The organism is Aquabacterium sp. TM01 (assembly GCF_057808345.1).
Map to the genome: position 1 here is coordinate 959,158 of NZ_AP046529.1, position 912,645 is coordinate 1,871,802.

At 63.8% G+C, this 912,645-nt stretch carries 794 protein-coding genes, 21 tRNA genes, 3 other RNA genes, 7 pseudogenes and 1 riboswitch (1 of these 826 only partly in view); of the genes and pseudogenes, 444 read left to right on the forward strand and 381 right to left on the reverse strand.

The features are described from left to right. From xrtB to AC3WW4_RS04500, 9 genes are all read left to right on the forward strand, one after another. Positions 1-105: the 3' portion of an exosortase B gene (gene xrtB, locus AC3WW4_RS04460; protein ID WP_488827179.1), read on the forward strand. 882 nt of this gene lie to the left of the window's left edge; 105 of the gene's 987 nt are visible here — the last part of the coding sequence; its start codon lies off the left edge, out of view; the stop codon is at positions 103-105. Further along, positions 92-832, forward strand: a complete 741-nt coding sequence (gene epsI / locus AC3WW4_RS04465) for an exosortase-associated protein EpsI, B-type (protein ID WP_488827180.1) — start codon at positions 92-94, stop codon at positions 830-832. The genes xrtB and epsI overlap by 14 nt, the downstream gene beginning before the upstream one ends. A 1-nt stretch (position 833) precedes the next feature. Next, complete coding sequence (gene gmd / locus AC3WW4_RS04470) at positions 834-1,964, forward strand: GDP-mannose 4,6-dehydratase (protein ID WP_488827181.1); 1,131 nt, start codon at positions 834-836, stop codon at positions 1,962-1,964. Between the two features lie 8 nt (positions 1,965-1,972). Beyond that, positions 1,973-3,193: a glycosyltransferase family 4 protein gene (locus AC3WW4_RS04475; RefSeq protein WP_488827182.1), complete on the forward strand. Its 1,221-nt coding sequence runs from the start codon at positions 1,973-1,975 to the stop codon at positions 3,191-3,193. After that, positions 3,183-4,496 carry a lipopolysaccharide biosynthesis protein gene (locus AC3WW4_RS04480; RefSeq protein ID WP_488827183.1) on the forward strand — a complete coding sequence of 438 codons (1,314 nt, stop codon included), beginning with the start codon at positions 3,183-3,185 and terminating at the stop codon, positions 4,494-4,496. The genes AC3WW4_RS04475 and AC3WW4_RS04480 overlap by 11 nt, the downstream gene beginning before the upstream one ends. Next, positions 4,493-5,725: an O-antigen ligase family protein gene (locus tag AC3WW4_RS04485; RefSeq protein WP_488827184.1), complete on the forward strand. Its 1,233-nt coding sequence runs from the start codon at positions 4,493-4,495 to the stop codon at positions 5,723-5,725. Before AC3WW4_RS04480 ends, AC3WW4_RS04485 begins: the two co-directional genes overlap by 4 nt. After that, on the forward strand, positions 5,725-6,855 hold the full coding sequence (locus AC3WW4_RS04490; RefSeq protein ID WP_488827185.1) for a glycosyltransferase family 4 protein: 1,131 nt from the start codon (positions 5,725-5,727) through the stop codon (positions 6,853-6,855). The genes AC3WW4_RS04485 and AC3WW4_RS04490 overlap by 1 nt, the downstream gene beginning before the upstream one ends. Continuing rightward, a complete protein-coding gene (locus tag AC3WW4_RS04495) occupies positions 6,852-8,015 on the forward strand; it encodes a glycosyltransferase family 4 protein (protein WP_488827186.1) in 1,164 nt (387 codons plus the stop codon). The genes AC3WW4_RS04490 and AC3WW4_RS04495 overlap by 4 nt, the downstream gene beginning before the upstream one ends. Before the next feature lie 334 nt (positions 8,016-8,349). After that, positions 8,350-10,014 (forward strand): hypothetical protein, encoded by a 1,665-nt coding sequence (locus AC3WW4_RS04500; protein WP_488827187.1) that lies wholly within the window; start codon positions 8,350-8,352, stop codon positions 10,012-10,014. Positions 10,015-10,078: 64 nt separating this feature from the next. Here AC3WW4_RS04500 and AC3WW4_RS04505 read toward each other — a convergent pair whose 3' ends face one another. The 4 genes from AC3WW4_RS04505 to glnE form a co-directional block, all read right to left on the reverse strand. Continuing rightward, positions 10,079-10,999: a polysaccharide biosynthesis tyrosine autokinase gene (locus tag AC3WW4_RS04505; protein WP_488827188.1), complete on the reverse strand. Its 921-nt coding sequence runs from the start codon at positions 10,997-10,999 to the stop codon at positions 10,079-10,081. A gap of 38 nt (positions 11,000-11,037) precedes the next feature. Beyond that, positions 11,038-12,438: a chain length determinant protein EpsF gene (epsF, locus tag AC3WW4_RS04510; RefSeq protein ID WP_488827189.1), complete on the reverse strand. Its 1,401-nt coding sequence runs from the start codon at positions 12,436-12,438 to the stop codon at positions 11,038-11,040. Between the two features lie 73 nt (positions 12,439-12,511). After that, positions 12,512-13,528, reverse strand: coding sequence for an EpsD family peptidyl-prolyl cis-trans isomerase (locus AC3WW4_RS04515; protein WP_488827190.1), 1,017 nt, complete (start codon positions 13,526-13,528; stop codon positions 12,512-12,514). 181 nt (positions 13,529-13,709) lie between these two features. Then, the gene (gene glnE, locus AC3WW4_RS04520) at positions 13,710-16,601 is read right to left on the reverse strand and encodes a bifunctional [glutamate--ammonia ligase]-adenylyl-L-tyrosine phosphorylase/[glutamate--ammonia-ligase] adenylyltransferase (protein ID WP_488827191.1); all 2,892 of its coding nucleotides are present in this window, start codon (positions 16,599-16,601) and stop codon (positions 13,710-13,712) included. A gap of 128 nt (positions 16,602-16,729) precedes the next feature. Between glnE and AC3WW4_RS04525 the strand changes: the two genes are divergently transcribed. Continuing rightward, positions 16,730-21,049: a YhdP family protein gene (locus AC3WW4_RS04525; RefSeq protein WP_488827193.1), complete on the forward strand. Its 4,320-nt coding sequence runs from the start codon at positions 16,730-16,732 to the stop codon at positions 21,047-21,049. On the opposite strand, the gene AC3WW4_RS04530 is transcribed toward AC3WW4_RS04525, so the two are convergent. Continuing rightward, a complete protein-coding gene (locus AC3WW4_RS04530; protein ID WP_488827194.1) occupies positions 21,024-21,713 on the reverse strand; it encodes a DUF4197 domain-containing protein in 690 nt (229 codons plus the stop codon). The two genes, AC3WW4_RS04525 and AC3WW4_RS04530, sit on opposite strands and share 26 nt — an antisense overlap. A 33-nt stretch (positions 21,714-21,746) precedes the next feature. Between AC3WW4_RS04530 and AC3WW4_RS04535 the strand changes: the two genes are divergently transcribed. From AC3WW4_RS04535 to AC3WW4_RS04560, 6 genes are all read left to right on the forward strand, one after another. Continuing rightward, positions 21,747-22,244 carry a TlpA disulfide reductase family protein gene (locus AC3WW4_RS04535; RefSeq protein WP_488827196.1) on the forward strand — a complete coding sequence of 166 codons (498 nt, stop codon included), beginning with the start codon at positions 21,747-21,749 and terminating at the stop codon, positions 22,242-22,244. Between the two features lie 11 nt (positions 22,245-22,255). Next, positions 22,256-22,876 carry a hypothetical protein gene (locus tag AC3WW4_RS04540; protein ID WP_488827197.1) on the forward strand — a complete coding sequence of 207 codons (621 nt, stop codon included), beginning with the start codon at positions 22,256-22,258 and terminating at the stop codon, positions 22,874-22,876. Between the two features lie 18 nt (positions 22,877-22,894). Next, positions 22,895-23,356: a PTS sugar transporter subunit IIA gene (locus AC3WW4_RS04545; protein WP_488827198.1), complete on the forward strand. Its 462-nt coding sequence runs from the start codon at positions 22,895-22,897 to the stop codon at positions 23,354-23,356. Then, positions 23,325-23,594 carry an HPr family phosphocarrier protein gene (locus AC3WW4_RS04550; RefSeq protein ID WP_300156757.1) on the forward strand — a complete coding sequence of 90 codons (270 nt, stop codon included), beginning with the start codon at positions 23,325-23,327 and terminating at the stop codon, positions 23,592-23,594. Before AC3WW4_RS04545 ends, AC3WW4_RS04550 begins: the two co-directional genes overlap by 32 nt. Positions 23,595-23,796: 202 nt before the next feature. Next, entirely contained in the window at positions 23,797-24,795 is a 999-nt protein-coding gene (locus tag AC3WW4_RS04555) for a SphA family protein (protein ID WP_488827199.1), read from the forward strand. Between the two features lie 31 nt (positions 24,796-24,826). Further along, positions 24,827-25,474, forward strand: coding sequence for a chalcone isomerase family protein (locus AC3WW4_RS04560; protein ID WP_488827200.1), 648 nt, complete (start codon positions 24,827-24,829; stop codon positions 25,472-25,474). 30 nt (positions 25,475-25,504) lie between these two features. On the opposite strand, the gene AC3WW4_RS04565 is transcribed toward AC3WW4_RS04560, so the two are convergent. From AC3WW4_RS04565 to queC, 3 genes are read right to left on the reverse strand one after another with little or no spacing between them, the layout of a single operon-like run. After that, positions 25,505-27,454: a M48 family metalloprotease gene (locus AC3WW4_RS04565; RefSeq protein ID WP_488827201.1), complete on the reverse strand. Its 1,950-nt coding sequence runs from the start codon at positions 27,452-27,454 to the stop codon at positions 25,505-25,507. Between the two features lie 12 nt (positions 27,455-27,466). Next, entirely contained in the window at positions 27,467-28,060 is a 594-nt protein-coding gene (locus AC3WW4_RS04570; protein WP_488827202.1) for a LemA family protein, read from the reverse strand. Further along, positions 28,057-28,773 carry a 7-cyano-7-deazaguanine synthase QueC gene (queC, locus tag AC3WW4_RS04575; RefSeq protein WP_488827203.1) on the reverse strand — a complete coding sequence of 239 codons (717 nt, stop codon included), beginning with the start codon at positions 28,771-28,773 and terminating at the stop codon, positions 28,057-28,059. The genes AC3WW4_RS04570 and queC overlap by 4 nt, the downstream gene beginning before the upstream one ends. 137 nt (positions 28,774-28,910) lie before the next feature. Here queC and AC3WW4_RS04580 point away from each other — a divergent pair, with 137 nt between their 5' ends. After that, positions 28,911-29,687, forward strand: coding sequence for a ferredoxin--NADP reductase (locus AC3WW4_RS04580; protein WP_488827204.1), 777 nt, complete (start codon positions 28,911-28,913; stop codon positions 29,685-29,687). Positions 29,688-29,708: 21 nt separating this feature from the next. Here AC3WW4_RS04580 and AC3WW4_RS04585 read toward each other — a convergent pair whose 3' ends face one another. From AC3WW4_RS04585 to AC3WW4_RS04595, 3 genes are all read right to left on the reverse strand, one after another. After that, positions 29,709-29,978, reverse strand: coding sequence for a DUF2061 domain-containing protein (locus AC3WW4_RS04585; protein ID WP_488827205.1), 270 nt, complete (start codon positions 29,976-29,978; stop codon positions 29,709-29,711). A gap of 166 nt (positions 29,979-30,144) precedes the next feature. After that, positions 30,145-30,924 carry a sulfite exporter TauE/SafE family protein gene (locus tag AC3WW4_RS04590; protein ID WP_488827206.1) on the reverse strand — a complete coding sequence of 260 codons (780 nt, stop codon included), beginning with the start codon at positions 30,922-30,924 and terminating at the stop codon, positions 30,145-30,147. 72 nt (positions 30,925-30,996) lie between these two features. After that, on the reverse strand, positions 30,997-32,301 hold the full coding sequence (locus AC3WW4_RS04595) for a glutamate-5-semialdehyde dehydrogenase (protein WP_488827207.1): 1,305 nt from the start codon (positions 32,299-32,301) through the stop codon (positions 30,997-30,999). A gap of 30 nt (positions 32,302-32,331) precedes the next feature. On the opposite strand from AC3WW4_RS04595, the gene AC3WW4_RS04600 reads away from it, so the two are divergent. Continuing rightward, complete coding sequence (locus AC3WW4_RS04600; protein WP_488827208.1) at positions 32,332-32,739, forward strand: hypothetical protein; 408 nt, start codon at positions 32,332-32,334, stop codon at positions 32,737-32,739. Between the two features lie 4 nt (positions 32,740-32,743). On the opposite strand, the gene AC3WW4_RS04605 is transcribed toward AC3WW4_RS04600, so the two are convergent. Then, complete coding sequence (locus AC3WW4_RS04605; RefSeq protein WP_488827209.1) at positions 32,744-34,054, reverse strand: FAD-dependent monooxygenase; 1,311 nt, start codon at positions 34,052-34,054, stop codon at positions 32,744-32,746. A gap of 127 nt (positions 34,055-34,181) precedes the next feature. Here AC3WW4_RS04605 and ispB point away from each other — a divergent pair, with 127 nt between their 5' ends. The 11 genes and pseudogenes from ispB to AC3WW4_RS04660 all read left to right on the forward strand — a co-directional run bounded on the left by ispB (position 34,182) and on the right by AC3WW4_RS04660 (position 43,581). Beyond that, positions 34,182-35,162: an octaprenyl diphosphate synthase gene (gene ispB, locus AC3WW4_RS04610; protein WP_488827210.1), complete on the forward strand. Its 981-nt coding sequence runs from the start codon at positions 34,182-34,184 to the stop codon at positions 35,160-35,162. Positions 35,163-35,186: 24 nt separating this feature from the next. After that, positions 35,187-35,263, forward strand: a tRNA-Pro gene (locus AC3WW4_RS04615). Positions 35,264-35,465: 202 nt separating this feature from the next. After that, a complete protein-coding gene (locus tag AC3WW4_RS04620; RefSeq protein WP_488827211.1) occupies positions 35,466-35,840 on the forward strand; it encodes a hypothetical protein in 375 nt (124 codons plus the stop codon). 406 nt (positions 35,841-36,246) lie between these two features. Beyond that, positions 36,247-37,134 (forward strand): replication protein RepA, encoded by an 888-nt coding sequence (locus tag AC3WW4_RS04625; RefSeq protein ID WP_488827212.1) that lies wholly within the window; start codon positions 36,247-36,249, stop codon positions 37,132-37,134. Next, a complete protein-coding gene (locus AC3WW4_RS04630) occupies positions 37,127-38,191 on the forward strand; it encodes an integrase (protein WP_488827213.1) in 1,065 nt (354 codons plus the stop codon). Before AC3WW4_RS04625 ends, AC3WW4_RS04630 begins: the two co-directional genes overlap by 8 nt. Before the next feature lie 220 nt (positions 38,192-38,411). Continuing rightward, positions 38,412-38,861, forward strand: a pseudogene (locus tag AC3WW4_RS04635) (N-6 DNA methylase); the annotation flags it as partial. Positions 38,862-38,882: 21 nt separating this feature from the next. After that, on the forward strand, positions 38,883-39,875 hold the full coding sequence (locus AC3WW4_RS04640) for an Abi family protein (protein WP_488827214.1): 993 nt from the start codon (positions 38,883-38,885) through the stop codon (positions 39,873-39,875). A gap of 165 nt (positions 39,876-40,040) precedes the next feature. After that, positions 40,041-41,081: a restriction endonuclease gene (locus AC3WW4_RS04645; RefSeq protein ID WP_488827215.1), complete on the forward strand. Its 1,041-nt coding sequence runs from the start codon at positions 40,041-40,043 to the stop codon at positions 41,079-41,081. A gap of 73 nt (positions 41,082-41,154) precedes the next feature. Next, positions 41,155-42,627, forward strand: a complete 1,473-nt coding sequence (locus tag AC3WW4_RS04650) for a PIN domain-containing protein (protein ID WP_488827216.1) — start codon at positions 41,155-41,157, stop codon at positions 42,625-42,627. After that, complete coding sequence (locus tag AC3WW4_RS04655; RefSeq protein ID WP_488827217.1) at positions 42,587-43,054, forward strand: ASCH domain-containing protein; 468 nt, start codon at positions 42,587-42,589, stop codon at positions 43,052-43,054. The genes AC3WW4_RS04650 and AC3WW4_RS04655 overlap by 41 nt, the downstream gene beginning before the upstream one ends. Continuing rightward, positions 43,051-43,581 (forward strand): ATP-binding protein, encoded by a 531-nt coding sequence (locus AC3WW4_RS04660; protein ID WP_488827218.1) that lies wholly within the window; start codon positions 43,051-43,053, stop codon positions 43,579-43,581. Before AC3WW4_RS04655 ends, AC3WW4_RS04660 begins: the two co-directional genes overlap by 4 nt. A 441-nt stretch (positions 43,582-44,022) precedes the next feature. Here the strand turns inward: AC3WW4_RS04660 and AC3WW4_RS04665 are convergent, their stop codons facing one another. From AC3WW4_RS04665 to AC3WW4_RS04690, 6 genes are all read right to left on the reverse strand, one after another. Beyond that, positions 44,023-44,916: a plasmid partitioning protein RepB C-terminal domain-containing protein gene (locus tag AC3WW4_RS04665; RefSeq protein ID WP_488827219.1), complete on the reverse strand. Its 894-nt coding sequence runs from the start codon at positions 44,914-44,916 to the stop codon at positions 44,023-44,025. Continuing rightward, positions 44,916-45,812, reverse strand: coding sequence for a plasmid partitioning protein RepB C-terminal domain-containing protein (locus AC3WW4_RS04670; RefSeq protein ID WP_488827220.1), 897 nt, complete (start codon positions 45,810-45,812; stop codon positions 44,916-44,918). Before AC3WW4_RS04670 ends, AC3WW4_RS04665 begins: the two co-directional genes overlap by 1 nt. Further along, positions 45,809-47,362 (reverse strand): recombinase family protein, encoded by a 1,554-nt coding sequence (locus tag AC3WW4_RS04675; RefSeq protein ID WP_488829689.1) that lies wholly within the window; start codon positions 47,360-47,362, stop codon positions 45,809-45,811. Before AC3WW4_RS04675 ends, AC3WW4_RS04670 begins: the two co-directional genes overlap by 4 nt. Positions 47,363-48,036: 674 nt before the next feature. After that, positions 48,037-48,732, reverse strand: a complete 696-nt coding sequence (locus tag AC3WW4_RS04680; RefSeq protein WP_488827221.1) for a response regulator — start codon at positions 48,730-48,732, stop codon at positions 48,037-48,039. Next, complete coding sequence (locus AC3WW4_RS04685) at positions 48,729-51,455, reverse strand: DUF4118 domain-containing protein (RefSeq protein ID WP_488827222.1); 2,727 nt, start codon at positions 51,453-51,455, stop codon at positions 48,729-48,731. Before AC3WW4_RS04685 ends, AC3WW4_RS04680 begins: the two co-directional genes overlap by 4 nt. Further along, positions 51,430-52,197, reverse strand: a complete 768-nt coding sequence (locus AC3WW4_RS04690) for a type 1 glutamine amidotransferase (protein ID WP_488827223.1) — start codon at positions 52,195-52,197, stop codon at positions 51,430-51,432. Before AC3WW4_RS04690 ends, AC3WW4_RS04685 begins: the two co-directional genes overlap by 26 nt. A 380-nt stretch (positions 52,198-52,577) precedes the next feature. Here AC3WW4_RS04690 and kdpF point away from each other — a divergent pair, with 380 nt between their 5' ends. Genes kdpF through AC3WW4_RS04715 form a run of 5 tightly spaced genes read left to right on the forward strand, consistent with a single transcriptional unit; the run spans position 52,578 to position 57,983 of the window. After that, the gene (kdpF, locus tag AC3WW4_RS04695; RefSeq protein ID WP_081961321.1) at positions 52,578-52,670 is read left to right on the forward strand and encodes a K(+)-transporting ATPase subunit F; all 93 of its coding nucleotides are present in this window, start codon (positions 52,578-52,580) and stop codon (positions 52,668-52,670) included. After that, positions 52,667-54,370, forward strand: a complete 1,704-nt coding sequence (kdpA, locus tag AC3WW4_RS04700) for a potassium-transporting ATPase subunit KdpA (RefSeq protein ID WP_488827225.1) — start codon at positions 52,667-52,669, stop codon at positions 54,368-54,370. Before kdpF ends, kdpA begins: the two co-directional genes overlap by 4 nt. Before the next feature lie 10 nt (positions 54,371-54,380). Next, positions 54,381-56,453, forward strand: coding sequence for a potassium-transporting ATPase subunit KdpB (gene kdpB / locus AC3WW4_RS04705; RefSeq protein ID WP_488827226.1), 2,073 nt, complete (start codon positions 54,381-54,383; stop codon positions 56,451-56,453). A 21-nt stretch (positions 56,454-56,474) separates the two neighbouring features. Next, positions 56,475-57,095: a potassium-transporting ATPase subunit KdpC gene (gene kdpC / locus AC3WW4_RS04710; protein ID WP_035038914.1), complete on the forward strand. Its 621-nt coding sequence runs from the start codon at positions 56,475-56,477 to the stop codon at positions 57,093-57,095. 24 nt (positions 57,096-57,119) lie between these two features. After that, on the forward strand, positions 57,120-57,983 hold the full coding sequence (locus AC3WW4_RS04715; RefSeq protein WP_488827227.1) for a TorF family putative porin: 864 nt from the start codon (positions 57,120-57,122) through the stop codon (positions 57,981-57,983). A gap of 269 nt (positions 57,984-58,252) precedes the next feature. Here AC3WW4_RS04715 and AC3WW4_RS04720 read toward each other — a convergent pair whose 3' ends face one another. After that, positions 58,253-58,993, reverse strand: a complete 741-nt coding sequence (locus tag AC3WW4_RS04720; RefSeq protein WP_488827228.1) for a helix-turn-helix domain-containing protein — start codon at positions 58,991-58,993, stop codon at positions 58,253-58,255. A gap of 124 nt (positions 58,994-59,117) precedes the next feature. Between AC3WW4_RS04720 and AC3WW4_RS04725 the strand changes: the two genes are divergently transcribed. Next, the gene (locus tag AC3WW4_RS04725; protein ID WP_488827229.1) at positions 59,118-60,704 is read left to right on the forward strand and encodes an AAA family ATPase; all 1,587 of its coding nucleotides are present in this window, start codon (positions 59,118-59,120) and stop codon (positions 60,702-60,704) included. Here AC3WW4_RS04725 and AC3WW4_RS04730 read toward each other — a convergent pair. Continuing rightward, positions 60,694-60,960: a hypothetical protein gene (locus AC3WW4_RS04730; protein WP_488827230.1), complete on the reverse strand. Its 267-nt coding sequence runs from the start codon at positions 60,958-60,960 to the stop codon at positions 60,694-60,696. The genes AC3WW4_RS04725 and AC3WW4_RS04730 overlap by 11 nt on opposite strands. Positions 60,961-61,236: 276 nt before the next feature. Between AC3WW4_RS04730 and AC3WW4_RS04735 the strand changes: the two genes are divergently transcribed. From AC3WW4_RS04735 to AC3WW4_RS04750, 4 genes are all read left to right on the forward strand, one after another. Beyond that, complete coding sequence (locus AC3WW4_RS04735) at positions 61,237-61,881, forward strand: hypothetical protein (RefSeq protein WP_488827231.1); 645 nt, start codon at positions 61,237-61,239, stop codon at positions 61,879-61,881. A 190-nt stretch (positions 61,882-62,071) separates the two neighbouring features. After that, positions 62,072-63,616 carry an IS21 family transposase gene (gene istA, locus AC3WW4_RS04740; RefSeq protein WP_488827232.1) on the forward strand — a complete coding sequence of 515 codons (1,545 nt, stop codon included), beginning with the start codon at positions 62,072-62,074 and terminating at the stop codon, positions 63,614-63,616. A 26-nt stretch (positions 63,617-63,642) separates the two neighbouring features. Continuing rightward, positions 63,643-64,419 (forward strand): IS21-like element helper ATPase IstB, encoded by a 777-nt coding sequence (gene istB / locus AC3WW4_RS04745; protein WP_488829690.1) that lies wholly within the window; start codon positions 63,643-63,645, stop codon positions 64,417-64,419. A 177-nt stretch (positions 64,420-64,596) separates the two neighbouring features. After that, the gene (locus AC3WW4_RS04750; RefSeq protein ID WP_488827233.1) at positions 64,597-66,114 is read left to right on the forward strand and encodes an ankyrin repeat domain-containing protein; all 1,518 of its coding nucleotides are present in this window, start codon (positions 64,597-64,599) and stop codon (positions 66,112-66,114) included. Between the two features lie 93 nt (positions 66,115-66,207). On the opposite strand, the gene AC3WW4_RS04755 is transcribed toward AC3WW4_RS04750, so the two are convergent. Then, entirely contained in the window at positions 66,208-66,687 is a 480-nt protein-coding gene (locus tag AC3WW4_RS04755; RefSeq protein ID WP_488827234.1) for a hypothetical protein, read from the reverse strand. Further along, complete coding sequence (locus tag AC3WW4_RS04760; RefSeq protein ID WP_488827235.1) at positions 66,684-67,754, reverse strand: hypothetical protein; 1,071 nt, start codon at positions 67,752-67,754, stop codon at positions 66,684-66,686. The genes AC3WW4_RS04755 and AC3WW4_RS04760 overlap by 4 nt, the downstream gene beginning before the upstream one ends. Positions 67,755-67,827: 73 nt before the next feature. Between AC3WW4_RS04760 and AC3WW4_RS04765 the strand changes: the two genes are divergently transcribed. After that, entirely contained in the window at positions 67,828-68,082 is a 255-nt protein-coding gene (locus AC3WW4_RS04765; RefSeq protein WP_008650347.1) for a helix-turn-helix domain-containing protein, read from the forward strand. Between the two features lie 34 nt (positions 68,083-68,116). On the opposite strand, the gene AC3WW4_RS04770 is transcribed toward AC3WW4_RS04765, so the two are convergent. From AC3WW4_RS04770 to AC3WW4_RS04785, 4 genes and pseudogenes are all read right to left on the reverse strand, one after another. Then, complete coding sequence (locus AC3WW4_RS04770) at positions 68,117-68,506, reverse strand: hypothetical protein (RefSeq protein ID WP_488827236.1); 390 nt, start codon at positions 68,504-68,506, stop codon at positions 68,117-68,119. Beyond that, complete coding sequence (locus tag AC3WW4_RS04775; RefSeq protein WP_488827237.1) at positions 68,503-69,291, reverse strand: hypothetical protein; 789 nt, start codon at positions 69,289-69,291, stop codon at positions 68,503-68,505. The genes AC3WW4_RS04770 and AC3WW4_RS04775 overlap by 4 nt, the downstream gene beginning before the upstream one ends. Positions 69,292-69,595: 304 nt before the next feature. After that, positions 69,596-69,838, reverse strand: a pseudogene (locus AC3WW4_RS04780) (PAAR domain-containing protein); the annotation flags it as partial. Positions 69,839-70,151: 313 nt separating this feature from the next. Then, positions 70,152-71,264 carry a site-specific integrase gene (locus AC3WW4_RS04785; protein ID WP_488827238.1) on the reverse strand — a complete coding sequence of 371 codons (1,113 nt, stop codon included), beginning with the start codon at positions 71,262-71,264 and terminating at the stop codon, positions 70,152-70,154. Positions 71,265-71,496: 232 nt separating this feature from the next. On the opposite strand from AC3WW4_RS04785, the gene yccS reads away from it, so the two are divergent. Next, positions 71,497-73,713 (forward strand): YccS family putative transporter, encoded by a 2,217-nt coding sequence (gene yccS, locus AC3WW4_RS04790; RefSeq protein ID WP_488827239.1) that lies wholly within the window; start codon positions 71,497-71,499, stop codon positions 73,711-73,713. 23 nt (positions 73,714-73,736) lie between these two features. Here the strand turns inward: yccS and AC3WW4_RS04795 are convergent, their stop codons facing one another. Further along, on the reverse strand, positions 73,737-74,927 hold the full coding sequence (locus AC3WW4_RS04795; protein ID WP_488827241.1) for an MFS transporter: 1,191 nt from the start codon (positions 74,925-74,927) through the stop codon (positions 73,737-73,739). A gap of 88 nt (positions 74,928-75,015) precedes the next feature. Then, a complete protein-coding gene (locus AC3WW4_RS04800) occupies positions 75,016-75,945 on the reverse strand; it encodes a LysR family transcriptional regulator (RefSeq protein WP_488827243.1) in 930 nt (309 codons plus the stop codon). A 91-nt stretch (positions 75,946-76,036) separates the two neighbouring features. On the opposite strand from AC3WW4_RS04800, the gene AC3WW4_RS04805 reads away from it, so the two are divergent. Further along, positions 76,037-76,636 carry an FMN-dependent NADH-azoreductase gene (locus tag AC3WW4_RS04805; RefSeq protein WP_488827244.1) on the forward strand — a complete coding sequence of 200 codons (600 nt, stop codon included), beginning with the start codon at positions 76,037-76,039 and terminating at the stop codon, positions 76,634-76,636. A gap of 65 nt (positions 76,637-76,701) precedes the next feature. Next, on the forward strand, positions 76,702-77,571 hold the full coding sequence (locus AC3WW4_RS04810; RefSeq protein WP_488827245.1) for a pirin family protein: 870 nt from the start codon (positions 76,702-76,704) through the stop codon (positions 77,569-77,571). A gap of 112 nt (positions 77,572-77,683) precedes the next feature. On the opposite strand, the gene AC3WW4_RS04815 is transcribed toward AC3WW4_RS04810, so the two are convergent. Then, positions 77,684-78,805, reverse strand: a complete 1,122-nt coding sequence (locus AC3WW4_RS04815; RefSeq protein WP_488827246.1) for a porin — start codon at positions 78,803-78,805, stop codon at positions 77,684-77,686. 492 nt (positions 78,806-79,297) lie between these two features. On the opposite strand from AC3WW4_RS04815, the gene AC3WW4_RS04820 reads away from it, so the two are divergent. Together AC3WW4_RS04820 and AC3WW4_RS04825 are read left to right on the forward strand one after the other, a co-directional pair. After that, positions 79,298-80,473: an ABC transporter substrate-binding protein gene (locus AC3WW4_RS04820; protein ID WP_488827247.1), complete on the forward strand. Its 1,176-nt coding sequence runs from the start codon at positions 79,298-79,300 to the stop codon at positions 80,471-80,473. Positions 80,474-80,558: 85 nt separating this feature from the next. Next, the gene (locus AC3WW4_RS04825; protein ID WP_488827248.1) at positions 80,559-80,861 is read left to right on the forward strand and encodes a hypothetical protein; all 303 of its coding nucleotides are present in this window, start codon (positions 80,559-80,561) and stop codon (positions 80,859-80,861) included. A gap of 14 nt (positions 80,862-80,875) precedes the next feature. Here the strand turns inward: AC3WW4_RS04825 and AC3WW4_RS04830 are convergent, their stop codons facing one another. From AC3WW4_RS04830 to AC3WW4_RS04895, 14 genes are all read right to left on the reverse strand, one after another. After that, the gene (locus AC3WW4_RS04830; protein WP_488827249.1) at positions 80,876-81,739 is read right to left on the reverse strand and encodes a mechanosensitive ion channel family protein; all 864 of its coding nucleotides are present in this window, start codon (positions 81,737-81,739) and stop codon (positions 80,876-80,878) included. Between the two features lie 106 nt (positions 81,740-81,845). After that, positions 81,846-83,711: a glycosyltransferase family protein gene (locus AC3WW4_RS04835; protein ID WP_488827250.1), complete on the reverse strand. Its 1,866-nt coding sequence runs from the start codon at positions 83,709-83,711 to the stop codon at positions 81,846-81,848. Continuing rightward, positions 83,708-84,307, reverse strand: a complete 600-nt coding sequence (locus tag AC3WW4_RS04840) for a hypothetical protein (RefSeq protein ID WP_488827251.1) — start codon at positions 84,305-84,307, stop codon at positions 83,708-83,710. The genes AC3WW4_RS04835 and AC3WW4_RS04840 overlap by 4 nt, the downstream gene beginning before the upstream one ends. Further along, complete coding sequence (locus AC3WW4_RS04845) at positions 84,304-84,690, reverse strand: GtrA family protein (protein WP_488827252.1); 387 nt, start codon at positions 84,688-84,690, stop codon at positions 84,304-84,306. Before AC3WW4_RS04845 ends, AC3WW4_RS04840 begins: the two co-directional genes overlap by 4 nt. Next, entirely contained in the window at positions 84,687-85,652 is a 966-nt protein-coding gene (locus tag AC3WW4_RS04850; protein ID WP_488827253.1) for a glycosyltransferase, read from the reverse strand. The genes AC3WW4_RS04845 and AC3WW4_RS04850 overlap by 4 nt, the downstream gene beginning before the upstream one ends. Then, the gene (locus AC3WW4_RS04855) at positions 85,649-86,608 is read right to left on the reverse strand and encodes a UDP-glucuronic acid decarboxylase family protein (protein WP_488827254.1); all 960 of its coding nucleotides are present in this window, start codon (positions 86,606-86,608) and stop codon (positions 85,649-85,651) included. Before AC3WW4_RS04855 ends, AC3WW4_RS04850 begins: the two co-directional genes overlap by 4 nt. 105 nt (positions 86,609-86,713) lie before the next feature. Beyond that, positions 86,714-87,085, reverse strand: a transfer-messenger RNA (tmRNA) gene (ssrA, locus tag AC3WW4_RS04860). A gap of 81 nt (positions 87,086-87,166) precedes the next feature. Continuing rightward, positions 87,167-88,447: an HD-GYP domain-containing protein gene (locus AC3WW4_RS04865; RefSeq protein ID WP_488827255.1), complete on the reverse strand. Its 1,281-nt coding sequence runs from the start codon at positions 88,445-88,447 to the stop codon at positions 87,167-87,169. 133 nt (positions 88,448-88,580) lie between these two features. Beyond that, on the reverse strand, positions 88,581-89,810 hold the full coding sequence (gene argJ / locus AC3WW4_RS04870) for a bifunctional glutamate N-acetyltransferase/amino-acid acetyltransferase ArgJ (protein ID WP_488827256.1): 1,230 nt from the start codon (positions 89,808-89,810) through the stop codon (positions 88,581-88,583). 19 nt (positions 89,811-89,829) lie between these two features. Next, complete coding sequence (gene secA / locus AC3WW4_RS04875) at positions 89,830-92,574, reverse strand: preprotein translocase subunit SecA (protein ID WP_488827257.1); 2,745 nt, start codon at positions 92,572-92,574, stop codon at positions 89,830-89,832. A 149-nt stretch (positions 92,575-92,723) separates the two neighbouring features. Further along, positions 92,724-93,509, reverse strand: a complete 786-nt coding sequence (locus AC3WW4_RS04880) for a metal ABC transporter permease (RefSeq protein WP_488827258.1) — start codon at positions 93,507-93,509, stop codon at positions 92,724-92,726. A 14-nt stretch (positions 93,510-93,523) separates the two neighbouring features. Continuing rightward, positions 93,524-94,438 (reverse strand): metal ABC transporter substrate-binding protein, encoded by a 915-nt coding sequence (locus AC3WW4_RS04885; protein ID WP_488827260.1) that lies wholly within the window; start codon positions 94,436-94,438, stop codon positions 93,524-93,526. A gap of 12 nt (positions 94,439-94,450) precedes the next feature. Then, on the reverse strand, positions 94,451-95,860 hold the full coding sequence (locus tag AC3WW4_RS04890; RefSeq protein WP_488827262.1) for a hypothetical protein: 1,410 nt from the start codon (positions 95,858-95,860) through the stop codon (positions 94,451-94,453). A 124-nt stretch (positions 95,861-95,984) separates the two neighbouring features. Further along, positions 95,985-96,281 carry a hypothetical protein gene (locus AC3WW4_RS04895; protein ID WP_488827263.1) on the reverse strand — a complete coding sequence of 99 codons (297 nt, stop codon included), beginning with the start codon at positions 96,279-96,281 and terminating at the stop codon, positions 95,985-95,987. A gap of 51 nt (positions 96,282-96,332) precedes the next feature. On the opposite strand from AC3WW4_RS04895, the gene AC3WW4_RS04900 reads away from it, so the two are divergent. Beyond that, a complete protein-coding gene (locus tag AC3WW4_RS04900; protein ID WP_488827264.1) occupies positions 96,333-96,671 on the forward strand; it encodes a DciA family protein in 339 nt (112 codons plus the stop codon). 11 nt (positions 96,672-96,682) lie between these two features. Here the strand turns inward: AC3WW4_RS04900 and AC3WW4_RS04905 are convergent, their stop codons facing one another. Together AC3WW4_RS04905 and AC3WW4_RS04910 are read right to left on the reverse strand one after the other, a co-directional pair. Next, a complete protein-coding gene (locus AC3WW4_RS04905; protein ID WP_488827265.1) occupies positions 96,683-97,879 on the reverse strand; it encodes an FAD-dependent oxidoreductase in 1,197 nt (398 codons plus the stop codon). Between the two features lie 15 nt (positions 97,880-97,894). Continuing rightward, entirely contained in the window at positions 97,895-98,059 is a 165-nt protein-coding gene (locus AC3WW4_RS04910; protein WP_300159932.1) for a rubredoxin, read from the reverse strand. Positions 98,060-98,297: 238 nt separating this feature from the next. On the opposite strand from AC3WW4_RS04910, the gene rfaH reads away from it, so the two are divergent. From rfaH to AC3WW4_RS04985, 15 genes are all read left to right on the forward strand, one after another. Then, positions 98,298-98,816, forward strand: a complete 519-nt coding sequence (rfaH, locus tag AC3WW4_RS04915; RefSeq protein WP_488827266.1) for a transcription/translation regulatory transformer protein RfaH — start codon at positions 98,298-98,300, stop codon at positions 98,814-98,816. 118 nt (positions 98,817-98,934) lie between these two features. Next, on the forward strand, positions 98,935-99,330 hold the full coding sequence (locus AC3WW4_RS04920; RefSeq protein ID WP_488827267.1) for a MarR family EPS-associated transcriptional regulator: 396 nt from the start codon (positions 98,935-98,937) through the stop codon (positions 99,328-99,330). After that, a complete protein-coding gene (gene fcl / locus AC3WW4_RS04925) occupies positions 99,327-100,301 on the forward strand; it encodes a GDP-L-fucose synthase (RefSeq protein WP_488827268.1) in 975 nt (324 codons plus the stop codon). The genes AC3WW4_RS04920 and fcl overlap by 4 nt, the downstream gene beginning before the upstream one ends. A gap of 17 nt (positions 100,302-100,318) precedes the next feature. Then, the gene (gmd, locus tag AC3WW4_RS04930; RefSeq protein WP_488827269.1) at positions 100,319-101,449 is read left to right on the forward strand and encodes a GDP-mannose 4,6-dehydratase; all 1,131 of its coding nucleotides are present in this window, start codon (positions 100,319-100,321) and stop codon (positions 101,447-101,449) included. Between the two features lie 62 nt (positions 101,450-101,511). Then, complete coding sequence (locus AC3WW4_RS04935) at positions 101,512-102,516, forward strand: STELLO glycosyltransferase family protein (protein ID WP_488827270.1); 1,005 nt, start codon at positions 101,512-101,514, stop codon at positions 102,514-102,516. After that, positions 102,513-103,658: a glycosyltransferase family 4 protein gene (locus AC3WW4_RS04940; protein WP_488827271.1), complete on the forward strand. Its 1,146-nt coding sequence runs from the start codon at positions 102,513-102,515 to the stop codon at positions 103,656-103,658. The genes AC3WW4_RS04935 and AC3WW4_RS04940 overlap by 4 nt, the downstream gene beginning before the upstream one ends. Before the next feature lie 32 nt (positions 103,659-103,690). Continuing rightward, the gene (locus AC3WW4_RS04945) at positions 103,691-105,040 is read left to right on the forward strand and encodes a lipopolysaccharide biosynthesis protein (RefSeq protein WP_488827272.1); all 1,350 of its coding nucleotides are present in this window, start codon (positions 103,691-103,693) and stop codon (positions 105,038-105,040) included. 3 nt (positions 105,041-105,043) lie between these two features. After that, complete coding sequence (locus AC3WW4_RS04950) at positions 105,044-105,799, forward strand: glycosyltransferase (RefSeq protein WP_488827273.1); 756 nt, start codon at positions 105,044-105,046, stop codon at positions 105,797-105,799. A 7-nt stretch (positions 105,800-105,806) separates the two neighbouring features. Next, complete coding sequence (locus AC3WW4_RS04955) at positions 105,807-107,111, forward strand: hypothetical protein (protein WP_488827274.1); 1,305 nt, start codon at positions 105,807-105,809, stop codon at positions 107,109-107,111. Beyond that, positions 107,108-107,959 carry a glycosyltransferase family 2 protein gene (locus AC3WW4_RS04960; RefSeq protein ID WP_488827275.1) on the forward strand — a complete coding sequence of 284 codons (852 nt, stop codon included), beginning with the start codon at positions 107,108-107,110 and terminating at the stop codon, positions 107,957-107,959. The genes AC3WW4_RS04955 and AC3WW4_RS04960 overlap by 4 nt, the downstream gene beginning before the upstream one ends. Further along, positions 107,913-109,136: a glycosyltransferase gene (locus AC3WW4_RS04965; RefSeq protein WP_488827276.1), complete on the forward strand. Its 1,224-nt coding sequence runs from the start codon at positions 107,913-107,915 to the stop codon at positions 109,134-109,136. The genes AC3WW4_RS04960 and AC3WW4_RS04965 overlap by 47 nt, the downstream gene beginning before the upstream one ends. Before the next feature lie 553 nt (positions 109,137-109,689). Continuing rightward, complete coding sequence (locus AC3WW4_RS04970; RefSeq protein ID WP_488827277.1) at positions 109,690-110,610, forward strand: glycosyltransferase family 2 protein; 921 nt, start codon at positions 109,690-109,692, stop codon at positions 110,608-110,610. Beyond that, complete coding sequence (locus tag AC3WW4_RS04975; protein ID WP_488827278.1) at positions 110,607-111,371, forward strand: glycosyltransferase family 2 protein; 765 nt, start codon at positions 110,607-110,609, stop codon at positions 111,369-111,371. The genes AC3WW4_RS04970 and AC3WW4_RS04975 overlap by 4 nt, the downstream gene beginning before the upstream one ends. 257 nt (positions 111,372-111,628) lie before the next feature. Next, positions 111,629-113,836 (forward strand): polysaccharide biosynthesis/export family protein, encoded by a 2,208-nt coding sequence (locus AC3WW4_RS04980; RefSeq protein ID WP_488827279.1) that lies wholly within the window; start codon positions 111,629-111,631, stop codon positions 113,834-113,836. A gap of 8 nt (positions 113,837-113,844) precedes the next feature. Beyond that, complete coding sequence (locus AC3WW4_RS04985; protein ID WP_488827281.1) at positions 113,845-114,969, forward strand: Wzz/FepE/Etk N-terminal domain-containing protein; 1,125 nt, start codon at positions 113,845-113,847, stop codon at positions 114,967-114,969. A gap of 3 nt (positions 114,970-114,972) precedes the next feature. Here the strand turns inward: AC3WW4_RS04985 and AC3WW4_RS04990 are convergent, their stop codons facing one another. The 14 genes from AC3WW4_RS04990 to AC3WW4_RS05055 all read right to left on the reverse strand — a co-directional run bounded on the left by AC3WW4_RS04990 (position 114,973) and on the right by AC3WW4_RS05055 (position 130,360). Beyond that, positions 114,973-116,049 (reverse strand): MraY family glycosyltransferase, encoded by a 1,077-nt coding sequence (locus AC3WW4_RS04990; RefSeq protein WP_488827282.1) that lies wholly within the window; start codon positions 116,047-116,049, stop codon positions 114,973-114,975. A gap of 154 nt (positions 116,050-116,203) precedes the next feature. Next, the gene (locus AC3WW4_RS04995) at positions 116,204-116,431 is read right to left on the reverse strand and encodes a DNA gyrase inhibitor YacG (protein ID WP_488827283.1); all 228 of its coding nucleotides are present in this window, start codon (positions 116,429-116,431) and stop codon (positions 116,204-116,206) included. A gap of 5 nt (positions 116,432-116,436) precedes the next feature. Then, positions 116,437-117,195: a cell division protein ZapD gene (gene zapD / locus AC3WW4_RS05000; protein ID WP_488827285.1), complete on the reverse strand. Its 759-nt coding sequence runs from the start codon at positions 117,193-117,195 to the stop codon at positions 116,437-116,439. A gap of 22 nt (positions 117,196-117,217) precedes the next feature. Beyond that, the gene (gene coaE, locus AC3WW4_RS05005; RefSeq protein WP_488827286.1) at positions 117,218-117,832 is read right to left on the reverse strand and encodes a dephospho-CoA kinase; all 615 of its coding nucleotides are present in this window, start codon (positions 117,830-117,832) and stop codon (positions 117,218-117,220) included. Positions 117,833-117,861: 29 nt separating this feature from the next. Beyond that, on the reverse strand, positions 117,862-118,779 hold the full coding sequence (locus tag AC3WW4_RS05010; RefSeq protein WP_488827288.1) for a prepilin peptidase: 918 nt from the start codon (positions 118,777-118,779) through the stop codon (positions 117,862-117,864). A 6-nt stretch (positions 118,780-118,785) separates the two neighbouring features. Continuing rightward, positions 118,786-120,003 (reverse strand): type II secretion system F family protein, encoded by a 1,218-nt coding sequence (locus AC3WW4_RS05015; RefSeq protein WP_488827289.1) that lies wholly within the window; start codon positions 120,001-120,003, stop codon positions 118,786-118,788. Positions 120,004-120,034: 31 nt separating this feature from the next. Further along, positions 120,035-121,759, reverse strand: coding sequence for a type IV-A pilus assembly ATPase PilB (gene pilB / locus AC3WW4_RS05020; RefSeq protein ID WP_488827290.1), 1,725 nt, complete (start codon positions 121,757-121,759; stop codon positions 120,035-120,037). A gap of 88 nt (positions 121,760-121,847) precedes the next feature. After that, positions 121,848-122,972: an acyltransferase family protein gene (locus AC3WW4_RS05025; RefSeq protein ID WP_488827291.1), complete on the reverse strand. Its 1,125-nt coding sequence runs from the start codon at positions 122,970-122,972 to the stop codon at positions 121,848-121,850. A 33-nt stretch (positions 122,973-123,005) separates the two neighbouring features. Continuing rightward, positions 123,006-123,695: a class I SAM-dependent methyltransferase gene (locus AC3WW4_RS05030; RefSeq protein ID WP_488827292.1), complete on the reverse strand. Its 690-nt coding sequence runs from the start codon at positions 123,693-123,695 to the stop codon at positions 123,006-123,008. 28 nt (positions 123,696-123,723) lie between these two features. After that, positions 123,724-125,163, reverse strand: coding sequence for a glycosyltransferase (locus tag AC3WW4_RS05035; RefSeq protein WP_488827293.1), 1,440 nt, complete (start codon positions 125,161-125,163; stop codon positions 123,724-123,726). 35 nt (positions 125,164-125,198) lie between these two features. Beyond that, positions 125,199-126,530, reverse strand: coding sequence for a glycosyltransferase family 4 protein (locus AC3WW4_RS05040; protein WP_488827294.1), 1,332 nt, complete (start codon positions 126,528-126,530; stop codon positions 125,199-125,201). Between the two features lie 43 nt (positions 126,531-126,573). Next, entirely contained in the window at positions 126,574-127,644 is a 1,071-nt protein-coding gene (locus AC3WW4_RS05045) for a glycosyltransferase family 4 protein (protein ID WP_488827295.1), read from the reverse strand. 213 nt (positions 127,645-127,857) lie between these two features. Beyond that, positions 127,858-129,588 carry a lipid A export permease/ATP-binding protein MsbA gene (gene msbA / locus AC3WW4_RS05050; protein ID WP_488827296.1) on the reverse strand — a complete coding sequence of 577 codons (1,731 nt, stop codon included), beginning with the start codon at positions 129,586-129,588 and terminating at the stop codon, positions 127,858-127,860. Positions 129,589-129,595: 7 nt separating this feature from the next. Continuing rightward, the gene (locus AC3WW4_RS05055) at positions 129,596-130,360 is read right to left on the reverse strand and encodes a glycosyltransferase family 9 protein (protein ID WP_488827297.1); all 765 of its coding nucleotides are present in this window, start codon (positions 130,358-130,360) and stop codon (positions 129,596-129,598) included. Between the two features lie 24 nt (positions 130,361-130,384). Here AC3WW4_RS05055 and AC3WW4_RS05060 point away from each other — a divergent pair, with 24 nt between their 5' ends. The 5 genes and pseudogenes from AC3WW4_RS05060 to gmhB all read left to right on the forward strand — a co-directional run. Continuing rightward, on the forward strand, positions 130,385-130,783 hold the full coding sequence (locus AC3WW4_RS05060; RefSeq protein ID WP_488827298.1) for a hypothetical protein: 399 nt from the start codon (positions 130,385-130,387) through the stop codon (positions 130,781-130,783). Next, positions 130,776-131,345 (forward strand): D-sedoheptulose-7-phosphate isomerase, encoded by a 570-nt coding sequence (locus AC3WW4_RS05065; protein WP_488827299.1) that lies wholly within the window; start codon positions 130,776-130,778, stop codon positions 131,343-131,345. The genes AC3WW4_RS05060 and AC3WW4_RS05065 overlap by 8 nt, the downstream gene beginning before the upstream one ends. A 37-nt stretch (positions 131,346-131,382) precedes the next feature. Next, positions 131,383-132,324 carry a D-glycero-beta-D-manno-heptose-7-phosphate kinase gene (rfaE1, locus tag AC3WW4_RS05070; protein WP_488827300.1) on the forward strand — a complete coding sequence of 314 codons (942 nt, stop codon included), beginning with the start codon at positions 131,383-131,385 and terminating at the stop codon, positions 132,322-132,324. A 5-nt stretch (positions 132,325-132,329) separates the two neighbouring features. Then, positions 132,330-132,791: pseudogene (gene rfaE2, locus AC3WW4_RS05075) on the forward strand (D-glycero-beta-D-manno-heptose 1-phosphate adenylyltransferase); the annotation flags it as partial. Between the two features lie 27 nt (positions 132,792-132,818). Next, a pseudogene (gmhB, locus tag AC3WW4_RS05080) lies at positions 132,819-133,355 on the forward strand (D-glycero-beta-D-manno-heptose 1,7-bisphosphate 7-phosphatase); the annotation flags it as partial. 28 nt (positions 133,356-133,383) lie between these two features. Here gmhB and AC3WW4_RS05085 read toward each other — a convergent pair. The 7 genes from AC3WW4_RS05085 to AC3WW4_RS05115 all read right to left on the reverse strand — a co-directional run bounded on the left by AC3WW4_RS05085 (position 133,384) and on the right by AC3WW4_RS05115 (position 142,792). Then, positions 133,384-134,475, reverse strand: a complete 1,092-nt coding sequence (locus AC3WW4_RS05085; protein ID WP_488827301.1) for a glycosyltransferase family 4 protein — start codon at positions 134,473-134,475, stop codon at positions 133,384-133,386. Next, entirely contained in the window at positions 134,472-135,563 is a 1,092-nt protein-coding gene (waaC, locus tag AC3WW4_RS05090; protein ID WP_488827302.1) for a lipopolysaccharide heptosyltransferase I, read from the reverse strand. Before waaC ends, AC3WW4_RS05085 begins: the two co-directional genes overlap by 4 nt. After that, positions 135,560-136,618, reverse strand: coding sequence for a glycosyltransferase (locus AC3WW4_RS05095; RefSeq protein WP_488827303.1), 1,059 nt, complete (start codon positions 136,616-136,618; stop codon positions 135,560-135,562). Before AC3WW4_RS05095 ends, waaC begins: the two co-directional genes overlap by 4 nt. A gap of 5 nt (positions 136,619-136,623) precedes the next feature. Next, entirely contained in the window at positions 136,624-137,376 is a 753-nt protein-coding gene (locus AC3WW4_RS05100) for a polysaccharide deacetylase family protein (protein ID WP_488827304.1), read from the reverse strand. 63 nt (positions 137,377-137,439) lie between these two features. Continuing rightward, a complete protein-coding gene (locus AC3WW4_RS05105) occupies positions 137,440-140,292 on the reverse strand; it encodes an Hsp70 family protein (RefSeq protein WP_488827305.1) in 2,853 nt (950 codons plus the stop codon). Beyond that, positions 140,289-142,160 (reverse strand): Hsp70 family protein, encoded by a 1,872-nt coding sequence (locus tag AC3WW4_RS05110; protein WP_488827306.1) that lies wholly within the window; start codon positions 142,158-142,160, stop codon positions 140,289-140,291. The genes AC3WW4_RS05105 and AC3WW4_RS05110 overlap by 4 nt, the downstream gene beginning before the upstream one ends. After that, on the reverse strand, positions 142,157-142,792 hold the full coding sequence (locus tag AC3WW4_RS05115; protein WP_488827308.1) for a DUF2760 domain-containing protein: 636 nt from the start codon (positions 142,790-142,792) through the stop codon (positions 142,157-142,159). Before AC3WW4_RS05115 ends, AC3WW4_RS05110 begins: the two co-directional genes overlap by 4 nt. Positions 142,793-142,993: 201 nt before the next feature. Between AC3WW4_RS05115 and AC3WW4_RS05120 the strand changes: the two genes are divergently transcribed. Both AC3WW4_RS05120 and AC3WW4_RS05125 read left to right on the forward strand, forming a co-directional pair. Further along, positions 142,994-144,190 (forward strand): MFS transporter, encoded by a 1,197-nt coding sequence (locus AC3WW4_RS05120; RefSeq protein WP_488827309.1) that lies wholly within the window; start codon positions 142,994-142,996, stop codon positions 144,188-144,190. A gap of 105 nt (positions 144,191-144,295) precedes the next feature. Further along, positions 144,296-144,826, forward strand: coding sequence for a DUF2242 domain-containing protein (locus tag AC3WW4_RS05125; RefSeq protein ID WP_488827310.1), 531 nt, complete (start codon positions 144,296-144,298; stop codon positions 144,824-144,826). A gap of 36 nt (positions 144,827-144,862) precedes the next feature. Here AC3WW4_RS05125 and AC3WW4_RS05130 read toward each other — a convergent pair whose 3' ends face one another. Further along, on the reverse strand, positions 144,863-145,267 hold the full coding sequence (locus tag AC3WW4_RS05130; RefSeq protein ID WP_488827311.1) for a YkgJ family cysteine cluster protein: 405 nt from the start codon (positions 145,265-145,267) through the stop codon (positions 144,863-144,865). Between the two features lie 435 nt (positions 145,268-145,702). On the opposite strand from AC3WW4_RS05130, the gene fdnG reads away from it, so the two are divergent. The 9 genes from fdnG (at position 145,703) to AC3WW4_RS05175 (ending at position 155,943) form a co-directional block, all read left to right on the forward strand. After that, positions 145,703-148,777 (forward strand): formate dehydrogenase-N subunit alpha, encoded by a 3,075-nt coding sequence (gene fdnG, locus AC3WW4_RS05135; protein ID WP_488829691.1) that lies wholly within the window; start codon positions 145,703-145,705, stop codon positions 148,775-148,777. Between the two features lie 51 nt (positions 148,778-148,828). Further along, on the forward strand, positions 148,829-149,770 hold the full coding sequence (gene fdxH / locus AC3WW4_RS05140; RefSeq protein WP_488827312.1) for a formate dehydrogenase subunit beta: 942 nt from the start codon (positions 148,829-148,831) through the stop codon (positions 149,768-149,770). Between the two features lie 12 nt (positions 149,771-149,782). Beyond that, positions 149,783-150,442, forward strand: a complete 660-nt coding sequence (locus tag AC3WW4_RS05145; RefSeq protein WP_488827313.1) for a formate dehydrogenase subunit gamma — start codon at positions 149,783-149,785, stop codon at positions 150,440-150,442. A 3-nt stretch (positions 150,443-150,445) separates the two neighbouring features. Further along, positions 150,446-151,483 carry a formate dehydrogenase accessory protein FdhE gene (gene fdhE, locus AC3WW4_RS05150; protein WP_488827314.1) on the forward strand — a complete coding sequence of 346 codons (1,038 nt, stop codon included), beginning with the start codon at positions 150,446-150,448 and terminating at the stop codon, positions 151,481-151,483. After that, positions 151,483-152,967: an L-seryl-tRNA(Sec) selenium transferase gene (gene selA, locus AC3WW4_RS05155; RefSeq protein ID WP_488827315.1), complete on the forward strand. Its 1,485-nt coding sequence runs from the start codon at positions 151,483-151,485 to the stop codon at positions 152,965-152,967. The genes fdhE and selA overlap by 1 nt, the downstream gene beginning before the upstream one ends. A gap of 13 nt (positions 152,968-152,980) precedes the next feature. After that, entirely contained in the window at positions 152,981-154,906 is a 1,926-nt protein-coding gene (gene selB, locus AC3WW4_RS05160; protein WP_488827316.1) for a selenocysteine-specific translation elongation factor, read from the forward strand. Between the two features lie 7 nt (positions 154,907-154,913). After that, a tRNA-Sec gene (locus AC3WW4_RS05165) sits at positions 154,914-155,006 on the forward strand. A gap of 53 nt (positions 155,007-155,059) precedes the next feature. Continuing rightward, on the forward strand, positions 155,060-155,551 hold the full coding sequence (locus AC3WW4_RS05170; protein ID WP_488827317.1) for a glycine cleavage system protein H: 492 nt from the start codon (positions 155,060-155,062) through the stop codon (positions 155,549-155,551). Continuing rightward, positions 155,548-155,943: a DsrE family protein gene (locus AC3WW4_RS05175; RefSeq protein WP_488827318.1), complete on the forward strand. Its 396-nt coding sequence runs from the start codon at positions 155,548-155,550 to the stop codon at positions 155,941-155,943. Before AC3WW4_RS05170 ends, AC3WW4_RS05175 begins: the two co-directional genes overlap by 4 nt. Positions 155,944-156,116: 173 nt before the next feature. On the opposite strand, the gene AC3WW4_RS05180 is transcribed toward AC3WW4_RS05175, so the two are convergent. From AC3WW4_RS05180 to AC3WW4_RS05205, 6 genes are all read right to left on the reverse strand, one after another. Continuing rightward, positions 156,117-156,192 (reverse strand) — tRNA-Phe (locus tag AC3WW4_RS05180). Between the two features lie 54 nt (positions 156,193-156,246). After that, a complete protein-coding gene (locus AC3WW4_RS05185; protein WP_488827319.1) occupies positions 156,247-157,032 on the reverse strand; it encodes a response regulator in 786 nt (261 codons plus the stop codon). A gap of 27 nt (positions 157,033-157,059) precedes the next feature. Further along, positions 157,060-159,360, reverse strand: a complete 2,301-nt coding sequence (locus AC3WW4_RS05190) for a sensor histidine kinase (RefSeq protein ID WP_488827320.1) — start codon at positions 159,358-159,360, stop codon at positions 157,060-157,062. Positions 159,361-159,372: 12 nt separating this feature from the next. Next, positions 159,373-159,954, reverse strand: a complete 582-nt coding sequence (locus tag AC3WW4_RS05195) for a DUF4390 domain-containing protein (RefSeq protein WP_488827321.1) — start codon at positions 159,952-159,954, stop codon at positions 159,373-159,375. Between the two features lie 8 nt (positions 159,955-159,962). After that, positions 159,963-161,312: a 16S rRNA (cytosine(967)-C(5))-methyltransferase RsmB gene (gene rsmB / locus AC3WW4_RS05200; RefSeq protein ID WP_488827322.1), complete on the reverse strand. Its 1,350-nt coding sequence runs from the start codon at positions 161,310-161,312 to the stop codon at positions 159,963-159,965. 26 nt (positions 161,313-161,338) lie between these two features. Further along, positions 161,339-162,193: a GNAT family N-acetyltransferase gene (locus tag AC3WW4_RS05205; RefSeq protein ID WP_488827323.1), complete on the reverse strand. Its 855-nt coding sequence runs from the start codon at positions 162,191-162,193 to the stop codon at positions 161,339-161,341. A 162-nt stretch (positions 162,194-162,355) separates the two neighbouring features. On the opposite strand from AC3WW4_RS05205, the gene ptsP reads away from it, so the two are divergent. Continuing rightward, positions 162,356-164,176, forward strand: coding sequence for a phosphoenolpyruvate--protein phosphotransferase (ptsP, locus tag AC3WW4_RS05210; RefSeq protein ID WP_488827324.1), 1,821 nt, complete (start codon positions 162,356-162,358; stop codon positions 164,174-164,176). Between the two features lie 54 nt (positions 164,177-164,230). On the opposite strand, the gene AC3WW4_RS05215 is transcribed toward ptsP, so the two are convergent. The 7 genes from AC3WW4_RS05215 to glnK all read right to left on the reverse strand — a co-directional run bounded on the left by AC3WW4_RS05215 (position 164,231) and on the right by glnK (position 173,677). After that, positions 164,231-166,168, reverse strand: coding sequence for an ATP-binding cassette domain-containing protein (locus tag AC3WW4_RS05215; RefSeq protein WP_488827325.1), 1,938 nt, complete (start codon positions 166,166-166,168; stop codon positions 164,231-164,233). 51 nt (positions 166,169-166,219) lie between these two features. Further along, complete coding sequence (gene gshB, locus AC3WW4_RS05220; protein WP_488827326.1) at positions 166,220-167,179, reverse strand: glutathione synthase; 960 nt, start codon at positions 167,177-167,179, stop codon at positions 166,220-166,222. Beyond that, positions 167,176-168,393: a benzoate/H(+) symporter BenE family transporter gene (locus AC3WW4_RS05225; protein ID WP_488829692.1), complete on the reverse strand. Its 1,218-nt coding sequence runs from the start codon at positions 168,391-168,393 to the stop codon at positions 167,176-167,178. Before AC3WW4_RS05225 ends, gshB begins: the two co-directional genes overlap by 4 nt. Next, on the reverse strand, positions 168,390-170,276 hold the full coding sequence (locus tag AC3WW4_RS05230; RefSeq protein ID WP_488827327.1) for a potassium transporter Kup: 1,887 nt from the start codon (positions 170,274-170,276) through the stop codon (positions 168,390-168,392). Before AC3WW4_RS05230 ends, AC3WW4_RS05225 begins: the two co-directional genes overlap by 4 nt. 84 nt (positions 170,277-170,360) lie before the next feature. Further along, positions 170,361-171,656, reverse strand: coding sequence for a glutamate--cysteine ligase (gshA, locus tag AC3WW4_RS05235; protein ID WP_488827328.1), 1,296 nt, complete (start codon positions 171,654-171,656; stop codon positions 170,361-170,363). Between the two features lie 179 nt (positions 171,657-171,835). Continuing rightward, on the reverse strand, positions 171,836-173,242 hold the full coding sequence (locus AC3WW4_RS05240; RefSeq protein WP_488827329.1) for an ammonium transporter: 1,407 nt from the start codon (positions 173,240-173,242) through the stop codon (positions 171,836-171,838). 96 nt (positions 173,243-173,338) lie between these two features. After that, complete coding sequence (gene glnK, locus AC3WW4_RS05245; protein ID WP_320365563.1) at positions 173,339-173,677, reverse strand: P-II family nitrogen regulator; 339 nt, start codon at positions 173,675-173,677, stop codon at positions 173,339-173,341. A gap of 314 nt (positions 173,678-173,991) precedes the next feature. On the opposite strand from glnK, the gene AC3WW4_RS05250 reads away from it, so the two are divergent. Together AC3WW4_RS05250 and AC3WW4_RS05255 are read left to right on the forward strand one after the other, a co-directional pair. After that, a complete protein-coding gene (locus AC3WW4_RS05250) occupies positions 173,992-175,530 on the forward strand; it encodes a YifB family Mg chelatase-like AAA ATPase (protein WP_488827330.1) in 1,539 nt (512 codons plus the stop codon). Positions 175,531-175,608: 78 nt separating this feature from the next. Next, complete coding sequence (locus AC3WW4_RS05255) at positions 175,609-176,211, forward strand: copper chaperone PCu(A)C (RefSeq protein ID WP_488827331.1); 603 nt, start codon at positions 175,609-175,611, stop codon at positions 176,209-176,211. On the opposite strand, the gene lapB is transcribed toward AC3WW4_RS05255, so the two are convergent. The 10 genes from lapB to gyrA form a co-directional block, all read right to left on the reverse strand. Continuing rightward, positions 176,205-177,362 carry a lipopolysaccharide assembly protein LapB gene (gene lapB / locus AC3WW4_RS05260; RefSeq protein ID WP_488827332.1) on the reverse strand — a complete coding sequence of 386 codons (1,158 nt, stop codon included), beginning with the start codon at positions 177,360-177,362 and terminating at the stop codon, positions 176,205-176,207. The two genes, AC3WW4_RS05255 and lapB, sit on opposite strands and share 7 nt — an antisense overlap. 18 nt (positions 177,363-177,380) lie before the next feature. Continuing rightward, complete coding sequence (locus AC3WW4_RS05265) at positions 177,381-177,749, reverse strand: LapA family protein (RefSeq protein ID WP_488827333.1); 369 nt, start codon at positions 177,747-177,749, stop codon at positions 177,381-177,383. Between the two features lie 5 nt (positions 177,750-177,754). Beyond that, complete coding sequence (locus AC3WW4_RS05270; protein WP_488827334.1) at positions 177,755-178,093, reverse strand: integration host factor subunit beta; 339 nt, start codon at positions 178,091-178,093, stop codon at positions 177,755-177,757. 148 nt (positions 178,094-178,241) lie between these two features. After that, positions 178,242-179,927, reverse strand: coding sequence for a 30S ribosomal protein S1 (gene rpsA / locus AC3WW4_RS05275; protein ID WP_488827335.1), 1,686 nt, complete (start codon positions 179,925-179,927; stop codon positions 178,242-178,244). A gap of 183 nt (positions 179,928-180,110) precedes the next feature. Continuing rightward, positions 180,111-182,156 (reverse strand): bifunctional 3-phosphoshikimate 1-carboxyvinyltransferase/cytidylate kinase, encoded by a 2,046-nt coding sequence (locus AC3WW4_RS05280; protein WP_488827336.1) that lies wholly within the window; start codon positions 182,154-182,156, stop codon positions 180,111-180,113. Positions 182,157-182,198: 42 nt separating this feature from the next. Further along, positions 182,199-183,083 carry a prephenate dehydrogenase gene (locus AC3WW4_RS05285; RefSeq protein ID WP_320366699.1) on the reverse strand — a complete coding sequence of 295 codons (885 nt, stop codon included), beginning with the start codon at positions 183,081-183,083 and terminating at the stop codon, positions 182,199-182,201. 19 nt (positions 183,084-183,102) lie between these two features. Next, the gene (pheA, locus tag AC3WW4_RS05290; protein WP_488827338.1) at positions 183,103-184,227 is read right to left on the reverse strand and encodes a prephenate dehydratase; all 1,125 of its coding nucleotides are present in this window, start codon (positions 184,225-184,227) and stop codon (positions 183,103-183,105) included. Then, entirely contained in the window at positions 184,220-185,326 is a 1,107-nt protein-coding gene (serC, locus tag AC3WW4_RS05295) for a 3-phosphoserine/phosphohydroxythreonine transaminase (RefSeq protein WP_488827339.1), read from the reverse strand. The genes pheA and serC overlap by 8 nt, the downstream gene beginning before the upstream one ends. 83 nt (positions 185,327-185,409) lie before the next feature. Next, positions 185,410-186,003 carry a DUF2059 domain-containing protein gene (locus AC3WW4_RS05300; protein ID WP_488827340.1) on the reverse strand — a complete coding sequence of 198 codons (594 nt, stop codon included), beginning with the start codon at positions 186,001-186,003 and terminating at the stop codon, positions 185,410-185,412. Positions 186,004-186,078: 75 nt separating this feature from the next. Next, positions 186,079-188,721, reverse strand: a complete 2,643-nt coding sequence (gene gyrA / locus AC3WW4_RS05305) for a DNA gyrase subunit A (RefSeq protein ID WP_488827341.1) — start codon at positions 188,719-188,721, stop codon at positions 186,079-186,081. Positions 188,722-189,047: 326 nt separating this feature from the next. On the opposite strand from gyrA, the gene ompA reads away from it, so the two are divergent. Continuing rightward, positions 189,048-189,683: an outer membrane protein OmpA gene (ompA, locus tag AC3WW4_RS05310; RefSeq protein ID WP_488827342.1), complete on the forward strand. Its 636-nt coding sequence runs from the start codon at positions 189,048-189,050 to the stop codon at positions 189,681-189,683. Between the two features lie 116 nt (positions 189,684-189,799). On the opposite strand, the gene AC3WW4_RS05315 is transcribed toward ompA, so the two are convergent. Together AC3WW4_RS05315 and AC3WW4_RS05320 are read right to left on the reverse strand one after the other, a co-directional pair. Next, the gene (locus AC3WW4_RS05315) at positions 189,800-191,410 is read right to left on the reverse strand and encodes a GMC family oxidoreductase (protein ID WP_488827343.1); all 1,611 of its coding nucleotides are present in this window, start codon (positions 191,408-191,410) and stop codon (positions 189,800-189,802) included. Next, positions 191,407-191,943 (reverse strand): hypothetical protein, encoded by a 537-nt coding sequence (locus AC3WW4_RS05320; RefSeq protein ID WP_488827344.1) that lies wholly within the window; start codon positions 191,941-191,943, stop codon positions 191,407-191,409. Before AC3WW4_RS05320 ends, AC3WW4_RS05315 begins: the two co-directional genes overlap by 4 nt. 275 nt (positions 191,944-192,218) lie before the next feature. Here AC3WW4_RS05320 and AC3WW4_RS05325 point away from each other — a divergent pair, with 275 nt between their 5' ends. From AC3WW4_RS05325 to AC3WW4_RS05340, 4 genes are all read left to right on the forward strand, one after another. Further along, entirely contained in the window at positions 192,219-193,913 is a 1,695-nt protein-coding gene (locus AC3WW4_RS05325) for a long-chain-fatty-acid--CoA ligase (protein ID WP_488827345.1), read from the forward strand. Positions 193,914-194,179: 266 nt separating this feature from the next. After that, positions 194,180-194,914 carry a hemerythrin domain-containing protein gene (locus AC3WW4_RS05330; RefSeq protein WP_488827346.1) on the forward strand — a complete coding sequence of 245 codons (735 nt, stop codon included), beginning with the start codon at positions 194,180-194,182 and terminating at the stop codon, positions 194,912-194,914. Continuing rightward, the gene (locus AC3WW4_RS05335; RefSeq protein ID WP_488827347.1) at positions 194,911-195,852 is read left to right on the forward strand and encodes a thiamine pyrophosphate-dependent dehydrogenase E1 component subunit alpha; all 942 of its coding nucleotides are present in this window, start codon (positions 194,911-194,913) and stop codon (positions 195,850-195,852) included. The genes AC3WW4_RS05330 and AC3WW4_RS05335 overlap by 4 nt, the downstream gene beginning before the upstream one ends. 13 nt (positions 195,853-195,865) lie before the next feature. After that, positions 195,866-196,858: an alpha-ketoacid dehydrogenase subunit beta gene (locus AC3WW4_RS05340; protein ID WP_488827348.1), complete on the forward strand. Its 993-nt coding sequence runs from the start codon at positions 195,866-195,868 to the stop codon at positions 196,856-196,858. On the opposite strand, the gene AC3WW4_RS05345 is transcribed toward AC3WW4_RS05340, so the two are convergent. The 6 genes from AC3WW4_RS05345 to AC3WW4_RS05370 form a co-directional block, all read right to left on the reverse strand. Then, on the reverse strand, positions 196,840-198,201 hold the full coding sequence (locus AC3WW4_RS05345) for a GAF domain-containing protein (protein ID WP_488827349.1): 1,362 nt from the start codon (positions 198,199-198,201) through the stop codon (positions 196,840-196,842). The genes AC3WW4_RS05340 and AC3WW4_RS05345 overlap by 19 nt on opposite strands. Further along, positions 198,198-198,689, reverse strand: coding sequence for a hypothetical protein (locus tag AC3WW4_RS05350; protein WP_488827350.1), 492 nt, complete (start codon positions 198,687-198,689; stop codon positions 198,198-198,200). Before AC3WW4_RS05350 ends, AC3WW4_RS05345 begins: the two co-directional genes overlap by 4 nt. Positions 198,690-198,712: 23 nt before the next feature. After that, complete coding sequence (gene hemW / locus AC3WW4_RS05355; RefSeq protein WP_488827351.1) at positions 198,713-199,924, reverse strand: radical SAM family heme chaperone HemW; 1,212 nt, start codon at positions 199,922-199,924, stop codon at positions 198,713-198,715. Next, positions 199,921-200,595: an RdgB/HAM1 family non-canonical purine NTP pyrophosphatase gene (rdgB, locus tag AC3WW4_RS05360; RefSeq protein WP_488827352.1), complete on the reverse strand. Its 675-nt coding sequence runs from the start codon at positions 200,593-200,595 to the stop codon at positions 199,921-199,923. Before rdgB ends, hemW begins: the two co-directional genes overlap by 4 nt. A 71-nt stretch (positions 200,596-200,666) precedes the next feature. After that, the gene (locus AC3WW4_RS05365) at positions 200,667-201,602 is read right to left on the reverse strand and encodes a PP2C family protein-serine/threonine phosphatase (protein ID WP_488827353.1); all 936 of its coding nucleotides are present in this window, start codon (positions 201,600-201,602) and stop codon (positions 200,667-200,669) included. Then, positions 201,599-202,567 (reverse strand): serine/threonine protein kinase, encoded by a 969-nt coding sequence (locus AC3WW4_RS05370; RefSeq protein WP_488827354.1) that lies wholly within the window; start codon positions 202,565-202,567, stop codon positions 201,599-201,601. Before AC3WW4_RS05370 ends, AC3WW4_RS05365 begins: the two co-directional genes overlap by 4 nt. A gap of 29 nt (positions 202,568-202,596) precedes the next feature. On the opposite strand from AC3WW4_RS05370, the gene AC3WW4_RS05375 reads away from it, so the two are divergent. From AC3WW4_RS05375 to AC3WW4_RS05390, 4 genes are all read left to right on the forward strand, one after another. Next, positions 202,597-203,535: a YicC/YloC family endoribonuclease gene (locus AC3WW4_RS05375; protein ID WP_488827355.1), complete on the forward strand. Its 939-nt coding sequence runs from the start codon at positions 202,597-202,599 to the stop codon at positions 203,533-203,535. Next, on the forward strand, positions 203,532-204,200 hold the full coding sequence (gene gmk / locus AC3WW4_RS05380; RefSeq protein ID WP_488827356.1) for a guanylate kinase: 669 nt from the start codon (positions 203,532-203,534) through the stop codon (positions 204,198-204,200). Before AC3WW4_RS05375 ends, gmk begins: the two co-directional genes overlap by 4 nt. Positions 204,201-204,230: 30 nt before the next feature. Further along, a complete protein-coding gene (gene rpoZ / locus AC3WW4_RS05385) occupies positions 204,231-204,434 on the forward strand; it encodes a DNA-directed RNA polymerase subunit omega (protein WP_320366748.1) in 204 nt (67 codons plus the stop codon). Positions 204,435-204,570: 136 nt separating this feature from the next. After that, positions 204,571-206,772: a RelA/SpoT family protein gene (locus AC3WW4_RS05390; RefSeq protein WP_488827357.1), complete on the forward strand. Its 2,202-nt coding sequence runs from the start codon at positions 204,571-204,573 to the stop codon at positions 206,770-206,772. A 30-nt stretch (positions 206,773-206,802) separates the two neighbouring features. On the opposite strand, the gene greB is transcribed toward AC3WW4_RS05390, so the two are convergent. Next, entirely contained in the window at positions 206,803-207,366 is a 564-nt protein-coding gene (gene greB / locus AC3WW4_RS05395) for a transcription elongation factor GreB (protein WP_488827358.1), read from the reverse strand. A gap of 145 nt (positions 207,367-207,511) precedes the next feature. On the opposite strand from greB, the gene AC3WW4_RS05400 reads away from it, so the two are divergent. Continuing rightward, positions 207,512-208,192 (forward strand): TVP38/TMEM64 family protein, encoded by a 681-nt coding sequence (locus AC3WW4_RS05400; RefSeq protein ID WP_488827359.1) that lies wholly within the window; start codon positions 207,512-207,514, stop codon positions 208,190-208,192. A gap of 51 nt (positions 208,193-208,243) precedes the next feature. Here the strand turns inward: AC3WW4_RS05400 and AC3WW4_RS05405 are convergent. The 22 genes from AC3WW4_RS05405 to AC3WW4_RS05510 form a co-directional block, all read right to left on the reverse strand. Continuing rightward, positions 208,244-208,320, reverse strand: a tRNA-Arg gene (locus AC3WW4_RS05405). 34 nt (positions 208,321-208,354) lie between these two features. After that, positions 208,355-208,431, reverse strand: a tRNA-Arg gene (locus tag AC3WW4_RS05410). An 83-nt stretch (positions 208,432-208,514) separates the two neighbouring features. Continuing rightward, positions 208,515-209,768 carry a heme biosynthesis HemY N-terminal domain-containing protein gene (locus tag AC3WW4_RS05415; protein WP_488827360.1) on the reverse strand — a complete coding sequence of 418 codons (1,254 nt, stop codon included), beginning with the start codon at positions 209,766-209,768 and terminating at the stop codon, positions 208,515-208,517. Positions 209,769-209,794: 26 nt separating this feature from the next. Beyond that, positions 209,795-210,931 carry a uroporphyrinogen-III C-methyltransferase gene (locus AC3WW4_RS05420; RefSeq protein ID WP_488827361.1) on the reverse strand — a complete coding sequence of 379 codons (1,137 nt, stop codon included), beginning with the start codon at positions 210,929-210,931 and terminating at the stop codon, positions 209,795-209,797. Next, complete coding sequence (locus tag AC3WW4_RS05425; protein ID WP_488827362.1) at positions 210,928-211,776, reverse strand: uroporphyrinogen-III synthase; 849 nt, start codon at positions 211,774-211,776, stop codon at positions 210,928-210,930. Before AC3WW4_RS05425 ends, AC3WW4_RS05420 begins: the two co-directional genes overlap by 4 nt. 12 nt (positions 211,777-211,788) lie before the next feature. After that, entirely contained in the window at positions 211,789-212,751 is a 963-nt protein-coding gene (gene hemC / locus AC3WW4_RS05430) for a hydroxymethylbilane synthase (protein ID WP_488827363.1), read from the reverse strand. Positions 212,752-212,796: 45 nt separating this feature from the next. Further along, positions 212,797-213,543: a flagellar brake protein gene (locus tag AC3WW4_RS05435; protein WP_488827364.1), complete on the reverse strand. Its 747-nt coding sequence runs from the start codon at positions 213,541-213,543 to the stop codon at positions 212,797-212,799. 18 nt (positions 213,544-213,561) lie between these two features. Beyond that, on the reverse strand, positions 213,562-213,909 hold the full coding sequence (locus AC3WW4_RS05440) for a flagellar protein FliT (protein ID WP_488827365.1): 348 nt from the start codon (positions 213,907-213,909) through the stop codon (positions 213,562-213,564). Beyond that, positions 213,906-214,319, reverse strand: a complete 414-nt coding sequence (fliS, locus tag AC3WW4_RS05445; RefSeq protein WP_488827366.1) for a flagellar export chaperone FliS — start codon at positions 214,317-214,319, stop codon at positions 213,906-213,908. Before fliS ends, AC3WW4_RS05440 begins: the two co-directional genes overlap by 4 nt. Before the next feature lie 179 nt (positions 214,320-214,498). Continuing rightward, positions 214,499-215,887: a flagellar filament capping protein FliD gene (gene fliD, locus AC3WW4_RS05450; RefSeq protein ID WP_488827367.1), complete on the reverse strand. Its 1,389-nt coding sequence runs from the start codon at positions 215,885-215,887 to the stop codon at positions 214,499-214,501. A gap of 68 nt (positions 215,888-215,955) precedes the next feature. Beyond that, positions 215,956-217,422, reverse strand: coding sequence for a flagellar filament capping protein FliD (fliD, locus tag AC3WW4_RS05455; RefSeq protein WP_488827368.1), 1,467 nt, complete (start codon positions 217,420-217,422; stop codon positions 215,956-215,958). 132 nt (positions 217,423-217,554) lie between these two features. Continuing rightward, the gene (locus tag AC3WW4_RS05460) at positions 217,555-218,394 is read right to left on the reverse strand and encodes a flagellin N-terminal helical domain-containing protein (protein WP_488827369.1); all 840 of its coding nucleotides are present in this window, start codon (positions 218,392-218,394) and stop codon (positions 217,555-217,557) included. 209 nt (positions 218,395-218,603) lie between these two features. Further along, entirely contained in the window at positions 218,604-219,446 is an 843-nt protein-coding gene (locus AC3WW4_RS05465) for a flagellin N-terminal helical domain-containing protein (RefSeq protein ID WP_488827370.1), read from the reverse strand. Between the two features lie 275 nt (positions 219,447-219,721). Further along, positions 219,722-220,768, reverse strand: a complete 1,047-nt coding sequence (locus tag AC3WW4_RS05470; RefSeq protein WP_488827371.1) for a glycosyltransferase — start codon at positions 220,766-220,768, stop codon at positions 219,722-219,724. Positions 220,769-220,837: 69 nt separating this feature from the next. After that, complete coding sequence (fliB, locus tag AC3WW4_RS05475) at positions 220,838-222,076, reverse strand: flagellin lysine-N-methylase (RefSeq protein ID WP_488827372.1); 1,239 nt, start codon at positions 222,074-222,076, stop codon at positions 220,838-220,840. A gap of 162 nt (positions 222,077-222,238) precedes the next feature. Further along, positions 222,239-223,366 carry a deoxyguanosinetriphosphate triphosphohydrolase gene (locus AC3WW4_RS05480; RefSeq protein WP_488827373.1) on the reverse strand — a complete coding sequence of 376 codons (1,128 nt, stop codon included), beginning with the start codon at positions 223,364-223,366 and terminating at the stop codon, positions 222,239-222,241. A gap of 12 nt (positions 223,367-223,378) precedes the next feature. Continuing rightward, positions 223,379-224,503, reverse strand: coding sequence for a 3-dehydroquinate synthase (gene aroB / locus AC3WW4_RS05485; RefSeq protein WP_488827374.1), 1,125 nt, complete (start codon positions 224,501-224,503; stop codon positions 223,379-223,381). A 100-nt stretch (positions 224,504-224,603) separates the two neighbouring features. Continuing rightward, positions 224,604-224,701: signal recognition particle sRNA small type (ffs, locus tag AC3WW4_RS05490), an RNA gene on the reverse strand. Between the two features lie 8 nt (positions 224,702-224,709). After that, on the reverse strand, positions 224,710-225,045 hold the full coding sequence (locus AC3WW4_RS05495; protein ID WP_488827375.1) for a YkgJ family cysteine cluster protein: 336 nt from the start codon (positions 225,043-225,045) through the stop codon (positions 224,710-224,712). Between the two features lie 4 nt (positions 225,046-225,049). After that, positions 225,050-225,721: a dienelactone hydrolase family protein gene (locus tag AC3WW4_RS05500; protein ID WP_488827376.1), complete on the reverse strand. Its 672-nt coding sequence runs from the start codon at positions 225,719-225,721 to the stop codon at positions 225,050-225,052. A 36-nt stretch (positions 225,722-225,757) separates the two neighbouring features. Next, the gene (locus tag AC3WW4_RS05505; RefSeq protein WP_488827377.1) at positions 225,758-226,891 is read right to left on the reverse strand and encodes an AIR synthase-related protein; all 1,134 of its coding nucleotides are present in this window, start codon (positions 226,889-226,891) and stop codon (positions 225,758-225,760) included. Positions 226,892-226,970: 79 nt separating this feature from the next. Further along, complete coding sequence (locus tag AC3WW4_RS05510) at positions 226,971-227,444, reverse strand: TM2 domain-containing protein (protein ID WP_488827378.1); 474 nt, start codon at positions 227,442-227,444, stop codon at positions 226,971-226,973. A 217-nt stretch (positions 227,445-227,661) separates the two neighbouring features. On the opposite strand from AC3WW4_RS05510, the gene rpsP reads away from it, so the two are divergent. The 6 genes from rpsP (at position 227,662) to AC3WW4_RS05540 (ending at position 231,738) form a co-directional block, all read left to right on the forward strand. Then, positions 227,662-227,922: a 30S ribosomal protein S16 gene (gene rpsP / locus AC3WW4_RS05515; protein WP_488827379.1), complete on the forward strand. Its 261-nt coding sequence runs from the start codon at positions 227,662-227,664 to the stop codon at positions 227,920-227,922. Positions 227,923-227,932: 10 nt separating this feature from the next. Then, the gene (rimM, locus tag AC3WW4_RS05520; RefSeq protein ID WP_488827380.1) at positions 227,933-228,604 is read left to right on the forward strand and encodes a ribosome maturation factor RimM; all 672 of its coding nucleotides are present in this window, start codon (positions 227,933-227,935) and stop codon (positions 228,602-228,604) included. A 27-nt stretch (positions 228,605-228,631) separates the two neighbouring features. Continuing rightward, complete coding sequence (trmD, locus tag AC3WW4_RS05525; protein WP_488827381.1) at positions 228,632-229,420, forward strand: tRNA (guanosine(37)-N1)-methyltransferase TrmD; 789 nt, start codon at positions 228,632-228,634, stop codon at positions 229,418-229,420. A 120-nt stretch (positions 229,421-229,540) separates the two neighbouring features. Next, positions 229,541-229,897, forward strand: a complete 357-nt coding sequence (gene rplS, locus AC3WW4_RS05530; RefSeq protein ID WP_290727678.1) for a 50S ribosomal protein L19 — start codon at positions 229,541-229,543, stop codon at positions 229,895-229,897. Between the two features lie 96 nt (positions 229,898-229,993). After that, on the forward strand, positions 229,994-230,689 hold the full coding sequence (locus AC3WW4_RS05535) for a CoA pyrophosphatase (protein ID WP_488827382.1): 696 nt from the start codon (positions 229,994-229,996) through the stop codon (positions 230,687-230,689). Positions 230,690-230,745: 56 nt separating this feature from the next. Continuing rightward, complete coding sequence (locus AC3WW4_RS05540) at positions 230,746-231,738, forward strand: CobD/CbiB family protein (RefSeq protein WP_488827383.1); 993 nt, start codon at positions 230,746-230,748, stop codon at positions 231,736-231,738. Positions 231,739-231,788: 50 nt separating this feature from the next. Here AC3WW4_RS05540 and AC3WW4_RS05545 read toward each other — a convergent pair whose 3' ends face one another. The 3 genes from AC3WW4_RS05545 to AC3WW4_RS05555 form a co-directional block, all read right to left on the reverse strand. Then, positions 231,789-232,091: a hypothetical protein gene (locus AC3WW4_RS05545; protein ID WP_488827384.1), complete on the reverse strand. Its 303-nt coding sequence runs from the start codon at positions 232,089-232,091 to the stop codon at positions 231,789-231,791. Between the two features lie 73 nt (positions 232,092-232,164). Then, complete coding sequence (gene rsgA, locus AC3WW4_RS05550) at positions 232,165-233,127, reverse strand: ribosome small subunit-dependent GTPase A (RefSeq protein WP_488827385.1); 963 nt, start codon at positions 233,125-233,127, stop codon at positions 232,165-232,167. Then, positions 233,124-234,386 carry a M48 family metallopeptidase gene (locus tag AC3WW4_RS05555; protein ID WP_488827386.1) on the reverse strand — a complete coding sequence of 421 codons (1,263 nt, stop codon included), beginning with the start codon at positions 234,384-234,386 and terminating at the stop codon, positions 233,124-233,126. Before AC3WW4_RS05555 ends, rsgA begins: the two co-directional genes overlap by 4 nt. A gap of 132 nt (positions 234,387-234,518) precedes the next feature. Here AC3WW4_RS05555 and orn point away from each other — a divergent pair, with 132 nt between their 5' ends. Both orn and AC3WW4_RS05565 read left to right on the forward strand, forming a co-directional pair. Then, entirely contained in the window at positions 234,519-235,184 is a 666-nt protein-coding gene (gene orn, locus AC3WW4_RS05560; RefSeq protein ID WP_488827387.1) for an oligoribonuclease, read from the forward strand. Continuing rightward, a complete protein-coding gene (locus AC3WW4_RS05565; protein WP_488827388.1) occupies positions 235,181-235,576 on the forward strand; it encodes a cupin domain-containing protein in 396 nt (131 codons plus the stop codon). Before orn ends, AC3WW4_RS05565 begins: the two co-directional genes overlap by 4 nt. Positions 235,577-235,651: 75 nt before the next feature. Here AC3WW4_RS05565 and gluQRS read toward each other — a convergent pair whose 3' ends face one another. After that, positions 235,652-236,551 (reverse strand): tRNA glutamyl-Q(34) synthetase GluQRS, encoded by a 900-nt coding sequence (gluQRS, locus tag AC3WW4_RS05570; protein WP_488829693.1) that lies wholly within the window; start codon positions 236,549-236,551, stop codon positions 235,652-235,654. An 83-nt stretch (positions 236,552-236,634) separates the two neighbouring features. Then, positions 236,635-237,579 (reverse strand): LysR family transcriptional regulator, encoded by a 945-nt coding sequence (locus AC3WW4_RS05575; protein WP_488827389.1) that lies wholly within the window; start codon positions 237,577-237,579, stop codon positions 236,635-236,637. A 111-nt stretch (positions 237,580-237,690) separates the two neighbouring features. Between AC3WW4_RS05575 and AC3WW4_RS05580 the strand changes: the two genes are divergently transcribed. After that, the gene (locus AC3WW4_RS05580; protein WP_488827390.1) at positions 237,691-238,392 is read left to right on the forward strand and encodes a pirin family protein; all 702 of its coding nucleotides are present in this window, start codon (positions 237,691-237,693) and stop codon (positions 238,390-238,392) included. A 35-nt stretch (positions 238,393-238,427) separates the two neighbouring features. On the opposite strand, the gene AC3WW4_RS05585 is transcribed toward AC3WW4_RS05580, so the two are convergent. The 3 genes from AC3WW4_RS05585 to AC3WW4_RS05595 all read right to left on the reverse strand — a co-directional run bounded on the left by AC3WW4_RS05585 (position 238,428) and on the right by AC3WW4_RS05595 (position 241,262). Further along, positions 238,428-239,294, reverse strand: coding sequence for a 23S rRNA (adenine(2030)-N(6))-methyltransferase RlmJ (locus tag AC3WW4_RS05585; protein ID WP_488827391.1), 867 nt, complete (start codon positions 239,292-239,294; stop codon positions 238,428-238,430). 92 nt (positions 239,295-239,386) lie between these two features. Further along, positions 239,387-240,331, reverse strand: a complete 945-nt coding sequence (locus AC3WW4_RS05590) for an alpha/beta fold hydrolase (RefSeq protein ID WP_488827392.1) — start codon at positions 240,329-240,331, stop codon at positions 239,387-239,389. A gap of 7 nt (positions 240,332-240,338) precedes the next feature. Then, positions 240,339-241,262: an alpha/beta hydrolase gene (locus AC3WW4_RS05595; protein WP_488827393.1), complete on the reverse strand. Its 924-nt coding sequence runs from the start codon at positions 241,260-241,262 to the stop codon at positions 240,339-240,341. Between the two features lie 94 nt (positions 241,263-241,356). Between AC3WW4_RS05595 and AC3WW4_RS05600 the strand changes: the two genes are divergently transcribed. Further along, on the forward strand, positions 241,357-242,028 hold the full coding sequence (locus tag AC3WW4_RS05600; RefSeq protein WP_488827394.1) for a TetR/AcrR family transcriptional regulator: 672 nt from the start codon (positions 241,357-241,359) through the stop codon (positions 242,026-242,028). Between the two features lie 17 nt (positions 242,029-242,045). Next, the gene (locus AC3WW4_RS05605; protein WP_488827395.1) at positions 242,046-243,359 is read left to right on the forward strand and encodes a mechanosensitive ion channel family protein; all 1,314 of its coding nucleotides are present in this window, start codon (positions 242,046-242,048) and stop codon (positions 243,357-243,359) included. Here AC3WW4_RS05605 and AC3WW4_RS05610 read toward each other — a convergent pair. Both AC3WW4_RS05610 and AC3WW4_RS05615 read right to left on the reverse strand, forming a co-directional pair. Then, on the reverse strand, positions 243,356-244,111 hold the full coding sequence (locus AC3WW4_RS05610) for a sulfurtransferase (RefSeq protein ID WP_488827396.1): 756 nt from the start codon (positions 244,109-244,111) through the stop codon (positions 243,356-243,358). The genes AC3WW4_RS05605 and AC3WW4_RS05610 overlap by 4 nt on opposite strands. A 17-nt stretch (positions 244,112-244,128) precedes the next feature. Continuing rightward, positions 244,129-245,310, reverse strand: a complete 1,182-nt coding sequence (locus tag AC3WW4_RS05615; RefSeq protein ID WP_488827397.1) for an alkane 1-monooxygenase — start codon at positions 245,308-245,310, stop codon at positions 244,129-244,131. A 126-nt stretch (positions 245,311-245,436) separates the two neighbouring features. Between AC3WW4_RS05615 and AC3WW4_RS05620 the strand changes: the two genes are divergently transcribed. Together AC3WW4_RS05620 and dnaE are read left to right on the forward strand one after the other, a co-directional pair. Further along, positions 245,437-246,459, forward strand: coding sequence for an AraC family transcriptional regulator (locus AC3WW4_RS05620; protein ID WP_488827398.1), 1,023 nt, complete (start codon positions 245,437-245,439; stop codon positions 246,457-246,459). Positions 246,460-246,513: 54 nt separating this feature from the next. After that, positions 246,514-250,047, forward strand: a complete 3,534-nt coding sequence (gene dnaE, locus AC3WW4_RS05625; protein WP_488827399.1) for a DNA polymerase III subunit alpha — start codon at positions 246,514-246,516, stop codon at positions 250,045-250,047. Between the two features lie 100 nt (positions 250,048-250,147). On the opposite strand, the gene AC3WW4_RS05630 is transcribed toward dnaE, so the two are convergent. The 4 genes from AC3WW4_RS05630 to AC3WW4_RS05645 all read right to left on the reverse strand — a co-directional run bounded on the left by AC3WW4_RS05630 (position 250,148) and on the right by AC3WW4_RS05645 (position 255,668). After that, positions 250,148-251,932, reverse strand: coding sequence for an acyl-CoA dehydrogenase (locus AC3WW4_RS05630; protein WP_488827400.1), 1,785 nt, complete (start codon positions 251,930-251,932; stop codon positions 250,148-250,150). A gap of 36 nt (positions 251,933-251,968) precedes the next feature. Then, positions 251,969-253,645, reverse strand: a complete 1,677-nt coding sequence (locus AC3WW4_RS05635; RefSeq protein ID WP_488827402.1) for a cation acetate symporter — start codon at positions 253,643-253,645, stop codon at positions 251,969-251,971. Beyond that, positions 253,642-253,950: a DUF485 domain-containing protein gene (locus tag AC3WW4_RS05640; protein ID WP_488827403.1), complete on the reverse strand. Its 309-nt coding sequence runs from the start codon at positions 253,948-253,950 to the stop codon at positions 253,642-253,644. The genes AC3WW4_RS05635 and AC3WW4_RS05640 overlap by 4 nt, the downstream gene beginning before the upstream one ends. Before the next feature lie 74 nt (positions 253,951-254,024). Continuing rightward, the gene (locus AC3WW4_RS05645) at positions 254,025-255,668 is read right to left on the reverse strand and encodes an acyl-CoA synthetase (RefSeq protein ID WP_488827404.1); all 1,644 of its coding nucleotides are present in this window, start codon (positions 255,666-255,668) and stop codon (positions 254,025-254,027) included. Between the two features lie 219 nt (positions 255,669-255,887). Between AC3WW4_RS05645 and AC3WW4_RS05650 the strand changes: the two genes are divergently transcribed. The 8 genes from AC3WW4_RS05650 (at position 255,888) to ppnP (ending at position 265,667) form a co-directional block, all read left to right on the forward strand. Continuing rightward, positions 255,888-257,915 (forward strand): PAS-domain containing protein, encoded by a 2,028-nt coding sequence (locus tag AC3WW4_RS05650; protein ID WP_488827405.1) that lies wholly within the window; start codon positions 255,888-255,890, stop codon positions 257,913-257,915. 2 nt (positions 257,916-257,917) lie between these two features. After that, the gene (locus AC3WW4_RS05655) at positions 257,918-258,625 is read left to right on the forward strand and encodes a response regulator transcription factor (RefSeq protein ID WP_420816377.1); all 708 of its coding nucleotides are present in this window, start codon (positions 257,918-257,920) and stop codon (positions 258,623-258,625) included. 35 nt (positions 258,626-258,660) lie between these two features. After that, positions 258,661-259,572 (forward strand): DUF4394 domain-containing protein, encoded by a 912-nt coding sequence (locus AC3WW4_RS05660; RefSeq protein ID WP_420816375.1) that lies wholly within the window; start codon positions 258,661-258,663, stop codon positions 259,570-259,572. 43 nt (positions 259,573-259,615) lie between these two features. Continuing rightward, on the forward strand, positions 259,616-260,179 hold the full coding sequence (locus AC3WW4_RS05665) for a methylamine utilization protein (RefSeq protein ID WP_488827406.1): 564 nt from the start codon (positions 259,616-259,618) through the stop codon (positions 260,177-260,179). Further along, the gene (locus AC3WW4_RS05670) at positions 260,176-262,521 is read left to right on the forward strand and encodes a putative bifunctional diguanylate cyclase/phosphodiesterase (protein WP_374256274.1); all 2,346 of its coding nucleotides are present in this window, start codon (positions 260,176-260,178) and stop codon (positions 262,519-262,521) included. The genes AC3WW4_RS05665 and AC3WW4_RS05670 overlap by 4 nt, the downstream gene beginning before the upstream one ends. Before the next feature lie 55 nt (positions 262,522-262,576). Beyond that, the gene (locus tag AC3WW4_RS05675; RefSeq protein WP_374256273.1) at positions 262,577-263,683 is read left to right on the forward strand and encodes a PA0069 family radical SAM protein; all 1,107 of its coding nucleotides are present in this window, start codon (positions 262,577-262,579) and stop codon (positions 263,681-263,683) included. A 114-nt stretch (positions 263,684-263,797) separates the two neighbouring features. Next, entirely contained in the window at positions 263,798-265,291 is a 1,494-nt protein-coding gene (locus AC3WW4_RS05680) for an argininosuccinate synthase (RefSeq protein WP_488827407.1), read from the forward strand. 58 nt (positions 265,292-265,349) lie between these two features. Then, on the forward strand, positions 265,350-265,667 hold the full coding sequence (gene ppnP / locus AC3WW4_RS05685; protein ID WP_488827408.1) for a pyrimidine/purine nucleoside phosphorylase: 318 nt from the start codon (positions 265,350-265,352) through the stop codon (positions 265,665-265,667). Between the two features lie 118 nt (positions 265,668-265,785). Here ppnP and murB read toward each other — a convergent pair whose 3' ends face one another. Further along, positions 265,786-266,850 (reverse strand): UDP-N-acetylmuramate dehydrogenase, encoded by a 1,065-nt coding sequence (murB, locus tag AC3WW4_RS05690; RefSeq protein WP_488827409.1) that lies wholly within the window; start codon positions 266,848-266,850, stop codon positions 265,786-265,788. A 31-nt stretch (positions 266,851-266,881) separates the two neighbouring features. On the opposite strand from murB, the gene AC3WW4_RS05695 reads away from it, so the two are divergent. From AC3WW4_RS05695 to AC3WW4_RS05705, 3 genes are all read left to right on the forward strand, one after another. Further along, positions 266,882-267,373 carry a YajQ family cyclic di-GMP-binding protein gene (locus AC3WW4_RS05695; protein ID WP_488827410.1) on the forward strand — a complete coding sequence of 164 codons (492 nt, stop codon included), beginning with the start codon at positions 266,882-266,884 and terminating at the stop codon, positions 267,371-267,373. Positions 267,374-267,382: 9 nt separating this feature from the next. After that, positions 267,383-268,042, forward strand: a complete 660-nt coding sequence (locus AC3WW4_RS05700; protein ID WP_488827411.1) for a retropepsin-like aspartic protease family protein — start codon at positions 267,383-267,385, stop codon at positions 268,040-268,042. 83 nt (positions 268,043-268,125) lie between these two features. Continuing rightward, a complete protein-coding gene (locus AC3WW4_RS05705; protein ID WP_488827412.1) occupies positions 268,126-268,863 on the forward strand; it encodes a pseudouridine synthase in 738 nt (245 codons plus the stop codon). A gap of 36 nt (positions 268,864-268,899) precedes the next feature. Here AC3WW4_RS05705 and AC3WW4_RS05710 read toward each other — a convergent pair whose 3' ends face one another. Beyond that, positions 268,900-271,032: a putative bifunctional diguanylate cyclase/phosphodiesterase gene (locus AC3WW4_RS05710; RefSeq protein WP_488827413.1), complete on the reverse strand. Its 2,133-nt coding sequence runs from the start codon at positions 271,030-271,032 to the stop codon at positions 268,900-268,902. A 162-nt stretch (positions 271,033-271,194) separates the two neighbouring features. Between AC3WW4_RS05710 and AC3WW4_RS05715 the strand changes: the two genes are divergently transcribed. From AC3WW4_RS05715 to AC3WW4_RS05735, 5 genes are all read left to right on the forward strand, one after another. Next, entirely contained in the window at positions 271,195-272,166 is a 972-nt protein-coding gene (locus AC3WW4_RS05715) for a bifunctional riboflavin kinase/FAD synthetase (protein ID WP_488827414.1), read from the forward strand. 126 nt (positions 272,167-272,292) lie between these two features. Further along, positions 272,293-275,115, forward strand: a complete 2,823-nt coding sequence (gene ileS / locus AC3WW4_RS05720; protein ID WP_488829694.1) for an isoleucine--tRNA ligase — start codon at positions 272,293-272,295, stop codon at positions 275,113-275,115. Then, positions 275,115-275,654, forward strand: a complete 540-nt coding sequence (gene lspA, locus AC3WW4_RS05725) for a signal peptidase II (protein WP_488827415.1) — start codon at positions 275,115-275,117, stop codon at positions 275,652-275,654. The genes ileS and lspA overlap by 1 nt, the downstream gene beginning before the upstream one ends. Positions 275,655-275,744: 90 nt before the next feature. Then, entirely contained in the window at positions 275,745-276,881 is a 1,137-nt protein-coding gene (locus AC3WW4_RS05730) for an aminotransferase class V-fold PLP-dependent enzyme (RefSeq protein ID WP_488827416.1), read from the forward strand. Between the two features lie 265 nt (positions 276,882-277,146). After that, on the forward strand, positions 277,147-277,998 hold the full coding sequence (locus AC3WW4_RS05735; protein ID WP_488827417.1) for a DUF2189 domain-containing protein: 852 nt from the start codon (positions 277,147-277,149) through the stop codon (positions 277,996-277,998). 36 nt (positions 277,999-278,034) lie between these two features. Here the strand turns inward: AC3WW4_RS05735 and AC3WW4_RS05740 are convergent, their stop codons facing one another. Next, positions 278,035-278,646 carry a rhomboid family intramembrane serine protease gene (locus tag AC3WW4_RS05740; protein WP_300156471.1) on the reverse strand — a complete coding sequence of 204 codons (612 nt, stop codon included), beginning with the start codon at positions 278,644-278,646 and terminating at the stop codon, positions 278,035-278,037. 106 nt (positions 278,647-278,752) lie between these two features. On the opposite strand from AC3WW4_RS05740, the gene AC3WW4_RS05745 reads away from it, so the two are divergent. The 3 genes from AC3WW4_RS05745 (at position 278,753) to AC3WW4_RS05755 (ending at position 280,077) form a co-directional block, all read left to right on the forward strand. Further along, positions 278,753-278,837, forward strand: a tRNA-Leu gene (locus AC3WW4_RS05745). 63 nt (positions 278,838-278,900) lie between these two features. Further along, a complete protein-coding gene (cysM, locus tag AC3WW4_RS05750) occupies positions 278,901-279,803 on the forward strand; it encodes a cysteine synthase CysM (RefSeq protein ID WP_488827418.1) in 903 nt (300 codons plus the stop codon). A gap of 34 nt (positions 279,804-279,837) precedes the next feature. Continuing rightward, positions 279,838-280,077, forward strand: coding sequence for a sulfurtransferase TusA family protein (locus tag AC3WW4_RS05755; RefSeq protein ID WP_488827419.1), 240 nt, complete (start codon positions 279,838-279,840; stop codon positions 280,075-280,077). 24 nt (positions 280,078-280,101) lie between these two features. On the opposite strand, the gene ruvB is transcribed toward AC3WW4_RS05755, so the two are convergent. Further along, the gene (gene ruvB / locus AC3WW4_RS05760; RefSeq protein ID WP_488827420.1) at positions 280,102-281,196 is read right to left on the reverse strand and encodes a Holliday junction branch migration DNA helicase RuvB; all 1,095 of its coding nucleotides are present in this window, start codon (positions 281,194-281,196) and stop codon (positions 280,102-280,104) included. Positions 281,197-281,421: 225 nt separating this feature from the next. Here ruvB and AC3WW4_RS05765 point away from each other — a divergent pair, with 225 nt between their 5' ends. From AC3WW4_RS05765 to AC3WW4_RS05775, 3 genes are all read left to right on the forward strand, one after another. Further along, positions 281,422-282,465, forward strand: coding sequence for a porin (locus AC3WW4_RS05765; RefSeq protein ID WP_488827421.1), 1,044 nt, complete (start codon positions 281,422-281,424; stop codon positions 282,463-282,465). Between the two features lie 143 nt (positions 282,466-282,608). Continuing rightward, the gene (locus AC3WW4_RS05770; protein ID WP_488827422.1) at positions 282,609-283,703 is read left to right on the forward strand and encodes a porin; all 1,095 of its coding nucleotides are present in this window, start codon (positions 282,609-282,611) and stop codon (positions 283,701-283,703) included. A gap of 203 nt (positions 283,704-283,906) precedes the next feature. Further along, a complete protein-coding gene (locus AC3WW4_RS05775) occupies positions 283,907-285,193 on the forward strand; it encodes a porin (protein ID WP_488827423.1) in 1,287 nt (428 codons plus the stop codon). 158 nt (positions 285,194-285,351) lie between these two features. On the opposite strand, the gene AC3WW4_RS05780 is transcribed toward AC3WW4_RS05775, so the two are convergent. From AC3WW4_RS05780 to lysA, 3 genes are all read right to left on the reverse strand, one after another. Next, on the reverse strand, positions 285,352-286,500 hold the full coding sequence (locus AC3WW4_RS05780; protein WP_488827424.1) for a porin: 1,149 nt from the start codon (positions 286,498-286,500) through the stop codon (positions 285,352-285,354). Positions 286,501-286,748: 248 nt separating this feature from the next. Next, the gene (locus tag AC3WW4_RS05785; RefSeq protein WP_488827425.1) at positions 286,749-287,837 is read right to left on the reverse strand and encodes a porin; all 1,089 of its coding nucleotides are present in this window, start codon (positions 287,835-287,837) and stop codon (positions 286,749-286,751) included. A 149-nt stretch (positions 287,838-287,986) separates the two neighbouring features. Next, positions 287,987-289,258 carry a diaminopimelate decarboxylase gene (gene lysA / locus AC3WW4_RS05790; protein ID WP_488827427.1) on the reverse strand — a complete coding sequence of 424 codons (1,272 nt, stop codon included), beginning with the start codon at positions 289,256-289,258 and terminating at the stop codon, positions 287,987-287,989. A 175-nt stretch (positions 289,259-289,433) separates the two neighbouring features. On the opposite strand from lysA, the gene cyaY reads away from it, so the two are divergent. Next, a complete protein-coding gene (gene cyaY, locus AC3WW4_RS05795) occupies positions 289,434-289,787 on the forward strand; it encodes an iron donor protein CyaY (protein WP_488827428.1) in 354 nt (117 codons plus the stop codon). Positions 289,788-289,826: 39 nt separating this feature from the next. On the opposite strand, the gene AC3WW4_RS05800 is transcribed toward cyaY, so the two are convergent. Then, the gene (locus AC3WW4_RS05800) at positions 289,827-292,229 is read right to left on the reverse strand and encodes a penicillin-binding protein 1A (protein WP_488827429.1); all 2,403 of its coding nucleotides are present in this window, start codon (positions 292,227-292,229) and stop codon (positions 289,827-289,829) included. A 244-nt stretch (positions 292,230-292,473) separates the two neighbouring features. Here AC3WW4_RS05800 and AC3WW4_RS05805 point away from each other — a divergent pair, with 244 nt between their 5' ends. The 7 genes from AC3WW4_RS05805 to AC3WW4_RS05835 are packed head-to-tail and all read left to right on the forward strand — an operon-like array spanning position 292,474 to position 300,158. Next, positions 292,474-293,553 carry a pilus assembly protein PilM gene (locus tag AC3WW4_RS05805; RefSeq protein ID WP_488827430.1) on the forward strand — a complete coding sequence of 360 codons (1,080 nt, stop codon included), beginning with the start codon at positions 292,474-292,476 and terminating at the stop codon, positions 293,551-293,553. After that, positions 293,550-294,185: a PilN domain-containing protein gene (locus tag AC3WW4_RS05810; RefSeq protein ID WP_488827431.1), complete on the forward strand. Its 636-nt coding sequence runs from the start codon at positions 293,550-293,552 to the stop codon at positions 294,183-294,185. The genes AC3WW4_RS05805 and AC3WW4_RS05810 overlap by 4 nt, the downstream gene beginning before the upstream one ends. 10 nt (positions 294,186-294,195) lie before the next feature. Then, positions 294,196-294,873: a type IV pilus inner membrane component PilO gene (locus AC3WW4_RS05815; protein ID WP_488827432.1), complete on the forward strand. Its 678-nt coding sequence runs from the start codon at positions 294,196-294,198 to the stop codon at positions 294,871-294,873. Next, complete coding sequence (locus AC3WW4_RS05820; protein ID WP_488829695.1) at positions 294,873-295,406, forward strand: pilus assembly protein PilP; 534 nt, start codon at positions 294,873-294,875, stop codon at positions 295,404-295,406. Before AC3WW4_RS05815 ends, AC3WW4_RS05820 begins: the two co-directional genes overlap by 1 nt. Positions 295,407-295,429: 23 nt before the next feature. Continuing rightward, positions 295,430-297,580 carry a type IV pilus secretin PilQ gene (locus AC3WW4_RS05825; RefSeq protein WP_488827433.1) on the forward strand — a complete coding sequence of 717 codons (2,151 nt, stop codon included), beginning with the start codon at positions 295,430-295,432 and terminating at the stop codon, positions 297,578-297,580. 37 nt (positions 297,581-297,617) lie between these two features. Then, entirely contained in the window at positions 297,618-299,585 is a 1,968-nt protein-coding gene (locus AC3WW4_RS05830; RefSeq protein ID WP_488827434.1) for a beta strand repeat-containing protein, read from the forward strand. Positions 299,586-299,591: 6 nt separating this feature from the next. Beyond that, a complete protein-coding gene (locus AC3WW4_RS05835; protein WP_488827435.1) occupies positions 299,592-300,158 on the forward strand; it encodes a shikimate kinase in 567 nt (188 codons plus the stop codon). Between the two features lie 84 nt (positions 300,159-300,242). Here the strand turns inward: AC3WW4_RS05835 and galU are convergent, their stop codons facing one another. Both galU and AC3WW4_RS05845 read right to left on the reverse strand, forming a co-directional pair. Continuing rightward, on the reverse strand, positions 300,243-301,112 hold the full coding sequence (galU, locus tag AC3WW4_RS05840; protein WP_488827436.1) for a UTP--glucose-1-phosphate uridylyltransferase GalU: 870 nt from the start codon (positions 301,110-301,112) through the stop codon (positions 300,243-300,245). 49 nt (positions 301,113-301,161) lie between these two features. Continuing rightward, a complete protein-coding gene (locus AC3WW4_RS05845; protein ID WP_488827437.1) occupies positions 301,162-304,008 on the reverse strand; it encodes a valine--tRNA ligase in 2,847 nt (948 codons plus the stop codon). Between the two features lie 242 nt (positions 304,009-304,250). Between AC3WW4_RS05845 and AC3WW4_RS05850 the strand changes: the two genes are divergently transcribed. The 7 genes from AC3WW4_RS05850 to AC3WW4_RS05880 all read left to right on the forward strand — a co-directional run bounded on the left by AC3WW4_RS05850 (position 304,251) and on the right by AC3WW4_RS05880 (position 311,061). After that, the gene (locus AC3WW4_RS05850) at positions 304,251-304,697 is read left to right on the forward strand and encodes a universal stress protein (protein WP_488827438.1); all 447 of its coding nucleotides are present in this window, start codon (positions 304,251-304,253) and stop codon (positions 304,695-304,697) included. Between the two features lie 26 nt (positions 304,698-304,723). Continuing rightward, a complete protein-coding gene (locus AC3WW4_RS05855; RefSeq protein WP_488827439.1) occupies positions 304,724-305,035 on the forward strand; it encodes an ElaB/YgaM/YqjD family protein in 312 nt (103 codons plus the stop codon). 22 nt (positions 305,036-305,057) lie between these two features. After that, positions 305,058-305,498 (forward strand): phage holin family protein, encoded by a 441-nt coding sequence (locus tag AC3WW4_RS05860; RefSeq protein ID WP_488827440.1) that lies wholly within the window; start codon positions 305,058-305,060, stop codon positions 305,496-305,498. 38 nt (positions 305,499-305,536) lie between these two features. Beyond that, a complete protein-coding gene (locus AC3WW4_RS05865; RefSeq protein WP_488827441.1) occupies positions 305,537-305,824 on the forward strand; it encodes a YqjK family protein in 288 nt (95 codons plus the stop codon). A gap of 23 nt (positions 305,825-305,847) precedes the next feature. Continuing rightward, a complete protein-coding gene (locus AC3WW4_RS05870) occupies positions 305,848-307,212 on the forward strand; it encodes an MBL fold metallo-hydrolase RNA specificity domain-containing protein (protein ID WP_488827442.1) in 1,365 nt (454 codons plus the stop codon). A gap of 67 nt (positions 307,213-307,279) precedes the next feature. Beyond that, positions 307,280-308,533, forward strand: a complete 1,254-nt coding sequence (locus tag AC3WW4_RS05875; RefSeq protein WP_488827443.1) for an NAD(P)H-dependent flavin oxidoreductase — start codon at positions 307,280-307,282, stop codon at positions 308,531-308,533. A gap of 35 nt (positions 308,534-308,568) precedes the next feature. Then, on the forward strand, positions 308,569-311,061 hold the full coding sequence (locus AC3WW4_RS05880; protein WP_488827444.1) for a UvrD-helicase domain-containing protein: 2,493 nt from the start codon (positions 308,569-308,571) through the stop codon (positions 311,059-311,061). Between the two features lie 55 nt (positions 311,062-311,116). Here the strand turns inward: AC3WW4_RS05880 and AC3WW4_RS05885 are convergent, their stop codons facing one another. Then, a complete protein-coding gene (locus AC3WW4_RS05885; protein WP_290731108.1) occupies positions 311,117-311,746 on the reverse strand; it encodes a response regulator in 630 nt (209 codons plus the stop codon). Then, positions 311,743-312,903 (reverse strand): hybrid sensor histidine kinase/response regulator, encoded by a 1,161-nt coding sequence (locus tag AC3WW4_RS05890; protein ID WP_320362740.1) that lies wholly within the window; start codon positions 312,901-312,903, stop codon positions 311,743-311,745. The genes AC3WW4_RS05885 and AC3WW4_RS05890 overlap by 4 nt, the downstream gene beginning before the upstream one ends. A 254-nt stretch (positions 312,904-313,157) precedes the next feature. Here AC3WW4_RS05890 and AC3WW4_RS05895 point away from each other — a divergent pair, with 254 nt between their 5' ends. The 4 genes from AC3WW4_RS05895 (at position 313,158) to AC3WW4_RS05910 (ending at position 316,813) form a co-directional block, all read left to right on the forward strand. Beyond that, positions 313,158-313,607, forward strand: a complete 450-nt coding sequence (locus AC3WW4_RS05895) for a hypothetical protein (RefSeq protein ID WP_488827446.1) — start codon at positions 313,158-313,160, stop codon at positions 313,605-313,607. 94 nt (positions 313,608-313,701) lie between these two features. After that, positions 313,702-314,064, forward strand: coding sequence for a response regulator (locus AC3WW4_RS05900; RefSeq protein ID WP_339584029.1), 363 nt, complete (start codon positions 313,702-313,704; stop codon positions 314,062-314,064). Positions 314,065-314,116: 52 nt separating this feature from the next. Beyond that, on the forward strand, positions 314,117-316,291 hold the full coding sequence (locus tag AC3WW4_RS05905) for a chemotaxis protein CheA (RefSeq protein ID WP_488827447.1): 2,175 nt from the start codon (positions 314,117-314,119) through the stop codon (positions 316,289-316,291). Between the two features lie 45 nt (positions 316,292-316,336). Continuing rightward, on the forward strand, positions 316,337-316,813 hold the full coding sequence (locus AC3WW4_RS05910) for a chemotaxis protein CheW (protein ID WP_413785852.1): 477 nt from the start codon (positions 316,337-316,339) through the stop codon (positions 316,811-316,813). Positions 316,814-316,911: 98 nt separating this feature from the next. Here the strand turns inward: AC3WW4_RS05910 and AC3WW4_RS05915 are convergent, their stop codons facing one another. After that, positions 316,912-317,361: an HIT family protein gene (locus tag AC3WW4_RS05915; protein WP_488827448.1), complete on the reverse strand. Its 450-nt coding sequence runs from the start codon at positions 317,359-317,361 to the stop codon at positions 316,912-316,914. Then, positions 317,361-321,356 (reverse strand): DUF3683 domain-containing protein, encoded by a 3,996-nt coding sequence (locus tag AC3WW4_RS05920; RefSeq protein ID WP_488827449.1) that lies wholly within the window; start codon positions 321,354-321,356, stop codon positions 317,361-317,363. The genes AC3WW4_RS05915 and AC3WW4_RS05920 overlap by 1 nt, the downstream gene beginning before the upstream one ends. A gap of 240 nt (positions 321,357-321,596) precedes the next feature. Between AC3WW4_RS05920 and ugpQ the strand changes: the two genes are divergently transcribed. The 22 genes from ugpQ to AC3WW4_RS06030 all read left to right on the forward strand — a co-directional run bounded on the left by ugpQ (position 321,597) and on the right by AC3WW4_RS06030 (position 340,833). Next, positions 321,597-322,406, forward strand: a complete 810-nt coding sequence (ugpQ, locus tag AC3WW4_RS05925) for a glycerophosphodiester phosphodiesterase (RefSeq protein ID WP_488827450.1) — start codon at positions 321,597-321,599, stop codon at positions 322,404-322,406. A gap of 182 nt (positions 322,407-322,588) precedes the next feature. After that, on the forward strand, positions 322,589-323,368 hold the full coding sequence (locus AC3WW4_RS05930; RefSeq protein WP_488827451.1) for a beta-ketoacyl synthase chain length factor: 780 nt from the start codon (positions 322,589-322,591) through the stop codon (positions 323,366-323,368). Then, positions 323,361-324,134 (forward strand): lysophospholipid acyltransferase family protein, encoded by a 774-nt coding sequence (locus AC3WW4_RS05935; protein ID WP_488827452.1) that lies wholly within the window; start codon positions 323,361-323,363, stop codon positions 324,132-324,134. Before AC3WW4_RS05930 ends, AC3WW4_RS05935 begins: the two co-directional genes overlap by 8 nt. A 1-nt stretch (position 324,135) precedes the next feature. Further along, positions 324,136-324,402 (forward strand): phosphopantetheine-binding protein, encoded by a 267-nt coding sequence (locus AC3WW4_RS05940; protein WP_488827453.1) that lies wholly within the window; start codon positions 324,136-324,138, stop codon positions 324,400-324,402. A 33-nt stretch (positions 324,403-324,435) separates the two neighbouring features. Next, complete coding sequence (locus tag AC3WW4_RS05945; protein WP_290731736.1) at positions 324,436-324,696, forward strand: acyl carrier protein; 261 nt, start codon at positions 324,436-324,438, stop codon at positions 324,694-324,696. Continuing rightward, complete coding sequence (locus AC3WW4_RS05950) at positions 324,689-325,270, forward strand: COG4648 family protein (RefSeq protein WP_488827454.1); 582 nt, start codon at positions 324,689-324,691, stop codon at positions 325,268-325,270. Before AC3WW4_RS05945 ends, AC3WW4_RS05950 begins: the two co-directional genes overlap by 8 nt. After that, positions 325,263-327,062 carry an ApeI family dehydratase gene (locus tag AC3WW4_RS05955; RefSeq protein WP_488827455.1) on the forward strand — a complete coding sequence of 600 codons (1,800 nt, stop codon included), beginning with the start codon at positions 325,263-325,265 and terminating at the stop codon, positions 327,060-327,062. Before AC3WW4_RS05950 ends, AC3WW4_RS05955 begins: the two co-directional genes overlap by 8 nt. Further along, a complete protein-coding gene (locus AC3WW4_RS05960) occupies positions 327,010-327,792 on the forward strand; it encodes a glycosyltransferase family 2 protein (RefSeq protein WP_488827456.1) in 783 nt (260 codons plus the stop codon). Before AC3WW4_RS05955 ends, AC3WW4_RS05960 begins: the two co-directional genes overlap by 53 nt. Continuing rightward, a complete protein-coding gene (locus tag AC3WW4_RS05965; RefSeq protein WP_488827457.1) occupies positions 327,792-328,796 on the forward strand; it encodes a lysophospholipid acyltransferase family protein in 1,005 nt (334 codons plus the stop codon). The genes AC3WW4_RS05960 and AC3WW4_RS05965 overlap by 1 nt, the downstream gene beginning before the upstream one ends. Continuing rightward, entirely contained in the window at positions 328,777-330,330 is a 1,554-nt protein-coding gene (locus AC3WW4_RS05970; RefSeq protein ID WP_488827458.1) for an HAL/PAL/TAL family ammonia-lyase, read from the forward strand. The genes AC3WW4_RS05965 and AC3WW4_RS05970 overlap by 20 nt, the downstream gene beginning before the upstream one ends. Further along, the gene (locus AC3WW4_RS05975) at positions 330,323-330,772 is read left to right on the forward strand and encodes an acyl-CoA thioesterase (RefSeq protein WP_488827459.1); all 450 of its coding nucleotides are present in this window, start codon (positions 330,323-330,325) and stop codon (positions 330,770-330,772) included. The genes AC3WW4_RS05970 and AC3WW4_RS05975 overlap by 8 nt, the downstream gene beginning before the upstream one ends. Further along, the gene (locus tag AC3WW4_RS05980) at positions 330,769-331,413 is read left to right on the forward strand and encodes an outer membrane lipoprotein carrier protein LolA (protein ID WP_488827460.1); all 645 of its coding nucleotides are present in this window, start codon (positions 330,769-330,771) and stop codon (positions 331,411-331,413) included. The genes AC3WW4_RS05975 and AC3WW4_RS05980 overlap by 4 nt, the downstream gene beginning before the upstream one ends. 20 nt (positions 331,414-331,433) lie before the next feature. Further along, on the forward strand, positions 331,434-333,779 hold the full coding sequence (locus tag AC3WW4_RS05985; protein WP_488827461.1) for an MMPL family transporter: 2,346 nt from the start codon (positions 331,434-331,436) through the stop codon (positions 333,777-333,779). Beyond that, positions 333,776-335,008 carry an NAD(P)/FAD-dependent oxidoreductase gene (locus tag AC3WW4_RS05990; RefSeq protein ID WP_488827462.1) on the forward strand — a complete coding sequence of 411 codons (1,233 nt, stop codon included), beginning with the start codon at positions 333,776-333,778 and terminating at the stop codon, positions 335,006-335,008. Before AC3WW4_RS05985 ends, AC3WW4_RS05990 begins: the two co-directional genes overlap by 4 nt. Continuing rightward, complete coding sequence (locus AC3WW4_RS05995; RefSeq protein WP_488827463.1) at positions 334,996-335,574, forward strand: DUF3261 domain-containing protein; 579 nt, start codon at positions 334,996-334,998, stop codon at positions 335,572-335,574. The genes AC3WW4_RS05990 and AC3WW4_RS05995 overlap by 13 nt, the downstream gene beginning before the upstream one ends. Next, a complete protein-coding gene (locus AC3WW4_RS06000) occupies positions 335,571-336,755 on the forward strand; it encodes a beta-ketoacyl-ACP synthase (RefSeq protein WP_488827464.1) in 1,185 nt (394 codons plus the stop codon). Before AC3WW4_RS05995 ends, AC3WW4_RS06000 begins: the two co-directional genes overlap by 4 nt. Continuing rightward, entirely contained in the window at positions 336,755-337,225 is a 471-nt protein-coding gene (locus AC3WW4_RS06005) for a hotdog family protein (protein ID WP_488827465.1), read from the forward strand. The genes AC3WW4_RS06000 and AC3WW4_RS06005 overlap by 1 nt, the downstream gene beginning before the upstream one ends. Next, on the forward strand, positions 337,222-337,953 hold the full coding sequence (locus tag AC3WW4_RS06010; protein WP_488827466.1) for a 3-ketoacyl-ACP reductase FabG2: 732 nt from the start codon (positions 337,222-337,224) through the stop codon (positions 337,951-337,953). The genes AC3WW4_RS06005 and AC3WW4_RS06010 overlap by 4 nt, the downstream gene beginning before the upstream one ends. Then, on the forward strand, positions 337,950-339,179 hold the full coding sequence (locus AC3WW4_RS06015) for a beta-ketoacyl-ACP synthase (protein ID WP_488827467.1): 1,230 nt from the start codon (positions 337,950-337,952) through the stop codon (positions 339,177-339,179). Before AC3WW4_RS06010 ends, AC3WW4_RS06015 begins: the two co-directional genes overlap by 4 nt. A 19-nt stretch (positions 339,180-339,198) precedes the next feature. Then, positions 339,199-339,657, forward strand: a complete 459-nt coding sequence (locus AC3WW4_RS06020; RefSeq protein WP_488827468.1) for a hypothetical protein — start codon at positions 339,199-339,201, stop codon at positions 339,655-339,657. 23 nt (positions 339,658-339,680) lie between these two features. Beyond that, positions 339,681-340,130 (forward strand): excinuclease ATPase subunit, encoded by a 450-nt coding sequence (locus AC3WW4_RS06025; RefSeq protein WP_488827469.1) that lies wholly within the window; start codon positions 339,681-339,683, stop codon positions 340,128-340,130. Continuing rightward, positions 340,111-340,833, forward strand: a complete 723-nt coding sequence (locus AC3WW4_RS06030; RefSeq protein ID WP_488827470.1) for a 4'-phosphopantetheinyl transferase family protein — start codon at positions 340,111-340,113, stop codon at positions 340,831-340,833. The genes AC3WW4_RS06025 and AC3WW4_RS06030 overlap by 20 nt, the downstream gene beginning before the upstream one ends. A gap of 15 nt (positions 340,834-340,848) precedes the next feature. Here the strand turns inward: AC3WW4_RS06030 and AC3WW4_RS06035 are convergent, their stop codons facing one another. Genes AC3WW4_RS06035 through thiD form a run of 5 tightly spaced genes read right to left on the reverse strand, consistent with a single transcriptional unit; the run spans position 340,849 to position 345,497 of the window. Continuing rightward, the gene (locus AC3WW4_RS06035) at positions 340,849-341,154 is read right to left on the reverse strand and encodes a CBU_0592 family membrane protein (RefSeq protein WP_488827471.1); all 306 of its coding nucleotides are present in this window, start codon (positions 341,152-341,154) and stop codon (positions 340,849-340,851) included. Continuing rightward, the gene (locus AC3WW4_RS06040) at positions 341,151-341,852 is read right to left on the reverse strand and encodes a class I SAM-dependent methyltransferase (protein ID WP_488827472.1); all 702 of its coding nucleotides are present in this window, start codon (positions 341,850-341,852) and stop codon (positions 341,151-341,153) included. Before AC3WW4_RS06040 ends, AC3WW4_RS06035 begins: the two co-directional genes overlap by 4 nt. 32 nt (positions 341,853-341,884) lie before the next feature. Next, entirely contained in the window at positions 341,885-343,261 is a 1,377-nt protein-coding gene (gene mpl, locus AC3WW4_RS06045; protein ID WP_488827473.1) for a UDP-N-acetylmuramate:L-alanyl-gamma-D-glutamyl-meso-diaminopimelate ligase, read from the reverse strand. 6 nt (positions 343,262-343,267) lie between these two features. Next, complete coding sequence (gene hemL, locus AC3WW4_RS06050; RefSeq protein ID WP_488827474.1) at positions 343,268-344,560, reverse strand: glutamate-1-semialdehyde 2,1-aminomutase; 1,293 nt, start codon at positions 344,558-344,560, stop codon at positions 343,268-343,270. Beyond that, positions 344,550-345,497, reverse strand: a complete 948-nt coding sequence (gene thiD, locus AC3WW4_RS06055) for a bifunctional hydroxymethylpyrimidine kinase/phosphomethylpyrimidine kinase (RefSeq protein WP_488827475.1) — start codon at positions 345,495-345,497, stop codon at positions 344,550-344,552. The genes hemL and thiD overlap by 11 nt, the downstream gene beginning before the upstream one ends. Positions 345,498-345,625: 128 nt before the next feature. Here thiD and AC3WW4_RS06060 point away from each other — a divergent pair, with 128 nt between their 5' ends. The 7 genes from AC3WW4_RS06060 to AC3WW4_RS06090 all read left to right on the forward strand — a co-directional run bounded on the left by AC3WW4_RS06060 (position 345,626) and on the right by AC3WW4_RS06090 (position 357,311). Beyond that, a complete protein-coding gene (locus AC3WW4_RS06060) occupies positions 345,626-345,778 on the forward strand; it encodes a rubredoxin (RefSeq protein ID WP_300156152.1) in 153 nt (50 codons plus the stop codon). Between the two features lie 73 nt (positions 345,779-345,851). Continuing rightward, positions 345,852-346,247 carry a response regulator gene (locus AC3WW4_RS06065; RefSeq protein WP_422202382.1) on the forward strand — a complete coding sequence of 132 codons (396 nt, stop codon included), beginning with the start codon at positions 345,852-345,854 and terminating at the stop codon, positions 346,245-346,247. 101 nt (positions 346,248-346,348) lie between these two features. Continuing rightward, on the forward strand, positions 346,349-346,714 hold the full coding sequence (locus tag AC3WW4_RS06070; RefSeq protein ID WP_300156099.1) for a response regulator: 366 nt from the start codon (positions 346,349-346,351) through the stop codon (positions 346,712-346,714). Positions 346,715-346,730: 16 nt separating this feature from the next. Further along, positions 346,731-347,273 (forward strand): chemotaxis protein CheW, encoded by a 543-nt coding sequence (locus tag AC3WW4_RS06075; RefSeq protein ID WP_488827477.1) that lies wholly within the window; start codon positions 346,731-346,733, stop codon positions 347,271-347,273. A 54-nt stretch (positions 347,274-347,327) separates the two neighbouring features. Beyond that, the gene (locus AC3WW4_RS06080) at positions 347,328-349,646 is read left to right on the forward strand and encodes a methyl-accepting chemotaxis protein (protein WP_488827478.1); all 2,319 of its coding nucleotides are present in this window, start codon (positions 347,328-347,330) and stop codon (positions 349,644-349,646) included. A 12-nt stretch (positions 349,647-349,658) separates the two neighbouring features. Next, positions 349,659-356,204: a hybrid sensor histidine kinase/response regulator gene (locus AC3WW4_RS06085; RefSeq protein ID WP_488827479.1), complete on the forward strand. Its 6,546-nt coding sequence runs from the start codon at positions 349,659-349,661 to the stop codon at positions 356,202-356,204. Between the two features lie 24 nt (positions 356,205-356,228). Then, positions 356,229-357,311, forward strand: a complete 1,083-nt coding sequence (locus tag AC3WW4_RS06090; RefSeq protein ID WP_488827480.1) for a GGDEF domain-containing protein — start codon at positions 356,229-356,231, stop codon at positions 357,309-357,311. 10 nt (positions 357,312-357,321) lie between these two features. Here the strand turns inward: AC3WW4_RS06090 and AC3WW4_RS06095 are convergent, their stop codons facing one another. Next, positions 357,322-358,866: a cryptochrome/photolyase family protein gene (locus AC3WW4_RS06095; RefSeq protein WP_488827481.1), complete on the reverse strand. Its 1,545-nt coding sequence runs from the start codon at positions 358,864-358,866 to the stop codon at positions 357,322-357,324. Between the two features lie 57 nt (positions 358,867-358,923). Between AC3WW4_RS06095 and AC3WW4_RS06100 the strand changes: the two genes are divergently transcribed. From AC3WW4_RS06100 to AC3WW4_RS06155, 12 genes are all read left to right on the forward strand, one after another. Next, the gene (locus AC3WW4_RS06100; RefSeq protein WP_488827482.1) at positions 358,924-359,511 is read left to right on the forward strand and encodes a YqgE/AlgH family protein; all 588 of its coding nucleotides are present in this window, start codon (positions 358,924-358,926) and stop codon (positions 359,509-359,511) included. Beyond that, positions 359,508-359,936: a Holliday junction resolvase RuvX gene (gene ruvX, locus AC3WW4_RS06105; RefSeq protein WP_488827483.1), complete on the forward strand. Its 429-nt coding sequence runs from the start codon at positions 359,508-359,510 to the stop codon at positions 359,934-359,936. Before AC3WW4_RS06100 ends, ruvX begins: the two co-directional genes overlap by 4 nt. Then, positions 359,937-360,449, forward strand: a complete 513-nt coding sequence (gene pyrR / locus AC3WW4_RS06110) for a bifunctional pyr operon transcriptional regulator/uracil phosphoribosyltransferase PyrR (RefSeq protein WP_488827484.1) — start codon at positions 359,937-359,939, stop codon at positions 360,447-360,449. Then, positions 360,449-361,423, forward strand: coding sequence for an aspartate carbamoyltransferase catalytic subunit (locus AC3WW4_RS06115; protein WP_488827485.1), 975 nt, complete (start codon positions 360,449-360,451; stop codon positions 361,421-361,423). The genes pyrR and AC3WW4_RS06115 overlap by 1 nt, the downstream gene beginning before the upstream one ends. Further along, entirely contained in the window at positions 361,420-362,760 is a 1,341-nt protein-coding gene (locus AC3WW4_RS06120; protein ID WP_488827486.1) for a dihydroorotase, read from the forward strand. The genes AC3WW4_RS06115 and AC3WW4_RS06120 overlap by 4 nt, the downstream gene beginning before the upstream one ends. Further along, the gene (locus tag AC3WW4_RS06125) at positions 362,757-363,548 is read left to right on the forward strand and encodes a lysophospholipid acyltransferase family protein (RefSeq protein ID WP_488827487.1); all 792 of its coding nucleotides are present in this window, start codon (positions 362,757-362,759) and stop codon (positions 363,546-363,548) included. Before AC3WW4_RS06120 ends, AC3WW4_RS06125 begins: the two co-directional genes overlap by 4 nt. Before the next feature lie 200 nt (positions 363,549-363,748). After that, complete coding sequence (locus AC3WW4_RS06130) at positions 363,749-364,975, forward strand: DesA family fatty acid desaturase (RefSeq protein ID WP_488827488.1); 1,227 nt, start codon at positions 363,749-363,751, stop codon at positions 364,973-364,975. Between the two features lie 313 nt (positions 364,976-365,288). Next, positions 365,289-366,017: a methyl-accepting chemotaxis protein gene (locus AC3WW4_RS06135; RefSeq protein ID WP_488827489.1), complete on the forward strand. Its 729-nt coding sequence runs from the start codon at positions 365,289-365,291 to the stop codon at positions 366,015-366,017. Between the two features lie 5 nt (positions 366,018-366,022). Continuing rightward, the gene (locus tag AC3WW4_RS06140) at positions 366,023-366,577 is read left to right on the forward strand and encodes a hypothetical protein (protein ID WP_488827490.1); all 555 of its coding nucleotides are present in this window, start codon (positions 366,023-366,025) and stop codon (positions 366,575-366,577) included. Between the two features lie 26 nt (positions 366,578-366,603). Then, a complete protein-coding gene (locus tag AC3WW4_RS06145) occupies positions 366,604-367,572 on the forward strand; it encodes a chemotaxis protein CheX (RefSeq protein WP_488827491.1) in 969 nt (322 codons plus the stop codon). Between the two features lie 27 nt (positions 367,573-367,599). Further along, entirely contained in the window at positions 367,600-367,968 is a 369-nt protein-coding gene (locus AC3WW4_RS06150) for a response regulator (protein WP_488827492.1), read from the forward strand. Positions 367,969-368,072: 104 nt separating this feature from the next. Beyond that, positions 368,073-370,940 (forward strand): ATP-binding protein, encoded by a 2,868-nt coding sequence (locus AC3WW4_RS06155; protein WP_488827493.1) that lies wholly within the window; start codon positions 368,073-368,075, stop codon positions 370,938-370,940. A gap of 136 nt (positions 370,941-371,076) precedes the next feature. Here the strand turns inward: AC3WW4_RS06155 and rpmG are convergent, their stop codons facing one another. The 3 genes from rpmG to trxB all read right to left on the reverse strand — a co-directional run bounded on the left by rpmG (position 371,077) and on the right by trxB (position 372,690). Then, on the reverse strand, positions 371,077-371,247 hold the full coding sequence (rpmG, locus tag AC3WW4_RS06160; RefSeq protein WP_133605870.1) for a 50S ribosomal protein L33: 171 nt from the start codon (positions 371,245-371,247) through the stop codon (positions 371,077-371,079). Between the two features lie 14 nt (positions 371,248-371,261). Further along, complete coding sequence (gene rpmB / locus AC3WW4_RS06165) at positions 371,262-371,495, reverse strand: 50S ribosomal protein L28 (RefSeq protein WP_290731615.1); 234 nt, start codon at positions 371,493-371,495, stop codon at positions 371,262-371,264. Between the two features lie 238 nt (positions 371,496-371,733). Next, on the reverse strand, positions 371,734-372,690 hold the full coding sequence (gene trxB / locus AC3WW4_RS06170) for a thioredoxin-disulfide reductase (RefSeq protein WP_488827494.1): 957 nt from the start codon (positions 372,688-372,690) through the stop codon (positions 371,734-371,736). A 229-nt stretch (positions 372,691-372,919) separates the two neighbouring features. On the opposite strand from trxB, the gene AC3WW4_RS06175 reads away from it, so the two are divergent. The 3 genes from AC3WW4_RS06175 (at position 372,920) to lolA (ending at position 376,849) form a co-directional block, all read left to right on the forward strand. Then, the gene (locus AC3WW4_RS06175) at positions 372,920-373,591 is read left to right on the forward strand and encodes a Crp/Fnr family transcriptional regulator (protein WP_320362688.1); all 672 of its coding nucleotides are present in this window, start codon (positions 372,920-372,922) and stop codon (positions 373,589-373,591) included. Between the two features lie 101 nt (positions 373,592-373,692). Next, positions 373,693-376,170 (forward strand): DNA translocase FtsK, encoded by a 2,478-nt coding sequence (locus AC3WW4_RS06180; RefSeq protein ID WP_488827495.1) that lies wholly within the window; start codon positions 373,693-373,695, stop codon positions 376,168-376,170. Between the two features lie 13 nt (positions 376,171-376,183). Continuing rightward, positions 376,184-376,849 (forward strand): outer membrane lipoprotein periplasmic chaperone LolA, encoded by a 666-nt coding sequence (lolA, locus tag AC3WW4_RS06185; protein ID WP_488827496.1) that lies wholly within the window; start codon positions 376,184-376,186, stop codon positions 376,847-376,849. Positions 376,850-376,994: 145 nt separating this feature from the next. Here the strand turns inward: lolA and AC3WW4_RS06190 are convergent, their stop codons facing one another. Further along, a complete protein-coding gene (locus tag AC3WW4_RS06190; RefSeq protein ID WP_488827497.1) occupies positions 376,995-378,947 on the reverse strand; it encodes a DEAD/DEAH box helicase in 1,953 nt (650 codons plus the stop codon). Positions 378,948-379,430: 483 nt separating this feature from the next. Between AC3WW4_RS06190 and AC3WW4_RS06195 the strand changes: the two genes are divergently transcribed. Beyond that, positions 379,431-380,750 carry a replication-associated recombination protein A gene (locus AC3WW4_RS06195; RefSeq protein WP_488829696.1) on the forward strand — a complete coding sequence of 440 codons (1,320 nt, stop codon included), beginning with the start codon at positions 379,431-379,433 and terminating at the stop codon, positions 380,748-380,750. Positions 380,751-380,770: 20 nt separating this feature from the next. On the opposite strand, the gene icmH is transcribed toward AC3WW4_RS06195, so the two are convergent. The 3 genes from icmH to tssJ are packed head-to-tail and all read right to left on the reverse strand — an operon-like array spanning position 380,771 to position 383,679. Beyond that, entirely contained in the window at positions 380,771-381,556 is a 786-nt protein-coding gene (icmH, locus tag AC3WW4_RS06200; RefSeq protein WP_488827498.1) for a type IVB secretion system protein IcmH/DotU, read from the reverse strand. A gap of 16 nt (positions 381,557-381,572) precedes the next feature. After that, a complete protein-coding gene (gene tssK, locus AC3WW4_RS06205) occupies positions 381,573-382,925 on the reverse strand; it encodes a type VI secretion system baseplate subunit TssK (RefSeq protein ID WP_488827499.1) in 1,353 nt (450 codons plus the stop codon). Between the two features lie 40 nt (positions 382,926-382,965). Further along, positions 382,966-383,679: a type VI secretion system lipoprotein TssJ gene (gene tssJ, locus AC3WW4_RS06210; protein WP_488827500.1), complete on the reverse strand. Its 714-nt coding sequence runs from the start codon at positions 383,677-383,679 to the stop codon at positions 382,966-382,968. Between the two features lie 271 nt (positions 383,680-383,950). On the opposite strand from tssJ, the gene AC3WW4_RS06215 reads away from it, so the two are divergent. The 8 genes from AC3WW4_RS06215 to tssH all read left to right on the forward strand — a co-directional run bounded on the left by AC3WW4_RS06215 (position 383,951) and on the right by tssH (position 393,907). Continuing rightward, a complete protein-coding gene (locus AC3WW4_RS06215) occupies positions 383,951-384,637 on the forward strand; it encodes a hypothetical protein (protein ID WP_488827501.1) in 687 nt (228 codons plus the stop codon). Between the two features lie 27 nt (positions 384,638-384,664). Further along, complete coding sequence (tssB, locus tag AC3WW4_RS06220) at positions 384,665-385,183, forward strand: type VI secretion system contractile sheath small subunit (RefSeq protein ID WP_488827502.1); 519 nt, start codon at positions 384,665-384,667, stop codon at positions 385,181-385,183. 4 nt (positions 385,184-385,187) lie between these two features. After that, entirely contained in the window at positions 385,188-386,666 is a 1,479-nt protein-coding gene (tssC, locus tag AC3WW4_RS06225; protein ID WP_488827504.1) for a type VI secretion system contractile sheath large subunit, read from the forward strand. Positions 386,667-386,746: 80 nt separating this feature from the next. Then, a complete protein-coding gene (locus AC3WW4_RS06230) occupies positions 386,747-387,283 on the forward strand; it encodes an Hcp family type VI secretion system effector (protein ID WP_488827505.1) in 537 nt (178 codons plus the stop codon). An 85-nt stretch (positions 387,284-387,368) separates the two neighbouring features. After that, positions 387,369-387,857, forward strand: coding sequence for a type VI secretion system baseplate subunit TssE (tssE, locus tag AC3WW4_RS06235; protein WP_488827506.1), 489 nt, complete (start codon positions 387,369-387,371; stop codon positions 387,855-387,857). A gap of 34 nt (positions 387,858-387,891) precedes the next feature. Next, positions 387,892-389,847, forward strand: a complete 1,956-nt coding sequence (gene tssF / locus AC3WW4_RS06240) for a type VI secretion system baseplate subunit TssF (protein ID WP_488827507.1) — start codon at positions 387,892-387,894, stop codon at positions 389,845-389,847. Then, positions 389,811-391,010 (forward strand): type VI secretion system baseplate subunit TssG, encoded by a 1,200-nt coding sequence (gene tssG / locus AC3WW4_RS06245; RefSeq protein WP_488827508.1) that lies wholly within the window; start codon positions 389,811-389,813, stop codon positions 391,008-391,010. The genes tssF and tssG overlap by 37 nt, the downstream gene beginning before the upstream one ends. A 41-nt stretch (positions 391,011-391,051) precedes the next feature. Beyond that, positions 391,052-393,907: a type VI secretion system ATPase TssH gene (gene tssH, locus AC3WW4_RS06250; RefSeq protein WP_488827509.1), complete on the forward strand. Its 2,856-nt coding sequence runs from the start codon at positions 391,052-391,054 to the stop codon at positions 393,905-393,907. Between the two features lie 77 nt (positions 393,908-393,984). Here tssH and AC3WW4_RS06255 read toward each other — a convergent pair whose 3' ends face one another. Continuing rightward, positions 393,985-394,203 carry an oxidoreductase-like domain-containing protein gene (locus AC3WW4_RS06255; protein WP_300156005.1) on the reverse strand — a complete coding sequence of 73 codons (219 nt, stop codon included), beginning with the start codon at positions 394,201-394,203 and terminating at the stop codon, positions 393,985-393,987. A gap of 125 nt (positions 394,204-394,328) precedes the next feature. Between AC3WW4_RS06255 and AC3WW4_RS06260 the strand changes: the two genes are divergently transcribed. Both AC3WW4_RS06260 and AC3WW4_RS06265 read left to right on the forward strand, forming a co-directional pair. Beyond that, positions 394,329-395,060, forward strand: coding sequence for a hypothetical protein (locus tag AC3WW4_RS06260; RefSeq protein WP_488827510.1), 732 nt, complete (start codon positions 394,329-394,331; stop codon positions 395,058-395,060). Positions 395,061-395,085: 25 nt separating this feature from the next. Next, positions 395,086-395,808 (forward strand): hypothetical protein, encoded by a 723-nt coding sequence (locus tag AC3WW4_RS06265; RefSeq protein ID WP_488827512.1) that lies wholly within the window; start codon positions 395,086-395,088, stop codon positions 395,806-395,808. 6 nt (positions 395,809-395,814) lie between these two features. Here AC3WW4_RS06265 and AC3WW4_RS06270 read toward each other — a convergent pair whose 3' ends face one another. Then, the gene (locus tag AC3WW4_RS06270; RefSeq protein WP_488827513.1) at positions 395,815-396,363 is read right to left on the reverse strand and encodes a PadR family transcriptional regulator; all 549 of its coding nucleotides are present in this window, start codon (positions 396,361-396,363) and stop codon (positions 395,815-395,817) included. A 154-nt stretch (positions 396,364-396,517) separates the two neighbouring features. Between AC3WW4_RS06270 and AC3WW4_RS06275 the strand changes: the two genes are divergently transcribed. From AC3WW4_RS06275 to AC3WW4_RS06290, 4 genes are read left to right on the forward strand one after another with little or no spacing between them, the layout of a single operon-like run. Further along, positions 396,518-398,539 carry an FAD-dependent oxidoreductase gene (locus AC3WW4_RS06275; protein ID WP_488827514.1) on the forward strand — a complete coding sequence of 674 codons (2,022 nt, stop codon included), beginning with the start codon at positions 396,518-396,520 and terminating at the stop codon, positions 398,537-398,539. Positions 398,540-398,541: 2 nt separating this feature from the next. Then, entirely contained in the window at positions 398,542-398,994 is a 453-nt protein-coding gene (locus AC3WW4_RS06280; RefSeq protein WP_488827516.1) for a nuclear transport factor 2 family protein, read from the forward strand. A gap of 9 nt (positions 398,995-399,003) precedes the next feature. Next, a complete protein-coding gene (locus AC3WW4_RS06285; RefSeq protein WP_488827517.1) occupies positions 399,004-399,819 on the forward strand; it encodes a crotonase/enoyl-CoA hydratase family protein in 816 nt (271 codons plus the stop codon). Positions 399,820-399,849: 30 nt separating this feature from the next. Continuing rightward, positions 399,850-400,611 carry an SGNH/GDSL hydrolase family protein gene (locus AC3WW4_RS06290; RefSeq protein ID WP_488827518.1) on the forward strand — a complete coding sequence of 254 codons (762 nt, stop codon included), beginning with the start codon at positions 399,850-399,852 and terminating at the stop codon, positions 400,609-400,611. 96 nt (positions 400,612-400,707) lie between these two features. Here AC3WW4_RS06290 and AC3WW4_RS06295 read toward each other — a convergent pair whose 3' ends face one another. The 18 genes from AC3WW4_RS06295 to AC3WW4_RS06380 form a co-directional block, all read right to left on the reverse strand. Further along, the gene (locus tag AC3WW4_RS06295) at positions 400,708-401,292 is read right to left on the reverse strand and encodes a PEP-CTERM sorting domain-containing protein (RefSeq protein WP_488827519.1); all 585 of its coding nucleotides are present in this window, start codon (positions 401,290-401,292) and stop codon (positions 400,708-400,710) included. 447 nt (positions 401,293-401,739) lie between these two features. After that, positions 401,740-402,216 (reverse strand): CopD family protein, encoded by a 477-nt coding sequence (locus AC3WW4_RS06300; protein WP_488827520.1) that lies wholly within the window; start codon positions 402,214-402,216, stop codon positions 401,740-401,742. Positions 402,217-402,290: 74 nt separating this feature from the next. After that, positions 402,291-402,632: a hydrogenase maturation nickel metallochaperone HypA/HybF gene (locus AC3WW4_RS06305; RefSeq protein WP_488827521.1), complete on the reverse strand. Its 342-nt coding sequence runs from the start codon at positions 402,630-402,632 to the stop codon at positions 402,291-402,293. Then, positions 402,625-403,197: a hydrogenase maturation protease gene (locus AC3WW4_RS06310; protein WP_488827522.1), complete on the reverse strand. Its 573-nt coding sequence runs from the start codon at positions 403,195-403,197 to the stop codon at positions 402,625-402,627. Before AC3WW4_RS06310 ends, AC3WW4_RS06305 begins: the two co-directional genes overlap by 8 nt. After that, complete coding sequence (locus AC3WW4_RS06315) at positions 403,194-404,726, reverse strand: Ni/Fe hydrogenase subunit alpha (RefSeq protein ID WP_488827523.1); 1,533 nt, start codon at positions 404,724-404,726, stop codon at positions 403,194-403,196. Before AC3WW4_RS06315 ends, AC3WW4_RS06310 begins: the two co-directional genes overlap by 4 nt. 6 nt (positions 404,727-404,732) lie before the next feature. Next, positions 404,733-405,314: an NADH-quinone oxidoreductase subunit B family protein gene (locus AC3WW4_RS06320; protein ID WP_488827524.1), complete on the reverse strand. Its 582-nt coding sequence runs from the start codon at positions 405,312-405,314 to the stop codon at positions 404,733-404,735. Continuing rightward, on the reverse strand, positions 405,314-406,063 hold the full coding sequence (locus tag AC3WW4_RS06325; RefSeq protein WP_488827525.1) for a 2Fe-2S iron-sulfur cluster-binding protein: 750 nt from the start codon (positions 406,061-406,063) through the stop codon (positions 405,314-405,316). Before AC3WW4_RS06325 ends, AC3WW4_RS06320 begins: the two co-directional genes overlap by 1 nt. Next, positions 406,060-407,820 carry an NAD(P)H-dependent oxidoreductase subunit E gene (locus tag AC3WW4_RS06330; RefSeq protein WP_488827526.1) on the reverse strand — a complete coding sequence of 587 codons (1,761 nt, stop codon included), beginning with the start codon at positions 407,818-407,820 and terminating at the stop codon, positions 406,060-406,062. Before AC3WW4_RS06330 ends, AC3WW4_RS06325 begins: the two co-directional genes overlap by 4 nt. 13 nt (positions 407,821-407,833) lie before the next feature. Beyond that, positions 407,834-408,187: a cupin domain-containing protein gene (locus AC3WW4_RS06335; protein ID WP_488827527.1), complete on the reverse strand. Its 354-nt coding sequence runs from the start codon at positions 408,185-408,187 to the stop codon at positions 407,834-407,836. Positions 408,188-408,233: 46 nt separating this feature from the next. After that, positions 408,234-409,322 (reverse strand): hydrogenase expression/formation protein HypE, encoded by a 1,089-nt coding sequence (gene hypE, locus AC3WW4_RS06340; protein WP_488827528.1) that lies wholly within the window; start codon positions 409,320-409,322, stop codon positions 408,234-408,236. Then, positions 409,319-410,488, reverse strand: coding sequence for a hydrogenase formation protein HypD (hypD, locus tag AC3WW4_RS06345; RefSeq protein WP_488827530.1), 1,170 nt, complete (start codon positions 410,486-410,488; stop codon positions 409,319-409,321). Before hypD ends, hypE begins: the two co-directional genes overlap by 4 nt. After that, positions 410,485-410,736 (reverse strand): HypC/HybG/HupF family hydrogenase formation chaperone, encoded by a 252-nt coding sequence (locus AC3WW4_RS06350; RefSeq protein WP_488827531.1) that lies wholly within the window; start codon positions 410,734-410,736, stop codon positions 410,485-410,487. The genes hypD and AC3WW4_RS06350 overlap by 4 nt, the downstream gene beginning before the upstream one ends. A 13-nt stretch (positions 410,737-410,749) precedes the next feature. Then, complete coding sequence (locus AC3WW4_RS06355; RefSeq protein WP_488827532.1) at positions 410,750-413,353, reverse strand: carbamoyltransferase HypF; 2,604 nt, start codon at positions 413,351-413,353, stop codon at positions 410,750-410,752. Further along, on the reverse strand, positions 413,314-414,096 hold the full coding sequence (hypB, locus tag AC3WW4_RS06360) for a hydrogenase nickel incorporation protein HypB (RefSeq protein ID WP_488827533.1): 783 nt from the start codon (positions 414,094-414,096) through the stop codon (positions 413,314-413,316). Before hypB ends, AC3WW4_RS06355 begins: the two co-directional genes overlap by 40 nt. A 43-nt stretch (positions 414,097-414,139) precedes the next feature. Continuing rightward, positions 414,140-415,201 (reverse strand): FUSC family protein, encoded by a 1,062-nt coding sequence (locus AC3WW4_RS06365; protein ID WP_488827534.1) that lies wholly within the window; start codon positions 415,199-415,201, stop codon positions 414,140-414,142. A gap of 97 nt (positions 415,202-415,298) precedes the next feature. Continuing rightward, positions 415,299-417,209 (reverse strand): hypothetical protein, encoded by a 1,911-nt coding sequence (locus tag AC3WW4_RS06370; protein WP_488827535.1) that lies wholly within the window; start codon positions 417,207-417,209, stop codon positions 415,299-415,301. Positions 417,210-417,332: 123 nt separating this feature from the next. Next, complete coding sequence (locus AC3WW4_RS06375) at positions 417,333-418,679, reverse strand: dicarboxylate/amino acid:cation symporter (protein WP_488827536.1); 1,347 nt, start codon at positions 418,677-418,679, stop codon at positions 417,333-417,335. Positions 418,680-418,820: 141 nt separating this feature from the next. Then, the gene (locus AC3WW4_RS06380) at positions 418,821-419,858 is read right to left on the reverse strand and encodes a DctP family TRAP transporter solute-binding subunit (protein WP_488827537.1); all 1,038 of its coding nucleotides are present in this window, start codon (positions 419,856-419,858) and stop codon (positions 418,821-418,823) included. Between the two features lie 32 nt (positions 419,859-419,890). Here AC3WW4_RS06380 and AC3WW4_RS06385 point away from each other — a divergent pair, with 32 nt between their 5' ends. Both AC3WW4_RS06385 and AC3WW4_RS06390 read left to right on the forward strand, forming a co-directional pair. Next, positions 419,891-421,897: an ATP-binding protein gene (locus tag AC3WW4_RS06385; protein WP_488827538.1), complete on the forward strand. Its 2,007-nt coding sequence runs from the start codon at positions 419,891-419,893 to the stop codon at positions 421,895-421,897. An 8-nt stretch (positions 421,898-421,905) separates the two neighbouring features. Further along, positions 421,906-422,520 (forward strand): response regulator transcription factor, encoded by a 615-nt coding sequence (locus tag AC3WW4_RS06390; RefSeq protein WP_488827539.1) that lies wholly within the window; start codon positions 421,906-421,908, stop codon positions 422,518-422,520. On the opposite strand, the gene AC3WW4_RS06395 is transcribed toward AC3WW4_RS06390, so the two are convergent. Continuing rightward, positions 422,517-423,401, reverse strand: coding sequence for an NAD(P)-dependent oxidoreductase (locus tag AC3WW4_RS06395; protein WP_488827540.1), 885 nt, complete (start codon positions 423,399-423,401; stop codon positions 422,517-422,519). The genes AC3WW4_RS06390 and AC3WW4_RS06395 overlap by 4 nt on opposite strands. Before the next feature lie 248 nt (positions 423,402-423,649). Here AC3WW4_RS06395 and AC3WW4_RS06400 point away from each other — a divergent pair, with 248 nt between their 5' ends. Continuing rightward, positions 423,650-424,648 (forward strand): sensor domain-containing diguanylate cyclase, encoded by a 999-nt coding sequence (locus AC3WW4_RS06400; RefSeq protein WP_488827541.1) that lies wholly within the window; start codon positions 423,650-423,652, stop codon positions 424,646-424,648. Positions 424,649-424,733: 85 nt separating this feature from the next. On the opposite strand, the gene ssrS is transcribed toward AC3WW4_RS06400, so the two are convergent. The 3 genes from ssrS to AC3WW4_RS06415 all read right to left on the reverse strand — a co-directional run bounded on the left by ssrS (position 424,734) and on the right by AC3WW4_RS06415 (position 425,550). Continuing rightward, positions 424,734-424,913, reverse strand: a non-coding RNA gene (gene ssrS / locus AC3WW4_RS06405) — 6S RNA. Between the two features lie 59 nt (positions 424,914-424,972). Next, a complete protein-coding gene (locus AC3WW4_RS06410) occupies positions 424,973-425,308 on the reverse strand; it encodes a cell division protein ZapA (protein WP_488827542.1) in 336 nt (111 codons plus the stop codon). A 5-nt stretch (positions 425,309-425,313) separates the two neighbouring features. After that, on the reverse strand, positions 425,314-425,550 hold the full coding sequence (locus tag AC3WW4_RS06415; RefSeq protein ID WP_488827543.1) for a cell division protein ZapB: 237 nt from the start codon (positions 425,548-425,550) through the stop codon (positions 425,314-425,316). 61 nt (positions 425,551-425,611) lie between these two features. Beyond that, positions 425,612-425,862: riboswitch (cobalamin riboswitch) on the forward strand. Positions 425,863-425,935: 73 nt separating this feature from the next. Here AC3WW4_RS06415 and AC3WW4_RS06420 point away from each other — a divergent pair. The 9 genes from AC3WW4_RS06420 to AC3WW4_RS06460 are packed head-to-tail and all read left to right on the forward strand — an operon-like array spanning position 425,936 to position 434,078. Continuing rightward, a complete protein-coding gene (locus AC3WW4_RS06420) occupies positions 425,936-427,807 on the forward strand; it encodes a TonB-dependent receptor domain-containing protein (RefSeq protein ID WP_488827544.1) in 1,872 nt (623 codons plus the stop codon). A gap of 12 nt (positions 427,808-427,819) precedes the next feature. Next, positions 427,820-428,602: an ABC transporter substrate-binding protein gene (locus AC3WW4_RS06425; protein ID WP_488827545.1), complete on the forward strand. Its 783-nt coding sequence runs from the start codon at positions 427,820-427,822 to the stop codon at positions 428,600-428,602. Beyond that, the gene (locus AC3WW4_RS06430; protein WP_488827546.1) at positions 428,599-429,585 is read left to right on the forward strand and encodes a FecCD family ABC transporter permease; all 987 of its coding nucleotides are present in this window, start codon (positions 428,599-428,601) and stop codon (positions 429,583-429,585) included. The genes AC3WW4_RS06425 and AC3WW4_RS06430 overlap by 4 nt, the downstream gene beginning before the upstream one ends. After that, entirely contained in the window at positions 429,576-430,304 is a 729-nt protein-coding gene (locus AC3WW4_RS06435; protein ID WP_488827547.1) for an ABC transporter ATP-binding protein, read from the forward strand. Before AC3WW4_RS06430 ends, AC3WW4_RS06435 begins: the two co-directional genes overlap by 10 nt. 22 nt (positions 430,305-430,326) lie before the next feature. Continuing rightward, positions 430,327-430,875: an ATP:cob(I)alamin adenosyltransferase gene (locus AC3WW4_RS06440; protein ID WP_488827548.1), complete on the forward strand. Its 549-nt coding sequence runs from the start codon at positions 430,327-430,329 to the stop codon at positions 430,873-430,875. Positions 430,876-430,907: 32 nt separating this feature from the next. After that, complete coding sequence (gene cobO, locus AC3WW4_RS06445) at positions 430,908-431,477, forward strand: cob(I)yrinic acid a,c-diamide adenosyltransferase (RefSeq protein ID WP_488827549.1); 570 nt, start codon at positions 430,908-430,910, stop codon at positions 431,475-431,477. A gap of 13 nt (positions 431,478-431,490) precedes the next feature. Then, entirely contained in the window at positions 431,491-432,555 is a 1,065-nt protein-coding gene (gene cobT / locus AC3WW4_RS06450; RefSeq protein ID WP_488829697.1) for a nicotinate-nucleotide--dimethylbenzimidazole phosphoribosyltransferase, read from the forward strand. A gap of 22 nt (positions 432,556-432,577) precedes the next feature. Beyond that, on the forward strand, positions 432,578-433,447 hold the full coding sequence (locus AC3WW4_RS06455) for an adenosylcobinamide-GDP ribazoletransferase (RefSeq protein ID WP_488827550.1): 870 nt from the start codon (positions 432,578-432,580) through the stop codon (positions 433,445-433,447). Positions 433,448-433,454: 7 nt separating this feature from the next. Then, positions 433,455-434,078: a histidine phosphatase family protein gene (locus AC3WW4_RS06460; protein ID WP_488827551.1), complete on the forward strand. Its 624-nt coding sequence runs from the start codon at positions 433,455-433,457 to the stop codon at positions 434,076-434,078. Here AC3WW4_RS06460 and clsB read toward each other — a convergent pair. The 9 genes from clsB to AC3WW4_RS06505 form a co-directional block, all read right to left on the reverse strand. Next, positions 434,042-435,397, reverse strand: a complete 1,356-nt coding sequence (clsB, locus tag AC3WW4_RS06465; RefSeq protein ID WP_488827552.1) for a cardiolipin synthase ClsB — start codon at positions 435,395-435,397, stop codon at positions 434,042-434,044. The two genes, AC3WW4_RS06460 and clsB, sit on opposite strands and share 37 nt — an antisense overlap. A 7-nt stretch (positions 435,398-435,404) precedes the next feature. Then, positions 435,405-436,217 carry an endonuclease/exonuclease/phosphatase family protein gene (locus AC3WW4_RS06470; RefSeq protein WP_488827553.1) on the reverse strand — a complete coding sequence of 271 codons (813 nt, stop codon included), beginning with the start codon at positions 436,215-436,217 and terminating at the stop codon, positions 435,405-435,407. A 48-nt stretch (positions 436,218-436,265) separates the two neighbouring features. Then, a complete protein-coding gene (gene nudB / locus AC3WW4_RS06475; RefSeq protein WP_488827554.1) occupies positions 436,266-436,757 on the reverse strand; it encodes a dihydroneopterin triphosphate diphosphatase in 492 nt (163 codons plus the stop codon). Positions 436,758-436,861: 104 nt separating this feature from the next. Further along, entirely contained in the window at positions 436,862-438,664 is a 1,803-nt protein-coding gene (gene aspS / locus AC3WW4_RS06480) for an aspartate--tRNA ligase (RefSeq protein ID WP_488827555.1), read from the reverse strand. Positions 438,665-438,734: 70 nt separating this feature from the next. After that, on the reverse strand, positions 438,735-439,367 hold the full coding sequence (locus AC3WW4_RS06485; RefSeq protein WP_488827556.1) for a DUF502 domain-containing protein: 633 nt from the start codon (positions 439,365-439,367) through the stop codon (positions 438,735-438,737). 91 nt (positions 439,368-439,458) lie between these two features. Then, on the reverse strand, positions 439,459-439,776 hold the full coding sequence (locus AC3WW4_RS06490) for an FmdB family zinc ribbon protein (RefSeq protein ID WP_488827557.1): 318 nt from the start codon (positions 439,774-439,776) through the stop codon (positions 439,459-439,461). Between the two features lie 91 nt (positions 439,777-439,867). Beyond that, on the reverse strand, positions 439,868-441,316 hold the full coding sequence (locus tag AC3WW4_RS06495; RefSeq protein WP_488827558.1) for a high affinity choline transporter 1: 1,449 nt from the start codon (positions 441,314-441,316) through the stop codon (positions 439,868-439,870). Between the two features lie 110 nt (positions 441,317-441,426). Then, the gene (ubiB, locus tag AC3WW4_RS06500; protein ID WP_488827559.1) at positions 441,427-442,989 is read right to left on the reverse strand and encodes a ubiquinone biosynthesis regulatory protein kinase UbiB; all 1,563 of its coding nucleotides are present in this window, start codon (positions 442,987-442,989) and stop codon (positions 441,427-441,429) included. Positions 442,990-443,006: 17 nt separating this feature from the next. After that, positions 443,007-443,585, reverse strand: coding sequence for a hypothetical protein (locus tag AC3WW4_RS06505; protein ID WP_488827560.1), 579 nt, complete (start codon positions 443,583-443,585; stop codon positions 443,007-443,009). A gap of 167 nt (positions 443,586-443,752) precedes the next feature. Between AC3WW4_RS06505 and AC3WW4_RS06510 the strand changes: the two genes are divergently transcribed. From AC3WW4_RS06510 to AC3WW4_RS06525, 4 genes are read left to right on the forward strand one after another with little or no spacing between them, the layout of a single operon-like run. Next, complete coding sequence (locus AC3WW4_RS06510; RefSeq protein ID WP_488827561.1) at positions 443,753-445,147, forward strand: undecaprenyl-phosphate glucose phosphotransferase; 1,395 nt, start codon at positions 443,753-443,755, stop codon at positions 445,145-445,147. Positions 445,148-445,205: 58 nt separating this feature from the next. Further along, entirely contained in the window at positions 445,206-446,429 is a 1,224-nt protein-coding gene (locus tag AC3WW4_RS06515) for a hypothetical protein (protein WP_488827562.1), read from the forward strand. 15 nt (positions 446,430-446,444) lie between these two features. After that, positions 446,445-447,476, forward strand: coding sequence for a UDP-glucose 4-epimerase GalE (gene galE, locus AC3WW4_RS06520; protein ID WP_488827563.1), 1,032 nt, complete (start codon positions 446,445-446,447; stop codon positions 447,474-447,476). 60 nt (positions 447,477-447,536) lie between these two features. Beyond that, positions 447,537-448,991 carry a mannose-1-phosphate guanylyltransferase/mannose-6-phosphate isomerase gene (locus AC3WW4_RS06525; RefSeq protein WP_488827564.1) on the forward strand — a complete coding sequence of 485 codons (1,455 nt, stop codon included), beginning with the start codon at positions 447,537-447,539 and terminating at the stop codon, positions 448,989-448,991. Between the two features lie 84 nt (positions 448,992-449,075). On the opposite strand, the gene gph is transcribed toward AC3WW4_RS06525, so the two are convergent. From gph to AC3WW4_RS06540, 3 genes are all read right to left on the reverse strand, one after another. Beyond that, on the reverse strand, positions 449,076-449,768 hold the full coding sequence (gene gph / locus AC3WW4_RS06530; protein ID WP_488827565.1) for a phosphoglycolate phosphatase: 693 nt from the start codon (positions 449,766-449,768) through the stop codon (positions 449,076-449,078). Then, on the reverse strand, positions 449,765-450,472 hold the full coding sequence (gene ubiG, locus AC3WW4_RS06535) for a bifunctional 2-polyprenyl-6-hydroxyphenol methylase/3-demethylubiquinol 3-O-methyltransferase UbiG (protein ID WP_300155864.1): 708 nt from the start codon (positions 450,470-450,472) through the stop codon (positions 449,765-449,767). Before ubiG ends, gph begins: the two co-directional genes overlap by 4 nt. A gap of 98 nt (positions 450,473-450,570) precedes the next feature. After that, a complete protein-coding gene (locus AC3WW4_RS06540) occupies positions 450,571-452,604 on the reverse strand; it encodes a sigma-54-dependent Fis family transcriptional regulator (protein ID WP_488827566.1) in 2,034 nt (677 codons plus the stop codon). A gap of 289 nt (positions 452,605-452,893) precedes the next feature. Here AC3WW4_RS06540 and exaC point away from each other — a divergent pair, with 289 nt between their 5' ends. From exaC to AC3WW4_RS06555, 3 genes are all read left to right on the forward strand, one after another. Further along, positions 452,894-454,414, forward strand: coding sequence for an acetaldehyde dehydrogenase ExaC (gene exaC, locus AC3WW4_RS06545; protein WP_488827567.1), 1,521 nt, complete (start codon positions 452,894-452,896; stop codon positions 454,412-454,414). Between the two features lie 90 nt (positions 454,415-454,504). Next, positions 454,505-454,867 (forward strand): DUF779 domain-containing protein, encoded by a 363-nt coding sequence (locus AC3WW4_RS06550; protein ID WP_488827568.1) that lies wholly within the window; start codon positions 454,505-454,507, stop codon positions 454,865-454,867. Between the two features lie 82 nt (positions 454,868-454,949). Further along, a complete protein-coding gene (locus AC3WW4_RS06555; protein WP_422202011.1) occupies positions 454,950-455,315 on the forward strand; it encodes an ArsC family reductase in 366 nt (121 codons plus the stop codon). Between the two features lie 12 nt (positions 455,316-455,327). Here the strand turns inward: AC3WW4_RS06555 and AC3WW4_RS06560 are convergent, their stop codons facing one another. Next, a complete protein-coding gene (locus AC3WW4_RS06560) occupies positions 455,328-458,210 on the reverse strand; it encodes an aconitate hydratase (RefSeq protein WP_488827569.1) in 2,883 nt (960 codons plus the stop codon). Between the two features lie 110 nt (positions 458,211-458,320). Between AC3WW4_RS06560 and AC3WW4_RS06565 the strand changes: the two genes are divergently transcribed. From AC3WW4_RS06565 to AC3WW4_RS06585, 5 genes are all read left to right on the forward strand, one after another. After that, positions 458,321-459,346 carry a bile acid:sodium symporter family protein gene (locus AC3WW4_RS06565; RefSeq protein ID WP_488827570.1) on the forward strand — a complete coding sequence of 342 codons (1,026 nt, stop codon included), beginning with the start codon at positions 458,321-458,323 and terminating at the stop codon, positions 459,344-459,346. Beyond that, on the forward strand, positions 459,330-460,022 hold the full coding sequence (locus AC3WW4_RS06570; RefSeq protein WP_488827571.1) for a pseudouridine synthase: 693 nt from the start codon (positions 459,330-459,332) through the stop codon (positions 460,020-460,022). Before AC3WW4_RS06565 ends, AC3WW4_RS06570 begins: the two co-directional genes overlap by 17 nt. Positions 460,023-460,135: 113 nt before the next feature. After that, positions 460,136-461,257 (forward strand): beta-ketoacyl-ACP synthase III, encoded by a 1,122-nt coding sequence (locus tag AC3WW4_RS06575; protein WP_488827572.1) that lies wholly within the window; start codon positions 460,136-460,138, stop codon positions 461,255-461,257. A gap of 97 nt (positions 461,258-461,354) precedes the next feature. Further along, positions 461,355-462,809 (forward strand): exodeoxyribonuclease I, encoded by a 1,455-nt coding sequence (gene sbcB, locus AC3WW4_RS06580; protein ID WP_488827573.1) that lies wholly within the window; start codon positions 461,355-461,357, stop codon positions 462,807-462,809. Beyond that, positions 462,787-463,380, forward strand: a complete 594-nt coding sequence (locus tag AC3WW4_RS06585; protein ID WP_488827574.1) for a M48 metallopeptidase family protein — start codon at positions 462,787-462,789, stop codon at positions 463,378-463,380. The genes sbcB and AC3WW4_RS06585 overlap by 23 nt, the downstream gene beginning before the upstream one ends. Before the next feature lie 33 nt (positions 463,381-463,413). Here AC3WW4_RS06585 and AC3WW4_RS06590 read toward each other — a convergent pair whose 3' ends face one another. From AC3WW4_RS06590 to prpB, 8 genes are all read right to left on the reverse strand, one after another. Then, positions 463,414-465,768: a penicillin-binding protein 1A gene (locus tag AC3WW4_RS06590; RefSeq protein WP_488827575.1), complete on the reverse strand. Its 2,355-nt coding sequence runs from the start codon at positions 465,766-465,768 to the stop codon at positions 463,414-463,416. A gap of 110 nt (positions 465,769-465,878) precedes the next feature. Beyond that, the gene (locus AC3WW4_RS06595) at positions 465,879-466,766 is read right to left on the reverse strand and encodes an NAD-dependent epimerase/dehydratase family protein (RefSeq protein WP_488827576.1); all 888 of its coding nucleotides are present in this window, start codon (positions 466,764-466,766) and stop codon (positions 465,879-465,881) included. Between the two features lie 193 nt (positions 466,767-466,959). Beyond that, a complete protein-coding gene (gene acnB / locus AC3WW4_RS06600) occupies positions 466,960-469,551 on the reverse strand; it encodes a bifunctional aconitate hydratase 2/2-methylisocitrate dehydratase (protein WP_488827577.1) in 2,592 nt (863 codons plus the stop codon). Between the two features lie 216 nt (positions 469,552-469,767). Beyond that, the gene (locus AC3WW4_RS06605) at positions 469,768-470,286 is read right to left on the reverse strand and encodes a hypothetical protein (protein ID WP_488827578.1); all 519 of its coding nucleotides are present in this window, start codon (positions 470,284-470,286) and stop codon (positions 469,768-469,770) included. 119 nt (positions 470,287-470,405) lie between these two features. After that, positions 470,406-471,593 (reverse strand): 2-methylaconitate cis-trans isomerase PrpF, encoded by a 1,188-nt coding sequence (gene prpF / locus AC3WW4_RS06610; RefSeq protein ID WP_488827579.1) that lies wholly within the window; start codon positions 471,591-471,593, stop codon positions 470,406-470,408. Positions 471,594-471,595: 2 nt separating this feature from the next. Beyond that, positions 471,596-474,214 (reverse strand): Fe/S-dependent 2-methylisocitrate dehydratase AcnD, encoded by a 2,619-nt coding sequence (acnD, locus tag AC3WW4_RS06615; RefSeq protein ID WP_488827580.1) that lies wholly within the window; start codon positions 474,212-474,214, stop codon positions 471,596-471,598. A gap of 110 nt (positions 474,215-474,324) precedes the next feature. Continuing rightward, positions 474,325-475,488, reverse strand: coding sequence for a bifunctional 2-methylcitrate synthase/citrate synthase (gene prpC, locus AC3WW4_RS06620; RefSeq protein ID WP_488827581.1), 1,164 nt, complete (start codon positions 475,486-475,488; stop codon positions 474,325-474,327). 37 nt (positions 475,489-475,525) lie between these two features. After that, on the reverse strand, positions 475,526-476,410 hold the full coding sequence (gene prpB / locus AC3WW4_RS06625) for a methylisocitrate lyase (protein ID WP_488827582.1): 885 nt from the start codon (positions 476,408-476,410) through the stop codon (positions 475,526-475,528). A 225-nt stretch (positions 476,411-476,635) separates the two neighbouring features. On the opposite strand from prpB, the gene prpR reads away from it, so the two are divergent. Both prpR and AC3WW4_RS06635 read left to right on the forward strand, forming a co-directional pair. After that, positions 476,636-478,627 (forward strand): propionate catabolism operon regulatory protein PrpR, encoded by a 1,992-nt coding sequence (prpR, locus tag AC3WW4_RS06630; RefSeq protein WP_488827583.1) that lies wholly within the window; start codon positions 476,636-476,638, stop codon positions 478,625-478,627. 70 nt (positions 478,628-478,697) lie between these two features. Beyond that, positions 478,698-480,611 carry a B12-binding domain-containing radical SAM protein gene (locus tag AC3WW4_RS06635; RefSeq protein WP_488827584.1) on the forward strand — a complete coding sequence of 638 codons (1,914 nt, stop codon included), beginning with the start codon at positions 478,698-478,700 and terminating at the stop codon, positions 480,609-480,611. A gap of 43 nt (positions 480,612-480,654) precedes the next feature. On the opposite strand, the gene AC3WW4_RS06640 is transcribed toward AC3WW4_RS06635, so the two are convergent. The 3 genes from AC3WW4_RS06640 to AC3WW4_RS06650 form a co-directional block, all read right to left on the reverse strand. After that, positions 480,655-481,113 carry a hypothetical protein gene (locus tag AC3WW4_RS06640; RefSeq protein WP_488827585.1) on the reverse strand — a complete coding sequence of 153 codons (459 nt, stop codon included), beginning with the start codon at positions 481,111-481,113 and terminating at the stop codon, positions 480,655-480,657. Positions 481,114-481,118: 5 nt separating this feature from the next. Next, positions 481,119-482,144 (reverse strand): HpcH/HpaI aldolase/citrate lyase family protein, encoded by a 1,026-nt coding sequence (locus tag AC3WW4_RS06645; protein ID WP_488827587.1) that lies wholly within the window; start codon positions 482,142-482,144, stop codon positions 481,119-481,121. A gap of 147 nt (positions 482,145-482,291) precedes the next feature. After that, positions 482,292-483,281 (reverse strand): malate dehydrogenase, encoded by a 990-nt coding sequence (locus tag AC3WW4_RS06650; protein WP_488827588.1) that lies wholly within the window; start codon positions 483,279-483,281, stop codon positions 482,292-482,294. Positions 483,282-483,549: 268 nt separating this feature from the next. On the opposite strand from AC3WW4_RS06650, the gene AC3WW4_RS06655 reads away from it, so the two are divergent. The 33 genes from AC3WW4_RS06655 to AC3WW4_RS06815 all read left to right on the forward strand — a co-directional run bounded on the left by AC3WW4_RS06655 (position 483,550) and on the right by AC3WW4_RS06815 (position 510,501). Continuing rightward, positions 483,550-484,317, forward strand: coding sequence for a GntR family transcriptional regulator (locus AC3WW4_RS06655; protein WP_488829698.1), 768 nt, complete (start codon positions 483,550-483,552; stop codon positions 484,315-484,317). A 145-nt stretch (positions 484,318-484,462) separates the two neighbouring features. Next, a complete protein-coding gene (gene sdhC / locus AC3WW4_RS06660) occupies positions 484,463-484,900 on the forward strand; it encodes a succinate dehydrogenase, cytochrome b556 subunit (RefSeq protein ID WP_488827589.1) in 438 nt (145 codons plus the stop codon). Positions 484,901-484,932: 32 nt separating this feature from the next. Further along, complete coding sequence (gene sdhD, locus AC3WW4_RS06665) at positions 484,933-485,295, forward strand: succinate dehydrogenase, hydrophobic membrane anchor protein (protein ID WP_488827590.1); 363 nt, start codon at positions 484,933-484,935, stop codon at positions 485,293-485,295. A gap of 4 nt (positions 485,296-485,299) precedes the next feature. Then, a complete protein-coding gene (gene sdhA / locus AC3WW4_RS06670) occupies positions 485,300-487,075 on the forward strand; it encodes a succinate dehydrogenase flavoprotein subunit (protein ID WP_488827591.1) in 1,776 nt (591 codons plus the stop codon). A gap of 30 nt (positions 487,076-487,105) precedes the next feature. After that, a complete protein-coding gene (locus AC3WW4_RS06675; RefSeq protein ID WP_488827592.1) occupies positions 487,106-487,813 on the forward strand; it encodes a succinate dehydrogenase iron-sulfur subunit in 708 nt (235 codons plus the stop codon). Between the two features lie 50 nt (positions 487,814-487,863). Next, positions 487,864-488,154: a succinate dehydrogenase assembly factor 2 gene (locus tag AC3WW4_RS06680; RefSeq protein WP_488827593.1), complete on the forward strand. Its 291-nt coding sequence runs from the start codon at positions 487,864-487,866 to the stop codon at positions 488,152-488,154. 120 nt (positions 488,155-488,274) lie between these two features. Beyond that, positions 488,275-489,585, forward strand: coding sequence for a citrate synthase (gene gltA / locus AC3WW4_RS06685; protein ID WP_488827594.1), 1,311 nt, complete (start codon positions 488,275-488,277; stop codon positions 489,583-489,585). Positions 489,586-489,780: 195 nt separating this feature from the next. After that, positions 489,781-491,190 carry a 3-isopropylmalate dehydratase large subunit gene (leuC, locus tag AC3WW4_RS06690; protein ID WP_488827595.1) on the forward strand — a complete coding sequence of 470 codons (1,410 nt, stop codon included), beginning with the start codon at positions 489,781-489,783 and terminating at the stop codon, positions 491,188-491,190. A 37-nt stretch (positions 491,191-491,227) separates the two neighbouring features. After that, positions 491,228-491,356 carry an entericidin A/B family lipoprotein gene (locus AC3WW4_RS06695; RefSeq protein WP_488827596.1) on the forward strand — a complete coding sequence of 43 codons (129 nt, stop codon included), beginning with the start codon at positions 491,228-491,230 and terminating at the stop codon, positions 491,354-491,356. A gap of 9 nt (positions 491,357-491,365) precedes the next feature. After that, positions 491,366-492,013, forward strand: a complete 648-nt coding sequence (gene leuD, locus AC3WW4_RS06700; RefSeq protein ID WP_488827597.1) for a 3-isopropylmalate dehydratase small subunit — start codon at positions 491,366-491,368, stop codon at positions 492,011-492,013. A gap of 32 nt (positions 492,014-492,045) precedes the next feature. Beyond that, positions 492,046-493,125: a 3-isopropylmalate dehydrogenase gene (gene leuB / locus AC3WW4_RS06705; protein WP_300156146.1), complete on the forward strand. Its 1,080-nt coding sequence runs from the start codon at positions 492,046-492,048 to the stop codon at positions 493,123-493,125. A 44-nt stretch (positions 493,126-493,169) separates the two neighbouring features. Further along, positions 493,170-494,303 carry an aspartate-semialdehyde dehydrogenase gene (gene asd / locus AC3WW4_RS06710; protein WP_488827599.1) on the forward strand — a complete coding sequence of 378 codons (1,134 nt, stop codon included), beginning with the start codon at positions 493,170-493,172 and terminating at the stop codon, positions 494,301-494,303. A gap of 410 nt (positions 494,304-494,713) precedes the next feature. Continuing rightward, positions 494,714-497,221 (forward strand): motility hub landmark protein FimV, encoded by a 2,508-nt coding sequence (locus tag AC3WW4_RS06715; RefSeq protein ID WP_488827601.1) that lies wholly within the window; start codon positions 494,714-494,716, stop codon positions 497,219-497,221. A gap of 6 nt (positions 497,222-497,227) precedes the next feature. Further along, positions 497,228-498,106, forward strand: coding sequence for a tRNA pseudouridine(38-40) synthase TruA (gene truA, locus AC3WW4_RS06720; protein WP_488827603.1), 879 nt, complete (start codon positions 497,228-497,230; stop codon positions 498,104-498,106). Positions 498,107-498,204: 98 nt separating this feature from the next. After that, on the forward strand, positions 498,205-498,861 hold the full coding sequence (locus tag AC3WW4_RS06725; protein ID WP_488827605.1) for a phosphoribosylanthranilate isomerase: 657 nt from the start codon (positions 498,205-498,207) through the stop codon (positions 498,859-498,861). 58 nt (positions 498,862-498,919) lie between these two features. Next, positions 498,920-500,167 carry a tryptophan synthase subunit beta gene (gene trpB / locus AC3WW4_RS06730; protein WP_488827606.1) on the forward strand — a complete coding sequence of 416 codons (1,248 nt, stop codon included), beginning with the start codon at positions 498,920-498,922 and terminating at the stop codon, positions 500,165-500,167. A gap of 5 nt (positions 500,168-500,172) precedes the next feature. After that, the gene (gene trpA, locus AC3WW4_RS06735; protein ID WP_488829699.1) at positions 500,173-500,994 is read left to right on the forward strand and encodes a tryptophan synthase subunit alpha; all 822 of its coding nucleotides are present in this window, start codon (positions 500,173-500,175) and stop codon (positions 500,992-500,994) included. 2 nt (positions 500,995-500,996) lie between these two features. Continuing rightward, positions 500,997-501,872 (forward strand): acetyl-CoA carboxylase, carboxyltransferase subunit beta, encoded by an 876-nt coding sequence (accD, locus tag AC3WW4_RS06740; RefSeq protein ID WP_488827608.1) that lies wholly within the window; start codon positions 500,997-500,999, stop codon positions 501,870-501,872. Positions 501,873-501,983: 111 nt separating this feature from the next. Further along, positions 501,984-503,369 (forward strand): bifunctional tetrahydrofolate synthase/dihydrofolate synthase, encoded by a 1,386-nt coding sequence (gene folC / locus AC3WW4_RS06745; protein ID WP_488827610.1) that lies wholly within the window; start codon positions 501,984-501,986, stop codon positions 503,367-503,369. Positions 503,370-503,408: 39 nt separating this feature from the next. Further along, positions 503,409-504,227 (forward strand): SPOR domain-containing protein, encoded by an 819-nt coding sequence (locus tag AC3WW4_RS06750; protein ID WP_488827612.1) that lies wholly within the window; start codon positions 503,409-503,411, stop codon positions 504,225-504,227. A 22-nt stretch (positions 504,228-504,249) separates the two neighbouring features. Further along, complete coding sequence (locus tag AC3WW4_RS06755) at positions 504,250-504,777, forward strand: CvpA family protein (RefSeq protein WP_488827614.1); 528 nt, start codon at positions 504,250-504,252, stop codon at positions 504,775-504,777. Positions 504,778-504,814: 37 nt separating this feature from the next. Continuing rightward, the gene (gene purF, locus AC3WW4_RS06760) at positions 504,815-506,344 is read left to right on the forward strand and encodes an amidophosphoribosyltransferase (protein WP_488827616.1); all 1,530 of its coding nucleotides are present in this window, start codon (positions 504,815-504,817) and stop codon (positions 506,342-506,344) included. 18 nt (positions 506,345-506,362) lie between these two features. Next, the gene (locus AC3WW4_RS06765) at positions 506,363-507,649 is read left to right on the forward strand and encodes an O-succinylhomoserine sulfhydrylase (protein WP_488827618.1); all 1,287 of its coding nucleotides are present in this window, start codon (positions 506,363-506,365) and stop codon (positions 507,647-507,649) included. Next, complete coding sequence (gene gltX / locus AC3WW4_RS06770; protein WP_488827620.1) at positions 507,646-509,055, forward strand: glutamate--tRNA ligase; 1,410 nt, start codon at positions 507,646-507,648, stop codon at positions 509,053-509,055. The genes AC3WW4_RS06765 and gltX overlap by 4 nt, the downstream gene beginning before the upstream one ends. A 188-nt stretch (positions 509,056-509,243) precedes the next feature. After that, a tRNA-Ala gene (locus tag AC3WW4_RS06775) sits at positions 509,244-509,319 on the forward strand. A gap of 64 nt (positions 509,320-509,383) precedes the next feature. Continuing rightward, positions 509,384-509,459 (forward strand) — tRNA-Glu (locus tag AC3WW4_RS06780). Positions 509,460-509,510: 51 nt separating this feature from the next. Then, positions 509,511-509,587: transfer RNA gene (locus AC3WW4_RS06785), tRNA-Asp, on the forward strand. Positions 509,588-509,678: 91 nt separating this feature from the next. Beyond that, positions 509,679-509,754: transfer RNA gene (locus tag AC3WW4_RS06790), tRNA-Ala, on the forward strand. Positions 509,755-509,840: 86 nt separating this feature from the next. Then, positions 509,841-509,916, forward strand: a tRNA-Glu gene (locus tag AC3WW4_RS06795). Between the two features lie 51 nt (positions 509,917-509,967). Then, positions 509,968-510,044, forward strand: a tRNA-Asp gene (locus tag AC3WW4_RS06800). A 91-nt stretch (positions 510,045-510,135) separates the two neighbouring features. Beyond that, positions 510,136-510,211, forward strand: a tRNA-Ala gene (locus AC3WW4_RS06805). A gap of 86 nt (positions 510,212-510,297) precedes the next feature. Further along, positions 510,298-510,373: transfer RNA gene (locus tag AC3WW4_RS06810), tRNA-Glu, on the forward strand. 51 nt (positions 510,374-510,424) lie between these two features. Continuing rightward, positions 510,425-510,501: transfer RNA gene (locus AC3WW4_RS06815), tRNA-Asp, on the forward strand. 130 nt (positions 510,502-510,631) lie between these two features. Here AC3WW4_RS06815 and AC3WW4_RS06820 read toward each other — a convergent pair. The 3 genes from AC3WW4_RS06820 to AC3WW4_RS06830 are packed head-to-tail and all read right to left on the reverse strand — an operon-like array spanning position 510,632 to position 512,294. Then, positions 510,632-511,132 (reverse strand): MaoC family dehydratase, encoded by a 501-nt coding sequence (locus AC3WW4_RS06820; RefSeq protein WP_488827622.1) that lies wholly within the window; start codon positions 511,130-511,132, stop codon positions 510,632-510,634. Then, the gene (locus tag AC3WW4_RS06825) at positions 511,129-511,362 is read right to left on the reverse strand and encodes a hypothetical protein (protein WP_488827624.1); all 234 of its coding nucleotides are present in this window, start codon (positions 511,360-511,362) and stop codon (positions 511,129-511,131) included. Before AC3WW4_RS06825 ends, AC3WW4_RS06820 begins: the two co-directional genes overlap by 4 nt. 11 nt (positions 511,363-511,373) lie before the next feature. Further along, positions 511,374-512,294: a DMT family transporter gene (locus tag AC3WW4_RS06830; RefSeq protein WP_488827626.1), complete on the reverse strand. Its 921-nt coding sequence runs from the start codon at positions 512,292-512,294 to the stop codon at positions 511,374-511,376. 149 nt (positions 512,295-512,443) lie between these two features. Between AC3WW4_RS06830 and AC3WW4_RS06835 the strand changes: the two genes are divergently transcribed. Then, entirely contained in the window at positions 512,444-513,832 is a 1,389-nt protein-coding gene (locus AC3WW4_RS06835; RefSeq protein ID WP_488827628.1) for a phosphomannomutase/phosphoglucomutase, read from the forward strand. Between the two features lie 45 nt (positions 513,833-513,877). Beyond that, positions 513,878-515,203 (forward strand): 3-deoxy-D-manno-octulosonic acid transferase, encoded by a 1,326-nt coding sequence (locus AC3WW4_RS06840; RefSeq protein ID WP_488827630.1) that lies wholly within the window; start codon positions 513,878-513,880, stop codon positions 515,201-515,203. A gap of 60 nt (positions 515,204-515,263) precedes the next feature. Here the strand turns inward: AC3WW4_RS06840 and AC3WW4_RS06845 are convergent, their stop codons facing one another. Genes AC3WW4_RS06845 through AC3WW4_RS06865 form a run of 5 tightly spaced genes read right to left on the reverse strand, consistent with a single transcriptional unit; the run spans position 515,264 to position 520,200 of the window. Beyond that, positions 515,264-515,560: a GNAT family N-acetyltransferase gene (locus tag AC3WW4_RS06845; RefSeq protein ID WP_428019957.1), complete on the reverse strand. Its 297-nt coding sequence runs from the start codon at positions 515,558-515,560 to the stop codon at positions 515,264-515,266. Between the two features lie 41 nt (positions 515,561-515,601). Continuing rightward, the gene (locus tag AC3WW4_RS06850) at positions 515,602-516,171 is read right to left on the reverse strand and encodes a chromate transporter (RefSeq protein WP_488827633.1); all 570 of its coding nucleotides are present in this window, start codon (positions 516,169-516,171) and stop codon (positions 515,602-515,604) included. Next, on the reverse strand, positions 516,168-516,803 hold the full coding sequence (locus AC3WW4_RS06855; protein WP_300155715.1) for a chromate transporter: 636 nt from the start codon (positions 516,801-516,803) through the stop codon (positions 516,168-516,170). Before AC3WW4_RS06855 ends, AC3WW4_RS06850 begins: the two co-directional genes overlap by 4 nt. Next, complete coding sequence (locus AC3WW4_RS06860) at positions 516,796-517,629, reverse strand: acyl-CoA thioesterase (protein WP_300155712.1); 834 nt, start codon at positions 517,627-517,629, stop codon at positions 516,796-516,798. Before AC3WW4_RS06860 ends, AC3WW4_RS06855 begins: the two co-directional genes overlap by 8 nt. Before the next feature lie 60 nt (positions 517,630-517,689). Next, positions 517,690-520,200 (reverse strand): putative bifunctional diguanylate cyclase/phosphodiesterase, encoded by a 2,511-nt coding sequence (locus AC3WW4_RS06865; protein ID WP_488827636.1) that lies wholly within the window; start codon positions 520,198-520,200, stop codon positions 517,690-517,692. A 384-nt stretch (positions 520,201-520,584) separates the two neighbouring features. Between AC3WW4_RS06865 and AC3WW4_RS06870 the strand changes: the two genes are divergently transcribed. The 5 genes from AC3WW4_RS06870 (at position 520,585) to AC3WW4_RS06890 (ending at position 526,462) form a co-directional block, all read left to right on the forward strand. Continuing rightward, positions 520,585-521,412, forward strand: a complete 828-nt coding sequence (locus AC3WW4_RS06870) for an alpha/beta fold hydrolase (RefSeq protein ID WP_488827638.1) — start codon at positions 520,585-520,587, stop codon at positions 521,410-521,412. Positions 521,413-521,497: 85 nt separating this feature from the next. After that, positions 521,498-522,602, forward strand: a protein-coding gene (gene prfB, locus AC3WW4_RS06875) for a peptide chain release factor 2 (RefSeq protein ID WP_488827640.1) whose coding sequence is annotated in 2 segments (ribosomal slippage) — positions 521,498-521,578 and positions 521,580-522,602 — 1,104 coding nt in all. Because the reading frame shifts where the segments join, the coding sequence is not laid out codon by codon here. 10 nt (positions 522,603-522,612) lie between these two features. Then, the gene (gene pepN, locus AC3WW4_RS06880; RefSeq protein WP_428019953.1) at positions 522,613-525,285 is read left to right on the forward strand and encodes an aminopeptidase N; all 2,673 of its coding nucleotides are present in this window, start codon (positions 522,613-522,615) and stop codon (positions 525,283-525,285) included. 46 nt (positions 525,286-525,331) lie between these two features. Further along, on the forward strand, positions 525,332-526,336 hold the full coding sequence (locus tag AC3WW4_RS06885) for a class 1 fructose-bisphosphatase (protein WP_488827642.1): 1,005 nt from the start codon (positions 525,332-525,334) through the stop codon (positions 526,334-526,336). Between the two features lie 50 nt (positions 526,337-526,386). Next, positions 526,387-526,462: transfer RNA gene (locus tag AC3WW4_RS06890), tRNA-Thr, on the forward strand. Between the two features lie 89 nt (positions 526,463-526,551). Here AC3WW4_RS06890 and AC3WW4_RS06895 read toward each other — a convergent pair. The 6 genes and pseudogenes from AC3WW4_RS06895 to AC3WW4_RS06920 form a co-directional block, all read right to left on the reverse strand. Continuing rightward, positions 526,552-529,788 (reverse strand): type I restriction endonuclease subunit R, encoded by a 3,237-nt coding sequence (locus AC3WW4_RS06895; protein ID WP_488827644.1) that lies wholly within the window; start codon positions 529,786-529,788, stop codon positions 526,552-526,554. Positions 529,789-529,811: 23 nt separating this feature from the next. After that, positions 529,812-530,957, reverse strand: coding sequence for a Fic family protein (locus AC3WW4_RS06900; protein ID WP_488827645.1), 1,146 nt, complete (start codon positions 530,955-530,957; stop codon positions 529,812-529,814). Between the two features lie 254 nt (positions 530,958-531,211). After that, positions 531,212-531,472, reverse strand: a pseudogene (locus tag AC3WW4_RS06905) (type I restriction endonuclease); the annotation flags it as partial. 65 nt (positions 531,473-531,537) lie between these two features. Beyond that, positions 531,538-532,506, reverse strand: coding sequence for an HNH endonuclease (locus AC3WW4_RS06910; RefSeq protein WP_488827646.1), 969 nt, complete (start codon positions 532,504-532,506; stop codon positions 531,538-531,540). Further along, complete coding sequence (locus tag AC3WW4_RS06915) at positions 532,503-533,819, reverse strand: restriction endonuclease subunit S (protein WP_488827647.1); 1,317 nt, start codon at positions 533,817-533,819, stop codon at positions 532,503-532,505. The genes AC3WW4_RS06910 and AC3WW4_RS06915 overlap by 4 nt, the downstream gene beginning before the upstream one ends. Then, complete coding sequence (locus AC3WW4_RS06920; RefSeq protein ID WP_488827648.1) at positions 533,809-535,371, reverse strand: class I SAM-dependent DNA methyltransferase; 1,563 nt, start codon at positions 535,369-535,371, stop codon at positions 533,809-533,811. The genes AC3WW4_RS06915 and AC3WW4_RS06920 overlap by 11 nt, the downstream gene beginning before the upstream one ends. A gap of 176 nt (positions 535,372-535,547) precedes the next feature. Between AC3WW4_RS06920 and AC3WW4_RS06925 the strand changes: the two genes are divergently transcribed. From AC3WW4_RS06925 to AC3WW4_RS06935, 3 genes are all read left to right on the forward strand, one after another. Further along, on the forward strand, positions 535,548-536,564 hold the full coding sequence (locus AC3WW4_RS06925; protein ID WP_488827649.1) for an NAD(P)/FAD-dependent oxidoreductase: 1,017 nt from the start codon (positions 535,548-535,550) through the stop codon (positions 536,562-536,564). A gap of 105 nt (positions 536,565-536,669) precedes the next feature. After that, complete coding sequence (locus AC3WW4_RS06930; RefSeq protein WP_488827650.1) at positions 536,670-537,137, forward strand: helix-turn-helix domain-containing protein; 468 nt, start codon at positions 536,670-536,672, stop codon at positions 537,135-537,137. Continuing rightward, positions 537,121-539,547 carry a VIT domain-containing protein gene (locus AC3WW4_RS06935; protein WP_488827651.1) on the forward strand — a complete coding sequence of 809 codons (2,427 nt, stop codon included), beginning with the start codon at positions 537,121-537,123 and terminating at the stop codon, positions 539,545-539,547. Before AC3WW4_RS06930 ends, AC3WW4_RS06935 begins: the two co-directional genes overlap by 17 nt. 3 nt (positions 539,548-539,550) lie before the next feature. Here AC3WW4_RS06935 and AC3WW4_RS06940 read toward each other — a convergent pair whose 3' ends face one another. Next, positions 539,551-540,969 carry a GntP family permease gene (locus tag AC3WW4_RS06940; RefSeq protein WP_300159819.1) on the reverse strand — a complete coding sequence of 473 codons (1,419 nt, stop codon included), beginning with the start codon at positions 540,967-540,969 and terminating at the stop codon, positions 539,551-539,553. A 119-nt stretch (positions 540,970-541,088) separates the two neighbouring features. Further along, entirely contained in the window at positions 541,089-542,039 is a 951-nt protein-coding gene (locus AC3WW4_RS06945) for a LysR family transcriptional regulator (protein WP_488827652.1), read from the reverse strand. A gap of 93 nt (positions 542,040-542,132) precedes the next feature. On the opposite strand from AC3WW4_RS06945, the gene AC3WW4_RS06950 reads away from it, so the two are divergent. Then, positions 542,133-542,444, forward strand: a complete 312-nt coding sequence (locus AC3WW4_RS06950) for a DUF4148 domain-containing protein (protein ID WP_488827654.1) — start codon at positions 542,133-542,135, stop codon at positions 542,442-542,444. Here the strand turns inward: AC3WW4_RS06950 and AC3WW4_RS06955 are convergent. The 5 genes from AC3WW4_RS06955 to AC3WW4_RS06975 all read right to left on the reverse strand — a co-directional run bounded on the left by AC3WW4_RS06955 (position 542,393) and on the right by AC3WW4_RS06975 (position 547,256). Further along, on the reverse strand, positions 542,393-545,425 hold the full coding sequence (locus AC3WW4_RS06955; RefSeq protein ID WP_488827655.1) for an HD domain-containing phosphohydrolase: 3,033 nt from the start codon (positions 545,423-545,425) through the stop codon (positions 542,393-542,395). The two genes, AC3WW4_RS06950 and AC3WW4_RS06955, sit on opposite strands and share 52 nt — an antisense overlap. A 50-nt stretch (positions 545,426-545,475) precedes the next feature. Further along, on the reverse strand, positions 545,476-545,754 hold the full coding sequence (locus AC3WW4_RS06960; RefSeq protein WP_488827656.1) for a hypothetical protein: 279 nt from the start codon (positions 545,752-545,754) through the stop codon (positions 545,476-545,478). Positions 545,755-545,761: 7 nt separating this feature from the next. Next, on the reverse strand, positions 545,762-546,016 hold the full coding sequence (locus AC3WW4_RS06965) for a DUF3297 family protein (RefSeq protein ID WP_300159804.1): 255 nt from the start codon (positions 546,014-546,016) through the stop codon (positions 545,762-545,764). 43 nt (positions 546,017-546,059) lie between these two features. Next, positions 546,060-546,701, reverse strand: coding sequence for an SOS response-associated peptidase (locus tag AC3WW4_RS06970; protein ID WP_488827657.1), 642 nt, complete (start codon positions 546,699-546,701; stop codon positions 546,060-546,062). A gap of 99 nt (positions 546,702-546,800) precedes the next feature. Continuing rightward, a complete protein-coding gene (locus tag AC3WW4_RS06975) occupies positions 546,801-547,256 on the reverse strand; it encodes a hypothetical protein (RefSeq protein ID WP_488827658.1) in 456 nt (151 codons plus the stop codon). Positions 547,257-547,516: 260 nt separating this feature from the next. Here AC3WW4_RS06975 and AC3WW4_RS06980 point away from each other — a divergent pair, with 260 nt between their 5' ends. From AC3WW4_RS06980 to AC3WW4_RS06990, 3 genes are all read left to right on the forward strand, one after another. Then, positions 547,517-548,461, forward strand: a complete 945-nt coding sequence (locus tag AC3WW4_RS06980) for a DHH family phosphoesterase (protein ID WP_488827659.1) — start codon at positions 547,517-547,519, stop codon at positions 548,459-548,461. 227 nt (positions 548,462-548,688) lie between these two features. After that, a complete protein-coding gene (locus tag AC3WW4_RS06985; RefSeq protein WP_488829700.1) occupies positions 548,689-549,078 on the forward strand; it encodes a response regulator in 390 nt (129 codons plus the stop codon). 39 nt (positions 549,079-549,117) lie between these two features. Further along, the gene (locus AC3WW4_RS06990) at positions 549,118-550,551 is read left to right on the forward strand and encodes a 3'-5' exonuclease family protein (RefSeq protein WP_488827660.1); all 1,434 of its coding nucleotides are present in this window, start codon (positions 549,118-549,120) and stop codon (positions 550,549-550,551) included. On the opposite strand, the gene AC3WW4_RS06995 is transcribed toward AC3WW4_RS06990, so the two are convergent. The 9 genes from AC3WW4_RS06995 to AC3WW4_RS07035 all read right to left on the reverse strand — a co-directional run bounded on the left by AC3WW4_RS06995 (position 550,526) and on the right by AC3WW4_RS07035 (position 558,681). After that, complete coding sequence (locus AC3WW4_RS06995) at positions 550,526-551,407, reverse strand: alpha/beta fold hydrolase (protein ID WP_488827661.1); 882 nt, start codon at positions 551,405-551,407, stop codon at positions 550,526-550,528. The genes AC3WW4_RS06990 and AC3WW4_RS06995 overlap by 26 nt on opposite strands. A gap of 101 nt (positions 551,408-551,508) precedes the next feature. Further along, positions 551,509-552,006 carry a nuclear transport factor 2 family protein gene (locus AC3WW4_RS07000; RefSeq protein ID WP_488827662.1) on the reverse strand — a complete coding sequence of 166 codons (498 nt, stop codon included), beginning with the start codon at positions 552,004-552,006 and terminating at the stop codon, positions 551,509-551,511. 11 nt (positions 552,007-552,017) lie between these two features. Further along, complete coding sequence (locus AC3WW4_RS07005; RefSeq protein WP_488827663.1) at positions 552,018-552,791, reverse strand: SDR family NAD(P)-dependent oxidoreductase; 774 nt, start codon at positions 552,789-552,791, stop codon at positions 552,018-552,020. A 7-nt stretch (positions 552,792-552,798) separates the two neighbouring features. Further along, the gene (locus AC3WW4_RS07010; RefSeq protein ID WP_300159769.1) at positions 552,799-553,371 is read right to left on the reverse strand and encodes a DUF3833 domain-containing protein; all 573 of its coding nucleotides are present in this window, start codon (positions 553,369-553,371) and stop codon (positions 552,799-552,801) included. Then, a complete protein-coding gene (locus tag AC3WW4_RS07015; RefSeq protein WP_488827664.1) occupies positions 553,368-554,672 on the reverse strand; it encodes an MFS transporter in 1,305 nt (434 codons plus the stop codon). The genes AC3WW4_RS07010 and AC3WW4_RS07015 overlap by 4 nt, the downstream gene beginning before the upstream one ends. A gap of 3 nt (positions 554,673-554,675) precedes the next feature. Beyond that, positions 554,676-555,176: a chalcone isomerase family protein gene (locus AC3WW4_RS07020; RefSeq protein ID WP_488827665.1), complete on the reverse strand. Its 501-nt coding sequence runs from the start codon at positions 555,174-555,176 to the stop codon at positions 554,676-554,678. A gap of 126 nt (positions 555,177-555,302) precedes the next feature. After that, a complete protein-coding gene (locus AC3WW4_RS07025) occupies positions 555,303-556,580 on the reverse strand; it encodes a class I SAM-dependent methyltransferase (protein WP_488827666.1) in 1,278 nt (425 codons plus the stop codon). After that, positions 556,577-557,359 carry a DUF1365 domain-containing protein gene (locus tag AC3WW4_RS07030; protein WP_488827668.1) on the reverse strand — a complete coding sequence of 261 codons (783 nt, stop codon included), beginning with the start codon at positions 557,357-557,359 and terminating at the stop codon, positions 556,577-556,579. The genes AC3WW4_RS07025 and AC3WW4_RS07030 overlap by 4 nt, the downstream gene beginning before the upstream one ends. Before the next feature lie 14 nt (positions 557,360-557,373). Continuing rightward, positions 557,374-558,681, reverse strand: coding sequence for an NAD(P)/FAD-dependent oxidoreductase (locus tag AC3WW4_RS07035; RefSeq protein ID WP_488827669.1), 1,308 nt, complete (start codon positions 558,679-558,681; stop codon positions 557,374-557,376). Positions 558,682-558,800: 119 nt separating this feature from the next. Between AC3WW4_RS07035 and AC3WW4_RS07040 the strand changes: the two genes are divergently transcribed. Further along, positions 558,801-559,433: a TetR/AcrR family transcriptional regulator gene (locus tag AC3WW4_RS07040; RefSeq protein ID WP_488827670.1), complete on the forward strand. Its 633-nt coding sequence runs from the start codon at positions 558,801-558,803 to the stop codon at positions 559,431-559,433. Positions 559,434-559,527: 94 nt separating this feature from the next. Here AC3WW4_RS07040 and AC3WW4_RS07045 read toward each other — a convergent pair whose 3' ends face one another. Continuing rightward, a complete protein-coding gene (locus tag AC3WW4_RS07045; protein WP_488827671.1) occupies positions 559,528-560,712 on the reverse strand; it encodes an acetyl-CoA C-acyltransferase family protein in 1,185 nt (394 codons plus the stop codon). Between the two features lie 211 nt (positions 560,713-560,923). On the opposite strand from AC3WW4_RS07045, the gene AC3WW4_RS07050 reads away from it, so the two are divergent. Together AC3WW4_RS07050 and AC3WW4_RS07055 are read left to right on the forward strand one after the other, a co-directional pair. Further along, complete coding sequence (locus tag AC3WW4_RS07050) at positions 560,924-561,526, forward strand: methyltransferase family protein (RefSeq protein ID WP_488827672.1); 603 nt, start codon at positions 560,924-560,926, stop codon at positions 561,524-561,526. A 17-nt stretch (positions 561,527-561,543) separates the two neighbouring features. After that, on the forward strand, positions 561,544-562,950 hold the full coding sequence (locus AC3WW4_RS07055; RefSeq protein WP_488827673.1) for an acyltransferase: 1,407 nt from the start codon (positions 561,544-561,546) through the stop codon (positions 562,948-562,950). 230 nt (positions 562,951-563,180) lie between these two features. On the opposite strand, the gene AC3WW4_RS07060 is transcribed toward AC3WW4_RS07055, so the two are convergent. Then, positions 563,181-564,884, reverse strand: a complete 1,704-nt coding sequence (locus AC3WW4_RS07060; RefSeq protein ID WP_488827674.1) for a GGDEF domain-containing protein — start codon at positions 564,882-564,884, stop codon at positions 563,181-563,183. 802 nt (positions 564,885-565,686) lie between these two features. On the opposite strand from AC3WW4_RS07060, the gene AC3WW4_RS07065 reads away from it, so the two are divergent. Both AC3WW4_RS07065 and AC3WW4_RS07070 read left to right on the forward strand, forming a co-directional pair. Continuing rightward, positions 565,687-566,580 carry a LysR family transcriptional regulator gene (locus AC3WW4_RS07065; RefSeq protein WP_488827675.1) on the forward strand — a complete coding sequence of 298 codons (894 nt, stop codon included), beginning with the start codon at positions 565,687-565,689 and terminating at the stop codon, positions 566,578-566,580. 94 nt (positions 566,581-566,674) lie between these two features. Further along, a complete protein-coding gene (locus tag AC3WW4_RS07070) occupies positions 566,675-567,082 on the forward strand; it encodes a RidA family protein (RefSeq protein ID WP_488827676.1) in 408 nt (135 codons plus the stop codon). A gap of 259 nt (positions 567,083-567,341) precedes the next feature. Here AC3WW4_RS07070 and AC3WW4_RS07075 read toward each other — a convergent pair whose 3' ends face one another. Beyond that, positions 567,342-568,340, reverse strand: a complete 999-nt coding sequence (locus tag AC3WW4_RS07075) for a LysR family transcriptional regulator (protein WP_488827677.1) — start codon at positions 568,338-568,340, stop codon at positions 567,342-567,344. A 30-nt stretch (positions 568,341-568,370) separates the two neighbouring features. On the opposite strand from AC3WW4_RS07075, the gene AC3WW4_RS07080 reads away from it, so the two are divergent. The 7 genes from AC3WW4_RS07080 to AC3WW4_RS07110 all read left to right on the forward strand — a co-directional run bounded on the left by AC3WW4_RS07080 (position 568,371) and on the right by AC3WW4_RS07110 (position 573,117). After that, positions 568,371-569,150, forward strand: coding sequence for a hypothetical protein (locus AC3WW4_RS07080; protein WP_488827678.1), 780 nt, complete (start codon positions 568,371-568,373; stop codon positions 569,148-569,150). Continuing rightward, complete coding sequence (locus AC3WW4_RS07085; RefSeq protein WP_488826795.1) at positions 569,147-569,554, forward strand: transposase; 408 nt, start codon at positions 569,147-569,149, stop codon at positions 569,552-569,554. The genes AC3WW4_RS07080 and AC3WW4_RS07085 overlap by 4 nt, the downstream gene beginning before the upstream one ends. Then, on the forward strand, positions 569,551-569,898 hold the full coding sequence (gene tnpB / locus AC3WW4_RS07090; RefSeq protein WP_488826797.1) for an IS66 family insertion sequence element accessory protein TnpB: 348 nt from the start codon (positions 569,551-569,553) through the stop codon (positions 569,896-569,898). Before AC3WW4_RS07085 ends, tnpB begins: the two co-directional genes overlap by 4 nt. 59 nt (positions 569,899-569,957) lie before the next feature. Further along, positions 569,958-571,520 carry an IS66 family transposase gene (tnpC, locus tag AC3WW4_RS07095; RefSeq protein WP_488826798.1) on the forward strand — a complete coding sequence of 521 codons (1,563 nt, stop codon included), beginning with the start codon at positions 569,958-569,960 and terminating at the stop codon, positions 571,518-571,520. After that, positions 571,517-572,158: a plasmid pRiA4b ORF-3 family protein gene (locus tag AC3WW4_RS07100; RefSeq protein ID WP_488826799.1), complete on the forward strand. Its 642-nt coding sequence runs from the start codon at positions 571,517-571,519 to the stop codon at positions 572,156-572,158. Before tnpC ends, AC3WW4_RS07100 begins: the two co-directional genes overlap by 4 nt. A 30-nt stretch (positions 572,159-572,188) precedes the next feature. After that, positions 572,189-572,539 carry an isochorismatase family protein gene (locus AC3WW4_RS07105; protein ID WP_488827679.1) on the forward strand — a complete coding sequence of 117 codons (351 nt, stop codon included), beginning with the start codon at positions 572,189-572,191 and terminating at the stop codon, positions 572,537-572,539. A gap of 98 nt (positions 572,540-572,637) precedes the next feature. Then, on the forward strand, positions 572,638-573,117 hold the full coding sequence (locus AC3WW4_RS07110; protein WP_488827680.1) for a cupin domain-containing protein: 480 nt from the start codon (positions 572,638-572,640) through the stop codon (positions 573,115-573,117). Positions 573,118-573,234: 117 nt separating this feature from the next. On the opposite strand, the gene AC3WW4_RS07115 is transcribed toward AC3WW4_RS07110, so the two are convergent. The 12 genes from AC3WW4_RS07115 to edd all read right to left on the reverse strand — a co-directional run bounded on the left by AC3WW4_RS07115 (position 573,235) and on the right by edd (position 587,145). Then, positions 573,235-574,569, reverse strand: a complete 1,335-nt coding sequence (locus AC3WW4_RS07115) for an NRAMP family divalent metal transporter (protein ID WP_488827681.1) — start codon at positions 574,567-574,569, stop codon at positions 573,235-573,237. Positions 574,570-575,111: 542 nt separating this feature from the next. Beyond that, a complete protein-coding gene (locus tag AC3WW4_RS07120; protein ID WP_488827682.1) occupies positions 575,112-575,660 on the reverse strand; it encodes a hypothetical protein in 549 nt (182 codons plus the stop codon). Between the two features lie 49 nt (positions 575,661-575,709). Next, entirely contained in the window at positions 575,710-576,624 is a 915-nt protein-coding gene (locus tag AC3WW4_RS07125; protein ID WP_488827683.1) for an MBL fold metallo-hydrolase, read from the reverse strand. Positions 576,625-576,691: 67 nt separating this feature from the next. After that, positions 576,692-577,894 (reverse strand): YncE family protein, encoded by a 1,203-nt coding sequence (locus AC3WW4_RS07130; protein ID WP_488827684.1) that lies wholly within the window; start codon positions 577,892-577,894, stop codon positions 576,692-576,694. Between the two features lie 196 nt (positions 577,895-578,090). Then, positions 578,091-578,849 (reverse strand): Crp/Fnr family transcriptional regulator, encoded by a 759-nt coding sequence (locus AC3WW4_RS07135; RefSeq protein ID WP_488827685.1) that lies wholly within the window; start codon positions 578,847-578,849, stop codon positions 578,091-578,093. Position 578,850: 1 nt separating this feature from the next. Beyond that, positions 578,851-580,017: an ABC transporter permease gene (locus AC3WW4_RS07140; protein WP_488827686.1), complete on the reverse strand. Its 1,167-nt coding sequence runs from the start codon at positions 580,015-580,017 to the stop codon at positions 578,851-578,853. Positions 580,018-580,029: 12 nt separating this feature from the next. Beyond that, positions 580,030-581,190, reverse strand: coding sequence for an ABC transporter permease (locus AC3WW4_RS07145; protein WP_488827687.1), 1,161 nt, complete (start codon positions 581,188-581,190; stop codon positions 580,030-580,032). Continuing rightward, positions 581,190-581,906, reverse strand: coding sequence for an ABC transporter ATP-binding protein (locus tag AC3WW4_RS07150; protein ID WP_488827689.1), 717 nt, complete (start codon positions 581,904-581,906; stop codon positions 581,190-581,192). Before AC3WW4_RS07150 ends, AC3WW4_RS07145 begins: the two co-directional genes overlap by 1 nt. Before the next feature lie 17 nt (positions 581,907-581,923). Continuing rightward, complete coding sequence (locus AC3WW4_RS07155; RefSeq protein WP_488827690.1) at positions 581,924-583,159, reverse strand: efflux RND transporter periplasmic adaptor subunit; 1,236 nt, start codon at positions 583,157-583,159, stop codon at positions 581,924-581,926. After that, positions 583,146-584,477: a glycosyltransferase gene (locus tag AC3WW4_RS07160; RefSeq protein WP_488827691.1), complete on the reverse strand. Its 1,332-nt coding sequence runs from the start codon at positions 584,475-584,477 to the stop codon at positions 583,146-583,148. Before AC3WW4_RS07160 ends, AC3WW4_RS07155 begins: the two co-directional genes overlap by 14 nt. Before the next feature lie 155 nt (positions 584,478-584,632). Continuing rightward, entirely contained in the window at positions 584,633-585,286 is a 654-nt protein-coding gene (locus AC3WW4_RS07165) for a bifunctional 4-hydroxy-2-oxoglutarate aldolase/2-dehydro-3-deoxy-phosphogluconate aldolase (protein WP_488827692.1), read from the reverse strand. Beyond that, on the reverse strand, positions 585,283-587,145 hold the full coding sequence (gene edd, locus AC3WW4_RS07170; RefSeq protein ID WP_488827693.1) for a phosphogluconate dehydratase: 1,863 nt from the start codon (positions 587,143-587,145) through the stop codon (positions 585,283-585,285). Before edd ends, AC3WW4_RS07165 begins: the two co-directional genes overlap by 4 nt. 19 nt (positions 587,146-587,164) lie before the next feature. Here edd and pgl point away from each other — a divergent pair, with 19 nt between their 5' ends. Beyond that, entirely contained in the window at positions 587,165-587,896 is a 732-nt protein-coding gene (gene pgl, locus AC3WW4_RS07175; RefSeq protein ID WP_488827694.1) for a 6-phosphogluconolactonase, read from the forward strand. A gap of 92 nt (positions 587,897-587,988) precedes the next feature. Here the strand turns inward: pgl and AC3WW4_RS07180 are convergent, their stop codons facing one another. Both AC3WW4_RS07180 and AC3WW4_RS07185 read right to left on the reverse strand, forming a co-directional pair. Then, positions 587,989-589,104 (reverse strand): fatty acid desaturase family protein, encoded by a 1,116-nt coding sequence (locus AC3WW4_RS07180; protein WP_488827695.1) that lies wholly within the window; start codon positions 589,102-589,104, stop codon positions 587,989-587,991. A gap of 14 nt (positions 589,105-589,118) precedes the next feature. Then, positions 589,119-590,243, reverse strand: coding sequence for a ferredoxin reductase (locus AC3WW4_RS07185; protein ID WP_488827696.1), 1,125 nt, complete (start codon positions 590,241-590,243; stop codon positions 589,119-589,121). 111 nt (positions 590,244-590,354) lie between these two features. Here AC3WW4_RS07185 and fabR point away from each other — a divergent pair, with 111 nt between their 5' ends. The 4 genes from fabR (at position 590,355) to AC3WW4_RS07205 (ending at position 593,048) form a co-directional block, all read left to right on the forward strand. Next, positions 590,355-591,035 (forward strand): HTH-type transcriptional repressor FabR, encoded by a 681-nt coding sequence (fabR, locus tag AC3WW4_RS07190; RefSeq protein ID WP_488827697.1) that lies wholly within the window; start codon positions 590,355-590,357, stop codon positions 591,033-591,035. Between the two features lie 101 nt (positions 591,036-591,136). Next, positions 591,137-591,862 carry a P-loop NTPase family protein gene (locus AC3WW4_RS07195; RefSeq protein ID WP_488827698.1) on the forward strand — a complete coding sequence of 242 codons (726 nt, stop codon included), beginning with the start codon at positions 591,137-591,139 and terminating at the stop codon, positions 591,860-591,862. Positions 591,863-591,902: 40 nt separating this feature from the next. Beyond that, positions 591,903-592,463: a DUF4124 domain-containing protein gene (locus AC3WW4_RS07200; protein WP_488827699.1), complete on the forward strand. Its 561-nt coding sequence runs from the start codon at positions 591,903-591,905 to the stop codon at positions 592,461-592,463. A 63-nt stretch (positions 592,464-592,526) separates the two neighbouring features. After that, complete coding sequence (locus tag AC3WW4_RS07205; RefSeq protein WP_488827700.1) at positions 592,527-593,048, forward strand: GNAT family N-acetyltransferase; 522 nt, start codon at positions 592,527-592,529, stop codon at positions 593,046-593,048. Positions 593,049-593,058: 10 nt separating this feature from the next. Here the strand turns inward: AC3WW4_RS07205 and AC3WW4_RS07210 are convergent, their stop codons facing one another. Beyond that, the gene (locus AC3WW4_RS07210) at positions 593,059-593,733 is read right to left on the reverse strand and encodes a DsbA family oxidoreductase (protein ID WP_488827701.1); all 675 of its coding nucleotides are present in this window, start codon (positions 593,731-593,733) and stop codon (positions 593,059-593,061) included. A gap of 182 nt (positions 593,734-593,915) precedes the next feature. Here AC3WW4_RS07210 and AC3WW4_RS07215 point away from each other — a divergent pair. The 4 genes and pseudogenes from AC3WW4_RS07215 to AC3WW4_RS07230 all read left to right on the forward strand — a co-directional run. After that, a pseudogene (locus AC3WW4_RS07215) lies at positions 593,916-593,978 on the forward strand (zinc-ribbon domain-containing protein); the annotation flags it as partial. Positions 593,979-594,077: 99 nt separating this feature from the next. Beyond that, positions 594,078-594,446, forward strand: a complete 369-nt coding sequence (locus AC3WW4_RS07220; RefSeq protein WP_488829701.1) for a DUF805 domain-containing protein — start codon at positions 594,078-594,080, stop codon at positions 594,444-594,446. Between the two features lie 21 nt (positions 594,447-594,467). Further along, positions 594,468-594,863: a hypothetical protein gene (locus AC3WW4_RS07225; RefSeq protein WP_488827702.1), complete on the forward strand. Its 396-nt coding sequence runs from the start codon at positions 594,468-594,470 to the stop codon at positions 594,861-594,863. A 47-nt stretch (positions 594,864-594,910) separates the two neighbouring features. Next, a complete protein-coding gene (locus AC3WW4_RS07230) occupies positions 594,911-595,243 on the forward strand; it encodes a YegP family protein (RefSeq protein ID WP_488827704.1) in 333 nt (110 codons plus the stop codon). Here the strand turns inward: AC3WW4_RS07230 and AC3WW4_RS07235 are convergent. Both AC3WW4_RS07235 and AC3WW4_RS07240 read right to left on the reverse strand, forming a co-directional pair. Continuing rightward, entirely contained in the window at positions 595,227-596,993 is a 1,767-nt protein-coding gene (locus AC3WW4_RS07235) for a diguanylate cyclase domain-containing protein (RefSeq protein ID WP_488827705.1), read from the reverse strand. The genes AC3WW4_RS07230 and AC3WW4_RS07235 overlap by 17 nt on opposite strands. Further along, on the reverse strand, positions 596,990-597,997 hold the full coding sequence (locus AC3WW4_RS07240) for an extracellular solute-binding protein (protein ID WP_488827706.1): 1,008 nt from the start codon (positions 597,995-597,997) through the stop codon (positions 596,990-596,992). The genes AC3WW4_RS07235 and AC3WW4_RS07240 overlap by 4 nt, the downstream gene beginning before the upstream one ends. Positions 597,998-598,261: 264 nt before the next feature. On the opposite strand from AC3WW4_RS07240, the gene AC3WW4_RS07245 reads away from it, so the two are divergent. The 6 genes from AC3WW4_RS07245 (at position 598,262) to AC3WW4_RS07270 (ending at position 606,922) form a co-directional block, all read left to right on the forward strand. Then, the gene (locus AC3WW4_RS07245; RefSeq protein ID WP_488827707.1) at positions 598,262-599,593 is read left to right on the forward strand and encodes a ferredoxin reductase family protein; all 1,332 of its coding nucleotides are present in this window, start codon (positions 598,262-598,264) and stop codon (positions 599,591-599,593) included. A 27-nt stretch (positions 599,594-599,620) separates the two neighbouring features. After that, entirely contained in the window at positions 599,621-599,968 is a 348-nt protein-coding gene (locus tag AC3WW4_RS07250; protein WP_488827708.1) for a CidA/LrgA family protein, read from the forward strand. Next, positions 599,961-600,695, forward strand: coding sequence for an LrgB family protein (locus AC3WW4_RS07255; protein WP_488827709.1), 735 nt, complete (start codon positions 599,961-599,963; stop codon positions 600,693-600,695). The genes AC3WW4_RS07250 and AC3WW4_RS07255 overlap by 8 nt, the downstream gene beginning before the upstream one ends. A 123-nt stretch (positions 600,696-600,818) precedes the next feature. Continuing rightward, a complete protein-coding gene (locus tag AC3WW4_RS07260) occupies positions 600,819-601,367 on the forward strand; it encodes a PEP-CTERM sorting domain-containing protein (RefSeq protein WP_488827710.1) in 549 nt (182 codons plus the stop codon). A 96-nt stretch (positions 601,368-601,463) separates the two neighbouring features. Further along, positions 601,464-604,931, forward strand: a complete 3,468-nt coding sequence (locus AC3WW4_RS07265; RefSeq protein WP_488827711.1) for a transglutaminase family protein — start codon at positions 601,464-601,466, stop codon at positions 604,929-604,931. Positions 604,932-605,008: 77 nt separating this feature from the next. Continuing rightward, the gene (locus AC3WW4_RS07270; protein WP_488827712.1) at positions 605,009-606,922 is read left to right on the forward strand and encodes a hybrid sensor histidine kinase/response regulator; all 1,914 of its coding nucleotides are present in this window, start codon (positions 605,009-605,011) and stop codon (positions 606,920-606,922) included. Positions 606,923-606,946: 24 nt separating this feature from the next. On the opposite strand, the gene AC3WW4_RS07275 is transcribed toward AC3WW4_RS07270, so the two are convergent. Next, positions 606,947-608,506: a methyl-accepting chemotaxis protein gene (locus AC3WW4_RS07275; RefSeq protein ID WP_488827713.1), complete on the reverse strand. Its 1,560-nt coding sequence runs from the start codon at positions 608,504-608,506 to the stop codon at positions 606,947-606,949. A gap of 193 nt (positions 608,507-608,699) precedes the next feature. Here AC3WW4_RS07275 and AC3WW4_RS07280 point away from each other — a divergent pair, with 193 nt between their 5' ends. The 4 genes from AC3WW4_RS07280 to AC3WW4_RS07295 all read left to right on the forward strand — a co-directional run bounded on the left by AC3WW4_RS07280 (position 608,700) and on the right by AC3WW4_RS07295 (position 614,892). Beyond that, positions 608,700-611,312 carry a circularly permuted type 2 ATP-grasp protein gene (locus tag AC3WW4_RS07280; RefSeq protein ID WP_488827714.1) on the forward strand — a complete coding sequence of 871 codons (2,613 nt, stop codon included), beginning with the start codon at positions 608,700-608,702 and terminating at the stop codon, positions 611,310-611,312. After that, a complete protein-coding gene (locus tag AC3WW4_RS07285) occupies positions 611,309-612,274 on the forward strand; it encodes a transglutaminase family protein (RefSeq protein WP_488827715.1) in 966 nt (321 codons plus the stop codon). Before AC3WW4_RS07280 ends, AC3WW4_RS07285 begins: the two co-directional genes overlap by 4 nt. Positions 612,275-612,373: 99 nt before the next feature. After that, on the forward strand, positions 612,374-613,807 hold the full coding sequence (locus AC3WW4_RS07290; RefSeq protein ID WP_488827716.1) for a circularly permuted type 2 ATP-grasp protein: 1,434 nt from the start codon (positions 612,374-612,376) through the stop codon (positions 613,805-613,807). Positions 613,808-613,935: 128 nt separating this feature from the next. After that, positions 613,936-614,892 (forward strand): alpha-E domain-containing protein, encoded by a 957-nt coding sequence (locus tag AC3WW4_RS07295; RefSeq protein WP_488829702.1) that lies wholly within the window; start codon positions 613,936-613,938, stop codon positions 614,890-614,892. An 83-nt stretch (positions 614,893-614,975) separates the two neighbouring features. Here the strand turns inward: AC3WW4_RS07295 and AC3WW4_RS07300 are convergent, their stop codons facing one another. The 4 genes from AC3WW4_RS07300 to AC3WW4_RS07315 form a co-directional block, all read right to left on the reverse strand. Then, the gene (locus AC3WW4_RS07300; protein ID WP_488827717.1) at positions 614,976-615,248 is read right to left on the reverse strand and encodes an oxidative damage protection protein; all 273 of its coding nucleotides are present in this window, start codon (positions 615,246-615,248) and stop codon (positions 614,976-614,978) included. Positions 615,249-615,277: 29 nt separating this feature from the next. Continuing rightward, complete coding sequence (gene argA / locus AC3WW4_RS07305) at positions 615,278-616,660, reverse strand: amino-acid N-acetyltransferase (RefSeq protein ID WP_488827718.1); 1,383 nt, start codon at positions 616,658-616,660, stop codon at positions 615,278-615,280. A 32-nt stretch (positions 616,661-616,692) separates the two neighbouring features. After that, on the reverse strand, positions 616,693-617,802 hold the full coding sequence (locus AC3WW4_RS07310; protein WP_488827719.1) for a GGDEF domain-containing protein: 1,110 nt from the start codon (positions 617,800-617,802) through the stop codon (positions 616,693-616,695). Between the two features lie 112 nt (positions 617,803-617,914). After that, positions 617,915-619,402, reverse strand: a complete 1,488-nt coding sequence (locus AC3WW4_RS07315) for an amidase (RefSeq protein ID WP_488827720.1) — start codon at positions 619,400-619,402, stop codon at positions 617,915-617,917. Positions 619,403-619,411: 9 nt separating this feature from the next. Between AC3WW4_RS07315 and hrpA the strand changes: the two genes are divergently transcribed. Beyond that, complete coding sequence (gene hrpA, locus AC3WW4_RS07320; protein ID WP_488827721.1) at positions 619,412-623,431, forward strand: ATP-dependent RNA helicase HrpA; 4,020 nt, start codon at positions 619,412-619,414, stop codon at positions 623,429-623,431. 52 nt (positions 623,432-623,483) lie between these two features. Here hrpA and AC3WW4_RS07325 read toward each other — a convergent pair whose 3' ends face one another. The 4 genes from AC3WW4_RS07325 to AC3WW4_RS07340 are packed head-to-tail and all read right to left on the reverse strand — an operon-like array spanning position 623,484 to position 626,620. Beyond that, entirely contained in the window at positions 623,484-624,137 is a 654-nt protein-coding gene (locus AC3WW4_RS07325; protein WP_488829703.1) for a PqiC family protein, read from the reverse strand. A 2-nt stretch (positions 624,138-624,139) separates the two neighbouring features. Further along, positions 624,140-625,114: an MlaD family protein gene (locus tag AC3WW4_RS07330; RefSeq protein ID WP_488827722.1), complete on the reverse strand. Its 975-nt coding sequence runs from the start codon at positions 625,112-625,114 to the stop codon at positions 624,140-624,142. Further along, the gene (locus tag AC3WW4_RS07335) at positions 625,111-625,863 is read right to left on the reverse strand and encodes an ABC transporter ATP-binding protein (protein WP_488827723.1); all 753 of its coding nucleotides are present in this window, start codon (positions 625,861-625,863) and stop codon (positions 625,111-625,113) included. The genes AC3WW4_RS07330 and AC3WW4_RS07335 overlap by 4 nt, the downstream gene beginning before the upstream one ends. Position 625,864: 1 nt before the next feature. Next, positions 625,865-626,620, reverse strand: a complete 756-nt coding sequence (locus AC3WW4_RS07340) for an MlaE family ABC transporter permease (RefSeq protein WP_488827724.1) — start codon at positions 626,618-626,620, stop codon at positions 625,865-625,867. A gap of 105 nt (positions 626,621-626,725) precedes the next feature. Here AC3WW4_RS07340 and AC3WW4_RS07345 point away from each other — a divergent pair. Then, positions 626,726-626,802 (forward strand) — tRNA-Pro (locus AC3WW4_RS07345). A 77-nt stretch (positions 626,803-626,879) separates the two neighbouring features. Here the strand turns inward: AC3WW4_RS07345 and AC3WW4_RS07350 are convergent. Together AC3WW4_RS07350 and AC3WW4_RS07355 are read right to left on the reverse strand one after the other, a co-directional pair. Then, positions 626,880-627,668, reverse strand: a complete 789-nt coding sequence (locus AC3WW4_RS07350; protein ID WP_488827725.1) for a tetratricopeptide repeat protein — start codon at positions 627,666-627,668, stop codon at positions 626,880-626,882. Between the two features lie 75 nt (positions 627,669-627,743). Continuing rightward, entirely contained in the window at positions 627,744-628,469 is a 726-nt protein-coding gene (locus AC3WW4_RS07355) for a hypothetical protein (RefSeq protein ID WP_488827726.1), read from the reverse strand. Here AC3WW4_RS07355 and AC3WW4_RS07360 point away from each other — a divergent pair. Both AC3WW4_RS07360 and chrA read left to right on the forward strand, forming a co-directional pair. After that, positions 628,468-628,803 carry a YnfA family protein gene (locus tag AC3WW4_RS07360; RefSeq protein WP_488827728.1) on the forward strand — a complete coding sequence of 112 codons (336 nt, stop codon included), beginning with the start codon at positions 628,468-628,470 and terminating at the stop codon, positions 628,801-628,803. The two genes, AC3WW4_RS07355 and AC3WW4_RS07360, sit on opposite strands and share 2 nt — an antisense overlap. 48 nt (positions 628,804-628,851) lie before the next feature. Further along, positions 628,852-630,075: a chromate efflux transporter gene (chrA, locus tag AC3WW4_RS07365; RefSeq protein ID WP_488827729.1), complete on the forward strand. Its 1,224-nt coding sequence runs from the start codon at positions 628,852-628,854 to the stop codon at positions 630,073-630,075. A 163-nt stretch (positions 630,076-630,238) separates the two neighbouring features. On the opposite strand, the gene AC3WW4_RS07370 is transcribed toward chrA, so the two are convergent. From AC3WW4_RS07370 to AC3WW4_RS07440, 15 genes are all read right to left on the reverse strand, one after another. Then, the gene (locus AC3WW4_RS07370) at positions 630,239-630,913 is read right to left on the reverse strand and encodes a PEP-CTERM sorting domain-containing protein (protein WP_488827730.1); all 675 of its coding nucleotides are present in this window, start codon (positions 630,911-630,913) and stop codon (positions 630,239-630,241) included. A gap of 158 nt (positions 630,914-631,071) precedes the next feature. Continuing rightward, positions 631,072-632,526, reverse strand: coding sequence for a SulP family inorganic anion transporter (locus AC3WW4_RS07375; RefSeq protein ID WP_488827731.1), 1,455 nt, complete (start codon positions 632,524-632,526; stop codon positions 631,072-631,074). A 62-nt stretch (positions 632,527-632,588) separates the two neighbouring features. Beyond that, complete coding sequence (locus tag AC3WW4_RS07380) at positions 632,589-635,282, reverse strand: sensor domain-containing protein (RefSeq protein ID WP_488827732.1); 2,694 nt, start codon at positions 635,280-635,282, stop codon at positions 632,589-632,591. Between the two features lie 71 nt (positions 635,283-635,353). Beyond that, positions 635,354-635,656: a monooxygenase gene (locus AC3WW4_RS07385; RefSeq protein ID WP_488827733.1), complete on the reverse strand. Its 303-nt coding sequence runs from the start codon at positions 635,654-635,656 to the stop codon at positions 635,354-635,356. A gap of 90 nt (positions 635,657-635,746) precedes the next feature. Beyond that, entirely contained in the window at positions 635,747-635,983 is a 237-nt protein-coding gene (locus AC3WW4_RS07390; protein ID WP_488827734.1) for a thioredoxin family protein, read from the reverse strand. 31 nt (positions 635,984-636,014) lie between these two features. Beyond that, complete coding sequence (locus AC3WW4_RS07395) at positions 636,015-637,418, reverse strand: permease (RefSeq protein ID WP_488827735.1); 1,404 nt, start codon at positions 637,416-637,418, stop codon at positions 636,015-636,017. A gap of 106 nt (positions 637,419-637,524) precedes the next feature. Continuing rightward, complete coding sequence (gene arsH, locus AC3WW4_RS07400; RefSeq protein WP_488827736.1) at positions 637,525-638,256, reverse strand: arsenical resistance protein ArsH; 732 nt, start codon at positions 638,254-638,256, stop codon at positions 637,525-637,527. Continuing rightward, positions 638,249-638,674 carry an arsenate reductase (glutaredoxin) gene (gene arsC, locus AC3WW4_RS07405; protein ID WP_488827737.1) on the reverse strand — a complete coding sequence of 142 codons (426 nt, stop codon included), beginning with the start codon at positions 638,672-638,674 and terminating at the stop codon, positions 638,249-638,251. The genes arsH and arsC overlap by 8 nt, the downstream gene beginning before the upstream one ends. After that, entirely contained in the window at positions 638,671-639,732 is a 1,062-nt protein-coding gene (arsB, locus tag AC3WW4_RS07410) for an ACR3 family arsenite efflux transporter (protein ID WP_488827738.1), read from the reverse strand. The genes arsC and arsB overlap by 4 nt, the downstream gene beginning before the upstream one ends. An 8-nt stretch (positions 639,733-639,740) precedes the next feature. Then, positions 639,741-640,244, reverse strand: coding sequence for an arsenate reductase ArsC (locus AC3WW4_RS07415; RefSeq protein WP_488827739.1), 504 nt, complete (start codon positions 640,242-640,244; stop codon positions 639,741-639,743). Positions 640,245-640,260: 16 nt separating this feature from the next. After that, on the reverse strand, positions 640,261-640,755 hold the full coding sequence (locus AC3WW4_RS07420) for an arsenate reductase ArsC (protein WP_488827740.1): 495 nt from the start codon (positions 640,753-640,755) through the stop codon (positions 640,261-640,263). Between the two features lies 1 nt (position 640,756). Further along, positions 640,757-642,547: an arsenical pump-driving ATPase gene (gene arsA / locus AC3WW4_RS07425; RefSeq protein ID WP_488827741.1), complete on the reverse strand. Its 1,791-nt coding sequence runs from the start codon at positions 642,545-642,547 to the stop codon at positions 640,757-640,759. Positions 642,548-642,561: 14 nt separating this feature from the next. After that, positions 642,562-642,921, reverse strand: a complete 360-nt coding sequence (gene arsD / locus AC3WW4_RS07430) for an arsenite efflux transporter metallochaperone ArsD (protein ID WP_488827742.1) — start codon at positions 642,919-642,921, stop codon at positions 642,562-642,564. 61 nt (positions 642,922-642,982) lie between these two features. After that, entirely contained in the window at positions 642,983-643,387 is a 405-nt protein-coding gene (locus AC3WW4_RS07435; RefSeq protein WP_488827743.1) for a DUF2703 domain-containing protein, read from the reverse strand. Positions 643,388-643,405: 18 nt separating this feature from the next. Continuing rightward, positions 643,406-643,741, reverse strand: a complete 336-nt coding sequence (locus tag AC3WW4_RS07440) for an ArsR/SmtB family transcription factor (protein WP_488827745.1) — start codon at positions 643,739-643,741, stop codon at positions 643,406-643,408. 161 nt (positions 643,742-643,902) lie between these two features. On the opposite strand from AC3WW4_RS07440, the gene AC3WW4_RS07445 reads away from it, so the two are divergent. The 4 genes from AC3WW4_RS07445 to AC3WW4_RS07460 are packed head-to-tail and all read left to right on the forward strand — an operon-like array spanning position 643,903 to position 648,573. Beyond that, positions 643,903-644,721, forward strand: coding sequence for a DUF3348 family protein (locus AC3WW4_RS07445; protein WP_488827746.1), 819 nt, complete (start codon positions 643,903-643,905; stop codon positions 644,719-644,721). Between the two features lie 8 nt (positions 644,722-644,729). Beyond that, a complete protein-coding gene (locus tag AC3WW4_RS07450) occupies positions 644,730-647,228 on the forward strand; it encodes a DUF802 domain-containing protein (protein ID WP_488827747.1) in 2,499 nt (832 codons plus the stop codon). Further along, positions 647,225-647,962, forward strand: coding sequence for an OmpA family protein (locus tag AC3WW4_RS07455; RefSeq protein WP_488827749.1), 738 nt, complete (start codon positions 647,225-647,227; stop codon positions 647,960-647,962). The genes AC3WW4_RS07450 and AC3WW4_RS07455 overlap by 4 nt, the downstream gene beginning before the upstream one ends. After that, on the forward strand, positions 647,959-648,573 hold the full coding sequence (locus tag AC3WW4_RS07460; protein ID WP_488827750.1) for a DUF2894 domain-containing protein: 615 nt from the start codon (positions 647,959-647,961) through the stop codon (positions 648,571-648,573). The genes AC3WW4_RS07455 and AC3WW4_RS07460 overlap by 4 nt, the downstream gene beginning before the upstream one ends. A gap of 25 nt (positions 648,574-648,598) precedes the next feature. Here the strand turns inward: AC3WW4_RS07460 and AC3WW4_RS07465 are convergent, their stop codons facing one another. The 3 genes from AC3WW4_RS07465 to AC3WW4_RS07475 are packed head-to-tail and all read right to left on the reverse strand — an operon-like array spanning position 648,599 to position 649,933. Further along, positions 648,599-648,844, reverse strand: a complete 246-nt coding sequence (locus AC3WW4_RS07465) for a hypothetical protein (protein ID WP_488827752.1) — start codon at positions 648,842-648,844, stop codon at positions 648,599-648,601. Positions 648,845-648,866: 22 nt separating this feature from the next. Then, positions 648,867-649,727: an alpha/beta fold hydrolase gene (locus AC3WW4_RS07470; RefSeq protein ID WP_488827753.1), complete on the reverse strand. Its 861-nt coding sequence runs from the start codon at positions 649,725-649,727 to the stop codon at positions 648,867-648,869. After that, entirely contained in the window at positions 649,727-649,933 is a 207-nt protein-coding gene (locus AC3WW4_RS07475) for a heavy-metal-associated domain-containing protein (protein ID WP_488827754.1), read from the reverse strand. The genes AC3WW4_RS07470 and AC3WW4_RS07475 overlap by 1 nt, the downstream gene beginning before the upstream one ends. 62 nt (positions 649,934-649,995) lie before the next feature. On the opposite strand from AC3WW4_RS07475, the gene AC3WW4_RS07480 reads away from it, so the two are divergent. From AC3WW4_RS07480 to AC3WW4_RS07490, 3 genes are all read left to right on the forward strand, one after another. Continuing rightward, entirely contained in the window at positions 649,996-652,347 is a 2,352-nt protein-coding gene (locus tag AC3WW4_RS07480; RefSeq protein ID WP_488827755.1) for a heavy metal translocating P-type ATPase, read from the forward strand. Between the two features lie 20 nt (positions 652,348-652,367). Beyond that, positions 652,368-652,444, forward strand: a tRNA-Arg gene (locus AC3WW4_RS07485). 32 nt (positions 652,445-652,476) lie between these two features. Beyond that, positions 652,477-653,139 carry a hypothetical protein gene (locus AC3WW4_RS07490; protein WP_488827756.1) on the forward strand — a complete coding sequence of 221 codons (663 nt, stop codon included), beginning with the start codon at positions 652,477-652,479 and terminating at the stop codon, positions 653,137-653,139. A 6-nt stretch (positions 653,140-653,145) separates the two neighbouring features. On the opposite strand, the gene AC3WW4_RS07495 is transcribed toward AC3WW4_RS07490, so the two are convergent. Beyond that, on the reverse strand, positions 653,146-653,919 hold the full coding sequence (locus AC3WW4_RS07495) for an oxepin-CoA hydrolase, alternative type (RefSeq protein WP_488827757.1): 774 nt from the start codon (positions 653,917-653,919) through the stop codon (positions 653,146-653,148). Positions 653,920-654,140: 221 nt separating this feature from the next. Between AC3WW4_RS07495 and AC3WW4_RS07500 the strand changes: the two genes are divergently transcribed. Beyond that, the gene (locus tag AC3WW4_RS07500; RefSeq protein ID WP_488827758.1) at positions 654,141-656,234 is read left to right on the forward strand and encodes a type IV pilus assembly protein FimV; all 2,094 of its coding nucleotides are present in this window, start codon (positions 654,141-654,143) and stop codon (positions 656,232-656,234) included. Here AC3WW4_RS07500 and AC3WW4_RS07505 read toward each other — a convergent pair. The 4 genes from AC3WW4_RS07505 to lptF are packed head-to-tail and all read right to left on the reverse strand — an operon-like array spanning position 656,222 to position 659,860. Continuing rightward, the gene (locus AC3WW4_RS07505) at positions 656,222-657,193 is read right to left on the reverse strand and encodes a CysB family HTH-type transcriptional regulator (protein WP_488827760.1); all 972 of its coding nucleotides are present in this window, start codon (positions 657,191-657,193) and stop codon (positions 656,222-656,224) included. The two genes, AC3WW4_RS07500 and AC3WW4_RS07505, sit on opposite strands and share 13 nt — an antisense overlap. Before the next feature lie 6 nt (positions 657,194-657,199). Then, positions 657,200-657,583, reverse strand: a complete 384-nt coding sequence (locus tag AC3WW4_RS07510) for a sirohydrochlorin chelatase (RefSeq protein WP_488827761.1) — start codon at positions 657,581-657,583, stop codon at positions 657,200-657,202. Between the two features lie 7 nt (positions 657,584-657,590). Continuing rightward, a complete protein-coding gene (gene lptG / locus AC3WW4_RS07515; protein ID WP_488827762.1) occupies positions 657,591-658,745 on the reverse strand; it encodes an LPS export ABC transporter permease LptG in 1,155 nt (384 codons plus the stop codon). Continuing rightward, a complete protein-coding gene (gene lptF, locus AC3WW4_RS07520) occupies positions 658,745-659,860 on the reverse strand; it encodes an LPS export ABC transporter permease LptF (protein WP_488827763.1) in 1,116 nt (371 codons plus the stop codon). The genes lptG and lptF overlap by 1 nt, the downstream gene beginning before the upstream one ends. Before the next feature lie 43 nt (positions 659,861-659,903). Between lptF and AC3WW4_RS07525 the strand changes: the two genes are divergently transcribed. From AC3WW4_RS07525 to cysC, 6 genes are all read left to right on the forward strand, one after another. Further along, the gene (locus tag AC3WW4_RS07525; protein WP_488827764.1) at positions 659,904-661,532 is read left to right on the forward strand and encodes a leucyl aminopeptidase; all 1,629 of its coding nucleotides are present in this window, start codon (positions 659,904-659,906) and stop codon (positions 661,530-661,532) included. Positions 661,533-661,551: 19 nt separating this feature from the next. Continuing rightward, complete coding sequence (locus tag AC3WW4_RS07530; protein WP_488827765.1) at positions 661,552-661,986, forward strand: DNA polymerase III subunit chi; 435 nt, start codon at positions 661,552-661,554, stop codon at positions 661,984-661,986. After that, entirely contained in the window at positions 661,983-662,537 is a 555-nt protein-coding gene (locus tag AC3WW4_RS07535; protein WP_488827766.1) for a hypothetical protein, read from the forward strand. Before AC3WW4_RS07530 ends, AC3WW4_RS07535 begins: the two co-directional genes overlap by 4 nt. A gap of 53 nt (positions 662,538-662,590) precedes the next feature. Beyond that, a complete protein-coding gene (locus tag AC3WW4_RS07540) occupies positions 662,591-663,736 on the forward strand; it encodes a branched-chain amino acid ABC transporter substrate-binding protein (RefSeq protein WP_488827767.1) in 1,146 nt (381 codons plus the stop codon). A 37-nt stretch (positions 663,737-663,773) separates the two neighbouring features. Then, positions 663,774-663,863: transfer RNA gene (locus AC3WW4_RS07545), tRNA-Ser, on the forward strand. 128 nt (positions 663,864-663,991) lie between these two features. After that, on the forward strand, positions 663,992-665,680 hold the full coding sequence (gene cysC, locus AC3WW4_RS07550) for an adenylyl-sulfate kinase (RefSeq protein ID WP_488827768.1): 1,689 nt from the start codon (positions 663,992-663,994) through the stop codon (positions 665,678-665,680). A gap of 2 nt (positions 665,681-665,682) precedes the next feature. On the opposite strand, the gene AC3WW4_RS07555 is transcribed toward cysC, so the two are convergent. From AC3WW4_RS07555 to leuE, 4 genes are all read right to left on the reverse strand, one after another. Next, positions 665,683-666,513 (reverse strand): AcvB/VirJ family lysyl-phosphatidylglycerol hydrolase, encoded by an 831-nt coding sequence (locus tag AC3WW4_RS07555; RefSeq protein WP_488827769.1) that lies wholly within the window; start codon positions 666,511-666,513, stop codon positions 665,683-665,685. Between the two features lie 7 nt (positions 666,514-666,520). Then, on the reverse strand, positions 666,521-667,972 hold the full coding sequence (locus AC3WW4_RS07560; RefSeq protein ID WP_488827770.1) for a TIGR03032 family protein: 1,452 nt from the start codon (positions 667,970-667,972) through the stop codon (positions 666,521-666,523). A 63-nt stretch (positions 667,973-668,035) separates the two neighbouring features. Then, complete coding sequence (locus tag AC3WW4_RS07565; protein ID WP_488827771.1) at positions 668,036-671,275, reverse strand: autotransporter domain-containing protein; 3,240 nt, start codon at positions 671,273-671,275, stop codon at positions 668,036-668,038. A 304-nt stretch (positions 671,276-671,579) separates the two neighbouring features. Next, on the reverse strand, positions 671,580-672,263 hold the full coding sequence (gene leuE, locus AC3WW4_RS07570) for a leucine efflux protein LeuE (RefSeq protein WP_488827772.1): 684 nt from the start codon (positions 672,261-672,263) through the stop codon (positions 671,580-671,582). A gap of 368 nt (positions 672,264-672,631) precedes the next feature. On the opposite strand from leuE, the gene nirB reads away from it, so the two are divergent. The 3 genes from nirB to AC3WW4_RS07585 are packed head-to-tail and all read left to right on the forward strand — an operon-like array spanning position 672,632 to position 676,937. Continuing rightward, positions 672,632-675,160, forward strand: a complete 2,529-nt coding sequence (gene nirB / locus AC3WW4_RS07575) for a nitrite reductase large subunit NirB (RefSeq protein ID WP_488827773.1) — start codon at positions 672,632-672,634, stop codon at positions 675,158-675,160. A 24-nt stretch (positions 675,161-675,184) separates the two neighbouring features. After that, on the forward strand, positions 675,185-675,571 hold the full coding sequence (gene nirD, locus AC3WW4_RS07580) for a nitrite reductase small subunit NirD (RefSeq protein ID WP_488827774.1): 387 nt from the start codon (positions 675,185-675,187) through the stop codon (positions 675,569-675,571). A 49-nt stretch (positions 675,572-675,620) separates the two neighbouring features. Beyond that, the gene (locus AC3WW4_RS07585; RefSeq protein WP_488827775.1) at positions 675,621-676,937 is read left to right on the forward strand and encodes a nitrate- and nitrite sensing domain-containing protein; all 1,317 of its coding nucleotides are present in this window, start codon (positions 675,621-675,623) and stop codon (positions 676,935-676,937) included. A 38-nt stretch (positions 676,938-676,975) separates the two neighbouring features. Here AC3WW4_RS07585 and AC3WW4_RS07590 read toward each other — a convergent pair whose 3' ends face one another. Together AC3WW4_RS07590 and AC3WW4_RS07595 are read right to left on the reverse strand one after the other, a co-directional pair. Further along, positions 676,976-677,617, reverse strand: coding sequence for an RBBP9/YdeN family alpha/beta hydrolase (locus AC3WW4_RS07590; RefSeq protein ID WP_488827776.1), 642 nt, complete (start codon positions 677,615-677,617; stop codon positions 676,976-676,978). Between the two features lie 94 nt (positions 677,618-677,711). Further along, positions 677,712-678,203, reverse strand: coding sequence for a low molecular weight protein-tyrosine-phosphatase (locus tag AC3WW4_RS07595; protein ID WP_488827777.1), 492 nt, complete (start codon positions 678,201-678,203; stop codon positions 677,712-677,714). Between the two features lie 382 nt (positions 678,204-678,585). Here AC3WW4_RS07595 and AC3WW4_RS07600 point away from each other — a divergent pair, with 382 nt between their 5' ends. Genes AC3WW4_RS07600 through AC3WW4_RS07690 form a run of 19 tightly spaced genes read left to right on the forward strand, consistent with a single transcriptional unit; the run spans position 678,586 to position 701,207 of the window. After that, positions 678,586-679,170, forward strand: coding sequence for an XrtA/PEP-CTERM system exopolysaccharide export protein (locus AC3WW4_RS07600; RefSeq protein ID WP_488829704.1), 585 nt, complete (start codon positions 678,586-678,588; stop codon positions 679,168-679,170). 52 nt (positions 679,171-679,222) lie between these two features. Beyond that, positions 679,223-680,782, forward strand: coding sequence for an XrtA system polysaccharide chain length determinant (locus tag AC3WW4_RS07605; RefSeq protein WP_488827778.1), 1,560 nt, complete (start codon positions 679,223-679,225; stop codon positions 680,780-680,782). A 6-nt stretch (positions 680,783-680,788) separates the two neighbouring features. After that, positions 680,789-681,766, forward strand: coding sequence for an XrtA-associated tyrosine autokinase (locus AC3WW4_RS07610; protein WP_488827779.1), 978 nt, complete (start codon positions 680,789-680,791; stop codon positions 681,764-681,766). After that, positions 681,763-683,268 (forward strand): TIGR03016 family PEP-CTERM system-associated outer membrane protein, encoded by a 1,506-nt coding sequence (locus AC3WW4_RS07615; RefSeq protein WP_488827781.1) that lies wholly within the window; start codon positions 681,763-681,765, stop codon positions 683,266-683,268. Before AC3WW4_RS07610 ends, AC3WW4_RS07615 begins: the two co-directional genes overlap by 4 nt. A 3-nt stretch (positions 683,269-683,271) precedes the next feature. Next, positions 683,272-684,342 (forward strand): XrtA/PEP-CTERM system-associated ATPase, encoded by a 1,071-nt coding sequence (locus AC3WW4_RS07620; protein ID WP_488827782.1) that lies wholly within the window; start codon positions 683,272-683,274, stop codon positions 684,340-684,342. 2 nt (positions 684,343-684,344) lie between these two features. Beyond that, positions 684,345-685,208: an XrtA system polysaccharide deacetylase gene (locus AC3WW4_RS07625; protein WP_488827783.1), complete on the forward strand. Its 864-nt coding sequence runs from the start codon at positions 684,345-684,347 to the stop codon at positions 685,206-685,208. Further along, entirely contained in the window at positions 685,201-686,256 is a 1,056-nt protein-coding gene (locus AC3WW4_RS07630) for a FemAB family XrtA/PEP-CTERM system-associated protein (protein ID WP_488827784.1), read from the forward strand. The genes AC3WW4_RS07625 and AC3WW4_RS07630 overlap by 8 nt, the downstream gene beginning before the upstream one ends. Before the next feature lies 1 nt (position 686,257). Next, complete coding sequence (locus AC3WW4_RS07635; protein ID WP_488827785.1) at positions 686,258-687,481, forward strand: TIGR03087 family PEP-CTERM/XrtA system glycosyltransferase; 1,224 nt, start codon at positions 686,258-686,260, stop codon at positions 687,479-687,481. After that, complete coding sequence (xrtA, locus tag AC3WW4_RS07640) at positions 687,478-689,016, forward strand: exosortase A (RefSeq protein ID WP_488827786.1); 1,539 nt, start codon at positions 687,478-687,480, stop codon at positions 689,014-689,016. The genes AC3WW4_RS07635 and xrtA overlap by 4 nt, the downstream gene beginning before the upstream one ends. 3 nt (positions 689,017-689,019) lie before the next feature. Continuing rightward, a complete protein-coding gene (locus AC3WW4_RS07645; protein WP_488827787.1) occupies positions 689,020-690,921 on the forward strand; it encodes an XrtA/PEP-CTERM system amidotransferase in 1,902 nt (633 codons plus the stop codon). Between the two features lie 8 nt (positions 690,922-690,929). Then, entirely contained in the window at positions 690,930-691,910 is a 981-nt protein-coding gene (locus tag AC3WW4_RS07650) for a glycosyltransferase (protein WP_488827788.1), read from the forward strand. A gap of 3 nt (positions 691,911-691,913) precedes the next feature. After that, complete coding sequence (locus tag AC3WW4_RS07655) at positions 691,914-693,059, forward strand: TIGR03088 family PEP-CTERM/XrtA system glycosyltransferase (protein ID WP_488827789.1); 1,146 nt, start codon at positions 691,914-691,916, stop codon at positions 693,057-693,059. Between the two features lie 2 nt (positions 693,060-693,061). Next, a complete protein-coding gene (locus tag AC3WW4_RS07660) occupies positions 693,062-694,276 on the forward strand; it encodes a TIGR04063 family PEP-CTERM/XrtA system glycosyltransferase (protein ID WP_488827790.1) in 1,215 nt (404 codons plus the stop codon). Then, positions 694,273-695,409 (forward strand): non-hydrolyzing UDP-N-acetylglucosamine 2-epimerase, encoded by a 1,137-nt coding sequence (wecB, locus tag AC3WW4_RS07665; RefSeq protein WP_488827791.1) that lies wholly within the window; start codon positions 694,273-694,275, stop codon positions 695,407-695,409. The genes AC3WW4_RS07660 and wecB overlap by 4 nt, the downstream gene beginning before the upstream one ends. After that, positions 695,410-696,630, forward strand: coding sequence for a UDP-N-acetyl-D-mannosamine dehydrogenase (gene wecC, locus AC3WW4_RS07670; RefSeq protein WP_488827792.1), 1,221 nt, complete (start codon positions 695,410-695,412; stop codon positions 696,628-696,630). After that, positions 696,630-697,856 carry a glycosyltransferase gene (locus tag AC3WW4_RS07675; RefSeq protein WP_488827793.1) on the forward strand — a complete coding sequence of 409 codons (1,227 nt, stop codon included), beginning with the start codon at positions 696,630-696,632 and terminating at the stop codon, positions 697,854-697,856. The genes wecC and AC3WW4_RS07675 overlap by 1 nt, the downstream gene beginning before the upstream one ends. A 2-nt stretch (positions 697,857-697,858) precedes the next feature. Then, on the forward strand, positions 697,859-698,005 hold the full coding sequence (locus tag AC3WW4_RS07680; RefSeq protein ID WP_488827794.1) for a hypothetical protein: 147 nt from the start codon (positions 697,859-697,861) through the stop codon (positions 698,003-698,005). 11 nt (positions 698,006-698,016) lie between these two features. Further along, positions 698,017-699,327 carry a putative O-glycosylation ligase, exosortase A system-associated gene (locus AC3WW4_RS07685; RefSeq protein WP_488827795.1) on the forward strand — a complete coding sequence of 437 codons (1,311 nt, stop codon included), beginning with the start codon at positions 698,017-698,019 and terminating at the stop codon, positions 699,325-699,327. Further along, positions 699,324-701,207 carry an acyltransferase family protein gene (locus AC3WW4_RS07690; protein ID WP_488827796.1) on the forward strand — a complete coding sequence of 628 codons (1,884 nt, stop codon included), beginning with the start codon at positions 699,324-699,326 and terminating at the stop codon, positions 701,205-701,207. Before AC3WW4_RS07685 ends, AC3WW4_RS07690 begins: the two co-directional genes overlap by 4 nt. 52 nt (positions 701,208-701,259) lie before the next feature. Here the strand turns inward: AC3WW4_RS07690 and AC3WW4_RS07695 are convergent, their stop codons facing one another. The 13 genes from AC3WW4_RS07695 to AC3WW4_RS07755 form a co-directional block, all read right to left on the reverse strand. Continuing rightward, positions 701,260-702,159: an FkbM family methyltransferase gene (locus AC3WW4_RS07695; RefSeq protein ID WP_488827797.1), complete on the reverse strand. Its 900-nt coding sequence runs from the start codon at positions 702,157-702,159 to the stop codon at positions 701,260-701,262. Between the two features lie 122 nt (positions 702,160-702,281). Continuing rightward, positions 702,282-703,190: a glycosyltransferase family 2 protein gene (locus tag AC3WW4_RS07700; protein ID WP_488827798.1), complete on the reverse strand. Its 909-nt coding sequence runs from the start codon at positions 703,188-703,190 to the stop codon at positions 702,282-702,284. A gap of 102 nt (positions 703,191-703,292) precedes the next feature. After that, positions 703,293-704,279 (reverse strand): polysaccharide deacetylase family protein, encoded by a 987-nt coding sequence (locus AC3WW4_RS07705; RefSeq protein ID WP_488827799.1) that lies wholly within the window; start codon positions 704,277-704,279, stop codon positions 703,293-703,295. Positions 704,280-704,326: 47 nt separating this feature from the next. After that, the gene (locus AC3WW4_RS07710; protein ID WP_488827800.1) at positions 704,327-706,033 is read right to left on the reverse strand and encodes an arsenate reductase/protein-tyrosine-phosphatase family protein; all 1,707 of its coding nucleotides are present in this window, start codon (positions 706,031-706,033) and stop codon (positions 704,327-704,329) included. A gap of 4 nt (positions 706,034-706,037) precedes the next feature. Further along, positions 706,038-707,018: a glycosyltransferase family 2 protein gene (locus tag AC3WW4_RS07715; protein ID WP_488827801.1), complete on the reverse strand. Its 981-nt coding sequence runs from the start codon at positions 707,016-707,018 to the stop codon at positions 706,038-706,040. A gap of 8 nt (positions 707,019-707,026) precedes the next feature. Then, complete coding sequence (locus AC3WW4_RS07720) at positions 707,027-708,004, reverse strand: glycosyltransferase family 2 protein (protein WP_488827802.1); 978 nt, start codon at positions 708,002-708,004, stop codon at positions 707,027-707,029. After that, positions 708,001-708,954, reverse strand: a complete 954-nt coding sequence (locus AC3WW4_RS07725) for a glycosyltransferase family 2 protein (protein WP_488829705.1) — start codon at positions 708,952-708,954, stop codon at positions 708,001-708,003. The genes AC3WW4_RS07720 and AC3WW4_RS07725 overlap by 4 nt, the downstream gene beginning before the upstream one ends. Beyond that, on the reverse strand, positions 708,948-709,823 hold the full coding sequence (locus AC3WW4_RS07730) for a glycosyltransferase (RefSeq protein ID WP_488827803.1): 876 nt from the start codon (positions 709,821-709,823) through the stop codon (positions 708,948-708,950). Before AC3WW4_RS07730 ends, AC3WW4_RS07725 begins: the two co-directional genes overlap by 7 nt. Then, positions 709,820-711,307, reverse strand: coding sequence for a lipopolysaccharide biosynthesis protein (locus AC3WW4_RS07735; RefSeq protein ID WP_488827804.1), 1,488 nt, complete (start codon positions 711,305-711,307; stop codon positions 709,820-709,822). Before AC3WW4_RS07735 ends, AC3WW4_RS07730 begins: the two co-directional genes overlap by 4 nt. Continuing rightward, complete coding sequence (locus AC3WW4_RS07740; RefSeq protein WP_488827806.1) at positions 711,304-712,278, reverse strand: glycosyltransferase family 2 protein; 975 nt, start codon at positions 712,276-712,278, stop codon at positions 711,304-711,306. Before AC3WW4_RS07740 ends, AC3WW4_RS07735 begins: the two co-directional genes overlap by 4 nt. Position 712,279: 1 nt before the next feature. Next, positions 712,280-713,632: a phenylacetate--CoA ligase family protein gene (locus AC3WW4_RS07745; RefSeq protein ID WP_488827807.1), complete on the reverse strand. Its 1,353-nt coding sequence runs from the start codon at positions 713,630-713,632 to the stop codon at positions 712,280-712,282. Then, positions 713,629-715,176: a right-handed parallel beta-helix repeat-containing protein gene (locus tag AC3WW4_RS07750; protein WP_488827808.1), complete on the reverse strand. Its 1,548-nt coding sequence runs from the start codon at positions 715,174-715,176 to the stop codon at positions 713,629-713,631. Before AC3WW4_RS07750 ends, AC3WW4_RS07745 begins: the two co-directional genes overlap by 4 nt. Positions 715,177-715,196: 20 nt before the next feature. Beyond that, positions 715,197-717,212 (reverse strand): acyltransferase family protein, encoded by a 2,016-nt coding sequence (locus tag AC3WW4_RS07755; RefSeq protein WP_488827809.1) that lies wholly within the window; start codon positions 717,210-717,212, stop codon positions 715,197-715,199. 191 nt (positions 717,213-717,403) lie between these two features. On the opposite strand from AC3WW4_RS07755, the gene AC3WW4_RS07760 reads away from it, so the two are divergent. Further along, entirely contained in the window at positions 717,404-718,399 is a 996-nt protein-coding gene (locus tag AC3WW4_RS07760; RefSeq protein WP_488827810.1) for a GNAT family N-acetyltransferase, read from the forward strand. Between the two features lie 3 nt (positions 718,400-718,402). Here the strand turns inward: AC3WW4_RS07760 and AC3WW4_RS07765 are convergent, their stop codons facing one another. From AC3WW4_RS07765 to AC3WW4_RS07775, 3 genes are read right to left on the reverse strand one after another with little or no spacing between them, the layout of a single operon-like run. Further along, positions 718,403-719,266: a hydrolase 1, exosortase A system-associated gene (locus AC3WW4_RS07765; RefSeq protein WP_488827811.1), complete on the reverse strand. Its 864-nt coding sequence runs from the start codon at positions 719,264-719,266 to the stop codon at positions 718,403-718,405. 9 nt (positions 719,267-719,275) lie between these two features. Beyond that, positions 719,276-720,118 carry a hydrolase 2, exosortase A system-associated gene (locus tag AC3WW4_RS07770; RefSeq protein WP_488827812.1) on the reverse strand — a complete coding sequence of 281 codons (843 nt, stop codon included), beginning with the start codon at positions 720,116-720,118 and terminating at the stop codon, positions 719,276-719,278. A 2-nt stretch (positions 720,119-720,120) separates the two neighbouring features. Beyond that, the gene (locus AC3WW4_RS07775; RefSeq protein ID WP_488827813.1) at positions 720,121-720,375 is read right to left on the reverse strand and encodes an acyl carrier protein; all 255 of its coding nucleotides are present in this window, start codon (positions 720,373-720,375) and stop codon (positions 720,121-720,123) included. A 36-nt stretch (positions 720,376-720,411) separates the two neighbouring features. Here AC3WW4_RS07775 and AC3WW4_RS07780 point away from each other — a divergent pair, with 36 nt between their 5' ends. The 12 genes from AC3WW4_RS07780 to AC3WW4_RS07835 all read left to right on the forward strand — a co-directional run bounded on the left by AC3WW4_RS07780 (position 720,412) and on the right by AC3WW4_RS07835 (position 736,967). Then, positions 720,412-722,064 carry an acyl-CoA ligase (AMP-forming), exosortase A system-associated gene (locus AC3WW4_RS07780; RefSeq protein WP_488827814.1) on the forward strand — a complete coding sequence of 551 codons (1,653 nt, stop codon included), beginning with the start codon at positions 720,412-720,414 and terminating at the stop codon, positions 722,062-722,064. Further along, complete coding sequence (locus AC3WW4_RS07785; protein ID WP_488827815.1) at positions 722,051-723,256, forward strand: pyridoxal-dependent decarboxylase, exosortase A system-associated; 1,206 nt, start codon at positions 722,051-722,053, stop codon at positions 723,254-723,256. The genes AC3WW4_RS07780 and AC3WW4_RS07785 overlap by 14 nt, the downstream gene beginning before the upstream one ends. A gap of 10 nt (positions 723,257-723,266) precedes the next feature. Then, positions 723,267-725,210: a hypothetical protein gene (locus AC3WW4_RS07790; protein ID WP_488827817.1), complete on the forward strand. Its 1,944-nt coding sequence runs from the start codon at positions 723,267-723,269 to the stop codon at positions 725,208-725,210. A gap of 70 nt (positions 725,211-725,280) precedes the next feature. After that, positions 725,281-726,675 (forward strand): TIGR03013 family XrtA/PEP-CTERM system glycosyltransferase, encoded by a 1,395-nt coding sequence (locus AC3WW4_RS07795; protein ID WP_488827818.1) that lies wholly within the window; start codon positions 725,281-725,283, stop codon positions 726,673-726,675. 5 nt (positions 726,676-726,680) lie between these two features. Beyond that, complete coding sequence (prsK, locus tag AC3WW4_RS07800; protein ID WP_488827819.1) at positions 726,681-728,756, forward strand: XrtA/PEP-CTERM system histidine kinase PrsK; 2,076 nt, start codon at positions 726,681-726,683, stop codon at positions 728,754-728,756. Then, complete coding sequence (gene prsR / locus AC3WW4_RS07805; protein ID WP_488827820.1) at positions 728,753-730,114, forward strand: PEP-CTERM-box response regulator transcription factor; 1,362 nt, start codon at positions 728,753-728,755, stop codon at positions 730,112-730,114. The genes prsK and prsR overlap by 4 nt, the downstream gene beginning before the upstream one ends. Positions 730,115-730,141: 27 nt before the next feature. Next, the gene (gene prsT / locus AC3WW4_RS07810) at positions 730,142-732,925 is read left to right on the forward strand and encodes an XrtA/PEP-CTERM system TPR-repeat protein PrsT (RefSeq protein WP_488827821.1); all 2,784 of its coding nucleotides are present in this window, start codon (positions 730,142-730,144) and stop codon (positions 732,923-732,925) included. Between the two features lie 197 nt (positions 732,926-733,122). Next, complete coding sequence (locus tag AC3WW4_RS07815; protein ID WP_488827822.1) at positions 733,123-733,788, forward strand: hypothetical protein; 666 nt, start codon at positions 733,123-733,125, stop codon at positions 733,786-733,788. A gap of 115 nt (positions 733,789-733,903) precedes the next feature. Next, entirely contained in the window at positions 733,904-734,146 is a 243-nt protein-coding gene (locus tag AC3WW4_RS07820) for a hypothetical protein (protein WP_488827823.1), read from the forward strand. After that, the gene (locus tag AC3WW4_RS07825) at positions 734,131-735,051 is read left to right on the forward strand and encodes an HprK-related kinase A (RefSeq protein WP_488827824.1); all 921 of its coding nucleotides are present in this window, start codon (positions 734,131-734,133) and stop codon (positions 735,049-735,051) included. Before AC3WW4_RS07820 ends, AC3WW4_RS07825 begins: the two co-directional genes overlap by 16 nt. Then, complete coding sequence (locus tag AC3WW4_RS07830; RefSeq protein ID WP_488827825.1) at positions 735,027-736,145, forward strand: nucleotidyltransferase domain-containing protein; 1,119 nt, start codon at positions 735,027-735,029, stop codon at positions 736,143-736,145. Before AC3WW4_RS07825 ends, AC3WW4_RS07830 begins: the two co-directional genes overlap by 25 nt. After that, complete coding sequence (locus AC3WW4_RS07835) at positions 736,146-736,967, forward strand: S1C family serine protease (protein ID WP_488827826.1); 822 nt, start codon at positions 736,146-736,148, stop codon at positions 736,965-736,967. It begins immediately after the preceding gene. A gap of 55 nt (positions 736,968-737,022) precedes the next feature. Here AC3WW4_RS07835 and AC3WW4_RS07840 read toward each other — a convergent pair whose 3' ends face one another. From AC3WW4_RS07840 to AC3WW4_RS07855, 4 genes are read right to left on the reverse strand one after another with little or no spacing between them, the layout of a single operon-like run. Beyond that, the gene (locus AC3WW4_RS07840) at positions 737,023-738,165 is read right to left on the reverse strand and encodes an ABC transporter permease (RefSeq protein WP_488827827.1); all 1,143 of its coding nucleotides are present in this window, start codon (positions 738,163-738,165) and stop codon (positions 737,023-737,025) included. Next, complete coding sequence (locus AC3WW4_RS07845) at positions 738,162-739,316, reverse strand: ABC transporter permease (RefSeq protein ID WP_488827828.1); 1,155 nt, start codon at positions 739,314-739,316, stop codon at positions 738,162-738,164. The genes AC3WW4_RS07840 and AC3WW4_RS07845 overlap by 4 nt, the downstream gene beginning before the upstream one ends. Beyond that, positions 739,313-741,409 carry an ATP-binding cassette domain-containing protein gene (locus AC3WW4_RS07850; RefSeq protein WP_488827829.1) on the reverse strand — a complete coding sequence of 699 codons (2,097 nt, stop codon included), beginning with the start codon at positions 741,407-741,409 and terminating at the stop codon, positions 739,313-739,315. The genes AC3WW4_RS07845 and AC3WW4_RS07850 overlap by 4 nt, the downstream gene beginning before the upstream one ends. 4 nt (positions 741,410-741,413) lie before the next feature. Beyond that, the gene (locus AC3WW4_RS07855) at positions 741,414-742,520 is read right to left on the reverse strand and encodes an HlyD family secretion protein (RefSeq protein ID WP_488827830.1); all 1,107 of its coding nucleotides are present in this window, start codon (positions 742,518-742,520) and stop codon (positions 741,414-741,416) included. A 241-nt stretch (positions 742,521-742,761) separates the two neighbouring features. Between AC3WW4_RS07855 and AC3WW4_RS07860 the strand changes: the two genes are divergently transcribed. Continuing rightward, positions 742,762-743,556 carry an SDR family NAD(P)-dependent oxidoreductase gene (locus AC3WW4_RS07860; protein WP_488827831.1) on the forward strand — a complete coding sequence of 265 codons (795 nt, stop codon included), beginning with the start codon at positions 742,762-742,764 and terminating at the stop codon, positions 743,554-743,556. 7 nt (positions 743,557-743,563) lie between these two features. Here the strand turns inward: AC3WW4_RS07860 and AC3WW4_RS07865 are convergent, their stop codons facing one another. From AC3WW4_RS07865 to AC3WW4_RS07875, 3 genes are all read right to left on the reverse strand, one after another. Then, positions 743,564-744,436, reverse strand: coding sequence for a phosphate/phosphite/phosphonate ABC transporter substrate-binding protein (locus AC3WW4_RS07865; RefSeq protein ID WP_488827832.1), 873 nt, complete (start codon positions 744,434-744,436; stop codon positions 743,564-743,566). Then, a complete protein-coding gene (locus AC3WW4_RS07870; RefSeq protein WP_488827834.1) occupies positions 744,433-746,796 on the reverse strand; it encodes a putative bifunctional diguanylate cyclase/phosphodiesterase in 2,364 nt (787 codons plus the stop codon). The genes AC3WW4_RS07865 and AC3WW4_RS07870 overlap by 4 nt, the downstream gene beginning before the upstream one ends. A gap of 126 nt (positions 746,797-746,922) precedes the next feature. Beyond that, a complete protein-coding gene (locus AC3WW4_RS07875) occupies positions 746,923-748,764 on the reverse strand; it encodes a TolC family outer membrane protein (protein WP_488827835.1) in 1,842 nt (613 codons plus the stop codon). 275 nt (positions 748,765-749,039) lie between these two features. On the opposite strand from AC3WW4_RS07875, the gene AC3WW4_RS07880 reads away from it, so the two are divergent. Continuing rightward, positions 749,040-749,675 carry a transglutaminase-like cysteine peptidase gene (locus tag AC3WW4_RS07880; RefSeq protein WP_488827836.1) on the forward strand — a complete coding sequence of 212 codons (636 nt, stop codon included), beginning with the start codon at positions 749,040-749,042 and terminating at the stop codon, positions 749,673-749,675. 13 nt (positions 749,676-749,688) lie between these two features. Then, entirely contained in the window at positions 749,689-751,605 is a 1,917-nt protein-coding gene (locus AC3WW4_RS07885) for a bifunctional diguanylate cyclase/phosphodiesterase (RefSeq protein WP_488827837.1), read from the forward strand. A gap of 91 nt (positions 751,606-751,696) precedes the next feature. Here the strand turns inward: AC3WW4_RS07885 and AC3WW4_RS07890 are convergent, their stop codons facing one another. The 5 genes from AC3WW4_RS07890 to AC3WW4_RS07910 all read right to left on the reverse strand — a co-directional run bounded on the left by AC3WW4_RS07890 (position 751,697) and on the right by AC3WW4_RS07910 (position 766,593). Next, positions 751,697-761,494: a tandem-95 repeat protein gene (locus AC3WW4_RS07890; protein WP_488827838.1), complete on the reverse strand. Its 9,798-nt coding sequence runs from the start codon at positions 761,492-761,494 to the stop codon at positions 751,697-751,699. A 317-nt stretch (positions 761,495-761,811) separates the two neighbouring features. Then, positions 761,812-763,254: an HlyD family type I secretion periplasmic adaptor subunit gene (locus AC3WW4_RS07895; RefSeq protein WP_488827839.1), complete on the reverse strand. Its 1,443-nt coding sequence runs from the start codon at positions 763,252-763,254 to the stop codon at positions 761,812-761,814. A 19-nt stretch (positions 763,255-763,273) separates the two neighbouring features. Continuing rightward, the gene (locus AC3WW4_RS07900) at positions 763,274-765,454 is read right to left on the reverse strand and encodes a type I secretion system permease/ATPase (protein WP_488827840.1); all 2,181 of its coding nucleotides are present in this window, start codon (positions 765,452-765,454) and stop codon (positions 763,274-763,276) included. Between the two features lie 21 nt (positions 765,455-765,475). Then, the gene (locus AC3WW4_RS07905; protein ID WP_488827841.1) at positions 765,476-766,021 is read right to left on the reverse strand and encodes an NUDIX hydrolase; all 546 of its coding nucleotides are present in this window, start codon (positions 766,019-766,021) and stop codon (positions 765,476-765,478) included. Positions 766,022-766,083: 62 nt separating this feature from the next. Further along, positions 766,084-766,593, reverse strand: coding sequence for a chorismate--pyruvate lyase family protein (locus AC3WW4_RS07910; protein ID WP_488827843.1), 510 nt, complete (start codon positions 766,591-766,593; stop codon positions 766,084-766,086). A gap of 111 nt (positions 766,594-766,704) precedes the next feature. Here AC3WW4_RS07910 and pgeF point away from each other — a divergent pair, with 111 nt between their 5' ends. Next, positions 766,705-767,547: a peptidoglycan editing factor PgeF gene (gene pgeF, locus AC3WW4_RS07915; protein WP_488827844.1), complete on the forward strand. Its 843-nt coding sequence runs from the start codon at positions 766,705-766,707 to the stop codon at positions 767,545-767,547. Here the strand turns inward: pgeF and AC3WW4_RS07920 are convergent. Next, a complete protein-coding gene (locus AC3WW4_RS07920) occupies positions 767,479-767,769 on the reverse strand; it encodes a hypothetical protein (RefSeq protein WP_488827845.1) in 291 nt (96 codons plus the stop codon). The genes pgeF and AC3WW4_RS07920 overlap by 69 nt on opposite strands. A gap of 338 nt (positions 767,770-768,107) precedes the next feature. Here AC3WW4_RS07920 and AC3WW4_RS07925 point away from each other — a divergent pair, with 338 nt between their 5' ends. The 3 genes from AC3WW4_RS07925 to phbB are packed head-to-tail and all read left to right on the forward strand — an operon-like array spanning position 768,108 to position 771,932. Beyond that, positions 768,108-769,925: a PHA/PHB synthase family protein gene (locus tag AC3WW4_RS07925; RefSeq protein ID WP_488829706.1), complete on the forward strand. Its 1,818-nt coding sequence runs from the start codon at positions 768,108-768,110 to the stop codon at positions 769,923-769,925. A gap of 47 nt (positions 769,926-769,972) precedes the next feature. Further along, positions 769,973-771,151 (forward strand): acetyl-CoA C-acetyltransferase, encoded by a 1,179-nt coding sequence (locus AC3WW4_RS07930; protein WP_488827846.1) that lies wholly within the window; start codon positions 769,973-769,975, stop codon positions 771,149-771,151. A 43-nt stretch (positions 771,152-771,194) separates the two neighbouring features. Then, positions 771,195-771,932 carry an acetoacetyl-CoA reductase gene (gene phbB, locus AC3WW4_RS07935; protein ID WP_488827847.1) on the forward strand — a complete coding sequence of 246 codons (738 nt, stop codon included), beginning with the start codon at positions 771,195-771,197 and terminating at the stop codon, positions 771,930-771,932. Between the two features lie 159 nt (positions 771,933-772,091). Here the strand turns inward: phbB and AC3WW4_RS07940 are convergent, their stop codons facing one another. After that, on the reverse strand, positions 772,092-772,427 hold the full coding sequence (locus tag AC3WW4_RS07940; protein WP_488827848.1) for a hypothetical protein: 336 nt from the start codon (positions 772,425-772,427) through the stop codon (positions 772,092-772,094). 123 nt (positions 772,428-772,550) lie between these two features. Then, positions 772,551-773,255: a transcriptional repressor LexA gene (gene lexA, locus AC3WW4_RS07945; RefSeq protein WP_488827849.1), complete on the reverse strand. Its 705-nt coding sequence runs from the start codon at positions 773,253-773,255 to the stop codon at positions 772,551-772,553. Positions 773,256-773,375: 120 nt separating this feature from the next. Between lexA and AC3WW4_RS07950 the strand changes: the two genes are divergently transcribed. Continuing rightward, a complete protein-coding gene (locus AC3WW4_RS07950) occupies positions 773,376-774,416 on the forward strand; it encodes an asparaginase (protein ID WP_488827850.1) in 1,041 nt (346 codons plus the stop codon). 150 nt (positions 774,417-774,566) lie between these two features. Here the strand turns inward: AC3WW4_RS07950 and AC3WW4_RS07955 are convergent, their stop codons facing one another. After that, on the reverse strand, positions 774,567-775,316 hold the full coding sequence (locus AC3WW4_RS07955) for an SDR family oxidoreductase (protein WP_488827852.1): 750 nt from the start codon (positions 775,314-775,316) through the stop codon (positions 774,567-774,569). A 69-nt stretch (positions 775,317-775,385) separates the two neighbouring features. Here AC3WW4_RS07955 and AC3WW4_RS07960 point away from each other — a divergent pair, with 69 nt between their 5' ends. From AC3WW4_RS07960 to AC3WW4_RS07970, 3 genes are all read left to right on the forward strand, one after another. Then, entirely contained in the window at positions 775,386-776,603 is a 1,218-nt protein-coding gene (locus AC3WW4_RS07960; RefSeq protein WP_488827853.1) for an efflux RND transporter periplasmic adaptor subunit, read from the forward strand. 4 nt (positions 776,604-776,607) lie between these two features. Beyond that, complete coding sequence (locus AC3WW4_RS07965) at positions 776,608-778,587, forward strand: MacB family efflux pump subunit (RefSeq protein WP_488827854.1); 1,980 nt, start codon at positions 776,608-776,610, stop codon at positions 778,585-778,587. A gap of 81 nt (positions 778,588-778,668) precedes the next feature. Beyond that, the gene (locus AC3WW4_RS07970) at positions 778,669-780,066 is read left to right on the forward strand and encodes an efflux transporter outer membrane subunit (protein ID WP_488829707.1); all 1,398 of its coding nucleotides are present in this window, start codon (positions 778,669-778,671) and stop codon (positions 780,064-780,066) included. On the opposite strand, the gene AC3WW4_RS07975 is transcribed toward AC3WW4_RS07970, so the two are convergent. From AC3WW4_RS07975 to AC3WW4_RS07990, 4 genes are all read right to left on the reverse strand, one after another. Then, positions 780,054-780,326, reverse strand: a complete 273-nt coding sequence (locus AC3WW4_RS07975) for a DUF2789 domain-containing protein (RefSeq protein WP_488827855.1) — start codon at positions 780,324-780,326, stop codon at positions 780,054-780,056. The genes AC3WW4_RS07970 and AC3WW4_RS07975 overlap by 13 nt on opposite strands. Before the next feature lie 91 nt (positions 780,327-780,417). Next, entirely contained in the window at positions 780,418-781,275 is an 858-nt protein-coding gene (locus AC3WW4_RS07980) for a universal stress protein (protein ID WP_488827856.1), read from the reverse strand. Positions 781,276-781,381: 106 nt separating this feature from the next. Beyond that, the gene (locus AC3WW4_RS07985; protein WP_488827857.1) at positions 781,382-782,173 is read right to left on the reverse strand and encodes a PaaX family transcriptional regulator C-terminal domain-containing protein; all 792 of its coding nucleotides are present in this window, start codon (positions 782,171-782,173) and stop codon (positions 781,382-781,384) included. A gap of 122 nt (positions 782,174-782,295) precedes the next feature. Then, complete coding sequence (locus tag AC3WW4_RS07990) at positions 782,296-782,811, reverse strand: hemerythrin domain-containing protein (protein ID WP_488827858.1); 516 nt, start codon at positions 782,809-782,811, stop codon at positions 782,296-782,298. Positions 782,812-782,955: 144 nt separating this feature from the next. Between AC3WW4_RS07990 and moaA the strand changes: the two genes are divergently transcribed. From moaA to AC3WW4_RS08005, 3 genes are all read left to right on the forward strand, one after another. Next, positions 782,956-783,936, forward strand: a complete 981-nt coding sequence (gene moaA, locus AC3WW4_RS07995; protein WP_488827859.1) for a GTP 3',8-cyclase MoaA — start codon at positions 782,956-782,958, stop codon at positions 783,934-783,936. 67 nt (positions 783,937-784,003) lie between these two features. Next, positions 784,004-786,046, forward strand: coding sequence for a type IV pili methyl-accepting chemotaxis transducer N-terminal domain-containing protein (locus AC3WW4_RS08000; RefSeq protein ID WP_488827860.1), 2,043 nt, complete (start codon positions 784,004-784,006; stop codon positions 786,044-786,046). Beyond that, the gene (locus tag AC3WW4_RS08005) at positions 786,043-786,828 is read left to right on the forward strand and encodes a response regulator (protein ID WP_488827861.1); all 786 of its coding nucleotides are present in this window, start codon (positions 786,043-786,045) and stop codon (positions 786,826-786,828) included. Before AC3WW4_RS08000 ends, AC3WW4_RS08005 begins: the two co-directional genes overlap by 4 nt. Positions 786,829-786,928: 100 nt before the next feature. Here the strand turns inward: AC3WW4_RS08005 and AC3WW4_RS08010 are convergent, their stop codons facing one another. The 3 genes from AC3WW4_RS08010 to AC3WW4_RS08020 are packed head-to-tail and all read right to left on the reverse strand — an operon-like array spanning position 786,929 to position 790,224. Further along, a complete protein-coding gene (locus AC3WW4_RS08010) occupies positions 786,929-787,795 on the reverse strand; it encodes a putative selenate ABC transporter substrate-binding protein (protein ID WP_488827862.1) in 867 nt (288 codons plus the stop codon). 16 nt (positions 787,796-787,811) lie between these two features. Beyond that, positions 787,812-789,494 (reverse strand): PhnE/PtxC family ABC transporter permease, encoded by a 1,683-nt coding sequence (locus AC3WW4_RS08015; RefSeq protein WP_488827863.1) that lies wholly within the window; start codon positions 789,492-789,494, stop codon positions 787,812-787,814. Continuing rightward, positions 789,469-790,224, reverse strand: coding sequence for a phosphonate ABC transporter ATP-binding protein (locus AC3WW4_RS08020; protein WP_488827865.1), 756 nt, complete (start codon positions 790,222-790,224; stop codon positions 789,469-789,471). Before AC3WW4_RS08020 ends, AC3WW4_RS08015 begins: the two co-directional genes overlap by 26 nt. 271 nt (positions 790,225-790,495) lie before the next feature. On the opposite strand from AC3WW4_RS08020, the gene AC3WW4_RS08025 reads away from it, so the two are divergent. The 10 genes from AC3WW4_RS08025 to AC3WW4_RS08070 all read left to right on the forward strand — a co-directional run bounded on the left by AC3WW4_RS08025 (position 790,496) and on the right by AC3WW4_RS08070 (position 802,893). Beyond that, positions 790,496-791,758, forward strand: coding sequence for an MFS transporter (locus tag AC3WW4_RS08025; protein ID WP_488827866.1), 1,263 nt, complete (start codon positions 790,496-790,498; stop codon positions 791,756-791,758). A 21-nt stretch (positions 791,759-791,779) separates the two neighbouring features. Further along, positions 791,780-793,231: a NarK family nitrate/nitrite MFS transporter gene (locus AC3WW4_RS08030; protein WP_488827867.1), complete on the forward strand. Its 1,452-nt coding sequence runs from the start codon at positions 791,780-791,782 to the stop codon at positions 793,229-793,231. Positions 793,232-793,264: 33 nt separating this feature from the next. Further along, positions 793,265-797,089, forward strand: a complete 3,825-nt coding sequence (locus AC3WW4_RS08035; RefSeq protein ID WP_488827868.1) for a nitrate reductase subunit alpha — start codon at positions 793,265-793,267, stop codon at positions 797,087-797,089. A 76-nt stretch (positions 797,090-797,165) separates the two neighbouring features. Next, positions 797,166-798,689 (forward strand): nitrate reductase subunit beta, encoded by a 1,524-nt coding sequence (gene narH, locus AC3WW4_RS08040; protein ID WP_488827869.1) that lies wholly within the window; start codon positions 797,166-797,168, stop codon positions 798,687-798,689. Positions 798,690-798,691: 2 nt separating this feature from the next. Next, positions 798,692-799,414 (forward strand): nitrate reductase molybdenum cofactor assembly chaperone, encoded by a 723-nt coding sequence (gene narJ, locus AC3WW4_RS08045; protein ID WP_488827870.1) that lies wholly within the window; start codon positions 798,692-798,694, stop codon positions 799,412-799,414. Then, the gene (narI, locus tag AC3WW4_RS08050; protein WP_488827871.1) at positions 799,411-800,112 is read left to right on the forward strand and encodes a respiratory nitrate reductase subunit gamma; all 702 of its coding nucleotides are present in this window, start codon (positions 799,411-799,413) and stop codon (positions 800,110-800,112) included. Before narJ ends, narI begins: the two co-directional genes overlap by 4 nt. Positions 800,113-800,126: 14 nt before the next feature. Further along, a complete protein-coding gene (locus AC3WW4_RS08055) occupies positions 800,127-800,918 on the forward strand; it encodes a peptidylprolyl isomerase (RefSeq protein WP_488829708.1) in 792 nt (263 codons plus the stop codon). After that, positions 800,919-801,620, forward strand: coding sequence for a carbonic anhydrase (locus tag AC3WW4_RS08060; protein WP_488827872.1), 702 nt, complete (start codon positions 800,919-800,921; stop codon positions 801,618-801,620). Positions 801,621-801,767: 147 nt separating this feature from the next. Beyond that, positions 801,768-802,463 carry a Crp/Fnr family transcriptional regulator gene (locus AC3WW4_RS08065; protein ID WP_488827873.1) on the forward strand — a complete coding sequence of 232 codons (696 nt, stop codon included), beginning with the start codon at positions 801,768-801,770 and terminating at the stop codon, positions 802,461-802,463. Between the two features lie 169 nt (positions 802,464-802,632). After that, positions 802,633-802,893, forward strand: coding sequence for a hypothetical protein (locus AC3WW4_RS08070; RefSeq protein ID WP_488827874.1), 261 nt, complete (start codon positions 802,633-802,635; stop codon positions 802,891-802,893). A gap of 17 nt (positions 802,894-802,910) precedes the next feature. On the opposite strand, the gene AC3WW4_RS08075 is transcribed toward AC3WW4_RS08070, so the two are convergent. Beyond that, the gene (locus AC3WW4_RS08075) at positions 802,911-804,476 is read right to left on the reverse strand and encodes a methyl-accepting chemotaxis protein (RefSeq protein WP_488827875.1); all 1,566 of its coding nucleotides are present in this window, start codon (positions 804,474-804,476) and stop codon (positions 802,911-802,913) included. Between the two features lie 14 nt (positions 804,477-804,490). Then, on the reverse strand, positions 804,491-804,943 hold the full coding sequence (locus tag AC3WW4_RS08080; protein ID WP_488827876.1) for a putative zinc-binding protein: 453 nt from the start codon (positions 804,941-804,943) through the stop codon (positions 804,491-804,493). A gap of 315 nt (positions 804,944-805,258) precedes the next feature. Here AC3WW4_RS08080 and ubiU point away from each other — a divergent pair, with 315 nt between their 5' ends. The 8 genes from ubiU (at position 805,259) to AC3WW4_RS08120 (ending at position 815,647) form a co-directional block, all read left to right on the forward strand. Further along, entirely contained in the window at positions 805,259-806,272 is a 1,014-nt protein-coding gene (ubiU, locus tag AC3WW4_RS08085) for a ubiquinone anaerobic biosynthesis protein UbiU (RefSeq protein WP_488827877.1), read from the forward strand. A gap of 27 nt (positions 806,273-806,299) precedes the next feature. Then, positions 806,300-807,196, forward strand: coding sequence for a U32 family peptidase (locus tag AC3WW4_RS08090; protein ID WP_488827879.1), 897 nt, complete (start codon positions 806,300-806,302; stop codon positions 807,194-807,196). Next, positions 807,193-807,618 carry a ubiquinone anaerobic biosynthesis accessory factor UbiT gene (ubiT, locus tag AC3WW4_RS08095; protein WP_488827881.1) on the forward strand — a complete coding sequence of 142 codons (426 nt, stop codon included), beginning with the start codon at positions 807,193-807,195 and terminating at the stop codon, positions 807,616-807,618. The genes AC3WW4_RS08090 and ubiT overlap by 4 nt, the downstream gene beginning before the upstream one ends. Further along, entirely contained in the window at positions 807,608-808,966 is a 1,359-nt protein-coding gene (locus AC3WW4_RS08100) for an NnrS family protein (protein WP_488827882.1), read from the forward strand. Before ubiT ends, AC3WW4_RS08100 begins: the two co-directional genes overlap by 11 nt. 191 nt (positions 808,967-809,157) lie before the next feature. After that, complete coding sequence (locus tag AC3WW4_RS08105) at positions 809,158-810,168, forward strand: HlyD family secretion protein (protein WP_488827883.1); 1,011 nt, start codon at positions 809,158-809,160, stop codon at positions 810,166-810,168. A gap of 7 nt (positions 810,169-810,175) precedes the next feature. After that, positions 810,176-812,917, forward strand: coding sequence for a ribosome-associated ATPase/putative transporter RbbA (gene rbbA, locus AC3WW4_RS08110; protein WP_488827884.1), 2,742 nt, complete (start codon positions 810,176-810,178; stop codon positions 812,915-812,917). Between the two features lies 1 nt (position 812,918). Further along, positions 812,919-814,043 (forward strand): ABC transporter permease, encoded by a 1,125-nt coding sequence (locus AC3WW4_RS08115; protein ID WP_488827885.1) that lies wholly within the window; start codon positions 812,919-812,921, stop codon positions 814,041-814,043. A 29-nt stretch (positions 814,044-814,072) separates the two neighbouring features. Beyond that, complete coding sequence (locus tag AC3WW4_RS08120; protein WP_488827886.1) at positions 814,073-815,647, forward strand: TolC family protein; 1,575 nt, start codon at positions 814,073-814,075, stop codon at positions 815,645-815,647. A 66-nt stretch (positions 815,648-815,713) separates the two neighbouring features. On the opposite strand, the gene AC3WW4_RS08125 is transcribed toward AC3WW4_RS08120, so the two are convergent. From AC3WW4_RS08125 to AC3WW4_RS08140, 4 genes are all read right to left on the reverse strand, one after another. Further along, positions 815,714-816,118, reverse strand: a complete 405-nt coding sequence (locus tag AC3WW4_RS08125; protein ID WP_488827887.1) for a ribonucleotide reductase subunit alpha — start codon at positions 816,116-816,118, stop codon at positions 815,714-815,716. Between the two features lie 85 nt (positions 816,119-816,203). Continuing rightward, positions 816,204-818,066 carry an aminopeptidase P family protein gene (locus AC3WW4_RS08130; protein WP_488829709.1) on the reverse strand — a complete coding sequence of 621 codons (1,863 nt, stop codon included), beginning with the start codon at positions 818,064-818,066 and terminating at the stop codon, positions 816,204-816,206. Positions 818,067-818,236: 170 nt separating this feature from the next. After that, positions 818,237-819,673 (reverse strand): NAD(P)/FAD-dependent oxidoreductase, encoded by a 1,437-nt coding sequence (locus tag AC3WW4_RS08135; protein ID WP_488827888.1) that lies wholly within the window; start codon positions 819,671-819,673, stop codon positions 818,237-818,239. Positions 819,674-819,886: 213 nt separating this feature from the next. Further along, positions 819,887-821,152: a GNAT family N-acetyltransferase gene (locus AC3WW4_RS08140; RefSeq protein WP_488827889.1), complete on the reverse strand. Its 1,266-nt coding sequence runs from the start codon at positions 821,150-821,152 to the stop codon at positions 819,887-819,889. Between AC3WW4_RS08140 and AC3WW4_RS08145 the strand changes: the two genes are divergently transcribed. Then, on the forward strand, positions 821,151-822,860 hold the full coding sequence (locus AC3WW4_RS08145; protein WP_488827890.1) for an NAD+ synthase: 1,710 nt from the start codon (positions 821,151-821,153) through the stop codon (positions 822,858-822,860). The genes AC3WW4_RS08140 and AC3WW4_RS08145 overlap by 2 nt on opposite strands. Positions 822,861-822,999: 139 nt before the next feature. Continuing rightward, a complete protein-coding gene (locus tag AC3WW4_RS08150; protein ID WP_300155166.1) occupies positions 823,000-823,338 on the forward strand; it encodes a P-II family nitrogen regulator in 339 nt (112 codons plus the stop codon). 82 nt (positions 823,339-823,420) lie between these two features. On the opposite strand, the gene AC3WW4_RS08155 is transcribed toward AC3WW4_RS08150, so the two are convergent. From AC3WW4_RS08155 to AC3WW4_RS08175, 5 genes are all read right to left on the reverse strand, one after another. Beyond that, on the reverse strand, positions 823,421-824,035 hold the full coding sequence (locus AC3WW4_RS08155) for an LOG family protein (RefSeq protein ID WP_488827891.1): 615 nt from the start codon (positions 824,033-824,035) through the stop codon (positions 823,421-823,423). Further along, positions 824,035-824,589, reverse strand: coding sequence for an RDD family protein (locus AC3WW4_RS08160; protein ID WP_488827892.1), 555 nt, complete (start codon positions 824,587-824,589; stop codon positions 824,035-824,037). Before AC3WW4_RS08160 ends, AC3WW4_RS08155 begins: the two co-directional genes overlap by 1 nt. An 81-nt stretch (positions 824,590-824,670) precedes the next feature. Continuing rightward, positions 824,671-825,468 carry a DUF3106 domain-containing protein gene (locus AC3WW4_RS08165; protein ID WP_488827894.1) on the reverse strand — a complete coding sequence of 266 codons (798 nt, stop codon included), beginning with the start codon at positions 825,466-825,468 and terminating at the stop codon, positions 824,671-824,673. Between the two features lie 44 nt (positions 825,469-825,512). Then, positions 825,513-826,148, reverse strand: a complete 636-nt coding sequence (locus AC3WW4_RS08170) for a DUF3619 family protein (RefSeq protein WP_488827895.1) — start codon at positions 826,146-826,148, stop codon at positions 825,513-825,515. Further along, complete coding sequence (locus AC3WW4_RS08175) at positions 826,145-826,729, reverse strand: RNA polymerase sigma factor (protein ID WP_488827896.1); 585 nt, start codon at positions 826,727-826,729, stop codon at positions 826,145-826,147. Before AC3WW4_RS08175 ends, AC3WW4_RS08170 begins: the two co-directional genes overlap by 4 nt. A gap of 318 nt (positions 826,730-827,047) precedes the next feature. Between AC3WW4_RS08175 and AC3WW4_RS08180 the strand changes: the two genes are divergently transcribed. The 3 genes from AC3WW4_RS08180 to ilvC all read left to right on the forward strand — a co-directional run bounded on the left by AC3WW4_RS08180 (position 827,048) and on the right by ilvC (position 830,565). Beyond that, positions 827,048-828,787 (forward strand): acetolactate synthase 3 catalytic subunit, encoded by a 1,740-nt coding sequence (locus AC3WW4_RS08180; protein WP_488827897.1) that lies wholly within the window; start codon positions 827,048-827,050, stop codon positions 828,785-828,787. Positions 828,788-828,969: 182 nt separating this feature from the next. Further along, entirely contained in the window at positions 828,970-829,461 is a 492-nt protein-coding gene (ilvN, locus tag AC3WW4_RS08185; protein ID WP_306563955.1) for an acetolactate synthase small subunit, read from the forward strand. A gap of 87 nt (positions 829,462-829,548) precedes the next feature. Then, positions 829,549-830,565 carry a ketol-acid reductoisomerase gene (ilvC, locus tag AC3WW4_RS08190; RefSeq protein ID WP_488827898.1) on the forward strand — a complete coding sequence of 339 codons (1,017 nt, stop codon included), beginning with the start codon at positions 829,549-829,551 and terminating at the stop codon, positions 830,563-830,565. A gap of 123 nt (positions 830,566-830,688) precedes the next feature. On the opposite strand, the gene AC3WW4_RS08195 is transcribed toward ilvC, so the two are convergent. From AC3WW4_RS08195 to AC3WW4_RS08225, 7 genes are all read right to left on the reverse strand, one after another. Then, entirely contained in the window at positions 830,689-832,182 is a 1,494-nt protein-coding gene (locus AC3WW4_RS08195; protein WP_488827899.1) for an efflux transporter outer membrane subunit, read from the reverse strand. 20 nt (positions 832,183-832,202) lie between these two features. After that, positions 832,203-833,330, reverse strand: coding sequence for an ABC transporter permease (locus AC3WW4_RS08200; protein WP_488827900.1), 1,128 nt, complete (start codon positions 833,328-833,330; stop codon positions 832,203-832,205). Positions 833,331-833,333: 3 nt separating this feature from the next. Then, a complete protein-coding gene (gene rbbA / locus AC3WW4_RS08205) occupies positions 833,334-836,117 on the reverse strand; it encodes a ribosome-associated ATPase/putative transporter RbbA (RefSeq protein WP_488827901.1) in 2,784 nt (927 codons plus the stop codon). Positions 836,118-836,122: 5 nt separating this feature from the next. After that, entirely contained in the window at positions 836,123-837,139 is a 1,017-nt protein-coding gene (locus tag AC3WW4_RS08210; protein ID WP_488827902.1) for an HlyD family secretion protein, read from the reverse strand. Then, positions 837,136-837,840 (reverse strand): CerR family C-terminal domain-containing protein, encoded by a 705-nt coding sequence (locus AC3WW4_RS08215; protein WP_488827903.1) that lies wholly within the window; start codon positions 837,838-837,840, stop codon positions 837,136-837,138. The genes AC3WW4_RS08210 and AC3WW4_RS08215 overlap by 4 nt, the downstream gene beginning before the upstream one ends. A 182-nt stretch (positions 837,841-838,022) precedes the next feature. Next, complete coding sequence (locus AC3WW4_RS08220; protein WP_488827904.1) at positions 838,023-839,426, reverse strand: bifunctional enoyl-CoA hydratase/phosphate acetyltransferase; 1,404 nt, start codon at positions 839,424-839,426, stop codon at positions 838,023-838,025. A gap of 129 nt (positions 839,427-839,555) precedes the next feature. Beyond that, entirely contained in the window at positions 839,556-840,062 is a 507-nt protein-coding gene (locus AC3WW4_RS08225) for a GNAT family N-acetyltransferase (protein ID WP_488827905.1), read from the reverse strand. Between the two features lie 177 nt (positions 840,063-840,239). Between AC3WW4_RS08225 and AC3WW4_RS08230 the strand changes: the two genes are divergently transcribed. The 3 genes from AC3WW4_RS08230 (at position 840,240) to xerD (ending at position 842,619) form a co-directional block, all read left to right on the forward strand. After that, positions 840,240-840,989, forward strand: coding sequence for a hypothetical protein (locus AC3WW4_RS08230; RefSeq protein WP_488827906.1), 750 nt, complete (start codon positions 840,240-840,242; stop codon positions 840,987-840,989). Between the two features lie 87 nt (positions 840,990-841,076). Continuing rightward, a complete protein-coding gene (locus tag AC3WW4_RS08235; protein WP_488827907.1) occupies positions 841,077-841,724 on the forward strand; it encodes a chalcone isomerase family protein in 648 nt (215 codons plus the stop codon). A 37-nt stretch (positions 841,725-841,761) separates the two neighbouring features. Beyond that, a complete protein-coding gene (xerD, locus tag AC3WW4_RS08240; RefSeq protein ID WP_488829710.1) occupies positions 841,762-842,619 on the forward strand; it encodes a site-specific tyrosine recombinase XerD in 858 nt (285 codons plus the stop codon). Positions 842,620-842,658: 39 nt separating this feature from the next. On the opposite strand, the gene AC3WW4_RS08245 is transcribed toward xerD, so the two are convergent. Together AC3WW4_RS08245 and AC3WW4_RS08250 are read right to left on the reverse strand one after the other, a co-directional pair. After that, positions 842,659-843,480, reverse strand: a complete 822-nt coding sequence (locus AC3WW4_RS08245; protein WP_488827908.1) for a ferritin-like domain-containing protein — start codon at positions 843,478-843,480, stop codon at positions 842,659-842,661. A gap of 7 nt (positions 843,481-843,487) precedes the next feature. After that, positions 843,488-844,330 carry an undecaprenyl-diphosphate phosphatase gene (locus AC3WW4_RS08250; RefSeq protein ID WP_488827909.1) on the reverse strand — a complete coding sequence of 281 codons (843 nt, stop codon included), beginning with the start codon at positions 844,328-844,330 and terminating at the stop codon, positions 843,488-843,490. A 123-nt stretch (positions 844,331-844,453) separates the two neighbouring features. Here AC3WW4_RS08250 and AC3WW4_RS08255 point away from each other — a divergent pair, with 123 nt between their 5' ends. Genes AC3WW4_RS08255 through AC3WW4_RS08275 form a run of 5 tightly spaced genes read left to right on the forward strand, consistent with a single transcriptional unit; the run spans position 844,454 to position 848,255 of the window. Next, positions 844,454-846,058, forward strand: coding sequence for a protein adenylyltransferase SelO (locus tag AC3WW4_RS08255; protein WP_488827910.1), 1,605 nt, complete (start codon positions 844,454-844,456; stop codon positions 846,056-846,058). After that, the gene (gene msrB, locus AC3WW4_RS08260) at positions 846,055-846,459 is read left to right on the forward strand and encodes a peptide-methionine (R)-S-oxide reductase MsrB (protein WP_488827911.1); all 405 of its coding nucleotides are present in this window, start codon (positions 846,055-846,057) and stop codon (positions 846,457-846,459) included. The genes AC3WW4_RS08255 and msrB overlap by 4 nt, the downstream gene beginning before the upstream one ends. Positions 846,460-846,500: 41 nt before the next feature. Further along, positions 846,501-847,133, forward strand: coding sequence for a septation protein A (locus AC3WW4_RS08265; RefSeq protein WP_488827912.1), 633 nt, complete (start codon positions 846,501-846,503; stop codon positions 847,131-847,133). Next, the gene (locus AC3WW4_RS08270) at positions 847,130-847,405 is read left to right on the forward strand and encodes a BolA family protein (RefSeq protein ID WP_488827913.1); all 276 of its coding nucleotides are present in this window, start codon (positions 847,130-847,132) and stop codon (positions 847,403-847,405) included. The genes AC3WW4_RS08265 and AC3WW4_RS08270 overlap by 4 nt, the downstream gene beginning before the upstream one ends. A 28-nt stretch (positions 847,406-847,433) precedes the next feature. Then, positions 847,434-848,255 (forward strand): peptidylprolyl isomerase, encoded by an 822-nt coding sequence (locus AC3WW4_RS08275; protein ID WP_488827914.1) that lies wholly within the window; start codon positions 847,434-847,436, stop codon positions 848,253-848,255. Here AC3WW4_RS08275 and putA read toward each other — a convergent pair. After that, on the reverse strand, positions 848,245-851,400 hold the full coding sequence (gene putA, locus AC3WW4_RS08280; protein ID WP_488827915.1) for a bifunctional proline dehydrogenase/L-glutamate gamma-semialdehyde dehydrogenase PutA: 3,156 nt from the start codon (positions 851,398-851,400) through the stop codon (positions 848,245-848,247). The two genes, AC3WW4_RS08275 and putA, sit on opposite strands and share 11 nt — an antisense overlap. A gap of 78 nt (positions 851,401-851,478) precedes the next feature. After that, a complete protein-coding gene (gene trmB, locus AC3WW4_RS08285; protein WP_488827916.1) occupies positions 851,479-852,216 on the reverse strand; it encodes a tRNA (guanosine(46)-N7)-methyltransferase TrmB in 738 nt (245 codons plus the stop codon). Between the two features lie 120 nt (positions 852,217-852,336). Here trmB and AC3WW4_RS08290 point away from each other — a divergent pair. The 7 genes from AC3WW4_RS08290 (at position 852,337) to AC3WW4_RS08320 (ending at position 857,877) form a co-directional block, all read left to right on the forward strand. Further along, positions 852,337-852,410, forward strand: a tRNA-Gly gene (locus tag AC3WW4_RS08290). A 187-nt stretch (positions 852,411-852,597) separates the two neighbouring features. Then, positions 852,598-853,839 carry a tyrosine-type recombinase/integrase gene (locus tag AC3WW4_RS08295; protein ID WP_488827917.1) on the forward strand — a complete coding sequence of 414 codons (1,242 nt, stop codon included), beginning with the start codon at positions 852,598-852,600 and terminating at the stop codon, positions 853,837-853,839. 233 nt (positions 853,840-854,072) lie between these two features. Further along, complete coding sequence (locus AC3WW4_RS08300) at positions 854,073-854,327, forward strand: helix-turn-helix transcriptional regulator (protein ID WP_488827918.1); 255 nt, start codon at positions 854,073-854,075, stop codon at positions 854,325-854,327. Positions 854,328-854,539: 212 nt separating this feature from the next. Beyond that, a complete protein-coding gene (locus AC3WW4_RS08305; RefSeq protein ID WP_488827919.1) occupies positions 854,540-855,490 on the forward strand; it encodes a DUF7146 domain-containing protein in 951 nt (316 codons plus the stop codon). Continuing rightward, the gene (locus AC3WW4_RS08310) at positions 855,487-856,680 is read left to right on the forward strand and encodes an AAA family ATPase (RefSeq protein ID WP_488827920.1); all 1,194 of its coding nucleotides are present in this window, start codon (positions 855,487-855,489) and stop codon (positions 856,678-856,680) included. The genes AC3WW4_RS08305 and AC3WW4_RS08310 overlap by 4 nt, the downstream gene beginning before the upstream one ends. Continuing rightward, complete coding sequence (locus tag AC3WW4_RS08315) at positions 856,680-857,222, forward strand: hypothetical protein (RefSeq protein WP_488827921.1); 543 nt, start codon at positions 856,680-856,682, stop codon at positions 857,220-857,222. Before AC3WW4_RS08310 ends, AC3WW4_RS08315 begins: the two co-directional genes overlap by 1 nt. A gap of 19 nt (positions 857,223-857,241) precedes the next feature. Further along, positions 857,242-857,877, forward strand: coding sequence for a hypothetical protein (locus tag AC3WW4_RS08320; RefSeq protein ID WP_488827922.1), 636 nt, complete (start codon positions 857,242-857,244; stop codon positions 857,875-857,877). A 472-nt stretch (positions 857,878-858,349) separates the two neighbouring features. Here the strand turns inward: AC3WW4_RS08320 and AC3WW4_RS08325 are convergent, their stop codons facing one another. The 10 genes and pseudogenes from AC3WW4_RS08325 to AC3WW4_RS08370 form a co-directional block, all read right to left on the reverse strand. Beyond that, positions 858,350-858,649 (reverse strand): STAS-like domain-containing protein, encoded by a 300-nt coding sequence (locus AC3WW4_RS08325; RefSeq protein ID WP_488827923.1) that lies wholly within the window; start codon positions 858,647-858,649, stop codon positions 858,350-858,352. After that, complete coding sequence (locus tag AC3WW4_RS08330; RefSeq protein ID WP_488827925.1) at positions 858,643-859,560, reverse strand: STAS domain-containing protein; 918 nt, start codon at positions 859,558-859,560, stop codon at positions 858,643-858,645. The genes AC3WW4_RS08325 and AC3WW4_RS08330 overlap by 7 nt, the downstream gene beginning before the upstream one ends. Positions 859,561-859,619: 59 nt before the next feature. Continuing rightward, the gene (locus AC3WW4_RS08335) at positions 859,620-860,069 is read right to left on the reverse strand and encodes a hypothetical protein (protein ID WP_488829794.1); all 450 of its coding nucleotides are present in this window, start codon (positions 860,067-860,069) and stop codon (positions 859,620-859,622) included. Positions 860,070-860,243: 174 nt separating this feature from the next. Further along, a pseudogene (locus tag AC3WW4_RS08340) lies at positions 860,244-860,357 on the reverse strand (hypothetical protein); the annotation flags it as partial. A 62-nt stretch (positions 860,358-860,419) separates the two neighbouring features. Continuing rightward, the gene (locus AC3WW4_RS08345; RefSeq protein ID WP_488827926.1) at positions 860,420-860,647 is read right to left on the reverse strand and encodes a hypothetical protein; all 228 of its coding nucleotides are present in this window, start codon (positions 860,645-860,647) and stop codon (positions 860,420-860,422) included. A gap of 226 nt (positions 860,648-860,873) precedes the next feature. Then, a complete protein-coding gene (locus AC3WW4_RS08350) occupies positions 860,874-861,263 on the reverse strand; it encodes a hypothetical protein (RefSeq protein WP_488827928.1) in 390 nt (129 codons plus the stop codon). A 605-nt stretch (positions 861,264-861,868) separates the two neighbouring features. Beyond that, entirely contained in the window at positions 861,869-862,417 is a 549-nt protein-coding gene (locus tag AC3WW4_RS08355; RefSeq protein WP_488829795.1) for a hypothetical protein, read from the reverse strand. Beyond that, positions 862,318-862,629 (reverse strand): LPD1 domain-containing protein, encoded by a 312-nt coding sequence (locus tag AC3WW4_RS08360; RefSeq protein ID WP_488829711.1) that lies wholly within the window; start codon positions 862,627-862,629, stop codon positions 862,318-862,320. Before AC3WW4_RS08360 ends, AC3WW4_RS08355 begins: the two co-directional genes overlap by 100 nt. Positions 862,630-863,636: 1,007 nt before the next feature. Further along, positions 863,637-865,451, reverse strand: a complete 1,815-nt coding sequence (locus AC3WW4_RS08365) for a PHA/PHB synthase family protein (protein ID WP_488827930.1) — start codon at positions 865,449-865,451, stop codon at positions 863,637-863,639. Positions 865,452-865,555: 104 nt separating this feature from the next. After that, on the reverse strand, positions 865,556-867,043 hold the full coding sequence (locus tag AC3WW4_RS08370) for an NAD-dependent succinate-semialdehyde dehydrogenase (protein ID WP_488827932.1): 1,488 nt from the start codon (positions 867,041-867,043) through the stop codon (positions 865,556-865,558). A gap of 150 nt (positions 867,044-867,193) precedes the next feature. On the opposite strand from AC3WW4_RS08370, the gene alaS reads away from it, so the two are divergent. The 6 genes from alaS to dut all read left to right on the forward strand — a co-directional run bounded on the left by alaS (position 867,194) and on the right by dut (position 875,016). Continuing rightward, the gene (gene alaS / locus AC3WW4_RS08375; protein ID WP_488827934.1) at positions 867,194-869,848 is read left to right on the forward strand and encodes an alanine--tRNA ligase; all 2,655 of its coding nucleotides are present in this window, start codon (positions 867,194-867,196) and stop codon (positions 869,846-869,848) included. A gap of 194 nt (positions 869,849-870,042) precedes the next feature. Then, the gene (locus AC3WW4_RS08380; protein ID WP_488827935.1) at positions 870,043-870,927 is read left to right on the forward strand and encodes a metal-dependent hydrolase; all 885 of its coding nucleotides are present in this window, start codon (positions 870,043-870,045) and stop codon (positions 870,925-870,927) included. A gap of 73 nt (positions 870,928-871,000) precedes the next feature. Beyond that, positions 871,001-872,065, forward strand: a complete 1,065-nt coding sequence (locus tag AC3WW4_RS08385) for an AraC family transcriptional regulator (RefSeq protein WP_488827936.1) — start codon at positions 871,001-871,003, stop codon at positions 872,063-872,065. A 199-nt stretch (positions 872,066-872,264) separates the two neighbouring features. Further along, positions 872,265-873,287, forward strand: coding sequence for an AraC family transcriptional regulator (locus tag AC3WW4_RS08390; RefSeq protein ID WP_488827937.1), 1,023 nt, complete (start codon positions 872,265-872,267; stop codon positions 873,285-873,287). A gap of 50 nt (positions 873,288-873,337) precedes the next feature. Beyond that, positions 873,338-874,570, forward strand: coding sequence for a bifunctional phosphopantothenoylcysteine decarboxylase/phosphopantothenate--cysteine ligase CoaBC (coaBC, locus tag AC3WW4_RS08395; protein WP_488827939.1), 1,233 nt, complete (start codon positions 873,338-873,340; stop codon positions 874,568-874,570). Continuing rightward, positions 874,567-875,016, forward strand: coding sequence for a dUTP diphosphatase (gene dut, locus AC3WW4_RS08400; protein WP_488827941.1), 450 nt, complete (start codon positions 874,567-874,569; stop codon positions 875,014-875,016). Before coaBC ends, dut begins: the two co-directional genes overlap by 4 nt. 79 nt (positions 875,017-875,095) lie before the next feature. On the opposite strand, the gene AC3WW4_RS08405 is transcribed toward dut, so the two are convergent. Continuing rightward, a complete protein-coding gene (locus AC3WW4_RS08405) occupies positions 875,096-875,617 on the reverse strand; it encodes an FKBP-type peptidyl-prolyl cis-trans isomerase (RefSeq protein WP_488827943.1) in 522 nt (173 codons plus the stop codon). Between the two features lie 126 nt (positions 875,618-875,743). On the opposite strand from AC3WW4_RS08405, the gene AC3WW4_RS08410 reads away from it, so the two are divergent. The 3 genes from AC3WW4_RS08410 (at position 875,744) to AC3WW4_RS08420 (ending at position 877,900) form a co-directional block, all read left to right on the forward strand. Beyond that, the gene (locus AC3WW4_RS08410) at positions 875,744-876,979 is read left to right on the forward strand and encodes a ribosomal protein uL16 3-hydroxylase (protein WP_488827945.1); all 1,236 of its coding nucleotides are present in this window, start codon (positions 875,744-875,746) and stop codon (positions 876,977-876,979) included. Positions 876,980-877,006: 27 nt separating this feature from the next. Then, complete coding sequence (locus AC3WW4_RS08415; protein WP_488827947.1) at positions 877,007-877,558, forward strand: hypothetical protein; 552 nt, start codon at positions 877,007-877,009, stop codon at positions 877,556-877,558. A gap of 117 nt (positions 877,559-877,675) precedes the next feature. Further along, a complete protein-coding gene (locus AC3WW4_RS08420) occupies positions 877,676-877,900 on the forward strand; it encodes a hypothetical protein (RefSeq protein ID WP_488827949.1) in 225 nt (74 codons plus the stop codon). A gap of 140 nt (positions 877,901-878,040) precedes the next feature. Here AC3WW4_RS08420 and bamC read toward each other — a convergent pair whose 3' ends face one another. The 5 genes from bamC to fliE form a co-directional block, all read right to left on the reverse strand. Then, positions 878,041-879,186 (reverse strand): NlpB/DapX family lipoprotein, encoded by a 1,146-nt coding sequence (gene bamC / locus AC3WW4_RS08425; RefSeq protein WP_488827951.1) that lies wholly within the window; start codon positions 879,184-879,186, stop codon positions 878,041-878,043. Between the two features lie 63 nt (positions 879,187-879,249). Further along, entirely contained in the window at positions 879,250-880,131 is an 882-nt protein-coding gene (dapA, locus tag AC3WW4_RS08430) for a 4-hydroxy-tetrahydrodipicolinate synthase (RefSeq protein WP_488827953.1), read from the reverse strand. Between the two features lie 63 nt (positions 880,132-880,194). Continuing rightward, positions 880,195-880,326, reverse strand: coding sequence for a hypothetical protein (locus AC3WW4_RS08435; RefSeq protein WP_488827954.1), 132 nt, complete (start codon positions 880,324-880,326; stop codon positions 880,195-880,197). Between the two features lie 9 nt (positions 880,327-880,335). After that, positions 880,336-881,556: an MFS transporter gene (locus tag AC3WW4_RS08440; protein ID WP_488827956.1), complete on the reverse strand. Its 1,221-nt coding sequence runs from the start codon at positions 881,554-881,556 to the stop codon at positions 880,336-880,338. A gap of 22 nt (positions 881,557-881,578) precedes the next feature. Continuing rightward, complete coding sequence (gene fliE / locus AC3WW4_RS08445; RefSeq protein ID WP_488827958.1) at positions 881,579-881,929, reverse strand: flagellar hook-basal body complex protein FliE; 351 nt, start codon at positions 881,927-881,929, stop codon at positions 881,579-881,581. A 209-nt stretch (positions 881,930-882,138) separates the two neighbouring features. Between fliE and fliF the strand changes: the two genes are divergently transcribed. The 14 genes from fliF to AC3WW4_RS08515 all read left to right on the forward strand — a co-directional run bounded on the left by fliF (position 882,139) and on the right by AC3WW4_RS08515 (position 895,822). After that, the gene (gene fliF, locus AC3WW4_RS08450) at positions 882,139-883,872 is read left to right on the forward strand and encodes a flagellar basal-body MS-ring/collar protein FliF (protein WP_488827959.1); all 1,734 of its coding nucleotides are present in this window, start codon (positions 882,139-882,141) and stop codon (positions 883,870-883,872) included. Between the two features lie 15 nt (positions 883,873-883,887). Next, entirely contained in the window at positions 883,888-884,883 is a 996-nt protein-coding gene (gene fliG / locus AC3WW4_RS08455) for a flagellar motor switch protein FliG (protein WP_488827960.1), read from the forward strand. Beyond that, a complete protein-coding gene (locus tag AC3WW4_RS08460) occupies positions 884,870-885,928 on the forward strand; it encodes a FliH/SctL family protein (protein WP_488827961.1) in 1,059 nt (352 codons plus the stop codon). Before fliG ends, AC3WW4_RS08460 begins: the two co-directional genes overlap by 14 nt. After that, positions 885,925-887,346 carry a flagellar protein export ATPase FliI gene (gene fliI, locus AC3WW4_RS08465; RefSeq protein ID WP_488827962.1) on the forward strand — a complete coding sequence of 474 codons (1,422 nt, stop codon included), beginning with the start codon at positions 885,925-885,927 and terminating at the stop codon, positions 887,344-887,346. Before AC3WW4_RS08460 ends, fliI begins: the two co-directional genes overlap by 4 nt. A 41-nt stretch (positions 887,347-887,387) precedes the next feature. Further along, positions 887,388-887,870 (forward strand): flagellar export protein FliJ, encoded by a 483-nt coding sequence (gene fliJ / locus AC3WW4_RS08470; RefSeq protein ID WP_488827963.1) that lies wholly within the window; start codon positions 887,388-887,390, stop codon positions 887,868-887,870. A gap of 10 nt (positions 887,871-887,880) precedes the next feature. Continuing rightward, positions 887,881-889,251, forward strand: a complete 1,371-nt coding sequence (locus AC3WW4_RS08475; RefSeq protein ID WP_488827964.1) for a flagellar hook-length control protein FliK — start codon at positions 887,881-887,883, stop codon at positions 889,249-889,251. Between the two features lie 139 nt (positions 889,252-889,390). After that, a complete protein-coding gene (locus tag AC3WW4_RS08480) occupies positions 889,391-890,032 on the forward strand; it encodes a flagellar basal body-associated FliL family protein (protein WP_488827966.1) in 642 nt (213 codons plus the stop codon). Between the two features lie 45 nt (positions 890,033-890,077). Beyond that, positions 890,078-891,079, forward strand: a complete 1,002-nt coding sequence (fliM, locus tag AC3WW4_RS08485; RefSeq protein WP_488827967.1) for a flagellar motor switch protein FliM — start codon at positions 890,078-890,080, stop codon at positions 891,077-891,079. Between the two features lie 46 nt (positions 891,080-891,125). Further along, positions 891,126-891,563 carry a flagellar motor switch protein FliN gene (fliN, locus tag AC3WW4_RS08490; protein WP_488829712.1) on the forward strand — a complete coding sequence of 146 codons (438 nt, stop codon included), beginning with the start codon at positions 891,126-891,128 and terminating at the stop codon, positions 891,561-891,563. Positions 891,564-891,585: 22 nt separating this feature from the next. Then, the gene (locus tag AC3WW4_RS08495) at positions 891,586-891,951 is read left to right on the forward strand and encodes a FliO/MopB family protein (protein ID WP_488827968.1); all 366 of its coding nucleotides are present in this window, start codon (positions 891,586-891,588) and stop codon (positions 891,949-891,951) included. A 14-nt stretch (positions 891,952-891,965) separates the two neighbouring features. Continuing rightward, positions 891,966-892,730: a flagellar type III secretion system pore protein FliP gene (gene fliP, locus AC3WW4_RS08500; RefSeq protein WP_488829713.1), complete on the forward strand. Its 765-nt coding sequence runs from the start codon at positions 891,966-891,968 to the stop codon at positions 892,728-892,730. A 12-nt stretch (positions 892,731-892,742) separates the two neighbouring features. Beyond that, on the forward strand, positions 892,743-893,012 hold the full coding sequence (gene fliQ / locus AC3WW4_RS08505; RefSeq protein WP_488827969.1) for a flagellar biosynthesis protein FliQ: 270 nt from the start codon (positions 892,743-892,745) through the stop codon (positions 893,010-893,012). After that, positions 893,013-893,774, forward strand: coding sequence for a flagellar biosynthetic protein FliR (fliR, locus tag AC3WW4_RS08510; RefSeq protein WP_488827970.1), 762 nt, complete (start codon positions 893,013-893,015; stop codon positions 893,772-893,774). Positions 893,775-893,824: 50 nt separating this feature from the next. Continuing rightward, positions 893,825-895,822: a DNA topoisomerase IV subunit B gene (locus tag AC3WW4_RS08515; protein ID WP_488827971.1), complete on the forward strand. Its 1,998-nt coding sequence runs from the start codon at positions 893,825-893,827 to the stop codon at positions 895,820-895,822. Positions 895,823-895,827: 5 nt separating this feature from the next. On the opposite strand, the gene AC3WW4_RS08520 is transcribed toward AC3WW4_RS08515, so the two are convergent. Next, on the reverse strand, positions 895,828-897,414 hold the full coding sequence (locus AC3WW4_RS08520; protein WP_488827972.1) for a bifunctional aminoglycoside phosphotransferase/ATP-binding protein: 1,587 nt from the start codon (positions 897,412-897,414) through the stop codon (positions 895,828-895,830). Positions 897,415-897,670: 256 nt separating this feature from the next. On the opposite strand from AC3WW4_RS08520, the gene AC3WW4_RS08525 reads away from it, so the two are divergent. The 5 genes from AC3WW4_RS08525 (at position 897,671) to parC (ending at position 905,773) form a co-directional block, all read left to right on the forward strand. Then, positions 897,671-899,218 (forward strand): methyl-accepting chemotaxis protein, encoded by a 1,548-nt coding sequence (locus AC3WW4_RS08525; protein ID WP_488827974.1) that lies wholly within the window; start codon positions 897,671-897,673, stop codon positions 899,216-899,218. Between the two features lie 109 nt (positions 899,219-899,327). Continuing rightward, positions 899,328-901,295, forward strand: a complete 1,968-nt coding sequence (locus AC3WW4_RS08530) for an LTA synthase family protein (RefSeq protein WP_488827975.1) — start codon at positions 899,328-899,330, stop codon at positions 901,293-901,295. Beyond that, the gene (locus AC3WW4_RS08535; protein ID WP_488827976.1) at positions 901,270-901,938 is read left to right on the forward strand and encodes a response regulator; all 669 of its coding nucleotides are present in this window, start codon (positions 901,270-901,272) and stop codon (positions 901,936-901,938) included. Before AC3WW4_RS08530 ends, AC3WW4_RS08535 begins: the two co-directional genes overlap by 26 nt. Beyond that, positions 901,938-903,317, forward strand: coding sequence for a sensor histidine kinase (locus tag AC3WW4_RS08540; protein ID WP_488827977.1), 1,380 nt, complete (start codon positions 901,938-901,940; stop codon positions 903,315-903,317). Before AC3WW4_RS08535 ends, AC3WW4_RS08540 begins: the two co-directional genes overlap by 1 nt. Positions 903,318-903,445: 128 nt before the next feature. Then, on the forward strand, positions 903,446-905,773 hold the full coding sequence (gene parC / locus AC3WW4_RS08545; RefSeq protein ID WP_488827978.1) for a DNA topoisomerase IV subunit A: 2,328 nt from the start codon (positions 903,446-903,448) through the stop codon (positions 905,771-905,773). 54 nt (positions 905,774-905,827) lie between these two features. Here the strand turns inward: parC and AC3WW4_RS08550 are convergent, their stop codons facing one another. The 3 genes from AC3WW4_RS08550 to AC3WW4_RS08560 form a co-directional block, all read right to left on the reverse strand. Next, the gene (locus AC3WW4_RS08550) at positions 905,828-907,246 is read right to left on the reverse strand and encodes a protein kinase domain-containing protein (RefSeq protein WP_488827979.1); all 1,419 of its coding nucleotides are present in this window, start codon (positions 907,244-907,246) and stop codon (positions 905,828-905,830) included. Beyond that, positions 907,236-907,979 carry a metallophosphoesterase family protein gene (locus AC3WW4_RS08555; RefSeq protein ID WP_488827980.1) on the reverse strand — a complete coding sequence of 248 codons (744 nt, stop codon included), beginning with the start codon at positions 907,977-907,979 and terminating at the stop codon, positions 907,236-907,238. The genes AC3WW4_RS08550 and AC3WW4_RS08555 overlap by 11 nt, the downstream gene beginning before the upstream one ends. Positions 907,980-908,074: 95 nt before the next feature. Beyond that, entirely contained in the window at positions 908,075-909,640 is a 1,566-nt protein-coding gene (locus tag AC3WW4_RS08560) for a methyl-accepting chemotaxis protein (RefSeq protein ID WP_488827981.1), read from the reverse strand. Positions 909,641-909,875: 235 nt separating this feature from the next. On the opposite strand from AC3WW4_RS08560, the gene AC3WW4_RS08565 reads away from it, so the two are divergent. The 4 genes from AC3WW4_RS08565 to AC3WW4_RS08580 all read left to right on the forward strand — a co-directional run bounded on the left by AC3WW4_RS08565 (position 909,876) and on the right by AC3WW4_RS08580 (position 912,583). Further along, a complete protein-coding gene (locus AC3WW4_RS08565; protein ID WP_488827982.1) occupies positions 909,876-910,148 on the forward strand; it encodes an H-NS family nucleoid-associated regulatory protein in 273 nt (90 codons plus the stop codon). A 19-nt stretch (positions 910,149-910,167) separates the two neighbouring features. Next, positions 910,168-910,242: transfer RNA gene (locus AC3WW4_RS08570), tRNA-Arg, on the forward strand. A 174-nt stretch (positions 910,243-910,416) separates the two neighbouring features. Further along, positions 910,417-911,628 carry a tyrosine-type recombinase/integrase gene (locus tag AC3WW4_RS08575; protein ID WP_488827983.1) on the forward strand — a complete coding sequence of 404 codons (1,212 nt, stop codon included), beginning with the start codon at positions 910,417-910,419 and terminating at the stop codon, positions 911,626-911,628. Between the two features lie 658 nt (positions 911,629-912,286). Next, positions 912,287-912,583: a helix-turn-helix transcriptional regulator gene (locus tag AC3WW4_RS08580; RefSeq protein WP_488827984.1), complete on the forward strand. Its 297-nt coding sequence runs from the start codon at positions 912,287-912,289 to the stop codon at positions 912,581-912,583. Positions 912,584-912,645: the final 62 nt, after the last annotated feature.

Below are 912,645 nucleotides of genomic sequence, written 5' to 3' on the forward strand. Positions count from 1 at the left end.
GCCGGTATGGTGCTGTTCGCAGTCGCCTTGGTGCTGACCTACGGTGTGGACCGCTTGCTGGCCGCGCGTTTTGATGATCAGGGAGGCACCCGTGGCAACCGTTGACAATTTTGGCCGCGGCGCGTCGCGCGTGAATTTGTTGTCCGTACTGCTGGCAGCGGCGCTGATGATGGGTGGGTTCGGTGCGGCTGCGTGGTTGACACCTCGACGCGTGATGGCGGACGAGTGGCCTGCGATGAACCTTGAGCGTTCTGTGCCGGAGTCCTTTGGCGCTTGGCGCGTAGATCCGTCGGTGGTGCCTGTTCTGCCTGACCCGACGGTGACCGAGAAGCTGGACGCTTTGTACTCGCAGACCTTGAATCGAACCTATGTCCGTCAAGACGGTGCGCGGGTGATGCTCTCCATTGCTTATGGGAAGAATCAGAACTCGGCCTCGACAGCAGCGCACCGGCCGGAATTTTGCTACTCCGCACAGGGTTTTGTGGTGAAGGGTTCTTCTGTAGAGCAGCTCAGGGTGCAGGACCATGATTTGCAAGTGGTGCGTCTGATGGCGACGGCAGGCCAGCGGCGTGAACCCATCACATATTGGGTGACACTGGGGCACAGCGCGAGCATTCCTGGTTTGTCTCGCAAGCTGGCGCAATTGAAGTACGGTCTGCAAGGCTGGATCATGGATGGCATGTTGATGCGCATTTCCAGCTTGACACCCACAACAGATCAGGCTGAGCTGAATGCGGCCAAAGTGCTGCATGCGCAGTTCGTCAATGATCTGGCTGTTGCAATGCCCGCTTCAGACCGGTCTCGTTTTTTCGGTTCCCTCAAAGAAGATTGACATGTCCAAGAAAGTTGCACTGATCACTGGCGTTACGGGGCAGGATGGCTCCTACCTGGCCGAGTTCTTGTTGAAGAAGGGATACGAAGTACACGGCATCAAACGTCGCTCTTCACTTTTCAACACGGATCGCATTGATCACTTGTATCAGGATCCACACGTTGATAACCGCAACTTCATCCTGCACTATGGCGATCTCACGGATTCGACCAGTTTGGTCCGCATCGTTCAAAAGGTGCAGCCCGATGAGATTTACAACCTCGCCGCTCAGTCACATGTTGGCGTGAGCTTTGAGGAGCCCGAGTACACGGCCAACGCGGATGGTCTGGGGGCATTGCGATTGCTGGAGGCCATTCGCATTCTTGGGCTAGAGAAGAAGACCAAGTTCTACCAAGCATCGACTTCGGAGTTGTATGGCTTGGTGCAGGAGATTCCGCAAAAGGAAACCACACCTTTTTACCCGCGCAGCCCTTACGCGGTGGCGAAGATGTACGCCTACTGGATCACGGTCAACTACCGTGAGGCCTACGGTATGTACGCCTGTAACGGCGTGCTGTTCAACCACGAGAGCCCCGTGCGTGGTGAGACGTTCGTGACGCGCAAGATCACACGTGCGATCAGCCGCATTGCGCTGGGTCTGCAGGACTGTCTGTACCTGGGCAACATGAGTGCACTGCGAGATTGGGGGCACGCCAAAGATTATGTGGAGATGCAGTGGCTGATGCTGCAGCAGGAAGTGGCGGATGACTTTGTGATCGCCACGGGCGTGCAGTACAGCGTGCGCCAGTTCGTGGAGTTCGCGGCCAGAGAATTGGGCATCACGCTGGCCTTTGAGGGCGAGGGTGAGGGCGAAGAGGGCAAGGTGGTAGCGATCGAACCTGTCAACGGCCAGTTGCTGGCAAAGTGCAAGGTGGGGGATGTGATCGTGAAGGTTGATCCTCGCTACTATCGTCCAACCGAAGTCGAGACTCTGCTGGGTGATCCGACCAAGGCGCGCGAGAAGTTGGGTTGGACCCCCAAGATCAGTTTGGCAGAGTTGGTGGCAGAAATGGTTGTCAGCGACTACGACTCTGCCAAGCGCGATAGCCTCGTTAAGCTGGCCGGTTTCCAAGCTTACGATTATCACGAGTGACCGACAGCGTGATCGATCGTGATGCGGGCTCGCCCGCTCGTCTACGTGTGCTGATCGCCCATAACGCGTATCAGTTGCGCGGAGGGGAGGACAGCGTGGTCGAGGCCGAAACCGCCTTGCTGCGCCAACGGGGGCACGAGGTCGATCTATGGATCCGGCACAACAACGACGTCAGTGGCATGTCACGTTTGAACGTGGCACAGCAGACGCTGTGGTCGACCGAGACCGTCCGCACTTTGCGCGATCGTGTCGCTCGCTTCCAGCCCGACGTCATCCACGTGCACAACACCTTGCCGCTGATTTCGCCCTCCGTATTCTGGGCAGCAGCGGGTGAGGGTGTGCCTGTGGTTCAGACACTGCACAACTTCCGACTGCTGTGTCCGCAGGCCACTTTCTTGCGTGAAGGGCGGGTGTGCGAGGAGTGTCTGGGTCGCCTGTTGCCTTGGCCTGCAGTGCAGCACCGCTGCTACCGTGAGTCGGCGGTGCAAACCGCGGCCGTGGCCGCGATGGTGACGCTGCACAAGGGGTTGGGCACCTGGCGGCACAAGGTGACGCGTTACATCGCGCTCAATGAGTTCTGTCGTGGCAAGTTCATTGCGGGGGGGCTGCCAGCTGATCGGATTGACGTGAAACCGAATTTCGTCGATCAGTTGGCACCGCCCGATTGGTCTGGCCGGCACGGTGGGGTCTACGTGGGCCGATTGTCGGTTGAGAAAGGCGTGGCGACCTTGATCGAAGCCATGCAGGCCCATCCGACACACGGCGTCGAGGTGATCGGCAGTGGACCACTGGAGGTTGATCTGAAGGCGGTGGCCGGCGATGCTTGGCTGGGTGCGCGTCCCTTGAGCGAAGTCTTGACGCGCTTGTCTCGTGCGGCGTACCTGGTGTTGCCTAGTGCTTGCTATGAGGGCTTTCCACGCACTCTCGTGGAAGCCTATGCGTGTGGCGTGCCAGTGATTGCCAGTCGTCACGGCTCCTTGCAGGAGTTGGTGAAAGAAGGGCGCACGGGCTTGCTGTTCGAGCCTGGCAATGCTGCCGCCTTGGCCGAGTGCATCCGCTGGGCTCAGTTGAACCCGCAGGCGATGCTGGAGATGGGGCGCGCTGCCCGAGCCGAGTACGAAGCGCTTTACACGCCAGAGCGAAATGTGGCGCAGCTGGAAGGGATCTATCGCCGAGCCATGGCTGATTTGCGTGGCGCACGGCTGCAAGGGGGGGCCTATGTCCGGTGAGGTCAAGGCTCCTGCAGGCCAAGAGTCTGTCTTTAAAGGCGTTCACTATTCCTTGCTGGATCAAGCGCTGCTGAGTGTCTCCAACTTTCTGATCGGACTGGTGTTCATTAAATATGCCTCCAAAACCGATTACTACGCCTACAGTCAACTGGTGGGCTATATAGCGCTCACGTTGGCAATCCAGGCGGCATTGATCAACACGACGGCGCTGACTCTGTTGCCGCAGCGTACAGGTCAGGCCAGGCGAGACATGGCTGATGCATATTTCGGCTTGCAGATCGCGCTCAGCGTTGTGATGGCCTTGGTGGGGGGGGCGGTGATCTGGTTGGTGCCGGCCTCCATCGCGATGGAGGCTGTTACCTGGCCGTTGGCCGGTGCCATGAGTTGCATGGTGATTGGTGTCTGGCTACGAGAGTTCTTGCGCAATGTTCAGTTCATCCGACTGAGGCCTGACCTGTGCCTCTGGCAGGACGTGATGTATGTGCTGGCTCTTGCGGTCAGCGTGGGCTTGCTGATGCGATCGAGCGAGATCTCAGCGGCGGGTGTGTTGTACGTGATGGCGCTGGCTGGCTTATTGAGTGCGCTGCCTTGGTTGCGATCAGCTGAGCTGTCCCTGGCGGTTCGATGGCAGGCGTGGTTGACCCTTCTGCGGGATATTTGGCCCTATGCGAAGTGGTCGTTGCCAGCAGGCTTGGTGGCGTGGGCTTTTGGGAACGGGTATTTGTTGATTGGAGCCCGCGTCGTAGGCCCTGAGACCACGGCCGAGGTGGTGGCTGCAAAGTTGTTCGCGGCGCCGCTGGGAATGGTGTTCGTTTCATGGGCCAACATCTTCCGTCCCCGAGTCAGCCGCAGTTTGACGGATGGTGACGTGCGCGGTGTGAGTCGACTGACCTGGATCTCCATGGCCGGCGTATTTGCCATCGTACTCACTTACACCCTGACGCTGGCGTTTGCATATCCGACGCTAGAGGCTCATGTTTTGGGACAGAAGTACCGCGGCTTGTCCATTGACATTGCCTGGTGGGCGTTGTTCTTCTTCGCCAGTGGTTTGTCTGGCATATGTAATGGGGTTCTCTTGGCAGGAGGGCGTTTCCGTCAGTCTTTTTATGCGGCGGCCATCAGCTCGGTCATCAGCATTCCAGTCATGTATGTCTTAGGGGTTTTCTACGCCAAGAACGGTCTGATGCTGGGCTTGGTTCTGGGTGAAATGACGTACGCGTTGGTGCTCTTCTTGGGTATGCGCCGCCTGCTCAAGCAAGTGCGCCACGCAGGTGTGGATCAGTCGGGAGGCATCCTGTCATGAAAAAAATAGAATTTCCAACGTTTTACGCAGCCCCCATTTTTCTGGCAGTGGTACTGAAATCCGGCGTTGACGCCTTCTTTGAGGTCAACGTCGTCAAGTACCTGTATTTCTTCTTGCTCATTTTCGGCGTCTTCTTCATGCGCACCGGGCGAGCCTTTGATCGGCAACTTCAGGGCCGAGGCGTGAACAACCTGCAGTCGGTGCTGTGGGTGTACGTGATGCTGTACTTCACATTTCTTGTGATGCTAATGATGGTGCAAAACGGGTCCCCGCAGATGATCTTCAAGATCGTCAGTCCGTTTATCTTCTTTGGGCTATTGGTGGCCGCCAAGGACAAGAGTCTTCCTTTTGCGTTGGCCCTAGGCGCGGCTTTGAACATCCTCGCTAATGCTGCCCTTATCCCTTTCGATTTCGGCTGGACTTACTGGGGAGGGGTGCGTACGTTCAAAGGCTTTTATATGTTCAAGACGGACTTGTCATACAGCTTGGCCACGTCTGTGTTGATCTACGCAGCCTGGAATCGTTACAAGCCCACCCCAGATCTCTTGATCTTGACTTTGGTGTCTGTGGGCATGGTCGTGTTGGCGAACTCTCGTGCCAATTATCTGACCATGCTGATTGTTCTGGCCTTCATTGCCTACAAGAACGGCACCCGACCTGCGGTGTTGGCCGGTTATGCGGCCTTCCTGGGGGTGGTCGCTGCGCTGGTGATGTTGCTTTACGATCCATCCAAGTTGGGGTTTGACACGTCAAACATGGGTTCCTTGACACAGGGCCGAGACCGCATTCTGGAGGTGCTTTTCCGCTACGGACTGGCCACTTATGGTCCGCTGGAATTGCTCTTTGGCCGCGGTTTGTATGCGGACTTGTTGATCTACATGGAGAACGTCTCCGATGGTGTGCCACATGGCGCCCACAACGATTATCTGTATCAAATGACCACGCAAGGAATTTTTGGCCTCGCCATGAACTTCAGCGGGTGGTACTTGGTTTGGCGTATCGCCAACAGCGCAGGACGACGTCAGTGGGCCGGAGGGCTCGCTTTTGTGGCGTTCTTGATGTACTTGGTGCAGGGCATGACCATGACAGTGTCATTGTTTGCCTTGAAGACATGGCCACTTGCGAGTGTGCTGTTGCTGATTTTCGCTTCTCCCGATGAACCAGATGGGAAGGTGGCCGTTACCTCGCCCCCCCAAAAAACCAAGGCCTTTGCGCTGTGGGGAAGTTGATGCAGGCAACCAAGCGACCTATTCGATGCGCAGTGATCACGAACGTACCGGCCCCCTATCGTTTGCCGACTTGGGATCTCCTGGCGGCTTCGGGGCATGTCGAGCTGCACATGGTGTACTGTGCAGGGGCTCACATTGACCCGTCTCAGGACGGGCGATCGAGCCGGTATCAGGTGCACTTCCTGAAAGGGCGCTATGAGATTCACGACACACGGTTCTCGCACGCTGATCCAGGTGTCTGGCGCCTTTTGAATTCGATTCAGCCTGATGTCGTCGTGACCTCCGGCTTCATTCCCACGTTCCTGTTTGCTTTCGCGTGGGCGGTGATGCATCGCGTGCCTCATGTGACCATGACCGATGGCACGCTTGAATCAGAGCGCAGCTTAAGCTGGAAGCATAGGCTGGTTCGACGCTTCGTCTTCAGTTACACAAAATCCTTTGTCGGTGCATGCCAGGGGTCGACTGACCTCTACCTGAGTTACGGTTTGCCCCGTGAGCGTATCCATGTGTCTGCACTGTGTACCGACAACTCTCGGTTTGCTTCGGTGGAAGTTCCGCGTACTCAAGACCTGTTGTTCTGTGGGCGATTCATCGCCTCCAAGAATCCATTAATGGCGATTCGTGTGGCACATCTGGCTGCACAGCGGCTGGGACGACGCCTCGTTCTGAGGTTCGTCGGTAAGGGGGACATGGAGCCGGCCATGCGTCAAATGGCACAGGAAGTGTCTGAATGGGTAGACGTCTCCTTCGCAGGCTACCTGTCTCAGGCTGAATTGCCGTTGGAGTATGCAGCCTCGCGCGTTTTTCTCTTTCCCACATCGTTCGACTGCTGGGGGGTCGTAGCAAACGAAGCCTGCGCTACCGGTGTGCCTTGCGTGGTATCTCCGCACACGGGCGTGGCCGGGGAGTTGATCGTCGATGGCGTGAGTGGATTCGTCTGCCCGCTGGAGACGAGCGCCTGGGTGGAGCGTTGCGTGGAGTTGCTCAGCGATGATGTCTTGTGGACTTCGATGTCGGTGGCCGCGCGCCGAGCGGTCGGGAGTTATACCTACGATGCGGCTGCTAGGGGTGTGAGTGCGGCCGTGGAGCAGGCTGTCTCTCGTGCAGTTGGGGCGGGGGGGCGAGCATGAGCCAGCCGGTGATCATCCTGGCCTCCTTGATGCGACTGGAGGGCACTACTGGCGTGCAGGCGCACATGCGTGAGTTTGTCGGCTATCTGGCTGGCCGCGGTCTACCTTATGAGGTTGCGACGCCTTTTCATTGGTCAACCAGCCCATTCTTGGCGCTTTTCATTGCCTCGCGTCGGTTGCTGGAGCATCTGCTTAAGCCGGCCGCCGTGGCTTTGTACCGGCGCGGTCATTCTGCTTTGCTAGGGGTGCGTTTGCGCGCACTCCTGCGCCGACATCCGAATTGCGTCGTGTATGCCCAGTGCCCCTTATCGGCCGATGTGGCTTTGCGCGCGCGCCGACATCCAGAGCAGCGCGTGGCACTGGTCGTGCACTTCAATGTGTCTCAATCCGAAGAGTGGATTGGCAAGGGAATGATCGCTCGCGACGGTCCGATGGATCGGGGCATCCGCGCCTTGGAGTCATCGGTTGTGCGTCGTGTGCAGGGTTTGATTTTTGTGTCTGCTTTCATGCTGCGCGAGTTGGGCAAGGTGTGGCCAGGTTTGGATCATTCAAATGCGGCGATCATCCCCAACTTCGTCAAGCCGCTGTCAGGTACATCTGCGTTGCCGAGCGTGGTCGGGAGAGACCTCATCTGCATAGGCACGCTAGAGCCGCGCAAGAACCAGGGCTTCTTACTGGAGGTGCTGGCTGAAGCGCGGCAACGCGGTCGCATTGTTAGCCTCACGCTTGTGGGTGACGGGCCAGATCGTGGCCCCCTGACCAAGCGGGTGAATGAGCTGGGGCTGGCTGAACAAGTTCACTTTGAGGGTTTCTCGCCGCAAGGACGAGCCTACATTCCAGGGCATCGGTTGTATGTGCATGCTGCGGTGATGGAGAATCTGCCGGTGGTACTGCTGGAGGCGCTGTCGGCTGGAGTGCCGGTGATGGCTGGTGCGGTTGGTGGAATCCCCGAGATTTTTGACGATGGCGTGCAGGGCCGATATTGGCCTTTGGATGACGTCAGTCGCGCATGTGACATCCTGTTGGCAACGTTGGATGATGACAAAGCACTGGTGGCCATGCGCGCGGCAGCCATAGAGCGTTTTCAAGCATGTTTCGAGGCCGAGACCGTTGCAGGTAGTCTGTATGGTTTTCTGGTTTCAATGCCTGGCGGTCAGTGACCAAGTGTTGATCGGGCATCGCGTCGTACTGGGGGTTATCGTGTTTGCAGAGTGTCTTGGACGCGTTGCAGGTCCTTTGTGGCGTGCTCTTCTGGGCGCCTTGCGCCCTGTGCGTTGGCGCTATGGATGGCAGGCGTTGTTACTGGCGGGCTGCAGCATCATGTCGCAAGCCCAGGCGCAGAAGCCTGCGGCAGCATCAGCGGTGCCGGCAGTGAGCATTCTCAAAGACGGGGGTTTCGACGGCGCCACGCGACAGTTAGCGGACTGCACTCGGGTCTCTGGCTCCTTGCCCATGTCGTGGGGTGACAATTCTTGCTGGCACCCTCTGGCCCGCGTGAGCTATGAAGCCGTGGTTGCACCTGCGCGTTCGGGTAAAGCGTTGCAAGTGACCTTGTCTGAGGGCGTGTTCCAACTGGTCCAGCACGTGACGATGCCTGTTGACTCGCATTTGCGCGCTGGTATTTGGGTGCGAGCCCAGTCCCCGATGATGGTCAAGGTGTCCGTCAGGCAGGGCGGGGCACCTTACCTTGAGTATGGTGCGCGTACCCTGCGCGTGGGGGATGAATGGACGTGGCTCGACGTGTCAGCTTTCAGCCATGGGCTTTGGGAGCAGTCGAGCAGGCAAGCCGTGTTCATGGTGTCCAGTGCGACACCGGGCATTCTCTGGGTGGACGATGCCTCACTGATTGGAAAAGTGCAGCCCCTGTCGTTGCCGAAGGGGGAGGTGCCTGTGACTTTCTTTGGTACCCACATCATGCACGCGCGCAACGTCAAAGGTGGCTTGGTCGATTCGCAGGCGGGGGCGGTGCGAATCTGGGACAGCAGCGAGTCTCAGTGGTTTCAAGTTCAGAAGAGTCGTCCCCAAGGCGGCAAGCGCACTTACCAGTGGAGTACGCTGGACGATCGCGTCTTGCAAGCAGAGCGGCAGGGTACGGACCTTCTCATGGTGCTCGGGGGCTACGCCCCTGCATGGGCGTCGTTGTCCGAAGATGCCGATATAGAGGGCCTTTCTGATTGTTACCGCTGCGATGAGACGCCTCGTCGACTTGGTGACTGGCAGAACTGGGTGTCGGATTTGGTGGGTCGATATAACGGTCGCGCGATTCGCAGCTGGGAGATCTGGAACGAGCCGAATTTCCCGCCCCGCCACCCTTGGTGTCCATCCACCGATGCCTGTCGCAGCGGCTTGGGCTCAGGGTATCGGGGGACGCCAGAGCAACTGCTGGAGTTACAGAACGAGGCCATTCGCCTGATTCGGCAGATCGACGCAACGGCTCAGGTGGTCACTGCGGGCATCAGTTACCACCATCGCAATTATTTGGACTATTTCCTGCGCATCGGTGGTGGCAAGAAGGCTGACGCCATTGGGTATCACATCTATCAGGAAGGGCCCCCGGAGTTGCTGATGCCTCATGTGCTGGCTTTGCGAGGATTGATGCAGGATCATGGCCTGGCAAACAAATCTTTGTGGAGCACGGAGAGCGCAATTTCCGAAATTGCGCTGGATCTGGACCCGGCTGTGGTCGCAGCCCGCCAGAAGGGGCTTCAGGCACCTACACGCACGGAATTGGGTCCGGCCTATTTGGCACGATTTTTTGTTGTCGGATGGGCGTCCGGCCTGGGGCGCATCTACCAATATGCATGGGACGACCAGCATGGCTGGCCAAGCTCACCGACCTACTTCAATCGAAGGAACAACGCGACGACAGGTGTCAATGCGTCGGGCGAGGCTTTCAGACAGGCTCGTCGGTGGCTGACCGGGCAGACACTGATCCGTATGGAGACCGGCCAAACTGGGGGGATGTGGCGCGCTGTGCTGAAAGATAGCAAAGGGCGAGAGTCTCAAATCGTATGGCACCCAGCAAAGCCCGTTGATATGGGGATTGGCGTGCCTCCCCCTGCTGGAGCTACGCAAGTTTGCCGGATTGATGGAGTTTGCCAGCCGATTCCAGCCTCAGGGCTGAAAGCGGACTTTCGCCCTATGTGGATCGGGCCGTAGCGTCCGCTCAGGTCAACTTGCCCTGTTCAGGCTGGCGTCCGTCGTGGAGCCTGGACGCCCTGTCTCACGCGCTGTGTTCGTTGACGATGGCGCCCACAATTTTGGCCGAGCTCATGCCGACAAGTTTGACCAGTTCACTGAGCGCTGGCATTCGGCTCTTGTTTTGGCTCGACACAAGCAGCACAGCCCCACAACGTGCGGCGATCACGGCACCATCGGTGCCTTGAGACGCTGCCGGCGTATCTACGATGATCCTGTCGAACTTGGTCTTGAGTTCGCGCATCAACAAGTCAAAGGCGGGACGTTCCAGCAACTCAAGGGGATTTGGTGGGGTGGCGCCAACCGGCAACACGAACAGATTCGGTAACTCCTTGACCGCCTGGATGACTTTGGAAGCCGTGCGCCCCGACAAAATGGCTGACAGCCCACCATTGCGATCGGTCAGGTTGAAGAGTTCGTGCATGCGGGGGTTGCGGAAGTTGGCATCAACCAACAGGGTGCGACCCGGGAGTTGCGAGAAGGCTACGGCCAAGTTGGCTGCAAAGTATGTCTTGCCATCACCGGAGTCGGGGCTCAGCACGGCGATGGCTGGACGTGGGCCTTCCGAGCTGTATACCTTCATGATCAGATGGCTTCTGATGGTGCGAAACGCTTCTGCTTGATCGGTGAAGGGGGCGTTGCCGACAATCAATTCCGGGTTGAGCGAGTTCCTGCCTTCGCTCGCGTAGGGATAGTGGAACTGCTGAGCCAAAGCCCAGAGAACGTCGTCGGTCTTGGCCAAACCCAAGGCCACGGCGGCCTCGCCAAAGCGAACGCCGTTGTCCTTCTGGTAGGACAAGATCTGTTCGATCTGATCAGTCGACAGGTTATTGGCTTCACTGATCAACTGGCCAATGGATTTTTCCATCGGAGCCGCTTGCGTGTCCGGAAAGTCGTCGGATTCGTCGATAGGACCCAGGCGGGATTGGCTGAAATGGGGCTTCATGAATGCCTTTGGATGGGGCGTGCAGTCAACAACAGAGATCACGAGGCAGATTTGCTGCCAAAGGCGAGGCGCAGGCGAGCCGTTTTGAGGCGATGAGATTTCGGCGCCGGCAGTACGCCGATGACAGGAATTTCCAGAGCCTGAGTGATGTCAATGGGACTGCGTACTCGACGGTCAAAGAGTTCAACGGTCATGGCCACCATGAGCGCCAGAAGTGTGCCCAGCACGAGCGACACCGCGGTGTTGAGAAAAACGCGAGGCGAGGTCGGCGAGGTGGGTTCGGTGGCACTGCTGAGCAAGTAGATGCCAGACTGGCTGGTCTGGCTCTCGAGGTTGGTCTGGCTCAGGCGTTCCTGGATGGAGTCGTAGATGCGTTGGGCGGTTTCGACTTCACGCTCCATGACCTGCAAGTCTGTGCGACTTTCCTTGAGCTTGAGCAAGCGCTCACGTTGCGCTTCGAAGGCTGCGATGGCCTCAGTCTCACGCTGTGCGACCATGGAGGCACCACCGCTCACGCTGCCGGTCACTCGACTGGTTTCGCTGCGAATCTGGGCGCGCAGGCTGTCGATCGTGGCGCGGGACTCGATGACCTGCGGGTGAGCGTCACCGAGGCGTTCGTTCAGCTCGCGCAGGCGACCTTCTTGGCGGGCCAGATCAGTCTTGAGGTTGGCCACCACAGGGTTGTTCAACACGTCGTTGAGTTGATCAGGATTGGCCGACGCCTGGGCGCGGCGGCTGGTGGTTTCTGAGCGCATGGCGCGCAGGGCGTTGACTTGGCTGGAAAGTTCTGCAAGACGCGCGGTTTCGACGTCCAGCCGCTCATCGGTCAGCACGATGCCCTTCTCTCGCTGGGCTTCTGCGAGTTTTTCGCGGGCGCGCTCAAGCTTTTCACGGGCCGCGCGCGCGCGTTCTTCGAAAAACTCGGCGTACTGGCGGGCTGGACCGACCTTGATCTGTACCGTGGACTCGATGTAAGCGCGTGCGTAGGCGTTGGCGAGCGTGGAAGCGAATCCGGGCGAGTTGCCCTCGTACTGGATTTCAATGACGTTCGATTCACGCGAGGGTTTGACCGCCAGGCCTTTGTCGATGAGGTTGGCCGCCCACGCAGTCAAGTCACCTTGACCCTTGGTTTGCTTCATCCAGAGCTCGCGCATCTGCGGGTTCTCGGTGAGTCTGAGCGTGCGAACCACCCGCTGCGCTACGTGGGTGCTCTTGATGATGTCGACCTGGGTGGCCAAATAGGTACTGGCCATGGCGCCAGCCATCGGGTAAGGGGAGACCGGGTCGGGCCGCACGTCGGCCATGACGGTGGCCGATGCCATGTACTGCTTGGTCAGCATCAGGCTGACGCCCAATGTGCTGAGCACGACGACCGTGACAATCGATAAGACCAGCACCCAGCGGGAACGGATGATTCGCAGGAATTGGTTGAACGTCATGGTCGTCTTGGCGGGGCAGCGAGCTTCGGAATGGCGGAATTGCGGGGCAGGGGTCAAACCCCCGCCCGGGGCATCATTTCAGACCGGTCAGGCCTTTGTTGAGGGCGTCGGCGTCAACGCTCGGTGCTGATGCGCCGTCCACTGTCGAGGGGGCTGCAGAGGGTTGTGAGGGTGCTGAGGCCACGGGGGCTCCTGCTGCCACGCCAGACGCCGGTTTGTTGGCAAACTTTCCAAGGTACTCCACCTTCGCTGCCTCACGCAAAGCCTTCATCTCCTTGGTTGCAAACTCACGACGACGCTCAGCTGTGAGGTACTGCTCGATGGCCGGCTTGGCCTGTTCGAACGCGACTGGCTGGCTGCGCGAGGCAACCACCAGCAGGGCCTTGAAGCCGTCGTTGCCTGTGATGTAGAGGGCCTCGCCGTCGCCGACCTTGCTCAGCGGGTCGATGATGCCGAGTGGCAGGCCTTCAGCAGCCTGGGTGATCTGGTTGGCGCTGAACTTGATGCCGCTGGCTTTGAGCACTTCTACGAACTGAGCCGGGCCGCGCGCCGCCTTCAGCTGCTCCAGCAGTGCCGGGCTTTGTTCCTTGGTGGCCGGGACCGTGAACTCTTGCAGCGCATAGACCTTGCGCTGAGAGAACAAGGCGGGCTTTTCATCGTAGTACTTGCGGATGTCTTCGGCTGAAGGGGTGCCCGCACCGGATGCGGCCGCTTTTTCCAGATAGGTTCGCGCCAGGATGTTGCGGCGTGTGGCTTCCAAGAGCTGCACCACTTGCGGGTCACGGTCGAGCTTCTGCGCCTCGGCCTTGGCGACGGCCAGTTGCTGGTCGATCAGGCTTTCCAGGACTTGATGGCTGGCCGCTTCGGCCTGCTCGGGCTTCAAACCTTGCTGGCGCTCCAGTACCTGGTTGATCTGGTGAACGGTGATCTCGCTGCCGTCCACGCGAGCCGCCGCCTGGGTGGCCTTGCCTTCAGCGGATTTGGACTTGTCGCCACAACCCGCCGCCAAGGCGGCAGCAACGACGACGGGCAGCAGCGCCATCGTGCGGATGGTGCGTTGACGGGCAATGGCTTGCAGGCGATGGGTCATGGTGTGGCAGGTGTTGATCAAATCAAGGTGGGTACCAGAACGGGTGCACGCGTTCTTTTGCGTCACCACCAGATGATCACGCAGGGAAGGTGTGAGTTCCCTGGGGTTTTCTCCTGCCGCTCACATGGGGGGCTGTGCCTGTTGTGTGGCCGTGACAGTGCTAGCTCCGCCGCCGCGATCGTCAGTGGCCAGGGAAAACGCTCTGCCAGAGGGTCAGCACGGCTTCGCGGTGCGGTGCAATGGCGGTCAACGCATCGCCCGTCAACTTGGTGCTGGCGTCGTCCAAGCGTGCCCGGTGCTGGATGCGGCGCAGTTCCCGATAGGCCTGCCCCGCCGCTTGGCCGATGCCAGGCGGCAACAGGCCCGCGTCTTCGGCGCGCTGCAGCAGGGCGATGTTGCCGACGTTGTCCAGCAGTTCGGCGTGGGTGTGGCTGTGGGTCAGCACCAGGTACTGCACAGCGAACTCGACATCGATCATGCCGCCGCGGCTGTGTTTGATGTCGAACTGCTCGGACGGGCAGGCGTGGGCCTCGCGCAAGCGCTCGCGCATGGCGATGACTTCCTCGCGCAGGGCCACGGGGTCGCGTTGGGCGGACAGCACACTGCGACGCGTGGTTTCAAAGCGCTCGGCCAGGGCCACCTCGCCGGCACACCAGCGCGCGCGACTGAGGGCTTGATGCTCCCACGTCCAGGCGGTGTTGCTGCCTCGCTGGCGTTGGTAGTCGTCAAAGGCGTGGAAGCTCGTCACCAGCAGGCCGGAGTTGCCGTTGGGGCGCAAGGCCGTGTCGATGTCGAACAGCTCGCCGGCCGAGGTGCGCAGCGTCAGCCAGGTGACCAGTTTGCGGGCAAACAGCAGGTAGGCATCGATGGCGCTGGGGGTGTCGGGGCCGGCCTGAGGGTCCGGGGCATCCTGGGTTTCGTCGAACAAGAAGACGACGTCCAGGTCGCTGCCGTAACCCAGCTCTTTGCCGCCGAGTTTGCCGTAGGCAATGACGGCGAAGTGGGGCTGGCGGCCCACGGCGTAGCGGCCTTGTTTGCCAGGGCGTTGCTGGAGGTAGCTCCACGCCCACTTGATGGCAACAGCCAGGGTGGCGTCGGCCAGCGCAGAGAGGTCGTCGGCCACCTGCTCGACGGTGAGCGTGCCTTCCACGTCGCGCACCAGGGTGCGGAACACCTCGGCGTGGTGGGCGCGACGCAAGGTGTCGAGCAGCGCTTCCTCGTCGGCCTGGCCGGCGCGTGTCCAGGCGGTGTGGCGGTCTTCGAGGTCGCGCTGGTAGGCCGCAGCATCAAAGCGTCCCTCCAGCAGGCGCGGGTCGGCCAGCTCGTCGATGACGCCTGGGTGGCGCAGCAGGTAGTGCATGGGCCATTTGGCCAGGCCCAGCAGGCGCAGCAGGCGGTTGAGCACCTCGGGCCGTTCGTCCAGCAGGGCCAGGTAACTGTCGCGGCGCAGCAGGGGGGTGAGCCAGTCGACAAAGTGCCGGACGGTGTCGGCATTCATGCAGGGGGCGCCGTCTGGGGCTTCGGCAGCCGCCATGGCCGCTTTGGTGGCGCGCCCGATCAGCTTGGCCAGGCGCAGCTTGGCTGCATCCGACAGCAGAGCCACCTTGCTGTGCAAGGCGAACTGGCGCACGTGCGGCGCGATGGACTCGGGGAGCTTGGCGAGGAACTCTTCGCTGTCGACCGGCAGGGGCGGGCCGCCGCAGCCTTTGCAACCGTTGGCTTTGGGGTCGCGGCCATCGTGGAGCAGGGCGTCGAACTCGGTGGCCACGAACTCGCGCACCTTGCACAGGGCTTCGAGCAGTTGGCAGGTGCTGGAGCGGCATTCGGGGCGCTCGGCACGGTCCGGCGTGAGCGGCTGGATGCCCAGGCTGTCGGCGATCCAGGCCAGATCGCCATCCTCGGTGGGCAGCATGTGGGTTTGCTGGTCGTCGAGGAACTGGATGCGGTGCTCGATGCGGCGCAGGAAGGTGTAGGCCTCGGCCAGCTTCTCGGCCTTGTCGGGCGGGATCAGGCCGCGCGCGGCCAGGCGGGGCAGGGCCTTGAGGGTGGAGCGGGTGCGGATTTCCGGGAACTGGCCGCCACGGACCACCTGCAACAGTTGTACGGTGAACTCGATTTCGCGGATGCCACCGCGGGCCAGTTTGACGTCGTTGGCGCGTTCGGGGCGGCCCGCGGCGCGGCGGGTGGCCTCGTCGCGGATCTTGCGGTGCAGTTGGCGCAGGCCTTCGAAGACGCCGTAGTCGAGGTAGCGACGGAACACGAAAGGCATGACCAGGTCGCGCAAGGCGAGGGCGCGCCCATGGTGGTCCCCACCGGGCATGGCGCGACGCGGCGCGATGATCCGGCTCTTGAGCCAGGCAAAGCGCTCCCATTCGCGGCCCTGCACGAGGAAGTACTCTTCCAGCATCCCCATGCTGACCACGGAAGGGCCGGAGTTGCCGTTGGGGCGCAGAGCCAGGTCGACGCGAAAGACGAAGCCGTCGTCGGTGGTGTCGCCGATCAGGGTGGACAGCCGGCGGGCGATCTGGCTGAAGTACTCGTGGGCGGTGATGCGGCCGCGCACCACGCCGCCATCTTCGACACCGGTGGTGTGACCTTCGTCTTCGTAGACGTAGATGAGGTCAATGTCGGACGAGACATTGAGCTCGCGACCACCGAGTTTGCCCATGCCGATGACCCACAGGTCGATGCGCTGGCCTTGGGCGTCCAGCGGGGCGCCGTGTTTGAGGTCGAGCTCGGCTTCGGCGGCGGCCAGGGCATGGTCCAGGGTGACTTCGGCCAGTTCGGTTACCGAGGCGGTGATCTCCAGCATGGGCGCGCCGGCTTCGATGTCCAGGCAGGCCAAACGCTCCATGACGAGGTGGCGGGCCACGCGCAGGGCCGAACCCAGTTCGCGGCCTTGCTCACGCAGGTGGGCGATCAGCGTCGTGATGTCTGCGGTTCGGGGGGTGCCGGGGGCAGATTGGGCGAACCGAGCGAGTTCGTCGGAGTAGCGTCGGCGGACGCGTTGCACGTAGCGGGAATGGGCCGCAGGGGTGGTGGTGGGTACCGCGTCGAAAGGGAAATCAATCATGGACCGTGTCGCCGGCGAAGAGGTCTGTGCTAGGGTGATCGCTTGTCGATCCCTGGGGCTGTACTGGCAATGGTAGAGCAGCGGTCAGGCCACTTTGTAGGCGGTTCGACGGATGAACTGTCTGATCCATGTCTGAGACTCCTGTTGCTCCCACTGAGCATTCACCGCAAACTACCGCCCCTCGACAGCGCCATCCGCTGTGGTCGTCGGCCCTGTTCATGGGGCGGGCGACGCGGCGTTTGACCCGCATCACCCTGAGCCTGTTGGGAGCCCTGGTGTTGCTGGCCGCGGTGGCGTGGGCGGTCTTGCTGTTCCAGATTCTGCCCCGTATTGGCGATTGGCGGCAGGACCTGGCCGAACAAGCCACTCGGGCATTGGGGGTGACCGTGCGCATTGGCGCGCTGCAGGGGCACGCCGAGGGCATGTGGCCGGTGCTGAGCTTGCACCGGGTCGAGCTGATGGATGAGCGGGGCCAGGTGGCCTTGTCCTTGCCGGAAGTGTCGGCGCGGGTGTCGCTGGCCACCTTGTCGCCCCAGGCGCTGTGGGCGGGCGAGGTGCGGCTGGACCGGCTGGAATTGGTGCGACCGGATCTGGATGTGCGCCGAGATGCGGGTGGGCAGATCCATGTGGCGGGCTTGCGCCTGTCGCCTCAGGCCTCGGCGGGCACGGAGGCGTCCTCGGCTGGCGCCGACTGGGTGCTGTCGCAGTCGCTGATTCAGATTCGCCAGGGCCGGGTGCGCTGGACAGATGAGAAACTGGGTCGCCCCATGCTGGCGCTGCAACAGGTGGATCTGGCCTTGCGTCACCGCCTGGGGCTGGGTCGCCGTCACCATGAGCTGGTGGTGGCCGCCACGCCGCCCACTGAGTTTGGTCAGCGGGTGCGCGTGGAAATGAATGTCAGGCAGCCCTTGTGGGCGCTGAACGACCGGGCCGCCTGGTGGCAACGTGGGTGGCCGACGCTGACGAAGCCCAGTCAGTGGCAGAGCTGGACCGGGGCGGTGGTGCTGGACCTGCCCCATGTCGATGTCCAGACGCTGCAGCGTCATGTGAGCCTGCCTGTCGAAGTGCGCGGGGGGCGGGGCGGCGTTCGTGCGGAGTTGCGCTTGAAAGAGGGGCGCTTGGCGGGGGGCGTTTTGCAACTCGCCGTGCGGGGCGTGGATGTGCGGCTGGCGCCGGAGCTGGCGCCGCTGAGCTTCCAGCGCCTGAGTGGCCGCCTGAGCCTGGAGCACCGACCCGACCAGACCGGGTTGGCGTTCGAGCAGCTGGCGTTTGAGTTGAACGATGGCCTGTCGTGGCCGGTCAGTCAGGGGCGTCTGGTGTGGCGCCATGCGGCCGATCCGCTGGTGGATGTGGCGAAGGCCTGGCGCCAGACCCGCGGCGGGCAGGCCCAGGCCGAGCATCTGGACCTGGCCTTGCTGGCGCGGGTGGCCGATCGCCTGCCCTTGGCTGCCGCCCATCGTCAGGCCTTGCAGGACTTGGCACCGCAGGGTGTCGTGTCGGATCTGGATCTGAGCTGGGAGGGGGCGCCGACCGCGCCCACACGTTACCGCGTCAAGGCCCGTATCCAGGGCCTGGGTCTGGCGGAGTCGGCCGATGGGATGAGGCCGGGGCTGGCGCAGGCCGATGTCACCGTGTCGGCCAGTGAGGCGGGCGGACGGGCCGATGTGGCCATGAAGTCGGGTTGGCTGGCTTTTCCTGGCGTGTTCGAAGAGCCGCGCATCGCCTTGGACAGGCTGAAAGCCCGCGTGGACTGGTCACAGCGCGGCGTGGCTGGGGGGGGGGCGAATTGGTCGGTGAGCGTGAGCCAAGCCAGTTTCGCCAATGCCGATGCGGAGGGCTCGCTGGAGGCGACCTGGCGCACGGCTGCCGCCGGTGAGCGCAACGCGCAGGGCCAGTCTGTGTCGCGTCTGCCGGGTGTGCTGGAGATGGACGGTCGGCTGGTGCGCGGCGAGGCCACCCGCGTGTGGCGCTATCTGCCCCTGAGCATCCCGCCCGACACGCGCGACTACGTGCGCCAGGCGTTCCACAGTGGTCATGCCGAAGGGGTCACCTTCGAGGTCAAGGGCGATCTGGATGCCTTCCCCTTCAAAGACGATGTGGGCGGGCGCTTCCGCGTGCGGGTGCCGATCCGTCAGGTGGTCATGGACTATGTGCCGCCGGCGCTGCTGGGGCTGGCCGCTGACGCGAAAACGGGCGTCTGGCCGGCCTTCACGTCCCTGGAAGGGTTGCTGCGTTTCGAAGGCCAGCGCATGCTCATCGAGAATGCGCGTGGGATGCTGGGTACCATGGGCACGGGTCGCTTTGCCCTGAGCGAGGTGTCGGGCCAGATCGACGACATGGGGGCCGACGACCCCCGCCTGACCATTCAAGGGCGAGGCGCCGGGCCGATGGACGACCTGCTGCGCTTCCTGGCCACCTCGCCGGTGGGCGAGTGGACGGGCGGTGCGCTCAATGAGGCGCGCGGCGGTGGGCGAGGGGCCTTGCAACTGTCGCTGGACATCCCGCTGAACCGGGGCGAAGACACCCGCGTCAAGGGCTTGGTCACCTTGCTGGACAAGGACCAGGCCAGCCTGCGCTTGAGCCCGTCGATTCCGGCGTTTGCCTCTTTGCGCGGCACCATCGCCCTCACCGAGACGCAACTGGATGTGCAGGCGCGCACCCGCGTCTGGGGGCAGGAGATGGTGGTGCAGGGCAAGCGGGGGGCGGACCGTGTCGTGCGTTTCAGCGCGCGCGGCAGCATGTCGGCGGAGGGCCTCAAGCAGGCGCAGGAGTATCCGGCCCTGGCCCGATTGGCGTCGCACCTCTCGGGGGAGACGCCCGTGACGGTGACGGTGGCAGCCGGGGCGCGCACCGAGGTCCAGGTGAACTCGACCTTGCAAGGGATCAGCGCGGCGCTGCCGGCCCCCCTGGGCAAGCCGGCCGCTGCGGTGTGGCCGCTGGCGGTCACCTATCGCACAGAAGGCGAACGGGGCGAGCAGGATGCCATTGTGGTGGACGTGGGTCATCCGCAGTCCTTGGCCATGACGCCAGTGGCTTTGCCTCGCGTGCGCGTGGACCTGCGCCGCGAGGTGAGCGCTGCCGAGGCGCGGGTCACGCGGGGGCTCATCAGCGTGGTGCAGGCGCCTGCGGGGCAGGCGGTGGCGCTGCAGGCCTTGCCCGCACAGGGCGTGGCCGCACAGTGGCTGAGCCCCACCATGGACCTGGATGCCTGGCTGAAGGTGGCCGACACCCTCCGTGGCCCGGCCGGGGTGGCCAGCGCCGCTGGCGTGGGCGATGGGCTGCCTGAGACGGTGAGCCTCCAGACCGGGGCGCTGACCTTCCGCCAGCGCACCCTCAAGGACGTGTCCGCCACCCTGGCTCACCCGGCCCGCGATGTGTGGCGCCTGCAGCTCAGCGCCGATCAGGTGGCCGGCCAAGTCGAATGGGCGCCCGAAAAGGCCCCCCTGGCCGCGGGCCCGTCGTCCACCCGGGTGACCGCCCGCTTGTCTCGCCTGTCCATCCCCAACGCCGAGGCGCAGGCCCTGCAGAGCCAGGCGACCGCGCAGATGCTTGCCAGCGAGGGGGCCACCCAACTGCCCGCGCTGGACATCCAGATCGACCAGTTCGAATGGCGTGGCCTGGCCTTGGGGCGCTTGGAAGTCGAGGCCCTCAACCGCCTGGTGCCCGTGGCGGGTGGCGCGCCGCTGCCTGAATGGCGTCTCAACCGCCTGCGCCTGACCACCCCCGACGCTCAGCTGGACGCCTCGGGCAACTGGGCCGCCCTGGGCACACCCGGTCGTCCGCGCTCGGCGTTTGGCTTCACCCTGGACCTGCGCGACAGTGGTGCTCTGCTGACACGCCTGGGTCTGCCTCAGACGCTGCGTGGCGGCAAAGGCCAGCTCACAGGGCAGGTCAACTGGCTGGGCTCGCCCCTGGAGCCTGATCCGCTGACGATGTCCGGTGACATCAAGGTTCAGATCAACGCCGGCCAGTTCCTCAAAGCCGATCCGGGCATCGCCAAGCTGCTCGGGGTGTTGAGCCTGCAGTCTCTGCCGCGCCGGCTGACGCTGGACTTCCGTGACCTCTTCCAGCAGGGTTTCGCTTTCGACGCCATCGATGGCGACGTCAAGGTCACGCAGGGCGTGGCCGCCACCCGCAACCTGCGCATGCGGGGCGTGCAGGCCATCGTGCTGATGGAGGGGCAGGCCGATCTGGCCAAGGAAACGCAGAACCTGCACGTCTTCGTGGTGCCGCAGATCAACGCCGAGGCAGCCTCGCTGGCCTATGCCGCGATCAACCCCGTGATCGGCATCGGCACCTTCATTGCCCAGTATCTGCTGCGCAAACAGGTGGCCGATGCCAGCACCCAGGAGTTCATGGTCACCGGCTCCTGGGCCGACCCCCACGTCGAAAAACTGGAGCGCGGTCCCAAACCGGCCGAGGTCACAGCGCCCCGAAAACCTTCTTGAGCAAGGCGCTGCCTGTGCCCACCGGGTCCTGGCGGATCTTGCGCTCTTCTTCGCCAATCACCATGTACAGGGCGTCCAGCGCCTTGCCCGTGACATGGTCCTGCAGGGTGCCGCCCTGGCCCTGCAGCAAGCCGAACTGCTTGGCCTTGCCGGCCAGATCGTTGTAGCGCTGGGTCACCGACAGTTTTTCCAGCGAGCGGTTGACCACAGGTTGGAACTGCGCTGTCAGCGGGTCACGTGTCTTGCGGGCGAAGTACTCGGTCACCGCATTGTCCCCGCCTTGCAAGATGCCGGCGGCGTCCTGCACGCTCATGTCCTTGATGGCCTTGCTCAACAGCGGGCGGGCCAGGGCCACCGCTTGCTCGGCCGCGTGGTTCATGGACTCGGTCAATTGTTGCAATTGCTTGCCGCGCCCCATGGTCTGTAGCAAGGGGGCGGCCTGGTCCAGCGGAGAGGGCAGGCCGATGCGCACCTTCTCATTGTTCAAAAAGCCATTGTTGGCACCCAATTGCGACACCGCCACCTCGGCCCCCTTGTCGAGGGCAGCCCGTAGCGCGGCCGTGGCGTCCTTGCTGCTGAAGGCCGCTGCCCACCCTGTTGCCGGCAGGGTGACGAGGCCCAGGCCGAATGTGCCCACGGATGACAATACACTGCGACGTTTCATGTTGTTTCCTATCTAGTTTGCTGCGGTTAACCCATGCCAATGAGTCGACGTCTGATGATCTTGGGCCTGCCCGTGCTCCTGAGTGCCTGCCTGTCGGGCACCGGTTCGGATTTGCCGGACTTGCCCTTCACCCAACTGGACGGTAGCCAGCATCGCACAAGCGCGTTCAAAGGCAAAGTGACCGTGCTCAACTTCTGGGCCACCAGTTGCACCACCTGCGTCAAGGAAATGCCCCAGATCGTCGCCACCCACCAGCGCTTCCAGGCACAGGGGCTGGAAACCCTGGCCGTGGCCATGTCCTACGATCCGCCGGCCTACGTCATGCAGTTTGCGCAGAGCCGCCAGCTGCCTTTCCGGGTGGCCATCGACCACGACGGCAGTCTGGCCCAAGCCTTCGGCGACGTGCAGCTCACACCCACCACCTTGGTGATCAACCGCGAGGGCAAGGTCGTCAAACGCTACGTGGGCGAGCCTGACTTTGAGGCACTGAACGTGCTGCTGGGCCAGTTGTTGGCCCAGCCAGCTGCCTGAGGCCTCGCGCGATGCTGTTGGCCCATCTGGCGCGCTGTGCGCGCATCGGTCCGCTGCTGGGCCTGGCGACCCTGACGGCCTGTTCACCCGCGTTGGACTGGCGCGAGGTGCGCCTCCCCGAGGCGCCGGGTCTGCAAGCCCTGTTTCCCTGCCGACCCGATCATGTGACGCGGACCGTCACCCTGTCCAGCGCGGCTCAGCCGCTGGCCATGCAGATGTGGTCCTGTCAGACCGGTGAGGTGACCTGGGCACTCAGCCGCGTGCAGGTGCAGGATGTCACCGAAGTGGGGCCGACCTTGGGCGCGCTTGCCCGCGTCATGCGAGATAACCTGCACGCCGCCAGCCAGATGGCGGGCAGCCAGGCGCCCGTGGCGGTGACGCCGCTGGGGGCGGTGCAGGTCCGCGGCATGACCCCGCAGCCCCAGGCACAGGGGTGGCGGTTTCAGGCCTGGCGGGTCGATGGCTGGGGCCGGCCGCTGGAGATGGGCGTCACGGCGTGGCATTTTGCCCACGGCCTGCAGGTTTTTCAGGCCTCGGTGTCTCGTCCCGTCGGTCCGGCTGGGACAGAAACCCCCCAGGCAGCGCAAGATGCGGAGTCGTCCTTTCGCGACGGATTCCAGTTCCCTGGTTGACCCCTTCACACTCACTCCATGCCCGGCCTGTTCATCATCGCGCACGCTCCCCTGGCCTCAGCCTTGAAGCTAGCCGCTGGGCATTGTTTTCCCGAGCTGGTACAGCACCTGCAAGCGCTCGACGTGCCCCCCAACCTGCCTTGCGACGAACTCGAAGCGCAGGCGCGCGTGCTGTTGAGCCTGGCGCAGGACGCCGACCCGCGCGGCGAGGCCCTGATCCTCACCGACGTGTTCGGCGCCACCCCTTGCAACACCGTGCAACGGCTGGCCGATGGCCAACATGTGAAGGTGATCACCGGGGTCAATGTGCCCATGCTCTGGCGTGCCCTGAATTACGCCTCCGAACCGCTGGACACCCTGGTGACCCGCGCGCTGGCCGGGGGCACTCAGGGCGTCATGCAGATTGCTTCCAGTCGGCCTCAAAACCAGGCCAGCCAACCTACCAGCCATGATCAAGACCACCGCCAACATCAGCAATAAGCTGGGCCTGCACGCCCGTGCCTCGGCCAAGCTCACCAAACTGGCCAGCAGCTTTCCCTGTGAGGTGTTCATGAGCCGCAACGAGCGCCGTGTCAATGCCAAAAGCATCATGGGCGTGATGATGCTCGCCGCTGGCCTGGGCAGCACCGTGGAAATCGAGTGCGACGGCCCACGTGAAGAGGACGCCATGAAGGCCCTGCTGGCGCTGATCAACGACAAGTTTGGCGAAGGTGAATAACCCGACGAGGGTTTACCCTTCATCTGCCGCGAAATTGGCACAAGTCCCTGCAAAACCGTGATTTTTTGTTGCGCCGAGACAGCAGAGATTGTGCCCAGACGTAAGTTCTCGAGGCAAAGTTGGCTCATCCCGCAAAGGGGGTGATCAGGCATCTGTCCCCGGCTGCGGATCACAGACTGTCCCCGCGTACCAAGGAGTCACAATGCCCCGTTTTACTTCCGTCCCGTCGTCGATTTACCGCGCCCCTCTGAAGGCATCCGCCCTGGTGCTGGCGCTGGCTGCGGCCACCAGCGCCATGGCCGTTGAAAACGGCAACCAGCGTTACTCGGCTGGTATCGGCGGCAGTGACATGACCACGCCGGTGGTCCCTGGCCTGTATTTCCAGGCGCCGATGGTGGCCTATCATGCTGACAAGATCAGAGGCAATGACGGCAAGCAGCGCCAAGTTCTCGGTGCACCGGTGAACATCGATACGGACACCTACGCGGTCTTGCCCCGTCTGAGCTACATCAGCAGCCATCGCTTCCTTGGGGCGCATGTGGGCATCACGGCCATGCTGCCCATCGTGAAGCGCAAGGCAGCGCTGACAACGGTGGATCCCGCCAGCCCTCTCGCATCCATTGTGAGTGCCAAGAATGGCTCTGCGTCGGGTGTGGCTGACCTGGAAATCTCTCCTGTCATGCACTGGGAGATCGGTGATCACCAATCGGTGACCTTCGCCCCGACCGTGATCATGCCAGTGGGTGACTTCAAGAACACGCGACGTGCCAACCCTGGTTTTGGTGACTACTACACCTTCCGTCCGTCCGTGCAGTACGCATTCATCGGCGATGGTTGGGATCTGGGTGGTCGTGCGGTGATGTCCTTCAATACCCGCAATAAGGACTCCGGCTACTACAGCGGCAAGATCTTCAACTTTGACTGGCAGGCCATGGCCTTCGTGTCGGAAGACATCCGCGTGGGCGTCCAGGGCTACTTTGTGCGTCAAGTCCAGGCCGACACATCCAATGTTGCTCTCGAACAGTCTTTGATCAACATGGAAAAGGGCAGCAAAGCCAGCGTCAACGCCATCGGACCCGCTGTCGCTTGGCTGAAGAATGGCGGTGAGATGCTGATCGAAGGCAAGTTCGTCAAAGAATTCGGTGCCAAGAACCGCACCGAAGGCCAAGCGTTCTGGCTGACCATTTCCAAGCCTCTGTGATCCTTCCGCCTTTCTGTCTGGAGGTATGACCATGCATGACGAACGTCAAAAGCCCGAAGCCATCAACACCCTGCGGCGCCAGTTGACGCTGGGCGCGGCGGCTTCGACGCTCCTGCCCTGGGCTGCGCCTGCCATGGCACAGGGCGTCGAGCTGGAGGGGGTCGAGCTGGCTCCGACCGTGACGGCCTATGGCCAGAAGCTGGTGCTCAACGGTGCGGGCGTGCGCAAGCGCGGCTACTTCAAGGCCGACGTCACGGCCTTGTATCTGCCGGAGAAGACGAGCTCGGCCGAAGCGATCTTCAAGCTCGACGGCGTGCGCCGCATCCAGCTCAACATCCTGCGCCGCTTCACCTCGTCCACCATCACGCGCATCTTCCTGGCCGACTTCAAGGACCACGCCACCGAGGACGAGTTCAAGCGTCTGATCGGCCCGATAGGGCTGATCGGGGCCGCTTACTCGAACGTCAAGGAAGTGGTCAAGGGCGATGTGGTCAACTTGGACTGGGTACCTGGTCGGGGCTGGCTGGCCACCCACAATGGTCGCTCGCTCAACGAGAGCGATGGCAAGCCACTCGTGATCAGCGACAAGCTGGCCTACCAGATCTACATGCGCATGTACATTGGCGAGGGTGCACCTCCCGATCTGCGTAACGGTCTGTTGGGACTCACCAAGGGCTGATCGACTGATCGGTTCTGACTACCGCGCTGCTCAGCGAGTGGCGCGGTAGTGTGCCTCCAGCATCGGGGGCAAGGGCGTGTCGAGCAGGCACGCACACATGCGCAGGGCATCGGCACTGTCGTCGCTGAGCAGGCCCTGAGGGCTGTGGTTGAACGCTTCTTCCACCCAGGCCTTCACCAAGATGGCGCGCAACACCCAACTCAACTCCTGAACGGCCGACAAGGCGTGCACCAAGCCATCCGCATCCGGAGGCGTGGGCATCAAGCTGGTCGACGTGTCCTCGCCGCAGCGCTGCATGACCTGGTCATACCAGACTTGGGAGGCGGGGTGAACCCCGTCTGCGCGTTCCTGCATCGGGATGAAGCGAGCCAGATAGGCGCTCAGCGCCGCCACGTGCGCGCGCTCGGCCTCAGGGAGGTCGGCGATGTCGGCGTGATGATGCGTGATGGGCAGGATCAAGGGCGTTCCACCCGGCTGGCTGTTGAGCCGATGGCGCAGGGTCAGCCACCACAGGCGATCGCGTGGACTGATGCGGCCATCGGCGCGCAGCAGGTTGCGCGCGTCGAGCACCACCTGGCGTCGCAACTCGATCGGGGCACTGGTCAGTTGTCCGGTTACGCGCTCGAACTCTGGCATGCGGTGCGGGGGCAGCAAGGCCTGCACGTCGTCCAGGATGCGGGCACCGTGCGCCAGTTCCTGGCATCGCACCGTCCACCATTGACGCTCGGCGGCATTGCCGGGGTCCAGCATCAGTGCCAGCACCAGCAAACGCTGCTCGGTCGGGCCCTGGAGGCGTTGCAGACGTGCCAAGCTTTCCCGGTCCGCGTGCAGGCGGGCGGTCCAACCTTCACTGTGAGCTTGGATCAGGTCGTGCTGGACGGCGGCGTGGGGGGCGAGGCTTGCACCACCGGCCGAGGCCAGCCCATCATGAGCGACTGCGGCCAGGGCGCCCTCAGGCGGGGTGAGGGCGCGCGGTCGACGCGGCTCGGACACCTTTTCACGCAACAGGCGCGCCGGCAGGGGTGGCAGCACGGTGCCGCACACGCGCCGGATGCGTTCGGCCAAGCGCGGGTGGCAGGCCAGCAGATGGGTCTGCCCGGGTTCGTGCAACAGCAAGGCGGCCACCATCTCGGCGGCGGGATGCTGCATGCGGCCCGCCAGCAACTTCTGGTCGTGCCAGATCTTGCGCAGCACATTGCCCAGGCCATCGCGCGTGCGGGTGAACTGGATCGCGCTGGCGTCGGCCAGGAACTCGCGCTGTCGCGAGATGGCCGCTTGCAGGATGCGACCGGCCAGCCAGCCCATCCAGCCCGCCGCCGTCAGCACCAGGCCCACCAGCCAGGCCAGCGGGTTGACCTGACCGTCCTGGTTGGGTTGCATCAGGGTTTGACCATAACCGTGGATGAGCGATAAGCCCCACACCAGGGCCAGCATCCGCATGCTCAAGGGCAGGTCGTCTTCCTTGATGTGGCCGAACTCGTGGGCCACCAGGCCTTGCAGTTCGGCGCGGTTGAGGCGCTCCAGCGCGCCGCGGGTCACGGTCAGCGCGAGGTCGTCGGCGCCCCACCCGGCCACAAAACCATTGATGGCGTCTTCTCGGCGCATCACGAACACGCGGGGAACGGGTTGCGCGCTGGCAAGGGCCATCTCGTCGACCACATTGAGCAGGCGCCGCTCCAGCGCGTCATCGGGGTCGGTGATCTCGACACCGCCCAGCCAGTGCGCCACCCGCGCGCCCCCGCCCGCCCGCAGGCGTTGGGTTTCGACGAAGGCGCCACCCACCACGAACAACACGACCACCGCCGTGTTTGTTTCGAAAAACAGGTTCGGAAAGCCGAAGCCCGTCGGCACGACCAGCTTGTAGACCAGGGCCAGCAAGAGGTTGATGGCCAGGGTGAGCGCGACCACCAGCACGCCAAACCACAGCATGAGCTGGGTGGTGCGTGCCTGGGCGGCCCATTGGTGCTGACGAAAGCGCATGAACCCCTGCGGTCAGAAGCTGACCTTGACCGGGGCGCGTTCGGCCTCGGAGGTGGTCGACTGCAGCATCTCCGCCGTCTGGAAGCTGAACAGGCCAGCCAGCAGGTTGGTGGGGAACTGGTGGATGGCGTTGTTGTAGTCCAGCGTGACGTCGTTGAACAACTGGCGCGAGAAAGACACCTTGTTTTCGGTGTGGATCAGCTCCTCGCGCAGGTCGGTCATCTGCTGGTCAGCCTTGAGTTCGGGGTAAGACTCGACCACGGCCTGGAAGCGGCCCATGGCGCTGCCCAACACCCCTTCGGCCAAGCCCAGGCTCTTGATGGGGCCGCTCTGGTTGGGATGGGACTTGACCATGTCGGTCGCGGCCATGACCTGCGCACGCGCGGCGGTCACACGCTCCAGGGTTTCACGCTCGTGTTCCAGGTACTTGCGCGCCACCTCGACCAGGTTGGGGATCAGGTCATGCCGGCGCTTGAGTTGCACATCGATCTGCGCGAAGGCGTTGCCGATTTCGTTGCGCATGCGCACCATGCGGTTGTAGGCCCCGACGACCCAAAACAGCAGGACGGCGCCCAAAGCCAGCAGGATGATCTGTGTGGTACTCATGCATTCCCTTTGTCGTGTTGGTATTGTGCGTAGCCCTCCCGACGCAGCTCACAAGCAGGACAGTGCCCACAGCCATAGCCCCAGGCGTGCCGCTGACTGCGGTCGCCCAGGTAGCAGGTGTGGGTGTGCTCGATGATCAGGTCGTTGAGGGCCTGGCCTCCCAGTGTCTCACTGAGTGCCCAGGTTTGCGCCTTGGTCAACCACATCAGGGGGGTTTCGACGGTCATCGGGCTGTCCAGGCCCAGGCTGATCGCCACCTGCAAGGCCTTGAGCGTGTTGTCGCGGCAGTCGGGGTAGCCGGAGTAGTCGGTCTCGCACATGCCGCCCACCAGCACCGAGGCCCCCCGGCGATAGGCCAGGGCGGCCGCAAAGTTCAGGAACAGCAGGTTGCGCCCCGGCACGAAGGTGTTGGGCAGCCCGTTGGCCTGCATTTCGATGGCGCGCGATTCGGTCAGCGCGGTGTCCGAGATCTGGCCCAGCAGGCCCAGGTCCAGCAGGTGGTCTTCGCCCAAACGAGGTGCCCAGTCGGGGAAAACCTGCGCCAGTTCGGTGCGGATGCGGCCACGGCAATCGAGCTCGACCTTGTGCCGCTGGCCGTAGTCAAAACCGATGGTTTCGACGTGGCTGTAGCGTGCCAAGGCCCAGGCCAGGCAGGCGGTGGAGTCCTGGCCTCCCGAGAAAACAACCAGTGCGGTGCGCGGATCCTGTGACATGACGGTGCAAGACAATGTTTTTTATGACTTTTTGAGCATAGCTTATGCCAGCGCAAAGGCCCCAAAAGCGCGGGGTCGGATGACGCCTGTGTGACGATCTGAGGGACAATTCAGGGTTTTCGTCAGGATCAATCAACATGGCCGCGTTCAATCAAGAGACCGTCACCTACGTTCACCACTGGAACGACACGCTGTTCAGCTTCAAGACCACCCGCGACCCAGCGCTGCGTTTTGCCAGCGGCCATTTCGTGATGATCGGCCTGGAAGTGAACGGCAAGCCCTTGATGCGCGCCTACTCCATTGCCAGCGCCAACTACGAAGAGCATCTGGAGTTCCTGTCGATCAAGGTGCAGGACGGCCCCTTGACCTCGCGCCTGCAGCACTTGCAGGTGGGTGACAAGGTGATGGTGAGCCGCAAGGCCGTGGGCACCCTGGTGGTGGACGACCTCAAGCCCGCGATGAACCTCTACCTGTTCGGCACCGGCACCGGTCTGGCCCCGTTCATGAGCATCATCCAGGACCCCTACACCTACGAGAAGTTCGAGAAGGTGATCCTGGTGCACGGCGTGCGCACCGTATCCGAGCTGGCCTATCACGACTACATCAGCCAGGAGCTGCCCGACCACGAACTGCTGGGCGAGCTGATCCGCGACAAGCTGATCTACTACCCGCTGGTGACGCGTGAGCCTTTCCGCAACCAGGGCCGCCTGACCGACCTGATCGAAAACGGCAAGATGGCCGCCGACCTGGGCCTGCAGCCGCTGAACCCGGCCACCGACCGCGCCATGATGTGCGGCAGCCCCTCGATGCTGGCCGACCTGTGCAAGATCCTGGACGCCCGTGGCTTCCAGATCTCGCCCTCGCAAGGCGTGGCCGGCGACTACGTGATCGAGCGCGCTTTCGTGGAAAAGTAAGCTCGACCCCTGATCGCCTCATCATGCCCCGACAGCGCGACCCGCTTCGGGGCCTTCTTGTTGGCGCGTTCGGTGCGGGGTGATCTGCTGCACCACGCCGGTGAGGGTCTGGCGAGCGGCCTGAGCCCGGGGGTGATCCCAGTACTTGTCGAAGAAGTAGTGCATCACCGTGTTGACGAGGGGCTCGACAAAGGTGACGACCCCAGCGATGGCGATGCTGCCCGTCATGGCGTAGGTCACGCTGAAGGCGGTGATCACGTGCATCACGCCGAAGGTTGCGGTTTTGGCCATGGTGGACTCCTTTGTCAGTCGGGTTCTTGTTTGAGAATGGTTCTCATTATTCCGACTGAGGCGTCATTGGTCCATTCGACTGATTTGATGGTGTTGATAGTTTTTGACGAAACCTGATCGAGCCAGTTGAACGGACGGTGTGGTGAGCTTCCTTCGCCACCCGGCGTCACAGCATCTGCCACGCATCGAGCCCGGTCTTCAGAATGAGGGCGCCCACCACCAACAGGAAGGCCACGCGGACAAAGCCGGCCCCGTGCTTGAGCGCCAGGTGGGTGCCCACCGCGCTGCCGGCCACATTGGCCACCGCCATCGGCAGGGCCAGCGCCCACACCACGTGCCCATGCGGGATGAACCAGGCCAGGGCGGCCACATTGGTGGCGAAGTTCAGGCGCTTGGCGGCGGCGCTGGCATGCAGGAAGTCCCAGCCCAGCAGGCGCACCAGCGCGAACACGAAAAAGCTGCCGGTGCCCGGGCCAAACACCCCATCGTAAAAGCCGATGAGTCCGCCAATGCCCGTGGCGATCAGCATCTCGCCGCGCGCTGACCAGTGGGGCGCGTGGTGGTGGCCCAGGTCCTTGCGCCAAAGGGTGTAGGCCCACACGGCGGCCAGCACAAAAGGCAGCGCCACCCGAAAGCGCACGGCCGGGATCAAGGTGGCCAGCCAGGCGCCCACCAAGCCGCCCAACATGGCGGCCACGATGGCGCCCATCAGGCGGGCCGAAGGCAGTTTCACGCGCCGGGCGTACTGCAGTGCCGCCCAGCCGGTGCCCCAGATGGACGCCGCCTTGTTGGTGCCCAGCAGCGTGGCCGGCACGGCCTGAGGGAACAGGCCAAACAGCGAGGGCACGATGATGAGCCCGCCGCCGCCCACGATGGCGTCCACCAGGCCGGCGCCGGCCGAGGCCAGCAGCATCAGGCTCACGTTGCTGAGGGTGAGGTCGAGCATCACAAGGGCGTTGTCAAAACAAAGAGCCCGGCAGGGCGCCGGGCTCGTGTCAGCTCAGGAAGCTTGTGCAGATCAGCTGCGCACTTCGCCCTGGCCCAGTACCACGTACTTCAGCGAGGTCAGTCCCTCCAGGCCGACTGGGCCCCGTGCGTGGAACTTGTCGGTGCTGATGCCGATTTCAGCGCCCAGGCCGTACTCGAAGCCGTCGGCAAAGCGGGTCGAGGCGTTGATCATCACGCTGGCCGAGTCCACCTCGCGCAAGAAGCGCATGGCGTTGGGGTGGTTGGTCGTCAGGATGGCGTCGGTGTGGTGCGAGCCGTACTGGTTGATGTGGGCCATCGCCTCGTCCAGCGAGTCCACCACCTTCACCGCGATCACCGGGCCGAGGTATTCCTCGTACCAGTCCTGCTCGGTGGCGTCCACCACCTTGGCACCGGCCACCTTGCCCAGCACGGACTTGGCGCGCAGGTCGCAGCGCATTTCCACGCCCTTGGCGGCGAACACGGCGCCGATCTTGGGCAGGAAGGAGTCGGCCTGCTTCACGTGCACCAGCAGCGACTCGGTGGCGTTGCAGGGGCTGTACTTTTGCGTCTTGGCGTTGTCGGTCACCTTCACGGCCAGGTCCAGGTCCACCTCGCTGTCCACATAGGTGTGGCAGTTGCCGTCCAGGTGCTTGATGACGGGCACGCGGGCCTCGGCGCTGATGCGCTCGATCAGGCTCTTGCCGCCGCGCGGGATGATCACGTCCACGTACTGTGGCATGGTGATGAGCTGGCCCACGGCGGCGCGGTCGGTGGTCTGCACCAGCTGCACGGCGTTGGCGGGCAGGCCAGCCTGGGTGAGGGCGGCTTGCACCAGCTTCCACAGTGCCAGGTTGGAGTGGATGGCTTCGGAGCCGCCGCGCAGCACGCAGGCGTTGCCGCTCTTGATGGCCAGCGAGGCCGCTTCAATGGTGACGTTGGGGCGGCTCTCGTAGATCATGCCGAACACGCCGATGGGCACGCGCATCTGGCCCACGCTGATGCCAGTGGGGCGGCGGCGCACATTGGTGATCTCGCCGGTCGGGTCGGGCAGGGCGGCGACCTGTTCGCAGCTCTCGGCCATGGTCTCGATGACCTTGTCGGTCAGGCGCAGACGGTCGACCATGGGGGCGGCCAGGCCGTGGCGCTCGGCGGCCATCACGTCGGCCTCGTTGCGCGCCTTCAGCTCGCCCGCATGGGTGCGGATCTGCGCGGCCAGGGCCAGCAAGGCGTTGTTCTTGGCGGCGGTTGAGGCTGCGGCCATGGTGGTGGCGGCCACACGGGCGGCTTGGCCCACGGCCGTCATGTACTGGTCGACCGGCAGGTCAAGGGCGGAGGAGGTGGTCGCGGTGTTCATAAGGCAAGATTGTCGCAAACTCTGCTCGCCATGCACCAGGTCATTCACATTCACCCTGACGCCCCCGTCAAACCGCCCGAGGGCGCACCCTGCAATGGCTGTGGGGTGTGCTGTCTGGCCGAGCCTTGCCCGGTGGGGATGGTGATCAGCCGCAAGCGACACGGTGCGTGCGCGGCCCTGGTGTGGTCGGATGCGGCAGGGCGCTATCACTGCGGCTTGATGCTGTCGGCCGGCGCCGTGCCGGTCGATGCCTCGGCGGCGTTGGGGTGGCTACGGCCTGTGCGCGCCTTGGCCCTGCGCTGGGTGCGCCGCCTGATCTCGGCGGGCAGTGGCTGTGATGCCAGCTTGGAGGTGGCCGCGTATCCTTCAGTCGACAACGGGGTCGGTGAAGGGACGCACCCGGGGCCGCATCACGGTCAGCGCGAAGACCGAGGCTGAGGCCTCAGCGCACGCCGAACATCATGGTGCGCGCCAGCAGGCGCTTGACCGGGCCCAGCGTCTGCACCGCGCCCAGGCCCAGGCCGCGCACGGTGGCCAGGATGGGGGCGGGCCACGTGAAGCTGCGGGCCAGGAAGTCGGTGGAAGCCACCAAGGCCAGGCGGTCGGGCTGACGGCGCCGCTCAAAGCGGCGCAGCGCGCGTTGCACCTTCATCTGGCGCGCGGCATCGTCGTCCACCGTGGACCAGGTCTGGTCTTTGAGGGCACCGAGCAGTTCGTGCACATCGCGCATGCCCAGGTTGAAGCCCTGGCCGGCCACCGGGTGCAAGGTCTGCGCGGCATTGCCGATGCGCACCACCTGGCCGTCGCTGACCAGGCGTCGGTGCGCATTGAGGCCCAGCGGGAAGGCCTTGAGCGATGACATCTGGCGGAGCGTGCCGACCTCTTCGTGGAAGATGGTGTTGAGCAGGGTGAGGCGCTGGGCGTCGTTGAGTTCGCGCACCGGGTCGTCTCCCTGCTGCACGCACCACACCAGCGCGGCACGTCGGCCGACGGGGCCGCCGACTTCCACCTGGCCCGGAGGCAGGGGCAGCAAGGCGGCCGGGCCGGAGGGGGTGAAGCGCTCGTAGGCCACGCCGGGCGCGCTGGTGTCGTCCAGCAGCACCTGGCCGACCCAGGCGGTCTGCTCGTAGTCCCGGCTCACGCCCTCGGGCCACTGCAGCTTGGGTTGATCGGCGAACACGCCGCCCTCGGCCACGACGGCCAGGTCAAACGATTCGGCGATGTCGGCGTCGATCTCCACGCCCTGGGGCAGGGGCTTGAAGCCGCGCACCGGGGTGCCAAAGCGCATGGCCAGACGGTGCTCGTCGGCGCTGACGGCCTTCAGCCAGGCTTCTTGCAAGGGCGCGACCAGGGTGCCGTAGCTCACGACCGCGCCCAGCTGGGGCACGCCTTGCTCCTGGGCACTGATGCGCACGGCGGGCTGTTGCGACCCGGGCCACAAGACGGTGGGCTGCTGCTGGGACACGTGCACCGCCTTGATCGGGGCACTGTGACCACTGGCTTCGATGGCATCCCAGATGCCCATGCGATGCAGCTCCTGCACGGTGCCTTGTGACAGGGCCAGGGTGCGGGCATCGGCGCGCACGTCCTTGTCGGCAGGGCGGGCATCGAACACCGTGATGCGGGCTGCGGGCAGGGCGCGTGCGGCTTGCAGGGCCAGGCTCAGGCCGGCCGGGCCGGCGCCGATGATGGCCAGGCGCAGCTCGACCGAAGGCAGGGGGGCGGAGGTGTCGGAAGCGTGAGAGGCGGACATGTGCAGACCTGAGGAGAAAAAGCCGGGTGCCCCTGTATTGTCCTGTGGAATATCGGTGCAGGGAAACCCGCAGCCTTCCTATAATCTCGGGTCTGCCCTTGACCGGGCGTTTCCTCGGCAACCCCGCGTGAGCACCTCCACCTCCCCCGCCAGCTACCGTACCCTCGCCGCGCCCGACATGGCCGAGGTCGATCAGGTCATTCACCGTCGTTTGTCTTCGCAAGTGGCGCTGGTCAACCAGATCTCGCACTACATCGTCAACGCGGGTGGCAAGCGGGTGCGCCCGATGGTGCTGCTGCTGGTGGCGCGCGCGCTGGGCTGCAACAGCTCGCAGATGCACGAGCTGGCGGCGGTGGTGGAGTTCATCCACACCTCCACGCTGCTGCACGATGATGTGGTCGACGAGTCCGACCTGCGCCGTGGCCGCCAGACGGCCAACGCCATGTTCGGCAATGCGGCCAGCGTGCTGGTGGGCGACTTCCTGTATTCACGCTCCTTCCAGATGATGGTCTCGACCGGACGCATGCGCGTGATGGAAGTGCTCGCCGAAGCCACCAACGTGATCGCCGAAGGCGAGGTGCTGCAGCTGGTCAACATGCACGACCCCGACATCTCGGTGGACGATTACCTGCGCGTGATCGAATACAAGACGGCCAAGCTGTTTGAGGCCAGCACCCGCCTGGGCGCCTTGATCAGCGACGCGTCGCCGGAAGTGGAAGAGGCCTGCGCCGCCTACGGCCGCGCCCTGGGCACCGCCTTCCAGCTGATCGACGACCTGTTGGATTACGAAGGCACGACGGCCGAGCTGGGCAAGAACATTGGCGACGACCTGCGTGAAGGCAAGCCTACTTTGCCGCTGCTGGCGGCCATGTCGCGCGGCACGCCCGAGCAGCGCGAGATGATCCGCAACGCCATCATCCACGGTGAGGTCGAGCGCATGCCCGACATCGTCGAGGTGGTGAAGGCGACCGGCGCGCTGGAGGTCACCCGTGAGGCGGCACAGGCCCAGGTGGACGTGGCGAAAAAGTGTCTGGCCGCCTTGCCGCCTTCGGAGTGGCGCGAAGCTCTGCTAGAATTGTCGCTCGATTCGATTCACCGGTCTTCCTGATTGGTTGGCAGTCGGAATCTGAATCGGGGTGTAGCTTAGCCTGGTAGAGCGCTACGTTCGGGACGTAGAGGCCGGAGGTTCGAATCCTCTCACCCCGACCAAAAAACACACCAAAAAGCCCAAGTGAATCAAGCACTTGGGCTTTTTTCTTTGAATCGTCATGAATGTCGTTTCAAAGCAAATTTCCGGACTCAGTGTCCCAAATTTGTCCCAAGACTTGAATGGGCATGAATGCAACCACTGGTGGCGCGCAGATTAGGCCTTTGACAGGCTCTGCATGGATCTGTACTGTTACGAACAGCCATGCATCTCGCACCGTTCACCCCAATTCCCAAACAGCTTCTCACGAAATACCGAGAGGCTGGGATGCGTGCGGCTGTTCGCTGCTGCGCGATCATGGGCATCCTGATGGTGCTCATGTTTTTGGCGCCTTCGATTTTTTCCGGCATCACTGGCGGACTGGTGACTCACGCGCTGGCCTTGGCCGTGACCATGTGCATCGTGGGCATTCTGGCTTCCATCTACTTCATCTGGTCGCCAGCACATGACGAGTTGGTTCGTCGAAAGAACGAGCCGTACCACGAAGGTGCCCGCGTTCGGTGGAATGCACTGGCCCGCCGCTTCTTCTCGGTCTCACCTCTCCGGGCGACGCCGCCGCCCCGAGCCGTCCATCGCTGAATTTGCGTCGCAGCGCTCGAAAGCGCTGTTAAGGCGACCGTGTCGCCCAACGCTTCGCGATGGTGAAGAAAATGACCAAACGTCCGGCCACCCAGAGCGGTGGCATCCCTCGATGCATTCGAATTGAAGAACTCTCCGCACTGATCGGCAAGACGGCAACCACGATCAGGACATGCGCGACCAACAAGAAGTACCAGCACCTGATCCCCGCACCGTTCAAGATGCCGCACAGTCGGCGCTTGTGCTGGTGGGAGCACGAAGTGCTGGCCTGGATCGAGTCCAACCGCCCCGCCGAACCTCCACCCCCTCGGCGCCCACGTGGAAGGCCGACCAAAGTGGAGCAGTTGGCTCGTGAAAGGTGGGCTCAAACGGCCGCAACTCGCGCATGCGAGGAAGGGGGCGCCCAATGAGTGCCGCCAAGCTGATCAATGCCAATGTTGCCATCAGCATGGATGCCCCCACAGGCGACGAACTGATGTTCTGTCACTCGATCATGAGTCAGATCGGGCTGCCCCGAAGCCAAGTCAAGGAAAGAGAGTTCCACCACACCGTTGGGGCAGCGTGGCTGAGTATCCATGCAGGCTTGCTAGATGAGGGGGAGGGACCGGTAGAGCAGCCAGTGCCATATGGCGCCACAGCACGACTTGCGCTGACCTGTGTTTCAACGCTCGCGTTGCGGCACAGGAGTTGCGAGATTGACCTCGGGCGCAGCGCTGCAGAATTCCTCTCCATGCTGGGACATGACCTCCAAGGGCATTGGTATCGGATGCTTCGGCGGCAAATGCATGCCTTGGCTGCGTGTCGCCTGCAGCTTGGGTTTCAAGGGCGAACTGTCAACAGCCTTCCCATTCAGCAGTTTGATGCCTGGCAGCCGCGCTCCTTCGGATCGGGCTCGCGCTGGCCGGGGCTTCTTGTGCTGAGTGCAGAGTTTTACGCTGAGCTCATCGAACACAGCGTGCCGCTGGATGGTCGTGCCCTTGCCGCGCTGAAGGGCTCGGCTCTTGCCTTGGACATCTATACCTGGCTGGCCTACCGCCTTCACCAAATTCAAAGTGCCCCCGTCGCAATCCCGTGGGCTGCCCTGATGCGCCAGTTTGTACATCAGCCGCAAGGGCGGCATGCGCAGGAAACCTTCCGACGTGGTTTTTTGCATGGCCTTCACAAAGTCCAGATGGTCTACCCAAAGGCGAAGGTTGTACCTTTTGGCGGAGGACTGGAACTGCACGCCTCACCACCTCCCGTCGCCAAGCAAGTCTTTGCTGCGGCCAAGCTGAAGGGCGGCTCGCATGAATGATCTCATCGAAGACTTGAAGGCCAAGCTGCTGCATGCCACGGAGTTGATTCAACAAATCGCCTCGGAGCGCAATCGCAGAACCGGTCGCTCACCCAATACCGAGCACGACTATCTGCGACTCGGACAGACCTTGCTGACACGCGCCAAAACTGCTGATGGTGGGCTGGTCGGTGCGGTGTCAGACACCCGCCGCCCAACCACCTTCCAGAAGCGGATCGCTGCGCTGCGTTTCACCTTGCAGTCGAGGCAGCTGGAACTGCTGGACAGCATCGTGGAGCCGGTGACCGCAGAGCGAGCTCAGAAGTGGTTGCGCACGCTCGACGAGCAAATCGGCCACATCCAATCGGTCATTGAACTCCGACGGCAGGGCCTGGTGGGCAAGAGGGCACGGCGCCGCAGCAAGAGAGTTGCACTGGGCGGACTGCCCTCAGACTGGCGGGAGCAGTTATGCCAACGAGGTGGCACCGGTCGGTACGCCGACGCCCTGCTGCTGGCAGCCTTGACCGGGTGTCGCCCTTCCGAGCTGGAGCGAGGCATCAAGGTCTCTCGGGTGGTCGATGCTGAAACTGCGCGATCACTGATTCAGATGCTGGTTCCCGGGGCCAAGGTCAAGAAATCACAAGGACAGCCCACCCGGTGCATTCGATATGCTGAAGACGATGACCATCCTCTGGTGCTGAAGCTCAAAGAGGCATTGAGCCAGTCTCAGCAATCGCCCTTGGTCGTCCAGATCAACCACGCGGGCAACTTCTCTGCGGAGGTGCGGCGATTGGCTGCCAGTCTCTGGCCCGCACATCCGCAACCAATCACGGCGTACTGCTTGCGACACCAGTGGGCAGCGGATGGCAAGCGGATTGGTGATGCAGGTGCTGTCAGTCGTGGACTGGGACACCTGTCTGACAAGACTCAAAGGCTTTACGGGACGGCATCGCAAGGGAGGCGTGGCCATCTTCTGCAGCCTGTGAGCGTGGAGGCAGAACGGCCCGTCAAAGATGCGTCTCCAAGCGGTACTGCGGACGCGTCAGAGAACCTAGATCAGCCCGAGCCGAGCGGCTGATGAAAGCCTTGGGTTAGCTGCCCGCTTGGGCACGTATTGCGACCGAAATAAGGTAGCCCATCCGCAGATTGGGGCAATGAAGAGGTTCATTGCCCCAATCACGCCTGACGCTGGTCAGGTACGGCAAAACTTTGCGTCGCAAAAATGCATGCAAAGGCAGTACATTTGCGGCACACCATTGACGAGACGCTGCCATGTCACGCCTGAAGGACGAAACCCTATCCGCACCAAGCTGCTCAAGGATGGGCACATCGACACGGTGATTGGCCTGCCCGCCAACCTGTTCTTCTCCACGGGTATCCCGGTCTGCATCCTGGTGCTGAAGAAGTGCAAGAAGCCGGACGACGTGCTGTTCATCAATGCCGCCGAGGAGTACGACAAGGCCAAGCGGCAGAACGTGCTCCAGCCTGAGCACATCAACAAGATCATCGGCACCTACCAGTTCCGCAAGGAAGAGCAGCGCTACTCGCGCCGGGTGAGCATGGAAGAAATCGAGAAGAACGATTTCAACCTGAACATCTCACGCTACGTGAGCACTGCGGAGGACGAAGAAGAGATCGACCTAGCGAAGGTGCACGAGGAGTTGGTGGCCTTGGATCGGAAGATCAAGACAGCCACACAGCAGCACAACGAGTTCCTCAAGGAGCTGGGGCTGCCATTGCTGCCCTGACTCCCCGGAAAGGCCCACCGCGTGAGCTATCCCAAACCCTGGAAGAGCTATGCCGATCAACTGGACAAGTTGATCGGCCGGGGCATGGTCGTCACCGACCGAGCTCGGGCGCTGGACTACCTGGAGCGCATTGGCTACTACCGCCTCAGCGGCTACTGGTTCGCGTTCCGCGAACGCAGCGAGCCGTTATGCCTGTTGGATGAGCTCGGTCGCAAGCCGAAGAAGGTGCGCGAAGAGCGCATCGCCCTCGATGCTTTCAGGGCTGGGACCACCTTCCAAAATGCGGTGGACCTGTACGTGTTCGACAAGCAACTTCGGCTGCTGGTTATGGACGCGCTGGAGCGCATTGAAGTCGCGCTGCGCGTGGACGTGTCCCACACCCTCGGGCAACTTGACCGCTTTGCCTACCTCAAGCCCGAGCTCTTCCACGACGAGTTCAGCGTCAAGCTCGACAAGGATTCCGGCGTCACCCGGCACCACGAGTGGCTGGGCAAGCATGCGCAGTTGATCGGCCGATCCCGGGAAGAATTCGTTCGGCACAACCGGACGAAATACGGCCTACCACTGGCGATCTGGGTGGCCTGCGAGGTGTGGGACTTCGGCACGCTTTCGACGCTGTTCAACGGCCTTCGTGAGGCCGAGCAAGATGCGATTGCCAGCCAGTACAGAGTGAGCAACGGCCGGGTGTTCGCGACATGGCTGCGAAGTCTGAATTACCTGCGCAATGTCTGTGCGCACCACAGCCGTCTTTGGAATCGGAACATCGTCGATCAGCCGAAGCTGCCGTCGTCTGCAGAGCAGGCCTGGGTCACACCGTTTGAGACCGATGCGCACGCGCGGGCACGCTGCTTCTTGCTCTTGAGGATCACCCGACATCTGCTGGGCGTGGTCAACCCTCGGTCAAGCTGGCCTGATCGTATGAAAGCACATCTGCTCGCCTTCCCCGACCTGTCGCACGTTGGCCTGAACGTCGCTGGCATGGGTGCCCCTGGCGGCTGGGAGGCAAACTGGTAAGCACAGACAATAAAAAAACCCCTCAGCAGCTTCCCTGCCGAAGCAGAGTCGCCGAGAGGGGCCGTGTTGGCGCAATTTTAGGCTACGGAGCGAAAGTCCGTCAACGTCCGTGGTTGTCCGTCGACGTCCGGCAAGGGTTAAAAAACGGACAAATTGGGAGGAAAAATGGCGATTTGGCTGGTTCGTGCGGGGTCGCACGGTGAGTACGAGCAGAAGTTCATCCAAGAAGGGCGGGTCTATGTGACCTGGGATGACCTGAACCTGGACCTGTCCAAGCTGCAACAGCGTGGTGACTTGACTGCGGTGATGACGGAGCGCTACCCAGAGGCGAAGCCAAAGGCTGTGCAGAACTGGGTGAGTCAGGTCTGGCCCTTCGCACACGAGATGCAAAAGGGCGACCTCGTGGTGCTTCCGCTGAAGACTCAATCTGCAGTCTACGTCGGCGAGATCACCGGGGACTACCGCGCTGAGAAAGACGGCCCGAACCCCTTCTTCCATTCCCGAGCAGTGAAGTGGATCGGCGAGGCCATTCCCCGAACGCACTTCGGCAAGGACTTGCTGTTTTCCTTTGGGGCGTTTCTCACCATCTGCCGCATCCAACGCAACAACGCAGAGCTGCGCATCGCTGCCATGCGCGTCAACGGGTGGAAGGCGGAAACGCTCGCTTCGCCTGCGAAAGCCGCTACAGCAACGACCACCGATGCAGAGGCCGCCGACACTGACCTGGACGAGCTGGCCCGTGACCAGATCGCTGCACTGGTCTCGGCTCGCTTCAAGGGGCACGGGCTGACCCGATTGGTAGAAGGAATCTTGAAGGCGCAGGGCTACACCACCTACCGCAGCCCTGAAGGCGCTGACGGCGGAGCGGACATCCTCGCGGGCTCTGGCCCCCTGGGCTTTTCTGTGCCGCGCTTGTGCGTGGAGGTGAAATCCGAGGATTCGGCTATTGGCCGGGAGCCTGTGGACAAGCTTCTGGGCGCCATGACGAAATTCAACGCCGACCAAGGCCTGTTTGTGGCATGGGGAGGCTTCAAGGGCAATGTGCAGAAGGAGCTGGCGTCGCAGTTCTTCCGGCTGCGCCTGTGGACGCAGAAAGAATTGCTCGAACATCTATTTGAACAGTACGAGCGTCTGGACGATGACCTCAAGGCCGAGTTGCCGCTGAAACGGGTGTGGATGGTGGCATCGCAAGACGAGGTGCTTTAGCACGGTCCGACGCCGGGCTCATCCGACAAATTTCAATCAAAAAAATGTCTGCCAGGTCACAGGGAGGAAACCAGTGCCGAAGCAACTCACGCTTCTACTCGATACCAATGTCCTGATTCCCCTTCAGGACTCGTACGCCGTTTTGAGTGACTGCCTTGCAAGCTTTCATCGCTTGGCGCTGACTGGTGGCCACCGGCTTGTCTACCACCCGGCCAGCCTCGAAGATTTTGGGCGGGATGCGGACGCAGCTCGTAGGGCTAGAAATTTGGAGCACATTCGTCGGTATCCAGCACTTGAGAACCCAGCCAAGTGTCCCTGGAATTTGCCGACCACAAGCCCAAATGATGCCTGTGACAACGAAATCCTGTACGCGCTTGAATGCGATGCGGCACACGCGCTCGTCACTGAAGACAAAGGACTATTGACGAAGGCCCGTGGACGTGGGCTTGGCCATCGCATATACAACATCCAGACGGCAGAGGATTGGCTGCGGCGATTGCATCAGCCATTCGACGTTACCTTACCAAACATCGACGATGTGCCGCTGCACAGCTTGACGCCTGAGCTGTCGAGCGCATTCTTCGATAGCTTGCGTGATGGCTACACCGGGTTCGACGACTGGTTCCGCAAAAAGTCCCGCGAGAATCGGAAGGCCTGGGTCTACAGAGATGAGGCTGGTGTGCTGGGGGCGCTCTGCGTGTATGACGTTCAGACAGACGAAGTCATAACAGAGGAAGGGCATCGCCTTGAGGGGAAGGCGCTCAAGCTTTGCACATTCAAAGTAGGTCAGAGCGTGCGAGGTCGGAAGATCGGCGAACTTTTTCTGAAAGCCGCATTTCGGTTCGGGACCGAGAATGCCTGCGAACACATTTTCATCCATGCGGATGTGGAGCAGCACGGCTATTTGGTGAACCTTCTCGTTGATTTCGGGTTCGATGACGTCGGCACTTACGGGTCTGATCGGGTCTTTGTGAAGCGGCACCCTGTCAACGCTCCGGAAGCAGGGGAGCTGTCTGCACTTGAATATGTACGACAGTTTTTCCCCCACTATCTAGCCGACCATCACGTACAGAAGTTCCTGGTTCCGATCCAGCAAGGCTTCCATCAGATTCTCTTTCCTGACTATCACGCACTTCAGCCCCAACTTTTTGCGACGCGCGGCAGTGTGGGAAATGCGATCAAGCTGGCCTACCTCTGCTATGCCGCTTCAAAGCAAATTCGCCCTGGCGACATACTTCTGTTTTATCGGTCAGAAGACGAGCAAGCGATCACATCGCTGGGTGTTGTTGACCAGTTCGAGGAGCTCAGCGATGCCGCCATGATCGCCGCCATGGTCAGTCGGCGTACGGTGTACAGCATCAAAGAGATCGAAGCCATGGCCGCAAGGCCAACGAAGGTCATTCTCTTTAGGCTCATCAAACACTTTCTTGCTCCGACCAATTTCCAGCGCCTCCGGAAGGATGGGGTGGTCGCGGGCAACATTCAATCCATCACGAAGATTTCCGATGACGCGTTTTCAAGAGTGCTTACAGCCTCAGGGGCCTAGGGCCATCCTGCTATCAGTCAAACCACGGTTTGCTGATCAGATCATCGCTGGGACCAAAACGGTGGAATTTCGCCGGTCATGGGCCGCCAAGCCTGTTGGTTTGGCCGTCGTGTATTCCAGCTCGCCCGTCCAACGCCTCATTGGCATTGTCGAAATTGAAGGCACTGTCCTGGCGTCACCTTCCTCGGTGTGGACGAAATGTCGTTCGCGCGGGCCCGGGCTCGAACGGAAGGAACTGATGGAGTATTTCAGTGGCAAGAGCCAAGCCTATGGGGTCTTGCTCGGTGGGGTGACGCTTCCATCGAAACCAATTTCGCCAAAGTCGTTGTTCAAAGCCTTTCGGGCCCCCCAGTCATATCGCTATCTGAGCGCAAACGAACTTCGTCGCATCGGCAAGCAGTTTGGACTCGTTGAGGAACTCGAATGACCATCTTTGTTGCCGGAATTCACGGCGCAGGTAAGACCTTTGCCACCAAGCCAGCTTGCCAGAAGCTTGGGCTGATACATGCGACCGCCAGCCAACTTATCAGGGAAGAGCGAGGCCTGGCCTCATGGGACGCCGGAAAGGTGGTCTCGGACGTGGAGCTGAATCAGCGTGCGCTCATCGCGGCTGCCACGCGCATTCGACTGGGGGGCGCGACGCTTGTCTTGGACGGCCATTTTGTGCTTCGTCGGGCGCCTGGTGTTCATGAGCGGTTGTCTGTTGATGTGTTCCGCGCGCTAAGTTGTTCATCTCTGCTGTTGATCCGTAATCCGGTATCAGTGGTTCTTGATCGACTGATCGCTAGGCAAGACATGACCTGGAGTCATGCCGAATTGGAAGGCTTCAGCGAGGCCGAGGATACCCACGGGGCCGAGGTTGCAAACGCACTCGGAATCACCTTGACCATTCTGGATACACCCTGCCTCGCCGACGTGGAGACTTGGTTGAAAGCGGCTTCCACCACCAACTGACTCGCGTGATTTTCACCCAATGGTTGTCACATTGGTGGCCCCATCTACGACATGCTGTTAACACCGTCTTCACACAGTGCCCCCACATGTTCGGCACAAGGTCGCCACAGTCTTCACTCCTTGTTGACGCCCTACCTCGCACAGTTCAGTAGGACGCGCCGCATCAGAAACGTTGTCCCCACGTCGCACTGCACATTCTTTGAGCTGCGTTCTCGTAGCTCAAAGAATGTGGCCGCTGGGCGTGATTTCGCCAGAAATCAGGCATGGTGGCCGATTGGGGACAACTCGAAAGGTTGATGCGTCCAGCCCGTCAAGGCTGTTCAACGATTGCGGCCACATGCCGACACGCCGCCATCGTTGCGGCGACGACGCCTCCACTTTGCTTCAAACCGCGACAGCATATGCACTGTGTCTTTTACCGTGATCACTTGCTGAGAATGGTCAGGTAGCCAGGTTCTCAAGATCTGCAATCAGCTGCAGTTGATGAAGGTATTCACCGTGATTCCGCGCAAGCCAGCGGACCACCTTGGCGTTTTCCAGCAGGGTCTTGATGTAAGTCTTGATGATCACCAGTTGCAGGTTGTCAGGCCCATAGCGCTCCTCCAGCAGCTTCGTGTCTGCCTGAACCGCAGCGAGTTCCCGCCGCAACCGGTTGAGCGTCTCTGAAGAACTGCTCTGCTGGGTCTTGATGCGGACCTCATCCAGTAACTGTTCTGGTGCGGTGGCCTGCAACATGGCCATGGCCATCTTGACCGAGTAGTTGTTCAGGTCAATCATCGACTTGGAAACGTCGATTTGGCGCAGTGGCTTCATCTGGCGCAGCACGTTGAACATCGACCTGGAGGCCGGCTTGTCGGCCAGAAGGCGAATGGCTTCGTCGCAGATGCCATCAAGCAGCTTGAATCGGGCAATGATGGCCGCCTTGGAAATGTCCAGGGCATTGGCCAGTGTCTCGGGGGAGACGCCACGATCCACCGCGCGCACAATCATGCGGTGCTCTTGAATGGCCGATAGCCGATTGACTCTTTTGTTGTACGTGTAGGCCTCATCGTCTTTCGAGATGAGGCACAAAGCGCTTTCGGATTGCAACTCCTTGAGCGCTTCGAGTCGGAGGTGACCGTCAAGAACCATGTACGACCCTTGATGTGCCGGATGTGGGATCACGGCCAGGGGCTCGACGATTCCGATGGCTTTGATGGATGCCCGGATCTGCGAGTATTTGACACTCTGCTGGAGTGTCGCCGGCTGAGGCTTTGAGCCCAGAAGCAGGTTCAGCGAGACCTCGACCAGATCGCGCTCGAAGCCCAGCTTCAATGGTTTGTTTGTGCGGTCCATTAGAAGAGCCCCCCGATCTGCGCGTTCTCGGCCAGCGGCTGGGGAATGCTGGTCAACTTCTCGGCTTTCAGCAACGCACAGAAATCTGTGCTCGTGAACAGCTCCTTGAAAATCTGTTTTGACAGCATCAAGGACTCCTGTGCATGCTCGGCCTTCTTCTGGATGCGTCTGTGTTCGTCGGTGTTGCGCTGGTACAGCTTCGCAAGGTCTTCAGGGCTCAGATGTCGGGAGGGGTTCTTCGCGCCATAGACCTCCGGTCCATGGCGCTTGCCGCTGCGCATGCGGTGCTCCAGGATCCGTCGCATCACGCTGATCTTCTTCCCCTTGAGGTCACCCCTCTCGTAGGCGTCGTGCAGCAGTTGTTGAGCTTCGGTTTCAGATGCACGGGAGATTTGAACCGCCACATGCAACGGCACGTGACCGGCCTCTGTCGCCGCAAGCAGGCGTTTCTCGCCACGCTCCAGGAGGGTGGCGACATTGTTCACCCACGACGCGGAGCAGCCAATCTTCTTGCCAACCTCGGCGTCGCTGTACCCCCTTGCCCGGAGCACTGTCACTTGTTCAATCGTTTCGCTGGCGCGAGGTGTGCGCCGCGCAATGTTCTCGACGATGCTCATCACGTGTCCGACCTCTTCGTTAGCGTCCACCACGATGGCTGGTATGTGCTCGTGGCCCAGCGATTTGCACGACTCCAGTCGGCCCTGGCCGCAAACGAGCGCATATGACTTTTCCTCGCCATGAGGCAGGCGTCGGACCGTGATGGGGCGTTTGAGGCCGACAGCAGAAATGTTGTCGGTGATTTCCTGATGGATCCGGCTGTTGCGGACACGGGGGTTGGCGACAATGATCTCGTCGATGGGAATCATCTCGACTTGATTCTTCGATGTGTTGGTCATGCTGCCTCCTCAAGTGGAACACGTGCCGTCAAGGTGTAGAAGTCATCCAACGTGTCTGTGCGATAGGCGTCAAGAACAAAGCCGTTTTGTTCCATCGTGGGGAGCGCATCGACAGAGAAGTCGATTGAGGGCAGCACGTAATAGTCGAGTGCCGTGCTGTTCGTGGCGTTCATGCGTGCCACGACGGTGATGTCCGGCCGAAGACTCGTGTCCAGGCGGATGCGCCATCGATAACAGCCTGCGGGAGTGGGCTTGCATCTAGCGATGACGACCGAGACGGTGAAGTCGTCATTGACGATCAAAAGATCGTTCTCAGCGTCTTGTCGGACCCAGCCCCTGCCGGATGAAATGCACCGAGAGATCTCGGCGATCAGGTCAGGATGTCGCCGGCGCAGTTCCCGATTGATTTCCAGGTATGCGAAGTCACGTTTGGGGTTGAAGCCAACCAGGCTGTAGGCGCGCAGCAAGCTGCCGAATCGAGTGCGATAGGCGGAGCTGGAGGGGACGCCGTCTTCCTCATCGATAAGAAGCCCAGACAGCGCCCCGTGTTTTTCAAGCAAGCACTTGAGTAGGTCGAGCATCTGCGATTCGTCGAGATGCCTGGATCGGGCCGTAATGATGGCCCTCGCGCGCATGAAGTCGTCTGTTGGGACGATGGCAGGGAAGGCGCCATCCTTGCGGATCCATTCATCGGGCGTATTGCGCTTGTGTTCAATCTTCAACTTGAATGACGTCTTGTTGTAGACGTTGTTGCCGACGTACTTTTCGTTGGTCAAGACCTGATGAACGGTGCCCCGTGTCCATAGGCGGCCAAGGTCCGTCAACACGCCGCGCCTGTTCAGGGTCGAGGCGATCACGCGCTCGGGCATGCCGTCATCAAGAAACATCCGGTAAATCTGTCGAACAGTTTCGACTTCTTCGGCCGGTCCAGGGATGAGCAGCACCCGATCTGTCTGGATGCTCTTTTTCTCACCCCTCGCAAGGATTGCTTTGATGTTGTGCTGCTCGTCAATCAACTGGCGTCGAAGGCCAAAGCCTGGTGCGCCACCTTGACGATAGCCTCGTTGCACCAGGTTGCGATGTCCAGCGAAGACCTTGACCGACAGCTCACGGCTGTACTCCGCCGCCATGCTGCGCTTCAGGCCGACCATGACTGTGGAAGACAGTGACCCGTCGTTGGTGAACGGCTCGGCGCAATAAATGACCTTGATACCGCGCCGCTTGCAGGTTTGCTCGTAAACGGCTGCTTCATCCGGGTCAGGGAAGCGCCCCCATCGGCTGATGTCGTATACAAGAATTGCGCGGAACTCAACGGCGGAATTCTCGACGTCTTGAAGCAGTTGTTGAAGGCCAGGACGTCCCCTGATGTTCAAGCCACTCTTGCCTGCGTCTGTGTATGTCTTGATGATCCGCATCTTGTGTGCGGCTGCGTATTCAGCGATGGCCAACGATTGGTTGTCGGTGGAATAGCGCTGGTGTTCGGTTGACATCCGAACGTATTGCGCCACCGGTATGGTGGTCAGATCTTCTTGTGAGTTTTCATGAACCACCACGAACTCCCTACGCAAGGGTAAGAGAACCACATGGTGTTTTTTCAGTATTGCAGTTTGATGACGATGGGTGACGTGGTCCGCGTAACATTCGAAACGTACAGGTTGAAAGCTTGCCCATTGAGTCGATCCCTCTCGCGGAATCGCAATGTCGTTGAGTGAATCAGCTGCTGCCAAGCCTGTTGCCAGAGGACCCATCGTCGCGGACGATCAGACCAAGCGTTCTGCCGCCATCAATGAACAGGGGCGCCTGCCTCGTATCAAAGCCTTGGAGATAAACCAACTTTTCGTTGCGCGATGGTCATACCGGAGAGAAGATTCAGTGCTTCACCCACAGTGAAGCGCCCCGGCCGACGCCATGTCTCGCACGGCTGTGGAGCGTGAGGCGATGACGACGTCGCAGCATGGAATGTCATGCCAACCGTCATCCCAAGATCGCGGGACCGGCACGACGTGTTGCATAACCAGGCACACGGTCGGCTTTGGACAGGCAGACTGAGCCCCGGCTATGTGGGACAAGGTCAAAGCGTCAGAGCGCAGGAGCTTTTCCTGATAACTTCGTCATTTGGATTAGCTATTGACGCGCAGATCCATGGGGGCAGACTGAACCGGAAGAGGAGCCTTCGCGGTGTGAAGCTTGGGTGCTCCAGAGGCACGTTCACAACCAGGATGGCTTATCGATTGACGAAGCGATACCCCACACCGACCTCGGTCAACAGGTGTTGGGGCATGGATGGGTTGGCCTCGACCTTTTTGCGCAGGTTGGCCATGTGCACGCGCACGTAGTGGGTGTCTTCACCATGTCCCGGGCCCCAGACGGCCTTAAGCAAATGGCTATGCGTGATGACGCGATCCGGCTGACCGGCCAGGTAAGTGAGCAACTTGTACTCAATAGGGGTGAGGTGGACCAGTGTTCCCCGCTTGCTCAATTGGCGCCTGACGAGATCCAGCTCCAGTTCGCCAAAGCGAATGGTGCTGTCGCCACTGGGCGTCTGATGCAGGTGTCTGCGTAGTTGAGCTCGCACTCTGGCCATGAGTTCACCGGAGCCAAAGGGCTTGACCAAGTAGTCGTCGGCACCTGCATCCAGTGCATTGATCTTGTCGGCCTCGGCGCTGCGTGCTGATAAGACGATCACAGGTGTAGTCGACCATGTTCGGAACTCGCGGATGAAGTTGGCCCCATCTCCGTCAGGTAAGCCCAGGTCGAGTACCACGAGATCAGGCCGACGGGTGCCCGCTGCGATCAGGCCTCGTCGCAACGTGTCAGCCTCGTGTGATTCGTGCCCCTCCGATTCGAGAGTGAGTCGAACAAAGTGCCGGATCGTCGGATCATCTTCGATGACCAGAATGTGTGCATGCAGTTCGCTCATGTGAGGCAACTCGTTACAAAGGCTGAGGCAGTGACGCTACCATCATCGCTGGGTGGTGTTCCAGTCGGTAGCGTCACGATGAAGCGGGCACCCCCGCCATTGCGTTGTTCCGCGTGAATCTGCCCGCCGTGTGCCTGAACAATGGCGCGGCAAATCGCTAGCCCCAAACCCACGCCGGGCAGTGCACTTTCACGGGTGCCTCGCTCGAATTTTTGGAACAAAGCCTCCTCTCGACCTGGGGGCAATCCTGGTCCTCGGTCATCGATGCAGATGGTGACTGTGCCACTGGCGCAGTCTGCATGCAGCTCAATGGGGGAGCCTGCGGGGGTGTACTTGGCGGCGTTCTCCAAGAGGTTGACGAGCACACGCTCAATCAGTACGGCGTCCAGGTGAAGCAAGGGCAGGTTCTCGGCAAGATCGACGGTGATCGGACGATCTTTCAGTGTGGGCTGGCTCGCTGCAAGCGCGCTGCCCACCACTTCCTCCAATGGTTGCCACTGGCGATTGAGCTGCACCGCACCGGCTTCCAGCCGGGCCATGTCAAGCAGATTGTTGACGAGGACTCCCATGCGAATCGCGGACTGGCGCATGGCCCCTGCGATCTCGCGCTGTGGGGGGGCCAGTGTGGGCCTGGATGTTTCGAGGGCATCGGCCATGCCCACCAAGCCTGAAAGAGGCGTACGCAAATCGTGTGAAATGGCTGACAGCAGCGAGTTGCGCAGTCGCTCGGACTCGATCTGAATGGTGCTGGCCTGAGCCACCTCAATGTAATGGATGCGTTCGAGCGAGATCGCCAGCAATGAGGCGCAGGTTTCCAGCAGTCGATGCTGAGCCGAATCGAGGTTGGTGTGTTCCGGAGGCATGATGACAAGGGCCCCGCGGGTTCGCATGGGTGCGTTCAGGGGGAGTACCAGTGTGCGACTGGCAGGCAGGGTGTCGGTCCCAGATCCCGCTGCACGACCTTTGCCGAAGGCCCATTGGGCCACGGCCATGTCAACTTCGCACCGGCCTCCATTCACAGACTTCAGTTGATCTGCATCGTCGGCGACCAGCAAGGTACCTTGGGCCTGAAACTCGGCAGCAAGAAAACGCTGTGCGATGTCGGACACCTGTTCAACCATCAGGGCGGATGACAAGTCACGGGCCATTTCGTACAGGCTGCGCACCCGTTGCTCACGGCGTATGGCTGATTCCGCCTGAACCTTGAGCACAGCGGTGAGTTGTCCGATGGTCAGGGCAACGGCGAGCATGACCATGAACGTCACTAGGTACTGGACGTCGCTGACAGCGAACGAAAAGCGAGGGGTGACAAAGAAGAAATCGAATAAGCCCACGCCCAGGAAGGCAGCAGTCAAGGCCGGACCGCGGCCGAAGCGCAGTCCGACGCCCACCACGGTCAACAGGAAGAGCATGACGATGTTGGACAACTCCAGGATCTGCTGCAAAGGTGTGGCGAGCAAGGCTGTGAGCACGCATGCCGCCACTGCCGCGCCATGTCCTTGCCACGCCATGGCTGGCTTGTCTGAGGGCGCAGCGGGAGATGCGGGCGCATTGCTCGTGTTGCCGAGACTTGCGGCTGGGGTGGACACCTGCAGGACATCAATCTCAGAGGCCATCTCTGCGATGCGATCTGACAGCACGACGTCCCAAGGCCAGCGTCGACCATGTCGCCCCATCACCAGCCTGACCAAGTTCTGCTCACGAGCGTAGCGGACAAGCGCCTGAGCGACGTCAGAACCGGGGCGAACCGCCGTGGTCGCGCCCAACTGAGCAGCCAGCTTCAAGGTGCGATCCACTTCGGGAGAAACAGCACCGTCCTGGCCCGATGTGGCAAGTGGCTCGATGTGCACCGCATGCCAGTTCACGTCCAGTTGTGCAGCCAAGCGCGCGCAGCTTCGTACCACCTTGTCAGCCTGCCCGTCCGAGCCTACGCAAGCCAGCAGGGCCTCACGGTTTGGCCAGACGCTTTCAACCGATGCCTGTCGGCGGTAGGCCAGCACCTGGTCATCAACCCGATCAGCCGTGCGACGCAGAGCCAGCTCGCGCAAGGCCAGCAGATTGCCCTTGCGAAAGAAGCTGCCGGCAGCACGTTCTGCCTGGTCTGGCAGGTAGACCTTGCCCGCTTTGAGTCGCGCCAGTAGTTCATCGGGAGGAAGGTCCACCACGACCACCTCGTCGGCTTCGTCGAACAGACGATCAGGGACGGTCTCCCACACTCTTATGCCGGTGATGCCGCTGACCACATCGTTGAGGCTTTCGAGGTGCTGGACATTCATGGTCGTCCAGACGTCGATGCCAGCTTGTAACAACTCTTCGATGTCCTGCCAACGTTTGGGATGGCGTGAACCAGGTACGTTGCTGTGAGCCAACTCGTCTACCAACACCAAGGCATTGTTGTGTTCTTGACCGAAGGCCAGTGCGGCGTCCAGATCGAACTCTTTGAGTGCTCGATCGCGGTACTGAACCTGACGAAGGGGCAACCGTGGCAGACCTTCGGCCATGCGCTCAGTGTCATGGCGGCCATGGGTTTCCAGCAGACCGATGATCAGCGAGCGACCCTGTGCCTGACTGGCGCGAGCGGCCGCCAGCATCGCCCAAGTTTTGCCGACCCCCGCAGAGGCACCGATGAAGATCTTCAAACGCCCCCGATCCGCGCGGATGTCGTCCTGCTTCACCTGTTGCAGCAATTCATCGGGGTCAGGCCGTTCTCGTCCGGAATACATGGCGGGTTCCTTCTTGTTCTCCGAAGTGTGCGCTTGATTGCATCAAGAAGGTGTCAAGACGGTGGGGCATGTGGTGCCTGGATGCCATAGGGCTTTCAGGCAGATGTGCGGTCCAGTCGCCATAAACGCGACGGGCCAACGTGTGCAGCGCAGGCAGCCAGACAGGGGCGTCCGAGAGGATCTGACTGGCAGCCTGAACGCTGGGAGAGTGGTGACACGCCAGCTCTGGAGCACCATGTTGGCACCAGGCTGTCAGGATGTCGGGGGTGATCTCCAAGTGGCATTGCAAGGCCAGATGTGGACCGAGGCGGAAGCCCTTGTTTTGGCAATGCTGTCCGATGAGGATGCGCTCAGCACCGGCTGGAATGTCGAAGGTTTCATGGTGCCAGTTGAACGACGGCACCGCCTGAAAGGTGCCCCAAAGGCCGTGAGCGTAAGGGGTGGGCGTCAACATGCGCCACCCGATGTCAGGTCGCGGCAAGCGTCGGACCGAAGCGCCAGCGACGCCGGCGAGCATCTGGGCGCCGAAGCAATGCCCGAGGACAGGCACGTCTTGCGAAAGTGCATCTTGAACCAAACGTTGCTCTTCGTAGATCCAACGAATCGGATCGTGGATGCTGTGATCGCTACCCAGTAGGGCGATGCCGCTGAAGCGGCTGGCTGACCGAGGGAGCGGGTCGCCCTGACTGGGTTGGATGTGGACCATGGGGATGCCCCACTGGGTCAGCAGCGCTTTCAGCATGCCAGGGCCTTGCACGGCATCGTGCTGAATCACGGCAACGGGTCTCATCTTGGTGAGCGCAACAACAGGGTGGCGCGTTGGTTTGGACCATGCCCAATCTAGGTATCGCGGCGGCAAGACGATGTAGAGAAGGCGGGTTTGGGTGTCAAGAATTGGTGAAGCTCGTGCATGAGCGAGTGGTTCAGGTCGGTCTTGATGCGTTCTTGATCCGGGCATGCCAAAGCTTGGCCCCGTCTTGACGGCTGCCTTCCTACGATCGATGGCATCGGATATGAACAGGAGAACCCGATGGACATCGTGTTTGTCGCGCTGGGCGCGACGTTCTGGCTGCTCATCGTCGGCATGGCGATGGGGTGTGATCGTTTGAAGCGGAGTGCGTCATGAGTGGCGAGTTGCTGCTGTGTGGAGGCCTAGCCGTGGGGTTGCTGGCTTACTTGATCGCGGTTTTGCTCAACCCGGAGGACTTTTCATGAACACCCAATCTTTGGCTCTAATAGGCCTGTTCTGCGTGGTGCTGCTGGCCGCGGCATGGCCCTTGGGGCGGTACATCCATGCAGTGATGGAGGGGCGTGTGACCTGGATGCGCCGGGTTGAAACGCCGCTCCTGCGTGTCTGCGGCGCGCAGCCTGAAGTTGACATGGGCTGGAAGCGTTACGCACTGTCGCTGATCTTGTTCAACTTGTTGGGCGTCATCGCGGTCTATGCCTTGCAGCGCCTGCAGCATGTCCTGCCTCTCAATCCGCAAGGAATGGGTGCTGTGACACCGGACTCTGCATTCAACACAGCCGTGAGTTTCGTGACCAACACGAACTGGCAGGGATACGGTGGTGAGTCGACGATGGGTTACCTCACACAAATGCTCGGTTTGGCGGTGCAGAACTTCCTGTCGGCGGCAACTGGGATCGTGGTGGTGGTGGCCTTGATCCGCGGCTTTGTGCGTCACAGTGCGCAGGGGCTGGGGAATGTCTGGACCGATTTGATGAGGGCCACCTTGTGGGTGCTGCTGCCCATTGCCTTCGTGTCCGCGGTGGCCTTGGTTCACCAAGGCGTGATTCAGAACTTGCTGCCTTACGTTGAGCTCCAGACCCTGACCGGTCAGAAGCAGACAGTGGCGATGGGACCAGTGGCCTCTCAGGAAGCCATCAAGATGTTGGGCACCAACGGTGGAGGCTTCTTCAACGCCAACTCGGCACACCCGTTCGAGAATCCGACTGCTCTGAGCAACTTCATTCAGATGCTCTTGATCTTCCTGATTCCGGCGGCGCTGTGCTTCACGTTTGGTCGCATGGTGGGTGATGCGCGCCAGGGCTGGAGCGTGATCACGGTGATGTTCGTGTTGTTCATCGCGGGGGCATGGTCGGCCACGTACTTCGAACAACAAGGCAACCCGATGTGGCGTGAGCTTGGCGTGAACCAGGCTCAGACGATGGATCAGGCAGGCGGCAACATGGAAGGCAAGGAGGTGCGGTTTGGCATCGTTGCGTCTGCCCTGTTCGCCACTGTCACGACCGATGCCTCGTGTGGCGCGGTCAACGCCATGCACGACTCCTTCACCCCACTGGGCGGCATGGTGCCGTTGATCAACATGCAACTGGGTGAGGTGGTGTTCGGTGGTGTGGGGACGGGCCTTTACGGCATGCTGATCTTTGCGGTGATGGCGGTGTTCCTGGCTGGACTCATGATCGGCCGCACGCCGGAATATTTGGGCAAGAAAATCGAGGCCTTCGATATGAAGATGGTATCGATGGTCATTCTGATCACGCCAATTCTGGTGCTGGCAGGGACGGCCCTTGCCACGTCGGTAGAAGCTGGGCGTGTGGGTGTGGCCAATCCGGGGCCACATGGTTTCTCTGAAATCCTGTACGCGCTCACTTCTGCCGCGAACAACAACGGCAGTGCGTTCGGCGGTTTGTCGGCCAACACGCCCTTTTACAACGTGCTGCTGGCCGTAGCGATGTGGTTCGGTCGTTTTGGTGTGATTGTGCCTGTGCTGGCCCTGGCGGGCTCTCTGGCAGGCAAGAAGCGCCTCGCGGCTCACCAAGGGACCATGCCCACACATGGCCCGTTGTTCGTGGTCCTGTTGATGGGGACGGTACTCCTGGTCGGTTTACTGAACTACGTTCCGGCGCTGGCCTTGGGTCCGGTGGTGGAGCAACTGATGCTGTGGCGTTGAAGGAACCAACATGACACGTTCTGTTTTCAAGTTGTTTGACCCCGTGTTGCTGCAGCCCGCTGTGCTGGATGCATTTCGCAAGCTTGATCCGCGCATGCAATGGCGCAACCCCGTGATGTTTGTGGTCTACGTGGGCAGTTGGCTGACCACCGGTTTGGCGATCCATGCCTTGTCCGGTGGTGGCAGCGGCGGCGAGTCGTCGGGCTTCGTTGTTGCAGTTGCCTTATGGCTGTGGTTCACGGTGCTGTTCGCGAATTTTGCCGAGGCGCTGGCGGAGGGGCGCAGCAAGGCCCAAGCCGCTTCCTTGCGCAGCCTCAAAAAGCAGACCTGGGCCAAGAAGCTTGAGTCGGCTGATGTCGGGGCGAAGTGGCATCCCATCGAATCGTCGGAGCTGCGCAAGGGTGACCACGTGATGGTGCAGGCTGGCGACGTGATTCCGGCGGATGGCGAGGTGATCGACGGTGTGGCCTCTGTGGACGAGAGTGCCATCACCGGTGAATCGGCACCGGTGATTCGTGAGTCGGGGGGGGACTTTTCTGCTGTCACAGGCGGCACGCGAGTGCTGTCGGACTGGATCATGGTGCGGGTGTCGGTGAACCCGGGAGAAACCTTTGTCGATCGCATGATCGCGATGGTCGAAGGCGCCAAACGCCAGAAAACCCCTAACGAGATTGCCTTGACCATCCTCCTGGTGGCCCTGACCATCGTCTTTTTGGTGGTCACTTGCAGCCTGTGGCCGTTCTCAGCGTTTGGCGTGATGGCCTCTGGGGCGGGGGAGCCGGTGTCTGTCACGGTACTCGTGGCCTTGTTGGTGTGCTTGATCCCGACAACCATCGCCGGGCTGCTGTCGGCCATCGGTGTGGCGGGTATGAGCCGCATGATGCAGGCCAACGTGATTGCCACATCGGGTCGGGCGGTCGAGGCTGCCGGGGACGTGGATGTGCTGCTGATGGACAAGACGGGCACCATCACGCTGGGCAACCGTCAGGCCAGCGAGTTCCTCCCGGCACCAGGTGTGAACAAGGCCATGCTGGCCGATGTGGCTCAGTTGGCATCACTGGCCGACGAAACGCCTGAAGGTCGCAGCATCGTGGTGCTGGCCAAACAACAGTTTGACCTGCGTGGCCGTGACCTGCAGTCCCTGAACGCTAATTTTGTGCACTTCTCGGCCCAGACGCGCATGAGTGGCGTCGATCTGGGTGAACGCCAGATTCGCAAGGGGGCGGCCGAGGCCATTCGCAAGCACGTGATCGCATTGGGCGGGCATTTCCCGAGCGCCGTTGATGCCGAGGTTGAGCGTGTGGCTCATCAAGGCAGCACCCCGCTGGTCGTGAGCGATGGCGCTCATGTGTTGGGTGTGGTTGAACTCAAAGACATCGTCAAGGGTGGCATCAAGGAGCGCTTTGCCGAGTTGCGTCGCATGGGCATCCAGACCGTGATGATCACTGGCGACAACCGTCTGACGGCCGCGGCCATTGCTGCCGAAGCCGGGGTCGATGACTTTCTGGCTGAGGCCACCCCTGAGATGAAGCTGGCGCTCATCCGACAGCACCAGGCTGAAGGCCGGCTGGTGGCGATGACGGGTGACGGCACCAACGATGCGCCCGCTTTGGCGCAGGCCGACGTCGCCGTGGCAATGAACTCGGGCACACAAGCCGCCAAGGAGGCCAGCAACATGGTGGACCTCGACAGCAATCCGACCAAGCTCATTGAGGTGGTCGAGACTGGCAAGCAGATGCTGATGACACGCGGCTCGCTGACCACTTTCAGTGTGGCCAACGACATCGCGAAGTACTTTGCAATTGTTCCAGCGGCCTTCGTGTCGACCTATCCGCAACTGGCGGCGCTGAACGTCATGCACTTGACCAGTCCGACCTCGGCGGTGCTGTCTGCCGTCATCTTCAATGCGCTGATCATCATGTTTTTGATTCCGCTTGCGATCAAGGGTGTGCCGTATCGCGCGCTGGGCGCTGCCACGCTTTTGCGCCGCAACCTGCTGATCTATGGCCTGGGCGGGGTGCTGGTGCCCTTCATCGGCATCAAGCTGATCGATCTGGGCTTGAGTTTCATGGGCCTCGTCTGAGGTCACGACTAGGAGATTCACATGCAGTCGCAATCACCATCTCATTCGTACGTTCGTCCTGCCGTCAGCCTCTTCGTGATGTTGTCAGTGGTGACTGGTGTGGCCTATCCACTCGCGGTAACAGGCGTGGGGCAGGGGCTGTTCCCTGCGCAGGCGAACGGTAGTCTGGTGTCGCACGATGGCGGCCAGGTTGTCGGGTCTCGCCTGATTGGCCAGGCCTTCACCGACCCTGGGCATTTTTGGTCGCGCCCATCGGCGACGGCGCCGACGCCTTACAACGCGGCGAACTCGGCAGGCTCCAACCTCGGGCCGCTGAACCCCGCCTTGTCAGATGCGGTCAAGGCACGTGTCGAGGCTTTGCGCGCCGTTGATCCAGGGAACACCCGTCCCGTTCCGGTGGATCTGGTGACCGCGTCCGGCAGTGGGCTGGACCCGCACATCAGCGTGGCCGCGGCGCAGTTTCAAGCCGCTCGCGTGGCCAAGGTACGTGGCCTGCCTCATTTGGTGGTTCAGGACTTGATCGACCGCCACACCGAGCAACCGTGGCTGGGCTTCTTTGGGGAGCCACGTGTTCACGTTCTGGCGCTCAACATCGATGTGGACGCGGTGGCTCGGGCACGAACTTCCAGTGGACAGAACTGACCTTCGTCAAAACGGATGAACAACATGAACAAACTCACTTCTTTGTACCGGTTTGCTGGCCGGGTAAGTGCTTGCCTCGCTTTGTCTTCTCTGTCCATGGTGAGCCGTGCGGCGCCTGACCCAATTGATGCCAAGGCCCTCACCATTGCGAGCAACATCAGCGTGGTGAACCACTATCGCTTTCGAGGCATTGATCAGACCTGGGGGCACCCCGCATTGCAGGGCGGCGTCGATGCTAATTGGTCGAATGGCTGGTACGCCGGCCTGTGGGCTTCCAATGTGTCGGGTAACAGTTACCCAGGCGGGTCGCTGGAGCTGGACTACTATGGAGGCTTCAGTGGGCGTTTCGGGGATGACTGGAGCTTCTCTGTGGGGGGGTATGGCTATGCTTACCCCGGCGCCAACCTTGCCCATTCGGCTTGTCCTTCTGCAGCAATGGCTGCGCCATGCTCACAAGTCTCTCAACGCTTTGACACCTTCGAGGTTAATGCAGGGATGAGCTGGAAGTGGGTGAGCTACAAGCTGTCGATTTCGGCGACCGATTATTTTGGCGCCAATGTTCGCACGGGCTACAGCGCGGGTAGTCGGGGTACGCGATATCACGACCTGTCGGTTAACTTGCCTCTGAGCGACCGAGTCAGCCTCGTTGGGCATTGGGGGAGAACTGAGCTGCGAGTTCGCTACGATGGCATGAACCCCTCGTACAACGACCTGAAGCTGGGGGTCAACGCGACGTGGGGCGACGGTTGGAATGGTGGGCTGGCGTGGGTCAGAGCGGGGAATGACCGCTTCTATCGACCTCCTACGGGTGGGTTGTCGTATGCCAGTCAAGAGACAAAAGACCTCAATCGCAGTGGACTGGTCCTGCAGTTCGGGCGAACCTTTTGATCGATAGCGCGAGTTGAAACACACAGACAACAGTCAAACTCGCGACTCGACGAGAGAGCACATCCAAAGGAGGCACTTTGTCGCCCGTCAAAGCACCACACTGCTCGCACTGCAGAAGGTGAATGTCCCCAGGACCTCGCGCGCATTCTTTGAGCTGGCTTCTAAAAGCTCAAAGAATGTGGCCGCTGGGCAGATTTCGCCAGTAATCAGGCACGGTGGCCGATTGGGGACAACTAGAAGGGTTGATGCGTCCAACAAGACAAGGCTGTTCATCGATTGCGGCCACATGCCGAGTTCAGGGCATCTTGATGGCTGGCGACCCACTTCGCCAACTCCGCAGGACTGACACCAGCGCTCAACGCTGACCTCAGTGCGCGTTCCAGCTGCACCCAGCCTGCGGGGTTGGCCGTATTGAACGCCAACTCAGCGGCATGGCCTTCATTCAGCCGATACAAGAGGCCATCCAGCAGTTCGTCGTCGCCGACGTCCATGGCAACCTGCTGCGCCAGCTCCAGCAAGGCATTGCTGGCCAATTGAACGGAATCGGTGCTGATGCCTGCCAAGGCACACGGCAGGGTCACCACGCGCTGCGCATGGGTGATGCCCGCGACGTCTGCCAAGCCGCTGGTGTCCGGTGTCACGGCCAGCCGTATCCAGGCGCCGCCCCATTGCAGAAAGCGGGTTTTGGTCAGGCCTGGCTGCTCGTCCTGGAAGAGCCATGTGGGCGGACTGTCTTTGGCTTCCAGCAGTGTGCACACCGCTCTCAGTAGATCCAACTGCCCACAGTCTGCCCACTGGTGCAGCACGTCGCCACGCAACTGCCCACCCTCGATGCCCAGGTGATGCGTCAAGGCCGTCACCCGCGCAGCGGAAATCACCTGAGGCTTGCCGCGCAGCCAGACCGACAGGTTCGCCGTACGGATGCCAGTGGCTTGGGCAACGGCGCTCAGCGTTTGCCCACGCAAGCGCAACAAGGTACTGGCCAGTTGGGGTATTCGGTCTGGACTCATGGTGCGCATGCCGTGGAACGAGCTATCACTGTAATTCACTATAAGACGAGAGGTTAGCTCGATTCCGGGTTTGCCTGATTTGCCTCTTGTTGTTATAGTAATTTATAGTCAAAAATCAAAGTCCATGGCAACCTCATCACGTTACCGCACCATGAGCCGAGCAGCCTACCTGCGAGCCATCGCGGCCATGAAGGCGCGTCACCCTTGGTTGGGAAGTCAGGTGGTCGAGCCCGCGCCGGGCCATATGCTGGTGGTGGAGCAGTTTCTGGCCAAGGCTGAGCTGCTGATGCAGCCTGAGAACCTGCAGGGCACACCACTGTTCTGCGCAACCACCTACCGCGACAGGCTTTGTCTGCGGATGGAACTCACTAACGCCAGTGTGAGCCGCGACCGGGCTTTGCTGGATTTGATCGATGTCTCGCGACACGCCGCACAGCAGCACTGCCCTGTTTGCGGCGCTCCGGTGATTGGCGGCGATGCCAATGCAGGCCAGGGTGTGCGCTGTAAAAGGCACGAGGCATCCATAGGGCTGTTCACGGAAGACATCAAGCGCAACCGCAGGTTGGCGTTGGGGCTGGGCTTGCTGCCAGCGCCCGCTGAACGTGTGCGTTCGATCCGAGGTGAGCCCATCGATCCATCGGTGCCCATGGACGAGGGTGTGTCATTCGTGGTGCAAACCTTGCACCACGAAACCCCGCTCGAACCACCGCTGGCACCTTCCAGCCCGCCGGCCGCGCGAGCCACGCCGCAGATCGCCTTTCTTGACGTCAGCGGCTTGCGCAGCTTCGTGGACCGACACCGCACTAAGTCTGAGGAGAAAGCCAAGCGTGCCCATCACATTGCCGAGCGCATCCGCGCAGCAGGCCACGAGCGTCGTTGCTTGGGGGAACTCCCCGATGATTGGCCTGACCTGATTGACGAGTTCACTTGCAACTTCCCAAACTTTGCAGAAGTGGCCGAGGTTCTGCACGACTATTTCGCGCTGCATGCCATGGGTGATGGGCGCGTGTCCTGGTCTCCCCTCTTGCTGGTGGGACCGGCTGGCATTGGCAAGACTGAGGCCGCACGGTGGCTGGCAGAGCGGTTGTGCCTGCCTTTCCGCGTCATGGACATGGCCAGCGCACAATCGGGCTCGCCACTGGCCGGGTCGGAGTCGTTCTGGAGCAACTCGGAGCCCGGTGTGTTGTTCGAATTGCTGGCCTATCAACCTAAAGCCAACCCGGTCGTGGTGCTGGACGAGTTGGACAAGACCGACAAGGACCGCCCGTACGACCCGCTGGCAGCGCTGTACACGTTGCTGGAGCCTCGCAGCGCTCGTAGTTTCATCGACCTGTCCATTCGAGACTTCTCGATTGATGCCAGCCATGTGAACTGGATCGCCACGGCCAACAGTGCGGACAACATTCCGGCGCCGCTGTTGTCACGCATGACGGTGCTGCAGGTGCAGGCCCCAACAACTGAGCACGCGGCTCACATTGCCCAACAGATTTATGGGCGCATGCGGGCGGAGAGCCCTTGGGGTTCGGCCTTCTCGCCGAGGCTGGATGAGCAGGTGGTGAACCAGTTGAAGAACTTGCCACCAAGAAGCGTGGGCTTGGCGATCAAGCGCGCGCTGGGGCGGGCTGCGCGGGAAGAGCGAGATTACATTCGAGTTGGAGACTTGCCATCCATGCCCAGCCCAACTCGCAATCCAATGGGATTCACGGCATGAGCCCATGCAGTGCAAAACAGAAAAATTCTTCAGCGGTCGCGCGGGATACGAACTGAAGCCAGATCTCTAACCTTTCGACTGTTGCCGATGTGCGCAACACAACCATTGAAAGGTCCAGTATGTCCAAGTCTTCTGCCAAGTCCACTCCCATGACCAGCCAAGCTGCTGCACGCATCCAGTCGTCAACCGCAAAGTCCAACGGCGGGCAGGTGGCTGCTGGTAGCTTCGCTTCGCGGGCACAGAGCTCGGCTGCCACGAATCAAGGTGGCTCCAAGGGCTCGAAGTAAGCTCAGTTGAGCCTGGCGCCAGTGATGGTGCCGGGCCCGAAACTGCCAATGAGATACAGCAACGACAAGACGGTGTCCGCCTTGGTGCGAACACGGGTCAGCTCAGTTTGGAAGTACGTGAACGGGAAAACGCATGGCAAGCTTGTTGCGCCGAATGGCCGGAAGCTTGCAGTGCCCGGAACCCCAAGCGACTGGTGGGCCAGCCTGAATTTCCGCAGGGACATTCGCCGCATCGGCGCGATCAAATGACCATGACAAAACAATTACCCCCGTATCCGAGATTCGGCGAGTGCATCTCGGCCTTGGCCGGAGCAATAGATGCCAACAAGGCCGGAAGTGATGTGGGACGCTTGGCCAGAGAAGGCGATTTCGATTGGCGACGGCTGGATATGGTCATCGACGAGGTACTCGTTGACAACAGCGCAACTGTCATTGGAGATATCGCTCATCAAATCTTCGCACGCTGGGTATCCTCAGTTCGGTCCGCCTATACCCATCTGGTGCTCAGCGTGTCACTGGATGCCCTGGGGCGAAACGAAGCACTTCCGGTCTTGGTTGAGCATTTCTTTGCCCCATTCGGCGGACAACTGCTGCTGCAAGTCAGCGCCGAGCTGCCGGGCCCTGACTTGCAGCGGTTGCTTGCTGACAGCGAGCAGCCGCTGCGGGTGACATTCGAATGGCTGGACGGAGCCGTCGGAGGCCCTGTAGAAAAACTGCTGTATCCGGGGAGCACAGGATCGGCTCGGTTTGAGCAGGAAAAAGTACGTAAGTGGCGTACCGGCACCGACATTCCTTCAGCGCAGAGCATCAAGCTGTTTTACCGAAAGCTGGTCGAGTGCTGGAAGCCCATCCCCGCTGTCACCGACCGGCGTAATGGAGCCACTTCGTGATCGGCATATTGGAGCCAGCCGATGATCGGCGTTATGGCACCAGTGCGTGATCGCCGTATTGGAGCCAGCGGCGGATCGGCGTAATGGAGCCAGTCTGCGCTGACTGAACAGCCTCCCGAATCGATTCGGGCCATCTCTACCCTGTGGGCTTTTTGCCTGGAGACAGGGAATGGCCCGCAGGAGATTCGAGATGCATCACTACCGACAGGCCCTGCTGCGCATGCGTCAGGGTGACTCCGACCGGGACATTGCCGACGCCAAGATCATGGGGCGGCGCAAGGCTGCCCAGTGGCGGGCGCTGGCCCAGGTGCATGGCTGGCTGGATGCCCAGGCACCGCTGCCCGACGATGAGGCCGTGGCGGCCGCCCTGCAGCCACCCAAGCGCGCCAGTACCACTGTCTCCAGCCTGGAAGAACATCGCGACAAGGTGGCCGGCTGGGTCGAGCAGAACGTGCCCGGCACAGCCATCCACCAGGCGCTGCAGCGTCAGCACGGCTGGACGGGCAGTTACTCGGCCGTGCGCCGCATGGTCGCCGGCATCCGCGCCACCTTGCCGCCGGAGGTCACCTGCCGCCTTGACTTTGCCCCGGGCGAAGCTGCCCAGGTGGACTTCGGTGCCGGCCCCATCTTGCTGCACCCGGATGGCAAGCCGCGGCGCACCTGGGCCTTCGTGATGACGCTGGCGCACAGCCGCCACCAGTACCTGGAGTTCGTCTGGGACCAGACGGTGGCCACCTGGCTAGGCTGCCACCGCCGAGCCTTCGAGTGGTTCGCAGGCGTGCCCGAGCGCGTTGTCATCGACAACGCCAAGTGCGCGATCACGAAGGCTTGCGCCCAGGACCCGGTCGTGCAGCGCGCCTACGCCGAGTGTGCCGAGGGCTACGGCTTCAAGATCGACCCGTGCCCGCCGCACGACCCGCAGAAGAAGGGCATCGTCGAGGCGGGCGTCAAGTACGTCAAGGGCAACTTCCTGCCGCTGCGCGAGTTCCGTGACCTGGCCGACCTCAACGCCCAAGCCAGGGCGTGGGTCATGGAGACGGCGGGCCTGCGCATCCACGGCTCCACGCGCCAGCCACCGCTGGCACTGTTCGCCCTGGAGCAGCCGCTCTTGAAGCCACTGCCGGCCATCGCGCCGGACCTGGGCACCTGGCACAGGGTGAGCGTGCACAAGGACTGCCATGTGCAACTCGAGCGCATCTTGTACTCGGCCCCGTTCGCGCTGGTGGGCAAGACGCTGTGGCTGCGGGCCACCGATGCGGTCGTGGCCTTGTACGAGGACTACCGACATGTGGCCACGCACCCGCGAGGGCAACGCCCCGGCCAGCGGGTCACCTGCAAGGCGCACCTGCCGCCTGAAGCCCAGGCCTTCTTCGCCAAGGACCGTCAGTGGTGCGCCAGCCAGGCCGCTGAAGTCGGCCCCCAATGCCGAGCGCTCATCGAGCGGCTGCTGGCAGACAACGTCCTGGAGCGGCTGCGCGCCGCACAGGGCGTGCTGGGTCTGCTCAAGCCCTATGGCGCCAAGCGGCTGGAGGCTGCCTGCGCGCGGGCCCTGGCGCACGAGTCGCCGCACTACCGCACCGTCAAGACCATCTTGAGCACGAAGGCGGATGTGCAGGGCGCTCAAGCCGACAGCCACACCCCGCCTGCCTATGCCGGCACCAACCGCTTCACGCGGCCTGCCGCCGAACTCTTCCCCACTCCATCCCCAACCTCGCAGCCCAGCTCGCTGCATTGACCCCCAAGGAGATCTCCATGACCATCATGAACCCCGCGCCCGAACTGGGCCCCCAACTCAAGCAACTGCGCCTCTCAGGCATCCTCGACTCGCTGGAGGCCCGCAACCGCGAAGCCATCCAGGGCAAGCTGGCCTACACCGACTTCCTGGCCTTGCTCATCAGCGATGAGGTGGCCAGGCGCGAGCAAAAGAAGTTCAGCTCGCGCCTGCGCCGAGCCCAGTTCCGCACAACCAAGACGCTGGACCAGTTCGACTTCGAGCGCCTGCCCAACCTCAACCGCAGCCTGGTTCACGACTTGGCCACCGGGCGGTATCTGCAAGAGAAGGCCCCTGTGCTCATCGTCGGCCCCTGTGGCACAGGCAAGTCTCACCTGGCTCAGGCCCTGGGGCACTGCGCCGTGCGCCAGGGTGTCGATGTCATCTTCACCACCTGCGCGTCGCTCACCCAGAGCCTCAACGCCGCGCGCGCCACGGGCGGCTACGAACGTAAGCTCGCCACGCTGGCACGCGTGCCGCTGCTGATCATCGATGACTTCGGCCTCAAGCCCCTGCGCTCGCCCGCAGACGAGGACCTGCACGACCTCATCGCTGAGCGCTACGAGCAGGCCGCCACCATCGTCACGAGCAACCTGGACTTCCCCGAGTGGGATCAGGCCTTCCCCAACAACCGATTGCTGGCTAGCGCCACCTTGGATCGCCTGCGGCACAACGCCTACTGCATGGTCCTCGACGGTGCGTCGTATCGCGCGCCCAGAACCGCCGCCGGCAGCGTCAAATCCAGCCCCGCGAAAGCGGCAAAATAACCCTGTTCCTCAACCCCCTCGGGAGCCCTGTTCAGCAGCCAGAAACTGGCTCCATTACGCCGAACATCCCTGGCTCCATTACGGCGATCCGTGACACCCGCTTGCCCTGTTTGGCTGCTGATTGCCTCTGCCCTGTCACGGCTAGAGAGGCAATGGCCGGGATCACTGCGGTCTTTGATGCTCCTTCAGGCGCGAGGGATTGCATCGCCCAGCAGACCTGTTGAGGATGTTCTCTCCGAGTTGGTCGTCCGCGCCGGACAGGCATGGCCCGAGCTCGCCGAAGCTGGCGGTCACCTGTGGCACGACCTGCGCCGAACGTCAACAAAGCAGCCTGGGGATCGGGAACGCACCTGGCAGCAAATCGAAGCACTGGAGCAACTGGCAAAACGCCTTGACCCAGAGGGACATACCGCCTACCACTACAGCTGGATGAAGGGCCGTTGGCATGCGCTGTCCGGGCAGTACCAAGAAGCACTCCCGCACTACAAGCAAGCCTTCGAGCAGGCATGCTACCGAGCGGGACACCAGATCAAAGACATTGTTTCCGAAGCGTCCTGCCTCTCGGCCTTTCTGCCGAAGGAGCGGGTGTTTCTGAAACAGCTCAAGCACGTCGGCATAGTCCTCGGGCTCTACCGCAAACCTGAAGCGGGAACGGTTCTTGAAGATTGGGAGCTTGATCAGCTTGCGCTGCAGTTGCCGGTCGAATTCCCAGCTTGCGGACGGTTCGTTGAATGTCAGCAAGATCTGACCGATGAGCCGATCCAAGGATGGCTTTTCCTTGACCGCGACGCCATCTCAAAGATGAAGCCCGATCTCAAGGCGCCGAGCCGCCTGCGGGCAGTGCACTCGGCGGATGGGCAGGTTCGGCGCTGGCCACAGTTGCGCCTCTTTGCTTCCTTCGGACTTCTTGAACAAGTCCAAGCGCTGCTTGACGCGGGCGCCTCGGTAGACGACCTGGACAGCTCAAACGCCTCCCCACTGCTCTGCGCAATTCAGCACGCAGAGCAGACGGGCAGGCGCGAGGTGCTGGACCTGCTTCTTGTCCACCCCCATCAACCAGCCACGATCAATGCGTTGACCCAGCGCAAGCGACTGATGCCATTGATGTGCGCGATCGATCTTGGTCTGCCTGATGTCGTGGCTGCCTTGGTCGAGCAAAACGCAGATGTTGAACAGCGAGCTCTGACCGACAACCAGTCGCCGCTGTACTACTTGGTGTCCCAGATGTCCGGGAGGGTCAACCCAACCCAGATGCTGTGCACGCTGACTGCTCGAATGATGCAAGAGCCCGACTCGGTGCTTAAAGACACGTTGCGTCGATTTGGCGTCGGGCTCGCAGGCGCATTCGGATCAAACACAACCGCTCTGAGCTCGCATCAAGAACTGGCCATTGCTGTGGCCAAAGCAATGGTTGACCGGCACGTTTCAAGGCACTCAGTTTCCAAGTTGATGAGGATCGCCGCAATACTTTTGGAGGCTGGTGCCAAGCCAAACGCAACTCACAGATACCCGGTTCCTGGCCGAACACCGCTGATGTTGGCGGCCGAGAGTGATTTGCCCGAGCTGCTTGATTTGATGATCCAACGTGGTGGTGATCCACTCATGCCAGATGCACACGGGCAAGACAGTTGGCAGATCGCACGTGCCTTTCATTCAAGGCGAGTACTGAGCTACCTGAGCCAAAGGTACCGTTGACGACAGGCCCGTGGCGTTTGTCCGTGCAGGCTTGCAACTGCAGCCGAGTGTTCATCAGGCGATTACGATAATTACTGTAATCGTCTTGTGCTCTCAGCCGCGTTGATGCGACTGACCACACCCATGGCAGAACCATGTCTTCCGCCACTGGTCTTTGGCAACGCTGTAGTCTTTGGCCTGGATGTGCCAGGCCTTCATCAGCAGCCATCCCACTGCAATGAGGCCCAAGCCAGCAAGCGCCTCTTTCCAGTTGTGGGCGAGCATGGCGACCGCTGACATGTCCAGCCTGCAGCTCCGCTCGAATACGTCACAGCTTGTCGATGCATGGTAAACGACCGCGCAGCCAAGTCCGAGGCTCACCACAAAAGGCATAGGCGATGGTGGCGAGGGTGGCGCGCAATGCTGAGCAAGCAACGTGGCCTGCGAGCCGTGGCTGCTCCCTTGCGCAAACTGGCCATTCGACGTGAAGGCGATGTGCTCAGCTTGAAAGTGCTGTGTTCCATTAGCATGCGCCACAGCCATCCGCTGAATGTGGGGGCTGCCGCAGCGAGGACATTGCATCGACATGTTCATCCCTCCGTTCCTTCTGTGTTGATGGTGCAGGTCAGCGTGGGATCGCGACCCTCCATATCAGCAGAGAGCACGCCGACTTTGGTCAATCGGCCATAGGTTCTGCCGTCCTTGCCCAGCTGCAGTGCGGCCGCCTTCACCACCTGCTGCAAGCTGACACCGGACATGAAGCTGCGATAGACGTGCTCGCCACCATCGCGAGAGACTGCGATCTTGTGCACGGTGAGCCCATGAACCCTGAGGGGCTGGGTCAAGGTGACCGGGGTGATGCCTTGGCCTGGTCGCCATCCCGACAACCTGAGTGCGGCCTCTGCTTGATCAAAGCGTTTGCTGATCGAGGCGCAAGACAGCGCCTGCTCAAGTTGGGCCTTGGCCTTGCTTCCAGCTGGCTGCGTAGTTGTGCTGGCGCCATAACCGACCAGCCACAGGTTTGTCGGCGCGCCCGGTTGCCAGCCGGTGTCGCGCACCAGTTGTTGAATGAAGCCCTGGAAGGCGAGCTGTTGCCGCTCGCTGATCGGCTGCCTGTCGGGACTGGCCAGCATCGGCGGCTTGGGGCCGGATGTGCGCAGGTTGCCGCTGTGCTCAAGGGCGGTTTGCTGCATGAACAGATGCAGGTTGGCGGCGTTGTTGACCGCATAGCCGACCGATTGCCCCCAACACACGGAGAAGGCGGGCACAGCTTCCGACTTGCTCATGCTCCACCAGATCGTGGCGGTTGCCGACCAACAGTCGTTCCGGGCCCAGTCCGTCACTGTGACTGCCACACGGGGAAAGTACGTCTTTGCCGTCCCGTCGTAGGGATGCTTGCTGAAGACACCTGCCAAACGCGTCGTGCGGACGCTTGGCAAGGCGGCGCCTTCTTGGCGCTCGAAGTTGTTGGGGGTGGCGGTTTGAGCAGACTGGGCCTGGGCGCCCAGTGAGAGCCGCACCTTGGTTGATCCGTCCGGTTGCGCTTGGGTGGTTACGCACCCTGAAAGCGTCTGAATCAGAGCCAGTACACAGATGGACGCCTTGCAATGACTGCGTGACGTCACGTAGCCTGTGGTGTGGAGTCGTCGCAAGCCTTCCATGATCTCATTTTCCTCTCGAATGTTATCTATAGACACGTGTCAATAGTGTACATATTCGGAAGACTTGCTGTCCATGAGGCCGAGTCGAAACCAGTCGTTGATCGAAGCCTTGGGGGTGGAGATCAAGGTGCGCCGCTTAGAACTCGGCTTGTCGCAGGAGGACCTGGCTGGGCGCTGTGAGTTGGATCGGCCCTATATCACCTTGATCGAGAGCGGGCGCAAGCAGCCCACCATCAGCGTGCTGCACCGGCTGGCAGGAGCGTTGGAGTGGTCGCTTGCGGAAATGTGTGGCCGCGTCGAGGTGCGCTACCAGGCAATGGCAGCGTGATGGGCGTGACCAGACTGTGGCGCGATGGGTGGCGTCAGAGCTTGAGCAGCACGGCGTAGGCACCAATGGCGGCAAGGGATGCCGCGCATGCCACGGTCGCCAAGGTCACCTTGACCCTGTCGAGGATGGACACTGGTGAGTCATCGTCATCGGATTCAGACGATGTGGAGAGGGGCAGGTACAGAAGCCCCCCCAAGCCCAGTGCGGCCAACAGGTGCGTCTTGTATGGCCAGCCCGCGTGAAACATGCACGCCGTCAGAAGGCAAAGCCCAGCGCAGCAAGCAGCGATGATCGCCCAGGCCCGTAAACGCTCACCCTGTGAGGCGGGCGCGAGGGGAACATCGGACGTGACGCGCATCGACATGATGATCGCTGCCACCATGGCAAAACCTTGGGTCGCGGCAATCACGGCAAGCTGATTCAATGCGCTGTCTCCGGCCAGAAGTAGTCAAACGAGGAGGATGCGCCTGTCGCCCCGACCGCAGCCCCCACGAACATCATGACACCGACCACCCAACCTGCTGGGTTGCTGACCATCGCGACAACACCGACCGTCGCCAACGCACCACCCGCTACGCCACCCGCAACCGTGGTGCCCTCTTTGGCTGCCTGACGAGGCTTGTCTTCAGCGGTGGCAACGTTGTAGACGGCGAAGGCGAGCGTCGCCACCAGGAAAACTCGCCCTGCAGCGCCGTACAGCTTCACGCGCATATTGACGCCATGATTGGACTTGCCTGCGCTATCGACGATCTGCACCCAAACCTTTTCTTTTTGCACGGAGGTCAGCGACTCGAACGGCCGTCCGAACATTTCATTGGCTTTCAGGCTCTGCATGTAGTCCAGTGGCCGTCCGGATGCTTTCATGTCTTTTGACAAGGCCAGGCCGAAGTCGGTGATCCTGGCTCGTGTCAGCTCCATGATCTGATTGCGGATGGCATTGGCCGTCTTGGCCGCTTCGTGCGGGGTGATCTTGCCCTCTTTCACGAGCTGGATCAGTTCTGCTCTGGCGGCGGCTGTCTTGCGGGTGTAGTCGGCGCGCGCAGGTGGGTCTTTGATGATGCTCTCGGCAAATGCAGCAGAGGCCGTTTCCATGCCCTGAAGCGCCATTGCAAGCTCGTTGCCTTGTGCCTGCGCTGGCGTCGTGTCGCTCTTGACGGTGGACTGAGATTTTTGGGTCGTGATGACCCTGAGTGCTGGGCCGTTAGCCATCGATTGCTTCCCCCAGGATTTCACAAGTCACTTCGGCAGCGGAGCTGCCTGTGGGGATCGCGGAGGTTTGCCCCTTCTCATCGGTCAGGCCCTCAATGACCTGATCCTTCCAACGCAGACGGTACGGCTGCTTGGCCAAGGGCATGCCGGTCAAATCGCACCTCAGCACAAAGCAATGGTCGAACAAGGCCTTGATCGCTTCGTTGACGGCCTGGACAGCCGCTACACCTGAGCTGGCAGTCACGGCCTGCGCACCATGGCTTGTGTTTGATGAGCCACCGCCGTCACCCACACGAGAGACAACCTGGCTGGAGATCAGCACAGCGCCACATGCGCACAGATCGCCGTGTCGAGCAACTGGGGCACCATCCACGATCATGGTCGGGTCACCCGTCACGATGACGGTGGCGCCATGGCCCTTCTTCGGGCAAGTGACTTGGTCACCGACGCGCGCCAAGCGCTTGCCATGGGTGTCTGTGGTTTGCGTGGACCCAATGACCACGCCACCATGGCTGGTCTGGTCGCCCATCACGATGAATGGCCTCATTGCTTCCCCTGTCATTTTTTTGGGCGAATCTAGCAGACCTGATCACCGCCTCAACGTCTCGCCGAGTAACAAAGCGTTGCCTAACTACCTCCATTTCGTCGTCCTGTGGCGTGTCCACAGAAGTGGCGCCCCACTACCAGTTGAGCTATCTGAACGCTATCAGAGCCCCTATCTGTACAGAGCAGGGGCGATCTATCGAACACGCCCGGGGTGATCTATCGAGGAAAGGCTGCCGCCAGGCGGGGCGATCTATCGAGATTTGGCAGGGGCGATTTAACGTGGACAACTTCGGCTGTCCACGACCTTGTCCACATCAACCGAGCTTCTTGGCAAGGTCTTCGGCGCGAGGGTGGTAATAGCGCTTGAGCATGCGCAGGTCTTTGTGGCCAGTGACCGCCGACAGCTCCAGGACATTCGTCAGCTTCTCAGCCAGGCGCGATGCGGCTTCGTGGCGTGTGTCGTGGAAATGAACGTCTTCAAGGAAGCCTACGGCAGGGCGGCGTTTGGCTTGTTTGCAATCGGCTCGGTATTGCTCTTGAGCGCGCTCAATGGCTCGGGCAAAGCCTTTGCGCAATGCCATTGCGGTGGTCGGGAACACGGGACCGGCTCGCTCGGGCTCTTCGGTATCACCGCTCTCCTCATCCACCTGAGGCAGAGGCAGAGCCTTCAGGATTGCAACGGCCCGTGTGGACAAGGGCACCGTTCTGGGATCACCGTTCTTGGTGTCGGGCAAGTGGGCGGTCTGGCGCTTGAGGTCCACGTTCTCCCAAGTGAGCGACAGCAACTCACCGCGTCGCATGGCGGTCTCGATCGCCAGCTTGACCAGTGGCAGCAGCCAAGGGTTGCGGGCGCCCTTGCTGAACGTGCCATCGGCCAGGCGCTCCCCACCTGTCAGGGAGGCCAGGAGGTAGGTTTCTTCCTCGGCGGAAAAGCGGCGATCACGAGCCCGCGCTTTGTCGGGGCGCTTGATCAGTGGGATCGGGTTTTCGACATGCACATCCCATTCACGGCGGGCATGGTTGAACACGGCAGACAGCACATCGATTTCGCGATTGACGGTGGCGCCACTGACCTGCTTGAGACGCCGATCTCGCCAACTGGCCACCGCACTGCTGGTGACCGCCGACATCTTGAGCTTGGGCAGGGTCGCATCCTTCAGGATGACGTCGATCTTCACGGATTCGATGTCGGCCGATTTCTTGGATGGCGTGACCTCCGTTTGATAGCGGCGCAGAATGGCTCCCAGGGTGTTTTTCTCTGCCTCGCGCCGATCCACCACGCCGCCCGTGTCGGCGGCACGCTCCAGTTCACGAACCCACTTCTCGGCGTCCTCCTTGTAGGAGAAGGTGCGTGACTGCGCGGGGTAGCCCTTGCGCCGCACCTTGGCTTGCCACTGCAATTCGCCGCGTTTCGTGATCGTGCCCATGTCTCTTGTGTCCCAAATTTGTCCCAATTAATGCTGGGGAAGCTTAGAACATCCGTGGATACGCGGCAAGTGCTTAGCGTTCGGGACGTAGAGGCCGGAGGTTCGAATCCTCTCACCCCGACCAATTCACAGTTAAAGGCCGCTCAGGACACGCACCTGGCGGCCTTTTTCTTTGGGCATACCAGACTTGCGTTCAGGCAGCGTCCCCGGTCCGGTCGTATGCTCATGCCTGATGACGGGCGCCGTGCCCGCGCGGTTGCAGCAAGTGGACGAACACTGGAAAGATGAATGGCGCGCCCTCCTTCAGCATGAAGGGGCGATGAACGGTGCGCGGGCCTTGCTGGCGTTGACCTGTGTGCTGGCCGTGGGCTGGTGGGCCGGTTGGCAAGACGAGCTGATGCCGGTGTTGCTGGGCGTGATTGCCAGCGCCCTGACCGAGACCGACGACAACTGGCGCGGGCGCCTGCGCGCGCAGTTGATGGCCCTGAGTGCCTTTGTGGTGATGGCCTGGGCGGTGTGGTTCACCTTGCCCTGGCCCTTCCTTTTGATGGCGGTGCTGGCCGTGTCGGCGTTTGGCCTCACGATGCTGGGCGCGCTCAGCGAGCGCTACCGCGCGATTGCCTTCGGCTCGCTCATCTTGTTCATTTATGTGGCCATGTCGGCGCGCACCAGCCGTCTGTATGCCCTGGATGTGACACCCTTGATGCTTGCAGGTGCCGCCTGGTATGGCGTGGTGTCGGTGGGGTGGGCTGCGCTGTTGCCGCAGCCGCCGGTGCGCCACCGCCTGTCGCGTTTGTATGCGCTGCTGGGGGAGTACCTGCATTTGAAAGCGCAATTGCTGGAGCCGGTGCGTGATGCCGACCGGGCCCAGCGTCGCATGGCGCTGGCGCTGCACAACGGGCGCGTGGTGGAAAGCCTGGGCGTGACCAAAGAGGCCATTTTCAGCCGAGTGGGCAAGGGGCGTCCGCCAGCCTGGTTGCAGATGGCCCTGCATCAGTACCTGGCCGCGCAGGACATTCACGAACGCGCCAGCTCCTCGCACGAGCACTATGAGTGGCTGGCCGACGCGTTCTTTCACAGCGATGCGTTGTACCGTTGCCAGCGTGTGCTGGCGCTGACGGGCGATCAGGCGCTCAAGCTGTCGGTGGCCATGGCACACCGCACCCGGCCTCAACATCATGGCGCCACCGCGCGAGCCATCGAGGACATGCAGGCCGCCATCCAGCACCTGACGCAGGCTCAGCCCGCCGGGCGATCTTTGCGCGCGCTGCAGGCTTTGGGCGACAACCTCACGGCCCTGGCGCAGGTGTTTCGCACCGTGCTGGAGCCGGTGCCCGGAGAGGTCGACCACAGTTTGCTGGACACGCATCCGCGCACGCTGGGTGAAGCATGGCGGCGCCTGCGTGCGCAGCTGAGCTTGCGATCGGTGCTGTGCCGCCATGCCTTGCGTCTGAGTGTGTCCCTGGTGGCGGGCTTCGGGGTCATGCAGCTCACGGGCGATCCGCATGGGTTCTGGATCTTGCTGACCATTGTTTTTGTGAGCCAGCCACAGTACGCGGCCACGTTGACGAAGCTGACGCAGCGGGTGACGGGCACGGTCATCGGGCTGGCACTGTCCTGGGCGCTGATCCGCTTGTTCCCGGGGGCGGTGCTGCAGGCGGTGCTTCTGGTGGTAGCGGGGGCGGTGTTCCTCGGTTCGCGCCGCACGAACTATGTGATGGCCACCGGTGCGATCACCACGCTCTTGCTGCTGAGCTTCCATCAGATGGGCATGGCGCAGGGCGTGATCCCGGCGCGTCTGCTCGACACGGTGCTGGGTGGGGCGATCGCAGCGGTGGCGGCTTGGCGGGTGTGGCCCAATTGGCAGGCCCGCCAGTGGCCGACACTGGCGGCCCAGGCCTTGCGCGCACAGGCCCTCTACCTTCATGAAATCCTCGGGCAGTACCAGACGGGCAAGCAAGACCATCTGGCCTACCGCCTGGTGCGGCGCAATGCGCACAAGGCCGATGCCGCCTTGTCCAATGCCTTGTCGACCATGCTCAAGGAGCCCGCGCGGGTGCGGCTCGACACCGTGGTGTGCGGACGCTTCCTGACGCTGTCGCACACCTTGCTCAATTACCTGTCCGCGCTGGGGGCGCACCGCAGCGGCGCGTCGGTGCAACCCTTGAGCGCGACGGTGCTGGCGCAGGCCGAGCGCCTGCAGGCGCAATTGGGTGAGCTGGCCGAGGCACTGGAAGGCAGGACCGGTGGTCTGCGTCGCGAAGCGGGGGGGACGACACTGATGGCTGGGATCTGGCATGAGCCTCCCGGTGAGGACACGTCCGAGTCCAGTCAGGCCACGCTGTCGCGTACCGAACGCCTGCTGCACGCGCAGCTCACCCTGGCTTTGCGACTGATGCCCCCCTTGCGTGACGAGGTGCTGCGTCTGAGCGATCGCGTGGCGGCGTAGGGGCGTTCGCCCACTTTCTGGGACTAGTGGGTCTTGTGGGACTTTTGGGTTTGGTGGCGCCGCTGGCGCCAGCCCAGCCAGAGGAGGGCCAGGCCTGTCAGGCCCACCGGCAGCAGCGAGCCCAGGTTCAGCCAGGTCCAGCCCTGCGTGGTGATCAGTGCGCCCGAGGCAAACGAGGTGACCGCCATGGTGGCGAACACGCAGAAGTTGATGGCCGCCTGTGCCTTGTCTTTCTCTTCCGGGCGGTAGCTTTGCATGGCCAGCGTGGTGCTGCCGGTGAACAGGAAGTTCCAGCCCACACCCAGCAGGAAGAGCGCCACCGCGAACTGGTGCAGGTCTTGGCCCGACAGGGCCACGCCGATGCAGGCCAGGTTCAACGCCACCCCTGCGCCCATGATGGTCAGCACCCCATGGCGTTTGATGAGGTGGCCGGTGACAAAACCGGGGGCGAACATGCCGATCACGTGCCATTCCAGCACGAAGGCGGCGTCGTCAAAAGGCATGCCGCACACCTGCATGGCCAGCGGGGTGGCCGCCATCAGCAGGTTCATCACGCCATAGCCCAGGGCGGCGCCCACGGCCGAGACGATGAACACAGGCTGGCGTACGATCTCGCGCAGCGGCCGGCCCGTGTCTGTGCCCTGAGCCTGGCGCCCTTCGGTGGGAAACCGAATGCCCATCATCACCAGCATGGACAGCAAGGCCACCGCCGCCAGCGCCAGATAGGCACCCAGGAAGGGCGTGCCGAGGCCATCGCGGGTGTACTTGGCCAGATTGGGGCCGACCACTGCACCCAACAGTCCCCCCGCCAGCACCAGAGAGATGGCTTTTTCGCGGAAGGCGGGGGCGGCCAGTTCGCCGGCGGCAAAGCGGTAGAGCTGGCCATTGGCGCTGTAGTAGCCGGCAATGACGGTGGCCGTGACCAGCAGCCAGAAGCTGCCTAGCCACAGCGCCAGGGTGCACAACAGCGCCGAGAACAGCGCCACCGCCAACCCGAGCTGGAACGACACCTGCCGACCCCAGCGTTGCTGGCTGCGCGCGACCAGGCTGGTGGACAGGGCGCCGCCCACCACATAGCCCATCACCGGCAGGGTGGCCATCCAGCCGGCAGGGGCGAGGCTGAAACCCACCAGGCCATTGATGGCGATGAAGACAACGTTGTTGGTGAGGAAGAGCCCCTGGGCCGCAGCCAGAAGCCAGAGGTTCTTGTTCATGGACGCCGTCGATGGGGGTGAAAGGGTCTGCGCATGATACCGGCAAGGGTATGTGGCATCTGTTGGGAGGGAATACTTGAATGCGCCGTCAAGGCGTCTTCAAGGCGGCCTCCAGCATGTCGATGAACACGCGGGTCTTGGCCGGCATCAGCTTGCGCCCCGGGAACACCGCCCAGGCCGTGTGCGAGGGCAGGCACCAATCGGGCAGCACCCGGCGCAGTTCGCCCCGTTGCAGCCAGGGCTGGGCGAACAGGTCGGGCACCGCGGTGATGCCGGCGCCGGAGCGCGCCAGAATCAGCAGCAGCTCCGGCTGGTTGGCCATCACGCGGCTGGGCGGTGAGCCTTCCCAGCGCTCCTCGCCGCGCGTCAGCACCCAGTGGCCGGGTTCGGTGGTGTCGCTGGCGCGTCCTGGCAGGCGCACCGTGTCGTGCTGCAGCAGGTTTTCCGGGCAGCTGGGGTCGCCGTGCTCGGCCAGGTACTGGGGCGAGGCATAGAGGCCGTTGGTGAACACGGTCAGGCGGCGCGCGGCCAGCAGGGTGTCGTCGGGCAGGGCGCCCATGCGCACGGCCACGTCAAAGCCCTCGCCCAGCAGGTCCACCCGCCTGGGCGACAGGTCCAACTCCAGCGTGATGCGCGGGTGCAGGGCCACGAAGGCGGCAAGCATGTCGGCCAGCAGCAAGGTGGCAAAGTCGCTGGGCATGGACACGCGCAAGCGGCCACTGGGCGCCGCCTGCCGGTGTTCGCGCAGGGCGGTGACGGCCTCCACCTCGGCCACCACCTGGCGGGCGTGCTCCAGCAACAGGCTGCCGAATTCGGTGAGGGTTTGACGGCGGGTGGTGCGCAGCAGCAGGCGCTCGCCCAAGTGGGACTCCAGCCAGGCCACGCGGCGCGAGACGGTGGACTTGGGCAGGCCCAGGCGCTCGGCCGCCCGGCTGAAGCTGCCCAGGTCGGCCACGCGGGCAAAGATCAGCAGGTCATTGGCTTCGATGCCTGCCGTGGGTTCGGTGTATTGTTCCATTGGCGGATCAATGTTACCCATTTCAGGCACTTATCAGAGGGATTGTTGAGGAATAAAGTTCATTCATCGACTCATCCACTTGGAGCCCCTCATGAAGATCCTGCAAATCAATTCCAGCGCCCGCGTTGAAGGTGCCAACTCCACCCGTTTGGCCAACACCGTGACCGCCCGTCTGCTGGCCAAGCACCCCGGTGCCAGCGTCACCGTGCGCGATCTGGCCGTGACCCCGCACCCCGTGCTGGACGCCGCCGCCCTGGGCGCGCTGTTCACCCCCGCCGACCAGCGCACGCCTGAGCAAGCCGCCCGCGTGGCCCTGGACGACGCCCTGATCGCTGAAGTCCAAGCCCATGACGCCATCGTGCTGGGCGTGCCGATGTACAACTTCGGCGTTCCCGTGCAACTCAAGACTTGGCTGGACGCCATCGCCCGTGCTGGCGTGACCTTCCGCTACACCGCCAACGGTCCGGAAGGCCTCATCCAGGGCAAGAAGGTGTACGTGGCTTTCGCCCGTGGTGGCATCTACCGCGACACCCCGGCCGACTCGCAAACGCCTTACATCCAGACCATCCTGGGCTTCCTGGGCATGACCGACGTGAAGTACATCCATGCTGAAGGCCTGGCCATGGGCCCCGAGGCCGTTGACAAGGGCTTCACCCAGGCCGAAGACGACCTGCTGGCCGCCCTGGGCTGAGCCATCGGGCGTCGGCCGCTGTCATTCGCTTTTCATTCGCTTCCGTCCGATCAAGGAGACCTCTCATGAACAGTTCAGACACCTCGGTGACCGTCCAGCGGTCACGCACGGTCGAGCAATTGATCGTGGGCCATCCCACCTCGGACGGGGCGGGCGTCAAGCTCACCCGCGTGCTGACGCAGAACCTGCAGCGCCGGCTCGATCCGTATCTGATGCTCGATGCCTTTGGCAGCGACAACCCCGACGACTACATTGCCGGGTTCCCTGACCACCCGCACCGGGGCTTCGAGACCATCACCTACATGATCGCCGGCCGCATGCTGCACCGTGACAGCGCGGGCCACGAAGGCCTGCTCGAAAACGGGGGCGTGCAGTGGATGACGGCCGGGCGGGGCGTGATCCACTCCGAAATTCCACAACAGGAAGACGGGGTGATGGAAGGCTTTCAGCTGTGGCTGAACCTGCCGGGCAAGGACAAGATGTCCGCGCCCTGGTACCGCGACTTTGCGGCGGCCGATTTGCCCAAGTTCACGACGGCGCAAGGCGTGGACGTGACCGTGATTGCCGGGCAAAGCCATGGCGTGACGGGGGCCGTGACCCGCGAGGCGAGCGCACCCACCTACCTGGACGTGCACCTGCCGGCGGGCAGCCGTTTCGAGCAGGCTTTGCCGTCGGGGCACAACGCCTTCGTGTACGTCTACCGCGGTGAGGCCCGCATCGCCGACACCGCGGTGCCTGTGCAGCGCATGGCCATCTTGCGCAACGACGCCGAGGCCGATGGGGTGGTGATCGAGGCCGCGACCGAGACGCGGGTGTTGCTGATCGCCGGCCAGCCGCTCAATGAGCCGATTGCGCAGTACGGGCCGTTCGTGATGAACACGCAGCAGGAAATCTACCAGGCGGTCAACGACTTCCGTGGCGGTCGGCTGGCCTGAACCAGGCCCGGAGCGGGCGTTGAGTGGGCGTTGCCCGCCCCGCTCGCGCACCTGAACATGGCAACGGGCCCGTGCTCTCGCAGCGGGCCCGTTTTCATTTACCTGAGCGTCATCAGAAGCTGTGGCGGATGCCGGTGGCCAGACCGATCTGGTTGCCACCTGCGACCGTCGTGCCGCCGGCCGCGCCGTTGCTCACGGACAAGACCTGCGTGCCGCTGTTGTCGATGCTGCCGGCCGTGGCGTACACGGCGGTGCGCTTGGACAAGGCGTAGGTGCCGCGCACAGCGAACATCAGCGACTTGTTGGCGCTGTCCTTGTACTTCAGGTGGAAGACCTGGCCGTCGACCGTGACCTTGGGCGTGACCGGATAGGCAGCGCCGACGTACCACATGTCGCTGCGCTTGGCGGCGGTGATGCCGTCGTGCTGTTTCGCGCTGCTGCCGTCGTTGTCACGGCTCAGCAGGCCGGCGCCCAGCTTCACGCCAGCGACCTTGGCATACGCGCCCAGCGAGATGCGGCGGTCGGTGAGCTCGGAGCTGGTCAAGCCTGCAGGGGCCCAGGAGCCGGCACCGCCACGGATTTCGTCCACGGCCAAGGCCGCGCCCCAGGTGGGCGAGTCGTACTTCACCAGGGCCGACCATTCACGGCAGGCCTTCTTGTCGGTGCCGTTTTCACCACCACAGTTCGTGCCGCCGGGGTTGCCGGCCGTCGAAGCGTCACGGCCCGTGCTGTAGGTGGCGCCCACGGTCACGCCCGAGAACGTACCCAGGTAGCCAATGGCATTGTCGGTGCGCGCATTGGGGATGTAGACATCGAGCGAGCCCGAGCCAAAGGTGTTCGGGCCCAGGATGTCCGAGCCCAGCAAGCCGTGGAACAGCATCGTGTACTGGCGACCCAGCATCACCGAGCCCCAGTTGCCGCTCAGGTTCACGAAAGCCTGACGGCCGAACAGGCGGTGGCCCTGGTTGAACGAGCCCGTGTCGGCACCAAAGCCCGACTCCAGCGTGAAGCCGGCGCGCAGGCCGCCCCCCAGGTCTTCGCTGCCGCGCAGGCCGAAGCGGGAAGGCACCGAACCGGTCAGACCCGGCATGCGGGTGAGGCTGTCGCCATGGGGGCCGGTCTTGCTCAGGTGTTCCACCGCCACGTCCACGATGCCATACAGCGTGACGCTGCTTTGAGCGTGGGCCAGGGTGCCAACAAGCGCCAGACCGGCGCCAAGAATGTACTTTTGCATAAGGGTCTCCTCGGTGATCACGATGCCCGACAAACGACCGCCTCAGGTCGTGAGAGGCGCACTGATCGTCAGTGTACATATTGGTTGTCTTTGATGAAAAGCAGGAAAAGCCTCTGTGACTGTTTGACTTGGTTCAAGGGAGGCACCAAGGGAACCCCCGTGCATCCATATTTACACTGAATGTTTGTTGGCTGATGATTGGTGTACTGTCTACATGGCCGAGGAGCTTCGCATGCACGCCATTCCCTCTTTGCGCACCCTGATCTGGAGAAAGCATCGGGCGGCAAGATGAAAGTCGCGGTCAGCCCGCTGCAACCTCGAACTGAAGCACCGGGCACCCCTGACAAGGTGACCCTCAACGCGCCCCGCTGCACGCTGCCGTGCCGGGGCGCGCTGTCGTTGGGGTGTGGATGTCACACCAAGGACGTGTGCCATTTGCTGCGCTGCACCAAGATGTTGATAATGCCCGTTACCCCATGAACAGGTAGTCCTATGGCGTTGACAAAGTCTTTCCTTTCGCTTTCTGTGGCGCTGCTCGCCGCCACCTTGCCGGCTGCTACGCTGGCGGCCGAGACGCTCAAAATCGGCATGGTGCTGCCCTTGAGCGGCCCCTACGCCGCCTACGGGCAGCAGATCGAGCGGGGTGCGCGCGTGTACCTGCAGCAACACGGCGGCAGCATCGCCGGGCGCAAGGTCGAACTCATCCTCAAGGACGACACCGGTGTTGCGCCCGAGGTCAGCAAGCGGGCTGCACAAGAGTTGCTCAGCACCCACAAGGTTGACATCCTGGCGGGCTTCGGCCTCACGCCCGGCGCGCTTGCCGTGGCCCCCCTGGCCACCGCTGCCCGCAAGCCCATGATCGTGATGAACGCGGCGGCCTCCCAGGTCACGACCCAGTCCAACTACATCGTGCGCGTCTCGCAAACGCTGCCCCAGGTCACCGCGCCCATCGCCACCTGGAGCGCCATGAACCGGGTGCGCAAGGTGTTCACGCTGGTGAGCGACTACGGCCCCGGCCACGACGCCGAAACCGAGTTCAAGCGCACCTTCAAGTCGCTGGGCGGTGAAATCGTGGGCGATGCCCGCATCCCGGTGGGCCAGCTTGACTTCGCCAAGGTTCTGCCGCGCATCAAGGCCACGCAACCCGACGCGGTGTTCCTCTTCGTGCCCCCCGGCGACCAGACCGTGGCTTTCGCCAAGGCCTTTGCCCAGGCCGGGCTCGACAAGTCCGGGGTGCGCATCATTGCCACCGGTGACCTGACCGAAGAAGGCTCCCTTGATGCCATGGGCGACAGCGCCCTGGGTCTGATCACGGCGCACCACTACTCCGAGGGCCACAACTCGCCCGAGAACAAGGCCTATGTGAAGGCCTACACCCAGGCCTACCCGACCAGCCGCCCAAACTACATGTCGGTGGCTGGTTATGACGGCCTGCAACTGGTGGCCAAGGTGCTGGCCAAAACCGGCGGCGACGCCAGCGGTGACCGCTTCGTGGCCACGGCCAAGGGTCTGAGCTGGACCAGCCCGCGCGGTGCCATGACCATCGATGCCCTCACGCGTGACGTCGTGCAGACCGTCTACATCCGCAAGGTGCAGCGCGTGAACGGCAGGCTGCAGAACGTGGAGTTCGACAAGATCTCCAACGTCAAGGACCCCGGCAAGGAGTGAGCGGATCGCTTGGCGCGGGGGGATGTCATCCGTTTGGCTCCCTGCCGCGTTAATCGAGCACGTTCACTTTTCGTGTGCTGCTCCCATGAACCGTTATACCGAACAGCAGATCGTCAATTTCTGTGTTGCCCAGCATGACCGCTTTGATCCCACGGCTTGGCAGCATCTGGACGGGGTGAGCCCCGAGCAGAAGGCATGCGCCATGCTGGTGCTCTCCAACGCCCGTTGGTATGGCCGTCTGCATGAAATGCGCGACTTGGTCCGCCAGTCGATCCCGCACCATGCGGGGCGGCTGTCCGAGTTGGCCGCCCGCGTCGGCTTCAACACCACCTTGTTCGTGCAGCGCCTGCAAGCGCAGCTGTGGATGAGCACCGAACCCAAGCGCTGAGCCAACTTAGCCTACTAGCGTAGCCCTGTCGCGGGCATGGCAGCCGATGCCACGGTGCCCGTTTCCACAGGGTAAATCCGCACGGGCCGTGTCGCGACCGGAAAGCCTGCAGATCCCAGGGTGTCCGCGATCGCTTTGTTGGTGTCGAAGTAGACCTGCCAATAGTGATCGGTATGGCAGTAGGGCCGCACGGCCAGCTTGGGGCCGAACTCGTTGAACTCCAGGATCTCGACATCGACGGCAGGCTCTGTCTTGATGTTGGCCACGCCCGAGACCGCCTCTCGCAGCAGCAGGACGGCTTTGGACAAGTCTGCGCCGCCAGCCAACTGGGCCACCAACTCCACGCGTCGATACGGATTGGCCGTGAAGTTCTTGATGTCGCTGCCGATCACCTTGCTGTTGCCCACGACCGTCTTCACGTTGTCGGGGGTGTTGATCGTCGTGCCGAACAGGCCCAACTCGATCACGGTACCTTCACTGCCCCCGACCATGACGTAGTCACCCACCTGGTAGGGCCTCAAGACCAGCAGAAAGATGCCGGAGGCGAAGTTGCCGAGCAGGCCGCTCCACGCCGCGCCAATGGCCACGCCTGCACCGGCCACCAGTGCGGCGAAGGAGGTGGTCTCGACGCCAAAGTAGCCCAGAATCGCGACGACCAAGATGATGTTCAGCGCAACGACAATGAAGTTGACGAGATAACGCTGTACGGTGGCATCGACGCGCTGCCGGGTCATCGCCGCCCCGATGAGGCGCGTGGCCAGGCTGATGAGCCAGCGGCCGATGATGAAGACCACCACCGCGCCGATCACCTTGAGCCCGAAGGCCACCAGAATTGGTTGCGCCTGGTCCAGCCAGGTCGTCACTTTTGACGTGTCCATATTTCCTCCTTGCGTTGCCTGAATTGGCTATTTGGGAAGGAGACTAGTCGATTTCAAATGGTCGGTCTACCGCTTCTTCTCTCCCCGCCATGCGTTGGCTGGCGTTTCAAGGTGCCATTTCATTCGGCAACAACTGGAGTTCGTAGCCACTAACTTCCACTTCATTGCGCTCGTCCACCCAAACCCTGACCTCCAGGTCCGTGACGTCACGCTGAAAGTGGACGACCGCATTCCTGACCAGCTCACCGTGGGCATTGGGCAAGAGCTCAAATTTCGCGTGAATCTGACGACCTGTGCGTGATGCCAGGTCGACATAAGCGCCCTCGGTGAGTCGAGAGGTGCCGTGCACTCTGAGCCGGTAGTGGCCTGCATGCAAGATGCGATAAGGCCCATACAGCAAAAAACCGGACTGCCCGTCCGTGATCCGCGCCCCATCGCTGGCCTTTCCCACGGCCGAGGGCAGACTCAGCACGGCCCGTCCATCGACCCGCAACCCGGGCTGATAGCTGCTCAGTTCAATCAACTGCACGGTGTCACTAAGGCTTTGAACTTTGGCTACCTCGAACTGTCCGACCGCGCGCTCAATCTGCTGGACGCAGGTGTCTGCCGGGTCGCCCAGGCAATAAACACGCACGTGTCCATGCTGTTCGAGGTGCTGTGTCATGTACGCCCGGGCTGTATCCCGGTTCGCCTCTCCGCGGAACGTCAATCCATAGGCCTCCTGCTGATGCAGCATGTCGCGGAGAACCGATGGCCACACCAGCCAGTAGTCACCCGCATACAAGTGGCCACCTGGACGGGTGAGGGCATTCACTTTCTGGAAGACCTTGTACTGATCGAAAGAGATCGGCACGGCACATGTCGCGACAGACGCGGCCAGCGCGGTGGCCACGACCACCAACTTGCCAAGCGCCTTGTTGAGCTTGAGCAGGGTATGGGTGATGAACAGGCTCGCCAGGAACAGCAGCGCAAAAATCACATAAATGAAATAGCGCCACGGGAACTGATTGATGGCCACCCAGCCACTGGTGGAAAAAAGCAGGAGCCAACCCAGCGAGAACAGGGTCACGCTGATGGTGATGTACCTGACCTGACGACCATTCTCACCCGTTGGCATGAAAGCATCAGAGCGGGCCAGCAGTCGCAGGCCAACCGCGCAGCCTGCAAACACCAGGCCTTCGATCGGTCGAAGGGACTCGAGCAGCCCGCGCAGCACTTTCAGCGTGCCTGTGAGCAGCAAGGAGAGGTGAAAATTACTGTATGAGGCCTCGCCGAACTGACGCGAGACGTAGTTCCACGCGACGAACGTCAGGATGGCAAGCCCGACCCAAATCACCTCGATGGGGTCGATTCGGCGGCGATAAAGCGTCATGACCAGAACCACGAAAACCGCGGGGATCACCGTAGATGGGTTCAATCCCATCGCCACAATGAGGGCCAATGTTGGCAGCAGCCATGAAGACCAACTCGCAGGTCGCTGATACAACAGCAAATAGAAGGATAGCCCGCACAGCAGCGCCGCCAAGGCGTACTCGATGTGCCAGATCGCGATTTCACCGATCGCATACGGCGTGAATGTGATGACGAAGCCCGCTGACATCACCACAAACGCCTGAAGCGAAGTCGTGTTCACGTCTGCTGCCTTGGCTACCCTGGCCGCAAAGCGCGAGAACAGGTAAAGCAAGGCAAAACACGACAGGGATGCGATCCAAAGGACGGCGAACAAATTGGCAGCCGGATCCCGGAGCCATGCGGTGGCCCAGGGCAGTACGTTGAGCAGCCGGTTCTGTCCCCAGTAGTACAAGGTCAGTTTCTGGAGCGACATGACCGTGTTGATCAGTATGTCGGCATTGAGCACATCAGGCGCAAACTTCCACACCGTCATGGCCGAAATCGCACACAGCCAGAGGCCGGTCAACACCGGCACAACAGCCGTGCGCTCTGGCTTCATCGTCGTGGCATGTTCGCTCATGGTTGACACGCGTAGTCTTTGGCGGGTGTGCTGGTGCGGAAGGGGTCTGTCAGGTCATCGTTGTACTGTCCCATCAGCAGCCGTTGCTTGGGTAGCCAGTGCATCCTGAAATAGCGGCTGAATGTTGCCAGGTCACGCCCTTTGGGCGTCAGCAGCACACAACCGTCCCGGATGACGATGGTGCCCGACTCCAACTGCTCGGTAAGGCGCACATCCACCAAGCGATGCTCCTTCATGTATTCCTGCGTGAAGACAGCCTCGAAGGCCGCCTGCTGAATGCCGCCGCCACGCTGCTGCAGTTTCTCCAGAATGTAGAAAGACAGCGACCGGTCAATGACCGTGGGTACCGAGATGGCAAAGGCATAGCCACTGATCAACCAGATGAAGATGAGCTGACACTTTTCGAACCTTCCCAGCCCATGGAAATAGCGCATCCCGAACAGCGCCACACTCGCAATGCAGGCTGCCAGCACTACATCCAGAATGGCCGAATAGAAAACCACGTTCACCTTGAAGTAGGTGATGTGCACATGGTAGAGCGCCAACAAGACGACCGCGAAGAGCAAGCTTGCGATCAGTGCGCGAATGAATTTCATGCTTTGAACACCAGAAACTTGTTGCCCACATAACTCACGACCACCTGTAAGGCCGTGACGACGATGAATCCCGCTCGGTAGTCCAGCCCGTGCTGGTCTGTCCAGAGCCACAGACACAAGCCGTGCAGGCCGGCCATCGTTCCGTACAGCAAGCCGAACCTGAACGCCTGTTGGTGGACGCGGCCTGATGTGCGTTGAAACACAAAATAGCGGCTGCCCAAGAAAGAGGCTGAGATGCCGAATAGCGCTGCGATGGCATTGGCCAAGCCGGCCGATTGGAAGCCCAAGCCTTCCATGTTCAGGGTGAGCACACCGTAATGCACGCCAGTGGCCAGCACACCATTGACGACATACCTGATGACTTCAAGCACCTGCACGCTCATGTCAATTCCGTTGGAGCTTCGGTGGCCATCACTAGCTCAATGAAATCGTGATGAGCCACGGCAGTCGTGACCGTGCCGCCTCGCACCACGCCGGTCAGCATCAAGGTCATCAGGGCCAGCGCGCCGGTTTGAAGCAGCATCAAGACCAGAATGCCCAACGCGATTGAGAACCAACCGGGTGTGGAGAAGCCGATCAGCTTCAAAACGATGGCGGCCGTGATGCCCCCGATGGACAGTGCCGCGATGCCAGCGCAAGCCAGTCCGACCCGTACGAGCACATCCTCAGCAAACACCATCAGCCCCTTGAAGCCGTGCAATGCCAAGCCAACGAAATTCATCTTGGATCTACCGGCGTAGCGCGGGCCGCGATTCAGGGGGCACACACCGGTCCGCAGTTTGGATGCCAGCACGGCACCGGCCACATGGATGGGCAATTCCTGCATGGTTACCAGGCGCTTGACCGCTGCGGGCTTGAGCGCCATGAAATTGCCGAAGCTGATTGCGCGTCCAGTCATCAGCCTGAAGAAGCGCTTATAGATTACGTAGAAAGCCTTGAAGCGCCACGTTTCTACCCGACTCTTGCGCTGTGCCACCACCACGTCCAGTACTGGGGACTCAAGCATGGCCAGCAAATCGCGCAGCGTAGAGGGCAGGTCCTCGCCATCGGAGTCCATCACCACCACACGCTGCTGCGTGTGCAGACGCTCAGCCACATAGCTCAAACCAATCGCGATCGCGCGCTGATGGCCCACGTTGCGCTTCAGCTTGAGCACTACGCCGTGCACCGGCGCATCATTGAGGCTGTCAATCTCAACAGGTTGGTGAACGGAGCCATCGTCCACGGCGACCACAAAAATTTGGTCACCCCACTCGATCGCCAATTCCTTGAACAGGCGTCTGCTTGCCTCCGTGTCCTCATAGACCGGTGTAACGACGATCACGCGATGCTGTGGGCTGATCATGACGCGAGCGAGGCTCTGAAATAGTCAATGGTTTTGGCTAAACCTTCCGCCAGCTGAACCTTGGGCGTCCAGCCCAACTCAGACTTGGCTACCGTGATGTCAGGCTGGCGCTGCATGGGATCGTCCTGCGGCAACGGCTTCATGACCAACTTTGAGCGACCACCCACCATTTCCAATACGGTCTCAGCCAACTCACGGATGGTGAATTCGCCCGGGTTGCCGATGTTGACGGGGCCCGTCATGCTGGCCGGGCTCGCCATCATGCGCACGAAACCTTCGATCATGTCGTCGACGTAGCAGAAGCTGCGGGTCTGTGAGCCATCGCCGTAGATGGTGATGTCCTCGCCGCGCAGCGCTTGGACGATGAAATTGCTGACCACTCGGCCATCATTCGGGTGCATGCGCGGGCCATAGGTGTTGAAGATGCGGACCACCTTGATCTCCAGACCATGCTGCCGCCAGTAATCAAAAAACAGCGTTTCTGCGCAGCGCTTGCCCTCGTCGTAACAGGAGCGAATGCCAACGGGGTTCACGCGTCCCCAATAGCCTTCAGGTTGGGGGTGAACCTCTGGGTCGCCATAAACCTCGCTGGTTGATGCTTGCAAAATGCGAGCCTTGGTGCGCTTCGCCAGGCCCAGCATGTTGATCGCCCCGTGCACGCTGGTCTTGGTGGTTTGAACCGGGTCCCGCTGGTAATGAATTGGTGACGCCGGACAGGCCAGGTTGTAAATCTCGTCCACCTCGATGTAGAGGGGGAAGGTTACATCGTGCCTCATCAGCTCAAAGTGGGGGTTGCCCAACAGGTGGGCCACATTGTCTTTGGTGCCACTGTAATAATTGTCGACGCATAACACGTCGCAGCCCTGTTGCAGCAATCGTTCACAGAGGTGTGACCCCAAGAATCCAGCTCCACCCGTGACCAGCACTCGTTTTCGGTTGGCGATACGCAAGGCCATGTCCCCTTTGGTTCAAGCAACGCTTAGATCGTTATGGAAAAAAGCCCTAAGTCATTGATAACTTAGGGCTTTTTGGTTGCGCCCAGTTGTGCTGGACGCTGTGTATGGTGGAGCCGGGGGGAATTGAACCCCCGTCCGTAAGCCATCATCGAGCAGTTCTACATGTTTAGCTGTCTGATTTGAGTCTCGCCAACCTGATCGCGCAGCAGCACGCTACCAAGCCAGCCAGTCACTTGATCTCGACCTCAACTGAGTGACCCAGCTGAAGCCCAGCCTATGTGAATGACCTCACAGTCCTTGTCTTACGACGCAGACCCAGCCCATAGGCCAACTGTTGTGAGGCTCACCGGTATTAAGCGGCGAGTGCGAACTTTTGATCGTTTGCAGTTAGTTTGTTTCCAGATGGATTTACGAGGTGGCTGGTCCTCGACATGCCCTGTCCCGAATCCGCACCCACGTCGAAACCAGGTCGGCCCCAGGAAAAGTAGAGTCATTGTAGGCTTGATCGCTCTCGCCGTGTTGACCTTGTTGGGTGATATCGGGTCGCCTGGAGGGATTTCAAGACCCGCTGGGCTCAGATTCTTCCACCAGCCCCTTGCACAGCGCATTCAGGCGATCCTCGTCCTCGTCCGACAGGTTGGGGCCGGCCGTCAGGCGGGCCACGCGCTCGATCAGGCGCAGGCGGGCGCGCAGGGCATCTTGCACCGCCTCGGCTTCCGCAGCCACCTCGTCGCCAATGGCGCCGGGGCTCCACAGGCCGCTCTCATTCCAGCCAGCGCGCAGCTTGTGCAGCAGGTAGAGCGTCAGGTCGGCGGCGCGCTGCAGCCCCGGGCTGGGCTCGGCGGGCAGCACCCCGTCCACGTGGATCATGGTTTCCTGCAGCGTCACGTTCAGGCGGTCCAGCTCGGACAGCAAGGCCGGCAAGGCGCGATGCGGTTTCATCGGGGGCGCATGGCGTGCCGCCGACGACAGCGGGCCGGCCAGGAGTTCGTCAAACTCTCCGGGCACCACGCGCAGGGCCACGCTGGCGTGGTGCAAGGTGGCACCGGGCAGGCGCAGCGCTGCCAGCGCCTCTTCGGTGGCCGCCAGCAGCTTGCCCAGGGTGGACATCTTGTCGCCGGTGAGCCGGTGCGGGTAGCCGGAGCCGTCCAAGCGCTCATGGTGCTCGCCCACCGCGCGGGCAATGTCCTTGGGGTAGTCGGTCAGCTGCGTCAGCAGCAACTGGCCAATGTGCGGGTGCACCACCAGCTGACGGTAGCTGTCCACGTCCAGCGTGCTCAGGGCATCGGCCTCGCCATAGGCGGGCGAAATGTACATCTCGCCCACATCGTGCAGCAGGCCGGCCGTCATCGCCAGCGCCACCAGGCGGTCGTCGGTGCTGCGCGAGCGGATCAGGGCGCCCGCCACAGCCATCGCGTCGATGGCGTGCTGGAACGCGGCGGGGCGGGCGGTTTCCACTGCACTCAGCAGCAGTTGCACCACCGAATGCAGGCGCACGGCGCCCGTGCAGCGCACCAGCGCCTCGGCATGGGGTTGCAGCAAAGGGGTCAGCGGGCCTTGGCCCTTGATCAGCTTTTGCATCGCCTCCTGCAAGGTGGCGTTGTTCACACCGTCCTCGGCCATCAGGCAGGTTTCCAGCGGCTGCTTGAGCGCGCGGTCCATCAGCTTGCGCTGCAGGTCGCGGGACACGGGCTGATCGCGCGCCCACAGCTTCATCCCGTTGATGTCGAAAATGTCGCTGGACGCGATGATGGAGCGCGTCTCGCTGGCTTCCAGGATGGTGGCCAGGGCGTGGGGGTTGGCGACCTTGAAATCGGCGTCCGAGGTGACTGGGCTCATGTCTGACTCCTCATGGGCATGCCCGGCTGTGCCGCGCGGGGGATGTCCAAACCTTAGCATGCCATCACCCAAAAAAAACACCAGACCGTTGCGGGTCTGGTGTGCGGGGTGCGTTCGCTGGAAGCCGGGCTGGTCAGCTGCGATAGTCGGCGTTGATCGTCACATAGTCGTGCGACAGGTCACAGGTCCACACTGTGGCCGTGGCCTTGCCGCGGGCCAGGCCCACGCGGATGGTGATCTCGGCCTGCTTCATCACGCGCTGGCCATCGGCCTCCTGGTACTCGGGGCGGCGGCCACCCTGGGTGACCACGTGCACGTCGTCCAGGTGCAGCTCGATCAGGCTCTGGTCCAGGTCGTCGATGCCGGCATAGCCCACAGCCGCCAGGATGCGGCCCAGATTGGGGTCCGACGCAAAGAACGCCGTCTTGACCAGCGGCGAATGGGCGATGGCGTAAGCGGCCTTCTGGCACTCTGCCTCGTCGCGGCCGCCTTCCACCGTGATGGTGATGAACTTGGTGGCACCTTCGCCGTCACGCACGATGGCCTGGGCCAGCTTTTGCGACACCTCGATCAGGGCCGCCCGCAGGGCTTGCCCGTCAGCACTGTTCAGGTCGGTGATCTCGGCGTGCTTTGCCTTGCGCGAGGCCATCAGCACGAACGAGTCGTTGGTGGAGGTGTCGCCGTCGATGGTGATGCGGTTGAACGAGGCGTTCGCGGCTTCGGTCACCAGCGCCTTCAGCAGACCGGGGGCCACGTTGGCGTCGGTGGCCAGGTAGCCCAGCATGGTGGCCATGTTCGGCTTGATCATGCCGGCGCCCTTGCTGATACCGGTGAGGGTCACGGTCTGGCCGCCCAGGGTGATCTGCTTGGAGTAGCCCTTGGGAATCGTGTCCGTGGTCATGATGCCTTCGGCAGCCACGGCCCAGTTATCTTCCTTCAGGTCGGCAATCGCGCCCGGCAGGCCGGCTTCGATGCGCTCCACTGGCAGGCTTTCCATGATCACGCCGGTCGAAAACGGCAGGATCTGCTCGGGCGAGACGTGCAGCAGGCGGGCCAAGGCGATGGTCGTGGCGCGGGCGCGCACCAGACCGTCTTCGCCGGTCCCGGCGTTGGCGTTGCCGGTGTTGATCAGCAGGGCGCGGATCTCATTGCCCGCGGCCAGGCGTTCCTGGCACAGCTGCACGGGCGCGGCGCAAAAGCGGTTCTTGGTGAACACGCCGGCCACGGCCGAGCCTTCGTCCAGCGTGATCACGGTCAGGTCACGGCGGTTGGCCTTGCGCACGCCGGCCATCGTGATGCCGAGCTTGACGCCCGGCACCGGGTGCAGGTCAGCGGGGTTGGGAGCGGTCAGGTTGACGGGCATTGCAATACTCCGAAAGCGATCAGGCCAGCTTGCCGTGGCAGTTCTTGTATTTCTCACCACTGCCGCAGGGGCAGGGGTCGTTGCGGCCCACGCGGGGCACTTCGCTGGCGGCAGTGGCCGCATCGGCGTCCGTCACCGGCTTGCCATCTTCGTCCGGATGGGTGTAGGTGATGTTGCTCAGTTGCTCGCCTTGCTGCTCGATGGCCAGGGCGGCCTGCGCGGCTTCTTCTTGCGATTGGATGCGCACCGTCAGCAGCGTGCGGGTCACGTCCATCTTGACCACGGCCAGCAGTTGGCCGAACAGCTCGAAGGCCTCGCGCTTGTACTCTTGCTTGGGGTTCTTCTGGGCGTAGCCGCGCAGGTGGATGCCCTGACGCAGGTAGTCCAGCGCCGAGAGGTGTTCACGCCAGTGGCTGTCGATCGACTGCAGCAGCACCATGCGCTCGTAGCCACCGAACTGCTCCTTGCCGACGATGGCCGTCTTGGCCTCGTAGGCCTGGTTGCCCACCTCGATCACGCGCGCCAGGATGTCAGCGTCTTCCACCGAGGTGGCGCCTTCGACCCACTTCACCAGGTCGACGGTGATCTGCCATTCCTCGGCAAGCACCTTCTCCAGCGAGACCAAGTCCCACTGTTCTTCCAGGCTGTTGGCGGGCACGAAGGTGCGCACCACGTCGGTCAGCGCGCCCTTGCGCAGGTTGGCGATGGACTCGGCCACATCGACCGTTTCCAGAATCTCGTTGCGCTGTTGGTAGATGACTTTACGCTGGTCGTTCGACACGTCGTCGTACTCCAGCAGCTGCTTGCGCATGTCGAAGTTGTGGCCTTCGACCTTGCGCTGCGCGCTTTCGATGCTGCGGCTGACGATGCCGGCTTCGATCGCTTCGCCCTCGGGCATCTTCAGGCGGTCCATGATGGCGCGCACGCGGTCACCGGCGAAGATGCGCATCAGCGGATCGTCCAGCGACAGGTAGAAGCGCGAGGAGCCGGGGTCACCCTGGCGGCCGGCACGGCCACGCAGCTGGTTGTCGATGCGGCGCGATTCGTGGCGCTCGGTGGCGATGATGCGCAGGCCACCCAGCTCCTTGACCTTGGCGTTCAGCTCGGCCTGGTCCTTCTTCAGGGCTTCGATCTTGGCGGCCTTGGCGGCTTCGTCCAGCGACTCGTCGGCTTCGATGGCCTGAATGTCTTTTTCGATGTTGCCACCCAGCACGATGTCGGTGCCACGGCCCGCCATGTTGGTGGCGATGGTGACCATGCCCGGACGACCGGCCTGGGCCACGATGTCGGCCTCACGGGCGTGCTGCTTGGCGTTGAGCACCTGGTGCGGCAGGCCTTGCTGCGTCAGCAACTGGGCGATCAGCTCGGAGTTTTCGATCGAGGTGGTGCCCACCAGCACGGGCTGGCCGCGCTCGTGGCATTCCTTGATGTCGGCGGCGATGGCCGTGTACTTTTCCTTGGCGGTCTTGTAGACCAGGTCGAGTTGGTCCTTGCGGGCCAGCACGCGGTTGGGCGGGATCACCACGGTTTCCAGGCCGTAGATGGACTGGAACTCGAACGCTTCCGTGTCGGCCGTACCGGTCATGCCGGCCAGCTTCTTGTACATGCGGAAGTAGTTCTGGAAGGTGATCGAGGCCAGGGTCTGGTTCTCGGCCTGGATGTGCACGCCTTCCTTGGCTTCCACGGCCTGGTGCAGGCCATCCGACCAGCGGCGGCCCGACATCAGGCGGCCCGTGAACTCGTCCACGATGGTGACTTCACCGTTCTGAACCACGTAATGCTGGTCCTTGTTGAACAGGTGGTGGGCACGTAGCGCGGCGTACAGGTGGTGCATCAGGGTGATGTTGGCCGCGTCGTACAGGCTGGCGCCTTCAACCAGCAGGCCGGCTTCAGACAGCAGTCGCTCGGCGTTTTCGTGGCCGGCTTCGGTCAGGAAGACCTGACGCGACTTTTCGTCGGCGGTGAAGTCACCGGGCTCGATCACGCCCTCTCCGGTGCGTGGGTCAGCTTCACCGATCTGCTTCTTGAGGTGCGGCACCACGGCGTTGATGCGCACATACATCTCGGTGTGGTCTTCGGCCTGGCCGGAGATGATCAGCGGCGTGCGGGCCTCGTCGATCAGGATCGAGTCCACTTCGTCGACGATGGCGTAGTTCAGCGGACGCTGCACGCGGTCGGCCACCTCGTAGACCATGTTGTCACGCAGGTAGTCGAAGCCGTACTCGTTGTTGGTGCCGTAGGTGATGTCGGCGCTGTAAGCCGCTTGCTTGTCCTCACGGGGCATCTGGGGCAGGTTGATGCCCACGCTCAGGCCCAGGAAGTTGTAAAGCTTGCCCATCCACTCCGCGTCGCGGCGTGCCAGGTAGTCGTTGACGGTGACCAGGTGCACGCCCTTGCCGGTCAGGGCATTGAGGTAGACGGGCAGGGTGGCGGTCAGGGTCTTGCCTTCGCCGGTGCGCATTTCGGCAATCTTGCCGTTGTGCAGTGCCATGCCGCCCAGCAGCTGCACGTCGAAGTGGCGCATCTTGAAGACACGCTTGGAGCCTTCGCGCACCACGGCAAAGGCTTCAGGCAGCAGGTCGTCGAGCGCCTCGCCCTTGGCCACGCGTTGCCGGAACTCTTCGGTCTTGGCACGCAACTGATCGTCGCTCAAGCCTTCGAGTGTGGGCTCCAGTGCGTTGATCTTGGTCACCGTGCGACGGTATTCCTTCAGCAAGCGTTCGTTACGGCTACCAAAAATCGAGGTGAGAAGCTTGGGCAACATGGAGCAATCAATCCAATCGGTCGGTGTGTCAGCCACGTGGCTGGCGCTTGGTTTCTGGGGACACTTTCCCCAGTCCACCAAAGCGAAAAAGTGTAGCACCCAGGGCAGGCGGTTCCGCCGCTGGGGCAGAGTGCTTGCTCAGGGGGTTTTCACGCGTCATTTCGGGGGGCGAGCCACGCTGTCAGCGCGCACAGCAGCGCCATCGCCAGCACCACCACCGCGCCCGAAGGCCAGTCGAGCATGGCCGACACGCACAAGCCCAGGGTGTAGGCCAGTGCGCCCGCTCCCCAGGCCAGGGGCAGTTGCCAGCGTGGCGGCGCCCGGCGCACGGCCAGCGCCGGCATGATCAGGCTGCTGAACACCAGGTAGACCCCCACCAGCTGCACTGAGGCGGTCACCGCCACGGCAAACAGCAGGTAGAAGCCCGCCTGGCCCAGCCAGCGCTGCGCCCCGAACCACACGGCCAGCACGCCGGCCGACAAGGCGGCCACGCCCCACAGCTGGTTGGGTGTCACCCACAGAATCTGCCCTACCAGCAGGTCTTTGAGGTGCTCGCCGCCGTGCGGGTTGCCCGCCAGCAGCAAGATCCCCACACACGAGGCCAGCACGAACAGGGCGCCGATCAGGGCTTCCTGGATGTCGGGCCAGCGTCGCTCCATCCAGGTCAGCAGGGCGGCCCCCAGCAAGGCGGCCCCCACGGCGGCGCCTTGCACGGCCCAGCCATCGTCGGGCCAACCCAGCGCGCCGGCCGCGATCACGCCCAAGCCTGCAATCTGGGCAATGGCCAGGTCGATGAAGACGATGCCCTTGCGCAGCACGCGCTGGCCCAGGGGCACATGCGTGCTCAGCACCAGCAAACCGGCCACCAGGGCCGGGCCCACGATGGACCAGTCCACCGGGTGCCAGTGCGAGGGTGAGAGTGCGTCGAGACTCATGGGGGCCTCTTTCTTTACTTGGCGGCGGCCAGCAGGCGCGCCACCGTGTCGTCAAACAGCCCGAACAGGTCTTTGGCGCGCTCGTTGCCGCCCACGGTGAAGGGCAGCACCACCACGGGCAACTGGGCGCGCTCGGCCAGCCATTGCGCACCCCGTCCATCGTTGTAGGCCGCGCGGATCACCATCTTGGCGGGTTGTTGTTGCAGCTGTTTGAGGACCCCGGACAGGTGCGAGCTGGAGGGCTCGATGCCCGGCTTGGGCTCCAGCGCCGCCACCTGCTTCAGGCCCAGCCAGTTCTCCAGGTACGGAAAGCCCTTGTGCTGCACGACGATGGGAAGGCCCTTCAGGGGGGCTGCGTCCTGGCTCCAGCGTTGCACCGCGGCGCCCCAGCGGCGGTTGAAGTCGGCCAGGCGGGTCTCGTAGGTGCGGGCCTGAGCGGGGTCGATCTGGCTCAAGCGATGCGCCAGAGACACCGCCACCAGAGCGATGTTGCGCGGGTCGGTCTGAATGTGCGGGTTGCCCTCGGCGTGCACGTCGCCATCGGCACGGTCCAGTCGGGTGGGCACGTCCAGCATCCGCACCGAGGCAGCCGCTTCGAAATGCCCGGGTTGACCGGCTTGTACCTTGGGGTTGCCGGCCTGACGCAAGAGCACGGGCAGCCAGCCCACCTCCAGCTCGGCGCCGGTGCACACCACCAGGTCGGCGTTGCGCACCGCGGCGATCAGGCTGGGCTTGGCTTGCACCAGGTGGGGGTCTTGCAAGGCCTGGGTGGCGGTGTAGACGCTGGCTTGCTCGCCGGCCAGCTCACGCGTCAGCGCGGCCCACTCGGGTTCGCAGGCAAACACCTTCAGAGCGTGGGCAGGTGTGACACAGGCCAGCAAGGTGGGCAGCGCCACCAGGCAGGCATATTGTGGGGATGTCATTCGCATGGTGGGCTCCGGTCAAAAGCTGTGCGCGCCGTGGGCGCCCAGGCTCATTTGGTATTGCAGGTACAGCTGGGTGTCCTTCACGCCTTGGCGGGCCTGGTCGTTGTTCAACTGGATGCGCCAGCGCTGGAACTCGCTGGGCGACCAGTCCAGCATCAGGCTGGTGCGTTGGGGGTTGTGGTCGGCCTGGGCCAGGTGCTCGACCAGGTCGGCACCCAGACGCTGCGAGCCGCTGCTCAGACGGTCGTAGCGCAGGCCCACGCGCCATTGCGGCACAAACTGGTACACCCCTTGGACATACCAGCCGGATTGGCTGCTGCGGTACAGGCCCGTGGCGCCGTCGGGCAATTCCACCGGAACGGGCGCAATCGCTGCGCTGCCCGACTCGGTGCGCCGGAAGTACTCGCCCTGCAACGCGAAGTTGGTGCGCTTGGCGTTGCCATTGGGGGCCCATTTCCACACGCCGTCCAGTACCCACAGGCGGCTGGTGCCGGTGAAGCGGCTTTCTTCTTCGTGGCCTGCCGTGGCGTCGTGCACATGGCCCGTGCCCCACAGACGGTCTTGCGCCTTGGTGCGCAGCCACGAGGCGCCCAGGCGCCAGCTGTGGCTGTCGCCCACATCGCCCCCGGTGCGGGCAGACAGCAGGGCCGAGCCCAGCGCGTTGGCGGCTCGGTCTGACCTGGGGAAGGAGGCACCGTTGCCCAGTTCGGCGCCCAGCTCGATGTACTGCGTGGTGGGCAGCACCCACTTCAGCTGCGCGCCCTCTTGCTTGTACTGGCCGCCCAGAAACGCTTGGTGAACCAGGGGCAGGTCGACAAAACTCCAGGTGTGGGCGTGCTGTTCGTTCTGGTAGCCCAGGGCGCCGTAGAAGCGGCCGCCCTTCAGCGTCAGGCCGTAGGGCAGGGCGGTGGACTGCACAAAGGCCTCTTCCACGGCCACTTCGTTGTCGCCGTCCAGGCCCAGGGTCAGCGCGCCATAGGCCAGGCTGTCGACGTTGGTACTGAAGGTGATTTCCGACTCGCCCAGGCTGAAACCGCGCTTGCCAGGGCCCAGGCCGTGGCCGTCGCCGCCCAGCTTGAAGCCGCTCAGCTCCCAGCTTTCCGGGTCTTTCGACAGGTTGGCATAGGTGCCCGTCAAGATCATGCCAATGGCCGGATTGAAGGCGCTGTTGCCCTTGCGAGTGGCGCTCGGTGCGTCGGCCGGAGCTGCTGGCGCCGTGTCCGGTGTCGTGGGTGGTGCCGAGGCCTGTTGCGCCTGGTTCAAACGGGATTCCAGCGCCTGCAGGCGTTGCTCGTACTGCTGGCGAAGTTCCTGAAGCTGGGAGCGCAGTTGCTGCAACTCGGCCTCGCTGGTGGTGGCGTGAGCGGGGAGGGCGGTAAACAGGGCAGCGGCGATCGCGCCCATCACGGGGGTGTACTTCAACATGGTGTTGGCTGTCTGACAAAAGCAAAATGCGGCCCGACGCCACATGCTCAGACCCCGTGTGCGCACGGGCGGCGGCATGGCGTCAGCCAAACGGCCCTCACGTTCCAAGGGCCGGCGACACATTTCAAACAGACAGCGAAGGCGGCGCGCGCGACCAATAGGCCCGCTCAAGCGGCACGCTGCGCAGCGTGGGCGCCGTCAGGCTGACCAGCGCGTGGCGCGCCAGGGTCAGGTGCAGGGCAGGGGGCGTGGAGGCCAGTGCCGCCTGGGCGCCATGGTGGCCCAGGCATTCCTGACACAGCACGTGGGCCGCCTGGTTGGCGTCTTCCAGCGCGTGTTCCAGGTCGTGACGCAGGCCGGCCTGCTGCATCCACAGCATTGCCATGGCCAGCAGCACACGCCAGCCCCACCTTGTCATCATCTGACCCCGCATGGGCGATACTGTACCAATGGTTTTTGAACGAGCTTACCCGTGAACAACAAGCGCTGGACGCCCACAGCCACCTTCAAGCCCATGGTGCCCGACGTGCCCCAGGTCAAGTCGGCCCTGGAGCGCTCCGAGACTCTGGCCAGCCTGATGCAGCGCCTGCGCGCATCTCAGGAATGCCTGGCGGCCGTCAAAAGCTGTCTGCCGCCCGCCATGGCCGCGCACGTGAAAGCCGGCCCCATTGACGAGGAGGGCTGGACCTTGCTGGCCGCCAATGCGGCCGTGTCGGCCAAATTGCGCCAACTGCAGCCACGCATCGCAGCGGCCTTGGCCGCCAAGGGCATCAAGGTCAACGCCATCCGGGTGCGGGTGGCGTCGCAGTGAGGAGGCCGGGCTCAGCCCGTGTGCGAGGATGGCTGGGCAGGCATTTGCGCCACCCACGCCTGCCGCTGGCTGACGGCCTTACCTTGCAGAGCAAACCCCAGCAAAGCGCCGGCTTCGTCTGCGGTAGGCGCTGACACAAAGCGTGCCTCCAGCGCCTCGTCTGACGAAGTCACCTCCCACTGGCCCACCACCCCAACCGGGGGCGGGCACACCACTGTGGGCCAGGCCGGGGTCTTCACCACCACGGGCATGACCGGGTAAGACACCGGTGTGGGCGTGCCCGCCAGCGTGGCCGCCAAAGCGCGGGCCTGCTGCATCAAGGGCATCACATAAGGCAGCCACCGGCCCTTCACCTCGGCACAGTCCCCCAAGGCATGCACATGCGGCACGCTGGTGGCCAGCAAGCTGTTGACCTGCACCCCGCGCCCCACGGCCGCGCCTGCCTGAGCCGCCAAGCTGGTGCGTGGTTTCAACCCCACGGCCGACACCACCAGGTCAGCCTGCAAGGTGTTCCCATCGTTCAAGACCACATTCAGCCCGCTGGCGTTGCGGTTCACCGCAGACACACCCACGCCCAGCTTGAACTGTGCGCCCGCAGCCTCCAGCCTTGCTTGCAACAAGGCGCTGGCCTCGGCGGGCAGCAGGCGAGCCAACACCCGGTCGGCCACATCCACCACCGCGGGCACCACGCCGCGCGCAAGCAGGTCATTGGCAAACTCGCAGCCAATCAGGCCACCGCCCAAAATCACCACGCGCTGCGCGGGCTGGCCCGCTGCGGCCGAGTCCAAAGCCTGCGCAAAACGGGCAAAGTCGTCCAGGTCGTTCACCGACAGCACCGCATCGGCGGCATCGCCCAGCAGGGGCAGTCGGATCGGGTCGGCGCCTACGGCCAGCACCAGGTCGCGGTAGCGCAGCACTTCGCCCGAATCCAGCGTCAAGGTTTGCGCGGCAGCATCCACCTGCACCACACGGGTGCGCGGCAGCACACGGGCGCGCAACTCCTCGGCCATCTTCTCGGCCGACTTCATCACCAGCGTGGCGGCGGTCTTGCCACTGGTCAGCGCGTTCGACAGCATGGGCTTGGAATAAAAACCCGCACCGCACTCGCTCACCACCACGATGGGCAGCTCGGCACTCGCCTTGCGCAACTCGCGCGCCAGGTTGTAGCCAGCCAGCCCGGCCCCCACGATCACAACAGGTTCAGACATGTGACGCTCCGGTGATCAGATCTCGACCATCTCGAAGTCGGCCTTGCCCACCCCGCAGTCGGGGCACACCCAGGTGTCGGGCACGTCTTCCCACTTGGTGCCGGCCGCGATGCCGTCTTGCGGCCAGCCCTGAGCTTCGTCATAGATGTAGCCGCACACAATGCACTGGTAGGTTTTCATGAGGTAAAGCAAAAAAGGAAGGATTTTGCGCCAGCGGGTGCGTGAGGGTGGGGCGTGGATACGCCATGAGTTGGCGGGGAGGAAACCCCGTGGATCTGAAAGTAGCCTCACTACCTGCCGAGATTGAGGGCCGGTGCTGATGTGGTCATCGCAGCGTGTCACCCAGTCGCCAACATGATGGCCGATAATCTCACCCCTCACCCGTTATCCCGAGCGCAGTACCCCCACGGGCCACGTCATGCAGCCAACCACCGCTCCGGATACCACCGCCTGGTACCTGATTCACACCAAGCCCCGGCAGGAGCACATCGCGCTGACCAACCTGGAGCGCCAGGGCTACACCTGCTACCTGCCGCTGCTGCGCGTTGAAAAAATTCGCCGCCGCAAGGCCGAAGTGGTGCGCGAGCCCATGTTTGCGCGCTACCTGTTTGTGCGGCTGGACACCAGTGACAACGGCCCCAGTTGGGCACCCGTTCGCTCCACCCTGGGGGTGAGCCAGCTGGTGCGCTTTGGCACCCGGCCCGCCAAAGTAGACGCCCCCCTGGTTGACCTGCTGCGCAGCCGCGAGGAGGCCCAGCCCACCGAGCCAGTCTTCACCCAAGGTGACACGGTGGTGATCACCGAAGGCCCGTTTGCGGGGCTGGAGGCGGCCTACCAGATGGCCGATGCCGAACAGCGCGCCATGGTGTTATTGCACATCTTGAGCCAGCCCGTGCCGGTGAAGATTGACGCAGCGAGCCTACGCAAGGTGAGTTGACGCATTTGCGCGGCACAATGTTCAAGTTCTGACATTGCTCGGAACCACTGCCAGCTCACCCCCACCGCGCATGCCGATCGCGACACGGCACGGCGGTAGCGTGCCCAAACCAAACATCATGACCAGCCGACAAGCCAAGATCCAGGAAGACACCACCTTCCGGATCATGCGCATCTTGCAAGAGAGCCCCGACGTGAGCCAACGCGACCTGGCCGAGCGGCTTGGCATCAGCCTGGGCGGGCTGAACTACTGCCTGAATGCGTTGATGGACAGGGGCTTGGTGAAGCTGGAGAACTTTCAGAACAGCCAGCACAAGTTCAAGTACGTGTACGTTTTGACCCCGGCAGGCATTGCCCAAAAGATGGCCATGACGGGGCGCTTTCTCAAACGCAAGATGGAAGAGTACGAAGCGCTGAAGGCTGAGATTGAAGCCTTGAAGGCAGAGGCCGCCATCGAGTTACCTGCGCCCATGCATACCGAAGCTACAGCAACAGCCGTGGCAAGCAATCAATGACGACATCACCCAAAATTTACGTAGCGGGTCACAGGGGCATGGTGGGTGCAGCCATCGTGCGCCACCTGCTGGCCCAGGGCCATCCGGCCAGTCACATCGTCACCCGCACGCATGCTGAATTGGACCTGACCGACCAGGCCGCGGTTCGCAGTTTCTTCGCCACCGAAAAGCCCGACCAGGTGTACCTGGCCGCAGCCAAGGTGGGCGGCATCCACGCCAACAACACCTACCCGGCTGACTTCATCTACCAAAACCTCATGATTGAGGCCAACGTGATCGAAGCCGCCTTCCGCAACGGCGTGCAAAAGCTGCTGTTTTTGGGCAGCAGTTGCATCTACCCCAAGATGGCACCCCAGCCTATGGCCGAAGATGCCTTGCTGACCGGCCCGCTGGAGCCAACCAACGAGCCTTACGCCGTTGCCAAGATTGCTGGCATCAAGCTGTGCGAGAGCTATAACCGCCAGTACGGCGCCAGCCACGGTTTGGACTACCGCAGCGTCATGCCCACGAACCTCTATGGCCCTGGCGACAACTACCACCCGGAAAACAGTCACGTCATCCCCTCGCTGATCCGTCGCTTTCATGAAGCCAAGGTGAACAACGCACCCAGTGTGGCCCTGTGGGGAAGCGGCACTCCTCGCCGCGAGTTTCTGTACGTGGACGACATGGCTGCTGCCAGCGTGCACGTCATGAACCTGCCCAAGCCAGCGTACGACGCGCATACCAGCCCTACGCAAAGCCACATCAACGTGGGCTATGGCGACGACATCACCATTGCCGAACTGGCCACGTTGGTGGCGCAGACAGTGGGCTACCAAGGTGAACTGGTGCAAGACACCAGCAAGCCCGACGGCACACCGCGCAAGCTCATGAACAGCCAGCGGTTGACAAACCTGGGTTGGCGCCCGCAGACCTCACTGACCAAAGGCCTGCCCATGGCCTATGCAGATTTTCTGAAACACAACGTATGACTGACAGTTTGAACCACATGAACGCTAATCAACCCAAAGTTGCCCTCATCACTGGTGTCACAGGCCAAGACGGCTCATATCTGGCTGAGTTTCTGCTTGAAAAGGGCTACATCGTTCACGGTATCAAACGCCGGTCTTCATCGTTCAATACCCAACGTATTGACCATATTTACCAAGACCCGCACATTAACAACGCCCGCTTTCATCTGCACTACGGTGACTTGACAGACTCGACCAACCTTATCCGCATTGTTCAGGAAACCCAGCCCGACGAGATTTACAACCTGGGCGCCCAAAGCCATGTGGCTGTGAGCTTTGAAAGCCCGGAATATACGGCCGATGTAGATGGACTTGGAACTGTGCGTCTGCTTGAAGCCATTCGCATCCTTGGGCTGGAGAAGAAAACGCGTTTCTATCAAGCCAGCACCAGCGAGCTTTACGGCATGGTGCAAGAAACCCCGCAAAAAGAAACCACGCCGTTTTACCCTCGCAGCCCGTACGCCGTGGCCAAACTTTATGCGTACTGGATCGTGGTGAACTACCGAGAAGCCTACGGTATATACGCCTGCAACGGTATCCTGTTCAACCATGAAAGTCCTCGTCGTGGTGAAACTTTCGTTACCCGCAAGATTACGCGCGGCCTAGCCAACATAACCCAGGGTCTGGAAGACTGCCTGTACATGGGGAACCTCGACGCTCTGCGTGACTGGGGGCACGCAAAAGACTATGTCCGCATGCAGTGGATGATGCTTCAGCAGGACCAACCCGAAGACTTTGTCATTGCTACTGGAGTGCAATACAGCGTCCGCCAGTTCATCGAATGGAGTGCGCAAGAGTTGGGTATCGCACTGCGCTTTGAAGGGGAAGGCATTGACGAGGTGGCAATCGTTGATGAAATTAAAAGCGATAATCTCACGGCGATCAAAGTCGGTCAAACCGTCGTGCGCGTAGACCCCCGATATTTCCGCCCCACGGAAGTGGAGACATTGCTTGGTGACCCCGCCAAGGCCAAAGGAAAACTGGGCTGGATTCCTGAAATCAGTGTTCAGAAAATGTGTGCGGAGATGGTTGCGGAAGACCTAAATTCTGCTAAAAGGCACGCGTTGCTGAAGGCCAATGGTTATGATGTGAACGTGAGCATAGAGTAATTTAAGAAATAGCCTGAAACGTCCATCGGTCAATTATTTATTTTTTGGATTTGGAGAAATTAATGAAAATAAGCAAAAAAAAATGGATCGTTGTTACCACCATTAATCATCCTACAAAGGCAATCCAGAAGATATCTGAAATCATCTCTGTCGACGGTTGGCGCTGTGTTGTTGTTGGAGACAAGAAGACTCCAGCCAATTGGTCGGCACCTGGGATCGACTATCTTTCCTACGATGATCAGATGCGCATGTTCGGGCGCCTTTCTGAATTGCTTCCTGTCAACCACTATTGCCGAAAAAATTTAGGCTATCTATATGCGATGCGCCAAGGCGCAGAAGTGATTCTCGAGACTGACGATGACAACATTCCTTACGATAGTTTTGGCAAGGAAATCAGTGCTGAGGTCGAGGGTGAAGAGATCAGCGGCACCAAGTGGGCGAATATCTACAAACACTTTACGTCGCGTCTAATCTGGCCACGCGGCAATCCGCTCGACACTGTCCATGACGCCGGTCTAGTGATAGGCGCCCGAACGGCGCGAGCACCGCTGCAGCAGTTTCTAGCAGACGGCGATCCCGATGTCGATGCGGTCTATCGGCTGTTGTTCAAGGACCCGCTCCACTTCGAAAAGCGGGTTCCCTTGTTCCTGAAGGCGGGAACTTGGTGTTCATTTAACTCGCAAAACACGCTGTTCTTCAAGGAAGTCTTCCCCTTGCTGTACCTGCCGTGTCATGTCAGTTTCCGGATGACGGACATATGGCGATCGCTCGTGGCGCAGTTGTGTCTTTGGTCTGAGGGGAGTCAGTTGGTATTTCGGAGTGCGACTGTTGTGCAGGAGCGCAATGAACACAACCTCATGCGCGACTTCTCAGAGGAAATTGATGGTTATCTAAACAACGACAGAATTGTAAATAGATTGGTCGATTTGCTTGACAGCCATCGGGGCCATCCGCTTCAAGACGTCGTGCGCGCCGCATGGGTAGCCCTGCGAGACATTGGGGTACTGAGAGATATCGAGCTCGAGATCTACGATGCATGGTCAGCGGAATGTCGAGCCTTAGCATGAAAGTCGCGATTTACGTGAGCGAACTTGATGTCAAAGGAGGCACGCACAAGCAGGTATTGCGCCTTGCTCAGCACCTTCGCAAGCACCGGTACGACATCCAGATCATCACCGCAAGATATCAGGCAGGTCAGGGCTACCCTGAATTTGCTGAGTTCCCGATCCTTACATTTCCGGAAAGCATGCACTCAGGCATGATCGGCAAACTAATGAATCGCCTTCGTCCCGCTCGACTCGCCATGTGTATGCCGAGGGTCGACATTGTCAATGTCCATGACAATAGAGGCCTGCTTTTTGGTTTCATCGCGAGCATGTTGGGCAAGGGAAAGCGGTATGTCTGGCAAATCAACGATTTGGACCCTGCCTTCAAGATCGGCGCTCATAGGAATCATGGTCGTTCCACATTTCGCGAGATTCGGCAGCGCCTTGCCAATCGCTGGTGGGCGAACAGGGTCGATGCGATCACAGTGAACGTCAGCAAGAACTGCGCACGGGTGAAGGAGTATCTGCATAAGGACGCGACGGTCTTGTACTGTGGCGTGGACTTTCCTGAATCGGAATTCCCTGCAAAGGGCACTGCTGCGTCAGCCCCGTTTTGTTTGCTGTCAACGGGCGTCTTTTTCCCTTACCGCAACTATGAGACGCTCCTACTCGCATGCGCCCTGGCCAACAAGCGTCTGAATCAGCCGATCAATTTAACCATCGTTGGTGACACAAGGTATCGTCCGGCGTATGTCCAGAAGATTCGTGACCTTGCCGACACGGCAAAAGTAAGGCTGACGATTCGTGAGAACCTCAGTCAGGCTGAGTTAGATCACGTTATTGCCGACAGTCATGCCTTCGCGTTCGTCAACGTCGACCAAAGTTGGGGTTTGGCCGTGTTCGAGGCCGCCGCCCGGACGACACCAGTGATCCTGTCCAAGAGCGTCGGCGCGATCGAGCTTCTGGGTGGGAAACCCGGATTCCTGATGGTGGATCCTTTGTGTCCGGAAGACATTGCTGAGGCAATCATCTCTCTGGCGACAAACGCTGAGCAACTGAATGCTGTCTCTGTTATGGCGCGTGACACTGTTAAAGACATGTCTTGGGAACGCATGTATTGCTCGCCTGCCGAAGCACTGTTCAATCGGCTGGTGGATGACTGAGCGCTGCGATACCGACATATCCGAGCATTATCATGACGCCACGTGATCACAAGATTATCCGGCAAACCCTCTTAGGACTGGGCCTTCGCTTTCTGGCGGTAGGCAGCTCGTTCCTGATGATGCCATTCATGCTGGAGCGACTTGGTCCAGTGCAACTCGGGGTCTGGCTGGTGCTGCTCTCGGTGTTCCAGTGGATCACCTTTTTTGACATCGGTGTGGCTGCCGGCGCTCGCAACGAAATGGCGCGGGCCTTCGCAAGCAAAGACGCAGACCGTATCCGCCAAGCCATCGCGAGCGGCTTGTTCTACACGGTTGTCATATCCTTGGTGCTTGCGATTGCATGCGTCGCCATCGGCGCGTTCACGCCGGTGATCTCCTTCCTTGAAAGGGTGCCTTTCCATGGTCACACCACGGGCTACGCGCTTTGGATTGTCGCGCTTGGTTCTTGTGCAGCATTTGCTCTCAACTTTGTACAGATGATTTACGCGGCTGAACAACGCACTTCGGCCGTGTCCTACTTCTCAGCTTCCGCGAACATCATCTTTCTCGGCCTCGTCTATTGGTGGCCGTTGACGATGTTTGATCATCTTACGCAGATAAGCAGCCTTTATCTGATCGGCATGGCGACAGCCAACCTGTCCCTGGTTCTCTGGTATTTCCGGGGGCGCTTGGAATTCGTTCCTCGCGTGAAGGATATCCAATCCGAAATGCGTAAGCGCATCCTCGGCTTCGGCATCCGCATCTTCATCATTCAGATTGCAGCGCTGGTGGTTTTCACTACATCTCGCATATTGGTTAGTAGCTTCCTTGAGCCATCGGCTGTTGTCGTCTACGATGCAGCCTTCAAATTGTTCTCCGTGATCACGATGCTGCATTCACTGTTGATGGCTAATTTCTGGTCCAGCTTCACGGAAGCGCATGCGGTCGGAGATTGGGAGTGGATTCGTCGTCGCGTGAAGTTACTTCAACTACTCACAGTCCCGATTCTGGTGGCTAACTTACTTTTGGCAATGATTTCACCTTGGATTATTGAACACTGGATGACTCACGAGCAGGTAGGACCGATGGGGCTATATGTGAGTTTCGCACTAATGTCTTCGCTCTCAGCGTGGTCAAACGTGTTTGCCTATTTTTTGAATGGTATTGGTGACACCAAGGTTCAATTGCGAACCTCGCTAGCGGCGTTGGTGGTGCATATTCCATCTTGTTATCTTTTTGCCAATGTGCTTGGGTTGGGGCTAACTGGAATAAATCTGGGTACTATCGTATCGATTGCATTCTTCGCGGTGGCTGGTCCGATTTATGTTTGGCAGTTGTTGCGAAAGCAACCTGGCTTATATGACGTCAGCTACGATCCTCTCAGGAAAACTTCAGCGATTTGAGCTATGGATTCCCGGCATTCATCGCAATTAAATATCGTCATCTGTACCTACAACGCAGCAACACATCTACGAGGTTGCCTGCTGTCTATCGCGGCGCAGCAGGATCCAGATATTCGGTTGTGGATTTTTGACGGTGCCTCGACTGACGATACACTCAAGATTGTAGATGAGTTCCATCATCTAATTCATCATGTCGAATCCATGCCGGACAAGGGGGTTTATGACGCGATGAATCGTGCAGCCTGCACTGTACCCCATGGCTGGTTGCTGTTCCTGGGTGCTGACGACCGCTTGATGCCCAACGCAATCAGTCGCCTGCGCCGAGCATGGCCGCAACTTCCACCAGATACAGGTGTCGTTTATGGGGATGTTTACCGACCGCGAGCAAATGCGGTGTATGACGGCGAATTCAGTAGATGGAAGCTGGTGCGTCGTAATATTTGCCAGCAGGCAGTCCTGTATGAATCTGATGTGCTAAAGCGTTTCCCTCTTGATGCCAGATTTCCGATAAATGCCGATCATGTCCTGAATCTTCGCCTAGTCCTGTCAGGGATAAGATTCAGCTACGTCAAGGTATGTTTGGCATATTACGAGGATGTTGCTGATGGTATCAGCCGTGACCGCGGTGACGCTGACTTTATAAACTTCAGGCGCTCGCTCATTCGCCAGTATGGTGACTGGCCATTGTTTATGTTTGCATGTGCAATTGATGTCAAACAGAGATTGCGGCTTAAATGTCGGAAATTGCTGGGCGTGTAATTGGATTATGCCTGCCATCGAATTTATCGCAATGTTGGGGCCTAGTGATGTTGCTTGGCTATTGGCTCTTCAGTTGATTTTCTTCGCCCTGTTGTATTGGACTGTCAGTAGTCGACAGTCTTCAATTGTCGACCCGTTTACAGTGCCGCTGCTCTTTGCCGCTTCAGCATGGTCCACTGTAGTCTTTCTCTATTTGAGCGGTCTGTGCTCAACGCGGATGTTCGTCACTTTTGTACTGACGGGGATTGCATATCTGGTTGGATACCGATGGGTCGCTCCTAGGTTGACTCATGCGCAGTCAGCGGACCAAGCACCTCCGACGCGGAAGCCGATCGATCACGCAGTTTTTATGCAAATGGGGGCAGTCGTAACGCTGCTTGTTTTAGGTAGTATAGCGATTAACATCTTCATGTTCGGCTTGGGTATTGAACACGAGAACCGTTTAGAGATATATAGCAACTCTGCCGGGTTTGGAGTGCTCAAGAGGGTCAATGATGCCTTGATGCCTGTATCTATTTTCTTTCTCACCTATGTCGTCACTCGGAAGCGTCGCATAGGACGCGTGATTCCATTCGCGACTCTTCTCTTCCTGGCTGCCTACACAGTTCTCGATGGATCTAAGTCTGGCTTGGTCTCAATCTTTCTGATCGTTGCCGCAACGTTGCGGTGGTTGCATCTGAGGATTGATGGCCGCATTCGACCCATCAGTGCAAAGACGGCTATTATCGCAGTTATGCTCGCGCTGATCGTTGCTGCTTTGGTGTTGACGATGCAACTGGATGCATTTGCCGATTTTGAGAAGTTCATGAGTGGCCTTGTCTTGCTTTTCTACCGAGTAACCTTGGCCGCAGATATTTATATACTCGGATTTCCAAACGACTCTATCGACCGTATTGCGCAGACATCGGCGCCGCTACTGGTTTTGTTTCAGGATCCATTATCGACTTTGCGCCTCGCCTCGCTGGATGTGATACCAATTGGGACGCAGTTGTATAATTATCTTACCATCTCTCATGAGCTTAGTGCTGGCGGCCCCAATGCCCATCTCGGCATTTATTCATATTACCTATTCGGTGAGTATTTTTCTCCGATATTCTGTCTTTTTGTCGGTATGGCTATAGGTGCCGTCCGCAAGATTTACTCTCGCCGCAGTATTAGTCTCGTGCATGGGGCGTGCGCTACAGCTGTTATGGTAAATACCGCTTACGCCTTGGTTGATCCGAGTTATATGATTCATCGCATCACTAACCTCGCGTTATTTCTATTTCCGATTTATATGACTTTCCATGTCAGGGGTTTGGTGAGGCGATGAAATTAGCGGTTGTAATACTGAACTGGCGAAATTCTGCGGCTACAATACATTGCGCATCCCTGTTGTTAAAAGGGTTCACTGATGGGTCTAACATCTATATTGTTGACAATAATTCAGATGATGGGTCAGTTGAAGCGTTTCGCCGCAGTCTTCCAGAATGTTGTATTTTGGAAAATACCGAAAACAGCGGCTACACCGGCGGCAATAACCTCGGCCTCCGCTCCGCTTTTTCCGATGGGTATGATGCCGTTCTGATCCTCAATAATGATATTGAGCCACGATTGGATGAAGGCTTTGTGTCAAGGGTGGCGCGCATTGTCGCGGCAAATCCAAACACTCTAATTGGTGTGCCAGTGCACGATGTTGATGGTCGACCAGTTTATCCCCATATTCCGACTGTGTTCTTTAGGGTATTGTTCAGAGCTTGTGGTATTGATGTGGCAACTCCATTAATATGTGGTTGTGCGATGGTTGTCACCCGTGGTACCTTTAGATCGATTGGCGTATTAGATGATCGATACTTCATGTACTGCGAGGAGCTTGATTATTCTGTTCGATTGACAGCAGCTGGCGGTCGGGTTGTGTGCCCTGCCGAGCTTGGCTACGTGGTACGTGATGACAAAGAGGAACGTCGCCCTTACGTATACTATTATCAAGCCCGAAACCTGTTGCGCCTTATTAATCAGCATGCCCGTTCGAATAAGCTATTTTTGGCTTTCGGTTCTGTCTTGGTTTCGTTGAGGCAAGCAATCTATTCAGGGAGAGTTGCAAGTGTCTACTTGACTTGCGTTGGTGTGAGTGATGCGTGTCGGGGGCGGACCGGGCGCAATCCAGTGGCGCATATTTGAGGCAATCAAATTAATGAATCAAAAAATTAACGTTATTCAAACTATCGCTGACCTTGACCTCAAATCCGGCGGACCGTCCCGCTCTGTCACGGAGTTGAACCAGTACCTAAACCGGACAAGTTCCGTCAGCGCGACCATCGTCACTCAGCGCAATCCTCATCAGAAAATTGACGAGCATCTTAAGGCGAACCTTCGCATTTCATATGGCTCAGATATCATGGTCAAGCTTGGGCTGCCACTTGCCCATGAACTGCGGAGAGCAATCGCCCAACTTAATCCGTCATTGATCCATAACCATGGGGTCTGGCATGGTGCCAATTACTGGAGCAGTAAGACTGCGCGGAACCTAGGCATTCCGTTCATCATCCAGCCACACGGCATGCTGGAATCTTGGGCATTGAGCTTTCACAAATTCAAGAAGCAGATGGCGATGGCGCTATATCAGAGAGATCACCTTGAGCGTGCCGTTGGATTCGTTGCAACATCAGAAATGGAGTATCGTAATATCCGTAGTCTGAGGCTGCGCCAGCCTATCGCAGTCATTCCTAACGGGATCGCCGATCTTGAGTGCAAGCGTATAGAAAAGAAGAAACCGGTAGCGTACCGACAGCGTAACTTTCTGTTCCTCTCCCGGGTCCACCCGAAGAAAGGGCTGATCAATCTATTGCAGGCCTGGGCCTCAATAGACACGCAGGGCTGGATGCTGAACATTGCAGGTCCTCCGGAGGGTAATCACCTCACGGAGATTCAGGCTGAGATCGCGCGGCTGGGTATCAGTAGCAGCGTTGCATATCTCGGAGAGCTCTACGACGAGGCCAAGAATGCGGCTTATGCAAACGCCGACATTTTCGTTCTGCCGACGTTCAGCGAGAATTTCGGTATCGTGGTTGGCGAGGCCCTTCTTCATGGCATTCCTGTGCTGACAACCAAGGGCACACCGTGGTCCGATCTTGAGACGTATCGAGCCGGCTGGTGGATTGATATCGGGGTAGAGCCGCTGAAGCGGGCACTTTCTGAGGCTATAGCATTGACCGACAACGAGCGTCACGACATGGGCGAGCGCGGCTATCAGTTGGTGCAGCGCTTTGATTGGCCGACCATCGCAGTACAAATGAGTGAGTTTTATCAATGGTTGTCGCGCAGTGGCCAGCGGCCACCTCATGTTTATGTCGATTGATCATCATGACTCACCGTCCTTCCACTATGAAATTGAGCATCGCAAACAAGGGAGTGAGGATGTTGTGGAGGCTGACCTGGCTGTTGCTGTTTCGGCCCAGTCCCCGTCCAGCCCATGCGTGGCGCAGGCTTCTGCTGAGAATTTTCGGTGCCAAACTCGGTAGGCGCGTGCACCCATATCCTTCAGCTAAAATTTGGGCTCCATGGAATCTCGTCATGGGGGATGACGCCTGCTTGGCAGACCACGTGGACTGCTACTGTGTTGAGCGGATAGTTATCGGTGCGCGTTCGACGATCAGCCAGTATTCTTTCCTTTGTAGTGCGAGTCACGACCACCGGCAATCCAATTTGCCATTGGTGGCGGCACCGATAGTCATCGGTGATGATGTCTGGATCACAGCTGACGTGTTCGTTGCTCCGGGCGTTACCATTGCGGATGGCGTGGTCGTTAACGCGCGATCGAGCGTGTTCGAGGATCTGCCTCCATGGACGATAGCGGGAGGCTATCCGGCTCGTCCCCTTAGACGCCGCGAGTTTTGGACAGAGGCGGTGAAATGAACAATCTCAAATCAAGGTTGGCCCCGACTGTCGCAATCATCCTCGCGTTCAACGAAGAGTTGCACATTGAGCGGGCGATCTCAAGTGCGTTCCGCCTTGCCGAAATGGTCTACGTCATTGACGCTCTGTCGACGGATCGCACAAAGTCTTTGGCGGAGGCTTTGGGCGCTGTGGTCCTGCAGAATCCGTGGACGACCCACGCGGGGCAGTTCAACTGGGCGCTGGAACAGTTGCCGCCAGACACAGGCTGGGTCATTAGGCTGGACGCTGATGAGTTCGTCGATGACGAACTTATTGAGGACTTCCATCGCATGAAACAAGGGCCCTACTGCGGACTAACCTTCAATCGAGAAATACACTTTTGCGGCAGTCGCATTCGCTTTGGTGGCCTTTTCCCGGTGCCGGTGGTCCGCGCCTTCCGTCTCGGCAAGGGGTATTGCGAGCAGCGACTCATGGACGAGCATATTCTCGTTGATGGAGCAACTGGTAGCGTAAGCGGTTTATTGATTGATCAAAATCTCAATCCGCTCGATTGGTGGATCGACAAGCACAATCGTTATGCAAGTCTAGAAGCGGCCGAGACCCTAAATCGAAAATACGGTTTCCTAAATCAGGAAAACGCCGGGCGGGGCGGTTCTTTAAGGGCTAGCGCGCGCACAAAGCGTTGGATAAAGAATGCAATTTATCTTCGCTTGCCTGCGAAATTTCGTGCAAGGCTTTATTATTTTTATCGTGCCTACATTAGGTTGGGCATTTTGGGTGGTGAGGATGAGCGTACTTTCCATTTGCTGCAAGGATTCTGGTACCGATATTTGGTAGATGCGAAAATAGCCGAAGTCGAACGGTATGTGCGTAATCATGGGTGTGACGTGCGCGCTGCTTCGGCTCGCGTGCTTCGCGTATCCTTTAAGGAATGAGTGTGGTTAGTCCTTCCATTTCAGTTATTACCGCAACCTGGAACAGCTGCAGTACTCTGTTGCCATGCATTGAATCGGTCAATGCCCAAACTTGGCGTGACGTTGAGCATGTCTTTGTGGATGGAGGTAGTACTGACAACACTTTGGCTTTGATAAAAGCAGCTAGCACACGGAAAAATAAATTAACTTCTGAACCCGATCGGGGTATTTACGATGCACTGAATAAGGGCATCAAAATGGCTTCTGGGGATATCGTCGGCTTCCTTCATTCAGACGATACTTTTGCGGATCCCGAAGCGCTTGCGCGCATCGCATGTGTCTTTGAGGATCCGACAGTTGATGCTGTTTATGGCGATCTCGACTATGTGGGGCGCGAGGATCGGTCAGTTGTGATCCGCCGTTGGCGTTCCGAATCATTTGAACCACTACTGCTGAGGCAGGGTTGGATGCCCGCACACCCGACCTTGTATGTGCGTGCCGCAGTTTATGAAAAAATCGGAAGGTTCGACACTAATTATAAAATATCAGCAGACTATCTTAATGTTCTGCAAATGTTTGGGCAACCCAACTTTAAAGCCGTGCATGTTGAGTCAGTGCTTGTAAAGATGTGCACCGGAGGTATCAGCAACCGATCCTTGAGGACGATACTCCGTAAGTCTGCGGAGGACTATCGGGCGCTGCGGACTTCGGGAGTTGGGGGCCTCGGTACGCTGGTTAGAAAGAACTTACGCAAGGTCTCCCAATTCTTTTGGTCAGCGTAAATTTTGTTAGTCAGGGGCCTGATGCCGCTCTAGTCATGCCTAGTATTCGATTTCGGCAACAAAGACCAGTGGTGCTCGGGCGTCATGCTCACAAGCAAGAACCATACAATAGGCCATTCAAGTCACTAATTGTGAACCAGAACATGCACCATTTTATTCGGACCAGTTTGTTGGCTAACGCAGTTTCTTTTTGTCTGTGTGGCGCGGTTTATGCCAAAGCTCCTGCCGTTCCCTTAAGTTCAGGGGTTGCGTCTCCGATGTTGACCATTCGGACTGCGCCGGAAGCGACGGTTGAGGCGGCGCCCCCCCTTCAGTCTAGGTCCGAGCTGGTCGAGCCTACCGCCGTGACCCCAGAGGTACTGCGCGACATCGACGCCAACGCCACCGAGTTCCAGCGCTTTGTGCAGGACACCACCGGGCGCCAGCTGCCGCTGTTTGGCTACAACTTGTTCACCGGCCGCACCTTCCCGTCGCTGCAAAACGTGCCCGTGCCGGCCGACTACGTGATCGGTCCGGGTGACGAGATCGCGCTCAAGGTCTGGGGCGTGGTCGAATCTGATGCCCGCCTCACAGTGGACCGAAACGGCCAAGTCGCCATCCCGCGCGTGGGCGTGGTCACCGTGGCCGGCCTCAAGTCGTCGCAGCTTGAGCCCGCGCTCAAGGCCCAGGTGGGCCAGTATCTGAAGAACTTCCAGCTCAACGCCACCATGGGCCGTTTGCGCTCCATGCAGGTGTTCGTGGTGGGGCAGGCGCGCAAGCCCGGTGCCTACACGGTTTCTAGCCTGTCCAGTCTGGTCAGCGTCTTGTTTGAAAGTGGTGGCCCGGCAGCCGGCGGCAGCATGCGCAAGGTGCAGCTCAAGCGCAATGGCCAGGTCATCTCCACCATCGATCTCTACAAGTTCATTGCAGAGGGCGACAAGTCTGCCGACACCTACCTGCTGCCGGGTGACGTGGTCGTGATTCCGCCCGCAGGGCCGCGTGTGGCGATGATCGGTGCCCTGGGCACCCCCGCCATTTATGAATTGAGCCGGCCAGAAGAGCCCATCGCGCAGGTGCTGGCCTACGGCGGCGGCATGCTGTCGCTGACCACGCCGCACAAAGTGTTGATCGAACGCATCGAGTCCAACCGCGTCAAGGCGCCACGCTCGGTCATTGAGCGGGCGTTGGATGCGCGCGGCCTCAAAAGCACGGTGAAAGACGGTGACGTGGTCACCCTGTTCCAGATCAGCCCGGCATTTTCCAACGCGGTCACCCTGCGGGGCAACGTGGCAGTGCCGCTGCGCCACAGCCATCGTCCTGGCATGCGCATTGCCGATTTGATTCCTGAGCTGGAAGCCCTGGTTCAACCCGACTACTACACCCGCAAGAACATCCTAGTCCAGTTCGAGAAGGATGAGCAGAGCGGCAAAGACGGCAAAGACGGCAAAGGCGAGAAGGCTGACGGCGCCAAGAAAGAGCGTGTGTCCGCCGAGCGCCAACTCAACGATGTGAAGAACCTGCTGGACGAGATCAACTGGGACTACGCTGCCATTGAGCGCATGGACCAGAAGGAAGTTCGCACCCAACTCATTCCCTTCAACCTCGGCAAGGCCATTCGCGACAAAGACCCGGTTCACAACCTCGAGTTGCAGCCCGGTGATGTGGTGACCATTTTTGGCGTGAAAGACATGCCGGTGCCTGTGGGCAAGCGCACCCAGTTTGTGCGAGTGAGTGGCGAAGTCAAGGTGCCGGGCTTCTATCAGGTCCACCCAGGCGAGACCTTGCGCCAGGTGGTGGAGCGCGCTGGCGGCTTGACCGAGCAAGCCTACCCTTACGCCACCGAACTGACCCGTGAGAGCACGCGGGTACAGCAACAGGCCAATCTGGACCGCGCCATTCGCCGCTTGGAAACCGACATCGCTGGGCAGGCCGTTACCACGATACAGAACGCCAGCAGTGCAGAGTCGGCTGCCACCGTGCAGGCACAGATTGCTGCGCAGCGGCAGTTGTTGGCGCGCATGCAAAGCCTGAAGGCATCGGGTCGCATTGCGCTGGAACTGAAGCCCGAGCGCGCGGAGTACCCCGATTTGCCGCTGGAAGATGGTGACAACATCACCATTCCCACGCGCCCTGGTTTCGTGAGCGTGTTCGGCGCGGTGTTGGCTGAGAACGCCTTCATTCATCGCAAAGACGCCACGGTGGACGACTATCTGGAACGTGCCGGCCTGTTGCGTGAGGCCGATATTGACGCCGCCCTCATCATCCGTGCGGATGGTTCGGTGGAAGGCAATTCCGCACACCGCCGTTGGTTTGGCGGTGGCGGCTTCATGGGCAAAGAGCTGCAACCGGGCGATGCCATTTTTGTGCCCGAGAAGTTTGACCGCCGCTCGGCCTACACCCAGTTCATACAGGGGGCGAAGGACTGGACGACCATCTTCTATCAGTTTGGCCTGGGTGCCGCTGCAATCAAGACCATCCGCGACTGAGGCCGGACATGAGCGATATGCGTGAAGAGACGGAAGACGAGATCAGCTTGCTGGACCTCGCCATCACCATCAAAGAAAACATCAAACTGCTCGTGTTGGCACCAGTGGCCGCAGGCGTGCTGGCCTTGGGGGGCAGCTTCCTTATCGCGCCCACGTTCACGGCCAGTACCAGTTTCCTGCAACCACAACAGCAGCAAGGGGCCGCCGCCGCCATGCTGCAAGGCCTGGGCGCTTTGGGCGGTTTGGCAGGCGCCGCGACGGGCTTGAAGAACCCAGCCGACCAGTATGTGGCGTTCATCAAAAGCCGCAGTGTGCAGGACGCCTTGGTCAAACGCTTTGATTTGCAGAAGCGCTATGAGGCCGAACTGCATGAAGATGCCTTGCGCGCCTTGGAAGGTGTGGCCCGCGTCAGTGCCGGCAAGGACGGCCTGATCAAGGTGGAGGTGGACGACCGTGAGCCCGCTTTTGCGGCCCAAATGGCCAACGCCCATGTGGAAGAGCTGCGCAAGTTGCTGGACCGTTTGGCTGTGACCGAGGCGCAGCAGCGCCGCGTGTTCTACGAGCGGCAGCTGGAGCAAACCAAGGCCAAGCTGGCCGTGGCGCAATCAGCCTTGCAGCGCAGTGGTATCAATGAAGGCGCTTTGCGTGCTGAGCCCAAAATGGCCGCCGAAGCCTATGCAGGGCTGAAGGCCGCGGTCACCGCCGCACAGGTGAAGCTGCAGTCCATGCGCACCTACCTGACCGAGCAATCGCCCGAGTTCAAGCTGGCGCAGTCCGAGTTGGGGGCCTTGCAGGCCCAGCTGTCGAAGGCCGGATCGGCCAACAACGCGGCAGCGGATGACGACTACATCGTCAAATATCGCGATTTCAAGTACCAGGAATCGCTGTTCGAGATGTTTGCCAAGCAGTTCGAGCTGGCAAAGCTGGACGAAGCGCGCGACGGTGCCTTGATTCAGGTGGTGGACGTGGCGCAGACGCCCGAGCGCAAATCAAAGCCGAAGAAGGCCATGATCGCCGTTTTGACGACCCTGGCGACTGGCTTTGTGTTGCTGTTGTTTGTGTTCGTTCGCCAAGCCTGGCGCAATGGCCTGCAAGATGAGGCGACTGCGCAAAAGCTGAAGCAGTTGTTCTGACACTCAGCGAGCGGCCAAGACAACAATGTCGGGTTCATCGTCTGCCCACAATGCTCGGTGCAGAATGACATACAGCGTCACGGTGACGATGATGGCGCAGACGTGTAGCCACGCTTTGTGAGGTGTGGTGATTGCCACCAGTTGGCAGGCAGCCACAAAGATCCAAATCTTCACGCTGGTGACGCCATGGCTGACCCAGTGGGGCAAGTGCGCATTGGAAGCCTTGCCTTGCAGCCACTTGAAAAGCAGCTGGTGCATGTGCGCCATGTCGGGCAGGCCGCTGGGCACTTTGTAGATGACATGGCGGCGGAACATGGAGTAGCAGGTCTCGAGCACGGGGTACAGGCAGCACAGCAGCACCGTCCAGCTTGACAGATTGGGGTGCCGGGCGACCAGCAGGATGGCGCACTCGGCCAACCAGAAACCCGCCAGGTAGGCACCGCCATCCCCCAGGAAGATTTTGCCGAAGGGGTAGTTGAGCACCATGAAGCCCAACAGCCCGGCGATGCCCCACAGGCACAGCTTCATCACCACTGAGTCACCATGCAACCAGGCCAGCGTGGCCAGCCCGCCCAGCATGATGCAGACGGCACCACCAGCCAAGCCGTTCAGGCCATCGATGATGTTGACGGAGTGGGTGATGCCCCCCACCACGACGATGGTGAGCAAGATGGTCAGCATCGGGATCTGTTGCAGCAAGGCATCCAGGCCCGGGGTGTCCGCATCGGGCATTTGGGCGCCGAGCAACCACACTGCGAGCGCCGCAGATACAAAAGAACTCAGCAGTCGCACGCGCACTGACACCCGCTTGGTGAGGTCTTCCATGAAACCAGCCAGGAACACGGGTAAGGCGCACACCAGCAGCGTCAGCGTGGCGGGGTAGCTGTTGCCCTGCACCGCGTAGCTCGCCAATCCAGCCATGAGCAAGCCGACGATCAAACCCAAGCCGCCGACGCGGGGCACGGGCTGGGTGTGAAGCTTCTGGGCACCGTTCAGGTCGTGGTCAAGCGAGTGCTTGCCATGCCAGTTTTGTGTGAGCACGACCAGCAGGCAGGCGCCAAAACTGGCAGCCACAATCATCAAAAGTCGTTCAAGGAGCAGGGGATCGTGCGGGGGCATGAGTGAGCGCGTACAGGTAGGTAGCGCTCACCATTCTAGTGCGGAGGCGGCCGCGAACCTAGGGTTTTCAGTCGTCACACCCTCGGTGGAGTATGGCCACCTCGCTTGCTGGTCATCAATCTTGCAAATCGTCGGTGCTGGGTTTGGCCTCAACCCGATAGGCTTCGCTGGCCCAGGCACCCAAGTCGATGGCCTTGCAGCCTTTGCCGCAAAAGGGGCGGTAGGGGTTGTCTGTGCGATAGGCGTGCATGACGCCGCAGGAGGGGCAGCGCACCATCAGTGGCTTGGACGCAGCGTCATTGGCGGGCATGGCCGGTTGGTGAGGAGCAGAGGACTGGGCCATGGCGGTCAGGCACACAAGGTGAGTTCAAATCCTGCGTCGGTATCAGAGGCGATCTTCAGCTTTCCATCTGCATCAGGGCGCATCAAGCGGATGGAAACCAGAAGGCGGTTGGCGCTGATTTCGGGGACAAGGCCCAGTGCAGGGTCGATGCGCAGGCGCAGCAGTTGATAGCTGCGGTTCTCTTTGAGGCTTTGCTGGTACTGCCCGCAAGGCGCCGCCACCATGTGGGGGTGCCCCGCATCCCGCAGCAGTCCCAGCATCACCCTGAGGGCCTCGGCCAGCGGCGTGAGCGTACCGACCCAGCGCTGAATGTCGGCCTGCCGCTTGGCGGCAGGTTCGTGTTGCCAGGCGTAGTAGGCGGGCAGGTCGAACTCGCAGGTGCCGCCGGGAATGCTGACGCGGCTGCGGATGCTCATGAGCCAGTCGTTGGCGGCCAGTGATTGGCCGGCCTTGCCTTGCATCTGGCTGAGCCCGCTGTGCGCGCGTTCGATGCGGGCGAGTACCTCATCGAGAATGGATTCTTCGATGGCGGGGTTACCGCGGTAGCTCATGAACTGCGCTTTGTGACGGTCGAGGTCGCGCAGCACATCGGCTTTGAGGTCGGCGCGCGAGGCCACATCCATGACCTCGAACATCGTGGCCAGGGCGTAGTGGTGGTCCACAGGGTCGTCACGCTGCATCAGCAAGCCCAGGCGGTCGAAGAGGTGCTCCAGCCGCAACATGGTGCGAATGCTTTCGCCGAATGGGTATTCGTAGAGGATCAACGCGTCACCTGATGCTGTTCTGTCACGATGGGGTCTGATTGTTCCACATGCTCCACAGCTTCCTGACCTCGGAGCGGAGTTCTTCCAGGCTGAGCCCCTCATTGAGGAGGATATGGTCGGCCAAGGCGCGGCGAGCGTCGCGTTGCGCCTGTTTGGCGAGCACGGCTTCAACGGCCTCCCGAGGCCAGCCCGAGCGCACCATGACGCGGGCGATCTGGGTTTCGGGTTCGCAGTCGACGACGAGGATGCGGTCGACCTTGTCTTTCCACTTGCGGCCCGATTCGGCCAGCAGGGGCACGTCGTAGATGATGTGCTGATCGGGCAAGGCCAGACGGGCGTGCTGGTCAGCGTGCAGACCGATCAGGGGGTGGAGGATGGCTTCGAGCCGCGCCATGGCCAGGGGATCGGTGAAGGCGAGCTCGCGCATGCGGACACGGTCCATCGCCCCGGTGGCGTCGATGAAAGCCTCGCCAAACTGTTGCGCGATGTGCGGGATGGCGGCGCCCCCCGGCGCGGTGAGCGCGCGCGAGATGGCGTCGGTGTCGACCAGATGGGCCCCGAGGTCGACCAGCATCTGGCTGACCGTGGACTTGCCGCTGCCAATGCCTCCTGTCAAGCCGATGGTCAGGCGGGTCATGTCAGCCAAGCCATGTCGAGCCAACGACGTCAGGCCCAGCCCAGCCAACCCAGCACGCGGGCTGATCCTGCCAGGGTGACGACCAGGCCGGCGCCAGCCAGGAAGGGGCCGTAGGGCACATACACGCCTTCGCGCAACTGGCTGCTGAGCTTCATGCCGATGCCGACGACCGCGCCGATGATGGATGAGCCCAGGACGATGGGCAAGATCATTGACCAGCCCAACCAGGCGCCCAGCGCCGCGAGCAGCTTGAAGTCGCCATAGCCCATGCCTTCTTTGCCCGTGGTGAGCTTGAACAGCCAGTACACCGACCACAGGGACAGGTAGCCGGCGACCGCACCCCACAGGGCTTCAGTCAACGGCAGGTTCCAACCCAGTGCGGCAGCGACCAGTCCGGCCCACAGCAGGGGCAGGGTGATGTTGTCGGGCAAGATGGTGGTGTCCCAGTCGATGGCCGAGGCGGCGACCAAAGCTGCGACAAAGCCACACCACAGCAGGGTGGTGGGCTGGTTGCCAAAGCGCCAGGCACAGGCGGCAAACAGCGCGGCGGTGGCCAGTTCGATGAAGGGATAACGCGGCGAAATGCGCGTGCCGCACGACGAGCACTTACCACGCAGGGCGAGCCAACTCAGCACGGGGATGTTTTCGTACCAACGGATGGCGTGGCCGCACGACGGGCAGCGCGATGCCGGCTTGGACAGGCTGAGGGTAGCACCGTCACCTTGGCCCTGAGCGGGCTGTTCTGCCTGAGTGGCATGCCCTGTCTGCCCGGCTTCCGGCAGGCCCAAAACCGAGCGGGCTTCGGCCTGCCACTGCTGCTCCATCATCTTGGGCATGCGGTGGATGACCACATTGAGGAAACTGCCCACGCACAGGCCCAGGATGCCCAGCCCCCAGGGCGTGAGCACGATGTCGGTCAACACCGACCACAGCGAATCAACATCCATGAGCGATCAAACCACCTGGCCGAGCTTGAAGATGGGCAGGTACATCGACACGACGATGCCGCCGATGATGGTGCCCAGGATCACGATGATGAAGGGCTCCATCAGGCTGGACAGCGCCTTGACGGCCTCATCCACCTCTTCTTCGTAGAAGTCGGCTGCCTTGCCCAGCATGTGGTCGAGCGAGCCCGATTCTTCACCGATGGAGCTCATCTGCATCACCATGACGGGGAACAGGTTGACGTTCTGCATGGCCGTGGTCAGGCTGGTGCCGGTGGAGACGTCTTTCTGGATTTTCTCAGTGGCTTCCGTGAAGACGGCATTGCCCGAGGCACCACCCACCGAGTCGAGCGCTTCAACCAGCGGCACGCCGGCGGCGAACATGGTGGAGAGGGTGCGCGTCCAGCGTGCGACGGCCGACTTGAACATCAGGTCGCCAAACACGGGGACCTTGAGTAGCAACCGGTCCATGGTTTTCTGCATGGCCTCGGAGCGCTTCCAGCTTTCCAGAAAGAAGTACACCCCGCCCCCGATGATGCCAAAAATGGCCCACCAGTAGGACACGAAGAACTCGGATATGGCCATCACCATCAGCGTGGGCGCTGGCAGGTCAGCGCCGAAGGAGGTGAACACTTCCTTGAACGCCGGGATCACGAAGATCATGATGACGGCCACCACCACGAAGGCCACCACCAGCACGGCGATGGGATAGGTGAGCGCCGACTTGATCTTCTGCTTGATGGCGATGGTTTTTTCCTGGTAGGTGGCCAGGCGCTCCAGCAGGGTTTCCAAAATACCGGCGGCTTCGCCGGCTTCGACCAGGTTGCAGTAAAGCGCGTCGAAGTACAGTGGGTGTTTGCGGAACGAGGCCGACAGGCTGGTGCCGGTTTCGACGTCGCCTCGGATGTCGGCCAGCAGTTTGGTGACGCGGGGGTTGGTGCTGCCGCGTCCCACGATGTCGAAAGCCTGCAGCAAGGGGACACCGGCCTTCATCATCGTGGCCAGTTGGCGCGTGAAGATGGCAATGTCCTTTTGCTTGATGGAGCTGCCGCCCGAGGTGCGACGCTTCTTGACCTTCTGGACCAAGACGCCCTGCCGGCGCAGGGTGGCTCCGACCAAGGCCTCACCGCCAGCGCGCATTTCGCCTTTGACGATTTTGCCGTTGCGGTCTTTGCCTTCCCATTCGAAGACAAACTCTTGCGGTTTCTTGGCAGGTGCCGTGGCCATGTGTCAGGACTCCGTGTCGGTTTCGGGGGTCTTATTCGTTGGTGACCGCGATCACCTCTTCCAAAGAGGTGACACCCGCGCGCACTTTGACCAGACCCGATTCCCGCAAGTCTCGCACGCCTTCTGCCTTGGCTTGCTTGGCAATATCCATAGCTGTGCCTTGCGAGAGAATGATTCGTTGTATTTCCTCACTTATGGGCATAACCTGGTAAATGCCAACCCGACCTTTGTAACCGTTGTTACAGGATGAGCAGCCGACGGCCTTGTACGGCTTCCAGCTACCGTCGAGCTCGGCCTCTTTGTAGCCCGCTTTGAGCAGGGCTTCGCGCGGGTAGTCGGCCGGAGCTTTGCAGTTTTCGCAGAGTTTACGTGCCAGGCGCTGGGCGGTGATCAGGATGACCGAGGAGGCGATGTTGAACGGCGCCACGCCCATGTTCATCAGGCGGGTGAGGGTGCCGGGGGCATCGTTGGTGTGCAGGGTGGACATCACCATGTGGCCGGTTTGCGCGGCCTTGATGGCGATGTCGGCCGTGTCAAGGTCACGGATTTCACCGACCATGATGATGTCGGGATCCTGACGCAGGAAGGCCTTGAGGGCCACCGAAAAGTTCATGCCCGCCCGGTCGTTGACGTTGACCTGGTTGATGCCGGGCAGGTTGATTTCGGCTGGGTCCTCCACGGTGGAGATGTTGACGCCGGGCTGGTTGAGGATGTTCAGGCAGGTGTACAGCGACACGGTTTTACCCGAGCCGGTGGGGCCAGTGACCAGCACCATGCCATAGGGACGGCCGATGGCAGCGAGCAGGCGTTCTTTCTCGGCCGGCTCATAGCCCAGCGCTTCGATCCCGAGCTTGGCGCTGGACGGGTCGAGGATACGGATCACGATCTTTTCGCCAAACAGCGTGGGCAAGGTGCTGACCCGGAAGTCGATGGCCTTGCTGCCGAACTTGAGCTTCATGCGGCCGTCTTGCGGCACGCGTTTTTCGGCAATGTCGAGTTTGGAAATGACCTTGATGCGCGAGGCGAGCTTTTCTTTGATGGCGATGGGCGGTTGGGTGACTTCGCGCAATTCGCCGTCGACGCGGAAGCGGACGCGGTAGTTGGTTTCGTAGGGCTCGAAGTGCAGGTCGGAGGCGCGGGCGTTGATCGCGTCGATCAGCATTTTTTGGAGGAAGCGCACCACGGGGGCGTCTTCCACTTCGGCGGCCGTGTCTGACGACTCTTGCTGAGGGGTGCCCGTGTCTTCGGTGACGTCAAACTCGAAGTCGCTGGAGGCCAGGGCCGCCAACTGGTCTTGCGCGCTGGCGGTGCTGCCCTCCAGCATCTTGAGCAGTTTGTCGTGCTCGACGATGACCCATTCCGGGTTGAGCTGGGTGGCGAACTTGATGCGCTCGACCGCCTCCTGATTGGTGGGGTCGGAGGCGGCCACGAACAGGCGGTTGCCCCGCTTGGACAGGGCCAGGACCTGGTATTGCGACGAGAGCTTGTTGTCGATGATGCCCTTGGGTAGGCGCTGTGCATCGACGGCAGACAGGTCCATGACCGGGACAGACAGGGCCTTGGAGAGCGTCTGGGCCAGCGCACTGGGGGTGAGTTTGCCGCTGCTGACCACGGCGTGGACAAAGCTGCTCTTTTGCTCTTTGGCTGTGCGGGCCAGGGCGTCGGCTTCCACGCTGTCGAGCTTGCCGGCATTGACCAGCACACGGGCCACACCGGTGAGGTGACCTGGGGATTCTGCGAGGATGGAGTCGGCCATGGGTGAGGGCAACGTCAAAAGCTTAATCGAAGCACGATTACTTCAACCGCATCTCAACTGTAAACGATGCGTACGGGTATGGGCTGGCTCAAGTCGCAAGCCGCTGTTGTGCCCTTCTTGCACCAATCTGACGCAAAGGCGTTTCAATGTATCTATAAACCAGTTCGACGGCAATCAACAGCAGGAGTGCGCCAAGCGCAAGACTGGCCAAAACCAAGGTCTTGGTTGAGGACGGGTGCCAGTCAAATCTGTGGAAGATTTCGCGAACGGCAAAATAAACGGGGACATGTGCGAGGTAAATACCGTAAGACCGGGCGCCGATCGCCACAAGGATGCGTCGCAAGGACGCGATTGGCATCAGAGTGTTGGCGTCACATGCGGCCAAAAACACCAGCAAGGTGGATGTGAGCGCGATGAGGGACATGTAATGCGTGGTCCACTTGAGGGTGCCGCTCAAGGCACCCATGAAAACGACACCGGCGATGAGAGTTGTGAGGCCAAGCGCAGGTGGGACTTTCTTCACGATGTCTCGAAGACCTTGCCAATAAGGTCGGTGGCTGGCCAAGGCGATGAAAACACCGAGGCAAATGGCATCGCTTCGGAAGAACATCCACCAGACCCCTCGTGTCGGCAGTAGCAATTGGATGCCAATAATCGTGGCAAACAAGAACCAAAGACGCTTTCTGAGAAAAATAAAAAGAATGGGGAAGAGGAGATAAAACTGCTCTTCGAGGGAAAGTGACCAGTAAACAAAGCTGGCGCCCATTTCGCACCTCATGAAACACTGCGCAAAATGAATGTTGTAGAGGTTGATGAGGGCAGTCCAGGCGGAATATATATTATTATTGAGTGGGCCGAACGCGCCAGACTGGTTGAAGAACGCCGAGGCAACCAAAATGGCAGCCAGCCAAAACCAGGCGGCCGGCCACAGGCGCCATATGCGCTTGATCCAAAATGCAATGGCCACATGCCAGACACGGTTTGGCGCGGCATTCTCGATTTTTGGAATCAGGTCTCTGGCAATGACGAACCCGGAGACGCAAAAAAATAGGTCCACGCCAAAGGTGCCGCCAAAGAACTGGAAGGCAGATTGCAGCGCAGGGATGCCAACAGGGAACAGGTTATCAATATGCTGCCACAGCACAACCATGACGGCCAAGGCGCGCAGGACTTCGATATCTTGAATTTTCCCGACAGGAGATGGGGCTTTCATCCGTGATTGATTTTTTGTGAAATTTTCGTGACGTCAGCGTGTGACATAGAAGGTGGAGCGAATGACGCCGCCAAATTCATGGGATTCCGAAACCACTTCCTTGCATATGTACTTGAGGTTGAAGGGTTCGCAGGAGATATCAATGCCGCTCGGTGGATCCCGAAGCAGGCGGATATCGCCGCCGGCTTCTTTGTCAATGTTTGCCTGGAATGGACCAGTTGGCAGGTGTTCGGTGATCAGGATATATCGGTAAGATTGAATCTTCTGGACCACGATTGAAATCTGCGCGTTGTCTAGATGTTGCAGGACCTGACGCACCATGCAGAAGTCTCCGCGGGGGAGGCGGTCGCGTGTGATGTCAAGGCATTTCCATTGCACGCGACTGGCTGTGAAAACGCGTTGGTTATGCTCGATGAGAGCCGGGACGACATCACAGGCGATGTATCGAGAAAACCGATTTCTGATCTTCGATCCAACATTGAAATCGCCACAACCCAGGTCGACGGCGTTCAGTTTTTTCTTGAATCGGTGTGCCAGGTTGCTGACTGCTTCGATATATTGATCGACAATCGCCGGGGTGTGGGAGCCTGTGCCTGAGTAAAATGGGTCTCCGTTCTTTCCCCAGATGTTGTTTTGGTATAGCTGGCTGAAAACGTCCTGATTCGGCGCGCCAGTATTGTCGGGTGCGCGCGGTTTGACGATGTTGCAAAAGAACTTTCTCATGCCAGCTCCATTTTGATGCATGGACGATTCACGTGTGATGACACGAAGTCTGTTCAAGGCTGGGCGGCTTGACTACGGGCACGGCGATCACTTGTTGCAGAGCGGTGATGGCGACCTTCAAGGAGCAGTGCGTTTCGAGGTGCTGCATGGCGGCGCGTGACATGGCCTGGTAGGCGGATGGTTGCTGCTTCGCGCGCTGGTAGGACTGGGCGTAGGCGTTGCGCAGAGCCTCCCAACTGACTTGACAACTCAAGGTGCTGAATGCCAGCCGGCTGTCGTGAGGCCAACTCGAGAGTGTTTTGAAGCTGGGCAGGATGTAGGCGTTGTCGGGGGTGATGTAGTCGGCCATGGAGGTGTGGTCCGGAGAGATGGCCGGAACGCCCATGGACATCAGCTCCATCAAAGGCAGGCACTGGCCTTCGCCCGTCGAGAAGTTGACGACGTAATCAATGCCGTCGAGAAACTGGTCGTAGTCGTGGTCTTCCAGATACCCGTTGAAGATGTAGATCTTGCATTTCATCCACATGAACTTCTTGAGCATGAAGGTCATGTGGATGAAGGTGTTGGTGCTGTCGAGTTCGTTGAGCTTGAGCACCAGGACGGCATCTTCGACGTCCTGGAAGGCCATGACAAACCCGGTGACGATGTCGCACCAATTTTTGCGCGCGTCAGATGGATTCAGGATAGAGGCGTACACCACCCCTTGCGCATGCAGGTGTTGCAGTGGTGGGGGAGGCGCTTGGATGGTGGCGGTGTGGGCCGCTTCGTCGTGCTTGAACAAGCGCGTGACTTTGTGGAGGCGTTTCTGCCAGCGCGCAGCACGCCGTTGCCATTTGGTCATTTGCATGGGGGCGGGGCGCTCCATGTCGAGACGAGACTGGCGCAGACCTTCGTCGAGGTCACTCGGGATGTGGTCTGCAGAGTTGTACAGCATGCCTTTGACGTGCAGGTTCATGCCCTTAGCCGGGGTGCGACCCTGCTCTCCGTGATACTGCAGGCCTCTGGCGTGGAAGCGGTCCCACACTGGCGCGGGAATGGACCAGACGGGAAAGTCTTCACCCATGGCGTTGAGGATAGCCTGTCGCGCGAATTTCGAGTGGGTGATGGCGCACCCGGCGCGCGTGAGGTTGTAGCGCCAGTCGGTTTCTGGTTGGCCGTCCCAGCTGTAGTCAGGGATGCGATCAAACTCCCAGGCCACCAGTGGCACGGTGGGGCAGCGCTGCGGCATGAGGGTGCAATGGGGGGGCGCAAAGGAGAACAGCACGCATGGGCGACCTTGCTGGGCAGCGAGGTCATATGCGAGGTCGGCTTCGGTCAAGGGGTCATGGATGATCTTGATCTCGCCGAGGGCGGCCAGGGCAGGCGCAAACCACTTCAAGACAAAGTAATAACTGTATTCAGACTTGCCAATTCGACTGGAGATGTTGTCGGCATTGGTTTCTGAGTAGAGAAGCAGAAGCGGTTGCATGGTTCGAGGGGCGGTAATGGGGGCGCGGCTGTCGATCAGGCGACGAGGTTCACAAACTGGCAGATGTCTTTGGCAACCTGCTGCCAGGTTCGCAGTGGGGCTTGCTGGATTGCGGCTTCCTTGCGCGCCAAAAATTCAGGATTGTGGAGAGGTAAAAGGGCCTTCGCAATCAGGTCATTCACGTCATCTGGCTCGAAATACACCATGAGATCGCCACAGACCTCTGGAATGGCGCTGCGGTTGGAGGCGATGCAGAGGCGGTTGAACCACGCTGACTCCCCCACGGGCAACCCCCAACCTTCGTAAAGGCTGGGGTAGATGGTGTACAGGCAGTGCTCGTACAGATAGGCCAGGTCTTGGTCGGTACAGTCCGTCAGCAGGCTGACGTGTTGAGCCAAACCGGGGTGTGCGTTCAGGGTGCGAAAGAAGGCTTCGGTCTGCCATCCAGATTTGCCCGCAAAGATCAGGTGTGGCGTGAGAGGTTGGTTCGGTGCAGGGGCTTGAAGCATGCGTTGCCATGCCTCCAGAAGCTGCGCGCCGTTCTTTCGGATCTCGAGGGTGCCCACGCACAGGACGTATGGTGAGTGTTGCGTGGCGCGGAGCACCTGGGGGTGGTGCGTGGTGATGCCACGTTGTCCGCGTTGAAATCCTGCAAATTCATGGGCGAGCGCAATGGTGATGATCTGCGCGTCGGGGTGGTGGGGCAGCGTACGCAGGTCTCGCTCGGTGGCGTGAGAGACGCAGATGAAGTCGGTGGTGTAGTTCAGTGCATCCTGAAGGAAACGCTCGTATGACGCTTGGTGATCGGGAGGGAAGAAGTGGGGCGCGAAGTGCGGGATCAGGTCGTGCATCATCTGAATCACGCGTCCGCCTTGCCCGCGATGCTGCATGACGAGACGCAACAACTCGGGGCTGAGCTGGCTAGCGCCTAGAAACACCAGGGTGTCTTGCGGGTGGAGTTGGTGAACCACACGAGCGCGATCTCTCATCTTTCCAGGTTCGGCGAGCATGCGCAGGAGGGCCGCAGCGTGCATCTTGGTCTTGAGAAGGCTTCGTCGAATTTTGTGGTGTTGGTGCGCCGTGAGTTGGCGCCTGACAACGACTCTGCTGAGCGGCCAGGCGCCTCGGATCTGCTCTACGCGTTTCAGGATGGCGTGCAACGCTTCGTCGGCTTTCGGGAACAGGTCGTTGATGCACGCCGCGTGGTAACGATCTGTGACTGCATCGTGGTATCCGCAACGGACGTTCCGGTTGCCGTGCACCCGGTGGATCTCCTGCAGGACGCGGATCTGGACGCGCTGGATGCCCGACACGTGCTGGTGTGCTTGCGCGTAAGCAATGATGTCGGTGATGTCGAAGTAGATCACAGGAGGTCAGGCAGCGCTGTTGACAGAGTGTGAGGCGAGGCAATCAGAGCCGACTCAGATACAACTCGACGTATTGGTCAATGCAGTGTGACCAACTGAACTGAGCGGCGTGTTGTTGGACCAAGCGAGGCTGCGAGGCATTGCTGTGAAATTGGCGGAGCCCTGCTTCGATGACTGTCTGCATGTCATGGGGCTCGAAACTGTGCCAGTAGTAAGCTTTGTCTCCACCAATCTCGGGCATGCAGGTGCGGTCGGACAGAAAGACAGGCTTGCCAAAATACATTGCCTCAATGGTGGGTAGTCCAAACCCTTCGGTCAAAGACGGCAGCAGGAAGGCCTCACAGTGCTGATACAGCCAGGCTTTTTGTGCGTCAGAGATGTCAAAGTAGCATGAGGCGTTGGTGATGTTGTCGGCTTGCAGGCGTTTTGCGAAGTTCTTGGAGTCATCCGATTCGGCCCCCGCAAACACGAACCTTTTTTCGGGCCACGCCTTGGCAAGACGGGCCAGAGCCTCCACATTCTTGCTGGACGCCATGCGGCTCAGGTGGAAGAAGAATGGTTGCCCCACCAACTCAGGCAGGGCCTCCTGGTGGAGGTCGAGCAGCGAGCGCACACCGTTGTAGATGCGATGCACCGGACCTGACCATCCAAGTCGGTTGTTAAGGTCCTGTTTGACATAGTCGCTGATTGTGACGATGGTGTCGGCACGTCTCAGATTCTTCAGTTGGCGTTTGAGAGCACGTTCTTTCTCGGCGCCGGTCATGAAGTAGAACAGGTTCAGATCGTGCAGCGTCAGGATCTGAGTGCGTGTGCCAATGGGGGCCTTGAGCCGAATGTGCTGATTCAAGCTGTGCCAGATGTCGAACCGGATAGGCCGAATCTGGATGTGGCGTTGGCGTGACCGGGCGTGCAGGTATTCGACCTCTGTGCCGAACAGTCCGTGATGGGTTTTGGGCAAGTGGTAGTGCAGGTGTACGCCCTGCTTTTTCAACTCTGGAGCACGTGCCGCAAGCGTCAAGCCAAATTGGCGTGAAAACTCTCCAATTCCGTCATTGAAGTGCTTGATTTCACCAAAGCTGATGCCGATGTTTTTCTTGGTTTGTGTACGCTTCATGCTGATCAGTGGTGTCATATTTTTGTTGTGGGTGACCAGAGGTGTTGAAACTTGTTAAGTCTGCGTATCATTGAGCAGCGCATGGCGTAGATGGCGAGTTCGGATCCTTGCGTGTTAATGCCGCACCGCGTGATTCCTGACATGGCTTCGGCTTTAACGCAGACGGGTTGTGGGTCAGCGCATGACGTCCGAACACTGGTGGTGTGGGGGACGTTAGGCGGCAGACTGAATGCGAACCATCCCAGCATACTGGCCGTTGACGGCCATCAGTTCGGCGTGGGTGCCTTGCTCAATAATTCGGCCCTCTGACATCACGCAGATGACGTCCGCGTTGCGAATGGTGCTGAGTCGGTGGGCGATGAGGATCAGGGTTTTTTCATGCCGCAGATCTTCAATGGAGCGCTGTACGACGGCTTCGGATTCGGAGTCGAGCGCGGACGTGGCTTCGTCAAAAATCCAGATGGCAGCGTTGCGGTAAAGGGCTCGTGCAATGGCCAGACGCTGGCGTTGCCCGCCGGACAGCATGCTGCCGTTGGTGCCGATGCCAGTGTCCATGCCTTCAGCCATGGTGGAGACGTGGTTCCAGAGGTTGGCTGCACGCAGGCATTGTTCGACTTTGTCTCGGTCAATGCCGTGGGGGCTGGCGTAGGCGACGTTTTGCGCCACGCTGCCATCAAACAGGATGATGTCTTGCGAGACGACGGCGAAGTGCTTGCGCAAGCTGGCCAGCTTCAGGTCCTCAGTGGGGGTATGGTCGAGCAGGATCTGGCCGCCTGAGGTGTGGGCAAAGCGCAGCAGTGTGTTGACAACAGTGGTCTTGCCGGCCCCCGATGAGCCCACCAATGCGACGGTCTGGCCAGGTTGGATGTGCAGGTTGAAGTGGTTCAGCGCAGGCGTGGGGGCCCCTTCGTACTGCACCGTGACGTCCTGGAATTCGATTTCGCCTTTGCATTCGGGCATGTCCTGGGTGCCGTGGTCGGGTTCAGGCGGTGCATTGATGAGTTCGAAGGCGCCGCGCGCGGTGATGAGGGCACCCGTGACAGGTTGGTAGACGTCGGTGAGGTGGCGCATTGGTGAGATGGTCATCAGCAGCGCGGTGATGAATGAGACGAATTCCCCCACCGTGGTTGAGCCCTGGCTGGCTTGGTAGATGGCCAGGGTGATGATGACGGAGACACCAATGGCCGCTACAACCTGCGTCATGGGGGTGATGAGGGAGCTGGTGGCCATGGTCTTGAGAACCATGCGCCGCAGGGTGTGGGCCTCCTTGTCGAAGCGGTTCAGCTCGAACTCCGCGGCGTCGAAGGTGCGCACGACGCGCCAGGCGCGTGCGTTGTCATCGACCGTGTTGACGAGGCGTTGCTGTGATTCATACGAGGCCTGCCCGACCTTGTTCAGCCGCTTTTGCACCAGCTTGATGGAGATGGCCAGCAACGGCATGCTGATGAAGGCCAGCAGCGTGAGTTGCCAGTTGAGGTAGAGCAGGTAGCCGATCAGGAAGGTCAGCGACATGGCGTCCTTGATGACGGAGATCATCGAGTTACCGATGACCTGGGACGACACCTGGGGATCGTTGATGATTTTGGTGACGGCCAAACCTGGGCTGATCGTGCTGAACAGCTTGGCATCCGCAGTCAGGAGCGCACGCATCAGGTCACGCCTGAGGCTCAGGACGACACTGGACACCGCCGAGGTCATCACATAGTTGCCGGCGAAGTTCAAAAATCCGCGGACGGCAAACAGTCCGATGACGACGATGGGGACTATCCAGAGCGGGTAGTCCAGTCCTTCTTTGAACCCGGAGTCGATGAGCTTCTTGAACAGTGCGGGAATGATGGGCTCCACCGCGGCGCCCATGGTGAAGAACAGGAATGCGCCCGCGAACATCTTCCAATGCGGCTTCCCGTAGGCAACGATTTTCTGGCCGGTCTCTTTGAGTTCCATGTCGTACTCAGGGTTGGGGTGCGGTTTTGTGCGCAACGTTGCGCAGCAGTGTCATGACTTGATCGACGGTGATGTCGGAAAGTCGTGCTGCGCATACGTTGTGCATGTACAGAGGGTCGTGATCGAGGGGCGGACGCGCGCCGATGAGCGCAAAGGTGGGCGTGCTGACGGCGGCTGCCACGTTGGTCATGCCGGTGTCGTTCCCAACGCAGGCGTCGGCCAAGCGCAAAGCGGCGGCACTGCCGAGTGGGGGAGCATCCGTGACGATGACCAATCCGGATCGAGTGGGGCCGGGCAAGAGGGCCGCAATGTCTTGCGCCAACTGGGCTTCTGCAGGCCCTCCCAATAGCAGCACGCTGCCCGTTTGGCTTTCGATGATGCGCCGAGCAAGCTCTGCAAAGTTGGCGGCGCCCCATTGTTTGTGGGTTTCACTGGTGCCAATGGCAAACGCGTACAGCGGGCGTGGCAGCCCTGCCAAGCGGGTTTGCATCTGTGCCACCAGTTCCGCAGGCGGCTCGATGCGAGGTACGACGGGGGCTGGGCAGAACCCGTGGGCAACCATGAAGGCGCTGGCTTCATGAAACGCGGCAACCGAGGGACCTTGGTGCGCCGCAATGTAGGGCCCTTGGTTCAGGAACAGACGCTGCAGGCGGCGGTAGCCGAAGCCCATTCGCGTTGGAATACCGCTGAGCCAGGCAATCAATCCTCGGCTGCTGCGGCCCGAGAACAAGATGATGCGGTCAAAGCTACTTTCTTGAAGTTGACGCGCCATGCGTCGCATGCCGGCGAGCCCTGCATGCTGACCCTTGCGCTTCTCACCTCGGCGTGGACGGTGATCATGATCGATGATCTTTTCAACCCATGCTTCTTTGCCGATGAAGGCCCGAGTCAGCGTCGAGGGCTGGGCCACGATGGTGACTTGGCCATTGTGGCTGCGCTCGGCAATCATCTTGAAGTAATGAATGTGCCAGACAAGATCACCAATACCGGTGAACTGCAGCAGGAGCACTGTGCGCGGCCGGGTGTCTGGATGGGGAGGCATGAGGGCGTCAACGTTTGGAAAACCAGCATTTTGCCTCGCTTAGGCTGCGGGGCGCGTTGGAGCTGGATGGCAACCCGGCGCTTTCCAGAGCAAGGTGTGGTGTTTGGCGTGACAATATCGGATCGAGTTGCTTGTCGCGTTCTCCATGTCTGACCTTTTTCAACGTAACCTGGCCGATCATCTGGTCGTGATGAGTTCATTGCATGAACTGTCCGACGCCGTGCGCGCCGCCGGGGAGGCCGCTGCCAGTGCCTTGAAGGCTGGTGGCAAGCTGATGTTCTGCGGGAATGGGGGGTCGGCGGCCGACAGCCAGCATCTGGCCGCCGAATTGACTGGCCGTTTCATCAAGGATCGTCGGCCTCTGGCCGCTGTGGCGCTGTCGACCGACTCCTCTGCGCTGACGTGTATCGGTAACGACTACGCCTTTGACGAAGTTTTTGCGCGTCAGGTGGCGGCCTTGGGCCGTTCAGGCGATGTGCTTGTCGCCATCTCTACCTCAGGCAATTCACGGAATGTGATCCGGGCCGTTGAAGAGGCCCGCGTCCTTGGCGTGTCGGTGATTGGTTTTCTAGGTCGTGACGGCGGCGCTTTGAAGGCCTTGTGCGATGTATCCATTGTGGTCCCCAGTCAAAGCACCGCACGCGTTCAGGAGTCGCATATTTTGATCGGCCACACGCTTTGCGGGCTGATTGAAGAGCACTTGGGTTTGGCCTGATGCGCTGACTTGTTTCATTCTGAAAGAAATTCAAACAATGAGTATCGGAGTCATTCCTGAGCGGAGCGTGGTCGCTGCGCGTCGCATCCTGGTTGTGGGCGACGTGATGCTGGACCGGTACTGGTTTGGGATCGTCGATCGCATTTCGCCCGAGGCGCCGGTGCCGGTGGTCAGGGTGTCCAGCGAGCAGGAGCGCGTGGGTGGGGCCGCCAACGTGGCGCTCAACGTCAAGACCTTGGGGGCGCAGGTGACGCTGCTCAGCGTGGTGGGACAAGATGAACCGGCAACGCGGTTGAGCGCCTTGCTTGAGGGCGTGGGTGTGCGCGCGGTGCTGGGTCAGGATCCACGCATGCAGACCATTGTCAAACTGCGGGTGATCGGTCGCTCTCAACAAATGCTGCGCGTGGACTTTGAGCGTGAGCCGGACCATGAGGTCTTGGCGCAGATGCTGGGCGACTTTGAGCGAGAGGTGCAACAGCACGACCTGGTGCTGTTTTCAGATTATGGCAAAGGCGGCTTGGCGCACATTCCCCGCATGATCGAGATGGCCCGTGCGGCCGGCAAGATGGTCTTGGTCGACCCGAAGGGCAGTGACTACGATCGCTATGCCGGGGCGACCATCATCACGCCCAACCGTGCAGAGTTGCAGCAGGTGGTTGGGGCGTGGCAGGACGAAGCGGATCTGCAGCGCAAGGCCGAGGCGCTGCGCACCCGTCTGGGCTTGAAGGCACTGTTGCTGACGCGCTCTGAGGAGGGCATGTCACTGTTTGAGGAGGGCAGGGTGTCGAATGTCCAGGCACAGGCCCGTGAGGTGGCGGATGTGACGGGAGCTGGTGACACCGTGATTGCCACGCTGGCCTTGATGTTGGCGTGCGGGTTGAGCCTGGAAAACGCCATGGGACAAGCGAACCGCGCAGGCGGTCTGGTGGTGGCCAAGTTCGGCACGGCGACCGTGAGCTACGAGGAGCTGTTCGCGTGAGCGGTCTGTGGGACAAAGTGTGTGCGCCGGATGAGGCTGCGCAGCGCGTGGCGGCTTTGCCAAAGCCGGTGGTGTTCACCAACGGCGTGTTTGATGTGCTGCACCGCGGGCATGTGAACTACCTGCACGAGGCGCGCGCCCTGGGCGGCTCGCTGGTGGTGGCGGTGAATTCCGATGCCTCGGCGCGCATGCTGGGCAAAGGGCCGGATCGGCCGCTGAACAAGGCCGAAGATCGCGCAGCGGTGCTGGCGGGCCTGGCGTCGGTGTCGCTGGTGACTTTCTTCAATGAACGCACGCCGGTCGAGCTGATCAAGGAAGTGCGGCCTGACCTGTACGTCAAGGGCGGCGATTACGACATGGAAGCCCTGGAAGAGACCCGCGTGGTCCGCAGTTGGGGCGGGGATGCCGTGGCCATTTCCTTTGTCGATGGCTATTCGACGACCTCGCTGGTCAAGCGCATCCGTGCGGGGAAATCGGCTGGCCGCAAGGCCGCCTTCCTGGACCGCGATGGCGTGATCAATTTGGACCGCGCTTATGTGCACCGCTGGGATGAATTCGAGTTTGTGCCCGGCGCGGTGGACGCGATGCGTCGCCTGCGCGAGGCGGGCTACACCCTGGTCGTGGTGACCAACCAGTCGGGTCTGGCGCGCGGTATGTACACCGAGGCGCAATACCAGGCGCTCACGGCACAGATGCGTCAGGCGCTGGCTGAGGCCGGGGCCGAGGTGGCCGGGGTCTATCACTGTCCGCATCACCCCAAGGGCAAGGTGCCTGAGCTGGCGGTGGACTGCGATTGCCGCAAGCCCGAGCCCGGCATGATCTTGCAAGCTGCCCAGGAGTTGGGCTTGTCGCTGGCCGATTCGATCATGGTGGGCGACAAGCCGTCGGACATCCAGGCGGCGCGGGCCGCCGGCGTGGGCAAGGCCTACATCGTGCAGTCTGACAACGACGAGTCTACGGACGACTTGGCGGGGGCCGACGCGGCTTACGCGGATCTGCGCAGCTGCGTGGATGCGCTGCTGCCGGCTTGAAGCTGGTGCAGCGGCAGAGGCGGCGGACTTAGCGAGGGCGGCAGGCCTGCTCGTACACGGCCAGGTTGCCCTGCACCATGGCCGTGATCGAGAAGTGTTCTTCCACCCATTGACGCCCTGCCGTGCCATAGCGCTGACGCAGATCGGCTGAGGCCAGCAGGGTGTTCAAGGCGCTGGACAGCGCGGCCGCGTCGCCAGGTTCGATCAGCTCGCCATTCAGGCCGGGTTGGACGATCTCCGGGATGCCGCCGGCACGGCCGCCAACCAGCGGCACGCCGCAGGCCGCCGCTTGCAGCAGCGAGACGCCCAGACCTTCCATGAAAGCCGGGTGGGCGAGGATGTCCAGGCAGGGCAGGATCTGGTCGAGGTCGCGACGGAAGCCCGGCAGTTGTACCCGTGCCGCCAGCTCCGGCGAGGCCTGTATACGGGCCTGGATCTCATCCCGGATAGGCCCCTGGCCAAACAGGATGACCTTGGTGCGCGGATGCTGCGCGAACACGGCGGGCAGGGCGTCCAGCAAGGTCTGATGGCCCTTGCGATTGATGAACTGGGCCACCATGCCGATGACCAGCTCGTCCGGCGCGATCTGGAAGGTGTCGCGGAACCAGTCGAGATGCTGGCGATTGGGCTGGTACTGTTGGGTGTCAACCGCGCTGAGCACGCAGTGCAATTTTGGGGCGGGCACACCTTCGGAGAGCAGGACCTGACGAATGCCGTCCGAGATGGTGACCACCTCGTCGTACAGGCGGTACTTCAGGTTCACGACCCAGCGTGCTTCAGGGTTGTCGACGCGGCGGCTCAGCACCACGGGTACGCCTTCCAGACGGCCAGCCAAGGCGCCCCAGATGTCACTGCCACGACGGCTGTGCAGGTGGACGACGTCTGGGCGTACCTCGCGGATCAGGCGGCGCAGTCGGCCGAGCAGGCCCACGTCCAGGTCCCCCTTCATGGGCAGGGTGACCACCCGCACGTGCGGCGCGGCTTCCCGTGCGATGGCGCTGCCATCCGGGCAGGCGAGGACACAGTCGACGCCGCGCTCTTTCAGGCCGCGCAGCAGGAACACGACCTGGAGTGCGCCCCCATAGAGGTGCATGCCGGCTTCGACGTGCAGGACCTTCATCGTGTGAGTTCCAGTTGACCGAGCGCGGCATCAAGGACCCGCTCGGTGGTGAGTTGCTTCATGCAGGTGAAAGCGCCGTTGCAGGTGGGGCGCCGACGGCAGGGCGAGCAGGGCAGTGCGTCGTAGAGGATGCGGGTGAGCTGAGTGGGGCCTTCCCGGTAGGGGCGGGTCGAGCCGAACAGCACCACGGTCGGGATGCGCAGGGCTGAACCCATATGGGTCAGGCCAGTGTCGACGCCGATCAGCAATTGGGCGTCGGCGATCAGGGCCACGCTTTCGTCCAGTTTCAGCTTGCCAGCGAGGTTCAGGCAATGAGGTTGACCGGCACAGATGCGGGAGGCTGCCTCTTGGTCTGTGGGGCCGCCGAGCACGACTGGTTGCAGCCCGCGCGAGAGCAATGCCCGAGCCAGATCCGACCAGTTGGATTCGACCCAGTGCTTTTGGGGGCGGGTGGTGAAGGGCGCCAGCACCACCAGCGGGCGCGAGGCGGCGGTGTCACCCCAGGCCGATTGCAGGGATTTCTGCAGCGCCTCACGTGCACGTTGGCGAGGCTCGGCGCCCACGGCCAGATCGTGCACGAACGAGCCCTGGGGGGCGCCGAGGTAGTGCGCCAGGTAGCGGTACTCCGAGCCCATGACTGGATCGGCCCCGGGGGGCGGGGTGACGACCTCGTGGACCAGGCGGTGGCTGCCTTCGCGGGCGATGATGCTCACGCGACGTGGGGCTCCGGTCAACCAGGCGATCAGGCCGCTCTTGAGCAGGCCTTGACCGTCCAGCACCAGGTCGAACTGCTCGGCGCGCAGGCGGGTCCGGAAGGCGCGGACGGCGCGCCACAGCGCCATGTAGTGTTTGGCCTTGAGCAGGGCTTCCCAGTCGCCACGCGGCCAGATGATGACCTGCTTGAGGTGGGGGTTGTGGCGCAGCAGCGGGGCACAGCCCGCCTCGCAGACCCAGGACACCTCGGCCTCCGGGTAGAGCGTGTGGAGCGCCGGGAGCAGGCCGGAAGCCATGACGATGTCGCCCAGGGCGGACAGGCGCACGATCAGGATGCGGCGGGGCGCTGACAAAGCGGTGCGTGGAGCGCTCATGGGTGCGTGGCTGCCAGGCAGCGCTGGTAGACGGCCAGGGTTTGTTCGACCATGCTGGTGTCGGTGAGGTGTTCGAGGTAGAAGGCACGGCCCGCACGAGCCAGTTGGCTGGCGGTCTCGGCGGCCTGGGTCAGGCGTGTGATGGCGTCGGCCAGTGCGGCGGGGTCCTCGGGTGGCACCAGCCAGCCGGTTTGGTCGGCCACGACGATCTCGGGAACACCACCCACCGCGGTAGCGATGACGGGCAGGCTGGCCGCGAAGGCCTCGATCACGGACAGGCCCAGCGCCTCGCGGCGCGACGACAAGGCATAGGCGTCGAAGGCCGGAAGGATCCGTTGCACGTCGTTGCGGTAACCCAGGTAGTGGATGCGCTCGCGGTTCTGGGGCAGCGCTTGAACCTCCTGGCCGAATGCCGTGGCGGGGTCGCCGATGAGGTAGAGGTGCACGCGGGGATCCGACAGGTGGGAGCAGGCCTGCACCAGCAGGTCTTGGCCTTTGTCGCGGATGAAGCGGCCCACGTTGACGACCGCGAACTGCTCCTCGGGGATGCCGAGTTCGGCGCGCAGCGCGGCGTGCTCTCCCTGCGGTCCCTCGGGCATGCCGTTGTAGATGACGGAGGTGCGTTCGGCGGCATGTCCGTGTTTGAGCAGGTTGTTCTGCACTGCACGCGACACCGCAATGACATGGGCACAGCGGTCCATGTGTTTGTGCGCGGTGGTGGCGTGTGCTGTGCACACCGCTACGGGGGCTTTGTGCTGGTGACCCGCCAAGCCGGCGTACTGTGCGCCGCGCACCAAATGGCCGTGGACGATGTCAGCCCGCCAGCGTCTGACCAGGCGGCGCAAGGTGAAATGCGAGGCCAGGTCAAACAGGCCGGACATGCGCAGGTGCTGGCAGGGGATGCCTTGCTCCTGGCAGGCACGTCCGAGCCAGGAATCCAAGGGGCCGGCGTACATCACGTCGTGACCCGCGGCGCGTTGGCCCCTCATCAGCACCAAGGCGTGGTTTTCGGCACCACCATAGCCGTGGCTGTGCAAGACGTGAACGATGCGCATGCGTGTCAAGCCCTGTCGGGTTGAGGGCCTTGCCCTTTGCGTTCGTGCTTCATGTGCAGCTTCCACGCAAACCCGACCAGGTTGTCGCCGTAAGAGATGGCCTTGCGGGTCAGCTCAAAGGGGTTGTCGGAGAGGTTGCCGGCCCCGCGGATGCAGGTGGTGGCGGTGCGGTAGCCGGCTTCCTGCACCAGGTCGCGGGCGCGCAGGGAGTAGTCGCCGTAGGGGTAGCAGAAGTCGGGGACTTCCTCGCCCAGCAGGTCTTCCAGGGTCTTCTTGGAGTCGAAGATCTCGGCGCGTTGGCGGGTCTCGTCCAGGTGCGACAAGCGGGGGTGTGTGGCCGCGTGCGAACCGAAGTCGCAGCCTTCACGGCGCAGTTGTTTCACCGCGGTGGCGTCCATGAGCTTGGGCTTGACGGGCCAGTCGGGCAACCAGGCGGTGTCTTTGCCCAAGAGCGAGCTGACGAGGTAGACCGTGGCGGGCAGGCCTTCCTTTTGCAAGGCTGGCCACGCGTGCTCGCGGAAGTCGTCGTAGCCGTCATCGACGGTGATGACCACGGACTTGCGCTGGTAGGGCTTGCCTTCGAACAGGCGCTGGCGCGCTTCGGTCAGGTTGATGACGTCGAAGCCTGCCCATTTCAGGTACTTCAGCTGCGCGCGGAAGCGATCGATGTGGCAGAACAGGGCCCGATGCGCCTCAGGGCGCGGATACGGGCCGATCTGGTGGTACATCAGGATCGATATGGGCGGCTGAGGGGGCATGGCGCAGGCAGGTCCTTCGGGCGTGATCTTGGATTATCCCCCGCCGCGTCTGTGGGCGTAGGCTCAGGCTGTAATCAACCTCAAGCCGGCTGGCAGCGCTTCCCCGAAGCTCCGCTTCTGATCGGCCTCGTCCAGCTCCACCACCGCGCGCACCATTGAGCTCCAGCTTGTCGGGGCGCGGATGGCCTCCAGGCGCTGGATCACCGTTTCGCGCAACTCGGCGGGCAGATCGCGGGCGCGATCGCCGCTCATGCGCGCCAGGGTGGTGGCGGCAAAGGCAGCGTGGTCCACGGTACGCCAGTCCAGGCCCAGCAGGGCGTTCAGCCAGACGCTGGCGGTGTCGGATGGGACGACGTTCTCCGCGTTGCCGTAGAGGGAGATGCGCGCGCCCAGTCGCCCCACCGCCCACCAGGTGTGGGGCTTGTCGCCGGTTTTCTGCAGACGTTGCACCAGCCAGTTGCCGACTTCCACGCGGTAGGCGGCGGGCACGCGCTCCAACGAGGCCACCAGGCGCACCATGTCGTCGTAGCTGTTCTGCAGGGGGTCTTTGTCGCGCCGGGCGTGCTGGATGGACATCAGGTGTTCGCCCACCACTTCCAGCAGTTGCAGTTGTTGCGCGGAGTCGAGTCCGCCGGCGGCGCGGCGCCACAGCGTCCACCATTCGGACCAGTTGTTGCTGTCTTGTGTGTACTGGATACCTTGTTCAAACAGGGGCCAGACTTGCTCGATGCGCCAGGCATCCAGCGGGGCGCCCAAGCCGGGGCGCAGGCAGTAGCCGGTCAGGTTGAGCCACACGCGTTCGTGTTCGGCGCTGCGTCGGCGGCGGCGCATGCGGGCCCACAGGGCATCGAACAGGGCGCGCAGCAGGGGCAGGTCCCAGGTGTCACGGGCGCCCAGGCATTGCTCCAGCCGGGTGCGCAGTTGACGCACGGTTTTCGCGTCCACGGCCTGGGCCAGGGGGCCGAACACCTGGTCGATGAGCTGCACGGCCTGGGGCAGGCGTGGATGCGTAGGGGCATCGGTGGGCACTGTGTGGGCGGAGTCGGGCGATGGGGTGCCGCGTAACTCGAACGCCAGTCGCCAGCGCTGGTGCGGGTCATCGAGGCGGGTGCAGTGCACTTCCAGGGTGCCCACCTCGGTCATGGTCGCGCTCAGGCGCACCTGAACGTCGAGGGCACGTTGTCCGCCAGGTCGGGGCAGCACGGTGGTGATGGGCGGCAGGCGCACGAAGCGCTCGTCGTCCAGGTCGATCAGCTCACCGGCTTGCCAGGCCGTATCGGCCACCGAGGAGACCAGGTGGAAGCGCACGGCCTGGCCCAGGCGCAGGGCAAAGGTGCGGTCGGGCAGGACCACTTCGGTGTCTTCGGGCGTGCCGCGCGGCAACACGCAGATGCCTTGGCGTTGGCCCGGGGTGTCATCGAGCACCAGCAGGTAGCTGCGTGCCGAGCCGCCACCGATGCCTCGGCCCAGCTCGGGCACGCGTTCGGACCGCACCAGGGCGTAGGCCACGGCGCCGCGCGCCACGGCCACATCGGGGGCATCGTTGTGCAGCACCTGCACCGCGTGTCCGGCCCAGTCGCCCAAGGTGTTGGCCAGACGCTGGGCCAGCACCGGGGCGCGGAAGACACCGCCGTTGAGCAGCAAGGTGTCGGGCACGGGCACGGGCACGGGCACGGGCACGGGCACGGGCACGGGCACCGTGCCTGGCACAGCGGCGTTCGGAGCCGACCCCAGCGCTTGCCGCGAGGCCTGGGCGTGGCGGTTGAGAAAAGCTGCCAGGTGGCGCGTGACGGCCGGGTCGGCCGGATAAGGCAGGCCGAATTCGACGATGCCGGCACGGCGTTGGCGCGGGTGCGTCGTGGCGGCTTCGCGGGGCATGAAGCCGTCGACGATCAGTGGCAGCACCTCATCGCGTTGCAGCGTCACCGAACTGGCGCCGCCGATCAACTGAGCGCCACCCCCCAGCAAGGTGACGGTGACCTCCTGCGGTGCTGGGTCGGACAGCAGTTGCTCTTTGGCGATGCGGCAGCGCTGCACCAGTTGGGCCAAGCGCGCGGCCGACAGCGGCGTGCGCTGCGCCATCCGGCGTTCGACCAGGTGGGCGAGGGCCAGGTCCATGTTGTCGCCGCCCAGCATGAGGTGGTCGCCCACACCGATGCGGGTGAGCTGGGGCAGGCCCTGTGCATTGTGGGCGACCTGAATCAGCGTCAGGTCGGTGGTGCCGCCTCCCACGTCGCACACCAGCACCAGACGCGCCTTACCAAGCGCCTCGTTCAGATGGGTGCGGTGGCGGAACAGCCAGTCGTGGAAGGCCGCTTGCGGCTCTTCCAGCAGGCGAAGGTGATTCAGGTTCAGGCCAGCCTGTTCGGCGGCGGCCAGGGTGAGGCTGCGCGCGCCTTCGTCGAACGATGCCGGCACGGTCAGCACGATGTCTTGCTCGGCCAGCGTCGCGTCGGGGAAGGCGGCGTCCCAGGCCGCGCGCACGTGCGCCAGGTAGCTGGCGCTGGCTGTCACGGGCGACACCTTGGGCACGTCCTCGGGGGCGCCCCAGGGCAGGATGGCCGCCGTGCGGTCCACACCAGGGTGCGACAACCAGCTCTTGGCGCTGCTGACCAGGCGTCCGGGGACCTGGGCGCCCAGCGCGCGCGCGTATTCGCCCAAGACAGCGGGGACCTCGGTGGCCGGCGAGGGGGGGGCAGTGTGCCCCCCCCCGGCGCCCAACTCGCCAGGCGCGGGGTGGTAGCGTACCGAGGGCAGCAGTTCGCTCGCCGCCACCTCGCCCGGCCCCACGGCCTGCCGGATCGGGAACAGCCGGATCGCGTCGTCACTCGCCGACGCCAGCGCCGCGTGGTCGGCGTACGCCACCACGGTGTGACTGGTGCCGAGGTCGATCCCGACGGTGTAGCGTGCGCTCACAGGCCGGTGCTGGGCTGGTCAGAAAGGCTGTCCGCGCGGGCGTCGAAGGTGACCTTCCAGCGCTCGCTGCTGCCCACCGGCAGGGCTTCGAGTTCCAGTACACCGGCTTCCGTCACCCGGGCATGCAACTGCACGCGCACGATCTCACCGGCGGTGCGGCCTTGTGCGGGCAGGTTGGCTTCGATCTCGGTCAGTTCCTGCAACTCATCGGGCCCCCAGAAGTCGAGCAGGGTGCCGACGCTGTCCTGGCGCCGCACCGACGAGCCGAAGAAGCGGAAGCGCACGGGCTCGCCCACGATCAGGCCAAATTCGGCGGCCGCCACACCGGCTTCGCTGCCTTCTTCCATGCCGAACGGCGCCAGGCACAGGGCCTGGATGGGCGGCTCCATGCCGGGGATGGCGGGCATGTTCGATTCCACCGCCACGTAGTAGGCCTGCGCCGTGCCACCGCGGATGCGCACGCCGCGTCCGCGACGCACATAGCCGTAATAGGCCGCGCCACGGGCCACGGCCAGGTCCAGATCGGCGCCCCCCAGCAAGCGGGCTGTGGGAGCCCCTTCGGCACTCAGCCAGCCGTTGAGGATGCTCAGCACGCGCTCGGCCAGCAAGCCGGACTTGAGTACGCCGCCGTTGAACAGCACGGCGGTGGGGTGCAAGAAGCTGGCGCTGGCCGACGGTTGGCCTTCGAAGCCATTCAGCTCGGCCAGGGCGTCGCGCTGGCGGCTCAGGAAGGCGCCCAGATGGCGGGTGATGGCCGCATCTTGCGCATAGGGCAGACCCAGCTGCGTCAGGCCCCCGCGGGCGCGGCTCAGGGGCGCATCCGACACCGCCGCCTGCGGGAAGAAGCCTTCCAGCAGGATCTGGGTCAGTTCGTCACGCGTCACCTCGGTGCGGATGGCACCGCCGATCAGCTTCGAGCCGCGGCTCGGCACCACCACCGGCACGGCGGCCACGCTGGCGTCGTTCAGCAGCATCTCTTTGGCCTGGCGGCAGGCATGGGCCAGTGCGCGGGTCTGCCACGCGTCCAGCTGGGTGCCTTGGCCGGCCAGCTTGCGTGCCACGCCGTAGGCCAGCGCCAGGTCCATGTTGTCGCCGCCCAGCAGGATGTGGTCGCCCACCGCCACGCGTTGCAGCTCCAGGTTGCCCTCTCGCTCCAGCACGGCCATCAGCGACAGGTCGGTCGTGCCGCCCCCCACGTCGATCACCAGGATCAGGTCGCCGCGCTGTACTTCTTTGCGCCATTGCCCTTGGCTGCGCTGGATCCAGCTGTAGAGCGCGGCCTGTGGCTCTTCCAGCAGGGTCAGGTGGGCGTAGCCTGCGTGCTGTGCGGCCTCGGCCGTGAGCTCGCGCGCGCCCGGGTCGAACGAGGCCGGGATGGTGACGGTGATGTCTTGCTCGTGGAACGGCGCCTCCGGGTGAGCCTGGTTCCAGGCGTCGCGCAGGTGTGTGAGGTAGCGCACCGAGGCAGCCAGCGGCGACACGCGCTCAACCTCGGCCGGCGCATCGGCCGGCAGGATGGGCGCGCGGCGGTCGACGCCGGGGTGGCACAGCCAGCTCTTGGCGCTGGACACCAGCCGGATCGGCGTGGCCGCACCGCGCGAGCGGGCCATCTCGCCCACCGCCACCGATTCGGTCGTGGACCAGGGCAGGTTCAGGTCGCCAGGGGCGAATTCACTGCCATGCGGCAGGTACAGGAAGGACGGCAGCAGCTCGCGTCCTTCCACCGCACCCGGCGCGGTCAACTGCGGGATGGGCAAGACGCCTTGCAGCACCTTTTCGCCATCGCTGGCCTGCGTGTCCACCCACGACAGCGCGCAGTGCGTGGTGCCCAGGTCGATGCCAATCGTGTAGCGCGACGGGGTGCTCACAGTTCCACCTCGGCCTGCGCCACGATGTGCGCGTCATGCCCCTCGGCCAGTTGCGGCAGGCGCACCTCGGTGGCGCGCCAACCCCGGTGCGTGAGCGTGCCCGTGAACGGGGCCTGGCCAATCACATTGCCGGTCAGGCGCACGGCGCCGGCGTCAAAGCCGGCAGGCAGGGTGAGGCGGCTGCCTTCGTTTTCGGCGCGAACAGGGGTCAGGCTGACGTGCTCGCGCAGCACCTTGCGGCAACCTTCGTGCACCACGCGGGCCGCGGCGCCGATCTCGGCATCGCTGTAAGCGGCGATGTCTTCCTGCACGAAATCAACGAGTCGGGCCTCGCGCTGCAGCAGCGACAGCAGTTGCAAGGCTGCGGTGGTGTCGGCGGCCTTCGGTGTGGCGGCGGCCACAGGCGCGGGTGTTCCGGGGACGGGTGTCACAGGCGTGGGTTCGGCAGCCGGGGCGACGGTGGGCGCAGCTGTGGGCGTCGATGACGGCGGCAGGGCTGCGGGCGCCTCGGGCATGCCGCCCGAACGCAAACGTGCCACGTCGGCGGCAAAGTCAGGGCGCGAGAGGATGCCGAAGAAGCTGCCAAACGCCAAGGAAATGCGGCGTGACAGAGAAGGAGGGGCTTTGCTCATGATGGGATGCGGAACAGGTGTCTGGGGCGCGAGGCGTCAAGGGCGTTGCGCACCTGGATGCGTCCGGGGTGGCGCGCGCGGAGGCGACATGTTACCTAAGCCCGGTTCTGTCGGGATGATCCCCTCTGACGCCGTGCACAGATGGCCGGTTGGTAACCGGGCCGGCTACCATCACCACTGAATTCTCTTTGTGGCGCTCACATGGCTTCTGCACCGTCTCCCTTGCGCCAGATCCCGGCGGGCGTCTGGATGCTGGGTTTTGTCAGCCTGTTGATGGACATCTCCTCCGAGATGATCCACAGCCTCCTGCCTCTGTTCATGGTGGGCGTGCTGGGCACCAGTGCCCTGACGGTGGGCCTCATCGAAGGCTTGGCCGAGGCCACCGCCCTGATCGTCAAGGTCTTTTCAGGCGCGCTCAGCGACTATCTGGGGCGGCGCAAAGCCCTGGCTGTTGTCGGCTACGCCCTGGGCGCGCTGACCAAGCCCCTCTTTGCCATCGCCCCCACCGCGGGCATCGTCCTCACCGCCCGCCTGCTTGACCGCGTGGGCAAGGGCGTGCGGGGCGCCCCGCGCGATGCCCTGGTGGCCGACATCGCCCCACCGGAGATGCGCGGCGCGGCGTTCGGCCTGCGTCAGTCCCTCGACACCGTGGGCGCGTTTGTCGGTCCCTTGCTGGCCGTGGGGCTGATGCTGTGGTGGGCCAATGACTTCCGGGCGGTGTTCTGGGTGGCCGTCATTCCGGGCGTGCTGGCTGTGTTGCTCTTGTGCTTCGGCGTGCAAGAACCCGCGCGCCATGAAGGCGAGCGCCACGTCAACCCCATCCGGCGCGAGAACCTGCGGCGCTTGAGCCCCGCCTACTGGTGGGTGGTCGCCACCGGTGCCGTGTTCACCCTGGCCCGCTTCAGCGAGGCCTTTCTGGTGCTGCGCGCCCAGCAGGGGGGTATCCCGATCGCCTGGGTGCCCCTGGTCATGGTGGCCATGAACGTGGTCTATGCCCTGAGTGCCTACCCCTTCGGTCGTCTGTCGGACCGCGTGAGTCACACCACGCTGCTGGCCGGCGGGCTGGTGGTGCTCCTGTTGGCCGATCTGGTCCTGGCTTACGACGACCACTGGGTGAGCGTGCTGCTGGGCGTCGCGCTGTGGGGTGTCCACATGGGGATGACGCAGGGCCTGCTCGCTACGATGGTGGCAGACACCGCGCCTGCGGACCTGCGCGGCACCGCCTACGGCTTCTTCAACCTGGTCAGCGGCCTGGCCATGTTGGTGGCCAGCGTGCTGGCCGGCTGGTTGTGGGACCAGTGGGGCGCCTCGTCCACCTTTGTGGCCGGTGCCGCGTTCTGCTGTGTGACGCTGCTCGGACTGGGCTGGCGCGCCTGGCGCACTGTCCCGAGCCACTGAGGGCGTGCCTGACACACGGCCATGCCCCTCATGGTGCGAAGATGCACCGCAACCCTGACAATCTTGCCCATGATCCGCTTTTCTCTTTCCCCTCAGATTTGGCGCTTGGCGCGCATTCGTGCGGGGTGGGGCGCCGTGACGTGCGCGCTGTGGCTCTCTGGCTGTGGCAGCGTGTCCAAGCCAGCGTCGGCGCGCCATGAGGCGTTTGGCGCGTCCGAGACCTATTCCCGCCTGATCGACGCCACCCCGGCCCAGACCTGCGAGGCCGGCCGCCGTGCGCTGCTCAGCCAGGGCTACATCGTCAACAGCAGCAGCCCCGAGTTGGTGGAGGGCACCAAGCACTTCCAGCCCGATGTGGAGTCGCATTTGAAGATGCTGATCCGTGTGGTGTGTGTGCCCGAAGACGCCCAGGGCCAAGTCAGCCTGGCCTTCGTCACCGGGGTGCAAGAGAGCTATAGCCTCAAGAAAGCCAACACCTCGGCCAGCCTGGGCCTGAGCGCCATCGGCTCGCTCTCCATTCCCTTGATGTCGAGCAGCGACTCCATGGTCAAGGTGGGGGTCGAAACCATCTCGGAAGAGTCTTTCTACGATGGCTTCTTCGGCCTGCTCCAGCAGTATCTGAACGAAAAACCCTGACGATCGGCCCGGGTTGCACAGGGCAGAGTGCCCTTGTCAGCGGCGTTGCGCTCGCGCACCGTAGGGGCAGTAGTTGGGGCGTGGTCCCACCTGGGGGTGCTTGCGGCAGGTGTTGGGGCGCTGCTCGTACACCGTGCAGCGCCGCGTGACGGCATCCAGATACTGGCAATCGCCACTAGCGCGGCGCGACAGCGTGAAGATGCTGTGCTTGAAATTGAAGTGCTCGATCGCGCCCGCCTTGCTCAGGCGCTTGGCAATCTGCTTGGGCTCTTCGTGTTCGGCTTCAAACGGGTCCACCAGGCCCAGCCGGACCAGATCGGGCAATTTCACCTCGACCGGCATCGTGCAGCAGTTGGCCACGCAGGTGTCGCACAGGCCGTTGCGGTAACGGGACCAGGTGTCCGGGCGATCGACGTCGACGAGGTGGATCGAAGTCTTCATGGCGTGGCGATGAGGCGGGTGGGTGAGGAGGAGGGGCAATCAGGCGAGCGCCCCGACACGGTAGGCAGGTGCCGTGCCACACGCCGCGAGCTGAAACGAAAAGCCCATCACGATGGATGGGCTTTTGAAGCATTCAGTGGCCCGGGACAGAACCGATCCACGGGCGACAGTATAAAAGTTTGGAGCCGGCTTGTCCAAGCGCGCGGTGGGCCCAGGGCGGCTGTTCCGCGTCGCTCGACTTCGTGATATCCGCTCACACAGCCTTGACTGTCTAGCCGGGTGGGCTTACAACACAACATCAGCGATCCGATTCTCAAGGGTGTTCTCTCGCCACGTGAGGGTGAAGATCCCCCCGACACTGGTTTTCACGGTGCGCGCCTCATCTCTCAGCCCCAGGCTGAAGGTGAGCGCATGCCAACGCAACAGGAGTCGAACATGGTGAACATGAACCGACGACAGTTCCTGCGCGTCAGCGGCGCAGGCTTGGCGGCGTCCAGCCTGGTCGCGCTGGGCTTCTCGCCCACGGCAGCGCTGGCCGAAACCCGCCACTACAAGCTGGCGCGCGCCACGGAAACCCGCAATAACTGTACCTATTGCTCGGTGGGCTGCGGGCTGCTGATGTACAGCCTGGGCGACGGAGCCAAGAATGCCCTGGGCGACGTCATCCACATTGAGGGCGATCCCGACCATCCGGTGAGCCGGGGCAGCCTGTGCCCCAAGGGGGCTGGCCTGCTCGACTTCGTGCACGCCCCCACGCGCCTGAAGCATCCCGAGGTGCGAGAAGCCGGCAGCAAGGAATGGAAGCGGATCAGCTGGGATGAGGCGATGAGCCGTATCTCCAAACTGATCAAGGCCGATCGCGACGCCAACTTCCAGACACAGAACGCCAGTGGCCAGACGGTGAACCGCTGGCTGACCACCGGCATGCTGGCCGCGTCGGCCTCGTCCAACGAGGCGGGCTACATCACCCACAAGGTGATGCGAAGTACGGGCTTGCTGGTCTTCGACAACCAGGCACGTGTTTGACACGGCCCGACGGTAGCCGGTCTGGCTCCGACGTTTGGCCGAGGCGCGATGACCAACCACTGGGAGGACATCAAGAACGCCGATGTGGTGCTGGTGATGGGAGGCAACGCCGCCGAGGCGCACCCGGTGGGTTTCAAGTGGGCCATCGAGGCACGCAACCACAACAAGGCGAAGCTGATCGTCGTTGACCCGCGCTTCACGCGCTCGGCTGCGATGAGCGACTTCTATGCGCCGGTGCGCGCAGGCTCCGATCTGGCGTTCCTGGGCGGGGTGATCAACTACCTGCTCTCGAACAACAAGATCCAGACGGAATACGTGCGCCACTACACCAACGCCCCGTTCATCGTGGGGGAGGCGTACCAGTTCAACGAAGGCATCTTCAGCGGCTACGACGACGCCAAGCGCAGCTACGACCCCTCGAGTTGGGCCTACGAGAAGGACGAGGCCGGTTTCGCCAAGGTGGACATGACCATGGCGCACCCGCGCTGTGTGCTCCAGGTCATGAAGAAGCACTACGCGGGCTACACCCCCGAGATGGTCAGCAAGGTCTGTGGCACCAAGCCGGCGGACTTCCTCAAGGTCTGCGAGTACATCGCCAGCACGGCGACGCCGGGCAAGACCATGACCATCCTGTACGCGCTGGGCTGGACCCAGCACAGCACGGGCTCCGAGATGCTGCGCTGCGGTGCCCTCATGCAGCTGCTGCTGGGCAACATCGGCGTGGCCGGGGGCGGCATGAACGCGCTGCGTGGGCATAGCAACATCCAGGGCCTGACCGACCTGGGCTTGCTGTCCAACAGCCTGCCGGGCTACCTGAGCCTGGCGCGCGATGCCGAGCAGGACCTGACCGGCTACCTGGAGGCCCGCTCCACGAAGCCCTTGCGCCCAGGGCAGATGAGTTACTGGCAGAACTACCCCAAGTTCTTCGTCAGCCTGCAAAAGGCCTGGTGGGGCAATGCGGCCACGGCCGACAACCAGTGGGCCTTCCACTACCTGCCCAAGTACGACGTGCTCTACGACGTGCTGCGCGCGTTCGAGATGATGAACCAGGGCAAGCTCAACGGCTACATCTGCCAGGGCTTCAACCCGGTGGCGTCCTTCCCGAACAAGAAGAAGATCGTCGCGGGCCTGTCGAAGCTGAAATTCTTCGTCACCATCGACCCCTTGAATACCGAAACCTCGGAGTTCTGGCGCAACCACGGCGAGTTCCACGACGTCAAGAGCGAAGAGATCCAGACCACGGTGTTCCGCCTGCCCTCGACCTGCTTTGCAGAGGACGAAGGCTCGATCACCAACTCCGGTCGCTGGCTGCAGTGGCACTGGAAGGCCGCACCACCTCCTGGCGAGGCCCGCACCGACATCGACATCATGGCGGAGCTGTTCGTGCGACTGCGCGCGCTGTACCGCAAGGAGGGTGGCGCCTTCCCCGACCCGATCTTGAATCTGACTTGGCCGTACAAGGTGCCGCACCGGCCCGGCCCGGACGAGTTGGCCCGGGAGTACAACGGCAAGGCCTTGTCCGACGTGACCGACCCGGTCGACCCGACCAAGGTGCTGGTGAAGGCCGGTGAGCAGGTCTCGGGCTTCGGTCAGTTGCGCGACGATGGCAGCACAGCCAGCGGCTGCTGGATCTACGCAGGTGCCTGGACGCAGGCCGGCAACCAGATGGCCCGGCGCGACAACAGCGACCCCTGGGCCATCGGCCAGACGCTGAACTGGGCTTGGGCCTGGCCGGCCAACCGCCGCATCCTGTACAACGCCGCCTCGGTGGACCCGACCACCGGCAAGCCCTGGCGCGCCGACAAGCCGCTGGTGGCGTGGAACGGCAAGGCCTGGGCCGGCTCCGATGTGCCGGACATCGCGGTCACGGCCGACCCCACCGCGCCCGATGCCGTGCGGCCCTTCATCATGACCGCCGAGGGCGTGGCGCGCCTGTTCGCCCCCACGGGCATGGCTGAAGGCCCGCTGCCGACGCACTACGAACCGTTCGAGACCCCGCTCGACGTCAACCCCATGTACAAGGACCCGCGCGCCAAGTCCAACCCCGCAGCGCGCGTGTTCAAGGGGGACATGGAAGCGTTCGGCAAACCCAAGGACTTCCCGTACACGGCCACCAGCTACCGCCTCACCGAGCACTTCCACTACTGGACCAAGCACGCGCTGTCCAACGCCATCCTTCAGCCCGAGCAGTTCGTCGAGATCAGCGAAGCGCTGGCCAAGGAGAAGGGCATCGGCCATGGTGACCGGGTCAAGGTGTCGTCCAACCGCGGCTTCATCAAGGCTGTGGCGGTGGTCACCAAACGCATCCCGGTGCTGGACTGCGGGGGCCAGACGGTGCACACCGTGGGCCTGCCCAACCACTGGGGCTTCATCGGTCAGACCAAACCGGGTTATCTGGTGAACACCTTGACCCCCTTCGTGGGCGATGCCAACACGCAGACGCCCGAGTACAAGTCGTTCACGGTGAACATCGAGAAGGCCTGACGGTGAGCCCGTCCGCCATCTCGTGTCCCCCAACCCTTTGGGAGCGCTGACATGTCTTCCCTGCAATCCCTCGACATCGCCCAGCGGTCGGCCACCACCACGGCCTCGCCCGATGCACGCGAGCGCATCCCTGAGGTGGCCAAGCTCATCGACGTCTCCAGCTGCATCGGCTGCAAGGCCTGCCAGGTGGCCTGCATGCAGTGGAACGACCTGCGCGAGGAGGTCGGCACCAACCATGGCACCTACGACAACCCGGTGGACCTCACACCCCAGGCGTGGACGGTGATGAAGTTCTCCGAGGTCGAGGTCACCCCCGGCCGGCTGGAGTGGCTGATCCGCAAGGACGGCTGCATGCACTGCGAGGACCCGGGCTGCCTGAAAGCCTGCCCCTCGCCCGGTGCCATCGTTCAGTACGCCAACGGCATCGTCGACTTCATCAGCGAGAACTGCATCGGCTGCGGCTACTGCGTCAAGGGTTGCCCGTTTGACGTGCCGCGCATCAGCGCCAAGGACAACAAGGCCTACAAATGCTCGCTGTGCGCCGACCGCGTGGCCGTCGGGCAGGAGCCGGCGTGCGCCAAGGCCTGTCCCACCGGCGCCATCCGCTTCGGCAGCAAGGACGACATGCTGGACTACGGCGCCGAGCGGGTGAGTGAGCTGAAGACCCGGGGCTATGAGCAGGCCGCTGTCTACAACCCCGAGGGGGTGGAGGGCACCCACGTCATGTACGTGCTGCAACATGGTGACCAGCCCGAGCTGTATGCCGGCCTGCCCAAGCACCCGGTCATCAGCCCGATGGTGGCGCTGTGGAAGGGTTTGGCCAAGCCGGTGGCGCTGGCCACCATGATCGGTGCCGCACTGGTGGGCTTTTTCCATCACATGAAGCAAGGCCCGCTGGAAGTGCCAGAGAAGGATGAGGACCTCGTGCCCGACGGCGAGCCCAATGTGGTGGGCGCCAAGGGCGAGGGCCGCACCCATGTCCGCGATGCGTGAGGAGAAGCTGCCATGCAAAAGCTCTACATCCAGCGCTACACCGACAACCAGCGCATCAACCACTGGCTGGTGGTGGTGGTCTTCGGTCTGGCCGGCTTCTCGGGGCTGGCGCTGTTCCACCCCCACCTGTTCTTTCTCACGCAGTTCTTTGGTGGCCCGCAGTGGACGCGCATCGTGCACCCGTACTTGGGCATCGGCGTGTTCCTGCTGTTCCTGCTGATGTTCGTGGGCTTCTGGCGCGCCAACATCTGGCGCCGCGAAGACGGGCGGTGGGTCAAGGCCGCGCCGAAGCTGGTGTTCGCAGGCGATGACTCGCAACTGCCACCCGTTCACAAGTACAACGCCGGGCAGAAGCTGGTGTTCTGGAGCATGACGCTGTGCCTGATCGTGCTGCTCGTCACCGGCGTCCTGTTCTGGCAAGCCTGGTTTGCCAGCAGTGTGCCGATTCCGTTGCAGCGCGTGGCCGTGGTGCTGCACGCGCTGGCGGCGTTCATCATGTCGCTGACGGCTGTGGTGCACATCTATGCTGCCATCTGGGTCAAGGGCACGTTGCGTGCCATGACGCAGGGCACCGTCACGGCGGGCTGGGCCAAGCACCACCACCCGCTGTGGTACCGTGACAAGATGAAGGGGCGCACCCACCCCCATCATCCATCACCGGGGCAGTCCTGACTCATGACTCTGACCGCCAGCGCACGTTTGCGCACGCCCGAAGAAATCGCCCTCAACGCGGGAGCCGATCTGCCGCGTTTGCTGCTGCCTGGCGCCGATGTGTTTGCCGAGCGTGCCTTGCGCTTGCGCCAGCTGGCGGCGGGCCACGCGATGCGCGACTACCTGTTGCTGATGGCCGGGGTCTGTGAGGCCCAGCACGCGCAGCTGGCGCGCTACCCCGATGTCCCACTGCCCACCGAGACCCAGGCCGATGCCGCCGCCGAAGTCGGCCAGCCCTTGCTGGAGGCCACCGGCTGGCCGCGCGATCCCGCCTGGCGCGCGGCATGGCGCGAGCTGATCGCCCGGGTGCTGGCGCAACTCCCGGCCGACAGTCCCGCTCAGGCGGGCGTGCAGGCACTCACGCAATGGGACGACACCCAGTTGGAGCAGCAAGCCGAGTGGCTGCTGGCAGGCATCACGCCTGGCCTGGATCTGGCCGCCGCCCCGCTGATCGCGGCTGGCCTGCAGCTGTACTTCACGCACCTGGTGCGGGCCACCGCGGGCGCGCAACGCCAGCCCTTCGGTATCACGCAGGACGCCACGCGCTGCCCCTGCTGTGGCAGCCTGCCCACCGCCAGCATCACCCGCGTGGGCGGTGACCGAGAAGGCCATCGCTACCTGCATTGCGCACTGTGCAGCGCCGAGTGGCACATGGTGCGCGTCAAGTGCACGCACTGCCTGGGCACAGGCGGCATCCGCTACCAGGCCCTGCAGGCGCTCGCCGATGCCGAACGCGGAGGGCGGCGCGAAGCCGTGCAGGCCGAAACCTGCAGCGTGTGCCAGCACTACCTGAAGATCGTGCACATGGACCGCGACCTGCACGTCGAACCTGTGGCCGACGACCTGGCCAGCCTGACGCTCGACTTGCTGGTGTCTGACGAAGGCTTCATCCGCCACGGCGTCAACCTGATGCTGCTGTTTGGGTGCAGCGACGAGGACGGTGCCGCCGAAGCGGTGCCGACGCCCCCGCCCGATGCCCCCTCCGAGCGAGGGCGACGCTGATGACCCGGCCCGCTGAATCCGTGGTGCACGGTTCGCAGGCCCCGGCAGACGCCTCTCCGAAGGCGCGCCCCCAAGACCTGCCCGCCACCGACCGCCTGCTGCGCGAACCCAGCGTGGCCGCGCTGGTGGTTGAGCATGGCCACACCCTGGTCACCCATGAAGCACGCGCCTTGCTGGAGGCCTGCCGTGCCCAGGCGCTGGCCGGTACCTTGCTGACCCACGACGCCGCACCTGACACGCTCGTGCACGCCTTGGCCGCCCGGGTGAGCGCGCGCTTGACCCCGCGCATGCAGCCGGTGCTCAACCTCACCGGCACCGTCATCCACACGAACCTGGGCCGGGCCCTGCTGGCCGACAGCGCCCTGCAGCACCTGCTGGCCGTGATGCAGGGGCCCAACAACCTCGAATACGATCTGGCCACCGGTCAGCGCGGTGATCGCGACAGCATCGTGGAAGGCTTGCTGTGCGAGCTGACCGGCGCCGAAGCCGCCACCGTGGTCAACAACAACGCGGCCGCCGTGCTGCTGAGCATCGCGGCGTTGGCGCGGGGCCGGGAGGTGATCGTCTCGCGCGGTGAACTGGTCGAAATTGGCGGGGCCTTTCGCATGCCCGACGTGATGGAGAGCGCGGGCGCCAAGCTGGTGGAGGTCGGCACCACCAACCGCACCCACCCGCACGACTACGAGCGTGCCATCACCGATCGCACCGCGCTGCTGATGAAGGTCCACACCAGCAACTACGCGGTGCAGGGCTTCACCAGCGCGGTGGACGAGGCCACGCTCGCGGGCATCGCCCATGCCCGCGGCCTGCCACTGGCCACCGACCTGGGCTCGGGTGCGCTGGTCGACCTGAGCGCCTGGGGCCTGCCGCGCGAGCCGCTGCCCCAGGACATGCTGCGGGCCGGCTGCGACGTGGTCAGCTTCAGCGGCGACAAGCTGCTCGGCGGCCCGCAAGCTGGTCTGATCGTCGGCACGCGCGAAGCCGTCGGGCGCATCCGCAAGTTCCCGATGAAGCGCGCCCTGCGCATGAGCAAGCTGCCGCTGGCCGCGCTCGAAGCCACACTGATGCTGTACCTGCGCCCCGAGCGCCTGACGCAGGATCTGCCCACCTTGCGCCTGCTCACCCGGCCGCTGGCCGACATCGCAGCCACCGCACAGACCGTGCAACCCGCCTTGCAAGCGGTGCTGGCCCCGCACTACACCGTGGAAGGCGTCGCGCTGCAAGGCCAGATTGGCTCGGGCTCGCTGCCCGTCGAGCGTCTGCCGTCGGCCGGTCTGGCCATTGCGCCGGTGGAGAAGAAGGGCAGTGGCCGCGCGCTGGAAGCATTGGCGGACGCCCTGCGTGCGCTGCCTGTGCCCGTGATCGGCCGTATCCAGGACGACCGGTTGCTGCTGGACATGCGCTGCCTGGCGCAGGCCTCGACGCTGGTTGATCAGCTCGACCAACTGCGTGCGCCGCTGGCGCGCAAACCACGGTCACCGTGACGGCAGGCGCGCGATGATCATCGGCACCGCAGGACACATCGATCACGGCAAGACCACGCTGGTGCGGGCCCTCACTGGTGTGGACACCGACCGTTTGCCGGAAGAGAAAAAACGCGGCATCAGCATCGAGCTGGGCTATGCCTTCCTGGACACGCCGGGCGGCGAGCGCATCGGTTTCATCGACGTCCCCGGCCACGAGCGGCTGGTGCACACGATGGTGGCCGGCGCCAGTGGCATGGATGTCGCGTTGCTGCTGGTGGCGGCTGACGACGGGCCGATGCCGCAGACCAGCGAGCACCTGGCCGTGCTGTCGCTGCTGGGCATCGACCGGGGCGTGGTCGTCATCACCAAGGCCGACCGTGTCGACACCGACCGCATTGCGTCCGTGCAAGCGGAGATGCGGGCCTTGCTGGCAGACACTTCGCTGGCGGAGGCACCCATCGTCGCCGTGTCGGCGCCTACAGGGGCGGGAATCGATCACCTTAAAGCCCTGCTGTTCGAAGCGGCTGCCCGGCACCACCCCGATGCCGACGCGCAACGGGCGACGCAGGCTTTCCGCCTCGCCATTGATCGCGCCTTCACGCTGCAGGGTACGGGCACCGTGGTCACCGGCACCGTCCACGCGGGCACGGTGCGGGTGGGGGATGAGCTGGTCCTGGTCCCGACCGAACGCGGCGAACCGCAGCGCGCCCGCGTGCGCAGCCTGCACGCCCAGAACCAGCCAGTCGAGGCCGCGCATGCCGGCCAGCGGTGCGCCGTGGCGCTGGTCGGGATCGCCAAGGACGAGGTGGCGCGCGGCCAGTGGCTGGTGGATCCAGCGGTCGCGCAGGCCACCCAGCGGCTCGATGTGCAGCTGACGCTGTGGCCCGGCGAAGCCCAGGCGTTGCGCAGCGGGGCGCGGGTGCTGGCCTACCTCGGCGCGGCTCAGGTCACGGCGTCGGTCGCCGTGCTGCGTACCGAGGACGGAGGCGATGCCCTTGCTCCGGGTGCCACAGGCTGGGTCCAGCTGGTGCTGTCCACGCCCTTGGCCGCCTGGCACGGCGAGCGCGTGCTCTTGCGCGACGCTGCAGCCAGCCGCACGCTGGCGGGGGGCACGGTACTCGACCCCTTCGCCCCCACGCGCTATCGCCGCACGCCGCAGCGGCTCGCGGAGCTGGACGCGTTCACTCGCCCGAGGGCCACCGAGCGGCTGGCGGCGTTGCTGGCCGTGGCCCCGCATGGGGTCGATCTGACGCGCTTTGCGGCCGCACAAGTCCTGCGCACGCTGCCTGCGCTGGAAGCGGCCGCCGCCGCGCTGGCCCAGGAGGGCTGGGCGCTGGGCCCGACGCACGTGGCTGGCTTCCAAACCGCCGTGCTGGCCGCGCTGGCCCGCTTTCACGCGCAGCAGCCCGACGAGCTGGGCCCCGAAACCGCGCGTCTGCGCCGCCTGGCCGCGCCGCGTTTGCCGCTGCCCCTGTGGCAGGCGCTGCTGACACACCTGGCGGCCGAGCAGGCGCTGGTGCTGCACGGCGCGTTCGTGCACCTGCCCACGCATGGCGCCCAGCTGTCGGCCACCGAGTCGCGCATCGCACAGAAGGTGCAGTCGCCGCTGCTCGCCGCGGGCTTCGAGGGTGCCTGGGTGCGCGACCTGGCCAAAGACGCGAAGGAGCCCGAGCCGATCGTGCGCACCACGCTGGCACGCTTGGCGCGCCGGGGCGAGCTGCACCAGCTCGTGAAGGACCTGTACTACCCCCCCGCGACCATGCAGCGCCTCGCCACGCTGGCGCGCGACGTGGGCATGGCCCATGCTCGCGAGGTCCAGGCGGCGGATTTCCGCGACGCCACCGGCCTGGGCCGCAAGCGGGCGATCCAGATTCTGGAATACTTCGACCGTGTCGGCCTCACGCGCCGCGTGGGCGATCTGCACAAGCTGCGCACCGATTGCGCGTTGTTCACATGAGAGACAGGGAAGGGCAACCATCCTGGTGGATGGGCCGGGCTTCAAACCCGGTGGGTGGCGCCATGCGTCGCCGGGTGGGTTCGACTCCCATGCCCTTCCGCCCCACCCATCCCGCTCCGTCCGAGCTTGCCGCCCTTGTCCTCGCCCTTGCCCATGTCTGACGCCGCCATCGAGCCCTGGCCGATTCTGGCCGATCTGCACTACCTGGTCGAGCATCAGGTGTGGGCGCGCCTGCACGAGGATGGCACCGCGACGGTGGGCATCACGCAGCTGGGCATCCGCCTCTCGGGCGAGGTCTATATGTGCCGCGCCAAACGAGTGGGCACGGCCCTGTCCCAGGGCGACACGGTGGCGGTGGTGGAACTGTCCAAGGCCATCGTCGCGGTGAAATCCCCGGTCAGCGGCACGATCATCGAGGTCAACGACGCACTGGACGACCAGCCCGAGTGGGTCCACCGTGAGCCCTATGGCGCTGGCTGGATCGCCCGGCTGCAACTGACCGACTTCGCGGCCGACCAGACCGCGCTGTTGCAGGGCGACGCAGCCGCGTCGGCCATGGCCCACCATGCCTGGCTGCACCGGCTGGAACTGCTGCCAGCGACGGCAACCCCGGCGCCTCAGCCCGGCGAAGGCAACACACCATGAGCTTCACCGAGCACAGCGTCGACGGCGTGGCGATTCTGCTGTGGGCGACCGATCCGGCCGTCCCTGAGCGGCTGGCCACGCCTTTCTTCCACGCGGCGGCGGCGGCGGCCATGGACGTGCCCGTCGAAATCTATTTCACTGCGGCCAGCGTGCACCTGCTGGTGCCGGGCGTGGCCGAGGCCTTGCGTGCCAGCCCGCGCATCGCCAAAACCATTGCCGAGCACATGTGCGACGCCCACGAGCACGGGGCGCGCTTCTTCGCCTGCACCGACGCGTTGCAGGCACAAGGCATCGACCCCGATCACCTCATCGCGGTGTGCACGCAGCGCGGTGGGGCCGTGCAGTTCATGGCGCGCGCCCTCGATCTGCGCTGGCGCGCGTTGGTGTTTTGAAATACCGGTGTTGAAAGCGCGCTCGCGGGCCGTGCCGAGCAGGTGATCGCCATCCACAAGAGGGTGTTGCAACCACGCCACTCAACGATGCCGCGCTGTGTTGAGCTTGGCTCACACAAGCCAAAGCCAGAAACAAAAAAGCCCATCGCGATGGATGGGCTTCTTGAGAATTTTGGTGGCCTGGGGCGGAATCGAACCACCGACACGCGGATTTTCAATCCGCTGCTCTACCAACTGAGCTACCAGGCCATCTCTTCGTCGATTGCTGCGTTGCAGTGATCAGCGAAGACCTGAACTATAGCATCAATTTGCAGCCGATTTCTTCGATCGACCCAAATCAACACCCAGCTGCTTCAATTTTCTGTACAGGTGGGTGCGCTCCAGGCCGGTTTTCTCGGCCACGCGGGTCATGCTGCCGCCTTCGCGCGCCAGGTGGAACTCGAAATAGGCACGCTCGAAATCGTCACGCGCTTCACGCAGAGGGCGGTCGAGCTCGAAACTTTGCTCGTGCGACAGGCCGTTCTGAGCGGCCGGGCTGATGGCGCCGTTGTGGGCTGGCGCGCCATAGGCCACCGGCTGTGGCGTGTGAACCGGATCGCCACCGATCAGTTCACTGCGCAGTGGCAGCGGTGTGCTGCTGAGTGGCACGGCATACGAGGCCGCAGCCGTGATGGGCGTGACGGTGGCTGTGTGCACCGGCTGAGCCGGCGCTGCCGCACGAGGGGCGGGCTTGGACAAGCCTTGCTCCACCGTGCGCAGCAGCTTTTGCATCGTGATGGGCTTTTCCAGGAAAGCCTGGGCGCCGAACTTGGTCGCTTCCACAGCCGTGTCGATGGTGCCGTGACCGGACATCATGACGACCGGCATGGTCAACTGACCGCTGGCTCCCCATTCCTTCAGCAAAGTGATGCCGTCCACGTCGGGCATCCAGATGTCCAACAAGACCAGATCGGGTTGGCACTGTTCACGCAGCTGGCGCGCCTTGGCGGCGTTTTCAGCGACTTCAACGGTGTGACCTTCGTCGCTCAGGATTTCTGACAGCAGGGCGCGAATGCCCAGTTCGTCGTCAACAACAAGAATGGTAGCCATGAATATGAGGGATCCCTCAAGTGGGAACTACGCGTAGTGTGGCCCAGCTTGAGGTGGTTCGGATGAAAGCTTTGAAAATGATAGCGAAACTTGCGCCCCTGTCGGGCCTGAAGCGCTCGTGGCGTCCCCTGTGCCTGAGGGTGTGCCCCCCACAGATCCCAGATTGCGAATGCGCACCAGGGCGCCGTGCTCGTCGGCAATCTTCTTGACCACGGCCAGGCCCAGTCCCGTGCCCTTGGCCTTGGTGGTGATGTAGGGCTCGAACGCGCGCTTGATGACCTTGTCTGGGAAGCCCGGTCCGTTGTCGCGCACCGCCAGGCGCACCGCGCGCACCTCCCCGTTCTCGGCCAGGGACACGTCGGTGCGCAGCTGGACGCGCGGGGCTTCGCCTTGCGGTGGGTGTTCGCCCACGGCATCCAGCGCGTTCTGTACGAGGTTGTGCACCACCTGACGCAGCAGCGCTGGGTCGCCCATGATGCGGGGCAGAGCGGGCTGCAGGTTCAGCTGAACCGTGCCTTGCTCCACCGCCTGACCATACAGGGCCAGCACGTCGTTGACCAGGGCATTGAGGTCGAGCGAGACCAGCTTGGCCGACGGCAGGCGGGCGTAGTCGCGGAACTCGTTGATCAGGGTCTTGAGCGCCTGCACCTGGGTCACGATGGTGTCGGTTGAGCGTTTGAGCAGGTTCTGGCCGGGCTCGTCGAGCTTGTCGTGCAGCTTCATCTGCAGGCGCTCGGCCGACAGCTGAATGGGGGTGAGCGGGTTCTTGATCTCGTGGGCGACCCGGCGGGCCACCTCGCTCCAGGCCTCGGCGCGCTGTGCCGACACCACCTCGGTGAGGTCGTCGAACACGATCAGGCGCTCGTCGGGCGGCAGGTCGGCGCCGCGCACCAGCAAGGTCAGGGGCTCGGGGTTGCCGGGCAGTTGCAGCTCGTAGGACTCCTGCCATTGCTGGCGCTCGCCGGGCGTGGGGTCGTGGGCGTAGAGCTCGAAGCGTTGGGCCAGGGTGGCGGCAAAGGCCTGCAACTCGGGCACGTCCGACAGTGGGCGGCCCCGGTACACCGACAAGGGCAGGCGCAGGATGCGGGTGGCGCCGGGGTTGACGGTGTCGATGCGGCCCTGGGCGTCGAACACGATCACGCCAGCTGTCAGGTTGTCCATGATGGCCTGCAGGTGGGCGCGGGCGCTGTCGAGGTCGTGCACGCTGCGGTCCACCAGGCTGCGGGCGTCGGCCAGCTGCTGGGTCATCTCGGCAAAGGCGCGGGTCAGGCCACCGAGCTCGTCTTTCGAGGCAAAAATGGCTTTGGGGCGCAGGTCACCCCGCGCCACCTCGCCCACGCCTTCGGCCAGCAGCAGCAGCGGGTGGGCCAGTTGCTGTCCCAACGTGGCGGCCAGCAGGAAGGCGCCGAACACCGCCAGGATCAGCGACAGCGTGAGCGTGCCGATGTACATGCGCCGCAGTCCTTCGCGGCCCAGTGCCCGTTGCTGGTACTCGCTGTAGGCGGCCTGTACGTTGAGCGCATTGCGCGCGATCTCGGGTGCCAGTTGCTGTTTGACCATCAGGTAGTGGCCGCGCGCCTGCAGGCGGAAGCTGCGGTCGGGCATCCAGGCCAGCGCGACGATGCGTGCGGACGAGGGAGCCACGTCGTCGTCCAGGTTTTCGACCTGGGCCATGACCCCCTTCTGACGCGCATCCTGTCGCCACGAGGTGGCCACCCGCTTAGTCATCAGGGGCACTTTGCCCGAGCCCCCGGCACTCCACTCCACCTGCCCGGCTTCGCTGACCAGGCTGACGGTTTCTGCGCCCAGTTGCTCGCGCAGACGCTCCAGCTCCAGCAGGCCTGGGGGGGTATCGGGAGCGCTCCCCAGTCGGTCGGCGGCCACCTGGGTCTTCTTGGCCAGATCCTGGGTGAGGGTGTCGAGGGTGTTGCGCCCCAGGTTCAGACCCGCCTCCAGAGCGCCTTCCACCCGCACGTCGAACCAGGTTTCGATGCTGCGTGAGACGAATTGGTAAGACACGGTGTAGATCAGCACGCCAGGCAGCAGGCCGACCAGGCCGAAGATGCCGGCCAGCTTGAGCAGCAGTCGGCTGCCGAAGCGGCGCTGGCGCAGGCGCAGGGCCAGCCGCCCCAGGGCGATGAGGATGACCAGGCCCAGCAGCGCGGCCGTGGCCATGTTGCCCCACAGCAGCCAGTTGAAATAGGGCTCCAGCTGCTCGCTGTTTTGCGTGGCCAGCACCAGCAAAAAGGTCAGCACCAGGCCACCACCCAGCATGGCCACGCTGGCAATGATCCAGGTCCAGCGTTGGTTCAGTTTGAGGGTGGCCATGGCGGGCGTGGCTCAACGCGCGGTGGACACGCCCACCCGTCGCTCGATCTGCAGGGCCCAGTCGGCCTGACCGCCCAGCCCGATTTGCAGCGGGCGTGGCAACTCATTGGCGTCCAGCTGGAAACTGAAGTCCACATAGCAGTCGGCCGGATCGGCATCGCCGAGTTTGTCGGCAATCAACCAGCGGCTGCCCTGGCGCAACACTTCCAGCGCTTCGCTCAGGCGGCTGTAAGGGCGGCTGAAACCATCAAAATTGAGACGCCACTGGCGGGTCAGGGGCTGGTAGGCCAGGCGCCAGCGCCGGGTGGCCGAGGCGATGCGCCGGTCGGTCCAGTACCAGCGCTTTTCGAACACCTCGGCATGCGCCACGAACACCACGGCAATGCCCTTGGAGAGCATCTGTTCGACGTCACGGTGCAGGTCAAAGCGCACCTCGTAACTGAGGGTCAGACCTTCTTCGCTGTGCTGGGCCAGCAGGCGGGCCAGCTCGGCACCGTTGTTGGCCCAGGCCGCCCACGCGGCGCCGCCTGTGGTTGCCAGGGCAGCAGTCCACAGGGCAGAGGTGCTGCGGAGCAGCAGGTCTCGGCGGCGCATCAGAGGCATCAGGAACCCGTCGGGGCCTTGGTCAGGAGAGCGTAGAAGAAGCCATCCCCCCGGTCTTGGCCGGTAGGGTCCAAGTATTCGACCACAGGCAGCAGGTGACCGGGGGCCGGGAGCGCCTGGGCGTCCGGCGTGCGTTGCAAAAACGCGTCGATGCGGTCCTGACCTTCCATCTTGAAGACCGAGCAGGTGCAGTACAGCAGGCGGCCACCCGGTTTCAGCAGGGGCCACAGGGCTTGGAGGATGGCGTCCTGCGTGCGGGCGAGGGCGGCGATGTCGGTGTCGCGGCGCAGCCAGCGCACATCCGGGTGACGGCGCACGATGCCCGAGGCGCTGCAGGGGGCGTCCAGCAGGATGGCGTCGAACGCCTGGCCGTCCCACCACGTGGCCGGCTGGCTCGCATCGGCAGCCACCGTGCGGGCCTGCAGGCCCAGGCGCTGCAGGGTCTCGTTGACGCGCACCAGGCGTTCGGGGTCGGCGTCCAGCGCGGTGACGTCCAAATCGGCCAACTCCAGCAGGTGGGCGGTTTTGCCGCCCGGGGCCGCGCAGGCGTCGAGCACGCGGGCGCCCGCGGGCAGTTTGGCGCCGCCGGCGTACACGAGCAGCGGGGAGGCGATCTGTGCGGCCGCATCCTGCACCGACACGTCGCCGTGGTCGAAGCCGGGCAGGCGCTGCACCGGCACGCCATGGGGCAGCACGATGGGCTGGGGTTGATCCGGCGCATCGGTGACCGCCGGGGCGTCGTCAGGCAGCAAACCGGCCCCGATCAGGCGGGTACGGTAGGCGGTGCTGCTGCTGTGGCGCAGGTTGGCGCGCAGCGTCATCGGGGGCTGCTCCTGGTTGGCCATCAGGATGGCCTGCCAATGTTCGGGCCAGTCTTTCTGCAGGCGCTTGATCCACCACGCCGGGTGGTTGAAGTGCGCGACCGGGTCGTTGTCCAGTTCGGCCAGCAAATCGGCCTGTTCACGCAGGAAGCGGCGCAGCACAGCATTGACCAAGCCGCTGGCCGGCTTGGCGCGCCGCTTGGCGGCTTCGACCGCCTGGTCCACCAGGGTGTGGGCGTTGTATTCGGTGCCACAGGCCAGGGCCAGGGCCGACAGCAGCAAGGCATCGACCCAGGGCTGCGGGGCTTTGGGGACCAGACGGGTGCGCAGGGCCTGGGCCGTGCCCAGGCGGCGGAGCACCGCAAAGGACAAGGCCTGCACCCCGGGGCGCTCGGCCGCTTTGCGCTCGGCCAGGGCGTCGGTCAGGGACTGGCCCTGGCGCACGGCGGCCACCGCATCGGCACAGCCACTCAGCAGCTGCCACAGGGGCAGGGACAGGGGGGAAGAGGTCGAAACCGTTTTGCTCATGCCGCGCAGTCTATGCGCTGCCCGGCTCAGGCCCCCAGGAAGTGCTTGCGATACCGTGCGGGCAGGTCGGCAATGCGCATCAGCATCGGCAGGTCGGCGGTGTTGAAGTCGGGGTCCCAGGCCGGGGCACCCAGCACCTTGGCGCCCACGCGCAGATAGCCCTTGATCAGCGCGGGCGGCTCCACCTTCAGGTGGCGATCCAGCTCGTCCACCGGCAGCGGCAGGCGCGGGCGCACCTGCAGGTCGATCGGGGCCAGGTGCGTCTGGCGCAGTTGTTCCCACAGGCTGGCGGCCACGTGGCCCCCGTCGCGCATGCTGATGCTGGCGCAGCCGATCATGGTGTCCAGGTCGTTGCGCACCATGAACTCGGCCAGCGCGCCCCACAGGGCCATGATGGCCCCGCCGTTACGGTGGTCCGGGTGCACGCACGAGCGGCCCAGCTCCACCATCTTGCCGCGCAGCGGGCGCAGGCGGGTCAGGTCGAACTCGGTTTCGCTGTACAGGCCGCCGATGCGCTTGGCCGACTCGGGCGTCAGCACGCGGTAGGTACCAATGACTTGGCCGGGCTCACCGGTTCCGGTGTCCAGACGCACCAGCAGGTGTTCGCAGTAGGGGTCGAACAGGTCGATGTCGTGGCCGGCAGGGCTGCCTACGGGCACACTCAGGCGGGCGCCCATCTCCAGGGCGAACACCTCGTATCTCAGACGCTGCGCGGCGAGAACATCTTCCGCAGTGCGTGCCCAAATGACTTCAATGCCTGCCCGTGTGCTGGCCTCGGGCGTCGACCCCGGGTGAAGTGACCTCCGCGCGGCGCGGGATTCGGCCGACAAGTGGGAGGACAGGTCTGCCATGGGCAGGGTCGGCAGGGGGAGGTCACGCATCGTCTCTCCAATCTTCAGGTCTTTGTGGACATGAGGGGACAGTTTTGACGCGTCCGATGACGGCGCGGTGAACGTTGGATGACAAGCCCATGACGCTGCGTGCCTCTGCCCTATGAGAAATCCCGACCGCCAGGCAGGACGGCGGCTGATACGATGGTCGGTATGAGCATCCAGATCTTTGGCTTGCCAGTGTCCCGTGGTGTGGCCATTGGCCGCGCGGTGCTGGTGGCCTCCAGCCGCATCGACGTGCCGCACGTCTTCATCGATCCCACCCTGATCGATGGCGAAGTCGCGCGCCTGTTGACGGCTCGCGACGTGGTGGCCGCCGAGTTCGATGCGCTCAAACGTGATCTGCCCGCCGATGCCCCGGCCGAATTGGCCGCCTTGCTCGACGTGCACCACATGTTGCTGCAAGACGATGCCCTGATCGGGTCTTCGGCCGACTGGATACGCCAGCGCCACTACAACGCCGAATGGGCGCTGTCGGCCCAGTTGGAAGTGCTGGCACGGCAGTTTGACGAGATGGAAGACGCTTACCTGCGTGAGCGCAAGGCCGACCTGGAGCAGGTGGTCGAGCGGCTGCTGCGCAGCCTGAGTCGGGGCGTACCTTCGGCTGTGCCCGCGCCGGGTACAGGCGTGCACGATTTCGGGGGCGACGAGCCCCTGGTGCTGGTGGCCAGCGACATCGCCCCGGCCGACATGCTCAGCTTCAAGCGCAGCGTGTTCAAGGGTTTTGTCACCGATGTGGGCGGCAAGACCTCGCACACGGCCATCGTGGCGCGCAGCATGGACATCCCTGCCGTGGTGGGCGCGCGCCAGGCCAGCAACCTGATCCGGCAGGACGACTGCATCATCATCGACGGCGACGCCGGCCTGGTGATTGTCGATCCTTCGCCCATCGTGCTGGAGGAGTACCGCTTCCGCCAGCGCCAAAGCGAGCTGGAGCGCAGCCGTCTGGCCCGCCTGCGTCACACGCCGGCGGTCACCCTCGACGGTGAGCGTGTCGAACTGGTCGCCAACATCGAAATGCCCGAAGACGCTCCGGCGGCCCTGGAGGCGGGTGCCGTGGGCGTGGGCCTGTTCCGCAGCGAGTTCCTGTTCATGAACCGCGGGGGCCATCTGCCCGACGAAGAAGAGCAGTACGACGCGTACCGGCGTGCCGTCGAGGCGATGAAGGGCCTGCCGGTCACGATCCGCACGGTCGACATTGGCGCCGACAAGCCGCTGGAGGGCATGACCCCGTCCGAGCTGCGCCAGGAATCGGTGCTCAACCCGGCCTTGGGCCTGCGCGCCATCCGCTGGAGCCTATCCGAGCCCAGCATGTTCCGCCGCCAACTGCGGGCGCTCTTGCGGGCTGCCGTACATGGCCCGGTCAAGGTCATGATCCCGATGCTGAGCAACCTGCGCGAGATTCGCCAGACGCTGGAGCATGTGGACCACGCGCGTCGGCAACTCGTCGAGGCGGGCAAGCCGTTTGGTGAAGTGGAGCTGGGCGCCATGATCGAGGTGCCGGCAGCCGCTTTGACCCTGCCGGTGTTTCTGCGCCATTTCGATTTCATCTCGATCGGCACGAACGACCTGATCCAGTACACCCTGGCCATCGACCGGACCGACGAGGAGGTGTCCCACCTCTACGACCCGTGGAATCCGGCCGTGCTCAGCCTGATCCAGACCTCGATCGCGCAGGCGCGCGCCGCCGGCAAGGGCGTGAGCGTGTGCGGCGAAATGGCGGGCGATCCAGTCTTTACCGAGCTGCTGCTGGCCATGGGGCTGCGCACCTTCTCGATGCACCCCACCCAGGTCGCCGCGGTCAAGCAGCGCGTGTTGCGCGTGGACACGCGGCGCTTGGCGCCACTTGTGCCCGAGGTGCTGGCCAGCGATGCCCCGGAAGCCGTCTGTGCTGAGCTGTTTGCCGCCGCGCACAGCGGCGGTGCGGCGGCGGGGCCGTGGATGGCCGCACCCGCCGCCCGTCAGAGCGCCTGAACGTCAGCGCATCAGCTGCCTCAGCGCGCTGCGACGTTCAGCGGGGCCGTTCGTTCAGCTTCCACCCAGCGTTTCCCAGCGCTCCAGCAAGCCCATCAGCTCTTCGTCGATCGCTTCGACGCGTGCGTGCATGGCCGCCACGTTGCCGCCTTCCTTGCTGTAGACATCGGGGTCGGCCAGTTGCTGGTTCAGTTCGGCCTGCTCGGTCTCCAGTGCCTCGATGCGGGCAGGCAACTCGTCCAGTTCACGCTGCTCCTTGTAGCTGAGCTTGCGCTTGGGCTGGGCCACCACCGGTGCCGCTGCCGGCGCAACGGGCGCCGTGTCGGCCGCCACGGACACGGGCGTGCGGCTGTCGGCGGCCGAGCCTTGCTTGGTGGCCGAGGCGATGGCCGACGCGCCGGGCTTGCCCGCTGCCAGCGCCTTGGCGCGGCGCGACTGGATCAGCCAGTCCTCGACGCCGCCTTCGTACTCACGCCAGCGGCCTTCGCCTTCGGCCACCAGGGTGCTGGTGACCACGTTGTCGAGGAAGCGGCGGTCGTGGCTGACCAGGAAGACGGTGCCGGGGTAGTCGGCCAGCAGGTCTTCCAGCAGGTCGAGCGTGTCGATGTCCAGGTCGTTGGTGGGTTCGTCGAGCACCAGCACGTTGGAGGGCTTGGCGAACAGGCGTGCCAGCAGCAGGCGGTTGCGCTCGCCACCGCTCAAGGTGCGCACGGGCGAATTGGCCCGGGCCGGCGAGAACAGGAAGTCCTGCAGATAGCCCATCACGTGCTTGCGTGCGCCGTTGATCTCGATCCACTCGCTGCCCGGGCTGATGAAGTCGGCCAGGGTGGCGTTGAGGTCCAGGTGGTCGCGCATCTGGTCAAAGTAGGCCACGCTCAGGTTGGCGCCTTGCTTGACGGTGCCGCTGTCAGGTTGCAGCTCGCCCAGAATCATCTTGAGCAACGTGGTCTTGCCGGCGCCGTTCGAGCCCACCAGGCCCACCTTGTCGCCACGCAGGATGGTGCCCGAGAAGTCCTTGACGATGGTGCGGCCGCCATAGCTCTTGCTGACGTTTTCCAGCTCGGCCACGATCTTGCCGCCGCGGTCGCCTTGCGAGACCTCCAGCTTGACCCGTCCGACGACATCGCGGCGTGAGGAGCGCGCGCTGCGCAGGTCTTCCAGGCGCTTGATGCGGGCCACCGAACGCGTGCGGCGTGCTTCCACACCCTTGCGAATCCAGACCTCTTCCTGGGCCAGCAGCTTGTCGAACTTGGCGTTGGTCACAGCCTCGTCGGCCAGTTGCTGGGCCTTGAGGCCTTCGTAAGCCGTGAAGTTGCCCGGGTAGGTGCGCAGCTGCCCACGGTCGAGCTCGACGATGCGGGTGCAGACGTTGTCCAAGAAGGCCCGGTCGTGGGAGATCAGCACGATGGCGCCCTTGAAGGCCACCAGCAGCTCTTCCAGCCAGGTGATGGCGTCCAGGTCCAGGTGGTTGGTCGGCTCGTCGAGCATCAACACGTCGGGGCTGGCCACCAGCGAGCGGGCCAAGGCCACGCGCTTTTTGGTGCCACCCGACAGGCCCGAAATCGCCAGGCTGGGGTCCAGGTGCAGACGCTGCAGGGTTTCGTCAACGCGCTGTTCCCAGTTCCAGCCATTGCGGGACTCGATGAAGGTCATCAAGGCATCCAGGTCCTCACCTTCGGCGTGGGCCTCGAAACGTTCACGGGCCGCCTTGACCTCGGCCAGGCCTTCGCTGACGGTGCTGAACACGGTCGCGTCGGTGGTGAAGGTCGGCTCCTGGGGCACATACGCCACCTCGATGCCCTTTTGGATCTGCAACTGGCCGTCATCGGCCTTTTCCAGGCCCGCCATGATCTTGAGCAGCGAGGATTTGCCGGTGCCATTGCGGCCGATCAGGCCAACGCGTTCGCCGGTTTCGAGTGCAAACGCGGTGTGGTCGAGCAGGGCCACGTGGCCAAAGGCCAGGCAGACGTCGCTCAGGGTCAAAACAGCCATGGGAGAGAAGATCCGAAAAAAAGAAGGCGCCGGCATGCCCGGCGCAGGTGCTCATTGTCGCTGCTGGCGCTGAACGGCGCTTTCCAGCGCGTCGATGAAGCGTTGGGCGACGTTCCAGCCGGTCTGGTCGGTGATTTCCTGGAAGCAGGTCGGGCTGGTCACATTGATCTCGGTCAGGCGGTCGCCGATGATGTCCAGACCGACCAGCAACAGACCGCGCGCGGCCAGAATCGGCCCCAGTTCCCGGGCAATGGCCCAATCCGATTCGCTCAAAGGCTGAGCCACGCCCTTGCCGCCGGCCGCCAGATTGCCACGTACCTCACCGCCTTGCGGGATGCGCGCCAGCGCGTAGGGCACGGGCTCGCCATCGATCACCAGCACGCGCTTGTCGCCTTCGCTGATGGCGGGCAAGAAAGCCTGCACCATGATGGTCTGCGCGCCGTCCTTGGTCAGCGTCTCGGCGATGCTGCCCAGGTTCAGTCCATCGTCCTTCACGCGGAAGATGCCCATGCCGCCCATGCCGTCGAGCGGCTTGAGGATGATGTCGCGGTGCTCGGCATGGAAGGCGCGCACGGCCTCGATGCTGCGCGTCACCAGGGTGGGGGCGATGTGCAGCGGGAATTCAAGGATGGCCAGCTTTTCCGGGTGCTCACGCAAGGCCTGCGGCTTGTTGAACACGCGGGCGCCCTCGCGCTCGGCCTGGGTCAGCAGGTGGGTGGCGTAGAGGTATTCGGCGTCAAACGGCGGGTCCTTGCGCATCAGCACGGCGTCCATGCTGCTCAGCGCGATCGAGGCCTGTTCCTGCTCGTCAAACCAGTCGTGGGCGTCGCCGGTCAGGGTGATGCGGCGGGCCTGCGCCTGCACCAGACTGCCGCGCTGCCACACCAGCTGCTGGGGCTCGCAGGCCCACAGCTCATGCCCGCGCGAGGCGGCCTCGCGCATCATCGCGAAGGTGCTGTCCTTGTAGGTCTTGAAGGTGTCCAGCGGGTCGGCAACAAACAGAAGTTTCATGATGGGGTGCGATCGATCGTCGAGGGGCGAGCCCTGAAGTGTTCCACGAACAGCGTCAGCGTGCCGGCCACCAGGCCCCAGAAGGCCGAGCCCACGCCCATCAGCGTGACGCCCGACAGCGTGACCAGAAACGTGATAACGGCCGCCTCGCGGTAGCGGGCCTCTTGCAGCGAGGCCGCCAGCCCGTTGGCGATCGTGCCCAACAGGGCCAGGCCGGCCACGCCCATGATGAGTGCGGTGGGAAAGGCGGTCAAGACGCCGGCCACTGCCCCGCCCAGCAGCGCCATCACCAGGTAGAACAGCCCGGCCACCAGGGCCGCGGTGTAGCGCTTGTGCGGGTCAGGGTGGGCGTGTGGCTGCAGCACAATGGTGGCGGTGATGGCCGCCAGGTTGAAGGCGTAGCCGCCAAAAGGCGCCAGCAGCACCGTGGTTACCCCGGACCAGCTCATCAAGGGCGAGATGGGGGTGCGGTAGCCGAACACGCGAATGGCCGACACCCCCGGCACCGCCTGCGAGGCCATCGTGACGATGAACAGCGGCAGCCCCATGCCCAGCATGGCCTGCCACGACCACTGCGGCGTGACCCAGACCGGCAGCGCCGGCTCCCAGCGCAAGGCCGCCGTGTGCAACTGCCCCTGCACGGCGGCGATCAGCACGCCCGCCAACAGGACACCCGGGATGGCGTAGCGGGGCCACAGGCGCTTGCCCAGCAGGTAAGTGAGCAGCATGCCGATCACCAGCGCTGGCTGGGGCGTGGCCGCAGCAAACGCCATCAGCGCAAACTTGGCCAGGATGCCTGCCAGCAGCGCCGAAGCCAGCGCCACGGGAATGCGGTTCATCACCCGCTCGAACCAGCCCGTCACTCCGCTGAGCCACATCAGCACCCCGCAGAGCAGGAAGGCCCCGGTGGCCTCGGCCAAGCTGACCCCACTGGCCGCGCTGGCGATCACGGCCGCGCCCGGTGTGGACCAGGTGATGAGGATCGGGGCACGTGCCCACAGCGACAGGCCCAGCGTGGCCAGACCCATGCCCAACCCGAGCGCCAGCACCCAGGACGTCACCTGGGCGGGCGTGGCGCCCAGTGACTGGGCCGCGTGGAAGATCAGGGCAATGGTGCTGGTGAAGCCCACCAGCGTGGCGACAAAGCCGGACGAGATCGCCGTCAGGGAGGTGTCCCGGGCGATCTGGCGCAGGGAAAGTCGCTGGGTGCTCAGATCTCCACCTTGGAGCCCAGTTCCACCACGCGGTTGGTGGGCAACTTCAGGAAGGCCGCCGCGCCCGAGGCATTGCGGTGCATGCCGGCAAACAGCTTTTCACGCCAGGGCGCCATCTCGCCACCCATGGTCGGGATCACGATGTCGCGCGACAGGAAGTAGCTGGTTTCCATGTCCTCGACGAACACGCCATGCTCCTTGAGCAACTTGAGCGCACGCGGCACATCGGGCTCGTTCTTGAAACCGTAGTGCAGGATGACCTGCCAGCATCCGTTGCCCAGCGACTCGACCTCGATGCGGTTCTTCAAGGGCACCCAGGGCACCTCGTGCGAGCGCACCGTCACGAACAGGTTCTGCTTGTGCAGGACCTTGTTGTGCTTGAGGTTGTGCAGCAGCGCATTGGGCGTGGTGCCCGCATCGGCATTGAGGAACACCGCGGTGCCGTCCACGCGCAACGGCGGGCTGCAGAACACCGCCTCCAGGAAGGGGCGCAGGTCAATGGCGTCCGAGCGCAGTCGGGCGCTCAGCAGCTCGCGGCCGTCCTTCCAGGTCAGCATCAGGCTGAACATCACCACGCCGATCAGCAGTGGGAACCAGCCACCGTCGATCACCTTGATGACGTTGGCGCTGAAGAACATCAGGTCGATCGCAAAGAAGGAGGCGGTGGCCAGCACGCACACAAGCCAGGACATTTTCCAGGCAAAGCGGATGACGAAGAAGGTCATCACCGTGGTGATCATCATGTCGATGGTGACCGTGATGCCGTAGGCCGCCGCCAGCTTGCCGCTGGAGCCGAAGAAAATCACGGCCAGCACGATGCAGCCGTACAGCGCCCAGTTCACGAAGGGGATGTAGATCTGCCCGGTTTCCTTCTCGGACGTGTGCAGGATGCGCAGGCGGGGCAGGTAGCCCAGCTGGATCACCTGCTTGGTCACCGAAAACGCCGCCGTGATCAGGGCCTGCGAGGCGATCACCGTGGCGCAAGTGGCCAGACCCACCAGCGGGTACAGCGCCCAGTGCGGGGCCATCTCAAAGAAGGGGTTGGCGACGTTTTCGGGGTGGGCGAGCAGCATCGCGCCCTGGCCGAAGTAGTTCAGCACCAGGGCGGGCATGACCAGGCTGAACCAGGCCAGGCGAATGGGCAGCTTGCCGAAATGGCCCATGTCGGCGTAGAGCGCCTCGGCCCCGGTGGCGCACAGGATGACGGCGCCCAGGGCGATGAAGGCCAGCATCGGGTGGTCGACGATGAAGTTCAGCGCGTAATGCGGGCTCATTGCCACCAGCACCGCCGGGTTTTGTACGATGTGGTGCAAGCCCAGCACCGCCACCACGAGGAACCACAGCGCCGTGATGGGGCCAAAGAACTTGCCGATGCCGCTGGTGCCATGCTTTTGCACCATGAACAGCAGGGTCAGCACCACCAGGGTGATGGGCACCACGTAGCGCTCCAGCTGCGGCGCGGCCACTTCCATCCCTTCCACGGCCGAGAGCACCGAAATGGCCGGCGTGATCACACCGTCCCCAAAGAAGATGGCCGTGCCGAAAATCCCCAGGGCCAGCAGCTTGCCCCGCAGGGCCGGTTGGTCTTTCACCGCCGTCGATGCCAGCGTGAGCATGGCCACCAGGCCGCCTTCACCGTTGTTGTCGGCCCGCAGGATCAGCGTCACGTACTTCAGCGACACGATCACCGTCAGGGTCCAGAACATCATCGACAAGATGCCGTAGATGTTCTCTGGCGTCAGCGGCAGATGCCCGTGGTTGAACACCTCCTTGAGCGCATACAACGGGCTGGTGCCAATGTCGCCATAGACGATGCCAATCGCCCCCAGGGTCAGGGCGGCCAGGTCTTTGGCGTTGGGCTTGGCGTGAGGAGCGTGCTGCACGATGAGGGCGTTTCACAAAAGAGCGAGGTGGCCATTTTGCCTGGGTTCACAGACATTTTGTTGCACCGCAACAGTGCATTGTCCTCAGGTATACACCTCGGCATTCGGGTCATTCGCTTCCAGCTCGTAACTGGCCGCCAGCATGGCCAGCCGCGCCACCACGCCGTACATGTAAAAGCGGTTCGGCGCACTGGCACCGGGCTTGACGCCGGGGCGGGGCAGTTGGGTCGGTTCCGGGAAGCCCAGGGGTACAAAATGCGACCCGGGGGCGTTCAGGTTCTCGTCAACTCCCCGCTCGGCATGCACGCGGTAGAAACCGCCCACCACATAGCGGTCGATCATGTAGACCACGGGCTCGGCTACCGCCTCGTTGATCTGCTCGTAGGTGGCCACGCCTTCCTGGATCAGCACGCGGTTGACGGCCTGGCCGTCCTTGACCACCGACATCTTGTTGCGCGTGCGGCGGTTGAGGTCGACCACCTCCTTGGCATCGCGCACCGTCATGATGCCCATGCCGTAGGTGCCGTTGTCTGGCTTGACCACCACGAAGGGCTTTTCGTTGATGCCGTATTCCTTGTACTTGCGGCGCACCTTGCTCAGCATGGCGTCCACCTGCGTCTCCAGGCATTCCAGGCCCGTGCCCTCCTGGAAGTTCACCTCGTCGCACACCGAGTACATCGGGTTGATCAGCCAGGGGTCCATGCCCAGCAGCTTGGAAAACTTCTTGGCGACCTCTTCGTAGGCCGCAAAGTGCTGGCTCTTGCGGCGCACCGCCCAGCCGGCGTGCAGCGGCGGCAGCAGGTACTGCTCGTGCAGGCCCTGCAGGATGTCCGGAATACCCGCCGACAGATCATTGTTGAGCAAGATGGTGCAGGGATCGAAGTGCTTGAGACCCAGGCGGTGGCGCGTGCGCACCAGCGGCTCCAGCGTCAGGTGGCTGCCATCGGGCAAGGCGATGTCCGTGGGCTCGGTAACGGTTTCGTCCAGGGAGCCCAGGCGCACATTCAGGCCGGCCAGCGTGAAGATCTGCACCAGGCGCGCCACGTTCGACAGGTAGAAGGTGTTGCGCGTGTGCTTTTCCGGGATCAGCAGCAGGTTCTTGGCCTCGGGGCAGATCTTCTCGATGGCCGCCATCGCGGCCTGCACGGCCAGCGGCAGCATCTCGGGCGTCAGGTTGTTGAAGCCGCCCGGAAACAGGTTGGTGTCCACCGGGGCCAGCTTGAAACCCGCATTGCGCAGGTCCACCGACGTGTAGAACGGGGGCGTGTGCTCCATCCACTCCAGGCGGAACCAGCGCTCAATGGCGGGCACTGACTCCAGCATCCGTTGCTCAAGCTCGTTGATGGGGCCGGTCAGCGCGGTGATCAGGTGGGGAACCATGGGAGGAAGCGCCTTGTGTAGTCTGAGAGAAGAGGATCCATTTTAGGAAGATCGCTGTCCATTGGGGTTCAGTCCCATGCAATGCAGTGATGCAAAAAAACAAAGAGGGCCTCCCGCAGGAAGCCCTCTTTTCATGCTGGAGGGGGCGTCATGACGTCCCCTCCTCCGCGTTCACCACATCACTTGTGATAAGCGGTCTCGCCGTGCGAAGTGATGTCCAGACCTTCGCGCTCTTCCTCTTCGGGAACGCGCAGGCCGATCACCAGGTCCACGATCTTGTAGCAGATCGCCGCCACGATGCCCGACCAGACGATGGTGATGACCACGCCTTCGGCTTGCACCAGCAACTGGTGGGCGATGGAGAAGTCTGCGGCACCCGTGCCACCCAGGCTGGGGGCCGTGAACACACCGGTCAGCAGGGCGCCGACAATGCCACCCACACCGTGGATGCCGAACACGTCCAGTGCGTCGTCGGCGCCGAGCATTTTCTTCAGGCCGCTGACACCCCACAGGCAGACGAAGCCGGCGATCAAGCCCATCACGATGGCACCCATCGGGCCGACCGAGCCGCAAGCCGGTGTGATGACCACCAGACCGGCGACCGCCCCCGAGGCAGCGCCCAGCATCGAGGCCTTGCCCTTGAACAGGGCCTCACCCATACACCAGGCCAGCACCGCAGCAGCCGTGGCCATCAGGGTGTTGATGAAGGCCAGCGCGGCGCTGCCATTGGCTTCCAGGGCGGAGCCGGCGTTGAAACCGAACCAACCCACCCACAGCAGGGAAGCCCCCACCATGGTCAGCGTCAGCGAGTGCGGGGTGAAAGACTCACGACCGTAGCCAATGCGCTTGCCGATCATGTACGCACCCACCAGGCCGGCGACGGCCGAGTTGATGTGCACAACAGTGCCGCCAGCAAAGTCCAGCGCGCCCTTGCTCAGCAGGTAGCCGCCGGCACCCCACACCATGTGGGCGATCGGCAGGTAGCTGAACGTGAACCACAGAGCGGTGAACAGCAGCACGGCACCGAACTTGATGCGTTCGGCAAACGCGCCGACGATCAGGGCGCAGGTGATGCCTGCGAAGGTGCACTGGAAGGCCACGAAGATCAGCTCGGGGATCTTGGACGTCGGGGTGAACGTGTCGGCCATCGAGGCAGGGGTGATGCCGCTCAGGAAGGCTTTGGACAGGTCACCGATGATGGTGCCGGCTCCGCCGAACGCCAGGCTGTAGCCATAAGCGGCCCACAGCACCGACACCAGCGAGAAGACCATCAGCACCTGCATCAGCACCGACAGCATGTTCTTGCTGCGGACCAGGCCACCGTAGAACAGTGCCAGACCCGGCACGATCATCAGGATCACCAGGATGGTGGCGATCATCATCCAGGCGGTGTCGCCTTTGTTGACAGTGGGGGTGACCTCAGCGGCAGATGCGGCTTCCGGGACGGCGGCCACGGCGGGCGCCACGACCGCCGCGACGGCGGACGCGACCTCGGGTGCTGACGCCGCAAGGTCCTGGGCGTGGGCAACGCCCAGCAGGCCCAAGGCCGCGAGCCCCAGCGTGAATGACGCAATGAGCTTTCTCATGAAATGCCTCTTGATAGAACGAATGGAGTGACGGCACGAGTCCACCCAGGGGTGTCGGCCACAAAACGGGAATGGGGGATCAGGCTTGCGACCCGATCACAGGGCATCCTTGTCCACTTCACCGGTGCGGATGCGGATCACCTGCTCCAGTGGCGTGACGAAAATCTTGCCGTCCCCGATCTTGCCGGTGCGGGCCGATGTTTCGATGGCTTCGATCACACGGTCGAGGATGGCGTCATCCACGGCCGCTTCGATCTTCACCTTGGGCAGAAAATCGACCACATACTCCGCGCCACGGTACAGCTCGGTGTGGCCCTTCTGACGGCCAAAGCCCTTGACTTCGGTCACCGTGATGCCCTGAACGCCGATGGCGGACAGAGCCTCACGGACTTCGTCAAGCTTGAAAGGCTTGACGATGGCGGTCACCATTTTCATGTTGGTACTCCGGTGAGGTTGGTAAAAGTTTGTTGACACCCACCATCTGCACGAAGTGTGCCAGCTGTTGCGGAGGCTGGGACGGGGAACGAATCGGCCTCCGCACGCGCCCTGTCGTCTGATGCGGCGGGTCTGGGGTGCCCTGGTTTGGTGCGGTCTGGGGCCTCGGTGGCCCCCCTGATCAGGCGACCCACCAAAGCGGTGCGCCCACACAAGCGGTGTCTGCCTCGCCCCTCAGAGGGAGTGCGGCATGCCGGGGAGGTGGCCACAATCGGCGCTTCCTTTCTGCCGCCCTGCGGTGCCGCCGCTCCTCCATGTCACTTGCCATCGTTCACAGTCGCGCTCTGGATGGCCTCAAAGCCCCGGAGGTCACCGTCGAGGTCCACCTTGCCAATGGCTTGCCATCGTTCACCTTGGTGGGCTTGGCCGACACCGAAGTGAAGGAAGCACGCGAGCGTGTGCGTGCCGCCCTGAGCAACAGCGGGCTCGACTTCCCGTTCAACAAACGGATCACCGTCAACCTGGCACCGGCCGATCTGCCCAAGGAATCCGGACGTTTCGACCTGCCGATCGCGCTGGGCATCCTGGCCGCGATGGGGCACATCGATCCGGAGCGGCTGGTGGACCTGGAGTTTGCCGGTGAGCTGTCACTGGGCGGCGAGTTGCGACCTGTGCGGGGTGCCTTGCCGATGGCGCTGGCCTTGCTGCGGGCCGCCGAGGGCGGTCGGACGCGGGGCCTGGTCCTGCCACAAGCCAGTGCCGACGAGGCCGCGCTGGTCGAGGGCGCGTGCTTGTATGGCGCCCGCCACCTCACGGACGTGGTCGAGGCCTTGCTCCCCTCGGGGCAGGGCGCAGGCGCCAGTCTGGTGCGCACCCAGTCGGTGCCTTTTGAGCCGCTGCGCGCGCGCCTGGGCTTGCCTGATCTGCGGGAGGTCAAGGGGCAGTCAGCCGCCAAGCGTGCGCTCGAGATTGCCGCGGCCGGAGCGCACTCCGTGTTGATGATGGGCCCGCCAGGCAGCGGCAAATCCATGTTGGCGCAGCGCTTTGCCACCCTTCTGCCCGAGCTGGCGCCCGCCGAGGCCTTGGAGTCAGCGGCCGTGCTCAGTCTGGCCGGGCATTTCGATGCCCGCCACTGGCGCCGCCGCACGGTGCGCAGCCCGCACCACACGGCCTCACCGGTCGCCCTGGTCGGTGGCGGCTCGCCCCCGCGCCCCGGCGAAATCTCGCTGGCGCACCATGGGGTGCTGTTTCTCGATGAGCTTCCTGAGTTTCCCCGTGCCGCGCTCGAAGCCCTGCGCGAGCCCCTGGAAACCGGCCAGATCACCATCTCCCGTGCTGCCCGACGCCATGACTTTCCGGCGCGTTTCCAGCTGATTGCGGCGATGAACCCCTGTCCGTGCGGTCATTTCGGTAATCCGCTCAAGGCTTGTCGTTGCACCCCCGACCAGGTGGCCCGCTACCAGGGGCGCCTCAGCGGACCCCTGCTCGACCGCATCGACGTGCAGGTTGAGGTGCCGGCGGTGCCCCCGGAGGTGCTGGCGCGCAGCTCTGAAGGGTCGTCGTCTGACGAGGTGGCGCAGCGCGTGCTTGCCGCCAGGGCACGGCAGCTGGCACGGCAAGGTCGGCTCAATGCCGAACTCGAAGGGGCGGTCCTCGATCAGCACGCCACCGCCGAACCGGCCGCGCAGGCCTTCCTGCAGTCGGCCTGCGCGCGCCTGGGGTGGTCAGGCCGCGCCTACCACCGCGTCCTCAAGCTGGCGCGCACCATAGCCGACCTGTCGGAGGCCGATCACATCGCCGCCGTCCACATGGCCGAGGCCATCCAGTACCGTCGCGCCCTCGCGCCGACGTGAAGCATGCGCCTGGTCACACAAGCCGGGCCGGTTCAGGACTAGACTCGGCCACCATCTCAACACGCTGGAGAGTTCTGCATGTCTCGTTCCATCCTGTCTGGTTCAATTGGTCGACGCGCTCGTACGGTCTTGGCCACGCTGGCGCTGTCCGTGTCCTTGGGTGGGGTGGTGGCTCAGCCCCTGACCCCTTCGTCCGCCCCCTCGAAGAGCGCGAAACCCGCGCCGGCAGCGGCGCCGTGGGTGCAGGTCGATTCGGCCTGGGTGCGCCCCATGGTGCCCGGACAAACGGCCACCGGCGGCTTCATGGTGCTCACGGCCCGTCAGGCGCTCACCCTCGAAGGGTTCAGCATGGCGCGCGCGGGCGTGCCGGAGTTGCACGAGATGAGCATGGACGGCCACGTCATGCGCATGCGGGCCATTGCCTCCCTGCCGCTGCCGGCTGGCCAGGCGGTTGTGCTGCGCCCGGGCGGGCATCACCTGATGTTGACCCAACTCCAGGAAACCCTGAAAGAGGGCGAGTTGCTGTCGCTGACGTTGAAATTGCGCACAGCTGACGGCAAGGCCGTGACGCAAACCGTCAGCCTGCCCGTCAAGGCCCACATGATGATGCCGGCCGCAGGGGCGTCAGCGCCCATGGACCCAGACGCGGGCGGTCACCACCACCACGGCATGGCTCACTGATCTTCCAGGCGCCGGGGCGGGTAGGTGTCCCAGTTCTGGCAGCCAGGACATTGCCAGAAATAATGCTGGCTTTCAAAGCCGCACGCCGCGCAGCGATAGCGTTGCAGGGGCTTGGCCGCACTGGTCAGCGCCTTTTGTAACACCTCGACCTCGGGCTCGTCCAGCGGCACATGGCTGACCAGGCGCTCGCGAATCAGACTCTGGGCCGCCGACAGCGAGGGCTGCTGACGCAGGTGCGCCATGATTGCATCGCGCCGCTCCGTGGCATCGGACTGCAGCGTGCCGATGGCGGTCAACACGTCCATCGTGGGGGCCTGGGCGTACACCGACTGCAGTTTGGCGAGGGCCGCAGGGGCTTCACCACACGCCTGGGCACTGCGTGCATAGTCCATCGCGATCAGCGCAAAGGACTGCGATTGCTTGACCATCAGCTCGTCCCAGATCCGCAGGGCCTCGGCATGCCGGCCCTGGCGCACCAGGCGCTGGCCTTGCAGTACCAGCGGCCGTGCGGCTTGAGGCGCGGCTTCGCGGGCCCGGGTCAGGGCCTGATCGGCCTCGTCGGCCCGGCCACGCGCATCGGCCTCCTGGGCCACTTCGCACCAGTGGTGCGCGCTGCGCTGTGAAAAGGAGCCGGTCCCGGTGGCCTCCAGTTGGCGCGCCACCTCGATGGCGGGGTGCCAGTTGCGCGAACGCTCGTACAGCGAGAGCAAGGCCAGTCGGGCGTCGGTGCTGAAGGCGGTGCCCTCCAGGGCCTTGAACGCTTCTTCGGCGCGGTCAAACAGACCGGCCTTCATGAAGTCATGTGCCAGAGCGTGCTGCGCGCGCTCCCGCTCCTCCCGCTTGAGATCGCCGCGCGACAAGAGATGCTGGTGGATGCGGATGGCGCGCTCGTACTCGCCGCGGCGGCGGAACAGATTGCCCAGCGCGAAGTGCAAGTCGGTGGTGTCGGGGTCGTGCTGAACGGCTTCGATGAAGGCGTCGATGGCTTTGTCCTGCTGCTCGTTGAGCAACAGGTTCAGGCCCTTGAAGTAAGCCTGAGGGGACGCCTGGTCTTCGCGTTTGAGCTGGCGCAGGTCCAGGCGGGATGCCATCCAGCCCAGCAAAAACACCACCGGGGCGGCCAAGAGCAGCCAGTACAGATCGAATTCCATGGGCGAGAGGAGAGAGGCTTACTTGGCCGGCTTGCGGGGCGCTGGCATGTCGGGCGGGAAGGGGAGTTCGGGGGGCAGCGTCAGTTCCGAGGCGGTGCCGTGGTTTGTGCCCACGGCAGGGGCCGTGCCCGCCTCGTTCTGTGCCGGCGAAGGTCGCAGCAGCAGACGATGGCGAGCTTCACGGCGTTGACGCCACCAACTGGGCACCATGGCCAGCACGCCGGTGGCGCAGCCCAGCGCAAAGGCGGCCAGCACGATGAAGACCATCGGGGCCTGCCACTGATAGCCCAGGAACCACTTGAGGTCCACCGTGTGCTGGTTGTTCAGCGCAAAGGCGAACAGGACAAAGAACAGGAGGCCGCGCCACAACCAGTTCAGGGTACGCATGGGAGTCAGCTGTGTGAGGTGTCAGGGGAGGCGGCTGCCGGCGCGCCGGCATCGGTGACAGTATCCACCTTGTCGACCCCTTCGCGCAGCGCTTTGCCGGGTTTGAAGTGCGGCACCAGCTTTTCGGGGATCAGAACCTGTTCGCCCGAGCGTGGGTTGCGACCCATGCGAGGCGGGCGCCGGCTGATCGAAAAGCTGCCAAACCCGCGGATCTCGATGCGGTGACCTTTGGCCAGGGCCTCGGACATGGCGTCCAGGATGGTCTTGACGGCGAATTCGGCGTCGCGCTGGGTCAGCTGGCCAAAGCGTTCGGCCAGTCGGGCCACGAGGTCGGAACGGGTCATGTCAGGAAGGCGGAGGAAGGGAGGTTGTGATGAGCATCAGCAAAAAAGCCCCACGGGCCTGGAGATGCCAGGACCTGGGGCTTTGTACCACGCTCATCACAACCCCCACCGGCCGGAGCCGGCAGGGATGTGGTGCGCAGAAGACGGATCAACCGTTGTTCTGGTCGAGCTTGGCCTTCAGGAGGGCGCCCAGGCTGGTGGTGCCGGAGCCTTCCTTGGTCGTTTCGCTGCTCAGACGTTGCAGAGCTTCTTGCTGCTCGGCGTTGTCCTTGGCCTTGATCGACAGCTGGATGTTGCGGGTCTTGCGGTCGATGTTGATGATCACGGCGGTGATCTCTTCACCTTCCTTCAGCACGTTGCGTGCGTCTTCGACGCGGTCACGGCTGATTTCGGAAGCGCGCAGGTAGCCCAGGATGTCGTCACCCAGGTTGATCTCGGCACCCTTGGCATCCACGGTCTTGACGGTGCCAGCGACGGTGGCGCCGCGGTCGTTCAGGGTCGTGAAGTTGGTGAACGGATCGCTGTCCAGCTGCTTGATGCCCAGGGAGATGCGCTCGCGCTCGACGTCGATGGCCAGAACGATCGCTTCGACTTCCTGGCCCTTCTTGTAGTTGCGCACGGCGGCTTCGCCAGGCTCGTTCCACGACAGGTCGGACAGGTGAACCAGACCGTCGATGCCGGCAGCCAGACCCACGAACACGCCGAAGTCGGTGATCGACTTGACAGGGCCCTTGACGCGGTCACCGCGGTTGAAGCTCTGAGCGAAGTCGTCCCATGGGTTCGGCTTGCACTGCTTCATGCCCAGGGAGATGCGACGCTTGTCTTCGTCGATTTCCAGGACCATGACTTCCACTTCGTCGCCCAGGTTGACGATCTTGTTGGGAGCGATGTTCTTGTTGGTCCAGTCCATTTCGGAGACGTGCACCAGGCCTTCGATGCCGGGTTCGATCTCAACGAAAGCACCGTAGTCAGCAATGTTGGTGACCTTGCCGAACAGACGGGTGGAGGCGGGGTAACGACGCGACACGCCAACCCAAGGATCGTCGCCCATTTGCTTCAGGCCCAGCGAGACGCGGTTCTTTTCTGCGTCGAACTTCAGGACCTTGGCGGTCAGCTCTTGACCCACGGTCACCACTTCGGACGGGTGACGGACACGGCGCCATGCCATGTCGGTGATGTGCAGCAGGCCGTCGATGCCGCCGAGGTCCACGAACGCACCGTATTCGGTGATGTTCTTGACCACGCCGTTGACGATGGCGCCTTCGCGCAGCGTTTCCATCAGCTTGGCGCGCTCTTCGCCCATCGAAGCTTCAACCACAGCACGACGCGACAGCACCACGTTGTTGCGCTTGCGGTCGAGCTTGATGACCTTGAATTCCATGGTCTTGCCTTCGAACGGCGACATGTCCTTGACAGGGCGCGTATCGAGCAAAGAACCAGGCAGGAAGGCACGGATGCCGTTGACCAGAACGGTCAGGCCGCCCTTGACCTTGCCATTGACGGTACCGGTCACGAAGTCGCCAGACTCCAGTGCGGTTTCCAGGGACAGCCACGAAGCCAGGCGCTTGGCCTTGTCGCGCGACAGGATGGTGTCGCCGTAGCCGTTTTCGATGGCGTCAACCGCCACGGACACGAAGTCACCAACTTGGACTTCGATCTCGCCCGTGTCGTTGCGGAACTCGTCGATAGGCACATACGCTTCGGACTTCAGGCCGGCGTTGACCACGACGAAGTTGTGTTCCACGGCGACCACTTCAGCAGTGATGACTTCGCCGGTGCGCATGTTGGCGCGTTGCAACGACTCTTCAAAAAGGGCGGCAAAAGATTCAGACATTGAATTTCCTGTGCTGGCGTGAACCAGCGGAAACGCTCAGATCGACAGGAACGACCAGAGCGGGTTGGGTTGAAGAACATGACAGTCAGGTCGACGAGGGGTCGACCCAGATTGCTCATGCCCTGGCCTGGCGGTCAGGGCCGGCTGTCACAGCCTTGTATCGGCCTGCTTCGCGTCGCGAACTCAATGTCCGGCGATCACGTGAGGCCAGCCTTCCACCCACCAACCCAGCACCGTGTCCATCGATTCTTCGATGGTGAGGGCGGAATTGTCGAGCTTGCGGGCATCTGCAGCAGGCACCAGAGGCGACACCGCGCGGGTACGATCCCGCAGGTCGCGCGCTTCCAAATCTGCGCAAATCTCTTCTAGATTAGCAGAAAAACCTTTTTGGATCAATTGGCGGTGCCGGCGCTCGGCACGCTCGGCGGCCGTGGCGGTCAGAAACACCTTGAGCGCGGCATCCGGGAAGATCACCGTGCCCATGTCGCGGCCATCGGCTACCAGGCCTGGCAGGCCGCGGAAGGCCTTTTGCAGCTCGACGAGGGCCTGGCGCAGACCAGGTACGGCGGAGATGCGCGAGGCGGTCTGGCCGACTTCCTCGCGGCGCAGCTCGGCGCTGACATCGCGGCCGGCCAGCCACACCTGCTCGCCGTCAAAACGCAGGCTGATGTCCGTGCCGACCTGACGGGCCAGGGCTTCCAGCGCCACGGCATCGTCCAGATCCACGTTTTGTTCGAGGGCCAGCAGCGCGGTGATGCGGTACAGCGAGCCGGAGTCCAGGAACTGGTATCCCAGGCGATGTGCCAGCGCGCTGGCCAGCGTGCCCTTGCCCGAGGCGGTGGGCCCGTCGACCGTGATCACGGGGATCAGGTCCGGATCGGTCTGGGCGACCTGGAACAGCGACTCGAAGTAATCGGGAAAGGTCTTGCCCACGCAACGCGGATCGTCGATGCGCACGGACACCGGCTTGCCCGCCACCGCCGTGGGTGCCAGCGGGTTGAACGCGGCCAGTGAAAAGCACATGGCCATGCGGTGATCGTCGTAGGTGTGGATGCTGCCGTGCTGCCAGGCGCCGGTGGCCGGTGGGGTCACTTCAATGAAGTCTTCACCCTCGACCACGGAGGCGCCCAGTTTGCGCAGCTCGCAGGCCATCGCGGCAATGCGGTCGGTTTCCTTTACGCGCCAGCTGGCGATGTTGCGCAGGCGGGTCGTGCCCTGGGCGTACAGCGCCATCACGGCCAGGGTCATGGCCGCATCGGGGATGTGGTTGCAGTCCATGTCCACGGCGGTCAGGGGCCAGGTGCCGCGGCGGATTTCCAGCCAGTTCGGGCCGGACGTGACTTGGGCGCCCATGGCTTGCGCGGCCTCGACGAAGCGGATGTCGCCCTGGATGGACGCCGCGCCCACGCCCTCGACGCGCACCGGCGTGTCGATGCCGGCGATGGCGCCCGCAGCGATGAAGTAGGACGCCGACGAGGCATCGGCCTCGACGTGGATCTGGCCAGGCGATTGGTAGCGGCTGCCCTGCGGGATGACGAAACGCTCCCAGCCCTGGCGCTCGACCTGGATGCCAAAGCGCGCCAGCAGGTTCAGCGTGATCTCGATGTAGGGCTTGGAAATCAGCTCGCCGACCACCTCGATGGTCAAGGCCTGTTGCTGCGAAACCAGCGGCAGGGCCAGCAGCAGGGCGGTCAGGAACTGGCTGGAGACGTCGCCGCGCACCTTGATGGGCGCCGACAGTGCCAGTTGCCCACCGGCCAGGCGCAGCGGCGGATAGCCCTCGGTGCCGGTGCACTCGATGGTGCAGCCCAGCGGACGCAAGGCATCGACCAGGTCACCAATCGGGCGTTCGTGCATGCGTGGCACGCCCGACAAGGTGAAGATGCCGCCTTGCGTGGCCGACAGCAGCGCCAAGGCGGCGGTCAGCGGGCGCATGGCCGTGCCAGCATTGCCCAGGAACAGGTCGGCTTCCTTGATGGTCAGTTGGCCGCCCAGGCCCGTGATGTGCACCGTGTCACCGTCTTGCTGCAGCTCGCAACCCAGCGTGCGCAGGGCTTCGAGCATCACATGGGTGTCGTCCGAGGCCAGCAGGTCGTGGACCACGGTCGTGCCTTCGCTCAGCCCGGCCAGCAGCAGCACCCGGTTGGAGATGCTCTTGGAGCCTGGCAGGCGCACGGTGCCGCCAGCAGACAGCAGCGGGGGGAGGTCAAGGAAGGCGGTGGTGTACATGCGAAAGGAAACTCGTGTGCCCCGCCCCAGGCGGGACAGGTCTCAGAGGCGGGAGACCGTGGATTTGGGATTCAGTTGCCACTGACTGCGGGAGGCCGACGCGGTGTCGATCAAGGCTTCCAGGGCAGGGCCATTCCAGTCCCGCATCTGGCGCTCCAGCTCTTCCAGGGCACCCCGGAAGGCTTCGGACTGACGCAGGATTTCTTCGCGGTTGGACAGCAGGATGTCACGCCAGATGGTGGGATCGCTCGCCGCAATCCGGCTGAAGTCGCGGAAACCCGGTCCGGCCAGCGACAGGTATTCCTGCCCGGCGGGCTGCTCGGCCATGGCATTCATGTAGGCAAAGGCCAGCAGGTGGGGCAGGTGGCTCACGGCGGCGAAAGCGGCGTCGTGGTGCTCGGGGCTCATCTTGAGCACCTGGCAGCCCACGGCTGCCCACACGTCGGTGGCTTTTTGCACCAGCACCGGGTCGGTCTGATGCAAGGGGGTCAGGATGACCTTGCGGCCCTGGTACAGGGTCGGGTCGGCATGCTCGATGCCCGCCACTTCACGCCCGGCGATCGGGTGGGCGGGCACAAAGGAGGGCAGGCGCTCTTTCAGCACGCGGCGGGCCGCATCGACCACATCACGCTTGGTCGAGCCCACGTCCATGAACAGCACGCCGGGGTTGACCAGGTGGCGAATCGACTTGAACGTGCCTTCACTGGCCGCCACGGGCACGGCAATCAGCACGATGTCGGAGCCGGAGACGGCCAACAAAGCCGACTCGGCCGCCACGTCGATCACGCCCAGGCGGCGTGCCTTCTCGACGGTCGAAGGTGATTTGCTGTAGCCGACGACCCGCTTGACCAGGCCGGCCTTTTTCAGGGCCAGGGCGAACGAGCCCCCCATGAGGCCACAGCCGATCAGGCCAAGTTGGTTGAACATGCTGCAAGATCCTTGGAGTTCAGTGCACGTCCAGCGGGAAGCTGCCGAGCACCTTGAAGAATGAACACTGGGCGCGCAGCTCCTGCAGGGCGGCGGCCACATTGTCCTGCGCCGGATGGCCGGCCAGGTCGATGAAGAATACGTAGTCCCAGTTGCCCGAACGCGCCGGACGCGATTCGAAGCGGGTCATGGACACCCCGTGGCGCTTGATCGGCACGAGCATGTCGTGCACTGCGCCCGGGCGATTGTCCACAGAGACGATCAGGCTGGTGCAATCGTGACCCGTTGGGGCCACGCCCACGTGAGGGCCGGGCCGGGTGACGATGACGAAGCGGGTCCGGTTGTGGGCCTCGTCCTGCACCGCCGCCTGCACGACATGCAGGCCGTACTGGGTGGCCGCGCGCTCACTCGCCAGCGCGGCGATGGTGGGGTCTTCGCCGGCCAGGCGTGCGCCTTCGGCATTGCTGGACACCGGGCGCCGCTCGGCGTTCGGCATGTTCTCGCTCAGCCAGTGTTGGCACTGGGCCAGGGCCTGGGGGTGGGCGCACACCACGGCGATGCCCTCGCGCGAAGGCACTTTGCGCAGCAGGTTGTGCGTCACCAGCAGGCTGGTTTCGCCCACGATGGTCAGCGGCGAGGCCAGCAACAGGTCGAGCGAGCGGGCCACCACGCCTTCGGTCGAGTTTTCGACCGGCACCACGCCGTAGTCGGCCGAGCCGGCGATGGTGGCGCGGAACACCTCATCGACCGATGGACAGGCCAGCGCGTCGATGGAAGAGCCGAAGTAGTTCAGTGTGGCCTGCTCGCTGAAGGTGCCAATGGGGCCGAGGAAGGCCACGCGTTGCTGGGCCTCCAGCGCGCGGCAGGCCGACATGATTTCGCGCCAGATGGGCGCCAGACTGCTTTCGCGTACCGGGCCGGGGTTCTGAGCCTTGACGCGGTCGATGACCTGGGCTTCGCGGTCCGGCCGGAAGACGGGCGAGCCATCGAGCTTCTTGACCTCGCCGACGGCCTGAGCCAGTCGGGCGCGCTGGTTGATCAGGGCAATCAGTTGCTGATCGACCGCGTCGATGCGCACGCGCAGGTCGGCGAGTTGGTCGTCGACCGGGCGATCGTCGGGCTGGAAATGCGCGGAATCAACCATGGCGTGCGGCAAAGGTCTTCATGTAAGCCACCAGGGCTTCGACGCCTGCCAGGGGCATGGCGTTGTAGATGGAGGCGCGCATCCCGCCCACGCTCTTGTGGCCCTTCAATTGCAGCAGCCCGGCTTCCTTGGCGCCGCTCAGGAAGGCGTCGTTGAGCGCGTCAGAGGGCAGGAAGAAGGGAATGTTCATACGCGAGCGGCAGTTGCCGGCCACCTTGTTGACATAGAAACCGGAGGCATCCACGTAATCGTAGAACAACTTGGCCTTGGCCACGTTGCGGGCCTCAATGGCCGCCAGGCCGGTGAGGTCGCCCTCGCGCTGGCGCTTGATCCACTGGAACACCAGGCCGGCCAGGTACCAGGGGTAGGTGGCAGGTGTGTTGTACATGGACGCGTTGTCGGCCACGATCTGGTAGTCGAAGGCCGAAGGCGTGATGGGCAGGGCGTGACCGATCAGGTCTTCGCGCACGATCACCAGGGTCAGGCCGGCTGGGCCGATGTTCTTCTGGGCGCCGGCATAAGCCAGGCCCACGCGCGACCAGTCGATGGGCCGCGAGACGATGTGCGAGGAGCAGTCGATCACCAGCGGGGCCTGGGTGCCCAGGGCCGCCAGATCGGGCAACTCGTGCATCTCCACCCCGTGGATGGTTTCGTTGCTGCACACATGCACGTAGGCCGCGTTGTCGCTGATCTGCCAGCTGCCGTAGTCGGGCAGGGTGGTGTGGTGATCGTCAGCGTTGCTGGCAGCGATGTGCACTTCGCAGTACTTGTGCGCTTCCTTGGCCGACTTTTGCGACCACGAACCCGTGATCACGTAATCGGCGCGGCCCCCGCGCGACAGGTTCATCGGCACGATCGCGTTTTCGGCGATGGCGCCGCCCTGCATGAACAGGATCTTGTGGGTGGCCGGCACCGAGAGGATCTCGCGCAGGTCGGCCTCGGCCTGCTGGGCAATGGAGGTGAACTCCTTGCCGCGGTGGCTCATCTCCATCACGCCCATGCCCGAACCGTGCCAGTCCAGCATCTCGCTGGCGGCCTGTTGCAGGACTTCTTCAGGCAGGGCGGCCGGGCCGGCTGAAAAATTGAAAGGGCGGGTCATGGGCACAATCCAGGCACAAACGGTGCGTCAGGCGGGAGTTCACGACGCCGGCGGCGGATGACCAGTCCGGCGTCGTCTCGGGTTTACTTCTTGGCGGCAGGCTTGGCAGCCGGCTTGCCCTCACCCTGGCTCAGCTTGCCGCCGGTGGCCTTGTCCAGGATGGCTCGGATGTTGGTTTCGGCCGCTTGCAGCTTGGGCGTGACCTGGGGGCGGGCGTCGGCGACGACCTTCTCCAGCAGGGCGTTGCTCATCTCGGGCAGCAGGCTCTGGTAGCGCTTGAGGACGGGCGACTCCAGCATGGCTTGCAGCTGCTTGAGCTCGTCTTCGCTGAACTTCTCTTCGTAGATGGGGCCCAGCACGCTGGTGCTCAGCTTGCCGGCGCTGGCACGCACGGCCGGAACGGCGCCATCCAGGTACTTCTTGATCTCCGCGTCCACCTGTTTGGCGGTGGCTTCACGCTTGTCTTCGGGCACGGCCTGCACCAAGACCTGGCGAGCGCCCATGGCCAGCTGGCGGGCGGGTTGTTCGGCCACGTTGCGCGACATGTCGTCCAGCGCGCCCTGCTGCGAGCTCAGGATCTTCTGAACGACGTCCTTCTTGTCAGCATGGGCCGACAGGGAGGTGGCGACCAGTGTGGTGGCCACAGCCATCGCCCATGCGGTTTTCTTCAGCGTCATCGTGTGTCCTTGCAATCCGGTAGAGGTGTGAAATCCCTCGTGGTCCGAGGGGGTGTCAGCCTTGGTGTGGTCCGATCAGCTTTCGGTTCCGTCCGCAGTATCGCCGGTGGTGTCTGCGTCGATGTCCTCGGCGTCGCTGGCACTGGCTTGCGCGTCGTTTTCAACGATGCGTTGCAGGCCGATCAGCTTGGCGCCCTCGTCCAGGGCGATCAGCGTCACGCCTTGCGTGGCACGGCCCAGTTCACGGATCTCGGCGACCCGGGTGCGCACCAGCACGCCCTTGTCGGTGATCAGCATGATCTCGTCTTCCGGGCGCACCAGGGTGGCCGCAACCACCTTGCCGTTGCGCTCGGACTGCTGGATGGCGATCATGCCCTTGGTGCCGCGACCGTGGCGGGTGTACTCGACGATGGAGGTGCGCTTGCCGTAGCCGTTCTCGGATGCGGTCAGCACGCTTTGGGTTTCGTCCTCGGCCACCAGCATGGCGATGACCGATTGGCCGTCTTCCAGCATCATGCCGCGCACGCCGCGGGCGCTGCGGCCCATCGGGCGCACGTCGTCTTCGTCAAAGCGCACGGCCTTGCCGCCGTCCGAGAACAGCATCACATCGTGCTTGCCGTCGGTCAGCGCAGCGCCCACCAGCACATCGCCCTCGTCCAGGCCCACGGCGATGATGCCGGCCTTGCGGGGGTTGCTGAAGTCGGTCAGCGGGGTCTTCTTGACGGTGCCCAGGCGCGTGGACATGAAGACGTAGTGGTCTTCCGGGAAGCTGCGGAACTCGCCGGTCAGCGGCAGCACCACGTTGATCTTCTCGTCCTTGTCCAGCGGGAACATGTTGACCATGGGCTTGCCGCGCGAGTTGCGCGAGCCCTGCGGCACTTCCCAGACCTTGATCCAGTAGACGCGACCGCGGTTGCTGAAGCACAGGATGTAGTCGTGCGTGTTGGCGATGAAGAGCTGGTCGATCCAGTCGTCTTCCTTCGTCGCCGTGGCCTGCTTGCCGCGACCGCCACGCTTTTGCGAGCGGTATTCGGACAGCGGCTGACTCTTGATGTAGCCGGTGTGCGAGATCGTCACCACCATGTCGGTGGGCGTGATCAGGTCTTCGGTGCCCAGCTCTTGCGCATTGTGCTCAATGGCCGAGCGGCGTGCGCCCAGCTTGGTCTGGCCGAACTCCTGGCGGATGGCCGCCAGCTCGTCGCCGATGATGACCGAGACGCGCTCAGGCTTGGCCAGGATGTCCAGCAGATCGGCGATCTGGGCCATGACGTCCTTGTACTCGCCGATGATCTTGTCCTGCTCCAGGCCGGTCAGGCGTTGTAGACGCATCTGCAAGATCTCGCCCGCCTGGTCTTCGGACAGGCGGTACAGACCGTCGGGCTGCATGCCAAAGCTCAGTGGCAGACCGTCCGGGCGGTACAACTGGGCATCGCCCTCGGTGCGAGACAGCATCTCGCGCACCAGGCCCGAGTCCCAGCTCTTGCTCATCAGCGCGGCCTTGGCCACCGGCGGGGTGGGCGAGGTCTTGATGGTCTCGATGAACTCGTCGATGTTGGCCAGCGCCACGGCCAGGCCTTCGAGCACGTGGCCGCGTTCGCGCGCCTTGCGCAGCTCGAACACGGTGCGGCGGGTGATGACCTCGCGGCGGTGCTCCAGGAAGACCGTGATCAGGTCCTTGAGGTTGCACAGCTTGGGCTGGCCGTCGATCAGGGCCACCATGTTGATGCCGAAGGTGTCCTGCAACTGCGTCTGCTTGTACAGATTGTTGAGGATGACTTCGGGCACTTCGCCGCGCTTGAGCTCGATCACCACACGCATGCCGGACTTGTCGGACTCGTCCTGAATGTGGCTGATGCCTTCGATCTTCTTCTCGTTGACCAGCTCGGCGATGCGCTCAAGCAAGGTCTTCTTGTTCACCTGGTACGGGATCTCGTCAACGATGATCGCCTGGCGATCACCCTTGCCAATGTCCTCGAAGTGCACGCGGGCACGCATGACCACGCGACCCCGGCCGGTGCGGTAGCCATCGCGCACGCCCGACATGCCGTAGATGATGCCGGCAGTCGGGAAGTCGGGCGCCGGGATGATCTCCATCAACTCGTCGATCGAGCAGTCCGGGTTCTTGAGCGAGTGCAGGCAGGCGTCAACGACCTCGTTGAGGTTGTGCGGCGGAATATTGGTGGCCATGCCCACCGCGATGCCGGCCGAGCCGTTGATCAGCAGATTGGGCAGGCGGGCCGGCAATACCAGCGGCTCTTTTTCGGAGCCGTCGTAGTTCGGGCCGAAATTGACCGTTTCCTTGTCGATATCGGCCAGCATTTCGTGGGCGATTTTGGACAGGCGGATTTCGGTATATCGCATGGCGGCGGCGCTGTCGCCGTCGACCGAGCCGAAGTTGCCCTGGCCGTCGACCAGCATGTGGCGCAGCGAAAAGTCTTGGGCCATGCGCACGATGGTGTCGTACACCGCCAAGTCGCCGTGCGGGTGATATTTACCAATGACGTCACCAACGATACGGGCCGACTTCTTGTAAGGGCGGTTCCAGTCGTTGTTGAGTTCGTGCATCGCGAACAGCACGCGACGGTGAACGGGCTTGAGGCCATCACGGGCATCGGGCAGGGCCCGGCCCACGATCACGCTCATCGCGTAATCGAGGTAAGAACGCCGCATCTCCTCTTCGAGGCTGATGGGCAGGGTTTCCTTGGCGAATTGCGTCATGCGTGCTTCACGGTGAGAAGGGACATCCGGACGGAGGTGGCCATCGGGTCGTCATGGACTTCTACGGGTGCCGACCAGACGGGCTGTCTGGGCAGCACGGAAAGGATCATTGTAATTGGCCGATCATGTCGCCGTCGCGCAACAATCCAGGGGTGGGGAGACTTCCCTCGTGTTCTCGCTTCATCAGTCAAAGTCACTATGGCACAATGATTTCGTAATGTGCCCTTGGTCTAGGCCTTGGGCGTCCGGCACCATTTCGGTTCGGTCTGTTGCCCGTTAAGGGTGCTTCGCAGTGAAATGCTGCGTCTATATACGTGAGGACTCGCATGATCAAGCTCAATCAAGTCGCTGCTCTGTTCGCTACCGCTGCTCTGGCCGGTGGTGCTTTTGCCCAAACCGTGGACAACTGGCGTGGTACCGACGGCACCGTGTGGAAGAACGGCACGAACGAGTACTGCTGGCGTGACGCCAACTGGACCCCGGCGACCGGCGTTCAAGGCTGCGATGGCGTGCCTGCTCCCGTGGCTCCCGCTCCTGCTGCCGCTCCGGCTCCTGCCGCCGCACCGGCTCCGGTGGCTGCCCCCGCCGCTCCTGCTGCTCCTGCCACCGAAAAGGTGAGCTTCGCTGCTGACGCCTTCTTCGACTTCAACAAGACTGCTCTGAAGCCCGAAGGCAAGGCCAAGCTGGACGATCTGGCTGACAAGGTCAAGGGTCTGAATCTGGAAGTCGTGATCGCTGTGGGTCACACCGACTCCGTCGGTTCTGACGCTTACAACGACAAGCTGTCGGTCAAGCGTTCGGAAGCCGTCAAGTCCTACCTGGCTGGCAAGGGCATCGACGCTTCCAAGATCTACACCGAAGGCAAGGGCGAAAAGCAACCCGTGGCTGACAACAAGTCTGCCGAAGGCCGCGCCAAGAACCGTCGCGTCGAAATCGAAGTCGTCGGCACCCGCAACAAGTAATTGTGGCGCTGCGCAGGTGGCCCCAACGGGTCACCGTGACGCGACAAAAAACCCCGCCTCGGCGGGGTTTTTTCATTTGTGGGCATCGCGCGAGACGAGCGCGATGCCCCGTGTGCTCAGGCCAGTACCACGTCCTTGCCACTCAGGCGCTTGGCCAGTTGGGTGGCCAGACGGTTGGCGGTGCCATAGATCGAGAGTTGCGGGTTGGCGCCAATGCTGGTCGGGAACACCGAGCCGTCGTGCACCGACAGGTTGTCGAGTTGCCAGTGCACGCCGTCGGGACGCACCACGCCCAAGGCTGCGGTGCTCGCCATGCCACAGCCGCCCATGACGTGGGCGCTGCCTGCGCCGGTCAGCAAGGGCTTCATGTCGAAGGCGGCGATGGCCGCCTTGGCGGCCGCCCAGGTGCTGTAGTCCTCGCTCTGCTCATGGAAAGGGCGCACCACCTTCGCACCTGCCGCGAACTGGATCTCGGCCATGGCCAGCATCGAGCGACGGAACCCGTCGAGCACGTAGTCGGTCAGAGGGTAGTCCAGCACGGGGGAGCCATCAAGGTGAATGCGCACCTTGCCGCCCGCCGACTCGGGGTGGAAACCGTCCCGCATCAGCGACAACATCATCTGCGTGTGAGGATACTGCTGGAAACGCGTCATCAGGCGCTGACCGTGCCCCCCCATGAGGATGGAGGCCATGCCGGGGTGCAGGGGAGCGGCCTCGACCTTGAAGCCGATCGGGCCCTGCAGCGGCGCATCGTGGACGAAGTGGTCTGAGTACAGCGATTGCGGGGCACCTTGCCAGCCCTCAATCCGTTCGTTGAAAATGCCAGCCGAAAAGCTCACCGGATGCAAGAAGGTGCGACCGCCCAGCAGACCGTGGGGATCGGGGGCGTCGGAGCGGCGCAGCAGTGCGGGGGAGTTGATGGCGCCACCGGCCACCACGTAGTGCTTGGCGACCACGCGCATGGTCTGATCGGACACCTTGTCACCATTGAGGCGGATGGGTACGCAAACCAAGCCCTTGACTTGGCCTTTCTCGATGTCGAGTTTGTGGGCGCGGGTCTGGTAGAACAACCGGGCGCCCGCGTTGAGCGCGCTGGGAATGGACGTCACCAGCATGGATTGCTTGGCGTTGGTCGGGCAACCCAGACCGCAGGAGCCGAGGTTCCAGCAGCCTTTCACATTGCGTGGGATGACGGCCGACGAGATGCCCAGCTTGGCCGCACCGGTGCGGATCACCTCGTTGTTGGGGTTGGGCGGGATGGTCCACGGCGCCATGTTCAGCCGGCGTTCGGCCTGCTCGAACCAGGGGGCCATGGCCTCGGTGGTGAAGTCGCGCAGGCCATACACCTCTTGCCAATGGCGCAGCGTGCTGTTCGGGGTGCGGAAGGAGCTGGTCCAGTTGATGACGGTGGTACCGCCCACGCAGCGGCCTTGCATGATGCTGATGGCGCCGTCCATGGTGCGGCGCGCGGCCGACTCTTGATAGAGGGTGCGATAGGCCTCGGACTCTTTCTGATTGAAGTCGGAGCTGGTGCGCAGGGGGCCTTCTTCGATCAGGACCACGTCCAGTCCGGCGCGGGTGAGCAACTCGGCAGTGATGCCGGCGCCGGCACCCGTGCCGACGATGACCACGTCACATTGAATCTGACGGGGCAGGCCTTGTTCGCCATGGGTGGCTTTCCAGCCACGCGCCAGGCCGTCGCGGAAGGGGTCGGGAAGCTTGCTCATACGTCGAGGGGGCCGGGGTAGCCGGTCAGGGGCCAGTTGGCGCTGTTGGAGAAAAAGCTCATGCAGGTCAGTCCCCGCACGACCTGGTAAGTCAGGCGCTGCGTGGGCAGGGGGTTGATGCGCATGGTGTCGAGGGCGCGTTCGATCTGGGCATCGCTGGCGTCGCGCCAGGAGTGACCCAGGTCGGTCAGCATGTAGCGGGTCGGAGCGTTGCCCAGCAATCCGAGGACAGCGTTGACCTGAATCTGCATCACGGCGGGGGTGCCGCGAATGAAGTCTTCCAGGTTGTCGAGGTGGGCCTCAAGGGTGGCGGCGCGCAAGGCGGCGTCCTGGGGCAGCATGGGGCCCAGGATGCCGCGGGCGAGGCCATGGCACACGTCCCGACCATGCGCAGTGAGCTTGCCGTCGCGCAGGCCACGGTGCCAGAACACCATGCCGCCCAGGGTGGCGCCCACTGCGCCAATGGCCAGAGCGGTCTTCAGAAACCAGCGTCGCTTGGGCATCAAGGGGTGGTCTATGGCGCGGTCAACCATGGGGTGAGTTTCCTTGCGGAGTTTTCAAATAGGAAACATTGTGAGTCAAATTGATGTTGGCGTGGGATGTGGTGACTTGGCGTAAACCCCCGCCTGAAGGGGGCGGAAAGTCACCTGTTCAGGTGGCGTTCATCAAAAAAGAAACGCCTGTGATGCGCTTCGAGGGTGAACCCTGGGGCGCGAGTGTTGCAGAATTCATGCAGCACTGGAGCGGATGCTCTGGCTGCTGCATTGGCATTGAATTCAGCCGTAACCGATCAGACTAGAGGACGACGATGACGAGTACCAAACCCTGGCTTGCCCACTACGAACCAGGCGTGCCCGCCGAAATCAATCCCGAAGAGTATTCCTCGTTGGCCGACCTGCTGGACCAGTCGTTCAAGCAGTTCGCGCAGCGCGACATGGCTTCCTTCATGGGGGTGCACTGGACCTTCCGTCAGATCGATGAGATGTCCAATGCCATGGCCGCGTGGCTGCAGGCCCAGGGCCTGGCCAAGGGTGCCCGTGTGGCACTGATGATGCCCAACGTGCCTCAGTACGTGGTGGCCATTGCCGCCGTGCTGCGTGCCGGTTATGTGGTCGTCAACGTCAACCCGCTCTACACCCCGCGCGAACTGGAACACCAGCTCAAGGATTCGGGCGCCGAGGCCATCGTCATCCTCGAGAACTTCGCCACCACCCTGCAAGAGGTTGTCGCCCGCACCCCGATCAAGCGCATCGTGTTGGCCTCGATGGGCGACATGCTGCCTTTCCTGAAGGGCACGCTGGTCAACTTCGTGGTGCGCAACGTCAAGAAGATGGTGCCGGCCTACAGCCTGCCCAACAATGCCAAGTGCACCCTGACCCCCTTCAAGGACGTTGTGGCCAAGGGCCGTTCGCTGAAGTACACCCGTCCGGCGCTCAAGCCCACCGATGTGGCCTTCCTGCAGTACACCGGTGGCACCACGGGCGTGTCCAAGGGCGCCACGCTGTTGCACCGCAATGTGGTGGCCAACATCCTGCAAAACGAAGCCTGGTTCAAGCCCGAGCTGAGCAAGCTGGGCAGCGCTCCCCTGGTGGCGGTCTGCGCGCTGCCGCTGTATCACATCTTCTCGCTGACGGTGTGCTACTTCATGGGCGCTCGCCTGGGTTCCATGAACATCCTGATTCCGAACCCGCGCGACTTGCCGGCCGTGATCAAGACCCTGAGCGCCTACAAGGTCAACCAGTTCCCGGCGGTGAACACCTTGTTCAACGCGCTGGCCAACCATCCTGATTTCGCCAAGCTGGACTTCTCCGGCCTGAAGGTGTCGATGGGTGGTGGCATGGCCGTGCAACAGGCCACGGCCGAAGCCTGGAAGAAGATCACCGGTTGCCCCATCGTCGAAGGCTATGGCCTGTCGGAAACCTCGCCGGTGGCCACGGCCAACCGCCTGGACAACACCGAGTTCAACGGCTCGATCGGCTATCCGCTGCCCTCGACCGAAGTGGCGATCTTGGACGACGATGGCAACCACCAGCCCATCGGCGGCGTGGGCGAAATTTCCATCCGTGGTCCTCAGGTGATGGCAGGCTACTGGCAGCGTGACGACGAGACGGCGAAGGTCATGACCTCCGACGGTTTCTTCCGCACTGGTGACATCGGCATCATGGACGAGCGCGGCCAGGTTCGCATCGTGGACCGCAAGAAGGACATGATCCTGGTGTCGGGCTTCAACGTGTACCCCAACGAGGTCGAGCAGGTGGTCAACCTGCACCCAGGCGTGCTGGAATGCGCGGCCGTGGGCGTGCCCGATGCCAAGGCTGGCGAGGCGGTGAAGCTGTTCGTGGTGCGCAAGGACACGACGCTGACCGAAGAGGCGCTCAAGGCCTATTGCCACGAGCAGCTGACCGGCTACAAGTGCCCCAAGTACATCGAGTTCCGCACCGACCTGCCCAAGACCAACGTGGGCAAGATCCTGCGTCGCGAACTGCGCGACGAGAAGAAATAACCGAGGCGACCGGCTGGGGGCACGACCCCTGCTGGTGACCGAGGAGGCAAGCAGAAGGCCGCTGTCCCCGAGAGGGGCAGCGGCTTTTTTGCGTACCACCGCACTTGGGGTCCTACCATGGAGGGCGTCCTCTTGGGGGGATATGAGACCTTTAAGGATTGCTGAAGAAGCATTTACGAAACGGATCGGGGCACTTTTCCTACAGTGGTTTGCGTCAACCACAACAGCTCGGCTGTGGAGCCGGGCAAACCTCAGGAAGAGCCATCATGACCACTGACCGTTTCACTTCAGATGCTGACCTCATCGTCTCGTCGCGTTTCAATCTCTACCAGGCCGTGCACAAGGGCATGCGCGCTTTCATGGTTGATACCTTGGTCCGGGTGGGCCACATCGATGCCGCAGACTGGCAGGAGTGCATGGACTGCGCCGAACAGGTGCACACGCTGTTGCATGTGTGTGGAGAGCATGTGGCCCACGAGAACCGCTTCATCCACCCGGTCATGGAGCGCCACGCGCCGGGCAGTGCCGGCCATGCCGAATCAGACCATGCTGATCACCTGGCGGGTATCTCGGCCTTGCGCGCGCGGCTGGCGCTGGCCACATCGGCATCGCCGCAGGAGCGTGACGCGCATTGGCTGGGGCTGTATCACGAGATGAGCCACTTCGTCGCCGAGAATCTGGCGCACATGCTGCTGGAGGAGCACTCGCACAATGCCGTGCTGTGGCAGCACCTCAGCGACCAGGAGCTGGTCGCCTTGCACGATGAGCTGGTGGCGAGCATTCCGCCCGACGAGATGGCGGTGCATTTCCGCTGGATCTTGCCCAGCGTATCGCATGCCGAACGCGTGGGTATGTTGCAGGGGATGCGTCAAGGCATGCCCCCTGAGGTCTTTGCCTCGCAGCTGGACATGGCCCGTCCGCTGCTGCAGGCGCGCGACTGGCTCAAACTCAAGGCGGCTTTCCAGGGAGAGCTCGCCGTGCCCCAGGAGATGCTGGCATGACCCCGCGCGAGATGTTGCGGCAGATGCTGCGGGTGCGATCCTATGAAGAGCGTGTGGCGGCACTTCAGGCGCAGGGGCCCTTTCCGATGACGTGTTCCTCGCAGGGGCAGGAAGCCAGTGCCGTCGGTGTGGTGGCGGCGCTGCGACCCGAGGACCGCATCCTGACCAACCATCGAAGCGCGGCCCATTTGATCGCCCGGGGGGCGGATCCGACGCGCATCCTCGCCGAGGTCATGGGCAAGGCGACGGGCTATTGCCAGGGCAAGAGTGGGTCGCTGCACATTTCGGTGGCCGAGCTGGGCGTGGTGCTGACGTCGACCATCGTGGGCGGTGAGCTGTCGATGGCGCCGGGCGTGGCCCTGGCGCGCAAGATGGGACGTGAACCTGGCATCACCGTGTGCTTCTTCGGGGATGGCGCGGCCTGTGAAGGGATCTTCCACGAGTCGCTGAATCTGGCCACCGTCTGGCAGTTGCCGATCCTGTATGTCTGCGAGAACAACCAGTGGCAGGCGTTCGTACGTCGGCAGGAAACGATGCTCACCGAGCATGTCAGCGCCTGGGGGGCGGGCTACGGCTTGCCTTGTCAAACCGTGGATGGCAATGATGTGCAGGCGGTACATGACGCCGCCCGGCATGCGGTGGACACCATCCGCGCCACGGGTCAGCCTTATCTGCTGGAGACCTTGACCTACCGTCAGCGCGGTCATTACTCGGGTGACACCGAAGTGCACATCACGGCGCAAGAGCGCGACCCCTGGCTGGCCCGAGACCCGATCCAACGCCAGATCAGCCGCCTGCTGGGCGGGGGCACGCTCACGGAGCAGGCGCTCAGTGAGTTGCAAGACGCGGTGCACGTCGAACTCGACGCCGCTGTGCGGCAGGCGCAGGCCGCACCCTATCCCGCGCCGGAGGCGCTGTGCACCGATGTGTACGCCTGAGGAGGATGCAACGATGACCACAACGACCGCACACGAGGCGCTGTACCGCGCCTTGTCCGAAGAGATGCAGCGAGATGCGCGCGTGATGCTCATGGGCGAGGGCGTGGCCACGCTGCACCCCGATCTGGTCGAGGCCTTCGGGACCGAGCGGGTGCGCAACACGCCGCTGTCCGAAGCAATCGTGGCGGGGTGCGCCGTGGGTGCGGCGGCCAGTGGCCTGCGTCCGGTGGTGGACATGCTGTATGCACCGTTTCTGACCTACGCGATGGATGCGATCGTCAACAGCGCGGGCAAGTTGCGCTACATGTCAGGCGGGCAGTTCGCCTTTCCGCTGGTGGTGCTGGCCAATACCGGCGCCGGCTGGGGCGTGGGGGCACAGCACTCGCACAACCTGGAGGCGTGGTTTGTACACAGCCCCGGGCTGAAGGTGGTGATGCCGTCCACCCCGGCGGATTTCTACGGTCTACTCAAGAGCGCGATCCGCGATGACAACCCGGTGGTCTTCCTCAATGACATGACCTTGTTGCACCAGCCGGGTGACCTCACGGACGAAGCGGAGGCGGGCCTGGTGCCGATCGGGCGCGCCGCCGTGCGCCGACCGGGCAGCGACGTCACTTTGGTCTCCTATGCCAAGACGGCGCACACTTGCCTGGTCGCCGCCCACACGCTGGCCCAGCAGGGCATCGAGGCCGAGGTGCTGGACCTGCGCAGCCTCAAGCCGCTGGACATGGGCACCGTGCTGCCGTCGGTGCGGCGCACGGGGCGACTGGTGGTGGTGCATGAAGCCGGCCCGTTGTGCAGCGTGGGCGCCGAGGTGGCGGCCCAGGTGGCCGAACGGGTCTTCGATGCTTTGAAGGCCCCGGTGCGCCGCCTCAGCAGTCCCGATGTGCCGACGCCCGCCAGTCATCCACTGGAACAGGCTTTTGTGCCGCAGGCCGCGCAGATTATGCAGACCGTGCAGGAGTTGCTGGGTGTGCCCGCCGAGGCTCAGCTCTCCACGAGCTGAGTCGTCAACGTTCGCGAGACCTGGAGTTGGAAGCGGCCCCGCCCGGTCTTGTGCATGCGGATGAAGTCGGTGCGCTCGGCCAGGCGGCGTTGCAGCAGCACCAGGCGCGCCTCCAGGTTGTCGGCGATGTCGGGCAGGGCCAGGTCCGGGGCCAGCCGCAGCTCACGGTTGGTGAACTGGTCGCGGCCTTCTTGCTGAATCACCTGCAGGAGCTTCCAGAAGATGGCGCCGGCCACACCCTTGATGAGGTAGTCCTCGTCCAGAAAGATGCTGTGGTCGGCCTTGAAACAGCGCACGCGCACGGGTTTGTCGGACGCCGGCCCCCGCGTGGCGTGTGGCTGTGGTGTCCGCGGCGACTCATCCGGCGTCGGATCGACGGCTGCCGTGCAGGCGAGGTTGCGGGCCATCCAGGCGAACTGATGTGCCAGGATCTGCAGCATGTCCTCCTCGTCGTAGGAGAAGCGCAGGTCCTCGGGGCTTTCGACGTAGAGCACGCCGTACAGGGTCTGGCCGGCCAGGATGGGCACGGCGAGCTGGCTGCGGCTTTCCGGCAGACCGGGCATGGGAATGGCGGTCTCCAGGTGGTGATGCAGCCCCAGGGCTTCGGCACTGTCGCGCACGGCCTTGCCGTAGGTGTACTCGCTGGTCATGTGCGAGATGCGGATGGGCGTGCGCTCGCGTGCGGCCACCCCGATCACGCCATGCCCGATCGGAATCTCGGAGCCGACCCCGCTGGTCGGGTAGCCGCGGCTGGCCACGGTGAACAGGCGCTCACCCGATTCATCGAGCTTGAGGATCATCGTGTGATCAATCTGGGCCACGTTCTGCAAGGCGGAGAGGGTGTTGTCCAGCAGCTCATCGAGGTCCTGGCTGCCATCCAGCAGGGTGCTCATCTGGCGCAGGCGCGGCAGCGAGTCAGATGCCGTGGTGGCCAGTACGCTCGGTGGCGCGTGGGTCTCCATCTGCTCGACCACGTAGATGTCCGCACCCAGCAGGCGGAAGACATCGGCCATGCCGGTGTGGGAGGCGATCCCGGCCAGTTTGGCTTTCATGCTCTCGAACAGTGGGCCGCTGGTTTCGGTGCGCAGGTAGCGGACGTGCAGGCGGTGGCCGGCGCCGGTGAACGGGTCCACCACTTTCAGGACGGCGTTCGGATTGGCCAGGATGTTCTGGCGGGTTTTGTTGAAGAACTGGAAGGTGGTGGCGAGGTGCTGGCGGTCGACATACTGCACCTGCGACAGGTAGGCGATGTTGGGCGTGCCGTCGGACGCGCAGGTGGCCAAGGTGCTGGGGATGGCACCTTCAAAACAGGTGCGCAACGGGCTGATGTTGACGCTGTTCATGCCGCCTCCTGCCCGACAGGCTGGCCGGCCCGAGGGCCAGGGGTCTGCTCGAACACGGCCTCTGGCTGGAAGCTGATGGCGACCATCTGGCCGACATCGACCGCCATGTAGGCCTCGGCAAAGGGGCGCGGGTAGCCCAGGGCAACGATGCCGTCGATGAAGGCATCGCGGTAGCGCTGTATGTCGAGCATGTCGTCGGCGCTGGCCGCGGACAGTGCGATCTGTCGCCCCTTGATCTGCAGGGCGGCTTCGGTTTCAGGCAGGCAGAACACCACCGCGATCACGTCCTGCGCCAGGACATCCTGCAAGAGCTGGCGGGCTTCTTCGCGGCGCACGAACAAGGTCAGGCGCTGGCGATCAGGTGAGGCGCGGCAGGCGAAGCCGCGGCATGAACTAGGGCGGTGGTCTGCCGAGGCAGAGGCCAGGTCAATGGCCACCTCCCGCTCGATGAACGCGACGGTGGGGTCGGTGAGCAAAGTGGCGGACATGGTGGCGAGCGCACGAATGCGTTTCAGTCCTGCAAAAACAGCGCCTGCAGGTCGTTCAGAAAATCAAAGCCCTTGTCGGTTGGCCAGGCGCGGGCGAGATCACGAGCCAGCAAACCTTTGGCTTCGGCCTCGGCCAGCGGCTGCTGGATGCTGGCCAGGGTCAGGCCCGTGCGCTCTGAAAAGCGCAGCAACTCGAAGCCGTCCTTGAGGCGCAGGGCGTTCATCATGAACTCGAACGCCCGCGATTTCAATGGCACCTCCTGCTCGTTGGAGCAGGCCAGGCCTTGCGCGGCCTTGTCCATGTAGGCGGCCGGCTCGCGCCAGCGCACCTGGCGCACGATGCGGTCGGGAAAGCTGATCTTGCTGTGGGCGCCAGCGCCGATGCCCAGGTAGTCGCCAAACTGCCAGTAGTTCAGGTTGTGCGCGCACTGGTGGCCCGGGCGGGCATAGGCCGACACCTCGTAGCGCTGCAGGCCGGCGGCCGTGGTGCGCTCGATCAAGTGATCCAGCATGTCGAAGGCGGTGTCCTCGTCGGGCAGGCCTTTTGGGGGCTGGGTGGCAAAGCGCGTGTTGGGCTCGAGCGTGAGGTGGTAGAGCGACAGGTGCGGGGGCTCGAACGCCAGGGCCTGCTGGATGTCGGCCTCCAGATCGGCGGCTGACTGGCCCGGCAGCGCGTACATCAGGTCGAGGTTGAAGGTGTCAAAGCACGCCTGGGCTTCTTCCACGGCCGCGACGGCTTGGGCGCGGTTGTGCACGCGCCCGAGCGCCCGCAGTTTGGCATCGTCAAAGCTCTGCACGCCAATGGACAGGCGGTTGATACCGGCCTGCCGGAAGGCCTTGAAGCGGTCGGTCTCGAAAGTGCCAGGGTTGGCCTCCATCGTGATCTCGGCGTCGACTTCCAGCGGCAGGCGGGCGCGGAGGTCGGACAACAATTGGTCGATGCTGTCCGGCGAGAACAAGCTGGGCGTGCCGCCACCGATGAAGACGGTGTGGACGCGGCGGCCCCAGATCTGCGGCAGGGCCGATTCCAGATCGGCGCGCAATGCATCAAGGTAGCGGGCCTCGGTTTGTGCCGAGAGGTGGCCGGCCCCGGCCGAACCTGCGCTCAGGGCCGCGTTGGGCTCATGGGAGTTGAAGTCGCAGTAGGGGCATTTGCGCAGGCACCAGGGCAGGTGCACGTACAGCGACAGCGGTGGGAGGGTGCTCAGGGCACCAGGGCGTTGCAGCGTGATCATGCGGATTGCCAGGGCCAGTGAGCGCTTGCGGGACCGTCAGTGCCGATGCCCCAGCGGGCGGTGATGAGTTGCAGCAGTTGCTGGCAGGCCAGCGCACGGTGGCTGACCGCGTTCTTGGTCTCGGGGGGTAGTTGAGCGGCGCTGTGCTGGTGTTCGGGCAGCCACAACAGCGGGTCATATCCGAAGCCATGTTCGCCTAGGGGTGCGTGCAGCAATTGGCCGCTCCAGTGGCCTTCGGCGATCAGCGGCTCCGGGTCTTCGGCGTGGCGTACGGCCACCAGCAGGCAGGTGAAGTGGGCCTGACGGTCGGCGTAGGCGGCCATCTGTTCCAGCAGCCATGCGTTGTTGGCCAGGTCGATGTGATTCCGTCCGGCATCTTCGGCCACGCGTCCGGCATCAACTGCGTAGCGCGCCGAGCGCACACCCGGGGCGCCGCCCAGGGCGTTGACGCACAGGCCGGAGTCGTCGGCCAGCGCGGGGCCACCGCCCAGGCGTGCCGCGTGACGTGCCTTGGCCAGGGCGTTCTCGACGAAGGTGACGTGGGGCTCTTCGGCTTCGGGGATGCCGAGCGCGCCTTGCGTGACCAGCGCCACCCCCAGCGGGGTGATCAGGGCCTGCAGCTCGCGCAGTTTTTTGGCGTTGTTGGACGCCAGGATCAATTGTTTGCTCATCGGGTGTCAGCAGCGTGGGTCAGATCCCGATCGGGCTGGCCGCCATGCTGGCGTTGCGATGGCATGCCTGATCAGGCTTTGCGGGTTCCGTTGGCGGAGCGGCGGATGGCTTCGTTGATCTCTCGGATCGACCGCTCAATCGCCGCTTCGTCCAGGTCGTCGTCCTCGACATTGTCGCCCGGACCAGCATTGCTGCCGAGGCTGGCCTGGATGGTGGAGGCAAAGACTTCGTCACCGAGCTCGTCGGTGGACACGCCCGGCTTGACTTCGTCGGTGGCCGACTCCCACTCCATGGCGATGATGGTGACGTTGTCGCACTTGGCACCGCCGTTGCGCAGCGCCACTTCGACCAGCTCAGGCACGGATTCGGCAATGGGGCTGGCGGCCAGGTGGTCGGTGATGATGTCGTCTTCGACCGTGCCCCACAGGCCGTCGGAGCACAGCAAGATGCGGTCCCCCTCTTGCAGCAGCAGTGGGCCAGAGGTATCGACCACCGGCTTGCCGGGGCTGCCCAGGCAGGTGAACAACACGTTGCGGTTGAAACGGTCGTTGGGCAGGGCGCTGTGCCCCAGAGTCTGCTGCAGCTCGGTGTAAGAGTGGTCTCGGGTGCGGGCGATCAGCTTGTTGCCACGCACGAAGTACAGGCGCGAGTCCCCGCAGTGCGCCCAGTAAGCCATATTGCCTTGCAGGATGCAGGCGACCAGCGTGGTGCGCGGGTTGTCGATCAGGCCCTTTTCGCTGGCATAGCGCAGCAGCTGATGGTGGCCCGCCATGATGGCGTCCTGCAGAAAGCGCAGGGGGTCGTCCAGGACCGGCTTGGCGTCACGTTGGAACATCGCGGCCATGGTCTGCAACGCCAGTTGCGACGCCACTTCGCCCTCGGGGTGTCCGCCCATGCCGTCGGCCAGGGCAAACAGCCCGGCGTCGCGCGTGTAGCAGTAGCCCATGCGGTCTTCGTTCTTCTCGCGGCCACCCTTGCGGCTGATCTGGTAGACGGAGAACCTCATGTTTTGGCACCGGTTTTCAGGTTTTCAAGTTGCAGCTTGACCCGCTCGGCAAAGGTGAGCTTGGAGTAACGGCGCTCGGTTTCGCGTGCCAATTCTTTTTGCAGGGCAAAGACGCTCTGGGGGCGCGCCAGCGGGTCGAGCGACATGCACCACTCGGTCACCTCGATGAGGTTGTCGGAGTAGACATTGCGCAGTCGCGACAGGGACAGGCCCAGGCGGTCTTTTTCAATGCGCTGGGGCGCGTCGTTGGGCGGGTAGCCCTGCATACAGGCGTAGATGCAGGCGCCGATGGCGTAGATGTCGGTCCAGGGGCCCAGCGAGCCGTCGCGGCGGTACATCTCGGGCGCGGCAAAGCCGGGCGTGTACATCGGGCGGATGAAGTTGCCTTCCTTGCTCAGCACCTCGCGCGCCGCGCCAAAGTCCAGTAGCACCGCTTTGTTCTCGTTGGTGACGAAGATGTTGGCCGGCTTGATGTCCAGGTGCAGCATCTTGTACTGGTGGACGATGCGCAAGCCGCGCAGGATCTCGTCGAACAGCGAGCGGATGGTGGACTCGCGGAACACCTTGTCGCGCTTGAGTTCGCGGGCTGTGACGATGAAGTCCTGCAGGGTGTCACCCTGCAGGTAGTTCATCACCATGTAGACGGTTTCGTTTTCGCGGAAGAAGTTGTAGACCGACACCACGCTGGGGTGGGCGATCTGGGCCAGCGAGCGGCCTTCTTCAAAAAAACTTTTCAGCCCCAGGCGGTACAGTGGTTGCTTGTCAGGTTTGACGCGGGGAATGAGTTCGCCGGCGGAGCGTTCTGCCAGCGAGGCGGGCAGGTATTCCTTGAGCGCCACCAGCCGTTTGTCTGGATCTTCAGCCAGGTAAACCACGCCAAAACCGCCCGCAGCGAGCTTCTTGACAATCTGGTAGCCGCCCACGACGGTGCCCGGGGGCAACGGGGCAGGTTTCGGCTTTGACATAATCGAGTTTTGTCTGGTGTCAAGTAACCATGTCAGTCTACTCCATGACCGGCTTCGCAAGCGCGGTGTCGTCGGCTCCCGACCACGTCAGTGAAAACACCGATGAGGGCGATGCGCCAATTGCGTCACGCAAAAGCGCCACAGGGGCGGTGGGGGCCGAACTGCGTTCGGTCAACAGCCGTTTTCTCGACCTGAGTTTCAAATTGGCCGACGAGTTTCGAGGGCTCGAACCCGCCCTGCGCGAGCTGCTGACGGCCGGTTTCAAACGTGGCAAGATCGAGTTCCGTTTGCAGCCCCAGCGTGCCGCCGAAAGCGGCTGGCCTCAGCCCCAGACCGAGCAGCTGCACACCCTGGCCCGGCTGGAGGGCACGGTGCAGAACTGGCTGCCCAAGGCCGCGCCCCTGTCTGTCAACGAGGTGCTGACGTGGTGCCGTGCTGCCGCGCCCACCGTGCGCCTGGAAGAGGCTGCGCTGGAGGCCGCGCGCCAGTGCGTGGAGGCCTTGAAAGAGGCCCGCGAGCGCGAGGGCGCCCGCCTGGTGGCCGTGTTGCACGACAAGCTCAAGGGCCTCAAGGCTCTGGCCGAGCAGGCGGGGCCGCTGGTGCCGCAAGCCGTGCAGCGACAGCAAGAGCGCTTCGTGCAGAAGTATCAGGATGCGCTGCAGGCGGTGGGCGGTGCGGTGACGCCGGAAGCGGCCCAGGAGCGTGCGCTGAGTGAGGCGGCCGCCTATGCCTTGCGCATTGACGTGGACGAAGAGCTGCAGCGCCTCAAGGCTCACCTGGACGAGATTGGTCGCCTGCTGAAAAAAGGCGGCGAAGTGGGCAAGAGGCTGGACTTCCTGATTCAGGAGTTACACCGTGAAGCCAATACCCTGGGCTCGAAAGCGGCAGCGCTGGAGCTGACCCAGATTTCGGTGGACATGAAGGTGCTCATCGAACAAATGCGTGAACAAGTGCAGAACATCGAATGACGACCGCTCAAACCCCCTCTTTGACGCAGCCCGCCTCCGCCGAGACGGACTACCCCGGCAACCTCTTTGTCGTGTCAGCCCCCAGCGGCACCGGTAAATCCAGCCTGGTCAACGCCTTGCTGGAAGTCGACTCACGCCTGCAGGTGTCGGTGTCGCACACCACCCGGGCTCCGCGCGGCCAGGAGCAGCATGGCCGTGAGTACTGGTTCACGTCGAAAGACGATTTCCAGGCCATGATTGAGGGCGGCGAGTTCTTCGAGCATGCCCATGTGCACGGCAACCACTACGGCACCTCGCGCAAGGCGATCGAGGCCCGCATCCAGAGCGGTGAAGACGTGGTGCTGGAGATCGACTGGCAGGGCGCGCTGCAGATCAAGCGCATCTTCCCTAACGCCATCCTCATCTTCATCATGCCGCCCAGCTACGAGGAGCTGCTGCAACGCCTGAACCGCCGCGGCGAAGACACCCCCGAGGTGATCGAGACGCGCATGACCAACGCCCGCATCGAGGTCGCGCAGGCCCAGTATTTCGACTTTGTGGTGATCAATGCCTTGTTCGAGTCGGCTTTGTTCGATTTGAAATCCATTGTTCACGCGCAGCGGTTAAAATACTCAGCTCAGCGTCGGAACAAGCCCAATGTGTTTCGTGCGCTCAATTTGATCTGAGTCTGATTCAGACCTTACCGGAGCACCCACATGGCCCGCATCACCGTTGAAGATTGCCTGCAAAAGATCCCGAACCGCTTCCAGCTGGTGCTGTGCGCAACCTACCGTGCCCGCATGCTGAGCCAGGGTCACACCCCCAAGATCGAGTCGCGCAACAAGCCCAGCGTGACCGCGCTGCGCGAGATCGCTGCCGGTCAGGTGGGCCTGGAAATGCTGCGCAAGGTGCCGACCTGATCGCACGCTGACCCCCTTGGCGCATGCGCCAGGAAGAGTCCACCCGAAAAGGCCCGGCGCAAGCGCGGGCCTTTTTCTATTTGTCCGATAGACATCGCCCGCTCAAGGGTGCACGTATCCGCGCTAAAGTCTAAAGATGACCCCGGCCACCGACGCAGCCGCCGCCTCCTTTGCGGCCCTGACCCACAAGCTCGACTACCTTGACGAGGCGGACATCCGCCGCGTGCGCGACGCCTATCGCTTTGCCGATGAGGCGCACCTGGGCCAGTTCCGCGCCAGTGGTGAGCCCTACATCACCCACCCGATCGCGGTGGCGGGCTTGTGCGCCGACATGAAGCTCGATGCGCAGGCCATCATGGCCGCGCTGATGCACGACGCCATGGAGGATTGCGGCGTCACCAAGATCGAGCTGATTGAGCGTTTCGGGGCGCCCACGGCCGAGATCGTCGATGGCTTGACCAAGCTCGACAAGCTGCAGTTCTCGACCAAGGAAGACTCGCAGGCCGAGTCCTTCCGCAAGATGCTGCTGGCGATGGCGCGCGACGTGCGCGTCATTTTGATCAAGCTGGCCGACCGCTTGCACAACATGCGCACGATGGATGCGATGGTGGCGCACAAGCGCACCCGCATTGCGCGCGAGACGCTGGACATTTATGTGCCCATCGCGCACCGGCTGGGCCTGAACCAGACCTACCGCGAGCTGCAGGAGCTGTCCTTCCAGTACATCAATCCCTGGCGCCATGCCGTGCTGGCGAAGGCGGTCAAGCGCACGCGTGGCAACCGCCGCAATCTGGTCGATCGCATCCAGAACGAGGTGCAGGAGGCCTTCCAGGCCGCCGGTATGCACATCGAGGTGTATGGGCGCGAGAAGACCATTTTTTCGATCTACAACAAGATGATCGAAAAGGGCCTGAGCTTTGCGCAGGTCAGTGACATCTTCGGCTTTCGCATCGTCACGCACGAGTTGCTGGACTGCTACAAGGCGCTGGGCGTGCTGCACCAGCTCTACAAGCCGCTGCCGGGGCGCTTCAAGGACTACATCGCCATCCCCAAGCCCAATGGCTACCAGTCGCTGCACACCACGCTGGTCAACCCGGTGGGCACGGCGGTCGAGTTCCAGATTCGTTCGCAGATGATGCACGACGTGGCCGAGAAGGGCATTGCCGCGCACTGGATGTACAAGGAGCAGGCCGATGCGAACGATGCCAGCCCGCAGCAGGCCGCCGTGTGGCTGCAGTCACTGATCGACATCCAGCAGGAAACGCGCGATTCGGCCGAGTTCCTGGAGCACCTGAAAATCGACCTGTTCCCCGAGTCGGTCTATGTGCTGACGCCCAAGTCGCGCATTGTGGCGCTGCCCAAGGGTGCGACGCCGGTGGATTTTGCCTATGCCATCCACTCCGGCGTGGGCGACAAGTGCGCGTCGGCCAAGGTCAATGGCGATCCGGTGGCGCTTCGCACCGAGCTGCGCAGCGGCGATGTGGTCGAGATCATCACGGCGGCGGGCGCGCGCCCGAATCCAGGCTGGCTGACCTTCGTGCGCACGGGGCGTGCGCGCTCCAAGATCCGCGCCTACCTGAAGAACATGGAGGCGGAAGAGTCGCTGGCGCTGGGCACCAAGCTGCTGACTCAGGCGCTGCGCGCCGAAGGCCTCAAGCTCCCGCTGGGAGATGAGACCAGTGAAGGTGCCGCCGGGGCCTTGTGGCAGGAGCTCATCCGTCTGGGGGGCAACCGCAGCCGAGACGAGCTGTTGATCGACATCGGACTGGGCCGCAAGGTGGCGAGCATGGCTGCCAAGCGCATGGCGCACCTGATGGCCGAGTCGGGTCAGCGCCCGGATGCCCTGACGCTGACGCTGGGGCGGTTTGCCGATGACGCCCCCACGTACAGCTCCGTGGTGATCGACGGCAGCGAGGGTGCCACGGTGCGTCTGGCGCCGTGTTGTTGCCCGGTGCCGGGAGACCGCATCAAGGGCTATCTGGGCCGCGGCGAAGGCCTGGTGGTGCACACCCAGACCTGTGCGGTGGGCCGGCGCCTGTTCGAGCGCGATGGCGAGCGCTGGATCGAGGTGAACTGGTCCGACGAGCCCACGCGCATGTTCGAGACCGTGCTCAAGGTGCTGGTGGCCAATGGCAAGGGCGTGCTGGCGCAGGTGGCCGCGGCAATCAGCCATGCCGAGACCGACATCACCCACATCGAGATGGGCAACGAGCGCCTGGGCGAGACCGCCGAGTTGAAGCTGACGCTGGAGGTGCGGGACACCGATCACCTGGCCGAAGTGATCCGTTCGCTCAAACGCTGCCCGGTGGTGCTCAATGCGGAGCGCCTGAGCGCCTGACCACATGCCCCGATGGGCGAGGCTGGGCTTTCAGTGCGCCGTCTCAGGCGCGGGGTAGTGCACGTCGAGGATCTCCAGCCGCTCCAGGCCCCCGGGGGTCATCAGCTGCACCTCATCGCCCACACGCGACTTGAGCAGCGCCCGGGCGATCGGTGAAATCCAGCTTACCTCGCCTTGCAGGTTGTCGACCTCGTCGATGCCCTTGATGGTGATGGTGCGCGCCACGCCAGCCAGGTTTTCATAGGTCACGGTGGCGCCAAAGAACACCTGGTCGTTGCCATGGTGCAAGCTGGGGTCGGCCACCTCGGCAATGTCCAGCCGTTTGGTCAGAAAGCGGATGCGCCGGTCGATTTCGCGCAGGCGCTTCTTGCCGTAGATGTAGTCGCCGTTCTCGGAGCGGTCGCCGTTGGAGGCGGCCCAGTGCACGATCTCGACGATCTTGGGGCGCTCGGTGTCGATCAGGTGCAGCAACTCGGCACGCAGGCGCTGGTAGCCCTGCGGGGTGATGTAGTTTTTGGTGCCCGCAGGCAGGGGCGGTGGCGACAGTTCGTCGTCATCGTCGCTGTCTGTTTCCTTGGTGAAGGCTTTGCTCATGGGGTGATTGTGCCGTGTGCCCGCCTCCCCCTGAACAGGGAGGGGTGAGAACCCGCTGATCGGGCATGAGGCCGCCCGCATGGGGGGGAAGCTGCGCCAAGATGGCGCTTTGCATCGAGCAGGGGTGACAGTGCAGGGATCAAGCGTGGGGCAGCGCCGTTGGCCTTGGGGGCGATTGGCGCTCTTGGTGTTGTATCTGGCGGTGCTGGGTCTGGTCTGGATGGCGTGGCGTGATCCGGCCTGGCGGGTGCTGATGAGCCCGCTGGTGCTGGCGCAATTCGGTCGCGAGGTGCTGGCCTGGCCGCTGGGGCCGTTCTGGGTGTTGCTGGCCTATGTGGTGGCGGTGTTGCTGGCCATGCCGGTGCTGGCGTTGATCACGCTGGGGGTGCTCATCTTTGGGCCCTGGCCGGGCATGGCTTACGCGCTGGTGGGCATGGTGGCCGGTGCGGTGGTGACCTATGGCGTCGGGCGTCTCACAGGTGCCCAGGTGTTGGATCGGCTGCTGAAGGGGCGATTGCAGCTCATGTCGGCCCACCTGTATCGACGTGGTCTGTGGACGATCGCGTTGCTGAGGGTGCTGCCGGTGGCGCCCTTCATTGTGGTGAACCTGGGGGCGGGTGCCTTGCGCGTGCGTTTGCGCGACTATGTGCTGGGCACGGCCTTGGGTTTGCTGCCGGGGACGGTCTTGATTTCGCTGTTCATGCGCCAGGTGCAGCAGGCTGTGCGGACTGCCACACCTGGGGCCTGGCTGGCGCTGGCGGGCGGCGTGCTGCTGGTGGTGGGGGCGCTGTGGTGGTTGCGCCAGTCGCTGCGAGGCTCCAAATGACGAAAGCCTGAAATGACGAAAGCCCTCAAGCTTGCGCCTGAGGGCTTTGTCTGGTGCGGCTGGCAGGATTCGAACCCACGACCCCTTGGTTCGTAGCCAAGTACTCTATCCAACTGAGCTACAGCCGCTAAAAATGTTCTCGGTTCACCTTGTCTTGCGATTTGGTGCGGCTGGCAGGATTCGAACCCACGACCCCTTGGTTCGTAGCCAAGTACTCTATCCAACTGAGCTACAGCCGCCGAGAAGTGAAACTATAGCAGGTTTTTGACCCGCTTGTAAATGGGGTGTCGTTTTTTCTGCCAGTTTTGCCGTGGCGTGGCCGTCAGTCGCGCTCAGGCAACGCCGCCAGACGGTAGAAGCGGGCGGCCTCGTCCGGGCGGTTTTCGCGTTCGGCCATCAGGCCCAGTTGCGCCCACGCGGTGCGACGGTCGTTGACGTTGAGTTGCAGGTCGTTGGCAGCCGATAGCAGCATGCCGCGCGCCTTGCCCCACAGTTGGCGTTCGGCCAGGGCCAGGCCCAGGGTCAGGGCCAGGGCGGGGTTGCGCAGGGCGGCGGGGGTGGTGGCGTCCAGGCGGGGCAGCCATTCGGCTTCCAGCCCGGTCAGGCTGTCGCGCAGGGCCGCAGCCAGGGCATCGACCGCTTCGGGAGACTGCTTGTGGAGCTGATCCCAGAGCGGCGCCAGCCATTGGCGGGCTTCATGAGGCGCCCCCAGGTGGGACATGCGACGGGCGGCGTTGGCGACCAACAGCGGGTCGCGTTTGTCCTGCATGTCCAGGTTCACCCACAGCGCGCGCATCTGGTCGGCATCGCGGGCGCCTTCCAGGGTTTCGCTGGCCAGGGTGCGCAGCAGGCCTTCGGCGGCCGAGGGGGTGAAGCCCTGGTGCTTGGCCAGCAGGCGCGCGGTGCGCAGGGCTTCCATGGGCTGGCGGGCCAGTCGCGCGGCTTGCAGCTTCAGGCGCAGGGCCTGGGTACGGCGCGCCACACCCGGCGGCAGTTCGGACAGCTCACGCAGGGCGCGGACGGCATCGCGGTCTTCCAGGGCGCTTTCGGCCGACATCAGGCGGGCGCCTTCTTCGGTGGCGCGGGGCTTGCGCGTCAGCTGTGCCATCTCCAGCGCGCGCTGCAGGTGCTCGTCGCGGCGGGTGCGGTCTTGCAGGCGGTGCAGGCTGCCGGCCGAGAGCATGTGCGCCAGCGCCGTGAACTCGGCATCCAGGGCGAGCTCGGGGGTGTCGGCCTGGATGGCGATGGCCTTCTGGCAGGTTTTGTGGGCGCGGGTGTAGCGGCCGGCCAAGTACAGGGCCAGGCCTTCGCGCAGTGCGGCCTGCGCCACGCGGTCGCGGCGAGAGGTGCGCCACTGCTTGGCGCGCTCGGGCAGGGCGAGCAGGCTGTCGAGGGCGCGCACCAGCGAGTACACCGCCAGGAACAGCGCCACCATCACCAGCAGGAAGAGGTTGAGCGAGAAGTCGGTGCGCCAACCGCGCCAGTAGATGGTGACCAGGCCGTCGTTGGCGCCCAGGGCCGTGGCCCCCACAACGGCAATCACGGCAACCAGCAAAAGCCAGACGATGGAGCGCATGTGCGTCGGTCCTTCAGGGCAAAAGGTCAGCGGCCGGCCGACACAGCGGCCAGGGCAGCGAGGGTGTCATCCGGACGGGGCACGGTGGTCTGGGTGCTTTGTTTGGCCACATCGAGCAGCATGGTGCGCAGCAGTTGCGTTTTGCGTGAGTCGGTGTCGAAGTAGCGCGGCACGGTGGCCTCGACCTCTTGCAGGTCGCTGGCAGCGATCGCCGTCTGGCGGCTGAGCAAGGCCAGGCGCGCGTTGAGCAGGCGCAGCTTGATGTTTTCGCGCAGGAAGTAGCTTTGCTCGGGCGAAACCAGCATGCCTTCGGGGCGCTTGATCTCGGTGACGCGGATCAGGTTGCGTGTTTCGAGCCAGACGCGTTGCCCGGCCCGGCTGAGCCAGTCATAGGCCTGGGCCGTCCAGCTGGTGGTCTCGGTAGCACTGGCGGCCGGCGCAGATGCCTTGGCCTTGCGGTCGGCGGGCTGGGCCTTGGTGGTGGCGGCCGGATGCAGGCGGGCAGCTTCAGGCGAGTTGAGCAGTGGGACTTCGTCCACCAGGCGGGTCGCTTCGTCCAGGCGCACCGTCAGGGCGCTGAGGTCGGCGACCCGGGTGGCGCGCACCTGATCCAGGTCCTTGGCCACGGCGCGGCGCACATTGTCCAGGCGCGGCTGGGCGGCGCGGGCCAGGCGGGCGTCGGCCGATTGCAGGGCCACGACCAGGGGTTCGGCGCTGCCGGTCAGCGATGCTTGTTGCGTGGCCACGCGCAGACTGGCTTCGAGGTCGGCCAGCAGGTTTTCGTCGCGCGAGGTGCTGAGTGTCTTGATCAGGTCTTCGACCTGAGTGCGCTGCAGCGCTACCTCGGCCAGCCGACTTTCCAGCAGGGCGGTGCGGGCGGCCGATTCGCGTGAGAGCTCCTGGGCCTGACGTGCGAGCAGGTGGGCTTCGGTGGCCTGCGTTTGGCTGCTTTGCTGGCGGCGCACCAGTTCTTGCTCCAGGCCCTGCACACGCGACTGCGCTTGCCAGGCCAGCCACAGGCCACCGGCCGAGGTCAGGCTCAGCACAAGCACGGCCCAGCGCACCCACTCGGCCGGGGCGTGCGTCGGGGTGAGGTCTTGTTCGACCTGCGGCGCCACGGGGGCGGGCAGGGCTTCAGGGGTGGGGGGGGATGGCTCGTTCACAGTGATTTGATTGTATCGACGCCAGCCTGAAATGCGGACAGGGGGCGTAGTGCGGCCACCACTGCTTGCAAGGTGGGCCGGGTTTCGAGGATGTGGGTTAGGCCCAAACCGTGAGCGCGTTCAGTGATGCGGGGGTGCGTGCTCAGGGCGCGGGCCTGTGACCAGTCGGTGCTCGGGCACGAGGGGAGTGCGTGCAGGTGTTGGGCGACGAGGTGTTCGATGCCCTGGGAGCTGCTGAACAGCCACACATGGGCGCTGGGCGCGGCCAGGGCGGCGCGCGCCAGGGCTTGCTGGGCGGGAGTCCAGTGCCCGGGGCCGCGTTGGTAGCAGAGCAGGGCGTTCACCTGGGCACCCTGCGCGCGCAGTTGTTCGGCCAGCCAGGTGCGTCCGCGTGCCTCTTGATGGTCGCCGCCGCTGATGATGCAGACCGATTGGCCCTGCCAGTTCAAAGGGGCGAGCGCGGGCCAAAGCGATTCGGAGTCGAACTGCTCGGCGTCGGCCTGGGGGCTCAGGATCTGCCTGGGGGCCAGGCTGTAGGCGGCGCCTGCCTCGATCAGTTGGCGCGCCGTGCCGGGGCCAGGGGCGGCCGCCAAGGTGTCGGCGGGCCAGAGGGTGCCCGGCGGGCGCAGTCGAAAGAACCAGTCCACTGCCGCGGGGCTGACGAACATCAGCAGGCGTTGCTGCGCCAGGTGGTGCCAGAGTTCGGTCACCGGGGCGGGGTCGGCCGGCGCCTCTATGGCGATGAGCGGCAGGGCATACGCATCGAGCTGGTGCTCACGCAGCGCCTGCACCCATTCGTCAGCCTGAGGCTGCGGGCGGGTGACCAGGATGCGGAGCGGTGCCACGGCGTGCACGGCTTACAGTGCGGCCAGCCAGTCTTCGCCGGCCTGGGCTTGCAGCTGGGCAGCGATCTGGCGGCCCAGGGCGTCGGCCTCGTCGGCCGTGCGCGGGCGACCGCTGGTCGAGGCCTGAACGAGGAAGGGCTGCTCGGGGTGGCCCAGCAGGGCGCGCAAGACCAGCACCGGTGCGCTGTCGTCGGACGGGCCGGGTTGCCACTCGGCAAAGGCGGCCAGCGGCATGGAGCAGCTGCCGCCCATGGCGCGGGATACGCCGCGTTCGGCCAGGGTGGCCAGCCAGGTGGGGGTGTGCGCCAGGGTGGCCAGGGCCTCGGGCAGCTCGCCGTGATTGCTGCGGATTTCCAGGCCCAGGGCGCCTTGGCCTGCAGCGGGCAGCATCACGGTGGTGTCGATGTGCTCGCGGATGCGCTCGGCCAGACCCAGGCGCTTGAGGCCGGCGGCTGCCAGGATGATGGCGTCATATTGACCGTCGTCGAGCTTGCGCAGGCGGGTGTCGAGGTTGCCACGCAGGGCTTCGATCTTCAGGTCGGGGCGGCGGGCGCGCAACTGCACCATGCGGCGCAGGCTGGAGGTGCCCACCACGGCGCCTTGGGGTAGGGCATCGAGGCTGGCGTGCTGGTTGGAGACGAAGGCATCGCGCGGGTCTTCACGCTCGAGCACGGCGGCCAGCGCGAAGCCGTCGGGCAGCTCCATGGGCACGTCCTTGAGGGAGTGCACGGCAAGGTCGGCGCGGCCTTCTTCCAGGGCCACTTCGAGTTCCTTGACGAACAGGCCCTTGCCGCCGACCTTGGAGAGGGCGCGGTCCAGAATCTGGTCACCCTTGGTGGTCATGCCCAGCAGCGTGACCGTTCGGCCAAAGCGCGTTTGCAGCAAGGATTGGACATGCTCGGCTTGCCACAGGGCGAGGCGACTTTCACGGGTGGCGATCACCCAGGGCTTGGAGAGGGGGGCAGACACGGTCATGTGGCGATGCTATCAGCCGCCAGCGTACCTGGGGCCCCCTTGGGATCAAACCTTGCGCGCGGCCAGGGCGAGTTGGCGCTTTTGCGTCTGATTGATGTAGTGCTGGAGGTCGCGCTCGCCTTGCTGAAGGTTGACGAACTCGCAGCCCAGGCGGGCGCCCCGAGTCTCCGGGTGGTTGGGCGTGGCGTGGCGCATGACGAAGCTCACATCGAGCCAGGTGTCGTCATCCAGGCGCAGGCTGCACGAGGGGATGCGGGTGCCGTCGGCAATGGCCGGCGTGTCTTCGGGCAGGAACAGGGCCATGCCGCCCAAGCTCACATCCAGCACACGCAAGGCCAGGGTGGTCTTGGGGTGTTGGGGATGAGCGAAATGGGCGGTGGGCAGTGCGCTGACCGCAGGCTTGACGCGAAAACTGGTGCGCCGCTGAAATCGGTACAGCTCACGTGGGTAGCGGGCGTTGATGATGTGCTGGTCGCCGTGCACCAGCACCAGGCCTTCCAGGTCGAACTGCAGCTTGATGCTGTCGAGGTAGGCGACTGCCGTGACCTCTTCCGATTCGAGCAGGGCACGCAGGCCGGCGTGGTTGCCTTCGCCACTGAAACCCACCACGCCGCGATCGGGCTCGATCTGCCAGATCAGTGTGGTGTAGCTGTGCCCTTCGGGGCTGCTGAGTGTGACCAGGGTGCGGGAGGCTTCGACCTGGCGCAGCAGGTCGAAGATCTCGACGGTGGACGTGATGCGGTAGTCATCCAGCGCGCTGGCCTGCGCGCGGTCGTTCAACGGTTTGCTCATCGTCCAGGATCGAGATACTCAGTGCATCTTCTTGGGGTCTATGGAAGTGCCCATCATACGGCTGAGATCGTTGAGCCATGGCTCGCTGAGTGTGCGGATTTCCGCATCGTTGAAGAGGATGCGCTGCATGATGCGGCTCTTGAGTGCGCGCTCGTCGCGGCCGAGGGAGCAGCTTTCGGAGGCGTGCTTGAGTTGGGCGATCAGCACGGCGCAGGCGCCTTCGAGCTTGACCACGGTGTCCCAGTCGCCGGTGCGGGCAGCTTGCAGCATGTCCTGGCTGGCGGATTCGATGCCCTCGTAGTAGCCGAGCAGGTTGTGGGAGAGCTGTTCGGTTTCGCGGGCGGTGATGAGGTCAGGGGCGTTCATGCTTGGATCCTCATGGCTGCGGTGGAGGCGGGGGCGTCGGAGGTGGGTGCGATGGCCACCCAGGCGTCGCGGATGGGAATGAGCAGGTTCGCGCACTCTTCCAAAGCGGCTGGGTCGTTACGCAGGTTGGCTTGGGTCAGGCGGGTGGTGATGTAGCCGTACAGATCATTGAGTCGCTGAGCCAAATCGCCCCCTTCGGCGAGGTTCAGGCTGGCCTTAAGACCCTCGTCGATGATGCTGACAGACTTCGTGATGGCCTTGCATTTGGCCTCAATCTGGCCGTTCATCATGGCGCCGCGTGCTTGCGCGATGCTTTCCAGCGCGCCATTGAGCAACATGGTGGTGAGTTGATGGCCGGACGCACCATTGACGCCAGTTTCGACGTCAATGCGGCGATAAGCACTGCTCATGTTTCGCTGGCTGAACATGCTGGCTGATGAACCTGTGGCTGTGGCGTACATCGTTGATCTCGTGCGGGTGGTGCTGATAACAGCGTTGTGTTTGTTATCGGCAGCAAGCACTGTAGCTTGACCCCTTTATGCCTGCTTGATGCCATAGAAACAGGCCTCAAAAAGGCAGCAGTTCCGGCTTATGCACGTGAGGCAACTGGCAGGAAAGACGGCTCATTGTCCTCCATTCCGGCTGGGGTGGGCATGCCTTGGTACTGGTCCAGCAAACGCTGGCGACGCAAGGTGCCAGCCGTGCTGCTGGGGGTGCTCGCAGCCAGATCGGCGTTGGGCTGGACACGTGCGCCAGCCTCTGGCGAGGCTACGTTCGGGCTAGCCGGAAGGTCGGCCAGAACCTCTTGCGCCAGCATTGTCTGGCTTTGGCGCACAGTTGCGGAATTCTGCTGCAAGGCAGTGGTCAACTGCTGCGTGTCGATCTTTAACTCGCCTTCAGGTGTGCGTGTCATACCCATTTGTGCCAGGGTGCGACCCAGTTCGGTGGGCTGACCCGATGTGCCGAGCAGGCTCTCCGCGCCGCGGTGAACCGTACTGGCCACGCTGCCACCCAGGTTCTGCAGGGCGTTGTAGGCCTGCGCAAAGTTCTGGGTAGCCCGTTGTATGCCCGCTTGGTCAGACATCACGTTGATGGTGGCGGGTGCATCGGTGGGGTTTTTCAGCACCAGGCTCAAGCCATCCCGGCTCTCGATCAAATTCAGCGGGGATTCCACCGATTCATCGTTGATCCGAACCTGGGCATTGCTGGCCGATTGCAGCAATTGCATACCGCCCTTTCCAGCTGACGAGGGGTCGAAACCCAGCGCGCTCAGGGCGGCGACGTCTGAGCCGCTTTCAGCGGGCGCGGCCTCTTCCGTCGTGATCCTGAAGCCATTGTCCACCCCCGTGCCAGTTGAGCGCAGCACCAGCCTGGAGCCGGTTGCGTCGGACACAACGGTGGCTACCACGCCAAGCCCCGCAGCATTGATCTTATCGCGCACGCGATCCAGCGTGTCGTTTTTGGGGCCAAGCACCACATTGGCCTTGGGCCAGTTGGGGTTGGTGGCGAAGGTGGTGGGTGGCACGTCCCACGAACCCATTTCGATGTTCAGTGTACCCAGCCCAACGACGGTGGAGAGCGATGAAAACGTGGCGGTGCTGATGACTTGGGCGGACGCCAGTCGGCTCACCTCGACCTGAGAGGTTCCAGCGGACGTCTGGGCATTGCTACGTGCGGTGACAGCATCCGGGGCGCTGGAAGAGGCGACGGTGGATGACCACAGTGTTTTGCTGGCCAACTGCGATGCCGCTTCGGCCAGTGCAGTGATGGCACTTTGCCGCATGCCGTCAGATGAAATCTCAGCAACATCCTCAACTTGGGGTGGGCGTTGCGCCCCCGCTTTCAGGCGTGTCGACGTGGCGTTACTCATCACTTTCGTGAGATCAACGCCCTCGTTTGCACCCGCTGATGAGATGGTCGCCATGATGAACCCCAATATCGCAAGACACCTGAAAGAGGAGCAATGGCAAGGCGCCATCAGAAAACTCCTAGATGTTTACGATTTCGGATGTTTTTCCGTCAACTTGAGGGCTCAAGTGCAAAGTGTTACGAATTTGAGTTCAAGCCCGAAATCATCTGTGAGACGTAGTTCCCCTGCGAGCTGATGCTGGCCATTGCCTTGTCAAGGGCTGTGTACTGAGCGCGCAGGCGTTTTTCATACAAGGCAGCCTTCGCATCAATCTGCTCCTGGCGCTTTTCGTTCAACTTGACTGAGCTGTTCAGTCCCGTTGTCTTAGTGGTGAACAAACCATCGGTGCTTAGCAGGTTGCTGGCGAGGGTGTTGATTCGGGTCGCGAAGCCGTTCTTGCTGGGGTCCACAGCGTCCGTGTTGGCGAACAGCTTTCTCACCTCGGTCAGATTATTCAGTGCATCGTTGAGCTTGGTGGTGTTCACGGTCATTGTGCCGCCGCCCTTGCTCTCCAGGCCGATAGAAGACAAGGTGGTGAACACGGCGGATCCAGAGGTGGAGCTGCCGAGCAGGGCGCGGAACTGATTGAGTGTGCCCACGGCCATGCTGTCGCCCTGGAGTGTGCCGCCGGTTTTCGTGCCTTCGTCGTATTTGGTGTTCGTCTTGAGCAAATTGGTCAGCGACGTGAAGGCGTTGGCAAAGTCAGTGATGGCGGTGGCAATGCTGGTCGTGTCCTGTCCGACCGACACACTGACGGGCCCCGTGGTGACCTTGCCGACCGTGAGCGAGATGCCGCTGAGGACATTTGAAAAGGTGTTGGAGCTGGAGCGGATCGCGATGCCGTTGATGGTGGCCTGTGCGTCTGATGGTGCTTGGTTCAGGGTGGTGCCGTTGGCGCCGTTTTTAGGGTCATAGGCCAGGGCGGACAAACCCAGTCCGTCGGTGTTGTTGGCATCCTGATCATTGGTGACCTGAATGCGAAAGCCATTGGTTATGCCCGTTTCCTTGGACGTCATCACCAGGCGAGCACCATTGGCATCGTTAACGATCGACGCCGAGATGCCAGAGCCCAGGGCATTGATCTTGTCGCGCACGCTCTCCAGGGAGTCTGTGGCCTGGACCGTCACGGACAGAGGCGTGTTGCCACTCTTCTGCGTGAAATTGCCGCCCGCCCATGTGCCCATGTCGATGGTCAAGGTGCCTGCGCCAACCAGATCGGTAGCGGCGCCAAACACCTTGTTGCTAACCACTGACTGACTGGCCGCCAGGGTTGATACGGTGACGTTGTAATTGCCGGTAGCAGCTCCCGTGGTCGTGGCAATACTGACGGCTGTGCTGTCTGCTGATTTTGCAGATGTGCTCTGCCAGATGTCGGGGCTTGTCAGCTTTTGCGCCGCATCCTTGAGTGTGGAAACCGCAGACTGAACTTTACCGTAAGCTGAAATTTTGGTCTGAAGTTTGGTGGCTTCGGCCTTGAGTTGCGTGATGGGCTGACGCTCCAGCGCAACCAACTTGGTGACGATGCTCTCAGCATCCAAGCCGCTACCTACGCCCAGGGAGCTGATGGTGGCCGCACTGAATGATGTCGACGAAGTGGTAGCCATAATGTCAATCCTTCACGGTGGAGCAGGTAATCCTCTGATCAGCCATCCTAAAGCTTTGTGGCGCTGAGTCCAGCACTGTCTTTATCGGCATGCTTGGAGACAACTTGAGAGCCTGCACCCCCGTCAAGGCGATCAGCCTTGCAGCAGCTTGAGAACCTGCTGTGGCAACTGGTTGGCTTGGGCAATCATGGCATTGCCCGCCTGCTGCAGAATCTGCGCGCGCGACATGTTGGCGGTTTCTGCGGCGTAGTCTGCATCCATGATGCGGCTCTTTGCTGCACTCTGATTTTCTGCTGCCACCTGCAGATTTGAGATCACAGCATCAAGTCGGCTTTGTGCGGCACCAAAGGTGGAGCGCACGGTGGACGCCTGTTCAATGGCTTTGTCGATGAAGCCGATGGCCAGCAAAGAATTGGCGGCAGTGTCGATGAGGGTCGTGGCCTGGGCGCTGTCAAAGATGGCGCCCGATGCCAGATTGGCGCTCTTGACGGTGATCTGGTTGTCGGCGGTGGTACCAGCGCCTACCTGGAAGACGATGCCTGCCGCCGCTGTTGCGTCGAACAAGGGACGATCATTGAACTTGGAGTTCGTGATAACACGGGTGATTTCTTCTTGCAGCGCCGTGAACTCGTTGGCCAGAGCAGCGCGGTCGGTGGTGCTGTTGGTGCCGTTGGCAGACTGGATGGCCAACTCACGCATGCGTTGCAGCGAGTCGGTCATCTTGCCCAACGCGCCTTCAGCAGTTTGCGCCAGCGAGATGCCGTCATTGGCATTGCGGATGGCAACATTCATGCCCTTGACCTGGGAGTTCATTCGCTCGGCGATGGCCAAGCCTGCTGCGTCGTCCTTGGCGCTGTTGACCCGCAAGCCCGACGAGAGCCGCTGCATCGACACCGAAAGGGAGTTTTGCGATGCGTTCAGGTTGCGTTGAGCGTTCAGTGAGCTCAGATTGGTGTTGATCGTTTGAGGCATGTTGCTTACTCCGGCAGAGGCTGACGAATTTCGACCCGCTGGGCGGGGCGGCCTTCACAGGCATCGAGAGTGGCCTGCTGATTGCATTCTCTGCATTTGCGCGATCGCGTAAGCATCAATAAGCTGGGTGAACGCCTCCTATTCTTCGTTGCGCATGAAAAACAAAGGGCCCCACGGGGGCCCTTTGTTTGTATTCTGACGCGGCGTGATCAGCGCAGCAGCGACAGCACCTGCTGAGGCAGCTGATTGGCTTGCGAGATCATCGCGTTGCCGGCCTGTTGCAAAATCTGAGCGCGAGACAGGTTGGCTGTTTCGGTAGCGAAGTCCGCGTCCATGATGCGGCTCTTGGCAGCCGAGGTGTTTTCGACGTTGACCTGCAGGTTGGAAACCACGGCATCCAGGCGGCTTTGGGCGGCACCGAAGGTGGATCGAAGGGTCGAGGCTTGCTCGATCGCCTTGTCGATGGCAGTGATGGCCGTGCCGGACTTGGTTGCGTCGGTAATTTCGATGGTGGCTTTTACCGTCGCGTCAAAGAGATCTGTGCCTGCCTTCAGTTCCTTGCTCTTGACCGTGATCTGGTTGTCAGTCGATGTGCCTGCTCCAACTTGGAATTTGAAGCCAGTTTCCGCAGCTGAATCGAACAGTTTCTGGTCATTGAACTTCGAGTTGTCAATCACGCGGACGATTTCATCTTGCAACTCCTTGAATTCGTTGCTCAGAGCCGTGCGGTCGCTGGTACTGTTGGTGCCGTTAGCCGACTGCACAGCGAGTTCACGCATGCGCTGCAGCGAGTCGGTCATCTTGCCCAACGCGCCTTCAGCGGTTTGCGACAGGGAGATGCCGTCGTTGGCGTTGCGGATGGCAACGTTCATACCCTTGACTTGCGAGTTCATGCGCTCGGCGATAGCCAGGCCAGCTGCATCGTCCTTGGCGCTATTAACGCGCAGACCAGACGACAGGCGCTGCATGGCGGTAGACAGGGCCAGTTGTGAGGTGTTGCTGTTGCGCTGGGCGTTCAGGGAAGCGAGGTTGGTATTGATGATCGAAGGCATGATGAACTCCTAAGGTGATGAAGTCGCGGCATTAGTGCCAACTGCTTTGCGCGGTGCATCAGCCGCCGCATCGCTTTTCCGTTACCAGACCACTTGGGTTGTCTGGTCAGGCTGCGGTACCTTGTTGAGCACCGTTATTTTTGTTTTCGACCCGGCGACAGTCTTCTTTAGGGGTTTTTTGCGTTTGATAGCAATCGAATGTTTCGTGCTGTCTATGGGTGAGATGGGTTTTCGGCGTACTTGGCCGCTTCTTGAGCCCCAACTGGGACTCCTTTTCAAGGAGTCGTTTTGATGGGAATTGCTCGTGCTCGGTATGGGTCCGCCTTGTCAGGCTGCCCCAAGCTGTCGTAGAACACCACGAGATTGTGAGCGGCCAGATGGCTACCACGGCCATGCACTGCGCCTTCCAGATCAGGGGTGTCTCCCAGTGCCAGGCTCTGTTGCCAGCAGGACTCGATCATGGGCAACAAGGCGTCGGCTTCTTCTGGGTGGGCCAGAGCCTGGCTCAGTAGGACATCGCCCAAGGTGAAGTAGAAGTCGGCGGAGTGCGACCAGTGGGGCATTTCGGCTTCGGCCAAGTGGATGGCTTGCGCCAGTCGGTTGCATGCCTTCAGGGTGTACAGGCTGCGGAGTACCAGGTCATGCCGCCAGGTCGGCGTCTTGCCTGCTTCGGTTCCCAGCAGTGATTGGGATGTGTCATAGGCCTCGCTCGCGAGCTCGAGTCGACCATGAACCTCGTGTTCCTTGCCAATCTGGTAATGCAGGTAGGCGTCATCCGGTGCCGCCTGTATGGCCACTTCCAGCAGTTTCCAGTTGCGCTCCCTCTTGGCTTCCATTTGCGCTGGCATGTAGCCGTCATGATTGAGTCGGACGGTCAGGTTGCGACGAGGCAAAGCGGAGATCGGTTGCTCATGGATGCTACCTTCATAGGCGATGCCGGCAGGCAGCGCGCGTGGGATCCAAGTCGAAGAGGCTTGATGTGACGCGGCGCCTTCCGGTTCGAACGTGCTGTACACCTCAAGGCGGCCCACAAAGTCAGGCGCTTGTCGCTTCAGCGCGAGCAGGATCTCGCCTCCTTCGGTCAGGCATTCATCGGCATCGATGATGATGTTCCAGTCAGCTGTACTGTGCGCCAGCGCAGCGTTGCGGGCGGCGGCAAAGTCGTGCACCCACTCAAAGTGATGCACCTGGGCGCCTTCGGCGCGCGCTAGGGCCGCCGTCTCATCGGTGGAGCCAGTGTCCAGTACGATCATGTGGTTGACCCAGGGGCGCATGCTGCGAAGGCTGTTTGTAATGCAGCGCGCCTCGTTGCGGGCGATCATGACGAGGGCAGTGGTGTACATGGGATGCAGTCACAAATTGCAGCGTAATCGGTAGCCCTGAATCAAGTATCAAGACTTTAGAAATCCATACACCTTCTCTAACTTGGCCCAGCCACTGTTTTGAAGGGCAGAGTTGACTTGGACTGCAAAGTTTGTGTCGTGCTGGATCATGCGGCAAAAAACCTGCACGGTATGGACCAGTGCGGCAACGTCAGGTAGATGGCCGTCGGTATTGCACTGGGCAGCCAACATCAGGCGCAACAATCCGAATCGTGAAACGATTTTCAGGTATTGTTGATAGGGTGTCGAGCCCTCAAGTGGAAACAGTTCACGGAACATCTCATTGAGGAGATAGTTCTCAAGCAGGTAGGGGGTGGCACGAAGCGCTTCTGGCAGTAGCGTTACGCCATGGCTGTAGCGCGCGATGAGTTGTTCGCTGCTCAGGCGTCCGGTCTCGGGATCGGCGCCCAAGCCTTTGGCAATCGCATCAACCACTTCGTTCTGGACGGCTGAGGCCGTTCGGGTTGCTTTTTCTTGCCAGAAGATGGCAAAAACTTGCGCCTGCACGGGGTGGTTGGTCTGCATGCCTGACAATGCGGCAACGACCTCACCACTTTCCACCATCGCTACAAAGCCCTCCAGCAAGGCGGGTACCGCTGCGTGCCCACCCTGTGCCAGCGTGTTGGTCAGACTCTCGCAAAACACGCCCAGCACGGCCATTCTTTGCCACAGCTCAAGGCCTTTCGTGCGCATGAGTTGCAGGCAGAAGATGCGAACCTCGTTCATCAAGTCCATTGGCATGCCTTGCTTGGACGTGATCATGCTGACGGTGTCGGGGCGTACGGTGATCGTTCCCTCCACAAAGTCGAACGCGTCTGCTGCCAGCAGGGCTTGTCGCGCGGCTTCGGGGCACGAAAGCGTCAGTGCTTGTTCATGCTGGCCTCCAAAGTTGCGAGAAAAGCGGGGATAAGTGAAGCAGGTGTTAGACAAATAGCTTTCACCCAGGTCGCGTTGGACTGCGCAAAGACGCGCTTCCATGAAGGGGCACTCTTTTGACTCGGGTTTGAGTTCAATGCGTGCGTAGTTGTTGTCACTGGCCTGGCTTCTTTGGCGCTTGACGTCTTGCGTGAAGCGCTGGCCCAGACTCTGGTCATTGATCTGCTTGTAGGCGTTGAAGGTCTTTTTGTCGACCGTGACACGCCATCCCGTGCAACAAGTGTCTTCGCAATCAGGGCCAAGGCAGCTGAAGCGGGTCACATACTTTGGCAACAGAGCTGCGTGGGTGCGGGTTTTATGTAGGGCGCTCATGTAAGACCTTTATGCATGACGAAATCTGCAGCTTGAGCCGCGCCTGTACCCAAGTTGTTTAACTCATGGGAATTGAGGCTCGCCACTCTAGTGCCGAGTGCTCATTTGATTGTGAGCGAAGACAGATGTGTTTGCATTGGAAATAGCAGTGAATTGGCGGGCTTAAAACACCTTCTTCCCCGTCAACCTCTCATGCTCCCGCACCGCAAACCGGTCCGTCATCCCTGCGATGTAATCCGCCACCGCCCGGTGCAGATCCTCGCGCTGCGCAAAGTCAGTCGGCATCGCTGACGGCTGCGTCACATACGCCGCAAACAACTCTGACAGCACCTGCTTGGCCTTGGCCGTGGTCTCATTGACCTGCGGATGCCGGTACAGCTCCTTGAACAAAAAGCGCTTCAAGGCCGTGCTGTCTTCCCGCATGGCGGCGCTGAAGCGCACCAACGGCGGACACTGCCTGGCCTCATCCGCCGATCCGGGCATGTGCTCTGCCAACAAAGCCTGCGTCGCCCCGATCACGTCATATACCTGCTGCGACAGCATGCGCCGAATGGTGTCAAACAGCAGCCGGCGCCCTTGCAGCTGCGGAAACTCCGCCAGCGTTTCATCCCGAAAGCGCACGAACAGCGGCACCGCCTCCAGCTGCTCCATCGTGATCAGCCCCGAGCGCACGCCATCGTCAATGTCATGTGCGTTGTAGGCAATCTCATCGGCCAGATTGCACAGTTGCGCCTCCAGGCTAGGCTGCGAGCCTTCCAGAAACCGGCGCCCCACGCCGCCCGGCTCTTGCGCTTCCAGCATCTCGGCATGCCGACGCGAGCAATGCTTCAAGATGCCCTCACGCGTCTCAAACGCCAGGTTCAGCCCGTTGTAAGCCGGATAGCGCTCTTCCAGTTCATCCACCACGCGCAGCGATTGCAGGTTGTGCTCAAACCCCCCATGCCCCTGCATGCACTCGTTGAGCACATCCTGTCCGGCGTGGCCAAACGGCGTGTGCCCCAGGTCATGTGCCAGGGCAATGGCTTCCACCAAGTCCTCGTTCAGCCCCAGCGAGCGCGCAATGGAGCGCCCCAGCTGCGCCACCTCCAGCGAGTGCGTCAAACGTGTGCGAAACAGGTCGCCCTCGTGGTTCAAAAAGACCTGGGTCTTGTAAACCAGGCGTCGGAACGCCGTGCTGTGGACGATGCGGTCGCGGTCGCGCTGAAAATCGCTGCGGGTGGGGGCGGGCAGCTCGGGGTAACGACGCCCCCTTGTCTGCTCAGGATGACTGGCGTAGGGGGCGAGGGTCATGGTACGTCCTGCTCAGCGCGTGTGGGCCGCGATCACGTCGCGCACCGCCGCTTCGGGCGCAGGGCGCATCCCTGCCTGTCCCAACGGGCCGATCACCACGAAGCGGATCTCGCCGCCTTCGGCCTTCTTGTCCACCTGCATCAGCTCCAGGTAGCGGTCGGCGCCCAGGTCGGGCGCGGTCACGGGCAGGCCGGTGCGCGCAATCAGCGCACGGATGCGCTGCGACGTCGCTTCGTCAATCAGGCCCAGGCGGGCCGACAGGTCAGCGGCCATCACCATGCCGGCGCCCACGGCCTCGCCATGCAGCCACTCGCCATAGCCCAGACCCGACTCGATGGCGTGCCCGAAGGTGTGGCCGTAGTTCAGGATGGCGCGCAGGCCAGATTCCTTCTCGTCCTGCCCCACCACCCAGGCCTTGATCTCACACGAACGCTGGATGGCGTGCTTGAGCGCGGCACGGTCACGGGCCAGCAACTGGTCCATGTGGGCTTCGAGCCAGCTCAGGAACTCGGCATCGGCAATCGGGCCGTATTTGATGACCTCGGCCAAGCCGGCCAGCAGCTCGCGCTGGGGCAGGGTGTCGAGCGTGGCCAGGTCGCAGATCACGCGCTGGGGCTGGTAAAACGCCCCGATCATGTTCTTGCCGGCCGGGTGGTTGATGGCGGTTTTGCCGCCCACGCTGGAGTCCACCTGGGCCAGCAGCGTGGTCGGCACCTGCACAAAGGGCACGCCGCGCATGTAGCAGGCGGCGGCAAAGCCGGTCATGTCACCAATCACGCCACCACCCAGTGCGTACAGCACCGTCTTGCGGTCGGCGGCTTCTTCCAGCAACTTGGTGAAGATCTGGTTCAGCGCGGGCCAGTCCTTGTACTGCTCGCCATCGGGCAACTCCACATCCAGCACGGCCTTGTGGTGCGGCGCAATGGCGGCGCGCAAGGCGGCGGTGTAGAGCGGGCCCACCGTGGTGTTGGTGACGATCAGGGCCTTGGACGACTTGGGCAGCCCCGCAAACGTGGCCGGGTCTTGCAGCAGGCCTTCGCCGATCAGGATGTCGTAGCTGCGGTCACCCAGGTCAATGGCGACCGTGGAGGTGCCGGACGACGGGGTGGAGGCGGGCGGAAGGGGGGTCGATGCCATGAACGCTGTGGGTCGCAGGTGAAAACGTGGTGCACACGCCCCGAACTTCGCGGAAGTTCGGTCCCAGCCGCGACGCATGGGGCATCAAACACAAAAATAAGGTGACGAGCCTGATCCTGGCACTGTTGGCTAACGGTTAGGGCTGCTTCGTTCCCGACCTGACCCGGTTGGCCGCGCCCCCATGCAGGGAGGCCCGTCACGAACGATTATAGGGGATCTTGACAGGTCAAGGCCGTGGGCAGGCCATGCTTCTCGCGGGCGCGCAGGCATTGCGCGTCACCCGCTTGCAGGGCATGGCAGGTGCTCGATCGCACGGGGTAGATGGTGCAACCCACCTGCAGGCCAATCTCGCCGCTCAGGGCCACGCAGCGGGGCGCCCGGGTGGAGGTGCCCGCCATGCAGCGTTGGTAATGGTCGAGTTTCTGGGTCAGGCCGACCGGGACGGTGCCTCCTGGGGCATCATCGGCCTCCCCCCAATAGAACGAGACCCGGAAATAGGCGCAACAGGCGCCACAGGTTTGGCAGTCAAAGGCGGCGCTCACAAATTCACTTTTTTCTCAGGTGGCGCTTGAGGAAACTCACGGCACGTGTCCAGGCCGGGGTGGCGCTGGCTTCGTCGTAAACCTCGGGGCGGGTCTTGTTGACGAAGGCGTGATCCGCTTCATAGAAGTGAATGTCGGGCTCTTCGCCCGCCGCCTTCATGGCGTCCACCAGGTGCGAGACCACGGTGGGGGTGCACCAGTCGTCACGCGTGGCAAAGTGCCCTTGGAACGGGATGCGGATGTCGGCCGGGTCGGCAAACGAGGCCGGTGGGATGCCGTAGAAGCACACTGCGGCCGACACACCCTCGAGGTGCACTGCAGCGGCCACGGTCAAGGCCCCGCCCATGCAAAAGCCCGTCACGCCCACCGGCAGGCTGCGCTGCGCGAGGTAGTCGGCTGCCCCACGCAGGTCTTGGTGCGTCGCATCACCAAAATCCAGGTTGTTCATCAGGTGGCTGGCTTCGTCGGCACTGGAGGTCAGGCGGCCACGGAACAGGTCAGGGGCCAGGGCGGTCAGGCCTTCGGCGGCCAGGCGCTCGGCCAGCTCCTTGATGTGGTCGTTGAGGCCCCACCATTCCTGAATCAGGATCACGCCGGGTGAGCCGGGGCCGGCGTCAGCCAGGTAGCCACTGGTTTTGCCGCCATCGGGGCGGGTGAAGTCGATCATGTGTCCCATGGTTCGTGCTCCTTGTCCGGCCCGCAGCGGCCGGGGTCAACGCAGTTGCAGTTCTTCGGCGCCGTAAACGACGTTCAAAGGCTCGATCACCACCTGCTTGGGGCCGTCTTCCACGCGGCCGGCCACCCAGGCGTCAATGCCCAGCGACTTCGAGATGGCCACGACGCGTTCGGCCTGGTCGGCCGCCAGGTACAGCGCAAAGCCCGCGCCCATGTTCAGCGTGCCATAGGCCTCGTGGTCGTCCAGGCCGCATTCCTGCTGCATGAAGGCCAGCACGGCGGTCTTGGGGGGTACGTTCGTGATGCGGTAGGTCAGCTGCTTGGGGTGACGCAGCAGCTTGCGCCAGCCGTGGCCGGTGACGTTGGCGCAGTAGTGGGGAATGATGCCTTCCTTGGCCATCGCCTCGGTGACGGGCGAGTACAGCGTGGTGGGGGCCAGCAGCGCCTCACCGTAGCTTTGGCCATTGCCGAGGTCGGTCAAATAGCCCTGGGGCAGGCGCTCGGCCAGCTTGCGCGCCAGCGACAGGCCGTTGGCGTGGATGCCGCTGGAGGCCAGGAAGACGATGGCGTCGCCCGCGCCCAGCTTGTCGCCCACCGACAGGCGGGTCTTGGGGCTGATGATGCCGGTGCACGACGCGGCCAGGTCGACGCGGCCATCGGCCACGATGCCGGCCAGCGCGGGGGTTTCACCGCCGCCCCAGGCCACGTTGCACACCTCGCAGGCCTTCTTCCAGCCGGCCACCAGCGCGTTGGCGCGCACCTTGTCGCCGAACCAGTCGGAGCCGCCCGCAGCCCAGTAAGCCTGCACCACCAGGGGCGTGGCGCCCACGGTGATCAGGTCGTTCACCGCCATGGCGATGGTGTCCTGGGCGATGCCGTCGTAGTAGCTCTTGCCCGTCAGTGTGGCCATCTCGTCGGCCACCAGGGTCTTGGTGCCCAGGCACTCGACGATGGAGGCCAGGTACATCGGGCCCACATCGACCACATAGGCCGACTCGCCGCGCGAGGCCAGCACTTCGCTGAAGCCGTGGCTGGCCAGGTTCGCGCCGGTTTCGGCCGCAGCACGCTGGGCGGCGACCTTCAACGGGTCGATCAGGTCATAGTTGACACCGGCCTGGTCGTAGGTGAGGGGCGCGTTGGCGTTGTGATGCGGGTCGGTAGGCGTGGTCATGGCGCGTCGGGCAAAGAGCTGTGGGTCGCAAAAGCGAGATTATCCGGCAAGGCGGACCCGCTTGCTCGCCACCCGTTGCTCATTGACTGATCTGACGCGCCGCTTCCACCTGGTATTCGAAGTAGCGCTGCCCGGTGAAGGCGATGGTCGACATCAGCACGGTGGCGCCCACCAGCAGGGCCGCGATCACGCCGAGGACGGCGCCCCAGCCGCTGGGGTGGGCGGCGCGCGTGTCAAGTCCGGCGTTGTGGCGTGCATGCCAGCGCTCGTCGGGCATCAGGCCGTAGACGATGGCCTGCAGCATGGTGCCCGCCACCATGAAACCCAGGATGGGAATCAGCAGCCAGGCCAGCTGGTCGTCCTGCCCGAATTCGGCCACACGCCGCAGCCCCCAGGCTCCGAGCAAGGTGGGAACGGGGTGCAGCCAGCCCCAGACATCGTTCAGGCCGTAGAGGTAAAAGCGGTGCACGCCCATGGGGCCGCCCAGCAGGGTCAGCCAGGTGGCGAGCGTCTTGGAGCGCAGGGTGGGAGTGGGGTGAGCGGTTTCTGGCATGGTGGGGTGGCACGAGGCGTCAAGTCAGACTATAATTTGCGGTTTTCCAGCCCGAGTTGGGTGGTTTCCATGGCCAACGCCATGACGAACCCCTGGCGCGTATCTAAACGGGTCGGATGATTGGACTGGTCAGGCAGGTGTCTGACTGAGCCCTGGCTGCTTGACCCCGAGTGTCTCCCGGGAAGAGTGGTCGCCCATTCAAACTGAAGGACACATCATGGTCGTGATTCGACTTGCACGCGGCGGCTCCAAGAAGCGCCCTTTCTACAACATCGTCGTGGCTGAGCAAAAGAACCGCCGTGACGGCCGTTTCCTGGAGCGCGTGGGCTTCTACAACCCGCTGGCTTCCGGCAACGCTGAAACCCTGCGCCTGTCGCTGGACCGCGTTGACACCTGGGTGAACAACGGTGCGCAGGCTTCTGACGCCGTCAACCGCCTGATCGTCGAAGCCAAGAAGGCTGCCGTTCCGGCTGCTTGATCGAGGCTGCATGAACGATCGCTCGACCCCTTCGCTGGTGCTGGATGATGGTGTCGTCTGGCCTGAAGACGCGGTGGAAGTCGGGCGCATCGTGGACGCCTGGGGCGTGAAGGGGGGCATCAAGGTGATGCCTTTCTCTTCGGACCCTCAGGCGCTCTTCTGTACGAAGAAATGGTTTTTGCGTCCGCCCGAACAGGCTGCGGGCGCTTTGTCGCGTCCGTCTGCCAAGACGGGAGCGGCCGCTGCGGCGCCTGCCGTGCGAAAACCGTCTGCTGTTGCGCCCGCCCGTTTGACGGCGCCGCGTTTCCTGCAGATGACGACGGTGCGCGAGCAGGGCGACATCATTGTCGGGACCGCCGAAGGGCTGGACGACCGCAATGATGCCGAGGCCCTCAAGGGCGCACGCGTGTTCGTGTCGCGCGCGGCGTTTCCCACGCCCGAGGCCGACGAGTTTTACTGGATCGACCTGATTGGCCTGAATGTGGTCAACCGTCAGGGCGAGTTCCTGGGCCAGGTGGCCGATCTGATGGCGACCGGCCCGCACAGCGTGCTGCGCTGCGTCGTGCCTGCGGTCGAAGGCCAGGACGCCGTCGAGCGTCTCATCCCCTTTGTGTCGGCCTACATCGACAGTGTCAGCCTGGCTGACAAGCGCATCGTGGCCGACTGGGGCCTGGACTACTGATCCACCCTCTTTGACCGGAGGGCTGCGATGGCCGTTCGCTTCGACGTCATCACCCTGTTTCCCGAATTGTTCGCCCCGTTTCAGACGGTGGGCGTGACGCGTCGTGCCTTCGAGACGAAGGCGGTCGATGTGCGCCTGTGGCAGCTGCGCGATTTTGCCGAGGGTGTGTACCGCCGGGTCGATGACCGCCCCTTTGGTGGCGGCCCGGGCATGGTCATGCTGGTCGAGCCGCTGGTGCGTTGCCTGTCGGTCATCCGCTCGGATCAGCGGGCTGGTGCAGCGCCCCGCCTGCCGGTGGTGCTGTTCAGTCCGGCGGGCAAGCCTTTGACGCAGCAGCGCGTGCAGCAACTGGCCGAAGGGCCTGGCGCCGTGCTGGTGTGCGGCCGCTACGAGGGCATTGACCAGCGATTCATCGATGCCCATGTGGACGAAGAAGTCAGCTTGGGTGACTATGTGTTGTCGGGTGGCGAGTTGCCGGCCCTGACGCTGATTGATGCCGTGACGCGCCTGCAACCCGGCGTCTTGCACGACGCCGCCTCTCACGAGCAGGACAGCTTCTCGGATGGCCTGCTGGATTGCCCACATTACAGTCGCCCGGAAGTGCTGGACTGGCCTGTCGATGGCAACGAGCGAGGTGTCGATGCAGCCGTCCCGCCGGTGCTGATGTCGGGTCACCATGCGCACATTGCGCGCTGGCGTCGTGAGCAGCAACTGCGCATCACGGCACAGCGTCGCCCCGAGCTGATCGAGGCGGCGAGGGCGCGTGGCGAATTGTCCAAAAAGGACGAGCACTTTTTATCTCAACTCACGCTATAATCTGCGGTTTTCCGATCCTCTACCCGGCTACCATTTTTTCACCCCGGTCGCGTTCCTTGTGAAACACAAGGTGTCATGGCTGGATTTTCAAGCGCGGGCAAGATCAATTAGGAGCTTTTGATGGCCAACATCATTCAACAGCTCGAGCAAGAAGAAATTGCTCGTCTGAACAAAGAGATCCCTTCTTTCGCCCCTGGCGACACCGTGATCGTTTCGGTCAATGTGGTGGAAGGTACCCGCAAGCGCGTTCAGGCTTACGAAGGCGTCGTGATCGCCAAGCGTAACCGTGGTCTGAACTCCAGCTTCATCGTTCGCAAGATCTCGAGCGGCGAAGGCGTGGAACGTACGTTCCAGTTGTACAGCCCCCTGATCGCCAAGATCGAAGTCAAGCGTCGCGGCGATGTCCGTCGCGCCAAGCTGTACTACCTGCGTCAGCGCAGCGGCAAGTCGGCACGTATCAAGGAAAAGCTCTCCTGATCGTTGCGACACCACGGTGACGAGCCGTGGTGTACACCGTTTCGCCCCAAAGCCACCTGCTGCGCAAGCCCAGGTGGCTTTTGTTATGGTGCGTCCATGGCTTTGAAAATTGACCCCCATCTGGCCGAGCGGCTGGGCAGTGACCGGCATTTGCCTCCCGTGCCGCTGGAGCGTTTGACCCGCGACGCGCTGATCCAGCGCTTTGCAGCGCCCCCGCCCTGGCAGACCGATGCCGACAACGAGTTGTGGATTCGGGCGAAGGAGTTCGTGCCCGCGTCGGTGCTGGTGCCGCTGGTGATGCGCGATCAGGTTTCGGTGCTGCTGACGCAGCGCACGGCCCATTTGAGCAAGCACGCCGGGCAGATCAGCTTTCCGGGCGGGCGCCAGGAGCCGACCGACCCGAACCCAGTGGCCACCGCCTTGCGCGAGGCGCAGGAGGAGGTGGGGCTGGATCCTTCGCGGGTGCAGGTGTTGGGCACCTTGCCTCCGTATGCGACCGGAACGGGCTTCATGGTCACGCCGGTGGTGGGCTTGATTGATCCTTTGGCAGATGAGTTGCAGCGCTTGAGGCTGCAGGCCGATGCCAACGAGGTGGCCGACATCTTCGAGGTGCCACTGCCCTTCTTGATGGATCCGCAGTTCCATGAGCGCCATGCGCTGGAGGTGAGCGGGGCCCGCTTCGAGTTCTTCTCGATGCCCTGGCGGCCGCCGCACGAGCAAGACCGTGAGTATTTCATCTGGGGTGCCACCGCAGCGATGTTGCGAAATTTCTACCGCTTCCTGTCCGCCTGAGGGTCTGTGAACGTTTCTGCCACATGCCTGCGTGAGCAGGCGGCTATGATCTCGCCATGAGTTTCTTTGCCGTGCTCTTCGCCTTGTTGGCGGAGCAGCTCAAGCCTTTGTCGACGCTCAACCCCATCCATCAGTCTTTGACTGGCTGGGTGCGCTGGGTGGGTCGCAATTTTGACGCGGGTGCCGATGTGCACGCCCGCGTGGTCTGGGCCGTCACCGTGGCGGCCCCGGCGGTGCTGGTGGGCCTGATCTATGTGCTGGTGAATCGCTACAGCACGGTGCTGGCGCTGGTGTGGGACGTAGCGGTGCTCTACCTCACGCTGGGGTTCCGCCAGTTCAGCCACAACTTCACGGCCATCCGCGATGCGCTGGAACAGGGCCGCGAAGACCGCGCCCGTGAACAGCTCGCGCACTGGCAGCATCTGGACGCCAGTGACCTGCCGCGCACCGAGGTGCTGCGCCATGTGCTGGAGTACTCGTTGCTGGCCGCGCACCGCCATGTGTTCGGTGTGTTTTTCTGGTTTGTGGCCTTGTCGTCCCTGGGATTAGGGCCGGCCGGGGCGGTGTTGTACCGCATGGCCGAGTTCGCCAGCCGCTATTGGTCGTACAAGAGCCAGGTGACGGGCGCGACCACGCACGATCGCCTGAAGAACCTGTCGCTCAAGCTGTTCACCTGGCTGGACCATGTGCCTTCGCGGATGACGGCGTTCGGGTTCGCGGTGGTGGGCAATTTTGAGGACGCAGTGGACGCGTGGCGCCGTCATGCAGTGCTGTGGGTGCGCCCCAACGAGGGCACGATCTTGTCGGCGGCTTCTGGGGCCTTGGGCGTGCGCCTGGGCGGTCAGGCCGCGCCGAGCGCCGAAGGCCGCGATGTGAGCCGAACCCTGAATCAGGGCGATGGCTCGGAGGTGATCGATGCCGAGGGCAGCACGACCGGCGCACCGCCGGAGATGGCCCACCTGCGCAGCGTGGTGGGACTGATCTGGCGCTCGGTGGTGCTGTGGATGCTGCTGCTGGCGCTGCTGTCGTTGGCCAACCTGATCGGTTGATCCGATCGGCTGGCCGGGTCAGCCTGGCCCTACGCCGATCCACCCAGCCCTCAGTTGCGCTGAGGGGCCGGCGGGTTGACGGTCTTGTTCGACCAGTCTTGCGCCCGGGCCAGCCATTCCACCAGGGCCGACACCATGTCGGCGCGGCTGAATGAGCAGCTTTCTTCGCTGAACAGCGCGGCGCTTTCCAGTTGATTCAACAGGCGTTCCAGCACGTCCAGGTAACGGTCGGGCAGCGTGGGCTCGTGTTCTTGTGAGGCGTCACGCATCGTGCGCGCCAGGTCTTCGAGTGACAAGGCGCCCACGGAGAAAGCTTCCAGGGCATCGGGGATCAGGGACAGGGTGTCGTTCATGGTCAGACAGATGGGGTGTCGGCGGGGCCGTGTGTGAAACCTTCAGGCGGGAGCCGCGCGGTCAATGCGGGGCTCACCAGCGCTGCTGGCTGAGTTCGTCAAACAGGCCGGTGTAGAGGCTCAGGCGCATCGGGCTGATTTCGCCGCGCTCGGCGGCGGCCCGCACGGCACAGCCGGGCTCTTGGCGGTGGGTGCAGTTGTAGAAGCGGCAGTCGGCGATGTGGGCGGCAATGTCGGGCATCCACTTGGCCAGTTCGGTGGGGGCGATGTGGTGCAGGCCGAATTCCTGGAAACCCGGCGAGTCGATCACGGCGCTCTCATGGCTGTCGTCCAGCCAGTACCAGAGGCTGGTGGTGGTGGTGTGGCGGCCTGAGTTGAGCGCCTGCGAGATCTCGCCCACCTCGGCGCGGGCGTGGGGCAGCAGGGTGTTGATCAGGGTGCTTTTGCCGGCGCCCGACGGCCCCAGCACCAGGCTGGCCTTGCCTTGCAGCAGCGGCATGACCTGGGCCTTGGCGGCGTCGGTGTCGACCTTGAGGGACATCTCGACCACGGGATAGCCCATGGCCACATATGGGGCCAGGCGTTGGCGGGCCGTCTCGGCACCCGGCAGGTCCACCTTGTTGAGCACGATGGTGACGGGGATGTCGGCGTAGCGGGCCGCGAGCAGGGCGCGCGTGAGCTGCGCTTCGCTGAACACGGGCTCGACGGCGATCCACACCAGCATCTGGTCGAGGTTGGCGGCAAAGGATTTGCTGCGCCATTCGTCTTGACGGTAGAGCAGGTTGCGACGCTCTTCGACCTGCACGATCAGGCCTTCGCCACTGCCTTCCAGCGTGGGTTGCCACAGCACCCGGTCGCCCACCACGGCTTCGCTTTTCTTGCCGCGGGGGTGGCAGATCAGGCGCTGGCCTTGTTCGTCTTCGACGATGACGTGGCGGCCGTGGGTGGAGACGACCAGGCCGCGCTGGCACTGGCTGGTGTCCGCGTCCTTGCCCTTGGCTTTGCGCAGGGGCGCGTTGTGACCGTGACGCTTCATGCCTGCATGGCCGCCAGGCGCTCGGAGGCGGGCGGGTGGGAGTAGTGGAAGCGAACGTACATGGGGTCGGGCGTGAGGGTGGACGAGTTGTCTTTGTACAGCTTGATCAGGGCGCTGGCGAGGTCGCTGCCGTTGGTGTGCGCGCAGGCGTAGGCGTCGGCTTCGTACTCGTCCTTGCGCGAGAAGTAGGCGAACACGGGCGAGATGAAGAAGGCGAAGGGCGGCAGGGCCAGCATGAAGAGCAGCAGGGCGAGGGCGTCGTTGGGGGCGCCCAGGTTGGGGCGCACACCCAGACCTGTGTAGAAGCCGACTTGCTGCGACAGCCAGCCCAGCAGCGCGAAACCGGCCAGGCTCAGGGCGAACATCATGACCATGCGCTTGAGCACGTGGCGGTGTTTGAAGTGGCCCAGTTCGTGGGCGAGCACGGCCTCGACCTCACCGTGGGTGAGTTTGCTCAACAGGGTGTCGTAGAAGACCACGCGCTTGGCGGCGCCCAGGCCGGTGAAGTAGGCGTTGGCATGGGCCGAGCGGCGGCTGCCATCCATCACGAAAAAGCCCTTGGCGGTGAAGCCGCAGCGGGCCATCAGGGCGTTGACACGGTCGATCAGGCCTTGGTCTTTCAAGGGCTCGAACTTGTTGAACAGGGGGGCGATGAAGATGGGGAAGATCACCATCAGCAGCAGGCTGAACGCCACCCAGACGGCCCAGGCCCACAGCCACCATTGCGCGCCGGCTGCGCCCATCAGCCACAGGATGAGGGCGGCGATGGGGCCGCCGAGCAGCAGGCCCAGCAGCAGTTGTTTGGCCTGATCGCCCAGCCACATGCCCCAACTCATGCGGTTGAAGCCGTGCTTTTGCTCCAGTCGGAAGGTGTGCCAGGCTTCCAGCGGCAGCTCGATCAGGGCGCCGATCAGGGTGAACGCGCCCAGCAGAACGAGCTGGTAGAGGAGGGCGCCCCAGGCGGGCAGAACGGCGTCGCGCACCACGACGTTGAGGGCGTTCAGGCCCCCCAGCAGGGTCCAGCCGATCAGCACGACGGTGCTGACGGCGGTGCTCAGCAGGCCAAAGCGCAGCTTGTCGAGGGTGTAATTGGCAGCGCTCTGGTGGCTGAGCGCTGGCACGTGCGGGGCGAAGGCGTCGGGCACGGTGTCGCGGTGGCGGGCCACGTGGCGCGCCTGGCGGGTGTCAAGCCAGAGCTTGGTGAGCAGGGAAGCGACGATGAAGGCCGCGAAAAGCAAGGTCAGGAAGCTGGATGGCATGACCGGGAGTGTACGTTTGCCCGCACAATTCGGGGCTCGTCCGGCGTGCAAATCCCTGTGCCCAGGTGTCTGCGCCGGAAACAGACCGATGCGGGTTGATGCCGGGTCGGACAACCGTTTTGTGTGATGCCCATGAGTGATGTGACCCCCGGCACGCCCGTGCCTGCCGATGCCCCAGCGACCGTGGTGCCGGTCTTGCCCAAGAGCGACCTGAACCTGATCTGGATCGACCTGGAGATGACTGGGTTGAAGACCCAGAGCGACCGCATCATCGAGATCGCGGTGGTGGTGACGGACCCGCAGTTGACGGTGCGCGTCGAGGGGCCGGTGCTGGCGATTCACCAGTCCGACGAGGTGCTCAATGGCATGGACAAGTGGAACAAGGGCACGCACGGCAAGAGTGGGCTGATTGACCGCGTCAAGGCCTCGACGGTGACAGAGGCGGAGGCCGAGCACGCCGTGATCGCCTTTCTGAAGAAGTATGTGCCCACCAACAAGTCGCCGATGTGTGGCAATTCCATCTGCCAGGATCGGCGCTTTCTGGCGAATTACATGCCCAAGCTGGAGGCCTTTTTTCACTACCGCAATCTGGATGTGAGCACGCTCAAGGAGCTGGCGCGTCGCTGGCGTCCGGAGCTGGTGAGCGGTTTCAAGAAGGCTCAAAAGCACACGGCGTTGGCCGACATCCACGAGTCGATCGACGAGCTGGCGTACTACCGCACGCATTTCCTGATCGATGTGGCGCCTGTGGTGGAGGCAGCTACGGAGGCGGGGGCGGGTGCCGGGGAGGCCGCGTGAGCGAGCCAACGAATGACGCGCTGCGGGCAGTGATGCCGGCCATCGTGCGGTTTGCTCAGCCGGAGCACAGTGGGGTCATCGACCACCCCAAGCCGGAGCGGCTGCAACAGGGCAACCCGCGCAGGGAGACCTGGACGCTGTACGAGTCGGCCGATGGGCAGACAAGTGCGGGCATCTGGGCGTGCGAGGTGGGGCGCTGGCGCATCGTGTTTCCTGCTGACAAAGAAGAGTATTTCTTTGTGCTGAGTGGCCATGTGCGCCTGCACGATGCCGCGGGCGCCTGGGTGGACGTGCGTGCCGGGCAGGGGGCGGTGATCCCGGCCGGATTTGAAGGCGCGTTCGAGGTGATCGAGCCGGTGCGCAAGCACTTTGTGGTGGTCGATCGGGGTTGACCCCGGCGATGGCCCCGGCGCCGGAGGAGAGCGAGGGCCGAGCGGCCCAAGCCGCCTGAGCCTGCTGTGAGTGGCTCAGCGCAAAGGCCAGCGTGTCAGTTGCGCCTGCCAGGCCGTGACGGTGGCGACCAACCAGTCGCTCACGGTGCGCCCTTCGGCGGACAGGCCCAGCGCGCGGCCGGCTTGCTGCAAGGTGGCCAGTGGGTCTCCCAAGGACAGGGCTTCGGCGCCGTTCTGTTTGGACAGCTTTTCGCCATTGGCGCCGCACACCAGCGGGGTGTGCAGGTAGCGCGGCGTGGGCAAGCTCAGGCACTGTTGCAGCCAGAGTTGGCGCGGGGTGTTGTCGGTGAGGTCCTCGCCGCGCACGATGTCGGTGACGCCTTGCTCGCCATCGTCCACGACCACGGCCAGTTGGTAGGCCCACAGGCCGTCGGCACGGCGGATGACGAAATCGCCCACGGCCTCGGCCAGGTTCTGGCTTTGGGGGCCCAGGCGACGGTCGTGCCAGTGCCACAGGCCATCGGATGTGTCAGCGTGCGTCGGCACCCGCAGGCGCCAGGCCCGCGCGGGCTTGCCTTGGAGGCCACCGCGGTCGGGCCGACAGGTGCCGGGGTAGACGAGGTCGCCGTGGCGCGGTTTGCTCAGGCCCAGCGCGGCGTTGGCCTGAGCGATGTCGGAGCGGGTGCAGCCGCACGGGTAGGCGTGGCTGGCGGCCACAAGCCGGTCCAGTGCCGCCTGGTAGAGCGCGCCGCGCTGGCTTTGGAACACCGGGGGCGCATCCGGATGTAGGCCGCAGGCGGCCAGTTGCGACAGGATCAGGTGGTCGGCACCGGGCACGCAGCGTGGGGTGTCCACGTCTTCGATGCGCACCAGCCAGCGTCCGCCATGCGCGCGTGCATCCAGCCAGCTGGCCAGCGCGGCCACCAGGGAGCCCGCGTGCAGCGGGCCGGTGGGCGAGGGGGCGAAGCGGCCGATGTAGCCACCGGCGTGGCGGCCGAGATCCCGGTGGGTGTCGGGTGCGTGGGCCGGGAGGTCGCCGGAGGGGGGCGTGGCCAGGCTCACAGCAGCAAACCTCCGTGCAGGTCCATCAGGGCCTGGCGGGTGGTGGGGCTGCTGAGCTGGTGCAGCCACCAGGTCAGGGCCATGCCGGGCGGCGTGTCGCCTTGGCGCCAGGCGTAGTGAATGCGAGTGACGCGCGGGGGACCGCTCACGGCCTTGCTGACCAGTTGGCCACTGACCAGATAGGGGCGCACCATGGGCTCGGGCAGGAAGCCGCAGCCCAGGCCGCGCATCTGCGCTTCGAGCTTGGACGACATGGAGGGCAGGGTGAGCACGTCCTGTCCGGGCAGGATGCCGATGGTCATGGGCTCGATGCCGCGGGCGGTGTCGGCCACGGCGACGATGCGGTGCTGGGCCAGGGTGGTGGTGCTCAGAGGTTCTTCTGCCTGGGCCAGCGGGTGATGCGGAGAGACTGCCAGCACAAAGGGCACATCGCCCATGACCTCTAGCCGCACGCCGGGGCTGGTGATGCGGTCGCCCGGGATGCCGATGGCCAGATCGGCCTCGCCGGAGGCCAGAGCTTCCCAGGTGCCGTTCATGACCTCGCTGAGCATGCGCACGCGGGTGGGGGGCTTGAGGGCGTAAAAGCCCTCGATCAGGTCAAAGATGGCGTGGGGGGCGATCACCTTGTCGACCGCGATGGTGAGTTCGGCCTCCCAGCCGGAGGCCACCCGTTTGACCCGGTTGGCCACGGCGTCCATTTGTTGCAGCAGCAGGCGGCCTTCGCGCAGCAACTCTTCGCCGGCCGCGGTGAGGCTGGCCTGGCGACTGCGCCGGTCGAACAGCAGCACGTCGAGGGCGTCTTCGAGCTGGCGCACGCTGTAGGTCAGCGCCGAGGGCACCTTGCCCAGCTCACGCGCGGCCGCGGCAAAGCTGCCGGTGCGGGCGATGGTGTCCATCATCTGGAGCGCGTCGGGGGTGAGGGCGTGGCGGCGGTCGCTCATGGTATTGATTCAATTTGTTTGAATGATGCCATCAGTCGGGCGCAGCCGCGAAACGCCCTCAGGCTTCTACAGTGAGGCAAACGGATGCACACACCTTGAAGGAGCCTTGCCATGCTGACCTTGCGCCGATCTGAAGAACGCGGCTATGCCGACCACGGCTGGCTGCAGAGCTTCCACAGTTTCTCGTTTGCCGAGTACCACGATCCGGCCCACATGGGCTTCGGGCCGCTGCGGGTGATCAACGACGACGTGATCGCGCCGGGACGCGGCTTTGGCATGCACGGCCACCGCGACATGGAGATCGTGACCTATGTGCTGCAGGGCGCCATCTGGCACAAGGACAACCAGGGCAACGACGCCCGCATCGTGCCGGGCGAGGTGCAGCGCATGTCGGCGGGCACCGGCATCTTGCACAGCGAGTTCAACCAGGCGCTGTACGACCCCACCCACATGTTGCAGATCTGGATTCAGCCCTCGGAGCGGGGCTTGCGCCCAGGCTATGAGCAAAAAGGCTTTGCGGAAGGCGACAAGCGCGGACGTCTGCGGGTGGTGGCTTCACCGGATGGGCGCGACGGTTCCGTGACGGTCCATGCCGATGCGACGCTGCGTGCGGGTTTGTTTGATGGGGCCGAGCAGCTGGAGATGCCGCTGGATGCTACGCGCAAGACCTATGTGCATCTGGCGCGTGGGGCGTTGAAGGTCAACGGCCAGGTGTTGAAGGCCGGCGACGCCCTCAAGCTGGAGGGCGAAAGCCAGCTCACCCTGAGCCAGGGGACACAGGCCGAAGTGCTGGTCTTCGACCTGGGTGCCTGAGGAGCGCGCTTGAGCGTTGAGCCGTGTTTGGCAGCTCAGCTTTGCTGGGCTTCGAGCGTGTAGGCGGCGTGATCGTCCTGCCCGATGGTCTCGACCAGCCAGGGCAGGGCCACGGCCAGCTTGTCGTACAAGGTGTAGGGCGGGTTGATGATGAACATGCCGCTGCCGAACAGGCCGACGCCGTCGCGCTCGGCACCCTTGACGCGCAGGGTGGCGTGCAGCCAATCCACCTTGGGCAAGTCGGCGGCCAGTCGCTTGAGCTGGGCCGGGAACTGGATGGCTTCACGGCGTGCCACTTCGGGGTACCAGATGGCGTAAGTGCCCGAGTTGAACTTGGGGATGGCGTCCTTGAGGGTTTGCAGGACGCGGCGGTAGTCGTCCTTGTTCTCGTAGGGCGGGTCGATGTGGACCAGACCACGACGTGGCGGGGGCGGTAGGCAAGCTTTGAGGCTGGCGAAGCCGTCGGCACCCTGGATGCTGACGCCGCGCTTGACGCCGGCAAAGTGCGATTCCAGCAGCTTGATTTCGGTGGGGTGGAGCTCGAACAGGCGCAGGTGATCGCCTTCGCGCAGCATTTGCGCGGCCAGCTGCGGCGAGCCGGGGTACCACTTGAGCTCGTCACCATCGTTGAGCTGGGCGACCTGTTTGAGCAGGCTGCGCACGGCTTCGGGGATGGATTTGTCGCGGCGCATGGGCCACAGGGTGGCGATGCCGGAGGTGGATTCGCCACTCTTGGTGGCGTAGCCGCTGGTGAGGTCGTAGAGCCCCCCACCCGCGTGGGTGTCGATCACCCAGAAGGGTTTGTCTTTTTGCAGCAGGTGCTCAAGCACCTGCACCAACACCATGTGCTTGAGCACATCGGCGTGGTTGCCCGCGTGGAATCCGTGTCGATAACTGAACATGGGGCAAGCGTAGCGGGTTTATGGCCGCTTGCCTCATCTCGGATCTGACTTTTTTGGTGTGTTTGAGGGAGAGCTGGCCACAGCCCTCTGATTCAGGACGCCAGGAAGGTCTGCAAGGCCTTGACGGTGCTGTCCGGGTCTTCCTCCTGGGGCAGGTGGCCCAGCTTCGGGAATGTGACCAGCTTGCAGCGCGGGATGTCGTCGCAGAACTGCGCGCCCAGGTCCGGCGAGATCATCTGGTCGCGCTCACCCCACAGCACCAGGGTGGGCTGGACGATCCGGCGGATGAGCGGCGAGCTTTCGCCGAAGGTGGCCTGGTCCATGCGTTGGAACAGGGCGCGGCGGTTGCCCACGCGCAGGTTCAGCTCGAAATAACGGTCGATGCGCTCCTGGGTGACCCGTTCGGGTTCACCGAACACGCTGCGCAGGCTCGCGGCCATGAGGGGGCGTGGCAGGATCCGCTCGGAGACCCAGCGCAGGCCTCGCATGCTGGCGATCTGGAAGCCGATGGGCATGGACAACACCGAGGGCTGGTAGCCGTCGGCATCGATCAGGACCAGTTTGTGCACGCGCTCCGGCGCGAGGATGGCGGTTTGCCAGGCGATTTCACCACCCAGGGCGTTGCCGGCGAGCACCACCTGCTTGATCTCCAGCGTGTCGAGCAGGCGCAACACGAAGCGGGTGTACACCTCGATGCGGTAGTCACCCTGGGGGCTGGGGCCGGTCAGGCCGAAGCCGGGCAGGTCGACGCTGATGACGCGGCGCTGACCTTGCAGGCGGCTTTGCCAGCCTTCGAAGCTGTGCAAGCTGGAGGACATGCCGTGCAGCAAGAGGATGGGCTTGGGGTCGTTGCGGGGGCCGGTGTCTCGGATGTGCACCTGCATGCCATCGAGCTCGACAAAACGCGAGGGCTCGGGTGCCCAGCGGGCGACGAGTTCACCCAGTTGCCGGTCGGGCTCCCAACTCCAGGCCACGGCGCCCGCCAACACCAAGGCCAGCACGACGGCTGACCACCACACACGTTTGAACCAGTTCATGTGCGCATCATGCCTGCTGGGCGGCGGGTGCACGGGTGACGCGGGCGATGAAGTCGCCGCAATGCTGCAAGGTCTGGCGGGCCTCGGGCAGCATCAGCATGGTGGGCCACACATGGGGCATCTTGGCCTTGAGGTGCAGTTCGCTGCGCACGCCCTGGGCGAGGGCGCGCTCGTGCAGACGGGTGGCGTCGGACAGCAGGATTTCGTGCTCGCTGGCGTGGATCATCAGCGGGGGCAGGCCGTGCAGGTCGGCAAACAGCGGCGAGGCCAAGGGGGTGGTGGCGGGCTGGCCGGCCAGGTAGAGGGCGGCCGCCTCGGGCAGGGACTCTGGGTTGAACATCACATCGACATCGGCCTTGCTGCGCATGGTCTCGCCCGAGCAGGACAGGTCGGTCCAGGGGGAGAACAGCACGGCGGCAGCGGGCATCGGCAGGTCTTGCTCGCGGGCGGCCAGCATGCAGGCCAGGGCCAGGCCACCGCCGGCCGAGTCGCCCGCGAACACCACTTCGGCCGGGTTGAAGCCCTGGTCCAGCAGCTCCTTCCACCAGGCCACGGCATCGTTCACCGCGGCGGGGAAGACGTGTTCGGGCGCCATGCGGTAATCGACCGAGAGCACGCGGGCCTGGGCGGTGCGCGCCAGGTAGGCGCAGGTGGGGCGGTGGGTGTCCAGCCCGCAGAAGAAGTAGCCGCCGCCGTGGAAGTACAGCACGGTGCGCTGGGGGTGGGCCACACTCAGCCATTCGGCCGAGCACAGGCCGGCGCCGGTGCGCCCCGCCAAGGGAGTGTGGGCGATGTCCTTCGGTGTCGGTGGGTTGCGTTGGGCCACCTTGCTGACCATGTGCCGCGCTTTGTGAACATTCAAGGGGCCCCGTCCCGCCCGTTTGAACTGGTAGCGCAGGACGAGGTTGGTGATGACGGCTTGGATGCTCATGCGCGGACGACCCGTGAGTGGAGGGTTTACGTTTTGACAATAAATGTTGTCAAACTATAAGCTGACAATAGAGTTTGTGAATATAGGTCTTCCCATGGACGTCAGCCTGCCCGATACCCCCCCCTTGAACAAGCGTCGCTATGGCGGCGTGCTGCCCGAAGAGCGCCAGCGTCTGCGCCGGGCCAAGCTGATTGAAGGGGCCATCGAGGTGTTCGGGACCAAGGGCTTTCATGGCGCCACGGTGCGCGAGGTCTGCGTGGCCGCACACCTGACCGAGCGCTATTTTTACGAGTCGTTCAAGACCTTGCCGGAGTTGTTCCTGGCGGCCTACAGCGAGTTGCGTGAGCAGTTGATGGCCTTGACCTTGGCCGCGATGGCGCAGCTGCCTCGCTCTTCCGATCCGCTGGAGATGCTGGCGCCGGCAATGCGGGTGTTCCTGGTGTTCATCCGCGATGACCCCCGGCGCGGGCGCATCATGCTGGTGGACTCGCTGGCTGTGAGCGACGAGGTGGCCGCCATGAGCGGCGCGACGGCGCGCGACTACTCCGCCTTGCTCAAACAGCATCTGACCCGCCTGTTGCCGCCCGAACAGCTGGAGGGCATCAGCCTGCCTTTGCTGGCCGACGGCATGATCGGGCTGAATGTGCTGCTCGCCGCGCGCTGGATGCAGCATGGCTTTGCCGAACCGATCGACAAGGTGGTGCGCACCAATTTGCTGCCCTACCAGGGGTTAATGCATTTGGCCAAATGCAAGAAGAGCGAATAAGCGTTAAGGTCAGGGGCATGCAAGAACATGTTCCTGAGCTGATGGGGTGGCTGGAGCGCCACCCGGTGTCGTATACCGTGCTGGCCCTGGCCGCGTGGATCACGCTGGCGTGGGGGGCCAATTGGTTGACCCGGCACATCCTGCTGCGCAGTGTGAACCGGGTGTTGAAGTCCACCACGCTGGCGCAGGACCCTGAGGTGAGGGCGCTGCGGGTGATCTCGCGCCTGGCGCATGTGGTGCCTGCGCTGGTGCTGACCTGGGGTATCCAGGCCGTGCCGGAGTTGCCGGAGCCCGTCGTCACGGTGGTGCAGAACGTGTGTGGCGCCTTCATCGTGCTGACGGTGGCGCTGGCGCTGGCCAACCTGCTGGACCTGGCCAACACCGTGTGGCAACGCCGGCCTGATGCGGCACAGCGCCCCATCAAGGGCTATGTGCAGGTGGTCAAGATCGTCGTCTATGCGCTGGCGGTCATCCTGATGATCGCCACGCTGGTCGACCGCTCGCCCCTGATCCTGCTGTCGGGGCTGGGCGCGATGGCGGCGGTGCTGATGCTGATCTTTCAGGACACGCTGCTGTCGCTGGTGGCCAGCGTGCAGCTCAGCTCGAACGACATGGTGCGGGTGGGCGACTGGATCCAGATGCCGCAGATCGGAGTGGACGGCGGCGTGGTCGACATTGCCCTGCACACGGTCAAGGTGCAGAACTGGGACAAGACGATCACCAACATCCCCACCAAGCGGTTGATTTCGGACTCGTTCCGCAACTGGCGGGGCATGACGGAGTCGGGCGGGCGGCGCATCAAGCGCAGCGTGTACCTGGACCAGCAGAGCATCCGTTTCTTGAGCGAGGCCGAGGCACAGGCGCTGAGCCGTTTCGATGTGCTGACCGACTACCTCGTCGCCAAGGAGGCCGAGTTGGCCGAGTGGAACGCACGGGCGCCGGGCAGCGAGCGCGATGTCGTGAACCGCCGCCGAGTCACCAATGTGGGCATCTTTCGGATGTATGTGGAGCGCTATCTGCGCCGCCAGCCTGGCATCCATCAGGGCATGACGCTGATGGTGCGCCAGCTTGATCCGACCTCGGATGGGCTGCCGATGGAGATTTACTGCTTCACGAACACGACCGAGTGGGTGGCCTATGAGGGCATCCAGTCGGACATTTTTGACCACCTGTTGTCGATCTTGCCCGAGTTCGGCTTGCGGGTGTTCCAGCATCCGTCTGGCGCTGATTTGCGCACGATGGTGGGGGCTACTCCGGCACCGGCAGCATCAACGGCGCCCGACATCGCACCCGAACGAGCGCCGGCGATGGCGGCTAGGCCAACGCCTTAAGCAGCCGGTGCCTTGGGGGTGAGTTGTGCACCCAGGGCTTCGCGGGCGTCGAACACGAAGCAGTCGCCCTGCCAGTGCGCGCCGTCCGTCAGCTCGAAGTACTTGAGGATGCCGCCTTCGAGTTGGTAGACGTGGTCGATGCCGGCCTCTTGCATGTAGAGCGCGGCCTTTTCACAGCGGATGCCGCCGGTGCAAAAGCTCACCACGGTCTTGCCGGCGAATTCGTCCTTGTGCGCCTGCACGGCGTCGGGGAATTCGCTGAATTTGTGGATGCGCCAGTCCACCGCGCCCTCGAAGGTGCCGTAGTCCACCTCGAAGGCGTTGCGCGTGTCCAGCGTGACGACGGGGCGGCCCTCGTCGTCGTGGCCCTGGTCCAGCCAGCGCTTGAGCACGGCTGGCTCGACCGCCGGGGCGCGCCCGGTGTCGCCGCGCTCGTCCGGGCGGATGGTGGGGTGGTTCATGCGAATGATCTCGCCCTTGACCTTCACCAGCAGCTTCTTGAACGGCACCGTCTCGGACCAGCTCTCCTTGGGGGCCAGGTCCGCAAAGCGGGGATCCTGGCGCAGCACGTCGACCCAGCCGCGCACCGCTTCACCGGGGCCGGCGAGGAAAAGATTGATGCCCTCCTCGGCGATCAGCACCGTACCTTTGAGGTCGCGCGCCTGCGCTTCGGCATGGAGTCGATCGCGCAGGGCGGGGGCGTCGTTCAGGGTGACGAATTGGTAGGCGGAGATGTTCAGGACAGGACTCATCCCCGCATTGTAGAAACTCAGGGCTGCTCGCGCAGGCCGAACTGGCGCACCAGGCGGGCGCGCTGGGCGGGCAGGAAGTTGATGCGTTTCACATCTCCACCGGTCGCGGCAATGACCCGCTTGTCCATGATGGCAAACCAGATGGGCGGCACATAGGCGGCCAGGAACATGCCGAAGTAGCCCGAGGGCAGCGTGGGCAGGTCGGGGTAGTTGCGCAAGGACTGGTAGCTGCGGGTCGGGTTGGCGTGGTGATCCGAGTGGCGTTGCAGGTGGAACACGATCAGGTTGGAGATGATGTGGTTGCTGTTCCAGGAGTGGTGAGGCTCGCAACGCTCGTAGCGACCATCGGGCAGCTTGCGGCGCAGCAGGCCATAGTGTTCGATGTAGTTGGCCGAGGTCAGCTGGAAGGCGCCCCAGAATGCGACCACCGCCAGCACCGGCACCATCTTCGGGCCGAAGGCGGCGATCAGACCGCCGTACAGCGCGAGCGTCATCAGGCCGGCCTGGATCATTTCATTGTTCAGGCTCCAGGGCGACTGGCCTTGGCGTTCCAGGCGTTCGGTCTCCAGATTCCAGGCGCGGAAGAAGGCGCCGGGCATCTCGCGCAAGACGAAGCGGTAGATGGTCTCGCCCATCTTGGAGGAGGCCGGATCCTCGGCGGTGGCCACGTGGCGGTGGTGCCCGCGGTTGTGCTCGATCGAGAAGTGGCCGTAGCCGCCCAGCGCCGAGTTGAACAGACCGATCTTGCGGCCCAGCCAGTCCTTCTTGTGGCCCAACTCGTGGCTGAGGTTCAGGCCAAAGCCCAGCATGGAGCCCGTGATGATGGTGGTGGCCAGCCAGGCCATCCATGACAGCTCATGCGTGGCCACGAAGATGCAGTTGAACAGCAGGCTGCCCCACAGCACGGGCACCACGGCATAGTTGATCCAGCGGTAGTAGCGGTCGGCCTCCAGTCGCGGCACCACGGATTCGGGCGGGTTGCTCAGGTCTTCGCCCAGCAGCCAGTCCAGCACGGGGATGGCACCGTAGAAGAAGGCTATGGCCACGAAATACCAGGCTTCGGAGGTGGCGCCCATCAGGTGCGCCACCGGGCCGATGGTGACGCCCGCAGGGCCGACCACCGATAGCAGCCACATCAGGCGTTTGCGGTCGCGGTAAGCAGGTTGTTGGTCGGTGGGAAGGGGCAGGGCAGCGCTCATGCAGATGTCTCCTCGGTGGGTTGGAACCATGGACACATCTTGCGTTTTCGGCTGGACGTGCAACACCGTTTGCGCTGGCACAATGTCGTCATATTGTGACAATGGCGCCGCGCTGAAACGATGTCGATGCACCCGCCAGACAACTGGCTCCAACCCTCGCTGCACCCGGTCTACGTGCGCCTGTTGTGCGCCGAGTTGCGGCGTCGGGGCTTCAGCGAGACCGAGATCCTGCAGGGCACGCGTTTGAGCTGGCACGATCTGCATGCCAGCAACCTGTTCCTGAGCCTGGAGCAGGTGCGCCGCGTGGTGCTGCGCGCCCTGGCCTTGAGTGATTGCCCGTGGTTGGGGCTGGTGGTGGGGCAGAGCACGCAGTTGTCCGCCCACGGTGCTCCGGGGTACGCGGCCATGGCCGCCCGCGATGTCGGGCAGGTGCTGATGGTGATGCAGCGTTTTGTGGCGCTGCGCCAGCGCGTGGCCCACTTCGACGTGCAGACCGAGGGCGGGCTGGCCCTGCTGTTGCGAGAAGACCTGGTGGCCGATGAGTTCCGGACCTACCTCATGGGGCATTTCGCGGGGGCCATGGTCCGTCTGATGGAAACCATCACGGGGCAGGATCTGCGCGCGCGTGTCACCATCCATTGGCCCTTTGAGGCGCCGGCGTGCGCGCAGGCCTACCGCGAGTTCTGTTCGCAGTGCAGCTTTGGGGCGCCGGCCTTGCGCATTGAGCTGCCGGTGGACCTGCTGACCTGCCCCAGTCTGGCGCCCGATGCCGAGGCCTACCGCGTGGCCTGGCGCGATTGTGAGCGCTTGCTCACGCAGCAGGAGCAGGGCAGCGTGACGTCGCGCGTGCAACAGCGTTTGGTCGCCTGTGAGGGGCAGTACCCCACGCTGGAGCAGATGGCAGAGATCGAACACGTGTCGGCCCGCACCCTGATCCGGCACTTGCGCGAAGAGGGCGTGACCTACCAGCAACTGCTCGACGGTGTGCGGGAAGAGCTGGCCTGCTGGCTGCTGGTGCAAACGCCCCTGAGTGTGGAGGCCGTGGCCGAGCGACTGGGGTATCAAGACACCTCCAACTTCAGCCGGACCTTCCGGCGCTGGCTGGGCGTGACGCCGCGTGAGTTTCGGGGTGCGACCGACAGTCTCTGACAGTCTCTGCGGATTGAACTGATCCGTGAGGCCCAGGCTTCTTACAATGCCCGGATGCCTTTCGTTCACCTGCGCTCCCACTCCGAATATTCTGTTGTTGACGGCACCGTCCGCATCGATGACCTGGTCAAGGCCGCGGCCAAGGATGGCCAGCCCGCCGTCGCGGTCACGGACCTGAGCAACCTGTTCGGGGCGCTCAAGCTGTACAAGAGCGCGCAAAAGAAGGGCGTGCAGCCCATCATCGGCGCGGATGTGTGGCTGGAGCCTGAAGAGCCGGGCAAGGCGCCTACGCGCTTGCTGCTGCTGATCCAGAACCGTCAGGGCTATCTGCGCCTGTCGGAGTTGCTGGGCGAGGCCTGGACGGCGCCGGGGCAGCGCACCCACGCCTGGGTGCACTGGGCGTCGCTGTGTGAGCGCAACGAGGGGTTGATCTGCCTGTCGGGGGCGGAGATGGGGCTGGTGGGGCAGGCGCTGTCGCATGGCGATGTGCCCAAGGCCGAGGCCCAGGCGCGCAAGCTGGCGGCGGCCTTTCCGAATCGCTTCTACATTGAGCTGCAGCGAAGCGGGCACGCGACCAACGAGCCCTACATCCGCGCGGCCGTGCCCCTGGCCGCCGGGCTGGGCCTGCCCGTGGTGGCCACTCACCCGATCCAGTTCCAGGAGCCCGATGATTTCGAGGCGCATGAGGCGCGCACCTGCATCGCCGAGGGCGAAACCCTGGGCAACCCCAAGCGCATCAAGCGCTTCACGCGCGAGCAGTATTTCAAGACCACGGCCGAGATGGAAGCGCTGTTTGCCGACATCCCCTCGGCCATTGCCAATACGGTGGCGATTGCACGCCGCTGTGCGCTGACACTGGTGCTGGGCAAACCGCAGCTGCCCAACTTCCCGACGCCGATCATGCCCAACGGCGAGCCGCAGCCCATGGAAGACTACTTCCGTGAGCTGTCGCACGAGGGTCTGGAAGAGCGCTTGCTGCACCTGTATCCGGACGAGACCGAGCGCAACGCACAGCGCCCGACCTATGTGGAGCGCCTGGACTTCGAGATCAACACGATCTTGAAGATGGGCTTTCCTGGCTACTTCCTGATCGTGCAGGACTTCATCAACTGGGCCAAGAACAACGGCTGCCCGGTGGGCCCGGGCCGGGGCTCGGGGGCCGGTTCGCTGGTGGCCTACGCGCTCAAGATCACCGACCTGGACCCGCTCAAGTACAACCTGCTGTTCGAGCGCTTCCTGAACCCGGAGCGGGTCTCGATGCCCGACTTCGACATCGACTTCTGTCAGGGCAACCGCGACCGCGTCATCGACTATGTGAAGGACCGCTACGGGCGCGATGCCGTCTCGCAGATCGCCACCTTCGGCACGATGGCGGCCAAGGCGGCCTTGCGCGACGTGGGGCGCGTGCTGGGCATGGGCTACGGCCATGTGGACAGCATCGCCAAGCTGATTCCAGCGCCGCCCGGCAAGTCCGTGACGCTGGCGCGCGTGCCCGAGAACCCCGACAGCGGCGTGATCTACGCCCGCAAGGAAGCCCCCGAGCTGGAAGAGCGCGAGAAGGCCGAGGAAGAAGTGGCCGCGCTGTTGGAGCTGGCCATGCGCGTGGAAGGCATGGTGCGCAACATCGGCATGCACGCGGGGGGCGTGCTGATTGCGCCGGGCAAGATCACCGACTTCTGCCCGCTGTACATGCAGCCGGGCAGCGACTCGGCCGTGAGCCAGTACGACAAGGACGATGTGGAAGCCATCGGCCTGGTGAAGTTCGACTTTCTGGGCCTGGCCACGCTGACCATCCTGGAGACGGCCAAGGAGTTCATCATGGCCCGGCATCCGGACCAGAAGGACTTTGACTTCGCCAAGATCCCGCTGAACGATGCGGCCACCTACCGGCTGTTGTCCGAGGGCAAGACCGTGGCGGTGTTCCAGCTGGAATCGCGCGGGATGCAGGGCATGTTGCGCGACGCCAAGCCCAGCCTGTTCGAGGACATCATCGCCCTGGTGGCGCTGTACCGTCCGGGCCCGATGGACCTGATCCCCTCGTTCTGCGCCCGCAAGCACGGCAAGGAAGAGGTGACCTACCCGCACCCGCTGATGGCCTCCGTGCTGTCGGAAACCTACGGGATCATGGTCTACCAGGAGCAGGTGATGCAGGTGGCCCAGCGGGTGGGGGGCTACTCGCTCGGCGGCGCCGACATGCTGCGCCGCGCCATGGGCAAGAAGAAGGCCGAGGAGATGGCCGAGCACCGGACCATTTTCTCGGCCGGTGCCGCCAAGAATGGCATCAGCAAGGAGCTGGCCGACGAGATCTTCGACTTGATGGAGAAGTTCGCGGGCTACGGCTTCAACAAGTCGCACGCGGCCGCGTACGCCTTGCTGGCGTATCACACGGCCTGGCTGAAGGTGCACTACACCGCCGAATTCTTCGCAGGCAACATGACGATTGCCAGCGACGACACGGACAAGCTCAAGATCTTCCATGACGATGCCACGCAGAACTTCGGCATCACCTTCACGCCGCCCGATGTGAACCAGGGCGCGTGGCGCTTCATCCCGCTGGACAACAAGACCATCTGCTACGCGCTGGGTGCGGTCAAGGGGACGGGGCAGGGCGCCATCGAAGCGCTGGTGCGCGAGCGCACGGAGAACGGACCGTTCAAGAGCTTCTTTGATTTCTGCGCGCGGGTGGACCGCAAGCAGGTCAACAAGCGGGTGGTCGAGGCCTTGATCAAGGCGGGCGCTTTTGACTCGCTGGAGCCGCATCGCGCCGGCCTGCTGGCCAGCGTGGGCCTGGCCTTCGAGTATGCCGACACCTTGCTGGCCAATGCCGACCAGGGCGGCTTGTTTGACTTTGGGGACAGCCATGCGGCGTCCACCAACGAGCCCGATCTGGTGCCGGCCGAGCCGTGGACCTTGAAAGAGCGCCTGGGCCTGGAAAAGACCGCGATTGGTTTTTACCTGTCGGGCCACCTGTTCGACGAGGCCGAGCCGGAAGTGCGTCGCATCGCGCGGCAACGCATTGGCGACCTGAAAGACAGTCGCGAACCCCAGGTGGTGGCGGGCATCATCAGCGAACTGCGTGTCATCAATGGCACGCGCGGCCGGGTGGGCCTGTTCAAGCTGGACGACAAGAGCGAGACGATTGAGGCCGTGGCCAACCAGGACACGCTGGACGCCAACAAGGAGCTGCTCAAGGACGACGAGCTGGTCATCATCACCGGCAAGGTCCAGACCGACCGCTTCTCAGGCGGGCTGCGCCTCAACGTTCAGTCGGTGATGAGCCTGGCGGCGGCGCGCTGTCGCTATGCCCGCTTCGTGCGCCTGACCGCGCGCGACCAGAAGCTGCCGGTGGACGAGCTGCTGCGCGAGTTCCCGGCGCGGCGCGTCGCGGCCCCGCAGCCGGATCTGCCCGATACGCATCAAGGCCTGAGCCTGCGGGTGGTGATCGAGCGGCGCACGCCCGAGGTGTCGGCGCGCGGTGAGCTGGACCTGGGCGATCAGGCCAAGGTGTATCCCAGCGATGCGGCGCTGTTGCGACTCAAGGAGCTGATGCCCGACGCCCAGGCCACCGTGGTCTACGGCGAAGGCTGAGCGCTGATCGCTGGCGCATGAAAAAAGGCGTGTCCTGGTGAGGACACGCCGTCAAAAGATGGGCCGGCACGCCCACCGTCGCACATCCGCTGGTGGCGGATCAGAACTGATCGTCTTGCAGGGCCAGGGTGCTGATGGCGCCGTTGATCACGCGGTCACGCCAACTGTTGGCTTCGACCAGCACGTGGTACTGGTAGTGGCGTGCGGTGATGACCTTGGCGCTCAGGAAAGCATCGTCCTGGCCGTTCTCGTTCAGCTGGCGCTGGGCAGCTTCGGCCGCGCGGTTCATCAACCAGGCACCCAGCACGGTGCCGCAGAGCTTCAGATAAGGCACGGCCCCCGCGGCGGTGGCCGCCGGGCTCTGGTTGGCACGGGTCAGAATCCACTCAGTGGCTTGTGACAGGGCTTCGAGGCCGCGTTGCAGGCTTTGTCCCAGGGGCTGCAGCACGGGATCGCCGCTGCCGACCTGACGCTGTGCTTCGGCCGAGACCGTGTGCAACAGCGCCTTCATCGTCACGCCATCGTCGCGGATCAGCTTGCGCCCGATCAGGTCGTTGGCCTGGATGCCGGTGGTGCCTTCGTAGATGGTGGTGATGCGGGCATCACGCACGTACTGCGCTGCGCCGGTCTCTTCGATGAAACCCATGCCTCCGTGGATCTGCACGCCGTCTGCGGTGATGCCCTGGGCGTTTTCCGTGCAGCAACCCTTGACGATGGGGATCAACAGATCGACCAGCGCCTGGCTCTTGACCCGCGTGGCCTCATCGGCGTGGCTGTGCGCGCGGTCCATCTGGGCGGCCGCGAAGTAGGCCAGGGCACGCATGGCCTCGGTGCGGGCCTTCATGTCCATCAGCATGCGGCGCACATCGGGGTGGCCGATGATGCCGCGGCTGCCTTCGCTCAAGGTGCGGCCTTGCACACGGTCGATGGCATAGGCGCGGGCACGCTGGTAGGCGCGCTCGGAAATGGCCACACCTTCCAGGCCGACGTTGAGCCGGGCGTAGTTCATCATCGTGAACATGTAGCCCAAACCCTTGTGAGGTTCTCCGACCAGATACCCGATGGCGCCAGGTCCGTCGCCAAAAGACATCACGGCCGTGGGGCTCGCATGAATACCCATCTTGTGCTCGATGGACGCACACACCAGGTCGTTGCGCTCACCCAATGAGCCATCGTCGTTGACGAGGAACTTGGGACACACGAACAGCGAGATGCCCTTCACGCCCGGGGGCGCATCGGGCAGGCGGGCCAGCACCAGATGGACGATGTTCTCGGCCATGTCGTGCTCACCCCAGGTGATGAAGATCTTGGTGCCGCTGATGCGGTAGTGATCCCCTTCCGGGACGGCGCGGCTGCGGATGGCCGACAAATCCGACCCGGCTTGTGGCTCGGTCAGGTTCATCGTGCCGGTCCACTGACCCGACACCATCTTGGGCAGGAATCGCTGCTGCAGCGCGGGGCTGCCGTGATGCACCAGGGCTTCGATCGCACCCAGGGTCAACATCTGGCACAGCGAGAACGCCATGTTCGACGACTTCCACATCTCCAGCACGGCGGTCGAGACCAGCGTGGGCAGACCTTGACCCCCGAACTCGGGCGAAGCGGGCATGCCGTTCCAGCCGGTTTCACAGAAGGCCGCGTAGGCCTCCTTGAAACCGTCGGCGGCGGTCACGACGCCGTTGTCCCAGCGGGCACCTTGTTGGTCACCCGGCCAGTTCAGCGGATCGAGCACGCCGGTGGCGAAGCGCGAGGCCTCTTCCAGCACCGCTTCGACCAGGTCGGGCGAGGTTTCTTCGAAACCGGGCTGGGCGCAGATCCCCTCCAGCCCGGCCACCTCCTTCATCGTGAACAACATGTCACGGACGGGGGCGTTGTAAGTCGACATGGCAATCGTCTCTCAGTCAAACAGTCAAACAATCCATCAGTGGGCGCTGGCAGCTGCGGCGCCGATGCCGGTTTGCGCACGCACGTTCTGGTCACGGTAGCCCGAGACGTCCACAGCAGCACGCGCGCTCTTATCCGTCACCGAGAACAGCCAGGTGAAGAAGAAGGCCAGCGGCATGGAGAACAGCGCAGGTTGCTCGTACGGGAACACGGCATGCTCGAAGCCCAGCACCACCACCCACACAGCCTTGGACAGCACCACGAAGGTCACCGCCGACACCAGACCGACGATGCCGCCGATCAGAGCGCCACGCGTGGTCAGACCCTTCCAGTAGATGGACAGCACCAGCACGGGGAAGTTGGCCGAGGCAGCGATGCCGAAGGTCAGGCCGACCAGGAAGGCCACGTTCTGCTTCTCGAACATGATGCCCAGGATCACGGCAACCACGCCCAGACCGATGGAGGCGATCTTGGAGACGCGCATTTCGTCGGCTTCCGAAGCCTGGCCCTTCTTGATCACGCGGGCATAGATGTCGTGCGCAATCGACGAGGCACCCGCCAGCGCCAGACCCGAGACCACCGCCAGGATGGTGGCAAACGCCACGGCCGACAGGAAGCCCAGGAACAGGTCGCCACCGACGGCCTTGGCCAGGTGCATGACGGGCATGTTGTTGCCGCCCAGCAGCTTGCCGCCGATCTCACCGTTTTCGAAGAACTGCGGATCTTTGCCCACGATCACGATGGCAGCCAAGCCCAGCAGGCACACCACGATGAAGAACAGGCCGATGAAGCCGCTGGCCACGAAGACCGACTTGCGGGCTTCCTTGGCGTTGGGCACGGTGAAGAAACGCATCATGATGTGCGGCAGGGCAGCGGTGCCAAACACCAGGCCCAGCGACAGCGACACGGCGGTCACCGGATCGGCCAGCAGGGTGCCGGGGTGCATGATGGCGGCGCCGTCCTTGTGGGCGTCCACCGCGCTGGCAGCCAGCGTCTCGATGCTGAAGCCGAAGTGGCTCATGGCCAGACCCAGCATCAGCAGACCGCCGGACAGCAGCAGCACGGCCTTGATGATCTGCACCCAGGTGGTGGCGATCATGCCGCCGAAGGTCACGTACACGACCATCAGCACACCGACCACGACCACGGCAATCGGGTAGTCCAGACCGAACAGCAGCTTGATGAGCTGACCGGCGCCGACCATTTGCACGATCAGGTAGAAGCACACCACCGTCAGCGAGCCAAACGCCGCGAAGGTGCGGATCGAGCCCTGATGCAGGCGATAGGAGGCGATGTCCGCGAACGTGAAGCGGCCCAGGTTGCGCATGCGCTCGGCCAGCAGGAACAGGATCACGGGCCAGCCGATGAAGAAGCTGATCGTGTACACGAAGCCATCAAAGCCGCGCAGGAACACCATCGAGCTCAGGCCCAGCAGGGTCGCGGCCGACATGTAGTCACCGGCAATGGCCAGGCCATTCTGGAAGCCGGTGATGCCGCCGCCGGCGGTGTAGAAGTCAGAGGTGGAACTGGTGCGCTTGGCCGCCCAGTAGGTGATGCCCAAGGTGAACAGCACAAAGACCAGGAACATGGCGATGGCCGTCATGTTGATGGGCTGCTTGGCCACCTGGCCGACGTCGCCGGGGCCGGCGAGGGCCACGCCCGCGCACAGCAACAGCAGGGCGCTCAGGGCGCCGGTTTTCATCAATGGCTTCATTTGGCGCGCTCCGCGATGGCGTGGGTCAGTTGGTCAAATTCGGTGTTGGCCTTGCGCACATACCAGCCGGTCAGCAGCCACGATCCGAGGATCAGGGCGGCGCCAATGGGCGCGCCGATGGTCAGGGTGCCACCTTCGAAGATCGTGGGGCTGAGCGCGTTGGGGGCAAAGGCCACGACCGCCATGAAGGCGTAATAGGCCACCAGGGTGGTCACCGACAGCAACATGGCCAGGCGGCCACGGCGTTGCACCAGTTGCTGGTAGGCCGGGTCAGCCTCCACGCGACGGTAGATCTCATTCGACATGGGTCTTCCTTGTGGGAGAGAGGGAGAGGAGGGTGCCGGTGGGCACCCGTGTGAAAGCAAGGCGCTTGGGGCGCTTACTCGATGGCGCTGGCCGACTTCACCTGCTGGCGCAGCACGAACTTCTGGATCTTTCCGGTGGACGTCTTGGGCAGCTCGCCGAAGACCACGCGCTTGGGCACCTTGAAGCGCGCCAGGTGCTGACGGCAGAACTCGATCAGCTCTTCCTGGGTCAGCTCATGACCGGGCTTGAGCTCGACGAAGGCGCAGGGCACTTCGCCCCACTTCGGATCGGGCTCGGCCACCACGGCGGCCGACATCACGGCAGGGTGGTGGAACAAGGCGTCTTCCACCTCGACCGACGAGATGTTCTCGCCACCGGAGATGATCACGTCCTTGCTGCGGTCCTTGATCTTGATGTAGCCGCTGGCATCGCGCACGGCCAGGTCACCGGTGTGGAACCAGCCGCCGGCAAACGCCTCGGCCGAGGCCTTCTCGTTCTTGAGGTAGCCCTTCATCACCACGTTGCCGCGGAAGCAGATCTCGCCAATGGTCACGCCATCGCAGGGCACCGGCTCCATCGTCATCGTGTCCAGCACGGTCACGTCTTCCTGCAGCGCGTAGGGCACGCCCTGGCGGCCGTTCAGGCGGGCACGGTCTTCGATCGGCAGGGCGTCCCACTCGGCGTGCTTGGCGCAGATGGCGGCGGGGCCATACACCTCGGTCAGGCCGTACACGTGGGTCAGATTGATGCCCGCGGCTTCGCAGCCTTCGATCACGGCGACCGGGGGCGCAGCGCCGGCGATCAGGCCGTTGACCGTGTGGTTCAGGCCGTCACGCAGCTTGGCCGGTGCGCTGATCAGCAGGTTGTAGACGATGGGGGCGCCGCACATGTGGGTGATGTGGTGCGCCTTGATCAGCGAGAAGATCACGGCCGGGTCGATGCGGCGCAGACACACGCTGGTGCCGGCGATCAGGGCCATCGTCCACGGGAAGCACCAGCCATTGCAGTGGAACATTGGCAGCGTCCACAGATAGGTCGTGTGCTGCGGCAGGTTCCACGAGATCACATTGCTGGCCGAGTTCAGGTAGGCACCACGGTGGTGGGTGACCACGCCCTTGGGGTTGCCGGTCGTGCCCGAGGTGTAGTTCAGCGAGATGGCATCCCACTCGTCACCCGGCAGGTACCAGGGGTGCTCGGGATTGCCTTCGGCCAGCAGGGCTTCGTAGGTGATCGAGCCCAGGTTCGCGCCGGGGGGCGCCGTCTCGTCTTCCACGTCCACCACGAGGATGTCCTTGCGCCCCAGCATGTCCAGGGCGGCGCGCATCACGCGGGCGAATTCGCGGTCGGTCAGCAGCGCCTTGGCTTCACCGTGCTCCAGCTGGAAGGCAACCGCCTCAGCGTCCAAGCGCGTGTTGAGCGTGTTGAGCACCGCACCGGTCATCGGGATGCCGAAGTGCGCTTCCAGCATGGCGGGCACATTGGGCAGCATCACGGCCACCGTGTCGCCGCGGCCAATGCCACGCGCTTGCAGCGCGCTGGCCAGACGGCGGCAGCGTGCGGCGGTCTCGGCCCAGGTCTGGCGACGCTCGCCATAGATGGTGGCCAGACGGTCCGGATAGATGGCCGCGGTGCGCTTGAGGAAGCTCAGTGGCGAAAGACTGACATGGTTCGCGGCATTTTTGTCCAAACCGGTTCCATAAGGGTTTATACTGATCATCACGGTCTCCATAGATTCACTGTCGCGCTGAGACACAGCGGGCCCGAAAGCCGGGCATGGCATGCCCTGTCTGCGAACGTCGGGGCGGATGATCGGGGAGGACTTTTTCACCACCTCCCAGCAAATGTGACGAATGTTTGCAAGCCGGATTCGGTGTGTTCCAGGCGCGGTGCGCTGCCTAGAATCAGCAGGCTTTGAGCCTCGCAACCGGAGACCCGCGTGACCCATCTAGATGCCGCTTTGCAGACTGACACCGGCCACTGGCGTCAACAAACCTTGCAAGCGGGCCTCGACCTGCTCGACCAGGGTCTCACCGTGTTCGACGCTGATTTGAAGTTGGTCGCCTGGAACCGCGCCTTCCTGCAACTGCTTGATTTCCCGGCTGATCTGGCCTTTGTGGGCGCCCCGTTCGAGAGCTTCATCCGCTACAACGCCCAGCGCGGTGAGTATGGGGAAGACGACATCGATGCCGCCGTGGCCGCCCGCGTGGACAAGGCCCGCGAGTTCGTGCCGCACGACATCGAACGTGTGCGCCCCGATGGCAGCGTGTTGCGTATCACCGGCCAACCCCTGCCCGGACACGGTTTCGTCACCCTGTATTCCGATGTGACCGAGCAGCGCCGTGCCGAGCAGGCCTTGCGCCAAGCCAACAGCGAGCTGGAATCCCGCGTGCTGGCGCGCACCGCCGAGCTGCAGGCCAGCAACCAGCGCCTGCGCGAGGCACTGGAGGCCAACGAACAGATCACCGCCTCGCTGCGTCGCAGTGAGCACCAGATGCGCCTGGTCACCGACTCGATTCCGGCGCTGGTGGCCTATTTCCGCGCCGATCGCACCTACACCTACGTCAACCGCGGCTATCAGGATTGGTTCGGTCTCGATCCGCACAAGCCCGATGCGGTCAGCGCCCGCGAGTTCCTGGGCTCGGACGTGTACGAGCGCATCAAGCCCAACATCAGCCGCGCGCTGGCGGGCGAAGACGTCACCTTCGACTACGAGTTGCATACCGTGGCAGGGCAGACCCTGGCCGTGCGCACCACGCTCGTCCCCGACATCGCAGCCGATGGAGACGTGGTGGGCTGCTTCGAGCTCACCTTCGATGTCACGCAGGAAAAGCAGTCACAGGCCCTGGTCGTGCGCGCCCAGAAGATGAAGGCCATGGGCCAGCTCACGGGCGGCCTGGCACACGACTTCAACAACATCCTCACGGTCATCATCGGCAACCTCTCGGCCCTGGCCGATGCCCGCCCGCAAGACCCACTGGTCACCGAGTTCACCGGCCCGGCCATCGCCGCCGCCCGCCGGGGCGCCGAGCTGATCCGTGGCCTGATGACCTTTGCACGCCAGCAGCCCCTTCAGGCCGGGGCGGTTGATGTCACGGCGCTCACCCAGTCGGTGACCCGCCTGGTGCGGCCGGCTTTGCCCGTGACCCTGCAGTTGGATGTGGTGCTCGACCGTGAACCGGCCTGGACCTGGGTGGACGCGACGCAGCTCGAAAACGCCTTGGTCAACCTCATCCTCAACGCCCGCGATGCCACTCAGTCGCACGGTCGCATCGTCGTGCGCACGTCCACACACACCATCGACGAACGCCAGGCCGAACGCCAGCGTGTGCAGCCCGGCACCTATGTGTGCCTGGAGGTGGTGGACGACGGCGTGGGCATGGACGCGGCCACCGTCTCTCGCATCTTCGAGCCCTTCTTCACCACCAAGCAGGCCGGCAGTGGCACCGGCCTGGGCATGTCCATGGTGTACGGTTTTGTGCGCCAGTCGGGTGGCGCCATCCAGGTGAACAGCACGCCCGGGCAGGGCACCACCGTGTCGCTGTGCCTGCCTGCGATCGAGGTGCCCACCGACGTGCCGGCGCTCGATGACACCGATTTTGCGTCCGACCGCAGTCGCCGTGGGGTGGCGCTGCTGGTCGAGGATGATCCCGATGTGCGCCGTGTCGTGCGCCGCAGCCTGCTCGATCTGGGCTTTGCCGTCATCGAGGCCGCGCACGCGCAGGAGGCGCAGGCTATCCTTGCGCAGATGCCCGATATCAATCTGCTCCTGTCCGACATCATGATGCCCGGTGAGATGAACGGCGTAGGCTTGGCTCGCCTGGCGCGTTTGCAGCGACCTCAGATGCAGGTGTTGCTGATGAGCGGCTGTGCGCCCAGTGGGGACGAGCTCATGGACCTGCCCGTCTTGCCCAAGCCCTTTAGCACCCGCGATCTGGCGGCGGCCCTGGAAGGGCTGACCGCGTGAGCATGCCCCCGGCCCTGATTTACGTCATTGAAGACGAGCTCTCGATCGCCCGTCTGGTGCAATCCGTGCTCGTCGAATTCGGCTTCGAGGTGGAGTGTTTCCACACCGGCGCCAGCGCACTGAGCCGTCTGCCGGTCCGTCGTCCCGATCTGTGCATCATCGACTTGGGCCTGCCCGACATGGACGGCATCGACCTGGTGCGTCAGATCAGCCAGCAGTCTCCCTGTGGCCTCCTGATCCTCAGTGGTCGAGGGCACACCGCCGACCGCATCATGGGTCTGGAGTTGGGCGGAGATGACTATGTCACCAAGCCTTTCGAGCCGCGTGAGCTGGTCGCCCGTGTGCGCAGCATCCTGCGCCGTCGCGGCCAGGTGCCGGGCGGTGGCCAAAGCGAGTCGCGCCGCGTGGCACGCTTTCTGAACTGGACGCTGGACTGCTCGGCCAACACCTTGCGCTCCGACGAGGGGGGCGAGCATGTGCTGGGCGTGGCCGAAGTGCAGGTGCTGCGTACCTTCCTGGAGCGTCCGCACCAGATCCTCACCCGTGAACAATTGGTCGGACGGCGTGGCTTATCTCCCCTGGATCGCAGTATTGACGTGAGGATTTCACGCCTGCGCCGCAAGATCGAAGATGACCCGCTCGACCCGCGTATCATCAAGACCGTCTACGGCGCCGGGTACGTTTTCTCGGCGACTGTCATCTGGGGTTAGGTGCCTCGCTGCACCCGCGCGATGAGAGGGTCTCCATGCGATCTGCCAAGAAGGCTGTGAATGTTTCTCGACTTGCCGCTCGCTGCGGGATGGCCTTGGCGCTGGCGGGCGTGCTGTCTGCGTGCACCTCGCTGTCCTTGCCTTGGTCTGAGCCCACAGGGGGCAACCGCCCCGAAACGGTCTGGGCGGTCACGGCCAACCACGAACTCATCCACTTCAATGCGGGCCAGCCTGGCAAGCTGCTCAGTTCCCGTCCACTGCAAGGCCTGAGTGAGGGCGAGGTCATCGTTGGCATCGATTACCGTGTGGCCCGTGGGGTGCTGTATGCCCTCAGCAGTGCCGGGCGCCTGTACACACTCGATACCGTCCAGGCACGTTTGAACTGGGTGCCGGCTCCGCTGCTGTCCTTGTCACCGCAACAGGCCCACGGATTCGATTTCAATCCCACCGTCGACCGCATCCGCGTCATCAGCGAAGATGGGCGCAACATGCGTGTGCACCCCGATACGGGCGCGCTGGTCGATGGCGATCCTGCCCAAGCCGGTGTGCAGCCAGACGGTGCCCTGCGCTACGCCGACGCGACCGTTCGGCCGCGCGTGGCCGGCATGGCCTACACCTATAACACCCGAGATGACAAGTTGACCACCGGCTATGCCATCGACATGAGTCAAGGCACGCTGGTGACGTTGGGCAGCGCCGAGGGCGTCAGCCCTGTCGTGTCTCCCAATGGTGGCATGCTGTTCAAGGTGGGCGGCCTGGGCCTGGGGCCTTTGCGTGAGGTCTCCTTCGACATTTCGGACGTGCGCAACACCGCCTTGGCGGCCGTGGTCACGCAGGGCGAGGCCCGGACCCGTCTCTATCGCATTGATCTGCGCACGGGGCAGGCCTCCTTGCTGGGGACCGTGGGCCAGGGGCAATCCTTGCGAGGGGTGGCGATTGAGCCGTGAGGGTTGGATTGCTTGGGGGCTCGCCGCTTGTTTGAGTCTGGGCGTGGGCACCAGCGGTGCAGCCAGTTTGCAGGTCACAGTGGTGGACGAGCAAGGCCGTCCCGTACCCGATGCGGTGGTGTTCCTGGATTCGGTCCAGGCCAGTAAGGTCGTGCGTCCCATGGCGCAGGTCGACATGGCCCAGCAGAACAAGCGCTTTGTGCCCGATGTGCTTCTCGTCACACGGGGGACGCCGGTGGCCTTTCCCAACCGCGACACCGTGCGCCACCATGTGTACTCGTTCTCGCCCACCAAGCGGTTCGAGCTCAAGCTCTACGTCGGCACGCCTGCCCAGCCGGTGGTGTTCGACCAGCCAGGTGTGGCCGTGCTGGGGTGCAACATCCATGATCAGATGATTGCCAGGGTCGTGGTGGTGGACACGCCATACCGAGCCCAAGCCGACGCCGATGGCCGTGTCGTGCTGGACAACGTCCCGCCTGATGCCTACCAGCTGCGCCTGTGGCACCAGCGTCTGCCCGTGGGGGCGTCTGCCCAGGCTCAGGCGCTGAGCATGACGGACAAGTCCGTGGCAATGCGCGTCGTGCTCCGCAAGCTGGAGGCGCCATGACCGACATGGCTCGCTCGTACTGGCGGGACATGTCGCTGTCCACCCGCATCGTGCTGGTCATGCTCATCTTGCTGCTGGTCGTGCAGGCGGCAGGTGGTGCGGTCGTGCGGGCCGCTGTCGAGCAACTGGTGCGGCAAGGGGTGCGTACCGAACTGGAGGTTGGTGAGCGTGTCTGGCAACGTCTGCTGGACTTGCGAGCACAGCGCTTGCAGGAGGCGTCGGTCGTGCTGGCCGCAGATTTCGGCTTCCGCTCGGCCATCGCCAGTGGCGATCAAGGCACCATTGCCTCGGCACTGGACAACAGCAGTGCCCGCATCGGCGCCACCTTGGCGGTGATGCTGTCGCCTGACTTCACGCAGTCCACTGTCAGTGAGGGTGCGCCACCGGTGCCCCACGAGGTGTTCCAGCACTTGGGCACACAGTTGGCTCGGGTGCCGCAAGGCGGGCGTTTGACCCGCATCGGGCCGCAGCCTTACCAGTTCGTCATGGTGCCTGTGAAGGCACCCGTGTTGATCGGCTGGGTGCTGATGGGTTTCCCGCTCGACCAACGGCTGGCCGAAGACTTTGTGCGCCTGTCCAATGTCCACATCGCCATCGTGTCCGAGCAGTCTGATCAGACCCTGGTGCCAGTCGTCTCGACCTTGCCACGGGTGCAGCAGGCCGCCCTGGTCGATGTGGTTCGTCAGCGCCTGTCGTCTGTCACGTTGGGCGAGGACATCTTCGCCGTGCGACAAGGCGCCATGGGCGCCACCGATGGCGCGATGCGCGCGATCTTCTTGCGCTCCATCTCTGAGGCAAGTGGGCCTTACCGGCAACTCCAGCTTCACCTGATCTTGATCACCTTGGGTGGCCTCTTGTTGTTCGCCGTGGGCAGTCACCTCGCCAGCCGACGTGTGACCCGTCCTCTCAAGGAGCTCACCGAGGTCACCGGGGTGTTGGAGCAGGGCCGCTTTGACATTGCCGTGCAAGGCACGCAGCGACACGACGAAGTGGGGCAGCTGGCCCGCGGTTTTGATCGCATGCGCACCAGCTTGGCCCAGCAGCATGAGCAGATCCTCAAGCTCGCCTACTGGGACCGTCTCACCGGCCTGCCCAACCGCGAGCAGTTCCGGGATCGCCTGGTGGCGGCACTCGATCAGGCAGGGCAAGGTCCCCTGGTGGTTCTCACCCTCAACCTGGATCGATTCAAACACGTCAACGAAGTGCTGGGCTATGCCTTTGGCGACGAGCTGCTCAAGGTGGTGGCCGCTCGCCTGCAGCAGCATGTGGGCACCGCAGCCGATCTGGTGGCGCGTGTGGGGGGCGACGAGTTCGTCATCCTGTTGACCCAGGCGGATGCCCAGGCCGCGCTGGCCGTGGCCGATCGCATCACCAGAGGTTTCGAGCACCCACTGGCGCTTGGGGAGCAGACGGTTGATCTCAGTGCCAGCATCGGTGCGGCCTGCTGGCCTGGCGATGGCGACGACGCCGACACCTTGATGAGCCGCTCCGAAGTCGCGATGCACGCTGCCAAGGCACGGACCACCGGCGTGGTGCTGTACGCCCCAGCGCTCGACTCGTCCAGCGCCCAGACCCTGTCTCTGCTGAGTGACCTGCGCCACGCACTGGCGCACGAGGAGTTGCGTTTGTACTTGCAGCCCAAGCTGCACACCGCTTCCGGGCAGATCAGTGCGGCCGAGGCTCTGGTGCGGTGGCAGCACCCTGAACGCGGACTCGTTCCCCCCATGGCCTTCATTCCGTTTGCCGAGCAAACCGGTTTCGTGCGCCAACTCACCTTGTGGGTGTTCGAGGAGGTGGCCCGTCAGTGGTCCAGTCTGCAAAGCGCCGAAGCCGGCCTGCGTGTGGCCATCAACCTGTCCACCCGAGATTTACTGGACCTGGATTTTCCGCAAAAGCTCAGCGCCATCATGGCGCGCCATGGTGTGCAGGCCGAGGCCTTTTGCCTGGAGATCACCGAGAGCGCGATCATGGACGACCCTCAGCGTGCCGAGAACACCCTCAACCGCTTGGCTGAGTTGGGCTTCAAGCTCTCCATTGACGACTTTGGCACCGGCTATTCGTCGCTGGCCTACCTCAAGCGTCTGCCGGTCAGCGAACTCAAGATCGACAAGTCTTTCGTGATGGGCATGGCAGACGACGACAGCGATGCCAAGATCGTCCGCTCGACCATTGACCTGGCCCACAACCTGGGCCTCAGTGTGGTGGCCGAAGGCGTGGAGACCGAAGCCATCTTGCAGCGTCTGCGCGATTGGCGGTGTGACGAAGCCCAGGGTTATTTGGTGAGCAAGCCCATGCCGGCGGCAGACTTCATCGCCTGGCGACAGCGTTGGCAGCGCCGTTGAGCGAGCCTGGTCAGAGTGGCTGACAAAATCCGTATGCTGTATGAAAATACAGTGCATGAGCGATTGGACGCCACCCCCTGATGCCCGTCTGCGTGCCATCCCCCTCAAGGGCCGTGGCACGGCCACCCGTTGGGCGCATCGCTTTGCGGCGCAGGCGCGCGAGGCGGTCGCCGATGGTTGGGAGCGCGAGGAGGATGAGACGACTGCGCGCCCCACCCAGGTCACGCCCGAGCAGGCCCGCAGCATCCTGTCGGGCAACCAGTCTCCCGACATCCCCTTCACCTGGTCCATCAACCCCTACCGCGGATGCGAGCACGGCTGTATCTACTGCTATGCCCGTCCCACCCACAGCTACCTCAACCTCTCGCCCGGGCTGGACTTCGAAACCCGTCTGGTCGCCAAGGTCAACGCCGCCGCCTTGCTGAGGCAGGAGTTGCAAAAACCCAGTCACGTGTGCAGCCCCATCAACATCGGCTCGGCCACCGATCCCTACCAGCCCATTGAACGTGAGTGGCGCATCACTCGCAGCGTGCTGGAGGTGCTGAACAGCTGCCAGCATCCCTACACCCTGATCACCAAGTCCAGCGGCGTCGAGCGCGACATCGACCTGCTGGCGCAAGCCGGTGCGCGCCAGCAGGCCTACGTGATGATCAGCCTGACCACGCTGGACGCAGCACTGTGCCGCAAGCTGGAGCCCCGTGCGGCGGCACCGTACCGCCGCTTGCAGACCATCCGGCGCCTGGCCGATGCCGGGGTTCCCGTCGGGGTCAACGTGGCCCCCATCATCCCTTTCCTCAACGAGCCCGAAATCGAGTCGCTCATCGAGGCCGCTGCGCAGGCTGGTGCGCAGTCCATCCACTACACCGTGCTGCGCCTGCCCTGGGAGGTCAAACCGCTGTTCGAAGAGTGGCTCGGCCACCATGCGCCCGACAAGGCCGCGCGCATCATGGCCCGCGTGCGTGAACTGCGCGGCGGCAAGGACTACGACGCTGACTTCAGATGGCGCATGAAAGGCGAGGGCGTCTGGTCGCAGTTGATCGCGCAACGTGTGCGCAAGGCCGTCGCGCGTCATGGGCTGGAACGGCGCCTGCCGGTGCTGGACGGCAGTGCGTTCAATCCGACCGCCTTGCGTCCGCCCTCTCCGCAACTGGGCCTGTTCTGAGTTCCCAACCCGGCTCGCCGAGGCCGAGCGGGTGATTGTTTGCCGGGCCATGCGCACCAGCAGAGCCGGGCGCGTCTAAAATCGACGCTTTCGTTTCTCTACCTAGACTCGACCATGTCCAAAACCGCCAAGCCCGTCAAGCCTGCCAAGGCCCCCAAGGCGGCACCTGCTGCCCAGCCGGTTGCTGCTCCCGCTGCTGCCGACAAGGCCCAGAAGATCAAGAAAGTCGTGCTGGCCTACTCTGGCGGTCTGGACACGTCCATCATCCTGAAGTGGCTGCAAGACGAGTACAACTGCGAAGTGGTCACCTTCACCGCCGACATCGGCCAGGGTGAAGAGATCGAACCCGCACGCGCCAAGGCGCTGAAGATGGGCATCAAGCCCGAGAACATCTTCATCGAAGACCTGCGCGAAGAATTCGTGCGCGACTACGTGTTCCCGATGTTCCGCGCCAACGCGCTGTACGAAGGCGAGTACCTGCTGGGCACCTCCATCGCCCGTCCCCTGATCGCCAAGCGCCTGATCGAGATCGCCAAGAAGACCAAGGGCGACGCCATCTCGCACGGCGCCACCGGCAAGGGCAACGACCAGGTCCGCTTCGAGCTGGGTGCCTACGCGCTGCTGCCCGGCGTGAAGGTGATTGCACCGTGGCGCGAGTGGGACCTGCTGTCCCGCGAAAAGCTGCTGGCCTATGCCGACAAGAACGGCATCCCGGTGGACTTCAAGAAGCGCAAGGGCGGCGCGCCTTACTCCATGGACGCCAACTTGCTGCACATCAGCTACGAAGGTGGCGTGCTGGAAGACCCGAACTTCGAGCCCGAAGCCAATATGTGGCGCCTGACGGTGTCGCCCGAGAAGGCGCCCAACAAGCCGCAAACCATCGAGCTGACCTATGCCAAGGGTGACGTGGTCGCCATCGACGGCGTCAAGCTGACGCCCGCGCAAGTGCTGACCAAGCTGAACGAGATCGGCGGCAAGCACGGCATCGGTCGTCTGGACAAGGTCGAAAACCGCTACGTCGGCATGAAGAGCCGCGGCTGCTACGAAACCCCTGGCGGCACCATCCTGCTGTCGGGCCACCGTGCCATCGAATCCATCACCCTCGACCGCGAAGTCCTGGCGCTGAAGGATGACCTGATGCCGCGTTACGCCCGCATGATCTACAACGGCTACTGGTTCAGCCCCGAGCGCGAACTGCTGCAAGGCCTGATCGACGCCAGCCAGGAAACCGTCAACGGCACCGTCAAGCTCAAGCTCTACAAGGGCACGATCATGTGCGTGGGCCGCGAGTCCAAGACCGACAGCCTGTTCGACGCCAAGATCTCGACCTTCGAGGACGACGCAGGCGCCTACAACCAGGCTGATGCGGCGGGCTTCATCAAGCTCAACGCCCTGCGTCTGCGCATCGGTGCCAACGTCAAGGCACAACGCGCGGGCGCTGTCCGTGCTGCCAAGACTGCCGCGAAGCCGGCTGTGAAGCCTGCTGCCAAGCCGGTGGCCGTGAAGACCACCGCCAAGCCGGTCGCCCGCAAGCCAGCTGCGACGGCCACCAAGCCTGCGACCACCGCAGCCAAGCCTGCCGCCAAGAAGGCTGCGGCCACCAAGTAAGACCTCTTGAAAGACCGGTGCCCGTGCATCGGTCTTTCTTCATTTTGGAGATCCCACCATGACCACCACCACCCTCGCAGGCAGCGTCGCCACGCAAGCCAGCGTTTACTTCGACGGCAAGTGCATCTCGCACACCGTGACCCTGGCTGACGGCGTTCGCAAGTCGGTTGGCGTGATCCTGCCCGCCACCTTGACCTTCAACACCGGCGCACCTGAGATCATGGAAACCGTCGCGGGCAAGGCCACCATCAAACTGGCCGGCGCCAGCGAATGGCAGACCTATGGCGCAGGCGAAAGCTTCAATGTGCCGGGCAACTCCTCCTTCGAGATCAAGGTCGAAGGCGAGCCTTACCACTACATTTGCCACTTCGGTTGATGTCAGTCTGAGCCGCTCGGGCGCCTGATGCGGCCAGGCGGTTCGCGACGCCATACCGCGTCCCCATTCAAAAAGCCGCTCCTTGGAGCGGCTTTCGCGTTTCAGTGTGGCCCGTACATCAGACCACCACCGGCTCAGGCTCCAGCCGGATGCCAAAGCGCCCGTACACGCTTTCCTGGATCGCGCGCGCCAGCGTCACCACCTCGGCCCCATTGGCGCCGCCCCGGTTCACCAGCACCAGCGCCTGACGCTCATACACCCCCGCGCGGCCAATCGACTTGCCCTTCCACCCACAGGCATCGATCAGCCACCCTGCGGCCAGCTTGAACGTGCCGTCTTCCAGCGCGTAATGCACCACATGCGGATCGCGGCCAATGATGTCGCGGCACTGTTCGGCCGTCACCACCGGGTTCTTGAAAAAGCTACCCGAGTTGCCGATCACGGCCGGGTCGGGCAGCTTGGCGCGGCGCACCTCGCACACCCAGTCGAAAATCTGCCGCGCGTCGGGTGCTGTGATGCCCGTCTCGGCCATCTTGCGCTCCAGCTCCAGGTAGCCCAGCACCGGCTGCCAGGGGCGCGGCAGGCGCAGGCGCACTGTGGTGATCAGACTTTTGCCAGCCAGGTGTCGCTTGAAAATGCTGTCGCGGTAGCCAAAGCCGCACTGCGCCGCCGTGAGCGTCACCGTGCGCCCGGTGATCAGGTCCACCGCGTCCAGCGATTCGAACCGGTCTTGCAGCTCCACCCCGTAGGCGCCGATGTTCTGCACCGGCGCTGCGCCCACCGTGCCCGGAATCAGTGCCATGTTCTCCAGGCCCGGCAGGCCCTGGTCCAGGCACCACGCCACCGTGTCATGCCAGCGCTCGCCCGCGCCCACCTCCACAATCCAGGCGTCGTCGCGCGTCTCCAGCAGGCGGATGCTCTTGATCTCCACCTTCAGCACACAGCGGTCCACGTCCTGCGTCAGCACCAGATTGCTGCCGCCACCCAGGATGAACTTGGGCGCGCGGCCCAGTTCTGGGTCATTGACCACCCGCTTCACATCGGCCTCCGAGTGGAGGTGCACCAGCGTTTGGGCGGTGGACGGCAGGCCGAAGGTGTTGAACTCACGCAGGCTCGCGCCGCGCTCCAGATCGAGCAAAGCAGAAGAAACTGGCGAAGAGTCGCCGGCAGACGGTGTGTGCATGGCAGAATTTTCGCAGACAACGGAGAACACCATGCCCAGTTTTGACACCAAGCTCGATCCCAACCTTGATTCCGTCGGCAATGCCGTCGACACCACCGGCAAGGAAATCGGCACCCGCTTCGATTTCAAGGGCACCAGCGCCGCCGTCGAATTCAACAAGAAGGACAAGCAGGTCATCATCTTCGGTGACTCTGACTTCCAGATCGACCAGGTGCGCGATGTGCTTTACAACAAGCTCACCAAGCAAAAGGTCGACATCCGCTTCATGGACGTGGGCAAGGTCGAGAAGATCGGTGGCGACAAGGTCAAGCAGGTCGTCAAGATCAAGGCTGGCATCGAAGCCGAACTGGCCAAGAAGATCACCAAGCTGATCAAGGACAGCAAGCTCAAGGTCAACGCCAGCATCCAGGGCGAGGAAGTGCGCATCCAGGGCGCCAAGCGTGACGACCTGCAGGCTGCCATGGCCCTGATCAAGAAGGACATCACCGACGCCCCGCTGTCGTTCGACAACTTCCGCGATTGAGTGCACGCCATGACCCACGTCCGCCCGATGCGTCAGATCCTGTTGGGCGTGAGCCTGACCTTGTGTGCCGGCGCTGCCCTGGCGCAAAGCGTAGCCATGAGCGGGGGCATGGGTCGCAAGGCCCTGCTGGTCATCAATGGCGGCCAGCCCAAGGCCCTGGCGGCGGGTGAGGCGCACCTGGGCGTCAAGGTCATCAGTGTCACGCCCGATCAGACGGTGGTCGAGATCGCGGGTCAGCGCCAGACGGTGGCGCTGGGTGGCGCGCCCGTCAGCGTGGGCGGGCGCAGCGGTGGGAGCGGTGGCACCCAGATCGTGCTGACAGCGGGCTCAGGTGGGCATTTCGTCACCCAGGGCAGCATCAACGGCCGCGGCACCCAGTTTGTGGTCGACACCGGCGCGACCATGATCTCGATGGGGGCAGCCGAAGCCAAGCGCCTGGGCATCAATTTTGAGACCGGTCAGCGCATGCAGGCCCACACCGCCAATGGCGTGACCACCGGCTACCGCATCAGCCTGGGCACCGTGCGCATCCAGGACGTCGAGGTGCACAACGTCGAGGCGGCCGTGATGCCGATGGGCATGCCCTACATCCTGCTGGGCAACAGCTTCCTGTCGCGTTTTCAGATGAAGCAGGAAAATGGCACCATGACCCTGCAGCGCCGTTTCTGACGGCGCGCGAGGCCTTCACGCGTGGACTGGTTGCACAATGGCGGCCTGATCCAAACCGGGTCGTCACTTCCTGTTTTTGCACCATGGCCAAACGACCACGCCTGCCCGCCGGGCACAACACCCTCGATCAGATCCTGTTTGGTCAGGGCTTCGGTGAGCGTCGCGTGTGTGAAGGGCTGATCCTCAATGGCCTCGTGCAGGTCGACGGCGAGGTGGTTGACGATCCCGATGCGGCCTTTCCGGAAGACCGACTGAGCCTGATCGTCGACGGTCAGCCCTGGGTGACCCACGTCAAGGCGCTGATCATGCTGCACAAGCCTGCGGGCTACGAGTGCTCGCTCAAGCCGGGCGCCTGGCCGGGCGTGCACAACCTGCTGCCGGTGCCCTTGCGCCGCCGGGGCCTGCAACCCGTGGGGCGGCTCGATCAAGATACCACCGGCCTGCTGCTGCTCACCGACGACGGCCCCTTGCTGCACAAGCTCACCTCGCCCAAGCACCACGTGCCCAAGGTCTACGAGGTGACCTGCAAGCACCCGGTCACGGCGGCCATGTGCGAGAAGCTGCGCAAGGGGGTGGTGCTGGATGACGACCCCGATCCCGTGTATGCCGATGCGGCTGAGCCGGTGGGCGAGGGTGAGACCCTCCATCTGCGCCTGACCTTGCTGCAAGGCAAATACCACCAGGTCAAGCGCATGGTGGCCGCTGTCAGCAACCGGGTCGAGGGTCTGCACCGCAGCCAGATCGGCCGCCTGGCACTGCCCGAGGACTTGGCCCCCGGTCAATGGCGCTGGATCGAAGACCCGGCCATCGTCCTGCCCTGACGCCCCGTCTTCCTCAGGCCGCCCCGGCTGGGCCGGTCAGAGGATGTTCGTGAAGTCGGTGTTCAGGTACTCGTCCTGAACGCTGGGCGCCTGCCAGGCACGCACCCAGTCCACAAATTCATGGGCAGGCATGGGGCGGCTGATGAAAAAGCCCTGCGCCTCGTTGCAGTGCAGCCCTTCCAGCAGCTTCCAGCTCTTGGCCGACTCCAGCCCTTCGGCCACCACCGACATGCCCAGGTTGTGCGCCAGGTCGATCACCGAGCGCACGATCTTGGCATCGTTCAGGTCATTCTGCATGTTCAGCACGAAGGACTTGTCGATCTTCAACTCGTGCACCGGCAGCGTCTTCAGGTAGGCCAGCGACGAATAGCCCGTGCCGAAATCGTCGATGGACAAGAGAAAGCCCAGCTCGTTGAGCCGGTTCAAAATCTGGCCCGCATGGGCCGGATCCTCCATTGTTGCCCCCTCGGTGATCTCCAGCACCATGGCGCCTGGCAGCACCTGATGGCGGGTCAGGATCGCGTGCAGGTGCTGGGGCAGGTCGCGGTCCATCAGGTCGTGCGCGGACAGGTTGACGGCAATCTTCAGATTCAGCCCCGCGTCGTGCCATTGGCGCCAGAGGGTGGCCGCCTGGTCCACGGCCCACAGGGTCAGCACCCGGATGAAGCCGGTTTGCTCGGCAAACGGGATGAACGCGCCCGGGGGGATGAGGCCCTTTGTCGGGTGCTGCCAACGGACCAAGGCCTCGGCACCCAGGACGGCATTCGTGCTCAGGCAGATTTTGGGTTGCAAGTGCAGTTGCAGCTCACGGCGGTTCACCGCCTGCTTGAGCTCCGTCAACAGGCTCAGTGAAGCGGCCTCGTCCGGATCCATGTCCGGGCTGTAGACCATCATGCTGACCATCTTCTGGCGCGCCACGTTCATGGCCATCTCGGCATGCGACAGCAGCTCATCGGCATTGCGGCCGTCTTCTGGGAACAAGGTGACGCCGGCCTGCGCCATCAGGTCAATCGCTTGGCCGTCCAGTTCGAACGGGGTGTCCATGCTGCGCAGCAGGGTCTTGGCCAACTGCGTGGCGCTCACCTTGTCCGCGCGTGGCACCAGACAGGCAAACTGGTTGCCGCCGATGCGGCCCAGCAAATGGTGGGTGTCGGGCAGGGTGGCCGACAGGCGCAAGGCCACCTTGCGCAACAAGGTGTCGCCCGAGGCCTGGCCCAGTACCGCGTTCACATGCTTGAAACGCTGAATGTCGAGCGTGATCAAGGCGCCGCTCTGCTTGCCTCGGTGCACTTCCTGAATCTGCTGCGCCAGACGCACTTGAAAGTAAGCGCGGTTGGGCAGGTGGGTCAGGGTGTCCCGAAAGGCGGTCTGCCGGATGTCGTCTTCCCGGGCGTGACGATAGCGGCTCAGCTCGCTCATCATCAGTCCCAGTTGCCGCAACTCGAATGGGCCCTTCGGCGCGGGCACCTCAGGCCACTCCTCCTGTGTCGCGCGATGGGTCCAGCCACTGAGCTGCCGCAGGCCTTCGCGCAGCCGCCAGCCTTGCTGCCACAACAGCGCGCCCACCAGCAGGCTGCCCAGCCAGGTCGCCAGCACCAATTGCCAGCGGGCGCGTGCCCAGCCGGGGTCGGGTTGATCCAGCTCGGCGCGCAGCCACAACACCGCACGGTCGCCTGGCAAGCCGGGCGCCATCACCGACAGGGTCGCGTGCACTTCGCCATTGGCAGCGAACTCGGACGGTGCGCCATCGGTCGTCGGATTCGTCAGGGCTTTGCGCTCGGGCAGGCTCAAGGCCTCGTAGGTGGCTGCCCAGGCCTGGGCTTCACCATGACTGGGCAGCCAGGCGCCGTCAGCACGCTCCTGCGTGAGCACCGCCACATGCACATTGGGCATCAACTGCAGGGCGTGCTGCAGTCCGGCCTCCAAGGCTGCCGGCGGCACGCTCAAGGTGGCCGCCTGCCCATGAGGCGGCTGCAATCCCATCGGTTGCAGCATCACGCGGGCCACCTGCATGCCTTGTCGCAGCTCCTCGCGTGTGTGACGCAGGTCTGCCTCCGCCTGCTGTTGCTGCAGCACCAGCCACACCACGACAGACAAGGCCAAGGCAAATGCCAACACGGGCAGAGTCAGCAGGCCGGGGAGGGGGAGGGCAAGTCGCTTGATGAGCATGAACGGCGTCGAGGGGCGCAGCAGGGTCTGTCACGGCATTCTCGGACAGGAGACCATCAAGACGGGGCGCACCTGAGCGCAATCCTGATGAAAATTGCGTTTCTGTCACGCTCTGCTCGACCGCTTCATAGGTGTTCGCATGCAGGCAGGATAATGATACCCATGCAGATCTTTCGCGGATTCCATCATGCAGCACTGGCGCCGGCCTGTGCGCTGACCATCGGTAATTTTGACGGGGTCCACAGAGGCCACCAGGCCATGCTGGCGCTGCTGCGCAATGAGGCGCAGCACCGCGGTCTCCCGGCCACCGTTCTCACCTTCGAGCCGCACCCGCGTGACTACTTTGCGGCCCTGACCGGCAAGCCTGAGTTGGCTCCGACCCGCATCGGCACCTTGCGCGACAAGCTCTCCGAGCTCGAACGCTGCGGCGTCGATCAGGTGGTGGTGTTGCCCTTTGACCAGCGTTTGGCCAGCCTCAGCCCCCAGGCCTTCATCGATCAGGTGCTGGTGCAGGGCTTGAAGGCCCGCTACGTGTTGGTGGGCGATGACTTCCGCTTTGGCGCCAAACGCGCTGGCGATTACGACCTGCTGGACGCCGAAGGCAACCGCCAGGGCTTCGACGTGGCCCGCATGATGAGCTACGAGGTGCACGGCCTGCGGGTGTCTTCGTCGGTCGTGCGTGAGGCCCTGGTTGCCGGCGACATGACCCAGGTCGAGCGCTTGTTGGGTCGCCCCTACACCATCAGTGGCCATGTCATCCACGGCGCCAAGCTGGGTCGCAGCCTCGATTGCCGCACCCTCAACGTCCGTTTCGGCCACGAAAAACCGGCCACCTCGGGCATCTTTGCCGTCCGCACCCACGGCCTGTCCGACCAGCCCCTGGAGGGGGTCGCCAGCATGGGCGTGCGCCCCACGGTGGAGGACGCCGGCCGTGTGCTGCTTGAGGTCCACTGCTTTGATTGGCCCGCCGCCCTCGGCAAGGAAGGGGGCTACGGTAAAATCGTGCGCGTAGAGCTCTTGCACAAGTTGCGAGACGAGGCCCGTTACGACGGCCTGGAGGCCTTGCAGGCCGCCATTCACCAAGACATTGCCGACGCGCGCGGGTTCTTCGAGGCTCAGCAGCGCGGCACCTAAGCCGAACCCTGAGCCCCCATGAGCCAAGACCAGACCGCCAAGCCCGGCAAGAGCCAACAAGAAGCCAAAAAGGGCGGCGCCAAACCCGCTGAGGCGCCCGAGTCCAAGTACCGCGCCACGCTGAACATGCCGGACACCGTCTTCCCGATGCGGGGAGACCTGCCCAAGCGTGAGCCGGGCTGGGTGGCCGAGTGGGAGCAAAACGGTCTGTACGACAAGCTGCGCGTGGCCCGTCAAGGCGCGCCCAAGTTTGTGCTGCACGACGGCCCGCCCTACGCCAACGGCAACATCCACATCGGGCACGCCGTCAACAAGATCCTCAAGGACATGATCGTCAAGGCGCGCCAGCTCAAGGGCATGGACGCCATCTACGTGCCCGGCTGGGACTGCCACGGTCTGCCCATCGAGAACCAGATCGAGAAGACCTTCGGCCGCAACCTCTCGCGCGACGACGTGCAGGCCAAGGCCCGCGTCTACGCCGCCGAGCAGATCGATGGCCAACGCACCGACTTCAAGCGCCTGGGCGTGCTGGCCGACTGGGCCCATCCCTACCGCACCATGGACTTCGGCAACGAAGCCAACGAAATCCGTGCGCTCAAGAAGATCATGGAGCGCGGCTATGTTTACCGTGGCCTCAAGCCCGTCTACTGGTGCTTCGACTGCGGCTCCTCGCTAGCCGAGTTCGAAATCGAATACGCCGACAAGAAGTCGCAGACGCTCGACGTTGCCTTCCCGAGCGCCGAGCCCGCCAAGCTGGCCGCCGCCTTCGGCCTCAGCAGCCTGAGCAAGGACGCCTTCACGGTGATCTGGACCACCACCGCCTGGACCATCCCCGCCAACCAGGCCCTGAACGTCCACGCCGAGTTGAGCTACGCCCTGGTCGACACGCCCAAGGGCCTGCTGGTGCTGGCCGAATCACTGGTCGAAAAGGCCGTGGCCCGCTACGGCTTCGAAGCCGATGCCTGCAAGGTCATCGCCACCACCGTCGGCGCCAAGCTCGAAGGCCTGCGCTTCAAGCACCCCCTGGCCCACGTCCACGAAGGCTACAACCGCGAAGCTCCCGTTTACCTGGCAGAGTACGTCAGCGCCGAAGACGGCACCGGCATCGTGCACGCCGCGCCGGCCTACGGTGTCGACGACTTCAACTCCTGCATCGCGCACGGCCTGAAGTTCGACGACATCCTCAACCCCGTGCAAGGCAACGGCGTCTACGAGGCCGAGCTGCCCCTGTTCGGCGGCATGCACATCTGGAAGGCCGCCCCCGTGGTGCTGGAGACCCTGCGCGAGCACGGCCGCCTCTTGGCCACCCAGGACATCGTCCACAGCTACCCGCACTGCTGGCGCCACAAGACGCCCGTCATTTTCCGCGCCGCCGCCCAGTGGTTCGTGCGCATGGACGAAGGCGAGGGCGTCTTCACCACCGCCAAGGCCGACAAGACCCTGCGCCAGACCGCGTTGGACGCGATCGACCACACCACCTTCTATCCCGAGAATGGCCGCGCCCGCCTGCGCGACATGATCGCCAACCGCCCTGACTGGTGCATCAGCCGTCAGCGCAACTGGGGCGTGCCGCTGCCTTTCTTCCTGCATAAGGTCACGGGCGAGCTGCACCCCGACACCATGGCCTTGATGGACAAGGCCGCCGACCTGGTCGAACAAGGCGGCGTCGAAGCCTGGTCCACGCTGGACATGGTTGCCTGGCTGGGTGACCAGGCCGAGGACTACGCCAAGTCCACCGACATCCTTGATGTCTGGTTCGACTCCGGCACCTCCTTCTTCCACGTGCTCAACCCCGCCCAGGGCAGCCACCCCACCGCCGGCCACGACGAACTGCACGAAGCCGACCTGTACCTCGAAGGCCATGACCAGCACCGCGGCTGGTTCCACAGCTCCTTGCTGGCCGCCTGCGCCATCTACGGCCGCGCGCCCTACAAGGGCCTGCTGACCCACGGCTTCACCGTCGACGGCCAAGGCCGCAAGATGTCCAAGTCCGTCGGCAACGTGGTCGCGCCGCAAGAGGTGTCCGGCAAGATGGGCGCCGAAATCATCCGCCTGTGGGCCGCCTCCACCGACTACTCCGGTGACCTGGGCATTGACGACAAGATCCTCGCCCGCGTGGTCGACGGCTACCGCCGCATCCGCAACACCCTGCGCTTTCTGCTGGCCAACACGTCTGACTTCAACCCCGAAACGGACGCCGTCCCGCACAACGAGCTGCTCGAAATCGACCGCTACGCCTTGGCCCGCGCCTCGCAATTGCAGGAAGACATCCTGGCCCACTACGAGCGCTACGAGTTCCACCCCGTGGTCGCCAAGCTGCAGGTGTATTGCTCCGAAGATCTGGGCGCCTTCTACCTCGACGTCCTCAAGGACCGCCTCTACACCAGCGCTGCCAAGAGCCCCGCGCGCCGCGCCGCGCAGACCGCGCTGTGGCACATCACGAATGGCATGCTGCGCTGGATGGCCCCGTTCCTGAGCTTCACGGCCGAAGAAGCCTGGAAGATCTTCAACGGCGGTGAAACGATCTTCACTGAAACCTACTGGGACTTCTTGGAAGCCGACAAGGACACCGAGTTGCTGGCCAAGTGGTCGCGCATCCGTGCCTTCCGCGAAGAGGTCAACCGCCAGATCGAAGAAGTGCGCACCCGCGGCGAAGTGGGCGCGTCGCTGCAGGCCAACCTGTTCGTCACCATCAACGCCGACGACCAGCGCCTGCTGGCTGACCTGCGCAGCCTGGGCGACGACCTCAAGTTCGTGCTCATCGTCTCCAGCGTCGAGTTGGCCGAAGGCCACAGCACCCAGATCGAGGTCAACCCCTCCAAGGCTTTGAAGTGCGAGCGCTGCTGGCACTACCGCGACGACGTGGGTGTCAACCCCGAACACCCCACCATCTGCGGCCGTTGCGACAGCAACCTGCATGGCGACGGTGAACACCGCGAGCACGCCTGATGGCCACCAAGAAGTCTTCGGGCGGCAGCGCGCGTGGCAACCAGAACCAGGGCTTGCTGCCCTGGTTGGGCATCGCCGCCATCATCATCTTGCTCGACCAGTTCACCAAGGTGCTCATCGTTGGCTGGATGCAGCACGGTGACAGCCGCGAGGTCTGGTCCTTCTTCAACATCGTTCGCGCCCACAACAGCGGCGCCGCTTTCTCTTTCCTGGCCAACGCCGGGGGCTGGCAGCGGTGGTTCTTCGTCGGCCTGGGCATCGCGGCCACCGGTTTCATCGTCTACATGCTGCGTCAGCATGGCGGGCAGAAGCTGTTTGCCTGGGCGCTCACACTGATCCTGGGTGGGGCCATCGGCAACGTGATCGATCGTTTGGTTCATGGTTACGTCGTGGACTTTCTCGACTTCCATTGGGGCTTCCTGTCCGGCATGTTCCCGGGCGGGCATTTCCCGGCTTTCAACGTGGCCGACTGCGCCATCTCGGTCGGGGCGGTCTTGCTCATCGTCGACGAGTTGCGCCGCGTGAAACGCGGGGGGTAAACCCCGTTCGATGCAGGGATGCGCCTGCGCTGTGAGGGCAGGGCGGTGTGCTACGCTGAACGCAGTACATCGACTCTGCCTTTGCCTGCCATGCCCGGACTGCTTCCCGCCATCGACCCTGACGGTCTGCTTGAGTTCTCGGTCGTTTACACCGACCGTGCGCTCAACCACATGTCCAAACGCTTCCAGGGCGTGATGACCGACATTTCGGCCATGCTCAAGCGGGTGTACAACGCGCACTCCGTGGCCCTCGTGCCCGGCAGTGGGACCTTCGGCATGGAATCGGTGGCTCGCCAGTTCGCGCACGGCCAACACGTGTTGGTCATTCGGAACGGCTGGTTCAGCTACCGCTGGACCCAGATCTTCGACATGGGCCAGATCCCGGCCAGCCACACCGTCCTGAAGGCCCGCCGCCTGCGTGACGACTCGCAAAGCCCCTGGGCGCCGGCCCCCATCGACGAGGTTGTGGCCACCATCCAGCGTGAAAAGCCCGCTCTGGTGTTCGCACCCCACGTCGAAACCGCGGCCGGCATGATCCTGCCCGACGACTACCTCAAGGCGGTGGCCGATGCCGTGCACGCTGTCGGTGGCCTGTTCGTGCTCGACTGCATTGCCTCGGGCGCCATGTGGGTGGACATGAAGGCCACCGGCGTTGACATCCTGATCTCGGCGCCGCAAAAGGGCTGGAGCAGCTCGCCATGCTGCGCCATGGTCATGCTCAGCGAGCGCGCCCGCCAGGCCATCGACGCCACCCAAAGCAGCACCTTCGCGATGGACCTCAAGAAGTGGCTGCAGATCATGGAAACCTACGAGGGAGGCGGTCACGCCTACCACTCCACCATGCCCACCGACGCCCTCGTGCGCCTGCGCGATGCCATGACAGAAACCGAAGCCTACGGTTTCGAGAAGGTGCGTCAGGAGCAGCTCACCCTGGGTCAGGAGGTGCGCACGCTGCTGGCCCGTCACCGCTACGAGAGCGTGGCCGCCGAAGGCTTCCAGGCCCCGGGCGTGGTCGTCAGCTACACCACCGACCCCGAGATCCAGTCCAGCAAGAAATTCCTGGCCCTGGGGTTGCAGACCGCCGCCGGCGTGCCCCTGCAGTGCGACGAGCCCGCCGACTTCCGCACCTTCCGTCTGGGCCTGTTCGGCCTGGAGAAGTGGCACCACGTCTCGCGCACCCTGCAGCAACTCGATCAGGCGCTGACGGCCATTCAGGCTGGCGCCTGAGGTTCACGCGTCGCGCAAGCTGCAGGGCGGTCGCTGTAGCCTCTCGCGCAACGAGGGCTCCGCACTTGCCCCAATGACACGGGGTGCCTACGGGCGTACCGTATCCAGATCATGACTTCCAGCAGGAGGGCGTATGGGTACGGTGGGTCGCTTGTCGCATCACGTTCTCGTTTCGCGTCGACGGGGTACCCGGCGCCGTTCCGTCCTCAAGCGTCACCACGGCCACTGGGCTGTATCGTCCCACGGGCACCAGCGTGACGATGCTGTGTCCGCTTCGTCAGCGGTGTCGCCGAATCAGGCTACGCTGACGCAAGGCGCGTCCACCGAGGAGGCGCGTCGCCCCAGCGTGCTCGATATGCCCCTGGCTTCTCTGTCTTGGTTCGACCCGTGGCGCTGGCTGAAGCTCGGCTGGTCTGACTTCCTGTGCGCCCCGGCGATTGGCCTGTTTTATGGCGCCTGCTTCGTCATGATGGGCTGGGCCTTGCTCGCCGTGTTCGAATTCGCGCCCCAATACACCCTGGCCCTGTCCGCCGGCTTTCTGTTGATGGGGCCGTTTCTGTGTCTGGGGTTGTACCAGGTCAGCCGTGGGCTGGAGCGGGGCGAGCCGCCGAACTTCTGGCGCTCCCTCACGGCCTGGCGCATCAGCAGCGCGCAACTGGCCATCTTTGCCGCCATCTTGCTGGTGCTGGAAATGCTCTGGGGTCGCTCCGCCATGATCGTCTTTGCGATCAGCTTCACCGGCATGCCCGATTTCACCGGCCCGCTCGCCTCCTTCTTCACCGAGGAGTACCTGACCTTCTTCACCGCCTACACCGTGGTCGGCGGCATCTTTGCTGCGCTGATCTACGCCATCAGTGTCATCAGCATGCCGATGATCCTCGATCGCGGGGTGGACGCCATCTCCGCCGGTCTGGCCAGCATGCGCCTGGTGAGCACCCAAACCGGTGTGATGTTGCTCTGGGCCGCTTTGATCTCTGGCTTGATCCTGCTGGCCTTGGTGCCCGGCTTCCTGGGGCTGCTTGTCGTGGGGCCGGTCCTGGGGCACGCCTCATGGCATGCCTACCGTGCCGTCATGCCGGCTGAGACGCCAACTCCCGGCGCCACCACCGACGCCTGAGGACGCGCTCAAGCGGATTCGGTCAGACAGAAACAGTCAGAACCGGCGCGGACCCCGCCCCGGCTTGAACGGAGGCTGGCCGCGCCAGTAGCGCATCATCAGCCAGCCGCCCAGCATGCCGCCCAGGTGGGCAAAGTGCGCCACCCCTGAGGTCGTGCCCGTCACGCCCAGGAACAATTCCAGGCCACCGTACACCGCGACAAACACCTTGGCCTTCATCGGGATCGGCGGGAACAAGGGCATGATCGTGCGGTTGGGGAACATCATCCCGTAGGCCAGCAACAGGCCAAACAAGCCCCCTGAGGCCCCGACGGTCGGATTGTTCCAGCCGCCCAGCATCGAGATCAGCAACTGGCACGCCGCGGCGGTCAGCACACTGGCCAGCAGAAACTGCAGATAGCGGCGCGGCCCCCAGATGCGCTCCAGCTCACTGCCGAACATCCACAAGCCCATCATGTTGAAAAAGATGTGCCCCATCGAGCCATGCATGAAGGCATAGGTCACCACCTGCCAGGGCATGAAATAGCCGCTCTGCAAAGGCCACAAGGCCATGAACTGAGACAGCAGGTGGCCAAAAGCCAAGTCCAGGCAGAACAAGGCCACGTTGATCAGAAGCAGGGCCTGGGTGATCGGGGGCAAGGGAGGCATGCGTCGCGTCGGTCAAATTGCAAAAACGCATCATAGAACGTCGCGCGGCGTGTCGCGCCTCGTCAGGGCGTGTTGGCTTGTGCTATCCTTTCGGTCTTCACACAGTGCCCTGGTGGTGAAATTGGTAGACGCGCCGGATTCAAAATCCGGTTCCGCAAGGAGTGCCGGTTCGAGTCCGGCCCGGGGCACCACGCAATGCCATCAAGAGCTCCGATCCAGGGGCTCTTTTTGTTTGCAGAGAATGGTTGGTCGCGATGTCCTATCCCACGCTTGAAGACGCCATTGGCAAAACCCCCCTCGTGCGCCTGCAGCGCATCCCCGGGGCTGACAACGAGGCCCGTGGCAACGTGATCTTGGCCAAGCTTGAGGGCAACAACCCGGCCGGCTCCGTCAAAGACCGCCCCGCCATCAACATGATCCGGCGCGCCGAAGAGCGCGGTGAGATCAAGCCCGGCGACACCCTCATCGAAGCCACCTCGGGCAACACCGGCATCGCCCTGGCCATGGCCGCCGCCATCCGCGGCTACCGCATGGTCCTGATCATGCCGGAAGACCTCAGCATCGAGCGCGCCCAGACCATGAAGGCGTTTGGCGCCGAGCTCATCCTCACTCCCAAGAGCGGCGGCATGGAATACGCCCGCGACCTGGCCGACCAGATGGTGCGCGAAGGCAAGGGCGTGGTGCTCGATCAGTTTGCCAACCCCGACAACCCGGCTGTGCACTATGAAACCACCGGGCCCGAAATCTGGCTGGACACGAAGGGGCAGATCACCCACTTCGTCAGCGCCATGGGCACCACCGGCACCATCACCGGCGTCTCCAAATACCTGAAAGAGCAGAACCCAGCCGTTCGCATCGTGGGTGCCCAGCCGCAAGAAGGCTCGCGCATTCCCGGCATCCGCAAATGGCCCGAAGCCTATCTGCCCAAGATCTACGATCCCAGCCGCGTCGATGAACTCATCTACGTCAGCCAGGCCGATGCCGAAGAGATGGCACGCCGCCTGGCCGCCGAAGAGGGGCTCTTCTGCGGCATCTCGGCCGCCGGTGCCTGCTGGGCTGCTTTGCAATTGGCGCAGAATCTGAGCAACGCCACCATCGTGTTCATCGTCTGTGACCGGGGTGACCGCTACCTCTCCACCGGGGTCTTCCCGGCCTGATCCACACAGGATCGACCTACCAGCCCGCATCGCCATGGACATCCACAAAGAACTCGACGCCCGCGGCCTGATCTGCCCCTTGCCCATCCTCAAGGCCAAGAAAGCCCTGTCCGATATGCACAGCGGCGAGATCCTCAAGGTGCTGGCCACCGACCCCGGCTCCGTGCGCGACTTTCAGGCCTTTGCCCGTCAGACCGGCAACGACCTGATTGACCAGCAAGCCCTGCAAGGCGACGGTCACGAGGAATACATTCACATCCTGCGCCGTCGCTGAAACGTCGCTGATCAGGCCTGTCGATCAGTCCAGCAGGCTGTCCCCCTGGGGCGCCTGCAAACCCAGATGCTTAAACGCCGTGGCCGTGGCAATGCGCCCACGCGGCGTGCGCTGCAGGTACCCCTGCTGAATCAGATAGGGTTCGATCACATCTTCAATGGTGTCGCGCTCTTCGCCAATGGCGGCGGCCACGTTGTCCAGCCCGACCGGGCCGCCATCGAAGCGATGGATGATGGCTTCCAATAGCTTGCGGTCCATCACGTCAAAGCCCGCCGGGTCCACATCCAGCATCGCCAGCGCCTTGTCGGCCATCTCGCGCGTGATGCGCCCATTGCCCTTCACCTCGGCGTAATCGCGCACGCGGCGCAGCAGGCGGTTGGCAATCCGTGGCGTGCCGCGTGAGCGCCGCGCCACTTCCATCGCCCCTTCCGCGTCAATGGGGGCTCCTAACAGACCGGCCGAGCGCGTCACGATGCGCTGTAATTCCTGTGCGGAATAAAACTCCAACCGGGCGACGATGCCAAAGCGGTCGCGCAGCGGGTTGGTCAACATCCCCGCGCGGGTGGTCGCGCCCACCAGCGTGAACGGTTGCAGGTCCAGCTTGATTGAGCGGGCGGCCGGCCCTTCGCCAATCATGATGTCGATCTGGTAGTCCTCCAGTGCGGGGTAGAGGATTTCCTCCACCACCGGGCTCAGACGGTGGATCTCGTCGATGAACAAGACGTCATTGCGCTCCAGATTTGTCAGGATGGCGGCGAGGTCCTTGGGCTTTTCAAGCACCGGTCCGGAGGTCTGGCGCAGGTTCACGCCCAGCTCGGTGGCAATGATGTGGCTCAGTGTCGTCTTGCCCAAGCCGGGGGGGCCGAACAGCAGCACATGGTCCAGCGCCTCGCCACGCTTGCGCGCCGCGCCAATGAAAATCTCCAACTGTTCGCGGGCTTTGGCCTGACCCACGTACTCGTCCAGGTCCTTGGGGCGCAGTGCCCGCTCCATCACATCCTCCAGCGGCGACGTCACCGCCGCGCCCACCACGCGATCGGATGCCTCGGTCACGAAAGGGTTGACGGGGGTGGATCGTGCCCGGCGCGGGGCGTCGAAGTCGTCGGTCTGGATGCTCATGGCTGGATTATCCGCTCGGCCCATTAGTTGCGCCAATGCAACAGAATTTCAGTGCGCATATCCATATGACAAAGCTGTCATCACAGATGCCCCCGAACTTTGTTGCAATGCCAACAGTTTCAGCGGACCGCGGCCTGGCTTCTCAGGCTCACAACCGAGGTGCCCAGCACCCGTCCACCGTCTCACGACATCGCTGAAGCGTGTAGTTCAACTTTGGAGAATTCCATGAAAAAGACTCTGCTGGCTCTGGCCGCCATCGCCGCCTCTTCGGCTGCTTTCGCTCAATCTTCTGTCTCTCTGTATGGCGTGGTTGACGCCTCGGTGGAGAGCGTCAAGGGCGACAAGACGGTCACGGCTGTCTCGTCGGACAATCTGGCATCTTCGCGTGTCGGCTTCAAGGGCACTGAAGATCTGGGCAATGGTCTGAAAGCCAACTTCGTGCTGGAGACCGCTGTCAAAGTTGACACGGGCGCCAATGGTGGCGGTTCGACTCGCTTCTTTGACCGCGCTGCATGGGTCGGCGTGTCCGGTGGTTTCGGTGAACTGCGTCTGGGTCGTCAGGACAGCGCCATCGGCCTGTTGGCAGGCAACTCTTCGATCCTGGGTGCTCAGGCCTACGACGATCTGAAAATCGCCAAGACTTTCTCGGGTGATGCCTATCGCCGCGTTGACAACGCTATCACCTACGTGTTGCCCAAGTTCGTCGATGGCCTGAGCGCACAACTGCAGTACAGCACGGCTGCTGGTTCTTCGTCTGCGGTCGGCACCGAAAACGCCGACAAGATTGGCAGCAACTATGGCCTGAACGTTCAGTACGCAGCCGCTGGCTTCAGCGCGGGTCTGGGTTACATCAATGCCAAGCGCAGCACGACTGTGGACGACACCGGCGTGTTGGCATATCTGGGTTACGACTTCGGCGTGGCCAAGCTGACTGGCTACTTCGAGCAAGACAAGCGCGACGGCGCCGCCGAAAAGCTGCAAGTCGTGGGTGGCCGCGTGGACGTGCCGGTGGGCAAGGACTTCAAGCTGCAAGCCTCTTACTCGCAAGTCAAGGATCAATCCCTCAGCGCCACTGATACCGTCGGTGACGACGCCAAGATCGTTGCGCTGAAGGGCGTGTACACCCTCTCCAAGCGCACCTCGGTCTACGCTCTGTTCACCAATGTGAACAATGACAAGGGCTCCAAACTGGCCTTGAGTGGCGCAACGCTGGCTACTGGCGATAAGTCGTCGCGCGGTTTGGCCGTTGGCGTGAGCCACAAGTTCTGATTCGCCTCAGACTGTTCGGCAATCTGAAAGGGGGCTTTGGCCCCCTTTTTCATTGTGTTTTCCGTTGCATGGGTGTCGTCATTTGCCGACAAAGCTGAGCGCCTTGTCACACAAGGCCGTCGATCTCGGCCAATAATTCCCAATTGCCCGCCGACGTCGCGTTGGTGGCCCTCCTTCTGCTCAATGGAGAAACCATGAACAAGAAACTGTTCGCTCTGGCCATCGTTTCGGCCGCATCGGCGGCTTCCGCCCAGTCCTCGCTGACCTTGTACGGTTTGGTTGATGCATCGGTCGAAAGCGTCAAGGCTGGCAAGACCGTCACCCGCGTGAGCTCCGACAACCTGGCTTCCTCGCGCGTTGGTTTCAAGGGTACGGAAGATCTCGGTGGAGGTCTGAAGGCCAACTTCGTGCTGGAAACTGCCGTGAAGGTGGATACTGGCGCCAACGGTGGTGGTGCTAGCCGTTTCTTTGACCGCGCTGCGTGGGTGGGTGTGGCCGGTGGTTTCGGTGAATTGCGTCTGGGTCGTCAAGACACCTCCATTGGTATCTTGGCTGGCAACAGCAGCATCCTGGGCGCCCAGGCCTACGACGACTTCAAGATTGCCGGCACCTTGCCTGGCGACAAATATCGCCGTACCGACAATGCCGTCACCTACGTTTTGCCGAAGCTGGTGAGCGGCCTTTCTGCTCAAGTCCAGTACAGCACGGCTGCTGACTACACTGCTACCGACAACGGTGAAACCGCTGGAAGCAAGAAGGGCGAACACTATGGTTTGAACGTTCAGTACGCAGCAGGCGGTTTCGGCGTTGGCGCAGCTTATTTGGAAGCAAAGGCTGACAAGGCCGGCGATGCCAAGGAAAAGTCGGGGCTGGCATACGTGTCGTATGACTTCACGGCCGCCAAGGTGACGGGTTACTACAACCGCAATGGCTCCGGTGTGGGTTTGACCGGAGCTCGCGAACTCTTGGGTGCTCGCTTGGACGTGCCGCTGGGCAACGCTTTCGCCTTGCAAGCCTCCGTGTCGCGTGCGCGTGACTTCAAAGACGTTCGCAATGATGCTGACGCCACCATCGTCGCTTTGAAGGGCATCTACAGCTTGTCCAAGCGCACCTCGTTCTACGCTCTGGTTACCACCGTTTCCAATGATGACCAGTCTGCCATCGCTGTGGGCGGCTTGCCAGGCGTGCTTGGCGAGCGTTCCACCGGCTTGGCCATGGGCGTCAGCCACAAGTTCTGACCTACCTGATTTGGTGTGGATGCAAAAGGGGTCTCGGGCCCCTTTTGTCGTCTCTGCGTCCTGATGAGTGTTACTGAGTGCCTGAACTGCCGTCATGACGTGTAGTGCCTAGACGACAATCTGGTGTAAACCCGCAAGTTCCTTCGAAGGTGTGCCAGCAACAATTCACGACACCCTCCCTGGGTTTCATTAGGAGATACAAGATGCAAAAAACCGCGCTGACCATCGCAGCCGCTCTCGCTCTGGCCACCTTTGGTGCGGGCACCGCCTTTGCTCAATCAAGCTTGACCCTGTACGGTAACGCTGACGTGAGCGTGGACCATGTGAAGAAGACCGCCGGTGTGGCGCTGGCCCCGTCTATTGGCCTGGGTCAAGGTACCAAGTCGTCAGTGACCCGCGTGTCGCCGAGCGCCACGTCGCAAACGTCTTTTGGTCTCAAGGGGGAAGAAAACTTGGGCGATGGTTACAAGGCCTCCTTCGTGCTGGAAGGCCAGTTGAGCCATGACACGGGTGCGCTGAGTCAGGACGGACGCATTTTTGGCCGTCAAAGCTACGTGGGTTTGACCACACCCTTCGGGGAAGTGCGTTTGGGCCGTCAATATGCCCCGATCTTCTACTCGACGGCCTTCATCACGGGTGAGCGCTTCGGTGCCACCGACTTGTTCATTGAAGGCGGCGCCACCAACAACCTGATGGTTCGTCAAGACAACCAGGTCAGCTACTGGTTGAAGGCAGGTGGTTTCACGGGTTCCGTGGCCTATTCGCCTAACGCTGGTTCTCTGAACCTTATCTCGGGTGCGCGTGGCGCCCAAGTGACCGGTGCGACCGGTGGCATTTTGGGGTCGCTCGGTTCTGGCGCGGAGTCCGCTGACGGCAAGATCGGCCGCTCTGTGGGCTTCTTCGGGAACTATGCGTTCGATTCGGCTTTGAACGCCACAGTGGGTTACCACCGGAACGATTTTGACGGCGCAGGCTTTGGCCTTTACCAGAGCGGCAGCACGATTGCCTCTGGCTGGACTCTGGACAAGTACCAAGCGTACAACTTGGGCGTCAAGTATGTGTTCCCGTCGAGCGGCATCCTGTTGGATGCGGCCTTTGCACAAGGTCGTTATGACATCGAAGGCTCCGATGCCAACCTGAAGGTGCAATATTTCGCTGCTGGTATCCGTGTGCCGGTTGATGCCTGGACCTTCTCGGCTCAAGCGTCGCAAATCAGGTTCAAGAACTTCACCAAAGGCAAAGATACTGGTCTGATGTTGGGTGCTGAATATGCGCTGTCCAAGCGGACTTCGCTGTTTACCCGCATTGGTCAGATCCGTGATGACGAGGGTAATGCTGCCGATGCCGGTTTCCCGGTACTTATCCAAGGTGGCCCAGACGTCATCGCGACCAATCTGGGTCTCCGTGAGACGCCAGTTTTCGCCGGCGCTGGCATCAATCCTGGTGGCAAGAGCACGTACATCGGTGCTGGCGTTCGCCATACTTTCTGATCGATTATTCTTTCGTCAGTCAAAAACCGCCTTCGGGCGGTTTTTTTGTGTCGGCCTGGAGTCATGTTGTCACATGATTGTTAAGTGTGTGGCTCCACGCACGCATAGGAAAAGCGCCCGAAGGCGCTTTGGAAATAACTGGACCAATGATGGCCGGATCAGAACGCGTGGATCATGCCCAACACAAAGGCCGACTGCTTCTTGTCTGCCACGCCGTTGACGGCAAACATATAAGGCGTGAAGTTAACGCCCTTGTTCCCGTTGTCGGCCATGGCAATCATCGCGTAAGTGGTCGTGCGCTTGGACAATGCATAGCGTGCCTGCAAGTTCAGCAGCGACGAATCCTGGTTGTTATGCACATAGGTGGCTGACACAATGGCTTGAGGATTGATCTGATAGCCGACACTCACGTTGTAGCCATGGCTGGAGGGGACCGGGGTGGTGGTTCCATTTGCCAGAGTACCCCGTGGACGCCCCACATCGGCGTTGTAGCTTGCGACGCCTTGAATGTCAGTCGTGTCGCCATGATCCACCTTGTACCAGCCCGCGCCCAGTTTGAATGAGCCCAAGGTGTACTGCCCGTTCACGTTGTACCAATCGCGAGAAGTCTTGCCGTCAGAGCCCTTGACCTGCTGTGCAGCAGCGCCCAAGCGCAGCGGCCCGTCCGTGTAAACCAACGAGCCAGCCATCTTGCGGCCGGCGCTGGAGTCCCCGGCAACTTCTCCAGGGCTGTATTGCAGGGTGGCTCGCACACCGCTCATCAAGGGTGACACGTAGGTGATGGCGTTCTTGGTGAAGAAGTCCAGAGAGGTGCCAGTGGCTGCAGCAGATGAAACACCAATGCTGTTGCCTGGTGTCACAACCCCTCCTTGGGCGTTGGCGATCGCCGGTGACATGGTGCGACCCAGGCGCAGTTCACCATACGTGGCGCTGACCAGCGAAACGTTGGCTTCACGCCGGAAGACGTCTGCATTGCCTGCGCCGGTGTCGGTGCGGACATCGGACTGCAGGTTGAAGTTGACGTTCAATCCTCCGCCAATGTCTTCTGATCCGCGCAGGCCCCAATAAGACGATTGCAAGGCACTGTCGCTCATGTACGTCGCGGACTTGCCTGCGGCATTGGCCTTGTTCACATAGCCCACGCTGGCATCCAGGATGCCGTACAGCGTGACAGACGATTGTGCGAATGCGCCAGCGCTTGCACTCAGTGCCGCGATGGCGATGAGGGTCTTCTTCATGGTCAGGGTTCCAATCTTGGGTTGAGGTGGCGAACTAAACGGATGACCTCGTATGCCGTAACCCCTCATAAAGGGGGGTTACTAGATTGAAGCCGGCTGGCCGGGGCTGTCATCTAGGGGCTCGGCCTAGGTTGACGTGTTATTTGTAGCGTAGATGCGTCAATATTCAGGACTGGTTGTGCGGGTGATTCAGGGTTTCAACCTAATTTCTGCAGGGCAAAACCGGACAACAGTCGGTGAACAGATCATGAATTGCCAACGGCATCCCACCTCAGCACGTGACCCGCGCCGTGAAGGGATGCCGTTCAGTTCACGTCTTAGAACGAATGCATCACGCCGAGTGCGACACCCGTTTGCTTGGTGTTGGCCGTCCCATATGTAGCGGCGTCCAGGTACATCGGCATGAAATTCACCTTTTCATTGCCGTTGTCCACGCGGTTGACAATTGCATAGACGGTCGTGCGCTTGGACAGCGCATAGCGAGCTTGCAGGGACACGGCCGAAGAGTCTTGCAGGCTCTTGATGAAGCCTGCAAACAGCATGATCTTGGGGTCAAGTTGGTAGCTGCCGTTCAGGATGTAGCCTTGGTTGTCAACAACCGCAGCACCTGTGTTGTGGTTTGCGTTGTAGTAAGCCGCGCCCAACTTCACCTGACCCAATGTGACGGTGCCATCAATGGTGTACCACTTGCGGCCATAGACGGTCGCCGCACCGCCGGTGAGGTCCTCGACATTGACATATGCACCGCCTACGGTGAAGTTGTTGCCTTGGTACTTCACGGCAGCATGAGTCGCGCTGCCGTTGCTGCTGTCGCCAGCTTGCTCTCCGGGAGCGTACTGGAGCGACGCACGAAGGCCGGACAGAGACGGCGAGATGTAGGTGATCGCATTGGCCACGAAGAAGTCGCCAGCCAAGCCAGCCCCGAGCAGCACGGTGCCGTGCATGGCGTTGCTGGGGGCCACGATGCCGCCGGAAACCATCTGAGCGACAGCAACGGAGGTGGCGCGACCCAGGCGCAGTTCACCCCATTGGTCGCTGGACAGTGAAACAAAGGCTGCGCGGCGGAACATGCCAGCGGAGTTGTTGGCCCCGGTACCCATGTTCACGTCGCTTTCGAGATTGAAGTTGGCTTTGAGGCCGCCTCCGAGGTCTTCTGTGCCCTTCATGCCCCAGCGTGAGGTGGAAATCGCGCTGTCGTTCATCAGGGTGACGGACTGCTTTTTAGCGTTGGCGTTGTCGATATAGGCCACGCTTGCATCCAGCGTGCCATAAATGGTCACGGACGATTGAGCAAATGCGCCGGCGGTGGCGGACAGGGCGGCCAGGGCCACGAGGGTCTTCTTCATGAATCGCTCCAATGTATTGACGTAAATCCGAGCAGTGGGAACATACGTCTCCACTTGCATGGTGCCCGTTGAAGGGTCAACGACATTGAAGCAGAGGGCGAAATGGCGCCGTCTCAGGGCTCACCCTGAGACGCACTCGTTTCGTCTTAATATGGCAACATATTTACGTAGTTTGAAGTTCAGGATAAAGGGTTAACCCTCGCGCTGGTTCAGCGCGGCAGCAAATGCTCGTGCTTGAACAGGTCGGCGGGTACTTCACGCTCACGGACCACCCACGCTTGCGACCCATCCACCATCACCTCGGCCGCCCGGCCTCGGGTGTTGTAGTTGCTGGCCATCGTCATGCCGTAGGCGCCTGCTGACAAAACCGCCAGCACATCCCCAGGCTGCACCGTCAGTTGTCGATCGCGCCCCAGCCAGTCGCCTGACTCACACACAGGCCCCACCACATCCCACACCTCGGTGGCACCCTCGCGCTGCTGCGTATTCACGATGCCCATGTAGGCCTCATACAGTGCGGGGCGCATCAGATCGTTCATGGCGGCGTCCACCACGCAGAAGTTCTTTTGCTCACCGGGTTTGAGGAACATCACTTCCGTCAGCAGCACGCCCGCATTGCCCACCAGGGAGCGGCCGGGCTCAAACACGATCTCGCGGTGACCATGCCCGCGGGCATCGATCTTGGTCAGCAATTGGGCGATCAGCACGTCAGCCGCAGGCGGTGTTTCGTCGGTGTAGGTGATGCCCAGGCCACCACCCAGATCCAGATGGTGGAGGGTGACCCCTGCGGCCTCAATCGCCTCAACGAGGTCCAGCACGCGGTCCAGCGCATCCAGGTAGGGCGCGATCTCCGTGATCTGTGACCCGATATGGCAGTCAATGCCCACCACCTCGATGCCCGGCAGTTGGGCGGCACGCTGGTAAGTGGCCAACGTCACTTCATGGGCCACGCCGAACTTGTTGCCCTTCAGCCCGGTCGAGATATAGGGGTGCGTGCCCGCATCAACGTCCGGGTTCACGCGCAGGCTGACCCGAGCGGTGCGGCCCACCTGCGTGGCCACGTCCGACAGCACTTCCAGTTCGGCCGTGCTTTCCACGTTGAAGCAGCGTACGCCGGCTTCCAGGGCCTGCTTCATCTCGCGGCGCGTCTTGCCTACGCCCGAAAACACCACCTTGCCCGCATCGCCACCCGCGGCGAGGACGCGCTCCAGCTCGCCGCCGGACACGATGTCAAACCCGCAGCCGGCCTGAGCAAACGTCTGCAACACGGCCAGATTGGAATTGGACTTCACGGCGAAGCACACCAGATGCTGACGGCCCTGCAGCGCCTTCTGGTAAGGGGCCAGTGCAGCCAGCATGGCGCGGCGCGAGTACACATACAGCGGGGTGCCATGCTCGCGTGCGAGATCGTGCAGCGAGAGGTCATCCATGAACAAGTCCTGGCCGCGATAGGCCAGAAACGGGGAGCCGGGGAGTGTCATTTGGAGGGGGCGGTAGGGGGTTGGGGGGCGCTGGCAGCAGGGGCGGGAAGGTACAAGCCGCCCTTCATGCCGCAGCCTGTCGTCAGCAGGGTCATGAACGAAAGGCTGGCGATGGCCAGTGCGCCTCGTAAAATTTGTGTCTTGCTTTTCATTTCCACATTCTAAGGAAGCCGACATGTCTCTCCCCGATTCTCCCTACGGACTGAGCGACGCACAGTACGACGCAGCCATCCGGGCGGCCCTGTCTCGCATTGAGTCCACGGTGGATCGGTGGCTGGAAGAGGATGTGGTCGACATCGACACGGCCCGCACCGGCGGCATGTTGACGATGACGCTGCCCAATCGCTCGCAGTTGATCGTCAACGCGCAACCGCCGCTGCATGAGTTGTGGCTAGCGGCGCGCCGTGGGGGCTTCCATTTCCGGCTGGATGGTGAAGGTCTCTGGCGTGACACCCGCAGCGGTGACGAATTTTTTGCGCTGCTGTCAGCCTGCGCCAGCGAGCAAAGCAAGCCTGGCCTGTCCTTCTGACTGGAGGCGGCTGGCGAGAGCTTGGTCCTGGTAGGGGCCTTACTCACCCTTCGGTTTGCCAAACATATCGAGGATGTCGCTCTTTTCGGATGCCGACGGGGCGGACGGTGCACCTGCTTCTGTCTCTGGGTTCTGCAGGCCCACATCGCGTACCCCGCTGCTGCGGGTGTACTCCTCGTAGAACCATTCGCCCCCGATGTTGACCACGCCTTCCGGCGGGCTCAGTTCCGTCACCGGGGTGTTGCGCAGCGCGGTGGCCATGTAGTCGATCCACACCGGCAAAGCCAGCCCCCCCCCGGTTTCGCGGTCGCCTAGCTTGCGTGGTTGGTCGTAGCCAATCCACACCACGGCTACCAGACTGGGGTGGTAGCCGGCAAACCAGGCATCCATCGAATCATTGGTGGTGCCCGTCTTACCGTACAGGTCGGGACGCTTGAGGGTGGCCTGCGCGCGCGCGGCGGTGCCCGTTCGCGTCACTTCCTGCAACAAGCTGTTCATGACAAAGGCATTGCGTGCGTTGATGCCGCGCATGCTCTCGTCCAGCACATTGGGGCGGTACTGCGCCAGCACGTGACCACGGCCGTCGGTGACTTTGAGCACGAGCGTCGGGTTCACGCGGTAGCCACCGTTGGCAAACACAGCGAAGCCATCGGCCATCTGCAGCGGCGTCACTGACCCGGCGCCCAAGGCCATTGGCAAGTAGGGCAGGTGCTTGGCGGCGTCAAATCCGAAGTTGGTCAGCCAGTTCTGTGCATAGTGGGTGCCCACAGACTCCAGCACGCGGATCGAGACCATGTTCTTTGACTTGGCCAACGCGCGGCGCAGTGTCATGGGGCCTTCGAACTTGCCGTCGTAGTTTTTTGGCTCCCAGGCTCGGCTGCCAGTGCTGCCGGAGTTGTAGAACAGCGGCGCATCATTGACCACGGTGGCGGGTGTGAAGCCCTTTTCCAATGCCGCGGAGTAAATGAAGGGCTTGAAGCTGGAGCCGGGCTGGCGCCATGCCTGTGTCACGTGATTGAATTTGTTGCGCTCGAAATCGAATCCCCCCACCATGGCGCGGATCAGGCCAGTGCGTGGGTCCATGGAGACAAAAGCACCCTCCACCTCAGGCAGTTGCCGCACGGCCCATTTGCCATCGCTGCCTTGCTCGACACGGATCACGGCGCCGCGACGAATCTGATGCTTGGGGCTCGCCTGATCGGTCAGCGCCTTGCCTACGGCCTTCAGTCCATCTGGTCCGATGTCGAGTTGTTCGCCCGATTGCAGGGAGGCCAGCACGCGCCCGGGGGCGGCCTGCGTTACCACGGCTGCGCGCAAGGTGTCGCTGTCCGGGTGGTCCTCCAGGGCCTCGGCAATCATGATGTCCACCTGCTTCGGGTCGGTGGGGAGTTCAATGTAGGCTTCGGGGCCGCGCCAGGCTTGCCGGCGGTCAAAATCAAGCAGCCCTTTGCGCAGTGCCTTGGTCGCGACGGCCTGCTCGTCCAGGTCCATTGAGGTGTACACCTGCAGGCCGCGCGTGTAGGCATCGGCACCGTACTGTTCGTGCATCAAGCTTCGTGCGGCTTCTGCCACGTATTCTGCATAGGGCGGAATCGGCGCCTTGGTCCGATAACGGAGTTGTTCCGCCTTGGCCTCATCTCGTTGCTCGGCCGTGATGAAGCGGTTCTCGTACATCCGGTCGATGATGTGCTGCTGGCGAATCGTCGCGCGGCGAGGGTTGCGTACCGGGTTGTAGGCGGAAGGCGCCTTGGGTAATCCGGCCAGCATGGCCGCTTCCGCCACGCTGATGTCCTTGAGGGGCTTGCCGAAGTAAATATCACAGGCTGCGGCAAACCCATAGGCCCGCTGACCCAGAAAGATCTGGTTCATGTAGAGCTCCAGGATCTGATCCTTGCTCAACTTGCTTTCGATCTTCATGGCCAGCAAGATCTCGTAAATCTTGCGGGTAAAGGTCTTCTCGGTAGGCAGATAGAAATTACGTGCCACCTGCATCGTGATCGTCGACGCTCCCTGGCTTCGAGATTCTCCAAAATTAGCCAAGCCAGCGCGCAACACGCCCAGATAGTCCACGCCGCCGTGCTGATAAAAGCGTGCATCCTCAATGGCAAGCACGGCGTCGCGCATGACCTTGGGGATCTCCGCGATCGGCAGAAAATGCCGCTTCTCCTCGCCAAACTCTCCAATCAAGGTTCCGTTGCTGGCGTACACCCGCAGCGGCATCTTCGGCTGATAGACGGCCAGGCCGTGCACCTCCGGGAGGTTGGGGTAGGCGACGCATAGGCCCACGGCCACCAGCAGGATCACCGACAGCACCCCTGCTACACCCAGGCCGAGCAAGGTCAGAAGAGGGGTCAGGATCCAGCGACGCCACCAGGCTTTTTTTAGGGGGGGGGCCTTGTCCGGGGTCGGATCGACGTTGCTGGAGTGCGCTGATGTGCTCATTGGGTCATGCTTGAATGCAAGGGCATTATAGGAAGTTGCTGCCTTCGCGAGACCGGTCCTGAGGTGTGACATCAGGGTTGCGCCAAGTCATTCGCTGATTGAAACCGCTTGTAAGGCGTGTGCAGGGCGCAACGGATTGGGGATTACTCAGGGCAACTATCCCCTCTGTTTCAAATCCTTTGCTGATAGCATTGAAGTGGTTTATTAACTTTCCAGCGTCTTTGATGGGCGCGTGGGGGACGGTGTGAGCTTTCTTGATACGCTCCTAGGCCGCAAGCATCAGGCAATGATTGGGCTGGACATCAGTTCATCAGGCGTGAAGCTGGTCGAGTTGAGCCAGGCTGGGTCTGGCGAATTCATTCTGGATCGGTTTGCATCAGAGTCTTTTGAAAAAGGCTGGATTGCTGACGGTCAGATCGAAAAGTTCGACGAGGTGGCAGATGCCGTCCGCAAGGTGGTGGCCAAAAGTGGCTCACGCACCAAGCAGGTCGCCATGGCCATGCCGCAGTCGGCCGTGATCACCAAACGGATCATGCTGCCGGCCGGCCTGCGCGAAGAGGAAATGGAAATGCAGGTGGAGGCCGAGGCCAACCAGTACATTCCGTTCTCTCTGGACGAAGTCAGCCTCGATTTTTGTGTCGTGGGCCCCAGCCCCACCTCGGCCGGTGACGTCGAGGTGCTGATTGCGGCATCGCGCAAGGACCGCGTTCAGGACCGTCAGGCCTTGGCTGAAGCGGCGGGACTCAAGCCTGCCGTGCTCGACATCGAGTCCTATGCGTCTCGACTGGCCATGCAGCGCATCGTGAGCGCCTTGCCTGGCGAGGGCAAGGATGCCTTGATTGCCTTGTTCGAGATCGGCGCGGAGAACACCAGCCTGAAAGTCTTGCGCGACGAGGAGTTGCTCTACGACCGGGACCAGGCTTTTGGCGGCTCTCAGCTCACGCAACTGATCTCGCGGCAATATGGCTTCTCTTTCGAGGAGGCCGAGGCCAAGAAACTCTCGGGTGATCTGCCGGAAGACTATCCATCCACCATCCTCGGGCCGTTTGTTGACAGCCTGTCTCAGGAAATCGGACGGGCCTTGCAGTATTTTTTCACCAGCACGCCGCATCACAAAGTGCATTACGTCATGCTGGCTGGCGGAACGGCCGGTTTGCCGGGGCTCAAAGACCGGGTCACGGAACTCACCGGGTTTGCCTCCATGGTTGTCAATCCGTTCGAGGGCATGAAACTCGGCTCGGCTGTGCGTGAAAGCAAGCTGCGCCGCGAAGCGCCTTCTTACCTCACCGCTTGTGGCTTGGCCATGCGGAGGTTTCTCGCATGATTCTGATCAACCTTTTGCCTCACCGTGAGGAAAAGCGGCAACTGCGTAAGCAGGCATTTTTTGCGGGCTTGGGCGCTTCTGTGGCCATCGGGGCTGTAGTGGTGGGTCTGTGGTACGCCTTCCAGCAACAGATGATCAGCGGCCAGCAGGCGCGCAATGATTTTCTGGCTGAGGCCAATCGCAAGCTCGACGATGAGATCAAGGACGTTTCATCGCTCAAGGCCGAGATCGAGTCCCTCAAGGCTCGCCAACGCGCCGTGGAAGACCTGCAGACCGATCGGAACATGCCCGTCTACCTGCTCAACGAACTGGTCAAGCAGACGCCTGAGGGCATCTACCTGACGTCCGTCAAGCAGGATGGTCAGTCGGTCATGGTTGCCGGGACAGCGCAGTCGAACGAGCGCGTGTCAGAGTTCTTGCGCAACACCAGCAACCATTCCGAATGGCTGGAGCGTCCGGAATTGCAGGAAATCAAGGCGTCGGTGCGCGCAGGGAAAGACCCGCGCGATGCCAAACGGCTGTTTGACTTCTCGGTGCGCATCAGCTTGAAGCGACCCGCAGATGTGTCCGCGGCTGCGGCCTCTGCTGCCAGCGCTGTGCAGCCAGCTGCCTCCGCGGCCAAACCGTCCTGAGGTGCGCAATATGGCAAATCCAAATATTGATTTGAACGAGTGGTTTGAAAAGGCCCAGGAGCAGTTCCGAGGCCTCAACCCCAACGAGCCGGGGCAGTGGCCGCTGCTGCCCAAAATTGTGGCGTTCCTTGCTGCTGCCGGCTTTGTGATCTTTCTGGGCTGGTATCTGTTGCTGTCTTCGCAGGCAGACGAGTTGCAGGCGGAGCGCGACAAAGAGGTCCAACTCAAGAACGACTACCGCGGCAAGGTGGTCCAGGCTGTCAACCTGGGCGAGCTGCGCAAGCAACTCATTCAAGTGGGCGAATACGTCAAGCAGCTCGAAAAGCAGCTGCCAGGCAAAGCTGAAATGGCCGCGCTGTTGTCGGACATCAACCAGGCGGGCCTGGGGCGTGGGCTTGACTTCGACCTGTTCCGTCCCGGTCAGGTTGACGTCAAGGAATACTACGCCGAGCTGCCCATCGCCATCCGCGTGACGGGTCGCTACCACGACATCGGCGCGTTCACGGGTGACATTGCCAACCTGTCCCGCATCGTGACGTTGCACAACCTCAACATTGCCAGCGCCACGGGCAAAGACAGCACGGGTGCCTTGTACATGGAGGCGACCGCTCGCACCTACCGTTACCTCGACCCCACCGAGATCGAGGCGGCACGGGCCGACAAGAACAAGAAGGCGGGGGGCAAATGATGCGTCAACCCCAACACAAGTTGCTGGCCTTGTTGGCTGTGCTGAGCCTGACCGCTTGCGGTGGGCAGCACGATGAGCTGCAAGCCTGGATGGACCAGCAGCGGCAAGAGGTCAAGCCCAACATTCAGCCGCTGACCGAGCCGCAAAAGTTCCACCCGCAGGCCTATGTCGGCATGGACTCTGAAGAGCCCTTCAGCCAGAGCAAGCTGACTGGGGCACTCAAGAACGAAGCCACACAGCCCAACTCTGCGGTATCGGCCGAGCTGAATCGCCGCAAGGAGCCGCTGGAGGCCTTCCCGCTGGACGCCATGAGCATGGTGGGCAGTGTCAACCGCAAAGGCGCGCCCTATGCGCTGCTGAAGGTGGATGACCTGTTGTACCAGGTGAAGGTGGGCGACTACCTCGGTCAGAACTACGGGAAGATCTTGGCGATCACCGAAACCGAGATCACGTTGCGAGAAATTGTGCAGGACGCCGCAGGCGAGTGGATTGAACGTCCCACCACCCTGCAGTTGCAGGAGGGTGGACGATGAAGACGAAGCTGGAGACTATGAATATGAAACCGTGGCGCGTTGCGATGGCTGGCCTGTCCTTGGCTTTGGTCTCACCCTTGACCTGGGCGGCTGCGGCCATTCAGGCCATCACCAGCACCCAGCAGGCGGGAACCGATGTGGTACGCATCGAGTTGTCCGAGCCGCTGGCTGCCTTGCCGGCGGGCTTCATCGTGCAAACGCCGCCCCGCATTGCCATCGATCTGCCGGGCGTCGGCAGCGAGCTGGAGCGCAGTGTCGTGGAGATCAACCAGGGTAATGTGCGAACCGTGAACGTGGCGCAAGCCGGTGAACGGACCCGTCTGGTACTGAACCTGCGCCAGGCCACGACCTATACCGCCAGTCTCCAAGGCAAGACCTTGTTACTGAGCTTGGCCCCTGCGGTCACCGGCAATGCACCCCAGGCAGCCGGTACCACCCGTGTCGGCTCCAGCGAGGTAGTGCACTTTGCCGAGAGCAAGAACGTCAACCCGCTCGCACTGAAGGACATCGACTTCCGTCGTGGTCAGGATGGTGCGGGGCGTGTGGTCATTGATCTGCCCAACAGCCAGGTAGGCGTCGACATCAAGCAGCAAGGTCAAGGTCTGGTCGTCGAATTCATGCGCACGACCTTGCCGGAGCGTCTGCGCCGCCGCTTTGATGTGACCGACTTCGGGACACCGGTGCAAAACATGACGGCAGAACAGGTCGGCGATCGTGTCAAGCTGACGGTCAAGCCCAAGGGTGACTGGGAGCATTCCGCTTACCAGAGCGATAACCAGTTTGTGCTGGAGGTGCGCGCCCGCAAGGCCGAGCCCAACAAGCTGACCCCGGGACCGGGTTACGCGGGCGAAAAGCTTTCGCTCAACTTCCAGAACATCGAAGTTCGCGCGCTGCTGCAGGTCATCGCTGACTTCACCAACTTCAACGTGGTGACCAGTGACACCGTGACCGGTACAGTCACGCTGCGCCTCAAGGATGTGCCTTGGGATCAGGCGCTGGACATCATCATGCAGGCCAAGGGCCTGGGCGTGCGCAAGACCGGCAATGTGCTGTGGATTGCGCCCAAGGATGAGATCTACACGAAGGAAAAGCTCGACCTCGAAGCCAAGAAGCAGATCCAGGATCTGGAGCCATTGCGCACACAGGCTTTCCAGCTGAATTACGCGAAAGCGGAAGAAATCGCCAAGCGTTTGACGGGTGATTCTGGCTCGGGTGGTAGCGGCTCCAACACGAAGACGATTTCGCCGCGCGGCAGTGTGTTCCATGAGCAGCGCACGAACCAGATCTTTGTGACGGACATTCCGTCCAAGCTGGAAGAAATCCAGCAAATGATCTCGAAGATCGACATTCCGATGCGGCAGGTGCTGATCGAGGCACGCATCGTGGAAGCCACGGACACGTTTGGCCGCAACTTGGGCGTCAAGCTGGGTGCCTTGGACATGCGTGGCGTGCGTGGTGGCGTGCCGGGCTATGGTGTGGGTGGCGATAACCGCGTGGCGCTGACAGGTACCTATCAAGGGGTGGGGGAACAAACTCTCCAGGCGAAAGCGACGGATGGTAGCTACACCCCGAACACCTATTTTGTGAACATGCCGTCGGCGGGCATCAATGGGATCAACCCGGCCTCGGTGGCGCTGTCGCTGTTTGGCGCCAACTCCAACCGATTCCTGAACCTGGAGCTGTCTGCGTTGGAGGCTGAAGGCAAGGGCAAGATCGTGTCCAGCCCGCGTGTGATCACGGCTGACCAGGTTAAGGCTTTGATCGAGCAGGGCACGGAGTTGCCTTACCAGACCGCGACTTCCAGCGGCGCTACATCGATCGCTTTCCGCAAAGCCAGCATGAAGCTGGAAGTGACCCCCCAAATCACGCCTGAAGGCAGCATCATTCTGGATGTGGACGTCAACAAGGACAGCGTGGGGCGTATCACGACGGCGGGGTATGCCATCGACACCAAACATGTGCAAACACAGGTGTTGGTCGAGAACGGCGGCACGGTGGTGATTGGCGGTATTTACATGCAGAGCGAAACCGAGAACAAGTCGCAAGTACCCTTGCTGGGTGACATCCCTGTGCTGGGTAACTTGTTCAAGACACGCTCAAAGACATCGGAGCGCTCGGAGTTGCTGATTTTCCTGACACCGAAGGTGATCACGGAAAAGGGCGCTTTGCGCTAACAGAGAAGTATTGGGATAACCCGATCAGGGGGAAATTATGAATTGGAAGAATTGGTTGGTTTCGATTGCCTCTGTCGGCTTGTTGGCAGCTTGCGGTGGCGGTGGAAGTGATGCGGGGACATCCCCGTTTAAGCCGGGCGGTGGCGCTACTGGTACGGGTGATGCTGGCTCGGAGTCAGTTGCAGCGGCCATAGATGTAACGTCTAGCAAGTTGCAGCTTGATTCCGGTGCCGGAGATAGTGCGGTTATCACGGTGTTGGTGAAAAAGGCGGGTAGTGTTGTGCTGTCCGGTGCACCTGTGACGGTAACTGCGTCATCGGGTACCCTCGTTGTTTCCGCTGCGACTTCTAATGATGCTGGCGTTGTGACTGCCACTTTGACGCCGGGTACATCGACGGCTGACAAAAGCAACCGCACGATCACCGTGACTGCAACGTCGGGCGCAGTTTCAAGTTCAGTCGCAGTTCAAGTGGCCGGAACAAGCTTGGCGTACTCAGGGGCGACATCGTTGAGCGTCAGCACGTCGCCAACAACCCTGAAAGTATTGTTGAAGGACGCCAAGGGTGCGGCAATTTCCAATTCAACGGTCACAGTTTCTGCAAGCCAGGTGAACAATCAGTTTGCAGCGCGGACAGCAACTACAGACGGCAATGGCGTGGCGACCTTCAGTTACACACCGGCTAATGCGGGGGTAGACGCACTGATTTTTTCTGCACTTGGCACGACCGTGACGGCGAATTTGTCCATCAGCGGCGAGGATTTCGTGTTTGTCAGCCCGGCGGCTAATCAGCAGGTAACTGTCAGCGCCAGCCAGCAATTGACGGTTCGTTATCGCTTGAATACTGTTGCTCAAATCGGCAGAACGGTCAGCTTTGCAACGACTGGTGGTACCTTGACTGCCGGGTCGGCGGTCACGAATGCGAGCGGTGAAGCGTCGGTTGATATTTCCTCAACTTTTGCGGGTTCAGCCAGCGTGAGTGCCACGATCGCCGGTGTAGGGACCATTACCTTGCCGGTTTCTTTCGTGGCAGTGAATCCTTCCAGTTTGGTGTTGCAAGTATCACCTTCTGCGATTGGAGCCAACCAAGCTGGTAGCACAACGCAACAGGCGACGGTCTTGGCACGAGTGAGGGATGCGCAAGGTAATCCGGTTGCCAACAAGGTTGTCAATTTCTCTCGTACGGCCGATCCTAGCAACGGAAACCTGAGTGCCGCCTCGGCAACCACCGATGCGAATGGCGAAGCTTCGGTGAAATATATTTCCGGCGCTTTGTCAACGGCCAGTAATGGCGTGAAGCTCAGTGCCACCGTTGCAGATACACCAGCAGCCACCGGAACAGCTGATTTGACGGTGAGCGAAAAGGCACTGTTCATCGCGTTGGGAACGGGTAATGTGATTACCAACCTTGACGAACAGACTTACCGTAAAGCATGGTCTGTGTCCGTGACCGATGCAAACGGTGTGGCCGTGTCTGGGGTTAACTTGACGCTTCGATTGCTGCCAATGAAGTACGGCAAGGGCTCGATGAGCCTATCAGCGACACCTGATGGGGCAGGCGGTTTTACATTTAGTGCGCCCTGGACTGTCAGCGACACTACAGTAGTAAGTCCTACTTTGGATGTGCCATCTGGTAAGCGCTTGTGGTGTGATAACGAAGACGCCAACTTCAATGGCACGTTGGATAACGCCCCCCCTAGTGATGAGGACGCCAACAATAATAATGTCTTGGAGCCAGGTAATGTGATCGCGTTGGCGGCAGGTAGCGGTTCTGTGACCACCGATGTCAATGGCCGGGCCACCATTTACATTGATTACGCGGAGAGCTATGCACCCTGGGTCAACGTCACCTTGAGGGCGACCGCTGTGGTGTCTGGCACCGAGTCGGTGAAGGACGCCAATTTCACTGTGTCCGGTTCCTCCGAGGACTTTAGGAATTCGGATGTGGCTCCTGCTGGGCTGAATAGCCCGTTCGGCAAGAAGGCATCATGCGCGGTGGCAGGTTGATTTTGAATGAGCATCTCTCTCGTCGGCCTCCCCGGCGGTGGTAAATCCACCGTCGGGCGGCAACTGGCTAAACGCATCGGCGCTCGCTTTGTCGATTCCGATGCGTTGCTCGAAGAGCGGATCGGCATGCCGATCCGTTCCTTCTTTGAGATGTACGGTGAATCTGCTTTCCGCGACCGGGAAGAGGCCGTCATTGATGAGCTGACGCGCCATGAAGGTGAGCCGCTGATCATTGCGACGGGGGGCGGAGCTGTGTTGCGACCCCCCAATCGAGCCCATCTGCACGATCGCACCACGGTGATTTACCTGCGCTCTTCTCCCGAAGAGCTGTACCGTCGTCTGCGTCACGACACGCAGCGCCCGCTATTGCAGGTGGCTGATCCGCAGGCCAAGTTGCGCGAGTTGTACGAACAGCGTCACCCGCTCTATGAAGAGGTGGCGCACTACAGCGTGGACACGGGGCGGCCTTCGGTTGCCACACTGGTCAACATGATCATGATGCAGTTGGAGGTCGCAGGTTTGTTGCCGCCAAGCATTCAGGCATCCGCCAGCGTGCCCACCAAGACGGGCTGATGCACGTCGGTGTATGTCGTTCATGAAACAGGGGCCAGATCGGCCCCTGTTTGCTTTCAGTTCTGGCGTAAGAGCAACGCGCGCTCAGGCCAGACTTAACCCCTGCAAATACTGCTTGAACCAAGCGCCCACCTGCGGGTGCTGCAAGGCCAGTTCCACATTGGCCTCCAGGAAGCCTTCCTTGCTGCCGCAGTCGTAACGCTTGCCGTCGTAGCGGTACGCGTATACCTTCTCGCTACGCAGCAGGCCAGCGATGCCGTCGGTCAGCTGGATTTCGTTACCCACGCCGCGAGGCTGTTGGCGGATCTGCTCGAACACGCCCGGCGTGAGGATGTAGCGGCCAGCCACCCCCAGGCGGGACGGTGCCACTTCAGGGGCGGGCTTCTCAACAATCTGGGAGACCTCCATGACGCGATCGCTCTGCATCTGGCCGGCCACGATGCCGTAGCGTTTGGTGTGCTCGGCAGGCACTTCCTGCACGGCAAGAATGGAGCCCTGTAGGGCTTCAAACTGCTTCACCATCTGCTTGAGCACGCTGGTCTCGCCCACCATCAGGTCGTCGGCCAGCAGCACGGCAAAGGGCTCGCCGCGCACGAGGCGTTCGCCGCAGAGCACGGCGTGGCCCAGGCCCAGGCTCTTGGGCTGGCGCACAAACACGCATTCCATGTCAGTGGGCTTGATGGAGTGCACCAACTCCAGCAGCTCATTCTTGCCGGCTTGTGCCAGCTCGTATTCCAGCTCGAACGCAGTGTCAAAGTGGTCTTCAATGGCACGCTTGTGGCGGCCGGTCACGAAGATCATTTCGCGGATACCGGCGTCATAAGCCTCTTCCACGGCGTACTGGATCAGGGGCTTGTCCACTACCGGCAGCATTTCTTTGGGCTGTGCTTTGGTCGCGGGCAGGAAACGGGTGCCCAGGCCCGCCACCGGGAAGATGGCTTTCGTGATGCTCACAGATCGAATCCTTGGTGTGCTGTTCGTGGGATGCCGTTCATGCCGGCGATCAACCCAGGCGGTTGAATTGCTGCTGCACGCGCTCCAGCGTGGTGCCGAAGTCAGCCATACGTTGCTTCTCTTGCTCCACCACGGCGGCCGGGGCGCGGGCCACGAAGCTTTCGTTACCGAGCTTGGCCTGAGCCTTGGCAATCTCACCTTCCAGGCGCTTAATTTCTTTGGTCAAGCGTTCTTTCTCGGCGGCCACGTCAATCTCGACGTGCAGAGCCAGGCGGGCATCACCTTGCACGGCCACGGGGGCCAGGGCGGTGGCTTCGGCGAAGGCGGCTTCGTCCAGTTGCTTGACTTCGCTGAGCTTGCCCAGAGCCTTGAGCACCGGGGCGGCCTTGGCGATGAACGCATCGTCACCGGTGACCAGCAGCGGCATGCGCTCGGCCGGCGAGAGGTTCATCTCGCTGCGCAGGTTGCGGGTGGTACCCACAATGGCCTTGAGCTTGGCCACCCAGTCGTCGGATTCAGCACAGACCTTGCTCAGGTCGGCCTGAGGGTAGGGCGCGACCACAATGGTGTCGTCCGCGTCGGCGGCCTTGCGGCCGGCCACAGGGGCCACCACTTGCCACAGCTCTTCGGTGATGAAGGGGGTGATGGGGTGCAGCAGGCGCAGCACGGTTTCCAGCACGCGGATCAGGGTGCGGCGGGTGGCGCGGGCTTGGGCCTCGTTGCCGCTGTCTTTGGCGGCGTTCAACTGGGCCTTGGCGATTTCGATGTACCAGTCGCAGTACTCGTCCCACACGAACTGGTAGATGGCGTTGGCGACGTGGTCCAGGCGGAACTCGGTGAAACCTTGTTCGACCGCGGCTTCCACGCGCTGCAGTTCGGACACGATCCAGCGGTCAGCCGGGCTGAAGTCCAGGTAACCGGTGGCGGCACACTGGCCGGGTTCCTTGGCCAGGTTCAGACCGCAGTCCTGGCCTTCGGTGTTCATCAGCACGAACTTGGTGGCGTTCCACAGCTTGTTGCAGAAGTTGCGGTAGCCCTCGCAGCGCTTGGAGTCGAAGTTGATGCTGCGGCCCAGGCTGGCGAGTGCGGCAAAGGTGAAGCGCAGCGCGTCGGCCCCGTAGCCGGGGATGCCTTCGGGGAATTCCTTTTCGGTGTTCTTGCGAACCTTGGGTGCCGTCTCAGGCTTGCGCAGGCCGGTGGTGCGCTTGTCCAGCAGCGGGGCCAACTCGATGCCGTCGATCAGGTCGACCGGGTCGAGCACATTGCCTTCGGACTTGGACATCTTCTGGCCTTGCGCATCGCGCACCAGGCCGTGGATGTACACGTGCTTGAAGGGCACTTTGCCGGTGAAGTGCTTGGTCATCATGATCATCCGGGCAACCCAGAAGAAGATGATGTCGTAGCCGGTGACCAGCACGGACGAAGGCAGGAACAGGTCCATTTCCTTGGTCTGGTCAGGCCAGCCCAGGGTGGAGAAGGGCACCAGCGCGGACGAGTACCAGGTGTCGAGCACGTCTTCGTCGCGGGTCAGCTCGCCCTCGTAGCCGGCGGCCTTGGCGCGGATGCGGGCCTCGTCTTCATTGCGTGCGACGAAGATTTCGCCGTTGCTGCCGTACCAGGCCGGGATCTGATGGCCCCACCACAGTTGGCGGCTGATGCACCAGTCCTGGATGTTCTTCATCCACTGGTTGTAGGTGTTGACCCAGTTTTCGGGGACGAACTTTACCTCGCCCGATTCGACGGCCTCAATGGCCTGTTCGGCGATGGACTTGCCCTGCGCGCCGGGCTTGGTCATGGCGACGAACCACTGGTCGGTCAGCATGGGCTCAATGATCTGGCCGGTGCGGGCGCAGCGCGGCACCATCAGCTTGTGCTTCTTGACTTCGACCAGCAGGCCTTCGGCTTCCAGTTGGGCCACCAGGGCCTTGCGGGCCACAAAGCGGTCCAGGCCGCGATAGGCCTCGGGGATCTCTTCCAGGTGCGACACCACCTGCGCATCGAGCGTGAAGATGGTGATCATCGGCAGGCTGTGACGCTGGCCGACCTGGTAGTCGTTGGTGTCGTGGGCCGGGGTGACCTTGACGACGCCGGTGCCGAAGTCCTTCTCGACGTGTTCGTCGGCGATCACGGGCACGAGGCGGCCGGTGATGGGCAGCTTGACCAGTTTGCCGATCAGGTGGGTGTAGCGCTCGTCTTCGGGGTGGACCATGACGGCGGTGTCGCCCAGCATGGTTTCCGGACGGGTGGTGGCCACGACCAGGGTCTCATCGCTGCCATCGATCGGATAGCGGATGTGCCACATCGAGCCGTCTTCTTCCTCGCTTTCGACTTCGAGGTCTGACACGGCGGATTTGAGGATCGGGTCCCAGCTGACCAGGCGCTTGCCGCGGTAGATCAGGCCTTCTTCGTACAGTTTGACGAAGGTGTCGCTCACGACCTTGGACAGCTTGTCGTCCATGGTGAAGTACTCGTGCTCCCACGAGACCGAGTCACCCATGCGGCGCATCTGTTGCGTGATAGTCGAGCCCGATTGCTCCTTCCATTCCCAGATCTTGGCGACGAAGTTCTTGCGGCCCAGGTCGTGGCGATTCTGGCCCTTTTCCTGCAGCTGGCGCTCCACCACGATCTGGGTGGCGATGCCGGCGTGGTCAGTGCCCGGGATCCACAAGGTGTTGTGGCCCTTCATGCGGTGGTAGCGCGTCAACGAGTCCATGATGGTCTGGTTGAAGGCGTGGCCCATGTGCAGCGTGCCGGTCACGTTGGGAGGCGGCAGCTGGACGCAGAAGGAGGGCTTGGACTCGTCGAGCGTGGGCTTGTACAGGCCGCGCTGTTCCCACTGGGGACCATATTTGGCTTCAATGGGAGCGGGATCGAAAGATTTGGCGAGTTCGGTCATGGTGTGGGTCGGCAGGCCGCACCGGTGTGGCACAGCAGTCTCAGCAGCAACGTGCCATTTTAGGTGCAGGCGTGGGTGTTGCAGAGGTGGTGCGTCAGCTCTTGTTTCATGAGGTGGATCAAGTTCTTGGCCGTTTCAGATCACGGTGTCATGATGTGGACTTGGCGTGAGCGGTGGTTGGTCATAGGATGGGCATGAGGCCGGACCACGACAGAGACCGGCCCACAGGCATGGAGGTGTGCATGTACGAACATTTGTTGGTGCCGGTGGATGGCAGCGAGCTGTGTGACAAGGCGATTGAGCACAGCATTGGCTTGGCCAAGATGCTGGGTGCGTCGATCACCGGTTTCACGGCCGAGCCGCCCTTGCCCGTGCTGGTGGTGGAGCAAGCCGCCGTGGCCTACGACGTGGAGACCTTCCAGGAGCACGAGAAGCGCTGCGAGGCCCACGCCCGCGAGATTTTGTTGGCGTTTGCCGAGAAGGCGCGTCAGGCCGGCGTGGCGTTCGATGGCCAGTTCGTCATCACGGACAACGTGCAGCAGGCCATCGCTGACATGGCCGCGCAGCGAAATTGTGATTTGATCGTGATGGCCTCACATGGACGTCATGGGCTGGATGCCCTCATTCACGGATCTTTGACCAAGAGCGTGCTGGCCCATTCCCAGGTGCCATTGCTGGTGCTGCATTGATTTTCTTCAACCACAAGGAGCTGACCATGAGCGAACTGACCTCGAACCAAAAAGACAAGCTGATGAGCGACCTGAAGCTGGTGATGGCCGATGCCGAAGCCTTGCTGGCCGCCACGGCGGACGACGCCAGCGGTGGCATTGCAGAGTTGCGCACACGCGTTCAGGCCACGCTGTCTCATGCCAAGGACGGTCTGATCGACGCTCAGGCGGCTGTGGTGGACAAGGCCAAAGCGGCTGCCAAGGCTACCGATGGTTATGTGCACGACAACCCCTGGAAGTCGGTCAGCGTGGCGGCGGGCGTGGGCTTGCTGGTCGGGATTCTGATCGGCCGTCGTTGATGGTTGCGGGCTTGATCTGTTCATGACCGATCCGTCCAACGGGCCCTCCTCGCAGGGCCGAGGGCTGGGTGCTTCGCTGCAAGGCTTGATGGCCACGGTGCTGGCCATCTTCCACACGCGGCTGGAGTTACTCGTCACCGAAGTCGAAGAAGAGAAGCGGCGCCTGCTGGCCACGGTGGCCTGGGGCGCCGTGGGCGTTCTGGTGGGCTGTTTCACGCTGGCCTTTGCTGCGGTGTTCATCACGGTGCTGTTCTGGGACAGCCATCGCCTGTTGGTGGTGGGCTTGATGACCTTGACGTTTGGCCTGATCAGCGCCTGGGCCATGCACCGGGTGAAGACACTGTTGCGTGAATCGGGGCAGATGCTGGCAGCGACCTTGGCCGAGCTGGACGCCGATCGCCAGGCCTTGATGCCGTCCCCCACCGTGCAGGCGCCGGTTGACGAAGCAGGGGGCAAGCCATGAGGGGCGCGAGGCATGATGATTTGCGGCTTCGCAAGCTGATGCTGCTTCAGCGCAGTGCCGTGCAGCGTCAGATGCTGGCCATCCAGACCCGGCAGGTCATTGCGCCCGCCGTACGGGTGGCCGACCGCGTGAAAGCGGGTGGTCAGTGGGTGCGGGCGCATCCCGCTTTGGTGGCGGGTGTGGCTGCGCTGATCCTGGCTTGGCGACCGAAAGCGGTGCTGGGCATCGCGGCGCGGTCCTTGGGTCTGTGGCAGACCGGGCGGCGCGTGTTGCCGCTGGCCGTGCGTTTGTGGGGACAGTGGCAGCAGCGCTCGACCCGATCCTGAGTTTCACGCAAGGAGTGCACGCGATGCACATGACGTTCTACGGTGCGACCAACACGGTCACGGGTTCTCGCACGCTGGTTGAAGTGGCTGGCAAGCGTTTGCTGGTCGATTGCGGCCTGTTTCAGGGCTTCAAGGCGCTGCGTGAGCGCAACTGGGATGAGTTGCCGTTCGATCCGCGCAGTCTGGATGCGGTGCTGCTGACGCATGCCCACATCGACCACAGCGGGGCCTTGCCCTTGCTGATGCGCAATGGGTTCAAGGGGCCGGTGTGGACGACCGCGGCTTCGGCCGATCTGTGCGAGATCCTGCTGATGGACACGGCCCATCTGCAGGAAGAAGAAGCGCGCTACCGCAATCGGCACAAGGCGACGAGCCATGAGCCGGCAGAGCCGCTCTACACGGTGCGAGATGCGCAACTGTGTCTGTCTCACCTCAAGCGCGTGCCGCAAGGCGGGGCGATTGACCTGGGGGACGAGGTTCAGGTGCGCTTCACGCGTGCCGGGCACATCCTGGGGGCATCGAGCGTGCACATTGAGCACCGAGGCAAGTCGGTGCTGTTTTCGGGTGACCTCGGGCGGGACGATGACTTGGTCATGTATCCACCTGAGACCGGTCAACAGGCCGACTGGGTGGTGGTGGAATCGACCTATGGCGATCGCTTGCATCCGACCATCGATCCGATTGACAAGCTGGGTGACATCATTCGCCGCACGGCCGCACGCGGGGGCGTGGTGCTGATTCCAGCGTTTGCCGTGGGCCGCTCGCAGGGACTCATGTATGCCTTGTATCGGCTCCGGCAGGCGGGAGCGATCCCGGACATGCCGATTGTGCTGGACAGCCCGATGGCCATCTCGGCCACCGAGGTGTACGACCGGCATCCTGAAGAGCATCGCCTCACGGCCGAAGAGGTGCAGGGCATCCGCGACATGACGCGTTTCGTGCGGACGGTGGACGAGTCCAAGGCCTTGTTGAAACAGCGCTATCCGATGGTGATCATCGCGGGCAGCGGCATGGTGACGGGAGGGCGCATCTTGCACCACCTGGCGTACTACGGCCAGCATTCGCGCAACACGGTGGTGCTCAGTGGCTTTCAGGCGGGTGGCACGCGGGGCGCGTCTCTGGCGGCTGGGGCCACATCGCTCAAGATGTTTGGCGAGTACGTGCCCATCCGGGCCGAGGTGGCACAGATTGAGGGGCTGTCTGCCCACGGGGATCAGGCTGATTTGCTGCACTGGCTGGGCGGCTTGGGTAAGGCGCCTCAGCAGGTCTTTGTCACGCATGGTGAGCCCCAGTCGGCCGACACCTTGCGTTTGCAGATCAAGGAAAAGCTGGGCTGGAAGGCGCGAGTGCCCGATTACCGCGAAACGTTCAAGCTGGACGAGACTTGACCTGACGCAAGACCCTGCTGGCCTCAGGCGACTACCTTCGGGTTCCTGTTTGTGATGGAACCTGACCATGTCTGCCAACCTCGCCGAGCCGCTCTCCTTGCCTTCTGCTTACATGGACGAGGCCTTGGCCGCCCAGTTGTTTGACAGCGGGTTGAAGTCCATGACTCTGGGCGGGCGGGAGTTGTTGCCGATTGTGCAGGGCGGCATGGGCGTGGGCGTGTCGGCTCACCGTCTGGCAGGCACCGTGGCGGCCATGGGTGGCATGGGCACCTTGTCGGCCGTGGATGCGCGGCGCCACCATCCTGATTTGATGGCCCGCACCGAGGGGCTCTCCAGCCGCATCGGGCAGGACGAAGATACCCGCCGGCAGGTGGATGCGGCCAACCGCGAGGCCGTGGCGCGTGAGATCCGGGCGGCGCGCGAGGCGTCGCACGGGCACGGCCTGATTGCGATGAACGTGATGCGCGCAGTGAGCGACTACGCCGGGTACGTGACGGCGTCGCTGGAAGCCGGCGTGGACGCGGTGGTGGTGGGGGCCGGTTTGCCCTTGGACCTGCCTGACCTGGCAAAGGACCACCCCGATGCACTGTTGGTCCCCATCCTGTCGGACGCGCGGGGCGTGCAACTCATCGTCAAGAAGTGGGAGCGCAAGAAGCGCCTGCCCGATGCCATCGTGATCGAACACCCGCGTCTGGCCGGCGGGCATCTGGGGGCAGCCAAGATTGCCGACCTGAACGATCCACGCTTTGATTTCGAGCGGGTGATCCCCGAGTCGCTGGCATTTTTGCGCTCGGCAGGCATCGAGAAAGACATTCCGCTCATTGCTGCGGGTGGCATCCGCTCTCACGCGGACATTCAGCGGGTGCAGGCCCTGGGCGCGGCCGGCGTGCAACTGGGTACGCCGTTTGCCGTGACCGAGGAGGGCGATGCCCACCCCGAGTTCAAGCGCGTGCTGGCCGAGGCGCGCGACGAAGACATGGTCGAATTCACCAGCGTGGCGGGCTTGCCGGCCCGCGCGGTGGGCACCCCCTGGCTGAAGGCCTATCTGAAGATCGAAGACCGCTTGCAGGCGGTGGTGCACGCCAAGAACCGCTGCACCAAGGCGTTTGATTGTCTGGCGCAATGTGGTTTGCGCGATGGCCTGCCAGGCTGGGGGCAGTTCTGCATCGACAACCAGTTGGCAGCGGCGCTGCGGGGTGATCTCAAGAAGGGCTTGTTCTTCCGCGGCGTGGGCGAGTTGCCCTTTGGCTCGCAGATCCGCTCGGTGCGCGAGTTGATGGAGCGTTTGCTCACCCGTTCAGTGGCCTTGCGCGCCGTCTGAGAGGGCTCAGGCGGCAGGGCGCCTAGAATTCCCGAATGATTGAGCACAGCGCGACTCCCGGTTTGTTCCCCTCTGCGGCCCCTGGGGGCCATTCTCCTTTGCTGGCCGGGCTGAACCCGGAGCAGCTGGCCGCCGTGACGGCGCCACCGGGGCCCGCCTTGATTCTGGCCGGTGCCGGTTCGGGCAAGACGCGTGTGCTGACCACGCGCATCGCCTGGCTGCTGCAGACTGGGCAGGCATCGCCCGCGGGCATCATGGCGGTGACCTTCACCAACAAGGCCGCCAAAGAAATGCAGGCGCGTCTGTCGGCCATGTTGCCGGTGAACACGCGCGCCATGTGGATCGGCACCTTCCACGGCCTGTGCAACCGCTTCTTGCGCGCGCATGCGCAACTGGCCGGTTTGCCGCAGGCGTTTCAGATTCTGGACACGCAAGACCAGCTCTCGGCCGTCAAGCGCATCATCAAGGCGCTGAAGTTTGACGAAGAAAAGTGCGTGCCCAAGCAGACCAGCTATTTCATCGCCAACGCGAAGGATGCCGGTCAGCGCCCCAAGGATCTCGCCCCGCGCGACGAGCTGGGCCGCATGCAACTGGCGGTCTACCAGGCCTACGAAGACCAATGTCAGCGCGAAGGCGTGGTGGACTTTGCCGAGCTGATGCTGCGCACCTACGAGATCATGCGCGACCACCCGCAGGTGCGTGAGCATTACCAGCGCCGTTTCAAACACATCCTGGTCGATGAGTTTCAAGACACCAACCGCCTGCAGTACATGTGGTTGAAGATGTTCGCCGGCAATCCGGCGCTCACTGGCAACAGTGTGTTTGCCGTGGGCGACGACGACCAGAGCATCTACGCCTTCCGCGGTGCCCAGGTCAGCAACATGGCCGACTTCGAGCGCGAGTTCCGCGTCGAGAAAGTCGTCAAGCTGGAGCAGAACTACCGCAGCCATGGCCACATCCTGGATGCGGCCAACACCCTGATCGCGCAAAACAGCCAGCGCCTGGGAAAGAACCTGCGCACCGACGAGGGGCTGGGCGAGCCCATTCGCATCTTTGAGGCTGCCAGCGACTACGCCGAGGCGCAGTGGGTGGTGGACGAGGCCCGTCAGTTCAAGCGCGAAGGCCAGCCCCTGCATGAGGTGGCGGTGCTGTACCGCAGCAACGCGCAGTCGCGGGTGATCGAATCGGCGCTGTTCAACGCCGGCGTGCCCTACAAGGTGTACGGCGGGCTGCGCTTTTTCGAGCGCGCCGAAGTGAAGCACGCGCTGGCCTACCTGCGCCTGATTGAGAACCCCAACGACGACACCAGTTTCCTGCGGGTGGTGAACTTCCCGACCCGCGGCATTGGCGCACGCAGCGTGGAGCTGGTGCAGGATGCGGCGCGCACCAGTGGGCGCAGCCTGACGCAAAGCGTGACCGCCGTGCCCGGCAAGACGGGCGCCAACCTGCAAGGCTTTGTGGCACTGGTGGACGCCATGCGCGAGGCCACGCGTGGCCTGACGCTGCGCCAGATCATCGAACATGTGCTGGACACCTCGGGCCTGCGCGAGTTTTATCGCAACGAAAAGGAAGGCCAGGACCGCCTGGAGAACCTGGACGAACTGGTCAACGCCGCCGAGGCTTTCGTGACCCAGGAAGGGTTTGGCAAGGACGCCGTGGCGCTGCCGGTGGACGAGCCGACAGGCACGATCGCCGTCGGTTTGCCGGCCGCCGTGGCCTCGGTGGACATGCTGCCCGATGCCGAGACGGGCGAAATCATCTCGCCCTTGCTGGCGTTCCTGACCCATGCGTCACTGGAAGCGGGAGACAACCAAGCGCAGGCCGGCCAGGATGCGGTGCAGTTGATGACCATCCATGCCTCCAAGGGCCTGGAGTTCAACAACGTGTTCCTGACCGGACTGGAAGAAGGCCTGTTCCCGCACGAAAACTCGGCCACCTCGACCGAGGGGCTGGAAGAAGAGCGCCGCCTGATGTATGTGGCCATCACCCGTGCGCGTCGGCGTCTGCACATCAGCTTCTGCCAGACCCGCATGTTGCACGGCCAGACCCGCTACAACATCAAGAGCCGCTTTCTGGACGAATTGCCAGAGGGCGCGCTGAAGTGGCTCACGCCGCGCAACCAGGGCTTTGGCTCGGGCTTTGCCGCGTCCTACCAGGACGCCTGGTCCAGCGGCAAAGGAATGGGCTCGGTGGTGGGTGCGGGCGCACAGCCCTGGCGCGGCGGCGGTGGTTCAGGCTCGGCCGGTGGCAGCCGCGGGGGCTATGGTGGGCAGGCCCATGGCGGCGGCTACGGCAAGCGTGAGGAGTCCTTCAAGGACCTCACCGCGCCGATCCCCAAGGCCATGGCGCAGGCCAAGTCCGAGGCGGGTTTCAAGGTCGGCCAGGCCGTGTTCCACAACAAGTTCGGTGAGGGCGTCATCCTCACGCTGGAAGGCAATGGCGCCGATGCGCGCGTGCAGGTCAACTTCGGCCGTCACGGCACCAAGTGGCTGATGCTGAGCGTCGCCAAGCTCACGCCCATCGAATGAGCACCAGGGCCTCGCGTCGCCAGGCGCGCAGGCCGGGCCACCATCCGGCAGGAGATCAGACCAGCCCGTTGCGGATGGCGTACACCGTCAGCTCGGAGTTGTTGGTCAGGGCCAGCTTTTCCAGCACCCGCGCCCGGTAGACGCTCACCGTCTTGGGGCTGAGAAGCAACTGCTCGGCGATGTCCGATAGGCGCTTGCCCGAGGCGATCATCACCAGCGTCTGCAACTCGCGGTCCGACAGCTTCTGGTGCGCATCTTCCTGCGTGGGCGTGGTCAGGTTGTCCACCAGCATCTGCGCCATCTCCGGCGTCACGTACTTCTTGCCCTGGGCCACGGTGCGCACGGCCGCCACGATCTGGGCCGCATCGCTGCCCTTGTTCAGATAGCCCGAGGCGCCGGCCTTCAAGGCCCGCATCGCGTACTGGTCTTCGGGGTACATCGACACCACCAACACCCGCAGCGTGCTGCCTTCTTCCTTGAGTACGTGCAGCACGTCCAGACCGCTGCGGCCGGGCAGGTTGATGTCGAGCACCAGCACGTCGCAGGACTTGTCGCGCAGCAGGGCGCGCAACTCGCCGTAGTCGGCCGCTTCGCCCACCACCTCGATGTCTTCCGAGTCGGACAGCGTGTCGCGGATCCCGCGGCGGATCAGGGCATGGTCGTCGCAGAGAATGACTTTGATCATAGGTCGCCCCATGCGGTGGGGTCGTCGTGGTCGTTGTCCATGATGCCAGTGTCGTCGGGCAAGCCGGTGAGCAAGGCGTCGATGAAGCCATTCTCAGGGCCGGACAGGGGCACCGACAAGATCAGGCTGGTGCCTTGCGGGTTGCTGCTGAGGTCCACCCAGCCGCCCACGGTTTCGGCGCGTTCGTGCAGCCCCCGGATGCCGAAGGAGCGGGCCTTGGCCAGGTCGTCCGCGCTCAGGCCGCGGCCGTTGTCGGTCACCTCGACGGACAACACACCGCCGGCCTGCGTCAGGTCCACGCTGACCTTGGTGGCCTGCGCGTGCTTGGACACGTTGGTAAGGGCCTCCTGGGCAAAGCGGTAAGCGACCAGCGGCACACCTGAGGCCAGGTCCGGCTTCTCGTGGCTGGCGCGGAAGGTGGTTTCAATGCCGGTTCGCTTGGCGAAGCGGTCCGCCATCCATTGCAGGGCCGGCACCAGCCCTTGCTCCAGGATGGCCGGCCGCAGGTTGTGCATGATGCGCTGGCTGGCGTCATGGGCGTGCCCCACGGACTCCAGGGCTTGGCGGGCGCGCTCGGCAATCTCCGGGGTGGGCGCGTGGCGTGCGATCCACGCCAGGTCGAATTTGACGGCGGTCATCGCGCCGCCCACATCGTCGTGGATCTCGCGGGCGATGGCGGCGCGCTCCTGCTCGATGCTGGCCTGCAAGTGCTGAGCGAGCTCGCGCAACTGCTGACGCGAGCGGCTCAAGGCCAGATCGGCGCGTTGCTTGGCGATGCGGGTGCGGTTGGCCTCGATGGCCAGCATCGCCGCAGGCGCCAGGCGGGCCAGATTGCTCTTGAGCAGGTAGTCGTTGGCGCCGTTGCGCATGGCCTGCACGGCAATGTCCTCGCCAATCTCGCCGGACACCAGGATGAAGGGCACCAGTTTGCCCAGGGCCCGCACCTTGTCGAGCGCGGCCAGCCCAGAGTAGCCGGGCAGGTTGTAATCGCACAGGATCAGGTCCCAGTCCTCGAACAAGGCGTCGCTGAGTTCGGCCTCGGTGTCGATGCGACGGATGTCTGCATTGATGCCGCCACGCTGCAGATGGATGGCCACCAGGGCGTGATCGGCCTCGTTGTCTTCGATGTGCAACACCTTCAGACGCAAAGGCGGCATGGAGGGCACATCGCCAGCAGGAGCCGGGGGGGCGGGCGAGTGATCGGACACGGGCAACCTTCCATCCTTGTATTTACGCCAAGTTTTACCGCGTCGACGTGGGCTTCGGTGGCGTTGTAACTGAAAAATTCTAACAACCGGCTCATGATGGAGCCTGTTCGGGTGTCAAGCGTCGGCACAATACACCGACAACCCATATATTGATCCGTTTGCCCTGTGTGCAAGTGCCCTCAACCTGCTTCCGTGGAGCCACGATGAGCTTCGACGATTCCGTCGCCAACCAGCCTGCAGTGATGCCCCTGCTGTTCGCGGCCGAGCTGCAGGACCACCTGATGATGGCCTCCACCGACTTGGAGCGCCTGCAGCGCCTGCTCGACGACGCCTGCCTGGCCCTCATCGACGGCTTCCACAGCTCCGCCGGGCAACTGGCCGAGGTCATTGACCAGGGGCATGAGATCACCCCGGAGTTGCAGGAGGTGCGTGGCAAGCTGTTCAAGGCGGTCACGGCATTGCAGTTTCAGGACATGGCCACCCAGTTGATCGCCCACACCAATCAGCGCTTGCGCAGTTGCGCCGACCAGATTGCCCGCGATGCTCTGGGGTCTGATGACCCGGACGGTGTTGCCGTGGTCGAAGACCTGCCCCTCAAGCCCAATCCGGTGACCCAGGACGAAATGGACGCGGGATCGGTGGAATTGTTCTGAAATTCCGCCCGGTGAAATCCTGCCAGCCTCTGACTGGTCATAACATCCATCACTTGCTTACAAAGCATTGTTCATTCAAGCACCGGAGAGCGACATGCACTCGATTCTTGCCGTCGACGATTCTGCATCCATGCGTCAAATGGTTTCTTTCACCCTCAAGAGCGCTGGCTACAACGTCGTCGAGGCTGTTGACGGGCAGGATGCATGGGAAAAAGCCGGTGGTCGCAGCTTTGACCTGGTCCTGACCGACCAGAACATGCCCCGCATGGACGGGATCAGCCTGACCAAGAAACTGCGCGAGAACCCCCAGTTCAAGACCACGCCCATCCTGATTCTGACCACCGAGTCGAGTGACCAGATGAAGCAGGCGGGCCGCGCTGCTGGGGCCACGGGCTGGTTGGTCAAACCCTTTGACCCCAACAAATTGATCGAGGTCATCCAGAAGGTGATCCGCTGATTCTTGCGGCGCGCCGTCACCCACGGTGCAGCGACGACATTCAGGAGCCTCCATGGCAGAGATGAGCACAGACAACAGCAGCGCTTCGGCAGGCATTGACCTTAGCCAGTTTTACCAGGTCTTTTTTGAGGAAGCCGGCGAGAACCTCGACAACATGGAGCAACTCCTGTTGAACGTGGATCTGGCCGCGGCCGACGACGAGGAACTCAACGCGATTTTCCGTTGCGCCCACTCCATCAAGGGCGGGGCAGCCACCTTTGGTTTCAGCGATGTGGCCGAGTTGACCCACCAGATGGAGACCTTGCTTGACAAGCTGCGCCGCCATGAGCTGATCCCCACCTCACCCATGGTCGACGTGCTTCTGCAGTCGGGCGACGCCCTGCGTGCGATGCTGGGCCGCCATCAGGGTTCGGGGGCCGATCCGTTCGACACCACCGAGTTGCTGGTACACATCCGCGCCATGGTGTCGGGCGAAGGCAAGCCCGCGCCAGTGGTGACGCCGGCTCCGGTGGTCGCCGCACCTGTGCCCGTGCCGGCTCCTGTTGCTGCCGCGGCCCCCAGCAGCGGCCAGCGAACGACCGAGCTGCGTGTCGGCCCCCTGACCGACGCGAGCCAGGCCGACAACCTCATCGACTTGTTCAAGGAAATCACCGACCTGGGCACCATCGAGCCCTTGCCCGATGACCCGGCGCTCGCAGGCATTCGCCGCTTCAAGGTGGTGACCGGTACGTCTGAGGCCGACTTGCTGGACCTCTTCACCTTCCACGTCTCGCGCGAGCAGGTGGCGTTCCTGCCCTTTGGCGCACCGGCTCCAGCGGCCGATCCTGGGTACGGCTTCTTCGACGACGAACCTGCTCCCGTGCAGGCCGCACCGGCCGCCCCGATGGCCGACAAGGCCGCACCCGAGGCGGGATACGGCTTCTTCGACAATGCGCCGGGCTCCCCTGAGAAGCCCGGGACCCAGGTGGTGGAGACGGCGTCCGCCCCCAAGCCGAGCGCGCCTGCTCCCGCACCTGCCAAGCCGGCCGCAGCCCCCAAGGCCGATCGCCCGGCCGGTGGCTTGGAAGCGTCCACCATCCGTGTGTCCGTCGAGAAGGTCGACCAACTGATCAACCTGGTGGGCGAGCTCGTCATCACCCAGGCCATGCTGGCGCAAAACAGCCGCGGGCTCGACCCGGTTGTCTACCAGCAACTGGTGGCCGGCCTGACGGACCTGGACCGCAACACGCGTGACCTGCAAGAGGCCGTGATGTCGATCCGGATGATTCCGATGTCGACCGTGTTCAGCCGCTTCCCACGCATGCTGCGCGACCTGGCCAACAAGCTGGGCAAGAAGGTGGAACTGGTCACCCAGGGTGAAGCCACCGAGCTGGACAAGGGGCTGGTCGAGAAGATCACCGACCCGCTGACCCACCTGGTTCGCAACTCCTGCGACCATGGCATCGAAATGCCTTCCGAACGCGTGGCCAAGGGCAAGCCTGACGTCGGCACCATCACGCTGGCGGCCTCGCACCAGGGCGGCTCCATCGTCATCGAAGTGCGTGACGACGGCAAGGGCTTGTCGCGTGAGAAGCTGCTGAGCAAGGCCCGTGAGAAGGGCCTGGACGCGCCCGACTCCTTGACCGACGCCGAAGTCTGGGCCCTGATCTTCGCGCCGGGTTTCTCGACGGCCGAAGAGGTCACCGACGTGTCGGGCCGCGGTGTGGGCATGGACGTGGTCAAGAAGAACATCACCTCGCTGGGTGGCACGGTCGAGATTGACTCGGCCGAAGGCTACGGCATGCGAGTGGCGGTGCGTCTGCCCCTGACCCTGGCCATCATGGACGGCATGAGCGTGGGCGTGGGCGAAGAGGTCTACATCCTGCCGCTGTCGTCGGTGGTCGAGTCCTTCCAGGTCAGCCCCGAAATGATCAAGACCATCGGTGGCTCCGGCCGCGTGGTCGAGGTGCGGGACGAGTACATGCCCGTCATCGAGCTGGAAAAGGTGTTCGATGTGCCCCGCTTTGACTGGGAACACAACAGCGGCATCATGGTGGTGGTTGAGGCCGAGGGTGGCCGCGTGGCCCTGCTGGTCGATGAACTGCTGGGTCAGCAACAGGTGGTGGTGAAGAACCTCGAAACCAACTATCGCAAAGTCAACGATGTGTCGGGTGCGACGATCATGGGAGATGGCCGTGTGGCCCTGATCCTGGACGTGGGCAGCCTGGTGCGTCGCTCGCGCCACTGAGCGGTGCGAGCCTCATCTGAATTGGAGAATGTGTTCATGGGTAGCTTGAGCGTGGTCGAACAGCCGGACTCGCAGGCCAATCTGGCGCGTGAGTACCTCACCTTCCGTCTGGGCGACGAAGAGTACGGCATCGACATCCTGAAGGTGCAGGAAATCCGTGGGTACGAAAACCCCACGCGCATTGCCAACGCGCCGCACTTCCTCAAAGGGGTGGTCAACCTGCGCGGCACCATCGTGCCCATTGTCGATTTGCGGCTGCGCTTTGGCTGCAGCTCGGCCGAGTACAACTCTTTCACCGTGACGATCGTGCTGCACATCGGGCAGCGCACCATCGGGACGGTGGTGGACTCGGTCAGTGATGTGGTGGAGATCCCGGCTGAGGCGATTCGCCCCTCGCCCGAGATGTCGTCGGCAATCGACGCCGCCTACATGCGCGGCCTGGCGCAGGTCGGCGAGCGCATGGTGATCTTGCTCGACATTGAAAGCATGTTGATGAGCCCGGACATGGGCTTGGTGGACTGAGCGTCCGTCTTGGTCATCACTGCATGAACAAGGGCGCCTGCGGGCGCCCTTGGTGTTGGTGCGTCGGATGCGGGGCGCGTTCGCCGCGTCCGGTGCCGTCAGGCAGCGGGGGCGGCGTCCTGGAAAGCGGCCACCACGGCCGCGTCCAGCTCTGACAGCGACACGGCCAGACGCTGCGTGGCATCGCTGACCTCGCGCTGCTTGGTTGCCCAGATCGGCGCGGGCCAGCGGGCATCCCAGTCGTAGCGGGCAATCACGTGCCAGTGCAGGTGCGGCACCACATTACCCAAGCTGGCCAAGTTGACCTTGGTGGGCTGCAGCACCTGCCTTAGCACGGTTTCCACCTTGGCCACGGCCTGCATCAGCTGACTGCGGTCGGCGGGCACCAGATCAGTCCATTCCGCCACGTGATCATTCCAGATCACGCGGTAGAACGCCGGGTGATCGGCATCCACCGCGCGGATCACACGGAACCGATCCGTGCGCCACAGCAGGATGCCGCCATCCTGCTCGCAGAGTTCGCAACCCGATACCAAGGGTGTGTTCATCAGACCAAGACCCGTTCGATGCCGCCGTTGTTGGCCTTGGCCACATACTCCGGCATCCAGTTCTCACCCAGGATCTGCTTGGCCATTTCGATGACGACATAGTCGGCTTCCAGCAGGCCGGTCTGGGCATCATCGACGTAGCGGCTCAGACCTTGCAGACAGGCCGGGCAGGACGTCAGGATCTTGGCGTTGTCCTTGGCGCCGATCAGGCCTTGCTCGCGCAGGGCCGCTTCGCCCTTGCGAATCTCCTCTTCCTTGCGGAAGCGCACTTGCGTGGAGATGTCCGGGCGACTGACGGCCAGCGTACCGGCCTCGCCGCAGCAACGCTCCGACTTGATCACGCCATCACCCAGCAGGGCCTTGACGGTCTTCATCGGATCCTGCTGCTTCATCGGGCTGTGGCAGGGGTCGTGGAAGAGGAAGCCCCCGGCATTGGGCAGGGTGATGCCCTTTTCCAGCAGGAACTCGTGGATGTCGATGATGCGGCAGCCCGGGAAGATCTTGTCAAACTGGTAGCCCTGCAACTGGTCGTAGCAGGTACCGCAGGACACGACCACCGTCTTGATGTCCAGGTAGTTCAGCGTGTTGGCCACGCGGTGGAACAGCACCCGGTTGTCGGTGATCATCTTCTCGGCCACATCGAACTGGCCGGCGCCGCGTTGCGGGTAACCGCAGCACAGGTAGCCGGGCGGCAGCACGGTCTGTACGCCGGCGTGCCACAGCATGGCCTGCGTGGCCAGACCCACTTGCGAGAACAGGCGCTCCGATCCGCAACCCGGGAAGTAGAACACCGCCTCGGTGTCCGCCGTGGTGGCCTTGGGGTTGCGGATGATGGGGACGTAGTCCTTGTCCTCGATGTCCAGCAGCGCGCGCGCCGTCTTCTTGGGCAGACCACCCGGCATCTTCTTGTTGATGAAGTGGACGATCTGCTCTTTGATCGGCGCCGTGCCCACCGTGGCCGGAGGCGCGCTGGTCTGCTTGCGGGCGACGACCTTGAGCACCTCGTTGCCCAGGCGTTGCAGCGGCATGGCCACGTCCACCAAAGCCGAACGGATCAACTTGATGGTTTGCGGATTGTTGCTGTTGAGCATGGCCATGCCGGCCGCGCCCGCCGGGCGGAAGCTCTTCTTGCCGAGCTTGACCAGCAGGTTGCGCATGTTCATCGACACGTCGCCGAAGTCGATCTTGACCGGGCAGGGCGTCAGGCACTTGTGGCAGACCGTGCAGTGGTCCGCCACGTCCTCGAACTCTTCCCAGTGCTTGATCGACACGCCGCGGCGGGTCTGCTCTTCGTACAGGAAGGCCTCGACCAGCAGCGAGGTCGCCAAAATCTTGTTGCGCGGGCTGTAAAGCAAGTTGGCGCGCGGCACGTGCGTCGAGCACACCGGTTTGCACTTGCCGCAGCGCAGGCAGTCTTTGACGGAGGTGGCGATGTCGCCAATGTCCGACTGCTGCATGATCAGCGATTCGTGGCCCATCAGGCCGAACGAGGGCGTGTAGGCCTCGGTCAGGTCGGCGGCATGGACGTCATCGCCCAGGCGATGCAGCGCCTCGCCGCGCAGCAGCTTGCCCTTGTTGAAACGGCCTTCCGGGTCCACCTTTTGCTTGTAGGCCGTGAAGTTGGCCATTTCGGCGTCGGTGAGGAACTCCAGCTTGGTGATGCCGATGCCGTGCTCACCCGAGATCACACCGTCGAGCGAGCGCGCCAGCTTCATGATGCGGGCCACGGCTTCGTGCGCCGTTTGCAGCATCTCGTAGTTGTCGCTGTTGACGGGGATGTTGGTGTGCACGTTGCCGTCGCCGGCGTGCATGTGCAGGGCCACCCACACGCGGCCACGCAGCACTTCTTTGTGGATGCGCTTGAGCTCGTCGAGGATGGGGCGCAGGGCGCCGCCATTGAACTCGTGGGCCAGCACGTCGCGGATCTCGCGCTTCCAGCCGGCACGGATCGTCCAGGTCTGCAGCAGGTTGAAGACGGTGTCGCCGGCTTCGGGCGTGTAGCTGCCGTTGCGATGCTGTTGATAGCCGTGGGCCACCAGCTCCTCATCGACCTCGGCAATCGGGGTGTCGATGTGCTCGGACAAGAACGCCCAACGGGCGCGCACCGTGGCCAGGTGAGCACGGGCAGTGGCGATCTTCTCGCTCAACGCCTCTTCGTTGGGCAGCTCTTCGGCATCTTCGACCTTGCCCATGAAGCCCGCGATGTGCTGCGTGCCGGTCTGGAAGAAGTCGTCCAGCGCATCGACCAGGGCCAGCTTGTTGCGCAGGCTCAGCTCGATGTTGATGCGCTCGATGCCCAGGGTGTACTCGCCCATGCGTGGCAGCGGGATCACCACGTCTTCGTTCACCTTGAAGGCGTTGGTGTGCTTGGCGATGGCAGCGGTACGCTTGCGGTCGGCCCAGAACTTCTTGCGGGCTTCGGCGCTCACGGCCACGAAGCCTTCACCCGAGCGGCCATTGGCCAGGCGGATGACTTCGCTGGTGGCACGGGCCACGCGGTCCTCGTCGTCACCGACGATGTCGCCCACCAGGATCATCTTGGGCAGGGTGCCGCGCTTGCTCTTGGTGGCATAGCCCACGGCGCGCAGGTAGCGGTCGTCGAGGTGCTCCAGGCCGGCCAGGATGGCACCGCCCGGTTGCTTCATCTCCTCGAACATGAAGTCCTTGATCTCGACGATCGAGGGCACGCCTTCCTTGGGGTTGCCAAAGAACTCCAGGCACACCGTGCGCACGTGCTTGGGCATGCGGTGCACGACCCAGCGGGCGCTGGTGATCAGGCCGTCACAGCCTTCCTTCTGGATGCCCGGCAGGCCGGCGAGGAACTTGTCGGTGACGTCCTTGCCCAGGCCTTCTTTGCGGAAAGTGCGGCCAGGAATGTCCAGGCGTTCAGTGCGGATCGGGGTCTTGCCGTCGGCCTCGAAATAGCGCAGCTCGAAGCTGGCCATCGGGATGTCGTGGATTTTGCCCAGGTTGTGGTCCAGGCGCACCACGTCCAGCCATTTCGCATCGGGCGTGACCATGCGCCACGAGGCCAGGTTGTCCAGGGCCGTGCCCCAGAGCACGGCTTTCTTGCCGCCGGCGTTCATGGCGATGTTGCCGCCCACGCACGAGGCTTCGGCCGAGGTGGGGTCCACTGCGAAGACAAAACCCGCACGCTCGGCGGCATCGGCCACGCGTTGCGTGACCACGCCCGCGCCGGTCCAGACGGTGGCCACCGGCTGGGCCACACCCGGCAGGTTCACCATCTCGACCTCAGTCATCTGTTCGAGCTTTTCGGTGTTGATCACCGCGCTCTTCCAGGTCAGGGGCACCGCGCCGCCGGTGTAGCCCGTGCCACCCCCACGCGGGATGATGGTCAGGCCCAACTCGACGCAACCCTTCACCAGGGCGGCCATTTCTTCTTCGGTGTCCGGGGTCAGGACCACGAAGGGGTATTCGACGCGCCAGTCGGTGGCGTCGGTCACGTGCGAGACGCGGCTCAGGCCATCGAACTTGATGTTGTCGTGACGTGTGACTTTGCGCAGCACGCGTTGGGCGCGCTCACGCAACGCGCCCATCTGCTCGAAGGCGCGGGCAAAACGGTCCACAGCGGTGCGGGCCATGCCCAGCACTTCGCCGACGAGGGCGTCGCGCGTGCGGTCGTCGCTGGGGGTGCGACGCTTGTCGACCTCACCCAGGCGGTGGTGCAGCGCTTCGATCAGCTGGCCACGGCGCTTGGGGTTGTCCAGCAGGTCGTCTTGCAGATAGGGGTTGCGCTGCACGACCCAGATGTCGCCCAGCACTTCGTACAGCATCCGGGCGGAGCGGCCGGTCAGGCGCTCGGTGCGCAGCTGGCTCAGAGCCTCCCAGGCACGCTGGCCCAGCAGACGCTGGACGATCTCGCGGTCCGAGAACGAGGTGTAGTTATAGGGAATCTCGCGCAGGCGTGGCTGGCCGTCCGTGTGGGCGTCGGCAGCCTGGGCGATCATGTGGGTCAACTCGGTGGGTGCGTTCATGAGGTCGCCAGACGCGAAGGGCCGGATTTCGGAAATGCGCAAGGCACCTGGGGGTAATGAATCACTCCCAGGCGCTGCTGTGGGGAAGGGTTTTCGCGCCTGAGTCGAGATGTTAACGCAGCGGGTCATGCCCTTAGTCAGAAAAGGGCGCTTAGTACGGTCTTATGGCAGCGTTTGGATGCGTTTGAACTCGTTATGCTGACAGCACTGACATCTTGATGACTTTCTGCCGAGTCGAACATGCACGCTGCTGCTCCGAACACCGCCTGGCCTTATCCCTGCTGGATCGCCCACCGAGGTGCGGGTGAACTGGCCCCCGAGAACACCCTTGCAGCTTTCCGCTTGGGCGCCGAGCATGGGTTTGCCATGTTCGAGTGCGATGTGAAGCTCAGCGCCGACGGTGAACCGTTTCTGTTACACGACACCGAGTTGGATCGCACAAGCAACGGGCGCGGCGAGGCAGGTTTGCTGACTTGGGATGCCCTGTCCCGCCTGGATGCCGGCAGCTGGCATGGCCGTCCTTACGCGGGAGAGCCGCTGTTGCGTCTGGAGGCCTTGGCCCGCTGGCTGCAGGCGCTGGGCATGATGGTCAATCTGGAGATCAAACCCACACCGGGTGACGAGGTGCGCACCGGCCGGGTGGTGGCTCAGCAGGTGGCGCGTCTGTGGTCGCAGGCCCACGTCAAGCCGCTGCTCAGCTCATTCAGCACGGTGGCGCTGGAAGCGGCGCGCCAGACCCAGCCCGATCTGCCCCGGGCGCTGTTGCTCGATGAGTGGGCCGACGAGGGCATCAAGACGGCCTTGCGGCTGGGTTGCCTGGCTTTGGTCGTGAACCACATGCATCTGAATGCCGAGCGCATTGCCGCCATCCACGATGCGGGCATGAAGGCCCTGAGCTACACGGTCAACCAGGCCTCGCGCGCCAGCATGTTGTGGCGCGCCGGGCTGGATGGGCTCATCACCGATCGGGTCGACGTGTTCGAGCCCCAGGCGCGCCTGGGGGCGAATCCGGCCCGCCTGATGGTGGAGGCCGAGGCCTTGATGGCCTGATGTTGGTTTCGGCTTACGCCCGTGAGGTCTGAAGCACCCATTTCGAGGGTAGGGCGGGTGGGTCGGCTGTTCCGAATTAAAATACAAAATTACAAAGCGAAACCTAAAGAGGTCTTGCGTTAACGTTGTCTCGGTGGTGAGCCGGATGAGCTTGAGAGCGGTCGGCTCCTGTTGAGTGGCGTGTGAAGTGCGAATTGGTGATTCTGGAATGGGCTGCGTATGCCGACGGTTTGGTCACTCGGGACGAGTGGCTGGCGTGGGCATGTGATTCTGCGCGTCTGCCGGCTGAGCACGTTCAGCAAGTGCCGGCGCTGTCAGACATGCCGGCCATGATGCGCCGTCGGGTCGACCGCTTGGGGCGCCTTGCCTGCCAGGTGGCCTACTGGTGCCAGCAGGTCGCCGGTGATGCTCCCCTGGTTTTTGCGTCGCGTTACGGCGACGCTCACCGCTCGCTCCAGCTTCTGGGTGACCTGGTTCAGCAGCAGCCGCTGTCGCCAACGGGGTTTGCGCTGTCGGTGCATAACGCCGTGGCTGCCTTGTATTCCATTGCGCGCGGTGACACACGCAATGCGGTGGTCGTGGCTGGCGGGCGTGCCACGGTGACGGCGGCCTTGATCGAAGCGGCGGCACTGATTGCCGACGGTGAGCCCGAGGTGTTGGTGGTGTGCTACGAGGCGCCTTTGCCTGAGCACTACGCGCATTTTCAGGATGAGCAGGTCTGCGAGTTTGCCTGGGCGTGGCGCGTGACGGGCGCGCACCGCGGGGGGGAAGGCATCGCCGTTCAGGTGCAGCTTGGCGAAGAGTCTGCTGATGAGGCTGCACCGTCGCCCCTCACGGGGTGGCCTGAAGGCCTGGTGGTCTTGCGGCAGGTGCTGCGGCGAATGGGTGATGCGGGGAGCGACGAGGTGATGGTCCGTCATGACCGACCCGGTGTGTGCGCACACTGGAGCGCCCATGCTTGATCGCCTGGGTTGGTGTTGGCGCTTGGTCGCCACAGGGCTGTGCTTCGCCAGTTTTGGGCTGGGCGGCTTGCTCTTGTGGGCGCTGGTGTTCCCGGCCGTGTCGCTGCTGGTCCGTGAGCCTGCGCAGCGTGCGCGCGTGTCGCGGCGGATCATCCATCTGACCTTCTGCTTTTTTGTGGGGCTGATGCGCTGGCTCGGCGTGCTGACCTATGAGGTGCATGGCCTGGAAAGGCTGAATCGCCCCGGTTTGCTCATTTTGGCCAACCACCCCTCGCTCATCGATGTGGTGTTTCTGATCTCTTTCACGCCCTTGGCGGACTGCGTGGTCAAGGCAGCCTTGCTGCGCAATCCCTTCACCCGGGGGCCGGTGCTGGCGGCGGGGTTCATTTTCAACAACGCTGGACCGCCGATGTTGAGTGATTGCATCGCGTCGGTGCAGTCGGGCAGTCACCTCATCATCTTTCCGGAGGGCACGCGGTCGACCCCCGGAGCACCGCTGGCCTTGCAGCGTGGCGCAGCGAATGTGGCTGTCCGAGGCCGCATCCCGATCACGCCGGTCGTGATCACCTGCGACCCATCGACTCTGACCAAGGGCGAGTCATGGTGGCGTGTGCCGCCCAAGCGGCCGCATTTCTGTCTGGTGGTGCGCGAAGACCTGCCGACCGACAAGCTGATCGAGGGCTGTACCAGCGATGCGCTGGCCGCTCGTCGATTGACCGATTACCTGAGCGATTACTTCACATCGGAGACCCGTCGTGACTGTTGACATGGATACCCAAACGCTGGAACAGGAGATCAAGGAGCTGATCATCAGCTCCCTGGCACTGGAAGACCTCTCCCCCGAGGAAATCAACCCCACAGAGCCTTTGTTTGTCAAAGGGCTGGGGCTGGACTCCATCGACGCGCTGGAGCTGGGGCTGGCCCTGCAGCGCAAATATGGCGTGTCCGTGTCGTCCGACTCGGAGGAAACCCGTCGCCACTTCGGGAGCGTGCGTGCGCTGGCTGCGTTCGTGACGTCCCAGCGTGCGCGTTGATGCACGCTTCTGAAATCTTGCGGAATGCCTGTTATGACCAAAGACGAAATCCTTCAACGCATCGTTGACATCCTGGTGAAGACCTTTGATCTGGATCCCGCCTTGGTGGTGCCGCAAGCCCGCCTGCGTGAAGATCTGGACATCGACAGCATCGATGCGGTGGACCTGATGGTGCAGCTCAAGCCCATGGTGGGCCAGCGCTTGCAGCCGGAGGCTTTCAAGACGGTGCGCACGGTCAATGATGTGGCCGATGCCTTGTACAAGCTGGTGTCTGGCGAGCAGGTCGGTGCCTAAACGGCTGTGGAGCAACCTCGCCCTGGGGGCGGTGACCTTGGCGTATCCCGCCGTGGTCTATCTGTCGCTGGGGCGGTTTGAGCCGCGCTGGCTGGCCTTGCTGTTGCTGGCCATCGCCTTGGTACGGCTGGGCTTGGGTCGCACGCTGGCGACTTGGGGGGTGGTGGCGGTGGCGTTGACTCTGGCCATGATGAGTTGGCTGGGCAATGCCTTGATGCCGGTGAAGCTCTACCCGGTGGCTGTGAATGTCTTCATGCTGGTGATGTTTGCCTCGACCCTCATCCATCCACCCAGCGCGATCGAACGCCTGGCCCGCTTGAGAGAGCCCGATCTGCCCGAGGTGGCCGTTGTGTACACCCGCAAGGTCACGTTCGTGTGGTGCGGCTTTTTCCTGCTCAATGGCAGCATCGCCTTGGCCACGACCCTGTGGGGCACGGAGGCGCAGTGGGCCCTCTACAACGGCGCCATTTCTTACGTCTTGATGGGTGTGATCGCCGCGGTGGAGTGGTTGGTGCGCCAGCGCGTTCGCGGTTCGGCTGCGGCGGTGCCGATGACCGGGGGGCCGCATGCGTGAGTGGATGGCGTTGAGCGAGTTGGCCTGCCGACCGGCTGATGCCAATCGGGTGGTGGCGCGGCAAGCGGACGGCACGCTCCGCACGCATGCGGATTTCGTCATGCTGGTCGAGCGCTGGCAGTGCGCCTTCCTGGCTCAGGAGCGCCGCGTGTGGGCGCTCTATGTTCAGGACCCCTGGGTGTTTGCCACCGCCCTGTTCGGCGCGTGGCATGCGGGCAAGGAGGTGCTGCTGCCCGGCGATGATCGCCCGGCCACCTTGGCAGCCTTGCGGGAGCTGGGTTGTGGCCTGGCAGGTGATCTGCCTGAGGGTTTGCAGGCGGCCGCGCCGGGCGGGGCGGTGCCTGCGCGGCATCCCCTGGATCTGGACGCCACTGTGCTGAAGGTGTTCACCTCGGGGTCGCAAGGGCAGCCGCAGGCCATTGACAAGACCCTGGCGCCGTTCTGGTCCGAGGTCGAGGCGCTGGAGCAGGCCTTCGGGGTGCGCCTGGATCAGGGGGGCGCGGTCCCTCCCGTGATCTGGGCCACAGTGTCCCATCAGCACATCTACGGGCTGCTCTTTTTGGTGCTGTGGCCGCTGGCTGCCGGCCGACCCCTGGCGACCCAGCGTCTGCTGTATCCCGAGGACATGATCCAGGCGCTGGGTACCGGCCCCGCGGTGCTGGTGGCCACGCCCGCGCACCTCAAACGGCTGGGGGAGCATCTGAACTGGGCGGCGGTGCGTGCGAACGTGCGCGCGGTCTTTTCGTCCGGCGGACCTCTGCCTTTCGAGGTGTCCACGCAGGTGGCAGATCTGACTGGCGAGCGGCCGATCGAGGTGTTTGGCAGCTCGGAGACCGGCGGCATCGCCTGGCGCCAGGCTAGCCAGGCTGACACCGCCTGGGCGCCGTTTGCCGATGTGCAGTGGCGCATGGAAGAGGGCTGCTTGTCCGTGCATTCGCCCCGCCTGCCTGCGGCAGGCTGGTGGCGCACGTCGGATCGGGTCGAACCAGCGGGGCAGGGCAGCTTCCTGCTGTTAGGCCGGCAGGACCGCATCGTCAAGATCGAGGAAAAGCGGGTGTCCCTGACCGCAGTCGAGCAGGCTTTGCGCGAGACCGAGTGGGTGCAGGAGGCGCGGGCGGTGGTCGTGCTCACGCCCATTGGTGAGCGGGTGGGGGCGGTGTTGGTGGCGTCGAGCGCCGGGCGGGCGTTGCTGGCACAGGGCCGCCGTGCGCTGACGGATCGACTGAAAGAGGCCTTGGTGAGCACACTTGAGCCGATGGCCTTGCCCAGGCGTTGGCGCTTTGTGGAGGCCATGCCGCTCAATGCACAAGGCAAGACCCCGGAGGGCTTGCTGCGCGAGTTGTTTGCCGAGACCACGTCGAGCGGGGCGGTGATGCCCGAGTCGCCCCCAGTGACGTGGCTCACGCGCGGCGCCGACGAGGCCCTCGCGAGCCTGGACATCCATGAACGGCTGTCGGTGTTCAAAGGCCATTTCGACCGTGCGCCGATTCTGCCGGGTGTGGCCCAGCTGGACTGGGCGCTGATGCTGGGGCGTGCGTGCTTTGACCTGCCGCCTCACTTCGTGCGTCTGGAGGCGCTCAAGTTTGTGAATCCGGTGACGCCGGGCACCACGTTGTATGTCAGCCTGCAGCGCAAGACCAAGCCGCAGGAGCCCGATCTGGCGGTGTTGCAGTTCCGTCTGTACTCGCAAGCCCCGCAGGCGGACGCGGAGGTGGAGGCAGCTGGCGAGGCGAGGGAGCATGCCAGTGGCCGCGCGGTCTGGCGTGTCGACGAAGGAGCCGGCCGTGTTTAAACCGGTGGCCGTCATCCCTTGCTACAACCACCCGCAAACCATTGGCCTGATGGTCGACTCGGTGCGGGCGCATGGCCTGCATGTCATCGTGGTGGACGATGGCTGCGAGCCAGGCTGTGCCCGGGTGCTGGATGAGCTGGCCGCCCGGCAGGGCACAGGCATGACTCTGGTGCGCCTGCCGGTGAACCAGGGCAAGGGCGGCGCCATGATGGCGGGATTGCGTCAGGCGCTGGCCTTGGGTTTCAGTCACGCCTTGCAGATTGATGCCGATGGTCAGCACGATGTGGCCGACATCGACAAGTTCCTCGCTGCGGCGGCACAGCACCCCGACGCGGTGATCTGTGGGGTGCCGGTGTACGACGAATCCGTTCCCAAGGGGCGCCTGTATGGCCGCTACCTCACCCATGTATGGGTCTGGATCAACACGCTCTCGCTGGACATCCGCGACTCGATGTGCGGATATCGGGTCTATCCGTTGCAGCCTGCGGTGCATTTGATCAATCAGGTCAAGCTGGGGCGCCGCATGGATTTCGATCCGGAGTTGCTGGTGCGGCTGCATTGGCGTGGGGTGCCCATCGTCAGCCTGCCGACCCGGGTCAGCTACCCGCTCGATGGGGTCTCCCACTTCAAGATGCTGCTGGACAACGTGCTGATCTCGCGCATGCACGCACGCCTGTTCCTGGGCATGCTGCTGCGTCTGCCCATGCTGTTGTGGCGCAAGGTGGCTTGATGGGGCATGCACCTGTGGCGAAGGATGTGGCCGCCCCGCACTGGGCGAGTTTGACCGAGCATACGTTTGTCTCGGGCATCCGCCTTTTGTTCTGGATTTATCGCGTCCTGGGGCGTCTGCCGTTTCGGGCCTGTCTGTACCCCGTGGTCATCTACTACTGGGCGACCCGGCGTCAGGCGCGTCATGCGTCTTTGGTCTACCTGCAGAAGCTGGAGGCTCACACCCAGGTGCTGGGGCATGCGCCGGGTTGGCGAGACACGCTGGCCCACTTCCTGTCCTTTGCCGACACCATCCTGGACAAGCTGCTGGCCATGAGCGGGGCCATGCCCGAGGGGGCCTTGCGCACGGTGGGCGAAGAAGGGCTGATGGCGCTGGTCGCACAGGGGCGGGGGGCGGTCATCGTCACGGGGCATGTGGGGTGCATGGAGTTGTGCCGCGTGAGTGCCGAGCGCCATCGTGGCGTGCGCCTCAATGTCCTGGTGCATACCATCCATGCCGAACGTTTCAACCGGCTGCTGCAGCGCCTACATCCTGACAGCGAGGTGCGGCTGATTCAGGTCACCGAGGTCAACCCGGCCACGGCCATTTTGCTGGCGGAGAAGGTGGCCCAGGGCGAGTTCGTGGCCATCGCGGGTGACCGCGTGCCGGTGCATCAGAGCATGACCGTGCCGGCGCACTTTCTGGGGCAGGAAGCCCAGTGGCCGGTGGGGCCTTATGTGCTGGCCGCTTTGCTCAAGTGCCCCTTGTACGCGATGGCCTGTGTGCGCGAAACCTTGCCCGGTGGCGGCCTTGGCTACGTGCTGCATGCGCATTGCCTGGCGGAACAACTGGTGCTGCCGCGCAAGGCCAGGGCCGAGGCCATGGCCGTCTGTGCGCAGCAGTTTGCAGATTGGCTGGAGACCGTGCTCGCACGCTCGCCCCTGGCCTGGTTCAATTTCTTTTCTTTTTGGCAGCAGGGGGCGGTGGCGCCTCGTGCGGAACAACATGACGGATCAACACACTGAGGGCGCCCAGGCGGTGGTCTTTGACGGCCAGCGCCTGGCGATCGACGATGTGGTCGCGCTGGCATCGCGCCAGCGGACCGCGCAACTGAGCAGGCAACCTGACTTCACGGCGCGCATCGAGCGTGGCGCCGCCTTTCTGGATCGCCTGCTCCGTGAGGACGGGGTCATTTATGGCGTGACGACGGGCTATGGCGACTCCTGCACGGTCAGCATCCCGGCCGACCTGGTCGCCGAACTGCCCCATCACCTCTATACCTACCATGGCATCGGGGCCGGGCGGTATCTGAGCCCGCAGGAAACACGGGCCGTGCTGGTGGCACGCCTGGCTTCGTTGTCGCAGGGCGTCTCGGGGGTGAGCCTGGGCCTGTTGGTTCAGCTCGAACAGCTGCTGGTGCACGATGTCCTGCCGCTGATTCCCGCCGAGGGGTCAGTGGGGGCCAGTGGCGACCTCACGCCCTTGTCCTATGTGGCGGCCGTGTTGTGCGGTGAGCGCGACGTCTGGTGGGAAGGGCGTGTGCAGCCGGCCAAGGAGGTCTTGCCACGCCTTGGTCTGCAACCGCTGCGCTTGCGCCCGAAGGAGGCGCTGGCCTTGATGAACGGGACTTCGGTGATGACCGGCCTGGCCTGTCTGGCCTGGCAGCGCGCCGAGCGGCTGGTGCGCCTGGCCACGCGCGTGACGGCCTGCAATGTGTGGGCGGCCGATGGCAACGCCCACCATTTCGACGAGACCTTGTTCGGCTTCAAGCCGCATCTCGGGCCGCAATCGGTGGCGCGGCGTCTGCGCCAGGACCTCAACTGTGATCGCCCGGCGCGCAATGAGCAGCGCTTGCAGGATCGCTACTCCTTGCGATGTGCGCCCCATGTCATCGGTGTGCTGGAGGATGCCTTGCCCTGGCTGCGCCAGCTCATCGAGAACGAGCTCAACAGTGCCAATGACAACCCGCTGATCGACCCCGATGGCGAGCGGGTTCTGCATGGCGGGCACTTTTATGGAGGCCACATCGCCATGGCGATGGACACCCTGAAGACTGCCGTGGCCAACGTGGCCGACCTGCTGGACCGGCAACTGGCCTTGTTGGTCGACAGCAAGTTCAACCATGGCCTGCCGTCCAATCTCTCGGGCGCACAGGGGCCGCGTGCTGCGATCAACCATGGCCTCAAGGCTCTGCAGATCAGCGTGTCGGCCTGGACGGCCGAGGCCCTCAAGCACACGATGCCGGCGTCGGTGTTCTCGCGCTCGACCGAGTGCCACAACCAGGACAAGGTCAGCATGGGCACCATCGCTGCGCGCGACGCGCTGCGTGTGTTGGAGCTGACCGAGCAGGTGACGGCTGCCATGCTGATTGCCGCCCGTCAGGCCATGGCCTTGCGTCAGTGCGTGGCGGCATTGCCCCTGCCGGATGCGCTGGCAGCTTTCTTGGGGCAGTTGTCCGATCACATCGCCTTGGTGGAGGAGGACCGCGCGCTGGATGTGGATTTGCGCCGTCTGATCCAGGGCATTCACGATGGCGTATGGGAGCCGTATCGTGATTGAGCCGACGCCTGCGGATGCGCGGCCGGATCTCAGTCACGAGATTGAGCTGACGCCGGCTTTCCATGACCTGGATCCGATGGACATCGTCTGGCATGGAAACTACGTCAAGTACCTGGAGATCGCGCGCAATGCCCTGATGGCAAAGTTCGGCTACGACTACCCGCAGATGCGGGAGTCCGGCTATGCCTGGCCCATCGTGGACATGCGGATGAAGTACGTCGGTTCGATCCACTATGGCCAGCGGGTCCGCATCCGCGCCACGATCGTGGAGTGGGAGAACCGCCTGCGCATCGACTACGTGGTCACCTGCGCCGAGACGGGGGCGCGCCTGCACAAGGCGAGCTCGATCCAGGTGGCGCTGTGCATCGCCACACGGGAGATGTGCTGGGTGTGTCCGCCCGTGCTGTTTGAGCGCCTGGGCGTGAAAGGGCCGCAACCATGAAGCGACGTCAACTCATGACGTGGATGGGCGGGGCGGTGCTGATGTCTTTGTGGCCGGCCCATGGCGGGTATGCGCAATCGCCATCGCAATCGTCTGTCCCAGACTGGTTGACCGAAGCCGCCCGTCGCATGGACAACGCAGTGGTCATCCGGGGCGACTTCGAGCAAATCAAGACGATCAAGGGCTTCAAGAAGCCCCTGTTGTCACGCGGACGTTTTCTGATCGCGAGGGGCCAGGGCATTCAGTGGCTCACGCTCGAACCCTTTCCCTCTACGCTGGTGGTCACACGCGAGCGGCTGATGACGGTCACCGAGGGAGGCGTGCAGCAGATGGATGCGCGCCAGGAGCCTGGCTTGCGTGCGGTCAACGAGCTGTTGATGGCGGTGTTGGGGGGTGACCTGAGAGCGTTGAGCAAGCGCTTCCAGGTCGACGGCGCTTTGCAGGGTTCGCAAGGCTGGCGCATGTCACTGGTGCCCAAGGACGAGGCCTTGCGGCGCTTCATCGCTCGCATTGACATGGAGGGCGACCGCCATGTCCAACAGGTGCGCCTGACCGAGGGCGCCGGCGATGAGAGCCGCATCCGCTTTGCCCATCACAGCAGCACCAGCCTGACTCAGGCTGAAGCCGCGCGCTTCAATTGAAGACAGACAAGGGACTGGGTGTGAGCGACCGTTCTGAACGTGGACCCCTCTGGCTGCCGCTGTTGTGGCTGCTGGTGGTCGCCGTGCTGGGCTGGCACCAGTGGCAGTTCTGGCAGTCGCCGCGGCTGGACTCTGATGTGTTTGCGCTGTTGCCGCAGGACGAGCAGCAACCCGCTGCACAGCGGGCGATGAAGCAGTTGGCCGAGCAGGGCGAGCGGCGTGTGGTGGTGATGCTGGGCGGTGCTGACTGGGAACGGGTCCGTCAGGCGGCGCAGCGATTTGACCAGGCACTCCAGGCGGAACAGGCCGGGCTCCGGCCTGTGCAGGATGCGGTGCCGTCTGACCAGATCATGTCCTTCTATGCACCTTGGCGCGACGTCTTGCTGACCGATGCACAGCGTGCCGCCTTGCCCCAGGCCGATGTGTCGGCTTTGGCGGCACAGGCGATGGGCCGGCTTCATGGCTTCAGCATGGGGCAACCGACGAATTGGCTGGCTGACCCCTTGGGCTTGTGGTCCTCATGGTGGGCAGAGCGTGGCGGCTTGAGCGCCGCACGACCGCGTGATGGTCTGTTGTGGGTAAAGGAGCAGCCAGCAGGTCGTGACTGGGCGGTGCTCTTGTACGAGACCCACGGATCGGCCTTCCGGTTTGATGGCCAACGCCGTTGGGGCGATGCGCTGGCGAACGCCGAGACGGCGGCGCGTGGCGATCTCGGTGCCGGCTTGACGGTACTGGCGGCGGGTGTGCCCTTGCATGCGGAAGCGGGGGCTGCACAAGGCAACCAAGAGATGAACACCATCGGCTGGGGATCGCTGCTGGCGGTGATCGCACTGGTGCTGGCGGCATTCAGGGCTGTCGGTCCGATGCTGTTGATTGCCCTGTCTCTGGTGATCGGGTGTGCGGCGGGCCTGTCCGTGACCGTGCTGGTCTTTGGTCAGGTCCATCTGCTCACACTGGTGTTTGGTGCCAGCCTGGTGGGCGTCGCCGAGGACTTCGGGATCCACTACTTTGCGTCCCGACTGGGCGAGCCCGGTCAGCCACGCTGGTCCTTGATGCGGCATTTGCTGCCCGGTCTGCTGCTGGCATTGGCCACCAGTGTCTTGGGCTACTTGGTGCTGGCGGTGGTCCCCTTCCCAGGCTTGCGCCAGATGGCCCTGTTCTCGGCCGTCGGTCTGATGGCGGCCTTTGCCACGGCGGTCTGCTGGTTTCCTTGGATGGACCGAGGCCAACTCAGCGCTGGCCGGTTTGCGATGGGCATGGCCTCGACCTTGACGCACTGGCCTGTGTTGACGAAGGCACGTTTGTGGATCGCGCTGCTGACCCTGGGCATCATCTGCGCAGCGGGTCTGGCGCGTCTGCACGTCAACGACGACCTGCGGCAACTGCAGTCGTCTCCGCCCGCTTTGCTGAAGGCGCAGATGGCCGTGGGGCGTTTGCTGCAGATGCCCAGTCCGGCCCAGTTCTTCCTGGTGCAGGGGCGCACGGAAGACGAGGTGTTGAGCCGTGAAGAGGCACTCAAGCAGGCTGTGGCCGCGTGGCAGGCAAAAGCGCCTCATGGCGACACCCGGATCGGGGTGAGTGCGGTGTCAGACTGGGTGCCGTCCCGCCAGCGTCAACATGACAACCGCGCACTGACCCAAGCGCGTGAGCGCGCGGTGCTGCATGAAGTGGGGCAGGCGGTCGGCGAAGACCTGCACCGGCCCGCCTTTGCCGAACAGCCCTTGACGCTGAGCCAGTGGCTGACCAGTCCGGTCTCCAGCGGCCTGCGGGCCCAGTGGCTGGGGGCGCAGGACGACGGCTTTGCCAGTGTCGTGCTCATCCGCGGGCTGAGCCAGCAGGCCCAGGCCCAAGCCTTGCGCACCCTGGCGCCGAGCGTGGCGGGCGTGCAATGGGTGGACCGTGCCGACGACATCTCTGAGCTGATGGGACGCTTTCGTGGCGTCATGGGCTGGTTGCTGGTGCTCGGTCATGTCCTGGTGCTGGTCACCTTGTACCTGCGCTTTGGCCGCTCGGCATGGCGGGCCTGGTTGCCCTGTGCGCTGGGCTCGCTGGTGTGCGTGGCGATCCTGGGCCTGATGGGCGAGCCCTTCCAGCTGTTCAATCTGCTGGCCCTGATGCTCTTGCTGGGCATGGGGGTCGATTACGGCATCTTCTTGCTGGAACACCCCGGCGAGCAGCAGGGCCATGCCTGGCTGGCGGTGCTCCTGGGGGCCATCAGCACGGGGCTGTCCTTTGGCCTGCTGGCGCTGTCGTCCACACCGGCCTTGCGGGCCTTCGGGTTGACCTTGTTGATCGGCTTGACGCTGGTCTGCCTGCTGGCCCCCACCATGCGACTGATTCATCCAACGAAAAGAGGAAATTCGTGAAACTGGAACACAGCGACATCCTGATCATCGGCGCCGGCCCGGCCGGCGCGGTGGCGGCCGGTTTGTTGAAGAAGCAGGGGCATCAGGTTCTGATCATTGAAAAAGAAACCTTCCCCCGCTTTTCGATCGGCGAAAGCCTGCTGCCTCAGAGCATGGCCTACATCGAAGAGGCCGGCATGCTGCAAGCCGTGGTCGAGGCCGGGTTCCAGTTCAAGAATGGGGCCTCGTTTGCGCGTGGCGACCGCCGTACCGACTTCGACTTTCGGGACAAGTTCTCGGCGGGCTGGGGCACCACCTACCAGGTGCAGCGTGCCCGCTTCGACCATGTTTTGGCCAAGGAGGCCGAACGCCTGGGCGCCGAGGTTCGCTACCAGCACGAGGTGCTGGCGGTCGACCTGTCCGGTGAGCGTCCCATCGTGACCGTGCGCGACCCGGCCGGTGACACCTACCAGGTCAGCAGTGCCTTCCTGCTTGATGCCAGCGGCTTTGGCCGGACGCTGCCTCGTCTGCTGGACCTGGAGTACCCGTCCAACTTCCCGGTGCGCGGTGCCATCTTCACGCACGTGAAGGACAACATGCCCCTGGGCGGTGAGTTTGACCGCCAGAAGATCCGGATTTCGGTGCACCCCGAGTTCTGCGACGTCTGGTACTGGACCATCCCGTTCTCCGATGGACGCTGCTCCCAAGGCGTGGTGGCGCACACGGACTTTCTGGCGCGCTACACGGGCACCGACACCGAGCGCCTGCAGCAGTTGGTCGCCGAAGAGCCGGGCCTGGCCCGCTTGCTGGACAATGCGGAGTGGGACACGCCCGCCCGTCACATCACCGGCTACTCGGCCAATGTGAAGAGCCTGTGGGGACGGGGCTACGCCCTGCTGGGCAATGCGGGCGAGTTCCTCGATCCCGTCTTCTCCAGCGGTGTCACGATCGCCTTCAAATCCGCCAGCCTGGCGGCTGCCTGCCTGGACCGGCAGTTCAAGGGCGAGACGGTGGACTGGGAGGCTGACTACGCTCGCCCCTTGAAGGCGGGTGTGGACACCTTCCGCGTGTTTGTCGAGTCCTGGTACGCCGGCGGCTTCCAGCAGGTCATCTTCCACGAGAACGCTTCCCCCGAGGTTCGTCGCATGATCGCGTCGATCCTGGCAGGCTACGCCTGGGACACGTCCAACCCTTATGTTGCCGAAGCCAAGCGACGCCTGGGCGTGCTGGAGGCCTTGTGCGCCCAGTGAATCGGACGCGTCGGCATGTGCTGGCCGCTCTGGTGGGCAGCAGCTTGGCGCTGATGCTGGGCGGCTGTGCCAGTTGGCGGCCGGTTGAGTCGGCGCCCCTGCTGCGGCTGAGTCCGGCTTCGCTGGGCCGGGAGCTGGCCGTCGTGCAGCGCATGGAGGTCGAGGCACACGGACAGGTGCGCGTTTTCGAGACCGCGCTGGAAGTGGATCAGGACGAACTGCGTCTGGCCGTGTTGCAACTGGGGCAGACCATCGCGCGTCTATCCTGGGATGGCCAGACGCTGACGCAATCCCTGGCGCCGGGCTGGCCCAGCGTGGTCTCCGCCGACAATGTGTTGAGTGACCTGCAGTATGTCTGGTGGCCTCAGGCCCAGGTGCAAGGAGCCTTGCCCACAGGCTGGACGCTGCTGGCACGGGCCGACGGCCGCGAGTTGCGGCATGGCGATGCCGTGGTGCTCGACATGCGTGCCGTACGCCCTGGCGTGATCGAGCTGAGGCATCGTGAGCGTGGTTATGTCGTGCGACTGCAGACACAAGGCGCACAACCTGATTTTGGGGCCCCATGACAAAGGTTTATCTGCAAGAGCTTGGGCTGATCTGTTCGCTGGGTAGCGGCGTGAGCACCGTGCGCCAGGCGCTCATGCATCCCGCTCAAGCCCGTGGCTTGACGCCGACCGATCGCTACTCCCCGGGTCGCGTCCTGCACGTGGGTGAGGTGGCGCAGGCGCTGCCTGACCTGCGGCACCTGCCGGTGCCCTATCAATCGCGCAACAACGCCATGGCCTGGGCGGCATTGGCGCAGATCCGGCCCGCGGTGGACGCGGCCATCGCCCGCCATGGCGCGGACCGCGTTGCCATTGTGGTGGGGACGAGCACCTCCGGCTTGCCGGAAGGCGAAGCCGCACGCGCGCAGTTCGAACAAGATCAGTCATGGCCAGATGACTTCACCTATGCCCAGCAGGAGTTGGGCAATCTCGCCGAGTGTCTGGCCGTGGCCCTGGGGCTCACAGGCATCGCCCATGTCATCTCGACGGCCTGTTCATCGGGGGCCAAGGCGCTGGCCAGCGGGGCCCGCCTGCTCAACGCCGGCCTGGCCGATGCGGTGATCGCGGGTGGATGCGATGTGCTGGGTGCGTTCACTGTGGCGGGCTTCTCGGCGCTGGAATCGGTCTCGCCCGAGGTGTGCAACCCCTTGTCGCAGCACCGTTGCGGCATCAATCTGGGCGAGGGCGCCGCGATGTTCCTGATGGGCCGTGAAGCCGGCCCGGTCAGGTTGGCGGGTTGGGGTGAAACCTCCGATGCGCACCACATGTCGGCACCGGATCCGACCGGCCTGGGGGCGATCCGTGCCATGCGTGCTGCGCTGGCACGTGCCGGCCTGGGCACCGACGCCATCGACTACCTGAACCTGCATGGCACAGCGACCCCGCACAACGATGCGATGGAATCGCTGGCGGTGGCCGAGGTTCTGGGCTGCGAGGTGCCCGTCAGCTCCACCAAGCCGCTGACGGGTCACACGCTGGCGGCCTCCGGGGCCTTGGAGGCAGCCTTTGCTTGGCTGACGCTGGTCGACAACCCACAGGGCCTGCTGCCACCGCACTGGTGGGATGGGCAGTCCGATACGGCCCTGCCAGCCTTGGCCGTGGTGCGACCGGGTGACCGACTCGGGCGCGCACCGCGCTACGTGATGTCCAATTCCTTTGCCTTTGGTGGCAGCAATGCCACCTTGATCCTGGGGGCCGCCTGATGGCTGAGAATCTGGCCGCTGTGGCGGTGGAAGACCTGGTCCCGCACCGCGGCGCCATGAGCTGGCTGGACACGGTGTTGTCGGCCGATGACGAGACGGTGGTCGCGCAGGCCACGCTGCGCCCCGACAGCTATTTCGTGCGGGATGGTCGCGCACCGATGTGGGTCGGTGTGGAGTACATGGCGCAGACGATTGCGGCCTGGGCGGGCAACCGCGCCCGTTTGAAAGGCGAGGCGGTCAAGGTCGGCTTGCTGCTGGGCACACGGCGCTACAGCGTTCACCGCCAGGCTTTCCTGGTCGGCGATTGCCTGCGCATTGAAGCCCGTTGCGAGCTGATGGGTGACAACGGCCTGGGCATGTTCGCCAGCCGGATCTTCGTCGATGACGCGCTGGCCGCTGAGGCCAATTTGTCGGTGTTCGAGCCGCCCAACGAGGCGGCGTTTCTGAATTTCTCTCGGGAGTCTGCATGACAGATCGGTTTGTGTTGGTCACAGGATCCAGCCGGGGCATTGGCCGGGCCATCGCCCTGCGCCTGGCCAAGGACGGCTTTGACATCGTGGTGCATTGCCGCCAGCAGCGCGAGCATGCGGAAGCGGTGGCCGATGCCGTGCGGGCGTTCGGTCGCGAGGCCCGCGTGCTGAGCTTCGATGTGGCCGACCGCGTGGCCGCTGCCGCCGCGTTGACGGCCGACATGGACGCGCATGGCGCTTATCACGGCGTGGTGTGCAATGCCGGCATCGCGCGTGACAACGCCTTCCCGGCGATGAGCGGCGAGGAGTGGGACGAGGTCATCCACACCAATCTCGATGCCTTCTACAACGTGCTCAACCCGGTGATCATGCCCATGGTGCGTCGGCGTTCGCCTGGCCGCATCGTGACGATGGCCTCGGTGTCGGGCCTGATGGGCAACCGTGGGCAGACCAACTACAGCGCCGCCAAGGCCGGCATCATCGGTGCCACGAAGGCGTTGGCGATCGAGCTGGCCAAGCGTGAGATCACCGTCAATTGCGTGGCCCCCGGCTTGATCGACACCGACATGATCGAGCCCCATGTGCTGGAAGAGGCGCTCAAGATGATCCCGGCGCGTCGCATGGGTCAACCCGATGAGGTGGCGGCCGCGGTGGCGTTCCTGATGTCGCCCGATGCGGCTTACATCACCCGTCAGGTGATTTCGGTGAATGGAGGGATGGTCGGATGAAACGCGTGGTGATCACCGGAGTGGGGGCGCTCAGTCCCCTTGGACATGACTGGGCGACGGTGCGCGCCCGGCTGAAGGAAGAGCGCAATGTGGTGCAGTACCTCACAGCCTGGGATGAGTACGAAGGACTCAACACACGCCTGGGCGCGCCGGCTGCCCACTTTGACCTGCCTGCCCACTACAACCGCAAAGCCACCCGCAGCATGGGGCGCGTCGCGGTCATGGGAGTGCGCGCCAGCGAACTTGCCCTGACCGATGCCGGGCTCCTGGGCGATCCGCTGGTCAGCAGTGGCCGCATGGGCATCTCCTATGGCTCATCGGTGGGGTCCCCCGCTGCGATCGGCGATTGCGGCAACATGATCATGCACAAGACGACCGAAGGGATCACGGCCAACACCTACATCAAGATGATGTCCCACACGGCGGCGGTCAACATCGGCGTGTTCTTCGGCATCACCGGGCGGATCATCACCACCTCCAGCGCCTGCACGGCAGGCAGTCAGGGCATCGGCTACGCCTTCGAAGCGATCCAGAGCGGACGCCAGGTGGCCATGTTGGCGGGCGGCGCCGAAGAACTCGATGCGATCGATGCCGCGGTCTTTGACACCCTGTTTGCCACCAGCACGGTCAACGACACCCCTCATCTGACGCCTCGGCCTTTCGACGCCGAGCGCGATGGCCTGGTGCTGGGGGAGGGCGCCTGCACCCTGGTGCTCGAAGAGTTGGGCCATGCCCAGGCGCGTGGCGCCCGGATCCTCGGCGAGATCATCGGCTTTGGCACTAACAGCGACGGCACCCATGTGACCCAGCCCAATGCCCGTACCATGGCCCAGGCGATGCGCCTGGCCCTGGACGGTGCCGCCGTGCCGCCCGAGGCCATCGGCTATGTCAACGCGCATGGCACGGCCACCGAACATGGCGACCTGGCTGAAACCAATGCCACCGCCGAAGTGTTCGGTCGTCGCATTCCCATCAGTCCGCTCAAGAGTTACATGGGCCACACCTTGGGCGCCTGTGGGGCGCTGGAGGCCTGGATGTCGCTCGAAATGATGCGAGACGGGTGGTTTGCGCCCACCATCAACCTCACGGAGGTGGATGCTCGCTGTGGCGAGCTGGATTACATCGGCGCAGGTGGCCGTGCCATCGATACCGACTTGGTCATGAGCAATAATTTTGCGTTCGGCGGCATCAATACCTCATTGGTTTTGCGTCGCTGGCGCGATTGATTAATAAACGGGAGATGAGATGAAATATATTCGTGTGTGGGCGGTGTTGATGATGCTGTGTGCCGCCTTGGCCACAACGGCTCAGGCCCGGATGAGAAGTGTGCCTTTGCTGGCACCCGATCGCGTGGTCTTGAAGTCGATGACCGAGGAGGGCGTGACCATCGCCCAGGTCCGCAAGGCGATTTTGATGGGCTCGCAGCCCTTTGGCTGGGTGCTCGAGCAAGACAACACCGGTGTCATGCACCTGAGCTACAACAAGCAGGACAAGCACAAGGCCGTGGTGCGGGTCGATTACGATGCGACCGGTTATCAGCTCAGCTACGAATCCAGTACCAACTTGTACTATGAGGTCGGTGAGGACGGGTCAAAACTCATCCACCCGACTTACAACATGTGGGTTCGCAACTTGCTGGCCCGAATCATGATTCCCGGCGAGTTGGCGCCTGCGGCAGCTGTCAAATCTGAAGCCATCAAATAATATTTCTCTTAACTGGGTGGACCATGAAAAACAATATCAAGAACTCTTTGCTGGCCATCGTGGTCGGCGCGTCGCTGCTGTCTCCCGCCATGGCGCGCGACACGGAACTGCATCTGCCGTTCGCGGAAGTGCTGGAGATGCCCGAGGCGCAGGCCAAACTCGATGGCTCGGTTCGGTTCTATCTGGCCGGGCAGAAGACACCCAAGGTGTTGCAGCGCCTGAGCTCGGATGTGTCCAACCGCAAAACCAACGGATTTGGGAAGGCCGATGACGAAGGCTGCCGTTGGGCCGCTTTGTCCGCCCTGATTGCGTTTCAAGAGAAGGCCAAATCCCTGGGGGCCAACGCCGTGGTCGACATCGTCAGCTACTACAAGAAGGATGAGGTCAAGAGCGCCACGGACTACGAATGCCATGCCGGCGCCTTCGTCGTGGGCGTGGCGCTGAAGGGCACCTTTGCCAAAGTGGCACGCTGAGCCTGACACCAGCCCCGATCTCGTTTATGTGAGCCTGGCCAGTGTGGCGGCCATCTGTGCGGCGTTGCCTGATGTGTCGGCTGCCTGGCTGAGCGCGAGCGAGCAAGGACGGTGGGAAGCCATTTCGGCCCAGCGCCGACGCCAGCAGTTCCTGGCTGGCCGCTGGTTCTTGCGGCGGTCGCTGGCCCAATGGCACGGCGGGGTGGCGTCCGACTATGTGCTGTCCGCTGCCGAGGATGGGCCACCGTTGCTGATGGCCGCACCGTTTGACTTGAACAGTCTGCCCCTGCATGTGTCCTTGAGTCACAGTGCAGATTGGGTCGCGTGCGCGGCGGCGTCATGGCCGATGGGTGTGGATGTCGAAGACACCACGCGTCAGCGTGATACCGATGCCCTGGGGGCGATGATTCACGGCGCGCATGAAGCAGAAGCTTTCGCGCCGTTGGATGCCGCAACGCGTCGCCGTCAGTTTTTTGCGCGCTGGACTTTGAAAGAGGCCTGGATCAAGCAGGCCCCCCATCCGCCGGCCATGTCGGCCATTCAATTTGAACCTTGTGAAGCGCAGCGGGCCGATGCGGTGGTGATGCACTCACCTTCTTGGGTGGTGGCCGTGGCACCGGTGCAGATGGCCGCATTGCAGTGCGAGGGCTTGCTCCGTCAGGCCACCACCACGGAGTCGTGGCGGCGTTGCGCTGATGTCTGATCAGGGCTGAGGCACTCAGTGCCCCAGCATGTCCGTAGCACGCAACATCCCGACGATCCCGACCAGAATCCAGAAGACATTGAGTAGCGAGTACGCGGCATCGCGTTTCAGAATCGCGCACCACGACAGCAAGATGGCATCGACGGTGTTGACGGCCCAGACGAACAGGAAGGGGCTGGCGGCACCCATCCAACTGACGAGGCTGAAGCTGCAGATGCGCATCAGCACACCGATCATCTCAATGGCTTTGATGTGTGTGAGGATGAATCGGTGGATGCTCGGCAGCAAACCGGTAGGACCAGTGATCGAGGTCGCCGTCATGGCTTGATCGCGACGGCATTGACCAGGGTCTCTTCGCGCTTCGCCGGAACAGGGCGTCCAATCCACTCGAAAAAGCCAATGTCCGAACGGCTCCACCACAGGTAGGGGTAGGAGATGCGGGCATCCGGAAGGTCGAAGCCCGCGTTGCGGATCATGGCCACATACTCGCTTGCCGTGCGCTGCACCTCCATGGGATGCCGGAACAACAGGCGAATGGGCAGCGAGTGGATGTACTTGCGGGTGGACTCCGCAAACAGCAGCACGCCACCGGGCTTGAGCACCCGGAAGAATTCCGCCATGGCCTCTTCTTGCGCCACGATGTGGTGAAACGTCTGGTGGCAGTACACCATGTCAAAGCTGGCATCTGGCAAGGTCAGCCGAGAGGCATTGTCGGCGTGCAGTTCCACGCGTGATGAGCAGCGACTGGCTTGCTCACTGGCGCGCTCGTGCAGCTGTGGGTCCGCGTCCATGCCCACGATCACCTTGGGCTCAAAACGTTGTGCCAGTTCGTGAAACGAGTGACCAAACCCGCAGCCCACGTCGAGGATGCGCTCGAAGCGCTTGCCTTGCGGAATCATCGGTTGCAGGTCGTTCAGGGCGCGACGCAGCACATGAATTTTCCACGTGCTGGACTTGAGAAACCAGTTCCCAAAGTTGGTTTCTTCTACGAAAGCTTCGATTCGTGAGGCTGCATTCATCTGTGTTTCCCTGGCGTGCGCAAGCTCACGCTTCAGCTCAAAGCCTTGAGCAACTTCTCGTGGATCCCGCCAAAGCCGCCATTGCTCATGCACAGGATCTGATCACCCGGCTGCGCGGCCTTGACGACCTTGCTCACCAAGGTGTCGATGCTGTCGGACACCACGGCGCGTTCGCCCATCTCCAGCAGCGCTTCCGAGGCGTCCCAGCCCAGGCCGCCGCTGTGGCAGAACGCCAGGTCGGCTTCCTCCAGTGACCACGGCAACTGAGCCTTCATCGTGCCCAGCTTCATGGTGTTGGAGCGCGGCTCGAACACCGCCAGGATACGGCTGTCTGGTCCCACTTTGCGGCGCAGACCATCAACCGTCGTGCGGATGGCCGTGGGGTGGTGGGCGAAGTCGTCGTACACCGTGATGCCACGTACCTCGCCTTTCAACTCCAGGCGACGTTTCACGTTGGCAAACTGCCCCAGGGCCTCGCAGGCCACCTGTGGCATCACGCCCACATGCTCGGCAGCGGCGATCGCGGCCAGCGCGTTCATCTGGTTGTGTTCGCCCAACAGTGCCCACTCCACACGCCCCACCAGCACGCCGGCCTTCAGCACGTCAAAGGCATGCGGCTCGCCGCGCGCACGGAAACCGGGCGCATCCCGGCGTTCGCCAAAGCGCGCCACGTCGCTCCAGCAGCCACGCTCCAGCACGCGGCTCAAAGCCTCCTCGCGGGCATTGACCACCAGCCGACCGCTGGCGGGCACGGTGCGCACCAGGTGGTGGAACTGCGTTTCGATGGCGGTCAGGTCGGCAAAGATGTCGGCATGGTCAAACTCAAGGTTGTTGAGGATGGCCGTGCGCGGGCGGTAGTGCACAAACTTGCTGCGCTTGTCGAAGAAGGCCGTGTCGTACTCGTCGGCCTCGATCACGAAGGGGTGGCCCGTGGCCGGCCGCGTGGCAGCGTCGGTGTCGCCCAGTCGCGCCGACACGCCAAAGTTCTCTGGCACGCCGCCCACCAGGAAGCCCGGCTGCTGCCCGGCGAACTCCAGAATCCACGTCAGCATGGACGTGGTGGTGGTCTTGCCGTGTGTGCCCGCCACAGCCAGCACATGGCGGCCCTGCAGCACGTTCTCGCTCAGCCACTGCGGCCCGCTGGTGTAGGGCAGGCCCGCGTCCAAGATGGCTTCCATCAGCGGATTGCCGCGTGAGACCACGTTGCCGATCACGAACAGGTCAGGCTGAAGGGCCAGTTGCTCCACGCCATAGCCCTCGATCAGGTCGATGCCCAGGGCACGGAGCTGATCGCTCATCGGAGGATAGACACCGGCATCGCAGCCGGTAACACGGTGACCCGCCTCGCGGGCGAGCGCAGCCACGCCACCCATGAAGGTGCCGCAGATGCCAAGAATGTGGATGTGCATGGAAGGTCAGAGTTGGCGGAACGCCTCAGCGGCCGCAGCCACCGTGTCGGCAATGTCCTGTTCCGTGTGGGCCGCGCTCACAAAGCCGGCCTCGTACATGGCGGGGGCGAAGTACACGCCGCGGTCGAGCATCAGGTGGAAGAAGCGGTTGAAGCGCTCACTGCCCTTGGCCATGACCTGCTGGTAGTTCTGCGGCAGCGTGTCGGCAAAGAAAAAGCCGAACATGCCGCCCTGGCAATCGGTGACCAGCGGCACGCCAGCCTGGGTGGCGGCCTGCGTGAGGCCGTCCATCAGGCTGCGGGTGCGGGCCGACAGGGCCTCGAAGAAGCCGGGGCGCTGAATCAGCTTGAGCGTGGTCAGGCCGCAGGCCGTGGCCACGGGGTTGCCCGACAGCGTGCCGGCCTGGTAGACCGGGCCCAGTGGGGCCAGTTTGGACATGATCTCGCGCGAGGCGGCAAAGGCGGCCAGCGGCATGCCGCCGCCAATGACCTTGCCGAACACGCTCAGATCGGGCTTGAAACCAGGAATGTCGCGCGCATAGATGCTCTGGGCACTGCCCAGCGCCACGCGGAAACCGCTCATCACCTCGTCGAACACCAGCAGGGCACCGTGCTGGGAGCACAGCTCGCGAATGCGCTTCATGAACGGCACGCTGGCGCGCACGAAGTTCATGTTGCCGGCGATCGGCTCGATCATCACGCAGGCGATCTCGTGGCCTTGGGTGGCAAACGCCTCTTCGATCTGCGCGATGTTGTTGTATTCCAGCACCAAGGTGTGCTGCACCACTTCCGGCGGCACGCCAGCGCTGGTGGGGTGGCCGAACGTGGCCAGGCCCGACCCTGCCTTCACCAGCAGCGCATCGGCATGACCGTGGTAACAGCCCTCGAACTTGATCAGCTTGCTGCGGCCGGTGTAGCCACGCGCCAGGCGGATGGCGCTCATGCCCGCTTCCGTGCCCGAGCTCACCAGACGAACCTGTTCGGCGCCGGGCGCCAGCTTGAGGATCTCCTCGGCCAGCTCGATCTCGCGCTCGGTCGGCGCCCCAAACGAGAAGCCGTCCAGCGCGGCCTTCTGCACGGCCTCCAGCACCTCCGGGTTGCCGTGCCCCAGGATCATCGGGCCCCAGGAGCCGATGTAATCGATGTAGCGGGCGCCCTCGGCATCCCACATGTAGGCGCCCTCGGCGCGGGTGATGAAACGGGGCGTGCCACCCACGGCGCGAAACGCGCGCACGGGTGAGTTCACGCCGCCGGGAATGACGCGCTGGGCGCGCTCAAACAGCGAAGCGTTAGTGGACATTGCGTGAGTGCAGAGGGGGGACGGCGTCGTCGAGCAGGTCGACGGACTCTTCAGAGGTCTGTTCTTCCAGAGGTTCTTCACCCGGGGGCAGTGCCCAGAAGAAGCGATCGGGGATGACGCCACCCATGCCGGGGCGGAAGCCCGAATCCAGCGCCTGGTCCAGGAAACTCAAGGCCTCGGCGGCGGCGACATCCAGTGCGGTGCCCGTGGACAGGATGGCGGCCAAGGCCGCGGACAGTGTGTCGCCGGCACCCACGAAACTGGCTTCAAAGCGCTCGAAGCGCTCGCCGCACATGGCGCCTTGGGGCGAAGCCAGCACGTTGTCGATGAACTGGTCAGGCAGTTGCACGCCGGTCACCAGCACATAGTCGGTGCCATGCTCGGCGGCGGCCACGGCCAGCTCGCGTGCCGAGGGCGGACGCTCGGCGTCCCAATCTGGCAACAGGAAGTCGGTGAGGGTGCTGTGGCTGCCCACCAACACCATGGTGGCCGGCAGGATCAACTCACGGAAGGCATCCAGGTAAGCCATCTGTGCATCGTCGTCCATCCACGACAAGTTGGGCAGATACGACACCAGCGGCACATCGGTGTAGTCGGAGAGGATCTCGGCCACTGTGCTGACGCCGTCGGCGCTGCCCAGAAAGCCCACCTTCCACGAGGCGATGGTGGTGTCCTCCAGCACGGAGCGCGCCTGGTCTGCAACGGCCTCGGGATCGATCTCGTGCGACTCGAAGATCTCGGCGGTATCGCGCACCAGAATGCTGGTGATCACGGGCAGGGCATGCGCCCCCATGGCAGCGATCGTCGCGATATCGGCCCCGATTCCGGACGCGCCGGTGGGGTCATTGGCATTGAAACTGAGGACACAAGCGGGCGCGCCGGCTTCCAGTTCTTCGTCCGCCAGGGTGGGATCTTGTCCGGGAAGTTGAGCATTCATGGCGGTTTTGGTGAAAGATAAGGTCTGCTTGCCCACAAACCCTTGGGTTTGCGCGAAAGACCGATGGCTACAATCAGTCCATTGTATTCAAGCTGGTTTAAGTCGACGTGAACGAATTTCGTACCTGGATGTGCCTGATCTGCGGCTGGATTTACGATGAGGCTGCCGGCCTGCCTGAAGAGGGCATCCCCGCTGGCACGCGCTGGGAGGACGTTCCCATGAACTGGGTCTGTCCGGAATGTGGTGCACGCAAGGAAGACTTCGAGATGGTGCAGCTTTGATCCGATGTGGTTGAGCGTGCTGTAATGGTTCGAGATTGACCCGGCCTGGGACACAGTTTGGAGGAACGCTTTCGTGCCTGAAGTTGACAGCCCCGAGATTCGGGGCCCCAAGAAAGTTCTCGTCATTGACGACAGCAACACCATTCGGCGCAGCGCCGAGATATTCCTCAAGCAAGGGGGATACGAGGTGGTCCTGGCGGAAGATGGTTTCGATGCCTTGTCCAAGGTCAACGACCATGCGCCCGATGTTATTTTTTGTGACATCTTGATGCCGCGCCTGGATGGTTATCAAACTTGCGCGATCATCAAGCGCAATCCGAAGTTCACCAACACGCCCGTGATCATGTTGTCCTCCAAGGATGGCCTGTTTGACAAGGCGCGTGGCCGCATGGTGGGTTCGCAAGACTACCTGACCAAGCCTTTCACCAAAGACCAGCTCTTGCAGGCGGTTGCCCAGTACGGCGGCTGACGGCCTGAGAGGGTTTGCTCACCGATCATTGCCAGGGATGAATGTTGATCACGCGAGGCCACCGGCTCCCCTGTAGCACTTGCGCATGAAGAAGGTTTGATATGCCGATCCAGAAAATACTGCTTGTTGACGACTCCAAAACCGAACTGCACGTGCTGTCGGAACTCCTGACCAAGAGCGGCTATGCCGTGCGCACGGCCGAGAACGGTGAGGAGGCCATGCGTCGCCTTCAGGAAGAAAAGCCTGACCTGATCCTGATGGACGTGGTCATGCCCGGCCAGAATGGTTTCCAGCTCACCCGTGCCATCACGCGTGACCCGCAGTTCGCCAACGTGCCCGTCATCATGTGCACCAGCAAGAACCAGGAAACCGACCGCGTCTGGGGCATGCGCCAAGGCGCCAGCGATTACGTCGTCAAGCCGGTGAACCCTGACGAGTTGCTCCGCAAGATCAAGGCATTCGGCTGAGATCGGGGGCTCACAGATGGCCAACAAAGAAGCCCTCAGGGCCTTGCAACAGCGTCTGGCAGAGCGTCTGCAGACCGTGCGGGATCAGGCGCCGACACGAAACTGGCTCGCGGTCGAGATCGCCGGCCATGGTTTCCTGATGCCGCTGGAGCAGGCGGGTGAAATCTTCCCGCTCTCTCCCGCTCAGCACGTGCCCCACAGCCAGCCCTGGTTCCTGGGCGTGGCGAACCTGCGCGGGCAGTTGCACGGTGTGGTGGATGCCGCCATGTTTCTGGGCCTCTCCGACCGTGCGGGCCGCAGCCTGTCCGACGTGGCGGCCCGGGATGCGGGGCGCCTGGTGGCGCTCAACACCGCCCTGCAGTTGAATGTGGCCCTGTTGATTGACCGATTGCTGGGATTGCGCAATGCCAGCATGTTGAAGCCGGCCGCCAGGGAGGCGTCCGCAGGCAAGCCCCACTTCATTGGCCAGGCCATGGTCGATGAGCAAGGGCGAGTCTGGTACGAGCTGGATCTGGCCGCGCTGTCGGCCGACGATGCATTTTTGAAGATTGATGTCTGACGGGGCAACCTGTCGAGCGCGCTGTATACATCTGACCGTTTGGAGCACAAGAACATGAGTTTCCTCAGTCGTATCAAGGAAATGGGCAAGACCAAGGGCGATGACGAGGTTCCTTCGGAAGCCTTGAGCACCGAAGGCATGGTCTCGGCCACGGGGACTCAGGTGGTCGACACCGAAACGGGCGCCTCGACGATTCAGCCCGGTGGCAATGAGGCCATCATTTCCGAATCGGCCCCTTCCGAGTTCCCTGCTGACTACCAGCGGCAGAACGAAGAGATCTCCGAAGCCAGCCTGATGGAGCCGCGCTCCGGTTTGCCCCTGGTGGGTCATCTCAAGCTCGATCGCCAGCAGCGTTTGCTGGGTATCGGTCTGGCCGTCGGGGTGTTGGGCCTGGTGCTCAGTGCCTTCCTGTCGGTGAACTCCGCTGACCGTCGTGCCGGTCAATCGGCTGCCACGGGTCAGGCCCTGATGCAGTCGCAGCGACTGGCCAAATCGGTGTCACAGGCCCTGATCGGTCGCGCGCCAGCCTTCGACGAAGTGAGCGAGAGCTCCAAGGTGCTGGCCAGCAACGTGCGTGGCCTGGTCAACGGCGACGACGAACTCGACCTGAAGGCCGTCTCCGGCAGTGTCCAGGAAACCTTGGCACCCTTGCTGCCGCTGGTCGATCGCGCCGAGAAGAACGCCAATTTCGTGCTGAGCCAGAAGCAGACCCTGACCCAGGTGAGTCAGGCGCTGCGCGAGGTCAACACCCAGTCTTCCGAGTTGCTGGACCTGGCCGAGAGCATCACGCTCACGCGCATCGAGTCGGGCACGCTGACGGCGGGCGAGGCTTCGGCCTTGAGCCAGTTGGTGATGCTGACGCAGCGGATCGGCAAGTCGGCCAACGAATTCCTGACGGTGGAAGGCGTGTCGACCGAGGCTGTGTTCTTGCTGGGCAAGGACTTGAATGCCTTCCAGGGTCTTGCCGATGGCCTGCTCAAGGGCAGTGCTGACCTGAAGCTCACCCCTGCGAAGAACCCCGAGGTGCGCGAGCAACTGGAAGCCTTGCTGAAGATTTTCGAAGGCACCCGCACGCAAGCTTCTTACATTCTGGGCTCCCTGCAAGGTCTGGTGGCTGCGCGTGACGCCCAGGTGGCCATCATTGACGACAGCGAACCCCTGCGCAAGGGCATGGAGCAGGTGCAGCAGCGCCTGTCGCAAGGCGCCGGCATCGGCGGTTTCAACATCGTCCTGATCCTGGCCTTCCTGCTGCTGTCGGCTGCATCGGCCTACGGTTTGCTGCGTGTGTTCGTGACCGACAACCGTCACCGCGCTCAGATCGCCGAATACCAGCGTCAGGAAGCCGAACGTCAGGAACGTGAAGCCAAGCGCGTCAATGACGCCAACCAGGCCGCCATTTTGCGACTGATGAACGAGCTGCAACTGGTCGCTGAAGGTGACTTGACGCAGCAAGCGACCGTGACCGAGGACATCACCGGCGCCATCGCCGACTCGGTGAACTTCACGGTGGAAGAGCTGCGCACCCTGGTGGCCCAGGTGCAAGGCACGGTGCAACGGGTGACCGAAACCACCGGTCAGGTGGAAGCCACCTCGACCGAGCTGCTGGCCGCCTCCGACGAACAGCTGCGTGAAATTCGCGAAACCGGTGAGTCGGTGCTGCACATGGCAGGCCGAATCAACGAAGTGTCTGCGCAAGCTCAGCAGTCTGCCGAAGTGGCCCGTCAATCGCTGTCGGCGGCCGACTCCGGTCTGCAGGCCGTGCAGAACGCCATCGGCGGCATGAACACCATCCGCGAACAGATCCAGGACACCTCCAAGCGCATCAAGCGACTGGGTGAGTCGTCGCAGGAAATTGGTGAAATCACCGAACTGATTTCGGACATTACCGAACAGACCAACGTGCTGGCTTTGAACGCGGCCATTCAGGCGGCGTCTGCGGGTGAAGCCGGTCGCGGCTTCTCGGTGGTGGCCGAAGAAGTGCAGCGTCTGGCTGAACGCTCCGGCGACGCGACCCGCGAAATTGCCGCGCTGGTGCGCACCATTCAGACCGACACCCAGGATGCCGTGGCCGCTATGGAACGCTCCACCCAGGGCGTGGTGGAAGGGGCTCGACTCTCCGACGCCGCCGGTTCGGCACTGGGCGACATCGACCGCGTGTCGCGTCGACTGGCCGAGCTGATTGAGCAGATTTCTGATCAAGCCTTGAAGGAAGCCGAGTCCGCGAACGTGGTGGTGGCCAACATCCAGCACATTTTCGCGGTGACCGAGCAGACGGGGGAGGGCACACGTTCCACCACCCAGCTGGTGCGAGAGCTGTCGCGGACCGCCAACGAGCTTCAGCAATCCGTGTCTCGATTCAAGATTTCCGCCTGAGCTGGATGATTCATGGACAGCCTGCAACAAGACGCCTCCCTGCCTTCGGATGATCTCAGTGCCCTGGCTTGGGTGCATGAGGAGTTGCGCAAGTCGCTCGACACTGCGCACAAGGCCCTGCATCGTTGCCTGAAGGACGCGACCGCCGTGGGCGTGTCCGACATGGACTCGCTGGACCCGGCGGTCTTGCGGACAGCCCGGCAGCAGATCCACCAAGGGGTGGGGGCGCTGGAGCTGGCGGGCTTGCCCGCCGGGGCGACGGTGCTGCGGGCCAGCGAGGCGGTGGTCCAGAAACTGGTCAACCGCCCGCAGTTGATCGACGAAGACGTGGTGCGCGAAATCGAGCGCGCCTCGTTTGCCTTGCTCGACTACATTGCGCGCCGCCTGGCGGGCAAGTCGGTGTCCGCGATGGCGATGTTCCCCCAGTACGAGGCCCTGGTCGCCCGTGTCGGCGGTGGCATGGCTCGTCCCACGGATCTGTGGAGCCAGGACTGGCCCACGCTGTCGCTCGAAGCTCCGTTGGCGCCGCCGGAAGGCGTGGCGCCTCGTTCGCCCGATGCGGCCACGGTCGAAGACTTCGAAATGGGCATCCTCAAGCTGATGCGCCGCAATCAGCCGGGCGACGCGGTGGCCTTGGCCGACCTGTGTGCGTCGCTGGCGAGCGACGCGTCGCAGCGTCACGCCTCGCGTGAGTCGGCCACCTGGATGCTGGCCAGTGGCTTCCTCGAGGCCCTGGCAGGCAAGTATGTGCCCTTGAGCGTCCATGCCAAGCGGGTGCTGTCCTCCTTGCTCAGCCAGTTGCGCGTGCTCACCAAGGGTCAGGACGTCCCGTCTGATCGCCTGGCCAGTGAACTGCTGTTCTTCTGCGCCCAGGCAGGCGACGTGCCGGCCACCGATCGTTCGGTGCTGGCCCGCGTGCGCCGCACCTTTGGTCTGGCGCGTCATCAGCCGGTCAACCTGTCGGCGTCCAGCCTGGGTCGTTTTGACCCGGCTTGGGTCACACAGGCGCTCAAGCGCGTCGCCGGAGCCAAGGATGGCTGGTCGGCCGTGGCTGGCGGTGAGTTGTTGCGCCTGGGCGGCTTGAACGAGCAGTTCGCCCTGGTGTGCGATTCGCTGCGTCGCCTGTTCACGCAGGGTGATGCGCTGGCGACGGCCTTGGCCGACGCGGCTCAAAAGACGGTGGCAACGGCGAGTGCGCCAGAGCCCAGTCTGGCCATGGAAGTGGCCACCAGCTTGCTGTACATGGAGGCCAGTCTCGAAGACGGCGAATTCGATCAACCCGATCAGCAGCCGCGCTTGCTGCGTCTGGCCGAGCGGATTCAGGCGGTGGGGCAGGGGCAGCCCGCCCAGCCCCTCGAAACCTGGATGGAGGACCTGTACCGCCGGGTTTCCGACCGTCACACCATCGGCTCCGTGGTGCAAGAGCTGCGCTCCACGCTGAGCGAAGCCGAAAAGCACATTGATCAGTTCTTCCGCGACCCGCAAGACCGCACACCTCTGGCGAGCGTGCCCGCCATCCTGCAGTCCATGCGCGGTGTGTTGGCCGTACTGGGCCTGGATCTGGCCGCGCAGGCCAGCGTGCGCATGCGCGATGACGTGGATCACCTGCTGCTCGACAGCACCGATCTGGACGACGCCGCGCAGCGTGGCGTGTTTGACCGCCTGGCCAGCAACCTGGGTGCCTTGGGCTTTCTCATCGACATGATGGGCGTGCAGCCTCAGTTGGCCAAGTCGCTGTTCAAGCTGGATCCGGATACCGGCGTGCTCTCGCCTGTGATGGGCCGTGAGAAGCGTGCCTTGCCGCTGACCGATGACCCGGTCGAGGCCGTGGCGCAGCACGTTCAGCAGGTGCAGCAAGAAGAGGCACAGGCGGCCGCTGGCGAGGTGGCGCAAACCCTCGAGCGCAGCGATGTGCCTCTGAGCGAGGTGTCGGATCAGCTGGACCGGCTGGCTGAAATGCCGCATGTGCAGGAGCAGCGTGAACTGGCTGACAACCTGGCGGCCGCTCAAGCTGCCCTGGTCACCGCCCAGTCCTCTGATGATCTGGAATCGGTCGCCGCGGCCCGCGAGCAGGTCGCCAACGTGTTGTCGGGTCTGACCCGCGCTGAAGAGCCCGAAGTCGAAGCGCCGGCACCGTCCCCGGCACCGCTGTTGGCGCCAGTGGCCGCCACAGCACCCGCCGAGACGGGTCTGGAAGAAGACGACGAGATGCGCGAGATCTTCCTGGAGGAAGCGCGCGAAGTGATCGAGACGGCACGCGCCAGCCTCGACCATCTGGTGCGTCAGCCAGACGATCTGGAGTCCCTGACGTCGGTTCGCCGCGCCTTCCACACGCTCAAGGGCAGCTCGCGCATGGTGGGTTTGACCCAGTATGGTGAAGCCGCCTGGTCGTTTGAGCAGCTCTACAACGCCTGGCTGGCCACACAAGAGCCTGCCAACGGCGATTTGCTGGGCGTCAGCAACGAGGTCCTCAGCCATTTCTCTGTCTGGACCGATGCGATTGCCGAAGGTCAGGCTGCAGCCTGGCGCCATGAGCCGGTGACGACGGTGGCCGAGGCCTTGCGCCTGCACGGTCAACGTCTCAGCCTGAGCGATGTCGCCCAGCAGGCCGAGCCTGAGGTGGTGGCTGAGCCGGTCGCGCTGGAAGTGCCCGACGTGGCAGACGTGCCGGAGGCCGTTGAGTCCTTTGAGCTCGATCTGTCGGCCGAGGACCTCGGCGTGGCAGCAGAGGCCGAAGAGGGCGAAGCGCCGCGCGCCGAGTCAGCGCTGCCCACGGTGAACATCGCCGATTTCGGCATCGAGCTGGACCTGTCCATGCCCGCCGTGGACGCGTCGTTCGAGCTGATCGAGCCTGAGCTGTTGGCCACACCGACGGACCCGTCGCTGAGCGAGGCCGAAGCCCTGCTTGGCAGCAACGCCGACGATGAAGAGCAGCCGCTGAGCGTCAACATCCTTGAGCCCAAGCACGTGGTGCAGCTGGAGGACGATGACCCCACGGTGTCGGGTGAGCTGTACGAAACCCCTGACGGGGATCTGGCCCAGGCGGCTGAAGAGCTGTCGCTGGCTTCTTCCGAGGACACGCAGATTGAGGTCGAGGCCTTGCCTGACCTGGTGCTGGACAGCGAGCCCGTGGCCGAGTCGGATGAGCTGGTGACGCTGGATCTGGCCGTCGAGACCTCTGTCGAGGAGATCTCTGCGTCCGTTTTGCCCGACGAGGACGTGCTGCTGGACCTGCCGCTGGAGGTGGTGGACGAAGCCATTGAGGCGCCGGAGCGGGTCGAGGTCCCGGCATCGATCGAACCCGAACCCGTGGTCGAAGCCGAAGTGTCCGCCGACGAGCAGTTCAAGGTGGTGGGCGATCTGCGCATTGGCATCCCGCTGTTCAACATTTACCTCAACGAGGCGGACGAACAGTCGCGCCGCCTGACCACGGCCTTGAGCGAGTGGGCGCTGGAAGTTCAGCATCCCGTCAGCGACGAAGCGATCGCGTTGGCGCACTCGCTGGCAGGAAATTCGGGCGCGGTGGGTTACACCGATCTGTCGAAGCTGGCACGCCTGCTGGAACACGCCTTGATGCGTGCCCAGGCGCTGGGGGCCGGGGACGCCGAAGCGGCGGCCTTGTTCAACGACGCTGCCGATGAAATTCGTCGTCTGCTGCATCAGTTCGCAGCCGGTTTCCTCAAGTCGCCGGCCGAAGACCTGATGGCCCGCCTGGAAGACTACGAACATGAGGCTTCCCGTCGCTTTGAGGCGCGCAGCCTGGTCGCTGATCAGGAAGAGGCTGATGCCGGTCTGGCAGAGCGTTCGCACCTGCGTCTGGTGCGCACGGAGGAGCCGGCCCCGGCCGTCGAGGAACCTGGCACCGACATCGATCTGAATGTGGTGCAGGACGTCGCGCCGCTGGGCGTGGCCGAATTCAAATCGCTGGAAGAGTTGTCGTCCCAGCCTTCGGCCTCGGCTACAGCGCCCCGCGGCGTGGTTCTCAGCTGGGATGACGAAGAAGAGATCGATGCCATCGACAGCGTGGACGTCGACCTGTTCCCGATCTTCGAAGAAGAAGCGCTGGAGTTGCTGCCCCAACTGGGCGGCCAGGTACGCGAGTGGCTGGAAACGCCCGACAAGGCCGCTGCGGGCACCGCCTGCATGCGCACGCTGCACACCTTCAAGGGCGGCGCACGCCTGGCGGGGGCCATGCGCCTGGGCGAGTTGGCGCACCGACTGGAAAGCACCATCGAGCATCTCGTCGCGGCCCAGACCGTGACCCTCGACGATGTGGCGCCTCTGGAAGCACGCGTGGACCGCCTGATGGAGGTCTTCGAAGCGCTGCGTCAGCAAGATGCTCAGGCCTATGAAGCGCAGGTGGCGCACGCGGTGCAATCGGCAGAGGCGGAGGCCGAGGCTGAACGCGCCGAGAGCGAACCGGTGCTCGATGGCGTGGTCGAGGTTGATGTGGCGGCGCTGCAGGACGAGTGGCCGGACCCCGCACTGGACAGCGTGCCCGATGTCGAGGGTGAGCCTCTGGGTGCCGAGCGCACGGCCACCGGCGCGGCGCCCAAGCGCGCCGGCGTTCGCGACGTGGTTGAACTCAAGCTGACACCGGTCGAATGGACTGCGCTGGAGGGCAAGCCCTGGCAAGGGTCACAGCGCATCGTGCGCGAGGCCCAGCAGGGCGCTTCCCAGGCGGCGGTGCGTGTGCGACCTCAGCTGCTGGACCGACTGGTCAATCACGCTGGCGAGGTGTCCATCACCCGCACGCGACTGTCGTCGCAGGTGGGCCAGATCCGAAACTCGCTCAACGACCTCACGGACAACCTGGAACGCTTGCGTCAGCAACTGCGTGACATTGAACTGCAGGCCGACACCCAGATGTCGACCCGGATGGAGGCGGCCCGTGCGGCCAGCCAGGAGTTCGATCCGCTGGAGTTCGACCGTTACACCCGCTTCCAGGAACTGACCCGCATGATGGCCGAGTCGGTCAACGACGTGGCCACCGTGCAGCGCACCTTGCAGCGCAGCCTGGAAACCGCAGAAGACCAATTGGCGGTGCAGGCCCGTTTGACGCGCGACCTCCAGGATGACCTGCTGCGCACCCGCATGGTGGAGTTCGAAGGCTTGTCCGACCGCCTCTACCGTGTGGTGCGTCAGGCAGCCAAGGAAACCGGCAAGCAAGTGCGCCTGGACATTGTGGGCGGCGCCACCGAAGTCGACCGCGGTGTGCTGGAGCGCATGACCGGGGCCTTCGAGCACCTGTTGCGCAACTGCATCTCCCACGGCATTGAACTGCCGGACGTGCGCGTGGCGGCAGGCAAGGAGCCCTCTGGTCTGGTGACCGTGGCCTTGCGTCAGGAGGGCAACGAGGTTGCCATCGAGTTCCGCGATGACGGGGCAGGCCTCAATCTGCCGGTGATCCGCCAGCGTGCGCAGGCGATGGGCTTGCTGCAGGACGGCCAGGAGGTCAGCGATGCCGAGCTGGCGCAGTTCATCTTCATGCCCGGCTTCTCGACCTTCGAGAAGGTCACCGAGCTGGCCGGTCGCGGCATTGGCATGGACGTGGTCCGCTCCGAGATCAACGCCATGGGCGGTCGCATCGAAACCGCGACCAGCATCGGGCGCGGCACCAGCTTCAAGCTGATTGTGCCGCTGACCACGGCGGTCACCCAGGTGGTGATGCTGCGTTGCGGTTCGCACACGGTGGCGGTGCCCACCCACCTGATCGAGTTGGTGCGCCGCGCCAAGCCCGAAGAGGTGGCGCACGCCTACCAGCAAGGCAGTTATGTCTTTGGTGACCACGCGCTGCCTTTCTACTGGCTCGGCGCCCTGCTGGACTTCAGCCCACGCAGCCACGAAGGCGGGCGTACGCTGCCGCTGGTGATCATTCGCTCTGCCCAACAGCGTGTCGCGTTGCACGTGGACGAAGTGCTGGGCAACCAGGAAGTGGTGGTGAAGAACCTTGGGGTGCAGATGTCGCGCATGCCCGGTCTGGCGGGTATGACCTTGCTGGCCTCCGGCGCCGTGTCACTGATTTACAACCCCGTGGCGCTGGCAACCGTCTATGGCACCCATGCCCAGGCGCTGACCACCCATGCCCTGGCCGCGGACAGCGCCGCAGGCGACGGTTGGTTGCAGTCGGGGGCGCCGGCCGCTGTGGTCGAGGAAGTGCCCGACGAAGCGCAGGCGCCGCTGGTGCTGGTGGTCGACGATTCGCTCACCGTGCGTCGTGTGACCCAGCGTCTGCTGGTGCGTGAAGGCTACCGCGTGACCTTGGCCAAGGACGGGCTGGAAGCGCTGGAAGCTTTGGCGCAAGAGCGTCCGGCTGTGGTGCTCTCCGACATCGAAATGCCACGCATGGACGGCTTTGACCTGGTGCGCAACATCCGCGCCGATGAGAAGATGGTCGACATGCCCGTCATCATGATCACCTCGCGCATCGCGCAAAAGCACCGCGATTACGCCGAAGAGCTGGGCGTGAACCATTACCTCGGCAAGCCCTATGGCGAAGAGGAGTTGCTGGAACTGGTGGGCCGTTACGCGGTACATCCAGAAAGCGCTCACGCCTGATATCTCTGCTAAGCTCATCGCTGCATGGAACTCGACGTCGAACAGCCAACCCAGGTGGGCGACCACATCTCTCACCTCGCTGCGCTGACCGCGCAGCGGGATCGAGACATGCTCGACGTTTCTCTGGCACAGGGCGTGCTGGAGTTGCTGCCCGCGGCGAGCGTGGGGGTCTATCGCCTGGTGGGCCCGGATGAAGAGGCGCAGCGCTGGGTGTGCTGTGGTTTGGCACGGCGTGGCGAGCTGACGGTCAGTGATCCACCCTGGGTGGACCTGGAGTCGCTGCCCGTGGTCACGGCGTTTCCGTTGCGCCAACTGGTGCTCGACTCCCGTTTGCTGGAGCAGGCCGAGTTGCCGGCCGCCAGCTTGATCGACACCACGCATCGCTTTGTCACGGTGATGCCCTTGATGGTGGAGCTGGGTCTGCCCGGGGTCCTGGAGGTGATGTCGGACAAGCCGTTGGCCATGGAGGCCCTCAAGCCCATCCAGACCTTGCTCAAGGTGTTTGCGAACTTCCAGAACTTGCTGGAGTCCAGCCAACGTGATGCGCTCACGGGTTTGCTCAACCGGCAGACCTTCGACGCGACCTTCCTCAAGGCGTCCATGCCGTCGCAGCCCGATCCGGGCCACAACGGCGAGCGGCGCACCTCGCCAGCCACCGGCTATTGGTTGGGGGTGGTCGACATTGACCTGTTCAAGCTGGTCAACGACCGATTCGGCCACCTGATCGGTGACGAGGTGCTGGTGCTGGTGGCGCGCATCATGCGGCAGTCGTTCCGTCACTACGACCGGCTGTACCGCTTTGGTGGGGAAGAGTTTGTGGTCTTGCTGCGCGGCGGGACTGAAGACGATGCCCAGCAGGCCTTCGAGCGCTTTCGGCGCAATGTGGAAACCTATGTGTTCCCGCAGGTCAACAAGGTCACCATCAGCCTGGGCTTCACCGAGGTGATGCACAACGACACACCCAGTGTGGCCTTTTCGCGGGCCGACCAGGGCGTCTACCAGGCCAAGCACCAGGGGCGCAATCAGGTCCTGTGCTACGAGGCCTTGGTGCGCGAGGGTGTGCTCAAGACGGAAACCGCCCACGTGGGCGATGTCGAGCTGTTCTGAGGCCGCTTGATCAGCGGCTGCGGCGTGGGCTGCGTGCCCGCGGCGTTTCGCTCGCTTTGACCTTGCTCTCGCTCACCACCCCATAACGCGCCAAGGTTTCGGTGCGCGCCTCATCGTGTTGCACGATGGGCAGGGGGTAGTCACGCCCCAGCACCACATCGTCGGCGCTGGCCAGATCGGCGGGGCGCGCCAGCCAGGGGGCGTGCAGGGCCTTGTCGGGTAGCGCGGCCAACTCGGGCACGTAGCGGCGGATGAACTTGCCTTGCGGATCGAACTTTTCGCTCTGGGTGATGGGGTTGAAGATGCGGAACCAGGGTTGGGCGTCGCAACCGGTGGAGGCGGCCCACTGCCAGCCGCCGTTGTTGGCGGCCAGATCAAAGTCGAGCAACTGCTCTGCGAAATACGCTTCCCCGCGTCGCCAGTCAATGCCCAGGTCCTTGATCAGGAAGCTGGCCACCACCATGCGCAGGCGGTTGTGCATGTAGCCGGTCTGGTTGAGTTGGCGCATGGCGGCATCCACCAGGGGGTAGCCGGTGCGGCCTTCGCACCAGGCCAGGAAGTGGGCGTTGGCCTTGGCGCCGTGGGCCCACTTGATGTGGTCGTACTCCCGTTTGTAGGCGCCGCCCACCACGTGCGGGTGGTGAAACAGGATCTGGTGATAGAAGTCGCGCCAGATCAGCTCGGACAGCCAGACTTGTGCCCCGGCCGAGCCCCCTTGGGCACGCTGCCAGGCGAGGTCCACCAGGTGCCGGATCGACACCGTGCCGAAACGCAGGTGCGTGGACAGGTAGCTCGGTCCCTTGAGGCCCGGGAAGTCGCGCGTGGCGTCGTAGCGGTCGATGCGGTGCAGGAAGTCGTCCAGCAGCGCCTGCGCGCCGGACATGCCCGGGGCCACTTTCAGCGGCCCGACCTCTTCGAAACCAATGTCGGCCAGGGTGGGGATGTGCGCGGCGCCCAGTGCATCCACCGCAACCGGTACAGGGGCGAGGCGAGCCGCGTAGGGCGTGATCGGGTAGGGCTTGACGTAGAAAGGCTCCAGTTTCTTGAGCCAGGCGTTCTTGTAGGGGGTGAAGACGCCGTAGGGCGTGTCGTTGCCGGTGAGCACCTCGTTGCGCTCGAAAATCACGTGGTCCTTGACCGTGTAGAGTGCCACGCCCAGGTTGCTCAGGCGCCCACGCACCTGGGCGTCGCGGTCCTGGGCATCGGGTTCGTCGTCGTGGCTGGCGTACACCGATTGCACGCCCAACTCGCCGGCCAGTTGCGGGATCACCGAACGCGCCGAGCCGTAGCGCACGATCAGGCCGACGTGCTCGGGTTGGGGGACGCCCGCGTTCAGGGCCAGTTCGCGCAGCCCTTGGTCCAGCTCGACCAGGCTGTCGCGGATGAAGGCCACACGGCGATCCTGGCGGGGCAGGGGCTCCAGGATGTCGCTGTCAAGGATGAAGGCACACCAGACCCGACGGTTCTGTTTCAGGGCGTGAAACAGGGCGGCATGGTCTGTGCAGCGCAGGTCGCGGCGGAACCACACCAGGGCCGAGGCATTCGATTCGCTCATGGTCGTCTAATTCACAGATAGGCGGTACGGATCAGCATGGGCGTCTAAAATCGGCGCATGTCCCCAAGCGCATCTTCCCCCATCAATCTGACCAATCAGTTTCTCATCGCCATGCCGGGCATGGTGGACGGCAATTTTGCCGGGACTGTGGTCTATCTGTGCGAGCACAACGACAAGGGTGCGCTGGGTTTGGTCATCAACCGACCCATTGACATCAATTTGAAGCACCTGTTCGAGAAGGTGGACCTGTCCCTGGAGCGCAGTGACCTGGCCGAGCGCCCGGTGTACCTGGGCGGGCCGGTGCAGACCGAGCGCGGTTTTGTGCTGCACGAAAGCCTCGACGACGAGGGGGGACACTACAACTCCACCTTGAAGATCGGCGGCGGGCTGGAGATGACGACCTCACGCGATGTGCTGGAGGCGCTCTCGAACGGTGCCGGGCCGCGCAAGGTGTTCATCACCCTGGGCTATTCGGGCTGGACCGCGGGGCAGTTGGAAGAGGAAATTTCGCGCAACGGCTGGTTGAACGTTGACGCCGATCCCGAAGTGATTTTTGACACGCCGGTGGAGCAGCGCTACGACAAGGCTTTGTCGCTGCTGGGCATTGACCGCAACTTCCTGATGGGTGAGGCCGGTCACGCATGAGCGCCCAGCCTGCCTCGGTGATCCGGCATTTTCTGGCCTTCGATTACGGCCTCAAGCGGGTGGGCGTGGCGACGGGCAACAGCCTGACGCGCCAGGCCCAGCCTCTGCGCACGGTCGCGGCCGAAGGGGCGGAGCGGTTTGCCCAGATCGGCAAGTTGATTGAGGAGTGGCGGCCCGATGCGCTCGTCATCGGCGTGCCGTTTCACCCCGACGGGGCCGAGCACGAGAACACCCTGCGCGCGCGCAAGTTCGGTGGTCAGTTGCGCGGACGTTTTCACCTGCCGGTGCACGAGGTGGATGAGCGGTACTCCACCACCGAGGCCCAGGGCTTCGGCGCCCGGGATCTGGACGCCGCCTCCGCTGCCATCTTGCTGCAACAGTATTTCAACGATCATCCCGTGGATGACACCCCGAAAGAGGCCTGAGTGAGCACTTCGCCCCACACCTTGCACCTCGATGCCGAGGCCCTGTATGCCAATTTGCTGACCGGCGTGCGCCGTCTGGTCACGCCTGAGACCGTGCTGGTGGGCGTGTGGTCGGGGGGCGCCTGGTTGGCCGAGCGGCTGAACGCCGATCTGGGTCTGCAGACCCCGCATGGCGTGATTTCGTCGGCCCTGCACCGTGACGACTTCGGCTCCCGCGGCATGGTCTCGTCCAAGGACGCGACCCATCTGCCCTTCGAGGTCGATGGCGCCCACATTCTGCTGATCGACGATGTGATCTACACCGGCCGCACCACCCGCGCTGTCCTTAACGAGCTGTTCGATTTCGGCCGTCCGGCCAGTGTCACGCTGGCCGTGCTGGTCGACCGTGGCGGACGCCAACTGCCTTTCGAGCCGGCCCTGTCGGCTGCCCGTATCACCTTGCCGTCTGAAGAGCGTGTGGCATTGGGCCGCGCCGACGACGGCCGCTTCCAATTCCATTTCGAGAGGGTTTGATGACCGCCATCCGGAAACCCCAGCGCAACCCGCAGCTCAACAGCCACGGGGAGCTGATCCACCTGCTGTCCACCGAAGGACTGCCCAAGCCGATCATCCACCAGATTCTGGACACGGCCGAGCAGTTCCTGAGCGTCAACGACCGCGAGGTCAAGAAGGTGCCCTTGCTGCGCGGCAAGAGCGTGTTCAACCTGTTCTTCGAGAACAGCACCCGCACCCGCACCACCTTTGAGATCGCGGCCAAGCGCTTGAGCGCCGACGTGATCAACCTGGACATCGCGCGCTCGTCGGCTTCCAAGGGTGAAAGCCTGCTCGACACCATCGCCAACCTGTCTGCCATGAGCGCCGACATGTTCGTGGTGCGCCATTCTGAATCGGGTGCTCCTTACCTGATCGCCCAGCATGTGGCGCCGCACGTGCACGTGGTCAACGCCGGTGACGGCCGCCACGCGCACCCGACGCAGGCGCTGCTGGACATGTACACGATCCGGCACTACAAGAAGGACTTCACCAACCTGACCGTGGCCATCGTGGGCGACATCGTGCATTCGCGCGTGGCCCGCTCCAACATCCACGCGCTGACCACCCTGGGCGTGCCCGAGGTGCGGGTGGTGGGCCCCCGTACCCTGGTGCCGGGCGACCTGCGCGAGATGGGCGTGCGCGTGTGCCATGACATGGCCGAGGGCATCAAGGATGCCGACGTCGTCATCATGCTGCGCCTGCAGAACGAGCGCATGACGGGCGGCATGCTGCCCAGCGCTGGTGAGTTCTTCAAGGAGTTCGGTCTGACGGAGTCCAAGCTGGCGCTGGCCAAGCCCGACGCCATCGTCATGCACCCGGGCCCCATCAATCGGGGCGTGGAGATCGACTCCGCCGTCGCGGACGGCAAGCAAAGCGTCATCCTGCCCCAGGTCACGTTCGGCATCGCCGTACGCATGGCCGTGATGTCCATTCTGGCTGGTAACGAAGCATGAAGATCCTGATCAAGAACGGCCGTCTGGTCGATCCCGCTTCCGGCCTGGACCAGGTCGGTGATCTGGCCATCACGGCCAGCCGCATCACCGCCATTGGCACCGTCAGCGCTGATTTCACACCCGAACGCGTCATCGACGCCACGGGCCTGATCGTGGCCCCGGGCTTGGTCGATCTGGCGGCGCGACTGCGCGAGCCCGGTCACGAGCACGAGGGCATGCTGGAGTCCGAACTGGCGGCGGCGGCCGCCGGCGGCGTGACCAGTGTGGTGTGCCTGCCCGACACCGATCCGGCGCTGGACGAGCCTGGGCTGGTCGAGATGCTCAAGCTGCGTGCCCGCAAGCTCAGCCGCTGCCGCCTGTTCCCGCTGGGGGCCTTGACCCGTGGCCTCAAGGGCGAGAACCTGACGGAGATGGCCGAGCTGCATGAAGCTGGTTGCGTGGGCTACTCGCAGGCCGAGGCGCCGATCAAGGACACCCAGGTGTTGCAGCGCGCCTTGCAGTACGCCTCCACCTTCGGCTACACGGTCTGGTTGCGTCCGCATGATCCCTGGTTGGGCAAGGGCGTGGCGGCCAGCGGTGCGGTGGCCACCCGGCTGGGCCTGTCCGGTGTGCCGGTCAGCGCGGAGACCATCGCCATCCACACCATCGTCGAACTGGCGCGGGTCACGGGCGCCCGGGTGCACCTGTGTCGCCTCTCCAGCGCGGCGGGTGTTGAGCTGGTGCGCCAGGCCAAGGCGCAGGGCCTGCCCATCACCGCCGACGTCAGCATCAACTCCTTGATGCTGACCGATGTGGACATTGGCTATTTCAACTCCTCCATGCGCGTGACCCCACCGTTGCGCCAGGGGCGTGACCGCGATGCGCTGCGCGCGGGCCTGCTCGATGGCACGCTCGATGCGCTGGTGTCTGATCACAACCCGGTCAGCGAAGACGAGAAGACGCTGCCTTTCGGGGAAGCTACGCCGGGTGCCACCGGGGTGGAGCTGTTGCTGAGCTTGGCCATGAAGTGGTCGGGGGCCGACCAGCAGGACCAGCCTGCGCCCGACAAGCTGCGTCAGGCCCTGTCGGTGGTCACCCAGGGCCCCGTCAAGGTGCTGGGCGATGCGCTGGGCTCCCTGACCCACAGCGCCGGCCGCCTGGTCGCCGGCGGGGTGGCAGACATCGTCTTGTTCGACCCGGCCGTGCGCTGGCAGGTGCAGCCGTCGGCCTTGGTGAGCCAGGGCAAGCACACACCGTTCGCATTCGAGTCCACCGGTTTCGAGCTGGCCGGTCGTGTGCGCCTGACGCTGGTGGCTGGTCAGGTGGCGCACGACGCCAACGACCGCCTCGACGCATGAGCCTGGTGCCCCGAGAGCCGGCGTTGTCTCAACGCCTCCTTCGTGGCAAATCCTTGCTCGCCGTGCCGCGCGTCGCCTGGCGCCTGAGCCGGGTGGTGGGGCATGTGCTGCATGGCTACGTCCGCTCCTGGCTGGTGTGGCCGCGGTTGAACGAGCACGGCCGTGACGCCGAGTGCGTGCGCTGGTCGGGGCAGCTGCTGCGCATGCTCGGGATCGAGCTGGTCGTGCAGGGGCAAGCCCGCCCCGGCGCCAAGCTGGTGGTGTCCAACCACGTGTCCTGGCTGGACATCGTGGCCCTCAACGCCGTGGTGCCGTCGCGTTTCGTCTCCAAGGCCGAGGTGGCGGACTGGCCCATCGTCGGGCGCATGGTCACTCAGGCGGGCACGCTCTACCTCACGCGCGAACGTCGCCGCGACGCCATGCGCGTGTTGGGTTTGATGGCCAAGGGGCTGCGCGAGGGACACACCCTGGCGGTCTTTCCCGAGGGCACCACAGGCACGGGGCACGGGGTGCTGCACTTTCACCCCAATCTCTTGCAGTCGGCGATCGATGCGGCAGTGCCGGTGCAACCCGTGGCACTGCGTTACGCCGATCCCGTGCACGCGGTCAGCCCGCTGGCGGCCTACGTCGGAGACACCAGCCTGTGGCAGTCCCTGTGGGCTGTGGTGTCGGCGCGCGGACTGGTCGTGCATGTGCACGTCCTGCCGCTGCTGAGCACCATCCATGCCGATCGCCGGGCGCTGGCAGCCCTGTTGCAAGACCAACTTGGCTCGGCCGTGACCCCCTGAGCGCCGCGTCATCACCCCAGGGTGAAGATTTCGGACATTCCGTGCTTAATGGCGCCGGGCGCCGGGCGCCGGCGATGGCGGGTGGCCCTGCAGGGTGGGCTCAGCTACAGTCGCCCTGGTAGTCTGACGGTCTATCTTGTCCTGGGTTAAATGCATCGGCAAGGGGACCTCTACAATCTGCCGTCCTTGAAAGGTAATGAATGTTTGATTTCGGGTTTTGGGCTTCGCTGCATGACAGCATCGTGCAGTGGGCAATCAATGGCTGGACGGATGCCAGTGGCTGGCAGATCCTGGCCTTCACCCTCATCGTGACGCACATCACAATCGCGTCCACGACCATTTTTCTGCATCGCTCCCAGGCGCACCGCGCGCTGGAGTTGCACGTCATTCCCTCGCATTTCTTCCGCTTCTGGCTGTGGCTGACCACCAGCACCGTCACCAAGCAATGGGTGGCCGTGCACCGCAAGCACCACGCCAAGTGCGAAACCGCCGAAGACCCGCATAGCCCCGTCACCCATGGCATCAAGACCGTGTTGCTACAAGGCCGCGAGCTCTATCGCGACGAGGCCATGAAGGCCGAAACGCTCAAGAAGTTCGGCCATGGCACCCCCGATGACTGGCTGGAACACCACCTCTACACCCCGCGCAACAACTGGGGCCCGATCGTCATGCTGGCGATCAACCTGGCCTTGTTCGGCGTCATCGGCATCACAGTCTGGGCGGTCCAGATGGCCTGGATCCCGATCACCGCAGCCGGCATCATCAATGGTCTGGGCCACTGGTGGGGCTACCGCAATTTCGAGGCCCCTGATGCCTCCACCAACATTTCGCCGTGGGGCATCATCATTGGCGGCGAAGAGCTGCACAACAACCACCACACCTACCCGACATCGGCCAAGCTGTCGGTCAAGACCTACGAGTTTGACATTGCCTGGGGCTACATCCGTGCCCTGGAAATGATGGGCCTGGCCAAGGTGCGCAAGATCCCGCCACGTTTGACATTGGGCGACATCAAGCCGGTGGCTGATGCGAAGACCTTGGAGGCCATTGTGGCCAATCGCTACGAGCTGATGGCCGGTTATGCCCGTGAAGTGCGTCGCACCTGTGCCAGCGAGGTGGCCCGCTTGAAAGCCAGCGGCCAGGTTGCCACTGCCGCCCAACTCAAACGTGTTCGCCACTGGGTGCACCGTGACGAAGCACAAATGCCTCTGGGCATGGCGCAACAGGTGCAGCAGGCTCGCGCCAGCTTGCCGCAGCTCGACCAGCTGATCGCGATGCGCGAAGAGCTGCGCGCCCTGTGGACCCGCACGAACGTCTCGGCCGAGCAACTGGTGCACGATCTGCAGGAGTGGTGCCATCGCGCAGAAGGCAGTGGCATTGCTGCCCTGCAGGAGTTCTCGCGCAAACTGCGTGCGGCTCACGCCTGACCGCCGCCTCGCCTCCCCACAAAAAGCCCCGCTGATGCGGGGTTTTTTTGTGGGTGCGCTGCCTGAATCAGGGCAAGCCCTCAAAGCGGGTCAGCTTGTCACATCCTGTAACGTGAACTTTGGCGCGATGCGTGTTGTTTTCGCATCGCGATTGGCGACTTTCCCCAAGGTGTCCTGGAGCCCCTGTCCTGTAATCTGAACTCGTTCTGTCAGTCAAAGCCGTGAACCTGTTGCCGGGTGAAAGGTGGGCACGAAACAGACGCCGACTGTGTCAACGCAGTCGCGCGATTTCAGTGACGGCAAAGGTTCGAACATGTGGCTTGATTTGGGGATCGGTGTCGTGGGGTGCATCCTTGGCGCAGGGGTGACCTGGTGGTACCAGCGACGTGCGTGGCTGGCTCGCGGCGTGTTGGTGCCGCAGTCCGAGGTGCAGGCGCAGCAACAGGCCTGGCAAGCCCAAATCGATGGGCTGCAGGCCCAACTGCAGGAGCAGGAGCACGCCCGGCAGCAGCAAGACACGGACGCGCACGCTCAACTGGCCCAGATGCGTGCCGGTCTGGAAGAACAGTTGCATCAGGTGCACAGCGGTGGCGCGCTCTCGCGCGAACAAGCCTTGCAGACCTGCAACCAGCTGGGGGCGGCCATCGACAAGCTGATGGGGCTGATCAAGACCTTCGAGCGCTGGCATGCCGACATGAGCGTGCTCATCTCTCACAACCGCGAAATGCACGATCGCAACGACGAGTTCGCCTCCATCGTGCGTCAGGTGATCATCGTTGCGCTCAATGCCTCCATCGAGGCGGCGCGGGCCGGTGAAATGGGCAAGGGCTTCGCGGTCGTGGCCAACGAAGTGCGTGGTCTGGCCAACCGGGCCGAGGCACTGTCCAAGGACTACAGCAACAACCTGCACAAGAACGACCTCATCACCACGACCACCTTCCAGGACCTGCAGGCCGGCGGCAAGATGATCATTGGCGCGGTGACCGAATTGCAGGTCATCAACAACAAGACCCGCACCATCTTGGTGGCCGAACCCGTCTGAGCAGCATGATCAGCCAGCAAGCTCAGGTCGGTTTCGAGTTCTTCGTCACCAACGCGCTCAAAGCAGCGGTGGTGTCATCGTCCGATGACCGCGTGGACGTCACCGTCCTCGACGACAGCAGCGAGATCCAGGAAGAACGCATGGTGTTGCTCACCGTGTCGTCCTACCTGTTTCGCGCCATCACCATGATGTCCTTCACGCTCGATGCCGGGACGCGACGCCATCTGGCGGCCATTCACCGTTCCACGCCCGAGGCCATGACCGAGGCCGATTACCTCGACGTCATTGGCGAGGTGGGCAACATCTTTTGTGGCGCGCTCAACCGCGACCTGTCGCACCACTTCCCCTACCTCGGCATGTCGACCCCCAATGTGCTGGAGCGCCAGTGCATTGATCACCTGGATGAGCTCGATGCCAGCTACATCCGGTATTTCCGTGTGGTCGTCAACGACGAGGTCACGTTTCACGCCAGCCTGTGCGTCTGCGATTTTGCCGACATCGATTTCCAGGCGGACACCTCCGTGGTCGAAGAAAGCCACGGCGAGTTGGAACTGTTCTGACCCTCCCTTTGCAAGAGACACACAACATGCAGGAAACCGCTCAACTGGTCAGCAAGGTGCTGGTGCTCAACGATGATGCCGAGGTTCGCGGGCACATCAAGGCATTTTGTGAGGCCCATCACCTCATTCCGGTGAAGCCGCAGGCCGGGGCGGCGCTGTCGGTGCTCAAGTCCAATGTGGATCTGGGCGCCATCTTCATGCAGGAGACCTACTCCGTGGAAGGGGGCAATGCGCTCGAACTCGCGCATGCCATCCACGCGATCCGCCCGGAGTTGCCCATCTTCCTGCGGCGTGACACGGTCTCTCACCTCGACGATCTGCCCGAGGCGGTTCGCGGCATCTTCACCGCGGCCTACACCACGGGCACCATCGACGATCTTGCACCCTTGATCGAGAAGAGCATCTTCAGCTTCCAGTATCCCAACGCGCTGGTGCGGGGCATCACCGAGATCACCAAGACCACGCTGGAGAACCAGTTCAAAGGCATCGAAGTTCGGAGCGAAGCTCCCTACATGGTGCGGGACCGGCTCATCTACGGTGAACTGTTCACGCTGATCCCACTAGAGAGCACCTGGTGTCGTGGCTACATGATGCTGCAGACCGAGGAAGATCCTCTCATCACCTACGTGGAGGACGGGCGCACCCACATCAAGCGTGATCCGGCCAACTTCCGGGACATTAACCATGTGATGGGCGAAGTCACCAACCTGATCTGGGGTGCGTTCAAGAACCGCTTCATTTCCAGCGAGCCGGTTGACTGGCGCCAGTCCCAGGTGCCGCTCATCGTCAACCACCAGCACCGCTACATCTCCTTCGGCTCCGAAGACCCGCAGCTGTGCTTTCGCTACACCCTGTTCGACCCGAAGGGGGAGGCGACCCCCCTGGTGCTGTACCAACGTTTTGTTTTCAACCTCAGCTGGGCGCCTGAAAAGTTCAAGGAGAACGAAGTGCTCACAGAGGACCTGTTCGAGTCGGGTGAACTCGAACTTTTCTGACCCAACTTTCTCAAGAGGTGATACACCATGGCACAAGTACTCGTCGTTGACGACTCCGCAACCGTCCGCAATGAAGTCGGAGATTTCCTCAAAAAGAGTGGCCTTGATGTGGTCACCGCGGTCGATGGGCGTGACGGGCTCGACAAGCTCAAGGCCGATGCGCGCATCAAGCTGGTGGTCAGTGACGTCAACATGCCCAACATGGACGGCTTGACCATGGCCGAGAAGATCCGCGGCGAGCTGCGCAACAGCGCGGTCAACATCATCATGCTGACCACGGAGAACACGCCCATCATGAAAGAGCGGGGCAAGGCGGCGGGTATCAAGGGCTGGATCGTCAAGCCGTTCAAGGGCGATGCCGTGATCGCCACCTTCAAAAAGCTGGCTGAAGCCTGAACGTCTCAGCCGTCTGTTTTTTTGCTCTTTGCTCGCAGACCGACGCATGTGACCACACGGGTCGCTGATCTGTTTGCTCGCCCTCCATCAGAGAGGTACACCTCATGTCCATCAGTCGTTTCCTGATGCTGGCCCTTTTGGGCATGCTGCTGTCCTGGACCGCTCGTGCGGCCGACACGCGTCCCGATTGCCACTCCTGTCACATCGAAATCCAGTCGCTCGACAAGCCTGTCAAATTGGCAGGCAAGTGGCTTTTCACCCGTGACGACCGCCCTGAAAACAAGAACCCGGTTCTGGACACCCAGGACTGGAAGCTGATCATGGCGCCCGGCCCCTGGAAACCCGCCTACAACGATGGCAAGGTGTTCACCGTCGGCTGGTACCGCGGCAACCTGAAGTTCGACCCCTCTCTCATCGGTCAGGAGGTCGTCTTCATGGTCAACACCTACATGGCGCGCATGCACGTGTACGTGGACGGCGAGGAGGTGTACCAACGGCCCCATGACATCAACGTCGAGCGCTACTACTCCATCCAGCCGATCCCGGTCCGCTTCAAAGTGAGCAAACCTGACCACGTGGTGGCCTTCCGTGTGGAAACGCCCCTCATGACCGGTGTCTACCAGCTGCCTTTCGAGGTGCACCGCTACAACCAGCATGACAGCAGCCTGGCGCTGTGGCAGTTCTGGGGCGGTGAAGCGCGCACCATCGCGGCGTACACGATGTTCGTGTTCGGGCTGTTCTTCCTGCTGGTCTACTCCAAGACCCAATACCCCCTGTACCTGACGGCAGCCCTGGCTGGCATCTTCATCTTCCCCTTCTTCGGCTCGCCTGGTGATTACTTCATGAAAGTGTTCAGCCCGGAGGTGATGCTCTATTCGCATTACACCGGTCTGATGGGTATTTTCATGTTCTACATGTTCGGGCAGTACATCACCCACCGCTTCCTGCCGCGACTCAACTGGGTGAAGGGTGGGGTGTACATCGTGCTGTGCGGCATCATCGGCAGCATGATGTTTGTGCCGAACGTCGAACTTTTCCAGAAGGTGCGCCCGGTTCTGTTTGTTCTGAACCTGATCTCCGGATCGATCAGCGCCTGGCAACTGCTGCGTGCCTGGCGTGAAGGCAAGTCGGGGGCCGCCATCCTGTCGGTGGCCATGTTGATTTTCCTGGGCACCGGTCTCAATGACGTGCTGCTGGCCTTGGGCAAGATCTCATCGGTGTCGCTGATCTTCACGGGCGTGTTGATCTACATGAGCGCCATGATGTACGTGGCCTCCACCCGGTTTGCAAACACCTTCATGGAGAACCGCAAACTCGTCAAGGACCTGCAGGGCATCAACGACAACCTCGAAGGCCTGGTCAGCGAGCGCACGGCGCAGCTGCGTGAAAAGAGCCAGGACATCCAGAGCATGCTGGAGAATCTGCCGCAGGGCGTGCTCACCGTCACGGCCAGCAACGAGGTGCACCCGGAGTACTCGGCCTACCTGGAAACCATTCTCGAAACCAAAGACATCGCGGGCAAGAACCTGATGTCCCTGCTGTTCAGCAACAGCTCTCTGGGTTCGGACGCGCTGTCCTCGGTCGAGGCCGCTGCCGCCAGCTGCGTGGGTGAAGACGTCATGAACTTCGAGTTCAACAGCCACCTGATGGTCACCGAGCTGGACAAGACCATGCCGGACGGCCGAGTGAAATCACTGGCCTTGAGCTGGTCACCCATCTGCAACGAAGACGACACGGTGGACAAGCTCATGGTCTGCGTGCGCGACGTCACCGAACTCAAGCGACTGGAGCAGGAGGCCTCGGAGCAAAAGCGCGAATTGGACATCATCGGCCAGATCCTGCCGGTGACCCAGGAGAAGTTCAGTGACTTCATCGATGGCTCGCGCCGCTTCATCGTCGAGAACCGCCAGCTCATCGAGCAAACTTCGGGCAAAGACCTGGACGCGGTGGCGCTGTTGTTCCGCAACATGCACACCATCAAGGGCAATGCGCGCACCTATGCCTTCATCCACCTGACCAACCTCGTGCACGAGGCCGAGCAGGCCTATGACCAGCTCCGCAAGGATCCCGACGCGGTCTGGAACGCGCCCGAGTTGTTGCAGACCCTGGACGGCGTCGAGGCGATGGTGGAAGAGTACGCTCGCATCAATGACAACGTGCTGGGGCGCAAGGGCCCTGGCCGCCGCGGCAGTGTCGAGCGGTACGCCTTGGTGGACCGCGAGCACCTGGCCGAGTCGCTGGACCTGCTGTCCGGTGTGAACCTCGACGATGCAGCGGCTTTGCGAGGTGCCCTCCAGCAGGTCAAGCTGACCCTGAGTCAGATCGGGACCGAGCGCCTGGAGAGTGTGCTGGCCGGTCAGCTCGACTCGCTGCCTTCCCTGGCGCGTGAGCTGGGCAAGGAGCCCCCGGTGATCCGCTTGCACGACCATCACGTGGTGGTGCAGAACCAGGTGGCGCCTTTGCTCAAGAACCTGTTCACCCACCTGCTGCGCAACGCGATGGACCACGGGCTGGAGACGGCGACCGAGCGTCTGGCGGCCGGCAAGCCTGCTGCGGGGCGCATTGACATCGAGATGAAGCTCGACGTGGGCGGCTTGCGCATCCGACTGCACGACGACGGACGTGGTCTGGCCCTGGCGCGCATCCGTTCGCGTGCCGTAGAGCAGGGGCTGCTCAATGCGGAGGAGGCCCGTTCGGACGAAGCTGTGGCTCAGACCATCTTCCTGTCCGGCTTTTCCACGGCCGAGCAGGTGACCGAAGTGTCCGGACGTGGGGTGGGCATGGACGCCGTGCGCGGCTTCTTGCAGCGTGAGGGCGGTGACGTCCACATTCACTTCCTCGACGCCAGCACGGGCGCCGATTTCCGTGCCTTCGACTTGGTGGTCAGCCTGCCTGCCCGCTTCGGCACCCAACTGGACCTGCCGGCTGAGGCGCCAACGCCTGACCGCCAACTCGCACCGCTGGCGGTGTGAGTCAAGGCGGGCAGGGCATGAGGGGCTGACGGCCTCTCATGTTCTGTGCCACACAAACAAAAAACCCGCCGGTTTGCACTGGCGGGTTTTTGAGTTTCTGCTGACCGGACTGGTCAGGCAGACAAGAAAGGCTGAATTACTTCAGCTTCACTTCCTTGTAGGCGACGTGCTTGCGTGCCTTGGGGTCGAACTTCATGAATTCCAGCTTTTGAGGCGTGGTCTTCTTGTTCTTGCTGGTGGTGTAGAAGTGGCCGGTACCCGCAGTGGATTCCAGCTTGATCTTTTCGCGTCCGCCTTTTGCAGCCATGATTCAGTCTCCAATTACAGTTCGCCGCGGGCGCGCAGGTCAACCAGGACCTGATCGATACCCACCTTGTCAATCAGACGCAGAGCGGCCGTGCTGATGCGCAGACGCACCCAGCGGTTTTCGCTTTCGACCCAGAAACGACGGTACTGCAGGTTGGGCAGGAAACGACGCTTGGTCTTGTTGTTGGCGTGGGAAACATTGTTCCCGGACATCGGGCCCTTGCCCGTGACTTGACAGACGCGTGCCATGACGCTTCTCCGTTCGCTGTAATTGCGCTTATGTTGCGAATCGGTGCCCAGAGCAGGGGTGCTCATTGCTGAACCAGACCCTGTTGAAGCACCCTTCCGGAAGCGTCGACGTCAAAAGCCACCATGTGGCCTGCAATGACGCATCTACTCCGGGACGAGTTGTGCAAAAACCGAGATTATAGCCAGATTCTTCGGTCTTGGCAAAGAGGAGGCGACAAACAAGCCGCCATCCCCCCGATCAGGCTGTGCCTTGCTCCAGAAAGCGCTGGGCATCCAGGGCGGCCATGCAGCCGGTGCCGGCGCTGGTGATCGCCTGGCGGTAGACGTGATCCTGCACATCGCCGGCGGCAAACACGCCCGGCACGCTCGTCATCGTGGCAAAACCATTGTTGCCACCGCGCGTGACGATGTAGCCGTCCTTCATCTCCAGTTGGCCCTTGAAAATGTCGGTGTTGGGCTGGTGGCCGATCGCGATGAAGCAGCCCTTGAGCGGCAACTCCTTGAGGCTGTTGTCGTCCACGTTCTTCAGGCGCACGCCGGTGACGCCGCTCTGGTCGCCCAGCACCTCGTCCAGCACATTGAACACGTGCAGTTCGATCGTGCCGGCGGCCACTTTCTCGTACAGCTTGTCGATCAGGATGGGTTCCGCGCGGAACTTGTCGCGGCGGTGGATCAGGTGCACCTTGCTGGCGATGTTTGACAGGTACAGCGCCTCCTCGACCGCGGTGTTGCCGCCGCCGACCACGCAGACCTCCTGGTTGCGGTAGAAGAAACCATCACAGGTGGCGCAGCCGCTCACGCCACGGCCCATGAAGGCCTCCTCGGAAGGCAGGCCCAGGTATTTGGCCGAGGCGCCGGTGGCGATGATCAGGGCCTCGGTCGTGTAGGTGCCGGCGTCGCCCTTGAGGGTGAAGGGGCGCTTGGTCAGGTCCACCTCGTTGATCTGGTCAAAGATCATGCTGGTGTGGAAGCGCTCGGCGTGCTGCTGGAAACGCTGCATCAGGTCCGGGCCTTGCACGCCGTGCACGTCGGCGGGCCAGTTGTCCACTTCGGTGGTGGTCATCAGCTGGCCGCCTTGGGCAATGCCGGTGATCAAGGTGGGCTTGAGGTTGGCGCGCGCGGCATAGATGCCCGCGGTGTAGCCCGCAGGGCCGGAGCCCAAGATCAGGACTTGGCTGTGTTGTGGAGTACTCATGGCTTGGCCTTTCTGTGTGTGTGTATGCTACAGCCACGTCAGTGGCCGTTGCGCACAAGGGCAAATTCCGATGGGCTGCGTCACGCTGCCTCGTTAAAGTGCTAAAAATTAACGGTGTATTGTCGAAAATTGTAGAGACAGGTTGTGTGTCGCACTGATTTCGGGTGGGAAAGCCCGCTCGCTGCCATGTTTTTGACCTGAGTACCTGTCTGATAAAAGAGGAGCGTTCATGGCCATGCTGTCCAATCTCGACCTGATCCGTCGAGTCCCGTTGTTTTCAATGCTCACGCAGGCTCAGGCCGAGTCAATTGCAGAGGGCGTGGTCAAGCGTCGCTACCGCAGGGGTGAGTTGATTGTCGAGCGGGGTCGCAAGACCAATGCGCTGTTCATCCTGCTCACCGGTCGCGCCCGTGTGGTCGCCGCCGACGAGCGGGGTCGCGAGGTCATCCTGGCTGTGCTGGAAGCGGGCGACTACCTGGGCGAGATGAGCCTGATCGACAACGAGCCGCATTCGGCCACCGTCCGTGCCGAGGTGCAAACCGATGTGCTGGTTCTGGGTCGCCCCGAGTTCGCGCGCTGCCTGCCCGAGAACTCCTCCCTGTCTTACGCCATCCTGCGCGGCCTCGTGCAGCGCCTGCGGGCTGCCGACCGTCAGATCGAGTCCCTGGCCCTGCTGGACGTCTATGGGCGTGTGGCGCGTGCCTTGCTCGACATGGCCGATGAAGACGCCGGCGAGAAGGTCATCCGCGGCAAGGTCTCCCGCCAGGATCTGGCCAAGCATGTGGGCGCCTCCCGCGAAATGGTCAGTCGCGTCATGAAAGACCTGGAAGAGCGCGGCCTGATCGAAACCCAGGAAACCGGCAGCGTGGTGCTCAAGGAGCGCCTGGCCAACACCGCCTGATCCGGCCGGCAGCCCCAGCCTGAGCGAATGCCCCTTGCGAGGGGCATTTTGCTGCGCGCACGTCAGCGCGAGGCGGGGCAAAAAGCGCTCACAATGTCGCCATGACATTTCCGCTGGGATCTCTACATTCTGACACCGGAGGCTCGGGCAAGGGCGCTGAGCGCCGCGCTGAACCTGCCAGTCCCGCTCGCACCACCGGGCGTCTGCACCGCGTGCCCAAAGCGCCGGTGGTCGCACCGGTCGAGCCCCTGGAGCAGACCTTGCGCTTCCAGGCGGCGCTGCTGCTGGGGGGAGTCCTGTGGATCCTCGTGGTCTTGGCCATGGCCAGTCACAACCGGCTCGATCCGGCGTTCACCACGTCGGGACAGCATGCCGTGCCCCACAACTGGGTGGGGCAGTTGGGGGCCTATGTGTCCGACATCCTGCAGATGCTGCTGGGCCACTCGGCCTGGTGGCTACCGGTGGTCGGCCTGCGCGTGTGGTTGGGGGCTTTGGCCCTCTGGATGCGACGCGACACAGCGCGCAGCGTCGCGCGGGCGCCCGTGCCCGTTGAGGTCGATGCACCGGTGACCGGGACATGGCGGGTCTGGCTGGGGCTGGTGCTGTTGCTGTCCGCCAGTTGTGCGCTGGAGTGGTCGCGCCTGTACCGCCATGAAATCTTGCTCGCTGGCGAGCAGGCGGGCGGCGTGCTGGGCCTGATGCTGGGTCAATGGGGCATGCGCTGGCTGGGCTTCAATGGCTCGGGCGTGTTGTGGATTGCCTTGCTGGTGGCCGGCAGTGCCCTGGCCCTGCGCTTTTCCTGGCTGGACCTGGCCGAGCGCATCGGGCAGTTGTTCGATCGCCTGCGTCAGCAGCGCGAAACCCAGCGCGAGGTCGCGCAGGACATCCGCATTGGTGAGAAGGCTGCCATTGAACGGGAGCGCGTCGTTGAAGAGGTGCGCCAGGAGGCTCCGATTGAGCCCATCCCGCTGATCATCGAGCAACCGGTGGTCGAGGTGCCCAAGTCCGATCGCGTCACCAAAGAAAAGCAAAAGCCGCTGTTTGCCGAGATGGCCGATGGCAAGCTGCCGCAGATCGATCTGCTGGACGCCGCACCAGGCCGCACCGAAACGATCACCACCGAGTCGTTGGAGATGACCTCGCGGCTGATCGAGAAGAAGCTCAAGGACTTCGGCGTGGAGGTGCGCGTGGTGGCCGCTTCGCCGGGCCCCGTCATCACGCGCTACGAAATCGAGCCAGCCACCGGCGTGAAGGGCTCGCAGATCGTCAACCTGGCCAAGGACCTGGCCCGCTCGCTGTCGCTGGTGTCCATCCGTGTGGTCGAAACCATTCCCGGCAAGAACCTGATGGCGCTGGAGTTGCCCAACGCCAAACGCCAGATGATCCGCCTTACCGAGATCTTAGGCTCGCAGGTGTACCACGAGGCCCACTCGATGCTGAGCATTGGTCTGGGTAAGGACATCGTCGGCTCGCCCGTCGTGGCCGACCTGGCCAAGATGCCGCACTGTCTGGTGGCCGGTACCACCGGTTCCGGCAAATCGGTGGGCATCAACGCGACCATCTTGAGCCTGCTCTACAAAGCCGAAGCGCGCGATGTGCGCCTGATCCTGATCGATCCGAAGATGCTCGAAATGAGCATGTACGAAGGCATCCCGCACCTGCTGTGTCCGGTCGTGACCGACATGAAACAGGCCGGCAACGCCCTCAACTGGGCGGTGGGCGAGATGGAGCGGCGCTACAAGCTCATGTCCAAGATGGGTGTGCGCAACCTGGCGGGCTACAACAAGAAGATGGACGAGGCCAAGGCGCGGGGCGAACTGATCCCCAACCCCTTCAGCCTCACGCCCGACGAGCCCGAGCCGCTGGACCGCATGCCACACATCGTCATCGTGATTGACGAGCTGGCCGACCTGATGATGGTGGTGGGCAAGAAGATCGAAGAGTTGATCGCGCGACTGGCCCAGAAGGCCCGTGCCGCGGGCATTCACCTGATCCTGGCGACACAGCGCCCCTCGGTGGACGTGATCACCGGCCTGATCAAGGCCAACATCCCCACGCGCATTTCCTTCCAGGTTTCCAGCAAGATCGACAGCCGCACCATCCTCGACCAGATGGGTGCAGAGGCGCTGCTGGGGCAGGGTGACATGCTCTATCTGCCTTCCGGCTCGGGCCTGCCGATGCGGGTGCACGGCGCCTTCGTCAGTGACGAAGAGGTGCACCGTGTGGTGGAGTACATCAAGTCGCAAGGTGAGCCCAACTACATTGAAGGCATCCTCGAAGGTGGCAACCTTAGTGACGAGGGCAGCAACCTGGATGGCTCGCCGATGGGCGGCGGTGACGGCGAGCAGGACCCGATGTACGACAACGCCGTGGCCGTTGTGCTGCAGCATCGCAAGGCGTCCATCTCGCTGGTGCAGCGCCACCTGCGCATCGGTTACAACCGGGCGGCGCGCCTGCTGGAACAAATGGAGAAATCTGGACTCGTATCCAGCATGGCCACCAACGGCAACCGCGAGCTGATCGTTCCGGCCCGAGGCGGAGAGGGGGCTGCCACTTCGGCGCCCTGGGATGAGGCGTGAAGAGATGCGACTGATGCAGACATGGGGACTGGCCGGCACGCTGGCCGTGGGGCTGACGATGGTGTGCAGCGTGGCGCAGGCAGATGCCGTGGCCAGCTTGCGTGCCTTCGTCAAAGACGTGCAGACAGGGCGGGGGGCGTTCACTCAAACGGTGACCTCACCGGATGGCAAGAAAACCCGTAAATCCAAGGGATCGCTGGAATTTCAGCGTCCGAACCGGTTTCGTTTTGCCTACACCACGCCCACGGAACAACTCATCGTGGGGGATGGCAAACAGGTCTGGCTGCACGATGTCGACCTGAACCAGGTGACCGTGCGCCCCATGAGTGAAGCGGTTGGCGCCACGCCTGCAGCCTTGCTGGCGGGTGGGGCACTGGACAAGGATTTCACCCTCCGTAACGTGCCTGTGTTGTCATCGAGTGCGGCGACCGCGGCCTCGATGCCTCTACAAGCAACGTCTTTGGAATGGGTGGAAGCCTTGCCCCGCCACAAAGAGGGGCAATTCCAGTCCGTTCGTGTCGGATTCAGAAAAGGGCAGTTGGCCGCCCTGGAAATTCTGGACAGCTTCGGCCAGCGCTCACGGCTGGACTTTGCGCAATTCGAGTCGAAAGTGACCTTGCCGGCCACCCGTTTTCAGTTCACACCGCCCGCTGGGGCCGATGTGCTGCGACAGCCTTGACGACATGGGCGTCAGGCCTTCTTCCTGATGTCTTTTGAATGATTCAGGCCCGTTCGATGCGGGCCTGAATTTTTTCGGGTCTGGCTCAGGACGACCGAAGCGGCCGCCCTGAAGCTGAACAAGGTCTGATCAGACCTTGAGTCCATCAGCCTTCACGCTTGCCGAAACCGGGGCGCTTGCCACCAAAGCCAGGCTTGGGACCGCCGGACTTGAAGCCAGGCTTGCTGCCGAAAGGCTTGTCACCAAACGACTTCTCGCCGAAGGACTTCTCACCAAACGACTTGCCGTGTGCAGGCTTGCCACCGAAAGGCTTGTCGCCAAACGGTTTGCCACCGTGCGGACGGTCACCGAAAGCGGGGCGGTCGCCGAAGGCCGGACGATCACCGAAGGCCGGGCGGTCACCGCGGGGGCGATCACCAAAGGCAGGACGGTCACCGAAGGACGGGCGATCACCGAACGGACGGTCACCACGGGGTGCCGGACGGTCGCCGAAAGCAGGGCGATCACCATACGGGCGGTCTTGGCGAGGACGGTCGGCAAAAGCCGGACGATCGCCACCGAAACCACCACGGTCACCACCAAAGTTGCCGCGATCGTTGCCGCCGAAGCCGCCTTCACGCTTGCCGCCAAAGCCGCCACGATCACCACCACGGTCGCCGCCGAAGCCACCACGGTCACCACCGAAACCGCCACGATCGCCACCACGGTCACCAAAGCGCGGAGCGCCACGGTCGTCACGGTTGCGATGACCTGGCATGGGCTTGCCCATGCGGGGGCCACGGCTGTCTGGTGCAGCAAAGCCGCCCGACTTCATCTTGGGCTCCAGGCCCTCGATCGCCGACTCAGGGATGCGTTGCGTGGTGTAGCGCTCAATGCGACGCACCATACCGATGTCACGGCGCTCGGCCAGGGTCACAGCCAAACCGCTGCGGCCCGCACGACCGGTACGGCCAATGCGGTGCACATAGTCTTCGGCCTTCATGGGCATGCCGTAGTTGATCACGTGGGTGATCGTGGGCACGTCGATGCCGCGAGCGGCCACGTCGGTGGCGACCAGCACGCGCAGCTGACGGCTGCGCAGGCCTTGCAACACGCGGTTGCGGCGACCTTGCGGCATGCCACCGTGCAGGGCGGCCACGGAGTGACCCATGTCAGCCAGGCGGTCGGCCAGGATGTCGGCATCGCGCTGCGTGCTGGTGAAGATCACCGCTTGATCGACAGCCTTGTCGGTCAGCAGATGGTCCAGCAGCTGGTTCTTGTGCTGCAGGCTGTCGGCCAGGTGCAGACGCTGTTCGATGTTGTCATGGCTGTCGGTGTGCGACGCCACTTCGATGGTCACGGCATTGCGGGTCAGACGCGCGGCCAGTTGGCCCACGTGACCGGCAAAGGTCGCGCTGAACATCAGGGTTTGACGCTCGGCCGGGGTGCGCTCGACGATGGTTTCGATGTCATCGATGAAGCCCATGTCCAGCATGCGGTCGGCTTCGTCCAGGATCAGCACTTCCAGGTTGTCGAGCACGGCAGCGCCGGTGTTCAGGTGGTCGAGCAGACGGCCAGGGGTGGCGATCAGCACATCCAGCGGGCCCTTCAGAGCCTTGAGCTGGTAAGCGTAAGGCACGCCGCCCACCACGGTGGCGACACGCAGGCCTTGCATGTGGCGACCATAGGTGTCAGCAGCCTTGGCCACCTGCATGGCCAACTCGCGGGTCGGAGCCAGCACCAGCACGCGGGGGCCATGCACCTTGCCCTTTTCGCGGCGCTTGGTGTTGTCGCCACGGGCGGCAATGATGCGCTCCAGCGAAGGCAGCATGAAAGCGGCGGTCTTGCCGCTGCCGGTGCTGGAAGCCACGCGCAGGTCGGCGCCGTTCATGGCGGCAGGGATGGCCTGGATTTGCACGGCGGTCGGCTGGGTGTAACCCGAGTCAGCCAGGGCGCGGCACAGTTCAGGGCTCAGGCCCAGATCATCAAAGCGTGCACCAGTGGCCTCTTCGGTCGCGTCAGCGGTTTCGGCGCCGAACACTTCGGCTTCGATGCGTTGTGCCAGGGCGTCCAGCTGCGAAGGGGCTGCGGTGGAGATGATTTCGTTTTCGTTCGACATAACTTCTTTCAAGCAATGCAAAGCGCTGCCACTTGTCGATGAAACGACAAGAAACAAACGCCACGGCCAAGCCATTGATCAATCGATCAAATGGCCTGAGCCAGGTGGAGTCGCTATGGATTTCGTGTACAGACTTCGTGGCGGGCGCACTCGGCGCAATGAGAGGCCACGGTGAGTCGGTTGGGAAAGCGACGGCATCGCCGCCAACCGGAACTCAAGACACGCTCTTGGCAGGTACCCGACGGTACTGCCCGGCTTGAAAAAGGTCAGAGGGGATGAACTTTGTGATTCGACGTCTTGCAATGGCTGCAAAACAACGAATACATAGAGTTTCCCATAAGTGACAGCGTTTGTCCAGCACTGTTTTGCGCCGACGTTGGCGAGTCGGGTCGCTGCTGCGACAATCTTGCCATGCAAGACAGCCTCTCCCTTGATCTGCCAGAGCCCTCGGGTGGCGCTGGTGCAGCAGGCGTGCGCCTGACCATGCCCGAGGCGCCGGGGCTGGGCGCCCCGCTGGCCGAGCGCCTGCGTCCGCGCACGATCGACGAGGTCGTGGGGCAGGACCACCTGCTGGGCCCGGGCCAACCTGTGCGCGTCGCTTTCGAGTCGGGCCAACCCCATTCCATGATCTTGTGGGGCCCGCCTGGCGTGGGCAAAACCACCTTGGCGCGCCTGATGGCCTATGCCTTTGACGCGCAGTTCCTCGCCATCTCGGCCGTGCTGGGCGGCGTCAAGGACATCCGCGAGGCCGTCGAGAAGGCGCAGGTGGCGCGACGTGCTGGGCGCCGCACCATCGTGTTCGTCGACGAGGTGCACCGCTTCAACAAGGCGCAGCAAGACGCCTTCTTGCCGCATGTCGAATCGGGCCTGTTCACCTTCATCGGCGCGACCACCGAGAACCCTTCGTTCGAGGTCAATGCCGCCTTGCTGTCGCGCGCGACCGTGCATGTGCTGCGCGGCATGGACGAAGCGGCCATGCAGACCTTGCTGGCGCGCGGCCAAGCCGAGTTGGCGGGCCCCAGCCTCACACCCGAGGCCCGTGCCCGCCTGATTGCCTACGCTGACGGCGATGCGCGCCGCGTGCTCAACACCTACGAGACCCTGGCCGGGATGCTCAAGGGGCGCGACAGCATCGACGAGGTGACGCTGGAGAAGTCCCTGGGCGAACAGCTGCGTCGTTACGACAAGGGCGGAGACCAGTTCTACGACACCATCTCGGCCTTGCACAAGTCGGTGCGGGGCTCCGACCCGGATGCGGCGCTGTACTGGTTCGTGCGCATGGTCGATGGCGGGGTGGACCCGCGCTACATCGTGCGACGCCTGATCCGCATGGCCAGTGAAGACATCGGCTTGGCCGACCCGCGCGCCTTGCGCATGGCGCTGGATGCCGGGGAAACCTACGAACGCCTCGGCTCACCCGAAGGCGAGCTGACCCTGGCCCAGTGTGTGATCTATCTGGCTGTGGCGCCCAAGAGCAACGCGGCCTACACGGCTTACAAGGCGGTGCGCGCCTGGGTCAAGCAGGACACCACGCGACCCGTGCCCATGCACCTGCGCAATGCGCCCACCAAGCTGATGAAGACGCTGGGGCACGGTGACGGCTACCGCTACGCCCATGACGAACCGGGCGGTGTCGCGGCCGGTGAACGCTATTTCCCGGATGGCATGGCGCCGCAGGCGTTTTACCAACCCGTGCCGCGTGGGCTGGAGATCAAGATTGGCGAGCGCGTGAGGCAGTTGCGCGTGGCACTGGGGGATGGGCGCGCGGGGGAGGCGGCATCCGACGAGTCCCCCGGTGTATGACCGCTTCCCGCTCGTGAGCGTCAGGGCAGCGTGATCGTGATGTTCGCCACCTGCGGCGCCAGTTGCACGATGTGATGGGCCTGGCCGAGGGACTCGGAGGTGTGCTGCCCCAGTTGCCAGCGCAAGCCGGTGTAAGCCAGCAAGGCCATCAAGCCAAACACCGACGCCACGACCCACAGCGGCACTTCGTTCTTGAGCTGATGCTGGATGCGGTCCGGCGCAGCCCAGTGCGGGGCAAAGCCCGCACCCTGGCCCTTGATGCGGGCAATCTCGTCACCCAGGCGGGCGGTCAAGTAGCCGAGCTTCTCGGAGCCTTCGATGAGGTACTTGCCCTGGAAGCCCAGCAGCAGGCACATGTGGAACACCTCCATGGCCTGCACGCGCGGTGCCCCTTGGCGACGCAGCTCTTCGAGCTTTTCGAAGAACTGCTCGCCAGCGAGTTGCTCGCCAAAGAACTGAACCTGCAGCGGCAGGCGCTGCCAGGCTTCCTTGACCTTGAAGCCCGACATCAGCACAGCCTCATCCACGGTGGCGCAGAAGGCGTACTTGCAGGCGTACACGTCTTCGGCCGACGCGTTCATCCGGGTGGCGCCACGCTCGAAAGCGGTCAGGAACTGCTTGATGCTTTCGCGAAACGCATCGGCATCAAGCGGGGCGTGCTTGCCCTTGAGCAGGAACAGCAGGTAAAAGCCGTCGTACATCAGGTCGAGCAGGCTGTGTGCTTCGGTGGGTGCCGCGGCGAGCGCAGCATGCGCGGTGTGAGCCGGCGAAGGCGAGCCAAACAGCGAGGGGGCTTTGGAGGTCATGAGCGGGGCTCTCCGATCAGGCGTTCACGGCCACCAGCTCCAGACGGAGGTCGGGCAGGCCGGAGGGGGCGTAGACGGTCAGGGCCTGGGCTTGCAGCATGCGTTCGTACAGGCTGCCGCGTGGCTCCAGGGTGAAGTAATAGCTGCCTGGGCGCACCGGCACGGCCGCAGGCACCTGAGGGGCATGCACCAGGCGCACGCCCGGCATGGCCGAGAGCACCAGCTTCTCGACATCGTCTGGCGCGCCGATCTTGAAGCGCTGCGGCACCACCTCGACGAGCTCGGCGGGGGCCATCGTGGCGCTCACACCCAGGTAAAGCTGGGTCTGCGGGTTGATCTGCTCCGCATCGATTCGGCCCTGGTGGAATGACGGCTGCGTTTCCTTGAGCGCGATCGCAAAGTAACGGGTCGAAATGACCGTCTCCAGCAACTCCCGCACGATCTGGTCCAGGCGGGTGAAACCTGGGCCAGGATGGAGGTGATCGTAGGTGGGGAGGTCGGCCAGCGTGAAGGTCTTGGAGAAGGTCATCAGCGCCCCGGCCAGCTCCAGCAACTTCTCGAACAGACGCTCGGGATGTAGCGACGCATGGCGTGACAGGTGCGACAAGCCGGCGAAGGCAGAACTGGCAGTGTGCAGCAGCCAGAACGAGGCCACATCCCCCGAGCGGAACTCGATGATGTTCTTGCTGGGCTCGCGGTGCATGCCGTAGAGCGCATCGACCTTGGCTTGCAGCACGTCGAGCAGTCGGCGCAGGTACAAGAACAGTGAAGGCGAGGACTGGATGCTCAGACTGGGCGGCATGAAGCGTCCGTCCAGCTCAAAGCCACCCGTGGAGGTCTTGCGCAGACGCAGCAGGGGCAGGCTCACCAGATGCGCCCGTGGCTCACTGTCGTGCAGGATACGGGCCGACTTGCGCAGCACCACCAGCTCGGCGGCCACGGCGTCGGTGAAACCGTCGGCCGCTTGAACGGGTGAGCGGAAGTAGCGCACCGCCGTGTCCGCCTCTTGCTGCGTGCTCGCCATGTTGGTGCCACTGGCCCGCACGGGCGCCAGGGCCAGATGAAAGACCGCTTCGCTCGTGCCATCTTGCGTGATGGACGACAGCGAGACCGCTGGTGGCAGCTCGTCTTCGCCCGGCGCATTGAAGAGCTCGCCATCGGGCAGGACAACCTGCAACTCCAACAGTCGCAGCAAGCCGGTCTGCAGCGCGTCCGGATCGACCTTGACGTGGCGGACGCCCCAGGCGTAAGGGTGCAGCAGGCGTGACATCTGCGCCAGTCGCCACTCGTGATACGCGTCTTGCTGCTGGAAGTGTTGGGGGCGCAGGAAGAGGCCTTCGCCCCACAGAATTTTGGGTGACTGGATCACGCGAAACTTTCAGAAAAATGGGTGCCGGACATCAGGGGGCTCAGGGGCAGGGGATGGCTGCCGAGCGCACCACCTTGAGTGCCTGTCCGATGGGCTCACCCGCCTGCACGCTCATCGCGCAGGCATGGGCGCCCAGCGTCAATCCGCTGCGTTCGGCTGTGGCTGTGCTGAAGGCATAGCGCCAACGGTTGCTGGCCGGTGCGCGGAACATGCCAACGATGCCCACGTAGCGCACGTCACGGGGCACCTTCTCGGTCGTTTCGTATTGCTGCCCTGGAATGAGCTGCACCTCGCGCACGGACACCAGATCGTCTCCCAGCACGTCTTTCTCCTTGGCGGCATCACCGAAGGTGTCGGGGGGCGCCTGCAAGAAGGCGTCGGGACTGCGCAGTCGATACAGGCGCGTGAGCAGGGCCAGCGACTGCCCTTGCTCGGTGACGTTCAGAGACGTGCTGGCATGAACGCGCCAGGCAATGCGCCGGTCAGGCAAGGCGCTGTCGGGCACCTGGGGCAGCTCAGGGGCTTCAGGCTTTTTCAAGCCCGTGGCTTCCAGTGCCTTCTTGCCCAGGTTGCCGAGGTAACCCATCACTCCTCCCTCGGACGCACTCGCTTCGCCTGCGCTGAATTCCGCCAGCGACTTGGGTGCAGCATCGGGCAAGGCGACGGTGTCAGTGGGGGGGGTGCTGCAGGCCGCCAGTGTGCAAGCCAACAAGGCGCTTGCGCAGGCATGCCAACCCTGAGTGTGTGTGTTCATACATCTTGGACGGAGCAAGGGGTGCCCTTCGCCGGCGCGTAGTGTAAGAACTCGATGGCCATTGGGATTGCGGCCTCCCCCAACAGGAGGGGGAGGGATTTGCAACGAGTTGAAAGAGTCTGTAAGTCACCCCCGAATGGGGGCAGGCGAGCCAAATGAATTCCGTTTTAATCCGCGCTGTCGATCGGGGCCTCGTCCATCTGATCGCATTCACAAGTCATTAGGGAGTATTCGATTGACGCTGCAAAACGTACGCCGCCGCATGGGTCACATGGTGATGATCTCGTTGTTGTCTGGCTTGGCTGCCTGTTCTTCATTGCAGAAGCAGGACACCGAGTCGGCTCAGAAAGCCATTCGGGAGAAGGTCGATGCGCGCGTGAGCGCGGCCGATGAGGCGCTGAAGCAAGGGCAGTCTCAGCAGGCATTCGAACAGCTGGACCAGGCCATCAAGATTGACCCCTCGGCCAAGCAGCCCTGGGTGCGCAAGGCCCAGATCCACTTTGAAGCGCGGCAGTATGGCCACGCCATCAACGACGCCCAGGAAGTGCTGCAGCGTGACGTCAACGATCTGACTGCGCAGAGCATCCTGGCGGTCAGTGGCCTGCGTGTGAGCGCCGAAGCCCTTTCTCATCTGCGCAAGGTCAATGAGGTCAAGGGCTCGACCCGCAATGAGGCCGAGAGCGTTGCCAAGCTGATCCGCGAAGCCTTGGGTGAGCCCATTCTGGTGGCGCCGCAGGCCGAAGCGGCACCTGCGTCTGCCAAGCCTGTGCGTCGCACCGTGCGTCGCACCGAGCGCAGCGTCACTCCGGCGGCGACTCCCTCGGCCACCAGCCAACAGGCCGTGGCGCCTGCACAGGTGACCAAGGCCACGCCGGCACCTGTGGTCAAGCCCGCACCCGCAGCCAAGCCAGCAGGCAACACCACCGGCCGAGCCAATCCGTTTGGCGCCCTGCAGTAATCCCAAACATCAGGAAGGAGGCTGATCATGGCCAAGAAAGACAGCGTTCAACAACGACTCGGACGTGTGCGTCCGCCCCGTGTTCAGCTCACCTATGACGTGGAGGTGGGTGATGCCACCGAACAGAAGGAGATCCCCTTCGTGGTCGGTGTCATGGGCGACTTTGCCGGACAACCTGATCCGGACAAACCGCAGCCCAAGCTGAAGGACCGCAAGTTCGTCAGCATCGACATGGACAACTTCGACGAAGTGCTGGAAGGCATTGCGCCGCGCGCGAGCTACCGCGTCAAGAACAAGTTGTCCGCCGACGGTGGTGAGTTCGGTGTGAACCTGGCGTTCAAGAAGATCGAGGACTTCCGTCCGGAGTCGATCGTGGGGCAGGTCGAGCCTCTGCGCAAGCTGCTGGAAGCGCGCACCAAGCTGTCCGACCTGCGTAACAAGCTGGCCGGCAACGAGAAGCTCGAAGACGCGCTGGCCGAGGTGCTGAGCAGCACCGAAAAGCTCAAGCAGCTGAGCGCCGAAGCCCTGCAGACTGAACAGGAGTGATGCCATGAGCGCCCAACTGCAACCCCAGACCGGTGAAGTGGTCGACACCCTCAGCCTGCTGGACGACATCGTCGCCCGCAGCAAGGTGGCCAAGACCGACACCGAGCACGCCCGTGCCAAGGACATCATTGGCGAGCTGGTCAAGGAAGTGCTGGACGGCACCGTGGTGGTGTCCGACAACCTGTCGGCCAACATCGACGCCCGCATTGCCGAGATCGATCAACTGATCTCCGCACAGCTCAGCGAGGTGCTGCATGCCCCCGAGTTCCAGCAGATCGAATCCAGCTGGACGGGCCTGCACTACCTGTGCAAGCACACCTCCACTGGTGAACGCCTGAAGATCAAGCTGCTCAACACGAGCAAGAAGGACATCGTCAAGGACTTCAAGACGGCCATCGACTTCGACCAGTCGGCGCTGTTCAAGAAGGTCTATGAAGAAGAGTTCGGTACCTTCGGTGGCTCGCCTTTTGGCGCGCTGATTGGCGACTTCGAGATCGGCCGTGGCGCCGAAGACATGTATTTTGTCGAGCAGATGTCGCACGTGGCGGCTGCCTCGCATGCACCGTTCATCTCGGCCGCATCAAGCGAGCTGTTCGGCCTGGAAGCCTTCACCGACCTGGGCAAACCTCGCGATCTGGCCAAGGTGTTCGACACCGTCGACTACGCCAAGTGGAAATCCTTCCGTGAATCGGAAGACGCCCGCTACGTGGGTCTGACCGTGCCGCGCTTTCTGGGCCGTCTGCCTTACGACCCCAAGGAAGGCATCACGACCGAAGGTTTCAACTTCGTCGAGAACGTCGATGGCACCGACCACAGCAAGTACCTGTGGGTGAACACGGCGTATGCCCTGGGCGCACGCCTGACGGCCGCCTTCGAGACCTATGGCTGGTGCGCGGCCATCCGGGGTGTGGAAGGCGGTGGCCTGGTGGAAGATCTGCCCACCCACACCTTCAAGACCGATGACGGTGAGCTGGCGCTGAAGTGCCCGACCGAGGTGGCCATCACCGACCGCCGCGAGAAGGAACTCAGCGACCTGGGCTTCATCCCCCTGGTGCATTGCAAGAACACCGATTACGCCGCCTTCTTCGGCGCGCAGTCGGCGCAGAAAGCCAAGAAGTACGACAGCGAAGCGGCCAATGCCAATGCCGCACTGTCGGCCCAGTTGCAGTACATGTTTGCGGTCTGCCGCATTGCGCATTACATGAAGTCGATGATGCGCGACAAGGTGGGCAGTTTTGCCAACACGCTCGACGTCGAGCGTTATCTGCATAACTGGCTGATGCAGTACGTGGTGGACTCTCAGGACGCGTCGCAGGAAATCCGCGCCCAGAAGCCGCTGCGCGAAGCCAGTGTCGAGGTCAGCGAAGTGCCGGGTCGCCCGGGCGCGTATCGGGCGGTCGCCTTTGTGCGCCCCCATTACCAACTGGACGAGCTGTCGGTGTCGCTGCGCCTGGTTGCCGAGATGCCGCAAGGTTCGAAGTAAGCAGGTGAGTTCAGGCGGGGCGGCGTCGAAGAGCGCCGCCGCCGTACCTTTCACGATTCAACTCAAGGAGTGATACCCACATGAAAGACATTTACGTCAAGTTCAGCAAGCCGCTGAACGGCAAGGACATCAAGGGCGAGTCGCGCGATGCCGGTACCGGCCAGGTCCACCAAGCCCCCTGGTTTGAGGCGACCAGCTGGCAGCACTTTATCCGCCAGCCCAAGTCTGCCACGGCCTCGACCGCCGGCGGCCACACGGCAGAGCGTTGCGAACACGGCGAAATGATCTTCACCAAGGATCTGGACCTGGTCAGCCCGCAGCTGTGGGAGTCCTGCTCGGCCGGTACGCTGTACGACGAAGTGGAAATCCACTTCATGCGCGCCAACGGCACGAATGACCGCGTGCTGTACCTCAAGATTCAGCTGAAAAAGGTCATCATCTCGCAGGTATCGCCTACGGTGGACAAGGAAGGTCTGCCGACCGAAACCTTCGGTCTGAAGTACTCGGCCGTGCAATGGACCTACACGCAGCAGACCATGGACGGCAAGTCCAAGCCGGGTCAAGTGGCTTCCTGGAGCCTGGCCACCAACAAGGCCACCTTCGACGCCCCGATCTGATCGGTGTGATCGCCTGAGCGCGCCACAGCGCGCGTGACGAGATGGGGCCTTGTGCCCCATCTTCTGCTTCAAACGGTTTGCAAAGATGTCATCTGCCGTGCGCATTCGTCGCAGCGTGTTCGATCGCTTGCTGGACAACAACCCCGACATGCCGGAGGGACTGATGCAGACCTGCACGGTGGAGCAGTTGCGCGATGCGGTGGCGCGGGATCTGGAGAGCCTGTTGAACTCGCGGGCGGCCATCAGTTTTGATGCGTCCGATCTGGGGCCGCACACGGCCCGTTCGGTGCTGTGTTTCGGTGTGCGTGACTTTGTGGGGCGGGTGCTGTCCAGCTCGGAAGACCGCCGGCACATCAGTCGCAGCCTGTCGCACGCGATCGAGACCCATGAGCCCCGCCTGCAAGGCGTGTCGGTGCAGTTCCATGACGAGCAGGTCTCGCAGAGTTCGCTGGCCTTCACGATCCGGGCGATGCTGATGGTGCGGCCCACGCGCGAGACCGTGAGCTTTGATGCGGTGCTGCAGCCGTCCTTGTCGAGTTACCGGGTCATGCAGGCGCGCTTTGCGTCGGCGTGATCCTTGATGTTGTTGTTTTCGCCAGGCGCCAGTCATGGATGAGTTGTTGCCCCATTACGAGAGAGAGCTGGCGTTTCTGCGCACGCGCTCGGCCGACTTCGCGCGCCGCTATCCCAAGATCGCCGGGCGTTTGCAGCTGACCGGGGATGTGGGCGACGATCCCCATGTGGAGCGGCTGATGGAGTCGTTCGCGTTCCTCAGCTCGCGTATTCACAAGCGGCTGGACGATGACTTCCCGCTGTTCACGGAGTCGCTGCTGGAGGTGCTGTATCCGCACTACCTGCGATCGTTTCCTTCGTGCTCGATTGCCTGTCTGGACCTGGGGGCTGCCGCCGGTCAGATGAGCAAGAGCGTGGTGCTGCCGCGTGGCACGGCCATGACGAGCCGGGCGGTCAAAGGGGTGACCTGCCGCTTCCGCACCACGCAAGACGTGCGTCTGGTGCCGGTGCGCGTGAGCGAGGTGTCGTTTCGCAATGCCGTGGGTGCGTCCCCGGGCAGCCAGGTGCCGGCCGGAGCCAGCTCGGTGTTGTCGATCACGCTCGACAAGCTGTCACCGCAGATGTCGTGGCAGGCCATTTTGAGTGAGCCGCTGAGCGTGTACCTCGATGGCGAGGCCTCGCAGATCAGTGCCTTGCGGGAGGTGCTGTGCAACAAGGCCCTGGCCGTGATGCTGCAGTGGCAGCCGCATCACCCTTGGCAGTTGCCGCCGGCCACGGTCGATGGCCGGATGCGCCTGCCGACCTTGTGCGGTTTCGCCGACGACGAGGCCCTGATCGACTGGGATGAGCGGGCCAACCCGGCGTATCGCTTGTTGACCGAGTATTTCGCGTTCCCCGAGAAGTTCAATTTTGTGGAGCTTCCCGCACTGGCGATCGCGGGGGCGACTCCGGCCCATGGTGGAGAGGAGGGCGGGCAGCGCAGTGTGGTGCTGCACATTCCCCTGCGCGAGGTGCGCGCCGACTCGGACGAGTCGCGCCTGCTGGAGACGGTGGCGGCGCACAACGTGGTGCTGGGGGCGACCCCGGTGGTCAACCTCTTCACGCAACCGGCGGACCCGATTCGCATCACCCACAAGGCGGCCGATTACCCGGTGGTGGTGGATGCGCGCAAGGCTTATGGTTTCGAGCTGTACTCGCTGGACCGGGTGTACCGCGTGCGCCAGACGACGGCAGGTGAAGCGGTGGACGAGGTGCGGCCGTTCTTCTCCTTGCAGCACGATGAGCTGTGGTCGGAGGAGGATCAGGGCGACGACGATCCGCCGGCGACGGTCAGTGCGGCGCGTACCCGGCAGCGGCGCGGTGGTGCACGCTGTCTGGCGTACTGGCAGTTGCAACGAGACGAGGATGTCGCCTTGCATAGTCCTGGCTACGAGGTCTCGCTGACGCTGGTCGATGAATCCTTCGATCCGGTCTTGCCCAGCGTCGAAACGCTTTCGCTAGACGTGACAGCGACCAACCGGGATCTGCCCAGCCTGTTGGCGCCGGGTACGCTCGGTGGCGATCTGTTCATGGAGGGCGGTGGCCCGGCCAAGGAGATCCGCCTGTTGCGCAAGCCCACGGCCAGTCAGCGTTTCGAGCGCGGCCGGGGGGCTTTGTGGCGCTTGATTTCGCACCTGTCGCTCAACCACCTGTCCTTGTCGGGCGGGGGCATTGACGCGCTCAAGGAGATGCTGCGCTTGTACGACCTGCCGCGCAGTGCGAGCAATCGCCGTCAGCTCGATGGCCTGGTTGCGATCGAGTTCCGACCGGCCACGGCCTGGTTGCAGGGCGAGCCCTATGCCAGCTTCGTACGGGGCACCGAGGTGCGCCTCACGGTGGATGAGGGCAGCTTTGTGGGTACGGGCCTGGGCCTGTTCGCGGCCGTGCTCGATCATTTCTTTGGCCTGTATGTGCACGCCAACAGTTTCACGAAGCTGACGCTGGTGTCGGCTCGCACACAGGAAGAGGTGCTGACATGCCCCCCGCGCAACGGCGAGTTGCCGCTGGTGTGATCGAGGAACTGCTGCAGAACCCGCAGCAGTTCGGCTTCTTCCAGGCGATCCGGCTGCTGGAGGGGTGGCTGGCCGAGGGTGGCCAACCTGGACAGGGGCTGTCGCGTCTGAACTTTCGCAACAGCCTGGCCTTGTCGTTTCCTCCCAGCGAGATCGAGTCGCTGGTGGTGCAGCGACACGGTGAGGCCACTGATCCGACGCGTGCAGGCAGTGCAGCGGCGTCGGGGGATGCTGCCGCGTTGTCGCTCGATGCGGTTCTGGCGACTTCGGGCGAGGCGGCCAACGACGTGCCCCATGCGCTGCACCGCCACGAGGTGGCGCGCATCGACCTCACGCCCGCGTTCATGGGCTTGCTGGGGGTGAGCGGCGCCTTGCCGCTGTACTACACCGAGACCTTGGCCCAGCGCGAGCACTTCCACAAGGACCGTGCGGCGCGCGCCTTTCTGGACGTGTTCAGTCACCGGGCGGTGGCGTTGTTCTACCAGGCCTGGCGCAAGCACCGCATGGCTGTGCAGTACGAGGGGGCGCAGCGGCAGCGCTTTTTACCCGAGGTGCTGGCCCTGGCCGGTCTGGGGCAGAAGGGCTTGCGCGAGCGGCTGAAAGGCGCTTCGGGCGGCGTGGCGGATGAGTCGCTGGCCTTCCATGCGGGGGCCTTGCAGCGTCGCACGCTGTCTGCCCGGCAGCTGCAGCAGGTGCTGCAGTCCTATCTGAAGGTGCCGGTGCGGATCGAGCAGTTTGTGGGGCGCTGGTATCGCCTGCCGGACGAGGCCCGGGGCCATCTGGGCATGATCGCCGGTGGGCGGGCCGGACAGGTGCCGACCACGGGCGTGCTGGGGCGCTCGGCCATGCTGGGTGAACGCGTCTGGCAGCGCGATCTGCGCATGCGCGTGGTGCTGGGGCCGCTCGACCGTGCTGGTCTGCGGCGCTTCCTGCCGGGCGGGCGGGGCGCCGCGGCCTTGAAGTCGTGGCTGACCATGCTCAATGGCGTTGCCCTGGAGTACGAGGTCAACCTGACCTTGCAACGCGACGAGGTGCAGGGCTGCACGCTGAGCTCGCACCGGACATCCCACGAAGCCCGTTTGGGCTGGGACACCTTTCTACAAACCAGACCGGCCACGCAGGACCGCTCGGATGTGCACTACGACATTCATGCGGCCGCTTGAGTCGGCGTCCATTCCTTGGCTTTTCCAACGCTGTCATCACCATGAGTCAGAACCTCAAGACCTTGATCTCCAAGCTCAACGACACCACGCGGCGCGCGGCCGAGCGTGCGGCCAGCCTGTGCATGGCGCGGGGGCATTTCGAGGTGGACCTGGAGCATTTCATGCTGGCGCTGCTGGAGCAGCCGCAAACGGACCTCGCGGTGTTGTGTCAGCGCTTCGAGGTGTCGGTGACGGCACTGCAGCGTGATCTGGAAACTGAACTCAGCCAGTTCAAAGACGGGAACACGCGCACGCCGGTGTTCTCGGCCCATCTGCCGGTGTTGCTGGAGCATGCGTGGTTGATCGCCTCGCTGGAGTCGCATGCGGCACGCATTCGCAGTGCGCACGTGCTGCTGGCGCTGTTGACCGAGCCGAGCTTGAGTCAGCTGGCTCGGCGGGTGTCCAGTCAGTTTGCACGGTTCAAGCTGGAGGAATTGAAGCACCGCCTGAACGACATCACGCAGGGTTCGGTGGAGGCTGCGCAGTCGGTGCGGGACGCGCAGGCGCCGGCAGCCGACGGTGAGGCCGAAGGCGAGGGGCAGGCGGGGGCGGCGCTGGCTGGCAAGACGCCCGCGCTCGACCAGTTCACGACCAACCTGACGCAGCGTGCGCGTGAGGGGCAGGTGGACCCGGTGATTGGCCGCGACAGCGAGATCCGTCAGGCGATCGATATCCTGATGCGTCGGCGGCAGAACAATCCCATCCTGACGGGTGAAGCGGGTGTGGGCAAGACGGCGGTGGTCGAAGGGCTGGCGCTGCGCGTGGCCTTGGGCGACGTGCCGACACCGCTGCAGGGTGTGGCCATCCATGTGCTGGACATGGGCTTGCTGCAGGCTGGTGCTTCGGTGAAGGGCGAGTTCGAGAACCGCCTGAAGAATGTGATCGATGAGGTCAAACGCAGCCCGCACCCGATCATTTTGTTCATCGATGAGGCGCACACGATGATCGGCGCGGGTGGGCAGGCCGGGCAGAACGATGCGGCCAACCTGCTGAAGCCTGCTTTGGCGCGGGGTGAGTTGCGCACGATTGCCGCGACCACCTGGGGTGAGTACAAGAAGTACTTCGAGAAGGATGCGGCGCTGGCGCGGCGCTTCCAGGTCATCAAGGTGGAGGAGCCCAGCGAGGAGCTGGCTTGCGCGATGTTGCGTGGCATGGCGCCCCTGATGGAAAAGCACTTTGGGGTGCGCTTGCTGGACGAGGCGATTGCCGAGGCGGTGCGCCTGTCGGCGCGCTACATCAGCGGTCGCCAGTTGCCGGACAAGGCGGTGAGCGTGCTGGATACGGCGTGTGCCAAGGTGGCGCTGGGTCAGAGCGCCACGCCGGCACGCATTGAAGAGGCACGCAAGCACCTGGAGCGCCTGGATGCGGAAGCCGCCGCGCTGCTGCGTGAGGTGGCGTCGGGGGGGCGCCATGACGAGCGCCTGAATGAATTGCGGGCGATCCGCGAGGCGCTGACGGTGAGCTTGCAGGCTGACGAGGCGCGTTGGGGCGTGGAGCAGCAACTGGTGCAGGACATCCGTGTGCTGCGCGACAAGCTGGAGCACCAGGCGGGTGGCCTGTCGATGACTGAGGTGGAGCAGGGGGCGCAGGGCGGCGCCGTTGCAGTCAGCGAGGCTGACGCTGCCGCAGCCAGTGTGTCATCGGGGGCGCCTCAAAGTGCCGCCAAGACAGCCTCCGCAAGCGCCACGGCCGCGGTCAAGGGACGCAAAAAGTCTGGCCTGTCGGTCTTCGCGAGTGCCGACCATGGGCTGCTGGCGACCAAGCAGGCCGAGCTGGCGGCGCTACAGGGCGAAGCCCCGCTGGTGCCGATGCAGGTGGACGGCCATGTGGTGGCCGAGATCATCGCGGCGTGGACTGGCATCCCGTTGGGCAAGATGGTGAAGGACGAGATCCACACGGTGCGCAATCTGCAAGCCACGCTGCAGGAGAGGGTGATCGGGCAGGACCACGCGTTGGCGGCGATCGCGCAGCGGGTGCGCACAGCACGCGCCGGGCTGGAAGATCCCAACAAGCCCAAGGGGGTGTTCCTGTTTGTGGGGCCCAGCGGTGTCGGCAAGACCGAAACCGCGCTGGCGCTGGCCGACATCCTCTATGGGGGCGAGCGCAACCTCATCAGCATCAACATGAGCGAGTACCAGGAGGCGCACAGCGTCAGTGGCTTGAAGGGTTCGCCGCCCGGCTATGTGGGCTATGGCGAGGGCGGGGTGCTGACCGAGGCGGTGCGCCGCAAGCCCTACAGCGTGCTCTTGCTCGATGAGGTGGAGAAGGCGCACCCGGACGTGCTGGAGATGTTCTTCCAGGTGTTCGACAAGGGCCTGATGGACGACGCCGAAGGCAGGGAAATTGACTTCCGCAACACGGTGATCATCCTGACCTCGAATGCGGGCTCGCAGCACATCATGCAGGCGTGCTTTGAGCAGGACGAGGAACTGGGCGGCGCGGTGATGAAGTCGGCGGAGGCGCTGCCCGATGCCGACGCGCTGGCCGAGGTGCTGCGCCCGACGCTGTACAAGACCTTCAAGCCGGCGTTTGTGGGGCGGACCAAGGTGGTGCCGTACTACCCCTTGAACGACGACGTGCTGGCCGAGGTGATCAAGCTCAAGCTCGACCGCATTGCGGCGCGTGTGAAGGCGAACCACCAGGCCGATCTGGCCTACGACGATGCCCTGATCGACACCGTGTTGGCGCGTTGTACCGAGGTGGACACGGGGGCGCGGGCGGTGGACCACATCCTCAATGGCAGCCTGTTGCCAGAGGTGGCCGACAGCGTGTTGGCGCGCATGGCCGAAGGGCGCCCGATCCAGAAGATCAAGGTGTCGGCGGGCAAGGACGGTCAGTTCAAGTTCAAGGTGAGCTGATCGGCAGGGGATGGGCACCTGTGCAGCGCGTGCTGGTTGGCCGCGCTGGCCGGACCCGCGGGTGGTTGGATGCTGTCTCAGTCGGCGAGGATAAGCAGGGCTTCGTCGCGCCAGTAGGTGGTGGCGGCGTAGTAGCCCTCCCACACGCAGCCGTTGCAGCCGCGGCCGCAGCAACTGGTGGGCTCGGGCGGTGGTGGGCGCAGGCTCAGGCCTTGCGCCGCTGCACGCGCCTGCAGGGCCTCAAACATGGCCCGGGCCGAGGGCAGGTCGTGAAAAGCGCCGTCGTGCGGGTTCATGGGCGACAAAGGCATCGTGCAAACCCCCCATTTTAGCCAAGGGGGCGTGGCATAGTCTGCGCGTGAAACGGACTCCTTCTTCTTCCCCTCTGTCAGGTGCCGATACGTCGGCGGGTGATGGCCCGATGCTGGCGGTTTATGGTCATGTGGTGACCTGGAAGCACCTGATCCTGACGTCGGCTGCGCTGTTGCTGCTGATGTGCGCGGTGGCGCTGGCGGCGGGCTGGTGGGCGTGGCAGAACCTGGCGGCGCGCGTGGTCTTGCATGAGCAGGACGTGCAGATCCGCCTGCCCAAAGAGCTGGCTGTGGAGGCCGAGGTGAGCCGCAAGGTCCAGGTGCAGGTGGACCAGATGGTACCGCTGCGCGTGCCGATCAAGCAGGACCTGGACATTGCCATCAAGCAGACCGTGCCGATGACGGTGAGCATCGACACGGTGGTGCCGATTCGGCTGACGGTGCCGGTCAAGCAGGTGATCGAGGTGGACCAGGTGATCGAGCTGGACACGCAGGTGCAGACGCGGGTGTGGGGCATCGCCATGACTTTGCCCATTCAGGGCAAGGTGCCGGTGAAGGCCTCGGTGCCGATCGATCTGAACATTCCCATTCAACACGATCTGCCGGTGGCGCTGGTGCGCACGGCGCAGGTGACGATGCAGGCGCCTTTGCGCGCACACATCGATACGGTGATCGAGACCCGGGTGCCGATTCGCCAGGCGCTGGCGGTGCCCTTGATGGCGCCCGTGAGTGCGCGCCTGACGTTTCCGCAGCCCACGGTGGCGGCGGGCCTGGACCTGATGGACCTGACGATTCCGTTCAACGCGGTGACGCTGGGTTGGCGGGCGACGGGTGGGCGTTGACATGATGCAGGCGGGGCAGCGGATCGTGGCGCCTGCATCGAGTCCGCCGCGAGGCTGGCATCGCCCGGTGCGGCCGGGGGCGCTGTTCGTGGTCAGTGTCGCCTTGCTGTTGCTCTGGCTGGCGTTGATGGCCGGTGGGGTGATGTGGTTTTATGCGCGCTTCGAGAGCCACATCATGGTGCGGGAGCAGGCTGTGCGTGTGCGTCTGCCCTCGGGATTGCCGGCGCTGGCGGAGATGTCGTCACCCTTGAGGTTGCAGTTTCCACAGGCTTTCAAGGTGAATGTGCCGGTGAGTCAGGTCGTGCCTGTGCAGTTGCGCGACAGCGTGCAGGCCCGGGTGCGGCTGAAGACGGTGCTGCCGGTGTCCACGGAGGTGCGGGTGGACCATGAGGTGCTGATTTCGACCGTGGCTCGCTTGCATGCACCGGTGCACCGGTGGTTGCCGCCGCTGGATGTGACGGTGCCGGTGCAGCTGCGTTTGCCGGTGCACCTGGTGGTGCCGGTGCGTGCCGAGGTGCCTCTGGACCTGGATGTGGCGGTCAGCGGTGAGTTGCGCGAGAGCGTGAACGTGCCGGTGGACACGGTGTTGGCGCTGCGCCCTCAGGTGCAGGGCGACGTCGTGGCGCAGATGCGGACGCAGACGGCGTTTCGCTTATTCGGGCCCCAGGAGCCGGTGCCGATGACGATCGTCGATGCGCGTTTGCGCGTGCCCTTTGACCTGGCCTGGGTCACGCGCCGTGAACCTTGAGTTGCGCTAGCAGGCGGGCTCGTCTTGCGCGAGCACGGTGAGGGCGTTTTCGCACCAGTGCACCCAGCTTTGCTCGTACATGAGCCCGGTCTGCAGGATGAGGTGCTGAATGCGGGCCTCGCGGGTGAGCGGCTTGCCGTGGGGGAAGTCCCGGGCTTCGATGGCGCGGTAGGCGGCGAGCTTGGTGCTGTGCAGGGCCAGGCGGCGTTCGACTTCGCTGTGCAGGCCCAGGGGGCCGATGACGGCGTCGGCGCGCAGGCGCACCATGAACTCGTCACGCATGTCGAAGAGCGGGGCGGGCTCGCGGGCCCAGCGTTCGAGCTCGGTGCGGCCGGCGTCGAGCACTTGGTAGATCTTCTTGCGGGTGCGGCCGCCATCGGGGGCTGCCTCCGATGTGATCCAGCCAGCTTTTTCCATGCGGGCGAGCTCGCGGTAGATCTGCTGGTGGGTGGCGCGCCAGAAATAGCCGATGGACTTGTCAAAACGGCGGGCGAGGTCGTAGCCTGAGGACGATTTTTCCAGCAGGGACGTCATCAAGGCGTGGGAGAGCGACATGGCGCCAGTCTACGTGGCTCGTCTCAACCATGCAACCAGTTGCATACGGATCGCGAATCCCCTAATATGCTTTCATGCAACTGGTTGCATAGTTGCGTTGTCTGAATTTGTCGCTGTTCCCCCCATTCCTTGTCACGCAAGAGAGAGTCATCCCATGAGCGCTTATCCCCATCTTCTGCAACCGCTTGACCTGGGCTTCACCACGCTGCGCAACCGTGTCCTGATGGGCTCGATGCACGTGGGTCTGGAAGAGGCCAAGGATGGCTTCGAGCGCATGGCCGCCTTCTATGCCGAGCGTGCCCGCGGTGGGGTGGCCTTGATGGTGACCGGTGGGATTGCCCCGAACGACGACGGCCGCCCGTATCCGGGTGGTGCGCGCATGGCCTCGGAAGAAGAGGCGGAAAAGCACAAGGTGGTGACGGACGCCGTGCACGCCGCTGGCGGCAAGATCGCGATGCAGATCCTGCACTTTGGCCGCTATGCCTACCACCCCGGCCTGGTGGCGCCGAGTGCGATCAAGGCGCCGATTTCGCCGATGCCGCCGCGCGCGCTGACCACGGAAGAGGTGGAGCGCACGATCAATGACTACGCGCACAGCGCGGCCATGGCCCAGAAGGCCGGCTACGACGGCGTGGAGATCATGGGCTCCGAGGGCTATCTGATCAACGAGTTCATCGCGGCGCGCACCAACCAGCGCGACGACGAATGGGGTGGCGCGTACGAGAACCGCATGCGCTTCCCGGTGGAGATCGTGCGCCGCACGCGTGAGCGTGTGGGCCCGAACTTCATCATCATCTACCGCCTGTCCATGCTGGACCTGGTGGAGGGTGGCTCGACCTTTGACGAGGTGGTGCAACTGGCCCAGGCCGTGGAAGCCGCTGGCGCCACGATCATCAACACCGGCATTGGCTGGCACGAAGCCCGCATCCCGACCATTGCCACCAGCGTGCCGCGAGGTGCTTTTGCCTGGGTGACGCAGAAGATGAAGGGCAAAGTCAAGATCCCGCTGATCACGACCAACCGCATCAACACGCCGGACGTGGGCGAGAAGATCCTGGCCGAGGGCTGTGCCGACATGGTGTCGATGGCGCGTCCGCTGCTGGCCGACCCGGATTTTGTGAACAAGGCAGCCGCCGGCAAGGCCGACGAGATCAACACCTGCATTGGTTGCAACCAGGCCTGCCTGGACCACACCTTCAGCGGCAAGATCACCTCGTGTCTGGTGAACCCGCGTGCCTGCCATGAGACGATTTTGAAGATTGAACCGGTGGTGGCGAAGAAGCGCATCGCCGTGGTGGGCGCGGGCCCGGCGGGCTTGGCGGCGGCCACGACGGCGGCTCGACGCGGCCACGAGGTGACTTTGTTCGAAGCTGGCGACGATGTGGGTGGGCAGTTCAACATTGCCAAGCAGATTCCGGGCAAGGAAGAGTTTTACGAGACGCTGCGTTACTTCCGCAACGAGATCAAGCTGTCGGGCGTGAAGGCGCAGTTCAACACCCGCGTGGGCGTGGACGAACTGGTCAAGGGCGGCTTTGACGAGATCTTGCTGGCGACCGGCGTGACGCCGCGCACCCCGCCCATTGAGGGCGTGGACCACCCGAAGGTGCTGAGCTACCTGGACGTGCTGCGCGACAAGAAGCCGGTGGGCAAGAACGTGGCGGTGATCGGTGCCGGTGGCATTGGCTTTGACGTGTCGGAGTACCTGACGCACGAAGGTGAGAGCCCAGCGCTGAACCTGGCCAAGTTCAATGAAGAGTGGGGCATTGACGCGGAGTACAAGGACCGTGGCGGCATCAAGGCACCGCACCTGGACAAGGCCCCGCGCCAGATCTATCTGCTGCAGCGCAAGACCAGCAAGGTGGGCGATGGCCTGGGCAAGACCACGGGTTGGATCCACCGTACGTCGCTGAAGAACCGCAATGTGGAGATGATTGCCGGCGCGACCTACAACAAGATCGACGACGCGGGCCTGCACATCAGCGTGGGTGGCAAGGACGTGCTGCTGCCGGTGGACAACGTCGTGCTGTGCGCCGGTCAGGAGCCCTTCCGTGCGTTGCAGGCAGGTCTGGAAGCCGCTGGGCAGAAGGTGACCCTGATCGGGGGCGCGGATGTGGCTGCTGAGCTGGACGCCAAGCGCGCCATCAAGCAAGGCACCGAAGTGGCTGCGGCGTTGTGATCATGGCGACGTCACCGAATTTGAATCCGCAGGTGGCGGCCTCGCTGGCGCTGTGGCACGAGATGGTGGCGCAGCAGGATCTGGGCCGCTTGCCCTCGATCCTGCGCGACGATGCGGTGTTCCGTTCGCCGATGGCGTTCAAGCCGTATGTGAGCGCCACGGCGGTGAACCTCATCCTGACCACGGTGTTGCAGGTCTTCCAGGACTTCACCTATCACCGCACCCTGGTCTCAAGCGATGGCCTCAATGTGGTGCTGGAGTTCAGCGCCACAGTGGCCGACAAGCAGCTCAAGGGCATCGACATGATCCGCTTCGATGAAGACGGCAAGATCGTCGACTTCGAGGTGATGGTGCGACCGATGAGCGGCCTGCAGGCCCTGGGCGCCGAGATGGGCGCACGCCTGGCCGCGTACCTGCCGGCCTACAAGGCCCAAGTGTCTCAATCTGGACAGTGAGAAATCCCCATGCAATTTGAAACCCTGGCTGTGTCGGTGGACCAGCACATTGCCACCGTCAAGCTCAACCGGCCGGAGAAGGCCAATGCCATGAACTGGCAGATGTGGCAGGACATCCGCAGCGCGATGCAGTGGGCCGATCGCACGCCCGAGGTGCGCGTGGTGATCCTGGAAGGTGAGGGCAAGCACTTCACCTCGGGCATTGACCTGACGATGATGATGGGCCTGCAGGCCCAGATCAAGGACGATTGCGACGGCCGTTCGCGCGAGAAGCTGCGCGCGCTGGTGCTGGAGCTGCAGGACACGCTCAGCAGCATCGAGCGCTGCCGCAAGCCGGTGCTGGCAGCGATCCACAACGGCTGCGTGGGCGGTGGGGTGGACCTGATCAGCTGCACCGACATGCGCTATTGCTCGGCCGATGCGTACTTCACGATCAAGGAGATCGACATTGGCATGGTGGCCGACGTGGGCACGCTGCAGCGCCTGCCCAAGCTGATCGGCAACCAGGGCATCGTGCGTGAGATGGCGTTCACGGGCCGCAAGGTGCTGGCCGACGAGGCGCTGCGCATCGGCCTGGTCAACCAGGTGTTCGAGACGCGTGAGGCGATGCAAGCCGGTGTGCGCGAGATGGCGGCCTTGATTGCGTCGAAATCGCCGCTGTCGATCCGTGGCACGAAGGAAATGCTGAACTACAGCCGCGACCATTCGGTGGCCGATGGCCTGAACTACATCGCAACGTGGAATGCGGCGATGCTGATGTCCAGCGACCTGACGACGGCGATGATGGCCAGCATGGCCAAGCAGACGCCTCAGTTCAAGGACTGATCGCCACTGCCGGCGGTGGAGGGCAACAGGGTGGAACGCTGGTTACACGGTGCCCTCACGCTGGGCTTGGCGCCGCTGCTGTTGGTGCAGGGGCGCTGGGTGCGTCGGCGCACGCTGGCGTTGCCCGAACCGCCGGGGCTGCGTGCCGGCGTGATCGGCCAAGGGCCGATGTTGCGCTTGCTGATCGTGGGTGACTCTTCGGCGGCGGGCGTGGGCGCGGCGCATCAGGATGAGGCGCTGAGCGGGCGTTTGACGCAGGCCTTGTCACGCGATTTCACGGTGCAATGGACCTTGCTGGCCTGCACGGGCCACAAGCTGGCCGATGTGCGGGCGGCGGTGCGGGGGCTACCCGCCGAGCCGTTCGATGTGGTGGTGGTTGCGGTGGGTGTGAACGATGCCACGGGGCGCACGCGCATGGCGCATTGGCTGCACGGTCTGGCGTCACTGGTGACGGAGTTGAAGCAAGGGCATCAGGCTCAGCAGGTGATCCTGTCGGCCTTGCCGCCGGTGCATTTGTTTCCGGCCTTGCCGCAGCCTTTGCGGTGGTATCTGGGGCGGTGTGCCACACGTTTAGACCAGGCGCAGCGGCGCTGGGTGGCCGGCCAGCCGGGCTGTGAAGTGGTGGGCGCGGATTTTCCGATGGACCTGCGCTACATGGCGGATGATGGGTTTCATCCGGGGGCTTTGGCGTATGCGGCCTGGGCGGGAGCGTTGGCGGCGCGGATCCGGGTGCAGCACAATCGCCTTAGTGCGTCGCCTGAGCACGTCGAGGGCAGCTCAGCTGCACGATGAGCCCATCACTTTGAGTGATGGTGGCCGTTCAGCCTTGGGCCTCTCTCGAACTGATTGGTGTGACAGGAGGGCGTAGGCCACCCTCCTGCCCACATCTCACGACTTTCGGCGACCGGTCAGGCCTGCACCCAGCAACGCCAAACTCACCAGCGCCAGCGACGCTGGTTCTGGAACATGCTGAGTCAAGGTCAGCGTGCTGTTCATGTTGCGGTTTGAATCGTTGTTAACGCCAGTCCAAATGAACTGGATGTTCTCGCCAGCACTCAAGCCAGTAAACGTGTACGTGCCGACGTAGTCGAAACCACTAGAAGGCGCATCGCAGCAAGAGGCGGGCCCTGCGCTCAGGATGGTCTGTGTGCCACTGGCATCCACTGCACTCAAAGTCAGCATGACTTGGTAGTACGCGAAGAAGCCTTGGAGTCGGAAGTCGAACGAGTAGTCGCCTGCATCGGCCACGGTGGCCTGTGCGATCCAGGTGCTGGTGCCAAAGGGGGAGGTGGGATTGACTTCTGTCAACGAGGTGACGTTGCCACTTTGACTGCTTGTCAGGACGCCAGGGCCGGCCACCCAGTTCCACGCGACAACGTCAGCTTGCGCGGTACCGCCAAAAGCCAGCAGACAAGCGGCCGCAACCACTCCGTTGCGTGCGCTGGAAAGACGGTTCTGAATAAAGCTGGCCATTGCGTGGTTCCCTCAAAATCTGGTTAACGCCGGCCAAGATGGACAGGCATGCCAGTACAGCGAAAATCATGCCAACATATAAATATTGATACGAATCAATGTGCTACCGCAATCATGGGCAGATTGCCGCTCTGATAGGTGTAAAGATTTTCGACATTCAATGGCGCCGAGAAGAAGGCAAACACGGCGGCGAAAGTCCTTGGGAAAGCGTTCAAGGGAAGCTGTCCTATCCCACCAAGACGTGGCAGCTCAGGAGTTGCTGTTCTAGCCGGCTTGCTGGATGGCGTGCCGCCGAGCGACTGGTGTCGCGGGCAAAGCATTCGGTGGAGGTCACGGGCCTTCAACGTCAATCATTGACGGTCGCCACTGTCCCGGCACAGCCCTGGAATGTCGCAGATCAGTTTGTTGCCGTCTGCGACGCGCGGAAATGGGAGGCAGGGGCTGGACTCAAGTCGTCCAGCGCATGAGCGTGACGAGCAGCACCAAAACACCCAGGCCGAGGTTGATCGAGACCCATGTACGAATCTGCGCCAGAGCCGCACCACCGGCGGCCCACTCTGCCGCTGCAACGGCCCCGTCGAGCCTCCTGAAAAGCACAAAGCGGATGTGCATGAAGATCGCCACCATGACGACGCCCAGCACCGCCATGACGGTCCAGGCCAGCGGCATCTCGAAGCTGCCCCCCGACTGCACCACCTGCTTGGCCACACGACCCAGCATCCACACGCCGCTGGCCAGAGTCAGCAGTGAGACCATGAGCACGGCCTGGAAGAAGCGCTCGAGCACATCGTGCATCAGCCGCAACCGCGCTGGAGGCTCCAGCTGAGCAACCGCCGGCCGCAGGAAGAAGTGCGCAAACACCATGCCACCGATCCACACGATGATGGACAGCACATGAACAGTCTTGAGGAGCGCGTAGATCATCGTTCAGTCCCAGAAGGAGGTGGCATTCATCTCTAAAGGATGATACTTGCCGGCCGGGAGCTTGGCGCCTTGCATCAGCGCGGTGTGCCTTCCACGCTGCGCAGAGTGAGGGACTGCCCGCTCAACCATTGTTTGCGGGCCGAGCCGCAGTGCGGACAGGGCTCGATGCGGTCGGGTGGTTCGTACACCGTGGCGCATTGCGGGCAGCGTGCCTGGGCGGGGATGGTGTGCATCTCGATGTCCGCGCCTTCGGCCAGGGTGCCTGGCAAGGCGGCCAGCAAGGCGGTGCGCAGCGCGTCTTCATCGACACTGCCTAAGGCACCGATGTCGAGCACGATGCGGGTGATGCGCGAGAGCGTGTTGCGTTGTCGCTCCAGCAGGGCGATGACCTCGATGGCCAGTGAGGCTTCATGCATCGTGAGGATCGTTTGATTGGCTGACCGACCGCGCGTGGACCTCTGGCGTGGTTACCCAGTCGAGGAGCTCGTTCCAGGCTTGATCCATGGCGTCTTGCATGGTGGCCGACACCGGGGCGCCCAGCTCGAAGTCTTCGCCGCGCAGGGACAGCAGCCAGGCACGGGGAGGCGGGATCTGCAGGGTGTGTGCACACAGGTGCAGCAACTGGCTGGGTGTGCATTGATGGCTGCTGATGGCCGGGCCGCTGGCGCTGGCTTCGATGCGCTGCCATTGCACCGGCTTCCCCTGCCGAGCCGCGGCGTCGATGAACAGCACGCGATCGCGGCCGCGCAGGTCGTAGGCGTGCTCCACCATCAACTGTTGGTCGCAGAGGATGGTGAGGTCGTGCGCGCGGGTGCCGTCTTGGTGGTGGTCCTCGTCGCTCAGCCATGACGAGAGGCGTTCGGCGAGCAGCGGACCGGCGGCATCGTCGCCGCGGCTGGGGTTGCCCACGGCCACCACGAGCGTGCGGGCCCAGTCGGTCGGCAGCGGCGCGTCGCCGTCGATCAGGCTGAGGGCGTTCATGCGCCAAGCGGGGGCCAGTTGGCCGGGGCGCGATGCGCCATGGGGCGCTCCAGCGTGCCGTCCTCGTGCTTGAGTAGCACATCGGCCAGTTGCCCATCGGCCTCGACCACCTCGATGCGCAGGGGCATCTTGCCCACGGCATGCGTGGCGCACGACAGGCAGGGGTCGTAGGCGCGGATGGCGACTTCGATGTGGTTGAGCAGGCCTTCGGTGATCTCGCGGCCATCGAAGTATTCGGCCGCGACACTGCGCACGGCCTCGTTCATCGCGGTGTTGTTGTGCGTGGTCGAGACGATCAGGTTGGCGTAGTTGATGAGGTCGTCGTCCCCCACGCGGAAGTGGTGGATGAGCGTGCCACGCGGGGCCTCGATCACGCCGATGCCTTCGCGCAGCGGGGTGCCGGTGGCCATCAGATCGGTGCCGACGATGTCCGGATCGTGCAGCAGGCGCTCGATGCTTTCGGCGCAGTGCAAGGTGTCGATCATGCGGGCCCAGTGCTGGGCCAGCGCCGCGGTCACCGGCTTGCCGTCGCCCCAGGTCACAAAGGCCTGACGGGCCGCCTCGGCGCGGGGCGTGTCGAGGTAGGTGGCGTTGTTGATGCGGGCCATCGGGCCCACGCTGTACCAGCCATGCTCAGGGCCGAGCGCGCGCAGATACGGGAACTTCATATAGGTCCAGGGCTTGACCTCTTCGCTGATCAGCTGCTGGTAGTCCTGCGCATCGACCTGGTCGACGATGAGCTGGCCCTGGGCGTCTTTCACGCGCAAGGCGCCGTCGTACAGGTCGGCTGCGCCATCGGGGCGCACCAGGGACATGAAGCTGGAGGGGACGTTGGCAAAGCGACCGTGTTCGGGCTGGCCGGCCAGGAAGAGGTCGCGGGCCAGCCCCAGGGTGCTGTCGCACCACGCGATGATCTGGCCGATGTCGGTGCGCATCAGGTCGCGGTCGCTCACGGACAGGGCCTTGTTGAAGCCGCCCGGCACCGAGCCGGTACCGTGTATGCGCTTGCCCGTCAGCAGGCGGATGATTTCCTGCCCGTACTTGCGGATGCGGATGCCTTGCAGGCCCAGTTCGCGTTCATCCTGCAGCACGCCGACGATGTTGCGGTGGGCCACGGCGTCGTCAAAGCCGAACAGCAGGTCAGGGGAGGCGAGGTGGAAGAAGTGCAGGGCGTTGGACTGCAGCACCTGGGCGAAGTGCAGCAGGCGACGCAGTTTCTCGGCGGGGGGCGTGAGGCGCCCCTTGCCAATGACGAAGGCGTCGCAGGCCTTGCTGGAGGCCAGCAGGTGGCTGACCGGGCAGATGCCGCACAGACGCTGCACCATGATCGGCACTTCCCAGTACGGGCGGCCCTGGATGAAGCGCTCGAAGCCGCGGAACTCGACGATGTGCAGGCGGGCTTGCTGGACGCGGCGGTGCTCGTCGAGCAGCAGGGTGACCTTGCCATGGCCTTCGACGCGGCTCACGGGCTCGATGACCACGCGGTTCAGGCTGGCCGGGTCGGTGGCGGTTTCAAGCGGGTGGGGCATGGTGGCTCAGTCGAAATGGCGATCGGTGCGGGGGATCACGGCGGCGCGTTGTGCCAGCGCGGCCAGGATCAACTCGCGGAAGGCCACGGCCGGGGGCGGGCAACCCGCCAGGGTCACGTCGATGGGAACGACCTCGTGCAGCGGCAGCACCTTGTTGAGCAGTGGGGGCAGCTCGGGGTCGCTGGGGATTTGCGGGTTGTGCAGGTCGTTGCCCAAGTAGGCTTCGGCCACCAGCTCGGAGACGGGGATACCGTTGCGCAGCGCGGGGACCCCGCCGTACATGGCGCAGGCGCCCACGGCGACCAGGGTGGTGCAGCGGGCACGGAACTCGCGCAGCACCTCGACGTTCTCCTTGTTGCACAGGCCGCCTTCGATCAGACCGATGTCCACGCCGTCTGTGCTGACGTGTTTGATGTCGGTCAGCGGGCTGCGGTCGAACTCGATGTGCTCGATCAGGTCGGCCAGGGCTTCGTCCACGTCCAGGAAGGACATGTGGCAGCCAAAGCAGCCAGCCAGGGAGCAGGTGGCGATGCGCAGCTTTTTAGGGGGGGCGGTGTTCGCCGTGTTCTGGGGGGCGTCGGCGCTCATCAGCTGTCCTCCGGGCGCCGGGCGATGTCGGCGGCGTCGTAAGGGCGCTGGCCGATGGGGATGACGAAGCCCTGGCGTTTGGGCATCAGGGCGCCCACGGGGCAGATGTGCACGGCGCGGTCGGTCACGGCCACGTCGCTGTCGTGCAGCTGGCCGCTGGGGCTGTTGACGAGCAAGGTGGTGTGGGCGCCGCGCCCGCCGATGGCGAAGACGTTCTTGCCGTCCGCCTCGCGGCTGGCGCGCACGCACAGCTCGCACAGGATGCAGCGGCTGCGGTCGAGCCAGACGTCGGGGTGGGAGGCATCGACCTCGTGGTGCGGGGCGGTGTGCACGAAGTGCGTGTCCTGCATGTCGAGGTGGTAGGCCACGGCCTGCAGGTGGCAGGCGCCGCTTTTCTCGCAGAAGGGGCAGTGGTGCTGGCCTTCCACGAACAGCATCTGGGTGAGGCGCTGGCGGTCGTGATGGAGCTCAGGCGTTTCCGACTCGACCACCAGGCCGGGGCGGGCGGGCATCGTGCAGGAGGCCACCGTACGTCCCTGGATGCGCACGCTGCAGACCTTGCAGCTGCCGATCGGGTCGAAGTCGGCATGGTGGCACAGGTGCGGGATGTAGACGCTTGCGGCCTGGGCCGCTTGCATCAGGGTCTGGCCAGGCTGGAAAGGGATGGGGCGGCCGTCGAGCAGGAAGGTGTCGGGCGTGGCCTGGGGCGTGGTGATGGCTGTGGGCGTGGGGGGGCTGGGCGCGCTCATGCCGGGCTTTCCGTGCGGTGAGGGGCGTGGGTGGGCAGGTGGGCCATGTCCACGCAGGCGGCGTCCAGGTCAAAGGCGTGCAGGCTGGGCACCAGGCGGCGCTCGACCTGTTCGGGGAAGTGGGCGAGCACGTCGAGCAACGGGTGGGCGGCCGTCTGGCCCAGGCCGCAGTGGCTCACACGTTGCATGAGCGCACCAGTGTCACGCAGGCGTTCGAGGTCGTGCCGGCCGGCGTGGCCGCTCATCAGGCGGTCGGCGGTGTCGACCAGTTGCACGCAGCCGACGCGGCAGGGCGTGCAGAAACCGCAGGATTCGTGGGCGAAGAAGTGCGTGTACTGGCGGGCGACGTCCAGCATGTCCCGGCTTTGGTTGAAGACGGTGAAGGCGCCGCCGGTGGGCAGGTCTTCGAAGCTGATCTGGCGCTGCAACTGGCTGGCGTCGATCAGTTTGCCGGAGGGCCCGCCGACGAGCACGGCCTGTACGTCGTGCGCGCCGGCGTCTTGCAGGACCTCGGCCACGGTCACGCCCCAGGGGATTTCATAGAGGCCGGGGCGGGTCACGTCACCCGAGACGCTGAGGATGCGGGTGCCCTTGGACTGGGCGGTGCCCTGGGCGGCGAACCAGTCGCCCCCGTGTACGGCAATCTGGGCCACCTGCACGAAGGTTTCGACGTTGTTGTTGACGGTGGGCAGGCCCAGGTAGCCCCGGTCGACCGGGAAAGGAGGGCGGGTGCGCGGGATGCCGCGCTTGCCCTCCACCGATTCGATCAGGGCGGTCTCTTCGCCGCAAACGTAGGCGCCCGCGCCCAGGTGCAGAGCGATGTCGAAGGCCTGGCCGCTGCCGGCCACGTCAAAGCCCAGCAGGCCTTGGGCACGGCGTTGGGCCAGCACGTCACGCAGGTGCGGGGCGATGAATTCGTACTCGCCGCGCAGGTAGAGGAAGCCCTGGGTGGCGCCGACGGTCAGGGCGGCGATCGTCATGCCTTCAAAGACCTCGTGGGCCCATTGCATCAGCAGCATGCGGTCTTTGAAGGTGCCGGGTTCGCCCTCGTCGGCATTGCAGGTGATGGCGCGCGGGCCGGGGGCGTTGCGACAGGCCTGCCATTTTTGCCAGGTGGCAAAGCCCGCACCGCCACGGCCGCGCAGGCCGGCGGTTTGCAAGGCGTGCAGCATGCCGTCGGCCCCCCGGCTCAGCATGGCCTGAAGGCCGGTGCCGGGGGCAATGGGGTGGCTCAGGGTGAGCGTGTGACGCCAGACGGGGTTGTGCACGGCAAAGAAGTCGGCCGGCCAGGCGTCCACCGGGGTCTCAAGCAGGATCAGGTCGGCGATTTCGTCGATGCGTCGGGGTGTCAGCATCACCAGCGGGCGGCCGTTGACGAGGCCGGCAGGGCCCTGGTCACACAGGCCGGTGCAGGCGGTGCGGTGCACGGACACCAGGCCATCGGGGCGGGTGATGCCTTCGGCTACGCCCAGTCTCTGGCAGAGCTGGGCGATCAAGGCCTCGTTGCCCAGCATGCGGTCGGTGACGCTGTCGCTGACATAGACCGTGTAGCGACCGCGCGGCTCGAAGCTGAGGAAGTGATAGAAGCTGACCACGCTGCGGATGGCCGTGTAGCTCAGGCCCCATTGCTGCACGAGGGCTTCCATGGCTTGGGGCGGGATGTGGCCCAAGCGGGCCTGGATGGCGCGCAATACCTGCAGCAGGTTCTGGGGGCTTGCAGGCCAACGGTGGAGCAGATCGTCCAGATGCGCAGGCATGGTCAGGCAGGCGTCAGGTGAGGGCGGTTTGGCCGAGGGTGCCCGCCAGGCTGATGGTGAGGAGGGCCGAGGCGTCTTCAAGGGCACGCAGGCTGTGAGGCTCACGGGCATCGAGGTAGACGTGGTCGCCGGCTTGCATGGTGCGGACACCTTGGGACACGGTCATCTCAATGCGGCCTTCCAGGCACAGCACCGTGACTTCGCCAGAAACCTGATGGTCGGGCATGGCCTTGCCCGCCGGCAGCACCAAGCGGATGACCTCCAGATCGCGCCCTTTGACGAGGGCGTGGCTGGGGGTGTCCTGCAGGGCGAGGCCCAAGGGAAGGGTGGAGACTAAGTCTCCCGAGGTGGCGTGCTTGATGGCCATGGCTGCGCTCCTGTGTGGGGGGGCGGGTGAACCGTGTGGTGCGGGCTCAGCAGATGCGAGGCAGGGGATCACCCATCAACCAGTCCAGCATACGACAACCACCGAAGGCGGTGCGCATTTGCACGAAATGATGGGGGTCTTCGGTGACGGTGCCAATGCGGCAGGCCTGGGTGCCCAGCGGGTGGGCGTGCATGGCGGTCAGCAGGGTGTCCACGTCGTCCGGGTGGCACAGGGCCAGCAGCTTGCCTTCGTTGGCGAGGTAGAGCGGGTCCAGCCCCATCAGCTCGCAGGCGCCTTGGACGGCGGCCTGCAGGGGGATGGCGGCCTCGTCGAGCATCATGCCCACGCCCGAGGCTGCGGCGATCTCATTGAGGCTGGTGGCCACGCCGCCGCGTGTGGGGTCGCGCAAGACGCGCAGGCGGGCGCCGCTGCGCAGCATGGCTTGCACCAGGCTATTCAGGGGGGCGGTGTCGGAGGTGGTGGGGGATTCGAACTGCAGGCCTTCGCGCTGGCTGAGCACGGCCAGCCCATGTTCGCCAATGGCGCCGGACAGCACGATGGCGTCGCCCAGCTGGGCGTTGGTGCCAGACAAGCGCACATCGGGGGCGACCCAGCCGAGGCCGGCGGTGCTGATGTAGGCGCCGTCGCCCTTGCCGCGCTCGACCACCTTGGTGTCGCCGGTGACGATGGCCACGCCGGCTTCGCACGCCGCATCGGCCATGGCGCGGGCGATGCGCACCAGGTCGGCCAGCGGCAGGCCTTCTTCGAGGATGAGGCTGACCGTGAGGTGCAGGGGCGTGGCACCCATCATGGCCAGGTCGTTGACGGTGCCGTGGACAGCGAGCTGGCCGATGTCGCCACCGGGAAAGAACAGCGGGGAGACCACGTGCGCGTCGGTGGAGAGCACCAAGCGGTGTCCGGCGGGCAAGTGGTCGGGCATGGGCAGCACGGTGCCGTCGTCGCTGCCGGGTTGCCTGGGCTGGTCGTTCACCTGAGGCCAGGTGCGCGCAAACGCTGGCTGGAAGACCTCTTGAACGAGCTGGTGGCTGGCGCGGCCACCCGCGCCATGGGTCAGGTCGATGCGACCTTGCTTGAGGTCGAGGGGGCGCACGTAGCCGGGCTTGATGAGGCTCATGTGGAAGGGGGCCGCTCAGAGGGGGCGGCGGATCTGTTGGTGGCCGCAGTGGTGGCAGTCGGCGCACGGTGGCGGCCGTAGGCGTAGTGGGCCGCGCAGGCGCCTTCGGAGCTGACCATGCAGGCGCCCATCGGGTTGTCAGGCGTGCAGACGGTGCCGAAGAGCTTGCAGTCCACCGGCTGGCGCTGGCCGCGCAGGATGGGGCCGCACAGGCATTGCGGGTGGTCGGGCACGCTGCGGTCGTGCAGGCCGAAGCGCAGCTCGGCATCGAAGCGGGCGTAGGCGGAGCGCAGGCGCAGGGCGCTGTGGGGGATGCGGTCCAGACCGCGCCAGGCAAAGTCCTCACGCAGCTCGAAACCCTCGTGCACCAGGGCTTGTGCGCGGGTGTTGCCCTGCGGGCTCACGGCGCGGGTGAATTCGTTTTCGACCTCGGCGCGGCCTTCGTTGACCTGCTGCACCAGCATCAAGATGGCCTGCATCATGTCCAGCGGTTCGAAGCCGGCGATCACCACGGGCAGACGGTAGCGCGCCGCGAAGACCTCGTAGGGCTGGGTGCCGATGATGGTGGAGACGTGGGCGGGGCCGACCAGACCGTCGAGCGGGACGTGCTCGGGCTGGTCGAGGATGGCGTGCATGGCCGCGGGCGTGAGCACGTGGTTGCACAGCACGCTGAAGTTGCGCAGGTCTTCGCGCAGGGCCGTTTGCAGGGCCACGGCGGTGGGCGGCGTGGTGGTCTCGAAGCCGATGGCGAGGAAGACGACCTCGCGCTCGGGGTGGGCGCGTGCCAGCGCGAGCGCATCGTCCACGGCGTAGACGATGCGCACATCGGCACCCTGGGCGCGGGCGCGGATCAGGCTGAGCTGCTCGGACGCCGGCACGCGCAGGGTGTCGCCGTAGCTGGCCAGGATCACGCCGGGGCGGCTTGCGAGTTCAATCGCCATGTCGATGCGGCCAATGGGCAGCACGCACACGGGGCAGCCGGGGCCGTGGATCATCTGGATCTGCGGCGGCAGCAGATCGAGCACGCCGTAGCGCGCCAGGGCATGGGTGTGGCCGCCGCAGAACTCCATGAAGCGATAGCTGCGACCGGGCTGGACCGCATCGGCCAGCTTCTGGGCCAGGTGGCGGGCCAGCGTGGGGTCGCGGAACTCGCTGACGTATTTCATGCGTCAACTTCCGGTGAGGCTTGTGCATGGTGGGCCGCCAGCTCGGCAAACAGCGCCAGGGTCTGCGCGGCTTCGTCCGGGTCGAGGCGGCTGAGCGCATAGCCCACGTGCACGATCACGTGGTCGCCCACGGCTACCTCGTCGAGCAAGGCGAACGACACGTTCTTGCGCACACCGCCAAGGTCCACCTGACCGGACTGACCGGTGGCGTCCAGCGAGATCACACGAGCGGGCAGGGCGAGGCACATGGTGGGGTGGGCGTCAAGCGGTGAGGGACACAGGGGCGGTGAGGCGGTGGTGGGCCACCCAGGCCTGGCCCAGGCTCAAGCCGCCATCACCACAAGGATAGTGGCTGGCGCGCCAGACGCGCAGACCAGCGGCTTGCAAATGCTGTGTCAAGGCGTCGTCGAGCAGGCGGTTGGCCAGGCAGCCGCCGTTGAGCACCACGGTGCCAATGCCATGCTGCGCGCAAGCTTGGGCGGCCCAGGCGGCCAGGTCGCGCGCCAGGGTGAGGTGGAAGACGGCGGCGGCGTCGGCCAGCTGCGCGGCCGGGCGGGTGGGGGCGCTGGAAGCGGTGGGTTGGTCGCACAGCCAGTGCATCAGGGGGTGCCAGTCCAGGACCGATGGTGCCGACCGCGCCGGTGGCGAGGAGGCCGACCCGACGGTGGACAGGGGGGAGAAGGTGGGGGCGGTTGGCAGAGGCAGGCGCTCTGCAGCTCGGGCCGCCAAGGCTTCCAGGCGCATGGCCGCATCGCCCTCATGGGCAGAGTGATCGAGCAGTCGCAGCACACCGGCAGCGGCGTCGAACAGGCGGCCCAGGCTGGTGCTGCGCGGCAGCGCAGTGAGAGTGGACGAGGGCGCGGCCTCGCCTTGGGTTTGTACCAGCCAGGAGTGCAGCAGGGCAGCGCCCGGCTGGTCGGCAAAGCGGGCGGCAATCTCATCACCACGGCCCAGGGTGTGCAGCAGGGCGATGCCCAAGCGCCAGGGCTCGCGGGCGGCGCGTCCCCCACCCGGCAGGGGCAGCGGATGCAGGTGGCCCAGACGCTGGCATTGGTCGCGGTGCACCCACAGCAGCTCGCCGCCCCAGGCTTGTCCGTCGCTGCCCAGGCCGTGACCGTCCAGCGCCAGGCCGATCACCGGCTGCAGGCTGGCCGGGTCGTGCGCGTGCTCGGCCAGCACGGCGGCAATGTGGGCGTGATGATGCTGGACGGGGATCAGCGGAACGTCGGCTTGACCCGCCCACTCGGCGGCGAGTCGGCTGCTGTAGAAATCGGGGTGCAGATCGCAGGCCAGGGCGGTGGGGCGTACCTGACGCCAGGCGGGCCATTGCCGGGCCAAGGCCTCAAAGGCCAGGCGGGTGCCGGCGTTGTCGAGGTTGCCGACATGGGGCGACACGAAGACCTGCGTGCCTGCCGTCGGGTGTGGGGCGCTCAGGCAGAGCGTGGCCTTGAGTTCGCCACCGAGGGCCAGCACGGTGGGAATGGGCACATCGGATCCGCCGTGTCGGTCTTCGTTGTGCGGGTCCGCATCGGTGTCCGTCTCAGTGCCGGCGTCGGTCTGGGTGTCGGCTGCTGAAGGTGTTCCAACCGGCATCCACGTCGGCCAGTGCATCGGCAGCGGCGCATAGCCCCGCCCCCGGCGCAGCCAGCAAGCGCTGCCATCCAGGCGCACGCGCAGCACCGAGTCGTCATTGCGGGCGGTGATGGCGCGATCGTGCAGCAGCAGCGCGTCGGCCAGCGGGGCCAGTTCTCGCCAAGCGTGGTCGTGGTCGATCACCAAGGGCTCGCCCGGCGCATTGCCACTCGTCATCACCAGCCAGGGGGCTTGCGCCTGCTCAAGCCACGCCGGGCCAGTGGGCCGTCCGGCAGCCTCGTGAAACAGCAGGTGGTGCACCGGCGTATAGGGCAGCATCACACCCAGAGAGTGCAGGTGCGGGGCCAAGCCAGGGTAGGCCTGCGAGGTGTGAGGCTTCTGGTTCAGCAGCACGATGGGCCGCTCGGGCGAGCGCAGCCAGCGCGCCTCATCCGGCGACACGTCAAGCCAGTCCTGCAAAGACGCCACATTCGCAGCCATCACCGCCAAGGGTTGGGTCGGGCGCCGCTTGAGGGCGCGCAGGCGGGCCACGGCCTCGGGCCGGCGTGCATCGCAGCACAGGTGAAATCCGCCCACGCCCTGCAAGGCCACGATGCGACCGCTGGCCAGCAGCTGCCAGGTCTGCGCAATGGCATCACCGGGCAGCGCCTCGCCGTTTGACAGACACAGCGACAGCCTTGGACCACAGTCCTGGCAGGCCTGGGTCTGGTCGTGAAAGCGCCGGTCGTGCGGGTCATGCACCTCGACCTCGCAGCGCGGGCACAGGTCAAAATCGGCCAGAGACGTGTTCGCCCGGTCGAACGGCAGGCGGCGCGTCACGGTATAGCGCGGCCCGCACTGTGGGCAATGGATGAAAGGATGGCGCCAGCGATGGTTCGTGGGGTCGAACAGCTCGCCCAGGCAGGTGTCGCACACGGCCAGGTCGGCGCCCAGCAGGGCGTGGAGTTGGGCCTGTTCGCTCAAGGCCGGGCTGGGCAAGATCGTGAAGTCGGCGGACGACACGGCGGGCAGGCCGGGCGCGTGCGCATCACCCGTCAGCAACTCATCCACGCGACCTGGGGCGGGCAGCTGAGTCAGGCGGGCAAGCAGTTGGTCCACGTCGTCCACCGGCCCCTCGGCCAGCACCTCGACGCCGTCGCCGGTGTTGCGCACCCAGCCGCGCAGGCCCAGCGCACGGGCCTGCTGGCAGACCCAGGGCCGGCAGCCCACGCCCTGAACCTGACCACGCAGGATCAGGCGGTGGCGCACTGCGTGTCGATCCAGCGCATCCATGCGTCAAAGCCCTCGCCGGTGGTGCTGGACAGCTGGATCACCGGGGCATCCGGGTTCACCTGGCGCACAAAGTCGAGCGCCCGCGCCACGTCAAAACGCAGGTGAGGCAACAGATCGCACTTGTGCAGCAGGATCAGGCCCGCTGCCTGGAACATGTCTGGGTACTTCAGGGGCTTGTCCTCGCCCTCGGTGACGGAAAACACCAGCACCTTGGCGCGCTCGCCCAAGTCAAAGCCGGCCGGGCACACCAGGTTGCCCACGTTCTCGATCATCAGCACGCCATGCGGCAGGGTGGGCAGATCGTGCAGGGCGTCGTGCACCATGCGTGCGTCCAGGTGGCAGCCCTTGCCGGTGTTGATCTGCACCGCCTGCACGCCGGTGGCGCGGATGCGCTCGGCATCGAAGCTGGTCTGCTGATCGCCCTCGATCACGGCGACCGGCCGTTGCTGCGCTTTCAGGCGCGCCACGGTTTCGACCAGCAGTGTGGTCTTGCCTGAGCCGGGGCTGGAGACCAGGTTCAAGGCCAGCGTGTGTTGACTGGCCAGGTGCGCACGCACATGGTCGGCCATGTGCTGGTTGCCGGCCAGGATGTCTTGTTCCAGTTGCAGCACGCGGGTGTGCATGTCGCCGGTGGCGGTGTGGTGATGATGGGATGCCGTGGCGTCATGACCATGCGAATGCGCATGATCGTGGGCATTCGGCGCATGGGCCTGCGCCGATTCACAACCGCAAATGGTGCACATGGTTCCGTCCAGACTCCGGGTGGGCTGAGCGGCAGTATCGCAGTTACAGGAACCGTTTTGGCATCAGCCGGCGCATCTGCTGCCCCAGCACCGCCCGAAAGCGTGGGCTGTGCAAACACACGCCGCCCACCAGGCCCACGGCGCAGCCCAACACGGTGTCGTAGAAGCGCGCCTCGATCAGGTGGGCCGGCACGCCCCGGCCCAGGGTGCCCGCCTCGGCCAGCAAGATGGTCAAGGGGGTGATGAAAATGGTGGCGAAGCCATAGTGCCGAACCACCACGGTTTCCACGATGAAGGTGAGGATCATCAGCAAGGCCGCGACCCCCCAGGCGTTGAGCGGCAGCAGCAACAGCCCCCAGGCCACCAGCAGGCCCAGGCCGGTGCCCAGGATGCGGTGCACCTGCTTGTTCCACACCGCCTGCAAGGAGGCCCCCTGGATCACCGCCAGGCAGCTCACGGGCACCCAGTAGGCTTTTCCCAGCTGAAAGAGTTGCGCCAAAGCCAGCGAAATGCCGACGAACACGCCAATCACCACCGAATCGAAAATCACGAAATCGAAGGTGGGTGTGGGCAGGGGCTGGACCGGCATGGGTGCCTGCACACTCAATCGGTGCAAGCTGTAGAAGAAAGCGATCAGGCTGGCCAGCAAGGAACCCAGGGTGATCAGTCCCACCATCAGGGGCAACTGTTCGATCCTGATGGGGGTGTAGGCCCCGATGGCCGCCGCCATGATGAAGAACAGGCTCCCCGGCACACCCACCGCATAAAAACGACACACCATGTTGGCGATGATGGCCGTGAAGACCAGTGCCGGCATCATCAGCGCTGGCACGAAATGGCTGATCAGACCGATCGTGTAGCAGGCGCTCATGGCAAACGAGCAAGCCATCAGTGTGACCATGCGGTGGTACAGCGGGGTGGCGGGCAGGTACAGAAACACCAGCCCACCCAAGGACGACACCAGGCCATAGTCCATGTGTCCGAACCAGGCGCCCACGCACAACGGCAGTCCTGAGGCCAGGGCCGCCGCAAAAGGCATTTGCCAGGGGCGGTCACTGCGGTTGAGTGTCGTCAGCTGCCGCCACTGGTTCAGCAGCAGCTTCATGACATCCAAGCGTGAAGAATCAGTCCTCATGTGAGGGGCCCGAAGGGGCGGTCAACAACACGCACAGAGTGTACGTGGCCCTCACCGGTCGCTCAGGTCAACGCGTCAGTTTTGGCCAGATCACCGTGCCGTCGATCTGCTTCGTGCTGCCGATGGTTTCCGCGTTGTGGAGCCAGACCACCAGGGCCCCCGGCCCAGCCGAGGCCAAGGTCGGATACAGGTAGCGGGTGGCCGCAGGCGGCGGGCCGGACACCGCCAGGCCCGGCATGGCCGGAGAGGCGACACCGGCGGTGCTGATGCGCATCGCGTAGATGCCGGTCGGGCCGCCGGGATTGTTCGCAAAAGCACCGCGAGACCACGCGAGCACGTAGTCTGAACCGTTGAACGTCAGGCCAGGGTAGCCGGCGTTGGCGGTGATCCCGGTCGCGAACGCCAGGCCATCGGCCTGCAGCGGCGTGCCGGCCGAGCCGATCAGCGTGCCATACAGGTCGCCTGGCCCGGGTGAGAAGTTGTAGCTTTGCCCCGTGTGGTTTCGACGGTCGACCCACGCAATGAGGCAATTCGTCGGGTCGCAGGCGATCTGCGGCATCCATTGCGCCTCGGCAGCCGCGCTCACGGTGAACGGGGCAGGCTCCAGCAGGACACCCTGCGGAGACACGCGTCGGGCGTGGATGTCCGTGTTGGCCGGCTGCAAGGAGCCCGGCCCCGACTCCCAAGCGATCAGGAAGTTGCTGCCGTCGAACGCCACAGCGGGTTGGGCGAAATCGGCCACGCCCGTCGAGGCGATCGTGAACTCGACGCCGTGCAGGCCATTGGCATCCACCAGTCTGCCCAACAAGGCGCCGGGGACACTGTTGCGCTGGTACACCGCCAGCCATTTGCCGCCCCCTGCGGCCAAGGCCCGATTGCGGCCATCGGGCGCCAGCTCGGTGCCGGGGTAGGCGTCGAGCACCACGCCCGTGGCGCTGATCCGCTGGAAGCGCATGCCGTAGGCGGTGCCACTGCCGGACACGACGGCGTACGTGCTGGAGACCCCATTCCACGCCACGGCCAGGTGCCCCCACAGATCGTTGGTCGCGGGCGACAGTGACACGCTGCTCTGCAACTGCCCGTCCGCCGCGATGAACTGGCCGAGCCACTCCCAGGTGGTCGGCGTGATCTGTCGGTTGCTGATCAGCAGATGGCGTTGTCCATCGCTGGCCAGGGCTGGCCGCCCGGGGCGGGTCTCATCGGAGCTCGCGCTGCCCAGGTTGGCCAACAGGGTCGAGGGCGGCAGGATGCCGCCGAGGATGCCGTTGACGGACAGGCCTTTGAGCTCCAGGGTGGTTGTGCTCGTGCTGCCGCCGACCGTGGTCTGGATGGTTTGCCGGATCGCGCCCAAGCCCGGAGCTCGCCACTCGCGCACCGTTTGCGTCACGGGGATGCTGGCGCCGGTGGTGAGCGTCACGGTGCCCGAGGCGCTGTAACGGATCCGGGCCGTGTTCGAGAACGACCCGACATCGGTGTTCAGCGTTTCAAAGCCTTCGACGGTGCCATTGACCTGCCCGGAAATCGTTTCATTCAGGCCGTCGTTGTCCAGATCGACGCCGATGTTGGCATTGCTTCGGCTGACCAGGGGCGAGGCGCTGAAGGTGCCGTCAAAGCGCATCAGGTCCATCGGCGTGAGCGTGGCAGTCAGCCAGTCGGCAGGGTCGTTGTCACCCACGAAGGTGAAGGCGCGCGCATCTTTGCGGTAGTAGCTCTCGACGGGCATGCCGTCACCGGCCGGGTCGCTGTCCAGAAAGACCCATTGACCTGTCCCGGCGTGGAAGCCCGTGATGCTCAGGTTGTCGACATAGGGCAAGGCCACATCACTGGACGTGACGGCATACGACCAACGCGCCCCCACGCTGACGGGGTAGTAGTCTTCGGAGATGCCAGTCGGAGCCGGCGACGGGCGGGATCCACCGCCTCCACCGCCACCGCATCCCGCCAGACAGACCAAGACGACGCACGCATACCGACGCATGAGGCACCTCCCGCGTTCGCTTTTTCAAACAATGTAGGAGTCAGCCGGGAGGAAAACAAGCGCCTGATTTCATGCATTAAAAAAGCCGCCCGATTGGGGCGGCTCCGTGTCACATTGCGAGGATCAGCCCTTCTGGGGCGTCACGGCCATGTGGGCAACCTGTTGGTCCAGGATGAGTTCGGGTTCGTCGGCTTCGGCCGCCGACGGGTTGTTCAGCCCATGATGGAGCTTTTGCATGTCCAAGTCACCGGTCCACTTGGCCACCACCAGGGTCGCCACACCGTTGCCCACCAGGTTGGTCAGGGCGCGGGCTTCCGACATGAAGCGGTCGATGCCCAGGATCAAGGCCAAGCCAGCCACCGGCACATGTCCCACCGCCGACAGCGTGGCCGCCAGCACGATGAAGCCACTGCCCGTGATGCCCGCTGCGCCCTTGGAGGTCAGCAGCAGCACTGCCAGCAGGGTCAGCTGCTGCACCAGCGTCATGGGGGTGTCCGTGGCTTGCGAGATGAACACCGCGGCCATCGTCAGGTAAATCGAGGTGCCATCCAGGTTGAAGGAGTAACCCGTGGGGATCACCAGGCCGACCACCGACTTGCGGGCGCCCAGGTTCTCCAGCTTCTCCATCATGCGCGGCAGCACCGACTCCGACGACGAAGTGCCCAGCACGATCAGCAGTTCTTCCTTGATGTAGCGAACGAACTTGACGACGCTGAAGCCATGCAGGCGGCTGACGATGCCCAGCACGACAAAGACGAAGATCAGGCAGGTCAGGTAGAACGCGCCCATCAGCTTGCCCAGCGAGAACAGCGAGCTGATCCCGTACTTGCCGATGGTGAAGGCCATCGCACCGAAGGCACCGATGGGGGCCACCTTCATGATGATGCCGACGATGTCGAACAGCACGTGCGAGAACTTCTCGATGAAGTCGAACACCATCGTGCCGCGGCCGCCGAACTTGTGCAGCGCAAAGCCGAACAGCACCGAGAACAGCAGCACCTGCAGGATCTCACCCTTGGCAAAGGCGTCCACCACCGAGGTGGGGATCACATGCAGCAGGAAGTCCACGGTGCCCTGCATCTTGCCGGGTTCCGTGTAGGCCGCAATGCCCTTGGTGTCCAGCGTGTTCGGATCGACGTGCATGCCCGAACCGGGCTGCAGCACATTGACCACGACCAGACCGATGACCAAGGCGATGGTTGAGACCACCTCAAAGTACAGCAAGGCCAGACCCCCGGTCTTGCCCACCTTCTTCATGTCTTCCATGCCCGCGATGCCCACCACCACGGTACAGAAAATGATGGGGGCGATGATCATCTTGATCAGCTTGATGAACCCGTCGCCCAAGGGCTTCATCTTGGCGCCGACTTCCGGCGCAAAGTGGCCCAGCAGGACGCCGACAATGACGGCGAACAGCACTTGAAGGTAGAGGGATTTGTAGAGCGGCTTGCGTGCAGGTGTCTGGGACATGGCGCGGGCCTTTGCGGTGTGAGGGTGGGGGCCCAGAGCTGACCGTGACGCACCTTGCGCCAAGCCGGCCCATGGGGGCGGTGTGGCTCGAACGATACCCAGCCCGGTGTGGGCCGCCAACTGTGGCGTTCAACAGTCGGGTTAACCCTGAACGCCACCCAGGCAAAGGTTTTTCACATCCCGCAATAACGGCGTGCCCACGCGCCTCGCAAAGTCGGCATGCACCGGCTCCGCCGCCTCGCGCAGGGCCTTGCGTTGTAATGCGCTCAGACTGTGCACCCACAGCCCGGGCGTCTGCTTCAAGGTGATCAGCGCCTGGGCATTGAGGGCGGCGGCCCGCGCATTGCCCTCTGCCAGGGCCTGATTCAAGGCCCGCTGCAGCAGGGTGCGATCGCGGTCATCCAGACTGGCCCAGAAGCGCGGGTTGGCCACCACCGCATAACCCAGATAGCCATGATCGGTCAGGGTGACCGCGCGCTGTAGCGGGGCCAAGCCCTGGGTCAGAAAGTTGGACAAAGGGTTCTCTGCGCCATCGACCACGCCCTCGGCCAGCGCCCGTCGGGTTTCTCCAAACGGCAGCACCACCGGATATGCCCCTAGCGCCCGCATCTGGGCAGCCAGCACACGGGAAGCTTGAATGCGCAGTCGCAGGCCCTTGAAATCAGCCGTTTGCAGCAAGGGGCGTGGCGCGCTCATCTGCTTGAACCCATTGTCGAGAAAGCCCAGGCCCACCATCTGCTGCCGGGCCAGACCCTGCAACAACTGCTGGCCAAGGCTACCTTGCGTCACACAGCGCACCTGGGCCAGGGTGTCAAACAAAAAAGGCAGGTCGAACACATCGAACTCGGGCGCACCGGCCACGCCGAACTTGGACAAGGACGGCGCCAGGATCTCGACCGCGCCCAACTGCAGCGCCTCCATCTCGTCTTCGTCGCCATACAGCTGCGAGTCGGGATAAACATCGACGCGGATGCGCCCCCCCGAGGCCTGCGCGACCAGTTGTTGAAAACGCTTGGCCATCAGCCCCTTGGGCGTGTCCGGCGCCACCACATGCGACAGGCGCACGACCAGCTCGGCGGCCTGGGCCATCGGGGCCCAGGTGGCGCACAACATCCAGAGGCACGCGCTCATCCCCAGCAGGCGGTGCTTCAAGTTGGCGTGGACGTCAGGAGCAGACATGTCAGCTATCCTAACCAAAACCCCCTGCTGCCATGTCCGAGCCTGCCGTCGATTTCACCTTGCTGGAGCTGGAGCCGCCCTCGGCCTCCGCCTGGAACCGCCGTGCCCTGTTGTGGCTGGGCGGCATGCTCTTGCTGGTGGCGGTGTCCATCGGCGTGCTGGCGCTGTTCCTGCGCTCGGTCGAGGACGAAGAGGCCAACCGCCGCCGTGTGGCCGACGCCCAGTGGCTGGACCAGACCCTGCGCTTTCACTTCCAGCGCCTGGAGGCCGATCTCACCGCGCTGGCGCTGCAGGCCCAGCGCCGCGATGCACCCGCCGCGCCGGCACGGAGTGACCGTGGGGGGGAGGGTACCTCGTCCGCCTCTCCCGCTTTGCCTGTGAAAGCCGGTCAGTTGTGGCGCACCCCTGGCGTCATCCTGTTTCACCGCTGGTTGCCCGCCGCACAGCAGCGGCGTGTCAGTGACTGGCCCGACTTCATGCAAACGGCCGCCCGTCAGCCCGACGGCGAACCCGCTTTGCAGACCATGCTGGCCACCACCGGGGCACTGCAACGCGCCGCCTATGCCGGCCCCTTGCCGCAAGGCGGCCCTGAAGCGGGTCACATCCTGTGGCTGGCCGTGCCTCAGTTCGAGCAGGGCCAGTTTGTGGGCGATCACGTGGCGGCGGTGCATTTCGAGCAGGCTTTGCGCAGCATCATCCCGCCCTGGTTTGCCCGGGACCATGCCATTCAGCTCAACCCCGAGGGGGGCGCCTCGGCCACGGTCCCCATTCACTTTCCCGGCATCCAGCTCAGCCTGGACGTGCGCGCGCTGAACCCGCAATACGCCCTGGCACCCCGGCTCTTTTTCGGCGTGGCACTCGTGTGCCTGCTGGCCATGATGGCGGCCCTCTATGCCCTGTGGCTGGACACCGTGCGGCGCCAGCGCGCCGAGGCCCAGTTGCAGACCCAGCGTGTGCTGCGTCAGGCCATGGAGCGCGCGGTGCTGCTGGGCCTGCGCGCCTGGGACACCCAAGGGCGCCCGCTCTACGTCAACCAGGCCTTCTGCCGCTTGGTGGGCTGGCCGGCCGAAGTGCTGGTCGACCCTGGCCAGCCCATGCCTTACTGGCCTGGTGCGCCGCGCGACGAGTTCGAAACCCTGCGGGCGCACATGGCCGACCCCAGCGCCCCGCAGATCGGCGTCGAGCTGCAATGGCGACACCACGACGGCCACCTGCTGGAGGTGCTGGTGCATGGCGCTCCCTTGAGTTTGCCCGATGGCACCGTGGTCGGTTGGATGGGATCGGCCCTGGACATCACCGAGCGCAAACGCATCGAGCGGCGCGCGGCTCGACAGCAAGACATGCTGGAAGCCTCAGGCCGCTTGATCGCGGTCGGCGAGGTGGCCTCCACCCTGGCCCACGAGCTCAACCAGCCCCTGGGCGCCCTCAGCAGCTTTGCCAACGGCCTGCTCAATCGCCTGCAGCAGCAACGCATCACGCTCGACGAAGTCGGCCCGGTCGTGGAGCGCATGGCCCGCATCGCCGACAAGGCCGGGCGCGTCATCCAGCGCGTCAACGCTTTTGCGCGCCGCCAGGAGATGAACCGACAGCCCCTGGACCTCTTGCCCTTCGTGAGCCGCGTGGTCGGGCAGGTGCCCTTGCCAGAGGGGCTGCGCCTGCACCTGCACCTGCCGGATGCCGACACCCCACTGACCGTGCCGGCCGACGCCACGCTGCTGGAGCACGCGCTGCACAACGTCGTCCTCAACGCCACCGAATGGGCGGTCAAAACCACCGCAGCCACGCCTCGCGTGCAGGTGCGGCTGGTGCGCAGCGAAGGCTGGGTGGGCATTCAGGTGTCCGACAACGGCCCCGGCGTGCCGCCCGAGCAGGTCGGCAGCATCTTCGATGCCTTTGCCACCCAGAAAGAAGGCGGCATGGGCATGGGCCTGTCCATCTGCCGCTCCATCATCGAGGCCCACCACGGGCGCATCGACGTGGCGCGCAGCGATGAGCTGCACGGGGCACAATTCACCCTGTGGCTGCCCCTGAATTCCTGACCCCTCTTGTGCACATCGTCGACGACGACGCGGACTTCCGCGACGGCTTGGCGTGGCTGCTCGACTCCCGCGGGCTGCACACCCGCTGCTGGGCGGGTGGCGACCAATTTCTGGCGGACCTGCGCCCGGACAGCGCCACCTGGGCCTGCAGCATCATGCTGCTCGACATCCGCATGGCGCCGCTCTCAGGCCTGGCCACCTTCGAGCAGCTCAAGGCGCAAGGCTGGCCCTGGCCCGTGCTCTTTTTGACCGGGCATGGTGACCTGAGCATGGCCGTGGCCGCCGTCAAGAACGGTGCCTGGGATTTCCTGGAAAAGCCCTTTCAGGACAACCAACTGGTCGACAAGGTGGAGGCGGCCTGCCGGCAGGCCATCGTCCTGCAGACAGAATCGCAGGCGAAATGGCGCTTTCAGCAGGCCCTGGCCGCCCTGAGCCAGCGCGAGCGCGAGGTGCTCAATGAACTGCTGCAGGGCTACTACAACAAGAACATCGCCGATCACCTGGGCATCACGCCCCGCACCGTTGAGTTCCACCGCGCCAACATCTTCGAGAAGCTGCAGGTGCAGTCCGCCGTCGAGTTGGCACACTTGATGGGCCGCTACGCGCCCGGGGGCGGTGCTTAACTTGCTCCGCCCTGGCGGCGCTGCAATTCCTTGAACAGCCCGGACTGATCCAGGTCGGCGAAACCGTGTTCAGCAGCCTGGGCATACAACTCGGTCAGGTGCTGAGTGATGGGCGCGTCGAACCCCAGTCCGGCCGAGGTGTGCAGCGCGTTGCGCAGGTCCTTGAGCTGGATCGCCAGCGAGCCGCGCTTGGCAAAGTCGCCCTCGACCATGCGCTGACCATGCACCTCCAGGATGCGGCTCTCGGCAAAACCACCCCGCAGGGCCTCGCGCACCTTGGCTGGGTTGGCCCCGCCTTTCTCCGCCAGCAGCAGCGCCTCCGCCACCGCGCCAATCGTGATGCCCACGATCATCTGGTTGGCCAGTTTGGTCAACTGGCCCGAACCCGCCGGCCCCACATGCACCGGACGACCCAGCACCGACAGTACCTCGCGGGCGCGCTCGAAATCCGCCGCTTCGCCACCGGCCATGATGGCCAGCGTGCCCGCTTCGGCCCCCAGCGTGCCGCCCGACACCGGCGCATCCAGCGCGGACACGCCCAGATTGGCCAGGCGACGGGCGTGATCTTGCGCCTGCTCGGGCAGGATCGAGCTCATGTCCACCACCAGCGTGCCGGGGCGCAGTCCCTGGGCCGCACCCGGCAACTCCGGGCTGAACAGCACCTCGCCCACCACCCCGCCGTGCTCCAGCATGGTGATGACGAGGTCGGCCTGGGCCACCGCCGCAGCCGGGGTGTCGGCCACTCTGGCGCCGGCTTCGGCCAGCACCTCGGCCTTGGCGCGCGTGCGGTTCCACACCGTCAAGGGGTAGCCAGCCGCCAGCAGACGGCGAGACATCGGGGTGCCCATCAGGCCGCAACCCAGCAAAGCAATGTTGATCATTGTGGTCAAACTTGGTGGAGAGAGGTGGCTGGCATTGTCCGATACAGGGACAATCCCACCTCCTTAAGAGGGGACCAAGAGGGGGCGTCGCGTTGCTGTGGCGGTTTTGGTGCGCGGCGATGTGAATTAGGGCACATTTGTCGTGTAAAAAGTCCTCTATCCCTTGTTTGAAGGACAGCCACGGCGCGTCATTTGAACGACGATCGGTGCGCTTCCTTGTGTCACTCCCTTCCTCCATTCAGGTTTTCATGTCCGACTCACCTGCCTCTTTCGTCCTGAACAGCGGCCCTGTGCACCAGGCGGTTCTGACCGCCCTGGACCAACTCGGGTTGGCCGTGCTGGTCAAGGACCTGAGCTCGGGGCGCTACGTCTATGCGAGCGAGGCGGCCTCACGCCTGCTGCACATCGGCGACGACCAGCTTGAAGGGGCGCAGGACGCCGACATCTTCGACGCGACCCAGGCTGTGGCCCTGCGCGCCGCCGATGTGCAGGCGGCGTCCATGCCCAGCGGGCTGCGTTCCGAGCACCGCATGGAGTTGCGCGGGGCCCGCCGTGATTTCCGTGTCTGGCGTCAGCAGGTGGCCCTGGAGGGGCAGAGCGAGCCACACATGCTCTCGCTGTGGCAAGACATCACCGAGACCCACCAGCGCGAGGCCCAGATTGCCCAGGCGCTGGCACAGTTGGAGCAGCAGCAAAAGGCCAACGACGCCCTGCGCCGCGACATGGAAGACAACCAGGTGCGCGACACCTCGTCCGGCCTGTACCACCGCGCCCACTTTGACGAGCAACTGCGCCGCGAGGCCGACCTGTCCAGCCGCGAGCAGCGCGAGTTCGCCCTGGTGGCCATGGCCATCGATAACATGGACGAGATCCGTCGCCTGCATGGCGTGGAAGCCTGTGAGCGCGTGGTCGAGTCGCTGGGGCGCCTGCTGCGCGCCAACACCCGCGCCATGGACTCGCCGTGCCGCCTGGGTGGCGACCGCTTCGTCGTGCTGCTGTCGGGCATCGGCCTGGCCACGGCGCACGCGCGCATGGAACACCTGAGACGGCACTGCGCCGAGCACATCGTGCCCTTCAATGGCCAGCAGATCCCGTTCACCGTGTCGATGGGCGTGTCCAGCTTCCCGCACACGGCTGGCATCGTCGACGAGTTGCTGCGCAGCGCCGACCGCGCGCTGGCCAGTGCCCGTGACAAGGGCGGCAACCGCATTGCGCTGGCGAGCATCCAGTTCGTGCCGGCAGCCTGATACCTACCGGACGCCCGCACGGGTGTCGCTTTCACGATGAAAAAACGGCCAGATCCTGTTGCAGGGTCTGGCCGTGGTCGTGTGAGGTGTTCGCCGCGCACTGGTTGCCGCATTCCTGAACCCAGGGGGATTCAGGTGGGCGAGGTCAGCAGCACTTCGGGTTCATCTGACGCGAGATGATCACGCCCGCGCCGCAATATTCCAAGCCCTGGCTCGAGGAGCATCGGTTCAAGGAAATAGAAGCAACCACGAACGCGACGAACGCTTTTATTCTACGGCGAATCGCTCGTGGTGTCCGTGCAAAACGCACATTCGGCCCACGACTCAGATCAAGTGGCCGTCGCTGTCGAGGGCCTGGTCCAGGCGCTGGATGAGTTGGTCAAGGTACTCGGGGGCGGGCAGGGCGCTGTCGGTCGGGTGGGGCGGAGTTGCCGCGGTCGGTGCCGTGGCAGAAGGGCCGGGCCGGTCGGTCAGGATGTAGGCCAGGTTGAGCGCGGCCAGCACCGCGATGCGCTCGCGAGCCTTGAGCTTGCCGCTGTCGCGGATGGCGCACATTTCGCGGTCGACCTGGGACACGGCTTCGCGCAGGCGCTCTTCGCCGCCTTCGGGGCAACCCAGCAGATAGCTCTGCCCCATGATGGAAACTTCGATTTGCTTCATGGCGATCAGGTCTTGGGCAGGTCGTCGTCAGACTCGGACAGCATCGAACCGGCCACCTGGGGCAGCTTGTCGATCAGCGCGTCGATGCGCGAACGGGCTGCCGACAGGCGTGCGCGCAGGGAGTCACGCTCCTGCGTGGTCACGGTCAGCTGCTGCTGCAACAAGGCGTTGGTGCGTCGCAATTCTTCGTGGCGCAGCAGCAGGCGCTCGATGCGGTCCGTGAGTTCGTCGATTCTGGACATTGAGAGACGTCAACCTGAGGTGGGGCGCGAGCGGCCAAGGCAAGTCAAACATTGTAGGCGCCTTACAATGGCGGCTGTTGGTGCTCGCGCCGGGGTTCACTCGGCGCGGTTAAACGGGAAGCAGAAGGGTGTGTCGTGTTACACGATGCCCACCCGAACTGCGCTGCCCCCGCAACGGTCGGCGATCGAGTCGCCGGGTTCGTCCCGGTGCCTCCGCTTGTGCTCTCTGCCACTGGGTCTGCCACAGATCTGGGAAGGTCTCACAGGTTGCAATCGCCCAGCCCGGATACCGGCCAACGAGGGACAGGTTTGCTTGCGCGGGCCTGGTCGTTTCGCCCATCGCCTGCGGGGACGCCGGCCGGGCACTTGTCTTTTGATTCCAATCATGTTTTCTTTGAACTCGGTGCGTGTGGCACCTGGGGCGCGTTCGGCATTGGCTGTGGCGTGCGGTGTGGCTTTGTCTGCGTTTCACGTGGGCGCGCAGGCCGAAGAGGCGGTGGCGCCGGTGGTGGTGACGGCCACGCGTCAGGCAGTCGGTGCAACGGAGTTGCTGTCGGATGTGACGGTGATTGATCGGGCGCAGATTCTGCGAAACGGTGCGGGCAGCATCGCCGATTTGCTGGCACGCCAGCCCGGCATGCAGATCGCGTCGAACGGTGGGCCGGGCACCGTGTCGAGTTTTTACATCCGTGGCGCCAATTCAGATCAGATCAAGGTGCTGGTGGATGGTTTGCCCATCAACTCGATCGACGCATCTGGTTCGCCGCTGCGATTCATCTCTTTGAGCGATGTCGAGCGCATCGAGGTCCTGCGCGGCCCGGCTGCCACCTTGTATGGTGCCGATGCCCTGGGTGGGGTCATCCAGATCTTCACCAAGCGCGGGCAGAAGGGCGTGAAAGCCGAAGGCTTTGTCGGTCTCGGGACGAACGACACCGTGAAGTCCAGTGTCGGACTGTCGGGCGGCAATGAGTTCTGGCGTTTCAGCGTTCAGGGCAGCCACGATGCCAGCGAAGGCTTTTCCGTGATGAGGAACGCCAGCCAGCGTGACGCCGATCGCGATGCCTACCGCAACGCCGGTACGGCGGCGTCCTTGTCCTTCCTGCCTGCTGAGGGTCATGAAGTCGGCCTGAGCTACCGTCGCAACAAGGGCAAGGTCAAGCTCGACAGTTGGATGGGCAATGGTGACTACGATGACCGCTCGTATTTCGAGACGGACCAGTGGCAGGTATTTGCCAAGAACCGCATTCTGAATGGATGGCGCAGCTCCGTGCAGTATGGTGAAACCACCGATGATCAGTCCAGCTACAGCTGGACTGATTGGCCCGCACCTGGGGAAATGGTGGACATTCTGACCACGCGCAACAAGCACCTCAGTTGGCAGAACGACGTGACCTTGCCGTTGGGGACGGCCTTGTTCGCTGTGGAGCGAAGCGAGCAGAAGGCAGGTCCGGCGGACAACTTCGTGCAGAAGAAGGGCATCAGCAACAACGCGCTGCTGGGCGGGTGGAGTGCGAACGTGGGTGGGCACAGCTGGCAGCTCAACACCCGTTTGGACGACCACTCTCAGTTCGGTGAGCAGAGCACCTATGGGTTGGCGTACGGCTATCAGCTGTCGGAGGTCTGGCGCGTGCGGATGAGCACGGGCACGTCCTTCAAAGCCCCCACGCCTTATCAGCTGTATACGTCCTACTACGGCGTTGGCAATGCGGATCTCCAACCTGAAGAAGCACGCAACCGGGAGGTGGCCGTGGTGTGGGAGCGTGGTGGCCACACGGCATCGGCGACCTACTTCCTGAACAAGGTCCGCAACCTGATCGGGGGGGATCCAGTGACCTGGCAGTACATCAACGTCAACCGCGCCCGTCTGGAGGGGGTGACCTTGGCGTACACCGGACAGGTCGAAGCGTGGCAGTTCAATGCCTCGTATGACTGGTTGAACGCGGTCAATGAGACGACGGGTGAGCGACTGGGTCGCAGGGCACGTCACAAGGCCTTGCTGGCGGTCCATCGCAACTGGGACGCAGCTCACCTCGGGCTGGAGTGGGTCTTGGTCGGCAAGCGGTTTGACACCAACACGGAAACCAAGGAGATGGGTGGGTACGGCCTGTTGAACCTCACGGGTCGTTATGTGGTGACACCTGCGCTGGCAGTGGAGGCGCGCCTGGACAATTTGCTCGACAAGCGCTACGAAACGGCCAAGGGTTTTGGGACGCCTCGCATGGGTGCATTCATCGGCCTGCGCTACACCCCGCGCTGACACGCCTGACCCATGATGCGCTCCGCCATTCGCGTGCTCTTCTTCATGCTGGCCTTGCAGGTCGGCGTGGCGACGGGTGCCTGGGCGGCGCCGCAGCGCATCGTGTCGCTGGACCTGTGCACGGACTGGATGCTGGCCCGTTATGCAGATCGCGCCCAAGTGAGGGCGCTGTCACCTCTGCATCGGCAGTATCCGGTCGCCTGGATCGACAGTCACTGGCCCGTCCACGATGGCACGCTGGAGCAGGTGGTGGCGCTCAAGCCTGATCTGGTCATGGCAGGGGAGTACAACGCCCCCTTGCTGCGCGCGCGCTTGCTGGCCCTGGGGGTCCGGGTGGAGGTGTTGCCTTTGCCGCAGAGTCTGGCCGACATCCACCCCTATGAGCGCCGCGTCCTGGCTCTGTTGGGCAAGCCTGAATCGCTGGCCAGTGTCGAGCCGCCTGCCGTTCACCATCCGTCTGCACGCCCCCGCTTGCTGCTTTTGGGCCCCAACGGTGTGGGTACGGGGCGAGGCACGATGGAGCACGACATCCTGGTCCGCGCAGGTTGGGACAACGACGTGCTGGGCCAGGGCTATGTGCAACTGGACCTGGAGCGCATCGTGGCGCATCCGCCCGATGCGGTGCTGTGGGCGGCGCCCTCCAGTCGCGCACTGGCCAATCGGTTCGCCGAGCACCCTGTGCTGAAGCGGGCCATTCCCCCTTCTCGTTGGTTGACGACCGATTACTGGCGTTGGCAATGCCCTGGTCCTTGGACCTGGGATCTGATCAGGCAGTTACAGCAATGGCGCGGTTGACCTCTCTGAGCGCCTGGGCGCTGGCGTCGCTGCTCCTGCTCACAACCTTGCTGTCGCTGTCCATCGGGTCGACGTCGGTGCCAGTGTGGGGCGGCTTGCTCGATTGGGTGGGCGGACGTGACACGGCTGGCGCCATCATCATCGGTGAGATACGCCTGCCGCGCACCCTGCTGGCGCTGGTCGTTGGCGCGGCCTTGGGCTTCAGTGGCGCGGCCCTGCAAGGCTTGCTGCGCAACCCTTTGGCTGATCCAGGGCTGACCGGCGCAAGCCAGGGTGCGGCACTCGGCGCGGCAGCCGTTTTCTATTTTGGTCTGTTCCCCTGGGCGGGCGAGGCCGCACCGGCTTTGGCTGGCCTCATCGGGGCCGGCATGGCCTTGACGCTGATGCTGGTGCTGGCAGGCTCCTCTCGCCCAGCCATGGTCATCTTGGCCGGACTGGCGATCTCCACCGTGACGGGGGCGGCGTTGGCCATCGTGTTGAACTTCGCACCCAACCCCTATGCCCTGCAGGAACTGGTGTTCTGGCTGCTGGGATCGGTCTCGGAGCGGGGGCTGAATCACCTGCTGTGGTTGCTGCCGCCTTGTGTGCTGGGCGCGGCTTTGATTTGGCGTCAGCGTGCCTTGTTGTCGGCGCTCAGTCTGGGCGAGCAGGTGGCGGCCAGCCTGGGCTTGTCCCTGCGGGGCGGTAGCCGACAGGTGGTGCTGGGTGCGGCCTTGCTGGTGGGCTCCTCCGTCTCCGTGGCGGGCAGCATTGGCTTCGTGGGGCTGCTGGTGCCCCATCTGGTGCGGCCTTGGGTGGGGCATCGCCCCGATCGCCTGTTGTGGCCCTCGGCCCTTGCCGGTGCCACCCTCGTGTGCCTGGCCGACATCTGCGTGCGCCTGCTGCCGCCTGGGCGTGAACTCAAGCTGGGCGTGCTGACGTCCTTGCTGGGTGCGCCCTTGTTCATCTGGCTGGTCTGGAAGGATCGCAAACGATGGCTTTGATCCGCGCGCATCACATCCATCTGGGGACGCGTCTGGTCGACGTGTCCTTGGCGCTGGCGTCCGGTGAGATGCTGGGCATCATCGGCCCCAATGGGGCGGGCAAGTCCAGCTTGTTGCAGTGCCTGGCCGGGCTGCTGGCGTGCCAAGGCGAGGTGCATCTGGCCGGGCACGCGCTTGGTGAAATGCCGGCGCGACAGCGCGCACAGCAATTGGGCTACCTGCCTCAGGCGTGCGAGAGCGCGTGGTCATTGAGCGTGGCCGACATCGTCGCGCTTGGGCGCCTACCTTGGGGTGATCAGGACGCACAAGCCATACAGCGTGCCATGACACAGGCGGGCGTGCATGACTTGCAGGGTCGCAAGGTGGACCAACTGTCGGGAGGCGAGCAGGCCCGCGTCTGGCTGGCCCGGGTCTTGGCCGGGCAACCACGCGTCCTGCTGGCCGATGAGCCCATTGCCAGTCTGGACCTGTATCACCAGCGCAGCGTGATGGATGTGCTGCGTCGCTATGCCCAAGGTCAGCACGGGGTGGCATTGGCGCTGCACGATCTCAGTCTGGCCGCCCGCTATTGTGACCAGCTGTGCCTGATGGATCAGGGGCGGGTGCGTGCCATCGGGACACCCGCTGAGGTGCTCACCGAGGCGAATCTGTCTGCGGTGTTCCGTGTGCCGGTGCACGTGGACCTGACGGCCTCGCCCCCGGTCATCCTCGTTCGATGATGTTTCACCTGGATGGTCGCCCATGGCGCTGAAACCCACCGGCAAGCTTGACGAGCTGTGCTACCCCTTCATCTTCGAGACCTCGTCGCTGTGCGATTTCGAGGTCGTGACCGATGAGCTGTGCGGCCACATCGGCGCGGTGTTGTCGCTGTTGCCGGCCGACATGTCAGACATTGCCCAGGACTTGGATCGATTGCAGCCTCTGGCCTTTCACGTCAATGGCTCCATCCGAGGGCGCCTGGCCGTGGGTGAGTCTGACATCGCGTGGCTGCAGTCGCGTCAGGATCATTACCGCGAGGAAGTGGCCGAGCGCATCTGCGGCTTTGTGCTGCCGCGCGGTGACGTGCCCGTGCCCCAGTTGCACCTGGCGCGCTCTGCCGCCAAGAAAGCCATTCGGGCCATGGTGCGCGTGGACCAGGAAGGCAAAGAGGTGCCGCCCGAGCTGCCTCGCCTGTGCAACCTGATGTGCAATTTTTTCTTCACGCTGACCCTGGTGATCAACCAGCGGCGTGGCCAGACCGAAACTCCCTTCATCAGCAAAAGCTATGGCAGGCTCCCTGCTGCCAGCTGACCTTTCTTCCTGCCTCATCCGCCTGACCTGCCATGGACATTCAGAACCCTCCCACCGAAGCCCCTCAGCAACGCGAACACGCCGAGCGCCGTGGCCTGCTCATCGTCAACACCGGTGACGGCAAGGGCAAGAGCACCGCCGCCTTCGGCTTGGCCCTGCGCGCCTTTGGCCGCGGCAAAGCCGTGCGCATCTTCCAGTTCATGAAGGTGCCCTCGGCCCGCTTTGGCGAGCACCGTGCTTTCGAGCAACTGGGTATCCCTATCGAGGGCCTGGGCGACGGCTTCAGCTGGAAAAGCAAGGACCTGGAGCATTCGGCGCAACTGGCTCGCGAAGGCTGGCAACGTGCGGCGGCCGCCATCACCAGCGGTGAGCACTTCCTGGTGGTGCTGGATGAGCTGACCTATCCGCTCATCTACGGCTGGGTGCCCATCGACGAGGTGGTGCAAACCTTGAAGAGCCGACCCAAAGAGGTTCACGTGGTCCTGACCGGGCGCGACTGCCCGCCCGAGATCATCGAGATCGCTGACACCGTCAGCGAGGTCAAGAAAATCAAGCATGCCTACGAAGCCGGCATCCCGGCGCAACGCGGCATTGAAGACTGACGCCGAGATGTCCATGAACTTTGACCTGCCCCAGATCACCGATCTGCACGATGCAGCACTTTCGCAGCGGCTGCAGCACCTCATCGACCACAAGACCAAGCCTTTGGGCGCACTGGGTCGGCTGGAGCGCGTGGCGCACCAGATCGGGCTGGTCCTGCGCAGTGAGCGGCCGCAGTTGCAGCAGCCACAAATGGTCGTCTTTGCCGGCGACCACGGCCTCACCGCCCGCGGCGTCTCGGCCTATCCCAGCGACGTCACCTGGCAGATGATTGAAAACTTCCTTGCCGGGGGCGCCGCCGTCAGCGTGCTGTGTCGCCAGCACGGGGTTGCCATGACGGTGGTGGACTGCGGCGTGGCCCATGACTTCGCGCCGCGATCCGGCCTGCAGATCCGCAAGGTCGCACCCGGCACAGCCGACTGTTCCGCGCAAGCGGCCATGACCACCGAGCAGTGCGAGGCCGCCCTGCGCCACGGCCAGGACCTGGTGCGAGGCCTGCCCGGCAATGCGCTGCTGCTGGGCGAAATGGGCATCGGCAACACCTCCAGTGCCTCCTTGCTGATGGCACGCTTGACCGGCGAGTCGCTCGACCTGTGCACCGGCCGCGGCACTGGCCTCAGTGACACTGCGCTCACGCACAAGCGCGCCGTGCTGAACGAAGTTCTGCTGCGTCATCCTGATGCTCAGACCCCGCTCGCGGCCCTGGCGGCCTTCGGAGGCTTCGAGATCGCGCAGATGGTCGGCGCCGTGCTGCAAGCTGCGGCCGAGAACCGCGTCATCCTGGTCGATGGCTTCATCACCACCAGCGCGGTGCTGGTGGCCGCCCGCCTGCAACCGCTGGTGCTGCAACGTTGCGTGTTCTCACACCAGTCGGATGAGGCCGGGCATGTGATCTTGCTGGGCCACCTGAAGGCGCAAGCCCTCCTGCAACTCGGCCTGCGCCTGGGCGAAGGATCGGGCGCCGCACTGGCCTGGCCGTTGCTGGAATCGGCCTGTGCCATCCTGCGCGACATGGCCAGTTTCGACGCAGCCGGTGTCAGCGACTCCGACACGGATGCCGGCCAGTCCCAGGTCCAGTGAGCAAACCAGGCAAGATGCCCCCATGCGATTCCTGATCCACGAAGTTCGACTGTTTTTCATCGCCCTGCAGTTCTTCACGCGGGTGCCCGTGCCCGCCTGGGTGGGCTACCACCCCGACTGGCTGCAGGCCTGTCAGCGCTACTTCCCGCTGGTCGGGGCGCTGGTGGGCACGGCCGGTGCCCTGGTGCTCGTCACCACCGCGGCGTTCTGGCCTCCGCTGGTGGCCGTGCTGTTGTCCATGGCCTTCACCGTCTGGCTCACCGGCGGCTTCCATGAAGACGGCTGGGCCGACACCTGCGATGCGCTCGGAGGCACCGTCAGCCGCGAGCGGGCACTGGAGATCATGAAAGACTCGCGCATCGGCTCCTACGGTTCGCTGGGCCTGATCCTGCTGCTGGGCCTGAAAGCCGCCACGCTGAGCTCACTGGCCACGCCTGTGGTGAGCGAGCTCAACAGCGCCCAGACCAGCCACATCCACCAAGTGCTGCTGGCATGGACCATGATGGCCCTGATCTGGTGTCACACCGGCTCACGCCTCGTGGCTGTGTGGATGATCCGCCTGCTGCCCTATGGCGGCGACCTCGCCCACGCCAAAGCCAAGCCCCTGGGCCTGCAGGCCAGCTGGGGGCAGGTGATCGCGGCCACTTGCTGGACCGTGGTTGTGGCCGCCTGCATGTGGCTGTGGTTGGCCCAATCGGGTTGGCCCACCGGCACCTTGACCATCGCATTGGGCCGCGCCGCACTGGCCATGCTGGTGGGCGGCCTGGTGTGCTGGCGCTGGTTCAAGCGCCGCCTCGGCGGTTTCACTGGGGACACCCTGGGTGCCACACAGCAGTTGACCGAGGTGCTGGGGCTGCTCGCCTGGCTCACCGTCATCCATCCGGTGGGGTGAGTCCGGCATGAGCCATCTCTCCTGCGCGCCTCACATCGTCGCCTGGCGTCACCCCCGGCCCATCGGCGCCGAGGGGCGTTGCATTGGTCGCACCGACCTGGCGGTGGACCGTCGAAAGGCCAAGCGCCTGGCCCACCGCATCCGCCAGGCTGCGCGTCGCCATGGATGGCCGCGCGTCGTGCACAGCTCCTCCCTTCAACGCTGTGCTGCCGTCGGCCAGCAACTGCGCCGCTGGGGCTGGCGCCATCACATCGACGATGCCCTGTTGGAGATGGACTTCGGCGCCTGGGATGGTCGGGCCTGGGCACAGATTGCCCACGCCGAGGTCGATGCCTGGTGTCGCAACTTCGCGCACCACGCCCCAGGCGGTGGCGAAAGCCTTCACGCCATGCTTGACCGGGTGGCCCAGGGTCTGGCCCGGCTACCTGCCAGCGAGGCTCGGCCGAGTTCCGCCCCCGTGCTGCTCATCGCCCATGCCGGCTGGATCCTGTCGGCCCGCTGGGTGGCCCAGCACTCCGCCGCGCCGGCCCAACCCAGCCAGTGGCCGCCAGCGCCCCGCTATGGTGAGTGCTGCGTGCTGCCTGCCGCGTCGCTTCAATACCGCCCGGTCGAGCCCGCCAGTCGCAAATAGGCCTTGGCTGCAAATGCCACCACGGCCCGCCGTGCCCGAATTCGCCAGCGTCGGTCGTTCAGCGTGTCCGGCGCAGGCACCTCCCGGCTCTGCGCAAAGTCGGCCTGCAAGGAGGTAGACAAGGTCTGCACAAAGCTCCGATCCCGCACGATCAGGTTGCCCTCCAGGTTCAGCACCATCGACAGCGGATCCAGGTTCGACGAGCCGACCGTGGCCCATTCCTCGTCCACGCACAGCACCTTGGCGTGCAAAAACGCTGGCTGGTACTCAAAGATGCGCACGCCCACCTGCTGCAACTCGCCATACAGCACCTGTGCTGCGATGCCGGCAATCCGGTAGTCCAGCTTGCCTTGCAACAACAGCCGTACCGTCACCCCCCGCTCGGCCGCCGCGCGCAAAGCCTGGCGCATCGCCCGACGCGGGTAAAAATAGGGCGTCACGATGTCGATGCGTTGCCGAGCCTGCACGATCGCTCTCAGCGCGGCTTGCTCAATCGTGCGACGTTGCCGCAGGTTGTCGCGCAACACAAAGGCGCTGCGCATGGGCAGTGCGGTGTCGGCATCACCCAGCAACTGCGCTTGCTCCTGAGGGCTCAGGCGCAACAAGGCACTCCGCCACATCAGTTTCAGGCGCTGCAAACGGTGTGGATCCTGTACCCACTGGATCAGGTCATCGCGCCAGTCGCGGCCAAACTGCGCCCGCGTCCACATGGCGCGGATGGTGTGCAACACCGGCATCACCACCGGCCCTTGCACCGACACCGCGTAGTCCAGGCGCGGGTTCTCCGACCATCCATGGCTGAGGTCGTAGTGGTCGTCAATCAGATTGATGCCGCCGATGAAGCCCACGGCGTCATCGACCACGCACAACTTCAGGTGCATGCGCCGCCACTGGCCCTTGTCCATCAGCCCCCACAGCCAGTGCAATGGCTTGTAAATCACCAGGCGCACGCCCGCCTCTTCGAGCGCTCGCCACACGCTGGGGGGCGCACCGCGTGAGCCCACGCCATCGACCACCATCGACACCTCGACCCCACGGCGTGCCGCTCGCATCAGCGCCTGCAACACCTCGCTGCTTTGGCCCAGGGGGGACACGATGTAGAGCGCCATCCACACCGACTGCTGTGCCTGATCAATGTGCTGGCACAGCGCCGGAAACAGGGCGCGCCCACCTTGCAGCAAGCGCACCTCGTTGCCCCCGGTGAACACCGGCTTGCGCTGTGTGTACCAGGCCAGGGCGTCCAGCCAGCCCTGTGGGGCCGTGTCGCGGTGCTCAACGATGCCCGGGGCCCAGTGATCCTTGTCCGGCGGCCGATTCATGGGGGCGTCAAACGCTCAGATCCAGCTCCGCCACCAGCGGCAGGTGATCGGACAAGCGTGCCCACGTGCTGCCGCGCGGCACCATGATCGATTTGCAGTGCAGCCCACGGGTGTAGACCCGGTCCAGCGAGAGCACCGGAATGATCGAGGGGTAGGTGGCCACCCGGGCCTCGTTGCCCAGCGTGGCGCGGCTCAAGCCACCTTCGGCGAGGATGCCGTCGAGCTTCTCGTTCCAGTCGTTGAAGTCGCCGGCGACCACCACCGGCGCACCGGCCGGCAGTTCGTGCTGCACCAGCTCGGCCAGCCGTTCGGCCTGACGCACCCGGCTGGCATGGATCAGGCCCAGGTGCACCACCACCACGTGCACCTCGACCCCACGCCACTGGACCGGCACATGCAAGAGGCCCCGCTGCTCGAAACGGTGGTCGGACACATTGTGGTGGCCGATGGCGCCCAGCGGCCAGCGCGCCAGCAGGGCATTGCCGTGCTCACCGTGCTTCGTGACGGCATTGGTGCGGTAGGCCACCTCATAGCCCTCCGGGGCCAGGTATTCCGCTTGCGGCGTGTTGGGCCAGGCGTCCGGGCCGAACTGCGTGTGGGAAAAGCGCCGCGCCTCGGCGTGGTTGAACTGCCGCACCTCCTGCAGGCACACGATGTCGGCGTCCAGCGCCTCCACCGCGTCACTCAGGTTGTGGATCTCCAGGCGCTTGGTGGGCCCCATGCCACGCACACCCTTGTGGATGTTGTAGGTCGCCACGCGCAGGTGGTTGGCATGGCGCTGGGCAGGGGTGAGCAGGGAAGACTGAAGCGGTTTGAGCACGGGTGCATTCCTGCGGCAAGGGGTGCCGCGAGGGCAGCACCACGCTCTCTACGATAGCAGGTGCGCAGGCTTGGCGATACGCTGGCTCAGTTGCAAAATCGCCTCGGCGTTCGAGGGCGAAAAGCAGCGGTCGGCGGCCTCCTGCCAGGGCAGCCAGACATGGGCGATGTGTTCCAGCGGCGCCAGCGTGATGGGGATGTCACGCGGCACGCACAGCCCGAACACATGCTCGGTGTTGTGCGTCACGCCGGGGGCATAGCGGTGGCGCCACACGGGGTAGATCTCGTACACGTTCTCCACGCCCCAGTCCTGCAAGGCGCTGAGCGGCACCCGATCAGATCCCACCTGTATGCCGGTCTCCTCCTGCACCTCACGGATGGCGGTCTCCGTCCAGGATTCGTCCAGGTGGTCCTTTGAGCCCGTCACGCTTTGCCAGAACCCCGGCTGCTTGGCCCGCTCGATCAGCAGCACCTCACGCTGTGGGGTGTAGATCACCACCAGCACCGATTGCGGAATCTTGGGAGACGCTTGTTCGTTCATGACAGACAGTGTGGCACGGACGCTTGGGGTAGCGCTTCGCCATGAAAAAGGCCACCCCGCAGGGTGGCCTCATGCCGGATTCACCGCCAAGGTGATCGGGTCGATCAGCCTTGTGCGGGGGTGGCTGCCACCGCGTTGCGCAGACGGATGTGCAACTCGCGCAACTGCTTGTCGTCCACGTTCGACGGGGCGCCGGTCAGCAGGCACTGGGCGCGCTGCGTCTTGGGGAAGGCGATCACGTCACGGATGGAATCGGCCTTGGTCATCAGCGTGACCAGACGGTCCAGACCGAAAGCCAGGCCACCGTGCGGCGGCGCGCCATATTGCAGTGCGTCCAGCAGGAAGCCAAACTTGACCTGTGCGTCTTCCTTGCTGATGTTCAGGGCGCTGAACACCTTGGACTGCACGTCGGCGCGGTGGATACGGATCGAGCCGCCACCCAGTTCCCAACCGTTCAGGACCATGTCATAGGCCTTGGCAATGCACTTGCCTGGATCCGTGTCCATCAGGTCCTCGTGACCATCCTTCGGGGCCGTGAAGGGGTGGTGCACGGCATTCCAGCGCTCGGAGTCGTCGTCGTACTCGAACATCGGGAAGTCCACCACCCACAGCGGCGCCCAGCGGTCTTCGAACAGACCGGCCTTCTTGCCGAAGTCGGAGTGACCCACCTTCAGGCGCAGCGCGCCGATGGCGTCGTTGACGATCTTTTCCTTGTCGGCGCCGAAGAAGATCAGGTCGCCGTCCTTGGCGCCGGTGCGCTCCAGGATCTTGGCCAGGGCCGCATCGTGCAGGTTCTTGACGATGGGCGACTGCAGTCCTTCACGGCCCTTGGCCACTTCGTTGACCTTGATCCAGGCCAGGCCCTTGGCGCCGTAGATCTTGACGAACTCGGTGTAGGCATCGATCTCGCCGCGCGACATGGCACCGCCACCGGGCACGCACAGGGCCACCACACGGCCACCCTTGGTGGTGGCAGGCGTCGAAAAGACCTTGAAGTCCACATCACCCATCACGTCGGTCAGTTCGGTGAACTGCAGCTTGACGCGCAGGTCAGGCTTGTCCGAGCCATACAGGTGCATGGCATCCGCGTACTTCATCACCGGGTAGGCACCCAGGTCCACGTCCAACGCCTTTTGGAAGACGTGACGGATCATGCCTTCGAACATGTCACGGATTTCCTGTTCGCCCAGGAAGCTCGTTTCAATATCGATCTGGGTGAACTCGGGCTGACGATCCGCGCGCAGGTCCTCGTCGCGGAAGCACTTGGTGATCTGGTAGTAACGGTCGTAGCCGGCCACCATCAGCAGCTGCTTGAACAGCTGGGGCGACTGGGGCAGGGCGAAGAACTGGCCGTCGTGCACGCGCGAAGGCACCAGATAGTCGCGGGCGCCTTCCGGGGTCGACTTGGTCAACATCGGGGTTTCGATGTCGATGAAGCCGTGCTCGTCCAGGAACTTGCGCGCTTCCATCGCCACGCGGTAGCGCAGCATCAGGTTCTTTTGCATGTAAGGACGACGCAGGTCCAGCACGCGGTGGGTCAGGCGGGTCGTCTCCGACAGGTTCTCGTCATCGATCTGGAACGGCGGCGTCACGCTGGCGTTGAGCACTTCCAGGTTGTGGGCCAGCACCTCGATCTTGCCGCTGGTCAGGCCAGCATTGGTCGTGCCTTCCGGGCGGGCGCGCACGACACCGGTCACCTTCAGGCAGAACTCGTTGCGCACGTCTTCGGCAATCTTGAACGAATCGGCACGGTCGGGGTCGAACACCACCTGCACCAGGCCTTCACGGTCGCGCAGGTCGATGAAGATCACGCCGCCGTGGTCGCGGCGACGGTGGGCCCAGCCCATCAGCGTCACGGTCTGGCCCATCAGCGCTTCGCTGACCAGACCACAGTAAGTGGTGCGCATTGTTGTTCTCTCCGGGAATGAGGGTCGTGCGGCCTGGGCACAGGCCCGGCTCGAAACCCTCGATTGTCGTTCAGGAATGGGTCTTTGCAGAGGGCGGCGGTGCCACCACACCCATCGAAATGATGTACTTGAGGGCCTCGTCCACCGACATATCGAGTGACATGACCTCGGCACGCGGCACGATCAGCATGAAACCCGAGGTCGGGTTGGGGGTCGTGGGCACGTACACGGTCACCATCTCGGTGATCAGTTTGTCCGCCACTTCACCCGTCGGCCGGCCGGTCACAAAGGCAATCGTCCACGACCCTGCGCGGGGGTACTGCACCAGCACGGCCTCGCGGAAAGCCTGGCCACTGCTGGAAAACAGCGTGTCCGAGACCTGCCGAACCGAGTTGTAGATGCTCTTGACGATGGGGATGTTCGAGAACAGCCGGTTTGACTGGTTGAGCAGCCACTGTCCGACCATGTTGGTCACGGCCACCCCGGTCAGCCACAGGGCAGTGACCAGGACGATGACACTCAGGCCTGGCACACGTTGCAGATCGGCCAGCACGGGGTGGATGCTGACGGGCAGCACGGTTCGCGCCACGACCATGAACCAGGCGAACACGTCGTCGAGCGTGCCGATCACGCTCTTGAGCACCCAGATGGTGATGACCAGGGGGAGCCAGACGAGCAGGCCGGTGAGGATGTATTTCTTCACGGTGGGGAGGGGGGAGAGGGCGCAAGGCCGGGTGCCTGGGCAGGCAGACTGGCCTGTATTGTCAGGCCAGTCCGTGTCAGAACGTGCGGGGTCAGTGGCAGGCGCACGATCCGCCGCAGGGTGTGCCGCCGGTGTCCCCGCCCGATGTGCTGCTGGACTCGGCCGCCGCCGGGGCCGCGGCTGCGGCAGCCGTGGCACCCGTAGCCGGGGCGCTGGTGCCTCCCGAGCCGCCACGGAAGTCGGTCACATACCAGCCCGAGCCCTTGAGCTGGAAGCCCGCGGCCGTGATCTGCTTTTGAAAGCTCTCGGCACCGCAGGCGGGACAGGTGGTGAGCACCGGATCGGAGATTTTTTGCAGGACGTCCTTGGCATGACCACAGGACTCGCAACGGTAGGCGTAAATCGGCATGATGAAAATCCTCGGGTAACCCCGTAAAACGCCATTTTAAGTGGGGACACCGGACGTCGCTTCAAGCCCCGTCCAATCTCCCGGTTGGACGTCAAGCCATGTGGGTCAGCTCAGTGCGGCGGTCACCGATCCATTGCGGCAGCAGGGACCCGGCGATCATGCCGAACAGGGCCAGCAGGAGACCGGCCAGTTGCCCCGGAAAGGCTGCACCCAAGCCAGTGTGAAGGGTGAACAGCGTCAAGGAGCCAATCCCCAGCACGATCGACAAGATGGCGCCCTGCGTGGTGGCCCGCTTCCAGTACAGACCGAAGGTCAGCGGCACGAAAGCGCCCACCAGAGGGATCTGATACGCCGCCGACACCAGGTCATAGATGGCTGTGCCCTGCATGACGATGGCGTAGGTCAGCACCAGGGCGGTGAAGATGAACAAGGTGATGCGCATGGCCCGCAGCACCTGCCGGTCGCTCATGCCCGGGTGGATGTTCTTCAGAATGTTCTCGACAAAGCTGGTGGAGGGGGCCAGCAGCGTGGCCGACGAGGTCGACTTGATGGCCGATACCAGGGCGCCGAAGAAGAAAATCTGGGCCACCAGCGGCATCTTGCTCAGGATCAGTGTGGGCAAGACCTTCTGGGGGTCGTTGGTCAGCAACTCCCGGGTTTCGGTCGGCATGATGATCAGCGCCGAGGCCACGATGAACATGGGCACGAAGGCAAAGGCCAGGTAGCCGAAGCCGCCGATGATCGCCCCCCGCTTCGCGGTTGCACTGTCTTTGGCAGACATCACACGCTGGAACACGTCCTGTTGCGGAATCGAGCCAAACATCATCGTGATGGCGGCCGCGATGAACCAGAGCCAGCCATTCGCCGTGGCTTCCGGCAGGATGCGGAACCAGTCTTGCTCCGCCGCCAGCGCCAGGACCTTGTCCGCGCCGCCGGCCTGCGTGCTGGCCATGCTGGCGATCAGCGACAGGCCCACCACCAGCACGATCATCTGAACGAAATCGGTCCAGGCCACCGCCAGCATGCCCCCGATCAGCACATAGACCAGCACCAGTGTGGTGCCAATGATCATGCCCGTGGCGGGTGACAACTCGCCACCCGACAACACATTGAACACCAGGCCCAGCGCGGTGATCTGGGCGGCCACCCAGCCCAGGTAGCTCAGGATGATGGCCACCGAGCAGAAAATCTCGACGCCCTTGCCATAGCGGTGACGGTAGTAGTCGCCGATGGTCAACAGGCTCATCTTGTAGAGCCTGCTGGCGAAAAAGGCCCCCACCAGCACCAGGCACATCGACGCGCCGAACGGGTCTTCGATGACTGCGTGCAAGCCGCCTTCCACGAACTTGGCGGGGATGCCCATCACCGTCTCTGCCCCGAACCAGGTCGCAAACGTGGTGGTGATCACCATGAACAGGGGCAGGCTGCGCCCGGCAATGGCGAAGTCGGCCGTGCTCTTGACGCGCGTGCCGGCATAGATGCCAATGGCCATCGTCCCGACCAGGTAGAGGATCACAAACGCAAGCAAGGTGGTGTTCATGGTCGGCTAAAACCTTTCAACTGACAGGCCGAAGAACGCAAAAACGCCGACCACGGCGGGTCGGCGGCTGACGAAGCAAGTGCGGGGCGCAGTGTAGTGCCTGCGAGGCACTAGATGACCCCCAGGCCGTGCAGTCGAAGCACAAGTTGTGCCGTCAGCAGACCCAGCACGAAACCCACGCCCACCCAGACGATCATCGACAGCAGGCGGTTGGTCTGGCGTTGCTCGGCCAGCATGGCGGCCAGATCCCGGCGCAGACCGCCGTCACCGTGCTCCAGATTGTGGTGAATCAGACGCGGCAGCTCCGGCAGCATCTTGGCGTAACGGGGGGCTTCCCGCTTGAGGCGCTCCCACAGTCCCCGGACGCCCACCTGTTCGTGCATCCACCGTTCCAGGAAGGGCTTGGCCGTGCTCCACAGGTCGAGGTCGGGGTCGAGTTCGCGGCCCAGCCCTTCGACGTTGAGCAGCGTCTTTTGCAGCAGCACCAATTGGGGCTGGATCTCGACGTTGAAGCGGCGTGAGATCTGGAACAGGCGCATCAGCACCTGGCCCAGCGAGATTTCCTTGATCGGGCGATCGAAGTAGGGTTCGCACACCGTGCGGATGGCGCCTTCCAGCTCGTCCACGCGCGTGCTTGCCGGCACCCAGCCGCTTTCGATGTGCAACTCGGCCACGCGTTTGTAGTCGCGGTGGAAGAAGGCGATGAAGTTCTGCGCCAGGTAGTCCTTGTCCACCTCGGTCAGCGTGCCAATGATGCCGAAGTCCAGCGCGATGTAGCGCCCGAAGGTGGCACGGTCCAGGCTGACTTGGATGTTGCCCGGGTGCATGTCGGCGTGGAAGAAGCCGTCGCGAAAGACCTGGGTGAAGAAGATGGTGACGCCATCGCGGGCCAGCTTCTTGATGTCGACGCCGGCAGCACGCAGGCGGCTCATCTGGCTGATGGGCACGCCCTTCATGCGCTCCATCACCATCACGGTGGGCGTGCAGTGGTCCCAGATCATTTCGGGCACCAGCACCAGATCGAGCCCGTCCATGTTGCGGCGCAGTTGTGCGGCGTTGGCGGCCTCGCGCACCAAGTCCAGCTCGTCGTGCAGGTACTTGTCGAACTCGGCCACCACCTCGCGCGGTTTGAGCCGCTTGCCGTCCGACCAGAAACGCTCCACCCAGCCGGCCAGCGTGCGCATCAGCGCCAGGTCGTCGTCGATGACGTTGAGCATGCCGGGGCGCAGCACCTTGACGGCGACTTCGCGCCCGTCGTGCAGCACCGCGAAGTGCACTTGGGCGATGGAGGCGCTGGCGATCGGGTCGGTGTCAAATTGCTTGAAGACCGCCGAAATGGGCTGGCCCAGGGCTTTCTCCACCAGGCGGGCGGATTCGTCGCTGGGGAAGGGCGGGACGCGGTCTTGCAGCTTGGCCAACTCGTCGGCCACATCCGGGGGGAGCAGGTCGCGTCGGGTGGACAGCATCTGCCCGAATTTGACGAAGATCGGGCCCAGGTGCTCCAGGGCCTGGCGCAGGCGCTCACCCCGTGGCGCATCCAGCCGCCGTCCGGTGGCCAGCACGCGGGCCAGCAGGCTCCAGCGCGGGCGGCGCAGGCTGTGCAGCAGCAGGCCGTCGAGCCCGAAGCGCAGGGCGATCAGGCCGATGTAGGCGGGGCGAAACAGCGAACGCATGGGCTGTTCACCTGCTGTCAGTGACGTGACGCGGACGAGCTGCCCGCATCGCCGCCCTGGCCGGGGCGCCAGCGTTGCAGGGCCTGACGCACCGCGTCGCCCATGGTACGCAGCCATTCGGCCGGGGCATTGCCCAGCAGGCGGGCCACGTCGTCCTGGATGTCCCAGCGCAGGTGGTTCATGAGCCAGGAGGCCACTTCGGCCAGGGCTGCGTCCCCTTCGATGCGCACATCCGGGCGTTGCCCAGTGAGCAGCTGGCGCGCCATGGTCAGCGGGTCGCTGAGCTCGATGGTCAGGGTCAGGCCATCACCGGTCGGCGGCAGCGCATCGCCCGAATCAACCAGATCGAACAGGCCGGCCGGCGTGATGACAAAACGCATGGAGGGGGGGAGTAACCCCTGGGAACCATCGGCCGGCAGCAGGAACCGAGGCAGAGGGGGCGAGAAGGTGCTCGTCCACTGCAGGTCGATCGTGCGGCCGGCGTGCGGTTTGAGTTTGCCGCTGGCCACCGGTTCGCTGGAGACCACATGGTTGAGCAGCAGTGTCAAGCGGGGCAGCACCAGGGGGCCCAGCCAAGTGAGGGGATGAGAAAGCATGTCGCAGATTGTAGGTGTGGGCCGACAACCCCTGGAAAGCAGGGGGAGGCGCGGGGGGCATTCGACGCTAAGCTGCGACGGCTGGCATTTCACATACAACGAGTTTAGGGTTTTTCCTGTCATGTTGCCCCTCGGTGCGGGATGGTTCGAGGGGAGCCGTAGGTCTCATGTTCAACAAGCGTAATTACCGCCCCACTTTTTTCAGCGCCCCGGAATCGGTCACGTCCTTTGTGGCGGCGTTCCTGGAGCCCTTTGTCACCGTGGGCACGTTGCTGGCGGTGATGATCCACTTGAACGAGTCGGTGCTGCGGCCCGATCTCGCCCTGTGCCTGCTGGCCTTTGCCCTGACCTTCCCGGGGCGCAACCGCTTTCATGATGCGCCGCTCGAGGCGGCCATCGACATCGTGTCCTCGTGGGCGGCGGTGCTGCTCATTCTGGCCGTGTGTGGGTTTGCCACCAACAGCCTGATGTTCTTCAAGATGGAGGTCATGCTGGCCTGGGCGCTGGCGACGCCGGTGATCCAGTGGCTGGTGGTCATGGTGGGGCGCTTCATCGTGCAGCGCCAGATGGCACGCCCCGAAGCGCGTCGCAAGGCCGTGGTGGTGGGGGCCGGGCCCCTGGGGCTGAAAGTGGCGAAGGCCCTGCAGGCCAATCCGGGCCAGGCGGTCAGCTTCGTCGGCTATTTTGATGACCGCTCCGGTGAGCGTGTGCAGTCCGAGACCCATGCGCAGCGCCTGGGCGGACTCAAGGACATTGCCGACTATGTCCGGCTGCACGGCATCCACGAGGTCTACATCACCTTGCCGCTGGGCTCACAGCCGCGCATCCTGGCGCTGATGGAGGCGATCCAGGGCACCACCGCCTCCTTGTATTTCGTGCCCGATGTGTTCGGCATCAGCATCATCCAGGGACGCTTGCAAGACATGAACGGGGTGCCGGTGGTCGGCATCTGTGAAACCCCTTTCACGGGCATCAACGAACTGGCCAAGCGCGTGTTCGACATCGTTGCGGCCAGCGTCATCCTGGTGTTCATTGCCCCCCTGTTGCTGGCCATTGCCATCGGCGTCAAATGGAGTTCGCCTGGCCCCATCATCTTCAAGCAGCGCCGCAATGGCCTTGATGGCGAGGAAATCATCGTCTACAAGTTCCGCTCCATGCGAGCCATGGACAACGGGCCGGTGGTCAAGCAGGCCACCAAGGATGACCCCCGCATCACGCGGTTCGGCGCCTTCATCCGCAAGACCTCGCTCGATGAGTTGCCGCAGTTCATCAACGTGCTGCAGGGGCGCATGAGCATCGTGGGACCACGTCCTCACGCGGTGGCCCACAACGAGTCGTACCGCCAGCTGATCAAGGCCTACATGGTGCGCCACAAGGTGCGACCGGGCATCACCGGCTGGGCCCAGGTCAACGGCTGCCGCGGCGAGACCGAAACCCTCGACAAGATGCAGGCCCGGGTCGAGTACGACCTGGAGTATCTGCGCAACTGGTCCTTGGGCCTGGATGTGGAAATCATCTTCCGCACCATTCGTCTGGTGCTGTTTGACCGCAGCGCGTACTGAGTGCCTGCGCCTGCGGGACATCTGACACATCAACCAAAATCAAGATCAAGAGGGTGGCATGCAGCACAAACCAATCGTTGTCCGGAGCCTCTCGCTGGCATTGGGAATGGCCGCAGGGCTGAGTGGCATCGGCTCGGCGAATGCCGAGGAGTTGCCGCTGTACCTGACCCTCAGCCAGAGCCTGATGCGTGACAGCAACCTGCTGCGCGACAACAACGACCGTCGCCGCGACACCATCTCGACCACCACGGTGGCGGCAGGCCTCAACAAGGCTTATGGACGGCAGAACTACCAGGTATCGGCCTCGGCCTCGCGCAATGCCTACAGCGACAACCAGCAGTTCGACAACAATGGCTATGCCGTCAGTGCTGAGGTGGCGAGCGAGGTGGGGGCCAACTTCAAAGTGACGCTCAACGGCTCCGCTTCTCAGTTCCTGCCGAATTTCGAGGATCAGGTCGACCGCTCTGTTCGCAACACCGAACGCAGTCGGCAGGCCTCGATCGACGTGCGCTATGGGCTGTATGGGCGTTGGTCGGTGAATGCGGGCGGCAGTTACAGCAAGGTCGATTTCCAGGTGAACACCACCGAGAACAAGACCTCTCAGTCGATGTTTGCAGGCGTACGTTACCTGCCCTCGGATCTGGCCTACATCGGGTTGACGCTCTACCGAACCGATACCGATGTGCCCAATCGCCTGTTGGTGGGCGTGAGCACGCCGGGCGAGAAAATCGAGCGTTCCAGTCTGAGCGTGGACACGGTCTGGCAAGTGACCGGCTTCAGCCGTTTATCCGGTCGTCTTGGGTGGACCAGCGAAAAGCATCCGCAGGACCGCCGACGTGACTTTGACGGTTTGACGGGTGCGGCATCCTGGACCTTCACGCCAGCAGGCAAGGTGTCCTATGCGCTGAACTGGGTGCGGGATACCAGTAACGAGGGTACGGCGGGCGTGATCAATGCCAGGTCAGTGTATGCCACCAACAAGCGCCTGACCAACAGCCTGTCGGCGACCGCCAATTACCAGGCCACGGCCAAGATCAAGCTCAACGCCGGGTACTCGCATGCGCTGTACGAAGAGGATCAGGACATCGCGGGCTACTCCTCGACCCCCGGCGGTCAACAAAACGGCCGCTATAACGCCTTGTCGCTGGGCGTGTCCTACCAGCCCATCCGTTCGGTTGGGCTGGGTTGCGATATGCAGCGTTACGACCGGACGAAATCCACCTTTACCCGTGCGTATGATGGCAACAGTGTGGCGTGTCGCGCCTCCTTCACCATCGACTGACATCGGGAGTTCACCTTGCCTTGCATCCTGTTGACCGGGGCCACCGGTTACATCGCCTCGCACACCTGGCTGGCTTTGCAGGAGGCAGGCTTTGATGTGGTGGGCATCGACAGCCTGGTCAACAGCTCGGTGAAGGTGCTCGATCGGATCGAGACCATTGGCCGTCGCGCGCCGCATTTCCTGCAGGGCGATGTGCGCGATGCCGCCGCGCTGGACCGTTGCTTCGAGCTGGCTCGCACGCGTTTTGGCGGCATCCAGGCCGTGGTGCACTTTGCGGCCCTGAAGGCCGTGGGCGAGTCGGTCGAGCGGCCGCTGGACTATTTCGAGAACAACCTGGGCGGGCTGTTGTCGGTGTGCCAGGCGATGAAACGCCACGGGGTGAACAACCTGGTGTTCAGCTCCTCGGCCACCGTCTATGGCAGCCCAGACACCTTGCCCATCACCGAAGACGCGCCGCTGCGGGTCACTAACCCCTATGGTCAGACCAAGCTGATGGGCGAAGAGATCCTGCGCGAGCTGGGCCGCTGCGACCCAGCGTGGCGCTTTGCGTGCCTGCGTTACTTCAACCCGGTGGGCGCGCATCCGAGCGGCCTGATCGGCGAAGACCCGCAGGGCATCCCCAACAACCTGATGCCCTATGTGGCCCAGGTGGCGGTGGGCCAGCGCCCGCATCTCAATGTGTTCGGCAACGACTACGACACGCCCGACGGCACCGGCGTGCGCGACTACATCCACGTGTGCGACCTGGCCGAAGGCCATGTGGCGGCGTTGCGCTACCTGTTCGATCACCAGCAGTCTTTGACTGTCAACCTGGGCACGGGCCAGGGCTACAGCGTGCTGGAACTGGCCCAGGCCTATGGTCGTGCGTCGGGCCGTGACATTCCGGTCGAGTTTGCGCCGCGTCGTGCCGGCGATGTCGCCGCCTGCTATGCCGACCCGCAGCGTGCGTTCGAGACCATGGGCTGGAAGGCCACGCGTGGGCTCGATGAGATGTGCGTGGATTCCTGGCGCTGGCAGTCGCACAACCCTCATGGTTTTCAGGACTGAGATCCTGTCCGCTGTGCCGCTGACGGCCCCGCGTTCTTCCTATTTTTGATGTTTGCAAACATGACCCATTCCTTGCTCCCCGTCATCATGGCCGGTGGTTCGGGCACCCGACTGTGGCCGCTCTCGCGTGCGCTGTATCCGAAGCAGTTTCTGGTGCTGACAGGCAACCAGAGCCTGTTCCAGCAAGCGCACCTGCGTTTGCAGTCCCTGGCCGCGGCCGACATCACCGTGGCACAGCCCTGCGTGGTGGGTAACGAGGAGCACCGTTTCCTGGTGGTGGACCAGTTGCGTGAGGTGAAGGGCCAGGCCGTGCCTTTGTTGCTGGAGCCCGTGGGGCGCAACACCGCTCCGGCTGTGACCTTGGCGGCCTTGCAGGCCGTCTCGGAAGGGGATGACCCGATCCTGGTGGTGACGCCCGCCGACCAGACGGTGACCGACGAGGCTGCTTACACCGCCGCGGTGCAACAGGCGGTGCGTGCCGCCGCCGAGGGCGACATCGTCATTCTGGGCATCACGCCCGATCGCCCGGAAACCGGCTTTGGCTACATCCGCACTGGCGAGGCCAACGCCCAGGGTGCGCGCAGCGTGCTGGCCTTCGTGGAAAAGCCCGATGCGCCAACCGCGCAGGCCTACGTGGCCGATGGCGGCTATTTCTGGAACAGCGGCATGTTCGTGATGAAGGCTTCGCGCTGGCTGGCCGCGCTGGGTCATTTCCGACCGGACATCCTGGCGGCCACCGAGGCGGCGTTTGCGGTGCGTGCCACCGATGCCCCGTTTGTGCGCCCCGGCCAGGACGCGTTCAAGGCCGTGCCCTCCGAGTCGGTGGACTATGCCGTGATGGAGCAATGCCCGGCGCATCCGGAGGCGGGGTTTGTGGTGCGCATGGTGCCGCTCAACGCCGGCTGGTCCGATCTGGGCGCCTGGGATGCCGTCTGGCAGGTGACGCCGCATGATGCGAAGGGCAATGCCGGGCAGGGTGACGCGCTGTTTCACGGCACGACCAACACCCTGATCCATGCTTCGTCGCGCCTGGTGGCAGCGGTGGGATTGGACAACATCGTGGTGGTGGAGACGCCGGACGCGGTGCTGGTGGCCGATCGCAGTTGCAGCCAGGACGTCAAGCAAATCGTTGCCACGCTGGCCAAGCAGTCGCGCCCGGAAGGCAGTCTGCATCGCCGCGTGCATCGCCCTTGGGGCTGGTACGACTCGATCGACTCGGGGGAGCGCTTCCAGGTCAAGCGCATCATGGTCAAGCCGAAGGCCTCGCTGAGCCTGCAGATGCACCACCACCGCGCCGAACACTGGATCGTGGTGAGCGGCACCGCCGAGGTGACCGTGGGAGAAGAGGTGAAGCTGATTTCCGAGAACCAGTCGATCTACATTCCGCTGGGGACGGTGCACCGCTTGACGAACCCGGGCGCGATCTCGCTGGAGATCATTGAGGTGCAGTCGGGCAGCTACCTGGGCGAGGACGACATCGTCCGCTTCCAGGACAACTACGGCCGCACGAGCTGAGCCGGGTGACAGTCAAGCCAGGTCCGCTTTGTGAAAGGCGGACCTGGCGCTCACCGGTCGATGAGCGCCTGAGCAGGGCGCGACTCAGCGGCCTAGGTGCTGCAGCAGGTCGAGCGGTTGCGCCACGATGACGCTGGCGCCCCAGGTGTCGATCTCGCCGCTGTGGCCGATGTAGCCCCACGCCGCGGCTGCGCTGGGCATGCCGGCGGCCTGGGCGGCCTGGATGTCGCGCAGGTCGTCGCCCACGTACAGCACGCGCGAGGGCGCCACCCCGATCTGCTCGCACGCGGTCAGCAAGGGCAGGGGGTGGGGTTTGGCGTGGGCGGTGCTGTCGCCGCTGATCAAGGTGGCCGAGCGCGCGACCAGGGCCAGGCCCTGCATGACCGGCACGGTGAAGCGGTGCGGTTTGTTGGTGACGACGCCCCAGGCGATGTTTTGCGCTTCCAGCGTGGTCAGCAGTTCGGCCATGCCGTCAAACAGCACGGTGGTGTCGGCCAAGCAGCGTTCGTAGGCGTTGAGAAACGCGGTGCGCAGGGCTTCGAACTCGTCGTGGCCGGGGTGGATGTCGAGCGCCGCACCGATCAGCCCACGTGCGCCGGCCGAGGCGTAGGGGCGCAAGGTGTCGAGTGGCATGGGGGGCAGACCCCGTTGCACGCGCAGGTGGTTGACTGCGCCGACGAGGTCGCCGGCGGTGTCGGCCAGGGTGCCATCCAGATCGAACAGCACGGCCTGAGCGGGCTCTGCCCAGCTCAGGCGATCAGCGGGCGCAGCGCTCATGGCGTCAGGGGCTTGCGGCAAGCGATCAGGTAGTTGACGCTGGTGTCGCCCGACAGCTTGTAGAGGCGGGTGAGCGGGTTGTACTCCATGCCCTTGAACTGCACGGTGTCGAGGCGGGCTTCGCGGATCCAGCGGGCCAGCTCGGCCGGGCGGATGAAACGCGAGAACTCGTGCGTGCCCTTGGGCAGCAGCTTGAGCAGGTACTCGGCGCCCACGATGGCATACAGGAAGGACTTGGGGTTGCGGTTGAGGGTCGAGAAAAAGACCCAGCCACCAGGTTTGACCATGTCGGCGCAGGCGCGCACGATGGAGGTCGGGTCGGGGACGTGCTCGAGCATTTCCATGCAGGTGACGACGTCAAACTGCGCGGGTTGTTCGGCCGCCAAGGCTTCGGCTGCGATGCTGCGGTAGTCGAGGTTGGCGACGCCGGCTTCCATGGCGTGCAGCTGGGCGACCTTCAGCGGCTTGTCGGCCAGGTCGATGCCCAGGACGTTGGCGCCACGGCGGGCCATGGACTCGGCCAGGATGCCACCGCCGCAGCCCACGTCCACCACGGTCTTGCCCTTGATGGCCGCGTGCTGGTCGATCCAGTCCAGGCGCAGGGGGTTGATCTGGTGCAGGGGGCGGAATTCGCTTTCCGGGTCCCACCACTTGTGGGCCAGGTCACTGAATTTGGCGAGTTCTTGGGGGTCGGCGTTCGTCATGAACGTGATGCTACCCAAAGGACCGCCTGCTTCCGCCACGCAAGGGCATTTCTTGTGGCTTTTTTGATCTGACCCGGCGGTGTCGCTGGGGCCGTGGCTCAGTCGGGAGCCTGCTTGAGGCGGCGATAGAGCGTGTTGCGGCTGATGCCCAGGCGCCGCGCCGCTTCGGACATGTTGCCCTGGGTGGCGGCGATCACCTGCTGGATGGCCTGGAGGGACAGGCGACGCAGGTTGGCGTCGCCGAGTGAGGCTGGGGTCAGCACCGCAAGCGGGGGAGACGTGGGTGAGGCGCGGTCGTCGTGGTGGGCCGCATCGGACGGCACCGGGGTGCGCTGGCCGTCCTGTAACTCCTGCACCATGTCGTCCGGCAGATGCCGCCAGTCGATGGCGACTTCGCCGGGTTCAAGCAAAGCACAGGCGGTGCGCAGCAGGCTGTGGAGTTGGCGCAGGTTGCCGGGCCAGCGGTGGTCCGCCAGCGCCTGATGCAGCCCGGGATGTAACGTGGGCACGGTGGGCACGGAGGTGCGCGCCATGTCATGGCAGATCTGGTCGAGCATGTGGCCCACCAGGGTGTCGAAGTCTTGCCGCTCGCGCAGGGCCGGCAGGGTGAGGGTCAGGCCGTTGAGGCGGTAGTACAGGTCTTCGCGGAACTGGCCTGTGCGCACGGCGTCCCGCAGGTTGCGGTGGGTGGCGCATACCAGCACGAAGTCCACGGGGTGGGCCTTGTTGCCGCCCAGGGGCACGACCATCTTGTCCTGCAGCACCCGCAGCAGTCGGGCCTGCAGGGCCAGGGGCATGTCGCCAATTTCGTCGAGGAACAAGGTGCCGCCGTCGGCTTCGCGAATGCGGCCGGGCGCACCCTCGCGCCGTGCGCCGGTGAAGGCGCCGCCCACGTAGCCGAACAGCTCGGCTTCGATCAGGGTTTCGGGCAAGGCGGCACAGTTGAGCGCGACAAAGGGGCGGGCGGCGCGGCGGCCCTCGGTGTGCAAGGCGCGGGCGAACACCTCCTTGCCGGTGCCTGATTCGCCCTGGATCAGCACTGGGATGCCTTGCGCCTGGACCCGTTGCGCCCGGCTGTGGGCGTCGGCCAGGCGGGGGTCGAGCGCCAAGGGAGGGGTGAATGGCTGGGGGATGCCGGGGGGCGGTGTCGGGGTTGGGCGGGTGTCGCGGGCGCGGGCCAGGATGGGCGGCATGGAGTTGGCCGCCGCTTGAATCACGGGCCGGCGAGGCCAGTCGAGGCGGGCAAACAGGGGTAGGCCGCGCGAGGTTTGCAGGCGCAGGGTGCGACCGGGGGGCATCTGCGCCACCCGCAGGCCAGTGAGGTCGGTCAGGGTGCCGCCGCCGACGGTCGGCAGGTTCAGCCATTCGCGGGCGAGCTGGTTGCTGCCCACCACCCAGCCGTCGTCTGACAGAGCCACCAGGCCTTCGCCGACCGCCCCCAGGCCCTCGGCGTGCGCGTGCAGGCGCAGCACCTGGTCGTGGCCATGGCGGGCGTGGAACAGGCGGTCTTCGATCATGCGGGCGGCCGAGCGCACCAGGGCGAAGGTGTGCGGGTGGTGGCCGCGGTGGTCGCCGGAGATGTCGATGACGCCACGTAAACGCCCCTCCGAGGTGAGCACGGGCGCGGCGGCACAGGTTAGAAAGCTGTTGCGGGCCAGATAGTGCTCGGCGCCATGAATGACGACGGCGCGTTGCTCGGCCAGGGCGGTGCCGATGGCATTGGTGCCCCGGTCGTGTTCGTGCCAGAGCGCGCCGGGCCGCAGGGAGACCCGTTCGGCCCGGGTGGCGAACTCGGTGTCGCCCAGGCTGTCGAGCAGCAGCCCCTGGCTGTCGGCCAGCACGACGACGTTGCCGCTGTCGCGCATCTGGTCGAAGACGAAGCTCATGACGGGGCGAGCGTGGGCGAGCAGGTCATGTTCGCTGGCCAGGGTGTGGCGCAGGTCGGTGGTGCTGCACAGGGGTGGCTCGGTGGTCACATCGACCGGGCTGAGGCCAGCATGGCGGCTGCGCAGCCAGGATTGCCGCAGGGTGTCGTCCACCAGGCCCAAGGGCACATCGCCAGCGTCCATCAGGCAGCGGCGGGCCTGCTGGAGGTCGGCTGCGGATTGGTGATGGGTCAGTTGGCGGGGCATGGCGGGATGAGGCCTTTCGGACACGGTCGCGCTCAGTATGGGGTTGCGGGCCGCGTGACACACCCGTGGTCACCCTGTGTCATTTTGGGACAGTGTGGCGTGGCGGCGCAAGCGCGTTGACACAGGGTGACAGCCAGCGGCGGATGTGGTCTGCCTGGGAACGGTGCGCGCGGCCTCCGGACGAACCCGCATTGGCACGCGGCCTGCACTCTGAATGAGCGTCACGGCCCCGGCCTGGCCCTTTCAGCCCTTCGATCCCACATTCATTCCCGACCTGAGGAGACCCCCGATGATCTATGCAGCCCCTGGTGCCGCTGGCGCCCCTGTTGCCTTCAAGAGCCGCTACGACAACTTCATTGGCGGCCAGTTCGTGGCCCCGCTGGACGGCCAGTATTTCGATGTGATCACGCCCATCAGCGGCAAGGTTTACACCCAGGCGGCCCGCTCGACCGAGGCGGACATCAACCTGGCCCTGGACGCCGCCCATGCCGCCAAGGATGCCTGGGGCGCCACGGCCCCGGCCGAGCGCGCGGGCGTCCTGCTGAAGATCGCCGATCGCCTTGAGCAGAATCTGGAAAAGCTGGCCTATGCCGAGACGGTGGACAACGGCAAGCCCATCCGTGAAACACTGAACGCCGACATCCCGCTGGCGGTGGATCACTTCCGCTACTTTGCCGGATGTTTGCGCGCCCAAGAGGGCTCGCTCAGTGAAATTGACGGCAACACGATCGCCTATCACTTTCATGAGCCGCTGGGTGTGGTCGGCCAGATCATCCCCTGGAACTTTCCCATCCTGATGGCGGCCTGGAAGCTGGCACCGGCTTTGGCCGCGGGCAACTGTGTGGTGCTCAAGCCCGCCGAGTCCACCCCCGTCAGCATCCTGGTGCTGGCCGAACTGATTGCCGACCTGCTGCCGGCCGGGGTGCTCAACATCGTCAACGGCATGGGCCGTGAGGCGGGCATGCCGCTGGCCAGCAGCAAGCGCATCGCCAAGATCGCGTTCACCGGCTCGACGGCCACGGGCCGCGTGATTGCCCAGGCGGCCGCCAGCAACCTGATCCCGGCCACGCTGGAGCTGGGCGGCAAGAGCCCCAACATCTTCTTTGACGATGTGATGGCGCAGGACGACGCTTTCCTCGACAAAGCCATCGAGGGCATGGTGCTGTTTGCCTTCAACCAGGGCGAGGTGTGCACCTGCCCCTCGCGGGCCCTGATCCAGGAGTCGATCTACGACCGTTTCATCGAGCGCGCGATCCAGCGCGTGGCGGCCATCAAGCAGGGCAGCCCGCTGGACACCGATACGATGATGGGCGCGCAGGCCTCGGCCTTGCAGATGGACAAGATCATGTCCTACATGGCCGTGGGCAAGGAAGAGGGTGCGCAGGTGCTGATCGGCGGCGACCGCGCCCAGCTGGGTGGCGAGCTGAGCGAGGGCTATTACATCCAGCCGACGCTGTTCAAGGGCCACAACCAGATGCGCATCTTCCGCGAGGAGATTTTTGGCCCGGTACTGGCGGTGACCACCTTCCGGGACGAGGCCGAGGCGATGGCCATTGCCAACGACACGCCGTATGGCCTGGGCGCTGGCGTGTGGACCCGTGACGGCAGCCGCGCTTACCGCTTTGGCCGTGGCATCCAGGCCGGTCGCGTCTGGACCAATTGCTACCACGCCTACCCGGCGCACGCCACCTTCGGTGGTTACAAGGAATCTGGCATCGGGCGTGAGACCCACAAAATGATGCTCGATCACTACCAGCAGACCAAGAATCTGCTGGTGAGCTACAGCCCCAACAAGCTGGGCTTCTTCTGACATGAACAGGGCTCCACAAGAGCCCTGGTTGGAGGTGGGGCGGCCTGGCCGCCCCTTTTCATTGGGTTTCGTTCGGGAAGAGATGGCGAAATGATCGAACGTGTGATCGCCACCGAGGTGGCTGAGGCGCTGATCCGTGGCTTGCGCCAGCGGCATGGCGAGGTGATGTTCTACCTCTCGCACGGCTGCTGCGATGGCAGCACGCCCATGTGTTTGAAGCGCGGGGAGATGTCGCTCAGTGAGGGCGATGTGCAACTGGGCGAGGTGCTGGGTGTGCCTTTTCACGCCAGCCGGATGCAGCTGAGCTACCTGGGGGACGCGCAGTTGACGTTGGATGTGCGCTCGGGCTGCCTGGGCACGATGTCGCTGGAAGACGCCGATGGCCTGCACTTTGTGCTCCGATCCCGCAAGTTGAGTGCAGCCGAGTTGGCAGATTTGTCCCCCGTGCGCTGAGGTGCATGGCGCGCACACCGCAAAGTCCGGCGCGACTTGTGACACAGTGGCGGCTGCATCAACCCGCTTGAACTGACCCTCCATGAGCACCATCGTTTACGGCATCCCCAATTGCGACACCGTCAAGAAGGCCCGCGTCTGGCTGAGCGAGCAAGGCGTGGACTACACCTTCCACGACTACAAGAAGCAGGGCGTGCCGGCTGAGCGCGTGGACGCCTGGATTGCCGCCGTGGGTTGGGAGCCGCTGGTGAACCGCCAGGGTACGACGTGGCGCAAGCTGGACGAGGCGACGAAGGCCGGCGTGGTGGATGCCGCCAGTGCCAAGGCCTTGATGTTGAGCCAGGCCAGTGTGATCAAGCGCCCGGTGATCGAGCGCGATGGCGTGGTCGTGTCGGTGGGCTTTGACGACAAGCGGGCCAGCGACCTGGCCGCCCGCCTGTCAGCCTGATCTCGCCGAGGTTCAGGCCAGCAACTGCCTCAGCACAAAGGGCAGGATGCCGCCGTGCTGGTAGTAGCTCACCTCAATCGGCGTGTCGATTCGCAACGTCACGCTGACCGTCTCAGTATGGCCATCGCTGCGCTGGATGATCAGCTTCGCATCTGCCTGGGGCTCGATCGCCTGGCCGAGGTCAATGCTGATCACCTCGTCACCCTGCAGGCCCAGGGACTGCCAGCTGTCATCGCCCTTGAACTGCAGGGGCAGCACGCCCATGCCGACCAGGTTGGCTCGGTGGATGCGCTCGAAGCTGCGCGCCACCACGGCCTGGATACCCAGCAACTGTGTGCCCTTGGCCGCCCAGTCGCGGCTGGAGCCGGTGCCGTATTCCTCGCCGCCAAAGATGACCGTGGGGATGCCAGCGGCCTGATAGGCCATGGCCGCATCGTAGATGGGCAATTTCTGACCCTGCAGCGCACCCGCGTGCTGGAACAGCGTCAGGCCGCCTTCTTCGCGGCTGCCGTCGGGCAGCGGCGGGATCATCAGGTTCTTGATGCGGACATTGGCAAAGGTGCCCCGCATCATCACCTCGTGGTTGCCGCGACGTGAGCCGTAACTGTTGAAGTCCGTCTTTTGCACGCCTTGCGCCTGCAGGTACTGGCCGGCTGGCGATGTGGCCTTGATGGAGCCGGCCGGGGAGATGTGGTCCGTGGTGATCGAGTCACCGAACAGCGCCATGATGCGCGCCTGCTGCACGCCCAGCGCAGCGGCTTTGGGCTGAGGTTCGAAGCCGTCAAAGAAGGGCGGGCGGGCGATGTAGGTGCTTTGCGGCCAGGTGTAGACCTGACCACTCACGCCCTTGGTCTGCTCCCACAGTTTGCCGGGCTTGGTGGTGACCTTCTCGTAGTTCTTGCGGTAGGCCTTGCCGTCCATGGCGTACTTGAGCAGCTTGTAGATTTCGTCGCTGCTGGGCCAGATGTCGCCCAGGTAGATGTCTTTGCCACCCTTGCCCTGGCCGACCGGTTCGGTCATCAGGTCACGGGTGACCGTGCCGGCAATCGCGTAGGCCACCACCAGCGGCGGGCTGGCCAGGAAGTTGGCTTTCAGATTGGGGTGGATGCGCGCTTCGAAATTGCGGTTGCCCGACAGCACCGCGGCACACACGAGGTCGTTCTGGACGATGGTCTCGTTGAGCTCGGGCGTCAGATCGCCCGCGTTGCCGATGCAGGTCGTGCAGCCATAGGCGGCCACCGCAAAGCCGAGTTGTTCCAGATAGGGCAGCAGCCCGGCCTTCTCCAGGTACTCGGTGACGATGCGCGAGCCAGGGGCCAGCGAGGTCTTGATGTGCGGCCGGACGCGCAAGCCGGCCTTGACGGCCTTCTTGGCCAGCAGCCCGGCTGCTAGCAAGACGCTGGGATTGGAGGTGTTGGTGCAGGACGTGATGGCCGCGATCAGGATGTCGCCGTGGCCGAGCGTCAGCGCGCCCGGGTCGGCATCGGCCGGGGCCATGTCGGCGTCTTCAGGGGCGGCGCGCATGGTGGGCCGGTTGGACACCATCTCCGCCACATCGCGCGGCGCACCCTGGGGCAGGGGCGGCCTGATCAGGCAGGCGTTCACGCCCGATTCGACCACCGGATAGCGCTGCGTCCGTGACGCAGCGGGCTGGTTGAAACCGTTCTCGGCGGTGGACTTGGTCAACAGATCGGCGAAATTGCGGGCCATCTGGCCCAGCTCCACACGGTCTTGCGGGCGTTTGGGGCCGGCCAGCGAGGGCGTCACGCTGCCCAGGTCGAGCTTGACCACGCTGGAGTAGTCGATCTCGCCGGCTTCGGGCACGCCGAACAGCTCCTGGGCGCGGAAATACGCTTCGAAAGCCTGGCGCTCGGCCTTCGTACGGCCCGTTCCCTTGAAGTATTCGACCGTTTTCTCATCGACGGGGAAGAAGCCCATGGTGGCGCCATATTCGGGCGCCATGTTGCCGATGGTGGCGCGGTCGGGCACGCTCAGCGAGCGGGTGCCCTCGCCGAAAAACTCGACGAACTTGCCCACCACCTTGGCCTTGCGCAACAACTCGGTGACGGTCAGCACCAAGTCGGTGGCGGTCACGCCTTCGCGCAGGCGACCGGTCAGCTCCATGCCGACCACATCGGGCGTCAGCAGGTAGACCGGCTGGCCCAGCATGGCGGCCTCGGCCTCAATGCCCCCCACGCCCCAACCGACGACGCCAATGCCGTTGATCATGGTGGTGTGGCTGTCGGTGCCCACCAGCGTGTCGGGGTAGGCCACGCCGTCGGCCGTCTGGTGCACACCGCGGGCCAGGTATTCCAGGTTCACCTGGTGGACGATGCCAAAACCCGGAGGCACGACCCCAAAGGTGTCAAAGGCCTGCATGCCCCACTTCATGAACTCGTAACGCTCGGCATTGCGCTGGAACTCCAGCTTCATGTTCAGGTCCAGCGCCTTCTTGTCACCGTAGTGGTCGATCATCACCGAGTGGTCCACCACCAGGTCCACCGGCACCAGCGGCTCGATGCGCTTGGGGTCCTTGCCCAGCGCGTCGGTCACATTGCGCATGGCGGCCAGGTCGGCCAGCAAAGGCACACCGGTGAAGTCCTGCAGCACCACGCGCGACACCACAAAGGGGATCTCGTCCGTGCGGGGCGCGTTGGGTTGCCAGTGGGCCAGTTGCCTGACATGCTCGGCGGTGACCTTGTGGCCATCGCAGTTGCGCAGCACCGACTCCAGCACGATGCGGATCGACACTGGTAGGCGTCGGATACCTGGGTAGGTCTGAGCCAGGGCCGGCAGCGAGTAGTACTGCAACGAGGTGCCCGCTGAGGTCTGGAAGGACTTCAGGGTGTGGGCAAAGGCATGCGGCGAGGTCTGCGCGCGAGAGTCTGTGGCCATGAAGTCCCTCCGTATCGTGGTCGATGTACCGGGGCAAAGCGAGCTTCATTCTGACAGCAAGCCCATGCGGTGGACAATACGGGTCGTGTGGCCATGCCACGTGTGCAGGATTGAATCTGGTGCGGAAGACGTTGAATAAACAAGGTGGTGCGGCAGACTGGTTTCTGATCGCGATGGTGGGCGCCGTTCTGCTGGCGTCGTTCGTGCCCGACTGGGGACGCAGCGACGGCCCCCTGCACCTCGGGCAGGTCACCGACATTGGCGTGTTCCTGCTGTTTTTCCTGCATGGCATGGGCCTGTCGACCGACAGCCTCAAGTCCGGGGCCAGCAAGTGGAAGCTGCACCTGCTCGTTCAGGCCTGCACCTACGTCGTGTTTCCCCTCTGGTGGGCCGTGCTGGCGTTGGTGGGCGGGCGCTGGATCTCGCACGACCTGTTGATGGGCTTCTTTTTCCTTGCGGTCTTGCCCTCCACCGTGTCCTCGTCGGTGGCGATGACCGCGCTGGCGCGGGGCCATGTGGCTGCCGCGGTGCTCAACGCCACCTTGTCGACCCTGCTGGGCGTGTTCCTGACCCCCTTGCTGGTCAGCCTGGTCATGAGCGGGCAGGGCAGTGAGATGGACATCAGCCAGACCATGCTCAAGGTCGCACAGATGCTGCTGCTGCCCTTCGTGATCGGTCACCTGTTGCGCCCCTGGTTCGGCGCGTTTTTCGCGCGCATCAAGCGCTACACCAGCATCTTCGATCGGGGCGTGATCGTGGTGATGGTCTGGGCCGCGTTCAGCGACTCGGTGGCCGATGGTCTGTGGTCCAAGCACGGCCCGGTGTTGCTCGCGCAGGCCATGCTGGGTGCCGCGGTGTTCCTGTTCCCCATGCTGTGGTTTACCCGCAAGGTCTCACGCGCCTTGGGCCTGGAGCTGCCCGATGAGATCGTGGCCGTGTTCTGCGGCTCGAAAAAGACCCTGGCCTCGGGCATGCCCATGGCCAAGCTGCTCTTCGGTGGCAACGCGGCCATGGGGGTGTTGATCCTGCCCATCATGCTGTACCACCAGATGCAGCTGTTCGTGTGCGCCGTGCTGGCGCGGCGCTATGCCGCGCGCATCAGCCATGAGGTGGTGAGGCATGACGCCACGTCCTGATCTGCCGCTGATCCGACGCGAGGTGGTCTACCAGCCCCCCGTCGACGAGGGGCTGGATCTGGTCTACCTGGACGACAGTCTGGTGGTCGTCAACAAGCCCGAAGGGCTGTTGTCGGTGCCGGGCCGCGGCGACGACCGCCAAGACTGCATGGTGCACCGCGTGCAGCAGCGCTTCCCGGAGGCGCTCACCGTGCACAGGCTCGACATGGCCACCTCCGGCCTGCTGGTGTTCGCCCGGGGCGAGCTCATGCAGCGGGCCTTGAGCGTGCTGTTCCAGGACCGTCAGGTGGACAAGTGTTACGTGGCGGTCGTCAAAGGCTTGCTGACGCAGGACCAGAGCGAGATCGACCTGCCGCTGAGCGCCGACTGGCCCAACCGCCCCCGCCAGATGGTGTGCTTCGAGCGGGGCAAGCCTTCGCAGACCCGCTACGAGGTGTTGGCCCGTGACCTGGACAAGGGGGAGACCCGCGTGGCCTTGACCCCCATCACCGGGCGCTCTCACCAACTGCGCGTGCACATGCTGGCACTGGGCCACCCGATGCTGGGCGATCCTTTCTATGGCGACGCGGACAGTCAGGCGCGTGCGCCTCGCCTGCTGCTGCACGCGGCAGCCTTGAGCCTGCCCCACCCGCAGACCGGTGAACTCATGCACTGGACCAGCGCACCGCCGTTCTGATTGCGTTGCATCACGATCTCGCCTGTATGGCCATGTGTCAGTCGTGTCATGGATTGGCCCCGCAGATGAAAGGTGGCAAAATCCAGGGTTTTGGCTAGAGTCCCCGGGGTGCCATGAGCGCAGTCGTCATCAGCGGAACTGGTTTGTACCAGCCGCCTTACACCATCACCAACGCCGAGCTCGTTGAAGCCTTCAACGCCTATGTGGACCGGTACAACGCCGAGCACGCCGCCGAGATCGCAGCCGGCACGCTGACCGCCCTGGCCCAATCCAGCGTCGAGTTCATCGAAAAGGCGTCGGGCATCAAGCAGCGCTACGTGATGGAGAAGTCGGGCATCCTCGACCCGACGCGCATGTACCCGCGCCTGCAACCGCGCGGCGACGACGAGCTGTCCATCCTGGCCGAGATCGGCGTCGAAGCCGCCAAGAAGGCCATGGCCGCCGCCGGCAAGACCGGTGCGGACATCGACGCCGTGATCTGCTCCTGCTCCAACCTGCAGCGCGCCTACCCGGCCATCGCCATCGAAATCCAGAACGCCATTGGCGCCAAGGGCTACGGCTACGACATGAACGTGGCCTGCTCGGCCGCCACCTTCGGTCTGGAGCAGGCGGTCAATGCCATCAAGTCGGGCTCGGCCAAGTGCGTGCTGGTGATCAACCCGGAAATCACTTCGGGCCACCAGGAGTGGAAAGACCGCGACTGCCATTTCATCTTCGGTGACGTGGCCACGGCCACCATCGTCGAGCGTGCCGATACTGCCACCTCGGCCGAGCAGTGGGAAGTGCTGGGCTCCAAGCTCGCCACCCAGTTCTCCAACAACATCCGCAACAACTTCGGCTACCTCAACCGCAGCGAAGACAGCGACCCCACCGCCCGCGACAAGACCTTCCGCCAAGAGGGCCGCAAGGTCTTCAAGGAAGTGGTGCCCATCGCCGCCGCCCACATCGAGTCCGAGTTGACCGAGCTGGGTCTGGCCGCCACCGACGTGCGTCGCTACTGGCTGCACCAGGCCAACCTGTCGATGAACCAGCTCATCGTCAAGCGCCTGACCGGTGGCGAAGTCACCCCCGACGTGGCCCCGCTGATTCTGGACGAGTACGCCAACACCTCTTCGGCTGGCTCCATCATCGCCTTCCACCTGCACAAGAGCGATCTGGCGTCCGGCGACGTCGGCGTGATCTGCTCCTTCGGCGCCGGTTACTCGGTGGGTTGCGTGGTCGTGCGCAAGCGCTGATCTGCCTGATACTCCCGTCCAAGCGGCCCGACTGGTTGTCCAGCGGGCCGTTTGTCCATCCTGGCTTTCTTTTCTGACTTTCTGCTGGCCCGATGTCATGAGCGGCGATTTCACTTTCTACTGGCACGACTACGAAACCTTCGGCAAGGTGCCGCGGCGCGACCGCCCCTCGCAGTTCGCCGGCGTGCGCACCGATGTGGACCTCAACGAGATCGGCGAGCCGCTGATGCAGTACTGCGCGCCCGCGCCGGATTACCTGCCCGAACCCGAAGCCTGCCTGCTCACCGGCATCCTGCCGCAGACCTGCCTGGAACAGGGCGTGCCTGAGCACGCGTTTGCCAGCGCCATTGAGCAGGAACTGGCCCAGCCGAACACCGTCGGCGTGGGCTACAACACCATCCGCTTTGACGACGAGGTCACGCGCCACCTGTTCTGGCGCAACCTGATCGACCCTTATGCCCGCGAATGGCAGAACGGCTGCGATCGCTGGGACCTGCTGGACGTGGTGCGCACCACCTGGGCCTTGCGCCCCGAAGGCATCCAGTGGCCCAAGCATGACGACGGCCGCCCTTCCTTCAAGCTGGAGCACCTCACCCAAGCCAACGGCCTGAGCCACGAGGCTGCCCACGATGCCCTGTCGGACGTGCGCGCCACCATCGCGCTGGCACGCTTGCTCAAACAGGCCCAGCCCCGCCTGTGGGACTTCTGCCTGAAGCTGCGCCAGAAAAGCGCCGTGCTGGCCGAAGCCGGGCTGGACCAGCCCCGCGCGAACTGGAAACCTTTTCTGCACATCTCGGGCATGTTCAGCCACGAGCGCGGTTGCATGGCCCTGGTCTGGCCGCTGGCACAGCACCCCAGCAACAAGAACGAGATCCTGGTGTGGGACCTCGCGCACGATCCCCGCGAGCTGTTCGGCCTCAGCGCCGACGAGCTGCGCCTGCGCCTGTTCACCAAAACCGCCGACCTGCCCGAAGGCGTGACGCGCCTGCCGCTCAAGAGTGTGCACATCAACAAGTCGCCCATGGTGGTCGGCAACCTGAAAATCCTCAGCCCGGCCTTGTGCCAGAAGTGGGGCATCGACCTGGTCAAGGCCATGTCGCACGCCGAAGTCGCCGCGGCCCACAGCCCCAGCATGGACGGCATCTGGGCCGAGGTCTTCACCCGCCCCGAGCGCTCGCTCGACACCGATGTCGACGAAGACCTCTACGGTGGCTTCGTCGGCAACGAAGACCGGCGCGTGCTGGAGCGCCTGCGCACCCTCTCGGGCGCGCAACTGGCCGACAAGCACCCAGCCTTTGCCGACGAGCGGCTGGAAGAGCTGTTCTTCCGCTACCGCGCCCGCAACTTCCCCGACACGCTCAACGATGCCGATCTGGGCCGCTGGCAGGCCTTGCGGGTGGCGCGTCTGCACGAAGGGCAGGGCGGTGGCCTGTCGCTGCAAGCCTTCTTTGAGCGCATCGATGCGCTGGGCGAAACCCTGTCTGATGAGGACGAGCGTGGCCAGGACATCCTGGGCGCGCTGTACGACTATGCCGAACAGATCGCGCCCTGAAAGCCGCCCCTCGGTGACGCCGCTGGTGCCGCATCACCACAGCACGCCGCCGCACCTGCGTTTTCTCACTGGCTATCCCGCCCACCTGTTGGACCAGGTGCAGCGCTTGGTCGACCAGGGCAAGCTGGCCGACGTGCTGCGCCAGCGCTACCCGGAGCGTCACGACGTGCGCACCGACAAGGCGCTGTACGACTTCGTGATGGACTACAAGCAGCGCTGCCTGCGCAGCAGCGAGCCGCTCAGCAAAATCGCATTCGATGGCAAGATCCAGGTGGTTGCGCACGCGCTGGGCACCCACACCATGGTGTCACGCGTGCAGGGCGGCAAGCTCAAGGCCAAACGCGAAATCCGCGTCGCCAGCCTGTTCAAGGACACGCCCCCCGAGTTCCTGCGCATGATCGTCGTGCACGAACTGGCGCACCTCAAGGAGCGCGAACACAACAAGGCGTTCTACAGCCTGTGCACCCACATGGAGCCGCACTACCACCAGTACGAGTTCGATCTGCGCCTGTATCTGGTCGCGCAGGAGCTGAAGCTGTGGGCCGAGCCAACGTCGCCTCACGCCGAGTGAGGCCTGCTGCTCGCCCATCAGGGGAGCCCTCGATCAGTTGAACAGCCGCTCGATGAACGAGCGCAGCGTGTCCTGTCCCTCACCCTCGCCCTCAGGCTCAGAGGCGCCGGGGACCGGCGGTGTCGGGATCAGGCTGCGGTCGATCGGCGTCTCGGCCACCCCGAGTTCGGCCAGGAAGCCACCTTCGGCCCATTCGCTGTAACGCCAGCCTGTGGGCAGGCTCACCACGCCTTCCGGCGGGCTCAGGGTGCGCACCGGCTCGCCGCGCAAGGCCGTGCCCATGAACTGGATCCAGGCCGGCAGGGCCAGCGAGCCGCCGGAGGCTTGCGAGCCCAGGCTGCGCGGCGTGTCATAGCCAAACCAGACGACCGCCACCAGATTGGGCTGGAAACCCGCGAACCAGGCATCGACCACATCGTTCGTGGTCCCCGTCTTGCCGTACAGGTCGGGGCGGCGAAGCTGCGCCTGGGCCTTGGCGGCGGTCCCACTGCGCGCCACCTCGTTGAGCAGGGTGGACGTCACAAAGGCATTGCGAGCGGGGACCACGCGCTGGGATTCGTCGGCGGGTGTCAGCTTGGCTTCGAACACCACCTTGCCCTGCCCATCCTGAATGCGCTGAATCAGCACCGGGTTGACCGTCAGCCCCCCATTGGCGATGACCGCATACGCGCTGGCCATCTGCATCACCGTGGTCGATCCGGAACCCAGCGCCAGGGTCAGGTTGGCAGGCTGCTTGTCCACATCAAAGCCGAAGTGCCCGGTCCACTGGCGTGCGGCCTCCGGCCCCATCAATTGCACCAGACGGATGCTGACCAGGTTTTTGGACCTGGCCAGGGCCGTGTGCAGGGGAATGGGGCCGTCGGCGCTGCCGTCCGCGTTGCTCGGGCTCCAGTCGCCCACATTGCTCAACGGGGCATCATTGATCAAGGTCTCTGGCATCACGCCGTTTTCGAGGGCGGCCGAGTACAGGAAGGGCTTGTAGGTCGAGCCGGGTTGGCGCCAGCCCTGGGTCACGTGGTTGAACTGATTACGATGGAACTCGAAACCGCCTACCAGGGCGCGGATCTGGCCATCGTGCGGGTCCATGGCCACGAGGGCCCCCTCGGCCTGCGGCCACTGCGTGATCACCCAGTCCTGGCCTTGTTGCAGCAGGCGCACCACGGCACCCCGCGTCACACGCTGAGCGGGCCGAGCTTTGGCATTCAGGCCCGGCAGAACCTGGCGCAGGCCCTTGCCTTGCACCACCACCACATCACCGGAAGCCAGCACCACCGTCACCTGCTTGCTGCTGGCCTGCGTGACCAAACCCACGCGCAGCGTCTCGTCATCGCTGTAGTCGGCCAGCAACTGGGCCACCGCCGGATCCTGGTCGCTCAGGTCGCCGGGCAACTCCTCCTGGGCTTCCGGGCCACGCCAGGTCAGGCGCAATTCACGGTCGATCAGCGTCTTGCGCACCGCCTTCCACGCGGCTTGCTGGTCAGCGGCCCGCAGCGTGGTCACCACCTTCATGCCGCTGGTGTAGGCCGACTCGCCGTACTGGGCATAGACCTGGGCGCGTGCCATCTCGGCCACGTACTCGCCGTGCACGTCCATCTCGCCGGGGTTGCGCACGTCCAGCTTTTCGGCCTTGGCCGCCGCGTACACGATGTCGTCGATCACCCCTTCGGCCCGCATGCGCGAGAGCACCACCAGTTGGCGCTCCTTGGCGCGCTTGGGGCTCTTGATCGGGTTGGCATAGGCCGGGTTCTGCGGCAGGCCCGCCAGCACGGCGCACTCGGCCACCGAGAGCTGCTGGATGGGTTTGCCGAAGTAGGTGCGTGCCGCCTCGGCAAAGCCATAGGTGCGCGCGCCCAGGTAGATCTGGTTCATATAGAGCTCCAGGATCTGGTCCTTGCTCAACTGCTGCTCGATGCGCAGGGACAGCAAGGCCTCCTTGAGCTTGCGCGACAGCGTGCGCTCGCGCGTCAGGAAGAAGGTGCGCGCCACCTGCTGGGTGATGGTGGAGGCGCCTTGCGTGCGGCCCCCGGTGGCGTTGGCGACGATGGCCCGCAGCACACCGATCACGTCGATGCCCGGGTGCTCGTAAAAGCGCGAGTCTTCCACGGCCAGCAGGCTGTCGCGCATCAGCTTGGGAAACTGCTCAATGCGCAGGTACTGACGCTTCTCTTGCCCAAAGCCCCCAATCTCGACCCCGTCGGCGGTGTACACGCGCAAGGGTTGCTTGGGCTGATAGTTGGCCAGACCACTGGTGTCGGGCAACTGCGGCAAGAGCACCAGCACCGTGGCGCCCAGGGCGAGCCCGCCCGCCAGGATCAACGCAAGCAGGGCCCACAGGGCACGGCGCAGCCAGCGGGTGGCACCACCGCTCTGGGTCGCGGAATCGGACATACAGCAAGGCCGGCACCCGAAGGTGCCATCAAGTCAGCAAGCGGGCATTATGGCCGCATGCCCGAGCGCCTTTGCAAGGAGATGTGAGTTGGAGCCCCCCCCCCGCTGGCTCAATGCCAGGTCTCCGCCAGCAGACGACCGTAGTGCACGCCTGAGCGGCCGAGCACGGCCTCGAAGGCCGCTGCCGGGGCCACGTTGGGTTGCTTCAACAGGTCGACCGCCTCGCTGCTCCAGGGGCTGGCCGACACCAGATCGCCCAGGAGGGCGCTGAGCGAGGTCAGCGCATCCGGCAGCCTCAGCACCTTGGCAGGGCGGTGTCCCAGTTGCTGACGCAGGCTGGCGATGAAATCGCCCAACTGTACCGGCTGGGGCCCTACGCACGCCAGCGGGCCCGGAGGCTGCGGATGGGCGCTCAGCAGGTTCACCACCGCGTCGGCGAGGTCGGTCACGGCCACGGGCTGCACCTGGGCGTCGATCACCGGGCCGGGCAGCAGCGCCACCGGCAGGCGGGCCAGGTTGACGAACAGCGCAGTGCTGGCGCCCCCTTTGCCGAACACGATGCTGGGCCGCAGGATGGTGGCCGAGAGACGGCCGGCACTCACCAGGGCCTGCAGGTGCTGTTCGGCGGCCAGCTTGGTTTGCGCATACTGCGTGGCGCTGTGCTCGATGCCTAGCGCCGAGATCTGGATGACCCGGGGCACGCCCGTCTGGACACAGGCATCGAACAAGGCGTTTGGTGTGTCGGTGTGCACCGCCGTGATCGGACGCTGGGCGGTGCTGCGCAGGATGCCGACGGCGTTGATCACCGCATCCATGTCACGCACGCGCGGCAGCCAATCGGCCACGTGCACGTCGTGGGTGTAGTCCACGGCGATGCGGTCAGGCTCCCCCGGTCGCATCGACGACACGCCACCGATGACCTCGTGACCCGCGCGCAGCAGGGCGCGCTGCAGGTGACTCCCAATAAAGCCACGGGCACCACACAGCAAGATTCTCATGGTCTTCTCCCAATGCCGGCCTGACCATCACCGGCGTGCATGGACATGATCCGAGTGTGCCTCGCAGATGCCGCTGCCACATATTTGACGTGGATGTGACTCGCTTTTGAGTCCGATCAGGGCGTAAAAAAGCCCGCCGAGTTTCCCCGGCGGGCTTGTGTGTCAGCTCAGCGCTGCGTCAGGGACGCAAGGCTCAGGCCTTCACGGTCTTGGCGGTGTCCACGTACTCTTGAATCTGGTTGAAGTTCAGGTACTTGTAGATCTTGTCCGCGTCCTTCGTGACCACACCGACTTCAGCCATGTACTCGGCCGGGGTCGGCAGCTTGCCCAGCTTGGAGGCGACGGCGGTCAGCTCGGCCGAGCCCAGGAACACGTTGGTGTTCTTGCCCAGACGGTTCGGGAAGTTACGGGTCGACGTGGAGATACAGGTCGAGCCTTCCTTGATCTGAGCCTGGTTACCCATGCACAGCGAGCAGCCGGGCATTTCGGTACGGGCGCCAGCGGTGCCGAAGGTGTTGTAGATGCCTTCCTTGGTCAGCTCGGCAGCGTCCATCTTGGTGGGCGGAGCCACCCACAGACGCACCGGGATGTCCTTCTTGCCTTCCAGCAACTTGCCGGCCGCGCGGAAGTGACCGATGTTGGTCATGCACGAACCGATGAAGGCTTCGTCGATCTTGGTGCCAGCGACTTCGGACAGGAACTTGGCGTCGTCCGGGTCGTTCGGGCAGCAGACGATCGGCTCCTTGATGTCGGCCAGGTCGATCTCGATGACGGCAGCGTACTCGGCATCCTTGTCGGCTTCCAGCAGGTTGGGGTTGGCCAACCAGGCTTCCATCGACTTGATGCGGCGCTCCAGGGTGCGGGCATCGGCGTAACCGTCGGCGATCATGTTCTTCATCAGAACGATGTTCGAGTTCATGTACTCGATGACCGGTTCCTTGTTCAGCTTGATGGTGCAACCTGCAGCCGAACGCTCAGCGGAAGCGTCAGACAGTTCGAACGCTTGCTCGACCTTCAGGTCAGGCAGGCCTTCGATTTCCAGCACGCGACCCGAGAAGATGTTCTTCTTGCCGGCCTTGGCAACGGTCAGCAGACCGGCCTTGATGGCGTACAGGGGGATGGCATGCACCAGGTCACGCAGGGTGACGCCAGGCTGCATCTGGCCCTTGAAGCGCACCAGCACCGACTCAGGCATGTCCAGAGGCATCACGCCGGTGGCAGCACCGAAGGCGACCAAGCCCGAACCAGCGGGGAAGGAAATGCCGATCGGGAAGCGGGTGTGCGAGTCGCCACCGGTGCCGACGGTGTCGGGCAACAGCAGGCGGTTCAGCCACGAGTGGATCACGCCGTCGCCCGGACGCAGGGCCACGCCGCCGCGGTTCGAGATGAAGGCGGGCAGCTCGCGGTGCATCTTCACGTCCACGGGCTTCGGATAAGCCGCGGTGTGGCAGAAGGACTGCATCACCAGGTCAGCCGAGAAGCCCAGGCAAGCCAGGTCCTTCAGCTCGTCGCGGGTCATCGGGCCGGTGGTGTCTTGCGAACCCACGGTGGTCATCTTGGGCTCGCAGTAGGTGCCAGGACGCACGCCCTTGCCTTCAGGCAGACCGCAGGCGCGGCCGACCATCTTCTGGGCCAGGGTGAAGCCCTTGCCGCTGTCGACGGGCGACTGGGGCAGGCGGAATGCGGTGGAGGCGGGCTGACCCAGGAACTCACGAGCCTTGGCGGTCAGCGAGCGGCCGATGATCAGGTTGATACGGCCACCAGCCTGGACTTCGTCCAGCAGCACTTGCGACTTCAGCTCGAAGTTGGCGGCGACAGCGCCGTTCTTTTCGATCTTGCCTTCGTACGGGTAGATGTCGATGACATCGCCCATTTCGAAGTTGGTCACGTCCACTTCAATGGGCAGCGAGCCGGAGTCTTCTTGCGTGTTGAAGAAGATGGGGGCGATCTTGCCACCCAGGGTCACGCCGCCGAAGCGCTTGTTGGGCACGAAGGGGATGTCTTCGCCGGTGGCCCAGATCACGCTGTTGGTGGCCGACTTGCGGGAAGAACCGGTGCCGACCACGTCGCCAACGTAGGCAACCAGGTTGCCCTTCTTCTTCAGGTCTTCGATGAACTGCATCGGGCCGCGCTTGCCGTCTTCTTCGGGCTTGAAGGCCGCGTCAGGACGGGTGTTCTTGAGCATCGCCAGATAGTGCATCGGGATGTCAGGGCGGCTCCAGGCGTCCGGAGCGGGCGACAGGTCGTCGGTGTTGGTTTCGCCAGGCACCTTGAACACGGTCACGGTGATCTTCTTGGCAACCGGAGGACGGCTGGTGAACCACTCGGCGTCGGCCCAGGACTGGATGACGTTCTTGGCGTTGGCGTTGCCGCCCTTGGCCAGCTCTGCCACGTCGTGGAAGAAGTCGAACATCAGCAGGGTTTTCTTGAGCGCGTCAGCGGCGATGGTGCCGACTTCAGCGTCGCCCAGCAGGTCGATCAGGGGCTTGACGTTGTAGCCGCCGACCATGGTGCCGAGCAGCTCGGTGGCCTTGGCGCGAGAGATCAGACCGACCTTGAGTTCGCCATCGGCCACAGCCGTCAGGAAAGAGGCCTTGACCTTGGCTGCATCGTCCACGCCCGGGGGGACGCGGTGGGTCAGCAGGTCCAGCAGGAACGCGTCTTCGCCAGCGGGCGGGTTCTTGATCAGCTCGATCAGTTCAGCGGTTTGCTGGGCCGACAGGGCCAGAGGAGGGATACCGAGGGCGGCGCGCTCGGCAACGTGTTCGCGATAGGCTTGCAACATGGTATTCACCTGGTGTTGAGGGGCAAGAAGTTCGAACGCGGATCCGGCAGTACGGATCCTCCAAAAAGAATCACCGCCGTGGGGCAGAAAACGCGTCGCTCGCGTGGAAAGGTCATTTCCGTGCAGCCTGCTATTTTCGCCCACCACAGCGGTGAATGTCACGAATTCGACGTGAATTCACGCAATTTCACGTGGCGCATCGTTAGAAAAACCCCATCAGTTGCTGGCAGGGCCAAACAGCGAGGGGCGTGGGGAGTTGCGCAGGTCGGCTTCGGCGGCGCGTTGCACGTCGTGCACACAGCCATCCACCAGTCGGCGACCGGCTTTCGGGTCCATCACCATGGACTTGGTGAGGATCTGGATCAGCAGCGCATTGCCCTTGACGTCTTCCAGGCGCACGGCACCGGTGCTCGACACCACCGGCTTCATGACCCAGGCCTGGCGGTCCAGTTTCAGGTCGAAGTAGCCGGCGTGACGCTCGCTGCGGTCCACCGAGACGGACTTGCCGAACTCGCAGGCGTAGCGGCCAGTGAGCACGCGGTCGGCCGCCTGCAACTGTTCGGCGCTGGCTTCAGGCGGGGGCGTGAAGTTGTTGGCCAAGGTCTGCTTGCTGGCCGACGTGACCCGGGCGTGAGCCAGTTGGGGCGCCAGGACACTGGCAGCCATGCCCAGAACCATGCCGGCCGTCAGAGCCAGGGTGCGGGTGCGTTGGTGGCGGGAGGTGAGTGTGCTCATGGTGTGTGGGGTGGCTGGCGTGGAACAAAAGCTGATTTTGCCGCCGATCCGGTGTTCGTGCGCGTGAGCGGGGCAAGCAAATGTACGCCGCTCACGCACGAGGTGGGAGGGGGTTTGCCTCAGAAGGTGTCACCCGGCACCCGCACCCAGCCTTCCATGAGGATGCGGGCGCTGCGGCTCATGATGGCTTTCGTCACCGTCCACTGGCCGTTCACTTGTTGGGCTTGGGCGCCCACGCGCAGCGTGCCCGAGGGGTGGCCGAAGCGTACGGCCTCCCGCGCGCCGCCGCCAGCCGCCTGGTTGACCAGGGTGCCGGGGATGGCAGCAGCGGTGCCGATGGCGACCGCGCAGGTGCCCATCATGGCGTGGTGCAGCTTGCCCATCGAGAGGGCGCGCACCAGCAGGTCCACGTCTGACGCCTCAATGGTCTTGCCGCTGGATGCCTTGTAAGCGGTGGGCGGCGCAACGAAGGCGATCTTGGGCGTGTGCTGGCGGGTGGCGGCTTCTTCAGGCGTCTTGATCAGGCCCATGCGCAGCGCGCCGGCCACACGGATGGCCTCGAAACGCTTGAGCGCTTCGGTGTCGCTGTTGATGTGCTCGCGCAGTTCGGTGCCGGTGTAGCCGATGTCGGTGGCGTTGACGAACACAGTCGGGATGCCCGCCGTGATCATCGTGGCCTTGAGCGTGCCAATGCCGGGGACCTCCAGGTCATCGACCAGGTTGCCCGTGGGGAACATCGAGCCACCTTCGTCGCCATCGTCGGACGGGTCCATGAACTCCAGCACGATCTCCGCAGCCGGGAAGGTCACTCCGTCGAGCTCGAAATCACCGGTTTCCTGCACCTGGCCGTTGGTCACGGGCACGTGGGCGATGATGGTCTTCTGGATGTTGGCCTGCCAGACGCGAACCACACACACGCCGTTTTGCGGGATGCGGGCTGGGTCAACCAGACCCGCGTGGATGGCGAAGGCGCCGGCTGCCGTGGACAGGTTGCCGCAGTTGCCCGACCAGTCCACGAAGGGCTTGTCGATCGAGACCTGACCGTAGAGGTAGTCCACATCGTGATCGGGCACGCTGGACTTGGACAGGATCACGCACTTGCTGGTGCTCGACGTGGCGCCACCCATGCCGTCGATGTGGGCGGCATAGGGGTCGGGGCTGCCGATGACGCGCATGAACAGCTTGTCACGGGCCGCGCCCGGCACCTGGCAAGCCTCGGGCAGGTCCTGCAGGCGGAAGAACACGCCCTTGCTGGTGCCGCCACGGATGTAGGTGGCGGGGATCTTGATTTGTGGTGCGAAGGCCATGATCAAGCTGCCTTGTTAGCGGCGAGGAAGTCTTGCGCAAAGCGCTGCAGCACACCACCAGCCTGGTACACCGACACCTCTTCCGCCGTGTCCAGGCGGCAGGTCATCGGCACCTTCACCACTTCGCCACTCTTGCGGGTGATGACCAGGTTCAGGTCAGCGCGGGGCTTCAGATCGCCTTCCACGTCATAGGTCTCGGTGCCGTCCAGATTCAGCGTCAGGCGGTTGGTGCCCGGCTTGAACTCCAACGGCATCACGCCCATGCCGATCAGGTTGGTGCGGTGGATGCGCTCGAAGCCTTCGGCCGCAATCGCTTCCACACCCGCCAGGCGCACACCCTTGGCGGCCCAGTCACGCGAGGAACCTTGGCCGTAGTCGGCGCCGGCCACGATGATCAGCGGCTGCTTGCGCTCTTGATAGGCCTCCATGGCCTCCCACATGCGCACGACCTTGCCTTCGGGCTCGATGCGGGCCAGCGAACCGGCCTTCACCTTGCCTTCGGCGTCACGCACCATCTCGTTCTTCAGCGTGGGGTTTGCGAAGGTGGCGCGCATGGCGGTCAGGTGGTCGCCACGGTGGGTGGCGTAGGAGTTGAAGTCTTCCTCCGGCAGACCCATCTTGTGCAGGTACTCACCAGCCGCCGAGTTCATCAAGATCGCGTTCGAGGGCGACAGGTGGTCGGTGGTGATGTTGTCCGGCAGGATGGCCAGCGGGCGCATGCCCTTGAGCGTGCGCGGGTTGGCGGCCAGGGCGCCCACACCCTCTGTGTCCCAGTAAGGCGGGCGACGGATGTAGGTGGACTGCGGACGCCAGTCGTATTGCGGGCTGACCTTCTCGCCCTTGTCGGCCTGGATGGCGAACATGGGCTCGTACACGGCGCGGAACATCTCGGGCTTGACGCTGGCCTTGACGATGGCATCGATCTCTTCGTCCGAAGGCCAGATGTCCTTCAGGCGGATTTCCTTGCCATCGACCACGGCGAGCACATCGTTTTCGATGTCAAAGCGCACGGTGCCGGCAATGGCGTAGGCCACGACCAGCGGGGGCGAGGCCAGGAAGGCCTGCTTGGCATAGGGGTGGATGCGGCCGTCAAAGTTGCGGTTGCCTGAGAGCACGGCGGTCGCGTACAGGTCGCGGTCAATGATCTCTTGCTGGATCTTGGGGTCCAGCGCGCCCGACATGCCGTTGCAGGTGGTGCAGGCAAACGCCACGATGCCGAAGCCCAGCTTCTCCAGGTCGCCCAGCAGATTGGCTTCCTTCAGGTACAGCTCCACGGCCTTCGAGCCAGGGGCGAGCGAGGACTTCACCCAGGGCTTGCGGGTTAGGCCCAGCTTGTTGGCGTTGCGTGCCAGCAGCGCGGCGGCAATCACGTTGCGGGGGTTGGACGTGTTGGTGCACGAGGTGATGGCAGCGATGATCACGGCGCCATCGGGCATAGTGCCTTCTTGTGCCGAAGGCATGGCCCACTTGCCAGCGATGCCCTTAGCGGCCAGATCGGCCGTGGCCAGGCGGGCGTGCGGGTTCGAGGGGCCGGCCATGTTGCGCACGACGCTCGACAGATCGAACGTCAGGTCGCGCTCGTACACGGCATTCTTGAGCGAGTCCGACCACAGGCCGGCTTGCTTCGCATAGGTCTCGACCAGCTTGACTTGTTCGGCGTCGCGGCCTGTCAGCGTCAGGTAGTCCAGGGTCTGGTTGTCGATGCTGAACATGGCGGCGGTGGCGCCGTATTCAGGGGCCATGTTAGAGATGGTGGCGCGGTCACCGATGGTCAGTTTCGCGGCACCTTCGCCGTAGAACTCCAGGTAGGCGCCCACGACCTTGGACTTGCGCAGGAACTCGGTCAGGGCCAGCACCACGTCGGTGGCGGTGATGCCGGGTTGGCGTTGGCCGGTCAGCTTCACGCCCACGATCTCGGGCAGGCGCATCCACGAGGCGCGGCCCAGCATCACGTTCTCGGCTTCCAGTCCGCCCACGCCGATGGCGATCACGCCCAGCGCGTCCACGTGCGGGGTGTGCGAGTCGGTGCCCACGCAGGTGTCGGGGTAGGCCAGACCGTGGTCGTTGTGGATGACCGGGGACATCTTCTCCAGATTGATTTGGTGCATGATGCCGTTGCCCGCCGGGATCACGTCCACGTTGGCGAAGGCCTTCTTCGTCCACTCGATGAAGTGGAAGCGGTCTTCGTTGCGACGCTCTTCGATGTCGCGGTTCTTTTGGAACGCATCGGGGTCAAAGCCCCCGCACTCCACGGCCAGCGAGTGGTCCACGATCAACTGCACGGGCACCACCGGGTTCACCTTGGCGGGGTCGCCGCCTTCCTTGGCGATGGCGTCACGCAGGCCGGCCAGGTCCACCAGGGCGGTTTGGCCCAGGATGTCGTGGCAGGCCACGCGGGTCGGGAACCAGGGGAAGTCGAGGTCACGCTTGCGTTCGATGATCTGCTTGAGGCAGTCGGTGATGATGGCCGGATCGGCCTTGCGCACGATGTTCTCGGCGTGCACGCGCGAGGTGTAGGGCAGGGTGGCCCAGGCGCCCGGCTTGATGGCTTCCACGGCGGCTTCGGTGTCGAAGTAGTCCAGCGTGGTGCCGGGCAGGTTCTTGCGGTATTGGGTGTTCATGGCGGGCAGCGGTGAGGTGTGGGGCGGCGGCGCGGGGGCAGCGAGGTTGACAAGGTCAAAAGGCGCCACACGTGTTGTTCATGTGGCGCCCTGGTCCTGGCTGGTCAGAATTACTTGCGCTTTTTCAGCGGCACGAACTTCTGATCTTCTGGGCCGGTGTAGTTGGCCGACGGACGGATGATCTTGCCGTCAATGCGTTGCTCGATCACGTGGGCCGACCAGCCGCTGGTGCGGGCGATCACGAACAGCGGGGTGAACATCGCGGTGGGCACGCCCATCATGTGATAGCTCACGGCTGAGAACCAGTCCAGGTTCGGGAACATCTTCTTGATTTCCCACATCACCGATTCCAGACGCTCGGCGATGTCGTACATCTTCATGTTGTCCTGTTCCTTGGACAGGTCTTCCGCCACCTTCTTGATGACCACGTTGCGCGGGTCGCTCACGGTGTAGACGGGGTGACCGAAGCCGATCACGACTTCCTTTTTCTCGACGCGGGCGCGGATGTCGGCCTCGGCCTCGTTCGGGTTATCGTAGCGCTTCTGGATCTCAAAAGCCACTTCGTTGGCGCCGCCGTGCTTGGGGCCACGCAGCGCGCCGATGCCGCCGGTGATGGCCGAGTACATGTCCGAGCCCGTGCCGGCCACCACACGCGAGGTGAAGGTCGAGGCGTTGAACTCGTGCTCGGCGTACAGGATCAGCGAGGTGTGCATCGCGCGCACCCAGCTGTCGCGGGGCTTCTCGCCGTGCAGCAGGTGCAGGAAGTGGCCGCCGATGGAGTCGTCATCGGTTTCGACTTCGATGCGCTTGCCGTTGTGGCTGTAGTGGTACCAGTACAGCAGCATCGAGCCCAGCGAGGCCATCAGCTTGTCGGCGATGTCGCGGGCGCCGGGGTGGTTGTGGTCGTCCTTCTCGGGCGAGAGGCAACCCAGCACCGACACGCCAGTGCGCATCACGTCCATCGGGTGCGCCGACGGGGGCAGTTGCTCCAGGGCGGTCTTCAGGCCGGCGGGCAGGCCGCGCAGGGCTTTCAGCTTGGCCTTGTAGCCAGCCAGTTCGGCCACGGTGGGCAGCTTGCCATGCACCAGCAGGTGGGCGATCTCTTCGAATTCGCAGGTGGTGGCGACGTCCAGGATGTCGTAGCCGCGGTAGGCCAGGTCATTGCCGGTGCGGCCCACAGTACACAGGGCGGTGTTGCCAGCGGCCGTGCCGGACAGGGCGACGGACTTCTTGGGCTTGAAACCGGGTGTGGTGGTCTCGGGGGTAGCGCTCATGGGATGTGTCTCCAGATGACGTGTGGCAGCGGGGGATTTACTTCTTGGCGGCAAACAGCGCGTCGAGCTTTTGCTCGAAGGCGTGGTAGCCGATGCGGTCGTACAGCTCTTCGCGAGTCTGCATCAGGTCGACGACGGCCTTTTGATGGCCGTCACGGCGGATGGCCGTGTACACGGCTTCAGCGGCCTTGTTCATGGCGCGGAAGGCGCTCAGCGGGTACAGCACCATGCCGACGCCGGTGGGGCGCAGTTCGTCCACGCTGAACAGCGGTGTCTTGCCGAACTCGGTGATGTTGGCCAGCACGGGCACGTTCACGGCCTTGCAGAACTTCTCGTAGGTGGGCAGGTCGTAGGCGGCTTCGGCAAAGATGCCGTCGGCACCGGCTTCCACGCACTGGATCGCGCGCTCGATGGCGGCATCCACACCGTGCACCTGGATGGCGTCGGTACGGGCGATCAGGAAGAAGTCCGGGTCGGTCTTGGCATCGGCGGCGGCCTTGACGCGGTCCACCATTTCTTCGGTGGTCACGATTTCCTTGCCGGGGCGGTGTCCGCAGCGCTTGGCGCCCACCTGGTCTTCGATGTGGCAAGCGGCAGCGCCGGCCTTGATCAGGCTCTTGACGGTGCGCTCGATGTTGAAGGCGGAGGGGCCAAAGCCCGTGTCGATGTCGACCAGCAAGGGCGTGTCGCACACGTCGGTGATGCGACGCACGTCGATCAGCACGTCGTCCATCGTGTTGATGCCCAGGTCAGGCAGGCCCAGCGAGCCAGCGGCCACGCCGCCACCAGACAGGTAGATGGCGCGGTAACCCGCGCGCTTGGCCAGCAGGGCATGGTTGGCGTTGATGGCGCCAATGATCTGCAGCGGCGATTCGTCCTTGAGGGCCTGGCGAAAGCGTGCGCCGGGGGAGGTGAGTGCCATGTGGGGTCTCCAGTGGAACGTGTCAGCGGGAATGCTGGTCTAGAACGCAACGTGCGTGCCAGCCTGGGTACTGCGTGTTCATGATGCCAAAGAAGCTTTGTAAGTCATTGATTTACGGTGGGGCAGGCTGGTTTTCACCCTTGCACAGCGTGAGCGGCCTGTGCTGGCGTTTCGATATTGAAATGATGTTTCATTCAACTGTGAAACGCATGCACAATGCCAGGCATGCTGACCGACCCCTTGCCCCGCGCCAATCCGACTCAGTCTCCGCCACGCATTGTGGCCGTCGGTTTTCGCCGCATCAACAAAATGTTGCAGGCCCTTGCCCCTGAATTCGCCGACCGTGCGGCCGTCGAAGTGCTGGACGTGGGCTTTGAAGAGGCCGTGGCCCGTGTGCGCGCCCTGCAGGCCCAGCGGCCGGTGGACGTGGTGGTGGCTGCCGGCTCCAACGGCGGCTACCTGCGCCAACATCTGGACCTGCCCGTGGTGGTGGTCAAAGTGGGGGGCTTGGACCTGATGCAGGCGCTGGCGCGAGCCAAGCGCCAGTCTGCGCACATCGGCCTGGTCACCTATGTGGGCGTGGCCCCTGACATCCACCAGTTCGATGACCTCTTCGGACTCGGGGTGCACCAGCTCAGCTACCGCACCGAAGATGAAGCCCAGGAAGCCGTGCGCGAACTCCAGCAGGCCGGCGTGGAGGTGATCGTAGGCTCAGGGGTGGCCGCCGACATGGCCGACCAGATTGGCCTCACCGGCATTTTTTTGTATTCGATGGACGCCGTGCGCGAAGCCCTCGAAGACGCCGTCGAGATCGCGCGTGCCTCGCGCATCGAGCTGACCAAGCGCGAGCGCCTCAACACCATCCTGGCCCAACTCAGCGATGGCGTGATCGCGGTCGACGCCCAGGAGCGCATCCAGACCCTCAACCCGACGATGGCCCAGTGGCTGGGCATCGATCCCGCGCAGTGGCTGGGCCTCAAGCTCAGCGAGGTCTGCCCCGAACTCAGTCTGCAGGCCACCTTGCGTCTGGGCACCCAGGAGCTGGAAAAAATCGAGCGGGTCAAAGGCAAGGCCCTGATCGTCAATCGCATCCCCATCGTCGAGCAAGGCGTGCTGACCGGCGCCGTGCTCAGTGGCCAGGACCCCATCTCCATCCAACGGGTCGACCGCCACATTCGCACCCGCATCAAGCCCAACACCGTTCCGGCCCGCTACGAGCTGCAGCAACTCCTGGGTCACAGCGTCGCCTTGCAACGCGTGCAGCGCATGGCCCTCAGTTGCGCGCGCAGCCAAGCCACCGTTCTCATCCTGGGCGAAAGCGGTACCGGCAAAGAGCTGGTGGCCCAGGGCATCCACACGGCCAGCGAACGCCGCGAGCTGCCCTTCGTGGCCGTCAACTGCGCGGCGGTGTCCGAAACTTTGCTGGAGAGCGAGCTGTTCGGCTACGAGGAAGGCGCCTTCACCGGCGCGCGCCGCGGCGGCAAGATCGGCCTGTTCGAGGCGGCTCACAAAGGCACCATCTTCCTCGACGAGGTCGGCGAGATGCCGCTGTCCCTGCAATCGCGGCTCTTGCGCGTGCTGCAAGAGCGTGAGGTGCTGCGCGTTGGCGCCACCGAGCCCACCCCCGTCAACGTCCGCGTGATCGCCGCCACGCACCGCAACCTGCTGCGCCATGTCGAAGAGGGCAGTTTCCGGCAAGACCTGTTCTACCGCCTCAACATCCTGCGCATCGACATGCCCCCTTTGCGCGACCGCCTGGACGACCTGCCCGAGCTCGTGCGCGCCCTGCACCGCAAGGTTTGCACCCGGCTGGACCTCGACCCGGCGCGCACCGAGGCCATCGTCGCCGCGCTGATCGTGCAGGCACCGTCGTACCACTGGCCCGGCAACGTGCGCGAACTTGAAAACCTCGTCGAACGCCTGGTGGCCTACGCCGATCCGCACGTCGACCCATCCGCCGACAGCGACGCCAACGTCTCGCCCGAGGCCGCCCGCACGTTTGTGCGTACCGTGGCGCCCGAGCTGTTCACCATCGGCACGGACAAGCCCCCCTCTGATGCAGCCGAGGTTCCGTCCTCGCTCAAGGCCCATCAGACCCAGCGTGAACGTGCCGAGATCCAGCGGGTGCTGGATGAATGCGGGGGTGACCGTACCTTGGCCAGCCAGCGCCTGGGCATCAGCCGCACCACCTTGTGGCGCAAGCTCAACCCAGCATGATTCGGGCGTCGCTGTCACAATTGCCGCACCCCCCGTCTCTGACCGCCTCTGCTCTGCCCGTCGCCGTTTCATGTCCCCCACTTCTGCCATGCGCGTCCTCTCCCTGATCCCCCCGATGACGCAGCTCAACACGCCGTACCCCTCTACGGCGTACCTGACGGGCTTCCTGCGCTCGCGCGGCGTCGATGCGGTGCAAGAAGACCTCGCCTTGGCGCTCGTGCTGAAGCTGCTCTCCCGCGAAGGGTTGGAGGCCGTCCAGGCGCAGGCGTTGAAGACGCCCGAAGCCCAGCGCACCGCCCCGGTCAACCACTTTCTCGGCCACAGCGACACCTACCTCAGCACCATCGACGCCACCATCGCCTTTCTGCAAGGGCGCGATGCCACGCTGGGTCACCGCATCTGCACGCGCCACTACCTGCCCGAAGGACCGCGCTTCCGCTCGCTCGACGCCTACGCCGACGATGGCAGCGGCGATCCGCTGGCCTGGGCCTTTGGCGCGCTGGGCATGGCCGACCGCGCCAAGCACCTCGCCACGCTCTACCTCAACGACCTGGCCGACGTGCTGCGCGACGCCGTTGATGGCCGTTTCGAGTTCGTGCGCTACGCCGAGTCCCTGGCTCAAAGCCAGCCCACCTTCGACCCCTTGGCGCAGGCGCTCACCGCCCCACTCAACCTCGTCGACACGACGCTGCGCGAGCTGACCCTGCAGGCCATCACCCGTCATCAGCCCGATCTCGTGTTGATCTCCGTGCCCTTTCCCGGCGCGGTGTACGCGGCCTTCCGCATGGCGCAAGCGATCAAGCAAACGCACCCTCACATCCGGCTTGCGCTGGGCGGGGGCTTCGTCAACACCGAACTGCGCGAACTCACTGAGCCGCGGGTCTTTGACTACTTCGACTTCGTCACCCTCGACGCCGGCGAGCGCCCCTTGCTGGCCCTGCTCGAACACCTCGAAGGCAAACGCTCCGTCCAGCGCTTCGTGCGCACCTTCGTGCGTGAGGCCGAAACCGGCCAGGTCCGTTACCTGAACTGGGCCGAGCCCGACGTGCCCTTCGGCGAAGTCGGCACCCCCACCTGGGATGGCCTGCCGCTCGATCGCTACCTGTCCCTGCTGGACATGCTCAACCCCATGAACCGGCTGTGGTCAGACGGGCGCTGGAACAAGCTCACCGTGGCGCACGGCTGCTACTGGAAGAAGTGCAGCTTCTGCGACGTCAGCCTCGACTACATCTCTCGCTACGAAGCCGCGAGCGCCGAGGTGCTGGTTGACCGCATCGAAGCCATCGTGCGTGAAACCGGCCAGACCGGCTTCCACTTTGTCGACGAAGCCGCGCCGCCCAAGGTTCTCAAAGCCCTCGCGCAAGAGCTGATCCGCCGTAAGGTGGCCATCTCCTGGTGGGGCAACGTCCGCTTTGAAAAATCCTTCACCCCCGAGCTGTGCCTGCTGCTGGCCGACAGCGGCTGCATCGCCATCTCCGGTGGCCTGGAAGTCGCCTCCGACCGCCTGCTCAAGCTGATGAAAAAAGGCGTCTCGGTCGATCAGGTTGCCCGTGTCACCCGCGCCTTCACCGATGCCGGCATCCTCGTGCACGCCTACCTCATGTACGGCTTCCCCACGCAAACCGTGCAGGACACCGTCGACGCGCTCGAATACGTGCGCCAGCTCTTTGCCGAAGGCTGCATCCAGTCGGGCTTCTTCCACCGCTTTGCCTGCACCGTCCATTCGCCCGTGGGGCAAGACCCGCAGGCCTACGGCGTCGAACTGGTCCCCTTGCCACCGGTCAGCTTCGCCAAGAACGACATCGGCTTCATCGACCCTACCGGCGTGAATCACGACGTGCTCGGTCAAGCCCTCAAGAAGGCCATCTACAACTACATGCACGGTATCGGCCTGGACGAAGACGTGCGCGCCTGGTTCAAGTCCAAGGTGCCGCGTCCCACCGTGTCGCGCCGTTTCATCGAGCGTGCACTGGCCGAGGTCTGAGCATCGACGCTGGGTCACCCTCAGGTGGCGGCAGTGGTCCTGCTCAGCAGGCGTAGGACTCAAAAAAGCGGCTGTCGGCCTCGGCCTGCACCGTCAATTCGTGGCCCTGCCACACCCACTCCTGCCCAGCCTGAAACCGCAGACTCAGCGTGACCGACCCGCTCACATGGCAAGGCAAGGGCAGGGCGCGCCACACCTGCGCCCCGTGCCGCACCTCGCCTCCTGACAGGGCGCCCATCGCATCCCCCAGATCGCCACCCAGACCGCACTCCGAGGCATCCCCATTGGGTGCGCTCATCACGACACTCAAACGCAGCGTCAGGGGTGACAGGTGGCCCCAGACGCTGCCTTGGCTGGACTCCGTCGCACCCGGGCCATCGACCCGATCACGACGCACGCAGGCCGCTGCAAACACCACGCACACCGTGCCGCCCTCCGCAGCATCGCTCGCCTCCCAGCGCACGGCCCGCACCTCCGAGCCCTCCAGCACCAAGGTGTCCACCGGCCTCAGGCCTCGTCAGCAAAGAAGGCTGCTTCCGTGTCGGCCGGCAGTGGCTGCCCGGTCAACCAGGCACGCTCCAGCACATGCCAGTAATGACGGTAGCTGGCGCGGTCATGCAGCACTCCATGGTACGAGGTGGGTGCCCAATGTGCCGCCTGTGCGGCCATCAAAATCTCCACCGCGTCGTCCACCTCGGCCGACACCGGCGCAAACGCCTCGATGATCACCGGGATCTGATCGGGGTGAATGCTCCACATGCGGGTGTAACCCAGCTCCCGGCAGGCCCGCTCTGCCGCCTTGCCTAGCGCGCGCTTGTCCTTGAACTCGGTCACCACGCAATGCGAGGGCGTGACGCGCGCCGCATGGCAGGCCGCGGCAATCTTCAGCTTGGCCTGCATCACCAGCGGATGGCTGAACTGCCCCGTCACACTCATGCCCGAGGCCGGAATCGCCCCCCGGTGCTCGGATACAAAATCCATCAGCCCGAACGACAGCGACTCCAGGCCGGGCAGGGCCGCGATCTCGTCCACCTGCTGCACCGCCTTGAGCGTCTCGATCAGGCCATGCACGGGCACGACCCGCTCCACGCCATGCCGCACCCGGGCTGTCTTGATCGTGTCGATGGCGCGCTGTGCATCGGCCACATCCCCCAATTTGGGCACCATGATGTAGGCCAACCGATGGCCAGCCGCCTGAATCAAGGTGTCCACATCGTCCTCGAAACGACGGTGACGCGGGTCATGTACGCGCACGCCCACGCGGTTGCACGCGTTTTGCGGGCTGTCGATCAACTCGGCCACCAGCAGCGCCTGTTCGTGCTCGCCACCCACCGGCGCGCCATCCTCCAGGTCCAGCGTCACGTCGAACACGGCGCGGCCATTGCCCTCTTCGGCCATCTCGGCCTGCAACATCAGGCTCTTGCGCATGCGCGCTTCCACGCCGGAGTAATGGTCGCAAACGGGCAGGGTCGGGGGCAGGGGCTCGCTGCCGAACAGCGCCTGACGAGGGTGAATGGTGCTCAGGGTGGACATGGTGTGTTCCTTGCGGGCGCCGTGTTGTCCCGGATCAGGACGCACGGCACAAAAAAAGCTGGCCGACCCGAAGGCCGCCAGCTTTGATTGTGATCTACCTTGCCCCATCCGACGCGAGCCGGATGACCAAGGTCTCACACAGGGGGATTACAGCAGGTGCTTGACGCCGTCTTGCTCGCCTTGCAGTTCGGCCAGGGTCTTGTTGATGCACTCTTGCGAGAAGGCATCGATTGCCAGACCTTCGACGATCTTGTACTCGCCGTCAGGCGTGGTGGTGACGGGGAATCCGAACACGATGCCGGCAGGAATGCCGTACTCGCCATTCGAAGGCACGCCCATGGTGACCCATTCGCCGTTCGAGCCCAGGGCCCAGTCGCGCATGTGGTCGATGGCGGCGTTGGCAGCCGAAGCGGCCGACGACAGGCCGCGAGCGGCGATGATGGCAGCGCCACGCTTGCCGACGGTGGGCAGGAACACGTTGGCGTTCCAGTCCTGGTCGTTGATGGTTTCCTTGACCGACTTGCCGTTCACGGTGGCGAAGCGGTAGTCAGCGTACATCGTGGGCGAGTGGTTGCCCCACACTGTCAGCTTGCGGATGTCGCCGACCTTGAAGCCAGCCTTGGCAGCCAGTTGCGAAGCAGCGCGGTTGTGGTCCAGACGCAGCATGGCGGTGAAGTTCTTGGCCGGCAGATCCGGAGCCGACTTCATGGCGATGTAAGCGTTGGTGTTGGCGGGGTTGCCGACGACCAGCACCTTGACGTTGCGCGAAGCGACAGCGTTCAGGGCCTTGCCTTGAGCGGTGAAGATCTGGGCGTTGGCCGCCAGCAGGTCAGCGCGCTCCATGCCAGGGCCGCGAGGACGTGCGCCAACCAGCAAAGCGTAGTCGGTGTCCTTGAAAGCGGTCATCGGATCGGAGTGAGCTTCGATACCGGCCAGCAGCGGGAAAGCGCAGTCTTCCAGCTCCATGATCACGCCCTTCAGCGCGTTCTGGGCCTTTTCGTCGGGGATTTCCAGCAATTGCAGGATCACCGGCTGGTCCTTGCCCAGCATTTCGCCAGAGGCGATGCGGAACAGAAGGGCGTAACCAATTTGACCAGCGGCGCCGGTGACGGCGACGCGAACGGGTGCTTTGCTCATATGCAACTCCGAAAAAGTGAGGGCGGATTAATGGAAAACCCACAAGTGTAGCGTCGCGCAGCCGTCTATGCACAGATCACCGCGCTTCGCCTATGGTCTGATATCTTATATAAGATGTCTTTTATCTACTTGTGGACTTTGGCTGGCAGTTGTGGTGCAATGGCATCCGGTCAGCGTTCATCCATGCCGGCCGACACCAACCAACGATCATACCCCGATCGACAACCGAGACCTTGACGCTGTGGTGACCCCTCCGCCTTCTTCCCACATGGCCGACGCCGCTGCGTCGCCGGGTGCGGGTGCTGGTGTAGCTGGCCCGTCCTTCAGCCCGCTGTATCAGCAAATCAAGGTCCTGATCCTGCGCAGCCTGCAAGCGGGTGAGTGGCGTCCTGGTGAGGCCATTCCGAGCGAGCTTGAGCTGGCGGCCCGCTTCAAGGTCAGCCAGGGCACGGTGCGCAAGGCGGTTGACGAACTCGCGGCTGAAAACCTCCTCATACGCCGGCAAGGCAAGGGCACTTTCGTGGCCACCCATGCCGAGGAGCAGGTGCAATTCCGCTTTCTGCGCCTCGCACCCGACCACCCCGACCAGTCCCCCGACGCCACGCGACGCGAATTCCTCGACTGCCGCCGCCTGCGCGCGCCGGCCGATGTGGCGCGCGCGCTGCAACTCAAGTCCGGCGACATGGTGGTGGAAGTGCGCCGGGTCCTGCACTTTGCCGGCCAGCCGGTCGTTCTGGACGACATCTGGCTACCCGGGCACCTGTTCAAAGGCCTGACGGCAGACCGCCTGAGTCAATACCAAGGTCCGATGTACGGGCTTTTTGAATCCGAGTTCGGTGTGCGCATGATCCGCGCTGAAGAGAAAATCCGTGCCGTGCTGGCCGACGCGTCGGTGGCGAGCGTGCTGCAGGTCGAGGTGGGTAGTCCGCTGCTGAGCGTCGAGCGCCTGTCCTTCACCTACGGTGATCAACCCGTTGAACTGCGCCGCGGCCTCTACCGCACCGACCGTCACTACTACCGAAACGAGCTGAGTTGACAGACAGATCGTGTACCTTTTTTGCGTCTTGTTGTGTGCTTGTCTCAGGCCGGCACATAACAGCGTGAAAACGTCGGGCTGGGGATTGCCCTAAAATCCTCGCTTCCTTGACAGATTATTGACGCTCGGCAGGAGCTCTTACAACATGGCTGACAACGCGAAAACCCCACGCCCCGTCTACCGGAACATTCACGTGAGTGACATCGTCACCTACCGTTTGCCTCTGGCAGGGATCGTTTCGATCCTGCACCGGATCAGCGGCGCACTGATGTTCCTGCTGATGCCTTTCATCATCTGGATGTTCGACGCGAGTGTCACGTCGGAAATCTCGTATGAGTCCTTCACGTCGGTGTTCACGGTCGGTTGTGCCGGTGGCGCGATCCCCGGCTGGTTTTTCAAGCTCATCGCTCTGGCGCTGATCTGGGCTTACCTGACGCACTTCACCGCTGGCATGCGCCATCTGCTGATGGAAGTGACCCATTCCTACTCTAAGCAAGCGGGCAAGTCGACCGCTGTCACCACCCTGGTGCTGAGCTCGGGCCTGACTGTGGTGCTGGCTGCCAAGCTCTTCGGCCTGTTCTGATCCCCACGTCCCGACTGCAGGAAACAACAACCATGTCTCAAAACTACGGAACCAAGCGCATCGTGACCGGTGCGCACTACGGTCTGCGCGACTGGCTGGCGCAGCGCGTCACTGCCGTGCTGATGGCGCTGTTCACCATCGTGCTGCTGGCCCAGGTCATTTTTGGCGGCCCTCTGGGCTATGAAAGCTGGGCGGGCATCTTCTCGTCGCAGTGGATGAAGGTCCTGACCTTCGTGGTCATCCTGGCCATGCTCTACCACGTGTGGGTGGGCGTGCGCGAAATCTTCATGGACTACATCAAGCCGGTCAGCATCCGCCTGAGCCTGTATGTGTTCGCCATCGTTTGGCTCGTGGGTTGTGCCGGTTGGGCCATCCAAGTGCTGTGGAGACTGTAAAAAAATGACCGCTACCTCTTCTCTTCCTACCCGCAAGTTTGACGTCGTGATCGTCGGGGCCGGCGGCTCCGGCATGCGCGCGTCGCTGCAGCTGTCCCTGGCTGGCCTGAACGTGGCCGTGCTGTCCAAGGTCTTCCCCACCCGTTCGCACACGGTGGCCGCTCAGGGCGGTATCGGTGCCTCGCTGGGCAACATGTCCGAAGACAACTGGCACTATCACTTCTACGACACCATCAAGGGCTCTGACTGGCTGGGCGACCAGGACGCCATCGAGTTCATGTGCCGTGAAGCACCCAAGGTCGTGTACGAGCTCGAGCACTTCGGCATGCCCTTCGACCGCAACGCCGACGGCACCATCTACCAGCGTCCGTTCGGCGGCCACACCGCGAACTACGGTGAAAAGCCCGTGCAACGCGCTTGCGCCGCGGCTGACCGTACCGGCCACGCCCTGCTGCACACCCTGTACCAGCAAAACGTCAAGGCTCGCACCCAGTTCTTCGTGGAGTGGATGGCCCTGGACATCATCCGTGATGCCGAAGGCGACGCCGTGGGCGTGACCGCCCTGGAAATGGAAACTGGCGAAGTGCACGTGCTGCAAGCCAAGACCGTGCTGCTGGCCACTGGTGGTGCCGGCCGTATTTACCAGGCTTCCACCAACGCCTTCATCAACACCGGTGACGGCCTGGGCATGGCTGCACGTGCAGGCATCCCTCTGGAAGACATGGAATTCTGGCAGTTCCACCCCACCGGCGTGGCCGGTGCGGGCGTGCTGCTGACCGAAGGCTGCCGTGGCGAAGGCGCGATCCTGCGCAACAGCAATGGCGAGCGCTTCATGGAGCGTTATGCGCCCACCCTGAAGGATCTGGCCCCGCGTGACTTCGTGTCCCGCTCGATGGACCAGGAAATCAAGGAAGGCCGTGGCTGTGGCCCCAACAAGGACTACATCCTGCTGGACATGACCCACCTGGGCGCTGAAACCATCCGCAAGCGTCTGCCTTCGGTGGAAGAAATCGGTCACAACTTTGCCAACGTCGACATCACCAAGGAATCCATTCCTGTGGTGCCGACCATCCACTATCAGATGGGTGGCATCCCGACGAACGTCCACGGTCAGGTCGTCATCCCGGCCAACGGCAAGCACAACGACATCATCAACGGTCTGTACGCCGTGGGTGAGTGCTCTTGCGTGTCGGTGCACGGCGCCAACCGCCTGGGCACCAACTCCCTGCTTGACCTGGTCGTGTTTGGTCGCGCTGCGGGTAACCACATCGTCGACTTCAACCTCAAGACCAAGAGCCACAAGCCCCTGCCCAAGGATGCTGCCGACAAGACCCTGGCACGCCTGGCACGCTTGGACTCAGCCAAGAACGGCGAGTACTCGCAAGACGTGGCCAACGACATCCGCTCGACCATGCAGACCCACGCTGGCGTGTTCCGCACGCAAGCCATCATGGACGAAGGCGTCAAGAAGATCGCAGCCGTGCGTGAGCGCGTCTCGAGCATCGGCCTGAAGGACAACTCCAAGGTCTTCAACACCGCCCGTGTCGAAGCGCTGGAAGTCGAAAACCTGATCGAAGCCGCCCAAGCCACCATGGTGGCCGCTGCGGCACGCAAGGAAAGCCGTGGCGCCCACGCCCACGATGACTTCCCGAACCGCGACGATGACAATTGGATGCGCCACTCGCTGTGGTACTCCGAAGGCAGCCGCCTGGACTACAAGCCGGTCAATCTGCAGCCTCTGACGGCGGAATCTGTTCCTCCCAAGGCCCGTACGTTCTGATCGTCAGCGACACGTCATTAGGAATTCATCATGAGCCAAAAGCGCACTTTCCAGATCTACCGCTACGATCCTGATAAGGACGCCAAGCCTTACATGCAGACCATCGAGATCGAACTCGAAGGCAACGAACGCATGCTGCTGGACGCCCTGGTCAAGCTGAAGAAGGTCGACCCCACCATCTCGTTCCGCCGCTCCTGCCGTGAAGGCGTGTGCGGTTCCGACGCGATGAACATCAACGGCAAGAACGGTCTGGCCTGCCTGACCAACATGCGCACGCTGCCCCAAACCATCGTGCTCAAGCCGCTGCCGGGTCTGCCGGTCATCCGCGACCTGTACGTGGACATGACCCAGTTCTTCAAGCAGTACGACTCGATCAAGCCCTACCTGATCAACGACACGCCGCTGCCTGACAAGGAGCGCCTGCAGTCGCCCGAAGAGCGTGAAGAGCTCGATGGCCTGTACGAGTGCATCCTGTGCGCCAGCTGCTCGACCAGCTGCCCCAGCTTCTGGTGGAACCCCGACAAGTTCGTGGGCCCCGCCGGTCTGCTGCAAGCCTACCGTTTCATTGCCGACAGCCGCGATCAGGCCACGTCCGAGCGTCTGGACAACCTGGAAGACCCGTACCGTCTGTTCCGTTGCCACACCATCATGAACTGCGTGGACGTGTGCCCAAAGGGCCTCAACCCCACGAAGGCCATTGGCAAGATCAAGGAATTGATGGTCAAGCGCGCCGTCTGATCCTGTTGATCTGACTTCCCTGAACTGTCTGCGTTTCCTGGCCCGCCCCGATGACACAAGCTCCTGCCTCCGCTGATCTCACGCCTGACCCGGATGTGCTGCGTCGGCTCCGCTGGCGCTGTCGTCGGGGTTTGCTCGAAAACGACTTGTTCATTGACAAGTTTTTCGAGCGCCACGGCGAAAACCTGACCACGCCCTTGGTACAGGGCTTGCTTGAATTGATGGAGCTGTCCGACAATGATTTGCTGGATCTTCTGCTGGCTCGTAAAGAGCCCGAAGGGGATCTCCTCAAACCAGAAGTCGCCCAGGTGCTGTCCCTGATGCGAGTTGCCAAGGCGTAATCCAAGCCGATTTTCGACGTCCAACTGTCGTCGATAACCCGGTGAGGACCGATAATCCGGACTCGGGAAATCCCTGTCCAAGACTTCTTTCCACACAAGACCGATCCCTTAGGAGTGCTCATGACCCCGTCCGACGTGAAAGCCACCCTGTCGTTTTCTGATGGCAGCCCCAGTATGGAACTGCCGATCTACAAGGGTTCTGTCGGCCCGGATGTGATTGACATCCGTAAGCTGTACGGCCAGACCGGCAAGTTCACCTACGACCCTGGCTTCCTGTCCACTGCTTCGTGTAACTCCAAGATCACCTACATCGACGGTGACAAGGGCGAACTGCTGTACCGCGGTTTCCCCATCGAACAACTGGCCACCAACTGTGACTTCCTGGAAACCTGCTACCTGCTGCTGAACGGCGAACTGCCCAATGCACAGGAAAAGGGCGAGTTCTCCAACCTGGTGTCCCAGCACACTATGGTCAACGAGCAGATGCAGTTCTTCCTGCGCGGCTTCCGTCGTGACGCGCACCCGATGGCCGTCATGACCGGTCTGGTGGGTGCCCTGTCGGCCTTCTATCACGACAGCACCGACATCAACAACCCCGAGCACCGTCAGATCGCGGCCATCCGCCTGATCGCCAAGATGCCCACCCTGGTGGCCATGGCGTACAAGTACTCGGTCGGTCAGCCTTACATCTACCCACGCAACGACCTCTCGTACACCGAGAACTTCATGCGCATGATGTTCGCCACGCCTTGCGAAGACTACAAGGTCAACGAAGTCCTGGTTCGCGCCATGGACCGCATCTTCATCCTGCACGCTGACCACGAGCAAAACGCCTCCACCTCGACCGTGCGTCTGTGCGGTTCGTCCGGTACCAACCCGTTTGCGGCCATCGCCGCTGGCGTGGCCTGCCTGTGGGGCCCCGCTCACGGTGGCGCCAACGAAGCTGCCCTCAACATGCTGGAAGAAATCCAGCGCAAGGGTGGCGTCGAGAAGATCGGCGAGTTCATCGCCGAGGTCAAGGACAAGAACTCCGGCACCAAGCTGATGGGCTTTGGTCACCGCGTGTACAAGAACTACGACCCGCGCGCCAAGTTGATGCGTGAAACCTGCCACGAGGTGCTGAACGAGCTGGGCCTGCAAAACGACCCGCTGTTCAAGCTGGCCATGGCACTGGAAAAGATCGCCCTGGAAGACGACTACTTCGTGTCGCGCAAGCTGTACCCGAACGTCGACTTCTACTCCGGCATCGTCCAGCGCGCCATCGGCATCCCCGTGCAGCTGTTCACCGCCATCTTCGCCCTGGCTCGTACCGTGGGCTGGATCGCTCAGCTGAACGAAATGATCGGCGACCCCGAGTACAAGATCGGCCGTCCCCGTCAGTTGTTCGTTGGCGCCGAAAAGCGCGACGTCAAGCCCCTGGCACAGCGTTGATCTGATCAGCCGGTCTGACCGGCTGACAGGCTCTCGAAACCCCGGCTTGGCCGGGGTTTTTTCTTTTCTGTTTCCATCAATGGCAAGCAGGCCATGAAAGCACCCGGCTTTCATGGGGTAACTCCCCCCGTCCTGCCTTAAAATCGTCATCTTTCCCCACCCCAGGGCCGACCAGCCCTTTGCGCAAGAAGCACCATGGGACGCACCCTCTACGACAAGATCTGGGACGAACACGTCGTCCACACCGAAGAAGATGGCACCGCCACCCTCTACATCGACCGCCATCTGGTGCACGAAGTCACCAGCCCGCAGGCGTTTGAAGGTCTGGACATCGCGGGCCGCAAGGTGTGGCGACTGTCGGCCAACCTGGCGGTGAGTGACCACAACGTGCCCACCACCGACCGCAGCGAAGGCATCAAGGACCCGATCTCCAAGCTGCAGGTTGACACGCTCGACCAGAACTGCGACCGCGTCGGCATCACCCAGTTCAAGATGGGCGACAAGCGCCAAGGGATCGTGCACGTGATCGGCCCGGAGCAGGGCGCCACGCTGCCCGGCATGACCGTGGTGTGCGGCGACAGCCACACCTCCACCCATGGCGCTTTCGGAGCCTTGGCACACGGCATCGGCACCTCGGAAGTCGAGCACGTGCTCGCCACGCAGACGCTGCTGGCCAAGAAGGCCAAGAACATGCTGATCAAGGTCGAGGGCACGCTGCCCAAGGGTTGTTCTGGCAAAGACATCGTGCTGGCCATCATCGGCAAGATCGGCACCGCTGGCGGCACCGGCTACACCATCGAGTTCGCAGGCAGCGCTATCCGTGCCTTGAGCATGGAAGGCCGCATGACCATCTGCAACATGGCCATCGAGGCGGGCGCGCGCGCCGGTCTGGTGGCGGTGGACGACACCACCATCAACTATGTGCAGAACCGCCCGTTCAGCCCCAAGGGTGTCGAGCTGGAGCAGGCGATTGCCTACTGGCGCACGCTGCACTCCGACACCGATGCCGTGTTCGACACCGTGGTCGAGCTGGATGCCGCACAGATCAAGCCGCAGGTCAGCTGGGGCACCTCGCCCGAGATGGTGCTGTCCATCGACGACCGCGTGCCTGATCCCGACAAGGAAAAGGATGCGGTCAAGCGTTCGGCCATGGAGCGTGCGCTGCAGTACATGGCGCTGGAGCCCAACAAGGCCATCAGCGACATCCACATCGACAAGGTCTTCATTGGTTCGTGCACCAACAGCCGCATCGAAGACATGCGTGAAGCGGCCGCCGTGGTCAAGAAGATCGGTGGACGCATCGCGTCGAACGTGAAGCTGGCCATGGTCGTGCCCGGTTCGGGCCTGGTCAAGGAGCAGGCCGAGCGTGAAGGTCTCGACCAGATCTTCAAGGCCGCCGGTTTCGAATGGCGTGAGCCGGGTTGCTCCATGTGTCTGGCCATGAACGCCGACCGTCTGGAGCCGGGTGAGCGTTGCGCCTCCACCAGCAACCGCAACTTCGAAGGCCGTCAAGGCGCTGGTGGTCGCACCCACCTGGTCAGCCCCGCCATGGCCGCTGCCGCTGCCATGAATGGCCACTTCGTGGACGTTCGCCGCATCGCCTGAACCCTGTCAACCGTCTGAGTCACAAGAGAGTCCGCACATGACACGTCTGATTGTTTCCGCACTGGTGGCTTTGTCCGTGCTCGGCCTGTCGGCCTGCAACACGGTGCACGGCCTGGGGCAGGACATTGAAAAGGCCGGTTCGGTCATCTCTGGCGCAGCCAAGTAAGCACACACCATGCAAGCATTCCGCATTCACAAGGGGCTCGTGGCCCCCATGGACCGGGAAAACGTCGACACTGACGCGATCATCCCGAAGCAGTTCCTGAAGTCGATCAAGCGCACGGGCTTCGGCCCCAACCTGTTCGATGAATGGCGTTATCTGGACGCGGGCGAGCCCGGCCAGGATCCGGCCACCCGCAAGCCCAACCCCGATTTCGTGCTGAACCAGCCGCGCTACCAAGGTGCGTCGGTGCTGCTGGCCCGCAAGAACTTCGGTTGTGGCTCCAGCCGTGAGCACGCGCCCTGGGCGCTCGACCAGTATGGCTTTCGCGCCATCATCGCCCCCAGCTTTGCCGACATCTTCTTTAACAACAGCTTCAAGAACGGCCTGCTGCCGATTCAGCTGAGCGAGTTGCAGGTGGACCAGTTGTTCAACGAAGTGGCGGCCTTCCCCGGCTACCAGCTCACGATCGACCTGGAGCGTCAGGTGGTGGTCAAGCCCGATGGCACCGAGCTCGCGTTTGACGTGCAGCCCTTCCGCAAGTACTGCCTGCTCAATGGCTTCGATGACATCGGCCTGACTCTGCAGCATGCCGACAAGATCAAGGCCTTCGAAGCCGAGCGTCTGGCGCAAAAGCCCTGGTTGAACAACCGCATCGTCTGATTTCCTTTTCCCGCTGAGATTCCAACATGGTCATGAAGATTGCAGTGCTGCCGGGTGACGGCATCGGTTCCGAGATCGTCGCCGAGGCGGTGAAGGTGCTCCAGGTCCTGGACCTGCCCTTGCAGATGGACGAGGCCAAGGTCGGGGGCGCCGCCTTCGACGCCCACGGTCATCCGCTGCCCGAGCACACCCTGAAACTGGCCATGGAATCCGACGCCGTGCTGTTCGGCGCCGTGGGTGACTGGAAGTACGACAAGCTCGAGCGCCATCTGCGTCCTGAGCAGGCCATCCTGGGCCTGCGCAAGAACATGGGCCTGTTCGCCAACTTCCGTCCGGCCATCTGCTACCCACAGCTGACCCATGCCTCCAGCCTCAAGCCCGAACTGGTGGCCGGCCTGGACATCCTCATCATCCGCGAGCTGACCGGCGACGTGTACTTCGGTCAGCCGCGGGGTCGCCGTGTGGCGCCCGATGGTGAGTTCAAGGGGGCGGAAGAGGGCTTCGACACCATGCGCTACACGCGCCCGGAAATCGAGCGCATCGCCCACGTGGCCTTCCAGGCTGCGCGCAAGCGCAACAAGCGCGTCACCAGTGTGGACAAGGCCAACGTACTGGAAACCTTCCAGTTCTGGAAGGACGTCGTCACCGAGGTGCATGCCCAGTACCCCGACATCGAGCTGGACCACATGTACGTGGACAACGCCGCGATGCAACTGGTCAAGGCGCCCAAGAAGTTCGACGTGCTCTTTACCGGCAACCTGTTTGGTGACATTCTGTCCGATGCGGCCGCCATGCTGACCGGCTCGATCGGCATGCTGCCTTCGGCCTCGCTGAACGCCAAGGGGCAGGGCCTGTACGAGCCCAGCCACGGTTCGGCCCCCGACATCGCCGGCAAGGGCGTTGCCAACCCCCTGGCCACCATCCTGAGCGCCGCCATGATGCTGCGCTTCAGCCTGAACCAGGAAGAGGCCGCCAGCCGCATCGAGCGTGCTGTGCAGAGCGTGCTGGAGCAAGGCTTGCGCACGCCCGACATCTTCAGCGAAGGCACGCAGAAGGTCGGCACGGCCCAGATGGGCGAGGCCGTGGTCGCGGCGCTCAAGGCACAAGGCTGAGCCTCGCGCCGGTCGTCACAGATTCAGTAAAAGAGGATAGAAACATGGCTACGACTCTGGTTGGTTTGGTGGGCTGGCGCGGCATGGTCGGCTCCGTCCTGATGGACCGCATGCAGGCCGAAGGTGACTTCGATCACTTCGAGCCCCTGTTCTTTTCGACTTCGAACGCAGGCGGTGCCGCACCGTCCGTGGCCAAGAACGAGAAGACGCTCAAGGACGCCTACGACATCAACGAACTCAAGCGCTGCGACATCATCGTCACCGCGCAGGGCGGTGACTACACCACCGAGGTGTTCGGCAAGCTGCGCGCCACGGGCTGGAATGGCCACTGGGTCGACGCCGCTTCCACGCTGCGCATGCAGGACGATGCCGTCATCGTGCTGGACCCGGTCAACATGCCCGTGATCCAGAACAGCCTGGCCCACGGCGGCAAGAACTGGGTCGGCGGCAACTGCACCGTTAGCTGCATGCTGATCGGTGTGGGCGCCCTGTACAAGGCCGGCCTGGTCGAGTGGATGTCCACCCAGACCTACCAGGCAGCATCCGGAGGCGGCGCCCAGCACATGCGTGAACTGCTGACTCAGTTCGGCACACTGAACGCCGAGGTCAAGTCCTTGTTGGACGACCCCAAGAGCGCCATCCTGGAGATCGATCGCAAGATCATCACCAAGCAACGCGCCCTGACCGCTGCCGAGACCGCCAACTTTGGCGCGCCGTTGGGTGGCTCGCTCATCCCCTGGATCGACAAGGATCTGGGCAATGGCCAGTCCAAGGAGGAGTGGAAGGGCATGGCCGAAACCAACAAGATCCTGGGTCAAGGCGAAGGGTTTGGTACGCCCGCCGTGCCGGTGGACGGTTTCTGCGTGCGCATCGGCGCCATGCGCTGCCACAGCCAGGCCCTGACCTTCAAGCTCAAGAAGGACGTGCCGGTTGAGGAGATCGAGGCCATGATCGCGGCCGACAACCCCTGGGCCAAGGTGGTGCCCAACACCCGCGAGGCCACCATCAAGGATCTGACCCCCGTGGCTGTGACGGGTACGCTGACGATTCCGGTGGGTCGCATCCGTAAGCTGGCCATGGGCCCGGAATATGTGGGCGCCTTCACCATTGGCGACCAGTTGCTGTGGGGTGCTGCCGAGCCTCTGCGCCGCATGCTGCGCATTCTGCTTGATCGCTGATCACTGTCGCATCGAGATCACACGGGGCCTGCGGGCCCCGTTTTTCTTGGGTTTTCCTGGTCGTGGAAACGTTTTGTCACAAGGCGGCGAGAAAACCCTGTTGTGACCCGGCGACAATTTGGACACTGAAATTCGCGCAGATATCTGGGTAACCCTGTGAGATACAGCGCGATCAGTATTTGCATGAGCTTGTCACGATATGTGCATGCTGCTATTGTGTTTTCGCTGCGTACAGTCCGCAGGTGTGATGTATCTTGGGACCTCGTTCAGGTCCGGATACCTCCGAGGTCACCAGACCGCCGCGTGACGAGTTGGGAGACGCCTTGAAAGATCATTCGTTGTCCGCGGGGCGTTTCGCCCTGAATCGGGTTGCTGTGGCAGCCGCTGTTGCAGTTCTGTCTGCCTTGCCGATGTCTGCTTCGGCCTTGGGCCTTGGCAAACTGAGCGTCAAGTCGGCCTTGGGCGAGGCATTGCGCGCCGAAATCGACATCACGAGCCTCAATCCTGAAGAGAGCTCGACCCTGCAGGTTCGCGTGGCCTCGCCCGAGACCTACCGTGCTGCGGGGGTGGATTACAACGCGGTGTTGTCAGGGGCGACCATCGTCCTGCAGCGTCGCGCCGATGGCCGCCCCTATCTCCGCATCGCCAGCGATCGCCCGGTGCAGGAGCCGTTCGTGGACGTGATCCTGGATCTGGGTTGGTCGGCCGGACGCTTGGTGCGCGAATACACCTTGCTGTTCGATCCGCCGTCCATGCGCTCGGTGGCTCAGCCCGCTGCCCCCGTGATGGGTGTGCCGCCCGTGGCGACCACCTCACCGGCCCTCAAGCCGTCTCGTCCGGCTGCAGTGCCTCAGTCTGACGCGCAGGCACCTGTGGCCAAGCCGACGCCGGCTGCGCCGCGTCCTGCGCCAGTGGCCAAGTCGACCGCTGAGAAGGACTCGGTGGCGGTGCGTCGTGGCGACACGCTGTCGAGCATTGCCAGCCGGAATCTGCCCAATGGTGTGTCCCTTGACCAGATGCTGGTCGGTTTGTACCGTCAGAACCCGGGCGCCTTCCAGGGCGACAACATGAACCGCCTGCGCTCCGGCGCCGTGCTGACCCTGCCTTCCGAGCAGCAGTTGAAAGCGGTGACGCCGACCGAGGCACGCCAGTTCATCGTGGCTCAGAGCGCCGATTTCTCCACCTATCGTCAGCGACTTGCCGGTGCCGTCGGTGTCGAGGCCACGACGCAAACCCAGCGTCAGGCCAAGGGCAAGGTCGAGGCCGAGGTGCAAGACCGCAAACAGGCTGCAGCGCCCACCCCCGACAAGCTCACCCTGAGCAAGGGGTCGGTGAGCTCGGCGGCTTCGGCGGCCGAAGATCGCCTGGCCAAGGCGCGTGCGACGCAGGACAGCACCACCCGTGTGGCCGAGTTGTCCAAGAACCTCGATGAGTTGCGCAAGCTCAAGGAGCAAGCGGCCACCGTGGCGGCGGCCAGCAAGCCGGTCGCACCCGTGCTGCCTGCTGTGGTGGCCTCCCAGGTGGTGGTGCCGGCTGTGGCCGCTTCGGCTGTGGCGTCGGCAGCTGCCAGCGCCGTGGACGTGGCAGCCAGTGCCGCCGAGATCGTCGCCAGCGCCGCGTCTGAGGTGGCGTCCGTGGCCGAGGCCGCATCGGCGGTCGTGGCTCCCGTGCCCGTTGCGTCGCAGCCGTCTGTGCCGGTGGCGCCCGTGGCCGCTGCGGAGGAGCCTGGCTTCCTCGCGTCACTCAACCCGATGTGGTTGGCTGCGGGCGGAGCCGGCTTGGCATTGCTCGCCGGCGCCGCCATGTTCCTGCGTTCGCGCCGGCGCGCCGACACGGGCGAGACCTCCTTCCTGGAAAGCCGCCTGCAACCCGACTCCTTCTTTGGTGCCAGTGGTGGGCAGCGCGTGGACACCCGCGACGCCACGGCAGGCCCATCGTCCATGAGCTATTCGCTCAGCCAGCTGGATGCCATCGGTGACGTCGATCCTGTGGCAGAAGCCGATGTGTACCTGGCCTATGGCCGTGACCTGCAGGCTGAGGAAATCCTCAAGGAGGCCCTGCGCAGCACCCCTGATCGCCTGGCGGTGCGTGTGAAGCTGCTGGAGGTGTATGCCAAGCGCCGTGACACCAAGGGTTATGAGTCGCTGGCCACGCAGCTGTTCGGCCTGACGAATGGTGCGGGCGAAGAATGGCTCAAGACCCAGGAGCTAGGGCTGAGCATCGATCCCGAAAATCCGCTGTACCAGCCGGGCGGCCAGCCTGGCGCGGTGGGTGGTCAAGCGCCCACCACCGATTTCCTGGGCGCGAGCACGGTGCCGCATTCTTTGGCGCCGGGCCTGGCTGACACCGAGTCGGCGTCTCAAGATGCCCTGATGGACCTGGATCTGGACGCCAGTGGCCGAGTGTCGCAACAGGATGGTGTGTCGGACTCGGTTTCGCCGCAGGTTCAGAACGGCGACCACCTGGCTGACCTGGAGTTGCCCGATCTGGACTCCTTGCCCAGCGGCGAGATCGCGCAAACCGTTGCCCCGGCTGACAAGGGTGACCTCGATTTCGATCTGTCGATCGAGGACCTGCCTCAGGTGCCAACCGTGGCCGCAGCGCCTTCGCCGGCCCCGGTGAGCGAGCCGACGCCCTCGGGCAGCATGCCTTTCGATCTGGGTGACATCACCCTGGATCTGGATGCGCCTGCGCCCGCCAAATCGGCTTTGGTCACCGACGAGGAGCTGGACCAGTTGCCTCTGGCCGATGTGCCTCTGAGTGCTGACCCGATGGCCCGCAAGTTTGATCTGGCTCAGGAGTTCCGCCAGATCGGTGACGTCGATGGTGCCCGCGAGTTGCTGCAGGAAGTCGTCGACAACGCGCAAGACGGCAGTCTGAAGAGCCGCGCCCAAACCATGCTGGACAGTCTGGGTTGATGCGTCATGTCTGATGTGATCTCGGCAGGCGGCGCCAGTGCGCTACCTGCCGCTGACAGCCCTGAGCTGACAGGGGCGACCCGCCGGGTCGCCCTTGGCGTTTCTTACCTGGGATCGGCTTACAAGGGCTGGCAAAGCCAGCCCGGCGGGGGCACGGTCCAGGATGTGCTGGAGGCGGCGCTCGCGAAGTTCGCCGTGCGCCCCATCAAGGTAATGTGTGCAGGCCGCACGGATGCGGGCGTGCATGGCATCAATCAGGTGGTGCACCTCGATACGGACCTCTTTCGCGAGCCATTTTCGTGGGTGCGCGGCACCAATACCTTTCTGCCGTCAGATGTGTCGGTGCAGTGGGCGGTCGAGGTGTCTGCGGATTTCCATGCCCGCAACAGCGCCCGTGGGCGGCGCTACACCTACATCGTGCTGGAGGCGCCGGTGCGTCCGGCGCTGGAGGCGGGTCGCGTGGGCTGGGTGTTTCGCCCGCTTGATCTGTCGGCCATGCAGGCGGCGGCGGCTCACCTGATTGGTGAGCACGATTTCAGCTCGTTTCGCTCGTCCATGTGCCAGTCCCCCACGCCGGTCAAGCACCTGCGCGACATTCAGATCCGGCGTTGCACGGTGCCGAGCGGGGCGTCGGCCTATTGGCGTTTCGATTTCGAGGGGCAGGCCTTTTTGCACCACATGATCCGCAACATCATGGGCTGTCTCATCATGGTGGGCACGGGCGTCCAAACGCCTGACTGGGTAAGGGGGGTGCGCGAGGCCCGGGATCGCAAGGTGGCGGCCCCGACTTTCTCGGCCGACGGCTTGTATTTCATGGGCCCTCGCTACGATCCTGTGTGGTGCTTGCCCGAGCACGTGCCGGGCATGGACTGGTTGCCGGTCTGATCGCCCGGGTTTGCGGACAAGGGCTGGGCGTCGGAACGCTTTTTTGCGACAATCCAGACTTCGAAGCTGGCGGGCCGTGACAGGCCCATGCTTTCTGGATGTCTCCTTCTTCTGTCCACCGCACGCGCATCAAGATTTGTGGCTTGACCCGCGAGGCCGATGTTGATGCCGCCGTTGAGGCGGGCGCCGATGCCATTGGTCTGGTGCTGTATGAGAAAAGCCCCCGCCACGTGGATGCCGTGCGCGCCGGGGTGCTGGCCCGCCGTCTGCCGCCCTTCGTGACGCCGGTGGTGTTGCTGGTGAATGCGTCGCCTTCGCTGGTGCAGGCGGCTCTGGAGGCCGTGCCCCATGCCTTGCTGCAGTTCCACGGTGACGAGACGCCCGCCCAGTGCGAAGCGGTGGGGCGGCCCTATGTCCGTGCCGCGCGCATGGCACCCGGTTTCGATTTGTTAGACTTCACCCTGTCGTTCACTTCCGCACAGGCCATGTTGGTCGATGCCCATGTTGAGGGCTATGGTGGGGGCGGGCAGGTATTTGATTGGTCTTTGCTGCCGCGTCAGCTCTCACGGCCCATGATCCTCTCGGGTGGTTTGCACCCGGGCAATGTCGCGGAAGGGGTGAGGGCGGTGCGGCCGTGGGCCGTGGATGTCAGTTCGGGAGTCGAGGTTGGCAAGGGCCTCAAGGACGCCGGGCTGATGCGCCAGTTCTGTCAGGCCGTGCGGGAGGCCGATCGGTCATGTGCCGAAGCCGCATGAGCGCGGAAAGACCTGGGGCGACCCCGGTTTTCCGCATGGTGAGTTCTTTGAGAGTGACATGCTGAATTATCAACAGCCCGACGCCCGCGGCCACTTTGGCCCTTATGGCGGCACCTTTGTGTCCGAGACACTGATCCATGCGCTCAACGAGCTCAAGGATGTGTACGAGCACTATCGCCATGACGATGCCTTCAAGGCCGAGTTCCGCCGTGAACTGGCCAACTTCGTGGGCCGTCCCAGCCCCATTTATCACGCTGATCGACTGAGCCGTGAACTGGGTGGCGCGCAGATTCACCTCAAGCGCGAAGACCTCAACCACACGGGCGCGCACAAGATCAACAACACCATCGGTCAGGCCTTGCTGGCCAAGCGCATGGGCAAGCCCCGTGTCATCGCTGAAACCGGTGCCGGCCAGCACGGGGTGGCCACGGCCACCATCTGCGCCCGCTATGGCATGGAGTGCGTGGTCTACATGGGCGCGGAAGACGTCAAGCGTCAGTCCCCCAACGTCTACCGCATGCACCTGCTGGGTGCCAAGGTGGTGCCGGTCGAGTCCGGCAGCAAGACGCTGAAAGACGCGCTCAACGAAGCCATGCGCGACTGGGTGACCAACGTCGAGAACACGTTCTACATCATCGGGACGGTGGCCGGTCCGCATCCGTATCCGGCCATGGTGCGCGATTTCCAGGCCGTCATCGGTGAAGAGTGTCTGCAGCAGATGCCCTTGGCCATTGGTCGCCAGCCCGATGCGGTGATCGCCTGCGTGGGCGGCGGCAGCAATGCCATGGGCATTTTCTACCCTTATATCGAGCATGAGGCCGTTCGTCTGATCGGTGTGGAAGCAGCGGGTGAGGGCGCGGCCAGTGGCAAGCACTCCATGTCGCTGCAAATGGGCGTGCCGGGCGTGCTGCACGGCAATCGCACCTACCTGCTGCAGGACGAAAACGGCCAGATCACCGAGACGCACTCGATTTCGGCGGGTCTGGACTACCCCGGCGTGGGGCCGGAACATGCCTACCTCAAGGACATTGGTCGAGCCGAGTACGTGGGCATCACCGACAAGGAGGCGCTGGAGGCTTTCCATCGACTGTGTCGCACGGAGGGCATCATCCCCGCGCTGGAGTCCAGCCATGCGGTGGCTTACGCCATGAAGCTGGCCGCCACCATGCGTCCCGACCAGCACATCCTGGTCAACCTGTCAGGCCGTGGTGACAAGGACATTGGCACCGTGGCCGATCTGACCGGGGCCGAGTTCTACTGCCGCCCCTCCTGCCGCGGTCAGTCCGTCAAGGGAGGCCAGGCATGAGCGCCGTGACCCGTCTTGACCAGACCTTTGCCGATCTGAAGGCGCAAGGTCGCAAAGCCCTGATCCCCTTCATCACCGCCGGTGACCCGTATCCGGAAAAATCCGTCGAGCTGATGCTGGCCATGGCCGAAGCCGGTGCCGACGTGATCGAGCTGGGCGTGCCGTTTTCTGACCCGATGGCCGATGGCCCGGTGATCCAGAAGGCCGCCGAGCGTGCGCTGACCAAGGGCATTTCCCTGACCCATGTGCTGGCCGATGTGAAGGCTTTCCGTGCTCTCAACGCCACCACGCCGGTGGTGCTGATGGGCTACGCCAACCCGATCGAAGCCTACGACCAGCACCACGGTGCCGGCAGCTTCGTGCGCGATGCCAAGGCCTCGGGCGTGGACGGTGTGCTGGTGGTGGACTACCCGCCTGAAGAGTGCGAAACCTTTGCTGCCCAGATGAAGGCAGCCGACTTGGCACCTATCTTCCTGTTGGCCCCTACCTCGACCGAGGATCGCATGGCTGCTGTGGGTCGCATTGCGGCGGGCTATGTGTATTACGTGTCGCTCAAGGGCGTGACCGGTGCCGGGCACCTGGACACGGCCGCCGTGGCGGACATGGTGCCCCGCATCAAGGCGCACGTGAACGTGCCCGTGGGTGTGGGTTTTGGTATCCGTGACGCAGAGACCGCCAAGGCGGTGGCCGCTGTGTCTGACGCCGTGGTGATCGGTTCGCGCATCGTCCAGTTGCTGGAGACGCAGACCCCCGATACCGTGGTGGCTGCTGGACGCGATTTCATTGCCGAGATCCGTGCGGCCCTCGATTCCTTGAAAGGAGCCTGAGCATGAGCTGGCTTGAAAAACTGTTGCCCCCCAAGATCAACCCGACCGATCCGTCCGAGCGACGCTCGGTCCCGGAAGGCTTGTGGATCAAGTGCCCATCCTGCGAGACCGTTCTGTACAAGAACGATCTCGAAGCCAATGTGAACGTGTGCCCCAAGTGTGGCCACCACCACCGCATTGGCGCCCGCGCCCGCCTGGATGCCTTCCTGGATGCGGAAGGTCGCTATGAGCTGGGCCAGGAAGTGCTGCCCATCGACGCCCTGAAGTTCAAGGACAGCCGCAAGTACCCCGAGCGCCTGAAGCAGGGCATGGAAGCCACCGGCGAGACGGATGCCCTGATCGTGATGGGTGGCTCGGTGCACAGCATCCCGCTGATCGCGGCCTGCTTCGAGTTCGACTTCATGGGCGGCTCGATGGGCTCCGTGGTGGGTGAACGCTTCGTGCGCGGTGTGGAGGCGGCTGTGGACCAGAAGGTGCCCTTCGTCTCCTTCACCGCGACCGGTGGTGCACGCATGCAGGAAGGTCTGTTGAGCCTGATGCAGATGGCCAAGACCAACGCGGCCCTGACCCGTCTGGCCAAGGCCAAACTGCCTTACATCAGCGTTCTGACCGACCCGACCATGGGCGGCGTGTCCGCCTCGTTTGCCTTTGTCGGTGACATCGTGATCGCCGAGCCCAAGGCATTGATCGGCTTTGCCGGCCCCCGCGTGATCGAGAACACCGTGCGCGAGAAGCTGCCTGAAGGCTTCCAGCGCGCCGAGTTCCTGATGCAAAAGGGTGCCGTTGACATGATCATGGACCGCCGCGAACTGCGGGCGAACATCGCTCGTCAACTGGCGATGCTGCAGCGTTTGCCGACGGATGCCGTCTCGGCGTGAGCGTGATGTGTTGATGATCCCAGCCCGGGCACGCCACACAGGTGGCCGGGCTTTGACAGGCGGGCTGCGTTGAGTGCAGCCCGTTTTGTTTCCGAATGAGACGTGTGCCCCATGACCCCGAACCTGCCTGATTCACCCCCTGCTTTGCGCACGCTGGACGACTGGTTGTCGCATTGCGAGCGCCTGCACCCCGCTGGCATCGACCTGACCCTGGCGCGCGTCGCCGAGGTGTGGGCACGGACTGGGGTGGTGCTGGGCACGCCCCTGGGGCTGGAAGACGAGGAGCGCACCGCACCGGTGGTGTTCACGGTGGCGGGCACCAATGGCAAAGGCTCGACCTGCGCCATGCTCGAAGGCATCTTGCTCAAGGCAGGGTTCCGGGTGGGCGTGTATGGCTCGCCGCACCTGGTGCACTTTGAAGAGCGTTGCCGCATCATGGGCGAGCTGGTCAAGGCCGATGAGTTGGTGCCGCACTTTGCCGCCATCGAAGCGGCGCGGGGTGATGCGGCCCTGACGTATTTCGAGTTCACCACCCTGGCCATCTTGCGTCTGCTGGCGTCGAGCGAGCTGGATGCGGTGATTCTGGAAGTGGGCCTGGGCGGTCGCCTGGATGCCGTCAACGTCATCGACACCGACTGCGCCCTCATCACCAGCATCGACCTGGACCACATGGATTACCTGGGGCCGGACCGCGAGGCCATTGGCCGTGAGAAGGCCGGCATCATGCGTGCCGGTCGCCCGGCGGTGGTGTCCGACCCCCAGCCGCCGCAGAGTGTCATCGACCATGCCCAGCAACTGGGGGCGGACCTGTGGCTGTTCGGCCGTGATCACAACTACGCGGGCGACCGCCAGCAGTGGTCCTGGGGGGGGCGCAACAAGCGTTTCAACAGCATGGCCTATCCGGCTTTGCGTGGCGCCAACCAGCTGCTCAATGCTTCGGGGGTGTTGGCGGCCCTGGAGGCCGTGCGCCACCGCTTGCCGGTGTCGGCGCAGGCCGTGCGTACGGGCTTGGCCACAGTGGAATTGCCGGGCCGCTTCCAGATCATTCCGGGGCAGCCCACCTTGATCTTGGACGTGGCGCACAACCCGCATGCGGCGGCGACCCTGGCGGCCAATCTTGATCAGATGGGTTTTTTCCCGCGAACCCATGTGGTGTGGGGGGCGATGGCCGACAAGGACCTCGCCGGCATGGTCACACGTTTGCGGCCCCTGGTGGACGCCTGGTATTGCTGCGACCTGCCCACCGACCGGGCGGCCCCAGCGGCTCAGTTGCAGCAGGTGATCGAGGCGGACATCGCGGCGCGTCCGCTGGTCACGGCCCCGAAAGCGACCGTGAGCACCCACGCCGATCCCATGGCCGCGCTGACCGCCGCGCTGGCTGGCGCAGACCCGACGGATAGAATTGTGGTTTTCGGCTCCTTCTACACCGTGGGGGGGGTGCTGCATGAGGGCTTGCCCAAGCTCAACGCGCCGCATCTGCAGTCAAAAACCGAGTAAGCCTGCGTTCCTTACATTCTGTCCGACTGAGCAACCAGCATGCCTTTGCCTTCCTTCCTCCAGCGCTTGCGTGGCAAGGCCGACTCGGCTCAGCCTGAGCCGGAGCAGCCACCTTTGTCCGCGTCCGATGTCGAGGCCACCCGAGTGCGGGCCCGTCGTCGCCTGATCGGGATGGTGGTGCTGGTGGGGGCTGGGATCATCGGTTTTCCCTGGCTGTTCGAGACGCAGCCCCGCCCGATGTCGCAAGACGTTCAGATGGTGCGTGCGGGTGACGCTGGCGAGGGTCGGGGTGAGATCCGTCCCGCGGGCAAGGTGGCCATGGTGCAGGTGCCGGCGGAGACGCCGCCGGTGGCCGATGGCCCCGTGTCCCAGCAAGCGTCCCCAGAGGGTGACGAGGGGGGGGAAGAGATCGTCAGTACCGCGCCGCCGGTACGTTCGACCCCCGCGCCTCAGGTGGCAACCCCGCCCGCCCCCAAGCCGGAGTCCAAGGCTGTGGTCAAACCCGAGCCTAAGGCCGAAGCCAAGCCTGAACACAAGCCCGAACCCCGGCCCGAGCCCAAACCCAAGGCGGAGCCGAAGCCCGAGCCCAAGGCCGAAGCCAAGCCGAGCAAGTCCGTTGAGGCGGATGGGGCACGTTACGTGGTGCAGTTCGGCGCGTTCTCCGATGGCATCACGGCGCACGAGGCGCGGATGAAGGTGGAGCGACTGGGGCTTAAGACGTATATGCAGGAAGTCAAAACGCCCCAGGGCACGCGCATCCGGGTGCGCATGGGGCCCTATGCCAACCGTGCCGAAGCCGAGAAGGTGCTGGCGAGTTTGCGCAAGGCCGGCCTCGGTGGCGCGGTGTTGACGCTGTGAACCGGTCGAGGCCCCATTCCGCATGGACAGCGTGAACACGGTGACAGCAGGCGAGTGGTCGTTGATCGACCTCATGTTGTTGGTTGGCTTGGGCCTGTCCACGGTGGTGGGCATCTGGCGTGGACTGATCAAGGAAGTGATGGCGCTGCTGGGGTGGGCCGTGGCCTACTTCATGGCCCAGTGGTTCGGGCCGCAAGCGGGACTCTGGGTGCCCGTGGGCACGCCGGGCTCGCAGATGAATGCGGCGGCCGGCATGGTCGTGGTGTTCGTGGCGTCCTGGCTGGGTTGGGCGGTGCTGACCTGGGCGGTCACCCAGGTGATCAAAGAGTCCGGCTTGGGCGGTGCAGATCGTTTTTTTGGAGCGGTGTTTGGTCTGATGCGCGGGGTGCTCGTTGCCCTGGTGCTCGTGACCATCGTGCGCGCCACGCCTTTGGCACAGTGGGAGCCCTGGTTGGCATCCACGGGCGTCCATTGGTTGGAAATTTTGTTGGAGGGGCTTCGCCCCGTCTTGCCCGAGCAGGTGATCGAGTTCCTGCCCGCGCAATCTTGATACGACTTGAGCTTTGTTTTTTCGGAAGAGGTGAACCATGTGCGGCATCGTTGGTGTGATTTCCAAGGCGCCCGTCAACCAGTTGATCTATGACGCGCTGTTGCTGCTGCAACACCGTGGTCAGGATGCGGCGGGGATCGTGACGGCCGGACCGGATGCGCACGGTCGCAAGTTTTTCATGCACAAGGCCCGCGGCATGGTGAAGGACGTGTTCCGCACCCGCAACATGCGCGCTCTGCCGGGCACTGTGGGCTTGGGTCAGGTGCGTTACCCGACCGCAGGTAACGCCTTCAACGAAGAAGAGGCGCAGCCTTTTTACGTGAATGCGCCGTTCGGCCTGGTGCTGGTGCACAACGGCAACCTGACCAATGCCCACGCCCTGCGTGAGGACCTGTTCGCCATCGACCGTCGCCACCTCAACACCGACAGCGACACCGAAGTGCTGCTCAACGTGCTGGCTCACGAGCTGGAGCTGGCTGGACGTGAGCTGCCCCTGACCCCTGCGGCCGTCTTCCAGGCGGTGCGTGCGGTCATGAAGCGCATCAAGGGCTCCTATGCCGTGATCTGCCTGATCGCCGGCTACGGCATGCTGGCTTTCCGCGACCCTTACGGCATCCGTCCGCTGTGCTACGGCGAGGCTGATCTGCCGGATGGCCGCGAGGTGATGCTGGCCAGCGAATCCGTGGCCCTGGAAGGCACCAGCCACCGCTTCGTGCGCGACGTCGCGCCGGGCGAGGCCCTGTTCATCGACCTCGATGGCGTGGTGCACGCCGAGCAGTGTGCCGACCATGCCGTGCTCAACCCCTGCATGTTCGAGTACGTCTACCTGGCCCGTCCCGATTCGGTGATCGATGGCGTGTCGGTCTACCAGGCCCGCCTGGAAATGGGTGAGACCCTGGCCCAGCGCGTGATTTCGACCATGCCGCCGTCCGAAATCGACGTGGTCATTCCCATTCCGGAATCGAGCCGTCCCTCTGCGATGCAGCTGGCGCAGAAGCTGGGCAAGCCTTATCGCGAAGGTTTCGTGAAGAACCGCTACGTGGGCCGCACCTTCATCATGCCGGGGCAGGGCGTGCGCAAGAAGTCGGTGCGTCAGAAGCTCAATGCCATCGGCATGGAGTTCAAGGGTCGCAATGTGCTGCTGGTCGATGACTCCATCGTGCGCGGCACCACGTCCAAGGAAATCGTGCAGATGGCCCGCGAGGCCGGCGCCAACAAGGTCTACCTGGCCTCGGCAGCTCCCCCGGTGCGCTTCCCCAATGTGTACGGCATCGACATGCCCACCTCGACCGAGCTGGTGGCCCATGGCCGCACGACGGAAGAGATTCGCCAGATCATTGGCTGCGACGCCCTGATTTACCAGGACGTGGATGCGATGAAGCGGGTCGTGGGCAAGCTCAATCCGGCCATCAAGGGCTTCGAAGCCTCGTGCTTCGATGGCGTGTATGTCACCGGTGACGTGAGCGTCGCAGACTTTGCGGCCATCCAGTCGCAACGCCTGACGCAAAAGGGCGAGGACGATGCCAGCAACTCGCGTCTGGCCCTGCCGAACAAGCAAGAAGAATGAGCGAAGCGGAGTGTGCCGATGACCTCGCCTGATACCAAGAAGACATTGCCTCGCAAGGAACTACCGGCCGATGCGCGCATCGAGACGCTGGCGGTGCGTGAAGGCCTGCCCGCCACGCAATGGGGTGAAAACTCCGAAGCGCTGTTCCTGACCAGCAGCTTCAACCACCCCGATGCGGCCACGGCGGCGGCGCGCTTTGCCAACGAAGAGGAAGCCTTCGTCTACTCGCGTTTCACCAACCCGACGACGATGATGTTCGAGCGCCGGCTGGCCGCGCTCGAAGGCACCGAAGCGGCCATTGCCACGGCCAGTGGCATGAGCGCCATCTTGTTGCTGCTCATGGGCTTGCTCAAGTCGGGCGACCATGTGGTGTGCTCGCAAAGCGTGTTCGGCTCCACCATCTCGCTGCTGCAGAACCAGTTCGGCAAGTTCGGCGTGCAGGTCACCTTCGTGTCGCAGACCGATGTGCAGCAGTGGCGCGACGCCATGCAGCCCAACACCAAGCTGCTGTTTGCCGAGACCCCAAGCAACCCGCTCACCGAGGTGTGCGACATCCGCGCTCTGGCGGACATTGCCCATGCGGCGGGCGCATTGCTGGCCGTGGACAACTGCTTCTGCACACCCGCTTTGCAACAGCCCGTCAAGCTGGGCGCCGACCTGATCGTGCACTCCGGAACCAAGTACCTGGATGGGCAAGGGCGCGTGCTCGCCGGTGCCGTGTGCGGGCCGGATGCCATCATCAATGGTCCGCTGATGGCCGCCTTGCGCGGGGCAGGCATGTCGCTGTCGCCGTTCAATGCCTGGGTGGTGCTCAAGGGGCTGGAAACGCTCTCCATCCGCATGGCAGCGCAAAGTGCCAATGCCCTGAAGCTGGCCCAGTGGCTGGAGCAGCAGCCCGGTGTGGATACGGTCTACTACCCCGGTCTGCCCAGCCATCCGCAGCACGACCTCGCGATGGCGCAACAAAATGGTTGTGGCGGCGCGGTGGTCTCCTTCACTGTCAAGCCGGTCGTGGGCGACATCACCGGGACCGGTCCGGCGGGTCTGGACGAAGCCTCGCTGCGTCTGCGCCAAGCCGCGTTCCACGCGATCGACCAGACCCGTCTGTGCTCGATCACGTCGAACCTGGGCGACACCAAGACTCTCATCACCCATCCGGCCAGCACCTCGCACGGTCGCCTGAGTGAAACCCAGCGCCTGGCCGCGGGCATCACGCAAGGCATGATCCGCGTGGCCGTGGGCCTCGAACACATTGACGACCTCAAGGCCGATCTGGCCCGCGGTCTGGACACCTTGAACGTATGAGCCAAGTTCGCACCCGTTTCGCCCCGTCTCCCACGGGCTTCATCCACCTGGGCAACATCCGCTCGGCCTTGTACCCCTGGGCCTTTGCGCGCGCCAACCAGGGTGTGTTCATCCTGCGCATCGAAGACACCGATGTCGAGCGCTCCTCGCAAGAAGCCGTGGACGTCATCCTTGAAGGCATGGCCTGGTTGGGCCTGAACCACGACGAGGGTCCGTACTACCAGATGCAGCGCATGGACCGCTACAAGGTCGTGCTGCAGGAGATGCAGGACCAGGGCCTGGTCTATCCCTGCTACATGTCCACGTCCGAGCTGGACGCTCTGCGTGAGCGCCAGATGGCCAACAAGGAAAAGCCGCGCTACGACGGTACCTGGCGTCCGGAGCCCGGCAAGACCTTGCCGCCGGTGCCGGAAGGCGTCAAGCCCGTGCTGCGCTTCAAGAACCCGCAAGGTGGTTCGGTGGTGTGGGATGACAAGGTCAAGGGCCGCATCGAGATCAGCAACGACGAGCTCGATGACCTGGTCATTGCCCGCCCCGACGGCACGCCCACCTACAACTTCTGCGTGGTGGTGGACGACATGGACATGGGCATCACCCATGTGATCCGTGGCGACGACCATGTCAACAACACCCCGCGCCAGATCAACATCCTGCGCGCACTGGGCCAGGAGCCCCCGGTGTACGCCCACCTGCCCACCGTGCTCAACGAGCAGGGCGAGAAGATGAGCAAGCGCCACGGCGCCAAGGCCGTCACGCAGTACCGCGACGAAGGCTATCTGGCCGACGCCATCGTGAACTACCTGGCCCGCCTGGGCTGGAGCCACGGCGACGACGAGATCTTCTCGCGTCAGCAACTGGTCGAGTGGTTCAACCTGGATCACCTGGGCAAGAGCGCCGGTCAGTTCGACGAGGCCAAGCTGCGCTGGGTGGCCCAGCAGCATATGAAGACCGCCGACGACGCCATGCTGGCGGGCCTGGTGCGCGAGCAATTCGTCCGCCATGGCGTGACCTTGCCGGCGGCGTTGCAAACAGGCGACAAGCTGACGGCCTTGTGCGCGCTGTTCAAGGACCGCTGCGCCACCACCATCGAGCTGATGGAGTGGCTGACGATGTATGTGCAGCACCTCCACGCCCCGGCGGAAGAGCTGGCCGCCCAGTTGACCGAGGTGACCCGTCCCGCCGTGCTGGCCTTGGCCAAGCGTCTGGAGAGTGTGGCATGGGAGAAGGACGCCATCAGCCAGGCCATCAAGGACACCTTGAAGGAAGCTGGCTTGAAGATGCCGCAATTGGCCATTCCCGTACGCCTGCTGGTATGTGGGCGCTCGCAGACGCCTTCGGTGGATGCTGTGCTGGCGTTGTTCGAGCGCGATGACGTGCTCGCGCGTCTGGCGCGCACTTCGACCTGAGGCCCTCTTCGTGTGGCGCCTGGGACAGGGCGTCGCACGAGGGTGTCGCATCGCATCGACAGCCCCAAGTTTTTTGCAAGCTCTTGATGACGGTAAAAGTTTCGGTATATACTCTCAGTCTCGCTTGAACGACGCTTTGTTTGAATGAACGAAGCAGCCGGGCAGCTCGAAAGGGTGCAAATCCTGACGGGGGTATAGCTCAGCTGGGAGAGCGCTTGCATGGCATGCAAGAGGTCAGCGGTTCGATCCCGCTTACCTCCACCATCACAGGTGGTCAGGTTGCTGAGGTTGCCAGGTAAAGCGTCGATCAGGTTGCATGAAGGATTCAGTCCCCTTCGTCTAGAGGCCTAGGACACCACCCTTTCACGGTGACTACAGGGGTTCGAATCCCCTAGGGGACGCCAAGTTTTGACGGCACTTGGCTTGCGCAAGCAAGCACAGACGTCAGCCACTGCGGAGTGGTAGTTCAGTTGGTTAGAATACCGGCCTGTCACGCCGGGGGTCGCGGGTTCGAGTCCCGTCCACTCCGCCAAGGTATTTCAGGTGCCGCTGGTGACACAGCGACACCTTTGTTGATGGATCAGTCTCGGTGCCAGTCTGGCGCCCTGAGTGCGCAAGCATGAGGGGGTATAGCTCAGCTGGGAGAGCGCTTGCATGGCATGCAAGAGGTCAGCGGTTCGATCCCGCTTACCTCCACCAAAGACGCCGACAGGTTGGTACCTGTCGTGATGGTGGCGACAGGCGGCGACGGGTTGAATCATCAGCAGACAATTTGTTTTGACGGAGTCCCCTTCGTCTAGAGGCCTAGGACACCACCCTTTCACGGTGACTACAGGGGTTCGAATCCCCTAGGGGACGCCAAGTTTTGACGGCGCTTGGTTTGCGACAGCAAGCACAGACGTCAGCCACTGCGGAGTGGTAGTTCAGTTGGTTAGAATACCGGCCTGTCACGCCGGGGGTCGCGGGTTCGAGTCCCGTCCACTCCGCCAAGGTATTTCAGGTGCTGCTGGTGACACAGCGACACCTTTGTTGATGGATCAGTCTCGGTGCCAGTTTGGCGCCCCGATTGCGCAAGCATGAGGGGGTATAGCTCAGCTGGGAGAGCGCTTGCATGGCATGCAAGAGGTCAGCGGTTCGATCCCGCTTACCTCCACCAATCACCCGCGTGTGTCGCGTGCGGGTCACGGTGGCGACAAGCCGGTAGCGAGGCAGGTACAATCAGCGACAAGTTAGTTTGACGGAGTCCCCTTCGTCTAGAGGCCTAGGACACCACCCTTTCACGGTGACTACAGGGGTTCGAATCCCCTAGGGGACGCCAAGTTTTGACGGCGCTTGGTTTGCGTAAGCAAGCACAGACGTCAGCCACTGCGGAGTGGTAGTTCAGTTGGTTAGAATACCGGCCTGTCACGCCGGGGGTCGCGGGTTCGAGTCCCGTCCACTCCGCCAAAAAATGCAAAGCCCTGATGCGCAAGCGTCAGGGCTTTTTGCTTGGCGCGAACCTTGGCTGGAGGTGGTGCGCTCGGTGTGTGCGCCAAGGGGGCCAGACAGGGCAGGCCAAGCAGGCCTGCCCGAGCGATCAGGCCTGTACCGCAGCGCCCGGCGTGCGGCGACCGAACATGGCCCAGCTCTCGATCGTCATCACGATCTCGTCACGCTGGTTGAGGGCTTCCCAGCGCGTCTGCACCAGACCAACATGCGGCTTGCTCTTCATGGGGCGGCTGTCGAGCACGGTCATGCGGGCACGCAGCGCGTCACCCACCAGCACCGGCTTGTGCCATTTCAGCGAATCCAGTCCGGGTGAGCCCAGGCTGCTGGAATCGAGGATGAAACCATCGCACATCATGCGCATGACGATGCCTGCGGTGTGCCAGCCGCTGGCGGCCAGACCACCAAACAGCGAGGCCTTGCCGGCCTCCTCATCGAGGTGGAACGGTTGAGGATCGAAATCCCTGGCGAATTGGACGATCTCGTCGCGGCCCACTTCGCGCGGGCCGAAGGTCATGCTCAGCCCGGGGGTGAAGTCTTCCCAGTACCAGCGGGGTGACGAGGTGCTTGTGCCGGTTTCGGCCTGACTCATGGCTTGTCCTTGTGACGTGGGTGAGTGGGTTTGAATTTGATCTCTTCGCGCAGGCTGCGCTCGATGGCGCGGCGGGCCTCGGCGCGCTCCTTCGCCTTGAGACTCTGCGGCGTCTGGTGCGCGCCGGCTTTGCGCTGCAAGGCGGGGGCCACCAGCGGATTGCGGGGTTTGAGTCCCGGCACGACCAGCGGAGGCTGTTGCGTGAGCTTTTTCTTGCGAACGGCAGTCATGGCGGTGGCGGCTAGGGGTGGACCGGCGGCGGGCTGCGCAGGGGCGCAGGGCGGTTGGCCAGCCAGGTGCCCAAGGCGATGACGACGGTGCTGAGCAGCATCCAGCTGGTGATGCGCTCATTCAAGAAGAGCGCGCCCCACAGCATGCCAAAAACCGGGATCAGGAAGGTGACGGTGAGGGCCTGATTGGGGCCAATGCGTCCGATCAGGCGGAAGAACACGATCTGCGCCAGGCCGGTGCAGACAATGCCCAGGGCCAGCAAGGCAAACCACACCGTCCCGGGGACCTCGTGCCAGTAGTGGGCCGTGTGCGGAGGCACCGGTTGGGGGCCGAGCCACAGGGCTGGGCCGATCATCACGAGCGCCGTCATGCACAGCGTGCCAGTGGCGTTGCTCAGCGGGCTGAGGGCGTGCAGGTGGCGGCGGGCCACATGCACCGACAAGGCGTACGACAGTGTCGCGCACAGCATCAAGGCGACGGCCAGCAGGCTGCCTTTACCGGGCGGGATGGCGCCTTTGTCGGCAGTCAGCAGGGCGACACCCAGCAGGCCGAGGGTCAGGCCCAAGCTGCGCGTCAGGTGCATGCGCTCACGCAGCCATAACCAGCCGACGAACGCGCCCCACATGGGGGTGGTGGCGTTGAGTATGGACATCAGGCCCGCAGGCAGGTGGCGCGCGGCCACACTCAGGCAGAGGAAGGGCAGGCCGAACGCCAGCAGGCCGCAGACCAGCAAAGGCCGGGCAGAGCGCAGCAGTTGCGCGCCGTCGCGTTTGAGCAAGACGATGGGCAGCAGCAACAACACGGCCGAGCTGACGCGGAAGGCCGCCAGGCCCACCGGGCCCACCACGGGCGCAGCGACATGCAGGAACAGGAAGGAGCCGCCCCAGACGGCAGCCAAGGCCAGCATGGCCAACATGTCGCGAAATGTCATATCCCTCACATCGTAGCGGCAAGGCAGCCACCGTGCAGCCGACCTTGAATCGCGGGGTTTGTGCAAGTTATCGGTCTGTGAGGGCAAAGTGGCAGGTGCAGTCCTTAAAATCGCCATCTGTCATCACGCTCCACGAACGAAAGACTGCCATGCAAGTTGCCGCTTCCATTTTCAAGGCCTACGACATCCGGGGCATCGTCGGTCAGACCTTGAGCGAGGCGATGGCCGAGCACCTGGGCCGAGCCTTCGGGACCGAGGCGCTGAAGCTGGGTGAAAAGGCCGTGGCCGTTGGGCGTGATGGTCGCGTCTCGGGGCCTTCGCTCAGTTCCGCCCTGATCGCCGGCCTGCGCAGCACCGGCATCAACGTGATCGACTTGGGCGCGGTGACCACGCCGATGCTGTACTACGTGGCCGCCACGCGCGGAGAGCAGGGCTGCCACAGCGGCATTCAGGTGACCGGCAGCCACAACCCCAAGGACTACAACGGCTTCAAGATGGTGCTGGCCGGTCGCGCCATTTACGGTGACGACATCCAGGGCCTGCGCCAGCGCATTGAGGCTGAAGATTATGTGCAGGGCAGCGGCGCCTTGAGCGAGCTGAACGTGTTGGCCGAGTACACGCAGCGCATCATCGGTGACTGCAAGCTGGCCCGCCCGATGAAGATCGTGGTGGACTCGGGCAACGGCATTCCCGGTGCATCGGCGCCCGGCATCCTGCGGGCGCTGGGCTGTGAGGTGATCGAGCTGTTCTCGGAAGTGGATGGCGATTTCCCCAACCACCATCCGGACCCCTCCAAGCCCGAGAACTTGCGCGACCTGATCGCCGCGGTGAAAGAGCACGGTGCCGAGCTGGGCCTGGCCTTTGACGGTGACGGCGACCGCCTCGGTGTGGTGACCCGTGAGGGCAACAACATCTTCCCTGACCGTCAGATCATGCTGTTTGCGCGCGACGTGCTGACGCGCGTGCCGGGCGGTCAGATCATTTACGACGTCAAGTGCAGCCAGCAGCTGGCCATGGCCGTGCGTGCGGCCGGCGGCGTGCCGGTGATGTACAAGACCGGGCATTCGCTGGTCAAGGCCAAGCTCAAGGAAACCGGCGCACCGTTCGCCGGCGAGATGAGCGGTCACATCTTCTTTGCCGAGCGTTGGTATGGCTTTGACGATGCGACCTACACGGCCGGTCGCTTGCTGGAGATCCTGAGCAAGGTGGCCGACCCCAGCGCCGTGCTCGATGCCTTGCCCACCAGTTTCAGCACGCCCGAGTTGAACGTGGCTTGCGCCGAGGGCGAGCACCATGAGGTGATCGAGAAGCTGCGCCAGACGGCGCGCTTTGAAGGCGCCGAGCTGACGACGATCGACGGCCTGCGCGCCGACTATCCGGATGGCTTTGGCCTGGTGCGTGCGTCGAACACGACGCCGGTGCTGGTGCTGCGCTTCGAGGGCCAGACGCCCGAGGCGCTGGCACGCATCCAGGCGCACTTCATGGCCGCCGTGCTGGCCGTCAAGCCCGATGCCCACCTGGGCGCCTCGGCGCACTGAGGGCGAGACGGGCTGTCTGGTTTGCGTGATTCTGAGCCGAACGATGTGGCATTGAAGCTCTGGCTGGCCCGCCAGGCTTACAGCCTGCTGTTGCGCCTGGGCACGCCGGCCTACCTGTGGCGGGTGTGGGCACGTGGGCGCGAGGAGCCGGCCTACCGTGCCGACTGGCCGTGGCGGCTGGGCTGGTATGGACGTGCCTATCGTGAGGCGGTGCGGCGTGCCCCGGGGCGTCCGGTGCTGTGGTTGCACGCGGTGTCGCTGGGCGAGGCCCGTGCGGCCGCGCCTTTGGTTCAGGCCTTGCGGGCGCAACGTCCTGGCATGCGTCTGTTGCTGACGCACACGACGGCGACGGGCCGTGAGGCCGGCCGCGCCTTGCTGCAAGAGGGTGACCTGCAGACCTGGTTGCCTTACGACACCCCCGGCGCGGTGCGGCGTTTCCTGCGCTTGCACCGTCCGCAAGTGGGCGTGCTGATGGAGACCGAGGTGTGGCCGAATCTGCAGCACGAGGCGCGTTGCGCCGGGGTGCCGATGGTGTTGGCCAACGCACGCCTGAGCGAGAAAAGCCTGAAGCAGGGACTGCGCGTGGGCGCGCTGATGCGCCCGGCGGCTCAGGCCATGAGCCTGTGCCTGGCGCAGACGCCCGAAGATGCCGAGCGCCTGATGCGCATGGGCGCGCCGCGGGTGCGCGTGGCCGGCAATGTGAAGTTTGACATGACGCCGGCGGCGTCGCTGCTGGCGCTGGGGCGAGCTTGGCAAGCGGCCAGTGCACGCCCGCTGGTGCTGGCCGCCAGCACGCGCGAGGGTGAAGAGCCGGGCTTGTTGGCAGCCTGGCAGGCGGCGTGCGCCAGCTTGGCATCGGATGAACATCGCCCGCGCTTGTGGATCGTGCCCCGCCATCCGCAGCGCTTTGACGAGGTGGCCACGCTGGTGCGGGAGGCGGGCTGGAGTCTGTCGCGCCGCAGTGCCTGGTCGCAGGGCATGCCCGATGCGGCCGCGCAGTCAGCCGACGTCTGGCTGGGGGATTCGATGGGCGAGATGCCGGCCTACTACGCGGCGGCGCGTGTGGCCTTGTTGGGCGGAAGTTTTGCGCCCTTGGGCGGGCAGAACCTCATCGAGGCGGCGGCCTGTGGCTGCCCGGTGGTGATGGGACCTTCGACCTTCAACTTTGCCGAGGCGGCGGTCTTGAGTGAACAGGCGGGTGCGGCGCTGCGGGTGGCCGATTGGGCTGAAGGCGTGGCGCAGGCGCTGCGCGTGTGCGAGCCGGCCGTGCAGGGACCGATGTCGGCGCGTGCGCTGGGGTTTGCGCAGGCCCACCGTGGGGCAGCGCAGGCCATGGCCGAGGCCATCTGGGCCGCAGCCCGCGCCGACTGAGGCCAACGCTGCGGCCTCGTTCAAGCCGCGCTCAGGCCTTGCACACGGTGATTCGCACCGTCAAGGGGTGGTCGGCAGCAGATCCTGCCATTCGGCGTGACGGCGGATGTACACGGCCACATAACTGCACACCGGGTTGACGCGCAGGCCCTGGGCCCGTGCCCAGGTGAGGGCCGCTGTCACCAACTGGGCCGCGATGCCACGGCCTTCCAGTGCGGGGGGGACGCCGGTGTGCGTCAGGTGCATGACGCCTTGGGACAGGTGGTAGTCGGCCTCACAGCGCAAACCATCCACGATGGTCTCGAAGCGCCCGAGCTCGGGGTGGTGGACGATGGTCAGGGGTGTCGAGGGAGTCATGGGAAACGCTTCCTGAAAGATGGGTGGCGCAGCCGAGGCGGTCAGACCCAGCCCAGCGCGCCCAGCAGAGCGCCGGCACAGATCAACCAGATCAGCCGAATCTTGGTGCGCCACACCAGCACGGCCACGACGGCGCTCAAGAGCAGGGCACGTGGCTGGGTGGCCAGCGGGGGTGCCAGCACCCAGCCCGTGGCCAGCAGCAGGCCCACCGTCACCGGCATCATGCCAGCCTGAAAGGCCTGCACGCTCAACCAGTGTCGCCGTGTGGACACCCAGCGTGCCACCGCCAGGGCCAGCGTGGTGGACGGGATCATGATGCCCAGCATGCTGATGAGGGCACCGCCGATGCCACCGGCATACCAGCCGAACAGGCCCACAAAGAGCACATTGGGGCCGGGTGCGGCCTGGGCCAGGGCGATGGCGGCGGTGAAATCCCCATCGCTGAGCAAATGGTCATCGACCACCAGGCGCCGGTGCATGTCGGACACCAGGGTGATGGCGCCGCCGATCGACATCAGCGACAGGGCAATGAAGTGGCCAAACAGGCTCCACCACACCTCCGGGGCCCACATCAGTGGGGACATGATCAGCGGCGCACCACCCTGGCTCATGTGCCCTCCGGGGGCAGGGCGGCAGGGCGGCGACGACGCAGCACAACGTAGGTGAACACGCAGGCGGCGCCCCCCAGGCCCAGCAGCACCCAGACCAGGGGCCAGCGCAGCCAGATCATCATGGCCAGCGCCAGAACGGCCAGTGCCAGCGCGGTGGGCCAACCCAGCTCATGCTGGCGCATGGGGGCGGACAGCTTGAGCACCGTGCCCACGATCTGGCCCGCCGCCACGGCCGCGATGCCACCCAGCGCGCCCTTGATCAGGCCCTGGAGGTCTTGCACCTGCGCGGCCTCACCCAGCAGCCAGGCCAGGCCCAGCATCAGCACCAGGGGGGCGGTGACCATGCCGGCCAGGGCCACCAGCGCGCCGCGCCAGCCGAAAAAGCGGTCCCCGATCATCAGGGAAAGGTTGCAGACGTTCGGGCCCGGCAGCACCTGCGCGGTCGACAGCAGTTCAACGAACTCGCGCGGGGTGAGCCACTGGTGCCGGTCACACAGCTCGCGTTGGGCGACAGCCAGCACGCCGCCGAATCCCTGCAGCGCCAGCACCGAGAAGGCGATGAACAGCTCGGTGAGCGAAGCGGGCCGCGCGGTCGCCGGTTCGGCGGGCGTGGCCGGATCCACGTCAGCCATAGACGGCGACGACCTGGTAGCCCAGTGCAGCCAGTTGGCCGCAGGGCGTCCACAAGGTGGTTTTTTCGTTCACATAGCCTTCGCCCGTAGCGAGCGCGTCCTTGTCCAGGCGCCAGTGGCCATCGTGCTGACCGATGTTGACCGGGCGCAACTCCAAGGCCCAGGACACGGACGATGCCGGGGCGAACCCCTTGAGCTGCGACAGCGCCGGGGTCGGGCCCGCGTCGGCCAGCAGCACGGCCTGCAGTTCGGTGTCGATGCCGGCGTGGTCTATCAGGCGCACATAGGCGCGGCTGTGCCAGACGTCGTCGCCGGTGAAGGGCACACCCCCTTCCGCATGTCGGAACTCGAGATGCTGCGTGAACGCCGGGGTCATGCCGGGAACGAAAGGCCAGGGAAAGGCGTCTTCGATGCCTTTCTCCACCGCCACCTGAGGGGGGCGCAATGCGGGGAGGGCGGACTCGCGCCCGCTGCCGAAGACGCCCAGCAGTACGCCGGCGATCTGTTCCTGGCCGTCGGCATCCGCTTGCAGGATCTGGGCTTTGACCTGGCGGATGTTCTTGCCCTGGCGCAGCAGCGTGACGTCGATCTGCACCACGCCCGGTGAAACGGGGCCCACAAAATTGGTTTGCAAGGCACGCAAAGGCCAGTCGCTGCCGCAGACATCGCGCATGGCCTGCACGGCCAGCACCGAGAGCAGCCCGCCGAACATGGTGCGGCCCTGTTGCCAGTCTTCGGTGACGCGGAAGCTGACCCGTTGCCCCTCACGTTCACGGTGGTCCAGCAACTGGGCCAGGGGGACGATCGGGGAGCTCTCTGTCTTCATGGTGGGCACTTCTCGGGGACAACGGAAGCCCTATTATCAAACGACCATCCAATGACCGTATCAGGCGACGGGCGTCTCGGTGCCCCTCACTCGCAGGAGTTCGGCGACCTGGCTGGCGGGCACGGGCCGGCTGTACAGATAGCCCTGGACCATGTCGCAACCCAGTTCGGCCAGGAAGTCGGCCTGTTCGGTGAGCTCGACACCTTCGGCCACCACGGCCATGTGCAGGCCGTGGGCCATCGAGATCATGGTGCTCACGAGTTGGCAGTCGCTCACATTGCCCGGCGTGTCCTGGATGAAGCTGCGGTCGATTTTGAGCTGGTGCACCGGGAAACGCTTGAGGTAGGCCAGCGAGGAGTAGCCCGTACCGAAGTCGTCGATCGACAGCGACACGCCCAGCTGGTAGAGCATCAGCAGGAACTGTTCGGCACTGGTGCCCGATTCCATCAGCCCGCTTTCGGTGATCTCGATTTCGAGGTGCTCGGGAGGCAGGCCGGTGTCGCGCAGGATGCGGGACAGGCGCTCGATCACGCCGCCCCGGCGCACCTCGCTGGGCGACAGGTTCACGGCGATGCGCCCGAAGTGCAGGCCGGCATCGAGCCAGGCCTTGCCCTGGCGGCAGGCTTCGTGCAGCACCCACTCGCCCAGCGCCACGATCATCCCGGTTTCTTCCATGACCGGGATGAACTCGCCAGGGCCGATGGAGGGCAGGGTGGCATCGCCGCCCGCCGGGGTTTTGAGGCGCACCAGGGCCTCCAGGGCCACGATCTGGCCGGTGGCGAGGTTCACCATGGGTTGGTAGTGCAGGGTGAACTCGTCGTGCTCGACGGCGCGGCGCAGGCGCGTTTCCAGCTGCAGCCGGTTGGTGGCCACGGCGGTGAAGGCCTCGGTGTAGAAGTTGAAGCTGTTGCGCCCTCGGCGCTTGGACTCGTACATGGCCGCATCGGCGTTGCGGATGAGCTCGGACGCGTCCTGGCCGTCTTGCGGGTAGAGGCTGATGCCGATGCTGGCGCGCACATAAACCTGTTGGCCGCCTTCGAGTGTGAAGGGTTGGCCCAGGCTCTCCAGGATGGCAGAGGCCACCTGGCCTGCCTGTTGCGGATGGCGCAGGTGTTCGAGCACCAGGATGAACTCGTCGCCGCTCAGGCGCCCCAGCGTGTCTTCCTGGCGCACGCGTTCGCGCAGGCGTTGTGCGACCTGCTTGAGCAGGCTGTCGCCCGCCGCATGCCCCAGGCCATCGTTGACGGTCTTGAAATTGTCGAGGTCGATGAAGACGACGCCCACCAGGGTGTGGTGGCGTTGGGCCAGGCTCAGCGCGTGACTCAGGCGCTGCTGGATCAGGACGCGGTTGGGTAGGTCGGTGAGCGGGTCGAAGTGCGCCATGCGCGCCAGGCGTGCTTCGGTTTCCTTCAGCGGCGTGATGTCTGTGAACATGGCCACGAAGTGAGCCGGACGCCCGCGGGCGCTGCGGACGGCGCTCAGCGACATCTTGACCATGAAGAGTTCGCCATTCTTGCGGCGGAACCAGACCTCGCCCTGCCAGGCTCCCTGGCTCAGCAGGTAGGCACGGATTTCCTCGATGAGCTCTGCAGGCTGATCGGGGAACAGGAACTCGGGCGTGCGTCCCACCGCTTCGTCTTCGACGTAGCCGGTCAAGGTGGTGAACGCCGGGTTGATGGACACCAGAACTCGGTTGCGGTTGAGCACCATCATCCCGTCGCGGGTGCTTTCCAACGCGGCAGCGTGCAGACGCACCCGCTCCTGAGTCAGGCCATGCTGGGTGTCGCGGTGCAGGTTGGTGAGCGCGAACGACAGGTCGTCAGAGAGGTCCTGGAACAGGGCGAGCTCCTCGCTGTCCTGGTCTTTGACCCGGCGACCGAGCAGCAGCAGGTGGCCCACCAGTTCCTCGTCACGCAGCAGCGGCACGATGACGCAGCCGGGAGTGTTCGCCGCGATGGCCTGGCTGGCCCACAGGGGCAGGTCCGGGTGCTGGCTCAGGTCGGCCGTGCGAAAGCAGCGTCCTTCCAGCAGGCATTGCGACAACTCGGCAACCGGGTCGGGGGTGACGCGAAAGCTCAGGGTGTCGCTGGGTGGTTGCGGATCGCCGGCGGCCGCCTGGCAGTTCAGTTGACGGGGCACATGCGCGTCGAACAAGGCCACCCAGGCCTTGCGGAATTGCCCCTGCTCGACGGCGACGTCGCACACGCGGCGTAGCAGGTCGGCCTCGCTGTCTGCGCGCACGATCGCCTGGTTGACGTGGCTGAGGAAGTCGTACATGCGCGACTTGTGGCGCAGTTGGTGCTCGCGGGCCTTGAGCGAGCCTACGACGTCTTCGCGCTGGCGCTGGATGCGGGCGATGAGCACCAAGAGCAAGACGGTGAGACTGCCGACCAGGGCCATCTTGAGCAGGTCGAGTCGCTGCTGCCGGCCAATGGCGTCATGAAGCTCGGCGGCCAGCGCTTGCGCCGGTCCTGGCACATGTTGCGCGGCGAGGATCTGGGCGCGCTGCTGCAGCTCGGTCCAACCTTGGTGAGACCAGGCCATCAGGCCCAGGCTGACGGCTGCCAGCACCAGCACCGACCAGGCTACTGAACGAAAACGACCCTGGGCCAGGGAGGGGCCAGGGGGAGAGGTCGGCTGGGGCCGGGAAGGGTTCGGAACCGCGCTCACAAAAACAAAAACGACGACGATGGGTCAAGGACAAGAAAAAACAGTGAGTCGGCACACACAGATCAGATCGGCGATGATGCGCACGTCAACGCCGGTGGCGTTCCTGGCGAGGGGTGTTGCCGCACCCTTTGCCACTCAGCCCGCGAGCGTATCGCGTCAACGAGGTCTCAATTGTCGTCTTTTGTACCGATTTACCCTGCCAAGTCTTTGACCATACAGGCACGCGGCCTGCCGCAACACCTCCTGATCTGGGGGGATTTGGGGCGTATCAGTGCGCAAGAACCCTTGCTGTTGCTGGTTCATGGCTGGATGGACGTGGCCGCCTCGTTCCAGTTCATGGTGGATGCCCTGCGCCAACAGCCCGGTTGGGCCGAGCGTCCGATTGCGGCGCTGGACTGGCGCGGCTTTGGACAGACACCGGGGCCGACCGGGGCGGACTGTTACTACTTTCCGGATTACCTGGGTGATCTGGATGCGGTCGTGCATGCCCTGTCCCCCGATCACCCGATTGACCTGCTGGGGCACAGCATGGGGGGCAATGTGGTGACGATGTACACGGGCGCGCGGCCGACCAAGATCCGGCGTCTGGTCAATCTGGAAGGCTTTGGCATGCCGGCCACCTCGCCCGACGAGGCGCCCGACCGCTACACCCGCTGGCTCGATGAGTTGCGCACCCCCATGCAACTGAAGTCGTACGACAGCCTGGAAGGCGTGGCGGGGCGCCTGCGCGCCAACAACCCGCGCATTCGTCCGGATCGCGCGCTGTGGTTGGCGCAGCATTGGGCGCGCGAGGAGGGCGGGCGCTGGGTGATCAACGCCGACCCGGCGCACAAGCGGGTCAATCCGCTGCTGTACCGGGTGGAGGAGGTGAAGGCGCTGTGGGCCCGCATCACCTGCCCGGTGCTGGTCATCGAGGGGCTGCAGACCGAGTATTTCGCGCTGTTCGGCGGTCGTTACACGCGTGAGGAGTTCCTGACGCGGGCCGAAGCGATGGCCGATTGGCGCCTGGAAGGGCTGGACGACGCGGGGCACATGCTGCATCACGATCAGCCCGAAGCACTGGCCATTCACCTGGCTGCGCATTTCACGCGACCGCAAACCGCTGTCGCGTGAGAAAATAAGACCATCTGACAAGGCTCCAGCCATCGGCTGCAGGGCCTTTTTGCCATATTTCACCCCAAGATTTGCAGGATTTCACATGGACATCGAACTCATCAACGCCCTGGGCACCCAGATTGCCGACCTGACTCAGCGCACCGCTGAGCTCCGGAGGTATCTTTGACTGGGATGAAAAATCCCGTCGCCTGAGCGAAGTCAACGCCGAACTCGAAGACCCGGCCGTCTGGAACGACCCCAAGCGTGCGCAAGCCCTGGGCAAGGAAAAACGCTCGCTGGAAGACGTGGTGCTCGTGATCGAGTCCCTGACGTCCAATCTGGCCGACAACGGCGAGCTGTTCGAGATGTCCAAGGAAGACGGCGACGAGGACGGTCTCAAGGCCATCCACGCCGACGTTCAGACCCTGAGCGCCCAGGTCGAGCAGCTCGAGTTCCGCCGCATGTTCAGCAACCCGGCCGACCCGAGCAACTGCTTCATCGACATCCAGGCTGGCGCCGGTGGCACCGAGGCGTGCGACTGGGCGTCCATGCTGCTGCGTCAGTACCTGCGTTACTGCGAGCGCAAGGGCTTCACGGCCCAGCTGGAAGACGAAACCCCCGGCGACACCGCTGGCATCAAGAGTGCCACGATCAAGGTCGAGGGCGATTACGCCTTCGGTTACCTGCGCACCGAAACCGGCGTGCACCGCCTGGTGCGCAAGTCGCCGTTCGACTCGTCCGGTGGTCGTCACACCTCGTTTGCGTCCGTGTTCGTCTACCCGGAAGTCGATGACTCGATCGAGATCGACATCAACCCGTCCGACGTGCGCACCGACACCTACCGTGCCTCGGGCGCGGGTGGTCAGCACATCAACAAGACCGACTCGGCCGTGCGCCTGACGCACATCCCGACCGGCATCGTGGTGCAGTGCCAGGACGGCCGCTCGCAGCACAGCAACCGTGATGTGGCCTGGAAGCGCCTGCGCTCGCGCCTGTACGACCACGAGATGCGCAAGCGCCAGGAAGAGCAGCAAAAGCTCGAAGACACCAAGACCGATGTGGGCTGGGGTCACCAGATTCGCTCTTACGTGCTCGACAACAGCCGCATCAAGGATCTGCGTACCAACGTCGAAATCTCCGCCACGCAAAAGGTGCTGGACGGCGACCTCGACCCATTCATCGAAGCCAGCCTGAAACAGGGCCTCTAAAAGGATAGCCATGCGCGAAGGTACTGCCCCGCTGGTGCGCCGTGAAGACTACACGGCGCCCGCGTTCTGGATCAAGACGGTCGACCTGACCTTTGACCTGGATCCGGCCAAGACCCTGGTCATCAACAAGATGACTGTTGAACCCAACCCGGGCCAGTCTGGCGCGGCCTTGCGTCTGGACGGTGAGGACATCACCCTGACCCGCGTGCTGGTGGACGGCGAGCCCGTGACCTTCCGCAGCGAGAACCAGCAACTGGTGCTGGAGAACCTGCCGCAGCAGCCCTTCACGCTGGAGATCCGCAACACCTGCGCGCCCGAGAAGAACACGCAGTTGTCGGGCCTGTACACCAGTGGGGGTGGCTTGTTCACGCAGTGCGAAGCCCTGGGTTTCCGCCGCATCACCTATTTCACCGACCGCCCCGACGTGATGGCGACCTTCCGCGTGACGCTGAAGGCCGACAAGCGCAAGTACCCGGTGCTGCTGTCCAACGGCAACCTGGTGGAAGAGGGCGACCTGGGCAACGGCCGCCACATCGCGGTGTGGGAAGACCCGCACCCCAAGCCCAGCTACCTGTTTGCGCTGGTGGCCGCCGACCTGGTACGCCGCGAACAGCGCATCGTGACGCGCGAAGGCAAGGAGCACCTGCTGCAGATCTATGTGCGCGCCGGGGACCTGGACAAGACCGAACATGCGATGAACTCGCTGATCGCCTCGATCGCGTGGGACGAGTACAAGTACGGCCTGAGCCTGGACCTGGAGCGCTTCATGATCGTCGCGGTGAGCGACTTCAACATGGGCGCGATGGAGAACAAGGGGTTGAACATTTTCAACACCAAGTTCGTGCTGGCCAACCCCAACACCGCCACCGATGTGGACTTTGCCAATGTGGAAAGCGTGGTCGCCCACGAGTACTTCCACAACTGGACCGGCAACCGTGTCACCTGCCGGGACTGGTTCCAGCTCTCGCTCAAGGAAGGCCTGACGGTCTTCCGCGACCAGCAGTTCAGCCAGGACATGTCGGGCAGCTACAGCGCCCGCGCCGTCAAGCGCATCGAAGACGTGCGCACCCTGCGCCAGTTGCAGTTCCCGGAAGATGCGGGCCCGATGGCGCACCCGGTGCGCCCCGACAGCTACATGGCCATCGACAATTTCTACACGGCCACCGTGTACGAAAAGGGGGCCGAGGTGGTGCGCATGATGCACACGCTGGTGGGCGATGTCGGCTTTGTGAACGGCATGGATCTGTACTTTTCGCGCCATGACGGCCATGCCGTGACCTGCGACGACTTTGCGCAGGCCATTGCCGATGCCAACCCAGACAGCGAACTGGCCAAGCGACTGGACGCGTTCAAGCGCTGGTACAGCCAGGCCGGCACGCCCCGTGTGCAGGCGCACGGTGTGTACGACGCAGAGAACCGCATCTACACCCTCACCTTGAGCCAGACCTGCGCCGCCACGGCCGGGCAGCCCGAGAAAGCCCCTGCTGTGATCCCTGTGGCCATGGGCCTGGTGGGGGTCGACGGCCGCTACATCAATCTGCATTTGGAAGGGCACCTGGACCCGATCGGGCACAACACCGTGCTGGTGCTGTCCGAGCCGAGCCAGACCTTCACCTTCGTGCATGTGCCGGTGGAGCCGGTGCCCTCGCTGTTGCGCGGCTTCTCTGCCCCGGTGGTGCTGGAGACCGAGCTGAGCGATGACGCGCTGTTCGTGCTGCTCAGCCACGACCATGACCCGTTCAACCGCTGGGAAGCCGGCCAGAAGCTGGCGCTGCGCCGCATCTTGAGCGCGGTGCACGGCAATGGCCACATCGAGCTGGATGCCCGCTTCATCGACGCCATGCGCAGCGTGCTGCGTCACGACGAGCTGGACGCTGCGTTCAAGGAGCTGGTGCTGACCCTGCCGAGTGAGGCGTATGTGGCCGAGCAGCTCGACGTGGTCGATCCGCAGCGCATCCACACCGCCCGCGAGCGCATCAAGCTGCAACTGGCGCACGCCCTGCACGCTGATTGGGAGTGGGCCTATGCCGCTCACCATGACAGCGGCGCCTACTCGCCCGATGCCGTCAGCAGCGGCCGTCGTGCGCTGGCCAATCTGGCCCTGAGCATGCTGGTGCTGGATGCGGTGGCGCGCCACAACCAGATCTGGCCGGGCAAGGCTTTGCAGCGCTTCAAGGATGCGACCAACATGACCGACCGCCTGGGCTCCCTGGCGGCGCTGGTCAACGCCCACAGTGAGCTGGCGGCGGGGGCGCTGGAGCGCTTCCATGCGCAGTTCAAGAACGAGGCCCTGGTCATCGACAAGTGGTTCACCCTGCAGGTGACCGCGCCCGAGCACGAAGGCCAGGTCTTTGCGCGCGCCAAGGCGCTGATGCTGCACCCCGACTTCACGCTGCGCACGCCCAACCGGGCCCGCAGTCTGTTGATGGCGCTGTGCCAGAGCAACCCGGCGGCCTTCCACCGTCAGGATGCGGCCGGCTATGTCTTCTGGGCCGACCGTGTCATCGAGGTGGATGCCATCAACCCGCAACTGGCGGCGCGTCTGGCCCGGGCGATGGACCACTGGCGCCGTCTGGCCGAGCCTTACCGCACGGCCGCCTGCGAGGCGCTCAAGCGTGTGGCCGCTCGCACCGAGCTGTCTGACGATGTGCGCGAGATCGTGACCCGCGCCCTGCAGGACTGAGCCCGTCTTGCCTGACTGAACTTCTTTTCTTTTTCATCTGATCATCATGACCAAACGCATCAGCCTCACGCAGTACCTGATCGAGCAACAGCGGGGCGAGGCCCAGATTCCGTCGCAGCTGCGCCTGCTCATCGAAGTGGTGGCCCGCGCCTGCAAGCGCATCGCCATCAACGTCAGCAAGGGCGCCCTGGGTGAAGTCCTGGGCAGTGCCGGCAGCGAGAACGTGCAGGGCGAAGTCCAGAAGAAGCTCGACATCATCGCCAACGAGGTGCTGATCGAGGCCAACGAGTGGGGCGGCCACCTGGCCGGCATGGCCTCTGAAGAGATGGACGACATGGTGGGCGTGCCCAACCGCTATCCGCAGGGCGAGTACCTGCTGCTGTTCGATCCCCTGGACGGCTCGAGCAACATCGACATCAACGTCAGCATCGGCACGATTTTCTCGGTGCTCAAGCACAAGGGCGGTGACGTGACGAACGAGAGCTTCCTGCAGCCGGGCACGGCTCAGGTGTGCGCGGGCTATTGCGTGTATGGCCCGCAAACCACCCTGGTGCTGACGGTGGGCAAGGGCGTGGTCATGTTCACCCTGGACCGCGAGATGGGCGCCTGGTGGATGACCGAGGACAACATGCGCATCCCGGAGGACACCAAGGAGTTCTCGGTCAACATGTCGAACATGCGTCACTGGGCGCCGCCGGTCAAGCGCTACATCGACGAGTGCCTGGCTGGCAAGGAAGGCCCGCGCGGCAAGGACTTCAACATGCGCTGGGTGGCCGCGATGGTGGCCGACGTGCACCGCATTCTGACCCGTGGCGGCATCTTCATGTACCCCTGGGACAAGCGCGAGCCGGGCAAACCGGGCAAGCTGCGCCTGATGTACGAAGCCAACCCGATGAGCTTCCTGGTGGAGCAGGCCGGTGGCGCCGCCACCAATGGCTTGCAGCGCATCATGGAAATTCAACCCACGCAATTGCACGAGCGTGTGTCGGTGATGCTGGGTTCGAAGAACGAGGTGGAGCGCGTGACGGGCTACCACCGCGAAGTGCAGTAAGTTGGATGTGAGCAGGCCCAAAATCTCATGCTAGAATTTTGGGCTTGGACGCCGGTGTAGCTCAGTCGGTAGAGCAGCTCATTCGTAATGAGAAGGTCGAGGGTTCGATTCCTTTCTCCGGCACCAATAAAATCAATGACTTAGGCCACCTCGCAAGGGTGGCCTTTGTTGTTTCTGGGGGGCATGTAGGCAATCCGTAGCCACGCCAACCCCCCTCATGCCCACGCCTCCCCCAAGCTCTCCGCCTGCTCCAGCACCAACTCCACGGCCGCATCGGACAGGTCTGGCGGGTACTTGTATTTGCGCAGCACCCGCTTGACCATCAGGCGCAGGCTGGCGCGCACGCTCTCGCGCTGCGACCAGTCCACCGTGATGTTCTTGCGCAGGTTCTCGGTCAGTTCGTGGGCAATCTTCTTCAGGGTCTCGTCGGTCAACTCGCGCACGGCCGACTCGTTGGTGGCCAGGGCGTCGTAGAACTTCACCTCGTCGTCCGACAAGCCCAGTTGCTCGCCCCGGTTGGCCGCTTCCTTGAACTTCTTGGCCATCTCCACCAGCTCCTCCATCACCTGAGCGGTCTCGATGCTGCGGTTCTGGTAGCGGGTGATGACGCTGCTCAGCAGGTCCGAGAACTTCTTTTGTTGGACGACGTTGGTGGCGAACTTGGACTTGATCTCGCCCTCCAGCAGTCGCTCCAGCAACTCGACGGCCAAGTTGCGCTCGGGCAGGTTCTTTACCTGGGCCAGGAAGTCTTCGTCCAGCAGGCCGATGTTGGGCTTTTCCAGTCCCACGGCATCGAAGATGTCCACCACCGCGTCGCTGACCACCGCCTGGTTGATGATCTGGCGAATGGCCGCCTCACGCACCTCGTCGGTCTTCTTCTGCGCGCTGATGTCCCGCTTGGTCAGGATGACCTTGACCGCCTGCATGAAGGCCACCTCGTCACGCAGGGCCTTGGCCTCGTCCAGCGTGCAGCACAGGCTAAATGCCTTGCTCATGGCCAGGGCGGCATCGGCAAAGCGGCGTTTGCCATCGCGCTTGCTGTCCTTGCCCTCGGACTGGAGGCCCAGCACATGGTTTGCCGCACCTGCCAGGGTCTTGTGGCCCCCGGTCTTGAAGCCTGAGTAATCGAAGCCGTGCAGCATGGTTTGCAGCACGTCGAGCTTTTCCAGCAACACCGACAGGGCTTCGTGGGCATCCACCGTGGGGCGGCCCCGGCCCTTGCTGGCGGTGTACTCCTTCATCGCGGCCTTCAGCTCGTTGCCGATGCCGATGTAGTCCACCACCAGGCCGCCTTGCTTGTCCTTGAACACGCGGTTGACGCGGGCAATGGCCTGCATCAGGTTGTGGCCCTTCATGGGCTTGTCCACGTACATGGTGTGCACGCAGGGGGCGTCAAAGCCGGTCAGCCACATGTCGCGCACGATGACCAGGCGCAGCGGGTCGGCCGGGTCTTTGAAGCGCTTCTCCAGTCGCTTCTTGACCTGGCTGCTGTAGATGTGCGGGCGCAGCAGGGCCTTGTCGCTGGCGCTGCCGGTCATGATGATCTTGATGGCGCCCTTCTCGGGGTCGGCGTCGTGCCAGTCGGGGCGCAGCTTGACGATGGCGTCGTACAGGTGCACGCAGATGTCGCGGCTCATGGTGACGACCATGGCCTTGCCGTCTTGCGCCTTGTTGCGCTCTTCAAAGTGGGCCACCAGGTCAGCGGCCACGCTGGCCACGCGGGGCTCGGCGCCCACCACCTTCTCTAGCGCGGCCCAGCGGGACTTGAGCTGCGCCTGGGTGCTTTCTTCCTCATCCTCGGCCAGCTCGTCCACCTCATCGTCGATGAGGGCGAGGTCTTCTTCCTTCAGCTTGAGCTTGGCCAGGCGGCTCTCGTAGTAGATGGCGACCGTGGCGCCGTCTTCCTTGGCTTGCTGCATGTCATAGACATGGATGTAGTCGCCAAACACGGCGCGGGTGTCGCGGTCGGTGCTGCTGACGGGCGTGCCGGTGAAGGCCACGAAGGTGGCGTTGGGCAGGGCGTCGCGCAGGTGTTGGGCGTAGCCAGCCTGGTAGATGAGGCGCGGGGCCTGCGAGGGGTTGACCTCGTAGCTGGGCGAGGCAAAGTCGGCCGTCAGGGCCGTGGCCTCGCCCGAAGTGGTGAGGGCCTGGGCCAGGCTCTTGCCGCCCTCGGGCAAGGCGGCCTTGCTCTTGAGCTTGGCCTCGAAGCCATACTGCGTGCGGTGGGCTTCATCGGCCACCACCACGATGTTGCGGCGGGTGGATAGCACGGGGAACAGGTCCTCGTCTTCGCCCGGCATGAACTTCTGGATGGTGGCGAAGATGATGCCGCCCGACGGGCGATTGCCCAGCAGTTGCCGCAGCTCCTGCCGCGTCGTGGCCTGCACCGGCTGCTCACGCAAGAGGTCTTGCGCCAGGCTGAACACGCCAAACAGTTGGCCGTCCAGGTCATTGCGGTCGGTGATGACCACAATGGTGGGGTTCTGCATGGCCGGCTCCTGCATCACGCGGGCGGCAAAGCAAGTCATGGTGATGCTCTTGCCGCTGCCTTGCGTGTGCCAGACCACGCCGCCCTTGCCCTGCACGGACACAGGGCTTTCAGGCCGAGAGGCCGCCACCACATGCTCGATGGCCGCACGCACAGCATGGAACTGGTGGTAGCCGGCAATCTTCTTGACCAGGTTGCCGTCGTCTTCAAACAGCACGAAGTAGCGCAGGTAGTCCAGCATGTATCGCGGCGCCAAGGCACCACGCACGAGGGTTTCCAACTCGTTGAAGTCGCCCAGCGGGTCGAGGTTCACCCCGTCGATGGTGCGCCATTGCAGAAAGCGCTCGGCATTGGCCGACAGCGAGCCCATGCGGGCCTCGGAGCCGTCCGACACCACCAGCACCTCGTTGTACTGGAACACGTCGGGAATCTGGTCTTTGTAGGTCTGGATCTGGTCGTAGGCCTTCCAGATGTCGGCGGTCTGGTCGGCGGGGTTCTTCAGCTCCAGCAGCGCCAAGGGCAGGCCGTTGACGAAGAGGATGATGTCTGGGCGGCGGGTGTGGTGTGCACCTTTGATGGTGAACTGATTGACGGCCCAGAACTCGTTGCGGGCAGAGTCGGTCCAGTCGATGAGGCGCACGAAGTCGCCACGGGTTTCGCCGTCCTTCTGGTATTGGACGGGGACGCCGCCCACCAGCAGCTTGTGGAAAGCTCGGTTGGCTGGCAACAGCGAGGGGATGCCCAGGTTCAAGACCTGCTGCAGGGCGTCTTCACGGGCGGCGGTGGGGATGCCGGGGTTCAGACGCTGGATGGCTTCGCGCAGGCGGAAGGGCAGGACGACCTGGCGGTAGTCGGCGCGCTGGGGATTGGGGCCGTCGTGGGCGATGTCGGGGCCGGCATGAACAGCGTAGCCCAGCTCGGCCAACCAGCTCAGGGCTTCTTGTTCGAGTTGGTCTTCGGTCATGTGATGGCCTGCCCTGTGCTTCATCAAAGCGCCAGCAGCGCAATGTATGGTTGATAACTGTAGCTGCGCTTCGTTTTCTGGCCGGTCAACTCTGCCACGATGCCGAGGTCTTCCAGCATCTTCACCGCCGCCGTAGCCGTCGGGAAAGTGGTGCCCAATGCCTGACGCGCCCGTTCGATGGTGAAGCGCGGCATCATGGGTAACATCTCGAACAAGCGGTAGCTGGCCGGGCCCGCCTTGGGCGCGGCCAGCAGTTTGCGCCGGTCTGCTGTGATCAAGCTCGCCAGCGCGACCACGCCCCGTTCGGCCTCGGTGGCCGCGCAAGCCACACCTTCCAGGAAGAAAGCCAGCCAGCCCTCCCAATCGCCATCGGTGCGGATGGCCGACAAACGGCGGTAGTACTCTGACTGGTGCTGTTTGAGGTAGCCGCTGAGGTACATCAGCGGCTCGGGCAGCAGCCCCCAATGCTCCAGCAAGGCGGCGATCAGCAGGCGCCCGATGCGGCCATTGCCGTCCAAGAAGGGGTGAATGGTTTCGAACTGGGCATGCACCAGTGCCACCTTCACCAGCGGCGGCAAGGCGCTGTCTTGTGCATGGATGAAGCGCTCCAAGTCGGCCAGCAGTCCTGGCACATGCTCAGGTGGGGGCGGCACAAACGCGGCATTGCCAGGGCGTGTGCCACCGATCCAGTTCTGTGAGCGGCGCAGTTCACCAGGCTGCTTGCCTGTGCCTCGCACGCCATCGAGCAACAGGCGGTGGGCGTCACACAGCAGCCGCACGCTGATGGGCAAGCCATGGGGATCACGCAAATGGCCCTGCACCAGGCGGAAGGCGCGCAGGTAGTTGGTGACCTCCTCGACATCGTCGGTGTTGCTGATGGCCAGCCCCGCTTCGTCGTCGAACAGGTCCACCAGCGTGGCCTGCGTGCCCTCGATCTGAGACGTCAGCAAGGCCTCTTTGCGGATGGCGCTGTAGAGCAACCAGTCCACCGAAGGCGCCAGGCCCGACACGCCCGACAGCCGAGCCAGCGCCAATTCGGCCGCATGGTTGAGGGCAGCGAAGGCATCGGGCGACAAGCGAGGATCACAGGGCGGCAGTGCATGCGGCACGAAGGCCCGGACGGGCTCGCCCAGGGTCGTGGAGATGGCGTAGGTGCCCGTGCTGCGCATGGTGTGAAAGCCTGCTTGAATGATGTCTTGCTGGATTAAAGCATTCTTTAATTCGATGCGCAAGGATGCAAGGGGGCTTTCATTGGAATCTTCATCTTTCGCTGGCTTGACGCGCGAGTCTGGCGCAACTCCAGAACAAGTGGATTCCAATGAACGGCTGCCCCATCATGGCATCCAGCACCAACAGGTGATCCAGGGAGGGACACCTCTGCGCCTTCGGCATCCATGCGGGCAACCACTTGCGCCACGGCATCATGGGTGGCCCGGTTGGCTGACAGCAGCGACGGGATGCCCAAGTTCAGGACCTGCTGCAGTGCGTCTTCACGGGCGGCGGTGGGGATGCCGGGGTTCAGACGCTGGATGGCTTCGCGCAGGCGGAAGGGCAGGACGATCTGGCGGTAGTCGGCGCGCTGGGGATTGGGGCCGTCGTGGGCGATGCCGGGACCCGCATGAACGGCGTAGCCCAGCTCGGCCAGCCAGCTCAGGGCTTCTTGTTCGAGTTGGTCTTCGGTCATGCTGCAGCAACTCCCATGAGTTCATTCCATCGACATGATGAAATGAACATGTTTATTTTTTAACCTTAAATCGACACGTTTCTTGCATGTGTCGATTTCATCATCACTTCAGGGTCCGTGTTGTCGCCGTCGAATCCAAATAGCGTGCGATGCGCTGCTATGTACGGTTGATGCTTGGCATGCAGGCGACGCAAGCGGCCTTTTGGATCCAAGCCCAAGCTGGCCATCACAGCGTCACTGACATCAGGCTTGCGCAACAGGCGGCCATCGTCGGCGAATGCAATGAGCCCTGCGTCGAGGAGCTTGTCGACATGAGAGGCCAGCAAGAGGCCGTTGTACGGGTCGAGCCGCTCTTTGTGGGTGCAGAGATGCCAGGGCTTGGCATGTGAGGCCGTCAGCACCGCAGGGAGCGGGCAGCCGGTGAGCGCACATTGGCTGCCCCACAGCTTGAGCACATTTGCGCGGTAGGCGCCCTGGCCCACGCGGGCGTCAATCAAGGCCTTGCGGACTGTGGCTGACACCCCCGCCATGTCGGGCAAAGCATCCATGTCCGCTTCGGCGGCATGGCGCGCCAGTTCTTCCCGCGTGGCCGGTGCCGCCGTGCCGATGAGTTGGGTCGCGAACGCGCGCCGGACCTCAGCCAATGCCTTACCTTCCAGAAGGCATGGCACATAGGGACGGATATAACCCATGTCCAGCGGCTCGCCGTTACTCTGCTTCCGCAAGCGGGTGAGCCTCAGTGGGCGGGGCATGGCCCGCAAGCCAGAGAAGGTGACATGCGTGCCACCAGAACTGGGCAACTCGATGCGCGTCACTTCGGCGACCCATTCCACGCCTTGTGTGGTGGCGGCATCCCCCAAAAGCAGCAGGTAGGGTTGATCGTTGGTCATGCAGACCGTCAGATTGCGTAGTCCGGTAGCCCAAGCTCGGCGTTCGGTCAGTTCGCCGCTGCCGCCATGAGTCAGCGCTTCCAGTACCAGTGTGCGATTCGCGATGGTGTACACGCAGAGCTGCGAGTTGGTGATGGCAGTCATGCGTGTGCATCCTCCAGCGCCGCCATCGCTTCGGGCAGGCGAAGTTGGCCGGAGATGAGGCGGGGGAGCAGCGTGTCCCGCAGATTAGCGAGGGTGAGCGCATGCCCACGGTTGCGATGAACACGCTCAAACATTGGCCGCACAACAGCTTCAAATGCTTTTGCCACCTGCAATGAAGGAACAACGCTGCGCATCAGGGCAACTTGGTCCGGTTTGATTCTCTGATGACTATTCGATGTTCCGGTCACCAGTTGCTGCAACCTCGCGATGAAATCAGGTGACTTGAAGGTGCAATAGACAAACTCCCTGCTGCCGACACCGGTTGGCTGAAAGACTAGGAATTCCGTAGAACAGACTGCATTAGCGCCGCATTCGACCGGAAGCCAAACACGTGGAATGTGAGGGTTGAGCTTGGACAAGAGCACAGTGTTCGAGTGCAGCGGGGTCTTGTTGCTTTTGATGAGGGCGCCGCGCTCTGTGACGGGGCGCTGCCCGTCGTCGAACGACGGCAAGCTGAAGTGCTCAAATGTGGTTTCAGGCTGAAGACCGGGGTTGACTGTGCCCTTCTTCAGTTCGGCGAAATCACCGACTGAACCAGCTAACCACCCCTTCGGAGCTAACCCCAAGTCCGTCTCTTCCAACGCATCAGGGAACAGCGCCGCCGTGGCCTCGTCCATGCCTTCGGGGGCGCGGCCTGCCATCTTGGCGCGCACGGGGTCGAAATCGACGAACCACGACTTGAACAGCGCCTGGGCGATGGCTTCGAGGGTGGCGTTGGTTTCGCGCAGGAGGGTGATGCGGTCGTCCAATGCACCGAGCGTCGTAGCTACGTGATCTTGCAACTCCTTCGGCGGACTGGGCACCTGCAAGTTGATCAAATCACTGCCCCGAATGCCAGATGCACCTGCGCCCTGCTCAACAATCGCCTCAATGGCCCGGCGCCCCTCAGGAGATCTGAAAAAATAAAAGTAGAAGAGCGGGTTGCTTCGCTTCGTATCGAGGCGACAACGAATCAGATGAGATTCGAAAACTGTGGGCATCGCGTTGCCCATGAAGATAGAGCATTGGCCTGCGCCAGATAGCACCAAAGACTGACGGGCAAACAGCAAGTCACCTTCAGCGAGCAGATAGTGGTGCTCTTTCTGATCTACCGGCACGAGATCCATCTTGATGCGATGAATTCGAGGATGGGCGAAAAGCTCTCCCATATTCACCATCGGGAAGCCTGCGCCACGAACCTTCTTTGGGCGCGTTAGCCCATTTCGCTGGGGCTCTGAAAACAAGTCGCCAAAGCGAGCTGAATCAAAACTCATACCCCAGCCCCCCCAGCTTCTGCCGAATCAGCGCATCAAGCTCCGCGCCCTTCGCCATCTGCTCGCCCAGCTTCTCGGTGAGCTTTTGCATCTTCTCGGCAAAGGCCTCGTCGTCGTCGTCCACCTCTTCAGCGCCGACATAACGGCCTGGGGTCAGCACATGGCCGTGCTGGGCAATCTCGGCCAGGGGTACGCTGCGGCAAAAGCCCGGCACGTCTTCATAGGTGGTGATGCTGGCACCCGCCTCCACCTCGCCCCGCCAGGCGGCCACAGTCTCGGCAATACGGGCAATGGCGTCGTCGTCCAACTCGGCCTGCACGCGTGAAATCATCTTGGCGCACTTGCGGGCGTCAATGAACAGCACCTCGCCCTTGCGCTTTTTCTGCCTGGCCAGGAACCACAGACAGGCCGGGATCTGGGTGTTGAAGAACAACTGCCCCGGCAGGGCCACCATCACCTCCACCACGTCGGCATCGACCATGGCGGCGCGAATCACGCCTTCGTTGTTCTGGCTGGAGCTCATGGAGCCATTGGCCAGCACGATGCCTGCGCGCCCGGTGGGCTTGAGGTGGTGCAGCATGTGCTGCAGCCAGGCGTAGTTGGCGTTGCCATGGGGTGGGTCGCCATACACCCAGCGCGGGTCGCCCTCCAGGCTGCCGTGCCACCAGTCGCTGATGTTGAAGGGCGGGTTGGCCAGGATGAAGTCGGCCCGCAGGTCGGGGTGCTGGTTGCGGGTGAAGGTATCACCGGGTTCGCGGCCCAGGTTGAAGTCGATGCCGCGAATGGCCAGGTTCATGGCCGCAAGGCGCCAGGTGGTGGGGTTGGCTTCTTGCCCGTAGATGGACACGTCGCCCAGCTTGCCACCGTGGGCCTCAATGAACTTCTCGGATTGCACGAACATGCCGCCCGAGCCGCAGCAGGGGTCGTACACCTGCCCGTGGTGGGGGGCGAGCACGGCCACCAGGGTCTTGACGATGCTGGCCGGCGTGTAGAACTGGCCGCCCCGCTTGCCTTCGGCGCTGGCGAACATGCCCAGGAAGTACTCGTAAACCTGGCCCAGTACGTCGCGGGCCACGGCGGCGTCGGTACCAAAGCCGATGGTGGACACCAGGTCCACCAACTCGCCTAGCTTGCCGTCGGGCAACTGAGCGCGGGCGTAGCGCTTGTCCAGAATGCCCTTGAGCTTGGGGTTCTCGGCTTCGATGACGGTCAGGGCGTCGTCAATGCGCTTGCCAATGTCGGGCTGCTTGGCTGCGGCGCGCACGGCTTCCCAGCGGGCACCTTCGGGCACCCAGAACACGTTGGCGGCGGTGTAGTAGTCGCGGTCTGCCAGCTCGGCGGCGATGTCTTCGTCACTGGCGTCGCCGTAGAAGTATTCGTCGTCGGGGTCGCGCAGGCGGGCGGTCAGCTCCAACGTGCGGGCGGTGAAGGTGTCAGAGATGTACTTGACGAAGATGAGGCCGAGCACGAGGTGCTTGTATTCGGCGGCGTCCATGTTGGCGCGCAGCTTGTCGGCGGTGGCCCAGAGGGTCTTTTTGATGTCGTCCAGCATGCCCAAAATTCATAACGTAGTGGGCAGATTATGCGGGCGGGGGCGCCTTCGCTGGTCGACCTCCTGATCGACAACATCGACGCGATGACCCCATCTTGACGCGGAGTTGTCTCTCATAGAAGGGGCAAAACGCGGTCAAATGATGCTTTCTCAGATCAGCGGCGACGTTTCATTTCATGACCTCAGCTCCCATCGCGGTCATTGGCGCCGGCTTGGCAGGACTGGCTTGTGCGCAGGCCCTGACCCAAGCCGGTCACACAGTGCATGTCTTCGACAAGAGTCGAGGGCCATCCGGGCGCATGAGCACCCGGCGCGGTGACGATGCATCCGGCCCCTGGCAATGCGACCATGGCGCACAGTACTTCACCGCGCGGGACGACGCCTTCCGGGCGGAGGTGAGGCGCTGGCAGAACGCCGGCGCAGCCGCCTTGTGGGACGCCCGCATCCTGAGCTTCGACGGCGAAACCTGGCGCACTTCTGACACGCCGCCTGAACGTTTCGTCGGCACGCCGCGCATGACATCACCGGCCACATGGCTGGCGGGTAGCCTGGGTGAGCGTGCGATGTGCCAGTGGCAAACCACCGTGCAAGCGCTGGTTCCGGATGCTGAGGGGTGGACCCTCGACACTGCCGAGCATGGGCGGCTGTCTCAGCGCTATCGTGCGGTGCTTCTGGCCATTCCCGCGCCGCAGGCACAACCGCTGTTGAGTGCGGTGGCACCCAGCGGCGCAGCCCTCGCGGGCGGTGCCCGCATGAGGGCGAGTTGGGCCCTGATGGTCCGCTGCCCTGCACCTTTGGCGCTGCCCTGCGAGGGCGCCTTCATCAACGCAGGGCCTCTGCGTTGGGTGGCGCGTGACAGCAGCAAGCCCGGGCGCACCGGGCCGGAGACCTGGCTGCTGCACGCCAGTGCGCAGTGGAGCGAAGCGCACCTTGAAGACGATGCCGCTGCGGTCACCCAGCAACTGCTGGCAGCCTTCAACCAACTGGGCGGCCCACGCCCGGAGCAAGTGCAAGCCACCGCCCACCGTTGGCGTTTTGCGGACACCGAACCTGCGCTGACCTTGGGCCACTGGTGGGACGCAGACGCATCCCTGGGCCTTTGCGGTGACTGGCTCCATGGCGGCAAAGTCGAGGGCGCCTGGCTCAGCGGTCAGGGACTGGCGCAGCGGGTCGCCCAAGCCGTGCGTGATTGACAGCGTGTCGACGTCGTCACTTTCATCGCTACCGTCGGACTACCAGGCCCTGGTCTTCTGATTAAAACAGTTGCATTAAATCATTTGTACTGTTTTAATGTGCTCATGCACACCCCATCCCAGCCTCCTGCACCCAGCTACCCCTTGACGGAGTTGTGCGTGCTGGCCGATCTGCCGCCGCGCACCGTGCGCTATTACGTGCAGATCGGGCTGGTAGACCGCCCGCAAGGTGAGACCCGCGCGGCGCGCTATGGCGCCACGCATCTGGAGCAACTGCTGCTCATCAAGAAGTGGACGGCAGCCGGGCTTTCGCTTGAGCGCATCCGCGAGTTGTTGCATGGCGGATCGGCCCCTGTGCCTCCGCGCGCACCCGCCATGGGGTCGGTGTCGGTGCGCAGCCACCTGATGGTGGCCGAGGGCATCGAGGTCGTCATCGACCCTGGCCTGGCGGGTTTGTCGCCTGAGCAGGTGCGCCATTTCACCCGGGCGGTGATGGCGGCTTTTGCGCAGGTTCAGGGCGAGGGTGCCCCCCACACAAATCAGGAGGAGAACCAAGATGGGCAAGCGCAATAAAGGGATCGCACCGTCGCTGGCGGATGGGGATGAGCACGCTGGGCTGACGACGCGTGAGGGGGATTCGGTGGCCCTGCTGGGCGTCACGTTCACGGGCCACTTGCGAGGCGCGATCCTGGAGGCTTGTGTCGAGCAGCGCTTCGTCAACCCGACCGACCACCCTCTGGAGATGGTTTACAGCTTCCCCTTGCCCTGGGGCGCGGTGTTGCTGGGCGTGGAGGTGGTGCTGGGGGAGCGGACCCTCACGGGCGCCGTTGTGGCAAAACGGCAAGCCGAGGCACGCTATGAAGACGCGCTGGCCGACGGCAATGCCGCCATCATGCTGGAGCGCAACCACGATCACAGCTACAGCCTGAACCTTGGCAACCTGGCCGCAGGTGAGCGCTGCACCATCACGCTGCGCTATGCACAGACGCTGCAGTTCGAGCAGCAAAGCCTGCGGCTGATGATCCCCACCTTGATCGCCCCGCGTTATGGCGATGCCGAGCAAGCAGGGGGCTTGATGCCGCATCAGGTGCCCAGCCACAGCCTGACGGTCGAGCATCCGTTCGCGCTCTCGGTTCATTTGCACGGTGAGATGGCCCGGTCACGTGTCGCATCGCCCAGTCACCCCATTGCCGTGGCCTTGGGGCAGGTCGATGCCCAGCAGGTTTTGACTGTTTCATTGGCGCGCACGGCGTATCTGGACCGCGACTTCCTGCTGGTGGTCGATCAACTGGCGCATGAGTCGCTGGCGATCACCGCACGCGACCAGGTCGAGCCCGAGGGCGTGGCCGTGCTGGCCAGCTTCTGCCCACACCTGCCACCTAAAGAAGCGGGCGGCATGGCCGTCAAAATCCTGGTCGATTGTTCGGGGTCGATGGCCGGTGACAGCATCGCCGCGGCCAAACGCGCCTTGCAGGCCATCGTCCAGCAGTTGGGTGCCCACGACCGCTTTGCGCTGTCGCGGTTCGGCAGCTCGGTGCAGCATCGCTCTCGCGGTTTGTGGAAGACCACCGAGACCACCCGGCTGGCCGCGCAACGCTGGGTGGGGGCGCTGGAGGCCGATCTCGGCGGCACCGAGATGGAGGCTGCGCTGGCTTCGACTTTCCAGATCGCTCAAGATGCCAGCAGCGATGTGCTGCTGGTGACCGACGGGCAGATCAGCGCCATCGACGCCACCCTTGCATCGGCGCAAGCCTCAGGGCATCGCGTGTTCGTGGTGGGCATTGGCAGCAGCCCGGCGGAGTCGCATCTGCGTCGACTGGCCGAAGCCACGGGTGGGGCCTGTGACTTCGTGGCGCCGGGTGAAGCCGTGGAGCCCGCGGTGCTGCGGATGTTCGCGCGTTTGCGTTCGTCCCGCCTCTCGGACTTGAGGCTGGAATGGCCGCAAGGCGTGGTGCCACTCTGGGTCTCCCCGTTGCGGGCGTCTGTGTTCGATGGGGATGCCGTGAGCGTGTATGCCTTGCTTGCGCATCAAACAGCCGGCGAAGTGCGCCTGCTGGGATGTGTCGATGGACGAGCCGAGCCGCAGGAGATCAGTCGTGCCACCTTGCCTGAGCGACTGACGGAAACCGATACGGTGTCGCGCCTGGTGGCGTCGGTGCGGATTCAGAACGTGCCACACGCTGAACACAAGGTCGCAGCCTCACTCGCCGCAGCGCTGGCCGTGAACTACCAGTTGGTGACAGACCACACCAACTTCCTGCTGGTGCACGAGCGGGCTGACGCTGACAAGGCGATCGACATGCCGGCACTGCACAAGGTCGCGCACATGGTGCCGGCGGGCTGGGGCGGCATGGGGGTCCTGGCAAGCAGGAGCTCAGTGGGTGACACTGGCATCCGGTTTTCGATGATGGATGCGGCCGCCACGGTCACACCGGCTGTGTGGCGGTCGGCCAGTCCTCCAGTGCGGCTGCGCATGTCCAGAGTGCGCCCTGTGGATGCCACGGTTGACCATCGCTCGCAGCGCGAAACGCTGGATCGGAGCGATGAGCGCTACTGGACAGAGTCCGACCACTACACCGGGCTCACGCCACTGGGCGTGTGCGAATGGCTGCGCATCACGCCTGAAGTAGAGTGGCCGACCACCTATGAGGGCCTGCGCCGCATGGGTCTGGGCAACTGGGTGGTGGAGTGGCTGGAGATCGCTGTGGCCCATGACGAGGCGGGCAGGCACGAAGAAGCGGTCGTCGTGCGGACCTTCCTGCATCTGCTGGCGGAGTCGGAGATGATGGCGGCGCTGGAGCAGGGCGCGGGGCTGCGCAGCGTGCTGCGCGCATCAGCCCAGCGTCTGCAGGCCCTGTGGCGGGGCGAATCCACGACCGCCGCGCCACGGGTCACCCATGACTTGCTGGGACAGGCGATGGCTGCGGCATTGGCAGACATGAGCACCGGCACGTGGCCGGACAGTGTCCTGTCCCTGGCGTGATCGTCAAAAACTCCCGAACACCGTCCCCAACGTGATGACCAGCACCAGTGCGGGCAGTGGGAACAACATGGTCACGGCCGCGATGTCGGCGTAAGACTGCCGGTGGTTGAGCTTGCAGATGGCCAGCAGGGTGATGATGGCGCCGCAATGCGGCAGCGTGTCCATGCCGCCTGCGGCCATGACGGCCACGCGGTGCAGCAACTCCGGACTGATGGCCGCCGCCTCGGCCATGGCCAGGTAATCGTTGCCGAGGGTTTGCAGGGCGATGCTCAGCCCGCCGGACGACGAGCCGGTGATGCCGGCCAGCACATTCATGGCGATGGCCTCTGAGACCAGGGGGTTGTCCGAGACGCGCAGCACGGCATCGCGGATCAGCCCGAAGCCTGCCAGCGAAGCAATGACCGCGCCATAGCCCACCTCGGAGGCCGTGTTGAAGAGCGGCAGCATGAAGCCGAACACGCCCTGGTTGAGCGTGTGCTTGAGGTCGTGCCAGTGCCCCAGCCGGGTCACGACCAGGGTGGTGCAGGCGACCAGCAAGGCAATGAGCAGCGACCACAGGCCCGTGACGCGGCTGGGTTCCAGCGTCGCGTAGCGCTCGGCCATGAAGGACAAGTCCAGCGCGGGAAACACCAGGTAGGTGAACAGCGCGTTGACACCTACGACCAGCACCAGCGGCAGCAGGGCCAGCGCCAAGGGCACCTCGGCGTGGCGTGCGGCTTCTGCCGCAGCCTGGGCGGGCGATGGGTTCGCCGGGCTGTCTTCACCGTCGTCATGCCGGCCATAGCCTTCGCCAGCGGCGCGGGCTGAGGCAGCGCGGCGCAGCAACCACGCCATGCCGCCCCCCAGCATGACGGCTGCGGCCAGCAGGCCCAGCCCGGGTGCGGCAAAGCCGTTGGTGCCGAAGTAGGGGATGGGGATGGCGTTCTGGATGGCGGGCGAACCTGGCAGCGCCGTCATCGTGAACGTGAAAGCGCCCAGCGCGATGGTGGCGGGCACCAGTCGCTTGGGAATGTCGGCCGCTTCGAAGAGGTTGCGCGCAATGGGGTAGATGGCGAACGCCACCACGAACAGCGACACGCCGCCGTAGGTGAGCAGCGCGCAGGCCAGTACCACCGTCAGCATGGCATGCCGCTCGCCCAGGGTGCGCACGATCCAGCGCGCCAGGGTGCTGGCCGCGCCCGAGTCGGCCATCAGCCGGCCGAACAGCGCCCCCAGCAAGAACAGCGGCAGGTACTGCAGCACGTAGCTCCCGAGGGCGCTCATGAAGGTGTCGGTGTAGAGCGGCAGCAGCCAGCGTGCCTCGCCCGACAGCAGCACGGCCAGGGCGCCCATCAGCGGCGCGAGCAGCAAGACGGTCACCCCCCGATAGGCCAGCCACATGAGCAGGGCCAGAGACACCACCACGGCCAGCACGCTCAACATGGTGCGCTCCCCGCGGGATGGGGGGCGTGGACGAAGGGCGTGTGGCGCTCAGCGCGGTGCCGGTGAGGCTTTCCTGGGGCGAGTCGTTTCATGCCGGGCATTCTCGCCCAGGTCAGGGCTTACCCGGCTGGTGCCCTCAACGCTCTCACCACACTTCCCATTCGCTCCCGGATGTAGCGGTGGCGGGCATTACGGTCGTGGCGATGGTGCCAGACCCCGCCAATGCTGATCTCGACCGGTGGGTTGCTGCACAGTGGGATGCTGGTGAGCCCTTGCATGTCCAGCAGGTGACCAAGCTGCAGATCGGGTTGGATGGTGAGCAGTGGCGACTGGCGCAGCGTGCCCATGATGGACGCCATGCTGGCCAGCGAGGCCACCACGCGCCGGCTCAGGCCGTGTGCGGCGAAGAGCTGGTCAAGCGTGCTGGTGGCGTCGCCACGGTAGCTGCTGACCACGTGGTCGCAGGCCGCCAGGTCGGCCAGCGTGGGCGAGGGCGGCAGTTGCAGGTGGGCCGGGGCGTAGATGCAGTTGAAGCCGCAGCGCAGCCATTCTGTGCGACGGTGCCAGTTGCGCAGGGGCAGGTCTACAGCGACCACGGCCAGGTCCACCTCGTCATCGTCCAGCGCGGAGGCCAGGTTCTCCACGGCCAGCGGTTGCACGCGGATGCCGATGCCCGGTGCCTCGGTGCGCAGCAAGGCCATGAGTGACGGCAGGATCAGGGCTTCCAGGCCGTCCGGGATGGACAACCGGATCAGGCCTTCGGCATGCGCGGGGTCAAACGTGTCTTCTCGCAGCAGAAAGTCGGCGCCTTCTTGCAACCAGGCGCGCACGCGAGGACCCACGGCCAGGGCCAGGTCGGTGGGCTCCATGCGCTTGCCCGTGCGCACGAACAGCTCGTTGTCAAACAGGGTGCGCAGGCGGGCCAGCGCGTGGCTCATGGCCGGCTGCCCAATGAAGAGGCGCTCGGCTGCACGCCCCACATGGCGCTCGGTCAGCAGGGCGTCAAAAGCCACCAGCAGGTTCAGGTCCAGCTTGCGGAAATCGGCGTAGTTGATATCGACATCGCGCATGACATTTATCCATTCAATCGATTTCCATAATGTTACTCGTCTCGCCAGAATGAGCTTCATGTACTCCCGTACAGCTCACGAAAGGCAAATCTCATGAAAACCGCTTCTACACTCCGCTCCGCTCTCTTGTCCCTGGCTTTGGTGGCCGGCTTGGCCCAGGCCGGTGCGGCGCAGGCTGCTGATCAGGCTGCCAGCCGCCCGCAGGACCTGACCCGTGCCGAGGTCGTGGCCGACTTCAATCTGTGGCACCGTGCGGGCCTGGACCAGTTCATGAACACCCCGGGCTTCGACTTCAACTCGGCCGAGTACCACCAGGCGCTGGCCGTGTACCAGTCCCTGCGTTCGGGCCCGGCTTATGCCGAAGAGCTGGCCAAAGTCCGCGCAACGGCCGGGTCGGCACGCTGAGCAAGCCGCGTCCCGTCGGTGGCCGCCAGATAGGTGGTCACCGGCACGTCGTCGATCTGTGACGGGTCCAGGAAACGCTCGGCGTAGACCCGGTAGACGCCCGACGACAGGAACAAGGCAAACAGCGCGGGGTCGATGTGGCCCCGTTGGCTCATCCGGTTCAGGATCTCGATGGCCTCGGACAGCTTCTTGGGCTTCTTGTAAGGGCGGTCCGAGGCGGTCAGGGCCTCGAAGATGTCGGCAATGGCCAGCATCCGGGTTTCCGGGCGCAATTGCTCGTGGTGCAGCCCCTTGGGGTAGCCGGTGCCATCCATCTTCTCGTGGTGGCCCGCGGCGATCTCGGGCACATGGGTGAGGTGGGGCGGGAAGGGCAACTGGCGCAGCATGACCTCGGTCTGCACGATGTGCTGGTTGATCTTGAAGCGCTCTTCTTCGGTCAGCGTGCCATAGCCCAAACGCAGGTTGTACAGCTCGCCCTGGTTGTAGAGCAGCTTGGGCTCGGCCATGCGGAAGCCCCAGCGGTCATCCTTGGGCATCTGGTCGTGGACAGGGCGCTCCATGCGGTGCTGCGGCTTGTCGGCCAGCACCGATTCGGTCACGGGCAAGGGCAGGGCCACGTCTTGCGGATGGCGCTGCAATTCGAGCGGCGACAGGCCCAGACGGTCGTCGAGGGTGCGCTGCCAGGTGCGTTGCGCCACCTCCAGCAGACGTTGCTGGTCCTCGGGTGCCATGGCCTCGCTGCCCAGGTTGCAACGGGCCACAAAGGTAAAGTCTTCGTCCAGTTCGGTCAGGGTTCGGGCCAGGTTCTGGCGGCAGGCGGCTTCGTCGCCTCCCTCCAGGATGCCCTGCAGGCAGTGGATTTCGGCGTCGCGCTTGAGCACCTCGAAACGCATGCGCACTTCGTGGATGCGGTTGTAGAGCGCCTCCAGCTTGGTGGCCTTGTCGACCACGTACTCGGGCGTGGTGATCTTGCCGCAGTCGTGCAGCCAGGCGGCCATGCGCAGCGTTTCCCAGCCTTCGTCATTCAAGTGGAAGGACGCATAAGGGCCCTCTCGCGCCTCGCACGCCGCCTCGGCCAGCATGCGGGTGAGCTCGGGCACCCGGGCACAATGCCCGCCGGTGTAGGCGCTCTTGGTGTCGATGGCGTTGGCGATGAGCTGGATGAGCGCATCGAACAGCGCCTTTTGTTCGCTGATCAGGGCCTGGGCTTCGAGGGCGACGGCCGCCGTGCCGGACAAGGCGCCGAGGAAGGACGCGCGGTCTTTTTCGCTGGGTGTCTCTGACAGGATCAGCATGGCCCCGACCAGATCACGCTGTCGGTTGAGCAGCGGCACCGCCATGGCGTGAGGGGGCCAGGGTTGCTCACCCAGCTCCGACAGACCCAGGGTCAGCATGTCCACGGGTTGCAGCGGGCCAGACAGGACGCGCCCCTGGCTCAGGGCCAGTCCCAGCAGCGGCACGTCTTGCGCAGGGCGCGGCGCTGCAGATGGCTCCTTGGGGTTGGGCAGCGCCAGTCGGTGCAGACGCTGCAGCGCTGCCGCGTCGATGGCTTGCCCATCGATGCCTTGGGCGCAGGCTGGCTTCAACCCCCCGTCCTCACGCAGATAGAGCACGCCAGCGGCCGCGTTGACGGCGCTCACGGTCTCACCCAGCAGACGGGGCAGGAGGCGGTCAAAGTGCTTTTCGCCGGAAATGGCCGAGCTGATTTCCAGAAACTGGCGGATGGTCCGCTTCATCTCGCCCACGGTGCGTGCCAGGGTGTTGACCTCCAGCACATAGGACCTGAGCGGCACGGTCTGCCCGAAGTCGAAGTGGCGGATGGATTCGGCCTCTTGGACCAGACCGCTCAAGGGGCGGGAAATGCCACGGGCGAAGCGCCAGGCCAGCACGATGGCGCCCAGGATGATCAACAGCGCCGCGATGATGGCGACGTGACCTTCCTGGTAGACGGTGGCCAGCAGCTCGTGGCGGGGCACCGCATTGATCAGCAGCAGGGGGGTGCTGCCCAGCATGGGCAGGCTGTTGAGCGTGACCTGCCATGACCCATCCGGCAGCGAGACCACCTGCTGCAGGCTGCCCGTGGCCGGCACCTGGCTGAGCTGGAGGTGCTTGCTCAGTTCGGTGAGCACGGGCACGCCGAAACGGGCCAGGTGGGTCAGCGCGGGACGGTCATGGCTGCCGCCACGCGGCACGATGAAGGAGTTCTCGTGCGCGAAGACTTCGCCTTGTGCGTTGACCAGCACCAGTTGGGAGTGGGGCGTGAGCTTCTGGCGGGCCATGCCGGCACCGAGGGTGCGCAGTTGAATGTCCAGACCGATGACGGTACCGCTGGCGTGGCGGGACTGGCGTGACAGGGTGATGCCGACCTGCCGGTCGGTGTAGAACAGATAGGGGTCGGTGACATGGACCTCACTGTTGCGCAGCGCCTGGCGGTACCAGCTGCGGTTGCGAGGGTCGTAGCCGCGGGCGTAGTCGGGCACGGACAGGGCGCTGAGCACCTGCATCTGTGAATTGAGATAGAGCTGGCGCCCCCTCGGGGTGGCGCCTTGGCGCTCGATGCTGCGCACCATGTAGTGCGCGCCGGCCGGGGCTTGAAACTGCTCGCGCTCTTGCGCGTCGTGCAGGCGCCGCACGAAAAAGTAGTCCCCCGTGGGGTAGCCGAAGAAGATCGAGGCCGATGCAGGCGTGTGATCCAGCGTGGCTTTGATCAGGGGCAGACGCGCCATGCGCTGCTCGAACTGGGTCAGGCCGGCCAGTGGGTCAAACTGCAGCAACTGCAGGGCCGTGTGGGCGGGCTCGGTCAGCAGGCGCAACTCGGCCGAGGTCTCGCGACTGATGCGCTGGGCCAGATCGGCCGACACCGAGCTGATGAGCCGGTCTGCCATGCGATAGCCGACGAACCCCAGCAGGGAGCCGACCAGCAAGATCAGCACCATGAACAGGGTCGACACGTGAACGTGCAGGGGGGCGTTGGCGCGCATCAGAAAATGCTAACAGCCCCTCTCATGGCGTGGCGTGGTCAGAATCGGCGTTATGCCAAGGTCTTTGGCTCACCATCCGGGGCGGGCGGGCCGCCACGGTGCGATTTGGTCCAGCTGTAATCGGGCGGCAACTCGTCGCTCACGCCGGGCTTGCTCACGCAGTCACCCAGTTCGGAGTGGGTGACCACATGGCTGTTGAGGGCCAAGCCCTGAGCGTCCTTGTCCTTGCGGCGTGCTTCGGAAAACGCCAGGGCGGCCAGCAACTGATCGTCGCTGAAGGTCTCGCAGTGCGGGCGACCTTGACTGAGCCAGAAGACGACGATGCTCATGCCAGGGTCACTTGTAGAAGGCCTCGACCTTGCCCTTGAGCTTGATCAGCAGCGGCTTGCCCTTGCGGTCAACCTTCTTGCCGGCGGGCACCTTCACCCAGCCTTCGCTGATGCAGTATTCCTCGACGTCGGCGCGTTCCTTGTCGTTGAAGCGGATGCCGATGTCGTGCTGGAACACCTCGGCCACGTAGTGGGGGCTGCGGGGGTCGATGGACAGGTGATCGGGCAGGGCGGGAGCGGGGGCTTGGGTGGTGTCGGTCATGTCAATGTGCAAGATTCGGTTGACGCGGACGGCGTCTCGCCCCTCAGGGCGCAGGCTCGGCCGTCAGCGAGGCCGCAGGATAACGCGTCATCATGCCCGACATGGCTTCGACCGGACAGTTCAGCCACTTTTCATAGTCGGCTTCGTCCAGGATGACCACCATGCGCTTTTCGTCTTCCGGCTTGTGCAGGGTGCGCATCAGGGGGTGGTCGTCGGCGTTCACCGTGAGCATGGCGAACGAGGGCACGGGGGCGCCGTTGTGCGACCAACCCAGGCTCCACAGTCCAGCGATGCCCATGGGGGCGCCATCGGCGCGGGCCACCTGCCAGCGCGTTGCCTTGCCGGCCTCATCGTAGTGAGGCAGGTACACGCATTCGGCCGGAACGATGCAGCGATGCCCCCGGCGCCAGGCGTCGCGGAAGTTGGGCTTGGTGTCGGCGGTTTCGCTGCGGGCGTTGTAGGTGCGCCGCGCGACGGTCGGGTCCTTGGCCCAGAAGGGCATCAGGCCGAACTGGCCGATGAAGACTTCGCGGTGAGACTCGCCACCCTCGTCGCTTTGGCGCACGACGGGGACCAGGCACATGGATCGGGCCTCTTCTGGCCAGGTCGCATCTGTGGGGGCGGGGGCACCAAAGTGAGCTTGGAGCCGAGTTCTGTCGCTGACCGGACGGTAATTTGCACACATGCTCCCCAGACTACGCCATTTCGGTGACGGAATCGGGTCGCAGGGCTCGGTGAGAACCCTGGAGGCCGTGACGAGCTGCGCGGAAATCAGCCCCGGACCTCAGCCCCAGTAGGCTGCGAACGCGTGTCCGGTGTCGTCGATCGCTTCAAAGCGGTTGGCGTCGAGCTCGTGGATGAACAGCTGGCGCAATTCGTCGACCAAGGCCTGGTTGTCTTCGTCGGACACGGGCTTGCCCACGGGGGAGCCTTGGGGGATTTCCTCGGCCTGGTGCGTCCAGAAGGGCAAGGTCACGACCAGTTGGGGGGCGTCGCAGCGACCGAACTTCCAGCCTTTGATGCGACCACGGAAACGGCCGATGGCACCCGCCACCGTCACGCCGTAGAAGGCGTTGTAGCGCGGGACGATGGTCAGCACCGCCTGAACCTCGGTGGTGGTCAGTTCCTGGGTCAGGAAGTTGGGCGAGTAGAACGGCGCGTTCTCGTCCACATGTTCACCGAAACCGAATCGGGTGAACTGTTGGGCGATGTAGATGCGGCGGGTGGAGGTGACCGGCATGGGAGAGGGAACCAGAAGTAAAAATGCTGCAGTGCAATATCTTATTTTAGAGCCAGATGTGTCAATTTGTGTAGCAAGTTGAGGCCGGAGCGCAAGTTGTCCACGTTTCCTGTGGATAAGTGTGTTGGCAAAGCGGGGGCAAGCCGATGCGACCCTGGGACAAAGCCTGGGTTGCTGCGAAATGAGGCAGTCGCGGGCCTTGCCCTGCCGTACCATCTTGGGTTTGATCCAACTGGTGTCCGCTGACACCACCGCATTCCGTGACCACTGGCCTTTTTACCTCTCTCCCTGGCTTGGCCGTTCAGCCTGCCAAGACCGACCCCAACCCCCTGGTGATCTACCACGGCAAGTGCCCCGATGGCTTTGGTGCCGCCCTGGCGGCCTGGCTGTACTTCGAGGGGCAGGGCGAGTACCTGGGGGTGAGCCACGGCAAGGTCACCACGCTGGACGACCTGCCGCCGCTGGAGGGGCGCGCGGTCTACATCCTCGATTTCTCGTTCGAGGCCTCGCTGATGCAGGGCATCGACGAGCGGGCGGCCAAGCTGGTGCTGCTCGATCACCACCAGAGCGCGGCCGACAAGCTGGGGCGTTTCCAGTGCCGCTGCGGGGCGGTGCATTTCGACATGAGCCAGTCGGGGGCGATGCTGTCGTGGAAGTTCTTCTTCCCCGAGCTACCGGTGCCCGACCTGATCCGCTATGTGCAGGACCGTGACCTGTGGCACTGGGCCTTTCCTGAAAGCGCCCCCTTCTTGTCGGCGCTGGATCTGGAGCCCAATGAGTTCCCGCGCTGGGCCGAGATTGCGGCGTTCACGCCGGAGCAGGTGGCTGAGTTCGGGCAGCGCGGCAGCGCCATGAACGAGAAGTTCCTCAGCCTGTGCCGCGACATTGCCCAGGGCGCCGCCCCGATCACCTTCAACGGCCAGGCCGGTGTGATGGTCAACTGCCCCGGTGCGTTCACCAGCGAGGTGGGCAACATGCTGTCGGCCGAGTGCGGCAGCTTTGCCTTGCTGTGGAGCGTGTCGAAGGACGGCACGGTCAAAGTGGGCCTGCGCGCGGTGCCCACCTTCAATGCCATTCCGCTGGCCGAATCGATGGGGGGTGGGGGACACCCTCAGGCCTGCGGCTTCCGCATGGGGCCAGAACGTCTGGTTGAGTTACTGACTGGGGTATTTTGGGCCGATCCAGGTCAACTTATTCCAACCTGACGTGCACCGATTCTCGTGAGACTGTCTGCGTTCCCCAGCCGCATGCTGGGCGAGGCGGTCGCATCAGATCATGACAGGCAAAGCCATGGAGTTGATGGAATCAGACACGGATCGCATGACCGTGCTCGTGGTGGATGACACCAAGGAGAACCTCACGGTCATCGGCCAGTTGTTGCGGCCCCACTACCAGTGCGCGTTGCCAATTCGGGTGCCGAGCCTTGCAGGCCGTGGAGGTGGCGCCACGCCCCGATCTCATCGTGCTGGATGTGATGATGCCCGTGATGGATGGCCTGGAGGCGGCCAGGCGCATCCGCGCCCTGCCAGCCTATGCCCGGACACCCATTTTGGCGATGACCGCCAATGCCTTCGCCGAAGACCGGGCCGAAGCCCTGGGGCTGGGCATGAACGACCACATTCCCAAGCCGGTGGACCCGGCGCAGTTGCGCCGCGTCCTGGCTGCGTCTGCATCTGCATCCGAGGTCGTGGGATCGGAGCATGCGGCCTTGTCTTCGGACGATCTGGCACTGCGGGCCAGACGGCAGGCCCTGCCCGGGCTGGCGCTGGACGCTTTGCTTGCCAGCGAAGAGATGCGGGCCTTGCAGTCGGTCACGCCCTGAGGCGGCCTTCGTGGATGTTTGACTTTTGCGCCTTGCCCGATGCCTGAGAAGTTGTTTGAGCCCATGGTCTTTGTGGACCTGGAGACCACCGGTGCCACTGGCACGGTGGACCGTATCACCGAAATCGGCATCGTCGAAGTCAACGAGGAAGGCGAGGTGCGGGAGTGGTCGAGCCTGGTCAACCCGCAGACCTCGATCCCGCCCTTCATCCAGAACCTGACCGGCATCAGCGATGCGATGGTCGCCAAGGCGCCCACGTTCGAGGAACTGGCCGACGAGGTGCTGATGCGCTTGCATGGGCGCCTGTTCGTGGCGCACAACGCGCGCTTCGACTACGGTTTCTTGAAGAACGAGTTCAAACGCGTGGGCGTGGACTTCAAGGCCACGGTGTTGTGCACGGTCAAGCTGTCGCGCAAGCTGTTTCCGCAGTTCAGCAAGCACAGCCTCGATGCGCTGATCGAGCGGCACCAGTTGCACATGCCGGCCCGCCATAGGGCGCTGGCCGATGCGGCGGTGCTGTGGCAGTTCTGGCAGGTCTTGCAGCAGCAGTTGCCGGCTTCGCAGTTGCAGGAGGCCGTGGGCATTTTGACCGGCCACAGCAGTTGGCCCACGCACCTTGACCGCGCGGTGCTGGATGCCTTGCCCGAGCGCCCTGGCGTGTACCTGTTCTACGGCGATGGCGCGGTCCCGCTGTACATCGGCAAGGCCAACAAGCTGCGCCAGCGCGTGTTGTCGCACTTTGCGGCCGACCATCGGCTGGCCAAGGAGATGAGCCTGGCGCAGCAGATCCGCCGTCTGGAGTGGATTGAGACGCCCGGCGAGATGGGCGCGCTGCTGCTGGAGGCGCAGTTGATCAAGCGCTGGCAGCCCATCCACAACCGGCGTTTGCGCCGCAGCGACGAGCTGTGCACCTGGCGCCTGTTGCCCACCGAACGCGATGGGGAGGGCGGCTACCTGCCCGAGCTGGCCTGGGCGCGCGACCTGGACTGGGGGCGGCAGGATGCCGTGTACGGGCTGTTTGGCAGCCAGCGCGATGCGCTCAAGACCCTGCGCGAGATCGCCGAGGAGTCGCAGCTGTGCCTGGCCACGCTGGGCCTGGAAAAGGCCGCGGCTGGGCGGCCCTGTTTTGCCTACCAGTTGCACCGCTGCAGTGGGGCGTGTGTGGGGGCGGAATCATGGGGCCGGCATTCGGCCCGCTTGCGCACGGTGCTGTCGGATTGGCAGGTGCGGGTCTGGCCGTATGGCGGGCCGGTGCAGGTGCGCGAGGGCGATGCCTGGCATGTGCTGGATGCGTGGTGCTACCTGGGCACAGCGCGCACGGCGGACGAGGTGCAGGCGCTGCTGGAACAGGGGCGGCCCACCTTCGACAAGGATACCTACAAGATTTTGGCGGGACGCCTGTCCAGCATGGTGGTGAAGCCGGTGCCGGTGTTGGTGCCGCCCCCCCTCAAGCCGACAGCAGAAACGACTTGACCTGCGCGGCGGTGTTGGCCGGCTGCTCCTGCATGAAGCAGTGGGTGCCGCTGACCTCTTGGGTTTGTACGTGGCGATTGACGCGCCGCAGACGGGCGGCGCCTTCGAGCACGAAGGGGAAAGTGTGGTCGGCGTGGACCACCAGCGTGGGGGTTTCGATGCGGCCCAGCAGGGTCCAGAGCCGCTCGGGTGCTGAGGCGAATACCTCGGCCTCGCGCGAGGGCTGGCATTTCAGCTCCACACCGCCATCGGGCGCCTCTTTCAGGGCGTGGCGCACGAAGGCGTGCAGGGCCTCGGGCGTCCAGGTCTTGTAGACGCCGCGGTGGCGCAGTTGCTCGAAGGCCTCGTCGCGGCTGGCCCAGTGGTGGCGGCGGCTGCGCGCACTGCGGGCCAGGGGAGACAGCCGGGCGGTGCCCGTGAGGATGGCCACCGCCGCACCCAGCATCATCGCGGGCGAGAACAGCACCGGGTCGAGCAGCACGGTGCGCTGAAACAGCTTGCGGTGCTCGCCCATGGCCAGGCCCGTCAACACGCCACCCAGGCTGTGGCCCAGGCCGAAGTGGGGCACCTGGCCAAACAGGGGCTGGCCGTGGGCTTTGAAGGCCTCGATGGCGAGTTCGGCATTGCGATTCCATCCCACAAAGCGGCCGCCATGGTCACTGTCACCATGCCCCTGGATGTCGCACAGCCACAGGTCGAAATCACGGGCCAGGTATTGCAGCATCGGCTCGTAGGTTCGACCGCAAAAGCCGTTGCCGTGCAGAAAATGGATCAGCGGTTTGCCACTGGGTGCGGTGTGCCAGCCACGAAGGGTGAAGCCTTCACGGGCGGTGTGGGTCCAGGGGGTCAACTGCATGGGCTTGCTTCGGAGTCAGGGTGTCAGCCCGTCATTGTGCCAACACCTTGACCCGATTGACCCGATTGACCCGATTGACCCGATTCGCCTGTGTGGCGGTGTCACGCCGTGGCCGAGAGCTTGCGCGTCAGCCATCGCACCAAGGTCCCGATGAGTGGCAGCTTGGCGTACAGCTCTTCGGCGGTGTCCCAGTAGTCGCGGTGCAGGCTGACGCGGCCATCGGGCGCGAAGGTGAGTTGTGTGGCGCCGTGCACGGTGAGTGTGCCCTCGGGGCGGTCGATGAGGAAGTCCCAGGTCAGCCAGGCGTGTGTGCCCTGGGTCATCGTGTGGTGCACCACGAAGCGCGGGTTCTTCACGGTGTCGAACATGTGCGCGAACACGCGGTGGATGCCGTTCAAGCCGGTCACGTCGTTGAACGGGTCTTTGAAGCGGGCCTGCTCGGCGTAGACGGTGCTGAGCGTGACCAGGCTGGCGGGGCTGAGCGTTTCGAAGAAAGCCGCGACGCGGGCGGTGCGCGGGTCGGCATCGGTGGGTGTGCCCGCAGCCCTGTGCGCGGTAAGACCCGGATGGGTGTCACGGTTGATGGGGGCGATGGGCATGGGCAGTGGTCTCACAGCCCGGTGGCGCGGCGCACCAGGGCGAAGTAAAGCGTGTCGGGCAAGTGTCGCATCAGCTTGAGCCACAGCGTGAAGCGACGCGGAAAGTGGATCTCGAAAGCGCCCCGTGCCCAGCCTTTCAGGATGGCCTGGGCGGCCTGGTCGGGCGTGAGCAGGGCGGGCATGGCGAACTGGTTTTGCGCCGTCAGCGGGGTGGCCACGAAGCCGGGGTTGATGACGGAGACGCCGATGCCCAGCTCGTGCAGGTCGAGGTAGAGCGTGTCGGCGAGGTTCTGCAAGGCGGCCTTGGTGGGGCCGTAGGCCAGCGATTGTGGCAAGCCCCGGTAGCCGGCCACGCTGGCCACCAGGCTGAGGTGACCGTGGCCTTGACGTTGCAGGACGGGCAGGATGGCGTCCAGCAGGTACAGCGCGCCGGCCACGTTGACCTGCTGGTGGCGCAGGGCATCGTCCAGATCAAAGTCGGTGGCGCGCATGGCGCGGTAGTGGCCGGCGCAGTACATCACCAGGTCGATGCGGCCGTTCAAGGCGAGCACCTCTTGCGTGGCGCGGGCCATGTCGGCGCGGTTGGTCACGTCCAGCGGCAAGGCGATGCTGCCAGGGTGCGCTGCGGCAAAGCGGGCCAGCGGTTCGGCCGAGCGGGCCGAGACGACCACGCGGGCGCCGGCGGCGTGCAGGGCACGGGCCGTGGCTTCACCGATGCCGCTGGAGGCACCAACGAGCCACACGACGCGGTCTTGCCAGTGGGTGATCCGGGGGTTGAGGGACATGGCGCGCTCAGGGCTTGGTGAAGGACAGGGTGACCTCGCCCAGGCGGATGCCGAACTTGCTCATCTCGGCCTTGTTGAGCATGGTGCGCTGGTCCATGAGGTACATCCAGTCGTCGAACTGCACATGCCAGACGCGGCCGTCCACCGGCAGGGCCAGGGTGTAGGCCCAGCGGAAGGCGTTGCCGGCGGTCTGGCCTTCGGCCGTGCCCACCACATCGTCAGCGCGGCCGGTGTAGCGGCCATTGCCGTGGTCGGTCAGGTGCCAGATGCGGGTCTGCTTGGTGCCGTCGCTGTAGGTGAAGCGTTCGTCCAGCGTGCCCTCGTTGCCCTTCCAACTGGCCTGCATGTCGACCACGAAGCGCTTGACGACTTTGCCGCTGCGGTCGGTGAAGATGCCGTGGGCCTGCATGGGGCCGTTGAAATACTGCTTGAGGTCGAGCGCCGGTTGTTCCTGGGCGTAGTCCTGCACCTGGGGGCCGGCGCAGCCACTCAGCAGGGGGCTCAGTGCGAGGGCCGTGAGCGTGGCGGCAAGGAAGCGTTGGAAACGCAGGGGGCGTGTCGTGCGTGGGGAGGGGGTCATGCTTGTCCTCTCAGAACAGGGTGGCGGCGCATGGCGCGCCACAGGGCAGCGGCAGCCAGCAGCTTGAAGACGCAGGGCAGCAGGCCGTAGGTCAGGGCCATGGCGAACTGGTTGTCGGGTGTGTGGCGACCGGTTTCATAGCCGACCCACGCCAGCAGGGGCAGGGCCAGGCCGGAGGCGAGGGCAAGGTTGAGCTTGGTGGCGGCCGTCCACCAGCCAAAGAAGCGGCCCTCGCTTTGCTGGCCCAGGCCCGCGTGGTGGATGACGCCGGTGAGCAGTGCGCCGGGGATGGCCAGGTCAGCCCCCAGGGACAGGCCGGTGAGCACGCAGATGGCCTCAAACGCCAGGGCATCGCCCGGGTCAAGCAAAGGCACGGCGCAAAAGGCCAGCACGCTCAGACCCATGCCCAGCAGCCAGGCCGGGGCCAGGCCGATGCGTTGGATCAGCTTGACCCACAGTGGCAGGCCAAAGGCCGCGGCCAGGAAGTAGCTGCCCAGGAACAGCGGCTCCCAGGTGGGGGCCTGCAACGTGTCGCGCACAAAGAAGGGCAGCAGGGTGGCGGGCATGGCGCTGGCCGTGCCGTTGAGCAGGAAGACGATCAGCAGGGCGACAAAGGCCGGGGTGCGCCAGGGCGTGGTTTGCGCAGCGGCTGTCGAGGCGGTGGGCTCGGTCGGGGCTGCCGTTGCGGTGGCGGGCACATGCGCCGCCAGGGTCTGATGCAGGGTCCACAAACCCAGGGCCAGCGCCACGGCCAAGGCCACGCTGGTGGCCTGCAAGCCCAGCCACGCAGGCAGGATGCTGGCCAGCAGCACCCCGGCCAGGGCTGCACCTTCACGCCAGGCCACCAGGCGGGCGCGTTGCTCGGGTTGGCCGCCCCAGCGCGCGCCCCAGGCCTGGTGCACCATCGAGGCCAGGCTGTAAGCCAGATAAGTCACCACCAGCGCACCGGCCAGCCAGGCCAGCAGGTGGTTGCGGGTGTCTTGCACGTTGGCGGGTGGCGTCCACAGGGCGGCAAAGCCCACGGCCATCAGCACCGAGGCCAGCAAGGCGGCCACCCAGCTCTGGCGCGGGTGGCGGGCAAAGAGTTGGTCCACCCAGTGGCCGATGCGCGGGTCGAGCACGGCGTCCAGCAGGCGGGTGAGCAGCAGCAAGACGCCCAGGGTGCCCAGCGGCACGGCGTACTGCTCGGCGTAATGCCGGGGCAGGGTCACATACAGCGGCAGCGACACGAAGGCCAGGGGCAAGCCCAGCAGGCCATAGCGCCATCCGGTGCCGTGTGTGTGAACGCCCGTGCCGGACATGCTTCAAGCCTTGCCGATGAGGGCGTTGCGCAGCCCGGGGGCCGAGGTCTTGGGCGACAGCCAGATGCCAAAGAACAGGCGAGCGAAGGCCTTGTCGTTGATGGCAGCGGTGGGCTTGCCGTTGAAGAAGAAGCGCACGCCGCCAGCCCCATCGTGCAGGCCGGTCAGCCGGTCTTGCGCGCCCACATTGGGAAAGGCCTGGTTCATGAAGGCGAGCCAGGCTTTGGATTGGGCTTCGGTGAACTCACCCACGCGGCGCATCTCGGCGACCGAGCGCTCGGCAATGGCGTCGCCCTCCAGCTTGCGGGCGTACTCCAGCTCCAGTGCGAAGGGCAGTTGGTCGTAGCGCTCGGGCTCGAACGCGGGCAGCGCCCACAGGCGGGCTTCGTACACCAGCAAGCCGAAAAAGCGCAGGGGGGCGCGGCCCCGCAACTGCGCCAGTTTCAGGTCCGCGATGACCTCGGTGGGTGCGGTGGTGAGGGGGGCGGCGGCAAGGGCGTTCATGGTGGGGACAGCGGTGGCGCAAAAAGTGAGACACCCCGCCGCCAGGGTGCACAGGGTCTGGCGACGGCTGAGATCAGTGGAGTGGTGTGACATGGTGTGAGTGGGGTGTGAGGAGAGCGTGAGGGCTCAGTCCGGGCGGCGCAGGGTGAACTGCATCACGTCGGTGTTGCCGTGGTCGAAAGCGGCCTCGCAGTAAGCGAGGTAGAAGGTCCAGATGCGCACGAAGCGGGTGTCAAAGCCCAGTTGCCCGACTTCGCTCTCGCGCTGCAGGAAGGCGTGGCGCCAGCGGCGCAGCGTCTCGGCGTAGTCGGGGCCGAAGGCCAGGCGCTTTTCCACCACCAGGCCGGCTTGGCGGGCCATGGCCTCGAAGCCCGAGGGGCTGGGCAGCATGCCGCCGGGGAAGATGTACTGCTGGATGAAGTCGGTGGAGCGGCTGTAGCGCTCGAACAGGTCGTCGCGGATGGTGATGGTCTGGATGCAGGCGCGGCCACCGGGCTTGAGGCAGCGCTTGACCGTGTCGAAGTAGCTGGGCCAGTAGGACTGCCCGACCGCCTCGAACATCTCGATGGAGACGATGGCGTCGAACGGCTCGCGCTCGTGCAGCGGGGCCAGATCGCGGTAGTCCTGGTAGCGCAGGTCGGCCAGCTCGCTCAGGCCGGCGTCGGCCATGCGCTGTTGGGCCCAGGCCAGTTGCTCGCTCGACAGGGTCACGCCGGTCACGTGCGCCTGGCGCTCGCTGGCGGCTGTCTCGGCGATGGCGCCCCAGCCGCAGCCGATCTCCAGCACGCGGCTGCCGGCGGTCACACCGGCTTCGTCCAGCGCACGGCGCATCTTGGCCATCTGCGCGGCTTTCAGGTCGGCACGGGCCAGCTCCTGGGCACGCTTGCCCTCGAACCAGGCGCTGGAGTAGTTCATTGACGCATCCAGCCACATCCGGTAGAAGCTGTTGCCCAGGTCGTAATGGGCGTGGATGTTCTTGGCGCTGCCTTCGCGCGAGTTGCGGTTGAGCCAGTGCTTGACGCGGTACAGCAGCGAGCCCCACCACGAGCCGTACACCACCTTCTCCAGGTGATCGCGGTTGACGATGAACAGCGACAGCAGCGCGCTCAGGTCGGGCGTGTGCCAGTCCCCGTCGATGTAGCTTTCGGCAAAGCCGATGTCGCCCGACTTCATGGTGCGCTCGAACACGCGCCAGTTGGTCAGGCACAGCGTGGCGCGCACGCCGGGCGTGTCATCGTGCCCGATGGCCGAGGCCGGAAAGCGGCTGTGGCCGCCGTCGGGCCATTCGATGTCGAGCCGACCATGTTGCAGCTTGTTGAGCAGCCGGAACACCCGCTTGGCCGAGGCCGGAGCATCGGCAGGCAGGGCAGGGGTGGCGTGGGTGGTTGATGCGGTGGTGTTCATCGGGAGACGAAGCGCTCAGGCGCAGCAGGCTTGTGGAAGAAAGGCACGCGCTTGAGGAACAAGCGCAGGGCGTGCCAGTGAATGCGGGCGACCACGCCCAGCGTCATCAGGGGCGTGCCCCAGAAGGCACGGCGGGCGCTGTGGCGGGTGAAGGGCTCCAGATGGCCGCTGATGCTGGTTTTCAGCAAAGGGCCTTGGTCGTCGTGCAGGTCGATGCGGGCGACCATGCGGTCGGCGGTGCGCATGAAGCGGAAACGGTATTGCCCCTCGACGGCGCAGAAGGGCGAGACGTGGAAGATCTTGTCGGCCACCAGCTCTTGTCCCCAGCGCACGTTCTCGCCGCGCAGCAGGTAGCAGTGGCGCTCACCAAAGGTGTTGTTGACCTCGGCCACGATGGCCGCCAGCGAGCCATCGGCGCGGTGCGCAAACCAGAAGCTGACGGGCTTGAACGCATGGCCCAGCACGCGCGGGTAGGTCTGCAGCCAGACCTCGCCATCGGCGTCGTCAATGCCTTCGGCCTGCAGCAGGGACTCGAACCAGGCCAGGGCGTCGGGGCCGCCATCGCCATGGTCCCGGTCATCGAAGGTGATCCAGCCAAAGCGGCCGCGCGGCACCTGCCAGCCCTGATCCCGCCCCAGGCGCATCGGCAGCATCAGGAAGTAGCTGGCGTGACGGAAGGTGTGCTGGGCCGGGCGCAGGCGCTGATGCCACACCACGCCGCGCCCGATCAACGCCTGCGGGGCGGGTGTCAGTGCAGTGGTGACGGGGGTGGCGTTCATGGTGCGGGGTGTCCTCACGCGGCGGCCAGCGGGCGGGCCCAGGCGGTTTGCTGGATCAGTTTGGCAGCGCGCAGACCGGCCTGGAAGCCGTCTTCGTGGAAACCGTAGCCGCACCACGCGCCCGCGTACCAGACGCCCTGGGTGCCTTGGATGGCCGGCAGGCGGGCTTGCGCGTCGATGGCGGCCTGGTCGAACACCGGGTGGTCGTAGGCGATTTCCTGGATGACGGTGGCGGGGTCGGGCTCACGCACGGGGTTGAGCGACACCACCACCGGCTGTTGCCAGGGCAGCGGTTGCAGCGCGTTGATCAGGTAGTGCAGGCAGACCTGTGCCTGCTCGGTGTCCACCTGGGCGGCACGTTCGTAGTTCCAGGCGGCCCAGGCCGAGCGCTTTTGCGGCAACAGGCGCGTGTCGGTGTGCAGCACGGCGCGGTTGGGCTGGTAGCGGATGGCGCCCAACAGGTCGCGCTCGTTGGCGGTGGCCTGGGCGCCCAGCAGCCTCAGGGCCTGATCGCTGTGACAGGCCATCACCACCCCGTCGAAGGTTTCGGCCCCTTGTGCGGTGTGCACCGTCACGCCCTGGGCATGGCGGGTCACGTGGGTCACGGGCGTGGCCAGGCGTGTGTCCTTCAGGCGCGCCAGCACCTTGCGCACGTACTCACGCGAGCCCCCGGTCACCGTGAACCACTGCGGCCGGTTGGCGACTTGCAGCAAGCCGTGGTTGTGGCAAAAGCGGATCATCGTCGCCATCGGGAAGCGCAGCATCTGCTCGGTCGGGCAGGACCAGATGCAGGCCACCATCGGCAGGAAATAGTCTTCGCGGAAGGGGGTGCCAAAGCCGTGCTCATCCAGAAAAGCGCCGATGGGCTGTGCCAGTGCGGCGTCCGCACCTGACACCGCCATGGCCGTGGTGAGCCGGTTGAAGCGCAGGATGTCGCGCAACATCGACCAGAAACGGGGGCGCAGCAGGTTGCGGCGCTGGGCAAACACGGTGTTGAGCGAATTGCCGCTCCACTCGATGTTGCGACGGCCGGCACCTTGGGGCGACTGCACCGAGAACGACATCTCGGAGGGCGCACGCGCCACCCCCAGTTCGTCAAACATGGCGATCAGGCCGGGGTAGGTGCGCTCGTTGTAGACCAGAAAGCCCGTGTCCACTCCGTGGGTGAGGCCGCCGAGGGTCACGTCGACCGTGTTGGCGTGGCCGCCGAAATACGAGCCGGCCTCGAACACCGTGACCTCATGGCCGCTGCCCGGGGCAGACAGGTGCAAGGCGGCGCTCAGGCCACTGATGCCGGAACCGATGACGGCGATACGGGACATGCGATGCTCCAGGTATTTGAACTTGCTAGTGCAGAATGAATACTTGTTAGTCTACATCATAGCCAAAAGAGTGTCACGTTTGTCTTTTGCCGTTTTACTCCAAGGGTCATCGGTCTACAATGGCGCTCATGGCACGGCTTTCATACAAGGAACAAATACAGCGCATTCGCGAGGACGCCATCGTGGAGGCCGTCAATCGCCTGCTGGCCACCAAGGGCTACGACGCGATGACGGTGGACGAGGTGGCCGCGGAGGCCGGCATGGCCAAGGCCAGTGTGTACAAACACTTCGCCTCGAAGGAAGATCTGGCCGCTGCGGCCATGATCCGCGCGCTCGATCGGGCCGTGGCCTTCGTGGACGGTCTGCGTGAGAGTACCGACGCCCGTCCGATTGACCAACTCAAGGCCGTGGCCCGCTGGGCGATCACCAGCCAACTGGAAGGCGAGATGCCCTCGCTGCCCTCGCAAAACTCGGCGCTGTCCAACTCGCTGCAGGCCAACGAGGCCTACATGGACCGCCTGATCAGTCTGAGCAACAAGCTCAGCATCTGGATCACCGAGGCGCAGACCAGTGGCCAGCTCAACCCCGACCTCCCGGCCGAGATGACGCTCTACATGCTGTTCGCCCTCGCCTGCGACCCGGTGGTCGGCATGCTCAAGGCTTCGGGCATGTACACGAACGAGCAGATCCTGGCGTGGGTCACCACCGCCACCTTCGACGGCGTGAGCCCCCTCGCAGCGGCGCCGCGCTGACGGCTTCTGACCTGCTCAGGTCTGATCCCGCTGGGAGCCAGGCAGCAAAAAGGGGCTCCGAGGAGCCCCTTGGTCATGGTGCGATCACGTCAGATCAGACGCGCTCGATCACCATGGCGATGCCCTGGCCACCGCCAATGCACATCGTGATCAGGGCGTAGCGGCCGCCGGTGCGTTGCAGCTCATAGATGGCCTTGGTCACCAGGATGGCGCCCGTGCCACCCACGGGGTGACCCAGCGAGATGCCCGAACCGTTGGGGTTGACCTTCTCGTTGTCCAGGCCCAGCTCCTTGGCCACGGCACACGCTTGGGCGGCGAAGGCTTCGTTGGCTTCGATCACGTCCATGTCGGCGACGGTCAGGCCAGCCTTGGCCAGCGCGTTGCGCGAAGCCGGCACGGGGCCAATGCCCATGTACTCGGGCTCGACGCCAGCGTGGCCGTAAGACACCAGGCGGGCCAGCGGCTTCAGGCCCAGTGCCTTGGCCTTGTCGCTTGATGCCATCACCACGGCGCCAGCGCCGTCGTTCAGGGTCGAAGCGTTGCCCGCGGTCACGGTGCCTTCTTCCTTCTTGAAAGCAGGCTTCATCTTGGCCAGGGCGTCGACCGTGGTGTCGGCCTTCACGCCTTCATCGGTGTCGAACAGCACCACGCCCTTGCGGGTCTTGATCTCGACCGGAACGATCTGTTCCTTGAAGTAGCCAGCGGCAATCGCCTTGGCGGCGCGCTGTTGCGACTGCACAGCGTAAGCGTCTTGCTGCTCGCGGGTGATCTCGTAGCGGGCGGCCACGTTTTCAGCGGTGATGCCCATGTGGATGTGCATGCGCGGGTCGTGCAGGGCACCCAGCATGAAGTCCAGCATCTTGACGTCGCCCATGCGAGCGCCCCAGCGGTTGCTGGTGACCAGGTAGGCGCCGCGACTCATCGACTCGGCACCGGCACCCACGGCCACGTCGCAGTCACCCAGCTGAATGGACTGAGCGGCCGACACGATGGCCTGCAGGCCCGAACCGCACAGACGGTTCACGTTGAAAGCAGGGGCCTCTTGCGGCACGCCAGCGTTCAGCGCGGCCACGCGGCTGATGTAGGCATCTTGCGGCACGGAGGGGATCACGTGACCCACGACAACATGCCCGACTTCCTTGGGGGCGACGCCAGCGCGCTCCAGGGCGGTCTTGATCACCAGTGCGCCCAGGTCAGCGGGCGGCACGTCCTTGAGCGCGCCACCGAAGCTGCCGATGGCGGTACGGGCTGCGCCCACGAAGACGACTTCACGAGTCATGTTGTGTTCCTTTGAAAGGAGGAGGACAAATCGCCAGATCTGGCGGGATGGATTGTCAAATTATGAGGCCAATGTGGCGCACTTGGTGCGTCGCACCATTGTCAGGCGTGCCTCCCTTGGGTCGGGGGTGTCGGGGTGAATCCCTGATACGGGATGAAAACCGCGCCACCCACAATCGGCGTGAACTTTCTCACAGATGTTGTCCGGAGACATGATGCTCGATCGACCCTTGATCTTTGTGTGGCCCGACGCCATCGCCTTCTGGGCCGTTCTGATCTGGGCCTACGCCATGGAAGCGCGCCAGTTGCAACAGAAAAAGCAACGTTCGGCAGGCCATGAGGGCGCCGACCGTTACTCGGGCCTGGTCATCTCGATTGGCACCTCGCTGCTGCAACTGGGCGCCGTGGCGCTGGCGTTCTACACCCCCTCCGCCATGCCCGCCGAGGCCCGCCATCCCGCCTACTTTGGCGGACTGGGCCTGATCGTGGCCGGCATGCTGTTGCGCATGCACTGTTGGCGCGAGTTGGGCGCCTTCTTCACCCACACCGTCACCATCGCCGATGACCACCGCGTGGTCGATGGCGGCGCCTACCGCCTGCTGCGCCACCCGTCCTACCTGGGCGCCTTGCTGACGCTGATGGGCCTGGGCCTGGTGCTGGGTAACTACGCCAGCCTGGCTCTGATGTGCATCGGCTCCTGGTCCATCTACATCTACCGCATCCAGGTGGAAGAGGCCGCGCTGGAATCGGCACTGGGCGAGTCCTACACCCGCTTCAAGCAAAGTCGCAAACGCCTGATCCCCTACGTCTACTGAAGCACCCAGAGGTCACCATGTCGTCCGCCGATCACACCCTGCTGGCCCATGAACGCCTGCACTGCGGCGTGACCGCCCCGCGCCAGCCCCTGACCGGGTTGGACCTGTTCAGCGGCCACATCGGCATCCCGGTGACGCTGGTGTACCCGCAAGGCATGCAGGTCGCCCACATGCGCGAGGCCCTGGTGCAGACGCTGCGCCATTACCCGCTGATTGCCGGGCGCATGAAAAGAGATGCCGACGGTCAGGTCTACGTGGACTGCAACGACGCTGGCATCGACTTTCGGGTGCACGAGCAGGACCAGCCCTTGCCCGCGCACGGCCCCGACTCCGACTTCGGCAGCCAGATCAAGCGTTACTTCAGCGCCGTCTATCCCTGGCAATGGGTGGGCAAGGACCAGCCCCTGCTGCAGGTGAACGTGCACCGCTTTCGCGGCGGCGGCGTCATCCTGTGCTGCTACGGGCCGCACTCGCTGTTCGATGGGGCGGCCTACTGGCAGTTCATGAGCGACTGGTCGCGCATGGCGCGCGGCCTGCAGGTGGTGACACCGGCGCTTGACCACCAGGCCGTGATCGACGTCGCGCAAGCCAAGATGACGCTTGATGCGCCGCCCACTGCACAGGGCCTGGTGCGCGACCCCGACATGCGCAGTCGCCTGAGCGTGATGCTGCGCCTGGGCTGGCAGGCGCTGAAAATGCGCAAAGGGGTGTTCCGCATTCACGCGGCCACCATGCAGCAGTGGAAGGACGAGGCCAAGCTGGCCCTGCCTGCCGATGCGGGCGTGAGCGCGGTGGAACTGGCCGCGGCGCATTGCCTGAAAGTGACCAGCCCTTTGACCCGGTCGTCGGGGGAACGCCGTGTGGGCATCGTGCTGGACCTGCGGCACCGCCGCCGCCTGCGCATCCCACGCGACTACTTCGGTAACGCCCTGTGCTACGGCGAGGCCCGCTACAGCCCGCAAGAGATGGAGCAGGACAGCGTGGCCGTACTGGCCAGCAAATGCCGTCCGTCCAACGAGCAGGTGAGCAACGACACGCTGTTTGAGCACCTGGCCTTGATGGAGCGCTACCGCCAGCGCCGGGCCATCTGGCGTTTGTTCTGGGACTCGGCAGCGGGCACGCTTGACGGCGGGCTGATCTTGAACAACTGCGCCCGCTTCCCGATGTACGACATTAACTTTGGGCAGGGCGGGCCCGCCTGGTACGACATCTGCGGCGTGGCCTTCCGCATGCTGATGGTGGTGCCCACACCCGAGCAGGATGGTGGGGTGGACCTGCACTTCACCGCCACGCGGGCTGAGTTGAAGGCGGTGGCGGCGAGTTTGGCGGTGCAGGTTCAGGCATCCGCCTCGGCGCCGGCATCTGGTCCGATGCCAGCTTCAGCGCAGTCCGAGGCCTCGTTGCCGATCGAGGCGTACTTTTAGAACGAGCGGCTCAAGGGGGGTGTCTGTTACAGGCTGATTGAGGACATCCAAGGCCTCGAATTCGTCTCCCTGAAGCCGCCGGTCGAGCAAAAGCGACGCAGCCGAAGGTGGTCCCGCGGCGGAGGGCACACATCGGTGGGTGGTCCTCTGGGCGATTGATGCGCGGCGCACGGCTTGAGACCGTGCGGGCTCACCGCCTCGGGAGCCCAGCGTGCAAGCCATCGGCCGGCTCAAGCCGCCGACTGCACCTGGTTGCGGCCTTTGGCCTTGGCCGCGTAGAGGGCGGCGTCGGCGCTGCTGAAGAGTTCGGGCAGCGAGGCCTGGAGGCCAGCCGGCCGCGCCGCCAGACCGAAGCTGGCGCTCAGGTTCAGCATGCTGCCATCGGGCAGGTGCAGCGGCTGCTGCTGCATGGCCTGGCGCAGGCGCTCGGCCAGGGCCAGCGCCGCTTGGTCATCGCAATTGGGCAGCAGCGCGATGAACTCCTCGCCGCCATAGCGGGCCAGCAGATCGCCGCTGCGCAGCTGGGCCTGCGCGAGTTGCGCCACGTGCTGCAGCACCAGGTCGCCGGTCTCGTGGCCATGCTGATCGTTGATGCGCTTGAAATGGTCCAAATCGAACAGCAGCAGCGCCAGCGGCCAACGGTGGCGTTCGACCTGAGCCAGCTGGGCCGGCGCCAGCTCGTCGAAGGCGCGGCGGTTCATCAGGCCGGTCAGATGGTCGCGGTGGCTGAGCTGGCGCAGCTCGGTGATCAGGGTCTCGCGCTCGGCCTCCAGCTCCTGGGTGCGTTGCAGGCTGGCCTGCAATGCATGCACCGCAGCCTGCAGCTCGCCGATCTCGTCGCTGCGCTGGACCGCGGGCAGCTGCTGGTTCAGCCGGCCCCGCATCAGCGCCACCATATGCCGGGTGCTGAGCAGCAGCGGCGACAGCACACGGCGGCGCAGCGTGATGAACACGCCGACCTCCAGCGCCAGGATGCAGCAACCGATCAGCGCGTTGACGCGCAGCCGCTGCCGGGCTGCCGCCACCTCCACCAGGGCCTGTTCGCGACCGACCTCGTGCAGCGTGTCGCGCAGCTCGACGATGCTGCGCATCGCCGGCACATAGCGGGAGACGAACTGAGCCGAGTCCATGCCATAGGGCTGGTCGGCCAAGCCGCGGGCGGTGAGCTCGGCGATAAAGGGCAGGCTCTGGCCGAAATAGCGTTCCTGCTGGGCCTGCAGCGCGGCGTCGATGCGTGGATCGGACAGGCTGGTGCGCGCCTTCACGTCCAGCAGGGTCTTGAGCTGCTCGATGCGGCCGAGCAGGCGGGGGATGCCGTCGCGCTCTTGCGGGCCGAGTGGCGAGCCGCTGGCCAGCGGCGCGGTGAATTGCGAGCCCAGGCGGCCGGCATGCTCGCGCAGCTCGGCCGCGTAGCGCGCGCCGACCAGCGGCAGCGACAGGCTGGGGTGGATGCGCTCGGCGCTCGCTGACTGCAGGGTGACCGCCTCCAGCACCGTGTCGATGACCTCAAACATCTGGTCGATGACCTGCCGGGTGCTGCGCTTGTCGACGGCCGCGCGCTCGGCCTGCGGCAGCGCCGCCACACGTTCGAGCTCCTGCCGGGCTGCCCGCATCTGCGCGCGAGCCCGCTCCAGCACCGGCAGGGCGGTCAGCAGCTCAGCCTCCTCGCTTCGGCGCAGCCGCGTCAGCGCCGCGTCGAAGGCTGCATCGGTCGCCTGCTGGAACTGCGTCAGGCGCTTGCGCAGCGCGTCCGAAGGCGGGTCGTTGAGTACCGGGATGGCCGGGCCGCGCTCGGCCGAGGCGTGTTCGGCGACCTGCATGGCCGCATAGGCCAGCTCCATCGCCTCCAGACCGGATTCAGCGCGGCGCACGCCCTGCCAGTCGGTCCACATCGTGCGCACCAGCATCAAGGAGACCAGACCGAGCAGCAGCACGGTGGTGCAAAGGAAAAGACGGCTAAGGCGCATGGTGGCCGATATTGTCGGCGCTGCCGCTGCGCCTATTCCTGCGAATACTGACTACTCTTCCCGCCTTGCACGCTTTTCGCACCGTTCTCCTGCTATCGGCCGCCCTGTGCGTCGCCGCCTGGCCGTGGCTCTGAGCAATTTCCTCAAGCGGCCCAATCCATGGACACGGTCAGCGGTGTTGTGCGGCGACACCACATGTGCCACCAGACGTTCCAGCGCGCCTTCAAGCGCACCGTCGATGCCGCGGGCATCACCAAGCCGACCTCGCCACCACGATGATCTACACGCACGTCTTGAAGGTTAGCGGCCACGGCGTTCGGAGCCCGCTGGACGGGAAGCCTGGCTAGCGCACTAGCGGTCGTTAGCCGATGACCGCTTATGGCGCCCACACCGAGCGGCAGCAACCGCTGCACAGCTGCCGCTAACCAAACAAGGAGGGCGCTAGGCTGGTTGCGGCCTCACGGGATGGACCACGGAATGTCTGCGCTGACCTATGGCTGACATTGGTGGCGTCAACTGGCGAAAGGCAGGTCATTCGCAGTGACCTGCCATTGATTGAGGACGACCAATACAGGCATGCCGAGGCGCCATGCGTGCGGCCCCCAATGGCTGCATCTGAAAGTCGCGAACTGGTACTGGCGATCCATTGCAGTCCTTCCGCGTCCAAGCGCGAACGACAGCTATGCTATGTAGCAATTGCCATCTGGATGATGGGACCGCTCCTGGCTGGCAGTTCCGTTTGGCGATAGCACACCAATTTGGGCCGTTCATGATCGAGAAGCTGGAACTCAACCATCTCCGTATGCTCAGCGCCCTCTATGAGCAGGGGACGGTGTCGGCAGCGGCCGAGGCGCTCGACGTCTCGCAGCAAGCCGTGAGCCTGCAGCTCAAGCGAGTCAGGGAGATTCTTGGCGATCCCCTGTTCGTGCGCACCGGCCACGGCATGGTGCCGACGGCCTATGGCCAGTTGATACAGCCGCATGTGCGGCAGTTGCTGGCGCTGATCCACGCGATGCCGATGCCGACATCGATCCTGCTGGAGGACATTGAGCGCACCTTGAGCATCTCCGCGACGGACTATGCGCAACGCATCATTGTCGGCGACCTGATTCGCGAGCTGCGCCGCGCGGCACCAAGAGTGAAGGTGAAGATCTCGAACATCGAGAGCGCCAATTTGGTCCGTCGGATGCAGGAGGGCGAAATCGGTATGGCCCTCACATCGAGCGGCTATGTGCCCGAAGGCCTGCTGTCGATCCCGCTCTTCACCGAAAGGTATGTTTGCGTCGCCGGCAGGCCGCTGACCGAAGGACCAGGCGCGCTGGCCTTGGAGTCGCTCGTGGCACACGATTTCCTCGTTGTTTCTCCGGCAGTGCCGAGCTTCGATGGCTCGGCTGGAAGCTGGTTTGAGCAGCAGGGCTTGCGGCGTCGCGTCGTGGCGTCAGTGCCCTCGTTCTTCATGGCGATGGCGTACGTGCGGCAGTCCAACATGGTGGCCTTCATACCGTCGCGGCTGCTGCCCTGCGATGGACTGTTCGAGGTGCCGCTCGAGAAGTATCCGCCTGGCTTCCAGGTGGTCGCGGCCTACCATCCGTCCGCCATGTCCGACTCGCTGCTGACGTGGGTGCTCGACTACATACAGGCCCAAGGCGGAACAGCAAGATAGCGCCGCTTGTGATCGCTACAAGCGTGCCGACATGGTGCATTGTGTGAGCCGTTCCTAAGCTGTCGAGCATCGCAACCTCAACATGGAACGGCACATGAGCACGAAGCTAGTCAATCCCACGCACCTCTACGATGGCTCGCCCATCGGCATGTCGCAGGCCAAGGTGGACTTGGCGTCTGGATTCGTCTTTGTCTCGGGTCAGGTTGATTGGGACGGCGACTCGCGTGTCCGGCACGCCACGCTGGAAGGGCAGGCTGAAGGGGCGATCCAGCACCTGGTCACGGTGCTGAACGAGGCTGGCTCCTCGCTTGAGGACGTGCTGCAGCTGCGGGTGTATGTCCGCGGCGAACTCGCGGACAGCATGTCGCAGGTCGTTCCGGCGCTCGCTCGCCACTTCGGCGCAGTCCGTCCTGCTATGACGGGCATTGGTGTGACATCCCTGGCATCGCGCGATACGCTCATCGAGATCGAAGCGTTGGCCAAATTGCGCGGACATGCGTGATGATTCGTGGAGGATCTCGTCGCTTCCAAAGGGACGCTTGGCGAGCGGCGTTGAGCGGCGGCTCCTGGCCGGAGCGGGTCTGCCCTGTTGGTTGCGTGCCGCTCCCTTGTGATCGATCGGGGGGTGCCAAGCGTCTTAAACGGGATGTGCTTGAGCTTCATTTGAAGCATCAATCGACCACAAAACCCGTTGTGGTTGATGCATGGCTAAGCACCTTTGACTCCAGCGGTGGCATCCCCGTGAAATGCACGCCTGAGACTCATGCCTTCGTCGCGTCAAGGTGCTCCACCAGGAAGTCGACCATCGCCCTGAGTTTCGGTGGCACGATGCGCTGGGGTTGCCACAAAGCCCAGGCACTTGACCCAAACACAGGCTGCGGCGTCCACTGAGGCAAAACCGCACGCAACTCACCAGAGGCCAGATCACTCGTTACCGCAAAGCGGGGCAGCAATCCCAGTCCCATGTCGGCCAGCAATAGATCTCGCACGACGTCGCTGCTGTTGACGATCACTGGCCCGGAGACCTTCACGGCACAAGTCTCCCGCCCTGGGCCATCAAAGCGCCAGGTGACAGGCTGGCCAGGCTGACTGACGCCAAAGGGCAAGCAAGGCAGATCACACAGTTGCTTCGGGTGTGACAGTTTCTTGCCACGTAGAAAGTGCGGCGATGCACACAGCACGAAGTCGAAGTGATGCACGGGTCGCCCGGCCAATTGACCCGGAGGTTCATTGGTCAACCGGATGGCCAGATCCATCCCTTCCTCCCAAAGGTCCACGTATCGGTTAACCAGTAACAGCTCCACCTGGATCTCTGGGTGCTGCCGATGGAATGCCGGCAACAGAGGCCCCAGAACGTGTTTGCCGTAGGTGACAGAAGCAGTCATTTTCAAGCGGCCCGTGGGCCGCTTCGACAGTGATGACAAGGAGGCCGAAGCATCCCCTACCAACCGGACCATGTTGGCCGCGTGTTCGTACAGCACTTGCCCGGCCTCGGTCACCGCCATGCGACGGGTGGTGCGATGCAAGAGCGTGACACCCATGCTGCGCTCCAGGCGCTGGATCTGCTTGGTCACTGCGGATTTGCCAAGGCCTAGTGAACCAGCCGCAGCGGTGAACCCCCCCAGGTCCACCACCTTCACGAACACCAACAGATCAGCCATGCGCTGGCTCTGCGCCGAGTAAGAGTCTTCCATTGTTTCCCCTGTGGAAACTAAATTGTGAATGAGGACGATATTGTTTTTGAGCCTCTTTGGGGTCACGATGACTGCATCACTTCACTGGAGACCGCCATGCCCCTCTTGATGCTCGAGATTGCCAGCCCGCCCTTGACGACCGCGCAGCGCAGCCAGATTCAGCATGACCTGACGCAGTTGATGGCCACCGTGCTGAGCAAAGTAGCCAGCCTGACCGTGGTGCACTTACGGGAGTGCTCAGATCGATCGGGATGGTCCGTAGGCGGCAAGCCGTTGTCAGATGACGAATGGTGCGCTAGCTTGCATGTCGCCATCACAGACGGAAGCAACAGCCTGATGCAGCAGGGCACCTTCATGGCGGCTGCCCATGCGTTGCTCGAAGATGCCATGGGTAGACCGCCAGCTGCACCACTCTATATCGTGATGCAGAACATATCTGGCGTGCATTGGGGCTATGAGGGGCGCACCCAAGCCAGTCGCCAGCTACCGCGCACGTCGACTGCCTTACCGCGGACCCTCAAACAGTTGTCAGGTGCGGCAGGCCTGGACACTCTGCCCGCACAAGGCTCCGTCCTCTTGTTGCTGGATTTCCAGCAGGAATACGAGCGCGATGGCCGATTGCCGCTGGACGGATTTGGCGCGGCTGCGCATGAGGCTGATCGGCTGGTTCAGGCGGCCGATGCCGTCGGCATTCCCGTGGTCCATGTTCACCATGTGGCCGCGCAAGCCAGCGCGGCGCTGTTTGATCGAGACGGTACCGGCATCACCCCGACACCAAAGCCCTTACTGGACGTTCACCACATTAAGGTGATTAAGCATTGGCCATCGGTAAGCGTCCGACGGCCACCCTCTAGCCAAGGCGTGATGGCAGCGTGAAGATCGCGTCCACTATGGAGAAGATGGTGGACGCGATCGCAAAACAAGACTCAGACGCCAAGACAGGCGTTGTGGGTGTACGCAAGCGGCGGACGTACAGCAAACAGTTCAAGGCCGAGGTGGCGGCGCAATGCCTGATGCCCGGCGCATCGGTGTCGGCGATTGCCCTGAGCCATGGCATCAACGCCAACGTGATTCGCAAGTGGCTGCCGCCAGGGCCTGCGCCCATGGCCCGTGCGCCAGTGCTGTTGCCGGTGATGATAGAGCCCGATGCACCACCTGCACAGCCAGCAGCCACGCAGCCCATCGAACTGAACATCCATGGCGCCACCCTGTGCCTGCCGCCTGGCTTTGCCGCGCAGGATCTGCGCAGCATTCTGCAAGTGCTGCGCTCACTGCCATGATCGGATTGCCTGCTGGCACCCGCGTCTGGCTGGCTGCAGGCCACACCGACATGCGCAAGGGCTTCGATGGTCTGGCTGCTGTGGCACAAGAGATCTTGCTGCAAGACCCGTTCGGCGGCCATGTCTTCGTCTTCCGTGGCCGGCGAGGTGACATCATCAAGTTGCTGTGGTGGGATGGACAAGGCCTTTGCCTGCTGAGCAAGCGCCTGGAGAAGGGCCGCTTCGTGTGGCCGCAGGCCGATGGCGGCAAGGTCAGCCTGAGCCCGGCGCAGTTGTCGATGCTGTTGGAGGGCATCGACTGGCGCATGCCAGAGCGCACCTGGCGACCAGAACGTGCAACCTGAATCTGGTTGACATCGCATCTCCTGTGGCGTGATCACTGTCGCTTGGGCACAGTATCGTCATGCCACACGATCCGCACCCGCATGACCACTGCGAGCTGTCTCGCCAGTTGCGCGACAGCCGCCAGGAACTGGCCCATGCCAAGCTGCTGATTGACAAGCTCAAGACCGAGATCGCCTACCTGCGCCGCATGCACTTTGGCCGCAGCAGCGAGCAACTCGATGTGGCCGCACAGATGGAACTGTTGGCACCCGCGACAACGGTGGAGCCACCAGCGGCCAACGACGAGCCTGAAGGTGGTGCCAACAACCGCAAGCGCTCACGCAAAAGCCGCCAAGGCCTGCGCGACTTGCCAGCCCATCTGCCACGCGAGATCGTGGTGCACACGCCCGATGCGGGCTGCGCTTGCGGCGCCTGCCTGGACGCGCTGCGCCCCATTGGCCAAGACGTCAGTGAAGTGCTCGACTACCTGCCCGGTCAGTTCAAGGTCATCCGCCATGTGCGGCCCCGCCTGGCCTGCCCGGCGTGCGACAGCATCGTACAAGCCAGTGCGCCCAGCCGTCCGCTCGATCGTGGCATGGCCGGCGCCGGCCTGCTGGCCCATGTGCTGGTGAGCAAGTATGCCGATCACACTCCGCTGTATCGCCTCTCGCAGATCTATGCCCGTCAGGGTGTGGATCTGGAGCGCTCGACCCTGGCTGACTGGGTGGGGGCAGCGGCTGCGTTGCTCAGCCCCTTGGCGCAAGCCATCGGCCGTCATGTGCTGGCCGCCGCCAAGATCCACACCGACGACACGCCGATCCGGGTTCTGGGTGGCCAGGGTCAACAGGCACGCACTGGGCGATTGTGGACCTATGTGCGCGACGACCGCGCCAGCGGTGACGCCAGGCCACAGGCTGTATGGTTCCAATACTCCCCCAATCGCAAAGGCGAGCATCCCAGGCGTCACTTGGCCGGCTTCAAGGGCATCGTGCAGGCAGACGCCTTCGCGGGCTACGACCGGCTGTTTGACAGCGGCGAGATCATCGAGGCCGGCTGCTGGGCCCATGCCCGGCGCAAGTTCTACGACGTACACATGCAGCAGCACCAGCAGCCTGGCACCTTGGCCCACCAGGCCCTGCTGCGCATCGCCCGAGTGTTCGCCATCGAAGCTGACATCCAGGGAGAACCACCTGATGAGCGACGAAGGCAGCGACAGCAACGCACCGCGCCCATCCTGGCAGACTTGCACACATGGCTCATCGAGACGCAGGCAAAGCTGTCTGCCAAGTCACCGATGGCACTGGCCATCGGCTACAGCCTGAGCCACTGGCGGGCACTCACGCGCTTCGTGGACGATGGTCTCATGGAGGCGCACAACAACATCGCCGAGCGATCACTGCGCGGCGTGGCCATCGGGCGCAAGAACTACCTGCATCTGGGCTCGGATGCGGGTGGCGAGCGAGCCGCCATCGTCTACACGCTGCTGGGCACGGCCAAGCTGCATGGGATCGATCCGTATGCCTACTTGCACCAGGTGCTGACACGCATTGCCGATCATCCGATCAATCGCGTTGATGAGCTGCTGCCGTGGCGGCTGTGCCCGCCGCAGCAAGCCACACCTGAACAACGCCAGGCGGCATGAGCGAGCGGACCATCGGCACAATGTGGGCCATGGTCACCTCATCGAACAGGCCCTCACTCAAGCTCGTGGGGTCACCCACCAGAAACATCAAAGTGCTGCAACTCAAGGTCGAGTTGCAAGGCGTGCGCCCCAAGGTCTGGCGGCGCGTGTTGGTGCCATCGAGCATCCGCCTGCCCAAGCTTCATGTGGTTTTGCTGCGTGCCATGGGGTGGGACGGCGGGCATCTGCATGAGTTTGAGTTCGCCGAAGGCAGATATGGCGTGCCGGATCCAGATTGGCCCGATGAGTCGCTGGACGACGAATCCAAGGTGACGTTAAACAAGGCACTCGGCTACAGCGCCACGTTCAACTGGACATATGACTTCGGCGACAACTGGACTCACAGGATCAAGGTCGAGCGGGTCGACACCATGCCCGCCGAGCTCAAGCTGCAGTTCCCCATGTGCCTGGCAGGCGCTGGAGCCTGCCCACCTGAGGACGTGGGTGGCGCCCCTGGCTATGCTGACTTCTTGCAGGCCATCGCCGACCCGACGCATCCGGAGCATGACAACATGACCGCTTGGATCGGGCGCCCCCTCGATCCCAATGCCTTCAACGTGCAGGACGTCCAGGATCGCTTGTATGAAATCAAGCTCTAGCTGACCAGTCGTGCGCTGCCCAGTTGGGCCTTGGTCGGACGCTTACGGCCATCGGCTTTTCACGACACTGATCTGCTGTATGAGCTTCGGAAGCGTGCGGTCCACACCATCGTGCTGGCCGGGTGTATGACGCACAACTGTGTAGACAGCACAGCACGACAGGCCATGCACTTAGGCTTTCAGGTGGTGATCGCCGGTGATGCTTGCGCCACGCGCGCTTTGCCTGTCGCTGATGGCACGGTCATCCCTGCCGATGTGATCCACCAGACCACACTGGCAGCACTGGCTGATCGGCATGCCTCGGTGGCATCGGTCAACGAGGTCGTTGCACAGTGGCGGCTCTCCGCCAGCGCCGGCTCAGGCGTCGCCGCTGTTCAATGAATATGCACAATGCCATAGAGCTAACAGGCATCTCAATCCATCGCCGTTAGCGACTACACGGCACCAGCCCTGAATCAAGCACGATGATTGAGCGCAACATGAGTAATCAAGCAAAAAATGGCGTTGTTTACGCGATGGATGTTCCGGCTCGCACAAAGCCTTCGAACTATCCCGAGCCCTTTGCGTCTCGCATGCGCGGGAGGGAGAAGCGCCATCTTGGCGATTTCTTCGGAATCACAAATTTCGGCGTTAACCTAACGAGGCTTGCACCTCATTCGGTCTCCGCCCTTCGCCACGCCCACTCCAAGCAAGATGAATTCATCTATATCTTGCAAGGACATCCGATCCTGCACACAGATGAGGGCCGTACACAACTGGCGCCAGGAATGTGCGCCGGGTTCAAGGCGGCAGGTGGCAACGCACACCATCTTCTCAATGAATCATCAGAAGAAGTTGTGTATCTAGAGGTTGGCGACCGCACGCCAGGAGATGAGTGTACGTACCCAGACGATGACCTCAAGGCTGAACTGCTTGGAGGTCAATGGCGATTTACGCATAAAGACGGAACGGCTTACTGAACAGCTGCGAAGCGGGCGATCGATCTTGTCTGCTAACTGACTACTTCAGGCTGGCACTTCTCGGCCACAGTTCGACTTTCAGGTCTTCATAAGCCACAGCAGCAAGAACTTGGGTGCTTAGGCAGTCGCCAACATCACGGTCACGGCAATCGCCATGACCGCCGTCGCAGCCCATCCAAACATGCGATGCCGCCCCGACATCGTCCAGTCGCCCATGATGCGGCGAGACTGTCCAATCCACATCATCACGACCATGATGGGGACCGAAATGATGCCATTGACGATGGCACTCCATACCAATGCTTTGATGGGGTCGACTTCGAACACGCTCAACAGCGTGCCAATACCTGTGGCCGCGATGATGATGGCGTAGAAGCCGCGCGCCTCGTGGAAGCCGCGCGACAGGCCGGACTGCCAACCGAACACCTCGCTGACGGCATAGGCCGCCGAACCCGCCAGCACCGGCACGGCCAGCAAGCCCGTGCCGATGATACCCAGCGCGAACACCGCAAACGCGAAGTTCCCGGCAACGGGCCGCAAGGCTTCGGCGGCCTGCGACGAAGTCTCGATGTTGGTGATGCCGTGCAGGTTCAGGGTCACGGCTGTCGCGACAACGATGCACAAGGCAATGGCGTTCGACAGCAGCATGCCCACGTAGGTGTCCTGCTTGATGCGAAACAGGTGCTCCTCAACATAGGCTGGCTCCGAGCGCAACGCGACGGCCTCCGGTCGGCGATGGTTGTCTTCCACCTCCTGCGAGGCCTGCCAGAAGAACAGGTAGGGGCTGATGGTCGTTCCAAGGACGGCGACGACCATGCTTGCATAGTCGCTCGTCGACACGCCCGGGGGAAAGAAGCGCCAGGGCTGTAGCGATTCGACCATTGCTTGCCGCCAGGGCACCTGAACGACCATCACGACGGCAAAGTAAGCGAACAGGGCCAATGTCAGCCACTTCAGGATGCGCACCGAGCGCTCGTAGGAGAACACCACTTGACCCAGTACGCACAGGGCACCAAACGCCAGAATGTAAAGGTGCGCAGAGCCGCCGGCCAGCAGCTTGGTTGCTTCGGCCATGGCGCCGATGTCGGCAGCAATGTTGATGGTGTTGGCCACGACCAGCAGTCCGATGAGGGTCATCGTGAGCCAGCGGGGGCATACTCGCGCGATGTTGGTTGCCAAGCCTTCGCCGGTCACCCAGCCGATGCGCGCCGACAGCATCTGAATACCAATCATCAGGGGCGTGGTGAGCAGCAGCGTCCAAACCAGACCGAAGCGAAATTGAGAGCCTGCCTGCGAGTAGGTGGCAATGCCGCTCGGATCATCGTCAGCGGCGCCGGTAATCAAGCCGGGCCCCAGGCGACGGGCCAGGCCTTTGGGGTCAGGAAGCTTCCGGCGAGCGGACGCCACTGTGCGTGCCGCCAGGAACAGGTTGCGGGCGATGAGTTGTTGCACGGGCTTCTCCACGCCGCCATGCATGTGCGTGGCGGAAGAATGCGGCGGCTCATTGGAGCCGCTAGGCTATTGAGGTGCCCTGGGAGAGAACCGAGCATCAGCAAGCTGCTCGGATATTCACTGTCCCGGGGATGGTCAGGTCTCTGCCCCCACCGCCCGGTACCGCGTGCCGTCGATGTTCAATCGACAGTTCACAGACTGGACGGCGAAGGCCTGCAACTAGGTGCTGGGTTCATGGCAATGCCGTCAAGTTGATAAGTAACCATTATCGCAGTCACTGGAAAACCTCGTCAACGACGCGAGCCCTTGACCGTCGGTGCTGGCCCGCGAAGTATTCAATGTCAGCAGTCATTTAGCCGTCCGAAGCGGAGTTGGCGGCGCAGTGACAGTGGCGATGTCGGCAGCACCTTCGATACCAGTCATCTCCGCCGCTTTGTGGGCGCGGTTGTCCAATGACCGCAATGTTGCCAAGACCGTGCGTTCAGCGTGTGGCCGCGACCGTCAGCAATCGCTGGCGGTCACTTGGTCCCCGTTTCTCGGCCTCACTCCCCAAACGAAAGCTTCCCCGCCAGGAGCGCCATCACCTCTTGCAGGCGCGCAGCATGCTGTGGGTCGTCACTGGGCGCCCCCTGCAGCAGCATCAGCTTGGCCAGGGCTGCGCTGGTCTCGCTGATCTTGCCCGCCGCCTGTCGTGCCTCCACCTGTGCCATCAAGGCACTGGCATCGGCTCGTCGTTGCTCCATGCTGCTCTCTTCGCGGTGGTCGTACCAACGCTGTAGCTCGGCACGCAAGGCCACGTTCTCTGGCTTTTGCCAGTCCTCCATCCCCGTTTCGAGCGCCGTGCTCCCGTTCTCGCCCTCGTCCTCCCCTTGTGGGGCAGGGGCGTCTAAACCCGGCGCCACCACCGATGCGGCACCCATGACGCCAGAGGTGCCCAGGAGTGAGCTGGCGGAGACGTTCTGCGCCGCCATCTTGCTTACCGCTTCGGCTCCTTGATCCAGCGAAAAATGCCCAACGATGGCGAGACACAGCCCAGCCGCGGTCAGATAAAGCCAGCGATGGGAGAGCCAGTTCGAATGGATCTTGCTCATGAGACACCCCGCATGAAAGAGCGTGACGATGGAGTGGGATGACGCGGAATCATTTCGCCGTGGCGCGCAAGGGCGTGCGGCTCAAGGCCCCTCCCGCCTTGACCTGGACGAGCTCAAAGCCTGGAAATGGCGCGTAACCATCAGCCACCAACCAGCGCTGCTTCGCGGCCTGGTTCAGGATTCGGCGGCGGTCGGCTTGCGATGCCGTTCCGTCCGCCATGATCAGCAGCTTGTGCCCGCCAGCCTCGATCAGGTAGCCGACCGTTCCTGGTGTTCTTCCCGGCAGCGACAAGACTGACAGGCCAGGCATCAAGGACACACCGGTCTCGGCCGGCTGCAGCTTGCCAGATTTGACATACGGCATCACGCTGGTGATCGTGGTCGCAAAGGACACCTTCTGCTCATCCGGTGCCTGGACGTAGTGGTGGTCGGCAAGCCAATGCACCATGGCCTCTTGCGAGGCATACAGTTGTGCATTCTTGAACTGGCGTTGCTCGTCCTGGCCCAGCAGGCCACTGACCTGGTCCGCATGCAGGCTGGTCAGGAACACCGCTGACACCTCATCCGGTGAGATGCCCGCAGCCTTTAGGTTCTCGGTGACCTGGCCCAGGTCATCGCCTTGTCGCACACCGCGACCGGCGTTGACCAGTATCACCGTGCCGCCCCTGCGAATCGCGTACGCCGTCACGCCTTTCAAGCCCGGGTCTGACTTGAACGATTGCGCCATGGCTTGGGGCCATTCACTCTGCGGCAGGTTGGCGAACCGGGTCGCATCAACGCGGAAGCGTTTGTCCGACAGGGCAAACACCTCGACCTCGCCCAGTTGGTGGCGCTCGATACCCGGCACCTGCACGACGTTCGGCGCGGGCAGGGACGGGGTGGCTTGGGCTGATTTCGCAGGGATCAGGTGTGCGCACACGCACAGGACCAGGGCGGCGGCCAGTGGGCTCAACTTGAACTTCATGCAAACTTTCCTTGGACTTCCAGCCGAATGAGCTGGAGGCTCATGCCCCCAGCCCTGGCCATGGCGATCAGTTCTTCAGGTTGTCCAGAATGGCCGGCGGCACGGTGGCCAGGCGGCTGCGCTGCGGGTACTGGCCCACCTTCACGCGGGCCACTTCCGTGGCCGATTCGAAGTCGATCACCGACAGGTCATTGCTCTCGCTGTTGGACACATAGCAGCGCTTGCCGTCCGAGCTGGTGCTGGCCCAGTAGGGCTTCGATCCCGAGGGGATGATGCGGTCGGTCGTCATGGACGGGACGGACGCGACGACGATGTAGTTGTCGATGGTGCCGGCCATGCAGAGCTTGGTTTCGGCGCCATTGATCGCCATGCCGTGGAAGGCCGAGTTCAGCGGGAAGTCGTCCTTGGTCTTGAAGTTGGCCTTGGCGTAATCGCTCATCGGGATCTCGACCTTGTTCAACACCTTGCCGGTGGCCATGTCCACCTTGGCATAGCCGTTGAGGTAGGACATCTGCAGGTAGGTGAGCTTGCCGTCACGGGTGATGACGTTGGGGCGGATGCCGTAGGGCAAGGTCCACGTGTTGAGCACCTTGAAGGTCTTGGCGTCCACCACGGTCATCTGCTTCTTGCCCTTGAGCCCGTTCAAGGCGTAAGGCAAGGGGATGATGCCCAGGCTGGAGTTGTAGATGTACTTGCCATCGGGCGAGTAGTCGTTCTGGTGCGGGAAAGCGCCCGTCGGGACCTTGGCCACTTGCTTGCCCGTGGCCGTGTCGATCACGAAGAAGTTGCCAGCGCTGGTGGCCGAGACGGCGATGTGCTTGCCATCGGGGCTGATGCCCATGTGGTCGGCATTGATGCCGGGGATCGGAAAGCGCCAGAGGATGCGGTGATCGGGCGAGCTGAGGTCGATGGCGATGACGTCAGACAGGTTCGAGCGCGAGATGAAGACGGTCTTGCCATCCAGCGACACGGCGATGTCATCGACAAAGCGGTCCCCCCCCTTGGTGGACTTGGCCACCTCGTAGGTCGCACGCCGGATGATGTCCATGTCGGCCAGGCGCTCCTTGAGGTCAGGGATGGCGTTGACGTAACCCAGTCGGGTCAGTGTGGATTCGTCCACGAAGCTCAGGGTGCCAGCGGCGGAGTCGCCGACCACCAGGATCTTCTTGCTGGATTGGGCGAAGGCAGGACTCGAGGCTGTGCCCAGCAACAGGGCGGCACAGGCGAGGGCGACACGGCCCGCTGCAGCAAGATGGTTTCTGTTTGTCATTCCATGTTTCCTCGGTTGTGGGGTCGAACAGCCAACGGCCATGTGGCGTTCTGCGACGCTGGGCGGGTGGCTGCCGCGATGGTGATCAAACGAGGCACGGAATAACGTGATCAATTTAACAATCTGCGGGTTAGCGATGGGGCAAGACCGACGCGCTCCCCCTCATGTGGAGGGTGTTGTCGAGCCTTTGGGGCGGTCAACTAGTGAGGCTTTCGCGGCGCAGGCCGGGCGCCTGGCACTCGGCATCGATCTTGGCCACGTCGCACAAGCGTGCCCAGTCGATCACCGTGATGCGTCGGTAGCCGAGCTTCACGATGCACTGGTCTTGCAGCGCCTTCAAGCCAGCGGCCACCGTCTGACGCGTCATGCCCAAGGTTTCGGCCAGTGAGCCTTGGTTCAGTGCTGAGCTGCTGGCGGCCAGGTCGGGCATCGCTGTGCCTCCTTGGGTCAGGGTCATCGCGATGACGCGCGCGATCTTGGCTTGCGTGTCCAGCCGTGTGATCGCCTCCAGGGCGAAGAACAACAGGCGGGTTTTCTGAGCCATCAGGACCGCCAACCTGAAGGTCCATTGCGGATCTGCGCTGATCAGGCTTTTCAGCCGAGCTGGCGAGACGCGCAGCAGCACAGTGGGGCCCACGGCCTGCGCGTCGTGGGTGCGTGGCAAGCCGTCAAAGAAGGCGATCTCTCCGAACCAGGTGGGTGGGGAGATCATGCTGAGCAGGTTCTCTTGTCCGTTGGGGGCGATGCCGGTCAGTCGCAGACCGCCCTCGGCGATGCAGTAGATGCCATCGAAGCTGTCACCGCGCAGGAACAGTTGCTGACCTGCGCTCAGGTGCAACACCGTGGCTTCACGGAGCAGGTCTTGCGCTGCCGGTGGGGGCAAGTTGGCGAACCACAGGCTTTTCTGCAGGACCGGGAGGTAATGCCTGGGGTCTGACTTGGCCAAGGTATGCATCTCACGCCTGCCGCAAGCACTCGATGATGCTCAAGCGCGCCGCCCGCCAGGCCGGAATGAACCCGCCCACCACGCCCATGAACAGCGCAAACGCCAGGGTCTGCGCGGCCACACTGGCCGTGAACCGGAAGCGGAACGCCATCTCCGAGAACGTCGCATAGTTCACCGTGGACACGTCCACGCTCTGCATCAACGAGGCGGCCCCCAGCCCGATCAGCCCGCCCACCAGCGACAGACCCAAGGATTCGCCCAGGAAGGCGATCAACACCGCTTCTCGCCGGAAGCCCAGCGCTCGCAGCGTGCCAATCTCGCCAATGCGCGAGGCCACGGCCGCGAACATCGTGATCATGGCGCCCACGATGGCCCCGATCGAAAAGATCACCGACAGCGACATGCCCAGCAGCTTGATGAAGCGCGACATGGATTCCGACTGCTCGGCGTAGAACTGCGTCTCGCGCTTCACATCGAGTTGCAGGCGCGGGTCGGCGTCCACGGCCTGGCGGGCGGCATCCAACGCATCAGAGCGCGACAGGCGAAACAAAATGGTCGAGTAAGCCGGGCGGCGGAAGGCCTGCATGGCCTGGTGCGAGTCCACCCACACCTCGGAGTCAAAGGCGCTGCGCTCGGCGTCCATGATGCCCACCACCGTCCAGTCACGTCCGGCAAAGTGCAGGGTGTGGCCCACCTCGACGTCGGCAAAGCCCTTGGCCACGGCCTTGCCGGCCACGATCTCCGAGGTGCCGGGCCGGAACATGCGGCCCTCGATCAGCTTGACCTGCGGCCGCATGCTGATGCCGAACTCCGACATGCCGCGCAAGATCACATTGGCCGTGGTGCCATCGCGCTTGGGCAGGTTGTTGAGCGCCACCACCTCGCGCGACACCAGCTTGCGGCCCTGGTTGTCGGTGCCCACGCCGGGCAGGGTGTCGATGGCGTTGGCCTGGTCGCGGGTGATGTTGGAGTTGATCTCGGTGCCGGCGCCTTTGCGCATCACCACCACATTGTCGGGCTGGCCGGTGGCCACCATGGTTTCGCTGATGCCTTCGCTCATCATCAGCACGGTGGCGAACACGAACACCACCAGGGCCATGCCACCGGCGGTCAGTGCCGTGGTCACTCGGCGCACCCACAGGTTGCGCATCACGTAAGACAGGGGAATCGCTCGCATGGGTGTTCTGCCTCAGGCCACGTGGCGCAGGCCTTGCACGATGTCGATGCGCGACATCTTCCAGGCAGGCCAGGCCGCAGCCAACAGGCCCACGACCAGGGCCGCCAACGCTTGATAGAGCAGGGTGGTGTGCGACACCTCGAACACCTTGAACAAGGTGCCGGTTTGTTGCATGAACGCGGCGGTGAGCGGGAAGGTCAGCGCCATGCCCAGCGCTCCACCAATCACAGCAATCATCAGACTCTCGCCAAACAGCAGCTTCACCACGAAGGCGGGCGAGAAGCCCAGGGCCTTGAGCGTGGCGTACTCGGCCAGGCGCTCGCGCGCGGTCATCGTCATGGTGTTAGCCATCACCGCCATGATGATGAGGATCACCACAAAGCTCACCGCGCGAATGGCCATCAGCACCGTCTGGCTCATGGCGACCATGCCGAGCTGAAACGATTTCTCGGTTTCGGTCTTGGTTTCGGCATTGGAGTTGCGAAACAGCGCGTCAATCTCTTGCGAGATGGCGGATGCGCGGCTCGGGTCACTGATGCCGACCACGTACAGGGCCACCTGCTCGGCGGCGGTGCTGCCCAGGCGCTTGCGCAGGTTCTCGGACAGCAGCGACCAGTGCATCAGCATGATGCTCTCATCCGTGGCCGGGTCGGGCGAGGCGTAGATGCCGCGGATCGTGAAGCTCCAGTTGCCCGGGTAGATCGTGCCGCTCAGCGGGATGGTGTCGCCCACCTTCCAGCCAAAGCGCTGCGCCAGCTTGCGGCCAATGATGGCGCCTTGGCGGTCTGCCATGAAGGCGATGCGCTCGGCATCGCTGATCTGGTACTCGGGGTAGATGGCGAAGTAGCTGGGGCCATCGACCGCAAAACGGGCGAAGAAGTTGCGGCGGTCCAGGTAGATGCCGCCAAACCAGTTGGCCCAGGTCACGCCGCTCACGCCTTCAATTTTGCGGATGCGTTCGGCGTAGTAGCGCGGCAGCGGCTGGCCCACCGAGATGGCGCTGCGCGTGATCAGGCGGGTGCTGGAGGTGCCTTCCACGCCGGCGTACCAGGCATCCACGATGGTTCGCAGCAACCCGAAGGCGCTGATGGCCACCACCAGGCCCACCATGGTCAGCAGGGTGCGCAGCTTGTGCCGGAAGGCGTTTTTCAGCAGGAGCTTGAAGATGAACATCAGTGCGCGTCGGCTGGGTCGTCGACCAACACACCTTTTTCAAGGTGGATCATGCGGCTGGCGCGGGAGGCGGCCTTGGGGTCGTGCGTCACCATCACGATGGTCTTGCCCAGGTCGTGGTGCAGCTCGTCCATCAGGGCCAGCACCTCTTCGCCGGTGGCGCGGTCCAGGTCGCCCGTGGGCTCGTCGGCCACGATCAGCGTGGGGTCGGTCACCAAGGCGCGCGCAATGGCCACGCGCTGCTGCTGTCCGCCCGACAGTTCATTGGGGTAGTGGTCCATGCGGTCGGCCAGGCGCACCATCTCCAGCGTCGCCTCCACGTGCGCCTTGCGCTGCTTGCGGGTCAGATTGGTGAGCAGCAGGGGCAGTTCCACGTTCTCGTAGGCCGTCAGCACCGGCATCAGGTTGTAGAACTGGAAAATGAAGCCCACATTGGCGGCGCGCCAGTCGGCCAGGGCCGTTTCGTCCAGCGTGGCAATGTCCACCCCGGCGATCTGGATGGTGCCCGAGCTCGGCTGGTCAATGCCCGCGATCAGGTTGAGCAAGGTGCTCTTGCCCGAGCCGCTGGGGCCCATCAGTGAGACGAACTCGGCGCGGCGCACTTCCAGGTTGATGTCCATCAGCACCGGAATGGGCTGGCCACCGCGGCTGTAGGTCTTGGTGAGGTGGTCGATGCGGATCAGGGTGTCGCTTGACTCGTCGTGCGGGGTGCTCATACTGCGGCGCCCTCGCTTCAGGACGTGGCCAGGCGCACGCGGGCACCGTCAGACAGGCCGGCGGGTGGGGTGCCCACCAGCTTGTCGCCCGACTTGAGCTCGCCGCTGATTTCACGCAGGTCGCCCAACTGGCGCCCCAGGGTGACGGGCACGGCCTGCGCCACCTCTTTGCCGTTGACCGTGGCCAGGCGGTAGACGTGGCTCTTGCCCTGCTCGGTGACGATGGCGTTGGTGGGTACGGCCAGCACGGTCTGCTGGTCGGCGGCGCTGATGTTCTGCGACAGGAAGCTGACCTTGGCGCTCATCTCGGGCAGGATGCGGGCATCGAGCTGCTCAAAGCGGATCTTGGTCATGACCGTGGCCTTGGCCCGGTCCACCGTGGGCACGATGCCCGAGACGCGGCCCTTGAAGCGCACGCCCGGCAGCGCGTCCAGCACGATCTCGACGGGCTGACCCACCTGGGCTTTGGACAGATTGCCCTCGGACACGTCGGCCTCGACTTCGAGCGTGCTCATGTCGGCCATGGTGACCACGGCGCCTTGGGCGCCGGCCGCGCTGGACATGGGGGTGATGATGTCGCCCACGTTGGCGTTCTTGACCAGTACCACGCCGTCAAACGGGGCGCGGATTTCGGTGTAGTCCAGGGCCACTTTCTGAGCCTTGAGCTGGGCGCGGGCCTGCTCCAGCGCGGCCTGGCCGGCGGCCGCCGCAGCGAAAGCCGCCTTGTTCTTGCTCACGGTGGTGTCCACCATTTGCGGCGAGATGAAGCCCTGGCCTTCGAGGCTGCGCGCGCGCGCGGTTTCGGCGCGGGCGTTGATCAGTTGCACCCACAGTTGCTTGTGGTTGGCCTCGGCCTGCAGCACAGCGGCCTCGGCACCCAGGATGGCGGCCTGGATGTCGCTGCCATCGAGGCGGGCCAGCAGCTCACCACGCTTGACCTTGGAGCCCTCGCGCACGTTCAGCTCGATCAGCCGCCCGGAGGCTTTGGACGCGACGGCCGAGCGCCGTTGCGCCACCACGTAGCCGGAGGCGGTCAGCTGCACGTACTGCTGTGAAGGGGTACTCAAGACCACCGAGGTGGTGCTCACCTCGGTCGCGCGCGGCATCCACACATAGGCGCCTGCGCCCAGCGCCAGGGCGCCGACCACCACCCAGGGCGTCAGGTTGGACTTCTTGCGAACGGGGGCCTGTGCGCTGCGGTCGATCTTCAGTTTGGACAGGGCCGAGGGCTGGGGGACTTCACTGCTGCTCATGACGGTCGGGGCAAGATTGGGCGATCAGGCGTGCGGCGGTGATCGTGCCGCACTCCGGGTTGATGTCCTGCTGCAGCTGGCGTGCGCGTGCGTGCAGGGTGGGGTCGTGGATCAGGCGGTGCAAGGCCCGCTCAAAGGTTTTGCCGCGTGCCTTGGAGGGCGACACGCTCAGGGCTGCGCCCAGGCGCACCAGGCGGGCGGCGTTGTCGGGTTGGTCCATGCCAAAGGGCACCAGCAACTGCGGCACCCCAGCGTGCATCACCTGCGAGGAAATGCCACAGCCCGCCGTGTTGACCACCGCATGGCAGCGCGGGAACAGCGCGCCCACCGAGGCCCATGCCACGGTGATCTGGCCGGGAGGCAAGGGGGGGGGCAGCGCGTTCTGGCCGGCCAGGAAAATGGCCCGCACACCCAGGCGCTGGCACAACGCGGACCAGCCGGGGTAAAAACGCGCAGCCTGAAACCACAGTGAGGAGCCCAGGCTGAACAGCACGGGCGGGGGGCCGTCTTGAAGGAAGGTTTCGAGCTCGTCCGACAAGGGCGCCGTGTTGCCATCGAAGAAGTTGAAGCCGGCAAAGGCCACCCGGCCAGGCAGGTCGGTGGGCATGGGCTGGCGCATCATCTCGGGCGCCATCAGGGCCACGCTGCCCCGGGGCGAAATGCAGCCCTCGAAGATCGGGTTGCGCGCGGGGTCGAACATGCCGTATTCGCGGGCCTTGTCGTCCAGCGGCTTGATGAAGCTCCGGCCGGTGTTGCGCAGCGTGCGGAACCAGCGGCGGTAGCGCTCTTCGCCCAGCAGGCGCGGCCAGGGGCGCAGTGACAGGGCGTTGGAGACCACCGGTGGGTCTTGCGCGCTGTGCAAGCTCAAGGTCAGCGCCTGCAGGATGACCGAGGTCCAAGGCAGGCCGCGCTTGTGCGCCACCATGTGGGCCCAGGGGGTGGTTGGGGGGGCGACCAGCAGGTCGGCGCCTTCGCAGGCCGCGTCCAGCTCGGCGCAGATCTGGTCCATGTAGGGGTAGACCAGCTTTTCCATCACGAACTTGCCACCCAGCAACGGGTGAAAGGCCTTTTGCAGGCGCTCGGCCTGGCTCAAGCCCAGATCGCGCTCATGCTGGCTGTGGTGCGGGGCGGCGGGCGCGTATTCCACACCGTGCTCGGTCACCAGGTCGCGGAAGAAGTCGGAGGTGGCCAACACCGGCCGGTGCCCCAGCGCCTGCAATTGCTTGGCCAGGCCGATGAAGGGCACGACATCGCCATGGGTGCCGAAGGTCGTCAGCACGATGCGGCGTGAAGCGGTGTCTGGCGCGAAGCTTGGCATGAGCCCTCTGGAGTGGTCGTCAACAGCCCCTGTGTCAGCGGGGCAACCCAGACTGGATGGGCTTGTTGTCAGACTACGCCAGCGTGAAGTGCTTCACGGTTAGGGAATGCCAGATCACCCCCCCAGAAAGAGGGTGCTCTGTTCGTGGCCTGGGCTCAGGCGGTGAGGGTGCCGCCCAGGCTCAAAGTGTCGCGTGCCAACTGGGTGATGCGCTCCCAGTCGCCTGCCCGCACGGCCGAGGCCGGGGCCAGCCAGGAGCCGCCCACGCAGTCCACATTGGGCAGGGCCAGGTAGCTCGCTGCGGTGTCGAAGGTGATGCCCCCGGTCGGGCAAAACCGCGCATCGGCAAAGGGGCCGTGGAAGGCCTTGAGCATGCCCACGCCACCGGCTTGCTGGGCGGGGAAGAACTTGAAGTGGCTCAGGCCCGCGTCCATCGCGGTCATCAACTCGGAGGCGGTGGCCACGCCGGGCAGCAATGGGGTGGGCGGGCCGCTGCGCAGTGCGCTGAGCAGGCGCGGCGTCAGCCCCGGCGACACCGCCAGGTGCGCGCCTGCGTGGGCGGCGGCTTCCCATTGCTCGGGCGTGGTCACGGTGCCCGCAGCCACCAGGGCTTCGGGCACCTCGTGCGCCAGGATGCGGATCACGTCCAGCGCCGCTGGGGTGCGCAGCGTCACCTCCAGCACCTGCACACCGCCAGCCAGCAGCGCACGTGCCAGGGGCACGGCCTCATCCACCCGCTCAATCACCAGCACCGGAATCACCGGGCCGCGCGTCAGGGCCATCTCCAGCGTGAGCTCGTTTGTGTTCATGTCTCGCCTTGCTCCGTCCAGCCAAATGTCATCGCGCCTTGCTCGGCGCCGCTCACCCTTTGCCGCATGCCGGCAAACAGCTCGCGCCCCGTGCCCACATGGTAGTGACTCACATCCAGCTCGATGGGGGTGCGGGCGGCCCACTCGGCCTCGGGCACCAGGGCGTTCAACGTGCCCGCATCGGCATCCAGGCGGATCAGGTCCCCCGTGCGCACCTTGCCCAGTGGCCCGCCTGCCAGCACCTCCGGCGTCACGTGGATGGCCGCAGGCACCTTGCCCGAGGCCCCCGACATGCGCCCATCGGTTACCAGGGCCACTTTGAAGCCCTGGTCTTGCAGATTGGTCAGCAGCGGGGTGAGGGCGTGCAGCTCGGGCATGCCGTTGGCACGCGGGCCCTGGCCCAGCACCACGGCCACCAGATCGCGGTGCAACTCGCCCCGGTGATAGGCCTCTTGCAGCTCATGTTGATCGCGCAGCACCAGGGCGGGGGCTTCCACCACGCGGTGCGCGGGCTTCACCGCCGACACCTTGATGACGGCGCGGCCCAGGTTGCCCTGCAGCAGCTTGAGGCCGCCATCGGGCGAGAAGGGCGCCTGCGCGGTGGCGATGATGCTGGGGTCGCCGCTGTGCGCGGGCGCGTCCACCCAGGACAGGCTGCCGTTGTGCAACACCGGCTGCTGTGTGTAGTGCCACAGGCCCTCGGACCCGGCTACGGTGCGCACATCGGCGTGCAGCAGGCCCACGCCCAGCAACTCGCGGATGACCAAGGCCACGCCGCCTGCGGCCTGGAAGGCGTTCACATCGGCACTGCCATTGGGGTAGACACGTGCCAGCAGCGGCACGACGTTGGAGAGCGCATCAAAGTCATCCCAGTTGATGATGATGCCCGCTGCCCGTGCGATGGCCACCAGGTGCATGGTGTGGTTGGTCGAGCCGCCCGTGGCCACCAGGCCCACGATGCCGTTGACCACGGCGCGTTCGTCCACCACATGGCCCACGGGCGTGAACTGCGTGCTGTGCCGGGTGAGCTGCACCACACGCTGCGCCGAGGCGCGGGTCAAAGCCTCGCGCAGGGCCGTGCCAGGCGAGACAAAGGCTGTGCCCGGCAGGTGCAGGCCCATGATCTCCATCAGCATCTGGTTGCTGTTGGCCGTGCCATAAAAGGTGCAGGTGCCCGGCCCGTGGTACGACTTTTCTTCGGCGGCCAGCAAGGCGGCATCGTCCAGCTCGCCGGCCGCGTGGCGCTGGCGCACCTTGGCCTTTTCTTCATTGCTCTGGCCCGTGCCCATGGGGCCGCCGGGCACAAAAATGGTCGGCAGGTGGCCAAAGCTCAGGGCGCCAATCAGCAGGCCCGGCACGATCTTGTCGCACACGCCCAGGCACAGCGTGGCGTCAAACATGTTGTGGGACAAGGCCACGGCGGTGGCCATGGCGATCACGTCGCGCGAAAACAGCGACAGCTCCATGCCCGCCTGGCCTTGCGTCACCCCGTCGCACATGGCGGGCACGCCCCCGGCAAACTGTGCCGTGGCACCCACGTCGCGCGCAGCCTGCTTGATCCAGTCCGGGTACGCGGCCAGCGGCTGGTGGGCCGAGAGCATGTCGTTGTAGCTGGAGACGATGGCGATGTTGGGCGCGCGCTGTTGGCGCAGCCAGATCTTGTCGCCCTTGGGGGCCGCCGCGTAGCCGTGGGCCAGGTTGGTGCACCCCAGGTGCGATCGCTCGACCGAATCGTCTCGCGCCGCCGCGTCAATGCGCTGCACGTAGGCCACGCGGGTGGCAGCGCTGCGCGCACGGATGCGGTCGGTCACCGCTCGCACCGTGTCGTGAAGAGGGGGATGCTGAGGTGCAGTAGGCATGGCTCATTATGATGGGCCGATGCCTGACCTGTCCTGTCCCCCTTCTCTCCACCACACCTTTCACCACGCGGCCGACCCGGCCCTGCTAGCACTGGATTTGGCCGACCATGTGGCCGCTCTGCTGCGCCAGGGCTTGGCCGAGCGCGGCCGGGCGCTGTTGATCGTCTCCGGCGGGAGCACGCCGGTGCCGTTTTTCCAGGCCCTGGCCCGCTGCGCGCTCGACTGGTCGGCCGTCACGATCACCCTGGCCGATGAACGCTGGCTGCCACCGGATCACCCTGACAGCAATGAAGCCCTGGTGCGTACCCACCTGTTGAAGGCACAGGCGGCGGCCGCCCGCTTCGTGCCCCTGTACAACGGCGCGGCCACGCATGCCGAAGGTGTGCCCGCGTTGGAGGCCACCCTGGCCGCGTTGCCCTGGCCGGCCGATGCCGTGGTGCTGGGCATGGGCAGCGACGGTCACACCGCCTCGCTGTTCCCCGATGCGCCCGAGCTGCCTTATGCCCTCATCGACGCCGCCCCGGCGCGCTGCTTGGCCGTGGGGGCACCGATGCCCCCCAATGTGCCCGTGCCCCGCGTGAGCCTCACACGCCGTGCCTTGCTCGACACCCGCCAGCTCATCGTCCACCTCACCGGCGAAGACAAGCTGGAGTTGCTGCACCAGGCCATGCTGCCCGGCGACGTGGCCGAATACCCCATTCGCGCCGTGCTGCAACAGCACGCCGTGCCTTGCCACATCTTCCACGCCTGACCTTGCCGGGCTGAGCCAACCCGCCGAGCAGGCAAGAAAAAACCGCATCTGGCGGGTGGCACAGATGCGGTTGGCAGGTGAGCGAGAAGTGCTTACTTCGCCATCTTCGGGCGCAAGGTGCGCGCCGGCGAGCTGGGGAAGGAGTGACGCAGGATGCGCCACATCACCTGGCCAAACTGCTTCACCATCGAGCCCGTGTTGTAGTACTGGCCGTAGCGAGCACAGATTTCGCGCACCTGCACGGCCATCTCGGCGTAGCGGTTGGCCGGCACATCCGGGAACAGATGGTGTTCAATCTGGTGGCTCAGGTTGCCCGTCATCACGTTCAGCAAGAAGCCGCCACTCAGGTTCGACGAGCCCGCCACCTGGCGCACATACCAGTGGGCGCGGTTGTCGTTCTTCAGCACGCTCTTGGGGAAGGTCTGCACATCGGTCGTGAAGTGGCCGCAGAAGATGACCGTGTAGGTCCACAGGCTGCGGATCACGTTGGCCACAGCATTACCGGCCAGTACCACCAGGAAACCGGGGCCGGCCAGCAGCGGCCAGATCAGGTAGTCCTTGACCAGCTGACGGCGCATCTTCAACAGGGCCGGACGCGAGATCTGGAACATCTGCTTGTTCGTGACGCGGCCGGTCAACCAGCGGCCCAGGCGCAGGTCTTGAATGGCCACGCCCCACTCGAACAGGATGGCGAAGATGATGGCGTAGATCGGCTGACCCAGGCGGGCCGGGTGCCACTTCTGCTCAGGGAACAGGCGCAACACGCCATAGCCCAAGTCCTCGTCCATGCCGTGGATGTTGGTGTAGGTGTGGTGACGGAAGTTGTGCGTCTTGCGCCAGTTCTCACTGGTGCCCATGATGTCCCACTCAAAGTTCTTGCCATTGAGGTGGGGGTCACCCATCCAGTCGTACTGCCCGTGGATGACGTTGTGGCCCAACTCCATGTTGTCCAGAATCTTGGACAGGCCCAGGATCACGGCGCCCAACGCCGCGGTGCCGAACACCCAGCCCTCGGGCAGGAACCACGCCACCATCAGCAGGGCGCGGCCCAGGATCTCGGAATAGCGCACAGCCTTGTGGACGTTGCGGATGTAGCGCGCATCGCGCTCGCCCAGGTCGGCCACGGTGCGGGCGCGCAGGGCATCAATCTCGGCGCCGAAGCGCTCCAGTTCGTCGCCACTCAGAACGCGGCTGGTCGGTTTGCTCATGTCGGCAATCACTTTCACAGGTCAAGCGTGAGGTCGGTGCGGGCGCGCGTCATGCAAATGCGCACGTCCATGCCCGGCTGGGCGTCTTGTTCGCCCGTCTGCAGGTCGAGGGTGGTGCCTTCGGCGCGCGTGCACACACAGGTGTGACACACGCCCATGCGGCAACCCACCTTGGGTTTGAGGCCCTGGGCTTCCAGGGCATCCAGAATCGACAGGTTGGTGGGGATTTCCAGGTCACGCCCGCTGGCCGACAGGTGCACCTTCACCGTGGCCGTGGCGGCGTCGGCCACCGTGATGGGTGCCATGGGCGTGAAGCCCTCGGCCATGAAGCTGCGCACCTGGCCTTCGGTGAGGCTGCGGGCGGCATCCACAAAACCGCTGGGGCCGCAGGCGTACACCTGCTTGGCCGACAGGCTGCCCACCACGCGGGCCAGTTGTTCGGCACTGATCAGGCCCGACTCTTCGCCTTGCAGCAACTGCGCTTCGTTCTCCAGCACGAACTGCAGCTTGAAGCGGGGGAACTGCTTGGCCAGCTCGCGCAACTCGCGGGCGAAGCACAGCTCGGCGCGTGTCTTGGCCCAGTAGATCAGGGTCAGGTCCACCGGCATGTTTTGCGCGGCCAGGCTGCGCGTCAGGCTCATCAAGGGGGTGATGCCGCTGCCGGCGGCCAGGAACAGCCACTCGCCCTCGGGCTTGGCAGGCAAGGTCATCTCGCCAAAGGCGGGGCCCAGTTCCAGCACGTCGCCCACCTGCATGTGTTGCACGAGGTGGGTGCTGAGGACGCCCTTGTCCACACGCTTGATGGTGAGCGATAGGCGGCCATCGCGGCGCGGAATGCCCGTGAGGCTGTAGCTGCGCGTGGTGCGGCGGCCGTTGACCTCGGCGGTGACGTTGATGTGCTGACCCGGGACAAACTTGCCGCAGTGCGCGTTGGGCTTGAGCACCAGGGTGACGGTGTCGAGTGCCTCGACCTTGCGCTCGACCACGCGGGCCAGAGGGCGGTCCCACGACCAGGCCGGGTTCAGCTTGCTGACCCAGAAGTCGAAGATGCCCGGATTCACAAAAGGCGCCACCACCTTGCGCAAGGCGCTGGGTGCCACATTGGCCTGGCCACGAGAAGCTGAGAAGGAGACGGTCACAGAGGCGGTTTTTGAATCTTGATGGTTGAAGTATACGCACACACGAACATTTGTCTATACACTTGTGCATTAATTGCTGGGCGATATGATGTTGCCTTGGCCACCTCATACATGAGCGATATCCTGACCGTTCCATCTGACACCCATGTGAACAAGCCACTGGCGGCAGGCACCCCGGGGCGAAAAGCCGTCATTTCACGTGATGACATCATCGAGGCAGCGCTCAAGCTGGCTGGGCCCAACCGCAGCGTCTCATCCTTGAGTTTGCGCGAGGTGGCGCGCGAGGCCGGTATAGCCCCCAACAGCTTTTATCGACAATTCCGGGACATGGACGAGCTGGCCGTGGCCTTGATCGAGCGGGCAGGGCAGTCGCTGCGCCAGATCATCGGCGAGGCCCGCAAGCGCGCGAGCGCCGACCGCAGCGTGGTGCGGGGCTCGGTTGAGGCTTTCATGGAGCAGCTTCGCAGTGACGACAAGCTGCTGCACATGTTGCTGCGCGAAGGCTCGGTGGGCTCCGACGCCTTCAAACAGGCCGTGGACCGCCAGCTGAACTACTTTGAAGAAGAGTTGCGCCTGGACCTGATTCGCCTGGCCGAGCTCAACCAGACCGGTCTGTTCGAGCCGGCCCTGACTGCCAAAGCCATCACCCGCCTGGTGTTTGCCATTGGCGCCACGGTGATGGACGCGCCGCCCGAGAAGCTCGATGAGCTGACCGAGCAACTGGTGCTGATGGTGCGGATGATTGTGACGGGCACGCAGACCCTGGCGGTAACCGGGGTGACGGAGCGCTGAGCGCCAATCTGCGAAGCGGGCATGCACAGGGGCTGGACACGGGAAGTGGCGCAACACTTGCTTGACGTTTCACATTCATTTTGCTTTGCTGAGACGCCACCATGCTTGTTCCCACGCTCGACTCCGTGACCCTTTCCAAGATTCACCTGATTGGTGGAGAAAAGGGCGGGGTGGGCAAGTCCATGGTCTCGCGCCTGCTTGCCCAGTATTTCATTGACCAGCAACGGCCCTTTGTCGGTTTTGATACCGACCGATCGCACGGCGCGTTGATGCGCTTCTATGCCGATTACGCTTCACCCGTGCTGGTGGACCGTTACGAGGCACTCGATCAGATCATCGAGTGCGCGGTCGAGCAAGCTGGCCGTCGTGTGCTGGTGGACTTGGCCGCCCAGACGCATGAACCGCTGGTGAAGTGGATGGATGAGTCGGGTGTGCTCGACATGGCCGATCTGTCGGGTATTTCACTTTGCTACTGGCATGTGATGGACGCAGGTCGCGACTCCGTGGACCTGCTCACCCTTTTGCTGGACCGTTTTGGCCCGCGTCTGCATTACGTTCTGGTTCTCAACCAATTGCGTGGGGACGACTTCAGCATGTTGGAGAGATCTGGCCAATTGGCCCGCGCCCAGGAACTGGGTGCCAAAGTCATCACCCTCAAGCGGTTGCACGATGCAGCGGTGCAGAAAATCGATGCGGCCAACAGCAGCTTCTGGGCCGCCAAGAGTGACGCTTCGGGCGCCGGTGCGGGGCTAGGCTTGATGGACCGCCAGCGCGTCAAAATGTGGTTGAACCACGCCTTTTCGGAGATTGCCAAGGCCGATGCCTGACCTGCGCTGCCTCATGGGCGCGTTTTGAGGTCAAATCGGGTTGGAAGCAAAAAAGCCGATCGTCTTGGAGTCGTTTGAAGTGCAGTTCAACCTTGCGAGCCTTTTCACCGCGTTCACTCTGGTGGCGACACCGTTTGCCAGCCATGCGGGTCTGTACAAGTGCGTGGACGCAGCTGGGAAGATCAGCTTTCAGGAGCGAGCTTGCCCGCACACCAGTGCCAGCTCCGAAATTGCCGTCAAGGGTGTCAAACCAGCCATCTCCGATAAAGACAAAGCAGGGGTGGTTGGACGAGGCATGGAGACCGCGTCAACAGGCACGACAAGAGACCAAGCCGGCACATCCCTGGTCGAGATCAACAAGGCGTCACAAGCTGACTTGCAAGGGGTCGTTGGCGAGAAAGCCGCCGCGCAGATTCTGGCCGAGCGAAACAATGGCCGCTTCCGTGACTGGGCCGATGTGGTTCACCGCGTCGTCGCACTCAGCGCTGCGCAGACGGCGGTCGTGGCATCCGTCAGCGGCTTGACGGTGAATGGCAAGAGCCTGGACGGCGCGCCGCCCAATCCGGCGATGGCCACCATGATGAAGGGGCGCCGCCGCTGAGGCGAGGCATCCATTCAACGAAGGTTTGCAATCCATCCCAGAGGTTCAACGATGACGTGCTGTGTGACGAATCAAGGTCAGCCCATCACCCTCCGGGACGAGACCGCGGCCGATGTGCAGGCCATCACCGCTGTCACCATCGCGGCCTTCGAACCCTTGGAGATCAGCGGCCACACCGAGCAGTTCGTGGTGGCGGCGCTCCGTGCGACGGGTGCCCTGTCGGTGTCCTTGGTGGCCGAGGTGGCTGGGACGGTGGTCGGGCACATTGCCTTCTCACCCATCACCCTGTCAGACGGCTCGCCTCACTGGTATGGCCTGGGCCCGGTGTCGGTCTTGCCAGCGTACCAGCGACAAGGCATTGGCAAAGCCCTCATTCACGAAGGGCTGGCCCGACTGAAGTCAATGCAGGCGCAAGGGTGTTGCCTGGTAGGCCATCCGGGTTACTACACGAAGTTCGGTTTCCAGAACGTGACTGGCCTGGTGCTGGAGGGGGTGCCGCCAGAGGTGTTCTTCACACTCTCGTTCAGCGGCCACCTGCCCCAAGGCACAGTCGCCTTTCATCCCGCCTTTCTCGCAACGGCTTAGTCCTTGGGCGTCAGGCCGCTGGCGCTGCGTTCTGCGTGGCGGCTGCAATGTCCCGCAGCGCACGCTCATAGACCTCCACAGGCTGTCCGCCCGAGATCAGGTGTCGGTCGTTCACGATCACGGCCGGCACGGCGTGGATGCCGTGACTGGTGTAAAACGACTCCTGTTCGCGCACCGCGTCGGCAAACTCATCGCTTTGCAAGATGGCTTGGGCGCGGTCCACATCCAGCCCGGCCGCGGCCACAGCGGCCAGCAGCACCTCGGGCTGATCCATGGCTTGACGGTCGCGGTGGCAGGCTTGCAGCAGCGCCAGTTTCAAAGTGACTTGCCGCTCGGGGTGGGCCACGCCCGCCCAGTGCAGCAGCCGGTGTGCCTGAAAGGTGTTGTAGATGCGGCCGCGGCCTTCGGGGCTGAACTCAAACCCGACCTCGGCGCCACGCTGGCGAATGGTCTCCCTGATCTGGGCCTGTTGCGCCACGGTGCTGCCGTACTTCTCGCTCAGGTGCTCGCCAATGTCCTGGCCGCCCGGGCCCATGTGCGGGTTCAGCTCAAAGGGCTGGCACTGCAGTTGCGCCTGGACACCGTTTTGCACGCGCGCCAGTGCCTGCTGCAGCGATGACAGCCCGATGGCGCACCAGGGGCAGGAGATGTCGGACACAAAATCGATTTTGAGCGTGGCAGTCATGGTGTGAGGGCGCGGCAAAGAGGTCAATCATCGTACCCAAGCCGTGAAATCCAGCCGGTTGATGCGGTCATGGGCTCAGGGTTCACCCGGTTTGTGGATGCCCTGTGCCCCGTCGGACACACCTTCCTCTTGCACTTGCGTTATGGTTTCAGTTCACATGACCATTCCATCCGAGGACGCTGATGTTCTGCACGCAATGTGGCGCTCAAAACCACCCTGAAGACAAGTTCTGTGCCGCGTGCGGCGCGCCAGCAGGTCCCGCACGACAAGATCGCCCGCCCGTTGGCCATCCGGGTCAGCATATGCAAGTGGGCCAACAGTTTGGCCACAACAGGAGCACAAGCATGGATTGGTACGTCACGGCGCTGAAGAAATACGCGGTGTTCAGCGGTCGCGCGCAGCGGGCCGAATACTGGTACTTCGTGCTCTTCAATCTGTTGGTGATGATTGGTCTGGCCATTGTGGACAGCATCACGGGCAGCTTCAGTGGGGACATGGGCATGGGGCTGTTGAGCGGCCTGTACTATCTGGGGGTGCTGGTGCCCAGCGTGGCCGTGACGGTGCGCCGCTTGCACGACACCAGTCGCAGTGGCTGGTGGCTGCTCATCGGTCTCATCCCCCTCGTGGGTGGCTTGATCCTGCTGTATGTCATGGTGCAAGACAGCAAGCCAGGCACCAATCAATATGGGCTCAACCCCAAGGGGCTGAGCTGAACGCGTTCTGGAGGTGCTTTCATGGCCATCGGCTGGCTCACTGTTCTTTCTCAGGTTCCCTGGACCGAGGTCATCAACAACGCGCCCAAAGTGGCCGATGGGGCCAAGAAGCTGTGGAAGTCGGTGGCCGGCAAGTCGGCGGGGGCATCGGCCTCGACAGGCGCCAGCCAGGTGCCCGCTTCGGCAGAGGCGCTCTCACCCGTCGCCATGGAGGCCCGCATCCGCGAGCTCGAAGGGGTGGTGGCGGAGTTGCACACACAGATGGTGGCTTCGTCGGAATTGATGAAGCAACTGGCCGAACAGAACACCCAACTGGTGCAGCGCATCGAGGTCAATCGCGTGCGCACGCTGTGGCTGGCGGCGCTCAGTGTGGCGGGCCTGGTGGCCGCGGTGGTGGCCTTGTCGATTCAGCCCTAGTCTGGCAGAGTGTCTCGAGCGACGGTTTCAACCTCAGGAGATCCGAGATGGCAGCGACGTTCGAGTTGAGCAAAAGCAGTGATGGGCAGTTTCGGTTCACGCTCAAGGGCGACAACGGTGAAACAGTTCTGACCAGTGAGCTGTATCACACCAAGGCGTCGGCCGAAAACGGCATTGCCTCGGTGAAGACCAACGCGGGCAACGATGCCCGTTACGAGCGTCTGGTGGCGGCCAATGGCAAGCCTTATTTCAACCTGAAGGCGGCCAACGGTCAGGTCATCGGCAGCAGCCGCCTGTACGAGGTGGAAACCTCGCGTGAGGCGGTGATTGCCTCCACGAAGCTGCAAGCGGCCACGGCCGAGGTCAAGGATCTGACCTGAGCTCGTTGCGGGTCAGTGCCGAGGCAAAGCACAGCTGGTTGCGGCCGCTTTGCTTGGCGAAGTACATGGCCTGATCGGCCGCGGCAATCAAGGCCGTCATGTCCGTGGCATCGTTGGGGAAGCAGCTGATGCCGATGCTGCCGCCGCAGTTCAGCAGGTGACCGGCATAGGGCAAGGGCTGTTTCAGCGCCTCCACCATGCGTTGGGCGATCTGGGTGATCTCGGCCAGGTCGTCGGCGCCATCGAGCAAGATGATGAACTCGTCGCCCCCCAGGCGCGCCACGGTGTCGACCTCGCGCACCAGGGCGCTCATGCGCGTGCTCATCATGGTCAGCACGTCATCGCCAGCCGCGTGCCCCAGTGTGTCGTTGATGTCCTTGAAGTTGTCCAGGTCGATGAAGAGCAGGGCCAGCTGACCCTGGTTGCGTCGCGCACGAGCGAGGGCCTGGTGGAGTCGGTCCATGAACAGGCGGCGGTTGGGCAGACCTGTGAGGGCATCATGGCTGGCGAGCCGGTCCAGCTCCTGTTGTTTGAGCTCCAGTGCGGCGAACTGACCTCTGATTTGGGACTGCATCTCTTCCATGGCGCGGGCCAGGGTGCCGAACTCGTCCTGACGGGCCACGGGCAGGGGCAGCGGCGCATCGTGCGCCCCCTGGCCGAATTCGCGCAGGGAACGCAGCAGTTGTTGCAGGGGCTCGGACAGCCTGCGCGCCAGCAGGGCGGCCAGCACGATGGCCAAGGCGCTGAAGGCCAGCACGATGCGCAGGCTGGTGCGGCCCAGTTGTTCGGCATCGGCCAGCACGGAGCGCAGTGGCTGGCCCAGGCCGATCACGAAGCCTTCATCGTTGTGCAGTCCGACCAGGGGCTGGCGCACAAAGGCGGCAACCAGGGCACGTTCCGGGGTGTCGGCCGACTGGATGGTGACCAACTGCTGGACGCCTGCTTGCTCCGCGGGTTCACCGATCAGCTTGCGGGTGTCGGGGAAGGCATCCTGCACCAGCGCGCGCTGGCCGCGGTCAAAGGCGAACGCCTGCTGCGGGTCGGGGTGGATGAGAAAGTCACCCTCGCTGTTGCTCAGGTACAGGCGCAAGGTGTCAGGGAGGTCGGCCGCCAGTTGCTTGAACAAGCGGTCCAGGTCGATGTTGACCACGACCAAGCCCAGCACCTGTTGCTGCGCGTCGAACACGGGGGTGGCCACCTGCAGTGAAGGACGTTGCTGGCCCGCGTGGGCGCCCATTTCGTGGTTGATGCTGGCGCGGGAGACGTAAATCGCGCCTGCAGGCAGCCTCAGCGTTTCCACCACGTAGGGGTAGTGGCCTTTTTCCTGCAAAGCGTCTTCAACAACGCGGACCAGGCCCTCTTCACTGCGGTCCACGCGCACACGCTCGGCGCCATGGTCGGCGGCCGCGATCAGTCGCATCTGAAAGTACTCAGGGTGGGTGCGCAAAATGGTGTCAAACAGCGCGGCCATGGTGCTGCCGCGCACATTTGGCTGCTGTTGCGCCCAGGTCTGCAGCAGGCCTGCGGTCCCGGGGTGCTGGGCCACCATCAGCGCGTCGCGGCTGGCGCTGTCCAGTCCGACGCTGAGCTGGCGTGCCAGCACGCGGGTGGCCGTCAACAGGCGTTGCTCGGCGGCCGATTGCAGCAGCGCCCGGCTTTCGGTGTAGCCGTAGTAGCCCGTGAGCCCAGAGGCCAGCACCCCGATCAGGGCCATGGCAATGCCCGTGCGCCAGACGATGCCGAGCTTCATGGCGCCATCACCTTGCTCAGGGTGGCGCCCGCATGGATGCGGGCCCACAGTTGTTCGCGCCGCGCGGTGTTTTCGACGGGTTGCAGCCAGATGAGATTGCCGCTGTCGTCGTTCTTGACGATGGGGCTCACGGTGTTGGCCAGGCCTTGGCGCGTGACGAGCAGGCGGCTGGCGGTATCGCCCAGGAGGTGGTCGATCCAGGCATGGGCCAGGTTCACATGGCGGGCGTTGCGCGGAATGGCCCAGCAGTCCAGCCAGGCGAGGGCGCCTTCACGGGGGATGACGTAGCCGACGTTGACCCCGGCAGCGCGCAACAGGTGCACTTGCTGCATGCCGTAGTTGGCAAACATGAGGGCGGCCTTGTGACGCAGGAACAGCCGGACCGACTCGTCGGGCTGGGTGTAGAAGCCCAGCGCGTTGCGGCGCAGTTCGATGAGCTTGGTCACGGCGGCTTCGGTGTCTTGCGGGGGGAGGCGGAAGGGCGTCGACCCACCCATGGCCAAGGCGGCCAGCGAGAAGTTGTGGGTGCCGCCGTTGTATGCAATCACCTTGCCCCGCCATTGGGGGTCCCAGAGTGCGCCGATGGAGTCGGGGGCAGTCGTGACTTGCCGTTTGTCGTAAATCAGGCCCATGGCAGAGTAGGTGTACGGGATGGCGTATACCTGTGCGCCTTTGGCCGTGGTACGCACCAGGCCGGGGATGGCGCCCACCTGCCGAAAACGGGGCTGCTGGCGTTCGGTGTGGGGGATGCGGGTGGTGTCAATGGGTTGAACGCGGTTGCTGGCCACGTAGCGCTGCAACTCGGCGGTGTTGACCGCAAAGACGTCAAATCCAGGCCCGCTGGAGGCGGTGATTTTTTGCCAGAGCACCTCGTCGGTGTCGACGGTGGTGAGCTCGACCCGGGTGTGGGTCTGCGCTTCGAACTCCTTGATCACCTCCGGTTCGGCGTATCCGGGCCAGGCCAGCACGCGCAGCAGGGGCGTGCCGGTGTCAGCCCGCACCATCGTAGGCAGAGACGTCAGAAGGGGGAGGCAGAGGGCGGCCCCGACGCGCAACAACAAACGGCGCAATTGGACGAATCTCCGTGAGGGTGGGCGTGGCGCTGGCGCGCTTTCGCATGTCCGATTTCGTGAATATAGCGGGAAGACCGCTCTCTGTAAGCAAAAGGAAAAATCGGGCATTCCCTGTGTGTGCTGGATGCACCACCGAGGGAGGTGCCAGAGAGGCGTAGACTCGTTACGGTCTGCCGACTTGTACCCCTTGCGCCCATGAAACACATCCAGTTCACCCTGATCGGGTTGATTCTTCTTTTGTCCGGTTTGTGGCTGGCGGCGGACACGGTCTGGTCAGACGCGTTTGCCATCTTCACCTTCCGCACCTCGATGCTGAATTACACGGGCATCCTGGCGGTTGGGGCCATGAGCGTGGCCATGCTGCTGGCCTTGCGCCCTCGCGGTCGCATCGAGTCCTTTTTGGGCGGGCTCGACAAGTCGTACCGCTTGCACAAGTGGCTGGGCATCACCGCATTGGTGTCGGCCATTGCGCACTGGTTGTGGGTGGAGGCCGTGAAGTGGGCGGTGGGCTGGGGCTGGCTGGAGAAGCCGGCCCGCAAGGGCGCGCGTCCGGTGTATGAAGGCTTGCAAGGCTGGCTGCAAGGGCAGCGCGGTCTGGCCGAAGACCTGGGCGAATGGGCGTTCTATGCGGCCGTGGTGATGATCGGCCTGGCTTTGATCAAGCGCTTTCCCTATCGCTACTTCTTCAAGACGCACCGCTGGCTGGCGGTGGTCTATCTGGTGCTGGTGTATCACTCGGTGGTGCTGATGAAGTTCAGCTACTGGACGCAAGGCATCGGCCCGGTGATGGCGGTGTTGCTGGCCGGGGGCACCGTGGCCGCAGTGGTGAGCCTGACGCGTCGCGTGGGCCAGACCCGTCGTGCGGTGGCTGTGGTGAACGAGGTGGAGTACCACACTGACAACCGGGTGCTGCGCGTGGCCGTGAGCTTGCAGGGGCAGTGGCCGGGCCATCAGGCCGGACAGTTTGCGTTCGTTACCCTGAATCCGGCGGAGGGGCCGCATCCGTTCACGATTTCGTCGGCCTGGAAGGGCGACGGCAAGATGTTCTTCCTGATCAAGGCCCTGGGCGACTACACGAATACCTTGCCAGCCACCGTGAAGGTGGGCGACGCGGTGCAGGTGGAGGGTCCCTATGGGCGTTTCTCGTTCGGGGGGCGTCACCCCCGCCAGATCTGGGTGGCCGGCGGCATCGGCATCACGCCCTTCATTGCGCGCATGCAGGCCCTGTGCGAGAAACCCGATGGCAAGGCGATTGACCTGTTTTACAGCACCAGTGCCCCCGATGCCGAGTTCATCCGCCGCTTGCGCCAGCGTGCCGAGCAGGCCGGCGTCAGGCTGCATGTGGTGATTGCGGCCGAGCAGGGGCGCCTGACGCCGCAGCGCATCCGTGAGCTGGTGCCGGCTTGGGCCGACGCCAGCGTCTGGTTCTGCGGGCCGGCCGGGTTTGGGCAGACCTTGCGGGAGGATTGGGTGGCACAAGGGCGTTCACCCGATGACTTCCACCAGGAATTGTTCGAGATGCGTTGAGCGGGGCGGGGCAAGATGATCCAGGGTATGGCGCTGCTGGTGGCCGGGCAGTTGATGGGTGAGGCGGTGGTGGCGGTCACGGGCTTGCCCGTGCCGGGTTCGGTGGTGGGCATGGTGTTGGTGCTGTTGGCGCTGCTGGCCAGGAAGGGGCACTTGCCCGAACTGCGCCGGGCGGGGTCCACGATGTTGTTGCTGGTGCCGCTGCTGCTGGTGCCCGTCAGCGTGGGCATCATGGAGCAGGCCGATGTGCTGCAAGCCAGTTGGTGGCCACTCACGGCGGCCTTGCTGGTGAGCACCGTGGCGGGCATGGTCGCCACGGGCCTGACCATTCGCTGGCTGCGCAAGCTCGACGGAAAGCAGGCCCGTGATGTTTGATTTGTGGTCGGCACTGTGGCATCAGGCCTCATCGGCGGTGCTGCAACACCAGTTGTTTCCGCTGTTCCTGACCCTGGCCGCCTATGCCGTGGCCACTTGGTTGTACCGCCAGGCGGGGCAGTCGCCTTTTGTGCACCCGCTGGTGCTGTCGGTGGCGATGGTCATCGTGGCGCTGAAGGGGCTGGGCATCTCATACGCACACTATTTCGAGGCCACCAAGTTCCTGCACTGGTTGCTGGGCTTGTCCATCGTGTCCTTGGCCATTCCGCTCTACACGGAGTTGCAACATGTTGGCACGCGTTGGCGCAGCACCCTGGCCGCCATTGCGGTGGGCGGGGTGGTCAGTGTGGTCACGGCCATGCTGGTGGCCCACTGCTTGGGTGGCAGCCGCGAGCTGGTGCTGGCCCTGAGCACCAAATCGGTGACCACCGCACTGGCCACCGTGCTGGCGCACGAAGTGGGGGCCAATGTGGCCTTGGCCGCCACCATCGTGCTGGTGACCGGTTTGCTGGGCGCGGTGGTGGGGCCGTGGTTGTTCTCGCGCCTGCTGCCGGGGGACGATGCGGGCCTGGGCACGGCGCTGGGCACCTGCGCCCACGCCATTGGCACCTCACGTGCCTTGCAGATTGGTGAAACCTGCGGCGCGTTTTCGGCGCTGGCCATGGGGCTCAACGGGCTGTTGACTGCCTTGCTGCTGCCCATCTTGCTGGCGTGGTGGGGAGGGTGATGGATTTGGCGTGAAATCCCCCTCGACTCCTGACGAGTCACGCAAAAGAGGGTGGCGCGTCAGAACGGTGCACGTTCCAATTCCGGATCTGGCTGTGGCGCATGGCGCCGAAAGGGATTCACCGTGCACATCAAGGTCTCAAACACGCTCGCCTCCCTGATGCTGGCAGGGGTCGCAGCGCTGCCGTTGGCAGCCCAGGCAGGTCATGTGGTCATCGATGGCGACCGATCTACCGTCGTCCTCACGGGCGTCGACAGCGCCACCGTGGTGCCAGGAGCAAACATTGCTTGGCTTCACGCACGTGATCAATCTCAAGTCACGATGACGGGTGGCGATGTGTCATGGCTGAACGTCTACGACCAGGCATCAGTGACCATTTCGGGGGCGAATGCGATCAGTTGGCTGGTGATCAACAGTGAAGAGGCCGCCATCGAGATCCAGGCGTCCAATGTGACCTACTCCGGTGGACATCTGTCGGGGGTGTGGGGCAATGGCCAGTCGTTTCACTTTTGGGCCCTGTATCAGTCAACGCTGTCGGATCCCCTCAGCGGCCAGTGGTCCGTGATGCCGTCGAACATCACCATCACCGCCGTGCCTGAGCCCGGCACATGGGCGTTGATGAGCCTGGGGCTCTTGGGCGTGGGGGCACTGGCTCGCCGACGTCAGGCGTGACTGTGAGGGGGCCGACATGCACCAAGTTGGCCCGTAACTTGCTGATGTCACACACAGGCTGCACGCTTGCGGCAGCACCGTCCACCGGAGAACTGTGTGTCCATCCACGTTGCCCTCAATCACGTCACGCATTACCGCTATGACCGGCCGGTGAGCCTGTCGCCTCAGGTGATCCGTTTGCGGCCCGCGCCGCACTGCCGCACGCGCATCCTGTCCTACTCACTGCGGGTGGAGCCGGCCAACCACTTCATCAACTGGCAGCAGGACCCCTTCTCCAACCACCTGGCGCGCCTGGTGTTTCCGGAGAAAACCACCGAGTTCAAGATCACGGTCGACCTGGTCGCCGAGATGGCGGTGTACAACCCGTTCGACTTCTTTCTGGAGCCGCACGCGGAGACCTATCCCTTTGCGTACGACGAGGCCTCGCGGCATGACTTGCAGCCCTACTTGGTCAAGTCCACCCCCACGCCGGCGTTCCAGGCTTTTCTGGACACGATCGACCGCCGTGAGGTGCGCACCATCGATTTTCTGGTGGGGCTGAACCAGCGTCTGCAGAGCGACATCGCCTACACGATCCGGATGGAGCCGGGCGTGCAGAGCCCGGAGCAGACCTTGACGCTGAAGTCGGGCTCGTGCCGCGACACCGGGTGGCTGCTGGTGCAGACCCTGCGTCACCTCGGGCTGGCGGCGCGCTTCGTGTCGGGCTACCTCATCCAGCTCAAGGCCGATGTGGCGGCCCTGGATGGTCCGTCAGGCACCGAGGTCGACTTCACCGACCTGCACGCCTGGTGCGAGGTGTTCCTGCCCGGCGCGGGCTGGATAGGCCTGGACCCCACATCGGGCCTGATGGCCGGCGAGGGCCACATCCCGGTGGCCTGCACGCCCGAGCCCACGGGCGCTGCGCCGGTGTCGGGCGGCGTGGATGAGTGCGAATGCGAGTTCGACCACCGCATGGCCATCTCCCGCATCTTTGAGTCACCCCGGGTGACCAAGCCCTACACCGACGCCCAATGGCAGGCCATCGACCGCTTGGGGCAGGCCGTGGATGCGCAGTTGAGCGCTGGCGACGTGCGCCTGACCATGGGCGGGGAGCCCACCTTCGTGTCGGTGGACGACCGCGATGGCGCGGAGTGGAACACCGACGCCCTGGGGCCCACCAAGCGCGGCCTGGCCACCGAGCTGGTGCACAAGCTGCGAGCCCGCTATGGCGACGGTGGCTTCCTGCACTTTGGCCAAGGCAAGTGGTACCCGGGTGAGCAACTGCCGCGTTGGGCCTTGTCCATCTTCTGGCGCACCGACGGCCAGCTCTGCTGGCACAACCCGCTGCTGTTTGCCGATGAGCGCAGCGGCGTGCGCTACAGCACCGACGACGCCCGGCTGTTCATCCACACCCTGGCCGACAAGCTGGGGGTGGGCGGGGATCACGTCCAGCCGGGTTACGAGGACACCTTCTACTACCTGTGGCGCGAGCGCCGCCTGCCAGTGAATGTGGACCCGCTCGATGCCCGTCTGGACGACGAGATGGAGCGGGTGCGCCTGCGCCGGGTGTTCGACCAGGGGCTGGACCATGAAGTGGGCTTCGTGCTGCCCATTCGCCGTGATGACAGCGGGCAGGGCAGGGCGCCGTGGCTGAGCGGCCCCTGGCATTTCCGCGACGACCGCATGTACCTGATCCCCGGTGACTCGCCCATGGGCTACCGCCTGCCGCTGGATGCACTGCCCTGGGTGTCTGAAGCCGACTACCCCTATGTGCATGCGCACGATCCCTTTGCGCAGCGCCCGGCGCTGGCCGATGCCACTCAGTTGCGTGCGCAGTATGCGCCGCACAGCCTGGGGGGCGGCTTTGCGGAAGGGGGCGCGGTGTCGGTGCAAGGGCAGCGTGTCGGAGCGCTGGGAGGGGCGGCGCGCAATGGCGAGTGGGGTGATCTGCCCGCCCATACCGAGGCGGTGCCGGCACCGTTCGAGTCGGCCAGTTGGGTCACCCGCACGGCGCTGTGCGTGGAGGTGCGCAACCCCGATCGCGCCAGCGGCCCCAAGGTGGAAACCGAGGGGCACGGCGGTGGGGTGATGTACGTGTTCATGCCGCCTTTGCAGGTGCTCGACGATTACCTGGACCTGCTCACCGCGGTGGAAGCCACCGCCGAAGAGCTGGGCATGCCCATCGTGCTGGAGGGCTATCCGCCGCCGCGCGACGCCCGGCTCAAGCTGCTGCAGGTGACCCCCGACCCCGGCGTCATCGAGGTCAACATCCACCCCGCGTCCAGCTGGGCGCAACTGGTCGACCATACTGATTTCCTCTACCAGGCCGCGCATGAAGCCCGCCTGTCCACCGAGAAGTTCATGGTGGACGGCCGTCACACCGGCACCGGTGGGGGCAACCACTTTGTGCTGGGTGGGGCCACGCCGGCGGACAGCCCCTTCCTGCGGCGCCCGGACCTGCTGCCCAGCCTGCTGACCTTCTGGCACAACCACCCCTCGCTGTCCTACCTGTTCTCGGGCCTGTTCATCGGCCCCACCAGCCAGGCGCCGCGCCTGGACGAGGCCCGCACCGATCAGGTCTACGAGGTGGAGCTGGGGCTGGCCGAAATCGAGCGACAGATGGCGCTGCATGGCCAGTGCCCCCCGTGGATCATCGACCGCACCCTGCGCAACCTGCTGATCGATGCCACCGGCAACACGCACCGCAGCGAGTTCTGCATCGACAAGCTGTACTCGCCCGACGGCCCCACGGGGCGCCTGGGGCTGCTGGAGCTGCGGGCCTTCGAGATGCCGCCTCACGCGCAGATGAGCCTGGTGCAGCAGCTGCTGCTGCGCGCCCTGGTGGCCTGGTTCTGGCGTGAGCCTTACGCCGGCCACGGTGCCCAACGTCTGACCCGCTGGGGTACGGCGCTGCACGACCGCTTCCTGCTGCCCAGCTTCGTTGAGCAGGACTTTGCCGATGTGCTCACCGAGTTGAACCAGGCGGGCTTTGCGTTCGCACCCGAGTGGTTTGCGCCGCATTTCTCCTTCCGCTTCCCGCACATTGGGGATGTCTCGGCGGCCGGCGTGCAGGTCAGTCTGCGCGCGGCCCTGGAGCCCTGGCATGTGATGGGCGAAGAGGGCTCGGCCGGCGGCACGGTGCGCTATGTCGACTCGTCCCTGGAGCGCATCGAGGTGAAGGCCACCGGCTTGAACGCCAACCGCCATGTGCTCACGGTCAATGGCGAGATCGTGCCGCTGCACCCCACGGGTCGGGGGGGCGAGTACGTGGCCGGGGTCCGCTACCGTGCCTGGCAGCCGCCCTCGTGCCTGCACCCCACCATCGAGTCCGATGCGCCGCTGACGATCGACGTGGTGGACACCTGGCTCAAGCGTTCGGTGGGGGGCTGTCAGTACCATGTGGCCCATCCCGGCGGGCTCAGCTACGACAGCTTCCCGGTCAATGCCTACGAGGCGGAAAGCCGGCGCCTGTCGCGCTTCTTCCGCATGGGGCATACCCCCGGTCACATGCCGCTCAAGCCTCTGCCGCCAGGCATCGAACATCCATTGACGCTGGACCTGCGGCGCGCACGCATGCGCCGCTGACACCGCTTGTTACGCCGGCTGGACGCCATTCTGAGGTTTAATCAAAGGTCCTTTGAACCTTTGTTCTGGCTTCCTTCGTGACTGCGCCTGCCTCGCCATACCAGACTGCATTTGACCTCTCGCCGGCCGCTCAGGTGATCATGGATCACGCGGGGGGCATCGACGATGCCAATCAGTTGGCCTGTGCGTCGCTGGGGTATCCGCGGGTGGCCTTGCTCGGGCAGCGTCTGTCCGATCTGGTGCACCCGGATGAGCAGCCGGTGCTGTACCGTGCCATCGAAGAGAGTGCACAGACCTTGCGCCCCTTCGAGATGGACTGCCGGGTGCAGTCGCCGGTGCATGGCCTGCGCTGGTTCGCGGTGCAGGCCCGGGCGCATCAACTCGAAGATGGCCGACTGCGCTGGTTCTGTGTGTTCAACGACATCACCGACCACAAGCAGCATGCCGCGTGGCTCAACGAGCGCAATGCCTTGCTCACGGCCTTGTCCCACCACCTGCCGGGCATGATCTATGTGTTCCGGCCCGGCGCCGATGTGGGCGGGCATCTCGATTTTGTCAGCGAGGGTGTGCGCGAGATGTTTGGCGCCACCCCTGAGCAGGCCATGGTCTCGCCGTGGGTGCTGTACGACCGGGTGATGCCGGAAGACCTCGCTCTGTTCTTTCAGCAGCGCGACGAGGCCATGGCCGGCTCGGTGCGGCTGCACAGCGAGTTCCGCGTGCGCAACGCGCGCGATGAGTGGCGTTGGTGTGCGGCCGATTCGATCTCGGGCCTGGATGCCGAGGGGCAGGAGGTGCGCTGTGGCTACATTGCCGACATCACCGAGCACAAGCTGTATCAGGAGGCCTGCGTGGTCGCCGAGACCGCGCAGCGTGCCAGTCAGGCCAAGTCCGAGTTCCTGTCGCGCATGAGCCATGAACTGCGCACACCCCTGAATGCCGTTCTTGGGTTCGCCCAGTTGCTGCGCATGGACACGCAACTGCCTTTGCAGGACGACCAACTGCGCAAGGTACGCCTGATCGAGCGGGCCGGTGGGCATCTGCTGGCGGTGATCAGCGATGTGCTGGACCTGTCTCGCATCGAGGCGGGGGACTTGCCGATGTCGCAAGAGCCTTTGCAGCTGGAGTCCGTGCTGCATGACGCGGTGAGCATGGTCAGTGAAGCGGCCGATCAGGCGCAGGTTGAACTGGTCCTGCCTTCACTGTCTCTGGATGAGGCAGTTCACGCTGATCGGGTGCGCTTGCGGCAGGTGCTGGTCAACCTGCTGAGCAATGCCATCAAGTACAACCATGCCGGCGGTTTCGTGCGCGTTCATGTCTGGCATGAAGGGGGCACGGTGCGCTGTTCGGTGTCGGACTCGGGCCGCGGAATGAGCCCTGAGCAACTGGCGCACCTGTTCGAGCCGTTCAACCGCCTGGGGGCCGAGCAAACCGGCATCGAGGGCACCGGCATTGGCCTTGTCATCGTCCAGCGCCTGGTGGCGCTGATGAACGGGCAACTGTCGGTTGAGAGCCAGCGCGGTGTGGGCAGCGTGTTCACCATCAGCCTGCCGGCGGCAGACACGGCGGCGCCTTCCAGCTTTGCCGCGCTGGACGACTGGCACCAGTCTTCACGCGAGGCAACCATCGTCTATGCCGAAGACAATGAGGTCAATGTGCAGCTGGTGAGCCAGATCCTGGCCTTGCGGCCGGGCTGGACCTTGAAGGTTGCTCACAACGGCCAGGAGGCATTGACGCTGATCAATGCCGAGCCGCCCGACCTGCTGTTGCTGGACATGCACCTGGGCGACATGACCGGGTTCGAGCTCGATGCTGCATTGCAGGCCAACCCGCGCACACGCGGCATTCCCCGTGTGGCCTTGTCTGCCGATGCCATGCCCGACCGTGTGCACGCGGCCCGTGCCCGGGGCTTTGCCGCCTATCTGACCAAGCCGCTGGACGTGGTGGCCTTGTTGCGTTGTCTGGATGAGCAGCTGGGTGGGGCGGGCACCTGACGTGCTGCCCGCCCGACAGATCGATCAGACCTTGAACACCGCGACCACGTCGCTCAGGGCTTGAGCCTGGTGCTTGAGGCTTTCAGACGCGGCAGCGGATTCCTCCACCAGGGCCGCGTTCTGCTGGGTGACTTGATCCAGTTGTGACACCGCATCGCTGACCTGACCAATGCCTGACGATTGCTCGTGCGTGGCCGCGGCGATCTCGGCGATCAGGTCGGTCACACGCTGAACCTGCGTGACGATGCCGTTCATCTGCTGGCCAGCTTCATCGACCAGGGAGGCACCGCCCTCCACTTTTTCCACGCTCTCGTTGATCAGGGTCTTGATTTCTTTGGCTGCGTTGGCGCTGCGCTGGGCCAGCGTGCGGACCTCCCCGGCGACCACGGCAAAGCCTCGGCCTTGTTCACCGGCACGCGCGGCTTCCACCGCGGCATTCAATGCCAGGATGTTGGTCTGGAACGCGATGCCGTCAATGACCGAGATGATGTCGGAAATTTTGCGGCTGGACTGTGAGATGTCACCCATGGTGACGACCACCTTTTGCACCACTTCACCACCTTGGCTGGCGGCGGCAGAGGCACCCGAGGCAATCTGCACAGCCTGACGTGCGATGTCGGCGTTCTGCATCACGGTCGAGCTGATCTGCTCCATCGAGGCGGCGGTTTGTTGCAGGTTGGAGGCTTGCTCTTCGGTGCGCTGCGACAGGTCGGCATTGCCCGTGGCAATTTGTGCCGAACCGGTGGCGATGCTGTCGCTGCTCAAACGCACCTGGCTGACCAGGTGCGAAAGCTGCTCGTTCATGACCTTGAGGGCGGACATCAGCTGGCCGGTCTCATCGCGGCTCTTGACGTCAATGCGCGAGCGCAGGTCGCCCGAGGCCACGGCCTCGGCCACGTGCACGGCCTCGCGGATCGGGCCGGTGATGGCGCGGGTGGTGAAGAGAGCGATCAGCAGGGAGCTCACCAGGACCATCACGGTGGCCACGCTGATCATCACGATCACCTGGGTGTTGGTCTGTTTGCTGGACTCGGAGAGACGGGCCGTCAGGGTCTCGTTGTAGCCCCACCATTGCGCCACGGCCTTGTTGAGCTCGTCGAAGCTGGCACGCCCATCCTTTGCGACCAAGCGGTGGTAAGCCTCCAGGCGGCTGGGGTCGGCTTCCACCTGTGAAGCCAGTTCTGCGGCTTTGCCACTCAGAACACCGTAGGCATCTGCCTGGGATTTGACGTCGCTGAGGTGCTTGCCATCCTCGGCGTCCACCACCATCTTGTCGTACTCGTCCATCGATTTCTTGGCCAGGGCCTGAGCGGCCAGGGCCTCCTTGAGCGAGCTGCTGCGTTCCGATTCAGAGGTGGAGGACAGGGCCCGAAGTTCCAGGCGACGACTCAGGTCCAGCTGTTCCTTGACCTTGTAAATGATGGTCAGCGAGGGCACGACGTTGTCGCTGAACGCCAGGGTGTTGTCGTTGAGCTTGCCAGCTTGCGACGCCCCGAACAGCTGGACGCCAATGAACATGGCAACCAGAAAGCCGAAACCCAGCGCGAGGCGCTGACCGATCTTGAGTTGAGAGATGAATGTCATGGTGCAACAGTGATTCTGTTGAGGTAGATCAAAGCGGACGGGTCCACAGTCTGATCTAGGGTTAACGCTGATCTGGTCCGCCCTCTGAAGAAGGCGGGCATTTCATGCAATAAGCCCTACACTTGGCCGATAAATTGCTTGCATGGCTGAGAATCGGGGACACACCGATGCTGCTTCTGGGTCACACCTCACCATGTCATTCACTTCCCCTGCGCGCGATCCGTCGGCGTCCGCGGCCTCTGGCTGGGTGGACGAGTGGCTGCGCCGCGCTCGCCCTGTCGAACCCGGGCACCACGACGAGCTGCGCTTGCCCGATGGCCAGCTCCGGCCGGTCTGGCGGGCGCTGGCCGAACAGCTGGGCACGCCGCTGGACGAGCTCAGCCGTTGCCAGGAGGTGCTGGCGCGCCAGATTCGTGAAGACGGCATCACCTACAACGTCTACAACGCCGCAGGTGGCAGCAGCCGGCCGTGGTCGCTGGAGCCTTTGCCCCACCTGATCTCGCCCGACGAGTGGCCGTGGTTGGAGCGCGGCATTGCCCAGCGTGCCGACCTGCTCAACCGCATCCTGGTGGACACGTATGGCGAGCAGACTCTGTTGCGCGAGGCCATGTTGCCCTCCGCCTTGGTGCTGGGCCATCCTGGGTATCTGCGTGGCCTGCAGGGTACCCAGCCTCTGGGGGGCGTCTACCTGCACGTGGTCGCGTTCGATCTGGCGCGCGGCCCGGATGGCGCCTGGTGGGTGGTGGGGCAGCGCACCCAGGCGCCGTCGGGGCTGGGCTACGTCATGCAGAACCGTCTCATCGTGTCTCGCCTCTTTCCCGAGGCGTACCGGGCGCTGAACGTGCAGCACCTGGCCAGCACCTACCGCCAGTTGCTGGACACAATCAGCACCCTGGCGCTGCCCTGTGCCCAGGGCGAAACGCCCAGCCTGGCCTTGCTGACCCCCGGGCCTTTCAACGAGACCTATTTCGAGCACGCTTACCTGGCGCGTTACCTGGGCCTGCCCCTGGTAGAGGGGTGCGACCTCATCGTGCGCGATGACCGCCTGTTCCTCAAGACCGTGCAGGGTTTGACGCCCATCCACGGCCTGTTGCGTCGGCTGGATGACGACTTTTGCGATCCCCTGGAGTTGCGCACCGATTCGACCCTGGGCATCCCGGGGCTGACCCAGGTGGTGCGGGCCGGCAATGTGGTGCTGGCCAACGCGCTGGGCACGGGCTTCCTGGAGTCGCCCGCAGTGCACGGCTTCCTGCCGGCCTTGTCCTCGCACCTGCTGGGAGAGGATCTGATCTTGCCGTCCCTGCCGAGCTGGTGGTGTGGCGAGGCCTCGGCGTGGGAGGCGGTGCGCCCGCAACTGGCCCGCCAGGTCATCCGGCCGACGTACCCCACGTTGAACACGCCGGGCGGGGTCTCGGCGCGCCGCAAAGGCCAGCAGGAAACCGTGCTGGGCTTCACCCTCACGCCACAAGAGGTTCGCGCCTGGGAAGAGACGGTGGCCGAAGACCCCGCCGCGCACACCGTGCAAACCTTCATGCCCTATGGGCAGACTCCTGTCTGGTCGGAAGGGGGGCTGAGCCTGCGCAGTGCCTCGGTGCGGGTCTACGCCTTGTCCGACGGGCGCGGTGGTTGGCGCGTACTGCCCGGTGGCATGACCCGCATTGCCACCCGCGATGACGGCCCGGTGTCGTTGCAGCAGGGGGGTAGCTCGCTGGACACCTGGGTGATCAGCAACGAGCCGGTGGACGCGTTTTCGATGCTGCCCAAGTCCGTCAAGCTCGAAGAGCTGGAACAACGGCAGCGACCCGTGGCCAGCCGCACCGGCGAGAACCTCTTCTGGATGGGGCGCTACACCGAGCGCTGCGAGCAGCAACTGCGACTGGCCGAACGCCTCATCAGCCTGTGGGCGGAAGACGACGAACCTGATCAGCGGCTGCTCAAGACCTTGTCGGCATTGGGCGTGCAGTTCGGCATGGTGCCCGCCGACACTCCCTCGCTCGACAAGTCCGACCGTGTGTTCGAGCGCGTGGCCCTGGACGCCTTGGGTGACGCCCAGGCCGGGCAGGGCGCCTACAGCCTGGCGTTCAACCTGTCCGAGCTCACGCGCACCGCGCAGGCCTTGCGTGAGCGCCTGTCGCCGGCGCACGTCCGCTTGCTGCGGGCCATGGCCACCGATTTTCAGCAGGCCTTGCGCCAAAGCGGCCCCCTGGATTCGGCCGCTTTGGCCGCACGGGTCAGCACCGTGCAGGACGCCTTGGCACACCTGAGCGTGCAGCTGGGGGCCGTCACCGGCGCACAGTCGGACAGCATGACCCGCGACTCTGGGTGGCGTCTGCTCACGGTGGGCCGGTTGATCGAGCGCTTGAATGGTCACGCTCACATCCTCAAGGCGTTCTGGACACACCATGCCCTGCAGCACCCACAGGGCTTTGACCAGGCTCTGGAGCTGTTCGACAGCACCATCACCTTCCGCGCCCGCTTTCAACGTCGCCTGGAGGTGCCCGCCTTGGTGGCGCTGCTGGTCATGGACGATGCCAACCAGCGTTCGCTGGCCTGCGTCGTGCGCCGCCTGCGCACCGAAGTGGGCAAGCTGCCCGTGCGCGCCGGGTCACCGGCCGACCTGCTGGCGCTCTTGCCCCACGAGGGCGTGGGCGCCACCCTGGCCGCCTTGTGCGACCCGGTGAGTGGCCACGCAGCCGTGCTGGGCTTGCTCGATCGCTTGCTGGAGGCGAGCTGGCGCTTGTCCGACGAGATTGGGCGCCTGTACTTCGCCCACGCCGAACCCACCGACTCCATGGTGAGTGCATGACGGCCTCCCTTCCCGACTGGGCCTGCTTGAGGGTGGCGCACGAAACCCTCTACACCTACAGCGTGCCGGTGGAGCAGGCGCTGCACGTCGCCTGTCTGCGGCCTTTGTCTGATCCCGGACAGGCGCTGCGGCAGTTCGACATGGCCGTGCACCCGCATCCCGCTCAGCACCACACCCGCACGGACAGCCACGGCAACAGCCGTGCGCACTTCGCGCTGCACGCGGCGCATGGCGAACTGCGCGTCACGGCGGTGAGCGAAGTGCTGGTGCGTGAACGCTATGCCGGCCTGCAGCCCACCCAGGGCCCGACCTGCGCCGAGGTTCGCGAACGATTGCGCTACCGCTCCCACGCGCCCTTCGAGCCCGCCAGCGAGTACCTGCACGCTTCGCCCTATGTGCCCATGCTGCCCGAGTTGCGCGCCTACGCGGCCGCGTCTCTGCAGGACGAGCGCCCTTTGGCCGAGGCGGCCATTGACCTGATGCAGCGCATCCACCGCGATTTCACCTACGCCCCGGCGTCCACCGACATCTCCACCCCGGTGCTGACCGTGTTCGCGCAACGGCGTGGCGTGTGTCAGGACTTCGCGCATCTCATGCTGGCCTGCCTGCGCGCCTGCGGCTTGGCGGGCCGCTATGTCAGCGGCTACCTCTTGACTGTGCCGCCTCCCGGGCAGGCGCCCTTGGTGGGGGCTGACGCCTCCCATGCGTGGCTCAGCGTCTGGGTGCCCGGACTGGGTTTGAGTCAGGCCGACGAGTGGCTGGATCTGGACCCCACCAATGCCTGCGTGCCGGGCCTGCACCACGTACGCGTGGCCCACGGACGCGACTTTGGCGACGTCACGCCCTTGCGCGGTGTCATCCGCGGGGGGGGCGAACACACCCTTTTGGTGCGCGTCACCACCCGCCTGCTGGCTGAAGGAGCGGGGCATTCGGTGCCGGCCCCAAGATGGGGCGCGCCCTGAAACCGTGCCCATGACCCTGCGCATCACAAGGTGTTGGCACAGTCCATGCATTAACCCCTGGACAGAGGTTGGCGTGAAAGCCAGATGAGAGACCAAGCGATGCGATTCTTTGACGAAATGCACAGTGCCGAGACGGCGGTGCGCGATCACTACAAGGTCTACGAGCGCTGGTTGGCGCGCCAGGCGGGCGAGCAGATGCGCTCCCGTCGGGCCGAGGCCGAGATGATCTTCCGCCGCGTGGGCATCACCTTCGCGGTGTACGGCGACAAGGACGAGGATGGTTCGGGCACCGAACGCCTCATTCCCTTCGACCTGATCCCGCGCATCATCCCGGCGTCCGAATGGCGCGAGATGGAAAAAGGCCTCAAGCAGCGGGTCACCGCTTTGAACCGTTTCCTGGACGACATCTATCACGACCAGGAAATCCTCAAGGCGGGCGTCATCCCTTCCGAGCCTGTGCTGAACAACGCCCAGTTCCGTAAGGAAATGATGGGCTTGAGCGTGCCGGGCGGTATCTACTCCATCATCTCGGGCATCGACATCGTGCGGGCCTGCAACCCGGATGGCTCGGGCACCTACTACGTGTTGGAAGACAACCTGCGCGTGCCCAGCGGCGTGAGCTACATGCTCGAAAACCGCAAGATGACGATGCGGCTCTTCCCCGAGCTGTTCGCCGAGCACCGCGTGGCCCCGGTGGCGCACTACCCCGACCTGTTGCTCGACACCCTGCGGGCCATGGCCCCCGCCTCGGTCAACGAGCCTACCGCGGTGGTGCTGACCCCCGGCATGCACAACTCGGCCTACTTCGAGCACGCCTTCCTGGCACAGCAGATGGGCATCGAGCTGGTGGAAGGCAAGGACCTGTTCGTTAAGGACGACTTCGTCTACATGCGCACCACCCGCGGCCCGCAGCGCGTGGACGTGATCTACCGCCGGGTGGACGACGACTTCATGGACCCCGAGGTCTTCCGCAAGGATTCGACCTTGGGCGTGGCCGGCCTGCTGCGCGCCTACCGTGCCGGCAACGTCACGCTGGCCAACGCCTTCGGCACGGGCATCGCCGATGACAAGTCCATCTACCCCTACGTGCCCAAGATGATCGAGTTCTACCTGGGTGAAAAGCCGATCCTGCAGAACGTACCCACGCACATCTGCCGCGAGCCGGACGCCCTGAAGTACACGCTCGACAACTTGGCCGACCTGGTCGTCAAGGAGGTGCATGGCGCGGGCGGCTACGGGATGCTCGTTGGCCCGGCCGCCACGAAGGCCGAGATCGAGGACTTCCGCAAGGTGCTGCTGGCCAACCCCAGCAACTACATCGCCCAGCCCACGCTGTCGCTGTCCACCTGTCCCACCTACGTCGAGTCCGGCATTGCGCCGCGCCACATCGACCTGAGGCCCTTTGTGCTGTCAGGCAAAGACGTGCAGATGGTGCCCGGTGGCCTGACCCGTGTGGCCTTGAAAGAAGGCTCGCTGGTGGTCAACAGCTCGCAAGGCGGCGGCACCAAGGACACCTGGGTGCTGGAAGAGTAAGACACCGACACAAGAAGGGACGCATCATGCTCAACGAACGCATTGAAGACCATCTGCCTGCCCATCTGATCGAGACTGCCACGGGGGCCTTGCGTGCCAGCAACGCCTCACATCTGGAGACCAAGCCCATGCTGTCGCGCACCGCCGACCACCTGTTCTGGATGGCTCGTTACATGGAGCGAGCGGAAAATACCGCCCGCTTGCTCGACGTCAATTACCAGACCGCCCTGTTGCCGCAGTCGAGCGAAGCCGCCTTGCAAGGCTGGAAAGGCCTGCTGAGCATCAGCGAGTTGATGCCCGACTACCTGAAGCGTTTCGACACCGTCAACGCCCGTGACGTGATGACCTTCATGGTCACCGACGCCAACAACCCGTCCAGCATCCTGAACTGCCTGCGTGCTGCCCGCGAGAACGCGCGCGCCGTGCGAGGCGCCTTGACCACCGAGGTATGGGAGACCATGAACCAGACCTGGCTGGAGTACAACCGCCTGGTCAAGGAAGGGGCGCTGGCGAAAGACCCGGGCGAGTTGTTCGAGTGGGTGAAGTTCCGCTCGCACCTCTCGCGTGGCGTGACGCTGGGTACCATGCTGCAGGACGAGTCCTTCCACTTCCAGCGTATCGGCACCTTCCTGGAACGCGCTGACAACACGGCCCGCCTGCTGGACGTGAAGTTCCACGCCCGCAACACCGAGTTCTTTGGCTCAGGCGCGGGCAACGAGGGCAAGGAGGTCGACTTCTATCACTGGTCGGCCGTGCTGCGCAGCGTCTCGGCGTTCGAGGTGTATCGCAAGGTCTATCGCAATGTCATCCGCCCGGAGAAGGTGGCCGAGTTGCTGATCCTGCGCGCCGAGATGCCGCGTTCACTCGTCTACTGCATGGACGAGGTGGTGAGCAACCTGCGTGCGGTGGCCAATGACCAGAGTCATGAAACCATCCGTCGTGCCGGGCGCCTGCGTGCCGACCTGCAGTTCAGCCGCATCGACGAGATCCTGGCCACCGGGCTGCACGCCTACCTGACCCAGTTTCTCGACCGGGTGAGCGACCTGGGCTATGGCGTGAGCCGTGATTTCTTGATGCCCGCCTGAAGATTTCATGACCTGACATGAAAAAGCCGACCCGCAGGTCGGCTTTTTGCCAGGGCCGGTGCGGGCCCCGATGTTGGCGAACCTCAGGCCGAAGGCGGCACGTAGCCTTGCACCTGCTCGGCACCTTCGCCAAAGAAGAACTGCTCCATCTGGCGTGCCAGGTATTGGCGTGCGCGGGCGTCGGCCAGGTTCAGGCGGTTTTCATTGACCAGCATGGTCTGGTGCTTGAGCCACAGTTGCCAGGCTTCCTTGCTGATCTCGTGGTAGATGCGCTTGCCCAACTCGCCCGGATACGGGGCGAAATCCAGGCCTTCGGCTTCCTTGTGGAGGTGCTTGCATTGGATGGTGCGTGCCATGGTGTTGTCTTGTCAGTTCTGAGAAAAAATCACTTGAGGTGCTTGACCAGCACTTTGGAGCGCCGGTCCCACTTGTAGCTGCGCTTGCGTGCCTCGGGCAACCAGTTCGGGTCAACCTGGGCGAAGCCGCGCTTGATGAACCAGTGCATGGTACGCGTTGTCAATACAAACAGTGTCGACAGGCCCATTGCCCGCGCCCGCTGCTCGATGCGTTTGAGGATGCGTTCGCCGTCGCCCTGGCCCTGCACACTGGGCGAAATGGTCAGCGCCGCCATCTCGGCCGTGCTGGCTTCGGGGAAGGGGTAGAGCGCCGCGCAGCCGAAAATCACGCCGTCGTGCTCGATGACGGTGTACTGGGCCACGTCGCGCTCGATCTCGGTACGGCTGCGTTTGACCAGGGTGCCGTCCTGCTCGAACGGCTCGATCAGTTGCAAGATGCCGCCCACGTCATCGGGGGTGGCCTCGCGCAGGCTTTCGAGCTTCTCGTCCACGATCATGGTGCCCACCCCATCGTGGGTGAACACCTCCATCAGCAGGGCGCCGTCCACCCGGTAGGGGATGATGTGCACCCGCTCCACGCCGCCTTCGGTCGCCTTCACCCCGTGCTGCAGGTAGAACGCCGTGTCGGTGGGCTGGGTCGGGTTGGGCAGGGCGGCCAGCAGGCGCTTGGCATCGGCCAACGCGAGTTCCTGGTCCACTTCCTCTTCGGGGTCGTGCTGACGGGCTTCCAGCTCGGCCGCGCGTGCCGGGTCGGCCACGATGCTCTGCAAGATGCCACGGACCTCGGTCACGAAGATGAGCTTGTCGGCCTGCAGGGCGATGGCCGCGCTGGTGGCCACGTCTTCCATGCTCAGGTTGAAGGCCTCACCGGTGTGCGAGAAGCCAAAGGGGGACAGCATGACCAGGGCACCGGTGTCGATGGCACGGCGCACGGCCACGGCGTCGATCTTGCGGACCAGGCCGGTGTGCATGAAGTCCACCCCGTCCACGATGCCCACCGGGCGGGCCGTGATGAAGTTGCCTGACATCAGGCTGATGGCCGCGCCCGCCATGGGGGTGTTGGGCAAGCCCAGCGAGAAGGCGGCTTCAATCTCGTAACGCAACTGCCCGGCGGCCTCCTGGGCACAATCCAGCGCAATCGGGTCGGTGATGCGCATGCCGTGGCTGAACTGCGAAGTTTGTCCTTTGGCGCGCAACTGCTCTTCCAGTTGGGGGCGAAAGCCATGCGCCAGCACGATCTTGATCCCCATAGCGTGCATCAGCGCCAGATCCTGGACAAAGTTTTCCAGCTTGCCAGCGGCGATCAGCTCTCCTGACAGGCCCACAACGAAGGTCTTGCCACGGTGGGCGTGGATGTGGGGCGCCACCGAGCGAAACCAGGGCACGAAGGTGTGGGGAAAGACCAGGTCCATGAGGGATGCGTGAGAAGCGTCAACTCTCCCTATTATGGGCTTTGCATGAAGCAGTCTCGTCCCCCACGCTTGGCCTCGTACAGGGCCTGGTCCGAACGCTCGATGGTGCTGTCCACGCTTTCACCCGGGCGCAGGGTGGCCACGCCGGCAGAGAAGGTGATCTGCACGGCGGGATGATTGCTCAGAAACGGCTGAATGCGCAACTGATCGCGCAAGCGTTGCAGAGCCACCAGGGCTTGTTCGGAGGTGGTTTCCGGACACAGGACGAGAAATTCCTCACCACCCCAGCGCGAGACCACATCGGCATCGCGCAGGTAGGTGTCGGCCAGCACGGCAAACTGCTTCAGCACCTCGTCGCCGACCTGATGCCCGAAGGCGTCGTTGACCCGCTTGAAGTGATCCAGGTCCATCATGATCAAGGTGGTGGGATGTTGCTGGCGTTGCTGGCGTTGCCATTCCTTGTCGAGAATCTCGTGCATGCGGTGGCGGTTGATCAGGCCGGTGAGCTGGTCGTGGGAGGCCATGTGCTCGACCTTGAACAAGGCGGTGCTGAGGGCCTCGCTTTTGACGTGCATTTCGCGGTGAGTGCGGCTGACCCGCTGTGCCACCCAGCACGCTGCCATCAGGATGGCGGTCACGTAGGTGAACCGCAGTGCATCCCCCAACCATTCCGTATCGCCGGGGTTCACGAACCAGTTGAGAACCGTCATGGCGGCCAGCATCAAGATCATGATGACCGTCAGTTGAAGGATGCGCCTGGGCGGCAAACTGAACTGGCAGGGCAGCAGGATGGCGGGCAGGAACGTGAGCACCACGCCTCGAAAATTCGGGTGTACGGTCATGTAGCCGATGGACACGGCAAACGCGCAGTAGATGCCTTGGGCCATGACCATTTTGGGGTCGGGGAAGCGTTGGCTCCGTCCTGAGCGCAGCAGGCCGTAAAACACCACGGCACCCAACAACATGCAGGCGACCATGTAGGGCGTCATCATCGGTGAGGCATAGCCCAGAGACAGCGCGACCAGAATCAGGCCGGTGTTGAACAGGTAGATTGCGCTGATCATCAGCGTCAGACCCATGACGTCACGGAGGTCAGGATTCGGGCCCAGCACCAAACGCAAAAGCGAGGGAGGCAAGGTCATGGGACTCCAGCGCGTAGAACAAGCATGTGGCGCATCTTACAAACAGTGGGCCGTGGCGACCGAATTCCCCAAACTGATGTGTGTATTCAACACGTTCGCCGCTGTTAAGTGATCAGGACGCGAGCGCCGGCGGGCTCCGGCGCCACGGACGGGCTTGCTCCAGCTGCGCGGCCAGTTGCAAAAGCAAGGCTTCACCGTTGAGACCGGCCACGAGCTGTACCCCCAGCGGCAGGCCTTCGGGGGTGCGGTACAGCGGCACGGACATGGCCGGACGCCCGGTGAGGTTGGCCAGCTGGGTGTAGGGGGTCCAGCCCAAATTGTTGAGCACCGTCTGTTTGAACTGGGGGGTCTCGCTGAGCCAGCCTGCCAGGCCTAGTCGGGCGGCCACATCGCTCACCATGGCCAGTGCCGGGGGCGTTGCCAGGCTGCCAATCTTGGGGGCCGGCGCGGCCAGTGTGGGTGACAGCCACAGGTCGTAGCGGGCGTGGAAGCCTGACAAAGCCACGTTGTGCTCGTGCCAGCGCGCCTCACACTGCAGCAGGCGCAGCGCCGAGGTGCGGCGTCCGATGGCGGCCATCAGGCGCGTGTCGGCCTCGAAGTCCTTCAGGTTGGCGCCATAGTTGCGCTGGATGTGATCGATGATAAAGGCCTGCGCGCAGAACCAGGCCAGCAGGAAGTCTTCGGCCAGTTGCACGCCGTTGAAGGGGGTGTCGCAGGGTTCGACGTGGTGGCCCAGGTCGGTGAGCAAAACAGCGGCATCGGCCACGGCCGCGATGGCTTGCGGGTCCACCGGGGTGCCGATGGGCGAGACGGTGCTGTAGCCGATGCGCAGGCGCCCGGGCGGACGTTGCAGGCATTGCAGATAGGGCACCTCGGGCGTCGGCATGTGATACGGCGCATGGGGCTCGGGGCCTTGCAGCACGTCGAGCATGGCGGCGGTGTCGCGCACGCTGTGGGAGACCACCCCCTGCACGGCTGCCCCGTTGAGCGCCTCGCCCATCATCGGCCCCATGGAGATGCGGCCGCGACCGGCCTTGAGGCCAAACAGCCCACAGGCCGCCGCCGGGATGCGAATGGAGCCGCCCCCATCGTTGGCGCCGGCCACCGGCACGATGCCCGCCGCCACGGCCGCTGCCGAACCGCCGGAGGAGCCCCCGGGGGTGCGTGTGAGGTCCCAGGGGTTGCGGGCCGGGCCCCAGGCCTCGGGCTCGGTGACGTTCTTGGCACCGAACTCGGGCGTATTCGTTTTGCCGAAGATCACCAGCCCCGCCTCACGCCAGCGACGCACCACGTCGGCGTCTTCTGGGGCGGGCACCGATTTCAGCGCACGGCAGCCTCCGGAGGAGGGCAGGCCTTTGAGGTCCTGAAACAGGTCTTTGACCAGGAAAGGCACGCCCGCAAACGGGGCCGATGTGTCAAAGGCCGCCTGCGCACGCACACGGGCGGTCTCGTCCAGGCGCATCACGATGGCGTTCAGCGATCGGGTCGCGTCGGCGCGGGCCAGGGCGGCGTCCAGCAACTCGCCGGGGTGGACCTCGCCCCTGCGGACCAGGTCGGCCAGCCCCAGGGCGTCGTAGCGTTGGTAGTCGTCGAAGTGCATGGCGGGATAATGCGCACTTTCTCCCTGCGGCTTCCTCCAGTCTTACCCGTGTCCCTCCCCGCCATCACCTTTCCTGAATCTTTGCCCGTCAGCGGCAAGCGCGACGAGATCGAGGCCGCCTTGCGCGAGCATCAGGTCATCATCGTTTGCGGCGAGACGGGCTCGGGCAAGACCACGCAGCTGCCCAAGATCGCCTTGACGATGGGGCGCGGGGGCTGGGGCCAGCCGCGCGACCCGAACGCGCCGCGTCACCTGCGGCCCAAGCTCATCGGCCACACCCAGCCGCGGCGGATTGCCGCCTCCAGCGTGGCCAAACGCATTGCCGAAGAGCTGAACACGCCGCTGGGCGAGGTGGTCGGCTACAAGGTGCGTTTCCAGGACCGCATCCAGCCTCATGCCAGCGTCAAGCTGATGACCGACGGCATCTTGCTGGCCGAGACCCAGGGCGACCCGGACCTGCGGGCTTACGACACCATCATCATCGACGAGGCGCACGAACGCAGCCTCAACATCGACTTCTTGCTGGGCTACCTGCGCCAGTTGCTGCCGCGCCGCCCGGACCTGAAGATCATCGTGACCTCGGCCACGATCGATGCCGACCGCTTTGCGAAGCACTTTGCCTCCAGCGGGGGGCCGGCGCCGGTCATCATGGTCTCGGGCCGCCTGTTCCCGGTCGAGCAGCGCTATCGCCCCTTTGAAGACAGCCGCGAGTACGGCCTGAACGAGGCCATCACCGATGCCGCCGATGAACTGTGGCGCGAGGGCAGTGGCGACATACTGGTCTTCCTGCCCGGCGAGCGCGAGATCCGCGAGGCCGCCGACCACCTGCGCAAGCACTTCGCCCACCACCGTGTCACGGCCAGCATCCTGCCGCTGTTTGCGCGCCTGAGCCAGCAGGAGCAGGACGAGGTCTTCAGGACCGGAGGCGGACGCCGCATCGTGCTGGCCACCAACGTGGCCGAAACCTCACTGACCGTGCCGGGCATCCGCTACGTGATCGACTCGGGCCTGGCGCGGGTCAAGCGCTACAGCTTCCGCAACAAGGTCGAGCAGCTGCAGATCGAGCCGATCAGCCAGGCGGCGGCCAACCAGCGTGCCGGTCGCTGCGGCCGCGTGGCCAACGGCATCTGCATCCGTCTGTACGACGAGAAAGACTTCACCGGCCGACCGCGCTTCACCGACCCCGAAATCCTGCGCTCGTCGCTGGCCGGGGTGATCTTGCGCATGAAGTCCCTGCACCTGGGACTGGTGGACGATTTCCCCTTCATCGAGCCGCCGCTGCGCAAGGCCATTGCCGACGGCTACCAGTTGCTCAATGAGCTGGGCGCGGTCGATGACGACAACGAGATCACCCGGCTGGGCATGGACCTGGCCCGCCTGCCGCTGGACCCGCGCGTGGGCCGCATGATCCTGGAGGCCAAGGACCGGCAGGCGCTGGCCGAGGTGCTGGTGATCGCGGCCTCCTTGAGCGTGCAGGACGTGCGCGACCGGCCCATCGACCAGCAACAGCAGGCCGACACCAAGCACAAACAGTTCGACGACGAGAAGTCGGAGTTCATGGGCACGCTCAAGCTGTGGAAGTGGCTGGACGAGTCGCGCGGCGGGCATGGCCACCACGAGCCGGGCCAGCCAGAAAAGCACAAGCTCAGCCACCGCAAGTACGAACAGCTGCTGCGCGACAACTACATCAACCCGCGCCGCGTGCGCGAGTGGCGCGATGTGTACAGCCAGCTGCACACCGTCGTGGCCGAGCACAACTGGCGCCTCAATGGCAGTGCCGCCACGTATGAGCAGGTGCACCTGTCGCTGCTGTCGGGCCTGCTGGGCAACATCGGCTGCAAGAGCGACGACGAAGACTGGTACCTGGGCGCCCGCGGTATCAAGTTCTACAAGCACCCGGGCGCCAACCTCAGCAAGAAGCCAGGGCGCTGGATTCTGGCGGCCGAGCTGGTCGAGACCACGCGCCTGTTCGGGCGCGGCATTGCCAACATCGACCAGCCCTGGTTGGTGCAGATGGGCGGCCACCTGCTCAAAAAGCAGCTGCTCGACCCGCACTGGGAAAAAAAGGCCGGCGAGGTCGTGGCGCTGGAGCGGGCCACGCTGTACGGCCTGGTCGTCTACAACAACAAGCGCATCAACTTTGGCCTGGTCAACGTCAAGGAGGCGCGCGAGATTTTCATTCGCGAAGCCCTGGTCAACAACGAGTGGGAAACCCGCCTGCCGTTTTTGGCCGCCAACCGCAAGCTGATCAACCAGGTCGAACAGCTGGAGCACAAGTCGCGCCGCCAGGACGTGCTGGTAGACGACGAGCTGATCTACGCCTTCTACGACGCCCAGATTCCGCCGGAGGTGATGAGCGGCTACAGCTTCGAGCGCTGGTACAAGCATGCCAGCCGCGAGAACCCCAAGCTGCTCTACCTGAGCCGCGAAGAGCTGATGCGCCACGAGGCAGCCGGCATCACCAGCGCCGCCTTCCCCAAGGTGATCCGCATGGGCGGTGTGGACTGCGCGGCCACCTACCTGCACGAGCCCGGTGACGCCCGCGACGGCGTGACCGTGACCATCCCCATCTTCGCGCTCAACCAGGTGCAGGAAGAGCCGGGCGAATGGCTGGTGCCCGGCATGTTGAAAGACAAGGTGCTGGCGCTGGTCAAGAGCCTGCATCAAAAGCCCCGTGCGCGCCTCGTGCCACTGCCCGATTACGCCGAGTCCTTCATGCAGACGGTGCCGTTCGGCCAAGGCGGCCTGATGGACGTGCTGCTCAAGGCCGTGCGCGACAAGACCCAGCTCGATGTGAAGCGCAACGACTTCAAGCTGGACATGCTCTCGCCGCACCTGTTCATGAACTACCGCGTGGTGGACGAACATGGCCGCCAACTGGGCATGGGCCGCAACCTGGCCGTGTTGAAAGCCGAGTTGGGCTCGCTGGCGCGGGGGGCTTTCCAGGCGCTGGCCGCACTCAAGGCGCAGGCGGTGGCGCAGGGCGGCGCGAACAGCGTCGCGTCGGGAGAGGCGGCTACCACGGCTCAAGCTGCTGGGGGCTCATCTGCTGCGCCAGGTCATGCAGGTGCGCGAGCTGCGACGCCGTCCGGTGGCGCACAGCGTGTGTCCTCCAACGCCCCAGCCGGTGCTGGCAAGGGCGGATCGGCCCCAGGTGCCGCACCTGGCAAACCTCAGGCGAGCCAGGCCTTCACCGACTGGACCTTTGGTGAGCTGCCCGAGCTGATGGAGATCCAGCGCGGCGGCCACACCCTGATCGGCTTCCCGGCGCTGATCGACAAGGGGCAGAGCGTTGAGATCGAGGTGTTTGACGAGCCCGATGTGGCCGCCGCCAAGCACCGGGCTGGTCTGCGCCGCCTGGTGGCCTTGCAGATCAGGGAGCCGCTCAAGTACCTGGAAAAGAACATCCCCGATCTGCAGAAGATGGCCATGGCCTACATGAGCCTGGGTACCGCCGATGAACTGCGCGACCAGATCATTGATGTGGCCCTGGACCGTGCTTATCTGGCCGACCCCTTGCCCACCGATTCGGCCAGCTTCAAGGCGCGGGTGGAAGAAGGGCGCACCCGCCTGAACCTGATCGCCCAGGAAGTGGCGCGGCTGGCGGGCACGGTGCTGGTCGAGTACGCCGCGGCCATCCGCAAGCTCAAAGACGCCAAGCCGCCCAAGGATGTGGCCGATGACATCACCGGCCAGTTGCAGCGATTGATGCCCAAACGTTTCATTGTGCAGACGCCGTACACGCAGCTGCAGCATTTCCCGCGCTACCTCAAGGCGATCACGCTGCGCCTGGACAAGCTCAAGGGTGACCCGGCCCGCGACGCGCAACGCTTGAGCGATCTGCGCCCGCTGGACCAGCGCTACACCCGCCGTCTGGCCGAGCTCAAAGGTGTGCTGGATGCGCGCACGGATGAGTTCCGCTGGCTGCTGGAAGAGCTGCGGGTGAGCCTGTTTGCGCAAGAGCTGCGTACGCCGCAGCCGGTCAGCCTCAAGCGGCTGGAAAAGGCCTGGGCGCAGATCACGGCTTGATGGGCAGGGCCTGATTTACAGGCCACAGCACGCCCTTGCGTGCTGTCACGCCTCACAGACGCAGTTGCTGCGCCAGCTCGCGCGCGACGGCCGCGTTGACACGTGCCATCGCCGCAGCCTGTCCGGCGGGGCTGTCTTCCTGAACGGCTTCGGTACAGCGCACCTGCCCTTGGCGTGGCGCGCTGGCGCTGCCTGGTGCCGGGGTCAGGGCCCAGTTCACCTGCGCATGCACACGTGCCTGCGGACGGTCAAAGTCCAGCGCGACAAAGCTCACTTGCAGATGGCCTGTGCTGGGCGTGACATGGCAGGCGTCTTCGCACACCGCGCCGGCGCCCATCAAGCCGTTCAACTGTGCGCCCAGATGCCGGGTGAGGCCGATCTCGACCCGCTCGGCCCAACGCACGCCCCGCCATTCGGCCAAGGTGGCCGCGCTGTCGCGGTACCGCACCCGGTTGCTTTGCAGGTATTCCGGAATCTGCACGCGCAGCAGGCGCAGCTGCGGCGTGCCTCGTGGTGCCGGCGTGGTGCCGGTGGCCGGTGCACTGGCCGCAGTGGATGCACTCACCGTACCGGACTCCACTGGCAGGGACAACCAGCTGCGCTCTGGCGGCGCGCTGGCGCAGCCTGCCAGGGTCGCTGCCAGGCCCACGGCAATGGCCCACGCGCCCAACTTCGCGCCACGACTGGCCGATGAAAGGGGTCGCATCGTCACGGCTGGCTTCCTCCAAAAATCAGGCTGTTGGGTTCGCGCTCGACCTGGTCGGCAAACGAGCGCAGGCTGCGTGCCGCCTGAGACAGGTCGCTCACCGCGCTGTTCACATCGGTGCGCAGCGGCGAGCCCGGAGCCGTCACCGTTGCCAAGTCCTGCATGGCACGGCGTGCGCCTTCGGCGGCCAGACGGGTTTCCTGAAAGGTCTGCTGCAAAGCGGGCTGCATTTGCGTGACGGTGCCACGGGTGGTGTCCGACAACTGCTGCAGAGACTGTAAGGTGAGGGTGGTTTGCGCCTGCACTGTCTTCAGCGCTGTATCGGCGGTGACCAGCGTCTGACGGGCTTGCACACCCGTGGCGTTGAGCTGCTGGCTGGTCTTGTCAATGGCGACCTGGCTGGTCTTGAGTGTGTCGTTGAGCGTGCGCATGGTCTGGCGCAGCTCGTTCATCATCTCTGCCAATGGCAGCTCTTGCAGCTGGTTGATCAGGACGTCGAGCTTGTCCTGCATGGTCGGGATCTCAGGAAGCGGGGCTTTGCCGCCGGCCAGCAAGCGACCGGGCAGGTCAGGCCGGAAGTCCAGCTCAATGGCAGTCTGGCCTGTGACCACACTTTGCAGGATCAGGCGGGCACGTAAGCCACGCTTCACCAGTTCAGGCAGGTCGAGCTCGGTGGTCTGGCCGCTGCCCGAGTCCATCTGCAGAGACTCGGTGCTCAAGGTCAGGGTCACGGGGATGCGCGCCACCAAGGTCTGCTGATTCACCTCGACCCCGATGCGTGTGACCTCGCCCATCTTCACCCCGCGGAAGGTCACGGGCGCGCCAATGTAGAGGCCCTTGACGCTGTCATCGAAGTAAACGACGGCCTGATGCCGGGGCGTGAACCACCCCGATTTGTTGAGCGTGAGCACACCGGCCACCACCAGCACCAGGGCCAGCAGCACAAAGGCACCCACCAGAAAAGCATGGCGTTTCATAAGGTGTCGATCTCCTCTCGGCGCATGAAGGCTTGCACGGTCGGGTGCATGACAGTGTCGCGCATCTGCGTGGGTTTGCCATGAGCAATGGGACGTTTGAGGTCGGCATCCAGAAAGATGCCGTCGTCGGCGAGCGCATAGATGCTGGGCAGCTCGTGCGTGACGATGACGATGGCTGCCCCCGTGCGCTCGCGGATGTCCAGAATCAGGCGGTCGAGCTTGACCGAGCTGATCGGGTCCAGCCCTGCCGAGGGCTCATCCAGAAACAGCAGGTGAGGGCGGGCCACGATGGCACGGGCCAGGCCCACGCGCTTTTTCATGCCGCCGCTCAGGTCAGCGGGCAGGCGATCGCGGGCGGCCGCCATGCCCACCCATTCCAGCGCCTCCAGGGCACGCGCTTCATGCTGGTCCTTGGGCAGCGTGCCTTGCACTTCCAGCGGCAGCATCACGTTCTCCAGCACCGTCATGGAGGACCACAGCGCTGCGCTTTGGAACAGCACGCCAATGTCGGCACGCAGTTGGTTGCGGGCGGCCTCGTTGCTGGCCCAATAGTCCTGCTCGCGGTACAGCACCTGCCCTGCGGCGGGCGGCAGCAGGCCGATCAGGCATTTGAGCAGGGTGCTCTTGCCACAACCGCTGCCGCCCATCACCGCGTAGATGGTGCCCGCCTCGATGTCGAAGTCGATGTGCTCCTGGATCAGGGTGGGGCCGTATTGCAGCCGCAGGTCGCGCACGCCGAGCAAGCTCATCTCAGATCCCCAGCGCGTCGGCGCACACGGCAAACACCGCATCCAGCGCGATCACGCCCACGATGCCTGCCACCACGGCATGGGTGGTGGCCGAGCCGACGCCAGCGGCATTGCGCGGGGCATACAGGCCATGAAAGCAGGCCGCCAGCGACACCAGCAGGCCAAAGGCCATGCTCTTGAAAAAGCCCAGACCGAGGTGCGTGTAGGTGAGGGCGGCCACGCTGCGGTCAAAGTAAGCGACCGGCGCCAGATCGAGCAGCGATGAGCTGACAGCGAACCCACCGACCAGTCCGCCCACGCAGGCAAACAGGTACAGCAGCGGCATCATGAGCAGCAGGGTCAACACGCGCGGCAGCACCAAGTAATCCACGGCATTGAGCCCCAGCACGGCCAGTGCATCGATTTCTTCATTGGCTTGCATGGTGGCCAGCTCGGCCGCGAAGGCCGCGCCGGTGCGTCCACACATCACCACAGCGGTGATGACGGCGGCCATTTCGCGCGAGATGGCGATGGCCACCAGGTCGGCCACGAAGATGCCCGCGCCGAACTTCAACAATTGCACCGCGCCCACAAAGGCGATGATGGCGCCCACCAGCACATTGACCACCAGCACGATGAGCAGCGCCCGCGCACTGGCATCGGCCAGGATGCGCGCAAAGTCTTGCGGGCGGAACTGCCAGCCGCGACGCGTGCCACGCCACACCGCCAGCAGCGTGTCACCCAGCAGCGTGATGGCCTGTTGAATGGGGGTGAGCATGACCTCTTTATAGCGCGTCAAAACGACATTACTGGGACCTGTTGCATTTTTCTGCATGCAAGCTAGTGAGGAAAGGTGCTTCACAGGCTATACTAGTTGTCTAGTCGGGGCGTAGCGCAGCCTGGTAGCGCATCTGCTTTGGGAGCAGAGGGTCGTGAGTTCGAATCCCACCGCCCCGACCATTGAATCCAACGGGTCAGCATCGTGAAGGTGCTGACCCGTTTTGTTTTGTGCTGCAGGGTGTCAGCGGCTCTCCCATTTATGGTCTGCTGGCGCACAAGTCGGCCTCAGACGCATCGCGCGCCGTTTGGCAGACGGCTTCGATGCGCTGCTTGACCTTGTCTGCGATGCGTGGGTCATCGGCCGCCGAGATCAGCAATCTCAGACCCTGCGGAAAATCGCGGGTTCGCCCGGTGCCAGAAGCCAGCATGGTGCCCAGATCCATTTGAGCCTTGGTGTGCCCCTGCGCGACGGCCTTGGCAAACCACTGTGCGGCAGCGTCCCAGTCTCTCGGCGTGCCCACCCCTCGCGCATGGAGGCTGGCGAGGTTGTATTGCGCGGAGGCATAGCCAGCCTCGGCCGCCTGTCGATACCAATTCATGGCTCGCGGGATATCGGCGGGGAAATCACCTCTTCCCTCAGCCAGGATGCTGCCCGCATTGAAGGCTGCCGTCACGTCACCTGCGGCGGCTGCCTTTTCGAACAGTGCGACGGCCTTGCCGGTGTTGCGGCGAACGCCCGTTCCCGATTCGTAGAAGTTGGCCAGATTGAACTGGGCCTCCACCACGCCCTGATCAGCGGCCTTCTGGAACCACATGGCGGCGGCTGCCGGGTTCGGTCTACCTCCCAAGCCTTCCGCGAAAAGCCCGGCGAGATTGTTCTGGGCTTTGGCCTCTCCCTGTAAGGCCGCGATGAACAGGAGGGGCCTTGCCAAACCATACAGCGACCGAGACCGAGCCATGTCGCCCAGGTCACCACTGCGTGAAATCAGCGCGACGGTGAGTGTGGCGCCGAGCAGCGCGGCGATCAGTACCTTGCGGGTGTTCATGAGCATGCGCTCCGGCTCAAATGTGGTGACCGTCTTTGTCAGGACGCGTGCACAGGGGGGAGGGGCAGCGACCGCTCAGCTCGAGAAAACGAACTTGCCTTTGACCTTTTTGGGCGAGATGAACGCAAAGTCGGGGAACAGCTTGCCACGCACATACCAGGTGAAAGCCACGAGCCCAGTTCCCACCACCAGGGCGGCGATGCTGCTGATGGGGGAGCTCGAGAAATCATCCAGTGACTTTGGCAGGTTCACGATGGACAGCAAGATGGTGGCGTTGTACGCCCACGCCTTGTTGTGCGTGAAGCCCCAGACGAACAGGTAGCAAAAGCCAGCAATGAGACCGGTGATGATGATCCCGGCCGTCAGGCCCAGATTGATGGCCAGCGCGATGGCCAGCAGGACACCGAGGGCGAGTTGCAGCCAGGACACGACGATCATGGCGTCGATCAGCTTCTCGTGCCGGTCGCAGAGTTCGGGGCTGGCGTGCGAGGCAATCAGGTTGGCAATCACCCGATCACTGAGTCCTTTGCCTGAGAACTGATGAAAGACGCTGGACTTGCTCTCTCCGCTTGAAAGCAACTTTTGAATTTCCGCCTTGATTTCTTTTTTGTTCATGGTGTGGTGTTGGAAGGTTTGGGAAATTCTATGTTTCGGCAAGAGGGCATGGGCCGTCGTTGGTGCCCCCTGACAGGGGGGGCGCTGCCTCCGACTCTCGGGCATCGACGCGGCTGACGGTGTGAGCCAGGCGAAGGGCGGCAAGTTGAGGCAACATGCGTGCTGTTTCATTTGATCCAGTTCCATGGACCTCCTGCGCCTGACCTTGTTGTTCGCTTTGACCGCGCTGGCCGAGATCGTCGGCTGTTATCTGCCTTGGCTGGTCGTCAAGGAAGGTCGCAGCCTGTGGTTATTGGTTCCTGCAGCCGTGTCGCTCGGTTTGTTCGCGTGGCTGCTGACCTTGCACCCCAGTGCGGCAGGGCGAACCTATGCGGCATATGGTGGCATGTACATCGCCGTGGCCTTGCTGTGGCTGCATTGGGTGGACGACGTCGCGTTGACGCGGTGGGATGCCTTGGGCGCAGCCTTGGCACTGATGGGCATGGCCGTGATTGCGCTGCAACCTCAGTCGGGCCACTGACGAGCTGTCATGTGCGGGCGTTACCCTGCCCCTCATCTGTGAGGCCCCATGTCCGATCCCCTTGATACCCAGCCAGCCGCAGTGACGCGCCGCGAAGGCTCGGCGCTGGAAGTTTTCCTGGCTTTCCTCAAAATGGGTTTGACTTCGTTTGGCGGGCCGGTGGCACACCTCGGTTACTTCCGCGACGAGTTCGTGGTGCGCCGCCAATGGCTCGATGAGAAGGGCTACTCTGACCTGGTGGCCTTGTGCCAGTTCTTGCCCGGCCCGGCCAGCAGCCAGGTGGGCATGGCGCTGGGCTGGCGGCGTGCGGGTTGGCTGGGGGCGCTGGCCGCCTGGATCGGCTTCACGGTGCCGTCGGCCGTGGCCCTGATCCTGTTCGCGTTTGGCGTGCTCCGCGGGGCAGGGTGGGAGGCCTCCGGCGTGGTGCACGGCTTGAAGGTCATGGCCGTGGCCGTGGTGGCCCAAGCGGTGTGGGGCATGTCCAAGTTCCTGTGTCCCGACCGCTTGCGTGGCGGCGTGGCCATCGGCGCTGCTTTGATGGTGTGGCTGCTGCCTTCGCCCTTCATCCAGGTCATCGTGCTGGGGCTGGGGGGCGTGATCGGGTGGCGCTCGCTGTCGCTGCCACATTTGCCGGCGGCGCAGCATCAGGATTGCGGTGTGAGCCGCACCACCGGGGCGGCTTTGTTGACGCTGTGTGGCCTGCTGCTGCTTGCCTTGCCGGCCGTGGCGGCGTGGTCAGGCTCCTACCTCTGGTCGGCGCTGGCGAGTTTCTACCAGGCGGGGTCTCTGGTGTTCGGGGGCGGCCATGTGGTCTTGCCCATGCTGCAGGCCAGCGTCGTGCCGGGAGGCTGGGTGAGCAACGATGCCTTCCTGGCCGGCTATGGTGCTGCGCAGGCCGTGCCCGGCCCCTTGTTCAGCTTTGCTGCCTTCCTGGGCGCTGTCATGCCGCCACCGTTGGGGGGCTGGGTTGGGGGTTTGGCTTTGCTGGTGGCCATCTTTGTACCGTCCTTCTTGCTGGTGGCAGGGGCCTTGCCATACTGGGAGAGCCTGCGTCAGCGCGATGGCATCCAGCGGATGATGGCCGGTGTCAACGCCGCCGTGGTCGGGATTCTGGGCGCGGCGCTGTACGACCCGGTGTGGACCAGCGCCATCCATGCCACAACCGATGTGGCGTTGGCCTTGGCGGCGTATGGCCTGCTGGTGTTTGGGCGGGTGCCTCCGGTGGTGGTTGTGGCCTTGTCCACGCTGCTGGGCGGCCTGTGGCTCACCTGATGCGCAGATCGGACGGGGCCGGCAGTCATGCCTACCGCTCGCTTGAGAGAGGCTTGAATTGCGGTGGGGCAATGCCGATGCAGCCCAGCAGCATTGCCCACTCCGCTCTTGCGCCCATGAAAAACCCCGCCGTGGCGGGGTTGGAGGGTGCCCTGAAACGGTATCAGACTCGGCGGCGGCGCGCCAAGGCGACCCCGGCGAAGCTCATGCCCAGCAAGGCCAGCATGCCGGGTTCCGGCACTGCGGTGCTTTGCTGCACCACAGGGCTTTTGCCCCAGCGGACGTTGTCGATGTAGACCACGTCTCCGCCAGCCGAGTTGCGCAGCGTCACCGATGTGAAAGGCGTTGTCAGGTCAACAATACCAAAGTAGCGCTCATTCCCCGAACTTGCGTTGGGCAGAACGTAAGACTGGCTGGCGCCGTTGCTGTTACCCAGCGTCAAAGTTGTACCGCCAGTGGTGGACAAATCACCGAGGAAAATACCAAAGGCGTTCACGGTCCCCATGTCAAAAGTGAAAGTTTGGAGACTGCCGCCGTTCGGCGTGGTGAACTGAATGCATCTTTCAGCTCCATTGCTATTCACATTGACGCCGCAGTAGTAGTTGTTGTTGTTCTGAAATGTGAACGCGGCATTGGTGTTGATGTTCAGTCCCGAGTTCAAATTGCTGGTCACCGGCGGTTGACCAGGGGTGTAACTCTGGAAGGTCTCCAGAGACAAAGACAGAGCTGAGGTGGCAGTCAGGAAGGCTGCTTCCGAATTGTAAAAAACGGGCGCGGCTTGAGCCGACAGGGACAGCAAAGAGGCCGTGGCCAGGGCAAAGAGGTGGGTACTGCGCATGGTTACTGCTCGAAAAAGTTGAACAACAGGGGATCTGATTGTTTCAAAAGCAATAGTGATGCCACATTTTGTTTTCAAATAAAATCAATGACTTAAGATTGTTTTCGGTGTCAATTTGAATCAATGTGTAAGAATTGTCGACACGACTTGTGGTCTGGTCAGCCTCGTGTGACCGCCTGCACCCCCGCTCGCCTGAGCAACTGCCGGCACCGCGCTGACAGGTGCACCACCTTCAGCTGCTTGCCGGCCTTCGCATAGCGTTCTCGCAGGGTTTTGAGGGCGGCAATGGCCGAGTAGTCAACGAAGCTCAGGTGGGCGCAGTCCAGTGTCACCTGGGTCGGGTCGTTCGACACGTCAAACTGCTGCAGGAAAGACGTGACCGAGGCGAAGAACAGGGTGCCATGCACACGGTAGAGCTTGCGGCCATCGGGTTCGAGGTGACTGTCGGCATACAGGGCGCGTGCCTGCATCCAGGCGAAATTCAGCGCGGCCAGCACGATGCCGCACAGCACGGCCGTGGCTAGGTCTGTCAGCACCGTGATGACGGTCACCGCCACGATCATCAACACGTCGTTCACGGGCACCTTGTTGATCACCCGCAGCGAGGCCCAGGCGAACGTTTGTTGCGCCACCACGAACATCACCCCCACCAACGCGGCCAGGGGAATCTGCTCGATCAAGGGTGACAGCAGCAGCACGAACAGCAAAATCATCACGCCCGCCACCACGCCAGACAGGCGCCCACGCCCGCCGGAGCTGAGGTTGATCATGGTCTGCCCGATCATGGCGCAACCACCCATGCCCCCGAACAGGCCCGAAGCGATGTTGGCTGCGCCCAGGGCCACGCACTCTCGATCGGGGTGGCCGCGGCTCTCGGTGATTTCGTCGGTGAGGTTCAAGGTCAACAAGGTTTCCAGCAGGCCGACCAGGGCCATCAACACGGCGTAGGGCGCGATGATGCGCAAGGTCTCCAGGCTCCAGGCAATGTCAGGCCAGGCGAACACCGGCAGACCACCGGCGATGTGCGCCATGTCCCCCAGGGTGCGGGTGGGCAGCTTCAGCAGGGACACCACCAAGCCCACGCCCACGATGGCCACCAGGGCTGGCGGCACCGCCCTTGTCAGCCGGGGCAGCAGGTAGACGATGCTCATGGTTGCGGCCACCAGCGCGGCCATCCAGTACAGCGGCGCGCCGGTGAGCCAGGCGCCGTCGTGCTTGAAGTGCTCCAGTTGCGCCAGGGCAATGACGATGGCCAGCCCATTGACGAAGCCCAGCATCACGGGGTGGGGCACCATGCGCACCAGCTTGCCCAGTTTGAACAGGCCGAACAAGGCCATGATCAGGCCCGACAGCAGCACCGTGGCAAGCAGGTACTGCACCCCGTGCTGCACCACCAGCGCGACGATGACGACAGCCATGGAGCCTGCCGCGCCCGAGACCATGCCGGGTCGACCGCCGAGCAGGGCGGTGAGGGTGCAGATGATGAACGCGCCGTACAGGCCCATCAGGGGGTGGAGGTGGGCGACCAGCGCGAAGGCAATGCATTCGGGCGCCAGGGCAAAGGCCGTGGTGATTCCGGCCAGCACGTCGGCTCGCAGGTGTTTGAAATTCATGTGGACACCCATCAGGCAATTCACTTGCAGCAAGAAGGCCGCAGGGGCGCGATGTTACAGGCTCAGGTGGTGGCCTTGATCGCTGTCTTGCTGGCCGCCGGGCTGGCGAGCCAGTCCAAGAACTGCTCCGGGGGCAAAGGCCGGGCGTAGAGGTAGCCTTGTGCCTCGTCACACTGGTGTGCAGCCAACCAGCGAGCCTGCTCCGGATGCTCCACCCCTTCCGCAATCACCGAAAGCCCCAGGCTGTGGGCCATTGAGACAATGGCTTGGGCAATGGAGGCGCTGTTGCTGTCGGTGTTCAGGTCGCGCACAAAGCTCTGGTCGATCTTGAGTTTGTGGATCTGAAAGCGTTTGAGGTAGGAGAACGAGGAGTAGCCGGTACCGAAATCGTCGATGGACAGCTGAACGCCGAGGTCGTGGAGTTGTCGGATGGTCCGGATGGCACGCTCGGGGTCGTCGGCCATCACGCTTTCGGTGATTTCCACTTCAAGGAAGCGCGCCTCCAGGTTGGCGGCATGGAGCGCTTGGTGCACCGAGCGGGCAAAGTCCTCTTGCCGGAACTGTACCGTCGACACATTGATGGCCATCACCAGATCCGCATGGCCGGCCAACTGCCAAGCCCGGCACTGTTGCGTGGCCGTTCGCAGAACCCAGTCACCGATGGGGACGATCAGGCCGCTGTCTTCGGCCACCGGGATGAATTCGGCAGGCGGCATCAAACCTGTTTCAGGGTGCTGCCAGCGGACCAAAGCTTCGCAGCCCGTGACTCGGCCCGAGGACAAGGACACCTGGGGTTGGAAGTACAGCAGCAACTCGTCTTGGCGCAGGGCCTTGCGCAGATCGTTTTCCAGGCGCAGCGTTTTGTGGACCTGCTGGTGCATGTCGGCCGTGTGGAAGCGGAAGGCGTTGCCCCCATCGTTCTTGGCGCGGTACATGGCCATGTCGCTGGCTTGCATCAAGGTGTCGATCTCGTGCCCGTCGGCAGGGTAGACCGCGATCCCGATGGAGGGGGTCACCACCAGTTGCTGACCTGAGACATGGAAGGGCTCTGCAAAGCACTGGAGCAACTTCTGGGCGACGTGGGCGGCGTCGCCCGCATCCACCTCGGGCAGCAGCAGGGTGAACTCGTCACCACCCTGTCTGGACACGGTGTCTTGCTGTCGGACAGTCTGGGTCAGTCGGTGCGCTACTTCGACCAACAGGGCATCGCCCGCTGTCGGCCCCAGGGAGTCATTGATGATCTTGAAGCGGTCCAGGTCCATGAACAGGATGGCCAAAGCCTCCTGATTGCGTTGTGCATGGGCCAGCGCCAGGCCCAGGCGGTCTCGCAGCACCGACTGGTTCGGCAGATTGGTCAGCGTGTCGTGCTGGGTGATGTGCCTGATCTTCTCTTCGGCGGCCTTGCGCTGGGTGATGTCACTGAAGATGGCGTAGTAATGCCGCACGCTGCCGTCGGTGGCGTGGTCGACGTTGATGGTGAGCCATTCGATGTAGATCTCGCCGTTCTTGCGGCGGTTCCAGATTTCACCTTGCCAGCGCCCGGTTTGCTCGATCTGCTGCCACATCTGGCGGTAAAAGTCGGCGTCGTGGCGTCCGGAGCTGAGGAAGGAGGGCGGGTGCCCGATGGCTTCCTCGGCAGAGTAGCCGGTGATGTCGGTGAATGTGCGGTTGACCGACTCGATGCGTTGGTCCGGCCCGCAGATCACGACGCCCTCCAGGCTGTTCATGAACACGCCCGCGTGCAGGTCCAGCGCTGCTTCACGCTGTTTGAGCTCGCTCAGGTCGGTGTGGGTGCCGATCACGCGCACCGCTTCACCACGTTCGTTGCGCTCGACCACCTTGCCACGGTCGAGGATCCATTTGTAGCTGCCGTTCTTGCAGAGGACGCGGTGTTCGTTGCTGTACTGGGCGGAGGGGTTGCTCAGCAGCTCCTGCACATCGGCGTTGACCTTGGCCAGGTCATCTGGGTGCACGCGCGAGGACCATTCGGAGAGTTGATCGCCCACCTCGTTTTCATCGAAGCCCAGCATCGACTTCCATCGCGTGGACAGGAACACGGTGCCGTCTGCCACGTGCCAGTCCCACAGCCCGAGGTTGCTGCCGTCGATGGCGAAACGCCAGCGCTCTTCGGCTACCTGCAGCAAACGTTCATCCCGCTTCATCTGGCTGATGTCGCGCCAGTTGCCCACCAACTCCATCATGCCGCTGTGCGGGTTGCGATTGAAGGTGGCACGGTCTTCGATCCAGCGGTAGTCGCCATCTCGGTGTCGCCAGCGGTATTGGAGAGACAGCTCGGTGCCGTCACATGCTGCGCGAGCGAGTTGCTCACGCACGCACGCCAGATCGTCAGGGTGCAGCCGTTCCCAGCAAGTAGAGGGGGACTGGTAGAAATGGTCCGCGCTGAAGCCCGTCAGTCGCGCGATGTTGGCGCTGACGTAGGACAGCCTCAGCTTGGGTTCGGCATCCCATTTTTCAAAGACGTAAATGACAGCCGGACTGACATCCACGAAGTGCTCCAGCCGTGCACGCGTCTGGCGCAGCTCAGTTTGCAGTTCATGTTGCCGGCGCTCCTCCTTGCGGATCAGCAAGAACAACAAGGCGCCCGTGAGCAGAACGAACAGCTCACCTTTCAAGGACTGTATGTCGACAGACCAATCGGCCGGAAAGGGGAGGTGATGGGCGAACGTGTCCGACAGCCAGATCCAGGAGCTGGCCAACAAAAGGTAAATGAGGCTGATGCGCAGTGCAGCAGACATGTCGAACGAGTGGGATCAGGTCGTCAGGATGCCTGTATCGCCGCGTGAGGCGGGATGGGCGTGCGCATGTCTCAGACCGGTGCCCGGTCTATGCGGGAGAGGGCCTCGTTCACCGCGAAGATCTTGCCGTTGACCTGCGGCACGCCGAAGCCCTTGAGGCGTTGCGTGTGCATGGCCAGGTAAGCCTCGGCGCTGGGCAGGTCGTGAAACAGGTAGACCCCACCGGCCTCGTTGCTTGCCTGATTCTCCGTCCAGAACTTACAGATCAAGCCAGGTTCCTGGGCGATGGACTGCGCCAAGCCTGTCATGGCTTGGGTCATTTCCTCCCCCCAGGGGCCTGAATAAGGGAAGTCAACTTGAAGCAGGTAGGGCATTCAGTTCTCCAGGTAGAGCAGTGCGCGTGCGCCTCTGGTGAGGTGGGCTGGTAATGTGCGCTGCCCCACCGAACACACTATTGTGATCTATCAGGCCGTGAGCCACTTCTGGATGTCGACCAGGCTGGGAATACGGCCGCTGCTGACCACCTTGTCGTTGATGACCAGTGCCGGGGTCGACATGACATTGAAGGCGAGGATGTCGTTCATGTCTGTTACCTTGACGAACTCGGCTTCGACCTGCGCCAGGGCGGCGGCTTCGCGGGCCACCGCTTCCAGCTTCTTGCAGTTGGCGCAACCCGATCCCAGAATTTTGACGGTCAGCATGGATGTTCCTTGTGGTTGAAAGTGAAGGGGGTCAGTTCTCGCTGGGCGCGGCCGGACGCCAACGCAGCCAGGCCATCGACACCAGCAACACGGTGAGGAAAATGCCGGTGGCCAGGGCTGCCGCCGTCCAGCGGGCACCATCTACCCAGGTGCCATAGGTCAAGCCGGCGCACACGCTGAACAGGGCCACCAGACCCACGTAACCTGCGGTCTTGCGACGTCCGATCACGGCCGCCACCATCAACATGCTTTGCAGACTGAGTTCGGGGTCGGCCATCAGGTAGGCGAGCAGGGGGCCGGGGTGCATGCCCAGGTCCAGGAACATGCGGGCCACCGGCACCTCCACCAGGGTGGGAAAGTACATGAACACGCCGAACCCGACGGCGACCGCATTGGCGAGCACGGTATTGCTGCCCGCCAGGGCCTCGATCCACTCGGGACGGATGACCTCGCGCACCATGCCGACGATGAACACCCCTACGACCAGCAACAGGAAGATCTGCTTGACGAAGCGCCAGGCCTCCCACAGCCAGGCTCGCCAGTCGTCGGCCGGCAACTGACGGGCGAAGTGCCAGGTGGCCCCCATCGCCAACGCCACGGCCAGGACCCGTCCGGTGAGGCCCACCACCAGGCCATCGGGGGTGGGCTTCAGTTGCAAAGACGCCACCAGCAAGGTGATGGCAGCCAAACCCAAGGCCGTCCACGTCCAGCGGTTGGCGCCTTCGATGATGTTTTCCAGGCCTCGCCAGGCGGTCGCGCTGATCAGCAGCAGCAAGCCGATCAGGACGGAGCCCTGAAAGCTCACGCCTTCTTCGCCTTTGCTGGCATCAAAGGGCAGCCAGTTGAACAGGGTGGTTTGCCAGGCTTGGGCCCACGACACCGGCAACTCGAAGCTGGCGAGTGTGGCGGTGAGCGGCCACAGCTTGAGCGTGCCGGCAATCAGCAGGGCAACCAAGGACAGCAGGACGCCCAGCGCAGCCGGGGCAATGGTGGCCTGGTCGGCGAACAGCGTGTCCGTTTCACTGTCGTGCTGGGCATCGTCACGCCAGAAAATCTGTGCCATCAGCAAACCGATCCCGATGCCAAACAGCAGGCACAACACCAGCCGGGCCAGGGCAAACTCCGCGCCTAGGATGCTGCCGGTGTAGGCCAGCGCCATGATGTTGCCCGCGGGCGCAAAAAACAGGAAGGTGACCGCCGGGCCGATGCCCGCGCCCTTGCGGTAGATGCCGGCGAACAGCGGCACGATGGTGCAGGAGCAGACCGCAATCAGCGAGCCAGCCAGGGCCGCGGCCGGGTAAGAGACATAGGCGGGGGCATGTCGGCCTAGCCAGCGCGTGATGCTGGCTTTCGGGATGAGCGCGGCCATGGCGCCCGCAATGAAGAATGCCGGCAGCAGGCACAGCAACACATGTGCGGCCAAGTAGGACGCCAAGCTTCCGGCTCCACCGTGGAGCAGTGTCAGCATCAAGTCCATGCGTCAACCTGAATTGGGAGCTCCGAAGAAATCATTCTAGCCCTCGGTGCTCCCTGGGGCGTGTTCAGAGCGAGCACTGGTTCACCCGTTTCATCAGGGCTTCGGCGCTCTCCTTGCGCTCGCTGTAGCGATCGACCAGATAGGGGCTGATGTCGCGCGTGAGCAGGGTGAACTTGAGCAGTTCTTCCATCACGTCCACCACCCGGTCGTGGTAGCTGGAGGGCTTCATGCGATCGTGCTCATCGAACTCCATGAACGCCTTGGCCACCGAGGACTGGTTGGGGGTCGTGATCATGCGCATCCAGCGGCCCAGTACCCGCATCTGGTTGACGGCATTGAAGGACTGCGATCCCCCGCAGACCTGCATCAGGGCCAGGGTCTTGCCCTGCGTGGGCCGCACCGCGCCCACACTCAAGGGGATCCAGTCAATCTGCGCCTTCATGATCCCGGTCATGGCGCCGTGGCGTTCGGGTGAGCACCACACCATGCCCTCGCACCACTGGGTCAGCTCGCGCAGCTCCGCAACCTTGGGGTGAGACTCCGGGGCGTCATCGGGCAGGGGCAGGCCGCTGGGGTTGAAGATCTTGACCTCGGCGCCCATGGCGCGCAACAGGCGCGCGGCTTCTTCGGTCAGCAGGCGGCTGAAGGCGCGCTCGCGCAGCGAGCCGTAGAGCATCAGGATGCGCGGGGCGTGCGTGGAAGGCGTTGCCGGGTGCAGACGCGCCGGGTCGGGCACACGGAAGTGTTCCGCCGCGACCTGAGGCAGGTCAGGCAGGCCTGAGGACGGCTCAGACACGGCGTTGACCTTCCGCATCGATCACCACTTCGCCATCTTCCTTGGTGAAGGGCCCCTGCTGAGGTTGGTGAAGGATGTCGAGCACCTTCTCGGACGGTCGGCACAGGGCCGTGCCCTTGGGCGTGACGACGATGGGGCGGTTGATCAGGATGGGGTGAGCCACCATGAAGTCCAGCAGTTCGTCGTCCGTCCATTTCGGGTCGGCCAGGCCGAGTTCGTCATACAGGTCACCCTTGGCGCGCAGCACCTCGCGCACGCTCAGGCCGCAGTCGGCAATCAGCTGCACCAGTTGGGCACGGCTTGGAGGTGTCTCCAGGTACAGGATCACCTGCGGTTCGATGCCCGCATTGCGGATCAGTGCCAGGGTGTTGCGGGAGGTGCCGCACTTGGGGTTGTGATAGATGATGGTGTCGCTCATGCTCGACATTGTCCTTGTTCGTACCAGTCCTTGCTCTGGTTCACCAGGCGCACCACCAGCAGCATCACGGGCACTTCGATCAGCACGCCGACCACGGTGGCCAGCGCGGCGCCTGACTGGAAACCGAACAGGCTGATGGCGGCGGCCACGGCCAGCTCAAAGAAGTTGCTCGCACCAATCAGGGCCGAGGGGCAGGCCACGTCATGTGATTCCCCCACGCGGCGGTTGAGCCAGTAAGCCAGACCCGAGTTGAAGAAGACCTGGATGAGGATGGGCACGGCCAGCATGGCGATGACCAAGGGCTGTTCGATGATGGCCTGTCCCTGGAAGGCGAACAAGAGCACCAAGGTTGCCAGCAAGGACCCAATCGACCAGGGGCCGATCCTGATCAGCGCGGCATCGAACGCGGCCTGGCCCTTGCGGAGCAAGGCCTTGCGCAGCACCTGCGACAGGATCACGGGGATGACGATGTACAGCGCCACCGAGGTCAGCAGGGTGTCCCAGGGCACGGTGATGGCCGACAGGCCCAGCAGCAGCGCCACGATGGGGGCAAACGCAAACACCATGATGGTGTCGTTGAGCGCCACCTGCGAGAGCGTGAACAGCGGGTGCCCGCCGGTGAGGCGGCTCCAGACGAACACCATGGCCGTGCAGGGCGCGGCGGCCAGCAGGATCAGGCCGGCCACATAGCTGTCGAGCTGCTCGGCGGGCAGGTAAGGCGCGAACACCTGACGCACGAAGAGCCAGCCCAGAAAGGCCATGGAAAAAGGTTTGACGGCCCAGTTGATGAACAGGGTGACGCCGATGCCCTTCCAGTGCTTGCCCACCTGCGACAGGCTGGCAAAGTCGACCTTGAGCAGCATGGGGATGATCATCACCCAGATCAACAGGCCTACCGGCAGGTTGACCTGCGCGACCTCCATGTGGCCGATGGCCTGGAAGACAGCAGGGAAAAACTGCCCCAGGGCGATGCCCACGACGATACACAGAAAGACCCAGACGGTCAGATAGCGCTCAAAGGCGCTCATGTGCGCAATGGCTTGGGTGTTGTTGGTCATGACGTCGCTCAGCTCAAGGCAATCTCGTTCAGGGCTGCCTGCACGGCATCGCGGCTCATCGCGTCCAGCGGCAGGGCCAGCAGTTGCAGCATCTTGTAGCCAATGGCCTGGCGGGTCAGCTCGAAGGCACGGCGCTTGCCCTCGTCACCGCCTTCGGCGTTGGACGGATCGGGATAGCCCCAGTGCACCTTGACCGGGTGGCCATTGCCGCCGAAGAATACGGGGCAGGTTTCAGCCGCCGCGCTGTCGCACACGGTGATGACGATGGACAGTGGAGGCGCGTCGGGCGTGGTGAACTCGTCCCAGCTCTTGCTGCGGTAGGCCGAGGTGTCGATGCCCGCGCGGTTCAGGGCTTCGATGGCGAAGGGGTTGAGGCGACCGCTGGGCGCGCTGCCAGCGCTGTGCGCCTTCACATCCTTGCCGAGTTGGGCGGCGAGGTGGTTGAGCATGCCTTCGGACAGCACGCTGCGGGCCGAGTTGTGGGTGCAGAGGATCAGAACGTGGGTGGTCATGGTGGGCCCGGACGCGTCAGAGTTTGCCGATGGCATGGAGGTCTGCCTGGATGGACAGCGAGGCCAGCTTCTCAGCGGGCAGTGACAGCATCAAGTCGATGCGGCGCTTCAGAATCTGGGCCACTTCCTCGAACGCATGCTGTTGTTGTGCTGGCGTGCCCTCGACCGCCGCAGGGTCGTACACGCCCCAGTGGGCCGTCACAGGCTGGCCGGGCCACACAGGGCAAACCTCGCCCGCGGCGTTGTCGCAGACGGTGAACACGAAGTCGAGCGGTGGGGCATCGGGGCCGGCGAACTCGTTCCAGCTCTTGCTGCGCAGGCCCTCGTGCGGCAGGTTCAGGTGGGTCAGCACCTGCAGGGCCAGCTGGTGCACCTCGCCCTTGGGCTGGCTACCCGCCGACCAGGCTGTGAAGCGGTGGGCTGCCATGCCATTGAGCAGGCTCTCGGCCATGATGGAGCGGGCGGAATTGCCGGTGCACACAAAGAGCACGTTGTAGACCCTGTCAGCCATGTCAGGCTCCAGCAGGGTTGGTTTCGGGAAGTTCAGCCATTTCAGACAGGGCCAGCAGGCGTTGCACGCCCACGGGTTCCTGTTGTTGCAGTGGCACGATGGCGTGGCGCTGCGCGTGGTGTGAGCGGATCAGGTCGATCTCACGCAGCTCGTTGCGGGCGCGTTGTTTCAGCAGGGTCGATTGCGGCTGGCTGGCGGCGATGCTGTTGTTCACCACCCAGGCCCAGGGTTCGATGCCGGCGCGGCGCAGGTCGGCTTGCAGGTTGGCCGCCTCCAGCACTGGGGTGGTCTCGGCCAGGGTCACGAGCAGGACCTTGGTCTGCTTGGGGTCCTGCAACTGCATCATCGGCGTGGTGAAGTGCACGTTCGTGTCACCCATCTGGCGCACGATGTCGCGGTGGTAGGAGCCGGTGGCGTCCAGCAGCAACAGGGTGTGTCCGGTGGGCGCGGTGTCCATCACCACGAACTTCTTGCCGGCTTCGCGGATGATGCGCGAGAAGGCCTGGAAGACGGCGATCTCCTCGGTGCAGGGCGAGCGCAGGTCTTCTTCGAGCATGGCGCGGCCTTGCGCATCCAGCTTGGCGCCCTTGGTGGCCAGCACCTGCTGGCGATAGCGCTCGGTGACCTCGTGCGGGTCGATCCGACTCACGGTCAGGTTGTCCAGGCTGCCTTGCAGCGTTTCGGTCAGGTGTGCGGCCGGGTCGGAGGTGGTGAGGTGCACGGGCAGGCCGCGGTGGGCCAACTCGACCGCCACGGCAGCCGCCAGCGTGGTCTTGCCCACGCCACCTTTGCCCATCAGCATGATCAGGCCATGCCCGTTCTGCGCCATCTCGTCCACGAGCGATGACAGGCGCGCCGTCTGCAGGGATGGCGGCAGCGCCACTGGGGTCGTGTCGGTGGGTGGCGCCTGGTCAGACAGCAGATGCTGGAGGGCATCCAGCCCGACCAGATTGAAGGCCTTGAGCTCGATCTCGTCGCGCGGCAGGTCGCGCAGGGACGGGGGCAGGTCGGCCAACGCGGCCGCTTCGCGTGCCTGGATGGCTGCGGCCAGCGCGTCGTGCGCGCCTTCGCGCTCTGGCATCAGGCCGTTGATCACCAGATGCTGGCGCGACAGGCCGATGGCCGCCAGTTCATCGTGGGTGCGGGCCGCTTCACGCAGGGCGCCACCCTGGGCGCGGGCCACCAGCACGAGGCGGGTGCGCAAGGGGTCGGACAGCGCATCCACCGCTGCCTTGTAAGACGCGCGCTGTTTTTCGAGGCCGGCCAGCGGGCCCAGGCAGGAGGCATCGCCTTTGCCGGCTTCCAGAAAACCGCTCCACGCGCCCGGCAGTTGCAGTAGGCGGATGGTGTGGCCGGTGGGGGCCGTGTCAAACACGATGTGATCGAAGTCAGCGGTCAGGGGCGAGTCCAGCAGCATGCTGGTGAACTCGTCGAAGGCGGCGATCTCGGTGGTGCAGGCCCCCGAGAGTTGTTCCTCGATGCTTTTCACCACCGCATCGGATAGCACGCCGCGCACCGGCCCCACGATGCGGTCGCGGTAAAGCTGCGCCGCAGCCTGCGGGTCGATTTCCAGCGCAGACAGGTGGGCCACCGCCGGGATGGGCGTGATGTGGTTGCCGATCTGCACGCCAAACACCTGCCCGACGTTGGAAGCCGGGTCGGTGCTCACCAGCAGCACGCGGCGCCCGGCCTCGGCCAGCCGCACGGCGGTGGCGCAGGCCAGCGAGGTCTTGCCCACGCCGCCTTTGCCGGTGAAAAAGAGGAAGCGCGGCGCCTGGTCCAGAAACAGCATGGGGGACTCCGTTCTCAGCAGCAGCGGCTGCCTGCGCAGCAGCTACCGGCAGAGGGTGTGGCCGCCACAGCAGTGATGCCGGCCCAGCGCGCCAGGTCGTCTCGCGAAGGGTAGCGACCCGCCAGGGCAATCTGGCCATCGACCAGGGTCAGCGGCAGGCCCTCTTGGCCAGACAGCTCCAGGAAGGTCTTGACAGCAGGCGTTTCGGCAAAGGCCATGGGCTGCTGGGCCAGGTTGAAGCGCTCAATCTGGGCGCCGGCCTGACGGGCCCAATCGATGTCGGCCGCGAAGCTCACGAGGGCCTGATCGACCTCGACCCCGCATACGCCCGAGCTGCAGCACAGGGCAGGGTCAAACACTTGAATCGACTTCATTTTCAGACTCCTTGAATAATCAAAATAAAAGGGATGAGATGGCCGCTGTCGCGGCAACGCCTCAAGAGGGCAAGGTCGAATCCAACATGCGCGTGGCGGCAATCAGCCCGGCGCGCACGATCAAGGCTTGCGGAATCACCTCGTAGGTCTGGCCGTCCATGGCCAGGGTGCGGCATTCGTTGTCACCGCATTGCTCGCAACACGGGCTGGTGCCTGTTTGCGCCCCCAGCCAATGCTCCATCGGCTCCCCGTTGATCAGGATGCGGTTGGACACCACCGGCTCGGCCAGAAAGGTGGCCTCGCTCAATTCTTGGGTCTGCAACTGGGGCTCGACGCCCAGGGGCGCCAGGGCTTGGCGCAGGCGCTCGACGGCGGCCTGCACCTCCGAGCCGGTGTCACGGCAACGCGGGCAGGTCTGTCCGGCGTTGTTCACCAGCCGTTGCCAGATCAGCGGGAGGATTTTCACGATGGCGGCCCCTCGTTCTCAGCACTGGGTGCAGATGTTGGCCGCGTTCACGGTCGGGCACAACTCGGTCTGCCCGGCGCAGCACTCTTCCGTCAGGTAAGCGATCAGGTCCGACATCAAAGTGAGGTTGGCCCGGTAGCGCTGGAAGCGTCCTTCCTGGGTGGCCGTGACCAAGCCGGCGTGTGCCATCGCCTTCAGGTGGAAGGACAGGTTGGTTGGCGGCACGCCCAGCTTGGCGGCGATGTCACCGGCGACCATGCCTTCCTGACCCATGCGAACCAGCAGTCGGAACACATCCAGGCGAACCCCGGAGGACAGGGATTCGAAGACGGTGGTGGCGGTGCGTTGTTCCATGCGGCAATAATACAACAATCGTTGAAATATCGCAAGGAGCCAGGCTACGCCACCCGTTGCACAGTCTCCGCACACGCATGGGCGCCGCAGGCTCCTTCCTGAACGAAAATACGCGGTTTCGCCCGTCGTCGCATCACAAGGCCGCCACCCCTGCGCGTGGCATGGAAGGATTGGATTTGCAGCACCGTCTCGGCAGTTCACGACTCGTCCGCTTGCTCCAGGAATGGGCGCAGGTGGATGGCGAGTCGGCGCGTCAAGACGTGGCCGAGCGGCTCAGCCACTGGCTGAGTGCCTTTGATGCCGTCAAGCTCGATGGCGCGTTGCACTCCATCGAGTCCTACCCGTCTCAGACCAAGTTGCGCGGACAGGCGGTGGACGCGAGCGCGGTGGCCCAGGTGGTGAACCAGGTCAAGGCCGAGTTGACCGCCCTGATCACCGCGAAGGTGACGCCGCCCCACACCCCGTTGCCGTCCACCCCCCGGACCCTGCTGCACACCCTCGAAGAAGACGACGCCCGCGCCGAGTCCAAGTACGCCCCCCACTACCAACGCTACCAAAGCCTGCAAAAGCAGATGGATAACGCCGTGGGGGCTTTGAGAGTCCAGGTGCGCCAGATGCTCTCCAAAGGCTCGCCGGCCTTGCGGCAGTTGGTGGCGCTGGATGCGGTGATGGAACAGATGCTGGGTGCCCGCGAGCAAAAGCTGTGGACCAGCGTGCCGGTGTACCTGGAGCGGCGCCTGGAACACTGGCGCCAGCACCACCAACAGACCGTCGCGACGCAGGCAGGCGAGGATGACCCCATCCGCTGGCGACAACCCGGCGGCTGGATTGCTGCCTTTCAGCGCGACATGCGCGACATGATGCTGGCCGAGTTGCACCAGCGTCTGCAACCCATTCTGGGCCTGATGGAAGCCGCCCAGAACGCGGGCAATGAACTAAACAAGAACAGCGAACACAGCGAGAGCAGCGAATCACAATGAACAAATTCATGATGACCGTCATCTTCACCCTCGGCTTGGTGGCCGTGGGCTGGGTCGGCTGGGGCTTTGTGGGGACGAGCTGGATGGCCCTGGCCATGACCGCCGTGATCGGCGGGGTCTACGTCCTCGGCGCCCTGGAACTGCGGCGTTTTCGTGCCGCCACGGCCACGCTGAGCGAGGCGCTGGCCCACATCCCATCCGATTTGAGCGACCTGGGTGCCTGGCTGGCCCGCCTCCATCCCAGCTTGCAGCACCCGGTGCGCTCACGCATCGAAGGGCAGCGGGTGGCCATGCCGGGCCCGGCGCTCACCCCTTATCTGGTGGGCCTGCTCGTCATGCTCGGCATGCTGGGCACCTTCCTGGGCATGGTGGTCACCTTCCAGGGCGCCGTGTTCGCGCTCGAAGGCTCGGCCAATCTGGAGGCCATCCGGGGCGCCCTGGCCGCGCCCATCAAGGGCCTGGGCCTGGCGTTTGGCACCTCGGTGGCCGGCGTCGCCGCCTCGGCGCTGCTGGGCCTGATGTCAGCCCTGACCCGCCGCGAGCGCATCGAGGTCGCGCGCCAACTCGACGCCCAGATTGCCACCACCTTGCGCCCCCTGTCAGCGGCTCACCAGCGTGATGCCACCTTCAAGGCGCTGCAGGCGCAGGCCGATGCCATGCCGGTGCTGGTCGACCGTCTGCAGTCCCTGATGACCGGGCTGGAGCGCCGCAGTGAACAGCTCGACGCGCAACTGCTGGCGCAGCAACAGGCCTTCCACCGCGAAGCCGCCACCGCCTACACCGATCTGGCCCAAGCGGTTGGCACGTCCTTGCAAGACAGCCTCACCGCCAGCGCCCGTGCTGCCGGCGACACGCTCAGGCCCGTGGTCGAAACCGCCATGAGCGAGATCGCGCAAGAATCCCAGCGCACGCACCAGCGCCTGATCGACGCCACCCAGGCCCAGCTCAACGGATTGAGCACGCAGTGGGAGGGCACCGCCCGCCAGGTGGCCGACACCTGGACCTCGGCCCTGCATAACCAGAACCAGAATCAGCAGCACCTGCTGACGGGGCTCGATGGCGCGCTGCAAGCTTTCACGCAGACCTTCGAGCAACGTGCCGCCACCGTGCTCACATCGTTGCAAAGCGCCACCTCGCAAGCGCAGGCCGCGCAGGCTGAGGCCGACCAGCAGCGCCTGGCCGCATGGCAAGGCACGATGGCCACCTTGGCGACGACGCTCGCGGGCGAGTGGCAACAGGCAGGCGCTCAGACGGTGAGACAGCAACAGGCCGTGTGCCAGGCCCTGGAAGCGGCCTCGGCGCAGATCCGCGAACAGGCCGCGCAGGTGGCTGCCAGCTGGACGGCGGCACAGCACAGCCAGGCCCACACCCACGAGACGCTGGTGGCCGGCCTCGACCAATCTCTGCAGGGCTTCAACGACACCTTCGCCCAGCACGCCCGCGACGTGCTGACCTCGCTGCAGGACACCGCCTCGCAAGCGCAAGCCAGCCAAGCGACCGCCGAGCAGCAACGCCTGGCCGCCTGGCAGCAGGCCATGGACACCACGGCCGCGACGCTGGCTGCCGAATGGCAGCGCGTCAGCACCCAGACGCTGGACCAACAGCAGGCCGTCTGCCAGACGCTCGAGAGCGCTGCCGGCCAGATCACCGAGCGCGCCAGCCAGCACGTCAGCCAGACCCTGGCCGGCGTGACCCAGCTGCTGAGCCAGTCGGAAGAACTGGTGCGCGCCCGCCTGGCCTCCGAGCAGCAATGGATCGCCTCACAAGGCGAGCGCATGGACCAGCTGAGCGCCGTCTGGCGCACCGAACTGCAGGCCCTGCGCGACGAAGAAGCGCAGCGTGGCCGCGCCGCCGTCGAGCGCCTGGATGCCCTGCAGGCCGCCGTGGCCCAGCACCTGGCCACCCTGGGCACCTCGCTGGAAGCCCCGCTCAACCGCTTGCTGCAAACAGCCTCCGAAGTGCCGCAGGCCGCCGCCGAGGTCATCGTGCAGCTGCGCCGCGACATGGCCCACATCAGCGAGCGCGACAACCTCGCCCTGTCCGAGCGCACCGCCATGATGGCGCAGCTCGGCACCTTGCTGCAGTCCGTCAACGAAGCCGCCGGGCAGCAGCGCGCCGCCATCGAGTCCATGGTCAACTCGGCCACCGGCGTGCTGCAAGAAGCCGGCGCCCAGTTCGCCAGCGCCCTCAGCCAGCAAGCCGGTCAGGTCGATGAGGTGGCGGCCCATGTGGCGGCCAGCGCCGTCGAGCTGTCCAGCCTGGGCGAGTCCTTCGCGCATGGCGTGACCCTGTTCAGCGACACCAACGAGAAGCTGATCGGCAGCCTGCAAGGCATCGAGCGCGCCATTGGCCAGTCCCTCACACGCAGCGATGAGCAGCTGGCCTACTACGTGGCCCAGGCCCGCGAGGTCATCGACCTCAGCATCAGCTCGCAACAAGGCATCGTCGAAGACCTGCGCCGCCTGCATGGCAAGGCGCTGGCCTCTGCCGAAGGGGGCGCCCGATGATGGACCTCGACGACCGGGACGATGCCGTCGATCAGACGGCGCCGGTCTGGGCCGTGTTCGGTGACCTGATGTCCGGCCTGCTGGGCGCCTTCGTGCTGATCCTGGTGGGCATGATCGTGGTGCAGATGGACCTCGTCAGCAGCCTCAAGCAGGAGGTCGAAAAGCGCCAACAGGAAGAGCAGCGCCGCATGGCGCTCGAGCACGCCCTGGCCGGCCCCCTGGCCAGCGGTCGCGTCACCCTCAACGATGGCCGCATCGGCATCAGCGGTAGCGTGCTGTTCGCCGCCGGCTCGGACGAGCTGCGACCCGATGGTCGCCAGCTGCTCAAAAGCCTGGTGGAGCCCTTGCGGGTGTACCTGGGCGAACGCCAGGAAATGCTGATGGTGAGCGGTTTCACCGACGACACCCTGCTGCGCGACCGCAACCGCCGCTTCACCGACAACCTGGAGCTGTCTGCCCAGCGCGCCTTGACCGTCACCCGCGCTCTGATCGACGAGGGCATGCCCTCGTCCCAGGTCTTTGCCGCCGCCTTCGGGGCCGAGCAACCCGTGGCTCCCAATGCCGACGAGCGGGGCAGGGCGCAGAACCGACGGGTCGAAATGGCGCCGGTGCCCAAAACGGCACAGACTTCAGTACCCACCCCCACCCCCACCCCCACCCCCGCGCCCGTTCAGGCTCAGTCCCCGAGCCACCTGCCCCAGGCCGCCCAAGCCACTCGGCCCGATACGCCATGAGTGGGCCCACCTTGGCGTCGCTGCGCGAAACCGGCGCCCATCACCATGATCCGGCCCGCTTCCATTACCTGGAGGTGCTCGAACGCCGCCTGGTCACGCAGCCCGACGCGGTGCGACAGCGGCTGACCCAGCGCTTGCAAGTTGCGGTGCAAGACTACGCCCAGCGAGTGGCCCGTGTCGCCTCGCCCGAGGGCGAAACCCCCGGCGCGCGCCCAGCCAGCACCGTGCTGGCCTCGGCGCATGCCGCGCCCTTGACCCGCTTGAACCGCTACATTCAGGAGCGCACCCAGGCCCAGGCCGAACTGGTGGACCCGGAAGAGGGTGGCAACGCCTCCGATCTGAAAAGCGTGCGCGGCTTCAGCGAGGTCTGGTCCAAGATCGCGGCCGACCAGCAGGTGGTCCAGGCCGTGCACCGTGGACCGGATAACGCCGGCCCACTCAACTCGCACCGGCTCATGCTGCGCTCGCTCACCCTCATGCGCAGCCTGTCCCCCGACTACCTGGGGCGCTTCCTGGCCCAGATGGAAACCTTGCTCTGGCTGGATCAGGTCAACCAGCAAACGACGTTGAAAGACGCCAAATCCAAGCGGCCGAGTCGAAGCAAAAAATGACCCGCTTGTGGCCCAGGCGGCAGCCTCAGGTCAGATAGCTGATCACCTTCAGCACAGCCACACCCGCCAGCACCACCATCAAGATCAACAACAGCACCCACGACGGCTTGCGATTGGCCTGACGACGGCTGTTGCGAGACGGCAGCGGGCGGCGCTTGTCTTCGCCCAGTCGTGAATCCAGTGTGCTGGAGTGTGTGAACCCTGACTGCCCGAAGGTCGAGACCTCATCGGTCTTTTGCTGCTGCCACTGACTGTCCCGGTCTTTGCTCATGTTCGCTTGTTCCTCGCTGTGATCATGGATGGTGGGCGTGGCCCAACTGCTGCGTCAAAAAGGGCACCACCGCCTGTGCCACCCCCTCCGGGTCATCGGCAAATGGGAAGTGGCCGCTGTCAGGCAGCAGCACCACTTCGGCCTTGGCAAACACGGCCTTTTGCCGCTCGGCCAGTGCCGTGGGCAGATACGGGTCGGCGGCGCCCCAAACCACCCGCGTCGGCCAAGGATGTGGTCGCAACAGTTGTGCCAGCATCTCGGCCCGCTGACCCGGCTCTGACGTGGCGCGGTAAAGCTTGAGGATCGCACGGCGTGTGCCCGCGTCGAGATCGTCGTACATCCGGTTCAGGAAGGCATCAGGCAAACCGCGCGGCGACCCCTTGCGCAAAGCCCACTTGAAGCCGGCCCGATGGGTCAGCCACTGGTGCAACTCACCCAGGATCGGCGTTCGCCAGATGCGCGCCATCGTGTGCCAGCTGTACCCGATCAGCACACCGGTGTTGATCAAGGTGATGCTGCCTACCGACAGCGGTGACATGGCCGCCCACATCAGGCCCCAGGGGCCGCCAAAATCATGCAGCACCAGATGGGCCCGACTGATGCCCAGCTGCTTCAAGGCCTCGCCCAGAAAGGTGGCGCCGCCCTCGACCGAATAGGGGTAGTCGGCAGGCTTGTCGGCCTGGCCAAAGCCCGGCATGTCCATCGCCACCACCCGACCCACGGGCGCCAGCCGGCGCATCAGGTCACGCCAGTCTTCACCCGAGCCGGGGTTCCCATGCACAAACACCACCGCTTCGGTGGCGCGCAAGTTCGCGCCGCCTTGCAGCACGCGCGTGCGGATGCCGCAGGCGCTCAGGTGAGACTCATGCAGGGGTGCATCCATCAGGCAATACCGTAGCCTTCTTCGCGGATGATTGCGCGCACGGCGTCCTCGCCGAGCACCGTTTCCACCGTCACCAAGCCCTGAGCCAGGTCAACCGTCACCTGCGCCTCACCATCTTGGTCCTGCACCGCCTGGGTGATGGCCTTGACGCAGTGCTGGCAGCTCATGCCGGTGACGTGCAATTGATAGGTGGCAGGGGTTGTCATGGCGGTGATCCTTTCAAAGGGCGATACTGACGCCATTGTGAAGTGAACCCGATATGTGCGCCATGCCTGCATCCGAAGTTTCCCCTCTTGCGCGGAGCGACAGAGCCGACCCTGCCGCCGAGCACACAGTGCAACTCGCCGTGCGGGGCATGACCTGTGCGGCCTGTGTGACGCGGGTGGAGCGGGCGCTGAAGAAGGTGCCTGGCGTGGCCGAGGCCCAGGTCAACTTCGCCACCGAAATGGCCACGGTGGAATGGGCTGCGCCGCCCGATGAGGCCCACGCCAGCGCCCAGGCTGACATCCTGCTGGCGGCCGTCGAGCGTGCGGGCTACCACGCCCAGATCCAGCACGCGGACGACGCAGTCGTGGAAGAGGTGGTGCCGTGGTGGAGCGTCTGGGGGGCGGTGGTCTTTGGGGCTGCCGCCAGCCTGCCCCTGGTGCTGCCCATGTTGTGGGGTGACCACCACTTCTGGCCGGCCTGGGTGCAGTTCGCCCTGGCCACACCGGTGCAGTTTCTGCTGGGGGCACGTTTCTACAAGGCCGGCTGGGCGGCCCTTAGGGCGGGCACGGGCAACATGGACCAACTGGTGGCCTTGGGCACCTCGGCCGCCTGGGGCTTGTCCATGTGGCTGTGGTGGCGCCACAGCCACAGCACCGACCCTCATGCCGCTCACAGTGCACCTGAACTGTATTTCGAATCGGCCGCGGTCATTATCACCTTGGTGTTGCTCGGCAAGGCCCTGGAGGCCCGCGCCAAGCGCCAGACCACGGCCGCCATCCGCGCCCTGCAATCGCTGCGGCCCGACACCGTGCACCGGCAGGGCCCACAAGGCGAAGTCGAGGTGCCGCTCAAGCAGGTGCTGGTCGATGACCTGCTCATCGTGCGCCCCGGTGAGCGCGTCCCCACCGATGGCGTGGTGATCGAGGGCAGTGGCCACGTCGATGAATCCCTGCTGACCGGCGAGCCCCTGCCCGTGAGCAAGGCCCCGGGCGATCCCCTTACCGGCGGCGCCATCAACACCGAGGCGCGCCTGCTGATGCGCGTCACCGCCGTCGGCGGTCAGACCATGCTGGCGCACATCATCCGCCGCGTGGTGGAGGCGCAGGCGGTCAAGGCCCCCATCCAGCGCGTGGTCGACCGCGTGTCGGCGGTGTTCGTGCCCACCGTGCTGGGGCTGGCCTTGTTGACTGGCCTGGGCTGGTGGTGGGCTGGTCTGGACGGCGAAGTGGCCCTGATCCGTGCCGTGGCCGTGCTGGTCATCGCCTGCCCCTGTGCCCTGGGCTTGGCCACCCCCGCAGCCATCATGGCCGGGACCGGGGCGGCCGCCCGCCACGGTATCCTCATCAAAGACCCCGAGGCCCTGGAGGTCGCACACCGTGTGCAGGTGGTGGCGTTCGACAAGACCGGCACCCTCACGCAGGGACGGCCGCTGCTGGTGGACTGGCAGGTGGCCGACGGCATCGACCTGAGCCGCACACAGGCCCTGCAAACAGCGGCGGCCCTGCAGTCCGGCAGCGAACACCCCTTGGCGCGCGCGGTGCTCGGTGAAGCCAGCCGCCAGGGCTTGAGCCTGTCCGCCGTGCACCAACTCCAGGCCGTCGCGGGTCGCGGCATCCAGGGCGTGCTGCCCGCCAGCACAGGCGGCAGCCAGACCTGGGCCTTGGGCAGCACCCGCTGGATGAGCGAGTTGTGCCCTGGCGCCAGCCTGAGCCCCTGGGCTCAAACCCTGGACGCTTGGCATGCCCAGGGCCACACCGTGTCTTGGTTGCTGCGGCAAGGCCCGGCACACGCATCCATGCCCCAAGGGACGACTCCCGCCGATGCGGCTTGGCAGATTGTGGCCCTCATGGCCTTTGGCGACGAGCTCAAACCCGAAGCCGCTGCCGCCGTGACGCGGCTGCATGAACTCGGTGTGCGCACCGTCATGATCTCGGGAGACAACCGCAGCGCGGCCGAGCACATCGGCCGCCAGCTGGGCATCCAGCAGGTCATTGCCGAAGTGCTGCCTGGCGACAAGGCCGATCACATCCAGCGCCTGCAAGCAGGGCAGGGTGGTAACCGGCAGGTGGTCGCCATGGTGGGCGATGGCATCAACGACGCACCCGCACTGGCGGCGGCCGATGTCGGCATGGCCATGGCCAACCCGCAGGGCGGCGCTGATGTTGCCTTGAACGCCGCGGGCGTCACGCTGATGCGCGGCGACCCGACGCTGGTGCCCGCCGCCTTGGACATCTCGCGCCGAACCTCGGCCAAGATCTGGCAGAACCTCGCGTGGGCGTTTGGCTACAACATCATTGGCATCCCGTTGGCGGCGTTCGGCGGGCTCAACCCCATGCTGGCGGGTGCGGCCATGGCCTTGAGCAGTGTCAGTGTCGTGAGCAACGCCTTGCTGCTGTCGCGCTGGCGCGCATGACGTAAACTTGCGGGCTCAGGCTGCCAGTAGCTCAGTTGGATAGAGCACCCGCCTTCTAAGCGGGCGGTCGGGGGTTCGACTCCCTCCTGGCAGGCCAGAGCCCTTCATCCCACCTCAGGATCTGACTCCATGTTTGATGCCCTCAAGCGTTTGATCGATCCCGATCACGTCGAATCGGACGATGCCCGTGTGCTCTTGGCATGGGCCAAAGCCGAAGGGCACGCCTTCAAGCACGTCAAAGGCAAGACCGGTGGTGGGCATGTCGTCGAGGCGGCCGCAGGCTGGCGTGCCGAGTGGGGCAGCTCTCAACGCCCCTACATCATCGGCAAGGAACTGCGCTTTCGCGCTGAAACGGGCATCCCTGGCGACGTGCAGCTGATCCTGGTCTCCAAGGTGCTGGCCCACACGTTGGAGTCGGATGTTTTCAGCCGTTTTACCAACGCCATGCAGACGCAGATCGACAACACGCTGCCGGATGAGATGCGCTGGTTGGCGATGCACCCTCCGGTGTGCCTGCCCGATGAGTCCGTCTTGTCGCGGCGTTTTGCCCTGTTTTCCAACGCCGAACCGGTGGTGAGGCATTGGCTGGATGCCGACACCGTGCAGGCCCTCGAAGAGGCCGCCATATCCTGGTGGTCGGACGCGTTGGTGCTGGTCCTCACCCTCAATCGCGGCATCCTGACGGCGCGCATGGCGGGGCAACCCATCGAGAAAGCCCAATTGACGCTGGTCAGTGCCCTGTTCGCCAAACTGGCGGCGCGCTTGCAGGTGGTCGCGCGCCTGGTTGCCTGAGTCGGCTCAGGGCTTGCCCTGGCGGCTGCTCAGAAACGCTTCCATCGCCTGGCCGGCTGCGGGCTTGCTGAGGTTGATCAGAAAATGATGCTTTTCCTGGTCGAGGTGAGGGCGCAAGGGCTGTGACGCATCGTTCACCAGTTCCTTGATGCTGGCGAGCACATCCGGCGCCATCTCGCCCAGACGGGCAGCCAATTTCAGGGCCTCGTCCAGCACCGTACCGGCCGGGGCGATCTGGTGCACCAGGCCGTACTGAGCCCACTGTTGCGCGGTTTGCGTGTCACCCAGCCACAGCAGGGCCAAGGCGCGGCTACGGCCCAGGGCGCGTGCCAGATGCCAGCTCGCACCGCCATCCGGCGACAGCGCCACCTTGCTGTAAGCCGTCAGAAAGCGGCTGTTCTCGCCCGCGACGATCAGGTCGCACGCCAGCGCCACCGACACCCCACCGCCGGCGGCCACGCCCTCCACGGCGGCGATCACCGGCTTGGGGAAGCAGCGCAGTGCCTCAATCCATTGATGAAACGCGTCCATGTTGCCGGCCTGGGCCGCCAAGTCATGTGCCCGGTTGTGCGCCAAACGCTGCAGGTCCCCGCCGCCGCAAAAGTGCCCGCCCGCCCCGGTGATCACCACCGCGCGCACCTCCGGACTGGACTCGGCCATGTTCAGCGTTTCGATCCCGGCGGCGTACACCTGGGGCGACAAGGCGTTGCGCGTGGCAGGCCCCGACAAAGTCATCACCAGGGTGTCGCCTTGGCGCTCGGTTTGCAGTTCAGTGCTCATGGAAATCTTCAAGAATGGCGGTCATCGGGTATGTACCCCGCAGATTTCGGGTGTGGGTGAGACCCCACTTCGAGGACTTACCGTGAGGAGTGTCACAGGATGTTCATGCTAGAGTGAAATCTTAGGCCTCATGATGCACCGAGATGAACAACATTAAGCGGGTATCGGCCGCAGCACTTGCTGGTGCGACGCTCGCTTTGGCGTCAGGGACATCCCACGGCATGGGCTTCGGACGTCCAGTCAGCCGCGCCATCCTTGGCGAACCTTTGCGGGTCAGCGTGCCACTTCGTCTCGAAGCCGGCGAAGCTCTCGGTGCCGACTGCGTCTCGGTCGAGGTGTATTACGGCGACGACAAGCTCTCGTCATCCCAGATCCAGGTGTCGCTGATGGGGGGCAACGGCCGCGAAACGACGGTGCAGGTGCGCACCACGGTCCCCATCACCGAGCCCATCGTCACCTATCACTTGATCGCGGGCTGCCAGGCCAAGATCAACCGCCAATTCGTGGCGCTGGCCGATCCGCCAGGCCTGACCCTGCCGGTGGAGCGCATCACCGCCCCTGTGAGCGAAACCCCGTCCCCCGCTGTGCCGAATGCCAGCGTGCGTGGCGCTTCGCCCGTGGGGTCCGATGCCGCTCCATCGGGTGTCGCCCCTTCTCCCTCGACTCGCTCCAGCCGCGACTCCGCCAAGCGCACGCCCCGCCCCGCACCAGCCCCACGCGGGGGAGCGCAGGCACCCGCTGTGCGCCAGGTCACCGAGGCCGATGCCAAGCCGGCGCCCCGTGCCAGCCTGTCCTTGACGCCGAAGGCTGCAGCAGCGGTTCTGCCACCGGCAGGGCGCCTGGTGCTCGACCCGGTGGAGACCGATGCGGCCGCACGCCCTGATTTGCGCATGTCTGGCTCGCTGGGCACCGTGGCGCCTGCCGACGAGACCGCCTCGCCCGAAGTGCAACAGCGTCGCGCTGCGGCAGCGGCGCTGTGGCAGGCCATGAACCTGTCGCCCGAGGAGGTGGCGCGTGACCGGCAGAAGCTGCTCGCGCAAGAGCAGATGCTCGCCCAATTGCAGCAGCAGGCGTCGCAGCCCCGCGCCGCAGCGCCGGCCATGCCTGGGTCCACGGGCGAGGCTTCGGGCGCGCAGGGCGGGCGCTCGGGGCTGTTGTATGCGGTGGGCGGGCTGGCGCTGCTTGGCCTGGGGCTGTGCGCAGCGCTGTTCCTCAAGTTGCGCCGCCGCCAACAAGACGAAGCGGCTTGGTGGCAGTCGCAGATGCAGGAGCCTCAGGGCGATGCTTCCGCGTCGGTGGCTCCCGCAACGGTGGCCACCACTCCCACCCCGGCCCCGGTCGCTGCATCCGCCGCAGGGTCGGCGGCACTGGCCCCTGTTTCAACTCGTCAGCCTGAGGGCGCATCACCGAAGTCTGACATCGAGCGCGCATCGGCCCGTGTGGTGCCCGCTGCGGCTGTGGTGGCGCCGGCCTATCAGGCCGTGACACCGCCACCTGTCGCGTCCACGCCCCCGGCGCGCGCCCCCTCGTACGAGGCGACGCGCGAGGTGTCGGTCGAGGAGTTGATCGACCTGGAACAACAGGCCGAGTTTTTCGTGGTGCTCGGTCAGGACGACGCGGCGGTGGACTTGCTCGAGTCACACGTTCACTCGGTGTCGGCCAGCCCCTTGCCCTTCCTGAAGCTGCTCGAGATCTACCAGCGCCTGGGCAAGCGCGCAGATTACGAACGCATTCAAGAGGCGTTCAATCAGCGCTTCAACGCCCATGCGCCCGCCTGGGATGCCGACCTGCAGCACGGGCACGAACTGCTCGACTACCCTGGTGTGGTCGAGCGTTTGCAGACCCTGTGGCCTGTGCCGGCCAAGGCCATGGACGTTCTTGAGAAGTCGCTGACCCGTCCGGAAAGCGAAGCGGACACCTTTGAGCTGCCGGCCTACCGTGAACTGCTCTTCCTGTACGCGGTGGCACGCGATCTCTCTGAGCGTGAGCAGGGCGAACGGCCTCGCGTTGACCTTCTGGCCAGCGAACCGGGCCGTCATGCTGGCACCATCCCGTTCGATCTGTCGGCGCATGACAGCGCGGTAGAGCCTCTGATGGCCACCCGTCCCATCAAAGCCATCGCCGCGGCTCAGCCCAGCCTCAGCCTGGACCTGCATCTGGATGAACTGTCACCTGACGACAAGCCGAGCTCGTCTTATGGCGATGTGACGGTCTCGGGCAAGGCTGCGGCTGTAAACGAGCAAGAAGTCGAGCACATCGACTTGCCCGGCTTGTCAGAACTGGACACCGAGGCCCGCAGCGCTCACAAACCGTAATCGACGCTGGGGGCCTGGCCGGCTTGCGGCGAGATCGCCTGCATGATCAAGGCGCGGGTCAACCGGTCCGAGATCAGCTCGGCAAACGCCAACACGAACTGTCGCATGTAAGCGCCCCGTTTGAACGCCAGGCGCGCCACATTGGGCCCGAACAGGTGTCCCACCGGGCGGGACACCAGCTCACTGCCCGGTGCGTTCATGGCCGGGTCGTCTTTCACCGCCATCTCGGCCACCAGGCCAATGCCCAGGCCCAGGCGGGTGTAGGTCTTGATCACGTCCGCGTCGATGGCGTCCAGCACCACATTGGGCTTGAGCCCGCGCTGGGCGAAGGCCAGGTCGATGCGACGGCGCCCGGTGAAGGACGGGTGATACGAAATCAGCGGCTCGGCCGCCAGGTGCTCCAGCGTCAGGCGGGGCACCGAGGCCAGCGGGTGATTGGCCGGCATCACGGCCACATGCTGCCACTCGTAGCAGGGCAGGGTGACCAGTTCGGCAAAGTCATTGAGCGACTCGGTGGCCAGCCCGATGTCGGCCACCTCGTCGAGCACCATCTGCGCCACCTGCTCGGGCGTGCCCTGGTGCAGGCTCACCGACACCTTGGGGTACTTCTTGCGCAGCGCTGCCACAGGCTCGGGCAGCACATAGCGCGCCTGCGTGTGGGTGGTGGCAATCGACAGGGTGCCCGCATCCTGCATGGCGTACTCCTCGCCAATGCGCTTGAGGTTGCCCAGCTCACGCAGGATCACGTCGATCGACTTGAGCACCTGCTGGCCGGGCTCGGTCACCCGCTTGAGGCGCTTGCCGTGCCGCACGAAGATGTCCACGCCCAGCTCTTCCTCCAGCTCCAGAATGGCCTTGGAGATACCGGGCTGCGAGGTGTGCAGTGCCTTGGCGGTTTCCGTCAGGTTGAGGTTGCGTCGGGCCGCCTCGTGGACGAACTTGAACTGGTGCAGGTTCATGGTGGTTCAGGAGGGATGTGCCAGGGACCAGGCGGCCTCGGACAGCGCCTGGATCAAGATGTCGGTTTCGCCCACGGCGGCACTCAGGCGCCACTGAACCTGAGGGTGGTGTTCGGCCATCTCGGCCATCAAGCGCGGCAGATCCTTGCGGACATGTCCACCCGCCCCCAGGAAAAGAGGCACCACGGTCACGTGCGTGCAGCCTTGGGTCACCAGTTGGGCACCGGCTTCCAGCAGGGTGGGGCTCATGAACTCCAGAAAGGCCAGGGCCACTTCGGTGCCTTGCGCTTGGGCGCGCAAGCGCAGGGCACGCGCGGCGGCCTCGAAGGGTTGGGCCCAGGCTGGGTCACGCGCGCCATGGGCAAACAACAAGATGCCGTCTTTGCTCATAAGGGGGTCAACGGTAGCGAACGAGCCACGCAAAGGCGCTCATGGACAGCAGGAGGTAGAGCACGCTGGGCGCGGCAGCCGCGAGCCAGGGCTCCCAGTCGTTCAGCAGGCCCAGGTGGCTGGAGATGTGGTTGGCCAGCACAAAGCTGATGCCCACCATCACTCCGCCGAAGATCTTCAGGCTCATGCCGCCGCTGCGCGCATGCAGGTAGGCGTAGGGCAGGGCCAGGGCCACCATCACCAGGCACACCAGGGGGTAGAAGCTCTTCTTCCAGAATTCGATCTCGTAACGCTGGGCAGCCTGGGCATTGCTGGCCAGGTGCTCCGTGTAGCGCCACAGGGCGAAGGTGGACATGGTTTCAGGCGGCAGCACCGAAGCCGACACCACCAGGGGCGTGAGGCTGCTGTGCCAGTCGAGCGACGCCAGTTGCGACTCCCGCACCAGGCGCGCTCCTGCGCGCACGGCTTGCTCGTCGATTTGCTGCTCATGAGACAACCAGACGGTTTCCTGCACCCCTTTGAGCTGCCAGATGGAGCCTTGCGCCGAGGCCCCGCCACCCATAGGCCGAATGCGCGCCTCCTGGGCGAACAGGCGACGCTGCAATCGCCCCTGCGCATCGAATTCGAAGATGCGCACGGCGCCAAACTCCACATCGCTGACGGCGGAGCCCACGTTGACCGTGATGGTGCGGGAGGGCTCGCCCGGCACGTCCCGACGTTCACGCAACCAGGTGCCACTGCCGCCCAGCTTCAACGTGCCACGCTGCCCGATCTGGGCCTTGTGCAGGGTCAACTGCTGCTCAGTCCAGGGGACGACCGAGTTGCCCACCACCATCATCAGTACCGCAGCCGAAAAACCCAGCACCCCCAGCAGGCTCAGTGCGCGTCCGGGCCCCAGGCCACCCGTGCGCAGGATGGTGAACTCGGTGGTGCGGGCCATGCCGGCCAGCGCCAGGATCGAGCCGATCAGCAGGCCGATCGGGAAGATGTCGTAGAAGTGCTGTCCCTGCATGTACAGGCAGCTGATCAGCGAGTCGATCGCGCTGAATTTGCGGATCTCGTCGACGAAATCGATGAAGAAGAACAGCGCTGAAAAAGCCAGCGTCACGCCAAAGACGTGCTTGATGACCGTGCTGAAAATGAGTTTGCGAACGGTGTTCATCACACGCCCTCCGCATTGGTGGCCGTCAACGCGCGTCGGGACACATGGCGCCCCGGTAGAACGGCCCCATCACGCCACCAGATCAACAGCAAGGCGCCCACCGTCAAACCGCCATGAATGAGCAGCAGGCCCGGAATCCAGGCCAGCTTGCCCTGACTGACCCACGCCTGGCTCAGGCTCAGCAGGTTGAAATACACCACGAACACCAGCAAGGCATAGACCAGATTCCAGTTGCTATTACGCCGTGCATTGCCTGCCGCCAGGCTCAGCCCGGCCAACACCATGTTGAAGGTGGCCCAGATCAGACCAAAGCGCCACGTGAGCTCGCCCTGTGTCGGGCGTGAGTCGATCGCCAGCAAGGCCAAGGTGGACATGCTGCGCGGCTCAGGCACCTTGAGCGCGACATTGGGCGCCTCGCCCACAGCGATGCGGGCGGTGCCGAAGTGGGACAGGGTTTTCTGGCCCGTGCTCAGGTCGGTCTGGGTACGCTCGCCCTGCGTCAGCACCAGGTAGCGCAGGCCTTGGTCCAGTTGCAGCAGGCCCTCGCGCGATGTGACGACCGACTCCTGGCCCTTGTCCGTCATCACCATGAAAACGTTGCGAGCGGTTTGTTGGCCGTCGCTGTGGCTGTCAATGAAGAAGACGCGCTTGCCGTCGGCCGAGGTCTGGAACTGCCCGGGCGCCACCCGCGCCATGTCCGAGCGCTGTTCGTAGCGCTGTTTCAGCACCTCGGTCTGGTTCTGAGCCCAAGGCCTGGCCACCAGGGTGCACAGCGCGACCAGCGCGATGGCCGGCCAGGCCATTTTCAACAGCGGCTTGATGAAGGCAAATTGGCTGGCCCCACTGACTTGCCACACCACCATTTCACTGTCGCGCCACAGCCGGCTCAACACAGTGACCACCGCCACAAACACAGCCAGTGCCACCATGATGGGCAACTGGCCGATGAGGGTGTAGCTCAGCACCAGGCTCAAGTCGGCAGGCGCAAAGGCGCCCCGCGTGGCCTGACTCAGGATGCGGATGAGCAACATGGTCAGCAACACGGTGAGCAGCACGACCAGGGTGCCGATAAAGCTGCGCCAGAGTTCTCGGCGTACGGAGGAATCGAATAACATTGTTCGGATCTGTTTTCAACTGTCCATTATGGACTTGCACAGCATGGACTACCGCGCTATCTCGGCCCAAGGGCCCGCTTTGTCTCAGGTGAATGCCGACGCCCTCGTGGTGGTGCTCACGCCTGATCTGGCCCGCACGGGCGACGCCGCCCTTGACCGCCTGATTGATGATGCCGTCAAGGCGGAAGATTTCGCGCTCAAGGCGGGCAAGACCCTCTATGTGCATCGCCCATCGGGTCTGAAAGCCTCGCGCCTGGTATTGAGTGCCGCGGCCAATGCCGACCCCAAGGCCTTCAAGGCGGCCGTGGCCAAGGGGCTGGCTGCGGTCAAGGACCTGGGTGCGGCCCACACCGCTGTGGCCGTGACGCATGGTTTTGCCCTCACCGCGCCGCACGCCCAGGCGCTGGCACAGGCCGTGGCCGATGTCACCTATGTGTTCCGCCATACCAAGCCCAGTGCACCCAAGGCCGGCGCACTCAAGAAGGTTACCCTGTTGTGTGCCGAAGCCGAGCTGGCGGGTGCCAAACAGGGGCTGGCACAAGGCAAGGCGCTGGCCGAGGGCGTGACCCTGGCGCGCGAGTTGGGCAACCTGCCGGGCAACTACTGCACGCCGTCTCACCTGGCGCACGAGGCGCGTCAACTGGCCAAGGCCCACAAGCACATCAAGGTCGAGGTGCTGGAGCGCCACGCGCTGGAAAAGCTCAAGATGGGCTCGTTCCTGTCCGTCACCAATGGGTCAGCCCAGCCGCCCAAGTTCATCGTCTTGCGCTACCAAGGCGCTGCAGCGTCGCACGCACCGCTGGTGCTGGTGGGCAAGGGCATCACGTTTGACACGGGCGGCATCTCGCTCAAGCCTGGTGCCGGCATGGACGAGATGAAGTACGACATGGGTGGGGCGGCCAGCGTGCTGGGCACCTTCCGCACCATCGCCGAGCTGCAACCCAAGGTCAACCTAGTGGGCCTGATCCCCACCTGCGAGAACATGCCCAGCGGCACGGCCACCAAGCCCGGTGATGTGGTCACCAGCATGTCGGGCCAGACCATCGAGGTGCTCAACACCGACGCCGAAGGCCGTCTGATCCTGTGCGATGCGCTGACCTATGCCGAGCGTTTCAAGCCCGCTGCCGTGGTGGACATCGCCACCCTGACGGGCGCCTGTGTGATCGCCCTGGGCCATCAGCACAGCGGCCTGTTCTCGGCCGACGACGAATTGGCCCAGGCTCTGCTGGGCGCCGGTCAGCAAGCCCTGGACACCGCCTGGCGCATGCCCCTGGACGATGAGTACGGCGAGTCGCTCAAGAGCAACTTTGCCGACCTGGGCAATGTCGGTGGGCGCGAGGGTGGGGCGATCACGGCGGCGGTTTTCCTGAGCAAGTTCACCAAGGCCTACCGCTGGGCGCACCTCGACATCGCTGGGTCAGCCTGGAAGTCGGGCGCGGCCAAGGGCGGCACGGGCAGACCGGTGGGGCTGCTGACGCAGTTCATCCTGGACCAGGCCAGCGCGGGTGCTGCGGCCATTCAGCCCCAGCCGGCCAAACCGGTGAAGAAGTCGGCCAAACCGGTCGCCACGAAGAAGGTTGCGGCGAGGCCTGCCAGCAAGACATCGGCCAAGCCAGCGGTCAAGAAGGTTGCGGCCAAGTCTGCGCGCCGTCCTGCAGCGGGCCGCGCTTGAGCATAGGGGGCGGGTAGACATGAGCATCGTCGAGTTTCACCACGGCGTCTCCGACAAGCTGGCCTATGCCTGCCGTCTGTTGCGCAAGGCCTACCGTGCGGGCGCCCAGGTGGTGGTGACGGGCGACGCTGCGGCGCTGAAGGCTCTCGATCGACAGCTCTGGGTGTTTGAAGACCGGGAGTTCGTGCCGCATGTGCTGGCCCAGTCCGAAGGGGCGGTGCCGGTGCGACAGCACAGCACGCCCATCTGGCTGACCGTTGACCCGGCCACGGCACCTGGTGAGCGTGGCGTGCTGGTCAACATCGGGCAGACGCTGCCGGTAGGCTGTGAACGATTTGTGCGCTTGTTCGAGATCGTCTCCAACGAGGCCAACGATCGCCAGCAAGGCCGCATGCGCTGGAAATCTTACGCTGCCAAGGGCTGGCAGGTGAACCCTCACGAGGTCAAAGAATGAACGAGACTGATCGCCCTCATCTGCCGCATGTGCCCACCTTGACCGAAGTCATTGAGGTCGAGCCCCTGCATCTGGATACCGATACGGCACCTGCGCCCGCACCCGTACTGGGTGATGCACCGCCTCACATGATCGTGACACGCAACCTGCCGGAGAAAGAGGACGCGCCGGATTGGGTGCCCCTCAAGACCCTGGTGTTGCCGACCCACCCGGAGGCTGGGACGGCGACACCTGAGTTCGGCCAGCCCCCACTTGATCTGAGTGATGTGCCTTTGCTCAGTGAGCCCGTGTTGACCTCCGAAGTCGTGGCGTCGATGCCGGTGAAGCCGGCCGAGTTGACCCACGAGCAAGTCGTGCAGCGCGTCATGGTGGATGTGCAGCGGCGCGTCGACAGCATGCTGGAGTTCCGTCTGCGTGAGGCCTTGACGCCCATCCTGGCGCGTCACACCGAGGCGTTGATCCGCGACATGCGCGATGAACTCAGCCTCACGATGCGTGACGTGGTGACCCGTTCGGTGGCGCAGGAGCTGGCCAAGTTGCGCCAGCGCTGAGGCGCTCAGAGCTGTGTTCGTCTGACTATTGTTTCCTTCACAAGGAGTTCTTCATGGCGTGTTTCCCCAAGGCGGGTCGTTCGGTTCTGGCGGTGTCGGCCGTGGTGGCGGCGGTGGTGTCTCACTCGGCACAGGCCCAAACGGTGGTGCGCATCGGCCACGTTGGCCCCGTGTCGGGCCCTCAGGCCCACTACGGGCGTGACAACGAGAACGGTGCCCGCATGGCGGTGGATGAGCTCAACGCGCAGGGGGTCACGATCGCCGGCAAGAAAGTGCGTTTCGAGCTGATCGCCGAAGACGATGCCGCCGATCCGAAGCAGGGTACGGCCGCAGCACAAAAGCTCTGCGACGCCAAGGTCAACGGCGTGGTCGGCCACCTGAACTCGGGCACCACCATTCCGGCCGCCAAGGTGTACAGCCAGTGCGGCCTGCCCATGGTGACGCCCTCGGCCACGAACCCCGAGCTGACGCAGCTGGGCTACAAGAACGTGTACCGCCTACTGGCCAATGACAATGCCCTGGGCGCGGGCCTGGCGCAATACGCGGCACAGGTGTTGAAGGTCAAGAAGGTGGCGGTCATTGACGACCGGACAGCCTACGGCAAGGGCGTGGCCGACGTGTTTGCCAAGACAGCCAAGAGCTTGGGCATCGAGGTCGTCAGCCAGCAATACACCAACGACAAGGCTGTGGACTTCATGGCCATTCTGACGTCCATCAAGAGCCGCAAGCCAGATGGCATTTTCTTCGGCGGAATGGACCCGCAGGCCGGCCCCATGCTGCGCCAGATGCAACAGTTGGGCTTGACCAAAGCCTACCTGTTTGGGGGCGATGGCATCTGCACCGATAAGTTGAAGGACCTGGCCAGCGGCGCGCGCACCTTGAACAACGTGGTGTGTGCGGTTGGTGGGGCGGCCATCGACAAGATGCCCAACGGCAAGGACTGGCGCGCGCGTTACGACGCCAAGTTCCCCAAGCAGTTCCAGGTCTATTCCCCCTACACCTACGACGCGACGATGGTGCTGGTGGACGCCATGAAGCGCGCCAACTCGGTCGACCCCAAGGCGTATGGGCCCAAGCTGGCCACCACCCAGTACCAGGGGGTGACCGCCAAAGTTGTGTTCGAGCCGCAAGGCGACCTGAAGAACCCGGCCTTGACGCTGTACGTCTACAAAGATGGCAAGAAAGTCGCTGTGAACTGAATCAGGCAGTCAAAAACTTGCTATAGTTAAGGGCTTCGGAGAGGTGGATGAGCGGTTTAAGTCGCACGCCTGGAAAGCGTGTGTGGGTTAATCCCCACCGCGGGTTCGAATCCCGCCCTCTCCGCCAGATGCAAGCCCTAAGTGATTCCGTCACTTAGGGTTTTTTGCTTTCTTGGGCTGTCCGATTCCATGACCGTAAGATCGACGCCGGCTGGTCCAACTGCCTGGACTGAATGAAGCTGAGGATCATTTCTGATGGCATACCCAGCAAAGCCCGTGCTCGTAACGCCACTTGCGGGTGACCCGGAGAGCGTGCTTGCCGGGCCCACATTGCAAGTCGGTAAAAACCGCTTGCGCTTGAGGACCTGTGGCACCTCCGAAGCAGGTAAGCGCACCCTGATCTCACGCCTGTTGCAGGAGCCAGGGCATCACATCGTTGACGCTCCCCGGGGCACCTCGATGGCAGATGTGGTCATATTGCTGGTCGATGCGCAGCTCGGGGTGGGGACGCAAACCCGCCGTCACGCGCACCTTGTATCTCTCCTGGGCATCCAGCACGTCATCGTGGCTGTCAACAAGATGGACCTGGTGGGCTACGACCGTCAGGTGTTTGACGCCATCCACGCGTCTTTCCATGATTTGGCGCAGCGCTTGGGTTTGGACCAAGTGACCGCGATACCGCTGTCGGTGCTAAACGGTGACAACGTCACTTCACATTCGGCGCGAATGTCGTGGTACCGAGGCCCATCGCTCATGGAAATCCTGGCGACTCTGGAAGCGCCCAGACCCTCTGGCGACAAGCTGGTGTTTCCGGTGCAGGAGGTCAACCACAGCCAGGAAGTCGGCCATGCCGTCTACGGCACACTGGCTTCCGGTCAATTGGTGGTGGGGGATGAGGTGCGCATCACCGCATCCGGCGAGGTGGCCCGGCTGGTGCGCATGGCGGCGTCGGACGGCGACCTGACTCACGCGCACGCGGGCGACACCATCACCCTGGTTCTAGATCGCGACGTGGCTGCCGTGCGTGGGGATGTGTTGGCGCGAGCCGATCAGCCGCTCGAGATGACAGACCAGTTTGAGGCCATGCTGATCTGGATGGCCGAGGAGCCCGGTCTGATGGGGCGCACGTATGAGTTTCAGTTGGCCAGCCAGTGGGCCAATGCCAGCATCACCACGCTGAAGTATCGCGTCGACCTCAATACGCTGGCCCATGAGGCGTGCCGACAATTGGAACTTCACGACATTGCCGCCACCAATCTGGCGCTCAGTCAACCCTTGGTGCTGGATGCCTATGCAGCTTCGCGGACTTTAGGCAGCTTCATTCTGGTGGACAAATTCACACGGGCCACCGTGGCAACAGGTTGGGTCAAGCACAACCTGCGGCGCGCTCAGAACGTTCAACGACAGGCGCTCAGCATCACCCGACAAGATCGAGAGCGACTCAACGGCCACAAAGGCAAGGTCATCTGGTTGACCGGTCTGTCGGGTTCAGGCAAATCGACCCTGGCCAATGCGCTGGAACAGGAACTGCACGCCCAAGGCAGACACACTTACATTCTCGATGGCGACAACATTCGCCAGGGGCTCAACAAGGATCTGGGCTTTACCGATGCCGACCGTGTCGAGAACATCCGCCGTATCGCTGAGGTAGCCAAACTCATGATGGATGCAGGATTGATCGTGATGACCGCCTTCATCAGTCCGTTTCGGGCAGAGCGGGAAATGGCTCGAGAGCTGATCCAGGATGAGAACTTCATTGAGGTGTTTGTCGATACGCCCCTTGCGGTGTGCGAGCAGCGTGATCCGAAGGGGCTGTACAAAAAGGCCCGCAGCGGCCAGATCCCCAATATGACGGGCATCAACAGCCCCTACGAGCCGCCCATCAACCCCGAAATCAGGTTCTCAAGCAACAGTTCATTGACGGACATCCTGCGGCATCTCTAGCCTCAGTCCCTGTCGCGTGGCATCAACGACGGCCAGTGCTCAGCCCAGCAACACCGGTGATCAAACCCATCGATCACCCTGACATTCGCACCCTGTGACCCCTGAATGCCAGGAGGCCAAAGAAATGCCAGAGTGGGGGGAACGACCGCATCGCGTGCGCCCACGAAATGCACTTGACGCACCCGTGCGATGGCCGCGACCATATCTGCGGCATTCAACGATTCGTCCAGAGGGCTGACCCGGTGGTAGGTCGTCCAGGCACGGTGGTCGAGGTTGCCCGCCACTGTGATCAGCCGCGTCACATCCGTGCGGCGCGCAGCGACCATCGCTGCCACCGCCGCACCGCCGGAGTACCCCACCAACACCAGGCGCCGTGCCCCCCATCTCTGCTGCATGGTGGTTACGGCCCGGTCCATCGCATCGATGATTTCTGGTGCAAAACGCCTTTGCATCCAATATGCTGGTGTGCAGCTGTGGCTTGTGGCCCCCACATACTGACACGGACGGCCTATATACACTGCCATACCCGAAGCTTGGGCCAACGCCAGCTTCAAGCCCAGTGGTTCCAGAGGTGTCGGATCGTCGGACGGGGTGGCGTGGTCGATCCAGGCCAAACCATCACCTTCGATGTAGATGGTCAGCGTCTCGATGGGGCGGATCGGGGTGGGGGCGTAGGCCAGCAGGTCAAAACGCTCTGTGCGAAGGGGAAAGGCTTGCCAGCCGTGAGCCGCCGCCAGATCGTCCGCTTTGGCCTTGCGTGCTTGCGGGGTGGGCAGGCTGCTGCATGCAGCCAATCCCAGACAAACCACCCACAGTATCGGTCGGCTCCACACACCAGCCTCACTTGCCTTGTTCCCTGACCACAATGGACAGAGAGTTCAGCGCTTTCCTGTTTTGCGGCTCCAGCGACAAGATCTTCTGGTAATACGACCGAGCCGCGTCAAAGTCGCCCTTCTTGTAGCTGACGTAGCCGAGCGAGTCGTAGGCCTGCAAAATGGAAGCGTCTTTCTCCAGCACATCCAGCAAGATGCGCTCGGCCTCGTCATAGCGCCCCAGATCGCCCAGGGCAACGGCCATGTTGAACGTGGCGGGCAACAAGTCCGGCTGAATGGTCAAAGCCTGGCGGAAAGCCTCGATGGCCTCTTCCTTGCGTTGCTCGTTCATCAGGTCATTGCCGCGCTCGAAATGCGGTGTGGCCACTTCCAAGGGGGTTTCAGGCATGCGCACCTGGCCTACGTCTTCGGTCGCGATCAGGTAATTGGCCTGCGAGTGCGGGCTGTCGGCGTCCAGCAGTTCCATGTGGGCATGTGGCAGCACCGACACTGCAAACACCTCGTCAATGCCTGATGTGTACTCGACGTAGGACGCGACTTTGCCCGTCTTGATGTTGACCACCCAGACGCCACTGATGCGCTTGGGCAGGCGTGTGATGGGCAGGCCGCTGAACGTGGCGCTCTCTCGCACCTTGGAGAGGCCCACAAACGCAAAATCGCCCACGAAGTCCAGCCCACGGGTGAATCCAGGTAGGCTGGCCACCTCAATGACCTGGCGGGTGTCAAAGTCGTAGCGCGACAACGCCCCCTTGCCTGACTCCAGCAGCCACAACTGTCCTTGGTGCCAGCGCGGTGAATGGGGCATGCTCAGGCCTTCGGCCAGCACCTCATTGTTCTGGATGTCCATGAGGATGCCGCCATCAGCCTTGTTGGCGCGCCAGCCCAGTGGCTCGTCCGTTCGGCCCAGCGCCGTCACATAGCGCGGCACGCCGTCGCGGGCACAAAAGCCGTTCAGGTGGCATTTGTCGAGCGGCTGCAGCAGGGTGATGAATGGTGGCTTCCACACCGGCTTGAAGCTCAGGTTGGGGCCCATCACGCACAGGCAGGAAAACTTCGTGTTCACGAAGTACAGCTTGTCTTGGCACAGCGCCATTTCGTGGATGTCGATGTTGCCGGTGTAATGGATGCTCTGTGGCAGGTAACACGCATCAAAGGTCCCCAGCTTGGGCGCCACTGCACTGAAGTTGGCAAACTGGTAGATGCCGTGCCCCAGTCCGGCCCACAGGCGCCCGTCTTGCGCATACATGCCCATGGGACGGGGAAACTGCTTGTAGCGCAACTCGAACTGTCCCTCGCGCGCGCCCATCAGCATGAGCTTGCCACTCTGGTAGGTGCTCATCACAATCGTGGCCTTCAGACGCTGAAGCAATTCCACGATGTTCATCGCATAGGTGAAATCGATGTTCTGAATGGCCGGTGCAGGGGCACTGCCCGCATTCTGGTTAGATTGGATACTCATGAAACCATGATCGCAAAAAAAGAAGCCTCGTTTCCGAGGCTTCTGTGGTCAAGGGTAAAACAGTCAGAACTTCAGGCTGTATGTGGCCGAAATCCCATTGTTCTTGAACCCGCCGCCTTGCCCTTGATGGGACACTGACACGTTGAGTGAGCTCACCGCACTGACGCGACGCTCAAACCCCAAACCCAGCTCGTAACTGGTGAGGCCGTTGTCAGCACTGCGCGTTGCATACTTGACCCCCGGCGCACCTTCAAATGAGGTGTTCACGATCATCGCATTGCTGCGCGTGTCACGGCCCAGCTTCACGTGACCCAGCAGTTTCGACTGCGTATCCAGGGCATATTGAATGCCGGCACCAATGCCCAAAGTGGTTTGCGAGCGGCTGAAACCGTCCACTTGTTGGTTCACCGACGAGCCTGTCTCCTTGTATGACGGGGTCTTGAAGTGCCGGTAAGTGACCGACACCGTGGGTTGCACCAACAGGCGCTCGGATACCTGCACATCATGCTGCACCTTCAGGTCGACGTTCAGAACCTTGGCGGTGTAGCTGCCGCGAGCTGTTTCGCCCAGCAATTCGATGGCGCGCGACGTGTCAGTGTGCTGCTGCGTGTAGCCACCCTGGAACAGGAACTGCGTCTTGTCGCTCAGCGCCAGGTTGCCATACACCAGGCCCGTGATCACGTCGATGTCGGCCTTTTGGGCGACGCTGCTCATGTCCACATCGGCGTTGGTGTAGAACAAGGCCACGCCCAGCTTCTGGTTGCGGCGGTATTCACCGTCAAAGCCCAAGCCGACCCCCCCTGTCTTCAGGTTAAAGCCCGAGAGACTGCCGCGATCATCCTGCTTGCCCCATGAGCCGTAAGGCTTGAACCACACCGTGCGGTTGGCCAGCAAGGGATCGCCCGAGTTCAATCCGCTGGCACCCAGCATGTTGATGCTCTGGCGCTGACCCACAATGTTTTGAACGTTGTTGGCCACAACTGCACCGACCCCCACCGCCGTGGTGGTGACCGCGGGCGTGAAGGAGTTGACCGCGCCCGCCACGGCGGCATCGGTGGGCAGTGCGTTCAAGGCGGCAAACACGGGGTTCATGGCCGGAGACGCACCGGCATCCTGAATGGCTTGCAACGCTGCAGCCGCCGAAACGGCATTCGCATTGCCACTGCCAGCGATCGTGGCGTCCACAATGGTGGTGCCTTGAACCACATTCAAGTCAATGTTGTTGCCGTCTTGCACGAACTCGAAATTGAGCAAGGCCGAGTTGTCAGTGACCACGGGCGTGGCATTGAGGGTCAGGGTGTCACTCGCCACCACCACGTTGTCCAAGGTCTGCCCGACCAGCAAACCTTGGTTGGTGGAGGCCGCCAACACGTTCACGTTGATCTTGGAACCCGCGTTGAAGGTCGCGGTTTCTGTATTGAGCTGTGAGTGCGTGGTCGTCGTGCCATCCGTCAACAGCCCGATTTCCAAGGTGCCGCTGTTGACGAAGTCACGCACAAAAGCCGATGCGTTGTGCGGCAGGCTGATGGTGCCGGCGTTGTTGAGCGTGCCACCAGTGACAAGATTGCCGTTCAGCTTGCCCGTGGCGGTGTTGTGGATCGTCGCGGAGGAATCGTTGTAGATCGAATAGGCGCGCCCGTCTGCGGCGCCATTGATGGTGGCGGTGATGGTGCCGCTGTTCGTGATGTTGGCAGTGCTGTCCCCATTGCTGACGATGATGCCGGTAGCCCAGAGGTTGGCAGTGGCCGGGCCTTGGGTGTTCACTGTGATCGTGCCGGAGTTGGTGATGGAGGCGTTGTCACGCAGTTCGTTCAACCGCATGCCCGTTGCGCGCGCGTAGGCCAAGTCACCTGCAGTCGCGGTCACGGTCAGCGTGCCGCTGTTGGACACACTGGACGAGTCATTCACTTCGTCGAAATCCATACCCGTAGCAACGACATAGGCGTTGTCCCCACCTGTGGCAGTGACGGTCAGCGTGCCGCTGTTGGACACACTGGACGAGTCATGCAGATCGTCGGCATTGATACCCGTGGCAGAAGAGGTATAGGCGCTGTCCCCGCCTGTGGCAGAGACAGTCAGCGTGCCGCTGTTGGACACGCTGGCCGAGCTATACAGATCGCCGACATTGATACCCTTGGCATAGACATTAGCGTGGACCCCACCTGTGGCAGTGGCCGTGACGGTCAGCGTACCGCTGTTGGACACAGTGGACGAGTCATACAGATCGCTGACGTCGATGCCCGTGGCTTGAACACCTGCGTCGACCCCACCTGTGGCAGTGACGGTCAGCGTGCCGCTGTTGGACACACTGGACGAGTCATACAGATCGCCGACGTCGATGCCCGTGGCCTGGACACCTGCGTCGTCCCCACCTGCGGCAGTGACGGTCAGCGTGCCGCTGTTGGACACACTGGACGAGTCATACAGATCGCTGACATCGATACCCGTGGCATAGGCAACAGCGTTGTGCCCAACAGTGGCAGAGACGGTCAGCGTGCCGCTGTTGGACACAGTGGATGAGTCACTCAGGTCGCTGACATCGATACCCGTGGCATAGACACCAGCGTAGTTCCCACCTGTGGCAGTGACGGTGATCGTTCCCGCGTTGGTGATGAAAGAGTCGGTTGACAGGTCAGCACCGCTGAATCGCACGCCGAAGGCCGAGCCTCCGGCCGTGCTGCTGGCGGTGATCCTCCCCGCAGTCTCGTTGTTGATGTTGGTCAAGCCGCCTTGATTGCTGATCTCAATGGCGGTGGCGTCGCCTCCTGAGGTGGCAGAGATGGTGCCGCGATTGGTGAGAGTGAGGTTGCCTGTTCCGAAGTAGGAATCGTCAGTTGCAATGTAGACAGCGCTGATCGGAGCGCTGATGCTCGCACTGGCGCTGATCGTCCCAGCATTGGTGATTTCGGTCGAATTGGCGTTGTCGTCGGAATTCGACACCGAGACCGCCGGAGCGTCCGTTGCTTGCACCGATCCCGAGGCAGTGACATTGAGGGTTGCGAGGGAGAAATTGTAGGCGCTCTGGGTGCCGGTGACCGCGGTGTTGATCGTCGTCGGGGTGAAGTTGTAAAAAGCGACTGCCATGACCGGGGTCGCAGAGGCCCCCAGCGCGGCCAGGACGGCGGCCTGCAGCGTCGAACGTCGCAGGTCCAGCAACCGCCCTCCCACCGCTGCGCCGGTCACGGCGATGCTCTTGGTCTTGCCACGGCCTTTCGCCATTTCGGCCACCGCTTGCCACACGCCCGTGGTGGCGTTCCAGACGACGCGGTACATGCGGTTCATCGATCCGTTACTGCTGTTCATGCTCTAAAGCCTTGTTGAAGTGAGGGTGTTTTATTAACCTTACAAATGTTATTACAACTTAATCGTTTGTAACGATCTGTATTAAGCATTGAGCAGTGCGGTGGTGGTAAATTTGCTACTTTTGTTTGCTGCAGCTCCGGTTTTCTGGTGTTTTCGGACGCCACCCAAATGCTGTCGATCGTTGGGTGCAACGCTCAGTTTGATTTTTGATGCGCGGCGAAAAGGTTTCGCATTTACGAAGCAGTCAATACGTCCGCTTTCGGAGCAAAAAGCCAGGCGGTCGAGAAAACCGCAGATATGAGCGTTAACCGAGTCCGGTTCCCGCCAAGCGGACGCCAAAGCCAATGAACAGGCCCCCGACACCGCCCGTGCACACGGCGGCCAGTCGGCGTTGGCGCTGAAACAAACCGGACAGATGGCTGCCGCCCAGAATGAGCGCGGACAGGTACACCATGCTGCAGGCCTGAACAATCGCACCCAGGATCAGGAACGACAGCCACGGACGGGCGTAGGTCGGCGACACGAACTGGATGAAGAAGGACACGAAAAACAGGATCGCCTTCGGATTCATGAGGCTAATGAGCAGCGCCACCTGAAAGGGCTTGCCGCTGGCCGGGGCAGCGCGGGGGGCGCTCACTGTCTTGTTTTGCCACTGTGTGAAGCCGGCACGCAAGAGACCCAAGCCTAAAAATGCGAGATAGGCGGCGCCTGCATACTTCAGGCCGACAAACAGCGCCGGGTGGGTCTGGAACAGCGAGGCCACGCCCGTGGCGGCCAGGGTCATCAGAATCAGGTCACCCATGAAAATGCCCAACGCACCACGGTAGCCCGCGACCATGCCTTGTTGCGATGCCACGCTCATGACGTACAGGGAGTTGGGGCCCGGCAAGAGCACGATGAAGATGGTGCCCAGTACGAAGGTGGTGAGATCGGTGATGCCGTAGACCATGGAGCGCGGATGCAGTTGCTGGATGTCTGACTCCGGCATGGTAATCGGAGCAACGCGCACCGCTTTTGTGCGGCTGGCTGATCGGACCCAGGATGGGGCGCTGCGTTGCGGTGCGCTTCGCGAGCTGCACGGCCTGCCGGTCGCGTTGTCGGCGGGCACGCATGTTGCTTACTCCTTCGCGTGCCCGCAGGTAGCGTCGCCTCAGCGCACAGACATGGTTTCCGCTAACGACGGCGGGCATCAGTTTGATGCGCAAGATCCATGCAGGCAGCTCGGCTGCCCGGTCCCCTTTTTTGCTTTCTGGTCTCCTGGGCAGGCTTGAGCACATCTGCTCGTTTGCCCGGAGAGCCACGGCTGTCGCCTGACCGAGTGGGCGACACCGCCCCTAACGCGTCGCAGGAGTGCATATGAAAATCGTCGTCGTTGGCCACGGCATGGTGGGTCACAAGTTTCTGGAGAGCCTGTTTGAGGCGGGCCTGCAGAACGTCGAGGTCACGGTGCTGTGCGAAGAACCCCGCCCGGCCTATGACCGAGTGCACCTCTCTGAGTACTTCGCCGGCAAGTCGGCCGAAGACCTGTCCGTGGTCGAACCCGGCTTCTTCGAGCGCACCGGCTTCACACTGCGTCTGGCCGCTCGCGCCGTGGCCATCGAACGCCGCGACCGCACCGTCACCACCGCCGACGGCGAGGTGCTGCCCTACGACAAGTTGGTGCTGGCCACCGGTTCTACGCCCTTCGTGCCCCCGATCCCTGGGCGCGACCGCGACAAGTGCTTCGTCTATCGCACCATTGAAGACCTGAAAGCCATGAAGGTGGCAGGCGCCAAATCCCGCACCGGCGTGGTGGTGGGCGGCGGTTTGCTGGGCCTGGAATGCGCCAAGGCCCTGCGCGACCTCGGCCTGCAAACCCATGTGGTCGAGTTCGCGCCGCGCCTGATGGCCGTGCAGGTGGACGAGGGCGGGGGCCGCATCCTGCGCCACAAAATCGAGGCGCTCGGAGTGAGCGTGCTCACCAGTCGCAGCACAGTGAAAATCGTGGACGGGGCCGAGCACCGCCACCGCATGGTCTTTGAAGATGGCAGCTACCACGAGACCGACATGATCGTGTTCTCGGCTGGCATCCGTCCGCGCGATGACCTGGCCCGCCAGTGCGTGCTGGCCATCGGGCCGCGCGGGGGCGTGGTCATCGACGACCACTGCCGCACCAGCGATCACCACGTCTACGCCATTGGTGAGTGCGCGTCGTGGAACGAGCAAACTTTTGGTCTCGTGGCGCCCGGCTACGACATGGCCCGCGTGGCCGCACGTCATATCGCGGGTGATGCGCAGGCCGCGTTCACCGGCGCTGACATGAGCACCAAGCTCAAGCTCATGGGCGTGGACGTCGCCAGCATTGGCGATGCCCACGGCAAGACGCAGCATAGCCGCAGTTTTCATTACAACGACGACATCCATCAGGTCTACAAGAAGATCGTCGTCAGCGAGGATGGCAAGAAGCTGTTGGGTGCCGTGCTGGTCGGCAACGCCGATGAATACGGCACCTTGCTGCAGATGGCGCTCAACGGCATTGCCTTGCCCGACAAGCCCGAGTTCCTGATCCTGCCTTCCAGCGATGGACAGGCCAAGCCAGGCCTCGGGGTGGATGCCTTGCCCGACACGGCCCAGATCTGCTCGTGCAACAGCGTCAGCAAGGGGCAGATTTGCGCGGCCGTGGGGGAGGGCGTCACCACCATCGCCGACTTGAAAGCCTGCACCAAAGCGGGCGCCACCTGCGGCGGCTGTGTGCCCCTCGTCACCCAGGTGATGAAGGCCGAAATGAGCAAGCGCGGCATGGCGGTCAACAACCACGTCTGCGAGCACTTCGCCTACTCGCGCCAGGAGCTTTACCACCTGATTCGCGTGGGCAACATCCACACCTTCGACGAACTGCTGGCCAAGCACGGTCAAGGCCTGGGCTGCGACATCTGCAAGCCCACCGCCGCCAACATCCTGGCTTCGGTCTGGAACGACTTCGTCCTGAAGAAAGACCTGGCCAGCCTGCAAGACAGCAACGACTACTTCCTGGGCAACATTCAGAAAGACGGTAGCTACTCGGTCGTGCCCCGCATGCCCGGCGGCGAGGTCACGCCCGACGGCCTCATCGCCGTGGGCCAGATTGCCAAGAAGTACGGCCTGTACACCAAGGTCACTGGGGGGGCGCGAGTGGACATGTTCGGCGCGCGCGTCGAGCAACTGCCCCTGATCTGGGAGGAACTGATCGCGGCGGGCTTCGAGTCCGGGCACGCCTATGGCAAGTCCCTGCGCACGGTCAAAAGCTGTGTGGGGTCGACGTGGTGCCGCTACGGCGTGGGCGACAGCGTGGGCCTGGCCGTCGAGCTGGAGAACCGCTACAAGGGCCTGCGCGCGCCCCACAAGATCAAGTTCGGCGTTTCGGGCTGTACCCGCGAATGCGCCGAGGCGCAGGGCAAGGACATCGGCGTCATCGCCACCGAAAAGGGCTGGAACCTCTACGTGTGTGGCAACGGCGGCATGAAGCCACGCCATGCTGAACTGCTGGCCTCCGACCTGAGCAAAGACGACTTGGTGCGCATGATCGACCGCGTGTTGATGTTCTACGTCCGCACCGCCGACCGCCTGCAGCGCACCAGCACCTGGCGTGACAACCTGGAGGGCGGCTTGGACTACCTCAAGGACGTGATCCTGAATGACAGTCTGGGCCTGGGTGCCGAGCTGGAAGCCCAGATGCAGCACGTGGTCAACACCTACCAGTGCGAGTGGAAGACGGCGGTCACCAACCCGGAGGTGCGCAAGCGCTTCCGCTCCTTCGTCAACAGCGACGCGAAGGACGAACGTATCGTCTTCGTCAAGGAGCGCGGCCAGATCCGTCCGGCCCGCCCCGAAGAGCACGCCGCACAAACCGACGAGATCACCGCCTGAGCCCCTCACTGGAAGGAGAACAACATGAACGCAGTCATTCAGGATTTCCAAGCCGCGGCGGACGCAGTGGACACCTCGGGCACAGTGAGCGCCTGGACCTCCGTGTGCGCGGTGGACGACATCGTGCCCAACACCGGGGTGTGCGCCTTGGTGGCCGGGCGCCACGTTGCTGTCTTTCGCGTCGGGCAAGACCAGTTCTTTGCCCTGGACAATGTGGACCCCAAGACGGGCGCCAGTGTCTTGTCGCGGGGTTTGATTGGCAGCCTGGGTGGGCGCATCGTCGTCGCCTCGCCGTTGTACAAACAGCATATCGAACTGAGCAGTGGCGAATGCCTGGAGTCCCCCGCATACTCGGTGCAGACGCACCCTGTCAGCATTCAAGCTGGCCAGGTGAGGGTGGCCTTGGCGTGAGCGTCGATTCACCCTGGCCCTCTCGTTTTTGTGATCCCTTCGCTCGCTCATGACCCTGTCCGCCTCTCATCTCGTCCTGCGAGCCAAGCAACTGGAGCTCGATGCCGTGCGACATCTGGCCGAGCGGGTCGAGCTCGCCGGGGTGGTCGGTCAGCTCATCGACGCCTTGCAACATGAACGGGGGGCGACCAGCGTCTACCTCGCTTCCGCCGGGCAGCGGTTTCAGGCTGAGCGCCAGGCGGCGCTCGCGGCGGTTCACCCTGTCGAAGCCAGCTTGCGCACCCTGTTCAACGAGCAAGCCAGGCTCACACAAGGCGCCACCGCCCGAACCCTTTCTCTGATGGCCTGGGTGCTGCTGGACCTGCAGGCCCTGGCCGCACTGCGCCTGCAGATTGATCAACGCATCCCAACCGCCCACGAAGCGGTGGCCGCATACAGCCGCGTGATCGCCGGATTGGTCGAGCTCATCTACCAACTGGCCGATGCCGCGCCCCATCCCGGCATCTCGCGTCAGCTGGTGTCCTTGGTTCACCTGATCCAGGGCAAAGAGGCCGCCGGTCAGGAGCGCGCTGTGGGGGGGGCGCTTTTCGCCTCGGGCGCTTGCAGCGAGACCCAGCAACTGCGCATTGTCAAACTCATTGACGCCCAGGAGCACAGTCTCAAGGTGTTCGAAGAGTTTGCGCCGCCCGCCCTGCAAGCCCAGTGGCAGCAGCACCAGCTGACGCCCAATGTGGCCATGCTGGAGCGCCTGCGTCGCATCTTGTGCACCGCCCGCCACGGCACCGTGCTGGATGTCCGCCTGAGCGACAGCTGGTTCGACGCCGCTAGCGTGCGCATTGCCGCACTGTGGCAGTGCGAGGTCGAGCTCGTCGAAGGATTGCGTCAGGCCTGTGCCGCGCAGCTCGATCTGACCCAGCAGGACCTGCGGGACTCGGAGGGGCTCCTCAGGCAATTGCGTGACAATCCGCCGCCGCACACTCATGCCGTCAGCCGCTTCTTCAACACCGCCGAGCAACCCGATGCGGCGCCGGTACTGGGCTCAACCTCAGACAGCGGGAGCGACACCGCCGCGAGCGCTCCCGATGCCGCCAAGATCTCGTCGCTGGAAGAGGTGCTACAAGCTCAAACGGCCCGGCTGGTCAGCATGGAGTCCGAGCTGGAGACTGCCCGGCGCGCGCTGCACGAACGCAAGCTCATCGAACGCGCCAAAGGGGCCCTGATGGCGCGCATGGGCCTGACCGAAGATGCAGCCTTCCGTGCACTGCAGAAAACCTCCATGGACCACAACCGCAAGCTGGTGGATGTGGCCGAGGCCGCGCTGGCCTTGCCTGATCTGGTCTTCGGGCCTCGCCCCGACATGCACTAAAGCTGATCGGCTGCGCAGCTGCTCGCTGCCATCTTTGCTCACACGGCGTAACTCAGCTCCATCGGGTGCACCCGGTCCAGCCGATGCGCCCGTTGCTGGTCACGGATCATCTGGTCCACCTTGTAGCGCGCAAGTGGCCAGGGCCCGAAACCGGAGTCCGTGTTGATGTGACCGACGGCGCCCAGATTCTGAAAGCGCGCCCCCCAGGCCTGTGCCCAGGTCCGCGCCTGCTCCAGGGGCATCCACGGGTCGTCTTCACTGCCGATCACGGTCGCCGGGATGTGCAGGCCATCGGTCGGCAAGCGGTGCGCGACATCAAACTTGATCGGGTCCGCGGGCGCCACCATCAGCGCGGCGCGGATGCCGCCCAGCCCGTCCTGCGCTTGCGCGTGCAAGGCCAGATGCATTGCCAGCGCCAGGCAGCCGAAACTGTGGGCCACGGCAATCCATTGCGTGTGCGCCCCGAACCGCCCGAGGGTCTCCGTGATGTTCTGGGCCCACTCATCCAGGTCGGGGGCGAACCAGTCACGTTGCTGCACCCGCACGGCACCACGGTACTGGCTCTGCAGCCAGGTTTGCCAATGCGTGGGGCCGCTGTCGCGCAGGCCGGGAATGATGAGCACACGCACCTGATGTCTTTGTGCGATGGGCAGCAAGGAGGAGGGCGAGGACGGGTTCATGCACCCACTGTAGGCGGCAGGCATATGTGATGAAAGCAATGAATACGCATTCTGGTATGCGCAAATCAAATAAGGTGTGGGTGATCAGATCACCTCAGTCCCATGCGCGAGCGGGTCGCTCCACCTCGAGCCGCTTCACAACGGCGGCCACCCCACTCTCGCACAGGGCCAGCACCTTGACGAAGCCTTCTGGATTGCCGTAATACGGGTCCGGCACATCCTGTGAGCCATCGTGACCAGCAAAGCGCAAAAACAGGTCCAGTTTGTGCCGAGCGTCCTCCGGGCACTGCCGCTGCAGGGCGCGTAGGACACTCTCGTCCATCGCCAAGATCAGATCAAACTGCGCAAAATCCTGCGGCTTGACCTGGCGCGAGCGGATCTGCTCAATGTGCCGGTAACCATGGCTCAAGGCGCAGGCGATGGCGCGCCGATCCGGCTTTTCTTTGAGATGGCTTCGCCCGATCGCCGCCGAGTCCACCTGCAGCATCGATGCCAGACCGCGACGCGCCAGGACATCGTGGAACACGGCCTCGGCCATCGGGGAGCGACAGATATTGCCCAAGCAGACCAGAAGGATGCGATACATATGCCTCCAATTTTAGCGACCCGCTGGCGCGGGCGAGTGGCGGCCTCAGCCAGCAACCGCGCGCAGCGTCAAAACCCCCTGATCGCGGGGTTGATTTGGTTTGACATCTATTTTGTTAAAGCGATTTGGTGTGTGTTTCCATTCAAATCATTTTTGCGAGATGCCTGTAATACTTTTGGCACACGTCATTCTTTACGTCAGTCGCCCCCCCCCTTATGAGGGATGTCTCAGGGCAAGTACGGGGGTGGGTGGTCAAGTTTCTTTATGTCCGCCTCGGACTGCGCTACATTCGAGTCAACCAGTTATCGGTATTTACAAATCGCAGGAGCTCGCCTTGAAGCTGTTGACATCCAGAAGTTGGACCATTTTGGGTTCTGTATCCCTGGTCCTGGGTTCGGTCGCGCTGACCGGTTGTGCCAACCTTGGCGGGCATCCCGCAGCGCCGGCCGGCGCGGCTTCACCCGACTACAACTACATCGTCGGCCCAGGGGACACGCTGAGCATCAACGTTTGGCGCAACCCTGAGCTGTCAGGTTCAGTCCCGGTGCGCCCTGACGGCAAGGTCTCCACCCCCCTGGTTGATGAACTGGTCGCCCAAGGCAAGACCTCCACGCAGATCGCGCGCGATGTCGAGCAGGCACTGGGCAAGTATGTTCGCGATCCGGTGGTGACCGTCATTGTCACCAGCTTCGTGGGCCCCTACAGCGAACAGATTCGCGTGGTGGGTGAAGCGGCCAAGCCTCAGTTCCTGCCCTTCAAGCAAAAGATGACGGTGCTGGATGTGATGATCGCTGCGGGCGGACTCACAGACTATGCGGACGGCAATAACGCCACCATCGTGCGGGCCGCCGAAGGCAATAAGCGCTACACCGTCCGTTTGAACGATCTGCTCAAACGCGGCGACATCGCGGCCAACGTCGAAGTCTTGCCTGGTGACATTCTCATCATTCCTCAGAGCTGGTTCTGAGCGCGGGTTGACTCAAGCGATGTCCTGATCTTTTACCGTCTGCGTTGTCTGCATGGATGAACTCATAAAACAACTGTCCACCATTCTCAGGGGGATGTGGAAGTATCGGCGCCTTGGGGTGGCCGCTTGCTGGGTGGTGGCGCTGGTTGGGGCAGTGATGGTTTTCCTGATGCAGGACCGTTACGAAGCTTCTGCTCGGGTGTATGTCGACACGCAAACCATCTTGCGTCCGCTGATGTCGGGGCTGGCTGTGCAGCCCGACGTTGAGCAGCAGGTGGCCATGCTCAGCCGTACCCTGATCAGTCGCCCCACGGTGGAAAAGCTGATCCGCACGGCCGACCTCGACCTGGGGACGCGCTCCAAAGCAGCACAGGACGCGCTCGTTGACGAGGTGATGAAAAGCATCCAGATTCGCATGGCGGGTCGCGACAACCTCTACACGCTGGCCTACCGCGATGACACCCCTGAGCGTGCCCAGCGGGTGGTGCAGGCGCTGATGACCATCTTCGTCGAGTCGAGCATGGGGGCGTCTCGTACCGACTCCGACACCGCACGCCGCTTTCTGGACGAGCAGATCAAATCCTACGAAGGCAAGCTGATCGAGGCAGAAACCCGCCTCAAAGAGTTCAAGCTGAAAAACATTGCCTTGCAGTCGCAAGGTGACATGGATGCCGCCGGGCGGGTGTCCGACATCGCCAGCTCGCTCAGTGCCGCGCGCCTGGAGTTGCGCGAAGCAGAAAGCGCACGCGACGCAGCGCGGCGTCAACTCGAGTTGGCTCGCTCCGCTGCGCCCAAGCTGTCTGACCCGACCACCCACGTTGCCACCCCCGAGATCGATGCGCGCATCGAAGCACAGCGGCGCAACCTCGACGACCTCCTGCAACGCTACACCGATCAGCACCCGGATGTGACGAACGCACGTCGTCTGATCCGTGAACTGGAAGAGCAAAAGCGTCGCGAGATTGCGGCCTTGCGTCAGGCCGCCGCCGGCTCGCCCAAGTCGGTGTACGTCGATGCATCTCCTGCGGTCATGGAGTACAGCCGGACCTTGGCTGCCGCCGAGTTGCAAGTGGCCTCCTTGCGGGCCCGCGTCGGCGAGTACGCCGGCCGTGCATCCCGTGCGCAGGAGCAGATGAAGGTGGCGCCGCAGGTCGAGGCGGAGCTGTCCCAGCTCAACCGTGACTACGAGATTCACCGCAAGAACTACAACGACTTGGTGTCCCGTCGCGAGTCGGCCAACCTCTCAGGCCAGTTGGAGAACGCTTCCAACTTCGCCGACTTCAGAGTGATCGACCCGCCCCGCGCAGTCAACAAGCCGGTGGCGCCCAATCGCCTGCTGCTGCTGCCGCTGGCACTGTTGGCCGGCTTGGCCGCTGGTTTGGGCCTCACCTTCTTGCTCAGCCAGGTGCGTCCGGTCTTCTTTGAAGCGTCGGCCTTGCGTAGCGCCACCGATCTGCCCTTGCTGGGGGTGGTGTCGCTGGTCACGGGCCCGGCCTACCGGCAGGCTGAGCGCCACAGCCTGAAGCGCTTTGCAGCGGCCTTGGTGGCGCTGGTGGCATTGTTTGCGATGGGTATGGCCATACTGGCTTACCAAACGGGCTCCTTCAGTTGATTGACCATGTCCAATTCCATTGAAAAAGCAGCCCAGCGGCTCGAACAACTCCGACAGGCGGGTGCCCAGATGCCAGCGGCAGCTGTCGCATCTGCGTCGCCTGTCTCGGCACCAGAACCTGCCCCTGCACCCGAGCCTGTCCGAGTTCAGCCGGCAGCCGAGGCGGCGTCTTCCAGCCGGCCGCGCATGGCAGCGTCGGTGGGCAGCAAGGTCGTTCAGCTCGATTTTGAGCGTCTCACGGCGGCCGGTTTTGTCACGCCCAATGCCCCACGCTCAATGGTGGCCGACCAGTTCCGCGTCATCAAACGGCCGCTGATCGATAACGCCACAGGCAAGGGCGCATCGGTCGTTCAGAGCGGCAACCTGATCATGGTCACCAGTTCCATGCCGGGGGAGGGCAAGAGCTTCACCGCCGTCAATCTGGCCTTGAGCATGGCCATGGAAATGGACTACACGGTGATGTTGGTGGACGCCGATGTCGCGCGTCCGTCGATCATGAAGGTGCTGGGTTTGCCGCCAGGCCCGGGCCTGCTTGACCTCTTGGTGGACGACAAGTTGGAGATGTCGCAGGTGCTGCTGCGCACCAACATCGAGAACCTGACCCTGTTGCCGAGCGGTTCGCCTCATGCGCAGGCCACCGAGTTGCTGGCCAGCGCGGCCATGACCGATCTCGTCGATGACATGGGTAAGCGCTACAGCGACCGCATCATCATTTTCGATTCCCCGCCGCTGTTGCTGACCACCGAATCCCGCGTGCTGGCCACCCACATGGGGCAGATCGTCATGGTCGTGCAGGCTGAAAAGACCCTGCAGTCCCAGGTCAAGCATGCGCTCTCGACCATTGAGTCTTGCCCGGTCAAGCTGATGGTTCTCAACCAGGCCCGCAGCTCGGACCAGGAGGCCTATGGCTACGGTTATGGCTATGGTTACGGCTATGGTCAAGGGCAGCGCGAAGCCGTGGCCGAAGCCGAGGTGCAATCATGAAGCGCTGGCACCGCTGGTGTTGCGGTGCCGCGCTCGCCGCACTGGGTCCAGCCTGGGCCCAGTCCGACGCGCCACCGCAAGCCGCCCTCTGGGTCGAGCCACGCATCGATTTGCGTATGACCGCTACCGACAATGCCCAGCTGCGGGCTGGTCAGGCTCAAAGTGAGCAGACCCTGGAGGTCAGCCCCGGCATCCGCGTGGTCACCAACCAGGCGCGGGTCAAGGGTTTTTTTGATTACGCACTCAGTGGTCTGTATCGTCTGCAGAACACCGGGGGTGACGACCTCCAGCATCGCCTCAACACCAATGCGCAGATCAACGCCATCGACAACTGGGCGTTTGTGGATGTGACCGGCAACGTGTCGCAGCAACTCATCTCGGCCTTTGGCCCCGTGGCCGGGTCACCGACGACGAACGCCAACCAGACTCAGACCGCCACCTACAGCGTCTCGCCCTATGTGCGAGGGCAGTTCCCTTCCAACGTGACCTACGAGGCACGCTACCGCGTGCAGGGAACCAAGAGCAAGTCCAATGCACGCAGTGACTCTGACACCAAAGGTTGGTCAGGGCGCCTCGCGCGTCAGGTGGGGGCGGCCGGCTGGTCGCTGTTGGCTGACCAACAGAAAGTCGATTACGACCAGGGTCGCTCGACCGAGTCCAACTCCGTGATTGGGCGGTTTTCCTATGCCTGGTCGCCGCAGTGGATCACGGGGCTGACCGTTGGGCAGGAAACCAACGATGTGCTCACGCCCGAAAAGAAGAGTTATTCAAATTACGGCGTGGACCTGACTTGGCGTCCGTCTGACCGCACCACACTGTCAGCGGGCGTGAACGACCGTTACTTCGGCAGGGGGCACAACCTGTCGTTCGAACACCGTGCGGCGCGTGTGGTGGTGCGCGTGTCCGATGTTCGCGACGTGTCGACCTCGCCGAACGCTAATGTCAATGCGTCGCTTGGCACGCTGTACGACCTGCTCGATGCGCTGTACATCACGCTGGAGCCTGATCCGATCAAGCGGGCTCAACTGGTGCAGGCTGATCTGCGAAGCCGTGGTTTGCCCGGCAATCTGCTGGTCAGCCAGTCCTTCCTCGTGTCGCAGGCCACCTTGCAGCGCCAACAACAGCTCTCGGTGCTGATGACAGCGCGTCGTGGCACCTTCACTGCGAGCTACGCGCGTGGTCATAGCAACCGCTTGCTCAATAACCTGACCCTGGGCGATGACTTCGACACCACCTCCCAGGTCAAGACAGAGACCTTGAGTTTTCTGTATGCCCACCGCCTGACGCCCGTGACCTCGGCCAATGCCTCGTATGCGCTGCAACGCAGTCAGGGCGATCTGGATACCCAACGCAACTCGCAGTACACGCTGTCCCTGGGCATGAGCACCCAACTGGGGCGTCGTACCTCCGGCAGCGTCCAGGTGCGTCGGCTCCACTCCAACAGTGGCTTGAACCCGTACTCCGAGAACGCGCTGGTCGGCAACATCCTTCACCGTTTCTGACCCATGTATGAAGCTTTCTACGGGTTGAACAGCAAGCCTTTTCAGCTCAACCCCGACCCCAGTTTTTACTTCGGCAGCAAACCTCACCGCCGCGCACGCGCCTACCTCGAGTACGGAGTGATGCGGGCCGAGGGGTTCATCGTCATCACCGGTGAAGTCGGGGCTGGCAAAACCACCATCGTGCGCGGTCTGCTCGACAGCATTGACCCTCACACCATGGTGGCCGCGCAACTGGTCAGCACCCAACTGGGCGCCGAAGACACCCTGCGCCTGGTGGGCGCCGCATTTGGCGTGCAGGTGAGAGATGCGTCCAAGGCCGAGTTGCTGATGGCGCTCGAAGCTTTCTTCATCACGCAGCTGACCCAAGGCAAGCGCTGCCTTCTCATCGTCGATGAGGCGCAGAACCTGCGTCCGCAAGCGGTTGAAGAGCTGCGCATGCTGTCCAATTTCCAGCATGGCAAACAGGCCTTGCTGCAGACCTTCCTGATCGGGCAGCCCGAGTTTCGCAACATCCTGCAAAGCCCCGACATGTTGCAGCTGCGCCAGCGCGTCACGGCCAGTTGCCACCTGGGGCCGATGAACGGCGAGGAAACACAGGGCTACATCGAACACCGCCTGCGTTGCGCCGGGGCGATCGACAAGCCCACCTTTGATGCAGACGTATTCGCCGGGATTTATGAGCAATCGGGCGGAATCCCGCGTCGCATCAATGCCTTGTGCGATCGCCTGATGCTGCATGGCTTCCTGTCCGAGGTCACGCATTTCACTGTGCCTGTGCTCAGCGAGGTGTTGGCGGAGATTCAGGAAGAGTTGACCGCCCCGCCTCTGGAGCAGGTCTCGGCGGCCGCAGTGCTTCAGGCGGCGCCTGGGCTGCACAAGGAGGCTGCGGATGTCGACATTGACCTGGACAGCAGCGATCTGAAGGCTCTGGAGGAGCAGCTGTCACGCCTGACCGCCGGCCAACTGAGCGCCCATCTGCTGCGCATTGAGCGCAGTGTGCTGCGCCAGGAGCGCTTGAGCATCGAGATCCTGTCCGCACTGCAAAGAATCGCCACAGGCAAGGGGCAATCGTGAGCATGCCGGCAGTTCCTCTGGTCAATGCGCTGACCATCGACGTCGAAGATTACTTCCAGGTGTCCGCCTTTGCGCCCTACATCCAGCGCGCCGATTGGGATGCGCGGGAATGCCGGGTCGAGCGCAATGTCGGTCGCATCCTCGACATGCTGGCCGCACAGAACACCCAGGCCACGTTTTTCACACTCGGCTGGATCGCCCAGCGCTATCCCCATCTGGTGCGCCGCATCGCCGACGAGGGCCATGAGGTGGCCAGCCACGGGTACGGTCACGAGCGGGTCAGCGACCTGACGCCCGAGGCGTTCGCGCACGACATCCGCACGGCCAAGCACCTGCTGGAGGACATCGCCGGGGTCGCCGTCACGGGTTACCGGGCCCCCAGTTTTTCGATCGGGCAGGGCAACTTGTGGGCGCTTGATGTGCTGCAGCAAGAAGGCTATCGCTACAGCTCCAGCATCTACCCGATCCAGCATGACCACTACGGCATGCCCGATGCACCCCGCTTCGCGCACCGCATTCGCGAGGACCTGATCGAGGTGCCTCCGACCACCTTGCGCATGTTCAACCGCAACCTGCCCTCCAGCGGGGGTGGTTACTTCCGGCTGTTTCCGTATGCGCTGTCGCGCTGGATGCTGCGCCAGGTCAACAAGAACGACCAGCAGCCCGCCATTTTCTATTTCCACCCGTGGGAGATCGACGCCGCGCAACCGCGTGTGGCCGGCATCGACGCGCGCACCCGTTTCCGCCACTACGTGAACATCCCGCGCATGGAGCAGCGTCTGCAGCGCCTCTTGCAAGATTTTCAATGGGGACGCATGGACCACATTTTCCTGAAGCGGGCTCACAGCGGGGTACAGCGTGTCTGAGGTGACGAGCTTGCAGGTGTCGCGCCTCGATGCGCGACAGGCCGACTGGGTGCAGCGTTGGGACGCGTTCGTGTTCGCGCACCCCAAGGCCACGTTCTTCCACCGGGCGGGCTGGCAGCAGATCATGACCGAGGTGTTTCGCCACCCGACGCATTTTCTGTACGCCCACCGGGGTGATGTCATCGAAGGCGTGTTGCCGATGGCCCAGGTCAAGAGCCGCCTGTTCGGCAATGCCCTGACCAGTCTGCCCTTTGCGGTGTATGGCGGTGTTGTGGCCCACTCCGATGCCGCCGCCGAGGCGCTGGAGGCCGAGGCCATGCGATTGGCGCAAAGCCTGGATGTGGACCACCTGGAGATGCGCTACCTGCAGTCCGGCCGCCACCCGGAATGGCCGACGCAAGATCTGTACGTCACCTTCCGCAAGGAGATTTTGCCCACGGAAGATGAAAACATGCAGGCCATTCCGCGCAAGCAGCGCGCCATGGTCCGCAAGGGCATCAAGAACGGCTTGAGCGCCCAGATCGACCCGCATGTGGATCGATTTTTCGACCTGTATGCCGACAACGTGCACCGTCACGGCACTCCCGCGCTGTCCAAACGCTACTTCCAGCGATTGATGGAGGTGTTCGGGCCAGATTGCGAGGTGCTGACGGTGTCCAGCGCCGAGGGCAAGCCCCTCAGCAGCGTGCTGACCTTTTACTTCCGCGACGAAGCACTGCCTTACTACGCGGGCGATGACCTGGCGGCGCGCGACTTGGCCGCCAACGACTTCAAGTACTGGGAACTGATGCGGCGCGCCTGCGAGCGTGGCTTGAAGGTGTTCGACTACGGGCGCAGCAAGCAGGGCACAGGGCCGTACGCCTTCAAGAAGAACTGGGGCTTCGAGCCCATCCCGTTGCGCTACGAGTACTGCCTCTACAAGCGCGACGCCATTCCGCAGAACAACCCGTCCAACGCCAAGTACAAGCTCCTGATCGAGACTTGGCGGCGCATGCCCATTGGTCTGGCCAACTGGTTGGGCCCGTTCATCGTGCGCAATCTGGGCTGATATGGCGAACATCCTGTACCTGGTGCACCGGATGCCGTACCCGCCGAACAAGGGCGACAAGGTGCGCTCTTACCACTTGCTGCGCCACTTGCAGCGGCATCACCGGGTGTTCCTGGGCACGTTCATCGACGACCCGGAAGACGTCGCGCATGTGCCGGCACTTCAGGCCCTGTGCCCCGACCTCCATATCGAGCAGTTGAACCCTCGTAGCACGAAGCTGCTCAGCGCCCGCGGGCTGCTGACGGGCCGCTCTTTGTCTGAGACGTACTACCGCCATGCGGGTCTGCATCGCTGGGTTCGCAAGGTGCAGGCCGAGCACAAGCCGGTCGCCACGGTGGTGTTCTCGGGCGTGATGGCGCAGTTCGCTACCCCCTTGCTGCCTCAGGTGCCGATGCTGGTCGATTTCGTCGATGTGGATTCCTCGAAGTGGGCGCAGTACGCACCCGAGCACCGCTGGCCGATGTCCTGGCTGTACCGCCGGGAAGGCGCCCGTTTGCTGGCTTATGAACGCGAGGTGGCACAGCAGGCACGGCAGTCGTTTTTCGTGACACCGAACGAGACAGCCTTGTTCCAGTCGCTGGCGCCCGAGGTCGCGGACCGGGTTCAATCGATCAGCAACGGCGTCAATGCCGATTACTTCAGTCCTCAGGCGGGCAGTGCGTCGCCGTTTGCGGCGGACGAGGTGCCCGTGGTGTTCACGGGGGCGATGGACTACTGGCCCAATGTGGATGGCGTGTGCTGGTTTGTCGGGCAGATGTTGCCTGAATTGCTGCAGCGTTGGCCGCAACTGCGGTTCTACATCGTGGGCCGAAACCCCACAGCGCAGGTCAGGGCCTTGGCCGGGCCGCAGGTGGTGGTCACGGGTACGGTGCCCGATGTGCGCGGCTACCTGCAGCATGCAGCGGCGGTGGTGGCGCCCCTGCGGGTGGCGCGCGGCATCCAGAACAAGATCCTGGAGGCCATGGCCATGGAGAAGCCAGTGGTCACCGTGCCTTCATGCGCTGATGCGATCGGTGCGGGTTTTGAGTTCGGCGTGGTACGGGCGGCCACCGCGGCTGAGTTCGTGCAGGCAATCGACTTGCTTTTACTTGCTCCGGAAAAGACGACCGAATTGGGACGGGCTGCCCGGCAGTTTGTGCTCAAGCACTTCAGCTGGGAGGCGCACCTGTCTGCCCTGGATGCCTGGTTGCCGCCGCAAGTGTCAGAAGGTGAGGGGCGCCCATGATGAAGACCTCGGTGTGGCGAGTGTCCTTGCTGATGCTCTTGGCCCTGTGGGCGGCCGTGCTGGTGCTGTATTGGCCCACAGCGTCGGCCATGGCCACCATCTGGTGGCGCTCGGACACCTACGCACATGGACTCGTGGTGCCGCCCGCCGCCGTTTGGCTGATGTGGCGCAAACGCGCGCAGTTGGCGACCGTGACGCCCAGCCCGACGGTGTTGGGCCTGTTGGGCATGTTGGGTGCGGCCTTGCTGTGGCTGGCCGGTGACCTGGTGGCGGTCAATGCGGTCACGCAGTTTGCCTTCATGGCCCTCATCGTGTGCGCGGTGCCCGCTTTGCTGGGTTGGCAAGTCACGCGGATGCTGATGTTTCCGCTGCTCTATCTGTTCCTGGCCGTGCCGGTGGGCGACTTCATGCTGCCCCATTTGATGGAATGGACGGCCGATTTCACGGTGGCGGCACTGCGCCTGAGCGGCATCCCCGTCTATCGGGAAGGCTTGCAGTTCATCATCCCCAGCGGCAGTTGGTCGGTGGTCGAGGCCTGCAGCGGCATCCGCTACCTGGTGGCGTCCTTCACGGTGGGCTGTCTGTTTGCGTACATCAACTACCAAAGCCTGCGCAAGCGACTGCTGTTCGTGGGCGTGGCCATTCTCGTTCCCTTGGTCGCCAACTGGCTGCGGGCCTACATGATCGTCATGCTGGGCCACCTGTCGGGCAACACGCTGGCCACGGGGGTGGACCACCTGGTTTACGGCTGGGTGTTCTTTGGCGTGGTCATCACGATCATGTTCATGATTGGTGCACGCTGGGCCGACCGTGAGCCCGTTGCACCTGCAGCACTCCATGCCCCGCAGTCCGCCGTTGCGGGGGCGGTGGGCGCGCGCTGGGGGATCAGCGCCGTGCTGGCCTTGCTTGCGCTGGGTGTACCTCATGTCCTGAACTGGCAGTTGCAAGAGCGGGTTCAGCAAGGCGAGGTGCAGTTGCAGGCGCTGGCGGCGCAAGCAGGCTGGCAGGCTACGACGCCACCGGCGGGCTGGGTTCCCGCGTACGAGGCCGCCAATGCGATGTCCCATTCGGGGTGGGCGAGCCCCTCGGGCGAACGCGTCGGCATGCACGTGGCGTACTATCGCGCCCAGAACTACGAGCGCAAGCTGGTCAGCTCCACCAATGTGCTGGTGCGCAGCAAGGATGAGGCCTGGGCGCAGGTCTCGGGAGGAACCGCCCACACTCAGCTGGGCTCGGATCCGTTGACCGTGCAACGCGCGGAGTTGCGTGCGCAAGGCTCGGTCTTGAATGCCGATTTGCAGCGTCTGGTAGCCTGGCAGTTCTTCTGGGTCGACGGCCGTGTCACGGCCAGTCCGATCCAAGCCAAGTTGTGGGGAGCTTGGCAAAAATTCAAAGGGCAGGGTGACGATGGCGCCATCGTGGTGATCTATACCCCCGCCAGCGAGGGCGCGGCTGAGGCCGTGTTGCAGACTTTTGTGCGCGATCAGGGGGGGGCCTTGCTGGCCGCTTTGAGCGCCACCCAATCTCGACAGTGAACCATGTGCGGTATTTCAGGGCTGTTTGACACTCAGGGCCGACGCTCGTTCGACCCCGCGCTGGCGCAGCGCATCAACGATGTGCAGGCACATCGCGGCCCGGACGAGGCCGATCTGTACTTCGAGCCCGGGCTGATGTTGGGCCACCGGCGTCTGTCGGTGATTGACCTGGCCACCGGCCAGCAGCCCTTGTTCAACGCCGATGGCACTGTGGGCATCGTCTTCAACGGTGAGATCTACAACTTCCAGTCCTTGCGCACGGAACTCGAAGCTCTGGGACATGTGTTTCGCACTCGTAGCGATACCGAGGTCATCGTTCAGGCCTGGATGGCTTGGGGGCCTGAGTGTGTGCATCACCTACGGGGCATGTTCGCCTTCGCCATCTGGGACCAGAGGCAGCAGACGCTGTTCATGGCGCGCGACCGCATGGGCGTCAAGCCCCTGCATTACGCCTTGCTTCCGGATGGCACGCTGGTGTTCGGCTCGGAACTGAAGGTCATCACGGCGCACCCGGATTTTGAGCGCCAGATCGATCCGCAGGCCGTGGAAGACTATTTCGCCTTGGGCTATGTGCCCGATCCGCGTTGCATCTATCGCCAGGCCCACAAGCTGCCGCCGGCGCACACGCTCACGTGGCGACGCGGCCAGACCGGTCTGCCTGCGCCCCAGCCTTATTGGGATGTGCACTTCACCCTGGACAACCCCATCTCGCAGGCCGATGCCGAAGTCGAGTTGCGTGAGCGCGTCCGTGAGTCGGTGCGCTTGCGCATGATTGCGGACGTGCCATTGGGGGCCTTCTTGTCGGGCGGAGTCGATTCCGGCGCCGTGGTGGCCACCATGGCGGGCTTGTCGACGCTGCCGGTGCGCACTTGCGCTATCGGCTTTGACGATCCGCAGTTCAACGAGTCGGCCTTCGCCCAGATGGTGGCCGACCGCTACCACACTGACCACCGGCTGGAGATCGTCCAGAGCGACGACTTTGACCTGATCGACACCCTGGCGCGTCTGTACGACGAGCCCTTTGCCGACAGCTCGGCCTTGCCCACCTACCGTGTGTGCCAGATGGCCCGCAAGCATGTGACCGTGGCCCTCTCGGGCGACGGCGGTGATGAGAGCCTGGGCGGCTATCGCCGCTACCGCATGCACTTGGGCGAGGAGCGGGCGCGCCAGTCTTTGCCACTGGGGGTGCGCCAATCGGTGTTCGGCCCCCTGGGCCGGTGGTATCCCAAAGCCGACTGGGCACCACGCCCGCTGCGTGCCAAAACCACCTTTCAGGCCTTGGCGATGGATTCGGCCGAGGCGTATCAGCACAGCATGTCGCGCCTGCGCACGGAGCAGCGTAGCGCGCTGTTCAGCGAGTCGTTTCAGCAGAGTCTGGGCGGCTATCAGACCGTCGACCTGTTCCGTCACCACGCGGCTCAGGCGAACACCGATGACCCGCTGGCCCTCATCCAGTACCTGGACTACAAGACCTGGCTGGTGGGCGACATCAACACCAAGGTGGACCGTGCGGGCATGGCACATTCACTGGAGGTGCGCGAACCCTTGATGGACCACGAGCTGATCGAATGGCTGGCGACCTTGCCAAGCGCGCTCAAAATTCAGGGCAGCGAGGGCAAGTACGTGTTCAAGAAGGCCTTTGAGCCTTTGCTGCCGCACGATGTGCTGTATCGCCCGAAGATGGGCTTTTCGGTGCCACTGGCGCGCTGGCTGCGCGGCCCTCTGGCGCAGCGCATGAGCGAGTCGGTGCTGAGCGAGCGCATGCTCGACAGCGGCTACTTTCAGCGCGATGCGCTGGAGCGCATGGTGCAGGGCCACCTGAAAGGCCAGGCCGATCATTCGGATGCACTGTGGGCCCTGATCATGTTTGATGCGTTCTTGCGTGTCAGCCACCAGAGCGCGTGAGGCAGAACGTGTCTGTGCTTCCCCTGGTCACGGTCGTCATGCCGGTGTTCAACGCCTCTGCCACGTTGGCGCAGGCCTTGAACAGCGTCCTCTGGCAGGGCTATGAGGCCATCGAGATCATTGCGGTGGACGATGGCTCCACCGATGACTCGCGCGAACTGCTGGCCGCGTATGGCGACGCGGTGCGTGTGCTGCATCAACGTAAGCAAGGCCCGGCTGCGGCGCGCAATCTGGCACTGCAACATGCCCAGGGCGAGTACATCGCCTTTGTGGACGCTGATGACGTGTGGCTACCCGGCAAGCTGTTGAGCCAGGTGGCTTACCTGCAAGCCCATTCCGACGTGTCGGCCGTGTTCGGACGCTTCATGCGCTGGGAGGCCTCGACGCAAGAGGGGCGGTTTGTCGAGCCTCCGCTGCGAGCAGCATATGAGGAGGCTGCAGTCCGTTGGCGAGACCAGGCCGAACTGTTCAAGACCACCTCGCTGCAGGGTAATCTGTACGCAGACCTGTTGCTCGACAGCGTGGTCCACATCATCACGGCCCTCGTGCGCCGCTCGGCGATCGACGATGTCCAGGGTTTCGATGCCAGCCTGAATACAGGCTCAGACTACGACTTCTGGCTGCGCCTGTCCCGCGCACATCGCATTGACCAACTGGATGACTGCGTGGCCTGGTACCGCATCCATGCGCAGAGCATCACCCGACAGCCTTGGCCGCAGAACGCCGAGTACATCATCCTCTTGCGCACCTTGGCACAGCATGGGGCGCGTGGGGCCGACGGGCGGGCAGTGTCCGACCTCGAGATCCAGCGTCGCCTGTTCGGCATTGCCTTTGGGCATGGGTATCTGCATTTCTGGCACGGCCAGTCGGTCCATGCGCGGCGTGCCTTTGCGCAGGCACTGTCGCATTCGTTCTGGCATCCGAAGCTGTGGGTGTACTGGGTTTTGACGTTCTTGCGCCCGGGTCATCCGGTTGCCAAGGGGAGCTGAGCCATGCGAGCACCGTCGCCCCGCGCCCCCATCCGCCTGATGCACTTCGTCTACAGCTTCCACATGGGCGGGCTGGAGAACGTTGTCATCCAGTTGATCAATCGCTTGCCCTCCGATGAGTACCAGCACTGCCTGGTGTCGTTGACCGACATGGGCGACTTTGTAGACCGCATCCAGACGCCGGGTGTCGAGCGCGTGTCGCTGCACAAGCCACCCGGGCATGCGATTCCGCTGTATCCGGCGCTTTACCGTCTGTTTCGCCGCTACCGGCCGGATGTGTTGCACACCTGCAATCTGGCAGCGCTGGAAGTGGTGCCGTTGGCGTGGCTGGCGCGGGTGCCGGTGCGCATCCACGCCGAGCATGGGTGGGACGCCAGTGATCCCAAGGGACAGAACGTCAAGTTCCAGCGCCTGCGCAAGCTGTACCGGCCGTTTGTGAGCCACTATGTCTCGGTGTCGCAGGATCTGGATCAGTACCTGGATCAGCGCATAGGCGTGCCCTCGGAGCGTCGCACGCTCATTGCCAACGGGGTGGACACGGCGCAGTTTTCACTGGCCGCCGACGTGAAGGTGATGCCGGAGGGCTGCCCCTTCGAGCCGGGGCGACACTGGCTGATCGGAACGGTGGGACGCTTGCAGACCGTGAAGAATCAGCCGCTGCTGGCGCGGGCCTTTGTGCGTTTGCTGGAGCTGTCCCCAGCCGCTCGCGAGCAGGCTCGCCTGGTCATCGTCGGCGAGGGGCCTTTGCGTTCCGAGGTCGAGCGCATCCTGTCCGGGGCGGGTGTCAGCCATCTGGCCTGGCTGCCTGGCGCACGGGCCGATGTGGCCACGCTGCTGCAGTCGCTGGACTGCTTTGTCCTGCCCTCTGAAACCGAAGGCACCTCGTGCACCTTGCAAGAAGCCATGTCCTGTGGCTTGCCCTCGGTGGCCACCGCAGTGGGCGGCACGCCCGATCTGCTGACCGAAGGACTCACCGGTCGCTTGGTGCCCTCGGGCGATGCCGAGTCGATGGCCCAGGCCTTGATGCACTATATGTTGAACCCGCCACAAGCCCGCCAGCATGGGTTGGCGGCACGCGCTCAGGCGCAGCGCGACTTTGGCATGGATGCCATGGTCGGCCACTACGACAGATTGTTCCAAAGCAGTTGACCATGCGCATCCTTCACGTCCTTGATCATTCCATCCCCTTGCACAGCGGCTACACCTTTCGGACGGCAGCCTTGCTGCGCGAGCAACGTGCATTGGGGTGGGAGACTTTTCACGTCACCTCGCCCAAGCAGGGCGCGACCCCGGTGGCCGAGGAAACGGTGGATGGCCTGACCTTTTTCCGTACGCAGCCCGTTCAGGGCCGGGGTGTGAACTGGCCCGTGATGGGTGAGTGGCAGCTGATGCGCGCCTTGGAGGCACGCATTGAGGACGTGGCCAAGCAGGTCAAGCCCGACATCATCCACGCTCATTCGCCGGTGTTGAACGCCATGCCCGCCTTGAGCGTGGGCGGCAAGCTGGAGATCCCGGTGGTGTACGAAATCCGTGCCTTCTGGGAAGACGCCGCGGTGGACCATGGCACCACGCACGAGGGCAGCCTGCGTTATCGCTTGACACGCGGCCTGGAGACCTCGGCCATCCGCCGGGCCAACCATGTGTTCACCATCTGCGAAGGGCTGCGGGCCGACATCGTGGCGCGTGGCGTGGCGGCCAACAAGGTGACGGTGATCCCCAACGCGGTGGACGTGGAGGCCTTTCAGCTGGCGCAGCCTGCCGATCCGGCCTTGCAGGAGAAGTGGGGCGTGAAGGGCCGAACGGTGATTGGCTTTATCGGTTCGTTCTATGCCTACGAAGGGTTGGATCTGCTGGTGGCCGCCTTGCCCGACGTGATCCAGGCGCATCCTGACGCCTGCTTGCTGTTGGTCGGCGGGGGCCCTCAAGAGGCGGCGCTGAAAGCCCAGGTGCAGTCTCTGGGCTTGAGCCAGCATGTGATCTTCACCGGTCGGGTGCCCCATGCCGAGGTCAATCACTACTACGACTTGATCGACGTGCTGGCGTATCCGCGCCACTCCATGCGTCTGACCGAGCTGGTGACCCCGCTCAAGCCCCTGGAAGCGATGGCCCAAGGGCATCTGTTTGTCGCGTCCGACGTGGGCGGACACAAGGAGCTCATCGAGCACGGCAAAACCGGATGGTTGTTCAAGGCCGATGACCGCGCAGCCCTGGCGAAAGCGATTGTGGACATGCTGGCCCACCCGGAGCGGTGGCCGCTGATGAAGGCCAATGGCCGAGAGTTTGTCGAATCGGTGCGCAACTGGCGCAACAGCGTCGCGAATTACCGGCTACCCTATGAAAGCATTCTGAACGGGGGCCACGCATGAAGGTGATGGTGGTATTCGGCACGAGGCCCGAAGCGATCAAGATGGCGCCGCTGGTCAAGGCTTTGCAGGCCGCACCTGGGCTACAGACCGTGGTGTGCGTCACCGCGCAGCATCGGCAGATGCTGGATCAGGTTTTGCACCTGTTCGAGATCACGCCCGAGCATGACCTGGATGTGATGAAACCCGGCCAGGACCTGTACGACATCACCAGCAACATCTTGCTGGGGCTGCGGCCGGTGTTGGCAGCCGAGCGTCCGGACTGGGTGCTGGTGCATGGCGACACCACGACCACCCTGGCCACCACGCTGGCCGCGTACTACGCACGCATCCCGGTTGCGCACATCGAAGCGGGTCTGCGCACGGGCGACAAGTACGCGCCTTTTCCGGAAGAAATCAACCGCAAGATCACCGGCGCGGTGGCGGATCTGCACTTTGCGCCCACCGCGGCCTCCCAGTCCAATCTGTTGGCAGAAGGGGTGCCTGCGTCAGCGATTCACGTGACGGGCAATACGGTTATCGACGCCCTGCTGGCCGTGGTCGACAAGTTGAAGACCAGTGCAGATCTCCAATCGGAGTTGGCCGAACGCTTCCGGTTTCTGGATGGCAACAAGCGGTTGATTCTGGTCACCGGGCATCGGCGCGAGAACTTCGGCGAGGGCTTTCAGAACATCTGTCACGCCCTGGCTGACGTGGCCGAGCGCCATCCCGATGTCGAGATTCTCTACCCGGTGCACCTGAATCCGAATGTACGCCAACCCGTCAACGACATCCTGGCTGCACGCGGTTTGTCTAACGTCCACCTCATCGAGCCGGTCGACTATCTGCCCTTCGTCTACCTGATGAACCGCAGCCACCTGATCATCACGGACTCGGGCGGCGTGCAGGAAGAGGCGCCGTCGTTGGGCAAGCCGGTGCTGGTGATGCGAGAGACCACTGAGCGACCGGAGGCGGTGGCGGCTGGCACCGTAAAACTGGTGGGCACGTCGCGCGACGAGATCGTGCGCCAGTGCGAGCGCCTGCTGATCGACACAGAGGCTTACCAAGCCATGTCACGCGCGCACAACCCCTACGGCGACGGGCAGGCCGCGGCGCGCATTGTGAACACACTACAGAACATGCAAGGGAGAGTTTGAATGGCACGCGAACTGCAAAAAATCATCGTCATGGGCCTGGGCTACATCGGCCTGCCCACGGCCTCAATGCTGGCCACCAAGGGGCACACCGTGGTGGGGGTGGACGTCAACGAGGCGGCGGTCAACACCATCAATTCAGGCCGCATCCACATCATCGAGCCCGATCTGGACATCCTGGTGCGTTCGGCCGTCAACAGCGGCAACCTGCGTGCTTCGCTGGTGCCGGAAGAGGGCGACACCTTCATCATCGCGGTGCCCACGCCCTTCAAGGTCGAGGAAGGCAATCCCAAGGCGCCTGACCTGTCCTACGTGGAGGCGGCGACCCGGGCGATCGTGCCTTACCTGCGTGAAGACAACCTCATCATCCTCGAGTCCACCTCGCCCGTGGGCACGACCGAGCTGATCGAGCGCATCGTGCGTGAAGCGCGCCCCGAGCTGGCGGGCAAGGTGCATGCCGCTCATTGCCCCGAGCGCGTGCTGCCGGGCCACATCCTGCGTGAATTGGTGGACAACGACCGCATCATTGGCGGCACCACCAAGGCGGCAGTGGCCAAGGCCAAGGCGCTGTACAAGACCTTTTGCAACGGCGCGATCCTGGAGACCGACAGCAAGACGGCCGAGCTGTCCAAGCTGGTGGAGAACTCGTTCCGCGACGTCAACATTGCCTTCGCCAACGAGCTGTCTGTGATCTGCGACAAGCTGGGCATCAATGTGTGGGAAACCATCTCGCTGGCCAATCGCCACCCGCGCGTCAACATCTTGCAGCCCGGCCCCGGTGTGGGCGGGCACTGTATCGCGGTGGACCCGTGGTTCATCGTGTCCAGCGCTCCGCGGGAGGCGCGCCTGATCCGCACGGCGCGCGAGGTCAACGACGACAAGCCGCACTGGGTGATCGAGCGGGTGCGCGCCAAGGCTTCGCGCTTCAAGGAGCCCGTGGTTGCCTGCCTGGGCCTGACCTTCAAGGCCAACATCGACGACATGCGCGAATCGCCGTCCTTGGAAATCGTGCAAAAACTGCGTGAGACGCAGATTGGCGAGATCCTGGCTTGTGATCCCAATGTGGATCCGGCGAAGGCGCCGTTCCCCTTGACCGATTTGAAGACGGCGCTCCAGAAGGCCGACATTCTTCTCTTGCTGGTCGATCATGAAGAATTCATGGACCTGGATCGTGAGCTGATCAAGGACAAGGTGGTAATCGACACCAAGGGCGTGTGGCGTTGATGTCAGACCTGGCCCAGAGACCGGCGCTGCTGGTGTACTCGAGCCTCTTTCCCAGTCCTGTGCAACCGAACGCGGGTGTCTTTGTGCGCGAGCGGATGTTCAGGGTCGGGGCGCATCTGCCCATCGTGGTGGTCGCGCCAACGCCCTGGTTTCCCTTTCAGTCGCTCTTGCGCTTGATCAAGCCGCACTTCCGTCCGATGCCCCCCGCTCATCTGCAGCAAGACGGGGTGGATGTTTGGTACCCGCGTTACTTCTCGGTCCCTGGGTTGTTCAAGCAGTGGGATGGGCTGTTCATGGCCTTGAGCACGTATGCGATGGTCAAACGACTGAAGCTGGCCGGCCGAGTGGACATCATTGACGCCCACTTCGCGTACCCCGATGGCTATGCAGCGACCTTGCTGGGGCGATGGCTGAAGGTGCCTGTAGCGATCACCTTGCGTGGCACCGAGGCCCGGCACGCACGCACTCCGACCTTGGTGGGGCCCTTGACGAAGGCGCTTCAGGGCGCGACACGTCTCATCGCGGTGTCGTCAGAGCTGAGGCGTGTGGCCTTGCAATTGGGCGCTGACCCGGCGCGTGCGCTGGTGGTGGGCAATGGCGTGGACATCAGCAAGTTTCAGCCGCACCCCAGAGATCAGGCTCGCGCCAAGCTGGGCATTGCACCCACTGCACGGGTGTTGATCTCGGTGGGAGGGCTCGTCGAGCGCAAGGGCTTCCATCGCGTGATTCCGCTGCTGCCGGAGTTGCTGAAGAGCTATCCCGATCTGGTTTACCTCATCGTGGGCGGCGCCAGCGCCGAGGGCAACAACCGGGCAGAGCTGGAGAAAATGGTGGCCGATCTGGGCGTGGGGCCCCATGTGAGGTTTCTGGGGCCGAAGCCCCATGAAGCGTTGGCGGAAGTGTTGAGCGCGGCCGATGTCTTCGTGCTGGCGACCCGTGCTGAGGGCTGGGCCAATGTTTTTCTGGAGGCGATGGGCTGCGGCCTGCCTGTGGTGACCACAGATGTGGGGGGGAACCGCGAGGTGGTGTGCCGGCCAGAATTGGGCGAGGTGGTGCCGTTCGGTGATCAGCAGGCTTTGGGCGATGCGTTACAGGCGGCCTTGAAGACGCCATGGCGTGCCGAACGCATTCGGCAGTACGCCCTCGAAAATGCCTGGCCTCATCGCGTGCAGGTCTTGCTGGACGTGTTCCGCAGCATGGCCACAGACAAACAAAGGGTGAACTGACGATGGAGTCTTTGCTTTTTGCGCTCGATGTGCTCTTACTGGCGTACTGCTGTTGGGTGATCGTGAGATTCAACAAGAAGCAGGGCAGAACCCCGGCCGACCTGGGGCTGTTTGCCTACGAAGAAGAAAAAGAAAAGGGCAAAAAGTGAGAGACATTTTCATGCTCTTCATCACGCTGGGGCTGGTGCCCATGGCGTTCATGGATGGATTCGTCGCTTTCCTCCTTTGGATCTACACCACGGTGATGTCGCCGGGCAACTACCTGTATGGCTTCATGCTGAGCTTCAGGTACGTGTTTGTCTTTGCCGGTATCGCGGTGCTGTTGTTGATGTTGGGGCGAGTGAAGGAGCGTGGGAAATTCGAGTGGAACATCAGCACGGTGTTGCTCCTGCTGTTCATCGTGCACGGCATGTTGTCGGCAGCGTTTGCATTGCAGCCCAATGTCTTGTTGGAGATCCGCGTTGAAACGTTCTGGAAGGGGATGGCCCTGGCATTGATTGCCCCCTTCTTTCTCAGCTCACGTTGGCGGGTTCACCTTACCGTGCTGGTGCTGGTGCTGGGCTTGGGTTTTCATGCCGTGGTCGATGGATTGAAGGTCATCGCGTCAGGCGGGGCGCACAACGTGGTCGGGGTGCCCAACTCCAGCCTCACCGACAACAACCTCTACGCATTGGGCATGGCAATGCTGTTGCCGCTCATCATGTACCTGTATCGCTACAGCGCTCACAAGTATGCCAAGTGGACTGCCGCGGTCGGTGTGATCTTGACCATCATGACGATCATCGGGACCAACTCACGAGGCGGCTTCCTGGCTTTGGCTGTGGTTGGCTTCTGGTACTGGATGATCAGCCGCCGCAAGCTGATCTCGCTTGCCGTCATCGGCGTCTTGGCATTTGGGGTCATGCACGTTGCCTCCGATCGCTGGTTTGATCGCATCGAGTCCATTCAGACCGCCGGGGAAGACGAGTCGTTCATGAATCGCGTGGCGGCCTGGCGGGTCAGCATGTCGATTGCCAACGATCACCCCGTCTTGGGAGGTGGCTTCAATGCGGTACAGAATTTCTGGATCTGGGATGAGTACAAGAATCGACCCAGTCTGTTCACTGTCGACGTGAACAAGTACACCCCCAAAGCGGCCCATAGCATCTACTTTCAGGTGTTGGGGGATCTGGGGTATGTGGGGCTGCTGATCTTCCTTGCGTTGTTGGCCTCTGCCTTTTATGCGCGCGCTCGTGTCAAGGCCATCGTTGTGAAGACGGGGAGTGGCTGGTGGGCGCTGGATCTCAGCAATGCGGGGTGCCTTGCACTGGTCGCATTCATGGCCGCAGGCGGCGGGGTCAGCTTGGCGTACTTTGAACTGGTGTACTTCCTGATCGTGATGATGTCGATGTTGCCCTCGATCTTGTTAAGCGAACCTCGTCCGCAGAATCAAGCGGCGCAGCTTGATCATTCAGGATTCGATGCGCGATGAAGTACAGACGAGAGATAGACGGTCTGCGTGCACTGGCAGTCATCCCGGTGATCCTGTTTCATGCCGGGTTCAGCTTGTTTGCAGGCGGGTATGTGGGCGTCGACGTGTTCTTTGTGATCAGTGGGTACTTGATCACAGGCATCGTGATGGACGAGGTCGATCAAGGCAAATTCTCGATCGCAGAGTTTTACGAGCGACGCATCCGGCGGATACTTCCCGCGCTTTTTCTCGTTATAGCAGTTTGTGCCCCGGTGGCGTTCCTCGTCTTGTTGCCGGCGGAGATGAAAGAGTTCAGCCAGAGTCTGGTGGCCGTGGCCACATTTTCATCCAATGTGCTGTTCTGGTCCCAGAGTGGCTATTTTGAAGGGGCCGCCGAACTCAAACCCCTGCTGCATACATGGAGCTTGTCGGTTGAAGAGCAGTTCTATTTGTTCTTTCCGCTTCTTCTGCTTGTGACGTGGCGATGGGGAAAGAGGTGGGTCGTTGCGCTGCTTGCAACAGCGGCGGTGGGCAGTCTGATCCTGGCCGAGTGGGGCGCGCTGAACAAGCCCATTGCAGCGTTTTTCCTCTTGCCCACCCGAGCATGGGAGCTGTTGATTGGCTCCTTGGTGGCGTTTTACCTTGGCAGCACGCCTGATCGACTGCCATCTCCGGTGTGGCGCAATGCGCTGGCAATGATCGGATTTCTGGCAGTGGCTTACGCCATCTTCGGCTTCGACACACAGACCACCTTTCCTGGGTTGCACGCACTTGTTCCCACGCTGGGCGCGGCATTGATGATCATTGGCGCACGGCCTGAAACCTTGGTCGGTCGCCTGCTGGGCCAGCCCGCCATGGTTTCCGTAGGTCTGATCAGCTACAGCACCTACCTGTGGCATCAACCACTGTTTGCCTTCGCGCGCCACATGGGCCTGGAGCGGTCTGACGCACTTGCATTGGCCGCACTGGCCATGCTGTCGGTGGTCTTTGGTTACGTCAGTTGGCGGTATGTGGAGACGCCCATTCGTCGCAGTCGAGGCCTTTCCCGACGGTTCATTTTCCTTGCAGCGGGCATCGGGTCACTGCTGATGCTGCTGGCAGGTGTGTCGGGGCATGTCATGAACGGGTTCATCGACCGGCTCAAACCGGAGGACCGCTATTTAGCGTCCATCTCACCTGGCGTGCAGGGCGAATACGTGCGCAAGCGGTTTGATGCGCTCCATCACGCCTCATTCTCTGATCAAAATCAACGGATCAAGGTCTTGGTCATTGGGGATAGCTTCGCCAAAGACCTGGTCAATGCCATTTATGAAGGCCCCCTCGCGGAGCACATTCAGGTCTCCACGCATCAGATATCTGTGGGGTGCGGAAACTTGTATCTGTCGCGCAGCATTGAGGCACAAGTTACCAATCCTCAACCCGTGCTGTGTCGCCAAGATGACTGGTATAACTCCCCCAAGGTCAAGGAGCTTATCCGGCAAAGTGATCGGGTGTGGATTGCATCTGCTTGGCAGTCTTGGGACGCCGCCTTGTTGCCTGAAAGTCTTGGCAATTTGCGGCGTGAATTCGGTGACAAATTTCTGATATTTGGTACCAAGAACTTTGGTTCGATCGATATCAAGAAGTTGCTTTCGATTCCAGTTCCACAGCGCTATCAAACTCGCAATAAAGTGTCTGAGTCCAGTCGCAGCATCAATCGGCAATTGTCTCAAGCAGTGGGGTCGTCCCAATTTGTTAACTTGTCAAACCTGATGTGTGGTGAGTCAGGGTATTGTCACGTATTTAGGCCGGATGGGCATCTGTTGTCATATGACGGGGGGCATCTTACTGTTGAGGGTGCACGGCAACTTGCGGCACGGCTCTCTGATGAGCCTGTGATCAGGCGTGATTCATTATTTTGATGATGAATGCAAGGTTTTGGATAAGTCCCAGCCAGTATGACGTAAGGGTGGGTTATGGTTTTTCCCAATCGCTAATGAGCTTTTTTGTGAGCTTTGTGTTGAAAATGAATATATTTTCTCCTCGGTGAACAAAGTCCAATTCGCGGGCGGAAACTTGCTTGAGGAAGTTTCGTGAAGTGCCCTTGCTTGGCAGCATCCAATCGTGCAATTCAATAATGATGCAGGGGAACGCGTCCATCCACTCGCAATTGTCGGAAAACAGATCGGATTCACCACCCTCGATGTCGATCTTGGCGATCACAGGCACACCATCTTCTCCGAATTGACGCATCAGATTCGGGATAGTTTCGGCTTCAATTGCAATGGTCGCCGTGTCGCGTAAGTCAATCGGGGCTGTTCGGAACCCCCAGTCACCATGGCCAGGGTCCAAGAGTGACAGTTGGCCTGGGCGATTTGAGATGGCGCCTCGAAATAGTGAATAATTCAAACCTGCCATGTTCTTCGTGAGAAGGTCTGCATTGGCTGGGTCTGGTTCAACGCAGATGAGCTTTGCACCGGGGTAGCTCGCGCCAAAGAAAACGGATGACGCTCCGATGTTGGATCCCATGTCCACGATCAGGCTTAAACGCTGCCGCTCATGAAGTAAACCTAGCAACTCAATGATGTCGTTGCCTTGTGGCCAGTGGCTAAGAGCGTAGTCTTTCTGTTCAAAAATCTGTTTCATGACCCCTACATCGCCAATGCTGTCTGGACGGTAGTGGAAGTTTCTTGAACCAATTTCTGAGGGGCGCACCGCGTGATGGGCGATTTTGATGGTTTGCCCTGACGCCAATGTCAACGACGAAATCTTCGGCATCCATGGCAGCAACCGATGAAATGGTGAGCGCTCAAGTCGATGGCGTTGTGCCAATAGTCTGCGCTGGGCTGCACGCAAGAAGGCAATGGCTGTCATCTTTGCTCCAGTGAACTAACTCAGTGAATTCATGCGCAGGCGCTAACAAATGAGAGGGAGTCCCTCTGTCTCGCCTGATTGCTTTGATTTGTTTTTTGCCTGCTCTGCTAAATTTTTTACTGTTAGCGCGCAAGCAGGAAATGTAGCCTGTCGGCCATTTTTCTCATTGCCCACTTGATGGTCCATTCAGATCGTTGATGATCTTGAATTTCAAGAATTCTGCCTTGCTGGATCTGGAAATTGCGGCCGACATTCATGAGTAGTCCCGGCATTGCATTGCCAACTGAGGCGATGCCTTCCCTGAAGTACTTGTTCCTTAAAACGGCCGCAAAGAGTTCGTGCTGTATGGAGCTTTGAACAGTTTGTGCCAAGGGGCCGGTCTTAATGCTTCTGAAGTGATAGTTGGCAAGATATTCGTATACGGAGGCAATATCGTAGTGCATCAGAAAGCGAATGTTGAAGTCCCAGTCGTCTAGAACGGGTAGGTTGGTGTCATAACTGCCGACTGATTTCAGGCATGATCGTCGATAAACGAATGATATAGGGCTAAATTGATTTTTTGTCAGGATGTCAGCAATATGGGTTGCGCTTTTGCTGTGATGAAGGGGGTGTTTTGATGTCTGTTGAATCTCGGTTTCGGTTACGGTCTCGTCAACCCTGTTTGTCGAGCAGACCACCCCGCCGAATTGACCTTTGACGTCCTTGTCAAGGAACCCACACATGACTTCATAAAATCTAGGTTCTAGGCTATCGTCGTCGTCGTGGAGGTGAATGTATTGAGAGTCGGATTGCGTGATGCCTGTATTAGAACCTGCGGGCAGTCCAACGTTATCTTTTAAATGTATGACCAAACAGTCCAAGCCTTGGCTGCGTGCGTAGGCAGCATTTTCATTGACAGGTTTCGGATCGCCTCCATCGTTAACGATCACCCACTGCATGTCAAGGAACCTTTGTCCGATGAGATCGTCCGCGCAGCGGCGCAGAAAAACAGGTCGATCTTTGGTCCTTGTGATGACGGAAATTTTCTTCATGGCTCTATTCCCTGGGCGAACTGTTTGAAGATGATGATTAATTTGCGTCGATGGTTCTTATGTGCGCTCGGTATTCTGCGCTGTATCTGAATATTTCGCCTGTTATTGAATGGGGCAGGGGGTGGTTGAATTGGAAGCGTGTGCTCCAATATTGGATCCATAGGCCGCCGATGACATCACCACACCGTTCATCTCTTCTTTGAAGAACTCGATATAACCATCAAGTGTGCGAAGAAATTGGTCCAGGTCGTTCTGTGTGCGCACATATGGCGTGTGGCCTGGTTGCAGCGACGGGCTGTGATAAGTCAGCCCCACGAAGCGCCCCCCACTGTTCACAAGGCAACGAGTGGCGCGCTTCAATTCTTCAAGGCCGTAGCCTTCCGGGGTGATTTTGACGCGTTCGACCAAGCCCAGTCTCGATGCAATGCCGGGCAGGCGCATCGCCTTGGCGGGCGGTGTCAGCAACAGTTTGTGCACCCAGGGGCCGTGTTTGTGAAGAAGTCCCGCATAGGCCGCTGTGGCGGGTTGCTCCATCATGCGGCGGCCACCTGACTCAAACCAGTACGGGGCCGTGTTGTGACCCGAAAAATCGGGCCCCCCGTCGGCAGACATGTCCGTATGCGGGACCACACTGGCGTCGACGGTGTAGCCCAGTTTGGCAATGATCTCTGCCGTGTGAGGGCCCACGCCATATCGGCCTGCTTTGAAAACCTTGGGCGCGCGGCCAAAGTGGGTGGTGATCGCTTCGGTCAGCAGGCGCAGCTTCTCGAACTCCAACTCACGCGGCAGGTTGCCAGCATATGAGTTGAAGGTGTTCACCTCCTCGGTGTAGGGCGGTGACACCCAGGGATGCAGGTGGGTGCCAATTTCGCAGCGACCTTCTTCCATCAACTTCTTCAGCACTGCGATGGACGATGGGGTGGTCGCCACAGGCCAATCGATGACATACGTGGGCACCACACCATGCTTGTCGAAGACACGTTCATGGGCCAGAGGTTGCGCGGCGATGGCACTGACGCCGACATTGCGACGATCAAAGGGCTGGGACCAGTCGAACTCTTCCTCTGTGTCCACCACCACGGTCAGCACTGGGCGAGTAGAGGTCGCCGGAGAGATGGGCTGGTGGGCCAGAAGGTTCAGCATGCTGACTCGCTTGCAGACGTGGCCTGATGTGCCTGTTTCAACAGAGCGGGCAGGCAGGCATCGATGCGTCGATAGGTTTCTTGGAAAGCCTCCAGATCCTTGCCATCGGGGTCCAGGATCTGTCTGTCAGGGGCGGATTCAAAGTCGCCCAGGTACACCAGTCGGCTTTCCAGATCCGGGTAGCGTTCGATCACGGCTTGTCGATTGATGTCGTCGAAGATCACAATCCAGTCGCTTTGGCGCAGCAATGGCTCAAAAGCATGCTTGGAGGCGTGCGTGCTGAGATCGACACCCTGCTGGCGTGCGGCCTCTTGCGCCACCAGCGGCGCTGGCCGGGCGTTGCGCGGCAGCATGCCGGCTGAGTCAATGTCCACATTCAGCTTCTCGCGCGCAACCAACTGGCGAGCCCTCTTTTCTGCATAGGAGCTGCGGCAAATATTGCCCTGGCACAGGAAGAGCAGCCGCGGGCGGCGTTCATTCTTGAGTGCTGGCAACGCATGTTGAGTGCGCGCATGGGCGCCTCGCAGCTTCTGCTTCACCGTCGCCAGCAGTTGTTGACATTCGAGTCGGGCGGGCCCCGTGTCGTCCCACACCCAGGTGTCCTGACGCTCCCGGTTGATCAGGATGCGCAGCAATCCACCACTCCACTGCAAGACATGCTTGGTCATGGCCAAGGGATGAGCTTGAAGCTCGCTGCTTGTCATTCTGACCTGCCAGAGATCCGACATGAAGTTGCGGCCATAGCGCGGTGCGGGGTAGACGACAGCGGGCGTGCGTTGCCCCTGAACCAGCAACTGGTAGAGCCGGTAGGGAAAGTCGACGCCCCAGGCGACAGGCAAGGGGAGGGAGCCCCAGGGGCGCGCATTGACCTCCAGCAGATGCCACTGTCCTGTGGGCTGATCCACCTTGAACTCGAACATGGCGAGGCCGGTGTACTGAATGGCTGTCACCATGCGCTGTACGGCGGCCAGGCGCTCCGGGTGTAAGGGCATGCTCTTGCGATAGAAGCTGCTGCCTGACACTTCGTGCGCACGCTGATGCTCGAAAGCTTGCAGGACTTCGCCACGGTCACACAACACGGACACCCCCACTCCGACACCGGGAACGAGGTGCTCGAAGAACACCTCCTGGTCGGCCGGCTGATGCGCGTGCAGCCACTGCTCCAGCTCTTTCACCGACTTCACAATCTTGACCTGGGTGCGAACGTACAGGTCTGGCCAGCTGTAAGACTTGCGGTACTTCGCCACGAGCGGGAAGGCCTGTGGCAACGAGCCCTTGGCATGGTACAGATGCGCCTGGGCCACAGGAACATTGCACCGCTCCGCCAACTCACGCGTCTGAACCTTGTCAAAGAAGGCGTTGAGCGCTTGCTCGTCAGGGATGGCCAGGCGGGTGTCAGCCGGGAATTCGTGCTGATGGCGAATCAGGGGCAGCAGGCCGCGCTCTTCGCAGGGTAGGACAAGGGCGAACCGCTCTCTTTCGAGCAGGGCGCGCGTAGCCGCCAGCCACTCCTGCCCCTCACCAAGGTAGTAAGGCAGGATGTGAACCTGCTTGATGTAGCGGGACGCCAAAGCCGGCGACGACAGCGTATTGGGCGCGACATGAACTTCCAGGCCTTGGCGTCCCAGAGAGCGCACGCAGGCCAGGAAACTTCGCGTGTCATCGCCGATGACCAATACTTTCTTTGCTGCTTGCGCCATGCGATTACCGGGACGGGAGAAAAATGAACATCAGAGACCTTGTTTGCAGCCAGATGCAATAGAGCGCCCATTTCCAGCTGAATTTCGCACCGAGAGCTTGCCAAGCCAGGAGCTGCGCAGTTGCTCGGCGGCCATTTCGGCTACTGTGTTCGGAGAGGTGACGCAGCAAGTCTCCTTCATGCCGCAGGCTCAGTTTGACAATGTAAGGGCTGGACACTGACATGGCAATGTGACGACTGACCATGGCGGCCATCAACCACCGATCGGTGGGAGGGACGGTCATCGACACGTTGCTCTGTTTGCCACGGTCTGGCACATGGTGTTGGGCTGTCACGTTGGGGCTGTAGGCCATCAATCTGGCGCGGTCCACGCATCGCCAGAACAGGTCACGGTCTTCTTCGTAGTTGACCCCTTCCCAGAATCCCCCCACATCCAGCAGTAGCGTGCGGCGCAACAGCAGCATGTTGAGGTGCGCAAACCCACCGCACTGGCTCAGCTGTTCAATGGTGACACGGTGACAGTCGGGGGCCAGCGTCGGCATGCTTGCCAGACGCGCAGACAGCCGAGGGAGCCAGTCTTCTCGAACGGCACCGTCGGGAAAAACGGCACGTTGATTGCTGATGTAGAGGTCCAACTCAGGGCGTGCACGGAAGGCTTCGACAGCTCGACTGAGATGCGCATCGTCAATCCAGATGTCGTCGTCATCGCAAAATGCCACGAGCTCACCTTGCGTGCACTGGATGGCCTGGTTGCGTGAGGCCGAAGGCCCTTGGCCACGTTGCCCGTCCTGTCCTTGCTGCACCAGGCGGAAGCGGGCATCCAGTTCACGCCACAGGTTGGCGTAGTGCGCACGCGTGGCCGCTGAAGAGCCGTCGTCCAGCACGATCACTTCCAGGGCCTGATGCGTTTGCGCCTTCAGGGCCAGCAGGGTCACACGAAGGAGCTCCGGGCGGTTACGGGTGGCGACGACAACAGATACCAGCATGGCCATCCTCAGCGACGTGCATTCCACGCACGACTCAACGGGCGCAGGGCGCGAATCCACAAGGGGACAGGGCGGTCCAGCACGGGAGGGCCGCCGCGTCCAGCCAAACCATCTGCCAGACCCCGTAGGCAGGCTTGTGCTTTGCTTGCTTGCCCTTGGGAGTAGAGCTTCTCGGCCATCACGAGGGAGCGATCGATGTAGCGAAGTCGCAGCCCCCTTCGATAACCGCTGGGCACATGCTTGAGGGCGAAGAAGATCGCATTGCGCGTCATCAGGTAAAAAAAGTAAGGTTGACGCTGGTACATGTCGCCGTCGAAACAGGCGTGTTCGACCACGGCATTCAAGACGATGCGGGTGCGCCATCCGCCAGCGATGAGCCGGGCACCCATATCGTCGTCTTCGTAGTAAGCGAACATGCGCTCATCCAGCACACCGACCTCACGCAGGGCGGTGACGTTGAGCATCAAGGCTGTACCGACAGCCCAGACTTGGTCGGCGTGGTCGGCCAGAAAACGGGGGGCTTCGGCCAGCGATGACGGCCGCAATGTATCGATGTTACGCCACTCATGGATCGCGCCACAGAAGTCAACAATGCCGCGGTTGCCCAGGCGGGCAATCACGGGTGATGCGGCGCCACAGCGTGGATCGCTGCCCATTTCGTGGATGACTTCGGCAATCGCCCGAGGGTCAACGACGGTATCGTTGTTCAGCAGGAAAACGTAGTCGTAACCGTGTGCCAGCGCATGGCGAATGTTGAGGTTTTGCCCACCAGTGAAACCGGTGTTCACCGGGTTCACGACCAACTCCACTTCAGACGGGAGACCCGCCTTCAGCGTCTCCACCTGCGCCGACCCGGACCCGTTGTCCACCACGCGGATGTCACATTGCAGCGTGCCGGGTAGGATGGAACGCCGCACCGATTGCACGCAGTCGAGGGTTTTGTCGGCGCCGTTCCAGTTCAGGATGCTGATGAGTACCGTTGTCATGCAAGCGCCAACAAGGAATGAACAATGAAACTTTGGTGGGCGCGCAGCGCTCGCTGGGGCAGGAAGGCGCCACCTTTTCCGGTCAACCCATCCCAGATGCCCAGTTTGATCGCGGTCTGCGCTGCGGGGTTGTCTTGCAAGCGCTGCAGTTGCTCATGTGCCAGTCTGGCATTCCAGCGAACCACGCGAGCCAGTTGAGCAATGCCCACGTACTTTCGCCACATCAGGATCGCATTGCGTTGTGTGTAGTAGTAGTAATGGGGCTTTCGGGGATGCGGCGGGGCATCGTGGCGGATGTCGGCATTCAGTACCACATGATTTTTCAGCTTATGACGAAGGCAGCGCAAGGAGTAGTCGGTGTCTTCCGAATAGGCGAAGAGCTTGTCGTCCAGAAAACCCACTTGTTCGATGGTGCTGCGTTTGAGCAGCAGCGCGGTGCCCCACAGAATGATCTTATCGGGGTGGGCTTTCTGCATGTTGGCAGCTTGTTGAAGATCCGGGTACTCGACCACTCCCGTTCCCATGCCGTTGAGCAGGCTCAGTGCATGCTGAACCTGATGGGGGGCAGCCTTGTCTCGAATCACTGGGCTGGCGGCTCCAATGGCCGGGTCTGCCTCCATGGCCGCCAGGAGTCGGGGTAGGCACTCCGGTTCGACGCAGGCGTCGTTGTTCAACAGCCAGACATAGTCAAAGGCTTGCTCAAGGGCATGGCGCATCACGAAGTTATGCCCCCCTGCAAAGCCCAGGTTCACATCCGACGTCATCAACGTGATCCCAGGTGTGCGCGAGAGCACATCGGCCGAGTCATCGCTTGAGCCGTTGTCCAGTACGATGATTTCGAGGGCCATGTCATCGTGCTTGCCAAGCGACTGGATGCAGTCGATGGTTTCCGGGGCGTTGTTCCAGTTCAGGATGCTGATGCAGACCCGTTTGTGCTGTGTGTTCACCATACTTTGCGGATGATCTTTTTGAGCAGGCCGGCAGACATGAAACCTTCCTGAGCCGGGGTCAGATCGGCTTGCCGCTGAAGCCACTTCAGATTGGCCATCGTGTAAGCAGCGTTGTCCTTGATCTTGTAAAGGTTCGCGCTTGTAGGCAGGCCATAGCGGATCTCTCCGTCATACCGATGCAGGTGCTGATGAGGCACCAGGTAATCTCGCCATTGGTCGGAGTTGATGTGCCCCCAGTTGTGCGAATGCTGGTTGTTCTGTCTGCGGATGTCGATGCGCTTTTGGGTCTGCTGATCAGACCGAAACTGGAAATGGTGAATCAGAAACTGTCGTGACGCTTTGGTCAAACCAGGCACTCTTTGTTTGACCACATCGGCGGTGAGTGTCGTGTTGGCGTCGTAGCGAAAAACACGTGGCTCACCGTAGTTCACCAGGTAGTGGCGACGCTGCTCGATGGCTGGCTTGGTTGGGTCGAAGGCGTAGTTTTCTTCGGTATCGGTGAAGTAGAACTGCGCTGACTTGCATTCGACGAAGTTGGCACCCTCCCGGACCGCCTCATCCAATACGGGTTGAAGAGGCTCGGCATACACCTCGTCAGCATCCAGGATGGCAAACCAGTCGCCGTCGTGCATCAGGTGGCGGTGTTGGTACACCGTTTCGAACTTGAGGTTGTCGCTGAATGGGGTGGGCAGCACGCTCACGCTGAGCGTGGGTCCGGCGTAACGACTGGCGATCGACAAGGTCTCGTCGGTGGAACCATTGTCAAACAAGAAGATGTGGGTGAAACCGCCAAAACGGAGGAGGGACTCGATGGTCTGCGCGATGATGTCGGCTTCGTTTTTCACGAGCATGAAGCCATAGATGTTCATGCGGTTCTCCAGCGACCCAGGACACGCGTGATCGTTGCAAGAATCATGGTTTCAATGCCATCAGGTTTATGTACCAGGACCCAGGTACCCAAAATCCAACAGGTGTAGAACACGCCACCGATGACGACCTTCACTGTCAGTTCAATGCCAGCGATGTGGCTGACGTTGAAGGACGTCAGGAGGGCATACATGAGCAAGCTACCTATCAGAGGCCGCACGTATGTCGTGAGTGATTGTTGGACGGGGAGGTGCATGTGTTTGCGGGTGGCAAAAATCACCAAGAAAGCGTGTACCAAGCCGCTGAGCAGTCTGGCCAACATCAGTCCGATCAGTTTGTAGGTGGGGGTGAGAGCAAGGGCCAGCAGTGCAAAAACGACGAACTCAAGCCACACGATCTTGCTTTGAACCTTGACGTGCCCCGCCACGTTCATCAGGGTGTTGAGGGGGCCGGTGAGGTATTGGACAACTCCGATCATGGCGAAACCGGCGACAAAGGGCGCCGCTTCCAACCACTGCGGCCCCAACAACACGCGCGTGGCCTCTTGGCTGACCGCAGCCAATCCAAACCCCATGGGGATCGTGATCGCGTTGACGGTGGAGAGCGTGCGCAAGGTGGCGCTCTTGGCTCGCTCCCAGTCTGACTGCATGGATGCGAGGATCGGAAACAAAGGCCGGGTGAGGGTTGGACCCAACTCCCCCGTGGGAAGCTGTCCTATGTCTGCGCCGACCGTGAACAGACCGTATTCTTGTGTGTTGCCAATTTTGCCTGCGATGATCTGGTCGGTTCGTTTGAGGACGAAATTTCCAATCCCGGTGGTGAGCAGCCACTTTGAAATTTGCCAGATTTCAGGGATCCGAGAAATGCACCATTTTGGTCGGTATGCGTGCAGGCGATAGCTTAAGAAGAACTCACACACATACCCTGCCATGATGCCGCACACCAAAGCACGGTAATCTCGAAAGTACAGTGCCGTTCCAAGTGTGAAGGCAGCGGATATGATCTTGGTGAAGACGGCGGAGCGATATTCGACGCCAAACTGAAGATCACGGTAGGCGAGTGCCATGCCGATGTTGGAAAAACCCATGAAGGCCATCCCGCCGGCCACAATCCACAAAACGTTCTGAACCCGCGGTTCAGTGAAATACTGCGCCGCAAATGGCGCCAGCACCGCCAGCACAAGGGCCATCACGACGCCCTGCATGGCGCGCAAGGTCCAAGCGGAGTTGATCTGATCGGTGTCTGGATTGCCGATTCTCACGAGTGCCTGATTGGATCCTGCGTTGAGGAAAGCATCCACCAATCCCACGACCAGAAAAGCCAGGGCGACCACACCGTAATCTTGCGGTGCCAGAAAACGGGCCAGAATGAAAGTGCTGAGCAAGCCGATACCTTTGACGGACCAGCGCATACCCAGTGCCCAGATGGCGCCCTTGATCAGCGATGCCTTTGGATCCTCAACCGGCGCGGGGGCATTGACGGTCATGCAGTCTTTCTTTGGAGCGGAGACAAACACTGCGTCAGTTGCCAGGCGGCTTTTCTCAGTGGGTTCGGGAATTCCACGATGCACTTTTTCATGTTGAATTTGGAGCCCGACAGCGCAAGATGTGGTTGAGCAAGCGCTTGCCTCGCGTGTGAAAAGTCGCCAGAGGCAAAGGCCGCATTGAAAGCCTGGGCACTATGTTGCTCAATCGCGTGAAGAATCTGTGCTTTGTGACGGGCGGCGTGTGGGTGATGGGTCAAGCAGAACGTCAGAACCTGTGCTGCGCCCAGATGCATGCGCACAGTGTGGTCAGACTGGCTGCCGGAGTGGTACCTCACGCGTGCCAGCGGGCGTCGATGCAAGGCGACTCGCCCACTTGCAATCGACCGCAAGTTGAACTCCCAATCTTCTGTCACCACGCTCCTGAAAGACGGATTAAACCCCCCGATTCTCTTGTAGAACGTGGTCTTGACTGTCATGCCAGTGACCCACATGCAGGGGTATCGAATCGATTTGATGTAAAGGTCAGGATCGTTGACATAGAACCCTTGATCTACTTCAACGCCATCAAAATAGTCTGCCGGAGCGGCGAAGAATTTGTCCGGGTACCAGGGGCGGGCATCGAACGTTGAAAAATTTGTGTAGGTGACGTCGGTATCAGGGCGCGTCGCAAGCCAGGCCCACATGACTTCCACATACTCAGGGTCCAGCAGGTCGTCTGAATCACAGAAAGCCACGCGCGCAGACCGCGCAGCGTCCACCCCCACATTGCGGGCCTTTTGTACGCCTTGATTCGCGGTCCGAATGTATCGCACGCGATCAGCGAACTGGGCAACCACCTGGGGCGTGTCATCGGTGGAGCCATCGTCCACCACGATGATCTCGTCGAAAGGGACGGTTTGCTCAAGGGCACTGCGCAAGGTTTGCGGCAGTAGACTTCCACGGTTGTAAGCCGGAATGATGAGACTGAACATGTCAACAATTCAAGGGGGCCTGTGACTGGCGCTTGAGCCAGTCGTTGCGAATGATGAGCAGCTTGCCGTTCTGGGTTAGCTCAGGTTTACCCCACTCGATCTGCCATGTGACTTCATCGCCAATCTTGTTTTGCAGGAACTGGCGCACCTGCTCTTCGCTCATGGTGAAACCTGTACCCTGGTCGAGGCGCACACGGATCATGTCCGCTTCTGACTGAATGAACTGGTAGCTGGACAAACCCTCTATCCAGCGCATGACCAATGTCAGACCCGGCATGGGAACCTTCCTCCCGCTCGGGAAGTGAAGCACATCTCCGGTACGGCCATCGACGGGGCCGATGCGTGGCCAATGCACGCCGGAAGGGGAGGCTTCAAAGCTGTGCCAATGGACCCGGTCTCCGGTTTCGTAGCGGATGAAGGGCATGGCCTTGTCGGAGAACAGCGTGGCCACCGCCCGACCGGTCGTTTTCAGGCTGTGGATCTGCTGATCCCCGTCATCCAGGATCTCCAGAATCCCGCGGTGGAAGGACAGGTGCAGTCCGTCTTGCTCAGGACCCTCGCAGGCATGCAAGCCCCCATCGTTGAGGCCGTACTGGTCTAGGACTTTGACGCCCAATACGTCCTGAATGCGTTGCCGGACTTCAGGCAACATCACTTCAGCTGTGCAGACCACGCCCTTGAGCGCGGCAGGACGCGTCCCCAGTTGTGCGAGATGTTCACACAACTCCTTGATGGAGTTGGGATAGCCATAAATCAGCTTGATCTGATGAAAGTGCGGCGCCTGTGTGAGGGCACGCGTGCGCTCCAGCGTGAGGTTGGATCCGCTGGTGACCCAGCGGTTCATGACCTTGTCTGCAAGCGAGCGTTTATCGCCCAAACCGATGCCGACGGACTCGCCGCCGACAATCAGGAAAGGGTCACCAACCCGATAACCTGCCCAGGACCAGCCCATGTACATGTGAGCCCAGGCCAGTTGCTCATCGTGATAGGTCATGCGGAATATGATGGGGCGGCCGGTGCTGCCGCCCGTGCGCGCTTCCGTGCTCTTCACACTGGGGTCGGTCGTGACCAGCGTGTCAAGATGCTCCCGCACATGATCTTTGGTGAGGATGGGGAGCTTCTGGAGGTCCGCAATTGTCTGAATTTCATGCGGGTCACTGATGGCATCGCACCAGTGATCCCGATAAAAGGGGACGTGCCGCCAGCAGTAAGCAATGATGTCTCGGAGGCGTTGCTCCTGATAGGCGCGAATGTCGTCCGGGGTCCAGCCCGTTCTGGCCTGCATCAAGCGAAAGAGGGCAATGCGCCGTGGCACAGAAGCCGTGATAAGTAGGTTGTGAAGGAGCTGACTCATGGATACTGACGTGTTGCGGGCGTCAGGTCGTGGCAAGCGGTGGCACGACCGAAGGCGCCCGGCAAAGAGCTGGCTGCGCGCGGAGCTCCGCAAAAGTCATCCGTGACCATCGGGTGCGTGGGCACAGGATTCGGTGCATCGCTCCAGCTGAAGTCAAGCTGGAAGGGGGCGTGGATACGCCCAAGGATACTGCGCTGAAAGTTATGGTCGCTGACCAGAGTGCCGCCTCGGCGCGCATTGATGGCACCATCGACGACGTTGCCATACACCTCCGCATCGGAGGGAATGCCTCGGATACCGATGCCGTAGGTGTTGATCACCGTGTTGTGGGCGATCACGGATCGGATCGCGCGGTTGTTATCGATGCCGAAATCATTGCAGTTCATGATGACGTTGTTGATGACGAGACCTCCCTTGTGTTCGTAAATGCATTCTTTGTCTGGGCAGAAAGGCTTTTCTGTGAGGCCGCCACCGAGGGAAATGCCAACGCGAGAACCAAAGTACGAAATGTTGCCATCGGTGGTGCAGACCAGAATGTTGCGCTCAATGCGCCCACCTTCGCCGCCACCTTTCATGAATAAGCCATAGGAGGCGTTCTTGCCCCAGTGCTTCACAAAGTGGCTGACCTGATTGTCTGCGACGACCCAACGGCTGGCGCCGACCAGATCCAATGGGGTCAAGGAACCATATCCATATGCCTTGTCATTGGTCAGGGTGTTGAATTGAAGCAGGCCGTCATCCGGAAATTGCCCACGTTCGCCATTGACCTTGATGTGTGCGGCGAAGTTGCGAATGAGATTGTTGCGAATGACGACGTTGCGGCCGGCTCCGACCACGTGGAATGCGTGCTCGCAAGGGCCATTTTCGACATCGCAGTGCCCCTCAATGACCAGGTTTTCGTAGATCCAGAAGGCCCGATCTTGATGAATGGTGCCGGAGTCGATCTTGATGACGACGGTTCCAGGTGTTTCTGCACGAACGATGACCGGCGCGAGGACCGTGCCGTCATGCTGCGGCTGGAGCCAGCCACTCAGCCGGTAGCTGCCAGGCTGGAGCGTGATAGTTTGGCCCGGAAGGGCGCGTGCAATGACAGCCTTCAACTCGCTTGCGTCATGAACCCAAATGATCTCTCTTGCTGTTGCTGAGGCCTCTGCAGTGACACCGAGGTTTGGCTGGCTGATGTTGACCGGGCGTGGTCTGCCGTCCCTTGTGTACGTTTGAACCGGTAACGAGCGAGATTGCTGACCCTTGCCCAGCTGGTCAATCAGGGCGCGCGGAGTGACTTCTGGCCTTTCGATGTCACGTTGCAATCTGTGAAGGACAGGGCGGCCAATTTTTTCCAAAGTTGGGTGCCCCTCAAGTCGCTCCAGCGTGTAGCGGATCAACTCGCCAGAGGTTCGATAGTTGATTTCCTCCCACACTGAGTAGCCAGTTTTGGACTCACGCGACAAAAGCATCGCGATTGCCAAAAGCAGAGCGACTCCGATGATCAAAGCCAGCCAGATACTTGGCCTGGATCTGCGTTTTTGTTTGGGGCGTGGCATCAGTTCTCAGACTTGGGCGGTCAATTGGCGACGGGTGTTGTGTGCGTGACCGAGACTCGGTCGTCCAACTTGGGGGGGACATGCCCAGCAATGAGCTTGAGCGTTGGGATGAGAAGTCGACTGCCGTGTTCGCTGAGGTGATTGTGGTCCCTGTATGCAGGCAGGCCGTCGACAATCGCCTGACATTGATTGTTTGGGCAAAATGCCGGGGTGGGGTCGAGGATCACCACGCCGCATTTTTCCTTGGCGGCATTTTGTGCTTTCCAAACCCATTCGTTTCTTGCTAAATATTCGCTCATTGAAACATGAATATCCGTGGGGGTGCCGAACATGATGCGGCGTATGGCTGTTGTGGGGACGTTGACTGTCATTTCGGGGGTTGGGCGAAGCATGAAAACCTGCCGATGACGAGCCAATTCGCATGCAGTGTTGGTCAGAGCCATCGCTAGTTCATTGATGGACTCGGGTGTTGGCTGCTGGGTCGACTGTGAAATGTAGCCGAGAGGAATGCCTTGGTGGAGCCCCGTTTCGTTTACGCCAAATGCCTGGATGGCATACCGGCCAACCAGCAAGATGGGGTAGCTTGATGGGGAATTAGATATGGTTTCCTGAACCCACTGGTTGTGCGCTTCGCAGTTGTATTCAAGATGGCGCTTTGGCGTCGCGTGGGCGTTCAATTTGAGGCCTTGAATGAAAGGGCACCCCACATAGCTGATCGGGATCCACGTGACATTCGGCAGTGCGGCGGTCGCGGCTGACAGCATGGGTTGAACATGAGAGTCGCCAACGATCAAAATTTTGCGCTGAGCTTGCCCATACTCACACAAGGGTGTCGCCACGCCAAAAGTACCTTCGCACTCCTGCGCTCGGGTAGGGAGCTTCTGCTGCTCTGCCATGATCAGCTTGGCGGCTTCGGGTAGCCGAGAGGGGGCTCCCTGCACCTTCCAGATCATGAGGCCGGCCATGCTGACCACCGCTGCTGCTGAGGCGATCTGCACGATGTTGGCCTTGGCGCTGTGCTTCGCCAGAAATATTCGGCTGGGTAGTTCTACGAAGCGATAGGACATCGCTGCCAACAGGGTGGCTGTGATCAGGCCTGCCGGGACGGCAAAGGGGCGATCTCTCCATTCCAGTGTGACCAGAACGACGAACACAGGCCAGTGCCACAGGTAGAGCGAATAGGAGCGTTCACCTATCCATTGTGCAAGCGGGTGATGGGTAAAAGCCAGCCGCTGGTTGCTAAAAATAACCAGCATGGTGCCCGCGACTGGCACAATCGTCCAGAAGTACGGCCATAAGGTTTCAGGCGAGAATGAAACAATGGATGTGGCGATCAGGCTCAATCCTGAGAGTGCCAATATTTTCCGCCATCGAGGTGATACACCCTCAGGTCGAAGCTGACACAAGACGCCGCCAGCCAATAATTCCCACGCGCGGGTGTGTATCAGATAGAATGATGCAGTATTGTCGCGCGGGCTCAGTATCAGGGCGGCGCACAGGGATGCCAGCAAACATGCACCAATGGTCCATCCCTGAAATCGGAGTCCGGGCCGTGCCTTCCATGCAGCCCATAGCAGGACAGGCAGAATAAGATAGAACTGCCACTCCACGGAAAGTGACCAGGTGTGAAGAAGCCATTTCTCGTGGGAAGTGCTGTCGAAATAGCCGGCGCTGAGCCAATATTCAATATTGGAAACAAATAACAGGCTGTAGACCGAGTGGCTGGCAAGTGATTTGTAATCCGCTGGGGGTAATGTGAACCAACCCAGGGTCATCAGTGCTGCGCAGAGTACCATCAATGCCGGAGCGATGCGCCGGGCTCTTGCGGAAATGAATTCAATAAAAAGAAAGGTTTCTTTTTGAAGGCCATTTCTCACGATGCCGGTCATCAGGAAGCCTGAAATGACGAAGAATATATCGACGCCCACAAATCCGCCACGAAATCCTGGGATTTCGAAGTGATACAGCATGACGGCAACGACCGCCCAGGCGCGCAAGCCGTTGATGTCGAGTCGAAAGCCGGATTTCTGGTGCATGGTGACGCCTGAATGAAGGTTCATCTCGGATGAACTTGATTTACCTCTTCTCACTCACTGTACTGGGGTTTTCGAGGGGGATGCCCCCCCTTATGGTGGGGGCCAATGGGCAAAGTATGGGGGACGTGGCGGTGTGAGGCGACTCCTCTCCCTGCTGCACAATCCAGGCATTCGCACTGCGAGTCCAACACGTGTTCGCCACTGAAGCCTGGTTCGAAAATTTGCAACGCTACGGCCTGGCGCGGCCGCCTGCCGCCTCCTATTCGATCGAAATACATCAGGCGGGTGCCGGTGGGTCCGCTGGCCGACTGCATTTGATGCAGCTTGACGCCCGTGGGCCCTTGCTGGCATTGAGCAATTACTACAGCAGTCTCTATGAACCCGTTTGGAGCATCGACTCGCGAGAGGGCGTCGATTGGTGTGATCTGGCACGGCGTATACGTCGTCTCCCGGGCGCCGCCGTCATTCGTCTTCAACCCATGGATGCCGATGGTGTGTTCATCCGCGGTATGGAAGCGGGCCTGCGCGCATGCGGGTATAGCGTGGATCGGTTTTTTTGCTTTGGTAATTGGTACTTGCCCAGTGAGCCCGGGGGGTTCGAGTCCTACTGGTTGAAACGCCCTGCGCAGTTGCGCAATACGGTCGAACGCGCAAGGCGGCGACTGGACCGGGCGCACGTGTGGCATGTTGAAGTTCTGACTACCCCGTCTCCGGCGTTGGATGCCGCAGTGATTGCCTACCAGCGTGTATATGCACACAGCTGGAAGGAGCCTGAGCCTCATCAGGCATTCATGCCCGGGCTGATTCGAATGGCCGCCGATCAGGGGAGTTTGCGATTGGGGCTGTTATGGCTGGAAGGCAAGGTGGTCGCAGCCCAAGTGTGGATTGTCACGGGTGGCAAGGCGCACATTTTCAAGTTGGCGTACCAGTCTGGGTACGAACGCTTCTCGGTGGGGTCCGTACTGACGGCAGCGCTGATGCGGCATGTGATGGATGTGGACCGCGTGCATGAGGTCGACTACCTCACGGGAGATGACGGCTACAAGAAGGACTGGATGTCGCATCGGCGTGAGCGGGTGGGCTTGATCGCATTTGACAAGTCCCGTTTGCGCGGATGCCTGGCCTGGGCGAGGCATGGGGTGGGCAAGTTGTACCGACGTTCCGCAGCCAGATTCAGAGCCCTGTGAGTCTCAGCTCTTGAACCGACTCAGCAACCACTGTTGAGTCAGTTGCCCCAGCAGTTCATGTCCGCCTGGTGTGGCGCATGTGTGATCGGCGCCGGGCATGATGTGTTGCTGCACGTTTCCCTTTTGCAGGCATCCCTGCCACGCCTTGTCGGTGCGGGCGTGATCCAAAAATTCCTGCCCAGTCAGGTCTCGTTCACTGATCAACAAAAGGATGGGGGCGGAAAAGTTTTGCCATCCCTGGGCCATGTTTTGCTGAAAACTCTGCGTTGTATCCTGCCTGTTGAGGCTGGCTCTCAGGTTGCCAAGCAGTTGCCCAATGGCTCGGGGGCCAACCCCACCGGCCAGCAGCTTGCGCCAGAACGACCATTCGGTCAGGCGATGTCCGTAGTAGTGCTTGATGTGCGTGCGAGCCAGCCCCGTGTCTGACCGTACCCATGGGTTGACCAGGCAAAGGCCAGCAATGCGCGGGTCATTGCTGATGCGCCAGTAGAGCAGGGCCGCTGATGCGCCATCGCACAAGCCCCAGAGCACTACGCGCTTCACGGTCGAGCCCTGTGTGCTCAGGGCATCTACCGCCGCACTCAGTTGCGGCGCCAGATGCTCAAAGTCGCTGACTTGGCCGTGCGCATCCCCGAGCCCTGCGAGATCGAACCGCAGGGTGGGGAACCCTGCTGAGGCCAGTTGCCGGGCAAGCAGGACGGACTGACGGTGAGCGCCCACGCGGTATTGAAGGCCACCCGTCACGATGATGACCCCGGTATCGAACGCCGCCACGTGCGGGGCGGACACGATGCCCCACGCTGCCGACGCCTGGGTCAGGATCGGAACAGGTGTCTCAGTGCAGGGCGTCATGTCGTGTGCGGGCATGGGCGGCATTCATGTGAGGCAGGCAAGACTTGCATGAATCAGATCTGCGGGCTCCGTGTTGCTGAACTGTTGCCAGAAGGCGCTGCAGGTGACGCTTTGCACGTGAGGATGCCAACCCGCTGCCTGCCAGATGTTCGTTTGACGCGTGATGCCAGGTGACGGAGGGGAGGGGGACGCGCAAAGTTCCACGCAAACCAGCTTGGTGGGCTGGGCGGTGGACAACGGCGGGAACGGGGTCATATGCCGTGTGTTCAGCTCACGTGCCATCTCCGGTGTGATGCGGTAGCCAGCCACATGCACATCCTGTCCCCGGTTGAGTTGTTCGCTCAGCGTGGGCGCCGCTTCCATTCGCTCCTTGTCTTTGCTCAACCACTCCCTCGCAGCATCCAATCGCAACCACTGCTGCAGCACTTGCGACCCGCTGACAACCGGTTGCCACCACAACAGGTGACACGGTGTGTCCATGCTCGCGAGCATGTTGGCGGACAGCAAGGCCCCGCTGCGCACGCCCCACATCCATAAAGGTGCCGCCTCCGTGGGCTCACCCGCACGCCGATTCAGCTCGTCCAAGGCATCGTGGGCATTGTTCAGCCAGGTGGTCCATGTTGCATCGCCAAAATCGCCTTCGCTGTCGCCACAGCCGTACATGTCGAACTGCAGCACGGCGTAGCCTGCCGCGGCCAGCGCCCGCGCGAACTGCGCGCTGATGCGCCGGCAAGTGTTGAGCTCTTCGGCAAACGGATGCAGGTGCAGCACCTGCCCGCGCTGCACGGGTCCTTTTGGGGAGTGGTAGAGGCAAAACAGCGATCCGCTGCGCGTGGGCAGGAAGAAGGCGTCGGGCAGGTCGGCCATGTTCAGGGTGGGCTCACATAAGCCTGAACCAGACGGCACAAACTGCCGACCGTGGCAAAAGTGTCAGCATTCAGATCGGCCTCGTCAAAGGTGACGCCAAAATGATTTTCCAATCCTGTGATCAGGGCCACGGCCGCCATGGAGTCCAATTCCGGCAAACTCCCCAATAAGGGGGTATTGACATCAAAGGCCAATGCCTTCTCCTGCAAATGCAGGGCTTCATCGAGCACCCTGAGTACATGTTTCATGAGGTCCATGCCTGCATTCTAGAGTTTCTGCCGTAACATCAATTCATGACTTTGGCGCCCGATTTCAGGGGGGGGCTTCCTCCGGTATTGCTGCATGATTTGCCCGCGCGTGCCGCTCAATGCTGGCCTGCGCAGGTGGCGCTGACATCCGGGGATACCCGCTGGGAATATGCGGCCTTGCAGGCGCGCATTGCATCGTGGGCGCAAGGCTTGCGCGCCTTGGGCCTGCAACCCGGCGAGCGGGTGGCGGTGGTGGCCGACAAGCAACCCGATACGGTGGCAGCCATGTTCGCGGTCACGCGGGCGCAGGGTGTGCTTGTGCCCATCAACCCCCTGCTTAAGTCCGCCCAAGTTCAACACATCTTGCACGACTGCGGCGTGGTGCTGCTGATCAGCCCTGCCAGCCGGCAATCGACGTGGGCTGCGCTGGGCGAAGCGTGTCCCGACCTGCGTTGCGTCGTGGGCTGTGGTGCAGATTTGGCTGAGGTGGGGGGCGCACCGGCGCGGGCCAGCGGGCCTGTCGCGTACGTATCGGCCGATGCCGTGTGTGCGATGAAGCCTCAGGCGGACGAAGCTGCCCCCGGCCGAGCCCTCGAAACCGATCTGGCCGCCATTTTTTATACCTCGGGCAGCACCGGTTTGCCCAAGGGCGTGATGCTGTCGCACCGCAATCTGCTAGCCGGTGCTGGCAGCGTGGCCGCTTACCTCGGCAACCGTGCAGATGACGTCTTGCTGGCGGCCTTGCCTTTGTCCTTCGATGCTGGCTTTAGTCAGCTCACCACGGCTTTCCTGGTGGGCGCGCAGGTGGTGCTCTTGAACTATCTGTTGCCCATGGATGTGGTGCGGGCGATGGCGCGCTACCGTGTGACCGCCTTGACGGCTGTGCCGCCTTTGTACGCCCAACTGACCACACTCGACTGGCCGCCTGAGGCAGCACAACATCTGCGCTATTGGGCCAATACCGGGGGGCGGTTGCCGCGCTCGGTGTTGTCGGCCATGCAGGTGCGCGCGCCCTCGGCCTTGCCTTATCTGATGTTCGGCCTGACCGAGGCCTTTCGCGCCACCTACTTGTCACCTCAAGAGGTGAGTCAGCGCCCTGATGCCATCGGCAAAGCCATTCCCAACGCCGAGGTGTTGGTGCTCAGAGATGACGGCAGCCTGTGTGATGACGATGAGTCGGGCGAGTTGGTGCAGCGCGGCCCCTTGGTGGCCCTGGGGTATTGGCAGCGGCCGGAGGCCACGGCCGAGCGCTTCAAACCCCTGCCGAGCGGTTTGGGCAGGGCAGGGCAGGGCGCCGCGGCGCCGGAAATGGCGGTGTTCTCGGGCGACACGGTGCGTCGTGACGCCGAGGGTTTTCTGTATTTCGTGGGCCGCCGCGACGAGATGATCAAGACCTCCGGCTACCGGGTCAGCCCGACCGAGGTGGAAGAGGTGGCGATGGCACACGCGGGCATCCGCGAGGCCGTTGCCGTGCCGGTGGCCGATGAGGCTTTGGGCAGCGTGATTCGTCTGGTGGTGCATGGTGAGTGTGAGGCAGGTGCCAGAGAGGCACAGACCGCAGTCTTGTTGAGCCATTTCAGGCAACTGGTGCCCGCTTACATGGTGCCCAGGGAGGTGGTGTGGGTGGCATCACCCTTGCCCCGCAATCCGAATGGCAAGTTTGACCGTCAACGCTGGAGAGACGATGCGCGGCTTTGAAGTGTCCGAGGGGCAGTTGTGCGTAGGCGGCGTGCCCTTGCAGCGCCTGGCCCAGCGGGTCGGGCAGACGCCGTTTTATGCGTACGACCGTGGTTTGATTCGGCAGCGCGTGGCCGAGGTGCGGGCGGTATTGCCAGAGGGAGTGCAACTGCATTACGCCATCAAGGCCAACCCCATGCCTGCGTTGCTGTCGCATCTGGCACCTTTGGTGGACGGGATGGATGTGGCATCGGGCCGTGAATTGTCCGCTGCCCTGGATGCCGGCTGTGTAGCGGCGCACATCAGCTTTGCGGGACCGGGCAAACGCGAGGGCGAGTTGCGCCAGGCGGTTGCCGCTGGCGCCTTGCTCCACGTCGAATCCTTCCGCGAGGTCGATCTGCTGGTGCGCCTGTCTGCGGAGATGAGGCTGCCGGCGCGCGTGGCCGTGCGTGTCAATCCGGACTTCGAGTTGCGGGGGGCGGGCATGCGCATGGGCGGGGGGGCTCAGGTGTTCGGGGTCGACCTGGAACAGGTTCCGGCGCTGCTGGCGCGCATCGCACAGGCGGGTTTGCAGTTCGAAGGCTTTCATGTGTACGCCGGGTCGCAGGTACTCAAGGCCGAGCTGCTGGCCGATCTGATCGAGCGATCGCTGGACATGCTGTTGACGCTCCAGGCGGTGTTGCCGGGGCCGGTCCGGCAGGTCAATCTGGGCGGCGGCTGGGGCATTCCTTATTTTCCGAGTGAGCAGCCATTGGATGTGGCGCCTGTGCGGGCGGCCCTGTTGGCTGCGCAGCAGCGTCTGCACGGGCACTGGCCGCAGGCACGCCTGGTGGTTGAGTTGGGGCGCTTTCTGGTGGGCGAGGCGGGCATTTATGTAGCCCGGGTGCTGGATCGCAAGGTGTCCCGAGGGGAAGTCTTTCTGGTCACCGATGGGGGCCTGCATCACCACCTGGCGGCTACCGGCAACTTCGGGCAGGTCTTGCGGCGCAACTATCCGGTGGCCCTGGGCAACCGGCTGGCAGAGTCGGCGCTGGAGCAGGTCAGTGTGGTTGGGCCCCTGTGCACACCGCTGGACGTGTTGGCGCACAAGGTGACCCTGCCGAAGGCGAGCGAGGGCGACCTGGTCGTGATCTTCCAGTCTGGGGCCTATGGCGCGACGGCCAGCCCTCAGGCCTTCCTGGGGCACCCGCCTTGCGTGGAGATGCTGGTGTGAGGCGGGGGCCATGAGCCGCTGCGCCCCGTGGTCCGCAGCTTTGCTGGGGGCGGCAGCGTTGAGTCTCTGGGTGTTGGCGTTCGGTTTGATCGGCATCCATCCCTTGTTGTCGGTGCCCTGGGCCTTGGTGGCGGCAGGTGTGGCGATCATGTCTGCGGCTCGGCCCTACTGGGGGCTGATGGCCTTGTTGGGCCTGTTGCCGGTGGCCAGCCTGAGCATCTGGAGCGGCTGGCGCGTGACCGACGAATTCGATGTGCTGCTCTTGCTGGTACTGGGCGGTGGCTATGCGCATGAGGCGTGGCTGAGATGGTCGTGTGCCTTGCCGCGTGTCCCTGGCCCACACGTCAGAGTCCTGCGGCTTGCCGTGGGGTGGCCCGTGCAACTGGCATGGGGCGCTGTGCTGCTGACCTGGGCGGTGTCGGCCTGGCGGGGATGGCTTGATGCGGGCGCCAGTGCACCCGATCTGCTGTGGGACGGCTATGACAGCACGGGTAACGTCTGGCGGGTGGCCAAAAGCATGGTGGCCCTGGTGCTGATCGCGCCCTGGCTGCGTGCGCTCTATCGCCGCTCGCCCTATCAGGCGATCCGCAGCTTGCATGGGGGACTGCTCGTCGGCTTGGTTGTGGTGTGTGGCCTGGCCGTGTGGGAGCGAGCGGTGTACATCGGTCTTTGGGACCTGAGCAGCGACTACCGTACCACCGCCTGGTTCTGGGAGATGCACGTGGGCGGTGGTGCCATTGATGTCTACCTGGCGATGACGGCACCTTTTGCGTGGTGGGCGTTGTGGCGAGCCCGAACAACGTGGCAGTGGGGGCTGGCCGCCTCCCTGCTGGTGGTGCTGGTGTACGTGGTGGTCACCACGTATTCGCGAGGCCTGGCCGGCGTGTTTGCGGGCGGCAGTGCGCTGATGTGGTGGCTGTGGCGGCGCCTGTCCCTGGGACGGAAAGAGGCGCTGGCGTGGCGACAGCGCGCCCAGCGGTGGTTGGTGGCAGGTTTGCTGGTAGAGGCCCTGGGCTTGGTGGGTGCCGGTCAATTTGCGTCAGACCGCCTCTCGAACACCAGTGTGGATGTGCAGAGTCGATGGGCGCATTGGCAGTCCATGTATGGCTTGCTCGCAAAGCGAGACGACTGGTGGTGGGGGATAGGGCAGGGGCGCTTGCCCGCGCGTCACAGCGCCCTGGCAACGGGGCCGGCCATGCCGGGGTCCGTGTCATGGCCTGGCGAGCCGGCGGTGGCGGCGGTGCGTCTGCTGGGGCCGCAGGCCTCTCCGGAGCTGGTGGGCCGCTTTGCGCTGGCGCGCCGGGTGCCGCTGGCGCCCGGCCTACACGTGGTGCGTCTGACCGTTCGCGCCACGGAGGCGACCCGCTTGCGTTTTCGTCTGTGTGAACGGCACCTGTTGTATGAGCTCCGATGCCAAGAGGCCGTGGGAACGGTTCAGCCCGGGCCGGTACAGGTGCTGGCGTGGCCGATGAGCGGGCCTGAGCTCGGTGGTCTCTCCGGGGCGGCACGTTACAGAGAGGGCATGGCGACCTTGTCGGTCATGCAAGTCGATCGCGCCGTCGAGGTGTGGGGTTGGGATATTCGGAACGCCGTGAATCAGGTCGTTTTGCACCATGCGGATTTTTCTGACGGCTTCAACGGCTGGTATTTTGTGACCATGGGATATTTTCGCCCCTGGCATGCCGACAATTTGTTCATGGAGTTGTGGGTCGAGCGTGGCCTGCTAGGATCTTTGGCCCATGTGATGTGGGTGGGTTGCATACTTTGGCACGTATGCAGGCGCTGTTTCATGGGTGAGACATGGTTGCTGCCGATACTGGGAGGTATCGTGTCATGCAGTGCTCTGCTTTGTGTCATCAGTGTGACGGAGTTGCCCCGGCTGTCATTTTTAAGCGGCAGCTTGTTGCTCATATCGTCGCTTTGGGGGGGTGTGTTACGCGACAGATCTGCCTAGAATGGGCTGTAACAATTGGTTTACAACGTGTGCGTTGTCAGCTGTTGTGAGAGACAGGGAAGAATTAAAAATGATCAAGGTGTTTGGGCATTACTTTCACAGACGAACTGTGCTGCAGGTTGTCTGTGAGGCGGTATTGATAGGGGTGGTTTCGGCCATCTCCTTGTGGTTGCAGCGCGGGCCGAATGCCAGAGCCTCCGAGGTGATGGCCGAGGCGGTGTTCATCGGGGGCGTGGTTGCATCGGCCTTTGCGATGGTCAATGGTGCTTTGGGACTGTATGAGTACAGCCGCTCATTCGCCAAGGGGGTGATGCGCACGCGCGCTGTGCTCGCCTGGGGCGTCTCGTGCGTGGTCGCCTTCGTGCTGGTGGTGTTGCTGCAATTGAACGAGGGGTACAACCTCGTGGCCACCTTTGCCATGCTGGCGGTCACCATGTCGCTGGTGATGATCTGGCGTGAGCTGTCGTTCGAGACATTGCCGCGCGCCATGACGGTGCAACGTGTGCTGATCTACGGCGCAGGCCAGCGCGCAAGGTCGGTGGCAGAGTCCCTGCAGCAGTCTGACCCCAATGTGCAGGTGGTCGGTTTCTTTGCCAGTCCGAATGAGAGCGAGATCTCAGTCCCTGAGGCGCAGCGGGTGGTGCCTGGTCGCAGCCTGACGGATGTGGTGCGTGACCATGACGTCAACGAAATCGTGGTGGCTCTCACCGAGCGTCGGGGGGGCAGCATGCCCATGCGCGAGTTGCTCGATTGCAAGCTGCAGGGCGTGCGTGTGATGGACATCGCCCGGCACTTCGAACAGAAGCTCGGTCAGATTCGCCTGGACGCGATGTCGGCAGGTTATTTGATTTTTGGCGAGGGCTTCAACCAGGATCTCATCCGCACGCTGGTCAAGCGATGCTTTGACATCGTGGGGGCCCTGCTGCTGATCCTGGTGAGCCTGCCGATCATGCTGATCACCGCGCTGGTCATCCGGATCGACAGCCCAGGGCCCATTCTGTACCGCCAGGAGCGGGTGGGTTTGCACGGCCGCATCTTTCACGTGGTCAAGTTTCGCAGCATGCGCACCGATGCCGAAAAGGACGGCGTGCCCCAGTGGGCTCAGGCCGGCGACAGCCGTGTGACCCGCGTCGGGCGCGTGATCCGCAAGGTGCGCATTGATGAGTTGCCGCAGTTGTTCAGCGTGCTCAAGGGCGACATGAGCCTGGTGGGGCCACGTCCTGAGCGCCAGTATTTTGTCGAACAGTTGGCCCGCGACATTCCCTTTTATGCGGTACGGCACAGTGTCAAGCCCGGCGTGACGGGGTGGGCCCAGGTTCGCTACCACTATGCGGGCTCGCTCTCCGACACGACCGAGAAGCTGCAATACGACCTGTACTACGTCAAGAATCACTCCCTGTTCCTGGACTTCGTGATCCTGTTTGAAACCGTGGGTGTGGTGCTGACCGGCAAAGGCGCGCAGTAAACCTCATGCCATTGGATGCCGACCTGTTGACGGTTGCGGGGCAGGCGCTGGCCGGTCTGGCCTATCTGATGCTGACGCTACGTCTGCTCTGGCAGCGAGGGCGGCAGACCGCGGGGCACCGGGCCACACAGGCAATCTTGCCGGCAACGATGGCCTCGGTGGTCTGGGCGTGGAGCGTCCCTGCCGTTCATCATCTGCAGCTTGAGGGGCTTTGGCTGTGGTTGCCGCGTTGGCTGGATGTGGCGCGCTACGGTCTGTGGTTTGCGTTTGTGCTGCATCTGCTGGGTACGGCCCGTGGGGATGGTGGCGACCAAAGCAGCCTGGTTCGCCGTTTGGCGGGGGTGGCGATTGCGCTCACGGTCGTGGCCGCCCTCACGCCGCACTTCATGCCCATGACGGTGCTGGCCGTGTTCGGCCTGGTGTTGATCGAGCAGCTGTTTCGCAACCTGCCCGCCGATGCGCGCTGGAGCGCCAAGCCCATCTGTCTGGGGCTGGCCGGCACCCTGTTGTTCGATGTGTACCTGTTTTCGGAAGCAGCTTTGTTCAACGGCGTGGACGAGGACGTGGCCGCTGCACGCGGTTTTGTCCACGCCTTGATGGTGCCCCTGCTGATCTTGCCCAGCGCGCGGCATCGCAACTGGATCTCCAAGATCCAGGTGTCACGTCAGGTGGTGTTCCACTCGGCCACGCTGATGATGGCCGGGCTCTACCTGCTGTTCATCTCGTCGCTGGGCTACTACGTACGCTACTTTGGCGGGCATTGGGGGCGGGTGCTGCAGGTGGCCCTGGTCTTCCTGGCCGTGGTGGCGCTGGTGGCTCTGGGGCTTTCGGGCACCTTGCGGGCGCGCGTGCGGGTGTGGCTGGGCAAACACTTTCTGCGCTACCGCTACGACTACCGAGAGGAGTGGCTCAAGTTCACCCGCACCTTGACGAGCCACACCCAGCCTCAGGAGCTCAGTCAGCATGTGATTCGTGGTCTGGCTGACATGGTGGAAAGCCCGGCAGGGGCCTTGTGGCTGCTCAACGCCGAACACAGCCATTTCGTGCAGGTGGCCCGCTGGAATGTCCCGCAGTCCACGGCCATGGAGCCGCTGAGCTCGGAGCTGGCGCAGTTCATGAAGCGCACCGGCTGGGTGATCGACCTCAAGGAGTTCCAGTACCATCCGCAACGCTATGAGGGCCTGACCCTGCCTGACTGGTTGCGGGAGCTCAAGCAGGCCTGGTTGTTGGTGCCCCTGCCCATTGGGGGGGAGCAATTGGGCTTTGTCTTGCTGGCTCAGCCGCGCACGGAGCTGGAGCTCAACTGGGAAGTGACCGACCTGCTCAAGACGGCGGCGGCTCAGGCCGCCAGCTTTCTGGCCCAGATGCAGGCCACCGAGGCCTTGCTCGAGTCTCGCAAGTTTGATGCGTTCAACCGCATGTCGGCGTTTGTGGTGCACGACCTCAAGAACATCGTCACCCAGTTGTCGCTGATGGTGAAGAACGCCAAGCGCCTGCAACACAACCCGGAGTTCCAGGCCGACATGCTGATGACGGTCGAGAACTCGCTGGAGCGCATGAAGCAGTTGATGATGCAGTTGCGCGAGGGCGCGGCGCCCTCAGGCGGCGCTGTCGGAGTGGACCTGGGCGCGATCGCTCAGGAATGGGCCAGTTCGGCTGAAAGCCGGGGTCGCACCGTGCGGCTGGACCTTCAGCCAGACGTCTTCACCCGCGGGCATGCTGAGCGGCTGAAACGCGTGGTGGGTCACCTCATTCAGAACGCCCTCGACGCCACAGAGCAGCACGGGCGCGACGTCTGGGTCAAGTCCCACCGATTTGGGAGCCACGCCAGCTTGCAGGTCGGTGACAATGGGGTGGGCATGAGCGACGAATTCGTGCAAACCCGATTGTTCAAACCTTTCCAAACCACGAAGGTCGCGGGGATGGGCATCGGGGCGTATGAGAGCCTGCAATACATACAAGAGTTGGGTGGCAAGATGACGGTCGAGAGCAAGGAAGGCGAGGGCACCCTCGTGACCTTGCTGCTTCCTGTGATGGAGGTGGTGCAACCCGGCAACATACTCAGCGGAGAGGGTGCATGAGCACGGACAAGGCAAACACATTGCTGATCGTTGAAGACGATCTGGCCTTGCAAAAGCAGATCAAATGGTCACTCGACCAGTTCGAGTCGGTCACGGCCGACGACCGCCCAAGTGCCATGGTGCAACTGCGCCGCTTTGTGCCCGCCGTGGTCACGATGGACCTGGGGCTGCCACCCGATGCCGATTCGGTGTCTGAGGGCTTCAAGTTGCTTGAGCAGATTCTGGCGGCCGAGCCGGACACCAAGGTCATTGTGCTGACCGGGCAGAACGGCCAGGCCAACGCCCTCAAGGCCATCGCGATGGGTGCCTATGACTTTCTGGCCAAGCCCTTTGAGCCCGAGGTGCTGGCGCTGACGGTGGAGCGCGCCTTCCGCCTGGCCGAGTTGCAGGCCGAAAACCGCCGCCTGCAAAGCATGCAGACGCCTGACGCACTGGCGGGCTTGATCACGAAAGACCCGGGCATGTTGCGGGTGTGCCGCACCATCGAGAAAGTGGCCAGCAGCAACGTCACCGTGATGTTGCTGGGGGAGAGTGGCACCGGCAAGGAAGTGCTGGCGCGCGGCCTGCACCAGAGCAGTGGCCGCAAGGCCAACAAGTTCGTCGCCATCAATTGCGCCGCCATTCCTGACAACTTGCTCGAGAGTGAGCTCTTTGGTTACGAGAAGGGGGCGTTCACGGGGGCGGTCAAAACCACGGTTGGCAAGATCGAAACCGCCCATGGCGGCACCTTGATGCTCGATGAAATCGGCGACCTGCCGCTGCCCTTGCAATCGAAGCTGCTGCGCTTTTTGCAAGAGCGCGTGATCGAGCGAGTCGGGGGACGCCAGGAGATTCCGGTGGATGTGCGCATCGTCTGCGCCACACACCAGGACCTCAAGCAATTGATCGCCGAAGGGCGTTTCCGCGAAGACCTGTATTACCGCCTGGCCGAGATCGTGGTCGACATTCCGCCGGTGCGCGAGCGTGTGGGCGACGCGGCCTTGCTGGCGCACGCCTTTGTCAAACGCTTCTCGTCAGAAGGCGGGCGCAGCTCGCTGACGCTGTCGGCCGATGCGGTGCGCGCCATCGAGCAGCACACCTGGCCGGGCAACATCCGCGAGCTAGAGAACTGCATCAAGCGCGCCTGCATCATGGCCGACGGGCAGCAGATCACCGCCGATGACCTGGGCTTGGCTGCGGTCGAGCAGGATGATGCCGATCGCTCGCTCGATTTGCGCACTGTGCGCGACGAGGCCGAGCGCAAGGCCGTGATCGCCGCCCTGGCGCGTGTCGACGGTAACGTCTTGCGGGCGGCCGAATTGTTGGGGGTCAGTCGACCCACGCTGTACGACCTGATGCACCGCCTCGGTCTGAAGTAAGTCACTGTGTTCGAAATGGATCCTGACATGAAGCTCACCTCATCTGTCTTCCGCTCTGTGCCTGCTGCGCTGACCTTGTCGCTGGTGCTGGCAGCTTGCAGTGGCAATGACCCGATCAAGCTGACGCAGTCCGCCAAGGACTACATGGCCAAGAGCGACCATGCAGCGGCCATCATCCAGCTGAAAAATGCGCTGCAGGCCAAGCCAGATCTGGCTGAAGCACGTTTCCTGCTGGCAAAGGCGTTGCTGGCGACCGGCGATGTCTCGGGGGCGCAGACCGAGTTGAAGAAGGCGCAGGATGCCGGCTACGCACATGATCAAATCGTGCCGGTGATGGCACGTGTGATGCTTGGCCTGGGCGAGCACAAGAAGCTCACCGAGACCTATGCACAGACGCGGCTGGCGGACCCTGCCGCGCAGGCCGAGTTGCAGACGCTGATGGCCGGTGCGTGGCTGGCCCAGGGCAAGGCGGACTTGGCAAAGGGGAGCCTGGCCGAAGCCTTGAAGGTCCAAGCCAATTATGTGCCTGCCTTGCTCCTGCAAGCCCGGATGATCGCATCGGACAAAAACTTTGAGGGTGCGCTAGGGCAGATCGATCAGATCTTGAAGGTCGCGCCGCAAAGCGAAGAAGCCTACAAGCTGCGGGGTGACATTCAGCTGTTCGGCAAGCAGGGGCCCGATGAGGCGCTGGCTTCGTACCGCCAGGCGGTCAAGGTCAAGCCAGGCTACAACGATGCGCAGGCCAGCATCGTGCGGGTTCTCATGGCGCAAGACAAGCTGCCCGAGGCCACCACGGAGCTGGAGGCGCTGAAGAAGATGGCGGCGACTGCACCTTACACGCTGTACCTGCAGTCTCAGCTGGCACTGAAAAAGAAGGATCTGAAGGGGGCACGAGAGGCGGTGCAGCAGGTGTTGCGAGTCACCCCGAACAGCCCGCAGGCGCTGGAGTTGGCAGGCACCATCGAGGCGCAGTCCAATTCCCTGGTGCAGGCGGAGGCCATGTTGGCCAAGGCGCTGGCTGCCGCGCCCGATTTGAAGCAGGCGCGTCGCATGTTGGTTATGACCTACCTGCGCTTGGGGCAGGTGGACAAGGCTATCGCGACCTTGCCAGCCAATCTCAACGAGATTGACAACGACCCCGCTTTGCTGTCGGTGGCGGGCCAGGCCTACATGGTTCATGGCGACCAGGAGCTGGCCCAGCGCTACTTTGCGAAGGCATCCGCGCTGGATCCGAAGGATCCGTTGAAGCGCACCTCGCTGGCGGTGAGCAAACTGGCGGCAGGTCAGACCGAGACGGGCTTCAGCGAGTTGCAAAACATTGCAGCCAGCGACACCGGGGTAGTGGCCGACATGGCCATGATCAACGTGCTGGCCGGGCAAGGCAAGCTGGATGAGGCTTTGAAGGCCATTGACCGGCTGCAGAAGAAGCGTCCGCCAGAAGACCCGATTCCCAGCCATCTGCGTGCGCAGGTGCTGATGAAAAAGGGCGATGTGGCGGGGGCACGCAAGGCTTTGGAGCATTCGCTTGAGGTGTCGCCAGACTTCTTCGCGGCGATCGGCGCATTGTCCGAGCTGGACCTGGTGCAAAAGCAGCCTGAAGCGGCTCAAAAGCGTTTCGAGGCCCTGCTGGCCCGCAAGCCCGACAGTGTGCAGGCCATCCTGGGTCTGGCCCGCGTAAAGAGCCTGCGCGGCGCCAACAAGGATGAGGTTGCCGCTCTGCTGCGCAAGGCGGTCGAGGTGGCGCCTAACGAGGTTCTGCCGCGCCAGATTCTGGTGGCGCACCACCTGCGCAACCAGGAGCCCAAAGTGGCCTTGACGGCCGCTCAGAACGCGGTCGCGGCCCTGCCCAAGAGCGCCGAGTTGCTGGACAGCCTGGGCCAGGCACAGGTGGCAGCGAAGGAGTTCAACCAGGCTGTCAGCAGCTACGGCAAGATGGCCTCGATACAGCCTCAGTCCGCGCTTCCGCATCTGCGGATGGCGGGGGTTTACATGGCGAACAAGGATGCGGCCAACGCAGCGCAGAGTCTGCGCAAGGCGCTGGAGATTCAGCCCAATTTGCTGGCCGCCCAGCAAGGGTTGACCGAGTTGGCGGTGCGCGGCAACCGGACGCCGGATGCCTTGGCCATGGTGAAGGAGATCCAGACCCAACGCCCGCAAGAGGCGATTGGCTATGCATTGGAAGGCGAGGTGCAAGCGGCAGCCCGGAACTGGACCGCGGCGATCCCTGCGTATGAAAAGGCCTTGAAGCTGGCACCCAACGCCTCGGATGTGGCCGTCAAACTGCATTCGGTGCAACTGGTGGCCCAGAAAAAACGCGAGGCTGATGCCATGGCCACCTCCTGGCTGAGCAGCCACCCCAAGGATCTGACGTTCAGACTGTACATGGGAGACCGTGCGGTGGCCGCCAACGACCTCAAGGCGGCGGAGGGCCATTATCAAAAAGCGCTGGACCTGCAGCCTAACAATCCGCTGACCCTTAACAACCTGGCCTGGGTGGCGGGCAAGCTGGGTCGTAAGGACGCCTTGAGCTTGGTGGAGAAGGCCGACAAGCTGGCGCCCAACAACCCGGCGATTCTTGACACCTGGGCGACACTGCTGGCATCGGAGAAGAACTTCAAGCAGGCGGTGGAGGTGCAGAAGCGCGCCTTGCAACTCCAGCCAGAGGTGCCCCTGTACAAGTTCAACCTGGCGCAGATCCAGATTCAGTTCGGGGACAAGGCAGGTGCTAAGAGCAATTTGCAGGCCCTCAAGCAACTGGGCGACAAGTTCAACCGCCAGGCTGAGGTCGATAAAATGCTGCAGTCACTTTGATTTGTCGATATTTTTGACAGTGCAACGTCAGATTCAAAAGTTTTGAGATTGCCGCCTGGGTTTTCTCATGCAAATCAATTACTTGCCGATGCATGTGTCTGGCGGTATGAAAATTGCATCAACTGAGGCAGCTTTCGGGATCGGGCACTGTTTGTGCCCGGTGAACGGTACATACATCGAGATCAAGGGGGCCCACCATGTCAGATCAGCAAAACGAGCACACGCAGACCGCCGATGAGGACGTGCCGCCCGCTGGCCTCAACACCAGCCGACGCAAGCTGGTGCGTGCTGGTCTGGCTGCGGCGCCTGTGGTGGCCGCTTTCAAGAGCAACATGGTGTTGGCCTCACCGCGGGGCACCAACGTGACCGTTCTGGCGTCTTCGTTTGCCTCTGTGACAACCACGGGCGGCAGTGTGGCGCCCAATGCGCGCACCACCGGATTGTTCATCCCGATGAGCGAGTGTGAGAAGCACAAGAGCTGCGACGAGTTGTTGTTTGGTCCGACGGGCTGTGATCGAAGCGACAAGCGTGGTTGTGGCTTTGACATTGCGCCAAGCCGAGTCATTGCCACCAAAACCTTGAAGCAGGTTTTCAAGATGGACGCTCCATCGAACATGGAGCGTCTGGCGCGGTACTTGTCGGCTGGCTATCTGTCGGCCATGACTTACGGCAGCGATTCTTACATCAGCGAGCAGCGGTGCAAGGACATCTGGCGCCAGTACGGTGAGTGGGAGCCCACCGCTGGCGTGTCTTGGAGACTGCCGCAGACCCTTGATTACTTCGAGCGTGTGTACTCAGGGACGGGCTTCAGTGACTGCCTGATCAATCCGTCGTCGCGTTCGGGCGGTCGCCGTTGTGGCTGACCAGTCGTGGCGCTTTCTCCTGTGTTGTTGAGGTAGGTTTTTGAGTTTGACGAGGCAGTACGCGTTCAACTCGCCCCGCTTCGCTTTGCGTGGCTGGGCAGGGCATGGTGGCGTGGTGTATGACGAAGCCGATTCGGCCTTGTATGAGGTTTCGGAGGCGGCGTTTGAGTTGTTGTCCCTGCTGGATGACGGACCGAATCACCCAGCGGACGGCGCGATCCAGCCTCCCGGCCAAACAGCGTCGCAATTGGCCAGCGCACTGATTGGCGAAACCGCCGAGGACTCGGACATCGCGTTGGTGACGTCGTTATTGGACAACCTGAGGGAAATGGGTGTGGTGACGTGTCTGTCGGTGTGACGCCACGCCAGGTTCAGGCTGTGCCGTTCGACACCTTGTCAGCGGCACTGCGCACCTCAGGTCTGTACCTGCGGATGGACCCGTTCGTGGTCCATGTGCGCAGTGCCATCCCCATCGTGGCGGATGGCATCAAGCGTTTGTATGCGGGGCACACCTGCTGGACCGACGCCGGTCAGTTTGCGGACTTTCATGTGTCGGTGCGTCGCAAATGGCGCCCATCGCGTCCGCTCTGTGTGTTCGAGATGGACGGGCACGATCCCTTCACGCCCCTGGCCTACGGCGAAGCCTATGCCTTCCTGGAATGGGGGCTCAACTGGTGCATCACCAGCTTCTGCCACAACTGGATCACCTTGCATGCTGCCGTGCTGGAGCGTGACGGGCGTGCCGTGATCCTGCCGGCACCACCCGGCTCCGGCAAGAGCACGCTGTGCGCGGCCTTGATGCTCGATGGCTGGCGCCTGCTGTCAGATGAGATGGCCTTGCTCGATCCCCGCACGGGGCTGCTCACGGCGTCACCCCGTCCCATCAGCCTCAAGAATGCGTCGATCGACATCATGCGTCGTCGGGCGCCGAATGCGGTCATGGGTCCGGCGGCGCTTGACACGCTGAAAGGCACGGTGTGCCACATGCAGGTCTCGGCCGACAGCACGGCGCGTGCGCGTGAGTTGGCCACGCCAGCCTGGATCATCTTTCCGCGCTATGAGGCGGCTGCCCCGTTGACGCTGAGCGCGCGCCCCAAGGCCGATGCCCTGCTGAACCTGCATCGCAACAGCTTCAATCACCATGTGCATGGTCGACAGGGGTTCGAGACCTTGGCCGACGTGATCGAGCGCTGCGACGTGTACGACCTCCACTACAGCGACTTGGATGAGGCCCTGGCATGTTTCGCCAGGTTGAGCGCATGAGCCGCGACGCCACGGGTCTGATCACGCTGAGGCGTGCGATGCAGCTCCCCCAGGAGATGGCGCGCTTCTCGGGGCAGCAGTGGGACCATGTCATCCGCCTGGCACGGGCGGCTGACCTGTCGGCGCGACTGGGTTTTCTGGCTCAGCGCGACGGAGTGTGGGATCAAATTCCCGAGGCACCGCGCAAGTATCTGGAGTCGGCCCTGCGCGTGGCCGATCGGCAGCAGCGCGAGCTGGGTTACGAGATCCAGGAGATCGAGTTGGCGCTGCGCCCGCTGAACATCCCGGTGGTGTTGCTCAAAGGCGCGGCCTATGTGGCGGCCGGCCTGGATGCCGCCAACGGGCGCGTGGTGTCGGATGTGGACGTGCTGGTGCCGAAGGCTGCCTTGCCCAAGGTGGAAGCGGCGTTGATGCTGGGTGGCTGGGCAAGCTTGGCCCGATCGGACTACGACCAACGCTACTACCGCACCTGGATGCACGAGTTGCCGCCGATGCAACACATTCAGCGGGGCACGGTGCTGGACGTGCACCACGCGATCATGCCGGTCTCTGCGCGCATTCACCCCAGTTCGACCTTGCTATTGAGCGAGGCTCGCCCCTTGCAGGTGGGCTCGTGTTTGCATGTGCTGGCCCCGATCGACATGGTGTTGCACAGCGCCACCCATTTGATGCACGAGGGCAGTTTCGAGCAGGGCATGCGTGGCCTGGTTGACCTGGACGCCTTGTTGCGCGAATATGGTTCGACATCTGACTTCTGGTCACACTTGGTGGCACGCGCCAGCGCCCTGCAACTCACCCGGCCCTTGTTCTATGCCTTGCGCTATGTCGGCATGATGTTGGGTACCGTGGTGCCGCAGGACGTGCTGGCAGAGCTGGATCAGGCGCCCGGCGCGCGTCCGGGTGCGTGGCGTCTGAAGTGGATGGATGCGATGTTCAAGCGGGTGTTGTGTCCGCCTCACCCTTTGGTGGCTGATCGGTGGACTCCGCTGGCCCGTGGCTTTCTATATCTGCGTGGTCATTGGCTGCGGATGCCACCGGGGTTGTTGACCTTGCACCTGTTGCGCAAAGCGATCTCTCCCAAGCAAGGAGCTTGAATGTCGATCTCAACCTCTCCGGTCTGGGTGGCGACGGGTGCGGCCCGCCGGACGCTGCTGTGCGGTGCCTTGCTGTGCGGTGCGCTGATGGGAGGCATGTCGGCGCAGGCGCAGATGAGCGCCTTGCCCGACACCCTTGCACGCGTGAAGCCGGCCGTGGTGATTGTGGGCAGCTACAACCCGACCGCTGCGCCACGTTTCAGCTTGCGCGGCACGGGGTTTGTGGTGGGGTCGGGCAACTGGGTGGTGAGCAATGCCCATGTGCTGCAAGCCCCTGGCAGCGCGGAGTCGCTGGGGCAACTGGTGGTGCAGGTGCGCACAGGCCCCGAGACGTTTCAGATGAGGCCGGCGCGGCTGCTCGACAAGGATGTGTTCCATGACCTGACCCTGCTGCAGATCGAGGGCCCACCGGTGCAGGCCTTGCCGCTGGGGGATTCAGATCGGATCAAGGAGGGTCAGGAATTGGCCTTCATGGGCTTTCCGATCGGGGGGGCGCTGGGGTTTTCTTCGGTGACGCACCGGGCCCTGGTGTCCTCGATCACGCAGGCCCGCCTGCCCTCGGCGCAGAGCGGTCAGTTGAACGAGCGGGCCATACGGGGTTTGCGCGAGGGCAACTTCCTGATTTTCCAACTTGATGCCACGGCTTACCCTGGCAACAGTGGCGGCCCTTTGTTCGACCCCGCCTCAGGTGAGGTGGTGGGGGTGATGAACATGGTGCTGCTCAAGGGCACGCGCGAGTCGGCCCTGAGCCAGCCGTCGGGCATTTCGTATGCCATCCCGGCGCGCCATGTGCGCGACATGTTGGCCCGTCAGCGGCCGTGAAGTGTGATCCTGCCGCTGAGATGAGTGTGCGAGGCCTGCTTGGCTCTTTGCTGGCTCAACGGAACTGGCGCTGGAAGCGGTAGACGCCCAGGGCCCAGAAGGACAGCCCGAGCAGGGACATTTTCAGGGCTTTGGGCCACAGCACGGCCAGGTCGCTGCCCTTGAGCAACACGCCGTAGGCGATGTCCACAAAGTAGGTCATGGGCGAGAAGGCCACCATGTGCTGCAGCCACAGGGGCATGCTTTCGCGCAGGCTCCAGGTGCCCGAGAGCATGATGATGGGCATGACCAGCAACACGACGATCAGGCCGACCTGACCGGAATTGCGCGCGAAGGTGGAGGCCAGCACGCCCAAGCCCGAGCTGGTGATGGCGTAGAGTCCGATCAGGCTGAAGAAGATCCAGGGGCTGCCGACGAAGGGCACGCCCACGAGTTGGTGCATGACTAGCCCGACGGCCACCAGCGAGCCCAGCAGCACCACCGAGGTCATGGCAAAGGCCTTGGCGAGCACGATTTGCAGTGGTGACAGGGGCGACACCAGCAGTTGCTCCACCGTGCCGCGCTCTTTCTCTCGCACCAGGGCGGCAGCCGGCAGCAAGATGCAGGCGACGGTGACCATGGTGAGCAACTCGGACAGCGTGGCGTACCAGGACTCGGTCAGGCTGGGGTTGAAACGTGTGCGTGACTGGATGTCGATCTGCGGCAGCACCACGGGACGGCCTTGCGCCGCAGCCTGCCCGCCAATCAGCTCCCCCACCAGCGTGAACAGGATGCGCTCGGTGTAGCTGGAGAGCAGGAAGCCAAGGTTGGCGTCGCTCGCATCCACCACCAGCTGCAAGGCCGGGCTTTGCGCGCGCAGCAGGTCTTTCTCGAATCCGTGCGGGATGGTGAGCACGCCACGCAGCTCGCCGCGCTCCAACGCCCGGGACACCACCTTGTCCTGATCGGCCATGGGAACGACGGTGAACTGCTGCGCGGGCAACTTGTAGATCAGCTCGCGTGACAAGGTGCTGTGGTCGCGGTCCACGATGCCGATGGGCGTTTCCTTGAGGTCGAGGGCGGGGGCGCCAGATGCCAGCAGGATGTCGAGCGTGAAGATGAAGATGACGAAGCTGAGCAGGGCGCGGTCGCGGTAGAGCTGCTTCCACTCCTTGGTCATCAGGGCGCTCACCTGGGTGAGCCAGCGGCGCAGGCTCATGTGGGAGTCCTTTTGTGGAACAGGGCGTGGGCCAGGGTGAGTGCCATCCCGCCATAAGCCGCCATGGCCAGCATCTCCGGCCAGAACACCTCGATGCCGGCGCCGCGTACGTACACGCCCCGGATCACGCGCAGGAAGTCGGCCGCAGGGAACAGGTGGCTGATGAACTGGTTGACGGGGTCGGCCGTTTCCAGCGGGGCGTACAGGCCGGCAAATTGCATGGAGGCGATCACCGCCGTCATGGTGGTGATGATGATGGCTGCCTGCTGGGTCTTGACTGCCGCCGACACGAGCAGGCCCATGCTGGACGTGGCGATGACGTAGAGCAGCAGGGCCAGGGTGAAGGCGAGGGCGTTGCCACGGAAGGGCACGTCAAACCAGAAGGCCACCAGGGCCCAGAGCATGAAGCCGTTGACCATGCCGATGGCAACCACCGGGATGAGCTTGCCCAGCAGGAATTCGAGGCGGGTGACGGTGGAGCTGGCGATGTTGTAGATGGAGCCGCTTTCCTTCTCGCGCACAACGCTGACGGCGATCAGCAGTGGTGGGCACATCATCAGGATCATCATCATGAGCGCGGGGGCGATCATGGCGACGCTGCGCAACTCGGCGTTATAGAGGTAGCGCGTCTGCAGCTGTACCGGGTGGGTGATCTGGCGGGTCAGGGCGGAGCGGGCACCCCATTGGGCGGCCGCATAGCGTTGGCGCAGGTCCTGATTCGCCTGGGCGTTGATGGCCTCGACATAGCCGCCAATGGTGCGAGCCGGTTCGGTGAAGGCGCCGTCAATCTGGACGGAGACCTGGGCGGTTTGGCCGTTTTGCAGCTGGCGCTCGAACCCGGAGCCGACCCAGATTAGCAGGCGGGCCTGGTAGGCGGCCAGCGCGGCATCGGCACGGGTGGGTGCGTGGGTGACCTCGACCTGCTTGAAGTGCCGGGTGGAGAGGAAGCGTTGGGTGTATTCGCGGCTGGCGGCGGTCTGGTCTTCATCGACGATGACCACGCCGACGTTGTCGATGTTGCTGGTCATGCCGTAGGTGAACACCAGCATCAGCAAGATGGGGAGGAAGAAGGCGAGGGTGAGGTAGAGCCGGTCGCGCAGCGCTTCGCTGATCTCTTTGGCCACCAGGGTACGCACACGCAGCAGGTTCATGCGGCCTCCTGCGTTGCGGCGCCCGCGCTCTGGCCTTCACGGCTGAGCACGATGTCGATGAAGACGTCTTCCATGGTCAGCGGCCGGGGGATGACGTTGGCGCTACGCTGGCGGGCCGCACGCAGCACGCTGAAGATGCGGGCGCGATCGGCTTCGGGCTGGTGCGACATGACGTGGATGTTGCGGCCGTGGAGCACGGCCTGATCGACGCCTGCGTCTTTGAGGGCCTGCATCGCCAGCAGGGCATTGCGCGGGGTGACTTCCAGCAACTGGCCACGACGGTCCAGCAGATCCTGCTTGAGCTGGGCAGGCGGCGCATCGGCCACGACGCGGCCGGCGTACATCATGGCCACGCGGTCGCACAGCTCGGCTTCGGCCATGTAGTGGGTGGTCAGCAAGATGGCGACGCCGTCTTCATGGGCCAATTTGCGCAGGATGCTCCAGAAGTGCTTGCGGCCGATGGGGTCGACGCCCGAGGTGGGCTCGTCGAGAAACAGCACGCGCGGGCGGTGGACCAGGGCGCAACCCAAGGCGAGACGCTGGCGCAAGCCCATGGGCAGGCTGATGGCGGCGACCTGTTCGTAGCCTTGCAGTTCGCCCAGCTCGATGGCCCAGCGGGTGCGCTCGCGGGCGACCTTGCGCGGCAAGCCATAGACGCCAGCGAATAGCATCAGGTTTTCTTCCACCGTCAGGTCGGTGTAGAGCGAAAACGCCTGCGACATGTAGCCGATGCGCTCCTTGATGGCTTGGCGAGCGTGGCGCATGTCGGAGCCGGCCACGCGTCCGAGGCCAGCGCTGGGAGGCAGGATGCCGGTCAGCATCTTGATGGCGGTGGTTTTGCCCGCACCGTTGGCGCCGAGCAGGCCGAAGATGTCGCCGTAGCCAACCTGGAAGGAGACGCCATCGACCGCGCGGAACTGGTCGAAATCGCGGGTCAGGGCCTGGGCGTCGATGGCCCAACCGCTGTCGCCATGGGTGATGCCCCCTGAGCCGCCTCCCGAGTCTTGTGTCTTCTCGCGTTCAGCGGAGCCGGCCACCGAGATCGCCGCGGCTTCGTGAGCCGTGTGGCTGGCGGACGGGGATGGGGGCAGGTAGGAGCGGGCCGCGATGGCATCGGTCCACAGCCGGGCGATGAACAGGTCTTCCAGGTGCGGGCGGGTGACGATGGGCGCTTCGACCTTGGGCAAGCCCGCCGCCACCAGGGTGGCTTGCACCTGTGCCTGGGCTTGCGCGGCATCGCGCTCGGGCACGAACAGCCGTACCTGGCCTTGGGTGGCCTCGTGCTGAGGAAAGGCCTGCGTGAGGGCGGTCAGCGCCGCGCCTTCGGCCGGGCACTGCACGATGGTGGCCTCGGCGCGGTCAATGAGCAGGTCGGGCGGGCCTTCGAGGATGATCTGACCTTCGTGCATCAGCGCCACGTGGTCGAAGCGGCTGGCCTCATCCAGGTAGGCCGTGGAGATGAGGGCAGTGATCTGCTCGGTGTGGATGAGCTGCGCCAGGATGAGCCAGAAGTCGCGGCGCGAGACGGGATCGACGCCGGTGGTGGGCTCGTCGAGGATGATGAGGCGCGGGGCGTGGATGAGGGTGCAGATGAGCCCGAGCTTTTGCTTCATGCCGCCCGACAGCTGGCCGGCCGGGCGGGCCCGAAAGGCGCTCAGGCGGGTGACGTCGAGCAGACGCTCCTTGCGCTCGCGCAGCAGCTCGGGTGGCACCATGCGCAGGCGGGCGAAGAAGTCGATGTTCTCTTCGATGGACAGTGTGGGGTAGAGGTTCAGGCCCAGGCCTTGGGGCATGAAGCCGATGGCGCTTTTGACCTTCTCGGCCTGGCGTTCGGAGTCGATGAGCCGGCCGAGCACCTCGACCTTGCCTTCTTCGTGGCTGAGCACGCCAGCGACCACCTTCATGAGGCTGCTTTTGCCGGCCCCGTCGGCCCCGATCAAGCCGTAGATCTGGGCAGGTTTGATCTCCAGCGACACCTGCCGCACGGCCTCGACCAAGTCGTAGCGTTTGACGAGTTTGTGCACGCGCACGACCGGACGCACCCGGCGCCGCTCGTCAGGCAGGATGCTGCTGGGCGCGTGCTGCGGGCTCATGCGCTCAGTGACGGGGGGCGTGCCAGGCGGCGTCCGGGCTCAGTCGGATCATGCCGTCGGCGGGCTGGCCGGGCAGCAGTTTGAGCTGCGACGCTTTCGTGGGGTAGAGGCGAACTTCGAAGACCAGCTTGGTGCGCTCGTCACGCGTTTGCACTTCCTTGGGCGTGAACTCGGCGCGGTTGGCGATGTAGCCGACCTTGGCCTCGATGGGCTGATCGGGGGCCGAGTCGGTCCAGATTTGAGCAGCCTGGCCCAGCTGGATGCGACCCAACATGGGCTCGGGAATGTAGGCCTTGAGGTAGACCTTGGACAGGTCGGTGATGGCGTACAGCGGCACGCCGTGGTTCACGGCTTCACCGGGGTTGATGTAGCGGGCGACGACGTGGCCGTTGACGGGGGAGGTGACGGTCAGCTCCTTGGACTCGCTGGCGGCCTCCAAGGCCTTGGCTTGGGCCATTTCAGCCTGGGCCAGGGCGGCTTGCAGTTCGGCTGAGCGCGATTCAATGCGCTGAGGGGCCAGACGCGAGTTCTGCAGGTTGACCTGGGCCTTCTGGACCTGGGCCCGACCGCTGCTGTACTGTTCCAGGGCGCTCTTGGTGGCCACCTGAGCACGCTCCAGCGCCTGGGGGCCGACAAAGCCTTGCTCGGCCAGCTGTTTGACGCGGTCGCGCTCCAGCGCGGTTTGTTGGGCCATGACGCCCAGTCGGGTGAGTTCGGCCTGGGCGGCGGTGAGTTCAGCCTGGGCGGTTTGCGTGAGCATGGACGTTTCGCTGCGCAACAGGCTCAAGGATGACTCCAGCGCGCGCACCTGGGCCATTTGGGCGGCGGCGGCGGCCTGAGCTTGAGCGGTGCGGGCGGCAACGCCGTCGTCATGCAGCTTGAGCATGATCTGACCGGCTTGTACCGTGTCACCTTCGCGCGCAAGCAACTCCGAGATGCGTGCGGGCACCCGTGCGGACACCACAATCTGGTCGCTCTCGATGCGGCCATTGACCTGCACCAGACCGCTGTCTGCGTCGGACTGGCTTGACCAGTAAACACCTGCGGCAATGGCAACCACGGCCACCAGGCCTGCCCCCATCATCCAGCGATTTGTACGCGTCCATGCCATCTTGTTTCGCTTCCCTTGTTTGCGTGACAAGTCTACTGGCAAGCGCATCGCTTGTGCGGTTTGTCACGCCTGGGGCGTTTCAGGGCCAACCCTGTGTTGCTTCAAGGGTGCTGTGCCTGAGCAAGGTGCTGCACATTGACCGGGCGGTGTGAGGCATCTGTCATCATGACAGGCGTGGATGGCGCCTAAGCTGTGGGGGTGTCAAGTCAATCAATTTACTCACGTCAAGCAGGATCGATTCATGGACATCAAGAACAGCGTGGCCCTCATCACGGGCGGCGGCAAGGGCATTGGCGAGGCGGTGGCCAAGCATTTCGTGCGGCAAGGTGCCAAGGTGGCCATTGTCGACATGGTGCAGGAAGACATTGACCGCGTCGTGGCCGAGATCAAGGCCATGGGCGGCGAAGCCATCGGGGTGCAGGCCGATGTGAGCAAGGAGGCCGACACGGCGCGCTTCATCGAAGCCACGGTGAGCGCTTTCGGGCAGCTGAACATTGCGGTGGCTTGTGCGGGCATCATCCGCGACGGCACCATGCTGGCGCTGGACAAGACCACGGGCAAGGTCTCGCGCAAGATGGGCATGGACAAGTGGCAGCCGGTGATCGATGTGGACCTGACCGGCACCTTCCTGACCCTGCGTGACGCGGCCGAGGCCATGGTCAACGGCGGCTGGAAGGGGCTGCTGGTGCCGATTTCGTCAGTCAACAAGATCGGTCAGATCGGGCAGCTGAACTACTCGTCGGCCAAGTCGGCCGTGGCGATGATGCCCAAGATCATCGTGGGCGAGTTCCTGCTGCGCGGCATCCGCAACATCCGCTGTGTGGGGATCGCGCCAGGCTATACGGCCACGCCCATGCTCACGGGCATGAACCAGGACGCGCTCAAGGGCATCTTGAAGGATGTGCACATTGATCGCCTGATTGAGCCGCAAGAGATTGCCGACATGATCGGGTACTGCGTGCAGAACGAGGCGCTCAACGCCACCACGATCGAGATCACGGGCGGCCTGTGCTACCCGGGGGGCATCGCCAAGTGAGGGGGTTTCACGGGTAGAGTTGCCGGATCTCTCGGTAATCCCCGTGGGTGGCTGGCACAAAGCCGGTCATCCCCAACTCCTTGAGCATCCCCCGTAGGGCCGGCGAGTCTCCCAGAAACACCTGTCGGATCTGCTTTTGCAAGGCTGGACAGAGGCTGCGGCGGGTCACGAAGGGGTCGTAAGGGATGGCCTCGGAGCGCCACAGGATGCGGATCTCGTCCATGCGCAGTGTGCCGTGTCGCACGGCGTCGTCCACGGCATTGCTGGCCACGAAGGTGGCGTCGACCCGGCCCGTGCGCACGGCCTCGATCGAGCGATCGTGCGCGCCCGCAAAGGTGATGCGCGAGAAGTAGCTCTCCAGCGGGATGCCGGTGAGCCGCTGCACCTCCTTGCGCGGCAGAACGGCACCCGAGGTGCTGGCCGGGTCGGTCAGGCTCAGTGTGCTGCCGCGCAATTGCGCCAGATCGGTGGCCGGATGGGCGTGGCGGGTGATGAGCACCGAGTGATAAGCCCGGGAGGTGGGTGTGGCAGGGCCTTGCTGAAGCTGGAATGAGGCGATGGGGTCGATGTGGGCGCCGCGTCCCATGGCAATGGCGTAGGAGGCTGGCCCCAATTCGGCCAGGTCGATGTCACCGGCCAGCAGGCCTTCGATGACGGTCCCGTACGAGGTGGCTGGCGCCGCCAGGACGCGTCGTCCAGTGGCTTCTTCCAGCGCCCGGATCAGCGGGCGGTATTGCCGTGCCTGCGTGTGGGTGTTCTTGACGGGCACCAGCGCCAGGCGCAGCGGCCGTGGGTCTTCGCATTGAGCCTGGGCGGCAGCAGCATGCGCCGGCCAAGCCAGCAGCCAAAGCCAGAGAAGGCAGGGGGCCAGGAATTTCATGTGGGGGAGAGGGAAGGGAGGCTGAGCAGTTCGCTGGCCTTGTCGGCCGGAACCGGGCGACTGAAGAAATAGCCTTGTACCTGATCGCAGCCCGCGGTTTTCAGGTGGACCAGTTGATCGACCATCTCGACGCCCTCGGCCACCACACACATGTTCAGGTTGTGGGCCAGGGTGATGATGGAGCTGACGATGACGGCGTCGTCTGGGCTGTTGCGGATGTCGTGGATGAAACCGCGGTCGATCTTGAGGCAGTGAATGGGCAAGGTGCGGATGTAGCCGAGGCTGGAAAAACCGCTGCCGTAATCATCCAGAGAGATGTGGATGCCCAAGCGCTCCAGTTGGTTGAGCACGGTGTTGGCAACGTCCATGGATTCGACCAGGCAGGTTTCGGTGATCTCCACCTGCAGCAAATGCCCATCCAGCTCATAGTGGGTCAGCAGATGGGCAATGCGTTCGGGCAACTGGTCGTCGTGCAATTGGATGGCCGACACATTGAAGGCGATGGGCACGAGACGCTGCCCTCGTGCGCGCCAGTTGGCGAGTTGCTGGCAGCAGGCCTCGGCCACCCAGTCCCCGAGCTCCAGGATCGCACCGGTGCGTTCGGCCAAGGGAATGAAGTCGTTGGGGTAGATCAGGCCGAGATCAGGGTGCTGCCACCGCACCAGGGCCTCGAAGCCGCTGATCTGGTAGTCGCTCAGGTTGACCTTGGGCTGGAAGTGCAGCACCAGTTCGCCACCGGTGATGGCCTTGGGCAGACGCTGAGCGAGGTTGAACAGCCGGGCATCGGTGGGGTTCAGTGAGGCGTCGTAGAAGGTATAGCGGGCGCGGCCGGCGCGTTTGGACTGGTACATCGCGGCATCGGCATTGCGGCACAGGGCGTCGGTGTCGTTGCCATCCCGCGGGAACAGGGCCACGCCGATGCTCGGGCTGATCTGAATGTCGTGGCCATCCAGGTCGAGGAAAGGTTTGCAGAGCTCGGTGACGATCTTGCTGGCGACGACCGCTGCGTCGTCGGCCCGTGGCAGGGCCGTGAGCAGGATGGCAAACTCGTCGCCCCCCAGTCGGGCGATGAGATCGGAGTCGCGCAAGAGTGCGCGCAGACGGGCGGAGACGGCTTGCAGCAGCAGGTCTCCCACATGGTGCCCCAGGGTGTCGTTGACCTGCTTGAAGCGATCCAGGTCCATGTACATCAGCGCGTAGTGTTTGCGATTGCGCTTGGCCTGTTGCAAATGGCTGCTCAGCAGTTCGTTGAACATGCGCCGATTGGGCAGGCCGGTGAGGGGGTCGTGCGCTGCCATCACGAAGGCGCGGCGCTTTTCTTCTTCCAGTTGCGAGATCAAGGCGCGGTTGTTCTGATCGGCCTGCGCCAGTGCTGCCGCATAGCGCCCTTGGCGGCGGATGCCTTGTGTGACCCAGAAGGTGGCGCCGAGGAAGAGGACGCTGACCGTCAAGAGCAGGATCACGAAGCGGTCGCGGGTGGTTTGGTGCTGCGCCAGGATGTCGCTCATCTCACGGCTGACCACGACCCGAAAGGGCATCTGATCGGGCTGCTGGTAGTTGGACAGAAAGGTGCGGCCGTCTCGGTACAGCGCGGCCTCGATGGAGCCCTGGGTCAGCTTGACGGGCAGCAGGTGCGGGACGGGGGCGTGTGCCACCCGGCTTTGCAGCACCAGGCCCTCTTGCCGCGCTTCGGCCACGATCTCGCCGTCCAGCCGGATGACCTGGATCAGGCCCGTGCGCCCCATGTCGATGTGCCGGTACAGCTGCAGAAAGTAGCCCAGGTCGAGCACGACGAGCAGCACGCCGGCGGATTGGTCATCCTGCCCCAGCACAGGGAGCATCAACGGGATTTGCCAGGCTTGTTCATTGGCCTGGGGACGCGGGGCCAGGGCGAGGCGCGCCATGGCCTGACCTGAGGGAGGATGAAGGAAGCGGTGCAGGGCGTGCTGGAGTGCCGGCGGGTCCTCGCCCGGTGAGCTGGCATACACACGGCGCAACTGCGTGTCATATAGCGCGGCACGCAGGAAGATCCGGTCGGAGGCGAGCATTGCGCTGAGCCGCGCGGGGACCTCGCTTTCATGCCCGTCGAACCAGCCCTCAGCGGTGATGGCCATGAGCTTGCCACGGTCCAGTACCTGCCCCAGATTCTCGGAGATGATGGCGGTGAGGTTCTGCTGCTGCACGTGGGCATTGGCCCGTGTCAGCATTTTTTCAGATTCCAGTCGCTGCCAGGTGAAGCTCCAGACCAGGGCCAGCAAGCCCAAGGACAGGCTGGTGCTGACCACCAGCAGCCAGCGCCCGCGTTGGGCACCCACAGAATCAAGCCACGCGCGGAACGGCAAGGTGAAAAGGTGGCGCACGATGAGGACACAACAAGAAAGTTTGAAGTGTGCAATGCCTGTGTGTCAGCGCGTTGACAGGCCCTGGAATGACAAAGCGCCCTGGTGAGGGCGCTTTGTGTGGGGCGATGCCGGTTCAGTCGGGCGTCAGCGGTTGCTTTCCTTGACGATGACCCAATTGCCGTCGATCTGCTTCCAGGTCAGGACCTTGACGCTGGCGTCCTTGTAGTTGCTGGAGCTGTACTTCTGCTGGAAGCGTGTCACGACGGCATCACCTTGAGCCTGCGTCTGGATGTTGTCGAGCGTCAGCTCGATCGGGCCGGTCTTGCCAACCAGGCGGCGGCGCTCCTGAATCCACTTGGCCGAGGTGCTGCGGCTGGGGGCAAAGTCCTTGGCGTAGAAGGCCAGGTAGCCATCCACATCCTTGGCCATCCAGGTGTCGGCCCAGTCGCGCAGGCGTTGGGAAACGGTGGCGACAGCCGGTGAGACGGCGGGAGGCGGTGCGCTGGGGGAGGCCACGACCGGTGCGGCGGCGGCCATGGTGGGGACCGCCAGCTTGCGGGCGCGGGCGTCGAGCTCGCTCAGGCTGGTGCCTTTCACGTCGACGGCGGTGACGGGGCAGCGCTGAGCCGCATCGTCAGCAGCCTGCCAGTCTTGCGGCGCACCTTCGACACCATCGGCCTCGCGAGACAGGCCCAGGGTGCTGGTCAGGCTGTGCTTGGCGGCCTGGGTGCGGGCGTAAGCCAGTTGCAGATCGGACTCGGCGTTGGCGTAGGAGCGCTTGGCGGTGTAGAGCTCGTTTTCAGCGTTCAGCAGGTCTAGCAGGCTGCGTTGACCGATGTCGAACTGCTGACGGTAGGCGTCACGCGCTTTCTCGATGGCCAGCACGTTGCGGTCCAGGGCCACCAGTTGGTCTTGCAGCTTGCGGATGTCGTTGTGGGCGATGGCCGCCGTCTGGCGCACATCGCGGCAGGCGCGGTCGCGTTGGTCAGCAGCCTGGTTGAGCAGGTCAGCGTACTGACGCACACGGGCCTTGTCGCTGCCGCCGTTGAAGAGGTTCCAGTTCAGCAGGATTTCAGCCGAGCTGTCGCGCTTTTGGTTTTGCACGCCATCGAAGTTCTTGCCCACGCCGGTGCGCACGCGCGCCTCGACCGTGGGCTGGTAGCGGCTTTCGGCACCTTGTGCCTGGGCCTGGGCGGCGCGCAGGTTCTCAATGGCGGCGCTGATGCTGGGGTGTTGGGCGAGGGCCTGGTTGATGGTGTCCGCGTTGCCGGGCAAGATGCCCTTGGACAGATCGCCACCACTGCCACCGGATGCGGCAGGCACGTTACCGACAATGCGCAGGTAGCGCGCGCTGACATCGTGCAGGTTGGCTTGCTCGGTGGTCAGGTTGGACTCGGCCAGTGCCAGGCGGGCGTTGGCCTGCTCGGCATCGACACCGCGGCCGACGCCGGCCTTGAACTTGGTCTGAAGTTGGTCAAAGGCGTACTTGTGCTGGACGTAGTTGTCTTCGGCCAGGCTCACCAATTTACGGTAGCGTTCGACGTCGAGGTAGGCGCGGGCTGCTTCCAGTGCGGTCTCTTCGGTGGCGCCCAGGAACTCGAAGTAACGTGTCAGGCGGGCGTGACCCAGGCGGGTGACTTCCTTTTGGGTGGCCAGGCCGTCCCACAGGATCTGGCTGGCGCTCAGGGCCAGACCGGTGCGGCTCAGGCTTTGCGACGTGGGGCTGCGCGAGGTGATGCGGTCACTGTCGCGACCGACGCTGGCGCCGAGGTCGACATTGGGGAGGTACTGGCCGCGGGCCACATCCACCTCGTTGCCTGCGGCACGCAAGGCGTTCAGGCGCGCCGTCACTTCAGGATTGTTGTTGATCGCTTGTTGTACAGCGGCGGCCAGGCCCGTGGGTTGCGTGTTCTGTGCGTGGGCGGTGACGGACAGGATGGCCAGACTCAGGGAAGACAGGCTCAGCTTGATCGTTTTATTGTTCACGTAATCCTCGGTTTCTCGTGCGCAAACACCGCCAATCTGCCCATACGGCGGTTTGGCTGCTCCATGACACCAGGGTGCTTGTGTCATGATTTGGACATTCTGGCATCAATTATTGCTTACAAGCGCTTACACCATTGGGCGTTGCCCCATCCCCACCAAAATGAGGGGGAGCGTTTTTGGATGCTCAACCTGGCCGAGTTCTCCGTTTGCATGTGACTCCATTCTTGCTGTCGCTTTGGCGCTGGGATCGTTGGTGGACGATCGTGCGACGAAGCGTGCGTCCTTCCGTGCTTGCCGCTGGCTTGGTGTTGGCCGGCATGGGCAGTCATGCCTGGATGGCGGAGCGCATGCTGACGCACGCCCAGCGCATGGGACCATCGGCTTTGGCCCGGGCCCAGGTTCTGGCGCAGGAGATCGTGGATGCGCAGGCGCTGGAGGAGCCGGCCCGACTCAAGGGGATCAACACCTTCTTCAATCGCGCGATCCAGTTCCGGGAGGATCGGGAAACCTGGGGGCAGCTGGACTATTGGGCCTCGCCGCTGGAGATGATGAGCCGGGGACAGGGCGATTGCGAGGACTTTGCGGTGGCCAAGTACTTTGCCTTGATGGCCGCGGGGGTGCCCAGTGCCAAGCTGAGGTTGGTGTACGTGCGCGCACAGATTGGCGCGGTCACGCAGGCGCACATGGTGCTGGCCTATTACCGAGATCCCCTGGCCGAACCCCTGATTTTGGACAATTTGCTCGGTGACATCCGCCCGGCCTCGCGCCGTCCGGATTTGTCACCGGTGTTCAGTTTCAACGCCGAAGGCATGTGGCAGGGCGTGGGGGCGTCGAGTGCGGGCGACCCTTCGGCCCGTTTGTCACGTTGGCGCGACATGTTAACGAAAGCCAAAGCCGAAGGCTGGTGGTGAGGATGGTGCAGGTATGTCATTGATTCGTCAGATCTGGTTGTTGTTGCTGGGGACGCTGTTGCTGGCGTTTTTGGGCAGCTTTGCGGTGTGGATGGCCTCGTCACAGGGCTATCTGGAGACGCAGTTGCGCATGAAGAATGCCGACAACGCACAAGCCTTGGCCTTGAACCTGTCGCAGCAAAGAGGCGATGCCACCGCCATGGAGCTGGCGCTGATGGCCATGTTCGACACGGGCTACTACCAGCGGATCACGCTCAAGGATGGCGCGGGCAAGGTGGTGTTCAATCACGAGTCGGACGCGGGCGGCAAGCAGTCGGCGGTGCCGGCGTGGTTCGTGAACCTGATGCCGGTGGTGTCCACGCCCGGTGTGGCGCAGGTGTCGGATGGCTGGCGCGCGCTGGGGGCGGTGGAGGTGGTGAGCCACTCTGCGTTTGCCCATGCGCAGCTGTGGGAAGGGGCGCTCAAGACGGCGGGATGGCTGGCCTTGTTGGGCGGCATCTCCGGCGTGTTGGCCACCTTCGGGGTGCGGGGCATTCGTCAGCCTCTGGAGGCGACAGTGGGCCAGGCGCAAGCCTTGATGGAGCGCCGTTTCATCACGGTCAAGGAGCCACGGGTACCGGAGCTGGCGCGCCTGTCTCAGGCCATGAACGGGGTGGTGCTGCGCCTGAAGACGTTGTTTGACGAGCAGGCCACGCAGGTGGAGATGCTGCGCAAGCAGGCGCACTGCGACCCGCTGACGGGTCTGTCGCGCCGCGCGCATTTCATGGCGCAGTTTGCGAGTGCCTTGCAGGACGAGGAGGGCGCGGGGGCCGGGGTGTTGTATTTGCTGCGCGTGGGCAATCTGCAGGCTTTGAACCAGGCTGTGGGGCACAAGCAGACCGATGTGTTGTTGCAAGGTTTGGGCAACTCATTGAAGGCGGTTTCACTGGCTGCGGGGCGTGCGAGCGTGGGTCGTTTGAATGGCGGGGACTTCGCCGTGTGCCTGTTTGGGGCCGATGCGGCGCACCTGGTGACGCCGGAGCAATATGTGGCTGCCTGGCATGAGGTATTGCAGTCCTCAGGGGTGGACGCATCGTTCGCCATCGGTGGTGTGACGTGGACGCGGGGGATGAGCACGGCGCAGGTGTTGGCCGCGGCGGACTCGGCGCTGGCGCATGCGGAGGCCCGCGGGCCTTTCTCCGTGGAAATGGGGCCATCGCAGGGTTCGACCTTGAAGGTGATGGGTGAGGATGCGTGGCGCGAGAGCGTGACAAGTGCCTTGGCCGAACGCCGGGTGAAGTTGGTGTCTTACCCCGTGTTGAATCGAGACGGCAAGCTGGTGCATCAGGAATGTCCGATGCGGATTCAGCTTGAGCCGGGAGGCGGGCATGAAGTGGCCTCGACCTGGCTGCCCATGGCTTTGCGTGCGGGGCTGATGTCGGACATTGACGAGTTGGCGGTCGGTCTGGCCTTGGCGAGCATGGCCCGCGATCAGGTGCCGCGGGGGGTGAATGTGTCACCGGCTTCGTTGTTGGACAGCGGTTTTGTGCCGCGTGTGCGTGCCTTGTTGTTGGCATCGCCCAAGGAGGCCAGGCTTCTTTGGTTGGAGGTGGCCGAGGGTGCAGCGGTGGAGCGCTTCGAGCTGGTGCGAGAGTTGTGCAAGCAGTTGAGGCCTTTCGGGGTCCGCATTGGGCTGGAACATGCTGGTGAGCGTCTGGCGCACATCGAGTTCCTGTTCGAGGCCGGGCTTGACTATGTGAAGCTGGATCCGTCCGTGGTTCAGGGCGTGTCTGAAGACGGCGCGCGTGCCGCCTTTGTGCAAGCAACCGCCGGAATGCTGCACGGGCTGGGGTTGCAGGTCTACGCCGAGGGGGTGAGTGATGCCGCTGACATCCCGGTGTTGTATCAGCTCGGAGTGGATGGTGTGACGGGACCGGTGGTGACGTTGTGAGCTGAGCGACCGGTCGAGGCGCTGCACCATGAACAACGGCCCCCGCAGGGGCCGTTGTTGTTGGGGCTTGAGGCAGTCCGCCTGCAGCGAATCAGTCCGTGATCAGCTTGCCCGCCGTAAGCAGGTTCTGAATGATCTGCGTGTTGGACAGCGAGTTGCTGCTGGTGAGGTCTACGCCTTGCAGGGTGATGGTCTGGTCATCCTTGGCTACCGTGTAGCCCGAGCCGTAGGCGCCCGTGCTGCTGATGTGCAGCACGGTGTTGGTACCAACGGTTTCGAAGCGCAGGAAGTCGGTCAGGTTGCCGGCATTCGTACCGGAATGCAGTTCACCTTGCAGCAGGTCGCGCAGGTCCAGCACATCGCCACCGGCAGAGCGGGTGGCTGTGCTGAAGTCGGCAATGACGTCGTGGTAGGCCTTGCCGGGTGTGCCGCCATCGCCGAGGGACCAGGCAAAGACGTCTGCACCTTGCCCGCCGGTCAGCACGTCGCTGCCCTGGCCGCCGTAGATCGTGTCGGCACCACCGCCGCCAGAGATGTGGTCCGCTCCGCCGCCACCATAGATGGTGTCGTTGCCGCTGCTGCCCGTGATGTTTTCGGGATCGCTGCTGCCTTGGTATGGCGTACCACTGTTGCTCAGGGTGACCAAGGCTGGGGGTGCCACATTCACCACCACGGATGAGCTGGCGGTGTCACCGTCCGCATCGCGCACGGTGAAGTCCAGGCGATCGCTGGCGCTGGTGGTGACGTTGCTGGGGGCGGTGTAGGTGTAGTTGCCGTCATCCAGGTCGATCACAAAGGTGCCGCCCAACGCCGTCTTCACGGTGAAGACCTGCTCAGCGGTAGAGAAGGTGCCTTGGTTGATGCCGGACACCATGCTCACCGAGCCGCCGTTGGCCGTGTTGTAGGCATACCGGTTGCCGTCGATGACAAGTTCGGACAGGTACGCGCCGTCGGCACCGGCCTGGCTGAGGAGCTCGCCGCTGGCTTGGACTGGCGCCTGGGTCGACGTGACCTGGGCATAGATGCCGAAGGTGTTGTTGTTGGTGTTTTCGTCGGTGTAGATCGTGTTGACGATGTTCCCCGATCGGTCCTGGAAGCCCAGGAGGTTGACGGTGTAGCTTTGGCCCGCAATTTGCACGCTGACGGTTTGAGCCGGCAGGGTGATGATGTCGCGCGAGGCGATGGCGTCACTGCTGTTGGTTGTCTCTGTGTGGTCCAGTCGAACCGTGAAGGCAACGGGCGTGGAGACGCCATTGATCACCACGTCCATGCGGATGGTGACGTCGGTGTAGTCCAAGGTGGAGCTGCCGCTGTAGATGCCGTAGTTGGAGTGGGTGAAATCCCCGAGCTTGAACGGCGTGCCCGTGTTGATGGCGGCACCGGTGCTGGTGGTGAAGTTGGCGTTGTCGACGAGGTCGTAGCCTGAGCGACCAGCGTTGGTGGCGGCATTGCCCCAACGCAGTTGGTCAATGAGGGTGTCGTGGCTGTCGACGTTGGTTCTTGTGACTTGCCCGGTGCCGTTGAGGTAGGTGTCCCCGGAGAAACCTGCATCCAGGTCGTTCACATTGATGGCATCTGTGCGCACACGCAGGTTGTGGGTGACTGCGCTGGCCTGTGGGGTGTCGTCCGTGATGTTGATACTGAGGTTGCTCAGCGTGGTCGCGCTACCGTCAGAGGCGCTCACACCGATGTTGAAGGACGCGACGTTCTGCCCCTGCACGGAGGCATGATCGATGGCCTTGGAGAGTGTGACGCTGTAGTTGCCCAGGTTGTCAATGGTGGCGCGCAGCACTTCGGTGTTGCCTGCAGTGCCGACCAAGGTCTTGCCATCGGTGCTCAAGGACCAGGCGACGGAGGTGCCCGATGAGGTCAGTGAAGTGCTCGGAGTGATCAGCTTGACGGTGAGCGGTTGATTGTCCACGTCGGACACGCTGATCGCGCCTGTCTGAGTGACGGCGCCTGCGCTGAGCTTGGCTTCGAGGAGCGAGCTCGTGGCCGTGCCCACCACTGGTGCGTCGTTGACTGGCGTGACCGTGACGTTGACGATGCTGTCGACAAAGCCGCCCTTGCCGTCGCTCACACGCACGGTGAAGCTGTCGGTGCCGTTGTAGTTGGCGGCTGGCGTGTAGCTGTAGTCACCCGTGGCGCCGTTGAGCACCACGGTGCCGTGGGCGGCGCCAGACTGGACGCTGTAGCTGAGGGCGTCACCATCGACATCGGTGGCAACAACCTTGCCGGTGACGGAGGTGTCTTCAGCGGTGGTTTTGGACTGGTTGGCAGTGATCGGCACATCGTTGACCGGGGTGACGGTGACGCTGACGACGCTGTCGACGAAGCCACCCTTGCCATCGTTCACACGCACGGTGAAGCTGTCAGCGCCGTTGTAGTTGGCAGCTGGCGTGTAGGTGTAGTCACCCGTGGTGGGGTTGAGCACCAAGGTGCCGTGGGCGGCGCCAGATTGCACGCTGTAGCTGAGGGTGTCACCATCGACATCGGTGGCAATGACCTTGCCGGTGACCGCGGTGTCTTCGGCGGTGGTGGCTTTGTTCGCGACTGCCACCGGTGCATCGTTGACCGGACTGACCGCGATCGTGACGGTGGCCGGAGATGACGACAGCGCACCGTCCGTGACCGTGTAAGTGAAATTGGCCGTGCCGTTGAAGTTGGCGTTGGGCGTGAAAGTCACGGTGCCATCGGCATTGAGTACGACCGAACCACCGGAGCCCGCGGTGACGCTGGCGATCTTCAGGTTGGTGCTGTCGACATCGGTGTCGTTGCTCAGCAATTGAGCAGCCGTGTAGGTCGCAGCGGTGTCTTCGACAGCGGTGAGGCTGTCGTTGTTGGCGACCGGCGCGTCATTGACCGGGGTGACGGTGACGTTGACGATGCTGTCGACAAAGCCACCCTTGCCGTCGTTCACGCGCACGGCGAAGCTGTCAGCGCCGTTGTAGTTGGCCGCCGGTGTGTAGGTGTAGTCACCCGTGGTGGGGTTGAGCACCACTGTCCCGTGGGCGGCGCCAGACTGCACGCTGTAACTGAGGGTGTCACCATCGACATCGGTGGCGATGACCTTGCCGGTGACGGAGGTGTCTTCAGCGGTGGTCTTGGACTGGTTAGTAGTGATCGGTGCATCGTTGACCGGCGTGACGCCGACCTGAACGGTGGCGGTGGTCACGCCCCCCTGACCGTCGGAGACGGTGACCGTGAAGGTGTCGCTGCCATTGAAGTTGGCCGACGGGGTGTAAGTCCAGGTGCCATCGGTGTTGACCGTGACGTTGCCGTTGGCAGGTCCCGTTCCGACCGCGTAGCTCAGCGTGTCACCATCGGCATCCGTGGCCACGACCTTGCCTGACACGGCCGTGTCTTCGGGCGTGGTGGCACTGTAGTTGCCGGCCACCGGGTCGAAGCCCGCGCTGGCGGGGTCGATGACCGGCAGGTCATTGACGCCGGTGATGGTGATCGCCACGTTCACCGGTGCCGAGGTCAGACCTTGAGCATCCTGGATGGTGTAGCTGAAGCTGTCAGCGGTGGTCTCGGAACCGTTGTGCGCGTAGCTCACGGTGCCATCGGCGTTGACCGTGACTGAGCCATTGGCCGGGGCCGAGGTGATGACGATGCTGGACAGATCCAGCGCACTGTCGATGTCGCCGTCGTTGCCCGCGAGGTTGATGAGCACACTGTCGCCTTCGGCAACCGTGGCGCTGTCAGCCTGGGCCACGGGTGCATCGTTGACCGGCGTGACGCCGACCTGAACGGTGGCGGTGGTCACGCCCCCCTGACCGTCGGAGACGGTGACCGTGAAGGTGTCGCTGCCATTGAAGTTGGCCGACGGGGTGTAAGTCCAGGTGCCATCGGTGTTGACCGTGATGCTGCCGTTGGCAGGTCCCGTTCCGACCGCGTAGCTCAGCGTGTCACCATCGGCATCCGTGGCCACCACCTTGCCTGACACGGCCGTGTCTTCGGGCGTGGTGGCGCTGTAGTTGCCGGCCACCGGGTCGAAGCCCGAGCTGGTGGGGTCGATGACCGGGGCATCATTGACGCCGGTGACGGTGATCGCCACGTTCACCGGTGCCGAGGTCAGACCTTGAGCATCCTGGATGGTGTAGCTGAAGCTGTCGGCAGTCGTCTCGGAACCGTTGTGCGCATAGCTCACGGTGCCATCGGCGTTGACCGTGACTGAGCCATTGGCCGGGGCCGAGGTGATGACGATGCTGGACAGATCCAGCGCACTGTCGATGTCGCCGTCGTTGCCCGCGAGGTTGATGAGCACACTGTCGCCTTCGGCAACCGTGGCGCTGTCAGCCTGGGCCACGGGTGCATCGTTGACCGGTGTGACGCCGACCTGCACGGTGGCGGTGGTCACGCCCCCCTGACCGTCAGAGACAGTGACTGTGAAACTGTCAGAACCGTTGAAGTGGGCCGACGGGGTGTAGGTCCAGGTGCCGTCGGTGTTGACCGTGACGCTGCCGTTGGCAGGTCCCGTTCCGACCGCGTAGCTCAGCGTGTCACCATCGGCATCCGTGGCCACCACCTTGCCCGATACGGCCGTGTCTTCGGGCGTGGTGACGCTGTAGTTGCCGGCCACCGGGTCGAAGCCCGAACTGGTGGGGTCGATGACCGGCAGGTCATTGACGCCGGTGATGGTGATCGCCACGCTCACCGGTGCCGAGGTCAGACCTTGAGCATCCTGGATGGTGTACGTGAAGCTGTCAGCGGTGGTTTCAGAACCGTTGTGCGCATAGCTCACGGTGCCATCGGCGTTGACCGTGACTGAGCCATTGGCTGGGGCCGAGGTGATGACGATGCTGGACAGATCCAGCGCACTGTCGATGTCACCGTCGTTGTCGGCAATATGGATGATTACACTGCCGCCCTCGGTGACCGTGGCGCTGTCAGCCTGGGCCACGGGTGCATCGTTGACCGGTGTGACGCCAATCTGGACGGTGGCGGTGGTCACGCCGCCCTGGCCGTCGGAGACGGTGACGGTGAAGGTGTCGCTGCCATGGAAGTGGGCCGACGGGGTGTAAGTCCAGGTGCCATCGGTGTGGACCGTCACCGTACCGTTGGCAGGACCTGAACCCAGCGCATAGGCGAGGGTGTCACCATCGGCATCCGTGGCCACCACCTTGCCTGACACGGAGGTGTCTTCGGGCGTGGTGGCGCTGTAGTTGCCGGCCACCGGGTTGAAGCCCGAGCTGGCGGGGTCGATGACCGGCAGGTCATTGACGCCGGTGACGGTGATCGTCACGTTCACCGGAGCTGAGGTCAGACCTTGAGCATCCTGGATGGTGTACGTGAAGTTGTCAGCGGTGGTTTCAGAACCGTTGTGCGCGTAATTCACGGTGCCATCGGCGTTGACCGTGACGCTGCCGTTGGCCGGTGCCGAGGTGATGACAATGCTGGACAGATCCAGCGCACTGTCGATGTCGCCGTCGTTGCCCGCGAGGTTGATGAGCACACTGCTGCCTTCGGCGACCGTGGCGCTGTCAGCCTGGGCCACCGGTGCATCGTTGACCGGCGTGACGCCGACCTGCACGGTGGCGGTGGTCACACCGCCCTGACCGTCGGAGACGGTGACCGTGAAGGTGTCGCTGCCATTGAAGTTGGCCGACGGGGTGTAAGTCCAGGTGCCATCGGTGTGGACCGTCACCGTACCGTTGGCAGGACCTGAACCCAGCGCATAGGCGAGGGTGTCACCATCGGCATCCGTGGCCACCACCTTGCCTGACACGGAGGTGTCTTCGGGCGTGGTGGCGCTGTAGTTGCCGGCCACCGGGTCGAAGCCCGAGCTGGTGGGGTCGATGACCGGGGCATCATTGACGCCGGTGACGGTGATCGCCACGTTCACCGGTGCCGAGGTCAGACCTTGAGCATCCTGGATGGTGTAGCTGAAGCTGTCGGTGGTGGTCTCAGAACCGTTGTGCGCGTAGCTCACGGTGCCATCGGCGTTGACCGTGACTGAGCCATTGGCTGGGGCCGAGGTGATGACGATGCTGGACAGATCCAGCGCACTGTCGATGTCGCCGTCGTTGCCCGCGAGGTTGATGAGCACACTGCCGCCTTCGGCAACCGTGGCGCTGTCAGCCTGGGCCACGGGTGCATCGTTGACCGGTGTGACGCCGACCTGCACGGTGGCGGTGGTCACGCCCCCCTGACCGTCAGAGACAGTGACTGTGAAACTGTCAGAACCGTTGAAGTGGGCCGACGGGGTGTAGGTCCAGGTGCCGTCGGTGTGGACCGTCACCGTACCGTTGGCAGGACCTGAACCCAGCGCATAGGCGAGGGTGTCACCATCGGCATCCGTGGCCACGACCTTGCCTGACACGGCCGTGTCTTCGGGCGTGGTGGCGCTGTAGTTGCCGGCCACCGGGTCGAAGCCCGAGCTGGTGGGGTCGATGACCGGCAGGTCATTGACGCCGGTGACGGTGATCGCCACGTTCACCGGTGCCGAGGTCAGACCTTGAGTATCCCGGATGGTGTAGCTGAAGCTGTCGGCAGTCGTCTCGGAACCGTTGTGCGCATAGCTCACGGTGCCATCGGCATTGACCGTGACTGAGCCATTGGCCGGGGCCGAGGTGATGACAATGCTGGACAGATCCAGCGCACTGTCGATGTCGCCGTCGTTGCCCGCGAGGTTGATGAGCACACTGTCGCCTTCGGCAACCGTGGCGCTGTCAGCCTGGGCCACGGGTGCATCGTTGACCGGTGTGACGCCGACCTGCACGGTGGCGGTGGTCACGCCCCCCTGTCCGTCGGAGACGGTGACCGTGAAGGTGTCGCTGCCATTGAAGTGGGCCGACGGGGTGTAAGTCCAGGTGCCGTCGGTGTTGACCGTGACGCTGCCGTTAGCCGGTCCATTGCCCAGCGCGTAGGCGAGGGGGTCGCCATCGGCATCCGTGGCCACGACCTTGCCTGACACGGCGGTGTCTTCGGGCGTGGTGACGCTGTAGTTGCCGGCCACCGGGTCGAAGCCCGAACTGGTGGGGTCGATGACCGGCAGGTCATTGACGCCGGTGATGGTGATCGCCACGTTCACCGGTGCCGAGGTCAGACCTTGAGCATCCTGGATGGTGTAGCTGAAGCTGTCAGCGGTGGTCTCGGAACCGTTGTGCGCGTAGCTGACGGTGCCATCGGCGTTGACCGTGACTGAGCCATTGGCCGGGGCCGAGGTGATGACGATGCTGGACAGATCCAGCGCACTGTCGATGTCGCCATCGTTGCCCGCGAGGTTGATGAGCACACTGCCGCCTTCGGCGACCGTGGCGCTGTCAGCCTGGGCCACGGGTGCATCGTTGACCGGCGTGACGCCGACCTGGACGGTGGCCGTGGTCACGCCCCCCTGACCGTCAGAGACAGTGACTGTGAAACTGTCAGAACCGTTGAAGTGGGCCGACGGGGTGTAAGTCCAGGTGCCATCGGTGTTGACTGCGACCGTACCGTTGGCCGGACCTGAACCCAGCGCATAGGCGAGGGTGTCGCCATCGGCATCCGTGGCCACGACCTTGCCCGACACGGCCGTGTCTTCGGGCGTGGTGGCACTGTAGTTGCCGGCCACCGGGTCGAAGCCCGAGCTGGTGGGGTCGATGACCGGCAGGTCATTGACGCCGGTGATGGTGATCGCCACGTTCACCGGTGCCGAGGTCAGACCTTGAGCATCCCGGATGGTGTAGCTGAAGCTGTCGGTGGTGGTCTCAGAACCGTTGTGCGCGTAGCTCACGGTGCCATCGGCGTTGACCGTGACTGAGCCATTGGCTGGGGCCGAGGTGATGACGATGCTGGACAGATCCAGCGCACTGTCGATGTCGCCGTCGTTGCCCGCGAGGTTGATGAGCACACTGCTGCCTTCGGCGACCGTGGCGCTGTCAGCCTGGGCCACGGGTGCATCGTTGACCGGCGTGACGCCGACCTGCACGGTGGCGGTGGTCACACCGCCCTGACCGTCGGAGACGGTGACCGTGAAGGTGTCGCTGCCATTGAAGTGGGTCGACGGGGTGTAAGTCCAGGTGCCATCGGTGTTGACCGTGACGTTGCCGTTGGCAGGTCCCGTTCCGACCGCGTAGCTCAGCGTGTCACCATCGGCATCCGTGGCCACGACCTTGCCTGACACGGCCGTGTCTTCGGGCGTGGTGGCACTGTAGTTGCCGGCCACCGGGTCGAAGCCCGAACTGGTGGGGTCGATGACCGGCAGGTCATTGACGCCGGTGATGGTGATCGCCACGTTCACCGGTGCCGAGGTCAGACCTTGAGCATCCTGGATGGTGTAGCTGAAGCTGTCGGCAGTCGTCTCGGAACCGTTGTGCGCGTAGCTCACGGTGCCATCGGCGTTGACCGTGACGCTGCCATTGGCCGGGGCCGAGGTGATGACGATGCTGGACAGATCCAGCGCACTGTCGATGTCGCCGTCGTTGCCCGCGAGGTTGATGAGCACACTGTCGCCTTCGGCAACCGTGGCGCTGTCAGCCTGGGCCACGGGTGCATCGTTGACCGGTGTGACGCCGACCTGCACGGTGGCGGTGGTCACGCCCCCCTGACCATCAGAGACAGTGACTGTGAAACTGTCAGAACCGTTGAAGTGGGCCGACGGGGTGTAGGTCCAGGTGCCGTCGGTGTTGACCGTGACGCTGCCGTTGGCAGGTCCCGTTCCGACCGCGTAGCTCAGCGTGTCGCCATCGGCATCCGTGGCCACGACCTTGCCTGACACGGCCGTGTCTTCGGGCGTGGTGGCGCTGTAGTTGCCGGCCACCGGGTCGAAGCCCGAACTGGTGGGGTCGATGACCGGCAGGTCATTGACGCCGGTGATGGTGATCGCCACGTTCACCGGTGCCGAGGTCAGACCTTGAGCATCCTGGATGGTGTAGCTGAAGCTGTCAGCGGTGGTCTCGGAACCGTTGTGCGCGTAGCTCACGGTGCCATCGGCGTTGACCGTGACTGAGCCATTGGCCGGGGCCGAGGTGATGACGATGCTGGACAGATCCAGCGCACTGTCGATGTCGCCATCGTTGCCCGCGAGGTTGATGAGCACACTGCCGCCTTCGGCGACCGTGGCGCTGTCAGCCTGGGCCACGGGTGCATCGTTGACCGGCGTGACGCCGACCTGGACGGTGGCCGTGGTCACGCCCCCCTGACCGTCAGAGACAGTGACTGTGAAACTGTCAGAACCGTTGAAGTGGGCCGACGGGGTGTAAGTCCAGGTGCCGTCGGTGTTGACCGTGACGCTGCCGTTGGCAGGTCCCGTTCCGACCGCGTAGCTCAGCGTGTCGCCATCGGCATCCGTGGCCACCACCTTGCCCGACACCGCAGTATCTTCTGACGTGCTGACGCCGTAATTGCCCGCGACAGGATCGAGATTCGAGCTGACCAGGTCAACGACTGGCGGCGCATTGACAGCGGCATCGCCATTGATCACCCCACCGCCCTGCGGCCCGGTCTTTGTGCCGAGGTCGGCGGTCTCATACGCATACTCTTGCGTTCCGACGCTTTCCTGCACGCGTCCCACTCGCAGGCCTTCGGCCAGCGCTCCGGATGCACCTCCGGCCAAGCCAGCCGCTGGCGCATCTTCGTCGCTCGACGTTTCCAGGCGGGCAACGGCATCATCCAGACTTCCTTGTGCCCGTGCCAACAACGCCTGCTGTGATTCAAGCAGCCTACCGCTGGTACTCACACCCGTGGCCTGATCGGCTGGCAAACCATCCGCAGGCGTCTCCCAGATCTGACCATTGGCGTCTTCCAACTGCAAGCGCGCGCCCACCGCGGCAATCACCGCGTCTCCCTGTTGCAGCGTGTCTCCCACCTTCAAGGCGCCGGCTGTCTTGCCGCCTGCACGGATCACGCGAACCGAGCCCTCAATCTGGGAGACGACACCTGCAGGAATGGGGGCGGAAACGGACATGCGAACCTCTGAATGTTACATCTGTATCAATCTGAGGATACCTTATTCGTGGGGTGGGTATGCCCTAGCAACCATGGTCATTCGTGATGCAGTTCATGACGAACGCAACACTTTTTGGCATTTGGCGCTCTGCACCTCAGCTCGGCCAGGCTTCAGCGTCTCGAAGCTCGTCGTCACAGTTAGCCTGCGGCGCAGATGGGCCAGAAGGGGCCTGATCTGTGACCAAATAAGCAAAAGGCGCCCCAATGGGGCGCCTATGCGCAGACTGCGGCGAGTGCATGCTCAGTGCACAATCGCCACCTTCCTTCAACTTCCCGTCACCGTTCCCTCAGCGCATACGCATGCGCCTTCAGCACCGGCTTGAGCAGGTAAGACAGCACCGTCTTCTTGCCTGTCAGCACATCCACCTCGGCCGTCATGCCTGGCAAAATGGGCATCTTCTCGCTGAAGTTGGCGGCCTTGGTGCGCACCCGCACCACATAGAACGTCTTCTGTCCGCGCTCGTCGGTCACCGTGTCCGGGCTGATGTTCTCCACCACCGCATCCAGCCCACCGTAGATCGAAAAATCGTAGGCGCTGAACTTCACCGTGGCCGCTTGCCCCGGGTGGATGAAAGCGATGTCGCGCGGCTCGATCTTGGCTTCCAGCACCAGCGCGTCGTCCAGCGGCACGACCTCAACAATGTCCTTGCCGGGCGAGACCACCCCGCCCACGGTGTTCGCCAGCAGCCGCTGCACACGCCCCCGAACCGGCGATTTCACCTGCGACTTGTCGACCTTGTCCACCAGCGCCACCGCGCCTTCGTTCAAGGCGCTCAAGCGGGCCAGCACCTCCGACAACTCCTTGCGCACCTCGTTGCGGAAAGACAGGTCGGTCTCCTGAATCTTGCGCGTCGCCTCCAGGATGGCGGACTGGGCGCGGGCACTCTGCGCGCCCGCCTGCTCCATGTCACCGCGTGCGCGCGTCACATCGCGCTCCAGTCGCAGCACGTCCACTTCCGACACGGCACCCGTGGCCAGCAGTGGGCGGGTCTTGTTCAGCTCCTGTTGCGACAGGTCGAGGCTGCGTGCGGCCGACTCCCGCTTGAAGCGCGCTTCGCTCAGCTCCTGACGACGCTGCGCCAATTGCTGCTCACTGATGCCGATCAGCGCACCCAGTTCCGAGCGGCGCGCGTCATACAACTGGCGTTCCTCATCGACGATGCGCTGCGCCTCGGCATCGTCAGCAGCCACCGCGGGCGGCGTGAACACGATGCCTTCGGCCAGTGCCTTGAGACGTGCCTGCTTCACCTGCAAGGCAAACACCTGGGCCGCGCTTTCGCGCACCCCTGAGGTGGCACGGGTCTCATCAATCTTCAACAGCAACTGGCCGGCTTCGACCACATCGCCTTCCTTCACCAGAATCTGCGACACCACCCCGCCGTCCAGCGACTGCACCACCTGCAATTGCCGCGATGGGATCACCTTGGCCTCGCCCTTGGTGACCTCGTCGATCTCGGCCAGCGCCGCCCACACGATCAGCAGCGCCGTCACCAGCAGGGCTGAACGCACCAGCGTTTGCGCGCGGAAGGTCGCGTGGCGTGACATCACCGCATCGGCTTCGACCTCGAAGCCATGCATGCCCGCCTGCGCAGCCACCTCCGGCGTGACGCGGGCGCCGCCGAGCCGGTCCAGCACGCGGTCAGTCAAAGGCGCCAGGAGACGACGCATGCGCTCCAGTGCGTCCACCAGTTTCTGGCCCATCTTGAGCAAGGTGTTCATGGCTGTGGTCCTGGCCTGATCAGGCTGCGCGCGAGATGCGACCCGCTGCCAACGCCTGCATGATGCGTTCGCGCGGCCCGTCGGCGACGATCTTGCCCTGGTCGACCACGATCACGCGGTCCACGAAAGACAGCATCGAGGTTCGGTGCGTCACCAGCACCACCGTCTTGCCCTCGGTGAAGGCCTGCATGCGCTGTGTCACCACGGCCTCCGTCGAAAAGTCCATCGCGCTGGTCGGCTCATCGAGCAGCAGCAGCGGCGCGTTGTGCAACACGGCCCGGGCAATGCCCACGCCCTGGCGCTGCCCGCCCGACAGCAACTCGCCGCGCTCACCCACCGGCAGGTCAAAACCTTGCGGGTGGCGTTGCACAAACTCGTTCAGGCCAGCCGTCTCGGCCGCCGCCACGATGGCATCGTCACGCGCATGGGGCATGCCGAAGGTGATGTTCTCGCGCAGCGAGCCGTAAAACAGCGTGATGTCTTGCGAGACGCAACCCAGGTTGCGTCGCACATCGGCCGGGTCGAGCTGGCGCATGTCGATGCCATCGAACAAGATGGCCCCGGCGTTGGGCTGGTACAGCCCCATGATCAGCTTTTGCAGCGTCGTCTTGCCCGAACCCACCTTGCCGATCAAGGCCACCCGCTCACCGGGGGTGATCTTGAAGCTCACATCGTCGAGCGAGTTGTCTTGCTGACCTGGGTAGGCAAATGACACATGCCGGAACTCGATCTCGCCCTTGAACTCGGGGCGCTGGATGAAGTGACTGCCTTCCGGTCGCTCCACCGGCTGCGCCATGATCTGCTCCAGCGAGGTCATCGCCGTGCGAGCGCCCTGGTACTGCATCAGCAAACCCACAATCTGGCCAGCAGGCGCCAGGGCCCGTCCGGCCAGCATCGTGGCGGCGATCATGCCCCCCATGGTGAGTTGCCGCTCCGAGATCAGGTATACCCCGATCAGGATCACGCACACCGAGACAAACTGCTGCATCGTGGCGGTGGAATACATCGCCGTGGCCGACATGCTGCGCATCTTCACGTTCAGCGTCGACAGGTACTGGTTGGCCCGCTCCCAGCGGGACTGGATCAGGCTCTCTGCTCCTTGAGACTTGATGGTCTCGATGCCTGTCAGGCTCTCGATCAAGGTGGCATTGCGCTGCGCCGCTGCCTGGTAGGAGCTTTGCGACAGCTCATGCAGGCGATGCTGGAACACGTAAGCCGACACCAGGATCAGCACGAACACCCCGATCACCGGCAGCACCAGCCACGGTGAGATCCAGGCCATCACACCCACAAACAACAGCGCGAAGGGCAGGTCGATCAGGGCGGTGACCGTGCTGGAGGCGATGAAATCGCGCACCTGCTCGAAACCGCGCAGGTTGGCTGCAAAGGAGCCCACCGACTGCGGACGGTTCTCCAGGCGCATGCCCAGCACCCGCTCCATCAGCGTGGCCGAAATCTGCACGTCAATGCGCGCGCTGGCCTCGTCCACAAAATGGCTGCGCAGCAGGCGGATGAACAGGTCGCTGGCCAACACCAGCGTCACGCCAATGGCCAGCACCCACAGTGTCTCGGTGGCGTGATTCGGCACCACGCGGTCGTAGACGTTCATCGAGAAAATCGGGAAGGCCAGCGCAAACAGGTTGATCAGCAGCGCGGCCCACAGCACATCGCGGTACACAAAGCGCTGCGCCAGCACCGGGCCCCAGAACCAGTGCCCCGAGCGCGTGGCCTTGATCTCGGGCGTGCGCTTGTCAAAGCGGAAATGTGGGCGCGCAAACAGCACCACCCCGGCGAAGCAGGCCTGCAAGGCCTCGGTCGTCAGCGTGACGGCACCTTGACCCGTTTCGGGCAGCAGGACGCGCCAATGTTGTTCACCCTCGCGACTCAGCAGCACGCAGGCCTTGTTGTCCCGCAAGATCAGGATGGCGGGCAGGGTGAGAGCGTCAATGCCCTCCAGGGGCAGGCGCTGCACCCGCGTCGCCAGCCCGGCACGCGCAGCGGCACGTTCGGCCAGCGCCAAGGGCAGGGGTTCTTGGGGCTGCAGCGGCAGTCCCGCCGACAAGGAGGCCCGCGTGGCCCCATGGCCATGCAGGCGTGCCACCTCGATCAGGCAGTCGAGCAGCGGATCCGGACTGATCAGATCATCACGGACACGCGAGGCACTGGGGGAGGGGGCAACGTTTTCCAGAGGTGCGTTCATGACGAAAGATGCGAAGCGGACTCACCGAAGATCGGCACAGTAAACGTCAAATTGACCCTGCTTGCGATCTTCGAAATAACGCTCCAGTGTCATTCGCACGGTTCTGAAGGCCAGTTCAGCCCAGGGAATCTCGTGTTCGTGGAACAGCCGGGCCTCCATCGTTTCAGGTCCGGGTGCGAAATCGGTGTCCAGCAGACGGGCGCGGTAGAAAAAATGCACCTGCCCGGCCGTGACCACGTTCAACACGCTGTACAGCCCCTGCATCTCAATGCGGGCACCGGCTTCTTCATCCGTTTCCCGCGCAGCGCCTTCATCGGTGGTCTCACCCAGTTCCATGAAGCCTGCCGGCAAGGTCCAGAAGCCCTTGCGCGGTTCAATGTTGCGCTTGCACAGCAAGACCTGTTCACCCCACACAGGCAAGGTGCCCACCACATTGAGCGGGTTGACGTAGTGGATGTGACCGCAAGAGGGGCAAACCGCGCGCTCGCGGTTGTCGTCGGCGGGCACTTTGTGCTCCACCGGGGTGCCACAGACCTGACAGTGCTCGATTCGGCGTGAAAACAGCATGTTGGCAGTGTAGGGCAACAAGCCCCGGGCGCAGGGCCTGTGGTGGCCGCCTCACATCCAGTTCAGCGGCTTGTCAGCAGGTGGGTGAGCCAGGGGGCAAAACTCTCCATCACCTGCAGAGGCTGACCTCGGCGCCAAAACACAGAGCGTCGGCACCAGATCGGTGCTGGGCCACTTGCCGCCATCCCCACGCGCTGCCATTCGCGCACGATGTGCTGGCGTTCGGCTGACTGCCTGAGCAGTCGCTCGCCCACCAGCGGATCACGCTGCACGTGGCGGCGCGTGAACAGCAGTTCGGCCAGCGGCCGCGTGCCCAAGCCTTTCATGGCCTGCCAGGGGCCCTTCACCGCAGACAGGGGGGTGACGCTGCGGGCCCACACTGCCGGGTGCCCATCGATCAGCAGCACCACCTCACGGACGTGACCTTCTGCGGTGCCCAGGGCTTCGCGCTCCTGGGGCCACAGCACCTGTCGCCCCTGGCGGGTGACCTCGAGCGTGACCGTGCCATGGGCTCGCAAACGGGCCGTGAGCGAGCCTGGGGCTTGCAGCCATCGCCGCAGCGACGCTGACACGCAGCCACGCGGCGGGCGCGACAACGACGGACGGCGGTGCAGACGACTAACGCTGGAGGCAGGGCGGGGTAGCATCGGGGCTGGATCATAGCGGCCCTTCCTGACCCCTCCATGTCTTCGACCGTTGAAACCACAGCGCGCCCTTCGCCTTTGCCAGCGGGGTGGACGGCAGTGAGCCTGGGTGAGACGCTGCGCGCCATCATGAGCGCCCGAGCGGGAGGCGTCAGCCAGCCCCCGTACAGCGCGTGCAACCTGGGGGACCATGTCGGTGACGACCCCATGGCGGTGGCCCACAACCGTGCACTGCTGGCGACCCACATGCAGGCCGATCCCGTGTGGCTGACCCAGGTGCATGGCAACCGGGTGGTGCGCTTGAGCCGCACACCTGACCTGGCTGAACCTGATCGGGTGTGCCTCTCGCCGGGCGCCCCACAGCCTGAGGCGGATGGGGCTTTCACGACCGAGCCGGGCCTGGCTTGCACCGTCATGGTGGCCGACTGCCTGCCCATCTTGCTGGCCGCGCCGGGAGGACGAGGCGTGGCTGCGCTGCATGCGGGCTGGCGTGGCCTGGCGGGCGCGGGCACCATGCAGGGCGTGGGCATCGTGCACACGGGGGTGCGTGCCCTGTGCGCGGCCACCGGCAGCACCCCGGCCGAGTTGCGGGCCTGGCTGGGTCCCTGTATCGGACCGGAGCGCTTTGAGGTGGGGCCCGATGTGCTGCGTGGCTTCGGGCGCGACCCGGATCACTGTGCCGTGGACGCGCGCTTCGTCCCCAGTACGCCGGGCAAATGGCTGGCCGACCTGTCGGGCCTGGCCCGCGACATCCTGCAAACCCTGGGCGTGCAGGACATCAGCGGCGGCGATGCCTGCACGGTCAGCGATGCTTCACGGTTCTTTTCGTTCCGGCGCGACCCCGTCACCGGACGTCAGGCCGCCAGCATCTGCCTGCGCTGAGTCCGCCGCGGCCTGCTGGGCACGCCACTCTGCCTCCTCGGCGGCACGGCGTGCGCGCCGACGGGCGGGCGTCCCGATCAGGTACATGACCAGGGCCAGGGGACCGACGCCGTACATCACGAAAGTGATGACGGCACCCAGGATCGAGCCTTGGGTGCTGGTGGCTTCGGCCAAAGCCATCAGCAGGGCCACATACATCCAGGCGATTGCAACAATCCACATCAGCGCGACTCAAAAAAACGGGAAGACCGAGGGTAAACGAGAGTGCCTGGCATCGGGTTTGCTATAGGTGATGAAGGCAAGATAGGAATATCGGCCATGCGAAAGCATCGTGCGGACCGAAAGATGAGTCGAATTGGTGTCTTTGCAACACCGTGATGTCGTCAGAATAACGCCACACGATTCGGTCATCATGTCGTGAACAAGTACCTAGTTCAAACAGGAGACGTATGGCTGTACCTCATAAGCCGCGTGCCGCTCGCGGTGCTGCAAAAGAGACTTCTTCCCCGCAAACCGAGGCCCCTGCGTCTTCCGCCCCTCAGGCTTCGGCTTTCGAGCAGATGGGCGCGGCCTTTCGTCTGCCCGGCGTGGACATTGAGGCGCTGAAGGCGCAATGGCAGGCCCAGTTGAGCAAGCTGCCGGGCTTCTCGCCCGACCTGTTTCAGTCGTGGCTGCAGCAGTCGCCCCTGGCGGGCCTGAACGTGCCCGGCCTCAAGCCGGTGCAGCAGGCTGTAGACACCGTCAGCCACGGCATGTCCGACGATCTGAAGTCGCTGGCCACCCTCAAGGTCGAGCCGGAGGCGCTCAAGTCCATCCAGAGCGAGTACCTTCAGCGCGCCACCGAACTCTGGAACCAGGCGCTCACCCAGCCTGAGGGCCTGACCGTCAAGGACCGCCGCTTTGCCGCGCCCGAGTGGAGCCAGAGCCCGGCGAGTGCCTTCATGGCCTCGATGTACCTGCTCAATGCCCAGACCATGCAGCGCCTGGCCGACAGCCTTGACGGTGCTGAGAAAGCCCGTGAGCGCGTGCGCTTTGCCGTTCAGCAATGGTCGGCCGCCATGTCGCCGAGCAACTTCCTGGCGCTCAACCCCGAGGCCCTGAAAAAGGCCGTTGAAACCAAGGGCGAGAGCATTCAGCACGGCATCCAGCACCTGCTGGGCGACATCCGCCAGGGCCACCTGTCGATGACCGACGAGAGCGTGTTCGAAGTGGGCAAGAACGTGGCCACGACGCCCGGCACCGTCGTCTACGAGAACGGCTTCTTCCAGCTGATCGAGTACACCCCGATCACGGCCAAGGTGCACGCCACCCCCTTCCTGTTCGTGCCGCCGTGCATCAACAAGTACTACATCCTCGACCTGCAGCCTGACAACTCCGTGGTGCGCCACCTGCTCTCTGAAGGCCATCGTGTCTTCATGGTCAGCTGGGTCAATCCGGACGAAAGCCTGGCCCAGGCCACCTGGGATGACTACATCGAGCACGGTGTCATCCAGGCCATTGACGTGACCCGTGAGATCACGGGCGCGGAGCAGATCAACGCGCTGGGCTTCTGCGTGGGCGGCACGATGCTGGGCGTGGCGCTGGCCACCCTGGCGGCCAAGGGTCGCAAGCCCGTGGCCAGCCTGACCTTGCTGACGTCCTTCCTCGATTTTGCGCACACTGGCATCCTGGACATCTTCATTGATGAGGCTGCGGTGCGCATGCGCGAAATGACCCTGGGCAAGGACAGCCCGCAGGGCGGTGGCCTGATGAAGGGGGGCGATCTGGCTGCCACCTTCGCCTTCTTGCGTCCCAACGACCTGGTGTGGAACTATGTGGTGGGCAACTACCTCAAGGGCGAAATGCCTCCGGCATTCGACCTGCTCTACTGGAACAGCGACAGCACCAACTTGCCTGGCCCGTACTACGCCTGGTACCTGCGCAACACCTACCTCGAAAACAACCTGGTCAAGCCCGGTGCCGTGACCGTGTGTGGCGAGCCGCTCGACCTGCGCCGCCTCGACATGCCCACCTTCATCTACGGATCGCGTGAAGACCACATCGTGCCCTGGGAGTCGGCCTATGCCTCGACCCAGGTGGTCACCGGTCCCCGCACCTTCGTGCTGGGCGCTTCCGGCCACATCGCCGGCGTGATCAACCCGCCCGCCAAGAAAAAGCGCAGCCACTGGGTGACCGGCGCCAAGGTCAAGCAACTGCCGACCGATGCCAACACCTGGCTGTCCAGCGCCGACGAGCAAGCCGGCAGCTGGTGGACCGTGTGGGCCGACTGGTTGCGTGACCATGCCGGCCCGATGGTGGCTGCACCCAAGCAAGCAGGCAGCCGTAAATACCCTGCGATTGAAGCTGCGCCAGGACGATACGTTCTGCGCAAAGCCTGACAACGTGCCCACACGATGGGCATTTACCTTGACTGAAGGAGAAGATCTTGACTGACATCGTCATCGTTGCCGCCGCGCGAACCGCCGTGGGCAAATTTGGGGGCGCACTGGCCAAAACCCCGGCCAGCGAACTGGGCGCCGTGGTGATCAAGGACCTGCTGCGCCGTACCGGCCTGTCGGGCGACCAGATCAGTGAAGTCATCCTGGGTCAGGTGCTGACCGCTGGCTGTGGCCAGAACCCGGCTCGCCAGGCGGTGATCAAGGCTGGTCTGCCGCACGGCGTGCCCGCCATGACGATCAACAAGGTGTGCGGCTCGGGCCTGAAGGCCGTGATGCTGGGCGCTCAGGCCATCCGTGACGGCGACGCCGACATCGTGATCGCCGGTGGTCAGGAAAGCATGAGCCTGTCGCCTCACGTGCTGCCCAACTCGCGCGATGGTCAGCGCATGGGCAACTGGCAGATGGTCGACACCATGATCAACGACGGTCTGTGGGACGTGTACAACCAGTACCACATGGGCATCACCGCCGAGAACGTGGCCAAGCAGTACGGCATCACCCGTGAAGAGCAGGATGCGCTGGCCCTGGCTTCGCAGCAGAAGGCCGCTGCCGCCCAGGACGCCGGCAAGTTCAAAGACGAGATTGTCCCTGTGGTGATCCCGCAGAAGAAGGGTGACCCGCTGGTGGTGGACGCCGACGAGTACCTCAATCGCAAGAGCACAGCCGAAGCGCTGGCAGGCCTGCGCCCTGCCTTCGACAAGGCCGGCAGCGTGACCGCTGGCAATGCTTCGGGCATCAACGACGGTGCTGCCGCCGTGGTGCTGATGACCGCCGAGAAGGCCCAGCAACTGGGCCTGAAGGTGCTGGGTCGCCTGAAGTCTTACGCCAGCGCCGGTCTGGACCCCGCTTACATGGGCATGGGCCCGGTGCCCGCCTCGCGTCGTGCGCTGGAGCGTGCTGGCTGGCAGGCGTCCGAGCTCGACCTGCTGGAAATCAACGAAGCCTTTGCAGCGCAGGCCTGTGCCGTGCACAAGGAAATGGGTTGGGACACCAGCAAGGTGAACGTCAACGGTGGTGCGATCGCCATCGGCCACCCCATCGGTGCGTCGGGTTGCCGCATTCTGGTGACGCTGCTGCACGAGATGCAACGTCGTGACGCGAAGAAGGGCATTGCCTCGCTGTGCATCGGCGGTGGCATGGGCGTTGCTTTGACCATCGAGCGTTGAGACGCCTGGTTCAGGTCATCACACAAACAAAGAGGAGCACACCATGACTCAGAAAATTGCCTACGTTACCGGCGGGATGGGTGGCATCGGAACGTCGATTTGCCAGCGCCTGCACCGCGATGGCTACAAGGTGATCGCTGGCTGCGGCCCCAGCCGCGATTACACCAAGTGGATCGACGAGCAGAAAGCCCTGGGCTACACCTTCTACGCTTCGGTGGGGAATGTGGCCGACTGGGACTCGACCGTCGCGGCCTTCAAGAAGACCAAGGCCGAGCATGGCCCGATCGACATCCTGGTGAACAACGCCGGCATCACGCGTGATGGCATGTTCCGCAAGATGACCAAGGCCGACTGGGATGCGGTGATGGACACCAACCTCAACAGCATGTTCAACGTCACCAAACAGGTGATCGACGACATGGTGGACCGGGGTTGGGGCCGCATCGTCAACATCAGCTCGGTCAACGGCGAAAAGGGTCAGTTTGGCCAGACCAACTACTCGGCCGCCAAGGCGGGCATGCACGGCTTCACCATGGCCCTGGCTCAGGAAGTGGCCAACAAGGGCGTGACGGTCAACACCGTTTCGCCTGGCTACATCGGGACCGACATGGTGCGTTCGATCCGTCAGGACGTGCTCGACAAGATCGTGGCCACGATTCCCGTCAAGCGTCTGGGTACCCCCGAAGAGATCGCCTCGATGATCTCGTGGGTAGCCAGCGATGAAGCGGGTTTTGCCACGGGCGCCGACTTCTCGGTCAACGGCGGCTTGCACATGGGCTGATGAGGTCAACCCGGCCTGACTGGCTGGGTTGTGCCCAAGGCGCATGGGGCTTGGCTCCCACACCCTCCCGCCGTGCAGCGATGCCGGCGGGATTTTTTTTGGTCGCAACCTGGTGTGGCGCTCGGGTTCGCCCGTCTTGGGGCGGGCGTCAAGGGGGCGTCAGGCGGCCGCTTCTTGTTCGCGCACTAGGCGATCAAGGGCGGCGCACACCTCGGCAAAGCGCCCGGCAATGACCGTGCGACGGGCATCACTGGGATCGGTGCTGATGCGCACCCGAGTGCGACTGCCTGGGGCGATGCGCAAGGGGATGACCTGGGCCATGACGCCGTGGAGCGTGCTGCTGGCAGAGGGCTGCGGCGCACTCCAGGGCGTGATGGGCCGCGGTTTGACGGGGCGTGCCGCAGGCGCGGAGGCCGGGCGTGAACCGTCGGTGGAGGGGGGGCCGGCGAGGTGGGTCTCGCGGGCATGGAAAGCACGGGCCAGGTGATGAATCATGATGAACTCCCAAAGACAGCGTTGAAGTTCGGCAGGATTCCAGCAAAGGATCACCACGCGGGATTGCACCACCGGCCTGGTGATGCGAATGCCCGCCACCCGCATGGTGAGGAGAAAGTTTGCCTAGATCAGCAGCTGGTTGCGGATCAGGCCCACGGCCAGCCCTTCGAGTTCAAACTCGGGGTGGTCGGGTGAGACCAGGATGGGTTCGAAATCGGGGTTCTCGGGCAGCAGGGTGATGCCCTGAGGCGTGCGTTGAAAGCGTTTGACGGTGACCTCGTCGCCCAGGCGGGCGACCACGATCTGGCCATTGCGTGCCTCGCGGGCACGTGCCACGGCCAGCAGGTCGCCATCAAGGATGCCGGCGTCTTTCATGCTCATGCCACGCACGCGCAGCAGGTAGTCCGGGCGCTTGGCAAACAGGCTGGGCTCGACGGCGTAGCTTTGTTCGATGTGCTCTTGCGCCAGGATGGGGTGGCCGGCCGCCACGCGTCCGATCAGGGGCAACACGAGCTGCTCCAGTCCCGGTAGCGGGAGGTTGAAGGGCAGGCCCGACGATTCGGTGTCGCCGCGCTTGCGGGTTTCGTTCACCGTGCGCAGCGTGCCGGCTTTCAGGCGGATGCCGCGCGATGTGCCACCGACCAATTCGATGACACCCTTGCGGGCCAGCGCCTGCAGGTGCTCTTCGGCCGCATTGGCCGAGCGAAAACCCAGCTCGGCCGCAATTTCGGCACGCGTGGGTGGCGCACCGGTTTTGGCGATGGCACGCTGGATCAGCTCGAAGATTTGCTGCTGGCGGGGCGTCAGTTTGGGTTTATCGTTCGTCATCAGGTGTCGTGCCTTGAGCTGTGGGGTGTCCGGCGGGTGGCGACGTTGACTGTCATTCTATACAGGACTGTTTGTTTGTCCAGTATTTTGTCGGTGTTGAAGTGTGGACTTGAGGCGACGATGCAGAAGGTGGTGATTCTCGGGACGGGCGGCACCATCGCGGGGACCGGGCATGACCCGTCGCGTGCCTGGGCTTATCAGGCTGCGCAGTTGTCGGTCGCTCAACTGGTCGAGGCCGTGCCAGCCTTGCAAGGCGTGCCCCTGGAGGCTGTGCAGGTCGCCCAGGTGGACAGCAAGGACATGAGCTGGTCGGTCTGGCGGCAACTGGGGCGGGCCCTGCACCTGCATCTGGCGCGTGACGATGTGGCCGGGGTGGTCATCACCCATGGCACCGACACGCTGGAAGAAACCGCCTGCTTGTTGCAGGCTTTGCATGATGGCGCCAAGCCGGTGATCCTCACCGCCGCCATGTACCCGGCCACGTCGCCCCATGCGGATGGGCCTGCCAATCTGCAGGACGCGGTGCGGGTGGTGCAGGAAGCGGCGCGTCGCGGCTTGGGCGGCGTGGTGGCCGTGATGCACGGGCGGGTCTGGTCGGCCAACGATGTGCGCAAGTCGCACAGCCGCGCGCTGGATGCCTTCGATGGTGGCGGGGCGCTGCCGCTATTGACCTTCAAGCCCCTGGACGCGTCGCCAGACGAGGGCGTGGCCCAGACGTTGGCGGGCTTCGGCCTCAGAGCCGAGGCGCACCAGCAAGATGCGTGGACCGAGGAGGTCTGGCTTCACGCTTGGCCCGCCAGCGGCCGGCTGGGCTGGGGGTATCTGGAAGCCGATCCGCCCCGGGTGGAGATCGTGTGCAGCCATGCCGATGCCGATGGCTGGCTGGTGAGGGCCATGTTGGCCTACGGTGAGGCGGCGGAGCGGCCCTTGCGGGGCATCGTGGTAGCGGGCACCGGGCATGGCACGCTGCACGAAGGGCTGACCCAGGCCCTGCGCGAGGCGGCGCGCCAAGGGGTCACCGTCTGGCGAAGCAGCCGCGTGGCGCGGGGCGGGGTTCTGGCGCGTGAGGGCGACGAATGGCCGGCTGTGCCGGATCTGACGGCGGCCCAGGCCCGTGTGGCACTCACACTGTCCCTGTTGGCGGCGGGGCGCGCTGGATAGGTTGGGGGCGTGGGCCTTGTCCTGACTGTGGTGGCCAGCATGTCAGGACTGCCTTTGCTCCCTCCGGATGCGTCACTGACGACCCGGAACAGGACGCAGTGTGTCGTGCAGGTGTGAAAGCCTGATGACAGCGATGGCGTGCGTGCTGAATCAGCGCCCGCCGGTCACGTCGAGGATGGCGCCCGCCGTGTAGCTGGCCGCATCCGAGAGCAGCCAGGCAATGGCCTGGGCCACCTCCTCCGGATGGGCGGCGCGTCCCATGGGCAAGGTCGGCCCCAGGCGATCGGCCCGGTCAGGCTCGCCGCCGGTGGCATGGATGCCCGTGGCCGTGATGCCCGGGCGCACCGCACACACCCGCACGCCTTCGCCCGCCACCTCTTTGGCCAGACCGTGGGTGAACACGTCGATGGCGCCTTTGCTGGCGGCATAGTCCACATAGAGGGACGGGGAGCCGGTGCGCACCGCGCTGCTGGACACGTTGACGATCACGCCCCCCTGTCCGCCGTGTCGGCTGGACATGCGCTTGACCGCTTCGCGTGCGCACAGCATTGGCCCCACCACGTTGACGGCGAACATGCGCGCCAGGCGATCGGCATCCATCTCATCCAGACGTGCGGTGCGGTCAACGATGCCGGCGTTGTTGACCAGGCCTGTCAGCGGTGGCAGAGAGGTGTCCGCTGTGGCGAACAGGCGCAGCAGGTCGGCCTCGGTGGCCAGATCGGCCTGGGCGATGATGGCGCGTGGTGAGCCCAGTTGCAGACATTCGTCGGCCACGGCCTGCGCCAGATCGGCCCGGTGGGCGTAGTGGATGAGCAACGAGTGGCCTTGCGACGCCAGCAGGCGGGCGGTGGCGGCGCCAATGCCTTGGCTGGCGCCGGTGATGAGGGTGACGGCATTCATGGCTTTGACTTTACATTTCCTTTACGGACGGCACGCAGTTGGGACACCGTCGATCAGGACACTGTGAACATGAGCACAAACAAACGCAATCGATGGCTGTCGGGCTGGCGCCTGGCAGCAGGAGTGGCCTTGGTCGCGGCCGCAGGCTGGGGCATCAAGGCAGTCTATTTCAAGCCGCAAAGCGCGCCCCAGGTGATCACGGCCGAGGTGACGGTCGATGATATCGAGGATACCGTGCTGGCCAGCGGCACGATCGAGGCCTCGCAAGAGGTCAGCGTGGGCGCCCAGGTGTCCGGGCAGATCAAGCGCCTGCATGTGGCGCTGGGCGATCAGGTCCGCAAGGGGCAATTGGTGGCCGAGATCGACTCCACCACCCAGACCAACACCTTGCGCAATGCCGAGGCCCAGGTGTCCTTGCTGAGCGCGCAGCGTCAGGCCCGTCAGGCCCAGTTGCGCCAGGCCGAGTTGAGCTACCAGCGCAAGAAGGACCTGTTCAAGCTTGATGCTGGCTCCAAGGCCGATCTGGACGACGCCGAGGCCACGCTGGCCACCACGCGGGCCGAGATTGCAGCGCTGGACGCGCAGATCCGCCAGTCCAACATCTCGGTGGACACCGCCCGGGTCAATCTGGGTTACACGCGCATCGTGGCCCCGATCGACGGGGTGGTGATCGCGGTGGTGGCTGAGGAAGGCCGCACCGTGAACGCACTGCAGTCGGCGCCCACCATCATCAAGCTGGCCAAGCTCGACAAGGTGCAGATCAAGGCCGAAATCTCCGAGGCTGACGTGGTGCGGGTGAAACCGGGGCTGCCGGTGTATTTCACCATCCTGGGCGAGCCGCAGCGGCGCTACGAGGCCAAGTTGCGGGCCATTGAGCCGGTGCCGGAGTCCGAGCAGACGGACAACAAGGCCACGACGTCCAGCGCCACAACCGCCGCCATCTACTACAACGGCCTGTTCGATGTGGACAACCCCGAGGGCAAACTGCGGGTGGCCATGACGACGCAGGTGTTCGTGGTGCTCAACCGGGCTGACAAGACCCTGGTGATCCCGGCCACGGCACTGGGGCAGCGTGATCGCAAGAAGGGCACGTACGAGGTCAGGGTGCTGGAAGGCGAAGGGGCGGAGCAGAAGGTGAGCACGCGCCATGTCAAGGTGGGCCTGAACAATCGCGTGCAGGCGCAGGTGCTCGAAGGCCTGAAGGCCGGCGAGAAGGTGGTCGTGGGTGAGGGCAGTGCCAACGGCGCCGGCGGGGCCGGTGCGGGCCGCATGCCACGGATGTTCTGACGCCATGAGTGACAAGCAGACCCAGCGCGCCGCCCAGCCCGCCTTGCTGGAGGTGCAGGACCTGTGGCGGGAGTTCCCGTCCGGTGAAGGCAAGGTGGCCGTCCTCAAGGGCGTGAACCTGCGCATCGAAGCCGGCGAGATGGTGGCCATCATCGGTGCATCCGGTTCGGGCAAGTCCACCTTGATGAACATCCTCGGTTGTCTGGATCGGCCCAGCCGGGGTGTGTACAAGGTGGCGGGCCTGGCCACCGGTGATCTGGCGCCCGATGAGCTGGCGCGCTTGCGGCGCGAGCATTTCGGCTTCATTTTCCAGCGCTATCACCTGCTCAGCGACCTCAGTGCGCTGGGCAACGTCGAGATTCCCGCCATCTACGCGGGGCACAACACCAGCGACCGGCACACCCGCGCGGCCGCCTTGCTGGGCCGATTGGGGTTGGGCGAGCGCATCGAGCACAAGCCGGGGCAACTGTCCGGCGGCCAGCAGCAGCGTGTCAGCATTGCGCGCGCCTTGATGAATGGCGGCGACGTCATCCTGGCCGACGAGCCCACAGGGGCCCTGGACACGGCCAGTGGTGACGAGGTGATGCGCATCCTGCGCGAACTGCACGCCGATGGGCACACGGTCATCATCGTGACCCATGACCCCAAGGTGGCCAGCCATGCGCAGCGCATCATCGAGGTGTCGGACGGGGAGGTGGTGTCCGACCGGCGTCAGGATGGCGCGGACCAGCCCGGCGCAGTCAAACGCGAGCGTGCGCAATTGGCCCCTCATCCCTGGCGCGCCAATTGGGACCGTCTCACCGAGGCCTTCACCATGGCCTTGCGCGCCATGGCCGGCCACCGCTTGCGCACGCTCTTGACCATGCTGGGCATCATCATCGGCATTGCCTCGGTGGTGTCGATGGTGGCCCTGGGTGAGGGCTCACGCCAGCGCATCCTCAAGGACATCAGCGCGATGGGGACCAACACCATCGATGTTTTCCCCGGACAGAACTTTGGCGATCGGACCGCCGGACGCATCCGCACGCTGGTGCCGGCTGACGCCGATGCCCTGGCCAATCTCAACTTTGTGGACAGCGCCACACCCAGCGTGAACACCAGTGTGACGCTGCGGCGCGGCAATGTGGAGGCCACGGCCAACATCAATGGCGTGGGTGACCAGTTTTTCCGCGTCAAGGGCTACACGCTGGCCAAGGGGCAGGCGTTTGATGCCAGTGGCGTGCGCCGCCAGACCCAGGAGGCGGTGATCGATCCGAACACGGCCAAGGCCTTGTTCCCGGCAGGCGAGAACCCCGTAGGCGAGGTGATCTTTCTGGGCAGTGTGCCGGTGCGTGTGGTGGGGGTGACGGCACCGCAGGAAAGTGGCTTCATGGCCAGCGACAACCTGAACGTGTGGGTGCCCTACACCACGGTGATGCGGCGCATGCTGGGTCAGCGTCACCTGCGCAGTATCACGGTGCGCATCAGCGACACGGCGCCTTCGGCCGCAGCCGAGCAGGGCATCGTCAAGCTGCTGAGCCAGCGCCATGGCACGAAGGACTTCTTCGTGCGCAACAGCGACAGCATTCGCCAGACCATCGAAAGCACCACGCAGACCATGACCTTGCTGATCTCGTCGATCGCGGTGATCTCGCTGATCGTGGGCGGCATCGGCGTGATGAACATCATGCTGGTGTCGGTGACCGAGCGCACCCAGGAGATCGGCGTGCGCATGGCGGTGGGCGCGCGTCAGAGCGACATCTTGCGCCAGTTCCTCATCGAGGCGGTGCTGGTGTGCCTGCTGGGCGGCATCCTGGGGATTGCGCTGGCGTTGGGCATCGGCGCGGTGTTTGATTACATCGGGGGCAGTTTCAGCATGGTGTATTCGGTGACGTCCATCGTGGCGGCCTTTGGCGTGTCCTCCTTGATTGGCGTGGTGTTCGGCTTCCTGCCGGCGCGCAACGCGGCCCGACTCGATCCGGTGGATGCCTTGTCGCGGCAGTGAGGATAAGAGAACATGAAAGCAAAACACATGAAGAGCCATGGCGAGCACACGTCGCGCCGCTGGGCCGTGGTGGTGCCCACGATGATGGCCGTCCTGGCCTTGACCGGGTGCGCCACGCGCACGGCGTACGAGCGGCCGGCGGTGCAGGTGCCGGGCGCCTGGCTGCAAGGGGCGGGCGCTGCACCGACCGCGGCGGCCGCCTCCAGCCCGACGGGCGCACAGGCGGCTGTGCAGGGACTCAGCCCTTGGTGGCCTGAGCTGCACGACCCGAGCCTGACACAGCTGATCGAAGACGCTCTGGCGCGCAACAACAACCTGGCCCAGGCGGCCATCAAGGTGCGGCGGGCACAACTGGTGGCGGGCCAGGCGGCGAGCGACCGGCTACCCGGTGTCAGCGTGGGCGCCAGCACCAAGGCCTCTCAGGCGATCGACGGCGGCGCTACCACGCGCACCCACTCCCTCACCGCGAGCGCCAGTTGGGAGGTGGATTTGTGGAATCGCTTGGGGGCCTTGCGCGATGCCGCCGAGTGGGAAGCCCAGGCGACGGAGCAAGACCGCCAAGCGACGGCCATGGCCCTGGTGGGCACGGTGGCCAGCCAATACTGGCAAGTGGCCTACCTGAACCAGCGGGTAGCAGCCAGCGAGCAAAGCATTGCCTATGCGCGCCAGACCCTCAAACTGGTGCAAGGCCAGTACAGCGTGGGCAGCATCTCGGGTCTGGAGGTGGCGCAGGCCACCCAGGCCCTGGCCAGCCAGGAAGCGAACCACACACAGTGGTTGCAGCAGCGCGTGCAGGCGCGCAATGCCCTGGCCATCTTGTTCGATGGCCCGCCGGGCGTTGCTCTGAACGAGGCCGTGCGACTGCCTGACGGGGCCTTGCCGCCGGTTGCCGCCGGGCTGCCCGCTTCTTTGCTGAGTCGCCGGCCCGATCTGCGTGCGTCGGAGTGGCGTTTGCGCAAGAGTGTGGCGTCCGTGGATGCCACCCGCGCGAGCTTTTATCCGTCCCTGACGCTCACCGGCAGCGTAGGCGGCAGCAGTTCCGCCTTGTCCGATGTGTTGCGTGACCCGATTGGCACGCTTGGCGCTGGTTTGTTGCTGCCTTTTGTGCAGTGGCGTGACATGGCGCGCAGCGTGGCCATCTCCGAGGCCGACCACGAGATCACGGTGCGCGCGTACCGGCAAAGCTGGTACGAAGCGCTGGCCGATGTGGAAAACGCCTTGTCGGCGCGGGTGCAGTATGAAGACCAGGGCGCACGTTTGGCCGAGGCCCTGACCGCATCCCAGACCGCCGAACGCCTGGCCGAGGCCCGTTACCGGGCCGGCGCCACGGCGCTCAAGACCTGGCTGGATGCGCAAGAAACCCGTCGTCAGGCCGAAAACAGCCTGGCGCAAAATCGCCTGAACCGTCTCAATGCGCTGGCCACCCTGTATCAGTCACTGGGCGGTGGCCTTCAGCCAGCGTCGGATCAGGGTGAGTGAGGGAAGGGGGCGCCTGGATGGGGCCCGGGATGGCGCAGGCTGGCGTCGAGGGTGTCAATCAACTCGGCCCAGTCTGAATCGTCCTGCAACTCTTCGCTCAGGAAACGGGCTTGCTCGGGGCGCCAGAACGGCGCTTCGGACAAACTCACCTCGGGCGGCAGCGGGCGATGCACGGCAATGAAACGCGACACATCGGCACGCGTGTCGGGCAGGCCCAACTGACGAAACAGCTCGCTGAGGGTGTGAACAGCTGGGTCCATCTCGGCACCTCCTGTACGTGGCGAATAGCCTGTTGTACTGCGATGAACGCCGCGCGTCAACCCGTCTGCCCCCGCCCTTAGTGAGCAAAGGTCAACGCAGCACGAGCACACTCGCGGGGGTGCGACGCAGCAGGGCCGAGGTGGTGGTGCCCAGCAGTTTCTGGCGCCACCCCGTGTGGGTGAACGCGCTCATGACCAGCAGCGGCAGTTGCTGGATGGTCAGGTGACGGGCCATCACCTGCGCCACGTCACCGGATTCGATCACGAGGTGGGTGCTGAAGCCGGCGTCAGCCAGACGCTGAGCAGCCTGCGACATTTCGGCCTGGATGTCGGCCTTGCGTTCGCCCACGTGCACCAGATGGCAGGGCAGTCCTTGCAGCAGGTCACACTCGGCGACCGCGTCAACCAGTTGCAGCGACTCGGCGCCACCGTGGTAAGCCAGCGCGAAGGCCGTTGGCGGTGCGAAGTGGGAGCGGGTGACCACCAGCAGAGGCTGTTGAACGGCGTGAAGTGCCTGTTCCAGATGGTGGGAGTCTTGTCGCCACGGACTGTCCAGGTGATGGGAGTGCAGGCCCATCACCACCATGCGGGTCTCCTGGCTCAAGTCCAGCAGGGCATCGGTGAGATTGCCCTGGCGCAGGCTGAGGTCGATCAGGGTCTGCCCCAGGTGCAGCGCGCGTGCACGCACCCCTTCGAGCAACTGCTGGCTGTGTGATTGCCCCCCGATGATGTGGCTGGCGGGCATGGCGTCCAGCGCCTGGGTGCGTGTGGGGCTGGCGTCGTAGCCGGTCAGGTCCCTGAAGTGGGTTTCGCCGGTGTGGGCTTCGCTTTCGTCGATCACCTGCAGGAAATTCAGCGGCGCATGGAGGCGGCGTGCTGCCCAGGTGGCTCCGTCACACACGGCCGAGGGGTGGCCTTGCGCATCCACGCAGGCCAGGACCGTGTTCATCGTGAGCGCAGGCTGAAACATGTCTGTGATTGTAGGTGTGTGCCACAACCGGATGGCGCGGTCATCATGTCGGCCTGACAGCGTGGGTGCCCCTTGAGGCGGCCCCTCACAGGTTCATGGACGGCAGCAGCTTGCGCCAGATCTCGTGGCTCGTCTGGTCGAAGGCCAAGACGCTTTGCGTGAAGTCGCGCCGCATCTGGCTGTCGACCAGAGGATCGGGCAGCAACGGATCGAAAATCAGCTGTCGAATGGACTCGTTGCCCAGCAAATAGCACTCGCGCGCGGCGGCATCCAGCTCCAGCTCGTGCCAGCGGCTCAGCCATTGCTGCAGCTTCTGGCGGGTCTGGATGTAACCTTGCGTGAGGGCCTGACCTTGCCACAAGGTGCGAGCCCGGGCGTCCAGCTCGGCGTCCAGCTCGGTGGCGGTGAACACCGGGGCTGCGCTTTCCAGCCCCAGGCGGTGCAGTCGCTCTCGCGCGGCCGCCGTGTGGCCCTTGAGGTTGTCGGGCCGCACGTACAGGCCGCTGTCCAGGGCCTTGAAACCCAGGAGGGCCAAAGCACGGTCGCGGCGGCGCAAGGCCACCCGGTCACTGCGCCCCAGGGCGCCGGTGCTGACCATGATCCAGGCGCCCGACCAATCGGTGACGCGGGCTTCACTGTGGCGCCAGCCAGACAGATCCTGAGCCAGGTCAGTGGCCTGCGGCCCCAGTTTGTAGGTGCCGCGCCCGGCCGATTCAATCATCCCGGCAGCGGCCAGGCGCACCAGGGTGACGCGCACGCTGTTTTCGCGGATACCGAACAGTGCCGCCGACGCCACAGCATCGGCTGCGGTCACGGGACGCCCCTCAGCTGCGCGCATGAGATTGAGGATCAGGGATTTCGGGGCAGGAGAGGACATGACAGGCAATGTGCAAAAACACCCATGCAGGGGATGGTGTGCATCATACTTTCTGCATTCAGGTTTTCCTCATCCGGTAAACGCGGAGTGATCAGCGTCCGCGCCCCGCCCCTGTCATGGGCTCAGGCGGGCGTGCGTCGCCGAACCATCGCATCACTGATGTGGCGCAGTTGCACAACGCTCAGTTGGGCCGCCGCAGGGTAAATCTCGGTCTCCTCGCGCGCGGCATGCGCGGGGTAGGCGGTCGCAAACTCGTCGACCTCGGCGGGGGCCGCGCAGGACTGGCCTGCGGCCGTGGCGCTCAGCCAGGGGTGCAGGGCTTGCCACAGGCGGCTCAGGCTGACGTGCTGGGCTTCCAGTTCGTCGATGCGGGCGGTGAGCTCGGCTTGCCCCAAAGCGCGCAACGCCGGAAACAGGTCAAGGTCTTCATCGTCGTGGTGCAGCGGGGCGGCCATGTCGAAATAGCGCAGAATCGATCGCGCTGCTTCCTGGGCCTGATCGTCCGCGCCCCGCTCGGCGAGGTGGGCACGCAGGCGCAGTGTCAGACCGGCAAAGCGGCGAACCTTGTCATGGCAGGCCTGCAGCAACTCGATCGGATCGTCGATGCTGGGGGCCACGGGTTGCAAAAGTGGGCGCATGTCGCATTCTTAGCACGTCCGGGGTCAGGGTCAAAGCCCACAATGGACTAGTCCTTCCGATCGATAGGCAAAATGGTGTGGCTTCCCTAGAGTGACTGACAAGCTGCCGTCCGTCCATCTGGGCGACCACTGAGCCCCCACACCATGACCCGTCTGATTGATTCATTCCAGCGCCGCATCGATTACTTGCGGGTATCGGTCACCGACCGGTGTGACCTGCGTTGTACCTACTGCCTGCCCAAGGGTTTCAAAGGTTTCGAAGAGCCCGCGCATTGGTTGCGCCATGAAGAGATGTCCCGTTTGGTGGGCCTGTTCGTGGGTCTGGGGGTGAGCAAGGTGCGGCTGACGGGCGGTGAGCCACTGTTGCGTCGCGGTGTCACCGACCTGGCGCGCCAGATCTCGGCCTTGCCCGGTCTGCGCGATCTGTCGGTGTCAAGCAACGGCACCCAACTCGCCCGCCATGCTGCGGGTTTGCGCGAAGCCGGGGTGAGTCGCCTCAACATCAGCCTCGATTCGCTGGACGCCGATTGCTTTGCCCGCATCACCGGGCGTGATTGCCTGGCCGATGTGCTGGATGGCCTGCGCGCCGCCCGCGAGGCGGGGTTTCGCCCGATCAAGCTCAACATGGTGGTGCAGGCCGACGTCAACCTGGACGAGGTGCAGCGCATGGTGGCGTTTGCCATTGAGCAAGGTTTCGTGCTGCGCCTGATCGAGCCCATGCCTGTGGGGGACACTGGGCGTGCCACCCAGGGGGTGGACCTCAGCACGCTGGGTGAGCAGCTGGCTGCGCAACATGGCCTGGTGCCCGAGATCATGGGGCAGGGGGCCGGGCCCGCGCGCTACTGGTGCACACCCGATCGCCAGATGAGCCTGGGCGTCATCACCCCCATGTCCCAGCATTTTTGCGCGGCCTGCAACCGGGTGCGCCTGGGGGTGGACGGCACGCTCTACCTCTGCCTGGGGCAGAACGACCAGGTGCCGCTGGGCCGCATGATGCGGGACGGGGCCACGGATGCCGAGCTGGTGAATGCCATCCACGCCGGTATTGAGGCCAAACCCGAGCGCCATGAGTTCAACGAACGCCCCCAGCAGATCGTGCGGTTCATGTCACAGACCGGGGGTTGAGCATGCCGTGGGAACCCCATCGCCACCCTGATCTGTGTCCAGGGCCCTTGCCCTGACGGAGCCTGTATTGCCGATTTACTTCAAGAACCAGACCCTCTCTGCCGCCGATGCACCGCCCGAAAGCCTGCATCGGCGTTTGCGTTCACGTCTGGGTAGCATGGGCCTGGCCACCAAGCTGACGTTCATCGGGGGCATTTTCCTGGTGCTGGCGCTGGCTTCCATCGGCCTGACGCTGTGGGTGACCTGGCAGCTGGAAGGCGGCGCGGCGGCGGTCAATGAGGCCGGGCGCATGCGGATGCGCAGCTACCAACTGGCTTTGAGCCTGCAACAAAAGCCGGGAGACACGGCACAGTTCAAGGCCGAGGTGGCAGGCCAGTTGAATGACTTTGACCGCAGCGTGGCCTTGCTGCGGCGTGGCGATGCGTCACGTCCGCTGGCGGTGCCCTGGGACCGTCACACCCGCGCCCAGTTCGAGGGCGTGGTGACGCACTGGCAGAGTCTGCGCAACCAGGCGCTGGTGATTGCCAGCGGCACGGTCGCACCGAACACCTTGAATGCCCATGTGCATGAGTTTGTGGCGCAGGTGGACCTGTTCGTGTCTGCCGTCGAGCGACACCTGTCGGGCTGGACCACCTTGCTGCGCAGCTTTCAGCTGGCCATGATGGCCCTGGCGATTTTGAGCGCGCTGGCGCTGATGTACGCGGGCTATGTCGTCATCCTGGAGCCGGTGTCGCGGCTCAAGTCGGCCTTGCACGACATCGAGAAGGGGGATTTCGCCACCCGGGTGATCGTGGAGGCCGGCGACGAGATGGGCTCCCTGGCCGATGGCTTCAACAGCATGGCCGAGAACCTGCAGTCGCTGTATGGCAACCTGGAGACCAAGGTCCGCGAGAAAACCGCCAGCCTGGAAACCAAGCAACAGCGTTTGAGCGCCCTCTATGAGGTGGCGGCCTTCGTGGCCAGCGCCGAGACGCTGGAGGACCTGGCGCATGGTTTTGCACGCCACATGCGGCGCATTGCCCAGGCCGATGCGGTGGCCATCCGGTGGTCGGACGTGGCCAACGAGCGTTATGTGCTGCTGGGCAGTGACTGCCTGCCCCATGTCATGGCCGAAGAGGAGCAGTGCGTCTTGTCGGGAGACTGCCTGTGTGGCGCAAAGGTCGAGCCCGGCAGCCTGCCCAGTGTGCGGGTGATCCCGATTCTGGACGCCACGCGCAACCTCAACAGCCAGTCCGCCGGTCGGCGCATCCACGACCATTGCGAGCGTGCGGGCTACTCCACCTTGATCACCGTGCCGCTGGGCCTGCACCTGCGGGTGTTGGGCGAGGTCGAGTTGTTCTACAGGGGTGATCCGGCCCTGAGTGAAGAGGAGACGGCCCTGTTCGAAGCCTTGGCCAGCCACCTGGCCGGCGCCATGGAGAGCTTGCGGGCCGCTGCGCTGGGGCGCGAGGCGGCGGTGGCTTCTGAGCGTCAGTTGCTGGCGCAGGAGTTGCACGATTCCATCGCTCAGTCTCTGGCATTCCTGAAGATTCAGATGCAGCTCTTGCGCGATGCCATGGTGCGCCAGGACCAGCCTGCCATCGAGGCCGCGATGGCTGAGCTCGATGTCGGGGTGAAGGAGAGCTACAGCGATGTGCGCGAGTTGCTGTTGCACTTCCGGGTGCGCACGCACACGGACGACATCGAGCCGGCCTTGCGGGAGACGATCTCCAAATTCGAGCATCAGTCCAAGCTGCGGGCGCAGTTGAGTGTGCAGGGGCAGGGGCTGCCGCTGCCGCCCGATGTCCAGATCCAGGTGCTGCACATCGTGCAGGAAGCGCTCTCCAACACCCGCAAGCATGCCCAGGCGACCCAGGTGTGGGTCGACGTCCAGACCCAGCCCAGCTGGTGTGTGCGGGTGCGCGATAACGGTTGCGGGTTCGACGTCCAGTCGGGCCCCCCCAACACAACCCATGTGGGCATGAGCATCATGCGTGAACGCGCTCAGCGCATCGGCGCTGACTTGCGCTGCGAATCGGGCCCTGAGGGGACATTGATCGAATTGCGTTTGCCCAACTTGGTGGCCAGCCGCTCTGGCGGCCCTACTACCCAACCTGGTGCCTTGACATGACCGATACCCCACCTGTCCGCCTGATGGTGGTGGACGACCACAACCTGTTCCGTCGCGGGCTGATCGCCTTGCTGTCGCGGGACGCACGCGTCCATGTGGTGGCCGAGGCCCGCGATGCCGGCGAGTCACTCAAGCTGGGAGCCCAGCACCAGCCCGATGTCATCTTGCTCGACAACCACTTGCCCGGTGTTCATGGGGTCGAGGCCTTGCCCCAGTTGTGTGCCACGGTGCCCCGGGCGCGCATCGTCATGCTCACCGTGAGCGAGGATGCCAATGACCTGGCGCAAGCCCTGGCACGAGGGGCGGCAGGCTATTTGCTCAAGACCGTCGAGGGCGATGAGCTGGTCGACGCGGTGCTGCGCGCCACGCGCGGCGAATCGGTCTTGTCCCCCGAGATGACGGGCAAGCTGATGGCGGCCTATCGTCAAGTGGTGAGCAGTGCGCCAGCCGCTGGAGAGAGGCCCACCGGTGTTTCAGGCGCGCAGGAGGGAGGGCACGGCCCCGGAAGTGGCCACGAACATGGTCTCGGTGCGGGGCAGCCCGAGCCGGCTTCCGATCGCCCCAAGGACGAAGCACCTCTGCCTGTGTCCCGCCTGTCGCCGCGCGAGAACGACATCTTGCGTGAAATCGCGCGCGGGGCCAGCAACAAGGAAATCGCCCGTACGCTGCAGATCGCTGAAACCACGGTCAAGATCCACGTGCAGCACATCTTGCGCAAGCTGAACCTGACCTCGCGGGTGCAGGCGGCGGTGTTTGCGGTCACCGATCCACACCAAGGTTGATGCCGGCCTCCGCTTGTTGACCGGCCCTTCCTGCTCAACTTCACCACAACACGCGACTGAAACGCTGCTGCATCATGAGGGCGTTGTCACGCCCGTGTGATCACTTGAGCAGGCCGGTCGAACGGCCGACTTGCTCGATGACCAGGAAGTCTTCGGGCTTGGCAGGCACGAACTTCTTGGCGCCCTGCAGGTCCAGAACCGCCTTGTCGCCTGGCTTGCTGGCGTCCAGGGCCAGGAAGGCATTGGCAAACTTCTGCACGGTGGCGGCAGGCAGGTCCTTGCGCGCGGTCCAGACGTAGTCCACAAACGGCGGGGTCGTCCAGATGACCTTGACCTTGGACGGGTCCACCTTGCTGGCGGCCAGCATGCGGTTCCAGACCTCGATGTTCAGCGCACCGACCTGCACCTTGCCGGACTCGACCATCTTCACGGTGGCATCGTGGGCGCCGCTGTACAGGGGCGCGCCCGAGAAGTCCTTGTCCGCATCAATCTTGAACTTGGTGCTGAGGAAGTGACGGGGGAACAGGTGCCCGGAGGTTGAGCTCTTGGCGCCAAAAGTGAAGCTCTTGCCGCGCATGTCTTCGGGCTTGGTGATGCCCGAGGCGGTGTTGGTGATGAACACGCTCTGGAACTCGCGGTCAATGTCGCGCATCACGACGGGCTTGGCACCGGCCATCACCTTGGCCTGCACATAGGTGAAGCCGCCCAGCCAGGCAAAGTCGATCTTGCCGGCGGCCAGTGCCGAGACGGCCGCGCCGTAGTCGATCACCGGCACATAGACGACCTTGACGCCCAGGTTCTTTTGCAGGTGGTCCACCAGCGGCTGGTACTTGCGTGCCAACTCGGTCGGGTTTTCGTCGGGGATGCCGGAGACGCGGATCACGTCCTCAGCATGGGCGGTGGCGGCCAGCAGGGGGGCGAGGGCGAGCACGCCAAGGCGGCCGAGCTGGGTCAGACGTTTGAACATGGGGTGTTTCCTTGTGTCAGGCGGGTTGAAAGAACAGGGCGGAGGAGGCCGGTTGGCCCGCGCTGTGGGCGCTGCCTCGCAGCAGACGGGCACGCATGCGGTCACCGATGGCGTCCACCAGGGACACCACGGTCACCATGGTGAGCAGCAGCAGGGTCAGGTCGCGGGTGTGGAACAGGCTGATGGCGGTGTTCAAGGCATCGCCAATGCCGCCCGCGCCCACAAAGCCTACCATCACGGTGGCGCGCACATTGCACTCGAAGCGGTAGAGGGTGAACGCCGCCAGGCGCGCCCTGATCTGCGGCAGGACACCGAAGAGGAAGGTGCCCAGCGGGCTGGCACCTTGCGCCTGCAGCACCGCGGCCGGGCCGGGTTCGACCTCTTCCATCACGTCGCAGTACAGGCGCCCCATCACCCCCATGTTGTGCACGGCAATGGCCAGGATGCCGGCCAGCGGGCCGCCGCCCACCCAGACCACGAAGACCAGGGCCAGGGTCAGCTCGGGCATGGCGCGTGTGACCTGGAGCAGGCTGCGGCTGCCCCATTTGAAGCCCTGCGCGAGGGCCTGGGCCAGCGGTGAGCGACGCACGGGGTCGGGGAGGTAGCTGCCCGTCATCAAGGGCGCCACGGTCAGGGGGGCCAGCACAAAGGCGACGATGGCCGAGAGCACCGTGGCCACCCAGGCCATCATCAAGGTGTCGCCGGTCAGGGCCACCACGGACGTGATGAGGGGCAGGTCGGGCCGCATGTCGTCAAATGAAAACAGCGCCAGGCCGGGGGCCGACCACAGGTCTGTCCAGGGGATGTCCAGGCGCCACAGGGCCAGGGTGCCGCCGACGCCGGCCAAGGCCAGGGACCAGCGGGCCCCGCGCTGGCGCAGTTGCTGGCTGACGGCCTCCAGGATGAGCACAAAAGCCAGGACGGCCAGCAAGGTGGTGGCCAGCTTGTCGTACTCGAAGTAACGGATGCTCAGCGCGATCTCGCTGCCCAGGCCGCCAGCACCCACGACACCCAGGATGGTGCCGTTGCGGATGTTGCACTCCAGGCGAAACAGGGCGTAGGCAATCCACTGGCGCCGCACGGCGGGCACCACCGCAAAGGCCAGGATGCCCCAGCGCGAGGCGCCGGTGGCGCGCAGGGCCTGCACGGCGCGCGGATCGACCGCCTCGGCCAGTTCCGCATAGAGCTTGCCGATGCCGCCCCCGGAGGTCAGGGCAATGGCCAGCACGGCCGCGCCGGGGCCCAGGCCGAGCAGGCGCACAAAGATGTAAGCCCAGACGATCTCGGGCATGGCGCGCAAAAAGCCCAGCGTGAAGCGGGCCAGCCAGCGCAAGGCGGCCGCCGTCACGCGGACCAGGGTGGGCGCGCGTCGTGGTGGGTCGGGCAGGTCCGGCACCTGGATGGCCACGTAGGCCAGGCTCACGCCAAGGATGACGGCCATCACGGTGCCGAGCAGGCCGATCAGCAGGCTCTCGACGGACAGCGTCAGAACGCGGCTGACGAAGTCGGGCGACAGATCAGGATGCAGGAGGCCGCCCAGGATGGCGCCAGCATTGCCCAGGCCATCGCGGTCAAACAGCTTGCCCACCTGCGCGCCGGTCAGGGCCAGGCAGAGCTCGGCCGAGAGCAGGACGAGCAGCCACAGCGCCCAGCGTCGCCAGGGCTGGACCCGGTCAAATCCGCTCGCCGCTGCCTGCATACAACTGATCCAGTTGGCCGGACGAGACCTGATCGGGGGGCAGGTCGAACATGATCTGGCCGTTCTGGAGGCCAATGACACGGGTGCAGTCGCGCTTGACGATGTCAAACCAGTGGGTGCAGAACACCAGGGCCATGTGGCGGGTTTTGGCGGCCTCGATGATCAGTCGGGTCACGGCGCGGGCCGTATGCGGGTCCAGCGAGGCCGTGGGCTCGTCGGCCAGCAAGATGGCCGGATCGGCGATCAGGGCCCGGGCGATGGCCACACGCTGCATCTGGCCCCCGCTGAGCTCGCCCGCCTTGGCCCACTGGTGTTCGGCCACGCCCAGTTGCTGCAAGACCGTGTGAACCCGCTGGCGCTCGATCGGCCACAGTGCGGCCCGCAGCACCTTGTGCCAGGGCCAGGTCGACAAGAGGCCGGCCAGCACATTGGTGTGCACGGTGGACTGGGGCACCAGCAGGCTTTGCTGCTCGACGATGCGGCAGCGCGAGCGGTAGCGCTGGAGCTCTGGCCAACTGAAGTCGCGCATGGCGCGGCCATTGACCTCGATGACCCCAGCAGTGGGCCGCAGCGAGCCGGCCAGGAGTTTGATCAAGGTCGATTTCCCGCCACCGCTGGGCCCGATCAGGGCGACACGTTCACCGGCGCTCAGGCTTAGTGTGACGTGCTGGAGCGTGGGGCGCTCACCCCAATGCCTGCCCACATCGCGCAGATGGAGCTCGGGCGTCATGTCAACGCGAGCACGGCGCCCGCCAGCGAAAGAAGGAAATAGACATCAGCAAGGCAAGGTCGCGTGGCAAAGCGCCCCATTTTACGACCTCGGGTCCGGCGCAAGCGGCGCCTGACCTTGCGGGCGCCAGCGGGGCGGTGTGGGCGGATACTGATCCACATCAAGGTTGATGCAGGACTACTCCTTTTGACCGATTACCCCTGACCGACGGAAGGATGTTCAGAGAAGGGTTATTTTTGAACACTGCGAGACATAGGAATAGGAGCTTCCCATGTCTCAGAGAGGTAAGGCCTTATCGGTCTTGGTAGTCAGCACACTGGCCTTCACGGTGTGCTTCATGGTCTGGATGATGTTCGGCGTCATCGGGATCCCCATCAAGAAGGCCCTGGGGCTGACCAATGCCCAGTTTGGCCTGCTGACTGCGATGCCGGTGCTCACGGGCTCGCTCGTCCGGGTGCCGCTGGGCGTCTGGACCGACCGTTTCGGCGGTCGCATCGTGCTCTTCATCACCATGCTGCTGTGCGTGGTGCCCATCTACCTGATGTCCTACGCCACCCAGTACTGGCACTTCCTGGTGCTGGGCATGTTCGTGGGCCTGGCTGGTGGCTCCTTCTCGGTCGGTACGCCCTACGTGGCCCGCTGGTTCCCCAAGAATCAGCAAGGTTTTGCCATGGGGGTGTTTGGCGCGGGCAACTCGGGTGCCGCGGTCAACAAGTTCATCGCCCCGGCCATCGTGGTGGCCGCAGGCTGGACCATGGTGCCGCAGGTGTATGCCGCCATCATGCTGGGCACGGCCTTGTTGTTCTGGTTTGGCAGCTACTCTGATCCCAGTCACCTGGTTCAGTCCAAGGCCAGCTTCAGCGAGCAGTTCAAGCAGCTCAAGGACCCGCGTGTTCTGAAGTACTGCCAGTACTACTCCATCGTGTTCGGCGGCTATGTGGGCCTGAGCCTGTGGATGGTGCAGTACTACGTGGGCGAGTATGGCCTGGACATCCGTGTCGCCGCCTTGCTGGCCGCCTGCTTCTCGCTGCCGGGTGGGGTGCTGCGCGCCATCGGCGGTTATCTGTCGGACAAGCACGGCGCCCACAAGGTGACCTGGTGGGTGCTGTGGGTGTGCTGGATCTGCCTGTTCATCCTGAGCTACCCGCAAACCGCCTTCACCATCACCACGGTGGACGGCCCGCAAACCTTCCACATTGGCCTGAACGTCTACGCCTTCACGGTGGTGATGTTCGCCCTGGGCATCGCGATGGCCTTCGGCAAGGCCAGCGTCTTCAAGTACATCAGCAATGACTACCCCACCAACATCGGCGCCATCTCCGGCATCGTGGGTCTGGCGGGTGGCCTGGGTGGCTTCGTGCTGCCGATCATGTTCGGTTACCTGCTGGACCTCACCGGTGTTCGCTCCAGCGCCTTCATGTTGCTCTACGGCGTCGTCTGGGTCTCGCTGATCTGGATGTACATGACCGAAGTTCGCTCTCGTGACGTGGTGGGCGGTGAGCCCCAGCACGCTCCCGTCGGCAAGCGCGCCTGATTTCCCCCTCAAGGACACATCATGTCAACAATCAAAACCTCGGCAGGCAAGGCCCGCCCAGGCACGACCCTGACGGTCTGGACCCCAGAAGACAAGGCCTTCTGGGAAGCAGAAGGTCAGGCGGTTGCCAAGCTCAATCTGTGGATTTCGGTCCCGGCGCTGTTCCTGGCCTTTGCCATCTGGCAGATGTGGAGCGTCGTCGCGGTCAATCTGCCGATGATGGGCTTCAACTACAGCACCAACCAGTTGTTCTGGCTGGCCTCGGCGCCAGCGCTCTCCGGCGCCACACTGCGCATCTTCTACTCCTTCATGGTGCCGCTGGTCGGTGGTCGTCGCTGGACGGCCATCTCCACCGCCTCGCTGCTGATCCCCGCTGTGGGCATCGGCTTCGCGGTGCAGGACCCCACCACGCCCTATCCGACGATGTTGATCCTGGCGCTGCTGTGCGGCTTCGGGGGCGGCAACTTCTCGTCGTCCATGTCCAACATCAGCTTCTTCTTCCCCAAGGAGCGCAAGGGCTCGGCCCTGGGCGTGAACGCTGGCCTGGGCAACCTGGGCGTGTCGGTGGTGCAGTTCCTCAGCCCCATCATCATCTCGGTGGGCCTGTTCGGCGTGCTGGGCGGTGAGTCGCAGACCATCGTCAACAAGGCCGGGCAGTCGTCCGAGATCTGGGCGCAGAACGCTGCCTTCGTCTGGGTGCCCTGGATCATCATCGTGAGTCTGGCCGCCTGGTTCTTCATGAACGACCTCGCGGACGCCAAGGCCTCGTTTGCCACGCAAGCTGCCATCTTCCGCAGCAAGCACAACTGGCTGATGTGCATCCTGTACCTGGGCACGTTCGGCTCCTTCATCGGCTACGCCGCTGGCTTCCCGCTGCTGATCAAGTCGCAGTTCAAGGAGGTGAACCCCCTGGCGTACGCCTGGATTGGTCCTCTGGTCGGTGCGCTGATTCGCCCGGTGGGTGGATGGTTGTCTGACAAGTTGGGCGGCGCCCGCGTCACCTTCTGGAATTTCGTGGTCATGGCCTTGGCGGTGGTGGGCGTGCTGTTCTTCCTGCCCAAGGGCACGGGCAGCGCCTATGCCTTGTCGATCGGCCCGGCAGCAGGCAACTTCACCGGCTTCTTCCTGATGTTCCTGGTGCTGTTCCTGACCACCGGCATTGGCAACGGCTCGACCTTCCGCATGATCCCGGTGATCTTCCTGAACCTCAAGACCAGCAAGGTCAAGCGCAACGACGAGGCCGGCATGAACGCCGCCATCAAGGAAGCGAACACCGAAGCGGCCGCTGTGCTGGGCTTCACCGCAGCCGTGGCGGCCTACGGCGGCTTCTTCATCCCCAAGAGCTATGGCACCTCGATCGGTGCGACGGGCGGCCCGGAGCTGGCGCTGATCACTTTCATCGGCTTCTACCTGCTGTGCATCGTGACCACCTGGTGGTACTACGCCCGCAAGGGTGCCGAGCAGCCTTGCTGATCCCTCACACGTGAATCTGACAGGAGTCAACACATGAGTCACTTTTTGGACCGCTTGACCTTCTTCGCTCAACCCAAAGAAGAGTTTGCAGAAGGCCACGGCGTCACCACGGGCGAGGATCGCACCTGGGAAGACGCCTACCGCAACCGCTGGCAGCACGACAAAATCGTGCGCTCCACCCACGGCGTGAACTGCACGGGCTCTTGCTCGTGGAAGGTCTACGTCAAGGGCGGCATCGTCACCTGGGAAACCCAGCAGACCGACTACCCTCGCACCCGCGACGACCTGCCCAACCACGAACCCCGTGGTTGCGCCCGCGGCGCCAGCTATTCCTGGTATCTGTACAGCGCCAACCGAGTCAAGCACCCGATGGTGCGCGGTGAGTTGCTCAAGCACTGGCGTGCGGCACGTGCCATCGCCAAGTCGCCGGTCGATGCCTGGGCTGCCCTGATGAGCAACCCGGAGACCCGCCGCAGCTGGCAGAAGGAGCGCGGCCTCGGTGGCTTCGTGCGCGCCAGCTGGGACGAGGTCAACGAGATCGTGGCGTCTTCGAACGTCTACACGATCAAGCAATACGGCCCGGACCGCATCATTGGCTTCTCGCCGATCCCGGCCATGTCCATGATCAGCTACGCCGCCGGTACGCGTTACCTGAGCCTGATCGGCGGCGTCGCCATGTCGTTCTACGACTGGTACTGCGACCTGCCACCTGCCAGCCCACAAATCTGGGGCGAGCAGACCGACGTGCCCGAGTCGGCCGATTGGTACAACTCGAGCTTCATCATCGCCTGGGGTTCGAACGTGCCCCAGACGCGTACACCGGACGCCCACTTCTTCACCGAAGTCCGCTACAAGGGCACGAAGACGGTGGCGGTCACCCCTGACTACGCCGAGATCTCAAAGCTGGCCGACATCTGGATGCACCCGAAGCAGGGCACCGACGCGGCGGTCGCCATGGCCATGGGCCATGTGATCCTCAAGCAGTTCTACTTCGACAAGCGTTCGGCCTACTTCGACGACTACGCTCGCCGCTACACCGACCTGCCGATGCTGGTGATGCTCGACGAGCAAGACACCCCGGCTGGCAAGGCCCTGGTTCCCGGCCGCTACCTGCGCGCCAGTGACATGAGCGGTGAGATCGGTGCTGGCACCAACACCGAATGGAAGACCCTGGCGTATGACGCCGACGGCTCCATCGTGGTGCCGAACGGCTCCATCGGCTTCCGTTGGGGCGCCGCTGGCCGTGCCGACGAAGGCAAGTGGAACCTGGAAACCAAGGAAGGCGTGAGCGACCGTCTGGTCGGCCTGAAGCTGTCGGTGCTGGAAGATGCCGCCAAGGCAGAGAACCAGACGGCCGAGGTCAACAAGGTCGCCTTCCCGTATTTCGGTGGCATCGACACGCCGAACTTCCCGAGCAACAAGCAAGGCGACATCCTGCTGCGCAATGTGCCCATGAAGCGCATCACGGTGCAGGACAAGAACGGCCAGACCCGCGAAGCCTGGGTGGCGACCGTGTTCGACCTGCAGGTGGCCAGCTACGGCGTGAACCGCGGTCTGAAGAACGCCGCTGGCCAGTTGGTGGACGATGGCGCCAAGTCGTTTGACGAGAACGTGCCTTACACCCCGGCGTGGCAAGAGCAGATCACCGGGGTGCCGCGCGCCCAGGTCATCACCGTGGCCAGCCAGTTTGCCGACAACGCCGACAAGACCAAGGGCAAGTCCATGGTCATCATCGGTGCGGCCATGAACCACTGGTACCACTGCGACATGAACTACCGCGGCATCATCAACATGCTGATGATGTGCGGCTGTATCGGTCAGAGCGGCGGCGGCTGGGCTCACTATGTGGGCCAGGAAAAGCTGCGTCCGCAAACCGGCTGGACGGCGCTGGCCTTCGCCCTCGACTGGTCGCGTCCGCCCCGTCAACAAAACTCCACCAGCTTCTTCTACGCGCACACCGACCAGTGGCGCTACGAAAAGCTGGGCGTCGAAGAGGTGCTCTCACCGCTGGCCGACAAGAGTCAGTTTGGCGGCAGCATGATCGACTACAACGTGCGTGCCGAGCGCATGGGTTGGCTGCCGTCGGCCCCGCAACTGGAAACCAACCCTCTGAAGGTCGTCAAGGACGCTCAGGCCATGGGCATGGACCCCAAGGACTACGCCGTCAACGCCTTGAAGGATGGCTCGCTCAAGATGTCCTGCCAGGATCCGGACAATCCGGCCAATTGGCCGCGAAACATGTTCGTGTGGCGCTCCAACATCCTGGGCTCGTCTGGCAAGGGACACGAGTACTTCCTCAAGCACCTGCTGGGCACCACCAACGGCGTGCAGGGCAAGGACCTGGGCTCGGAAGACGCCAAACCGCAAGAGGTCAAGTGGCACGACAAGGCGCCCGAAGGCAAGCTGGACCTGCTGGTCACGCTCGACTTCCGCATGAGCACCACCTGTCTGTATTCCGACATCGTGTTGCCCACGGCCACCTGGTACGAGAAGAACGACCTCAACACGTCCGACATGCACCCCTTCATCCACCCGCTGTCTGCAGCGGTGGACCCGGCCTGGGAAGCGCGCTCTGACTGGGAGATCTACAAGGGCTTTGCCAAGACCTTCTCCGAAGTCTGCGTGGGCCACCTGGGCACCGAGAAGGAAGTCGTGATGACCCCGATCATGCACGACACGGCTGGCGAGATGGCTCAGCCGTTCGACGTGATGGACTGGAAGCGTGGCGAGGTCGACCTGATCCCGGGCAAGACCGCGCCGCAGATCACCGTGGTCGAGCGTGACTATCCGAACGTGTTCAAGCGCTTCACCTCCCTGGGCCCGCTGATGAACAAGCTGGGCAATGGCGGCAAGGGCATCGGCTGGAACACCGACGACGAGGTCCATGCGCTGGGCGACCTCAACGGCCGCGTGCGTGAGGAAGGCGTCAGCCAGGGCTTCCCGAAGATCGAGTCCGACATCGACGCCACCGAAGTGGTGCTGATGCTGGCGCCCGAGACCAACGGCCACGTCGCCGTCAAGGCCTGGGACGCGCTGGGCAAGCAGACCGGTCGGGATCACACCCACCTGGCCCTGCACCGCGAAGACGAGAAGATCCGTTATCGCGACATCCAGGCGCAGCCGCGCAAGATCATTTCCTCGCCGACCTGGTCAGGCCTGGAAAGCGAAAAGGTGTCTTACAACGCTGGCTACACCAACGTGCACGAGTACATCCCATGGCGCACCCTGACCGGGCGTCAGCAGTTCTACATGGACCACGCCTGGATGCGCGCCTTCGGCGAAGGCTTCGTCTCCTATCGTCCGCCGGTTGACTTGAAGACCCTGCATGAAGTGCAGGATCGCAAGCCCAACGGCAATAAGGAGATCGCGCTCAACTTCATCACGCCGCACCAGAAGTGGGGCATCCACTCCACCTACACCGACAACCTGTTGATGCTCACGCTCAACCGCGGTGGCCCAGTGATCTGGCTGAGTGAAGACGACGCGAAGAAGGCCGGCATCGTGGACAACGACTGGGTCGAGCTGTTCAACACCAACGGTGCCATCGCGGCCCGTGCGGTGGTGAGTCAGCGCGTGAATCCCGGCATGGTCATGATGTACCACGCTCAGGAAAAGATCATCAACACCCCGGGCTCGGAGATCACCGGCACCCGCGGCGGCATCCACAACTCGGTGACCCGCATCGTGCTCAAGCCCACCCACATGATCGGTGGCTACGCCCAGCTGAGCTACGGCTTCAACTACTACGGCACCATCGGCACCAACCGTGACGAGTTCGTGGTGGTTCGCAAGATGAACAAGGTTGACTGGCTGGACGGTGAAGGTTCCGCCACCAGCGCACAAGGAGTGCATGCATGACCCCCAAAGCTCACATTCGTTCGCTCCCCCCCGTGGGGGCTGTTGCCTCCTTTGAGGCGGCTCTGCAGGAGGCAGCATGAAAATCCGCGCTCAAATTGGCATGGTCCTGAACCTGGACAAGTGCATTGGTTGCCACACCTGTTCGGTGACCTGCAAGAACGTCTGGACCAGTCGCCCGGGCGTCGAGTACGCCTGGTTCAACAACGTCGAAACCAAGCCCGGCATTGGTTATCCCAAGGAATGGGAAAACCAGAGCAAGTGGAATGGGGGTTGGGTGCGCAAGGCCAACGGCAAGATCGAGCCTCGCCAAGGCGGCAAGCTCAGCTTGCTGATGAAGATCTTCGCTAACCCGAACCTGCCCGAGATCGACGACTACTACGAGCCCTTCACCTTCGACTACGAGCACCTGCAAAACGCGCCCAAGTCGAAGGCCGCGCCCACCGCGCGCCCACGCAGCCTGATCACCGGTCAGCGCATGGAGAAGATCGAGTGGGGCCCGAACTGGGAAGAAATTCTCGGTGGCGAGTTCAGCAAGCGCAGCAAGGACCAGAACTTCGAAGACATCCAGAAGGACATCTACGGTCAGTTCGAAAACACCTTCATGATGTACTTGCCTCGCCTGTGCGAGCACTGCCTGAACCCCGCCTGCGTGGCATCGTGTCCTTCGGGCTCGATCTACAAGCGCGAGGAAGACGGCATCGTCCTGATCGACCAGGACAAGTGCCGCGGCTGGCGCATGTGCGTCTCGGGCTGTCCGTACAAGAAGATCTACTACAACTGGAAGTCGGGCAAGGCCGAGAAGTGCATCTTCTGCTACCCCCGTATCGAAGCCGGCCAACCCACGGTCTGCTCCGAAACCTGCGTGGGCCGCATCCGCTACCTGGGTGTGCTGCTGTATGACGCAGACGGCATCCAGGCCGCCGCCAGCGTCGAGCACGACCGTGACCTGTACCAGGCCCAGCTGAACCTGTTCCTGGACCCCAACGATCCCAAGGTGATCGAACAGGCCCGCAAGGACGGCATCCCTGAAGCCTGGCTGGTCGCTGCCCGCCACAGCCCCGTCTACAAGATGGCCGTGGACTGGAAGGTGGCCCTGCCGCTGCACCCCGAGTACCGCACGCTGCCCATGGTCTGGTACGTGCCGCCTCTGTCTCCCATCCAGGCTGCGGCCAACGTGGGCGACTTGGGCGTCAACGGTCAGATCCCCGACGTCAAGCAGCTGCGCATCCCGGTCAAGTACCTGGCCAACCTGCTGACCGCCGGCGACACCTTCCCGGTGACTCGCGCGCTGGAACGCATGCTGGCGATGCGCGCTTACATGCGCAGCCGCCACGTGGATGGCGTCGAGAACACCGAGGTGCTGGCCCAGGTGGCGATGGACAAGCACACCGTGGAGGACATGTACCACGTGATGGCCATTGCCAACTACGAAGACCGCTTCGTGATCCCGTCGGCTCACCGTGAGTACGCCGAGGATGCCTTCGACCTGCGCGGTGGCTGCGGCTTCACCTTTGGCAACGGTTGTTCGGATGGTGCCAGCGATTCCAGCCTGTTTGGTGGAACCAAAAAGCGCACTATTCCCATCAAGTCGGAGATGTGAGCATGACTTCATTTTTTCAACGTCAGCCTGACGTCACCCCGAGCTACACCTTGCGGGCGCTGGCTCACCTGCTCAGCTACCCCGGCGCCGACCTGCGTGCCGTGCTGCCCGAGTTGCAGCAGGTGCTGGCCAACGAAGGCGCGGTGAGCGACCAGCGCTTGCTGGGCCTCAACAAACTGCTCGGCACGCTGATCCAGCAGGATCCGTTTGCCGTGGAGGAGGCCTATGTCGAGCTGTTCGACCGGGGCCGTGCCACCTCCTTGCACCTGTTCGAGCATGTGCATGGCGACTCGCGCGACCGTGGCCCGGCCATGATCGACCTGATCAAGACCTACGAGCAGGCCGGCCTGATGCTGGACCCGGCCAAGGTGGGCGGTGAGTTGCCCGACTACTTGCCCGTGGTGCTGGAGTTCATCTCGACCCTGACGGCCGCGCAGATGCGCGACTTCATCGGTGAGATCGCTCACATCCTCAACGCGGTGCACACAGCCCTGGTCAAGCGCCAGAGCCTGTATGCCCACGTCGTGGGCGCGGTGCTGGAAATTGGCAAGCAGGACATCGAGACCGTGGCCGTGGTGGCCGACGAGGACCTCGACGAAAGCTGGGCCGAGCCTGAAGCCTTCGCCGGTTGCAGCAGCAAGGGCCAGCAAAGCCCGGACCAGCCTCAACCCATCCAGATCGTGCGGCGGACCGCATCGACCCCCCAACGAGGAGCATCAGCATGAGCCTCTCTCATCAATTCATCTTCGGCATCTATCCCTACATCTGCGGTGCCTTGTTCATCTTCGGCAGCCTGATGCGCTTTGACCGCGAGCAGTATTCGTGGCGCAGCGAGTCGAGCCAGATGCTGTCCACGGGCAGCCTGAGGTGGGGGTCCAACCTGTTCCACGTGGGGATCATCGGGCTGTTCTTTGGGCACTTCGTGGGCATGTTGACGCCGCACGCGGTCATCCACGCACTGGGCATCACGGCGGGTCAAAAGCAGATGCTGGCGGTGGTGGCCGGCGGCATCCTGGGGGTCATCGCCTTGATCGGCCTGATCCTGCTGATCCACCGCCGCCTGACCAACCCTCGCGTGCGTGCCACCTCGCGTGGTCGTGACTTCCTGGTGCTGTTCTGGATCCTGGCCACGTTGCTGTTGGGCCTGTCCACGGTGCCGTTGTCCGTGCAGCACAGCGATGGCGGCACCATGCTCCTGCTGATGTCGTGGGCGCAGCACCTGGTGACCTTCCAGGGTGACGCTCCCAGCTTCATCACGGGCGTCTCCGTGGTCTTCAAGATTCACATGTTCATGGGCATGAGCTTGTTCGCCATCTTCCCGTTCACCCGCCTGGTGCACGTGTGGAGCGGCTTTGCTTCGGTGGGCTACATTGCCCGTCCGTGGCAGGTGGTGCGTAGCCGTAAGATCGGCATCAACAAGTAAGGGGCCGGGCGATGATGAGCGTGAATCTGTCCACCGCGGGGGCACGCCCCCTGCGCGTCGGTGATGTGCTGCTGGCCGATGACTCGACCAGCCTCACCGAATCCGAGTGTCGCCAACGTGCCAGCCTGGAATTGTTGCGCCAGGCGGCCATCGACGAGGGCCTGCTGGCCGCCGACGATCCTCAACCGGTCGATGGTGTGATGACCGAGGCGGCCGCCGAGGCCATCGACCTGTGGCTGGCGCAGAACCTGCAGGTGCCCGAGCCCGATGAGGCCTCCTGCCGCCGGCATTACGCCGCGCACCCCTCGCAGTACGCGCTGGGTGAGCGCGTGCAGGCGCGTCACATCTTGTTCGCGGTCACGCCAGGCGTCGACGTGAAGGCTTTGCGCCTGCGAGCCGAGCAGGCCTTGCTGGATGTGCGTGCCGAGCCGCGTCGCTTCGCCGAGGTGGCCGCGGATCTGTCCAATTGCCCCAGCTCCACGCAGGGCGGCGACCTGGGTTGGCTCAGTGCGGCCGATTGCGCACCTGAGTTCGCCCGCGAGCTGTTCGGGCAGGACGAAGGCACGGCCAACGTGGGCGTCTTGCCTCGCCTGGTGCACAGCCGCTTTGGCCTGCATGTGGTCGAGGTGTTGCAGCGTGACCCCGGTCAGATGCAGCCATTCGAAGTCGTGCAAGAGGCGGTTGCCCAGTCCTTGCGTCAACAGGTGTGGGTGACGGCTTTGCGCCAGGCCATGCAACTGCTGGCTGGCCGTTGGGAGGTCCACGGTGTGGACCTGGATGTGGCTGACTCACCGCTGTTGCAATAAATGGACGACGACCTGCTCAAGCGGATCCGTCGCTTTCGAACGGACTACTTTCCCCAACATCAGGGGCAGTTCAAGGAGTTGGTTGAGCAGGGCCAGCACCCCACGATCCTGTTCGTGGGGTGTTCTGACTCCCGTCTCTTGCCTTATATGTTGACGGGGTCGGGGCCGGGTGAGCTGTTCATTGTGCGCAACGTCGGGGCGCTCATCCCGCCCTATAACGGCCTGCATGGCCTGCACGGTACGGCAGCAGCCATTGAGTACGCGGTGCTGAACCTGCACGTCAGCCACATTGTGGTGTGCGGGCATTCGCACTGCGGCGCCATGAAGGCGCTCTACGAAGAAATCTCTCCGGAAGCCCAGAACCTCAATGCCTGGCTGGACCTTGCGCGCGAGGCCGCTTTGCCGGTGCAGGTGACGCAGGAGGCCTTGAGGCGTACGGAGCAGCGCTCCGTGGTGCTGCAACTTGAGCGCCTGATGGACTACCCGATGGTGCGGCAGCGGGTGGAAAAACGCCAGATTGCGCTACATGGCTGGCATTACGTCATCGAAGACGGAGAGATTCACGTCTTTGATGTCAAATCGGGCAAATTCGTCCCCGCTTCGGCGGCGGAGCACAGCGGAACGGGCCCGTATCACGACATGGACGTCGACAGCAGCTCGATCTTCAACGAGGTCGACTCGTCCTGGTATCCACCCTGCTGACAGGTCTCCGCCCGTCAAACGGCATCCGCCATTCGGACGAGGGGATAACGAGGGGGTCCTCCCTAAGGCCGGCTTTGCGCCGCGTCAAATCCACACCCGTGACTTATACCCAAAATCCACCTCAGTTCACAGGAGGAGGGGTCAATCATGGTTTCACGTCGGCTGGATGTGGTGTCGTACCTGGGCAGTCAGGTGCTGTTCCAGAACATGCCGGAGGCGGAGTTGCAGCGCATTGCTGCCGCATCGTGTGTTCGGCGCGTTCCGCGCGGCACCGAGATCTTCGCTGCTGGCGACGAATGCGAGGGGCTGTACCTGGTGGTGGATGGGTTGGTGAAGCTCTACGCCAAAGGCCCCAATGGCAATGAGAAGGTCATTGAGGTGGTAGGTGAGGGGGGCTGCGTGACCGAGGCGCTGCTGTTCAATGACCGACCGCACAGCGTCAACGCCAGCGCCCTGGGCGACGTGCAAATGGTCGAGGTGCCCAGAGATGTGCTGATGACCGAGCTCAATCGCAGTCCGGAACTGGCCCTGCGCTTCATCACCGACCTGTCGCGTCGTTTTGCGGGCCTGGTGCGTGACATCGAGGCCTTGACCCTGCATTCGGGCATCAAGCGCGTGGTGGACTATCTGGTGCAATCGCCCGACGTCGGGCTGGTACCCGTGACGCAGCGCGACGCCACGGTGTCACTGCCGGCCAGCAAAGGCACCATCGCCTCGCTGCTGTCGGTCACTCCCGAACACTTCTCCCGCATTCTCCATGAGCTGCAGGCCAACGGCCTGATTGCGGTGAACCGCCGCCAGATCCACATTCCGGATGTGCAGAGATTGGCGTGCTACGGCTGAAATCAGCGCCATATATATCCGTGAGACGCCATCAGCAAAGCCGCCAAGCGAGATGCTTGGCGGCTCTTTCATTGGGCAGTCAGGTCGGCAGAGGTCTTGTCTCAACTTTGCAATGATTGCGTCCTAGAATCGAACACGGTTGCCCTTTCCTCGTTCAACGGATTGCCCCATGCTTTCAGAAGACAAAAAACAGGAATTCATCGGCGCGCTCACGCAGAAGATCCGCGCCAATGGCCGGTCCGAGGCATGCCCGATGTGTGGCAACGAGAAGTTTCTGATGGTGGACGCCTGCCTGGTCAACGTTCTGCAGCCCGATGTCAAGAGCGTGACCTTGACGGGTGCCTCCATCCCCACCTTGGCGATCATCTGCGACAACTGCGGCTATCTGAGTCAGCATGCGGTGGGGGCATTGGGAGTCAGTCCGAACTGACCCCCTGCGAGGTGTGATCAGGCCAGGGTCAAAGCGGGGCCGCGCAGCTTGAACACATCCACGGTTTGAACCAGCGCTTGAGACTGGCTCTGAAGTGACTGAGCGGCCGCCGCCGCTTCTTCCACCAAGGCGGCATTGCCCTGGGTGACCTGATCCATCTGGCCCATGGCCTGGTTGATCTGGCCGATGCCCATCGATTGCTCTTCGCTGGCGTGGGCCAGATCCGCCATGATGTGGGCCACTTCGTTGACATTGGTGACCACGTCCTGCATCGTGCGGCCCGCTTGTTCCACCAGGCGGCAACCCTGTTGCACATCGCCCGCCGACGATTCGATCAGCTTCTTGATTTCCTTGGCGGCCTCGGCCGAGCGTCCGGCGAGGCTGCGCACTTCGTTGGCCACCACGGCAAAGCCACGGCCTTGTTCGCCCGCCCGAGCGGCTTCCACGGCGGCATTGAGGGCGAGCAGGTTGGTCTGGAAGGCAATGCCATCGATCACACCAATGATGTCGGCAATCTGATTGGATGAGGCACTGATGGCCTCCATGGTGTGCACCACCTCGGTGACCACCTGCCCGCCGCGTGTGGCCACGTCGGCGGCGGTGGACGCCACCTGATTGGCGTGGCGACCGTTGTCCAGGTTGTGTTGAACGGTGGCGGTCAGTTGCTCCAGCGAGGCGGCCACCTGCTGCAGCGAGCTGGCTTGCTCTTCCGTTCGTTGTGACAGGTCCAGATTGCCCATGGCGATCTGGCTGGTGGCGGTGGAGATGGTCTCCGAGCCTTGGCGCACGTTGTCCACAATGTGGACCAGGCTGTTGTTCATGGCTTGCAGGGCGGTGAGCAGGCGGCCCATCTCGTCCTGGCTCTGGATGTCCACATGGCCAGTGAGATCGCCTTGTGCCACTTGCTGGGCCAGGGCCACCGCCTGGGCAATGGGCCGCTGGATCGAGCGGGTGATCCGATAGGCCGTGATCGTGCCCACCACCAGCGCCACGCCCGTGAGGCTGAGGATCAGCAGCAAGGAGGTGTCGACGGCCTCTTGGGTTGCCTGGCTCCGTTCGCTGACCAGACGGCTTTGCAGGGCCGTGAGAGCGCTGATGGGGGCCTGCAGCGCATCAATGGCGGGCAGGGTTTCCTGGTTCATGGTCTGAATGGCTTGTTCTTGCTGGCCATCAGCCTGAAGTTGGCGAACGCGGTTGAACGACGCGACAAAGGCAATCCGCCGGGTCTTGATCTCCTGCATCATGGCCTTGGCCTCCGGCAGATAGATCAAGGTCTCCAGGGTCTGCATGGCGTCGTCAATGCGCTTCTTGTTCTCGTTGATGGACAAGTTGAGCTGGGCACGACGTTCGGGGTCGTCGGTGAGCAGCAAGGCCATGGTGTGGCGTGCATTGGCGCGGGTGGTGGCATCGACGAAGGCTGCGGCCTCGGACTTGCGCCATTCCACGTTGATGATCTGTTCGTTGTTCTGGCTGATGCGCTTGAACTGTGTGGCGGCGATGAGGGCGGCGATGCCGAGCATGAGCAGCAGCAGGCCGAAGCCGAGGGCCAGGCGTTGGCCGATGCCGAGGTGGCGGGTGGTCATGAGGATTTTCCATTTCAATGCGGGTCGGTCTCGGATGGGGAGGCCAGACCCGCGGGTGAGTGCGAGGTGCGTGTTGCGTACTGGGTGTTCAGGGTCTGCACCTGCTCCCGCAGTTCGGACAGCAGGGTGCTGGCCTGGTTTTCGTCAAAGTCGGTGCGGTAGACCTTCTTGACCCCTCGATGCGCCAGCTGGATGTGGACGGTGGGGCTGAGGTCGTGCCGGGCCAGGGACGCCTTCACGCAACTGAGCGCACAACCGTCGATGGCCACGATGGGTCGGCCGTGTTGCACGGCTTCCTGGGCCGTGCGGACCAGCTTGGGCACATGGCCCCCGACGCCAGCAATGCAGGACATCTCGGCGCTGCCTTCGCGGTCCAGTCGCACAGCCAGGTGGTTGGCGAGCTGGGCGGCGCTGGAGCAGCCTGAACAGGCATACACCAGAGAGAGTTGTTCGTGTTCGCGAGCCATGGCGCTGTCCCAGTGAAGATGAGGTCGGGTAAACGATAGGTGCACGGATGATGGGCCTGCGCGGCGCTTTTGGGGAGGGGTTGAAGCGGTAAAGCGGTCCGTTCTTGTCGTGCATCAAAACGGGCTGATCGAACGATGTGCTAACGCGCCATCGTTCTTTGGAACGATGGGCGAATCGCATCGGGTCGTTCGATCGGTGGGCTTTGCGTCATCTCAAAACCCCGAGGCGGTGTCGTCACCAGAATCCGCTCGGTGGACCGGGCTAGGGTTTGCCCGTGGGGTGGCGCGTGCCGGTCCGTGGATGAAAGGCTGGAGATGAATGCCACTCAAGGCCCGGAACTGGTGTGTCCGGCAGGCTCGCTGCGTTCGCTGCAACTGGCGGTGGACGCGGGTGCCGATGCGGTCTACATGGGCCTCAAGGACGTGACCAATGCGCGCAACTTTGCCGGCTTGAATTTCGACCTGAAGCAGGCGCGGCAAGGCGTGCAGTACGCCCGCGACCGGGGCCGCAAGGTGCTGATGGCCCTGAACACCTATGCGCAGGCCGAGGCGCCACAGCGCTGGTTCGATGCGGTGGACGTGGCGGCGGACATCGGCGTCCACGCCCTGATCCTGGCCGACCCCGGTGTGATGGCGTATGCGCGCCGCGCGCATCCTGACTTGCGCCTGCATCTGTCGGTGCAGGCTTCGGCGACGAACTATGAGGCCATCGAGTTCTACCGCGAACGCTATGGCATCCAGCGTGCCGTCTTGCCGCGTGTGCTGACGCTGTCTCAGGTGGCGCACTTGATTCGCAACACGAACGTCGAGATCGAGGTGTTCGGCTTCGGCAGCCTGTGCGTGATGGTGGAAGGGCGCTGCGCGCTGTCGTCGTATGCCACCGGGCAGTCGCCCAACAACGCCGGGGTGTGTTCGCCCCCGTCGGCGGTGCGCTGGGATCAGTGTGGCGAACGGGTGGACGCTCGTCTGGGCGGCATCCTCATCGACCGCTTCGAGTCCAATGAGTCACGCGGCTATCCGACGCTGTGCAAGGGGCGCTTCGACGTGGAGGGCACGGTGGACTACGCCATCGAGGAGCCCACCAGCCTCAACACCCTGGCCATCTTGCCGGACTTGATGCGCGCGGGCGTGTCGGCCATCAAGATCGAAGGACGCCAGCGCAGTGCCGCGTATGTGGAGCAGGTGACGCGCACCTGGCGCCAGGCCATTGACGCCTGCCGGGCGCAGCCCGAGCGTTACACGGTGCAGCCCGCCTGGACCGCCGCGCTGGGCCGATTGGCCGAGGGGCAGCAGCACACCTTGGGCGCTTTCTCGCGCCCGTGGCAATGAGCGCACATGCTTGCGCAAAGGATGGACATGTTCAAGTTGAGTGTGGGGCCGGTGCAGTACTACTGGTCCCGGGATACCCTGACGGCGTTCTACGCCGAGGTGGCCGATTCGCCCGCGCACACGGTGTGCCTGGGCGAGGTGGTGTGTTCACGTCGCCATGAGATGAAGCCGGAGGACTGGCTGGCCCTGGCGCGTGAGCTGAAGGCGGCGGGCAAGGAGGTGGTGATCGGCACCCAGGCCTTGCTGGAGACCGAAGCTGAGCTGCGCAGCCTGCGCCGCTGGGTGGAGCAGGGCGACTTCATGCTGGAGGCCAATGACACGGCGGCCGTGCGCCTGCTGGCCGGGCACTCGCCCTGGGCGATCGGCCTGCATGTGAACGTGTACAGCGCTCCGTCTTTGGCCGAATACGCGGCGCTGGGCGCCACGCGCTGGGTGGCGCCCGTGGAGATGTCCTTGCCCGATGTGGGCAAGGTCTGCCCGCCAGGATCGGCGGTGCAAAGCGAGGTGTTTGCCTTCGGGCGCATGCCGCTGGCCTTGTCGGCGCGTTGCTTCACGGCGCGTCACCATCATCTGCAAAAAGACCACTGCGAGTTCCGCTGTCTGGATGACCCCGATGGCCTGGCCCTGCGCACGCGCGAGGGGCAGGACTTCCTGGCGCTCAACGGCATCCAGACCCAGTCCGGCACGGTGCAGTGTCTGCTGGGCGAGCGCGAAGCCTTGCAAGCGGCAGGGGTGCAGCGTTTGCGCCTGTCGCCCACCTCGCAGGACTTTGCCGAGGTGCTGCGCCAGTTCGATGCCGTGATGAACTACGGTGCGCCCAGCAGTGAGGCGCTCGCGGGCGTCCAGGCCCTGCGCATGCCGGGACCTTTGTCCAATGGGTACGCCCGGCCCCAGCGCCCGGGCATGGTGTGGGTCAATTCATGAAACAGCTTTTGCGTAACGTGGTGCGCCGCTTGCCGGTGTGGCCGCCTTCGATGGTGATGGCACAGGCGCTCAACCGCCTGTGGTGGCCCCAGGTGGACGAAGCCACCCAGGCTGAGCTCTCTGGCCGGGTGGTGGAACTCGTGGTCGATGACCTGGGCATCACCTGCCGCCTCCAGGCCGGGCCGCGGGGCCTGTCACCAGCGTCAGCAGGCCAGCCCGTGGCGCTGCGCCTGAAGGCCACAGCGCTGGTCTACTGGCGCCTGCTACAAGGCCAGGACGACCCGGACACCTTGTTCTTCGATCGGCGGATGGTCATGGAGGGCGATACCGAGTATGGTCTGCTCCTCAAGAACACGCTGGACGCCGTGGGGCCACCTCGTTGGCCGTTTGCAGGGCGTCCCACCACGCACCATGCCCGCTGACAAGCCGACTCGCCCCGTCATTCCTCTCAAACCACAGTCGCCCCAGGTCACGGCCGCCTCGTCTGCCTCGATGACGCCGGCGCAAGCCCGCGCACAGGCCAAGTTGCAGCCGGCCACATGGCGTTGGGCCTTGTTGTTGCATGCCCCGCACCGGCTGGCGTTTGCCAGTGCCGTCGCCGTGATGACGGTGGCGGCGCTGTGGTGGTGGCTGGTGATGCTGGGTCGCAGCAGCGGGGCCTGGCACATGGGCATGGCCGTGCCGGAGACCTTTGTGCACGCGCTGTTGATGAGCCTGGGCTTCATGCCCCTGTTCTTCACGGGTTTTTTGTTCACCGCGGGCCCCAAGTGGTTGCGCGCGCCCGAGGTGAACGCGCGGCAGATCCTGCCGGGTGTGCTGGCGATGGTGGCCGGCTGGACCACGGTGCTGGTGGGGGCTCATGTGCATCACACCCTGGCCGCGGCGGGCATGGCGCTGGTCACCTTGGGTTGGGCGATGCTGTCGGGGCGCTTCGTGGGCATGGTCCAGCGCAGCCCGGCCCCTGATCGACTGCACGCCAGCCTGATTGCCGCCGCGAGCCTGATCGGTTTGCTGACCATGATGGCGACCTCCGTCGGTCTGGCCACCCAGGCTTACGCCGTGGTGCGCACGGCGGTGCTGCTGGCCTTGTGGTGCTTCATCGTGCCGGTGTATGTGGTGGTGGCTCACCGCATGATCCCGTTCTTCTCGGCCTCGGCCGTGCCCAGCCTGGATGCCTGGCGCCCCAACTGGTTGCTGTGGACCTTGCTCGGCATGGTCTTTGTGCAAGGGGCCTGGGTGTGGCTGGAAGCGCGTGGCCTGCCGACGCCGTCCTGGCTGTGGAGGGTGCGATTTGGCACCGCCCTGATCTCGGGTGTGCTGATCCTGGCCTTGGCCGTACGCTGGGGACTGTGGCGCAGCCTGCGCAACCGCTTGCTGGCCATGCTGCACCTGGGTTTTGTCTGGCTGGGTGTGGCCTTCTGCCTGGATGCCTTCACCGTGGGGATGCGCGCTCAGGGCGTGGACATTCCCTCGCTGCTGCCTCTGCATGCCTTGACGATGGGCTTTCTGGGCAGTGTGCTGCTGGCCATGGTCACCCGTGTGAGCTGCGGGCACAGTGGCCGCGTCCTCGCGGCCGATGCGATGGCATGGGGGCTGTTCTGGGGCTTGCAACTGGCGACGCTGACGAGGCTGACCGCCACGCTCTGGCCTGCGCAAGCCAGTCACCTGTTGCTGGCTGCGGCCACTCTGTGGTTGCTGACGCTGGGCGCATGGAGTGCACGCCACTGGCGCTGGTATGGCCAGCCCCGGGTCGACGGTCGGCCGGGTTGAGTCGGGACGCACCACCGCGCGTGGTGGCCATCGATCGGGCAAACCCTTGTATCGATGGGGTGTTTGGCTGACACCCGGTATTCCTGTGCGACAGACCCCTTGAATGGGGTCGAGTGGCGTCTGATCTACTTCAATGTCCGAGCATTTTGCTGGGTCGATCATCAAGTGACCGAACCATCAAAGTGACTGCCATGAAGTTCTCTCTCCATCCCTATCGCGGCTTCATTCTGGGCGCAGTGGTGTCCGCGCTCACGGTCTCCGGTGCCTGGGCCACCTGGGGCGTCCTTCGCTCCGAAGAAGCCGCTCCCAAGATCGTCTCCGGCAACGGTCGTCTGGACGTCCAGCGCATCGAGATCGCGACCAAATTCCCGGGGCAGGTGCAAACCATCGCCGTGCACGAGGGTGACCTCGTCAACGTCGGCGACATGATCGCGCAGATGGACACCACCGATCTGCAGCGCCAACTCGATGGCGTGGTGGCCATGCGCCAACGTGCGACGCAGGCCATGGCCCGCGCACAAGGAGAGGTGCGTGTGCAAAGCCTCAAGGCCAAGGTCGCGCAGATGGACTTTGACAACGCCGTGAAGATGCGCGACGACACGCTCATCTCCGACTCCGAGCTCAAGAAGCGCCAGGCACAGCGAGATGGCGAAGCCGGTGGCGTGCACATTGCCACGTCGGCGGTGGGTGAGGCCAAAGCGGCCCAGGCCGAAGCCGACGCCGGCATCGCGCGCCTGAAAAACGCCATCGCCGATCACACCCTCAAGGCACCCGTCGGGGGCCGCATCGAGTACCGCGTGGTCGAGCCCGGTTCGGTCATTCCGGCCGGGGGCCGTGTGGCCACCCTGGTCGACACCTCTCAGGTGCACATGACCATCTTCCTGCCCACCAAGGTGGCCGGTCAGGTCCGCGTCGGTGACGAGGCCCGCATCGTGCTCGATGCCGCGCCCGATCTGCGCCTGCCTGCCAAGGTCAGCTTCGTGTCCGCCGATGCCCAGTTCACCCCCAAGCATGTCGAGACCGCCAGCGAGCGAGAGAAACTGAGCTTCCGCGTCAAGCTGTCACTGCCGCCTGAAGTGGCCCTGACGCATGCGGGTCTGCTCAAAGGAGGACTGACCGGCAACGGCTTCGTGCGCCTGAGCGAACCTCCCGCTGCGACAGAGAGCAAGACCGCCGACGCCCGTACCGCCAGCGCCTGGTGAGCCCGTCATGCAGTACGCCATCATCGTCGAGTCGGTCAGCCATGCCTACGACGGCAAGCCGGCCCTGGATCAGGTCAGCCTGTCCCTGCCCATGGGCAAGACCGTGGGTTTGGTGGGGCCCGATGGGGTGGGCAAGTCCACCTTGCTCGCGCTCATGGCCGGGGTCAAGAAGCTGCAGTCCGGCCGCTTGAGCGTGCTGGGCGGGGACGTGGCCGATGCCGCCTACCGGCGCGAGCTGGCCCCCCGTGTGGCCTACATGCCCCAAGGCCTCGGGCGCAACCTGTACCGCTCCCTGTCCGTTTACGACAACATCGATTTCTCGGCGCGCCTGTTCGGGGTGCCGCCGGCCGAGCGTGACGCACGCATCCAGCGCCTCATGCGCGCCACGGCGCTCGATCCCTTTCATGCGCGTCCGGCGGGCAAGCTCTCGGGCGGCATGAAGCAGAAGGTCTCGCTGTGCGCGGCCCTGGTGCACAACCCAGACCTGCTCATCCTCGACGAACCCACCACCGGCGTGGACCCCTTGTCACGCCGCCAGTTCTGGGCGCTGGTCGAGAGCCTGCGACTGGAGCGCCCACACATGACGGTGCTGGTGGCCACCGCCTACATGGAAGAGGCCGAGCGCTTCGATCACCTCGTGGCGATGGACGAAGGCCGCGTGCTGGTGTGCGCGCCCACCATTGGGGTGCTGGAGCAAACCCGCTCGGCCAGTCTGGAGGAGGCGTACATCAAGCTCTCCCGCAAGGGCGACACCGCGCCGCTGCTGATCCCGCCTTTGCCCCCGCACGATGGCCCCCCGGCGATGGAAGCCGAAGGCCTCACACGCCGCTTTGGCGATTTCGTGGCCGCGCGCGACGTGACCTTCTGCATCCCCCGCGGCGAGATCTTCGGTTTCCTGGGCTCCAACGGTTGTGGCAAGACCACGACCATGAAGATGCTCACCGGCCTGCTCGACATCACCGAGGGTTCGGCGCGCCTGCTGGGCAAGCCGGTGGATGCGTCCGACCTGCGCACCCGCTTGCACATCGGCTACATGTCGCAGCTCTTCTCGCTGTACGAAGAGCTGTCCGTGCGCCAGAACCTGGTGCTGCACGCACGCCTGTACCGCATGGACCCGGCCACGGCCACGCAGGCCATCGAAGCCTCGCTGGACACCTTCGAGCTGCGCCCCTACGCCGAGGCCATGCCCTCCAGCCTGTCGCTGGGCATCCGCCAACGTCTGCAACTGGCCGCCGCCTGCCTGCACAAGCCCGAGGTGCTGATCCTCGACGAGCCCACCTCTGGCGTCGACCCGGCCGCCCGCGACATGTTCTGGCGCCACATGATCCGCCTGTCGCGCGAAGAGGGCGTCACCCTGTTCGTGTCCACCCACTTCATGAACGAGGCGCAGCGCTGCGACCGCATCTCGTTGATGCACCGGGGGCGTGTGCTGGCCGTGGGCAAGCCCGACGATCTGTGTGTCCAGCGTGGCTGCGAAACCCTGGAGCAGGCTTTCATCGACTACCTGGAGGCCGACCAGGAGGCCGAACACCTGCCGCATACCCCGATCGAGAACGATCCGCTGGACGTGCCCCTGACCCCGCCTGCATCCGAAGCCGCGCAGCCTTCGGCCATCGCCTTGTGGTTCAGCCGCATGTGGGCCTTTGCCCAGCGCGAGGCCATGGAGTTGCGCCACGACAGCATCCGCCTGGCCTTTGCCATCATCGGCCCCATCATCGTTTTGTGCGCGGCCACCTGGGGCCTGAGCTTCGATGTGGAGGACATCCGCTTCTCCGTGCTTGACCGCGACCAGAGCACCGACAGCCGTCGCTTTGTCGAGCACTTTGCCGGCTCCACGCACTTTGTCGAGATGCCGCCGCTCAGCGACGCCAGCGAGATCGACGCGCAACTGCGCTCCTCCCAGTCCTGGCTGGTCATCGACCTTCCGCCGGGCTTCGGGCGTGACCTGATCGGTCAGCGGCAGCCGGAAGTGGGCTTTTACGTCGATGGCGGCAGCCTGGTGCGGGCCGCGCACACGGTCAACTCGATCAAGGCCGTGTCCATCGAACACGCCGTGCGCCTCGCCCAGGCCACGCCAGGGGCCGAGGTGCCCACCATGCCGATCACGGTGGCGCCGCGCATGGCCTACAACCCGTCGTACCAGAGCGTTTTCGTGTTCGGCCCCAGCAACCTCATGCTGGCCCTGACCTTGATCCCGGCCATGCTCACCGCCCTGGGCGTGGTGCGCGAAAAGGAGATGGGCACCATGGTCAACCTGTACGCCTCACCGGGCGCCATCAGCGAGTTTCTGGTCGGCAAACAACTGCCCTATGTGGCGCTGACCTTGCTGAGCTACCTCACCCTGGTGGCCGTGCTGATCTGGGGCCTGGGGGTGCCGCTCAAGGGCAGTTTCCTGGCGCTCACGCTGGGGGCCACCGCCTACGCCTTTGCCATCACCGCCATGGGCTTGTTGATCTCGGCCTTCGTGCAAACGCAGGTGGCCGCGCAGTTCCTCACCGCCATCCTGTGCGTGATCATCACCACCAATTTTGCCGGTGTGCTCAGCCCGGTTTCCACGCTTGACGGGGTCAACTTCTACATCGCCCAAGGCTTTCCGTCCTCGTGGTTCCAGAAGGTCAGCCTGGGCGTGTTCACCAAGAACTGGCAAGTGCAGTGGCACACCCTGGGCGTGGCCTGCGTGGTCATGATGGGTTTTTCGGTCGCCTACCTGACGGCAGCCCGCCTGTTCGTCAGCAAGCAGGAGCGTTGACATGATCTGGCTCCTCAACGTCTTCTACCTCAGCCTCAAAGAGCTGCGCTGCGTGTTGCGTGACCGCACCATGATGGGCGCCATCCTGATCTCCTTCACGGTGGCCGTCTACGTGGTGGCCGTGGGCGCCAAGGCCGACGTCACCAACGTGACCATCGGCATCATCGACCACGACCAGTCCGGCCTGTCCCAGCGCATCCGCGCCGCCTTGCAGCCGCCCATGTTTCAGACGCCGGTCGATCTCACTCCGGAGACGGCGCAACAGGCCATGGACGAGGGGCGCTATCTCTTCATCCTTGAGATCCCGCAGCAGTTCGAGGCCGATCTCCAAGGCCAGCGACCCACCACCGTGCAGTTGACGGTGGACGCCACCGCCATGGCCCAGGCGCAACTGGGCATCGCCTACATCACCGAGATCGTGCTGAGTGAAACGCTCAGCGAGTTCAAGGTAGAGGGCCTGGACAAACGGCTCCCGATGCGCCAGGTCATCCATGTGCTCTACAACCCCAACACCATCACCAGCTGGTTCACCTCGGTGATGCAGCTCATCAACAACGTGACCGTGTTGTCGGTGGTGCTGGTGGGGGCGGCGGTCATTCGGGAGCGCGAGCGCGGCACCATCGAGCACCTGTTGGTGATGCCGGTGCGCCCCAGCGAGATCGCGGTTGCGAAGATCGTGGCCAACGGCCTGGTGATCCTGCTGGCGGTGGCCGTGTCCGTGCTGGCCATCATCGAAGGTGTGCTCGGGGTGCCGGTCGAGGGCTCGGTGGGCCTGTTCCTGCTGGGCACCGGGCTCTACCTGTTCTCGCTGACTGCGCTGGGCATCCTGCTCGCCACGGTTGCGTCGTCCATGCCGCAGTTCGGTCTGCTGGCGGTGCCTGTCTTCGTGGTCATGTACATGCTATCGGGCTCGGCCACCCCGTTCGAGAACATGCCGATGTGGTTGCAGCATCTCATGCAACTCTCCCCCTCGACCCACTACGTCCAGCTCACCCAGGGCATCTTGTACCGGGCGGCCGGGGTGGACATCGTCTGGCCACAGATGCTGGCCGTGGGCGGCATCGGCATCGCTTTCCTGGCGCTGGCGCTGATGCGCTTTCGCTCCATGCTGGCCCGTCAGGGCTGAAACCCTATTCTCGCTTTTTGGAGTGACACATGCGTGCTCATCGCAGTCTGGTGAACCGATCCGCCACCTTTCCCACCACCGTGCGTCTGCTCGCGGCGGCGGCCGTGACCTTGCTGGCCTCGGCCTGTACCACCGTGAACGTCGACATGCCGCCGCTGGCCGTTCAGGTGCCAGGGCAGTTCGACTCGGTCGATCCGGCCACGGCCCACGGCAGCGCCGACATCGCCCAGTGGTGGAAGCAGCTCGATGACCCGGTGTTGAGCGGCTACATCGAAGAAGGCCTGCGCCAGAACGTCGATGTGCGCATCGCGCTGGCTCGCATCAAGGAGGCGCGGGCCTTTCACGGCATGGCCGAATCGGCCTACTACCCCACGGTCGAGCTGGCCGCCGGGGCAGGGCGCTCGCGCGAAAGCGGGGCCGTGCCCACGCAGCTCGGTGGCTCGGCCGTTCCCGGCTGGCCGGGCAGCATCCCCATTCCCCTGCCGGGTAACGTGACCCCCAATTTCCCTCAAAACGCCAGCATGCCGCTGGGCAACACCCACGCCTACGGCCTGGCCGCCACCTGGGAGGTGGACATCTTCGGCGCCCGCCATGCCGATGCCGAGATGGTGCACCAGCTCATTCTGGGCGCGCACGAACAGCAGCACGGTGCCCAGCTCATGTTGGCGGCCGACATCGCCACCCGCTACTTCGAAGCGCGCGGCGTGGAAAAGCGCATGCGCATCGTCGAGCGGGCCATCTACGTGGCCGAGCGCGGCGTGAAGTACGCCCGAGGGCGCTTCCAGTCCGGGCAAACCGAGGCCGCCGATGTCGCGCGCGCCGAGATGTACCTGCGCGATGCCCAGTCCAAGGTCGAGCCCCTGAAAGCCTTGCTGGCCAGCCACTTGCGGCGCATCGCCGTGCTCATGGGCCAAACCCCGCAGAGCCTGACAGAACTGCCGCCGCAGCCCCCCGGGGCCCAGCGCCCGCCCAGCTTGCCGGCTGTGTTGCCGGGCGATGTGCTGGCCCGCCGTCCGGACGTACGCGGGTTGGAGCGCAAGGTGCGCTCCCAGGCGGCCAAAGTGGGCTCGGCCCGCGCCGAGCTGTTCCCCAAGTTCTACATCGGCCTGGGCGCCTCGGCGGGGCGTGCCCACCCTGACAACATCGAGGGCTACAACTTCGGCACCCAATCATTGGGGGTGGGCCTGCGCCTGCCCATCTTCACAGCAGGTCGTATCCGCGCCAACATTGCGGCCAACGAGGCGCAGCTCGAAGGCGTGGCGCTCGAATATGAAAAGACCGTGCTGGGGGCCCTGGAAGACGTGGAGAACGTCTACACCGCCCACCGCGCCTTCACCTCACGCGTGGCTTACCTGACTCAGACCGCCGACCTCGCACACCAGTTCGCGCGCGAGCGCATGGCGCACTTTGGCGCGGGACAGGCCTTGCTGCAAGCGGCGCTGGAAGCCCAGGCCGACGCGCTCAAGCGCGAAGACGAGGCCACGCAGGCCGAAATCGAGCTCAACACCCATACGGTGCTGCTCTACAAGGCCTTGGGCGGTGGTTGGGCCCCTGCGCCCGCGCCCGCTGCCGCACCGCCGACTCAGATCGCCATCTCGGAGTGAGTGGAAGACGTGGGCTGAGCGGCGTGAGCGGGTCGCTGCGACTCGCTCAGCGTCGTTTGACGTCGCTCAGTTCAAGCGAATCGCATCGCCATCCAGATTGAAGGGGATGAAGTTGTCAATCTGCCCCACCTTGATCGCGTCCACCATGCCCTGCAGGTGCGACTGCGCATCCTCGGTCGATGGCGCGCGTGGCCCGATGCCAGACATCCCGGCCACGAACACCACCACCCAATCGTGGCCGAACTGTGCGGCCTCGCTCACCAGCTTTTCGAAACTGCCGATCTCGTTGGGCGTCTTGTCCACGCACATCAAGGGCGTCAACTCGCCACCGTGGCCGGCGTCAAACGCGGCCTTTTGCTCTGGGGTGGCATCGTCGGGCAGGCCGGCCCCGGTAAACACCAGCAACAGGCGCTGGGCGTCAGGTTGCTGACGAGCAGCTTCCAGCAGGTCGTTGAAATGCGAAATGTTCATGGCGTCAAAAGGGAGAGGGTTCTGCCCGCAGTCTAGCGAGCTTCCCCCATTCGGCCCATCGGTCAGATGAACGAGGGGCGCGCCATCACAAGGGCTGGGTGCGCCGTTGCAGCCACGCCAGCGCATCCCCACTGAGCAGCGGACTCAAGCGGCGCAGCACCTCCGCGTGGTAGGCGTTGAGCCACTGCACCTCGTCGTCGCGCAGCAAGCTGCGGTCGATGCAGTCGGTGTCGATGGGGCACAGGCTCAGTGTCTCGAACGCCAGATAGCGCCCATATTCAGGCGTGCCAGGTTCGGCATCGGGCACGGCAGGCGCCACCGGTACATTCAGCACCAGGTTCTCGATGCGGATGCCCCACTGGCCGGGCCGGTACAGCCCCGGCTCGATCGACGTGATCATGCCCGGCAGCATCGCCATGTCCGGCACCGGCACCGCCTTCGAAATCGACTGAGGCCCCTCGTGTACGTTCAGGAAATAGCCCACGCCGTGGCCGGTGCCGTGGCCAAAGTCCAGCCCTTCGGCCCACAGGGGGGCGCGCGCCACGGCATCGAGCATCGGCGCCAGCGTGCCTTGCGGAAAGCGCATGCGCGACAGACCCAGCGTGCCCTTGAGCACCAGGGTGTAGTCGCGCTTTTGGGCTGTGGTCGGCGTGCCAATGGCCCACACCCGGGTGATGTCGGTGGTGCCTCCCAGGTACTGCGCCCCGGAGTCGATCAACAACAGGCCCTCGGCCGTCAAACCGGCAGGGGTGCTCAACACCGCAAACGCCTCGGGCGTGGCGCGGTAATGGGGCAGGGCGCCGTTGGCATTGAATCCCGCAATCGTCGGGAAACTCAGCGACACATAGCCGGGCTGCTTGGCGCGCTCGGCCGTCATGCGCTCGTCAATCGTCAACTCGCTCACGTGCTCCCGGCCCAGGGCCTGCTCCAGCCAGGCGTAAAACACGCACATCGCCGCCCCGTCGCGCTCCATCGCTTCGCGGATGAAAGCCGCTTCGGCATCCGTCTTGCGCGACTTGGCCAGGGTGCTGGGGTTGATCGCCTCCACCACCTTGACGCCCGTTGGCACGGCTTCACGCAGCCCCCAGGTCACGCGCTTGGGGTCCAGTAGCATCACGCTGTCAGCGGGCAAGGCGGCCAGGGTCGGCAGCGCCTCGCTGTAAGGGCGAACCGTCACCCCATCCTGCGCCAGGCGGGCGGCCAGCGCCGCATCGATCTTGCCTTCGCCCACAAACAGCATCACCGCATCCAGGGTCACCAGCGCATGGCCCAGGAACACCGGGTTGTATTCGACATCGGCGCCACGCAGGTTGAGCAACCAGGCCAGGTCGTCCAGCGTGGCGATCCAGTGGTGGGTGGCGCCCCGGTCGTGCATCTGCGCACGCACGCCAGCCAGTTTGTCGGCGCGCGAGGTGGCCGCATGGGGTAGGGCGTGTTCGTACACCGGCGCGGTGGGCAAGCCTGGGCGGTCCGGCCAGATGCCGTCCAGCACATCCTGCTGGGTGAACAACTGCCAGCCTTCGCTGCCCAGCGCATCTCGCAACTGCTGGGTTTGCGCCAGTCCCATCACGGCGCCATCCACGGCCAGGGTGGGGGCCGGGGTCGTGGGCAAGGCCAGGTCTTCCAGCCAGGCCAGGTAAGCCGCCACCGTCGAGCCTTCCAGCTTGACCAGATCGACACCGCTGCCCGTCAGTTCGGCCTCGGCCTGCTCCCAGTAACGGCTGTCGGTGAACACGGCCGCCCGCGTGGCCGACACCAGCAAGGTGCCCGACGAGCCGGTGAACCCGCTCAGCCACACCCGGCCTTGCCAACGCTCCGGCAGGTACTCCGACAGGTGCGGATCGCTGCTGGGCACCAGCACGGCCTGCCAGTGCTGCTGGGCCATGCGCGCGCGCAGCGCTTGCAGACGAGGGGCGATGTGGGGGGCAGCGGGCGTGGAGGAGGGCACAGCGGAGGAATCAGTCACGGCGGTCAGGCCGCCTGGTCAGGCGGCATCAGGGCAGAAAACCCGATGTTGCCACGAGCCACGCGGCTGGTCCGCCCACCTCGCCAGCAACCCCATCACTCACACCGCCAACGCCGCCCACCAGCTGGTGGCCGAGCGGCGCTCCTCATCCTTCAGTCTGGGGTGTCCACGCGCACCACGCGGGTGTGGGGCTCCAGCGCATGCGGGTCGGGGAACACGCGTGCATGGCGTTGCGAGGTGAAGTAGGCCCAGGCCCAGTCCATCATCACCACCGTGCGGTTGCGGAACCCGATCAGGAAGTACACGTGCACGAACAACCAGAACAGCCAGGCTGCAAAGCCACTGAAGCGGATCTGCTTCTTGGTGAACGGGATGTCGAGCATCGCCACGGCCGCCCGCTTGCCAATGGTGGCCATCGAGCCGTAGTCGAAATAGCGGAAGGCCTGTGTGTCCAGTCCCTTGAGGCGGCGCAAGATATTGAACGCGGCCTTGCGTCCCATCTGCTTGGCGCCGGGACTCACACCGGGCACGGGCGTGGGGCTCTCCGGGTCCAGGTAGCTCTTGGCCGAGGCCAGATCGCCCACCACATAAATGTTCGGGTGACCGGGAATCGTCAGGTCAGGCTGCACCACCACGCGGCCCGCGCGGTCCAGCTCGCAACCCGTGCTCTTGGCCAGCGCCTTGCCCAGCGGTGACGCGGCCACACCCGCCGCCCAGATCACCGTGCGCGTGGGCAGGAAGTGGGACACGGCGTGGCTGCTGCCGTCGGCCTGCTTGTCCATCACGTCATAGTGAATGCCAAACGCGGTGATGTTGGTCACCTTGGCACCTGCCAGCACCTCGGCCCCCAGCATCTCCAACTGCTCTTGCGCACGCTGTGACAGGTCCTCCGTGAAGGTGCCCAGCACCCGCGGGGCGCCTTCCAGCAAAATCACCCGCGCCATGCGCGAGTCGATGCGACGGAACTCAGCACTCAGGGTCTGCTGGGCGATCTCGGCCAGCGTACCGGCCATCTCCACCCCGGTGGGACCTGCGCCCACCACGGCAAAGGTCAGCCAGGGCTCGCGTTTGACCGGGTCGGTTTCGCGCTCGGCCTGCTCGAAGGCGGTCAACACCCGGCGGCGGATGCTGAACGCATCCCCCAGCGTCTTCAGACCCGGGGCGTACTTCGCCCAGTCGTCACGTCCAAAGTAGCTGTGGGTGGCGCCTGCGGCCAGCACCAGGTGATCAAAGTGGAGGTGCTCGCCCCCGTCCAGCACCACGCAACTCGACGCCGTGTCGATCGACGTCACTTCGCCCATCAACACCGTCAAATTGCCCTTGGCAATCTGCTTGCGCAGGATGTGGCGGATCGGCCCAGCAATTGCCGGCGCCGGCAGACCGGCCGTGGCCACCTGGTACAGCAAGGGCTGAAACAGATGGTGGTTGGTCCGGTCGATCACCACAATCTCCACATCGCCGTCCGACAGGGCCTTGGCCGCCTCCAGCCCCCCAAAGCCGCAGCCAATGATGATGACGCGTGGCTTACCGGGGTTCGTGGCAACGGGGCCTGAAGCGGTAGCGATGGAGGGTGAAGCGGTAGAGGCCATGCGACAGGATGGAGGCGGAAAAGTCAGCGTTTATACCAGGGTCATGCCGCTTGTGACGCTTCCGCACATCATTGGTGCACCCCTGTAACAAGGGGGTAACTGCCGGCATCGCATGGCCTCATGCACCCAGCTGTTGTTTTGTGCGTCGAACTTGTCAAACGCTTGTCAATGTCAACGCCGCAGGTCACCCGCACGCCCCCGCGCAGGGTCCGTTCATGGCAGCTCCAAGTCCCCCCCCTCACGCGGCACGAACTTGAACGGCGCTCGCGCATCCAGATGCTCCCGATACTGGTCGACCCCTTGAGCCTCCCGGGTCAAAAACCGCGCCACGGCGTCGCGCAAACCGGGGTGGGCCAGCCAGTGCACCGAATGGGTCGCCACGGGCATCAGGCCCCGCGCCAGCTTGTGCTCCCCCTGCGCGCCCCCCTCAAAGCGCTGGTAGCCCTGGGCGATGCACCAGGCCAGCGGCTGGTAGTAGCACGCCTCAAAGTGCAGACACGGAATGGGGGCCATGGCACCCCAGTAGCGCCCATAGGCCACGCGACGCTCCGGATCCACCGCCAGCAAGGCACTGGCGACGGGCGTGTCCTCACGCAGGGCCGTGAACAACACCCAGTGATCGGGCAGGGCCTCGGCCACTTGCGCCCAGAAATTCCGGCTCAGATACGGCTGCTGCCCTCGCTCCAGATAGGTCTGCGCATAACAGCGGTAGAAGAAATCCCAGTCTGAGGCGCTGATCTCGCCGCCTTGGCGCACCTCGAACGTCACCCCCGCCTCGCGCACCTTGCGACGCTCCTGCTGAATCTTTTTGCGCTTGTCGCGTTGCAAGCTGGCCAGAAAATCCTCGAAATCCACATACGGCGCGCCCGGCCGGTTCTCCCAGTGGAACTGCACACCCTGGCGCCGCAGCCACCCCGCCTGCTCGGCCAACTGCGCCTCGCGCTCCGACACAAACAAGGCGTGGGCCGACGACCAGCCCTGGGCCACGCAACGCGCCTCCAGGGCCTCCAGCAACTGTCTGCGCAGCGCATCCTGGGTGTCTGCGGGTAATCCGGCTTGCACCAGCAAGCGCTGCCCCGGAATCGGTGAAAACGGCACCGCACTCAGCAGCTTGGGAAAGTAACGCACTCCTTGCGAGGCCAGCGCCCGGTCATGGGCATCGGCCCAGGCCCAGTCAAACACATACTCGCCATAAGAGTGTTCTTTCACAAACAGCGGGCAAGCCGCCCACAACCGGCCCTGGGCGTCCTGCACGGTCAGGAACAAGGGATGCCAGCCGGTGTCCGGGCAGGCACTGCCGCTGTCCACCATGGTGCGCAAGAAAGCCAGGCGCAAAAACGGCTGGCCGCCATCCACGTCCGCAGCCAGCGCATCCCACTGCGTCGTGTCGATCTCTGACAGATCGGCGTACCAATGCACGGTCAGGCCCGCTACCATGCTCACCTGCGCATCTGCGCTGTCCGTTTGAATGCTGCTCATGAATTCTGTGTCGTCTCCGGCCGCCCCAGCCTCAGCGCTGTCCGTGGCCTTGCTGCAATTCAACCCTGTCGTCGGTGACCTCCAGGGCAACGCCCGCACCATCATCGACGCGGCCCGCCAAGCGTACGCCGAAGGCGCGCGCCTCGTGGTCACGCCCGAAATGGCCCTGTGCGGTTATCCCCCGGAAGACCTGCTGCTGCGCCCGGCCTTCATGCAAGCCTGCGACGACACCACCGCCCACATCGCCCGCAGCCTGGCCGACCTGCCTGATTTGCACCTCGTGCTCGGCCACCCCCTGCAAGCTCTGGGTGACGACGTCCGCACCCGTTCCTGGTCCGTGCCCCGCCGCCTCAACGCCGCCAGCCTGATCCGGGGCGGCCAGATCGTCGCCAGCTACGCCAAGCGCGAGCTGCCCAACTACCAGGTGTTCGACGAGCGCCGCTACTTCATCAGCGGTCGCGAAGCCGGTCTCGGCCCGGTCGTGGTCGACGTGCTGGGTTGGCGCGTGGCCCTGCTGGTGTGTGAAGACGCCTGGTTTGACGAGCCCGCCGAGTCCGCCCTGGTCCAGGGCGCGCAGGTGCTGGTGGTGCTCAACGCCTCGCCCTTCCACGTCGCCAAGCGTGCCGAGCGCGAAGCCCGCATGGGTGCGTTCGCCCGCAAGCTGGGCTTGCCGCTGGTCTATGCCCACATGGTGGGGGGGCAAGACGAGGTCGTGTTCGACGGCGCTTCGTTTGCCGTCAATGCCCAAGGCCAGGTCGGTGCCCGCGCGCCCAGCTTCGAGGTGGCCACGCTGCCCGTCACCCTGCAGTCCGGTGGCCTTGTCAGCGGCCCCATCGCCGAGCCCCTGTCCGAAGAAGCCGAAATCTGGGCCGCCTTGGTCTGCGGTGTGCGTGACTACATTGGCAAGAACGGCTTCCCAGGCGTCCTCATCGGCCTCTCGGGCGGCATCGACTCCGCCCTGGTCCTCGCCATCGCGGTGGACGCCCTGGGCGCCGACAAGGTGCGCACCGTCATGATGCCCTCGCCCTACACGGCCGACATCTCCTGGATCGACGCCCGCGACATGGCCGACCGCCTGGGCGTGCGCCACGACGAAATCGCCATCGCTCCCGAGTTCGAAGCCTTCAAGGCCTCGCTGGCTCCTTTGTTCGTGGGCCGCGCCGAAGACACCACCGAAGAAAACATCCAGGCTCGCATCCGCGGCACCCTGCTGATGGCCTTGTCCAACAAAACCGGCAGCCTGGTGCTGACCACCGGCAACAAGAGCGAGATGGCCACCGGCTACTGCACGCTCTACGGTGACATGGCCGGCGGCTTTGCCGTCATCAAGGATGTGGTCAAGACGCTGGTGTACCACCTGTCGCGCTGGCGCAATGCGCAGGCGGTGGCAGCCGGTGAGGTCGAGCCCATCCCCGAGCGCATCATCACCCGTCCGCCCTCTGCCGAGCTGCGCCCCGATCAGACCGACCAAGACAGCCTGCCCGCGTACGAAGTGCTCGACGCCATCTTGGAGCGTTACATGGAGCAAGACCAGTCCATCGACGACATCGTGGCTGCGGGTTTCGAGCGTGCCGACGTGGACAAAGTCACCCGCCTGCTCAAAATCAACGAGTACAAGCGCCGTCAGGCGGCGGTGGGCATCCGCATCACCCATCGCGCCTTTGGGCGTGACTGGCGCTACCCCATCACCTCCCGATTTCGCGCCTGAAGCGGCCTTGATGTGGTTTTGAGCGCGTTGTTCGTGACGACATCGCGACAGCCGTGCTTAAATATCCACATTGCGCTGCAACATGGCGTCAGCCATTGCCCATTTTTTGCTGACCTACCCGGAGTACCCCACCATGTCCATGAAACAGATTACCGCCGTCATCAAGCCTTTCAAGCTCGAAGAGGTGCGCGAAGGCCTGGCTGAAGTCGGGGTCACCGGGCTGACCGTCACCGAAGTCAAGGGCTTTGGCCGTCAGAAGGGTCACACCGAACTCTACCGTGGTGCCGAGTACGTGGTCGACTTCCTGCCCAAGGTCAAGATCGAAGTCGTGGTCAAGGGCGACGACGTCGAGCGCTGCATCGAGGCCATCATCAAAGCCGCCAAAACCGGCAAGATCGGTGACGGCAAGATCTTCGTCACCCCCGTCGAGCAGGTCGTGCGCATCCGCACTGGCGAAACCGACGAATCCGCGGTCTGATCGCGTGATGGTCTCTGCCTGATCGCATTGGGCAGATGTGACAAGGGGTGCCTCGGCACCCCTTTTTGCATTCTCAGCGTTCTCAGATCTCAGGCGAAATGCCGCCTGGGCCTGCTTCAGGCTGGTCGGGCGGCGTTTGCACTTTCAGGCGCCGGTGTTCGTCGGCCAGGCGGTCGAGCAGGGCGTCGATGTCGTCGTCCACCAGCAGCAACTCCTGCACATCGGGCCACAAAAAGCCGCCTTGCTGACTCACTTCCAGAAAACGCAGCAGGTGGTCGTAATAGCCGGCCACATTCAGCAGGCCCAGGGCCTTGCGGTGGTAGCCCAGTTGGCGCCAGGTCCAGGCCTCGAAAATCTCTTCCATGGTGCCGATGCCGCCGGGCAGGGCGATGAACGCGTCGGCGTGCATGGCCATGCGGTGCTTGCGCTCGTGCATGCTGTCCACGATCTCCAGGCTGGTCAGGCCGGGGTGCCCCAACTCCTTCTTCACCAGGCGCTCGGGAATGATACCAATGGCCTGGGCTCCGTGCGCCAACGCGGCATCGGCCACCGCTCCCATCAAGCCCGTGCTGCCGCCGCCGTACACCAGGCGCCAGCCACGTGCACCGATCTGGCGCCCCACTTCACGCGCCGCCGCCAGATGGGCCGGGTCATCGCCATCGCGTGAGCCGCAGTACACACACAAGGTCAAGCTCATCAAGGCACCTGTTTACGGTTGTCGATCACGCGGGTGCCGCTGATCACGTCATGGAGAAACTGGCGCGAAGGCAGCACCCAGATCAGTGCGGCATACAGCGCCATCCATCCCAGCACCGCTGCCGTCATCGTGCCTTTGTCGTGCCAGCCTGCCAGCCAGGTCAGCAGCAAAGGCGGAATGAACCACAACCAGCTCGTCAGGTAACGCAGCAGCGCCCGCAGCGGCGAGATGGGGCCGCCCTCAGGGGTCACCAGGCGCAATTGCCAGGTCTTGAGCGCCAAGGTTTGGCCACCATGGGTCCACAACCACATGAAGTACGCGGACAGTGCCAGAAACTGCACGGCCATCATGCCCTGTCGGCCCTGCAGTCCATGCCGCTGGTCAACGGCCACGCTGTACACCAGTCCCACCACCATCACCAGCCCGAACAGCAGTACGCCTTCGTACAGGAAGGCCGCCAAGCGGCGGCGCAAGGAGGGGGCCGTGCCGCGGGCACGCTCAGCGCACACCTGCACGCTCAGGCCGCCCTGTTCGGGAATGGTGAGGAAAGACATGGGTCAATTCAGCAAAACGGGTCTGGCACAGCGCCAACTGCCCGAACCATACACCAGCCCCAGCGCCCACCCGCTTGGGGCTCAGCGCTTTTTGTCGTCCCGAGCTTCGGGCGGCTTGATGGCCGCGCCCTGCGCTCCCTTGCGCGGCAGCAGGGTCACCGGATCGACAAACGGGCCGGCACTGTTGATCTTGGGCATACCCGCTTGCTGGTGGGAGGGCGGTGCAGGGGGCTGGGTCAGCAGTCGCGTGGTGGCACCGGGGCCGGCCTTGATCACGGCCGGGGCCACGACCTGGGTGGCCGGCTTCGCGCGGTGCGGGTGGGAGGGCACCACATTGGACTTCTGGTTCGAGTTCGCCAGTTCATTGCGCTGCTGGGAGGTGTAGCGCTGCTGGGCCTCACGCGGGCCGGCCATGTCGCGGGGAAGGTCCACCGGACGGGCCTGACGCTGGGCGCGGCGACTCAGCTCGTCGCGCGTCTCGGGGGGCAGGGCCTGATAGGCCTCCCACTTGCGCTGGCGTTCCTCGGCCGGCAGTTGCCGCGATTGCTGAAAGCGCAGGCGGGCCTCACCTCGGGTCTGCGCCGGCAGGCGGGACCATTGCACCATGCGCTCGCGCACGCGGCTTTGCTCGGCGGGTGGCAGGTGTTTGTACCGGTCGGCCACGTTCAGCCACTTCTCGCGTGCGGTGTCGTCCATCTCCTGCCATTGACTGGCCAGCGGCTGCAACACCTCGCGCTGCGACGGCGTGAGGGCGCGCCACTCGGCCGGCGCATCGCCAGGCGTGACCACCGACATGCCGCCTCGGCTCTGGCCACGGTCAGCCAGGACGGGGGATGCGATCCAGGCGCCTGCCAGGCAACAGGCGAACAACGCCCTCATGCGGAGCCGGGCAAAACGTGTCGATCCCAATGCAGCGACCCTCTTCACAAGCCATTCACCGCCGGAGCGGTCTCGGTCGAATTCAGGTCACCGCCTGCTTCCGCAGGGGCGTCCACCAGCCGCTCCACATCCGGATCGGTGTCCAGGCTCAGGTAGGCCTCGAAACCCGGGTCGGCATAGGCGTCGGGAGGCAGGTCGTCGGTCAGCAGTTGCATGTCCACCACCGTCGTGGCCTGGACGTGTTCGTGGCGCTGGTAGCGCTGGATGCCCCACAGCCCGGCCAGCAACGCCAGCACGGGCAGCACCAGGGCCAGTCGCCACCCCCAACCCAAGGGGGCTTCGTCTCGCTGGGCGCGTTGTGGCTTGGAGCGGGCGGCCTCAGCCTCGTGCCAAGGGTGCATCGGCATCGGCAGGCCGCTGACGCCATGCCCCCCGGCCAGACTCATGCCCGTGTTGACCACCGCCACCGGTGTGGCGATCGCCTGACCCACCACGCTGGCCGCTCGTGCGGCGCGTGCCGCTTCGATGGCCTGCTCACGGGCCACACGCAGGCGTTCGCCAATGTCGTGGGGGATGGCTTGCGCACCTTCATCCAGGCGCGCACGCACACGCAGGGCAAAGCGCGCCTCAAGGGCTTCGCGTTGCGCTGCGGGCAGCGAGGAAGTGGACGACTTGTTCACAATGAAATACCGCGTGATTGAAGACTTTGGGCCAGAGCGTGGACGGCGCGAGAACAATGGGTTTTGACACTCCCTTCGGAGCACCCCATCGCGGCGGCCGTCTCTGCAACATCCAGTTCCTCCCAGTAACGCAACAGAAACGCTTCGCGTTGACGCGCCGGCAACTTGTTGATTTCTTCTTCGATCTGGGCGAGCGTTTCGGCCCGGCTGGCACTGTCATCAGCACTTTCCGTGCCGACATCGTCCATGTTGAACACGGCGAGCAGATCGAAGTCGCCATCGTCGTCGCTGTGCCGTGCTTCCAGGTCCCCCATATTGGTGAACACCGCGTTGCGCGTTTTCTGGCGTCGGAACCAGTCGAGGATGGCGTTGGACAGGATGCGCTGGAACAACATCGGCCATTCCGTGTCCGGACGGTCCGCGTAGCTCTGCGTCAAGCGGATCATGGCGTCCTGCACGATGTCCAGGGCCGCGTCGTCATCACGCACGGCGTAAGCGGCGCGTTTGAACGCGCGTCGCTCGACGCCTTTAAGAAAGTCGTTGAGCGCGTCTTCCGGCGATGGAGGGTGCAAAGCGGGCACGGTACGGCACGGGGAACAGCGGATTGGCGGGCGATTATGGCACCCGCATGGACGTGATCCGTTCAAGCATCACGTGCGTGATTGGATTTGGCACGAAGGGTGCGATAATGCCAGCTTTGCGTCATCTCGATCTGGCCTGAGTCTGGTGTGTTCAATCCGTACCAGTGGCAGGCCGCGCAGGCTCCAAATCCGCCTCATGAGGGCGAGCACGCAGGCAATCCGTTGCCGCAGTGCTGCTGCCACAGCCTTCGGGCTGTGCTGGTGTAGAGGGGCACCGATCGTTTTTCGTTAGAGAAATTCGGAAAGGTTTCATTCATCATGGATACGACACACGCCCACGGCGGCGAAATCCTCAATGGTTCCGACATCCTGGTCCGCTGCCTGCAGGCCGAGAATGTCAAGTACATCTGGGGTTACCCCGGCGGCGCCGTCCTCTACATCTACGACGCGCTGTACAAACAAGATTCCATCGAGCACGTGCTGGTGCGCCACGAACAGGCCGCCGTTCACGCTGCTGACGGCTATGCCCGCGCCACTGGCGAAGTGGGTGTGGCCCTGGTCACCTCGGGCCCTGGCGTCACCAATGCCGTGACCGGCATCGCCACCGCCTACATGGACTCGATCCCCATGGTGGTCATCACCGGCCAGGTGCCCACGGCGGCCATCGGTCTGGATGCCTTCCAGGAATGCGACACCGTCGGCATCACCCGCCCGATCGTCAAGCACAACTTCCTGGTCAAGGACGTGGCCGATCTGGCCGAGACCATGAAGAAGGCCTTCCACATCGCCCGCAGCGGTCGTCCCGGCCCCGTGGTGGTCGACGTCCCGAAGGACGTCTCGCTCAAGACCACCGCCTTCCACTACCCTGAGTCGGTGGAAATGCGCTCGTACAACCCGGTGCGCAAGGGCCACGGCGGTCAGATCCGCAAGGCCGTGCAACTGCTGCTGACGGCCAAGCGCCCCTACATCTACACCGGCGGCGGCGTCATCCTGGGCGAGGCCTCCAACGAGCTGCGCGAACTGGTCAACATGCTGGGCTACCCCAGCACCAGCACCCTGATGGGTCTGGGTGCCATCCCTGCTTCTGACAAGACCTTCCTGGGCATGCTGGGCATGCACGGCACGTACGAAGCCAACATGACCATGCAGCACGCTGACGTGGTCATTGCCATCGGCGCCCGTTTTGACGACCGCGTGATCGGCAACCCCAAGCACTTTGCCCAGGTCGAGCGCAAGATCATCCACATCGACATCGACCCCTCGTCGATCTCCAAGCGCGTCAAGGTGGACATCCCCATCGTGGGCGACGTCAAGGACGTGCTCAACGAGATGATCGCCCAGATCAAGGAGTCCACCCAGCGCGCCGAGCCCAAGGCGATCGACGCTTGGTGGAGCCAGATCAACGAGTGGAAGAAGCGCGACTGCCTGAAGTTCAAGACCTCCACCGAGGTCATCAAGCCGCAGGCTGTGGTCGAGAAACTCACCGAGCTGACCAAGGGCACCGACTACTACATCACGTCGGACGTCGGTCAGCACCAGATGTTCGCCGCGCAGTACAGCAAGTTTGAAGAGCCGCGTCGCTGGATCAACTCCGGCGGCCTGGGCACCATGGGTGTGGGCCTGCCATACGCCATGGGCATCAAGCTGGCCAAGCCCGACGCCGATGTGTTCTGCATCACCGGCGAAGGCTCGATCCAGATGTGCATTCAGGAGCTGTCCACCTGCAAGCAGTACAACACGCCAGTCAAGGTCATTGCGCTGAACAACCGTTACCTGGGCATGGTGCGTCAGTGGCAGCAGCTGGAATACTCCGGCCGCTACTCGCACAGCTACATGGACGCGCTGCCTGATTTCGTCAAGCTGGCTGAGGCCTATGGCCACGTCGGTCTGCTCATCGAGCGTCCGGAAGACGTTGAAGGCGCCCTGAAGGAAGCCATCAAGCTCAAGGACCGCACCGTGTTCCTCGACATCCGCACCGACCCCACCGAAAACGTGTGGCCGATGGTCAAGGCCGGCAAGGGCATCTCGGAGATGCTGCTGGGCTCCGAGGAACTCTGAGCCACCGACATTGAGCGAGACCCGGCGAGGGTGACGCACTCAGCAGGCAGACACTTGCCGGTGTCTGCCGAACTGTGTGACAGCCTCCGCCGGACCTACCTGACAACGCATTCATCGCACTACGAGGCCACGGCACTGCGGTTACCGCCCCAGTGACTCAAGAGCCCGCAAGGACGATCACCATGAAACACATCATTGCCCTTTTGGTCGAAAACGAAGCTGGCGCCCTGTCGCGCGTGGTGGGCCTGTTTTCGGCCCGCGGCTACAACATCGAAAGCCTGACGGTCGCCACGACCGAAGACCCGTCTCTGTCGCGCATGACCATCGTCACGCACGGCTCGGACGACGTCATCGAGCAGATCACCAAGCACCTCAACCGCCTGATCGAAGTCGTGAAGGTGGTGGATTTGTCCGAAGGCCCGTACACCGAACGTGAGTTGATGCTCATCAAGGTGCGTGCCGTGGGCAAGGAGCGTGACGAGATGAAGCGCATGGCGGACATCTTCCGCGGCCGCGTCATCGACGTGACGGACAAGACCTACACCATTGAACTGACTGGCGACGCGTCCAAGCTCGATGCCTTCATTGAAGCCATCGACCGCGCTGCCATCCTCGAAACCGTGCGCACCGGGACCAGCGGGATCGGGCGCGGCGAGCGCATCCTGCGCGTCTGACTGCCCGCAGTCTGACATTCCCGCTTTTCCTTTGAACAACCTGCCCGGGCATCCCGGGCATCAACAGCTACCGACGGAGCAAAAAACATGAAGGTTTACTACGACAAGGACGCCGACCTGAGCCTGATCAAGGGCAAGAACGTCGCCATCATCGGCTACGGCTCGCAAGGCCACGCCCACGCCCAAAACCTGCGCGACTCTGGCGTGAACGTCACGGTCGGCCTGCGCAAGGGTGGCGCTTCGTGGTCCAAGGTTGAAGCCGCTGGCATCAAGGTTGCCGAAGTCAATGACGCCGTGAAGGGCGCTGACGTCGTCATGATCCTGCTGCCGGACGAGAACATCCCCGAGGTGTACAACAACAACGTCGCCCCGAACATCAAGCAAGGCGCTGTCCTGGCTTTTGCTCACGGCTTCAACGTGCACTACAACCAGGTTGTGCCCCGCGCTGACCTGGACGTGATCATGGTCGCTCCCAAGGGCCCTGGCCATACCGTGCGTTCCGAGTACCTGAAGGGCGGCGGCGTGCCTTCCCTGATCGCTGTGTACCAGGACAAGTCCGGCAAGGCCAAGGACATCGCTCTGTCCTACGCTGCTGCCAACGGCGGCACCAAGGGTGGCGTGATCGAAACCAACTTCCGTGAAGAAACCGAAACCGACCTGTTCGGTGAGCAAGCCGTTCTGTGCGGTGGCGCGGTTGAACTGGTGAAGATGGGCTTCGAAACCCTGACCGAAGCTGGTTACGCGCCTGAAATGGCCTACTTTGAGTGCCTGCACGAGTTGAAGCTGATCGTCGACCTGATGTACGAAGGCGGCATCGCCAACATGAACTACTCCATCTCGAACAACGCCGAGTATGGTGAGTACGTGACCGGTACCGAAGTGATCAACGAGAAGTCGCGCGAAGCCATGCGCAACGCTCTGAAGCGCATCCAAACCGGCGAATACGCCAAGATGTTCATCCAGGAAGGCAAGACGAACTACCCGAGCATGACCGCTCGCCGTCGCCTGAACGCTGTGCACCCGATCGAAACCGTGGGCGCCGAGCTGCGCGCCATGATGCCTTGGATCGCCAAGAACAAGCTGGTCGACCAGTCGAAGAACTGATGAGGCTGCCGGCTTGTTGCCGGCGTCAATTCAGAACAAAGCCGCCGAGGTGCAAGCCCGGCGGCTTTTCTGTTTGTTGGACAAGGTGAGCTGCCGAGAGCTTGCCCTGTCGATGCGCTGGCATCAGTGGGGTTGGGGCCAGCCTCCGCCTACGGCCTTGTAGAGCGCCACAGTGAGCAAGGCGCGGGCGGTTTCGGCCTGGATGAGTTCGTCTTCGCGCTGGAGCGCAATCAGTTGGGCTTCGACGGCGCCTTGCAGCAGGCCATTGCCTTCCTCAAACAGACGTTGGGCGTGACGCGCGCCAACCTGTGCGGTGGACAGTGCGGCGCGGACCTGCTGGGATCGCTGATCAAGGGCGCGACGTGTGCTGTACGCGTTCTCCACATCTTCCAGCGCGCCCAGCACCGCTTGTTCATACTGGGTCACGGCGGCCTGCAGTTGCGCGTCGGAGGCCTGGATGCGCGCACGCAGGCGACCGCCTTCAAAGATGGGCAGGCGCAAGCCGGCGCCCCAGGAGACAAGGCGTCCTGAGGTCGCCAGGTCGCCAATCTCGATTCGGCCATCGTTGGCCAGAAAGCCCAGGTAAAAGCGGGGCAGTAGATCGGCTTTGGCGCTGCCCAGGCGGGCCGCCTGGGCGCGAACGATCTGGGCGGCTCCTCGCACGTCTGGGCGGCGTTCGAGCACGTCCGACGGCAACAAATCTGGCAGTTGGCTTGGGATCACGCTGCCATCGGCCGGCGCCAGGGCATCGGGTGCCGGCAGATGGGGCCACTGTGACGGCAACTGCCCGGTGAGGACGGCGATTCGGCGTAGGCGACTTTGCAGCAGGTTCTGAAGCGGAGCGCGTGCGCCTTGCAGCGCTTGCAGCTGGGCTTGGACCCGGTCGATGTCATACCGCGTGGCCTGCCCGGCTTCAAAGCGCCCCTGTACATAGCGGCGCAAGCGCTCCGTCTGGGAAACACTGCGTTGCAACACGTCCAGGCGGCGCTCCAGGCTGCGCGCCTCGACGTAGTTGGCCGCGATGTCACCTGCCACCACCAGTTGTACGCCATGCAGGCGCTCTTCGTGGGCAAGCGCTGCGCCGCGCGCCGCTTCGGCATCACTGCGGCGACTGCCGAACACATCGACCTCCCAAGCTGCTGATAAGCCAAGGCCGTTGCCGTGGCTCGCAGGCGGATTGGCCAGTGGCGACAGTGCCGACACACTGCTCAGCGGCGGCAGCCCCGGCACCGACACATTCGGTACGCTGAGGTCGATTTGCCGGGCGTCGGTGTGCGCGGTGTAGCCGAAGCCCTGCAACGTGGGATAAAGGGCGGATTCAGCTTGGCTCACCACCGCCCGGGCCTCGCTCACCCGGGCGATGGCCATGCGAATGTCGGCGTTTCCTTTCAGCCCCTGCTCAATGAGGGCGGAGAGCGTAGGGTCCGCAATGGCTCGCCACCATTGCGCCAGGTCCACCCCCTTCGTGAGCGCGTTGTCTTGGTGTTCAAAATGCGCCGGCGCTTGAATGCTGGCAGGCGGCACATCCACGTGAACCGTGGTGCAGGCGCCAAGACTCAGGGTGCTCAGCAGCACAAGATGGAGCGGGCGGAGCGTCACCAGGGGGGGGCGGGGCATGAGGGTCTGCGGCATAGGGATCAGGCTTGTCGTGCCAGCATCAGGCGGAAGCGCTTCAAGGCCAGCGCAAGGAACACGGCTCCGGCTGCGGCCACGGCCAGCAACTGGGGCAGGACGATTTCCAGCCCGGCGCCGCGGTACAGCACGGCGTGGGTGAGCTTGACGAACTGAGTGGTGGGGGAGATCTGAACCAGCTGCTGCATCAGCGTGGGCATGCTTTCGACCGGCGTGGCGGCACCCGAGAGCAGGTACAGCACCACATACACGGGGGCGGCCAGCAGGCCGAACTGCGGCATGGAGGAGGCGGCGGTCGCCAGGAGGATGCCCAGGGAGGTCACCGCGAACAGGTACAGCGCCGTGCCCAGCAGGAAGAGCGCAATCGAGCCCAGGATGGGAACCTGCAACCACGCCTTCACCACGAACACCAGCGAAAGCCACACGGCAAGCAGGATCACGCCGCCGTTGGCGAGGATCTTGGCCAGCGCGATTTCGGAGGGCCTGACCGGCATCACCAGCAGGTGTTCAATGGTGCCGTGCTCTCGCTCCCGGATCACAGCGGCCCCCACCAGGATGATGGACAGCACGGTGACGTCGGTGATGATCAGCATGACCGAGGAGAACCAGTGTGACTGGTTGTTCGGGTTGAACGCCAGATGGATCACCGGTTTGGCGGGCAAGAGGCTCTCAATGCCGCGCTGATGGAAGAAGTCCAGAACTTCTTGCGTGAAGATGTCGTTCAGATAGACCACGCCCAGGCCTGCCTGGGTCATGGCCGTGGCATCGACCTTGACCTGGATGGCGGGGCTGCGGCCAGCGAGCACGTCGGCCTCGAAGCGCGGCGGCACGTCAATCACGAAGATCACCTCACCCCGGTCCAGCGCCTGATCGGCCTCTTGGTGACTGAGGTCCTGGGGCGGTTCGAAGTAAGGGGGACGAATGGCGTCTCGCAAGCGTGCAGACAAGGCGGATTGATCGCTGTCGATCCAGCCTACTGAAGCGTGCGAGACCTCGGCCTTCACGCCCTTGGCTGTCGTGTAAACAGCGATGGTGAAAGCAAAGAGGATCAGCGCGACCAGGGGCAGGTCCCCCAGCAAGCTGCGCAACTCCTTGAAGGACAGCCGGGCGACGTTGAGGACCCATTGGCGCATGTCTCAGACCTCCTGCTTGCGCACGGCCAGGCGCGCCAGCACCAGATAGATCACACCGAAGCTGGCCAGCGCGCCGTACATGGGCCAGAAGCTGTCGAAGCTCAAGCCTTTGGTGAAGGTGCCCAGGCTGACAAGCTGAAACCACGAGGCCGGGAACCCCTTGGCGACCCACAGTGCCGCACCGCTCAAGGTGGAGATGGGGTAGAGCAGGCCTGAGAAGTTGATGGAAGGGATCAGACAGATGATCGCAGAGGCGAAGGTGGCCGCCACCTGCGAGCGCAGAAAGGCCGAGATCAGCAGCCCCAGCGCCGTGGTGGCGAAAACGAAGCACAAGGCCCCCAGGCTCAGCGCCAAGAAGTTGCCTTTGAGTGGCACTTGCAGGACGACGATGCTCAGAAACACCAGGGTGAGGAAGCTCGCCATGGCCAGGGCCATGTAGGGCAACTGTTTGCCAACCAGGAACTGGCCCACGCTGGCCGGGGACGCGTACAGGTTGAGGATCGAGCCCATCTCCTTTTCGCGGACCACCCCGAGTGCGGTGAGCATGGCAGGGATGATGATGAGGCTGAGCATCAGCAGGCCAGGCGTGGAGGCGTAGATGCTGCGGAACTCTTGGTTGTAGGAGAAGCGCGGCTCCAGCCGGGCGGGCAGGGTGATGGTGGGGGCGCCAGGTGTCTCGCGGGCAAGCCGCACGGCATGCTCCAGAACGATGCCACGGGCGTAGCCACGGATGTTTTCGGCTGTGAACGGCTGGGCCCCGTCGATGTAGAACGCCACATCCGGGCGTCGTCCCCCCTGAAGATCACGCCCGAAGCCGGGAGGGACCTCAATCACCAGCGTGACCTTGTGAGACTGCAGCAGGGACTGTCCTTCTTCGATGGACAAGATGTCCGCCCGCCTGTGGAAGTAGCGCGACCCTTCGAAGTGCTCAATGAACTGACGGCTGTCGTGGGTTTGATCCCGGTCGAGCACCGTGAAAGTGGCGCGCTCGATGTCGAATGAGATGCTCCATGCCGCAGTCAGCAAGAGGATGATCGGCCCCAGCAGGGCAAAGGTCAGGCGGATCGGGTCGCGCTTGAGCTCCATCGCTTCGCGTCGCGCAAAGGCCCAGGTGCGAAACAACCAGTCGCGCAGCCGATGTGGAGGGTGTCTGGCAGGCAGTGACCCTGGGGTTGACGTGACGGCGTCGCTTGCCTTGGCGCGGCGCGCCGACGGAGCGGTGACCTGGGCCGCGGCTGCCGCAGCCTGCACAGTGTCGTCGGCGGACTCCAGGTACGCGATGAAAGCGTTCTCCAGGGTGTCGGCATGTTGACTGGCGCGCAGCTCCGCAGGCGAGCCGACAGCCAGCACCTGGCCGCGGTGCATGAGGGAGATGCGGTCGCAGCGCTCGGCCTCGTTCATGAAGTGGGTGGAGACAAAGATGGTCACCCGCTCCTGACGCGAGAGCTGAATGAGCTGGCGCCAGAACAGGTCGCGTGCGCCGGGGTCCACGCCGGAGGTGGGCTCATCAAGGATGAGCACCTCGGGATGGTGCAAACAGGCTGCGGCCAGTTGCAGGCGCTGACGTATGCCCAGGGAGAGCGCGCTGGGACGCATCTCTGCATGGTCGGCCAAGTCGAAACGCTGCAAGGCGTCCCGGATGGCTTGCTCGGCCTTGGCACCCTCCATACGGTAGAGGCGCGCATGCAGGGTCAAATTTTGGCGCACACTCAACTCGTCATACAGCGAGAAGGCCTGCGACATGTAGCCCACACGCATGCGTGTCTCGAGGTTGCGCGGATCAATCGGCTGACCCAGCAAACGGGCCTCGCCGCTGCTGATGTCGAGCAACCCGGTGAGCATCTTCATCGTGGTGGTCTTGCCGCACCCGTTCGAGCCCAGAAAGCCAAAGATCTCGCCGCGTTCGATGCGAAAGCTCACGTTGTCCACGGCCACGAAGTCGCCAAAGCGTCGGGTCAGCCCTTGGGCCTCGATGGCCGGCGGGCCGTCGTGCGTGGCGCGGGGCGGCACGATCAGGGGCGCGTCGCCGCCACGGTCTTCTGGGGGTAGCAGTTGGATGTACGCGGCCTCCAGCGTGCCATGCGGGGTACGGGCGAGTACCGCCTCGGTATGGTCCATCACCAGCACCCGTCCCGCGTTCATCGCGATCAGATACTCGAAGCGCTCGGCCTCCTCCATGTAGGCTGTGGCCACGATGACGGTCATGCCGGGGCGCTCCTGCCGCAGTGCCTCCACCAAGGCCCAAAACTGTCGGCGCGAGAGGGGGTCCACCCCGGTGGTGGGCTCGTCCAGGATCAGCAGGTCGGGGTCGTGGACCAGCGCGCAGCACAGTCCCAGCTTCTGCTTCATGCCGCCGGAAAGCTTACCCGCAGGGCGATCGTGGAAGGGCGCCAAGCCCGTGGCATCCAGCAAGCGCTGAATCCGGGTGGCCCGCTCTTGCGCATGCAAGCCGAACAGCCGGCCGAAGAAGTCGATGTTTTCCGTGACCGACAAGGTGGCATACAGATTGCGCCCCAGGCCTTGTGGCATGAACGCAATGCGCGGGGACAGCCGATGCCTGGCCGCAACCGATGCCATGTCTTCACCCAGCACCTGCACATGGCCGGCCTGTAAGCGCTTGACCCCGGCGATCAGGGACAGCAAGGTGGATTTGCCGACACCGTCGGGGCCAACCAGACCGATCGTCCGTCCACGAGGCAGTTGGAGGTGAACGTGATGGACCGCGCAGGTGTCACCGTAGTGGTGACACAGGTCGTGGACATCGACGGCAAGGGCCTGAGCGTCCATGGTGATCAGCGTGCAGACGAGGCCGGGTCAGAGGAGGCAGCGGGGGGAAGTTTGACCGTGTAGGCCGCCGGCCACGGCGCACCCGGATCGGTGCGGACATAGCCGTAGCCGGTCAGCCCAGCCTTGACATAGGGCGCATGCTGCCGCGCCAGATCCGCTGGAACCTTGAGCTTGACGCGGTAAACGAGTTTGTCGCGCTCGGCGGCGGTTTCGACGTACTTGGGCGTGAACTGGGCCTCGGCAGCCACGAAGGAGACGGTGGCGGGAATGACAAATGCACGATTGGCATCAAGGACGATGCGAGCTTCGTCGCCCAGTTTCAGCCTCCCCGCCACCGACGTTGGCAGGAACACGGTCATGTGCACATCGGCGGTGTTGAGCAAAGTGGCCACTCGTCCCCCAGAGGGGATGACGGAGCCAGGCTCGACCACCCGGTATTCGATGCGCCCGGAGACCGGGGCGCGCAAGACCATGTCGCTCATGGCCACCTTCAGCCGCTGGATCTGGGCTTCGGCTTCTGCTCGAGCGGCGGACGCTTCGCCGATGGCAGCCTGGGCGACTTGGATGCCGGCCCGCTCACCGTCGCGTTGTGCGGTGCGGCGCTCCACCTCGGCACTGGACACCAGGGCATCGGCGCGCAAACGGCTGGCGTGATCCAACTCCAGTTGTGCCAGCCGGGTCTGAACCTTGCGCACTTCGGTTTCGGCAGCCGCACGCTGCATGGCCTGGGTGGCGCGCGCGCGGGCCGCTTCGGCGGCACTTTGCTGAGCCTCAAGGTCCGCAATGTCTTGACGTGCGATGACATCACCGGCCTGGACCCAGTCGCCTTCGTGAACAGGCAAGTCCACGATGCGGCCAGGATACTTGGCGGCAACCTCGATGCGCTCCACCTCCAGGCGGCCATTCGCCCGCTGGACGCCTTCGGGCAGCCGGTCACGCTGGTTGTTCATCCACCAGGCGGTTGCAACAGCGGCTGTCAGGGCGGTGGCCGCCAGGGCCCAGGTGAGAGATCGCTTCGTCATGGCTTGGAGCTCGGTGGAACCAGTGCCTCCAGCTGCGCACGCAGCAGTCGGGCAATCAGGTGCAAAAGTTGATCGATACGTTCGTTGTTCAGCTCGGGCCAGCCCATCCGGCGCAACAAAATGGTGTCCGACAGCCGAAAGCTGAAGACCTGGTGCCAGGCCAGAAAGGTCACGGTATGCGGGAGCATGGTGTCCGCTGGCGAGCCGCAGATCCGTGCCACCAGGGTGTCCACCTCGCGCTGGGTGGGTTCGACCACGCGCTGATACAGCCGGTCGAAAGCAGGCCCGGCTTCGCCCTGCACCCGCATGAAGAACTGCACCCAACTGGACGGCACATCGTCGGCCAACAGGTGGCGAGCTTGCGCCGTCAGGAAGTCAACGACCAAGTCAATCAGGCGGTGAGCATCGGTGGTGGCGCTGGCCAGGTCTCGCAGGGTGTTCAGGGCATCGACTTGCTTGGCATTGATGAAGTCGACCAGAAAGTCCACGGCACCGAGATACAAATCGTCTTTAGAGCCGAAGTAATACGGGATGGCGCCCAGGTTCATGTCAGCCGCCTGGGCCACCATGCGGGTTGTGGTGCCATCAAAGCCGTGACGCCCGAATTGATCCACGGCGGCTCGCAGCATCCGCTCGCGGGACAAGGCGCCACGGGATGTCTCCGAACCATCGGCTGCGGGGGAAAGGGAGGGGGCGTGCATGAACTTCGATGAGGTGCTGCACTGCAGCATGGCACCGAAGTCAAACTAAGTCAACTGTATAAGTTTGATTTGTGCCTGATCGCTCGCTCACATGGCGATCAGGCAACGTTTGGAGGGATGTGCGATTGGCGTCGTCGCGCGCGAGAGAGCGCCTGCCCGAGGGCTCAGAGCAGGCGAGTCGCTCAGCTCTTCTTGGTGCAAGAGCGAATCATCAGGCGCCCCAGTGCCGCAGACGCCAAACGCGTGCGTGGCGTGTCGATGGGGTTGGTCAGGATGACGGGCACCTTGGCGCCGAGCACGATGCCGGCGATGTCCGCATGGGCAAAATGCGCCAGCTGTTTGACCAGCATGTTGGCGGCCTCCAGATTCGGCACCATCAGAATGTTGGCCTGACCGGCAACCGGCGAGTTCGGGTATTTCGCACGGGCCACCTCTGGGTGCACGGCTGCGTCAAACGTCATGGGGCCATCAAGCAGGGCCCCAGTGATGTGGCCACGTTCGTGCATCTTGCACAGCACCGCAGCGGTCGTTGACGATTCGAGGTTGCTGTTGAAGTCTTCGGCGGCCGACACCACTGCCACCCGGGGCTCGTTCAGCTTCAACCGGCGCGCCAGATCGATCGCGTTTTGGACGATGTCGCGGCTTTCATCCAGATTGGGGCGCACGTTCACCTCGGCATCCGTGATGATCAGCGGCTGCGGGTAGCTGGGCACGTCAGCGACGTAGGCGTGCGAGACGCGGCGCGAGGTGCGCAGCCCGCCAGCATGGCGAAGCACCCGCTTCATCAGCACATGAATGGGGATGTTGCCTTGCATGATGGCGGAGACTTCGCCGTCGCGGGCCATTTCAACCGCAATGGAGGCGGCCTGGACCGCGCATTCGGCTTCGCGCCAGAGGCAGTCGATCAGGTCGAGTTCCAACTGCTGGCCCAGGGCACTGATGCGCTCACGCGAGCCAATCAGCACCGGCATGATGAGCCCTTGTTGGGCGGCATGCAGGGTGGCCTTCAGCGTGGCGGCATCTTCCGGATACACCACCGCGCAGCGTACAGCTGGCTTGTCTTTCACCAGGCTCATCAACTGCTCGTAGCGCTCCAGACGATGCAGGTGCATGCGTGGCAGCGGCGCCTGAGGCCGGCGAACCTTTGCGGTGGGGGCCATGATCTCGGCCTCTCCCACGATCACTGGTTTGCCGAGCTGGTTGGTGCAGGTGCATTCCAGCACAACCATGTTTTTGGCTTTCTTTTCCTTCACGGTCAAGGTGACCGTGATGGTGTCGCCCAGGCTGACGGGGCGCATGAAGCGCATGTTTTGCCCGACGTAAATGGTGCCCGGGCCAGGCAACTGTGTGCCGAGCACAGTCGAAATCAAGGTGCCGCCCCACATGCCGTGGGCGATCACCTTCTGGAAGGGGGTGTCTTTGGCGTAAGCGTCGTCCAGGTGGGCTGGGTTGACGTCGCCGCTGAGGATGGCGAAGGCGTCGATGTCGTCCTTGGTGAGGGTGCGAGTGATGCTGGCACTGTCTCCGACCTGCAGTTCATCGTAGGTCCGGTTTTCCAGCATCACGGGTGTGTACTCCTGGTTCATTCAGTCTCGGCAAACAAGTCATCAAGGGACTTTCAATGTGCCACGAGGTTTTGGCAGGGCCTGGCCGAAAATGCCAGGGTATTCCCTGGGCATTCGTCCAGCACGGTGTCGATCCGCATGAACGAGGGGTCAGGCTCCCCCGAGATTGTGTGCAAGTGTGTGTGACATGAGCATGGCATCCGATCCGAAAGAGGCCAGTTTGTCAGCGACCTGCGGCGAGGTCGGCAGTCGGGCATGGAAGCCGTGGCGCATCCAGAAGCTTGCAGAGTTCTGCACGGCAATCAGGCTGAGGCGTTGAAGGCCCATGCTGTTTGCCTGCTCGATCGCCATTTGCAAGAGCCGGCGGCTGGCACCGCGGCCTCGCAGGGCGGGCGAGATGGCCATGTCATGCAGGTAGAGCTCGTCCGGCAGTGTGCTGGCATCGCACTGACACGCATGCAGGACAGGATAGGACTCATCGGCGACGGGCAGGCTGACCAGGTAGGCCAGTACGCCGGCATGCTCGGCCGAGATCACCCAGCAGGTGTCCGGGGCGGCGCGTAGCTTGCTCTCGAAAGCATCCAGTGGCTCGTGAAAGTCGGGTTGGTAGCAGATGTGCTGCAAGGCCAGGACATGAGGCAAGTCCGCGTGCGTCATGGCTCGGCATTGCAATTCAGCAGTCAGGGGCATGGTGAGGAGAATCAGGGGCAGAGCGACCGACCCCCCATGATAGGGCAGGGGTAAAACCCGCAGTCGGGATGCTTCAGGGTCTTGGCAAGACGGCAATCCTGCCAGAATCCATCGCATTGTCCCCGCACAGCTCACGTCCCGGCCATGTCCAAAATCCTCTATCAGCGCTCTTCTTCCCGCCTGGTGCTTTCGGCGGCCGTGGCGGTCGCCGTGATCGGTGCCGGGGCGTACTGGATCACTTCGGGCTCCTCCTCGTCGGGCGACGGCGGGGTGGTGCTGTCCTCGGAGTCTGGCTTGCCAGGCTGGCCCCGGGCTTCAACCGGGAACCCGGAACCTGCCGGGGAACTGCACCCCGCCGTGCTCTCGGACGGACGACCCAGCGATGTGTCGACCGACGACTGGGCGACGTTGCAGTCCGCGTTGGCCAAGGTCGGCGTGCCTGCCGCAGAGGCGGAGCGCATTGTCAGCTACAACCGCTACCAGCGCAGCTTCGAGTCGTGGCAAAGCCTGGATCAGACTGAAGATGCTTCACGGCGTCGCCGGGCCGCGCAGTCGCTGATGAGTGAATTGCCGGCGCACGTGGGGCGTGGGGATTTCACCTTGCTGGAGGCGATGTTGATCGGCTCCGCGCTGATCGCGGACATTGAGCCCGATGCGGCCCGTCGCACGGCCCGACTGGACGCCTGGCAGGCGGAGGTGCTCACCGTCTTGCCTGTGCCCACCGAGGACGAGGTCAAGTCCAAGGCGGCCACCCGTGAGACCGAGCTGAAGCGGCGTCAAGCGCAGGCCTTTGCCGACTGGCAGGCGCTGACGGACCCCGCTCAACGCACGCCCGCGCGACTGGAGCAGGCGCTGGAAGAGGTGCGCCGGGCCTACAACGCCATGACGTTCTGAGCGACTGGCGTGCGCGTTGGCTGAGGCGACCGGTCGGCGGACAAGGGATTGCGTGCGTTGTTACCATGGGGTACACACGGAGTTTCAATGAGTCAGCGCAGCAGGTTTTCACCGATCAATCCCGCCGATGGGCAGCGCGTGGGGGCGTGGCGCCGCATGGCGCTGGGGGCCTGCCTGGCTGCGGCATTGAGCGCCACCTGGGTCACAGGGGCGCAGGCTGCCACGCTGGAAGGTCAGCAGTTTGACGACACCGTGATGCAGGGACAGCAAAAGCTGCAGCTCAACGGGCTTGGGCTGCGCGGCGTGGCCTGGCTCAAGGCCTTTGTGGCTGGCCTGTATGTCACCACGCCCAGCCGCGATGCCGCGTCCTTGCTGGCTGAGACCGGCCCGCGCCGGCTGCGCTTGAAGATCATGCTGCAGGCGCCCAGCAGCGAGCTGACCAAGTCCCTGTTGCGTCGGGTGAAGCGGCATGAAACGCCGGAGGTGCAGGCCCGCCTGGCCGATCGGCTGGCGCAGTTTGCCGAGCAGCTCGATGGCCTGGGTCAGCTGATGCCGGGTGATGTGGTGGACATGGATTACTTGCCGGGCAAGGGCCTGGTGCTGTCACGCAACGGCAAGGCGGCGGGCAAGCCGGTGGTGGGCGATGACCTCTACCGCGCGGTGTTGCAGATTTTTGTGGGTGAGCACGCCATCGACCCCCGCATGAAACAGGGCTTGCTCGGTGCCCCGGCCTGAGGTGCAGATCGATCCGCATCTGGATCGTTTCATCGACATGCTCTGGCTGGAAGACGGGCTGAGCAGCAACACCCTGGCGGCCTACCGTCGTGATCTGCAGGCGCTGTCCGACTGGTTGCGCCAGCAGCCCGACGGGCACACCCTGGTCACCGCCTCCGAGCTGGACCTGGCCAGTTACGCGGCGGCCCGCCATGCTGGCTCCCGCCCGTCTTCAGCGGGGCGGCGTTTGAGTGTGTTTCGGCGTTTTTACCGCTGGGCCACCCGTGAAGGGCTGTCCCTCGAAGACCCGACGGTGCGCATGGACGCCCCACGTCAGCGCATGCGTTTGCCGGGCACCCTGACCGAAGCCCAGGTCGAGGCCTTGCTGGCCGCACCGGATACGGATGAGCCGCTGGGGCTGCGCGACCGCGCCATGTTGGAACTGCTCTACGCCAGCGGCCTGCGGGTGAGCGAGCTGGTGACCTTGAAATCAGTGCACGTGGGCCTGAGCGAGAACGTGCTGCGCATCACCGGCAAGGGCAGCAAGGAGCGGCTGGTGCCTTTTGGGGTAGAGGCCTCCGACTGGTTGCAGCGTTACCTCGACCAGGCGCGGGCGCAGATCCTGGGCGGGCAGGTGAGCGATGCCTTGTTCGTGACCGGGCGTGGCGACGCGATGAGCCGCCAGATGTTCTGGAAGCTGATCAAGAAGTACGCCCAGCACGCCGGCATCACGCAGCACCTGTCGCCCCACACCCTGCGGCATGCCTTTGCGACGCACTTGCTCAACCATGGCGCCGATCTGCGCGTGGTGCAGATGCTGCTCGGGCACGCCGATATCTCTACGACGCAGGTCTACACCCATGTGGCGCGGGAGCGCCTGAGGCAGTTGCACGAGAAGCACCACCCGCGCGGGTGATGCGTCAGGGCGACCGGGTGTGCGGCGGCCGAAGGGGCGTCAGTCCTCGCCGAGCAGAAAGGCGAGCTCGGCGTCTGTGAAGCCGGCGGCCTTGCGGGCGGCCTCGTTGAACGGGGGGCGCATGCGGGGCGCCTCGTAGCGCTTGACCAGTTCGGGGTAGAGCGCGGTGGCGTCCAGCTGCCGCTCTTGGCAGAGGTGATGGAACCAGTGGTTGCCAATGCGCACATGGCCCACCTCGTCACGCAGGATGATGTCCAGGATCTCGACGGCACGAAGGTCGCCGGCGCGGGTGAGCTTGTCCTGGATCAGCGGGGTGGCGTCCAGGCCGCGCGCTTCCAGCGTGCGCGGCACCAGCGCCATGCGGGCGACGATGTCGTGGCGGGTCTTGTGGCACATCGTCCACAGGCCATCGTGGGCGTCGAAGTCGCCGTAGTGCGACCCGAGGCTCTCCAGGTGGGTGCGCAGCAAGGTGAAGTGCAGGGCCTCTTCGCCGGCCACCTGCAGCCAGTCCCGGTAGAAGGCGGCGGGCATGTTGGCAAAGCGCCAGACGGCGTCCAGGGCCAGGTTGATGGCGTTGAACTCGATGTGGCAGATGGCGTGGAGCAGGGCGGCGCGGCCTTCGGGGGTGAAGGGCGAGCGGGATGGCACCTGCGTGGCACTTACCAGACGCGGCCGCTCGGGGCGGCCGGGCATGGTCGCTTCTTGATCGGGTGTCAGCGTGAGGGCTTCGGCGCGTTGCCCCTCGTCGGGTAGCAGGGCGGCATCGTTCTGAACGGCGTCCCACAGGGTGGCGGCCCGTGCGGCTTTGGCAAGCGGGTCGGCCACCAGCAGCACGGCCAGGGCTTCATGGCGGCAGTTCATGGCGCCGTCACTCCGCCCAGGTGATCCAGCCCATGTGCGAGGTGACCAGGATCAGCAGGCCAAAGGCGATGCGGTACCAGGCAAAGGGCATGAAGTTGTGGCTGGAGACGTAGCGGATCAGCCAGCGCACGCACACCCAGGCCGACAGGAAGGCAAACACCAGACCGGTCAGGAACAGGGGCAGGTCGGCCAGCGACAGGAGGGCGCGCTCCTTGTACAGGCTGTAGGCCCCGGCGCCCACCAGCGTGGGAATGCCCAGGAAGAAGCTGTAGTCGGTGGCGGTCTTGCGGGACAGGCCCATCAGCATGCCACCGATGATGGTGGCACCGGAGCGGCTGGTGCCGGGCACCAGGGCCAGGCACTGGACGAGGCCGACCTTGAGCGCATCCAACGGCGTCATGTCGTCCACCGACTCCACACGGGAGGTCTGGTAGCGCGCGGTCAGCTTCTCGGCCAGCATGATGAAAAAGCCGCCGATGATGAAGGTGGTCGCCACCACGGTGGGCGTGAACAGGTGTTCCTTGACCAACTTGCCCAGCAGCAGGCCCATCACCACCGCGGGCAGGAAGCCGATGATCACGTTGAGCGCAAAACGCTGGGCCACCGGGTCGGAGCCCAGTCCGGTGACGGTGTCCTTGATGCGCTGCAGGTAGACCAGGATGACGGCGAAGATCGCGCCGGTCTGGATGGCGATCTCGAAGACCTTGGCTTTTTCTGCCCCGGCCGAGCCGCCAAAGTCCATCAAGGCGTTGGCCAGGATGAGGTGGCCGGTGCTGGAAATGGGCAGAAACTCGGTCAAGCCCTCCACGATGCCCATCACGACGGCTTTCAGAAACAACACAATGTCCACGGTCACAGTCCTTGCAGAAGCCGGCATGTCCTCATGTCGGCGTGCGCGCATCTTAGGACATGGTCATGACAGCATTAGCCCGACGCCCTTCAGGGGCAGGCCGCCTTGTCTACACTGAACCACATGTCTGAGACCCTTTCCCCCGATCTGGGCGCCGTCAACACGCCGACCGCCTGGCCTCCCACACCCGAGCGCTGGTTCAACCGCCTGGCGCAGCGCAGCGAGGCCTTGCACGCCCGCTTGCAGGTGCCGCTGGGGACCTCATGGGAGGGGGACCCGATGCCCCAGCCGCGCTGGGTGGCGGTCAACGAGCACTTGGCGCAAGAGATGGGACTGCCCCCCCAATGGCAAGACGCTGCCGATGCGGCGGGCGCCAGCACCTTGGCGGTGCTGAGCGGCAATGCCCGCTGGCCCGGCATGGCGCCGATGGCCACCGTCTACAGCGGCCATCAGTTCGGACACTGGGCAGGCCAGTTGGGCGATGGTCGGGCCTTGTTGCTGGGTGAGCTCGACACGCCCATGGGACCGCAGGAAATCCAGCTCAAGGGTGCCGGTGCCACGCCGTATTCCCGCCGGGCCGATGGCCGGGCGGTGCTGCGCTCGTCCATCCGCGAGTACCTTTGCAGCGAGGCCATGCATGGCCTGGGCATTCCCACCACCCGGGCGCTGGCTTTGACGGCCTCGCCTCTGGCGGTGCGCCGCGAGAGTTTCGAGACGGCCGCCGTGGTCACCCGGGTCGCGCCCAGTTTCCTGCGCTTTGGCCACTTCGAGCATTTCTCGCACCACCGCCACCCGCGCCATCACGAGGTGCTGGCCGACCTGGTCGATTTCGTCGTCACCCACCATTACCCCGAGTTGCAGGACGCCCCCAACCGGGCGCTGGCGCTGCTGGACGCCGTTCTGCAGCGCACCGCGCGCCTGATGGCCGACTGGCAGAGCGTGGGTTTTTGCCACGGGGTGATGAACACCGACAACATGTCCATCCTGGGGCTGACGATTGACTACGGCCCCTTCGGCTTCCTCGATGCCTTCGATCCGGAGCACATCTGCAATCACTCCGATGACCAGGGGCGGTATTCCTGGAGCAACCAGCCGCAGATCGGTTACTGGAACCTGCGTGCGCTGGCCCAGGCGCTGCTGCCCTTGATCCCGGAGGCTCAGGACGACCCGCAGGTGGTAGTCGATGTCTTGCAGACTTACGAAGTGCATTTCCCAAAAGCCATGACCGAGCGTTGGTGCGCCAAGATTGGGCTGCGCCCCTTGTCCACCGAGGTCGATGCGGACCGCACCGATGACCAACGCCTGGCGCTGGACTGGCTGACCTTGCTGGCCCGCGGGCGCGTCGATTTCACGATTGCCTTCCGCCGCTTGGCGGAGTTCCGCTCTGACCTGTCGCCCGATGCCCCGGAGAATGCCCGCGTCCGCGATCTGTTCCTGGACCGGGAGGCGTTCGACGGCTGGGCCCTGCGTTACGCCCAGCGCCTGCGCGCTGAGCAGAGCGTGGACACCGAACGTGCCTTGCGCATGAACCGCGTCAACCCTTTGTACGTGCTGCGCAACCACATGGCGGAAACCGCCATTCGCCAGGCGCAGCGCGGCGATGACAGTGAAGTACAGCGCCTGCACCGTCTGCTGCAGCATCCGTTTGACACGCAACCCGGCTGCGAAGCCGATGCCGACTTCCCGCCCAGCTGGGCGCAATCCATCGAGGTGTCCTGTTCATCATGAGTACCTACAAAGTCGAGAAGACCGACGCCGAATGGCGTGAGCAACTCTCTCCCATGGACTACCAGGTGACGCGCCAGGCGGCCACCGAGCGCCCCTTCAGCGGTCGCTACTGGGACCATTTCGAGAAGGGTGACTACCGCTGTGTCTGTTGTGGCGTCAAACTGTTCGAGTCCGACACCAAATTCGATGCCGGTTGCGGCTGGCCCAGTTACTGGCAACCAGCCGATGACAGCCAGATCGAGCGTGTGCGCGACACCAGCCACGGCATGATCCGCGTCGAAGTGCGCTGCCAGAACTGCGGCGCGCACCTGGGCCACGTCTTCGAAGACGGCCCCCAGCCCACGGGGGAGCGCTACTGCATCAACTCCGCCGCGCTAGACTTCGAACCGCGCCAGACCTGAGCGCACCAACCTGCGGCCGCTGAACCCGTGCCCGACATCCCATGAAGATCTTTTTTGACCTGCTGCCCATCATCCTGTTTTTTGCCAGCTACAAGTGGGCCGGCAGCAACGCAGAGCAGGCAGCGCAATGGCTGAACCACTACCTGGGTTTTGCCGTCTCGGGTGGCAGCGTGGGGGTGACCGAGGCTCCCGTGCTGCTGGCCACCGTCGTGGTGGTCGTGGCCACCTTGCTCCAGATCCTGGTGCTCAAGGCCCTGGGCAAGCGCGTGGACAAGATGCTCTGGGCGGGCTTGATCGTCGTCGTCGTGCTTGGCGGCTTGACCTTGTGGTTCCACGATGAAACTTTCATCAAGTGGAAGCCCACCGTCATTTACTGGCTGATGTCGGCCGGCTTCCTGGTCACCGAGATCGTGCTGGGCAAGAAAATGCTGCGCCAGATGATGGGCGGGCAGGTCGACGTGCCCGAGGCCGTTTGGCGCAACCTGGGCTGGGCCTGGGTGCTGTTTTTTGCCGGCATGGGCGTCCTCAACCTCTGGGTGGCCTTCAACTTTCCGACCGACACCTGGGTGAGTTTCAAGATGTGGGGCAGTCTGGGCCTGACCTTGGGCTTCACCCTGGCGCAGGGCGTGTACCTGAGCCGTCACATGACGGCCGACGCGAAGGACCCCGCATGAGCACCGGAACCGTCTCCGCCACCCAGATGGAGGCCGTGCTCACGCAGGCCTTGCAACCCGAGTCGGTCACGGTCACCGATGACACGGCCGACCACATGGGCCATGCCGGACACAGCGGCGCCCCCACAGGCACGCATTTCACCATTCAAATACGTGGGCGCTGCTTCAACGGCCTGTCGCATGTGCAGCGTCACCGCCTTGTGTATGATGCTTTGCGCGATTTGATTCCGCAGGGCGTCCATGCCCTGGCCATCAAAGCCGAGCCCGTCTGAACCCTCTACAGAAAGCTTTTCGCTCATCATGAAGATCTCTCGTATCGCCAAGGCTGCTGTGCTGGCCGCTACTGTCACGCTGGCTGCACCTTCGGTGTTCGCGCAAAACATCGCCATCGTCAACGGCAAGGCCGTGCCCAAGGCGCGCGCCGACGCCATGATCGAACAGATCCTGAAGAACCAGCAGCCCGGTCAGCCGCCGCAGACTCGCACGCCGGACCTGGAACAAAAGGTCAAGGACGAGATCGTCATGCGCGAAATCTTCATCCAGGAAGCTGAACGCCGTGGCCTGAACACCTCGCCGGATTACAAGGTGCAGATGGAGTTCGCGCGCCAGTCCATCCTGATCCGCTCGCTGTTCCAGGACTTCGAGGCCAAGAACCAGATGACCGAGGCCGAAGCTCGCGCCGAGTACGACAAGATCAAGGCCGCCAATGGCGCCAAGGAACTGCGTGCTCGCCACATCCTGGTCGAGAATGAAGCCGAGGCCAAGGACCTGCTGACCAAGATCAAGGGCGGCGCCAAGTTCGAAGAGCTGGCCAAGAAGAACTCCAAGGACCCGGGCTCGGCCGAGAACGGTGGCGACCTGGATTGGGCCAACCCCAGCAACTACGTGCCTGAGTTCTCTCAGGCTCTGCTCAAGCTGAAGAAGGGTGAAGTCACCAGTGCCCCGGTGAAGTCGCAATTTGGCTGGCACATCATCAAGCTGGAAGACGAGCGCGCTGCTCAGTTCCCCGAGTTTGACGAGGTAAAGGCGCAGATCATCCAGCGTGGCACGCAAGCCAAGATGGCCAAGTTCCGCGACGACCTGAAGGCCAAGGCCAAGACCGACTACAAGTTCAGCAACTGAACTGGGTGAGCAAGGCGGCATTGCCGCCTGCCGCCGTGGTGTTGACGCTGAGCACCTGCTCGGTCGCGAAGCGCAACACATAGAGCGGGCCCCCGGCCTTGGGGCCGGTCCCGCTCCAGCCTTGCCCCCCGAAAGGCTGCACGCCCACCACCGCACCCGTCATGCTGCGGTTCACATACACATTGCCGACCCTGGCGCGTGCGCTCACGTGCTGGATGCGTGCGTCCATGCGCGTGTGCAGGCCCAAGGTCAAGCCGTAGCCGCTGGCGTTGATCTGGTCGATGAGGTCGTCCAGAGTCGGCGCGTGGGTGCCTGGCCCCCAGTGCACGACGTGCAGGATCGGGCCGAAGTGCTCGGCCTGCAGGTGTGAAACGGTGGGAATCCGCCAGGCGCTGGCTCGCACGTATGGCAGGTCGCCTGGGTTTGCAGGCGGTGGTGCCTCGCCAATGAGGTGAACGCCGGAGGCAGAGTCTTGGGCCTGCTCGCTCAAGGCGGCCAGGTGGCTCAGCAGACGGGCCTGCGCAAGGGTGTCGATCACGGGCCCCACATCGGTGGCCCAGTCCGCAGGTGGTCCGCTTACCAGGGTCAGCAAGACGCCCGCCAGCATGGTTTCCATGTCATCCGCAACAGCCTGATGCAGGCACAGCAGCCGCAAGGCCGAGCAGCGTTGCCCTGCACTCAGAAAGGCGCTCGCCACCACGGCGTCGATGACCTGCTCGGGCAGGGCGGTGCTGTCCACGATCATGGCGTTGAGGCCGCCGGTTTCGGCAATCAAGGGCACGATGGGGCGATCGGCCGCAGCCAGGCTGTGCTGGATGCGCTTGGCGGTGGCGACCGAGCCGGTGAAGGCCACGCCAGCGCACAGTGGGTGAGCGACCAGTTCCGCGCCGACACTCCCGGGGCCGCAGACGCAGCACAGCGCGTCGACCGGGATGCCGTGGCGGTGCAGCAATGCGACCAGCCTGCGGGCGATCTGCGGCGTCTGCTCGGCAGGCTTGGCCGCCACCACGTTGCCAGCCAGCAAAGCGGCGATGACCTGTCCGGCAAAGATGGCCAGCGGGAAGTTCCAGGGCGCGATGCACACGAAGACACCCCGCCCGCGGGCGCGCCATGCGTTGTGTTCGCCCGTGGGCCCCGGCAGGAGGCGGGTCGCGAGCGTGTCACGGGCCTGTGCGGCGTAGTAGCGGGCGTAGTCGATGGCCTCGCGCACCTCGCTGACGGCGTCAGGCAGGGTCTTGCGTGCCTCCACCACCAGATCGGCCGCCCAATTGTCGAGGTCGGCTTCCATCTCGTCTGCGGCGTGCAGGATCAGGGCGCAGCGTTGCGTCAGCTCGGTGGCTTCCCAGGCTGGCCAGGCGCGATCCAGGTCGCGCATGAGGGCGTCAATGGACGGCGTCTCTGCGGATTCAGGTGACGACGCTGTGCCCCTCGCGGTGGCTGCACCACGCTGGCGCTGGGCGATGGCGGTCAGCAGCGCCTCGCGGTGGGGCGTGTGATGCAGGTCGCGACCAGCGGCCTGCCGATGCCCCAGGCCCTCGCGCTCCAGGGGCGGTGCCAGCGTGCACGGGTGGATGCCCGTGTCGGCCAACGGGGAGGCGAGCAGCGTGTCCAGCAAAACATCGGGCGCGGCCAACTGGTGCACGAACGAGGCATTGGCGCCGTTTTCAAGCAGGCGCCGTACCAGATAAGCGAGCAGGTCGCGGTAAGGTCCGACCGGTGCATAGACGCGCACCGCAGCGGCCTGTGCGGCCGTGGTGCTCTGACGAATGGCCTGGTAGAGGGACTCGCCCATGCCGTGGAGCCGCTGCCACTCCCACTCAGTGGGGCCCAGACCGTGTTGCTGGGCCAGTTGGCTCACGGCCGCCAACGTGGCGGCATTGTGGGTGGCGAACTGCGGGAAGAGCAGGGCGTGGTGCCGCAGCAGGTCTTGCGCGCAGGCCAGATAGGCCAGGTCGGTGTGGGACTTCTTCGTGTAGACCGGGTAGCCGGGTAGGCCGGCCTCTTGCGCCTGTTTGATTTCCGCATCCCAGTAGGCGCCTTTGACCAGTCTCACGGTCAGACGCCATTGGTGTTGCGCCGCCAGGTGGGCGACGGCCTGGATCATGGCGGGCGCCCGGTATTGGTAGGCTTGGATGGCCAGACCGAGGCCGGGCCAATGGGCGGAAGGCTGACAAGTGTGCAGACGGTCGAGCAGGTCGGCCAGCACCGTCAACTGCAAGGTCAGTCGGGTGGATTCCTCGGCGTCGATGGTCAGCAGCAGCCCGTGTTCAGCCGCCCTTTGGGCCAGTTGGAGCAGGCGCGGGCCGAGCTCGCGGATGACCTGGGCCTGGTGGGCCTGCTCGAAGCGCGGGTGCAGGGCCGACAACTTGATGGACAGGCCCTGTCTGCGTGAGATCGGCACGTCTACCGCTGCCATCGGGGACTGTGCGCTCAGGGTCGCGAGGGCTTGCTGGTAGGCGGCCTGGTAGCGGTCTGCATCCGCCCAGGTCCGGGCACCTTCCCCAAGCATGTCAAAGCTCCAGGTGGTTTGAAAGCCCGTGCGTTCATCGGTGCGGGTGAGGGCCTCGGCGGCTTGCCAGGCCTGCACGATGTCGGGCGCCAGCACAAACTGTCGGCCCAGCAACCGCAGCGCGTTCAGGGTTGCGGACACCACGCTGTCTTGTCCGAGGCGGCCGAGCAGGGTGCCCCAGTGGTGGGCGCCGTCGTCGCCTGGTGCGCGCCGCATGAGCTGTTGCGCCAGGCCCAGCACGCGCGCCGACAGGGCTTCCCACCACGGGTGGCGGTGCGCACTGGCGGCAGGCTGATGGTGAGCGAAGTCGCCGTGTTGCAGCTGATCGCTCAACAGCAGGGCGCGGGTGTCGGCGTCGGGAACCCTCAGCAGCGCCTCGGCCAGACGCATCAAGGCCAAGCCTTCGGGGCGGGACAAGGGGTAGGCCTGGAGCAGGGCGTCCATGGCCCAGAAGGCGGGCGGATGGGCACGCACCTGCGTGACCCAGGGTTCACACTGCGCGCGAACCGCAGACCAATCCAGTGTGTCGGCCAGACGGACCCGCAGGGCAGCCACGGTTGCCGCTTCGTTCTGCCAAGGGGCTGGCAGAGGCGCGGGTGAGTCGGGCGCAGTGGGAAGGTCGGCAGGCTGGGGCACGGGACACTCCGGTCACATGCCCACAGCCTAGCGTCTTGACGATCAGCGGTCCAGCGGACCGTCGCTTTCAGGCCGGGGTCAGGCGCGCTTGCGGAAGACCAGGTCCCACACGCCGTGGCCCAGTTTCAGACCGCGGTTTTCAAACTTGGTCAGGGGGCGGTAGGCGGGTTTTTCGGCGTAGGTGTCGGCTGTGTTGACCAGGCCGGGTTCGGACGAGAGCACTTCGAGCATCTGCTGGGCGTAGGGCTCCCAGTCGGTTGCGCAGTGAACATAGCCGCCCGGCGCAAGGCGCGAGGTCAAGTGGGCGACCAGCGGCGCCTGGATCAGGCGACGCTTGTTGTGGCGCTTCTTGTGCCAGGGGTCGGGGAAGAAGATGTGCACGCCAGCCAGGGACGCGGGCGGAATCATGTGCTCCAGCACCTCGACCGCGTCATGGCGCAGGATGCGCAGGTTGCTCAGCCCCATGTCACCGATGTGCTTGAGCAGCGCGCCCACGCCAGGTTCGTGCACCTCGCAGCCGATGAAATCGGTGCCCGGCAGCGTTTGCGCGATCTTCGCTGTGGCATCGCCCATGCCAAAGCCGATTTCCAGCACGACCGGGGCTGTGCGTCCGAACGTGGCGGTGTAGTCCAGAGGCGCCTGTGCGAAGGGCAGCACAAAGCGCGGGCCCAGCTCGGCCAGCGCGCGGGCCTGGCCCTCGGTGGTGCGTCCGGCACGCATCACGAAGGTCTTGATGGTGCGGTGGTGGCGTTCGCCCGCTTCAGTGTCGGCGGCAGGCGTGTCAGGATCTTGGGGGGCGAGGTCGGGGCTGGACATGCGAGAGATTTCAGACCGTTGGATCAAGGGCGAGAGTGTGCCTCAGTCTGAGGTGCGTCGCAAACAGGAGACGGTCGACCCAAGGGGGAGTCACGGCATGAGGCTACAATGCGTTCGAACGCGGGTGTCGTTCAATGGTAGGACTCTTGCTTCCCAAGCAAATAACGTGGGTTCGATTCCCATCACCCGCTCCACATACCATGTCAAAGGCCGCTAGGAACATACACCTGGCGGCCTTTTTCTTTGGTAAATCAATGGTTTGCCTTGCGGTGACGTACAGCGGCAGACATTGACAGACAGAGAGGGGCGGGGGAACAATCAGGGGAACAAACCGCTTGTGCCCCCATCTTGGGATCATTTGTTCCCCCGGAGTGTTCCCCCATGCTCACAGATCCAGCTTGCAAAAATGCCGTGTGCCCCCCGGACAAGCCACGTATTCGACTGTCCGATGCGGGTGGGCTGTACCTGGAGGTGACGCCGAATGGCTCCAAGCGTTGGTTTGCCAAGTACCGCTTCGACGGCAAAGAAAAGAGACTGGCGCTCGGCAGCTATCCGGGTGTGACGCTCAAGGCCGCACGCGAAGGCCGCGACCTGGCACGCAAGGCGCGCGAGGGTGGATCAGACCCGGTGCAGGTGCGACAGGCTGAGAAGCTGACGAGGGTGGCGACAAGTGCGACCACCTATGAAGCGGTGGCCCGTGAGTTCCATAGCGTCAAGGCAGCGGGATGGAGTGACGGGCACGCGACCAAGTGGCTACGGATGAATGAGCTGTACCTGTTCCCCCACCTCGGCGGCTTGCCCCTGAGCACGATCAAGGCACCGGCACTGCTGGCTACGCTGCGCAAGGTCGAGAAGAAGGGCATTCTGAGCACGGCGCAAGACCTGCAACAGATGGCCGGGCAGGTGTTTCGCTATGGCATCCAGACGGGCTACTGCGAACACAACCCGGCGGGCGACCTGAAGGGGGCACTCAAGCCCCACATTGCCCGGCACTTTTCAGCGGTGCTTGATCCGGTGGAGGCGGGCGGGTTGCTTCGCTCGATTGACGGGTACACCGGGCAACCGACCACGCTGGCGGCGCTGAAGCTGGCCGCGCTGATCTTCCAGCGGCCGGGCAATATCCGTGCGATGGAGTGGGCATGGGTTGATCTGGATCGGGCCATGCTGACCATTCCGCCATCGGACATGAAGCGGACCAAGCATGAGAAGGTGAACGGCAAGCCGCATCTTGTCCCCCTGGCCACGCAAGCCGTGCGTATCCTCAAGGCCATCCAGCCATTGACCGGGGCAGGGCGCTATGTGTTCCCCGGTGCGCGTGACCGCAACAAGCCCATGAGCGACGGCACCATCAATGCGGCGCTGCGTCGGCTGGACTTCGGCAATGACGACCATGTGGCGCATGGGTTCAGGGCGATGGCACGCACGATGATTGCCGAGCGCATCCCCGGCATTCCTGCTGACATGGTGGAGGCTCAACTAGGACACGGCAAGACAGGCCCCCTGGGCAGCGCCTATGACCGTGCCGAATACCTGGGGCAGCGTCGGCAGATGATGCAGACGTGGGCCGATTACCTAGACACACTGCGCGCTGGCGCTGAGGTGATCGAGTTCAAGCGGGCGTGAGTTTTCGCCAGTCCTAGGCTGATCCCCGAAAACCCGTTTCCCTGGCGGGCTGGATTGAGCCAAATAGCCCATAAAACCCGACAACACCGACGACAACATCCTGTTGGAGGTCTTTGCAAGTGATTGATTCTTAATGGATTCACTTGCAAACCGGTATAGGGTTTTGTTTCTTGCTCCTGCGTTCCTAGCATCCTTCGTACATCGGCGTATCAAGCCGTTGATGAAGGATAAGCATGAACATCGTTCGACTTCCAGCCGTCAAGGCTGCAATTGGCTGGCGCTCACACGCCAGCATCTACAACGCGATCAACGCGGGCCTTTGGACAAAACCAGTGTCCATCGGGCAACGGTCAGTCGGCTGGCCTGATGACGAGGTGAAAGCCCTGTGCGCGGCGCGCATTGCGGGCCTGTCGGACGATCAAATCCGTGAACTGGTGAACACCCTGCACAGCAAGCGTGCGGAGCGCCTAGCGGCTCTGATGGCTTGAGGGGTGGATATGCACACGGACGCCACCGCCCCAAAAGGAAAGCCCACCGGGAGCGGCAACTACCCGGCAGGCCACACAGACAGCGCCAGCATACCCGCTGCTGTGTCCACGATCAAGACCAAGCTGATTCACTGCGCTGCATGGCTGGCGCTGGTGTTCCGGGGGCTCGCATGAGAGATTCAAAACGAAACTACGCCACATGGGTGCATGACATGCTGGGGCATCTACCAGGCCAGATTGAGGCCGACGTGATGATGCGCTTCGGTCCGAAGAAGCGTTGTTACGGCAAGCTCTGGGGTGATGGCCTGGGTGGCTTTGCTGGCGACTTCAAGAGCGGCATCTTCGCCAACTGGAGCGCCATCGACCCCCGGCAGATGAGTGCCAGCCAACGACTTGCGCATGAGGCGCAGATCGCTCAAGCCAAAGTCGAGCGCGACCGGGAGCAGGCCGCACGCTGGGAGCGCAATCGGCCACGCCTGCGCAGCACCTGGGATGCCAGTCACAAGCCGGTGATGGGCGACCCTGTGACCCTGTATGTGAAACGTCGCGTGCAGGGTGGCATGTGGCCTTTGCCTGCCTGCCTGCGGTATCACCAAGCCCTGCCCTATTGGGACGACGGCGAAGTGCTCGGCACCTTCCCTGCGATGGTGGCGCGCTTCCATGCTGCTGATGGGCGCTGTGTGGGTCTGCATCAAACCTACCTGACCCGCGACGGGCGCAAGGCCGATGTGCCCACGCCAAAGAAGATGAGTCCGACGAGTGGCCCATTGCCCGGCGGGTGCATTCCATTGGCTCAACCCATCGGCGGTTGCTTGGGTGTGGCCGAAGGCATCGAGACAGCTCTGTGTGCTGGCGCTGGCAGTGGCCTGCCTGTGGTGGCGACCTACTCGGCAAATGCGCTGGCTGCATACCAATGGCCCAAGGGCTTGCGGCGGCTGGTGATCTTCGCTGACAACGACGTGAGCGGCACCGGGCAAGCGGCGGCGGCGAAGCTGGAACGACGTGCGCGCGCGGCTGGCCTGTCTGTCTCTGTGCTGCTGCCTCAGACCCCCGGCGAAGATTGGGCCGATGTGTATGCGCGACGGGATGCTGCGACGGTGGGAGCCGTGGCCGATAGCCTGGAGCGTGCGCGCTTCGACGGGCTTGAAGGCGGTGCAGCATGAGCGCCATCATCGACATGAAGCGCCTGCAATCGGCTGGCCTGCCTCCTACCGTGGTTCTCGTTAACGGTGCTGACCTGACACCCGAGCCGGTGCGGTGGCTGTGGCCTGACTGGCTGGCGCTGGGCAAGCTGCACATCCTGGCCGGTGCGCCTGGGCAGGGCAAGACCACAATTGCGCTGGCGGTGGCTGCAACCCTCACCATCGGCGGGCGCTGGCCTGATGGGTCAAGGTGCTCACCTGGGAACGTGCTGATCTGGAGCGGCGAGGACGACCCAGCCGATACGCTGCTGCCCCGCCTGATCGCTTCCGGCGCAGACCGGACGCGGTGCTATTTCGTCAGCGGCACCAGGATTGACGGCGAAGTCGAAGCATTCGACCCGGCCCGAGACATGGCCGCACTGGAGGAACAGGCCCAAGCAATCGGCGGCATCAAGCTGCTGATCGTTGACCCTGTGGTGTCTGCTGTGGCGGGCGACAGTCACAAGAACACCGAGGTGCGCCGAGCACTGCAACCCCTCGTTGATCTAGGGTCAAGGCTTGATGCTGCTGTGCTGGGAATCAGCCACTTCAGCAAGGGCGGCGCGGGCTCTGACCCTGCATCCCGTGTCGTGGGCTCTATTGCCTTCACGGCAGTGGCGCGGGTGGTGCTGGTGGCCGCAAAGGTGAAAGCCGAGGACGGCGAACAGGATCAAGACCGGCGCATCCTGGCGCGCGGCAAGTCCAACATCGGCCCCGACGACGGCGGGTTTGAATACGCCATCGAGCAGGCCGAACCGCTGCCCGGCATTCACGCCAGCTATGTGACGTGGGGCAAGTCCGTGGCAGGCTCAGCGCGTGACTTGCTGGCCGAGCCGACCGAACAGGAATCCGCAAGCGACGGCAAGAGTGCAGTTGATGCCGCTGCGGCATTCCTACTGGAAGCACTGGCTGACGGGTTGACTCCCACCAAGACGGTGCAGGCCGAAGCCAAAGATGCGGGGGTGTCCTGGGCATCCTGCAAGCGTGCAGCCGAGAACCTGCGGGTGGTCAAGCGCAAGGGTGACGGCGGGCTCTGGTACTGGAAGCTGCCCAACTTGCTCAACCAAGTTGCTCAAGATGCTCAACATTCAAACGGTGAGCAAGTTGAGCAAGTTGATGAGCAACATGGGGTTGACGACCCAACCCCGGCATCTGAAGTAGAGGTGTTTTGATGGGAGCGCCTGACCTTATCCAATGGCTCAGGCGCGACGGGTTGGCACTGGCCTTACTGCCTTCGGGTGGTTTGGCCGTGCAGCCTGCCAGCAAGCTGACCGACGAACACCGAGCGGCGATTCGACACCATCGTGATGCGCTGGTGCTGGCGCTGACCGATGACGCGAACCTGAAAGAACCTGAAGCCGACGACCCCGACCGTCATTCATGGCCGCACACCACGGCGATGAACACAGCCGAGATTGACGTCTTCAATGCAAGGGTTCACCTGTTCACCCGACGAGGCCTGGGCGAAGCTGAGGCGGAAAAGTCGGCCGATGGGCTGGTGATCCGAGACCGTGGTGGCGAAGACCGGCGCCTGTGCCTGGAATGCCGACACTTTCGGTGCGTCGGCCCCTATCGGTGCGGGAATGTGCGTGCGGCGGACGTACATGCTGACTTGCCGCGTGACTTGGTGCTGACCTTGCAGCGCTGCCATGGATACCTTGATGCGCGTCTGCCTATTGAGAGGATGTCAGATGTTGATCATCGGCATGAATAACGATATGAAGGGATAGCACATGGCAACCACCAAACCCACTACAAAACGCGCCAGCTCGCGTGACCAGAAGGTATTGCAGGTGACGCGACGACCTGACCAAACGCACTCCGAGAAGCTGGCCTCACTGGTCACCGATGGCACGTTGACTGCGGCGACGCTGCAAACCTACGCAAACGCAGGCTCTGAACTTGACGTCACTGACCTGGTGACAGCGATGCGCAAGGCTGGGGACGATGCCGTCGCCGGGAAGCTGGAGCGTTACGAGCGTGTGCTGGCACACCAGTTTCTGACTCTGGATGCGTTATTCAACAACCTGGCGCAGCGCTCAGGGCGGCAGGATTCCTTCAAGGGGATCGAGACCCTGATGAGGCTGGCACTCAAGGCGCAGTCTCAGGCACGCGCCACGGCGGAGACGCTGGCGCTGATGAAGAACCCGATGCCTTACATCAAGCAAGCCAACATCGCCCACGGACCGCAACAAGTCAACAATGGCTCGCACACGGGCGCGGAGAAAACACAAAGCACGCCAAACGAACTATTGGAGCACCAACATGGCAACTACTTGGACGGAAGAGCGCAGACAACGACAGGCCGAACTGATCCGGCAACTGAAGCCTTGGACGAAAAGCACCGGGCCGCGCAGCGAAGGGGGTAAGGGTCGGGCATCGCGCAATGCGTGGAAAGGGGGGCTTCGGCCACAACTGCGCGAACTTGCAAAAGAGCTCAACGCAGAGCTCGAACTCATGAAGCGCCTGAACGACACAGCGCGGCGCTGAAACAACGAGTGCGTCCGGCCTCGATATCAAAGTGGCCCGCCGCGCTGGCTGCATTAGGCTGAGTGCTTACGTTCGCGGGAGTTGGATGACTGGCAGCTTTGACCCGAAGCGACCCATTTCGCTGCCATTCACCCGCCAAGAACTGTCGGTCAACGGTCGGTTGCGGAAGTCCAAGTGGTTGTAGCGACTGTCTCCTAGGAGACGTTTCTCAGGTATTACCTCCGCAGCAGGTGCGCGCGTGGGAAGTGACGGCCGGCCGAGCAAGGTTGTGACTGCGGCCAAGCAGATACCTACGAGCGGGCACAAAAAAGCCACCCGAAGGTGGCTGAGCTGTCAGCAAGGCCTGCGAAGCTATGCAGTTTTCCCTTGCTGCTCGGCTACGAACGCAAATCGTCTCTTGATCAAGTCATTGATGAACTTTGTCGAGTGAGTGATCTGCAGGCACTTGAAGATCTGAGGCAACGCTGCTGTTTCTACTAGTTGCACGAGGGCTGCATTGATGAATGCGGACGGCACAGCGTGAATGCCTTCGAAGGAGACCTCAACGGGGCGGCCTTCGCGCACATCGTCGCGGATTAAGTTGAAGATCACTTGGCCATCGTCGTATGAAGATGGTTGCTTGACATGGTCAATGATGCGGATTGCTACCATTGGAATTCCTCCGGGGCGGCTTCACTTTCAAGCCTTTCTAGTGTATCAGTGCGCAACGACACTTGCACAAGCGTGCCTGGATATGTCCATTCACTCTGGCGGCTGGTGACGTTCATCCCCCTTGCGCTGTGGGTCGCTGAAAGGTAGCCCTCTCCCGAATGAATCAACACAGTCCCCCCGTTCTTGGTGGTGATGTGCTTTGTCAGCAGCGACAGTCCGACCCCTCGGTTGCGGACATTCGTCTTGGTTGTGAACCCTTCTTGGATTGCGAGACGCAAGCATTCTGGGTCGGACACTCCCGGAACTCGAGTCTTGACACGAGTAGGGATACCTATGCCGAAGTCGCTAATAGCGATGACTAACCTGTTCTTTCTAGGGAAATGTTGTGCAAATACGCAGCCGTAGTCTGAACTTGCGTGGTATTCAATGTTGTGGAATACCTCTTCAAGGCAGGCTCTGATGGTTTCAAGTGATTGTTCTGGGCTATCTGTTGATCTTGCAATCCAAGGCATTAACTTGAAATATAGATAGCTTGTATATGCATCGGCTGAGAATAGCTCAAGAGGTATAGTGGTGCTTCGCGGGTTGGACTGCTGAAAGAGCTTCTTCTTTGTGTAGTGCTCAAAGAACCCGGAATCATCAAGATAGATGTTCGCTTTGTTCGCAACTTTGCAGTTCGCAAAAGTTACCTTAACCCGTGAAAGCTTAAAATGCTCAATGGAGTTTGCAAGGGCTACAACACCTGCAGGCTCAATGAATTCAAGTCTTTTAAAGTCAAAGATGACAGAGGAGGACTGTTCAGCGTTTCTCTTCTCAATAGCTTGACCAATAAAGGTCCGCATCGTCTCGTATGTAAACCTGTGGGGTAATTCCACTACCGTTTCCGGCCTAGCAAAAGGATTTATATTCATGTGGCTTCAAGCGGATTCGGGGTGGCGTATTGAGAAATTTGTTTCGCTCAATATTGAAATCATCGGCATTGCAGTCGATTTCCGATGTGCTGGCAGAAACGCCCATTTGGCGATGTGAAGTTGTTGGTGGTGCCATGACGCTGGTAGTAGCCGTCTGGTCCATTGCACCCGCGTGCGTTGCATTGGACGGGCCCGCTGTGGCGTGCAGCAGTTGCCGCACGTTGGCGGCGTTGCTCCTGCAAGCGCTCCTGATGCCTCCTTTGCGCGGTAATGCGGTCGGCTTCGTAAGGGTCGGCGGCGCTGTGAATTGACTCGGCTCGGGAGCGGGCGAGGGCGCTGCTGCCACGGTCGATGCTGCTGTGGGAGCGATGGGCATCCTCGATCTGCTTCCAGTCTTCCTGGGTGTAGTTGCCCTGACCCTTGGCGCACTGTCGCGCGCGCCGAGCTTCATCTTGAAGGAACTGGCGCTTCTCCTTGCTGATGGTCACGGAGCCCGCCGACGTCTCCATGTTCCGAATCTCTTGCTCAGACGGACATGAGGGCTGAGGGGCCCTGGAGTACTGACGTCCACCGGTGCGGTGGTCGTCCTGCTCCGGCTCCTCGGCCCACTGGCGCCGGACGGACCCGATGGTGTTGGCATTGAGCTGATCTGAATCAAGGATCTTCCCCGAAGATGGGCAGGGCACATCTGAGAAGGTGGTCTTCCCGTTGGCCTGGCACTTCCAGACGTTTTGGGCCATCCCGGCTTGTGGCCAGAGCAGCGCTATGAACGTGGCAAGAATCACTGTTTTCATCATCTCTCCCGATTATTCGTTTTTTCCTCTGGGCCGTTCGTTTAACGGCTTGGGTCGATACCCGTTCAAACTCGACAAGCGCTGTGGGCTGCCTCGTACTTTGTGAGTAAGCGTCTTCTTTCGTTGAACTTCTCGGTGGCGATGAGCTTCCCATTGCCGATGTCTCGCATGAAGACAATGAAGCCGTCGATGATCACCGCCGTGCCGCTCCACAAGTCCGATTTCGGCGCTGCTTGGCACTTAGGAACCAGAATGGCATCGGCGTCGCGCTTTATTGCTTGTAGGCCCGGCATGTGCGGCTAGGACTTTGCGCCATGACGTCCGAGAGGAACATGGCAGGGCAGGGCGCTAGCCACGTGGCAAGAGGTAACCATCCCAAAATACCTACTGTACACACACAGTGTTCTGCGCCAAGCGCCCGGACCAAGTCAACACCGGAGGGGGAGACGCAGGCCATCAACAATGACACTACCTGAACACTGCTGCGATCGCCCGCGGCGCCAAGGAGCAAGGGGGCAACTAGCGTGGCGGTTGATAGGCAGGTGCATCCTTTAGGATCTCGTCAATCTCACTGTCAAGCTTCCCATTGAATGGGACCAGCTTGACGGGCGCGGGCTCAGCGACTGGAGCCTGCGCAGGAGTCACAACAGGCGCTGGCTGGGCTACCTGGGCGGCCGGCCTCTCATCGCGCTCAAGCCACGGCACGATGACAGCTGCAACGGTGAGCACCCACGCCAGCTTGAGAAATCCGCCCGGCCATCCTGATTTGGCCCGCTCCGTGAAAAACAGCGAAAACAGCCCGAAGATCAGGCCGGCCAGCAGGAGCGGAGATACCCAGGTCATCAGCCACGCTTCGATGTGCCTGCTGTCAAAGTAGATCAGGGGATTCCCCAGGGCAACAACCGCCATGCCTACTACATGGCGAGCAAGCACCAGAGTGGGCGCTATTGGTGGTTGGGTAACTGTGTTCATGGGCACAATCTACCAGCGTGTAACGCGTTTCAGGGTGGTCTACTTCCCAGGGATGCCCTACGCATATAGGGGGTGTGCTGTGCAGCTCGTCGGACGGTTTGGCGTGGGGAACGGGCGGCGGATCTTTGCGCCTTTGACACGCGCGTCCGGGATGACTCATATGCTGCTGCAGTCAGTTCTTCATGGACATTCAACACATGCGATGACCTTGAGCAACTCTGCAATCGAAAGGCACTCATCGACGTTAGTGCGGCTGCTGCCCGGAATCAAGACTGTCCGGCCGCCCCAGGTGTGAAATTCGCGCCTGACAAGGCAATAGCATCCCGCTGGCAGCGAAACAACGAAATGATGGAAGTTCATGAATAGCTCCAAGATGTTGGGACTACTCAAGTGTGCTGCTCAGGCTCCGAGTCACGGACACGCACGAGTATTCGGCTATTACCGGTATGAAGCGCCCCCGTGGGGTTGTTGATTCGATTGGGGCGACGAGGCGCTGCTCCCTGGACAAGGCGAGCTCTTCAAGCGTGCCATGATGGTTTCGGCTACTTGCTTGGCGGAGCAAGGCGAGCGTCGCAGTCTGCGGGGCTGGTGCTATGCCCTGCGAAGCTGAAGCGCGGGCCGCCCGGATTGGATTCCTGAGCGACGCGCTTGACCAGGCCGGCCTCTCCAGTGCCGATGCACTCGGCCATCGTGGCCTGCCCGTCGTCTGACTTCTTCCAGGCGGCCACCTCGGCGCGCACCTTCTCATCACTTGACGCGATGGTCCGCATTTTGGTGATGTAATCCGCGTTGCGCTCAAAGCGCACCTTTGAACCACGGTGGAACAGAGCATGGAACACGGTACGGAAGACATCGACAGCCGACTCCGCGCCGTCCGAAAAGAGGACGATGGAACCATCGTGGAGAGCCATGCCCTTTGGAACCGAGGCAAACGGGTTGACCAGGCCGATGTCCTCCGGACGGGCCACAACCTGCACCGTTGGCGCGCCCACTACACGCCTGAGCGCAGACTCGACGGTCTTTTTGACCGCATCAAACGAAAGCTGGGCATGGGTTGAGTCCGGGGCGCGGATGGTGCTGAAAAGTGCCACTGATGCCACACTCGTCCTCGCGGGTCTGGACCTGTCTGGGAGAAGTTGTCGAATGCCTCACGAATCGCCGGCATCTCGTCCATCGACGGGTATTTGTAGGCGCCCTGCATCGCGTACAGGGTGTCGTTGACCACGTTGGCAAGGTAGTCGTGCGACTTGTTCTGGTCTTGCAGCTTGGCGATGCTGTAACTCTCGAATGATCGCGCCGCCATCTCCGGTCCAGTTGACCAGTAATCCTTCACGCCGCTTGGCGTCCAGTTTGCTTGACCGCTCCCGCATCCCAGTGCGGTTGATGACGCCCATCAATTCACGGAAGGCGTTGACCATTTCGGGGCGCACGCCTTCACCTCGGCCAGCGTGGCTGTCCGTCATGAACCCGGCTTTCATGCCGCGCATCCGGGCGAAGTAGTTGTCAACGGCGTGAAACCACTCATGCGCCAGTGAGCCGGCGCCGTTCTTTCGGGCCTCGGCCTCACCAAAGAGCGGCATATGCCAGACAGCGGCAGAGGCAGAGGCAGAGGCAGAGGCAGAGGCAGAGGCAGAGGCAGAGGCGGGCACTGTGCGCCCAATACGCGCGCGCGTGAGAAGCCCCTCGGGGTCGATGCAAAGCTGAGTTCTCGGAACAGTACGCGCGTGCGTGCGAGACACCCGCGCACATGATCCATTGCCGGATCATCGGCGCCGCATTCACCACAACCACCTGAGCCAAGAAAACGGCTGACCTGGTGCGATAGCCTGTTATGAAATGTCATGGTTTCCGGAGGTGTGCGGTGCGTGCCCTCCTACGCATACATCGCGCGCATGAGGACACCAACAAAGTTTCGTACACCACCGGGGGAGGGGCGGCTCTGAACTCGGTAACCTCAAGACTAGGAAATCCCGCTCCCTCGCAGGCGGGGAAAAAATCCCCCATAGCAATCAATCAGTTAATCAAATCAGGGGCGGCACCGGGCCGGGGGGGCTTCAGGCGTGTAATCAGCGCCAGCTTGTTGCACAAGAGCATCACCGAACTTACCGAGCGGACGGGCGGGCTACTGCTGGCGCTGCTTGGTGGGGGTACAAAACTCAAGCGGGGGAACAAATGGGGGAACGGATTTGATCTTCGATATTTTTCAACATAAAAATCAATAGTTTAGGATGGGTTTTGGCTTCCCATCACCCCACATGACAGTCAAAGGCCGCTAGGAACATACACCTAGCGGCCTTTTTCATTGGTGGTTCAGCTCTCCAACACGTAGGTGCCCGGTGCTGGCGCCAACTCTGGGAAAGCGGCGTTGGCGGCTGGTCGAGCGTTCACCAGCTTGCCTGCCCGCGGCTTCAACCACGCCATCCAGTCTTCCCACCACGAACCCTCGTGCTGCTCGGCGCGCTTGAGCCAGGCTTCGGGCCTGTCGGAGCGGTGGGCCTCGGCCACACGGAAGCGGCGCTTGGGTGGCGTCACCACGGGGTTGACGATGCCCAGGATGTGCCCCGAGGTGGACAGCACATAGCGCTTGGGGCCTGTGAAGTGGTTGTTGACGTGGAAGGTCTGCTTCCACGGCGCCACGTGGTCGTCTTCGGCCGAGACGGCATACAGCGGCTGGTTGATGCGGGCCAGATCCAGCGGCTCGCCGGCCACCGTGAGCGCGTCGGGCTGAATCAAAAGGTTCTTCAGGTAAAGCTGATGCAGATACCAGCTGTGCATGGCCTCAGGCATGCGGGTGGCATCCATGTTCCAGTACAGCACGTCAAACGGCGGTGGGGGCTCACCGTTGAGCCAGCCTTGTTCTACGTAATGCCAGATCAGGCTGTTCGATCGCAGCAGGCGGAAGGAAGCGGCCATGTCCTTGCCGTCCAGGTAGCCGGTGCGGGCCATCTTGCGGTCCAGGTAGTTGATGCTGGATTCGTCGATGAAGACGTTGATGTCCCCCGGCGCATGGAAGTCGACCAGGGTGGTGAAGAGCGTGAGGTCGGCCACCGGCACGTCTTCGGGCGCGAAGTGCTTGTTGGCCCAGGCCATGTACATGCTCAGGCCGGTGCCGCCAATGCAGTAGCCCACGGCGTGCACCTTGTCCGCGCCGCTCATCGCGCGTGCCGTCTCGATGATCCCGTGGATGCCTTCGGTCAGGTAGTCGTCAAAGCGGATGTCGCGCATCGAGGCATCCGGGTTCTTCCAGCTGGTGATGTAGACGTCCAATCCCTGATCGAGCAGGAAGCGCACCATGCTCTTCTTGGGCGTCAGGTCCAGCACGTAGAACTTGTTGATCCACGGCGTGACGATGACGACCGGCTCCGCATGCACCTTGGCCTGGGTGGGCGCGTAGTGAATCACCTCCACCAGGCGATTTCGCATCACGACCGACCCCGGCGTGGTGGCCAGGTTCTCGCCCACCTTGAAATCGTCCGGGTTCGTCATGCGGATCTCGCCCGCCTTCATGTCTTCCAGGAAGATCTCGTAGCCCTTGCGCAGGCTCTCACCCTTGGTCTCGATGGCATGCCGGATAGCGACCGGGTTGGTCAGCAGGTAGTTGGACGGCGCCATGGCGTTGAGCCAGTTGCGCCACCAGAACGCCGCCTTGCGCCGCTCCTGCTTGGACAAGCCGGGCGTGTCATAGAGCATGTCCTGCGTGTGGTGCGTGAACGCGAGATACCACTCCTTGAGCAGGTCCCAGCTGGGCGCTTCCGTCCAGACCGGGTCGGCAAAACGCACGTCTTCGCCGTTCACCTTGATGGGGTCTTCGCTGGGCAGCCCCATCAGGCGGTTGAGCGTGTGCCACTGCAGATTCCACAGGTCCGTCGACAGGCGGATCATGCGGTCGGTCAACTCCTGGGGGTGCGTCAGCCAAGCGAGCTGGGCGTGGGCGATGGGCGCAGTCATGCCCAGCGGGTCCACGGTGTCTTCGACCGTGTGATGAAGTTGTTCCAGGGTCTGCGCCATCACCTTGCCAGGATCACTCATGTCAGCTTGGCGGGCCTCGGCGGCGTTGCCGGACCTGGATCTGGTGCTGCTTTTGGCGCTGGTCTTGCTGCCTGCTGCGCGCGTTGTCTTGGCCATGACCCCGGACTCCTGTCTGTTCACGTCGGTTCACTGTCAAGCTGACAGTATGACCGACGATCTTGACGCTCGGACAGCGAGGCGCAGGCTGGGCGTGGGTGCGCTCAGGTGTTCAGGCCACCCAGGCACAGGTACTTGATCTCCAGGTAGTCGTCCATACCCTGGCGGGCACCTTCGCGGCCCAGGCCCGACTGCTTGACCCCGCCAAACGGTGCCTCGCAGTGCGAGATCATGCCGGTGTTGACGCCCACCATGCCGTACTCCAGCGCCTCGCCCACGCGGAAAATGCGGCCCATGTCGCGGCTGAAGAAGTAGCTGGCCAGGCCGAACTCGGTGTTGTTGGCTGCCGCAATGGCCTCGGCCTCGGTCTCGAACTTGAAGACCGGGGCCACCGGGCCGAAGATTTCTTCGCGGGCGACACGCATGTCGCTGCTCACATTGGCCAGCACGGTGGGCTGGTAGAACGACCCGCCTTCGACCTGGGCCGGGGCGCCGCCGGTCAGCACCTTCGCGCCCTTGGCTACAGCGTCGGCCACCAGGGTCTCGACCTTGTTGAGGGCCTCGGCATCGATCAACGGGCCTTGCACCACGCCTTGCTCAAAGCCGTTGCCTACCTTGATCTCGGCCACGCGGGCAGCCAGACGGGTCACGAAGGCGTCGTAGATGCTGGCCTGCACATACATGCGGTTGGCGCACACGCAGGTCTGGCCCGAGTTGCGGTACTTGCTCGCCAGCGCGCCTTCCACGGCCACGTCCAGATCGGCATCGTCGAACACGATCAGGGGCGCATTGCCGCCCAACTCCAGCGACAACTTCTTGACCGTGGGCGCGCACTGCTGCATCAGGATACGGCCCACCTCGGTGGAGCCGGTGAAGGACAGGTGGCGCACCGTGTCGCTGGCGCACAAGGCCTTGCCCACCTCAATCGAACGCTGGGCATCGGCCGTGAGGACGTTGAGCACGCCAAGTGGCATGCCGGCACGCTGGGCCAGTTCGGCGACAGCCAGGGCCGACAAGGGGGTGGCTTCAGCCGGCTTGATGACGACCGGGCAGCCAGCCGCCAAGGCCGGGGCGACCTTGCGCGTGATCATGGCCACCGGGAAGTTCCACGGGGTGATGGCCGCGCACACGCCCACAGGCTGGCGCAGCACCAGCAGGCGCTTGGCCGGGTCCGGGCTGGGAATGGTCTCGCCATAGACACGGCGCGCCTCTTCGGCAAACCACTCCACGAAGCTGGCACCGTAGAGCACCTCACCCCTGGCCTCGGCCAGTGGTTTGCCTTGCTCGGCCGTCATGATGCGGGCCAGATCGTCGGCGTGCTGGTTCAGCAGCTGGAACCACTTCATCAGGATGGCGGCGCGGGCCTTGGCCGGCAGGGCGCGCCAGGCCGGCCAGGCCGCATTGGCGGCCGCGATGGCAGCTTGCGTCTGCTCGCCGCCCAGGTTGGGTACCTCGGCCAGCACGTCGCCGGTGGCTGGGTCGGTCACGGCAAAGCGTTGCGGGGCGTCCACCCACTGCCCGTTGATCAAAGCGTGTGTCTTGAGCAAGGTCGGGTCTTGCAGGGCGGCCAACGGGGAGGAGGTGAGGCTCATGTCGTTCTCGCTTGCTTGTGAGTGGATCTGTGTGTGTCAAGCCCTCGATCATAGGGGGCGAGCGAAATCTATAATCTAACGTTATGCCCGGCGTGTCCACGCTGCGGACACTGCGCCTGAGCGCACCAGATCAAGAGAGAGTTCCTCCCCATGAAAGCCGCAGACATCCGCAAGACCTTCCTGGAGTACTTCCAGTCCAAGGGCCACGCCATCGTGGCGTCCAGCCCCGTCGTGCCGGGCGACGACCCGACCCTGCTGTTCACCAATGCCGGGATGAACCAGTTCAAGGACGTGTTCCTGGGCTTTGACAAGCGTCCGTACTCGCGTGCCACCACCTCGCAAAAGTGCATCCGCGCTGGCGGCAAGCACAACGACCTGGACAACGTCGGCTACACCGCCCGTCACCACACCTTCTTCGAGATGCTGGGCAACTTCTCGTTCGGTGACTACTTCAAGCACGACGCCATCAGCTACGCCTGGGAATTGCTGACCGAGCAGTTCAAGCTGCCCAAGGACAAGCTGTGGGTCACCGTCTATCACGAGGACGACGAGGCGTACGAGATCTGGAACAAGGTGGTGGGCGTGCCTGCCGAGCGCATCGTGCGCATCGGCGACAACAAGGGCGGCCGCTACATGTCCGACAACTTCTGGATGATGGGCGACACCGGCCCCTGCGGCCCTTGCACCGAGATCTTCTACGACCACGGCCCGGACATCGCCGGCGGCCCTCCCGGCAGCCCCGATGAAGACGGCGACCGTTACATCGAGATCTGGAACAACGTCTTCATGCAGTTCAACCGCACCGAAGACGGCGTGATGCACCCGCTGCCCAAGCCCTCGGTGGACACCGGCATGGGCCTGGAGCGCATTGCCACCGTGCTGCAAGGCAAGCACAGCAACTACGAAATCGACCTGTTTCAGGCCCTGCTGGCCGCAGCCAAGACTGCGGTGGACGCGGCCGGTGGCGCTTCGGCGGCCACGGGCGTGGAAGGCGTCGGCTGCGACGCCGCCAGCCCCAGCCTGAAGGTCATTGCTGACCACATTCGCGCCTGCTCGTTCACGGTGGCCGATGGCGTGATCCCCAGCAACGAAGGCCGCGGCTACGTGCTGCGCCGCATCACCCGCCGCGCCATCCGCCACGGCTACAAGCTGGGCGCCCGCACCCCGTTCTTCCACAAGCTGGTGTCGGCCCTGGTCGCGCAAATGGGCGAGGCCTACCCCGAACTGCGCCAGAACGAAAGGCGCATCACCGAGGTCCTCAAGACCGAAGAAGAGCGCTTCTTCCAGACCATTGCCCACGGCATGGAAATCCTGGAAGGCGCCCTGGCTTCGGGTTCCAAGCAAATTGACGGTGAAACGGCTTTCAAGCTGCACGACACCTACGGCTTCCCGGTGGACCTGACTGCCGACGTGTGCCGTGAGCGCGATGTGACCGTGGACCAGGCCGGCTTCGACGCTGCCATGGCCCGCCAGCGCGAGCAGGCCCGTGCCGCCGGCAAGTTCAAGATGGCCACCGGCCTCGAATACGCGGGCGTGCCCACGGGCTTCCATGGCTACGAACACCTGACGGTGGACGCGGCCAACGTGACCGCCATCTATGTGGACGGCGCCTCGGTGCAAGAAGCCCAGGCCGGTGACGACGCCGTCATCGTGCTGGACCACACCCCGTTCTACGCCGAATCCGGCGGTCAGTGCGGCGACAGCGGTGACCTGCGCAACGCCACCAGCCGCTTCGTGGTGGAAGACACGCAAAAAATCCAGGCTGATGTGTTCGGCCACCACGGCCGCGTGGTCGAGGGTGCCATCAAGGTGGGCGACAAGCTCAACGCCAAGGTGGACGCCGAGCTGCGCGCCAAGACCGTGCGCAATCACAGCGCCACCCACCTGATGCACAAGGCACTGCGCGAAGTGCTGGGCGACCACGTGCAGCAAAAGGGCTCGCAGGTCACCGCCGACCGCACCCGTTTCGACTTCGCCCACAACGCGCCGCTGACCGCCGAGCAGATCCGCGAAGTGGAAGAACTGGTCAACGCCGAGGTGCTGCTCAACGCCGAAGCCCAGGCCCAGGTGATGGCGCTGGAAGACGCCCAAAAGACCGGCGCCATGATGCTGTTCGGCGAGAAGTACGCCGAAACCGTGCGCGTCCTGAGCATCGGCTCCTCCAAGGAGCTGTGCGGCGGTACCCACGTGCAGCGCACCGGCGACATCGGCCTGTTCAAGATCGTGGCCGAAGGCGGTGTGGCTGCGGGCGTGCGGCGCGTCGAAGCCATCACGGGCGCCAACGCCCTGGCTTACACGCAGAACCTGGAGACCACCCTGGACGGCGTGGCCGCCTTGCTCAAGGCCACCCCGCACGAGGTGCCGGCCCGCGTGGCCGCCGCGCAAGAGCAGATTCGCGCCCTGGAAAAAGAAATCGCTGCCCTCAAGGGCAAGCTGGCCTCCAGCCAAGGCGACGAGCTGATGACCCAGGCCGCCGACATCAAGGGCGTCAAGGTGCTGGCCGCCACGCTGGAAGGCGCTGACGCCAAGACCTTGCGCGAGACCATGGACAAGCTCAAAGACAAGCTCAAGACCGCCGTCATCGTGCTGGCGGCCGTGGATGGTGGCAAGGTGCAGATTGCAGCCGGCGTGACTGCCGACAGCACGGCCAAGGTCAAGGCCGGCGAGCTGGTCAACTTTGTGGCCCAGCAAGTGGGCGGCAAGGGCGGCGGCAAGCCCGACATGGCCATGGCCGGCGGCACCGAGCCAGCGGCCTTGCCGGCGGCGCTGGCCAGCGTTCAGGCCTGGGTGACCGAGCGCCTCTGACGCGGCCTGTTGCCAGGCCAAGGCAGCCAACCTGCCCAAAAGGACTCCTTCGGGAGTCCTTTTTTGTTGTCCTCGGTGAAAACACCAACGTGAGGATGTCGCACAGGAAACCCTCCTGTCACCCCCTATCCTGTTGTGCAGGCGGGGGAGTTCTTACCATGTGTCTATTCTGGATACACCGACGAGGACGACAGATGGCCCCGCAGACCGACAAGCAACACCCGATCGTGCCCCGTGAGAAGCTGGACTTCGGGCTCGACGAGAGCATCCCGAAGTACTGGTTCGGTGGCGACCCATTCCGTACCCGCTTCTTCGACGCCATGTCCTTGATCTTCCCGCCTGGCGAGAAGTTCTTCATGGTGACCGTGCGCGACTACCGCGATCAGGTGCACGACCCCAAGCTGCTGCAGGACATCAAGGACTTCAATCGCCAGGAAGCCCAGCACAGCATGGTGCACAACCAGTACAACGAGTTGCTGCGCAAGCAGGGCATGCCGGTGGACGAGATGATCGGCTGGCTCGACAACCTGCTGTTCACCAAGTACCGCAGCCGCTTCAGTCGCCAGTACACCCTGGCCATCACCGGGGCGCTGGAGCACCTGACGGCCCTGGGCGCGCACGCCATGTTCGACGAGCGCGACATCCTGGGTGACGCCCACCCCAATGTGCGAGCCCTGTACGCTTGGCACGCCATTGAAGAGGTCGAGCACAAGGGCGTCGCCTACGACGTGATGATTGACTACGCCAAGGTGGGTTACGTTCGCCGTGTCACCGCGTTGGTGCATGCCACGGTCATGTTCCCCCGTGTGATCTTCAAGTTCGCCAACCGCATGTTGAAGGAAGACGGGTTCAGCTTCTGGGAGCGTGTCAAGCTCAACATCAAGGGTCTCCACTGGCTGCTCAAGCCTGGTGGCTTCCTGTGGCCCACCCACAAGCACTATGTCCAGTACTACAAGCCGGGCTACCACCCCTGGCAGGAAACCGATCAGCCAGGCTATGCCGAATGGCTGGCGGGCTTCAACCTGCATCGCAACCCAGTCGAGGCCAGTGAGCTGATGCGCGCGGCCATGCTGCGGTGAACCCTCGCAGGCACGACCTGCCAAGTTGGTTAGACTTCGGCACGCCTTGAATGTAGGTGTGCCGATGTCGTTCATGCGTATCCCTCTGCCTCCTCCTGCCGTCCTGGAAGCCATGGGCATCAAGCCCATTCCCTTGTTCATGCTCTCCGCATGGATCAAGGCTGCCACCAAGTGCGGCTTCAACGTCCAGCCCCTGTTCAAAGAGGCTGGCATCAAGATCGACCTGATCCGGCTGGAAGACGCGCGCGTCTCGCCGCTGCAACTCATCTCCTTGCTGGAGCAGTGTGTGGCCCTGTCGCCCGATCAGTACTTCCCGCTGGTCTTGGGCGACACCTTTGCGTTCGAGTCCCTGCCCGAGTTCGAAACCCTGCTGACCACCAGCGCCAGCCTGCGCGAAGCCCTGCGCGCGGCCGATCTGGCCCGCCTGATGGTCTTGCCGTGGCTGACCATCGAGGTCAAGGAAGAGGGCGATGAAGCGCGCGTTTGTGTGGCCTTCGACCTGCCCATGCAAAAGCTGGTGGCCCACGCCTTGCCATTGCACCTGGTCATCCACGCCACCTTGGCCTGCATCCGCAAGTTCGGGCGCACCCTGCAAGGGACGGAGTCCGGCTTCATCGGTGTCGAGTTCAAAGGCCCCCCCATCAGCCAGGCAGACAAGCTGGAAGCATTTTTTGGTGTGCCCATCACGTTCCATGCGCCCGCCGATGCCCTGAGAATCGAGCGTCACCTGCTGGATCAACCCCTGGAAGGGGCCTTCCCCGCGCTGCATGAACAGGCCCAGTTCCTGGCCGAGCAGCGACTGGGCCGCGAAGCGCGTCGACAGGGCGTGGGCGCAGAGATCGAGAGCCTGCTGGCCCGCGAACCCGAACTGCTGGCGCTGGGAGTCGAGGACATGGCCGAGCGTTTGAACCTGCACCCCCGCACCTTGCAGCGCCGCCTCAAGGACGAAGACGACAGCTACCTGGGCGTGCAGGCCCGCATGCGGCATCGCCTGGCCTGCCAGTGGCTCAAGCAAGGTCAGCAGTCCATTGACGAGATCAGCCTGCGGCTCGGCTTTTCCGACCGCCGCGCGTTCACGGCCGCCTTCAAGCGCTGGGAGGGCACCACCCCCAGCGTGTGGCGGGAACAGCAGCTTTGACACCTTGTCGCCCCCTGAATGCAGGGGTGTGGGGCGGGTTTACGCGGCCACCACATGGGTGGTGGTTGGCGCGAAATGATCCTAATCGGGGGTCCGCCTTCCTTGTGCGGGTCGTAGCGGCGACATAAATTTGAGGCATTCAGACGCCCGTTAGCAGTCTAGGTCAGCGCCTGTCTTGATGCCCACTATGCAACGCTCCTTGTCCACATCGTCCGTGCCCGTTCCGTCTCTGGGAAGCTGGCGCCAAGCCGCGTCCGCTTGCGGCTTCACGATCGACCCGGTTCTGCGCGAACTGGGGATCAATCAACACGATCCGCACGCCCAGCTGCGCGTGTCGCCGCTCAACCTGTTCAAGGCCTTCACCTTGTGTGTCGAGCGGGCGCGCGGTCACCACTTTCCCTTCGCGCTGGGCGAGAACTTCATGTTCGAGCACTACGCCGAGTTCGATGCCTTTGTGAGCTCCAGCTCCAGCATCCGTGAACTGCTCGAGTTGGCCGGCTGGGCCCGGGAGCTGCTGGCGCCCTGGATGTCCCTGCGGCTCGATGAGTTTGGCGCCGAGGCCCACCTTCGGGTCGTCATGGACGTGCCGGACATCGATCCGCGTGAGCTGTGCCATGTGCGCGAGGTGGTGCTGGCGGCCGTCAACCAACTGATCAAGCGCGCCACCCGTGGCTCGCACTGGCTCCTGTCGGTGCGCATGGCCATGCCCGCGCCGGCTCACCAGCAACGTTTCGCCGAGCACTTCGGGGTGCCCGTGTTTTTCAACGAAAGCGCCGATGCTCTGGTGATGGACCGTCGTTGGCTGGACATGCCCCTCAACGAGCCCGTGCCCGAGGCCCTCAGCCAGGCGCGTCAGCGCATCGAGCGCCGCTTGAGCCAGGAGGGTGGCGAGCGTCGCATCGTCGACGAGGTGCGCTGGGCGCTGGAGCGCCGGCCCGAGTTGCTGCGCGAGGGCCTGGAGGCCACGGCCAACGCCCTGGGTCTGCACCCCCGCACCCTGCAACGCCGCCTGCAAACAGAAGGCGTCAAGTACGTGGACATCCAGTCCGAGGCCAAGTGCAACCGCGCCCAGGTGATGTTGCGCCGTCGCGCCATCAGCATGGAGTCCATCAGTGACGAGCTGGGCTTCTCGGATCGCCGTGCCTTCACCTTTGCGTTCAAGCGCTGGACGGGCCTGTCCCCCAGCGCGTACCGCAGCCAGTTGGGCGCCGTCAAAGCCTGAGTGAACGCTGCGGGGCGGGCAGGGGCTCAGAGCCTGATAGAGTCCGAGCCATGTCCGAACCCTCAGAACTCCAGGGCAAGCACATCGTGCTGGGCCTGACAGGCGGCATCGCCTGCTACAAATCGGCCGAATTCGTGCGCCTGCTGACCAAAGCAGGGGCCACCGTTCAGGTGGTCATGACCGAAGCGGCCGCGTCCTTCATCACCCCGGTGACCATGCAGGCCCTGTCGGGACGCCCGGTGGTGACCAGCCAATGGGATGCGCGCGAACCCAACAATATGGCGCACATCAACCTCGGGCGTGAAGCCGATGCCATCGTGCTGGCGCCTGCCAGTGCCGATTTCATCGCGCGCCTGGTACAGGGCCGGGCCGACGAATTGCTGAGCCTGACCTGCCTGGCGCGCCCGCGTGAGCGCTGCCCCTTGCTGGTGGCTCCAGCGATGAACCGGGAAATGTGGTCGCACCCGGCCACGCAGCGCAATGTGGCGCAACTGGTGGCCGACGGTGCTTTGATCCTGGGCCCCGGCAATGGCGACCAGGCCTGCGGCGAAGTAGGCGACGGCCGCATGCTGGAGCCGGCCGAGTTGCTCGAAGACCTGATTGCCTTCTTCCAGCCCAAGGTGCTGGCCGGCAAGCGTTTGCTGATCACGGCGGGTCCCACGTTCGAGCCCATCGACCCGGTGCGCGGCATCACCAACCACTCCAGCGGCAAGATGGGCTTTGCCATCGCGCGGGCTGCCCGGGAAGCCGGTGCCGAAGTCACCCTGGTGGCCGGTCCGGTCCACCTGCCGACACCGCGTGGCGTGCGTCGCCACAATGTGATGACCGCGCAGCAGATGTTCGATGCCGTGGTGCCACAGGCCGCGCAGCATGACGTGTTCATCGCCACGGCTGCGGTGGCCGATTGGCGTCCGGTCAATTCGGCCGAGCACAAGATCAAGAAGGAGGGCACCAAGGCCGTGCCCTCGTTCGAGCTTACCGAGAACCCTGACATCCTCGCTGCTGTCGCCGGTTTGAGTGCGCCGCCTTACTGCGTCGGCTTTGCCGCCGAGAGCGAACGGCTGCTGGAACACGCACGCGCCAAAATGCACCGCAAGGGCATTCCGCTGATCGTTGGCAACCTGGGCCCTGCCACCTTTGGGCGCGATGACAACGCCTTGCTGCTGATCGACGCCCACACCGATCGCGCCTTGCCGCCCGATGGCAGCCGCGCCGACAAGCTCACCCTGGCCCGGGCATTGATGCAAGACATCGCCCACCGACTTCAAGCTGTGACCCCATGACCACTGTCGACATCCGTATCCTTGACGCCCGCGTGGCCGATGCCTTGCCCGCTTACGCCACCCCCGGCAGCGCCGGACTCGATCTGCGTGCCTGTGTGGACAGCCCGGTGGTGCTGGCGCCTGGTCAGGCGCAACTGATCCCGACGGGGCTGGCCATGCACCTGGGGGATCCCGGTCTGGCCGCGATGATCCTGCCGCGTTCAGGCCTCGGTCACAAGCACGGCATCGTGCTGGGCAACCTGGTCGGTCTGATCGACTCGGATTACCAGGGCCCGCTGATGGTGAGTTGTTGGAACCGGGGCAGTGAGCCCTTTACCATTCAACCGCTGGAGCGCATTGCCCAGCTGGTGATCGTGCCGGTGGTGCAGGCGCAGTTCCGCCTGGTCGACAGCTTCGATGCCAGTGAGCGTGGCGAAGGGGGCTTCGGCTCCACCGGGCGCGCCTGAGGTCCCGGGCAGGCTGCGCCTCTGCGCGCGCAGCAAAAAGGCCGCACGTGGCGGCCTCTGGTCATCGGGGAGGGGGGCGTCAGTGCAGGGTTTCGCCAGGCGGGGTCGAGGGTGTGAAGCCCACCAGGACCTCCGACACAGAGCCTTGTTCGACTTCTTCCTCGGTGGCGGCGCGCACGTCCAGTACCTTGAGGCTGATGCGCACGGCCAAACCGGCCAACGGGTGGTTGCCGTCCAGGACCACATGGCTGTCGTACACCTCGGTGACGGTGTAGATGGCATCCGGGTTCAGGTCGGGCGTCTTTGAGCCTTCGGGCGGGCCATCGAACTGCATGCCCTCGGCCACTTCAGGCGGGAAAATCTCGCGCGCTTCAAAGAAAACCAGGTCGGCGTCATAGTCGCCAAAGGCGTGCTCGGGCTCCAGGTGCAGATGGGCTTCAAAGCCTACGCTTTGGCCCAGCAGGGTCTCTTCGACCTTGGGCAGGAGGTCTTCTCCGCCCAACAGAAACTCCATCGGCTCGTTGAGTTCGTCTACCAATTGGCCCTGGGCATCTTCCAGACGCCACACCAGGCTCACGACACAGGGTGAGGAAATGATCATGACGCGATCATCTCATGAGGTGCCGGGTTCTGTGTGCGAGGGGCATGCCGTTCGTGCTGTGAGCGAAGCCAGTTTTCGTTGAGCGGTATCAGCGCCATTGCGTTCAGTTGGCGCCACAATGCGGGCATGAAATCGACCAAAACTTCTGCCTCTGTGGCGGCAGCACCCGCCACACCGGCTGGCCCCTTGCCCATCGATCAAATCACGCCCTTGCTGGGCGGCATGTCGCCCGAGACCTTCATGCGGCGCTATTGGCAGAAGAAGCCCTTGCTGATTCGTCAGGCCATGCCAGGCGTGCGCTCGCCCATCGAGCGCAGCAAGCTGTTCGCGCTTGCAGGGCAAGAGGAGGTCGAGTCCCGTCTGATCGTGCGCGAGCATGCCACCGGGTCGGCTGGGGTGAAGAAAAGCCGGGGCAAGGCGGTGCCTACCGCTGGTCAGTGGCAACTCACGCACGGCCCCCTGAGCCGGCGCAGCCTGCCACCTCTGGACCAACCCGGTTGGACCTTGCTGGTGCAGGGCCTGGACCTGCACGTGCCCGCCGCCTACGATCTGCTGCAGCAGTTCCGTTTTGTGCCCGACGCGCGTCTGGACGATCTGATGATCTCGTATGCGACCGATGGCGGTGGCGTCGGCCCGCATTACGACTCGTATGACGTGTTCCTGTTGCAGGTGCATGGCCAGCGTCGCTGGCGCATTGGGCCCCTGAAAGACACCCGTCTGCAAGAGGATGTGCCGCTGAAGATTCTGACGCACTTCGTACCCGAAGAAGAGCATGTGCTGGAGGCTGGCGACATGCTTTATCTGCCGCCGGGTTGGGCGCACGATGGCATCGCGCAAGGTGAGTGCATGACCTGCTCGATCGGCTTCCGTGTGCCGGAAGGCACCGATCTGGCCCGCGAGGTGCTGATTCGCTGGATGGAAGGCATGGACACGGCCGACAAGCCCCGTCTGTACCAAGACCCCAAGCAGGCCGCGACCGGCACGCCGGGTCTGATCCCCGACGCCTTGCGCCAGTTCACGGCCGACGCCGTGGCGCGCCTGATGAAGGATCCGGCCGGGCTGCAATCGGCCCTGGGCGAAATTCTGACCGAACCCAAGCCGCGCGTCTGGTTCCAGTCTGGTGAGCCCTTGCCGGAAGGGGCGGGCGTGCGCCTGGACCCGCGCACGCGCATGATGTACGACGAGCAACGGGTGTTTGCCAACGGCGAGTCGTGGCGGGCGGGCGGCAAGGATGCCCGGCATTTGCGTCAACTGGCCGATCAGCGTTTCCTGTCGGCGGCCGTTGTGGCGCAGGCCAGCGACGCCGTGCGCGAGTTGCTCAACCAGTGGGCGGAAGACGGGTGGTTGCACCCCTTGGCGTGACGCACGGCTCGTGACAAGATCGCGCTCATGAGTGAAGACACCGTGAATCCTTCGGGGACGGCCGACGCTGGGGCCGTGCCCCCGGCGATCTCGGAGTTGTCCGGGCGCATCAGCAGCTGGCGTGATTTTTCAGATCGTGTCAGCGCGGCCATGGCGATGGCAGCAGCTGAACCGGGCCCCATGACGCTCTGTGACCGCGATTTCGCGCACTGGCCACTGGGCCAGCGTGAGGTGGTGGAAGCCTTCCAGCAATGGGTGTTGGGTTCGGCACGCGAAATCCGGTGCGTGGTTCAGGCCGCGACCTTCGACGGGTTTGTACGGGCTCATCCGCGATGGGTGAACTGGCGCAAGCTCTGGGCGCATCGTGTGCCGTGCTTCGAGTCGCCAGAGGACCTGGCCTTGTCGGTGCCCACCATGCTGGTGCTGCACGACAGACTGGCCTTGCGGATCGTCGAGCCGCTGGTCGGGCGGGGCTTGTGGACCCGTGATCCAGCCGTCATGGGCGATTGGCTGGCTGAGGTTGATGTTATTTCGCAACGTTCTCACGATGCGCTGCCACCAACCACGCTGGGGCTATAAGGGTTAGCCTGATACGCCGTATAATCAGCAGCTGAATATTGAGCGAAGCCAAATGTGTGGCGTCGCACATATTTCCAATATCACCGGTTTTATTGACACTCCTTTGAGGATAAAAGCATGAAAAAGTCGCTCCTGCTGGCTTCGCTGATCGCTGCCGTTGCCCTGGCCGCTTGTGGTAAGAAGGAACAAGCTGCTGTTGAAGCCGCTTCTGCCGCTTCCGAAGTCGCCTCCGAAGTCGCTCCTGCTGTTCAAGCCGCTTCCGAAGCCGCTTCGGCTGTGGTTGACGCTGCTTCCGCAGTGGTCGAAGCAGCTTCTGAAGTTGCCTCCGCTGCTTCGAACTGATCTCAGTTCGACTGCGAAAAGCCGCTCTTCGGAGCGGCTTTTTTTATGCCAGCGCGGCTTGCTGTGTGACGCATGTGAAAAAACCCGGGGGCTTGCGCCATCCGGGTTTTTTTTTGGGCTCTGCCTGAACCGAGTTTCGGTCAGTTGAGCTCGGTCAGCAACTGTTGTGCGATGCGCTTGCCGGTCGCGCTGGTGGTGGGCTTGCCTTGCTCGTCGAGCACGCTCACCACGCTGCTGTTGCCTTGGCCTTGTACCGTCACCTGGTAACGGCTCAGGCTGCCTTCGCTCTGGTCATTGCCGCCAAACAGGCGTGAGAAGAAGCCTGGCTTGCTGGCAGTCGGATCGTTGGCCGAGAGGCGTACTTCAAAGCTGCCTTGGCGGCGGTCACGGTTCTCGACGGTGAAGCCGCTGCGGTCCAGCGCAAGGCCCACACGACGCCAGGTGGTGTCCGGGTCAGCGGCCACCGTCAGGCCATTGCCTTGGGCATTGAGCTGGGCGATGTTGGGGGTGGCAGCAGGCGTGGCGGCTTGGGCCGAATCACGCTTGAGGGCGTCGGCTTCCTCCTGGGTGCCACCGAGCACGATCATCAGGCGCGACAGCATTTCAGCTTCGAGCCCTGGGTCACTTGGGCGTGCGCGCCAGGTGGTGCGCTCTTTCTTGCTGTCTTCGTATTCTTCGCTCATGCCGCGATGGCTGACGTAGACCTCGGTGCCATTGGCGGTGCGCTCGATGCGGGTACGGTACATGTCACGCTCGCCGGTGTCGTAGAGCATGTCGAACACGCGACCCAGGGTCTGGCGGATCAGACCGTCCTTGGGGACCTTGGCGCGGTTTTCGGCCCAGGTGGTTTCCATCACACCGACTTCAGGCTGGTTGATGGCCAGCGAGAACCCGTTGTCTTCCCAGTACTTGCTGACCTGATTCCACACCTTGTCGGCCGGTTGATCGACCACCAGCCAGCGGTTCTGGCCTTGGCGTTCGAGCTTCACGCCGCCTTTGGTTGCCACGGCCACCGTGGCCTGACCGCTGCTGGCCGCAGCCTCGGCGCGGGTGAGCGTGCTGGCGCTGACCGAGGACGTCGGCAGCTGGTTGTAGCGAACCTGACCGGGCAGCTGACTCAGATCGGGGGGCACATCCAGGCGCACCGTCTTGGCACCGCTGGTGCGGTAGTCCACTTTGTCGCCGCCGAGGGCGTCGTTGATGGTCGAGCAGCCGGAGACCAGCAGCAGGGACGCCAGGGTGGCGCCCAGAACGAGGGGAGTCGATTGACGAGGTGTGTTCGGCATGTGCGGTGCGTGAAGGTCAGATCCCGACGCCTGTGGGTCGGGAGGGTGTCAGGATCAGAAGGGTTACAACACCCCAGATTCGTGCAGAGCGGCCTTGACCTGCTCTTGCGATGCCGCTGACAGGGGCGTCAAGGGCAGTCGCAGTGCACCGCCGGCCTTACCCATGTGTGCGAGAGCCCACTTGACCGGGATGGGGTTCGGCTCGATGAAGAGTTGCTTGTGCAGGGGCAGCAGCTTCATGTGCAGTTCGATGGCGCGCTTGGCATCTTGTGCCATGGCGGCCTTGCACAGGTCGGCCATGTCGCGCGGGGCGACGTTGGCAGTGACGCTGATGTTGCCGTGGCCGCCCATCGTCATCAGGTGAACGGCGGTGGGGTCGTCACCCGAGAAGATAGAGAAGCCCTTGGGGGCTTGCTTGATCAGCCAGGCGGCGCGGTCAAGGTTGCCGGTGGCTTCCTTGATGCCGATGATGCCGGGCAGCTGCGCCAGACGCAGGGCGGTTTCGGGCAGCATGTCGGCGACCGTACGGCCGGGCACGTTGTAGAGCACCACGGGGATGTCCACGGCTTCGACAATCGCCTTGAAGTGCTGGTAGATGCCTTCTTGGGTGGGCTTGTTGTAGTACGGGACCACCTGCAGGGTGCAGTCGGCGCCGACTTTCTTGGCGAACTGGCTCAGTGCGATGGCTTCGCGGGTGGAGTTGGCGCCCGCGCCGGCCATGATGGGCACGCGGCCCGCAGCCTGTTCCACCGCGACACGGATGATTTCGCAGTGTTCTTCGACGGACACGGTCGGGGACTCGCCCGTGGTGCCCACCACGCCGATGCAGTTGGTGCCTTCAGCGATGTGCCAGTCGATCAGTTTGCGCAGGGTGCCGTAGTCGACGCTGCCGTCTTCAAACAAGGGGGTGATCAGGGCGACGATGCTGCCAAAAATGGGTTTCATGGTGTTTCCTTCTATCTGATCATTCTAATGGGCTGAAAGCATGGTTCTCAGCGGCTGGCATGGTCAGAAGCAACTCCAGATGCGCCCGGCCAGATCGACGATCAGGTCGGGAGAAAAGTACAGCGAAAAAACCAGTGCAAGCACCATGGCGACCGCCAGGTAGCCCAGAGTGATGCGGTGACGGCGTGCCCACATGGCGCAGCGTCACGGCGCAACCGTGCGCGGCACGGGCGTCTGGTGTTCGCGGATGGGGAGGTTCAAGGCGCCTGCGACCACGCCCAGGCCAATGGCCAGCCACCACACGACCTGATAGCTGCCGCTGGCATCGTAGAGGCGCCCGGCCAGCCACACGCCCATGAACGAGCCGATCTGATGCGAGAAGAACACGATGCCCCCCAGCATGGAGAGGTGGCGAACCCCATGCATCTGGGCGACGACGGCGTTGGTGGGTGGCACGGTGGACAGCCACAGGGCCCCCATGACGGCGGCGAAGATGCCCACGCTCAGGGGCGTCAGCGGCAGGCTGATGAACACGATCATGACCACCGCGCGGGTCAGATAAATGCCGGAGAGGATCCAGTTCTTGCGAAGCCGTTGACCGAGGACGCCGGCCGCATAGGTGCCAATGACGTTGAACAGGCCGATGAGCGCCAGAGCGGTGGTGGCGACTTCGGGGCCAAGTTGCTGGTCTTTCAGGTAGCTGGGCAGGTGGATGCCGATGAAGGCGACCTGAAAGCCGCAGACAAAATAGCCCGCGGTCAGCAACAGGAAGTCACGGTGACCGAAGGCATCTCGCAAGGCGGCCGAGGCCGATTGTGGGGGCGGGGCGCTGGCATGGGGCTCAGCCTGAGGGGCTTCGCGCAGTCCGAACGCGATGGGGCCAATGAGCAGGGCGGACAGCGCCAACGCCATCAGGGCCGCCGACCAGTCCATGCGGTGCAGCAGGGTGCTGGCCAGGGGCACCATGAGGAACTGACCGAAGGAGCCGGCGGCTGCGGTGATGCCCATGGCCCAGGAGCGTTGCTGCGCGCTGATGTTGCGACCGATGATGCCGTAGATGACCGAGTAGGTGCAGCAGGCTTGCGCCAGCCCGATGGTGACGCCGGTGGTCAGCAAAAAGGGCAGGTGCTCGGTGGTGGTGGCCATGCCGAACAGGCCGAGCGCGTAGAGGATGCCGCCTGCCCACAAGACTTTGAAGGCCCCGCCGCGGTCGGCCCACCAGCCCACAAAGGGGCCGGCAGCGCCCCAGACCAGGTTCTGCAGCGCCAGCGCCAGGGAGAAATGCTCTCGCGTCCAGCCGTGCGCCATGGTGATGGGCTGCAGCCACAAGCCGAAGGCGTGGCGGATGCCCATGGAGAGGGTGACGACGAGGGCGCCACACAGCAGCAGTTGCGCCAGGGGCAAGGGGCGGGAGGAGGAGGACATGGCAGGCAGGTGAGCGTGAGGCTCAAACCTGCATGTTCATGATATCGGTATACGCCTGAACGAGTTTGTTGCGCACCTGAACGGCCGACTGAAAGCCCAGTTGCGCTTTTTGCATGGCGATCATGGTTTCTTCCAGGCTGACGGTGGGGTTGTCAAACTGGACCTCGCGCTGCATGGTGGCGGCGGTGGCCTGGGTCTGGCTGATGGAGCTCAGGGCGCCCGCGAAGGCGTTTTGGAAGCTGGGCTTTTCGACCGCAGCCGCACCGCCTGTGCCGGCCAATCGGGTGTTGGCCTCGACCCGGCGCGCGACGTCGGCCATGCCGGCCTTGGTGGCGGCCTGTGCGAAGTCAAAGGGCTTGAGTTTGAGGTCCATGGTGCGGATCTGTCCGACGGGGGCGTGGTGCCGATCACCACACTTCGCACTCTAGCGGGGCGCGAAGTGCGTGATGCGCTGAAGAAGTTGGCAATTCAGGGGCTGTTTCGGCCACAGGCAAGGCTGGAAGTCTCAATAATCAGGACCTGCCAAGGTGGGTTGAGGTGTCGAGTCGGTTCGGCGCGCAATCCCATGCATCATGTCGCCCCATGGAAGTCACTGTCGCCAATCCTCAGTCCGTCGCGCCGCTGCCACCGAATCAGGTGGTGGATGCGAGCGCGTCCCAGCCACCCGGCTTTGCCCAGCGGGTGATGGCTTTGCCGGTGCAGCGCAAGCTGATGCTGGGGGGCGGGATCGCGGCCATCGTCGCCATTTTCGTGGCGATGATGCTGTGGGGGCGCGAGGGCGACTACCGCGTTCTGTATACGAATCTGTCTGACAAGGACGGTGGTGCCATCCTGGCGCAGTTGCAGCAGATGCAGGTGCCCTACAAGCATGCCGACGGGGGCGCGGCCATCCTGGTGCCGTCCGACAAGGTGCACGATGTGCGCCTGAAGCTGGCTTCAGCCGGCCTGCCCAAGGGCTCGGTGGTAGGTTTCGAGTTGATGGAGAACCAGAAGTTTGGCACCACCCAGTTCCAGGAGCGCCTGAATTTTCAGCGTGGGCTGGAGGGCGAGTTGGTGCGCTCCATCCAGGCCTTGTCGAGCGTGCAGAGCGCCCGTGTGCACCTGGCGTTGCCCAATCAGAACGGGTTTTTCCGTGAGCAGCAGAAAGCCTCGGCCTCGGTGGTGCTGACGCTGTACACCGGGCGCACCCTGGATCGAGGGCAGATTGCCGGTATCGTGCACTTGGTGTCGTCGAGCGTGCCGGAGATGTCGCCCAAGGCCGTGAGCATCGTCGATCAGACGGGCGCGCTGCTGTCGGGGCCGCAAGAGGGCGTGGAGCATGCCGGGCTGGACGCGCAGCAATTGCAGTACGTGCGTCAGATCGAGGCCAACTATGCCCAGCGCATCCGCGACATTCTGGAGCCGGTGGTGGGCAAGGAAAACCTGCGGGCGCAGGTGACGGCCGAGCTGGATTTCTCACAAACCGAGTCCACTGCGGAAGAGTACAAGCCCAACCAGGGGGCGCAAGCCCAGGCCACGGTGCGCAGCCAGCAGACCAGTGAGCAGTCTGGCAGCACCGGTGCCACGCCGGCCGGTGTGCCGGGGGCCACGACCAACCAGCCGCCGGTGCCGGCCACCGCGCCGATCAACGGGGCCTCGGCACCGCTGCAGGCTGCCCAGAGCAACGGAACGGCCTTGAGCAATGGGCGGCGCGAGGCCGTGACGAATTACGAGGTGGACAAGACCGTGCGCGTGACGCGCAGTGCCACCGGCAACATCAAGCGCTTGAATGCCGCTGTGGTGCTGAACCATCGCACGGTCACCGACGCCAAGGGCAAGACCACCACGCAACCGATTCCAGAGGCGGAGCTCGACAAGCTGACGTCCCTGGTGCGCGAGGCCATCGGGGTGGACGATCGCCGGGGGGATTCGATCAAGGTGGTGAACACGCCGTTCCAGGTGGTCAAGGAAGAACAGACCGACACGCCTCTGTGGCAGCAGCCGGAAACGGTGGACCTGATCCGCACGCTGGCGGTGCCGGGTGCTTTGACCCTGGCGGCCTTGATCGTGGTGTTTGGCGCGATCCGTCCGGCCATCAAGGCGGCCCGTCCCGTGCCGGTGGAAGAGGTGGGGCAGGGTAAGCTCAGTACTGTCGTCGACGATGCCCAGGAGTTGCCCGCCTTGCCGGGTACGGGCATGGTGCTGGGACCCGATGGTGAGCCGCTGGCGGCGCTGGAGGCGCCTGGAACCGATCGTCGACTTGAATCAGCGCGTGCCCTGGCTCGTGGCAACCCGCAGGCGATGGCCAATGTGGTGCGTGGCTGGATGAACAATTGAGCAAGGACGCGCGTCATGGACGATAAAGGTGTGGAAGATGCAGCCATCCTGCTGATGTCGCTGGGTGAGGAGGAGGCCGCCGAGGTCTTCAAGCATCTCGAGCCCAAGGAAGTTCAGCATCTGGGTGAGGCCATTGCCCGCATGAAGGCAGTGACCAAGGAGCGCATCGGCAACGTGCTGGACCGCTTTGCCAAAGAGTCCACCGAAATGGGCGTGCTGGTGGCGGACAACGACGAGTACATCAAGGCGGTGTTGCGCAAGGCGCTGGGGGATGACAAGGCCAATCTGTTGATCGACCGCATCATCCAGGGCAGCGATGTCACGGGCATCGAGAGCCTGAAGTGGATGGACGCAGTTTCGGTGGCCGAGCTGCTGCGCAATGAGCACCCGCAGATCGTGGCGGCCATCTTGGTGCACCTGGATCCGGATCAGTCCTCGTCGGTGCTCAAGTGCTTCCCGGAGCGTCAGCGCAACGAGGTGATGGTGCGCATTGCCACGCTCGATGGTATCCAGCCTTCGGCTTTGAAAGACCTCAACGAGGTGCTGTCGCGGGTGTTGGCGGGCGGCCAGCAGATCCGCAAGTCGTCGCTGGGCGGCGTGAAGCCCGCTGCCGAGATCATCAACATGATGGGCTCGAGCATCGAGACCTCGGTGCTGGACTACATCCGTGAGGCCGATGGCGACCTGGCGCAGCGGATCATGGACAACATGTTCACCTTCGACGACCTGATCAAGCTCGATGACAAGGGCTTCCAGTCCTTGCTCAAGGAAGTGCAGACCGAGTCGCTCATCATCGCGCTCAAGGGCGCGTCGCCCGAGATACGCGATAAGGTGTTCAAGAACATGTCCAGCCGTGCGGCCGAGACGCTACGCGAGGATCTGGAGTCGCGCGGGCCGGTGAAGCTGTCCGAGGTCGAGGCCGAGCAGAAAGAGCTGCTCAAGATTGTGCGCCGTCTGGCCGATGAAGGTCAGATCGTGATGGGCGGTGGAGGCGACGATGAGTACGTCTAAGCCTGGCCAACCGGGGGGCGGGTCGCCCTCCAACCCTTACGCGCGCTTCATTCCCCGCGAAGAGTTGGGTGCTTTTGCCGCCTGGAATCCGGAAACCTTTGAGCCGCCGCCGGCGCCCAATGCGGCCGAAGAAGGGGGCGTGCGCAAGCCGACCCTGGCCGAGCGTGCGGCCGCCGAGATTCGTCCGACGATGAAGTCGGGCCAGGCTGCCCAGCCTGCGGGAAAGACCGCAGGGCCGGGCGCGACGCCGAACACGGGCGCGACCACGTCGCGACCGCCAAACTGGCGTCCGATCGTGGGGGGCGTTCCGGGGCAGGCCGAGGCTGAAGCGTTGGCGCAGGCTCAGGCTCAGGCCGAAGCGGCGGTGCGTGCGGCAGCTCAGGCGGCAGCCGAGCCGACGCCGGACACGGAGGCCCTGATCGAGGCGGCTCGCCAGGGCGGCTATCAGGACGGGTACCGCAATGGTCTGGCCGCGCTGGAGAGCTACAAGCAGACCCAGTCCGAGCAGATGGCCCACTACATGAACGAGCAGGTGGGTGCGCTGGTCGATGCGATGCAGCAGCGTCTGGACGCGCTGGAGCAGCAACTGGCGGGTCGTGTCGCGGGTGTGGCGCTGGAGCTGGCGCGGCAGGTGGTGCGCAGCGAGTTGATCGAGCGACCGGAGTTGGTGGTCGAAGTGGCCGAGGAGGCCTTGTCGGCGCTGCTGAGTTCGGCGCGTCAGATCGTCGTGTGCCTGCATCCCGAGGATCACGCGGTGGTGCAGGGCCGGTTGGACGAGCTCTTGCAATCGCGGGGCGCGCGCTTGGTGGCGGATGCGTCGATTCGGCGTGGAGGGTGCCGCGTGGATTCGGACATTGCCCTGGTGGACGCCACGGTGGAGTCACGGTGGGAGCGGGCTGTGGGCGCCATGGGGCACCAGGCGCCGTGGCAGGGCGGGCGTGAGAGCCGAGTGCCGACCGCGCGTGAGCCACGTCGCCAGGATGAAGGCGTGCGTGGCGAGGGGAGCCCGAGGGGAGATGCCCCGGGTGATGCAGGTTTGGTATGAACGCGCGGGCCAAAAGCACCCTGCTCGATAGCTGGAACCGCTATCTGGACGATCTGGACCGCTGTGCGGCCACGCCCATGCCCATGGAAAGCCAGGGCAAGCTGGTGCGTGTGGCGGGGCTGGTGCTGGAGGCTGCCGGTTTGCGGCTGCCGGTGGGCGCGGTGTGTGAGATTCACTCTGAGAGCCGGGTCGAGAAGACGCCGGTGCTGGCCGAGGTGGTGGGGTTTGCCGGCGACCGGGCTTACCTGATGCCCACGGCCGAGGTGCATGGCCTGGCCAGTGGTGCCCGGGTGGTGCCGGTGAGCACGCCCGTGAACCCGCCGAAGCTGGGCGAGGTGAACCACCCGTGGCGGCGCAGCGAAGACCGCACCCGCCACATGCCCATTGGCAATGGCCTGTTGGGGCGCGTGGTGAACGCGCAAGGCGAACCGATGGATCGCAAGGGGGCACTGCAAGAGGTGCGCAGCGAACCGCTGGTGCGTCGCGCCATCAATGCGATGGACCGGGACCCGGTGCGCCAGTCGCTGGACACGGGGGTGCGGGCGATCAACGCCATGCTCACCGTGGGGCGCGGGCAGCGTCTGGGCCTGTTTGCCGGTTCGGGTGTGGGCAAAAGCGTGCTGCTGGGCATGATGGCGCGTTACACCCAGGCTGACGTGATCGTGGTGGGCCTGATTGGTGAGCGGGGCCGTGAAGTCAAGGAGTTCATTGAGGACATCCTGGGCGAGGAAGGCCTGGCCCGGTCGGTGGTGGTGGCAGCGCCGGCCGATGCGCCGCCGCTGACGCGGATGCAGGGCGCCAATTACGCGACGGCGATTGCCGAGCATTTCCGCGATCAGGGCTTGCATGTGCTGCTGCTCATGGACTCGCTGACCCGTTATGCGATGGCGCAGCGCGAGATTGCCCTGGCCATTGGCGAGCCGCCGGCCACCAAGGGCTACCCGCCTTCATGTTTCGCCAAATTGCCGCAACTGGTGGAGCGCAGCGGCAATGGGCTCAATGGTCACGGCTCCATCACGGCCTTCTACACGGTGCTGTCCGAGGGGGACGACCAACAGGACCCGATTGCCGACGCGGCCCGTGCCATCCTGGACGGGCACATCGTGTTGTCACGTGAACTTGCGGAATCCGGACATTTTCCAGCAATTGACATCGAAAGGTCCGCTTCTCGGGTGATGACCAACGTCGCGGAGCCTCAACATATCGATGATGCGCGACGGTTCCGTCAGTTGTGGTCCAAGTACAGCAAGGCCCGCGATCTGATCCAGTTGGGTGCCTACGTGCCCGGCCACGATCACGATCTCGATCAGGCCGTACGTTCGCACCCGTTGATGGTGAAACTGCTGCAGCAAGGGATGCACACGCCGGCCCACATGCCGGACAGTGTCCAGGCCCTTCACCAGATCGTCGCGCAGTGATAGGCTGAAAAGGGCCCCCGATGGGGGCGGGAGACGGATTCATGAGTGCCACGCAATCGCTGCTGATCGTGCTGGAGGCCGCCGAAAAGGCCCGGGACGAGGCCGTGGCCGCACACGAAGCACGGCGCAAGGCCTACGAGGCGGCGCGCCAGCAGGCTCAGTCCCTGACGGACTGGCGACTGGACTACCAGAACCGCTGGCAGGCGCAGTTTCGCCAGTCCGGGGGGATGGAGATCGTGCGTTGTTACCAGGATTTCATGCAGCGCCTGGGAGAGGCTGTGGGTGCGCAAGACCAGCAGGTGGCGCAGGCGCAGACTTTGATGGAGCGCAGCCGGGTGGAGTTGATTGAGCGCGAGCGCCGGGTGGCGGCTGTCTCCAAATTGATCGACAAGCGTTTGCTGGAGCAACGCATGCGTCAGGCACGTCAGGAACAGAAAGCGACCGACGAGATGGCATCGCGGGTGTCGCGACTGTCGGCGTCGATGCCGGGTGGCGGCAATCCGCTGGCCAGCACATCTTTGTAAGGACATCGACATGAGCACACCGATCAAGTCATCCTCAATGAACGGTCAAGGCCAGGGCGGCGTGTCGGGCGCTAGCGAGCTGGTCGCTCGCTTGCAGGCACAGGCCCGGGGGGCGCAAGCGCAGGGCGCGCCCGAGAGTTTCGCCGGCCTGATGAGCCAGCACAGTACCGCTCGGCAAGATGCCTCGTCGCCCAAGGCGCCCGCGAAATCGGCCGAGCGCCCATCGCCGTCGCACGACCCGGCCGCAAAGGCCCAGGCCACGGCACGCGTCAATGAGCAGGCGCTGACACGTGCGCGGCAGCAGGCGCAGGTCGCACAGCGAGCCGCGCAACAGGCGTCCCAGGCCAGTGCACAGGGCAGCCAGCCACCACCGGCCCAGGCCGATCGCCCGGGCCCTGATCAGGCGTTGCGGCGTGCCGAGCGCCCGGCCGCGTCGGACCAGGCCAAGTCGGCCTCCGAGGCAGAGCGCACCGATGACGCACCGGAGACCAACCGCGAGACCAAGTCCGCGGCCACGGATTCGGCGGGCATGATGGCGTGGCTGGCGGGTTTGTTGCCCCAGGCCAAGCCTGAGGCCGTGACCGGTGCGGAAGCCTTGGCCGCAGGGGCCCAGGACCTGAGCACGGAGAGCGAGCGAGACTTGACGGAGCTCGTTGCGACCGAGACCGACCCGGCCGCGCAGGCGGCCCTTGGTCACGAGACGGACGGCGCGGGCTTGGCGCTGGACCCCTCGCAGTGGCAGCAAACCACCGCGTTGGCGGGTTTGCAGGTGGACGCGCTGCTGGGCCGCTCGGGTACGGCAGAGTCGTCGCTGGAGGCCAAGGGGGACGCGGGTGCGCTGTCGGGCTTGAGCGCGGGCGTGCACCTTCGCCCGGCTGGCTTGACGCCCTCGGCACCTGCTCGACACGAGTCGGCCACCTTGCCCACGCCTTTGGGGCACGCTGATTTCAGCCAGGCGCTGGCCGACAAGGTCAGCCTGTGGGTGAACACCGCGCGCACCGACGGGCCGATGACGGCCGAGTTGCATCTGAACCCGGCCGACATGGGGCCCATTCAGGTGAAGATCGCACTTGAGGGACAATCGGCACAGGTCGATTTTGCTGCTGCGGCAGCCGAAACGAGAAAAGCCATCGAAGCCAGCCTGTCTGCGCTGTCGACGGCCTTGAGCGATGTGGGTCTGAATCTGACGGGTGGGGGGGTGTCTTCCCAGACCGCCCAACAGTCTTTCGGACAACAGTCCGCCCCTTCGGAGGGGGCGCGTGGGGTGTCCGCCGTGTCCTCTGCCAATTCGGCATCAGAGGGCGAGGGGGATGTCGTCGTCATGCGGGGGGTGAACGCCCCGCGTGCCGGGCGGCCCGGTGGACTGGACCTCTACGCTTGAGGCGGTGACGGCCTCGGCGGAGAATCAGACGTGTTTCACGCCGCTTATTGATTCTTCATTGTCGCGCTGACTTCGAATAATCCACCTATGGGGTGGTGCCTGTTTCGGGCACACACGCCGTCATCCAGGAGATACACGAATGTCAGCTGCCCCCGCGGCCAACCCGGCCGAAGGCAATGCCTCCCAAAAGGGCTCGAAGAAACTCGTCCTCATCATTGTGGGGGTGGTGGTGGCCTTGCTGCTCGCCGGTGCGGGGGCGTTCTTGCTGATGAAAAAGAACATGACGCATCAAGCCGATGAGGGCGAGGACGGAGCCCCGCCGGTGGCGCGTGTGGACGAGCCCAAGGCCAAGCCCAAGCATGACCCAGGCGCGCCGCCGATCTTCGTGCCGCTGGAGCCCTTCATCGTCAACCTGGCTGACCGCGAGTCCGAGCGTTTCGCTCAGATCGGCATCAACCTGCAGGTGGACGACGCCAAGGTGGGCGACCAGATGAAGCTGTACATGCCGGCCATTCGCAATGCCATTTTGCTGATCCTGTCTCACAAGACGGCCACCGAGTTGCTGACCGCCGAAGGCAAAATCCAGCTCGCGGGTGAGATTCAGCGTGGTGCCGCGCGCGCCATGGGTTACGAGATTGAGGAGCCTGAGCCGGAAGAGGTGATCGAGTCGCCTGCTGACGGGGAGGCGCCAGCGCCCGCACCCAAGAAGCGCAAGAAAAAGAAGGGGGAGTCTTACAACCCCATTCTGCAAGTGCATTACGCGAACTTCATCATCCAGTGAGCGGCGGTTGAGTTCCTTGATCACCGCTCCCAGAAGTCACCGGCCATGAATCAGCAAATCCTCTCTCAAGACGAAGTGGATGCCCTCCTGCAGGGCATCACGGGCGAAAGCCAGAAGCTGGAGCAGGAAGAGGCGCCCACGGAGGGCGTGCGCGACTACAACCTGGCGCAGCAGGAGCGGATCGTTCGCGGGCGGATGCCCACGATGGAAATCGTCAACGAGCGGTTTGCGCGCAACATCCGCATCGGACTGTTCAACTTCATCCGCAAGTCGCCCGAGGTGTCGGTGGGCAGCATCAAGGTGCAGAAGTACAGCGCTTTCCTGCGCGAAATCGTGGTGCCCACCAACTTCAACATCATGGCCGTGCGCCCCTTGCGGGGTTCCGGCCTGATCGTGTGTGAGCCCACCTTGGTGTTTTCGGTCATTGACGCGCTGTTTGGCGGGGCGGGCAAGTTCCACACCCGCATCGAAGGGCGCGATTTCTCGGCCACGGAGCAGCGCATCATCCGCCGTCTGGTGGACGTGATCACTGAGGAATACAAAAAGTCCTGGCAGGGCATCTACCCGATCGAGCTCGATTACCAGCGCTCGGAGATGCAGCCACAGTTCGCCACCGTGGCCACGCCGGGTGAAATCGTCGTGTGCTGCTCGTTCACGCTGGAAATCGGCGATGCGACGGGCACCATTCACATCTGCATCCCTTACGCGACCTTTGAGCCCATTCGGGACATCCTGTTCTCGTCGATCCAGGGTGACTCGGTGGAGCCGGACCGTCGCTGGGTGAAGCTGCTGACGCAGCAGATCCAGTCGGCCGAGGTGGAGTTGGTGGCCGAGTTGGGGCACGCGCCAGCCACGGTCGAGCAACTGCTGGCGCTCAAGCCGGGCGACTTCATCGAGCTGGACCTGGAGAAGGTCATTCAGGCCAAGGTGGATGGCGTGCCGGTTTTTGACAGTTATTACGGGACGTCGAACGGCAAGTACGCGCTCCGTGTGAACACACTATTGACCTCCGGCCACACTGGCTGGATTGGAGATCACAATGTCTGACCCTGCAGAATTCCCGCCTTCGGGCGCTGACGCCGAGCAGGACGCGATGGCCGCCGAATGGGAGGCTGCGCTCGCCCAGCAGTCCAGCAGTGCTTCGTCTTCCATGGCTTCCGACCCGTTCAGCGCTGCCGCCAGCGAGGTGAGTGACCCGGTGCACCAGGCCACGCCGGCGGCGTTTGCCAATTTTGGCTCGTCGGCCCCGGCCATGCCCGCCGGCAATGACATCAACATGATCCTCGACATCCCCGTGCAGCTGACGGTGGAGTTGGGGCGCACCCGCATTCCCATCAAGAACATCCTGCAACTGGCGCAGGGTTCGGTGGTGGAGCTGGATGCCTTGGCCGGTGAGCCGATGGACGTGCTGGTCAATGGCTTCCTGATCGCCCAGGGCGAGGTGGTGGTGGTGAACGACAAGTTCGGTATCCGCCTGACCGACATCGTCACGCCCTCGGAGCGCATGCGTCGCCTGAGCCGCGGCAACTGAGCGCGGATCACGGACACGCAAGATGAACATGGCATCGACGGGTTTGTTGATTGTTTGGTTTGTGGTGATCGTGGCGCTGATCCCGGTCAGCCTGTGGCTGCTCAAGCGCTCGGGCTTGGCCACGGGCGCGATGGGTGGCGTTGCGGCACCGGTGCGCACGGTGGGAAATCTGAATCTGGGCCCGGGGCAGCGCATCGTCACCGTCGAGGTGGGCGAGGGCGAGTCCCGCACCTGGCTGGTGTTGGGGGTGACCTCGCAGCAGATCAACACCTTGCACAGCATGGCGCCTTTGAGTCCGCCGATGGCACCGGGCGAGGCATCGCCTCTACCGCCTCAGTTCGCCGCGCTGTTGCGCAGCAAATTGGCGAAACGTCAGGAGCCCCAGTGATGCAGGCACGCACGATGACGTGGGCGACGTGCGCCAAGTGGGGTCTGGCCCTGGCCCTGGGGGGCGCGGGGACGCTGGCCCTGGCCCAGACGGCCGCTGCGCCGACCGGGGCCGGCTTGCCCTTGATGGTGGGCCAAGGGGGCGGCAACAGTTACTCGGTGCCGATTCAGACGCTGCTGTTCTTCACGGCGCTGAGCTTTCTGCCGGCGCTGCTGTTGATGATGACGGGATTCACCCGCATCGTGATCGTGCTGAGCCTGATGCGCCAAGCCTTGGGCACGGCCTCGTCGCCGCCCAACCAGGTCATCATCGGCCTGTCGCTGTTCCTCACGATGTTCGTGATGGGGCCGACGCTGGACAAGGTCTACAAGGAGGCTTACGAGCCTTTTGCGGCCAACCAGATTTCGTTCAACGAGGCGCTGGAGCGTGGGCAGGGGCCCATGCGAGCCTTCATGCTCAAGCAGACGCGCCAGTCTGACCTGGGGCTGTTTACACGCCTGGCCAAGCTCGAAGGCCAGGTCACGCCCGAGACCGTGCCCTTGCGGGTGCTGGTGCCGGCGTTTGTGACCAGTGAGCTGAAGTCGGCCTTCCAGATCGGTTTTTTGATCTTCATCCCTTTCCTGGTGATCGACATGATCGTGGCCAGTGTGCTGATGAGCCTGGGGATGATGATGCTCTCACCGGTGATGGTGGCCTTGCCGTTCAAGCTGATGCTGTTTGTGCTGGCCGATGGCTGGAACCTGTTGCTGGGTTCGCTGGCCGCGAGCTTTGTGCAGTAAAGGGGGCGGATCATGGAGTCCCAACAGGTATTGACGATTGCCCGTGACGGGTTGCTGACACTCCTGATCGTGTGCGGCCCCATCGTGCTGGTGGTGCTGGCGGTCGGTCTCGTCGTGTCCATCTTCCAGGCGGCCACGCAGATCCACGAAGCGACGCTGTCGTTCGTGCCCAAGCTGCTGGCCGCGTTTGCGACGCTAGGCCTGGCCGGTCCGTGGATGCTGTCCACCTTGGTGGACTACATCCGCGGCGTGCTGCAATCGATCCCGAGCGTGGTGGGCTGAGTGGTCAGCTTCACCGAAGCGCAGGTGCTGGCCTGGATCACGCCGTGGTTGTGGGCGTTTTTCCGGGTTGCCGGCATCTTCACCACGGCGCCGGTGCTGTCGCAAAAGACCATTCCGCGCCGGGTTCGCTTGTCGCTGGCCATTTTGATCGTGATCTGCGCGCAGCCGAGCCTGCCCCCCATGCCGGACATTGCGATCAACTCCCCGCAGGCGGTGATGGTGATCGCGCAGCAGGTGCTGATCGGCTTGACCATGGGCTTTGCCGCTCGGGTGGTGTTTGCTGGCGTCGAGTTCGCGGGGGAGCTGATCGGGCTGCAGATGGGCCTGAACTTCGCCAGCTTCTTTGACCCGATGATGGGTGGGCAGGCCACGGCCGTCAGCCGCCTTTTTGGCACCACGGCGCTGTGGCTGTTCATTGTCATGAATGGGCATTTGCTGCTGACCGGGGCGGTGCTGCAGAGCTTCCATGCCTTTCCGGTGTCGCCCGAGCCGCTGGCTTTCCTCCATCAGGTCCAGCCCCAGGTCTGGGGCGCAGAGATTTTCAAGCTAGGGCTGTGGATTGCGCTGCCGGTGGTGTCCATGCTGCTGCTGGTCAACATGGTGTTGGGACTGATTGCCCGGGTGGCCCCGCAGATGAACGTGTTTTCCATTGGCTTTCCGATCACGCTGTCGGTCGGCTTCACGGGTTTGTGGCTGACCTTGCCCATGATGGAGAGACCGCTGGCGATGGCGCTGGAGCGCATGATGGCTTACTTCCAGTAAAAGCGGGGGGTGTCGGGCGGCGGCACGTGGTTCGTTCGTAGAATTGCGCCATGTCATCGAAGCCAGCCGCCAAAGCCTCTACCCAGCCCACTGCCGAATACGGCGAGGGCTCGATCCGTGTTCTCAAGGGCCTGGAGCCCGTCAAACAGCGTCCGGGCATGTACACCCGGACCGACAACCCCCTGCACATCATCCAGGAGGTGATCGACAACGCGGCCGACGAGGCGCTGGCGGGGTTCGGCAAGCGCATTGCGGTGACGCAGCACACCGATGGCTCGATCAGCGTGGAAGACGACGGCCGGGGCATTCCCTTTGGCCTGCACCCCGAAGAGGGCGTGAGCGTGGTCGAGATCGTGTTCACGCGCCTGCACGCCGGGGGCAAGTTCGACAAGGGCTCGGGCGGGGCGTACAGCTTCTCGGGCGGCTTGCACGGCGTGGGGGTGAGTGTGACGAATGCGCTGTCCACCCGCTTGCAGGTGACGGTGTGCCGTGACAAGCAGGTGGCGACGCTGGCCTTCAGCGGCGGCGATGTGATCGAACCGGTGACGGTGCGACCGGCTGCCTCGGGTGACCGCAAGAACGGCACGACGGTGCGCGCGTGGCCCGATGCGAAGTATTTTGAAAGCGCCGACTTGCCCAAGGGCGAGCTGGTGCACATGCTGCGCAGCAAGGCGGTGCTGATGCCGGGGGTGACGATCACCCTGACGCATGAAAAGTCGGGCGAGGTGCAGACCTGGCTCTACAAGGGCGGCCTGCGCGACTACCTGACGCAGTCGTTGTCGGCCGATCCGTTGATCCCGCTGTTCGAGGGCGAGCAGTACGCCAGTGGCAGCGAGACCGAGAACTTTGCCGAAGGCGAGGGCGCGGCCTGGTGCGTGGCCTTCACCGAAGAAGGCTCGCCGATGCGCGAGAGCTACGTCAACCTGATCCCCACGGTGGCGGGCGGCACGCACGAGTCCGGCCTGAAGGACGGGCTGTTCCAGGCCGTCAAGGGCTTCATCGAGATGCATTCGTTGATGCCCAAGGGCGTGAAGCTGATGCCCGATGACGTGTTTTCGCGCGCCAGCTTTGTGCTGAGCGCCAAAGTGCTGGACCCGCAGTTCCAGGGGCAGACCAAGGAGCGCTTGAACAGCCGCGATGCCTTGCGACTGGTGAGCACCTATGTCAAGCCCAGCCTGGAGCTGTGGCTGAGCCAGCATGTGGAGTACGGCAAGAAGCTGGCCGAGTTGGTGATCAAGCAGGCGCAGGCGCGCCAGCGCGCCGGCCAGAAGGTGGAGAAGAAGAAGGGCTCAGGCGTGGCGGTGCTGCCGGGCAAGCTGACCGACTGCGAGAGCCGTGACATCAGCCTGAACGAGGTCTTTCTGGTGGAAGGGGACTCGGCCGGGGGCAGCGCCAAGATGGGCCGCGACAAGGAAACGCAGGCGGTGTTGCCATTGCGCGGCAAGGTGCTCAATGCCTGGGAGGTGGAGCGTGACCTGTTGTTCAAGAACAATGAAATCCACGACATTTCGGTGGCGATCGGGGTGGACCCGCACGGGCCGAACGATGAGCCTGACCTGAGCGGGCTGCGCTACGGCAAGGTCTGCATCCTGTCGGACGCGGACGTGGACGGCTCGCACATCCAGGTGCTGCTGCTGACGCTGTTCTTCCGCCACTTCCCCAAGTTGATCGAGACGGGGCACATCTACATTGCGCGTCCGCCGCTGTTCCGCGTGGATGCGCCGGCGCGGGGCAAAAAGCCTGCGGCCAAGCTGTATGCGCTGGACGAAGGGGAGCAGATTGCCATCTTGGACAAGCTGCGCAAGGAAGGTTGCAGGGAAGGCAGCTGGACGATCAGCCGCTTCAAGGGCCTGGGTGAAATGAATGCCGAGCAGCTGTGGGACACCACGCTGAACCCGGAAACGCGCCGCCTGCTGCCGGTGGCCTATGGCGAGCCGGGTTTCGACGCCACGGAAGATTCGTTCACCAAGCTGATGGGCAAGGGCGAGGCCGCCTCACGCCGTGAGCTGATGGAGCTGCACGGCAACGAGGTGGAAATCGACGTCTGACGTTGTCACGGCGTGGCGGTGGGCTCACCCATCGTCAGCCATTGGTGGGCGAGCTGCTCAGCCCAGTCGGGCTGGGTGGTGTTGGCCCGCAGGGTGTAGGGTGCTTCCGCAGGCCGCAGCGCGGTGTCTTTGTGGAGTTGCTGGGCCAGGACGGTGGTGTCGGCGTCGGACGCGTCGCGTGTGCCCGGCTGTGGGGTCGTGAGTCGCGCGGTGATGCGGGCTTCCAGGACAAGACGGGGCGCCTCGCAATGCAGGATGGCGAAGTGGCTGTGCTGGCTTGATGCCAGCTGCCGAAAGCGGTCACGCTCGTCGGCATCCAGAAAAGTGGCGTCGACGATGACGTGCCAGCCTGCTTGCAGGCAGGTCTGAGCGAGTTCGCGCAGGTGCGCATAGGTGGCCTGGGTGCGGTCGCGGCTGTAGAGCGGGTTGGCATCGACTTTGCCCGCGCCGGAGGGGGCGGCGGCACCATCGGAGTGGGCTGCGGACTGGTTTACGCCAAACAGCCGTTTCCGCTCGATGTCTGAACGCACACGGATGGCGCCAGCCTGTTCCAGCACGCCTTGCGACACAAAGGTCTTGCCCGAGCCCGATACGCCGTGGGTGATGAGCAGCCTTGGCGAGGTGGGGGCGATCAAGCGGTGCGCCAGCGCCAAGTAGTCCGGCCCGGCAGGAGTTTGCCCTTTACCTGCTTTGATGCGGGCTACCAGGGCGCGCACCAGCGCCCGGTAGACCAGGTACTGACGCAGCACGGGGATGCCGTCGTGCTCACCACTGGCGTCCAGGTAGGCATTGATGAAGCGGAAGGCGAGGTCGGCGCGTTGGTGCGCCATCAGGTCCATCACCAGGAAGGCGACGTCGCTGAGCGGGTCGCCCCAGCGCAGGCTGGGGTCGAACTCGATGCAGTCGAAGGCGGTCAGCGTGCCGTCGAGCAGAACCACATTGGCGAGGTGCAGGTCGCCGTGGCCTTCGACGATGCGGCCATGTGCTTGGCGTTGGTCCCACAGAGGGCGCAGCATGGGCGCTTGGGAGTCAAGCCAATCGGCAAATGGGGTGCTCAGGGCCTCGCCGCCGATGTCGGCCAGGTTGCGCAGCACATCGCGGGTGGTTTGCTCGATCAGCTCGGGGCTGCCGTAGGGGGTGGACGGTGGTGCGACCTCGGCGGTGCTGTGAAAATCGGCCAGATGGCGGGCGAAGTCGTCGAGAAGGTCGGGCGGGATCTGGTCCGCCCCCAAGCGTTCGCTCAAGAGAGCCCCCTCAGGGAACTGGCGCATGTGCACGGCGTACTCGATGGCCGTCCCGGTGCCTCCCAGGACAGGCGCATCTGGCGTGCCCGTGATGGGGATGACGTCCAGGTAGAGTGACGCGGCCGTGCGGCGGTTGAGCCGCAGCTCCTCCTTGCACAGGTGTTGGCGGCGCGCAAGCGTGCTGGCATCGAGGAACGGCAGGTGTACGGGCTTCTTGATCTTCCAGACGTTCCGGCCGTCGAGCAGCACCCACGAGATGTGGGTTTCGATCAGGCGCGCCTGGCGCTGCTGACGCAAGCGCTCGACCAGGAAGCGCGCGGACCGAAGAGTGGTGGGTGCGGACGTCATCGTGTGTCACGTCGTTCATGGAGCGCGCTGAGCTGCACCGGAGTGGGCAGGGCACGCCCTGAATGATACCGTCCTGCAGCCAGATTTGAATATTATTAATTCACATCAAGAATAAGCCTCATCACTTCATAGGGTTCCGATCTAGTTACTGTGAACTAGGGTGATCCGATAAATGCTGAGGGTGGGTGCAATGACCATAATGTCAGTGAGGGTGTCCGTGGATTGGTAACTCGCATAATCAATGAGGGAGTTTGTGATGAAGAGGGTGTTTGTATTTGGCATTGCGGCGCGTCTTTATGTCGTGAGTGGTTTGGTGGTGGCGTCCTTGGCGGTGCTGGCGCTATATGCCTTTGTCAGCCTGAAGCAAGCCGAGTCTCTCGTGCAAGAAACCCAGAACGTGCGCGTGCCCCAGTTGATCAGCATCAGTGAGGTGGAATTGACGGTCACCGAGGTGTCTTTGCAGTTGCGTCACGCCATATTGACGAGAAATCAGCAGGAACTCGATGACACATTGGCCGATATTTTTTTGAAGCGTGCCAAGGTGGACGAAGCCTTGCGTGCGTATGAGGGACGCCTGAAATCTCGTGAGGAAATCGAACATTTTGCCAAGGTGCAGCCCGCCTTAAGTCGGTTTCGTCAGTGCGCAAATGAAAATATAGTCATCATCAGGTCGGGCGATAAAGGCGGGGCCTTTTCTTACCTGCTTGAAAATACCATCAAGGCGCGCAATGAGCTGCTCTCCATTTTGTCAACGGCGCGTAGCATCGAGCAGACGCAGTTGAGTCAGGGCATCGACCACATTGAGCGGAATTTGCAACGAAATTCACTGTCCATCGGGGGCGCTGCGGCCGTCATCGCGATGGTGTTGACGGTTTTTTCATGGTACGTCGCCAATATCCTGAGGACCCGGGTGATGGTGACGCAGACGGTGGCAGAGCGGGTGCGCGATGGCGACCTGACCGTGACAGTCCTGGACCATGCGCAGGACGAATTCAGCCCCCTGCTGTTGGCGATGAGCGACATGCGGTCGTCGCTGGCCACCTTGGTGGGGAATGTGCGGCAAGGCGCCGAGGGCGTCGCCACGGCCAGTCGCCAGATTGCCCAAGGCAATGGCGACCTGTCGTCTCGCACCGAACAACAGGCGGCCGCGCTCGAGCAAACCTCTGCCTCGATGGAGGAGATGGGATCCTCTGCTCAGCAAAATGCTGATAACGCCCACCAAGCCAGTCAGTTGGCGATCAACGCGAGCGATGTGGCGACGCGCGGCGGCGTGGTGGTGTCCGAGGTGGTGCAGACCATGCAGGAGATTAACGACAGCAGTCGTCGCATCAACGACATCATCGGTGTCATCGATGCGATTGCCTTTCAGACCAACATCCTGGCGCTCAATGCTGCCGTGGAGGCCGCCCGTGCCGGCGAGCAGGGGCGCGGGTTTGCAGTGGTGGCTGGCGAGGTGCGCAGTCTGGCTCGGCAAAGCGCAGAAGCCGCCAAGGAAATCCGAGGGCTCATCATCGAGAGCGTCAGTCGCGTTGACAAGGGCACCGAGCTGGTGGACCGTGCCGGCAGCACGATGCAGGAGATCGTGCGCTCCATTCAGCGGGTTACCGACATCGTCGGCGAGATCAGCAGTGCCAGCCATGAGCAGAACGCTGGAGTCAGCCAGGTGAGCGATGCGGTTATGAGCATGGACCAAGCCACTCAGCAAAACGCTGCCCTCGTCGAGGAAAGTGCGGCTGCGGCCGAAAGCCTTCAGACGCAGGCGCAACAGCTGGTCGATACCGTGATGGTGTTCAAGTTGGCCTGAACGCGACGCACGCGACAGCGCTGGCTGGTGCGGGACGGCTGCAGCAATTCAGCTTGGCCTCAGCTTGGGCTGATGGAATCCACCCTCTTGAACTTCGGGTGTGGGTCAGATGGAATACGGGTTTTCTCCGCAGCGTTGGGGGCGCTGGCGCAGTTACGTGGCGTTGCTGGCATTTTTTGTGATCTTGAGTGCCGCCTTAAGAGCTGCGCTATGGCTCAAGACCGGTGCGCAGGCGCCTTGGGGTGTGGGACAGGCGTTTCGGGTTTTTGGCGTGGGCCTGGTCTATGACCTGGTGGCTGGCGCCAGCTTGCTGATGCCTTTGATGCTGTTCCTGGCGGTGGTGCCGTCGAAGTGGCTGGCACGGCGTGGTTTCCGCATCTGGTTGGCGCTCGGCATGGTCGTCTGGGTGGCGCTCATGCTGTTCATCAGCATCTCCGAGTGGATCTTCTGGGATGAGTTTGGCTCCCGCTTCAACTTCATCGCGGTGGACTACCTGCTCTACACCCATGAGGTGATTGGCAACATCCGCGAGTCTTACCCCGTGGGTGTGATCATGTCGGCGCTGGCCTTGGTGGCCACGGCCCTGGTGTGGCAGGGGCGCCGGGCGCTGGTGCCGCGGCCGGATCACGGCGTGTCTCGCTGGGCCCGCTGGGGGCTGCCGGTGGCGGTGGTGGGGGCTGTGAGCATGGCCCACGCGGTGGTCGACGGCCATTGGAAGGAGCAGACGGCCAACCGCTACGTGAATGCCTTGAGCGGCGACGGCGTGTACGAGTTCTTCTCGGCACTGCGCCACAACGAGCTGGACTACGAACATTTCTACCAGAGTCTGCCGGCGCCGGAGGCCATGGCCCGTCTGCGCAAGCAGTTGCCCACGCCGCACGCCCGCTTGGCGTCCAACAACCCGATGGACCTGACCCGCATCGTCGACGATGGGCAGCCTGAGAAGCGGCTCAACGTGGTGCTGATTTCGGTGGAAAGCCTGTCTGCCGACTACCTGGCGCATTTCGGACATCAGCCGGGGCTGACCCCGCGCCTGGACGCCTTGGCCGAGCAGGGCCTGCTGTTCACCCGCCTGTACGCCACGGGCACGCGCACAGTGCGCGGCCTGGAGGCCTTGTCGCTGTCCCTGCCGCCCACGCCGGGGCAGTCGATCGTGAAGCGGCCCAACAATGCCGACCTGTTCTCGCTGGGCAGCGTGTTCGCGTCCAAGGGCTATGACACCCGCTATGTGTACGGCGGCTATGGCTACTTTGACAACATGAACGCGTTTTTCAGCGCCAACCACTACCAGGTGGTGGACCGCATGGCGATCCCGGCAGAGCGCATTCACCACGAAAACATCTGGGGCGTGGCCGATGAGGACCTGTTCACCCAGGCCCTGCAGGAGGCCGATGCCTCTCATGCGCGGGGCAAGCCCTCGTTCATGCACGTGATGACCACGTCCAACCACCGGCCTTACACCTATCCGGAGGGACGAATCGACATCCCCTCGCACCAGAGCCGCGAAGGCGGGGTGAAATACACCGACTGGGCGATCGGCAATTTCCTGGACCGTGCTGCTACGAAGCCCTGGTTCAAGAACACGGTGTTCGTCATCGTGGCCGACCACTGCGCATCGAGTGCCGGCAAGACCGACCTGCCTGTGGAGCGGTATCACATCCCGGCCATCGTCTACGCCCCGGCCCACGTCGCGCCGGCCAGGATGGACCGCCTGACCAGCCAGATCGATCTGGCCCCCACCTTGTTGGGTCTGCTGCACTTCAAGTACGAAAGCCGCTTCCTGGGTTACGACATGTTTGACCTGGAGCCGGGCCGTGAGCGGGCTTTCATCAGCACCTACCAAGACCTGGGTTACCTGACCGAGCACGCCTTGCTGAGGCTGGACTCGCGGGGCGGGGTGCAAACCACCTTGGTCGACCAGGGGGAGGACCGGGGGCGCGCCGCACCCATGGGGTCCGAGCAGGTGGCCGACGCCATCAGTTGGTACCAGGGCGCTGCCTGGGCGTACCATCATGAGGGTCTGTCACTCAAGGGTTTGCGCTCTCCAAGCTATGCGGGTCTTGCTGGTCGAAGATGATGTTTTGTTGGGCGATGGCCTGCAGCAGGGGCTGATTCAGCAGGGCTACGCCGTGGACTGGCTGCAACGCGGTGACGAGGCCGAGGCGGCGCTCCTGGCCCATCGCTACGACTGCGTGGTGCTGGACTGGCAACTGCCGGGTTTGAACGGCGTGGAGTTGTTGCAGCGCCTGCGGGCGCGGCGGGACACGACCCCGGTGCTCTTGCTGACCGCGCGCGATGCCCTGTCTGACCGGATTGCCGGCCTGGACGTGGGCGCGGATGATTACCTCGTCAAGCCCGTGGCGCTGGACGAGTTGGGCGCTCGCCTGCGAGCACGCATGCGCCGCGCACAGGGGCAGGCCAGCCCGGTCTTCACCTGTGGGGCGTTGGAGCTGGACCCCGCCCGTCGGGTGGTGACCCTGCATGGCGAGCCGGTCGACCTGTCGTCGCGCGAGTTCAATGTGCTGTCCAAGCTCATCAGCCAGCCGGGGCGCCCCTACTCGCAGGCCCAGTTGATCGAGTCGCTGTACGCCTGGGACGATGACGTCTCCAGCAACGCCATCGAGGTCTACATCTACCAACTGCGCCGCAAGCTCGGGGCCGATTGGATCAAGACCCTGCGGGGCGTGGGCTACATGCTCAACCCGGTGGTGGAGGCCTGATGCGTTCCCTGCGCGATCGGCTGACCCGCTTGTTGCTGGTGGTCCTGATGCCCATCTGGTTGGGGATGGCCTTGACCTCGTACGTGTCGGTGCTGCGCGAGGTCGATGAGATCGACGCGCGTCAGCTCTACGAGGTGGCCCAGCCTTACCTGACCATGCCGGTGCCGGCCTTGCAGAAGGCGCTGGAGTCGGCCGTCAGCGCGGACCAGGACGATGATGACGAGCTGCCCCTGTCGGTGTTGCGCTGGGAGGCTGACGGCGATTTGCGCTACCGCAGCCCGATGGCGCCAGGCCTGGCCTTTGCCCTGCGGCCCGACCGCGATGGCCGTGACACGGAAGAGGCGTCGTACACCGTGCAGCTTCAGGGGGTGAACTGGCGGGTGCTGTGGCACCAGGACCGCGCGCAGGGAGAGTGGACCGCCGTTCTGCGGACCATGACCGAGCGCAATGAGTTGGCTCGGGGGCTGGCGCTGGGCTTGCTGCTGCCTTCCTTGGTGACCGGGCTGGCGCTGGTGTTGGTGGTGCGATGGGCGGTGCGCCGTGGGCTGATGCCGCTGAAAGAGGTGGGTCGCCAGGTGTCGCAACGCCAAGGGCAGGACCTGTCACCGATTGAGGAGAGCGAGGTGCCGCTCGAAGTGGCGCCGCTGCTCCATGAGATCAACGCCTTGCTGGCGCGACTGGACCGGGCGCTGTCCCTGGAACGCCAGTTCACCGCCGATGCCTCGCATGAACTGCGCACGCCATTGGCCGCGACCCTGGTACAGATCGAAGTGGCTCAGGGCGCCGTGGACGCGGGGCAGCGCGACACCGCCTTGCGCCAGGCCCGCGCCGGCTTGGTGCGCGCCAGCAGGCTCACCGATCAGTTGCTGGCGCTGGCCAGGCTCGACCACCACCTGGACGCTGGGCTGGACCGCGCCTCACGCGCCGCCTGGCCAGGCTGGCAACCGGCTTTGGACGTGTCGGCGTTGGTGCGAGAGGAAATGGCCGACCTGGCGCTGTCGTCTGTGCAGGCGGACGTGGCATGGTCGCTCGATGCCCCACCTCAGCCCTGTGGTGTGCCGGCCCAGCCCGACTGGGTGCGGCTGGCCTTGCGCAATCTGCTGGGCAACGCCCTGAAGTTCACGCCGCAGGGCGGGCGGGTGCAGGTCACCGTCAGCGAGTCGGCCGACCAGGTGAGCGTGGTGGTGCAGGACTCGGGCCCCGGCGTGCCCGCCGACCTGTTGCCGCAACTGGGCCGCCGATTTGCTCGGGGGGATCACACCCGCTCGGGCTCAGGATTGGGCTTGTCGATCGCGGCGCGCGTGGCGGAGCTGCATGGCGGGGCCCTGCGCTTTGAGTCGGCGCAGGGCTTGCGGGTGACGCTGACCCTGCCGAAGTGAGCGCCACTCGGCTGTGGCCGCCGCACCGCACGGGGGATGCGGCAAAATCAAGGGTTCCGCCAGGCGACCGAGGTCGTTTGCGCAGCCTCTACACTTCGTTCCACCTCGTGGAACCCCTTTGAGCGACGATGTCCCAGCAAACGATCGACTTCAGCCCAGCCCGTGATGACGATGGCAGCGCGTCCCTGACGCTGGCCCATTACGCCGAGCGTGCCTACCTGGAATACGCCCTGAGCGTGGTCAAGGGCCGGGCCCTGCCCGATGTGTGCGACGGGCAAAAGCCCGTGCAGCGCCGCATCCTGTACGCGATGGAACGCATGGGGCTGGGTTTCAGCGGCACCAACGGGGCCAAGCCGGTCAAGAGCGCGCGCGTTGTGGGTGATGTGCTGGGCCGCTACCACCCGCACGGCGACACCGCCGCCTACGACGCCATGGTGCGCATGGCGCAGGACTTTGCGTTGCGCTACCCGCTGGTCGATGGCCAGGGCAACTTTGGCTCGCGTGACGGCGACGGCGCGGCCGCGATGCGTTACACGGAAGCCCGCCTGACGCCGATCTCGCGCCTGCTGCTCGATGAAATCGACATGGGCACGGTGGACTTCATCCCGAACTACGACGGATCGACCGAAGAGCCGCGCCAGTTGCCGGCCCGCTTGCCCTTTGTGCTGCTCAACGGCGCCAGCGGCATTGCCGTGGGCCTGGCCACCGAAATCCCCAGCCACAACCTGCGCGAGGTGGCCTCGGCCGCCGTGGCCCTGATCAAGAACGAGAACCTGCCCGAAACGGAGCTGTTCGAACTCATCCAGGGTCCGGACTTCCCCGGCGGCGGCCAGATCATCTCCAGTGCGCAAGACATCCAGGACGCCTACCGCAGCGGCCGCGGCAGCCTGAAGGTGCGCGCTCGCTGGAAGATCGAAGACCTGGCGCGCGGCCAGTGGCAGCTGGTGGTGACCGAGCTGCCACATGGCACCAGCTCGCAAAAGGTGCTCGAAGAGATCGAAGAGCTGACCAACCCCAAGATCAAATCCGGCAAGAAGGCGCTGACCGCTGAGCAGAACCTGCTCAAGGCGACCGTGCTGTCGGTGCTGGACACGGTGCGCGACGAATCGAGCAAGGACGCCGCGGTGCGCCTGGTGTTCGAGCCCAAGACCCGGACCGTGGCCCAGCAGGAGCTGATCACGATCTTGCTGGCCCACACCAGCCTGGAGACTTCGGCCTCGATCAACATGACCATGATCGGCGCCGACGGCAAGCCCACCCAAAAGAGCCTGCGTCAGATCCTGAACGAGTGGATCGGCTTCCGCATGGAGACCGTGACCCGCCGCACCCAGCATCGCTTGGGCAAGGTGATGGACCGCATCCACATCCTCGAAGGCCGCCAGCTCGTCTTGCTGAACATTGACGAGGTGATCGCCATCATCCGCCACAGTGACGAGCCCAAGGCCGCACTGATCGAGCGTTTCAAGCTGTCCGACCGTCAGGCCGAGGACATCCTGGAAATCCGCCTGCGCCAACTGGCGCGGCTGGAAGCCATCAAGATCGAGCAGGAGCTGTCCGAGTTGCGCGGCGAGCAGGCCAAGCTGGAAGACATCCTGAACAACCCCGGCGTGCTCAAGCGCACCGTGGTCAAGGAGATCGAAGCCGATGCCAAGCAGTTTGGCGACGAGCGCCGCACCCTGATCCAGGCTGAGAAGCGCGCCGTGGCCGAGGTGAAGGTGCTCGACGAGCCGGTCACCGTGGTCATCAGCGAAAAAGGCTGGGTGCGTGCGCGCACCGGCCACGGTCACGACCCGGCCGGTTTCGCCTTCAAGGCGGGCGACGGCCTGTACGGCACGTTCGAGTGCCGCACGGTGGACCCGCTCATCGTCATCGGCAGCAATGGGCGCGTGTACAGTGTGCTGGTGAGCGCCTTGCCCGGTGCGCGCGGTGATGGCCAGCCCATCACGACCATGATCGAGCTGGAGTCGGGCACGCAGCCGCTGCATTACCTGGCGGGCCAGGTGGATCAGACCGTGTTGCTGGCCAACAGCGGTGGTTTTGGCCTGCTGGCCAAGCTGGGCGACCTGGTCACACGCCAGAAGGGCGGCAAAGGTTTCCAGACGCTGGACGAAGGCGACAAGGTGCTGCCGCCGGTGCTGGTGCAGCCCACGCACACCCAGGTGGCCTGCCTCAGCGACGATGGCCGCATGCTGGTGTTTGGCCTGGACGAGCTGAAACTGCAGTCCAACGGTGGTCGCGGTTTGACACTGATGGACGTGGACGCGCAGAAGGCGCCACTGATCTCGGTGGCGACGTGTCACAACGGGGTGCGCGTGATCGGCACCACGCGCGGGGCCAAGCCCAAGGAAGAGGACGTGCGCAACTCGGCCTATGTGGCGCACATCGGCAAGCGTGCCCGCAAGGGCAAGGCGGTGGACGCCTTCCAGAAGGTGTTCAAGGTGCAGGCACTGGCCTGAGGCCAGCCGGCCTGGCCCCGACTGCCACGCTGACTATGGCCGATTTGGGCGGGCTTACACCCGCACCACGGTGACCGAGCAATCGGCCTCGGCCACCACCTGGGCACTCACGCTGCCCAGGTAGCGTCGCAGCGCGGAGTTGCCGCGCGCGCCCATCACGATGTGATCGACCTGGTTCTTGCCAGCGAATTCGACGATGGCCGCCGCCGTGTCCGGCGCTTCCAGCACATGGAAGGTCAAACGCTGCTCGTCCAGCCCCAGTTGCTGCTGCAGCGGGCGGGCCCAGTGCTTGATGTGCACCAGTTGCTGCACATGCAGGCTATTGCCCTCGGCATCGGTGAGGGTGTCCATCGCGATGCGATTGGTCTTCATCACACTGACGCAGGCCAGGCGGGCGCGGGGCTCGGTCTGCATGATGCGGCGCACCGTGCCCAGCAGCTTCTTGTCGAGCGCGGGCGTGCTGTTTTTCACCCCGATGGCCACCATGATGATGGGGCAACGCTCGACGTGCTGGCTGGCGCTGGCATCGGGCTTGGGCTCGGCGCCCACGGCCTTGAACCAGCGCTTGAGCGTGTCCAGCCTACCCTGGGTGCCCAGCTTGTGGGCGCGCGCGGTCAGGGCGATCTGCTCGGGGTGCTGCAGGTCGAGCGCCAGTTGGGCGGCACTCTGGTAGCGCAGGTCCGGGTTCACCTCCAGGCAATGCAAGATCACTTCTTGCAGCCAGGGGGGAAGGTCGGGGCGGTGTACGCGCGGCGGCACCGGGTCGGTGTACAGGCGCTTGCGCAGGCCGACCACGGTCGAGGGTTGGCCAAAGGGGCGTTCGCCCGTGGCCAGGTGGTACAGCATCACGCCCAGCGCAAACAGGTCGCTGCGAGGGTCGTTGCGCACAAACTGCACCTGCTCGGGTGAGATGTAGGGGCCCGTGCCCATGGGCAACTCGAACTCTTCTTCCAGCAGGTCGGGCAGGTGGTCATGGCGTGACAGGCCGAAGTCCACCAGCACCGCCTCGCCCGTGGGACGGAACAGGATGTTGCTGGGTTTGACGTCCAGGTGCACCACGTGTTGCTTGTGCAGGGCGTGCAGGGCCTGGGCCACTTTCTGGCCGATGTCGGCCACCTCGGTGACCGGCAGGGGCGCTTCGTCCAGTCGCGGACGCAGCGAGGTGCCAGAGAGGTGCTCCATCACGATGAAAGGGCGGCTGGTGAAGTCCCCTTTGGCGACAAAGCGAGGCACATGCGGGCCCTGCAGCATGGGCATCACCATCTGCTCGACCTCGAAGCCCACGATGGTGGCCGGATCTTCCCCGCCCTTGATGCGCGGAATCTTCATGATCAAGGGCAGCTCGCCCGGCCCGTCTACCGGCTCGACGTCCCACAGCGTGGCCATGCCACCCTGGTGCAGCCGCTCCTTGAGGCGGTAGCCATCGATGACGGTGCCCGCTTCCAGGCGATTGCCGTTGCCCTCATCGCCCATGGATCAACCTTTGTGCAAAGCTGGCCGGCAAGCCGGCATCGATGATGCGCTGCGCGGCGGTGTCGTGGTCGTAGGGCACGCGGTAGAAGGTCAGCGTGGCACTGCCCGTGTCGAAGGTGGCATAGCAGGCCGCTGGATTGCCGTCACGTGGCTGGCCGACCGAGCCGGGGATGGCGAGCCAGCGTCGTGCGGGTGACAGGCTGATGGGCACACCATCGACCGGCATGAACTCACCCGATTTGCCCAGGTTGGACAGGTGGTACAGGCACTGCTGGTGCACGTGCCCGCAAAACACAAAAGGTTGCTGGCTGGCCAACAGGCTGCGCGAGGCCTCGGAGCGGCCCTGCAGGTATTCCCAATGTGCGGGGTCGTGGGCATTGGCGTGGGCCATCAGGCAGGGGCCCACCTCAGCGGTCAGGGGCAGGGCGGTCAGCCACTCGCGCTGGGCCGGGCTCAGCTGCGCAAAAGTCCAGGCCAGCGAGGGTGCGACGTGCGCCGACATCTTGCTGGTGGTCTCGGCACTGAGCGCGTCGTCGTGGTTGCCGCGCACCAGCACGGCGCCCTCGGCCTCGCGAGCCTGGGCGAACTCCACCACCCAGACCGGGTCGGCACCGTAATCGACGTAGTCGCCCAGCATGACCAGTTGGTCAAAGCCTTGCTCCCGGGCGTGCTGCCAGACCGCCTCGACGGCCTGTCGGTTGGCGTGGAGGTCGGACAACAGGGCAATTTTCATGGGAGGCTCACAGACAAGGCGCCCACAGTCTAGCGAGGTCGCGCCAGATCGTCAGCCCGTATCTGCCCGGGGGGCCGACACCGTGCGGCTACGCTTCAGATCTTGAAGACCTGCACCGAATCGGACACGACCTTGGCGCGGTCGGCCAGCGAGCTGGACGCGGCGGCAATCTGCTCGACGGCGGCGGCGTTTTGCTGCGTGATGCCATCGAGGTGCGAGACGGCGTGGTTGATCTGCGAGATCCCCTGCAACTGCTCGGTCACACCGTGGCTGATGGTGTCGACCAGGTTCACCACTTCGGAGACCGAGCCCAGCGCCTCTTTCATCGTGACTTGCACGGAATCCGAGAGTGCGCTGCCGGCCTTGACCTTGTCTGACGAGTCGGTGATGAGTTCCTTGACCTCGCGCGCCGCTGTGGCGGTGCGTTGGGACAGCGCCCGCACTTCCGAGGCCACCACGGCGAAGCCGCGGCCCTGTTCGCCGGCACGTGCGGCTTCCACCGCTGCGTTCAGCGCCAGGATGTTGGTCTGGAAGGCGATGGAGTCGATCACCTGGATGATGTCGTGGATGCGCTTGGAAGAGACCTCGATCGCGTGCATCGTGCGGGTCAGGTCATCGACGGCGGCGCCACTGCGTTGGGTGATCTGTGCGGTCTGGCGCGCAATGTCGGCGGCTTGACCGGCGGTGGCCGCGTTCTGGCGGGCCGTGCCGGTGATCTGCTCCATCGACGCTGCCGTTTGCTGCAGGTCGGCGGCCTGGGACTCGGTGCGCGAAGACAGGTCGAGGTTGCCGGAGGCGATCTCCTGGGTGGCCACGTTCATCTGATCGACCTCGGTGCGGGCGTCTTGCACGGTGGTGGCCAGGTTCACCTTGAGCTGGTTCAGTGCGAGGGCGAGCTTGCCCATGCCACCGCCTCGGTTGCTGGTGATGGACACCGACAGGTCGGCCCCCGCCAGGGTGTTGGCCATTTTCAGCAGCTCGCCCAAGGGCTGCGTGGCCACACGCGTGAACAAGATTTTGGCCAGCATCAGACTGATCAACCAACTGCCAGCCAGGAGCGCCCAGGCGCCCAGGCCCATCTCGCCACCGGCTGCAGCCGCACCGACCGTCAGTGCCAAAGTCACCAGCACCATGACGCCCAGCGTCAGGCGATTGGCCATTTCCAGTTGGAAAGCCTGACCGATGCGGCCGATGAGGGTGTTCTTGCGGACCTGGCCGTTGTGCAGGGTGTGAACCAGCTGACCGGTCTCGGCCTCGGCGCGCATGCGGGCGTACAGGCGGGTGGCGCCCTCGACGTCGTCGCGGCTGGGTTGGGTGCGCACCGACATGTAGCCGGTGGGGTGGCCGTTGTCGAGCAGGGGGGTGACGTTGGCCTGCACCCAGTAGTAACGGCCATCGGCTCGGCGGTTTTTGACCAGGGCCGACCAAGGTTGACCGCTTCGGATGGTGGCCCACATGTCGCGGAAGGCCTCGGCGGGCATGTCGGGATGGCGGATCAGGTTGTGCGGTTGACCCAGCAACTGCTCTCGTGTGTAGCCACTCACCCGGACGAAGGCCGGATTGCAGTAAAGAATATGGCCCTTGAGGTCGGTGGTCGAGACCAGTGACTCGCCATCCGGGAAGGGATATTCTTCGTCGAGAACGGGCAGGTTCAGGCGCATGAACGACTCCTGTGTCTGACGTCAGGCACCAATATCGAGGATTGTTGAATTTCCTGCATTGTGTCGTTAACCCTGACCTTGTAGCGGCTTTGTCGCATCGTGGCGTTGATCCACGCAAAGAAATCGGGCGAAAGTGGTGGAAACGACGTGAGCCGTGCGCCGTTGTGTGGTCAAACCGTCACGCCCGGCCTGGGCTTGAATCAGGCATCATATTGGGCCGTTGTAGAACATGCACATGCTGACTCCCGAACAAGAAGCCGTGGTGCGCGCCATCCGCAAACTGGTGGATTTCTGGCAGATCGCCGCTGATGAACTGGACATGGGTCCGCAGGCGCCCCGGGCACCTGCGCCCCCGCCGCCTGCGCCAAAAGGACCCAAATACCGCCATCCTCTGACCCAGCAAACGTGGGACGGGGAAGGAATGCAGCCGCCCTGGCTGAAAGACGCTTTGACGCGCGAAGGCTATACCGTCGATGAGTTGCGCGTGCTGCCGGATGCGCACGCATAGTAAACTCGCGGGCTGGTCTCTCCCAGTCGTCTAATGGATAAGACAGCCCCCTCCTAAGGGGCAAATCTTGGTTCGATTCCAGGCTGGGGGACCAAACTAAGACTTTTGCGGAGTTTTGCGGAAGTCGCCGGAATCGAGAAGCCCTAGAGAAATCAACGCTCTAGGGCTTTTTTTCGTCTGTACGTGTCCGGGGTGGTGCGTTGACAGCCGGTGTAATGTGGGGGCAACATTGGGGGCCTCTGAGTTGCCCCCATTTGGAGTTGCCCCCATGCCCCTGACCGACACAGCCGTGCGCAATGCCAAGCCAGCCGCGAAGGCCGTGAAGATGTTCGACGGTGGCGGGCTGTACCTGGAGGTGGCCCCCAGCGGCGGCAAATGGTGGCGGCTCAAGTACCGGGTGGACGGCAAGGAGAAGCGCCTGAGCCTGGGCACTTACCCGGACGTGGGCTTGAAGGAGGCGCGGGAGCGGCGCGACCAGGCCCGCAAGATGGTGGGGCAGGGTGTGGACCCGAGCGAAGCCCGCAAGTCTGACAAGGCAGCGAAGAAGGCGGCGAACCTGCGCACCTTTGAGGCCGTGGCCCTGGCCTGGCTGGACAAGAGCGCCCCCACCTGGGACGAGGGCACCTATACAGCCGTGAGGGCTTCCCTGGTCAATCACGTGTTCCCGGCCTTCGGGCGCTTGCCTGTGTCCGGCGTGCGGCCCGCTGATGTGCGTGAGCTGGTGCAAGGCATCGAGGGGGGCGGCGCAAGAGAGACGGCGGGGCGGGTGTTCCAGCGCATCAAGGCGGTGTATCGGTACGCGGTGGCCCATGAGCTGACCGACACCGACCCGACCTATTCACTCAAGCCGGCCGAGATTCTCAAGCGCCAGATCGTCAGGCACCGGGCGGCGCTGACCGAACGCGAGACGCCCCAGTTCCTGCGGCTCCTGAAGGATTACCAGGGCGAGCCCGCCACGAAGTCCGCCTTGCAGCTCCTGATCCTCACAGCGGTGCGACCTGGTGAGCTGCGAGGGGCACGCTGGGAAGAGTTCGACCAGGAGCGGGAGCTGTGGAGCATCCCCGCCGAGCGCATGAAGATGAAGGCCGAGCACCTGGTGCCCCTGTCATCCCAAGCGCTGGAGCTGCTGGCCAGCATCCGGCCCGCTGAGGATGCCAAGGGGCTGCTGTTTCCGTCTCCCTACTACCCCGGCAAGCCAATCAGCGACGGCACGCTGAACAGTGCCCTGGCCCGCATGGGATACAAGGGCATTGCGACCGCCCACGGCTTCCGCACGCTGTTCTCGACCTGTGCCAATGAGGCGGGCTGGAGTTCGGACGTGATCGAGAAGCAGTTGGCCCATGAAGAGCGCGACGGCGTGCGGGCGGCTTACAACCGGGCGAACTGGTTGCCAGATCGCCAGAAGCTCATGCAGTGGTGGGGTGAGCACCTGGCAAAGCTGGCCAGAGGGGCGGACGTGATCCCCTTCAAGACGGCCTGACGGCAGGCCCCCACACCAGGCGAAAGCGGCTCAATCGGGCCGCTTTCTGCGTTTGAGAGATGATTTTCTGTAGGGGCGTTGGGACAAGTAGCCAAAACGGTGCAGAACCCTCATGGATAAAGGGTTTGGGCGGCTGAAGAGCGTAGGGACAAAGTAGGGGCAAAGTAGGGACCAAGTAGGGACAAGAGTGATAGAGAGAAACTCATTCATAGAGAGTGGTTCTCTCCCTTCCTTCCCTCTGAGGCGGTCCGCTTCCGGCCTGCCTTCTGCCCCCGCACCGGCCCCCAGCCGCCCCGGCTGCTTGGTCCTGGCCTGTGCCTTGCCTGCTGGTGCTGGCCTGGTTGCGCTGGCTGGGTGTGGAGGCTTGCGGAATCGAGCGCGGCGGGGTTCTCCCTGGTGCCCCATCCCCACCGGGCGGGCCTGCATGCGTACCCGCATTGAATGCTGCCTGTCGTTGAGCAGCGCCAGCACTCACCAGCGTGGCGGCGTGCCCATAATGTGGCCATGTCCCGGCTGTTTCTCCTGCTTGCCCTGCTGGCATCCTTGGTGGGTGGCTTTGGCCTTGCTGCCTGGTTGCTGGCGCTGGGTGGGTGTTGCCTGCTGGGTTGGCTCCTGTTCGGTCCTGGTGGCCGTTGGCTTTGAATTGCGCGAGTGACACATGACCAAACCCCCAGCCTTTGTGAATGTTCAGCCGGTGTTCCTCTCAAAGGATGACGTGACGAAGGTGACGACGCTCAGTGAGCGCGTGGTGGAAGAGTTGGTGAAACAAGGGCAATTCCCGCAACCCCGGCAGCTTTCTGGAAGGCGGGTAGGTTGGCTCCTGCGTGAGGTGGTGGAGTGGGCTGAGAGCCGCCCTGTTTCCGATCTGCCGCCGCCCCCGAATACCGGGCTCAAGCGGGCAAGGCCTACCGCCGTGGAGCCCGACCAGAACGGCGAGGTTGACGCACCCACATAGCCCGGCCATAATCGCCCCAAGCCGAAAGGCCCGGTGCTTCAAAACACCTTCCGACAAGCGGT

Bases quoted from the DNA above. Each gene is read 5' to 3' on its own strand.
- gmd (WP_488827181.1), top strand. From the start codon at position 834: ATGTCCAAGAAAGTTGCACTGATCACTGGCGTTACGGGGCAGGATGGC.
- AC3WW4_RS04480 (WP_488827183.1), top strand. From the start codon at position 3,183: ATGTCCGGTGAGGTCAAGGCTCCTGCAGGCCAAGAGTCTGTCTTTAAA.
- AC3WW4_RS04485 (WP_488827184.1), top strand. From the start codon at position 4,493: ATGAAAAAAATAGAATTTCCAACGTTTTACGCAGCCCCCATTTTTCTG.
- AC3WW4_RS04490 (WP_488827185.1), top strand. From the start codon at position 5,725: ATGCAGGCAACCAAGCGACCTATTCGATGCGCAGTGATCACGAACGTA.
- AC3WW4_RS04495 (WP_488827186.1), top strand. From the start codon at position 6,852: ATGAGCCAGCCGGTGATCATCCTGGCCTCCTTGATGCGACTGGAGGGC.
- AC3WW4_RS04505 (WP_488827188.1), bottom strand. From the start codon at position 10,999: ATGAAGCCCCATTTCAGCCAATCCCGCCTGGGTCCTATCGACGAATCC.
- epsF (WP_488827189.1), bottom strand. From the start codon at position 12,438: ATGACGTTCAACCAATTCCTGCGAATCATCCGTTCCCGCTGGGTGCTG.
- AC3WW4_RS04515 (WP_488827190.1), bottom strand. From the start codon at position 13,528: ATGACCCATCGCCTGCAAGCCATTGCCCGTCAACGCACCATCCGCACG.
- glnE (WP_488827191.1), bottom strand. From the start codon at position 16,601: ATGATTGATTTCCCTTTCGACGCGGTACCCACCACCACCCCTGCGGCC.
- AC3WW4_RS04525 (WP_488827193.1), top strand. From the start codon at position 16,730: ATGTCTGAGACTCCTGTTGCTCCCACTGAGCATTCACCGCAAACTACC.
- AC3WW4_RS04530 (WP_488827194.1), bottom strand. From the start codon at position 21,713: ATGAAACGTCGCAGTGTATTGTCATCCGTGGGCACATTCGGCCTGGGC.
- AC3WW4_RS04535 (WP_488827196.1), top strand. From the start codon at position 21,747: ATGCCAATGAGTCGACGTCTGATGATCTTGGGCCTGCCCGTGCTCCTG.
- AC3WW4_RS04540 (WP_488827197.1), top strand. From the start codon at position 22,256: ATGCTGTTGGCCCATCTGGCGCGCTGTGCGCGCATCGGTCCGCTGCTG.
- AC3WW4_RS04545 (WP_488827198.1), top strand. From the start codon at position 22,895: ATGCCCGGCCTGTTCATCATCGCGCACGCTCCCCTGGCCTCAGCCTTG.
- AC3WW4_RS04550 (WP_300156757.1), top strand. From the start codon at position 23,325: ATGATCAAGACCACCGCCAACATCAGCAATAAGCTGGGCCTGCACGCC.
- AC3WW4_RS04555 (WP_488827199.1), top strand. From the start codon at position 23,797: ATGCCCCGTTTTACTTCCGTCCCGTCGTCGATTTACCGCGCCCCTCTG.
- AC3WW4_RS04560 (WP_488827200.1), top strand. From the start codon at position 24,827: ATGCATGACGAACGTCAAAAGCCCGAAGCCATCAACACCCTGCGGCGC.
- AC3WW4_RS04565 (WP_488827201.1), bottom strand. From the start codon at position 27,454: ATGCGCTTTCGTCAGCACCAATGGGCCGCCCAGGCACGCACCACCCAG.
- AC3WW4_RS04570 (WP_488827202.1), bottom strand. From the start codon at position 28,060: ATGAGTACCACACAGATCATCCTGCTGGCTTTGGGCGCCGTCCTGCTG.
- queC (WP_488827203.1), bottom strand. From the start codon at position 28,773: ATGTCACAGGATCCGCGCACCGCACTGGTTGTTTTCTCGGGAGGCCAG.
- AC3WW4_RS04580 (WP_488827204.1), top strand. From the start codon at position 28,911: ATGGCCGCGTTCAATCAAGAGACCGTCACCTACGTTCACCACTGGAAC.
- AC3WW4_RS04585 (WP_488827205.1), bottom strand. From the start codon at position 29,978: ATGGCCAAAACCGCAACCTTCGGCGTGATGCACGTGATCACCGCCTTC.
- AC3WW4_RS04590 (WP_488827206.1), bottom strand. From the start codon at position 30,924: ATGCTCGACCTCACCCTCAGCAACGTGAGCCTGATGCTGCTGGCCTCG.
- AC3WW4_RS04595 (WP_488827207.1), bottom strand. From the start codon at position 32,301: ATGAACACCGCGACCACCTCCTCCGCCCTTGACCTGCCGGTCGACCAG.
- AC3WW4_RS04600 (WP_488827208.1), top strand. From the start codon at position 32,332: ATGCACCAGGTCATTCACATTCACCCTGACGCCCCCGTCAAACCGCCC.
- AC3WW4_RS04605 (WP_488827209.1), bottom strand. From the start codon at position 34,054: ATGTCCGCCTCTCACGCTTCCGACACCTCCGCCCCCCTGCCTTCGGTC.
- AC3WW4_RS04620 (WP_488827211.1), top strand. From the start codon at position 35,466: ATGCATCTCGCACCGTTCACCCCAATTCCCAAACAGCTTCTCACGAAA.
- AC3WW4_RS04625 (WP_488827212.1), top strand. From the start codon at position 36,247: ATGAGTGCCGCCAAGCTGATCAATGCCAATGTTGCCATCAGCATGGAT.
- AC3WW4_RS04630 (WP_488827213.1), top strand. From the start codon at position 37,127: ATGAATGATCTCATCGAAGACTTGAAGGCCAAGCTGCTGCATGCCACG.
- AC3WW4_RS04645 (WP_488827215.1), top strand. From the start codon at position 40,041: ATGGCGATTTGGCTGGTTCGTGCGGGGTCGCACGGTGAGTACGAGCAG.
- AC3WW4_RS04655 (WP_488827217.1), top strand. From the start codon at position 42,587: ATGACGCGTTTTCAAGAGTGCTTACAGCCTCAGGGGCCTAGGGCCATC.
- AC3WW4_RS04660 (WP_488827218.1), top strand. From the start codon at position 43,051: ATGACCATCTTTGTTGCCGGAATTCACGGCGCAGGTAAGACCTTTGCC.
- AC3WW4_RS04665 (WP_488827219.1), bottom strand. From the start codon at position 44,916: ATGGACCGCACAAACAAACCATTGAAGCTGGGCTTCGAGCGCGATCTG.
- AC3WW4_RS04670 (WP_488827220.1), bottom strand. From the start codon at position 45,812: ATGACCAACACATCGAAGAATCAAGTCGAGATGATTCCCATCGACGAG.
- AC3WW4_RS04680 (WP_488827221.1), bottom strand. From the start codon at position 48,732: ATGAGCGAACTGCATGCACACATTCTGGTCATCGAAGATGATCCGACG.
- AC3WW4_RS04685 (WP_488827222.1), bottom strand. From the start codon at position 51,455: ATGTATTCCGGACGAGAACGGCCTGACCCCGATGAATTGCTGCAACAG.
- AC3WW4_RS04690 (WP_488827223.1), bottom strand. From the start codon at position 52,197: ATGCTGAAAGCGCTGCTGACCCAGTGGGGCATCCCCATGGTCCACATC.
- kdpF (WP_081961321.1), top strand. From the start codon at position 52,578: ATGAGTGGCGAGTTGCTGCTGTGTGGAGGCCTAGCCGTGGGGTTGCTG.
- kdpA (WP_488827225.1), top strand. From the start codon at position 52,667: ATGAACACCCAATCTTTGGCTCTAATAGGCCTGTTCTGCGTGGTGCTG.
- kdpB (WP_488827226.1), top strand. From the start codon at position 54,381: ATGACACGTTCTGTTTTCAAGTTGTTTGACCCCGTGTTGCTGCAGCCC.
- kdpC (WP_035038914.1), top strand. From the start codon at position 56,475: ATGCAGTCGCAATCACCATCTCATTCGTACGTTCGTCCTGCCGTCAGC.
- AC3WW4_RS04715 (WP_488827227.1), top strand. From the start codon at position 57,120: ATGAACAAACTCACTTCTTTGTACCGGTTTGCTGGCCGGGTAAGTGCT.
- AC3WW4_RS04720 (WP_488827228.1), bottom strand. From the start codon at position 58,993: ATGAGTCCAGACCGAATACCCCAACTGGCCAGTACCTTGTTGCGCTTG.
- AC3WW4_RS04725 (WP_488827229.1), top strand. From the start codon at position 59,118: ATGGCAACCTCATCACGTTACCGCACCATGAGCCGAGCAGCCTACCTG.
- AC3WW4_RS04735 (WP_488827231.1), top strand. From the start codon at position 61,237: ATGACCATGACAAAACAATTACCCCCGTATCCGAGATTCGGCGAGTGC.
- istA (WP_488827232.1), top strand. From the start codon at position 62,072: ATGCATCACTACCGACAGGCCCTGCTGCGCATGCGTCAGGGTGACTCC.
- istB (WP_488829690.1), top strand. From the start codon at position 63,643: ATGAACCCCGCGCCCGAACTGGGCCCCCAACTCAAGCAACTGCGCCTC.
- AC3WW4_RS04750 (WP_488827233.1), top strand. From the start codon at position 64,597: ATGCTCCTTCAGGCGCGAGGGATTGCATCGCCCAGCAGACCTGTTGAG.
- AC3WW4_RS04755 (WP_488827234.1), bottom strand. From the start codon at position 66,687: ATGAACATGTCGATGCAATGTCCTCGCTGCGGCAGCCCCCACATTCAG.
- AC3WW4_RS04760 (WP_488827235.1), bottom strand. From the start codon at position 67,754: ATGGAAGGCTTGCGACGACTCCACACCACAGGCTACGTGACGTCACGC.
- AC3WW4_RS04765 (WP_008650347.1), top strand. From the start codon at position 67,828: ATGAGGCCGAGTCGAAACCAGTCGTTGATCGAAGCCTTGGGGGTGGAG.
- AC3WW4_RS04775 (WP_488827237.1), bottom strand. From the start codon at position 69,291: ATGGCTAACGGCCCAGCACTCAGGGTCATCACGACCCAAAAATCTCAG.
- AC3WW4_RS04785 (WP_488827238.1), bottom strand. From the start codon at position 71,264: ATGGGCACGATCACGAAACGCGGCGAATTGCAGTGGCAAGCCAAGGTG.
- yccS (WP_488827239.1), top strand. From the start codon at position 71,497: ATGACGGGCGCCGTGCCCGCGCGGTTGCAGCAAGTGGACGAACACTGG.
- AC3WW4_RS04795 (WP_488827241.1), bottom strand. From the start codon at position 74,927: ATGAACAAGAACCTCTGGCTTCTGGCTGCGGCCCAGGGGCTCTTCCTC.
- AC3WW4_RS04800 (WP_488827243.1), bottom strand. From the start codon at position 75,945: ATGGAACAATACACCGAACCCACGGCAGGCATCGAAGCCAATGACCTG.
- AC3WW4_RS04805 (WP_488827244.1), top strand. From the start codon at position 76,037: ATGAAGATCCTGCAAATCAATTCCAGCGCCCGCGTTGAAGGTGCCAAC.
- AC3WW4_RS04810 (WP_488827245.1), top strand. From the start codon at position 76,702: ATGAACAGTTCAGACACCTCGGTGACCGTCCAGCGGTCACGCACGGTC.
- AC3WW4_RS04815 (WP_488827246.1), bottom strand. From the start codon at position 78,805: ATGCAAAAGTACATTCTTGGCGCCGGTCTGGCGCTTGTTGGCACCCTG.
- AC3WW4_RS04820 (WP_488827247.1), top strand. From the start codon at position 79,298: ATGGCGTTGACAAAGTCTTTCCTTTCGCTTTCTGTGGCGCTGCTCGCC.
- AC3WW4_RS04825 (WP_488827248.1), top strand. From the start codon at position 80,559: ATGAACCGTTATACCGAACAGCAGATCGTCAATTTCTGTGTTGCCCAG.
- AC3WW4_RS04830 (WP_488827249.1), bottom strand. From the start codon at position 81,739: ATGGACACGTCAAAAGTGACGACCTGGCTGGACCAGGCGCAACCAATT.
- AC3WW4_RS04835 (WP_488827250.1), bottom strand. From the start codon at position 83,711: ATGAGCGAACATGCCACGACGATGAAGCCAGAGCGCACGGCTGTTGTG.
- AC3WW4_RS04840 (WP_488827251.1), bottom strand. From the start codon at position 84,307: ATGAAATTCATTCGCGCACTGATCGCAAGCTTGCTCTTCGCGGTCGTC.
- AC3WW4_RS04845 (WP_488827252.1), bottom strand. From the start codon at position 84,690: ATGAGCGTGCAGGTGCTTGAAGTCATCAGGTATGTCGTCAATGGTGTG.
- AC3WW4_RS04850 (WP_488827253.1), bottom strand. From the start codon at position 85,652: ATGATCAGCCCACAGCATCGCGTGATCGTCGTTACACCGGTCTATGAG.
- AC3WW4_RS04855 (WP_488827254.1), bottom strand. From the start codon at position 86,608: ATGGCCTTGCGTATCGCCAACCGAAAACGAGTGCTGGTCACGGGTGGA.
- AC3WW4_RS04865 (WP_488827255.1), bottom strand. From the start codon at position 88,447: ATGAGCCCAGTCACCTCGGACGCCGATTTCAAGGTCGCCAACCCCCAC.
- argJ (WP_488827256.1), bottom strand. From the start codon at position 89,810: ATGCCCGTCAACCTGACCGCTCCCAACCCCGCTGACCTGCACCCGGTG.
- secA (WP_488827257.1), bottom strand. From the start codon at position 92,574: ATGTTGCCCAAGCTTCTCACCTCGATTTTTGGTAGCCGTAACGAACGC.
- AC3WW4_RS04880 (WP_488827258.1), bottom strand. From the start codon at position 93,509: ATGAGTCTCGACGCACTCTCACCCTCGCACTGGCACCCGGTGGACTGG.
- AC3WW4_RS04885 (WP_488827260.1), bottom strand. From the start codon at position 94,438: ATGCGAATGACATCCCCACAATATGCCTGCCTGGTGGCGCTGCCCACC.
- AC3WW4_RS04890 (WP_488827262.1), bottom strand. From the start codon at position 95,860: ATGTTGAAGTACACCCCCGTGATGGGCGCGATCGCCGCTGCCCTGTTT.
- AC3WW4_RS04895 (WP_488827263.1), bottom strand. From the start codon at position 96,281: ATGATGACAAGGTGGGGCTGGCGTGTGCTGCTGGCCATGGCAATGCTG.
- AC3WW4_RS04905 (WP_488827265.1), bottom strand. From the start codon at position 97,879: ATGTCTGAACCTGTTGTGATCGTGGGGGCCGGGCTGGCTGGCTACAAC.
- AC3WW4_RS04910 (WP_300159932.1), bottom strand. From the start codon at position 98,059: ATGAAAACCTACCAGTGCATTGTGTGCGGCTACATCTATGACGAAGCT.
- rfaH (WP_488827266.1), top strand. From the start codon at position 98,298: ATGCAGCCAACCACCGCTCCGGATACCACCGCCTGGTACCTGATTCAC.
- AC3WW4_RS04920 (WP_488827267.1), top strand. From the start codon at position 98,935: ATGACCAGCCGACAAGCCAAGATCCAGGAAGACACCACCTTCCGGATC.
- fcl (WP_488827268.1), top strand. From the start codon at position 99,327: ATGACGACATCACCCAAAATTTACGTAGCGGGTCACAGGGGCATGGTG.
- gmd (WP_488827269.1), top strand. From the start codon at position 100,319: ATGAACGCTAATCAACCCAAAGTTGCCCTCATCACTGGTGTCACAGGC.
- AC3WW4_RS04935 (WP_488827270.1), top strand. From the start codon at position 101,512: ATGAAAATAAGCAAAAAAAAATGGATCGTTGTTACCACCATTAATCAT.
- AC3WW4_RS04940 (WP_488827271.1), top strand. From the start codon at position 102,513: ATGAAAGTCGCGATTTACGTGAGCGAACTTGATGTCAAAGGAGGCACG.
- AC3WW4_RS04945 (WP_488827272.1), top strand. From the start codon at position 103,691: ATGACGCCACGTGATCACAAGATTATCCGGCAAACCCTCTTAGGACTG.
- AC3WW4_RS04950 (WP_488827273.1), top strand. From the start codon at position 105,044: ATGGATTCCCGGCATTCATCGCAATTAAATATCGTCATCTGTACCTAC.
- AC3WW4_RS04955 (WP_488827274.1), top strand. From the start codon at position 105,807: ATGCCTGCCATCGAATTTATCGCAATGTTGGGGCCTAGTGATGTTGCT.
- AC3WW4_RS04960 (WP_488827275.1), top strand. From the start codon at position 107,108: ATGAAATTAGCGGTTGTAATACTGAACTGGCGAAATTCTGCGGCTACA.
- AC3WW4_RS04965 (WP_488827276.1), top strand. From the start codon at position 107,913: ATGCGTGTCGGGGGCGGACCGGGCGCAATCCAGTGGCGCATATTTGAG.
- AC3WW4_RS04970 (WP_488827277.1), top strand. From the start codon at position 109,690: ATGAACAATCTCAAATCAAGGTTGGCCCCGACTGTCGCAATCATCCTC.
- AC3WW4_RS04975 (WP_488827278.1), top strand. From the start codon at position 110,607: ATGAGTGTGGTTAGTCCTTCCATTTCAGTTATTACCGCAACCTGGAAC.
- AC3WW4_RS04980 (WP_488827279.1), top strand. From the start codon at position 111,629: ATGTTGACCATTCGGACTGCGCCGGAAGCGACGGTTGAGGCGGCGCCC.
- AC3WW4_RS04985 (WP_488827281.1), top strand. From the start codon at position 113,845: ATGAGCGATATGCGTGAAGAGACGGAAGACGAGATCAGCTTGCTGGAC.
- AC3WW4_RS04990 (WP_488827282.1), bottom strand. From the start codon at position 116,049: ATGATTGTGGCTGCCAGTTTTGGCGCCTGCCTGCTGGTCGTGCTCACA.
- AC3WW4_RS04995 (WP_488827283.1), bottom strand. From the start codon at position 116,431: ATGGCCCAGTCCTCTGCTCCTCACCAACCGGCCATGCCCGCCAATGAC.
- coaE (WP_488827286.1), bottom strand. From the start codon at position 117,832: ATGACCCGCCTGACCATCGGCTTGACAGGAGGCATTGGCAGCGGCAAG.
- AC3WW4_RS05010 (WP_488827288.1), bottom strand. From the start codon at position 118,779: ATGGATGTTGATTCGCTGTGGTCGGTGTTGACCGACATCGTGCTCACG.
- AC3WW4_RS05015 (WP_488827289.1), bottom strand. From the start codon at position 120,003: ATGGCCACGGCACCTGCCAAGAAACCGCAAGAGTTTGTCTTCGAATGG.
- pilB (WP_488827290.1), bottom strand. From the start codon at position 121,759: ATGGCCGACTCCATCCTCGCAGAATCCCCAGGTCACCTCACCGGTGTG.
- AC3WW4_RS05025 (WP_488827291.1), bottom strand. From the start codon at position 122,972: ATGAAAGCCCCATCTCCTGTCGGGAAAATTCAAGATATCGAAGTCCTG.
- AC3WW4_RS05030 (WP_488827292.1), bottom strand. From the start codon at position 123,695: ATGAGAAAGTTCTTTTGCAACATCGTCAAACCGCGCGCACCCGACAAT.
- AC3WW4_RS05035 (WP_488827293.1), bottom strand. From the start codon at position 125,163: ATGCAACCGCTTCTGCTTCTCTACTCAGAAACCAATGCCGACAACATC.
- AC3WW4_RS05045 (WP_488827295.1), bottom strand. From the start codon at position 127,644: ATGAAGCGTACACAAACCAAGAAAAACATCGGCATCAGCTTTGGTGAA.
- msbA (WP_488827296.1), bottom strand. From the start codon at position 129,588: ATGGAACTCAAAGAGACCGGCCAGAAAATCGTTGCCTACGGGAAGCCG.
- AC3WW4_RS05055 (WP_488827297.1), bottom strand. From the start codon at position 130,360: ATGGCGCGTCAACTTCAAGAAAGTAGCTTTGACCGCATCATCTTGTTC.
- AC3WW4_RS05060 (WP_488827298.1), top strand. From the start codon at position 130,385: ATGCTGACCCTTGCGCTTCTCACCTCGGCGTGGACGGTGATCATGATC.
- AC3WW4_RS05065 (WP_488827299.1), top strand. From the start codon at position 130,776: ATGTCTGACCTTTTTCAACGTAACCTGGCCGATCATCTGGTCGTGATG.
- rfaE1 (WP_488827300.1), top strand. From the start codon at position 131,383: ATGAGTATCGGAGTCATTCCTGAGCGGAGCGTGGTCGCTGCGCGTCGC.
- AC3WW4_RS05085 (WP_488827301.1), bottom strand. From the start codon at position 134,475: ATGAAGGTCCTGCACGTCGAAGCCGGCATGCACCTCTATGGGGGCGCA.
- waaC (WP_488827302.1), bottom strand. From the start codon at position 135,563: ATGAGCGCTCCACGCACCGCTTTGTCAGCGCCCCGCCGCATCCTGATC.
- AC3WW4_RS05095 (WP_488827303.1), bottom strand. From the start codon at position 136,618: ATGCGCATCGTTCACGTCTTGCACAGCCACGGCTATGGTGGTGCCGAA.
- AC3WW4_RS05100 (WP_488827304.1), bottom strand. From the start codon at position 137,376: ATGCCCCCTCAGCCGCCCATATCGATCCTGATGTACCACCAGATCGGC.
- AC3WW4_RS05115 (WP_488827308.1), bottom strand. From the start codon at position 142,792: ATGAGCAAAGCCCCTCCTTCTCTGTCACGCCGCATTTCCTTGGCGTTT.
- AC3WW4_RS05120 (WP_488827309.1), top strand. From the start codon at position 142,994: ATGGCTTCTGCACCGTCTCCCTTGCGCCAGATCCCGGCGGGCGTCTGG.
- AC3WW4_RS05130 (WP_488827311.1), bottom strand. From the start codon at position 145,267: ATGAAGACTTCGATCCACCTCGTCGACGTCGATCGCCCGGACACCTGG.
- fdxH (WP_488827312.1), top strand. From the start codon at position 148,829: ATGTCTTCCCTGCAATCCCTCGACATCGCCCAGCGGTCGGCCACCACC.
- AC3WW4_RS05145 (WP_488827313.1), top strand. From the start codon at position 149,783: ATGCAAAAGCTCTACATCCAGCGCTACACCGACAACCAGCGCATCAAC.
- fdhE (WP_488827314.1), top strand. From the start codon at position 150,446: ATGACTCTGACCGCCAGCGCACGTTTGCGCACGCCCGAAGAAATCGCC.
- selA (WP_488827315.1), top strand. From the start codon at position 151,483: ATGACCCGGCCCGCTGAATCCGTGGTGCACGGTTCGCAGGCCCCGGCA.
- selB (WP_488827316.1), top strand. From the start codon at position 152,981: ATGATCATCGGCACCGCAGGACACATCGATCACGGCAAGACCACGCTG.
- AC3WW4_RS05170 (WP_488827317.1), top strand. From the start codon at position 155,060: ATGTCTGACGCCGCCATCGAGCCCTGGCCGATTCTGGCCGATCTGCAC.
- AC3WW4_RS05175 (WP_488827318.1), top strand. From the start codon at position 155,548: ATGAGCTTCACCGAGCACAGCGTCGACGGCGTGGCGATTCTGCTGTGG.
- AC3WW4_RS05185 (WP_488827319.1), bottom strand. From the start codon at position 157,032: ATGGCTACCATTCTTGTTGTTGACGACGAACTGGGCATTCGCGCCCTG.
- AC3WW4_RS05190 (WP_488827320.1), bottom strand. From the start codon at position 159,360: ATGGCCACCCTCAAACTGAACCAACGCTGGACCTGGATCATTGCCAGC.
- AC3WW4_RS05195 (WP_488827321.1), bottom strand. From the start codon at position 159,954: ATGCGCCGCCGAGACCTGCTGCTCCGCAGCACCTCTGCCCTGTGGACT.
- rsmB (WP_488827322.1), bottom strand. From the start codon at position 161,312: ATGAGCAAAACGGTTTCGACCTCTTCCCCCCTGTCCCTGCCCCTGTGG.
- AC3WW4_RS05205 (WP_488827323.1), bottom strand. From the start codon at position 162,193: ATGCGTGACCTCCCCCTGCCGACCCTGCCCATGGCAGACCTGTCCTCC.
- ptsP (WP_488827324.1), top strand. From the start codon at position 162,356: ATGAGCATCCAGATCTTTGGCTTGCCAGTGTCCCGTGGTGTGGCCATT.
- AC3WW4_RS05215 (WP_488827325.1), bottom strand. From the start codon at position 166,168: ATGGCTGTTTTGACCCTGAGCGACGTCTGCCTGGCCTTTGGCCACGTG.
- gshB (WP_488827326.1), bottom strand. From the start codon at position 167,179: ATGAAACTTCTGTTTGTTGCCGACCCGCTGGACACCTTCAAGACCTAC.
- gshA (WP_488827328.1), bottom strand. From the start codon at position 171,656: ATGGTTCCCCACCTGATCACCGCGCTGACCGGCCCCATCAACGAGCTT.
- AC3WW4_RS05240 (WP_488827329.1), bottom strand. From the start codon at position 173,242: ATGAGAAAGCTCATTGCGTCATTCACGCTGGGGCTCGCGGCCTTGGGC.
- glnK (WP_320365563.1), bottom strand. From the start codon at position 173,677: ATGAAAATGGTGACCGCCATCGTCAAGCCTTTCAAGCTTGACGAAGTC.
- AC3WW4_RS05250 (WP_488827330.1), top strand. From the start codon at position 173,992: ATGTCACTTGCCATCGTTCACAGTCGCGCTCTGGATGGCCTCAAAGCC.
- AC3WW4_RS05255 (WP_488827331.1), top strand. From the start codon at position 175,609: ATGTCTCGTTCCATCCTGTCTGGTTCAATTGGTCGACGCGCTCGTACG.
- lapB (WP_488827332.1), bottom strand. From the start codon at position 177,362: ATGGAATTCGATCTGTACTGGCTGCTCTTGGCCGCCCCGGTGGTGTTT.
- AC3WW4_RS05265 (WP_488827333.1), bottom strand. From the start codon at position 177,749: ATGCGTACCCTGAACTGGTTGTGGCGCGGCCTCCTGTTCTTTGTCCTG.
- AC3WW4_RS05270 (WP_488827334.1), bottom strand. From the start codon at position 178,093: ATGACCCGTTCCGACCTCGTGGCCCGACTGGCCGAACGCTTTGGCCAG.
- rpsA (WP_488827335.1), bottom strand. From the start codon at position 179,927: ATGTCTGAATCTTTTGCCGCCCTTTTTGAAGAGTCGTTGCAACGCGCC.
- AC3WW4_RS05280 (WP_488827336.1), bottom strand. From the start codon at position 182,156: ATGTACACCACCGCCTTCCTTGACCTCCCCCCGCTGCTGTCTGCTGGC.
- AC3WW4_RS05285 (WP_320366699.1), bottom strand. From the start codon at position 183,083: ATGTTCAACCAACTTGGCCTGATCGGCTGTGGCCTCATGGGGGGCTCG.
- pheA (WP_488827338.1), bottom strand. From the start codon at position 184,227: ATGGTTGATTCCGCGCATTTCCAGCCCGACGATCGCCCGGTCGACGAC.
- serC (WP_488827339.1), bottom strand. From the start codon at position 185,326: ATGACCCGCCCTTTCAATTTTTCAGCCGGCCCGGCCGCCCTGCCTGAA.
- AC3WW4_RS05300 (WP_488827340.1), bottom strand. From the start codon at position 186,003: ATGACGCTGAAGAAAACCGCATGGGCGATGGCTGTGGCCACCACACTG.
- gyrA (WP_488827341.1), bottom strand. From the start codon at position 188,721: ATGACGCAATTCGCCAAGGAAACCCTGCCCATCAGCCTCGAAGAGGAG.
- ompA (WP_488827342.1), top strand. From the start codon at position 189,048: ATGATCAAGCTCAATCAAGTCGCTGCTCTGTTCGCTACCGCTGCTCTG.
- AC3WW4_RS05315 (WP_488827343.1), bottom strand. From the start codon at position 191,410: ATGAGCAAGCTTCCCGACCCCTTCCGCGACGGCCTGGCGCGTGGCTGG.
- AC3WW4_RS05320 (WP_488827344.1), bottom strand. From the start codon at position 191,943: ATGGTTGACCGCGCCATAGACCACCCCTTGATGCCCAAGCGACGCTGG.
- AC3WW4_RS05325 (WP_488827345.1), top strand. From the start codon at position 192,219: ATGACGAGTACCAAACCCTGGCTTGCCCACTACGAACCAGGCGTGCCC.
- AC3WW4_RS05330 (WP_488827346.1), top strand. From the start codon at position 194,180: ATGACCACTGACCGTTTCACTTCAGATGCTGACCTCATCGTCTCGTCG.
- AC3WW4_RS05335 (WP_488827347.1), top strand. From the start codon at position 194,911: ATGACCCCGCGCGAGATGTTGCGGCAGATGCTGCGGGTGCGATCCTAT.
- AC3WW4_RS05340 (WP_488827348.1), top strand. From the start codon at position 195,866: ATGACCACAACGACCGCACACGAGGCGCTGTACCGCGCCTTGTCCGAA.
- AC3WW4_RS05345 (WP_488827349.1), bottom strand. From the start codon at position 198,201: ATGAACAGCGTCAACATCAGCCCGTTGCGCACCTGTTTTGAAGGTGCC.
- AC3WW4_RS05350 (WP_488827350.1), bottom strand. From the start codon at position 198,689: ATGTCCGCCACTTTGCTCACCGACCCCACCGTCGCGTTCATCGAGCGG.
- hemW (WP_488827351.1), bottom strand. From the start codon at position 199,924: ATGATCACGCTGCAACGCCCTGGTGCCCTGAGCACCCTCCCACCGCTG.
- rdgB (WP_488827352.1), bottom strand. From the start codon at position 200,595: ATGAGCAAACAATTGATCCTGGCGTCCAACAACGCCAAAAAACTGCGC.
- AC3WW4_RS05365 (WP_488827353.1), bottom strand. From the start codon at position 201,602: ATGAGGTTCTCCGTCTACCAGATCAGCCGCAAGGGTGGCCGCGAGAAG.
- AC3WW4_RS05370 (WP_488827354.1), bottom strand. From the start codon at position 202,567: ATGTCAAAGCCGAAACCTGCCCCGTTGCCCCCGGGCACCGTCGTGGGC.
- AC3WW4_RS05375 (WP_488827355.1), top strand. From the start codon at position 202,597: ATGTCAGTCTACTCCATGACCGGCTTCGCAAGCGCGGTGTCGTCGGCT.
- gmk (WP_488827356.1), top strand. From the start codon at position 203,532: ATGACGACCGCTCAAACCCCCTCTTTGACGCAGCCCGCCTCCGCCGAG.
- rpoZ (WP_320366748.1), top strand. From the start codon at position 204,231: ATGGCCCGCATCACCGTTGAAGATTGCCTGCAAAAGATCCCGAACCGC.
- AC3WW4_RS05390 (WP_488827357.1), top strand. From the start codon at position 204,571: ATGACCCCGGCCACCGACGCAGCCGCCGCCTCCTTTGCGGCCCTGACC.
- greB (WP_488827358.1), bottom strand. From the start codon at position 207,366: ATGAGCAAAGCCTTCACCAAGGAAACAGACAGCGACGATGACGACGAA.
- AC3WW4_RS05415 (WP_488827360.1), bottom strand. From the start codon at position 209,768: ATGCGCTCCATCGTCTGGCTTTTGCTGGTTGCCGTGATTGCCGTTGTG.
- hemC (WP_488827363.1), bottom strand. From the start codon at position 212,751: ATGACCGTGTCTGCCCCCCTCTCCAAGCCCTGGGTGATCGCCACCCGT.
- AC3WW4_RS05435 (WP_488827364.1), bottom strand. From the start codon at position 213,543: ATGAGCAAACCGTTGAACGACCGCGCGCAGGCCAGCGCGCTGGATGAC.
- AC3WW4_RS05440 (WP_488827365.1), bottom strand. From the start codon at position 213,909: ATGAACGCCCCTGACCTCATCACCGCCCGCGAAACCGAACAGCTCTCC.
- fliS (WP_488827366.1), bottom strand. From the start codon at position 214,319: ATGAGCAGTGCTTATCGCCGCATTGACGTCGAAACTGGCGTCAATGGT.
- fliD (WP_488827367.1), bottom strand. From the start codon at position 215,887: ATGGCGCCTTGCCATTGCTCCTCTTTCAGGTGTCTTGCGATATTGGGG.
- fliD (WP_488827368.1), bottom strand. From the start codon at position 217,422: ATGGCTACCACTTCGTCGACATCATTCAGTGCGGCCACCATCAGCTCC.
- AC3WW4_RS05460 (WP_488827369.1), bottom strand. From the start codon at position 218,394: ATGCCTCAAACGATCAACACCAATCTGAGCTCACTGAACGCTCAACGC.
- AC3WW4_RS05465 (WP_488827370.1), bottom strand. From the start codon at position 219,446: ATGCCTTCGATCATCAATACCAACCTCGCTTCCCTGAACGCCCAGCGC.
- AC3WW4_RS05470 (WP_488827371.1), bottom strand. From the start codon at position 220,768: ATGATCGCCCGCAACGAGGCGCGCTGCATTACAAACAGCCTTCGCAGC.
- fliB (WP_488827372.1), bottom strand. From the start codon at position 222,076: ATGAGCGCCCTACATAAAACCCGCACCCACGCAGCTCTGTTGCCAAAG.
- AC3WW4_RS05480 (WP_488827373.1), bottom strand. From the start codon at position 223,366: ATGACCCTCGCCCCCTACGCCAGTCATCCTGAGCAGACAAGGGGGCGT.
- aroB (WP_488827374.1), bottom strand. From the start codon at position 224,503: ATGGCATCGACCCCCCTTCCGCCCGCCTCCACCCCGTCGTCCGGCACC.
- AC3WW4_RS05500 (WP_488827376.1), bottom strand. From the start codon at position 225,721: ATGGGACACATGATCGACTTCACCCGCCCCGATGGCGGCAAAACCAGT.
- AC3WW4_RS05505 (WP_488827377.1), bottom strand. From the start codon at position 226,891: ATGACCACGCCTACCGACCCGCATCACAACGCCAACGCGCCCCTCACC.
- AC3WW4_RS05510 (WP_488827378.1), bottom strand. From the start codon at position 227,444: ATGCCAGAAACCGCTCACCCCACTCCCACCCTGCGCTCCAAGACGCTC.
- rpsP (WP_488827379.1), top strand. From the start codon at position 227,662: ATGGTCGTGATTCGACTTGCACGCGGCGGCTCCAAGAAGCGCCCTTTC.
- rimM (WP_488827380.1), top strand. From the start codon at position 227,933: ATGAACGATCGCTCGACCCCTTCGCTGGTGCTGGATGATGGTGTCGTC.
- trmD (WP_488827381.1), top strand. From the start codon at position 228,632: ATGGCCGTTCGCTTCGACGTCATCACCCTGTTTCCCGAATTGTTCGCC.
- rplS (WP_290727678.1), top strand. From the start codon at position 229,541: ATGGCCAACATCATTCAACAGCTCGAGCAAGAAGAAATTGCTCGTCTG.
- AC3WW4_RS05535 (WP_488827382.1), top strand. From the start codon at position 229,994: ATGGCTTTGAAAATTGACCCCCATCTGGCCGAGCGGCTGGGCAGTGAC.
- AC3WW4_RS05540 (WP_488827383.1), top strand. From the start codon at position 230,746: ATGAGTTTCTTTGCCGTGCTCTTCGCCTTGTTGGCGGAGCAGCTCAAG.
- AC3WW4_RS05545 (WP_488827384.1), bottom strand. From the start codon at position 232,091: ATGAACGACACCCTGTCCCTGATCCCCGATGCCCTGGAAGCTTTCTCC.
- rsgA (WP_488827385.1), bottom strand. From the start codon at position 233,127: ATGAAGCGTCACGGTCACAACGCGCCCCTGCGCAAAGCCAAGGGCAAG.
- AC3WW4_RS05555 (WP_488827386.1), bottom strand. From the start codon at position 234,386: ATGCCATCCAGCTTCCTGACCTTGCTTTTCGCGGCCTTCATCGTCGCT.
- orn (WP_488827387.1), top strand. From the start codon at position 234,519: ATGAGTGATGTGACCCCCGGCACGCCCGTGCCTGCCGATGCCCCAGCG.
- AC3WW4_RS05575 (WP_488827389.1), bottom strand. From the start codon at position 237,579: ATGAGCGACCGCCGCCACGCCCTCACCCCCGACGCGCTCCAGATGATG.
- AC3WW4_RS05580 (WP_488827390.1), top strand. From the start codon at position 237,691: ATGCTGACCTTGCGCCGATCTGAAGAACGCGGCTATGCCGACCACGGC.
- AC3WW4_RS05585 (WP_488827391.1), bottom strand. From the start codon at position 239,294: ATGTTCAGTTATCGACACGGATTCCACGCGGGCAACCACGCCGATGTG.
- AC3WW4_RS05590 (WP_488827392.1), bottom strand. From the start codon at position 240,331: ATGAACTGGTTCAAACGTGTGTGGTGGTCAGCCGTCGTGCTGGCCTTG.
- AC3WW4_RS05595 (WP_488827393.1), bottom strand. From the start codon at position 241,262: ATGAGCATCCAAGCCGTCATCACCAACCTCGTCCTGCGCTACCAGTTC.
- AC3WW4_RS05600 (WP_488827394.1), top strand. From the start codon at position 241,357: ATGGACGTCAGCCTGCCCGATACCCCCCCCTTGAACAAGCGTCGCTAT.
- AC3WW4_RS05605 (WP_488827395.1), top strand. From the start codon at position 242,046: ATGCAAGAACATGTTCCTGAGCTGATGGGGTGGCTGGAGCGCCACCCG.
- AC3WW4_RS05610 (WP_488827396.1), bottom strand. From the start codon at position 244,111: ATGAGTCCTGTCCTGAACATCTCCGCCTACCAATTCGTCACCCTGAAC.
- AC3WW4_RS05615 (WP_488827397.1), bottom strand. From the start codon at position 245,310: ATGAGCGCTGCCCTGCCCCTTCCCACCGACCAACAACCTGCTTACCGC.
- AC3WW4_RS05620 (WP_488827398.1), top strand. From the start codon at position 245,437: ATGCACCCGCCAGACAACTGGCTCCAACCCTCGCTGCACCCGGTCTAC.
- dnaE (WP_488827399.1), top strand. From the start codon at position 246,514: ATGCCTTTCGTTCACCTGCGCTCCCACTCCGAATATTCTGTTGTTGAC.
- AC3WW4_RS05630 (WP_488827400.1), bottom strand. From the start codon at position 251,932: ATGTCGACTTACAACGCCCCCGTCCGTGACATGTTGTTCACGATGAAG.
- AC3WW4_RS05635 (WP_488827402.1), bottom strand. From the start codon at position 253,645: ATGAAGCCATTGATGAAAACCGGCGCCCTGAGCGCCCTGCTGTTGCTG.
- AC3WW4_RS05640 (WP_488827403.1), bottom strand. From the start codon at position 253,950: ATGTCGAATGAGATCTACCGTCGCGTGGAGGCTGACCCGGCCTACCAG.
- AC3WW4_RS05645 (WP_488827404.1), bottom strand. From the start codon at position 255,668: ATGATCAGTATAAACCCTTATGGAACCGGTTTGGACAAAAATGCCGCG.
- AC3WW4_RS05655 (WP_420816377.1), top strand. From the start codon at position 257,918: ATGCCCCCGGCCCTGATTTACGTCATTGAAGACGAGCTCTCGATCGCC.
- AC3WW4_RS05660 (WP_420816375.1), top strand. From the start codon at position 258,661: ATGCGATCTGCCAAGAAGGCTGTGAATGTTTCTCGACTTGCCGCTCGC.
- AC3WW4_RS05670 (WP_374256274.1), top strand. From the start codon at position 260,176: ATGACCGACATGGCTCGCTCGTACTGGCGGGACATGTCGCTGTCCACC.
- AC3WW4_RS05675 (WP_374256273.1), top strand. From the start codon at position 262,577: ATGAGCGATTGGACGCCACCCCCTGATGCCCGTCTGCGTGCCATCCCC.
- AC3WW4_RS05680 (WP_488827407.1), top strand. From the start codon at position 263,798: ATGTCCAAAACCGCCAAGCCCGTCAAGCCTGCCAAGGCCCCCAAGGCG.
- ppnP (WP_488827408.1), top strand. From the start codon at position 265,350: ATGACCACCACCACCCTCGCAGGCAGCGTCGCCACGCAAGCCAGCGTT.
- murB (WP_488827409.1), bottom strand. From the start codon at position 266,850: ATGCACACACCGTCTGCCGGCGACTCTTCGCCAGTTTCTTCTGCTTTG.
- AC3WW4_RS05695 (WP_488827410.1), top strand. From the start codon at position 266,882: ATGCCCAGTTTTGACACCAAGCTCGATCCCAACCTTGATTCCGTCGGC.
- AC3WW4_RS05700 (WP_488827411.1), top strand. From the start codon at position 267,383: ATGACCCACGTCCGCCCGATGCGTCAGATCCTGTTGGGCGTGAGCCTG.
- AC3WW4_RS05705 (WP_488827412.1), top strand. From the start codon at position 268,126: ATGGCCAAACGACCACGCCTGCCCGCCGGGCACAACACCCTCGATCAG.
- AC3WW4_RS05710 (WP_488827413.1), bottom strand. From the start codon at position 271,032: ATGCTCATCAAGCGACTTGCCCTCCCCCTCCCCGGCCTGCTGACTCTG.
- AC3WW4_RS05715 (WP_488827414.1), top strand. From the start codon at position 271,195: ATGCAGATCTTTCGCGGATTCCATCATGCAGCACTGGCGCCGGCCTGT.
- ileS (WP_488829694.1), top strand. From the start codon at position 272,293: ATGCCGGACACCGTCTTCCCGATGCGGGGAGACCTGCCCAAGCGTGAG.
- lspA (WP_488827415.1), top strand. From the start codon at position 275,115: ATGGCCACCAAGAAGTCTTCGGGCGGCAGCGCGCGTGGCAACCAGAAC.
- AC3WW4_RS05730 (WP_488827416.1), top strand. From the start codon at position 275,745: ATGCCCGGACTGCTTCCCGCCATCGACCCTGACGGTCTGCTTGAGTTC.
- AC3WW4_RS05740 (WP_300156471.1), bottom strand. From the start codon at position 278,646: ATGCCTCCCTTGCCCCCGATCACCCAGGCCCTGCTTCTGATCAACGTG.
- cysM (WP_488827418.1), top strand. From the start codon at position 278,901: ATGTCCTATCCCACGCTTGAAGACGCCATTGGCAAAACCCCCCTCGTG.
- AC3WW4_RS05755 (WP_488827419.1), top strand. From the start codon at position 279,838: ATGGACATCCACAAAGAACTCGACGCCCGCGGCCTGATCTGCCCCTTG.
- ruvB (WP_488827420.1), bottom strand. From the start codon at position 281,196: ATGAGCATCCAGACCGACGACTTCGACGCCCCGCGCCGGGCACGATCC.
- AC3WW4_RS05765 (WP_488827421.1), top strand. From the start codon at position 281,422: ATGAAAAAGACTCTGCTGGCTCTGGCCGCCATCGCCGCCTCTTCGGCT.
- AC3WW4_RS05775 (WP_488827423.1), top strand. From the start codon at position 283,907: ATGCAAAAAACCGCGCTGACCATCGCAGCCGCTCTCGCTCTGGCCACC.
- AC3WW4_RS05780 (WP_488827424.1), bottom strand. From the start codon at position 286,500: ATGAGGGGTTACGGCATACGAGGTCATCCGTTTAGTTCGCCACCTCAA.
- AC3WW4_RS05785 (WP_488827425.1), bottom strand. From the start codon at position 287,837: ATGCAAGTGGAGACGTATGTTCCCACTGCTCGGATTTACGTCAATACA.
- lysA (WP_488827427.1), bottom strand. From the start codon at position 289,258: ATGACACTCCCCGGCTCCCCGTTTCTGGCCTATCGCGGCCAGGACTTG.
- cyaY (WP_488827428.1), top strand. From the start codon at position 289,434: ATGTCTCTCCCCGATTCTCCCTACGGACTGAGCGACGCACAGTACGAC.
- AC3WW4_RS05800 (WP_488827429.1), bottom strand. From the start codon at position 292,229: ATGAGCACATCAGCGCACTCCAGCAACGTCGATCCGACCCCGGACAAG.
- AC3WW4_RS05810 (WP_488827431.1), top strand. From the start codon at position 293,550: ATGATTCTGATCAACCTTTTGCCTCACCGTGAGGAAAAGCGGCAACTG.
- AC3WW4_RS05815 (WP_488827432.1), top strand. From the start codon at position 294,196: ATGGCAAATCCAAATATTGATTTGAACGAGTGGTTTGAAAAGGCCCAG.
- AC3WW4_RS05820 (WP_488829695.1), top strand. From the start codon at position 294,873: ATGCGTCAACCCCAACACAAGTTGCTGGCCTTGTTGGCTGTGCTGAGC.
- AC3WW4_RS05825 (WP_488827433.1), top strand. From the start codon at position 295,430: ATGAAACCGTGGCGCGTTGCGATGGCTGGCCTGTCCTTGGCTTTGGTC.
- AC3WW4_RS05830 (WP_488827434.1), top strand. From the start codon at position 297,618: ATGAATTGGAAGAATTGGTTGGTTTCGATTGCCTCTGTCGGCTTGTTG.
- AC3WW4_RS05835 (WP_488827435.1), top strand. From the start codon at position 299,592: ATGAGCATCTCTCTCGTCGGCCTCCCCGGCGGTGGTAAATCCACCGTC.
- AC3WW4_RS05845 (WP_488827437.1), bottom strand. From the start codon at position 304,008: ATGACCGAACTCGCCAAATCTTTCGATCCCGCTCCCATTGAAGCCAAA.
- AC3WW4_RS05850 (WP_488827438.1), top strand. From the start codon at position 304,251: ATGTACGAACATTTGTTGGTGCCGGTGGATGGCAGCGAGCTGTGTGAC.
- AC3WW4_RS05855 (WP_488827439.1), top strand. From the start codon at position 304,724: ATGAGCGAACTGACCTCGAACCAAAAAGACAAGCTGATGAGCGACCTG.
- AC3WW4_RS05860 (WP_488827440.1), top strand. From the start codon at position 305,058: ATGACCGATCCGTCCAACGGGCCCTCCTCGCAGGGCCGAGGGCTGGGT.
- AC3WW4_RS05865 (WP_488827441.1), top strand. From the start codon at position 305,537: ATGCTGCTTCAGCGCAGTGCCGTGCAGCGTCAGATGCTGGCCATCCAG.
- AC3WW4_RS05870 (WP_488827442.1), top strand. From the start codon at position 305,848: ATGCACATGACGTTCTACGGTGCGACCAACACGGTCACGGGTTCTCGC.
- AC3WW4_RS05875 (WP_488827443.1), top strand. From the start codon at position 307,280: ATGTCTGCCAACCTCGCCGAGCCGCTCTCCTTGCCTTCTGCTTACATG.
- AC3WW4_RS05880 (WP_488827444.1), top strand. From the start codon at position 308,569: ATGATTGAGCACAGCGCGACTCCCGGTTTGTTCCCCTCTGCGGCCCCT.
- AC3WW4_RS05885 (WP_290731108.1), bottom strand. From the start codon at position 311,746: ATGATCAAAGTCATTCTCTGCGACGACCATGCCCTGATCCGCCGCGGG.
- AC3WW4_RS05890 (WP_320362740.1), bottom strand. From the start codon at position 312,903: ATGCCGCCTTTGCGTCTGAAGGTGTTGCACATCGAAGACAACGAGGCC.
- AC3WW4_RS05895 (WP_488827446.1), top strand. From the start codon at position 313,158: ATGAGCTTCGACGATTCCGTCGCCAACCAGCCTGCAGTGATGCCCCTG.
- AC3WW4_RS05900 (WP_339584029.1), top strand. From the start codon at position 313,702: ATGCACTCGATTCTTGCCGTCGACGATTCTGCATCCATGCGTCAAATG.
- AC3WW4_RS05905 (WP_488827447.1), top strand. From the start codon at position 314,117: ATGGCAGAGATGAGCACAGACAACAGCAGCGCTTCGGCAGGCATTGAC.
- AC3WW4_RS05915 (WP_488827448.1), bottom strand. From the start codon at position 317,361: ATGAACACACCCTTGGTATCGGGTTGCGAACTCTGCGAGCAGGATGGC.
- AC3WW4_RS05920 (WP_488827449.1), bottom strand. From the start codon at position 321,356: ATGAACGCACCCACCGAGTTGACCCACATGATCGCCCAGGCTGCCGAC.
- ugpQ (WP_488827450.1), top strand. From the start codon at position 321,597: ATGCACGCTGCTGCTCCGAACACCGCCTGGCCTTATCCCTGCTGGATC.
- AC3WW4_RS05935 (WP_488827452.1), top strand. From the start codon at position 323,361: ATGCTTGATCGCCTGGGTTGGTGTTGGCGCTTGGTCGCCACAGGGCTG.
- AC3WW4_RS05940 (WP_488827453.1), top strand. From the start codon at position 324,136: ATGGATACCCAAACGCTGGAACAGGAGATCAAGGAGCTGATCATCAGC.
- AC3WW4_RS05945 (WP_290731736.1), top strand. From the start codon at position 324,436: ATGACCAAAGACGAAATCCTTCAACGCATCGTTGACATCCTGGTGAAG.
- AC3WW4_RS05955 (WP_488827455.1), top strand. From the start codon at position 325,263: ATGCGTGAGTGGATGGCGTTGAGCGAGTTGGCCTGCCGACCGGCTGAT.
- AC3WW4_RS05960 (WP_488827456.1), top strand. From the start codon at position 327,010: ATGCCAGTGGCCGCGCGGTCTGGCGTGTCGACGAAGGAGCCGGCCGTG.
- AC3WW4_RS05965 (WP_488827457.1), top strand. From the start codon at position 327,792: ATGGGGCATGCACCTGTGGCGAAGGATGTGGCCGCCCCGCACTGGGCG.
- AC3WW4_RS05970 (WP_488827458.1), top strand. From the start codon at position 328,777: ATGACGGATCAACACACTGAGGGCGCCCAGGCGGTGGTCTTTGACGGC.
- AC3WW4_RS05980 (WP_488827460.1), top strand. From the start codon at position 330,769: ATGAAGCGACGTCAACTCATGACGTGGATGGGCGGGGCGGTGCTGATG.
- AC3WW4_RS06000 (WP_488827464.1), top strand. From the start codon at position 335,571: ATGACAAAGGTTTATCTGCAAGAGCTTGGGCTGATCTGTTCGCTGGGT.
- AC3WW4_RS06005 (WP_488827465.1), top strand. From the start codon at position 336,755: ATGGCTGAGAATCTGGCCGCTGTGGCGGTGGAAGACCTGGTCCCGCAC.
- AC3WW4_RS06010 (WP_488827466.1), top strand. From the start codon at position 337,222: ATGACAGATCGGTTTGTGTTGGTCACAGGATCCAGCCGGGGCATTGGC.
- AC3WW4_RS06015 (WP_488827467.1), top strand. From the start codon at position 337,950: ATGAAACGCGTGGTGATCACCGGAGTGGGGGCGCTCAGTCCCCTTGGA.
- AC3WW4_RS06020 (WP_488827468.1), top strand. From the start codon at position 339,199: ATGAAATATATTCGTGTGTGGGCGGTGTTGATGATGCTGTGTGCCGCC.
- AC3WW4_RS06025 (WP_488827469.1), top strand. From the start codon at position 339,681: ATGAAAAACAATATCAAGAACTCTTTGCTGGCCATCGTGGTCGGCGCG.
- AC3WW4_RS06035 (WP_488827471.1), bottom strand. From the start codon at position 341,154: ATGACGGCGACCTCGATCACTGGTCCTACCGGTTTGCTGCCGAGCATC.
- AC3WW4_RS06040 (WP_488827472.1), bottom strand. From the start codon at position 341,852: ATGAATGCAGCCTCACGAATCGAAGCTTTCGTAGAAGAAACCAACTTT.
- mpl (WP_488827473.1), bottom strand. From the start codon at position 343,261: ATGCACATCCACATTCTTGGCATCTGCGGCACCTTCATGGGTGGCGTG.
- hemL (WP_488827474.1), bottom strand. From the start codon at position 344,560: ATGTCCACTAACGCTTCGCTGTTTGAGCGCGCCCAGCGCGTCATTCCC.
- thiD (WP_488827475.1), bottom strand. From the start codon at position 345,497: ATGAATGCTCAACTTCCCGGACAAGATCCCACCCTGGCGGACGAAGAA.
- AC3WW4_RS06060 (WP_300156152.1), top strand. From the start codon at position 345,626: ATGTGCCTGATCTGCGGCTGGATTTACGATGAGGCTGCCGGCCTGCCT.
- AC3WW4_RS06070 (WP_300156099.1), top strand. From the start codon at position 346,349: ATGCCGATCCAGAAAATACTGCTTGTTGACGACTCCAAAACCGAACTG.
- AC3WW4_RS06075 (WP_488827477.1), top strand. From the start codon at position 346,731: ATGGCCAACAAAGAAGCCCTCAGGGCCTTGCAACAGCGTCTGGCAGAG.
- AC3WW4_RS06080 (WP_488827478.1), top strand. From the start codon at position 347,328: ATGAGTTTCCTCAGTCGTATCAAGGAAATGGGCAAGACCAAGGGCGAT.
- AC3WW4_RS06085 (WP_488827479.1), top strand. From the start codon at position 349,659: ATGGACAGCCTGCAACAAGACGCCTCCCTGCCTTCGGATGATCTCAGT.
- AC3WW4_RS06090 (WP_488827480.1), top strand. From the start codon at position 356,229: ATGGAACTCGACGTCGAACAGCCAACCCAGGTGGGCGACCACATCTCT.
- AC3WW4_RS06095 (WP_488827481.1), bottom strand. From the start codon at position 358,866: ATGAGCGAATCGAATGCCTCGGCCCTGGTGTGGTTCCGCCGCGACCTG.
- AC3WW4_RS06100 (WP_488827482.1), top strand. From the start codon at position 358,924: ATGTCCCCAAGCGCATCTTCCCCCATCAATCTGACCAATCAGTTTCTC.
- ruvX (WP_488827483.1), top strand. From the start codon at position 359,508: ATGAGCGCCCAGCCTGCCTCGGTGATCCGGCATTTTCTGGCCTTCGAT.
- AC3WW4_RS06115 (WP_488827485.1), top strand. From the start codon at position 360,449: ATGACCGCCATCCGGAAACCCCAGCGCAACCCGCAGCTCAACAGCCAC.
- AC3WW4_RS06120 (WP_488827486.1), top strand. From the start codon at position 361,420: ATGAAGATCCTGATCAAGAACGGCCGTCTGGTCGATCCCGCTTCCGGC.
- AC3WW4_RS06125 (WP_488827487.1), top strand. From the start codon at position 362,757: ATGAGCCTGGTGCCCCGAGAGCCGGCGTTGTCTCAACGCCTCCTTCGT.
- AC3WW4_RS06130 (WP_488827488.1), top strand. From the start codon at position 363,749: ATGTTTGATTTCGGGTTTTGGGCTTCGCTGCATGACAGCATCGTGCAG.
- AC3WW4_RS06135 (WP_488827489.1), top strand. From the start codon at position 365,289: ATGTGGCTTGATTTGGGGATCGGTGTCGTGGGGTGCATCCTTGGCGCA.
- AC3WW4_RS06140 (WP_488827490.1), top strand. From the start codon at position 366,023: ATGATCAGCCAGCAAGCTCAGGTCGGTTTCGAGTTCTTCGTCACCAAC.
- AC3WW4_RS06145 (WP_488827491.1), top strand. From the start codon at position 366,604: ATGCAGGAAACCGCTCAACTGGTCAGCAAGGTGCTGGTGCTCAACGAT.
- AC3WW4_RS06150 (WP_488827492.1), top strand. From the start codon at position 367,600: ATGGCACAAGTACTCGTCGTTGACGACTCCGCAACCGTCCGCAATGAA.
- AC3WW4_RS06155 (WP_488827493.1), top strand. From the start codon at position 368,073: ATGTCCATCAGTCGTTTCCTGATGCTGGCCCTTTTGGGCATGCTGCTG.
- rpmG (WP_133605870.1), bottom strand. From the start codon at position 371,247: ATGGCTGCAAAAGGCGGACGCGAAAAGATCAAGCTGGAATCCACTGCG.
- rpmB (WP_290731615.1), bottom strand. From the start codon at position 371,495: ATGGCACGCGTCTGTCAAGTCACGGGCAAGGGCCCGATGTCCGGGAAC.
- trxB (WP_488827494.1), bottom strand. From the start codon at position 372,690: ATGAGTACTCCACAACACAGCCAAGTCCTGATCTTGGGCTCCGGCCCT.
- AC3WW4_RS06175 (WP_320362688.1), top strand. From the start codon at position 372,920: ATGGCCATGCTGTCCAATCTCGACCTGATCCGTCGAGTCCCGTTGTTT.
- AC3WW4_RS06180 (WP_488827495.1), top strand. From the start codon at position 373,693: ATGACATTTCCGCTGGGATCTCTACATTCTGACACCGGAGGCTCGGGC.
- lolA (WP_488827496.1), top strand. From the start codon at position 376,184: ATGCAGACATGGGGACTGGCCGGCACGCTGGCCGTGGGGCTGACGATG.
- AC3WW4_RS06190 (WP_488827497.1), bottom strand. From the start codon at position 378,947: ATGTCGAACGAAAACGAAATCATCTCCACCGCAGCCCCTTCGCAGCTG.
- AC3WW4_RS06195 (WP_488829696.1), top strand. From the start codon at position 379,431: ATGCCCGAGGCGCCGGGGCTGGGCGCCCCGCTGGCCGAGCGCCTGCGT.
- icmH (WP_488827498.1), bottom strand. From the start codon at position 381,556: ATGACCTCCAAAGCCCCCTCGCTGTTTGGCTCGCCTTCGCCGGCTCAC.
- tssJ (WP_488827500.1), bottom strand. From the start codon at position 383,679: ATGAACACACACACTCAGGGTTGGCATGCCTGCGCAAGCGCCTTGTTG.
- AC3WW4_RS06215 (WP_488827501.1), top strand. From the start codon at position 383,951: ATGGTGATGATCTCGTTGTTGTCTGGCTTGGCTGCCTGTTCTTCATTG.
- tssB (WP_488827502.1), top strand. From the start codon at position 384,665: ATGGCCAAGAAAGACAGCGTTCAACAACGACTCGGACGTGTGCGTCCG.
- tssC (WP_488827504.1), top strand. From the start codon at position 385,188: ATGAGCGCCCAACTGCAACCCCAGACCGGTGAAGTGGTCGACACCCTC.
- AC3WW4_RS06230 (WP_488827505.1), top strand. From the start codon at position 386,747: ATGAAAGACATTTACGTCAAGTTCAGCAAGCCGCTGAACGGCAAGGAC.
- tssE (WP_488827506.1), top strand. From the start codon at position 387,369: ATGTCATCTGCCGTGCGCATTCGTCGCAGCGTGTTCGATCGCTTGCTG.
- tssF (WP_488827507.1), top strand. From the start codon at position 387,892: ATGGATGAGTTGTTGCCCCATTACGAGAGAGAGCTGGCGTTTCTGCGC.
- tssG (WP_488827508.1), top strand. From the start codon at position 389,811: ATGCCCCCCGCGCAACGGCGAGTTGCCGCTGGTGTGATCGAGGAACTG.
- tssH (WP_488827509.1), top strand. From the start codon at position 391,052: ATGAGTCAGAACCTCAAGACCTTGATCTCCAAGCTCAACGACACCACG.
- AC3WW4_RS06255 (WP_300156005.1), bottom strand. From the start codon at position 394,203: ATGAACCCGCACGACGGCGCTTTTCACGACCTGCCCTCGGCCCGGGCC.
- AC3WW4_RS06260 (WP_488827510.1), top strand. From the start codon at position 394,329: ATGCTGGCGGTTTATGGTCATGTGGTGACCTGGAAGCACCTGATCCTG.
- AC3WW4_RS06270 (WP_488827513.1), bottom strand. From the start codon at position 396,363: ATGTCGCTCTCCCACGCCTTGATGACGTCCCTGCTGGAAAAATCGTCC.
- AC3WW4_RS06275 (WP_488827514.1), top strand. From the start codon at position 396,518: ATGAGCGCTTATCCCCATCTTCTGCAACCGCTTGACCTGGGCTTCACC.
- AC3WW4_RS06280 (WP_488827516.1), top strand. From the start codon at position 398,542: ATGGCGACGTCACCGAATTTGAATCCGCAGGTGGCGGCCTCGCTGGCG.
- AC3WW4_RS06285 (WP_488827517.1), top strand. From the start codon at position 399,004: ATGCAATTTGAAACCCTGGCTGTGTCGGTGGACCAGCACATTGCCACC.
- AC3WW4_RS06295 (WP_488827519.1), bottom strand. From the start codon at position 401,292: ATGGCCAGCTTTATTCAGAACCGTCTTTCCAGCGCACGCAACGGAGTG.
- AC3WW4_RS06300 (WP_488827520.1), bottom strand. From the start codon at position 402,216: ATGATCTACGCGCTCCTCAAGACTGTTCATGTGCTGTCCATCATCGTG.
- AC3WW4_RS06305 (WP_488827521.1), bottom strand. From the start codon at position 402,632: ATGCATGAAGCCTCACTGGCCATCGAGGTCATCGCCCTGCTGGAGCGA.
- AC3WW4_RS06310 (WP_488827522.1), bottom strand. From the start codon at position 403,197: ATGAACGCCCTCAGCCTGATCGACGGCGACGCGCCGCTGCCGACCGAC.
- AC3WW4_RS06315 (WP_488827523.1), bottom strand. From the start codon at position 404,726: ATGCCCCACCCGCTTGAAACCGCCACCGACCCGGCCAGCCTGAACCGC.
- AC3WW4_RS06320 (WP_488827524.1), bottom strand. From the start codon at position 405,314: ATGAGCGCCGACGCCCCCCAGAACACGGCGAACACCGCCCCCCCTAAA.
- AC3WW4_RS06325 (WP_488827525.1), bottom strand. From the start codon at position 406,063: ATGAGCGCGCCCAGCCCCCCCACGCCCACAGCCATCACCACGCCCCAG.
- AC3WW4_RS06330 (WP_488827526.1), bottom strand. From the start codon at position 407,820: ATGCCTGCGCATCTGGACGATCTGCTCCACCGTTGGCCTGCAAGCCCC.
- AC3WW4_RS06335 (WP_488827527.1), bottom strand. From the start codon at position 408,187: ATGGCCATCAAGCACGCCACCTCGGGAGACTTAGTCTCCACCCTTCCC.
- hypE (WP_488827528.1), bottom strand. From the start codon at position 409,322: ATGAGCCTCATCAAGCCCGGCTACGTGCGCCCCCTCGACCTCAAGCAA.
- hypD (WP_488827530.1), bottom strand. From the start codon at position 410,488: ATGAAATACGTCAGCGAGTTCCGCGACCCCACGCTGGCCCGCCACCTG.
- AC3WW4_RS06350 (WP_488827531.1), bottom strand. From the start codon at position 410,736: ATGTGCCTCGCCCTGCCCGCTCGTGTGATCTCGCTGGACGCCACCGGT.
- AC3WW4_RS06355 (WP_488827532.1), bottom strand. From the start codon at position 413,353: ATGGATGCGCTGGATCGACACGCAGTGCGCCACCGCCTGATCCTGCGT.
- hypB (WP_488827533.1), bottom strand. From the start codon at position 414,096: ATGTGCACCATTTGCGGTTGTGAATCGGCGCAGGCCCATGCGCCGAAT.
- AC3WW4_RS06365 (WP_488827534.1), bottom strand. From the start codon at position 415,201: ATGAAGCTGCTGCTGAACCAGTGGCGGCAGCTGACGACACTCAACCGC.
- AC3WW4_RS06370 (WP_488827535.1), bottom strand. From the start codon at position 417,209: ATGCGTCGGTATGCGTGCGTCGTCTTGGTCTGTCTGGCGGGATGCGGT.
- AC3WW4_RS06375 (WP_488827536.1), bottom strand. From the start codon at position 418,679: ATGTCCCAGACACCTGCACGCAAGCCGCTCTACAAATCCCTCTACCTT.
- AC3WW4_RS06380 (WP_488827537.1), bottom strand. From the start codon at position 419,858: ATGTCTGCTCCTGACGTCCACGCCAACTTGAAGCACCGCCTGCTGGGG.
- AC3WW4_RS06385 (WP_488827538.1), top strand. From the start codon at position 419,891: ATGTCCGAGCCTGCCGTCGATTTCACCTTGCTGGAGCTGGAGCCGCCC.
- AC3WW4_RS06395 (WP_488827540.1), bottom strand. From the start codon at position 423,401: ATGATCAACATTGCTTTGCTGGGTTGCGGCCTGATGGGCACCCCGATG.
- AC3WW4_RS06400 (WP_488827541.1), top strand. From the start codon at position 423,650: ATGTCCGACTCACCTGCCTCTTTCGTCCTGAACAGCGGCCCTGTGCAC.
- AC3WW4_RS06410 (WP_488827542.1), bottom strand. From the start codon at position 425,308: ATGAAGCAAATCGAAGTTTCCATCATGGGGCAGAGCTATCTGCTGGGT.
- AC3WW4_RS06415 (WP_488827543.1), bottom strand. From the start codon at position 425,550: ATGTCCAGAATCGACGAACTCACGGACCGCATCGAGCGCCTGCTGCTG.
- AC3WW4_RS06420 (WP_488827544.1), top strand. From the start codon at position 425,936: ATGTTTTCTTTGAACTCGGTGCGTGTGGCACCTGGGGCGCGTTCGGCA.
- AC3WW4_RS06425 (WP_488827545.1), top strand. From the start codon at position 427,820: ATGATGCGCTCCGCCATTCGCGTGCTCTTCTTCATGCTGGCCTTGCAG.
- AC3WW4_RS06435 (WP_488827547.1), top strand. From the start codon at position 429,576: ATGGCTTTGATCCGCGCGCATCACATCCATCTGGGGACGCGTCTGGTC.
- AC3WW4_RS06440 (WP_488827548.1), top strand. From the start codon at position 430,327: ATGGCGCTGAAACCCACCGGCAAGCTTGACGAGCTGTGCTACCCCTTC.
- cobO (WP_488827549.1), top strand. From the start codon at position 430,908: ATGGACATTCAGAACCCTCCCACCGAAGCCCCTCAGCAACGCGAACAC.
- cobT (WP_488829697.1), top strand. From the start codon at position 431,491: ATGAACTTTGACCTGCCCCAGATCACCGATCTGCACGATGCAGCACTT.
- AC3WW4_RS06455 (WP_488827550.1), top strand. From the start codon at position 432,578: ATGCGATTCCTGATCCACGAAGTTCGACTGTTTTTCATCGCCCTGCAG.
- AC3WW4_RS06460 (WP_488827551.1), top strand. From the start codon at position 433,455: ATGAGCCATCTCTCCTGCGCGCCTCACATCGTCGCCTGGCGTCACCCC.
- clsB (WP_488827552.1), bottom strand. From the start codon at position 435,397: ATGAATCGGCCGCCGGACAAGGATCACTGGGCCCCGGGCATCGTTGAG.
- nudB (WP_488827554.1), bottom strand. From the start codon at position 436,757: ATGAACGAACAAGCGTCTCCCAAGATTCCGCAATCGGTGCTGGTGGTG.
- aspS (WP_488827555.1), bottom strand. From the start codon at position 438,664: ATGCGCACCACTTACTGTGGTCTGGTCAGCGAAGCGCTGATGGGCCAG.
- AC3WW4_RS06490 (WP_488827557.1), bottom strand. From the start codon at position 439,776: ATGCCGATTTACGCCTACCGTTGCGAGTCCTGTGGTCATGCCAAGGAC.
- AC3WW4_RS06495 (WP_488827558.1), bottom strand. From the start codon at position 441,316: ATGAACACCACCTTGCTTGCGTTTGTGATCCTCTACCTGGTCGGGACG.
- ubiB (WP_488827559.1), bottom strand. From the start codon at position 442,989: ATGCGTTCGCTGTTTCGCCCCGCCTACATCGGCCTGATCGCCCTGCGC.
- AC3WW4_RS06505 (WP_488827560.1), bottom strand. From the start codon at position 443,585: ATGCTTTCTCATCCCCTCACTTGGCTGGGCCCCCTGGTGCTGCCCCGC.
- AC3WW4_RS06510 (WP_488827561.1), top strand. From the start codon at position 443,753: ATGTTCAACAAGCGTAATTACCGCCCCACTTTTTTCAGCGCCCCGGAA.
- AC3WW4_RS06515 (WP_488827562.1), top strand. From the start codon at position 445,206: ATGCAGCACAAACCAATCGTTGTCCGGAGCCTCTCGCTGGCATTGGGA.
- AC3WW4_RS06525 (WP_488827564.1), top strand. From the start codon at position 447,537: ATGACCCATTCCTTGCTCCCCGTCATCATGGCCGGTGGTTCGGGCACC.
- gph (WP_488827565.1), bottom strand. From the start codon at position 449,768: ATGAGCGCTGCGCCCGCTGATCGCCTGAGCTGGGCAGAGCCCGCTCAG.
- ubiG (WP_300155864.1), bottom strand. From the start codon at position 450,472: ATGACGAACGCCGACCCCCAAGAACTCGCCAAATTCAGTGACCTGGCC.
- AC3WW4_RS06540 (WP_488827566.1), bottom strand. From the start codon at position 452,604: ATGCCCCGCCAACTGACCCATCACCAATCCGCAGCCGACCTCCAGCAG.
- exaC (WP_488827567.1), top strand. From the start codon at position 452,894: ATGATCTATGCAGCCCCTGGTGCCGCTGGCGCCCCTGTTGCCTTCAAG.
- AC3WW4_RS06550 (WP_488827568.1), top strand. From the start codon at position 454,505: ATGATCGAACGTGTGATCGCCACCGAGGTGGCTGAGGCGCTGATCCGT.
- AC3WW4_RS06555 (WP_422202011.1), top strand. From the start codon at position 454,950: ATGAGCACCATCGTTTACGGCATCCCCAATTGCGACACCGTCAAGAAG.
- AC3WW4_RS06560 (WP_488827569.1), bottom strand. From the start codon at position 458,210: ATGGCCACAGACTCTCGCGCGCAGACCTCGCCGCATGCCTTTGCCCAC.
- AC3WW4_RS06570 (WP_488827571.1), top strand. From the start codon at position 459,330: ATGACGCCACGTCCTGATCTGCCGCTGATCCGACGCGAGGTGGTCTAC.
- AC3WW4_RS06575 (WP_488827572.1), top strand. From the start codon at position 460,136: ATGAGCGCAGTCGTCATCAGCGGAACTGGTTTGTACCAGCCGCCTTAC.
- sbcB (WP_488827573.1), top strand. From the start codon at position 461,355: ATGAGCGGCGATTTCACTTTCTACTGGCACGACTACGAAACCTTCGGC.
- AC3WW4_RS06585 (WP_488827574.1), top strand. From the start codon at position 462,787: ATGCCGAACAGATCGCGCCCTGAAAGCCGCCCCTCGGTGACGCCGCTG.
- AC3WW4_RS06590 (WP_488827575.1), bottom strand. From the start codon at position 465,768: ATGTCCGATTCCGCGACCCAGAGCGGTGGTGCCACCCGCTGGCTGCGC.
- AC3WW4_RS06595 (WP_488827576.1), bottom strand. From the start codon at position 466,766: ATGAGAATCTTGCTGTGTGGTGCCCGTGGCTTTATTGGGAGTCACCTG.
- acnB (WP_488827577.1), bottom strand. From the start codon at position 469,551: ATGTTGCAAGCCTATCGCGAACACGTTGCCGAGCGCGCCGCCCTCGGT.
- AC3WW4_RS06605 (WP_488827578.1), bottom strand. From the start codon at position 470,286: ATGAGCACACTCACCTCCCGCCACCAACGCACCCGCACCCTGGCTCTG.
- prpF (WP_488827579.1), bottom strand. From the start codon at position 471,593: ATGGCCTTCGCACCACAAATCAAGATCCCCGCCACCTACATCCGTGGC.
- acnD (WP_488827580.1), bottom strand. From the start codon at position 474,214: ATGAACACCCAATACCGCAAGAACCTGCCCGGCACCACGCTGGACTAC.
- prpC (WP_488827581.1), bottom strand. From the start codon at position 475,488: ATGAGCGCTACCCCCGAGACCACCACACCCGGTTTCAAGCCCAAGAAG.
- prpB (WP_488827582.1), bottom strand. From the start codon at position 476,410: ATGGCACTCACCTCCCCCGGCGCACGCTTTCGCCAGGCCCTCAAGGAC.
- prpR (WP_488827583.1), top strand. From the start codon at position 476,636: ATGCTGACCGACCCCTTGCCCCGCGCCAATCCGACTCAGTCTCCGCCA.
- AC3WW4_RS06635 (WP_488827584.1), top strand. From the start codon at position 478,698: ATGTCCCCCACTTCTGCCATGCGCGTCCTCTCCCTGATCCCCCCGATG.
- AC3WW4_RS06645 (WP_488827587.1), bottom strand. From the start codon at position 482,144: ATGTCCACCCTGAGCACCATTCACCCTCGTCAGGCGCTGTTCGGCAGC.
- AC3WW4_RS06650 (WP_488827588.1), bottom strand. From the start codon at position 483,281: ATGAGCAAAGCACCCGTTCGCGTCGCCGTCACCGGCGCCGCTGGTCAA.
- AC3WW4_RS06655 (WP_488829698.1), top strand. From the start codon at position 483,550: ATGGCCGACGCCGCTGCGTCGCCGGGTGCGGGTGCTGGTGTAGCTGGC.
- sdhC (WP_488827589.1), top strand. From the start codon at position 484,463: ATGGCTGACAACGCGAAAACCCCACGCCCCGTCTACCGGAACATTCAC.
- sdhD (WP_488827590.1), top strand. From the start codon at position 484,933: ATGTCTCAAAACTACGGAACCAAGCGCATCGTGACCGGTGCGCACTAC.
- sdhA (WP_488827591.1), top strand. From the start codon at position 485,300: ATGACCGCTACCTCTTCTCTTCCTACCCGCAAGTTTGACGTCGTGATC.
- AC3WW4_RS06675 (WP_488827592.1), top strand. From the start codon at position 487,106: ATGAGCCAAAAGCGCACTTTCCAGATCTACCGCTACGATCCTGATAAG.
- AC3WW4_RS06680 (WP_488827593.1), top strand. From the start codon at position 487,864: ATGACACAAGCTCCTGCCTCCGCTGATCTCACGCCTGACCCGGATGTG.
- gltA (WP_488827594.1), top strand. From the start codon at position 488,275: ATGACCCCGTCCGACGTGAAAGCCACCCTGTCGTTTTCTGATGGCAGC.
- leuC (WP_488827595.1), top strand. From the start codon at position 489,781: ATGGGACGCACCCTCTACGACAAGATCTGGGACGAACACGTCGTCCAC.
- AC3WW4_RS06695 (WP_488827596.1), top strand. From the start codon at position 491,228: ATGACACGTCTGATTGTTTCCGCACTGGTGGCTTTGTCCGTGCTCGGC.
- leuD (WP_488827597.1), top strand. From the start codon at position 491,366: ATGCAAGCATTCCGCATTCACAAGGGGCTCGTGGCCCCCATGGACCGG.
- leuB (WP_300156146.1), top strand. From the start codon at position 492,046: ATGAAGATTGCAGTGCTGCCGGGTGACGGCATCGGTTCCGAGATCGTC.
- asd (WP_488827599.1), top strand. From the start codon at position 493,170: ATGGCTACGACTCTGGTTGGTTTGGTGGGCTGGCGCGGCATGGTCGGC.
- AC3WW4_RS06715 (WP_488827601.1), top strand. From the start codon at position 494,714: ATGTCTGCTTCGGCCTTGGGCCTTGGCAAACTGAGCGTCAAGTCGGCC.
- truA (WP_488827603.1), top strand. From the start codon at position 497,228: ATGTCTGATGTGATCTCGGCAGGCGGCGCCAGTGCGCTACCTGCCGCT.
- AC3WW4_RS06725 (WP_488827605.1), top strand. From the start codon at position 498,205: ATGTCTCCTTCTTCTGTCCACCGCACGCGCATCAAGATTTGTGGCTTG.
- trpB (WP_488827606.1), top strand. From the start codon at position 498,920: ATGCTGAATTATCAACAGCCCGACGCCCGCGGCCACTTTGGCCCTTAT.
- accD (WP_488827608.1), top strand. From the start codon at position 500,997: ATGAGCTGGCTTGAAAAACTGTTGCCCCCCAAGATCAACCCGACCGAT.
- folC (WP_488827610.1), top strand. From the start codon at position 501,984: ATGACCCCGAACCTGCCTGATTCACCCCCTGCTTTGCGCACGCTGGAC.
- AC3WW4_RS06750 (WP_488827612.1), top strand. From the start codon at position 503,409: ATGCCTTTGCCTTCCTTCCTCCAGCGCTTGCGTGGCAAGGCCGACTCG.
- AC3WW4_RS06755 (WP_488827614.1), top strand. From the start codon at position 504,250: ATGGACAGCGTGAACACGGTGACAGCAGGCGAGTGGTCGTTGATCGAC.
- purF (WP_488827616.1), top strand. From the start codon at position 504,815: ATGTGCGGCATCGTTGGTGTGATTTCCAAGGCGCCCGTCAACCAGTTG.
- AC3WW4_RS06765 (WP_488827618.1), top strand. From the start codon at position 506,363: ATGACCTCGCCTGATACCAAGAAGACATTGCCTCGCAAGGAACTACCG.
- gltX (WP_488827620.1), top strand. From the start codon at position 507,646: ATGAGCCAAGTTCGCACCCGTTTCGCCCCGTCTCCCACGGGCTTCATC.
- AC3WW4_RS06820 (WP_488827622.1), bottom strand. From the start codon at position 511,132: ATGAGTCAGGCCGAAACCGGCACAAGCACCTCGTCACCCCGCTGGTAC.
- AC3WW4_RS06825 (WP_488827624.1), bottom strand. From the start codon at position 511,362: ATGACTGCCGTTCGCAAGAAAAAGCTCACGCAACAGCCTCCGCTGGTC.
- AC3WW4_RS06830 (WP_488827626.1), bottom strand. From the start codon at position 512,294: ATGACATTTCGCGACATGTTGGCCATGCTGGCCTTGGCTGCCGTCTGG.
- AC3WW4_RS06835 (WP_488827628.1), top strand. From the start codon at position 512,444: ATGCAAGTTGCCGCTTCCATTTTCAAGGCCTACGACATCCGGGGCATC.
- AC3WW4_RS06845 (WP_428019957.1), bottom strand. From the start codon at position 515,560: ATGACTCCCTCGACACCCCTGACCATCGTCCACCACCCCGAGCTCGGG.
- AC3WW4_RS06850 (WP_488827633.1), bottom strand. From the start codon at position 516,171: ATGAGCCAGGGTGGTGCGCCGCTGATCATGTCCCCACTGATGTGGGCC.
- AC3WW4_RS06855 (WP_300155715.1), bottom strand. From the start codon at position 516,803: ATGGCTGACGTGGATCCGGCCACGCCCGCCGAACCGGCGACCGCGCGG.
- AC3WW4_RS06860 (WP_300155712.1), bottom strand. From the start codon at position 517,629: ATGAAGACAGAGAGCTCCCCGATCGTCCCCCTGGCCCAGTTGCTGGAC.
- pepN (WP_428019953.1), top strand. From the start codon at position 522,613: ATGCGCGAAGGTACTGCCCCGCTGGTGCGCCGTGAAGACTACACGGCG.
- AC3WW4_RS06885 (WP_488827642.1), top strand. From the start codon at position 525,332: ATGACCAAACGCATCAGCCTCACGCAGTACCTGATCGAGCAACAGCGG.
- AC3WW4_RS06895 (WP_488827644.1), bottom strand. From the start codon at position 529,788: ATGACCGAAGACCAACTCGAACAAGAAGCCCTGAGCTGGTTGGCCGAG.
- AC3WW4_RS06900 (WP_488827645.1), bottom strand. From the start codon at position 530,957: ATGCGCAGCACGGGCACCTACGCCATCTCCACGACCCTGGGCGAGCCC.
- AC3WW4_RS06910 (WP_488827646.1), bottom strand. From the start codon at position 532,506: ATGACTGCCATCACCAACTCGCAGCTCTGCGTGTACACCATCGCGAAT.
- AC3WW4_RS06915 (WP_488827647.1), bottom strand. From the start codon at position 533,819: ATGAGTTTTGATTCAGCTCGCTTTGGCGACTTGTTTTCAGAGCCCCAG.
- AC3WW4_RS06920 (WP_488827648.1), bottom strand. From the start codon at position 535,371: ATGCTGGACGACATCAAAAAGACCCTCTGGGCCACCGCCGACAAGCTG.
- AC3WW4_RS06925 (WP_488827649.1), top strand. From the start codon at position 535,548: ATGACCTCAGCTCCCATCGCGGTCATTGGCGCCGGCTTGGCAGGACTG.
- AC3WW4_RS06930 (WP_488827650.1), top strand. From the start codon at position 536,670: ATGCACACCCCATCCCAGCCTCCTGCACCCAGCTACCCCTTGACGGAG.
- AC3WW4_RS06935 (WP_488827651.1), top strand. From the start codon at position 537,121: ATGGGCAAGCGCAATAAAGGGATCGCACCGTCGCTGGCGGATGGGGAT.
- AC3WW4_RS06940 (WP_300159819.1), bottom strand. From the start codon at position 540,969: ATGTTGAGCGTGCTGGCCGTGGTGGTGTCTCTGGCCCTGCTCATGTGG.
- AC3WW4_RS06945 (WP_488827652.1), bottom strand. From the start codon at position 542,039: ATGCGCGATGTCGATATCAACTACGCCGATTTCCGCAAGCTGGACCTG.
- AC3WW4_RS06950 (WP_488827654.1), top strand. From the start codon at position 542,133: ATGAAAACCGCTTCTACACTCCGCTCCGCTCTCTTGTCCCTGGCTTTG.
- AC3WW4_RS06955 (WP_488827655.1), bottom strand. From the start codon at position 545,425: ATGCGCGCCAACGCCCCCCTGCACGTTCACGTGTCGACCCTGTTCATG.
- AC3WW4_RS06960 (WP_488827656.1), bottom strand. From the start codon at position 545,754: ATGAGCATCGTCGTCTTCTGGCTCAGTCAAGGTCGCCCGCACTGCGAG.
- AC3WW4_RS06965 (WP_300159804.1), bottom strand. From the start codon at position 546,016: ATGACCGACACCACCCAAGCCCCCGCTCCCGCCCTGCCCGATCACCTG.
- AC3WW4_RS06970 (WP_488827657.1), bottom strand. From the start codon at position 546,701: ATGTGTGCAAATTACCGTCCGGTCAGCGACAGAACTCGGCTCCAAGCT.
- AC3WW4_RS06975 (WP_488827658.1), bottom strand. From the start codon at position 547,256: ATGCCGGTCACCTCCACCCGCCGCATCTACATCGCCCAACAGTTCACC.
- AC3WW4_RS06990 (WP_488827660.1), top strand. From the start codon at position 549,118: ATGCCTGAGAAGTTGTTTGAGCCCATGGTCTTTGTGGACCTGGAGACC.
- AC3WW4_RS06995 (WP_488827661.1), bottom strand. From the start codon at position 551,407: ATGCAGTTGACCCCCTGGACCCACACCGCCCGTGAAGGCTTCACCCTT.
- AC3WW4_RS07000 (WP_488827662.1), bottom strand. From the start codon at position 552,006: ATGCCCATCGCCCCCATCAACCGTGACACCCATCCGGGTCTTACCGCG.
- AC3WW4_RS07005 (WP_488827663.1), bottom strand. From the start codon at position 552,791: ATGTCCCTCAACCCCCGGATCACCCACTGGCAAGACCGCGTCGTGTGG.
- AC3WW4_RS07010 (WP_300159769.1), bottom strand. From the start codon at position 553,371: ATGACCCCCTCCCCACGCACGACACGCCCCCTGCGTTTCCAACGCTTC.
- AC3WW4_RS07015 (WP_488827664.1), bottom strand. From the start codon at position 554,672: ATGTCCGGCACGGGCGTTCACACACACGGCACCGGATGGCGCTATGGC.
- AC3WW4_RS07020 (WP_488827665.1), bottom strand. From the start codon at position 555,176: ATGAACGCCCTTGCCGCCGCCCCCCTCACCACCGCACCCACCGAGGTC.
- AC3WW4_RS07025 (WP_488827666.1), bottom strand. From the start codon at position 556,580: ATGAACACCACCGCATCAACCACCCACGCCACCCCTGCCCTGCCTGCC.
- AC3WW4_RS07030 (WP_488827668.1), bottom strand. From the start codon at position 557,359: ATGAACGCCACCCCCGTCACCACTGCACTGACACCCGCCCCGCAGGCG.
- AC3WW4_RS07035 (WP_488827669.1), bottom strand. From the start codon at position 558,681: ATGTCCCGTATCGCCGTCATCGGTTCCGGCATCAGTGGCCTGAGCGCC.
- AC3WW4_RS07040 (WP_488827670.1), top strand. From the start codon at position 558,801: ATGGCGCTCATGGCACGGCTTTCATACAAGGAACAAATACAGCGCATT.
- AC3WW4_RS07045 (WP_488827671.1), bottom strand. From the start codon at position 560,712: ATGACTCGTGAAGTCGTCTTCGTGGGCGCAGCCCGTACCGCCATCGGC.
- AC3WW4_RS07050 (WP_488827672.1), top strand. From the start codon at position 560,924: ATGATGCTCGATCGACCCTTGATCTTTGTGTGGCCCGACGCCATCGCC.
- AC3WW4_RS07055 (WP_488827673.1), top strand. From the start codon at position 561,544: ATGTCGTCCGCCGATCACACCCTGCTGGCCCATGAACGCCTGCACTGC.
- AC3WW4_RS07065 (WP_488827675.1), top strand. From the start codon at position 565,687: ATGATCGAGAAGCTGGAACTCAACCATCTCCGTATGCTCAGCGCCCTC.
- AC3WW4_RS07070 (WP_488827676.1), top strand. From the start codon at position 566,675: ATGAGCACGAAGCTAGTCAATCCCACGCACCTCTACGATGGCTCGCCC.
- AC3WW4_RS07080 (WP_488827678.1), top strand. From the start codon at position 568,371: ATGCCCCTCTTGATGCTCGAGATTGCCAGCCCGCCCTTGACGACCGCG.
- tnpB (WP_488826797.1), top strand. From the start codon at position 569,551: ATGATCGGATTGCCTGCTGGCACCCGCGTCTGGCTGGCTGCAGGCCAC.
- tnpC (WP_488826798.1), top strand. From the start codon at position 569,958: ATGCCACACGATCCGCACCCGCATGACCACTGCGAGCTGTCTCGCCAG.
- AC3WW4_RS07100 (WP_488826799.1), top strand. From the start codon at position 571,517: ATGAGCGAGCGGACCATCGGCACAATGTGGGCCATGGTCACCTCATCG.
- AC3WW4_RS07110 (WP_488827680.1), top strand. From the start codon at position 572,638: ATGAGTAATCAAGCAAAAAATGGCGTTGTTTACGCGATGGATGTTCCG.
- AC3WW4_RS07120 (WP_488827682.1), bottom strand. From the start codon at position 575,660: ATGAGCAAGATCCATTCGAACTGGCTCTCCCATCGCTGGCTTTATCTG.
- AC3WW4_RS07125 (WP_488827683.1), bottom strand. From the start codon at position 576,624: ATGAAGTTCAAGTTGAGCCCACTGGCCGCCGCCCTGGTCCTGTGCGTG.
- AC3WW4_RS07130 (WP_488827684.1), bottom strand. From the start codon at position 577,894: ATGACAAACAGAAACCATCTTGCTGCAGCGGGCCGTGTCGCCCTCGCC.
- AC3WW4_RS07135 (WP_488827685.1), bottom strand. From the start codon at position 578,849: ATGCATACCTTGGCCAAGTCAGACCCCAGGCATTACCTCCCGGTCCTG.
- AC3WW4_RS07140 (WP_488827686.1), bottom strand. From the start codon at position 580,017: ATGCGAGCGATTCCCCTGTCTTACGTGATGCGCAACCTGTGGGTGCGC.
- AC3WW4_RS07145 (WP_488827687.1), bottom strand. From the start codon at position 581,190: ATGTTCATCTTCAAGCTCCTGCTGAAAAACGCCTTCCGGCACAAGCTG.
- AC3WW4_RS07150 (WP_488827689.1), bottom strand. From the start codon at position 581,906: ATGAGCACCCCGCACGACGAGTCAAGCGACACCCTGATCCGCATCGAC.
- AC3WW4_RS07155 (WP_488827690.1), bottom strand. From the start codon at position 583,159: ATGAGCAGCAGTGAAGTCCCCCAGCCCTCGGCCCTGTCCAAACTGAAG.
- AC3WW4_RS07160 (WP_488827691.1), bottom strand. From the start codon at position 584,477: ATGCCAAGCTTCGCGCCAGACACCGCTTCACGCCGCATCGTGCTGACG.
- AC3WW4_RS07165 (WP_488827692.1), bottom strand. From the start codon at position 585,286: ATGAACACAAACGAGCTCACGCTGGAGATGGCCCTGACGCGCGGCCCG.
- edd (WP_488827693.1), bottom strand. From the start codon at position 587,145: ATGCCTACTGCACCTCAGCATCCCCCTCTTCACGACACGGTGCGAGCG.
- pgl (WP_488827694.1), top strand. From the start codon at position 587,165: ATGCCTGACCTGTCCTGTCCCCCTTCTCTCCACCACACCTTTCACCAC.
- AC3WW4_RS07180 (WP_488827695.1), bottom strand. From the start codon at position 589,104: ATGAGCAAACCGACCAGCCGCGTTCTGAGTGGCGACGAACTGGAGCGC.
- fabR (WP_488827697.1), top strand. From the start codon at position 590,355: ATGAGCGATATCCTGACCGTTCCATCTGACACCCATGTGAACAAGCCA.
- AC3WW4_RS07195 (WP_488827698.1), top strand. From the start codon at position 591,137: ATGCTTGTTCCCACGCTCGACTCCGTGACCCTTTCCAAGATTCACCTG.
- AC3WW4_RS07210 (WP_488827701.1), bottom strand. From the start codon at position 593,733: ATGACTGCCACGCTCAAAATCGATTTTGTGTCCGACATCTCCTGCCCC.
- AC3WW4_RS07220 (WP_488829701.1), top strand. From the start codon at position 594,078: ATGGATTGGTACGTCACGGCGCTGAAGAAATACGCGGTGTTCAGCGGT.
- AC3WW4_RS07225 (WP_488827702.1), top strand. From the start codon at position 594,468: ATGGCCATCGGCTGGCTCACTGTTCTTTCTCAGGTTCCCTGGACCGAG.
- AC3WW4_RS07230 (WP_488827704.1), top strand. From the start codon at position 594,911: ATGGCAGCGACGTTCGAGTTGAGCAAAAGCAGTGATGGGCAGTTTCGG.
- AC3WW4_RS07235 (WP_488827705.1), bottom strand. From the start codon at position 596,993: ATGAAGCTCGGCATCGTCTGGCGCACGGGCATTGCCATGGCCCTGATC.
- AC3WW4_RS07240 (WP_488827706.1), bottom strand. From the start codon at position 597,997: ATGGTGCGGGCTGACACCGGCACGCCCCTGCTGCGCGTGCTGGCCTGG.
- AC3WW4_RS07245 (WP_488827707.1), top strand. From the start codon at position 598,262: ATGAAACACATCCAGTTCACCCTGATCGGGTTGATTCTTCTTTTGTCC.
- AC3WW4_RS07250 (WP_488827708.1), top strand. From the start codon at position 599,621: ATGGCGCTGCTGGTGGCCGGGCAGTTGATGGGTGAGGCGGTGGTGGCG.
- AC3WW4_RS07255 (WP_488827709.1), top strand. From the start codon at position 599,961: ATGTTTGATTTGTGGTCGGCACTGTGGCATCAGGCCTCATCGGCGGTG.
- AC3WW4_RS07275 (WP_488827713.1), bottom strand. From the start codon at position 608,506: ATGACATTCATCTCTCAACTCAAGATCGGTCAGCGCCTCGCGCTGGGT.
- AC3WW4_RS07280 (WP_488827714.1), top strand. From the start codon at position 608,700: ATGTCATTCACTTCCCCTGCGCGCGATCCGTCGGCGTCCGCGGCCTCT.
- AC3WW4_RS07285 (WP_488827715.1), top strand. From the start codon at position 611,309: ATGACGGCCTCCCTTCCCGACTGGGCCTGCTTGAGGGTGGCGCACGAA.
- AC3WW4_RS07290 (WP_488827716.1), top strand. From the start codon at position 612,374: ATGCGATTCTTTGACGAAATGCACAGTGCCGAGACGGCGGTGCGCGAT.
- AC3WW4_RS07295 (WP_488829702.1), top strand. From the start codon at position 613,936: ATGCTGTCGCGCACCGCCGACCACCTGTTCTGGATGGCTCGTTACATG.
- AC3WW4_RS07300 (WP_488827717.1), bottom strand. From the start codon at position 615,248: ATGGCACGCACCATCCAATGCAAGCACCTCCACAAGGAAGCCGAAGGC.
- argA (WP_488827718.1), bottom strand. From the start codon at position 616,660: ATGGACCTGGTCTTTCCCCACACCTTCGTGCCCTGGTTTCGCTCGGTG.
- AC3WW4_RS07310 (WP_488827719.1), bottom strand. From the start codon at position 617,802: ATGACCTTGCCTCCCTCGCTTTTGCGTTTGGTGCTGGGCCCGAATCCT.
- AC3WW4_RS07315 (WP_488827720.1), bottom strand. From the start codon at position 619,402: ATGCACTTCGACGACTACCAACGCTACGACGCCCTGGGGCTGGCCGAC.
- hrpA (WP_488827721.1), top strand. From the start codon at position 619,412: ATGCGCACTTTCTCCCTGCGGCTTCCTCCAGTCTTACCCGTGTCCCTC.
- AC3WW4_RS07325 (WP_488829703.1), bottom strand. From the start codon at position 624,137: ATGCGACCCCTTTCATCGGCCAGTCGTGGCGCGAAGTTGGGCGCGTGG.
- AC3WW4_RS07330 (WP_488827722.1), bottom strand. From the start codon at position 625,114: ATGAAACGCCATGCTTTTCTGGTGGGTGCCTTTGTGCTGCTGGCCCTG.
- AC3WW4_RS07335 (WP_488827723.1), bottom strand. From the start codon at position 625,863: ATGAGCTTGCTCGGCGTGCGCGACCTGCGGCTGCAATACGGCCCCACC.
- AC3WW4_RS07340 (WP_488827724.1), bottom strand. From the start codon at position 626,620: ATGCTCACCCCCATTCAACAGGCCATCACGCTGCTGGGTGACACGCTG.
- AC3WW4_RS07350 (WP_488827725.1), bottom strand. From the start codon at position 627,668: ATGAACACCCGCAAGGTACTGATCGCCGCGCTGCTCGGCGCCACACTC.
- AC3WW4_RS07360 (WP_488827728.1), top strand. From the start codon at position 628,468: ATGGACCTCCTGCGCCTGACCTTGTTGTTCGCTTTGACCGCGCTGGCC.
- AC3WW4_RS07355 (WP_488827726.1), bottom strand. From the start codon at position 628,469: ATGGAACTGGATCAAATGAAACAGCACGCATGTTGCCTCAACTTGCCG.
- chrA (WP_488827729.1), top strand. From the start codon at position 628,852: ATGTCCGATCCCCTTGATACCCAGCCAGCCGCAGTGACGCGCCGCGAA.
- AC3WW4_RS07370 (WP_488827730.1), bottom strand. From the start codon at position 630,913: ATGCGCAGTACCCACCTCTTTGCCCTGGCCACGGCCTCTTTGCTGTCC.
- AC3WW4_RS07375 (WP_488827731.1), bottom strand. From the start codon at position 632,526: ATGAATTTCAAACACCTGCGAGCCGACGTGCTGGCCGGAATCACCACG.
- AC3WW4_RS07380 (WP_488827732.1), bottom strand. From the start codon at position 635,282: ATGTCTGCTGCACTGCGCATCAGCCTCATTTACCTTTTGTTGGCCAGC.
- AC3WW4_RS07385 (WP_488827733.1), bottom strand. From the start codon at position 635,656: ATGCCCTACCTGCTTCAAGTTGACTTCCCTTATTCAGGCCCCTGGGGG.
- AC3WW4_RS07390 (WP_488827734.1), bottom strand. From the start codon at position 635,983: ATGCTGACCGTCAAAATTCTGGGATCGGGTTGCGCCAACTGCAAGAAG.
- arsC (WP_488827737.1), bottom strand. From the start codon at position 638,674: ATGAGCGACACCATCATCTATCACAACCCCAAGTGCGGCACCTCCCGC.
- arsB (WP_488827738.1), bottom strand. From the start codon at position 639,732: ATGACCAACAACACCCAAGCCATTGCGCACATGAGCGCCTTTGAGCGC.
- AC3WW4_RS07415 (WP_488827739.1), bottom strand. From the start codon at position 640,244: ATGACCACCCACGTTCTGATCCTCTGCACCCACAACTCGGCCCGCAGC.
- AC3WW4_RS07420 (WP_488827740.1), bottom strand. From the start codon at position 640,755: ATGGCTGACAGGGTCTACAACGTGCTCTTTGTGTGCACCGGCAATTCC.
- arsA (WP_488827741.1), bottom strand. From the start codon at position 642,547: ATGCTGTTTCTGGACCAGGCGCCGCGCTTCCTCTTTTTCACCGGCAAA.
- arsD (WP_488827742.1), bottom strand. From the start codon at position 642,921: ATGAAGTCGATTCAAGTGTTTGACCCTGCCCTGTGCTGCAGCTCGGGC.
- AC3WW4_RS07440 (WP_488827745.1), bottom strand. From the start codon at position 643,741: ATGGAACAACGCACCGCCACCACCGTCTTCGAATCCCTGTCCTCCGGG.
- AC3WW4_RS07445 (WP_488827746.1), top strand. From the start codon at position 643,903: ATGGAAGGATTGGATTTGCAGCACCGTCTCGGCAGTTCACGACTCGTC.
- AC3WW4_RS07450 (WP_488827747.1), top strand. From the start codon at position 644,730: ATGATGACCGTCATCTTCACCCTCGGCTTGGTGGCCGTGGGCTGGGTC.
- AC3WW4_RS07455 (WP_488827749.1), top strand. From the start codon at position 647,225: ATGATGGACCTCGACGACCGGGACGATGCCGTCGATCAGACGGCGCCG.
- AC3WW4_RS07460 (WP_488827750.1), top strand. From the start codon at position 647,959: ATGAGTGGGCCCACCTTGGCGTCGCTGCGCGAAACCGGCGCCCATCAC.
- AC3WW4_RS07465 (WP_488827752.1), bottom strand. From the start codon at position 648,844: ATGAGCAAAGACCGGGACAGTCAGTGGCAGCAGCAAAAGACCGATGAG.
- AC3WW4_RS07470 (WP_488827753.1), bottom strand. From the start codon at position 649,727: ATGGATGCACCCCTGCATGAGTCTCACCTGAGCGCCTGCGGCATCCGC.
- AC3WW4_RS07475 (WP_488827754.1), bottom strand. From the start codon at position 649,933: ATGACAACCCCTGCCACCTATCAATTGCACGTCACCGGCATGAGCTGC.
- AC3WW4_RS07480 (WP_488827755.1), top strand. From the start codon at position 649,996: ATGCCTGCATCCGAAGTTTCCCCTCTTGCGCGGAGCGACAGAGCCGAC.
- AC3WW4_RS07490 (WP_488827756.1), top strand. From the start codon at position 652,477: ATGTTTGATGCCCTCAAGCGTTTGATCGATCCCGATCACGTCGAATCG.
- AC3WW4_RS07495 (WP_488827757.1), bottom strand. From the start codon at position 653,919: ATGAGCACTGAACTGCAAACCGAGCGCCAAGGCGACACCCTGGTGATG.
- AC3WW4_RS07500 (WP_488827758.1), top strand. From the start codon at position 654,141: ATGGGCTTCGGACGTCCAGTCAGCCGCGCCATCCTTGGCGAACCTTTG.
- AC3WW4_RS07505 (WP_488827760.1), bottom strand. From the start codon at position 657,193: ATGAACCTGCACCAGTTCAAGTTCGTCCACGAGGCGGCCCGACGCAAC.
- AC3WW4_RS07510 (WP_488827761.1), bottom strand. From the start codon at position 657,583: ATGAGCAAAGACGGCATCTTGTTGTTTGCCCATGGCGCGCGTGACCCA.
- lptG (WP_488827762.1), bottom strand. From the start codon at position 658,745: ATGAACACCGTTCGCAAACTCATTTTCAGCACGGTCATCAAGCACGTC.
- lptF (WP_488827763.1), bottom strand. From the start codon at position 659,860: ATGTTATTCGATTCCTCCGTACGCCGAGAACTCTGGCGCAGCTTTATC.
- AC3WW4_RS07525 (WP_488827764.1), top strand. From the start codon at position 659,904: ATGGACTACCGCGCTATCTCGGCCCAAGGGCCCGCTTTGTCTCAGGTG.
- AC3WW4_RS07530 (WP_488827765.1), top strand. From the start codon at position 661,552: ATGAGCATCGTCGAGTTTCACCACGGCGTCTCCGACAAGCTGGCCTAT.
- AC3WW4_RS07535 (WP_488827766.1), top strand. From the start codon at position 661,983: ATGAACGAGACTGATCGCCCTCATCTGCCGCATGTGCCCACCTTGACC.
- AC3WW4_RS07540 (WP_488827767.1), top strand. From the start codon at position 662,591: ATGGCGTGTTTCCCCAAGGCGGGTCGTTCGGTTCTGGCGGTGTCGGCC.
- cysC (WP_488827768.1), top strand. From the start codon at position 663,992: ATGGCATACCCAGCAAAGCCCGTGCTCGTAACGCCACTTGCGGGTGAC.
- AC3WW4_RS07560 (WP_488827770.1), bottom strand. From the start codon at position 667,972: ATGAGTATCCAATCTAACCAGAATGCGGGCAGTGCCCCTGCACCGGCC.
- AC3WW4_RS07565 (WP_488827771.1), bottom strand. From the start codon at position 671,275: ATGAACAGCAGTAACGGATCGATGAACCGCATGTACCGCGTCGTCTGG.
- leuE (WP_488827772.1), bottom strand. From the start codon at position 672,263: ATGCCGGAGTCAGACATCCAGCAACTGCATCCGCGCTCCATGGTCTAC.
- nirB (WP_488827773.1), top strand. From the start codon at position 672,632: ATGAAAATCGTCGTCGTTGGCCACGGCATGGTGGGTCACAAGTTTCTG.
- nirD (WP_488827774.1), top strand. From the start codon at position 675,185: ATGAACGCAGTCATTCAGGATTTCCAAGCCGCGGCGGACGCAGTGGAC.
- AC3WW4_RS07585 (WP_488827775.1), top strand. From the start codon at position 675,621: ATGACCCTGTCCGCCTCTCATCTCGTCCTGCGAGCCAAGCAACTGGAG.
- AC3WW4_RS07590 (WP_488827776.1), bottom strand. From the start codon at position 677,617: ATGAACCCGTCCTCGCCCTCCTCCTTGCTGCCCATCGCACAAAGACAT.
- AC3WW4_RS07595 (WP_488827777.1), bottom strand. From the start codon at position 678,203: ATGTATCGCATCCTTCTGGTCTGCTTGGGCAATATCTGTCGCTCCCCG.
- AC3WW4_RS07605 (WP_488827778.1), top strand. From the start codon at position 679,223: ATGGATGAACTCATAAAACAACTGTCCACCATTCTCAGGGGGATGTGG.
- AC3WW4_RS07610 (WP_488827779.1), top strand. From the start codon at position 680,789: ATGTCCAATTCCATTGAAAAAGCAGCCCAGCGGCTCGAACAACTCCGA.
- AC3WW4_RS07615 (WP_488827781.1), top strand. From the start codon at position 681,763: ATGAAGCGCTGGCACCGCTGGTGTTGCGGTGCCGCGCTCGCCGCACTG.
- AC3WW4_RS07620 (WP_488827782.1), top strand. From the start codon at position 683,272: ATGTATGAAGCTTTCTACGGGTTGAACAGCAAGCCTTTTCAGCTCAAC.
- AC3WW4_RS07625 (WP_488827783.1), top strand. From the start codon at position 684,345: ATGCCGGCAGTTCCTCTGGTCAATGCGCTGACCATCGACGTCGAAGAT.
- AC3WW4_RS07635 (WP_488827785.1), top strand. From the start codon at position 686,258: ATGGCGAACATCCTGTACCTGGTGCACCGGATGCCGTACCCGCCGAAC.
- xrtA (WP_488827786.1), top strand. From the start codon at position 687,478: ATGATGAAGACCTCGGTGTGGCGAGTGTCCTTGCTGATGCTCTTGGCC.
- AC3WW4_RS07645 (WP_488827787.1), top strand. From the start codon at position 689,020: ATGTGCGGTATTTCAGGGCTGTTTGACACTCAGGGCCGACGCTCGTTC.
- AC3WW4_RS07655 (WP_488827789.1), top strand. From the start codon at position 691,914: ATGCGAGCACCGTCGCCCCGCGCCCCCATCCGCCTGATGCACTTCGTC.
- AC3WW4_RS07660 (WP_488827790.1), top strand. From the start codon at position 693,062: ATGCGCATCCTTCACGTCCTTGATCATTCCATCCCCTTGCACAGCGGC.
- wecB (WP_488827791.1), top strand. From the start codon at position 694,273: ATGAAGGTGATGGTGGTATTCGGCACGAGGCCCGAAGCGATCAAGATG.
- wecC (WP_488827792.1), top strand. From the start codon at position 695,410: ATGGCACGCGAACTGCAAAAAATCATCGTCATGGGCCTGGGCTACATC.
- AC3WW4_RS07675 (WP_488827793.1), top strand. From the start codon at position 696,630: ATGTCAGACCTGGCCCAGAGACCGGCGCTGCTGGTGTACTCGAGCCTC.
- AC3WW4_RS07680 (WP_488827794.1), top strand. From the start codon at position 697,859: ATGGAGTCTTTGCTTTTTGCGCTCGATGTGCTCTTACTGGCGTACTGC.
- AC3WW4_RS07685 (WP_488827795.1), top strand. From the start codon at position 698,017: ATGCTCTTCATCACGCTGGGGCTGGTGCCCATGGCGTTCATGGATGGA.
- AC3WW4_RS07690 (WP_488827796.1), top strand. From the start codon at position 699,324: ATGAAGTACAGACGAGAGATAGACGGTCTGCGTGCACTGGCAGTCATC.
- AC3WW4_RS07695 (WP_488827797.1), bottom strand. From the start codon at position 702,159: ATGACAGCCATTGCCTTCTTGCGTGCAGCCCAGCGCAGACTATTGGCA.
- AC3WW4_RS07700 (WP_488827798.1), bottom strand. From the start codon at position 703,190: ATGAAGAAAATTTCCGTCATCACAAGGACCAAAGATCGACCTGTTTTT.
- AC3WW4_RS07710 (WP_488827800.1), bottom strand. From the start codon at position 706,033: ATGGCGCAAGCAGCAAAGAAAGTATTGGTCATCGGCGATGACACGCGA.
- AC3WW4_RS07715 (WP_488827801.1), bottom strand. From the start codon at position 707,018: ATGCTGGTATCTGTTGTCGTCGCCACCCGTAACCGCCCGGAGCTCCTT.
- AC3WW4_RS07720 (WP_488827802.1), bottom strand. From the start codon at position 708,004: ATGACAACGGTACTCATCAGCATCCTGAACTGGAACGGCGCCGACAAA.
- AC3WW4_RS07725 (WP_488829705.1), bottom strand. From the start codon at position 708,954: ATGGTGAACACACAGCACAAACGGGTCTGCATCAGCATCCTGAACTGG.
- AC3WW4_RS07730 (WP_488827803.1), bottom strand. From the start codon at position 709,823: ATGAACATCTATGGCTTCATGCTCGTGAAAAACGAAGCCGACATCATC.
- AC3WW4_RS07735 (WP_488827804.1), bottom strand. From the start codon at position 711,307: ATGACCGTCAATGCCCCCGCGCCGGTTGAGGATCCAAAGGCATCGCTG.
- AC3WW4_RS07740 (WP_488827806.1), bottom strand. From the start codon at position 712,278: ATGTTCAGTCTCATCATTCCGGCTTACAACCGTGGAAGTCTACTGCCG.
- AC3WW4_RS07745 (WP_488827807.1), bottom strand. From the start codon at position 713,632: ATGAGTCAGCTCCTTCACAACCTACTTATCACGGCTTCTGTGCCACGG.
- AC3WW4_RS07750 (WP_488827808.1), bottom strand. From the start codon at position 715,176: ATGCCACGCCCCAAACAAAAACGCAGATCCAGGCCAAGTATCTGGCTG.
- AC3WW4_RS07755 (WP_488827809.1), bottom strand. From the start codon at position 717,212: ATGCACCAGAAATCCGGCTTTCGACTCGACATCAACGGCTTGCGCGCC.
- AC3WW4_RS07765 (WP_488827811.1), bottom strand. From the start codon at position 719,266: ATGCCCGCACACGACATGACGCCCTGCACTGAGACACCTGTTCCGATC.
- AC3WW4_RS07770 (WP_488827812.1), bottom strand. From the start codon at position 720,118: ATGGCCGACCTGCCCGACGCCTTCTTCCTGCCCACGCGCAGCGGATCG.
- AC3WW4_RS07775 (WP_488827813.1), bottom strand. From the start codon at position 720,375: ATGGACCTCATGAAACATGTACTCAGGGTGCTCGATGAAGCCCTGCAT.
- AC3WW4_RS07780 (WP_488827814.1), top strand. From the start codon at position 720,412: ATGACTTTGGCGCCCGATTTCAGGGGGGGGCTTCCTCCGGTATTGCTG.
- AC3WW4_RS07785 (WP_488827815.1), top strand. From the start codon at position 722,051: ATGCGCGGCTTTGAAGTGTCCGAGGGGCAGTTGTGCGTAGGCGGCGTG.
- AC3WW4_RS07790 (WP_488827817.1), top strand. From the start codon at position 723,267: ATGAGCCGCTGCGCCCCGTGGTCCGCAGCTTTGCTGGGGGCGGCAGCG.
- AC3WW4_RS07795 (WP_488827818.1), top strand. From the start codon at position 725,281: ATGATCAAGGTGTTTGGGCATTACTTTCACAGACGAACTGTGCTGCAG.
- prsK (WP_488827819.1), top strand. From the start codon at position 726,681: ATGCCATTGGATGCCGACCTGTTGACGGTTGCGGGGCAGGCGCTGGCC.
- prsR (WP_488827820.1), top strand. From the start codon at position 728,753: ATGAGCACGGACAAGGCAAACACATTGCTGATCGTTGAAGACGATCTG.
- prsT (WP_488827821.1), top strand. From the start codon at position 730,142: ATGAAGCTCACCTCATCTGTCTTCCGCTCTGTGCCTGCTGCGCTGACC.
- AC3WW4_RS07815 (WP_488827822.1), top strand. From the start codon at position 733,123: ATGTCAGATCAGCAAAACGAGCACACGCAGACCGCCGATGAGGACGTG.
- AC3WW4_RS07830 (WP_488827825.1), top strand. From the start codon at position 735,027: ATGTTTCGCCAGGTTGAGCGCATGAGCCGCGACGCCACGGGTCTGATC.
- AC3WW4_RS07835 (WP_488827826.1), top strand. From the start codon at position 736,146: ATGTCGATCTCAACCTCTCCGGTCTGGGTGGCGACGGGTGCGGCCCGC.
- AC3WW4_RS07840 (WP_488827827.1), bottom strand. From the start codon at position 738,165: ATGAGCCTGCGCCGCTGGCTCACCCAGGTGAGCGCCCTGATGACCAAG.
- AC3WW4_RS07845 (WP_488827828.1), bottom strand. From the start codon at position 739,316: ATGAACCTGCTGCGTGTGCGTACCCTGGTGGCCAAAGAGATCAGCGAA.
- AC3WW4_RS07850 (WP_488827829.1), bottom strand. From the start codon at position 741,409: ATGAGCCCGCAGCACGCGCCCAGCAGCATCCTGCCTGACGAGCGGCGC.
- AC3WW4_RS07855 (WP_488827830.1), bottom strand. From the start codon at position 742,520: ATGGCATGGACGCGTACAAATCGCTGGATGATGGGGGCAGGCCTGGTG.
- AC3WW4_RS07860 (WP_488827831.1), top strand. From the start codon at position 742,762: ATGGACATCAAGAACAGCGTGGCCCTCATCACGGGCGGCGGCAAGGGC.
- AC3WW4_RS07865 (WP_488827832.1), bottom strand. From the start codon at position 744,436: ATGAAATTCCTGGCCCCCTGCCTTCTCTGGCTTTGGCTGCTGGCTTGG.
- AC3WW4_RS07885 (WP_488827837.1), top strand. From the start codon at position 749,689: ATGTCATTGATTCGTCAGATCTGGTTGTTGTTGCTGGGGACGCTGTTG.
- AC3WW4_RS07890 (WP_488827838.1), bottom strand. From the start codon at position 761,494: ATGTCCGTTTCCGCCCCCATTCCTGCAGGTGTCGTCTCCCAGATTGAG.
- AC3WW4_RS07895 (WP_488827839.1), bottom strand. From the start codon at position 763,254: ATGAACACCTTGCTCAAGATGGGCCAGAAACTGGTGGACGCACTGGAG.
- AC3WW4_RS07900 (WP_488827840.1), bottom strand. From the start codon at position 765,454: ATGAACGCACCTCTGGAAAACGTTGCCCCCTCCCCCAGTGCCTCGCGT.
- AC3WW4_RS07905 (WP_488827841.1), bottom strand. From the start codon at position 766,021: ATGCTGTTTTCACGCCGAATCGAGCACTGTCAGGTCTGTGGCACCCCG.
- pgeF (WP_488827844.1), top strand. From the start codon at position 766,705: ATGTCTTCGACCGTTGAAACCACAGCGCGCCCTTCGCCTTTGCCAGCG.
- AC3WW4_RS07920 (WP_488827845.1), bottom strand. From the start codon at position 767,769: ATGTGGATTGTTGCAATCGCCTGGATGTATGTGGCCCTGCTGATGGCT.
- AC3WW4_RS07925 (WP_488829706.1), top strand. From the start codon at position 768,108: ATGGGCGCGGCCTTTCGTCTGCCCGGCGTGGACATTGAGGCGCTGAAG.
- phbB (WP_488827847.1), top strand. From the start codon at position 771,195: ATGACTCAGAAAATTGCCTACGTTACCGGCGGGATGGGTGGCATCGGA.
- AC3WW4_RS07940 (WP_488827848.1), bottom strand. From the start codon at position 772,427: ATGATTCATCACCTGGCCCGTGCTTTCCATGCCCGCGAGACCCACCTC.
- lexA (WP_488827849.1), bottom strand. From the start codon at position 773,255: ATGACGAACGATAAACCCAAACTGACGCCCCGCCAGCAGCAAATCTTC.
- AC3WW4_RS07950 (WP_488827850.1), top strand. From the start codon at position 773,376: ATGCAGAAGGTGGTGATTCTCGGGACGGGCGGCACCATCGCGGGGACC.
- AC3WW4_RS07955 (WP_488827852.1), bottom strand. From the start codon at position 775,316: ATGAATGCCGTCACCCTCATCACCGGCGCCAGCCAAGGCATTGGCGCC.
- AC3WW4_RS07960 (WP_488827853.1), top strand. From the start codon at position 775,386: ATGAGCACAAACAAACGCAATCGATGGCTGTCGGGCTGGCGCCTGGCA.
- AC3WW4_RS07965 (WP_488827854.1), top strand. From the start codon at position 776,608: ATGAGTGACAAGCAGACCCAGCGCGCCGCCCAGCCCGCCTTGCTGGAG.
- AC3WW4_RS07970 (WP_488829707.1), top strand. From the start codon at position 778,669: ATGATGGCCGTCCTGGCCTTGACCGGGTGCGCCACGCGCACGGCGTAC.
- AC3WW4_RS07975 (WP_488827855.1), bottom strand. From the start codon at position 780,326: ATGGACCCAGCTGTTCACACCCTCAGCGAGCTGTTTCGTCAGTTGGGC.
- AC3WW4_RS07980 (WP_488827856.1), bottom strand. From the start codon at position 781,275: ATGAACACGGTCCTGGCCTGCGTGGATGCGCAAGGCCACCCCTCGGCC.
- AC3WW4_RS07985 (WP_488827857.1), bottom strand. From the start codon at position 782,173: ATGTCCTCTCCTGCCCCGAAATCCCTGATCCTCAATCTCATGCGCGCA.
- AC3WW4_RS07990 (WP_488827858.1), bottom strand. From the start codon at position 782,811: ATGCGCCCACTTTTGCAACCCGTGGCCCCCAGCATCGACGATCCGATC.
- moaA (WP_488827859.1), top strand. From the start codon at position 782,956: ATGACCCGTCTGATTGATTCATTCCAGCGCCGCATCGATTACTTGCGG.
- AC3WW4_RS08005 (WP_488827861.1), top strand. From the start codon at position 786,043: ATGACCGATACCCCACCTGTCCGCCTGATGGTGGTGGACGACCACAAC.
- AC3WW4_RS08010 (WP_488827862.1), bottom strand. From the start codon at position 787,795: ATGTTCAAACGTCTGACCCAGCTCGGCCGCCTTGGCGTGCTCGCCCTC.
- AC3WW4_RS08015 (WP_488827863.1), bottom strand. From the start codon at position 789,494: ATGCAGGCAGCGGCGAGCGGATTTGACCGGGTCCAGCCCTGGCGACGC.
- AC3WW4_RS08020 (WP_488827865.1), bottom strand. From the start codon at position 790,224: ATGACGCCCGAGCTCCATCTGCGCGATGTGGGCAGGCATTGGGGTGAG.
- AC3WW4_RS08025 (WP_488827866.1), top strand. From the start codon at position 790,496: ATGTCTCAGAGAGGTAAGGCCTTATCGGTCTTGGTAGTCAGCACACTG.
- AC3WW4_RS08030 (WP_488827867.1), top strand. From the start codon at position 791,780: ATGTCAACAATCAAAACCTCGGCAGGCAAGGCCCGCCCAGGCACGACC.
- AC3WW4_RS08035 (WP_488827868.1), top strand. From the start codon at position 793,265: ATGAGTCACTTTTTGGACCGCTTGACCTTCTTCGCTCAACCCAAAGAA.
- narH (WP_488827869.1), top strand. From the start codon at position 797,166: ATGAAAATCCGCGCTCAAATTGGCATGGTCCTGAACCTGGACAAGTGC.
- narJ (WP_488827870.1), top strand. From the start codon at position 798,692: ATGACTTCATTTTTTCAACGTCAGCCTGACGTCACCCCGAGCTACACC.
- narI (WP_488827871.1), top strand. From the start codon at position 799,411: ATGAGCCTCTCTCATCAATTCATCTTCGGCATCTATCCCTACATCTGC.
- AC3WW4_RS08055 (WP_488829708.1), top strand. From the start codon at position 800,127: ATGAGCGTGAATCTGTCCACCGCGGGGGCACGCCCCCTGCGCGTCGGT.
- AC3WW4_RS08060 (WP_488827872.1), top strand. From the start codon at position 800,919: ATGGACGACGACCTGCTCAAGCGGATCCGTCGCTTTCGAACGGACTAC.
- AC3WW4_RS08065 (WP_488827873.1), top strand. From the start codon at position 801,768: ATGGTTTCACGTCGGCTGGATGTGGTGTCGTACCTGGGCAGTCAGGTG.
- AC3WW4_RS08070 (WP_488827874.1), top strand. From the start codon at position 802,633: ATGCTTTCAGAAGACAAAAAACAGGAATTCATCGGCGCGCTCACGCAG.
- AC3WW4_RS08075 (WP_488827875.1), bottom strand. From the start codon at position 804,476: ATGACCACCCGCCACCTCGGCATCGGCCAACGCCTGGCCCTCGGCTTC.
- AC3WW4_RS08080 (WP_488827876.1), bottom strand. From the start codon at position 804,943: ATGGCTCGCGAACACGAACAACTCTCTCTGGTGTATGCCTGTTCAGGC.
- ubiU (WP_488827877.1), top strand. From the start codon at position 805,259: ATGAATGCCACTCAAGGCCCGGAACTGGTGTGTCCGGCAGGCTCGCTG.
- AC3WW4_RS08090 (WP_488827879.1), top strand. From the start codon at position 806,300: ATGTTCAAGTTGAGTGTGGGGCCGGTGCAGTACTACTGGTCCCGGGAT.
- ubiT (WP_488827881.1), top strand. From the start codon at position 807,193: ATGAAACAGCTTTTGCGTAACGTGGTGCGCCGCTTGCCGGTGTGGCCG.
- AC3WW4_RS08100 (WP_488827882.1), top strand. From the start codon at position 807,608: ATGCCCGCTGACAAGCCGACTCGCCCCGTCATTCCTCTCAAACCACAG.
- AC3WW4_RS08105 (WP_488827883.1), top strand. From the start codon at position 809,158: ATGAAGTTCTCTCTCCATCCCTATCGCGGCTTCATTCTGGGCGCAGTG.
- rbbA (WP_488827884.1), top strand. From the start codon at position 810,176: ATGCAGTACGCCATCATCGTCGAGTCGGTCAGCCATGCCTACGACGGC.
- AC3WW4_RS08115 (WP_488827885.1), top strand. From the start codon at position 812,919: ATGATCTGGCTCCTCAACGTCTTCTACCTCAGCCTCAAAGAGCTGCGC.
- AC3WW4_RS08120 (WP_488827886.1), top strand. From the start codon at position 814,073: ATGCGTGCTCATCGCAGTCTGGTGAACCGATCCGCCACCTTTCCCACC.
- AC3WW4_RS08125 (WP_488827887.1), bottom strand. From the start codon at position 816,118: ATGAACATTTCGCATTTCAACGACCTGCTGGAAGCTGCTCGTCAGCAA.
- AC3WW4_RS08135 (WP_488827888.1), bottom strand. From the start codon at position 819,673: ATGGCCTCTACCGCTTCACCCTCCATCGCTACCGCTTCAGGCCCCGTT.
- AC3WW4_RS08145 (WP_488827890.1), top strand. From the start codon at position 821,151: ATGAATTCTGTGTCGTCTCCGGCCGCCCCAGCCTCAGCGCTGTCCGTG.
- AC3WW4_RS08140 (WP_488827889.1), bottom strand. From the start codon at position 821,152: ATGAGCAGCATTCAAACGGACAGCGCAGATGCGCAGGTGAGCATGGTA.
- AC3WW4_RS08150 (WP_300155166.1), top strand. From the start codon at position 823,000: ATGAAACAGATTACCGCCGTCATCAAGCCTTTCAAGCTCGAAGAGGTG.
- AC3WW4_RS08155 (WP_488827891.1), bottom strand. From the start codon at position 824,035: ATGAGCTTGACCTTGTGTGTGTACTGCGGCTCACGCGATGGCGATGAC.
- AC3WW4_RS08160 (WP_488827892.1), bottom strand. From the start codon at position 824,589: ATGTCTTTCCTCACCATTCCCGAACAGGGCGGCCTGAGCGTGCAGGTG.
- AC3WW4_RS08165 (WP_488827894.1), bottom strand. From the start codon at position 825,468: ATGAGGGCGTTGTTCGCCTGTTGCCTGGCAGGCGCCTGGATCGCATCC.
- AC3WW4_RS08180 (WP_488827897.1), top strand. From the start codon at position 827,048: ATGGATACGACACACGCCCACGGCGGCGAAATCCTCAATGGTTCCGAC.
- ilvN (WP_306563955.1), top strand. From the start codon at position 828,970: ATGAAACACATCATTGCCCTTTTGGTCGAAAACGAAGCTGGCGCCCTG.
- ilvC (WP_488827898.1), top strand. From the start codon at position 829,549: ATGAAGGTTTACTACGACAAGGACGCCGACCTGAGCCTGATCAAGGGC.
- AC3WW4_RS08195 (WP_488827899.1), bottom strand. From the start codon at position 832,182: ATGCCCCGCCCCCCCCTGGTGACGCTCCGCCCGCTCCATCTTGTGCTG.
- AC3WW4_RS08200 (WP_488827900.1), bottom strand. From the start codon at position 833,330: ATGCGCCAATGGGTCCTCAACGTCGCCCGGCTGTCCTTCAAGGAGTTG.
- rbbA (WP_488827901.1), bottom strand. From the start codon at position 836,117: ATGGACGCTCAGGCCCTTGCCGTCGATGTCCACGACCTGTGTCACCAC.
- AC3WW4_RS08210 (WP_488827902.1), bottom strand. From the start codon at position 837,139: ATGACGAAGCGATCTCTCACCTGGGCCCTGGCGGCCACCGCCCTGACA.
- AC3WW4_RS08215 (WP_488827903.1), bottom strand. From the start codon at position 837,840: ATGCACGCCCCCTCCCTTTCCCCCGCAGCCGATGGTTCGGAGACATCC.
- AC3WW4_RS08220 (WP_488827904.1), bottom strand. From the start codon at position 839,426: ATGAACCAGGAGTACACACCCGTGATGCTGGAAAACCGGACCTACGAT.
- AC3WW4_RS08225 (WP_488827905.1), bottom strand. From the start codon at position 840,062: ATGACGCACGCGGACTTGCCTCATGTCCTGGCCTTGCAGCACATCTGC.
- AC3WW4_RS08230 (WP_488827906.1), top strand. From the start codon at position 840,240: ATGTCCAAAATCCTCTATCAGCGCTCTTCTTCCCGCCTGGTGCTTTCG.
- AC3WW4_RS08235 (WP_488827907.1), top strand. From the start codon at position 841,077: ATGAGTCAGCGCAGCAGGTTTTCACCGATCAATCCCGCCGATGGGCAG.
- xerD (WP_488829710.1), top strand. From the start codon at position 841,762: ATGCTCTGGCTGGAAGACGGGCTGAGCAGCAACACCCTGGCGGCCTAC.
- AC3WW4_RS08245 (WP_488827908.1), bottom strand. From the start codon at position 843,480: ATGAACTGCCGCCATGAAGCCCTGGCCGTGCTGCTGGTGGCCGACCCG.
- AC3WW4_RS08255 (WP_488827910.1), top strand. From the start codon at position 844,454: ATGTCTGAGACCCTTTCCCCCGATCTGGGCGCCGTCAACACGCCGACC.
- msrB (WP_488827911.1), top strand. From the start codon at position 846,055: ATGAGTACCTACAAAGTCGAGAAGACCGACGCCGAATGGCGTGAGCAA.
- AC3WW4_RS08265 (WP_488827912.1), top strand. From the start codon at position 846,501: ATGAAGATCTTTTTTGACCTGCTGCCCATCATCCTGTTTTTTGCCAGC.
- AC3WW4_RS08270 (WP_488827913.1), top strand. From the start codon at position 847,130: ATGAGCACCGGAACCGTCTCCGCCACCCAGATGGAGGCCGTGCTCACG.
- AC3WW4_RS08275 (WP_488827914.1), top strand. From the start codon at position 847,434: ATGAAGATCTCTCGTATCGCCAAGGCTGCTGTGCTGGCCGCTACTGTC.
- trmB (WP_488827916.1), bottom strand. From the start codon at position 852,216: ATGTCCAGCCCCGACCTCGCCCCCCAAGATCCTGACACGCCTGCCGCC.
- AC3WW4_RS08295 (WP_488827917.1), top strand. From the start codon at position 852,598: ATGCTCACAGATCCAGCTTGCAAAAATGCCGTGTGCCCCCCGGACAAG.
- AC3WW4_RS08300 (WP_488827918.1), top strand. From the start codon at position 854,073: ATGAACATCGTTCGACTTCCAGCCGTCAAGGCTGCAATTGGCTGGCGC.
- AC3WW4_RS08305 (WP_488827919.1), top strand. From the start codon at position 854,540: ATGCTGGGGCATCTACCAGGCCAGATTGAGGCCGACGTGATGATGCGC.
- AC3WW4_RS08310 (WP_488827920.1), top strand. From the start codon at position 855,487: ATGAGCGCCATCATCGACATGAAGCGCCTGCAATCGGCTGGCCTGCCT.
- AC3WW4_RS08315 (WP_488827921.1), top strand. From the start codon at position 856,680: ATGGGAGCGCCTGACCTTATCCAATGGCTCAGGCGCGACGGGTTGGCA.
- AC3WW4_RS08320 (WP_488827922.1), top strand. From the start codon at position 857,242: ATGGCAACCACCAAACCCACTACAAAACGCGCCAGCTCGCGTGACCAG.
- AC3WW4_RS08325 (WP_488827923.1), bottom strand. From the start codon at position 858,649: ATGGTAGCAATCCGCATCATTGACCATGTCAAGCAACCATCTTCATAC.
- AC3WW4_RS08330 (WP_488827925.1), bottom strand. From the start codon at position 859,560: ATGAATATAAATCCTTTTGCTAGGCCGGAAACGGTAGTGGAATTACCC.
- AC3WW4_RS08335 (WP_488829794.1), bottom strand. From the start codon at position 860,069: ATGGAGACGTCGGCGGGCTCCGTGACCATCAGCAAGGAGAAGCGCCAG.
- AC3WW4_RS08345 (WP_488827926.1), bottom strand. From the start codon at position 860,647: ATGCCGGGCCTACAAGCAATAAAGCGCGACGCCGATGCCATTCTGGTT.
- AC3WW4_RS08350 (WP_488827928.1), bottom strand. From the start codon at position 861,263: ATGGCGGTTGTTGCCCTGGGGAATCCCCTGATCTACTTTGACAGCAGG.
- AC3WW4_RS08360 (WP_488829711.1), bottom strand. From the start codon at position 862,629: ATGGCGGCGCGATCATTCGAGAGTTACAGCATCGCCAAGCTGCAAGAC.
- AC3WW4_RS08365 (WP_488827930.1), bottom strand. From the start codon at position 865,451: ATGGCCAAGACAACGCGCGCAGCAGGCAGCAAGACCAGCGCCAAAAGC.
- AC3WW4_RS08370 (WP_488827932.1), bottom strand. From the start codon at position 867,043: ATGAGCCTCACCTCCTCCCCGTTGGCCGCCCTGCAAGACCCGACCTTG.
- alaS (WP_488827934.1), top strand. From the start codon at position 867,194: ATGAAAGCCGCAGACATCCGCAAGACCTTCCTGGAGTACTTCCAGTCC.
- AC3WW4_RS08380 (WP_488827935.1), top strand. From the start codon at position 870,043: ATGGCCCCGCAGACCGACAAGCAACACCCGATCGTGCCCCGTGAGAAG.
- AC3WW4_RS08385 (WP_488827936.1), top strand. From the start codon at position 871,001: ATGCGTATCCCTCTGCCTCCTCCTGCCGTCCTGGAAGCCATGGGCATC.
- coaBC (WP_488827939.1), top strand. From the start codon at position 873,338: ATGTCCGAACCCTCAGAACTCCAGGGCAAGCACATCGTGCTGGGCCTG.
- dut (WP_488827941.1), top strand. From the start codon at position 874,567: ATGACCACTGTCGACATCCGTATCCTTGACGCCCGCGTGGCCGATGCC.
- AC3WW4_RS08405 (WP_488827943.1), bottom strand. From the start codon at position 875,617: ATGATCATTTCCTCACCCTGTGTCGTGAGCCTGGTGTGGCGTCTGGAA.
- AC3WW4_RS08410 (WP_488827945.1), top strand. From the start codon at position 875,744: ATGAAATCGACCAAAACTTCTGCCTCTGTGGCGGCAGCACCCGCCACA.
- AC3WW4_RS08415 (WP_488827947.1), top strand. From the start codon at position 877,007: ATGAGTGAAGACACCGTGAATCCTTCGGGGACGGCCGACGCTGGGGCC.
- AC3WW4_RS08420 (WP_488827949.1), top strand. From the start codon at position 877,676: ATGAAAAAGTCGCTCCTGCTGGCTTCGCTGATCGCTGCCGTTGCCCTG.
- bamC (WP_488827951.1), bottom strand. From the start codon at position 879,186: ATGCCGAACACACCTCGTCAATCGACTCCCCTCGTTCTGGGCGCCACC.
- dapA (WP_488827953.1), bottom strand. From the start codon at position 880,131: ATGAAACCCATTTTTGGCAGCATCGTCGCCCTGATCACCCCCTTGTTT.
- AC3WW4_RS08435 (WP_488827954.1), bottom strand. From the start codon at position 880,326: ATGTGGGCACGCCGTCACCGCATCACTCTGGGCTACCTGGCGGTCGCC.
- AC3WW4_RS08440 (WP_488827956.1), bottom strand. From the start codon at position 881,556: ATGTCCTCCTCCTCCCGCCCCTTGCCCCTGGCGCAACTGCTGCTGTGT.
- fliE (WP_488827958.1), bottom strand. From the start codon at position 881,929: ATGGACCTCAAACTCAAGCCCTTTGACTTCGCACAGGCCGCCACCAAG.
- fliF (WP_488827959.1), top strand. From the start codon at position 882,139: ATGGAAGTCACTGTCGCCAATCCTCAGTCCGTCGCGCCGCTGCCACCG.
- fliG (WP_488827960.1), top strand. From the start codon at position 883,888: ATGGACGATAAAGGTGTGGAAGATGCAGCCATCCTGCTGATGTCGCTG.
- AC3WW4_RS08460 (WP_488827961.1), top strand. From the start codon at position 884,870: ATGAGTACGTCTAAGCCTGGCCAACCGGGGGGCGGGTCGCCCTCCAAC.
- fliI (WP_488827962.1), top strand. From the start codon at position 885,925: ATGAACGCGCGGGCCAAAAGCACCCTGCTCGATAGCTGGAACCGCTAT.
- fliJ (WP_488827963.1), top strand. From the start codon at position 887,388: ATGAGTGCCACGCAATCGCTGCTGATCGTGCTGGAGGCCGCCGAAAAG.
- AC3WW4_RS08475 (WP_488827964.1), top strand. From the start codon at position 887,881: ATGAGCACACCGATCAAGTCATCCTCAATGAACGGTCAAGGCCAGGGC.
- AC3WW4_RS08480 (WP_488827966.1), top strand. From the start codon at position 889,391: ATGTCAGCTGCCCCCGCGGCCAACCCGGCCGAAGGCAATGCCTCCCAA.
- fliM (WP_488827967.1), top strand. From the start codon at position 890,078: ATGAATCAGCAAATCCTCTCTCAAGACGAAGTGGATGCCCTCCTGCAG.
- fliN (WP_488829712.1), top strand. From the start codon at position 891,126: ATGGCCGCCGAATGGGAGGCTGCGCTCGCCCAGCAGTCCAGCAGTGCT.
- AC3WW4_RS08495 (WP_488827968.1), top strand. From the start codon at position 891,586: ATGAACATGGCATCGACGGGTTTGTTGATTGTTTGGTTTGTGGTGATC.
- fliP (WP_488829713.1), top strand. From the start codon at position 891,966: ATGACGTGGGCGACGTGCGCCAAGTGGGGTCTGGCCCTGGCCCTGGGG.
- fliQ (WP_488827969.1), top strand. From the start codon at position 892,743: ATGGAGTCCCAACAGGTATTGACGATTGCCCGTGACGGGTTGCTGACA.
- AC3WW4_RS08515 (WP_488827971.1), top strand. From the start codon at position 893,825: ATGTCATCGAAGCCAGCCGCCAAAGCCTCTACCCAGCCCACTGCCGAA.
- AC3WW4_RS08520 (WP_488827972.1), bottom strand. From the start codon at position 897,414: ATGACGTCCGCACCCACCACTCTTCGGTCCGCGCGCTTCCTGGTCGAG.
- AC3WW4_RS08525 (WP_488827974.1), top strand. From the start codon at position 897,671: ATGAAGAGGGTGTTTGTATTTGGCATTGCGGCGCGTCTTTATGTCGTG.
- AC3WW4_RS08530 (WP_488827975.1), top strand. From the start codon at position 899,328: ATGGAATACGGGTTTTCTCCGCAGCGTTGGGGGCGCTGGCGCAGTTAC.
- AC3WW4_RS08535 (WP_488827976.1), top strand. From the start codon at position 901,270: ATGCGGGTCTTGCTGGTCGAAGATGATGTTTTGTTGGGCGATGGCCTG.
- AC3WW4_RS08540 (WP_488827977.1), top strand. From the start codon at position 901,938: ATGCGTTCCCTGCGCGATCGGCTGACCCGCTTGTTGCTGGTGGTCCTG.
- parC (WP_488827978.1), top strand. From the start codon at position 903,446: ATGTCCCAGCAAACGATCGACTTCAGCCCAGCCCGTGATGACGATGGC.
- AC3WW4_RS08550 (WP_488827979.1), bottom strand. From the start codon at position 907,246: ATGGGCGATGAGGGCAACGGCAATCGCCTGGAAGCGGGCACCGTCATC.
- AC3WW4_RS08555 (WP_488827980.1), bottom strand. From the start codon at position 907,979: ATGAAAATTGCCCTGTTGTCCGACCTCCACGCCAACCGACAGGCCGTC.
- AC3WW4_RS08560 (WP_488827981.1), bottom strand. From the start codon at position 909,640: ATGCGCCTGAACCTGCCCGTTCTCGACGAAGAATATCCCTTCCCGGAT.
- AC3WW4_RS08565 (WP_488827982.1), top strand. From the start codon at position 909,876: ATGCTGACTCCCGAACAAGAAGCCGTGGTGCGCGCCATCCGCAAACTG.
- AC3WW4_RS08575 (WP_488827983.1), top strand. From the start codon at position 910,417: ATGCCCCTGACCGACACAGCCGTGCGCAATGCCAAGCCAGCCGCGAAG.
- AC3WW4_RS08580 (WP_488827984.1), top strand. From the start codon at position 912,287: ATGACCAAACCCCCAGCCTTTGTGAATGTTCAGCCGGTGTTCCTCTCA.